851 protein-coding genes, 26 tRNA genes, 3 rRNA genes, 1 other RNA gene, 4 pseudogenes and 2 riboswitches (2 of these 887 cut by a window edge) are annotated in these 890,753 nt (G+C 69.6%); of the genes and pseudogenes, 380 read left to right on the top strand and 505 right to left on the bottom strand.

What is annotated here, in order from left to right; all coding sequences use genetic code 11:
* From C1M51_RS13230 to C1M51_RS13210, 5 genes are all read right to left on the bottom strand, one after another.
* A protein-coding gene (locus tag C1M51_RS13230; protein WP_129450430.1) for an ABC transporter permease crosses the window boundary here: on the bottom strand, nt 1-992 show its 5' portion. Its footprint begins 109 nt before the window's first position; 992 of the gene's 1,101 nt are visible here — the first part of the coding sequence; the start codon lies at nt 990-992; the stop codon falls past the left edge of the window.
* On the bottom strand, nt 985-2,508 hold the full coding sequence (locus C1M51_RS13225; RefSeq protein ID WP_129450428.1) for an ABC transporter ATP-binding protein: 1,524 nt from the start codon (nt 2,506-2,508) through the stop codon (nt 985-987). Before C1M51_RS13225 ends, C1M51_RS13230 begins: the two co-directional genes overlap by 8 nt.
* Nucleotides 2,509-2,534: 26 nt before the next feature.
* A complete protein-coding gene (locus C1M51_RS13220) occupies nt 2,535-3,395 on the bottom strand; it encodes an outer envelope protein (protein ID WP_129450426.1) in 861 nt (286 codons plus the stop codon).
* A gap of 248 nt (nt 3,396-3,643) precedes the next feature.
* The gene (gene guaD, locus C1M51_RS13215; RefSeq protein ID WP_129450424.1) at nt 3,644-4,981 is read right to left on the bottom strand and encodes a guanine deaminase; all 1,338 of its coding nucleotides are present in this window, start codon (nt 4,979-4,981) and stop codon (nt 3,644-3,646) included.
* A gap of 22 nt (nt 4,982-5,003) precedes the next feature.
* Nucleotides 5,004-5,984, bottom strand: a complete 981-nt coding sequence (locus tag C1M51_RS13210; RefSeq protein WP_129450422.1) for a LysR family transcriptional regulator — start codon at nt 5,982-5,984, stop codon at nt 5,004-5,006.
* Between the two features lie 125 nt (nt 5,985-6,109).
* Here C1M51_RS13210 and xdhA point away from each other — a divergent pair, with 125 nt between their 5' ends.
* From xdhA to xdhC, 3 genes are all read left to right on the top strand, one after another.
* A complete protein-coding gene (gene xdhA / locus C1M51_RS13205) occupies nt 6,110-7,657 on the top strand; it encodes a xanthine dehydrogenase small subunit (protein WP_129450421.1) in 1,548 nt (515 codons plus the stop codon).
* 853 nt (nt 7,658-8,510) lie between these two features.
* Nucleotides 8,511-10,832 (top strand): xanthine dehydrogenase molybdopterin binding subunit, encoded by a 2,322-nt coding sequence (gene xdhB, locus C1M51_RS13200; RefSeq protein ID WP_129452195.1) that lies wholly within the window; start codon nt 8,511-8,513, stop codon nt 10,830-10,832.
* A 7-nt stretch (nt 10,833-10,839) separates the two neighbouring features.
* On the top strand, nt 10,840-11,667 hold the full coding sequence (gene xdhC, locus C1M51_RS13195) for a xanthine dehydrogenase accessory protein XdhC (protein WP_129450419.1): 828 nt from the start codon (nt 10,840-10,842) through the stop codon (nt 11,665-11,667).
* Nucleotides 11,668-11,991: 324 nt separating this feature from the next.
* On the opposite strand, the gene C1M51_RS13190 is transcribed toward xdhC, so the two are convergent.
* Nucleotides 11,992-13,311 carry a C4-dicarboxylate transporter DctA gene (locus tag C1M51_RS13190; protein ID WP_129450417.1) on the bottom strand — a complete coding sequence of 440 codons (1,320 nt, stop codon included), beginning with the start codon at nt 13,309-13,311 and terminating at the stop codon, nt 11,992-11,994.
* 221 nt (nt 13,312-13,532) lie between these two features.
* On the opposite strand from C1M51_RS13190, the gene C1M51_RS13185 reads away from it, so the two are divergent.
* The 12 genes from C1M51_RS13185 (at nt 13,533) to C1M51_RS13130 (ending at nt 24,000) form a co-directional block, all read left to right on the top strand.
* Complete coding sequence (locus C1M51_RS13185; RefSeq protein WP_242499687.1) at nt 13,533-14,519, top strand: tripartite tricarboxylate transporter substrate binding protein; 987 nt, start codon at nt 13,533-13,535, stop codon at nt 14,517-14,519.
* A 55-nt stretch (nt 14,520-14,574) separates the two neighbouring features.
* Nucleotides 14,575-16,221 carry a malonate decarboxylase subunit alpha gene (gene mdcA / locus C1M51_RS13180; RefSeq protein ID WP_129450413.1) on the top strand — a complete coding sequence of 549 codons (1,647 nt, stop codon included), beginning with the start codon at nt 14,575-14,577 and terminating at the stop codon, nt 16,219-16,221.
* Nucleotides 16,222-16,237: 16 nt separating this feature from the next.
* Nucleotides 16,238-16,546, top strand: coding sequence for a malonate decarboxylase acyl carrier protein (gene mdcC / locus C1M51_RS13175; RefSeq protein ID WP_129450411.1), 309 nt, complete (start codon nt 16,238-16,240; stop codon nt 16,544-16,546).
* Nucleotides 16,543-17,463, top strand: a complete 921-nt coding sequence (locus tag C1M51_RS13170) for a biotin-independent malonate decarboxylase subunit beta (RefSeq protein ID WP_129450409.1) — start codon at nt 16,543-16,545, stop codon at nt 17,461-17,463. The genes mdcC and C1M51_RS13170 overlap by 4 nt, the downstream gene beginning before the upstream one ends.
* Nucleotides 17,456-18,175 carry a biotin-independent malonate decarboxylase subunit gamma gene (locus C1M51_RS13165; protein WP_129450407.1) on the top strand — a complete coding sequence of 240 codons (720 nt, stop codon included), beginning with the start codon at nt 17,456-17,458 and terminating at the stop codon, nt 18,173-18,175. Before C1M51_RS13170 ends, C1M51_RS13165 begins: the two co-directional genes overlap by 8 nt.
* A gap of 12 nt (nt 18,176-18,187) precedes the next feature.
* Entirely contained in the window at nt 18,188-18,877 is a 690-nt protein-coding gene (gene mdcG, locus C1M51_RS13160; protein ID WP_129450405.1) for a malonate decarboxylase holo-[acyl-carrier-protein] synthase, read from the top strand.
* The gene (gene mdcB / locus C1M51_RS13155; RefSeq protein WP_129450403.1) at nt 18,871-19,731 is read left to right on the top strand and encodes a triphosphoribosyl-dephospho-CoA synthase MdcB; all 861 of its coding nucleotides are present in this window, start codon (nt 18,871-18,873) and stop codon (nt 19,729-19,731) included. Before mdcG ends, mdcB begins: the two co-directional genes overlap by 7 nt.
* A gap of 14 nt (nt 19,732-19,745) precedes the next feature.
* Nucleotides 19,746-20,669: an acyltransferase domain-containing protein gene (locus C1M51_RS13150; RefSeq protein WP_129450402.1), complete on the top strand. Its 924-nt coding sequence runs from the start codon at nt 19,746-19,748 to the stop codon at nt 20,667-20,669.
* Between the two features lie 154 nt (nt 20,670-20,823).
* Complete coding sequence (locus C1M51_RS13145; protein ID WP_129450400.1) at nt 20,824-21,639, top strand: fatty acid hydroxylase family protein; 816 nt, start codon at nt 20,824-20,826, stop codon at nt 21,637-21,639.
* A 161-nt stretch (nt 21,640-21,800) separates the two neighbouring features.
* Nucleotides 21,801-22,562: a GntR family transcriptional regulator gene (locus C1M51_RS13140; RefSeq protein ID WP_129450398.1), complete on the top strand. Its 762-nt coding sequence runs from the start codon at nt 21,801-21,803 to the stop codon at nt 22,560-22,562.
* Between the two features lie 270 nt (nt 22,563-22,832).
* On the top strand, nt 22,833-23,312 hold the full coding sequence (locus tag C1M51_RS13135; RefSeq protein WP_165349690.1) for a helix-turn-helix transcriptional regulator: 480 nt from the start codon (nt 22,833-22,835) through the stop codon (nt 23,310-23,312).
* On the top strand, nt 23,257-24,000 hold the full coding sequence (locus C1M51_RS13130; RefSeq protein ID WP_242499685.1) for a nucleotidyl transferase AbiEii/AbiGii toxin family protein: 744 nt from the start codon (nt 23,257-23,259) through the stop codon (nt 23,998-24,000). Before C1M51_RS13135 ends, C1M51_RS13130 begins: the two co-directional genes overlap by 56 nt.
* Before the next feature lie 346 nt (nt 24,001-24,346).
* On the opposite strand, the gene panB is transcribed toward C1M51_RS13130, so the two are convergent.
* The 5 genes from panB to uraH all read right to left on the bottom strand — a co-directional run bounded on the left by panB (nt 24,347) and on the right by uraH (nt 30,473).
* Nucleotides 24,347-25,240 carry a 3-methyl-2-oxobutanoate hydroxymethyltransferase gene (gene panB / locus C1M51_RS13125; protein ID WP_129450393.1) on the bottom strand — a complete coding sequence of 298 codons (894 nt, stop codon included), beginning with the start codon at nt 25,238-25,240 and terminating at the stop codon, nt 24,347-24,349.
* Nucleotides 25,241-25,344: 104 nt separating this feature from the next.
* Nucleotides 25,345-26,754: an 8-oxoguanine deaminase gene (locus C1M51_RS13120; protein ID WP_207207748.1), complete on the bottom strand. Its 1,410-nt coding sequence runs from the start codon at nt 26,752-26,754 to the stop codon at nt 25,345-25,347.
* Between the two features lie 553 nt (nt 26,755-27,307).
* Nucleotides 27,308-28,909 (bottom strand): nucleobase:cation symporter-2 family protein, encoded by a 1,602-nt coding sequence (locus tag C1M51_RS13115; RefSeq protein ID WP_129450389.1) that lies wholly within the window; start codon nt 28,907-28,909, stop codon nt 27,308-27,310.
* Nucleotides 28,910-28,966: 57 nt separating this feature from the next.
* Complete coding sequence (locus C1M51_RS13110) at nt 28,967-30,166, bottom strand: urate hydroxylase PuuD (protein ID WP_129450387.1); 1,200 nt, start codon at nt 30,164-30,166, stop codon at nt 28,967-28,969.
* A 10-nt stretch (nt 30,167-30,176) separates the two neighbouring features.
* A complete protein-coding gene (gene uraH, locus C1M51_RS13105) occupies nt 30,177-30,473 on the bottom strand; it encodes a hydroxyisourate hydrolase (protein ID WP_409072631.1) in 297 nt (98 codons plus the stop codon).
* 241 nt (nt 30,474-30,714) lie between these two features.
* On the opposite strand from uraH, the gene C1M51_RS13100 reads away from it, so the two are divergent.
* The 16 genes from C1M51_RS13100 (at nt 30,715) to C1M51_RS13025 (ending at nt 47,783) form a co-directional block, all read left to right on the top strand.
* Complete coding sequence (locus tag C1M51_RS13100; RefSeq protein ID WP_129450383.1) at nt 30,715-31,476, top strand: GntR family transcriptional regulator; 762 nt, start codon at nt 30,715-30,717, stop codon at nt 31,474-31,476.
* A gap of 40 nt (nt 31,477-31,516) precedes the next feature.
* Complete coding sequence (gene puuE, locus C1M51_RS13095; RefSeq protein ID WP_129450381.1) at nt 31,517-32,461, top strand: allantoinase PuuE; 945 nt, start codon at nt 31,517-31,519, stop codon at nt 32,459-32,461.
* On the top strand, nt 32,458-34,257 hold the full coding sequence (gene uraD / locus C1M51_RS13090) for a 2-oxo-4-hydroxy-4-carboxy-5-ureidoimidazoline decarboxylase (RefSeq protein WP_129450380.1): 1,800 nt from the start codon (nt 32,458-32,460) through the stop codon (nt 34,255-34,257). Before puuE ends, uraD begins: the two co-directional genes overlap by 4 nt.
* Entirely contained in the window at nt 34,254-35,483 is a 1,230-nt protein-coding gene (locus C1M51_RS13085; RefSeq protein ID WP_129450378.1) for an ArgE/DapE family deacylase, read from the top strand. Before uraD ends, C1M51_RS13085 begins: the two co-directional genes overlap by 4 nt.
* A gap of 1 nt (nt 35,484) precedes the next feature.
* Nucleotides 35,485-35,985 carry a nucleoside deaminase gene (locus C1M51_RS13080; protein ID WP_129450376.1) on the top strand — a complete coding sequence of 167 codons (501 nt, stop codon included), beginning with the start codon at nt 35,485-35,487 and terminating at the stop codon, nt 35,983-35,985.
* An 85-nt stretch (nt 35,986-36,070) separates the two neighbouring features.
* Nucleotides 36,071-37,936: an allophanate hydrolase gene (gene atzF / locus C1M51_RS13075; protein WP_129450375.1), complete on the top strand. Its 1,866-nt coding sequence runs from the start codon at nt 36,071-36,073 to the stop codon at nt 37,934-37,936.
* A gap of 46 nt (nt 37,937-37,982) precedes the next feature.
* Nucleotides 37,983-38,192, top strand: a complete 210-nt coding sequence (locus C1M51_RS13070) for a DUF4089 domain-containing protein (RefSeq protein WP_129450373.1) — start codon at nt 37,983-37,985, stop codon at nt 38,190-38,192.
* Nucleotides 38,189-39,607: an AtzE family amidohydrolase gene (locus C1M51_RS13065; RefSeq protein ID WP_129450372.1), complete on the top strand. Its 1,419-nt coding sequence runs from the start codon at nt 38,189-38,191 to the stop codon at nt 39,605-39,607. The genes C1M51_RS13070 and C1M51_RS13065 overlap by 4 nt, the downstream gene beginning before the upstream one ends.
* A 19-nt stretch (nt 39,608-39,626) precedes the next feature.
* Nucleotides 39,627-40,019: an oxalurate catabolism protein HpxZ gene (gene hpxZ, locus C1M51_RS13060; RefSeq protein ID WP_011828371.1), complete on the top strand. Its 393-nt coding sequence runs from the start codon at nt 39,627-39,629 to the stop codon at nt 40,017-40,019.
* 27 nt (nt 40,020-40,046) lie between these two features.
* Nucleotides 40,047-40,814 carry a GntR family transcriptional regulator gene (locus C1M51_RS13055; RefSeq protein ID WP_129450370.1) on the top strand — a complete coding sequence of 256 codons (768 nt, stop codon included), beginning with the start codon at nt 40,047-40,049 and terminating at the stop codon, nt 40,812-40,814.
* A 229-nt stretch (nt 40,815-41,043) separates the two neighbouring features.
* The gene (locus C1M51_RS13050) at nt 41,044-42,168 is read left to right on the top strand and encodes a BMP family ABC transporter substrate-binding protein (RefSeq protein ID WP_129450368.1); all 1,125 of its coding nucleotides are present in this window, start codon (nt 41,044-41,046) and stop codon (nt 42,166-42,168) included.
* A 611-nt stretch (nt 42,169-42,779) separates the two neighbouring features.
* A complete protein-coding gene (locus C1M51_RS13045) occupies nt 42,780-43,877 on the top strand; it encodes an ABC transporter permease (protein WP_129450366.1) in 1,098 nt (365 codons plus the stop codon).
* A 2-nt stretch (nt 43,878-43,879) separates the two neighbouring features.
* Complete coding sequence (locus tag C1M51_RS13040) at nt 43,880-44,803, top strand: ABC transporter permease (RefSeq protein ID WP_129450365.1); 924 nt, start codon at nt 43,880-43,882, stop codon at nt 44,801-44,803.
* A gap of 15 nt (nt 44,804-44,818) precedes the next feature.
* Entirely contained in the window at nt 44,819-45,514 is a 696-nt protein-coding gene (locus C1M51_RS13035) for a cysteine hydrolase family protein (RefSeq protein WP_011828366.1), read from the top strand.
* Nucleotides 45,511-47,115 (top strand): ABC transporter ATP-binding protein, encoded by a 1,605-nt coding sequence (locus C1M51_RS13030; RefSeq protein ID WP_129450363.1) that lies wholly within the window; start codon nt 45,511-45,513, stop codon nt 47,113-47,115. The genes C1M51_RS13035 and C1M51_RS13030 overlap by 4 nt, the downstream gene beginning before the upstream one ends.
* On the top strand, nt 47,112-47,783 hold the full coding sequence (locus tag C1M51_RS13025; RefSeq protein ID WP_129450361.1) for a cysteine hydrolase family protein: 672 nt from the start codon (nt 47,112-47,114) through the stop codon (nt 47,781-47,783). The genes C1M51_RS13030 and C1M51_RS13025 overlap by 4 nt, the downstream gene beginning before the upstream one ends.
* Nucleotides 47,784-47,791: 8 nt before the next feature.
* Here the strand turns inward: C1M51_RS13025 and C1M51_RS13020 are convergent, their stop codons facing one another.
* From C1M51_RS13020 to C1M51_RS13010, 3 genes are all read right to left on the bottom strand, one after another.
* Nucleotides 47,792-48,706 (bottom strand): LysR family transcriptional regulator, encoded by a 915-nt coding sequence (locus C1M51_RS13020; protein ID WP_129450359.1) that lies wholly within the window; start codon nt 48,704-48,706, stop codon nt 47,792-47,794.
* A 9-nt stretch (nt 48,707-48,715) separates the two neighbouring features.
* The gene (locus C1M51_RS13015) at nt 48,716-49,465 is read right to left on the bottom strand and encodes an SDR family oxidoreductase (RefSeq protein ID WP_129450358.1); all 750 of its coding nucleotides are present in this window, start codon (nt 49,463-49,465) and stop codon (nt 48,716-48,718) included.
* Between the two features lie 175 nt (nt 49,466-49,640).
* Entirely contained in the window at nt 49,641-52,307 is a 2,667-nt protein-coding gene (locus tag C1M51_RS13010) for a LuxR C-terminal-related transcriptional regulator (RefSeq protein ID WP_165349689.1), read from the bottom strand.
* Between the two features lie 192 nt (nt 52,308-52,499).
* On the opposite strand from C1M51_RS13010, the gene C1M51_RS13005 reads away from it, so the two are divergent.
* A complete protein-coding gene (locus C1M51_RS13005; RefSeq protein ID WP_129450355.1) occupies nt 52,500-53,180 on the top strand; it encodes a hemerythrin domain-containing protein in 681 nt (226 codons plus the stop codon).
* A 353-nt stretch (nt 53,181-53,533) separates the two neighbouring features.
* Here the strand turns inward: C1M51_RS13005 and C1M51_RS19075 are convergent, their stop codons facing one another.
* Genes C1M51_RS19075 through C1M51_RS12990 form a run of 3 tightly spaced genes read right to left on the bottom strand, consistent with a single transcriptional unit; the run spans nt 53,534 to nt 55,825 of the window.
* A complete protein-coding gene (locus tag C1M51_RS19075; protein ID WP_207207747.1) occupies nt 53,534-54,370 on the bottom strand; it encodes a hypothetical protein in 837 nt (278 codons plus the stop codon).
* 9 nt (nt 54,371-54,379) lie between these two features.
* Nucleotides 54,380-55,018 (bottom strand): hypothetical protein, encoded by a 639-nt coding sequence (locus tag C1M51_RS12995; protein WP_129450353.1) that lies wholly within the window; start codon nt 55,016-55,018, stop codon nt 54,380-54,382.
* 12 nt (nt 55,019-55,030) lie between these two features.
* Nucleotides 55,031-55,825 carry a TIGR04255 family protein gene (locus tag C1M51_RS12990; RefSeq protein WP_129450351.1) on the bottom strand — a complete coding sequence of 265 codons (795 nt, stop codon included), beginning with the start codon at nt 55,823-55,825 and terminating at the stop codon, nt 55,031-55,033.
* 388 nt (nt 55,826-56,213) lie between these two features.
* Between C1M51_RS12990 and C1M51_RS19285 the strand changes: the two are divergent.
* Nucleotides 56,214-56,375, top strand: a pseudogene (locus C1M51_RS19285) (integrase); the annotation flags it as partial.
* Here C1M51_RS19285 and C1M51_RS12980 read toward each other — a convergent pair.
* Nucleotides 56,371-57,222: a hypothetical protein gene (locus tag C1M51_RS12980; protein WP_129450349.1), complete on the bottom strand. Its 852-nt coding sequence runs from the start codon at nt 57,220-57,222 to the stop codon at nt 56,371-56,373. The pseudogene C1M51_RS19285 and the gene C1M51_RS12980 sit on opposite strands and share 5 nt — an antisense overlap.
* Complete coding sequence (locus C1M51_RS12975; protein ID WP_129450347.1) at nt 57,219-57,599, bottom strand: YciI family protein; 381 nt, start codon at nt 57,597-57,599, stop codon at nt 57,219-57,221. The genes C1M51_RS12980 and C1M51_RS12975 overlap by 4 nt, the downstream gene beginning before the upstream one ends.
* Nucleotides 57,600-57,787: 188 nt before the next feature.
* Here C1M51_RS12975 and C1M51_RS12970 point away from each other — a divergent pair, with 188 nt between their 5' ends.
* Complete coding sequence (locus C1M51_RS12970; protein WP_310733930.1) at nt 57,788-58,657, top strand: class III extradiol ring-cleavage dioxygenase; 870 nt, start codon at nt 57,788-57,790, stop codon at nt 58,655-58,657.
* Between the two features lie 16 nt (nt 58,658-58,673).
* Here C1M51_RS12970 and C1M51_RS12965 read toward each other — a convergent pair whose 3' ends face one another.
* From C1M51_RS12965 to C1M51_RS12955, 3 genes are read right to left on the bottom strand one after another with little or no spacing between them, the layout of a single operon-like run.
* Nucleotides 58,674-59,987: a cytochrome c gene (locus C1M51_RS12965; RefSeq protein ID WP_129450343.1), complete on the bottom strand. Its 1,314-nt coding sequence runs from the start codon at nt 59,985-59,987 to the stop codon at nt 58,674-58,676.
* A 10-nt stretch (nt 59,988-59,997) separates the two neighbouring features.
* Nucleotides 59,998-60,720, bottom strand: coding sequence for a c-type cytochrome (locus tag C1M51_RS12960; RefSeq protein WP_129450341.1), 723 nt, complete (start codon nt 60,718-60,720; stop codon nt 59,998-60,000).
* Nucleotides 60,721-60,732: 12 nt separating this feature from the next.
* On the bottom strand, nt 60,733-60,921 hold the full coding sequence (locus C1M51_RS12955; RefSeq protein WP_036233100.1) for a DUF2970 domain-containing protein: 189 nt from the start codon (nt 60,919-60,921) through the stop codon (nt 60,733-60,735).
* Between the two features lie 153 nt (nt 60,922-61,074).
* Here C1M51_RS12955 and C1M51_RS12950 point away from each other — a divergent pair, with 153 nt between their 5' ends.
* From C1M51_RS12950 to C1M51_RS12935, 4 genes are all read left to right on the top strand, one after another.
* Entirely contained in the window at nt 61,075-62,505 is a 1,431-nt protein-coding gene (locus C1M51_RS12950; RefSeq protein WP_129450339.1) for a PLP-dependent aminotransferase family protein, read from the top strand.
* Nucleotides 62,506-62,582: 77 nt separating this feature from the next.
* On the top strand, nt 62,583-62,945 hold the full coding sequence (locus C1M51_RS12945; RefSeq protein ID WP_129450337.1) for a hypothetical protein: 363 nt from the start codon (nt 62,583-62,585) through the stop codon (nt 62,943-62,945).
* Nucleotides 62,946-63,114: 169 nt separating this feature from the next.
* Nucleotides 63,115-64,893 carry a methyl-accepting chemotaxis protein gene (locus C1M51_RS12940; protein WP_129450335.1) on the top strand — a complete coding sequence of 593 codons (1,779 nt, stop codon included), beginning with the start codon at nt 63,115-63,117 and terminating at the stop codon, nt 64,891-64,893.
* 104 nt (nt 64,894-64,997) lie between these two features.
* Entirely contained in the window at nt 64,998-66,791 is a 1,794-nt protein-coding gene (locus C1M51_RS12935; RefSeq protein WP_129450333.1) for a PAS domain S-box protein, read from the top strand.
* A 31-nt stretch (nt 66,792-66,822) separates the two neighbouring features.
* Here the strand turns inward: C1M51_RS12935 and C1M51_RS12930 are convergent, their stop codons facing one another.
* From C1M51_RS12930 to C1M51_RS12905, 5 genes are all read right to left on the bottom strand, one after another.
* Nucleotides 66,823-67,188, bottom strand: a complete 366-nt coding sequence (locus tag C1M51_RS12930; RefSeq protein WP_129450331.1) for a DUF2917 domain-containing protein — start codon at nt 67,186-67,188, stop codon at nt 66,823-66,825.
* Between the two features lie 17 nt (nt 67,189-67,205).
* Nucleotides 67,206-68,564, bottom strand: coding sequence for a cupin domain-containing protein (locus tag C1M51_RS19365; protein ID WP_310733929.1), 1,359 nt, complete (start codon nt 68,562-68,564; stop codon nt 67,206-67,208).
* Nucleotides 68,565-68,588: 24 nt separating this feature from the next.
* Nucleotides 68,589-68,870, bottom strand: coding sequence for a putative quinol monooxygenase (locus C1M51_RS12915; RefSeq protein ID WP_129450330.1), 282 nt, complete (start codon nt 68,868-68,870; stop codon nt 68,589-68,591).
* A gap of 67 nt (nt 68,871-68,937) precedes the next feature.
* Nucleotides 68,938-69,777, bottom strand: a complete 840-nt coding sequence (locus C1M51_RS12910; protein ID WP_207207840.1) for an isocitrate lyase/phosphoenolpyruvate mutase family protein — start codon at nt 69,775-69,777, stop codon at nt 68,938-68,940.
* 8 nt (nt 69,778-69,785) lie between these two features.
* The gene (locus tag C1M51_RS12905) at nt 69,786-70,946 is read right to left on the bottom strand and encodes an MFS transporter (RefSeq protein WP_242500051.1); all 1,161 of its coding nucleotides are present in this window, start codon (nt 70,944-70,946) and stop codon (nt 69,786-69,788) included.
* A 230-nt stretch (nt 70,947-71,176) separates the two neighbouring features.
* Between C1M51_RS12905 and C1M51_RS12900 the strand changes: the two genes are divergently transcribed.
* Entirely contained in the window at nt 71,177-72,148 is a 972-nt protein-coding gene (locus tag C1M51_RS12900; protein ID WP_129450324.1) for a LysR substrate-binding domain-containing protein, read from the top strand.
* A gap of 7 nt (nt 72,149-72,155) precedes the next feature.
* On the opposite strand, the gene C1M51_RS12895 is transcribed toward C1M51_RS12900, so the two are convergent.
* Entirely contained in the window at nt 72,156-72,761 is a 606-nt protein-coding gene (locus C1M51_RS12895; RefSeq protein ID WP_129450322.1) for a 2-hydroxychromene-2-carboxylate isomerase, read from the bottom strand.
* Nucleotides 72,758-73,657, bottom strand: a complete 900-nt coding sequence (locus tag C1M51_RS12890) for a CmcJ/NvfI family oxidoreductase (RefSeq protein WP_129450321.1) — start codon at nt 73,655-73,657, stop codon at nt 72,758-72,760. Before C1M51_RS12890 ends, C1M51_RS12895 begins: the two co-directional genes overlap by 4 nt.
* A gap of 272 nt (nt 73,658-73,929) precedes the next feature.
* Here C1M51_RS12890 and C1M51_RS12885 point away from each other — a divergent pair, with 272 nt between their 5' ends.
* Nucleotides 73,930-74,820, top strand: coding sequence for an urease accessory protein UreD (locus tag C1M51_RS12885; RefSeq protein ID WP_129450319.1), 891 nt, complete (start codon nt 73,930-73,932; stop codon nt 74,818-74,820).
* Here the strand turns inward: C1M51_RS12885 and C1M51_RS12880 are convergent.
* Complete coding sequence (locus C1M51_RS12880) at nt 74,744-75,979, bottom strand: glycosyltransferase family 4 protein (protein ID WP_129450317.1); 1,236 nt, start codon at nt 75,977-75,979, stop codon at nt 74,744-74,746. The genes C1M51_RS12885 and C1M51_RS12880 overlap by 77 nt on opposite strands.
* Before the next feature lie 68 nt (nt 75,980-76,047).
* Complete coding sequence (locus C1M51_RS12875) at nt 76,048-76,725, bottom strand: sugar transferase (RefSeq protein ID WP_129450315.1); 678 nt, start codon at nt 76,723-76,725, stop codon at nt 76,048-76,050.
* A 441-nt stretch (nt 76,726-77,166) separates the two neighbouring features.
* On the opposite strand from C1M51_RS12875, the gene C1M51_RS12870 reads away from it, so the two are divergent.
* The 9 genes from C1M51_RS12870 (at nt 77,167) to C1M51_RS12825 (ending at nt 86,919) form a co-directional block, all read left to right on the top strand.
* Nucleotides 77,167-77,646: an FxDxF family PEP-CTERM protein gene (locus C1M51_RS12870; protein ID WP_129450313.1), complete on the top strand. Its 480-nt coding sequence runs from the start codon at nt 77,167-77,169 to the stop codon at nt 77,644-77,646.
* A gap of 166 nt (nt 77,647-77,812) precedes the next feature.
* Entirely contained in the window at nt 77,813-78,805 is a 993-nt protein-coding gene (locus C1M51_RS12865; RefSeq protein WP_129450311.1) for an EpsD family peptidyl-prolyl cis-trans isomerase, read from the top strand.
* A 47-nt stretch (nt 78,806-78,852) separates the two neighbouring features.
* Nucleotides 78,853-80,286, top strand: coding sequence for a chain length determinant protein EpsF (gene epsF / locus C1M51_RS12860; RefSeq protein ID WP_129450309.1), 1,434 nt, complete (start codon nt 78,853-78,855; stop codon nt 80,284-80,286).
* Nucleotides 80,283-81,230: a polysaccharide biosynthesis tyrosine autokinase gene (locus C1M51_RS12855; RefSeq protein WP_129450307.1), complete on the top strand. Its 948-nt coding sequence runs from the start codon at nt 80,283-80,285 to the stop codon at nt 81,228-81,230. Before epsF ends, C1M51_RS12855 begins: the two co-directional genes overlap by 4 nt.
* Nucleotides 81,231-81,244: 14 nt before the next feature.
* A complete protein-coding gene (locus C1M51_RS12850; RefSeq protein WP_242499683.1) occupies nt 81,245-82,354 on the top strand; it encodes a glycosyltransferase family A protein in 1,110 nt (369 codons plus the stop codon).
* Nucleotides 82,351-83,844 carry a lipopolysaccharide biosynthesis protein gene (locus tag C1M51_RS19015; protein WP_165349688.1) on the top strand — a complete coding sequence of 498 codons (1,494 nt, stop codon included), beginning with the start codon at nt 82,351-82,353 and terminating at the stop codon, nt 83,842-83,844. The genes C1M51_RS12850 and C1M51_RS19015 overlap by 4 nt, the downstream gene beginning before the upstream one ends.
* Before the next feature lie 16 nt (nt 83,845-83,860).
* Nucleotides 83,861-84,895 (top strand): polysaccharide pyruvyl transferase family protein, encoded by a 1,035-nt coding sequence (locus C1M51_RS12835; protein ID WP_129450305.1) that lies wholly within the window; start codon nt 83,861-83,863, stop codon nt 84,893-84,895.
* 37 nt (nt 84,896-84,932) lie between these two features.
* Nucleotides 84,933-85,730: a glycosyltransferase family 25 protein gene (locus tag C1M51_RS12830; RefSeq protein WP_165349687.1), complete on the top strand. Its 798-nt coding sequence runs from the start codon at nt 84,933-84,935 to the stop codon at nt 85,728-85,730.
* Between the two features lie 70 nt (nt 85,731-85,800).
* Complete coding sequence (locus C1M51_RS12825) at nt 85,801-86,919, top strand: acyltransferase (RefSeq protein ID WP_242499681.1); 1,119 nt, start codon at nt 85,801-85,803, stop codon at nt 86,917-86,919.
* Here C1M51_RS12825 and C1M51_RS12820 read toward each other — a convergent pair.
* The 13 genes from C1M51_RS12820 to C1M51_RS12760 all read right to left on the bottom strand — a co-directional run bounded on the left by C1M51_RS12820 (nt 86,874) and on the right by C1M51_RS12760 (nt 98,870).
* Complete coding sequence (locus C1M51_RS12820) at nt 86,874-87,911, bottom strand: glycosyltransferase family 2 protein (protein ID WP_165349686.1); 1,038 nt, start codon at nt 87,909-87,911, stop codon at nt 86,874-86,876. The two genes, C1M51_RS12825 and C1M51_RS12820, sit on opposite strands and share 46 nt — an antisense overlap.
* Before the next feature lie 8 nt (nt 87,912-87,919).
* A complete protein-coding gene (locus C1M51_RS12815) occupies nt 87,920-89,281 on the bottom strand; it encodes a hypothetical protein (RefSeq protein WP_129450297.1) in 1,362 nt (453 codons plus the stop codon).
* Nucleotides 89,282-89,307: 26 nt separating this feature from the next.
* The gene (locus tag C1M51_RS12810) at nt 89,308-90,195 is read right to left on the bottom strand and encodes a family 16 glycosylhydrolase (RefSeq protein ID WP_129450295.1); all 888 of its coding nucleotides are present in this window, start codon (nt 90,193-90,195) and stop codon (nt 89,308-89,310) included.
* Nucleotides 90,192-91,382 (bottom strand): glycosyltransferase, encoded by a 1,191-nt coding sequence (locus tag C1M51_RS12805; protein ID WP_129450293.1) that lies wholly within the window; start codon nt 91,380-91,382, stop codon nt 90,192-90,194. Before C1M51_RS12805 ends, C1M51_RS12810 begins: the two co-directional genes overlap by 4 nt.
* The gene (locus C1M51_RS12800) at nt 91,382-92,443 is read right to left on the bottom strand and encodes a glycosyltransferase family 2 protein (RefSeq protein WP_129450291.1); all 1,062 of its coding nucleotides are present in this window, start codon (nt 92,441-92,443) and stop codon (nt 91,382-91,384) included. The genes C1M51_RS12805 and C1M51_RS12800 overlap by 1 nt, the downstream gene beginning before the upstream one ends.
* Before the next feature lie 8 nt (nt 92,444-92,451).
* Nucleotides 92,452-93,195, bottom strand: a complete 744-nt coding sequence (locus tag C1M51_RS12795; RefSeq protein ID WP_129450289.1) for an exosortase C-terminal domain/associated protein EpsI — start codon at nt 93,193-93,195, stop codon at nt 92,452-92,454.
* Nucleotides 93,192-94,148: an exosortase B gene (xrtB, locus tag C1M51_RS12790; RefSeq protein WP_129450287.1), complete on the bottom strand. Its 957-nt coding sequence runs from the start codon at nt 94,146-94,148 to the stop codon at nt 93,192-93,194. The genes C1M51_RS12795 and xrtB overlap by 4 nt, the downstream gene beginning before the upstream one ends.
* Before the next feature lie 66 nt (nt 94,149-94,214).
* Nucleotides 94,215-95,408: an acyltransferase gene (locus C1M51_RS12785; protein WP_129450286.1), complete on the bottom strand. Its 1,194-nt coding sequence runs from the start codon at nt 95,406-95,408 to the stop codon at nt 94,215-94,217.
* Between the two features lie 25 nt (nt 95,409-95,433).
* Nucleotides 95,434-96,201, bottom strand: coding sequence for an SGNH/GDSL hydrolase family protein (locus tag C1M51_RS12780; protein WP_129450284.1), 768 nt, complete (start codon nt 96,199-96,201; stop codon nt 95,434-95,436).
* Between the two features lie 150 nt (nt 96,202-96,351).
* Nucleotides 96,352-97,353 (bottom strand): NAD(P)H-dependent glycerol-3-phosphate dehydrogenase, encoded by a 1,002-nt coding sequence (locus C1M51_RS12775; RefSeq protein ID WP_011828317.1) that lies wholly within the window; start codon nt 97,351-97,353, stop codon nt 96,352-96,354.
* A gap of 28 nt (nt 97,354-97,381) precedes the next feature.
* On the bottom strand, nt 97,382-97,873 hold the full coding sequence (gene secB / locus C1M51_RS12770; RefSeq protein WP_036230692.1) for a protein-export chaperone SecB: 492 nt from the start codon (nt 97,871-97,873) through the stop codon (nt 97,382-97,384).
* A gap of 182 nt (nt 97,874-98,055) precedes the next feature.
* Nucleotides 98,056-98,328 carry a glutaredoxin 3 gene (grxC, locus tag C1M51_RS12765; protein WP_129450282.1) on the bottom strand — a complete coding sequence of 91 codons (273 nt, stop codon included), beginning with the start codon at nt 98,326-98,328 and terminating at the stop codon, nt 98,056-98,058.
* 125 nt (nt 98,329-98,453) lie between these two features.
* A complete protein-coding gene (locus tag C1M51_RS12760; RefSeq protein ID WP_011828314.1) occupies nt 98,454-98,870 on the bottom strand; it encodes a rhodanese-like domain-containing protein in 417 nt (138 codons plus the stop codon).
* Nucleotides 98,871-98,963: 93 nt separating this feature from the next.
* Here C1M51_RS12760 and gpmA point away from each other — a divergent pair, with 93 nt between their 5' ends.
* Nucleotides 98,964-99,707, top strand: a complete 744-nt coding sequence (gene gpmA, locus C1M51_RS12755; RefSeq protein WP_129450280.1) for a 2,3-diphosphoglycerate-dependent phosphoglycerate mutase — start codon at nt 98,964-98,966, stop codon at nt 99,705-99,707.
* A gap of 10 nt (nt 99,708-99,717) precedes the next feature.
* Here the strand turns inward: gpmA and C1M51_RS12750 are convergent, their stop codons facing one another.
* The 7 genes from C1M51_RS12750 to C1M51_RS12720 all read right to left on the bottom strand — a co-directional run bounded on the left by C1M51_RS12750 (nt 99,718) and on the right by C1M51_RS12720 (nt 105,523).
* Nucleotides 99,718-100,854 carry an HD-GYP domain-containing protein gene (locus C1M51_RS12750; protein ID WP_129450278.1) on the bottom strand — a complete coding sequence of 379 codons (1,137 nt, stop codon included), beginning with the start codon at nt 100,852-100,854 and terminating at the stop codon, nt 99,718-99,720.
* A gap of 110 nt (nt 100,855-100,964) precedes the next feature.
* Nucleotides 100,965-101,714: a 1-acyl-sn-glycerol-3-phosphate acyltransferase gene (locus C1M51_RS12745; protein WP_129450277.1), complete on the bottom strand. Its 750-nt coding sequence runs from the start codon at nt 101,712-101,714 to the stop codon at nt 100,965-100,967.
* Between the two features lie 28 nt (nt 101,715-101,742).
* The gene (locus C1M51_RS12740) at nt 101,743-103,062 is read right to left on the bottom strand and encodes a dihydroorotase (protein WP_129450275.1); all 1,320 of its coding nucleotides are present in this window, start codon (nt 103,060-103,062) and stop codon (nt 101,743-101,745) included.
* The gene (locus tag C1M51_RS12735; RefSeq protein ID WP_056325928.1) at nt 103,059-104,021 is read right to left on the bottom strand and encodes an aspartate carbamoyltransferase catalytic subunit; all 963 of its coding nucleotides are present in this window, start codon (nt 104,019-104,021) and stop codon (nt 103,059-103,061) included. The genes C1M51_RS12740 and C1M51_RS12735 overlap by 4 nt, the downstream gene beginning before the upstream one ends.
* Nucleotides 104,021-104,521, bottom strand: a complete 501-nt coding sequence (gene pyrR / locus C1M51_RS12730; protein WP_129450273.1) for a bifunctional pyr operon transcriptional regulator/uracil phosphoribosyltransferase PyrR — start codon at nt 104,519-104,521, stop codon at nt 104,021-104,023. Before pyrR ends, C1M51_RS12735 begins: the two co-directional genes overlap by 1 nt.
* Nucleotides 104,518-104,928 carry a Holliday junction resolvase RuvX gene (ruvX, locus tag C1M51_RS12725; protein WP_129450271.1) on the bottom strand — a complete coding sequence of 137 codons (411 nt, stop codon included), beginning with the start codon at nt 104,926-104,928 and terminating at the stop codon, nt 104,518-104,520. Before ruvX ends, pyrR begins: the two co-directional genes overlap by 4 nt.
* The gene (locus tag C1M51_RS12720; protein WP_129450269.1) at nt 104,921-105,523 is read right to left on the bottom strand and encodes a YqgE/AlgH family protein; all 603 of its coding nucleotides are present in this window, start codon (nt 105,521-105,523) and stop codon (nt 104,921-104,923) included. Before C1M51_RS12720 ends, ruvX begins: the two co-directional genes overlap by 8 nt.
* 34 nt (nt 105,524-105,557) lie before the next feature.
* Here C1M51_RS12720 and C1M51_RS12715 point away from each other — a divergent pair, with 34 nt between their 5' ends.
* A complete protein-coding gene (locus tag C1M51_RS12715; protein WP_129450268.1) occupies nt 105,558-107,051 on the top strand; it encodes a deoxyribodipyrimidine photo-lyase in 1,494 nt (497 codons plus the stop codon).
* Nucleotides 107,052-107,091: 40 nt separating this feature from the next.
* On the opposite strand, the gene C1M51_RS12710 is transcribed toward C1M51_RS12715, so the two are convergent.
* The 8 genes and pseudogenes from C1M51_RS12710 to C1M51_RS12675 all read right to left on the bottom strand — a co-directional run.
* Nucleotides 107,092-107,847, bottom strand: coding sequence for a hypothetical protein (locus C1M51_RS12710; RefSeq protein ID WP_129450266.1), 756 nt, complete (start codon nt 107,845-107,847; stop codon nt 107,092-107,094).
* A gap of 140 nt (nt 107,848-107,987) precedes the next feature.
* Nucleotides 107,988-109,070 carry a GGDEF domain-containing protein gene (locus C1M51_RS12705; protein WP_129450264.1) on the bottom strand — a complete coding sequence of 361 codons (1,083 nt, stop codon included), beginning with the start codon at nt 109,068-109,070 and terminating at the stop codon, nt 107,988-107,990.
* A 108-nt stretch (nt 109,071-109,178) separates the two neighbouring features.
* Nucleotides 109,179-109,871, bottom strand: coding sequence for an urea ABC transporter ATP-binding subunit UrtE (gene urtE, locus C1M51_RS12700; protein ID WP_129450262.1), 693 nt, complete (start codon nt 109,869-109,871; stop codon nt 109,179-109,181).
* Between the two features lies 1 nt (nt 109,872).
* Nucleotides 109,873-110,757, bottom strand: a complete 885-nt coding sequence (gene urtD / locus C1M51_RS12695; RefSeq protein WP_129450260.1) for an urea ABC transporter ATP-binding protein UrtD — start codon at nt 110,755-110,757, stop codon at nt 109,873-109,875.
* Nucleotides 110,754-111,875, bottom strand: coding sequence for an urea ABC transporter permease subunit UrtC (gene urtC, locus C1M51_RS12690; protein WP_165349685.1), 1,122 nt, complete (start codon nt 111,873-111,875; stop codon nt 110,754-110,756). Before urtC ends, urtD begins: the two co-directional genes overlap by 4 nt.
* Nucleotides 111,876-111,883: 8 nt before the next feature.
* A complete protein-coding gene (gene urtB, locus C1M51_RS12685; protein WP_129450257.1) occupies nt 111,884-113,479 on the bottom strand; it encodes an urea ABC transporter permease subunit UrtB in 1,596 nt (531 codons plus the stop codon).
* Between the two features lie 151 nt (nt 113,480-113,630).
* A complete protein-coding gene (urtA, locus tag C1M51_RS12680; protein ID WP_011828297.1) occupies nt 113,631-114,908 on the bottom strand; it encodes an urea ABC transporter substrate-binding protein in 1,278 nt (425 codons plus the stop codon).
* Between the two features lie 214 nt (nt 114,909-115,122).
* Nucleotides 115,123-115,308, bottom strand: a pseudogene (locus tag C1M51_RS12675) (IS110 family transposase); the annotation flags it as partial.
* Between the two features lie 129 nt (nt 115,309-115,437).
* Between C1M51_RS12675 and C1M51_RS12670 the strand changes: the two are divergent.
* The 6 genes from C1M51_RS12670 (at nt 115,438) to C1M51_RS12645 (ending at nt 118,852) form a co-directional block, all read left to right on the top strand.
* A complete protein-coding gene (locus C1M51_RS12670) occupies nt 115,438-116,025 on the top strand; it encodes a hypothetical protein (RefSeq protein WP_129450255.1) in 588 nt (195 codons plus the stop codon).
* A gap of 146 nt (nt 116,026-116,171) precedes the next feature.
* Nucleotides 116,172-116,630, top strand: coding sequence for a DUF5990 family protein (locus tag C1M51_RS12665; RefSeq protein ID WP_242499679.1), 459 nt, complete (start codon nt 116,172-116,174; stop codon nt 116,628-116,630).
* A gap of 248 nt (nt 116,631-116,878) precedes the next feature.
* Nucleotides 116,879-117,304 (top strand): hypothetical protein, encoded by a 426-nt coding sequence (locus C1M51_RS12660; RefSeq protein ID WP_129450253.1) that lies wholly within the window; start codon nt 116,879-116,881, stop codon nt 117,302-117,304.
* A 45-nt stretch (nt 117,305-117,349) separates the two neighbouring features.
* Nucleotides 117,350-117,841, top strand: coding sequence for a hypothetical protein (locus tag C1M51_RS12655; protein ID WP_129450252.1), 492 nt, complete (start codon nt 117,350-117,352; stop codon nt 117,839-117,841).
* 23 nt (nt 117,842-117,864) lie between these two features.
* Nucleotides 117,865-118,389 carry a DinB family protein gene (locus C1M51_RS12650; protein ID WP_129450250.1) on the top strand — a complete coding sequence of 175 codons (525 nt, stop codon included), beginning with the start codon at nt 117,865-117,867 and terminating at the stop codon, nt 118,387-118,389.
* Between the two features lie 16 nt (nt 118,390-118,405).
* Nucleotides 118,406-118,852, top strand: coding sequence for an SRPBCC family protein (locus C1M51_RS12645; RefSeq protein WP_129450248.1), 447 nt, complete (start codon nt 118,406-118,408; stop codon nt 118,850-118,852).
* 23 nt (nt 118,853-118,875) lie between these two features.
* On the opposite strand, the gene C1M51_RS12640 is transcribed toward C1M51_RS12645, so the two are convergent.
* Together C1M51_RS12640 and C1M51_RS12635 are read right to left on the bottom strand one after the other, a co-directional pair.
* Entirely contained in the window at nt 118,876-119,352 is a 477-nt protein-coding gene (locus C1M51_RS12640; RefSeq protein WP_129450247.1) for a copper chaperone PCu(A)C, read from the bottom strand.
* Between the two features lie 135 nt (nt 119,353-119,487).
* Nucleotides 119,488-119,898 (bottom strand): DUF2946 domain-containing protein, encoded by a 411-nt coding sequence (locus C1M51_RS12635; protein WP_129450245.1) that lies wholly within the window; start codon nt 119,896-119,898, stop codon nt 119,488-119,490.
* 77 nt (nt 119,899-119,975) lie between these two features.
* Here C1M51_RS12635 and C1M51_RS12630 point away from each other — a divergent pair, with 77 nt between their 5' ends.
* The 14 genes from C1M51_RS12630 (at nt 119,976) to C1M51_RS12565 (ending at nt 127,416) form a co-directional block, all read left to right on the top strand.
* On the top strand, nt 119,976-120,194 hold the full coding sequence (locus tag C1M51_RS12630) for a hypothetical protein (RefSeq protein WP_129450244.1): 219 nt from the start codon (nt 119,976-119,978) through the stop codon (nt 120,192-120,194).
* A 66-nt stretch (nt 120,195-120,260) separates the two neighbouring features.
* Entirely contained in the window at nt 120,261-120,554 is a 294-nt protein-coding gene (locus C1M51_RS12625) for a hypothetical protein (protein WP_129450242.1), read from the top strand.
* A gap of 43 nt (nt 120,555-120,597) precedes the next feature.
* Entirely contained in the window at nt 120,598-121,197 is a 600-nt protein-coding gene (locus C1M51_RS12620) for an antibiotic biosynthesis monooxygenase (protein WP_165349684.1), read from the top strand.
* 15 nt (nt 121,198-121,212) lie between these two features.
* Complete coding sequence (locus C1M51_RS12615) at nt 121,213-121,635, top strand: hypothetical protein (protein ID WP_129450238.1); 423 nt, start codon at nt 121,213-121,215, stop codon at nt 121,633-121,635.
* A 62-nt stretch (nt 121,636-121,697) separates the two neighbouring features.
* Nucleotides 121,698-122,195, top strand: coding sequence for a hypothetical protein (locus tag C1M51_RS12610; protein WP_129450236.1), 498 nt, complete (start codon nt 121,698-121,700; stop codon nt 122,193-122,195).
* Between the two features lie 33 nt (nt 122,196-122,228).
* Nucleotides 122,229-122,849 (top strand): LysE family translocator, encoded by a 621-nt coding sequence (locus C1M51_RS12605; protein WP_129450234.1) that lies wholly within the window; start codon nt 122,229-122,231, stop codon nt 122,847-122,849.
* Nucleotides 122,850-122,862: 13 nt separating this feature from the next.
* Nucleotides 122,863-123,576: a GNAT family N-acetyltransferase gene (locus tag C1M51_RS12600; protein WP_129450232.1), complete on the top strand. Its 714-nt coding sequence runs from the start codon at nt 122,863-122,865 to the stop codon at nt 123,574-123,576.
* 64 nt (nt 123,577-123,640) lie between these two features.
* Complete coding sequence (locus tag C1M51_RS12595) at nt 123,641-124,045, top strand: hypothetical protein (protein ID WP_129450230.1); 405 nt, start codon at nt 123,641-123,643, stop codon at nt 124,043-124,045.
* Nucleotides 124,046-124,073: 28 nt separating this feature from the next.
* Nucleotides 124,074-124,763: an SDR family oxidoreductase gene (locus C1M51_RS12590; RefSeq protein WP_129450228.1), complete on the top strand. Its 690-nt coding sequence runs from the start codon at nt 124,074-124,076 to the stop codon at nt 124,761-124,763.
* A gap of 18 nt (nt 124,764-124,781) precedes the next feature.
* Complete coding sequence (locus tag C1M51_RS12585) at nt 124,782-125,180, top strand: DUF488 domain-containing protein (RefSeq protein WP_129450226.1); 399 nt, start codon at nt 124,782-124,784, stop codon at nt 125,178-125,180.
* 101 nt (nt 125,181-125,281) lie between these two features.
* Complete coding sequence (locus tag C1M51_RS12580) at nt 125,282-125,884, top strand: cysteine hydrolase family protein (RefSeq protein WP_129450224.1); 603 nt, start codon at nt 125,282-125,284, stop codon at nt 125,882-125,884.
* A gap of 41 nt (nt 125,885-125,925) precedes the next feature.
* Nucleotides 125,926-126,363 (top strand): VOC family protein, encoded by a 438-nt coding sequence (locus C1M51_RS12575; RefSeq protein WP_129450222.1) that lies wholly within the window; start codon nt 125,926-125,928, stop codon nt 126,361-126,363.
* Complete coding sequence (locus tag C1M51_RS12570) at nt 126,360-127,118, top strand: metallophosphoesterase (RefSeq protein ID WP_129450220.1); 759 nt, start codon at nt 126,360-126,362, stop codon at nt 127,116-127,118. The genes C1M51_RS12575 and C1M51_RS12570 overlap by 4 nt, the downstream gene beginning before the upstream one ends.
* 31 nt (nt 127,119-127,149) lie before the next feature.
* Nucleotides 127,150-127,416 (top strand): hypothetical protein, encoded by a 267-nt coding sequence (locus C1M51_RS12565; RefSeq protein ID WP_129450218.1) that lies wholly within the window; start codon nt 127,150-127,152, stop codon nt 127,414-127,416.
* A 17-nt stretch (nt 127,417-127,433) separates the two neighbouring features.
* Here C1M51_RS12565 and C1M51_RS12560 read toward each other — a convergent pair whose 3' ends face one another.
* Nucleotides 127,434-128,435 carry a response regulator gene (locus tag C1M51_RS12560; RefSeq protein WP_409072608.1) on the bottom strand — a complete coding sequence of 334 codons (1,002 nt, stop codon included), beginning with the start codon at nt 128,433-128,435 and terminating at the stop codon, nt 127,434-127,436.
* Nucleotides 128,416-131,934 carry an ATP-binding protein gene (locus tag C1M51_RS12555; RefSeq protein ID WP_129450216.1) on the bottom strand — a complete coding sequence of 1,173 codons (3,519 nt, stop codon included), beginning with the start codon at nt 131,932-131,934 and terminating at the stop codon, nt 128,416-128,418. Before C1M51_RS12555 ends, C1M51_RS12560 begins: the two co-directional genes overlap by 20 nt.
* A 97-nt stretch (nt 131,935-132,031) precedes the next feature.
* On the opposite strand from C1M51_RS12555, the gene C1M51_RS12550 reads away from it, so the two are divergent.
* Genes C1M51_RS12550 through ureC form a run of 3 tightly spaced genes read left to right on the top strand, consistent with a single transcriptional unit; the run spans nt 132,032 to nt 134,382 of the window.
* Nucleotides 132,032-132,334, top strand: coding sequence for an urease subunit gamma (locus tag C1M51_RS12550; protein ID WP_129450214.1), 303 nt, complete (start codon nt 132,032-132,034; stop codon nt 132,332-132,334).
* A gap of 10 nt (nt 132,335-132,344) precedes the next feature.
* On the top strand, nt 132,345-132,653 hold the full coding sequence (locus tag C1M51_RS12545; RefSeq protein ID WP_129450212.1) for an urease subunit beta: 309 nt from the start codon (nt 132,345-132,347) through the stop codon (nt 132,651-132,653).
* 1 nt (nt 132,654) lies between these two features.
* Nucleotides 132,655-134,382, top strand: a complete 1,728-nt coding sequence (gene ureC / locus C1M51_RS12540) for an urease subunit alpha (RefSeq protein WP_129450210.1) — start codon at nt 132,655-132,657, stop codon at nt 134,380-134,382.
* Here ureC and C1M51_RS12535 read toward each other — a convergent pair.
* Complete coding sequence (locus C1M51_RS12535; protein ID WP_165349683.1) at nt 134,367-136,304, bottom strand: AsmA family protein; 1,938 nt, start codon at nt 136,302-136,304, stop codon at nt 134,367-134,369. The two genes, ureC and C1M51_RS12535, sit on opposite strands and share 16 nt — an antisense overlap.
* 143 nt (nt 136,305-136,447) lie before the next feature.
* Here C1M51_RS12535 and ureE point away from each other — a divergent pair, with 143 nt between their 5' ends.
* The 4 genes from ureE to lysM all read left to right on the top strand — a co-directional run bounded on the left by ureE (nt 136,448) and on the right by lysM (nt 139,124).
* On the top strand, nt 136,448-137,089 hold the full coding sequence (ureE, locus tag C1M51_RS12530) for an urease accessory protein UreE (RefSeq protein ID WP_129450207.1): 642 nt from the start codon (nt 136,448-136,450) through the stop codon (nt 137,087-137,089).
* Between the two features lie 3 nt (nt 137,090-137,092).
* Nucleotides 137,093-137,806, top strand: coding sequence for an urease accessory protein UreF (locus C1M51_RS12525; protein ID WP_129450205.1), 714 nt, complete (start codon nt 137,093-137,095; stop codon nt 137,804-137,806).
* Between the two features lie 52 nt (nt 137,807-137,858).
* Nucleotides 137,859-138,518, top strand: a complete 660-nt coding sequence (gene ureG, locus C1M51_RS12520) for an urease accessory protein UreG (RefSeq protein ID WP_129450204.1) — start codon at nt 137,859-137,861, stop codon at nt 138,516-138,518.
* 102 nt (nt 138,519-138,620) lie between these two features.
* Nucleotides 138,621-139,124 carry a peptidoglycan-binding protein LysM gene (gene lysM / locus C1M51_RS12515; protein ID WP_129450202.1) on the top strand — a complete coding sequence of 168 codons (504 nt, stop codon included), beginning with the start codon at nt 138,621-138,623 and terminating at the stop codon, nt 139,122-139,124.
* A gap of 19 nt (nt 139,125-139,143) precedes the next feature.
* Here the strand turns inward: lysM and C1M51_RS12510 are convergent, their stop codons facing one another.
* The 5 genes from C1M51_RS12510 to C1M51_RS12490 all read right to left on the bottom strand — a co-directional run bounded on the left by C1M51_RS12510 (nt 139,144) and on the right by C1M51_RS12490 (nt 145,457).
* The gene (locus C1M51_RS12510; protein WP_129450200.1) at nt 139,144-142,179 is read right to left on the bottom strand and encodes an EAL domain-containing protein; all 3,036 of its coding nucleotides are present in this window, start codon (nt 142,177-142,179) and stop codon (nt 139,144-139,146) included.
* 126 nt (nt 142,180-142,305) lie between these two features.
* Nucleotides 142,306-143,316 (bottom strand): S49 family peptidase, encoded by a 1,011-nt coding sequence (locus tag C1M51_RS12505; protein WP_129450198.1) that lies wholly within the window; start codon nt 143,314-143,316, stop codon nt 142,306-142,308.
* On the bottom strand, nt 143,313-143,723 hold the full coding sequence (locus C1M51_RS12500; RefSeq protein WP_129450196.1) for a Rieske (2Fe-2S) protein: 411 nt from the start codon (nt 143,721-143,723) through the stop codon (nt 143,313-143,315). The genes C1M51_RS12505 and C1M51_RS12500 overlap by 4 nt, the downstream gene beginning before the upstream one ends.
* A complete protein-coding gene (locus C1M51_RS12495; RefSeq protein WP_129450195.1) occupies nt 143,716-144,384 on the bottom strand; it encodes an HAD family hydrolase in 669 nt (222 codons plus the stop codon). Before C1M51_RS12495 ends, C1M51_RS12500 begins: the two co-directional genes overlap by 8 nt.
* On the bottom strand, nt 144,381-145,457 hold the full coding sequence (locus C1M51_RS12490) for an RluA family pseudouridine synthase (RefSeq protein WP_409072607.1): 1,077 nt from the start codon (nt 145,455-145,457) through the stop codon (nt 144,381-144,383). The genes C1M51_RS12495 and C1M51_RS12490 overlap by 4 nt, the downstream gene beginning before the upstream one ends.
* 579 nt (nt 145,458-146,036) lie before the next feature.
* Here C1M51_RS12490 and C1M51_RS12485 point away from each other — a divergent pair.
* The gene (locus C1M51_RS12485; RefSeq protein ID WP_129450192.1) at nt 146,037-149,084 is read left to right on the top strand and encodes an Rne/Rng family ribonuclease; all 3,048 of its coding nucleotides are present in this window, start codon (nt 146,037-146,039) and stop codon (nt 149,082-149,084) included.
* 91 nt (nt 149,085-149,175) lie between these two features.
* Here C1M51_RS12485 and nagZ read toward each other — a convergent pair whose 3' ends face one another.
* From nagZ to C1M51_RS12375, 22 genes are all read right to left on the bottom strand, one after another.
* Nucleotides 149,176-150,243, bottom strand: coding sequence for a beta-N-acetylhexosaminidase (gene nagZ, locus C1M51_RS12480; RefSeq protein WP_129450190.1), 1,068 nt, complete (start codon nt 150,241-150,243; stop codon nt 149,176-149,178).
* Nucleotides 150,244-150,642, bottom strand: coding sequence for a holo-ACP synthase (acpS, locus tag C1M51_RS12475; protein ID WP_129450188.1), 399 nt, complete (start codon nt 150,640-150,642; stop codon nt 150,244-150,246).
* Nucleotides 150,643-150,649: 7 nt separating this feature from the next.
* Complete coding sequence (locus C1M51_RS12470) at nt 150,650-151,447, bottom strand: pyridoxine 5'-phosphate synthase (RefSeq protein ID WP_129450186.1); 798 nt, start codon at nt 151,445-151,447, stop codon at nt 150,650-150,652.
* A gap of 15 nt (nt 151,448-151,462) precedes the next feature.
* A complete protein-coding gene (gene recO, locus C1M51_RS12465; protein WP_242499678.1) occupies nt 151,463-152,293 on the bottom strand; it encodes a DNA repair protein RecO in 831 nt (276 codons plus the stop codon).
* Nucleotides 152,290-153,228: a GTPase Era gene (era, locus tag C1M51_RS12460; protein ID WP_129450185.1), complete on the bottom strand. Its 939-nt coding sequence runs from the start codon at nt 153,226-153,228 to the stop codon at nt 152,290-152,292. Before era ends, recO begins: the two co-directional genes overlap by 4 nt.
* The gene (rnc, locus tag C1M51_RS12455) at nt 153,225-153,917 is read right to left on the bottom strand and encodes a ribonuclease III (RefSeq protein ID WP_129452187.1); all 693 of its coding nucleotides are present in this window, start codon (nt 153,915-153,917) and stop codon (nt 153,225-153,227) included. The genes era and rnc overlap by 4 nt, the downstream gene beginning before the upstream one ends.
* A 58-nt stretch (nt 153,918-153,975) precedes the next feature.
* Complete coding sequence (locus tag C1M51_RS12450; RefSeq protein WP_129450183.1) at nt 153,976-154,365, bottom strand: DUF4845 domain-containing protein; 390 nt, start codon at nt 154,363-154,365, stop codon at nt 153,976-153,978.
* 26 nt (nt 154,366-154,391) lie between these two features.
* Nucleotides 154,392-155,360 carry a signal peptidase I gene (gene lepB, locus C1M51_RS12445; RefSeq protein WP_129450181.1) on the bottom strand — a complete coding sequence of 323 codons (969 nt, stop codon included), beginning with the start codon at nt 155,358-155,360 and terminating at the stop codon, nt 154,392-154,394.
* A gap of 7 nt (nt 155,361-155,367) precedes the next feature.
* On the bottom strand, nt 155,368-157,182 hold the full coding sequence (lepA, locus tag C1M51_RS12440; protein WP_036233390.1) for a translation elongation factor 4: 1,815 nt from the start codon (nt 157,180-157,182) through the stop codon (nt 155,368-155,370).
* Nucleotides 157,183-157,738: 556 nt separating this feature from the next.
* Nucleotides 157,739-159,244, bottom strand: a complete 1,506-nt coding sequence (locus tag C1M51_RS12435) for a DegQ family serine endoprotease (RefSeq protein ID WP_409072605.1) — start codon at nt 159,242-159,244, stop codon at nt 157,739-157,741.
* A 100-nt stretch (nt 159,245-159,344) separates the two neighbouring features.
* The gene (locus C1M51_RS12430) at nt 159,345-160,403 is read right to left on the bottom strand and encodes a MucB/RseB C-terminal domain-containing protein (RefSeq protein WP_242499676.1); all 1,059 of its coding nucleotides are present in this window, start codon (nt 160,401-160,403) and stop codon (nt 159,345-159,347) included.
* Between the two features lie 2 nt (nt 160,404-160,405).
* A complete protein-coding gene (locus C1M51_RS12425; RefSeq protein ID WP_129450177.1) occupies nt 160,406-161,047 on the bottom strand; it encodes a sigma-E factor negative regulatory protein in 642 nt (213 codons plus the stop codon).
* A 38-nt stretch (nt 161,048-161,085) separates the two neighbouring features.
* On the bottom strand, nt 161,086-161,628 hold the full coding sequence (locus C1M51_RS12420) for a sigma-70 family RNA polymerase sigma factor (protein ID WP_242500048.1): 543 nt from the start codon (nt 161,626-161,628) through the stop codon (nt 161,086-161,088).
* Between the two features lie 81 nt (nt 161,629-161,709).
* Complete coding sequence (locus C1M51_RS12415) at nt 161,710-162,174, bottom strand: hypothetical protein (RefSeq protein WP_129450175.1); 465 nt, start codon at nt 162,172-162,174, stop codon at nt 161,710-161,712.
* A 33-nt stretch (nt 162,175-162,207) separates the two neighbouring features.
* Nucleotides 162,208-163,452, bottom strand: coding sequence for a beta-ketoacyl-ACP synthase II (gene fabF, locus C1M51_RS12410; RefSeq protein ID WP_129450173.1), 1,245 nt, complete (start codon nt 163,450-163,452; stop codon nt 162,208-162,210).
* Between the two features lie 38 nt (nt 163,453-163,490).
* Nucleotides 163,491-163,730: an acyl carrier protein gene (acpP, locus tag C1M51_RS12405; protein WP_011828239.1), complete on the bottom strand. Its 240-nt coding sequence runs from the start codon at nt 163,728-163,730 to the stop codon at nt 163,491-163,493.
* A gap of 117 nt (nt 163,731-163,847) precedes the next feature.
* Nucleotides 163,848-164,597: a 3-oxoacyl-ACP reductase FabG gene (fabG, locus tag C1M51_RS12400; protein WP_129450171.1), complete on the bottom strand. Its 750-nt coding sequence runs from the start codon at nt 164,595-164,597 to the stop codon at nt 163,848-163,850.
* Nucleotides 164,594-165,532, bottom strand: coding sequence for an ACP S-malonyltransferase (fabD, locus tag C1M51_RS12395; RefSeq protein ID WP_129450170.1), 939 nt, complete (start codon nt 165,530-165,532; stop codon nt 164,594-164,596). The genes fabG and fabD overlap by 4 nt, the downstream gene beginning before the upstream one ends.
* 52 nt (nt 165,533-165,584) lie before the next feature.
* Entirely contained in the window at nt 165,585-166,583 is a 999-nt protein-coding gene (locus C1M51_RS12390; RefSeq protein WP_129450168.1) for a beta-ketoacyl-ACP synthase III, read from the bottom strand.
* Nucleotides 166,580-167,686, bottom strand: a complete 1,107-nt coding sequence (gene plsX, locus C1M51_RS12385; protein WP_129450166.1) for a phosphate acyltransferase PlsX — start codon at nt 167,684-167,686, stop codon at nt 166,580-166,582. The genes C1M51_RS12390 and plsX overlap by 4 nt, the downstream gene beginning before the upstream one ends.
* A 208-nt stretch (nt 167,687-167,894) precedes the next feature.
* A complete protein-coding gene (gene rpmF / locus C1M51_RS12380) occupies nt 167,895-168,077 on the bottom strand; it encodes a 50S ribosomal protein L32 (protein WP_011828234.1) in 183 nt (60 codons plus the stop codon).
* A 186-nt stretch (nt 168,078-168,263) separates the two neighbouring features.
* Complete coding sequence (locus C1M51_RS12375) at nt 168,264-168,830, bottom strand: DUF177 domain-containing protein (RefSeq protein WP_129450164.1); 567 nt, start codon at nt 168,828-168,830, stop codon at nt 168,264-168,266.
* A gap of 30 nt (nt 168,831-168,860) precedes the next feature.
* Here C1M51_RS12375 and C1M51_RS12370 point away from each other — a divergent pair, with 30 nt between their 5' ends.
* Complete coding sequence (locus tag C1M51_RS12370; protein WP_409072604.1) at nt 168,861-169,478, top strand: Maf family nucleotide pyrophosphatase; 618 nt, start codon at nt 168,861-168,863, stop codon at nt 169,476-169,478.
* The gene (locus tag C1M51_RS12365) at nt 169,475-170,242 is read left to right on the top strand and encodes an SAM-dependent methyltransferase (RefSeq protein ID WP_129450161.1); all 768 of its coding nucleotides are present in this window, start codon (nt 169,475-169,477) and stop codon (nt 170,240-170,242) included. Before C1M51_RS12370 ends, C1M51_RS12365 begins: the two co-directional genes overlap by 4 nt.
* An 8-nt stretch (nt 170,243-170,250) precedes the next feature.
* Here C1M51_RS12365 and C1M51_RS12360 read toward each other — a convergent pair whose 3' ends face one another.
* Nucleotides 170,251-171,717 carry a DEAD/DEAH box helicase gene (locus tag C1M51_RS12360; protein ID WP_242499674.1) on the bottom strand — a complete coding sequence of 489 codons (1,467 nt, stop codon included), beginning with the start codon at nt 171,715-171,717 and terminating at the stop codon, nt 170,251-170,253.
* Nucleotides 171,718-171,762: 45 nt separating this feature from the next.
* Nucleotides 171,763-172,857: a glycosyltransferase gene (locus C1M51_RS12355; protein WP_129450159.1), complete on the bottom strand. Its 1,095-nt coding sequence runs from the start codon at nt 172,855-172,857 to the stop codon at nt 171,763-171,765.
* Nucleotides 172,858-172,943: 86 nt separating this feature from the next.
* Between C1M51_RS12355 and C1M51_RS12350 the strand changes: the two genes are divergently transcribed.
* From C1M51_RS12350 to C1M51_RS12270, 17 genes are all read left to right on the top strand, one after another.
* Nucleotides 172,944-174,413, top strand: coding sequence for a mannose-1-phosphate guanylyltransferase/mannose-6-phosphate isomerase (locus C1M51_RS12350; RefSeq protein ID WP_129452184.1), 1,470 nt, complete (start codon nt 172,944-172,946; stop codon nt 174,411-174,413).
* Nucleotides 174,410-175,483 (top strand): dTDP-glucose 4,6-dehydratase, encoded by a 1,074-nt coding sequence (gene rfbB, locus C1M51_RS12345; RefSeq protein ID WP_129450158.1) that lies wholly within the window; start codon nt 174,410-174,412, stop codon nt 175,481-175,483. Before C1M51_RS12350 ends, rfbB begins: the two co-directional genes overlap by 4 nt.
* Nucleotides 175,480-176,376 (top strand): dTDP-4-dehydrorhamnose reductase, encoded by an 897-nt coding sequence (gene rfbD / locus C1M51_RS12340; protein ID WP_129450156.1) that lies wholly within the window; start codon nt 175,480-175,482, stop codon nt 176,374-176,376. Before rfbB ends, rfbD begins: the two co-directional genes overlap by 4 nt.
* 27 nt (nt 176,377-176,403) lie before the next feature.
* Entirely contained in the window at nt 176,404-177,285 is an 882-nt protein-coding gene (rfbA, locus tag C1M51_RS12335; protein WP_129450154.1) for a glucose-1-phosphate thymidylyltransferase RfbA, read from the top strand.
* Nucleotides 177,285-177,836 carry a dTDP-4-dehydrorhamnose 3,5-epimerase gene (gene rfbC, locus C1M51_RS12330; RefSeq protein WP_129450152.1) on the top strand — a complete coding sequence of 184 codons (552 nt, stop codon included), beginning with the start codon at nt 177,285-177,287 and terminating at the stop codon, nt 177,834-177,836. Before rfbA ends, rfbC begins: the two co-directional genes overlap by 1 nt.
* A gap of 26 nt (nt 177,837-177,862) precedes the next feature.
* Nucleotides 177,863-178,792, top strand: coding sequence for a GDP-L-fucose synthase (locus tag C1M51_RS12325; RefSeq protein WP_129450150.1), 930 nt, complete (start codon nt 177,863-177,865; stop codon nt 178,790-178,792).
* Between the two features lie 23 nt (nt 178,793-178,815).
* Complete coding sequence (gene gmd, locus C1M51_RS12320; protein ID WP_129450148.1) at nt 178,816-179,940, top strand: GDP-mannose 4,6-dehydratase; 1,125 nt, start codon at nt 178,816-178,818, stop codon at nt 179,938-179,940.
* Between the two features lie 82 nt (nt 179,941-180,022).
* Complete coding sequence (locus tag C1M51_RS12315) at nt 180,023-180,385, top strand: MarR family EPS-associated transcriptional regulator (RefSeq protein WP_051495575.1); 363 nt, start codon at nt 180,023-180,025, stop codon at nt 180,383-180,385.
* A complete protein-coding gene (locus C1M51_RS12310; protein ID WP_242499673.1) occupies nt 180,382-181,194 on the top strand; it encodes an ABC transporter permease in 813 nt (270 codons plus the stop codon). Before C1M51_RS12315 ends, C1M51_RS12310 begins: the two co-directional genes overlap by 4 nt.
* Before the next feature lie 9 nt (nt 181,195-181,203).
* Nucleotides 181,204-182,001, top strand: coding sequence for an ABC transporter ATP-binding protein (locus tag C1M51_RS12305; protein WP_129450147.1), 798 nt, complete (start codon nt 181,204-181,206; stop codon nt 181,999-182,001).
* Complete coding sequence (locus C1M51_RS12300) at nt 181,998-183,101, top strand: capsular biosynthesis protein (RefSeq protein WP_129450145.1); 1,104 nt, start codon at nt 181,998-182,000, stop codon at nt 183,099-183,101. Before C1M51_RS12305 ends, C1M51_RS12300 begins: the two co-directional genes overlap by 4 nt.
* 26 nt (nt 183,102-183,127) lie before the next feature.
* Nucleotides 183,128-184,885, top strand: a complete 1,758-nt coding sequence (locus tag C1M51_RS12295; RefSeq protein ID WP_129450144.1) for a polysaccharide biosynthesis/export family protein — start codon at nt 183,128-183,130, stop codon at nt 184,883-184,885.
* A gap of 74 nt (nt 184,886-184,959) precedes the next feature.
* On the top strand, nt 184,960-186,087 hold the full coding sequence (gene wecB / locus C1M51_RS12290; RefSeq protein WP_129452182.1) for a non-hydrolyzing UDP-N-acetylglucosamine 2-epimerase: 1,128 nt from the start codon (nt 184,960-184,962) through the stop codon (nt 186,085-186,087).
* 21 nt (nt 186,088-186,108) lie between these two features.
* Nucleotides 186,109-187,389 (top strand): UDP-N-acetyl-D-mannosamine dehydrogenase, encoded by a 1,281-nt coding sequence (gene wecC, locus C1M51_RS12285; protein ID WP_129450142.1) that lies wholly within the window; start codon nt 186,109-186,111, stop codon nt 187,387-187,389.
* A gap of 56 nt (nt 187,390-187,445) precedes the next feature.
* The gene (locus C1M51_RS12280) at nt 187,446-190,919 is read left to right on the top strand and encodes an FkbM family methyltransferase (RefSeq protein ID WP_129450140.1); all 3,474 of its coding nucleotides are present in this window, start codon (nt 187,446-187,448) and stop codon (nt 190,917-190,919) included.
* A 19-nt stretch (nt 190,920-190,938) separates the two neighbouring features.
* Nucleotides 190,939-191,577, top strand: coding sequence for a class I SAM-dependent methyltransferase (locus C1M51_RS12275; protein ID WP_129450138.1), 639 nt, complete (start codon nt 190,939-190,941; stop codon nt 191,575-191,577).
* 35 nt (nt 191,578-191,612) lie between these two features.
* Nucleotides 191,613-192,515, top strand: a complete 903-nt coding sequence (locus C1M51_RS12270; protein ID WP_129450137.1) for a class I SAM-dependent methyltransferase — start codon at nt 191,613-191,615, stop codon at nt 192,513-192,515.
* Nucleotides 192,516-192,538: 23 nt separating this feature from the next.
* On the opposite strand, the gene C1M51_RS12265 is transcribed toward C1M51_RS12270, so the two are convergent.
* Genes C1M51_RS12265 through C1M51_RS12255 form a run of 3 tightly spaced genes read right to left on the bottom strand, consistent with a single transcriptional unit; the run spans nt 192,539 to nt 195,359 of the window.
* The gene (locus C1M51_RS12265) at nt 192,539-193,285 is read right to left on the bottom strand and encodes a hypothetical protein (RefSeq protein WP_129450135.1); all 747 of its coding nucleotides are present in this window, start codon (nt 193,283-193,285) and stop codon (nt 192,539-192,541) included.
* Complete coding sequence (locus C1M51_RS12260; protein ID WP_129450133.1) at nt 193,282-194,373, bottom strand: GSCFA domain-containing protein; 1,092 nt, start codon at nt 194,371-194,373, stop codon at nt 193,282-193,284. Before C1M51_RS12260 ends, C1M51_RS12265 begins: the two co-directional genes overlap by 4 nt.
* Nucleotides 194,370-195,359, bottom strand: a complete 990-nt coding sequence (locus C1M51_RS12255) for a right-handed parallel beta-helix repeat-containing protein (RefSeq protein ID WP_129450131.1) — start codon at nt 195,357-195,359, stop codon at nt 194,370-194,372. The genes C1M51_RS12260 and C1M51_RS12255 overlap by 4 nt, the downstream gene beginning before the upstream one ends.
* A gap of 258 nt (nt 195,360-195,617) precedes the next feature.
* Here C1M51_RS12255 and C1M51_RS12250 point away from each other — a divergent pair, with 258 nt between their 5' ends.
* Both C1M51_RS12250 and C1M51_RS12245 read left to right on the top strand, forming a co-directional pair.
* Nucleotides 195,618-196,601, top strand: a complete 984-nt coding sequence (locus C1M51_RS12250; protein ID WP_242499671.1) for a hypothetical protein — start codon at nt 195,618-195,620, stop codon at nt 196,599-196,601.
* On the top strand, nt 196,598-198,037 hold the full coding sequence (locus C1M51_RS12245; protein ID WP_129450129.1) for a glycosyltransferase family A protein: 1,440 nt from the start codon (nt 196,598-196,600) through the stop codon (nt 198,035-198,037). The genes C1M51_RS12250 and C1M51_RS12245 overlap by 4 nt, the downstream gene beginning before the upstream one ends.
* Nucleotides 198,038-198,054: 17 nt before the next feature.
* On the opposite strand, the gene C1M51_RS12240 is transcribed toward C1M51_RS12245, so the two are convergent.
* The 10 genes from C1M51_RS12240 to C1M51_RS12195 form a co-directional block, all read right to left on the bottom strand.
* Nucleotides 198,055-199,332: a hypothetical protein gene (locus C1M51_RS12240; RefSeq protein WP_129450127.1), complete on the bottom strand. Its 1,278-nt coding sequence runs from the start codon at nt 199,330-199,332 to the stop codon at nt 198,055-198,057.
* A complete protein-coding gene (locus C1M51_RS12235; RefSeq protein WP_129450125.1) occupies nt 199,329-201,254 on the bottom strand; it encodes a nucleoside-diphosphate sugar epimerase/dehydratase in 1,926 nt (641 codons plus the stop codon). The genes C1M51_RS12240 and C1M51_RS12235 overlap by 4 nt, the downstream gene beginning before the upstream one ends.
* A gap of 28 nt (nt 201,255-201,282) precedes the next feature.
* The gene (locus tag C1M51_RS12230) at nt 201,283-201,888 is read right to left on the bottom strand and encodes a sugar transferase (protein WP_129450124.1); all 606 of its coding nucleotides are present in this window, start codon (nt 201,886-201,888) and stop codon (nt 201,283-201,285) included.
* A gap of 13 nt (nt 201,889-201,901) precedes the next feature.
* Complete coding sequence (locus tag C1M51_RS12225) at nt 201,902-203,068, bottom strand: DegT/DnrJ/EryC1/StrS aminotransferase family protein (RefSeq protein WP_129450122.1); 1,167 nt, start codon at nt 203,066-203,068, stop codon at nt 201,902-201,904.
* Nucleotides 203,065-204,393 (bottom strand): UDP-glucose/GDP-mannose dehydrogenase family protein, encoded by a 1,329-nt coding sequence (locus tag C1M51_RS12220; protein ID WP_129450120.1) that lies wholly within the window; start codon nt 204,391-204,393, stop codon nt 203,065-203,067. The genes C1M51_RS12225 and C1M51_RS12220 overlap by 4 nt, the downstream gene beginning before the upstream one ends.
* Before the next feature lie 19 nt (nt 204,394-204,412).
* Nucleotides 204,413-205,132 (bottom strand): methyltransferase domain-containing protein, encoded by a 720-nt coding sequence (locus tag C1M51_RS12215; protein WP_129450118.1) that lies wholly within the window; start codon nt 205,130-205,132, stop codon nt 204,413-204,415.
* Nucleotides 205,129-206,151, bottom strand: coding sequence for a glycosyltransferase family 2 protein (locus C1M51_RS12210; protein WP_129450116.1), 1,023 nt, complete (start codon nt 206,149-206,151; stop codon nt 205,129-205,131). The genes C1M51_RS12215 and C1M51_RS12210 overlap by 4 nt, the downstream gene beginning before the upstream one ends.
* A 25-nt stretch (nt 206,152-206,176) precedes the next feature.
* On the bottom strand, nt 206,177-207,271 hold the full coding sequence (locus C1M51_RS12205; RefSeq protein WP_129450114.1) for a glycosyltransferase: 1,095 nt from the start codon (nt 207,269-207,271) through the stop codon (nt 206,177-206,179).
* A 94-nt stretch (nt 207,272-207,365) separates the two neighbouring features.
* Nucleotides 207,366-207,962 carry an acyltransferase gene (locus C1M51_RS12200; RefSeq protein ID WP_129450112.1) on the bottom strand — a complete coding sequence of 199 codons (597 nt, stop codon included), beginning with the start codon at nt 207,960-207,962 and terminating at the stop codon, nt 207,366-207,368.
* On the bottom strand, nt 207,959-209,233 hold the full coding sequence (locus C1M51_RS12195; protein ID WP_129450110.1) for a lipopolysaccharide biosynthesis protein: 1,275 nt from the start codon (nt 209,231-209,233) through the stop codon (nt 207,959-207,961). The genes C1M51_RS12200 and C1M51_RS12195 overlap by 4 nt, the downstream gene beginning before the upstream one ends.
* 167 nt (nt 209,234-209,400) lie before the next feature.
* On the opposite strand from C1M51_RS12195, the gene lysS reads away from it, so the two are divergent.
* The 3 genes from lysS to C1M51_RS12180 all read left to right on the top strand — a co-directional run bounded on the left by lysS (nt 209,401) and on the right by C1M51_RS12180 (nt 213,255).
* Entirely contained in the window at nt 209,401-210,927 is a 1,527-nt protein-coding gene (gene lysS / locus C1M51_RS12190; RefSeq protein ID WP_129450108.1) for a lysine--tRNA ligase, read from the top strand.
* A 344-nt stretch (nt 210,928-211,271) separates the two neighbouring features.
* Nucleotides 211,272-212,792 (top strand): aldehyde dehydrogenase, encoded by a 1,521-nt coding sequence (gene adh, locus C1M51_RS12185; protein WP_129450106.1) that lies wholly within the window; start codon nt 211,272-211,274, stop codon nt 212,790-212,792.
* 79 nt (nt 212,793-212,871) lie between these two features.
* Nucleotides 212,872-213,255 (top strand): DUF779 domain-containing protein, encoded by a 384-nt coding sequence (locus tag C1M51_RS12180; protein ID WP_011828198.1) that lies wholly within the window; start codon nt 212,872-212,874, stop codon nt 213,253-213,255.
* Here the strand turns inward: C1M51_RS12180 and C1M51_RS12175 are convergent.
* Nucleotides 213,246-214,034: an enoyl-CoA hydratase gene (locus tag C1M51_RS12175; RefSeq protein WP_129450105.1), complete on the bottom strand. Its 789-nt coding sequence runs from the start codon at nt 214,032-214,034 to the stop codon at nt 213,246-213,248. The two genes, C1M51_RS12180 and C1M51_RS12175, sit on opposite strands and share 10 nt — an antisense overlap.
* 152 nt (nt 214,035-214,186) lie before the next feature.
* Between C1M51_RS12175 and C1M51_RS12170 the strand changes: the two genes are divergently transcribed.
* Entirely contained in the window at nt 214,187-214,675 is a 489-nt protein-coding gene (locus C1M51_RS12170; RefSeq protein WP_011828196.1) for a hypothetical protein, read from the top strand.
* Between the two features lie 4 nt (nt 214,676-214,679).
* On the opposite strand, the gene C1M51_RS12165 is transcribed toward C1M51_RS12170, so the two are convergent.
* From C1M51_RS12165 to C1M51_RS12145, 5 genes are all read right to left on the bottom strand, one after another.
* On the bottom strand, nt 214,680-215,834 hold the full coding sequence (locus C1M51_RS12165; protein ID WP_129450103.1) for a DUF3108 domain-containing protein: 1,155 nt from the start codon (nt 215,832-215,834) through the stop codon (nt 214,680-214,682).
* A gap of 10 nt (nt 215,835-215,844) precedes the next feature.
* Nucleotides 215,845-217,560 (bottom strand): M61 family metallopeptidase, encoded by a 1,716-nt coding sequence (locus tag C1M51_RS12160; RefSeq protein ID WP_129450101.1) that lies wholly within the window; start codon nt 217,558-217,560, stop codon nt 215,845-215,847.
* Between the two features lie 40 nt (nt 217,561-217,600).
* On the bottom strand, nt 217,601-218,062 hold the full coding sequence (locus C1M51_RS12155; RefSeq protein WP_129450099.1) for a DUF3429 domain-containing protein: 462 nt from the start codon (nt 218,060-218,062) through the stop codon (nt 217,601-217,603).
* Between the two features lie 73 nt (nt 218,063-218,135).
* Entirely contained in the window at nt 218,136-218,876 is a 741-nt protein-coding gene (locus C1M51_RS12150; protein WP_011828192.1) for a DsbC family protein, read from the bottom strand.
* Between the two features lie 33 nt (nt 218,877-218,909).
* Entirely contained in the window at nt 218,910-220,028 is a 1,119-nt protein-coding gene (locus C1M51_RS12145; protein ID WP_129450097.1) for an FAD-dependent monooxygenase, read from the bottom strand.
* 96 nt (nt 220,029-220,124) lie between these two features.
* Between C1M51_RS12145 and C1M51_RS12140 the strand changes: the two genes are divergently transcribed.
* Entirely contained in the window at nt 220,125-222,605 is a 2,481-nt protein-coding gene (locus C1M51_RS12140) for an AsmA family protein (RefSeq protein ID WP_165349682.1), read from the top strand.
* A gap of 4 nt (nt 222,606-222,609) precedes the next feature.
* Nucleotides 222,610-223,461, top strand: a complete 852-nt coding sequence (locus C1M51_RS12135) for an MOSC domain-containing protein (RefSeq protein ID WP_129450093.1) — start codon at nt 222,610-222,612, stop codon at nt 223,459-223,461.
* Between the two features lie 90 nt (nt 223,462-223,551).
* On the opposite strand, the gene C1M51_RS12130 is transcribed toward C1M51_RS12135, so the two are convergent.
* The 6 genes from C1M51_RS12130 to C1M51_RS12105 form a co-directional block, all read right to left on the bottom strand.
* Nucleotides 223,552-224,451 (bottom strand): pirin family protein, encoded by a 900-nt coding sequence (locus C1M51_RS12130; protein ID WP_129450091.1) that lies wholly within the window; start codon nt 224,449-224,451, stop codon nt 223,552-223,554.
* A gap of 145 nt (nt 224,452-224,596) precedes the next feature.
* Nucleotides 224,597-225,121, bottom strand: a complete 525-nt coding sequence (locus C1M51_RS12125) for a chemotaxis protein CheW (RefSeq protein WP_011828187.1) — start codon at nt 225,119-225,121, stop codon at nt 224,597-224,599.
* Nucleotides 225,122-225,239: 118 nt separating this feature from the next.
* The gene (locus tag C1M51_RS12120) at nt 225,240-226,994 is read right to left on the bottom strand and encodes a methyl-accepting chemotaxis protein (RefSeq protein ID WP_129450090.1); all 1,755 of its coding nucleotides are present in this window, start codon (nt 226,992-226,994) and stop codon (nt 225,240-225,242) included.
* 50 nt (nt 226,995-227,044) lie between these two features.
* Nucleotides 227,045-229,204, bottom strand: a complete 2,160-nt coding sequence (locus C1M51_RS12115; protein WP_129450088.1) for a chemotaxis protein CheA — start codon at nt 229,202-229,204, stop codon at nt 227,045-227,047.
* Nucleotides 229,205-229,235: 31 nt separating this feature from the next.
* On the bottom strand, nt 229,236-229,598 hold the full coding sequence (locus C1M51_RS12110) for a response regulator (protein WP_011828184.1): 363 nt from the start codon (nt 229,596-229,598) through the stop codon (nt 229,236-229,238).
* Between the two features lie 68 nt (nt 229,599-229,666).
* Complete coding sequence (locus tag C1M51_RS12105; RefSeq protein ID WP_011828183.1) at nt 229,667-230,098, bottom strand: hypothetical protein; 432 nt, start codon at nt 230,096-230,098, stop codon at nt 229,667-229,669.
* A gap of 173 nt (nt 230,099-230,271) precedes the next feature.
* Here C1M51_RS12105 and C1M51_RS12100 point away from each other — a divergent pair, with 173 nt between their 5' ends.
* From C1M51_RS12100 to C1M51_RS12085, 4 genes are all read left to right on the top strand, one after another.
* Nucleotides 230,272-231,456 (top strand): histidine kinase, encoded by a 1,185-nt coding sequence (locus tag C1M51_RS12100; protein ID WP_011828182.1) that lies wholly within the window; start codon nt 230,272-230,274, stop codon nt 231,454-231,456.
* A gap of 85 nt (nt 231,457-231,541) precedes the next feature.
* Nucleotides 231,542-232,174: a response regulator transcription factor gene (locus tag C1M51_RS12095; RefSeq protein WP_011828181.1), complete on the top strand. Its 633-nt coding sequence runs from the start codon at nt 231,542-231,544 to the stop codon at nt 232,172-232,174.
* A gap of 67 nt (nt 232,175-232,241) precedes the next feature.
* Nucleotides 232,242-232,493, top strand: coding sequence for a DUF1272 domain-containing protein (locus tag C1M51_RS12090; protein ID WP_011828180.1), 252 nt, complete (start codon nt 232,242-232,244; stop codon nt 232,491-232,493).
* 6 nt (nt 232,494-232,499) lie between these two features.
* Entirely contained in the window at nt 232,500-232,925 is a 426-nt protein-coding gene (locus C1M51_RS12085) for a GFA family protein (protein WP_036234656.1), read from the top strand.
* Between the two features lie 10 nt (nt 232,926-232,935).
* On the opposite strand, the gene C1M51_RS12080 is transcribed toward C1M51_RS12085, so the two are convergent.
* From C1M51_RS12080 to fliF, 14 genes are all read right to left on the bottom strand, one after another.
* Complete coding sequence (locus C1M51_RS12080; protein ID WP_129450086.1) at nt 232,936-233,562, bottom strand: M48 family metalloprotease; 627 nt, start codon at nt 233,560-233,562, stop codon at nt 232,936-232,938.
* 116 nt (nt 233,563-233,678) lie between these two features.
* On the bottom strand, nt 233,679-234,449 hold the full coding sequence (gene fliR, locus C1M51_RS12075; protein WP_129450084.1) for a flagellar biosynthetic protein FliR: 771 nt from the start codon (nt 234,447-234,449) through the stop codon (nt 233,679-233,681).
* 42 nt (nt 234,450-234,491) lie between these two features.
* Nucleotides 234,492-234,761, bottom strand: a complete 270-nt coding sequence (gene fliQ / locus C1M51_RS12070) for a flagellar biosynthesis protein FliQ (protein ID WP_011828176.1) — start codon at nt 234,759-234,761, stop codon at nt 234,492-234,494.
* A 9-nt stretch (nt 234,762-234,770) separates the two neighbouring features.
* A complete protein-coding gene (gene fliP, locus C1M51_RS12065) occupies nt 234,771-235,586 on the bottom strand; it encodes a flagellar type III secretion system pore protein FliP (RefSeq protein ID WP_409072603.1) in 816 nt (271 codons plus the stop codon).
* Complete coding sequence (locus C1M51_RS12060; protein ID WP_129450080.1) at nt 235,573-235,914, bottom strand: flagellar biosynthetic protein FliO; 342 nt, start codon at nt 235,912-235,914, stop codon at nt 235,573-235,575. The genes fliP and C1M51_RS12060 overlap by 14 nt, the downstream gene beginning before the upstream one ends.
* Before the next feature lie 28 nt (nt 235,915-235,942).
* Entirely contained in the window at nt 235,943-236,371 is a 429-nt protein-coding gene (gene fliN / locus C1M51_RS12055; RefSeq protein WP_011828173.1) for a flagellar motor switch protein FliN, read from the bottom strand.
* Nucleotides 236,364-237,365 carry a flagellar motor switch protein FliM gene (gene fliM, locus C1M51_RS12050; protein ID WP_011828172.1) on the bottom strand — a complete coding sequence of 334 codons (1,002 nt, stop codon included), beginning with the start codon at nt 237,363-237,365 and terminating at the stop codon, nt 236,364-236,366. The genes fliN and fliM overlap by 8 nt, the downstream gene beginning before the upstream one ends.
* A gap of 142 nt (nt 237,366-237,507) precedes the next feature.
* On the bottom strand, nt 237,508-238,140 hold the full coding sequence (gene fliL, locus C1M51_RS12045) for a flagellar basal body-associated protein FliL (protein WP_036234667.1): 633 nt from the start codon (nt 238,138-238,140) through the stop codon (nt 237,508-237,510).
* Between the two features lie 158 nt (nt 238,141-238,298).
* A complete protein-coding gene (locus tag C1M51_RS12040; protein ID WP_129450079.1) occupies nt 238,299-239,807 on the bottom strand; it encodes a flagellar hook-length control protein FliK in 1,509 nt (502 codons plus the stop codon).
* Nucleotides 239,808-239,824: 17 nt separating this feature from the next.
* Nucleotides 239,825-240,301 carry a flagellar export protein FliJ gene (gene fliJ, locus C1M51_RS12035; protein WP_011828169.1) on the bottom strand — a complete coding sequence of 159 codons (477 nt, stop codon included), beginning with the start codon at nt 240,299-240,301 and terminating at the stop codon, nt 239,825-239,827.
* Nucleotides 240,302-240,341: 40 nt separating this feature from the next.
* Nucleotides 240,342-241,805, bottom strand: a complete 1,464-nt coding sequence (fliI, locus tag C1M51_RS12030) for a flagellar protein export ATPase FliI (RefSeq protein ID WP_310733927.1) — start codon at nt 241,803-241,805, stop codon at nt 240,342-240,344.
* On the bottom strand, nt 241,802-242,608 hold the full coding sequence (locus C1M51_RS12025; protein WP_129450077.1) for a flagellar assembly protein FliH: 807 nt from the start codon (nt 242,606-242,608) through the stop codon (nt 241,802-241,804). The genes fliI and C1M51_RS12025 overlap by 4 nt, the downstream gene beginning before the upstream one ends.
* Nucleotides 242,592-243,587 (bottom strand): flagellar motor switch protein FliG, encoded by a 996-nt coding sequence (gene fliG, locus C1M51_RS12020; protein ID WP_011828166.1) that lies wholly within the window; start codon nt 243,585-243,587, stop codon nt 242,592-242,594. The genes C1M51_RS12025 and fliG overlap by 17 nt, the downstream gene beginning before the upstream one ends.
* 61 nt (nt 243,588-243,648) lie before the next feature.
* Nucleotides 243,649-245,352, bottom strand: coding sequence for a flagellar basal-body MS-ring/collar protein FliF (gene fliF, locus C1M51_RS12015; protein ID WP_129450075.1), 1,704 nt, complete (start codon nt 245,350-245,352; stop codon nt 243,649-243,651).
* A gap of 185 nt (nt 245,353-245,537) precedes the next feature.
* Here fliF and fliE point away from each other — a divergent pair, with 185 nt between their 5' ends.
* The gene (gene fliE / locus C1M51_RS12010) at nt 245,538-245,870 is read left to right on the top strand and encodes a flagellar hook-basal body complex protein FliE (protein ID WP_129450074.1); all 333 of its coding nucleotides are present in this window, start codon (nt 245,538-245,540) and stop codon (nt 245,868-245,870) included.
* Between the two features lie 33 nt (nt 245,871-245,903).
* Here fliE and C1M51_RS12005 read toward each other — a convergent pair whose 3' ends face one another.
* The 4 genes from C1M51_RS12005 to glmS form a co-directional block, all read right to left on the bottom strand.
* Nucleotides 245,904-246,263, bottom strand: coding sequence for a translation initiation factor Sui1 (locus C1M51_RS12005; RefSeq protein ID WP_129450072.1), 360 nt, complete (start codon nt 246,261-246,263; stop codon nt 245,904-245,906).
* A 38-nt stretch (nt 246,264-246,301) separates the two neighbouring features.
* Entirely contained in the window at nt 246,302-247,429 is a 1,128-nt protein-coding gene (locus C1M51_RS12000; protein WP_129450070.1) for an aminotransferase class V-fold PLP-dependent enzyme, read from the bottom strand.
* 287 nt (nt 247,430-247,716) lie between these two features.
* On the bottom strand, nt 247,717-248,145 hold the full coding sequence (locus tag C1M51_RS11995) for a hypothetical protein (RefSeq protein WP_129450068.1): 429 nt from the start codon (nt 248,143-248,145) through the stop codon (nt 247,717-247,719).
* A 117-nt stretch (nt 248,146-248,262) separates the two neighbouring features.
* A complete protein-coding gene (gene glmS, locus C1M51_RS11990) occupies nt 248,263-250,122 on the bottom strand; it encodes a glutamine--fructose-6-phosphate transaminase (isomerizing) (protein ID WP_129450066.1) in 1,860 nt (619 codons plus the stop codon).
* A gap of 152 nt (nt 250,123-250,274) precedes the next feature.
* Here glmS and C1M51_RS11985 point away from each other — a divergent pair, with 152 nt between their 5' ends.
* On the top strand, nt 250,275-250,763 hold the full coding sequence (locus tag C1M51_RS11985) for an Lrp/AsnC family transcriptional regulator (protein ID WP_036229646.1): 489 nt from the start codon (nt 250,275-250,277) through the stop codon (nt 250,761-250,763).
* Nucleotides 250,764-250,802: 39 nt separating this feature from the next.
* Here C1M51_RS11985 and C1M51_RS11980 read toward each other — a convergent pair whose 3' ends face one another.
* Both C1M51_RS11980 and glmU read right to left on the bottom strand, forming a co-directional pair.
* Nucleotides 250,803-251,336, bottom strand: a complete 534-nt coding sequence (locus C1M51_RS11980) for a J domain-containing protein (RefSeq protein WP_242499670.1) — start codon at nt 251,334-251,336, stop codon at nt 250,803-250,805.
* A gap of 170 nt (nt 251,337-251,506) precedes the next feature.
* Complete coding sequence (gene glmU / locus C1M51_RS11975) at nt 251,507-252,889, bottom strand: bifunctional UDP-N-acetylglucosamine diphosphorylase/glucosamine-1-phosphate N-acetyltransferase GlmU (protein ID WP_129450064.1); 1,383 nt, start codon at nt 252,887-252,889, stop codon at nt 251,507-251,509.
* Here glmU and C1M51_RS11970 point away from each other — a divergent pair.
* Nucleotides 252,879-253,763, top strand: coding sequence for a DUF6279 family lipoprotein (locus tag C1M51_RS11970; RefSeq protein WP_129450062.1), 885 nt, complete (start codon nt 252,879-252,881; stop codon nt 253,761-253,763). The two genes, glmU and C1M51_RS11970, sit on opposite strands and share 11 nt — an antisense overlap.
* A gap of 4 nt (nt 253,764-253,767) precedes the next feature.
* Here C1M51_RS11970 and C1M51_RS11965 read toward each other — a convergent pair whose 3' ends face one another.
* Genes C1M51_RS11965 through C1M51_RS11950 form a run of 4 tightly spaced genes read right to left on the bottom strand, consistent with a single transcriptional unit; the run spans nt 253,768 to nt 256,543 of the window.
* Nucleotides 253,768-254,403 carry a DUF4136 domain-containing protein gene (locus tag C1M51_RS11965; RefSeq protein ID WP_242499668.1) on the bottom strand — a complete coding sequence of 212 codons (636 nt, stop codon included), beginning with the start codon at nt 254,401-254,403 and terminating at the stop codon, nt 253,768-253,770.
* A 19-nt stretch (nt 254,404-254,422) separates the two neighbouring features.
* Complete coding sequence (ttcA, locus tag C1M51_RS11960) at nt 254,423-255,364, bottom strand: tRNA 2-thiocytidine(32) synthetase TtcA (protein ID WP_129450061.1); 942 nt, start codon at nt 255,362-255,364, stop codon at nt 254,423-254,425.
* A complete protein-coding gene (locus C1M51_RS11955) occupies nt 255,361-255,762 on the bottom strand; it encodes a dihydroneopterin aldolase (RefSeq protein ID WP_129450059.1) in 402 nt (133 codons plus the stop codon). The genes ttcA and C1M51_RS11955 overlap by 4 nt, the downstream gene beginning before the upstream one ends.
* Before the next feature lies 1 nt (nt 255,763).
* Nucleotides 255,764-256,543 (bottom strand): SDR family oxidoreductase, encoded by a 780-nt coding sequence (locus C1M51_RS11950; protein ID WP_129450057.1) that lies wholly within the window; start codon nt 256,541-256,543, stop codon nt 255,764-255,766.
* 78 nt (nt 256,544-256,621) lie between these two features.
* Between C1M51_RS11950 and C1M51_RS11945 the strand changes: the two genes are divergently transcribed.
* A complete protein-coding gene (locus C1M51_RS11945; RefSeq protein WP_129450055.1) occupies nt 256,622-257,698 on the top strand; it encodes a class I SAM-dependent methyltransferase in 1,077 nt (358 codons plus the stop codon).
* Between the two features lie 15 nt (nt 257,699-257,713).
* On the top strand, nt 257,714-257,908 hold the full coding sequence (locus tag C1M51_RS11940; RefSeq protein ID WP_129450053.1) for a DUF2905 domain-containing protein: 195 nt from the start codon (nt 257,714-257,716) through the stop codon (nt 257,906-257,908).
* Nucleotides 257,909-257,918: 10 nt separating this feature from the next.
* Here the strand turns inward: C1M51_RS11940 and C1M51_RS11935 are convergent, their stop codons facing one another.
* Complete coding sequence (locus C1M51_RS11935; protein ID WP_129450051.1) at nt 257,919-258,317, bottom strand: hypothetical protein; 399 nt, start codon at nt 258,315-258,317, stop codon at nt 257,919-257,921.
* Nucleotides 258,318-258,439: 122 nt separating this feature from the next.
* On the opposite strand from C1M51_RS11935, the gene C1M51_RS11930 reads away from it, so the two are divergent.
* From C1M51_RS11930 to C1M51_RS11920, 3 genes are all read left to right on the top strand, one after another.
* A tRNA-Met gene (locus C1M51_RS11930) sits at nt 258,440-258,516 on the top strand.
* A 120-nt stretch (nt 258,517-258,636) separates the two neighbouring features.
* A complete protein-coding gene (locus C1M51_RS11925) occupies nt 258,637-258,882 on the top strand; it encodes a hypothetical protein (RefSeq protein ID WP_129450049.1) in 246 nt (81 codons plus the stop codon).
* 112 nt (nt 258,883-258,994) lie between these two features.
* Nucleotides 258,995-259,243, top strand: a complete 249-nt coding sequence (locus C1M51_RS11920) for a hypothetical protein (RefSeq protein WP_242499666.1) — start codon at nt 258,995-258,997, stop codon at nt 259,241-259,243.
* Nucleotides 259,244-259,279: 36 nt separating this feature from the next.
* Here C1M51_RS11920 and C1M51_RS11915 read toward each other — a convergent pair whose 3' ends face one another.
* Nucleotides 259,280-259,768 (bottom strand): DUF3568 family protein, encoded by a 489-nt coding sequence (locus tag C1M51_RS11915; protein ID WP_165349681.1) that lies wholly within the window; start codon nt 259,766-259,768, stop codon nt 259,280-259,282.
* Between the two features lie 221 nt (nt 259,769-259,989).
* Here C1M51_RS11915 and C1M51_RS11910 point away from each other — a divergent pair, with 221 nt between their 5' ends.
* Complete coding sequence (locus C1M51_RS11910) at nt 259,990-260,364, top strand: hypothetical protein (protein WP_129450046.1); 375 nt, start codon at nt 259,990-259,992, stop codon at nt 260,362-260,364.
* Entirely contained in the window at nt 260,361-261,734 is a 1,374-nt protein-coding gene (gene miaB / locus C1M51_RS11905) for a tRNA (N6-isopentenyl adenosine(37)-C2)-methylthiotransferase MiaB (RefSeq protein ID WP_129450044.1), read from the top strand. Before C1M51_RS11910 ends, miaB begins: the two co-directional genes overlap by 4 nt.
* A gap of 18 nt (nt 261,735-261,752) precedes the next feature.
* Here the strand turns inward: miaB and trhA are convergent, their stop codons facing one another.
* The 7 genes from trhA to C1M51_RS11870 all read right to left on the bottom strand — a co-directional run bounded on the left by trhA (nt 261,753) and on the right by C1M51_RS11870 (nt 267,043).
* Complete coding sequence (trhA, locus tag C1M51_RS11900; RefSeq protein ID WP_129450042.1) at nt 261,753-262,397, bottom strand: PAQR family membrane homeostasis protein TrhA; 645 nt, start codon at nt 262,395-262,397, stop codon at nt 261,753-261,755.
* Nucleotides 262,398-262,501: 104 nt separating this feature from the next.
* Nucleotides 262,502-263,692: an 8-amino-7-oxononanoate synthase gene (gene bioF, locus C1M51_RS11895; protein ID WP_129450040.1), complete on the bottom strand. Its 1,191-nt coding sequence runs from the start codon at nt 263,690-263,692 to the stop codon at nt 262,502-262,504.
* The gene (gene bioD / locus C1M51_RS11890) at nt 263,682-264,395 is read right to left on the bottom strand and encodes a dethiobiotin synthase (protein WP_129450038.1); all 714 of its coding nucleotides are present in this window, start codon (nt 264,393-264,395) and stop codon (nt 263,682-263,684) included. The genes bioF and bioD overlap by 11 nt, the downstream gene beginning before the upstream one ends.
* A complete protein-coding gene (gene bioA / locus C1M51_RS11885) occupies nt 264,392-265,723 on the bottom strand; it encodes an adenosylmethionine--8-amino-7-oxononanoate transaminase (protein WP_129450036.1) in 1,332 nt (443 codons plus the stop codon). The genes bioD and bioA overlap by 4 nt, the downstream gene beginning before the upstream one ends.
* Nucleotides 265,720-266,109 carry a 6-carboxytetrahydropterin synthase gene (locus C1M51_RS11880; RefSeq protein ID WP_129450035.1) on the bottom strand — a complete coding sequence of 130 codons (390 nt, stop codon included), beginning with the start codon at nt 266,107-266,109 and terminating at the stop codon, nt 265,720-265,722. The genes bioA and C1M51_RS11880 overlap by 4 nt, the downstream gene beginning before the upstream one ends.
* 12 nt (nt 266,110-266,121) lie before the next feature.
* The gene (gene queE, locus C1M51_RS11875) at nt 266,122-266,757 is read right to left on the bottom strand and encodes a 7-carboxy-7-deazaguanine synthase (protein ID WP_129450033.1); all 636 of its coding nucleotides are present in this window, start codon (nt 266,755-266,757) and stop codon (nt 266,122-266,124) included.
* 10 nt (nt 266,758-266,767) lie between these two features.
* Nucleotides 266,768-267,043, bottom strand: coding sequence for a hypothetical protein (locus tag C1M51_RS11870; RefSeq protein ID WP_242499665.1), 276 nt, complete (start codon nt 267,041-267,043; stop codon nt 266,768-266,770).
* A 117-nt stretch (nt 267,044-267,160) separates the two neighbouring features.
* Here C1M51_RS11870 and hemA point away from each other — a divergent pair, with 117 nt between their 5' ends.
* The 6 genes from hemA (at nt 267,161) to C1M51_RS11840 (ending at nt 272,414) form a co-directional block, all read left to right on the top strand.
* Entirely contained in the window at nt 267,161-268,492 is a 1,332-nt protein-coding gene (gene hemA, locus C1M51_RS11865) for a glutamyl-tRNA reductase (protein WP_129450029.1), read from the top strand.
* A 66-nt stretch (nt 268,493-268,558) separates the two neighbouring features.
* Nucleotides 268,559-269,638, top strand: a complete 1,080-nt coding sequence (gene prfA, locus C1M51_RS11860) for a peptide chain release factor 1 (RefSeq protein ID WP_129450027.1) — start codon at nt 268,559-268,561, stop codon at nt 269,636-269,638.
* Between the two features lie 2 nt (nt 269,639-269,640).
* The gene (gene prmC, locus C1M51_RS11855; RefSeq protein WP_129450025.1) at nt 269,641-270,480 is read left to right on the top strand and encodes a peptide chain release factor N(5)-glutamine methyltransferase; all 840 of its coding nucleotides are present in this window, start codon (nt 269,641-269,643) and stop codon (nt 270,478-270,480) included.
* A 177-nt stretch (nt 270,481-270,657) separates the two neighbouring features.
* Nucleotides 270,658-271,347, top strand: a complete 690-nt coding sequence (locus C1M51_RS11850; protein ID WP_129450023.1) for a hypothetical protein — start codon at nt 270,658-270,660, stop codon at nt 271,345-271,347.
* Nucleotides 271,348-271,438: 91 nt separating this feature from the next.
* Nucleotides 271,439-271,771 (top strand): Grx4 family monothiol glutaredoxin, encoded by a 333-nt coding sequence (grxD, locus tag C1M51_RS11845; protein ID WP_129450021.1) that lies wholly within the window; start codon nt 271,439-271,441, stop codon nt 271,769-271,771.
* 79 nt (nt 271,772-271,850) lie between these two features.
* Nucleotides 271,851-272,414, top strand: a complete 564-nt coding sequence (locus C1M51_RS11840) for a UbiX family flavin prenyltransferase (protein WP_129450019.1) — start codon at nt 271,851-271,853, stop codon at nt 272,412-272,414.
* Between the two features lie 13 nt (nt 272,415-272,427).
* On the opposite strand, the gene C1M51_RS11835 is transcribed toward C1M51_RS11840, so the two are convergent.
* Nucleotides 272,428-273,048 carry a lytic transglycosylase domain-containing protein gene (locus C1M51_RS11835; RefSeq protein WP_129450017.1) on the bottom strand — a complete coding sequence of 207 codons (621 nt, stop codon included), beginning with the start codon at nt 273,046-273,048 and terminating at the stop codon, nt 272,428-272,430.
* Nucleotides 273,048-274,793, bottom strand: a complete 1,746-nt coding sequence (locus tag C1M51_RS11830; RefSeq protein WP_129450015.1) for a proline--tRNA ligase — start codon at nt 274,791-274,793, stop codon at nt 273,048-273,050. Before C1M51_RS11830 ends, C1M51_RS11835 begins: the two co-directional genes overlap by 1 nt.
* A 149-nt stretch (nt 274,794-274,942) precedes the next feature.
* On the opposite strand from C1M51_RS11830, the gene C1M51_RS11825 reads away from it, so the two are divergent.
* Entirely contained in the window at nt 274,943-275,542 is a 600-nt protein-coding gene (locus C1M51_RS11825) for an RNA pyrophosphohydrolase (protein ID WP_129450013.1), read from the top strand.
* Nucleotides 275,543-275,557: 15 nt separating this feature from the next.
* Here C1M51_RS11825 and C1M51_RS11820 read toward each other — a convergent pair whose 3' ends face one another.
* From C1M51_RS11820 to rplU, 5 genes are all read right to left on the bottom strand, one after another.
* Nucleotides 275,558-276,493, bottom strand: coding sequence for a DMT family transporter (locus tag C1M51_RS11820; protein WP_310733925.1), 936 nt, complete (start codon nt 276,491-276,493; stop codon nt 275,558-275,560).
* Nucleotides 276,494-276,543: 50 nt separating this feature from the next.
* Nucleotides 276,544-277,662 carry a glutamate 5-kinase gene (gene proB / locus C1M51_RS11815; RefSeq protein WP_129450011.1) on the bottom strand — a complete coding sequence of 373 codons (1,119 nt, stop codon included), beginning with the start codon at nt 277,660-277,662 and terminating at the stop codon, nt 276,544-276,546.
* Between the two features lie 36 nt (nt 277,663-277,698).
* Nucleotides 277,699-278,811: an Obg family GTPase CgtA gene (gene cgtA, locus C1M51_RS11810; RefSeq protein WP_129450009.1), complete on the bottom strand. Its 1,113-nt coding sequence runs from the start codon at nt 278,809-278,811 to the stop codon at nt 277,699-277,701.
* A gap of 103 nt (nt 278,812-278,914) precedes the next feature.
* The gene (gene rpmA / locus C1M51_RS11805; RefSeq protein WP_011828112.1) at nt 278,915-279,172 is read right to left on the bottom strand and encodes a 50S ribosomal protein L27; all 258 of its coding nucleotides are present in this window, start codon (nt 279,170-279,172) and stop codon (nt 278,915-278,917) included.
* A gap of 26 nt (nt 279,173-279,198) precedes the next feature.
* Nucleotides 279,199-279,453: a 50S ribosomal protein L21 gene (gene rplU / locus C1M51_RS11800; protein WP_129452175.1), complete on the bottom strand. Its 255-nt coding sequence runs from the start codon at nt 279,451-279,453 to the stop codon at nt 279,199-279,201.
* A gap of 327 nt (nt 279,454-279,780) precedes the next feature.
* Between rplU and ispB the strand changes: the two genes are divergently transcribed.
* The 8 genes from ispB (at nt 279,781) to C1M51_RS11760 (ending at nt 286,483) form a co-directional block, all read left to right on the top strand.
* Nucleotides 279,781-280,710 carry an octaprenyl diphosphate synthase gene (gene ispB, locus C1M51_RS11795; protein WP_036229611.1) on the top strand — a complete coding sequence of 310 codons (930 nt, stop codon included), beginning with the start codon at nt 279,781-279,783 and terminating at the stop codon, nt 280,708-280,710.
* A 38-nt stretch (nt 280,711-280,748) separates the two neighbouring features.
* A tRNA-Pro gene (locus C1M51_RS11790) sits at nt 280,749-280,825 on the top strand.
* A gap of 147 nt (nt 280,826-280,972) precedes the next feature.
* Nucleotides 280,973-282,691 (top strand): type IV-A pilus assembly ATPase PilB, encoded by a 1,719-nt coding sequence (pilB, locus tag C1M51_RS11785; RefSeq protein ID WP_129450007.1) that lies wholly within the window; start codon nt 280,973-280,975, stop codon nt 282,689-282,691.
* A 33-nt stretch (nt 282,692-282,724) separates the two neighbouring features.
* Nucleotides 282,725-283,951, top strand: coding sequence for a type II secretion system F family protein (locus tag C1M51_RS11780; RefSeq protein WP_129450005.1), 1,227 nt, complete (start codon nt 282,725-282,727; stop codon nt 283,949-283,951).
* Nucleotides 283,952-283,965: 14 nt separating this feature from the next.
* Nucleotides 283,966-284,817, top strand: coding sequence for an A24 family peptidase (locus tag C1M51_RS11775; RefSeq protein ID WP_129450003.1), 852 nt, complete (start codon nt 283,966-283,968; stop codon nt 284,815-284,817).
* A 6-nt stretch (nt 284,818-284,823) separates the two neighbouring features.
* A complete protein-coding gene (gene coaE / locus C1M51_RS11770) occupies nt 284,824-285,447 on the top strand; it encodes a dephospho-CoA kinase (RefSeq protein ID WP_129450001.1) in 624 nt (207 codons plus the stop codon).
* A 69-nt stretch (nt 285,448-285,516) separates the two neighbouring features.
* On the top strand, nt 285,517-286,269 hold the full coding sequence (gene zapD, locus C1M51_RS11765) for a cell division protein ZapD (protein ID WP_129449999.1): 753 nt from the start codon (nt 285,517-285,519) through the stop codon (nt 286,267-286,269).
* Between the two features lie 19 nt (nt 286,270-286,288).
* Nucleotides 286,289-286,483 carry a DNA gyrase inhibitor YacG gene (locus C1M51_RS11760; protein ID WP_129449997.1) on the top strand — a complete coding sequence of 65 codons (195 nt, stop codon included), beginning with the start codon at nt 286,289-286,291 and terminating at the stop codon, nt 286,481-286,483.
* A gap of 22 nt (nt 286,484-286,505) precedes the next feature.
* Here C1M51_RS11760 and C1M51_RS11755 read toward each other — a convergent pair whose 3' ends face one another.
* The 5 genes from C1M51_RS11755 to argB form a co-directional block, all read right to left on the bottom strand.
* On the bottom strand, nt 286,506-286,865 hold the full coding sequence (locus C1M51_RS11755) for an NUDIX domain-containing protein (protein WP_242500044.1): 360 nt from the start codon (nt 286,863-286,865) through the stop codon (nt 286,506-286,508).
* 62 nt (nt 286,866-286,927) lie between these two features.
* Nucleotides 286,928-287,839, bottom strand: a complete 912-nt coding sequence (locus tag C1M51_RS11750) for an ATP-binding protein (protein ID WP_129449993.1) — start codon at nt 287,837-287,839, stop codon at nt 286,928-286,930.
* 51 nt (nt 287,840-287,890) lie between these two features.
* A complete protein-coding gene (slmA, locus tag C1M51_RS11745) occupies nt 287,891-288,553 on the bottom strand; it encodes a nucleoid occlusion factor SlmA (RefSeq protein WP_011828101.1) in 663 nt (220 codons plus the stop codon).
* Nucleotides 288,531-289,262, bottom strand: a complete 732-nt coding sequence (locus tag C1M51_RS11740) for a pyrimidine 5'-nucleotidase (protein WP_129449991.1) — start codon at nt 289,260-289,262, stop codon at nt 288,531-288,533. The genes slmA and C1M51_RS11740 overlap by 23 nt, the downstream gene beginning before the upstream one ends.
* Before the next feature lie 3 nt (nt 289,263-289,265).
* Complete coding sequence (argB, locus tag C1M51_RS11735) at nt 289,266-290,180, bottom strand: acetylglutamate kinase (protein WP_129449989.1); 915 nt, start codon at nt 290,178-290,180, stop codon at nt 289,266-289,268.
* Between the two features lie 162 nt (nt 290,181-290,342).
* On the opposite strand from argB, the gene C1M51_RS11730 reads away from it, so the two are divergent.
* The 11 genes from C1M51_RS11730 to dmeF all read left to right on the top strand — a co-directional run bounded on the left by C1M51_RS11730 (nt 290,343) and on the right by dmeF (nt 297,835).
* On the top strand, nt 290,343-290,672 hold the full coding sequence (locus tag C1M51_RS11730; protein WP_129449988.1) for a hypothetical protein: 330 nt from the start codon (nt 290,343-290,345) through the stop codon (nt 290,670-290,672).
* A gap of 108 nt (nt 290,673-290,780) precedes the next feature.
* Nucleotides 290,781-291,122, top strand: coding sequence for a hypothetical protein (locus C1M51_RS11725; RefSeq protein WP_129449986.1), 342 nt, complete (start codon nt 290,781-290,783; stop codon nt 291,120-291,122).
* Nucleotides 291,123-291,132: 10 nt separating this feature from the next.
* Nucleotides 291,133-292,566 (top strand): TolC family protein, encoded by a 1,434-nt coding sequence (locus tag C1M51_RS11720; protein ID WP_129449984.1) that lies wholly within the window; start codon nt 291,133-291,135, stop codon nt 292,564-292,566.
* Between the two features lie 19 nt (nt 292,567-292,585).
* Entirely contained in the window at nt 292,586-294,010 is a 1,425-nt protein-coding gene (locus C1M51_RS11715) for a multicopper oxidase family protein (protein WP_129449982.1), read from the top strand.
* 42 nt (nt 294,011-294,052) lie between these two features.
* The gene (locus C1M51_RS11710; protein WP_129449981.1) at nt 294,053-294,559 is read left to right on the top strand and encodes a cupredoxin domain-containing protein; all 507 of its coding nucleotides are present in this window, start codon (nt 294,053-294,055) and stop codon (nt 294,557-294,559) included.
* Between the two features lie 5 nt (nt 294,560-294,564).
* Nucleotides 294,565-295,041: a DUF411 domain-containing protein gene (locus C1M51_RS11705; protein ID WP_129449979.1), complete on the top strand. Its 477-nt coding sequence runs from the start codon at nt 294,565-294,567 to the stop codon at nt 295,039-295,041.
* Between the two features lie 27 nt (nt 295,042-295,068).
* Complete coding sequence (locus tag C1M51_RS11700) at nt 295,069-295,353, top strand: copper-binding protein (protein ID WP_129449977.1); 285 nt, start codon at nt 295,069-295,071, stop codon at nt 295,351-295,353.
* On the top strand, nt 295,350-296,003 hold the full coding sequence (locus tag C1M51_RS11695; protein WP_242499662.1) for a hypothetical protein: 654 nt from the start codon (nt 295,350-295,352) through the stop codon (nt 296,001-296,003). The genes C1M51_RS11700 and C1M51_RS11695 overlap by 4 nt, the downstream gene beginning before the upstream one ends.
* 17 nt (nt 296,004-296,020) lie before the next feature.
* Nucleotides 296,021-296,356: a heavy-metal-associated domain-containing protein gene (locus C1M51_RS11690; protein ID WP_129449975.1), complete on the top strand. Its 336-nt coding sequence runs from the start codon at nt 296,021-296,023 to the stop codon at nt 296,354-296,356.
* A complete protein-coding gene (locus tag C1M51_RS11685; RefSeq protein WP_242499660.1) occupies nt 296,353-296,775 on the top strand; it encodes a hypothetical protein in 423 nt (140 codons plus the stop codon). The genes C1M51_RS11690 and C1M51_RS11685 overlap by 4 nt, the downstream gene beginning before the upstream one ends.
* Nucleotides 296,776-296,785: 10 nt before the next feature.
* Nucleotides 296,786-297,835 (top strand): CDF family Co(II)/Ni(II) efflux transporter DmeF, encoded by a 1,050-nt coding sequence (gene dmeF / locus C1M51_RS11680; protein WP_129449973.1) that lies wholly within the window; start codon nt 296,786-296,788, stop codon nt 297,833-297,835.
* 27 nt (nt 297,836-297,862) lie between these two features.
* On the opposite strand, the gene C1M51_RS11675 is transcribed toward dmeF, so the two are convergent.
* The gene (locus tag C1M51_RS11675; protein WP_129449971.1) at nt 297,863-299,869 is read right to left on the bottom strand and encodes an SDR family oxidoreductase; all 2,007 of its coding nucleotides are present in this window, start codon (nt 299,867-299,869) and stop codon (nt 297,863-297,865) included.
* A gap of 228 nt (nt 299,870-300,097) precedes the next feature.
* Here C1M51_RS11675 and C1M51_RS11670 point away from each other — a divergent pair, with 228 nt between their 5' ends.
* From C1M51_RS11670 to C1M51_RS11660, 3 genes are read left to right on the top strand one after another with little or no spacing between them, the layout of a single operon-like run.
* Nucleotides 300,098-300,646 (top strand): phasin family protein, encoded by a 549-nt coding sequence (locus C1M51_RS11670; protein ID WP_129449969.1) that lies wholly within the window; start codon nt 300,098-300,100, stop codon nt 300,644-300,646.
* Nucleotides 300,647-300,681: 35 nt separating this feature from the next.
* Nucleotides 300,682-301,176 (top strand): hypothetical protein, encoded by a 495-nt coding sequence (locus tag C1M51_RS11665; RefSeq protein WP_129449967.1) that lies wholly within the window; start codon nt 300,682-300,684, stop codon nt 301,174-301,176.
* The gene (locus tag C1M51_RS11660; protein WP_129449965.1) at nt 301,173-302,366 is read left to right on the top strand and encodes a patatin-like phospholipase family protein; all 1,194 of its coding nucleotides are present in this window, start codon (nt 301,173-301,175) and stop codon (nt 302,364-302,366) included. Before C1M51_RS11665 ends, C1M51_RS11660 begins: the two co-directional genes overlap by 4 nt.
* A gap of 37 nt (nt 302,367-302,403) precedes the next feature.
* On the opposite strand, the gene C1M51_RS11655 is transcribed toward C1M51_RS11660, so the two are convergent.
* Nucleotides 302,404-302,886 carry a YqaA family protein gene (locus C1M51_RS11655; protein WP_129449963.1) on the bottom strand — a complete coding sequence of 161 codons (483 nt, stop codon included), beginning with the start codon at nt 302,884-302,886 and terminating at the stop codon, nt 302,404-302,406.
* Nucleotides 302,887-303,002: 116 nt separating this feature from the next.
* Between C1M51_RS11655 and dusB the strand changes: the two genes are divergently transcribed.
* The 6 genes from dusB (at nt 303,003) to ruvC (ending at nt 308,199) form a co-directional block, all read left to right on the top strand.
* Complete coding sequence (gene dusB / locus C1M51_RS11650) at nt 303,003-304,043, top strand: tRNA dihydrouridine synthase DusB (RefSeq protein WP_129452171.1); 1,041 nt, start codon at nt 303,003-303,005, stop codon at nt 304,041-304,043.
* On the top strand, nt 304,040-304,279 hold the full coding sequence (locus C1M51_RS11645; protein ID WP_036233906.1) for a Fis family transcriptional regulator: 240 nt from the start codon (nt 304,040-304,042) through the stop codon (nt 304,277-304,279). The genes dusB and C1M51_RS11645 overlap by 4 nt, the downstream gene beginning before the upstream one ends.
* 47 nt (nt 304,280-304,326) lie before the next feature.
* Nucleotides 304,327-305,922: a bifunctional phosphoribosylaminoimidazolecarboxamide formyltransferase/IMP cyclohydrolase gene (gene purH, locus C1M51_RS11640; RefSeq protein ID WP_129449961.1), complete on the top strand. Its 1,596-nt coding sequence runs from the start codon at nt 304,327-304,329 to the stop codon at nt 305,920-305,922.
* A gap of 51 nt (nt 305,923-305,973) precedes the next feature.
* Nucleotides 305,974-306,600, top strand: coding sequence for a lysophospholipid acyltransferase family protein (locus C1M51_RS11635; RefSeq protein WP_129449959.1), 627 nt, complete (start codon nt 305,974-305,976; stop codon nt 306,598-306,600).
* Nucleotides 306,597-307,571, top strand: a complete 975-nt coding sequence (locus C1M51_RS11630) for a phosphatidate cytidylyltransferase (protein WP_129449957.1) — start codon at nt 306,597-306,599, stop codon at nt 307,569-307,571. Before C1M51_RS11635 ends, C1M51_RS11630 begins: the two co-directional genes overlap by 4 nt.
* Before the next feature lie 79 nt (nt 307,572-307,650).
* Nucleotides 307,651-308,199 (top strand): crossover junction endodeoxyribonuclease RuvC, encoded by a 549-nt coding sequence (gene ruvC, locus C1M51_RS11625; protein ID WP_129449955.1) that lies wholly within the window; start codon nt 307,651-307,653, stop codon nt 308,197-308,199.
* Nucleotides 308,200-308,225: 26 nt separating this feature from the next.
* On the opposite strand, the gene C1M51_RS11620 is transcribed toward ruvC, so the two are convergent.
* Both C1M51_RS11620 and pedF read right to left on the bottom strand, forming a co-directional pair.
* Nucleotides 308,226-309,056: an ABC transporter substrate-binding protein gene (locus C1M51_RS11620; RefSeq protein ID WP_129449954.1), complete on the bottom strand. Its 831-nt coding sequence runs from the start codon at nt 309,054-309,056 to the stop codon at nt 308,226-308,228.
* The gene (pedF, locus tag C1M51_RS11615; protein WP_129449952.1) at nt 309,053-309,526 is read right to left on the bottom strand and encodes a cytochrome c-550 PedF; all 474 of its coding nucleotides are present in this window, start codon (nt 309,524-309,526) and stop codon (nt 309,053-309,055) included. The genes C1M51_RS11620 and pedF overlap by 4 nt, the downstream gene beginning before the upstream one ends.
* A gap of 281 nt (nt 309,527-309,807) precedes the next feature.
* Between pedF and C1M51_RS11610 the strand changes: the two genes are divergently transcribed.
* Nucleotides 309,808-311,946: a sigma-54-dependent Fis family transcriptional regulator gene (locus tag C1M51_RS11610; RefSeq protein WP_129449950.1), complete on the top strand. Its 2,139-nt coding sequence runs from the start codon at nt 309,808-309,810 to the stop codon at nt 311,944-311,946.
* Between the two features lie 72 nt (nt 311,947-312,018).
* On the opposite strand, the gene C1M51_RS11605 is transcribed toward C1M51_RS11610, so the two are convergent.
* Nucleotides 312,019-312,639 carry a response regulator transcription factor gene (locus C1M51_RS11605; protein WP_129449948.1) on the bottom strand — a complete coding sequence of 207 codons (621 nt, stop codon included), beginning with the start codon at nt 312,637-312,639 and terminating at the stop codon, nt 312,019-312,021.
* The gene (locus tag C1M51_RS11600) at nt 312,629-313,975 is read right to left on the bottom strand and encodes a sensor histidine kinase (protein ID WP_165349680.1); all 1,347 of its coding nucleotides are present in this window, start codon (nt 313,973-313,975) and stop codon (nt 312,629-312,631) included. Before C1M51_RS11600 ends, C1M51_RS11605 begins: the two co-directional genes overlap by 11 nt.
* Before the next feature lie 179 nt (nt 313,976-314,154).
* Here C1M51_RS11600 and C1M51_RS11595 point away from each other — a divergent pair, with 179 nt between their 5' ends.
* From C1M51_RS11595 to C1M51_RS11585, 3 genes are all read left to right on the top strand, one after another.
* Nucleotides 314,155-316,011 carry a methanol/ethanol family PQQ-dependent dehydrogenase gene (locus C1M51_RS11595; RefSeq protein WP_129449944.1) on the top strand — a complete coding sequence of 619 codons (1,857 nt, stop codon included), beginning with the start codon at nt 314,155-314,157 and terminating at the stop codon, nt 316,009-316,011.
* A gap of 81 nt (nt 316,012-316,092) precedes the next feature.
* Entirely contained in the window at nt 316,093-316,707 is a 615-nt protein-coding gene (locus C1M51_RS11590; RefSeq protein WP_129449943.1) for a pentapeptide repeat-containing protein, read from the top strand.
* 3 nt (nt 316,708-316,710) lie between these two features.
* Nucleotides 316,711-317,220 (top strand): c-type cytochrome, encoded by a 510-nt coding sequence (locus C1M51_RS11585; RefSeq protein WP_129449941.1) that lies wholly within the window; start codon nt 316,711-316,713, stop codon nt 317,218-317,220.
* A gap of 95 nt (nt 317,221-317,315) precedes the next feature.
* Here the strand turns inward: C1M51_RS11585 and C1M51_RS11580 are convergent, their stop codons facing one another.
* The 24 genes from C1M51_RS11580 to rnpB form a co-directional block, all read right to left on the bottom strand.
* Nucleotides 317,316-319,058, bottom strand: coding sequence for a PQQ-dependent methanol/ethanol family dehydrogenase (locus tag C1M51_RS11580; RefSeq protein WP_129449939.1), 1,743 nt, complete (start codon nt 319,056-319,058; stop codon nt 317,316-317,318).
* A 176-nt stretch (nt 319,059-319,234) separates the two neighbouring features.
* Nucleotides 319,235-320,131, bottom strand: a complete 897-nt coding sequence (locus C1M51_RS11575; RefSeq protein WP_129449937.1) for a quinoprotein relay system zinc metallohydrolase 1 — start codon at nt 320,129-320,131, stop codon at nt 319,235-319,237.
* Between the two features lie 107 nt (nt 320,132-320,238).
* Nucleotides 320,239-321,039 carry a quinoprotein dehydrogenase-associated SoxYZ-like carrier gene (locus C1M51_RS11570; RefSeq protein ID WP_129449935.1) on the bottom strand — a complete coding sequence of 267 codons (801 nt, stop codon included), beginning with the start codon at nt 321,037-321,039 and terminating at the stop codon, nt 320,239-320,241.
* Nucleotides 321,040-321,100: 61 nt separating this feature from the next.
* Entirely contained in the window at nt 321,101-321,316 is a 216-nt protein-coding gene (locus tag C1M51_RS11565; RefSeq protein WP_011828070.1) for a hypothetical protein, read from the bottom strand.
* A gap of 15 nt (nt 321,317-321,331) precedes the next feature.
* On the bottom strand, nt 321,332-321,517 hold the full coding sequence (locus C1M51_RS11560; RefSeq protein WP_129449933.1) for a hypothetical protein: 186 nt from the start codon (nt 321,515-321,517) through the stop codon (nt 321,332-321,334).
* A gap of 41 nt (nt 321,518-321,558) precedes the next feature.
* The gene (gene lpxC, locus C1M51_RS11555) at nt 321,559-322,494 is read right to left on the bottom strand and encodes a UDP-3-O-acyl-N-acetylglucosamine deacetylase (RefSeq protein ID WP_011828068.1); all 936 of its coding nucleotides are present in this window, start codon (nt 322,492-322,494) and stop codon (nt 321,559-321,561) included.
* A 186-nt stretch (nt 322,495-322,680) separates the two neighbouring features.
* Entirely contained in the window at nt 322,681-323,898 is a 1,218-nt protein-coding gene (gene ftsZ / locus C1M51_RS11550; RefSeq protein WP_129449931.1) for a cell division protein FtsZ, read from the bottom strand.
* A gap of 57 nt (nt 323,899-323,955) precedes the next feature.
* A complete protein-coding gene (ftsA, locus tag C1M51_RS11545) occupies nt 323,956-325,185 on the bottom strand; it encodes a cell division protein FtsA (protein WP_011828066.1) in 1,230 nt (409 codons plus the stop codon).
* A gap of 20 nt (nt 325,186-325,205) precedes the next feature.
* A complete protein-coding gene (locus C1M51_RS11540; protein WP_129449930.1) occupies nt 325,206-326,012 on the bottom strand; it encodes a cell division protein FtsQ/DivIB in 807 nt (268 codons plus the stop codon).
* A gap of 7 nt (nt 326,013-326,019) precedes the next feature.
* A complete protein-coding gene (locus C1M51_RS11535) occupies nt 326,020-326,979 on the bottom strand; it encodes a D-alanine--D-alanine ligase (protein WP_129449928.1) in 960 nt (319 codons plus the stop codon).
* Nucleotides 326,976-328,385 (bottom strand): UDP-N-acetylmuramate--L-alanine ligase, encoded by a 1,410-nt coding sequence (gene murC / locus C1M51_RS11530; RefSeq protein WP_129449926.1) that lies wholly within the window; start codon nt 328,383-328,385, stop codon nt 326,976-326,978. The genes C1M51_RS11535 and murC overlap by 4 nt, the downstream gene beginning before the upstream one ends.
* Before the next feature lie 106 nt (nt 328,386-328,491).
* The gene (murG, locus tag C1M51_RS11525) at nt 328,492-329,595 is read right to left on the bottom strand and encodes an undecaprenyldiphospho-muramoylpentapeptide beta-N-acetylglucosaminyltransferase (protein ID WP_129449924.1); all 1,104 of its coding nucleotides are present in this window, start codon (nt 329,593-329,595) and stop codon (nt 328,492-328,494) included.
* Between the two features lie 409 nt (nt 329,596-330,004).
* Complete coding sequence (gene ftsW / locus C1M51_RS11520) at nt 330,005-331,297, bottom strand: putative lipid II flippase FtsW (RefSeq protein ID WP_129449922.1); 1,293 nt, start codon at nt 331,295-331,297, stop codon at nt 330,005-330,007.
* Nucleotides 331,294-333,015 (bottom strand): UDP-N-acetylmuramoyl-L-alanine--D-glutamate ligase, encoded by a 1,722-nt coding sequence (murD, locus tag C1M51_RS11515; protein WP_129449920.1) that lies wholly within the window; start codon nt 333,013-333,015, stop codon nt 331,294-331,296. Before murD ends, ftsW begins: the two co-directional genes overlap by 4 nt.
* Nucleotides 333,016-333,025: 10 nt before the next feature.
* Nucleotides 333,026-334,207, bottom strand: a complete 1,182-nt coding sequence (gene mraY, locus C1M51_RS11510) for a phospho-N-acetylmuramoyl-pentapeptide-transferase (RefSeq protein ID WP_011828059.1) — start codon at nt 334,205-334,207, stop codon at nt 333,026-333,028.
* 19 nt (nt 334,208-334,226) lie between these two features.
* Nucleotides 334,227-335,639, bottom strand: a complete 1,413-nt coding sequence (gene murF, locus C1M51_RS11505) for a UDP-N-acetylmuramoyl-tripeptide--D-alanyl-D-alanine ligase (RefSeq protein WP_129449918.1) — start codon at nt 335,637-335,639, stop codon at nt 334,227-334,229.
* A gap of 136 nt (nt 335,640-335,775) precedes the next feature.
* Complete coding sequence (locus C1M51_RS11500) at nt 335,776-337,287, bottom strand: UDP-N-acetylmuramoyl-L-alanyl-D-glutamate--2,6-diaminopimelate ligase (protein ID WP_129449916.1); 1,512 nt, start codon at nt 337,285-337,287, stop codon at nt 335,776-335,778.
* Nucleotides 337,287-339,110 (bottom strand): penicillin-binding protein 2, encoded by a 1,824-nt coding sequence (locus C1M51_RS11495; protein WP_242499659.1) that lies wholly within the window; start codon nt 339,108-339,110, stop codon nt 337,287-337,289. The genes C1M51_RS11500 and C1M51_RS11495 overlap by 1 nt, the downstream gene beginning before the upstream one ends.
* Nucleotides 339,107-339,412, bottom strand: coding sequence for a cell division protein FtsL (gene ftsL, locus C1M51_RS11490; protein WP_129449914.1), 306 nt, complete (start codon nt 339,410-339,412; stop codon nt 339,107-339,109). Before ftsL ends, C1M51_RS11495 begins: the two co-directional genes overlap by 4 nt.
* On the bottom strand, nt 339,409-340,365 hold the full coding sequence (gene rsmH / locus C1M51_RS11485) for a 16S rRNA (cytosine(1402)-N(4))-methyltransferase RsmH (protein WP_129449913.1): 957 nt from the start codon (nt 340,363-340,365) through the stop codon (nt 339,409-339,411). The genes ftsL and rsmH overlap by 4 nt, the downstream gene beginning before the upstream one ends.
* A gap of 5 nt (nt 340,366-340,370) precedes the next feature.
* Nucleotides 340,371-340,811, bottom strand: coding sequence for a division/cell wall cluster transcriptional repressor MraZ (locus tag C1M51_RS11480; RefSeq protein WP_011828053.1), 441 nt, complete (start codon nt 340,809-340,811; stop codon nt 340,371-340,373).
* A gap of 199 nt (nt 340,812-341,010) precedes the next feature.
* Complete coding sequence (locus C1M51_RS11475; RefSeq protein ID WP_129449911.1) at nt 341,011-341,478, bottom strand: SRPBCC family protein; 468 nt, start codon at nt 341,476-341,478, stop codon at nt 341,011-341,013.
* 75 nt (nt 341,479-341,553) lie between these two features.
* The gene (locus C1M51_RS11470) at nt 341,554-342,768 is read right to left on the bottom strand and encodes a multidrug effflux MFS transporter (RefSeq protein ID WP_129449909.1); all 1,215 of its coding nucleotides are present in this window, start codon (nt 342,766-342,768) and stop codon (nt 341,554-341,556) included.
* A 51-nt stretch (nt 342,769-342,819) separates the two neighbouring features.
* Nucleotides 342,820-343,158, bottom strand: an RNA gene (gene rnpB / locus C1M51_RS11465) — RNase P RNA component class A.
* A gap of 58 nt (nt 343,159-343,216) precedes the next feature.
* On the opposite strand from rnpB, the gene cysK reads away from it, so the two are divergent.
* Nucleotides 343,217-344,137: a cysteine synthase A gene (gene cysK / locus C1M51_RS11460; protein ID WP_129449907.1), complete on the top strand. Its 921-nt coding sequence runs from the start codon at nt 343,217-343,219 to the stop codon at nt 344,135-344,137.
* On the opposite strand, the gene C1M51_RS11455 is transcribed toward cysK, so the two are convergent.
* On the bottom strand, nt 344,138-344,908 hold the full coding sequence (locus C1M51_RS11455) for an NYN domain-containing protein (RefSeq protein WP_129449905.1): 771 nt from the start codon (nt 344,906-344,908) through the stop codon (nt 344,138-344,140).
* Between the two features lie 31 nt (nt 344,909-344,939).
* Nucleotides 344,940-345,980 carry a dihydroorotase gene (gene pyrC / locus C1M51_RS11450; RefSeq protein ID WP_129449903.1) on the bottom strand — a complete coding sequence of 347 codons (1,041 nt, stop codon included), beginning with the start codon at nt 345,978-345,980 and terminating at the stop codon, nt 344,940-344,942.
* Between the two features lie 160 nt (nt 345,981-346,140).
* Here pyrC and C1M51_RS11445 point away from each other — a divergent pair, with 160 nt between their 5' ends.
* Nucleotides 346,141-347,034 (top strand): DUF4394 domain-containing protein, encoded by an 894-nt coding sequence (locus C1M51_RS11445; RefSeq protein WP_129449901.1) that lies wholly within the window; start codon nt 346,141-346,143, stop codon nt 347,032-347,034.
* A gap of 49 nt (nt 347,035-347,083) precedes the next feature.
* Here the strand turns inward: C1M51_RS11445 and C1M51_RS11440 are convergent, their stop codons facing one another.
* From C1M51_RS11440 to C1M51_RS11415, 6 genes are all read right to left on the bottom strand, one after another.
* The gene (locus tag C1M51_RS11440) at nt 347,084-347,818 is read right to left on the bottom strand and encodes an amino acid ABC transporter ATP-binding protein (RefSeq protein ID WP_129449899.1); all 735 of its coding nucleotides are present in this window, start codon (nt 347,816-347,818) and stop codon (nt 347,084-347,086) included.
* A gap of 13 nt (nt 347,819-347,831) precedes the next feature.
* Nucleotides 347,832-348,503 (bottom strand): amino acid ABC transporter permease, encoded by a 672-nt coding sequence (locus C1M51_RS11435; protein ID WP_129449897.1) that lies wholly within the window; start codon nt 348,501-348,503, stop codon nt 347,832-347,834.
* Nucleotides 348,500-349,243, bottom strand: a complete 744-nt coding sequence (locus C1M51_RS11430) for an amino acid ABC transporter permease (RefSeq protein ID WP_129449895.1) — start codon at nt 349,241-349,243, stop codon at nt 348,500-348,502. The genes C1M51_RS11435 and C1M51_RS11430 overlap by 4 nt, the downstream gene beginning before the upstream one ends.
* Before the next feature lie 133 nt (nt 349,244-349,376).
* A complete protein-coding gene (locus C1M51_RS11425) occupies nt 349,377-350,270 on the bottom strand; it encodes an amino acid ABC transporter substrate-binding protein (protein ID WP_129449893.1) in 894 nt (297 codons plus the stop codon).
* Between the two features lie 131 nt (nt 350,271-350,401).
* On the bottom strand, nt 350,402-351,373 hold the full coding sequence (locus tag C1M51_RS11420) for a LysR family transcriptional regulator (protein ID WP_207207743.1): 972 nt from the start codon (nt 351,371-351,373) through the stop codon (nt 350,402-350,404).
* Between the two features lie 42 nt (nt 351,374-351,415).
* Complete coding sequence (locus tag C1M51_RS11415; protein WP_129449890.1) at nt 351,416-351,976, bottom strand: YaeQ family protein; 561 nt, start codon at nt 351,974-351,976, stop codon at nt 351,416-351,418.
* A gap of 13 nt (nt 351,977-351,989) precedes the next feature.
* Between C1M51_RS11415 and C1M51_RS11410 the strand changes: the two genes are divergently transcribed.
* Complete coding sequence (locus C1M51_RS11410) at nt 351,990-352,295, top strand: hypothetical protein (RefSeq protein WP_129449888.1); 306 nt, start codon at nt 351,990-351,992, stop codon at nt 352,293-352,295.
* Nucleotides 352,296-352,490 (top strand): hypothetical protein, encoded by a 195-nt coding sequence (locus C1M51_RS11405; protein ID WP_129449886.1) that lies wholly within the window; start codon nt 352,296-352,298, stop codon nt 352,488-352,490.
* Nucleotides 352,491-352,505: 15 nt separating this feature from the next.
* On the opposite strand, the gene C1M51_RS11400 is transcribed toward C1M51_RS11405, so the two are convergent.
* The gene (locus tag C1M51_RS11400) at nt 352,506-354,371 is read right to left on the bottom strand and encodes an ABC transporter ATP-binding protein/permease (protein ID WP_129449884.1); all 1,866 of its coding nucleotides are present in this window, start codon (nt 354,369-354,371) and stop codon (nt 352,506-352,508) included.
* A 46-nt stretch (nt 354,372-354,417) separates the two neighbouring features.
* Here C1M51_RS11400 and C1M51_RS11395 point away from each other — a divergent pair, with 46 nt between their 5' ends.
* Complete coding sequence (locus tag C1M51_RS11395) at nt 354,418-354,849, top strand: acyl-CoA thioesterase (protein WP_129449882.1); 432 nt, start codon at nt 354,418-354,420, stop codon at nt 354,847-354,849.
* Nucleotides 354,850-354,859: 10 nt separating this feature from the next.
* Here C1M51_RS11395 and C1M51_RS11390 read toward each other — a convergent pair whose 3' ends face one another.
* From C1M51_RS11390 to C1M51_RS11365, 6 genes are all read right to left on the bottom strand, one after another.
* Nucleotides 354,860-355,513: a sulfite oxidase heme-binding subunit YedZ gene (locus C1M51_RS11390; protein WP_129449880.1), complete on the bottom strand. Its 654-nt coding sequence runs from the start codon at nt 355,511-355,513 to the stop codon at nt 354,860-354,862.
* Nucleotides 355,514-355,515: 2 nt separating this feature from the next.
* Nucleotides 355,516-356,517, bottom strand: coding sequence for a protein-methionine-sulfoxide reductase catalytic subunit MsrP (gene msrP, locus C1M51_RS11385; RefSeq protein WP_129449878.1), 1,002 nt, complete (start codon nt 356,515-356,517; stop codon nt 355,516-355,518).
* A gap of 139 nt (nt 356,518-356,656) precedes the next feature.
* On the bottom strand, nt 356,657-357,013 hold the full coding sequence (locus C1M51_RS11380) for a hypothetical protein (RefSeq protein WP_011828035.1): 357 nt from the start codon (nt 357,011-357,013) through the stop codon (nt 356,657-356,659).
* A 37-nt stretch (nt 357,014-357,050) separates the two neighbouring features.
* Nucleotides 357,051-358,472, bottom strand: a complete 1,422-nt coding sequence (gene ccsB, locus C1M51_RS11375) for a c-type cytochrome biogenesis protein CcsB (protein WP_129449876.1) — start codon at nt 358,470-358,472, stop codon at nt 357,051-357,053.
* The gene (locus C1M51_RS11370; RefSeq protein WP_129449874.1) at nt 358,469-360,586 is read right to left on the bottom strand and encodes a cytochrome c biogenesis protein ResB; all 2,118 of its coding nucleotides are present in this window, start codon (nt 360,584-360,586) and stop codon (nt 358,469-358,471) included. Before C1M51_RS11370 ends, ccsB begins: the two co-directional genes overlap by 4 nt.
* Before the next feature lie 131 nt (nt 360,587-360,717).
* Entirely contained in the window at nt 360,718-361,335 is a 618-nt protein-coding gene (locus tag C1M51_RS11365) for a cytochrome c (RefSeq protein WP_011828032.1), read from the bottom strand.
* Nucleotides 361,336-361,406: 71 nt separating this feature from the next.
* On the opposite strand from C1M51_RS11365, the gene yihA reads away from it, so the two are divergent.
* Entirely contained in the window at nt 361,407-362,108 is a 702-nt protein-coding gene (gene yihA / locus C1M51_RS11360; protein ID WP_129449872.1) for a ribosome biogenesis GTP-binding protein YihA/YsxC, read from the top strand.
* Between the two features lie 15 nt (nt 362,109-362,123).
* Here the strand turns inward: yihA and C1M51_RS11355 are convergent, their stop codons facing one another.
* From C1M51_RS11355 to C1M51_RS11335, 5 genes are all read right to left on the bottom strand, one after another.
* Entirely contained in the window at nt 362,124-364,490 is a 2,367-nt protein-coding gene (locus C1M51_RS11355; protein WP_242499657.1) for a patatin-like phospholipase family protein, read from the bottom strand.
* A 60-nt stretch (nt 364,491-364,550) separates the two neighbouring features.
* On the bottom strand, nt 364,551-366,734 hold the full coding sequence (locus C1M51_RS11350; RefSeq protein ID WP_129449870.1) for a DUF1631 family protein: 2,184 nt from the start codon (nt 366,732-366,734) through the stop codon (nt 364,551-364,553).
* Between the two features lie 126 nt (nt 366,735-366,860).
* A complete protein-coding gene (gene groL, locus C1M51_RS11345) occupies nt 366,861-368,507 on the bottom strand; it encodes a chaperonin GroEL (RefSeq protein ID WP_011828028.1) in 1,647 nt (548 codons plus the stop codon).
* Nucleotides 368,508-368,566: 59 nt separating this feature from the next.
* Complete coding sequence (locus tag C1M51_RS11340; protein WP_011828027.1) at nt 368,567-368,857, bottom strand: co-chaperone GroES; 291 nt, start codon at nt 368,855-368,857, stop codon at nt 368,567-368,569.
* A gap of 216 nt (nt 368,858-369,073) precedes the next feature.
* Nucleotides 369,074-369,802 (bottom strand): mobilization protein, encoded by a 729-nt coding sequence (locus C1M51_RS11335; RefSeq protein WP_129449868.1) that lies wholly within the window; start codon nt 369,800-369,802, stop codon nt 369,074-369,076.
* A gap of 188 nt (nt 369,803-369,990) precedes the next feature.
* Between C1M51_RS11335 and C1M51_RS11330 the strand changes: the two genes are divergently transcribed.
* On the top strand, nt 369,991-371,796 hold the full coding sequence (locus C1M51_RS11330) for a SulP family inorganic anion transporter (RefSeq protein WP_129449866.1): 1,806 nt from the start codon (nt 369,991-369,993) through the stop codon (nt 371,794-371,796).
* A gap of 15 nt (nt 371,797-371,811) precedes the next feature.
* On the opposite strand, the gene C1M51_RS11325 is transcribed toward C1M51_RS11330, so the two are convergent.
* The 3 genes from C1M51_RS11325 to C1M51_RS11315 form a co-directional block, all read right to left on the bottom strand.
* The gene (locus C1M51_RS11325) at nt 371,812-372,297 is read right to left on the bottom strand and encodes a glycine zipper 2TM domain-containing protein (protein ID WP_011828024.1); all 486 of its coding nucleotides are present in this window, start codon (nt 372,295-372,297) and stop codon (nt 371,812-371,814) included.
* Nucleotides 372,298-372,440: 143 nt separating this feature from the next.
* Nucleotides 372,441-372,998 (bottom strand): HNH endonuclease, encoded by a 558-nt coding sequence (locus C1M51_RS11320; RefSeq protein ID WP_011828023.1) that lies wholly within the window; start codon nt 372,996-372,998, stop codon nt 372,441-372,443.
* A gap of 141 nt (nt 372,999-373,139) precedes the next feature.
* Complete coding sequence (locus C1M51_RS11315) at nt 373,140-374,132, bottom strand: 2-dehydropantoate 2-reductase (RefSeq protein WP_041929498.1); 993 nt, start codon at nt 374,130-374,132, stop codon at nt 373,140-373,142.
* A gap of 75 nt (nt 374,133-374,207) precedes the next feature.
* Between C1M51_RS11315 and C1M51_RS11310 the strand changes: the two genes are divergently transcribed.
* The 10 genes from C1M51_RS11310 to C1M51_RS11265 all read left to right on the top strand — a co-directional run bounded on the left by C1M51_RS11310 (nt 374,208) and on the right by C1M51_RS11265 (nt 385,757).
* Nucleotides 374,208-375,623 (top strand): S1C family serine protease, encoded by a 1,416-nt coding sequence (locus C1M51_RS11310; protein ID WP_129449864.1) that lies wholly within the window; start codon nt 374,208-374,210, stop codon nt 375,621-375,623.
* Complete coding sequence (locus tag C1M51_RS11305; RefSeq protein WP_129449862.1) at nt 375,620-376,603, top strand: FHA domain-containing protein; 984 nt, start codon at nt 375,620-375,622, stop codon at nt 376,601-376,603. The genes C1M51_RS11310 and C1M51_RS11305 overlap by 4 nt, the downstream gene beginning before the upstream one ends.
* 142 nt (nt 376,604-376,745) lie before the next feature.
* Nucleotides 376,746-377,426 carry a TetR/AcrR family transcriptional regulator gene (locus tag C1M51_RS11300; RefSeq protein WP_011828020.1) on the top strand — a complete coding sequence of 227 codons (681 nt, stop codon included), beginning with the start codon at nt 376,746-376,748 and terminating at the stop codon, nt 377,424-377,426.
* Between the two features lie 53 nt (nt 377,427-377,479).
* Nucleotides 377,480-379,270, top strand: coding sequence for an acyl-CoA dehydrogenase C-terminal domain-containing protein (locus C1M51_RS11295; protein WP_129449860.1), 1,791 nt, complete (start codon nt 377,480-377,482; stop codon nt 379,268-379,270).
* A gap of 14 nt (nt 379,271-379,284) precedes the next feature.
* Nucleotides 379,285-379,728: a DUF2147 domain-containing protein gene (locus C1M51_RS11290; RefSeq protein WP_011828018.1), complete on the top strand. Its 444-nt coding sequence runs from the start codon at nt 379,285-379,287 to the stop codon at nt 379,726-379,728.
* Between the two features lie 41 nt (nt 379,729-379,769).
* Nucleotides 379,770-382,166 (top strand): 3-hydroxyacyl-CoA dehydrogenase/enoyl-CoA hydratase family protein, encoded by a 2,397-nt coding sequence (locus C1M51_RS11285; RefSeq protein ID WP_129449856.1) that lies wholly within the window; start codon nt 379,770-379,772, stop codon nt 382,164-382,166.
* A gap of 105 nt (nt 382,167-382,271) precedes the next feature.
* Nucleotides 382,272-383,474 carry an acetyl-CoA C-acyltransferase gene (locus C1M51_RS11280; RefSeq protein ID WP_129449854.1) on the top strand — a complete coding sequence of 401 codons (1,203 nt, stop codon included), beginning with the start codon at nt 382,272-382,274 and terminating at the stop codon, nt 383,472-383,474.
* 66 nt (nt 383,475-383,540) lie between these two features.
* A complete protein-coding gene (locus tag C1M51_RS11275; RefSeq protein ID WP_129449852.1) occupies nt 383,541-384,047 on the top strand; it encodes a DUF1569 domain-containing protein in 507 nt (168 codons plus the stop codon).
* A gap of 55 nt (nt 384,048-384,102) precedes the next feature.
* Nucleotides 384,103-384,873, top strand: coding sequence for an enoyl-CoA hydratase (locus C1M51_RS11270; protein WP_129449850.1), 771 nt, complete (start codon nt 384,103-384,105; stop codon nt 384,871-384,873).
* 47 nt (nt 384,874-384,920) lie between these two features.
* Complete coding sequence (locus tag C1M51_RS11265) at nt 384,921-385,757, top strand: NAD(P)-dependent oxidoreductase (protein WP_036231087.1); 837 nt, start codon at nt 384,921-384,923, stop codon at nt 385,755-385,757.
* Nucleotides 385,758-385,778: 21 nt separating this feature from the next.
* Here the strand turns inward: C1M51_RS11265 and C1M51_RS11260 are convergent, their stop codons facing one another.
* The 3 genes from C1M51_RS11260 to C1M51_RS11250 are packed head-to-tail and all read right to left on the bottom strand — an operon-like array spanning nt 385,779 to nt 388,035.
* On the bottom strand, nt 385,779-386,636 hold the full coding sequence (locus C1M51_RS11260; RefSeq protein WP_129449849.1) for a hypothetical protein: 858 nt from the start codon (nt 386,634-386,636) through the stop codon (nt 385,779-385,781).
* Nucleotides 386,637-386,689: 53 nt separating this feature from the next.
* Nucleotides 386,690-387,499, bottom strand: coding sequence for a mechanosensitive ion channel family protein (locus tag C1M51_RS11255; RefSeq protein WP_129449847.1), 810 nt, complete (start codon nt 387,497-387,499; stop codon nt 386,690-386,692).
* Between the two features lie 23 nt (nt 387,500-387,522).
* The gene (locus C1M51_RS11250; protein ID WP_165349679.1) at nt 387,523-388,035 is read right to left on the bottom strand and encodes a copper resistance protein NlpE; all 513 of its coding nucleotides are present in this window, start codon (nt 388,033-388,035) and stop codon (nt 387,523-387,525) included.
* Between the two features lie 301 nt (nt 388,036-388,336).
* On the opposite strand from C1M51_RS11250, the gene C1M51_RS11245 reads away from it, so the two are divergent.
* The gene (locus C1M51_RS11245) at nt 388,337-388,750 is read left to right on the top strand and encodes a GFA family protein (protein WP_011828009.1); all 414 of its coding nucleotides are present in this window, start codon (nt 388,337-388,339) and stop codon (nt 388,748-388,750) included.
* A 40-nt stretch (nt 388,751-388,790) separates the two neighbouring features.
* Here C1M51_RS11245 and C1M51_RS11240 read toward each other — a convergent pair whose 3' ends face one another.
* Nucleotides 388,791-389,621: a 2-keto-4-pentenoate hydratase gene (locus tag C1M51_RS11240; protein WP_129449844.1), complete on the bottom strand. Its 831-nt coding sequence runs from the start codon at nt 389,619-389,621 to the stop codon at nt 388,791-388,793.
* A 166-nt stretch (nt 389,622-389,787) separates the two neighbouring features.
* Between C1M51_RS11240 and C1M51_RS11235 the strand changes: the two genes are divergently transcribed.
* Both C1M51_RS11235 and C1M51_RS11230 read left to right on the top strand, forming a co-directional pair.
* Nucleotides 389,788-389,985, top strand: a complete 198-nt coding sequence (locus C1M51_RS11235) for a DUF2892 domain-containing protein (RefSeq protein ID WP_011828007.1) — start codon at nt 389,788-389,790, stop codon at nt 389,983-389,985.
* 19 nt (nt 389,986-390,004) lie between these two features.
* On the top strand, nt 390,005-390,382 hold the full coding sequence (locus C1M51_RS11230) for a carboxymuconolactone decarboxylase family protein (protein ID WP_129449842.1): 378 nt from the start codon (nt 390,005-390,007) through the stop codon (nt 390,380-390,382).
* Between the two features lie 50 nt (nt 390,383-390,432).
* Here C1M51_RS11230 and C1M51_RS11225 read toward each other — a convergent pair whose 3' ends face one another.
* From C1M51_RS11225 to C1M51_RS11190, 8 genes are all read right to left on the bottom strand, one after another.
* The gene (locus tag C1M51_RS11225; protein ID WP_129449840.1) at nt 390,433-391,086 is read right to left on the bottom strand and encodes a glutathione S-transferase family protein; all 654 of its coding nucleotides are present in this window, start codon (nt 391,084-391,086) and stop codon (nt 390,433-390,435) included.
* Nucleotides 391,087-391,117: 31 nt separating this feature from the next.
* On the bottom strand, nt 391,118-391,576 hold the full coding sequence (locus C1M51_RS11220; RefSeq protein WP_129449839.1) for a hypothetical protein: 459 nt from the start codon (nt 391,574-391,576) through the stop codon (nt 391,118-391,120).
* A 20-nt stretch (nt 391,577-391,596) separates the two neighbouring features.
* The gene (locus C1M51_RS11215; RefSeq protein WP_129449837.1) at nt 391,597-392,151 is read right to left on the bottom strand and encodes a hypothetical protein; all 555 of its coding nucleotides are present in this window, start codon (nt 392,149-392,151) and stop codon (nt 391,597-391,599) included.
* An 82-nt stretch (nt 392,152-392,233) separates the two neighbouring features.
* On the bottom strand, nt 392,234-392,506 hold the full coding sequence (locus tag C1M51_RS11210) for a hypothetical protein (RefSeq protein WP_129449835.1): 273 nt from the start codon (nt 392,504-392,506) through the stop codon (nt 392,234-392,236).
* Nucleotides 392,507-392,790: 284 nt separating this feature from the next.
* Nucleotides 392,791-394,644: a DUF1302 family protein gene (locus C1M51_RS11205; protein ID WP_129449833.1), complete on the bottom strand. Its 1,854-nt coding sequence runs from the start codon at nt 394,642-394,644 to the stop codon at nt 392,791-392,793.
* A 22-nt stretch (nt 394,645-394,666) separates the two neighbouring features.
* Nucleotides 394,667-395,674 carry a photosystem II stability/assembly factor-like protein gene (locus C1M51_RS11200; protein WP_129449831.1) on the bottom strand — a complete coding sequence of 336 codons (1,008 nt, stop codon included), beginning with the start codon at nt 395,672-395,674 and terminating at the stop codon, nt 394,667-394,669.
* Nucleotides 395,675-395,676: 2 nt separating this feature from the next.
* Entirely contained in the window at nt 395,677-397,044 is a 1,368-nt protein-coding gene (locus C1M51_RS11195; protein ID WP_129449829.1) for a DUF1329 domain-containing protein, read from the bottom strand.
* Nucleotides 397,045-397,115: 71 nt separating this feature from the next.
* Nucleotides 397,116-399,533, bottom strand: a complete 2,418-nt coding sequence (locus C1M51_RS11190) for an RND family transporter (RefSeq protein ID WP_129449827.1) — start codon at nt 399,531-399,533, stop codon at nt 397,116-397,118.
* A 393-nt stretch (nt 399,534-399,926) separates the two neighbouring features.
* Between C1M51_RS11190 and C1M51_RS11185 the strand changes: the two genes are divergently transcribed.
* Entirely contained in the window at nt 399,927-401,939 is a 2,013-nt protein-coding gene (locus C1M51_RS11185) for a sigma-54-dependent Fis family transcriptional regulator (protein WP_129449825.1), read from the top strand.
* 39 nt (nt 401,940-401,978) lie between these two features.
* Here the strand turns inward: C1M51_RS11185 and C1M51_RS11180 are convergent, their stop codons facing one another.
* The 4 genes from C1M51_RS11180 to C1M51_RS11165 all read right to left on the bottom strand — a co-directional run bounded on the left by C1M51_RS11180 (nt 401,979) and on the right by C1M51_RS11165 (nt 407,385).
* Nucleotides 401,979-403,874, bottom strand: a complete 1,896-nt coding sequence (locus tag C1M51_RS11180) for a propionate--CoA ligase (RefSeq protein ID WP_129449823.1) — start codon at nt 403,872-403,874, stop codon at nt 401,979-401,981.
* Nucleotides 403,871-405,064 (bottom strand): serine hydrolase, encoded by a 1,194-nt coding sequence (locus C1M51_RS11175; protein ID WP_129449821.1) that lies wholly within the window; start codon nt 405,062-405,064, stop codon nt 403,871-403,873. Before C1M51_RS11175 ends, C1M51_RS11180 begins: the two co-directional genes overlap by 4 nt.
* An 18-nt stretch (nt 405,065-405,082) precedes the next feature.
* Nucleotides 405,083-406,714 carry an NAD(P)/FAD-dependent oxidoreductase gene (locus C1M51_RS11170; protein ID WP_129449820.1) on the bottom strand — a complete coding sequence of 544 codons (1,632 nt, stop codon included), beginning with the start codon at nt 406,712-406,714 and terminating at the stop codon, nt 405,083-405,085.
* A gap of 203 nt (nt 406,715-406,917) precedes the next feature.
* Entirely contained in the window at nt 406,918-407,385 is a 468-nt protein-coding gene (locus tag C1M51_RS11165) for a DM13 domain-containing protein (protein ID WP_129449818.1), read from the bottom strand.
* 173 nt (nt 407,386-407,558) lie between these two features.
* On the opposite strand from C1M51_RS11165, the gene C1M51_RS11160 reads away from it, so the two are divergent.
* Together C1M51_RS11160 and C1M51_RS11155 are read left to right on the top strand one after the other, a co-directional pair.
* The gene (locus tag C1M51_RS11160) at nt 407,559-407,999 is read left to right on the top strand and encodes a hypothetical protein (RefSeq protein ID WP_129449816.1); all 441 of its coding nucleotides are present in this window, start codon (nt 407,559-407,561) and stop codon (nt 407,997-407,999) included.
* Between the two features lie 311 nt (nt 408,000-408,310).
* Nucleotides 408,311-408,700, top strand: a complete 390-nt coding sequence (locus C1M51_RS11155) for a DUF4148 domain-containing protein (protein WP_129449814.1) — start codon at nt 408,311-408,313, stop codon at nt 408,698-408,700.
* 215 nt (nt 408,701-408,915) lie between these two features.
* Here C1M51_RS11155 and C1M51_RS11150 read toward each other — a convergent pair whose 3' ends face one another.
* The 4 genes from C1M51_RS11150 to C1M51_RS11135 all read right to left on the bottom strand — a co-directional run bounded on the left by C1M51_RS11150 (nt 408,916) and on the right by C1M51_RS11135 (nt 410,588).
* The gene (locus C1M51_RS11150) at nt 408,916-409,185 is read right to left on the bottom strand and encodes a multidrug efflux SMR transporter (protein WP_310733923.1); all 270 of its coding nucleotides are present in this window, start codon (nt 409,183-409,185) and stop codon (nt 408,916-408,918) included.
* Nucleotides 409,186-409,474: 289 nt separating this feature from the next.
* Nucleotides 409,475-409,870: a VOC family protein gene (locus C1M51_RS11145; protein WP_129449810.1), complete on the bottom strand. Its 396-nt coding sequence runs from the start codon at nt 409,868-409,870 to the stop codon at nt 409,475-409,477.
* A 95-nt stretch (nt 409,871-409,965) separates the two neighbouring features.
* The gene (locus C1M51_RS11140; protein WP_129449808.1) at nt 409,966-410,376 is read right to left on the bottom strand and encodes a PH domain-containing protein; all 411 of its coding nucleotides are present in this window, start codon (nt 410,374-410,376) and stop codon (nt 409,966-409,968) included.
* A gap of 20 nt (nt 410,377-410,396) precedes the next feature.
* Nucleotides 410,397-410,588, bottom strand: coding sequence for a hypothetical protein (locus tag C1M51_RS11135; RefSeq protein ID WP_129449807.1), 192 nt, complete (start codon nt 410,586-410,588; stop codon nt 410,397-410,399).
* A 163-nt stretch (nt 410,589-410,751) separates the two neighbouring features.
* Here C1M51_RS11135 and C1M51_RS11130 point away from each other — a divergent pair, with 163 nt between their 5' ends.
* Nucleotides 410,752-411,834 (top strand): IS110 family transposase, encoded by a 1,083-nt coding sequence (locus C1M51_RS11130; RefSeq protein ID WP_409072630.1) that lies wholly within the window; start codon nt 410,752-410,754, stop codon nt 411,832-411,834.
* Nucleotides 411,835-412,185: 351 nt separating this feature from the next.
* Here C1M51_RS11130 and C1M51_RS11125 read toward each other — a convergent pair whose 3' ends face one another.
* The 7 genes from C1M51_RS11125 to C1M51_RS11095 all read right to left on the bottom strand — a co-directional run bounded on the left by C1M51_RS11125 (nt 412,186) and on the right by C1M51_RS11095 (nt 418,532).
* Nucleotides 412,186-412,629, bottom strand: a complete 444-nt coding sequence (locus C1M51_RS11125; RefSeq protein ID WP_129449805.1) for a hypothetical protein — start codon at nt 412,627-412,629, stop codon at nt 412,186-412,188.
* A gap of 85 nt (nt 412,630-412,714) precedes the next feature.
* Complete coding sequence (locus C1M51_RS11120; RefSeq protein ID WP_129449803.1) at nt 412,715-413,143, bottom strand: hypothetical protein; 429 nt, start codon at nt 413,141-413,143, stop codon at nt 412,715-412,717.
* A 432-nt stretch (nt 413,144-413,575) separates the two neighbouring features.
* Entirely contained in the window at nt 413,576-413,998 is a 423-nt protein-coding gene (locus tag C1M51_RS19010) for a zinc-ribbon domain containing protein (RefSeq protein ID WP_165349678.1), read from the bottom strand.
* A 1,269-nt stretch (nt 413,999-415,267) separates the two neighbouring features.
* Nucleotides 415,268-415,636 carry a DUF4279 domain-containing protein gene (locus C1M51_RS19400; protein WP_409072629.1) on the bottom strand — a complete coding sequence of 123 codons (369 nt, stop codon included), beginning with the start codon at nt 415,634-415,636 and terminating at the stop codon, nt 415,268-415,270.
* A gap of 601 nt (nt 415,637-416,237) precedes the next feature.
* On the bottom strand, nt 416,238-417,596 hold the full coding sequence (locus C1M51_RS11105; RefSeq protein ID WP_129449797.1) for an aspartate aminotransferase family protein: 1,359 nt from the start codon (nt 417,594-417,596) through the stop codon (nt 416,238-416,240).
* A gap of 43 nt (nt 417,597-417,639) precedes the next feature.
* Nucleotides 417,640-417,960, bottom strand: a complete 321-nt coding sequence (locus tag C1M51_RS11100) for an EthD family reductase (RefSeq protein WP_049820860.1) — start codon at nt 417,958-417,960, stop codon at nt 417,640-417,642.
* Between the two features lie 17 nt (nt 417,961-417,977).
* Nucleotides 417,978-418,532 carry an amino acid synthesis family protein gene (locus C1M51_RS11095; protein WP_011827970.1) on the bottom strand — a complete coding sequence of 185 codons (555 nt, stop codon included), beginning with the start codon at nt 418,530-418,532 and terminating at the stop codon, nt 417,978-417,980.
* 127 nt (nt 418,533-418,659) lie between these two features.
* Between C1M51_RS11095 and C1M51_RS11090 the strand changes: the two genes are divergently transcribed.
* Nucleotides 418,660-419,517 (top strand): LysR substrate-binding domain-containing protein, encoded by an 858-nt coding sequence (locus C1M51_RS11090; RefSeq protein WP_011827969.1) that lies wholly within the window; start codon nt 418,660-418,662, stop codon nt 419,515-419,517.
* 50 nt (nt 419,518-419,567) lie between these two features.
* Here the strand turns inward: C1M51_RS11090 and C1M51_RS11085 are convergent, their stop codons facing one another.
* Both C1M51_RS11085 and C1M51_RS11080 read right to left on the bottom strand, forming a co-directional pair.
* Complete coding sequence (locus C1M51_RS11085) at nt 419,568-420,827, bottom strand: putative Na+/H+ antiporter (RefSeq protein WP_129449795.1); 1,260 nt, start codon at nt 420,825-420,827, stop codon at nt 419,568-419,570.
* Nucleotides 420,828-420,945: 118 nt separating this feature from the next.
* The gene (locus tag C1M51_RS11080; RefSeq protein ID WP_129449793.1) at nt 420,946-421,521 is read right to left on the bottom strand and encodes a TMEM165/GDT1 family protein; all 576 of its coding nucleotides are present in this window, start codon (nt 421,519-421,521) and stop codon (nt 420,946-420,948) included.
* Between the two features lie 12 nt (nt 421,522-421,533).
* Nucleotides 421,534-421,704: riboswitch (yybP-ykoY riboswitch) on the bottom strand.
* Between the two features lie 130 nt (nt 421,705-421,834).
* Between C1M51_RS11080 and C1M51_RS11075 the strand changes: the two genes are divergently transcribed.
* Together C1M51_RS11075 and C1M51_RS11070 are read left to right on the top strand one after the other, a co-directional pair.
* Nucleotides 421,835-423,277 carry a histidine kinase gene (locus C1M51_RS11075; RefSeq protein ID WP_129449791.1) on the top strand — a complete coding sequence of 481 codons (1,443 nt, stop codon included), beginning with the start codon at nt 421,835-421,837 and terminating at the stop codon, nt 423,275-423,277.
* Nucleotides 423,274-423,906 carry a response regulator transcription factor gene (locus C1M51_RS11070; RefSeq protein WP_011827958.1) on the top strand — a complete coding sequence of 211 codons (633 nt, stop codon included), beginning with the start codon at nt 423,274-423,276 and terminating at the stop codon, nt 423,904-423,906. The genes C1M51_RS11075 and C1M51_RS11070 overlap by 4 nt, the downstream gene beginning before the upstream one ends.
* A 19-nt stretch (nt 423,907-423,925) precedes the next feature.
* Here the strand turns inward: C1M51_RS11070 and C1M51_RS11065 are convergent, their stop codons facing one another.
* Complete coding sequence (locus tag C1M51_RS11065; RefSeq protein WP_129449789.1) at nt 423,926-424,321, bottom strand: hypothetical protein; 396 nt, start codon at nt 424,319-424,321, stop codon at nt 423,926-423,928.
* A gap of 239 nt (nt 424,322-424,560) precedes the next feature.
* Between C1M51_RS11065 and C1M51_RS11060 the strand changes: the two genes are divergently transcribed.
* Complete coding sequence (locus C1M51_RS11060; protein ID WP_129449787.1) at nt 424,561-425,307, top strand: SGNH/GDSL hydrolase family protein; 747 nt, start codon at nt 424,561-424,563, stop codon at nt 425,305-425,307.
* Here the strand turns inward: C1M51_RS11060 and opgC are convergent.
* From opgC to C1M51_RS11045, 3 genes are all read right to left on the bottom strand, one after another.
* Nucleotides 425,267-426,457 carry an OpgC domain-containing protein gene (gene opgC / locus C1M51_RS11055; protein ID WP_129449785.1) on the bottom strand — a complete coding sequence of 397 codons (1,191 nt, stop codon included), beginning with the start codon at nt 426,455-426,457 and terminating at the stop codon, nt 425,267-425,269. The genes C1M51_RS11060 and opgC overlap by 41 nt on opposite strands.
* A gap of 69 nt (nt 426,458-426,526) precedes the next feature.
* Nucleotides 426,527-428,224: a long-chain-fatty-acid--CoA ligase gene (locus C1M51_RS11050; protein WP_129449783.1), complete on the bottom strand. Its 1,698-nt coding sequence runs from the start codon at nt 428,222-428,224 to the stop codon at nt 426,527-426,529.
* Nucleotides 428,225-428,276: 52 nt separating this feature from the next.
* Complete coding sequence (locus C1M51_RS11045) at nt 428,277-429,005, bottom strand: FFLEELY motif protein (protein ID WP_129449781.1); 729 nt, start codon at nt 429,003-429,005, stop codon at nt 428,277-428,279.
* 134 nt (nt 429,006-429,139) lie between these two features.
* Between C1M51_RS11045 and C1M51_RS11040 the strand changes: the two genes are divergently transcribed.
* The 3 genes from C1M51_RS11040 to C1M51_RS11030 are packed head-to-tail and all read left to right on the top strand — an operon-like array spanning nt 429,140 to nt 432,226.
* Nucleotides 429,140-429,658, top strand: coding sequence for a hypothetical protein (locus C1M51_RS11040; RefSeq protein WP_129449780.1), 519 nt, complete (start codon nt 429,140-429,142; stop codon nt 429,656-429,658).
* A 5-nt stretch (nt 429,659-429,663) separates the two neighbouring features.
* Nucleotides 429,664-431,283, top strand: a complete 1,620-nt coding sequence (locus C1M51_RS11035; RefSeq protein ID WP_129449778.1) for a GMC family oxidoreductase — start codon at nt 429,664-429,666, stop codon at nt 431,281-431,283.
* 13 nt (nt 431,284-431,296) lie between these two features.
* The gene (locus tag C1M51_RS11030) at nt 431,297-432,226 is read left to right on the top strand and encodes an alpha/beta fold hydrolase (protein WP_129449777.1); all 930 of its coding nucleotides are present in this window, start codon (nt 431,297-431,299) and stop codon (nt 432,224-432,226) included.
* On the opposite strand, the gene C1M51_RS11025 is transcribed toward C1M51_RS11030, so the two are convergent.
* From C1M51_RS11025 to hppD, 3 genes are all read right to left on the bottom strand, one after another.
* Nucleotides 432,145-432,981: a hypothetical protein gene (locus C1M51_RS11025; protein ID WP_129449775.1), complete on the bottom strand. Its 837-nt coding sequence runs from the start codon at nt 432,979-432,981 to the stop codon at nt 432,145-432,147. The two genes, C1M51_RS11030 and C1M51_RS11025, sit on opposite strands and share 82 nt — an antisense overlap.
* 112 nt (nt 432,982-433,093) lie before the next feature.
* Nucleotides 433,094-433,981 (bottom strand): phenylalanine 4-monooxygenase, encoded by an 888-nt coding sequence (gene phhA, locus C1M51_RS11020; RefSeq protein WP_129449773.1) that lies wholly within the window; start codon nt 433,979-433,981, stop codon nt 433,094-433,096.
* A gap of 29 nt (nt 433,982-434,010) precedes the next feature.
* Nucleotides 434,011-435,123, bottom strand: coding sequence for a 4-hydroxyphenylpyruvate dioxygenase (gene hppD / locus C1M51_RS11015; protein ID WP_129449771.1), 1,113 nt, complete (start codon nt 435,121-435,123; stop codon nt 434,011-434,013).
* A 121-nt stretch (nt 435,124-435,244) separates the two neighbouring features.
* Between hppD and C1M51_RS11010 the strand changes: the two genes are divergently transcribed.
* Nucleotides 435,245-435,727: an Lrp/AsnC family transcriptional regulator gene (locus tag C1M51_RS11010; protein ID WP_129449770.1), complete on the top strand. Its 483-nt coding sequence runs from the start codon at nt 435,245-435,247 to the stop codon at nt 435,725-435,727.
* Nucleotides 435,728-435,737: 10 nt separating this feature from the next.
* On the opposite strand, the gene C1M51_RS11005 is transcribed toward C1M51_RS11010, so the two are convergent.
* The 4 genes from C1M51_RS11005 to C1M51_RS10990 form a co-directional block, all read right to left on the bottom strand.
* Entirely contained in the window at nt 435,738-437,426 is a 1,689-nt protein-coding gene (locus C1M51_RS11005) for an AMP-binding protein (RefSeq protein WP_129449768.1), read from the bottom strand.
* A gap of 13 nt (nt 437,427-437,439) precedes the next feature.
* On the bottom strand, nt 437,440-439,155 hold the full coding sequence (locus tag C1M51_RS11000) for an AMP-binding protein (protein ID WP_129449766.1): 1,716 nt from the start codon (nt 439,153-439,155) through the stop codon (nt 437,440-437,442).
* A gap of 115 nt (nt 439,156-439,270) precedes the next feature.
* Entirely contained in the window at nt 439,271-439,603 is a 333-nt protein-coding gene (locus tag C1M51_RS10995) for a cytochrome c (protein ID WP_165349677.1), read from the bottom strand.
* An 11-nt stretch (nt 439,604-439,614) separates the two neighbouring features.
* Nucleotides 439,615-441,303 carry a methanol/ethanol family PQQ-dependent dehydrogenase gene (locus C1M51_RS10990; protein ID WP_129449762.1) on the bottom strand — a complete coding sequence of 563 codons (1,689 nt, stop codon included), beginning with the start codon at nt 441,301-441,303 and terminating at the stop codon, nt 439,615-439,617.
* Between the two features lie 158 nt (nt 441,304-441,461).
* On the opposite strand from C1M51_RS10990, the gene C1M51_RS10985 reads away from it, so the two are divergent.
* Nucleotides 441,462-442,712 carry a GAF domain-containing protein gene (locus tag C1M51_RS10985; RefSeq protein ID WP_129449760.1) on the top strand — a complete coding sequence of 417 codons (1,251 nt, stop codon included), beginning with the start codon at nt 441,462-441,464 and terminating at the stop codon, nt 442,710-442,712.
* Here C1M51_RS10985 and C1M51_RS10980 read toward each other — a convergent pair whose 3' ends face one another.
* Nucleotides 442,713-443,789: a substrate-binding domain-containing protein gene (locus tag C1M51_RS10980; protein WP_129449758.1), complete on the bottom strand. Its 1,077-nt coding sequence runs from the start codon at nt 443,787-443,789 to the stop codon at nt 442,713-442,715.
* Nucleotides 443,790-443,915: 126 nt separating this feature from the next.
* Between C1M51_RS10980 and C1M51_RS10975 the strand changes: the two genes are divergently transcribed.
* From C1M51_RS10975 to C1M51_RS10960, 4 genes are all read left to right on the top strand, one after another.
* On the top strand, nt 443,916-445,637 hold the full coding sequence (locus C1M51_RS10975; protein WP_129449756.1) for an NADH-ubiquinone oxidoreductase-F iron-sulfur binding region domain-containing protein: 1,722 nt from the start codon (nt 443,916-443,918) through the stop codon (nt 445,635-445,637).
* Nucleotides 445,634-448,501: a formate dehydrogenase subunit alpha gene (gene fdhF, locus C1M51_RS10970; RefSeq protein ID WP_129449754.1), complete on the top strand. Its 2,868-nt coding sequence runs from the start codon at nt 445,634-445,636 to the stop codon at nt 448,499-448,501. The genes C1M51_RS10975 and fdhF overlap by 4 nt, the downstream gene beginning before the upstream one ends.
* Nucleotides 448,502-448,769: 268 nt before the next feature.
* Nucleotides 448,770-449,399 (top strand): hypothetical protein, encoded by a 630-nt coding sequence (locus C1M51_RS10965; protein WP_129449752.1) that lies wholly within the window; start codon nt 448,770-448,772, stop codon nt 449,397-449,399.
* 261 nt (nt 449,400-449,660) lie between these two features.
* The gene (locus C1M51_RS10960) at nt 449,661-450,845 is read left to right on the top strand and encodes a methyl-accepting chemotaxis protein (RefSeq protein WP_129449749.1); all 1,185 of its coding nucleotides are present in this window, start codon (nt 449,661-449,663) and stop codon (nt 450,843-450,845) included.
* 80 nt (nt 450,846-450,925) lie between these two features.
* On the opposite strand, the gene C1M51_RS10955 is transcribed toward C1M51_RS10960, so the two are convergent.
* Nucleotides 450,926-451,771: a fumarylacetoacetate hydrolase family protein gene (locus C1M51_RS10955; protein ID WP_129449747.1), complete on the bottom strand. Its 846-nt coding sequence runs from the start codon at nt 451,769-451,771 to the stop codon at nt 450,926-450,928.
* A 73-nt stretch (nt 451,772-451,844) separates the two neighbouring features.
* On the opposite strand from C1M51_RS10955, the gene C1M51_RS10950 reads away from it, so the two are divergent.
* From C1M51_RS10950 to C1M51_RS10930, 5 genes are read left to right on the top strand one after another with little or no spacing between them, the layout of a single operon-like run.
* Nucleotides 451,845-453,182, top strand: coding sequence for a class I SAM-dependent methyltransferase (locus C1M51_RS10950; protein ID WP_129449745.1), 1,338 nt, complete (start codon nt 451,845-451,847; stop codon nt 453,180-453,182).
* Between the two features lie 12 nt (nt 453,183-453,194).
* On the top strand, nt 453,195-453,518 hold the full coding sequence (locus tag C1M51_RS10945; protein WP_129449743.1) for a DUF1840 domain-containing protein: 324 nt from the start codon (nt 453,195-453,197) through the stop codon (nt 453,516-453,518).
* 31 nt (nt 453,519-453,549) lie between these two features.
* On the top strand, nt 453,550-454,188 hold the full coding sequence (locus C1M51_RS10940; protein WP_129449741.1) for a YbhB/YbcL family Raf kinase inhibitor-like protein: 639 nt from the start codon (nt 453,550-453,552) through the stop codon (nt 454,186-454,188).
* Entirely contained in the window at nt 454,188-454,889 is a 702-nt protein-coding gene (locus C1M51_RS10935; protein WP_129449740.1) for a histidine phosphatase family protein, read from the top strand. The genes C1M51_RS10940 and C1M51_RS10935 overlap by 1 nt, the downstream gene beginning before the upstream one ends.
* A gap of 13 nt (nt 454,890-454,902) precedes the next feature.
* Nucleotides 454,903-456,021, top strand: coding sequence for a DSD1 family PLP-dependent enzyme (locus C1M51_RS10930; protein WP_129449738.1), 1,119 nt, complete (start codon nt 454,903-454,905; stop codon nt 456,019-456,021).
* Nucleotides 456,022-456,043: 22 nt separating this feature from the next.
* On the opposite strand, the gene C1M51_RS10925 is transcribed toward C1M51_RS10930, so the two are convergent.
* The 8 genes from C1M51_RS10925 to ptsP all read right to left on the bottom strand — a co-directional run bounded on the left by C1M51_RS10925 (nt 456,044) and on the right by ptsP (nt 465,919).
* On the bottom strand, nt 456,044-457,099 hold the full coding sequence (locus C1M51_RS10925) for a class I SAM-dependent methyltransferase (protein ID WP_129449736.1): 1,056 nt from the start codon (nt 457,097-457,099) through the stop codon (nt 456,044-456,046).
* A 262-nt stretch (nt 457,100-457,361) separates the two neighbouring features.
* Nucleotides 457,362-458,426 carry a Holliday junction branch migration DNA helicase RuvB gene (gene ruvB / locus C1M51_RS10920; RefSeq protein WP_129449734.1) on the bottom strand — a complete coding sequence of 355 codons (1,065 nt, stop codon included), beginning with the start codon at nt 458,424-458,426 and terminating at the stop codon, nt 457,362-457,364.
* Nucleotides 458,427-458,561: 135 nt separating this feature from the next.
* A 5S ribosomal RNA gene (gene rrf / locus C1M51_RS10915) occupies nt 458,562-458,674 on the bottom strand.
* Between the two features lie 117 nt (nt 458,675-458,791).
* Nucleotides 458,792-461,667, bottom strand: a 23S ribosomal RNA gene (locus C1M51_RS10910).
* A 255-nt stretch (nt 461,668-461,922) separates the two neighbouring features.
* Nucleotides 461,923-461,998, bottom strand: a tRNA-Ala gene (locus tag C1M51_RS10905).
* 11 nt (nt 461,999-462,009) lie between these two features.
* A tRNA-Ile gene (locus C1M51_RS10900) sits at nt 462,010-462,086 on the bottom strand.
* A 142-nt stretch (nt 462,087-462,228) separates the two neighbouring features.
* Nucleotides 462,229-463,759: ribosomal RNA gene (locus C1M51_RS10895) — 16S ribosomal RNA — on the bottom strand.
* Together the 16S, 23S and 5S rRNA genes with 2 tRNA genes alongside form the textbook arrangement of a ribosomal RNA operon.
* 381 nt (nt 463,760-464,140) lie before the next feature.
* A complete protein-coding gene (gene ptsP / locus C1M51_RS10890) occupies nt 464,141-465,919 on the bottom strand; it encodes a phosphoenolpyruvate--protein phosphotransferase (protein ID WP_242499656.1) in 1,779 nt (592 codons plus the stop codon).
* Nucleotides 465,920-466,080: 161 nt separating this feature from the next.
* Here ptsP and C1M51_RS10885 point away from each other — a divergent pair, with 161 nt between their 5' ends.
* Nucleotides 466,081-466,932: a GNAT family N-acetyltransferase gene (locus tag C1M51_RS10885; protein WP_129449730.1), complete on the top strand. Its 852-nt coding sequence runs from the start codon at nt 466,081-466,083 to the stop codon at nt 466,930-466,932.
* A gap of 3 nt (nt 466,933-466,935) precedes the next feature.
* Here C1M51_RS10885 and C1M51_RS10880 read toward each other — a convergent pair whose 3' ends face one another.
* The 3 genes from C1M51_RS10880 to C1M51_RS10870 all read right to left on the bottom strand — a co-directional run bounded on the left by C1M51_RS10880 (nt 466,936) and on the right by C1M51_RS10870 (nt 468,293).
* Nucleotides 466,936-467,205, bottom strand: a complete 270-nt coding sequence (locus tag C1M51_RS10880; RefSeq protein ID WP_011827925.1) for an HPr family phosphocarrier protein — start codon at nt 467,203-467,205, stop codon at nt 466,936-466,938.
* The gene (locus tag C1M51_RS10875; RefSeq protein WP_129449728.1) at nt 467,174-467,644 is read right to left on the bottom strand and encodes a PTS sugar transporter subunit IIA; all 471 of its coding nucleotides are present in this window, start codon (nt 467,642-467,644) and stop codon (nt 467,174-467,176) included. Before C1M51_RS10875 ends, C1M51_RS10880 begins: the two co-directional genes overlap by 32 nt.
* Before the next feature lie 118 nt (nt 467,645-467,762).
* Nucleotides 467,763-468,293, bottom strand: a complete 531-nt coding sequence (locus C1M51_RS10870; protein WP_129449726.1) for a hypothetical protein — start codon at nt 468,291-468,293, stop codon at nt 467,763-467,765.
* A 45-nt stretch (nt 468,294-468,338) separates the two neighbouring features.
* Here C1M51_RS10870 and C1M51_RS10865 point away from each other — a divergent pair, with 45 nt between their 5' ends.
* Both C1M51_RS10865 and C1M51_RS10860 read left to right on the top strand, forming a co-directional pair.
* Nucleotides 468,339-469,604, top strand: coding sequence for a CaiB/BaiF CoA-transferase family protein (locus C1M51_RS10865; protein WP_129449724.1), 1,266 nt, complete (start codon nt 468,339-468,341; stop codon nt 469,602-469,604).
* Nucleotides 469,605-469,737: 133 nt separating this feature from the next.
* Nucleotides 469,738-470,829 (top strand): hypothetical protein, encoded by a 1,092-nt coding sequence (locus tag C1M51_RS10860; RefSeq protein WP_242499655.1) that lies wholly within the window; start codon nt 469,738-469,740, stop codon nt 470,827-470,829.
* Between the two features lie 10 nt (nt 470,830-470,839).
* Here C1M51_RS10860 and C1M51_RS10855 read toward each other — a convergent pair whose 3' ends face one another.
* Nucleotides 470,840-471,526 carry a DUF4197 domain-containing protein gene (locus C1M51_RS10855; protein ID WP_129449721.1) on the bottom strand — a complete coding sequence of 229 codons (687 nt, stop codon included), beginning with the start codon at nt 471,524-471,526 and terminating at the stop codon, nt 470,840-470,842.
* Between the two features lie 11 nt (nt 471,527-471,537).
* On the opposite strand from C1M51_RS10855, the gene C1M51_RS10850 reads away from it, so the two are divergent.
* Nucleotides 471,538-472,038 (top strand): peroxiredoxin, encoded by a 501-nt coding sequence (locus C1M51_RS10850; RefSeq protein WP_129449719.1) that lies wholly within the window; start codon nt 471,538-471,540, stop codon nt 472,036-472,038.
* Between the two features lie 17 nt (nt 472,039-472,055).
* On the opposite strand, the gene C1M51_RS10845 is transcribed toward C1M51_RS10850, so the two are convergent.
* From C1M51_RS10845 to C1M51_RS10790, 12 genes are all read right to left on the bottom strand, one after another.
* Nucleotides 472,056-473,180, bottom strand: a complete 1,125-nt coding sequence (locus tag C1M51_RS10845) for an HPP family protein (protein ID WP_129449717.1) — start codon at nt 473,178-473,180, stop codon at nt 472,056-472,058.
* 13 nt (nt 473,181-473,193) lie between these two features.
* Nucleotides 473,194-474,213, bottom strand: coding sequence for a lipoyl synthase (gene lipA / locus C1M51_RS10840; protein ID WP_129449715.1), 1,020 nt, complete (start codon nt 474,211-474,213; stop codon nt 473,194-473,196).
* A gap of 19 nt (nt 474,214-474,232) precedes the next feature.
* The gene (gene lipB / locus C1M51_RS10835) at nt 474,233-474,907 is read right to left on the bottom strand and encodes a lipoyl(octanoyl) transferase LipB (protein ID WP_129449713.1); all 675 of its coding nucleotides are present in this window, start codon (nt 474,905-474,907) and stop codon (nt 474,233-474,235) included.
* On the bottom strand, nt 474,907-476,223 hold the full coding sequence (locus C1M51_RS10830) for a hypothetical protein (protein ID WP_129449711.1): 1,317 nt from the start codon (nt 476,221-476,223) through the stop codon (nt 474,907-474,909). The genes lipB and C1M51_RS10830 overlap by 1 nt, the downstream gene beginning before the upstream one ends.
* The gene (locus C1M51_RS10825; RefSeq protein WP_242499654.1) at nt 476,220-477,137 is read right to left on the bottom strand and encodes an ABC transporter ATP-binding protein; all 918 of its coding nucleotides are present in this window, start codon (nt 477,135-477,137) and stop codon (nt 476,220-476,222) included. The genes C1M51_RS10830 and C1M51_RS10825 overlap by 4 nt, the downstream gene beginning before the upstream one ends.
* Before the next feature lie 32 nt (nt 477,138-477,169).
* Nucleotides 477,170-477,445: a DUF493 family protein gene (locus C1M51_RS10820; RefSeq protein WP_129452166.1), complete on the bottom strand. Its 276-nt coding sequence runs from the start codon at nt 477,443-477,445 to the stop codon at nt 477,170-477,172.
* 94 nt (nt 477,446-477,539) lie between these two features.
* Entirely contained in the window at nt 477,540-478,451 is a 912-nt protein-coding gene (locus tag C1M51_RS10815) for an aminotransferase class IV (RefSeq protein WP_129449709.1), read from the bottom strand.
* Between the two features lie 69 nt (nt 478,452-478,520).
* Nucleotides 478,521-479,675, bottom strand: coding sequence for a D-alanyl-D-alanine carboxypeptidase family protein (locus C1M51_RS10810; RefSeq protein ID WP_129449707.1), 1,155 nt, complete (start codon nt 479,673-479,675; stop codon nt 478,521-478,523).
* A gap of 42 nt (nt 479,676-479,717) precedes the next feature.
* Entirely contained in the window at nt 479,718-480,344 is a 627-nt protein-coding gene (locus C1M51_RS10805; protein ID WP_129449705.1) for an alpha/beta hydrolase, read from the bottom strand.
* Between the two features lie 33 nt (nt 480,345-480,377).
* A complete protein-coding gene (locus tag C1M51_RS10800) occupies nt 480,378-480,701 on the bottom strand; it encodes a ferredoxin (RefSeq protein WP_011827910.1) in 324 nt (107 codons plus the stop codon).
* Between the two features lie 21 nt (nt 480,702-480,722).
* A complete protein-coding gene (locus C1M51_RS10795) occupies nt 480,723-481,829 on the bottom strand; it encodes a VanZ family protein (protein ID WP_129449704.1) in 1,107 nt (368 codons plus the stop codon).
* Between the two features lie 14 nt (nt 481,830-481,843).
* Entirely contained in the window at nt 481,844-482,272 is a 429-nt protein-coding gene (locus C1M51_RS10790; protein ID WP_011827908.1) for a CopD family protein, read from the bottom strand.
* A 259-nt stretch (nt 482,273-482,531) separates the two neighbouring features.
* Here C1M51_RS10790 and hemB point away from each other — a divergent pair, with 259 nt between their 5' ends.
* Entirely contained in the window at nt 482,532-483,539 is a 1,008-nt protein-coding gene (hemB, locus tag C1M51_RS10785) for a porphobilinogen synthase (RefSeq protein WP_242499653.1), read from the top strand.
* Between the two features lie 7 nt (nt 483,540-483,546).
* Nucleotides 483,547-484,647, top strand: coding sequence for a magnesium transporter CorA family protein (locus C1M51_RS10780; RefSeq protein ID WP_129449700.1), 1,101 nt, complete (start codon nt 483,547-483,549; stop codon nt 484,645-484,647).
* Nucleotides 484,648-484,674: 27 nt separating this feature from the next.
* Here C1M51_RS10780 and C1M51_RS10775 read toward each other — a convergent pair whose 3' ends face one another.
* The 4 genes from C1M51_RS10775 to tsaB all read right to left on the bottom strand — a co-directional run bounded on the left by C1M51_RS10775 (nt 484,675) and on the right by tsaB (nt 489,157).
* Entirely contained in the window at nt 484,675-487,095 is a 2,421-nt protein-coding gene (locus C1M51_RS10775) for an EAL domain-containing protein (RefSeq protein WP_129449698.1), read from the bottom strand.
* 67 nt (nt 487,096-487,162) lie between these two features.
* A complete protein-coding gene (locus tag C1M51_RS10770) occupies nt 487,163-487,948 on the bottom strand; it encodes a uracil-DNA glycosylase family protein (RefSeq protein ID WP_129449696.1) in 786 nt (261 codons plus the stop codon).
* The gene (gene rimI, locus C1M51_RS10765) at nt 487,935-488,429 is read right to left on the bottom strand and encodes a ribosomal protein S18-alanine N-acetyltransferase (protein WP_011827903.1); all 495 of its coding nucleotides are present in this window, start codon (nt 488,427-488,429) and stop codon (nt 487,935-487,937) included. Before rimI ends, C1M51_RS10770 begins: the two co-directional genes overlap by 14 nt.
* A complete protein-coding gene (tsaB, locus tag C1M51_RS10760; protein WP_129449695.1) occupies nt 488,426-489,157 on the bottom strand; it encodes a tRNA (adenosine(37)-N6)-threonylcarbamoyltransferase complex dimerization subunit type 1 TsaB in 732 nt (243 codons plus the stop codon). The genes rimI and tsaB overlap by 4 nt, the downstream gene beginning before the upstream one ends.
* A gap of 191 nt (nt 489,158-489,348) precedes the next feature.
* Between tsaB and dacB the strand changes: the two genes are divergently transcribed.
* Nucleotides 489,349-490,845 carry a D-alanyl-D-alanine carboxypeptidase/D-alanyl-D-alanine-endopeptidase gene (gene dacB, locus C1M51_RS10755; RefSeq protein WP_129449693.1) on the top strand — a complete coding sequence of 499 codons (1,497 nt, stop codon included), beginning with the start codon at nt 489,349-489,351 and terminating at the stop codon, nt 490,843-490,845.
* 7 nt (nt 490,846-490,852) lie between these two features.
* Here dacB and C1M51_RS10750 read toward each other — a convergent pair whose 3' ends face one another.
* The 5 genes from C1M51_RS10750 to purE form a co-directional block, all read right to left on the bottom strand.
* The gene (locus C1M51_RS10750) at nt 490,853-491,914 is read right to left on the bottom strand and encodes an SGNH/GDSL hydrolase family protein (RefSeq protein WP_129449691.1); all 1,062 of its coding nucleotides are present in this window, start codon (nt 491,912-491,914) and stop codon (nt 490,853-490,855) included.
* Between the two features lie 154 nt (nt 491,915-492,068).
* Nucleotides 492,069-493,118, bottom strand: a complete 1,050-nt coding sequence (locus C1M51_RS10745) for an SGNH/GDSL hydrolase family protein (protein WP_129449689.1) — start codon at nt 493,116-493,118, stop codon at nt 492,069-492,071.
* A gap of 43 nt (nt 493,119-493,161) precedes the next feature.
* The gene (locus C1M51_RS10740) at nt 493,162-494,169 is read right to left on the bottom strand and encodes an L-threonylcarbamoyladenylate synthase (RefSeq protein WP_129449687.1); all 1,008 of its coding nucleotides are present in this window, start codon (nt 494,167-494,169) and stop codon (nt 493,162-493,164) included.
* A gap of 5 nt (nt 494,170-494,174) precedes the next feature.
* Nucleotides 494,175-495,368: a 5-(carboxyamino)imidazole ribonucleotide synthase gene (locus C1M51_RS10735; RefSeq protein ID WP_129449685.1), complete on the bottom strand. Its 1,194-nt coding sequence runs from the start codon at nt 495,366-495,368 to the stop codon at nt 494,175-494,177.
* Between the two features lie 46 nt (nt 495,369-495,414).
* Complete coding sequence (gene purE / locus C1M51_RS10730; protein ID WP_129452164.1) at nt 495,415-495,894, bottom strand: 5-(carboxyamino)imidazole ribonucleotide mutase; 480 nt, start codon at nt 495,892-495,894, stop codon at nt 495,415-495,417.
* A gap of 108 nt (nt 495,895-496,002) precedes the next feature.
* Here purE and C1M51_RS10725 point away from each other — a divergent pair, with 108 nt between their 5' ends.
* Nucleotides 496,003-496,947, top strand: coding sequence for a tetratricopeptide repeat protein (locus C1M51_RS10725; protein ID WP_129449683.1), 945 nt, complete (start codon nt 496,003-496,005; stop codon nt 496,945-496,947).
* A 36-nt stretch (nt 496,948-496,983) separates the two neighbouring features.
* Here the strand turns inward: C1M51_RS10725 and C1M51_RS10720 are convergent, their stop codons facing one another.
* The 11 genes from C1M51_RS10720 to def form a co-directional block, all read right to left on the bottom strand.
* Nucleotides 496,984-498,099, bottom strand: coding sequence for a hypothetical protein (locus C1M51_RS10720; RefSeq protein WP_129449681.1), 1,116 nt, complete (start codon nt 498,097-498,099; stop codon nt 496,984-496,986).
* A gap of 28 nt (nt 498,100-498,127) precedes the next feature.
* Nucleotides 498,128-499,030 (bottom strand): phosphoribosylaminoimidazolesuccinocarboxamide synthase, encoded by a 903-nt coding sequence (locus C1M51_RS10715; protein ID WP_129449679.1) that lies wholly within the window; start codon nt 499,028-499,030, stop codon nt 498,128-498,130.
* Nucleotides 499,031-499,067: 37 nt separating this feature from the next.
* Nucleotides 499,068-500,132 (bottom strand): class II fructose-bisphosphate aldolase, encoded by a 1,065-nt coding sequence (gene fba / locus C1M51_RS10710; RefSeq protein WP_129449678.1) that lies wholly within the window; start codon nt 500,130-500,132, stop codon nt 499,068-499,070.
* 111 nt (nt 500,133-500,243) lie between these two features.
* The gene (pyk, locus tag C1M51_RS10705; RefSeq protein ID WP_129449676.1) at nt 500,244-501,680 is read right to left on the bottom strand and encodes a pyruvate kinase; all 1,437 of its coding nucleotides are present in this window, start codon (nt 501,678-501,680) and stop codon (nt 500,244-500,246) included.
* Between the two features lie 57 nt (nt 501,681-501,737).
* Nucleotides 501,738-502,931 carry a phosphoglycerate kinase gene (locus tag C1M51_RS10700; RefSeq protein WP_129449674.1) on the bottom strand — a complete coding sequence of 398 codons (1,194 nt, stop codon included), beginning with the start codon at nt 502,929-502,931 and terminating at the stop codon, nt 501,738-501,740.
* Between the two features lie 68 nt (nt 502,932-502,999).
* Nucleotides 503,000-503,332 carry an AzlD domain-containing protein gene (locus C1M51_RS10695; RefSeq protein ID WP_011827889.1) on the bottom strand — a complete coding sequence of 111 codons (333 nt, stop codon included), beginning with the start codon at nt 503,330-503,332 and terminating at the stop codon, nt 503,000-503,002.
* The gene (locus C1M51_RS10690; protein ID WP_129449672.1) at nt 503,329-504,132 is read right to left on the bottom strand and encodes an AzlC family ABC transporter permease; all 804 of its coding nucleotides are present in this window, start codon (nt 504,130-504,132) and stop codon (nt 503,329-503,331) included. The genes C1M51_RS10695 and C1M51_RS10690 overlap by 4 nt, the downstream gene beginning before the upstream one ends.
* 82 nt (nt 504,133-504,214) lie before the next feature.
* Nucleotides 504,215-504,589: a hypothetical protein gene (locus tag C1M51_RS10685; RefSeq protein WP_129449670.1), complete on the bottom strand. Its 375-nt coding sequence runs from the start codon at nt 504,587-504,589 to the stop codon at nt 504,215-504,217.
* Nucleotides 504,590-504,698: 109 nt separating this feature from the next.
* The gene (gene htpX, locus C1M51_RS10680; protein WP_011827886.1) at nt 504,699-505,550 is read right to left on the bottom strand and encodes a zinc metalloprotease HtpX; all 852 of its coding nucleotides are present in this window, start codon (nt 505,548-505,550) and stop codon (nt 504,699-504,701) included.
* Between the two features lie 78 nt (nt 505,551-505,628).
* Complete coding sequence (gene fmt / locus C1M51_RS10675) at nt 505,629-506,576, bottom strand: methionyl-tRNA formyltransferase (RefSeq protein WP_129449668.1); 948 nt, start codon at nt 506,574-506,576, stop codon at nt 505,629-505,631.
* A 10-nt stretch (nt 506,577-506,586) separates the two neighbouring features.
* Entirely contained in the window at nt 506,587-507,099 is a 513-nt protein-coding gene (gene def / locus C1M51_RS10670; RefSeq protein WP_129449666.1) for a peptide deformylase, read from the bottom strand.
* Between the two features lie 236 nt (nt 507,100-507,335).
* On the opposite strand from def, the gene C1M51_RS10665 reads away from it, so the two are divergent.
* The 3 genes from C1M51_RS10665 to C1M51_RS10655 all read left to right on the top strand — a co-directional run bounded on the left by C1M51_RS10665 (nt 507,336) and on the right by C1M51_RS10655 (nt 510,183).
* The gene (locus C1M51_RS10665) at nt 507,336-508,499 is read left to right on the top strand and encodes a LysM peptidoglycan-binding domain-containing protein (protein WP_129449664.1); all 1,164 of its coding nucleotides are present in this window, start codon (nt 507,336-507,338) and stop codon (nt 508,497-508,499) included.
* Between the two features lie 48 nt (nt 508,500-508,547).
* Nucleotides 508,548-509,642: a DNA-processing protein DprA gene (gene dprA / locus C1M51_RS10660; protein WP_129449662.1), complete on the top strand. Its 1,095-nt coding sequence runs from the start codon at nt 508,548-508,550 to the stop codon at nt 509,640-509,642.
* 88 nt (nt 509,643-509,730) lie between these two features.
* Nucleotides 509,731-510,183: a DUF494 family protein gene (locus tag C1M51_RS10655; protein WP_129449660.1), complete on the top strand. Its 453-nt coding sequence runs from the start codon at nt 509,731-509,733 to the stop codon at nt 510,181-510,183.
* 33 nt (nt 510,184-510,216) lie between these two features.
* On the opposite strand, the gene C1M51_RS10650 is transcribed toward C1M51_RS10655, so the two are convergent.
* From C1M51_RS10650 to C1M51_RS10590, 13 genes are all read right to left on the bottom strand, one after another.
* The gene (locus tag C1M51_RS10650) at nt 510,217-512,535 is read right to left on the bottom strand and encodes a DUF1631 family protein (RefSeq protein WP_129449658.1); all 2,319 of its coding nucleotides are present in this window, start codon (nt 512,533-512,535) and stop codon (nt 510,217-510,219) included.
* 42 nt (nt 512,536-512,577) lie between these two features.
* Complete coding sequence (secF, locus tag C1M51_RS10645; RefSeq protein ID WP_129449656.1) at nt 512,578-513,612, bottom strand: protein translocase subunit SecF; 1,035 nt, start codon at nt 513,610-513,612, stop codon at nt 512,578-512,580.
* Between the two features lie 18 nt (nt 513,613-513,630).
* On the bottom strand, nt 513,631-515,511 hold the full coding sequence (gene secD / locus C1M51_RS10640; protein ID WP_129449654.1) for a protein translocase subunit SecD: 1,881 nt from the start codon (nt 515,509-515,511) through the stop codon (nt 513,631-513,633).
* Nucleotides 515,512-515,643: 132 nt separating this feature from the next.
* The gene (gene yajC / locus C1M51_RS10635; protein WP_011827877.1) at nt 515,644-515,970 is read right to left on the bottom strand and encodes a preprotein translocase subunit YajC; all 327 of its coding nucleotides are present in this window, start codon (nt 515,968-515,970) and stop codon (nt 515,644-515,646) included.
* Nucleotides 515,971-516,177: 207 nt separating this feature from the next.
* Nucleotides 516,178-516,253: transfer RNA gene (locus C1M51_RS10630), tRNA-Phe, on the bottom strand.
* Nucleotides 516,254-516,286: 33 nt separating this feature from the next.
* The gene (locus C1M51_RS10625; RefSeq protein ID WP_129449652.1) at nt 516,287-516,976 is read right to left on the bottom strand and encodes a response regulator; all 690 of its coding nucleotides are present in this window, start codon (nt 516,974-516,976) and stop codon (nt 516,287-516,289) included.
* Between the two features lie 45 nt (nt 516,977-517,021).
* Nucleotides 517,022-519,361, bottom strand: a complete 2,340-nt coding sequence (locus tag C1M51_RS10620; protein WP_129449650.1) for an ATP-binding protein — start codon at nt 519,359-519,361, stop codon at nt 517,022-517,024.
* A gap of 25 nt (nt 519,362-519,386) precedes the next feature.
* Complete coding sequence (locus tag C1M51_RS10615; RefSeq protein ID WP_129449648.1) at nt 519,387-519,995, bottom strand: DUF4390 domain-containing protein; 609 nt, start codon at nt 519,993-519,995, stop codon at nt 519,387-519,389.
* Between the two features lie 44 nt (nt 519,996-520,039).
* Nucleotides 520,040-521,389 carry a 16S rRNA (cytosine(967)-C(5))-methyltransferase RsmB gene (gene rsmB / locus C1M51_RS10610; protein WP_129449647.1) on the bottom strand — a complete coding sequence of 450 codons (1,350 nt, stop codon included), beginning with the start codon at nt 521,387-521,389 and terminating at the stop codon, nt 520,040-520,042.
* Nucleotides 521,390-521,445: 56 nt separating this feature from the next.
* Nucleotides 521,446-522,087, bottom strand: coding sequence for a LemA family protein (locus tag C1M51_RS10605; RefSeq protein WP_165349676.1), 642 nt, complete (start codon nt 522,085-522,087; stop codon nt 521,446-521,448).
* 70 nt (nt 522,088-522,157) lie between these two features.
* Nucleotides 522,158-522,865, bottom strand: a complete 708-nt coding sequence (gene queC / locus C1M51_RS10600; RefSeq protein WP_129449643.1) for a 7-cyano-7-deazaguanine synthase QueC — start codon at nt 522,863-522,865, stop codon at nt 522,158-522,160.
* Between the two features lie 7 nt (nt 522,866-522,872).
* Nucleotides 522,873-524,162, bottom strand: a complete 1,290-nt coding sequence (locus C1M51_RS10595) for a glutamate-5-semialdehyde dehydrogenase (protein ID WP_129449641.1) — start codon at nt 524,160-524,162, stop codon at nt 522,873-522,875.
* Between the two features lie 46 nt (nt 524,163-524,208).
* Nucleotides 524,209-525,174: an AEC family transporter gene (locus C1M51_RS10590; RefSeq protein ID WP_129449639.1), complete on the bottom strand. Its 966-nt coding sequence runs from the start codon at nt 525,172-525,174 to the stop codon at nt 524,209-524,211.
* Nucleotides 525,175-525,259: 85 nt separating this feature from the next.
* Here C1M51_RS10590 and C1M51_RS10585 point away from each other — a divergent pair, with 85 nt between their 5' ends.
* Complete coding sequence (locus C1M51_RS10585; RefSeq protein ID WP_129449637.1) at nt 525,260-525,697, top strand: universal stress protein; 438 nt, start codon at nt 525,260-525,262, stop codon at nt 525,695-525,697.
* Between the two features lie 129 nt (nt 525,698-525,826).
* On the opposite strand, the gene C1M51_RS10580 is transcribed toward C1M51_RS10585, so the two are convergent.
* Together C1M51_RS10580 and C1M51_RS10575 are read right to left on the bottom strand one after the other, a co-directional pair.
* Nucleotides 525,827-526,384: a hypothetical protein gene (locus C1M51_RS10580; protein WP_129449635.1), complete on the bottom strand. Its 558-nt coding sequence runs from the start codon at nt 526,382-526,384 to the stop codon at nt 525,827-525,829.
* Nucleotides 526,381-528,972 carry a DNA topoisomerase III gene (locus tag C1M51_RS10575; RefSeq protein ID WP_129449633.1) on the bottom strand — a complete coding sequence of 864 codons (2,592 nt, stop codon included), beginning with the start codon at nt 528,970-528,972 and terminating at the stop codon, nt 526,381-526,383. The genes C1M51_RS10580 and C1M51_RS10575 overlap by 4 nt, the downstream gene beginning before the upstream one ends.
* A 134-nt stretch (nt 528,973-529,106) precedes the next feature.
* On the opposite strand from C1M51_RS10575, the gene C1M51_RS10570 reads away from it, so the two are divergent.
* From C1M51_RS10570 to C1M51_RS10560, 3 genes are read left to right on the top strand one after another with little or no spacing between them, the layout of a single operon-like run.
* Nucleotides 529,107-529,628, top strand: a complete 522-nt coding sequence (locus tag C1M51_RS10570; RefSeq protein ID WP_129449631.1) for an SET domain-containing protein — start codon at nt 529,107-529,109, stop codon at nt 529,626-529,628.
* Between the two features lie 4 nt (nt 529,629-529,632).
* The gene (locus C1M51_RS10565) at nt 529,633-530,511 is read left to right on the top strand and encodes a biotin--[acetyl-CoA-carboxylase] ligase (protein WP_242499652.1); all 879 of its coding nucleotides are present in this window, start codon (nt 529,633-529,635) and stop codon (nt 530,509-530,511) included.
* The gene (locus C1M51_RS10560; protein WP_129449629.1) at nt 530,505-531,212 is read left to right on the top strand and encodes an SPOR domain-containing protein; all 708 of its coding nucleotides are present in this window, start codon (nt 530,505-530,507) and stop codon (nt 531,210-531,212) included. Before C1M51_RS10565 ends, C1M51_RS10560 begins: the two co-directional genes overlap by 7 nt.
* Before the next feature lie 24 nt (nt 531,213-531,236).
* On the opposite strand, the gene C1M51_RS10555 is transcribed toward C1M51_RS10560, so the two are convergent.
* From C1M51_RS10555 to tkt, 3 genes are all read right to left on the bottom strand, one after another.
* A complete protein-coding gene (locus C1M51_RS10555; protein WP_165349675.1) occupies nt 531,237-533,234 on the bottom strand; it encodes a S8 family serine peptidase in 1,998 nt (665 codons plus the stop codon).
* A 184-nt stretch (nt 533,235-533,418) separates the two neighbouring features.
* A complete protein-coding gene (gene gap / locus C1M51_RS10550; protein WP_129449625.1) occupies nt 533,419-534,435 on the bottom strand; it encodes a type I glyceraldehyde-3-phosphate dehydrogenase in 1,017 nt (338 codons plus the stop codon).
* Nucleotides 534,436-534,584: 149 nt separating this feature from the next.
* Nucleotides 534,585-536,627, bottom strand: coding sequence for a transketolase (tkt, locus tag C1M51_RS10545; protein ID WP_129449623.1), 2,043 nt, complete (start codon nt 536,625-536,627; stop codon nt 534,585-534,587).
* Nucleotides 536,628-536,697: 70 nt separating this feature from the next.
* Here tkt and speD point away from each other — a divergent pair, with 70 nt between their 5' ends.
* Genes speD through C1M51_RS10530 form a run of 3 tightly spaced genes read left to right on the top strand, consistent with a single transcriptional unit; the run spans nt 536,698 to nt 538,498 of the window.
* Nucleotides 536,698-537,075, top strand: coding sequence for an adenosylmethionine decarboxylase (gene speD / locus C1M51_RS10540; protein ID WP_129449621.1), 378 nt, complete (start codon nt 536,698-536,700; stop codon nt 537,073-537,075).
* Nucleotides 537,072-537,776, top strand: coding sequence for an N-acetylmuramate alpha-1-phosphate uridylyltransferase MurU (murU, locus tag C1M51_RS10535; RefSeq protein WP_129449619.1), 705 nt, complete (start codon nt 537,072-537,074; stop codon nt 537,774-537,776). The genes speD and murU overlap by 4 nt, the downstream gene beginning before the upstream one ends.
* On the top strand, nt 537,773-538,498 hold the full coding sequence (locus C1M51_RS10530; RefSeq protein WP_129449617.1) for a hypothetical protein: 726 nt from the start codon (nt 537,773-537,775) through the stop codon (nt 538,496-538,498). Before murU ends, C1M51_RS10530 begins: the two co-directional genes overlap by 4 nt.
* A gap of 6 nt (nt 538,499-538,504) precedes the next feature.
* Here the strand turns inward: C1M51_RS10530 and C1M51_RS10525 are convergent, their stop codons facing one another.
* Complete coding sequence (locus C1M51_RS10525) at nt 538,505-539,497, bottom strand: aldo/keto reductase (RefSeq protein WP_129449615.1); 993 nt, start codon at nt 539,495-539,497, stop codon at nt 538,505-538,507.
* A 96-nt stretch (nt 539,498-539,593) separates the two neighbouring features.
* Between C1M51_RS10525 and C1M51_RS10520 the strand changes: the two genes are divergently transcribed.
* Nucleotides 539,594-540,958 carry an aminopeptidase P N-terminal domain-containing protein gene (locus C1M51_RS10520; protein ID WP_129449613.1) on the top strand — a complete coding sequence of 455 codons (1,365 nt, stop codon included), beginning with the start codon at nt 539,594-539,596 and terminating at the stop codon, nt 540,956-540,958.
* A 22-nt stretch (nt 540,959-540,980) separates the two neighbouring features.
* On the opposite strand, the gene C1M51_RS10515 is transcribed toward C1M51_RS10520, so the two are convergent.
* Nucleotides 540,981-541,367, bottom strand: a complete 387-nt coding sequence (locus tag C1M51_RS10515) for a hypothetical protein (RefSeq protein WP_129449611.1) — start codon at nt 541,365-541,367, stop codon at nt 540,981-540,983.
* A 280-nt stretch (nt 541,368-541,647) separates the two neighbouring features.
* Here C1M51_RS10515 and C1M51_RS10510 point away from each other — a divergent pair, with 280 nt between their 5' ends.
* Nucleotides 541,648-541,860, top strand: coding sequence for a hypothetical protein (locus C1M51_RS10510; protein ID WP_011827853.1), 213 nt, complete (start codon nt 541,648-541,650; stop codon nt 541,858-541,860).
* A 10-nt stretch (nt 541,861-541,870) separates the two neighbouring features.
* Here the strand turns inward: C1M51_RS10510 and C1M51_RS10505 are convergent, their stop codons facing one another.
* The 6 genes and pseudogenes from C1M51_RS10505 to C1M51_RS10480 all read right to left on the bottom strand — a co-directional run bounded on the left by C1M51_RS10505 (nt 541,871) and on the right by C1M51_RS10480 (nt 549,232).
* Nucleotides 541,871-542,989 (bottom strand): tartrate dehydrogenase, encoded by a 1,119-nt coding sequence (locus tag C1M51_RS10505; protein WP_129449609.1) that lies wholly within the window; start codon nt 542,987-542,989, stop codon nt 541,871-541,873.
* Nucleotides 542,986-544,656, bottom strand: a complete 1,671-nt coding sequence (locus C1M51_RS10500) for an FAD-dependent oxidoreductase (protein WP_242499651.1) — start codon at nt 544,654-544,656, stop codon at nt 542,986-542,988. Before C1M51_RS10500 ends, C1M51_RS10505 begins: the two co-directional genes overlap by 4 nt.
* The gene (locus tag C1M51_RS10495; protein ID WP_129449605.1) at nt 544,653-546,236 is read right to left on the bottom strand and encodes a polyamine aminopropyltransferase; all 1,584 of its coding nucleotides are present in this window, start codon (nt 546,234-546,236) and stop codon (nt 544,653-544,655) included. Before C1M51_RS10495 ends, C1M51_RS10500 begins: the two co-directional genes overlap by 4 nt.
* 30 nt (nt 546,237-546,266) lie before the next feature.
* Nucleotides 546,267-546,491, bottom strand: coding sequence for a DUF350 domain-containing protein (locus tag C1M51_RS10490; protein WP_011827849.1), 225 nt, complete (start codon nt 546,489-546,491; stop codon nt 546,267-546,269).
* A gap of 34 nt (nt 546,492-546,525) precedes the next feature.
* Nucleotides 546,526-548,157, bottom strand: coding sequence for a DUF4178 domain-containing protein (locus C1M51_RS10485; RefSeq protein WP_129449604.1), 1,632 nt, complete (start codon nt 548,155-548,157; stop codon nt 546,526-546,528).
* Between the two features lie 34 nt (nt 548,158-548,191).
* Nucleotides 548,192-549,232 (bottom strand): annotated as a pseudogene (locus tag C1M51_RS10480) (SPFH domain-containing protein).
* A 129-nt stretch (nt 549,233-549,361) separates the two neighbouring features.
* On the opposite strand from C1M51_RS10480, the gene C1M51_RS10475 reads away from it, so the two are divergent.
* Nucleotides 549,362-550,597 (top strand): FAD-dependent monooxygenase, encoded by a 1,236-nt coding sequence (locus tag C1M51_RS10475; protein WP_129449602.1) that lies wholly within the window; start codon nt 549,362-549,364, stop codon nt 550,595-550,597.
* A 40-nt stretch (nt 550,598-550,637) separates the two neighbouring features.
* On the opposite strand, the gene C1M51_RS10470 is transcribed toward C1M51_RS10475, so the two are convergent.
* On the bottom strand, nt 550,638-551,456 hold the full coding sequence (locus tag C1M51_RS10470; protein ID WP_129449600.1) for a carbon-nitrogen hydrolase family protein: 819 nt from the start codon (nt 551,454-551,456) through the stop codon (nt 550,638-550,640).
* Entirely contained in the window at nt 551,453-555,676 is a 4,224-nt protein-coding gene (locus C1M51_RS10465; RefSeq protein WP_165349674.1) for a YhdP family protein, read from the bottom strand. Before C1M51_RS10465 ends, C1M51_RS10470 begins: the two co-directional genes overlap by 4 nt.
* 256 nt (nt 555,677-555,932) lie before the next feature.
* Here C1M51_RS10465 and glnE point away from each other — a divergent pair, with 256 nt between their 5' ends.
* A complete protein-coding gene (gene glnE / locus C1M51_RS10460) occupies nt 555,933-558,731 on the top strand; it encodes a bifunctional [glutamate--ammonia ligase]-adenylyl-L-tyrosine phosphorylase/[glutamate--ammonia-ligase] adenylyltransferase (RefSeq protein ID WP_242499650.1) in 2,799 nt (932 codons plus the stop codon).
* Nucleotides 558,715-559,320, top strand: a complete 606-nt coding sequence (gene rrtA, locus C1M51_RS10455; protein ID WP_165349673.1) for a rhombosortase — start codon at nt 558,715-558,717, stop codon at nt 559,318-559,320. The genes glnE and rrtA overlap by 17 nt, the downstream gene beginning before the upstream one ends.
* Before the next feature lie 9 nt (nt 559,321-559,329).
* Here rrtA and rfaE2 read toward each other — a convergent pair whose 3' ends face one another.
* From rfaE2 to C1M51_RS10440, 3 genes are all read right to left on the bottom strand, one after another.
* Entirely contained in the window at nt 559,330-559,809 is a 480-nt protein-coding gene (gene rfaE2, locus C1M51_RS10450; RefSeq protein WP_129449594.1) for a D-glycero-beta-D-manno-heptose 1-phosphate adenylyltransferase, read from the bottom strand.
* 52 nt (nt 559,810-559,861) lie between these two features.
* Complete coding sequence (locus tag C1M51_RS10445; RefSeq protein WP_129449592.1) at nt 559,862-560,749, bottom strand: ferritin-like domain-containing protein; 888 nt, start codon at nt 560,747-560,749, stop codon at nt 559,862-559,864.
* A gap of 110 nt (nt 560,750-560,859) precedes the next feature.
* The gene (locus C1M51_RS10440; RefSeq protein WP_129449591.1) at nt 560,860-561,792 is read right to left on the bottom strand and encodes a MerR family transcriptional regulator; all 933 of its coding nucleotides are present in this window, start codon (nt 561,790-561,792) and stop codon (nt 560,860-560,862) included.
* A 143-nt stretch (nt 561,793-561,935) separates the two neighbouring features.
* Here C1M51_RS10440 and C1M51_RS10435 point away from each other — a divergent pair, with 143 nt between their 5' ends.
* The 10 genes from C1M51_RS10435 to C1M51_RS10395 are packed head-to-tail and all read left to right on the top strand — an operon-like array spanning nt 561,936 to nt 570,005.
* Complete coding sequence (locus C1M51_RS10435; RefSeq protein ID WP_129449589.1) at nt 561,936-562,553, top strand: glutathione peroxidase; 618 nt, start codon at nt 561,936-561,938, stop codon at nt 562,551-562,553.
* Between the two features lie 23 nt (nt 562,554-562,576).
* Nucleotides 562,577-562,936, top strand: a complete 360-nt coding sequence (locus C1M51_RS19005) for a hypothetical protein (protein WP_165349672.1) — start codon at nt 562,577-562,579, stop codon at nt 562,934-562,936.
* 5 nt (nt 562,937-562,941) lie between these two features.
* Nucleotides 562,942-564,267, top strand: a complete 1,326-nt coding sequence (locus tag C1M51_RS10430) for an NAD(P)/FAD-dependent oxidoreductase (RefSeq protein ID WP_129449587.1) — start codon at nt 562,942-562,944, stop codon at nt 564,265-564,267.
* A 20-nt stretch (nt 564,268-564,287) separates the two neighbouring features.
* Nucleotides 564,288-565,082, top strand: a complete 795-nt coding sequence (locus C1M51_RS10425; protein ID WP_129452161.1) for a DUF1365 domain-containing protein — start codon at nt 564,288-564,290, stop codon at nt 565,080-565,082.
* A gap of 7 nt (nt 565,083-565,089) precedes the next feature.
* Nucleotides 565,090-566,352: a cyclopropane-fatty-acyl-phospholipid synthase family protein gene (locus C1M51_RS10420; protein ID WP_129449585.1), complete on the top strand. Its 1,263-nt coding sequence runs from the start codon at nt 565,090-565,092 to the stop codon at nt 566,350-566,352.
* Nucleotides 566,352-566,924: a chalcone isomerase family protein gene (locus tag C1M51_RS10415; RefSeq protein ID WP_129449583.1), complete on the top strand. Its 573-nt coding sequence runs from the start codon at nt 566,352-566,354 to the stop codon at nt 566,922-566,924. Before C1M51_RS10420 ends, C1M51_RS10415 begins: the two co-directional genes overlap by 1 nt.
* Nucleotides 566,921-568,228, top strand: a complete 1,308-nt coding sequence (locus C1M51_RS10410) for an MFS transporter (protein ID WP_129449581.1) — start codon at nt 566,921-566,923, stop codon at nt 568,226-568,228. Before C1M51_RS10415 ends, C1M51_RS10410 begins: the two co-directional genes overlap by 4 nt.
* The gene (locus C1M51_RS10405; protein ID WP_129449579.1) at nt 568,225-568,773 is read left to right on the top strand and encodes a DUF3833 domain-containing protein; all 549 of its coding nucleotides are present in this window, start codon (nt 568,225-568,227) and stop codon (nt 568,771-568,773) included. The genes C1M51_RS10410 and C1M51_RS10405 overlap by 4 nt, the downstream gene beginning before the upstream one ends.
* 6 nt (nt 568,774-568,779) lie before the next feature.
* Nucleotides 568,780-569,565 carry an SDR family oxidoreductase gene (locus tag C1M51_RS10400; protein ID WP_129449577.1) on the top strand — a complete coding sequence of 262 codons (786 nt, stop codon included), beginning with the start codon at nt 568,780-568,782 and terminating at the stop codon, nt 569,563-569,565.
* Nucleotides 569,565-570,005, top strand: coding sequence for a nuclear transport factor 2 family protein (locus C1M51_RS10395; RefSeq protein ID WP_129449575.1), 441 nt, complete (start codon nt 569,565-569,567; stop codon nt 570,003-570,005). The genes C1M51_RS10400 and C1M51_RS10395 overlap by 1 nt, the downstream gene beginning before the upstream one ends.
* A gap of 15 nt (nt 570,006-570,020) precedes the next feature.
* Here the strand turns inward: C1M51_RS10395 and C1M51_RS10390 are convergent, their stop codons facing one another.
* A complete protein-coding gene (locus C1M51_RS10390; RefSeq protein ID WP_129449573.1) occupies nt 570,021-571,199 on the bottom strand; it encodes an MFS transporter in 1,179 nt (392 codons plus the stop codon).
* A 37-nt stretch (nt 571,200-571,236) separates the two neighbouring features.
* A complete protein-coding gene (gene corA / locus C1M51_RS10385) occupies nt 571,237-572,193 on the bottom strand; it encodes a magnesium/cobalt transporter CorA (RefSeq protein ID WP_036232848.1) in 957 nt (318 codons plus the stop codon).
* Between the two features lie 370 nt (nt 572,194-572,563).
* Between corA and hpf the strand changes: the two genes are divergently transcribed.
* From hpf to hprK, 3 genes are all read left to right on the top strand, one after another.
* Nucleotides 572,564-572,908: a ribosome hibernation-promoting factor, HPF/YfiA family gene (gene hpf, locus C1M51_RS10380; protein WP_011827827.1), complete on the top strand. Its 345-nt coding sequence runs from the start codon at nt 572,564-572,566 to the stop codon at nt 572,906-572,908.
* Between the two features lie 222 nt (nt 572,909-573,130).
* On the top strand, nt 573,131-573,601 hold the full coding sequence (locus C1M51_RS10375; RefSeq protein WP_056320386.1) for a PTS sugar transporter subunit IIA: 471 nt from the start codon (nt 573,131-573,133) through the stop codon (nt 573,599-573,601).
* A 221-nt stretch (nt 573,602-573,822) separates the two neighbouring features.
* A complete protein-coding gene (hprK, locus tag C1M51_RS10370; RefSeq protein ID WP_011827825.1) occupies nt 573,823-574,779 on the top strand; it encodes an HPr(Ser) kinase/phosphatase in 957 nt (318 codons plus the stop codon).
* A 7-nt stretch (nt 574,780-574,786) separates the two neighbouring features.
* Here hprK and fur read toward each other — a convergent pair whose 3' ends face one another.
* A complete protein-coding gene (gene fur, locus C1M51_RS10365; RefSeq protein WP_011827824.1) occupies nt 574,787-575,224 on the bottom strand; it encodes a ferric iron uptake transcriptional regulator in 438 nt (145 codons plus the stop codon).
* Between the two features lie 113 nt (nt 575,225-575,337).
* Between fur and C1M51_RS10360 the strand changes: the two genes are divergently transcribed.
* The 9 genes from C1M51_RS10360 (at nt 575,338) to C1M51_RS10320 (ending at nt 585,430) form a co-directional block, all read left to right on the top strand.
* Nucleotides 575,338-575,889, top strand: a complete 552-nt coding sequence (locus C1M51_RS10360; RefSeq protein WP_011827823.1) for an outer membrane protein assembly factor BamE — start codon at nt 575,338-575,340, stop codon at nt 575,887-575,889.
* Between the two features lie 56 nt (nt 575,890-575,945).
* On the top strand, nt 575,946-576,716 hold the full coding sequence (gene dapB, locus C1M51_RS10355; RefSeq protein WP_242500042.1) for a 4-hydroxy-tetrahydrodipicolinate reductase: 771 nt from the start codon (nt 575,946-575,948) through the stop codon (nt 576,714-576,716).
* Nucleotides 576,717-576,718: 2 nt separating this feature from the next.
* Nucleotides 576,719-577,393 carry a MotA/TolQ/ExbB proton channel family protein gene (locus C1M51_RS10350; RefSeq protein ID WP_409072628.1) on the top strand — a complete coding sequence of 225 codons (675 nt, stop codon included), beginning with the start codon at nt 576,719-576,721 and terminating at the stop codon, nt 577,391-577,393.
* Between the two features lie 6 nt (nt 577,394-577,399).
* The gene (locus C1M51_RS10345; protein ID WP_129449569.1) at nt 577,400-577,837 is read left to right on the top strand and encodes a biopolymer transporter ExbD; all 438 of its coding nucleotides are present in this window, start codon (nt 577,400-577,402) and stop codon (nt 577,835-577,837) included.
* A gap of 91 nt (nt 577,838-577,928) precedes the next feature.
* Nucleotides 577,929-580,595 carry a leucine--tRNA ligase gene (gene leuS, locus C1M51_RS10340; protein ID WP_129449567.1) on the top strand — a complete coding sequence of 889 codons (2,667 nt, stop codon included), beginning with the start codon at nt 577,929-577,931 and terminating at the stop codon, nt 580,593-580,595.
* A gap of 5 nt (nt 580,596-580,600) precedes the next feature.
* A complete protein-coding gene (gene lptE / locus C1M51_RS10335; RefSeq protein ID WP_129449566.1) occupies nt 580,601-581,110 on the top strand; it encodes an LPS assembly lipoprotein LptE in 510 nt (169 codons plus the stop codon).
* Between the two features lie 31 nt (nt 581,111-581,141).
* Nucleotides 581,142-582,233 (top strand): DNA polymerase III subunit delta, encoded by a 1,092-nt coding sequence (gene holA / locus C1M51_RS10330; protein WP_129449564.1) that lies wholly within the window; start codon nt 581,142-581,144, stop codon nt 582,231-582,233.
* Nucleotides 582,234-582,363: 130 nt separating this feature from the next.
* Entirely contained in the window at nt 582,364-582,978 is a 615-nt protein-coding gene (locus C1M51_RS10325) for a methylamine utilization protein (RefSeq protein WP_242499648.1), read from the top strand.
* Nucleotide 582,979: 1 nt separating this feature from the next.
* Nucleotides 582,980-585,430 (top strand): EAL domain-containing protein, encoded by a 2,451-nt coding sequence (locus C1M51_RS10320; protein ID WP_129449562.1) that lies wholly within the window; start codon nt 582,980-582,982, stop codon nt 585,428-585,430.
* Between the two features lie 6 nt (nt 585,431-585,436).
* Here the strand turns inward: C1M51_RS10320 and C1M51_RS10315 are convergent, their stop codons facing one another.
* From C1M51_RS10315 to C1M51_RS10290, 6 genes are read right to left on the bottom strand one after another with little or no spacing between them, the layout of a single operon-like run.
* Complete coding sequence (locus tag C1M51_RS10315; RefSeq protein ID WP_129449560.1) at nt 585,437-586,369, bottom strand: glyoxylate/hydroxypyruvate reductase A; 933 nt, start codon at nt 586,367-586,369, stop codon at nt 585,437-585,439.
* Entirely contained in the window at nt 586,366-586,872 is a 507-nt protein-coding gene (locus C1M51_RS10310) for a CinA family protein (RefSeq protein WP_129449558.1), read from the bottom strand. The genes C1M51_RS10315 and C1M51_RS10310 overlap by 4 nt, the downstream gene beginning before the upstream one ends.
* A 7-nt stretch (nt 586,873-586,879) precedes the next feature.
* The gene (locus C1M51_RS10305) at nt 586,880-587,434 is read right to left on the bottom strand and encodes a phosphatidylglycerophosphatase A (protein WP_129449556.1); all 555 of its coding nucleotides are present in this window, start codon (nt 587,432-587,434) and stop codon (nt 586,880-586,882) included.
* Nucleotides 587,431-588,402 (bottom strand): thiamine-phosphate kinase, encoded by a 972-nt coding sequence (gene thiL, locus C1M51_RS10300; protein ID WP_129449554.1) that lies wholly within the window; start codon nt 588,400-588,402, stop codon nt 587,431-587,433. The genes C1M51_RS10305 and thiL overlap by 4 nt, the downstream gene beginning before the upstream one ends.
* A 46-nt stretch (nt 588,403-588,448) precedes the next feature.
* Entirely contained in the window at nt 588,449-589,126 is a 678-nt protein-coding gene (locus C1M51_RS10295; RefSeq protein WP_129449552.1) for a response regulator transcription factor, read from the bottom strand.
* On the bottom strand, nt 589,123-591,198 hold the full coding sequence (locus C1M51_RS10290) for a nitrogen regulation protein NR(II) (RefSeq protein ID WP_242499647.1): 2,076 nt from the start codon (nt 591,196-591,198) through the stop codon (nt 589,123-589,125). The genes C1M51_RS10295 and C1M51_RS10290 overlap by 4 nt, the downstream gene beginning before the upstream one ends.
* A 183-nt stretch (nt 591,199-591,381) precedes the next feature.
* Between C1M51_RS10290 and C1M51_RS10285 the strand changes: the two genes are divergently transcribed.
* From C1M51_RS10285 to C1M51_RS10275, 3 genes are all read left to right on the top strand, one after another.
* Nucleotides 591,382-593,676, top strand: a complete 2,295-nt coding sequence (locus tag C1M51_RS10285) for an NADP-dependent malic enzyme (RefSeq protein WP_129449548.1) — start codon at nt 591,382-591,384, stop codon at nt 593,674-593,676.
* 227 nt (nt 593,677-593,903) lie between these two features.
* Nucleotides 593,904-594,320: a ribonuclease domain-containing protein gene (locus tag C1M51_RS10280; protein ID WP_129449546.1), complete on the top strand. Its 417-nt coding sequence runs from the start codon at nt 593,904-593,906 to the stop codon at nt 594,318-594,320.
* 37 nt (nt 594,321-594,357) lie between these two features.
* On the top strand, nt 594,358-594,756 hold the full coding sequence (locus tag C1M51_RS10275; protein WP_011827806.1) for a barstar family protein: 399 nt from the start codon (nt 594,358-594,360) through the stop codon (nt 594,754-594,756).
* Nucleotides 594,757-594,959: 203 nt separating this feature from the next.
* Here the strand turns inward: C1M51_RS10275 and rsmA are convergent, their stop codons facing one another.
* Genes rsmA through C1M51_RS10260 form a run of 3 tightly spaced genes read right to left on the bottom strand, consistent with a single transcriptional unit; the run spans nt 594,960 to nt 599,557 of the window.
* Nucleotides 594,960-595,736 carry a 16S rRNA (adenine(1518)-N(6)/adenine(1519)-N(6))-dimethyltransferase RsmA gene (gene rsmA, locus C1M51_RS10270; RefSeq protein ID WP_129449545.1) on the bottom strand — a complete coding sequence of 259 codons (777 nt, stop codon included), beginning with the start codon at nt 595,734-595,736 and terminating at the stop codon, nt 594,960-594,962.
* Between the two features lie 34 nt (nt 595,737-595,770).
* A complete protein-coding gene (locus C1M51_RS10265; RefSeq protein WP_129449543.1) occupies nt 595,771-597,084 on the bottom strand; it encodes a peptidylprolyl isomerase in 1,314 nt (437 codons plus the stop codon).
* A gap of 13 nt (nt 597,085-597,097) precedes the next feature.
* The gene (locus tag C1M51_RS10260; RefSeq protein WP_129449541.1) at nt 597,098-599,557 is read right to left on the bottom strand and encodes an LPS-assembly protein LptD; all 2,460 of its coding nucleotides are present in this window, start codon (nt 599,555-599,557) and stop codon (nt 597,098-597,100) included.
* Nucleotides 599,558-599,768: 211 nt separating this feature from the next.
* Here C1M51_RS10260 and C1M51_RS10255 point away from each other — a divergent pair, with 211 nt between their 5' ends.
* The 3 genes from C1M51_RS10255 to C1M51_RS10245 all read left to right on the top strand — a co-directional run bounded on the left by C1M51_RS10255 (nt 599,769) and on the right by C1M51_RS10245 (nt 602,039).
* Nucleotides 599,769-600,767, top strand: coding sequence for an aminoglycoside phosphotransferase family protein (locus tag C1M51_RS10255; protein ID WP_129452157.1), 999 nt, complete (start codon nt 599,769-599,771; stop codon nt 600,765-600,767).
* A gap of 13 nt (nt 600,768-600,780) precedes the next feature.
* Nucleotides 600,781-601,518, top strand: coding sequence for a 16S rRNA (uracil(1498)-N(3))-methyltransferase (locus tag C1M51_RS10250; RefSeq protein ID WP_129449539.1), 738 nt, complete (start codon nt 600,781-600,783; stop codon nt 601,516-601,518).
* A gap of 104 nt (nt 601,519-601,622) precedes the next feature.
* The gene (locus C1M51_RS10245) at nt 601,623-602,039 is read left to right on the top strand and encodes a YidB family protein (protein ID WP_129449537.1); all 417 of its coding nucleotides are present in this window, start codon (nt 601,623-601,625) and stop codon (nt 602,037-602,039) included.
* Nucleotides 602,040-602,123: 84 nt separating this feature from the next.
* Here C1M51_RS10245 and C1M51_RS10240 read toward each other — a convergent pair whose 3' ends face one another.
* The 15 genes from C1M51_RS10240 to C1M51_RS10170 all read right to left on the bottom strand — a co-directional run bounded on the left by C1M51_RS10240 (nt 602,124) and on the right by C1M51_RS10170 (nt 614,752).
* Nucleotides 602,124-602,540 (bottom strand): F0F1 ATP synthase subunit epsilon, encoded by a 417-nt coding sequence (locus C1M51_RS10240; RefSeq protein WP_011827799.1) that lies wholly within the window; start codon nt 602,538-602,540, stop codon nt 602,124-602,126.
* A 130-nt stretch (nt 602,541-602,670) separates the two neighbouring features.
* Nucleotides 602,671-604,086 (bottom strand): F0F1 ATP synthase subunit beta, encoded by a 1,416-nt coding sequence (gene atpD / locus C1M51_RS10235; protein WP_011827798.1) that lies wholly within the window; start codon nt 604,084-604,086, stop codon nt 602,671-602,673.
* Nucleotides 604,087-604,145: 59 nt separating this feature from the next.
* Nucleotides 604,146-605,021 carry a F0F1 ATP synthase subunit gamma gene (gene atpG, locus C1M51_RS10230; RefSeq protein ID WP_011827797.1) on the bottom strand — a complete coding sequence of 292 codons (876 nt, stop codon included), beginning with the start codon at nt 605,019-605,021 and terminating at the stop codon, nt 604,146-604,148.
* A 32-nt stretch (nt 605,022-605,053) separates the two neighbouring features.
* Nucleotides 605,054-606,607 (bottom strand): F0F1 ATP synthase subunit alpha, encoded by a 1,554-nt coding sequence (gene atpA / locus C1M51_RS10225; RefSeq protein WP_129449536.1) that lies wholly within the window; start codon nt 606,605-606,607, stop codon nt 605,054-605,056.
* Nucleotides 606,608-606,696: 89 nt separating this feature from the next.
* Entirely contained in the window at nt 606,697-607,230 is a 534-nt protein-coding gene (locus C1M51_RS10220; protein ID WP_011827795.1) for a F0F1 ATP synthase subunit delta, read from the bottom strand.
* Between the two features lie 2 nt (nt 607,231-607,232).
* Nucleotides 607,233-607,703 carry a F0F1 ATP synthase subunit B gene (locus C1M51_RS10215; protein WP_129449534.1) on the bottom strand — a complete coding sequence of 157 codons (471 nt, stop codon included), beginning with the start codon at nt 607,701-607,703 and terminating at the stop codon, nt 607,233-607,235.
* Between the two features lie 38 nt (nt 607,704-607,741).
* On the bottom strand, nt 607,742-607,990 hold the full coding sequence (gene atpE, locus C1M51_RS10210; protein ID WP_011827793.1) for a F0F1 ATP synthase subunit C: 249 nt from the start codon (nt 607,988-607,990) through the stop codon (nt 607,742-607,744).
* A 61-nt stretch (nt 607,991-608,051) separates the two neighbouring features.
* Nucleotides 608,052-608,924, bottom strand: a complete 873-nt coding sequence (gene atpB / locus C1M51_RS10205; protein WP_129449532.1) for a F0F1 ATP synthase subunit A — start codon at nt 608,922-608,924, stop codon at nt 608,052-608,054.
* Between the two features lie 3 nt (nt 608,925-608,927).
* Nucleotides 608,928-609,434, bottom strand: coding sequence for an ATP synthase subunit I (locus tag C1M51_RS10200; protein ID WP_129449530.1), 507 nt, complete (start codon nt 609,432-609,434; stop codon nt 608,928-608,930).
* 170 nt (nt 609,435-609,604) lie between these two features.
* On the bottom strand, nt 609,605-610,444 hold the full coding sequence (locus C1M51_RS10195; protein ID WP_129449528.1) for an HpcH/HpaI aldolase/citrate lyase family protein: 840 nt from the start codon (nt 610,442-610,444) through the stop codon (nt 609,605-609,607).
* A gap of 59 nt (nt 610,445-610,503) precedes the next feature.
* Complete coding sequence (locus C1M51_RS10190) at nt 610,504-611,013, bottom strand: GNAT family N-acetyltransferase (RefSeq protein WP_129449526.1); 510 nt, start codon at nt 611,011-611,013, stop codon at nt 610,504-610,506.
* A 40-nt stretch (nt 611,014-611,053) separates the two neighbouring features.
* Nucleotides 611,054-611,896: a PhzF family phenazine biosynthesis protein gene (locus C1M51_RS10185; RefSeq protein WP_129449524.1), complete on the bottom strand. Its 843-nt coding sequence runs from the start codon at nt 611,894-611,896 to the stop codon at nt 611,054-611,056.
* Entirely contained in the window at nt 611,893-613,101 is a 1,209-nt protein-coding gene (locus C1M51_RS10180; protein ID WP_129449522.1) for a PLP-dependent aminotransferase family protein, read from the bottom strand. Before C1M51_RS10180 ends, C1M51_RS10185 begins: the two co-directional genes overlap by 4 nt.
* Entirely contained in the window at nt 613,098-613,814 is a 717-nt protein-coding gene (locus C1M51_RS10175; RefSeq protein ID WP_129449520.1) for an aspartate/glutamate racemase family protein, read from the bottom strand. The genes C1M51_RS10180 and C1M51_RS10175 overlap by 4 nt, the downstream gene beginning before the upstream one ends.
* Nucleotides 613,811-614,752: a DMT family transporter gene (locus C1M51_RS10170; protein ID WP_129449518.1), complete on the bottom strand. Its 942-nt coding sequence runs from the start codon at nt 614,750-614,752 to the stop codon at nt 613,811-613,813. The genes C1M51_RS10175 and C1M51_RS10170 overlap by 4 nt, the downstream gene beginning before the upstream one ends.
* A 96-nt stretch (nt 614,753-614,848) precedes the next feature.
* Between C1M51_RS10170 and C1M51_RS10165 the strand changes: the two genes are divergently transcribed.
* Nucleotides 614,849-616,273: a PLP-dependent aminotransferase family protein gene (locus C1M51_RS10165; protein ID WP_129449516.1), complete on the top strand. Its 1,425-nt coding sequence runs from the start codon at nt 614,849-614,851 to the stop codon at nt 616,271-616,273.
* A 71-nt stretch (nt 616,274-616,344) separates the two neighbouring features.
* Complete coding sequence (locus C1M51_RS10160) at nt 616,345-617,094, top strand: hypothetical protein (RefSeq protein WP_129449514.1); 750 nt, start codon at nt 616,345-616,347, stop codon at nt 617,092-617,094.
* Nucleotides 617,095-617,121: 27 nt separating this feature from the next.
* Here the strand turns inward: C1M51_RS10160 and C1M51_RS10155 are convergent, their stop codons facing one another.
* The 6 genes from C1M51_RS10155 to C1M51_RS10130 all read right to left on the bottom strand — a co-directional run bounded on the left by C1M51_RS10155 (nt 617,122) and on the right by C1M51_RS10130 (nt 625,196).
* Nucleotides 617,122-619,002 carry an ATP-binding cassette domain-containing protein gene (locus tag C1M51_RS10155; RefSeq protein WP_129449512.1) on the bottom strand — a complete coding sequence of 627 codons (1,881 nt, stop codon included), beginning with the start codon at nt 619,000-619,002 and terminating at the stop codon, nt 617,122-617,124.
* Nucleotides 619,003-619,065: 63 nt separating this feature from the next.
* Nucleotides 619,066-620,016 carry a glutathione synthase gene (gene gshB / locus C1M51_RS10150; RefSeq protein ID WP_129449510.1) on the bottom strand — a complete coding sequence of 317 codons (951 nt, stop codon included), beginning with the start codon at nt 620,014-620,016 and terminating at the stop codon, nt 619,066-619,068.
* Between the two features lie 21 nt (nt 620,017-620,037).
* Nucleotides 620,038-621,210, bottom strand: a complete 1,173-nt coding sequence (locus tag C1M51_RS10145; protein WP_129449508.1) for a benzoate/H(+) symporter BenE family transporter — start codon at nt 621,208-621,210, stop codon at nt 620,038-620,040.
* A 77-nt stretch (nt 621,211-621,287) separates the two neighbouring features.
* Nucleotides 621,288-622,475, bottom strand: coding sequence for a lipid-transfer protein (locus tag C1M51_RS10140; RefSeq protein WP_129449506.1), 1,188 nt, complete (start codon nt 622,473-622,475; stop codon nt 621,288-621,290).
* A 37-nt stretch (nt 622,476-622,512) separates the two neighbouring features.
* On the bottom strand, nt 622,513-624,057 hold the full coding sequence (locus C1M51_RS10135) for an AMP-binding protein (RefSeq protein ID WP_129449504.1): 1,545 nt from the start codon (nt 624,055-624,057) through the stop codon (nt 622,513-622,515).
* An 8-nt stretch (nt 624,058-624,065) separates the two neighbouring features.
* Nucleotides 624,066-625,196 carry a DUF5938 domain-containing protein gene (locus tag C1M51_RS10130; protein WP_129449503.1) on the bottom strand — a complete coding sequence of 377 codons (1,131 nt, stop codon included), beginning with the start codon at nt 625,194-625,196 and terminating at the stop codon, nt 624,066-624,068.
* Nucleotides 625,197-625,365: 169 nt separating this feature from the next.
* Here C1M51_RS10130 and C1M51_RS10125 point away from each other — a divergent pair, with 169 nt between their 5' ends.
* Entirely contained in the window at nt 625,366-625,989 is a 624-nt protein-coding gene (locus C1M51_RS10125) for a TetR/AcrR family transcriptional regulator (protein ID WP_129449501.1), read from the top strand.
* A 10-nt stretch (nt 625,990-625,999) separates the two neighbouring features.
* Here C1M51_RS10125 and C1M51_RS10120 read toward each other — a convergent pair whose 3' ends face one another.
* The 4 genes from C1M51_RS10120 to C1M51_RS10105 all read right to left on the bottom strand — a co-directional run bounded on the left by C1M51_RS10120 (nt 626,000) and on the right by C1M51_RS10105 (nt 631,344).
* Nucleotides 626,000-627,886, bottom strand: coding sequence for a potassium transporter Kup (locus C1M51_RS10120; protein WP_129449499.1), 1,887 nt, complete (start codon nt 627,884-627,886; stop codon nt 626,000-626,002).
* A 117-nt stretch (nt 627,887-628,003) separates the two neighbouring features.
* Complete coding sequence (gene gshA / locus C1M51_RS10115; protein WP_011827774.1) at nt 628,004-629,299, bottom strand: glutamate--cysteine ligase; 1,296 nt, start codon at nt 629,297-629,299, stop codon at nt 628,004-628,006.
* 153 nt (nt 629,300-629,452) lie between these two features.
* A complete protein-coding gene (locus C1M51_RS10110; protein WP_129449498.1) occupies nt 629,453-630,979 on the bottom strand; it encodes an ammonium transporter in 1,527 nt (508 codons plus the stop codon).
* Between the two features lie 26 nt (nt 630,980-631,005).
* A complete protein-coding gene (locus C1M51_RS10105; protein WP_011827772.1) occupies nt 631,006-631,344 on the bottom strand; it encodes a P-II family nitrogen regulator in 339 nt (112 codons plus the stop codon).
* A 246-nt stretch (nt 631,345-631,590) separates the two neighbouring features.
* Here C1M51_RS10105 and C1M51_RS10100 point away from each other — a divergent pair, with 246 nt between their 5' ends.
* A complete protein-coding gene (locus tag C1M51_RS10100; protein ID WP_129449496.1) occupies nt 631,591-633,108 on the top strand; it encodes a YifB family Mg chelatase-like AAA ATPase in 1,518 nt (505 codons plus the stop codon).
* A 32-nt stretch (nt 633,109-633,140) separates the two neighbouring features.
* Here C1M51_RS10100 and C1M51_RS10095 read toward each other — a convergent pair whose 3' ends face one another.
* Complete coding sequence (locus C1M51_RS10095) at nt 633,141-633,725, bottom strand: glycine zipper 2TM domain-containing protein (protein WP_129449494.1); 585 nt, start codon at nt 633,723-633,725, stop codon at nt 633,141-633,143.
* A 98-nt stretch (nt 633,726-633,823) separates the two neighbouring features.
* Complete coding sequence (metH, locus tag C1M51_RS10090; RefSeq protein ID WP_129449492.1) at nt 633,824-636,595, bottom strand: methionine synthase; 2,772 nt, start codon at nt 636,593-636,595, stop codon at nt 633,824-633,826.
* Nucleotides 636,596-636,658: 63 nt separating this feature from the next.
* Nucleotides 636,659-636,759: riboswitch (S-adenosyl-L-homocysteine riboswitch) on the bottom strand.
* Between the two features lie 105 nt (nt 636,760-636,864).
* Here metH and C1M51_RS10085 point away from each other — a divergent pair.
* Nucleotides 636,865-637,404 carry a hypothetical protein gene (locus C1M51_RS10085; protein WP_129449490.1) on the top strand — a complete coding sequence of 180 codons (540 nt, stop codon included), beginning with the start codon at nt 636,865-636,867 and terminating at the stop codon, nt 637,402-637,404.
* Nucleotides 637,405-637,443: 39 nt separating this feature from the next.
* On the opposite strand, the gene C1M51_RS10080 is transcribed toward C1M51_RS10085, so the two are convergent.
* From C1M51_RS10080 to C1M51_RS10040, 9 genes are all read right to left on the bottom strand, one after another.
* On the bottom strand, nt 637,444-638,517 hold the full coding sequence (locus tag C1M51_RS10080) for a homocysteine S-methyltransferase family protein (RefSeq protein WP_129449488.1): 1,074 nt from the start codon (nt 638,515-638,517) through the stop codon (nt 637,444-637,446).
* 31 nt (nt 638,518-638,548) lie between these two features.
* Nucleotides 638,549-640,867: an AAA family ATPase gene (locus C1M51_RS10075; protein WP_129449486.1), complete on the bottom strand. Its 2,319-nt coding sequence runs from the start codon at nt 640,865-640,867 to the stop codon at nt 638,549-638,551.
* Between the two features lie 123 nt (nt 640,868-640,990).
* Entirely contained in the window at nt 640,991-642,253 is a 1,263-nt protein-coding gene (locus tag C1M51_RS10070) for an NAD(P)/FAD-dependent oxidoreductase (RefSeq protein WP_129449484.1), read from the bottom strand.
* A gap of 55 nt (nt 642,254-642,308) precedes the next feature.
* A complete protein-coding gene (locus C1M51_RS10065) occupies nt 642,309-644,372 on the bottom strand; it encodes a M13 family metallopeptidase (protein ID WP_129449482.1) in 2,064 nt (687 codons plus the stop codon).
* 35 nt (nt 644,373-644,407) lie between these two features.
* Nucleotides 644,408-645,145, bottom strand: coding sequence for an anti-sigma factor domain-containing protein (locus C1M51_RS10060; protein WP_242499646.1), 738 nt, complete (start codon nt 645,143-645,145; stop codon nt 644,408-644,410).
* Nucleotides 645,142-645,708, bottom strand: coding sequence for a sigma-70 family RNA polymerase sigma factor (locus C1M51_RS10055; RefSeq protein ID WP_129449478.1), 567 nt, complete (start codon nt 645,706-645,708; stop codon nt 645,142-645,144). The genes C1M51_RS10060 and C1M51_RS10055 overlap by 4 nt, the downstream gene beginning before the upstream one ends.
* 516 nt (nt 645,709-646,224) lie before the next feature.
* Complete coding sequence (locus tag C1M51_RS10050; RefSeq protein ID WP_129449476.1) at nt 646,225-647,562, bottom strand: NAD(P)/FAD-dependent oxidoreductase; 1,338 nt, start codon at nt 647,560-647,562, stop codon at nt 646,225-646,227.
* A gap of 113 nt (nt 647,563-647,675) precedes the next feature.
* Complete coding sequence (gene aceB, locus C1M51_RS10045; RefSeq protein ID WP_129449474.1) at nt 647,676-649,262, bottom strand: malate synthase A; 1,587 nt, start codon at nt 649,260-649,262, stop codon at nt 647,676-647,678.
* Nucleotides 649,263-649,287: 25 nt separating this feature from the next.
* Complete coding sequence (locus C1M51_RS10040) at nt 649,288-649,998, bottom strand: haloacid dehalogenase type II (RefSeq protein WP_129449472.1); 711 nt, start codon at nt 649,996-649,998, stop codon at nt 649,288-649,290.
* Nucleotides 649,999-650,107: 109 nt separating this feature from the next.
* Here C1M51_RS10040 and C1M51_RS10035 point away from each other — a divergent pair, with 109 nt between their 5' ends.
* Nucleotides 650,108-651,022 (top strand): LysR family transcriptional regulator, encoded by a 915-nt coding sequence (locus C1M51_RS10035; protein ID WP_036248993.1) that lies wholly within the window; start codon nt 650,108-650,110, stop codon nt 651,020-651,022.
* Nucleotides 651,023-651,172: 150 nt separating this feature from the next.
* Complete coding sequence (locus tag C1M51_RS10030; RefSeq protein ID WP_129449471.1) at nt 651,173-652,381, top strand: DUF3047 domain-containing protein; 1,209 nt, start codon at nt 651,173-651,175, stop codon at nt 652,379-652,381.
* 30 nt (nt 652,382-652,411) lie between these two features.
* Here C1M51_RS10030 and C1M51_RS10025 read toward each other — a convergent pair whose 3' ends face one another.
* Entirely contained in the window at nt 652,412-652,699 is a 288-nt protein-coding gene (locus tag C1M51_RS10025; RefSeq protein WP_011827756.1) for a PsiF family protein, read from the bottom strand.
* A gap of 147 nt (nt 652,700-652,846) precedes the next feature.
* On the bottom strand, nt 652,847-654,190 hold the full coding sequence (locus tag C1M51_RS10020; RefSeq protein WP_129449469.1) for a serine/threonine-protein kinase: 1,344 nt from the start codon (nt 654,188-654,190) through the stop codon (nt 652,847-652,849).
* A 130-nt stretch (nt 654,191-654,320) separates the two neighbouring features.
* Between C1M51_RS10020 and argS the strand changes: the two genes are divergently transcribed.
* The 7 genes from argS to C1M51_RS09985 all read left to right on the top strand — a co-directional run bounded on the left by argS (nt 654,321) and on the right by C1M51_RS09985 (nt 661,704).
* Complete coding sequence (gene argS / locus C1M51_RS10015) at nt 654,321-656,006, top strand: arginine--tRNA ligase (protein WP_129449467.1); 1,686 nt, start codon at nt 654,321-654,323, stop codon at nt 656,004-656,006.
* Nucleotides 656,007-656,017: 11 nt separating this feature from the next.
* Nucleotides 656,018-656,650, top strand: a complete 633-nt coding sequence (locus C1M51_RS10010; RefSeq protein WP_129449465.1) for an SPOR domain-containing protein — start codon at nt 656,018-656,020, stop codon at nt 656,648-656,650.
* 59 nt (nt 656,651-656,709) lie between these two features.
* Nucleotides 656,710-657,354, top strand: coding sequence for a thiol:disulfide interchange protein DsbA/DsbL (locus C1M51_RS10005; RefSeq protein ID WP_129449463.1), 645 nt, complete (start codon nt 656,710-656,712; stop codon nt 657,352-657,354).
* Between the two features lie 107 nt (nt 657,355-657,461).
* Complete coding sequence (gene lptA, locus C1M51_RS10000) at nt 657,462-658,076, top strand: lipopolysaccharide transport periplasmic protein LptA (RefSeq protein WP_242499645.1); 615 nt, start codon at nt 657,462-657,464, stop codon at nt 658,074-658,076.
* Nucleotides 658,073-658,828 carry an LPS export ABC transporter ATP-binding protein gene (gene lptB / locus C1M51_RS09995; RefSeq protein WP_011827750.1) on the top strand — a complete coding sequence of 252 codons (756 nt, stop codon included), beginning with the start codon at nt 658,073-658,075 and terminating at the stop codon, nt 658,826-658,828. Before lptA ends, lptB begins: the two co-directional genes overlap by 4 nt.
* Complete coding sequence (locus C1M51_RS09990) at nt 658,828-660,351, top strand: RNA polymerase factor sigma-54 (RefSeq protein WP_129449459.1); 1,524 nt, start codon at nt 658,828-658,830, stop codon at nt 660,349-660,351. Before lptB ends, C1M51_RS09990 begins: the two co-directional genes overlap by 1 nt.
* 87 nt (nt 660,352-660,438) lie before the next feature.
* Nucleotides 660,439-661,704, top strand: a complete 1,266-nt coding sequence (locus C1M51_RS09985) for a class I SAM-dependent RNA methyltransferase (protein WP_129449457.1) — start codon at nt 660,439-660,441, stop codon at nt 661,702-661,704.
* A gap of 28 nt (nt 661,705-661,732) precedes the next feature.
* On the opposite strand, the gene C1M51_RS09980 is transcribed toward C1M51_RS09985, so the two are convergent.
* The 4 genes from C1M51_RS09980 to C1M51_RS09965 are packed head-to-tail and all read right to left on the bottom strand — an operon-like array spanning nt 661,733 to nt 664,574.
* Nucleotides 661,733-662,503, bottom strand: a complete 771-nt coding sequence (locus C1M51_RS09980) for a DUF4399 domain-containing protein (protein ID WP_165349671.1) — start codon at nt 662,501-662,503, stop codon at nt 661,733-661,735.
* 37 nt (nt 662,504-662,540) lie between these two features.
* Complete coding sequence (locus C1M51_RS09975; protein ID WP_129449453.1) at nt 662,541-663,050, bottom strand: TPM domain-containing protein; 510 nt, start codon at nt 663,048-663,050, stop codon at nt 662,541-662,543.
* On the bottom strand, nt 663,050-663,961 hold the full coding sequence (locus C1M51_RS09970) for a YgcG family protein (protein WP_129449451.1): 912 nt from the start codon (nt 663,959-663,961) through the stop codon (nt 663,050-663,052). Before C1M51_RS09970 ends, C1M51_RS09975 begins: the two co-directional genes overlap by 1 nt.
* Nucleotides 663,962-663,968: 7 nt before the next feature.
* Nucleotides 663,969-664,574 (bottom strand): LemA family protein, encoded by a 606-nt coding sequence (locus tag C1M51_RS09965; RefSeq protein ID WP_011827746.1) that lies wholly within the window; start codon nt 664,572-664,574, stop codon nt 663,969-663,971.
* 114 nt (nt 664,575-664,688) lie between these two features.
* On the opposite strand from C1M51_RS09965, the gene C1M51_RS09960 reads away from it, so the two are divergent.
* Nucleotides 664,689-665,495, top strand: coding sequence for a hypothetical protein (locus C1M51_RS09960; RefSeq protein ID WP_129449449.1), 807 nt, complete (start codon nt 664,689-664,691; stop codon nt 665,493-665,495).
* A 69-nt stretch (nt 665,496-665,564) separates the two neighbouring features.
* On the opposite strand, the gene C1M51_RS09955 is transcribed toward C1M51_RS09960, so the two are convergent.
* Genes C1M51_RS09955 through C1M51_RS09940 form a run of 4 tightly spaced genes read right to left on the bottom strand, consistent with a single transcriptional unit; the run spans nt 665,565 to nt 670,474 of the window.
* Nucleotides 665,565-666,881 carry a biosynthetic peptidoglycan transglycosylase gene (locus C1M51_RS09955; RefSeq protein ID WP_129449447.1) on the bottom strand — a complete coding sequence of 439 codons (1,317 nt, stop codon included), beginning with the start codon at nt 666,879-666,881 and terminating at the stop codon, nt 665,565-665,567.
* Entirely contained in the window at nt 666,878-667,486 is a 609-nt protein-coding gene (locus tag C1M51_RS09950) for a hypothetical protein (protein WP_129449445.1), read from the bottom strand. Before C1M51_RS09950 ends, C1M51_RS09955 begins: the two co-directional genes overlap by 4 nt.
* Entirely contained in the window at nt 667,470-668,327 is an 858-nt protein-coding gene (xrtQ, locus tag C1M51_RS09945; protein WP_129449443.1) for an exosortase Q, read from the bottom strand. Before xrtQ ends, C1M51_RS09950 begins: the two co-directional genes overlap by 17 nt.
* 14 nt (nt 668,328-668,341) lie before the next feature.
* Entirely contained in the window at nt 668,342-670,474 is a 2,133-nt protein-coding gene (locus C1M51_RS09940) for a VIT and VWA domain-containing protein (RefSeq protein ID WP_242499644.1), read from the bottom strand.
* A 403-nt stretch (nt 670,475-670,877) separates the two neighbouring features.
* On the opposite strand from C1M51_RS09940, the gene C1M51_RS09935 reads away from it, so the two are divergent.
* Both C1M51_RS09935 and C1M51_RS09930 read left to right on the top strand, forming a co-directional pair.
* Nucleotides 670,878-671,630: a YfbU family protein gene (locus C1M51_RS09935; protein ID WP_242499643.1), complete on the top strand. Its 753-nt coding sequence runs from the start codon at nt 670,878-670,880 to the stop codon at nt 671,628-671,630.
* 47 nt (nt 671,631-671,677) lie between these two features.
* Nucleotides 671,678-672,925 carry a hypothetical protein gene (locus C1M51_RS09930; protein WP_129449441.1) on the top strand — a complete coding sequence of 416 codons (1,248 nt, stop codon included), beginning with the start codon at nt 671,678-671,680 and terminating at the stop codon, nt 672,923-672,925.
* 122 nt (nt 672,926-673,047) lie between these two features.
* Here C1M51_RS09930 and creC read toward each other — a convergent pair whose 3' ends face one another.
* Complete coding sequence (gene creC / locus C1M51_RS09925) at nt 673,048-674,526, bottom strand: two-component system sensor histidine kinase CreC (protein WP_129449439.1); 1,479 nt, start codon at nt 674,524-674,526, stop codon at nt 673,048-673,050.
* Between the two features lie 151 nt (nt 674,527-674,677).
* On the bottom strand, nt 674,678-675,442 hold the full coding sequence (creB, locus tag C1M51_RS09920; protein WP_129449438.1) for a two-component system response regulator CreB: 765 nt from the start codon (nt 675,440-675,442) through the stop codon (nt 674,678-674,680).
* A 36-nt stretch (nt 675,443-675,478) separates the two neighbouring features.
* Here creB and hemE point away from each other — a divergent pair, with 36 nt between their 5' ends.
* Complete coding sequence (gene hemE, locus C1M51_RS09915; protein WP_129449436.1) at nt 675,479-676,597, top strand: uroporphyrinogen decarboxylase; 1,119 nt, start codon at nt 675,479-675,481, stop codon at nt 676,595-676,597.
* Between the two features lie 436 nt (nt 676,598-677,033).
* Complete coding sequence (gene priA, locus C1M51_RS09910; protein WP_409072601.1) at nt 677,034-679,091, top strand: primosomal protein N'; 2,058 nt, start codon at nt 677,034-677,036, stop codon at nt 679,089-679,091.
* Here priA and C1M51_RS09905 read toward each other — a convergent pair.
* From C1M51_RS09905 to C1M51_RS09890, 4 genes are all read right to left on the bottom strand, one after another.
* On the bottom strand, nt 679,088-679,840 hold the full coding sequence (locus C1M51_RS09905) for an amino acid ABC transporter permease (protein WP_129449432.1): 753 nt from the start codon (nt 679,838-679,840) through the stop codon (nt 679,088-679,090). The genes priA and C1M51_RS09905 overlap by 4 nt on opposite strands.
* A gap of 30 nt (nt 679,841-679,870) precedes the next feature.
* On the bottom strand, nt 679,871-680,728 hold the full coding sequence (locus C1M51_RS09900; RefSeq protein WP_129449430.1) for a basic amino acid ABC transporter substrate-binding protein: 858 nt from the start codon (nt 680,726-680,728) through the stop codon (nt 679,871-679,873).
* Nucleotides 680,729-680,852: 124 nt separating this feature from the next.
* Nucleotides 680,853-681,863, bottom strand: coding sequence for a porin (locus tag C1M51_RS09895; protein ID WP_129449429.1), 1,011 nt, complete (start codon nt 681,861-681,863; stop codon nt 680,853-680,855).
* A gap of 255 nt (nt 681,864-682,118) precedes the next feature.
* Nucleotides 682,119-683,111: an AEC family transporter gene (locus tag C1M51_RS09890; RefSeq protein ID WP_129449427.1), complete on the bottom strand. Its 993-nt coding sequence runs from the start codon at nt 683,109-683,111 to the stop codon at nt 682,119-682,121.
* Nucleotides 683,112-683,258: 147 nt separating this feature from the next.
* Here C1M51_RS09890 and C1M51_RS09885 point away from each other — a divergent pair, with 147 nt between their 5' ends.
* Both C1M51_RS09885 and C1M51_RS09880 read left to right on the top strand, forming a co-directional pair.
* The gene (locus C1M51_RS09885) at nt 683,259-685,340 is read left to right on the top strand and encodes an ATP-dependent helicase (RefSeq protein WP_129452154.1); all 2,082 of its coding nucleotides are present in this window, start codon (nt 683,259-683,261) and stop codon (nt 685,338-685,340) included.
* Nucleotides 685,341-685,458: 118 nt separating this feature from the next.
* Nucleotides 685,459-686,397, top strand: a complete 939-nt coding sequence (locus C1M51_RS09880) for a CysB family HTH-type transcriptional regulator (protein WP_129449425.1) — start codon at nt 685,459-685,461, stop codon at nt 686,395-686,397.
* Between the two features lie 27 nt (nt 686,398-686,424).
* On the opposite strand, the gene C1M51_RS09875 is transcribed toward C1M51_RS09880, so the two are convergent.
* The 15 genes from C1M51_RS09875 to ssb all read right to left on the bottom strand — a co-directional run bounded on the left by C1M51_RS09875 (nt 686,425) and on the right by ssb (nt 701,054).
* On the bottom strand, nt 686,425-687,480 hold the full coding sequence (locus C1M51_RS09875; protein WP_129449423.1) for a sulfate/molybdate ABC transporter ATP-binding protein: 1,056 nt from the start codon (nt 687,478-687,480) through the stop codon (nt 686,425-686,427).
* Nucleotides 687,477-688,391 (bottom strand): sulfate ABC transporter permease subunit CysW, encoded by a 915-nt coding sequence (cysW, locus tag C1M51_RS09870; protein WP_129449421.1) that lies wholly within the window; start codon nt 688,389-688,391, stop codon nt 687,477-687,479. Before cysW ends, C1M51_RS09875 begins: the two co-directional genes overlap by 4 nt.
* 1 nt (nt 688,392) lies before the next feature.
* Nucleotides 688,393-689,229, bottom strand: a complete 837-nt coding sequence (gene cysT, locus C1M51_RS09865; protein ID WP_129449419.1) for a sulfate ABC transporter permease subunit CysT — start codon at nt 689,227-689,229, stop codon at nt 688,393-688,395.
* A gap of 100 nt (nt 689,230-689,329) precedes the next feature.
* Nucleotides 689,330-690,343, bottom strand: a complete 1,014-nt coding sequence (locus C1M51_RS09860) for a sulfate ABC transporter substrate-binding protein (RefSeq protein WP_207207741.1) — start codon at nt 690,341-690,343, stop codon at nt 689,330-689,332.
* Between the two features lie 169 nt (nt 690,344-690,512).
* Nucleotides 690,513-691,526 carry a sulfate ABC transporter substrate-binding protein gene (locus tag C1M51_RS09855; protein ID WP_129449418.1) on the bottom strand — a complete coding sequence of 338 codons (1,014 nt, stop codon included), beginning with the start codon at nt 691,524-691,526 and terminating at the stop codon, nt 690,513-690,515.
* Nucleotides 691,527-691,661: 135 nt separating this feature from the next.
* Nucleotides 691,662-692,279: an alpha/beta hydrolase gene (locus C1M51_RS09850; protein ID WP_242499642.1), complete on the bottom strand. Its 618-nt coding sequence runs from the start codon at nt 692,277-692,279 to the stop codon at nt 691,662-691,664.
* Nucleotides 692,280-692,289: 10 nt separating this feature from the next.
* Nucleotides 692,290-692,508 (bottom strand): molybdopterin-binding protein, encoded by a 219-nt coding sequence (locus tag C1M51_RS09845; protein WP_129449417.1) that lies wholly within the window; start codon nt 692,506-692,508, stop codon nt 692,290-692,292.
* A 113-nt stretch (nt 692,509-692,621) separates the two neighbouring features.
* Nucleotides 692,622-693,005, bottom strand: a complete 384-nt coding sequence (locus C1M51_RS09840) for a thioredoxin family protein (protein ID WP_129449416.1) — start codon at nt 693,003-693,005, stop codon at nt 692,622-692,624.
* Between the two features lie 162 nt (nt 693,006-693,167).
* Nucleotides 693,168-694,091 (bottom strand): ATP-binding cassette domain-containing protein, encoded by a 924-nt coding sequence (locus C1M51_RS09835; RefSeq protein WP_242499641.1) that lies wholly within the window; start codon nt 694,089-694,091, stop codon nt 693,168-693,170.
* A gap of 31 nt (nt 694,092-694,122) precedes the next feature.
* Nucleotides 694,123-694,968, bottom strand: a complete 846-nt coding sequence (gene ssuC / locus C1M51_RS09830) for an aliphatic sulfonate ABC transporter permease SsuC (RefSeq protein WP_242499640.1) — start codon at nt 694,966-694,968, stop codon at nt 694,123-694,125.
* Nucleotides 694,969-694,991: 23 nt separating this feature from the next.
* Nucleotides 694,992-696,188 carry an FMNH2-dependent alkanesulfonate monooxygenase gene (gene ssuD / locus C1M51_RS09825; RefSeq protein ID WP_129449415.1) on the bottom strand — a complete coding sequence of 399 codons (1,197 nt, stop codon included), beginning with the start codon at nt 696,186-696,188 and terminating at the stop codon, nt 694,992-694,994.
* 43 nt (nt 696,189-696,231) lie between these two features.
* Nucleotides 696,232-697,227 (bottom strand): aliphatic sulfonate ABC transporter substrate-binding protein, encoded by a 996-nt coding sequence (locus tag C1M51_RS09820; RefSeq protein WP_129449414.1) that lies wholly within the window; start codon nt 697,225-697,227, stop codon nt 696,232-696,234.
* A gap of 9 nt (nt 697,228-697,236) precedes the next feature.
* The gene (locus C1M51_RS09815) at nt 697,237-698,274 is read right to left on the bottom strand and encodes a sulfonate ABC transporter substrate-binding protein (protein WP_129449413.1); all 1,038 of its coding nucleotides are present in this window, start codon (nt 698,272-698,274) and stop codon (nt 697,237-697,239) included.
* Between the two features lie 343 nt (nt 698,275-698,617).
* Nucleotides 698,618-700,438: a monovalent cation:proton antiporter-2 (CPA2) family protein gene (locus tag C1M51_RS09810; RefSeq protein WP_129449412.1), complete on the bottom strand. Its 1,821-nt coding sequence runs from the start codon at nt 700,436-700,438 to the stop codon at nt 698,618-698,620.
* A 109-nt stretch (nt 700,439-700,547) separates the two neighbouring features.
* A complete protein-coding gene (gene ssb, locus C1M51_RS09805) occupies nt 700,548-701,054 on the bottom strand; it encodes a single-stranded DNA-binding protein (RefSeq protein WP_129449411.1) in 507 nt (168 codons plus the stop codon).
* A gap of 188 nt (nt 701,055-701,242) precedes the next feature.
* Here ssb and C1M51_RS09800 point away from each other — a divergent pair, with 188 nt between their 5' ends.
* Both C1M51_RS09800 and recQ read left to right on the top strand, forming a co-directional pair.
* Complete coding sequence (locus C1M51_RS09800) at nt 701,243-702,625, top strand: chloride channel protein (RefSeq protein WP_129449410.1); 1,383 nt, start codon at nt 701,243-701,245, stop codon at nt 702,623-702,625.
* A 48-nt stretch (nt 702,626-702,673) separates the two neighbouring features.
* Nucleotides 702,674-704,575 carry a DNA helicase RecQ gene (recQ, locus tag C1M51_RS09795; protein WP_242499639.1) on the top strand — a complete coding sequence of 634 codons (1,902 nt, stop codon included), beginning with the start codon at nt 702,674-702,676 and terminating at the stop codon, nt 704,573-704,575.
* 68 nt (nt 704,576-704,643) lie between these two features.
* Here recQ and C1M51_RS09790 read toward each other — a convergent pair whose 3' ends face one another.
* Nucleotides 704,644-705,045 (bottom strand): Ig-like domain-containing protein, encoded by a 402-nt coding sequence (locus tag C1M51_RS09790; RefSeq protein ID WP_129449409.1) that lies wholly within the window; start codon nt 705,043-705,045, stop codon nt 704,644-704,646.
* Between the two features lie 63 nt (nt 705,046-705,108).
* Nucleotides 705,109-706,662, bottom strand: coding sequence for a VWA domain-containing protein (locus C1M51_RS09785; RefSeq protein WP_129449407.1), 1,554 nt, complete (start codon nt 706,660-706,662; stop codon nt 705,109-705,111).
* Between the two features lie 177 nt (nt 706,663-706,839).
* On the opposite strand from C1M51_RS09785, the gene C1M51_RS09780 reads away from it, so the two are divergent.
* From C1M51_RS09780 to uvrA, 3 genes are all read left to right on the top strand, one after another.
* Nucleotides 706,840-707,490 carry a sigma-70 family RNA polymerase sigma factor gene (locus C1M51_RS09780; RefSeq protein WP_129449405.1) on the top strand — a complete coding sequence of 217 codons (651 nt, stop codon included), beginning with the start codon at nt 706,840-706,842 and terminating at the stop codon, nt 707,488-707,490.
* The gene (locus tag C1M51_RS09775; protein WP_129449404.1) at nt 707,487-708,674 is read left to right on the top strand and encodes a hypothetical protein; all 1,188 of its coding nucleotides are present in this window, start codon (nt 707,487-707,489) and stop codon (nt 708,672-708,674) included. Before C1M51_RS09780 ends, C1M51_RS09775 begins: the two co-directional genes overlap by 4 nt.
* A gap of 204 nt (nt 708,675-708,878) precedes the next feature.
* On the top strand, nt 708,879-711,863 hold the full coding sequence (gene uvrA / locus C1M51_RS09770; protein ID WP_242500041.1) for an excinuclease ABC subunit UvrA: 2,985 nt from the start codon (nt 708,879-708,881) through the stop codon (nt 711,861-711,863).
* Between the two features lie 72 nt (nt 711,864-711,935).
* Here the strand turns inward: uvrA and C1M51_RS09765 are convergent, their stop codons facing one another.
* Entirely contained in the window at nt 711,936-712,439 is a 504-nt protein-coding gene (locus tag C1M51_RS09765; protein ID WP_165349670.1) for an OmpA family protein, read from the bottom strand.
* Nucleotides 712,440-712,612: 173 nt separating this feature from the next.
* On the opposite strand from C1M51_RS09765, the gene C1M51_RS09760 reads away from it, so the two are divergent.
* From C1M51_RS09760 to C1M51_RS09740, 5 genes are all read left to right on the top strand, one after another.
* Nucleotides 712,613-718,534, top strand: a complete 5,922-nt coding sequence (locus tag C1M51_RS09760) for a CHAT domain-containing protein (protein WP_129449398.1) — start codon at nt 712,613-712,615, stop codon at nt 718,532-718,534.
* 150 nt (nt 718,535-718,684) lie between these two features.
* Complete coding sequence (locus C1M51_RS09755) at nt 718,685-719,290, top strand: 2-hydroxychromene-2-carboxylate isomerase (protein WP_011827701.1); 606 nt, start codon at nt 718,685-718,687, stop codon at nt 719,288-719,290.
* Nucleotides 719,291-719,363: 73 nt separating this feature from the next.
* On the top strand, nt 719,364-722,180 hold the full coding sequence (locus C1M51_RS09750; RefSeq protein ID WP_129449396.1) for an ATP-binding protein: 2,817 nt from the start codon (nt 719,364-719,366) through the stop codon (nt 722,178-722,180).
* Nucleotides 722,181-722,323: 143 nt separating this feature from the next.
* Nucleotides 722,324-722,566, top strand: coding sequence for a hypothetical protein (locus C1M51_RS09745; RefSeq protein ID WP_129449394.1), 243 nt, complete (start codon nt 722,324-722,326; stop codon nt 722,564-722,566).
* Between the two features lie 52 nt (nt 722,567-722,618).
* Entirely contained in the window at nt 722,619-723,263 is a 645-nt protein-coding gene (locus tag C1M51_RS09740; RefSeq protein WP_129449393.1) for a DNA-3-methyladenine glycosylase I, read from the top strand.
* 19 nt (nt 723,264-723,282) lie between these two features.
* On the opposite strand, the gene C1M51_RS09735 is transcribed toward C1M51_RS09740, so the two are convergent.
* A complete protein-coding gene (locus tag C1M51_RS09735; protein ID WP_129449391.1) occupies nt 723,283-723,921 on the bottom strand; it encodes a phosphatase PAP2 family protein in 639 nt (212 codons plus the stop codon).
* Nucleotides 723,922-724,037: 116 nt separating this feature from the next.
* A complete protein-coding gene (locus tag C1M51_RS09730; protein ID WP_129449390.1) occupies nt 724,038-724,274 on the bottom strand; it encodes a hypothetical protein in 237 nt (78 codons plus the stop codon).
* A gap of 124 nt (nt 724,275-724,398) precedes the next feature.
* Between C1M51_RS09730 and C1M51_RS09725 the strand changes: the two genes are divergently transcribed.
* Both C1M51_RS09725 and C1M51_RS09720 read left to right on the top strand, forming a co-directional pair.
* Nucleotides 724,399-725,934, top strand: a complete 1,536-nt coding sequence (locus C1M51_RS09725) for an MFS transporter (protein WP_129449388.1) — start codon at nt 724,399-724,401, stop codon at nt 725,932-725,934.
* Nucleotides 725,931-726,953 (top strand): M48 family metallopeptidase, encoded by a 1,023-nt coding sequence (locus tag C1M51_RS09720; RefSeq protein ID WP_129449386.1) that lies wholly within the window; start codon nt 725,931-725,933, stop codon nt 726,951-726,953. Before C1M51_RS09725 ends, C1M51_RS09720 begins: the two co-directional genes overlap by 4 nt.
* 18 nt (nt 726,954-726,971) lie before the next feature.
* Here the strand turns inward: C1M51_RS09720 and C1M51_RS09715 are convergent, their stop codons facing one another.
* Genes C1M51_RS09715 through C1M51_RS09705 form a run of 3 tightly spaced genes read right to left on the bottom strand, consistent with a single transcriptional unit; the run spans nt 726,972 to nt 728,674 of the window.
* The gene (locus C1M51_RS09715; RefSeq protein ID WP_129449384.1) at nt 726,972-727,619 is read right to left on the bottom strand and encodes an MBL fold metallo-hydrolase; all 648 of its coding nucleotides are present in this window, start codon (nt 727,617-727,619) and stop codon (nt 726,972-726,974) included.
* 13 nt (nt 727,620-727,632) lie between these two features.
* Nucleotides 727,633-727,851: a hypothetical protein gene (locus tag C1M51_RS09710; RefSeq protein WP_129449382.1), complete on the bottom strand. Its 219-nt coding sequence runs from the start codon at nt 727,849-727,851 to the stop codon at nt 727,633-727,635.
* A gap of 31 nt (nt 727,852-727,882) precedes the next feature.
* On the bottom strand, nt 727,883-728,674 hold the full coding sequence (locus tag C1M51_RS09705; protein WP_129449380.1) for an exodeoxyribonuclease III: 792 nt from the start codon (nt 728,672-728,674) through the stop codon (nt 727,883-727,885).
* A gap of 28 nt (nt 728,675-728,702) precedes the next feature.
* Between C1M51_RS09705 and pyrE the strand changes: the two genes are divergently transcribed.
* Nucleotides 728,703-729,407: an orotate phosphoribosyltransferase gene (gene pyrE / locus C1M51_RS09700; RefSeq protein ID WP_129449378.1), complete on the top strand. Its 705-nt coding sequence runs from the start codon at nt 728,703-728,705 to the stop codon at nt 729,405-729,407.
* A gap of 27 nt (nt 729,408-729,434) precedes the next feature.
* Nucleotides 729,435-730,148, top strand: a complete 714-nt coding sequence (locus C1M51_RS09695; protein WP_129449376.1) for a hypothetical protein — start codon at nt 729,435-729,437, stop codon at nt 730,146-730,148.
* Nucleotides 730,149-730,164: 16 nt separating this feature from the next.
* Here the strand turns inward: C1M51_RS09695 and gatB are convergent, their stop codons facing one another.
* The 3 genes from gatB to gatC form a co-directional block, all read right to left on the bottom strand.
* The gene (gene gatB / locus C1M51_RS09690; RefSeq protein WP_129449374.1) at nt 730,165-731,613 is read right to left on the bottom strand and encodes an Asp-tRNA(Asn)/Glu-tRNA(Gln) amidotransferase subunit GatB; all 1,449 of its coding nucleotides are present in this window, start codon (nt 731,611-731,613) and stop codon (nt 730,165-730,167) included.
* Nucleotides 731,614-731,719: 106 nt separating this feature from the next.
* Nucleotides 731,720-733,213, bottom strand: coding sequence for an Asp-tRNA(Asn)/Glu-tRNA(Gln) amidotransferase subunit GatA (gene gatA / locus C1M51_RS09685; RefSeq protein ID WP_129449372.1), 1,494 nt, complete (start codon nt 733,211-733,213; stop codon nt 731,720-731,722).
* Nucleotides 733,210-733,509 carry an Asp-tRNA(Asn)/Glu-tRNA(Gln) amidotransferase subunit GatC gene (gatC, locus tag C1M51_RS09680; RefSeq protein ID WP_129449370.1) on the bottom strand — a complete coding sequence of 100 codons (300 nt, stop codon included), beginning with the start codon at nt 733,507-733,509 and terminating at the stop codon, nt 733,210-733,212. The genes gatA and gatC overlap by 4 nt, the downstream gene beginning before the upstream one ends.
* A gap of 287 nt (nt 733,510-733,796) precedes the next feature.
* Between gatC and C1M51_RS09675 the strand changes: the two genes are divergently transcribed.
* From C1M51_RS09675 to rodA, 5 genes are all read left to right on the top strand, one after another.
* Entirely contained in the window at nt 733,797-734,840 is a 1,044-nt protein-coding gene (locus C1M51_RS09675; RefSeq protein ID WP_011827684.1) for a rod shape-determining protein, read from the top strand.
* An 85-nt stretch (nt 734,841-734,925) separates the two neighbouring features.
* The gene (mreC, locus tag C1M51_RS09670) at nt 734,926-735,861 is read left to right on the top strand and encodes a rod shape-determining protein MreC (protein ID WP_011827683.1); all 936 of its coding nucleotides are present in this window, start codon (nt 734,926-734,928) and stop codon (nt 735,859-735,861) included.
* Nucleotides 735,858-736,379, top strand: coding sequence for a rod shape-determining protein MreD (mreD, locus tag C1M51_RS09665; RefSeq protein ID WP_011827682.1), 522 nt, complete (start codon nt 735,858-735,860; stop codon nt 736,377-736,379). The genes mreC and mreD overlap by 4 nt, the downstream gene beginning before the upstream one ends.
* 28 nt (nt 736,380-736,407) lie before the next feature.
* Entirely contained in the window at nt 736,408-738,519 is a 2,112-nt protein-coding gene (mrdA, locus tag C1M51_RS09660) for a penicillin-binding protein 2 (RefSeq protein ID WP_129449368.1), read from the top strand.
* On the top strand, nt 738,516-739,673 hold the full coding sequence (rodA, locus tag C1M51_RS09655; protein ID WP_129449366.1) for a rod shape-determining protein RodA: 1,158 nt from the start codon (nt 738,516-738,518) through the stop codon (nt 739,671-739,673). The genes mrdA and rodA overlap by 4 nt, the downstream gene beginning before the upstream one ends.
* 16 nt (nt 739,674-739,689) lie before the next feature.
* On the opposite strand, the gene C1M51_RS09650 is transcribed toward rodA, so the two are convergent.
* The 3 genes from C1M51_RS09650 to C1M51_RS09640 form a co-directional block, all read right to left on the bottom strand.
* Nucleotides 739,690-740,991, bottom strand: coding sequence for a patatin-like phospholipase family protein (locus C1M51_RS09650; protein ID WP_129449365.1), 1,302 nt, complete (start codon nt 740,989-740,991; stop codon nt 739,690-739,692).
* Between the two features lie 87 nt (nt 740,992-741,078).
* Complete coding sequence (locus C1M51_RS09645) at nt 741,079-742,608, bottom strand: sensor histidine kinase (RefSeq protein WP_129449363.1); 1,530 nt, start codon at nt 742,606-742,608, stop codon at nt 741,079-741,081.
* Between the two features lie 32 nt (nt 742,609-742,640).
* Nucleotides 742,641-743,312 carry a response regulator transcription factor gene (locus tag C1M51_RS09640; protein ID WP_011827677.1) on the bottom strand — a complete coding sequence of 224 codons (672 nt, stop codon included), beginning with the start codon at nt 743,310-743,312 and terminating at the stop codon, nt 742,641-742,643.
* A gap of 141 nt (nt 743,313-743,453) precedes the next feature.
* Here C1M51_RS09640 and recA point away from each other — a divergent pair, with 141 nt between their 5' ends.
* On the top strand, nt 743,454-744,527 hold the full coding sequence (recA, locus tag C1M51_RS09635; protein ID WP_011827676.1) for a recombinase RecA: 1,074 nt from the start codon (nt 743,454-743,456) through the stop codon (nt 744,525-744,527).
* Between the two features lie 46 nt (nt 744,528-744,573).
* Entirely contained in the window at nt 744,574-745,083 is a 510-nt protein-coding gene (locus tag C1M51_RS09630) for a RecX family transcriptional regulator (protein ID WP_011827675.1), read from the top strand.
* Between the two features lie 5 nt (nt 745,084-745,088).
* Here C1M51_RS09630 and argC read toward each other — a convergent pair whose 3' ends face one another.
* On the bottom strand, nt 745,089-746,012 hold the full coding sequence (gene argC / locus C1M51_RS09625) for an N-acetyl-gamma-glutamyl-phosphate reductase (protein ID WP_011827674.1): 924 nt from the start codon (nt 746,010-746,012) through the stop codon (nt 745,089-745,091).
* Between the two features lie 219 nt (nt 746,013-746,231).
* Here argC and sucC point away from each other — a divergent pair, with 219 nt between their 5' ends.
* From sucC to C1M51_RS09580, 9 genes are all read left to right on the top strand, one after another.
* Nucleotides 746,232-747,392 (top strand): ADP-forming succinate--CoA ligase subunit beta, encoded by a 1,161-nt coding sequence (sucC, locus tag C1M51_RS09620; protein ID WP_129449361.1) that lies wholly within the window; start codon nt 746,232-746,234, stop codon nt 747,390-747,392.
* Between the two features lie 20 nt (nt 747,393-747,412).
* Entirely contained in the window at nt 747,413-748,306 is an 894-nt protein-coding gene (gene sucD / locus C1M51_RS09615) for a succinate--CoA ligase subunit alpha (protein ID WP_036232217.1), read from the top strand.
* Between the two features lie 188 nt (nt 748,307-748,494).
* On the top strand, nt 748,495-749,199 hold the full coding sequence (locus tag C1M51_RS09610; protein WP_129449359.1) for a TerC family protein: 705 nt from the start codon (nt 748,495-748,497) through the stop codon (nt 749,197-749,199).
* A 134-nt stretch (nt 749,200-749,333) separates the two neighbouring features.
* The gene (locus C1M51_RS09605) at nt 749,334-750,452 is read left to right on the top strand and encodes a serine/threonine-protein kinase (protein ID WP_310733921.1); all 1,119 of its coding nucleotides are present in this window, start codon (nt 749,334-749,336) and stop codon (nt 750,450-750,452) included.
* 35 nt (nt 750,453-750,487) lie between these two features.
* A complete protein-coding gene (locus C1M51_RS09600; protein WP_011827669.1) occupies nt 750,488-751,297 on the top strand; it encodes a Stp1/IreP family PP2C-type Ser/Thr phosphatase in 810 nt (269 codons plus the stop codon).
* A 79-nt stretch (nt 751,298-751,376) separates the two neighbouring features.
* On the top strand, nt 751,377-752,039 hold the full coding sequence (locus tag C1M51_RS09595) for an FHA domain-containing protein (RefSeq protein WP_011827668.1): 663 nt from the start codon (nt 751,377-751,379) through the stop codon (nt 752,037-752,039).
* Nucleotides 752,040-752,252: 213 nt separating this feature from the next.
* Nucleotides 752,253-753,056: a 3',5'-cyclic-nucleotide phosphodiesterase gene (locus tag C1M51_RS09590; protein WP_129449357.1), complete on the top strand. Its 804-nt coding sequence runs from the start codon at nt 752,253-752,255 to the stop codon at nt 753,054-753,056.
* Between the two features lie 217 nt (nt 753,057-753,273).
* Nucleotides 753,274-753,765, top strand: a complete 492-nt coding sequence (locus C1M51_RS09585) for a pilin (RefSeq protein WP_129449355.1) — start codon at nt 753,274-753,276, stop codon at nt 753,763-753,765.
* Between the two features lie 603 nt (nt 753,766-754,368).
* Entirely contained in the window at nt 754,369-755,925 is a 1,557-nt protein-coding gene (locus C1M51_RS09580; RefSeq protein ID WP_165349669.1) for a PglL family O-oligosaccharyltransferase, read from the top strand.
* A gap of 19 nt (nt 755,926-755,944) precedes the next feature.
* Here the strand turns inward: C1M51_RS09580 and moaC are convergent, their stop codons facing one another.
* Complete coding sequence (gene moaC / locus C1M51_RS09575; protein WP_129449351.1) at nt 755,945-756,460, bottom strand: cyclic pyranopterin monophosphate synthase MoaC; 516 nt, start codon at nt 756,458-756,460, stop codon at nt 755,945-755,947.
* Between the two features lie 206 nt (nt 756,461-756,666).
* On the opposite strand from moaC, the gene C1M51_RS09570 reads away from it, so the two are divergent.
* Nucleotides 756,667-758,253, top strand: a complete 1,587-nt coding sequence (locus C1M51_RS09570; protein ID WP_129449349.1) for a M48 family metalloprotease — start codon at nt 756,667-756,669, stop codon at nt 758,251-758,253.
* Between the two features lie 39 nt (nt 758,254-758,292).
* Here C1M51_RS09570 and C1M51_RS09565 read toward each other — a convergent pair whose 3' ends face one another.
* The 3 genes from C1M51_RS09565 to C1M51_RS09555 are packed head-to-tail and all read right to left on the bottom strand — an operon-like array spanning nt 758,293 to nt 759,727.
* Nucleotides 758,293-758,643, bottom strand: coding sequence for a phage holin family protein (locus C1M51_RS09565; RefSeq protein ID WP_011827660.1), 351 nt, complete (start codon nt 758,641-758,643; stop codon nt 758,293-758,295).
* 51 nt (nt 758,644-758,694) lie between these two features.
* The gene (locus tag C1M51_RS09560) at nt 758,695-759,123 is read right to left on the bottom strand and encodes an organic hydroperoxide resistance protein (protein ID WP_129449347.1); all 429 of its coding nucleotides are present in this window, start codon (nt 759,121-759,123) and stop codon (nt 758,695-758,697) included.
* Between the two features lie 46 nt (nt 759,124-759,169).
* Nucleotides 759,170-759,727 carry a MarR family winged helix-turn-helix transcriptional regulator gene (locus C1M51_RS09555; protein ID WP_242500023.1) on the bottom strand — a complete coding sequence of 186 codons (558 nt, stop codon included), beginning with the start codon at nt 759,725-759,727 and terminating at the stop codon, nt 759,170-759,172.
* Nucleotides 759,728-760,054: 327 nt separating this feature from the next.
* On the opposite strand from C1M51_RS09555, the gene C1M51_RS09550 reads away from it, so the two are divergent.
* Nucleotides 760,055-760,456: an SWIB/MDM2 domain-containing protein gene (locus C1M51_RS09550; RefSeq protein WP_011827657.1), complete on the top strand. Its 402-nt coding sequence runs from the start codon at nt 760,055-760,057 to the stop codon at nt 760,454-760,456.
* 96 nt (nt 760,457-760,552) lie between these two features.
* Here the strand turns inward: C1M51_RS09550 and C1M51_RS09545 are convergent, their stop codons facing one another.
* Nucleotides 760,553-761,131, bottom strand: a complete 579-nt coding sequence (locus tag C1M51_RS09545; RefSeq protein ID WP_036232234.1) for an NnrU family protein — start codon at nt 761,129-761,131, stop codon at nt 760,553-760,555.
* Between the two features lie 92 nt (nt 761,132-761,223).
* On the opposite strand from C1M51_RS09545, the gene C1M51_RS09540 reads away from it, so the two are divergent.
* Nucleotides 761,224-761,889 carry an alpha/beta hydrolase gene (locus C1M51_RS09540; protein WP_129449345.1) on the top strand — a complete coding sequence of 222 codons (666 nt, stop codon included), beginning with the start codon at nt 761,224-761,226 and terminating at the stop codon, nt 761,887-761,889.
* A 19-nt stretch (nt 761,890-761,908) separates the two neighbouring features.
* On the opposite strand, the gene C1M51_RS09535 is transcribed toward C1M51_RS09540, so the two are convergent.
* The 3 genes from C1M51_RS09535 to C1M51_RS09525 all read right to left on the bottom strand — a co-directional run bounded on the left by C1M51_RS09535 (nt 761,909) and on the right by C1M51_RS09525 (nt 764,679).
* The gene (locus C1M51_RS09535; protein WP_129449343.1) at nt 761,909-762,724 is read right to left on the bottom strand and encodes a transglutaminase family protein; all 816 of its coding nucleotides are present in this window, start codon (nt 762,722-762,724) and stop codon (nt 761,909-761,911) included.
* Nucleotides 762,725-762,871: 147 nt separating this feature from the next.
* Entirely contained in the window at nt 762,872-763,654 is a 783-nt protein-coding gene (locus C1M51_RS09530; RefSeq protein WP_129449341.1) for an alpha/beta fold hydrolase, read from the bottom strand.
* Complete coding sequence (locus C1M51_RS09525) at nt 763,651-764,679, bottom strand: M14 family zinc carboxypeptidase (RefSeq protein ID WP_165349745.1); 1,029 nt, start codon at nt 764,677-764,679, stop codon at nt 763,651-763,653. Before C1M51_RS09525 ends, C1M51_RS09530 begins: the two co-directional genes overlap by 4 nt.
* A gap of 173 nt (nt 764,680-764,852) precedes the next feature.
* Here C1M51_RS09525 and C1M51_RS19335 point away from each other — a divergent pair, with 173 nt between their 5' ends.
* Nucleotides 764,853-764,987, top strand: a complete 135-nt coding sequence (locus C1M51_RS19335; protein ID WP_256360033.1) for a hypothetical protein — start codon at nt 764,853-764,855, stop codon at nt 764,985-764,987.
* Nucleotides 764,988-765,019: 32 nt separating this feature from the next.
* Here the strand turns inward: C1M51_RS19335 and C1M51_RS09520 are convergent, their stop codons facing one another.
* Both C1M51_RS09520 and C1M51_RS09515 read right to left on the bottom strand, forming a co-directional pair.
* Nucleotides 765,020-765,760: a sigma-70 family RNA polymerase sigma factor gene (locus C1M51_RS09520; RefSeq protein ID WP_129449337.1), complete on the bottom strand. Its 741-nt coding sequence runs from the start codon at nt 765,758-765,760 to the stop codon at nt 765,020-765,022.
* Nucleotides 765,761-765,813: 53 nt separating this feature from the next.
* Nucleotides 765,814-766,440 (bottom strand): PolC-type DNA polymerase III, encoded by a 627-nt coding sequence (locus tag C1M51_RS09515; protein WP_129449335.1) that lies wholly within the window; start codon nt 766,438-766,440, stop codon nt 765,814-765,816.
* Nucleotides 766,441-766,567: 127 nt separating this feature from the next.
* Here C1M51_RS09515 and C1M51_RS09510 point away from each other — a divergent pair, with 127 nt between their 5' ends.
* From C1M51_RS09510 to C1M51_RS09500, 3 genes are read left to right on the top strand one after another with little or no spacing between them, the layout of a single operon-like run.
* On the top strand, nt 766,568-767,338 hold the full coding sequence (locus C1M51_RS09510) for an endonuclease/exonuclease/phosphatase family protein (protein ID WP_129449333.1): 771 nt from the start codon (nt 766,568-766,570) through the stop codon (nt 767,336-767,338).
* Nucleotides 767,335-768,582 carry a cardiolipin synthase ClsB gene (clsB, locus tag C1M51_RS09505; RefSeq protein WP_129449331.1) on the top strand — a complete coding sequence of 416 codons (1,248 nt, stop codon included), beginning with the start codon at nt 767,335-767,337 and terminating at the stop codon, nt 768,580-768,582. Before C1M51_RS09510 ends, clsB begins: the two co-directional genes overlap by 4 nt.
* A 32-nt stretch (nt 768,583-768,614) precedes the next feature.
* Entirely contained in the window at nt 768,615-769,607 is a 993-nt protein-coding gene (locus C1M51_RS09500; RefSeq protein ID WP_207207837.1) for a lysylphosphatidylglycerol synthase domain-containing protein, read from the top strand.
* 9 nt (nt 769,608-769,616) lie between these two features.
* On the opposite strand, the gene C1M51_RS09495 is transcribed toward C1M51_RS09500, so the two are convergent.
* A complete protein-coding gene (locus C1M51_RS09495; protein ID WP_242500022.1) occupies nt 769,617-770,096 on the bottom strand; it encodes an SET domain-containing protein in 480 nt (159 codons plus the stop codon).
* A gap of 168 nt (nt 770,097-770,264) precedes the next feature.
* Here C1M51_RS09495 and C1M51_RS09490 point away from each other — a divergent pair, with 168 nt between their 5' ends.
* The 3 genes from C1M51_RS09490 to C1M51_RS09480 all read left to right on the top strand — a co-directional run bounded on the left by C1M51_RS09490 (nt 770,265) and on the right by C1M51_RS09480 (nt 771,837).
* A complete protein-coding gene (locus C1M51_RS09490; RefSeq protein ID WP_129449330.1) occupies nt 770,265-770,567 on the top strand; it encodes a hypothetical protein in 303 nt (100 codons plus the stop codon).
* A 181-nt stretch (nt 770,568-770,748) separates the two neighbouring features.
* Nucleotides 770,749-770,943 (top strand): hypothetical protein, encoded by a 195-nt coding sequence (locus C1M51_RS09485; RefSeq protein WP_129449328.1) that lies wholly within the window; start codon nt 770,749-770,751, stop codon nt 770,941-770,943.
* 9 nt (nt 770,944-770,952) lie between these two features.
* On the top strand, nt 770,953-771,837 hold the full coding sequence (locus tag C1M51_RS09480; protein ID WP_129449326.1) for a YihY/virulence factor BrkB family protein: 885 nt from the start codon (nt 770,953-770,955) through the stop codon (nt 771,835-771,837).
* 10 nt (nt 771,838-771,847) lie between these two features.
* On the opposite strand, the gene C1M51_RS09475 is transcribed toward C1M51_RS09480, so the two are convergent.
* Genes C1M51_RS09475 through C1M51_RS19260 form a run of 4 tightly spaced genes read right to left on the bottom strand, consistent with a single transcriptional unit; the run spans nt 771,848 to nt 775,468 of the window.
* Nucleotides 771,848-772,468 (bottom strand): membrane integrity-associated transporter subunit PqiC, encoded by a 621-nt coding sequence (locus tag C1M51_RS09475; RefSeq protein ID WP_129449324.1) that lies wholly within the window; start codon nt 772,466-772,468, stop codon nt 771,848-771,850.
* On the bottom strand, nt 772,465-774,174 hold the full coding sequence (locus C1M51_RS09470) for an intermembrane transport protein PqiB (protein ID WP_129449323.1): 1,710 nt from the start codon (nt 774,172-774,174) through the stop codon (nt 772,465-772,467). Before C1M51_RS09470 ends, C1M51_RS09475 begins: the two co-directional genes overlap by 4 nt.
* Nucleotides 774,162-774,869, bottom strand: a complete 708-nt coding sequence (locus C1M51_RS19265; protein WP_129449321.1) for a paraquat-inducible protein A — start codon at nt 774,867-774,869, stop codon at nt 774,162-774,164. Before C1M51_RS19265 ends, C1M51_RS09470 begins: the two co-directional genes overlap by 13 nt.
* Entirely contained in the window at nt 774,866-775,468 is a 603-nt protein-coding gene (locus C1M51_RS19260) for a paraquat-inducible protein A (RefSeq protein WP_129449320.1), read from the bottom strand. The genes C1M51_RS19265 and C1M51_RS19260 overlap by 4 nt, the downstream gene beginning before the upstream one ends.
* A 160-nt stretch (nt 775,469-775,628) precedes the next feature.
* On the opposite strand from C1M51_RS19260, the gene C1M51_RS09455 reads away from it, so the two are divergent.
* A complete protein-coding gene (locus C1M51_RS09455; protein WP_129449318.1) occupies nt 775,629-776,261 on the top strand; it encodes a hypothetical protein in 633 nt (210 codons plus the stop codon).
* Between the two features lie 30 nt (nt 776,262-776,291).
* On the opposite strand, the gene C1M51_RS09450 is transcribed toward C1M51_RS09455, so the two are convergent.
* Both C1M51_RS09450 and C1M51_RS09445 read right to left on the bottom strand, forming a co-directional pair.
* A complete protein-coding gene (locus tag C1M51_RS09450; protein WP_129449317.1) occupies nt 776,292-776,990 on the bottom strand; it encodes an SDR family oxidoreductase in 699 nt (232 codons plus the stop codon).
* 92 nt (nt 776,991-777,082) lie between these two features.
* Nucleotides 777,083-777,703, bottom strand: coding sequence for a TetR/AcrR family transcriptional regulator (locus tag C1M51_RS09445; RefSeq protein WP_129449315.1), 621 nt, complete (start codon nt 777,701-777,703; stop codon nt 777,083-777,085).
* 138 nt (nt 777,704-777,841) lie between these two features.
* Between C1M51_RS09445 and C1M51_RS09440 the strand changes: the two genes are divergently transcribed.
* A complete protein-coding gene (locus C1M51_RS09440; protein ID WP_242500020.1) occupies nt 777,842-778,609 on the top strand; it encodes a ProQ/FINO family protein in 768 nt (255 codons plus the stop codon).
* A gap of 7 nt (nt 778,610-778,616) precedes the next feature.
* On the opposite strand, the gene C1M51_RS09435 is transcribed toward C1M51_RS09440, so the two are convergent.
* Nucleotides 778,617-778,862 (bottom strand): DUF2805 domain-containing protein, encoded by a 246-nt coding sequence (locus tag C1M51_RS09435; RefSeq protein WP_165349668.1) that lies wholly within the window; start codon nt 778,860-778,862, stop codon nt 778,617-778,619.
* A gap of 96 nt (nt 778,863-778,958) precedes the next feature.
* Here C1M51_RS09435 and C1M51_RS09430 point away from each other — a divergent pair, with 96 nt between their 5' ends.
* The 9 genes from C1M51_RS09430 (at nt 778,959) to C1M51_RS09390 (ending at nt 786,299) form a co-directional block, all read left to right on the top strand.
* The gene (locus C1M51_RS09430) at nt 778,959-780,449 is read left to right on the top strand and encodes a DUF3943 domain-containing protein (protein WP_129449310.1); all 1,491 of its coding nucleotides are present in this window, start codon (nt 778,959-778,961) and stop codon (nt 780,447-780,449) included.
* Between the two features lie 507 nt (nt 780,450-780,956).
* A complete protein-coding gene (locus C1M51_RS09425; protein ID WP_129449308.1) occupies nt 780,957-781,286 on the top strand; it encodes a hypothetical protein in 330 nt (109 codons plus the stop codon).
* A 57-nt stretch (nt 781,287-781,343) separates the two neighbouring features.
* Nucleotides 781,344-781,592 (top strand): DUF3297 family protein, encoded by a 249-nt coding sequence (locus C1M51_RS09420; RefSeq protein WP_129449306.1) that lies wholly within the window; start codon nt 781,344-781,346, stop codon nt 781,590-781,592.
* Between the two features lie 87 nt (nt 781,593-781,679).
* Nucleotides 781,680-782,102, top strand: a complete 423-nt coding sequence (locus C1M51_RS09415) for a VOC family protein (protein ID WP_129449305.1) — start codon at nt 781,680-781,682, stop codon at nt 782,100-782,102.
* A 111-nt stretch (nt 782,103-782,213) separates the two neighbouring features.
* Nucleotides 782,214-783,515 (top strand): O-acetylhomoserine aminocarboxypropyltransferase/cysteine synthase family protein, encoded by a 1,302-nt coding sequence (locus C1M51_RS09410; RefSeq protein WP_129449303.1) that lies wholly within the window; start codon nt 782,214-782,216, stop codon nt 783,513-783,515.
* Between the two features lie 124 nt (nt 783,516-783,639).
* Entirely contained in the window at nt 783,640-784,002 is a 363-nt protein-coding gene (locus tag C1M51_RS09405) for a YciI family protein (RefSeq protein WP_011827623.1), read from the top strand.
* Nucleotides 784,003-784,132: 130 nt separating this feature from the next.
* Entirely contained in the window at nt 784,133-784,546 is a 414-nt protein-coding gene (locus tag C1M51_RS09400; RefSeq protein WP_129449301.1) for a YciI family protein, read from the top strand.
* Between the two features lie 38 nt (nt 784,547-784,584).
* On the top strand, nt 784,585-784,998 hold the full coding sequence (locus C1M51_RS09395) for a VOC family protein (protein WP_129449299.1): 414 nt from the start codon (nt 784,585-784,587) through the stop codon (nt 784,996-784,998).
* 14 nt (nt 784,999-785,012) lie between these two features.
* Nucleotides 785,013-786,299, top strand: coding sequence for an RNA polymerase sigma factor (locus C1M51_RS09390; protein WP_129449297.1), 1,287 nt, complete (start codon nt 785,013-785,015; stop codon nt 786,297-786,299).
* On the opposite strand, the gene C1M51_RS09385 is transcribed toward C1M51_RS09390, so the two are convergent.
* The 7 genes and pseudogenes from C1M51_RS09385 to C1M51_RS09365 form a co-directional block, all read right to left on the bottom strand.
* Nucleotides 786,272-787,069: a formate/nitrite transporter family protein gene (locus C1M51_RS09385; RefSeq protein ID WP_129449295.1), complete on the bottom strand. Its 798-nt coding sequence runs from the start codon at nt 787,067-787,069 to the stop codon at nt 786,272-786,274. The two genes, C1M51_RS09390 and C1M51_RS09385, sit on opposite strands and share 28 nt — an antisense overlap.
* Nucleotides 787,070-787,103: 34 nt before the next feature.
* Nucleotides 787,104-787,949: a universal stress protein gene (locus C1M51_RS09380; RefSeq protein WP_129449293.1), complete on the bottom strand. Its 846-nt coding sequence runs from the start codon at nt 787,947-787,949 to the stop codon at nt 787,104-787,106.
* Between the two features lie 534 nt (nt 787,950-788,483).
* A complete protein-coding gene (locus C1M51_RS19395; protein WP_409072624.1) occupies nt 788,484-788,615 on the bottom strand; it encodes a hypothetical protein in 132 nt (43 codons plus the stop codon).
* A gap of 642 nt (nt 788,616-789,257) precedes the next feature.
* Nucleotides 789,258-789,488, bottom strand: a complete 231-nt coding sequence (locus C1M51_RS19390; protein ID WP_165349667.1) for a hypothetical protein — start codon at nt 789,486-789,488, stop codon at nt 789,258-789,260.
* A gap of 26 nt (nt 789,489-789,514) precedes the next feature.
* Nucleotides 789,515-789,631 (bottom strand): annotated as a pseudogene (locus tag C1M51_RS19385) (YqjD family protein); the annotation flags it as partial.
* Between the two features lie 345 nt (nt 789,632-789,976).
* Complete coding sequence (locus tag C1M51_RS09370; protein ID WP_129449290.1) at nt 789,977-790,405, bottom strand: DoxX family protein; 429 nt, start codon at nt 790,403-790,405, stop codon at nt 789,977-789,979.
* 126 nt (nt 790,406-790,531) lie between these two features.
* Nucleotides 790,532-792,232 (bottom strand): FAD-dependent oxidoreductase, encoded by a 1,701-nt coding sequence (locus tag C1M51_RS09365; protein ID WP_129449288.1) that lies wholly within the window; start codon nt 792,230-792,232, stop codon nt 790,532-790,534.
* 141 nt (nt 792,233-792,373) lie between these two features.
* On the opposite strand from C1M51_RS09365, the gene C1M51_RS09360 reads away from it, so the two are divergent.
* Together C1M51_RS09360 and C1M51_RS09355 are read left to right on the top strand one after the other, a co-directional pair.
* A complete protein-coding gene (locus C1M51_RS09360) occupies nt 792,374-793,087 on the top strand; it encodes a hypothetical protein (RefSeq protein ID WP_242500018.1) in 714 nt (237 codons plus the stop codon).
* A gap of 10 nt (nt 793,088-793,097) precedes the next feature.
* A complete protein-coding gene (locus tag C1M51_RS09355; RefSeq protein ID WP_129449286.1) occupies nt 793,098-793,694 on the top strand; it encodes a hypothetical protein in 597 nt (198 codons plus the stop codon).
* A 27-nt stretch (nt 793,695-793,721) separates the two neighbouring features.
* Here the strand turns inward: C1M51_RS09355 and C1M51_RS09350 are convergent, their stop codons facing one another.
* The 3 genes from C1M51_RS09350 to C1M51_RS09340 all read right to left on the bottom strand — a co-directional run bounded on the left by C1M51_RS09350 (nt 793,722) and on the right by C1M51_RS09340 (nt 795,680).
* Entirely contained in the window at nt 793,722-794,036 is a 315-nt protein-coding gene (locus tag C1M51_RS09350) for an ATPase with chaperone activity (protein WP_129449284.1), read from the bottom strand.
* A 67-nt stretch (nt 794,037-794,103) separates the two neighbouring features.
* On the bottom strand, nt 794,104-795,345 hold the full coding sequence (locus C1M51_RS09345; protein WP_165349665.1) for a type II toxin-antitoxin system HipA family toxin: 1,242 nt from the start codon (nt 795,343-795,345) through the stop codon (nt 794,104-794,106).
* A gap of 2 nt (nt 795,346-795,347) precedes the next feature.
* A complete protein-coding gene (locus C1M51_RS09340) occupies nt 795,348-795,680 on the bottom strand; it encodes a helix-turn-helix domain-containing protein (protein ID WP_129449280.1) in 333 nt (110 codons plus the stop codon).
* A gap of 384 nt (nt 795,681-796,064) precedes the next feature.
* Between C1M51_RS09340 and C1M51_RS09335 the strand changes: the two genes are divergently transcribed.
* From C1M51_RS09335 to C1M51_RS09315, 5 genes are all read left to right on the top strand, one after another.
* The gene (locus C1M51_RS09335) at nt 796,065-796,355 is read left to right on the top strand and encodes a YlcI/YnfO family protein (protein WP_129449278.1); all 291 of its coding nucleotides are present in this window, start codon (nt 796,065-796,067) and stop codon (nt 796,353-796,355) included.
* A 215-nt stretch (nt 796,356-796,570) separates the two neighbouring features.
* On the top strand, nt 796,571-798,007 hold the full coding sequence (locus C1M51_RS09330; protein ID WP_242500017.1) for a Wadjet anti-phage system protein JetA family protein: 1,437 nt from the start codon (nt 796,571-796,573) through the stop codon (nt 798,005-798,007).
* Nucleotides 798,004-798,654: a DUF4194 domain-containing protein gene (locus C1M51_RS09325; protein ID WP_129449276.1), complete on the top strand. Its 651-nt coding sequence runs from the start codon at nt 798,004-798,006 to the stop codon at nt 798,652-798,654. Before C1M51_RS09330 ends, C1M51_RS09325 begins: the two co-directional genes overlap by 4 nt.
* Before the next feature lie 3 nt (nt 798,655-798,657).
* Entirely contained in the window at nt 798,658-802,305 is a 3,648-nt protein-coding gene (locus C1M51_RS09320) for an SbcC/MukB-like Walker B domain-containing protein (RefSeq protein ID WP_129449274.1), read from the top strand.
* Between the two features lie 58 nt (nt 802,306-802,363).
* Nucleotides 802,364-803,536: a Wadjet anti-phage system protein JetD domain-containing protein gene (locus C1M51_RS09315; RefSeq protein ID WP_242500016.1), complete on the top strand. Its 1,173-nt coding sequence runs from the start codon at nt 802,364-802,366 to the stop codon at nt 803,534-803,536.
* On the opposite strand, the gene C1M51_RS09310 is transcribed toward C1M51_RS09315, so the two are convergent.
* Nucleotides 803,491-804,177: a hypothetical protein gene (locus tag C1M51_RS09310; RefSeq protein ID WP_129449272.1), complete on the bottom strand. Its 687-nt coding sequence runs from the start codon at nt 804,175-804,177 to the stop codon at nt 803,491-803,493. The genes C1M51_RS09315 and C1M51_RS09310 overlap by 46 nt on opposite strands.
* A 226-nt stretch (nt 804,178-804,403) precedes the next feature.
* Between C1M51_RS09310 and C1M51_RS09305 the strand changes: the two genes are divergently transcribed.
* Nucleotides 804,404-804,859 carry a hypothetical protein gene (locus tag C1M51_RS09305; protein ID WP_129449270.1) on the top strand — a complete coding sequence of 152 codons (456 nt, stop codon included), beginning with the start codon at nt 804,404-804,406 and terminating at the stop codon, nt 804,857-804,859.
* Between the two features lie 112 nt (nt 804,860-804,971).
* On the opposite strand, the gene C1M51_RS09300 is transcribed toward C1M51_RS09305, so the two are convergent.
* The 26 genes from C1M51_RS09300 to C1M51_RS09165 all read right to left on the bottom strand — a co-directional run bounded on the left by C1M51_RS09300 (nt 804,972) and on the right by C1M51_RS09165 (nt 812,116).
* Nucleotides 804,972-806,189 carry an RtcB family protein gene (locus tag C1M51_RS09300; RefSeq protein WP_129449268.1) on the bottom strand — a complete coding sequence of 406 codons (1,218 nt, stop codon included), beginning with the start codon at nt 806,187-806,189 and terminating at the stop codon, nt 804,972-804,974.
* A gap of 59 nt (nt 806,190-806,248) precedes the next feature.
* Complete coding sequence (locus tag C1M51_RS09295) at nt 806,249-807,388, bottom strand: slipin family protein (RefSeq protein ID WP_129449266.1); 1,140 nt, start codon at nt 807,386-807,388, stop codon at nt 806,249-806,251.
* A 275-nt stretch (nt 807,389-807,663) separates the two neighbouring features.
* Nucleotides 807,664-807,731, bottom strand: a tRNA-Ile gene (locus C1M51_RS09290).
* A gap of 203 nt (nt 807,732-807,934) precedes the next feature.
* Nucleotides 807,935-808,510: an HNH endonuclease gene (locus C1M51_RS09285; protein ID WP_129449264.1), complete on the bottom strand. Its 576-nt coding sequence runs from the start codon at nt 808,508-808,510 to the stop codon at nt 807,935-807,937.
* A 40-nt stretch (nt 808,511-808,550) separates the two neighbouring features.
* A tRNA-Arg gene (locus tag C1M51_RS09280) sits at nt 808,551-808,626 on the bottom strand.
* 7 nt (nt 808,627-808,633) lie between these two features.
* Nucleotides 808,634-808,708 (bottom strand) — tRNA-Val (locus C1M51_RS09275).
* Nucleotides 808,709-808,809: 101 nt separating this feature from the next.
* Nucleotides 808,810-808,883, bottom strand: a tRNA-Lys gene (locus C1M51_RS09265).
* Nucleotides 808,884-808,892: 9 nt separating this feature from the next.
* Nucleotides 808,893-808,983 (bottom strand) — tRNA-Ser (locus C1M51_RS09260).
* A 33-nt stretch (nt 808,984-809,016) separates the two neighbouring features.
* Entirely contained in the window at nt 809,017-809,133 is a 117-nt protein-coding gene (locus tag C1M51_RS19380; protein ID WP_409072627.1) for an SEC-C metal-binding domain-containing protein, read from the bottom strand.
* A 128-nt stretch (nt 809,134-809,261) separates the two neighbouring features.
* Nucleotides 809,262-809,336: transfer RNA gene (locus C1M51_RS09250), tRNA-Met, on the bottom strand.
* Between the two features lie 5 nt (nt 809,337-809,341).
* A tRNA-Leu gene (locus tag C1M51_RS09245) sits at nt 809,342-809,427 on the bottom strand.
* 7 nt (nt 809,428-809,434) lie between these two features.
* Nucleotides 809,435-809,510, bottom strand: a tRNA-Lys gene (locus C1M51_RS09240).
* Between the two features lie 20 nt (nt 809,511-809,530).
* A tRNA-His gene (locus C1M51_RS09235) sits at nt 809,531-809,601 on the bottom strand.
* A gap of 20 nt (nt 809,602-809,621) precedes the next feature.
* Complete coding sequence (locus C1M51_RS09230; RefSeq protein WP_129449261.1) at nt 809,622-810,770, bottom strand: PcfJ domain-containing protein; 1,149 nt, start codon at nt 810,768-810,770, stop codon at nt 809,622-809,624.
* A 30-nt stretch (nt 810,771-810,800) separates the two neighbouring features.
* A tRNA-Pro gene (locus C1M51_RS09225) sits at nt 810,801-810,876 on the bottom strand.
* Nucleotides 810,877-810,971: 95 nt separating this feature from the next.
* Nucleotides 810,972-811,047 (bottom strand) — tRNA-Asn (locus C1M51_RS09215).
* A 7-nt stretch (nt 811,048-811,054) separates the two neighbouring features.
* Nucleotides 811,055-811,131 (bottom strand) — tRNA-Arg (locus C1M51_RS09210).
* Between the two features lies 1 nt (nt 811,132).
* Nucleotides 811,133-811,218, bottom strand: a tRNA-Cys gene (locus tag C1M51_RS09205).
* Nucleotides 811,219-811,223: 5 nt separating this feature from the next.
* A tRNA-Trp gene (locus C1M51_RS09200) sits at nt 811,224-811,299 on the bottom strand.
* 8 nt (nt 811,300-811,307) lie between these two features.
* Nucleotides 811,308-811,386, bottom strand: a tRNA-Arg gene (locus tag C1M51_RS09195).
* Nucleotides 811,387-811,395: 9 nt separating this feature from the next.
* A tRNA-Phe gene (locus C1M51_RS09190) sits at nt 811,396-811,471 on the bottom strand.
* A gap of 9 nt (nt 811,472-811,480) precedes the next feature.
* A tRNA-Asp gene (locus C1M51_RS09185) sits at nt 811,481-811,556 on the bottom strand.
* Between the two features lie 5 nt (nt 811,557-811,561).
* Nucleotides 811,562-811,640, bottom strand: a tRNA-Ala gene (locus tag C1M51_RS09180).
* 95 nt (nt 811,641-811,735) lie between these two features.
* Nucleotides 811,736-811,812 (bottom strand) — tRNA-Glu (locus C1M51_RS09175).
* A 5-nt stretch (nt 811,813-811,817) separates the two neighbouring features.
* Nucleotides 811,818-811,894, bottom strand: a tRNA-Thr gene (locus C1M51_RS09170).
* Between the two features lie 146 nt (nt 811,895-812,040).
* Nucleotides 812,041-812,116, bottom strand: a tRNA-Gly gene (locus C1M51_RS09165).
* Between the two features lie 514 nt (nt 812,117-812,630).
* Here C1M51_RS09165 and C1M51_RS09160 point away from each other — a divergent pair.
* Nucleotides 812,631-812,993, top strand: coding sequence for a hypothetical protein (locus C1M51_RS09160; RefSeq protein ID WP_129449259.1), 363 nt, complete (start codon nt 812,631-812,633; stop codon nt 812,991-812,993).
* Nucleotides 812,994-813,093: 100 nt separating this feature from the next.
* On the opposite strand, the gene fic is transcribed toward C1M51_RS09160, so the two are convergent.
* Nucleotides 813,094-814,287 carry a protein adenylyltransferase Fic gene (fic, locus tag C1M51_RS09155; protein WP_310733956.1) on the bottom strand — a complete coding sequence of 398 codons (1,194 nt, stop codon included), beginning with the start codon at nt 814,285-814,287 and terminating at the stop codon, nt 813,094-813,096.
* Nucleotides 814,288-814,418: 131 nt separating this feature from the next.
* Here fic and C1M51_RS09150 point away from each other — a divergent pair, with 131 nt between their 5' ends.
* The 4 genes from C1M51_RS09150 to C1M51_RS09135 all read left to right on the top strand — a co-directional run bounded on the left by C1M51_RS09150 (nt 814,419) and on the right by C1M51_RS09135 (nt 820,845).
* The gene (locus tag C1M51_RS09150; protein ID WP_129449257.1) at nt 814,419-816,683 is read left to right on the top strand and encodes a hypothetical protein; all 2,265 of its coding nucleotides are present in this window, start codon (nt 814,419-814,421) and stop codon (nt 816,681-816,683) included.
* 132 nt (nt 816,684-816,815) lie between these two features.
* Entirely contained in the window at nt 816,816-818,531 is a 1,716-nt protein-coding gene (locus tag C1M51_RS09145; RefSeq protein WP_242500015.1) for an ATP-dependent endonuclease, read from the top strand.
* 223 nt (nt 818,532-818,754) lie between these two features.
* Nucleotides 818,755-819,558: an NYN domain-containing protein gene (locus C1M51_RS09140; RefSeq protein ID WP_129449253.1), complete on the top strand. Its 804-nt coding sequence runs from the start codon at nt 818,755-818,757 to the stop codon at nt 819,556-819,558.
* A gap of 78 nt (nt 819,559-819,636) precedes the next feature.
* On the top strand, nt 819,637-820,845 hold the full coding sequence (locus C1M51_RS09135; RefSeq protein WP_129449251.1) for a hypothetical protein: 1,209 nt from the start codon (nt 819,637-819,639) through the stop codon (nt 820,843-820,845).
* Between the two features lie 191 nt (nt 820,846-821,036).
* Here C1M51_RS09135 and C1M51_RS09130 read toward each other — a convergent pair whose 3' ends face one another.
* From C1M51_RS09130 to C1M51_RS09095, 8 genes are all read right to left on the bottom strand, one after another.
* Nucleotides 821,037-821,630 (bottom strand): hypothetical protein, encoded by a 594-nt coding sequence (locus C1M51_RS09130; RefSeq protein ID WP_129449249.1) that lies wholly within the window; start codon nt 821,628-821,630, stop codon nt 821,037-821,039.
* The gene (locus C1M51_RS09125; RefSeq protein ID WP_129449247.1) at nt 821,627-822,751 is read right to left on the bottom strand and encodes a helix-turn-helix domain-containing protein; all 1,125 of its coding nucleotides are present in this window, start codon (nt 822,749-822,751) and stop codon (nt 821,627-821,629) included. The genes C1M51_RS09130 and C1M51_RS09125 overlap by 4 nt, the downstream gene beginning before the upstream one ends.
* A 40-nt stretch (nt 822,752-822,791) precedes the next feature.
* Nucleotides 822,792-824,147 (bottom strand): helix-turn-helix domain-containing protein, encoded by a 1,356-nt coding sequence (locus C1M51_RS09120; protein WP_129449245.1) that lies wholly within the window; start codon nt 824,145-824,147, stop codon nt 822,792-822,794.
* 359 nt (nt 824,148-824,506) lie between these two features.
* On the bottom strand, nt 824,507-826,072 hold the full coding sequence (locus tag C1M51_RS09115) for a hypothetical protein (protein ID WP_129449243.1): 1,566 nt from the start codon (nt 826,070-826,072) through the stop codon (nt 824,507-824,509).
* Nucleotides 826,047-827,015 carry a TniB family NTP-binding protein gene (locus tag C1M51_RS09110; RefSeq protein WP_129449241.1) on the bottom strand — a complete coding sequence of 323 codons (969 nt, stop codon included), beginning with the start codon at nt 827,013-827,015 and terminating at the stop codon, nt 826,047-826,049. Before C1M51_RS09110 ends, C1M51_RS09115 begins: the two co-directional genes overlap by 26 nt.
* 2 nt (nt 827,016-827,017) lie before the next feature.
* Nucleotides 827,018-828,955, bottom strand: a complete 1,938-nt coding sequence (locus C1M51_RS09105; protein ID WP_129449240.1) for a Mu transposase C-terminal domain-containing protein — start codon at nt 828,953-828,955, stop codon at nt 827,018-827,020.
* A 10-nt stretch (nt 828,956-828,965) separates the two neighbouring features.
* Nucleotides 828,966-829,643 carry a hypothetical protein gene (locus C1M51_RS09100; RefSeq protein WP_129449238.1) on the bottom strand — a complete coding sequence of 226 codons (678 nt, stop codon included), beginning with the start codon at nt 829,641-829,643 and terminating at the stop codon, nt 828,966-828,968.
* Nucleotides 829,644-829,836: 193 nt separating this feature from the next.
* Nucleotides 829,837-830,286, bottom strand: coding sequence for a helix-turn-helix transcriptional regulator (locus tag C1M51_RS09095; protein WP_129449236.1), 450 nt, complete (start codon nt 830,284-830,286; stop codon nt 829,837-829,839).
* A gap of 179 nt (nt 830,287-830,465) precedes the next feature.
* On the opposite strand from C1M51_RS09095, the gene C1M51_RS09090 reads away from it, so the two are divergent.
* On the top strand, nt 830,466-830,972 hold the full coding sequence (locus tag C1M51_RS09090; RefSeq protein ID WP_129449234.1) for a helix-turn-helix domain-containing protein: 507 nt from the start codon (nt 830,466-830,468) through the stop codon (nt 830,970-830,972).
* 275 nt (nt 830,973-831,247) lie between these two features.
* Here the strand turns inward: C1M51_RS09090 and C1M51_RS09085 are convergent, their stop codons facing one another.
* From C1M51_RS09085 to C1M51_RS09065, 5 genes are read right to left on the bottom strand one after another with little or no spacing between them, the layout of a single operon-like run.
* Nucleotides 831,248-832,012, bottom strand: a complete 765-nt coding sequence (locus tag C1M51_RS09085) for a M48 family metallopeptidase (RefSeq protein ID WP_129449232.1) — start codon at nt 832,010-832,012, stop codon at nt 831,248-831,250.
* A complete protein-coding gene (locus tag C1M51_RS09080) occupies nt 832,009-835,341 on the bottom strand; it encodes a type I restriction endonuclease subunit R (RefSeq protein ID WP_242500014.1) in 3,333 nt (1,110 codons plus the stop codon). The genes C1M51_RS09085 and C1M51_RS09080 overlap by 4 nt, the downstream gene beginning before the upstream one ends.
* Entirely contained in the window at nt 835,308-836,567 is a 1,260-nt protein-coding gene (locus tag C1M51_RS09075) for a restriction endonuclease subunit S (protein ID WP_129449230.1), read from the bottom strand. The genes C1M51_RS09080 and C1M51_RS09075 overlap by 34 nt, the downstream gene beginning before the upstream one ends.
* Entirely contained in the window at nt 836,560-838,071 is a 1,512-nt protein-coding gene (locus C1M51_RS09070; protein ID WP_129449229.1) for a type I restriction-modification system subunit M, read from the bottom strand. The genes C1M51_RS09075 and C1M51_RS09070 overlap by 8 nt, the downstream gene beginning before the upstream one ends.
* 11 nt (nt 838,072-838,082) lie before the next feature.
* Complete coding sequence (locus C1M51_RS09065; protein ID WP_242500013.1) at nt 838,083-838,727, bottom strand: restriction endonuclease subunit S; 645 nt, start codon at nt 838,725-838,727, stop codon at nt 838,083-838,085.
* A gap of 77 nt (nt 838,728-838,804) precedes the next feature.
* Between C1M51_RS09065 and C1M51_RS09060 the strand changes: the two genes are divergently transcribed.
* Genes C1M51_RS09060 through C1M51_RS09040 form a run of 5 tightly spaced genes read left to right on the top strand, consistent with a single transcriptional unit; the run spans nt 838,805 to nt 843,172 of the window.
* The gene (locus C1M51_RS09060) at nt 838,805-839,683 is read left to right on the top strand and encodes an AAA family ATPase (RefSeq protein ID WP_129452139.1); all 879 of its coding nucleotides are present in this window, start codon (nt 838,805-838,807) and stop codon (nt 839,681-839,683) included.
* Nucleotides 839,680-840,180, top strand: a complete 501-nt coding sequence (locus C1M51_RS09055; RefSeq protein WP_129449227.1) for a hypothetical protein — start codon at nt 839,680-839,682, stop codon at nt 840,178-840,180. The genes C1M51_RS09060 and C1M51_RS09055 overlap by 4 nt, the downstream gene beginning before the upstream one ends.
* A complete protein-coding gene (locus C1M51_RS09050; RefSeq protein ID WP_129449225.1) occupies nt 840,177-840,677 on the top strand; it encodes an HORMA domain containing protein in 501 nt (166 codons plus the stop codon). The genes C1M51_RS09055 and C1M51_RS09050 overlap by 4 nt, the downstream gene beginning before the upstream one ends.
* Nucleotides 840,674-841,576: a CBASS oligonucleotide cyclase gene (locus tag C1M51_RS09045; protein WP_129449223.1), complete on the top strand. Its 903-nt coding sequence runs from the start codon at nt 840,674-840,676 to the stop codon at nt 841,574-841,576. Before C1M51_RS09050 ends, C1M51_RS09045 begins: the two co-directional genes overlap by 4 nt.
* A 39-nt stretch (nt 841,577-841,615) precedes the next feature.
* Nucleotides 841,616-843,172: an SAVED domain-containing protein gene (locus tag C1M51_RS09040; protein WP_129449221.1), complete on the top strand. Its 1,557-nt coding sequence runs from the start codon at nt 841,616-841,618 to the stop codon at nt 843,170-843,172.
* Between the two features lie 188 nt (nt 843,173-843,360).
* On the opposite strand, the gene gyrB is transcribed toward C1M51_RS09040, so the two are convergent.
* The 3 genes from gyrB to dnaA all read right to left on the bottom strand — a co-directional run bounded on the left by gyrB (nt 843,361) and on the right by dnaA (nt 848,758).
* Nucleotides 843,361-845,916, bottom strand: coding sequence for a DNA topoisomerase (ATP-hydrolyzing) subunit B (gyrB, locus tag C1M51_RS09035; protein WP_011827604.1), 2,556 nt, complete (start codon nt 845,914-845,916; stop codon nt 843,361-843,363).
* Between the two features lie 97 nt (nt 845,917-846,013).
* A complete protein-coding gene (dnaN, locus tag C1M51_RS09030) occupies nt 846,014-847,120 on the bottom strand; it encodes a DNA polymerase III subunit beta (protein ID WP_129449219.1) in 1,107 nt (368 codons plus the stop codon).
* Between the two features lie 234 nt (nt 847,121-847,354).
* Entirely contained in the window at nt 847,355-848,758 is a 1,404-nt protein-coding gene (dnaA, locus tag C1M51_RS09025) for a chromosomal replication initiator protein DnaA (protein WP_129449217.1), read from the bottom strand.
* Nucleotides 848,759-849,081: 323 nt separating this feature from the next.
* Here dnaA and rpmH point away from each other — a divergent pair, with 323 nt between their 5' ends.
* The 6 genes from rpmH (at nt 849,082) to C1M51_RS08995 (ending at nt 853,764) form a co-directional block, all read left to right on the top strand.
* Nucleotides 849,082-849,216 (top strand): 50S ribosomal protein L34, encoded by a 135-nt coding sequence (gene rpmH, locus C1M51_RS09020; protein WP_011831400.1) that lies wholly within the window; start codon nt 849,082-849,084, stop codon nt 849,214-849,216.
* Between the two features lie 24 nt (nt 849,217-849,240).
* Entirely contained in the window at nt 849,241-849,675 is a 435-nt protein-coding gene (locus C1M51_RS09015; protein ID WP_129449215.1) for a ribonuclease P protein component, read from the top strand.
* Nucleotides 849,672-850,037 carry a membrane protein insertion efficiency factor YidD gene (gene yidD, locus C1M51_RS09010; protein ID WP_129449213.1) on the top strand — a complete coding sequence of 122 codons (366 nt, stop codon included), beginning with the start codon at nt 849,672-849,674 and terminating at the stop codon, nt 850,035-850,037. The genes C1M51_RS09015 and yidD overlap by 4 nt, the downstream gene beginning before the upstream one ends.
* Nucleotides 850,034-851,695 (top strand): membrane protein insertase YidC, encoded by a 1,662-nt coding sequence (gene yidC, locus C1M51_RS09005; RefSeq protein WP_129449211.1) that lies wholly within the window; start codon nt 850,034-850,036, stop codon nt 851,693-851,695. Before yidD ends, yidC begins: the two co-directional genes overlap by 4 nt.
* An 86-nt stretch (nt 851,696-851,781) precedes the next feature.
* A complete protein-coding gene (gene mnmE, locus C1M51_RS09000) occupies nt 851,782-853,197 on the top strand; it encodes a tRNA uridine-5-carboxymethylaminomethyl(34) synthesis GTPase MnmE (RefSeq protein WP_242500011.1) in 1,416 nt (471 codons plus the stop codon).
* Nucleotides 853,198-853,302: 105 nt separating this feature from the next.
* A complete protein-coding gene (locus C1M51_RS08995; RefSeq protein ID WP_036231993.1) occupies nt 853,303-853,764 on the top strand; it encodes a cyclic nucleotide-binding domain-containing protein in 462 nt (153 codons plus the stop codon).
* A 93-nt stretch (nt 853,765-853,857) separates the two neighbouring features.
* On the opposite strand, the gene C1M51_RS08990 is transcribed toward C1M51_RS08995, so the two are convergent.
* From C1M51_RS08990 to C1M51_RS08980, 3 genes are all read right to left on the bottom strand, one after another.
* On the bottom strand, nt 853,858-854,397 hold the full coding sequence (locus C1M51_RS08990) for an adenine phosphoribosyltransferase (RefSeq protein WP_036231995.1): 540 nt from the start codon (nt 854,395-854,397) through the stop codon (nt 853,858-853,860).
* Nucleotides 854,398-854,478: 81 nt separating this feature from the next.
* A complete protein-coding gene (locus C1M51_RS08985; protein ID WP_129449207.1) occupies nt 854,479-855,081 on the bottom strand; it encodes a histidine phosphatase family protein in 603 nt (200 codons plus the stop codon).
* A 14-nt stretch (nt 855,082-855,095) separates the two neighbouring features.
* On the bottom strand, nt 855,096-857,093 hold the full coding sequence (locus C1M51_RS08980) for a monovalent cation:proton antiporter family protein (RefSeq protein ID WP_129449206.1): 1,998 nt from the start codon (nt 857,091-857,093) through the stop codon (nt 855,096-855,098).
* Between the two features lie 169 nt (nt 857,094-857,262).
* On the opposite strand from C1M51_RS08980, the gene C1M51_RS08975 reads away from it, so the two are divergent.
* The 4 genes from C1M51_RS08975 to C1M51_RS08960 are packed head-to-tail and all read left to right on the top strand — an operon-like array spanning nt 857,263 to nt 860,307.
* Complete coding sequence (locus C1M51_RS08975; protein ID WP_129452137.1) at nt 857,263-858,222, top strand: SIS domain-containing protein; 960 nt, start codon at nt 857,263-857,265, stop codon at nt 858,220-858,222.
* Entirely contained in the window at nt 858,222-858,827 is a 606-nt protein-coding gene (locus tag C1M51_RS08970) for an HAD family hydrolase (protein WP_129449204.1), read from the top strand. The genes C1M51_RS08975 and C1M51_RS08970 overlap by 1 nt, the downstream gene beginning before the upstream one ends.
* Complete coding sequence (lptC, locus tag C1M51_RS08965) at nt 858,824-859,528, top strand: LPS export ABC transporter periplasmic protein LptC (protein WP_129449202.1); 705 nt, start codon at nt 858,824-858,826, stop codon at nt 859,526-859,528. Before C1M51_RS08970 ends, lptC begins: the two co-directional genes overlap by 4 nt.
* A complete protein-coding gene (locus C1M51_RS08960) occupies nt 859,525-860,307 on the top strand; it encodes an SDR family oxidoreductase (RefSeq protein WP_129449200.1) in 783 nt (260 codons plus the stop codon). The genes lptC and C1M51_RS08960 overlap by 4 nt, the downstream gene beginning before the upstream one ends.
* A gap of 90 nt (nt 860,308-860,397) precedes the next feature.
* Here C1M51_RS08960 and C1M51_RS08955 read toward each other — a convergent pair whose 3' ends face one another.
* Complete coding sequence (locus C1M51_RS08955; protein WP_129449198.1) at nt 860,398-860,883, bottom strand: RNA-binding protein; 486 nt, start codon at nt 860,881-860,883, stop codon at nt 860,398-860,400.
* Between the two features lie 261 nt (nt 860,884-861,144).
* Here C1M51_RS08955 and C1M51_RS08950 point away from each other — a divergent pair, with 261 nt between their 5' ends.
* From C1M51_RS08950 to C1M51_RS08920, 7 genes are all read left to right on the top strand, one after another.
* Nucleotides 861,145-861,783, top strand: a complete 639-nt coding sequence (locus tag C1M51_RS08950) for a MarC family protein (RefSeq protein WP_036230768.1) — start codon at nt 861,145-861,147, stop codon at nt 861,781-861,783.
* Nucleotides 861,780-863,426 (top strand): GMC family oxidoreductase, encoded by a 1,647-nt coding sequence (locus C1M51_RS08945; RefSeq protein ID WP_129449196.1) that lies wholly within the window; start codon nt 861,780-861,782, stop codon nt 863,424-863,426. The genes C1M51_RS08950 and C1M51_RS08945 overlap by 4 nt, the downstream gene beginning before the upstream one ends.
* A gap of 305 nt (nt 863,427-863,731) precedes the next feature.
* Complete coding sequence (locus tag C1M51_RS08940) at nt 863,732-864,493, top strand: TSUP family transporter (RefSeq protein WP_129449194.1); 762 nt, start codon at nt 863,732-863,734, stop codon at nt 864,491-864,493.
* 39 nt (nt 864,494-864,532) lie between these two features.
* On the top strand, nt 864,533-866,005 hold the full coding sequence (locus tag C1M51_RS08935; RefSeq protein WP_242500010.1) for an alpha/beta hydrolase: 1,473 nt from the start codon (nt 864,533-864,535) through the stop codon (nt 866,003-866,005).
* Complete coding sequence (locus tag C1M51_RS08930) at nt 866,002-866,790, top strand: ATP-binding cassette domain-containing protein (protein WP_129449191.1); 789 nt, start codon at nt 866,002-866,004, stop codon at nt 866,788-866,790. The genes C1M51_RS08935 and C1M51_RS08930 overlap by 4 nt, the downstream gene beginning before the upstream one ends.
* On the top strand, nt 866,787-867,980 hold the full coding sequence (locus tag C1M51_RS08925; protein ID WP_129449189.1) for an ABC transporter permease: 1,194 nt from the start codon (nt 866,787-866,789) through the stop codon (nt 867,978-867,980). Before C1M51_RS08930 ends, C1M51_RS08925 begins: the two co-directional genes overlap by 4 nt.
* A gap of 46 nt (nt 867,981-868,026) precedes the next feature.
* On the top strand, nt 868,027-868,494 hold the full coding sequence (locus C1M51_RS08920) for a GNAT family N-acetyltransferase (protein WP_129449187.1): 468 nt from the start codon (nt 868,027-868,029) through the stop codon (nt 868,492-868,494).
* Nucleotides 868,495-868,528: 34 nt separating this feature from the next.
* Here the strand turns inward: C1M51_RS08920 and C1M51_RS08915 are convergent, their stop codons facing one another.
* The gene (locus C1M51_RS08915) at nt 868,529-868,855 is read right to left on the bottom strand and encodes a hypothetical protein (protein WP_129449185.1); all 327 of its coding nucleotides are present in this window, start codon (nt 868,853-868,855) and stop codon (nt 868,529-868,531) included.
* Nucleotides 868,856-869,143: 288 nt separating this feature from the next.
* Here C1M51_RS08915 and C1M51_RS08910 point away from each other — a divergent pair, with 288 nt between their 5' ends.
* The 8 genes from C1M51_RS08910 to C1M51_RS08880 all read left to right on the top strand — a co-directional run bounded on the left by C1M51_RS08910 (nt 869,144) and on the right by C1M51_RS08880 (nt 878,051).
* Nucleotides 869,144-869,857: a LuxR family transcriptional regulator gene (locus tag C1M51_RS08910; RefSeq protein ID WP_011831369.1), complete on the top strand. Its 714-nt coding sequence runs from the start codon at nt 869,144-869,146 to the stop codon at nt 869,855-869,857.
* A gap of 134 nt (nt 869,858-869,991) precedes the next feature.
* Nucleotides 869,992-870,159 carry a hypothetical protein gene (locus C1M51_RS18990; protein ID WP_155935789.1) on the top strand — a complete coding sequence of 56 codons (168 nt, stop codon included), beginning with the start codon at nt 869,992-869,994 and terminating at the stop codon, nt 870,157-870,159.
* Nucleotides 870,160-870,364: 205 nt separating this feature from the next.
* Nucleotides 870,365-871,528, top strand: coding sequence for an HlyD family secretion protein (locus tag C1M51_RS08905; protein ID WP_129449183.1), 1,164 nt, complete (start codon nt 870,365-870,367; stop codon nt 871,526-871,528).
* Nucleotides 871,529-871,541: 13 nt separating this feature from the next.
* Nucleotides 871,542-873,680 carry a peptidase domain-containing ABC transporter gene (locus tag C1M51_RS08900; protein ID WP_129449181.1) on the top strand — a complete coding sequence of 713 codons (2,139 nt, stop codon included), beginning with the start codon at nt 871,542-871,544 and terminating at the stop codon, nt 873,678-873,680.
* 81 nt (nt 873,681-873,761) lie between these two features.
* Nucleotides 873,762-874,526 carry a trehalose-phosphatase gene (otsB, locus tag C1M51_RS08895; RefSeq protein WP_129449179.1) on the top strand — a complete coding sequence of 255 codons (765 nt, stop codon included), beginning with the start codon at nt 873,762-873,764 and terminating at the stop codon, nt 874,524-874,526.
* Nucleotides 874,523-876,319 carry a glycoside hydrolase family 15 protein gene (locus C1M51_RS08890; RefSeq protein WP_129449177.1) on the top strand — a complete coding sequence of 599 codons (1,797 nt, stop codon included), beginning with the start codon at nt 874,523-874,525 and terminating at the stop codon, nt 876,317-876,319. Before otsB ends, C1M51_RS08890 begins: the two co-directional genes overlap by 4 nt.
* Nucleotides 876,320-876,341: 22 nt before the next feature.
* A complete protein-coding gene (gene otsA / locus C1M51_RS08885) occupies nt 876,342-877,733 on the top strand; it encodes an alpha,alpha-trehalose-phosphate synthase (UDP-forming) (protein ID WP_129449175.1) in 1,392 nt (463 codons plus the stop codon).
* A gap of 96 nt (nt 877,734-877,829) precedes the next feature.
* A complete protein-coding gene (locus tag C1M51_RS08880) occupies nt 877,830-878,051 on the top strand; it encodes a DUF2061 domain-containing protein (protein WP_129449174.1) in 222 nt (73 codons plus the stop codon).
* Between the two features lie 13 nt (nt 878,052-878,064).
* Here C1M51_RS08880 and C1M51_RS08875 read toward each other — a convergent pair whose 3' ends face one another.
* Nucleotides 878,065-878,319 carry a YkgJ family cysteine cluster protein gene (locus C1M51_RS08875; protein WP_129449172.1) on the bottom strand — a complete coding sequence of 85 codons (255 nt, stop codon included), beginning with the start codon at nt 878,317-878,319 and terminating at the stop codon, nt 878,065-878,067.
* A gap of 111 nt (nt 878,320-878,430) precedes the next feature.
* On the opposite strand from C1M51_RS08875, the gene mnmG reads away from it, so the two are divergent.
* The 12 genes from mnmG to C1M51_RS08815 all read left to right on the top strand — a co-directional run.
* The gene (gene mnmG / locus C1M51_RS08870) at nt 878,431-880,434 is read left to right on the top strand and encodes a tRNA uridine-5-carboxymethylaminomethyl(34) synthesis enzyme MnmG (RefSeq protein ID WP_129449171.1); all 2,004 of its coding nucleotides are present in this window, start codon (nt 878,431-878,433) and stop codon (nt 880,432-880,434) included.
* The gene (gene rsmG / locus C1M51_RS08865) at nt 880,431-881,096 is read left to right on the top strand and encodes a 16S rRNA (guanine(527)-N(7))-methyltransferase RsmG (protein ID WP_129449169.1); all 666 of its coding nucleotides are present in this window, start codon (nt 880,431-880,433) and stop codon (nt 881,094-881,096) included. The genes mnmG and rsmG overlap by 4 nt, the downstream gene beginning before the upstream one ends.
* Before the next feature lie 40 nt (nt 881,097-881,136).
* Nucleotides 881,137-881,691, top strand: a complete 555-nt coding sequence (locus C1M51_RS08860) for a lipocalin family protein (protein WP_165349663.1) — start codon at nt 881,137-881,139, stop codon at nt 881,689-881,691.
* Nucleotides 881,692-881,784: 93 nt separating this feature from the next.
* Complete coding sequence (locus C1M51_RS08855) at nt 881,785-882,024, top strand: type II toxin-antitoxin system Phd/YefM family antitoxin (RefSeq protein WP_129449165.1); 240 nt, start codon at nt 881,785-881,787, stop codon at nt 882,022-882,024.
* Nucleotides 882,024-882,443 carry a type II toxin-antitoxin system VapC family toxin gene (locus C1M51_RS08850; protein WP_129449163.1) on the top strand — a complete coding sequence of 140 codons (420 nt, stop codon included), beginning with the start codon at nt 882,024-882,026 and terminating at the stop codon, nt 882,441-882,443. The genes C1M51_RS08855 and C1M51_RS08850 overlap by 1 nt, the downstream gene beginning before the upstream one ends.
* 3 nt (nt 882,444-882,446) lie before the next feature.
* Complete coding sequence (locus tag C1M51_RS08845) at nt 882,447-883,220, top strand: ParA family protein (RefSeq protein ID WP_129449161.1); 774 nt, start codon at nt 882,447-882,449, stop codon at nt 883,218-883,220.
* Between the two features lie 9 nt (nt 883,221-883,229).
* Nucleotides 883,230-883,775 (top strand): alpha/beta hydrolase, encoded by a 546-nt coding sequence (locus tag C1M51_RS08840; RefSeq protein WP_129449159.1) that lies wholly within the window; start codon nt 883,230-883,232, stop codon nt 883,773-883,775.
* A gap of 55 nt (nt 883,776-883,830) precedes the next feature.
* Nucleotides 883,831-884,742 (top strand): ParB/RepB/Spo0J family partition protein, encoded by a 912-nt coding sequence (locus C1M51_RS08835; protein ID WP_129452136.1) that lies wholly within the window; start codon nt 883,831-883,833, stop codon nt 884,740-884,742.
* 385 nt (nt 884,743-885,127) lie between these two features.
* Nucleotides 885,128-887,050, top strand: a complete 1,923-nt coding sequence (locus tag C1M51_RS08830) for a PrkA family serine protein kinase (protein ID WP_129449157.1) — start codon at nt 885,128-885,130, stop codon at nt 887,048-887,050.
* A 71-nt stretch (nt 887,051-887,121) separates the two neighbouring features.
* Nucleotides 887,122-888,432 carry a YeaH/YhbH family protein gene (locus C1M51_RS08825; RefSeq protein WP_129449155.1) on the top strand — a complete coding sequence of 437 codons (1,311 nt, stop codon included), beginning with the start codon at nt 887,122-887,124 and terminating at the stop codon, nt 888,430-888,432.
* A 25-nt stretch (nt 888,433-888,457) separates the two neighbouring features.
* A complete protein-coding gene (locus tag C1M51_RS08820; RefSeq protein ID WP_129449153.1) occupies nt 888,458-890,074 on the top strand; it encodes a SpoVR family protein in 1,617 nt (538 codons plus the stop codon).
* Between the two features lie 129 nt (nt 890,075-890,203).
* Nucleotides 890,204-890,753 carry the 5' portion of a sensor domain-containing diguanylate cyclase gene (locus C1M51_RS08815; protein WP_129449151.1) on the top strand. 494 nt of this gene lie beyond the right edge of the window, so the window shows 550 of its 1,044 coding nt (coding positions 1-550); it begins with the start codon at nt 890,204-890,206; the stop codon falls past the right edge of the window.

The raw sequence follows: 890,753 nt of genomic DNA, 5'->3' as shown, positions 1-890,753 counted from the left end.
ACGCCGGTCAGCGCATTGGGCAAGCCCAGGCGCGACTGGCCGAGTTCGCCGCCGATCAGCAGCATCGACAGCAGCACGCCCGAGCACACGATGCCCAGCGGGTGCAGGCGGCCGACGAAGCAGACGATGATCGCGGTGAAGCCGTAGCCGGTAGAAACATGCGGCGTGAGCTGGCGCAGCGGCCCGGCCGCCTCCATGGCGCCGGCCAGGCCGGCCATGCCGCCCGACATCAGCAGCGCGGTCCACAGCGAGGCGCGCGCCGAGAAACCGGCGTAGCGCGCCGCGGCCGGCGCCAGGCCGCCGACCTGCAGCTGGTAGCCGCGCCAGGAGCGGAACAGGAAGACCCAGAACAGCACCACCATCACCAGCGCCAGCATGAAACCCCAGTGCAGCCGCGATCCAGGCAACAGGGTCGGCAGCCAGGTCGAGGCGTCGAAGGTCCTGGTCTGCGGGAAGTTGAAGCCGCCCGGGTCCTTCCAGGGCACGAACACCAGGTAGTTCAGCAGCTGCTGGGCCACGTAGACCAGCATCAGGCTGACCAGGATCTCGCTGGCGTTGAAGCGGTCGCGCAGCAGCGCGGTGAGAGCGGCCCAGGCCATGCCGCCCAGCACGCCGGCCAGCAGCACCAGCGGCGAGTACAGGCCCCGCACGCCACTGACGCCCAGATGGGTGAGCCAGAGCGCGACGCCGCCGCCGGCGATCGCGCCGAGCAGGAACTGCCCTTCGGCGCCGATGTTCCAGACGTTCGAGCGGTAGCAGACCGCAAGCCCCAGCGCGCACAGGATCAGCGGCGTGGCCTTCAGCAGCACCTCCGACACCGAGCGCAGGCCGTTCAACGGCTCGACGAAGAAGATGCCCAGGCCCTTCAGCGGGTCCTTGCCGAGCGCGACGAACAGCAGTGCGGCCAGCAGCACCGTGAGCGCCAGTGCGATCAGCGGCGAGGCGAGCGCCATCGCCTGCGAGGGCTGGGCCCGGGCCTCGAGCTTAAGCATGGCGCAGCGCCTCGCCGGCAGCGGCCTTCGGCCACAGGCCGCTCATCCACTCGCCGATCATCTCGACCGTCGTGCGCATCGTCGGCACGCTCGGGCTCACGCGGCCCTGGGCGATGACGAGCAGGCGGTCGCTGATCTCGAACAGCTCGTCGAGCTCCTCGCTGACCACCAGCACCGCGCAGCCCTCGTCGCGCAGCTTCAGCAGCGCGCCGCGGATCTGCGCGGCCGCGCCGACGTCCACGCCCCAGGTCGGCTGCGAGACGATCAGCAGCTTCGGCCGCGCGTCGATCTCGCGGCCGACGATGAACTTCTGCAGGTTGCCGCCCGACAGGCTCTTCGCGGCCGCCTTCGGCCCGCCGGCCTTGACGTTGAAGGCCGCGATCAGCGCCGCGGCCAGGCGCTGCACCTGGGCCATGCGCAGCCAGCCGCCGCGGCCCACCGCCTCGGTGCGCGTCAGCAGCGTGTTCGCGGCCAGCGACAGCGTCGGCACCGCGCCGCGCCCCAGCCGCTCCTCGGGGACGAAGTGCAGGCCCAGCGCGCGGCGCGCGCGCGGCGGCTGCCGGCCGATGTCGTGGCCGAACAGGCTCAGCGCGCCGGCCGGCGCGCGTGCGTCCTCGCCCGACAGCGCGGCCATCAGCTCCTGCTGGCCGTTGCCCGAGACGCCGGCCACGCCGACGATCTCGCCGGCCCTCACCTCGAAGCCGATGTCCTTCAGATCGGTGCCGAACGGCGACTGCTTCGCGAGCGTCAGGCCGCTCACCTGCAGCGCCACGTCGCCGAGGCGCGCCTGGATGTGCTGCAGCTTCGGCGGCTCGGCGCCGATCATCAGCCGCGACAGCTCGGCATTGCCGACGGTGCGCGGGTCGACCTCGCCGGTGACCTTGCCGCCGCGCAGCACCGTGCAGTGGTGGCACAGCGCGCGGATCTCGTCGAGCTTGTGGCTGATGTAGAGGATGGAGCAGCCGCGCTCGGCGAGCTGGCGCAGCGTGACGAACAGGGTCTCGACGGCCTGCGGCGTCAGCACGGAGGTCGGCTCGTCGAGGATCAGCAGCTTGGGATCGGTGAGCAACGCACGCACGATCTCGACGCGCTGGCGCTCGCCGACCGACAGCGAGTGCACCGGCCGCGACGGGTCGACCTCGAGACCGTAGACCTTGGAGACCTGCACGATGCGCGCCGTCACCTCGGCCAGCGACAGGCTCTTGTCGAGGCCGAGCCACACGTTCTCGGCGGCGGTCAGCGTGTCGAACAGGCTGAAGTGCTGGTAGACCATGCTGATGCCGAGCTGGCGCGCCTGCGCCGGGCTCGCGATCTGCACCTGGCGGCCGTCCCAGATCATCTCGCCGGCGTCGGGCCGCACCGCGCCGTAGATGATCTTCATCAGCGTGGACTTGCCCGCCCCGTTCTCGCCCAGCACCGCGTGGATCTGCCCGGGCGCCACACGCAGGTTCACGCCGTCGTTCGCGCGGACCGACGGGTACTGCTTGGTGATGCCGAGGAGTTCGAGGCGGAGCATGGACGAGGGAGCGGATGCGGCGACGCTCAGAAGTGGTACTCGGCGCGGATCATCGGCGTGCGCGCGGTCGCGCCCTCGCCGGCCCCCGGGGTCTCGGTCGGGTTGCCGAACTTGTTCTTCCAGTACTCGTAGGCGATGCCGACCTTGAAGGTGCCCTTGGGAGCGCCCGCCAGCAGGCCGACGTCGAGCATCAGCTTCATGTCGACGTGGGTCTCGGGCTTGGTCGGGCCGCCGAACTCGTTGGTGCCCTTGTCGCCGATGTAGAGCGCGTAGCCCTCGAAGGCCAGCGGCAGGCTCCCGATCGGGATGCCCCACTCCGCCGCCAGCGCCGGGTGGGTGTCGTAGGTGTAGCGGTCGGCGATGCCCTTGGGCGAGTTGCTTTCCTTGAAGGCCAGCAGCGAGAGATTGGCGAAGCCCGGCACGTCGAACATCACCGTGGGGCCGAACACGAACATGCGCTTCTTCGAGGCATAGCCGTCGTTCTTGGTGTTCCAGTCGAAGCCGGCGGTGAAGCCGAAGCCGCGCACCGGGCCGACCTTGAGGTCCTTGCCCATCACCTTGCCGATGTCGAGCAGGTGGCGGTAGACGATGTAGACCTCCTGCGCGCCGGAGGCGCCGGGCGTGCCGTCGCCCGGGTCGTTGCGGTCCGAGAGCAGCAGGTCGGCGTTGAAGAAGTTCACGCCGTACTTGTAGCCGCTCACGTGCGTGAGGCCGACGATCGTCTTGGTGATGTCGTTGCGCGAACCGTCCGGGTTGTTGTTGTAGGGCTCGGCGAACTGGGTGCCGTAGCGCACGCTGATCGCGGTATCGCTCCAGTCGGCGGCGAGGCTCGTGAGGCTCGTGGCGGCGAGCGCGAGCGCCAGGGCGGTCTTGCAGGTCGGGTTCATCATGATCCTTCGGAGGAGTGGTGGGGCGTCGGTGAGCGGAGCAGCCTCGGTCGCTCTCCGCCCAACGCGGCGCGACTTCCGGACTCGCTCCGTCCTTGCGCAACTTCCGTACCAGAAGGAAAGGCCGCTCCGCCGGCCCCGATGCCACCAAAAGAGGCATCGTCCTTTTTGTATACCAGTTTGTGCACCATGTTGAATCCCACGCCGGAACGAACCGCCCAACGGCGACGCAGGCGCCGCGCCCGCGTTCAGCCGCGTTCGTGGCGGCAGCTGCCGGCCACGTAGGTGGCGACGAGGTTGCGCTCGTCGCCCAGCGTCATCCAGGCGAACACGCGCTCGTGCAGCGCGGCCAGCGGCGACACGCCGGCACGGCCGCGGCGCGCCACCGCGTCGCGGTGCGTCGCCACCGGGCCCACGGCCCAGTCCCACACCGCCAGGTCGGCCAGCGCGCCGGCGCCGAGCTGCCCGATCTCGTGCGCCAGGCCCAGCGCCTCGGCGGCGCCGCGCGTGGCCGCATGCAGCGCCTTCCAGGCGCTCAGCTTCACGCCGCGCAGCGCCTGCACCTTGTAGGCGTCGGCCAGCGTGCGCAGCATCGACAGGCTGGTGCCGCCGCCCACGTCGCTGGCCATCGACACGCGGTAGCCGGTGTCGACCGCGGCCTGCCAGTCGAACAGCCCGCTGCCGAGGAACAGGTTGCTCGACGGGCAGAAGGCGATCTGCGCGCCGGTGTCGCGCAGCAGCGCGCGGTCGGTGTCGTCGAGCCAGATGCCGTGCGCGAGCACCGCGCGCTCGTGCAGCAGGCCGTGGCGGTGGTAGACGTCGAGGTAGCTGCGCGCCTCGGGGAACAGCTCGGCGATCCAGCGCACCTCGTCGGTGTTCTCGGCCACGTGGGTCTGCAGGTAGACGCCCGGGTGTTCGCGGCACAGCCGACCGGTCATCGCCAGCTGTTCGGGCGTGCTGGTGGCCGCGAAGCGCACCGTCACGGCATACGACAGGCGGCCGTTGCCGTGCCAGCGCGCGATCAGATCGGCGCAATCGCGCTCGGCCTGCAGCACGTCGTCGCGCAGGCCGTCGGGCGCATGGCGGTCCATCAGCACCTTGCCGGCCACCAGCCGCATGCCGCGCGAGCGGGCCGAGGTGAACAGCGCCTCGGTCGCGCCCTTGTGGACGGTCGGGAACACCACCGCCGCAGTGGTGCCGTGCGCCAGCAGCGCATCGACGAAGCGCTCGGCGCCGCTGGCCGCCACCAGCGGATCGGCATAGCGCAGCTCGGCAGGGAAGGTGTAGGTGTTCAGCCACTCGAGCAGCGCGGTGCCGTAGCTCGCGATCACGTCGAGCTGCGGGCAGTGCACATGGGTGTCGATGAAGCCCGGCGTGATCAGCCGCCCGGCGTGGTCCACGCGCTGCCAGCTGGCGTCGGGGCCGCTGCCGGCGCGGGCCGGCTCGGCGCCGACGATGCGGCCATCCTCCACCAGCAGCCAGTGGTCGGGCCGGTAGCGCACGCCGGCGGCGTCGCCGGGGGCGGCGAAGCCAGGGTCGGCCTCGATGTCGAGCAGGTCGCCGAACAGGGCCAGCCGTTGGCTCATGCGGTGCTCCCTTGCGTGGTCATCAGTGAGCGCCGGCGCGCGGGACCGCGGCACCCGGCTTCGGCAGGCCGCGCGCCACGTCGCGCATCACGCCGCGCAGCCAGCGGCCGGCGGCCGACTGGTGGCTCAGCTCGTGCCAGAGCTGGTAGTAGACCAGCGCCGGGAACGGCACCGGGCAGCGCACGATGCGCAGGCCCGGCAGCTGACCGACGTAGCGGCTGCAGAACAGCCGGCCGGTGGTGAGCACCAGCCGCGAGTGCGCCACCATCTGCGGCCCCAGGCCGAAGTAGGGGCTGCGCACCACGATGTCGCGCGCCAGACCCAGCGCGTCGAGGTGCTCGTCGATCACACCGCGCGCGCCAGGATGCAGCGGCGTCGGCGCGATGTGCTCGCTGGCCAGGTAGCGCTCGGCGGTCCAGCTGCGCGGGCTCTTCACGGCCGGGTGGTCCTCGGCGACCAGGCAGACGATCTCGTCGGACAGCAGGCGGCCCAGGTGCAGCTCGGCCGGTGGCCGCAGCCAGTTGCCGATCACCAGGTCGACCTCGCCGCGCGCCAGGCCCTTGCGGTAGTCGAACTCGGCCGACAGCGGCAGCACCTCCACGCGGATGCCCGGTGCCTCGGCGCGCAGCCGCGTCACGAGCGCGGGCAGGAACTGCGGGTCGAGGTAGTCGCTCGCCGCCACGCGGAAGGTCGTCTCGCTGTGCGCCGGGTCGAAGGCCAGCGCCTCGGCGCGCGAGCCGAACAGCCGCTCGGCGCTGCGCAGCAGATCGGCCGCCGGCTCCAGCAGCTGCAGCGCCACCGCGGTCGGCGCCATCCCGGTGCCGGAACGCACCAACAACGGGTCGCCGACCAGCGCACGCAGGCGCTTCAGCTGGGCGCTGACGGCCGGCTGGGTGCTGCGCAGCCTGAGGGCGGCGCGCGAGACGCTGCGTTCGGTGATCACGGTATGGAGGACGCGGACGAGATGGAGCTCGATCTTGTCGAAAAGCGTGGGCTGGCTCATATCGTCATCGGCATACCGGTTATCGCTGGCATCGTATTCGCATGGGGTCAGCGTGGAGTACCTTCGGCCCGAACTGCAAGATCCGTCCGACCGCGCCCCGCCCACCGCTCCCTCGACACCACGCAATGAGCCTGCCAGCCGTTCGCTTCTTCCACCGCGGCCGCGTCGTCGCGGTCGAGGGCGCGTCGCCGACGCGCAGCGTGCTGAACTGGTTGCGCGAGGACGCCCGCTGCACCGGCACCAAGGAGGGCTGCAACGAGGGCGACTGCGGCGCCTGCACCGTGGTCGTCGCCGAACTGGCCGAGCATGCCGAGGCGGTGGGCACGCCCTCGGCGCGCGCCACCGTGGTCGGCGGCCTCAGCCTGCGCACGGTGAACAGCTGCATCCAGTTCCTGCCCACGCTGCACGGCAAGGCGCTGCTGACGGTGGAGGATCTGCAGGCGATCGCCCAGGGCGTGGCCGTCGCGGACCCCGGCGTGGGCACGCTGCACCCGGTGCAGCAGGCCCTGGTCGACTGCCACGGCTCGCAGTGCGGCTTCTGCACGCCGGGCTTCGCGATGTCGCTCGCGGCCTGCTACGAACGACACTGCCAGGCCGGTACGCAGCCGACGCGCGCCGAGCTGGCCGACGAGCTGTCGGGCAACCTGTGCCGCTGCACCGGCTACCGCCCCATCCTCGACGCCGGCGAGCGCATGTTCACGCTGCCACCGAGGCGGCTGGACACCGCGCCCCTCGTCGCGGCGCTGCGGCAGCTGCAGGAGCAGCAGGCCGGCCTCGACACGCACGAGCCCGCCGTCGGCTTCCACGCGCCGCGCACGCTGCCGGCGCTGGCCGCGCTGATCGAGGCGCGGCCGCAGGCACGGCTGCTGGCCGGCAGCACCGACATCGGGCTGTGGGTCAACAAGCAGTTCCGTGCGCTCGGCGAGATCGTCTACCTCGGCGACGTCGACGCGCTCAAGCGCATCGAGTGGCAGGGCGACACGCTGCGCATCGGCGCCGGCGCGCCGCTCGAGGACGCTTGGCGCGCGCTGGTCGGCGTCGCCCCGGCGCTCGCCGAGGTGTGGCGCCGCTTCGCGTCGCTGCCGGTGCGCCATGCCGGCACCATGGGCGGCAACGTCGCCAACGGCTCGCCGATCGGCGACAGCGCGCCGGTGCTGCTGGCGCTCGATGCCGTGCTGGTGTTGCGCCGCGGCGCGCAGCAGCGCCGCCTGCCGCTGGCCGAGTTCTACGTGGACTACATGAAGAACCGGCTGGCGCCGGGCGAGTTCATCGAGGCGATCGAGCTGCCGCGCCCGGCCGCCGCAATGCAGGTGCGGGCCTACAAGCTCAGCAAGCGCTTCGACTGCGACATCTCGGCGGTGTGCGCCGGCCTTGCGATCACGCTCGACGGCGAGACGGTGGCGCAGGCGCGCTTCGCGTTCGGCGGCATGGCGGCCGTCGTCAAGCGGGCCGCGGCCACGGAGGCGGCCGTCGTCGGGCAGCCCTGGACCGAGATCACCGTGCGGGCGGCGATGACCGCGCTGGCCACCGACTACGCACCGATGACCGACCTGCGGGCGTCGGCTGCCTACCGCCTGCGTGCGTCGCAGAACCTGCTGATGCGGCTGTGGCTGGAGACGCGGCCGGTCGCGCCGCTGCCGATCGCACAGACCAACGTGTGGGCTGCCGCTTGAGTCAGCCCATACGGCATCCATGAGCCCCTTTTCGATGCCTGATCCTGTCGTTCCTGTCGGGCGCGTGCGGGGCCATGGGCGGGCGAGCGTCATCGCTTAGCGGGAGTACCCGATGCGCGCTGCCACTCACCCGCCCACGACCCCGCCGAACCGGCTGTTCGGCTCCGTGATCGCTCCAACGTCTCCGCGGCGAGGCTGCGGGTGGGGTCGGCGCAGCGCATCGGGTACCCCCGCTAAGCGGAGCCGGCCCCACCCGCAGCCTCGCCGCAGCGCGGACCAGGGGCCTTGGCGTCGAAACCCCCGGGGCTCTTCGGTGATGCGCCCTTTCGCCGGGCCTGATCCTGTCGTGCCCGCCATATCGCTCCAACGTCTCCGCGGCGAGGCTGCGGGTGGGGTCGGCGCAGCGCATCGGGTACCCCCGCTAAGCGGAGCCGGCCCCACCCGCAGCCTCGCCGCAGCGCGGACCAGGGGCCTTGGCGTCGAAACCCCCGGGGCTCTTCGGTGATGCGCCCTTTCGCCGGGCCTGATCCTGTCGTGCCCGCCATGCGCGTGCGGGGCCATGGGCGGGCGAGCGTCATCGCTTAGCGGGAGTACCCGATGCGCGCTGCCACTCACCCGCCCACGACCCCGCCGAACCGGCTGTTCGGCTCCGTGATCGCTCCAACGTCTCCGCGGCGAGGCTGCGGGTGGGGTTGGCGCAGCGCATCGGGTACCCCCGCTAAGCGGAGCCGGCCCCGCCCGCAGCCTCGTCGCAGCACCGCCCCGAAGACCCTGGCATGAACAGGAACTGGAGACTCCGGTGAACAAGCAGGCCGACGCCTTCCTCGTCGACAGCGACACCCAGCCCCCCTCGGTGCAGAACGCCCCCGAGGCCGGCCGCGCACGGCCCCATGAGTCGGCGCACCTGCACGTGGCCGGTGCGGCGCCCTACATCGACGACCTGCCCGAGCTGGCAGGCACGCTGCACGCGGCGCTGGGCCTGTCGCCGGTGGCGCACGGCGTGCTGAAGGCGATCGATGTGGAAGCGCTGAAGGCCCTGCCCGGCGTCGTGGCGGTGCTGACCGCGGCCGACATCCCCGGCCCCAACGATTGCGGCCCCATCGTGCACGACGAGCCCATCCTCGCCGCCGGCCACGTGCACTACCTCGGCCAGCCGGTGTTCGCGGTGATCGCGACCGACCGCGAGCGGGCACGCCGCGCCGCCGCCCAGGCCAAGACCGTGCTCTCGATCGACCCGCTGCCGCCGGTGCTGAATGCGCTGGAGGCGCATGCGAAGCGGCAGTACGTGCTGCCCGACATGCACCTGGTGCGCGAATCGGCGCCCGGCGCGCTGCGCGCCGCGCTCGCCGCCGCGCCGCACTGGCTGCAGGGCACGCTGAGCGTCGGCGGCCAGGAGCAGTTCTACCTGGAAGGCCAGATCTCCTACGCCTGCCCGACCGAGAACGCCGGGCTCAAGCTGCACTGCTCGACCCAGCACCCGAGCGAGATGCAGCACCTGGTGGCGCATGCGCTGGGCTGGCGATCCAACCAGGTGCAGGTCGAGTGCCGGCGCATGGGCGGCGGCTTCGGTGGCAAGGAGTCGCAGTCGGCGGTGTTCGCCTGCGTCGCCTCGGTGGCCGCGGCCCGGCTGCAGCGACCGGTGAAGCTGCGCGTGGACCGCGATGACGACTTCCTCGTCACCGGCCGCCGCCACGGCTTCGAGTACGCCTGGGAGGTCGGCTGCGACGACGCGGGCCGCGTGCTGGCGGCCGAGGTGACGATGGTGTCGAACGCCGGCTGGAGCGCCGACCTGTCGGGTCCGGTGATGACGCGCGCGCTGTGCCACTTCGACAACGCCTACTGGCTGCCCGAGGTGGCAATGCACGGCCACAGCGCGCGCACCAACACCCAGAGCAACACCGCCTTCCGCGGCTTCGGCGGGCCGCAGGGCGCGATCGCGATCGAGGTGATCCTCGACTCGGTGGCGCGCCGGCTCGGCCTGGACCCACTGGCGGTTCGGCGCGCCAACTTCTACGGCACGGCCTCGAACAACGTCACGCCCTACGGCCAGCGCGTCGACGACAACGTGATCGCGCCGCTGGTCGACACGCTGTCCGCGAGCAGCGACTACGCGGCACGGCGCGCGGCCGTCGCCGCCTACAACGCCGCCAGCCCGGTGCTGAAGAAGGGCCTGGCGCTGACGCCGGTGAAGTTCGGCATTTCGTTCAACGTGGCGCATTTCAACCAGGCTGGCGCACTGGTGCACCTCTACACCGACGGCTCGGTGCTGGTGAACCACGGCGGCACCGAGATGGGCCAGGGTCTGAACACCAAGGTGGCGCAGGTGGTGGCGCACGAGCTCGGCATCGCCTTCGAGCGCGTGCGCGTGAGCGCCACCGACACGCACAAGGTCGCCAACACCTCGGCCACCGCGGCGTCGACCGGCAGCGACCTGAACGGCAAGGCCGCGCAGGACGCGGCGCGCCAGCTGCGCGAGCGGCTCGCCGCGCTGGCCGCCGCGACGCATGGCGGCACGGCCCAGGCCGTGCGCTTCGCCGACGACCGCGTGCACGTCAATGGCGCGATCCTCGACTTCGACGCGCTGGTGGCGCAGGCCTACGCCGCGCGCGTGCAGCTGTGGAGCGACGGCTTCTACGCCACGCCGGGCCTGCACTGGAACCGCGAGACGCTGCAGGGCCGGCCGTTCTACTACTTCGCCTATGGCGCCGCAGTGGCCGAGGTGGTCGTCGACACGCTGAGCGGCGAGCACCGCCTGCTGCGCGCCGACCTGCTGCACGACGTGGGCCGCTCGCTGAACCCGGCGGTCGACATCGGCCAGGTCGAGGGCGCGTTCATCCAGGGCATGGGCTGGCTGACCTCGGAGGAGCTGGTCTGGCACCCGACCACCGGCCTGCTGCTGACGCACGCGCCCAGCACCTACAAGATCCCGACCGCGAACGACTGCCCGCCGGTGTTCCGCACCGCGCTGTTCAAGAACAACGACAACGTCGAGGACAGCATCCACCGCAGCAAGGCGGTCGGCGAGCCGCCGCTGCTGCTGCCGTTCTCGGTGTTCCTGGCGATCCGCGACGCGGTCTCGGCGGTCGGCGGCCACCGCGTCGACCCGCCGCTGCGCGCGCCCGCCACGCCCGAGGCGGTGCTCGACGCGATCGACGCGGTGCGCGCGGCACGCTGAAGCCCCCATGACCCTGCGCGCCCACGCCCTCCGCTGGCTCGGTGAATCCCGCCCGGCGATCGTCGTCGAAGTCGCGGCCACGCGCGGCTCGGTGCCCCGCGAGGCCGGCACGCGCATGCTGGTGGCGGCCGACTCAGTGCGCGGCACGATCGGCGGCGGCCACCTCGAATGGCAGGCCATCGCGCAGGCGCGCGAGCGGCTGGCGCGCTGCACCACCCGCGGCGACGAGGCGGCGCAGGAACAGACGCTGGCGCTCGGCCCCTCGCTCGGCCAGTGCTGCGGTGGCGAGGTCACGCTGCGCTATGCGCCCCTCGACGCGGCGTCGCTGGCGGCTTGGCCCGAGACCGTGCCGCGCTTCCATCTGCAGCTCTACGGCGCCGGGCACGTGGGCCGCGCGATCGTGGCGCTGCTGGCCGGCATCGATTGCCGCGTGCAGTGGATCGACGAGCGCGAAGCCGAGTTCGACGCCTTCGCGGCGCAGGCGCCGCTGCCGCCGCACGTGCAGGCGCTGTGCGTCGACGCGGTCGAGGCCGAGGTGACGCAGGCGCCGCCCGGCGCCTGCTACCTGGTGCTGACCCACGAGCACGACCTCGACCTGCGCATCACCGAAGCCGTATTGCGGCGCGGTGACTTCGCCTACTGCGGGCTGATCGGCTCCCGCACCAAGCGCGCACGCTTCGTGCATCGCTTCCAGGAGCGCGGCGTGTCCGACGCCGCGATCGCCCGCCTGACCTGCCCGATCGGCCTCCCCGGGATCACCGGCAAGGAGCCCGCGGTGCTGGCGATCGCAGCGGTGGCGCAGTTGCTGCAGACAACGGTTTCCAGCGGTGGCTGACCAGCAAGCGGCGAAGCGGGCGCCGCGCCGGTCCGCTCTGTTGCGTTCATGTCCCCCGAGCCCGCCCTCCGGCCGGACTCTCCTCCTCTACTTCACTCCACACAGCGGCCCGTCACGGCGCTTCGATACACCGTGGACTGCGGGAGGTTGAAGACCTTCGCACGCCACGGTGGTGCGTGCGACCAGGACGTCGGGTGAATGGCGAAGCGAAGTAGAGGAGGAGAGCCAGCCCGTCGGGCTGGGCTCGGGGGACATGAGCGGAGCCGTTCGCCCGACGGCCTGGTCAGCAGCGCACGATCCTGGCAGGCCACACGCAGTACGAGTTCAGGACGCCGCCACCGCCGCTCCTGCCGCCGGCGATGGCCCGCCTTCCTGCGCCGGCACCACCTCACCGTCCAGCACCTTGTGCGCCCGCTCTCGATCGATGTCGCCCTCCCAGGCGGCCACCGCCACGGTCGCCACGCAGTTGCCGATCAGGTTGCCGAGCGCCCGCGCGATGCCCATGAACCAGTCGACGGAAAGCACCAGCACCAGCCCGATCGCGGGAATCGCCGGGATGGCCTGCAGCGTGGCGGCCAGCACCACGATGGCCGAACCGGGCACGCCATGCGCGCCCTTGCTGGTCACCAGCGAGATCGCCAGGATGGTCAGCAGGTCGGTCATCGTGATCGGCGTGTTGGTCGCCTGGGCGATGAACACCGCGGCAAGCGTGATGTAGATCGAGAACGCGTCCAGGTTGAAGGAGTAGCCGGTCGGGATCACCAGACCCACGGTCGAATCGCGGATGCCCATGTGGCGCAGCTTGGCCATGATCTGCGGAAGCACGCTGTCGGACGACGTGGTGGCGAACACCACCGCGAGTTCCTCGCGCAGGTAGCGCAGCAGTTTCCACAGGCTGAAGCCCGAGGCTCGCATGATGCCGCCCAGCACCACCGCGACGAACAGCACCACCGCCCCATAGAACAGCAGGACCAGCAGGCCCAGTTGCTTCAGCGAGCCGACACCGTACTTGCCGACCGTGAAGGCGATCGCGCCCAGCACCCCCAGCGGCGCCAGCTTGATGATCAGCCCCATGATCTTGAACAGCACCAGCGACAGCTCGTCGATCAGCCCGGCCACGGCACGGCCTTTCTCGCCCACCAGCGCCAGCGCGCAGCCGAACAGCACCGCGAACAGCAGCACCTGCAGCACGTCGCCGGTCGCGAAGGCGGCGACCACGGTGGTCGGGATCAGCTTCATCAGGAACTCGACGGTGCCGCCGCCGGTGAGCTTGCTGGCGTTGTCGGCATAGGCGCTCATGGCCTTGGCGTCCAGCGTGGTGGGGTCCACGTTCATGCCGACCCCCGGCTGGAACAGGTAGCCTAGCGCGAGCCCGAGCGCCAGCGCGACCGCGGTGACGACCTCGAAATACACCAGCGCCTTCACGCCGACCCGTCCCACGCGCTTCAGGTCGCCCGCGCCGGCGATGCCATGCACCACAACGCAGAACACCAGCACCGGAATGATCATCTTGATGAGCTTGATGAAGGCATCGCCCAGCGGCTTGAGCTTCACCGCCGTCTCGGGCCACAGCAGGCCCAGCAGCACGCCCAGCGCGAGGGCCAGCACCACCTGGCCGAACAGGGAACGCAAGAACTTGGGCATGGCAGGCTCCCGGGCAGCGAACGGTGGAGGGGCGAAGCGCCCGGCGGTTCATGCAAGCTCGGTGCCTGCATCGCGGCGCGCCGCCCCGGCGGGCCCGCCGCCGCTCGCGGGCTTTCCCTCATGCAACTACTACATCACTAACATATTATTGGTGTGCAAGAGGCGGAATGCCCTGCCGGACCGCCCGGTCCTGCCGCTCGAACCCTTCAGAGGAGACCCGGATGAAGTTCAATCGACGTGAAATGCTGGCCTGCCTGGGCAGCAGCGCGGCCGGCCTGGCGATGCCGATGGCGGCGTGGGCCCAGAGCTGGCCGTCCAAACCCATCAAGCTGGTCATCGGCTACAGCACCGGCGGCTCGACCGACGCCACCGCCCGCCTGGTGGGCCGGCAACTCGAGCAGCGGCTCGGCCAGCCGATGGTGTTCGAGTACAAGCCGGGCGCCGGCGCGTCGATGGGGGCCGAATTCGTGGCCAAGTCGGTGGCCGACGGCTACACGATCGGCCTGACCGACACCGGTCCGATGGCGGTGGTGCCGCACCTGCGCAAGCTGGCCTACGACCCGACGAAGGACTTCACGCCGCTGTCCTATGTGTGCGCGACCGGCCTCGCGGTGCTGGTGCACCCCAGCGTGCCGGCCAGCAACATCAAGGAACTGATCGCGCTGGCGAAGGCCGATCCCGAGAAATACAACTACGCCAGTTCGGGCGTGGGTTCGGTGCACCACCTGGCCGGCGAGCTGTTCAAGTCGCAGGCGGGCGTGAAGATGGCGCACGTGCCCTACCGCGGCGCCGGCCCGGCGCTGACCGACCTGGTCGGCGGCCAGATCCCGGTGATGTTCGCCACCATCGGCCCGTCGCTGCAGATGATCTCGGCCGGCAAGGTCAAGGCGCTGGGCGTCACCTCGTCGAAGCGCTCGAAGGCGCTGCCCGACGTGCCCACGGTGGCCGAGCAGGGCCTCGCCGGCTACGAGGCGGTGCTGTGGTTCTCGATCGTCGGCCCGGCCAACCTGCCGGCACCCATCTCCGCGCGGTTGCAGAAGGAACTGCAGGCCTCGCTGGTCGATCCCGAGCTGATCCGCGAGCTGGAGAAGCTGGGCAACGACGACATCGGTCCGCGCACACCGCAGGAGGTGGCCGCGCTGGTGAAGTCGGAAATGGAGAAGTGGGGCCGCGTGATCAAGGATGCGCACATCACCGTCGACAGCTGAAGCCGGCTACGCTGGCGCCGTGGAGAGGGATGGATCGCGCGAAGGACGACGCTGAATGACGAAGAGCTGGAACCGCGGCGCCGAGCAGAAGCGGCAGCGCCTGGCGGCGGCCCGGGTGCAGGGGCTGGACAAGCTCGTCCCGGCCGAGCGGGCGATCGACCTGCTGGAAGCGGTGCTGACGCCGGGCGACCGCCTGTGCGTCGAGGGCAACAACCAGAAGCACGCCGACTTCCTGTCGGCCTGCCTCGCCAAGGTGGACCCGGCGCGCGTGAACGGGCTGCACATCGTGCAGTCCAACCTTGCGCTGCCGCAGCACCTCGACGTGTTCGAGCGCGGCATCGCCGCGAAGCTGGACTTCTGCTACTCCGGCGAGCAGGGCGTGCGCATGGCGCGGCTCATCAAGGAGGGCCGCATCGAGGTCGGTGCGATCCACACCTACCTCGAGCTCTACAGCCGCTACTTCGTCGACCTGACGCCGCAGGTGGCCTTCGTGGCCGCGCAGAGCGCCGACGCCGAAGGCAACCTCTACACCGGCCCCAACACCGAGGACACGCCGGCGGTGGTGGAAGGCACGGCGTTCAAGAACGGCATCGTGATCGCCCAGGTCAACGAGATCGTCGAGCGCGTGCCGCGCGTCGATGTGCCGGCCGGCTGGGTGAGCTTCGTGGTGCCCTCGCCGAAGCCGCACTACATCGAGCCGATCTTCACGCGCGACCCGGCGCAGATCAGCGAGATCCAGGTGCTGATGGCCATGATGGTGATCAAGGGCCTGTACGCGCCCTACCAGGTGAACCGCCTGAACCACGGCATCGGCTTCGACACCGCGGCGATCGAGCTGATCCTGCCGACCTACGCCGCGTCGCTGGGGCTGAAGGACAGGATCTGCAGCTTCATGACGGTCAACCCCTGCCCGACGCTGATCCCGGCGATCGAGGCCGGCTTCGTCAAGGGCATCCACTGCGCCGGCTCCGAGCTCGGGATGGAGCGCTACATCGAGGAGCGCTCCGACGTGTTCTTCAACGGCCCCGACGGCACGATGCGCTCGAACCGCGTGTTCTGCCAGCTGGCCGGCCACTACGTCGACCTGTTCATCGGCTCCACGCTGCAGATCGACCTGGAGGGCAACTCCTCCACCGCCACGCTCAACCGCATCGCCGGCTTCGGCGGCGCGCCCAACTTCGGCTCGGAGTCGCGCGGCCGGCGCCACGCCAGCCCCGGCTGGCTCAAGGCCGGCGAGGAGAGCGCCGCCTCTCGCATGTCGGCCATGCCGCGCGGCCGCAAGCTCGTGGTGCAGCTGGTCGAGACCTTCCGCGAGAAGATGCAGCCGACCTTCGTCGAGCGGCTCGACGCCTGGCAGCTGCAGGAGGATTTCGACCTCGACCTGCCGCCGGTGATGGTCTACGGCGACGACGTGACCCACATCGTCACCGAGGAAGGCATCGCCCACCTGCACCGCTGCAACACGCTGGCCGAACGCGAGCAGGCGATCCGCGGCGTGGCCGGCTACACGCCGGTGGGGCTGGCGCGCGACCCGCTCGCGGTCGAGGCGCTGCGCCGCCAGGGCATCATCCAGCGGCCCGAGGACCTGGACATCGACCCGCGCCTGGCCACGCGTGACCTGCTGGCCGCGAAGTCGATCAAGGACCTGGTGCGCTGGTCCGGCGGGCTCTACGACCCGCCCAACCGTTTCCGCAACTGGTGAACGAGCGTCGTGCGCGATGGAACACCTTGAATACGAGTTCGGCCCCTTCGAACCGCTGCCGCCCGGGCAGGCCCCCGCGCTGGCCGGCGTGGTGAGCTCCGGCAACATGGAGGCGCTGCTCGAGCCGAAGGCGCTCGACGGCCGCCTGCGCTTCGTCATCGACACCTCGATCGAGGGCTACACCGACACCTGGCAGGCGGTGGCGGCGAACTTCGCCGCGCGGCACCGCGTCGGCAACCTGCTGGTCACCGTGAACGATGCCGGCGCGACCCCCTCGGTGGTGGCGCTGCGCCTGGCGCAGGCGATGGAGGAGTTGCGCGGATGACGAGCGATCGCACCGGGCTGCCCGCCACCGAGCGCAGCTTCTACGAGGCCACCGCGCGCCAGCGCGTGCGCGGCCTGTTCGACGCCGGCTCGGTGCACGAATGGCTGCCGCCGTCGCAGCGCATCGTCAGCCCGCACCTCGAGCAGCTCGGCCAGCCGCGCGCGCTGGACGACGGCGTGATGATCGGCCGCGCCGCGCTGGCCGGCCGGCCGGTGCTGTTCGCCGCCGAGGAGCCCGGCTTCATGGGCGGCTCGGTCGGCGAGGTGCACGGCGCCAAGCTCACCGGCCTGCTGGAACGCGCCGCGCGCGACCGGCCGGCGGCCGTGGTGCTGCTGCTCGACACCGGCGGCGTGCGGCTGCACGAGGCCAATGCGGGGCTGATCGCGATCTCGGAGATCCAGCGCGCGGTGTTCTCCGCGCGCGCCGCTGGCGTGCCGGTGATCGTGGTCTCGGGCGGGGCCAACGGCTGCTACGGCGGGCTGGGCATCGTGGCGCGCTGCTGCGACCACATCGTGATGACCGAGGAAGGCCGGCTCTCGGTCTCCGGGCCGGAAGTGATCGAGTCGCAGAAGGGCGTGGAGGAGTTCGACGCCAAGGACCGCGCGCTGGTGTGGCGCACGATGGGCGGCAAGCACCGCTACCTGATCGGCGAGGCCGACGGCTTCGCGCGCGACACGATGGACAACCTGCGGCGGGCCGTCGCGGCCTGCTTCGACCGGCCGGTGCCGCTGACACTGGAGGCGGTGGAGCGCGAGCACGCGGCGCTCGGCCGCCGGCTCGAGCGCTTCGGTGCGGCGCCCGACGCGCTCGACATCTGGTCGGGCCTGGGCGTGGCCGAGCCGCGGCAGCTGCCGCTGCTCGACACCGAGGCCTTCACCGCCCTCGCCGACCGCGTGAAGGAGCGCAGCGATGTCTGATGCCCGCAGCCCCGCACTGGCCCTGTGCGACAGCCTGTTTCCCGGCGGCCACGACGTGCGCGCCGAAGGCCTGCTGCTGTGGGGCAGCGGGCGCACGGCCGACGGGCCCTTGGCGGTGGTGGGCACCCGCGAGCACGCGGCGATCGGCGTCGACCTCGCGCATGCGCTGGCCGCCCGGGTGCTGCAGGTGGTGCGCGAGCACCCCGGCCGGCCGATCCTGATGCTGGTCGACACCCAGGGCCAGCAGCTGTCGCGACGCGACGAGCTGCTCGGCAACGGCGGCTACCTGGCGCACCTGGCCAAGTGCTTCGAGGTCGCGCGCCGCCGCGGCCACCGGCTGCTGAGCCTGGTGTACGGCGAGGCGGTCAGCGGCGGCTTCCTCGCGCTCGGCATGATCGCCGACCGCACCTATGCGCTGGCCGACGCGCAGATCCGCGTGATGGCGCTGCCGGCCATGGCGCGCATCACGCAGATCCCGATCGAGGAGCTGCAGGAACTCTGCCGCAGCTCGGCGATCTTCGGGCCCGGCGTCGACAACTACGCGCGGCTCGGCGCCGTCGAGGCGGTGTGGCCGCAGGACGCGCTCGCCGAAGGCCTGGTGCAGGCGCTGCGCATGCCGGTCGTCCCGGACCCGCGCGCCGCGCTCGGCCGCGAGCGTGGCGGTCGCACGCTGGCCCACGACGTGGTGCAGGCGGTCTTGCAGGCCGCCTGAGGCGGGCGCGCGATGGAGTTCGCCCCGCAGAACGCCAGGCCGTGGCGCCACCGCCGCGTGTGGCTCGTGCCGGATCTCGGCCCGGCCGACCTGGACGGCCTGGGTGACCCCACCGACGCCCAGGCGGTGGTCGACTGGGCGCAGGCCGGCCGGCCCTTCATCGGCCGCGCGGCGCAGCCCGGCGACGGCACCGGCCGCCTGCCGCTCGGGCTGGCGCTGCCGCCGCAGCCGCGCAAGCGCCGCCTGTCGTTCAGCGTGGCGCCGGCGGCCGTGAGGCTGGTCTCGGCGCCACCGGCGCTGGGCGACGCGCTGGCCCACCTGCCGGCGCGCCTGCGCGAGCCAGCGGCGCAGCTCGAATCGCGCGCCTTCGCGCTCGGCCTGCCGGTGCACGTGTTCGGCTCGGCGTTCTGGCAGCAGGCCAGCGGGCTGGTCTACCTGAACGAGCACTCCGATCTCGACCTGCTGGCCTGTCCGCCCAGCGCGGCGGTCGCGCGCGCCTGGCTCGAGGCGCTGGCCGAGGTGCAGGCCGGCAGCGCGGCCCGGCTCGACGGCGAACTCCAGCTGCCCGACGGCGCGAGCGTGGCCTGGCGCGAACTGGCCGCCGCGCCGGCGCAGCTGCTGCTGAAGTCCGACCACGGTCCGGCGCTGCGCGAACGGGCCGCGGTGTGGGCCGCCTGGGGTACCGTGTCGACACCATGCTGAGCCTGCCGACGCCTCCCTCGCTCCTGCATGCCGAGCCGGCGTGCGGCCACGCGTCGCGCGCCGTGCGCAACGCCGCGGTGCGGGCGCTGCTGGGCGAGCTGGTCACCTACCCCAAGCCGGGCCTCGTGAGCCTGTGCGACAGCGGCAGCCACCGCGACATGGACGCCGCGAGCTTCGTGCGCAGCAGCCTGGCGCTGCGCCGCTACTTCGAGCAGGCCGCCGCGGCCGGCGCCCAAGGCGCGAGCTTCGCCACGCTGAACCGGCTGGGGCGCGCCGCCGAGGCACGCATGCTGCGCGCGACCGGCGGCGTCAACACCCACCGCGGCGCGATCTTCAACCTCGGCCTGCTGGCGGCGGCGGCCGGGGCGCGCACGCCGCGGGAACACGCGCCGCTCGGCGAGCGCGTGCGGCAGCTGTGGGGCACCGACATCGCCGCGCACCGCCGCGACGGCAGCAGCCATGGCAGCCGCGTCACCGCCACGCACAGCGCCGGCGGCGCGCAGGCCGAGGCGGCCGCCGGCTTCCCCTCGGTCTACCGCCTCGCGCTGCCGGCCTACCGCGACGCGCTTGCGCGCAACGGCGCCGCCAACGCGGCGCGCGTGCAGGCCTTCTTCACGTTGATGGCCGAACTGGCCGACACCAACCTGCTGCACCGCGGCGGGGCGGCCGGCCTGGCGTTCGCGCAGAGCGCCGCACGCCAGTTCCTCGACGCCGGCGGCGTGCACCGCAGCGGCTGGCAGTTGCACGCGGTGCGCGTGCACCGGCAGCTGGTGGAGCGCTGGCTGAGCCCGGGCGGCAGCGCCGACCTGCTGGCGGCCTGCCTGTTCGTCGCCGCCGTCGAAACGGCGCGCTGAAGAAGGCCCTCCGGGTGCGCGACTACGCCATCGTCTGCCCCGGCCAGGGCACACAGTCGCCGGACATGTTCGACCTGGTGGCCGCGCACCCGCGCGGCCTTGCGGTGCTGCAGGACTTCGGCGCGGCGCTCGGCCGCGACCTGGTGGCCGAGGCACAGGCCGGCACCGGCCTGCACGCGAACGCCTGGGCGCAACCGGCGCTGGTGGCACTGGCCCGCGCCAGCTGGGAGATCCTGGCGCCCGAGCTGCCGGCGGCGCCGGCGGCATTCGCCGGCTACAGCGTGGGCGAGGTGTCGGCCTGGAGTTGCGCCGGCGCCTGGGATGTCGCAGGCTCGGCGCGCATCGCCGCCACCCGCGCCGCGCTGATGGACGCCGCCAGCCCGCCGGGCAGCGGCATGCTCGCAGTGCGCGGCCTGCCGCTGCGGGCGATCACCGAACAGGCGGGCGCCGCCGGCCTGCACGTGGCCATCGTCAACGGCGATGACCATGCGGTACTGGCCGGGCCGACCGCTGCGCTCGACACGGCCGAGGCCGCCCTCGCTCCGCGCGGCGCCTGGCTGCGCCGGCTCGAGGTGCAGGTGCCGTCGCACACGCCGCTGCTGGCGGCTGCGGCCCGCAGTTTCGCGGCCGTCGTGGCCGACACGCCGGCGCGGGCACCGTCCGCGCCGGTGCTGCGTGGCATCGACGGACGGCGCTGCCACGACGCGCCGGGCGGCCTGGCCGCGCTGGCCCGCGCGATCGCCGAGCCGGTGCGCTGGGCCGACGGCATGCGCGAGCTGTCCGAGAGCGGCGTGAGGGTGGTGCTGGAGCTCGGCCCCGGCCGCTCGCTGGCCAAGCTGCTGGCCGAGGCGCAGCCCGACATCGATGTCCGCTCGGTCGCCGATTTCCGCTCCTGGCGCGGCGTGGCCGACTGGCTGAGGGCCCGGCTCGACGCCTGAGGCGGCGGCGCCCCGGCCGCGCTCCGCACCGCCCCACCGATCGCAAGCTCGGCCGCGACCTGCGGCCCCGGTGAAACCCCGAGGCCGGCGGGCTTGACGAACTCTTTGTCGGCAACTAATATGTTAGTACCATACCGACAATCGGAGACCCACCATGATGACCGAACGTCAACGCAAGTTCCGCGAACAGTACAAGTCCAACATCAGCCCGCTCTACAACGGCCTGCTGCACGTCGCGGTGATGTTCGCCGCCGGCATCGGCGGCATCTGGTACTGCGCCACGCAGCTGCAGAACCCCACCTGGGAATGGCTGATGGTCGCGCCGGTGTTCCTGTTCGGCAATTTCGTCGAGTGGGCCATGCACACCTACGTGATGCACCGGCGCATCGACGTGTTCGCGCTGCGCGCGATCTACGAGCGCCACACCCGCGAGCACCACCAGTACTTCACCGACAACGAGCCCACCATCGACACCGTGCGCGAGTTCCGCATCGTGTTCTTCCCGTGGCGCGTGCTCACGGTGCTGGGCATCGGCGGCACGACGCTGGGCTTCCTGACCAGCCTGGTGTGGAACGCCAACGCGGGCTACATCGTCTTCATCACGATGGTGGCGATGTACCTCAACTACGAGATCTTCCACTACTGCTGCCACGTGCACGACAACTGGTTCGTGCGCAACATGCCCTTCATCAACACGATCCGGCGCCACCACACCGCGCACCACAACCAGGGGATCATGATGAAGTACAACATGAACCTGTCGTACCCGATCGCCGACTACCTGATGGGCACCAGCGACCTGCGGCGCGGCCTGTTCGGCCACCTGTTCAACGGCTACAGCAACGAGCACGTGAAGGAGGAGCTGCGGCCCATCATCGCGCGCTTCCGCACCGCCGACGTGCAGAACACTCGCGTCACGCTCGACGGGCCGATCCTCGAGAACGACGAGCGGCGCGCGATGGCCCTGTAAGGCCGGGCCGACGGCTGGCCCTACACTGCGGCGGCGCGTCGATCGCACCGCCTGCGGCCACTGTGCCGTCGACCCGATCGATGCGGGTGCCGTGCCCCCGGAGATCGACTGTCGACCGCGGGGGCGCGGTCACAGCGGCCGATCCATAGAAGAGCAGCAACATGCCAGCACGCCCCGCCCCGACGAAGCCCACCCCCCGCCGCGCCCCGCCGCGCCGCCCGGCCGCCAGGCCCGCCGCGCGGCACGCCTCCGATCCACTGGCCGCCGTGCCGTCGGCCCGACCCGAGACGCTGACCGGTCAGGCCTACCGGAAGATCGAGGAACTGATCGTCACGCTGGAGCTGCGCCCCGGCACCGCGATGTCGGAGGCCGAGCTGTCGCAGCGTCTCGGCATCGGCCGTACGCCGGTGCGCGAGGCCCTGCAGCGGCTCGCTCGCGAACACCTGGTGTCGATCCTGCCGCAGCGCGGCAACCTGGTGTCCGAGATCGACGTGCGCAAGCAGTTGCGCCTGCTGGAGACGCGCCGTGAGGTGGAGCGGCTGATCGTGCGCTGCGCCGCGCGCCGCGCCGGCGACGACGAACTCACCGAGTTCACCGAGCTCGCCAAGGCCTTCGAGGCGGCCGCGATCAGCGGCGATGCCACCGCTTTCATGCGCGCGGACAAGGCCTTCAACGATCTGAGCCTGAAGGCCGCGCGCAACGAGTTCGCGGCCGGCGCGATGGGCCTGATGCACGGCCTGTCGCGGCGCTTCTGGTTCCTGCACTACCGCCAGGCGGCCGACCTGCCGGCCATGGCCGCGCTGCACGGCCGGCTGGCGCGCGCGATCGCAGCGCGGGACGAGGCTGCCGCGGCCCACGCTCTCGACGCGCTGCTCGACAACCTGGAAGAGTTCACCAAGGCGACGGTGTCGGTCGAGGTCTGATCGCGCTTCTGGCCGGTGGGCTCGGTGGAGACGAATCCGCAACAGGGTTGATCCACGGCGCGTGCTCGGGGATCACCTCGTCGCACCTCGCGATCGGTCGATGGAATTGCGCAGGTCCGGCCTGCGATGTCCCGCCCCAGCTGTTGACGGCGGTGGCGCCACAAGCGTGACCCTGTCGCCTCGCGCTCTAACGAGGCAGCGAGACTGAGCGCCCTGAAATAGATTCTCATTCTGCACAAATATAGAAAAATGCATAGAATGAGATTCATAATGCCAGCCAAAGCACCTCCTGTCGGCGAATTCCTCGCCACCCGGCTACAAGCCCTGGGCGAGAGCATTCGCGCCCACCGTGGACGCCAGAAAGTCAGCGCCACAGTGGCCGCGGAAGCCGCGGGCATGTCCCGGGTGACCTGGCACCGCATCGAACGGGGCGAGCCTTCCGTGACCATGGGTGCCTACCTCAGCGCCATCGACGCGATCGGATTGCAACTGGAGCTTCGCGATCCGCAGGCCCGCCCGGCCACTGCCGACAGGGCCAGCCTGCCGGAGCGTGTGCGGCTGGGCGATTTTCCCCAGCTCAAGCGCCTGGCCTGGCAACTGCACGACGTCGAAGAACTCAGCCCGGTGGATGCCTTGAACCTGTACGAGCGCAACTGGCGTCACATCGACCGAGCCCGTATGGAGCCGGCCGAGCGTGCACTGCTCCAAGTCCTGGTGGACCAACTCGGCGGGGGGCGCCTGCTTGTTTGAACGGCCACATCACCGCCGCATCGCGACCGTCCTGGCAGCCCTGGACGCCGACGCTCTGGTGGCGAACGACTGCCTCTTCGGTGGCGGAACCGCCATGGCGCTGCGGTACGGCGAATACCGTGAGTCGGTCGACATCGACTTCCTGGTCTCCAGGGTCGAGGGCTATCGCCAACTGCGTCAACGGCTGACCGGCCCGGAAGGCATGCGCGCCCTCTCGCGGCCCGGCCACACACTGAACCAGGCCCGCGAGGTGCGCGCAGACCAATACGGCCTCCGCACCATGCTGCAAGTCGACGGCGCCGACATCAAGTTCGAGATCGTGCTCGAGGGCCGGATCGAGCTGGAAGCTCCCGGTGCGGACGATCGGCAGTGCGGCGTGGCGACGCTGACGCCGCTGGACATGGTGACGAGCAAGCTGCTGTCCAACTCCGACCGCTGGCGCGACGATGCCGTGATGAGCCGGGATCTGATCGACCTGGCGATGATGGCGCCGCCCAAGGCGCTGATGAAACTGGCCATGGCCAAGGCCCGAGGTGCCTACGGCGACAGCGTGGCAGCCGATTTGGCGCGCGCCGTGGAGGACCTGCGAGCACGCCCCCACCGGCTGGACGCGTGCATGAAATCGATGGCGATGACCACCGTGTCGAAGGCGGCGCTATGGGCTCGCATCAAGGCGCTGGTGCGCTGAAGCACCGACTTCGACGGCGCGAAGAAGAAGGCGCTCGAGGATGGCGTCAGCGCGAGCGCAACCCCGGCCGCTCTAGGGCCTGTTCACGCTATCAGAGGGCATGCGCCGGGGCCAGGCAGGCCAGCGGGCGAGGCGCGGCCAAGGCCGTGTGCCCCCGGCACACCACGAGGCCGTAACGACGCCCGCTGGCCTGCCTGGCCCCGGCCCGCAGGGTGATCCCAGGAAGCGGGCGCCCTCCGCGTTGCAAATGCTCGCCGTAGCCCACGCTACGGCTGTGCTTTGCGCCTCGATGGCGCCCGCTTCTTGGGTCACGCAAGCCCTCCGATAGCGTGAACAGGCCCTAGCGTCACACGTGGCGCCGCTTTTCCACCAGGTTCATGAACTGCTCGTACTCCCGGTCGTCGACGCCGTAGCTGTGGTCGTCGTCGGGGAAGCGACCGGTCTTCACCTCGTCGACGTAGGCCTTGAGGCCCTGCACCGCCACCTCGGTCAGGTTGGCATAGCGCTTGGTGAACTTGGGCTTGAAGTCGGTGAACACGCCCAGCAGGTCGTAGGACAGCAGGATCTGGCCGTCGCAGCCGGCGCCGGCACCGATGCCGATGGTGGGGATCTCGAGCTGCTTCGAGATCAGCGTCGCGATCTTCGCCGGCACCGCCTCGAACTCCAGCATGAAGCAGCCGGCGTCCTGGATCGCGAATGCGTCCTCCAGGATCTTCATCGCCGCCTCGGCCGTGCGGCCCTGGATCTTGAAGCCGCCGAACATCGCGATGGTGTGCGGTGTGAGCCCGATGTGCGAGGCGGTCGGGATGCCCGCGTCGACCAGCGCCTTCAGGATGTGCGCCTGCGACTTGCCGCCCTGCGGCTTGACCGCGTCGCAGCCGCCGTCCTGCATGAAGCGGGTCGCGTTGAGCAGCGCGCGGTCCACCGTGTTGTAGCTCTGGTAGGGCATGCAGCCCAGCGTGAAGGTGCGTGGCGCGCCGCGGCGCACTGCCTGCGCGTGCATCACCATCATGTCCATCGTCGCCGGCACGGTGCTGCTGTGACCGTGCGCGACCATCGCCAGGCTGTCGCCCACCACCGCCACGTCGACACCGGCGAGCTCGGCCCACTTGGCCGAGGTGTAGTCCGGCACCGAGGTGTAGACCATCTTCTCGCCGCTCTTCTTCGAGTCGCGGATCTCGGTGATGGTGCGCTTCTTGCGCTCGGGCGGGGCGGCGGCAACAGCGGCGGCGTCGGACATGGCGGTCTCCTTCGAGCATTTGATATGTCACTAGCATATCAATGTTCGACAGTACGCCAATGCGGGGAAACGCCGCGCTGGGCGGCGGGCGGCGGCCGGGCCGCTCAGGCACGTCCGGCGCCGTCGACGAGCTGCCGCGCCAGCCGGTTGTGCCGGCGCACCAGGGCCGGCAGTTCCAGCGTGGTCAGCTCGCCGTCGCGCACCACCACGCGGCCGTGCACGAGGGTGTGGCGGGCCCGCGGCGGCTGGCAGAACAACAACGCGGCCAGCGGATCGTGCAGCGCGCCGGCCAGGCCCACGTCGTCGAGCGCGAAGATCGCCAGGTCGGCCGCCATGCCGGGCGCGAGCACGCCGATGTCGTCGCGGTTCAGCACCGCAGCGCCGCCGCGCGTGGCCAGCTCGAGCGCCTCGCGCGCGCCCATCGCCGACGGCCCGCGCTCGGGGCCGTGCGCCACGCGCTGCAGCAGCATCGCCATACGCGCCTCGGCCAGCAGGTGGCCGCCGTCGTTCGAGGCCGAGCCGTCGACGCCCAGGCCCACCGGCACGCCGGCGTCGCGCATCGCGCGCACCGGTGCGATGCCCGAGGCCAGCCGCATGTTCGAGCAGGGGCAGTGCGCCACGCCGGTGCCGGTGCGCGCGAACAGCCCGATGCCCGGCGCGTCGAGCTTGACGCAGTGCGCGTGCCACACGTCGCGGCCGACCCAGCCCAGGTCCTCGGCGTATTCGGCCGGCGTCATGCCGAACTTCTGGCGGGAGTAGTCGATGTCCTTGTCGTTCTCCGCGAGGTGCGTGTGCAGCGAGACACCGAAGCTGCGCGCCAGCGCGGCCGACTCGCGCATCAGCGTTCGGCTCACCGAAAACGGCGAACACGGCGCGACGACGATGCGCCGCATCGCGAAGCGCGCCGGGTCGTGCCAGCGCTCGATCAGGCGCTGCGTCTCCTTCAGGATGGCGGGCTCGGACTCGACCACGCGGTCGGGCGGCAGGCCGCCCTGGCTCTGGCCCACGCTCATCGAGCCGCGCGCGGCATGGAAGCGCATGCCGATCTCCGTGGCCGCCTCGATACTGTCGTCGAGCGTCACGCCGTTCGGATAGAGATAGAGGTGGTCGCTGCTGGTGGTGCAGCCGGCCAGCAGCAGCTCGGCCATCGCGGTCTGCGTCGACACCTGCACCATCTCGGGCGTGAGCCCGGCCCAGATCGGGTAGAGCGTGCCCAGCCAGTCGAACAGCTCGCAGTCCTGCGCGATCACGCGGGTCAGCGACTGGGTCATGTGGTGGTGGGTGTTGACCAGTCCGGGCACGACAAGGTGCTCGCGTGCGTCGATCACCGCGTCGGCGCTGCCCGGGAGCTCGGCGGCCGGCCCCACGGCCTCGATCACGTGGTCGCGGATGAAGACGCTGCCGTCGGGGATCTCGCGGCGCTGGTCGTCCATCGTGACGACGAGACGGGCGTTGTGGATCAGCAGGGTGGGCATGGTGGCGGCGCGTTGAGGTGTTGCGGGAGGTTCATGCATCGGGAGGGGCGGCCGACGAGGGGCCGGACCGTGCCGGGTGCGCACGGTCGGCGGCCGCCGCTGCGCGACGGCTGCCCTGCGGTGCTCGGGCGCATGGCCGCGTCGCGGAACTCGCTGCGTTCGCGCTGCTCACTGCGCTCGGACAACCGCGACGAGCTTGTCCACGATGCGCGCTGCGCGCGCGGCCATGCCCCCTGCGCGCCTCGGCGCCACCCCATGCGCGCCCGGCGCGGTCCAGCCCCTCGTCGGCAGAGAGACGGCTGGGGCTGGGGCTGCTGGAACACCACGAGCGCGGCGGGTGCGGCAGGCGGTGTGTGTCGGGGGCGAGGTCGGGGGCGACGAGGCGCGCAGCGTCGGGGTGGGCGCGCGCAGCGCGCTGCGTAGGCTGACTCGTCGCGGTTGTCCGAGCGCAGCGAACGGAGTGAGCGCAGCGAGTTCCGCGACGCCACCCCGACGCGAGCACCGCAGTGGCGTCGGCGCGCAGCGCCGACCGCCCCCGCCCGAGCCCCCGGCACACGCCGCCTGCCGCACCTCACACCACCATCGAGAAAAATCAATGCGCCTCAGCCAACTTCGCCGCCTCGACCGCATCCGCCGCCCCGCCCTTCGCGCCATTGAAGTACAGGTTCAGCAACACCGCACTCAGCGCCGCCAGCAGGATGCCGGACTCCAGCAGCGGGTGAAGGGCATGGTGCATCTGCTGCGTCCAGCGCGGCGCCACCAGCGGCAGCATGCCGAAGCCGATGGAGATGGCCACGATGTAGAGGTTGTGGCGGTGGGTCTTGTAGTCGACTGCGGCGAGGATGCGGATGCCGGTGGCGGCCACCATGCCGAACATCACCAGCCCGGCGCCGCCCAGCACGAAGGTGGGCACCGACTCGACCAGCGCCGCCATCTTCGGCAGCAGGCCCAGCACGATCATGATCAGCCCCGCCGCCACGCACACGTAGCGGCTGCGCACCCCGGTCACGCCCACCAGGCCCACGTTCTGCGAGAAGCTGGTGTACGGGAAGGTGTTGAACACGCCGCCGATCAGCGTGCCCAGCCCGTCGGTGCGCAGCCCGGCCGTCAGCTCGCGCTGGTCGATCGGTTTGCCGGTGAGGTCGGACAGCGCGAGGAACATGCCGGTCGACTCGATCATCACGACCACCATCACCAGCGTCATCGTCGCGATCAGCACCGGGTCGAACAGCGGCGGGCCGAAGGCGAACGGCGTGACCACGTCGAACCAGTGCGCCTTGGCCACCTTGTCGAAGCCCATCTTGCCCAGTGCCGCGGCCACCACGCAGCCCGCCACGATGCCCAGCAGCACCGAGATGTTGGCGACGAAGCCGCGGCCGTACTTGGAGATCAGCAGGATCACCCCCAGCACGAAGGCCGCGATCGCCATGTTGTCGAGCGCGCCGTAGGCCGGGTTGTCCTTCTGCGGCACCGGCCCCGGCAGCTTGGTGACGACCGGCGCCGGGGCGGGGGCCGCCAGCGTGCCGGCGTTGGCCGCCGCCGTGGCCGCGGCGGCGGCCTGGGTCGCCACGCCGGCCGCAGGCGCGGAGCCGGCTGACAGTGCGGCCACCGCCGCATTGCCGGCCAGCGCCTCGGCCTTGGCCTGGTCGACCATCACCACCAGTCGCGGCACGTCGGTGAACTGCGCCAGGTGGGCCGGCCCGCCCATCGCCCAGCCGATGCCCACGCGCATCAGGCTGATGCCGATCACCGCGATGATGGTGCCGGTCACCACCGGCGGAAAGTAGCGCAGCAGGCGCCCCATCACCGGCGCGATGAAGATGGCCAGCAGGCCCGCACCGATGATGGCGCCGAAGATGGCGCGCGCCGCTTCGGTGCCGCCGGGTCCGGCCATCGCCACCATCGGGCCGACCGCGGCGAAGGTCACGCCCATCATGACCGGCAGCTTCACGCCGAACCAGCGCGTCGCGCCCAGCGACTGGATCAGCGTGGCGATGCCGCAGCAGAACAGGTCGGCCGAGATCAGCATCGCCACCTGCTCGGGGCTGAGCTTGAGCGCGCGGCCGACGATCAGCGGCACGGCCACGGCGCCGGCATACATCACCAGCACATGCTGCAGGCCCAGCGTCGCCAGCCGTCCGGCGGGCAGCTTCTCGTCGACCGGGTGGACGGTGGGGGGTGTGCCCGAAGCCATGGCGTTCTCCTCGAATGCCCTCGGGTCCCTGCAAGGCCCGTACCCAGGCCTTGCCCGCTAACGGGGCGGCGCGCCGGCCTCGTACCACCGACCCAGCAGCGCACGCTCGGCGTCGGTCATCTGGGTGGCGTTGTTCATCGGCATGGTCTTCAGCACCACCGCCTGCTGGTAGATCTGTTGCGCATGGCCCGCGATCAGCTCGGGCGTGTGCAGCTGCACGTTCTTGCTGACGACCTGGGCGTTGTGGCACATCGCGCAGCGCTCGCCCACCACCGCCTGCACCTGCGCGAAGCTCACCGGCACCGCCGCCTGCGCCGACGCCACGGACTCGTGCTTCGGCGCGACCAGCCACGCCACCCCGGCCAGGATGGCCACGGCCGCGGCGGCGATCTCCCAGCGCGGCGGCGCCTTGTGGCGCAGCACGAAGAACAGCCGGATCAGCGCACCGGCCAGCATCAGCAGCACCAGCACCAGCCAGTTGAGGCGGTGCTGCGTGACCATGCCGTAGTGGTTGGACAGCATCGCGATCAGCACCGGCATCGTGAAGTAGGTGTTGTGCACGCTGCGCTGCTTGCCGCGCTTGCCGAGGTTCGGGTCGACCGGCTGTTTCGCGCGCAGCGCCGCCACCACCTTGCGCTGGCCGGGGATGATGACCATCAGCACGTTGGCGCTCATCACCGTGGCCAGCATCGCGCCGGTCAGCAGGAAGGCGGCGCGCCCGGCGAACAGGTGGCAGGCGATCCAGGCCGCCACGCAGGTGTAGAGGAAGACGCCGATGCCCACCTTCAGGTCACCGCCCACCGAACCGTCGGGCTTGCGGCCGGCCACGCGGCAGATGCCGTCGTAGACCACCCAGCCCAGCACCAGGTAGGCCAGCGCGCCGGCCACCGCGGCGCCGGGCGACCAGTCGAACACCGCCTTGTCGACCAGGAAGGACGAGGCGTTCACGAAGTACAGCACGCACAGCAGCGCGAAGCCCGACAGCCAGGTCGCGTAGCTCTCCCAGTACGACCAGTGCAGCTTCTCGGGCAGGTCGGGCGGCGCCACCAGGTACTTGTTGGAGTGGTAGAAACCGCCGCCATGCACCGCCCAGGCCTCGCCGTCGACGCCCTTCTTCTTCAGCTCCGGGTCCTCGGGCTTGTAGAGGCTGTCGTCGAGCAGCACGAAGTGCAGCGAGGCACCGATCCAGGCCACCGCGGTCACCACGTGCAGCCAGCGCAGCAACAGGTTGGCCCAGTCGAGCAGGTAGGCGTCCATCGGCGTCGGCTCAGCTGCCGCGGTAGGTGGAATAGGCCCAGGGGCTGGCCAGCAGGGGCACGTGGTAGTGCAGCGCCGGGTCGGCTAGGCCGAAGTCCAGCGGCACCTCGTCGAGGAAGGGCGGCTCCGGCAGCACGACGCCGCGCGCGCGGAAGTAGTCGGCCACCGCGAAGACCAGGCGGTAGCGGCCCGGCTGCAGCGCCTCGCCCTCCAGCAGCGGCAGGTCGGCCCGACCGTCGTCGTTGAGCCGCAGCGCGGCCAGGCGCTGGTCGCCCTGCGGCGCCAGGCGCCACAGCGTCACCGCCATGCCGGCGGCGGGGCAGCCGTTCATCGTGTCGAGCACGTGGGTGGTGAGTCGTCCCATGGTCGTGGCGGCGGCGCTCCGGTGGTGGTCGCGGGAGGGGGTGTGCGGTCCGTGTCCGCGGGCCGCATCACGCAGCGCCGCCCGGCGCGGGCTGTGCACAAAAGTGTATACACTTTGCCGGTCGTCGCAAGCACCGTGCCATGGACCTGGCGGGCCTCGACGCCGCCGATACCGCACCGAAAAGATGCCTCGCACCGCCGCCGCACCGCTCCAGGCCCTGAAGCCCGCACCGTCGCGGCGCCGCAGTGCCGGCGCGGCGGCGCGCGCCACACCGGAGGCCGACACCAGTGCCACGCAGCGCATCGTCGATGCGATCACCACCGCCATCGTCGAGCGCCGGCTGATGCCGGGCACCAAGCTGGCCGAGCAGAAGATCGCCGACCTCTTCAAGGTCTCGCGCACCCTGGTGCGCCAGGCCCTCAACCAGCTCAGCCGCGACCGCCTGGTCACGCTCGAGCCGGCCCGCGGCGCCTTCGTCGCCCGGCCCGGTGTGCAGGAGGCGCGCCAGGTTTTCGAGGTGCGGCAGATGCTGGAGACCGCGATGGTGCGCAAGCTGTGCGCCGTGATCACCGACGCGCAGATCGCCGAGCTGCGCGCCCACCTGCGAGCCGAACGCGAGGCCGTGCTGCGCACCGACGTGCCCGGCCGCACCCGGCTGCTGGCCGACTTCCACATGATCCTCGCCCGCATGGTCGGCAACGAGGTGCTGGCGCAGCTGCTGACCGACCTGCTGTCGCGCTCCTCGCTGATCTCGCTGATGTACCAGTCCTCGCATTCGGCCGAGCACTCGCAGGCCGAGCACGTGGCCCTGGTCGATGCGCTGGAACGGCGCGACGCCCGCGCCGCCGTGAAGCTGCTCGACGCCCACCTGCGCAACGTCGAGCGCAACCTGCGTCTCAACCCGCGCGTCCACGACCTCGACGCCGCACTGCGGCCGGCCGGCTGAGCCGCCGCACCGCGCTCGCTTCTTGCAAGGCCTGCCCACCATGGACCCGACCCCTGCCCCCTATCCCCGCGACCTGCGCGGCTACGGCCGCGACGTCCCGCACGCCCGCTGGCCGGGCGGCGCGCGGATCGCGGTGCAGTTCGTGCTCAATTACGAGGAAGGCGGCGAGAACAGCCCGCTGCACGGCGATCCCACCTCCGAGACCTTCCTGTCGGAGCTGATCACCGCCCAGGCCTACGAGAACCGCCACATGACGATGGAGTCGATGTACGAGTACGGCTCGCGCGTCGGCGTGTGGCGCATCCTGCGCGAGTTCGAGAAGCGCCGCCTGCCGCTCACGGTGTTCGGCGTCGGCATGGCGCTGCAGCGCTACCCCGAGCTGCTGGCCGCCTTCATGGAGAGCGGCTACGAGATCGCCAACCACGGCCTGCGCTGGATCCACTACCAGAACCTGCCCGAGGCGACCGAGCGGCGCCACATCGGCATCGGCACGCAGCTGCTGCGCGAGCTGACCGGCGGCGAGTGGCCGCTCGGCTGGTACACCGGGCGCGACAGCCCGAACACGCGCCGCCTGGTGGTCGACCAGGGCGGCTACGCCTACGACAGCGACTACTACGGCGACGAGCTGCCGTTCTGGACCGAGGTCGAGAAGACCGACGGCACGCGCGTGCCCCACCTCGTGGTGCCCTACTCGCTCGACACCAACGACATGCGCTTCGTGCAGGCGCAGGGCTTCAACACCGGCGAGCACTTCTTCACCTACCTGCGCGACAGCTTCGACGCGCTCTACGCCGAGGGCGAGGACGCCCCCAGGATGATGTCGATCGGCATGCACTGCCGCCTGCTCGGCAAGCCCGGGCGCATCGGCGCGCTGCAGCGCTTCCTCGACCACATCGAGGCGCACGACCGCGTCTGGGTGTGCCGGCGCATCGACATCGCCCGGCACTGGCAGGCCACCCACCCCTGCGCGAAGGCCGCCGCGTGACGACCGCCGCCCCCACCCCGCTGACGCTCGCCTGGCTCAACGACGCGCCGGCCCAGGCGGCGCTGGCCGCGCTCGACGGCCTCTACGAGCACTCGCCGTGGATCGCCGAGGCGGCACTGCGCCAGCGGCCTTTCACCAGTCTGGCGCAGTTCAAGCATGCGATGGTGCGCGTGGTGCGCGAGGCCGGGCGCGAGGCCCAGCTCGCGCTGGTGCGCGCCCACCCCGAACTCGCGGGCAAGGCCGCGGTGGCCGGCACGCTGACCGCCGAATCGACCGGCGAGCAGGCGCGCGCCGGCCTGAACCACTGCACCCCGGAGGAGTTCGCGCTCGTGCAGCGGCTCAACGCCGACTACGGCGCGCGCTTCGGCTGGCCGTTCGTGCTGGCGGTGCGCGGCCCGCGCGGCGAGGGCCTGCACCGGCGCGAGATCCTCGCGACCCTGCAGCGCCGCCTGCAGGGCCACCCCGAGGTCGAGCTGGCCGAGTGCCTGCGCCACATCGACCGCATCGCCGAGATCCGGCTCAACGACAAGTTCGGCGTCGTGCCGGTGCTGGGCAACCAGGCCTGGGACTGCGCCGAACTCCTGGCGGCGCACAGCGACCCCGGCTACGCCGAGCAGGGCCAGCTCACCGTCACCTACCTCACCGCCGCGCACCAGGCCTGCCAGACGCAGCTGCAGCGCTGGATGCGCGACTGCGGCTTCGACGAGGTGCGCCTCGACGCGGTCGGCAACGTGGTCGGCGTCTACCACGGCAGCGATCCGTCGGCGCGCCGGCTGCTCACCGGCAGCCACTACGACACGGTGCGCAACGGCGGCAAGTACGACGGCCGGCTCGGCATCTTCGTGCCGCTGGTCGCGGTGCGCGAGCTGCACCGCGCCGGGCGCCGGCTGCCGTTCGGCCTCGAGGTGATCGGCTTCGCCGAGGAGGAAGGCCAGCGCTACAAGGCCACCTTCCTCGGCTCGGGCGCGCTGACCGGCGCCTTCGAGCCGGGGTGGCTCGACCAGCGCGACGCCGACGGCGTGACGATGCGCGAGGCGATGCAGGCCGCCGGCCTGCCGGCCACGCTCGAGGCCATCGCGGCCGAGCGGCGCGACCCGGCGCGCTACCTCGGCTTCGTCGAGGTCCACATCGAGCAGGGCCCGGTGCTCGCCGAGCTCGACCTGCCGCTGGGCGTCGTGAGCTCCATCAACGGCAGCGTGCGCTACCTCGGCGAGATGAGCGGCGTCGCCAGCCACGCCGGCACCACGCCGATGGACCGGCGCCGCGACGCCGCCGCCGCGGTGGCCGAGCTGCTGCTCTACGTCGAGCGGCGCGCGGCCGCGGTGCCCGAGCTGGTCGGCACCGTCGGCGTGCTCGAGGTGCCGGGCGGCTCGATCAACGTCGTGCCCGGCCTCTGCCGCTTCAGCCTCGACATCCGCGCCACCACCGACGCGGTGCGCGACGCCTGCGCGCACGACGTGCTGGCCGAACTGCAGGCGATCTGCGCGCGGCGCGGCCTCACGGTGCGCCTGGACGAGACGATGCGCGCCGCCGCCGCGCCCTGCGACCCCGCCTGGCGCGCCCGCTGGGCGCGCGCCGTCGCCGCCACCGGCCTGCCGCTGCACGTGCTGCCCAGCGGCGCCGGCCACGACGCGATGAAGCTGCACGAGGTGATGCCGCAGGCCATGCTGTTCGTGCGCGGCGAGAACGCCGGCATCAGCCACAACCCGCTCGAATCCACCACGGCCGACGACATGCAGCTCGCGGTCGAGGCCTTCACGCACCTGCTCGATGCCCTGAGCCACGACACGCCATGAGCACCCCCCACGACCGACTCGACGCCTGGATCGACGCCCACTTCGACGAGCAGGTGACGCTGCTGCAGGAGCTGGTGAAGGTGCCCACCGACTCGCCGCCCGGCGACAACGCGCCGCACGCCGAGCGCACCGCCGAGCTGATGGCGGCCTTCGGCTTCGAGGCCGAGAAATACCCGGTGCCGGCCGACGAGGTGCGCGCCTACGGCCTGCAATCGCTGACCAACCTGATCGTGCGGCGCCGCTACGGTGCCGGCGGCCCGACGATCGCGCTCAACGCGCACGGCGACGTGGTGCCGCCCGGCGAGGGCTGGACCCACGACCCCTACGGCGGCGAGGTCGCCGACGGCAAGCTCTACGGCCGCGCCGCCGCGGTCAGCAAGTGCGACTTCACCACCTACAGCTTCGCGGTGCGGGCGCTCGAGTCGCTGGGCGCGCCGCTGAAGGGGGGTGTGGAGCTGCACTTCACCTACGACGAGGAGTTCGGCGGCGAGCTCGGCCCCGGCCGGCTGCTGGCCCAGGGCCTGACGAAGCCCGACCTGATGATGGCGGCCGGCTTCAGCTACCAGATCGTCACCGCGCACAACGGCTGCCTGCAGATGGAGGTCACGGTGCACGGCAGGATGGCCCACGCCGCGATCCCGCACACCGGCGTCGACGCGCTGCAGGGCGCGGTGACCATCCTGAACGCGCTGTATGCACAGAACACCCTCTACCAGGGCATCTCGTCGAAGGTGACGGGCATCACCCATCCCTACCTCAACGTCGGCCGCATCGAGGGCGGCACCAACACCAACGTCGTGCCCGGCAAGGTGGTGTTCAAGCTCGACCGCCGCATGATCCCCGAGGAACACCCCGAGCAGGTCGAAGCCGACATCCGCCGCGTGATCGCCGACGCGGCCGCGCAGACCCCTGGCATCAGCGTCGACATCCGCCGCCTGCTGATGTGCCGCGCGCTGACGCCGCTGCCCGGCAACGCGCCGCTGGTGGCCGCGCTGGAGAAGCACGCCTCGGCGGTGTTCGGCGAACCGGTCCGCACCACCGGCACGCCGCTCTACACCGACGTGCGCCTGTACTGCGAGCACGGCGTGCCGGCCGTCATCTACGGCGCCGGGCCGCGCACCGTGCTGGAGAGCAACGCCAAGCGTGCCGACGAGCACATCGTGCTCGACGACCTGCGGCGCGCGACGAAGGTCGTCGCCCGCACGCTGTACGAGCTGCTGGGCTGAGATGCATGCGTTCAACCACCCCGACCCCAGCGCCGCGCAGATCGCCGCTGCGCTGCACCGCGCCAACCAGGTCGCGCTGAGCGCGCTGGCGCTCGGCCGGCATCCCTTCGGCGCGCTGCTGCTCGCCCCCGATCACCAGACCGTGCTGGCCGAGCAGGGCAACATCGACACCGTGCAGCACGCCGAGGCCACGCTGGTGCGCGCCGCGGCTGCTCAGCACGCGCCCGCGTTCCTGTGGGACTGCACGCTGGTCACCACCTTCGAGCCCTGCGCGATGTGCGCCGGCACCGCCTACTGGGCGAACATCGGCCGCGTCGTCTACGGTGCCAGCGAGGAAGCGCTGCTCGCGCTGACCGGCAACCACGCCGAGAACCCGACGCTGGCGCTGCCCTGTCGCGAGCTGTTCGCGCGCGGCCAGAAGCCGGTGCGGGTGTTCGGCCCGGTGCCCGAACTCGAGGCCGAGCTGCTGGCCCCGCACCGCGGCTTCTGGGCCACCCGCTGAGCGACCCGGCACGCCGGTGGCCCGTGGCCGGCATGGTTCCTGCTGCATCCCAACTGGTACACAAGACAGTGCACCAGCACACACCATGCACGCACCGAACCCGTTCACGCTCGAAGAGTGGCAGCAGGCCTACCGCGATGGCGCGATGCCCGGCCCGCTGCTCCACGAGCGGCGGCGCCAGCTGGCGGGCGCAGGGGCCGACCCGGCGTGGATCCTGCTCGCCAGCGAAGCCCAGCTCGACGACCAACTGGCCGCGCTGGCGGCGCGCGCCGCCGGCTGCGCCGACGAGGCCGCGCGCGCCCGCACCCTGCCGCTGTACGGCGTGCCGTTCGCGGTCAAGGACAACATCGACATCGCCGGGTTGCCCACCACCGCCGCCTGCCCGGCGTTCTCGCACGCTGCCGAGCGCTCGGCGCACGCGGTGCAGCGGCTCGTCGAGGCCGGCGCGGTGTGGCTGGGCAAGACCAACCTCGACCAGTTCGCCACCGGCCTGGTCGGCACCCGCTCGCCCTACGGCCGGCCGGCGAGCGTGTTCGCCGCCGACCGCGTGAGCGGCGGCTCCAGCTCCGGCTCGGCGGTGGTGGTCGCACGCGGCGACGTGCCGCTCGCGCTGGGCACCGACACCGCCGGCTCGGGCCGCGTGCCGGCCGGCTTCAACAACATCGTCGGCCTCAAGCCCACACCGGGCCGCGTGTCCACCACCGGCGTGCTGCCGGCCTGCCGCTCGCTGGACTGCGTGTCGGTGTTCGCGCACAGCGTGCCGGCCGCGGCCACCGTGCTCGCGCTGATCGAGGGGCCGGACGCCGACGACGCGTACAGCGCCTTCGCGCCGGGGCCCGCCGGCTGGCACGGCCCGCTGCGCGTCGGCGTGCCGCGCGATCCGGTCTTCAGCGGCGACGCCGGCTATGCCGCGGCCTTCGAGCAGGCGCTCGGCGAGCTGCGCCGGCTCGGCCACAGCGCGGTGCCGATCGACTTCGCGCCGCTGCACCGGGTGGCCGACCTGCTGTACGCCGGCCCCTGGGTGGCCGAACGCCATGCCGTGGTCGAGGCCCTGCTCGCGCACGACCCACAGGCGCTGGACCCGAGCGTGCGCCAGATCGTCGAATCGGCCACCGCCTTCAGCGCCACCGATGCCTTCCGCGGCCAGTACCGGCTGCGCGCGGCGCAGCGCGGCGCCGCCGCGCTGTGGCAGCAGGTCGACGTGCTGATGGTGCCCACCGCGCCGGGCCACCCGCGCTTCGACGAGGTCGATGCCGACCCGCTGGGCGCGAACGCCGGCCTGGGCACCTACACCAACTTCGTCAACCTGCTGGGCTGGTGCGCGCTGGCGGTGCCGGCCGGCTTCACCGCCACGCCGGTGTCCGAAGGCCCGGCCGCCGGGCTGCCGTTCGGCGTCACCTTCATCGCCCCGGCGAACGCCGACGCCGCGCTGGCCCGCTTCGGCGCGCAATGGCAGCGTGCCATGGACCTGCCGCTCGGCGTCTCGCGCCGCCACCTCGAAGACCTGCCCGCGGCACCGGCGGGCCCCATGCCGGCCGCCGAGCCCACGCTGTCGCTGGCCGTGGTGGGCGCCCACCTGTCGGGGCTGCCGCTGAACGGCCAGCTCACCGAGCGCGGCGCGAGCCTGCTCGAGGCCACCACCACCGCGCCACGCTACCGCCTGCACGCGCTGCCCGGCACCACGCCGCCGAAGCCCGGCCTGGTGCGGGTCGCCGCCGGCGACGCAGGCCACGCGATCGCGGTCGAGGTGTGGGCGCTGCCGCTGCACGCCGTCGGCTCCTTCCTCGCGCTGATCCCGCCGCCGCTGGGCCTGGGCTCGATCGAGCTGGCCGACGGCCGCTGGGTGCACGGCTTCCTGTGCGAGTCGCATGCGCTGGCCGGCGCGCCCGATGTCAGCGCCTTCGGCGGCTGGCGCGCCTATGCGGCGTCGCTGCGCGGTGCCGCGGCCTAGGCCCGCCGCGCCCGTCCTCATCTGCCCGGACTTCCAGGAGAACGACATGCCGCCCCCCGACACGATCGAGGCCTACGTCGATGCCGCCGCCGCGGCACTGGCCCTGCCGCTCGCGCCCGAGCACCGCCCCGGCGTGCTGCGCTACTTCGCGCTCGCGTCGCAGATGGCCGCGCTGGTGAACGGCCTGCCGCTCGCCGTGGAGGACGAGCCGGCACCGCAGTTCGTGCCGCTGTCGCCGCAGGACGCCGCGCCGTGAGCGCCGACACCCTGCTCGCCGGCACCGCCACCGGCATCGCCGCCGCGGTGCAGCGCGGCGAGGTGAGCGCCAGCGCGGTGGTGCAGGCCAGCCTCGCGCGCATCACCGCCACCGACGCACGCGTCAATGCCTTCACCGACCTCACTGCGCAGCGCGCGCTGGAGCGTGCCGCCACGCTCGACGCGCGCCACGCGGCCGGCGACACCGCGGCACTGCCGCTGCTGGGCGTGCCCTTCGCGGTGAAGAACCTGTTCGACGTGCAGGGCCTGGCCACGCTGGCCGGCTCGAAGATCGAGCGCGAGCGCGCGCCGGCGCTGCGCGACGGGCCGCTGGTGGAGCGGCTCGAATCCGCCGGCGCGGTGCTGGTGGGCGCGCTGAACATGGACGAGTACGCCTACGGCTTCACCACCGAGAACAGCCACGCCGGCGCCACCCACAACCCGCACGACCTGGCGCGCAGCGCGGGCGGTTCGTCGGGCGGCTCGGGCGCCGCCATCGCCGCCGGCCAGGTGCCGCTGACGCTGGGCTCCGACACCAACGGCTCGATCCGCGTGCCCAGTTCGCTGTGCGGCGTGTTCGGCCTCAAGCCCACCTACGGCCGGCTGCCGCGCCACGGCTCCTACCCCTTCGTCGCCAGCCTCGACCACCTCGGGCCGTTCGCGCGCTCGGTGCCCGACCTGGCGCTCAGCTACGACCTGCTGCAGGGCTGGGACGCCGCCGACCCCGGCTGCGTGCAGCGCCCCATCGAGCCGACGCACGCCACGCTGGCGCAGGGCGCGGACGGCCTGCGCATCGCGGTGCTCGGCGGCTACTTCCACGAGCACGCGCTGCCCGAGGCGCGCGCCGCGGTCGAGCGTGTCGCGGCGGCGCTCGGCGTCACGCGCCGCGTCGAGCTGCCGGAGGTGGCACGCGCCCGCGCCGCCGCCTTCCTGATCAGCAACGCCGAGGGCGCCACGCTGCACCTGGGCGACCTGCGCACGCGCGCGCAGGACTTCGAGCCGCTGTCGCGCGACCGCTTCCTCGCCGGCGCGCTGCTGCCGGCCGCCTGGGTGCTGCAGGCGCAGCGCGTGCGGCGCTGGTTCGCGCAGCGCGCGGCCGAGCTGTTCGGCCAGGTCGACGTGCTGCTGGCACCGGCCACGCCCTGCGTCGCGCCGCGGCTCGGCACCGAGTGGCTGGAGCTGAACGGCCAGCGGCTCCCGGCCCGGCCCAGCCTGGGCCTGCTGACGCAGCCGATCTCCTGCATCGGCCTGCCGGTGTGCGCGGTGCCGGTGTGGGGCTGCAGCGAGGCGCAGCCGGGCCTGCCGATCGGCGTGCAGGTGATCGCCGCGCCCTGGCGCGAGGACCACGCGCTGCGTGTCGGCGCCGCGCTCGAGGCCGCCGGCGTGGTGCGCTCGCCGGTCGCCGCGCTCGACTGAATCCGAAGGAAGATCGGCGATGACCGAAGACCACGACATCAACCGCCCCGAGGTGCTGGCCGAGATGCAGGCCGTGTTCGCCCGCTACGAGGACGCGCTGGTCCACAACCGCATCGAGGTGCTCGACGCGCTGTTCTGGCCGAGCGCCCACACGGTGCGCTACGGCACCGCCGAGAACCTGGTCGGCATCGACGCGATCCGCGCCTTCCGGCGCGCCCGGCCGTCGCAGGGCCTGGCGCGCCGCCTGGCGCTTACCGTGATCACCACCTACGGGCAGGACTTCGCCACCGCGATGACCGAGTTCCACCGCGACGGCGACGCCCGCATCGGCCGCCAGAGCCAGACCTGGGTGCGCTTCGCCGACGGCGGCTGGCGCGTGGTGGCCGCGCACGTGAGCCTGATCGATGGCTGAGTTCCGAGCGCCGTCTAGACTCGCGCGATGAGCACGCGTCCCGCCCGCCGTCCCGCAACCGCCGCCTCCCGCGCGCGCGCCACCGCCGCGGCCCCAGCCACCACGCTGCCCGCCACCGCGGTGCGCAGCAACCTCGCCGAGCAGGCCTACGCCCGGCTCAAGGCCGAGATCCACGACTTCCTGCTGGTGCCCGGCGACCGCTTCTCCGAGGCCGAGATCGGCACCCGCCTCGGCGTCAGCCGCACGCCGGTGCGCGAGGCGCTGTTCCGGCTGCGCAACGAGGGCTTCCTCGAAGTGGAGTCGAAGTCGGGCTGGTACGTGCGGCCGATCGATTTCGACAAGCTCGAGCAGCTCTATGACCTGCGCGTGCTGCTCGAACTCGCCAGCGTGGCCAAGCTGTGCGCCCGTGCCGACGACTCTTCGCCCGAGCTCGACGCGCTGAAGAAGACCTGGCTGCTGCCGGCCGCCGAGCGCCTGACCGACGGGCGCGAAGTCGGTGCACTCGACGAGCAGTTCCACGCCACGCTGGTGCGCGCCGCCGGCAACACCGAGATCGCCCGCGTGCACTGGGACGTGACCGAGCGCATCCGCATCATCCGCCGGCTCGATTTCACGCGCGGCGACCGCATCGACGCCACCTACACCGAGCACGCCAAGATCCTGCGCGCAGTGATGCAGCGCAAGCTCGACCAGGCCCAGTTGCTGCTGCGCAGCCACGTCGAGCAGAGCAAGTCCGAGGTCCGCAAGATCACGCTGGCGATGCTCCAGCAGGCCCGCGCGCAGCTCGCGCGCTGACGGCCCCCGCCCCGGCACCCCCTTGCCGCTGCCGGTGCCACCGGGCCCCGGGGCCGGGCGGTGCGCTGCTTTTCCGCCCCGTCCGCAGCACCGCTGCGGCAGCCGGCCGCAGGCACGGCACTTGCGTATTCCATCTTGTATACCAATACGTGCACCAAGACCGGCCACGCCGGTTGCGGATGCCCCGCCCCGCTGCTGCCGTGCCATCCACATCGAGGAAGAAGGAACCATGACGCAACACGATTTCCGGGCCTCCCGCCGCCGCGCCCTGGCGCAACTGTCGGCCGCCGGCCTGGCCACCGCCTCGCCGTGGGCACTGCGCGCCGCGCAGGCCCAGACCAAGATGACCATCGGCGTGATCTACGTCGGCCCGAAGGACGACTTCGGCTACAACCAGGCGCAAGCCGCCGCCGCGGCCGAGGTCAAGAAGCTGCCCGGCATCAAGGTCGTCGAGGAGGAGAACGTCCCCGAGACCACCGCGGTGCAGAAGACCATGACCGGCATGATCGTGCAGGACGGCGCCAAGCTGCTGTTCCCCACCTCGTTCGGCTACTTCGATCCGCACATGCTGGCGCTCGCCGCCAAGTACCCCGACGTGCGCTTCTCGCACTGCGGCGGCATGTGGACCGAGGGCAAGCACCCCAAGAACACCGGCAGCTTCTTCGGCTACATCGACGAGTGCCAGTACCTCAACGGCGTGATCGCCGGCCACATGAGCAAGAGCAAGAAGCTCGGCTTCGTGGCGGCCAAGCCGATCCCGCAGGTGCTGCGCAACATCAACGCCTTCACGATGGGGGCGCGCTCGGTCGACCCGAAGATCACCTGCACGGTCATCTTCACCGGCGAGTGGTCGATGGCCGTCAAGGAGGCCGAAGCCACCAACAGCCTCGCCGACCAGGGCGCCGACGTGTTCACGATGCACGTGGACGGCCCGAAGGTGATCGTCGAGACCGCCGCCAAGCGCGGCAAGATGGTCTGCGGCTACCACGCCAGCCAGGCCAAGCTCGCGCCCAACGCCTACCTGACCGGCGCCGAGTGGAACTGGCTCACCGCCTACAAGACCATCATCGAGGCGGCCCAGGCCGGCAAGCCGCACCCGAACTTCCTGCGCGGCGGCCTGAAGGAAGGCTACGTGAAGATGTCGGCCTACGGTCCGATGGTGCCGGAGGCCGCGAAGAAGGCCGCCGACGGCATCAAGGCCAAGATGATCGCTGGTTCGTTCGACATCTTCGCCGGCGGCCTGAAGGACAACAAGGGCGCGGTGGTCATCCCGGCCGGCAAGGTGCTGAAGCAGACCGACCTGGAGCTCGAGAAGATGAACTACCTGGTCGAGGGCGTGGTCGGCTCGATCTGAGGTGGGCGCGGATCATGAGTGCTGACCGGCTCAGGTTCCAGCTCGTGGCAAGCAGCCGGAGCGCGGGCGGCCGGGCCGGGGAGCGCGAGGTCGGCGGTCGGCGCTTCGCGCCGACCGCCCTGCGGTGCTCGGCGTCGTGGCCGGGCCGCGGAACTCGCTCTGTTCGCTGCGCTCACGGCACTCGAACAACCGCGGCCAGTCAGTCCACGAGGCGCGCCGTGCGCGCCGGCCACGCTCCCTGCGCGCCTCGGCGCCTCTCACGCGCACCCCAGCCCGGCCACCCGCACTCCGGCCATCACGCTACGGATGCATTGCTGTCGTGCACCTCTGCGGTTTCGGCGCGGCAGGCGGTGGGCGCCGGGGCGATGTCGGGGTGCGGCGAGGAGCACAGGGCCGCAGGCGGCGCGCGCAGCGCGCTTCGTGATCCGATCCGTCGCGCTTGTCCGAGCGCCGTTCGCGCAGCGAACAGAGCGAGTTGCGCGACGCGCCTGCGGCCCGCGCACCGCAGCGCAGTCGGCGCAGCGCGCCGACCGCACCCCCTCACCGCCCCGGCGCCCACCGCCTGCCGCGCTTGCGCGCACCCCTGAAGAACGCCACCGGAGCCGACCGCCATGCGCAGTACCGCCCTCGCCGACATCCTGCTGCCGATCGGCGCGCTGGCCGCCGCACTGCTGCTGTTCGGCGTGTTCGTGTGGTTCGGCGGCACCGACCCCACCGAGGTCTGGCTGCTGCTGTTCAAGGGCGCCTTCGGCGACTGGTTCTCGTGGCAGAACACGCTGCAGCGCGCCGCGCCGCTGATGCTGACCGCGCTGTGCGTCGCGCTGCCGGCGCGCGCCGGGCTGGTGATCATCGGCGGCGAGGGCGCGCTGGTGCTCGGCGGCCTGGCCGCGGCGGCGCTGCCCTACGCGGTGCCGCTGCCGGGCAACGTGATCGGCACCGTGCTGGTCTGCGCGGCCGGCATGGCGGCCGGCGCGGCGTGGATCGCGCTGGCCGGTGCGCTGCGGCAGTACCGCGGCGTCAACGAGACCATCAGCAGCCTGCTGCTCGCCTACATCGCGATCGCGCTGTTCAAGCAGATCGTCGAGGGTCCGCTGCGCGACCCGGCCACGCTGAACAAGCCGTCCACGCGTGCGCTGGAGGAAGGCATCCGCATCGGCGGCATGTTCGGCTCCGACGTGCACTGGGGCCTGGTGCTGGGCCTGCTGGCCTGCGTGGCGCTGGGCCTGTGGCTGGCGCTCACCGCGCGCGGCTTCGCGGTGCGGGTGGTGGGCGGCAACCCGCGCACTGCGCAGCTGGTGGGCCTGCCGGCCAGCGGGCTGATCCTGATCGCCTGCGCGATCGGCGGCGCCTGCGCCGGGCTGGCCGGTGCGATCGAGGTGGCCGCGGTGCACACCAACGCCAACGCATCGATCATCGCCGGCTACGGATACGCCGGCATCCTGGTGAGCTTCATCGCGCGGCACAACCCGATCGCCGTGATCCCGGTGGCCATCCTGTTCGGCGGCTTCGGCGCGGCCGGCAGCCTGCTGCAGCGCCGGCTCGACCTGCCCGACGCCTCGGTCCAGGTGCTGCAGGGCATCGCCTTCGTGCTGATCCTCGCCAGCGAGGCGCTGCGCGGCATCGACTGGCGCGCCGCCGCGGTGAAGCTCAGGCCGCCGGCCGGACCGGCGGCGCCGGTGCAGTTGAAGGTCGAGGGCGGAGGAACCTGACGATGGACGGCACCGACACCCTGATCGCCTTCTCGGCGGCCATCCTCGGCGGCGCCCTGCGCGTCGGCGTGCCCTTCCTGTTCGTGAGCCTCGGCGAGTGCCTCACCGAGAAGGCCGGCCGCATCAACCTCGGCCTCGAGGGCGTGCTGGTGCTGTCGGCGATGGCGGCCTTCGGCGGCGCCTACCTCAGCGGCTCGGTGTGGGTCGGCGTGCTGGTCGCGGCCGGCGCCGGCGCGCTGCTGGCGCTGCTGCACGGCCTGCTGTGCACGCTGCCGCGCGTGAACGACGTGGCCACCGGCATCGCGCTGATGCTGCTCGGCACCGGCCTGGCCTTCTACCTCGGCAAGCCGCTGATCCAGCCGCAGGCACCGCAGCTCACGCCCATCGCGCTGGGCGGCTGGAGCGAGTCGAGCGTGGTGCAGGCCGCGCTGCAGATCAACCCGCTGCTGCCGCTGGGCATCGTGCTCGCGGTCTTGCTGTGGCTGGGCTTCGCACGCACCCGCTGGGGCCTGCTGGTGCGGCTGGCCGGCGACTCGGCCAACGCGACGCGCGCGCTGGGCTACTCGGTCGGCGCGATCCGCATCGCCGCCACCGCGGCGGGCGGCGCGATCGCCGGGCTGGGCGGGGCCTCGCTGACGCTGTTCTACCCCGGCAGCTGGAACGAGGGCATCTCCTCGGGCCAGGGCCTGATCGCGGTGGCGCTGGTGATCTTCGCGCGCTGGAGTCCGCTGCGCTGCGTGGGCGCGGCGCTGCTGTTCGGCGGCGCGGGCGCCATCGGCCCGGCGCTGCAGTCCATCGGCATCAGCCAGGGCTACTACCTGTTCAGTGCCGTGCCCTATGTGCTCACGCTGGTGATCCTGGTGCTGAGCTGCCGGCCCGGCAGCGTGGCGCAGGGCAGCCCGGGCGAGCTGTCATCCGCGCGCTGAGAGAAGGAGACCGCGATGCCCAACGAATCCTTCGTCCATGCCGAGCCCTACCCCTGGCCTTACGACGGCGACCTGCGCCCCGACAACACCGCGCTGATCGTCATCGATATGCAGACCGACTTCTGCGGCGTCGGCGGCTACGTCGACAAGATGGGCTACGACCTGGCGCTGACGCGCGCGCCCATCGAGCCGATCAAGCGGCTGATGGCCCGCCTGCGCACGCTGGGCTTCCACATCATCCACACCCGCGAGGGCCACCGCCCCGACCTCGCCGACCTGCCGGCCAACAAGCGCTGGCGCTCGCGCCGTGCCGGCACCGGCGGCGTCGGCATCGGCGACGTCGGCCCCTGCGGCCGCATCCTGGTGCGCGGCGAGCCGGGCTGGGAGATCATCCCCGAGCTGGCACCACTGCCCGGCGAGCCAGTGATCGACAAGCCGGGCAAGGGCTCGTTCTACGCCACCGACCTCGACATGCTGCTGCGCGTGCGCGGCATCCGCAACCTGCTGCTGGCCGGCATCACCACCGACGTGTGCGTGCACACGACGATGCGCGACGCCAACGACCGCGGCTACGAATGCCTGCTGCTGTCGGACTGCACCGCGGCCACCGACCACGGCAACCACCTCGCGGCGCTGCACATGGTGAAGATGCAGGGCGGCGTGTTCGGCGCGGTGGCCTCGTCCACCGCGGTGCTGGAGGCACTGGCATGACCGCCCCGCTCGATCCCCGACCGCCGACCGAGGGCGCACTCGCGCTCGACACCTTCGAGCTCACCAAGCGCTTCGGCGGCTTCACCGCGCTGGACGGCGTGTCGATGCAGGTGCCGGCCGGCTCGGTGCATGCGCTGTTGGGCGAGAACGGTGCGGGCAAGTCCACGCTGGTCAAGTGCGTGGCCGGCTACCACCCGCCGGAGCACGGCGCGGTGCTGATCGACGGCCGCGAGCAGGACATCGCCTCGCCGATCGTCGCGCGCGCGCTCGGCATCGGCATGGTCTACCAGCACTTCACGCTGGCGCCCGGCATGACGGTGGCCGAGAACCTGCTGCTGGCCGGCGGCCGCACGCCGGCGCTGATCGACTGGGCCAGGGAGCGCAAGGCGCTGGCCGAGTTCCTGACCACCACGCCGTTCACGCTGGACCTCGACGCCACGCCGGCCCAGCTGGCCGCCGGCGAGAAGCAGAAGCTCGAGCTGCTGAAGCAGCTCTACCTGAAGCCGCGGCTGCTGATCCTGGACGAACCCACCTCGGTGCTCACGCCGCAGGAGGCCGACGAAGTGCTCGCCTTCGTGCGCGCGGTGGCGCGGCGCGGCGAGTGCACGGTGCTGATGATCACGCACAAGTTCCGCGAGGTGATGGCCTATGCCGACGGCGTGACGGTGCTGCGCCGCGGCCGCAAGGTGCACGGCGTGGGCGTGCCCGACACCACGCCGGCCGAGCTGGCGCAGGCCATGATCGGCGAGACCGCCGGCGGCAGCGCCCGCGCGCCGGCCCACGGCGAGCCGGTGGCGCGCACGCCGGTGCCGGCCGACGCGCCGGTGGCGCTGCAGGTCCAGGGGCTCGATGCGCTGGGCGACCGCGGCACGCTCGCGGTGCAGGGCCTGAGCCTGGCGGTGAAGGCCGGCGAGATCCTCGGCATTGCCGGCGTGTCCGGCAACGGCCAGCGCGAGCTGGTCGAGGCGCTGGTCGGCCAGCGCCCGCGGCTGGCCGGCATGGTGCGGGTGGGCGGCGTGCCCTACGGCGCGAAGCGCCACGAGAACCGCCTGCTGAAGCTGCGCGCGCTGCCCGAGGAACCGCTGCGCAGCGCCAGCGTGGCCGAGCTGAGCGTGGCGCAGAACATGGCGTTGCGCGACTTCGACCAGCCGCCGCTGCGGCGTGGTGGCTGGCTGCGCTTCGGCGCCTGGAAGGAACGCGCGCGCGCCTGGATCACCGAGTACGGCATCAAGACGCGCGGCGAGAACGCGCCGATCGGCTCGCTCTCGGGCGGCAACGTGCAGCGCGCCGTGCTGGCGCGCGAGCTGGCCGGCGAGGTGAACGTGCTGATCGCCGCCAACCCGGTGTTCGGCCTCGATTTCGCCGCGGTGGCCGAGATCCACGCGCGGCTGCTGCAGGTGCGCGAGCGCGGCGGCGCGGTGCTGCTGATCAGCGAGGACCTCGACGAGCTGATCGAGCTGGCCGACCGCATCGCGGTGATGAGCGAGGGCCGCATCGTGTTCGAGACGCCGGCCGCCGACGTGGACCGCCACACCATCGGCGCGCACATGGGCGGCGGCGCCGACCACGGGCACGCCGCGCCGCTGCCGGAGGCCGCATGAGCATCAGCATCCCCGCCACCCCGTTCGACTACCGCCTCGCACCCGGCGCCACCGCGCTGGTCGTGATCGACATGCAGCGCGACTTCATCGAGCCCGGCGGCTTCGGCGCCTCGCTGGGCAACGACGTCTCGCTGCTGGTGCCGGCCATCGCGCCGATCGCCGCGCTGCTGGCGGCGTGGCGCGCGCGCGGCTGGCCGGTGGTGCACACCCGCGAGGCGCACAAGCCCGACCTCAGCGACTGCCCGCCGGCCAAGCGCCTGCGTGGCGCACCCACGCTGCGCATCGGCGACCCGGGTCCGATGGGCCGGCTGCTGATCAGCGGCGAGCCCGGCACCGAGATCATCGCGGCGCTGGCGCCGCAGCCCGGCGAGATCGTGATCGACAAGCCCGGCAAGGGCATGTTCTGGGCCACCGGCCTGCACGAGCGGCTGCAGGCGCTGGGCGTGAGCCACCTGGTGTTCACCGGTGTGACCACCGAGGTCTGCGTGCAGACCTCGATGCGCGAGGCCAACGACCGCGGCTACGACGCCCTGCTGGTGGAAGACGGCACCGAGAGCTACTTCCCGGCCTACAAGGCCGCGGTGCTGGAGATGATCGCGGCGCAGGGCGCGATCGTCGGCTGGCATGCGCCGAGCGCGGCGGTGCTGGCGGCGCTGCCGGAGGCCTGAGCGTCCGGCTACCGGACCTCCAGGCCGTTCACCAGGCGCTTCATGAGCCGCGGCTCGCGCAGGCGCTCGACCCACCAGGCCAGCGCCTTGCCGCCGTGCTCGCCGCGCCAGGCGACGTAGAGCGTGTTGGGCTCGCGCGGGTCGGCCGTCTTCTTCTCTACCAGCTCGCCGCTCGCGAGCAGTGCCGCGACCCGCTGCCGCGGCAGCCAGCCCACGGCCAGCCCGGCGCGCTGCGCGGCGATCTTGGCCGCCATGCTCGGCACCGCCAGCTGCGCCTGCCCGCCGTGCACGCCGTAGGTCCGTGTGCCGGCGTCGCGCGAGGTGTCGGCCACCACCGCGGCGCGGTGCTGCTGGATCGCCTCGCGCGGCAGCGGCTCGGCCGCGCCGGCCAGCGGGTGGCGCGAACCCACCGCGAAGACCCAGTCCATCACGCCGAGCTCGAACCAGCGCAGCCGCGGAATCGCCGGCGGCTCGTTGGTCGCGCCGATCACCAGGTCGGCCCGGCCCTCGCGCAGCGCGCCCCAGGTGCCGCCGAGCACCTCGTGGGTGATGCGCAGCCCCACGCCCGATTTCAGGCGGTCGAAGTCGGCGATGACGGGCAGCAGCGTCTGGAACTCGAGCAGCTCGTCCGTCACGATGCCGAGCCGGTCTTCCCAGCCGCTGGCGATCTGGCGCACGCGGGTGTTCAGGCGCCCCATGTCGCCCAGCAGGCGCTCGGCCTCCTCGGCCAGCAGCCGGCCCGCCGGCGTGAGCTCCAGCCGGTAGCGCCGCCGGTCGAACAGCAGCGCGTCGTAGCGGGCCTCCAGCTGCCGCGCCGCATGCGACAGGGTCGACGGCGCCTTGCCCAGCCGCGCCGCCGCCTTCGACAGGCTGCCGCTGGCGCGGATGGCCTGCAGCATCGCGAGTTCGTCCTGGGACAGCATGGACCGAGGTTACAGGGTGCTCATGCCTCCGTCGACGATGAGTTCCGCGCCCACGATGAACGCCGACTCCCGGGCCGACAGGTGCAGCACCGTCGAGGCCAGCTCCTCGGGCGTGCCGAAGCGGCCCGCCGGCACCTGCGCCTGGATGGCGGCAGCGGTGGCCTGCAGCGTCGCCGCGTCCAGGCCCAGCTTGCCGTACAGCGGCGTCGAGATCGGGCCGGGGCTGACCACGTTGACGCGCGCGCCGCGCGGCAGCAGCTCGGCCGACAGCGTCTTGGCGAGCGAGATCAGCGCCGCCTTGCTCGCGGCGTACACCGACGAGTTGGGCATGCCGATGTGGGCGTTGATGGAGCCGTTGATCACGATCGCGGCGCCCGGGCGCAGCAGCGGCGCCAGTGCCTGGATCTGGAAGTACGGCCCCTTGACGTTGGCGGCGAAGGTGTCGTCCCACAGCGACTCCGACACCTCGGCGAACGGCGCGAAGCGCGCCACGCCGGCGTTGATGAACACGGCGTCCAGTTCGAGGCCCTGCGCCTGCAGTGCCTCCGCCAGGCGCCGGGCTTCCGCCACGCTGCCGGCGTCGTTGCGCAGCGCGATGGCGCCATGGCCGATGTCGTCCCGGGCACGCGCCAGCGCCTGCTCGTCGCGGCCGGTGATCACGACGCGGGCGCCCTCCGCGGCATAGGCCTTGGCGGCCGCCAGGCCGATGCCGCTGCTGCCGCCGGTGACGAGCACGGTCTGGTTGTCGAAGCGATTCATGAGAGGTCTCCTGAGCTGGGTGGCGAACGAAGCAGCGAGATCAGGAAGATCGGCCGCCGTCGCCATGCATGCATCGTCGTCGACCGGGGCCGGGAAGCCGTGCCACGCTTTCGATGCACACGTTCGATGCCATCGAACGTTTTCCCGCGGACCGGTTCCGCCCCCGCGCGCCGGCTCAGCGCCGGTGCCAGTAGGCGGCCGCCTGGGTGCGGCTGTCGAGCGCCAGCTTGGTGAGGATGTTCGCCACATGCCGCTTCACGGTGTGCAGGCTGAGGCCCAGCCCGCGGGCGATGAGCTTGTTGCTCTGGCCCTCGGCCAGCAGCGCCATCACCTCGCGCTCGCGGGCCGACAGCGGCTCGTCCGGTGGCACGCTGCCGGCAGCGCTGCCCGCGGTGGGCACACCGCCCTGCAGCCAGGCCGCGAGGCGGCCGCGCAGCCGGGCCTGTGCCGCAGCCGGGCAGCGCAGGCGCGGCGCCAGCGCCTGCCACAGCGCCTGCAGCCGGGCCGGCGGCTCCAGCAGCAGGCTGCCCAGGCCGTCGTCCTGCACCGCCTCGCACAGCAGCTCGTCCAGCGCCGCGGCGGCGGCCTCGGGCTCGCCCTGGGCGGCGCGGCACAGCGCCAGCGCGAAGCGTGCGTCGCCCATGAAGGCCGGCAGCCGTGCGCCGGCCTGCAGCCGCGCGGCGCGCTCCAGGTGCGCACGCGCCGCGGCCAGCTCGCCGCACAGCAGCGCATGCTGGCCCTGCAGCAGCGCAGCGCCGGTGTCCAGCACCGGCCATTCGCGCGCCGAGCGCGGCCGCGCCAGATCGGGCAGCAGCGCGGCCAGGCCGTCGGCGTCCTCGGCACGCCAGTGGAGGCGGGCCTGCACATGCGCATAGGTGCGCCGCCAGCCCCGGCTGAAACCCGGCGTCATGAGGCCGGGCACCTGGGCGACGACCGCCAGCGCCTCGGCCGCGTGGCCCTGCGCGGCGAGGTGCAGGCTGTGCAGGTGCAGCGCGCCGACGCCGAGCATGGTGTCGCCGGGCAGCTGGCGCTGCCGCTGCAGCAGCTCGTGCAGGGCCTCGCGCGCCGCGCCGGGCTCGCCGTGCCAGAACGCCAGCCAGGCGTGGAGTGCCGGCACCTGGACCTCGCCGCCCGGCTGGTCCGCACGGCACAGCCGGCCCAGCCGCTCCATCAGCGGCCGCGTGCCGGGCAGGCCGGTGAAGTGCCCGTAGCTCATGTCGACGATGTTCGGGTAGCGCGCCTCGGGGGCCCGTGCCGCGTTGTCCGCCATCGCAGCCAGGCCGGCCAGCACGGCCGGGCCGTCGCCGCGCGCCACGCCGTGCCAGGCCTGCAGCGAATCGAAGGCCACCTGCAGCGCCGGCGGCAGCTGGGCATCGGCCGCGTCGGCGAGCACGGCCCCGGCGCGCTCCAGCTCACCCAGCGCGTTGTGGCAGGCGCCCAGCATGCCCAGCGCCACGTGGCGGTCGCGCGGCCGGCCCTGCTGCGCATAGGCGTCGTGGCTGCGCTGGAACTCGTCGCGCGCCAGGCCCCAGTCCCAGCGCGACCACGCGCACAGGCCGCGCAGCAGCGCCGCGTCGGCCTGCGCGTCGCGCCACGCCGGCGGCAACTGGTCCAGCCAGCGCTCCACGCGGTGCGTGCCGCCTACGGCCAGCAGGCCGTCGGCCACCTGGCGCAGCGCGGCCAGGGCCTCGGCCCAACGCCCGGCGGCCAGCCAGTGCGGCACGGCGCGCTCGGCGCGCGGCTCGGCGGCGGCGGCCAGCGCGTGCAGCGCGGCGGCCCGCCCCGGCTCGCGCCGCTCCAGCTCGCCGCGCAGGAAATCGCGGAACAGGTCGTGGAAACGCAGCACCGGCACGGAGTCGTCGAGCGCGCTGAGGAAGAGCTGGCGACCGAACAGGTCGTCGAGCACCACGCGGGCGTCGCTGCGGCCGGTGACGGCCTGGCACAGCGCGGGGCTGAGCTCGGGCAGCACGCTGCCGTACAGCACGAACTGCTGCAGCGGCGGCGGCAGCCCGGCCAGCACCTCCTGCGCGAAATAGTCGAACAGGTGGCGGTCGGCCGCCGGGCCGGCGAGCGCGGGCAGGCTGCCGGTGCCGGGGCGCGCACTGCCCAGCAGCAGGTGCAGGCCGGCCACCCAGCCGTGGGTGCGCGCCAGCGCGGCCTGCAGCGCTTCTTCGGACGGCGCCTGCAGCCCGCGCAGCCGGCACAGCGCCTGCGCGGCGCCGAGGTCGAAGCGCAGGTCTTCCAGGCCCAGCTCCACCAGCTCGCCGCCGGCGCGCCAGCGCGCCAGCGACAGCGGCGGCGCGGTGCGGCTGCCGATGAAGAGGCAGAGCTCCGGCGGCGCGCGGGCGATCAGCGTGTCCAGCAGCTGCAGCGCCGCCGCGTCGGTGACGTGGTGCAGGTCGTCCAGCACCAGCGCGATTCGCGCGTCGGGCCGGCCGCCGAGGGCGTCGGTCAGCAGGCCCAGCGCGGTGCGCGCGGCGGGGCTGGCGTCCTGCAGCTGGGCCAGCACCGTGGCGGGCGGCACGGCCCACGGCAGCTCCAGCGGCGCGAGGGCCCCGAACAGCGCGGCGAACAGGCGGTTGGCGTCGTTGTCCTCGGCGTCGAGCGAGACCCACACCACCTGGATGCCCGGCGCGGCAACGGCCAGCGCGGCGGCCAGCTGCACCAATAGCGTGGTCTTGCCGAAGCCGGCCGGCGCCTGCACCAGCACCAGCCGGGCGTCGGCCGCCTGCTCCAGCACCTGCGCCAGCAGCGCCGGGCGCGGCACGGCATCGCGCCGCGCCCGCGGGATGCGGTGCTTGCTGGAGGCAGGGGCGGCGGAGGCGTTGCGGGTGTTGTCCATGGACAGCAGCGACGGCGGCGGCAGCGGCCACCGCGACAGCGCGGCAGGCTGCCCGATTCTAGGAAGCCGGCACGCCGCCGCGGCGCGAAGAGCCATGCGCGCACGGCGATGGCGCGATGGCTCTCCGGAGCGATGCCGGCGCAGCGGCGGCTCGCAACACTGACGGCTCCTTCCTTCTGACGGACCAACATCATGCGCACCTCCCCGCCCCGCTTCGACATCTACGCCCCCATCCACAAGGCGCTGCGCCTGTTCATGACCGACACGCTGCAGCGCCTGGGCCGGCTGGACCTGAACGACCCGCAGGACCTGGCGGCCGGCCTGGGCCAGCTCGACACGCTGCTGGACGCCGCGAGCAGCCACCTGCAGCACGAGAACGACTGCATCCACCCGGCCCTCGAGGCGCAGCAGGCCGGCGCCAGCCAGCGCATCGCCGGCGAACACCGCGAGCACCTGGACAGCATTGCCACGCTGCGCGCGCACGCCGCCGCGCTGCGTGCCGCGCCCGAGGCCGCGGCGGCACACCGGCTGTACCGCCAGCTGGCCGCCTTCATCGCAGAGAACTTCGAGCACATGGACGTGGAGGAGACCCGCCACAACCAGGCGCTGTGGGCCGGCTACAGCGATGCCGAGCTGCAGGCGATCGAGCACCGCATCCTGGCCGGCATCGGCCCGCAAGAGATGAGCCTGTGGCTGCGCTGGCTGATCCCGGCGCTCAACCCCACCGAGCGCGCGCAGCTGATCGCCGGCCTGCCGCCCGCGGCCCGCGAGCCGGTGCTGGATTCGGCGCGCGCGCTGCTGGACGATGGGGCTTGGGCCAAGCTCTGCCGGGCACTGGGGCGGAAGGTGGTGCCGGGCTTGGTGGAGGCTTGAGCGCAGGCATGGCCGGTGCTGCGGTCATTGCGGCGTTGACTGGCCAAATTGCAGCAGGTGCTGACGCTGGCACGCTGGCGTGCGTACTCGCGCTGGCTGGCACCAAGCCGTCGTAGGGCCATGCGAAGCGGCGGTGACTCGAATGACGGCTGCCCGTGGTACTGCGGTCATAGGGCTCGCGTGGGACAGTCCACCCCACGCTGGCGACCGCTTCTCTTCCACTCTAACTTGCGGTGTACCGACCCGAATCGAAACTTCGCACAGCCCTTCAAGCGACCTCAGAACCGTCACTCAACGTCTCGGTGGAGCGGATCAGCCAGCGCTGGGACATTCACAGACCGGATTCGTAGCGCCTATTCGGCCAGCACAGGCTGCTGCGGCTCCGCGGCTAGGCTAATGTGCTCCAGCCTCCACCGCTTCAACTGCTTGAAGTGCTGGTATGTCAGGACCGACTCCGACACCGGATCACAGGATCGCAGTTCGATGTACCGCCACGTCTTGGTGGGGTCGAATAGCTTGTCCTTGAACGCCTTCTCGATTGCCTTGGCTGCGGTGTCCGCCGCCTTCTCTGCCGTTTCGAAGTTAGGGACAGCCGAGTGCAGGATCGTGATGTCAAGGGTATAGGTGTCGCCGGGGCCGTCGCGAGTTATTTCTGCACCGTCGTCCACATCGAAGAAGACACCTGCAATCAGATCACCATGGGGTTTCACTGCCTTGGCAATCTTCTCGTGCAGTTTGAGCTCCTTGATCAGGCGGCGCTCGAATTCATCAGGGAAAGCTGAGCGGCGATAGCGGCTGGCCAACCAGATCTGAAAGATGGTTTGATTCTCTGGAGACAGGTGTGCCTCAGGGCGCGGGACGAAGTCGTTCAGTGCGTGTTTCTCGATGCACAGCTTCGCAGTCGCCTCGAACTCGGCATAGAAAACAGCAGCGCCTGCAAATTCGACATGGAGCTTGCGGGCGCTTTTGGCGTGTGTGCAGTTGCCATCCATGTCCGTCACCAGCCGGCCAACAACGACCTCGACGACCGGCTCCCATTCGGGGGCTTGCGCAAGGTCGCAGTCGTGGCTGGCGACGATGACGAGCGTCTCGCCAGGTGCTGTCGCGTTACGAAGACCAAGGGCTTCAATCGCGTCTTTGCCAAGTAGATGCCCTTGGCGCCATAAGGTGTCACGACTCCAGCCCGCCACGTCTCACCTTCAAGCATCGTCGTTAGACGCAGGGAGGTCGAAGTCAGCACTCGCGGGCGTCTTCGCTCGATTTGCGAATCTGGCATTCATGCGTTCGCGTTGCACCGCTTCGCGTTTGTGAAGATGGACTAGCAGCACGGCAGCGTCTCTTGCGGACTCACCTGCCTGCGCGACTTGCATCAGCGTCCGGCCACTGGCGAACTTACGCTTCAGCAGGGTCGCATTGATCCCCACGCCTTCATGCGCCAGCACGTCAGCAGCTTGGGCGAGATCTTGGAGCTTCGCGGCGTTCTCCACTGCAACGGGGTCTCCATTCAGCCAGTTGTAGACGGACTGTCGCGACACGCCGAATGTCGTCGCGAGGTCGGAAACGGCAGGGTTCAGCACCTCGCGGATGCGCGACAGGTTTTCGCTAGGAGTGCGAACCTGCTCAACCTCCGAGACCTCAACTACGGGCCCCAGATGCTGCGATTGCCGCGCGCTTCGGTGTAGGTGCTCCAGCGAAAGTTCGCCACCCGTACCGATGCTGGTTAGCGCGGTAACTGCGGCAGCAGTCATCCATCCCACACAACGAACGAGGGTGGAAGTGACACCGGTGGCGTCCGGCCGGTCGGTAACCCAGCCGCCATAGGTCATTGCTGTGCTCAAGATGCTCCCACCTTAGGCCCAAGAGGCCCGAGCATGGTCGGTGACCGTCGAATTAAACGACTTGACGATTTCATCATGGAGCGCCGTGAGGCGTGCTCCCACCTTGGACGGTTCGAACACCTCTCGATGACCGATGGATGCATCCGTATCGACGATCGCATGTAGGCCCTCGCGCTGAGTAAAGCGAGGGTCGATGGCGGGGGCCAGCCCCACCAGTTCCATGGGAAGACCGACGTGTCCATGGCGGATGAGGACACGCGAAACGAGTTGCCCCGCCGCAGTCGAGACGATGGTCTCGCTGATCGATTGCTGAAGTTGACCTTCCCCTCGTAGCGCGAGGCCCAGCACTTCCGGCACGAGAAAATGCCGCAATGTTTCGCCGTCCATCGAGGGCTGAATAGCATCCAAATACCGCAGCCCGATACGGTCTACGAAGTCGAGGTGCAGTGCGTCTTGCACGATGCTCAGCCCCTTCAAAAGGACTCTGGAGAAGGTTTCGAAAGTGTCGTAGCTGGTGGTCTGGAACGACAGGGCATTCGTTTCTAGCAAGAACAGGGAGCGCCCATCAATATCGCCAAATAGATAGCGCGACTGTGGCGTTACGGTGGGTGCGGCTATCTGCCCTTGTCCTGTGCTGCCGAAGGGCAACACAAGCTGCTGGACGACTTGCTTCTTGTAATCTGGAAAGTGCGCCTCGCGCATCTTGGCTTGGATGGCGGGGATGTACCCATCCAAATCCAGCACCGGGTTGAACTGGACTTGGGCGACCGTGTAGTAGACCGGCGCATTGGTCAACTTCTTACCCATAGTGTCCTCAGCAACGTACTTGACAATCAGGTTGACACTTTACAGCATGGTTGACAGCTCTGCGTTTGGGGCTGTGTAAAGTCCTTCACACCCAGATATCTGCGCCGTTCCACGTAGGGGCTTTAACTAAGGGCAATGCAGGACTCCGGACCAGACGCTGTCCATGACGTGCCGGAAAGACGCCTGTCATCACAGTCAGCAGTTGGTCAGACGGCCAACGAACGTTAACCCCAACAAGCTGGCGTTCTGGACAAGTGGGTGCCTGCCCCCGCCGGTCGCCAGCAAGAAGCAGCGACCTGAAGTTGCGCAAGCGCATCCTGTGCGACCCTCAAGTCGATGGGAGACCATCCCGGCTCCCGCAGGCATTGCCACTACACGCGAGCCGTGAAACAAGGGCAAGTTCGTCGGGCAGAAGGCGCCCTTCAAGCCCAAGGACATCTGGGCACTGCGAGTCCGCCTGCTGATGGAGAGCCGGCTGCGAGAACTCGCTCTTTTCATCGACCTGGGCATCAACCGCAAGCTACGCGGCTGCGATCACGCCGCTCTCAAACCTTCCCTCGGAGGTCGACATGGATCTCGGCCACCGTGAGGTCACGGCCATTCACCGTCTCCTTGGCCAAGGCGCTCGGCGATGCGACGGGCAGTGGCTTGATCAGGACACGCTCACCGTGAGGAGCCGTCTCCATGAGTTGGAAGCGGTGCGGCGAACGTTGCCTGAACGGAATGGCAGCCGTGGAATTCAGGGCCACGGTGTCTGTATTGCCCGGCCATGGCGTGGGCGTGGCCGGCTCGAAATCGACCTGGCCATCTGCGTCGCGGATGAAGAGCGTGCGACCAGAAGCGCCATGCACCAAATACCTCCAGACCACCGCGCGGGCGTCGAAGGCGATGAACCAGGCCCTCCGCGGCGGGTCGGCCGACGACCACCGGATGCGGACGAAGCCGACGAGTACAGGCGGGGCGTGCTGCGTGATCGAGCGCAGCAGGGGCAACGCCTCCCGTGCGGCCCGATCGGCCGCGGAGACGGTCGCGCGCATGTGCAGCCTGCGAGCGGTGTCGCCGTCGCCGTCGGCGGCAGGGGCCAGAGTGCTGTCGAACCACAGCGTGGAGTCCAAGTCCGCGACGTCGATGTCGGTGTACGCGAAGAACGCCGGGTCCTCCGCCGTGAGTTGAAACACCAGGTCGGCAGCGGCGTCGCCGCCCGAGCCATCGGACCGGAAGACGGACAGCCCTCTGTTGTCGACGCGGTACATCAGACCCAGCGCTGAAAACCGTGCGGGAGACGGCTCCACCAGTTGCCACGCGAGAGGCGCGGAGGCTGCAACGTCACCCAAGTAGGCGTGACGCAACTCGACCGAGAAGGCCATTTGCCAGCGCGTCGGCGCATTGCCGGTCACGTTGACCTCGACGCCAAGTAGAAGTCCATGGGGATCAGCTCCACGGCCCATCCGCCTTCTTCGCCCAGCGTGGCGGCCGGGTGCATGGCGGCGATGCGCAGCGCCTCGTCTTGGCTGTCCGCGTCGATGATGAACAGGCCGCCGACCACTTCCTTCGATTCGGCATAAGGCCCGTCACTGATCTGCGTCTTGCCGCTGCGCGGGCGAAGCGTCCGCCACCTGTCCAGATCGCCCAGCGACGCGGAGACCAGCACCTTCCCCGTGGCGCGCATCTTCTCGTCCAATGCCGGGCATTGGCGCACCAAGTCCTTGACGTCGTCCGGCGCCATCGCGGCAAACTTTTCGGGGGTGAAGTAGGCAAGGCCGAGGTATTTCACGGGGCGTCCTCAGGGTGGGTGATGCACTCACGACGAAGTTGACGATCGGAAATCGACACCGTCTAGAAAGAGTTTGCCGCAGGTCTCGGCCAGCCTGGCCGCTCCGGCCCGGCCCCCTCACCCCCACCGAACGCTGCATGCAAACCCGCTGAACCCCGCCCCGCCGCGGCGGTGATGCAATGGCAGGCATGAGCACCACCGCACCTGCCATCCCCCTGCCCGCCCTGTTCGTCTCGCACGGCTCGCCGATGCTGGCGCTGGAGCCGGGCCGCACCGGGCCGTTCTTCCGGCGCCTGGGCCAGACCATCGACACGCGTTTCGGCCGGCCCAAGGCCATCGTCGTGGTGTCGCCGCACACCGCCGCGCGCCTGCCGCTGGTGCTGGGCAGCGCCCAGCACCACGCGGTGCACGACTTCGGCGGCTTTCCGCCCGCGCTGTACGAACTGCAGTACGGCCCGCCCGGCGCGCCGGCGCTGGCCACGCGCGTGAGTGCGCTGCTGGCCGCGGCCGGCATCGCCGCGCACCCCAGCGACGAGGCCGGGCTGGACCACGGCATCTGGGCGGTGCTGCGCTTCGCGTGGCCCGACGCCGACGTGCCGGTGCTGCCGGTGGCGCTGGCGCCGCATCAGCCGCCTGCGGCGCAGTGGGCGCTGGGCGAGGCGCTGGCGCCGCTGCTGGCCGAGGGCGTGCTGGTGCTGGGCAGCGGCAGCCTCACGCACAACCTGCAGCTGGTGTTCGGCCGGCGCCGGGTCGACGCGCTCGGCGCCGAGGACGGCGAAGAAATGGCCGAGAGCCGCGCCTTCCGCGACTGGGTGGCCGGCCGCAGCGCCGCGCGCGACCGCGACGCGCTGCTGGCCTACCGCACGCAGGCGCCGCACGCGGCGCTGATGCACCCGACCGACGAGCACTGGCTGCCGTTCTACATCGCGGCCGGGGCCGGCGGGCTGGCGGCACCCGCGCTGCGGCTGCACGACGCGGTGACCTACGGCTGCCTGTCGATGGATGCCTATGCCTTCGGGGCGGGCGCGCAGCCGCTGGCGGAGGCGCTGGCGGCTTGACCCCGCCGCCCTCACCTCACCGCAGCGCCCCCGGCCTCAGCCTCAGCACTTCCAGCGGCGTGACCGGCGCCGCGCCGTTGCCCCAGGCGCCGCGCACGTAGCTCAGGACCGCAGCGGTGTCGGCCTCGTCCAGCACGTGGGCGAACGGCGGCATGCCGAAGGGGCGCGGGTTGCCGGCAGTGGCCGGCAGGTAGCCGCCACCCTGCACGATGCGGATCAGGTTGGCGGCCGAGTCCATGCTCACCGCGCGGTTGCCGGCCAGCGGCGGGTACAGGCCCGCGGCGCCCTCGCCGGCCGGGCCGTGGCATTGCGCGCAGTGCTGCTCGTAGAGCTTTGCACCGCGCGAGCCGGGTGAGGCTGCCGCGGCCGCATCGGCGTGCGCCGTACGCGGACGGCGCGCGCCGTGCTGCGGCAGCGACTGCAGGTAGACCGCCATCGCGTTCAGGTCGGCGTCGTCCAGGTGCTGGGTGCTGCGGGCCACCACTTCGGCCATCGGCCCCATCGCCGAGCCGCGGGCCGAGCGGCCGGTCTTCAGCAGGTCCACCACGTCCTGCGTCGACCACTCGGCCACGCCGGCTTCGTCGGCCGACCGCAGCGAGGGCGCGTACCAGTTCTGCACCGGGATCAGCCCGCCGCCGAGCGGCAGCCCCAGATCGCTGGCACCCAGCGCATTGCGCTGGGTGTGGCAGGCGCTGCAGTGGCCCAGGCCACGCACCAGGTAGGCGCCGCGGTTCCATTCAGCCGGGCGGTCGGCCTCGGGCTCGAAGCGCGCCGGCTCGAAGTACAGCGCACGCCACACCGCCAGCGCGGCCTGGGTGTCGTACGGGAAACGCAGCGCGTGCGCCGGCCGCGCCTGCGCCACCGGCGGCAGGCTGCGCAGGTAGGCGAACAGCGCATCGCTGTCCTCGCGGGTGACGAGGGTGTAGTCGGTGTACGGAAAGGCCGGGTAGAGCAGGCGGCCGTCCATCGAGCGGCCGTGGTGCATGGCGCGCCAGAAGTGCGCGGCGCTCCAGCGGCCCAGGCCGGTGGCGGGGTCCGGTGTGAGGTTGGACGAGAACACGGTGCCGAACGGCGTTTCGATCGCCAGGCCGCCGGCGTAGGCGGCCCCGCCGCGCGCGGTGTGGCAGCCGGCGCAGTTGCCGGCGCGCGCCAGGTAGGCGCCGCGCTCCACCTGCTGCGGCGTCGCCACGAACGGCGCCGCGTCATCGGCCGGCGGCGACTCGCCGCGCACGTTGAGCGCCCACACCGCCGCCCACAGCGCGGCGACGATCAGCACGAGGCTGAGCGCCGCCCACAGCGCCCGCCTGGGACCGCGCGGATGCTTCGTCATGCCGCGGCCCTCATGGCGTCACGCCGCCGCAGGGCCGCGGCAGCTTCGCCGGCAGCGCGGCGGCGGGCTTGCCGCCGGCCGGCACCGGTTGCGACGACAGCCAGGCCGACAGCGCCGCGATGTCCTCCGGCGCCAGCTGGCGGGCGATGTCGGCCATGCAGTCGGGTGCGAGCGCGTGGCGCTGGCCCGAGCGCCACTGGCCGAGCTGGCTGTTCAGGTAGTCGCGCGGCAGGCCCAGCAGGCCGGGGATGGCCGGCTGCACGCCGAGCATCGCCTCGCCGTGGCATTGCGTGCAGGCCGGCAGCTGGCGCGCCGCATCGCCCTCGCGCACCAGCACGCGGCCGCGCTCCAGCAGCGCGGCCGGCGCGTCGCGCGTCTGCGGCGGCGGGTAGGGCAGGTCGAGCGCGGCGAAGTACTCGGCCATCTCGCGCAGGTAGTCGTCGGACAGGGTCTCGACCAGTGCGCTCATCAGCGGGTAGTGGCGCCGCCCGTCGCGGAACGCGAGCAGCTGGTGGTGCAGGTAGCCGGCGGGCTTGCCGGCGATGCGCGGGAAGTAGCCGAAATTGGTGGCCTGGCCTTCCTTGCCGTGGCAGGTGGTGCAGGCCAGGACCCTTTGCGCGAGTGTGTCTTCCGGCGGCCAGTGCGGCGCCGGCGTGCCCTGTGCCGCGGCGGCCGATGCAAGGCCCAGGCCCACCAGCAGCGCGGCGAGCGCATGGCGCCAGCGGCCGTTCACGGTCAGCCCCCTTCAGCTCAGCGAGCGCACCGCCAGCCCGGCCAGCGACACCAGGCCCACGACGAACAGCGCGGCCAGGCCCACCGCCACCAGCAGCAGCGGCACCGGCCGGGCGCGCTGCAGGTCGATGGCGTGGTCGGCGCGCTTGCGCACCCCGAAAAAGCTCCACAGCACGATCTGGACATAGCGCAGCGAATTCATGGTCGGACTCCGGCAGACATGACGGCACTGTGCGCCAGGCGCCGCGGGTTTTGAAGGCTCAGATCGACGAAAAAAAACCAGATCAGTTTGCCGGCTTCCTTGAAATTCCTTGCTTTCTGATCAGTACAGTCGGGCCACAGCCCTCCGCGCCCGATGAAACGCTACGAACGCTATGCCGACGAGATCGCGCGGCTGATCGCCGACCGCGCGCTGCAGCCCGGCGACCGCCTGCCCTCGGTGCGCCAGGCCAGCGCGCACCGCGGCATCAGCCCGGCCACGGTGTTCCAGGCCTACTACCTGCTGGAGTCGCGCGGGCTGGCCGAGGCACGGCCCCGCTCGGGCTACTACGTGGCGGCGCGCGCGCTGCCGGCGCCGGCCGAGCCGCGGCTGTCGCGGCCGCGCCGGCGCTCCAGCGGCGTGGAGGTCAGCGAGCTGGTGTTCGAGGTGCTGGGCTCGGTGCGGGACCGCGACGTGGTGCCGCTGGGCTCGGCCTTCCCGAGCCCGCAGCTGTTCCCGATGGCGCAGCTGGCGCGCGGGCTGGCGGCCGGGCTGAAGCGCCTGGACCCCTGGCGCACGGTGGAAGATCTGACGCCGGGCAGCGCCCGGCTGCGCGAGCAGATCGCGCTGCGCTACCGGCTCGATGGCCTGGAGGTGAGCGCCGAGGAGATCGTCATCACCAACGGCGCGCTGGAGGCGCTGAACCTCAGCCTGCAGGCGCTCACGCGACCGGGCGACACGGTGATCGTGGAGTCGCCCACCTTCTATGCCGCGCTGCAGGCGCTGGAGCAGCAGCACCTGAAGGCGCTGGAGGTGGCGACCCACCCGCGCACCGGCATCGACCTCGCGGCGCTGGCGCAGGCGCTGGAGCGCCACACGGTGAAGGCCTGCTGGCTGATGCCCAATTTCCAGAACCCGCTGGGCAGCCTGATGCCCGACGCGAACAAGCAGGCGCTGGTGGAGCTGCTCGCCGCGCACGGCGTGCCGCTGATCGAGGACGACGTGTACGGCGAGCTGCACCACGGCACGCGCCGCCCGCCGCCGGCCAAGGCCTGGGACCGTGCGGGCGGCGTGCTGCACTGCGCCTCGTTCTCCAAGAGCCTGGCGCCGGGCTACCGCGTGGGCTGGGTGGCGGCCGGCCGCCACGCGCAGGCGATCGAGCGGCGCAAGCTGATGACCACGCTGTCGGCGGCGGTGCCGTCGCAGCTGGCGCTGTCGGAGTACCTCGACCGCGGCGGCTACGACCGCCATCTGCGCCGGCTGCGCCCCGCGCTGGCGCGCCAGCAGACGCTGGCCCTGCGCACCATCGCCCGCCATTTCCCGGCCGGCACGCGCGTGGCGCGACCCGAGGGCGGCTACTTCCTGTGGATCGAGCTGCCGGCGAGCGTGGACGCGCTGGCGCTGCACCGGCTGGCGCTGGCGCAGCGCATCAGCCTCGCGCCGGGCCAGCTGTTCTCGACCGACCGGCGATTCCGACACCACGTGCGCCTGAACCACGGCCACCCGGACGACCCGCGCTTCGAGGCCGCCCTGCAGACGGTGGGCCGGCTGGCGGGCGAGCTGGCCGCCGCGGGCCGCGTCGCCTGAAGCGCACGCACGGCGCCGGAACCCCGGCCCGTCCGGCCGCTCGAAGCAGCTCCCCGCCACTTCCCCGCCGTCGCACCATGCAGCTCGCCCTCTGGCTCGTCACCGCCTTCGGCATCGCCCTGTGGTCGCTGTGCGCGTGGGGGCTGCACACGCTGCTGACCCTCGACCCGGCCTGGCTGAACGACGTGAACACGGCGGTTGCGCACCTGCCCTGGGGCGACTGGCTCGCCACGTGGCTGCCGGGCTGGCAGGACCTGCTGCGCCTGGGCATCGGCCTGACGCAGGCCGCGCTGGCCTGGGTGGGCAGCGCCGCGCCGTGGATCGTGTGGACGGTGTGGGGGCTGGGCTGCGCGGCCCTGCTGGGCATCGCCGGCCTGCTGAGCCTGCTGCTGAAGCTGGCGCTGCCGAAGCCGGCACCGGCGCCCGCCGGCACCGCCTGAGCGGCACGGACGGCGCGAACAGGCCGGGTTTCGCCGGCCTTATCGACGGAGCCGAGGTGCCGAGTCGCCGGCACCATCGCAGGGTCGTGGAACACAGGCGGGTTGCGCCTGTCCGGTCCACGAGCGCCTATCCGGCACCCCCTGCCATCGACATCATCGATCACACGACATGAAACTGAGCGACATGAAGATCTCGACCCGGCTGATGCTGGGCTTTGCGGCGATGGCCGTGCTGATGAGCCTGCTGGGCGCGCTGGCCATCCTCAAGGTGACCGCCATCCAGGGCAAGTTCGCCGACGTGATGGACGACCGCTACCCGAAGATCCAGACCGCCGGTGACATCCGCACGGTGAACAACGAGGTCTCGCTGGCGATCCGCAACCTGTTCGTGGTGAGCGAGCCGGCCGACGTGCAGGCCCAGTTCGACGTGATCGCCAACAGCAGCAAGCGCACCAACGCGAACCTCGACACGCTCCAGCGCAGCATCACCAGCGCGCAGGGCAAGGCGGCGCTCGACAAGCTGATGGCCGCGCGCGCCGACTACCGCGGCCCGCGCGACAAGGTGCTGGAGCTGCTGCGCGCCGGCCAGATGGACGAGGCCAAGCTCGTGCTGGTGCGCGAGGTGACGCCCAAGCAGGTCGCCTACATGGCCCGCCTCGACGAGCTGATCCAGCTCCAGGAGAACCTGATGACGGCCTCGGCCGACGAGGTGAGCGCGGCCGTCTCCAGCACGATCTCCAGCGTGGCGGCGCTGCTGGCCGCCGCCTTCGTGGTCGCCGGCCTGATGGCGCTGTGGATCATCCGCAGCACGACCCGGCCGCTGGCCGAGGCGGCGGCGATCGCGCGCGCCGTCGCCGGTGGCGACCTGGCGATGGAGTTCGCCGCCAACGGCAAGAACGAGACCGGCCTGCTGCTGGCCGCGCTGCACGACATGAAGACCCGCCTCGCGGCGATCGTGAGCGAGGTGCGCCGCAACGCCGAAGGCGTGGCCACCGCCTCGGCGCAGATCGCCCAGGGCAACAACGACCTCTCCAGCCGCACCGAGGAACAGGCCAGCGCGCTGGAAGAGACCGCGGCCTCGATGGAGGAGCTGTCGAGCACCGTGAAGCAGAACGCCGACAACGCCCAGCAGGGCAACCAGCTCGCGCTGGGCGCGTCGACCGTGGCGGTCAAGGGCGGCGACGTGGTCGGCCAGGTGGTCGACACGATGAAGGGCATCAACGACAGCTCGAAGAAGATCGCCGACATCATCGGCGTGATCGACAGCATCGCGTTCCAGACCAACATCCTGGCGCTGAACGCCGCGGTGGAAGCGGCGCGCGCCGGCGAGCAGGGCCGCGGTTTCGCGGTGGTGGCCAGCGAGGTGCGCAGCCTGGCGCAGCGCAGCGCCGATGCCGCCAAGGAGATCAAGGGCCTGATCAACGCCAGCGTGCAGCGCGTGGAACAAGGCAGCGCGCTGGTCGACCAGGCCGGCGTGACGATGAGCGAGGTGGTCTCGTCGATCCGCCGCGTGACCGACATCATGGGCGAGATCAGCTCGGCCAGCCGGGAACAGAGCGCCGGCGTGGCGCAGGTGGGCGAGGCCGTCACGCAGATGGACCAGGCCACGCAGCAGAACGCCGCGCTGGTGGAAGAAAGCGCCGCCGCCGCCGAGAGCCTGAAGGCCCAGGCCCAGCAGCTGGTGCAGGCCGTGGCGGTGTTCAAGCTGGCGCACGACGCCGCCGCGTCGAGCGCGGCGCAGGGCTCGTCGAGCCGCGCGCCGCTCGCGCTGCCGGCCCCGGCCCCGGCCAAGCCGCCCAAGGCCGCCGCGGCGCCGATGATCGAGCGGCGCGGCCCCAACCGCGCGACCAACGTGGTGCGCCCGGCCTTCCAGGCCAAGGCGCCGTCGGCCGCGCCCGCCGAGGCGGCAGCGGCCCGCAGCGGCACCGACGACTGGGAATCGTTCTGACGGTTCGCACCACCCCGCACGACGCGCCGCGACATCGCTGATCGCGGGCACCCGCCCGGCGTTACAGTCGGCGCTTCGTCCTGTTCCCGGGGGCTGAGCGCCGCATGGATTCGGTCTTTCGACGTCGGGCAACGCAGGTCGCGCTGGGCATCGGCGCGATCTACATCGTCGCCGGCATCGCCTGGATCCTGCTGTCCGATGCGCTGGTGCTCCAGGTCTCGAACGACATCGACTGGCTGACGTTCGCCCAGCGCTACAAGGGCATCGCCTACGTGCTGCTGAGCGGCCTGCTGGTCGTCACGCTGGTGCGCGCCGGCAACCTGGCGCTGCTGAAGGCCCAGCAGCGGCTGCACATCGGCGAGGTGCGGGTGCAGGACCTGTTCCAGCACCACCCGAAGCCGATGTGGGCCTTCGACGAGGAGACGCTGCGCTTCATCGCGGTGAACCACGCCGCGGTCGCGCACTACGGCTATACCGAGGCCGAGTTCCTGGGCATGCTGGCCACCGACATGCGTCCACCCGAGGACGTGCCGAAGATGATGAGCCTGCTGAGCGAGACGCTGACGCCGCACCACGACGCCGGCATCGTGCGCCACCGCAAGAAGAACGGCGAGCTGTGCCATGTGCACGTGAGCCTGCACCGCATGCGCATCCGGCACCGCGACAGCGTGCTGGTGATCGCCGACGACGTGACCGACGAGGTCCGCACGCGCGATGCGCTCAAGCGTCAGGAACTGCAGTTCCGCCAGCTGCACGACAGCCTGCAGGAAGCGCTGTGGATCGGCAAGGACGACGTGCGCGAGATGCTCTACGCGAGCCCGGCGTTCCTGACGATCTGCGGCCACTCCGCGCGCTCGCTGATGCAGGACCGCACGCTGTGGCTGTCGCTGGTGCACCCGGAGGACCGGCCGATCGCCGAGGAATCGCTGCTCAACCTGGTGGCGTTCGGCAGCGCGCAGTGCGAGTACCGCATCTGCCGTCCGGACGGCAGCGTGCGCTGGGTGGCCGACCGCAAGCGCCGCATCGTCGACGCGAGCGACGGCTCGCGGCTGGTGGGCGGGATCATCGAGGACATCACCGACGTCCGGGCGGCCGCGCAGGCCCTGCGCGACGCCAACGAGCAGCTGGAGGAACGCGTGCAGGCCCGCACCGCCGCGCTGCAGTTCGCCAACGACGAGCTCGACGCCTTCGCCCGCACGGCCGCCCACGACCTGAAGACGCCGCTGAACGCCATCATCGGCTTCATCGGCCTGCTGCGGGCACGCTACGGCCCGGCGCTGGGCGCCGAGGGGGACCGGATGAGCGGTCTGGTGGAAAGCTCGGCGCGCGGCATGAACCACCTGATCAACGACCTGCTGGCGCTGTCGCAGGTGGCGACGCACCAGCTGCAGCCGGTGTCCGTGGACCTGAGCGACATCGCCCGCGACGTGGTGGCCGAGCTGCGGCAGTCCGAGCCCGGCCGCCAGGCCGAGGTGAGGATCGAGGACGGGCTGCACGCGCAGGCCGACCCCGGACTGGCCCGCTCGCTGCTCATGAACCTGATCGGCAACGCCTGGAAGTACTCGGGCAAGCGCGCGTGCGCCGAGATCGAGGTGGGCCGTGTCGAGTCGCCGGACGGCACGGAGTTCTTCGTGCGCGACAACGGCGCCGGCTTCGACACGCGGCAGGCGGACAAGCTCTTCAAGCCCTTCCAGCGCCTGCACGAAGCGTCGGAGTTCACCGGCACCGGCGTCGGACTGGCCACCTGCCAGCGCATCGTGCGCCGCCATGGCGGGCACATCCGCCTGAGCTCGCAGCCCGACGTGGGCACCACGGTGTTCTTCTCGCTCTCCGGCCGCGCCAGGACGCGCCCGGCCGACGAGCCGCCGCGCGACTCGGGCTTCGCGCGGCTCGCCTGACCGGCACCGGACGCGCCGGCGCCGGCGCGGCTCAGGCGGTCGGCGGGCCGTGTCGCTCCGCCACGTGTTCGCGCTGCAGCGCGATCCGCAGCCGGCAGCGTGGCATGCCGACGACCAATGGCTTCCCGCTGGCCGGCACGCGCCGGACGTCGCCCGGCGAAAGGATCGTGTCGGCCAGGCACCCTTCCCGCGTCAGCCACGCCGTTCCGCTCAGGCAGGCGACCCACACGTCCGTCGGCGAGGTGATGCGATAGGGCTCGGCGAACGCGACGTCCACCTCCAGGGCACCGGGTCGGGACACGGCGCCCGGTCGACGCCAGCGGCGCAGCGCCGCACCCACGGTGCGCCCCAGGCATTCGTGCCACGCGATCAGGACGTGGCGAGCGCTCGGCTTCATGATGCGGCTCGGGTCCGTCAATACGGATCGCCGTTCTTGTGCAGGAAATGCCACCGGCCGCCCTCGCCCAGCTGCGCCACGAGATCGTCGTCCGGGTAGATCGCGCTGTCGCCGGCGGTCCTGTCGCCCACCACCAGGACCAGGCAATCGTGGTCGGTGCGATTGACCAGCCGGTGCGCATCGCCGCTGCCCGCGCGGAATCCGGCGCACATGCCGGGCTGCAGCGGCGTCTCGCCCGCGTCGGTGACCAGCGTCGGCGAGCCCGCCACGATGTAGACGAACTCGTCCTGTCGGCGGTGCGCATGCCGCAGCGCCGACACCGCGCCGGGCGCCAGCAGCGTCAGGTTGACGCCGAAGTTCGACAGGCCGAAGACGTCGCCGAGCGGACGGATGACGCGCCCTGCCATGCGGGACGCGAAGGGCTCGGGATAGTTGGACGGCTTCGTCCGCACAGCGGCCTGGAGCGCGTGGATCGCCACCGGCCTCTTGTCCTCGTTCATCGGGTCCTCCTGCGCTGGATGGCAAGGGTTCGGCGCCGAGGTCCGGGGCTCGACGAGGCGGCGGACCAGGAACGCCAGGATCTCGTCGCGCGCCGCCAGCGTGGGCTGCCCGGCTTCGTCGATCAGGTGCGCGGTGACCACGCTGTGAGGGGTGGGCACATGCTGCGCGAAGAACGAGGGAACCTCGGTGTTCGCGGCCGTGTCCGGGAGCACCCGCGCCACGAACCGTTCGCCCAGCGCCTCGGCATAGGCCGCGAAGCGCTCGGCCCTGCAGAAGCGGTCGCCCTCGAAGCGGAAGGCGAGGACCGAGAGGTCTTCGCTGTCGAGCCGTCGGCGGACGGCCGCGATCTCGTCGGGCGACATCTCGATGCCGCCCGGATCGTCCAGCGGCAGCGACGGCTGCGACAGCACCGGCGCCAGCATCGCGGGCTCCAGCATCATCGACAGCGCGAAGTTGCCGGTCCAGCACATGCCGATGGCGCCGACCCCGGGCCCGCCGCACTCCTGGTGCGCCAGCCGTGCCAGCGACCGGAGCCAGTGGGTGACCGGGCTCGACCGGTTGCCTCCGTCCCGGCCGGCGAAGGCCCGGAACTCCGCACTCACGCACGCCCGGCGGAACACGGCGGCCCCTTCGTCGGCATCGGCGACCGCGCCGTCGCGGCCGAACAGCGACGGCATGTAGACGGTCAGGCCCGCATCGCGCACCCAGCGGCCGAAGCGCGCGACGTGGGGGCTGATGCCCGGCATCTCGCTCAGCACGATCACGGCCGGCCCCGTGCCGGCCACGTGCACCACCTTGGCCATGCCGTCGAGCGTGATCTCGCGGTGCGCGAAGTCCTCGAGCGCATCGTCGTCGTCCAGGCTGCGCTGGGTCATCGTGGGTTCTCCTTTCGCGGGCGTTCAGAGCGTGCCCTGCTCCAGCCCCTGCAGGTAGTTGAACTCGGGGGCCTCGACGCCGGCGCGTCGCCGGATCTCCTCCAGCCCCGGCGATTCGAAGAAGGCGCGGGCCTCCGCGAGCGATGTCCATCGCGAGAAGTGGACGACCCGGTTGGCATCGTGCTCGTCGCGCAGGAGCTGGTAGCTCAGTTCACCGGCGCGCCGGCGCAGCGCGGCGGCCTCATCGAAGACCTGCTTCCAGGCCGCGTAGTCGCGCACGGAGTGGATGATCAGCACGTGGTCCATCGGGTCTCCTGAAGGGCGATGTGTGGGGATGGGTCGCCGGGGCGGCGCCGGATGCCGCGTGACGATTTCATGTCGACTCTCCGGCGTAGGGCGCGAAGCATCGGCCGAGCTCGGCCCCGCTCACTGCGGCCCGTGCGTAGGACGCGCTGCCGTGCGCTCGCAGCTCGCTCGCCGCGCGAAGGAACTCGCCGAACGCGGCGCGTGCCAGCGAGGCGCCGACGCTGATGCGCCGCACCCCGAGCTGCGCCAGCTCCGGCGCCCCCAGCCCCAGGCTCGGATCGCCGAGCATCACGTTGACCGGCCGGTCGACGGAGCGCACGACGGTCGCGATGTCCTGCGGGCGGATCAGGCCCGGCGCGAACAGCACATCGGCGCCGGCCTCCTGGTAGGCCTGCAACCGCGCGATGGTGTCTGCCAGATCCGGCTGGCCGACGCGGTAGTTCTCGGCCCGCGCCGTCAGCACGAACGGGAACGGCAGCGACCGCGCCGCTTCCACCGCGGCGCGGATGCGCTCGGCGGCGAACTCGCGCGCGTAGAGCCGGTCACCGGGGCCGCTGCGTGCATCCTCGATGGAGCCGCCCACGACGCCGGCTTCGGCCGCGAGCCGGAGCGTCCGGGCCACGGCTTCGGGTGCGTCGCCGAAGCCGTTCTCGAGGTCGGCGGTGACCGGGAGGCCTGTCGCCGCAGCGATCTCGGCCAGGTGCGCCATGAGCGCTTCGCGCGGGACGCAGTTGTCGGGCACACCGCGAGAGAAGGCGTAGCCGGCGCTGGTGGTCGCCAGCGCCTCGAAACCCAGCTGCGCGAGCAGCCGCGCGCTGCCCACGTCCCACGGGTTCGGCACGATGAAGCCGTCGGCGCGGGCATGCAGCGTCCGGAACGCCAGCGCCCTGGCGTGCCGGGAGGGCAGGGGCGGCCTCATGCGGAGGCCCTTGCCATCGCGGGCCGGCGGAGCGGCCGATCGTCGATGGGCCAGTGCAGCGCGGCCGCGGCGACGCCCAGGGCCATCGCCACGAGCCAGATCGGCGCGTAGGACCGCGTGGCCTCGAACAGATGGCTGCCCATCCACACGCCGAAGAAGGACCCCAGCTGATGGCCGAAGAAGACGAACCCGAACAGCGTGGTGATGTAGCGCACGCCGAACACCTGCGACACGAGCCCGTTGGTCAGCGGCGCCGTTCCGAGCCAGACGAAACCCATCACCGCGGAGAACACGTACAGGCTGCTGGGCGTGAGGGGCAGCAGCACGAACAGCGCCATCGCCGCGGTGCGCAGCAGGTAGATGCCGGCCAGCAGTTGCTTCCTGCGGTAGCCCGCGCCCAGCAGGCCGCAGGCGTAGGTGCCGAGCACATTGGTCAGCGCGATGAGGGCGAGCGCCGTCACCGCGTGCGCGGGGCCCAGGCCCTGGTCCAGCAGGTAGGCCGGCAGGTGCGTGGCGACGAACGCCAACTGGAAGCCGCAGGCGAGGAAGCCCAGGTTGAGCATCCAGAAGCCGGGGTGGCGGAAGGCCTCGCGCAACGCGGCGGAGAGCGGCAGGTCGGGCTCCGCCGCGGTCGCCGCGCCGGGACGGCTGCGCAGCAGCAGCGCGCACGGGAGGGCCAGCAGCATGACGACCGCCAGCGCGGGCAGCGTCCCGCGCCAGCCCCAGGCACTGAGGATCTGGTGCGCCGCCGGCACCATGGCGAACTGCGCGAACCCGCCGATCGCGCCCGACAGCCCGAGCGCCCAGCTCCTGCGCTCGGGCGTCACCTGCCTGCTGAGCGCCCCGTACACGGCACCGAAGGTGGTGCCCGACAGGCCGATCCCGATGCAGACGCCCGCGGCCCACACAAAGCCGGCGGGCGTGTCCGCATGCACCATGAGGAACAGCCCCGCGGCATAGGCCACGAGCCCCCCGACGACGACGCGGGCGGACCCGAACCGGTCGGCGACCATGCCGGTGAACGGCTGCGCGAGGCCCCAGATCAGGTTCTGGACCGCCATCGCCAGGCCGAAGGTCTCGCGAGACCAGTCCCGGTCCATCGTGACGGGCAGCTGGAAGAGCCCCTGCACATGACGCACGCCCAGTGCGAGCCCCATGACGATGCCGCCCGCTAGCACCGGCAGCCAGGCCTGCTGCCACCCGCGTGGCGGTGGCGCCGCGCGGCGGGCGGCGACGGTGGATGTCGATCGACGGGACGGAGCAGTGGTCACCTCAGGCCTCCGGTTGCGGCTGGGGCCGGCACGCATGCCGGTTCGAGGTTCGGATTACAGGACCGCGCCGCCTGTGCTTCAATCGATCATTCCGTCGCATCGCATACGCTCCAGGAATGTCACTCCCTCTCGTACGACTGCCATCGCTCGACCTGATCCGGGGTTTCGTCGCGGTGGGACGCCGCATGAGCATCACGCTCGCGTCGCAGGACCTGTGCCTCACGCAATCCGCCGTCAGCCGGCAGATCGGTGCGCTGGAAGAGCAGCTCGGTGTGAAGCTGCTGGTCCGTGGCTACCGCGCCATCGCGTTCACGGCCGAAGGCGAACGGCTGTTCCGCAGCGCCGACGGCGCGGTCCAGCAGATGCAGGACGTGATGGGTGAGATCCACACCACCGGCGTGCTGCGGCCGGTGATGCTGAGCGCGAGCATCGGCGTGACGGGCCTGTGGCTGCTGCCGCGGCTGAGTCGGTTCCAGAAGCTGCATCCGGGCGTGGACCTGCGCGTGTCCGCGAACAACCGCGTGGCCGACCTGCGCAGCGACGGCATCGACCTGGCCATCCGCTACACCACGCCGGCCTTGGCGCCGGCAGGGGCGACCCGCCTGTTCGGCGAGTCCGTCGCGCCGGTGGCCCACCCTTCGCTGGGCCTCAAGTCCCTGCGGTCGGCCCAGGCGCTCGCGAAGGTCTCGCTGCTGGAGTTCGACGACCCGACGCACCCCTGGCTGCGATGGGGCGACTGGCTCGGTGCCGCAGGCTGGTCCGACGTGCGGCACCAGGGCATGCTGCACTTCAACCAGTACGACCAGGTGATCCAGGCCGCGCTGGACGCGCAGGGCGTGGCGCTGGGCCGCATCGAGCTGATCCAGCCGCTGCTCGACGCCGGCCGGCTGGTGCGGCTGGCCCCACCGAACCACCGCGCGGACATGGAGCACGCCTACTGGCTCATCCTCGCCAACGATCATCCCCGCGCCGACATCCGTCGCGTGGCGGAGTGGATAGAAAGCGAGGCGCGAATGTCGGCCGAGCCCGGCCTCGCGCCCCCGCAAAAGGCGCAGAAGGCGCCGAAGCCGCGCGCCCGGCGTTCCTGAGGCGTCCCTACGCCGGCGCCTGGACACAGTGGTCCAGGGCATCGTCCAGGCGATCGTTGCCCCAGAACATGTCGTCGCCCACGAAGAACATCGGCGCCCCGAAGATCCCTCGCCGCGCCGCCGTCTCCGTCTGCTGCCTCAGCCGCAGCTTGTTGGCCTCGGACTGCGCCTCGTCGATGATCTGCCGTGCCGGCAGGCCGAGCGCCGTGAGCACCTCCGTCACCACCTTGTTCGTATCGATCTCGCGGTCCTCGCCGAAGTTGATCGACATCACGCGCCGGCAGTAGGCACCGATCCAATCCTGCTCGGCCCCCACGAGCGCCACGCGCGAGGGCAGCAGCGACGAGCGGGGAAAGCCCGAGGGCCGGGTCCAGGCCAGCCCGTGCTTGCGGCACTGGCGCACCATGTCCTGCCACACGTAATCGCCCTTGGCCTTCTGCAGCACGAAGGGCGATGTCTGCCAGCCGAAGCTCCGGAAGATCGGCCCCAGCAGGAAGGGCTTCCAGCGGACTTGCACGCCGCGCCGGGCGGCGCAGGCCTCGATGCGCATCACGCTGAGGTAGCTGTAGTTGCTGGCGAACTCGAACCAGAACTCGATCGGCGCGGCGCTCATTGCGCGTCTCCGTAGACCACGAGGCAGCGCAGCTCGATGCTCTCGCGCAGCGGCGCGCCGGCGGGGATGTCGGGCAGGTCGAAGGCGGTGTGCGGCGTGAACCGGGCCACGCCGCTGACCTGGGAGTCGTACTGCTTGAACACCAGCGCCTCATGGCGGTCCATCTGCGAGAAGTAGGACCATCGATGCAGCGGCGAGTGCAGCGCGACGTAGATCTCGCCGGTGCGTCGCGGGTAGCGCACATCGCTGACCACGAGGTCCGAGACCGTCAGCGTGCGCGCGTCGCACACCGCGAGCGGCGTGTCCAGCACCGGGCCCCTGATCGACCGCCACACGTTGACGATGGCGAACCGCCTGACGCGGGCCGCCGCCTCGGGATCGTCCAGCACGAGCGCCAGTCGCTTGCGGCCGGAGGCTTCCGTGTAGTCGTTGTGGATGCGGCCGTTGGCCGCGGCCACGTCGTTGGCGCGTTGCCGGCCGAACGTGAGGGCCGCGCGATCGGGTTCGCGCCGGCGCACCAGGTGGTCGAAGACGTAGGCCCGCGTCGCGCCGGTGGCGGCCAGCGCCAGTTCGGCGGCCTCGGGGTAGTAGCGGGCCCGGACCGCTTCGGTGTCGAGGAAGTCCGTGACGGACGTGGGCGCGTCCCACAACGCGTAGCCCTCGCGCTCGATGCACGGCGGCTGGTCGGCCAGGCGCGCGTCCCGGATCTCCATCTGCCGCAGCTCGTACTCGCAGTTCTCCCACGGGGTTCCCGGCGGCGGCTCGCAGGCGTAGCTGCACGGACGCTCCGCCGTGGGCTGGAGGTAGTTGAGTCGCGCCAGGACGTGCCGGCCTCGGCGGGGCGATGGGCCGGGGGCGGTGCGCAGGGGCTCGAGCAGAGGGGTCAGCGTGTTCATGGAGGCTCCGGAGGTTCGTTCATCGAACGAGCAGAGCCCGGAACCGATCGCCGGGGTCGGTTCGCCGCGGGCGCTGCTGCGAGACCCATTGAACCCATCGCCGACGTCCGCCTCAAGCGACATCTGGGGCGCTTCGCATGCGCCGTACGCATGTTGCGAGGTGCGGACCATCGACCCGGCCGAGGCCGGCGCCGCGTGGCCCGAGCGAGCAGCTAGAGTTGCGGCCAATCGCTCGCGCCCTCCGCGTCCCTCCCCCGCTCCGCACGCATCCCATGGCCTGGCTCGGCAGCCTCGACCTGCACTACCGCCCCGATCCCGACGCCCCCGCGGCGGCGCTTCCCCGCACCATCGGCCGCGGCGTGCACAGCGGGCCGCTGCGGGTGCTGCAGAGCCTGTACCCCGAAGGCCCGGGCATCTGCCACCACGTGCTGGTGCATCCACCGGGCGGCATCGTGGGCGGCGACGAGCTGGCGCTGACGGCGCAGGTCGACACCGGCGCGCACGCGCTGCTCACCACGCCGGGCGCCACGCGCTTCTACCGCAGCGGCGGCGATACCGCGCTGCAGACGCTGAGCGCCCGGGTGGCCGACGGCGCGCGGCTGGAATGGCTGCCGCTCGAGACGCTGGTGCACGACGGCGCACGCGCACGCAACGCGCTGCGCTTCGAGCTGGCACCCGGCGCCGAGATGCTGGGCTGGGACCTGCTGGCGCTGGGCCTGCCGGCGGCGGGCGAGCGCTACGCGAGCGGCTGCTTCGAGCAGAGCATCGAGGTGCGCGGCACCGCCCACCCGCTGCCCTGGCTGGAGCGCGGCGTGCTCGACTTCGACGACCCGCGCCATGCGCCCGTCACGCGGCGCCTGCTCGCCAGCCCGCTGGGCTGGGCCGGGCACACGGTGCTGGCGACGCTGTGGTTCGCCAGCGGCACGGCGCTCGCCAGCGCGCGGCGTGAGGCGCTGATCGACGCCGCGCGCGCGACCGACTCGACCGCACAACCGGGCGCCGAGCCGCTGGGCGTGACCGCCCCGCACGACCACGTGGTGGTGCTGCGCATGCTGGGCGCGCGGGTGGAGCCGCTGATGCAGCGGCTCAGAGCGGTGAGAGGTCGATGGCGCCGGCTGGCGTGGGACTGCGCGGGGGCGGAGCCGCGGGTGTGGCGGACGTGAGGCCGATGGCGCCCAGGTCCATCGGTGCCAGTCCGCCGGGCCCGGTGGCAGGCAGGTCGTAGGCCGACATCAGCGAATCGCGGAAGCGCGCCTCGCTGAAGCGGCGCTTCGCCGAGGCGCGTGCGGCCTCGCCGATCTCGGCACGCAGCGCCGGCAGGTCGATCAGTTGAGCGATGCTGTGCAGGATCTCTTCCTCGTTGCGGCACAGGAAGCCGGTTTCGCCGTGACGGATGATGTCGCGGTGGTCGGGCGTGTCGATGGCCACACAGGGCAGCCCGACCGCCATCGCCTCGGCCAGGAACACCGGGAAGCCACGCGTCCGCCCGGGCGCCAGGTAGATCCAGCCGGCCGCCAGCCGCGAAGCCAGGTCGGCGTCCTGCCGGACGTCGTGCACGCTGACGTCGGCCGCGCTGAGCCGCACCAGCGAGTTCTGGTCGGTGCGGCCGATCCAGTTGAAGCTCAGGCGCAGCGCCTTGTCGCTCAACAGCACCGCCAGCTGCGCGAACAGTTCGGCCGCACGCGGGTCGTGGACCCGGCTGCCGGTGACGATCAGCGGGTGTGGCACCTCGTGGCGCTCGACCTCGAAGAAGGCGTCGGCCACCGGGCTCTCGGCCACGTCGATCGACTGTGTCTCGGTCTGCGTGTGCAATACCCGCGCCTCCTGGGCCAGGCTGGTGATGGCGCGCAGGTCGCGCAGCGAGCCGATCACCGGCCGGAGCGACCACAGCATCAGGTCGCCCACCCGTCGCAGCGAGTCCAGCGACTTCGAGCCGTGCGGCGAGTAGTACATGGGCACGTCGAGACCGATCGAGCGCGCCACGTAGGAGCCGATCAGCGAGGGCAGGAAGCCGTGCAGGTGCACCGCCTTCACGTCCTCCGCGGCGACGAGGATGTCGCGCAGCGCCTGCATGGCGGCCTGGGCGCGCTGGCTCACGCCGCCGTGCGCCGGCACGAGCACGAGGTCGATGCGCGCATGGAAGCGCGGGAGCTGGTAGCGGTAGCGCAGGTCGTCGGCGACCAGCACGGTCTGCTCCAGACCGCAGTCGGCGAGCGTCTCGGTCGCGGGACCGAGGAAGCTGAAGATCTCGTCGGTCAGCGGGCCCACCAGGTGCACCACGCGACCCGTGGTCGCGGCAGGCGGGGTTCGAACGCCTTGCATCGGGGTCTCTTCAGATCGAGCGGCAGCACGACGTCGCGCGGGCTCCCCGGCGGCCCGCGCCGCGCGCTTCAGCGCGCACCCCGCCGCGTGGCCACGACGGCGATCGTCTGGAAAAGGATCCACGCGTTCAGCCACAGCGAACGTCGTCCGACGTAGTAGCGGTCCATCGCAACCCGCTCCGCATACGAGGTCTCGTTGCGCCCGCTCACCTGCCACAGGCCGGTCATGCCGGGCCGCACGCTGAGGTAGTGCCAGCGCACGCGGCCGTAGCGGGTGAGCTCGGACACCGTGATGGGCCGCGGGCCCACGAGGCTCATCTCGCCGCGCAGCACATTGAAGAGTTGCGGCAGTTCGTCGAGGCTGGTGCGTCGCAGGAAGTCACCGACCGGCGTGACACGCGGGTCCTTCGTGAGCTTGTGGTCGCGCGCCCATTCGGCGCGGGCCTCGGCATCGTCGCGCAGCACGTCGGCGAGCATCTGCTCGGCATTGACATACATGCTGCGGAACTTGAGGCAGCGGAACAGCCGGCCATCGCGGCCCACGCGATAGTGGCCGAAGAAGATCGGAGCCCCATCGCGGCGCCAGATGAGCCAGGAGACCAGCAGCATCACCGGACTCAGGAGCACCAGGATGATGAATGCGAGCACCTGATTGAACACCGTGTTCACCGCGTCGAGCGCAGAGTGGCGCGGGCCGGTACGGCCCTTCACCCGCAGAGCGTGGAACACGTAGGACGCAGCAGTCATTCGATATCTCCCATCGACCGATTTTGCGGCAGTATTGCTGCAGTGCAAGATCCAAGCCAAAAATGACGTGGGAGTTACTTGCGATTACGGCTTTGGGGGTCCTTCGCCGTTTCGGAGCGCTTCAGAGCCCGTTGTTGTAAGAGCATGTGGCGGCGCGAAGACCACGCATCGAACCTGCTCGTTCTCATAGAGAGTTTCGAGCCTGCTTCGATCTGCGGGATGGGAAGCGGTGGACTCTCCGGGTAGCGAGGCGCGTGCATGGCACCCTGCATCGGGCTCATGCAGAACCTTCGCAGAGCTTCGACGGCAACGCGATCGGAGTACCCTGAAAAACTACATGTTTTGACACACTGCAGCAATTGAGCAACACTGCATCGAGCGCGCTCCCTCAAACTCATTCCATCGCGCGCACCTCGAAGCGCAGAGCCCTCAGGAGACAGCATGAATCTGAAGTCCTATCTCGTTGCCGCGCTGGCCGCTGTGGCCCTGCATGCCAACGCCTTCGTGGGCAACTACACCGAAGGCTCGTTCACCTACAACTCGGGCAAGCAGTTCACCGTGGCCGACGTGTTCAATTTCCAGCTGTCGGCCCCGTCGACTCTGCAGACCACGCTCGAGATCACCAAGAGCAGCGGCATCCTCGGCCTGGGCCTGTTCGACGCCGACGACAACCGCTATCTCGGCGGCCTGCTGTTCGGTGGGTCGACCGGCACCACGGCCACGCAGAGCTTCGCCAACCTCTCCAGCGGCAACTACTACTACGGCGTGCTCGGCGGTTTCTTCCCGAAGGGCAGCTACAGCCTCCAGTCGGCGGCCACCGCCGTGCCGGAACCAGCGGCCCTGTTGCTGGCCCTGATGGGCGCGGGCGGGCTGGCCGTGGCGGCCCGTCGCCAGCGCAAGTCGGCCCAGGCCGACCGCTGAGTGTTGTTCCGGGCTCCGGTGACGTGCCCGCACGAGGCGCCCTCCGGGGCGCCTTTGTCTTTTGCGGCGTCGAACGGATACAGGCGCACACCGCTGTTGTCGTCGCTTTCGTCGTGATCGCGCACCAGTCTTGCTATGGTCAGGGTTATCCCGCCTCTCTCACCCGATGAAGCTTCTTTTCAGCCCCTCCGCCTCCGGCCGCCGCCGTCCGCGCGCACGCCTCGTGCTGCTCGCGATCTGCGGCCTCGTGGGGCTCGCTGCGTGCGGTGAGCGCCAGGAGGCCCGCAGCTCGCAGGTCGCGGCCCGAGTGGGCAGCGGCGAGGTCTCGATCCACCAGGTGAATCTGGTGCTCCAGCGGCAGGCCGACCTGCGGCCCGAGCAGGTCGAGGCCGCCAGCCGCACCGCGCTGGAGCGCCTGATCCAGCTGGAGCTGGCCGTGCAGAAGGCCGGCGACGCCAAGATCGATCGCGACCCGCAAGTGGTGCAGGCCGTGGATTTCGCGCGCCGCGAAGTGCTGGCGCGGGCCTACATCGATCGACTGGCCGACAGCGCGGCCAGGCCCACGGCGCAGGACATCGACCGCTTCTACGACGAGCGCCCCGCCCTGTTCAAGACCCGACGCCTCTACTCGGTGCAGGACATCGGCATCGCGGCCCCGGCGGACGCCGTGCCGGCGCTGCAGGCGCGGCTGGCCGCCGCGAAGTCGACACCGGCCCTGCTGGCGGAGCTGGCGGACACGCGCCTGCCCTACACGCTGAACTCGGCCACCCGGCCCGCCGAGGACTGGCCCCTGCCGCTGCTCGACCGGCTGGCCGGCATGAAGGAAGGCGAGGTGGGCTTCCTCGTGCAGCCGCAGGGGCTGCGCGTGCTGGTGCTCACGGCCGCCGCGCCGGCGCCCCGCAGCCTGGACGAGGCGCGCGCCAGCATCGAGCAGTTCCTGATGAACGAACGCAAGCAGCAGAAGGTGGACGCCGAGCTGAAGGCGCTGCGCAGCACCGCGGAGGTCCAGTACCTGGGCCAGTTCGCCCAGGTGGCGCCGGCCGGCGCAGCGGCGACCGCTCCCTCGCCCGCAACGCCTGCGGCGGCTTCGGCCACGGCCGCCGCGCGTGCCGCGCTCGACGCCGAGGCGCGCAACAAGGGGATCCAGGGCCTGCGCTGAACCGCGGGCCTCGAACCAGACCACGCCCAGCCCTGACGCTCACACCCATGACCTTCAGCCAGTTCTTCACCATCGTCCGCGCCCGCTGGGTGTCGGGCGTCCTCGTGCTCGCCGTGATCGTGGCCTGTGCCATCGTGGTCAGCCTGATGCTGCCGAAGCAGTACACGTCGACCGCTTCGGTGCTGATCGACGTGAAGCTGCCCGACCTGGGCGGCAACACCGCGGCGGCCGGCGGCATCGTGCCGCTGGGCTTCATGGCCACGCAGCTCGACGTGGTGCGCAGCGAGCGGGTGGCATTGCGGGCCCTGCGCAGCCCGGGCCTGAAGCTCAACGAGAGCGTGGAGCTGCGCGAGCAGTGGCGGGCGGCCACCGGTGGGCAGGGTGACTTCGAGGCCTGGCTGGCGGCGTTGATCCAGAAGAAGCTCGACATCCTGCCGGCGCGCGAGTCCAACGTCATCACCCTCGCCTATTCATCGCCGGACCCCAAGTTCTCTGCGGCCGTGGCCAACGCCTTCATGCAGGCCTACATCGACACCACGCTCGACCTGAAGGTGGAGCCGGCCAAGCAGTACAACGCCTTCTTCGATGAGCGTTCCAAACAGACCCGCGAGGCGCTGGAACAGGCGCAGGCCAAGCTGTCGGCCTACCAGCAGGCCAAGGGCATCGTGGCCACCGACGAGCGGCTCGATGTGGAGAACACGCGGCTCAGCGAGCTGACGACGCAGATGGTCGTGCTGCAGGGCCTGGCCGTCGAATCGCGCGGCCGGCAGGACGAGGCGACCGGCAACAACGACCGCATGCAGGAGGTGCTGGCCAACCCCGTGGTGGGTGCGCTCACCGCCGACCTGTCGCGCCAGCAGGCGAAGCTGAACGAGCTGAACGAACGCCTGGGCGACAACCACCCGCAGGTGGTGGAACTGCGCGCCAACATCGATGAGCTCCGCAAACGCGTGCAGGCCCAGACCAGCCGCGTGGCCGGCAGCCTGAACGCCAACAACAACGTGAACCAGGTGCGGCTGGCCCAGCTCAACGCCGAGATCCAGCAGCAACGCGCCAAGCTGCTGCAGCTCAAGGGCCAGCGTGACGAAGCGGCCGTGCTGCTGCGCGACGTGGAGAACGCCCAGCGCGCCTACGACGCCGTCCTCACCCGGGTGAACCAGACCAGCATGGAAAGCCAGAACACCCAGACCAACGTGTCGGTACTGAAGCAGGCCACGGCACCGGCGTTCCCGTCGTCGCCGCGGCTGCTGCTCAACGTGGCGGTGGCACTCGTCATGGGCTCGCTGCTTGGCATCGGTCTGATGCTGGCACGCGAACTGCTGGACCGACGCATGCGCACCGTCGACGACGTGGTCACCGGGCTCCGCCAGCCGTTGCTGGTCACTCTGCCACGCGCCAGCCGCGGTGCGGGGGGCGGCTCGCGACTCAAACTCACCAAGGCGCGTGTCGTCCGTGGCCTCGCCGGCCCTGCCCGCTCATGAGACGCGAACCTCTCATCGCTCACCAGCCGCTCGGCGCCTCGGCCGGGCCGGCGGATGCCGACAACCCCACGTTGTCCGCCGCCGAGGGCACCGAGGACGTGAGCGACCTGCACGACCGCTCCATCGGCGAGATCATCCGCGACGCCAAACGCCTGAACGACGCGCAGATCGACAAGATCCTCGCCTACCAGCGCAAGCACGGCCTGCGCTTCGGCGAGGCCGCGGTGGCGCTCAGGCTGGCCACCAACGACGATGTGCTGTGGGCGCTGTCGCAGCAGTTCCACTACCCCTACGCGCCCGACGGCAAGTCGGACTGCGACCCGGAACTGGTGGTGGCCGCCAACCCGTTCAGCGAGCAGGCCGAAGCCTTCCGCGAACTGCGCAGCCAGCTCATGATGGGCGTGCTGAGCCTCAGCGAAGCGCGGCGCGCACTGGCCGTGGTGAGCCCCGACGTGGGCGACGGCAAGACCTTCGTCGCCGCCAACATGGCCGTGGCCTTCAGCCAGCTCGGCGGGCGCGCGCTGCTGGTGGACGCCGACATGCGCACGCCGCGCCAGCACAAGCTGTTCGGCATCGACAACAGCAACGGCCTCAGCAGCATTCTCTCGGGGCGCTCGCGGCAGAACGTGATCCACCAGGTGCCCGATCTGCCCACGCTGTTCGTGCTGCCGGTCGGTGCGGTGCCGCCCAACCCGCTGGAGCTGGTGCAGCGCCCGGCGTTCGGGTTGCTGATGCACGAGCTGTTGTCCAAGTTCGACCACGTGGTGGTCGACACGCCGGCGTCTGTGCATGGCGCGGACGCGCGCGTGGTGGCCGCGAAGTGCGGTGCCGCGCTGGTGATCGGCCGCAAGGGCCGCAGCCGCATGAAGAGCATGCAGACGCTGATCAACGCCCTTGCCAAGGGCCCCGCCCAGCTGGCGGGCGTGATCGTCAACGAGCAATAGGCTGCGGAGCGGCCGTGTTGCAAGCGCTTCGATCCCCAGGCGCCGACGGCGGCGTGGCGGCGCCGGCCGGCAGCGGCAGCGAGATCCGGCTGTCGGTGGTCATCCCCAACTACAACTACGCGCGCTTCATCGGCGACGCCATCGACAGCGCGCTCGCGCTCGACTGGCCGCACGTGGAGGTGATCGTCGTCGACGACGGCTCCACCGATGGCTCGCGCGCGGTGATCGAGCGTTATGGACAGCGCATCACCGCCCTGTACCAGGACAACCAGGGCCAGGTGGGCGCGTGCAACACCGGCTTCGCGGCATGCCGCGGCAACGTGGTGATCTTCCTCGACTCCGACGACGTGCTGGACCCGAGCGTGGTGCGTGAAGTGGCGGCCGTGTGGCGGCCGGGCCTCAGCAAGGTGCAGTTCCAGATGCGCAGCGTGGATGCCGCGCTGCGCCCGCTGGGCAGCGTGCTGCCGCAATACCACCTGGTGCCCACGCCGGAGGAAGCGCGCCACTGGGTCATGACCACCAGCGCCTACCCCACGCCGCCGGGTTCGGGCAACGTGTACAGCCGCGAGTTCCTGGACAAGATCTTCCCGCTCGACCACGCCGGCGGCCGCGCCGCCGACTCCTGCTGCATCGCCGCCGCACCCTACCTGGGCGACGTGATCACCGTGCCCAAGCCGCTGGTGAGCTACCGCATCCACGGCCAGAACGACGGCGCCTTCAGCGAACTCGACACGCAGCGCTTCGGCCGCGAAGTGACGCGCGCCACGCAACTCTTCGCCTACGCCCAGCGCACGGCGGCGCGCGTGGGCATCCTGGTGCCGGACGATGCGGTGCGCTACAGCCTCACGCTGCTGCCCTACCGCGTGGCCTCGTACCGGTTGGAGCCGGCCTCGCACCCGCTGCCGCGCGACAACCGGTTCAGCCTGCTGGGCGACCTGCTGCGCGGCTGGGGTCGGCCTCAGGGCATGCGCCTGCAGGCACGCGCAGCGATCGCGCTGTGGACCGTGCTCGTGTTGCTGTCACCGGCACCGCTGGCGCGCCGGCTGGTGCTGTGGCGCTTTGCGCCCGGCACGCGGCCCCGGATGCTGATGCAGTCGTTGCGCCACCTCGGAGTCGTTCGGTGACCACCTCGGATGCAAACGCGACGGCTGTTCGAGACGAACTGAAGTCGAGAACCCTGTCCTCGATCTTCTGGTCCGTGCTGCGTGTGGCGTGGAGTTCACTAGCCACCTTCTTGATCTTCGTGGTTCTCGCGCGGCTGTTGCGACCCGAGGACTTCGGAGTGTTCGCCCTCGCCAGCCTGTTCTTCGAGGTCGGCCGGATCATCGCGAACGGTGGCTTGCCAGATGCGGTGATGCGCGAGCACACCCTGGATGAGGAACTCGCCGACACGGCATTCTGGGCCAACCTCGCATTCAGCGTCCTGATCGCCGCCACCGTCTTCCTGCTGGCGCCCCTGTACGAGCGCTGGACCCAGATGCCCGGTGTCGGCGAACTTCTCCGCTGGCTGTGCCTGCTGATGCCAGTGGCCGCGCTCGGAGGAATCCATACTGCGCGAATCGCCCGAGAGTTCGGCCACCGAAGCATGGCCAAGCAGACGCTGATCGTCAGCACAGTGGCAGGCGTGGCTGCGGTGAGCGCGGCCTATCTCGGCTTCGGCGTCCAGAGCCTGCTGGTCCAGGCCGCGCTGACCAATGTGCTCGGCGCGCTGCTGGCTTGGTACTACTTGCGTTGGACGCCCCAATGGCGCTTCAGCTTCGCCCGCCTGCGCCAGGTGATCTCGTTCAGCGCCGGCATGATGGCCACCCAGCTGCTCTGGGTCTTGATGGTCCGTGTGCAGGACCTCTTCATCTCTCGGGTTCACGGTGCTGCAGCCGTCGGGCAGTACCGTGTTGCCTGGCGCACCATCGAACTCATCGGTCAGATTGTCCTGGCGCCGATCGGAAGCGTCTCGCTGATCACGCTCTCCAAGCTCCAGCACCAGCCAGACGCATTCGCAAGCGCCTACCAGCGCCTGATCGGAGGCGCGGCCCTGGTCGGCCTCCCTCTGCTTTTCGGCTTCGGGGCGATCGCCGAAGAATTGATTGCCCACGTATTCGGCCGTCAATGGGCGGGCACCGGTGCGATCGCCGAGGTTCTGGTGTTCATGGCCGTGCCTTTCGTGCTGAACTACATCTCGGGCCCTGCCCTGGCGGCGATCAACCGGTCGTGGACCGTGCTCGCGGTTTCGGCACTGCAGCTCGCCTGCACGATCTTGCTGACATGGATTGCCGTGCCCTACGGTCTGGTGGCCGTCGCTCTGGCATACGTGTTCCGCGCTTACCTCACGGCACCGGTCCAGCAGCTGGCGCTGTGCCGCGGCGTGGGCACCAGCGTGGCGAGTTCTCTGAGTTCCCTCTCTGCGCCTCTGCTGCTTTCGCTGGCGATGGCAATGGCGGTCTGGATCGCCAAGCCCTACCTGGCCGCTGAACTGGGGCATGGAGTCCCCCTCATCTTGGTATGCACTCTGCTGGGCACCGCGCTTTATGTTCTCGGCATCGCGACCTTCGCCCGTGCCATCACTTGCCGTTACCTCGAGCCGCTGAAGGCGCTGGTACTCCACCGGAACCGCTGATTTTGAACGCCTCCTGATGACCGATCACACGACACTGATTGCATCGATCAAACGCCGAATAGACGAGGTGCTGCTACCGCACACCTCGAATCTGTCCTCGTTTGTCCTGCTCGACTTCCCCAACTACGAAAACGTTGGAGATAGCGCGATCTACCTCGGTCAGCTTGAATTCTTCAAGCAGAACGTCCGTCGACGACCGCTCGTGGTGTTCGATTGGAGCAATCCTGACTGGCCGTCCGTCGATCGAACCGACGCATCGAGTCCGATATTTCTCACTGGCGGGGGCAACTTCGGTGACACATGGACCGGCCATCAGCTCTTTCGAGAAGCGCTTCTCCGTCGCTACCCCAACCGCAAGGTCATACAGCTCCCGCAATCGATCCACTATGCCGACAGTTCGCTGATCGAGCGAACCGCGCGAGCGATCGAACAGCACGGAAACTTCGTGCTGCTGGTGCGCGACGAGAAGAGCTATCAGCTCGCTCGGACGCACTTTCGCTGCGAAGTCCACAAATGTCCCGACATGGCCTTCTACCTCGGGCCACTGACCCGGCCGGTCGAAGCAACGCATCCGCTGCTGCTGCTGATGCGCACCGACCATGAGGTCAATGCCGGCATGGTGCAGGACGGAGGACTCGTCCCGCCGGCGGCAGTCCGCGCGGACTGGCTCACCGAGCCCGACAACACCCGACGAAGGGCCAAGACGGCGGCCATGGCCGCTTTGCTCGCTTCGTTGTCGTTCAGCAAGATGGCGCTGAAGGAGCGGTATTACGCAGCACTGGCTCGCGCCCGCCTGAATCGCGGGCTGCGGCAACTGGCGTCTGCGGAGTTCGTGATCACCGACCGACTGCACGCGCACATCCTCTCCGTGCTGCTGAACATTCCCCACACCGTTCTCGACAACAGCTACGGCAAGGTCTCCGGCTTCATGGATCTGTGGACGCGGGACTTTCCGCGCGCCCGTCGAGCGACCAGCCTGTCCGCCGCGCTGCAGGACTGGCAGGGAGATGCCGATCCCGCGGCGAGCCTCGCCATGGAGCCGGCGCGATGAAGGATCGGTTCAGCCGCACGGAAACACCGGGGACGCGATGAGCACCACCACCCTGGTTCGGGTCATCAGCATGACCACAGCCACTGCTCGGCGGGCCGCATTCGCCGCCGCCGCGGACACCGCCATGGCGTGGAGCTTCTTCGATGCAAGGCGATCGCCCGAATCGCCGGCTGCATATGACGACCGTCTCGCGCTGCGCCGGTTCGGCAGGCCGTTGAAACCCGGCGAGATCGGCTGCTACGCGAGCCACTTCGCCGTCTGGCGCCAATTCCTGGACTCCGGGGCCGATCAACTCGTGGTGCTGGAGGATGACGTGTTTGTCGACTGGCCCGCTGTCGAGCAACTCTGTCGACACGATCTGGCCGGACACGGCATCCATGTTCTCAAGCTGTTTGCGACACACCCGCTCCGCAGCCGCATGGCCAAGTACAAGCTGCTGTCTGACCACAGTCACCTTCTCCGGCTGTTCGGTCACGCCTTCGGGACCCAGGCCTACGTGCTCACCCGCCGAGGCGCAGCGGCTCTGGTGTTGACGTGTCCGCAGATGACCATGCCGGTGGACTGGGCGATGTCGAGGTACTGGGCCTACGGACTCCCCAGCTATGCCGTGTTTCCGTTTCCGGTGATCGAGCGGCACGGGCCTTCGACGATCGAGCATGCCCAGCAAGTCGACATGTCGACCCATCTGCGTGACCGAACAGCCCGGCTCGCATGGCGCATCGGTGAGCGTGTTTCGCGCGTCGCGTTCGATTTAACGGCCCGAGAGAATCCCGCGTTCGGCCGTCCTGAAGACGCAGGTGCGGCCTACCTCGGCGCGGCCCCCGGCGGGCATTAGTGATTGCATGGCCTGGCTCGCGCAACGGTTCGAACTGTCGCGCGGCGGCCGGGCAGACAACGTCCGGCCGATGGAAGGACTGCGCGGCTTCGCGGTGTTCCTGGTCTTCCTCACGCACTACGCGAGCATGGTGGCGCCGTGGGTCGCAGGAAGTTCCGCAACGCTGCAGCTGGCCTTCGGACTGCGCGCCTTCGGCCACGCCGGCGTCGACCTGTTCTTCGTGCTCAGCGGTTACCTGATCTACGGTTCGCTGATGCAGCATCCGCAGCCGTTTCTCCGCTTCATGCGGCGCCGGGTCGTCCGCATCTATCCCAGCTTCCTGGCCGTGTTCATCGCCTACGTGATGCTGTCGTTCGCGTTCCCGGCGCAGAGCCGCATTCCCGAGCCGGCCACCGCGGCCGCACTGTACCTGCTGCAGAACCTGCTGCTGCTGCCTGGGCTGTTCCCCATCGAGGCCATGATCACCGTGGCCTGGTCCCTGAGCTACGAGATGTTCTTCTACCTGGCCGTGCCGACCGTCATCGGCGCGCTCGGCCTGCGGTCCCGCAGCCGTCGCTGGCGCCTGGTGTTCCTCCTGGCGCTGGCCGGGGCGCTGGCCCTGCACGGTGCACTCGCGGGCGGGCCCGTCCGGCTCATGATGTTCGTGGCGGGCATGCTGCTGTACGAAGCCATGGTGCCTCCGCGGCCCGTGCCTCCTGTGACCGGGCGCATGGGGCTGCTGGCGCTGCTGGTCGGCCTGGGCAGCATGCTGTTGCCTGTAGAGGGTAGCCGGGTCCTGCAGACGCTGCAGGTCTGTATCCTGTTCGTCGCGTGGCCGCTGCTCTGCCTGGCCTGCTTCCAGTGGCCGTCGGCCCGCTTGCCGCGCAGCTTCTCGTGGACGCCTCTGCGCTGGCTGGGCAACATGAGCTATTCCTACTACCTGCTGCATGGCCTGGTGCTCCATGCCGGCTTCCTGCTGCTCGCTTGGGTCTGGCCGCCGGCAGCTCAGGGGGCGTGGCTGTTCTGGTCCGCGCTGCCCGTCCTGTTCGTGCTGACGCTGGGGCCCACGGCAATGCTCTTCCTGCTGGTGGAGCGGCCGTTGTCGCTCGTGCCCAAGCGTGCGTCGGTGCCCGCCCTCCAGGCCGGCCCCGGACAGCCGTTGCGTCAGGAGCGTGCGGGCGCCAGCCCCACGGAGCGCCGCAGCGACTGAAGCAGCTGGCTGCGGTTGAAGCGCAAGTGCAGGAGCGCCGGCACGGCCTGCCGCGGCGCGAGCGCCAGCACGCCGAACCATCCGAGGTGGCCCACACGGTGCTTGAGCGACATGGGCTCCGACACGATGAGCGACCAGGCCCGCCGCACCAGCGCCCCGGGCGAGTCGCGCTCCTGCCCCGTATAGGCCAGGCCGAGCTTCAGCGCCATGAGCCGGTAGTTGAGGAAGGGCAGTTCCCGGTCCAGCACGTCGCCGGCCGGCAGGAACACGCCGCGCTGCTGCGCGTGCAGTTGCATGAAGGCCACTTCGCGCTGGCGGGTGTGGATACGGAAGGGCAAGCGCGAATGGTCGGAGCCGTCGCTGGACCACATGTTGGCGCCATGCACCCGGTAGGCGCCCAGCACCTGCGGCAGCACCGTCACGTCGCCGTACACCGGCGCCACGGTGTTCAGGTGGCCATCGGGGCCGTGCTCGATGCGCAACGGGAACATCGGTTCGAGAAACCAGCGCGAGTAGGCGTTGCCGGTCGTCACGGGCCAGCGGTAGGTGCCGGTGCGCAGGAAGGCGCTGCGGGCCTCGGCCGTGCCGTAGCCGCTGGCGAAGTTGCAGAAGCGGCGGCCGGTGTCGCGGCCGTCGGCGTCGATGATCTTCAGGTCGTACTGCAGCTTGGCGCAGGCCGGCGTCCAGGCCGCCGCCACGGCGGCCAGCGCGCCGGGCTCCAGCAGGTCGTCGGCGTCGAGGAAGATCACCACGTCGCCGCTCGATTCCGAGAAGCCGCGGTTGTAGGCCGCGATCGACCCCTGGTTCACCTGGTCGACCACCACCACGCGCGGCGCATAGCGCTCGATCACCGCCAGCGAGCCGTCGGTGGAGCCGTCGTTGACGACCACCACCTCCGACTCGGGATGCGCCTGCGCCAGCGCGCTCTCGATGGCCTGCCCCACGTAGCGGGCGTAGTTGAAGCATGGGATCACCACGCTGATCTTGGGCACGGGGGATGTCATCTCGTTTCGGTTCCGCTGGGCTTGGCGACCATCGTCGGGTCCGGCGGCGACGACAGTTCTGCATCGGCACCTGAGGACGCTCCGGTCACGACGCCCCGACCCAGTGCCACACCGGCCAACGGCATCAGGCCGACCAGCGTCAAGGTGAAGTAGTTGTTCTCGGGTGTCAGCAAGTGCCCGCCCATCAACAGCCACGAGAAGAACAGCACGGCGCGCAGTTGCTGCGGCACGCGCGGCCGGTACAAGGCCGTGGCGAACAGCGCCACGAAGGCGACAAAGCCCAGGAAGCCGTATTCGAACAGCAGCTTGGCCCACGTGGGGTCGTGGAAGTCATAGGAGGACGAGGGGCCGAGCCGGTAGATGGTGCCGGGCCCGTGGCCCAGCCAGAAGCTCCAGGCATCGCTCATCATCGTGTCGGCGATCACACGGAAGGGCGCGATGTAGCGGATGTAGGCGCTGCTGCGCTCGGAGCCGAACTCGCCGACGCGACCGAGCGTGAACGACAGGTTCAACACGTCGCCCAGTGCCACCACCACCAGGCCGCCGACCAGCGCCACCGCGCCCAGCCTCAGCGCCGTGCGCAGGCCCAGCGGGAACAGCAGCCCGATGAACAGCGCCAGGATGCCGGTGCCCGAATAGGTGAGCAGCAGCGCCAGTGCGAACGCACCGATGCGCGGGAGGCGCTTGTAGAGCGCCACTTCGACCAGCAGCGCGAACGCCATCGTGAAAGAGAAGCCCGACGGCTCGCGGAAGAAGAAGCCGTTGGACTTGAACAGCGAACCGACTGGGATGACGGTGTTGAATCCGCTCGGCCCTCGCAGGATGAAGGGAATGGATTCGGTGAAGTCGAACAGCCACGGGGGCTTCATCACGAACTGGGCGAAGAACTGCGCGATGCCCGCGAAGGCGCAGAACAGCGCGATGTTGGAGAAGCAGCGCATCACCCAGTCGGCGTCGTTGCGCCCGGTGGGGTCGGGCTTGAGAACGAACACGAAGGGCAGGAACATCACCACCAGCAGCAGCAGCGAAGAGAACGACGAGCGGTCGATCAGCGAGAAGTTCAGGTTGGTCAGCATGCTGGCCGCAGCGATGGCGATGCACAGCACATAGAGGAACACGCGCTCGACCGCAAAGCTCAGCCGGCTGGATGCCAGGGCCACGCCGAGCACGCCGAACATCGCCAGCAAGGTGACGTTGGCCGAGTAGCTGCCGAAGTTCAGCCCGAAGCGCTGCAACACGGTGGTGGAGAGCAGCAGGAAGACGATGGAGCCCCGCAGCAGCATGCCCTGGTGCCGCGTGCGGTCGGCGTCGAGCGGATCCAGGTCGATCGGCGCGGTGGCGGCAAGGCTGCTGTGCATGGCGTGGGCAGGAAGGCGGCGTGGCGTCAGCGCTGCCAGACGCGGATGTAGTCGATCTCGAGGCTGGCCGGCAGCGACGCGGCGTTCGGCGGGCCGGGCCAGTTGCCGCCGATGGCCAGGTTGACCAGCACATGGGCGGCACCGGCGTCCTGGCCGTTGTTGTGCACCCAGAGGTAATCGCGGTCGGTCACCAGCACGCCGTCCACGTAGTGGCGCACGCTGTCGGGCGTCCACTCGACCGAGAACACGTGGAACTGCTCGGCGAAGTCGGTGCCCGGCACGTAGGTCTTCTGCGCGTCGAGCTTGCTGACGCGCTGCCTGGCGTTCTTGGTGCCCACGCCGTGCAGGAAGTGGAAGCTGCGCCGGGTGCCGCCTTCGCCGTTGTTCACGATCTCCACCACGTCGATCTCGGGCGGCCAGGTCTGGTCTTGCGGGTTGAGCCAGAACGCGGGCCAGGTGCCCCGGCCCGGCGGCGCCTTCATGCGGATCTCGTACACGCCGTACTGGCCGCTCCAGCGCGAGCGCAGCATGCCGCTCTCCACCTTGCCCGGCTTCAGTTCGCCGGGCGCCCGGGCCACCAGCGACAGGCCGGTGTCGGTGAAGACGTGGTTGTGGTTGTCGCGGTAGCGGCTCCACTCGTCGTTCACGTGATCGAGCGTGCCGTTGGCGAAGATGTAGCGGGTGAAGAACTCCTTGCGCAGCGCGGCGTCGTCACGGATCAGCGTCTTGAAATCCCAGTTCTTCACCAGCTTGTAGCCCGACTCGCGCACCGGCGCGACCGGCTGGCGGGGCACGCTGGCGGCCACGCTTCCGCCCTGCGGCTGTTGCGCGCACGCCGTCAGCAGGCCGGGCCCGCAGGTGGCCGCAGCGGCCATCACGGCCAGGCGGGCGGTGAGGAGGCGGCGGTTGTTCATTGCGCCGGCGGCTGCGGTTGGACCTTGGGAGGCCGGGCACGTGCGGAGCGTGCGTCGATGGCCTGCTGGTACAGCACCCGCGTCGTGACGCCGATGCCGGCCCAGGTGCTGCCGGGCGGCAGGGGTCGCGGCATGGCGCGGTGGATCACCGCGTCGGCCAGCGCCGTGGACAGTGCGCCGATGTCTTCGGGCGGCACCAGCGCGCCCTGCGTGCCGTGCTGCAGGTCTTCGGCAAAGATGCCGACGCGGCTGGCGATCATCCACTTGCCGAGCGACTTGACGAGGTAGTACACGCCGCTGGCGTCGATCTGGCGGTAGGGGAACACGAAGGCGTGGGCCTGGGCGAACAGGTCGGCCATCTCCTGTTCGGAGAGGCGCTGCAGGCGCAGGTCGAAACAGTCGCCGAGCTTCAGTGCCTCGATGCGGGCCTGCAGCGGCGCGAGGTCCATGCGCGGCCGCCCGGCCACGATGAAGCGCGACTGGCGGCGCACGTCGGCGGGCAGGCGGGCCACCGCCTCGATCAGCACGTCGAGCCCCTTGTAGGGCTTGATCTCGCCGAACAGCACGAAGCTCCAGCGCGGGTCGTCGCGCCGCGGGCCGGCCGGCGACGGCGTGGCCTGCAGGCGCAGCGGGCCGTGCGGGATCACGGCCAGCTTGCTGGCGGACACGCCGCGCTTCACCAGGCGCTCGCGGCCGGCCAGGGTGTGCACGATCACGCGGTCGGCCAGCTTGATGGGCAGGTCGAACGCCAGGTTCTGCAGCAGCGACATGCGCTCGCCGTTGAAGGGCACCGTGTCGTGCACGGTCAGCACGACCGGGCAGCGCATGCGGATGAACAGGATGGCCAGCGTGTCGAGCGGCGGCACCACCACCCACTGGAAGTGCACGACCGCCGGGCGGCGCACCACCACGCGCCGGCACAGCTGCAGCAGGCCGACCGCGTGCGACAGGCCCTTGGCCAGCGCGCGCAGCGCGCGCGGCAGGCCCGGGGCCTCGTCGATGACCTTGTAGAAGAAGGCGTCGACGTGGGCCTCGGGGAGTTCGGGGCGGTCGCCCTTGCGCGTGGGCCGCACGGCCCACGTGGGCTGAACACCGGCCGCAAGCAGGCCTTCGGTGAGCGCCGCGTCGTAGGGTGCGGTGAACAGCGAGGGGTCGACCAGCAGAACGTTCAAGGTAGACGGGTTCATCAGGCGGGGGCTCTCGTTTCAGCGGGCCACAGGGGGGCGGCCAGCACCGGCTGCCAGGCCTGCTCGCGCCGGCCCACCAGACCCGACAGGAAGCCCAGCGCCCAGGCCGTGTGCATGGTGGCGGCGGCTACCCCGGCCAGCAGGCCGCAGGCCGAGCGGTGCCGCACCGCCATCAGCAGCGACGTGAGCAGCAGCACGCCGACGTAGAACGCCGGCCACGCCAGCAGCCCGGCGAACCAGGGACTGATCGCGACGGCCAGCACCGACAGCAGCAGGTGCGCGGGCACGGCGAGCTGCCGCAGGCGCAGCGAGCCCGGATGGCGGCGCGCGGTGCGCGAGCGTCCGGCGCCGTAGCGGAAGTACTGGCGCGCCAGCGCCGGCAGGCTGCTGCGCGGGTGGTAGCCGAGGCGGATGTCGGCGTCCAGGTAGATGCGGGCACCGAGGGCACGCTGCCGGCAGTCGAGCTCGGCGTCCTCGTTGTGCGTGAAGCTTTCGTCGTAGCCGCCGGCGCGGCGGAACATGTCCATGCGGAACGCGGCATGGTGGCCATGGTCGACAAAGCCGCTGCGGTGGCCGCCGCGATGCGCCGAGCCGCCGGTGCCGACCGGCGAATTGGACACCCAGGCCACGGCGCGCTCGAGGCAGCCGTGGCCGATGGAATCCATGGGCACCACCACCGCATCGGCGCCGGAGCCGGCCAGCGTATCGAGCAGGCGCTGGCAGAAGCCGGCGGGGTAGACGGCGTGGGCGTCGCAGCGGATCAGCACGTCGGCCTCCCGGCCGAACTGCCGGGCCGCCAGGTTGAGCGCCGCACTCTGGATGCGCGCCGGGTTGTGCACCCATTGCACCGCGGGTTGCTGCGCTGCCACGGCCTGGACCTTCTCGACGGTACCGTCGGTGCTGCCGCCGTCGACGACCACGATCCGCCAGCTCGCAGAGGCCGGCGGATCCGCCAGCAGCCCTGCGAGCAGGCCGTCGATGTGGGCCTCCTCGTTGAGCGTGGGGATCACGAGCAGGACGCGGGTTGCGGCGGCCGGTGAGGCAGAAGGTTCGACAGGCATGGTGGGGTTCAGAGGAGCAGGAGCGCGCGCACCTCGGGCGTCAACGCAGCAGTGAACTCGGACAGGAAGCGCTCGATCTGCGGATAGGCCGCCGCTGCTTCGCGCGGGTCGGCGACGATGCGTGAGGCGCGCACCAGCGCGCCGTCTCGCAGGCGGCCCTGCAGCCCCTCGGCCAGCAGGTGCAGGCGGGTGTCGAACGCGTTCTGGCTGTAGATGCCGCCCATGCGGATCCAGTAGCTGACGGCCTCGGTGTGGTGCATGCTGCGCGCCACCATGCGCATGCCGTCGACGGGCGACATGCCTGCGGCCGCCACCCCCAGGCGGGCCGGGTCGAGCGACAGCACCTCGAAGCCGACCGCCGTGTAGCAGACCTCCGGCCGGTGCACCTTGACCTCCTGGCTCTGCTGCCGGGTGTAGGCCACCGCGAGCAGGATCTGTTCCCCGCGCACGTTCTGGTAGGTGCGCAGCAGGGTCTGGTCATAGGGTTGGCTGATGAGCCGTTCGCCGTCGCGGTCGACCGCCAGATCGACCTGCTCTCGCAGCGAGGGCACGAGCCGCCACTCGCCGATGACCGGGGGCACCGCCAGTTCGAGCTGCGGCAGCGGACCCGCGCCCGGCAGCCCGCGAGGCGTGAGCTGCCAGGCCGCCACGGCAGCCGCCAGCATCAGCAGGAACACGGCGAGGCTCGAACGCCAGGACAGGCCCGCGCGGGCGCGCGCCGATACCGTGGGCGCTGTCAGGGCCGCGCTCATTGCAGCGCCTCCTGCCGGACGCCGCGCAACGCGGGGAGCCGGCGCAGGGCCGTGTCGGCCAGCACCGTCATGCACAGCGCCGCGGCGAACAACACCATGCCCGAGAAACCATGAACGAAGCCCTGCCCCGCGGCGTCGCCGACGTGGTGGGTGATCAGCACCAGCACCACCACGCGCAGCACGTTGGAAGCGAACGAGATCGGCACGATCAGCACCGCGAGCACCGCATTGCGCAGGGCCGATGCGTGGCGGACCACGTTGAGGTAGAGCAGCCCGAAGGCCTCCAGCATGAACAGCGAGTTCAAGCCCGAACAGGCATCGGCCACCTGCAGCTTGTACTGGCCGACGGTCAGCACCACGCCGGCACGGGCGATCGGGTAGCCGGCGGCATGCAACAGATGTTCGACGACGTAAGAAACGCCGATCTTCAGGGGCTGCGTGATCGCATCGACCATCGAGCCCGGCATCGGGACGAGAAAGCACAGGAACAGGAAAGCGAACCACAGCCTTCGCGTGGTGGGCGCTCCCAGCAGCAGCAGCGAGCAGCCCAGCAGCACCGGCAGCAGCGAGGCCACTTCCAGGACCGGGAAGGACTGCGAACGCCCGAGCACGTAGACCAGCAGCCCCACGGCGAGCAGCAGCCAGCCAGGCACCGGCCGCCGCGCGCCGGCGCCTGCCGATCCGTCGGCGAGTGCCGGCCGGATCTGCCGGTAGAAGAGCCAGACGACGACCGCCAGCACGATGGGGCCGTGCGAGTGGGTGTCGGTCTGCCACAGGCCCTGCGCGAGGTCCGTGATGCTGGGCAGGTAGAGCAGCAGCAGCCCGGCCGCCACCGGTAGCAGCGGGCGAGCGGCGCGCGCAGCCCCGCCGGACGCTCCGGCCTCGCTCGAGACGGCCCGCTGCGCATCGACCCGTCCACCGGGTGCGCGCGCTGCGGGAACGTGAATATTCATCGGTGCAGTTTACGCACTTGCTGCGCCGCAACAAACGTGACGAGCGTGACTGTAGGTTTCTCCGGTTCAGAAGCGCGAGGCGGCCTCGAGACCGACCGTCCCGTGAGCCGTCGGCCGCCGGGCCGGGCGCGAACGCGGCAGCAGTGCCTGCTCGAAACGCGGCCTCAGCCAACGCGCCACAGGGCGGTAGTGGCGCTCGAACGCGAGATAGAGCCCGTAGGCCACCAGGTGCGAGAGCAGCACGCCGCCCACGATGGCCAGCCAGCGGGGCGCGCCGCGGGTCGTCTCCCAGACGACGACCAGCACGGTGTTGTGGATGAGATAGAGGCTGTAGCTGTAGGACGCGAAGAAGCGGCAGGCCCGTTCGACGGGAGCGGGAACGGAGCGAGCGTTCAGGAGATGGCACAGCACGCCGAACATCACCAGCGCGATCAGGGCCGCCGTCTGCAGGTCGTAGGGGTCGAAGCCGATCTTGGCTGCGCGGCCCACCAGCGCCACCGAACCCAGGGCCACCAGCCAGAAGGCCAGCCAGCCGCTGCGGCGGTAGGCCGGCAGCCGCGCGAACGCCCATCCGGCCGCCGCGCCGACGAGCCAGATCAGCGTCAGCGACTTGCCGCCGCCGGCAGCGGCGTTCCACACCAACACCGGAAAGCTCAGCGCGGCCAGCGGCCAGAGATAGCGGCGGCGCAGCCGCTCCTGGCACAGCACACAGAAGACGAAGAGGCCCATCGCGACGTAGATCCACATCTCGACCGACACGGTCCAGAACGGCTCGGCGGTGTTGTAGGGCCGGATGCGCCAGGGCATGTCGAGGCGCAGCATCTCGAGGAACTGGAAGAGGCTGTGGTCCTGCAGCTGCAGCAGGTTGCCGAGGAAGGGCCGCAGGCCGGTGTTGACCTCGGGCGCGCCCCAGTGCGAGGAGATCAGCCACCCGTTGGCCAGCACGATGAGCAGCAAGGCGGGCACGAAGGGCGTCATGATGCGGGCGACCCGATCGGCCAGGAAGCCGGGCAGGCGGGGACCGGGCCGTGCGGCCCAGTTCAGCATCGATTGCGTGATCAGGAAACCCGACAGCAGGAAGAAGACCGCCACCGCGAGGCTGCCGCCCGGGTAGCGGATCGTCCCGTCGAAGTGGATCAGCACGATGTGCGAGCCGATCACCAGGTTGGCGGCAATCGCCCTGAGCGCGTCGAGATAGGCCGTGGCGGCCGCACCGATGGGCGGTGCGGCGAGCGGGGAGGACGGCGCTCGCGCGTTCATGACCGGGCGTCGGAGGCGGGGCGCGTCAGCGGCGGCTCGTGCGCAGCGGCGCCAGGACGGGCTCGAGTGCCGATTTCCAGCGCTCGTAGCCCTGCGCCGACAGGTGCAGCCTGTCGGTCGCGAAGTAGCGCGGGTCGATCGATCCGTCGGGCGCCGACAACGGCTCGGCCAGTTCGACCACGCTGACGCCCGCCTGCCGATCCGCGAGCGCCCGGATGCCGGCGTTGAGCTCCCTCCACTTCGCCGGATCGATCGGCGCCTGCGGGTGGGCGCGTGGCGGCACGGTGCAGACGACGATCGGCAACCCGCGGTCGTGCCGGCGCGCCATCTCGATCATCGCGACGAGGTTGAACACGGTGTCGGCCGGGGCCTGCTGGGCGCTGAGGTCGTTGGTGCCGATCTGGATCACCACGGCCGTCGGTTGAAGATCGAGCACGTCCTCCTGGAAACGGAACAGCAGGCCGCGGCTGACGTCGCCGCCGATGCCCCGGTTGGCCACCGGCTCGGAGGGGAAGTCCTGCTTCAGCGTGCGCCAGCCGGCGACCAGCGAATCGCCGGCGAACACCACCCGGCCCCGCTCGTGCTCGCGCTGCCGCCAGAACTCGCGGCGGTTGTCGACCATCCAGCCGAAGACGCGCACGACGCCCTTGCCCGGCCACTGCGAGGCTTCGGACGGGTAGGCGGTCGGACCGGACACGGCGGCCGCCTGTGCAGGCTGCGCCGCTGCGGCGGGCGCCAGGCCCGTCAGACCGGTCAGGACCAGCAGCCAGACGGCGAGGTATCGGGTGAACAAGGCGTCTCCTGCGTTGGGGGTCGCAGGAGTTTGAGCGGCGGTGCGTGCATTTCCCTGCAACAACAGGGCAGAGGCGTAACCAGGAGCGACGTCCGGACGGGAGGCTGCGTACAGCCTGTCACGTCGACGCGATGCGAGAGCGGGACGCGCTCAGTCCGGCGCGTGGCCTTCGGCCCTTGCCTGCCGCCGCATCAACCGCTCCAACGCCTGCGCCGGCGTCAGCCGTCCGTCGAGCACCGCCACCACGGCGGCGGTGATGGGCATGTCGACGCCCAGCGCCTGGGCACGTGCCAGCACGGTGGCGGCGCTGTACACGCCCTCGGCCACGTGGCCCAGCGCGGCCAGCACTTCGGGCAGCGAGCGCCCCTGGGCCAGTTGCAGGCCGACCTGGCGGTTGCGTGACAGGTCGCCGGTGGCGGTGAGCACCAGGTCACCCAGGCCGCTGAGGCCCATGAAGGTGTCCACGCGCGCGCCCAGCGCCGTGCCCAGGCGCGTGATCTCGGCCAGGCCGCGGGTGACGAGCGCCGCACGCGCGTTGAGGCCCAGGCCCATGCCATCGGCAATGCCGGTGGCGATGGCGATGACGTTCTTGACCGCGCCACCGACCTCCACGCCCACGGGGTCGGCGGAGGTGTAGACGCGCAGCGATTCGCTGTGGAAGGCCTCGACGGCCTGGTTGCGCAGCGCCTCGTCGGTGCTGGCGGCCACCAGCGCGGTGGGCTGGCCGCGGGCCACCTCGAGCGCGAAGCTCGGTCCCGACAGCACGCCCACGCGGGCCGCCGGCGCCACCTCGCGCGCCACCTCGTGGCCCAGCGCGCCGGTGCCGGCCTCGAAGCCCTTGCACAGCCACCACAGACCGGCGCCACTGGCAGCGCAGCGGGCCAGCATCTCGCGCAGGCCCGACATGGGGGTGGCGATGACGATCAGGCCGCCATCCGCCTGGGCGTGCGCGATCGCCGCGTCCAGGTCGGCCGTGAGACGCAGCGCGGCGGGCAGCGCCACGCCGGGCAGGTAGCGCCGGTTGTCGCGGCTGGCCTCGATGTGCGCGGCCTGGGCGGCATCGCGCGCCCACAGCAGGGTGTCGTGCCGCGGCGCGATGCCGACGGAGAGGGCCGTGCCCCAGGCACCGGCGCCGAGGACCGTGATGCGCATGCGCGTCGGGCCGGGCGGGCGGCGCGGATCAGGCGTTGGTGATGATCGGCGAGCCGCCGTTGCCGTTGCTCACCGCACCCTGCTGCTGCGCGGCGGCCTGCTGCTGAGCTTCGTACATGGCCTGGAAGTTCACCTCGGCCAGGTGCACCGGCGGGAAGCCGGCACGGGTGATGATGTCGGCCACCGTCGCGCGCAGGTAGGGGTAGACGATGCCGGGGCAGGCGATGCCCAGCACCGGCTGCGTCTGGCCGTCGGGCAGGTTGCGGATCTCGAAGATGCCGGCCTGCTTGGCTTCGCACAGGAACAGCGTCTTGTCGGCGACCTTGGTGGTGACCGTGGCGGTCACCGACACCTCGTAGATGCCGTCGGCCACGGTCTCGGCATTGACGGCCAGGCTGATGTCGACCTGCGGCTGCGACTGCTCGAGCAGGATCTGCGGCGAATTGGGCTGCTCCAGCGACACGTCCTTGAGGTAGACGCGCTGGATCTGGAACACGGGGTTGGAGTCTTGCTCGGCCATGGTGGGCATCCGTCAGGGGCTGGGCCGGCTCGAACCGCGGGGCCGTGGGAGGCATCGCGGGCTGGAGGGCCTTGAACAAACAAACGGCCCGCCGTCGTCGACGTCGGCGGGCCCTGGGGCATGGAACCGCCGGATTATGTCGCAGCGGGGTGGCAGCGGCCGGCTTGCCGGCCTGCCGTCAGTCAGGCCGGGGACTGCTGCAGCAGCGGCATCAGGCCGCCGCGCTGGTCGAGTGCGATGAGTTCGTCGCAGCCGCCCACATGGGTGTCGCCGATGAAGATCTGCGGCACGGTGCGCCGGCCGGTCGCCTGCATCATGGCGTCGCGCTGCGCAGGATCGAGGTCGATGCGGATTTCCTCGATCTGCTCCACGCCGCGCTGCTTCAGCAGTGCCTTGGCCCGGATGCAGAACGGGCAGACCTGGGTGGTGAACATCTTGACGGTGGAGGACGACATGGCGGGCAATCGGTGGAACGAGCCGCCAGTGTCACGGAATCGACACGTCCTTGCCGGGCTGCGGGTTTGATTTGCGCGGCAATGCGCGGCATTTGGCGCTATCTCGGCGATAGACCCCGGCCCGCTCAAGCCGCCGACTTCTCCACCGGCAGTTGCGCCTCACGCCAGGCCGCCAGGCCGCCGATCACGGTGCTGGCCTTCTCGTAGCCGAGCTTGCGCAAGGTGGCGACGGCGCGGTTGGCCCGCGCGCCGGTCGGGCAGATCACCAGCACCGGCAGGCTCTTGTTGGTGGGCAGGCCCTTGGCGCCGCTCTCCAGCCCGGCGAGCGGGATGTTCCGGGCGTTGCTGGCATGGCCGGCGGCGTACTCGGCGGGCTCGCTCACGTCGATCAGCACCGCCTTCTCGCGGTTGATCAGCATCACCGCCTCGGCGGTGGACACGCGGTTCGGGCCGCCGCCGCGAGCGATCAGCGGCCAGACCAGAAGACCGCCCGAGGCGAGCGCAGCGAGGACCAGATACCAGTTGTCGAGGAGAAACTTCACGGTGGGGGCGCGCGCGGCCGGCGCGGTCAGGGAGGCGGAAAGACAGCGATTCTAGAATCTGCGGCTATTCCCATTGCTGCCGCGACCCGCCTCATGACCCAACTCGTGCTGATCCGCCACGGCGAATCGACCTGGAACCTCGAGAACCGCTTCACCGGATGGACCGACGTGGAGCTCACCCCCACCGGCGTGGCCCAGGCCCAGCAGGCCGGCCGGTTGCTGAAGCAGGCCGGCATCGATTTCGACACCGTCTACACCTCGGTGCTCAAGCGCGCGATCTGGACCGCCTGGCACTGCCTCGACGGCATGGACCGCACCTGGCTGCCGGTCATCAAGGACTGGCGCCTCAACGAGCGCCACTACGGCGGCCTGCAGGGCCTGAACAAGGCCGACATGGCCAAGCAGTTCGGCGACGAGCAGGTGCTGCTCTGGCGTCGCAGCTACGACGTGCCGCCGCCGCCGCTGGAGGCGAACGACCCGCGCAGCGAGCGCGGCGACGCGCGCTACGCGAAGCTCGCGGCCAACCAGGTGCCGCTGACCGAATGCCTGAAGGACACCGTGGCGCGCGTGCTGCCGCTCTGGTACGGCACGCTGGCCCCGGCCATCGCCGCCGGCCAGCGGCTGGTGATCGTGGCGCACGGCAACAGCATCCGCGCGCTGGTGAAGCACCTGAACAACATCTCCGACGCCGACATCGTGGGCGTGAACATCCCGAACGGCATCCCGCTGGTCTACGACCTCGACGCCAACCTGAAGCCGACCTCGAAGTACTACCTGGGCGGGGCCGACGCCGCCGCGCAGGCGGCCTCGGTGTCCGCGCTGCAGGCGGACGGCTGAGACCGCGCCCTCAGCCCACCAGGCCGTAGAGCCGCTCCGGCACCACGCGCAGCACGAGCTGCAGGTCGGTCGCCCGGCCGGTGATCTGGCAGCCCGGCTGGGCGGTGTCGCGCGGCGTGGTGCGCACCGTGGGCAGGCCGGCGCGGTCGGTGATGGCCGCCACCATCGGCGCATGGGCGCTGGGCCCGCGGCGCGTGACGACCGCCAGTTCGCCGGAGGCGAGCCGCACGAAGTCGCCCGGCGGGTAGATGCCGTATTCCTTGATCAGCGCCGCCGCCAGCGGGCTGCCACCGCTTTGCTGGAACAGTTGCTTCGCGGCCTCCTGCATCGACAGCGGTGCACGGCCGCTGCGCAGGCTGATCTTGGCCAGGAACACGTCGGCCAGCCTCAGCGCGACGGCCGCTTCGCAGACCTCGCCCAGCCCCTGCGGGTAGCCGCCGCCGCCGGGCTGTTCGTGGTGCTCGAGCACGGTCTGCAGCCAGGCTTCGTCGTGTACCCCGGCGGCGCGCAGGCGGTCCACGGCCTGCTGCGGGTGCGCGCGAATCTGTGCGAGCTGCGAAGCCGTCGGGCGCTCACCGTGGACCGCGAGCGCGCCCTGCAGGTCGAGTGTGGTGACGTTCATGGTCAGTGCGGCGCGCACCAGCGTTGCCACGCGCTCCTCGGCCCAGCCGGCACGACGCGCCATCAACTGGCCCGCCAGCGCGGTGTGCAACGCATGCGCCACGCCGTACTCCGACAGGCGCCGCGGGTCCTGGCGGATCGAGCCGTAGATCGCCACATCGGGATCGCGATCGACCAGCGCGATGAACTCGCCGGCGAAGGCATCGACGAGCGCCGGGAAGTCGTCGCCGCGGCCCAGGCTGCGCAGCAGTTGGTCGAGCCGGCGGTTCATCTGCGCCCAGTGGTCGAACAGCGTGAGCTGCCGCTCCGGCTTCTTGCCCTGGGCCGTCTCCTGCAGTACCCGCTGCCAGGCCTTGATCTCCTCGACGTCGGCATAGGCGCCGCGATCGAGCAGCGCCTCGAGCTGGGCCTCGCTGGCCACGACCTGGCCGCAGGCCAGCAGCAGCTGGCCCTCCTCGTTGCGCACGCCGAACGGCAAGGGCACACCGACCTTGATGTGGTGCGCGACCAGTTTGAGCAGCTGCATGGCGTCCCCTCGACGTTCGACCGCTCTCTGTGCCGGTGACGGCGGAGCGTGCGGGAACAGTAGGGGGTGATCGAAGGCGCAGCAATGCGGACATAGCCGCACTGCGCACGTCACGTGGTCGGTGGCGTTTGCAGGGCTTCGTCGATCGTGGCGCGCAGGCGCTCGGCGAGCGCGCGGCGATCGGCCTGCGCGCTGGCCTGCGGCGCGAGGAACTGCACGTGCACCTGCAAGCCCTCGGCGCAGGCCACCCACCACAGGCTCTGCACCAGCGTGGTGTCGCCGACGTAGGCCACCGCCCTGCTGACCTCGTCGTGCCGGTCGCGGTAGCGCAGCGCCACCGGCTGCACCGGCGTGCCGGTGGCGATGGAGGCCTGCAGCAGGTTGGCGTGGAAGGGCAGCAGCGCGTGGCCCTCGCCGGTGGTGCCTTCGGGGAACACCGCCACGGTATCGCCGGCCGTCAGCGCCTCGGCCATCTGGTGCACCACGCGCAGCGCGTCGCGCTTGCGCTCGCGCTCGAGGTAGAGGCTGTCGGCCGCCTCGGTCAGCCGGCTCAGCAGCGGCCAGTGCCTGACGTCCGCCTTGGACACGAAGCGCGCCTGCGGGCAGAAGGCGTGGATGGCCACGATGTCCAGCCAGGAGATGTGGTTCGCGACCAGCAACGCCCCGCCGGGCCAGGGTTCGCCGCTGCGCCGGGCACCGACCCCGGCCACACGCAGCATCTTGCCGGCCCACCAACGCACGCGCTCGCGCCGCTCGGCGCGCCCCAGCGCACGGAACATCGTCAGCACGATGGCCAGGCCGTGCAGCACGTGCAGCAGCACGCGCAGCAGCCGCCACGCGGCACGCAGTCGGCGCAGCATCAGGGCGCGGCGGTGAAGCGGCGAGCGTTCATGCCGCGTCGCGCGCGGCTTCGTGCGCCACGTGGCCCGCCACCAGCGTGGCGCGCACGCGCCCCGGCAGCGCGAAGCCGCTGGTGTCGAAGGCGAACGGCGTGTGCTTGCCCTGGCTGCGCAGCGCCGCCGGCGCGACCGTCCAGCGCGCCTCGGGGTCGAACACGCAGACATCGGCCACCCCGCCCTCGACGAGGCGGCCCGCGCTGGAGGCGAGCGAGCCGAGCGCATCGCCCAGCACCCGCACCGGCTCGCAGCTCACGGTGGCGAGCGCACGGCGCAGGCCGGCGCCGCCCTCCTCGCCCCACTTGAGCGCCAGGCTCAGCAGCAGCTCCAGGCCGGTGGCACCGGGTTCGGCCTCCGCGAACGGCAGGGTCTTGGCGTCCTCGTCGACCGGCGTGTGGTCGGACACCAGCGCGTCGATCGTGCCGTCGGCCAGACCGGCGCGCAGCGCATCGCGGTCGCGCTGCTGGCGCAGCGGCGGCACCAGGCGCATCGCGGGGTTGAAGTAGCCGATGTCGAGGTCGGTCAGGTGCAGCGAGTTGATGCTGACGTCGGCCGTGACCGGCAGCCCCTCGGCCTTGGCCGCGCGCAGCAGCGTCACGCCGGCCGCGCTGGACAGCCGGCACAGGTGCACGCGCGCACCGCTGGAGCGCACCAGCTCGAACAGCGTGTGCAGCGCGATCGTCTCGGCGGCCACCGGCACGCCCGACAGCCCCAGCCGCGTGGCGACCGCGCCGCTGGCCGCCACGCCCGAGCCCAGCCACGGGTCGTTCGGGCGCAGCCACACCGTGTAGCCGAAGGTGGCCGCGTACTGCAGCGCGCGCGACAGCACCTGGGTGTCGCGCAGCACCGCATCGGCCTGCGAGAAGCCCACGCAGCCGGCCTCGGTGAGCTCGGCCATCTCGGTCAGCACCTCGCCGGCGAGGCCGCGCGTCAGGGCGCCGAGCGGGAACAGGCGGCAGCGGCTGAGCTTGCGGGCGCGGAACTTGAGCATCTCCACCAGGCCGGGCTCGTCGAGCGTGGGGTCGGTGTCGGGCAGGCAGACCAGGCTGGTCACGCCACCGGCGGCGGCCGCCGCCAGCTCGCTCTCGAGCATGCCCTCGTGCTCGTGGCCGGGTTCGCGCAGGCGCGCGGCCAGGTCCACCAGGCCGGGCGCCACCACCAGGCCGGCGGCGTCGATCGTGCGTTCCGCGGCGAAATCGGCCGGCACCTTGCCGATGGTGAGGATGCGGCCGTTGGCGATGGCGATGTCGGCCCGCTCGTCGCGGCCCGAGGCCGGGTCGACCACGCGGCCGTTGCTGATCAGGATCTTCATGCGTTGTTCCCCGCGATCGTGCTCATGACCGCCATGCGCACCGCGATGCCGAAGGTCACCTGCGGCAGGATCACGCTCTGGCGGCCGTCGACCACCGCCGAGTCGATCTCGACGCCGCGGTTGATCGGGCCCGGGTGCATCACGATGGCGTCGGGCTTCGCGAGCGCGAGCTTCTCCTCGGTGAGGCCGAAGCTCTTGAAGTACTCGCCGGCGCTGGGCAGCAGTGCGCCGCTCATGCGCTCGTTCTGCAGGCGCAGCATGATCACCACGTCGGCGTCGCGGATGCCTTCGCTCATGTCGTGGCAGACGCGCACGCCCATGTGCTTCAGGTCGGCCGGCACCAGGGTGCGCGGGCCGACCGCCCTCACCTCCGCCGCGCCCAGCGTGGTGAGCGCATGGATGTCGGAGCGCGCCACGCGCGAGTGCACGATGTCGCCGACGATCGCCACCACGAGGTTGCTGAAGTCCTTCTTGTAGTGGCGGATGGTGTACATGTCGAGCAGCCCCTGCGTGGGGTGCGCGTGGCGGCCGTCGCCGGCGTTGACCACGTGCACGTGCGGCGCCACGTGCTGCGCGATCAGGTAGGGCGCGCCGCTCTCGGCGTGGCGCACCACGAACATGTCGGCATGCATCGCCGACAGGTTGGCGATGGTGTCGAGCAGGCTCTCGCCCTTGGCGGTGGAGCTGCGCGCGATGTCGAGGTTGATGACGTCGGCCGACAGCCGCTTGGCGGCGATCTCGAAGGTGGTGCGCGTGCGGGTGCTGTTCTCGAAGAACAGGTTGAACACGCTCTTGCCGCGCAGCAGCGGCACCTTCTTCACCTCGCGGTCGTTGACGCTCAGGAAGGTGCCCGCGGTGTCGAGGATCTGCGTCAGCACCGCCTTCGGCAGGCCTTCGATCGACAGCAGGTGGATCAGCTCGCCGTGGGCGTTGAGCTGCGGGTTGCGCTTGTTCAGCATCAGGCGCTTTCGAGTTGGAGGGTGAAGCCGCCGGCCTCGTCGCGCACCAGCGCCAACCGCTGGTTCCGCGGCACCACCACGCGGGCGGCCGACACGGCGGGCTCGATCGGCAGTTCGCGTCCGCCGCGGTCGACCAGCACCGCCAGGCCGACGCTGGCCGGACGGCCGAAGTCGAACAGTTCGTTGATCACCGCGCGCACCGTGCGGCCGGTGTAGAGCACGTCGTCGATCAGCAGGATGTGGCGCCCCTCGATCTCGAACGGCAGCGCCGTGGCGTCGGTGGTGGCGCTCATGCCGCGCGAGCCGAAGTCGTCGCGGTGCAGCGCGCTCGAGATCACGCCGTGGCGGCCGGCCAGCCCCAGATCGCGCTGCAGCCGCTCGGCCAGCCACGCGCCGCCGGACCAGATGCCGACCAGCACCGTGTCGGGCTTGAGCAGCGGCCGCACCCGCGCCAGCAGATCGGCGTAGAGCGCTTCCGCGTCGAGGTGCAGGGTCGTCATGCGTGCTCCCGGAAATACTGTTCGAGCAGGATCGCCGCGGCGGCGGCATCGGCGTCGCGCGCCCCGTCGGCCAGGGCCTCGGTGGTGGACCAGCGCTCGTCGACCTCGTGCACCGGCAGCCGGAAGCGGCCATGCAGCTGGCGGGCGAAACGCTGCGCGCGCCGGGTATTGTCGTGCGGCGCGCCGTCGGGGTGGAACGGCACGCCGACCACCAGCGCGGCCGGCTGCCATTCGGCGATCAGCTTCGCGATGGCGTCGAAGCGCGCGTCGCCCTCGGCCGCCACGGTGCGCAGCGGCTGCGCGCTGCGCGTCAGCGTGTTGCCGGTGGCCACCCCGGTGCGCTTGAGGCCGAAATCGAAAGCGAGCAGGGTCTGCAGGGGCTGCGGGGCGCCGGCCGGCTCAGGCATGGCCCGCTTCGCTGCTCAGCATGCGCGGGTCGATGCCCAGCAGCGACAGCGCCTTGTCGTAGCGCTGCTCGGTCGGCGTCTCGAAGATCACCTCTGGCTTCGCGTCGACGGTGATCCAGCCGTTGCGGGCGATCTCGTCCTCCAGCTGGCCGGCGCTCCAGCCGGCATAGCCCAGCGTGACCAGCACGCGCTTCGGGCCGGCACCGCTGGCCAGGGCCTCGAGCACGTCCTTGCTGGTGGTCATGGCCATGCCGCCGGGGATGCGCAGCGAGGAGGTGTAGGTGGCGCCGTCGGCGTCGATGTCGGCCGCGTCGTCCTCGCCGCGCTCGTGCAGCACGAAGCCGCGCTCGGTCTGCACCGGCCCGCCGAGGTAGACCGGCTGCTCCGCCAGCTCCTCGCGGTCGAGCGGCAGGTCGACCTTCTCGAACAGGCGGCCCAGCTTGATGTCGCTGGGCTTGTTGATCACCAGGCCGAGCGCGCCGCGCTCGGTGTGCTCGCACAGGTAGACCACCGAGCCGGCGAAGTTGTCGTCGGCCATGCCGGGCATGGCGATCAGGAACTGATTCGTCAGGTTGGTGGCGGAGTCCGAGCCCATGCGGCGATTGTAGTGACCGGGCACACTCCGGCGCATGGACAAGGCCTCCGGAAAAACACTCGACGCCGCGCTGGTGTGGTGCCGCCGGGACCTGCGCGCCCACGACCATGCCGCGCTCTACCACGCGCTGCGCGCCGCACGGCGGGTCTGGGTGGCATTCGTGTTCGACACCGAGATCCTGGACCCGCTGCCGCGCACCGACCGCCGCGTCGAGTTCATCCGCGACAGCCTGGTCGACCTGGACGCGCAGCTGCACACCCTGGGCCGCAGCCACGGCACCGAGGGCGTCGGGCTGATCGTGCGCCATGGCCGCGCGCGCGACGAGATCCCGCGACTGGCCGCCGCACTGCACGTGCAGGCGGTCTACGCGAACACCGACTACGAGCCCGCCGCCGTGGCACGCGACGCCCAGGTGCGCGGCGCGCTCGCCCAGACCGGGATCGCCTTCCACCCGGCCAAGGACCAGGTGGTGTTCGACACCGACGAAGTTCTCACAGGCGCCGGCACGCCCTACGGCGTGTTCACGCCCTACAAGAACGCCTGGCTGAAGAAGCTGGAGCCCTTCTACCTGCAGGCCTACCCGGTGGGCCGCCACGCCGGCGCGCTGGCGCCGCGCCCGGCGGATGAGGCCGCGGGCGTGCCCTCGCTGGCCGCCATCGGCTTCGAACCCAGCAACCTGGCGGCGCTGAAGCTCGCGCCCGGTACCGCCGGCGGCCGCGCGCTGCTGGAGGACTTCGGCGACGAGCGCATCGATCGCTACGACCAGACGCGCGACTTCCCCGCCGTCAAGGGCCCCAGCTACCTCAGCGTGCACCTGCGCTTCGGCACCGTGTCGATCCGCGAGCTGGCACGGCTGGCCTGGGACCGCGCGCGCGCCGGCTCGCGCGGCGCCGAGGTCTGGCTGTCGGAGCTGATCTGGCGCGACTTCTACCACCAGGTGCTGCACCACCACCCACAGGTCGTCGAGCGCAGCTTCAAGCCCGAATACGACAAGATCAAGTGGGAGCACGGCAAGCACGCCGACGCGCTGTTCGCCGCCTGGTGCGAGGGCCGCACCGGCTACCCGCTGGTCGACGCGGCCATGCTCCAGATCAACCAGACCGGCTACATGCACAACCGGCTGCGCATGGTGGTGGCGAGCTTCCTGTGCAAGGACCTCGGGCTGGACTGGCGCCGCGGCGAGCGCTACTTCGCCGAGAAGCTGAACGACTACGACCTCGCCGCCAACAACGGCGGCTGGCAATGGGCCAGCTCCAGCGGTTGCGACGCCCAGCCCTACTTCCGCATCTTCAACCCGGTGAGCCAGAGCCAGAAGTTCGACGCCCAGGGCAAGTTCATCCGCCGCTACCTGCCGCAGCTCGCCGCCCTGCCCGACGCCGCGCTCCATGCCCCGTGGGACGCCAAGCCGCTCGACTTGGCCGCCGCCGGCCTGGTGCTCGGCCGCGACTACCCCGAGCCCATCGTGCGCCACGAGCTGGCGCGCGAGCGCACGCTGGCGCGCTATGCGGTGGTGAAGGGGGCGTGCTGAGGCGGAGGCGACGCGGGAACGCCCGCGCGCACGAGGTTCGTCAACGCACGCCGAGGAACACCGTGCCGGCCGAGCGGTCGGCGGATGTCAGGGCCACCACCAGCTGCTGCGCGGTGCCGATGATCGCGATCCCGCTGGCCGTCGCGTTGGCGAGGATGCAGGGTGACGGACCGAAGGTGACCGACACGGCGTAGAGGTTCTTGCCGCTGGGATGCGGCGCCGCGTTCCCGGTGATGCTGCAGCCGCTCAGCGAGGCGGTGACCGCGCCGCCGGCGCCCACCGTCACGCTGCCGCTGCTGCCGTCGAGGGAGTCGCCGTTCCATGTGCCGACGATCGTGCCCAGGCTCGCGGCGGCGTGGTAGTCGAAATCGGAAGCCGCCACCGGCGTCAGCGTCAGGTTGGTGGCCGCCGCCCCGCTCGGGCTGACCGTGCCGGACACGACGCCCGACACCTTCATCGAGCCCGAGAAGCCGGTCGTCCTGACCACGCCGTTCAAGAAGTCGTACTGGCGCAGATCGCTCGCGCTCACCGTCGCGCCGGCGCGGTTCACGGTTCCCTGCGTCAGCGTGTCGACGTAGAGCGTGCCGCCCGACTCGAAGCCGCTGAGGCCCCAGAACGTGCGGTCCTGCAGGATCAGCGCCTCACCGCGAGCGCCGGTGCTGCTGGCCAGCTCGTAGCCCCCTTCCAGCGGCGTTGCATCCGTGGCCGGAGCGTCCTGCGGGTCATCACCACCGCCCCCGCCCCCACAACCGGCCAGCCCCACCGCCAGCGCCAGCGCTGCAATCCGATGTCTCATTTGTCGTCCTCCCCCGGTTTTCGAGTCGGCGCATTCTGTCGGCGCCAGGGGGGTCGGGCGTGACTGTCCCGTCTGTCGTTCAGGGGGGTTGCTGGCCCGCAGGTTTTCGCTTACGGCAGCGAAGCGCTGCCGTGCCGGCGTCAGAACAGCTCGATCTCGCCGACCTTGCCGCCCGCCTCGACGAGCGTGCCACCCTCGACCAGCTGGTCGTGGCACTGCAGCTGGTTGCGGCCGTTCTGCTTGGCGTGGTAGACGGCCAGGTCGGCGCGCGAGAAGGCTGCGCTGGGGGTGTCGTCGGCGCGCAGTTCGGTCATGCCGATGCTGACCGTGACGCTGCCGACCTGCGGGAAGCGGCAGGTCTCCATGCGCGCGCGGAAGCGCTCGAAGGCGAGCGCCGCGTGCACGCGCGAATCGGCGTGCAGCATCACGACGAACTCCTCGCCGCCGAAGCGGTAGAGCCGGTCGCCGTGCCGGAAGGCGCCCCGCAGGATGCGCGCCATCAGCAGCAGCACCTCGTCGCCGATCAGGTGACCGAAGTTGTCGTTCACGCGCTTGAAGTGGTCGACGTCGACCACGCCGATCCAGTAGCGCAGCGACGCGCGGGCGCGCCGTTCGGGCTGCTGCGCGTCGTCGGCCGACGGCGACGGCAACAGCGGCGCCGGGCCGTCGCACTCGAGCAGGCACTTGCCGAACTGTTCATCGAAGGTCTTGCGGTTCAGCAGACCGGTCAGCGTGTCGCGCTCGCTGTAGTCGAGCAGGCCCACCTGGTTGCGGTAAATCTTCAGCACGGCGTCGACGAAGCGCAGCTGTTCGGCGTCGAGCGGCTTCTCTGCGAGCACCTCGACCAGACCGAAGCGTTCGGTCCCGACCCACAGCGGGAACACGTTCAGCAGCACCGGCCGGCCCCGCGGGCCGGGTCGGCTGGTGGGCAGCGCCAGCAGCGGATCGCCGCCGGCCAGCGCGTCGCGGTGCGGCGGCCAGTCGTCCAGCGACGGCAAGGCCTCCAGCGGGGTCCACGGCGGGTCGCCCGCCACCGCCGGCGGGCCGTCGCGGGCGCACGCCTGCAGCAGCAGCCGCGTGTCGCCGGCCTCGCCCACGCAGCGGTACAGGCTCAGGCTCAGCGGTCGCAGCCAGTCGGCCAGCATCGTGACCGCGGCTGCGTCGAGCAGGTCGCGGTCGCGGTAGCCGGTGAGGCTGACGACGGATCCGAGCAGGTCTGTCATGGCGTGTGGATGGGGCTTGATCGGCTATCGGTCCGCCCGCCGCACGCTTGAGAACCCTCGCGCCGGGCGCGCGCAGTATGCACGCCCCGGCGGCGCGGGGCAGCGCGCTCAGATCGACATGCGCTGGCGCACGCCGTCGGCTTCCATGTCGGCGCCGCGGCCGCGCAGCACGATCTCGCCGCGCTCCATCACCAGGTACTGGTCGGCCAGCTCGGCGGCGAAGTCGTAGTACTGCTCCACCAGGATGATCGCCATGTCGCCGCGGTCGGCCAGCTTGCGGATCACGCGGCCGATGTCCTTGATGACGCTGGGCTGGATGCCCTCGGTGGGTTCGTCCAGGATCAGCAGCTTGGGGCCGGCCGCCAGCGCGCGGGCGATCGCCAGCTGCTGCTGCTGGCCGCCCGAGAGATCGCCGCCACGGCGCCCGAGCATCTGCTTGAGCACCGGGAACAGCTCGTAGAGCTCGGCCGGGATCGGCGTGCTGCCGGGCTTGCTGGCCAGGCCCATGCGCAGGTTGTCCTCCACCGTCAGGCGGCCGAAGATCTCGCGGCCCTGCGGCACGTAGCCGATACCGCGGCGCACCCGCTCATAGGGCGTGAGGCGCTGCACCTCGGTGCCGTCGAGCCGGATGCTGCCCGACTTGATGCCCACCAGCCCGACCAGGCTCTTCAGCAGCGTGGTCTTGCCCACGCCGTTGCGGCCCAGCACCACCGTCACCTCGCCGGCCTTCGCCTCGAAATCCAGCCCGCGCAGGATGTGCGAGCCGCCGTAGTACTGGTTGACGCCTTCGACCTTCAGCATGTCAGCGCCCCAAATAGACTTCGACCACCTTGTCGTTCGCCTGCACCTGCGCGAGCGACCCCTCCGCCAGCACACTGCCCTCGTGCAGCACCGTCACCTTCTTGGCCGGGTCGTCGCGGGTGAGCTCGTCGATGAACTTCATGTCGTGCTCCACCACCACCAGCGAGTGCGCGCCCTGCAGCGACACGAAGAGCTGCGCGGTGCGCTCGGTCTCCTCGTCGGTCATGCCGGCCACCGGCTCGTCGAGCAGCAGCAGCTTGGGGTCCTGCATCAGCAGCATGCCGATCTCCAGCCACTGCTTCTGGCCGTGCGACAGCAGCCCGGCCAGGCGCTGCGCCTCGCCCTTCAGGTGGATCAGCGTGAGGATCTCGCCGATGCGGTCGAGCTGCGCGCCCGACAGCCGGGCGAACACCGCCGCGCGCGGCCGGCGGTCGGCCTTCAGCGCGAGCTCGAGGTTCTCGAACACCGTGAGCTGCTCGAACACGCTGGGCTTCTGGAACTTGCGGCCGATGCCGATGCTCGCCACCTGGCTCTCGCGCAGGCGCAGCAGGTCGATGGTGGAGCCGAAGAAGGCGCTGCCGGCGTCGGGCCGCGTCTTGCCGGTGATCACGTCCATCATGGTCGTCTTGCCGGCGCCGTTGGGGCCGATGATGCAGCGCAGCTCGCCGGCGGCGATGTTCAGCGACAGCTTGTTCAGCGCGCGGAAGCCGTCGAAGCTGACGGTGATGTCCTCCAGGTACAGGATGCCGCCGTGCGCGGTGTCCAGCGCGCCCGGCTCGACCACGCGGCTGTAGCTCGCCGCCCGACCGCCCGACTTGCCGGACTCGGGCTTCGCGGCCATGCGCTCGCGGGTGCGGGCGCCGGCCTCCATCAGATCGGGCGTCATGCGCGCTTCTCCTTGCCGCCGCGGCCCAGCAGCCGCTTCACGCCGCCGACGATGCCGTCCGGCAGGAACAGCGTGACGGCGATGAACAGCGCGCCCAGGAAGTACAGCCAGAACTCGGGGAAGACCTGCGTGAACCAGCTCTTCGCGAAGTTGACGAAGAAGGCGCCGACGATCGGGCCGATCAGCGTGGCGCGGCCGCCCACCGCAGCCCAGATCGCGATCTCGATGCTGGCCGCCGGCGACATTTCACCGGGGTTGATGATGCCCACCTGCGGCACGTACAGCGCACCGGCGATGCCGCACATCACCGCCGACAGCGTCCAGATCGCGAGCTTGTAGTTCAGCGGCTCGTAGCCGCAGAACATGACGCGGTTCTCGGCGTCGCGGATGGCCTGCAGCACGCGGCCGAACTTGGTGTGGATGAGCCAGCGCGCCAGCAGGAAGAAGCCGATCAGCGTGAGCCCGGTCAGCACGAACAGCACCATGCGCGTGGACGGCTGCGCGATCGGGATGGAGAGGATGCGCTTGAAGTCGGTGAAGCCGTTGTTGCCGCCGAAGCCGGTCTCGTTGCGGAAGAACAGCAGCATCGCGGCGAAGGTGAGTGCCTGCGTGATGATGGAGAAGTACACGCCCTTGATGCGCGAGCGGAACGCGAAGAAGCCGAACACGAAGGCCAGCAGGCCCGGCACCGCGACGATCAGGAACAGCGTGGCCACGAAGGAGTCGCTGAAGGTCCAGTGCCACGGCAGCGCCTTCCAGTCGAGGAAGACCATGAAGTCGGGCAGGTCCGACTGGTAGTTGCCGTCGCGGCCGATCTGGCGCATGAGGTACATGCCCATCGCGTAGCCGCCGAGCGCGAAGAACAGGCCGTGGCCCAGCGACAGGATGCCGGTGTAGCCCCAGATCAGGTCCATGGCCAGCGCGCAGATCGCGTAGCACATGATCTTGCCGATCAGCGCCACCGCGTAGTCGCTCAGGTGGAAGGCGCTGCCGGCCGGCACCACCAGGTTCAGCACCGGCACCAGCACGGTCACGGTGATCACCGCAGCCAGCAGCGCCGTCCAGGCCTTGCCCTGCAGCAGGCGGCTGCGCGGCGGCGCCACGGTCAGCGACGTCATGACCGCGCTCATGCTTCCCGACCCTTCAAAGCGAACAGCCCCTGCGGCCGCTTCTGGATGAACACCACGATGAACACCAGCACGATGATCTTCGCCAGCACCGCGCCGGCCCAGCCCTCGAGGAACTTGTTGATCACGCCCAGCCCCAGCGCCGCGTACACGGTGCCGGCGAGCTGGCCCACGCCGCCCAGCACCACCACCATGAACGAGTCGACGATATAGCCCTGCCCCAGGTCGGGCCCCACGTTGCCGACCTGGCTGACCGCACAGCCCGCCAGTCCGGCCACGCCGGCCCCCAGCGCGAACGCCAGCGTGTCGACGCGCGCGGTGTTGACGCCCATGCACGAGGCCATGGGGCGGTTCTGCGTCACGCTGCGCACGAACAGCCCCAGCCGCGTCTTCGCGATCAGGAAGGCGATGCCGCCCAGCACGATGGCCGCGAACACCACGATGGCGATGCGGTTCCACGGCAGCACCAGGTTGCTCATGATCTGCACGCCGCCCGACAGCCAGGCCGGGTTCTCCACCGGCACGTTCTGCGCGCCGAACAGCGAGCGCACGCCCTGCATCAGCACCAGGCTGATGCCCCAGGTGGCCAGTAGCGTCTCCAGCGGACGGCCGTAGAGGAAGCGGATGACGCCGCGCTCCAGCACCGCGCCGACCGCCGCCGCCGCCAGGAAGGACAGCGGGATGGCCGCCAGCACGTACCAGTCGAAGTAGTCCGGCAGCCACGCGCGGAAGGCGTTCTGCGTCAGGTAGGTGGCGTAGGCGCCGATCATGATGAGCTCGCCGTGCGCCATGTTGATGACGCCCATCAGCCCGTAGGTGATGGCCAGGCCCAGCGCCGCCAGCAGCAGGATCGAGCCCAGGCTGATGCCGGTGAACACGACGCCGGCACGCTCGCCCCAGGCCAGCATGGAATTGACGCCGTCGAGCGAGGCCTGCAGCGCCGCGCGCACCGCGGGGTCGGCCTCGCCGCCCTCGGCCGCCGGCTTCAGGCGCTCGAGCAGCAGGCTGCGGGTGGCCGGCGTGGTGCTGGACGCCAGCGCCTGCGCGGCCTGCAGGCGCTTGGCCGGGTCGGCCGCGGCGATCAGGCCCTTGGCGCGCAGCGTCTCCAGCTCGGCCTTGAGCGCCGGATCGGCCTCCTTGGCCAGCGCCTGCTCGATGAGCGGCAGCTTGGCCTCGTCCATCGCCTCGCGCAGCGAGCCGATGGCGGCGCGGCGCTGCGGCAGGTCGCCGGTGATCAGCTGCAGCGCGGCCAGCGCCGCCTGCAGTTCGCCGCGCATGCGGTTGTTGTTGACCGCGTCTTCCGCGGTCTCGGGCGGGGTGGCCGGTTGGCCGGTGGCGGCGTCGACGGCCGAGCCGTCGGCCGCGACGATGTAGGCACGCTGGTCGTCGACCCTCACCTCGCCGTCGAGCAGCGCCTGCACCAGCACCGGCACGCGCGGGTCGAGCGCGGCGATGGCCTGCTGCAGGGCGGCGACGCGGGCGTCGGTGTCGCCGGCCGAGATGGCGAGCGCCTGCGCGGGCGTCATGGCACGCGCGGGCGCCGCCGCCAGCCCCAGCAGCCCGGCGGCGCACAGGCTCAGCAGGAAAGCACGCAAGGCATTCAATTCGTCGTCACCGTGGAGAGTGGGAAGCCATGAGAAGAAAAAGAAGGCTGCGCGCCGGCGGGACCGGCGGCGACCGGGTGGACAGTCCGATCGCCGCCGGCCCGGCCGGCGCGCGCCAACATCGAGGCCGGCTATCCGTTGCTTACTTCTTCTCCGGCACGTTCTTCTTGCCCTTGTTCTCGGCGATGTAGTCGCTCCACGGATCGGCGACCACCGGGCCCGGCGTCTTCCAGACCACGTTGAACTGGCCGTCGGCCTTGACCTCGCCGATGAACACCGGCTTGTGCAGGTGGTGGTTCTCCTTGTCCATGGTGCTGGTGAAGCCGCCCGGCGCCTTGAAGGTCTGGCCCGCCATCGCGGCGATGACCTTGTCGGTGTCGGTGGACTTGGCCTTCTCGACCGCCTGCGCCCACATGTGGATGCCGATGTAGGTGGCTTCCATCGGGTCGTTGGTCAGCGGCTTGTCCTTGTGGCCCGGGATGCCCTTGGCCTTGGCGTAGTCGCTCCACTGCTTGATGAAGGCGGCGTTGGTCGGGTTCTTGATCGACATGAAGTAGTTCCACGCCGCCAGGTGGCCCACCAGCGGCTTGGTGTCGACGCCGCGGAGTTCTTCCTCACCCACCGAGAATGCCACCACCGGCACGTCGGTCGCCTTCAGGCCCTGGTTGCCCAGTTCCTTGTAGAAGGGCACGTTGGAGTCGCCGTTGATGGTGGACACCACCGCGGTCTTCTTGCCTTCCGACGAGAACTTCTTGATCTTGGCGATGATGGTCTGGTAGTCGGAGTGGCCGAAGGGGGTGTACTCCTCCATGATGTCGGCCTCGGCGACGCCCTTGCTCTTGAGGAAGGCGCGCAGGATCTTGTTGGTGGTGCGCGGGTACACGTAGTCGGTGCCCAGCAGCACGAAGCGCTTGGCCGAGCCGCCGTCCTTGCTCATCAGGTATTCCACCGCGGGGATGGCCTGCTGGTTGGGCGCGGCACCGGTGTAGAACACGTTCTTGGACAGTTCCTCCCCCTCGTACTGCACCGGGTAGAACAGCAGCGAGTTGGTTTCCTCGAACACCGGCAGCACCGACTTGCGGCTCACCGACGTCCAGCAGCCGAACACCACGGCCACCTTGTCCTGGCTGATCAGCTGCTTGGCCTTCTCGGCGAACAGCGGCCAGTTGGAGGCCGGGTCCACCACCACCGGCTCGAGCTTCTTGCCCATGACGCCGCCCTTGGCGTTGATCTCGTCGATGGTCATGAGCACCGTGTCCTTGAGCACGGTTTCCGAGATGGCCATGGTGCCCGACAGCGAGTGCAGCACGCCGACCTTGATGGTGTCGGCCGCGAAGGCGCTGGGCACGAAGGCGCCGGCAGCGGCCAGCGCCACGGCGGAGAGCGAGGCCGCGAAGGCGCGGCGGGTGGTGTGGGACATGGGGTGTTTCCTCCTCGGGGGATCGGTTGGGTTCACGGACCGCTGCAGGTTAGGCAGAACCCCGGGGCGGCGGAATACGCAAGGTGGCGTAGAGACACCGGCCGCGGCGGCGGACCGGAGCTGCCGGTTCAGAGCGCGTCGAGCGGGCTCAGCACAGAACGAGGAACTTCGGCGCGACGAGCCGCACGGTGTGACCGTGGGCTGCGAACAGTCAGGCGCAGTGGTGGCCGCCCGAGCCGGCCTCCATCGCCACCGTGCACGGCGGCAGGGAGGCGATCAGCTCATGCAGCTTGGCGGGTGGCACGCTGGGCCGCACCAGCGCCGGCCTGCCGTGTTCATCCACTCCATGAACTGCGAACACGTTCTTGGCGAGATCGATACCGATGTGGACAATGGCCATGGGCCTCCCCTTCCGAGTGAATTGATGAGACTTCGCACTTCCCATCGTGGCATTTCGTTGCCGGTCGCCGCATCGCGGCTAGTTCGGGACGGGGAAGTCCCTTTCATTCGTTGGGCGGCTTAGTTCTCCATGAGCGCTGCAATCCTTTTTCTACACGCACTTTCTGCAGCCAGCATCGCAGAGGTAATTCACGAGATCCCAGACCCAACAGCAAGCCCCATCAAGGGAGCCATGCTCGAAAAGTCGCTAGCCGGCATTCATGCAATCGCACTCGTCGCAGCGCTAGACGAAGCGCTCCAAGAGCACATCGACATCAACTCGGTTCAATGGCCCAAGAAGCTAAAGCCTAGCTTGGCAAACCGCATTGCGGTTGTTGGCGAACTGGTCCCGACGCTTGATCAAGCGCGCCTGAATGGCGCCAGAGAAGTAAGAAATCGAGTTGCTCATCCAGCGGGGAATACCAGCGGCCCAAAGCTAGGTTGGAAGGATGTGAAAGAGATTGCAGAAGCAATCTCTTCGGCGCTTCTTACATTGGGTCAACTTGCTCGGCCGCCAAAAGTCGAAGCCTTTTTTGCAAGAACGCCAACCTTATACCTTGATGAGCTGGGCCCTCGGGGTGAGCGCGTTAGCTATGCCTATTCCGTTGGAGCAAAGCTCAACGGTGAAACTTTTATTCAGCATCAGTATGAAGTCTCATACCTTCCGCCGGCTGCCTAACCCGCTCGAGCGGACCACCACGGCAAGGCACTAAGGCCGCGAGTCGCTCTGGCTTAGCATGCTTCCTCGCGGCCCAAGCGCCTCGCTGGCGGCGGCCGCTCAGCTCAGCTCAGCTCAGCTCAAACGCTAGACACCTGATCCTCATCGTGCGCAAAGCCAAACCTGTGCAGTCCATCCGAATGCGTATCCTCGTTGTGGATCCGCCGTCTGGCGTTCAGTTCGCCGTGCAACGCGGTCGGTCGGAATTGCTTGAACCGTTGCCTGAGCAACATGCGGACATCCAGTTCGAGCTCTCGCTTCGCCTGGGTTCGCCGCTGCTGGACGAATCCGTCAACTTCTTGGGTGAGTTTGCGCAGGGCCCGTCATCAGACCGCTTCATCTACATCAACTCCGGCACCCTTGCGGGCCAGGCAAACTCAGGCTGGACGCGTCGCGCAAAGTTGAAGCTGGCTTCCATTCCCCGACAAATCGTCGAAGCGGCACTCTCTACCCCTGAGGGCGTCATCGAGGCACGCGTTGTTGGCACGATGGCCGATGGCGGCCCAGTTTGCGCATCGGTTCAACCCCATGCAGTCGTTTGGAGTTTCGCGCCAGATGTCGTCTGAGCCTTCACAGGGACTTCCCCGCGAGTCGAGCCGCTGATGACATGTCGAATCTTCTCGGTTGAAGTACGACGAGGTTCGAAGCATTGCCGAGGCAGACGACCGACGTTATAGCCGTTCGCTCGGGCGAACGAGCCCCGACGCGGCACCTGGCCCGAGCCCACGTAAGGGGTAGTACATTTCCTCCGTTTTCTGCCCGACGCCCCGCCTTCGCGGACCGTCTGGATCGAACCTGAGGCGCCACCATCCCCATGCATCGGCACCATCGCGGCCACTTCGTCGCCTTCGGTCTGCTTCCCGTCCTGAATGCGGTGGCGCTGCTCATCCAGGGGCTGAACCTGTCCACTCATGGCACGGGCAACACCGGGCGTTCGCTGGTGGTGATCCTCGTCGCGGCAGCGGTGTCCTTGCTCTGCGCCGCCGTCTCGGCCGTCAAGCGAGGAAGGGATCTGGGATACCCGGCCTTGACGACCTCCCTGGCGATCCTGGCGTCATTGATGCTGGGGCCGGTGTTCCTGGTTCTGCTGGTCTACCTTGCCTTTGCAAAGAAAGCCGCTGATCCCGCCCCGTCCGCGGCCGGCGCGCCGATGGCGAGCCTGGGCATCCAATGGCTCTGGGCCCCCGTATTGCTTGTGGCGCCCTGGATGGCCCTCGTGGTGGCCTCCGCACTCCGCTGAGTCGCGCAGACATCGTCGCAAGTTTTCTTCATCGAGGAGATTCACATGCCCGTCGATCCCAAGACCTACCTGCTCGTCCACGTGCTGCTCAGCCTGGCCGGCATCTTCTCCGGCCTGGTCGTCGTGGGGGGCTTGATCGCCGGTGTCCGCTTCGCCCGCTGGGTGGGCCTGTTCCTGGCGACGACCTTGTTGACGAGCCTCACCGGGTTCGGCTTTCCCTTCGTCGCCCTGCTGCCGTCTCACATCGTGGGGGCGTTGTCGCTGGTCGTCCTGCTGGGCGCCTTGGCCGCGGTGTACTGGAAGCATCTCGAGGGGGGGTGGCGCCGAACCTTCGTGGTGCTCAGCGTCGTGGCGCTCTACCTGAACGTCTTCGTTCTCCTGGCCCAGCTGCTGCAGAAGACGCCGGCACTGGCCATCCTCGCGCCCACGCCTGCCGCCCCCGCATTTGCAGCCACCCAAGGGCTTGTTCTCGTGCTTTTCGCGGTGCTCGGCTGGGCAGCGGTCAAGGGCTACGGGCCCGGCGCGGGCAGCCGCTGAACCCGCGCGTCGGGCCCCCCGCCATGCCGCTCACCCCCCATGTCCGGATGCTCACGCGTTACAGCGCCTGGGCGAATGCCCGCCTCTTCAGGGCCTTGGGCGGCTTCGCCGCCGCCGGCAACACGCCGGGCGCAGCCTCGTCGCTGGAGCGCATGCTCGGCACGCTCAACCACGCGCACCACATCGACCTGATCTGGAAGGCCCACCTCCAGCACACGCCGCACGGCTTTGGTTCCCGCACGCCCGAGGTGCTGCTCCCGCTCGATGCGCTGCAGGCGGCGCAAGCGGCCGTGGACGACTGGTACGTCGGGTACGCCGACGGGCTCTCGGACGAAGCGCACGAGGAGGTGGTCTCGTTCGCGTTCGTCGACGGCGGCGCCGGGTCGATGACGCGGGGCGAGATGCTCCTCCACATCGTCAATCACAAGACCTACCACCGCGGCTACGTCGCGGAGATGCTCTACCGGGCAGAATCCCGCCCGCCGGTCATGGATCTTCCGGTCTTTCTGAGAGACGCTCCGCCCGGCGTTCGAGCCGGGCACCGATGAACAGCGAGGCCACCTCATGTCCGACCACACCGTCCGCCTTCACCGCGTTTTCCGCACCCCGCCCGAGAAGGTCTACCGCGCCTTCCTCGACGGCGATGCCCTGAGCAAGTGGCTGCCTCCGTACGGCTTCACATGCAAGGTCCACCACCTGGAGGCGCGCGCCGGCGGCAGCTTCCGCATGTCGTTCAGCAACTTCACGTCGGGCAACAGCCACGCGTTCGGCGGTGAGTACCTGGAGCTGGTGCCGAACGAGCGGATCCGCTACACCGACACGTTCGACGACCCCAACCTGCCCGGTGTCATGGAGGTGACCGTGTCGCTGAAGCCGGTGCTCTGCGGCACCGACGTGAGCATCACGCAGGCGGGCATCCCCGAGGTCATTCCGCTCGAGATGTGCTACCTGGGCTGGCAGGAGTCGCTCGCCCAGCTGGCCCATCTGGTGGAGCCGCAGATCCCCGACTGACGCAGCGCTCCGCGGCCCCAGGCTCAATGCTTGTGGTCGCCGTGCCCGTCCTGCTTCGCGGGCTGGGTCCCGAGCGCCCTCACTTCCGCCTTGACCTCCACGGTGTCGCGCTTGCCGGTCTTGTCCTCGAACACCAGCGTGAGCGGCACGCTGTCACCGGCCTTCATCTGCTGCTTGAGGTTCATCAGCATGACGTGATAGCTGCCGGGCTTCAGGTCGACGGCCTTGCCTGCCGGCAGGGCCAGACCCGGGATCTCGCGCATCTTCATCACGCCGTCCTGGATGGTCATCTCGTGCAGTTCGACCAGCGCCGCGACGGTCGAGTGGACCGACACCAACCGGCTGTCCTGCGCCGCGGTGAGCTGCATGAAGGCACCCGTGGCCTTCTGCTGCGGCACCGTCGCGCGAACCCAGGCGTCCTGGATGGCGACCTGGGCCGACGCGGCGGTGGCCAGGGCACCGCACAACAGCGCGGCGGCGATGGAGGGTTTGACATGCATGGCAGATCCTTTCGATCGGTTGGATTGTTGAAGTGCGTTATTGCGCGCCGCGTGCGGTCGGGCCGACCACGGGCAGGTGAACGAAGGCGAGGCCGGCACACGACGCTCACGCGCCGTGTTGCCGGTGTTCGACGTTCAGGTCTTCAGTGGGGGAGCGCGGGACTGGGCGATGGCCCAGGCGAACAGGGTCCGCGGCGCCGCCAGGAACAGCGCGGGAACGCGGTGCTCCCGCGCGTCGAGGATCAGGTCGGCCAGGGCGGCGGGCGGCAGTCCCGGCACGGCCGTGTGCGTGGAGCAGTAGGGGCAATGCTCGAGCGCATGAGCGCGCGACCCGTCCGGGTCCGACGGGTCCGCGGCATCCGGACTCAGCGCGTCGCCGGTATCGACACGAACCAGCTTCGAGCCGGTGACGCTGCAGACCTCGACCCAGCCCTCGGGAACGTCGGCGGCGAACGCATGCGACAGCGTCGGCGCGAGTCCGCCCAGCAGGATCGCGCAGCACGCGATCCACAGCGTGAGGGCTCGAAGCCGGCGGCCGATGGTCATCGGGGGATTGTAGGCACGGAGGGCGCGCCGCCCGATACTGCGCGTCATGATGCAAGTCATGCCGACGTGAACGATCGATGCGCGCCTACCTCGCCAACCGCTGGTTCCGCATCGGCTTCTGGCTGGCCGTGCTGGGCTGGAGCCCGCTGCTCGCCATCGTGCTGCTCGCGGCAGTGGGCCTGTGGCCCGACCCGAACCCCAACCCCATCGGGCCCGGGCTGTTGTTCTTCTTCAGCTTCTGGCCGGCGGTCGCCCTGATGGGACTCGGCGCCTTCCAGGTCCGGCGCGGGCGCTGAGGGCGGGCGACGGGTCCACGGTGTCTCCGGTACCGTTCTGCCTTCGGTGACGGCATCATCCGCACCATGCTGCGCCCCACCCTGCTGATCACCTACCTGTTCGGCGCCGCGCTGGCCGCGCTGGGCCTCGTCGTGCTGTTCGGCGGCGGGGTCGCGCTGCCCACGCGGGAGCCGCCGCGGCAGTTTCTTTTCAGCGGCGTGTCGCTGTGGCTGCTGGGCCTGTCGCCGCTGATCGCGGGGCTGGTGTGCATGGGCCTCGCCCGCGGCCGCTTGGCGCGCGAGTCGCCCACCACACGCTGGGCGCTGGGTGCGAGCATGGCCGCGCTGGGGCTCGCGTTCCTGCTGGCGCCCAAGGCCTGAGCGCCGGCCGCCCACCCTTCCACCGATGCCACGCCCACCTGCCATGAGCCGCGACACCCCGCCTGCCTGTCCCGATGCCGACACCGGCGCCCGCGACGACACCGGCGCCACCGCCGTCATCAGCCATCGCGTGCGCCACGACCGCCAGGCCGACTACGAGCGCTGGATGGCCGAGATCGCCCCGCTGAGCCGGGCCGCGCCGGGTCACCTGGACTGGCACGTCATCCGCCCCATCCCCGGACTCACCGAAACGTTCACGGTGATCATCCGTTTCGACACCTGCGAACACCTGAAGGCCTGGATGGCCTCGGCCGACCGCAGGCGCCTGATCGAGGCGGTGTCCCCGCTGCTGGAGAGCGGCGACGACTTCTTCATCCGCAGCGGGCTGGACTTCTGGTTCACGCCGGCCGGCGCGAAGGCCCAGTTGCCGGTGCGCTGGAAGCAGGCGCTGGTCACGTGGTCGGCGATCTACCCGCTGGTGCTGGGGGTGCCGCTGCTCGTCGCGCCGGTACTGAACGCACTGGGCCTGGCGGGCCACCCGCCGCTGACGATGCTGGCGGTGACCGGCATCGTGGTCAGCCTGATGGTCTGGGTGGTGATGCCGCGCTACACCCGGCTGCTGCGGCGCTGGCTGTTCGCCTGAGGACGGGGCGGCCGGATGCCCGCGCGCCGCCTGCCGCTGCGCGGCGCCCTGCTCGCCTGGCTGGCGATCCTGGCGCTGGCCTTCTTGAACGGCGGGCTGCGCGAACTGATGCTCGTGCCCCGCCTCGGCCTGCCGGCCGCGCTGGTGCTGAGCGGGCTGCTGCTGTGTGCGTGCATCCTGGCGGTGGCGCTCGCCTGCATCCCGCGCCTGGGCCCGCTGGACCGCACGCAGTGGCTCGGCATGGGCCTGCTCTGGCTGCTGCTCACGCTGGTCTTCGAGTTCGGCTTCGGCCGCGTGGTGCAGGGCAGGTCCTGGCCCGAGCTGTTCGCCGCGTACCGCTTCCGCGACGGCAACCTCTGGCCGGCCGTGCTGGTCTTCACGCTGTTCGCACCGCTGCTGGCCGCGCGTCTGCGCGGTGGCGGCAGGCCGGCCCGCTGAGGGCCAGCCGGCGGCCGGCACTTGCCCCGGACAGCGGCCATGTTCTACAACGCCACCCTCCGATGAAGCCGATCCGACCGTCCGCTGCGCTGTGGCAGCGCTCCGCGCCAGGGTTCCGCGTGCCGACGCGGGGGCGGGCGATGGTGCGGTGGCAACTGCTGCTGTTGTCGATGTTCCTGCCGCTGTGCCCGCTGCCGTCGGCGGCACAGGACGCCCCGCTGCACCGCGCCCTGCTGGGCCTGTGGTGCAACTCCGAGGACGGCGGGCGCAGTTGCTGGGCGTGGGACGAGTTCCATGCCGATGGCCGCTTCGAGGCCTGCGGTCGCACCGAGGACGACCCGCGCCCCTTCCACGGCGCCGGCCGGGTCGACATCAGCGGCGCCCGCATGTGCTACACCGTCACCGCCGCGAGCGAGAACTTCTGGCTGCGCCCGGGCCAGCGCTACTGCACCGACATCGTTGCGATCGATGCGCTCACCCACCGCTACCGCGACCTCGACACGCAGGCCGAATTCACGCTCTACCGCCGCGCGCCCGGCGACAAGCATTGCCCCGGCTGACGACGAACAAGACCCCGCCCAGGAGACCGACGCTTGATCACGCTGCAATTCCTCGTCACCTCGCTCATCGTCGTGCTGATCCCCGGCACCGGGGTCGTGTTCACCGTGTCCACCGGGCTCGCGCAGGGCCGGCGCGCCAGCGTCTACGCGTCGCTGGGCTGCACCGCGGGCATCGTGCCGCACCTGCTGGCCTCGATGCTGGGGCTGTCGGCGGTGATGCACACCAGCGCGCTCGCCTTCCAGGCGCTCAAGTTCGCCGGGGTCGCCTACCTGTTCTACCTGGCCTGGGCCACCTGGCGCGACCGCGGGGCGTTCGCCGTTGACCGGGACGCCGCTGCACCGCTGCCGATGCGCAGCCTGGTCACGCGGGCCGCCCTGCTGAACACGCTGAACCCCAAGCTCACGATCTTCTTCCTGGCCTTCCTGCCGCAGTTCGTGGCAGTGGACGCCGCTTCGCCGCTGGCGCAGATGCTGGTGCTCAGCGGCGTGTTCATGGCGATGACCTTCGCGGTGTTCGTCGTCTACGGGCTGCTGGCCGACGCCTTCCGCGGCGTGGTGCTCGAGTCACCGCGGGTGCAGGACTGGCTGCGCCGCGGCTTCGCCGGCTGCTTCGCCGGGCTGGGCGCGAACCTCGCGGTGTCGGAGTCGCGCTGAGCCGCACCGCGCCATGAACGCCGGCCTGCTGGACAACATCACCTGGCACACGCTGTCCGGGCCGCAGTCGCACTGGTCGGTCGGCGGCGACACGGCGCGGCGCTATGCGCCGGGCTTCTCGCCGATCGTTGGGTTCGCCGACCTGCAGCGCCCCGACTTCACCGCGCTGGCGCCGCACTGCGCCAGCGGTGAGCCCGTGTACTGCGCCGGCTGGTCCGGGCCGGCGCCGGCCGGTTGGCGCATCGAGGCCGAGTCCACCCTGCACCAGATGGTGTGGGACGGCCCGGCGCCGCCGCCGGCCGACGCCGACGAGCCGCCCGAGCCGGCGCTGCCGCCAGGCACCGCGCGGCTGGGTGCCGCGCACGTGCCGCGCATGCTGGCGCTGGTGGGGCTGACGCAGCCGGGGCCGTTCGGCCCGCGCACCGTGGAGCTCGGCGTGTACTACGGCTGCCTCGACGGCGAGCGGCTGCGCGCCATGGCCGGCGAGCGCATGGGCGCCGGCGGCTTCCGCGAGATCAGCGGCGTGTGCACGCATCCCGACGACCGCGGCCACGGCCTCGCCCACCGCCTGATGGCACGGCTGCTGCGGCAGCAGCTCGCGCGCGGCGAGCAGCCCTTCCTGCACGTGATGCACGACAACCGCGCCGCCAGCCGCGTCTACGAGCGCCTGGGCTTCCGGCTCCGCCGCGAGGTGGTGGTGCGGGTGCTGGCGCGCGCCGGTGCCTGAGCCGGGCCGCACGCAACCACCGCCGATGCCCGCCCACCCTCCCCGCTCCGCAAAGGACCCCCGCGTGCGACTCCTCCTGCTTCCCTTCCCTGGCGCCCGGGCCCTGGCCACCGCCTGCACCGTGCTGGCGGCCGCGGCGCCGCTGCCCGCCGCGGCGCAGTCGATGGCGCTCGACCCGCAGGCGATGGCGCGCTTCGATCTCGGCTATGCCAAGTGCGAGGCCCGCCTGCCCGCGATGCGCGGCCACCGCGACGACGCCTACCTCAGCCTGCGCCGGCTGCAGCTCGACGACGCGCGCCGCCGCCAGCTCGCCGCAGCACGCCGCAGCGCCGCCTACCAGGGCGAACTGCGGCGCGTGAAGACCGCCGAGGCGCAGGGCGTGGCGCCGGCGGCCTCGAGCCCGCTCGAGCACCAGTGCCAGGCGCTGTGGGCCGAGACGCAGCGCGTGATGCACCAACCGCGCCGCTGACCGACACCGTGACCGAAAGGACCGACGCATGACAGGAAGCCCTCTGACCCTGAGCGGACGGCGCGCACTGATCACCCAGGCCGATGCCTTCATGGGGCCCGCGCTGTGCGAGGTGTTCGCCGGGTATGGCGCAGACGTGATCGCCGACACCTCGCCGCTGGCCGACGCCGACGCGCCGGCGCGGGTGGTGGCCGCGGCCGGCGTGGTGGACCTGCTGGTGCTCAACCTGGCGATCCCGGCGCCGCGCACCAGCGCGGTGGCGTCGTCCGATGCCGAGTGGGCGGCGGTGTTCGGCGCGCTGGTCGACCCGCTGCCGCGGCTGCTGCGCGCGGTGCTGCCGCAGATGATCGCGCGGCGCGCGGGCCGGGTGGTGCTGATGGGCAGCGCCGCGGCGCTGCGCGGCATGAAGAACAGCTCGACCTACAGCGCCGCGCGCGGCGCGCAGCTGGCCTACGTGCAGGCGGTCGGTATCGAGGTGGCGCAGCACGGCGTGCGGGTGAACGCGATCGCGCAGAACTTCGTCGACAACCCGACCTACTTCCCGCCCGAGGTGCAGGCCGACCCGCGCTTCCAGGAGCGCCTGAAGCGCGAGGTGCCGCTGGGCCGCCTGGTCGGCGCGCGCGAGGACGCCGAGTTCGCCGCGTACCTGTGCAGCGAGCCGGCCGACTGCTTCGTGGGCCAGGTGTTCCCGGTGTGCGGCGGCTGGGTGCCGCGCTGAGGCCCTGAGGAGCGCGGCATGGCGGTCCGTGTGGTGAAACTGGGCAGCCCGCGCGGCGCGGGCGAGGGCCTGCGCATCGGCACCGTGCGGCGCCCGCCGCGCGGCGTGCCGCGCAGCGAGTTCGCATCGGGCAACTGGTACGACGTGTGGTTCCCGACGCTGGCGCCCAGTGCCGACACGGTGAAGCTCGGGCAGGCCGCCACGACGGCTGCCCAGTGGGCCGCGTTCGCCCGCCGCTACCGCAGCGAGATGGCGGCGCCCGAGGCGCGGCAGGCGATCGAGCTGCTCGCCGCGCTGTCGCGGCACAGCGATTTCTCGGTCGGCTGCTACTGCGAGCACGAGGCGCGCTGCCACCGCTCGGTGCTGCGCGCGCTGCTCGCGGAACATGGCGCCGCGCTGCACGACGACACAGGCTGAGCCCACCCGCCCGTCGAGCGCCCGCCGCGCCTCAGGCCATCGCGACTTTGGTGTAATGGCCGCGCGCCGGCAGCCCCGCCAGGCATCACCAGGAGACCTGCATGACCACCGCGTCCACCACCCTGAGAGATCTCGCCGGCCTCGGCCACCGCCCGGCCGCGCTGGGCGAGGCCGCGCTGATCATGATCGACTGCCAGAACACCTACCGGCAGGGCGTGATGCAGCTGACCGGCGTGGAAGAGGCGCTGCTCGAGGCGCGCAAGCTGCTGGAGATCGCCCGCGCGCGCAGGATGCCGATCTTCCATATCCAGCACGACGCCGGCGCCGGCTCGCCCTACGACGTGCGGGCCGAGATCGGCGCCATCTCGGCCGAGGTGGCACCGATCGCCGGCGAGCCGGTCATCACCAAGCATTACCCCAACGCCTTCGTGCAGACCGACCTCGACGAGCGACTCAAGGCGCTGGGCCTCCAGCAGATCGTGCTGGCCGGCTTCATGACGCACATGTGCATCAACTCCACCGCGCACGGCGGCTTCAACCTCGGCTACGCGCCGACGGTGGTGGCCAGCGCCACCGCGACGCGCGCGCTGCAGGGGCCGAACGGCAAGGTGCTGACGGCGCGCGAGGTGCACGACGGCGCGCTGGCGTCCACGCGCGACCTGTACGCGGCGGTGGTGGACTCGGTGGCCGACCTCGGCAGCTGAGTCCGCGCGGGGCGTCGCGGCACCGAAAGGAGGGCCTCACGGTGTTCACCTACGTCTGCCTCGGCAGCGCTGATCTGCCCCGCGCTGCGCGCTTCTACGACGCGACGATGACCACGCTGGGTCTGCAGCGCTGCGACACCCGCGACGAGCCCGACTGGGACGGCTGGATCGGCTGGGGCACCTACCAGGATCACGGCGCGAAGGAGATCGCGCTGTGGCTGTGCGAGCCCTACGACGGCCAGCCCGCCACGGTGGGCAACGGCACGATGGTGGCGTTGCAGGCTCGCAGCTGGGCCGAGGTGGACGCCTTCCACGCCGCGGCACTGGCGCACGGTGGCCGCTCGGAGGGCGCCCCGGGCCTGCGGCCGCAGTACAACGCCGACTTCTACGCGGCCTACGTGCGCGACCCCGACGGCCACAAGCTCGCCGTCGTCTGCCGCGGCCAGACCGCGCCAGGCACCGGAACGACAAGCGCATGACGACCCCAGCGCTGCGCATCGCCTTCGTCTCCGACATCCACGGCAACCTCGCCGCGCTCGAGGCGGTGGTGGCCGACATCGGGCGCCGCAGCGTGGACCGCACGGTCAACCTCGGCGACAGCCTGTCCGGGCCGCTGCTGCCGCGCGAGACGGCGCGCTTCCTGATGGCGCAGGACTGGCTGCAGTTGGCCGGCAACCACGAGCGCTACGTGCTCGGCGGCGGCGCGCTGCCACGCGAGCCCTCGGACGCCTATGCGCATGCGATGCTGGGCACGGCCGAACTCGACTGGCTGCGCACGCTGACGCACCGGCACGCGCTGGCCGACGACGACGCCTTCCTGTGCCACGGCACGCCGGCGCACGACGACGTCTACTTCTTCGAGACCGTGACGCCGCAGGGACTGCGTGCCGCGACGGCCGACGAGGTGGCGGCGCGCCTGGGCAAGGTGCGTGCGGCGCTGGTGTGCTGCGGGCACACCCACACGCCGCGCCTGCTGCGCAGCCGGCGCGGCCAGCTGCTGCTCAACCCCGGCAGCGTGGGCCTGCCGGCCTACGGCGATGCGCAGCCCTGGCCGCACGCCGTCGAGAACGGCGCGCCGGATGCGCGCTACGCGATCGCCGAGCGCGGCGCCGACGGCCGCTGGTCGGGCGAGCTGCTGGCCGTGCCCTACGACCACGAGGCGATGGCGGTGCTGGCGGAACGGCGCGAGCGGCCCGAATGGGCGCATGCGCTGCGCTGGGGCCGCCTGCCATGAACGGCCGTCCCGCTGACGAGGTCGCGTCGCGATGAAGACCTTCGCCGTGCTGGTGGCGCTGGCCGCCTGGGGCCACCTGCTGTTCTGGCGCCCGGCGCCGTGGGTGAGCTGGCTGCTGTTCATGGGCTTCCTCGTGCTCGGCAGCCTGTTCACGCTGGCGGGCGGCTTCAGCTACTGGTGGGACTCGGGGATGCGGCCCTCGCAGCGCAGCGCCGTGGTGCTGGTGTGCGGACTGCTCACGCTGGCGGCGCAGGCGGGCCGCCTGTTCAGGTCGCTCTCCGACGACGATCTCGCCTGAGGCCCGGCCGCGGCACCTCAGGCAGCGCCGCGCTTGAGCTTGCCGAGCGCCATCGCCGCGGCGGCGGTGCGCGTCTCGACGCCGAGCTTGGCGAACACGTGCTCCAGGTGCTTGTGCACGGTGCGCGGGCTGGTGCCGAGGATGTCGCCGATGTCGCGATTGGTCTTGCCCTGGGCCACCCAGTGCAGCACCTCGGCCTCGCGGCCGGTGAGCCGGAACGCGACCGCCAGGCCCTCGATGCTGGCGCGGTCGTTCGACTCGGTCAGCACCAGCAGCCACTCGTCCTCGCCGGTCGCCTCGTGCAGCGCGAAGCTCACGCGGCGGCCGTCGCGCGCCAGCACGATGGGGTAGCCGGCCTGCTCGGTGGCCGCCAGCACCGCCTGCGCCTGCATCCAGTCGAGCAGGGTCTCGCTGAGCACCGGGCCGCGGGTGCCGGCCTCGCGCGTGGCGTCCAGCGCCTGCAGCAGCTCGCGCGCCAGCGGCGTCTGCCACAGCACGCGGCCGTCGCCGGCGCGCACGGTGATGACGGCGTGGCCGAAGGCGTCGAGCGCGCTGCGCGCCTGGCGCGCCTGGCGCGCGCCGCGCACATGGGCGGCGATGCGCGCGATGACCTCGCGCGGGCGGATCGGCTTGGTCACGTAGTCCACGCCGCCGGCCTCGAACGCCGCCTCCACGTGTTCGGTCTCGGCCAGGCCGGTCATGAAGACGATGGGGATGTGCGCGGTGGCGGCGTCGCGCTTGAGCCGGCGCGCCACCTCGAAGCCGTCCATGCCGGGCATCAGCGCGTCGAGCAGCACCACGTCGGGCCGCGCGTGGGCAGCGCGCTCCAGCGCGGCCTCGCCGCTGGTGGCGACCAGCACGGTGTAGCCGGACTCGTCGAGCGCATCGTGCAGCACCGAGACGTTGTCCGGCACGTCGTCGACGATCAGCACCACGTCGCTGTTCTCGCCCAGGCGCATGCGCTCCGGCCCGCGCAGCACGTTGGGGTCGGCGGGAGAGTCAGGCGGCCGCGGCAGCATCTTCGGGTTCCTCGTCTCGGGGATTCAGCAGCGCACGGATGGCGTCGAAGCGGAACTGCTGGGCCAGCTCGCGCACCGGGCCCGTCCAGGCCGCGGCGGCCGGGTCCTCGGCCTCGATCGCGCTCAGCTCGCCGAGCAGGCCGCGCAGGTAGCCCAGCCGCGCCAGTTCGTCGAGCGCGGCACGGCGCGCCAGCGCGGCGACCGGCAGCGGACCGGCCGGCGTGGCGGGCGCCGGCGGGCCGGACGCCGCGGCATGGCGCGGTGGCGCATCGATCCATTCGAGCGCCAGACGCTGGCCCAGCCACTGCAGCAGGTCGGCCACGCGCACCGGCTTCACGAAGAAGTCGGCCGGCGTGACGCCGACGTCGTTGTCGAGCCCGCGGTCGAAGGCATTGGCCGAGACGATGGCCACCGGCGCCTCGCACAGGCCTTCCTCGCGCAGCTGGCGGATCGTGGCCCAGCCGTCCAGCCCCGGCATGGCCAGATCCATCAGGATGGCGTCGGGCGGCGGGCCGGTGCGCAGCAGGCGCAGGGCCGCCTCGCCGGAGGCCGCCTGGCGCACCGTGAAACCCAGCGGCTCCAGCACCGTGGCGAGCAGGCCGCGGTCGGCCTCCTCGTTGTCGACCACCAGCACGCTGCGGCGCGCGCCGGCATAGCCGATGCGGCGCGCCACGCGCACCGCGGGCGCCACCGTCGCCTCGCTGGCCTGCGGCAGGAACAGCCGGATCGCGAAAGCGGTGCCGCGGCCGGGCGTGCTGCGCACCGTCATCTCGCCGCCCATCAGGTCGGTCAGCATCTTCGCGATGGTGAGGCCGATGCCGGTGCCGGTGCCGTGCCCGCCGCCGGCCAGCGCGCCGCCGCGTTCGAAGGGTTCGAACACGCGCGCCAGCTCGTCGGGCGTCATGCCGGGGCCCGAGTCCTCGATCTCGAAGTGCGCGATCTCGCGCGCATAGCGCATGCGAAACACCACCTCGCCCTGCGCGGTGAACTTCACCGCATTGCCGAGCAGGTTGATGAGGATCTGGCGCAGCCGCTTCTCGTCGGCGCGCACCACGTCCGGGCCCTCGATCTCGTGGCGGAACACCAGGCCCTTGGCGCGCGCCTGCAGCTCGAACATGCGCGCGAGCTCCTGCACCGCCTCGCACAGCCGCAGCGGCCGCACCTCGAGCGCGAGCTTGCCGCTCTCGATGCGCGCCAGGTCCAGCGTGTCCTCGATCAGGCTGGCGAGGTGGTCGCCGCCGCGGCGGATCACGCGCACCGCCTGCGCGCGGTGCGGCGGCATCGCCTCGTCCTCCTCCAGCAGCTGCGCATAGCCGAGGATGCTGTTGAGCGGCGTGCGCAGCTCGTGGCTGATGGCGGTGATGTAGCGGCTCTTGGCGCGGTTGGCCTGCTCGGCCTGGTGCATGGCGCGCTCGGCCTGCAGCTTGGCCTCCTGCAGCTGCGCGTCGGTGCGGCGGTGCGACTCGATCTCGGTGCGCAGCGCGGCGGTCTGGCGGTTGGACTCCTCCTGCGCGACCTCGCGGCTCTTGTGCGTGAGCACCAGCCACCAGGCCACGGTCCCGGCGATCAGCAGCAGCGCGGCGAAGGCCTTCACGAAGCCCAGCTGCAGCGCACCGGCCACCGCCGGCGCGAGCGGCGCGCCGCTGGCGGCCAGCGTGCGCAGCTCCTGGTGGTAGAGCAGCGCGAACAGCCCGCCGAGCAGCGGCACCACGGTGAGCATCAGCAGCAGGTAGTGGCCCAGGCCGGTGTCGATGTAGGGCCACACCGCGCGCGGCAGCAGGCGTCGCAGCGCGGCCGACCACTGCGCGGCGAGCTTGGCCTCGGGCGGCTTGCACAGGTCGCCGCAGCGCGCGTCGAGCGTGCAGCACAGCGAGCAGATCGGCCCGCCGTAGGCCGGGCAGGAGGCGATGTCGTCGCGCTCGTACTCGCGCTCGCAGATGCAGCAGCGGCTGAGGCGCGGGTAGCGGCCGTCGTCGCCGGCCGCCAGCGGCTCGGGCTGGCGGGCGATGTAGTAGCGGCCCTTCGTGGCCCAGGCGATCAACGGCGCAGCGGTGAAGGCGGTGACCATCGCGATGGCCGCCGACCAGGCCTGCGCCATCGGGCCGAACAGGCCGATGTGCGCGGTGATCGACAGCAGCGAGGCGATGCCCATCGCGCCGACGCCGACCGGGTTGACGTCGTAGAGGTGGGCGCGGCGGAACTCGATGCCGGGCGGGCTCAGGCCCAGCGGCTTGTTGACCACCAGGTCGGCCACCACCGCCATCATCCACGCGATCGCGACATTGCTGTACAGGCCGAGCACGCTGCCGATGGCCTGGAAGACATTGAGCTCCATCAGCATCAGCGCGATCGCGGTGTTGAACACCATCCACACCACGCGGCCCGGGTGGCTGTGGGTGAGGCGCGCGAAGAAGTTGCTCCAGGCCAGCGAGCCGGCGTAGGCGTTGGTGACGTTGATCTTGAGCTGCGAGATCACCACGAACAGCGCGGTCGCCGCGACCGCCAGGCCGTAGTGCGGGAACACGTGCTCGTAGGCCGCGAGGTACATCTGGTTGGGATCGACCGCGCGGTCCAGCGGCACCATGTGGCTGATGGCCAGCCACGCCAGCAGCGTGCCGCCCAGCATCTTCAGCACGCCCGGCAGCACCCAGCCCGGCCCGCCGACCAGCACGCCCAGCCACCAGCGGCCGCGCTGGCCGGCGCGCTTCTCCGGCATGAAGCGCAGGTAGTCGGCCTGCTCGCCCATCTGCGTGATCAGTGCGATGCCCACCGTGGTAGCCGCCCCGAAGTGCAGCCACGAGAAGCCGGCCACCCCCTTCTCGCCGCCGTACGCGAACAGGCCGTCGACGACGCCCGGGTTCTCCATGAACACGTAGACGTAGGGCGCGACCAGCATCGCCAGCCACAGCGGCTGGGTCCAGACCTGCAGCCGGCTGATGGCGGTGACGCCGTGGGTCACCAGCGGGATGACGACCACCGCGCAGATCAGGTAGCCCCAGGCCGGCGGGATGTCGAAGGCGAGCTCCAGCGCATAGGCCATCACCGCCGCCTCGAGCGCGAAGAAGATGAAGGTGAAGCTGGCGTAGATCAGCGAGGTGAGCGTGGAGCCGATGTAGCCGAAGCCGGCGCCGCGCGTCAGCAAGTCCATGTCGACGCCGTGGCGCGCCGCGTAGACGCTGACCGGCAGCCCGGCCAGGAAGATCACCAGCCCGGTCACCAGGATCGCGAGCGCCGCGTTGACGAAGCCGTGCTGGACCAGCAGCGTGGCACCCACCGCCTCCAGCACCAGGAAGGACGCGGCGCCGCCGATGGCGGTGTTGGCCACCCGCCAGGCCGACCACTTGCGGAACGCGCGCGGCGTGAAGCGCAGCGCGTAGTCCTCCATGGTCTCGCGCGCGACCCAGCTGTTGTAGTCGCGGCGCAGCTTGATCACGCGCTGCACCGGGGCGGCGGGCGGCGTGTCGGCAGCAGGCGGCAGGGCGGCGGGGTGGGGCGGCATGGGCAGCAGGGTTGTACCTCACCGATCAAGAACCGCACCAGCCGGCCCGGGCGCCGGTGCACTAGCATGGCATCCATCCTGCTCACAGCGCCCCGCCATGGACCTGACGCCCCGCGAGAAAGACAAGCTGCTGATCTTCACCGCCGCGCTGCTGGCCGAACGGCGCCGGGCCCGGGGCCTGAAGCTCAACCACCCGGAGGCGGTGGCCCTGATCAGCGCCGCGATCCTGGAAGGCGCCCGCGACGGGCAGAGCGTGGCCCAGCTGATGAGCGCCGGCCAGCAGGTGCTGACCCGCGCCGACGTGATGGACGGCGTGCCCGAAATGATCCCCGACATCCAGGTCGAGGCGACCTTCCCCGACGGCACCAAATTGGTGACCGTGCACCAACCCATTGCATGAGGTGGCCGTCATGATCCCCGGAGAACTCCTGCCGGCCGACGGCCCCGACCACGCGCTGAACCCCGCGCGGCGCACGTTGACGCTGGTGATCGAGAACGGCGGCGACCGGCCGATCCAGGTCGGCTCGCACTACCACTTCGCCGAGACCAACGGCGCGCTGCGCTTCGACCGCGCCGCCGCCCAGGGCATGCGGCTCAACATCGCCTCGGGCACCGCGGTGCGCTTCGAGCCCGGCCAGCAGCGCACCGTCGAGCTGGTCGACTACGCCGGCGACCGCCAGGTCTACGGCTTCCGCGGTCTCGTGCAGGGGAGCCTCTGACATGGCCACGATCGGACGCCGCGCCTATGCGGAGATGTACGGACCGACGGTGGGCGACCGCGTGCGGCTCGCCGACACCGAACTCGTCATCGAGGTCGAGGCCGACTACACGCTGCGCGCCGGCGGCTATGGCGAGGAAGTGAAGTTCGGCGGCGGCAAGGTCATCCGCGACGGCATGGGCCAGAGCCAGCGGCCCAACGGCCCCGGGCCGTACGACGCGGTGGACTGCGTGGTGACCAATGCGCTGATCCTCGACCACTGGGGCATCGTCAAGGCCGACATCGGCCTCCGCGGCCAGCGCATCGCCGCGATCGGCAAGGCCGGCAACCCCGACGTGCAGCCGGGCGTGGACATCGTCATCGGCCCGGGCACCGAGGTGATCGCCGGCGAGGGAATGATCGTGACGGCCGGCGGCATCGACTGCCACATCCACTTCATCTGCCCGCAGCAGATCGAGGAGGCGCTCTCCAGCGGCGTGACCACCATGCTCGGCGGCGGCACCGGGCCGGCCACCGGCACCTTCGCGACCACCTGCACGCCGGGGCCGGAGAACATCGCCAACATGCTGCGGGCGGCCGACGCCTTCCCGATGAATCTGGGCTTCTTCGGCAAGGGCAACGCGAGCCGCCCGGAGGCGCTGCGCCAGCAGGTCGAGGCCGGCGTGATCGGCCTGAAGCTGCACGAGGACTGGGGCACCACGCCGTCGGCGATCGACTGCTGCCTGTCGGTGGCCGACGAGGGCGACGTGCAGGTCGCGATCCACAGCGACACGCTGAACGAGTCGGGCTTCGTCGAGGACACCGTCGCGGCGACGAAGGGCCGCACGCTGTGCGCCTTCCACACCGAGGGCGCCGGCGGCGGCCACGCGCCGGACATCCTGCGCGTGGTGGGCGAGGCGAACTTCCTGCCCTCCTCCACCAACCCGACCATGCCCTACACCATCAACACGCTCGACGAGCACGTCGACATGCTGATGGTCTGCCACCACCTCGACGCGGCGATCGCCGAGGACCTGGCCTTCGCCGAGAGCCGCATCCGCCGCGAGACCATCGCGGCCGAGGACATCCTGCACGACCTGGGCGCGATCAGCATGTTCAGCTCCGACTCGCAGGCCATGGGCCGCGTCGGCGAGGTGGTGCTGCGCTGCTGGCAGACCGCGCACAAGATGAAGCTGCAGCGCGGCAAGCTGCCGGGCGACCCGGAGCGCCACGACAACGCGCGCGCCAAGCGCTACGTGGCCAAGTACACGATCAACCCGGCCATCGCGCACGGCATCAGCCACGAGGTCGGCAGCATCGAGGTCGGCAAGTGGGCCGACCTGGTGTTCTGGCGCCCCGCCTTCTTCGGCGTGAAGCCCTCGCTGGTGATGAAGGGCGGCTTCATCGCGTCGGCGCTGATGGGCGACGCCAACGCCAGCATCCCGACGCCGCAGCCGGTGCACTACCGGCCGATGTTCGGTGCCTTCGGCGGTGCGCTCGCGCGCGGTTCGCTCAGCTTCGTGAGCCAGGCGGCGCTGGCCTCGGAGGTGGGCAGCGTGTACGGCCTGCGCAAGCCGCTGTCGGCGGCCCGGCAGTGCCGCACGGTGCGCAAGGGCGACATGGTGCACAACGCCTATCTGCCGAAGATGGAGGTCGACGCCCAGACCTACCAGGTGCGCGCCGACGGCCAGCTGCTGAGCTGCGAGCCGGCCACCGCGCTGCCGATGACGCAGCGCTACTTCCTGTTCTGAGGCGGCTGCGCGCGCGCCGTGAGCGCGCTGCAGTCGCGGTCCTCGCCGGGGCCGGTCTCGATCAGCGGCAGGAGCGCGGCCAGCGGGTTCACCAGGCCGAGCAGGAGGGCGCCGCCGCCGCGCGCCAGCAGCCGCGCCTTGTCGGGCGAGACCTGCGGCTGCGCGAACGGCCCCTTCACGTCGAACGGCACGCGTGCGCTCAAGGGGCTCAGGTCCTTGGCCGTCGGCGTCACGCGCAGGTCGAGCTGCTCGTTGGCGAAGTCGGCGCGGCCGCGCGCCTCGATCACTGTGTCGACGGTGTCGAACACCGCGGCGCGCGTGCTCATCTGCCCGCGCTGGAAGCCGACGTCGACCAGCGCGCAGCGCACCTCGACGGCGCGGTCGCCGCGCACCAGGAATTTCAGCGATTCGTAGGCGTCGAGGTCCAGCAGTTCGAGCAGCAGGTTGCTGACCTGCCCGCGCCCCATCGCGAGCTGGGCCTCGCCGTCGGCGCTGCCCAGCATCCGGGCGAACGACGGGCCCTGGCCGGCGAGCGCGAGGCGACCGTTGATCGCGCCCAGCGCACTCTTCGTGCTGCGCAGCTGCGGCAGCAGCGTGTCGAGCTGCAGGCGGCGCAGCTTCAGGTCGAGCCGGGCGGCCATCGGTTGCGCGCGGCCGTCGAGGTGCAGCTCGCCTTCGAGCCGGCCGCCGCCGAGCTGCAGCAGCAGCGGCGAAAGCGTGAGGCGGCGATCGTCCATCTTCACGCGGAAGTCCAGCCTGCCGATCGGGAAGCGGCCGAGGTTGCGCACCTCCTGGCCGACGAAGTGCACGTCGGCATCGAGCGTGCCCCACTTGTCGGCGTCCAGGCGCTGCTGCGGCAGCACGCGGCGCGCGCCGTCGGCCGCTGCGGGGGCCGCCGCGCCCGTTCGCCCGGCGCCGCTGCGGCGCGCCTGGCCGATCACCGGGCCGAAGTCAGCCAGGTCGAGCGAGCTCGACACCAGCTCGCCGCTCAGCAGCGGCCGCGGCGCGCGGCGCTCGTAGGCCACGCGGCCGCCGAGGTCGCTGCGGCCGACGACGGCGCTGAAGTCTTCATAGGTCCAGCGCACGCCGTCGAAGCGCAGCCGCCCTTCGGTCTTGTAGGGCGGCGTGTCGGGCAGCCCGACGCCGGCGATGCGGTGCCACTCGCCGAGCGAGCCGCCGGCGAGCTTCAGGCGCAGGTCGGCACGCTCGGGCTCGCGCGGCCGCAGCACGCTGCCGCTCGCGGCGATCGAGGTGCTGCCGATGCGGCCGTCGAGCTCGAAGGCATAGGGCCGGTCGTCGTTGCGCAGCTGCAGCACCTCGTCGCCCTCAGCGTGCGCCTGCACCGGCAGGTCGTTCCAGCGCCCGCTGGCCTCCGCCTGCAGGCGCGGGCGCCCGTCGTCGACCCGGGTCTGCACCGCGAAGCGCAGCTCGGCGCGCCGCGCGGTTTCGGCATAGGTGACGACGCCGCGGTCCAGCGCCACGCTGCCGAGGTACAGGGTGCGCTTCCCGTCGTTCTGCGCGCGCTCCAGCCGCCAGCTGCGGCGGCCGTCCGGCGCGCGCTCCAGCCACAGGTCGGGCTGCTCGGCGCGCACCTGGGGCAGCACGATGCGCCCGCGCAGCAGCGGCCACAGCGCCACCTCGAGCTCGACGCGGCGCGCCTGCAGGAAATCGGCGCGCCCGGCCCAGGCCGGGTTGCCGATCCGCACGCCCTCGGCCGTGAGCCGCCCGTGGCGACCGAAGCGCCACCACAGGTCGCCGTCGATCACCAGCGTGCGTCCGGTGGCCGCCTGCACCCGCTCGCCGATCCAGCCGCGCAGCGGGTTGAGCTTCCAGGGCAGGACCCACGCCACCGCGAGCCCGACCGCCAGCGTGAGCAACGCGATCGCCAGGCGGCGCAACAGGGGCGGGAAACGGGTCGGCATGGGGTCTCGGCGGGGCGCGGTCCGGCGGGCGGAACGCGAAGTCCGAGCGTGACGCGCCGGGCCGGCCGCGGCCATCGGCCGGCGGCGGGTCGGGCTGTAGTCCGCGGCCTACGGCGCGACCCGCCGAGGCGCATACTCGCGCCATGCTGACCCTCAACAAACTGCTCGCGCGCGGTGCCGGTCTCGCGCCCGCATTGCTGAAGCGCGCCGCCACGGTGGAACTCGACTGGGACGTGCGCCAGAAGAGCCGCTTCGACGCCACCGACTCGCAGGGCCGTGCGCTCGGCGTGTTCCTGCCGCGCGGCAGCGTGGTGCGCGGCGGCGACGTGCTGGTGGCCGAGGACGGCTCGCTGGTCCGCGTGATCGCGGCGCCGCAGCCGGTGCTGGTGGTGCGGCATTGCAGCGAGCACGGCTCGGCCTTCGACCTGCTGCGCGCCGCCTATCACCTGGGCAACCGCCACGTGCCACTGGAGCTGCAGCCCGACCGCCTGCAGCTCGAGCCCGACCATGTGCTGGCCGACATGCTGCGCGCCATGCACCTGATCGTCAGCGAGGCGCAGGCGCCGTTCGAGCCCGAGAGCGGCGCCTACGGCGAGCACGGCAGCAGTCCGGCGTCTGCTCACGGCCACGATCATGGACATGAACATGGACACGGTCCTGCCGCGGCGCCAGCGCCGCGCGGCCGGCCGATCGGCGTGGCCGTCAGCGCGGCCGCTCCGGCGCCCCATGTGCACGGCCCCGGCTGCGGGCACGACCACGATCACGGCTCCGGCCATCACCACTGAGCGATGCCGCGCGTGCGCCGTCCGGCCGCGCCGACCGGCGCCGCCACGTTGCTGGCCCTGATGTGGCTGGCCTCGCCGGCCTTGCCGGTGGGCGGCTTCAGCTATTCCGAGGGCCTGGAGCCGGCGGTCGAGGCCGGCCTGGTGAACGACGAGGCCACGGCACAGGCCTGGCTGCTCGATCAGCTGCTGCTGGGCCTCGGGCGCGGCGAGCTGGCGGTGGTGGCCCAGGCCGTGGCAGCCTGGCGGCGCGGCGACGCCGAGCGCGTGCGCGAACTCAACGACTGGCTGTTGTCCACCCGCGAGAGCGCCGAGCTGCGGCTGCAGACCGAGCAGATGGGCCGCTCGCTCGGCGCCTGGCTGCAGCAGCGACCCGGCACCGACGCGGCAGCCCTGGCGCGCCTGCTGGCGCTGCCGCCCGCGCCCAGCTATCCGGTGGCGTTCGCGCTGGCCGCGGCCGGCACGCCCGCGAGCCTGCGCGAGGCGGCGCTGGCCTACGCCTTCGGCTGGGCCGAGAACATGGTGCAGGCGGCGATCAAGGCGGTGCCATTGGGTCAGAGCGCCGGCCAGCGCATGCTCGGCGCGCTGGTCGAGGCCATCCCCGAGACCGTGGACACAGCGCTCCTCCTGCGCGACGGCGAACGCATGGCCTTCACGCCGATGCTCGCGGTGCTGTCGGCCCGCCACGAGACGCAGTACTCGCGGCTGTTCCGCTCCTGAGCGAGCGGGGCCACGGCGTGGCCGGTGGCGCGCTTCGTGCATCATCAGCGCCATGAGCGCATTGCATTCGATCCCCCACCGCAGCAAGAAGCTGCCCCCGCTGCGCGTGGGCGTCGGCGGCCCCGTCGGCTCCGGCAAGACCACGCTGGTGGAGATGCTCTGCAAGAGCATGCGCGAGCGCTGGGACCTGGTGGTGGTGACCAACGACATCTACACCAAGGAAGACCAGCGCCTGCTCACGGTGTCGGGCGCGCTGGAGCCCGAACGCATCATGGGTGTCGAGACCGGCGGCTGCCCGCACACGGCGATCCGCGAGGATGCGTCGATCAATCTCGAGGCGGTGGACCGCATGCTGGCGAAGTTCCCGGACGCCGACATCGTGTTCATCGAGTCCGGCGGCGACAACCTCGCGGCCACCTTCAGCCCCGAGCTGAGCGACCTGACGATCTACGTGATCGACGTCGCCGCCGGCGAGAAGATCCCGCGCAAGGGCGGCCCCGGCATCACGAAGAGCGACCTGTTCGTCATCAACAAGACCGATCTCGCGCCGCACGTCGGCGCCGACCTGGCCGTCATGGAGGCCGACACGCAGCGCATGCGGCCGGCCCATGCGAGTTCGCGGCCCTATGTGATGACCAACCTGAAGACCCGCGCCGGCCTGGCCGAGGTGGTGAGCTTCATCGAGCGTCGCGGGCTGCTGCACGTGGCCTGAGCCCCTGCCCCGCGAGGGTGGGCGGTCTGTCATCGGCGCCGAGCCGCCGCGGGTTTAGAGTCGGCACTCCCTCTTCTCTATCCACCACGAAAGGACAACGCCATGGGCCTGATGAGTTTCATCAAGGAAGCCGGAGAAAAGCTGTTCGGCAAGGGCGAGGCCAAGGCAGCGCAGGAGGCCGCAAAGCAGGCCCCCAGTCCTGAGAACCTGGAGCGGCTGAACAAGGCTGCCGGCGACGCCATCGTGAGCTACATCCAGGCGCAGGGCCTGAAGGTCGACGGCCTGGCTGTCGGCTTCGACGGGGCCAGCGCGACGGTCACGGTCTCGGGCGAGGCGCCCGACCAGGCCACCAAGGAGAAGGTGCTGCTGTGCTGCGGCAACGTCGAGAACGTGGTGGCGGTGAACGACCAGCTCACGGTGGCGACGCCCACGCCCGAGGCGCAGTACTACACCGTGGTGAAGGGTGACAACCTGTCGAAGATCTCGAAGCAGTACTACGGCACGCCGAACAAGTACCCGGTGATCTTCGAGGCCAACAAGCCGATGCTGACGCACCCGGACAAGATCTACCCGGGCCAGGTGCTGCGCATCCCGCCGCAGCCCTGAGCCCGGCGCGCGCCCGGCGTCACGACGCCAGGGTCGCGGCGCGGTCCTGCAGCCACGCGGCCGTCGCGGCGGCGTCGGCGGGCCGGGCGAACAGGTAGCCCTGGAAGGCCGGGCACTCCATCGCGGCCAGGATGGCGGCCTGGGCCTCGGTCTCGACGCCCTCGGCCACCACATGCAGCCGCAGGCTGCGCGCCATGGCGAGGATCGCGCGGACCAGTTCGCGGTCGTCGGCATCGGCCTCGAGGTCGCGCACGAAGGTGCGGTCGATCTTCAGCGTGTCGACCGGAAAGCGCTTGAGGTGGCCGAGGCTGGAATAGCCGGTGCCGAAGTCGTCGATCGCGATCCGCACCCCCAGGCCCTTGAGGCGGCGCAGCATCTCCAGCGTGGCCTCGGGGTCCTGCATCAGCGTGGACTCGGTGATCTCGAACTCGAGGCGCCTGCCGTCGACGCCGGTGGCCTGCAGCACGTCGGCCACGGTGTCGACGAAGTCGGCCTGGGCCAGTTGCACCGGCGAGACGTTGACCGCGACCGAGATGCCGCCGAGCGCGGTGCCCGACCACGCCCGCAGCTGCTCGCAGGCCTGGCGCAGGACCCAGTGGCCCATCGGCACGATCAGGCCGCTCTCCTCGGCCACCGGGATGAAGACGGCCGGGCTCTGCAGGCCCTGGCCCGCACGGTCCCAGCGCAACAGGGCCTCGACGGCGACCGCATCGCGCGTCCGGCCATGGACCACCGGCTGGTAGTGCACGATGAACTGGCCCGCCGCGAGCGCGCGGCGCATGTCGGCCTCGAGCTGCAGCCGCGCCGAGGCGGCATCGTCGACCGCCTTCGAGAAGAAGTGATAGCGGTTGCGGCCTTCGCGCTTGGACCGGTACATGGCCGCATCCGCACGCTTCATCAGTGTGTCGGGGTCTTCGCCATCGCCCGGGAACAGCGCGATGCCGAGGCTTGCGCCGACGTTGACCTCGGTGCCGCCCAGCACGCACGGCTGGGCCACCTGCCGCAGGACCTTCTTGGCGACCTCGGCCACGCCGTCGACCTCGACGTCGTCGAGGTCGGACAGCAGCACCACGAACTCGTCGCCACCGAGACGGCAGATGGTGTCGCTGGCGCGCAGCGCGCCGGTGAGCCGCTGCGCCACCGCCTTCAGCAGTTCGTCGCCGACCGCATGGCCCAGCGAATCGTTGACATGCTTGAAGTGGTCCAGGTCCATGAAGATCACCGCGAAGCGCCGGCCGTGCCGGCGTCCGGACTGGCAGGCCTGGTGCACGCGGTCCTGGAACAGCACACGGTTGGGCAGGCCGGTGAGGCCGTCGTGATGGGCCAGGTAGGACATCTTCTGCGCCAGGCCGCGGGCCTCGGTCACGTCCTGGAACACCATCACCGCGCCGAGCACCCGTCCATCACGCCCCGCGATCGGTGCGGCCGAGATCTGCACGCCGTAGTCGCGGCCGGAGCGGTGCCGCAGCGCCGCGCTTTCCCGCACGCCATAGACCTCGCGGTCCTGCAGGCACTGCTCGACCGGGCTCGGCAGCGGCGTGCCGCTCTCCTGGTCGAACAGCTGGACGACCTGCGCGAACGGCAGGCCCCGGGCCTGCGCGAGCAGGCAACCGACCATCTGCTCGGCCACCGGATTGAGGTAGGTGATGCGCCCCGCTTCGTCGGTGCTGATCACGCCGTCGCCGATCGAGTGCAGCGTGACCTCGATGCGCTCCTTCTCGGCCGCCAGCTCGAGCGCCAGACGCTTCTGCTCGGTCACGTCCTTCAGAACGGCGAGCGTGCGCAACGGCTGCCCGTGCGCGTCGGTCTCCCAGATGGCGGAGAGCTGCACGTCGAGCACCTCGCCGGACTTGGTCACCATCTGGTAGTCCATGTCGCGCAGTTCGCCCTCGCGCATGAAGCGCGGAATGATCGACCGCTCCGCGCGCTCGCGAGACTCGGCGGTCAGGAACTCGGTGGAGCGGCGCCCGAGGACCTCGGAGCGCTCGTAGCCGAAGCGGGCCAGCCAGGCGTCGTTGACCGCGACCAGCCGGCGCTCGACGTCGACCGAGTGCATCATCACCGGCGTGCGCTCGTACAGCGTGCGGAACTGGGCCTCGCGGTCCTCGATCTCGTGCACGTGCTGGCGATTGCGCTCCATCGCGGCGGCCAGCAGCAGCGGCGGCACCAGCGTCAACACCACCGGCAGGTAGAAGGCCACCGTCTCCAGCCAGCCTTCGCCCGGTCCGGGCTGGAACAGGCCGAGCGCGATGACGATGCCGACCGACAGCGAGGCCAGCAGGCCGCCGGTGGCCGCGCCGGCGAAGCCCCCGACGGCCGCCACCAGCATCAGCGCGACGGACACGTAGACGTAGCGGAAATGCGAGAACACCGAGGCCGAGGCCGCGGTCGCGACCGCGACCAGCACCACCGCGGCCACCGCGGGCCGGGCCAGCGCCGCCCACACCGCCCGACCGCCACGCGCCAGCAGCAGCAGGCCCAGCGGCAGCACCGACACGCCACCGATGACCGTGCCGACGAACCAGGCCGACCACAGCGAGCCCACGGGCGCGTCGAACTGCAACGACAGCACCGCTGCTCCCAGCGTGGCGCCGACGAGGCTGGGCACGACGGCCCCCAGCACCAGCGCCCACAGCAACGCTCCGACCTGCTGGACACAGCGTGCGGGCGGTCCGGCCAGACGCAGCAGCGCAGCCGCGAGCACCGCCTCCAGCAGATTGGGCAGCAGGAAGGACAGGCTCAGACCGGGCGCGTGCCCGGCAGACAGGTTGGCAGCGACATTGGCCACGGCCATCGCCAGCAGGTGCAGCGGCCATTCGGCGCGCCGGCGCGACAGCAGCACGACCGCGACCACCGCATTGGCATACCAGAGCGTGGCGACGCTGCCCGGCTGACGGGACAGGTGGATCGCGCCGTAGGCGAACACGAAGTGCAGGACGGCAAGCAGCGCGAGCGAGGCCGCCAGCGGCCGCTCGGGACGCTCGGGCTGCGCGCGCGGGGTCGGTGGAGAACCGCCGCTGGCCATCGGGTCGTTCGTCATCCTGCTCGGGGCCACCGCCCGGTCTCCGTCGATGCTGCGTCCGCGCACGCGCGGGGGGACGGGCGGCAAGCGCCACCCTCGGAGGATTCTGGAAGACTTGCCGGACGGTCGAAGCGCCGAACAGGCCGGCAATTCCGGCCGTCAGCGCAGCGACGAACCCGCGAGCGCCCTGGCCGCGCCGGCGCCAACCGCAGCGCCGAAGCGCTTGGCCAGGCGCTCGGCCACGTTTTCCTTGGGCGTGTAGTCGATCACCTCTTCGGCCTTGACCACCTCGCGCGCCACGTAGTCCAGGCTGCCGAGCCGGTCGGCCAGGCCCTGCTGCACCGCCGACTCGCCGCTCCAGAACAGGCCGGAGAAGGTCTCGGGCGCTTCCTTCAGGCGGGCGCCGCGGCCGTCCTTCACCACCTTGATGAACTGCTGGTGGATCTGGTTGACCATCGCCTGCGCATAGGCCTTGTGGGCCTCGCTGAGCGGCGAGAAGGGGTCGAGCAGGCCCTTGTTGTCGCCGGCGGTGATGAGGCGGCGCTCGACGCCGAGCTTCTCCATCGTGCCGGTGAAGCCGAAGCCGTCCATCAGCACGCCGATCGAGCCGACGATGGACGCCTTGTCGACGAAGATCTCGTCGGCCACCGCGGCGATGTAGTAGGCCGCCGAGGCACACAGTTCCTCGCACACCGCATAGAGCTTCTTGTCGGCGTGCAGCCCCTTCAGGCGCCGGATCTCGTCGGTCACCAGGCCGGCCTGCACCGGGCTGCCACCGGGCGAGTTGATGCGCAGCACCACGGCCTGGGCGCCGGCGTCCTCGAAGGCGGTGCGCAGCGCGGCATTGATGCCCTCGGCACTCGCCAGCGCCTCCGCGGCGATCTCGCCGCGGATCTCGATCAGCGCGGTGTGCGGCCCGCTCGGCACGGCGGCATTGCGCTGCTGGGTGATCAGGGCCCAGGCGATGAGCGCGAAGATCACCAGCCAGGCGAGCCGTCGCAACGCGCGCCAGCGCCGCTCGCTGCGGCGCTCCTTCAGGAAGTCGCGCGCGAACTCCTCGATCACGCGCCCGTCGACGCTGGTGGGCGCGGGGCCGCCGGCGGCGGCCGCGGGGCGGGCCGGCGTGGCGGGGCCCAGCGTGGGCTCGGCGGGATCGTCGAAACTGCTCATGGACTGCTCGGTGTGGAAGCGGCGCCGAAGGCGGGCCGGATGTCCGCGGAAGGATACCAACTCACCTGGCCGTCGCGCTCCGCCACGCGAACGGCCTTGAGGCGCGCACCGCCACAGGGCCCGGCGATGCAGTAGCCGTCGGACGGCTCGTAGGTGGCGCCGTGGATCGAACAGACGATGTAGCGGCGGTCACCGTCCAGGAACTCGCCTTCCTGCCAATCCATCTCGACCGGCACATGGGCGCAGCGGTTCAGGTAGGCCACCACCTGGCCGTCGACGCGCAGCACGAAGGCGCGCAGCGGCTGGCCGTGCTCGAGCACGTCGAACAGCACGGCCCGGCCGCCCTCGGCCAGGTCGGACGAGGCGCACAGCGGCACGCCGGTACCGGGGTCGGCGGGCTCAGGCATGGGCGCGCAGCCAGTGGTCGAGCTCGGCCGTCGAATGGGCCACGAAGCGCGGCGCGTAGGTCTCGAAGGCCTCCGGCTCGTGCGCCCCGAAGCTGACGGCCACGCTCGCCGTGCCGGCGTTGGCGGCGAGCTGGAGGTCGTGCGTGGTGTCGCCGATCATCAGCGTGCGGGCCGGCGCGACGCCCAGCTCGGCCATAAGCTCCTGCAGCATGCGCGGATGCGGCTTGGACGCGGTCTCGTCGGCGGTGCGGGTGGCATCGAACAGACCCTGGAGCTGCACCGTGTGCAGCGCCTCGTCGAGCCCGCGGCGCGACTTGCCGGTGGCCACGCCCAGCCAGTGCTGGCGCGCCTTCAGCGCGTGCAGCATGTCCAGCGCGCCGGCGAACAGGCTGAGCTCGTGCTGGCGCGCGAAGTAGTGGTGGCGATAGCGTTGGCCGAGCTCGGGGTAGCGCTCGCGCGGCAGGCCGGGCACGGCATGCTGCAGCGCCTCCTGCAGGCCCATGCCGATCACGTAGGCGGCCTGGGTGTCGCCCGGCACCTCGGTGCCGAGGTCGGCGGCGGCGGCCTGGATGCACTTGACGATCAGCGCGGTGGAGTCGTACAGCGTGCCGTCCCAGTCGAACACGACGAGGTCGAACTGGCGGGGGCGAAATGCGCTCATGGAGGGGGCGGTGGGGCCGCGGCGCGCGGCAGGGCAGTCAGCAGGAGCCGGCATTCTGCCGGCAGGGCGGCCTCGAGCTCGATCGTCTCGCCGCTCGCGGGGTGCTCGAAGCGCAGCCGCCGCGCGTGCAGGAACATGCGGTCGAACTTCACCCCCGGCACGGCCTCGCCGCGGGCGAAGGCCTTGTTCAGCGCGAAGTCGCCGTACTTGTCGTCACCGACGATGGCGTGGCCGGCGTGCGCGAGGTGCACGCGGATCTGGTGGGTGCGGCCGGTCTTGATGGTCACGTCGAGCAGGGTGTAGCCGGCATAGGTGGCGGCCACCTGCACCAGCGTGATCGAGCGCTGGCCGTCCTCGTCGTCCGCGCCGGTGACGCGCACCCGGCGCTCGCCGGCACCGTCGAGGTACTTGTGCAGCGGCGCGTCGATCACCTTGTGCCGGGCCGGCCAGGCCCCGGGCACCAGCGCGGCGTAGGTCTTGCCGGTCTCGCGCGCGCGGAACTGGTCCTGCAACCGCGTGAGTGCGCTGCGCTTCTTGGCGAGCAGCAGCAGGCCCGAGGTCTCGCGGTCGAGCCGGTGCACCAGTTCCAGGAACTTCGCCTGCGGCCGGGCCCGGCGCAGCTGCTCGATGACGCCGAAGCTCACGCCGCTGCCGCCGTGCACGGCCACGCCGGCCGGCTTGTCGATCACCAGCAGGTGCTCGTCCTCGTGAACGACCGGGAACTCGCGCGGCGGCGCAGCCTCACGCTCGGCCGGGGTGGCCATCCGCACCGGCGGCAGGCGCAGTTCATCGCCGGCCGCGAGCCGCGTGTCGGCGGCGGCGCGGCCCCGGTTCACCCGCACCTCGCCGCTGCGGATGATGCGGTAGACGTGCGTCTTCGGCACGCCCTTGAGCGTCTTGACGAGGTAGTTGTCGAGCCGCTGGCCGGCGCCGTCTTCGCCGACCGTCAGGTGTCGCACCGCGGGGGCCGGCGGTGGTCGTGCGGCCGGGCTGGCGACCGGGTGCGGGGTGGCCACCGGGGCTCGCGAGGCCTTGCGCGCCGGGGCCGCTTTGCCTCCTATAATGCGTTGCACCACGTGTGCGCCGTAAGTGATTGATTTGCTTGAGTTTAGCGGTCACTTCGCCGTGGCGTGGGCCCTGCAGCCGGATCGGCGGCAGGTATTCGGTGATGCAACGCCGCGTCGAGCGGCCGGGCCGGCTCCCAAGGTGAGCGGCAGGCGGCGCGAGGCGGCGGCAGAGCCAGCGTAGTACGAACCAACCAACAAGGTTTTCCGGTGGCAGACCGGAGGTGCCCCAGGCACCGGCGAGCTGCCCCCCGCGCCCCGTGATGTCCCGGATGTCTTCGGCCCGCCCCCTCCCCTTCGCGCTCCGATCGCCCGCAGCCCCATCGCTGCGCGTCGGCCCACGCGTGTGCGGAAGGAGCGCGCCACGCCACGGCCCGGTCCGTGGCAGGCCCATCCAGACCCACGCGGACGCACGCGCCAACGCTTGAGCGCCGCAGCGCCCTGACGGGCGTGGCGAGCGGTCGAGTCCAGGGCGATTCCTTCCGGTTCCTCCACGCTGTTTCGTGCATCGACAGGCCGTGCCCGGCGACGGGCCTGGTCGGATTCGTGTGCGGGCGGGCCCCTGGCCTCCCGCACGGAGGAGTGCACATGAAACGCATGCTGATCAATGCCACGCAATCGGAAGAACGGCGCCTGGCGATCGTCGACGGGCAGAAACTGCTCGACTTCGAGACCGAGATCGAGGGGCGCGAACAGCGCAAGGGCAACATCTACAAGGCCGTCGTCACCCGCGTCGAGCCGTCGCTGGAGGCCTGCTTCGTCGACTACGGCGAGGACCGCCACGGCTTCCTGCCGTTCAAGGAGATCTCCAAGCAGTTCTTCAAGGAAGGCGTGACCGTCCGCGACGCGAAGATCCAGGACGTGATCTCCAACGGCACCGAACTGCTGGTGCAGGTCGAGAAGGAGGAGCGCGGCAACAAGGGCGCGGCGCTGACCACCTTTGTCAGCCTGGCCGGTCGCTACCTGGTGCTGATGCCCAACAACCCGCGCGGCGGCGGCGTGTCGCGCCGCATCGAGGGCGAGGACCGCGAGGAACTCAAGGAGAACCTCGACCAGCTCGAATACCCCAAGGGCATGAGCCTGATCGCCCGCACCGCCGGCATCGGCCGCAGCGCCCCCGAGCTGCAGTGGGACCTGAACTACATGCTCAAGCTGTGGAGCGCCATCGACGGCGCGGCCAAGGCGGGCAAGGGGGCGTTCCTGATCTACCAGGAGTCCTCGCTGGTGATCCGTGCGATCCGGGACTACTTCCACGCCGACATCGGCGAGATCCTGATCGACACCGACGACATCTACGAGCAGGCCCAGCAGTTCATGAACCACGTGATGCCGGAATCGGCCTCGCGGGTCAAGCGCTACAAGGACGATGCGCCGCTGTTCAGCCGCTTCCAGATCGAGCACCAGATCGAGACCGCGTTCTCGCGCACGGTGAACCTGCCCTCGGGCGGCGCGATCGTGATCGACCACACCGAGGCGCTGGTCTCGGTCGACGTGAACTCGGCGCGTTCGACGCGCGGCTCCGACATCGAGGAGACCGCGACGCGCACCAATCTCGAGGCGGCCGACGAGATCGCGCGGCAGATGCGGCTGCGCGACCTGGGCGGCCTGATCGTCGTCGACTTCATCGACATGGAGGAGAGCAAGAACCGCCGCGAGGTCGAGACCCGCCTGCGCGACGCGCTGCGCACCGACCGCGCCCGCGTGCAGTTCAGCTCGATCAGCAAGTTCGGCCTGCTCGAGCTGAGCCGCCAGCGCCTGCGCCCGGCGCTCAGCGAAGGCAGCCACATCACCTGCCCGCGCTGCAACGGCACCGGCCACATCCGCGACACCGAATCTTCCGCGCTGCAGATCCTGCGCATCATCCAGGAAGAGTCGATGAAGGAGAACACCGCCGCCGTGCACGTGCAGGTGCCGGTGGAGGTCACCTCCTTCCTGCTCAACGAGAAGCGCACCGAGATCACCAAGATCGAGCTGCGCCAGCGCACCACCGTGTTGCTGGTGCCGAACAAGCACCTCGAGACGCCGAACTACAAGCTCGAGCGCCTGCGCCACGACGATCCCCGCCTGGAGAACCTGCAGGCCAGCTACACGATGATCGAGGAGCCGGACGACGAGGTCGGCATCACCCGGCGCGAGAAGGCCAAGGCCAAGCAGGAACCGGTGATCAAGGGCGTGCTGCCCGATCTGCCCGCCCCGGTGGCCGCGCCGAAACCGGAACCGGTGGCCAAGGCACCGGTCGCCGCCGCGCCACCGGTCGTGGCGGCACCGGTGCCTGCCAGCCGCGACGGCGGCGGCGGCGGATTCTTCGGCTGGTTGAAGAGGCTCTTCGGCGGCGACGCGTCGCCGGCCGCCACACCCGCGGTCAGCCCGCCTGCCGCACAGCCGGCGAAGCCGGCCCGCGAAGGCGGACGCGATGGCCATCGCGACGGGGGCCGTGGTCGCCGCGGCGGACGCGATGGCCAGCGCGGCGAACGGGGCGACGGCCGCCCGGGAGGCGAGCGCACCGAAGCCCGTGGTGAGCGGGGCGAGCGCGGTGAACGGGGCGAGGACCGCAACCGCCGCGGCGGTGGTGGCGGAGAACAACGCGACGGCCGAGGCCGCCGCGGCGAGCGCCCGGAAGGTGCCGCCGCCGAGACGGCCGGCCTGAGCGCCGACCGCCCGCCGCGCAATGAACCGCGCCGCGGCCCGCGTCCGGAATCGGCCTCCTCATCGGCGGCCGAGGACCTGACGCTGCCTCTGGCCGCCGAGGGCGTGGCCGCCGCTGCCGGGGCTGCAGCCGAGGCCACGGAAGGCGCCGAGGGCGGTGAAGGCGCACGCCGCCGCCGCCGCCGCGGTGGCCGCGGTCGCGGTGAGCGCGACGAGGCCCGCAGCGATGCACCCGAAGGCGCGGTCGACGGCGCCGCCGTCGACGCTGCACCGAGCACCGACGAAGACGGCCTGCCGCCGCGTGCCGAGGGCGAGGCTGCACCGGATGACGAGACCGCCGGCGAAGGCGGCGAGCCGCGTCGTCGGCGCCGGGGCGGCCGCGGTCGCCGCGAGCGCGGCGAGGGCGACAACGGGGCTCCGGTCGCCGCAGCGACGCCGAGCGATGTGGCCGGTGGCGACGACGCTGCGGCGTCGGCCAGCACGGCCGACACCGTCAAGCCCTGGTGGGAAGCCACTCCGACGGCCGAGCCCGCGGCTGCGGCAGAGCCGACCGTCGCGGCGCCCACGCCGCCGCAGCCCGCGGACGTCGCGTTGCAGGCGCTGGCCGACGTGGTGTCCAAGGCCCCTGTGGCCACGCCGCCCGCCTCGGCGCCGGTCGCTGCACAGGTGGTGGCGCGCGCGCCTGCACCCGCGCCGGTCGCGATCGAACCGGTCGCCGATGCTGCGCCGCCTGAGGCTGCTGCCGCCTTGCCGCCCTACGCGCTGCCGATCGACGACCTCGCCGCGGTGGCCACCGGCGCCGGCCTGCAGTGGGTGAACTCCGACGCGGACAAGGTGCGCGCGGTACAGCAGGCGATGGCCGATGCACCGAAGCCGGTGCATGTGCCGCGCGAGCCGAAGCCGGTGGTGGCGATCGACGACGGCCCGCTGGTGCTGGTGGAGACGCGCAAGGACCTGTCGCAGATCAAGCTGCCGTTCGAAGGCCGCTGAGCCCACGCCAGGGCCGAGGACAACGCCTTCGGGTCTTCGCGGCCCGGGGGCGTTTTTTCATGGGCCGCGGTGCCGGCGGCACGGCGACCCCTCAGGGCAGTTGGTCGAGCGCGCGTTGGTAGGGCGCGTGGTGCATCAGCTCGTCCCAGGGCAGCGGCGCCGTCTGTGGCAGCAGGTCGAGGCGACGCGCCTCGCTGTCGGTGCTGGCCTGCCAGCGACCGCGCTCGAGCGCCGTCTCCAGCCCGTCGATCAGTGCGTCGAGCGGTGCGCCGCCGTCGAGAGACTGGTTGCACAGCAGCACCAGGTCGCAGCCGGCATTCAGCGCGGCGATGCCAGCCTCGGTGGGCGTGCCGGCGACGGTCGCGCCCTGCATGCTGAGATCGTCGCTGAAGATTGCGCCGGTGAAACCGAGCCGACCGCGCAGAATGTCCTGCAGCCAGCGCGGCGAGAAGCCGGCGGGCCGCGCATCGACCTTCGGGTAGATCACGTGCGCCGGCATCACGCTGGGGAGCGACGTGGAGAGCCACTCGTAGGGTCGGGCATCGTCACCGAGGATCTGGCGCAGCGTGCGGCGATCGACCGGCACCTCGGTATGCGAATCGGCGGCCACGTAGCCGTGCCCCGGGAAATGCTTGCCGCAGCTCGCCATGCCGGCCAGCAGCAGGCCGTGCATCAGGCTCTTGGCCAGCAGCGTGGCCACGCGCGGATCGCGGTGGAAGGCACGGTCGCCGATCACGCCGCTCGGGCCGTGGTCGAGGTCGAGCACCGGCGTGAAGCTGAAGTCGACGCCGCAGGCGCGCAGCTCGGCGGCCAGCACGTAGCCGCAGGCGGTGGCGGCATCGGTGGCGCGCATCGCACCGCTGCCCGGGCCGGCCTTGCCGTCGTTCACCCACAGCTCGCCCAGCGCGCGCATCGGCGGCAGGTGGGTGAAGCCGTCGCTGCGGAAGCGCTGCACGCGCCCGCCTTCATGGTCGACGCAAACCAGCACGTCGGGGCGCAGCGCCTTGATCTCCGCGGTGAGCGAGGTCAGCTGGGCGCGGTGCTGCCAGTTGCGGGCGAACAGGATCAGCCCGCCGACCAGCGGGTGACGCAGGCGGCGCCGGTCGTTGGCGTCGAGTGCGGTCCCCGCGATGTCGAGGACGATGGGGGCGTGGTTCATCTAGGCTTCCTGGGTCTCGACCACGACGAAGCTCGCCGCGTAGTCGGTTTCGTCGGTGACGCTGACGTGGGCGCGCAGGCCCTGCGCCTCGAACCAGGCGGCCAGCGGTCCATGCAGGCGGATCTCCGGCTTGCCGCTGCGTGCGTTGAGGATCTGGCAGGCACGCCAGCTCATCGGCGTGTGCATGCCGGTGCCGATCGCCTTCGAGAAGGCCTCCTTGGCCGAGAAGCGCGTGGCCAGGTAGCTGAGGCCCCGCGCCTCCACCTTGGCCAGGCGGTAGCGGAACACCTCGATCTCCTGCGGGCCCAGCACCTTCTCCGCAAAGCGCTCGCCGCGACGTGCGTAGGTCGCGCGCAGGCGACGGATGTCGCAGATGTCGGTGCCGATCCCGAAGATCATGCCGAGGCTACGCGTGGGCGCGGTGGATGCAGCGCAGGTAGTCGCGCACGGTCTCGGCCAGCCCCAGCTCCAGCGCGTCGGCGATCAGCGCGTGTCCGATCGACACCTCCTGGACGCCGGGCACGGCGCGGAGGAAGGCGGTCAGGTTGTCGCGGTTCAGGTCGTGGCCTGCGTTGAGCCCCAGGCCGACGCCCAGCGCGGCCTCGGCGCTGGCGGTGTAGCAGGCCAGCAGCGCGGCATGCTGCGGCGTGCCGGCGCCTTCACCGTGCGAGCGCGCATAGGCCTCGGTGTAAAGCTCGACGCGGTCGGCCCCGATGGCACGGGCCTGGACCATCGCCTCGGGCAGCGGGTCCATGAACAGGCTGACGCGCACGCCGAGCGCATGGCATTCGTCGATCAGCGGTCTCAGCGCCTCGTTGTCCTCTGGCAGGTTCCAGCCGTGGTCGGAGGTGGACTGCTCGACGCTGTCGGGCACGAAGGTCGCCTGGTGCGGACGCACCGCGCGCACCAGGTCCATCAGGTTGTGGAAGGGATTGCCCTCGAGGTTGTATTCGATGTGCGGATGCTCCTGCTCCAGCATCTCGGCCAGGTCGTGCACGTCGTGGGTGCGGATGTGGCGCTGGTCGGGCCGCGGGTGCACGGTGATGCCGTGCGCCCCCGCGTCGATCGCGATGCGGGCGGCGCGCGTGACGCTCGGGATCGTCAGCGCCCGTGTGTTGCGCAGCAGCGCAACCTTGTTCAGGTTGACCGACAGCGCGGTCGTCGCGCCGTGGAAAGAGTGCCCGGAGGTGATCAGCGGATTCATCGAAACGTCAGCTCGTCAGCGGTCGAGGTTCTGCAGGTCCATCATCAACTGCCGCGTGCGCAGCACCGGCGTGGCCAGATGATAGTGAAGCAGGTTGCGCAGCATCGGCTTGAGGTCGGCCAGCACCGGCAGGCAGGCGCGCTGCAGCGCCGCCAGATCGTCGGCATCGAGCGCGGCCTGCAGGGCCAGCCAGTCGTCCGCCGCCAGGCCCACCTCACCCGCGCCTGCGGCCACCAGGCCGGACTCGGCCTTCAGCGCATGCCGAACGCCGCCGCCCAGCGGCTGCTGAGTCAGCGTGACGCGGCCGAGTTCGGGCAACAGGCCGATCTCGCGCAGCAGCACCAGCTCGAAGCCTCGCAGCGCCGCCTCGACCCGCGCATCGTCGCTCGCCCCCAGCGCCGGCAACGTGTGCGCATAGACATCGAACAGGGTCGGGTGCGGGTCCTGCCGGGCGAGCAGCTTCATCAACAGTTCATTGAGGTAGAAGCCGGTCAGCAGCGCCGCCCCACCGAGCATCGCCGGGCCGCCGGCCCATTCGGCGGTCTTCAGCGGTTGCACCTCGCCGCCGTCGCCCTCGCCCTCCCGATGGCGACGCACACCATAGGCCACCTGCAACCGCTGGAACGGCAGCAGCACCGCGCGCAGCTGGGAGTAGGGCCGCTTCGCTCCCTTGGCCGCGACCGCCACGCGGCCGTGCTCGCGGGTGAACAGGTCGAGGATCAGGCTGGATTCGCTCCAGTCGTAACGGTGCAGCAGGTAGGCCGGCTGCAGCACCGGGGCCGCGGCACGGCCTCCACGGGCAGCCTGCGGGGTGGCGCCGGCGACGCGCGACGCGGCGGCTCTCACTCGTAGCCGTAGCTCTTGAGGCGGGCCTCGTCGTCGGCCCAGCCGGAACGCACCTTGACCCAGATCTCGAGGAAGACCTTGCCGTCCATCAGGCGCTCGAGCTCGACGCGTGCATCGGTGCCGATGCGCTTCAGGCGCTCCCCCTTGTCGCCGATGACCATGCCCTTGTGGGCCTCGCGCTCGACGATGATGGTGGCGGCGATACGGCGCAGCGCGCCCTCTTCCTTGAACTCGTCGATCACCACGGTCGACGTGTACGGAAGCTCGTCCCCGGTCAGCCGGAACAGCTTCTCGCGGATGATCTCGCTGGCGAGGAAGCGCTCGCTGCGATCGGTCAGGGCCTCCTCGTCGTAGAACCACGGCTGCTCGGGCAGGTAGGGCTGGACGATCTGGAGCAGGCGCCGCACGTCGTCGGGGCTGGTGGCCGCCAGCGGCACGAACTCGGCGAAGGGATGGCGCTCCTGCATGCTCTTGAGCCAGGGCGCGAGTTCGGCGCGGCGGCGCACCAGGTCGAGCTTGTTCGCGACCAGCAGCGTCGGCTTGCCCGGCGGTACCAGCGACAGCACCTTGGCATCGTCGAGCCCGAAGCGGCCGGCCTCGACGACGAACAGGACCACGTCCACGTCGCCCATCACCGACTGGACGGTCTTGTTCAGGTTGCGGTTCAGCGCGCCGGCGCCCTTGACGGTGTGGCGGGTCTGGAAGCCGGGGGTGTCGACGAACACGAACTGCGCGGCGTCGGTGCTGCGGATGCCGGTGATGCGGTGGCGCGTGGTCTGCGCCTTGCGCGAGGTGATGCTGACCTTCTGCCCGACCAGGGCGTTGAGCAGGGTCGACTTGCCGACATTGGGCCGACCGACGATCGCCACCAGGCCGCAGCGCTGCTCGGGCATGTCTGCGCCCGCAGCAGGGGCGGCGGTGGTGCTGTCGTTCATGGGCGCTCGGCTTCGTCTGGCTTCAGTGTAGCTAGCGCCGCACGGGCGGCCTCCTGCTCGGCGGCACGCCGGGATCGCCCCTCCCCGCGAACTTCGAGCGAACGCGACGGGATGCTGCAGACCACGGTGAACATCTGCTCATGCTGGCGTCCACGGGTCGATTCGATGCGATATCCGGGCACCGGCTGGCGGCGGGCCTGCAGCCATTCCTGCAGTTCGGTCTTGGGGTCGCGCGTCCAGGCTTCGGCCGCGGTGCTGGCGACCAGCGGCGTGAAGAGGCGCTCGACCAGGGCCTGCGCCGACGCGAAGCCGCCGTCGAGGTAGACCGCGGCAATCAAGGCCTCCACCGCGTCGGCCAGGATCGACGGACGCCGGGCGCCGCCGCTGCGCGCCTCGCCTTCGCTCAGGCGCAGCAGGGCCGGCAGGCCGAGATCCAGCGCCAGGCGGTGCAGCATCTCCTCGCGCACCAGGTGGGCACGCACCCGGGTCAGGTCGCCCTCGCCGGACTGGCCGAAATGCTGGAACAGCAGGCCCGAGATGGCGGCCGACAGCACCGCGTCGCCGAGGAACTCGAGCCGTTCGTTGTTGTGGGCGCCGAAGCTCTTGTGGGTCAGTGCCCGGCCCAGCAGGTCGACCTGCGCGAAGCGGTGCCCGAGACGGACCTGCAGCGAGTCGAATGCGGCAGGGATGTCGCTCACGGCGTCGCCGACCGCACCGCGCGCCTGGCGGCGGCGGCGCGGCACGGCCTCACTGCGAGTGCCCCCGGTACTTGATCAGCAGGAAGACCGGCTGGATCAGCTCGAGCTCCTTGTCGTAGGCGAACTTCACCACGACCTTCTCGTTCTCCTTCGTGATCTCGAGGTCCTTGCCGCTGATGGACGAGATCGAATATTCGATGTCCTTCTGGCGGTCGAAGGCGGCCCGGATCTCCGGCACGGTGCTGCCCCCCTCCTTGGCGACCTTGTTGACCGCGCGCTGGATGGTGAAGTACTCGTTGACGGTCGGCAGCACCTTCAGGCCGACCAACGCGACGCAGGCGATGATGATGGCCCAGAACAGCAGGCCGATCAGGGTGACGCCTCTCTGGGCAGGGCGCGCGTGGACCGCACCCGATGTTGCCGACGCTGCGAAGGCCATCGTTGTTCTCCTGGTGAAGCGCCGGCTCAATGGAAGGAGCCGATTCGCCTGAGGTTACCGAAATTCATCCAGACAAAGAAGGCCTTGCCGACGATGTTCTCGTTGGGCACGAAGCCCCAGTAGCGCGAATCCTGCGAATTGTCCCGGTTGTCGCCCATCATGAAGTAGTGGCCCGGGGGCACGGTGCACACCACGCCTTCGGCGTTGTAGCGGCAGTTGTCGCGGAAGTTCTGGAACTGAGGCATCGGGATCACGAAGCCGGGACGGTCCTTGTCGGTCAGGATGCGGTGCTCGACGGCGCCGAGCTTTTCACTCGCCTGCTGGGCATAGCGCAGCGAGTCCTCGTCGTAGAAATCCGGCAGCGGCCGGGTTTCCACCGGCTGACCATTGATCGAGAGCTTCTTGTTCAGGTAGGCCACTTCGTCACCCGGCAGACCGACCACGCGCTTGATGTAGTCGACACCCGGCTCGACCGGATAGCGAAACACCATCACGTCGCCACGCTGGGGCTCATTGTTGGCGAGGATCTTCTTGTTGATCACCGGCAGCCTCACCCCATAGTGGAACTTGTTCACGAGGATGAGATCGCCGATCGCCAGCGTGGGGATCATGGAGCCTGACGGAATCTTGAACGGCTCGAACAGGAAGGAGCGCAGCAGAAAGACCGCCAGGATCACCGGGAACAGGCCCGCGGTCCAGTCCAGCCACCACGGCTGGGCCAGCACGCGCTCCCGCGTCACGGCCACGTTGCCATCGACCTGCTGGATGCCCTGGCGCTGCAGCTCGCTGCGCCGCTGCGCATCCTGCGCCTCCAGTGCCGAGGCTGCCGCCACGCGTCGCGGCAGGAAGTGCAGGCGCTCGGCCAGCCAGTAGCCGAAGGTCGCCAGGGTCAGGATGAAGAGCAGCAGCGAGAAGTTGCCGCTCCAGGAGCCGAGATACCAGCCGCCCAGGTAAACCACGAGGGCGCCATAGAGCAGCCCGGTCAATGCACTCATGAAGTGTTCAGTCGTCCACTTGGAGGATGGCCAGGAACGCTTCCTGCGGCACCTCGACGGAGCCGATCTGCTTCATGCGTTTCTTGCCAGCCTTCTGTTTTTCGAGCAGCTTGCGCTTGCGGCTGATATCGCCACCGTAGCATTTTGCCAGCACGTTCTTGCGCAAGGCCTTGATGTTCTCCCGCGCGATGATGTTGGCCCCGATGGCCGCCTGGATGGCCACGTCGTACATCTGCCGCGAGATGATCTCGCGCATCTTGGCCACCACCGCGCGACCCCGATACTGGCTCTGGCTGCGGTGCACGATGATCGACAGCGCATCGACCCGGTCGCCGTTGATCAGGATGTCGACCTTCACGACGTCGGCCGCGCGGTATTCCTTGAACTCGTAGTCCATCGAGGCGTAGCCGCGCGACACCGACTTCAGCTTGTCGAAGAAGTCCAGCACGATCTCGGCGAGCGGCATCTCGTAGGTCAGCATGACCTGGCGGCCGTGGTAGGCCATGTTGAGCTGCACGCCGCGTTTCTGGTTGGCCAGCGTCATCACCGGGCCGACGTAGTCCTGCGGCATGTAGAGGTGGACGGTGACGATGGGCTCGCGGATCTCGGCGATCTTGCCGATCTCGGGCATCTTCGATGGGTTCTCGACCTCGATCACCTCGCCCGCCAGGCCGCCGAGCTGCACCTGGTAGACGACGCTGGGCGCCGTGGTGATCAGATCCTGGTCGAACTCGCGCTCCAGGCGCTCCTGCACGATCTCCATGTGCAGCAGGCCGAGGAAACCGCAGCGGAAGCCGAAGCCGAGTGCCTGGCTCACCTCGGGTTCGTAGCGCAGCGAGGAGTCGTTGAGCTTGAGCTTCTCCAGCGCGTCGCGCAGCTGGTCGTACTCGCTGGCCTCGGTCGGGTAGAGCCCGGCGAAGACCTGCGGCTGGATCTCCTTGAAACCGGGCAGCGGCTCGCTGGCCGGCCCGGCGTTGTTGGGCAGCTTCTTCTCGAGCGTGATGGTGTCACCCACCTTGGCGGCCTGCAGCTCCTTGATGCCGGCGATCAGGAAGCCGACCTCGCCCGCCTTCAATTGCTCGCGAGATTCGGACTTCGGCGCGAAAACTCCCAACTGTTCCAGCGGATACACGGTGTCGGTGGCCATCATCCGGATGCGGTCTCCCTTGCGGAGCACGCCGTCGACCATGCGCACCAGCATCACGACGCCGACATAGTTGTCGAACCAGGAGTCGATGATCATCGCGCGCGGCGGCCCGTCGGGCTGGCCGCGGGGAGCCGGCATGCGGGTGATCACCGCCTCGAGGATCTCGTCGATGCCCTCGCCCGTCTTCGCGGAGCAGGGGATCGCGTGCTCGGCGTCGATGCCGATCACGTCCTCGATCTCGGCCTTGGCGTTCTCCGGGTCGGCCTGCGGCAGGTCCATCTTGTTGAGCACCGGCACCACCTCGACACCCAGGTCGAGCGCGGTGTAGCAGTTCGCCACCGTCTGCGCCTCGACGCCCTGCGATGCGTCGACCACCAGCAAGGCCCCTTCGCAGGCCGACAGCGAGCGACTGACCTCGTAACTGAAGTCCACGTGCCCCGGCGTGTCGATCAGGTTGAGCTGGTAGACCCGGCCATCGCGCGCCTTGTAGTTCAGGGCCGCCGTCTGCGCCTTGATCGTGATGCCGCGCTCGCGCTCGATGTCCATCGAGTCCAGCACCTGGGCTTCCATCTCGCGATCGCTCAGGCCGCCGCAGCGCTGGATGATCCGGTCGGCCAGGGTGCTCTTGCCGTGATCGATGTGGGCAATGATCGAGAAATTGCGGATGTGGTCCATCTGACCTGTCGTCGTACTGCGCTGCGCTTCAAGCGTGAGCTACAAGAGCGCTGCCGTTGCGCCGGGTGCTCGTGTCGCGAAGCGGGGTGAGGGCTGGGCGGTCCGTGCCGCACATAAAAAAAAGGCACGTCAAACCGGTGACGCGCCTTCCAACAAAAAACGTTTGGCAACTGCTTCGTTGGGCTTTCATTGTAGCCACATCAACCGGGCCGGAAACCGCGCCGATGCTCGGTTTTGCGTCGTTGCAGCGTGCCAACAATGGAATTCATGCACAGATTATCCACAAACCCCTGTGGGCGTCCTGTGGACGATCTTTGGCATGCCAACTATTGTTCTGTGCCACGCATAAAGAGGCGAAATTTGGCGAAATTCTAGTGAATTTCAAGCCCAATCCGAACATCAAAAAAGCGGGTGTGTGCGCACACCCACTTTTTGGAAGATTTCAAGGCTCCGCAAATCGCCGAATCCTTTTCAGCTGACGGAAAACCAGACTGACGACTGGGGCGACGGCTTGACGACCCAGATCGGCCATCGCGCCGCCCTTCCCCGCGCTGCGTCAGCGGGTCGTCGTGCGGATCAGCGCGTACTGCGCCCACTCCCCTCGCCTGAACAGCACGTTGATCGGCTTGCTCTTGTCGATCTTGGCGATCACGGCCTCGAACTGCTTCACGTCGACGATCTCGACATTGCCGACCGACAGGATCACATCGCCTTCACGCAAGCCCGCGCGCGCCGCCGCACCTTCGGTCGCTTCCACTCGCACGCCGCCACGCAGCTTGAGTTCTCGCTTCTGCTCCTCGCTCAGGTTGGCCAGCGTCAAGCCCAGGCCGGACACCACGCTCGGCGTCGGCGCCTGCTTGCTCTCCGGTGCGGCCGCCCGGCGTCCCGGTTCGGGCTCGAGTTCTGCCACCGTCACGCCAAGATCGCGCGCGCTGCCGCGGCGGAACACCTGCAGGCTTGCCTTGGTCCCCGGCTTGGTTCCCCCCACCAGGCGCGGCAGGTCGCTGGATTTCTCGACCGGCTTGCCATCGAAGCGCGTGATGATGTCGCCCGCCTCGACGCCGGCCTTGTCGGCCGGCCCGCCGGCCTCGACCGAACGCACCAGAGCCCCCGCGGCCTTGCCGAGGCCGAGCGATTCGGCCACGTCCTTCGTCACCTCGCCGATCTGCACGCCGATGCGCCCCCGCACCACGCGGCCACCGGCACGCAGCTGGTCCGCCACGCGCGTGGCTTCGTCCATCGGAATGGCAAAGGAGATGCCCATGAAGCCGCCCGAGCGGCTGAGAATCTGCGAGTTGATGCCGACCACCTCGCCGCGCAGGTTGATCAATGGCCCGCCGGAGTTGCCGGGATTGATGGCCACGTCGGTCTGGATGAAGGGAACGAACTCGCCGGTGTCGCGCGCCTTGGCGCTGACGATGCCGGCCGTGACCGTGTTCTCCAGGCCGAAGGGCGAACCGATCGCCATGACCCATTCGCCGACCTTGAGCTTGCTGACGTCGCCGATCTTCACCGACGGCAGGCCTGCGGCCTCGATCTTGACCACGGCCACATCGGTGCGCTTGTCGGCACCGATCAGCTTGGCCTTGAACTCGCGCTTGTCCGTCAGCGTGACGTACACCTCGTCGGCACCGTCGACCACGTGCGCGTTGGTCATCACGTAGCCGTCGGTCGTGAAAATGAAGCCGGAGCCCACGCCACGCTGTTGCTCTTCGTCGGGCGCCTGCCGCCGCGGATCCTGGCGCTGCCCAGGCAGTTGCCCCGGCGGCACGCCGAAGAAGCGGCGGAAGAACTCCTGCATTTCCTCGTCCATCTCCGGGCCGGCGCCCCCACCGCCGCGCTGGCCGCCGCGGGTGCGCTCGGTGGTCCGGATGTTCACCACCGCCGGACCGACCTGCTCGACGAGGTCGGTGAAGTCGGGCAGGCCACGTGCCGCTGCCACGGCCGGCTGCGCATGGCTGGCATGCGGAGACATCAGCAGCCCCCCCAGCGTCAAGGCGCCGGCGATGCTCGCCGCCGCCACCCAGACCCAGGACCGCGCGCGCCACGGCGAGCGCGGCATTTCAGTTCTTGCTTCTTGCATCATCACCTCGTACCAACAGTCGATCAGGGAGCCATGGCCGCGGGACCCCGCGGCCCGGCGCGGTGAGATCGCGAATCCGTCAGCGGGGTTCCAAGGCCGCCGCGAACGCGCGCAGGGTCACGACGGGGACATCACCGATCACGGTGATCCACCATTCACCCCGGCGCTTCACCAGAGTCTGGGTCGCCCCCAGCGACATCAGCATCTCCCGACGGTGCAGGCGCGGCATGTAGGGCTCGATGAACACCGACACGTAGGTGAGGCCATCGGAGTAGATGACCTGCAGCACCGAAGGCGGCGCCAAGGGAAACTCTTCCTGGGCAGCAGCAGGCCGTGGCTGCTCCCCTCCAGCAACGGTCATCAGGCGCTTGACGCTGCTGACGTGCCGGAAACCCGGTGGCAAGGCATTCAGCAACCACCCCTCTCGCCCGATGTCCACCTGCTGCAGCGTCGGTCGCTCGACGCGATAGCCGTCCAGTCGCTTCATCGCTTGCAGCACCGACTCCGGCCGGGGCTTCACGCCGATGGACACCTCGGAAAAGGCCGAGGTCTCCAGCACGACATCGCGCTCGTCGAACACCTCGGATCGCAGCAAGAGGCCGGAGCTGCGCTCGGCCCACAGGCGGTAGCCGAAGCGGTAGCTGTCCTTGGGTTGAAGCAGCAGCACATTGGCTTCGTGCCCCGCCACACGCCCGTCGCCGAGCGATTTGACGTCGTAGAACGGCACGATGCGGTCGGCGCCGGCCGACAGCAACAGGGGGAATTGCCCCATGGCCTGCCGCGTCTCCACCACCGCCACGCGGCTGTGCGGCCACAGGCTGTGCACGAGATCGTTATGGCGGTAGACCTGACGGTGCTGACCATCGAGCGACTCGATGCGCTCGAACTGGTTGCGACCGTCGCAGAAGTGCACGATGCGCGAACTCGCCACCGAGCCGGCCGCCGTCACGACGAACGTCCCCTGGAAGTTGCGCTTCCCGGCCGCCTCATGGATGCGCGCCAGCCAGTAGCGTGCATCGCGCGCCTCGACCAGCGGATCGCCGCTGGCCTGGGCTCGGGTCGCGGTGGGCAACAACGCGGCCATCAGCACGACGGCCGGCATGGCGCGCAATCCCCGCGCAACGATGTTCTGCAGCATGTTCAGCGCGCGGCCGCCGTGGCGCCGTCGTAGGTCGCGCTGCGCAGGAAGCCCGACGGCACGCTCAAGGCGGAGCTGCCACCGAACTGCTTGTGCGCCGCCAGATACTGATCGAGGCGGGCATCGCGGATCAGCACGCCGCTGGCAGGCTCGACCTGATCGGCGGGCGCGGACAGGGCGACCCGCTGGGGCACCTCGGCCGGCACCACCGGCGCCGGTGCCTGCGCCAGTTGCGGCGCCTCGGCCTGCGGCCCGGGCAGGCGGGTCACGGCCAGCGAGCCGATCACGGCCAGGAAACCCGCCGCCACCGCCGCCGGTGTGGCCCAGCGGCGCAAACCCACGCCGGCGTTGCGCTGCCGGGGCAAGGCGTCCCGGCCCGCCGGACGGGCTTGCGGGGCCAGCACGACCGGCTCCCGGTCGAGCTGCGTGCGCAGACGCTGCAGGAACTCGGCGTCACGGCCCCGGCCACCGAGTTCCTCGGAGCGCAGCACATCACCGATCAGCTGGTAGCTGTGCCAGCGTTCGCGCAGAGCCGCCTCGTCACGCCAGCGCGCGCTGAGCGAGGCCGCCGTGCCGGCGTCGGCTTCGCCGTCGACCAGGGCCGAAAGGGCCTCGGCCCCCTGCAGGTTCTCGACATTGCTCATCTGAACACTCCGTTGGCCCCTGGGCTTGCCCACACTACTCACCAGCGCTCGCCGGAGCGCTGCTCCAGCATCGGGCGCAAACGCTCCGCGATCGCCTCGCGCGCCCGGAAAATGCGCGACCGCACTGTCCCGATCGGGCAATTCATCACGTCGGCGATCTCTTCGTAGCTCAGGCCCTCGATCTCGCGCAGCGTGATCGCCTGCCTCAGATCTTCGGACAGATCCTCGATCGCGGAGTTCACTGCGTTGGCGATCTGTTTCGATGCCAGCAAGGCGTCAGGCGTCTCGCCATCGGTTAGTTCGTTCTCGACCCGGGAAGTTTCATCGCCGTCCTCGTCCCGGCCGGCCCGTGCCGATTCGGTCACGAGCAGGTCGCGCTTCAGATCGCCGAGGGTCTTCTTGGCCGTGTTGACTGCGATCCGGTACAGCCAGGTGTAGAACTGGCTCTCGCCACGGAACTGCGGGATCGCACGGTAGGCGCGGATGAAGGTCTCCTGGGCGATATCCTGAACCAGGTCGACGTCGCGCACCATGCGCCCGATCAGGCGCTCGATCCGCCGCTGGTACTTGACGACCAGCATCTCGAAGGCGCGCACGTCGCCCTGCTTGACGCGGTCGACCAGCAGAGCGTCGTTGTCGGGGCTGGTCGGCTCAGCCACGGCTCATGGACCTTCCGAGGCGCCGGACGATGCCGCGGGCGAATAGAGTGCACAGCGCAGCGCATGCCATTCGGCCGGATGCTCGTGGCGCCGCATGGCCAGCCAGCGCGTACGGGGTCCGGACGCCGGAACTTCGCGGCCGTCCGCCCGAAAGCGCAGCAGCAACCAGCGATCCAGGTCGAGCGCCACCGCCACCTTGCCGGCGCGTGGTTCCGCCGCATCCGCAGGCCCGGCCAGCCACCAGTCGACGCCGTCCCACTTCAGACGCTGCGCGGAGGCCTGCCGATCTCGCCACAGCAGCCACGCCACGCCGGCCACGACCAGGCCCGTGACGGCCGCCGCGAGGCCGTCGCCGCGCTGCAGGGCCCACAGCGCCGTCACGCCCACGGCCAGCGCCGACAGGAGCCGCAGCAGCCCTCGCGCCGGGTCCGGGCCGGCCGTCACCGCCACGGCGGGGGCCGCACGCATCGTCCGGAGGAATGATCAGGGCCGGCACGCGCGTCAGACGCGCTTGAACACCAGCGTGCCGTTGGTGCCGCCGAAACCGAAGTTGTTCTTCACGGCATGCTCGATCTTCATCTCGCGCGCAGTGTTCGCGCAGTAGTCCAGGTCGCACTCGGGATCCTGGTTGAAGATGTTGATCGTGGGTGGCGACACCTGGTCGCGGATCGCGAGCACCGTGAACACCGATTCGATGCCGCCTGCGCCGCCGAGCAGGTGACCGGTCATCGACTTGGTGGAATTGACCACCAGCTTCTTCGCGTGATCGCCGAAGGCCAGCTTGATCGCGTTGCTCTCGTTCAGATCGCCCAGCGGCGTCGAGGTGCCGTGTGCGTTCAGGTACTGCACCTGACCCGGCTCGATCCCTGCGTTGCGCAACGCGGCCTTCATCGCACGCTTCGGGCCATCCACGTTGGGCGCCGTCATGTGGAAGGCGTCCGCGCCCATGCCGAAGCCGGCCAGCTCCGCATAGATCCGTGCGCCGCGGGCCTTGGCGTGCTCGTACTCCTCGAGCACCATCACGCCGGCCCCTTCGCCAAGCACGAAGCCGTCACGGTCGCGGTCCCAGGGGCGCGAGGCGGTGGCCGGATCGTCGTTGCGGGTCGACAGCGCGCGTGCCGCAGCGAAGCCGCCGATGCCGAGCGGCGAGACGGTCGACTCGGCACCGCCGGCGATCATCACGTCGGCGTCGCCGGCCTCGATCATGCGGGCCGATTGGCCGATGCAGTGCAGACCGGTGGTGCAGGCGGTGACGATCGCGAGGTTCGGCCCCGTGAAGCCGCACTGGATCGACAAGTGCCCCGAGATCATGTTGATGATCGAGGCCGGCACGAAGAATGGCGAGATCCGACGCGCCCCGCGCGCCGCGTACTCCGCGTGCGTCTCCTCGATCAGCGGCAGGCCACCGATGCCCGAGCCGACGAGGCAACCGATGCGCTCGGCCTGCTCCTCGTTCAGCGCATCGCCCGTGGGCAGCCCGGCATCCTTCACGGCCTGCAGCGACGCTGCGAGGCCGTAGTGGATGAAGGTGTCCATGTGCCGGGCTTCCTTGGCGGGGATGTAATCCTCGATCTGGAAACCCTTTACCTCGCCAGCGATGTGGCAGGCCAGCTTGGTGGCATCGAACTTGGTGACAGTGGCGATGCCGGACTGGCCAGCCACGAGCCGCGACCAGGACTCGTCCACCGTGTTGCCCAGAGGGGTGACGAGACCGAGCCCGGTCACCACGACGCGACGACGGCTCATGCGCTGTAGAGAAACGAAGGAAACGGAAACCGCGGCCGTCAGGCCTTGGCGTGGCTCTTGGCGTAGTCGATCGCGAGCTGCACGGTCGTGATCTTCTCCGCCTCTTCATCGGGGATCTCGATGCTGAACTCGTCCTCGAGTGCCATCACCAGTTCCACGGTGTCCAGCGAATCCGCGCCCAGATCGGCGACGAAGGCTTTTTCATTGGTGACCTCGCCTTCGGCCACGCCGAGTTGCTCGGCGATGATCTTCTTGACGCGTGCTTCGATGTCGCTCATGACTCCTCCAAGGAGAGTTTGCAAAAACAGCCCGTGATTCTAGTTGCTCCGGCGTGACAGCTCCGGCGCAGCGGCGCGACCCCGGGGCGACGGGTCGCACCGCGCTCTGTTCGACGCTCAATTCATGAACATGCCGCCGTTGACGTGCAGTTCGGTCCCCGTGATGTAACCGGCCTGTTTCGACGCCAGGAAGGCCACCGCATCGGCGATCTCCTCCGGCGCGCCCAGGCGCCCCAGCGGGATCTGCCCCAGCAGCGCGGCCTTCTGAGCCTCGGGCAGTCCGTCGGTCATGTCGGTCGCGATGAAACCCGGCGCCACGCAGTTGACCGTGATGCCCCGGCTGCCCAGCTCACGGGCCAGCGAGCGCGTCATGCCGGCGACGCCGGCCTTCGCCGCAGCGTAGTTGGCCTGACCCGGATTGCCGCTCGCCCCCACCACCGAGGTGATGTTGACGATGCGGCCGTAGCGCTGCTTCATCATCGGCCGGATCACCGCGCGGCTGGCGCGGAACACGGCCTTGAGGTTGGTGTCGAGCACGGCATCCCAGTCGTCGTCCTTCATGCGCATCGACAGCGTGTCGCGCGTGATGCCGGCGTTGTTGACCAGCACGTGCAGGCCACCGTCCTGCTTGACGATGGCGTCGACCGCCGCCTCGAGCGCCGCGCCGTCGTTCACGTTCAGCACCAGCCCGCGCCCGCCGTACGGGGCCAGCGCCTCGCCGATCGACGCCGCGCCGGACTCGCTGGTCGCCGTGCCGACGACCTTGAAGCCGCGCTCGGCCAGCGTGGTCGCGATCGCGCGGCCGATGCCGCGGCTCGCGCCCGTCACCAGGGCCACCTGCATCGTCACCGAAGCGTCCGCGCTCATGCCAGGGCTCCTTGCGTCTCGGCCAGGCTGGCCGGATCGAAGATGTTCAGCACGGCCAGCTCGGCATCGACCCGCTTCACCAGCCCGGCCAGCACCTTGCCCGGGCCGCACTCCACGACGGTCGACACCCCGCGGGCCTTGAGCGCCTGCACCGTCTCGACCCAGCGGACCGGACCGAAGGCCTGGCGGTAGAGCGCGTCGCGGATCGCCGCCGGCTCGGACTCGACGGCGACGTCGATGTTGTTCAGCACCGGAATGGCCGGCGCGGCCAGCACCACATCGACAAGGCGCTGGCGCAGCCGCTCGGCCGCCGGCTTCATCAGGCTCGAATGGAACGGGGCCGACACCGCCAGCGGGAGCGCCCGCTTGGCGCCGGCCGCCTTCAGCAGTTCGCAGGCCTTGTCGACGGCGAGCTTGCTACCGGAGATCACGGTCTGCTTCGGGTCGTTGTAGTTGGCCGCCTGCACCGACTCGCCGGTCGCCGCCTCGGCGTCGGCACAGCCCGCGCGCACCGCCTCGGCGTCCAGCCCGAGGATGGCCGCCATGGCGCCGGCGCCGACCGGCACCGCGTCCTGCATCGCCTGGGCCCGCAGCCGAACCAGCGGCACCGCGTCGGCCAGGCTCAGCACGCCGGCCGCCACCAGGGCGCTGTACTCGCCCAGCGAGTGCCCAGCCACTATCGACGGCGACCGGCCGGTCTCGGCCAGCCAGGTGCGGTAGCAGGCGATGCTGGCTGCGAGCATCACCGGCTGGGTGTTCGAGGTGAGGTCCAGTGCCTCCTTCGGACCCGACCGGATCAGCGCGACCATATCCTCGCCGAGCGCCTGCGAGGCTTCGGCCATGGTCTCGCCCACGACCGGGTGATCACCCCAGGCGTCGAGCATGCCGACAGTCTGCGAACCCTGGCCGGGAAAGACAAATGCGAATGCGGACATCGAGAACTTCCCAGTCTTCTTATTGCTTCTGGCCGGGCGAACCCGGCGCCGATCACAGGTCGAGCAGCACCGCGCCCCAGGTGAAGCCGCCGCCCACGCCCTCGAGCATCACCGTGTCGCCCGGCTTGACCCGGCCACTGCGCACCGCGTGGTCGAGCGCCAGCGGCACCGAGGCGGCTGATGTGTTGCCATGTTCGTCGACCGTCACGACCAGCTTCTCCAGCGGCAGCTTCAGCTTCTTGGCCGTACCCTGCATGATGCGGATGTTGGCCTGGTGCGGAATCAGCCAGTCGACGTCGCTCTCCTGGCGGCCGGCCTTGGCCAGCACCGCGCGCGCCGCTTCGTCCAGCACCCGCACGGCGAGCTTGAACACCGCCTGTCCGTCCATCTTGAGCAGCGGATCGCCGGTGACGTGGCCGCCGGCGACCGTGCCCGGCACGCACAGGATGCCCACATGGCTGCCATCGGCATGCAATTCGGTGGCGAGGATGCCCGGCGTATCGCTGGCTTCCAGCACCACGGCACCGGCACCGTCGCCGAACAGCACACAGGTGGTGCGGTCCTTGAAGTCGAGGATGCGGGAGAACACCTCGGCACCGATCACGAGCGCCTTGCTGGCCGCGCCGGTGCGGATCATGGCGTCGGCCACCGACAGGGCGTAGACGAAGCCGGAGCACACCGCCTGCAGGTCGAAGGCCGGACAGCCGGCGACACCAAGCTTGTGCTGCACGATGCAGGCCGTCGACGGGAAGATCATGTCCGGCGTCGACGTCGCCACGATGATCAGGTCGATCTCGCCGGCCTGCCGACCTGCGGCCTCGAGCGCATGACGCGCCGCCTCGACGGCCAGGTCGCTGCAGGCCACGTCGGCAGCCGCGAAATGGCGAGCGCGGATACCGGTACGCTCGACGATCCATTCATCGGACGTCTCGACGCCGCTCTGGGCCAGCTCGGCGGCGAGCTGGGCGTTGGTCAGGCGACGCGGCGGCAGGTAGCTGCCGGTGCCGGTGATGCGCGCGTAGCGAGGAAGGGAAGAGGCAGAGGGGGTCATGCGGCTTCGGGCACCGGACCGGCCGGCGCGCCCGCATCGGCCGGCAGGGCCTGCAGCGTCGCGCTGATGCGGTCGTGGACCCGATCGAGCAGTCGGTTTCGCGCGGCATCATAAGCCCGGTTGAGCGCCTGCTCGAAAGCAAAGGCATCGGCCGAACCGTGGCTCTTGAACACCAGGCCGCGCAGGCCGAGCAGCGCCGCGCCGTTGTAGCGGCGGTGGTCGACCCGGTTCTTGAAGTGCCTGAGCACCGGCAACGCCACCAGCGCCGCCAGCTTGCTGTACCAGCTGCGGGTGAATTCCTGGCGAATGAAGCTCGACAGCATCGAGGCCAGGCCTTCGGCCGTCTTCAGCGCCACATTGCCGACGAAGCCGTCACACACGACGATGTCGGTGCGACCGGTGAAGATGTCGTTGCCCTCGACGTTGCCGACGAAGTTGAGCTGGCCGCCGGCGGCCGCAGCACGCAGCAGTTCGCCGGCGCGCTTGATGGTCTCGCTGCCCTTGATCGTCTCTTCACCGATGTTCAGCAGGCCGACGCTCGGGTTCGCCTTGCCCTCGACGGCGGCCACCAGCGCGCTGCCCATCACCGCGAACTGCAGCAGGTGTTCGGCGGTGCAGTCGACGTTGGCGCCGAGATCCAGCACGGTGGTGTGGCCGTCGAGCTGGTTCGGCATCACCGTGGCGATCGCCGGGCGGTCGATGCCGTCGAGCGTCTTGAGGACGTAGCGCGCCACCGCCATCAAGGCCCCGGTGTTGCCCGCCGAGACGCAGGCCTGCGCGGCCGCCACGCCGTCGACCGGCTTGACCTGGCTGATCGCGACGCGCAGCGACGAGTCGCGCTTGCGCCGGAGGGCCACCTCGACGGGGTCGTCCATCGCGACCACCTCGCTCGCCGGCACCAGCGTGCAGCGCTCCCAGCCGGCCGCCGGCGCCAGCGCCTCGGGGCGCCCGACGAGCAACAGCTCGGCACCGGGGTGGGCCGCCAGGAAGGCCCGACAGGCCGGCAGCGTGACCGACGGACCATGGTCGCCGCCCATGCAGTCGACGGCCAAGCGCACCGTGGCAGACCGGGCCTCGGCAGCGAAAGCGAGCGGGTCGTTCATGGTGTCGACGGAGCGGAAGCGGGACTTGGCCGGGTCACAGGCGACACGCTAAGCCTTGCGCGGAGCGGTGGCAAGTGACGCGCGAGGCAGGCTTGCACGTTGCCGCCGAACCAACGACAACGCCCGGCCGCCTTCAGTCAGGCATGCCGGGCGCGTTGCGAAGCAGGATGACGCTGCCCGGCTGCACGAGGCGCCGGGCCGCACCGATTCAGGCATCCGCCTTGGTCTTCAGCACCTTGCGGCCGCGGTAGAAACCGGTCGCGCTGATGTGGTGGCGCAGATGGGTTTCACCGGTGGTCGGCTCGATCGCCAGGCCCGGGGTGTTCAGGGCGTTGTGCGAGCGGTGCATGCCGCGCTTCGACGGGGACTTCTTGTTCTGTTGAACGGCCATGAGGGGCTCCTGGGTCTTGCGTGCCCGGCGACCAGACGCCGGGCGCTGCCGTGGCACCCCCGGATCGACCGGAGCGCCTTGGCGGATGGTCCATGCCGGAGCGCCATGCGCCGGCAGCTTTCATGCCGGGCAAACCCGGCAGAAATATAAAACAGCCCGTGAGTATACCCGGAACACCGGCCGGGGTCAGTGGCCGGCCTTGGGCGTCTTGAGTGCCTGGAGCACGGCGAACGGGTTCTCCTTCACGGGCTCCTCCATGGATTCAGCGGCCAGGACGTCGCCGGGAACGACCAGCGGCTCGGGACAACGATCGTGCCGCGGCACCACCGGCAATGACAGCAGGAACTCGTCCTCGACGAGTTCGCGCAGGTCCAGCGCCCGGGTCAGTTCGAGCACATCGTCCTCGCTGTCGGCGTCGAGGACGGCGGCGGCATCCTCGGTCGCCACGAACTGGAACCACCGATCGCAGTCCAGCGCGACCTCGACCGGCGCCAGACAACGCTGGCACTGCAGTCGGACTGACGTGCGGGCCTGCAAGTGCATCCAGACCTCCGGGCTGCCACCCGTGCGCCGACGCTGCTCGCCCCGGGCGGCCCAGACGACCTCGTCGCCGGCGGCCGGCGGCGCCTCGGCATGAGCGCTGGCCGCCAGACGCTCCAGCGTCGTCAGCGACCACGTACCCGACAAGCTGGCCGCGTCCGCCGCCAGGCCGGCGACGTTCAGGCGCAAGGGATTCTGTTCGCTCGGTTTCATCGCGCCCGGAGTTTATGCGCCGCACCGACAATGGCGCCCATGATCCCCACGCCGCCGCCTCGCCTGATCCTCGGCTCCACCTCACGCTACCGGCGCGAGCTGTTGATGCGCCTGCGCGTGCCCTTCGAGGTGGACAGTCCGCGCGTCGACGAGACGCCCCTCGCCGGCGAAGCCCCTGCCGCGCTGGCCGAGCGCCTGGCGCTCGCCAAGGCGCGCGAGGTGGCGGCGCGCCATCCCGACGCGGTCGTGATCGGCTCCGATCAGGTGGCTGACCTGGACGGCACGCCGATCGGCAAGCCCGGCGGGCACCAGCGCGCAGTCGAGCAACTGCGTTCGATGAGTGGCCGCACCGTGGTCTTCCAGACGGCGCTGGCGGTGGTGCGACCGGCCACCGGCTTCGAGCGACTGCTGCGCGTGCCGGTAGCAGTGCGTTTCAGGACGCTGGGCGACGCGGAGATCGAGGCCTACCTGCGCGCGGAACAGCCCTACGACTGCGCTGGCAGCGCCAAGTCCGAAGGCCTGGGGATCGCGTTGCTCGACGCGATCGAATCCGACGACCCGACCGCCCTGATCGGCCTGCCGCTGATCGCCACCGCCAAGCTGCTGCGCGAGGCCGGGCTCGACGTGCTGTCGCGGAGCCAGGGATGAAGGGCCGGCTGATCCTGGTGCCGAACACACTGGACTTCGGCACACTGACCGGCAGCCTGCCCCCGCCCGATCTCCACGAGGTGCTGCCGCAGGGCGTGATCGACGCCGCAGCCCGGTTGCAGTACTGGGTGTGCGAGAACGCCAAGTCGACCCGCGCCTTCCTGAAGCGCGTGGACGGCATCACGCCGCTGGCGCAGCCGCTGCAGACCCTGGAGATCCGTGAACTGCCGCGACCGCCGAAAGGCCGCCACGCGGCCGAGCCGGCCGATCTGCGGGCACTGCTGGCCCCCGCGCTCGATGGCCACGACATCGGGCTGATCAGCGAAGCCGGCCTGCCCGCCGTTGCCGACCCTGGCGCCGCTCTGGTAGCGGCCGCGCATGCGGCCGACGTGAGCGTGCAGCCCTTGCCTGGCCCGACCTCGCTGCTGCTGGCGCTGGCCGCCAGCGGCCTGAACGGCCAGAGCTTCGCCTTCGTCGGCTACGTGCCGCAGGAAGCCGGCGCGCAGGCCCAGCGGCTGAAGGAGTTGGAGGCGCTGTCACGCCGTCTCGGCCAGACGCAGCTGATGATCGAGACCCCCTACCGCAATGGCGCCCTGCTCCGGGCGCTGCTCAGTGCGCTTGCGCCGGACACCTGGTTGAGCGTCAGTTGCGGCCTGACCCTGCCGGGCGGCTGGACCCGCAGTGCACGGGTGGCGCAGTGGCGCCAGCGCCCGATGGAACTGCCGGCCGACGTGCCGGCGGTGTTCGCCTTGCTGGCCGGCTGATCGCCGCCTTATTTGCCACCCAGCAAGGACGCCACGCGCTTCTTGGCCTTGATGTAGCGCGACAGCCCGCTGCTGGGCGTCGACGCCTGGGCGGCCGACTTCTCCCACACGGGCTCGATGCCGGCCTGGGCCTCGTAGGGCTGGCTGAAGAACGGATCGGAGGGCGCTGCCGGCGGGGTGGGGCGCCGCGCCGGCGCAGGCCGATCGCCAGCAGCGGCAGCGCTGATCCGGCGCCCGTCGTCCTCGCGGCGCATGCCGTCGCGCTCGCCGTCGTCACGCCGCGGCGCACGGCGAGGACGGTCGTCCTCGAGTTCGAGCGCCTCGATGTCGAGCTTCTTCTTGATCAGCTTCTCGATGTCGGACACCAGCCGGGCATCGTCGCGCGACACCAGCGTGATCGCCAGGCCCGAGGCCCCGGCGCGGCCGGTGCGGCCGATGCGGTGCACGTAATCCTCGGCGTTGAAGGGCACGTCGAAATTGAACACCGCCGGCAGGTCGGCGATGTCGAGGCCGCGTGCGGCCACATCGGTGGCCACCAGCAAGTCCACCTCGCCGGCCTTGAACGCGGCCAGGGCCTTCAGGCGCTCGTCCTGGGACTTGTCGCCGTGCAGGGCCTGGGTGCGCAGGCCGTCGCGCTCGAAGGCGCGCGCCAGGCGCGCCGCGCCCAGCTTGGAATTGACGAAGACGATGCTCTGCGTGATGGCCCGCGTGCGCAGCAGTTGCTTCACGGCGTTGCGCTTGTCGTCGTCCTCGACACGGTAGAAGCGCTGCTCGACCGTCGACGCCGTGGCATTGGGCCGCGCCGTCTCGACCAGGATCGGGTCCTGCAGGTAGCTGTTGGCCAGCTTCTTGATCTCGGGCGAGAAAGTGGCCGAGAACAGCAGCGTCTGCCGGCTCTTGGGCAGGTAGCTCAGGATGCGCTGCAGATCGGGCAGGAAGCCGATGTCGAGCATGCGGTCGGCCTCATCGAGCACCACGTACTCCACCTGGCTGAGCGAGCAGTTCTTGGCCTCGATGTGGTCGAGCAGCCGCCCCGGCGTCGCGATCAGTACCTCGACGCCGCGCTTCAATTCGGCCGTCTGCGGCTTCATGTCGATGCCGCCGAACACGACCGTGGCGCGCAGCTGGGTGTGCTTGGAGTAGGTCTTGACGTTGTTGGCAACCTGGTCCGCCAGCTCACGCGTCGGGGCCAGCACCAGGGCCCGCACCGGGTGGCGGGCCGGCGACGTGCTGCTGCTCTCGTGCTTGAGCATCTTCTGCAGCAGGGGCAGCGAGAAGGCCGCCGTCTTGCCGGTGCCGGTCTGCGCGGCGCCCATGACGTCGCGGCCGGCCAGCACGAGCGGAATCGCCTTGGCCTGGATCGGCGTCATCAGCAGGTAACCGGATTCGGCCACCGCGCGGAGCAGCTTCGGATCGAGCGCGAGGGTGTCGAAACGGGCGGGCGGCGCCTCGGCCGGCAGGGCCGGTGACGCCATCGTGAGATCGTCTTGCATTGGCCGCCATTATCGGCCAGCCGGGTTTCAGCGTCTCAGAACCAGCCAGCGGGGGGCCTTGAAGCGCACGATCATCCCGTACAGCAGGGTGTACGACAGTCCGAACAACAGGATGAAGATGCCCAGGACCCGAGAGTTGTCCCAGAACAGCACGCTGGGCGCCACCGCCAGCATGCACAGCAGCCACAGGTAGGGCGCGGTCATGGAATTGCGCCGCGTCAGCGCGGCCGCGTCGCGGCTGCCGACGGCCCAGCGCAGCAGGCGCCGGTAAATCAGGCTGTGCAGGTGGACGCCGTCGGGAATGCCCACGCCGCGCCCGCGGACCACCCGGCGCCGGTACATCGAGAACAGGGTCTCGAACACCGGGTAGATGGCCATCAGCAGCGGGAACAGCGGCGACACCTCGGGGTTGCGGTGCAGCAGCAGGATGCTGAGCTCGGACAGGTAGAAGCCCAGGAAATAGGCACCGCCGTCGCCCAGGAAGATCAGTCCGGCCGGGTAGTTCCAGACGAAGAACCCCAGCACGGCCCCGGCGCCGGCCAGCGCCAGCAGCGCGATGGTGCTGTCGCCCACCTGGTTGGCCACATAGGTGATGGCCAGCAGCATCATCATCACGCACATCGATGCCAGCCCGTTGAAGCCGTCGATGATATTGATGGCATTGGCGATGCCCGTCACGGTGAAGATCGCGAGAAAGGCCGCACCGAGCGCGAACGATGCGATCCAGTCCAGCCCCCACAGGTCGGTGCGCGTGATGGTCCCTCCGAGCAACAACACCCCCAGCAGCGCAGCGGCCGCCGTCGCCAGCAGGCGCCAGGTGGCCGAGACACGCTTGGTCACGTCTTCGGCCAGGCCTGCGGCAAAGGCCGGCAGGCCGCACAGCAGCAACCAGACGGCATAGTGCGCAGGCTCGCCGCCGCGCATCCACCACAGCAGCGTGGCCGTGAACAGCAGCCCGCCGACGATGCCGATCCCACCCACCCGCGGCACGGAGCGTGCATGGAATTTCTGCGGGCCGCCCTGGTCCGGATCGGCGGAGAACCGGGCATGAGTGCGGTTCGAGCGGACCACCAGCAAGGTCAGGATGGCCGACGCGGCGAACGCGCAGAGAAACAGAAGCATCGGGGCAGTTTACCGAGCGCGCACATCCGGAACCCTCGAGGCGCGCCGCTATAGTGGGACTGCGCTTGCCCCTCACTTTTGCCACCATGCATCACATCACGCCTGTCGTCCTCGCCGGCGGCTCCGGCACGCGGCTCTGGCCACTCAGCCGCGCGCTCTACCCTAAGCAGTTCCTGGCCCTGTCCGGTACGTCGACCCTGTTCCAGCAGGCCTGCCTGAGGTTGGCCGCCCTGGCCGACGCGCACACGACCATCGCCGCGCCGCTGGTGGTCGGCAACGAGGAACACCGGTTCATGCTGCTGGAGCAGTTGCGCGAGATCGGCACGAGCCAGTCAACCTTGCTGCTCGAGCCCATCGGTCGCAACACGGCGCCCGCCCTCACCCTGGCCGCGCTCGCCAGCCGCGCCGCCCACGGCGACGACAGCATTCTCGTCGTCACGCCGGCGGACCAGACCGTGACCGACGGCCCGGCCTTCACACGCGCCCTGCGGCAGGCAGTGGCCGCCGCGGCCGACGGCAGCCTCGTCACGCTCGGCATCGTGCCCGACCGCCCCGAGACCGGCTTCGGCTACATCCACAGCGAAGGCGCCGACGCGGTGCGGCGCGTCAAGGCCTTCGTCGAGAAGCCCGATCGGGCCACCGCCGAGCGCTACCTCGACGACGGCGGCTACGCCTGGAACAGCGGCATGTTCGTGCTGCGCGCGTCGGTGTGGCTGGCCGCGCTGGCGCATTTCCGGCCCGACATTGCACAAGCCACCGAAGCCGCGTGGGCCGGCCGCAGCACCGACGCGAGCTTCGTGCGACCCGACAAGGCCGCCTTCGCGGCCATCCCCGGTGAATCGATCGACTACGCGGTGATGGAGCCCTGCCCGGCCGACGCGGCCAGCGGCTTCAGTGTGAAGATGGTGCCGCTGGACGCCGGCTGGAGCGACCTCGGGGCCTGGGACGCGGTGTGGCAGGTCAGCGAGCGCGATGCCCAGGGCAATGCCTCGCACGGCGACGCGCTGATCGAGGACAGCCGCAACACGCTGGTCCACGCGACCAGCCGGCTGGTCGGCGCCATCGGCCTCGACGACGTGATCATCGTGGAAACGCCGGACGCGGTGCTCGTGACCGATCGCTCGCGCAGCCAGCAGGTCAAGCAGATCGTCGCCAGCCTCCAGCGCGAGGGCCGCAACGAGGGCACGCTGCATCGGCGCGTCCACCGGCCCTGGGGCTGGTACGACAGCGTGGACGCAGGCGCCCGGTTTCAGGTGAAGCGCATCCTGGTCAAGCCCGGCGCCACGCTGAGCCTGCAGATGCACCACCACCGCGCCGAACACTGGATCGTCGTCTCGGGGACGGCGGAAGTGACCTGTGGCGAGAGCAAGAGACTGCTGACCGAGAACCAAAGCACCTACATTCCGCTCGGGGAAGTGCACCGGCTGGCGAATCCGGGCTCGATCCCCCTCGAGATCATCGAGGTGCAGTCCGGCAGCTATCTCGGTGAGGACGACATCGTGCGCTTCTCCGACACCTACGGCAGAGCGGACGGAGTCGGCACGGACCGCAAATGATCCTCGTGACCGGCGGTGCCGGTTTCATCGGCAGCAACTTCGTTCTCGACTGGATCGCATCGACCGACGAGCCGGTCGTCAACCTCGACGTCCTCTCCTACTCCGGCAACCTGCGCAATCTCGCCTCGTTGCAAGGGAATGCCCGGCATGTCTTCGTGCGCGGCGACATCCACGATCGGCCGTTGCTCGACCGGCTGCTGGCCGACCACCGGCCCCGGGCGATCGTTCATCTGGCCGCAGAAAGCCATGTCGATCGGTCTATCCACGGGCCCGGGGCCTTCTTGCACACCAATGTCGAAGGCTCGTTCGTGCTGCTCGAAGCCGCGCGCGCGTACTGGTCCGGATTGGCCGCCGGCAGGCGGGAATCGTTCCGCTTCCTCCACGTCAGCACCGACGAGGTGTTCGGCTCGCTCGAGCCCGGGGCACCGGCCTTCACCGAAACACACGCCTACGATCCGAGCAGCCCCTACGCGGCCAGCAAGGCCGCCAGCGACCACCTCGCCCGAGCCTGGCATCGCACCTACGATCTGCCGGTGGTGACGTCGAACTGTTCGAACAACTACGGGCCCTACCATTTCCCCGAGAAACTGATCCCGCTGACGATCGTCAATGCGCTCGCCGGCCAGACACTGCCGGTCTACGGCGATGGCCTGCAGATCCGCGATTGGCTGCACGTCGGCGACCACTGCCGGGCGCTCCGTACCGTGCTCGAACGAGGCCGTGTCGGCGAGACCTACAACATCGGCGGAGGGAGCGAGTTCGCCAACATCGACACCGTGCGGCGCGTGTGCGCGCTGCTCGACGAACTGCAGCCCGATCCCGCCGGCCCGTACGAACGCCTGATCCGCCTGGTCGCCGACCGTCCCGGTCATGACCGGCGCTACGCGATCGACACCCGCAAGATCGAACGGGAGCTGGGCTGGCGGCCGACCGAAACCTTCGAGACGGGGCTCCGCAAGACGGTCCAGTGGTACCTCGCTCATGCCGGCTGGGTGCGCGAGGTGCAAAGCGGCAGCTACCGCGACTGGGTGGCACAGAACTACGCCACGCGAACCCCAGGCCCCGCATGAGGATCCTGCTGCTCGGCAAGAACGGCCAGGTGGGCTGGGAGCTCCAGCGCGCGCTCGCCCCCCTCGGCGAACTGCTCGCGCTGGCGCGCGACAGCGCGCCACTCGCGGCCGATCTCGGCTGCCCCGAGGCCTTGGTGGCGACGGTGCGCCACGTGCGCCCGGACATCATCGTGAATGCAGCGGCCTACACCGCCGTCGACCGGGCCGAGCGAGAGCCGGCGCTCGCGCGAGCCGTCAACGCCATCGCGCCCGCGGTGCTGGCCCGCGAGGCAACGATGCTGAATGCAACCCTGGTGCACTTCAGCACCGACCACGTGTTCGACGGCTCGGGCAGTGCGCCGCGTGACGAGAACGCCTTGCCCGCGCCGCTCAACGTCTACGGCGCCACCAAGCTCGAGGGGGAGCAGGCCATCCGCGCCAGCGGCTGCCGCCACCTGATCCTGCGCACCAGCTGGATTCATGCAGCACGCGGCAGCAACTTCGCGAAGACCGTGCTGCGCCTGGGCGCCGAACGCGAGTGGCTCGAGGTCGTCGACGACCAGATCGGCGCCCCCACCGGCGCCGACCTGCTGGCCGACGTCACCGCGCACGCGCTGCGGGCGCTTCGACAGCAAGCCTCGCTCGCCGGCACCTACCACGTGGCCGCCAGCGGCGAGACCAGCCGGCATGGCTACGCCCGCTTCCTCATCGAGCGGGCGCGCCTGCACGGGCACCCGCTGAAACTGACAGCAGAGGCTCTCCGCGCGGTCCCCGACAGCGCCTGTCCGGCGCCGGCTCGACGGCCGCTCAATTCGCGCCTCGACACCGGCAGGCTGCAAGCCTGTTTCGGCCTGCATCTTCCGCCCTGGCGGGACGGCGTCGACCGCCTGCTGATCGAACTGCTGGGGCGCTGACGGCCGCTGGCCGACCGCGAAATGTTCATGCATCGAAAAGGCATCCTCCTCGCCGGCGGAACCGGCACCCGGCTGCACCCGGCGACGCTGGCCACCAGCAAGCAGCTCCTGCCGGTGTACGACAAGCCGATGGTGTACTACCCCCTGACCACGCTGATGCTGGCCGGCATCCGCGACATCCTCGTCATCAGCACAGCGCAGGACCGCTCCCGCTTCGAGGCGCTGCTCGGCGACGGTGCACGCTGGGGCCTGAGCCTCCGCTACGGCGTGCAGCCAAGCCCGGACGGATTGGCGCAGGCCTTCACGCTCGGACGCGACTTCATTGCGGGCGCGCCGAGCGCGCTGGTGCTCGGCGACAACATCTTCCATGGACACGACCTCCAGCCCTTGCTGACCCGCGCTGCCGCGCGATCGGCCGGAGCCACCGTATTCGCCTGCCATGTGCAGGATCCGGAGCGCTACGGCGTGGTCGAGTTCGACGCGCAACGCCGCGCCATCAGCATCGAGGAGAAGCCGCAAGCGCCGAAGAGCGGCTATGCCGTGACCGGCCTGTACTTCTACGACGAGCAGGTCTGCGACATCGTCGCCGGCCTGCAGCCGAGCGCACGCGGCGAGCTGGAGATCACCGACGTCAACACGCACTACCTGCGTGCGGGCCGGCTCGAGGTGGAGATCCTGGGACGCGGGTATGCCTGGCTCGACACCGGCACCCCTGACAGCCTGCTCGATGCCGGCCAGTTCATCGCCACGCTCGAGAAGCGCCAGGGCCTGAAGGTGGCCTGTCCTGAGGAAGTGGCCTTCCGTGCCGGCTGGATCGACGCCGGACAACTCGAGGCACTGGCGTTTCCGATGCTGAAGAACGGCTACGGCCAGTATCTGCTGCGCGTGCTGCGGGAAACGGTTTACTGATGAAAGCAACCCCCACGACCCTGCCCGACATCCTGGTGCTCGAGCCCGAGGTGTTCCAGGACGTGCGGGGGTTCGTCATGGAAGTCTTCAACCAGCAGGCTGTCGAAGCGGCGCTGGGACAGGCCGTGAACTTCGTGCTGGACGTCCACTCCCGCTCGCAGCGCGGCGTGTTGCGCGGGCTGCACTACCAACTGCCACCCTGTGCACAGGGCAAGCTGGTGCGGGTGATCGCCGGCCGGGTGTTCGACGTCGTCGTCGATGTGCGCCGCAGCAGTCCGAACTTCCGGCGCTGGGTCGGCGTCGAGCTGACCGCCGAGAGGCCGCAGCTGCTGTGGGTTCCGCCGGGATTCGCGCACGGCTTCCTCGCGCTCAGCGAAACGGCCGAGGTCTCGTACCGGACGACGAGCTACTACGCCCCCGGGGCCGAGGTCGCGGTGCGCTGGGACGATCCCGAGATCGGCATCGAATGGCCGCCAATGGACAGTCCCCCTACACTTTCGGCCCGTGACGCCCAGGCTCCTGGAATCACAGAGGCGCCGGTCTTCGACTGACACCACCCCTCCACGACCGCAGGTCCATGAACAAGAACACCCGCATCTTCGTTGCCGGCCACCGCGGCATGGTGGGATCGGCGATCGTGCGCCGGCTGCAGGCGGCGGGCTACACCGGCGTTCTCACGGCCTCGCGCGAACAGCTGGACCTGCTGGACCAGCGCGCCGTCCACGCATTCCTGGCGGAACATCGGCCCGAGTACTGTGTGGTGGCCGCGGCCAAGGTTGGCGGCATCGCCGCCAACGACCGGTACCGCGCCGACTTCCTGTACGAGAACCTCCTGATCGAGGCCAACCTCATCCATGGTGCCCACCTGGCCGGCGTGCAGCGGCTGCTGTTCCTCGGCTCGAGCTGCATCTACCCGCGCGACTGTCCGCAGCCGATTCGAGAGGACTCCCTGCTGACCGGCCCGCTGGAAGCGACCAACGAACCGTATGCGATCGCCAAGATCGCCGGCATCAAGCTGTGCGAGAGCTACAACCGCCAGTACGGTCGCCAGTACGTCAGCGCGATGCCGACCAACCTGTACGGCCCCAACGACAACTACGACCTGGCGACCAGCCACGTGCTGCCGGCCCTGCTGCGCAAGGCGCACGAGGCCCGGCTGCGCGGCGACGGCGAACTGGTGGTCTGGGGCAGCGGGACGCCGCGGCGCGAGTTCCTGTACGTGGATGACCTGGCCGACGCCTGCGTCCACCTGATGGAACTGGGCTACGACGGCCCGATCGTCAATGTGGGCTGCGGCACGGACCTCACCATCCGCGAACTCGCCGAGACCGTGATGCGCGTGGTGGGCTTCGAGGGCCGCATCGTCTTCGACAGCAGCAAGCCCGACGGCACGCCGCGCAAGCTGCTGGATGTCTCGCGCCTCACCGCGCTTGGATGGCGCGCGAAGGTTCCGCTCGAGGCGGGGCTCCGGCTCGCCTACGCGGCGGCACCGTTCGCGCGGCCTTGATGATGAACCCCGGGAAGAACGACATGGCCGACCCCAAGAAGACTGCTTTGATCACCGGCGTGACCGGACAGGACGGCGCCTACCTGTCCGAGCTGCTGCTCGACAAAGGCTACGACGTGCACGGCATCAAGCGACGCGCCAGCCTGTTCAACACCGACCGCATCGACCACCTGTACCAGGATCCGCACGTGGACCACCAGCGTTTCACGCTGCACTACGGCGACCTGACGGACAGCACCAATCTGATCCGCATCATCCAGCAGGTGCAGCCCGACGAGATCTACAACCTGGCGGCCATGAGCCACGTGGCGGTGAGCTTCGAGACGCCGGAGTACACCGCCAACGCCGACGGCATCGGCACCCTGCGACTGCTGGAAGCGATCCGCATCCTCGGCCTCGAGAAGAAGACCCGCTTCTACCAGGCCAGCACCAGCGAGCTCTACGGGCTGGTCCAGGAGACGCCGCAGAAGGAAACCACGCCGTTCTATCCGCGAAGCCCCTATGCCGTGGCGAAGATGTACGCGTACTGGATCACGGTGAACTACCGCGAGGCCTACGGCCTGTACGCCTGCAACGGCATCCTGTTCAACCACGAGAGCCCGCTGCGCGGCGAGACCTTCGTCACCCGCAAGATCACGCGAGCGGTGGCGCGCATCGCGCTGGGACTGCAGGACTGCCTGTACCTGGGCAACCTGAGTTCGCTGCGCGACTGGGGACACGCCCGCGACTACGTCGAGATGCAATGGCTGATGCTGCAGCAGCCTGGGCCCGAGGACTTCGTCATCGCCACTGGCGTGCAGTACAGCGTGCGGCAGTTCGTGGAGCTGGCCGCGGCCGAACTCGGTATCCGGCTGGCCTTCACCGGTCAGGGCGAACAGGAGATCGGCACCGTCACGGCGGTGGACGACGCGCGCGCGCAATGCAAGGTGGGCGACGTGATCGTGCGGGTCGATCCGCGCTACTTCCGGCCTACCGAGGTCGAGACGCTGCTGGGCGATCCCAGCAAGGCCAAGGCCAAGCTGGGCTGGCAACCGACCACGACGCTGCCGGAGCTGGTGAGGGAGATGGTCGAGGCCGACTACGCCTCAGCCCAACGCGACAATCTGGTCCGGCGGGCAGGCTTCCGAGCCTACGACTACCGGGAATGACGACGGCACCTCGTCGACAGTGTGGGCCGACCAGTTTTGGTGCACGGCTACACTCGGCGTTCACCCCGTGAACAGGCCTAGCATGTCACACGTCATTGCCGTCAACGCACCGGATGCGGATGCGGCACACCTGCAAGTCCTGCGCGTCCTGGAACGGCAACCCGCGCTCTCGCAGCGTGAACTGTCCGCGGCATTGGGGCTGAGCCTGGGGAAAACGCACTACCTGCTGCGCGCCTTGCTGGACCGCGGCCTGGTCAAGGCGAGCAACTTCAGGCGCAGCGACCGCAAGCTGGCGTATGCGTATCTGCTGACGCCGGCCGGGCTGCGAGAGAAGCTTCGCCTGACCCGGCGCTTTCTGTCGCGCAAGGAAGCCGAGTTCGAGCAGTTGCAGAAGACGATCGCCGCCTTGCGCCATGAACTGAATGCCGAGGAGTCTCGCCCTTGAACACCGGGCTGACGGCATCCGCAGCGCCGGGCAAACGCACGCCCTGGCAGATCCAGCGCGCCGTGCTGTTCGCGCTGCTCCAGCGCGACCTGAAAGCGCGTTTCGGCGGGCGCTGGCTGGGCGGCCTCTGGACGCTCTTCGAGCCACTGGCCCACGTGATCATCCTGATGTTGCTGTTTGGCTACCTGCGGCACCGCGTCGTGCCAGGTATTCCGTTTCCGCTGTTTCTGGTGACCGGCCTGATTCCCTATCTGATGTTCCGTAACCTGACGCTCCGGTTGATGAGCGCCCTCGACGGGAGCCGCGGACTGTTCGGATATCGCCAGGTGAAGGCCATCGACGTCCTGGTGGCGCGCGCTGGCATGGAGGTCCTGATCTACAGCGTGCTTTTCGTGGTGTTCCTCGTAGCGCTGGGTTGGACCGACTTTCAGTGGTTTCCGGACCGCCCGCTGCACCTCGCTGTTGCAAGTGCAGTGCTGATTGCATTCGGCTTCGGTCTGGGATTGTTGCTGGCGGTGCTGACGGATGACTTGCCGCAATTGCGGGTTTTTGTTCGCCTGATATTCATGCCCTTGTACTTCGTGTCGGGCGTGATCTTCCCGTTGCACTCGCTGCCGGCCGAATTCCTGCCATGGCTGCTGTGGAATCCGCTGTTGCACCTGATCGAGATTCATCGTGGTGACTTCGTCGAGAACTACCGGGTCATCGAGCAGGTGAACCTTTCCTATCCGGCCGCACTGGCCCTCGTGACACTGGCATTGAGTCTGGCGCTGTACCGTGTGCGCCGTCGGCAGCTTCTGGCTCGTTGAGCGATCCCGATGATCGAGCTGCGCCACGTCACCAAGTCCTACCCGACTCCGCACGGACGCCGCTATGTCTTCCGTGACCTGAGCTTCCGCTTTCCAGACGATGCCAGCATCGGGCTGATCGGCCCCAATGGCGCTGGCAAGTCGACGCTGATGCGCCTGCTCGGCGGCATCGACGCACCCGACCACGGCAAAGTGATCAGCGATGTGAACATTTCCTGGCCCGTGGGACTTTCCGGGGGCATGCAAGGAACCTTGAGCGGCAGAGACAACGTGCGCTTCGTCTGCCGCGTGTACGGCGCCGTCGGCAAGTCCATGCAGTCGAAGATCACCGAGGTGGAAGCCTTTGCCGAGATCGGCGAGTATTTCGACCTGCCGGTCAAGTCGTACTCCTCCGGCATGCGCTCACGCCTGGCTTTCGGGCTGAGTATGGCTTTCGATTTCGACTACTACCTGATCGACGAAGTGATGGCCGTCGGCGATGCACAGTTCCGTGCGAAGTGCCAGGTGGCATTCCGCAGCCGGCTGGAACGATCGAAACTGATTCTCGTGTCGCACAACATGGGAGACATCCGCGAATGGTGCGACGTGGTCGTGTTGATCAAGGACGGCAGCGCCACGCTCTACGAAGACGTGGAAGCCGGCATCCTGGCCTATCAGGGTCCGATCGACAATGCCGCCGTCCGTCGTGCAGCCAGGGCCAGGCGCGCCGCTCGGGCAGCACGCGCAGCTGCGCTGTTGTCAAGCGCCATTCCTGCGGCCCCGCCCTCAGAAGCCTCTTCCTCGACCCAGACTGAAGCCTCCGCATGAACCAATTGTTGTCGCTCAATCCGCGACGTCTGAAGCTGCTGTTGATCGTGCTGCCTCTGGTCCTGGCGGCGCTGTACTACGGCCTGTTCGCTGCCGACCGCTACGTCAGCGAATCCATCATCACGGTCCGTCAGGCGAACCAGGAGCAGTCACCCATTCCCGGTGTAGCGCTGATGCTGGCCGGCGTCAACCCGCCGTCCCGTGAAGAAACGCTCTACCTGCAGCAGTACATCCACTCGCTCGATCTGCTGAAGCGGCTCGATGCGCAGTTGGGCTTGCGGGCCCACTACGAGGCAGAGAAGGCCGATCTGCTGTTCCGGCTTTACGGAAACCACAGCCAAGAGGAGTTTCTCGACTACTACCGCAGCCGCATCGAGGTCCATTTCGACGACCTGACCTCACTGCTCACGGTGCGCGTGCAGGGCTTCGAACCGGAGTTCGCGCAGAAGCTGAACGCCGCCATCCTCGAAGACAGTGAGCGCTTCGTGAATGCCTTCTCGCAGCGCATGGCGCGCGAGCAGATGGGTTTCTCGGAGACAGAACTCGAGCGCGCCGCCACGCGGCTGCAGAAGGCCAAGACTGATGTGCTCGCCTTCCAGACCAAGCACAAGCTGCTGGATCCGGTGGCGCAGGCACAGGCCAGCGGTACGCTCACGGCAGAGTTGCAGGCGGGACTCGCGCGCCAGGAAACCGAGCTGCGCAATGCGCTCACCTACCTCAACAACAACAGCTACCAGGTCAAGGCGCTGCGCAGCCAGCTCGACGCCGCGCGCGCGCAGCTCGAAGTGGAGCGGCTTCGCGCCACCTCCGGGCGGAACGGAGAACGCCTGAACCGGCTGGCCGCCGACTTCCAGGGGCTGATCCTGCAGGCCGGCTTTGCGGAAGACTCCTACAAGGTGGCGCTGGCATCGGTGGAGAACTCGCGGATCGATGCCGCCCGCAAGATCAAGAGCCTGGTCGTCATCGAACCGCCCTCCTTGCCCGAAACGGCCATCTACCCGCGACGCATCTACAACCTGGTGACGCTGCTGGTCGTGAGCCTGCTGCTCTACGGCATTGTCCGGCTCGTGATCGCCACGATACGCGAACATCTTGACTGAGACCGCTCATGCACAAGGATCAATTCATGAATTACAGCGGTCGGGCCTTCCAGTTGGGGAGGGCCGCTCTCGCACGGGCAGCAGGCGTGCTGACGCTGGCGCTGCTGGCCGCGGGCCTGCCGGGGCCGGCAAACGCCCAGCAAACCTTCAACGACCCGCTGAACCTGGGCCCGCGAGGGCTTACCGAGATCCCCGATTTCGCCAGGCCTGCGCCTCCCGCTGCATCTGCCGCTTCGTCGGCACCGGCCAACGCCCCGCTTCCGCCGGGGGGACCGTTGCCGCCGGATCCCTACACGGCCCTGAAACCCATCGTCTTCGGCTCGCAGATCTTCACCGGCCGCTTCGGGGGCCAGGCCTTCACCGGCTTCAACCCCGACTACCAGATCGCGGCAGGTGACCGCGTCCACATCCGGATGTGGGGCGCCTTCAATTACGAAGCCACCCAAACCGTCGACGCCCAAGGCAATGTGTTCGTTCCCAACGTCGGCCCGATCAGCGTGCTCGGCGTGCGCAATGTCGACCTGAACAAGCAGGTCGAGACCCAGGTCAAGCGCACCTTCCGCTCCAACGTCGGCCTGTACGCGACCCTCGAAGCCGCCCAGCCCGTCAAGATCTACGTCACCGGCTTCGTGCGGGCCCCGGGTCTCTACAGCGGCTTGTCGTCGGACTCGGTGCTCGCCTACCTGGACCGCGCGGGCGGCATCGACCCCGACCGCGGCAGCTACCTCGAGGTGGACGTGCTGCGCGGCGGCCAGCCGCGCGCCAAGGTCAACCTCTACCGCTTCCTGCTCGACGGGCAGATTGCGCCGCTCCAGCTGCAGGACGGCGACACCATCGTCGCCGCGCCGCGGAAGCACACCGTGCAGGTGGGCGGGGAAGTGCTCAACCCCTATATCTTCGAGTTCGGCCAGGCCCAGGTGAGCGGCAGCGAACTGCTGGCCGTGGCCCGCCCGCGGCCAGCGGCCACGCACTTGAGCATCGTCCGCAAAGTGGGCGCCGAGCGGCGCAGCGAATACCACGCACTGGCCGAAGCCTCGCGGGTCACCATCCAGGACGGCGATGAAGTCACGGTCACGTCGGACAAGTACCCCGGCACGATCCTCGTGCGCATCGACGGCGCGCACCTCGGAGAACGGACGCTGGTGCTACCGTATGGCGCCCACCTGAAGGACGCGCTCGCTCGCCTGAAGCCGGCGCCGCAGGCTCGCGTCGAAGCGCTGCAGCTGTTCCGGCGTTCGGTGGCAGCACGGCAGAAGGAATTGATGGAGTCCTCTCTGCGCAGCCTGGAAACCTATGCGCTCACCGCACGCTCGGCCACCAGCGAGGAAGCCGCGCTCCGCGGCCGCGAGGGCCAGCAGATCCTCGAGTTCATCGAACGGGCGCGCAAGATCGAGCCTCGCGGGCAAGTGATCCTGGCGCAGGGCACTGCAGCCGGCGACACACTGCTCGAGGATGGCGACATCATTCGCGTGCCCGAGCGCAGCAACCTCGTGCTGGTGAGTGGCGAGGTGCTGTTTCCGAACGCGCTCGTCTACGACAGCCGGGCCAGTGCCACCGACTACATCAACCGCGCCGGTGGCTACACCCAGGGTGCCGATGAGGCCAAGCTCATCGTCATGCGGCAGGACGGCAGCATTGCCGAGGGCAAGCGCGCAGCACTGCAGCCGGGCGACGAGATCATGGTGCTGCCGAAGATCGAGACCAAGAGCGTCGAGTTGACGCGCGGCATCACGCAGATCATCTACCAGATTGCGATCGCGGCGAAGGTGTTGCTCGATCTGTAGCCCACCGTCATCCGCGATCCGAGCCGCACCCGCTCCATGACGGACGGGTGCCGAACGCCGCATCCTCAAGAAGAATGAAGCGAATACTGACCGTCTTCGGGACCCGTCCCGAAGCCATCAAGATGGCGCCGCTGGTGAAGCAACTCGAAGCCACGCCCGGCATCGACAGCCGCGTTTGCGTGACCGCGCAGCACCGGCAGATGCTCGACCAGGTGCTGGAATTGTTCGAGATCGAGCCTCACCACGACTTGAACGTCATGCGGCCCGGACAGGATCTTTTCTCGATCACGAGCGAAGTGCTCCAGGCAACGCGGCGGGTCTACGAAGCGGAGCGACCCGACATCGTGCTGGTCCATGGTGACACCACGACCACCTTCGCCGCCTCGCTGGCAGCGTTCTACCAGCGAATTCCCGTCGGTCACGTCGAGGCCGGGTTGCGCACCGGCAACCTCTACTCGCCTTGGCCGGAAGAAGCCAATCGCAAGCTCACAGCCAGCTTGGCTCGCCTCCACTTCGCTCCGACCCCCGCGGCGCGCGACAACCTGCTGCGAGAGAACGTCGCGCCGGACCGGATCGTGGTGACCGGCAACACCGTGATCGACGCCCTGCTGGCCGTGCAGCACAAGCTGGAAGCCACGCCATCGCTGGGCACCGGCTTCGAAAGACAGTTCTCCTATCTGCCTGAAGGCAGCCGCGTGCTCCTCGTCACCGGCCATCGCCGCGAGAACTTCGGTGACGGCTTCGAACGCATTTGCGAGGCCCTGGCCTCGCTGGCCCGAAGGTACGAAGACCTGCAACTGGTCTATCCCGTGCACCTGAATCCCAATGTGCGTGAACCGGTACAGCGCCTGCTCAGTGGCATTGGCAACGTGCATCTCATCGAGCCGCTGGACTACCTGCCCTTCGTCTACCTGATGAACCGTGCCACCGTGATCCTCACCGACTCCGGCGGCATCCAGGAAGAAGCACCGTCCCTCGGCAAGCCGGTCCTCGTGATGCGCGACACCACCGAACGTCCCGAAGCCGTGGAAGCGGGCACCGTGCGCCTGGTCGGCACGTGCACCCGATCCATCGTCGACGGTGTCTCGCTGCTTCTGGACGATCGCACGGAGTACGAGCGCATGAGCTTCGCTCACAACCCCTACGGCGACGGCCGTGCCTGCGAGCGCATTGCACAGCTGCTCGCTTCGCAGCCCATCTGAGACGTCTTTCCGCTGAACACCATGAGCGCACCCGAAACCTTCACAACCGTCTCGATGATCGGACTGGGCTACATCGGGCTGCCGACAGCCGCGATGTTTGCCGCGCGCCGCACCAAGGTGATTGGCGTCGACATCAACGCCCACGCCGTCGACACGATCAATCAGGGCCGTATCCACATCGTCGAGCCGGAACTGGACATGATCGTCCACAGCGCAGTCACGCAAGGGTGGTTGCGCGCGACGACACGCCCGGAAGCGGCCGATGCCTTCCTGATTGCCGTACCGACCCCTTTCAAGGGAGATCACGAGCCTGACGTCAGCTACGTCAAGTCAGCCGCCGAATCGATCGCGCCGGTGCTGCGCAGGGGCAACCTCGTGGTGCTGGAGTCAACCTCGCCGGTCGGAACGACCGAACAGATGGTCCAGTGGCTCGCAGCCGCGCGCCCCGACCTTCGGTTCCCGGTCGACGGCGCCGGCGACGTCGACATCAATGTTGCGTACTGCCCAGAGCGCGTACTGCCCGGCCACGTGGTGCGCGAACTGGTCGAGAACGATCGCATCGTCGGCGGACTTACACCGCGCTGCTCCGAGCGGGCCGTGGCGCTCTACCGTACTTTCGTCAAGGGTGAGTTGCTGGTGACGAACGCGCGCACCGCCGAGATGTGCAAGCTGACGGAAAATTCTTTTCGAGACGTCAATATTGCCTTCGCCAATGAACTTTCGATCATTTGCAACAAGCTCGGCATCAACGTCTGGGAACTGATCAAGCTGGCGAATCGCCATCCGCGCGTCAATGTCTTGCAGCCCGGACCCGGCGTTGGCGGCCACTGCATCGCGGTAGATCCCTGGTTCATCGTTCACAGCAGTCCCGCTGAAGCGCGCCTGATCCGCACTGCACGTCATGTCAACGATGACAAGCCCCACTGGGTGATCGATCAGGTCAGCGAGGCAGCCCATTCGATCGCCGCGGAGAAGGGCATCGATGTGGCCACTGTCCAGATCGCGTGCTTCGGCCTCGCGTTCAAGGCCAACATCGACGATCTGCGCGAGAGTCCTGCACTGGAAATCACGCAGGCGCTCGCGGAACGCCATCCCGGGATGGTGGTCGCGGTCGAGCCGCACATCGAGGTGCCCCCCGATGGACTGCAGCGGCTCGATGTCAAGCTGGTGACCGCAGAGGCGGCCCTCACACACTGCGATGTCGTCGTCCTGCTCGTCGATCACAGACAGTTTGGAGCGATCGGCCGCGCTCAGCTCGCGAACAAGCGCGTCGTGGACACCCGTGGCCTTACTTCAATCTGAGCGATGGCCTTCTCCGTGACGCAACCAGCACATCCGAAATTCCGAGCGCTTCACTCATGACGCAAGACTCTGTCGCCGCCTTCTTCAGCGATCTCGAGCCGTTCTTTTATGGACGCAGCATGACGTACGTCGACGTGGGTGCATTCGAAGGCGAGGTACTTGAAAAGTTGATCGAATCCTCGCTCAAGGTCGGCGAGGCCCATTTGTTCGAACCGAACCCGGACTCGTTCGCCACTCTGGAGCGTCGCGCCAAGGGGATGTTCAAGGGTCGACGTCTAGAGCTCCATGGCGTCGCTCTGGGAGCAGAGAGGGGCGTTGTCAGGCTGACGAAGGCACGCAGCATGACGCGCGTTGCGTACGAGTCGAAGAGTGAATCTGGCGCGTCGATGCCGTTCGATTCAGCGTCGGTGGAACGACCGATCGTGACGCTCGACGAGATGCTGGAGATCGTGACCGAGCGTCGCATTTCCCTGCTGAAGATCGATGTCGAAGGCTTCGAGCTCGAGGTGCTTCGCGGTGCGCAGCGGTTGCTCAGTGAGCAGGCCGCCGATGTGATCTACATCGAGGCGGGCATGAATCCGGAGAGCCGGCAGCACACCTATTTCCACGATATCGATGCGGCACTGACAGCGCACGGCTACCGGCTGTTCCGTGTGTACGAGCAACAGCACGAATGGCTGGAGGATTCGCCCTTCCTGCGGCGTGTGAATGCAGCGTACTTCAGTCGCCGATTCGGTGATGGCAACCCCTACCGCGTCACTCAGGAGTTGTTTCGTGTACGTGCCGAGGCCACACAAGCGAAGGCCGCGCTTCTGGCGGGCGAGCGGCGAACTGCCGAGTTGACAGCGGCGCTTCTGGCCGGCGAGCAGCGAGTTGCCGAGTTGACGCGACAGATCGAGATCCAACAGACGACCTCTGCGGAGCTTTCCGATCAACTCGCCGTACAGCAGCAACGCGCCTCGGCCACCAACCTCGAACTCGACGAGGCACGGCGACTCGCCTCCGAACTTTCGAGAAAATTCGACGCGCAGAAGTTGCGTACAGCAAGAGCCGAGCAGGCTGCTTCCGTCGAGAAGTCTGCGTCGGCTGCCACCATCGCATCACTCAAACGGAAGCAGCATCAGTTGACCGATCTCGGTCACGCCGTGATCAAGCAAGCCGTTCGCGCAGATCAATTGTCGCGTCAGTCGGATCTGCAACGCCAGCAGATTCAACAGCAGCTTGCCTACAGACTGGGCAGCGTGCTCGTGGCTTGCAGGCGCCAACCTGCCAAATTGATCGTCTTGCCGTGGCTGCTGATACGCGAAGGGCTGAAGCACCGGCACGACCGTCAGTTGCGGCGAACCGCCGATGCGGCCGCAGCAGGAGTCTGGCAACATCTCGGCGCCCGTCAAGCATGGCGACCTCAGTCGGTGCTGGCGAAGGCAGCACCGCAATGGCTTGCAATCGACACGACACCGGAAGTGGCGTCGCTTGGCCTTCGGTTGAGATTGCAGGCGCCGGACGGTGGTGCAGGCGATGGCGCCATGCTTCTTTTCGAGTGTACCGACACGTCGGGAAAGGCCTTGGCGCTGAGCGACACCCACTTCGATCGAACGCCAGCGGTGGATGGCCGATACCAAAGACCGCTGGGTGTCGATATCGACACATTGCACGACTTGCAGATCGCCTTGCCTGATGGTTGCCGAACGATTCGCGTCGCGGTTATTCGCCACAGCGCCCGGCACGTCTTTCGCGTTGTCTTTGAGCAGGTCAATCGCAGCACCCAGTTGCCGCAGATTTCATCACCAGTCGCGCCCATCGCCGAGAAGCGCCGCAGCACAACGACAGCGGAGCCCTTGTCGCCGGGGCGGCTGAGGGTCTTGTCCCTGCTCGACCCATTTTCAGAGCATTGCTTCGCGCCGGAGTTCGATCTCGTCCCACTCCGACGCAGCGGATGGTCTGATCAAGTGACTTCAGGGGCTTGGGACCTGTTCTTCGCCGAGTCGGCCTGGCGCGGAAATGGAGGGACGTGGAACTACTGCATGACGAAGTTCGCCGGCACACAGGGCGACGACCTGCGCGGCGTGCTCGCCCTTTGCCGGTCGCGCGGTATTCCGACCGCCTTCTGGAACAAGGAGGATCCTGCGAATTTCGATGTCTTCATCGACGTTGCCAGGCAGTTCGACCATGTCTTCACGACCGATGCAGACTGTGTACAGCGTTACCGAACTCAGTTGGGGCACGATCGCGTTCACGTCTTGCCGTTTGCAGCGCAATCCACGATGCATCACCCCATCCTGGAGGCGAGTCGCAATGCGCGAGTGGCCTTTGCCGGTAGCTGGAACGGCATCAAATATCCTGCCCGCGCCAAGTGGCTTGACATCCTGCTGACAGCGCCGATGGCGCGAGGCATCCTCGACATTTTCGATCGGTATGCGGATGCCGCCGATCCGGCACAGCGGTTCCCTGAGCGCTTTGGTACTGCCATAAGGGGCGCAGTGCCGTACGACGTCATCGCAGATCAGGTCTACCGACGCTACGGCGCCATGATCAACGTCAACTCCGTCGAGGAGTCTCCGTCGATGGTGGCTCGGCGCGTGTTCGAATTGGCGGCCAGCGGCACCCCGCTGATCTCCTCGCCCTCGCCCGCTTTGGAGGGCCCCTTCGCGAAAGTGGTCGATGTCGTGACAACGACCGACCAGGTGTCTCGCACGCTGGAAGCACTGCTCTCGGATGAACTCACGTCGTTGAGGCGCAGTGCACGAGGCGTCAGGCTCGTGCATGGTCAGCACACCTATCGACATCGCGCCGCCGAGGTCGCGAAGGCACTCGGTTTGCGAAGTGATTCGACCTCTCCGCCGGAGACCATCACGGCCATCTGCGTCTCCAAGCGCCCCGGGTTCCTGGCTCAGGTTGCGTCCATGATGAATGCGCAGACGCATCCAAGCGTGCGACTCATCTTTGTCGCACACGGAGACGGTTTCGATCTGGGAAAGATCAAGGCGGCCTTCGATCGAAGGCTGGAGGCAACCGTGCTGCATATGCCCGGGCAGGATTCCGTTCTGGCTGACGGTCTCAATCTCGCGATCGAACACTCGACGACGCCGTTGCTGGCCAAGATCGACGATGACGATCACTACGGCCCCGACTACCTGGCCGACGCCGCACTTGCATTCAGCTACAGCGAGGCCGGCCTCGTTGGCAAGGGGTCCTATTTCTGCTTTGTCGAACGAACCAACCAGATGGCCCTGCGGTTTCCGTCGAAGCACTACCGCTACACGAAGCTGGTGCACGGCGGCACCCTGGTCTGGGACCGTCGCCGAACCGGCGAACAGAGATTCGAGCGTGTGCGCCAGGGTACCGACACCGCATTCCTGAAGGCGCTGCAGGAACGCGCCGTACCCATACTCTCCACGGATCCCTTCAATTTCGTTCACATGCGATACGCAGATTCGGCGCAGCACACCTGGCGCATCGATGACGATGAATTCCTTCGCAAGGCCCGCATCCTTCAGGACGGCCTGAACCTCGATCTCGCCTACATCTGACATCAAAGCGCAGCCACCTATGAGCCCGATCGACATCGACCTCGGCCCTTTGGCCGACCCCCTGATGCTTGCCGTCCGTGAGCAGTACGAACGTCATTACCAAGAGAAGTACGGTGACGACAAGAAGGGCTTGTATCTCGACGCCGACTGGCGACGGCTGCAGTACGCTGCGTCGCTGATTCCACCGGGAACCCAATCAATCCTCGAGGTTGGCGTGGGACCTGGCCCGATGCTCAACTACCTGACGCTGCTGGAGCGTTTCACCAGCGTCGTCGGCATCGACATTCGCCGGTACAGCAAGTTTCTACAGCTCACGCCTGCGCTCGACTTCCGCATCATGAGCGTCGACAAGCTGCAGTTCCCCGACCGCCACTTCGACATGGTCTTCTGCATGGAGGTCCTCGAGCACGTGCCCACCGAGGTGATGATGCGCGGCATCGAGGAACTTCGACGCGTCACGAAGAACAAGCTGGTGATGAGCGTTCCGTTCGAAGAGCCGTTGCCGCTGCCTTCATATCACCTGCAGCGCTTCGACGCACCCAGGCTCCAATCCGTTTTCCCGGATGCAGAGGTCAGCATGCTGCATCGCCCACGGCGTCGCGGTTGGGCCTGGGCCATGTTGACTGAAACACCGGGTCATGGATTGCCCGCCGCTTGATACAAGACAGAAACTGAGTTCATCGGAAACGACGATTGAAGCCGCTCCCCACCAAGTTCGATCCGAGAACGCAAAGCGCTTCCCGGATTCTCGATCAGCTGCATCGGAGTCATCCAATCGGTACCGTTTCGACTGACGATATCGCAGCGGCGCTGTCATCCCGTCGGGATCTGGAAAGCCTCGAGCATCTGAACGCACTGTTACCGGCTCGTGGCGGCATGAAGTACGACGACGCCTCTCTTGCGCATCGGTCACAGCGCCGGATGAACAAGGCGTTTCAGGTCGCCGGACAGGTGAGCGGAGGATCATTTCACACGGTGCTCGATATCGGCTGTGGCCGTGGCGACAACTTGCGCGGTCTTCAGCAACGTGAAAGCTATTGCTATGTCGGCCTCGACATCGATGATCGGCGATTTCCAGCAACCCGATCTCGGCAGGATGCAGAACGCTCGGAGCGATTCATCTGCGCTTCGGCGGAAGGCATTCCCTTGCCCACTGGATCGGTTGATCTCGTCGTGAGCTTCAACGTTCTTGAACACCTGCCGCAACCCGGCGTCGTGATTCAGGAGATTGCCCGCGTGCTGCGCCACGGCGGCGTGTTCTTCACGCAGTTCGGTCCGCCCTGGAACGCGCCCTTCGGGCCGCATCTGACGCGATTCAGCGGTGTGCCGCACCTCCACCACCTTTTCCCGGACGACGTCGTTGCCCGATTCACGAAGCGTGAAGATGCCTATTGCACCGTGAACCGCTTGCCGCTGGAGGTATACCGCCAACATCTCTGGAACACAGCCTCGACGGATTGCCGCTACTACTGGGAGCACCTGACCTTCGATCACGTCTGGGCGTGGCCTCATTTCCTGGAGGCTCATCGGCCGACCGATCAGAGCGAATGCATCGTCAATCGCGTCGACGCCGCACTGGTCAAGACCGGCATCTGAAGACCCGGCGACCCGTCTCCGCGTCAGTCATCGAGCCGGCGGACTCTCGCGTCGATTGCCGACAGCATCTCCTGTCCGAACCGCGCGTTCGCGTGGTGAAAATCGTTCGCGTCGGCCGCATGGAACTCCGGTGACAGGAATCCACCGTTGGACAGAATGCTCGCTGCAAGCCCCTCCATCGGACCGATCGATTCGACCCCGCGCGCCTGGAGCGCGCGTTGAACGACTTGCACCGCCGTGGCATGCAAGACCGCGCCAACGCGCGCCTCGATCGATCTCCCGAACTTCGGATCGTCGCGCCGCGGTGGCGGTGCATGCAGCGCGAAACAACGAACGCCTGTTTCCGACAGGTCGGTCAGGAACTGCATCGAGTATCGGAAATGATGCAGGACGATCTGCTCGACCACGGCCACCGACAGGGGTTGTCGTGGCCGCTCGCAAACAGCCCAGGGACTGAATCGACGCCAAACGGGACTGCGCAGCAATATCGTCGTCGTGTACGGGATCGAGAACACGAAGATCCGTCGGTCGTCGCCCGAGATGGATTGGGCTCCGATCACTGCAGCGAGCTCACGCGCCGCATCCGTGTCGGTCAGCACCACCTCATTGTCGCGGCGTCGATGAAAGGCTTGCAGCGTTGTCGGGAAGGAGAACAGCTTGCGGACGCTGGCCCGACCGAGTGTCGGAAGGCTTTGCGACCCAGAGTTCTGCTCGAGCGCATGACCGAGCGCAACCACATGGGAATCCCCGAGGATCAGCACCTGCTTCAAGAAGCGGGCCCCGCATCCAGCTTGGTTTCATCACAAAGCGTTGCCAGTTCGATGCGGTTCTCTTCTTCGACGCGTTGCTCGCATGCTTCGACGCCTGCGTCGACGGATACCGATGTCGGACACGCGTCTTCTCCTTGCGGCGCCCGATAGGTCGCCACGAAACTCGACATGACGCGTTGCACCCCCTGGGCCGTGACGTTTCGCATGTCCGCATCGAAGCTGATCTCGGAAGCCCCGGCCGACGTCACGAGTTCATAGCTCGGAAAGTAGTCGACATGGTCATGTCTTCGACACAGTTCGCCTGCCACGGCCCGAAGCACGCTCTTGGAATAGGACGTCGCGACGACGACATGATCGCGCGAGGCCGTCGCGGCCAGAGGAACAGGCGACACCGTCAGCAAGAAGCGGAGATCCGGATTACGCCGGCGAGCGCCGGCGATGAACGACTCCATGTCTTCCAGGACCTCCGAGAATCCTTGGTTCCGGAAGCCGTGGATCGAAGCATCGAAATGTCCCGCGATCGTCCCCGGACACAGCGGATAGGCCGTTCCGTCCCGTTGATCGAGCCACAGTTCGGTCAGCCCCATCGTGAACACCAGAACCTCGGATTCGCGGAACATCCTCTTGAGCGCGCGCTCATGCGAACGCCGCAAGGCGATCAGTTCATCCAAGCTGGCAAACCCCCCGGGTTCGATCGTGGGGCGGTAGGCGTCATAGAACCGGCCTTCAGTCTCCCAGACCATCTCGGCGTGGTGTTCGCCGAACGCCCGCTGGAGCAACTGCAGCAGTTGCCTGGACGTATAGACGTTGCCCGACCGGACCGAGAACAGTCCGTAACCGTAGGCAGCCTGCTGGTCGACGGGGAGCAATGACGGCGCAGGTTCGTAATCGATGAAGCTGTAGTGCCGCTCACGTAAGACGCGGCCGATGTGCTGAGCGAAGCAACTCCCCAGCGTCGCGATTCGAGTCGACTGTGTGATTTCGAACTTCGGAGTGTCGAGGGAGATCGGATCTTCGGAACGCCACGCCTTGACCGTACGCCGCCAGAAATGCTTGTCGGGAAGATCGGCGTACGGGTGTCGGCTCATCGCGGCTGGCTCCCGCGAGGCATTGCGCGAGTCGATGTGGACGGAGACTGCATGAGGACACGCTCCCTCACCGCAGGAAGTTCGCACTGGTTGGAAGGACGTTCGCCGTGCCTGATGTCCAGCGCGACCGGCGTCACCGGTTTGCCGTCCAGTCGATTCCCTGCAAACCGGTTGCTCCAGGACGGGCACTCGTCCTTTCGTTCACAGTCCTTGCGCTTCGTCGCATCGCAATACCAGTCCTGAAAGACGGCCGGCAGCGTTTGCCGGCGAAACTCGTTGTCGACGATCTGGTTCTCGTTCGACGCATCACGAAGCTTGATGGCGACGCCGCAGTTGTCGTCGAAGCTGTTGCCCTCGATCCGGTTCCGATTGCTCCCGTGCGCCATGTAGATCGGATGAAGAAGGCTGCAGTCCCCGACATTGCGGACCCGCAGAAAGCTGTTTCCCTTGACGACCGAATCGCTGATCCCCACGAACCGCAGTGCCGCGGTCGACGGAGGTGCTTGCAGGCTGCCAATATCCTCGAAGCGGTTCGACAAGACCTTCACGGCAGATGCGAGCTGCTGGCCGGCACCTGCCTCGAACGGCGCCTCGATCGACAACGCCGTGCTATACCGACGCACGTCGAGGCCCTCGATCGTGAGCGGCAGCCGCATGGGGGTCTGCGCCAGAACGCGCAGCCATGTGCCCTGGTTCGTCTCTCCATCGAAGATCGGACGCTGCGTGGAGTCCGCGGCCCGGATGGCGATCGGCGGTGGCTCGGTCTTCAGTCGCAGGACATTGCGCTGGCCTCGGTACGTACCCGGCGCCACCAGGATTTCCGTGCTACCCGGCCCGGCCTGACGAATCGCCACCTGCAGGGCCCGCCCCAGAGACGCCACCGCAGTCCCCGGGCTCGCACCCGAGTTGGCATCCGCGCCGTCCGCCGCCATGTAGACCGCCATGCCCTGCGCCTGGGCCGCGAACGGAAGCACCAGCAGCAGCATCAGGGTCCAGGCCGTCGCAAACGCCCGACTAAGCGCCAAAATGCCGGACCAAGCTCGACGCCGGCCGAGGGATGGATGTCCGGTCGCGCACAAGATCTCTGAAAGAGTATTCATGGTGGATTGCCCCGCTCGAATTGCCCGCGTGACGATGGCCGCTGACCGCCGGCTGCTGCCGACCATACGCCAAGACTGGTGGATCGATCCTGACGACAGCGACCAGACGCCGACTTTAGGTCGATCCGGTTTGCCTGTGCTTTCGTGAATCCACTGTCCGCGGATCGCCGCTACGGCCTGTGCTGGTACCGCCGCCGCATGACCACGCTGGAGGCGCTGCTGGAGGCCCGCGTGGTCCATCCGCCGCTGCTCGGCCGCCGGGTCGATGCCCTGCTGGCCTGGGGCCGCAAGCGCGGGACGGCGCGTGCGCTGCGCTGGCCCTGGGCCACCGACCTGCCGGTCTGGTACGCCGAGGACGGCTTCCTGCGCTCGGTCGGCCTGGGACACCGCGATCCGCCGCTGTCGATCGTGCTCGATCCGGTCGGCATCTACTACGATGCCACCGCGCCGTCGGGCCTGGAGGCCCTGGTACGCGCCGGCCATGACGCCGCGCAGCAGGCCCGCGGCGAGGCGCTGGCGCGCCAGTGGCGGGCGGCCCGGGTGTCCAAGTACAACCACGCCCCGGAGGCCGCCGCGCCGCTGGCCGGCGAGCCCTGCGTGCTGGTGGTCGACCAGACACGCGGCGACGCTTCGATCCATTGCGGCCTGGCCGACGAGCGCAGCTTCCGACGCATGCTGGAGGCAGCACTCGACGAGCATCCCCGGCTCCCGGTGCTGCTGAAGGTGCACCCCGACGTCGTGGCCGGCCGCAAGCGCGGACACTTCGACGACCTGGGTGCCGCTGCATCGCGGGTGCATGTGCTGGCTACCGATGCGCACCCGCCGTCGCTGCTGGAGTCGGCGCAGGCCGTCTACACGGTGACGTCGCAGATGGGTTTCGAGGCCCTGCTGTGGGGTCGGCCGGTGCGCAGCTTCGGCATGCCCTTCTACGCCGGCTGGGGGTTGACCGGGGACGACCTGCCGGCTCCGACCCGGCGCGCCACGCCGCAGCCGGTGGCGCTGGCCGGCCTGGTGCATGCGGCTCTGATCGACTACCCGCGCTACCTCGACCCCGACACCGGTCGGCGCTGCGAGGCCGAGCGGCTGATCGACTGGATCGGCATCCGCCGCCGGAGCGCCGCGACGTGAGGCTGCCGCTGCAGGGACTGCAGCGGCTCGAGCACCGCCTGCTCGAACGCCGCGCCGCCCGTCAGCCCTCGCCGCTGCAGCAGCTGGCGATCCTGCTGCGTGACGCCCATGCGCCGCCCGAGCGTCCGCTCGCGCTGTGCATCGACCTCGGCCTGGTCCATCGTGCGCGGCAGCTGATGGAGCGTACGCGTGCTCCGCTGGCCTTGCCCGCGGCGATCCAGCTCGCCTGGCTGGAGGGCGACTTCGACGCGCTCGACCGCTGCGCCGCCGATCCGGCCACTGCCGCGGCGCTCGCTCGCGCGTCGCAGGGCGTGCAGAACCGCTGTCTGTCGATCCTGGCCTCGCGCGCGCCGCAGGCCGCGCTCGCGGTGGTGCGGGCGATGCCGCGGCGCCCGGCCTGCGCGCCGGCCGTCGCGCTGCGGGCCGGCGATCCGGACACCGCCGCCACCTGGCTGCGTGCATGGCCGTGGCGGCTGCATGCCGACTACCTGCTGCTGGCGGCCAACCAGGCCGGCGACGGACCGCAAGGCCTGGCCTTCCTCAACCGCTATCTGGCGCGCCACGGCCTCGCCGCGCTGCGGCTGCGCCGGTCCGACGCGCCACTGGGCGTGACCCAGCTCGCGCCGTGCGGGCCGAACGCTGCGCCGGCGTCGACGGCCGCCGGCGAGGCCCGGCTGTCGGTGGTGATCCCCACCTTCGACAACGCACTGCACATCCGGGCCTCCGTCGAGTCGATGTTGCAGCAGACGCTCAGGCCCGACGAAGTGCTGGTGATCGACGACGCCAGCCGCGACGACACCGCCGCGATCGTCGCGGCCCTGGCGCAGGTGCACCCGGGCGTCGTGCGCCTGCTCCGGCTGCCGCACAACCGCGGCGCCTACTTCGCGCGCAACCTCGGCCTGGCCGCCGCGCGCGGCCGCTTCGTCGCCTTTCACGACGCCGACGACTACGCGCACCCGCAACGCCTCGAACTCGCCCTGGCCCCGCTGCTGGCCGACGAGCAGCTCCACGCGACGACCAGCCGCTGCGTCCGGCTGGCCGACGACGGACAGTTCGGCGAGGCCCGCACCTGGCCCCTGACGCGCTGGACGCCGATCTCGCTGCTCATGCGGCGCGAGGTCGTGCTGCACCGGGTCGGCTACTTCGACGACCTGCGCTTCGGCGCCGACAGCGAATACGTCGCGCGGCTCAGGCTGCTGCTGGGCGAACGGCACCACCGCCTCGTCGCGCACCCGCTGTCGCTGTTCGGCCAGCGTGCGGGCTCCTTGACGACCTCGGGCGAGGCCGGCTTCGACCGGCAGGGCTGGTCGGGCCCGCGGATCGCCTACCAGGAGGCCTGGACCGAGCGCCATCTCGCTCACCTCCTGCGGGGCGACGCGCTGTTCACGCCGCTGCCCGCGGAAGTGGCCGCGACCCTGGCAGGCCTCGACAACTGAGGGGCGGCCGGACCGCGTCAGGCAGGCGGCGCAGCCCCGGACGACAACCGGGCCGCATCGTAGTGCGTCGCCACGATGTCCCGCGTCAGTGCCAAGTCTTCGGCGCTGTAGGCCCACACGTCGCCCGGCGCCTGGCAATGCCGCAGCACGGCCGCGCGCAGTGCCCTGCCCGCCGCCAGGTCATCGGGCCGCGCCGCCGCGGCCGCGAGCTGCGGTGCGAAGTCCTCGCGGCTCACCCGCGTCACGCTCGGGTGGCCGGTGTAGAAGCTGTCGGCGAAGCACAGCACCGGCTTGCCGTGGATCGCCGCCTCGAAGCCCACGTTCGAATTGAGGCAGACGAACACCGCGGGACGCTCGTTGAAGCGCGCCAGGCTGCCGTCGATCCAGCGCGCGCCGGCCGGCAGCCGGTAGCTGCGTACGTCCATCGGGTGCTTCTTCACCAGCAGCGGGGTCCCGGGCAGCGCGTTCCGCATCTGACGGGCCACGAAATCGATCAGTTCCTGGTTGTGCCGGAACGGCGAGTACATGACGAACTGCGAATCCGTCGGCAGCTGCAGCGGCAGCACCACCACCGGCCCGTCGGTCGCCGGCGGTTCCGGGGCCTGCGCGAGCGGCAGTTCGGGATGCTCGGCACCAAACTGCTTGAGGGCGATGCGCAGGTAGTTGAAGAAATGGTAGCTCTTGTGCTGCATCGGCCGGCGCTGCGGCTGCAGCGAGCCGAGCAGGCCGTTGAGCGCCATGAAGCCCACGAAACGCAGCTTCAACCAGGGCTCGATCGCGCGGCGCGGCGGCAGATCGAAAGGCGGGAGCGCCTCGAGCAGGGGCGATTGCTGCGCCTGCCGCAGGCAGAAGCGCGCATTGAGCCCCTGCGTGCTCAGGCTCGCGGTGCGGTAGCGGAAGGCGCCGCGCTCGAAGAACACGCAGACGACGCCCAGCTGCTGCGCCGCCAGGTGCGCCGCCTGCGAGAACGGCCGGGCATCGGAGAACACCAGGCAGACGTCGGTGCGTTCAGCGGTGAAGCGCTGCTTGAACCACTCCACGGCGTGCGAGAAGGCGCGCCGGAATTCCGGCGAGTCGGTCTGCGCCCAGCCCGCCCGCTCGAAGGCCGGTGGCACGTCGTGCGCCTGCGCCGGCTCGCCCGGCGTCCAGACCTCGGTGCGGTCGCCGCCCGCATACAGGCGGTAGGCCGGGCAGGACAACAGGGCCACCACGCTGCCGCCCGACGCGTGCGCGAGCCGCGCCGCGAGCGCATGGAAGTAGCGGCTGTACGGTGGGTCGAGGTAGGCGACGTTCATGCCGGACGCCCGGTGCACTGCGGCCCGACACCTGAAGCCGCGGCCACGGTGTCGTCAGCGGGCCGGTACTCCGGCACGCTCCGCATCAACTGCCGCTGCACGTCGGCCGTCACCGCGCTGTCGGGATCGAGGGCCCAGTCGACCAGCGCCGCCACGCGCGACAGGTCCGCCTCGATGCGCGCGATCAGCAGCCGCTCGATCGGCGTGGGCAGCGTGTGGTCGGCATCGGCCAGCAGTTCCTCGTAGAGCTTCTCGCCGGCCCGCAGGCCGCTGTACACGATGCCGATCTCGTCGACCGTGTGGCCCGCCAGGCGGATCAGGTCGCGCGCCAGGTCGACGATGCGCACCGGCTCGCCCATGTCCAGCACGTACACCTGCCCGGTCTCGCCGATCGCGGCCGCCTGCACCACCAGCCGCGCGGCCTCCGGGATGGTCATGAAGTAGCGCGTGATCTCGGCATGGGTCACCGTCACCGGGCCGCCCTTGGCGATCTGCTCCTTGAACTTGGGGATCACGCTGCCGCTGGAGCCGAGCACGTTGCCGAAGCGCACGGCCATGAAGCGCGTCGCATGGCCCTGCGAAGCCAGGTGCGACACCACCATCTCGGCCGCGCGCTTGGTCGCGCCCATCACGTTGGTGGGGTTCACCGCCTTGTCGGTGCTGATGAGCACGAAGCGCTCCGCCCCGGCCCGCGCCGCCTCGCTGGCCGCCTGCCAGGTGCCCAGCGTGTTGTTCTGCAGCGCGGCCCAGGCGTTGTGTTCCTCCATCAGCGGCACGTGCTTGTAGGCCGCCGCGTGGAACACGATCTGCGGCTTCCAGCGCGCCATCACCTGCCGAAGGTGCGCGGCGTTCTTCACGTCGCCGATCAGGCGCACCAGCGGCAGCGCGGGGAAGCTGTCGCCCAACGCCTGCTCGATGGTGTAGAGGTTGAACTCGCTCAGCTCGTACAGCACCAGCCTCGACGGGCCGTAGCGCGCCACCTGCCGGCACAGCTCGCTGCCGATGCTGCCGCCGGCGCCGGTGATCATCACGCACTTGCCCTTCAGGCACTCGGAGATGCCGGCTTCGTCCAGCACCACCGGTTCACGGCCCAGCAGGTCTTCGGGCTCGATGTCGCGCACCCGGCTGACGGCAGCGCCTTCCAGAAGTTCCTCGGCCGAGGGCACGGTGAGCACCGGCAGGCCGGTCTCGGCGGCCAGATCGATCACGCGGCGTCGCGCCGGGCCGCGCAGCGAGGGCATGGCGATGATGACGTGGCTGATGTCGAGCAGCCGCACGTGCTCAACCACGCTCGCCAGCGGGCCGATCACCGGCACGCCGCCGATGCGGGCGCGCTGCTTGGCCGGGTGGTCGTCCAGCAGCCCCGCCACCACCCAGCCCTGGTGCTGCAGGCCGGCCAGCAGCAGGCGCGCCGCATCGCCCGCGCCGAGCACCAGCGCCCGGCGCGTTTCGCGGGCGCTGCCGGAGATGCGGGCGCGCAGGTGCTCGTAGAGCATGCGGTAGGCGATGCGCACGCTGGCCAGGCCCATCAGCGCGACGATGGGGTGCAGCGCCAGCACCGCGCGCGGGATGGCGCGCAGCTCGGCCCCCATCACCGCCGCGGCGGACAGCCCGCCGGCCAGCGTGCAGGCGATGGTCAGGCGCTTGATCTCGCCGAAGCCCGAGAAGCGCCACATGCCGCGCGGCACGCGCAGCGCCAGGAACACCGCCACGTAGAGGCCCACGATGCCCAGCAGCACCCAGACGTCGTAGCCGGGCCGCGCGCTGAACCAGCGCTCGAAGCCGAGCCGGAACAGGTAGGTGAACTGCCAGCAGACGGCGATGACCGCGGCGTCGATCAGCAGCGCCAGCCGCTCGCGGTGCGGGCGCACGCGGCCCAGCCGGGCGTCGAGCCAGTGCCACACGGTAGGCGTCGGGGTCATGAGGGGCGGGAAGACGGAACGGCTGCGATTATCGTTTTCCGCTTCCCAGCAGCAGCTTCACCGAGCGCCACAGCACGCCCAGGTCGGTCGCGGTCGAGGCGCGATCCGCGTAATCGGCGGCCAGTTGCAGCTTGCGCGGCAACACCACCTCGACGTACTCGCGCTCGGGGTCGACCGCCTGCGCCAGCAGCGCACTCTCGTCCAGGTGGGCCAGCGAGGCCGGATCGGTGATGCCGGGCCGCACGGCCAGCACACGCTCGCGCAGTGCCGCCGGATATTGCGCCACGTAGCGCGGCAGCTCGGGGCGCGGGCCGACGACGCTCATGTCGCCGCGCAGCACGTCGATCAGCTGCGGCAGCTCGTCGAGCCGGCGCTCGCGCAACCAGCGGCCCACGCGCGTGATGCGGGCGTCGTCGCCCACCGTGAGCGCCGGGCCGCGCAGCGGTGCGTCGGCCACCATGGTGCGGAACTTGTGGATGCGGAACGGCCGGCCGTGGCGTCCCACGCGCTCCTGGCGAAAGAACACCGGCCCGGGCGAGTCGAGCCGGATCGCCAGCGCGGTCAGCAGCAGCAGCGGCGACAGCAGCAGCAGGCCGCCCACCGCGAACACCAGGTCGACCCCCCGCTTGGCCATGCCGGCGCCGCGCTCAGCCACGCAGCAGCAGTTGCCGCACGGCCGCGATCACGCGCTCGATGTCCGCCTCGCTCATCTTCGTGTACAGCGGCAGGCTCAGCATGCGTTCGTAGGCGTGCTGGCTGTGGGGAAACTGCGCCGCATCCAGGCCGTAGCGCTCGCGCCAGTAGGGGTGCAGGTGCAGCGGGATGTAGTGCACGCTGACGCCGATGCCCAGCTCGAACAGCCGCTCGATGAAGGCGTCGCGCGCCAGCGGCGCCGCGTCGGTCAGCCGCAGCACGTAGAGGTGCCAGGCGTGCAGCTCGCCGGCCGCGGGCTCGGGCGGCAGCTGCACCGGCAGGTCGGCGAAGGCGGCCCGGTAGCGCTGCGCGATCGCCGCCCGGCGCTGCTGGAAGCCGCGTGCGCGCTGGAGCTGGTGGAGGCCCAGTGCCGCGGCGATGTCGGTCAGGTTGTACTTGTAGCCCGGCGCGACGATCTCGTAGTGCCAGCTCGGCGTCTTGGCGGTGAAGCGGTCGAAGGCATCGCGGCTGATGCCGTGCAGGCGCATCACCCTCACGCGCTTCGCGAGCTCGGGATCGCGCGTGACGACCATGCCGCCTTCGCCGGTGGTGATGGTCTTGTTGGCGTAGAAGCTGAACACCGTGGCGTCGCTCGCCAGCGTACCGACCAGCGCACCGCCGCAGGTGGTGGGCAGCGCGTGCGCCGCGTCCTCCACCACCTTCAGGCCGTGCCGGCGCGCCAGGGTGAGGATCGCGTCCATGTTCGCCGCGAGGCCGGCGTAGTGGACGGGGATGATGGCGCGGGTGCGCGGCGTGATCGCGACCTCGACCCGGGCCGGGTCGATGTTCAGCGTGGCCGGGTCGATGTCGACCAGCACCACGTCGGCGCCGAGGTAGCGCACCACCTCGGCCGTGGCGGTGAAGGTGTGGGTGGTGGTGATGACCTCGTCGCCCGGGCCGATGCCCAGCGCCTCGAGCGCGAGGTGCAGGCCGGCGGTGGCGGAGTTGACGGCGATGGCCTGCAGCGTCGGATCGCCGAGGAAGGCCGCGAAGTCCTGCTCGAAGCGCCGCGCCTTCGGCCCGGTGGTGACCCAGCCCGAGCGCAGCGTGTCGACGACCTCGGCGATCTCCTCCTCGCCGATCTCGGGCAGCGCGAAGGGCAGGAAGGGCGGCGCGGTCATGCGCTCGGGCGGCCGATCGCGTGGTACTCGATGCCGAGCTGCTTCATCAGCGCCGGCTCGAACAGGTTGCGCCCGTCGAACACCAGCGGCGTTCGCAGCGTGCTCCGGATCGCGTCGAAATCGGGGCTGCGGAACTCCTTCCACTCGGTCACGATCACCAGCGCGTCAGCCCCTTCCAGCGCGGCCACCGCCGAATCTGCATAGCGCAGCCCGGCCTGCCCCGGCATCGCGCGGCGCGCCTCGGCCATCGCCACCGGGTCGTAGGCGGTGACCTCCGCCCCCGCCGCGGTGAGCCGCTCGATCAGCACACGGCTGGGCGCCTCGCGCATGTCGTCGGTGCCGGGCTTGAAGGCCAGGCCCCAGAGCGCGATGCGCTTGCCGCTCAGCCCGGTGCCGAAACGGGCCAGGATCTTGTCGCCCAGCACCTGCTTCTGGCGCTCGTTGACCGATTCCACCGCGCTCAGCAGCTCGAGCGACTGTCCGGCCTCGCTCGCCGAGCGGATCAGCGCCTTCACGTCCTTCGGGAAGCAGGAGCCGCCATAGCCGCAGCCGGCGTAGAGGAACTGGGTGCCGATGCGCGGGTCGCTGCCGATGCCCTGGCGCACCAGCTCGATGTCGGCCCCCACCGCCTCGGCCAGCCTCGACAGCTCGTTCATGAAGCTGATGCGGGTGGCGAGCATGGAATTCGCGGCGTACTTGGTGAACTCGGCGCTCTTCAGGTCCATCACGAGCACGCGGTCGCGGTTGCGCACATAGGGCGCGTAGAGCGAACGCATCAGCAGGATGGCGCGCTCGTCGTCGGCGCCGATCACCACCCGGTCGGGCCGCATGAAGTCGGCCACCGCGGCGCCCTCCTTCAGGAACTCGGGGTTGCTGACGACGGCGAACTCGAGCGTCACGCCGCGCGCCGCCAGCGCCGCATCGATCGCGGCGCGCACCTTGTCGGCGGTGCCGACCGGCACCGTGCTCTTGTCGATCACGACCTTGTAGTCGGTCATGCGCTCGCCGATCGCGCGCGCCGCCGCCACCACGTACTGCAGGTCGGCCGAGCCGTCCTCGTCGGGCGGCGTGCCGACCGCGATGAACTGCAGCGTGCCGTGCGCCACCGCGCGGTCGACGTCGGTGGTGAACTCCAGCCGCTTCGCGGCCGCGTTGCGCTGCACCACCTCCTCCAGCCCCGGCTCGTGGATCGGGATGCCGCCGGCATTGAGCGTCTCGATCTTGCGCGCATCGAGGTCCAGGCACAGCACGTGGTTGCCCATCTCGGCCAGGCACGCGCCGGTGACCAGTCCGACATAGCCGGTTCCCACCACAGTGATCTTCATCGCAGACACCCTCTCCAGTTCATCGATCCTTGACCAGCCAGGCCATGCGGTGGGTGCGCAGCACGGGCAGCAAGGCGTTCGTCCAGGCCGGCAGCCCGGCATGCAGCCGCGCCGCAGCGCGCGCCAGCGGCGGCGCCAGCGTGAGCCGCCGCACCGTGCAGCGCGCCTGCGGAAACAGCGCCCGGACACGCGCCACGGACACGCCCCGCACGTCGGCGTTGCGCGGGTTGTCGACCGCGAAGTCGTAGAACAGCACACCGCCGCCGGGCCGCACCCAGGCCCAGATTGTCGCAGCCAGACGTTGCTGGGCCGTGTCGTCCAGCAGCGAGGAGAACACGGTGAACGCCAGCACCGCGTCCTGGCTCGCCGGGGCCAGGTCGGCGCGCGTGGCGTCGCCCTCGATCACCTGCACCGCCGGGGGCAGCAGACGGCGGGCCGCGGCGGCCCGTTCGGCCTGCAGCTCGATGCCCGCCAGCCGGTCCGGCTCGGCGCCCAGCCGCAGCAGGTCGAGCAGGTTGCCGCCGGCCCCGCAGCCGACCTCGATCAGGTCGCGCCCGGCCAGGTCGTCCCAGCCGTGCGCACGCCACAGCGCCACCATCACGCGCAGCCGCTCCTGCTGGGCCTGCAGCGCGGCCGCGTCGAACAGGCCGTAGCGCCGCGCATCGGCCTGCGCGTCGCGGCGGGCATAGCGCTCGGCGACCGCGCGAGCCTCGTCGTCTTGCGCGGCCGGCCGGCTCATCGGGTCAGCGTGCCGAAGGCAGGCGACGGCGAGCGGCCGCGCAGCACGTCGAACCAGCCGCACAAGGTGCCCAGTCCGTAGCCCGCGTGGTACGTCACGATCACCAGCGGCAGGCGCAGCAGGAGCTCGTAGCCCTCGTCGCGCGCGATGGCCAGCGACGCGGCCAGCACGTACACGCCGTACAGGTTGCCCAGCAGCACGGCACCGCGGCCGGCGGCCGGCCACACCAGGCCGAGCAGCAGCGACAGCGCCAGCGCCGCGACGAAGGCGCCCGGTGCCAGCTGGCGCAATGCCGCCGCCTGCCCGTGCTTGCGCATCACGAAGGGCTTCCAGTAGCCGTACTGCAGCTGCTGGCGGAACAGCTGGGCCAGCGTCTCGCGCGGGCGGTAGACCGACACGATGCGCGCGCTCTGCCAGACCACCGCGCCGCGGCGCGTGAGACGCAGGTTGTGCTCGTCGTCCTGGTTGCGCACCAGGTCCTCGTCGAACAGGCCGTAGCGGTCGAAGGTGGCACGCGGCCAGCAACCGAGGTAGACGGTGTCGGCCGGGCCTTCGTGGTCGAGCGCGCGCGAACGCGCGCCGCCCGTGACCCAGCGCGACTGGAAGGCCGCGGCGATGGCCTCCTGGGTGGCGCCCTCGCCTTCGGCACGCCACGGCCCGCCGACATTGGCCGCGCGGGTGCGCTCCAGCGCGGCCAGGCACTCGACGATGTAGTCGCTTTCGTACCGGGTGTGGAGGTCCATGCGGACGATGACCTCGCCGCGTGCGCGCTCGATGCAGCGGTTCAACCCGCTCGAGACGATGCGCCGCGGGTTGTCGATCATCGCGAAGCGCGGGTCGGCCGCGCAGCGCTGTGCCAGCAGCTCGCGCGTGCCGTCGTCGCTCATGCCGTCGGCCACCAGCACCTCGAGCGCCACACCCTCCGGCAGCGCCTGCGCGGCCACCGCGTCGCAGAAGGCCACCACATGCGCCTGCTCGTTGCGGCAGGGGGCGATCACGCTGATGCGGCGTTGGGTCATGGCAAGGCCTCTCGGTTCATCCGGCTCACGCGACGGGTACCGCCACCCGCGGGCGCAGCGATTCGTAGAGCGTCGCCATGCGGTCCATCTGCACCCGGCGCGAGGCGCGCTCCACCGCCAGCGCGCGGTTGTGCAGGCCCTCGCCTCGCGCGAACTCCGGCTCGTCGTGGAGCCGCAGCAGGACCGCGGCGAGCGCGCTCGCGTCGCGCGCCGGCACCAGCAGATCGGCGTCGCCGCGGATCCACTGCCGGTTGGCGGGCAGGTCGCTCGCCACCACCGGCAGGCCGCAGGCCATCGACTCCAGCAGCGAGACCGAGGTGGCGTCACTGCTCGGCACGCTCAGCGACACGCGCGAACGCTGCAGCGTCGTGATCAGGGTCGCCTCGCCCACCCGCCCCAGGAAGCGGACCGATTCCGCCGGCAGCGCCAGCTCGGCGGCCAGCGCCTTCAGGGCCGCCTCGTCGGGCCCGCCGCCGAGCAGGTGCAGCGTGGCGTTGGCCTGCGGACGCACCGCGCGCAGCCGCGCGAAGGCGCGCAGCACGGTGTCGATGTTGTAGTTGGCCTCCCAGTTGCGCAGGCTGGCGATCTCGAAGTCGGCGGCCGGCTTGCCGGGACGGAAGCGGTCGGTGTCGGCGCCCCACAGCACCTCTTCGCAGCGCCCCGTCACGCCGTAGCGGCGGATCTCGGTCAGCATGTCCTGCGAGTCGGCGGTGATGAGCCGCGCGCGCCGGAGCGACCAGCCCACCAGCGCCGCCATCGCACCGCCGCGCAGCCCCGGGGCGCGCGGCGTGACCAGGATGTCGGAGCCCCAGGCCGTCAGCACCCGAGGCACCTGTGCGCCCAGCGAGCAGGCCGCCGCCCACAGGCCGTAGGACGTGACGTAGTGGCCGTGCAACCACTGCGGCGAGAGCCGGCGCGCCAGGCGCTGCACCTCGGGCAGCGCGAGGAACCAGCCGGCGCCGTCGCTGCCGGGGCGCACCGCGATCACGTCGCTGGCGCCCGGCACCTCGGCCGGACGGCGCGTGAGCACCACGCAGTCGTAGCCGCGGTCGGCGATCTCGCGCACCCAGCGCTGCGTGTGCAGGTTGCTCGCGTCGGCGAAGAACAAAATCCGGTTCATGACAGCACCCCGCTCGCCGGGTACGGCGAGCGCCCCTCCACGAGGGTCGGGCCTTGCTTGGGGCGGCCCGGCGCGACGATCGACACTGAAAGTCTCACGCGTCCTCCCCGCGCGCCCAGGCCTCGTAGGCCAGGCGCGCCGGCTCGCCGTAGCTCGCCTCGTGCTGCTCGATCCACGCCCGGTCGAGCTCACGCGTGTCGCCCACCACCCGCGCCGGCTGGCCCTCGACGATGGCGAAGGCCGGCACGTCGCCGCTCACGTAGCTGCCGGCCTTGACCAGCACGCCACGGCCGAGCGTGCTGCCGGGTGCGATCACGCTATGCGGTCCGATGAAGCTCCAGGCGCCCAGCGCCACCGGCGCGCGCTGCAAGCCGGCCGGCGCCGCGTGGCCCCAGTAGCGCTCGCGCTCCAGGCGCAGCGCCAGGTGGCTGGAATGCGTCAGCACCGAGACGAAGTTCGTGATCTGGCAGCCTTCGTCGATGCGCAGGCCGCCCGAGGCGTCGATGAAGTTGAACTGGCCGATGAACACGTGGTCGCCCAGCACGAGCCGCTCGCGGGCCTCCACGTGGGTGTGGCTGCCGATGCGGCTGTGGTCCCGCCACCCGCCGTCGGCGCTGCGCACGCCATAGACCATGCGGGGCGCGACGAGGCGCTGCCAGAGTCCGATCAGGGGTCGCTTCAAGCCGTTCATGCCGGCCCGGATTGTGGCGCGCGCCAGCCGCTGAACAAGGCCGTCCAGGGCAACTTCGTATCGCGAAGAAACAGCGCCAGCGCGACCGCGATCGCCACGCCGTAGGCCAGCGAGGTCGCGAGCGCCGCGCCCGCGGCACCGTGGCGGGGGATGCTCCAGGCTGCGATGCCCAGCGTGAGCACGAGCGACAGGCCGGCGATGCCGGCCGACCACTGCGGCCGGCCGCGGTGGTTGGTGTAGTAGGCCGACAGGCTGGATGCCGCGGCGTAGCCGGCGACGCCCGGCAGCAGCAGCGCCAGCGGCAGCACCGCGCCGGCATAGGCCGGGCCCAGCACGGCCGGCAGTGCGAACGCGGCACCCGCGTACAACAGCGGCGCTGCCAGCAGCGTCGCGAGCAGGTTCACCTGCACGGCGCGCAGCGTGGTCCAGGCAGCCTGTTGCGCGTCGGGCGCGCCGATGCGGTGGTAGGCCGACACGGTGACCGCCGACGACAGCAGCCACAGCAGTTCGGCCACCTGCACCGCCACCGAGTAGACGCCCGTCTCGGCGAGCCCGCCGTGGCGCTCCAGCAGGAACAGCGTGGCGCGGTAGTTCAGCAGGCTGACCAGGTTGGTCGCGCCGATCGTCGCCACGAAGCGCCAACGATCGCGCAGCACGCCGCGCTGCGGCGCGGCCGGGCCGGCATCGCGCCTCGCAGCCCAGCCGGTGCCGATGCCGACCAGCGCCTTGCCGAGCACCCAGGCCGCCAGCACCGCGAGCACGGTCGGCGCCGCGCCCGCCGACGGCCACGCGGCCCCTGCGGCGAGCAACAGTGCCAGCACGAGGGCCGGCGCCGCCACCTGCGGCACGTTGAGCGGGCCCATGCGCCCCTGGCCCAGCCACAGGCCGCTGGCGGTCGGCACCAGCAGCAGGAAGGGGGCAGCCAGCGCGAGCAGCCACAGGTGGCGGTAGGGCGCCGCCTCCGAACCGGCCGACACGGCCAGCAGGCCCGCGGCAGCCGCCAGCCCCAGCCCCAGCGCCGCGCGCAACAGCGCGGCGAGCAGCGGTGCCGGCGGCACCTCGCGGTGCGACACCTCGCGCGCCAGCAGCAGACCCAGCCCGGAAAACAACGTCAGCAGCGCGGCCTCCACCGCCACGAACAGCGCGAACGCCCCCTGCACCGCCGGACCGAGCCGGGCCACCGTGACCAGGATGGCCAGGCCGAGCAACACCGCGGCGAAGCGCGCCGCCAGATTCAGGGCGGCGCCACGGGCGAGCGAGCGGGGCGGCATCGAGGCGGTCGGCGACGGAAGGGGCGGCGTCCGATTGTCGGGGACGGCGCGGCCCGGCCGCGCCTCGACCGGTGGCCCCGGCCGGTGGCACGGAGCCAGTCTCTAAAATCCGCCGCTTGCCCGCCGCGCGCGCCTTGCCCGCGTGCCGCCGCTCCCAGGACCACCCCATGACCACCACGCCCCCGAACGCCGCCACGCCCGGCACCGACGACAACCAGCTGATCGCCGAACGCCGCGAGAAGCTTGCTGCACTGCGTGCGCAGGCCCAGGCCACGGGGAGAGCCGCCTTCCCCAATGACTTCAAGCCGGGCGACCACGCCGTCGACCTGCACCGCCTGCACGAGGGCAAGAGCGCCGAGGAGCTGGAGGCGCTGGCCATCCCGGCCCGCATCGCCGGCCGCATGATGCTCAAGCGCGTGATGGGCAAGGCCTGCTTCGCGACGCTGCAGGACGGCTCGGGCCGCATCCAGCTCTACATCACGTCCGACGCCGTCGGCCCGGAGGCACTGGCCGCCTTCAAGCACTGGGACCTGGGCGACATCCTTGGCGCCGAGGGCACGCTGTTCAAGACCCGCACCGGCGAGCTGAGCCTCAAGGTCGGCACGATCCGCCTGCTGACCAAGAGCCTGCGGCCGCTGCCCGACAAGTTCCACGGCATGGCCGACCAGGAGCTCAAGTACCGCCAGCGCGAGGTCGACCTGATCATGGACGAGGCCTCGCGCGAGCGCTTCCGCGCGCGCAGCAAGGCCGTGAGCTCGATCCGGCAGTTCATGGTCGAGCACGGCTTCCTCGAGGTCGAGACGCCGATGCTGCACCCCATCCCCGGCGGCGCGAACGCCAAGCCCTTCGTGACGCACCACAACGCGCTCGACCAGCAGATGTTCCTGCGCATCGCGCCCGAGCTCTACCTGAAGCGGCTGGTGGTGGGCGGCTTCGAGCGGGTGTTCGAGATCAACCGCAACTTCCGCAACGAGGGCGTGTCGGTCCGGCACAACCCCGAGTTCACGATGATGGAGTTCTACGCGGCCTACTGGACCCACCACGACCTGATGGACTTCACCGAGCAGATCCTGCGCCACGCCGCGCGCAAGGCGGTGGGCACGGCGCAGCTCGCCTACGGTGGGCAGGCCGTCGACCTGGAATCGCCGTTCGCGCGGCTCTCGGTGCGCGACTCGCTGGTCGCCCATGCAGGATTGAGTGCGGCGGAGGCCGTCGACTCCACGGTGCTGCGCGCGAAGCTCGAAGCGCATGGCGAGAAGGCTCCGGCGCACTGGTCGCTCGCCGAACTGCAGTTCGGCCTGTTCGAGGCGGCCGTCGAGGAAAAGCTGTGGCAGCCGACCTTCATCGTCGACTACCCGGTGGAGGTGTCGCCGCTGGCCCGCGCCTCCGATGCCGACCCGACGATCACCGAGCGCTTCGAGCTCTTCATCACCGGCCGCGAGTTCGGCAACGGCTTCTCGGAGCTCAACGACCCCGAGGACCAGGCCGCGCGCTTCGCGGCCCAGGCCTCGAACAAGGACGCCGGTGACGAGGAGGCGATGTACTTCGACGCCGACTACATCCGCGCGCTCGAGCACGGCCTGCCGCCCACCGGCGGCTGCGGCATCGGCATCGACCGACTGATGATGCTGTTGACCGACTCGCCGAACATCCGCGACGTGATCCTGTTCCCCGCGCTGCGGCGCGAGGGCTGAGCCGAACCGCGCACGCCACGGCGTCGCATCGATGCAGGGCGCCGATGCCCGCATCGATGCGGATCTTCGCCGTCCATCCTATGTAGTTGATCGCATAGGTTGAATTCCTGCGCGCCTGCTCCGCTGTTGCTCCACCAGGTAGCAAGTGACGCCGCCACGACCCTGGATGGCGCAGCCGGTAGCAATCCTTGTTCGCGATTACTGCAATGGATCGGTCGTTGCGCGGCCCCGTGTGCCGCGTGGCACGAACCCTGCCCTGTCGGACCCCAAGGCATCCGGCACGCGGCCCCTGCAGTCGCGAACGACGGATTACCCGCTCATCCCACTTACTTTGGAGACACCCCATGCGCTACGCCCCTCCCGGCTCCTCCGATTCCAAGGTCGCCTTCAAGGCCCAGTACGACAACTTCATCGGCGGCAAGTTCGTGGCCCCCGTGAAGGGACAGTACTTCGACGTGATCACGCCGATCACCGGCAAGACCTACACCCGCGCCGCCCGTTCGGGCGCGGAGGACATCGAGCTGGCGCTCGACGCCGCCCACGCCGCCGCCGACAAGTGGGGCCGCACCTCGGCCACCGAGCGGGCCAACGTGCTGCTGAAGATCGCCGACCGCATCGACGCCAACGTGGAACTGCTGGCCTATGCGGAATCGGTGGACAACGGCAAGCCGATGCGTGAAACGCTCAACGCCGACATCCCGCTGAGCGCCGACCACTTCCGCTACTTCGCCGGCTGCGTGCGCGCGCAGGAAGGCGGCGTCAGCGAGATCGACGAAACCACGGTGGCCTACCACTTCCACGAGCCGCTCGGCGTCGTCGGCCAGATCATTCCCTGGAACTTCCCGATCCTGATGGCCGCCTGGAAGCTGGCGCCGGCCCTGGGCGCGGGCAACTGCGTGGTGCTCAAGCCGGCCGAGTCGACCCCGGTCAGCATCCTGGTGCTGGCCGAGCTGATCGCCGACCTGCTGCCGCCGGGCGTGCTGAACATCGTCAACGGCTTCGGTCGTGAAGCCGGCATGCCGCTGGCCACCAGCAAGCGCATCGCCAAGATCGCCTTCACCGGCTCCACCTCCACCGGCCGCGTGATCGCGCAGGCCGCCGCCAACAGCCTGATCCCGGCCACGCTGGAGCTGGGCGGCAAGTCGCCGAACGTGTTCTTCGCCGACGTGATGGACAAGGACGATGCCTTCCTCGACAAGGCGATCGAGGGCCTGGTGCTGTTCGCGTTCAACCAGGGCGAGGTCTGCACCTGCCCGTCGCGCGCGCTGATCCACGAGTCGATCTACGACAAGTTCATGGAGCGCGCCCTCAAGCGCGTGGCCGCGATCAAGCAGGGCAGCCCGCTCGACACCGACACGATGATCGGCGCGCAGGCCTCGAAGGAACAACTGACCAAGATCCTGTCCTACCTCGACCTGGGCAAGCAGGAAGGCGCGCAGGTGCTGATCGGCGGCCAGCAGGCCCAGATGAGCGGCGACCTCGACGGCGGCTACTACGTGCAGCCCACCATCTTCAAGGGCCACAACAAGATGCGCATCTTCCAGGAGGAGATCTTCGGCCCGGTGCTGGCCGTGACCACCTTCAAGGACGAGGCGGAAGCCCTCGCCATCGCCAACGACACGCTTTACGGTCTGGGCGCCGGCGTGTGGAGCCGCAACGGCAACGTGGCCTACCGCATGGGCCGCGCCATCAAGGCCGGTCGCGTGTGGACCAACTGCTACCACGCCTACCCCGCGCACGCCGCCTTCGGCGGCTACAAGGAGTCGGGCATCGGCCGCGAGAACCACAAGGTCATGCTCGACCACTACCAGCAGACCAAGAACCTGCTGGTCAGCTACAGCGAGAACAAGCTCGGCTTCTTCTGATCGCGAGATCGCGACGCCGGCGCTGCGCCTGCAAACCAAGGGGGTGGGCATCCACCCCCTTTTTCCATGGGTGATCCACATGGTCGACAAAGTCATTGCCACACCTGCGACGGTCGAGCTCATCGAGCTGCTCAAGCGGAAACATGGCGAACTCATGTTCCACCAGTCGGGCGGATGCTGCGACAACAGCGCCGCCAACTGCTACCTGCCGGGCGAACTCACCATCGGTGCCGGTGACGTGTACCTCGGCGACATCGGCGGCTGCCCGTTCTACATCAGCAAGTCGCAGTACGAGTACTGGCGGCACACCCAGCTGATCATCGACGTGATCGACGGCCACGGCGGCGGCACCTTCTCGCTCGAGGGGCCGGAAGGCAAGGCCTTCCACACCCGGTCGAGGCTGTTCACCGACGAGGAGTTCGCGCAGATCCTGGAGGACGAGCGCGCTGCCGCTCAGCGGTGACGGAACACCGGCTTGCGCTTGTTCGCGAAGGCGTCCATGCCTTCCTTCTGGTCCTCGGTGCCGAACAGCGACTGGAACATGCGCCGCTCGAACCACACGCCGTCCGACAGCGGCGACTCGTAGGCGCGGTTCACGCACTCCTTCGCCACCAGGATGGCCGGCAACCCCATCGCGCCGATCGCGTCCGCCGCCTCCTGGGCCTCGGCCAGCAGGCGATCGGCCGGCACCACGCGTGACACCAGGCCGGCGCGCTCGGCCTCGGCCGCATCCATCATGCGTGCCGTCAGCACCAGGTCCATCGCCTTGGCCTTGCCGACCGCCCGCGGCAGCCGCTGCGTGCCGCCAGCGCCGGGGATGATGCCGAGCTTGATCTCCGGCTGACCGAAGCGCGCCGTGTCCGCGGCGATGATCAGGTCGCACATCATGGCCAGCTCGCAGCCACCGCCCAGCGCGTAGCCGGCCACTGCCGCGATCACCGGCTTGCGCACGCTGCGCACCGCCTCCCAGTTGCGGGTGATGAAGTCGCCCTTGTAGGCGTCCATGTAGGTCTGCGACGCCATGCCGCCGATGTCGGCGCCGGCGGCGAAGGCCTTATCGCTGCCGGTGATCACCACGCAGCCGATCGAGGCGTCGGCATCGTAGACCCGCAGCGCGTCGCCCAGTTCGTCCATCAGCGCATCGTTGAGCGCATTCAGCGCCTTGGGCCGGTTCAGAGTGATCCACCCGGTCTTCAGCGCGGCGCTGCCGCGCACTTCGGTCAGCAGATGCTGGTAGTCCATGTCAGGGCGTCCTTTCGCAGTAGGTGACACTGTAACGGGCAGCGGCGTGCTGTCCTTCGCACCTGCTGCTGCGCAGCCGACCGGGTGACGCAGCCGGGGACATCAGCTTGCGCTAGTCTTACAAACTTGCGAAGTTTTCTTCGTCGGAACGCATGAGCACCATCTACCGCAAGACGGAACAAGGTCGCAACGAGATTGCCACCCGCGCACTGCGGCTGGTGCCGCGCCTGCGTCAGGCACTGATCCTCGTCGACGGCAAGCGCTCGGACGAAGAACTCAGGAAGCTGATCGCCCCACCCGCCGACGACACGCTGCAGGCGCTGCTTGAGCAGGGTCATATCGAGGTGATCGCCGTCACGGCGGTGCATGTGGTGTTACCGGCCGAAGCCGCCCCGGCGACGCCGCTGGTCAATGCCGTGGTGCTGACACTCCAGGAGACGCGGCAACGGGCCGTGCGCTGGATGAGCGCGCACCTCGGCCCCTACGCCGATTCGACGAACATCCGTGTCGAGAAGGCCAAGACGCCCGAGGCGATGCAGGCCGCGCTCGCGCTGGCCGTCACCGTCGTCCGCCAGCAGCTCGGCGAGGCGAAGGCGGCCGAGTTCGAGCAGCACGTCGGCCTCGCCCGCACCGGCAGCTGAACGGTCAGCGCAGCGCCGATCCGCCCAAGGGCTCGTCGGCGGCCTGCAGGGGCAGGCGCTCGATCATCAGGTCGATGAATTCATCGGTCCCGCGACGGATCACGATGCGCACCGGCAGGTACTGCAGGCTGGGCGCGAACCAGGCCTCGATGCTGAGCGAACTGGCGTCGCCTTCCCGCTGCGGCCGCAGATGCCAGGCCGGCACCGGACCGAACGGGGTGGCCAGGACCTCCTCGCCGATCACGTCGTACACCCAGCGGTCCACGCGCCGCGGCAGCGCCAGGGGCATCTCGATGCGTCCGCCGGGCTGCAGGCGCTCGGCGCCGGTGGTGAACAGGTAGGTCAGCTGCACGAACTGGCTTGCGGTGTCCTGCAGCGCCGGCAGACCGGGATGGCGCTGGCCGTTGGCGAGCGTCACGCCGTCGGCGTCGAAGTGCAGGCTGGCCGTTCGCGTGCGGCCGAACGCCACCTGGGTCCGCTCGTCGTAGCGGCGCGGCACCAGTCCCTGCGGGGTGATCTCGCCGTCGCTCGTCATGCGCCGCTGCATCAGGGGGGCGAAGCCCGGCCCGACGACCACGTCCAGGTGCACCTGGTAGCGGTCGCCGTCGCGCAGCCACTCGACCTGCGCGGTGCCGAGCACCTCGCCGCGCACGTAGCCGGTGAGCGTGTAGCTCAGGCGGGTCGACGCCGGCCAGGCGAAGGAGGGTGGGCCCGGCAGCGGACCGGTGGGCGCACTCGCGGCCGTTTCGGACACGGCCGCTGCCGCCGCGTCATCGGCCTGTGCCGGCGCCGGCATCGACTCGGCCACAGCGGCGTCCGACGCGGGCGCGGGCGCGCTGTCGGCGATCGGGTCGACGGGATCGACCGGCCCGGGTTGTGGCGCCGACGCCGGTACCGGTGTCGCCTCCGGCGCGGCCGGGGCCGCACGTCGCGCCGGTGCGGCCGGGGCCGGGGCAACGGCCGGAGGTGCTGCCGGCTGCAGCTCGCGGACGAAGGCGGCCTGCATCCGGGGCGGGCTGTCCGCAGCGGCCGCGCCCTCGCCGAGCAGCCCGCCGATGCGATCGGCCAGCCACAGGTGCAGCAGCAGGCTGAGGCCGGCCAGCAGTGCAAAGACGCCGCGCCGCACCGGCCGGCGCGCGCGCTGCGAGCTGGTGCTCACGGCCGGACGGTCAGGTGCCGCCGAGCCAGGCGTGGCGGCGCGCACGGTCTCCGGCGTCGGCCTGCGCTGCCGCGACCAGCGTCACCGCGCCGCCGGCCTGCGCCGCCGGCAGCGTCAGAGCCAGCAGACGCTGGTCGCGTGCCGCCAGCAGCGGCATCGGGCGCTCGCAGGCCTGCAGGGCACTCAGGTCGTCGATGCGCTTGAGGCGCCAGCCGTCGAGTGCCACCAGCTCGTCGCCGGCCGCCAGCCCGGCGCGCTCGGCCGCGCCGCCGCGCAGGACCGACTGCAGTTTCAGCAGGCCGCCGCTGTCGCTGAGCCGCGCGCCGAGCCGCTGCGCCAGCACGGGCAGCTCTTCGCTCCAGGCCACGCCGAACTTCGCCAGCAGCGGCTGCAGCGGCAGTTCGCCGGTGCCGTGCACCCAGGCGGTCAATTCGCTCGCCAGAGAGCGGCCACCGACCTCGGCCAGCACCGCGGCGATGTCGGTCTCGGCGATCGGCCCACCGCCGCTGCGCGCCCACAGGCCGCGCATCACGTCGTCGAGCGTGCCGGCGCCCTCGCTGCGCAGCGTCAGGTCGAGCGCCAGCGCGACCAGCGAGCCCTTGGTGTAGTAGCTGACCGTGGCGTTGACGGTGTTCTCGTCGGGCCGGTAGTACTTGACCCAGGCGTCGAAGCTGGCCTCGGCCACGCTCTGCACCGTGCGCCCCGGCGTGCCGCGCACGTTGTTGACGGTCTTGGCCAGCAGCTTGAGGTAGCGTGCCTCGTCGATCAGGCCGGTACGCCGCAGCACCAGGTCGTCGTAGTAGGACGTGAAGCCCTCGAAGAACCACAGCAGCTCGGTGTAGTTCTCGCGCGTGTAGTCGTAGCGCTCGAAGTCGCGCGGCCGCATCCGCTTGACGTTCCAGGTGTGGAAGTACTCGTGGCTGATCAGGCCCAGCAACGTCACGTAGCCGTCGCCCGCCGACTTCATGCCGCTGCGCGGCAGGTCGCGGCGGTTGGCGATCAGCGCGGTGCTGGCGCGGTGCTCGAGGCCGCCGTAGCCGTCGTCCACCGCATTGAGCAGGAAGACGTAGCGCTTGAACGGCGGCTTCTTGCCGCCGTGCCAGAAGGCGATCTGCGCCTCGCAGATGCGCCGGGTGTCGGCCAGCAGGCGCTCGCCGTCGAAGCTGGGCAGCGCGCCGGCCACGACGAACTCGTGCGGCACGCCCGCCGCCTTGAAGCTGCCGCGCCAGAAGCGGCCCAGCTCCACCGGGTGGTCGACCAGTTCGTCGTAGTCGGCCGCCTCGTGGTCGGCGCCGGCGAGCGGCAGCGCTGTCGCGACCTGCCAGCCCCTGGGCAGCCCGGCGATCCGCAGCCGGTGCGGCTCGTGCTCGCGGCCGTGCACGCGCAGGAACACGCCGGTGCCGTTGAAGAAGCCGCGCCGGGCATCGAGGTAGGCCGCGCGCACCGAGGTGTCGAAAGCGTAGACCACGTAGCTCACCACCAGCGCGCCACGGCCGTGGCAGTGCGCCACCCAGCCGGCCTTGTCGCTCTGGATCAAGGGCACGCTGCGATCGCCCTGGCGCGCCTCGAGCTGGGACAGGTGGCGGGCGAACTCCCGCACCAGGTAGCTGCCGGGAATCCACACCGGCAGGCTCAGCGCCTGCTCTTCGGCCGGCTGCGCAATGGTGAGGGTGACGCGGAACTGGTGGGCCAGGGCGTCGGCCACCTCGAGGCGGTAACGGATCATCGAGAACTCGGTTCCGGAAGGCAATGGGAGGCGGCGGGCATCAGCTGCCGGCCGCGGCGATGAAGCAGCTGAGGCTGGCGACCGCGCTGAGCCGGAAGCGCAGCACCAGCCAGGCTCCCAGGCCGTGCGCCGGGTAGATGCGGCGATCGACGAGGTAGCAGACCACCAGCAGCGCACCGAGCAGCGCGAGCCCGGCGTACGGCGGCATCACCACGGCGATCCAGGCCAGCAGCATCGGCAGCACGGCCCAGGCGAACCGGCTCGGCGACGGCACCCGCTGCCGCAGGCCCAGGCCCCAGTGCACGCCCCCGAGGAAGGACACGATCAGCGCCGCGTACTTGGCCAGCGCATCGGTCACGTAGGGGTGCGCATCGGGCCGCACCAGCCAGGTCAGCAGCGCGCCGAGCACGAAGGGAATCAGGCCGGCATAGCCGAGGCGCAGCGCCAACGGGTGCGGAGGCAGGTTGACGTCGGCGGAAGAGGCGGATCCCACGGGGGCCATCGAGGAAGTTCGGAGCGCGGGCGGATTGTCGCCGCAGCCGCGCACGCGTGCTGCGGCACTCCGCTCGCCCGGCTCAGGACTTGCCGACGCTGGCGAGCTGCTTCTCGAGTTGCGGCGCCGTCAGCATGCCCGGCACGCGGGTGCCGTCCTCGAACACGATGGCCGGCGTGCCGTTGACCCGGTGCTTGCGGCTCAGCTCGACGTTGCGCTCCACCGGCGACGCACAGGCACCCAGCAGCTTGGGCGGCTGCACGCCGTCGACCATCCAGGCGCGCCACGCCACCGAGGCGTCCTTGGCGCACCAGATCGCGTTCGCCTTGTCCGGCGAATCGCCGCCCAGGATGGGCAGCAAGAAGGTGTAGACCGTCAGGTCCTTGACGTTCGAGAGCTCCTTCTCGAAGCGCTTGCAGTAGCCGCAGTTCGGGTCGGCGAAGACGGCAATCTTGCGTGCGCCGGTGCCGGTCTTCCAGACCACCGCGTCCTTCAGCGGCAGCGAGGCGAAGTCGATCGCGGTGAGCTTGGCGACACGCTCCTCGGTCAGGTTGCGCTTGGTCTTCAGGTCGAGGATCTCGCCGCGGATCAGGTAGGCGCCCTCGGCGTCGGTGTAGAAGACGTCGTTGCCGATGCGCACCTCGAACAGGCCGGCGATCGGGGCCTTGTTGACCTCGTCGATCTTCGCGCTGCTGTTCAGGCGCTCGCCGAGCGCCTTGCGGATCGCCGCCTCCTGCGGCACCTGGGCCACGGCCGTCAACGCAAGGGTGGTGGCGATGGCTGCGACCGTTGCCGCCGCCAGCGCGGCTGTCTTGAACTTCATGGTGATCCTCGGTGCGCGCGGGAGGGAGGGGCGTCAGCCCCGCAACGCGCGGTCGGTGAGCCAGCGCTTGAGCACCGGCAGGTGATTCACGAGAGTCAGGCCGCGGTTGCGGAGTTCCTTCACCGGGGTACTCTCGTGGGCAAAAAGTTGCAGCAGGCCGTCGGTCACGCGGCCCATCGCCCAGGTGGGAGCGGCGCGGCGGCGGGCGTAGCGCGCCAGCAGCCGTTCGTCGCCCAGCGAGCGCCAGGCCTCGCGCTGCTGGCACTCGGCGATCACCGCGCACAGCGTGTCGACATCGGCCAGCCCCAGGTTCAGTCCCTGGCCGGCCAGCGGGTGCACCACGTGGGCGGCGTCGCCCAGCAGCACCCAGCCGGGCCCGTGCCATCGCGTCGCACGCGCCAGTCGCAGCGGCCAGGCCGCGCGGGCGCCGCGCAGCGCCAGCCGGCCGGCCTGGCCATGGCTGGCCTCGTTCAGTGCGTGCTCGAAGGCGCCGTCGTCCAGCGCCAGCAGTTCGGCCGCGCGCGCGTCCGGCAGCGACCAGACCAGGCCGTAGCCGCCCGCCTCGCCCGGCAGGTCGAAGGGCAGCAGCGCCAGCACGTCGGGTGCGCGGAACCATTGCCGGGCGATGCCCTGGTGCGGCCGGTCGCTGGCCAGCCGCGCGGCGATCGCGCGCTGGCCATAGTCGTGGCGTTCGACCTCGATGCCGAGCGCCTCGCGCTCACGCGAATCCTTGCCCTCGCACAGCGCGACCAGCGCCGCCGGCGGGGCCTCGTCGAGCAGCGCGACGTGCGGCGAGAAGCGCAGTGCGGTCGCCAGTTCGCGCTCCAGCGCGGCGGCATCGACGATCCATGCCAGCTCGCCGACGCACTGCTGCCACGCGCTGAAGGCCAGCGTGCCGCCGGCGTCGCCGGCCACCTGCATGTCGAGCACGCGGGTCGCGGCCGACGGCGTGGCCGCACGCAGCGCCTCCCAGACCCGCAACTGCTGCAGCAAGGCCACCGATCGGGCGCCGAGCGCGTAGGTGCGCACATCGGGGCTCTCGGGCGCCGGGGCACCGGACAGTGCCACGCGCAGCCCGAGGCGAGCGAGCGACAAGGCCAGCGCCTGCCCCACCGCGCCGCGGCCCCGCACGCTCACGTCGAAATGCTTCATTGCGATTCACATTGTAGGGAGCCCCTCGTTGCAACAGGGCCGGCGGCACAATGCCCCGACCGCCACTGCACGGGGCCTTCTGCCCTGGCCCATGCCATGCCCGTCTGGCTCCGTCGTTCGCTGATCGCCCTGGCCGTGCTGCTGGGCCTGGCCATGGCCGCCGCGGCCTACCTCGTCGCAAGCTTCGACCCCAATCGCTACAAGGGCTTGCTGATCGACTGGATGCGCGAGCACAAGGCCCGCACGCTGGCGATCGACGGACCGATCGGGCTGTCGGTCTTTCCCCGCCTCGAGGTGACGCTGCGCGACGTGAAGCTCAGCGAGCACCGGCGCCCCGACGAGTTCGCTGCGCTGCAGGAAGCCACGCTCGCGGTGCAGGTGATGCCGCTGCTGAAGCAGCGGCTGGCGGTCGATCGCGTGTCGGCGCGCGGCGTGCGCGTGAACTACCGCCGCGACGCCGATGGCCGCCGCAACATCGACGATCTGCTGAGCCCCGCCACCGACGCGAAGGACGCCCCCGCCGCCAACGCCTCCTCCCAGGCGCTGGCATTCGACATCAGCGCGATCGAATTCAAGGACCTGCAGGCGACGGTGAAGGACGTGCCACTGGGTCTCGACGGCCGCTTCGTCGTCAAGGAGCTCCGTACCGGCCGCCTGGCCGACGGCGCCGAGTCACCGATCCGCTTCGTCGGCCAGGCCGCGCTGGCACAACCGAAGCTGAACGCCGACGTCGAGCTCACCGGCCAGCTGAAGCTGAGCCTGCCGGCCGGCGCGCCCGCCAGCGTGGCGTTGCGGGACCTGGCGCTGTCGCTGCGCGGCGACGGCTTCGACGTGAAGCAGCTCGATGCCCGCCTCGCCGGCACGCTGGCCTACGACGGCCCGAGCGGTGCACTGCAGGCCGACAAGCTTCGGCTCACGCTGTCGGGCGAACGCCTGGGGGTGGCGCTGAAGGACAGCACGGTTGCGCTCGACGCGCTGCGCCTGGACCCGCCGAAACGCGCACTGCGGCTCGACGCGCTCGACGTCAAGCTGACCGGCCGGCGCGGCGAGGACAGCGTGGCCGCCCAGCTCGCCTGGCCGAAACTCGAGGTCACGGGCGATACGCTGAAGGGCAGCGCATTGAAGGGCAGCGCCTCGCTGCAGGGCGGCCCGGCGGTCGGCAAGCTGCAGATGGACTTCGAATCGCAGGCGCCGAGCGGCCGCTTCGAACGCATCCACGTGCCGGGGCTGCGGCTTGCCGTCCAGGGGAGCGGCGCCGGCCGCAGCGTGAACGGCGAGGTGCGCGGCGACCTCACGCTGGCGCCGCAGCCGCTGGCCGCCGCGCTCGATGCGCTGCAGTTGAAGCTCGCCTTCACCGACCCGGCACTGCCGCCGGTGAACCTGGCGCTGCAGGGCCAGGCCCAGGCCGGCGCCCAGGACGCGAGCTGGCGCTTCGACGGCGCGATCAACGACCAGAAGTTCACCGCCGGCGGCCGCGCCGACCTGTCGAAGCCGGTGCCCTACGTCGATGCCCAGGCCCGCTTCGCTGCGCTGGACCTGACCCGCTTCGTCGCACCATCGACCGGCCCGAAGCCCCCGCCGGCCGGCGCCAAGCCCGGGGCGGACTCGCCGGTCGATCTGGGCGGATTGAAGGCACTCGACGGCCGCTTCAGTTTCCGCGCCGGCACGCTGGTCTACCCGCCCTACCGCGTTGCCGATGCGGCGCTGGAGGCCACGCTGGCCGGCGGCGTGCTGCGCGTCAGCGACCTGAGCGGGCGCGCCTGGGGCGGGCGCTTCTCGGCCCAGGCCACCGCGCAGGCGGCCGCTGACCCGGCGGCGCAGCGCATCGGCCTGAAGCTCGACGCGACCGACGTCGACATCGCCGCGTTGCTGACCGACGTGGCGCAGTTCAGGAAGCTCGAGGGCAAGGGCCGCGTGACGGCCGACGTCACGACGCAGGGCGCCAGCGTGCAGCGCCTCAAGCAGGCGCTCGACGGCAAGGCCGCGTTCCAGCTGCGCGACGGCGCGGTGCGCGGCATCAACCTCGCGAAGACGCTGCGGCAGTGGCGCTCGGCGGTCACGCTGAACAAGGACGCCGTACAGGCCTCGAGCGCCGAGGAAAAGACCGACTTCTCGGAGATCTCCGCCAGCTTCGACATCGCCGACGGCGTGGCGCGCAGCAAGGATCTGTCGGGCAAGAGCCCGTTCCTGCGCGTGGGCGGCGAAGGGCTGGTGGATATCGGCCGCGGCCGCGTCGACTACCTCGCCAAGGCGACCGTCACCGGCACCGCCGAGGGCCAGGGCGGCGCCGATCTCGCGTTGCTGAAGGGCGTGACTGTGCCCGTGCAGTTGGTCGGGCCTTTCGAGGCGGTCGACTACAAGGTGCAATGGTCGGCGGTGAGCGCCGACCTGTTGAGCGGGGCGGCGCGCGGCGCGCTGGGCGACCGCGCCAAGGGGGCGTTGGGCGGCCTGCTGGGCGGCAGCGCCGCGCCGGCGGCCGCGGCCAGCGGCGCCTCGGCGCCCTCTGTGAAGGAACAGGCCAAGGACAAGGCAAAGGAGAAGGCCAAGGACGAGCTGAAGAAGCTGTTCGGGCGCTGAAGCGATGAGCGATATCGACGTGACGATTGCCGGCCTGCACGTGCACCCGGTCAAGTCCTGCGCAGGCGTGAGCCTGCCGGAAGTGCTGCTGATCGAGACCGGCTTCGAGTTCGACCGCGCCTGGATGGTGGTCGACGCCGACGGCGAGTTCCTCAGCCAGCGCGAGCTGCCGCGCATGGCGCTGGTGGCCACCGAGCTGCGCCACAGCGAGCTGGTGCTGCGCGCACCCGGCATGCTGGCACTGCATCTGGCGCTCGACACCGCGGAGGCCGCAACCCGCGTGCGCGTGTGGGACGACGAGGTCGCCGCCTACGACATGGGCGACCTGGCCGCGCAGTGGTTCAGCGACTTCCTGCGCCAGCCGCTGCGGCTGGTGCGCTTCGACCCCGAGCAGAAGCGCCTGTCGAACCGCGCCTGGACCGGCACGATCGAGGCCGAGAACGCCTTCAGCGACGGCTATCCGATCCTGGTGATCTCCGAGGCCTCGCTCGCCGGCCTGAACGAGCGGCTGGCGGCGAAGGACCTGCCGCCGGTGACGATGCAGCGCTTCCGGCCCAACCTGGTGCTGACGGGCCTGGACGCGCACGGCGAGGACCACCTCGACGAGATCGCCTTCGACACGCCCGAGGGCCCGGTGCGCCTGAAGCTGGTGAAGCCCTGCCCGCGCTGCCCGATCCCGAACGTCGACCCGGCCACCGGCGTGCCGGGCACCGAGCCCGGCGACACGCTGGCCGGCTACCGCGCCGACGAGCGCGTGGGCGGCGCGATCAGCTTCGGCATGAACGCGGTGATCGTCGAAGGCCTGGAGTGCGTGCTGCGCGTCGGGCAGGTCGGCGGCGCGAACATCCGGTTCTGACCACCCCCCAGGGCTGGTCTGCGCCCAGCCCGCCCCCCCGCGGGGGGCAAGGAAACCTGAGGCGGCCCGGCGTTTCCTTGAGAGCGCGGCTCAGGCCGGCCGTCGCGCCGGCAGCGGGATGCGCTCGGTCTCGCCCGGCACGCGGCCCATGCGGTCGGCTTCCCAGTCGTCGGCGGCCTGGGCGATGCGCTCCTTGCGCGAGGACACGAAGTTCCACCAGATGTGCCGCGGCCCGAGCGGCGCGCCGCCGATCAGCGCCACCCGCGCGGCAGCGCCGTCGGCCGAGCGCAGCGTCACCGTGGATGCGTCGGCCGGCAGCACCGCCAACGTGAACGGCTCGATGCGCGCGACGTTGCCGTCGATCACCAGCTCGTAGGGCGCGTCGATGCCGTAGAGCGCGCGCTCCGTGGCCTCGGCGGGCGTCGGCAGCGCCAGCGCCGCACCCGGCGCCAGCGCGTAATCGACAAAGAGCGTCGGCGACAGCGTGCCGACCGGCGAGGCCAGGCCATGCGCGCGGCCGATCAGCAGCCGCAGCGTCGCGCCGCCGTCCTGCCGCTGCGGCAGCCGCGCGGCCGGCGTGTGCTCGAAGCGCGGCGCGGTTTCCTCGTGCTCGGCCGGCAGCGCGGCCCACAGCTGCAGGCCGTGGCTGCGCCGCGCGACGCCGCGCAGGTCCTCGGGCGTGCGCTCCGAGTGCACGATGCCCTGGCCGGCAGTCATCCAGTTGATCGCCCCGGGCTCGATGCGCTGCGAGACGCCGGTCGAGTCGCGATGCTGCATCGCGCCCTCGAACAGGTAGGTCACCGTCGCCAGGCCGATGTGCGGATGCGGCCGCACGTCGTGGTCGTCGGCGGGGCCGGCGGTGATGGGGCCGAAGTGGTCGAAGAACACGAAGGGGCCGACGGCCTGCCGGGCGGCCGACGGCAGCAGGCGGCGCACCGTGAAGCCGCCGCCGAGGTCCTTGCTGTGAGGGGTCAGGAGTTGCAGGGGCATGCCGGGCGTCCGGGAGTCGCGTTGCGGCGAGTGTCGCGCGTTTCACGCGGGTCCGCGCTGCGCCTCCGGTCGGCCCCATGAGCAACGGCGCCCCTCGGGGCGCCGTCGGCGGGGAGCGCGGCGGAGCCGCCGCGCGTGGCCGGACTCAGCCCACCGCGTCGATCACGCCGAGCTCGGCGCTCGTCATCAGCGATTCGATGTCCATCAGGATCAGCATGCGTTCGGCCACGGTGGCGATGCCGATCAGGTGGCTGGTGTCGACGACCGCGCCCATCGACGGTGCCGGCTTGATGGCGTCGTGCGGCAGGTCCAGCACGTCGCTCACCGAGTCGACCACGGCGCCGATGACGCGGCCCTTGACAGCCAGCACGATCACCGCCGTGATGGGCGTGATCTGAGCATCGCAGCCGAACTTCACACGCAGATCGACCACCGGCACGATCACGCCGCGCAGGTTGATCACGCCCTTGAGGAAGCTCGGGGCGTTGGCGATGCGGGTCGGCGGCTCGTAGCTGCGGATCTCCTGCACCTTCAGGATGTCGATGCCGTACTCCTCGGTGCCGAGGCGGAAGCTGAGGTACTCACGGCCCGGCTGGGCGCCAGCGCCGGCGCGGTTGCCCTGGCGCTGGGCTTCGTGGCGGGCCACTTGGGTGGCGTCGATCATGTCCATGGTGGATCCTCTCGGTGCGGTGTCGGAGCGCCGCGGACGCGGCGCTGCGCGGGATGTCAGAGTGGTTTACGGCAGTTGCGGCGCGGACTGAAGGCCTGCGTGCGCGTCCGGACCCGGATCAGAAGGTTTCCCAGTCGTCGCCCGGCGTGGCGGTCGCCGCGGCAGCCGCCACGACCGGGGCCGGCCTGGCGGCGGCCACGGCATCGCGCAGCACCGGCGGCGCCTTGGCGGCGCGCTGGGGTGCCGGCGCGGCCTGCACCGGTGCGCGCGGCGCGCTGGGCGCGGGCAGGCTCGGCGTGGCGGCAGCCGGCCGCGACACCGCGGCATGCGCATCGACGCGGAACACCGAGACCGAAGCGGCCAGACGGATCGCCTGGTCCTTCAGGCTCTCGGCGGCGGCGGCGCTCTCCTCCACCAGCGCGGCGTTCTGCTGCGTCATCTGGTCGAGGTTGGTCACCGCGGTGTTGACCTGGCCGATGCCGTCCGACTGCTCGGCGGCGGCGGCCGTGATCTCGCCGATGATGTCGGACACACGCTGCACCGAACCCACGATCTCGCTCATCGTGCGGCCGGCATCGGCCACCAGCTTGCTGCCCGACTCGACCCGCTCGACGCTCGCGCCGATCAGGTCCTTGATCTCCTTGGCGGCCTGGGCGCTTCGCTGCGCCAGGTTGCGCACCTCGCCGGCCACCACCGCGAAGCCGCGGCCCTGCTCGCCGGCACGGGCGGCTTCCACCGCCGCGTTGAGCGCCAGGATGTTGGTCTGGAAGGCGATGCCGTCGATCACGCCGATGATGTCGGCGATCTTCTTGCTGCTCGCGTTGATGTCGTCCATCGTCGACACGACCTGCGACACCACCTGGCCGCCCTTGGCCGCCGTGGCCTGGGCCGACGACGCGAGCTGGTTGGCGGTGCGGGCGGACTCGGCGGTCTGCTTGACCGTGCCGGTGAGCTGTTCCATCGAGCTCGCGGTTTCCTGCAGGTTGCTCGCGGTCTGTTCGGTGCGGGCGCTGAGGTCCTGGTTGCCGGTCGCGATCTCGCTGCTGGCGGTGGTGATGCTGTCGGTGCTCAGGCGCACCGCACTCACCATGTCGCGCAGCGAGGTCTGCATCTTGCCCAGGCTGCGCTGCAGGTCGGCCACCTCGTCGCGGCCCGTGGCCTCGATGGGCTGCGACAGGTCGCCGGCGGCGATCGCCTGCGTGCTGGCCGCGGCGCGGCGCAGCGGCGCCGTCACCGACCGGGTCAGGACCCAGGCGCTCAGGCTGCCGAGGACGATGGACACACCGGCCAGCACCAGCAGCATCAGCTTGCTGCGCTGCACGTCGGCCTTCACCGCAGCGGCGCTCTGCACGGCCAGCTCGCGCTCGAAGTTGCTGAAGTCCTCGATGGCCGCCAGGTAGACCTTGGAGGCCGGCAGCAGGCTCTTCTCCAGGAGCAGCTCGACCGCCGCGACGTCGCCGGCCTTCAGCAGCGCCAGCGCCGCTTCGCGCTGGTCGATGTAGGCCTTGCGCTTGCCGGAAATGTCGGCGAACAGTGCCTTGCTGCGCTCATGGCTCAGCTCGGCCTCCAGTTCCTTCTGCACGCGCGTGATCTGCTCGCTGGTGTCCTTCATCTGCGGCGTGAGGAACGCGCTCATCTGCGGCAGGCCACCCGACTTCACGATCGCGATGGTGCGGCTGACGTTGAGCGTGGTCAGGTTCTTCCATTCGTCGGCCCGCGCCACGCGATGCTCCACGTCGAGCGCGCTGTCGAAGCCCCGTTCGGTCATCACGAGTCGCGAGAATGAGAGCATGACGATCAGCACCAGCAACAACAGCACGGTGCCGAAGCCTGCCCCGAGTCGGGCGCCGATCTTCAGTTGGTCGAGTTTCATCTTGGAGTCTTTCCGGGAGAGCGGGAATCGGGTCGGGCGGGGACGGCCCCTCAATGACGCGAGCGCCGCACCAGCGAGCCCACGTCGAGGATGAGGGCGACGCGGCCGTCACCCATGATGGTGGCGCCGGAGATGTCGTCGACCTTGCGGTAGTTGGCCTCGAGGTTCTTCACCACGACCTGCTGCTGACCGATCAGCTCGTCCACCAGCAGCGCGATGCGGCCGCCCTCGGCCTCGATCACGACCATGATCTCGCTGGCGTGCTCGTCGTTCGAGCGCGGCACATGGAACAGCTGCTCGAGCTCGAGCACCGGCATGTATTCCTCGCGCACCTCGACCACGCGGCCGCTGCCGCCGACGGTCTTGATGACGTTCTCGCCGACCTGGAAGCTCTCGACCACGCTGGACAGTGGCAGGATGTAGACCTCGTCGCCGACACCCACGCTCATGCCGTCCATGATGGCCAGCGTGAGCGGCAGGCGCACCGCGACGCGCATGCCGTAGCCTTCGGCCGAGTCGATCTCGACGGTACCGCCGAGCGAAGCGATGTTCTTCTTGACCACGTCCATGCCGACACCGCGGCCGGACACATCGGTCACCACCTCGGCGGTGGAGAAGCCGGGCTCGAAGATCAGCGCCCAGACCTCGCCGTCGCTCAGCGAGTCGGGGGCGTGCAGGCCGCGCTCGCGCGCCTTCTTCAGCAGCTTCTCGCGCGACAGGCCCTTGCCGTCGTCGCGCACCTCGATGACGATGCTGCCGCCCTGGTGGGACGCCGCCAGCGTGATCGTGCCGACCTCGGGCTTGCCCTTGGCGCGACGTTCCTCCGGCATCTCGATGCCGTGGTCGCAGGAGTTGCGCACCAGGTGGGTCAGGGGGTCGGTGATCTTCTCGACCAGGCTCTTGTCCAGCTCAGTCGCTTCGCCCTGCGTCACCAGCTCGACCTGCTTGCCGAGCTTGCTGGCCAGGTCGCGCAGCATGCGCGGGAAGCGGCTGAACACCGTCTGCATCGGGATCATGCGGATCGACATCACCGCTTCCTGCAGGTCGCGGGTGTTGCGGTCCAGCGCCGTCAGGCCCGAGACCATGCTCTGGTAGAGCACCGGATCGAGGTGGGTGCTGTTCTGCGCCAGCATGGCCTGGGTGATGACGAGTTCGCCCATCAGGTTGATCAGCTGGTCGACCTTCTCGACCGACACGCGGATCGACGATGCCTCCAGCGTGGCGGCCGGGGCCTTGCCCTCGGCCTTGCCGGCCGCCTTCGGAGCGCCTGCAGCCACCGCCGGTGCTGCGGCCTCGGTGGGCGGCTGGGCGGAGGCGCCAGGCGCACCGGGCGCGTTGTCGAAGAAGCCGAAGCCCGGGTCTTCCTCGGTCATCGGCGATCCGGGTGCGTTGGGATAGAAGCCGTAACCCGGCGCGACGCGCTCGCCGCTCCAGGGGCGCAGCTGCACCTCCTCGCGCGCCACGTGGAAGCCGAACAGGTCGAGCAGGTCGGCGTCGCTGCTGGGCGTGGTGACGCGGAAGCGCCGCAAGCCGTCCTGCGGCATGCCGCCGTCGATCGGATCGATGGTGCCGAGGCCCTCGATCTCCTTGAAGAGTTCGACGATGCTGTCGGCCAGTTCGGGCTTCTGCAGCGGCCCGAGCGTCAGCTCGAGGATGCGGTCGCCGTTCATCGTGACCGGCACGTCGTCCGCCGCCTCGGCGGAGGCCGGCGCCGGTGCCGGCGCCGGCACGACGGCGGCCGGCGCGGCGGCCGCGACCGGCGCGGCCTTGGCAGCCGGCGCCGGGGCCTGGCCCCCCACGAAGGCGCGGATGCTGGTCAGCAGCTCCGAGGTGTCGAGCACGTCGCCGCCCGCACCCTGGTGGCGCGCCAGCTGCGAGCGCAGCGCATCGCCCGACTGCAGCAGCACGTCGACCATCGCCGCGGTCGGCTGCAGCTCGTGGCGGCGCAGTTTGTCGAGCAGCGTCTCCATCTGGTGCGTCAGCTCGGCCACGTCGGCGAAGCCGAAGGTCGCCGCGCCGCCCTTGATGGAGTGGGCGCAGCGGAAGATCGCGTTGAGTTCCTCGTCGTCGGCCGCGGCCACGTCGATCGCGAGCAGCTGCTGCTCCATGCGATCGAGGTTCTCGCCGGCTTCCTCGAAGAAGACCTGGTAGAACTGGCTCAGGTCGATGCCGGCGCCCTGGTTGGCACTGGCCGTGTTCGTGTCGCCCATGTCGATTCCTCGTGTCTCGTCTTGACGGGGCTCAGCGAATGACCTTCTTGATCACCTCGAGCAGCTTGGCCGGATCGAAGGGCTTGACCATCCATCCGGTCGCACCGGCGGCCCGGCCGGCCTGCTTCATCTGGTCGCTGGACTCGGTGGTCAGGATCAGGATGGGCGTGGCCTTGAAGCTCGGGTGCTCGCGCAGCTTCTTGGTCAGGCCGATGCCGTCGAGCTGGGGCATGTTCTGGTCGGTGAGCACCAGGTCGAACTGGCGCTGCGCGGCCTTGTCGTACGCGTCCTGGCCGTCGACGGCCTCGGTGACGTCGTAACCAGCGCTCTTGAGGGTGAAGGACACCATCTGCCGCATCGATGCGGAATCGTCCACGGCCAGGATTGAATGCATTGCGCTCTCCGGATTTCTCGGTGACTTATCGGTTGCTGGAGGAACTACTTGAGTGCGGCGACACCGCGCTAGAACAGCTCGACGGTGCCGGCGTCCATTTCGTCCTGCGTCACGGGATTCGGACGCAGCGGCGGGGGGGCGATCACCGCCTCGCCGTCGCCGTCGGCGCCGAAAGCGTCGCGCGCCAGCTGGTCGGCGCAGTTGCGCAGGCGCTGGTGGGTGTGGGCGATCAGTTGCGAGGCCATGTCCTGGAACTGCAGGGCCGTGACGGCTTCGCCGAGCAGGCGGCGCACGTCGCGCACGGTGCCGGCGTCGATCGCGTCGCCACCGTCCAGCTGGCCGACGGCGCCGTGGAAGCGCTGCATCAGCGCATCGCAGGTGTCGGCGAGCAGGCGCTGCAGGCGGTCGAGATCGTTGCTGGCCATCATCAGATGGTCCTGCAGGTCCGCAGCCAGCAGCAGCGGCAACGCCGGTTCGGCGGAGATCTGGGCTTGTGGCATCGTTGTCTTCGCAAGTGGGCGCAGCGCGAACGCTGCGGGCGTGCGCCCGTCCTCACGCGCCCGGGGCGCGCTGCCTCCGGTCGGGTGCGGCTTGGCACAATTCTTCGCCAGCCCTCCGTTCCGCGGTGTCAAGATCACGGGGCCAAACGACCGCCAGTTCGACCCTTCCACCCATGCCGGCACCCGACCTGTCCCCTTTGCCCCCCGCTCTGTCCACCGTGCCGCTGCGGCTGCGGGTGCTGCACCTGGAGGATTCGGAACTCGATCACGAATTGATGCTGGCCCACCTGCGGCGTGGCGGCATCGATCCCGACGCGCTGCGCGTCGAATCCGAGGCCGGGTACCGGGCTGCGCTGGCCGAACCCTGGGACGTGGTGGTCAGCGACTACAACCTGCCGGGCTTCTCGGGCCTGCGCGCCCTGGAGATCCTGCGCGACAGCCGGCTGCTGCTGCCCTTCATCCTGGTCTCGGGCGAGATCGGCGAGCAGGTGGCGGTGCAGGCCATGCTGACCGGCGCCAACGACTACCTGCTGAAGGAAAACCTGGCGCGGCTGGTGCCGGCCCTGCTGCACGCGATCGAAGGCACCGAGGCGCTGCGTGCCAAGCAGGAAGCCGACCTGGCCCTGGGCCAGAGCGAGCAGCGCCTGCGCGAACTGGCCCAGCACCTGCAAGCGAACATCGAGGCCGAACGCACGGCGATCGCCCGCGAGATCCACGACGACGTGGGCGGCTCGCTGACCGCGCTGAAGTTCGACCTGGCGTGGATCGAGCGGCACGCCCGCGACCCGGCGGTGGCGCAGCGCGCGCAGGGCGCACTGGAGACCGTGACGTTGGCGATCGAGTCGAGCCAGCGCATCATGCACAACCTGCGCCCGGCCATCCTGGAACAAGGCCTGATCGCGGCGCTGCAGTGGATGACCCAGCGCTTCGAGAAGCGCAATGGCGTGGTGACGGTGTTCCGCACCAGCCGCGACGAGTTGCCGCCGCTGCCGGCGGGCGTCCCTCTGGCCGCCTACCGCACTGCGCAGGAGGCCCTGACCAACATCAGCAAGCACGCCTACGCCACCCGCGTGGAAGTCGATCTCACGGTCGCCGGCCGCGTGCTGTCGCTCGAGGTCAGCGACAACGGCCGCGGCCTGATCCAGGAGGACCTCGCCAAGGCCCGCTCCTTCGGCATCCGCGGACTGCGTGAACGCGCGGCACAGGTCGGCGGCTGGGTCGACCTCTCCAGCGGACCGGGCGGCACCACCATCATCCTGTCGGTGCCGCTCGAGGCCGGCGGGGATACCGGGCCCGGCGAGTTCGACGGCCTGCAGGACGACCCGGACGACCCGACCTCCTGGGACATGCTGCGGTGAAGGCGGCCCCTGCGATGGGCTGGCCCGACGGGCCGTGACCGCGGTAGAGTGGAAGCATGCAGTCATCCTCCCTCGCAGCGCCGTCATGACCGTCCGCGTCATCCTCTGCGACGACCACGCACTGATCCGGCGCGGCATCCGCGACACGCTGTCGGATGCGCCCGACATCGAGGTCGTGGGCGAGGCGGGCGACTACGGCGAGCTGCGCAGCCTGCTGCGCGACACCGACTGCGACGTGCTGGTGCTCGACATCAACCTGCCGGGTCGCAGCGGCCTCGACGTGCTGCACGTGCTGAAGGAGGAAGGCTCGGCGCTGCGCGTGCTGGTGGTGTCGATGTACCCCGAGGACCAGTATGCGATCCGCGCGCTGCGCGCCGGCGCCTACGGCTACGTCAACAAGGGCAGCGACACCCAGCTCATCGTCGAGGCGGTGCGGATGGTGGCCAAGGGCCGCAAGTACATCACGCCCGAGATCGCGCAGATGCTGGCCGAGAGCCTGAGCCAGCCGGCCACCGAGATCGCCCACGAGAAGCTGTCGGACCGCGAGCTGCAGACGCTGGTGCTGATCGCGTCGGGCAAGCGGCTGTCGGACATCGCCGCCGAACTGACGCTGAGCCCGAAGACCGTCAGCGTCTACCGCGCCCGCGTGCTGGAGAAGCTGGCCCTGACCAACAACTCCGAGCTCACGGTCTACGCCATCCGAAACGGCCTGGTATGAGGCTCGGCCGCGACCGAGCCTGACCCCCGTCTCCATTCATCTTGTGCAACGCCCCGGGAGAGCCGCGATGCTGAGCCTGCGCCCCAACTGCGAATGCTGCAATGCCGATCTGCCGCCCGAAGCGGCCGACGCGCGGATCTGCAGCTTCGAATGCACGTTCTGCGCCGATTGCGCCGACACCCGGCTGCAGGGCCGCTGCCCCAACTGCGGTGGCGAGTTGCTGGCCCGCCCTCGCCGGCCGGCCGCGGCGCTGGCGCGCCACCCGGCCTCGACCGAACGGGTGTTCAAGCCCGCGGGCTGCGCGCCGTCCGGCGCCTGAACGCCGATGCAGGCCGAAGCCAGCGTGCGCCTGAGCGGCGGTTGCCTGTGCGGCGCGGTGCGCTACGAACTCGACCGGGCGCCCGGGCCGATCGTGCTCTGCCATTGCGGCCAGTGCCGCAAGGCGCAGGGCTCGGCTTTCGCCACGGTGGCCCCGGTGGCCGTGGAAGCTTTCCGGCTGGTGCGCGGGGTCGATCGGCTGCGCGGCTTTCAGTCCTCGCCGGGCAAGTGGCGCAGCTTCTGCGGCGATTGCGGCTCGCCGATCCACAGCCGCCGCGACGACCGGCCCGCGGTGCTGCGGCTGCGCGTGGGCAGCCTCGACGATCCCTTCGACCAGCGGCCCGCCGCGCACATCCACGTGGCGTCGAAGGCGGCGTGGTGGACGATCGACGACGCGCTGCCGCAATACCCGGGCATCGAACCGGGCCGCTGACCGTCCGGCCCTACTGCAGGGTACGCAGGTGCACCACGCGCTGCTGGGTGCCCGGGTGGGTGGCGGTGGCCTTGATCATCGGCAGGTGCTGGAACAGGACCAGCGGCGTGTCCTCGGGCTCGCCCAGATGCCGGATCAGCCGCATCGCGAAGGCGTCGGCCTCGTATTCGTGCTCGTGCGACAGCTGCGAGGCCTCACGGCCCAGCACGCCGGCGATGGCGTCGGTGTGCGCCTGCACCACCTCCCCGGGGATGTGTCGCTTGTAGAGTTGTCCGAGCTGAGCCCAGTGGCGATGCATCACGTGGCCGAGCTCGTGGGCCAGCACGAAGCTGCGCTCGCTCTCGCTCATGTCGGCGAGCGACACGTTCGCGGCGACCACGCGCCCCATCAGGCACACCGCGAGCAACGGCCCCCGCACGACCAGCAAGCGGACGTCACCGGGCGCGTCTGCCGCGTCCAGGACCCGCTGGAAGCTGTGGCGAACCACCTGCACGGCAGGGTCGGCGTCGTCGACCTGGGCCTCGGTCAGCGCGTCGAGCTGCATCTGCTGCGAACGCTGCAGCACGGCCAGGATGTCGTCTTCGCACCATGCTGGTGCCGCAAACGAAGCAAGCAGGGACAACAGGATCGCGCGCATCAGAACCTCCGCACGTCAACATCAGGGTTGACCCTAGATTCCATGCAATCGCCGTACCAGATTCGCACAAAACGGGTGAAGTCCGTGCGCTCCTGCCGATCCAGGCCGTCCGGCCGCTACTGGAACTGCGCCAACATCCGCTCCAGCGCCATCGTGAACGGCTGTTCCATGAAGGGCAGGGTCAGCGTGATGCCGACCAGGCCGACGCCGAGCGTGATCGGGAAGCCGATCGCGAAGATGTTGATCTGCGAGGCCACGCGCGAGATCAGGCCCAGCACGAGGTTCATGAACAGCAGCATCGTGATGATCGGCAGCGCGATCCACAGCCCGAGGCGGAACACCTCCGCGCCCCAGAGCTGGGGTTGCAGGGCCGACAGGAAGGCGAGCGGTGCGGCCTCGGGCGTGGCCACCGGGAAGGCATGGAAGCTCTGGATCACGGCCGCGGTCAGCAGCAGGTGACCGTTCATCACGACGAACAGCCAGGCTGCGCTGGTGCCGAAGAAGCGGCTGACCGCGGTGGATTGCGAGGCGCTGATGGGATCGAAGAAGGCCGCGAAGTTCAGGCCCATCTGCAGGCCGATCATCTCGCCGGCGAACTCGATGCCGGCCATGACGATGCGCGCCGAGAAGCCGAGGGCCAGTCCGATCACCAGCTGCTGGATCACCGCCTCGAAGGCCTGTGCGCTGTCGAGCGCGATCACCGGCATCGGCGGCAGCGAGGCCTGGGCCGCGACGGTGATGAAGAAGGCCAGCGCCACCTTCACCCGCACCGGCACGCTGCGCATGCTCAGCACCGGGGCACTGACGAACAGCGCCAGCACCCGCAGGAAGGGCCAGACCATCGGGCTCAGCCAGGCGGTGAGCTGGGCCTCGTCGAAGGTGAACATGGTCGGTTCGTCGGGGGCGGCATCCGCCGGCCGCTGAAGCGGCTAGCCGACGACGGTCGGGATCGCCTGCAGCGTGCGCTGCAGGTACTCGACGATCGTGGTGAGCATCCAGGGCCCGGCGATCGCGAGAACCGCGACCGCGGCGATCAGCTTGGGCACGAAGCTCAGCGTCGATTCGTTGATCTGGGTGGCGGCCTGGAACACGCTGATCAGCAGGCCGACCACCAGGATGGTCAGCAGCATCGGCGCGCTGACCATCAACAGCAGGACCAGGCCCTGCTGGCCGAAGGTGAAGACTTGTTGGGCATCCATGGCGATCGGTCAGGTGGCGAAGGAGGCGGCGAGCGAGCCGAGCAGCAGGTTCCAGCCATCGGCCAGCACGAACAGCATCAGCTTGAAGGGCAAGGCCACCAGCACCGGGCTGAGCATCATCATGCCCAGGCTCATCAGCACGCTGGCGACGATCATGTCGATGATCAGGAAGGGAATGAAGATCAGGAAGCCGATCTGGAAGGCGCTCTTGAGCTCGCTGGTCACGAAGGCCGGCACCAGCACGCGGAACGGCGCGTCCTCGCCCTTCACCGCCGGGTCGAGCTTGGCGAGCCGGGCGAACAGCATCAGGTCGCTCTGGCGCGTCTGCTTCAGCATGAAGGACCGCATCGGCGCCTCGCCACGGGCCAGCGCCTCGTCGAAGGCGATCTGGTTGGCCGCGAAGGGCTTGTAGGCCTCGCTGTAGACCTTGTCGATGGTCGGCCCCATGACGAACAGCGTCAGGAACAGCGACAGGCCGATCAGCACCTGGTTGGGCGGCACCGACTGCGTGCCCAGCGCCTGTCGCAGCAGGCTCAGCACGATGACGATGCGGGTGAAGCCGGTCATCATCAGCAGCACGGCCGGCAGGAAGCTCAGCGCCGTGAAGAACAGCAGGGTCTGGATCGGCACCGAGTAGCTGGTGCCGCCCGCGCCCTGGCCGACGATCAGCGGCAGGTTCGCGTTGCCGCCCGCCGCCTGCGCTAAAGCCACTGCAGGAAACGCCGACAACACCGAGACGGCGGAGATCAGCGCGGCGCGCTTGTGGCGCGACAAGAAAGCGGCCGCCGTGGCGCAGCCACAACGGGGGCGGTCATTTCCTCGCATCACGGACCTTCTTCAGCAGCGCCGCGAACGGCGCCTCGGGGGAGGCATTCACCGTCACGTCGGCCTGTGGCGACAAGGTGTGCAGCGCCGTGATGGACTGCGGCGTCACGCCCAGCACCAGCCAGCGGCGCTCCTCGCCCTGGCCGACCTCGACGGTCACGATGCGCTGGTGCGGACCGAGCGCCATGCTGCCGACGGTGCGCGTCAGCGCGTTCGCGTTGCTCATCGCTGCGCCGTAGGGCGTGCGCTTGAGCAGCCACAGCGCCAGCGGGATCGCGGCCAGGATGACGATGAACCACAACAGGCCGAAGCCCAGGGAACCGGACATGGATTTCTCTTGCTTCCAGGCTTCCGGATCAGCCGCCGCGGCTCAGCCGGCGCATGCGCTCGCTGGGCGTCACGATGTCGGTCAGGCGGATGCCGAACTTGTCGTTCACCACCACCACCTCGCCCTGGGCGATCAGGTAACCGTTGACCAGCACGTCCATCGGCTCGCCGGCCAGCGCGTCGAGCTCCACCACCGAGCCCTGCGCCAGCTGCAGGATGTGCTTGATCGGGATGCGGGTGCGACCCAGCTCCACGGTGAGCTGCACCGGGATGTCGAGGATCATGTTGATGTCGTTGCCCGCGCCGCCACCCGGGGTGGGCGCGAAGTTGGCGAACGACGCCGGCGCCACCTGCTCGGCCGTCGTGACGACCTCGCTGCCGGGCGACTGTTGCTCGAGCGCGGCGGCCCACTCGGCGGCCATCGCGTCCTGTTCGTCGTTCGGTGCGGCATCAGCCATGGTGTTCTCCCAGCCAGGACGGGCCCTGGTTCGTCAGCAGTTGATCGATCTTGATGGCGTACTTGCCATTGCTCGTGCCGTAGTGGCAGTCGAACACCGGCACGCCGTCCACCTTGGCGTGGACCACCTGGTCCAGGTCGAGCTCGATGAAGTCGCCCGGCTTCAGCGCGAGCAACTGCTCGACCGTGGCCGGCGCCTGCGCCAGCTCGGCCACCAGGTCGACCTCGGCGGCCTGGATCTGCTGCGTCAGCAGCTTGACCCAGCGGCGGTCGGGCTCGTTGGCGTCCCCCTGCACGGTGGAGTACAGCGTGTCGCGGATCGGCTCCAGCGTGGCGTACGGAATGCAGAAATGGATGGTGCCGCTGGTGTCGCCGATCTCGACGGTGAACGAGGTGGTCACGACGATCTCGCTCGGCGCGGCGATGGTCGCGAACTGCGGCTGCATCTCCGAGCGCTGGTACTCCAGCTCAACCGGGTAGACGCCAGCCCAGGCCTTCTTGTACTCGGCCGAGATCACCTCGACCAGGCGCGAGATCACGCGCAGCTCGGTGGGCGAAAAATCACGCCCCTCGATGCGGGTGTGGAACTTGCCGGCGCCGCCGAACAGCGCGTCGATCACCGCGAACACCAGCGTCGGGTCGCAGACGATCAGCCCGCTGCCGCGCAACGGCCGCACCGCCATGATGTTGAAGTTGGTCGGCACCACGATCTCGCGCAGGAAGGCGCTGTACTTCTGTACCTTGATCGTGCCGACCGCCACCTCCGGCGTGCGCCGGATGAAATTGAACAGGCCGATGCGGATGTTGCGGGAGAAGCGCTCGTTGATGATCTCCATCGTGGGCATGCGCCCACGCACGATGCGCTCCTGGCTCGCCAGGTTGTAGTCGCGCACGCCCCCCTGCTCGACCTCCTCGGTCTCGAGCTTCTGGCTCTCGCCGGTGATGCCTTGCAACAGCGCATCCACCTCGTCCTGCGACAGGATCTGCTGATTCATACCGAGGACTCCGCCCGGCCGCAAGCCGCGGTCGACACATCACGCCGACGACCGAGCAGTCGCCGCGGATCCGGCTCTGCCGGTCCGCCAGCGGCGCCCCCCTGGGGGGGAGCGGCGCAGCCGCAACGGGGGGGGGCGTCAATCATTGGATGATGAAGCTGGAGAAATGCACGTGCTCGACCGGGTTGTGCACGGCCGGGGCCTTCTTGCGCTTCTTCTTGACCGGCTTTTCTTCGGCGTCGGTGTCGGCCGCCGCGTCATGCGCCGGCGCGTCGTCGATCTCGATCTCGATGCCCAGGGGCCGCACCGACTCGCGCATGATCTCGGCCGCGAGCTTTTCCTTGCCGGCACGCTCGAGCAGCTCGCCCGAGGTCTTGTGCGACAGGATCATCAGCACGCCGTTGCGGATGGCCGGCATGTAGAGCTTGAGTTCCTCGGCGACCTTGGGGTCGTCGACCTGCAGCGTGACGCCGATCTGCGCGAAGCGCTCCTGGTCGCGGTCGGCCAGGTTCACGACGAAGGGCTCGAGCGGCAGGAAGTTCGGCGGCGCCTTGTGGTCCTTCTTGCCAGCATCGTGCGCCACTTCTTCCGCATCGTCGCCTTCCTCGGCGGCGGCAGCGGCCTCGGCGGCCTTCTTCTTCAGCAGGTAGACCGCGGCGCCACCACCGGCCGCCACGAGCAGCGCCACGATCGCCAGGATCATGACGAGCTTCTTCGGCAGGCCCTTCTTGGCCTTCTTCGGCACTTCGACGGCATCGGCCGCGGCTGCAGACATCGGGAACTCCTTGCCATGAACGCGCACGGAGCAGACGCCGCCGCACGCAGGGAATGGAAAGGATTATTCGAGCCGGCCCTCGCGGCGAAGCCGCGATAAGGGGGGCGAAACCGGCGCTTACCGCCGCCCCCCGCCACCGCCGCGGCGTGCGCCGCGTGCTAGGCGTAGAGGTCGAGCAGGCCGCGGGCCACGGGTGCGCGTGCCCCCGCCGGGCCCTCGATGCCGCCGAGCGCGATCGGCTCGCTCCGCCCGCTGGCACGGCGCTCGCCATCGGCCGCGCCCTCGCGGCCTCCGGAGCGCTGCTCGAACACACCGCCGCCGCTGAGCGTCAGGCCCGCGCCGTTCAGCGCCGCCGCGAGCGCCGGCAGACTGGTCTCCAGCGCCTGGCGCGTGCCGGCGTGGGAGGCCGTGAAATCGATCTGCGCCTGGGCGCCGTCGATCACGATCTGCACCGCGATCGGCCCCATGTCAGCCGGGTTGAGCTGCAGCTCGGCTTCGTGAACACCACCCCGCGCCAGCGTCGTGAGCTGACTGGCCAGCGCCTGGGAGAAATCGGGCGATTGCACCGGGGTCGCGACGCTCAGGGACAGCGGGGCACCGGTCAGAAGGGTCGCAGCGGGGGCGGTCGGCATCGCCAGGCCGCCGAGCGGCGACGCCGGCGACAGCTGTTCGCCGACGCGTGCCCGCTCCGATGCCGGCGCGCCGCGCACCGGTTCGGCCGCCGTCAACGCGGCCATCGCGAGTTCGCGCGAGCCGGCGGCGAGCGCGGCCCCGGCCGGGGCCGGCTGCAGCAGCGCCTCGGCCGCCACGGCCCTGGCGCCGGCCTTCGCTTCGGCCTGCGCGTCGGCATGGGCGGCATGCAGTGCCTGCGTGGCGGAGGGTTCGGTGGCGCCCGCGGCCGGATCGACTGCCGCGGCATGCCGGCCGTCGCCGCCGGCACGCAGGGGGCCGCCGTCGGCCTCAGCCACGCCGGGGCCCGGCGGGCGCGAGTCGCCCGCCGCGCTCGCACTGGCCACCGCGCTCGGGACCACGGACTCGGCGGCCGGATCGGCATCGGCCGGGGGCGTGGTCGCATGGCCTGCGGCACGTGGCGGCGCGACCGTGCCCCAGCGGGCCAGCCAGTCGAGCATCACTTTCGGATCGGGAGCAGCGGGCGCCGGCTGGGCCGCCGCCGCATCGGCCGCGTCGCTGGCGGAGGCCTCGTCGACCGGCTCGCCGGCCAGCTCGACCAGGGCCGTGTCGGCTTCGTCCGCCGGCAACTCCTCGTCGGACGCCTCGTCGGCGGTGCGCCGTGCGCCGTCGACGGGCTTGCCGGGCTGCTTGGCCGCCGGCGGCGCGACGCCATCCTTGGCCGCCGCCCGCTTCGACGTGGCGTTGTCCTTCTCGATCGGCTTCGCCTCGTCGCCGGTCGAACGACGCTGCGGCTCCGGCCGGCGTGCGGCCTCGGCGCGCGACTCGGGCGGGTTCGCCTTCGCGGGGGCCGGTGGCGCGGCGAAGGCGTTGTGGCCGTTCTGTCCATGGCCCGCCACGAAGCGCTGCTGCTCCCCGAGCAGGCCGGCGAACGGCGAAGAGGCCGGGGAGTTGCCGCGGTCGGCCGCCGGTTCGGCCGCGAAGGCGGTCGGGGCGTTGGCGGCAGCGCGTTGCTGGACGGACAGGTTCATGCTCATGGCGGGCAGGTACCGGCTCAGACGGCGCCCAGCGCGGCGCCGGGTGCGGTGCCCGCCAGTCGCAGCCAGGCGGCACGCGAGGCCAGCTCGTCGGTCGCCTTCTGATCGCTGCGGTCCTGGGTGCGAACGGCCTCGGCGATGCGCCGCTCGATCAGCTTGCGCACCGAAGCCACACGCAGTTCGGCGCTCAGCAGCGCGGCCTTGGCCGTCTCGCCACGCTCGATGGCCTGCGCAAGCAGGCGCTGCTGCTGCGACACCGCCTCGTCCAGCCGGACCATGAAGCCCTGGTAGCACTGCAGCAGCTCGATCGCGCCGGCCCGCTGGAACTGCGTGCCGAAGCGTTGCGCGTACTCCTGGCGGTACTCGGCCAGCTGGGTGGCCTGGGCCTGGGCCGCCGCCACGGCGTTCAGGGCGTTGCGATGGACGCCCAGCGCTGCGTCGCGTGCGACCGTGGTCTGTTCGAGCAGGGTGTTCAGGGGCTGGAGGGCGCTCATGGGGTTCTTCCGGGGAAAACGATCGATCGGTCGCTCGGGCTCAGAGGCCGGTCAGCTGGCGCAGCTGGCGCACGCTGTCGGTCAGGCGGGAGGCGTCGTGCATGTCCTGCTGCAACAAGGCGCGCATCGCGTCGTGCTGCTTGACCGCGAGGTCGAGTTCGGCGTCGTGGCCGGGCGCATAGGCGCCCAGCGCGATGAGGTCGCGCGCCTTCTGGTAGCGCGACCACAGCTGGCGCAGGCGGCGCGCCGCCTGCAGGTGTTCGGGCCGCGCCACGTTGTGCATCACGCGCGAGGCCGAGCGTTCGATGTCGATCGCCGGGTAGTGGCCGCTCTCGGCCAGGTCGCGCGACAGCACGATGTGGCCGTCGAGGATGGCACGCGCCGCATCGGCGATCGGGTCCTGCTGATCGTCGCCTTCGCTGAGCACCGTGTAGAACGCGGTGATCGAGCCGCAGCCGTTGAGGCCGTTGCCGCTGCGTTCGACCAGTTGCGGCAGCTTCGCGAAGCAGCTCGGCGGGTAGCCCTTGGTGGCCGGCGGCTCGCCGATCGCCAGCGCGATCTCGCGCTGCGCCATCGCATAGCGGGTCAGGCTGTCCATCAGCAGCAGCACGTGCTGGCCGCGGTCGCGGAAGTGCTCGGCGATCGCGGTGGCGTAGGCGGCCCCCTGCATGCGCGTCAGCGGCGGCGAGTCGGCCGGGGCCGCCACGACGATGGAGCGCTTCAGGCCCTCCTCGCCGAGGATGTCCTCGATGAATTCCTTGACCTCGCGGCCGCGCTCGCCGATCAGGCCGACGACGATGACGTCGGCCGCGGTGTACTTGGCCATCATGCCCAGCAGCACCGACTTGCCGACGCCGGAGCCGGCGAACAGCCCGATGCGCTGACCGCGGCCGACCGTGAGCATGGCGTTGATCGCACGCACGCCGGTGTCCAGCGGCTCGCGCACCGGGTCGCGCTCCATCGCATTGATGGGTCGGCGCACCAGCGGTTCGTTGCGCACGGCGCCGATCGGGCCAAGCCGGTCGAGCGGCATGCCCAGCGGGTCGATCACGCGGCCCAGCAGGCCGTCGCCGATCGGCAGGTGGCGCGTGCGGTCTTCGCTGCGACGCCACGGGTGATGCGCCTCGCCGAGCACCGGCGCCACGCTCGGCGTCGAGCGCGGAACCACCCGCGCGCCGCTGGCCAGGCCGTGCAGCTCGCCGGTGGGCATCAGGTAGGCACGGTCGGCGGCGAAGCCGACCACCTCGGCCAGCACCGGCGGCTGGCCGTCCATGCGCACCTCGCAGACCGAGCCGACCGGCACGCGGATGCCCGCGGCCTCGAGCACCAGTCCGGCCACGCGCACCAGCGTGCCCTGCGCCTCCAGCGGCACCGGGCCGAGGGCGTGCGCCTTCAGATCGTCCATGTAGCGTTGCCAGGACGCCGGCAGCGCGGCGAGCGGCACCGCTGGGCGCTCGGCGGCCGGAGAGGCGGCGGGCAGCCAGCCTTCGGTCGGCGCGTTCATGCGCTCGCCCCGTTCTCGTCGGTCACCGGAGCGGCCGCGTCGTCGGCCGATGGCGCCACCTCGTAGGCCGCGCGCTGCCCCATGCCGTCCATCGCGCGGCGCCAGCGCGCCTCGATGCTGGCATCGATGATGCCGACCTCGCTGTCGACCACGCAGCCGCCGCGTGCCAGGGCCGCATCGGGCACCAGGCGCGCGCCGCGCGCGGCCAGAGCCTCACCGGCATGCAGACTCAACAATGCGAGGTCCTCCGGATGCACGTGCACCGCCACCTGCTTCGCCGAGGCCAGCGTGGCGACCAGCGCCTCCTGGGCCACCGCCGCCACCAGCTCGGGGCGCGTCGCCAGTTCGCTGCGCAGCACCTGGCGCGCCAGCGCGACAGCCACGTCCGCGAGCTGCGCGGCCAGGCCCTGTTCGAGTTGCTGGAGCTGGCCGCGGAAGGCCTGCGCCACGGCGGTGACCTGGCCGGTCACCTGCTGGGCGTAGCTCTGCTTGAAACCTTCGAGCGCGGTCAGCCCGTCGCGGTAGCCGTCCTGGTAGCCGCTCTGGCGCGCGGCCTGCAACTGCGCGGCCACCAGTTCGGGCGCCAGCGGCGCGGCGGGCGCCGGGGCCGCCGGGTTCTGCGGTGCGCTGCCGAAGCTGCTGGGACGCCAGGCGGCGAAGCTGTGCACTTCCTCGCGCGGGATGAAGCGCGCATAGGCGTTCGGCGAGCCGTCGGCCGCCGGGCCGTCGGTTGCACGGCTGCGGCTGCGGGGATCGCGAGGTGCCGGGCTGGCGCCGAGCTTGCGTTCAAAGGAACTGGTCATCGCCACCGCCACCCAGCACGATCTGGCCCTCGTCGGCCAGGCGACGCACGATCTTCAGCATTTCCTTCTGCTCGGCCTCGACCTCGGAGACGCGCACCGGACCGCGCGATTCGAGATCCTCGCGCAACGTCTCGGCCGCGCGCGTGGACATGTTCGCGAGGATGCGGTCGCGCAGCTCGGGCGGCGCGCCCTTGAGCGCCACCACCAGCGATTCGGTCTGCACTTCCTTCAGCAGCGCCTGGATGCCGCGGTCGTCGATCTTCTGCAGATCGTCGAACGTGAACATGTTGTCCATGATCTTCTGCGCGAGGTCGCTGTCGGCCTCGCGGATGTAGTCGAGCACCGAGGTCTCGATGGCCGAACCCATCATGTTGATGATCTCGGCCGCCGGCTTGACGCCGCCCATCATCGACTTCTTCATGCGCTCGCCGCCGGCGAGCACCTTGCCCATCACCTCGTTCAGGTCCTTCAGCGCGCTGGGCTGGATGCCGTCGAGCGTGGCCACGCGCACCATCACCTCGTTGCGCTGGCGCTCGGTGAATTCCTTCAGCACCTCGGCCGCCTGGTCGAACTCCAGGTGCACGAGGATCGCCGCGACGATCTGCGGGTGCTCGTTGCGCAGCAGCTCGGCCACCGAATTCGGGTCCATCCACTTCAGGCTCTCGATGCCGGAGACATCGCCGCCCTGCAGGATGCGGTCGATCAGCAGATTGGCCTTGTCGTCGCCGAGCGCCTTGCGCAGCACGGCCTTCACGTACTCGTCGGTGTCGCTCACCAGCATGCTGGTGTCGGCCGCGTCGCCGGTGAAGCGCTCGAGCACCTGCTCGAAGCGCTCGCGCGGCACGCTCTTCATCTTGGCGATGGTCTCGCCGAGGCGCTGCACTTCCTTCGGGGCGAGGTGCTTGAAGACCTCGGCGGCCTCTTCCTCGCCGATCGACATCAGCAGGATGGCCGCGTCTTCCAGTCCTTGCGCATCCATGTTTATGACCTCCCCCACGTCGCGCCAGGCGCTCCTGCCCCCCGAGGGGGCTCGCGCCGGCTCATGCGGCCTCCTTGGCGGACCAGCCGCGCACGATGTTGGCCATGGCCGCCGGGTTTTCCTTGGCGAGCGCACGGGCCTGGTTCAGTCGCGTGTCCACCACCGGCGCCTCGAGCGCGGGCAGCGCCGAGGCCTGGGCCGTCGGCGGTGACGGCAGCGCCTGCACGTCGTCGACCACGGCGTCGAGCTGGCGCTGCGGCTTGACCGGCTGGGCCGCCTTCAGCGCCGGCCGTACCGCGCCGAACACGATAATCAGCGCCAGCAGCGTCAGCGCGGCGGGCACGGCCAGCGTGCGCAGCAGGTCCTGGGTGTCGGGCTGCTTCCACAGCGGCAGCGCTTCCTCGACCGGCGGCTTCTCGACCTTGAAGGGGGCGTTGATCAGCTTCACCGAGTCGCCGCGCTCGGCGTTGAAGCCGATGGTCTCCTTGACCAGCGCGGTGAGCTTCTCCATCTCCTCGGCCGAGATCGGCGTGGTGCTGGTCTTGCCCTTGGCGTCGGTGACCGAACGGTGGTTCAGCACCACCGCCGCGTTCAGGCGCTTGATGGTGCCAGTGGCGTTGCGCGTGACGCGCACGGTCTTGTCGACCTCGTAGTTGGTGGTGGCCTCGCGCCGGCTGTTGCCGCCGCTGCTGCCGCCCGACTGCGCGGTCTGCAGCGGCTGCGCACTGCCGTTGACGGGCGCGGTGGCCGGCACCGGCGGCTGGTTGCTGGCGGCGCCGGGCACGCCGGCCGGCGTGGCACTGCCGCCGCCGCTGGCCTCGCTGACCTGGTGGCTGCGCAGCGTGGCCGCGGCCGGCTTGCCGTCGGCACCCAGGCCCTGGTTCGGCGCATAGGCCTCGGAGGTGGATTCGGTCTGCGAGAAGTCGACTTCGGCGGTGACCTGGGCGCGCAGGTTGTCGCGGCCCAGCACCGGCTCGAGGATGTCGAACACGCGTTTGGTGTAGTTGCCCTCGATCTGGCCCACGTACTGCAGTTGCTGGGCATCCAGGCCGCCGGCCGAACCGGCGTCGCCGGCGCCGGAGATCAGCGCGCCGGTCGCGTCGAGCACGGTCACCGCCTTCGGGTCCATCTCGGGGACGCTGGAGGACACGAGGTGAACGATGCCGGCGATCTGCGTGCGGTCGAGCGTGCGGCCGGGATGCAGCGTCAGCAGCACCGAGGCGCTGGGCTTCTGCTGTTCGCGGAAGAAGCCGTTCTGGTTGGGCAGCGCCAGGTGCACGCGGGCGCTCTGCACCGCGGCCAGCGCGCCGATCGAGCGGGTCAGCTCGCCCTCGAGGCCGCGCTGGAAGGTCAGGCGCTCCTGGAACTGCGTCTGGCCGAACTTGGCGTTGTCCATCAGCTCGAAGCCGACGATCGAGCCCTTGGGCAGGCCGGCCGAGGCCAGCTTCAGGCGCACGTCGTGCACCTTGTCGGCCGGCACCAGGATCGCGGCACCGCCGTCGGCGTGCTTGTAGGGCACGTTCATCGTCGACAGCTGGGCCAGGATCGCGCCGCCGTCCTTGTCGGACAGGCCGGCGTACAGCACCTTGTAGTTGCCCTGCGAGGACCACATCGACATCGCGAAGGCGATGCCCACCAGCGCGGCCAGGCCGACGCCGAGCGTGAACTTGCGGCCGGCGGGCAGCGCGGCGAGGCGCGAGCCGAAGCCGTCGGCGTTGGCCGGCGTGAGCGGCAGGGAATTCACGGGGGCAAGTGCGGTGTCCATCGGCAGGGGTCGGGCGTCGCGGCGTGTCCGTGTCGGATCGTGAGTCGAAAAGCGCGATGGGACCATTCCCATCGGCGCCTCGGCATTGTTTCGTTACCCTTGAGCCGGAAAAGCGGCGAACAGGCCGGCCAAATCCCGCCAGTTCCCTCCATTGCGCCGCGGCCCCCTGGCTACGATCCTTCCCCATGGACGTGAAGCTCAAGCCCTTCGACTTTGCCCAAGCCGCAGCCCGTGCCGGGATGCCGCAGGTGGCCGAGCGCGTGCGCCTGGCGACGCAGTCGCAGGGCGTGGAGCCGGCGAGCTTCCAGACCAGCTTCAGCGCCGCGCTGAAGTCGGTGAGTACCGCGCAGAACCAGGCCACCGAGCTGCAGAAGCAGGTCCAGCTGGGCAACTCGTCGGTCTCTCTGGAAGAGACGATGGTCGCGATGCAGAAGGCCCAGATCGGCTTCCAGGCAACGCTGCAGGTGCGCAACAAGCTGGTGCAGGCCTACACCGACATCATGAACATGTCGATGTGAGGCCGGTGAGCGGCCGTCCGGGGAGGTGGCCGGTCAACCGCCGGCGCGCTTGACGGTGTGCCCGCGGGCTTGGAGCCACTCGATCACGCGTTCGCAGTGATCGCCCTGTACCTCGATCACCCCGTCCTTCGTCGTGCCGCCCGAACCGCAGGCGGCCTTCAGCTGCTTGCCCAGTTGAGCCAGCGCGGCCGGTTCCAGCCCCAGGCCCTTGACGACCGTGACGCCTTTGCCGTTACGACCCTTGGTTTCGCGCGAGACGCGCACGATGCCGTCGGTGGCCGGCACGGTGCCGGCGCTGCGGCAGGCGCACTGGGCGATCGCCTGACGGCAGGTCGGGCAGGTCCGGCCGAGTTCGGTCGAGTAGACCAAGCCGCCGGTCGACCGGCTCTTCATGCCGGCCGCTCCGGCACGGTGCAGCGCCGATCCATCGGCTAGAGGATGCGGGTCAGTGCCTCGTCGAGGTGACGGACCGTGCGCTCGATGTGATGCAGCTTGTCGAGCCCGAACAGGCCGATGCGGAAGGTCCGGAAGTCGGCCCCCTCGTCGCACTGCAAGGGCACGCCGGCGGCCACCTGCAGGCCCAGCCCGAGGAACTTCTGCCCCGACTGGATGGCCGGGTCCTCGGTGTAGCTGACCACCACGCAGGGCGCCTGGAATCCCTCGGCCGCCACGCTGCGCAGGCCCTTGCGCACCAGCAGCGCACGCACCCGCTCGCCCAGCTGCTGCTGTTCCGCGCGCACCTTCTCGAAGCCATAGGCCTCGGTCTCGCGCATCACATCGCGCAGGCGGGCCAGCGAGTCGGTCGGCATCGTGGCGTGATAAGCGTAGCCACCGGCCTCGTAGGCCTCCATGATCTGCAGCCACTTGCGCAGGTCGCAGGCGAAGCTGGTGCTCTGCGTCCCGTCGATGCGCTCGCGCGCCAGATCGCTCATCGCGATCAGTGCACAGCAGGGCGACCCGCTCCAACCCTTCTGGGGCGCGCTGACCAGCACGTCGACACCGGTCGCCTGCATGTCGACCCACAAGGTGCCCGACGCAATGCAGTCCAGCACGAACAGCCCGCCGACCTCGTGCACCGCGTCGGCCACGGCGCGCAGGTAGGCATCGGGCAGGATCATCCCGGCCGAGGTCTCGACGTGCGGCGCGAACACGACCGCGGGACGTTCCGCACGGATCGTGGCCACCACTTCGTCGATCGGCACCGGCGCGAAGGGGGCCTGCGCGCCCGGCCCGGTGCGGCGCGCCTTCAGCACCGTGGCGTCGGAAGCGATGCGGCCCATGTCGAGAATCTGCGTCCACCGGTAGCTGAACCAGCCGTTGCGGATGACCAGAACCTTGCGGTCGGCGGCGAACTGTCGCGCCACCGCCTCCATGCCGAAGGTGCCGCTGCCGGGCACGATGACGGCCGACTTCGCGTTGTAGACGCGCTTGAGCGTGGCCGAGATGTCGCGCATGACCCCCTGGAAACTCTGGGACATGTGGTTGAGGGCACGGTCGGTGTAGACCACCGAGTACTCGAGCAAACCCTCCGGGTCCACGTTCGGCAGCAAGCCAGGCATCGATCACTCCACTGAGAAACTGTCTCTGTTGCAGGGGTTTGCGGCCTTCATGCGGGCCATGGAGCGCCGCACGAAGGCCTGCCATCGCCGTAGCGCGATGGGCTTTGCCAGGATCGGCATGCCGCCCACTGTGTACCAAAACATCGCCGCAACACGCTGAGGTCAACCCGAATGAGCCGCCTCCCGTCTCAAGCTCGTCGCGCTGCGATGAGCAACCCGACGACCGCGCATTGTCTCCTCGGCCGAGTAACCGCGCACGGCGCGGCCCAACCGGGTCCGGCACCGCATCAAGTGCGGCTGGCGTCCGGAAAGTACTTGCGGATCAGCGCGGGCGTGAACTCGAAGGGTTCGGCGGTGAAGGTGGCCGTGAAACACGACCGCTGCGCATCGCCGTCGACCGGCAGCACGCTCACGTAGACCCACTCCCCCGGCCCCTTGTCCCACAGCATGATCTGCACCGGCGCGAACGCGCTGCGGTCGAGCACACGGTAGAGAGACAAGGCGGCGCCCTGGAATCGTTCGCGATCTTCGGGGTCCAGCAGCGCGCGCGGGTCGGCCCTGGCGAAGACCAGCGGCGGACTGCCCTCGACGCAGCTGGCCATGACGAGCGCACCACCGTCGCGCGCAGCTCCCGAACCGCTTTCAGCCGCGGTGACGCGAAGCGCCGGCAGAAGGGCCAGTGCCGTTGCCGCCAGCAGGCCACTCAGCGTAGCCATCGATTCCTTGCTTCCCATCGCACGCCCTCCGCCGGCAGATCCGCTCGTCGGTCGATCTTCGGCCGCCGCACCGGAGAACGCAATGAGGAGTCACGCCAGCGACGGCGCCTCGTTCTATCACTCCACCGTCACGCTCTTCGCGAGGTTGCGCGGCTTGTCGACGTCGGTGCCGCGCGCGCAGGCCGTGTGATAGGCCAGCAGCTGCAGCGGCACCACGTGCAGCAGCGGCGACAAGGCGCCGTAGTGCTCGGGCATGCGGATCACGTGCACGCCTTCGCTGCTTTCGATCCGCGTGTCGGCGTCGGCAAACACGAACAGCTCGCCGCCGCGCGCGCGCACTTCCTGCAGGTTGCTCTTGAGCTTCTCGAGCAACGCGTCGTGCGGCGCCACGGTGACGACCGGCATCGCGCTGGTCACCAGTGCCAGCGGGCCGTGTTTCAGTTCGCCGGCCGGGTAGGCCTCGGCGTGGATGTAGCTGATCTCCTTGAGCTTGAGCGCGCCTTCCAGCGCCACCGGGTAGTGCAGCCCGCGGCCCAGGAAGAGTGCGTTCTCCTTGCGGGCGAACTCCTCGGCCCAGGCCATGACCTGGGGCTCGAGCGCCAGCACGGCCTGCAGCGCCACCGGCAGGTGGCGCAGCGCCTTCAAGTGCCCGGCCTCGGCGTCCTCGCTCAGCCGCCCACGGGTCTTGGCCAGCATCAGCGTGAGCAGGAACAGGCCTGCCAGCTGCGTGGTGAAGGCCTTGGTGGAGGCCACGCCGATCTCGACGCCCGCCCGCGTGATGTAGGCCAGCGAGCACTCGCGCACCATCGCGCTCGTGGCGACGTTGCACACGGTGAGCGTGTGCTTCATACCCAGCGAGCGCGCGTGCTTCAGCGCGGCCAGCGTGTCCGCGGTCTCGCCGCTCTGCGTGATGGTGACGACGAGCGTCTTCGGGTTCGGCACGCTGTCGCGGTAGCGGTACTCGCTGGCCACTTCCACCTGCGTGGGCACCTGGGCGATCGACTCCAGCCAGTACTTGGCGGTGCAACCGGCGTAGTAGCTGGTGCCGCAGGCCAGGATCAGCACCGAGTCGATCTCCTTGAAGACACGGTGTGCGCCGTCGCCGAACAGCTCCGGCACGATGCCCTGCACGCCTTCGAGCGTGTCGGCAATCGCGCGCGGCTGCTCGAAGATCTCCTTCTGCATGTAGTGGCGGTAGGGGCCGAGTTCGGCCGCGCCGGTGTGGGCATGCACGGTGCGCACTTCGCGCTGCACGCGCTCGTGGCGGCCGGTCGCCGCGTTGCGCGCCACGATCCAGTGCCTGCCCAGTTGGAGGTCGACCACGTCACCCTCTTCCAGATAGACGATCTGGTCGGTCACGCCGGCCAGCGCCATCGCATCCGATGCGAGGAAGCTCTCGCCCTGCCCCACGCCCAGGATCAGCGGCGAACCTTCTCGCGCACCCACCACGCGGTGCGGTTCGTCGCGGCAGAACACGGCGATGGCGTAGGCGCCCTTGAGCCGCTGCGTGGCCTGCTGCACGGCGTCGAACAGGTCGCCGTCGTACAGCGAATCGATCAGGTGGGCGATGACCTCGGTGTCGGTCTGGCTCGCGAAGACGTAGCCGCGCGCCTGCAGTTCGGCGCGCAGGTCGTCATGGTTCTCGATGATGCCGTTGTGCACGAGCGCGATGCGCGCCGGACGCGCGGTATCGGCGCCCGGGCCGCTGGAGAAATGCGGATGGGCGTTGTGCACCGCTGGCGCACCGTGCGTGGCCCAGCGCGTGTGGGCGATGCCGGTCGTTCCCTGCACCGCATCGGCGGCCACCTGCACGTCGAGTTCCGCAACGCGCGACGTACTGCGGCTGCGGCGCAGCGCGCCGTCCTGATGCACCGCGACCCCGCAGGAGTCGTAGCCCCGGTACTCGAGCCGCTTCAGGCCTTCGACGAGGATGGGGACGATGTTGCGCGCGCCTACCGCGCCGACGATGCCGCACATGAGATGGCCTTGCTGAGCTGTGGATGGCGCATCCTAGGGACGGTAGCAACAAATATGCTTTCTAAATTAATCATCAAACGACATAAAAATCTCAAAACTTTCTACAATGAAAACTTAATGCAAATTCCAATACATAATAGACTATTTATTTCGTGAACAAGATCACACTGGATCCCCTCGACCTCCGGCTGCTCGCGCAACTGCAGCGCGACGCGTCGCTCTCGAATCAGGCGCTGGCGGCCGAGGTCCACGTGGCCACGGCCACCACGCACCGCCGCGTCCGACGCTTCCATGCGCTGGGATTGATCGAGCGCGTGACCGCCCAGCTGTCGCCGCAGCGCCTCGCCGACGCCGGCCTGCCGCAACTGCATGCGCTGCTCGAGGTCACGCTCGACGTGCAGACCAGCGAGGGCCTGGACGCGTTCGAGGCGCGCGCCGTGGCCGACGCCAGCGTTCAGCAGTGCTGGCGGGTCTCTCCGGGGCCTGACTTCATGCTGGTGGTGGGTGTGCGCGACATGGAGGCCTACCAGGCCTTCACCGCACGGCTGCTGACGGCCGACGCCAACGTGCGCAACGTGCGGGCCTTCTTCAGCATCAAGCGCGCGAAGTTCGGCAGCGAACTGCCGCTGCCCGCGCGGTGAGCTGCGTGGGCCGGTGAGCGCCGCCGCAGCAAGCGCCCGTCAGTTCGGCGCGGACGCCGCGCCTTCCGCCGCGGAAAGCGACTTGTGCAGCGCGGCCGGCGACGTCAATCCGCTCAGCACGTCGTCGTGCGGCAACAGCAGCACCACCAGGCCGCCCAGTCCGAGTCCCAGGGCCACCACGCCGACGGCACCGACCGCCAAGCGCTGGGCGCCGGTCAGGTAGGTAAGCCAGGCCTCCCCGAACGACAAGCCGCCCTCCCGCACTCCGGACGCCAGCAACTGCAATCGGACCCGCAACCCAGGGGCCGGTTGGTCCTCGGGATCGCGGTAGCCCAGGCGGATTTCCTCGCGCCGGATCCACTGGTCGTGGGCGGCACGCCGGTCGGGGTCGAGCAGCACGTCCTGCGCCTTGTTCAAGGCCGTCAGTACCAGTTCATGGCGGACGCTGCCGTGATGGCGATCGGGGTGGTACTTCTGCACCAGCGCCTTGTAGGCGGCACGGATCACTTCGGGCGGCGCGTCGGGCGCCACCTTCAGGCGGCCGTAGTAGTGGGGAATCTTGGGGCGTCGCATCGGTTTCCGATGCTACCGGCGCGGTGTCACGGCATGTCGTGCAGAGTTGGCGCGTCTGCAACCGGAACGATGTCCTCCGCCCCGCTGTTGCAACTGTGCCGCGGGCGCGCGCCCCGGGCCCACGCAAGGCCGCCCACCCGGCCGGCCCGCCGTTACCGGCGTAACAACTGCTAGCGTTTTTTCGTCGGCCGTTGCCAGCCTGCGATCACGGTCTGCCGCGCCCTCGCCACACCCAGTTGCCCGGCCGGCACGTCCTTGCTGATCGTGCTGCCACCGCCGATCGTGGCGCCGGCGCCCAGCGTGACCGGCGCGACGAGCACGCAGTTGCTGCCCACGTGCACGTCGTCGCCGATCACGGTGCGGTGCTTGTTCGCACCGTCGTAGTTGGCGGTGATGCTGCCGGCGCCGTAGTTCACGCGTTCGCCGACCGTCGCATCCCCCAGATAGGCCAGGTGGTTGGCCTTGGCGCCGCGCGCGAGCGTGGAATTCTTGACTTCGACGAAGTTGCCGATGTGCACTTCGGCGCCCAGTTCGGCACCCGGCCGCAGGCGCGCGAACGGCCCGACCAGCGCGCCCGCACCGACCTCGGCACCGTCGATGTGCGTGAACGGATGGATCACCGCGCCCGCGGCGATGCGCGCGTCGCGGATCACGCAGTGGGCCCCGATGTGCACGCCGTCGCCGAGTTCGACCCGACCTTCGAAGACGCAGTTGACGTCGATCTCGACATCGCTGCCGCAGCCGAGCGTGCCGCGCAGGTCGAAGCGCGCCGGATCGGCCAGCCGCACGCCGGCCTCGAGCAGCGCCTCGGCCTGCTTGCGCTGCAGACGGCGCTCCAGATCTGCCAACTGCAGCGGGCTGTTGACGCCCAGCACCTCGGTTTCGCTGGCGGGCTGCGCAGCGACCACCGCCACGCCATCGGCAACGGCCATCGCGACCACGTCGGTCAGGTAGTACTCGCGCTGGGCGTTGTCGTTGGACAGGCGCGCGAGCCAGCGCTTCAGCAGCGCGGTGGGCGCAGCCATCATGCCGGTGTAGACCTCGCGGATGGCCCGCTGCGCCGCGCTGGCGTCCTTGTGCTCGACGATGCCAAGCAACTTCTCGCCCTGCCCTTCGCCGTCACGGAGGATGCGGCCGTAGCCGGTGGGGTCGGCCAGATCGATGGTCAGCAAGGCGAGCCGCGTGCCGCCGCAGGCATCGACCAGCGCACGCGCCGTCGACGCGTCGATCAGCGGCGTGTCGCCATTGAGGATCAGTGTGGTGCCGGCATCGTCGAGCAGCGGCACCGCCTGTTGCACGGCGTGCCCGGTGCCGAGCTGCGGCTCCTGCCGCACGAAAGCGAGCGGCGCCGCGGGAAAGGCCGAGCGCATGGCCGCCTCCACCTGCTCGGCGCCATGACCCGTGATCGTGATGAGTCTTTGCGCCCCCAGACCGGCGGCCGTGGCCAGCACGTGCTGCAATAAGGCTCGCCCGGCCAGGGTGTGCAACACCTTGGGCCGACTCGACTTCATGCGGGTGCCCTTGCCGGCGGCCATGATCACGATGTCCAGCATGCTGATGGTCAGGTGGTTGAGAGGTTGGAGAATTATCGCGGCCTGTGTGCTGTTGGCACTGGGCGGCTGCAGCGCGCTGCGGTTGGCTTACACGCAGGCCGGGGAATTGGCGTACTGGTGGCTTGACGGCTACGTCGATTTCAACGGCGATCAGACGCTGCGCACGCGCGACGCGATCACCCGGTGGTTTGCCTGGCATCGCAGGACCGAGCTGCCGGACTATGTGGCGCTGCTCGACCGCGCGGCGGCCGAAGCCGGCCAGGACGCCACACCCACCCAGGCCTGCCGCTGGTTCGACGAGGTGCGCCTGCGCATCGATCGCGCCGTCGACCACGCACTGCCCGACACCGCAGCAATTGCCGCGAGCTTCAGCCCGGAGCAATTGAATCGCCTGGAACGCAAGCAGGCGAAGAACAACGCCGAATTCCGAGACGACTTCCTGCAGGCCGACCCGGCCGAGCGGCGCGCGGCGGCGGTCGAGCGCGTGGTCGATCGGGCAGAGCAGCTGTATGGCCGGCTCGACCGCTTGCAGCGCGAGCGCATCGCGCAATCCTTGAGCAAATCACCGTTCGAGCCGGAACGCTGGCTGGACGAGCGCCAGCGCCGGCAGCGCGACCTGTTGAGGATCTTGCGGCAGGCGCAGTCCGGCGCACTGTCGGTCACCTCGACCACCGACGCACTGCGGACTCACTGGCAGGAGGTCAAGCGCTCGCCGGACGAGGCCTACCAGAGCTACCAGCGACGCCTCGACGCGGCGAACTGCGAACTGCTCGCGCAGATCCACAATCGCACGACGCCCGAGCAACGCCAGGAGGCCCAGCGCAAGCTCAGAGGCTGGGCGGCCGATTTGCGGCGTCTCGCGACGCCCGCCTGATCGATCAGCGCGGCGACGGAGGCAACGCCACCGTCACCGTCCGCGGCGTCAGCGCCGGCAGCGGAAAGTCCTTCATTGCCGCCTCGAACATCGCCGGAAGCAGCGCCTCCGAGGTCCAGCGACTCGAATAGGCGGCTCGCGTCTCGTAGACGATCTGCTGGCTGCGCCGATCACGGATCAGGATGCCGACCTCGCGCTGGTAATCCGGGACGTCGTAATAGTCATAACCGAACCCCGGTGCATAGCCAAAGCCCGGCCCATGGAAGAACGGTCGGCGCGCGCCGTAGAACCACCAGTCGTTGCGCCAGGCCCAATGGCTCATGTAGGGATCGCGGCGCGCCACCTCGAACACCCGGGCCCCGACCTGGATCAGCACGTCGGCCTGCTCGAGCGGAACGCGGGTGAAGCCGGCCGCCTCGAGGGCCGGCAGGGCGGCGGCCTCGATGCGGTCCTGCTCGGCCGCGTTGGCCTGCTGCGACGGCAGGCGTTCGACCGCGTAGCTGCCCGGCTTGCGATCGGCCGGCCAGTTCCCTTGGCTGGACACGTCGACGGCCACGCTGTTGAGGCTGGCGCAACCTGCGACGAGCAGCGCCGCAGCGCATGCCGCCAGCGATGCCATGGCGGATCGGGTTCGATGCATGCGGACTCCTTGCCCTGACTCAGCCCTGCCCATGCCAACGGATCGGCAGCGCGGCCTCGATGGCCGACGCCGTGCCGGGCGGCGCACAGGTCTCGTCGTCATCGAAGGCCTTGTCACCCAGATCGTCGGCTCTTCCGGTGGCTTGGAGCGTGGTGAAGGGGTAGAGGTTCCGGTCCTGCAGATGAGAAGGGACCACGTTGGCCAGCGCGCTGGCCATGTTGTCGAGCCGGCCGGGGTGCCGACGCTCCCAGTCGCGCAGCATCTGCGCGATCTGCTTGCGCTGCAGGTTCTCCTGGCTGCCGCACAGCGTGCAGGGGATGATGGGGAACTGGCGGTGCGCGGCCCAGGCTTCCAGGTCGTGCTCGGGCACGTAGGCCAGCGGGCGGATCACGACGTGCCGGCCGTCGTCGCTGACCAGCTTGGGTGGCATGCCCTTGAGCTTGGCGCCGAAGAACATGTTGAGGAACAGCGTCTGCAGCATGTCGTCACGGTGGTGGCCGAGCGCGATCTTGGTCGCCCCCAGCTCACCGGCCACGCGGTACAGGATGCCGCGTCTCAACCGCGAGCACAGGCTGCACATCGTCTTGCCCTCCGGCACCACGCGCTTGACGATGGAGTAGGTGTCCTGGTTCTCGATGTGGAAGGGCACGCCACGGCTCGCCAGGTATTCGGGCAGCACGTGCTCGGGAAAGCCGGGCTGCTTCTGGTCGAGGTTGACCGCGACGAGCGAGAAATCGATCGGGGCGCGCTGCTGCAGGTTCAGCAGGATGTCGAGCAGCGCGTAGCTGTCCTTGCCGCCCGACACACAGACCATGAGCTTGTCGCCGGGCTCGATCATGTTGAAGTCGCCGATGGCCTGGCCGACCAGCCGGTGCAGGCGCTTGCTGAGCTTGTTGGCCTCGAAGGCGGGCTTGCCGGCCTGACGTTGCGTGACGCCGGGCTCGATGACGACGGCACTCATGCGTCGCTCTCCTTGATGTGGAACACCTCGACGCCGACCGCGGCGCAGTCGGCGTAGACGTCGGGTTTCTCGGTCGACACGCGCACCGCGCGCACCTGGGGATGGGCCAGCATGCGCGCGGCGATCTCGTCGCACAGCGTTTCCTGCAGCCCGATGTGGCCCTGCGCCACGCGCTCGGCGATGGCGTGGCGGATGAAGTCGTAGTCGACCACTTCGTCGAGCCGGTCCTCGCGCGGCGTGCTGGCCGCCAGCGGCACGTACAGATCAACGTCGATCAGCAGCCGCTGCGGACCCAGGCGCTCGAAGTCGTGCACGCCGATGCGCACCGGCAGCGCGTACGACTTCAGGAACACGCGCCGGCACGCAGCCAGCCGGGGATGCAGGGTCCAGTGCGGCACCTCAGGCCCCCTCGCGCGCAAGGAACAGCACGTCGCGCGGCTGCGCGGACAGGTGCTGCCCACCGTCGACCAGCAGCGTGGTGCCTGTGATGGCCGGCGACTCGATCAGGAAACGCACCGCACGCGCCACGTCCTCGGGCGTCGATGAGCGCCTCAGCGGCGTCATCGCGTGCGCGCGCACGAACTCCGCGCTGTCCATCGGGCCCGACGGCAGCGTGACGCCGGGCGCGACACCGACCACGCGCAGCGTGGGCGCGAAGGCCTGCGCCTGCAGCGTCGTCGCCGCCTCCAGCGCAGCCTTCGACAGCGTGTACGAAAAGTGGTCCGGGTTCGGGTTCCACAGCTTCTGGTCGAGCAGGTTGACGACACAGCCACGCCCGGCGCTACCGCTGAGCCGCTGGTACAGCGCAGCCGCCAGCAGCACCGGGGCGGCGGTGTTGACCTGCCAGTGCTCGGCCATCGACGCATAGCTGCAGTCCCCTGCGCCGTCGTACTCGAAGCGCGAGGCGTTGTTCACCACCGCGTCGATCCGCCCCATGCGCTCGGCCACGGCAGGCAGCAGCGCCCGGCAGGCCGTCTCGTCGGCCAGGTCGGCCACGAACGCCTCGGCGCGCGCGCCCGCCGCGCGCGCCGCCTGCAGCGTGTCGATCGACTCGTCGCTGGCCTGATGGCTGTGCACTGCCACATCGAAGCCGTGCGCAGCCAGCTCGAGCGCGATGGCCCGGCCGACGCGCCGAGCGGCACCGGTGACGAGCACCACGGGACGGGAATCGACGCTCATGTCGTGCGGGACAATGGAGGGGTGGAATCGAGTCCCGTCAGTGTAGCCAGCCCCCCCCTGCCGAGCCTGCAAGAGGCCTTGAAAGCGCGGATCGCAACGGAGATCGAGCGCGCCGGCGGCTGGCTCGGCTTCGAGCGCTACATGGAGCTTGCGCTGTACGCACCCGGTCTGGGCTACTACGTGCGCGGCGATCGCCAGTTCGGCCTGATGCCAGGCTCCGGCAGCGATTTCGTCACCGCACCCGAGCTGAGTCCCTTGTTCGGCCACGCCTTGGCGCGCCAGCTGGGTCAGGCGCTGGACGCCACCGGCACGCGCGAAGTGTGGGAGTTCGGCGCCGGTTCGGGAGCGCTGGCCACGCAGTTGCTGGAGGCGCTGGGCGACCGGATCGACCGCTACGTCATCGTCGACCTGTCCGGGGCGCTGCGCGATCGCCAGCGGGCGGCCATCGCCGAGCGGGTGGCTCCGCCGCACGCGGCGAAGGCGGTGTGGCTGGATCGCCTGCCGGAGCGGATCGATGGCGTGCTGGTCGGCAACGAAGTGCTCGACGCGATGCCGGTGGCCCTGCTGCACTTCGATGGCCGCCAGTGGCTCGAGCGCGGCGTGGTGTTCTCCGATGGCCGCTTCATGTATGCCGACCGCCCGACCTCACTGCGCCCGCCGCTGGCCGCCGACCGCGCGCCTGGCACCACCGTCGAACTGCAGCGCCAGGGCGAGGCCTTCATCCGCACGCTGGCCGCCACGCTCCGGCGCGGTGCGGCGTTTTTCATCGACTACGGTTTCCCCGAGGCCGAGTTCCATCATCCGCAGCGCATCGGCGGCACGCTGATGTGCCACCACGCGCACCAGGCCGACGGCGACCCGCTGAGCGACGTGGGCGACAAGGACATCACCGCCCACGTCGATTTCACCGGCATCGCGCTGGCCGGCCAGGACGCCGGGCTCGCCGTGCTGGGCTACACCACCCAGGCGCGCTTCCTGATGAACTGCGGCCTGCTCGACGACCTGCAGAGTGCCGATCTGCGCGCCATCGCCGCGGCGCAGAAGCTGCTGACCGAGCACGAGATGGGCGAGCTCTTCAAGGTGATCGGCTTCGCGGCCGGCGAGCCTTTCGACGCGATCGGCTTCGCCCAGGGCGATCGCAGCCACATGCTCTGAGACCCGAACCCCACCATGCTGCGCTGGCTGCTCGTCGTCGTCATCACGCTGGTCGTCTTCAACGGCCTGCGGCCCTGGCTCCAGAAGTTCGGCCTCGGCCGCCTGCCCGGCGATCTGAACTTCCGCCTCGGCGGCCGCGAGTGGTCTCTGCCGATCGCGACCACGCTGCTGCTGAGCTTCCTGGCCATGGCCGTGGGCCAACTGATCTGACGGGCGCTCCTCAGCGCGTGATCGTCCACTCCTGCCCGCAGCCACGACATCGGACGGCGACCGCATCGGCCTCGGCCTGCGGCCCGGCAGCCACATCGAAGCGGGCATAGGCATCGCACTGCGGGCACACCGCCTGGTTGGCGGTGGTTTCTGCATGCAGCAACAGGAACAGGTAGCGGCGTAACGCCCACAAGCCGATCCCTGCCGACAACAGCACCGCGATGCCGGTCACCAGCTGGTCGCTCAGCGGCGCGCGGCGGTCATAAACCTCGAAGCCGCCCAGCAGCCCGACCATGCACATGAACGTGAGCACCAGATGCGCATGGCTGGAGATCAACTCGCGCTCGTACCACTTGCGGAATCCGAGCTTGCGGATCCCGTCCGCGAGGTCTGATCGCCACCAGCCCATGGAACACCTCGTTCGATGCGCGCTTCGCATCGCGGCCCGATGCTGGCACAGGCAGGGTGCTGCCCCCGAGAACTGTGCGGCATTCGCAAGCCAGGAGAAGGCTCGCTATAATGCGCGGCTTTGGCGCTTTAGCTCAGTCGGTTAGAGCGACGGAATCATAATCCGCAGGTCCGGGGTTCGAATCCCTGAAGCGCCACCAAGACACCTGAGCCCCGCCCCGTGCGGGGCTTCTCGTTTGCGGCGTGGCCGATCCACCCGCATCTGCGGGGCCCGCGAGCGCGGGATACAGCACGGCTGGGTGCAGGCAGACACTGCGCGCATGCGCCACGACACTCAAGCCTTCAACTGGGACCGCGAGCGGACCGACGACCGGCCGAGCGAATTCAAGACCTCGACGTCCTATTCGTTGCTGCATGGCGACGATGACGAGGCACATCGACAACGCCGTGCCCCACCATCGCGTCACCACAAGCGCAGATCGTTCAATGCGTGGCGCGCACTGTCCGTGGTGCTGTTCGCCGGCACGGTCACCATCTACCTGCTTGCCAACCATGTCCGCGGCTGAACAGCTCGACCGCCCCTCTTCAGCGCGGACGTCCGTGGGGAATGGTTCGCTGCCGGCGAATCACCGATGCTTCGACACCACATTGGCGACAGCCGCCGAGAAGGAGCTCTGGATGAATCTGCAAGAACGCGAAGTCGGCGATTTCCGAATCTACGCTGGCGCCCTGGATGCTGTCCGCGGGGGCTACACGGCCGCGGTCGAGGTGCATCGCGTGCGCGGTGCGGACCAACCGCCCGAGGTGGTGTTCAGCAGCGACCGGGTCTCCGGGGGACACCGCTTCGAGGCGCCAGCTGCGGCGCTGCGGCATGCGCTCGACATCGGTCACCAGGCGATCCGGCTGCGCGAGGCCGTGGCCTCCTGAGCATTCGCCGTCAAGGCCCCGCGCCAACGCTCCGGGTCACAGCGAGCCCGAAGCCCTGACCAGATAGCTGGTGGTCGCGGCCTTGGCACGCTTGTCGGCCGCCGCCATGGCGCGCTCGGTCTGCTCGACGATCTCCTTCGCCGTGGCGGCATCGTGGACGAACAGGTTGCGCTTCGCCGACGCTCGCATCTGCGTGGTGGACTTGCTCATCGCCTCGAGCTCGATCTCGATGCTGCGGTCCGCAGAGTTGCCCTTGATGAGCTCACCGTTCTCGGTCTTCTCGATGCCGTCGATGTTGACACCCATCTTGTTCAGGGCCGCCAGCGACGCCGCCTTGACCTGGGCGGCGCTGGCCGTGAAGGTGCGGTGGCTCGTTCCGCTCGCCGTGTGCGAGACACCGGCCGAGGCGCCGACGCCGAGTGCGGTGATGGCCAGCGCGCCACAGCCGGACAGCGACGCCCCCATCACCACCAAGGCCAGCAAGCGCATCCACGACGCCAGGATCCGACCAGGGTTCGATGACATTCCGCGCTCCGGCACTTGAGAACCGAAGGGGCAAGGCAACTTCCGCGCCATCGAGCGGCATGCGGCCGGGGCCGTTCAAACCTCCCGGCACCGGCCAGCGTTCGTGACGGATCTGGCACCCGCGGAGGCCCCCGCCGGTACGTTTTCGAACAAGTCCGACAGGCTCTGCGGGTCACTACAATTTCAAGCTTCCCTCCCTCTGCAGCCACTGGATCCACACCATGTACCGCTGTGCCCTGCTCGCGCTCGCCCTGAGTGCCCCGTTCGCCGCGTCTGCCCAGGTGCAGCGCAACTTCCCGTACAACGCGCTGCGCGGCGAGATCACGATGGTGAATCCCCCCGACGTGCTGCTCAACGGCAAGGCGGCTCGGCTCGCACCCGGCGCCCGGCTACGCGACACCAACAATCTCGTCCAGGTGTCCGGAGCACTGATCGGCCAGCGCTTCATCGCCCACTACACCGTCGACACACTGGGCCTGCTCAAGGACGTGTGGGTGCTTCGCGCCGAAGAGAAGGCGGGCCTGTGGCCGAAGACCGCCGACGAAGCCGCGCGCTGGTCCTTCGACCCGGCCGCGCAGGCCTGGACCAAGCCATGAGCGCCGCCGGCACCGGCAAGAAGGTCTTCATCAAGACCTTCGGTTGCCAGATGAACGAGTACGACTCGGACAAGATGGCCGACGTGCTGCGCGCGGCCGAGGGCTATGAGCCGACGACCGACGTGGAACAGGCCGACCTGATTCTCTTCAACACCTGCTCCGTGCGCGAGAAGGCACAGGAGAAGGTGTTCAGCGACCTCGGGCGCGTGAAGCACCTGAAGGCCAGGGGCGTGAAGATCGGCGTGGGCGGCTGCGTTGCCAGCCAGGAAGGCGCGGCACTGATCGAACGTGCGCCCTACGTCGACGTGGTGTTCGGTCCGCAGACGCTGCACCGCCTGCCGGAGATGCTGGCGCGTCGTGATGCGCAGCAGCGCCCGCAGGTCGACATCAGCTTCCCCGAGATCGAGAAGTTCGACCATCTGCCGCCGGCGCGCGTCGACGGCGCGACCGCCTTCGTCTCGATCATGGAAGGCTGCTCCAAGTACTGCAGCTACTGCGTCGTGCCCTACACGCGCGGCGAGGAAGTGTCGCGGCCGTTCGACGACGTGCTCACCGAAGTGGCCGGCCTGGCCGACCAGGGCGTGAAGGAAGTGACGCTGCTGGGCCAGAACGTCAACGGCTACCGCGGCCGCATGGGCGACACGGCCGAGATCGCCGACTTCGCGCTGCTGCTGGAGTACGTGGCCGAGATCCCCGGCATCGCCCGCATCCGCTACACCACCAGCCATCCGAACGAGTTCTCGCAGCGGCTGATCGATGTATACGCCCGCGTGCCGCAACTCGTGAACCACCTGCACCTGCCGGTGCAGCACGGCAGCGACCGCATCCTGAGCGCGATGAAGCGCGGCTACACGTCGCTGGAGTACAAGTCTTCGATCCGCAAGCTGCGCGCGATCCGACCCGACATCAGCCTGTCGACCGACTTCATCGTCGGCTTCCCCGGCGAGACCGATGACGACCACGCACGCACGATGAAGCTGATCGAGGACGTGGGCTTCGACCACAGCTTCAGCTTCATCTACAGCGCCCGCCCCGGCACGCCGGCCGCGGCGCTGCACGACGACGCGCCGCGCGAACTCAAGCTGGCCCGTTTGCAGCAGGTGCAGGAAGCGATCGAGGCCAACGGCCGGCGCATCGGCCAGAGCCGCGTCGGCACCGTGCAACGCATCCTGGTCGAGGGGCCGTCGCGCCGGCCTGAGCTCAACGCCGGCCACGAATTGATGGGCCGCACCGAGTGCAACCGCATCGTCAATTTCGCCGGCCCGGCCCGCCTGACCGGCCAGCTGATCGACGTGACGATCACCGAGGCCTACCCGCACTCGCTGCGCGGCGAGGTGCTGTTGCGGGAACGCAGCCCGCAGCCGGCCTGACGGCTGCTGCGCGGCCGCTCAGACGGCCGGCCCCAGCACCGCCAAGACATGGCAGGTGCTGCCGGCCAGCACGAACAGGTGCCAGACGAAGTGCCCGAAGCGCAGACGCGAGTCGAGCACGAAGAACACGACGCCCACCAGGTAGGCCAGGCCGCCCGCCAGCAGCCAAGCCAGCACGCCCGGCGGCATGTCGCGCAAGACCGGGCCGGCAGCCAACACCGCGAGCCAGCCCATCGCCACGTAGAGCGCGGTCGACAGCAATGGATTCGCCAGCCGCCGGGTGATCTTGAGCAGGGCACCGATGACGGCGAGCGCCCACACCAGGCCCAGCAGCGTCCAGCCCGGCCCGTCGGGCAGCCGGCCCAGCGCGACCGGTGTGTAGCTGCCCGCGATGAAGAGATAGATCGCCACGTGGTCCAGCGTGTTGCACCAGCGCTTGGCCCGCCCCGGCGGCAGCGCGTGATACAGCGCGGACGCGAAGTACACCAGGATCATCGTCGCCGAGAACACGCTGACACCGACCAGCTTCACCAGGCTGCCGTGCCGCGCCGCGAACTCCACGACCACCGGCAAGGACGCCAGCGCCAGCAGCAGTCCGAGGCCATGGCTGACCGCGTTGGCCAGCTCCTCGGCGGCAGTCTGTGGGCGCTCGGGCAGGACCATGGCGCACGCTCCGGCTTCTCTGCATCACGGTGCTGCGATGCGATGCCTTGATTGTGCGAAGCACCGTGCGCAGCGGCACGGCCCACCCCCGCGAAACGGGCAGCTCAGACAGGGGGCCGGGCGCTGGCCGCGAGCAGCGCGGCGCACAGCCGATCCACGTCGTCCGGCGTGTGAGCGGCCGACAGCGAGATGCGCAGGCGCGCGGTGCCGTCCGGCACCGTGGGCGGGCGGATCGCCGGCACCCAGATGCCCTGGGCATCGAGCGCGGCCATCACCTGCAGCGCCGTGCCGTTGTCGCCCAGCAGCAGCGGCTGGATGGCGCTTTGCGAGGCAGGCGCCGGCCAGGGCAGCGCCGCCAGTCCGCACGCCAGGCGCGTGCGCAGCTGCAGCAGCCTTTCGCGCCGCCAGCCTTCCGACTCGATGACCTGCAGGCTGGCGCGCAGCGCCTCGGCGATCATCGGCGGCGCACCGGTGGCAAAGAAAAAGGTGCGTGCCTTCTGCACCAGCCACTCGATCACCGCGGGCGCGCCGGCGATGAAGGCCCCAGCGACACCGGCGGCCTTGCCCAGCGTGGCCATGTAGATCAGGCGCGAGGACATCGCGTCGGTCGGCACGCTCCAGTGCGACAGGCTGCCGCGCCCGCCCTCGCCGAGCACGCCGAAGCCGTGCGCGTCATCCACGTAGAGCCAGGCGTCATGGCGCTCGCACAGGGCGAGCATCTCGGGCAGCGGCGCCAGATCGCCGTCCATGCTGAACACCGCGTCGGCCACGACGAGCCGCCGCCGCGCGCCGCGCGCCGCGACGAGCGCCCGCTCCAGCGCCGCCAGGTCGTTGTGTGGATAGACCGTGAGGTCGGCACGCGACAGGCGGGCGCCGTCGATCAGGCAGGCGTGGTTCAGGGCATCGGAGATCAGCGCATCGCCGCGCTCCACCAGCGCCGGGATCGCACCGGCATTGGCCGCGTAGCCCGCGTAGAAGTACAGCGCGCGCGGCAGGCCGACGAAACGCGCCAGCTCCTGCTCCAACGCCTCGTGCGCCGGACTGTGCCCGCAGATCAGCGGCGAGGCGGTCGCACCGACGCCGTAGCGAGCCGCGCCCTGCCGGGCGGCCTCGATCAGCGCCGGGTGCTGCGACAGCCCGAGGTAGTCGTTGCCGGCGAAGGCGAGTCGCGGCTGCCCGTCGGCCTGCACCATCGCGCCGTCGAGCGCCGAGACCACGCGGCGGTGGCGGCGCAGTTGCTGCGCGTCGAGTGCGGCGACCGCCGACCCGAAAACGTCGTGGAGGTCAGGCGGCATCGAGAGCAGGCTCAGGGGGAAGTTGCAACTCCAGCGTGCCCGGATCGGCTTCGGGCTGCCAGGGCCAGTCGGCTAACAGGGGTGCATCGAGCTGCCGGCGCAGGTAGTCGACGTTGGCGCCCTGCTCCGGCATGGTTGGGTCGAGCCGGCTGACGATCCAGCCGGCCAGCGGCAGGCCGCGCTGCCGGATCGCGTCGCGCGTCAGCAGCGCGTGGTTCAGGCAGCCCAGGCGCAGGCCGACGACGAGGATCACCGGCAGGCCGAGCGCCACGGCGAGGTCGGCACCGGTCTGCGTGTCGGACAAGGGCACGAGAAAGCCCCCCGCGCCTTCGACCACCACCGCATCGGCTTGTGCGGCGAGCGCGCGGTAGGCCGCGACCAGCGGTTCGATCTCGATCGTTCGGCCGGCGCGCCGCGCGGCGAGGTGCGGCGACATCGCGTCGTGGAGGCGCACCGGGTTGTCGAGCGCAGCGGCCACGCGAACCGTGCCCGCGGCACGCAGCGCCAGCACATCCTCGTTCTCTCGCTCGCCGCCGTCCGGTGCCGGCTCGGTGCCTGCCGCGACCGGCTTCATGCCGACGCAGCGCGCATGTCGCGCGCGCAGCGCCCGCAGCAGCGCGACGCTCGCGCGGGTCTTGCCGACCCCGGTGTCGGTGCCGGTCACGAACCAGCCACGCGCGGCGGCCGTCGGCGTCGCCGTCATGCCAGCGCGACCTCGAGCGCGCGCAGCGCACCGCCGGCCAGTTGCTCCAGCGCACCGTCGTCCAGCACGTAGGGCGGCATGAAGTACAGCGTGTTGCCGATCGGCCGCAGCAGCAGGCCCTGCTCACGCGCCGCGAGGTGGTAGGCGCTGGAGAAACCCACCACGCCGCCGTCGTCGATGTCCCAGGCCCACAGCATGCCGAGCTGGCGCACCGCGCGCACGCGCGGGTGGGCGTTCAGCGGCTCGCACAGCGCGGTCAGTCGCGAGGCGGTTCGGCGGTTGCGGGCCATGATCGGCTCGCCATCGAACGGCTGCTCGAACAGATCGAGCACGGTCAACGCCGCGCGGCAGGCCAGCGGATTGCCGGTGTAGGAGTGCGAATGCAGGAAGCCGCGCGACGCCAGGTCATCGTAGAAGGCCTCGTAGACCGCGTCGGTCGTCAGCACCGCCGACAGCGGCAGCGTGCCGCCGGTCAGGCCCTTGGACAGGCAGATGAAATCGGGCCGGATACCGGCCTGCTGGTGCGCGAACAGCGTGCCGGTGCGGCCGAAGCCGACCGCGATCTCGTCGCAGATCAGGTGCACCTGGTAGCGGTCGCACAGCGCGCGCGCCAGCCGCAGGTACTCGGGGTCGTGCATGCCGAAGCCGGCGGCGCACTGCACCAGCGGTTCGACGATCAACGCCGCGGTGCGCTCGTGGTACTGATCCAGATAGGCCTCGAGCGCCGCCGCGCAGCGCCGGGCGTGGGCCGCGGCGTCCTCGCCCGGCGCGGCATGGCGCGTGTCCGGCGACGGCAGTGCGGCACTCAGGCGCACCAGCGGCGCATAGGCCTCGCGGAACAGCGCGATGTCGGTGACCGACAGCGCGCCCACGGTCTCGCCGTGATAGCCGCCGGCCAGCCCGACGAACTCGCACTTCTGCGGCCGGCCGCGGTTGCGCCAGCTGTGCGCGCTCATCTTCAGCGCGATCTCGGTCGCCGAGGCGCCGTCGCTGGCATAGAAGGCATGGCCCAGGCCGGTCAGCGCGGCGAGGCGCTCCGAGAGCTCGACCACCGGCTCGTGCGTCAGGCCGGCGAGCATCACGTGGTCGAGCGTCGCCAGCTGCTCGGCCAGCGCGTCCCGCAGCTGAGGGTGGCCGTGGCCGAACAGGTTGACCCACCAGGAGCTGACAGCGTCGAGGTAGCGACGCCCGTTGGGGTCGAACAGCCACGGTCCCTGCGCGCGCGCGATTGCCAGCAGCGGCTCGCGCTCGTGGCGCTTCATCTGCGTGCAGGGGTGCCAGACCGCGCGCCGGCTGCGCTCGGCCAGGGTGTCGGTTCCGCGAGTCATCGCCGGCGATCCGCGAGCACCGGCCGGAAGGTACAGCGGTCCCCACTGCTCTGCCGCCCGACGCTGACGCTGGCGATCGCCGGCACCGTGGTCAGCAGCCGCTCGTGGATGAAGCGGCACAGGTTCTCCAGCGTCGGCAGCCCCAGCCCGGGCACCTCGTCGAGAAAGTGGTGGTCGAGTTGCTCGCGCACCGTGGCGATGGCGGCGCGCAGCAGCGCCAGGTCGACCACCATGCCGGTGGCCGGATCGGCGTCGCCACGCACGGTGACCTCGGCCGTGTAGGTGTGGCCGTGGACACGCCGGCTGCCGTCGGCCTCGTTGCGCTCGACCTGGCGGCGCAGCGTGTGCGCCGACTCGAAATAGAAGGACTGGCTGAGTTCGAACATGAGGTCATCCGTTCAGCGGATGCCGAGAAGTTTGTGGGTTTGCAGGCTGAGCTGCCAGCGTGGATGCGCCAGGCACCAGCGCACGGCCCAGTCGGTGTTGGCGGCCAGATCGGGGCCGTCCATCGGCTGCACGCGGCGCTGCGCGAAATCGAGTGCGTCGAGTTCACCGAGATCGATGCCGTCCTGTGGCACCACCACCTTCAGCTCCTGGCCCGAGCGCTGCAGCAGTGGTGCGCCGGCCTTCGGGCTGACGCAGAGCCAGTCGATGCCGGGCGGCGCCTGCACGCTGCCGTTGGTCTCGACCGCGATCTCGAAGCGCTGTGCATGCAACGCGTCGATCAACGCGGCATCGACCTGCAGCAGGGGTTCACCACCGGTCAGCACGACGAAGCGGGGACCCGCAACGCCCGCGGGCCAATGCGCCGCCACATGCGATGCGAGCGATTCGGCGATGGTGAACTTGCCGCCGCCGGTGCCGTCGGTACCGACGAACTCGGTATCGCAGAAGCGGCAGACAGCATCGGCCCGGTCCGCCTCGCGCCCGCTCCACAGGTTGCAGCCGGCGAAGCGGCAGAACACCGCCGGGCGGCCGGCGTGGCTGCCTTCACCCTGCAGGGTGTAGAAGACTTCCTTGACCGAGTAAGTCATCGGTTGAGCCTCAATGCCGGCCCCAGCCGGCCCAACCCAGCGCCGCGGCGCAGGCCAGCACCATGGCGCCGTAAGTCAGCATCGCGCCGTCGCGACCGGTCAGCAGCAATCCGCCGACCAGGGCCGCCGTGGCAGCCGCGCTGGCCCAGCCGGCCAGGCTGCGCCACGGCACGGCCTTCAGGGCGCGGAACCACACCAGCTTTGCCAGGCCCGCGGCCAAGCCCCCGAGGAGCACGGCGGGCAGCACGAAGTTGAGCAGGTGGGTCAGGGCGTCGAGCGCGGTCATGGGGTGTGCGGGCGGCATCGGAGCCGGGGCCGCGGGCCGTTGCAGGCGGCGCCGAAGGGCGCCTGGACTGCTGGTAAGTACGGCCGTTGGAGTCGACATCAATTTTATAATCAGGCCATGTCAGTGTTTGCCCTGGGCCTGAACCACACGACCGCGCCTGTGGATTTGCGCGGTCGTTTCGCGTTCACGCTCGAACAACTGGCCCCCACGCTGCAAGGCTTTCGCGAGCGCCTGACCACAGGGCAACGCCCCGGCACACCCGAAGCCGCCATCCTCTCGACCTGCAACCGCACCGAGCTGTATTGCGCCGCCGAGCCGCAACTGGTGCGTCCGGCGCTCGAGTGGCTGGCCGGGGTGGGCGGTGTCGGCGCCGACACGCTGAGCCACCACGCCTACATGCTGGAGGGGGGCGAGGCTGCCCGCCACGCCTTCCGCGTGGCCAGCGGGCTGGACTCGATGGTGCTGGGCGAACCTCAGATCCTGGGCCAGATGAAGCAGGCCGTTCGCGAGGCCGACGCCGCCGGCACGCTGGGCAGCACGCTGCACCAGCTGTTCCAACGCAGCTTCGCCGTTGCGAAGGAAGTGCGCACGGCGACCGAGATCGGCACCCACTCCATCAGCATGGCGGCGGCGGCCGTGCGCCTGGCCGCGCAGTTGTTCGAGGATCTGCGCGAGATCCGCGTGCTGTTCGTCGGCGCCGGGGAGATGATCGAGTTGGCCGCCACGCATTTCTCCGCGCGGGCTCCGGCCCGCATGGCGGTGGCCAATCGCACACTGGAACGCGGCGAGCGGCTGGCCTCGCGCTTCGGTGCCGAATCGATCCGGCTGTCGGATCTGCCGCAGCGGCTGCACGAGTTCGACGCCGTGGTCTCCTGCACCGCCAGTTCGCTGCCGCTGATCGGCCTGGGCGCCGTCGAGCGGGCGCTGAAGGTGCGGCGCCACCGTCCGATCTTCATGGTCGATCTGGCGGTGCCGCGCGACATCGAGCCCGAGGTGGCACGGCTCGACGACGTCTACCTGTACACCGTCGACGACCTGTCGGCCATCGTCCAGAGCGGTGGCGAGAAGCGCCTGGCCGCCGTGGCGCAGGCCGAGGCCATCATCGAGACCGGCGTGCAGAGCTTCGTGCACTGGCTGGGTCAGCGGGGCACGGTGCCGCTGATCCAGGCTTTGAACGCGCAGGCCGACAGCTGGCGCGAGAACGAGCTGGTGCGCGCGCGCAAGCTGCTGGCGCGCGGCGAAAGCGTCGACGCCGTGCTCGACGCGCTGTCGCGCGGGCTCACCCAGAAGATGCTGCACGGCACGCTGGCCGAGCTGCATGCCTCGGACCCGACCCAGCGTGCCCAGCTCGCTACCACGGTGTCGCGCCTGTTCCTGCGCGGGGCGATCCCGCCCGACGCGGTGCGGCCCGGCGGGCCCCGCGAAGACGATCATCTCGACGGGGTGTAGCCCGCCGGCCGTTGCCGGCTACCGGGAGCCGCAGCGGCTACCGGCCTGGCGTTTCCTTGCCCATCGATGAAACCCGCCCTGCGCCAGCAACTCGACCGTTACGCCCGCCGTCTCGCCGAGCTCGATTCGCTGCTCGCCGATCCCGCGGTGATGCGGGACGCGGGCGGCTTCCGGGCGCTGAGCCGCGAGCACGTCGAGGTGTCGGGCATCGTCGAGCGCCAGCGGCGCCACGCCCAGCGTGAGCGCGACCTGGCGGCCGCCGCGGAAATGGCCTCGGACCCGGAGCTGGCCGACATGGCCGCGGAGGAAGCCGCGAGCGCGCAGGCCGAGCTCGATCGCCTGGCCGCCGAGCTGCAGCGCCTGCTGCTGCCGCGCGACCCGGACGACACGCGCTCGGTGTTCCTGGAGATCCGTGCCGGCACCGGTGGCGACGAATCGGCCCTGTTCGCCGGCGACCTGCTGCGCATGTACACCCGCTACGCCGAGCGGCAGGGCTGGCGCGTCGAGCTGCTGTCGGCAAGCGACAGCGAGCTGGGCGGCTACAAGGAGGTCGTCGCGCGCATCGAGGGCGACGGGGTGTTCGGTCACCTGAAATACGAATCCGGTGGCCACCGCGTACAGCGCGTGCCGGCCACCGAGACGCAGGGCCGCATCCACACCAGCGCCTGCACCGTCGCCGTGCTGGCCGAGCCCGACGAAGCGCAGGAGGTGACGCTGAATCCGGCCGACCTGCGCATCGACACCTACCGCGCCAGCGGAGCCGGCGGGCAGCATGTCAACAAGACGGACTCGGCCGTGCGCATCACCCACCTTCCGACCGGACTGGTGGCCGAATGCCAGGACGACCGCTCTCAACACCGCAACAAGGCCAAGGCCATGGCGGTGCTCGCCGCCCGGCTGCGCGACAAGGACCGACTGGAGCGGCAAGCGAGGGAAGCAGCCACGCGCAAGAGCCTGATCGGCAGCGGCGACCGCAGCGACCGCATCCGCACCTACAACTTCCCGCAAGGGCGGCTCACCGACCACCGCATCAACCTGACGCTCTACCAGCTCGGCGCGATCATGGACGGCGAGCTCGAACCGGTCGTGAAGGCGCTGGTGGCGGCGCGCGAGGCCGAGTTGCTGGCCGAGCTGGAGATCGGCTGAGGATGCGCCGCCCGGTGCCGCCCCCCGACAGCGTCGCCGCCGCGCTGCTGTCGGCCCGCGAGCGCGGCATCGACCGGCTCGACGCGCAGTGCCTGCTCAGCGCGGTTCTCGCACGCCCCCGCAGCTGGCTGCTGGCGCACGCGGACGAGGCTCTCGATCCCGACGCCGCCCGTCACTACGACGCCTTGCTGACGCGCCGCGCTGCCGGCGAACCCTTGGCCTATGTGCTGGGCGAGAAGGAGTTCTTCGGCCTGAGGCTGGAGGTGACGCCCGAGGTCCTGATCCCCCGCGCCGACACCGAGACCCTGGTGGAATGGGCGCTCGAGCTGCTGCCCTGCAATGTCGAGGCTGCCGTGGCCGACCTCGGCACGGGAAGCGGCGCGATCGCGCTGGCGCTGGCCGCGCGACGCCCCACGGCCCGTGTGACCGCAGTGGACGCCAGCGCGGACGCCCTCGCGGTCGCCGAGCGGAACGCCGGCAGGCTTGGCTTGGCGGTCGAATGGCGGCTCAGCGACTGGTTCTCGGCCCTCGAAGACCGCCGATTCGCGCTGATCGTCAGCAATCCGCCCTACATCGCCGATGGCGACTGCCACCTCGATGCCCTGACACACGAGCCGCAGTGTGCGCTCACCTCCGGACCTGACGGTTTGGTCGCGATCCGTCACATCATCGCGAGCGCTGCGAACTTCCTGACAACGGGTGGCTGGCTGCTGATCGAGCACGGCTATGACCAAGCCGAGGCGGTCCAGGCTTTGCTCGGCATGGCGGGCTTCGAGCACATCGCCACCCGTCATGACCTGGGTGACCAGCCACGCTGCTCTGGCGGCCGCTGCCGCGACTGAGCCTGGGAGAACCTCGACCCCGGTGCGCGGACCGTGCGAAAGATCGCACCGCCGCGCGCGCGCCTGTTGCGATCCGACGACCTCGATCCCACAAACCGCCGCAGCGGCGTAGGATCGATTTTCGGAAGGCCCGGATGCAATGCTCGGCGCTTTCCCGGTCTGCCCGAGGAGCTCGCCATGCCTGTGTGCCGCACCTTGTTCCGCCCGACACTGCCCCTGGTCTTCGCGATGGCGGCGGGCGTCACGCCCGCCTGGAGCGGCGAACCCATCACGTCCGCTTCCCACGCCGGCGGCCTCGGCCTGCGCGGCAGCGACAGTGTCTGGCCACGTTGGCAAGGCCGGCTCGGACTCATCAGCGGCAGCCCCGCGGCCTTGGCCGGCGGGCGCTACGACCCGGGGCTGGACACCATCACCGCCTATGGCGGGGAACGTCCGCAACAGAGTCTGAGCCTGTTCGGCGACTACTATTTTCTTCAGCAGGGCGTCGCCGGCGCGGGCTACAGCGGCGGGCTGCGGGCCACCGGCGGGCTGATCTACGGACCGCGCAGCGCGGCGTGGTCCTCGCTGCCGGCAGGCCTGTCGGCATTGAGCGGCAGCTTCAGCGCGGTGCGCCGCAACTTCAGCCTCGCCAACCCGACGCCGGGCGCGGAGGACGGCAACAGTTCGGTGCCCTATGTGGGCGTGGGCTACACCGGGCTGCAGTCCTTGCGGGCTACCGGCGGCGGCTGGGGCTTCAGCGCCGACGTCGGCCTGGTGGTGCTGCAACCGCGCTCGGCCGTGCGCTTCGGCCAGCAGGGCCTGAGCGACAGCCTGCGCGACCTGCAACTGAGTCCGTTGCTGCAACTCGGCGTCTCTTACTCGTTCTGACCCCGGGTGGGGATTTGCCGCTGCAGCGGCCGGCAGCGGCCCGCTTTGCCGTATAACCGCGGCTGTTCCCGAATTCTTGCCGCGAGCCACCATGACCCAGACCACCTCCTCCGACGTCCAGCAGCGCATCGACCAGTTGGTCAAGTCGCACCGCGTGGTGCTGTTCATGAAGGGCAGCGCGCAGTTCCCGATGTGCGGCTTTTCGGGCCGCGCCGTTCAGATCCTGAAGGCCTGCGGCGTCACCGATCTGGCCACGGTGAACGTGCTCGACGACGACGGCATCCGCCAGGGCATCAAGGAATACGCCAACTGGCCCACCATCCCGCAGCTGTATGTGAATGGCGAGTTCGTCGGCGGCTCGGACATCATGGCCGAGATGTACCAGTCCGGTGAGTTGCAACCGCTGCTGAGCACCCAGGCCTGAGGCTCCGCTCCGCACGGCCACCGTCCTGGCCGCCGTCGTCCTGCCTCGCAGGACGACCCTTCACCTGAAGGCACAGCACATGACCCGACGCCTCGTGGTCGGCATCACCGGAGCGACCGGCGCGGTCTACGGCACGCGCTTGTTGGCACGCGCTCGCGCTCTGGGCGCCGAAACGCACCTCGTCGTGACGCCGGCCGGCGTGCTGAACGTGCATCACGAACTCGGCCTGGACCGGCAGGCGCTGGAAGCGCTGGCCGATCACGCCCACGCGCCCGGCGACATCGGCGCCTGCATCGCCAGCGGCAGCTTCGCGACCGCGGCCATGGTCATCGCGCCGTGTTCGATGAAGTCGCTGGCCGCCATTGCGCATGGCTTCGGCGACAACCTGCTGACGCGCGCTGCCGACGTGACGCTGAAGGAGCGACGCCGGCTGCTGCTGCTGGTGCGCGAAACACCGTTCAACCTGGCACACCTGCGCAACATGACCGCGGTGACCGAGATGGGCGGTATCGTGTTCCCACCGTTGCCTGCCTTCTATCACCGGCCGGTGAGCATCGACGAGTTGGTCGACGACACGGTGGAGCGGGCGCTCGGCCTGCTGGGGCTCGACGCCGCGGCGCCCAGGGCATGGTCGGGTCTCTGAGGTTCGGCGCCGCTCAGCCGGGTTTGTATTCCCAGCGCTTGCGCGCGGCGAACACGGCGTTCGGATACTCGGGTCGGCCGCGACTGCCGTTGTAGCGGCCCAGCGCAAGATACAGATCACCGCGCTCGCGGTCCAGGTAGTGCCGCAGGATCACGCAGCCGAAGCGCAGGTTGGTCTGCAGATGGAACAGACGGCCGACGTCGCCGTCGCCGATGGTCCGCATCCAGAACGGCATCACCTGCATGTAGCCGCGCGCGCCGGCCACCGACACCGCATACTTGCGAAAGCCGCTCTCCACTTCAACCAACCCCAGCACCAGCCCCGGGTCGAGGCCGGCACGGCGGCTTTCGTACCAGAGGGTTTCGAGGAACTCGACGCGCGTCAGGTGCTCGGCCTTGCGCTTCTGCAGGCGCTGGCTCATCGCACCGAGCCAACGCAGGTAGGCGAGCCGCTCTTCGGTGCTGGCGAAGCTCGGACGCGGCGGTGCGCCGCGAGAAACCGCCGCGGACAGCGCGGTGCGCACCGCATCGGCCAGCGGCTCCTCGATCTGCGATCCGGCACGGGCCGGCGCGGGCGGCAGGCCTGCGGCGAGGCCCAGGCCAGCGAACAGGACGAGCCGGCGGTTGCCCTGCATCAGTCGCGCAAGCGCGCACGCAACTGCGCGACCACCTCGGCCAGCGCCAGCTTGCCGGCCTCGGCCTCCTGCCGGCCCAGTAACTCGACCTGCCCGTCCTTCAGTCCGCGGTCCGAGATCACCACGCGCTGCGGGATGCCGATCAGTTCCCAGTCGGCGAACATGGCGCCCGGGCGCTCACCGCGGTCGTCGAGCATCACGTCCAGGCCGAGCGCCTGCAACTCATCGTGCAGCGCGTCGGCGGCCTGCCGGACCTCGGCAGAGCGGTCGTAGCCGATCGGGCAGACGACCACCTCGAACGGGGCGATCGCAGCCGGCCAGACGATGCCGCGCGCGTCGTGACGCTGCTCGATCGCCGCGCCGAGGATGCGCGTGACGCCGATGCCGTAGCAGCCCATCTCCATCAGGCGCGGCTTGCCGGTCTCGTCGAGGTAGGTGGCGTTCATCGCGGCGCTGTACTTGGTACCGAGATAGAACACGTGGCCAACCTCGATGCCGCGCTGGATCGCCAGCACGCCCTTGCCGTCCGGTGAGGGGTCGCCCACGACGGCATTACGGATGTCGGCCACGAGATCGGGCTCGGGCAGATCGCGGCCCCAGTTGACACCGGTGTAGTGGAAGTCGGCGTCGTTGGCGCCGCAGACGAAGTCGCCCATGTGCGCCACCGTCCGGTCGGCGATCACGCGCACCGGCTGCTTCAGGCCGATCGGTCCCAGGTAGCCCGGCTTGCAGCCGAAGTGCGCGTCGATCTCGCCGACGGTCGCGAACCGGAAGCCCGCGTTCAGGCCCGGCAGCTTGCCGGCCTTGACTTCGTTAAGCTCATGATCGCCCCGCACCAGCAGCAGCCAGACGGTGGTCTTCACGATGTCACCGCCGTCATTGCGATCGTCGGTGGCCAGCACCAGTGACTTCACGGTCTGCGTCAGCGGCAGATCCAGCAAGGCGGCCACGTCGGCGCAGGTCGCCTTGCCGGGTGTGGGTGTCTTGGCCAGCGGCTGAACCGGCACCGGCCGTTGCGCGGCGAGCGGCAGACACTCGGCCAGCTCGATGTTGGCCGCGTAATCGCTGGTCGGGCAGTAGACGATCGCGTCTTCGCCGGTCTCGGCGATGACCTGGAACTCGTGCGAACGGTCACCACCGATCGCGCCGGTGTCGGCCGCCACCGCGCGGTAGCTGAGGCCGAAGCGGTCGAAGATGCGGCCATAGGCGGCGTACATCGCGTCATAGCTCCTGCCGGCGGCGGCTTCGTCGCGGTCGAAGGAGTAGGCATCCTTCATGGTGAACTCGCGCCCCCGCATCACGCCGAAGCGCGGCCGGCGTTCGTCGCGGAACTTGGTCTGGATGTGATAGAAATTCTTCGGCAGCTGACGGTAGCTGCGCAGCTCCTGCCGCGCGATGTCGGTGACGACCTCCTCGCTGGTCGGCTGGATGATGAAGTCGCGGTCGTGGCGGTCCTTCACGCGCATCAGCTCGGGCCCCATCTTCTCGAAGCGCCCGGTCTCCTGCCACAGCTCGGCCGGTTGCACCACGGGCATCAGCAGTTCGACAGCGCCCGCCCGGTTCATTTCCTCGCGGATGATCGCCTCGACCTTGCGGATCACGCGCAGCCCCATCGGCATGTAGCTGTAGATGCCGGCTCCGAGCCGCTTGATCATGCCGGCGCGCATCATCAGCTTGTGGCTCGTGATCTCGGCGTCGGCTGGTGCTTCTTTCAGGGTGGAGACGAAGAACTGGGAGGCTTTCATGGCGTCGGCCGGGGCATGCGAGAGGGAGGCTGCGTGATGAACTGCGGGAGCGATGCCGCCGGACCGACCCCGCAACCTGAGGCGGAGCGGGCTTGCATCGCGGAAGCCCGGTGCAATAATGAATTCAAGACTGAATTCGAGGTTTCATTATGCTCGACCGTGAAGGCTTCAGGCCCAACGTCGGCATCGTTCTGCTCAACCAGCGGAACCAGGTGTTCTGGGGCAAACGCATACGCACCCACTCCTGGCAGTTTCCGCAAGGCGGCATCAAGTACGGTGAGACGCCCGAGCAGGCGATGTACCGTGAGCTGCACGAAGAAGTGGGCTTGCAGCCCGAGCATGTGCGCATCCTGGCGCGCACGCGCGATTGGCTGCGCTATGAGGTGCCCGACCACTACATCCGCCGCGAGGCCCGCGGCCACTACCGCGGCCAGAAGCAGATCTGGTTCCTGCTGCAGCTCACCGGCCGCGACAACGACATGAACCTGCGCGCCTGCGACCATCCGGAATTCGACGCTTGGCGCTGGAACGAGTACTGGGTACCGCTCGAGGTGGTGATCGACTTCAAGCGCGACGTCTACCAGATGGCGCTGACCGAGCTGGCGCGCTTCCTGCCACGCGCCAACCACCACAACCGCTACCTGCGCTCGGGCATGCGGGCGCACCGGCGTGAGGACGAAGAGCGCTCCAACGGCGAGGCGCCGATGGAAGCCGCCGACGGTGAGCCGACGCCCGAAGGTCCGCGCTGAGGCTCTGCGTCGGCGTCAGCGGTGCCGGCGGTTGAGCAGGCTCAGCCCCACAGCCACAGCCACGAGCGCCACCAGCAACTCGACACCCAGCGGCTCCTCCAGCAGGCCGGCGGCGAAGGCCGCGCCGAACACCGGCGTGAGGAACACGAAGGCCTGCACCTTGGTCGCCGGATAACGCGTGAGCAACCCGAACCACAGCAGGTAACTGGCGAAGGTGACGATCACCGCCTGATAGAACAGCGAACCGATGGCCAGAGCGCTCCAAGCGGCCGGCCAGGGCGCGCCGCTCACCCAGGCAGCCGCCGGCGACAGCAGCGCCGAAACAAGCAGCTGGTAGGCCAGCGTCTTCTCGGGCGCAGCATGGCGCAGCGAACTGAAGCGGATGATCACGGTGGTCAGCCCCCACAACGCTGCCGCAACGAGGATCAGCGCATCGCCCAACCACGGCCAACCGTCCGTCCGAGGCGCAGGCTCGGCAAACGCGAAAGCCACCCCACCGAAGGCAACGGCCAAGCCGAGCGCCTGCAGGGGCCGCAGCCGCTCGGCCGGCACCAGCCACGCGAGCACCAAGGCAACGACGAACGGCGAGGTGTTGATGAACACGACCGACCGGGCGGCCGTCGTGTACTGCAAGCCGACGAAGATGCACCCGAATTCGATGGCGAACAGCAGGCCGGCGAGCAGGCCAGGCCACAGTGTGCCGTCACGCCAGTGCCAGGGAATTCGGCGCCAGCGCATCCAGGCGAGGACCAGCACCAGGGCGACCACGCTGCGAACGGACAGCTGGATCAGCGACCCGACCTCGGGCAGCGCTGCCTTGATGGCGACTTGGTTCAATCCCCAAAGCGCGCAGCAGCAGACCAGCGCCAGGGCCGCAGGCGCATCGATGCGCGCGGCGCGGGGTTCGCGCTCCGTCGTCACGCGGGGCATCCCGCGCCGCGCCGGGAACACCGGATGCGGGGGTTTCGAGGACAGCCCGAGCGCAGACGCAAGAAATCTCGTCAGGCCAGCACGAGATTCGTGCGGTGGATCATCTCGGGCTCGTTGCTGTAGCCCAGCAGGCTCTCGATCTGCGACGACGGCTTGCGCGCGATCAGCCGCGCCTCGCTGCTCGCGTAGTTGGCCAGGCCCCGCGCGATTTCGGCACCGGCCTGGCTCCGCACCGCGATCACGTCGCCTCGCACGAACTCGCCCTGCACCTCGAGCATGCCGATCGGCAACAGGCTCTTGCCCTCGTCGCGCAACTTGCCGACGGCGCCGTCGTCGATGACCACAGCACCGCGCAACTGCAGATGGTCGGCCATCCACTGCTTGCGCGCCGCGAGCTTGGCGGTGCGCGCGACGAGCAGCGTGCCGATCGCCTCACCAGCGGCGAGCCTCAGCAGCACGTCGGGCTCGCGGCCCCAGGCGATGACGGTCGAGGCCCCGCTGCTGGCGGCACGCTTGGCGGCCAGCACCTTGGTGATCATGCCGCCACGGCCCAGACTGGACCCCGCCCCTCCTGCCATCTGCTCGAGCTCCGGTGTCCCGGCCACTGCCTCGTCGATGAACCGCGCCTGCGGGTCCTTGCGAGGATCGGCGGAATACAGCCCCGGTTGATCGGTCAGGATCACCAGCGCGTCGGCATCGACGAGGTTGGCGACCAGGGCTCCCAGCGTGTCGTTGTCGCCGAACTTGATCTCGTCGTTGACGACCGTGTCGTTCTCGTTGATGACCGGGATCACCTTCAGCGACAGCAGCGTGAGCAGGGTCGAGCGTGCGTTCAGGTAGCGCTCGCGGTCCGCGAGGTCGGCATGCGTCAACAGCACCTGCGCACTGCCGATGCCGTGCTCCGACAGCTTGCTCTCGTACATCTGCGCCAACCCCATCTGTCCGACGGCGGCGGCGGCCTGCAGTTCGTGGATCTCCTTCGGCCGCGCACTCCACCCCAGCCGCTTCATGCCTTCGGCGATCGCGCCGCTGGACACCATCAGCACCTCGCGGCCTTGCCCGGCCAGCGACGCCAGCTGGCGGCACCAGTTGCCGATCGCGGCGGCATCGACGCCCCGACCCTCGTTGGTCACCAGGCTGGAGCCAACCTTGACGACGATGCGCTTGGCACCATGCAGCACTTCGGGCATGCGGCCTCTTGTCTCTGAGTCAGGTCAACGCACGCCTCAGCGGAAGCGCGGGTCATCCGCCTGCGGTGCAAAGCGGGGTTCGTCGTCGCGCTCGTCGGCCTCGGGCTCGGCAAAGCGCACGTCGGGATCGACATAGTGGGTCTGATAGCTGGCCACATGCTGGTAGATCGCCTGCACCAGCGTCTCGCAGCCCTCGCGCGTCAGCGCCGAGATCTCGAACACGGGGCCCTTCCACTTGAAGCGCTTGACGAAATCCTTCACGCGCGCGGCACGATCCTCGGCCGGCACGACGTCGAGCTTGTTGAGCACCAGCCAGCGCGGCTTGTCGTAGAGCGCCGGGTCGTACTTCTTCAACTCGGCGACGATGGCCTTGGCCTGCGCGACCGGATCGGTGTCGTCGAACGGCGCCATATCGATCATGTGCAGCAGTAGCCGGGTGCGCTGCAGGTGGCGCAGGAAGCGGTGTCCCAGCCCGGCGCCCTCGGCCGCACCCTCGATCAGCCCGGGCACGTCGGCGACGACGAAGCTCTGCTCCGGTCCGACGCGCACGACGCCGAGATTGGGGTGCAGCGTCGTGAAGGGATAGTCGGCGATCTTCGGCCGGGCGTTCGAGATCGCACTGATCAGCGTGGATTTGCCGGCGTTGGGCATGCCCAGCAGCCCGACGTCGGCCAGCACGCGCAGTTCGAGCTTGAGCTTCTTCTGCTCTCCCGGCCAGCCCGGCGTCTTCTGCCGGGGCGCACGGTTGGTGCTGGTCTTGTAGTGCAGGTTGCCAAAGCCGCCGTCGCCCCCCTTGGCGATCAGGATCCGCTCGCCCGGCTCGAGCAATTCGGCAACCGGCGCGCCGGTCTCGGCGTCGCTGATGATGGTGCCTACCGGCATGCGCATCACGATGTCCTCGGCGGCGGCGCCGAACTGATCGGAACCGCGGCCGTGCTCACCATGGCGGGCTTCGTGTCGCCGCGCGAAACGGAAATCGATCAGGGTGTTGAGGTTCCGGTCGGCCACCGCGTAGACGCTACCGCCACGCCCGCCATCGCCACCGTTCGGACCACCGAACGGGATGAACTTCTCGCGCCGAAAGCTCACGCAGCCGTTGCCGCCGTTGCCGGCTATCACGTCGATGTAAGCCTCGTCAACGAATTTCATGGGGAATGCCTGTTGCTCGAACGAGCCGGTGAGATGTTATCTGGAGCTCTGCAACGAAAAAGCCCCGGCGGGCCGGGGCTTCGTCGCGGCGCTAAGCGCGCAGTCAAACGGGATCGATCGCCACCGTGCGGCGATTGCGCTCGCCCTTGACGGCAAAGCTCACCTTGCCGTCGACGAGCGCGAACAAGGTGTGGTCCTTGCCGATGCCCACGTTGCTGCCCGCGTGGAATTGCGTGCCGCGCTGACGAACGATGATCGAGCCGGCCTGCACGGCCTGGCCGCCGAAAGCCTTGACGCCGAGCATCTTCGGCTGCGAATCGCGACCGTTCCGGGTGGAACCGCCGCCTTTTTTCTGTGCCATTTCCTAGCTCCTTCTCGGTTGCCGTGTCAGCCGTTCACCGTGCTGATTTCCAGCTCGGTGAAGTTCTGGCGGTGACCCTGCCGCTTCTGATAATGCTTGCGGCGACGCATCTTGAAAATGCGCACCTTGTCGTGCCTGCCGTGCGCCACGATCGTGGCTTTGACAGTCGCGCCGGCAACCAAGGGAGTGCCAACTTTGAGGTCCGCGCCGCTTCCGACGGCGAGCACCTGGTCGATCACGATCTCTTGGCCAACGTCCGCAGCAATCTGTTCTACTTTGATTTTTTCGCCGGCAGCAACCTTGTACTGCTTGCCACCAGTTTTATGAGCGCGTACATATCAGCCCTTTCACTCGAATGACCCGCCTCGGTGCCTGCCGGCCCCCGGACGGTCCCTGCGAAATGCGCAGAGCCTGAGATTGTAGCATCGCTCGTGAGATCGGCATGCACCGGGCACGCTGGGCGCCCTAGGCCGCAGGTCGCGCGCGATCCCCCTCCCTATAATCGATACGCTCGAAATTCCTCGAGCCCTTCCTCCTCCTTCAGCGTGACTGCCGTCTCGAACGTCTCTGGGTCGACCCTTTCCTTCGCAGACCTGGTCGCCGCCGACATGGGCGAGGTCGATGCGTTGATCCGGCGCCGGCTGGCTTCGGATGTCGCGCTGATCAATCAGATCTCGCACTACATCATCAGCGCCGGCGGCAAGCGGTTGCGACCAATGCTGGTGCTGTTGTTCGCGCAGGCACTCGGCTTCCGGGGTCCGGAGCGCTTCGAACTGGCGGCGACGGTCGAATTCATCCACACCGCGACCTTGCTGCACGACGATGTCGTCGACGAGTCCGCGCTGCGGCGTGGACGTGACACGGCCAATGCGCGTTTCGGCAACGCAGCGAGCGTGCTGGTTGGCGACTTCCTTTATTCGCGCGCCTTTCAGATGATGGTCTCGGTGAACCGCATGAGGGTTCTGGAAGTGCTGGCCGACGCCACGAACGTGATCGCCGAGGGCGAAGTCCTGCAGTTGATGAACATGCACGATCCCGACCTGTCCATCGACGACTATCTCCGGGTGATCCGGTTCAAGACGGCCAAGCTGTTCGAGGCCAGCGCTCGGCTCGGCGCCATGCTGGCCGACGCCTCCCCCGGCGTCGAAACCGCGTGCGCCGATTACGGGAGAGCGTTGGGCACCGCATTCCAATTGGTCGACGACCTCCTGGACTATGAAGGCGCCACGTCGGCACTGGGAAAGAACATCGGCGACGACCTGCGGGAAGGCAAGCCGACGCTGCCCTTGCTGGTGGCCATGACGCGAGGGACGCCGGCGCAAAGGGACGTAGTACGCGCGGCCATCGAGCAAGGCGAGGTGCAGCGCCTCCCGGAGATCATCGAGATCGTCCGATCCACCGGCGCCTTGGAAGCCACCAGGGAAGTGGCGCGCGCCGAGGTCGCCCGGGCCTGTGAAGCCTTGTCGGTCTTGCCAGACTCGCAGTACCGCGAAGCTCTGCTACACTTATGTGCTCAGTCGACGGAGCGTTCCTCGTGAACCGTTGGCTTGAGCAGTCAGCATCGATCTGACCCAATCGGGGTGTAGCTTAGCCTGGTAGAGCGCTACGTTCGGGACGTAGAGGCCGGAGGTTCGAATCCTCTCACCCCGACCACCGTTTCGGCGCGATTTGCGGAGTTTGTCGTGGCGTCTGCACGGCAACGCGTGGTGGATGCTCACATCCGCGGACCTCGGTCGTTTACAGGGCCGCATGAATCGGCGATCATGAACTGGTTGCAGCCCTGACTTCGCCGATTGCCCTGTGGATACCCTTGCCGATGCCCCGCAGAGTTCGCTGTCCGGCGTCGCGCGCGTGCTCGTGCACGCGGGCAAGCTCAACGTCAAGACCGCCGAAGATCTGGTCCGCAGCGCCAAGGAGCAGAAGCGCAGCTTCATCTCGGCGGTCCTGAGCGCCGGTGCCGTCAACCCTTCGGATCTTGCCCACACGCTGTCCAGCGTGCTGGCGATGCCCTTGCTCGACTTGGCTGCGGTCGATCCGCAGCGCCTGCCGCGCAACGTCATCGATGCCAAGCTGGCCACTCAGTATCAAGTATTGGTGCTGGGCAAGCGTGGCAACCGCCTCTTCATCGCCGGGGCCGACCCTACCGACCAGGAAGCCGCTGAACGCATCAAGTTCGCCACGCAGCTGACGCCCGAGTGGGTGATCGTCGAGCACGACAAGCTCTCCCGGCTCGTCGATGCCGCCACAACGACGGCCAGCGAATCCCTCGAGTCGCTGGTCGCCGGTGATTTCGAATTCGACGTCACCGAGGAAGATACCAGCGCATCCGAGGCCGCCGACGTCACCACCGACGTCGAGGACGCGCCGGTCGTTCGTTTCCTGCAGAAGATGCTGATCGATGCGATCAACGCACGCGCCTCCGATCTGCACTTCGAGCCGTTCGAATACAACTACCGCGTCCGCTTCCGCGTCGATGGCGAACTGCGCGAGATCACGCAGCCGCCGATTGCCATCAAGGACAAGCTCGCCTCCCGCATCAAGGTGATTTCCCGGCTCGACATTGCCGAGAAGCGTGTGCCGCAGGACGGCCGCATGAAGCTGAAGTTCGGCAGCAAGGCGATCGATTTCCGGGTCAGCACCCTGCCCACCCTGTTCGGCGAGAAGATCGTGATCCGTATCCTCGACCCGTCGAGCGCCAAGCTCGGTATCGAGGCCCTCGGCTACGAGAAGGTCGAGAAGGATCGCCTGCTCGACGCGATCAAGCGGCCGTACGGCATGGTGCTGGTCACCGGCCCCACGGGCTCCGGCAAGACGGTGTCTCTGTACACCTGCCTTAACATCCTGAATCAGCCCGGCGTCAACATCTCCACCGTCGAGGACCCAGCCGAAATCAACCTCCCGGGCGTCAACCAGGTCAATGTCAACGACAAGGCGGGGCTGAATTTCTCGGTCGCCCTGAAGGCCTTCCTGCGGCAGGATCCGGACGTCATCATGGTCGGCGAAATTCGCGACCTCGACACGGCAGACATCGCCATCAAGGCCGCGCAGACCGGGCACATGGTGATGAGCACACTGCACACCAATGACGCGCCGACGACCCTGACGCGGCTGATGAACATGGGCGTCGCGCCGTTCAACATCGCCTCCAGCGTGATCCTGATCACGGCGCAGCGGCTGGCGCGCAAGCTCTGCGAGAACTGCAAGGCGCCGGCCGATTACCCTCGCGAGGCGCTGCTTCGTGCAGGCTTCAAGGAAGCTGAACTCGATGGCAGCTGGAAACCGTATCGTGCCGTCGGCTGCTCCAGTTGCAGCAACGGCTACCGCGGGCGCGTCGGCATCTACCAGGTCATGCCGATCAGCGAAGAGATCCAGCGCATCATCCTGACGCAGGGCAATGCGGTCGACATCGCCAAACAGGCACAGCAAGAGGGCGTGCGTGATCTGCGTCAATCCGGTCTGGTCAAGGTGCGAGCGGGCGTGACCACCCTGGAAGAAGTCATCTCGGTCACCAACGAGTAAGCCCATCAGGCGGCAGGGAGAGTCGGAGACACCATGGCCACAGCAGCAACGGCTTCGGCGCGAGACATCAAGGAATTCGTCTTCGAGTGGGAAGGCAAGGACAAGAACGGCAAGGTCGTGCGCGGCGAAATGCGGGCCGGCGGCGAGTCGGTCGTCAGCGCGTCCCTGCGCCGCCAGGGCATCCTCGTCAACAAGGTGAAGAAGCGCCGCATGAGCGGCGGCAAGTCCATCAAGCCGAAGGACATTGCGATCTTCACGCGCCAGATCGCGACGATGATGCGCGCCGGCGTTCCCTTGCTGCAGTCCTTCGACATCGTCGCGCGGGGCAGCACCAACCCGCGTGTGACCAAGCTGCTGACCGACATCCGCTCCGACATCGAGACCGGCACCAGCCTGTCGTCGGCCTTCCGCAAGCACCCGCTGTACTTCGACGCGCTCTATTGCAACCTCGTCGAGGCCGGTGAAGCCGCGGGTATCCTGGAAACGCTGCTCGAGCGGCTGGCGACCTACCAGGAGAAGACCCTCGAGATCAAGCGCAAGATCAAGTCGGCGCTGATCTACCCGGTGGCCGTGCTGGTGGTGGCCTTCGTGGTCGTCGCGGTCATCATGATCTTCGTGATCCCCGCCTTCAAGGAAGTCTTCACGTCCTTCGGAGCCGACCTCCCGGCCCCGACGCTGTTCGTGATGGCCATGTCCGAGATCTTCGTCAGCTACTGGTGGCTGATCTTCGGCGTCATCATCGGCGGCACCTATTTCTTCTTCGAGTCGTGGAAGCGATCCGAGAAGATGCAGAAGACCATGGACCGGCTGCTGTTGAAGCTGCCGGTGTTCGGTGATCTGATCTTCAAGTCGGCCGTCGCACGCTGGACGCGCACGCTCGCCACGATGTTCGCGGCCGGCGTGCCGCTGGTCGAGGCGCTCGACTCGGTCGGCGGCGCCTCGGGCAACGCCGTGTTCGCCGAAGCGACCGAGCAGATCCAGAAGGACGTCTCCACCGGCACGGCACTGACCACCTCGATGCAGGCGACCGGCATCTTCCCCGTGATGGTGCTGCAGATGGCCGCCATCGGCGAGGAATCGGGCGCCCTCGATCACATGCTGTCCAAGGCGGCCGAGTTCTACGAGGCCGAGGTCGACGAGGCCGTCAAAGGCCTGTCGAGCCTGCTCGAGCCGATCATCATCGTCGTGCTGGGCACCATCATCGGCGGTATCGTGGTCTCGATGTACCTGCCGATCTTCAAGCTCGGCCAGGTGGTCTGAGCACGCCCGGAGGCATGTCGTCCGACCTGCAGGGCGCGCTGCTGTCGCCCTGGGCGCTGGGGCTGCTCGGGCTGTGCATCGGCAGCTTTCTCAATGTCGTCATCCATCGCCTGCCACAGATGATGGAGCGGGCCTGGCGACTCGAAAGCGCCGAGCTGCTCGGGGTCGCGGCCCCAGAATCACCCGCGCTCACGCTGGCGAAACCCGCCTCGCGCTGCCCACAATGCGGTCATCGCATCCGCTGGTTCGAGAATGTCCCGGTGCTGAGCTGGCTGCTGTTGCGCGGGCGCTGCTCAGCCTGCAAGACACCGATCTCGCCGCGCTATCCTCTCTTCGAGATCGCGACCGGGCTGTTGTTCGCCTTGCTGGCTTGGCGTTTCGGCGCGCAACCGACGGTGCTGGCGTGGTGCGCCTTCGTCGCCGTCCTGCTGGCACTGTCCGGCATCGACTGGGACACGACGCTCCTGCCCGACAGCCTCACGTTACCGCTGCTCTGGGCCGGGCTGGTGGCTGCCGCGCTCGGCTGGACGCTGCCGCTCTCGACGGCCGTCTGGGGCGCGGTGTTCGGCTACCTGTCGCTGTGGTCGGTGTACTGGCTGTTCAAACTCACCACAGGCAAGGAAGGCATGGGCGCGGGCGACTTCAAGCTGCTGGCCGCCCTCGGCGCCTGGCTCGGATGGCAGATGCTGCTGCCCATCGTGCTCGGGGCCTCCTTGATCGGTGCCGCCGTCGGCATCGCCATGAAGCTGAGCGGCGCTCTGCACGAAGGGCGCTACGTGCCCTTCGGCCCCTTCCTGGCCGGTGCCGGACTGGTCGTCCTGTACGCAGGCTCCGAGCGTGTGATGGGCTGGCTCGGCTGGGCCTGAGGCTCGATGGGCAGCGAACGCATCAGCTTGCGCATCGGTCTCACCGGCGGCATCGGCAGTGGCAAGAGTACGGTAGCCGCGCTGCTCGAAGGGCGCGGCGCTTTACTGGTGGATACCGATGCCATCGCACGCAGGCTTTCCGCGCCGGGTGGCGCCGCGCTTCCGGCCCTGCGCGCGCAATTCGGGCCGGACTGCATCAACCGCGCTGACGGAGGTCTCGACCGGGCCTGGATGAGGGTCCAGGCCTTCGCCGACCCCGCCGTGCGTCTGCAGCTCGAGGCCATCCTGCACCCCCTGATCCGCGACGAGACGGAGCAGTTCGCACGCGCTGGCGTCGACGCAGCCTGCGTCGTATTCGACGTACCCCTGCTGGTCGAGTCGGATCGCTGGCGCGATCGCGTCGATCGCGTGCTGGTAGTCGATTGCCCCGAGGAAGTCCAGGTCGCGCGCGTAGCGCGACGCTCCGGCTGGACTCCCGACGAAGTGCGGCGCGTGATGGCGCAGCAGGCCCCGCGGCCCCTCCGCCGAGCCGCGGCCGACGCCGTGATCGACAACCGGGGGAGCTCGCTCGATGCGCTGCGGACGGCCATCGATGCACTCTGGAAGCACTGGATCGTCGAAGCCCGCTGAGGCCGGGCATCCGCTCGGCGCGAACCCTGTGGAACAATCGGACGCGTTGCAGCGCGCAGGTGGCCCGCCTTGATCCTCTACGAGTACCCTTTGAACGAGAGCATCCGCACGATGCTGCGCCTCGAACACCTGTTCGAGCGGCTCACGGTGCTGGCGGACCGCGAGCCGGCGATCGATCATCACTTCGCCATCGCGACGATCTTCGAGATCATGGATGTCGCATCCCGCGCCGACCTGAAGAGCGACCTGCTCAAGGACCTGGAGCGCCACAAGACGCAGCTTGCCCAGTACCGCGGCAATCCGTCGATCTCCGAGGCCGCGCTCGACCAGGTCATCCTGCGCATCGATGAAGCCTTCGCGTCGCTGAACCATCTGCCGGGCAAGGCCGGCCATGCGCTGACCACGAACGAGTGGTTGATGGGCATCCGCAGCCGTATCAGCATCCCCGGAGGCACCTGCGAGTTCGATCTGCCGGGCTACTACGCGTGGCAGCACGAGAGCGTGGCCCATCGCAAGGCCGACCTGCAGCGCTGGATGGCGACGCTGCTGCCGCTCGCCGACGCCCTGAAGGTGCTGATGGCCCTGCTGCGCGAGTCGGGCAGCCCGCACATGGTGTTCGCCGCCGCCGGCCAGTACCAGCAGAGCTTGCCGGCGGGGCGCAGCTTCAGCCTGATGCGGGTGCGTCTGGAAGAGTCGGCCGGTCTGGTGCCCGAGATCAGCGGCCACCGCCTGATGGCGTCGATCCGTCTCATGCGGCAAGACGGCGAAGGCCGGTTGCGGCCCAGCGGCGACGACGTGAGCTTCGAGCTCACGCTGTGCTGACGAGCGCCCTCCTGCGTCGATGACCGGCAGCGACGTCCCGCCACGCACCGTGCGCTGCCCGGGCTGCGGGCAGTTCAGCGTCTATGCATCGACCAATCCCTACCGCCCCTTCTGCAGCGAGCGCTGCAAGAACGGTGATCTGGGCGCCTGGGCCAACGAACGCTATCGCGTAGAGGCCTTGCCGCCGGTGGAAGGCGACGACGCCGAGCACTGAGGCGCCCGGACGCCGGGCCGCCCTAGGCGGTGTGGGTGCTGCCCGAGAACGACTGCTCCTCGGCCAGCCAGTTCAGCACCGGCACCGTGCCGGGCAGGACCGGGCGCACCTCGACCGGCAGCACCTGCCATCGCGCCGACTGGCGTTCGCGCATCTCCAGTTCGCCGCTCCACGCATGCACCTTGCAGAAGTGCAGCCGCACACGGGCATGCGGATAGTCGATCAGCTCCGTCTTCCAGGCTTGCGCGTCGGCAATGCGAATGCCCAGCTCTTCCTGCAGCTCGCGGCGCAGCGCCTGCTCGACCGTTTCACCGGCCTCCAGCTTGCCGCCCGGAAACTCCCAATAGCCGGCGTACACCTTGCCGTCCGGCCGCGAGGTCATCAGGAAACGACCGTGCGTGTCGAACAGCACCCCGACCGCCACATCGACCGGCGTGCGCTCGCTCAACCCGCCACCCCGTCGCGCTGGCGGCCGCGCCCCGCGTAGTCACGCGCGAACTGCCAGGCCACCCGGCCCGAGCGCGAACCCCGCTCCAGCGCCCAAACCAGCGCCTCGGGCCGCGCCGCGGCGATGTGGGCCGCGTCGGCGCCGAAGGCGCTCAGCCACTGCGCGACGATCTCCAGGTACTCGTCCTGGCTGAACGGATAGAAGCTGATCCACAACCCGAAGCGTTCGGACAGCGAGATCTTCTCCTCCACCACCTCGCCGGGATGCACCTCGCCGTCCTCGGTGTGCTGGTAGCTGAGGTTCTCCTTCATGTACTCGGGCAGCAGGTGGCGGCGGTTGGACGTCGCCACGATCAGCACGTTGTCGCTCGACTGCGCCACCGAGCCGTCGAGGATGGACTTCAGCGCCTTGTAGCCCGGCTCGCCCTCGTCGAAGCTGAGATCGTCGCAGAACACCAGGAAGCGTTCGTCGCGTTCGGCCACCAAGTCGACGATGTCGGGCAGATCCACCAGATCGGCCTTGTCGATCTCGATCAAGCGCAGTCCGCGCGACGCAAGCTCGTTCAGGCAGGCCTTCACCAGCGAGGACTTGCCGGTCCCGCGCGCGCCGGTCAGCAGCACGTTGTTGGCCGGCCGGCCGCTGACGAACTGCTCGCTGTTGCGCACCAGGCGCTCCTTCTGGGGCTCGACCTCCTTCAGGTCGGCCAGCCGGATCGGCGCTACGTGCCGCACCGGCTCCAGCCAGCCCCCACCCAACAGCGAAGCCCCACGCCGGCGGTAGCGGAAGGCAATCGACGCCGACCAGTCCGGCGCCGTCACCGGCCGGGCGCCCGGCCCCGGCAGCAGGGCATCGAGCCGCGAGAGCACGCGCTCGGCCTGCTGCATCAAGGAAAGAAACTCGGGATTCATGGCCGCCGAGTGTAGGGGCGGGCGCCGAAGCCCCTCGCCGGCGGGGCCGGATCAGGTGGCGAGTTGCCGCAGGGCCGCGTCGAGGTGTTCGCTCGGCAGGCGCTTGAAGCCCGAGCGCGCATAGCGCTGCAGGCGGCCCAGCACGAAGCTGACGAGGACCGACGCCTGCGCCTGGGCATCGACGGTCGGCGTCTGCGAACCGCCGGCCTCGGCCAGCGCCCGCAGGCTCTGCCGCAACTGCGACTCGAAGCGATCGAAGAACTGGTTCATGCGCGCCGTCAGGCGCTCGTTCTCGAACACCAGGGCGTCGCCCGCCATCACGCGTGACATCCCGGGGTTCTTCTCGCCGAACTGCAGCAGCACGGTGGTCATCTTGTGCACCTGATCGCGCGGATCGGTGTCGCGCTCGACGATCTGGTTGACCAGCGTGAACACGCTGCTCTCGATGAAATCGATCAGGCCCTCGAACATCTGTGCCTTGCTGGCGAAGTGCCGGTACAGGGCCGCTTCGCTGACGTCGAGCTTGGCCGCCAGCGCCGCCGTCGTGATGCGTTCGGCACCGGGCTGTTCGAGCATGGACGCCAGCGTCTGGAGGATCTGGATGCGGCGCTCGCCCGGCTTGGGCCGCTTGCGCACGGGTGCCGCGGCGGCGACCCCCTCGGCAGGCGTGTCGTCGGCGGCATCCAGCGGCTCAGGGATCGGCGTGTCGGACATGCGCGCGGGCGGGGAGAAAGTGGGTGGCTAGCGTCGAAAGCGAGCGAATTCTTGCATACACATAAGCGGGCTTTCGACGCAAGCGCGCACCTACTTCGGGTCCATGAGCATTGCGCCACACATATCGCTGCATCCAGACGGTGCGCAGGCCGACGGCGCGCGCCGCACGCTGGTGGGCCAGCGTGTCCTCGACCAGCACGCACTGCGCCGGCCGCAACTTCAGCCGCGCCAGCACCACCCGAAACATGCGGGCATCGGGCTTGGGCCGCAGCTGCCCGAACAGGCGCATGCCTTCGATGCTGACGATGCCCTCGAAGCAATCCGCGAGGTCGAGCGCTGTCAGCACGCGCTTGGCGTAGCGCGCCGGCGCATTGGTCAGCACGAACTTGCGCCCCGGCAGCGCTCGCAATGCAGCGCGGTCACGCGGGTTCCCGCGCAGCCGCTGCTCGAGGCCCGGCAGGCGGTGGGTGTGCTCGAGGAAATGCGCGGCGCGAATGCCGTGATGCCGCTCCAGCCCCAGCAATGTGGCGCCGTAGCGGCGCCAGTAGTCGAGCCGCAGGAAATCGGCCTGCGCCGCATCGACCTGCAGGGCCTGCCCGATGTAGTCGTTCATCGCCTCGTCGAGCAGGCCGAACGCCGCGTGCGAGGCGTCGTGCAGCGTGTTGTCGAGGTCGAACAGCCAGACGACCGGCCTGCCGGCGGCAGCCACCGCTCAGTGCGACCGGATCATCGTGCCGTAGGCCTGGTCGCTCAGGATCTCGAGCAGCATCGCGTGCGGCACCCGGCCGTCGATGATGTGCACGGCGTTGACGCCGCTCTTCGCGGCGTCCAGCGCGCCGGCGATCTTCGGCAGCATGCCGCCGCTGATGGTGCCGTCGGCGAACAGCTCGTCGATCTCGCGTGCCGACAGGTTGGTGAGCAGCTTGCCCGCCTTGTCGAGCACGCCCGGCGTGTTGGTCAGCAGCATCAGCTTCTCGGCCTGCAGCACGGTAGCCAGCTTGCTCGCCACCATGTCGGCGTTGATGTTGTAGCTCTCGTTGTGCTCGCCGAAGCCGATGGGGCTCACGACCGGGATGAACTGGTCGTCCTGCAGCGCCTTGACCACCGCCGGGTCGATGGCGGTGATCTCGCCCACCTGACCGACGTCGTGCTCGATGCTCGGGTCGTCCTTGTCGACCATCTTCAGCTTGCGCGCCCGGATCATGCCGCCGTCGCGCCCGGTCAGCCCGACCGCCTTGCCGCCCACCGCGTTGATGAGGCCGACGATGTCCTGCTGCACCTCACCGCCGAGCACCCACTCGACGACCTCCATCGTCTCCTCGTCGGTCACGCGCATGCCCTGGATGAAGGTGCCCTTCTTGCCCAGGCGCGACAGCGCCTCGTCGATCTGCGGCCCGCCGCCGTGCACGACCACCGGGTTCATGCCCACCAGCTTGAGCAGCACGATGTCCTCTGCGAAGTCCTGCTGCAGCGCCGGATCGGTCATCGCGTTGCCGCCGTACTTGATGACCAGCGTCTTGCCGTGGAACTTGCGGATGTAGGGCAACGCCTGCGCCAGGATCTCCGCCTTGTCGCGTGGCGCGATGTTCAGCAGGTCGGGCGAGGGGGCGGGAACAGGTTGGGCCATGACGGGATCTCCGAACTCAGGGTCTGTCGCAGGGCATTCTAGGGTTCGCCCTAGTCCGGCGCCTGCGCCGGCCCGTGCGCTGCGGAACTTTCGCGTCAGCCCCGGCTCAGTCTGGCGCATACTTTTGTTCTCATGCGCCGCGCCACCTGGATCCTCTGCCTGATGCTGGCCCTGCTGCCCCTGCGCAGCTGGGCGGTGGCGTCCATGGGTCTGCCTCAGGTCACCGAGGCGCCGTCGGTCACCCTCTCCGCAGACGAAGCCGCGGCGTCCGAGGCGGTACTGCCGCCCTGCCATCAGGGCGACGCGGACGGCGGCGCCCCGTCGAGCTGCCAGTCCTGCGACTGGTGCCACGCCGCGATCGGCATCGCACCCCACTGCGAGTCGGCCACCGTCGTCCTGCCGGCCGAGGCGCCCACCCCCGCGGTTGCGCGCGACACCGGCCAGCCCGCGATCGGCGGGCTCGACCGCCCTCCCCGAAACGTCCTCGCCTGACGCGGCCCAGCGGGTGCGTGCCTCGGCACGCGCTCGCGAGCGCCGCCACCTCGATCCCGGTCGGGCCCACCCGCCGGGCACTCGAACGTGTTCCTCCGAGGACGCTCCATGCTTCTGCTTCGATCGCACTGCTGGCTGCCGGTCGCCCTGCTGTCTGGCTCGCTGGCCGCTGTGGCCGAGCCACGCCCCGACCCGCTGAACCCGAGCGTGGCCGTCCCGGCCGCCGTCTATTCGTCGGCCTTCGCCGACTACCGCCGCCAGGACGACATCACGCTGCGTCCATGGAAGGACGCGAACGACGCCGTCGGACGCATCGGGGGCTGGCGCGCCTACGCACGCGAAGCGCAGCAGGCTCCACGGCCCGCACCTGCAGCTCCAGCCTCTCCTGCAGCGCATGAAACGCCGGGGCCTGCGTCGGCGGGCCCCGGCGCTTCTCATCACCGGCACTGAGGAGCGCTCGATGACGACACCACGACACGCTCGCGCAGCGGCGGCCCGCCGCCTGCCGCTCTTGCTGGCGAGCCTCGCGCTGGCCGGCTGCGCCTCGTTCAGCCCGGATGGCGGCTTCGGCGCCGTCGAGCAGGTGGCCCGCGAACGTCTCGGCAAGGACGCCCTCTGGGCCCGGACTGCCGAGGACCAGGACCGCATCGATGCCCGTGTGGCCGAACTGCTCGCGCGGCCGCTGACGGTCGACGACGCCGTGCAGGTCGCGCTGCTCAACAACAAGGGACTCCAGGCCCGGTTCTTCGAGCTGGGCATCGGCGAGGCCGAGCTGGTGCAGGCCAGTCGCCTGCCGAACCCGGGCTTCAGCCTCGGCCGACTGAAACGCGGCGACGAGATCGAGCTCGAGCGCGGCTACCATCTCAATCTCGTACGGCTGCTGACGATGCCGCTCGTGCGCCAGGTCGAGGAGCGGCGCTTCGCGCAGACCCGCGGCTTCGTCGCGGTGCAGCTGCTGTCGCTGGCGGCCGAGGCCCGCAAGGCCTACATCGTCGCGGTGGCCGCAGAAGAGACGGTGCGCTACCGGCGCCAGGTTCAGCAGGCGGCCGAGGCCGGCGCCGAACTGGCCCGGCGCATGGCCGAAGTCGGCAACTTCAACAAGCTGCAGCGCCTGCGCGAGCAGGGCTTCTACGCCGACGCGACGCTGGGCCTGGCCCGGGCCGAGCACGCCGCGCTGGCGTCGCGCGAGAGACTGACGCGGTTGATGGGCCTGTGGGGCCCGCAGACGCGCTTCCAGCTGCCCGAGCGGCTGCCCGACCTGCCCGAGGCACCGACGCATCAGCCCGACATCGAGCGCGCCGCGCTGGCCCAGCGTCTGGACGTCCAGGGGGCCAGGCTGGCGGCGGAGCAGACCGCGAAGACCCTCGGCCTCACGAAGACGACGCGCTTCGTCAACGTGCTGGAGCTGGGCTGGGCCCACAACAGTTCGAACGAGGAGCCGACGCAGACGGGTTGGGAGCTGGGACTGGAGCTGCCGCTGTTCGACTGGGGCGGAGCGCGCGTCGCGCGCGCCGAAGCGGTCTACATGCAGGCACTGAGCCGCGCCGCAGAGACGGCGGTCAACGCTCGCTCGGAAGTGCGCGAGGCCTATGGGGCCTATCGCTCGGCCTGGGACATCGCACGCCACCACCGCGACGAACTCGTGCCGCTGCGCCAGCACATCGCCGAGGAGAACGTGCTGCGCTACAACGGCATGCTGATCGGCGTGTTCGAGCTGCTCGCGGATGCGCGCTCGCAGATCGCCGGCGTCAACGCCTACATCGAGTCGCTGCGCGACTTCTGGCTCGCCCAGGCCGATCTCGAGATGGCGCTGATCGGAAAACCCGGACTGTCGGGCGCGGGCTTGGCGCTCGGCACCAGCCCGGCTGCCGGCGATGTCGGCGCCGACCACTGAACTCCAGGAAGGACCTCCGATGGTTTCCCGACGCAACTTCCTCGGCCGTGCCGGCGCGGTCACTGCGGCCGTCAGCGCCGCCGCCGTCAGCAAGGTCGCGATGGCCGCGCTGCCCGAACCGGTGATGCAGCACTCGCCCGACACGATGCCTCCGCTGGTGCCCGACAGCGGCCGGCCCTACAACCCGGTCGTCACCCTGAATGGCTGGACGCTGCCCTGGCGCATGAACAACGGCGTCAAGGAGTTCCACCTCGTCGCCGAGCCGGTGGTGCGGGAGATGGCCCCCGGCTTCAAGGCGCATCTGTGGGGCTACAACGGCCAGAGCCCGGGGCCGACGATCGAGGTGGTGGAAGGCGACCGCGTACGCGTCTTCGTCACCAACAAGCTGCCCGAGCACACCACCGTCCACTGGCACGGCCAGCGCCTGCCCAACGGGATGGACGGCGTCGGCGGGCTCACGCAGCCCGCCATACAACCCGGCAAGACCTTCGTCTACGAATTCGTCGCGCGCCGCCCCGGCACCTTCATGTACCACCCGCATGCCGACGAGATGGTGCAGATGGCGATGGGCATGATGGGCTTCTGGATCACGCACCCGAAGCAGAAGCACCCGCTGATCGACGAGGTCGACCGCGATTTCGTGTTCCTACTCAACGCCTACGACATCGATCCCGGCGCCTACACGCCGAAGGTCATGACGATGCTCGACTTCAACCTGTGGAGCTGGAACAGCCGTGTGTTCCCGGGCATCGGCACGCTCAACGTCCGGAAGAACGACAAGGTGCGCATCCGCACCGGCAACCTGACGATGACCAACCACCCGATCCACCTGCACGGCCACGAGTTTGTGGTCACCGGCACCGACGGCGGGCCAACGCCGAAGCGCACGCGCTGGCCCGAGGTGACCACCGACGTGGCGGTGGGCCAGATGCGACAGATCGAGTTCCTGGCCGACGAAGAGGGCGACTGGGCCTTCCACTGCCACAAGAGCCACCACACGATGAATGCCATGGGTCACGGCGTGCCGACGATGATCGGCGTCGACCACCGCGAGGTGGTCTCGAAGATCACGCAGCTCGTGCCCGACTACATGGTGATGGGCGAGCGCGGCATGGCCGACATGGCCGAGATGCAGATGCCGCTGCCCGACAACACCGCGCCGATGATGAGCGGTGCCGGCCCGTTCGGCTCGGTCGAGATGGGCGGCATGTTCACGGTGCTCAAGGTTCGGAAGGACCAGCAGCCGGGCGACTACAAGGATCCGGGCTGGTTCAGGCACCCGGCCGGGACGATGGCCTACGAGTGGACCGGCGCACTGGCCGAGCCGGCACGCTTCAAGGCCGAGAGCACCAGGGCGATGCCCGCGAAGAACATGCCGGCGACCGACATCGAGGTCCAAGTGCGCAAGCCGGTGCGCGGCGGAGGCGGCCACGCTGGCCATTGAGTTCGCCATCAGGTCCGATCACCACCCATGACGAGGTACTCCATGCCGAACATCGAGATCCTGCTGTTGGCGGCGCTGATTGCCATCTCCGGCCTCGCCCGGGCCCATGGCGATGCCGAGCCTGCGAAGCAGCCCGCCGTCGCCAAGAAGGAACAGAAGGACTGGGGCATCGCCGGTGACGCCAAGGCCGCGCGGCGGACCGTCGAAGTGAGGATGCTGGACGGCATGCGCTTCAGCCCGGAGCGGCTCGACGTGCGGCTGGGTGAGACGGTCCGTTTCGTCGTCCGCAACGACGGGAGGGTGATGCATGAGTTCGTGATCGGCACCCGGGCCGAGAACGACGCGCACGCCGCGCTGATGGTGAAGTTCCCGGGCATGGAGCACGACGAGCCCTACATGGCGCACGTCGGTCCGGGGCGGACGGGCGAGATCGTCTGGACCTTTAACCGCCGCGGCGAGTTCGACTTCGCCTGCCTGATCGCCGGGCACTACCAGGCCGGCATGGTCGGCAAGATCGTCGTGACCGACGCACGCAGAACCAAGGAGTGATGAGCATGAAGTCCCCCCACCAGGCCGATCGCCGCCGGGCGTTGAAGGCGCTCGCCGCGCTCTTCGCAAGCCCCGCACTGCCCGCGGCCTCCGCCCCCGGCAAGCCGCTCGTCGACGTCTGGAAGAGCCCGACCTGCGGCTGCTGCAAGGACTGGATCCGGCATCTCGAGGCCCATGGCTTCATGGTGCGGGCCCACGACGACGGCAACACCGATGCGAGGGCCCGGCTCGGCATGCCGCTGCGCTACGGCTCCTGCCATACCGCGAGCGTGGGCGGCTATGCGATCGAGGGCCATGTGCCGGCGCGCGAGGTGTGGCGGCTGCTGAAGGAGCGGCCGCTGGCCATCGGGCTGGCCGTGCCGGCAATGCCGATCGGCTCGCCCGGCATGGACGGTCCCGAGTACGGCGGCCGCCGCGACCCCTATGAAGTACTGCTGATCCAGCGCGACGGCCGCTCGACCGTCTACCAGGCCTATCCCTGAACGAAACCCGCGACACGGAGCCGCCCGATGAAGAAGAACCGCATGTCCGCCCTGCTGCTCGCCGCCGCCACGACGCTGGCGAGCGCCCAGCCCCTGATCGACGGCGAGGTGCGCAAGGTCGATGCCGCGCAGAACAGGATCACGCTCAAGCACGGCGAGATCAAGCACCTCGACATGCCGCCGATGAGCATGGTGTTCCAGGTCCAGGACCCGGCGCTGCTGGCCAAGGTGAAGGCGGGCGACAAGGTGCGCTTCAGCGTCGACCGGATCGACGGGGTCTACACGGTCACCGCGATCGAGAGCGCGAGATGAGATCGATGACGGCCCGGAACTGCCTCGCCGCCGCCGCGCTGCTCGCGCTCGGCAGCGGCGCCCGTGCCGGTCCGATGGGCTTCGACGGCAGCCAGATGGCGATGGGCGACTTCGGACCGAACTGGCGCGAGGCCTGGGTCAACCACGCCTACACGCCGCGCGACGCGATCGGCATCGGCGGCCTGTTCATGCGCTCGGACGATGAGCGCAAGACGCGCGATGTCGCCGAGCTCACCTACACGCGCCTGATGGCCCGGTGGAACCTGCCGCATGCCCAGGCCAACGCCTGGCTCGTGGTCGGCGCGGGCGGCATCCGCGGCAACGACTACGCGGGCACGCGCACGCTGCTGGCGCCCGGCATCCAGCTCGACTACGAGACCACGCGCGTCTATGTCGCCGCCTTCGGGCGCCTGTATCGCGCGGAAGGCCTCCGCCACGACTACGCCGCCGTGCGCGCCGGCTTCTCGTTCTACGAGGCCGCGTACGAGGAGACCCAGCCCTGGCTCATCGTCGAGGCACGGCACATGCGCGGCCTGTCGGAGCGCGTCGAGATCACGCCGATGCTCCGGCTGATCGACAAGGGCTATTTCGTCGAGGCGGGCCTGAACACCGAAAAGCAGGCCCGCTTCAACTTCATGGTCATCTTCTGAATCGAAGGACACTCGTCATGAGAATCTTGCTGACCCTGGCCGCCGCGGGCTTCGTGTTCATGGCCTCTGCGCAGGCCACTCCCACCACCAAGATCACCGTCAACGGCATGGTCTGCGCCTTCTGCGCGCAGGGCATCGAGAAGAAGCTGACCGCCCTGCCGCAGACGCGCGCGGTCTACGTCGATCTCGGCGAGAAGATCGTTGCGGTCGAGGCCTGGGAAGGGCAGACGATCGACGTCGACAAGGTGCGCGCCGAGATCAAGGACGCCGGCTACGACGTGGTCAAGGTCGAGTCGGTCGAGCAGTCGGTCGAAGAGCTGCGCGCCGCCGCAGCCAAGGCGAAGAAGAAGTGACGCCCCCCGCTGCACCACAGGCCGGGCCCGACGGGCGCACGGGCCTGCGTGCGGGCGCCTGGGGCGCCTTCGCCGCGCTGCTGGCGAGCAGCGGCACGCTGGTGTGCTGCGCGCTGCCGGCCCTGCTGGTGGCGTTGGGCGCCGGTGCGGCGCTGTCGTCGCTGGTCGCCGCGGTACCGCAACTGGTGTGGCTGAGCGAGCACAAGGCGCTGGTGTTCGGCTTCGCCGCGCTGATGCTGGGCGTTGCCGGCGCGCTGCAATGGCGGCAGCGCCACGCGCCCTGCCCCATCGACGCGACGCTGCGCGACTCCTGCCTGCGCACCCGTCGCACCTCGCGCCGCGTGTACACCGCGTCGGTCGCGCTGTTTGCCGTGGGGGCGTGGTTCGCCTTCGTGCAACCGCTGCTGTCGGCCGGCTAAGCTAGGGCCCATGCACGCGCACGACCTCAGCCCCTGGCAGCACCGCCACGACTTCGCCGCCGACCGTGGGGCCGCCGAGCGGCGCACCCACTGGGTGATCGGCATCACGCTCGTGATGATGGTCGCCGAGATCGCGGCCGGCTGGTGGTGGCACTCGATGGCGCTGCTGGCCGACGGCTGGCACATGGGCACGCATGCCGCCGCGATCGGCGTGGCGGCGCTGAGCTACGCGCTGGCGCGGCGTTGGGCCGGCGACGCGCGCTTCTCGCTCGGGCCCTGGAAGGTGGAGGTGCTGGGCGCCTACACCAGTGCGGTGCTGCTGGGCGTCGTGGCGATCGGCATCGCGGTCGAGTCGGGCCTGCGGCTGTGGGCGCCGGAGCCGGTGTCCTACGACGAGTCGCTGGTCGTCGCCGCAATCGGGCTGGCCGTCAACGCGGTGTGCGCGAAGCTGCTGCACGGCGGCCACGCCCACGCGCACGGCCCGGGGCATGCCGGCCACGATCACGGCCACCCCGACCATCACGCGCACGCCGTCGAACACACCACACACGACCATGCCCATGCCGCCAGCACCGACGGCAAGGACCTGAACCTGCGCGCCGCCTACCTGCACGTGCTGGCCGATGCCGCCACCTCGGTGCTGGCGATCGGCGCGCTGCTGGCCGGCAAGTACGCCGGCTGGGTGTGGGTCGACCCGCTCGTCGGCTTGCTGGGCGCGGTGCTGATCGCGGTCTGGTCGTTCGGCCTGCTGCGCCAGACGTCGACCATCCTGCTCGACCGCGAGATGGACCATCCGCTCGCGCAGCAGGTGCGCGAGCGGCTCGAGTCCGACGGCGACGCGCGCGTGGCCGACCTGCACCTGTGGCGCGTCGGCGATGCGCAGTTCGCCTGCCAGGCCACGCTGGTGGCCGACGTGCCGCTCGCCGCCGACCACTACCGCGACCGGCTCGACGGACTGGCCGGACTGGCGCATGTGTCGATCGAGATCAATCGCTGCCGGGGTGCCTCTCCCACCGGCGAACACCGCCACGGCCACGGACCGGGCCGTCACGCGCACTGAACCGCGCGCCGGCCGGCGCGCCGCGCGTCAGAAGTGGATGCCGCGCATCATCTGCTGCAGCGCCACCGCCTCGGCCGACAGCTGCGGCTTCGCGCCCTTCTCGCCCTTGGCCGCTTCGCTGTCGGGGAACATGCGGAAGCTGGTGTTCATGACGATCTGCGCGACGCGCGGTGCCAGCGCGTGCAGCACCTGGCCGGCGGTGCCCAGGCGCGTGGCGATGCGCACCGGCTTGTAGACGCAGGCCTGGGCGATCATGTCGGCTGCCTCCTCGGGCGCAAGCGTGGGCACGTTGTTGTAGATCTTGGTCGGCGCGATCATCGGCGTGCGCACCAGCGGCATGTTGATGGTCGTGAAGCTGATGCCGGTGTCGGCGTACTCGCTGGACGCGCAGCGGGTCCACGCGTCCAGCGCCGCCTTGCTCGCCACATAGGCCGAGAAGCGCGGCGCGTTGGTCAGCACGCCGATCGAGCTGATGTTCACGATGTGGCCTTTCTTCTTGGCCACCATGCCCGGCAGCACCCCCATCGTCACGCGCAGGCAGCCGAAGTAGTTGAGCTGCATCGTGCGCTCGAAGTCGTGGAAGCGCTCGTAGCTGTTCTCGATCGCGCGGCGGATCGAGCGGCCGGCGTTGTTGATGAGGAAGTCGACGCCACCATGCTCGGCCTGCAGTGCCTCGAGGAAGGCCCTGCAGCCGGCCTCGTCGGCGATGTCGACCGAGTAGCTGAACACCTTGGCGTCCTTGCCGGCGAAGGCCTTGATCTCCTTCACCGCCTCGTCGAGCTTGTCGGCGTCGCGCGCGCAGATCACCGTCACCGCGCCGGCCTCGGCGAACTTGCAGGCTGCGGCCAGGCCGATGCCCGAGCTGCCGCCGGTGACCAGCACCACCTTGCCGCCGACCGTGCCGCGCAGGCTGCGGTCGATGAACAGGTCGGGATCGAGATGGCGCTCCCAGTAGTCCCACAGGCGCCAGGCGTAGTCCTTCAGGTTCGGGCATTCGATGCCGCTGCCCTTCAGCGCCGCCTGCGCATCGCGGCAGTCGAAGCGGGTCGGGTAGTTGACGAAGGTCAGCATGTCCTCGGGCAGCCCCAGGTCCTTCATCACGGCGTTGCGCACCCGGCGCACCGGCGCCAGCGCCATCAGGCCCTTCTTCACGCTCTTCGGGATGAAGCCCAGCAGCGCCGCGTTGACGAACAGGTTCATCTTCGGTGCATGGGCGGCCTTGCTGAAGATGTCGAGCACGTCGCCGACGCGGTAGCCGACCGGGTCCACCAAGTGGAAGCACTGGCGGTCGAGCTCCAGCTTCGCATGGCTGATGTGGTCGAGCGCCGCGACGACGAAGTCCACCGGCACGATGTTCACGCGCCCGCCCTCCAACCCCACCGCCGGCATCCAGGGCGGCAGCAACTGGCGCATGCGCTGGATCAGCTTGAAGAAGTAGTAGGGGCCGTCGATCTTGTCCATCTCGCCGGTGCCCGAATCACCGACCACCATGGCCGGCCGGAACACGGTCCACGGCAGCCGGCACTCCTTGCGCACGATCTTCTCGGACTCGTGCTTGGTCATGAAGTACGGGTGGTCCAGGCCCTCGGCCTCGTCGAACATGTCCTCGCGGAACACGCCCTCGTACAGGCCGGCGGCCGCGATCGACGAGACGTGGTGGAAATGCCCGGCCTGGATCGCCTGCGCGAACTCCACCGCGCTGCGCGTGCCCTCGATGTTGACCTGCACCTGCGCGGCCTCGTCGGCCCCGAGGTCGTAGACCGCGGCGAGGTGATAGACCGTATCGATGCGGCCCTTCAGCGCCTTGATGACATCCGCGGCCACACCCAGCTTCTTCGCCGTCAGGTCGCCGTAGACCGGCACCGCGCGGGCCTTGGCGGCGCCGCTGAGGCCCCAGTAGGCCAGCAGTTCGGGCAGCTTGCCCTCGCTCTCGGGCCGCAGCAGGAAGTGCACGGTCGAGCCGCGCCGGTCGAGCAGTTTCCTGACCAGCCGCTTGCCGATGAAGCCGGTGGCCCCGGTGACGAAATACTGCATGCCATTCTCCTTGCTGTTGCTGCCGCGGGTGCCTGCTCATTCTTGTCCACCGCGGGCAGTGCACGATCGCCACGCAGCGCGTGCCGCGCTCGGGACTTTCCCGAGGCGCCTGATGCACCCGGACGACTCGCTCGCCTTTAGGCTGCGACTTCTAGCCCGCGCTTCTATAGTGCCGCTGGCGAGGGCTTCGCTGTGAAGCGCCGCGCCGGATCCACAAGGAACACAAGCATGGTCAAGAAGCTGCAGAAACTCGCGGACAAGCAGAGTGCCGCCGCGGGCACACCTTCGATGGCACAACTGTTCGACAGCCAGCTCGCGAGCTCGGTCAAGGACTCGGCCCAGCAGATCTGGCAGGCCGGGCTCGGCGCGTTCGCCAAGGCCCAGGGCGAAGGCGGCAAGGTGTTCGAGTCGCTGGTGAAGGAAGGTGTCTCGATCCAGCGCAGGACCCAGGCGGCCGCGGAAGAGAAGCTGGGTGAGGTGAGCAACCGCATGACGAAGCTGTCCGACGACGTGCAGGCGCGCGCCGGCCAGCAGTGGGACAAGCTCGAATCGATCTTCGAGGAGCGCGTCGCGAAGGCGCTGGGCAAGCTCGGCGTGCCGTCGAGCAAGGACATCGATGCGCTGATCCATCGCATCGACACCCTCAGCGCCAACGTGGCCCGCCTGTCCAAGGCCCCTGCGGCCCGCAAGGCGGCACCCGCCAAGACGGCCGCGAAGGCCGCAGCGCCCCGCAAGGCTGCCGCCAAGCGCGCCGCTCCGCGCAAGCGCGCGGCCTGAGCGCGCCGCACCGGGCCGCGCGCCTTTCTGTGCCGATGCGATCTCCGCTCGCCCTCGGTCTCGCGGCCCTGCTCGGCGGCGCACCGGTCGGGCCGGCCACCGGCGCGACCGCCCCCTCGCCCGGCAGCGACGAGGCGGCGGTCTTCGCGGCCGCCGGCCTGCAGCACCGCGGCGGCGACCACTACCGCGAGGCCTGCGCCACGGCACTGAAGCCGCAGACCGAGCGGCTGGACATCAACCGCGACGGCCGCGACGAAGTGCTGCTGTTCCTGGCGTCCTCGCCCTGCTTCGGCCCGGCGCGGGGCGGCAACGTCGCGCTGTTCATGCAGGACGCCGGCGGCGCCTGGGTCGACCTGCTCGGCTTCCTGCCCGGCGTGGAGGTGCGGCCGACCGGCGGTGAACACCTCGGCTACGCCGACCTGGGGGTCGCCAACCCCGGCGGCTGCATGGCGGTCTATCACTGGAACGGCAGCGCCTACGTCCACGCCGCCAACCGCGCCATCGAGCCCGGTGGCTGCCAGTTCCGATGATGCCGCGCATCGGTCTCGCGCTGGCCGGCGGCGGGCCGCTGGGCGCGATCTACGAAATCGGCGCACTGTGCGCGCTCGAGGAATCGATCACCGGCCTGCGCTTCACGCAGTGCCAGGGCTACGTCGGCGTGTCGGCCGGCGGCTTCGTGGCAGCCGGACTGGCCAACGGCATCGGGCCGCGTGAGCTGTGCAGCTCCTTCATCGAGAACGAGGGGCCGCCGGACGACGTGTTCGACCCTGCGTTGCTGATGCGGCCGGCCTGGGGCGAGTTCGCGAAGCGCCTCGCGCGGGCACCGGGTCTGGCCGGCGGCGCGGCACTGGACTATGCGCTGGGCTTCGCCACCCGCAGCCAGGTGCTCGACCAGCTCGGCCGCGCCATGCCGACCGGCCTGTTCTCCAACCGCACGGTCCACCAGCACCTGAGCCGCGCGTTCGGCGCGCCCGGCCGCAGCAACGACTTCCGCACGCTGGCGCGCCGGCTGGTGCTGGTGGCGGTCGACCTCGACAGCGGCGAAGCCCGGCCCTTCGGCCTGCCGGGCCACGACCACGTGCCGATCTCGCTTGCCGTGCAGGCCAGCGCCGCGCTGCCCGGCCTGTTCCCGCCGGTCGAGATCGACGGCCGCTGCTACGTCGATGGCGTGCTGCGCAAGACGCTGCATGCCTCGGTCCTGCTCGACGAGGGCCTCGACCTGCTGATCTGCCTGAATCCCCTGGTGCCGTACGACAGCCCTGCCGACGCACACAGGCCGGCGGACGGCGCCAGGGCGCCGCTGGCGCGGCTGGTCGACGGCGGCCTGCCGCAGGTGCTGAGCCAGACCTTCCGTACGCTGATCCGCTCGCGCATGGAGCTCGGCCTGCGCCAGTACGACCAGCTTCACCCCGACACCGACATCCTGCTGTTCGAGCCCGACGCGCGCGATGCCAAGGTGTTCTTCACCAACCCGTTCAGCTACTCGCAGCGTCGCCGCATGGCCGAGCACGCCTACCAGGCCACGCGCGCGCAGCTGCGCGCACGCCGCGCCGCGCTCGGCCCGCGACTGGCGCGCCACGGCCTCGGCTGGAGTGCCGCGCTCGACGACCCGCGGCGCACGCTGCTCGACACGCGTCCGGCGCCGGTCGGCCGCGCCAACCAGGCACTGCGCCGGCTCGAGACGACCCTGGACACGCTGGACGCCGCCCTCGCGGCCTGATGCGGGCGCCGGAACGCGCCACTCGTCAGGGGTGGAGTCAGGGGTGGAACTGCCCCGGCAGCACCCACAGCAGCAGCGCCGTCATCGTCAGGTAGCGCGCGAACTTGCCGATCGCCATGTAGAGCAGGCAGGGCCAGAACGGCAGCCGCAGCCAGCCGGCCACCGCACACAGCGGGTCGCCGACCACCGGCAGCCAGCTCAGCAGGCAGGCGGGAGGGCCGAAGCGCTCGAGCCACTTCAGCACGCGCGCGTCGGCCGGCCTGTGCTTCACGCGCTCGTAGGCGCGTTCGGCGCCGTAGCCCATCCACCACGTGACCGCGCCGCCCAGCGTGTTGCCGGCGGTGGCCACCAGCACGGCCGGCCAGAACAGCTGCGGGTCGAGCTTGACCAGGCCGAACACCGCCGGCTCCGAACCGAAGGGCAGCAGCGTGGCCGAAATGAAGGCGACGACGAACACCGTGCTCAGGCCGAACTTCGGCAGCGCGAGCACGGCGAGCATCGATTCGAGCCAGCTCTCCATCGGCGTGGATTGTCGATGCAGCGCAGCAAGCGGCGCCATCGATCGGTGCCCGACCCGCCCGGATCGCGCCGCTATACTCTGCCCTCTTTTTAAGCACACCGCCTCCCGTGTCCCCCCTGCGCATCGGCTCGATCGAGCTCCCGAACCGGCTGTTCGTGGCACCGATGGCGGGCGTCACCGACCGGCCGTTCCGCCAGCTGTGCAAGCGGCTCGGCGCCGGCTATGCGGTGAGCGAGATGGTCACCTCGCGCAAGGATCTCTGGCACAGCCTGAAGACCTCGCGGCGCGCCAACCACGACGGCGAGGTCGCGCCGATCGCCGTGCAGATCGCCGGCACCGAGCCGCTGATGATGGCCGAGGCCGCCGCCTACAACATCGACCGCGGCGCCCAGGTCATCGACATCAACATGGGCTGCCCGGCCAAGAAGGTCTGCAACGTGTGGGCCGGCTCGGCGCTGATGCGCGACGAGTCGCTCGCGCTGCGCATCGTCGAGGCGGTGGTCACCGCCTGCGCGCCGCACGGCGTGCCGGTGACGCTGAAGATGCGCACCGGCTGGAGCGCGCAGAACCGCAACGCGGTGGCACTGGCGCGCGGCGCCGAATCGCTCGGCATCGCGATGCTGACGGTGCACGGCCGCACGCGCGAGCAGGGCTACGCCGGCTCGGCCGAGCACGACACCGTGCGCGCGGTGAAGGCCGCGGTGCGGGTGCCGGTGGTCGCCAACGGCGACATCGACTCGCCCGAGAAGGCGCGCGACGTGCTCGCCGCGACCGGCGCCGACGCGGTGATGGTCGGCCGCGCCGCGCAGGGGCGGCCGTGGATCTTCCGCGAGATCGCGCACTTCCTCGCCACCGGCGAGCGCCTGCCGCCGCCGCGCACCGCGCAGGCCAAGGCCTGGTTGATCGAGCACCTGCACGACCACTACGGCCTGTACGGCGAATACGCCGGCGTGCGCACCGCGCGCAAGCACATCGGCTGGGCGGTGCACGCGTTGCCGGGTGGTGCCCTGTTCCGCGCCCGCATGAACACACTGGAGCGCTGCGAGGCGCAAGTCGCCGCCGTCGGCGATTTCTTCGATGCCCTCGGGGTCGAGCACGAGCTGCTGCCGCAAGCAGCAGCGGCGCTCGATCCGTCCTTCGAACAAGAGGCTGCATGACCAAGAAGCACATCGACGCGTGCATCCGCGAGGGCCTCGATGCCTACTTCAAGGACCTGCGCGGTGCCGATCCGCGCAACATCTACGACATGGTGCTGCAGGTGGTCGAGAAGCCTCTGCTCGACGTGGTGATGCAGCACGCCGAAGGCAACCAGTCGCGCGCCGCCGAGTGGCTGGGCATCAACCGCAACACCCTGCGGCGCAAGTTGCTCGAGCACAAGCTCATCAAGCCCTGAGCGCGCCGCGCTCCGCTTTCCGCCCCTTCCCCGCTTCCACGACCGCCATGGCCACCGCCCTCCTCTCCGTTTCCGACAAGACCGGCATCGTCGAACTCGCCCGGTCCCTGCATGCGCTGGGCGTGAAGCTGCTCTCGACCGGTGGCACGGCCAGGCTGCTGGCCGACAGCGGCCTCCCGGTCACCGAGGTGGCCGACCACACCGGCTTCCCCGAGATGCTCGACGGCCGCGTGAAGACGCTGCACCCGACCATCCACGGCGGCCTGCTGGCGCGCCGCGACCTGCCGGCGCACATGGCCTCGCTGGCCACGCACGGCATCGAGACCATCGACCTGCTGGTGGTCAACCTCTACCCCTTCGAGGCCACCGTCGCCAAACCCGGCTGCACGCTGGAGGACGCGATCGAGAACATCGACATCGGCGGGCCGGCGATGGTGCGCTCGGCGGCCAAGAACTGGAAGGATGTGGCGGTGCTGACCGACGCCTCGCAGTACGCCGGCGTGCTGGCCGAACTGCAGCAGGACGGCCACGTGAGCGAGAGCACGCGCTTCGCGCTGGCGGTCGCGGCCTTCAACCGCATCAGCAATTACGACGCGGCCATCAGCGACCACCTGTCGGCGCTGCGCCCCGACGGCACGCGCGCCGAGTTCCCGGCGCAAAGCAACGGCCGCTTCGTCAAGCTGCAGGACCTGCGCTACGGCGAGAACCCGCACCAGAGCGCCGCGTTCTACCGCGACCTGCACCCGGCGCCTGGCTCACTGGTGAGCGCCGTGCAGCTGCAGGGCAAGGAACTGTCGTACAACAACATCGCCGACGCCGATGCGGCGTGGGAGTGCGTGAAAGGCTTCGACGCTTCCGTCGACGGACCGGCCTGCGTGATCGTCAAGCACGCCAACCCCTGCGGCGTGGCCCTCGGCGCCAACGCGGCCGAGGCCTATGGCAAGGCCTTCCGCACCGACCCGACCTCCGCGTTCGGCGGCATCATCGCCTTCAACGTGCCGGTCGACGGTGCGGCGGCGCAGGCGATCGCGAAGCAGTTCGTCGAGGTGCTGATCGCCCCCGGCTACACCGCCGAGGCGCGCGCCGTGTTCGCCGCCAAGGCCAACACGCGCGTGCTGCAGATCTCGCTCGACGGCGTGCAGCGCGACGCCCCCGACGCCTGGTCGCGCGGCCTCAATTCGCACGACATCAAGCGCGTCGGCTCGGGTCTGCTGATCCAGAGCGCCGACAACCACGTGCTCGGCCTGCAGGACCTGAAGGTCGTCACGAAGCTGGCGCCGACCGACGGACAGCTGACCGACCTGCTGTTCGCGTGGAAGGTGGCCAAGTTCGTCAAGAGCAATGCCATCGTGTTCTGCGGCGACGGCATGACGCTCGGCGTCGGCGCCGGCCAGATGAGCCGACTCGACAGTGCCCGCATCGCCAGCATCAAGGCCAGCCACGCCGACCTCAGCCTGGCCGGCTCGGCGGTCGCGAGCGACGCCTTCTTCCCGTTCCGCGACGGCCTCGACGTGCTGGCCGATGCCGGAGCCCGCAGCGTCATCCAGCCCGGCGGCAGCCTGCGCGACGACGAGGTGATCGCCGCCGCCGACGAACGCGGCATCGCGATGGTGCTGACAGGTGTGCGTCACTTCAGGCACTGAGCACGGCCGGCGGCGGTGCCCCGTGGCGCGTGCTCCGAATAGCAGGGGACCATGTCCGCCGCCGCCGACTCGGTAGGCCTGCTGCTGTCCTTCCTGGCCCGGCTCATCACCGGCGCGCAGGGGCACTGGTACGGCTGCCCGCCGAAGGCAGAGCAGCGCATCTACTTCGCCAACCACCAGAGCCACCTCGACTGGGTGCTGATCTGGGCCGCGTTGCCGCGCGACCTGCGCGCCCGTACGAGGCCGATCGCCGCGAAGGACTACTGGACCGCCAGCCCGCTGCGCCACTGGATCACGCGCGAGGTGTTCAACGCGGTCTACGTGGCACGCCAGCGCACGGACGACCAGGACCCGCTCGAGCCCCTCGTCGAGGCCTTGCGAAGCGGTGACTCGCTGGTGATCTTCCCCGAAGGCACGCGCAGCAACCGCGGCGACCCGCAGGCCTTCAAGAGCGGCCTGTACCACCTGGCCGAGCAGTTCCCCATGGTGCAGTTGATCCCCGCATGGATCGACAACGTGCAGCGCGTGATGCCCAAGGGCGAGGTGGTGCCGGTGCCCATCCTGTGCTCGGTGACCTTCGGCGCGCCGCTGGCGCCGCTGACACCCGGTGAGAGCAAGCGCGACTTCCTCGACCGCGCACGCGCGGCCGTGGTCGTGCTGAAGGACGTCGCGGCATGAGCGGGTTGCGGCAGCTCAGTGCCTCGCAGCAGGTGGGCCTGCTGTTCCTGCTGGTGTTCGGCGCGCTGCTGCTGATCAGCGCCGCGGCCCTGCTGCGCTCGCTGCGCGAGCACGGCGAAGAGAGCCGCGACCGGCACGAGCGCTTCAAGCGCGAGCTGCGCGCCCTGTGGATCGGCGCCTCGGTGTTCTGGCTCGCCTGGGTGTCGGGCGCGGCGGGGGCGACGCTGCTGTTCGGCGTGCTCAGCTTCCTGGCGCTGCGCGAGTACATCACGCTGATGCACACGCGGCGCAGCGATCACCGCAGCCTGATCCTGGCCTTCTTCATCGTGCTGCCGCTGCAGTACCTGCTGGTGGCCAACCGCAATTTCGACCTGTTCTCGGTCTTCATCCCGGTCTACATCTTCCTGGCGATCCCGGTGGTGAGCGCGCTGGCCGGCGACCCGGAGCGCTTCCTCGAGCGCAACGCGAAGATCCAGTGGGGCATCATGGTCTGCGTCTACGGCATGAGCCACACGCCGGCGCTGTTGCTGCTGCAGTTTCCGAACCGCGAGGATCGCGGGGCCTTCCTGGTGTTCTTCCTGGTGCTGGTGGTCGCGGTGGCCCACATCGCTCAGGAGGCCGCGAGCCGGCGCCTGCGCCGCCGCCCCGTGGCGCGCCACATCAGCCGCAGCTTCAGCTACCGGGCCTGGCTGATCGGCGCGCTGGTGGCGGCGATCGTCGGCGGTCTGCTGTACTGGATCACACCTTTCAAGCCGGGGCAGGCGATGGTGATGGCACTGATCGCCAGTGCCTGCGGCACGATGGGCGAGTTCGTGATGAAGGCGCTCAAGCGCGACGCCGGCGTGCACTACTGGGGCAACCGCGCCTCGGTCACCGGTGCGGTGGGCCTGCTCGACCGCGTGGCGCCGCTGTGCTTCGCGGCGCCGGTGTTCTTCCATTCCGTGCGCTGGTACTTCAACCTGAGCTTCTGATGGCACGCCTGATTCTCGGCATCGACCCGGGCCTGCGCACGGCAGGTCATGACTTCGGCCGCGACCGCGGGAGCGCCGCATGAGGATCCTCGGCATCGACCCGGGCCTGCGCACGACGGGTTTTGGCGTGGTCGAGTGCGAGGGGTCGCGGCTGCACTACATCGCCAGCGGCACGGTGCGCACCGACGCGCTGCCGAACGGCGACCTGCCGGGGCGGCTGAAGATCATCTTCGAGGGTGTACGCGAGGTCGCGGCGCGCTACCAGCCGGACTGCGCCGCGGTCGAGATCGTGTTCGTCAACGTCAATCCGCAGTCGACGCTGTTGCTCGGTCAGGCCCGTGGCGCGGCACTGGCGGCGCTGGTGTCGGGCGATCTGGCCGTGGCCGAGTACACCGCGTTGCAGATGAAGAAGGCGATCGTCGGCCACGGCCACGCCCGCAAGGAGCAGGTGCAGGCCATGGTGGCGCGGCTGCTGTCGCTGCCCGGTGAGCCGAGCCGGGACGCGGCCGATGCGCTCGGCCTCGCGGTCTGCCATGCACACGCGGGCGCGTCGCAGGCGGCGATCGCCGCCGTCAGCCCGCTGGCGCGGCGCGCCCATGCGCAATACCGCAAGGGCCGCAGCTACTGACCGGCGCCGAGGCCGGTCAGCGGCGATCAGCCGCGCCAGACGACGTTGTGGCGCCGGAACAGATCGCGCAGGCCCGTGCCGTTGTTGAGGTCGATCAGGCGGCGCTGCATCACCTGCGCCAGGTCGGTCGCGCCGCGCTTAACGGCGCAGCCGACCACCCAGCCGTTGCGCGGCGCCCGCGGGATCGGCGGCAGCGGCACGATCTTGTAGCGCGGCTGGCCGGCGAGCGTCGCCTCCAGTTCGGACGCCAGGCCGGCGGCGGCCACCACCTCGCCGGAGAGCAGGGTCTTTGCCGCTGCCACGCCATCGGCGTGCTGGGTGCTGAGCGTGTCGCGGAGGGCGCCGGAGTCGGCGCTGGCCAGCAGGTAGCCCGGCAGGGACACGCCCGCCACCGCGATCTTCTGCCCGCGCAGGGCCTCGATGGTCTCGGGCGTCGGACCGCGCTCGCTGTCCCAGGCCAGCATGACCGTCTCGCGGTAGTAGGCACCGAACACCTCGACCTGCGGATTGGCCTCGATCAGCGGGCGGTCCATCGGCACGTGCAGCATCACGTCGGCCGGGCCCCAGCCGAGGTAGTGGCCGCGCCAGACGGCGTTGCGCAGGTCGTCGCCGACGCTCTCGCCGGCCGGGATCGGCAGCAGGCTGAGCGGCACCCCCACGCTGTCGGCCAGCACCGCGGCCAGATCGACGTCGACGCCCTGACCGTTCAGGTTGAACGGCGGCATGTCCTGGTAGACCGCCACCACCAGCCGCCCGCTGCGCCGCACGCGCTCCAGCGCGCTGCCCTCGGCACGGAGCGGCGCGGACATCGGCGCCAGCGCCGCGGCGGCACCCAGCAACCGGCGGCGGGAGATCACAGCGGCTTCTCGCGGCGGGTTTCGAGGTAGCTCTTGATGGCCCAGACCGCTTCCTGCTGCATCACGCCCTCGAACGGCGGCATGTAGACGGCGCCGTTGCGGGTGCGGCCGTGGCGCACCGTGGTCGCGTAGTACTCGTCCATTTCCTTCACGCAGGCGGCCTTCTTCTTGTCGTCCTTCAGCGTGGCGCATTCGCCGTCGAGCTTGCGCAGATCGGGAGCGATCCCGCCGGAGATGGCCTCCAGGCCATGGCAGCGGGCACAGTTTTGGTTATAGGCCGAGGTGCCGATCTTGATGGCCTCGTCGTTCTTGCGGTACGGGTTCTCGGCGCGCCAGGCATCACCGAGCGCAGGGAGCGACTGGGTATCGACGGCCTGCGGCGTGACGTCCCCATGGGCGTAGGCGCCCGCGGCGCCGGCGATCAGGCTCAGCGCGACGAGAGGGCGCAGGCACTGGGTACGAAAGTTCATAGAAAGATGCTCCAAATCAGAGGGACAGTTCGAGGGTGCAAGTGATGTGCCATCGCCACAGTTCTGCCCCGAACCCCTGCTCGTGACGGGTTCACACCGTCATTTTGCTCCACACTGGAGCATACTGACGCTCCCCATCGATGTGCCGCAGGGCGAGGCTGGCACGGTGACAGGGGGACGATTCAGGCAGCGACAACAAGGCGTTCAAACGCCTGGCAATGGACACACAGCAGAGGCGGCTACCGGCCGCCCGAGAGGGCTGACGCCCCCAAGGAGACACGATGACCGCATCCACCACCGCCACGCGCGCTGCCCAGCGTGACAGCCGGCGCCCGTCCGGGTTCGGCCATTCCGCGACCAGCGTCTGGCTGCCGCCGGACCCGGGTCACGTCGACACCATCGCCCAGTCGCATGAACGCTGTGCCTCGCTGCGGCTGAGCCCGATCCGTCCGCCGGACCACACCCCGCTGATGCGCTCGGATCTGGCGGTGGCCCGGGAGCGCAACCGCTGTCTGTCGCTCCATGCGGTGCCGGTGATGGAGATGCTGCTGGAGCAGATTCTCGCGACGCAGAGCATGGTGCTGCTGACCGACGTGCAAGGCACGGTGCTGCATTCGATCGGTCACGACGACTTCCTGACGCGTGCCTCCAAGGTCGCGCTGGCGCCGGGCGTCAACTGGAGCGAATCGAGCAAGGGCACCAACGCCATCGGGACCGCGCTGGTCACCGAGACGCCGACCATCGTGCATGCCGACGAGCACTTCGTCCACGCCAACCAGTTCCTGACCTGCTCGTCCTCGCCGATCTTCGATCCGCGCGGCAACCTGGTCGGCGTGCTCGACGTCAGCGGCGACCACCATTCCTTCCACGTCCACACGATGGGCCTGGTGAAGATGTCTGCGCGCATGATCCAGAACCACTGGCTGATCGAGGACAGCCACCAGACCCTGCGCCTGCATTTCCACCTGCGTCGCGACTATCTCGGCACGCTGATGGAAGGCATCGTCTCCGTCGGGCAGGACGGCAAGCTGCTGGCCGCCAATCGCGCTGCACTGGACATGCTGCGCCTGTCGGGCGCGGCTTTGCGGATGAACACGGTCACCGGCCTGTTCGGCGTGTCGCTCGGAGCGCTGGTCGACCATTTCGGCTCGACCCTGTCGACGCCATTGGAGCTGAGCCTGCCCGACGGCCGCCAGATCCATGCGAACGCCCGCTTCAACGGCACCGGCTGGCACCAACTGGGCCGCGTCCGTGACGATCAGCCGGAGGCGCTCGCCCACGAGGCGGCCCGCGAGCCGGCCGCCCGCGACGCGCTGCCCGACACCGCCCGCGAACCGACGGCCCATCCGAATGCCGTGCCGCCGTCGCCGAGCCTGCGACAGCTGCAGACCGGGGATGCGCGCATGGACGACGTGGTCACGCGCGTCAAGCGAGTGCTCGACCGCGACATCCCGGTGCTGATCCAGGGCGAGACCGGCACCGGCAAGGAAATGCTGGCCCGCGCGATCCACCAGGGCTCGCGCCGCGCGAGCGGCCCTTTCATTGCCGTCAACTGCGCATCGATTCCCGAGACCCTGATCGAGTCGGAGCTGTTCGGCTACGAGGAAGGCGCGTTCACCGGTGCGCGCCGCAAGGGCGCCGTCGGCAAGGTCCTGCAGGCGCACGGCGGCACGCTGTTCCTCGACGAGATCGGCGACATGCCGCTGGGCCTGCAGGCGCGGCTGCTGCGGGTGCTGCAGGAACGTGAGGTCACGCCGCTCGGTGGCACGCGGGCGCTGCCGGTCGATGTATCGGTCATCAGCGCGACCCATCAACCGCTGCGAGAACTGATCGACCGCAAGCAGTTCCGCGAGGACCTGTACTACCGCTTGAACGGCCTGGTGGTGCAGCTGCCGGCGCTGCGCGAGCGCACCGATCTTCTGGCGCTGACCGAGAAGCTGCTGAAGCGCGAGTGCCGTGGTCGTCTGCTGCGCCTCGACGCCGAGGTGCTGCGGCTGATGCAGGCTTGCCGCTGGCCGGGCAACATCCGTCAGTTGGCCACCGTGCTGCGCACCGCGGTGGCGATGGCTGGCGACGATGCCGTGATCACCGTCGACCACCTGTCCGAAGACTTTCTGCAGGATGCGCGCCGCACACTGGACGAGGAGCCCGCCTCGGTCGCTGCCTCTCGGCCGCCGGTGAGCATGGCCCAGCACGTCAGCCCGCACCCCTCGGACGCGGCAGCACCCGACGGCCTTGGCAGCGTCCAGGTCGGCGAGGCGCCGAGCGGACGCAGCACGCTGCACCAGCTCGAGCACGACACCGTCCGCCGCGCGCTGGCCGAGGCCGGCGGCAACATCTCGGTCGCCGCCCGGCGCTTGGGCATCAGCCGCAACACGATCTACCGCAAGCTCTACTGGCCGCCAGGCGCGGGCCGCTGAGCGCCACCGGGTGCGGTGCCGGCGAAGGCCAGGTCCGGACGGACCTGCGTCAGCCCCGGCACCACGCCCCGGTCAGAGCTCGACCAGGCCGTTCTGCGCCGCCAGCCGCAGCAACTGCAGGTCGTTCGCCGCGCCCAGCTTCTGCCGGATCAGCGACATGTAGTTCAGCACCGTCTTGTCGCCGAGGTGCATAGCCTCGGCGATCGCACGCGTCGCCAGGCCCTGGGCGGCCAGCCGCAGCACATCGAACTCGCGCGGCGTGAGCTGCCGCAGCGGCCCGCCGCGCTCCACTTCCAAGGGATCGAGCATCGCCTCGACCAGTTCGCTGGAAAACACGCGGCGGCCCTGAGCGACCTGACGCACCGCATCCAGCATCGCCTGCGGGTCGGAATCCTTGGTCAGGTAGCCCAGCGCACCGGCGCGCAAGGCCTGCAGTGCATAGCTCTGCTGAGCGTGCATCGTGAACACCAGGACCCGCAGCGAGGCCAGCCGGGCGCGCAATCGCTGGATGGCCTGCAGGCCGCTGTCGTCCTTCAGGCTGAGATCGACGACGGCGACGTCGATCTGCTGCAGGCGCAGTTGCTCGCAGGCCTGGGCCGAGGTGGCGCAGGCTGCGACCACGCACATGTCGGGCTCGGCATCGATGAGCTGCCGGTACCCCGCCCGCACCACCGCGTGATCGTCAAGCAGCAAGACGTGTATCAAGCATTTCTCCCTCGAGTGACCCGGTGACGGCGACAGCCGGCACCGGCACCCAGACTTCGACGCACAGGCCAGGACCGGCGTTGTCGACCAGCCGCAATCCGCCACCCACCATGGCCAGGCGCTCGCGCATGCCGAGCAGGCCGAGCCCCCCCCGCGGCAGCGCACTGGCGCGGCCGCAGCCATCGTCGATCACGCGCATCCGCACACGCTGCGCCGCCGGCACATCGATACGGACCTGCACTTCGCCGGCGCCGCTGTGTCGGTAGGCGTTCGTCAACGCTTCCTGCAGGCTGCGGTAGAGCGCGAGCGCGGCATCCTCGGGCAGTGCCGGCAGCGGCACGGCGATGTCGGCCCGGATCGTCACCGTTGCGTGATGGGCCCGGGCCCGATCGATCAAGCCCGCCAGTTCGTGCGCCAGTCCTTCGGCCTCGAGCCCGTGCGGCCGCAGCCGGCTCAGGAGCGTGCGCAGCTGCAGTCGGATGCATCCCAGCGAAGCGACCATCTGGTCCGCACAGCGCGCCTGCTCCACCGGATCAAGCCGTGCGGCATGGCGCTGAAGCAGCGACGCCGTGGCCGACATGGCGGTCAGATGCTGGCCGAACTCGTCGTGCAGGTCGCGCGCCAGCTTGCGCCGCTCGCGCTCCTGCACGTCGATCAGTCGCTGGGTGAGCCGGCTCTGTTCGCACCGCGCCGTGGCCAGTCCGGCGGCGAGCTCGTCGATGCCCCGCGCGATGGCCGCGTACTCGCGCAGCCTCAAGGCCGGGAAGCCCGGCTCCGTCTGGCCAGATTGCAGCCGGGCCAGCCCGGCACACAGCACGCTGGCCGGCGCCAGCGCTTGGCGCACGATCCACCACACGCCGAACAGCATCGCCCCGCCGGCCACGAGCAACAGCAGCAGCAACGGCAGCACATCGCCCAGCACCTCGTCGATCTCGCTGTCGGGCGCCGGTTCGACGATCAGCGTTCGAGGACCGATCGCGATGCGGTGCTGGGGCACGGGCTTTCCCGCGGGCGCCAGCCGGCGGGCGTAGTCGTGGAGCAGTGACACCTGCTCCAGGTTGTCCTGACTCGGCTCATCGGCCCAGCGCACCCGCAGGTGCCGTGCATGCCCTTCCGCGAGCAGGGCCTGCAGCTGAAGTTGGCTGTGCGCGTCGCCGAGGTTCGCCTCCGCAGCAGTCGACAGCAGTTCCACCACCGCGTTGGCGCCCTGCATTTCGTCCTGGATGCCCGAGCGCAGCGCCACGGCGGTGTAGACGAGCGTGACCCCCAGCCACAGCGCCGCGAGCAAGGCGAGCCAGACCACGAGGCGCTTGCTCAAGTCCATGGGTGTCTCCTTTGCTACGTCGATCGCATGCACACCGGGCAGGCAGCAATCGTCATTCCTGACCCGATCGCGGCGAGCGGGAGGATCTCCCGATCTCGCACGGGCGATCTCCCGATACACCGTGGACCCCGCTTCCTAGACTCCGGCTCGCTCGTACACCACAACATGAGGAGATACCGATGAGCAAGCATCCCGTCCGTCACGCCCTGTCCGTCGCAGCGGCGCTGGCCGTCCTGGGACTGTCCCAGGGCGCGCACGCCGTCAAGAACGTCACCTGGGAAGACATCTCGAACGACGACCGCACGAGCACCGACGTCCTAAGCTACGGTCTGGGCCTGAAGGCCCAGCGCTACAGCCCGCTGAAGCAGATATCGACCGCCAACGTGCAGAAGCTCGTCCCGGCATGGAGCCACTCCTTCGGCGGCGAGAAGCAACGCGGCCAGGAAGGCCAGGTGCTGGTGCACGACGGCGTGATCTACGCGACCAGTTCCTACTCGCGCTTCACGGCGCTCGACGCGAAGACCGGCCGGCAGCTGTGGACCTACGAACACCGCCTGCCCGACGACATCCGTCCGTGCTGCGACGTCGTCAACCGCGGCCCCGCCATCTACGGCGACAAGGTCTACTTCGGTACGCTCGACGCGCGCGTCGTGGCGCTGGACCGGGCCACCGGCAAGGTGGTGTGGAACGAGAAGTTCGGTGACCACAAGGTCGGCTACACGATGACCGGCGCGCCCTTCATCGTGAAGGACAAGAAGTCCGGTCGGGTGCTGCTGATCCACGGCTCGTCGGGCGACGAGTTCGGCGTCGTCGGCTGGCTGTTCGCACGCGATCCCGACACCGGCGCCGAGGTCTGGGCCCGCCCGATGGTCGAGGGCCACATGGGCCGCCTGAACGGCAAGGACAGCACGGTGACCGGCGATGCGAAGGCCCCCTCGTGGCCGCGTGACAAGGACGGCAAGCTGGTCGAGGCGTGGCACCAGGGCGGCGGCGCGCCGTGGCAGACCGCGTCGTTCGATGCCGAGAACAACACCATCGTGATCGGCACCGGCAACCCGGCGCCGTGGAACACCTGGAAGCGCACCAAGGAAGGCGACGACCCGCGCAACTGGGACAGCCTGTTCACCTCGGGTCAGGCCTACGTCGATGCGTCGACCGGCGAACTCAAGGGCTTCTTCCAGCACACGCCGAACGATGCCTGGGACTTCTCGGGCAACAACTCGATCGTGCTGTTCGAGTACAAGGATCCGAAGTCCGGCAAGCTGGTGAAGGCCGGCGCGCATGCCGACCGCAACGGCTTCTTCTTCGTGACCGACCGCGAGAAGCTCGCGACCGGCGCCGGCTATCCGAACAAGCCGACCGCGCTGCTCGGTGCGTGGCCGTTCGTCGACGGCATCACCTGGGCCAAGGGTTTCGACCTGAAGACCGGCAAGCCGATCGAGAACAACAACCGTCCGCCGGCCCCCAAGCCCGGCACCGACAAGGGCGAGTCGATCTTCGTGTCGCCGCCGTTCCTGGGCGGCACCAACTGGATGCCGATGAGCTACAGCCCGGACACCGGCCTGTTCTACATCCCGGCGAACCACTGGGCGATGGACTACTGGACCGAGCACCTGACCTACAAGGCCGGCTCCGCCTACCTCGGCCAGGGCTTCCGCATCAAGCGGCTGTACGAGGACCACGTCGGCACGCTGCGGGCGATCGACCCGGTCACCGGCAAGATCGCATGGGAACACAAGGAGAAGCTGCCGCTGTGGGCCGGCACGATGACGACGGCCGGCGGCCTGCTGTTCACGGGCACCTCCGACGGCTACGTGAAGGCCTTCGACAGCAAGACCGGCAAGGAACTGTGGAAGTTCCAGACCGGCTCGGGCGTGGTCTCGGTCCCGGTGACCTGGGAACAGGACGGCGAGCAGTACGTCGGCATCCAGTCGGGCTACGGCGGCGCCGTGCCCCTGTGGGGCGGTGACATGGCCGAGATGACCAAGAAGGTCACTCAGGGCGGCTCGATGTGGGTCTTCAAGCTGCCCAAGTAAGCAGCCCCCGCTCGTGAGGGGCGGACCGGCGACCCTGCCGGCCCGCCCCTTCGTCCTCACTCCCCTTCGGCCGACGACAACATGACCTCCTCATCCCTGCGATCGCTGCACGCGGTCGTCGTGCTGGTGACGCTGACGGCAACCCTTGCCGGCGTTCGACCCGCCCAGGCGACGGAAGACGACGGCAACGCCGCCGTGCCCGACTACATCAACGGCTGCGGCATCTGGCCGCACACGCGCTGCCCCGGCGTCGACCTGCGCGGCGCGGACCTGTCGGCCCGCAACCTGGCCGGTGCCGACCTGCGCGGCGCCAATCTGGCCGGCGCCGACCTGCGCGTCGCCAACCTGGCCGGCGCCAATCTCGACGGCGCGAATCTGGCCGGGGCGAAGCTCGGCAAGATCAATGCGCCCACCGCCACTTTCCGCGGCGCGAACCTGGCTGGCGCCGACCTGGAGTTCGCGCGCGTGATGCGCTGCGACTTCAGCGATGCCGACCTCACCGGCGCCAACCTCGAAATGGTCCGCGCCGCCTTCTCGTGGTTCGTGCGCGCGAAGATCGTCGACGCCAACCTGCAAGAAGGCAAGTTCAGCACCGTGAACTTCACCGGCGCGACGATGAAGGGCAACGTGCTGCGCTTCGCCATCTTCCCGGACTCGACCTTCGATCAATGCACCGGTTGCCCCACGGACTGGTAGACCATGCACTCACCCATCACGAGCATTCCCCGCGGCGTCGCGGCGGCCCTTCGCACGACGGCGCTGACCGCCGCCCTGGTCGGTGCGACCGGCGTCGCGGCGCAGCAAGTTTCGACTGAACCGATCACGACGCCGGTGACCATCGATCTCTCGGCCTTGCCGGCGCTCGGCGCGCCATGGCGCGAGGACAACCCCTATCGCGGCGACGCGCAGGTCGCCGAGATCGGGCGCGCGCTGTTCAATCAGGCCTGCGCCCGCTGCCATGGCGATGACGGCAATGCCACCCATCACGTCGGCACCGACCTGCGGCGCCTCGACGGCTACTGCTTCGCCAAGGTCAAGGACCTGGCCGCCCGCCGCCACTGCCTGCGCGACAACGATCACTACTTCAAGGAATCGGTGCTGCGCGGCAAGATCCGCGTCGGCGTGACGCACATGCCGCCCTGGGACGGCGTGCTGACGCAGGAAGCCGTGTGGTCGCTGAGGACCTTCCTGGAATCCCGAAGGCCGTGAGAACGGTACCGGTCGGCCACGAAAAACGGCACGGACGCTCGCGTGTCCGTGCCGTGCAACGCGCCCGGTCATCCCGGGCGTGGTACTCGCTCAGTTCACTTCGGCAGCTTGAACACCCACACGGTGCCGCCCTGCTCCAGGAAGTTGACCTTCTTGGCCACGTCGCCGCCCCACAGCGGCACGGCGCCGCCCCAGCCGGAAACGACCGAGACGTACTGTTCGCCGTCCTGCTGCCACGTGACCGGCGGCGCCACGACGCCCGAACCGGTCTGGAACTCCCAGACCACCTTGCCGGTCTTCGCGTCGGCCGCTTTCAGGAAGCCTTCCGGCGTGCCCCAGAACACCAGGTTGCCGGCGGTCGTCAGCACACCACCCCACAGCGGCGCGTTGTTCTTGACTTCCCAGACGGTCTTGCCGGTCTTCGGGTCGATCGCACGCATCGCGCCGATGTACTCGTCGTTGATCGTCTTGATCGTGAAGCCGGCACCCAGGTAGGCCGCGCCCTTCTTGTAGGTCACGGGCTCGTTCCAGATCTCCATGCCCCACTCGTTCGACGGCACGTAGAACAGCTTCGTGTCCGGCGAGTAAGCCATCGGCATCTGGTTCTTGCCGCCCAGGAAGGACGGCGCCGCGAACACCGAGTTGCCCTTCTTGCCGTCGGCGCCCGCGGTCGGGTCGCCCGGACGGTTCTCCGGCACGTAGTTCGGACGGCCGGTCTTCAGATCGATACCGGTGGCCCAGGTGATCTTCTTGACGAAGGGGAAAGCGTTCTCGAGCTTGCCGTTGGCGGCGTCGATCACGTAGAAGAAGCCGTTGCGGTCGGCCTTGCCACCGACGCGCTTGCCGTCCATGTCGAAGGTGACGAACTCGTTCACACCATCGAAATCCCAGCCATCGTGCGGCGTGGTCTGGTAGTGCCACTTGATCTGGCCGGTCTTGACGTCGATCGCGACCGTCGCGCACGAGAACAGGTTGTCGCCGGGACGCAGGTGGCTGTTCCACGGGCCGGGGTTGCCGGTGCCGAAGTAGGCCAGACCGGTCTTGGCGTCGTAGGTGCCGCCCAGCCAGGTGGCCGCGCCGCCCGACTTCCACATGTCGCCCGGCCAGGTCTTGCCGGTCGTGCCCGAGATGCCGATCTCGGTCTTGTTGCCGTCCTTGTCGAACTTGTAGCCCATGTGACCTTCGACGGTCGGGCGGACCCAGACCATCTTGCCGGTCTTGGGATCGCGCGCCTCGACGCGTCCGACGATGCCGAATTCGCCGCCGGACACGCCGGTCAGCAGCAGGCCGCCGGCGATCAGCGGGGCGGCGGTGTAGCTGTAGCCGGCCGCATAGTCGTCGATCTTCTCCTTCCAGACCACGTCGCCGGTCTTCTGGTCGAGCGCGACGAGCTGGGCGTCGAGCGTGCCGAAGATGACGAGGTTGTCGTACAGCGCGGCGCCGCGGTTGATCACGTCGCAGCAGGGCATGATGCCTTCGGGCAGGCGGTGCTCGTACTTCCAGAGCTTGGTGCCGGTCTTCACGTCCAGCGCGTAGATGCGCGAGTACGACGCGGTGACGAACATCTTGCCGTCGTGGATCAGCGGCTGCGACTGCTGGCCGCGCTGCTTTTCACCGCCGAACGAGAAGGCCCAGGCCGGCACCAGCTTCTGCACGGTCGAGGTGTTGACCTGCTTGAGCGGGGAATAGCGCTGTCCCTGCGAGCCGATGCCCCAGCTCAGAACGTCGTTCGGGGTCTTGGCATCGTTGTCGATCATCGCGTCGGTGACGCCGGCGGCCTGGGCGCCAACACTGGCGCAGGCGGCAGCCACCAACAAAGAAAGCAGGTGCAGACGCATAGTTTTGTCTCCTCGGGGGGTGAGACGCGTGCGACACGACATGGCCGCTAAAGCGCGTTCTGACTCCCTGAGGGCAAGGCCCGTGCCACGGACCGTTCGGGAGAATTTCCGGGTTTGACTGCGGGTTTCACCGCAATCCGGTGTCCGGGCTGTCTCCGCGTGGAGCACCGCCTGCTTCAGCGCGCCTGGAGCGATTTGAGTTCGTAGGCAGGGTAAAGGTGTACCACGTTGCGCGGGTACTCGGTCGCGAACGCCGCCCAGTTGCGGAACTCGGCCGGCACCGGCTGCGCCAGCACCTCGGTCATCTCCGAGCCTCTCTGGGCCGCCGCGCCGAAGCTGCCGTCCAGCCAGCGCAGGTAGCGCCGGGTCTGCTCGATCCCGCGGGCATCGCCGACCACCGGCCCGTGGCTGGGCACCAGGGTCTTGAACGGCTGCGCCGCCAGCGCATCCAGGCTGGCCAGCCAGTCCGGCAGCCTAGCGTGGGGCGTGGTCGGCACCCGGTCGACGAACACCAGGCCGCCGGCGAACACCACCCCCGAGATCCGGTCGACCAGCACCAGATCGGAGGCGGTGTGCCCCTTCAGCTCCCGCAGCTCGAAGCGCGGGTTCCCCGCGAGCAGCGGCCCGGGCGCCACCGTGCGATCGGGCAGCAGCGCCTCGGTGGCCTTCATCCAGTCGCCGCAGAGGCGGTAGAGGTTGTCCTCGTAGGACTTGGCTTCGGCCCGCATGCCCTCGATCGTGGCGGCGGTCGCCAGGCGCGGCACGTCGGCGAAGGCCTGGTTGCCGAGGAAGTAGTCGGGGTGGAGATTCAGGTGCAGCACCTGCTTCACCGGCTTGCCGGTGGTGCGCCCGACCAGCGCCCGCAGCTGTTCGCCGTAGCGTTTCGATGGCCCGGTGTTGATGACGATGACACCATCATCGACGACGATGAAGCCTGTATTGATGATGTTGCAGCCGTTGGCGCGCGAAAAGTCGGCATTGGCGCCCTCCACCACATAGACGTCCGGCGCCAGCGCCCGCGCGCTGAGGCGGTAGTCCAGCGTGGTCGGATCCGCCTGCGCCACCGCCCCCATTGCTGCACCGCAAAGCAAAACGCCGAGCAAAGCCCTGCCCCAGGCCAGCAGACGCCGCGGGTTCGGCTCCGCCGGCCGGGGGCGGCCCCTCTCGCAACGGGGGTGATTCATACGATTTGCCCGTCGATGCGGTTGCCGTTGTTGTCGACCCCGGTCACACGGAACGGCCCTGGCGGTCGGCCCTTGAAGTCGAACGAGAACACCGGGTTCTCGCTGATCGGTTCGTAGGTCGACAGGCGCAACAACTCCACGCCACCACCGTCGGTGACGGCCATGCGGCGCAGGTAGAACGCCGGAATCCCACCCACCAGGCCGGTGTCCATCGGATGCATCACGCGTACACGCAGCCGCGCGCCCGGCGCCTCGACGGCATCGCCGAAGAAGCGTCCGCTCACCTGGCCGAGCGTCTGCGACCAGCTGCCGTCCTGCCGGGTCACGCCGGCCACCGTACAGCCGCCGCCCGACGATTCGACCCAGGTGCCGCCGACATGCCAGACGCCATCGCGGGTGCGCGCCGCGGCGCGCACGGCGCTGGCCTGCTCCAGCTTGAAACGGAAGGAAATGGCGGCCCGGGTTCCGTCCAGCGGTTCGAACTCCAGCACCTTGCGGATCGGATTGCGGTCCACCAGGACGACGATCTGCTGGATGTCGGCCAGGTCCGGCGCCGAGACCGTGATGGGCACGACCATCGGGTTTTCCGCCATCGTCGGCCCCTTGACCTGCACGCGCGGGTCGAACTCGACCCGCGACTTCGCACCCAGGAACTCCTTGACCATCTCGGGCCACTGCGCCGAGCGATAAGGGTCACCACCGTACTCGTCGGTGGCTGCACGGGCTGGCAGCACGCAGGCCGCAGCGGTCGCCAGCACCAGGTGTCGGCGCTGCAACTTCGCATCTGATGGGAACATCTTTGCCTCCTGAGGCGATGCAAAGGCAAATTGCAGGCCATCCCGACCGGCGGCCGCTAGGTCAGGACCGCCAGATGCTGATCAAGGTCAGGATGATGTGCTTGAAGATCGTGATGTTGAAAGCCCCGAGCGCGAACACGATGGTCCAGCGCCAGGCGGCGCGCGCCACATCCATGTAGCGGTCCTCGCCGCTGCTGACGTACAGCGCGAACGTGACCGCGGCCGTGCCCCCGGTCCCCATCAGCAGCACCCCGACGATCCACCAGAAGACAGTCATCGCTCGTATCTCCGTTCACACCATGCGCGCCAGGCGCTCGAGGATCAGGACCGCAAAGAAGCCCAGCGCTGCCACCACCGTCCACTTGACGATGCGCAGCCCGATGTCACGCCAGCGCGTCTGGCCGGTGCCCGCATACATCGCGAAGCACAGCACACCGGCCACCAGCAGCAGCAACAGGATCCATCGAAACACCAGCATGGGCGGCAGTCTAAGCGGGCCGGACCGTCCGGCGCCCTGCGCTACCAGGCCGGAGGCAGTTCGGCGAAGCCGCGCGGGGCGTCGGCCTCGCGCGCGAACGTGGTCATCTCGTAGGCCGTCGGGTCGGCGAACAGCGCACGCAGCAGCGTGTTGTTCAGCGCGTGCCCGCCCTTGAACGAGGTGTAGCTCGCCAGCAGCGCATGGCCGGCGATGTGCAGGTCGCCGATGGCGTCGAGCAGCTTGTGCTTCACGAACTCGTCGTCGTAGCGCAGCCCGTCGGCATTGAGCACACGGTGGTCGTCGACCACGATCGCGTTGTCCATGCTGCCGCCCAGCGTCAGGCCGCGTGCGCGCATCGCGTCCACGTCCTTGGCGAAACCGAAGGTGCGCGCGCGCGCGATGTCGCGCTGGTACTGGCCCTCGCCGAACTCGAACTCCACGCGCTGGCCGGTCTGGCTCACCGCCGGGTGATCGAACACGATCTCGAACGCGAGCTTGTAGCCATGATAGGGCTCGAGGCGGGCCCACTTGGCACCGGGCCCCTCGCCGTCGCGAACTTCCACGGTCTTCAGCACGCGGATGAAGCGCTTGGGCGCCTTCTGCAGCTCAATGCCCGCGTTCTGCAGCAGGAACACGAAGCTGGAGGCCGAACCGTCGAGGATCGGCATCTCGTCGGCCGTGATGTCCGCCAGTAGGTTGTCGATGCCCAGTCCGGCGCAGGCCGACATGAAGTGCTCGATCGTCTGCACCTTCGGGCCGCCCGGGTCGCCGCCGGGCGAGATGCTGGAGGCCATGCGCGTGTCGCACACCGCGTCGAAGCGCGCCGGGATGTCCACCGGGCTCGGCAGGTCCACCCGACGGAACACGATGCCCGTGTCGGGTGCCGCCGGCCGCAGCGTGAGCTCGACCCGCTGCCCGCTGTGCACGCCCACCCCGACGGCGCGCGTGATCGACTTCAGGGTGCGTTGCTGCAGCATGCTGTCATTGTAAAAAGCGCGGCCCCGACCGGCTTGCAGGGCCGCGCTATCACCTTGTTAGCGAGATCCACTCGCCGCTTGCGCACGCACCACCCCACCGAGCGGACGCCGCGGGCCGGCTCCGCCGGCCCGCCAGCATCGCCCCCTCGAGGGGGAGCGGCGCAGCCGCAACGGGGGTGGTCGTCATCAATCGGCTTGCTTGCGCAGGAACGCCGGGATCTCGATCTCGTCCATGCCGTTGCTCGCCAGCGCATCCACCTTCGCCGCGGCCTGGGTCCGCCCGCTGCGCCACACGCTCGGCACCTGCATGCCGGCATAGTCGTGCTGGGTCGGTGCGGCGGACAGCCCGCCCTGCGTGTGCAGCGGCTGGTTCAGCACCGGGATGTTGTCGGTGCCGGTCCGCTGCAGCGTGGCGTTGTGCACCACCGTCATCGGCGCCTGCACGCGGCGAGCCGGCGCGAGTCCGGTGGCGATCACGGTCACGCGCAGCTGGTCGCCCAGGCTCTCGTCGTAGGCAGCGCCGAAGATCACGTGGGCGTCTTCCGCGGCGTAGCGGCGGATGGTGTTCATCGCGTTCTTGCTCTCGCTCAGCTTCAGGCTGGCACGGCTTGCCGCGATCAGCACCAGCACGCCGCGCGCACCCGACAGGTCGATGCCCTCGAGCAACGGGCAGGCCACAGCCGCGTCGGCCGCCTTGTTGGCGCGGTCGGGGCCGGTCGCGATGGCGGTGCCCATCATCGCCTTGCCGGGCTCGCTCATCACCGTCTTCACGTCCTCGAAGTCGACGTTGATCGACGCGTCGATGTGGATGATGTCGGCGATGCCGCCCACGGCGTTCTTCAGCACGTCGTTGGCCTGCTTGAAGGCCTGGTCCTGCGACACGTCGTCGCCCAGCACCTCGAGCAGCTTCTCGTTCAGCACCACGATCAGCGAGTCGACGTTCGCTTCCAGCTCCTGCAGGCCGGCCTCGGCCTGCTTCATGCGCCGGCCACCCTCGAAGTCGAAGGGCTTGGTCACCACGCCCACCGTCAGGATGCCCATCTCCTTGGCCACGCGCGCGATCACCGGCGCGGCGCCGGTGCCGGTGCCGCCGCCCATGCCGGCGGTCAGGAAGATCATGTTGGCGCCCGCGATCGCGTCGCGGATGCGGCCCTCGGCCTCGTCGGCCGCGGCCTTGCCGGCGGCCGGCTTGGAGCCCGCACCCAGGCCGGTGCTGCCGAGCTGGATGAGCTGGTCGGCCTTGGAGCGGTGCAGCGCCTGCGCGTCGGTGTTCGCGCAGATGAACTCCACGCCCTGCACGCCTTCGTTGATCATGTGCTCGACAGCATTGCCGCCGCCGCCGCCCACGCCGATCACCTTGATCTTCGTGCCGAGCTCGAATTCCTCAATCATCTCGATGGCCATGGTGGACCTCCTTCGTCTGATGCAGTTGCCGGTTGAAAACGTGGGCTGGATGACGCCCTAAAAATTCCCGATGAACCAATCCTTGACGCGGCCGAACAGGGTCTGGACCGACCCCGCCTGCTGCGCTGCCTTCATGCCGCGCGTGCGCGCGAGCCTCGCCTCTTCGAGCAAGCCCATCACGGTGGCCGAGCGCGGGCTCGCCACCATGTCTGACAGTGCGCCGGCGTAGGTGGGCAGCCCCTTCCTCACCGGCTTCAGAAAGATGTCCTCGCCCAGCTCGACCATGCCGGGCATCACCGCGGTGCCACCGGTGAGCACGATGCCGCTGGACAGCAGCTCCTCGTAGCCGCTCTCGCGGATGACCTGGTGCACCAGCGAGAAGATCTCCTCGACGCGCGGTTCGATCACGCCGGCCAGCGCCTGGCGGCTGAGCATGCGCGGGCCACGATCGCCGAGCCCCGGCACCTCGACCTGCTCGTTCGGGTCGGCCAGCAGCTGCTTGGCCACGCCATGCTCGACCTTGATCTCCTCGGCGTCCTTGGTCGGCGTGCGCAGCGCCATCGCGATGTCGCTGGTGATCAGGTCGCCGGCGATCGGGATCACCGCGGTGTGGCGCACCGAGCCGTCGGTGAAGATGCTCACGTCGGTGGTGCCGGCGCCGATGTCGACCAGCGCGACGCCGAGGTCCTTCTCGTCGTCGGTCAGCACCGCGTGGCTGGAGGCGCTGGGGTTGAGCACCAGCATGTCCACTTCCAGCCCGCAGCGGCGCACGCACTTGATGATGTTCTCGGCCGCGCTCTGCGCGCCGGTCACGATGTGCACCTTGACCTCGAGGCGGCCGCCGCTCATGCCGATCGGCTCCTTGACCTCGTGGCCGTCGATCACGAACTCCTGCGCCTCGACCAGCAGCATGCGCTGGTCGTTCGGGATGTTGATCGCCTTGGCGGTCTCGATGACGCGGGCCACGTCGACCGGCGTGACCTCCTTGTCGCGCACAATCACCATGCCGGTGGAGTTCTGGCCGCGGATGTGGCTGCCGGTGATGCCGGTGTAGACGCGCGTGATCTTGCAGTCGGCCATCATCTCGGCCTCCTTCAAGGCCTGCTGGATGGACTGCACCGTCGCGTCGATGTTCACCACCACGCCACGCTTGAGCCCATGGGCCGGCGCGGTGCCGATGCCGGCGACGCGCAGCTCACCCTCGGGCAGCACCTCGGCCACCACCGCCATCACCTTGGCGGTGCCGATGTCGAGCCCGACGACGAGATCCTTGTATTCCTTGGCCATGTGCTTCCCGCCTTTTCCTTCTATTTCCTGCCTGCCGCCGCCGTCGGCGCCGCCGTGCCGATGCCCTTGAGCCGCAGCGCGTAGCCGTCGGCGTGGCGCAGGTCGGCGTACGCCAGCGGGCGCTCGTAGCGCGCCGTCAGCTGCGGCACGGTGCCCACGAAGGCCTGCACCCGCGCCATCACCTCGTCCTCGCCGCCACGGCCGAGCTCGACCTGCGCGCCGCTGTCCAGCTCGGCGCGCCAGGAACCGCGCGCGCTCATCGCCAGCGTCTCGATGCGCGCGCCGATGGCCTCGAACGCCGGCACCAGCCGCCGGTACATCGCGAGCATCGACGCCGAACTGCCCTCCGGCCCCTGCAGCACCGGCAGGTTCTCGTCCTCGACGTCGCCCGGGTTCGCCTCGAACACCTCGCCCTGCACGTTGACCAGCTTGTCGTCGCCGTCCTCCTGGTGCCACCAGGCGGCGACGTGGTGCTCCTCGAGGCGCACCGCCAGCCGGTTCGGCCACACCCGCTGCACCGCAGCCCGCCGCACCCAGGGCACGGACTGGAAGGCCTCCTGGGCCTGCGCGAGATCGAGGCTGAAGAAGTTGCCGCTCAGCTTGGGCATCGCATTGGCGCGGATCGTGGTCACGCTGTTGCGTGCCACCTCGCCCTCCACGCGAACGCCGCGCAGCGTGAACAGCGGCGCCCGCAGCGCCCAGGTCAGCAGCAGCCCGATGAAGGCCAGCAGCGCGAACGCGAACAGCACGCTGGCGCCGGCGCGCATCAGGCGCACATCGGCCGGCAGCGGCTGCGGCTTCGCGGGGAGGCGGGGTCGGCGGGCCATGAGGGGCTCAGGCGTCGAGCGCCGCTCCTTGCAGGATGTGCAGGCACAGCTGCTCGTAGCCGAGGCCCGCGGCCTTGGCCGACATCGGCACCAGCGAATGCCCGGTCATGCCCGGCGAGGTGTTCATCTCCAGCAGGAAGGGCCTGCGGTCGCTGGCACGGATCATCAGGTCGGCCCGGCCCCAGCCGCGGCAGCCCAGCGCGCGGTAGGCGGCCAGCACGATGCGCTGGATCTCGGCCTCCTCGTCCGCGGGCAGGCCGCTCGGACAGAGGTACTTCACCTCGTCGGTGAAGTACTTGTTCTGGTAGTCGTAGCCGGCCTCGGGCGGCACGATGCGGATCACCGGCAGCGCGCGCGCCGTGTCGCCTTCGCCCAGCACCGGGCAGGTGACCTCGGCGCCGTCGATGAACTCCTCGCACAGCACGTCGGGGTCGTGGCTCGCCGACAGCTTCACGGCGTCCTGCATCTGCGAGTAGCCGAGCACCTTGGTGACGCCGATCGACGAGCCCTCGCGCGGCGGCTTCACGATCAGCGGCAGGCCCAGTTCGTCGGGCACCGCGACCACCCGCTCGGGCGTCTGCTGGTCGGGCGCGAGCCGCACGTAGCGCGGCGTCGGCAGCCCTTCGGCCAGCCACACGCGCTTGGTCATGATCTTGTCCATCGCGATCGCGCTCGCCATCACGCCCGAGCCGGTGTAGGGGATGCGCAGCAGCTCCAGCGCGCCCTGCACCGTGCCGTCCTCGCCGTGCCGGCCGTGCAGCGCGATGAAGCAGCGCTGGAAGCCCTGGCGCCGCAGCTCGACCAGGTCGTGATCCTTCGGATCGAAGGCATGGGCATCGACGCCGGCGTCCTGCAGCGCCTTCAGGACGCCACCGCCGGACATCAGCGAGATGTCGCGTTCGGCCGAGGTGCCACCCATCAGCACGGCGACCTTGCCGAAGGACTTGGGATCGGGGGTGGCACTCATGCGTGGGCTCCCAGCAACTCGACCACCTGGCCGGGCACGGCGCCGATCGAGCCCGCCCCCATGGTGATCACCACATCGCCGTCCTGCACGTTGTCGGCGATGGCCTGCGGCATCGCCGCGATCTCGTCCACGAACACCGGTTCGAGCTTGCCGCCGACCCGCAGCGCACGGGTCAGCGCGCGCCCGTCGGCGGCCACGATCGGCGCTTCGCCGGCGGCGTAGACCTCGCCCAGCAGCACCGCGTCGGCGCCACCCATCACCTTGACGAAGTCCTCGAAACAGTCGCGCGTGCGGGTGTAGCGGTGCGGCTGGAAGGCGATCACCAGGCGGCGCCCCGGGAAGGCGCCGCGCGCCGCGGCGATCACCGCGGCCATCTCCACCGGGTGGTGGCCGTAGTCGTCGATCAGCGTGAAGCGCCCACCGGCCGGCGCCGGCAGCTCGCCGTAGCGCTGGAAGCGCCGGCCCACGCCGTCGAAGGCGGCCAGTGCCTTCTGCACCGGCGCATCGGGCAGCTCCAGTTCGGCCGCCACCGCGATGACCGCCAGCGCGTTGAGCACGTTGTGCCGGCCCGGCAGATTGAGCGTGATCGGCAGGTCGGGCATCACCACGCCGTTGCGGCGCTGCGCGGTGAAGCGCATCTGGCCCCCCGGCAGCGCCAGCACGTCGACCGCGCGGATCTGCGCATCCTCGCCGAAGCCGTAGCTCACCACCGGCCGCGAGATCATCGGGATGATGGAGCGCACGCCGGGGTCGTCGCCGCAGATGATGGCCGCGCCGTAGAACGGCATGCGGTGGAGGAATTCGAGGAAGGCGTGCTTCAGTCGGCCGAGGTCGTGGCCGTAGGTGTCCATGTGGTCGGCGTCGATGTTGGTCACGACGCTCAGCACCGGCAGCAGGTTCAGGAACGAGGCGTCCGACTCGTCCGCCTCGACCACGATGTAGTCGCCCGCGCCCAGCCGCGAGTTGGCGCCGGCGCTGTTGAGCCGCCCGCCGATCACGAAGGTCGGGTCCAACCCGGCCTCGGCCAGCACGCTGGCGACCAGCGAGGTGGTGGTGGTCTTGCCGTGCGTACCGGCGATCGCGATGCCCTGCTTCAGGCGCATCAGCTCAGCCAGCATCACCGCGCGCGGCACCACCGGCACGCGCTTCGCGCGCGCGGCGATCACCTCGGGGTTGTCGCCCTTCACCGCGGTCGACGTGACCACCGCCTCGGCGCCGGCGATGTGCGCGGCGTCGTGGCCGATCGCCACGCGGATGCCCAGCGAAGCCAGCCGCCGCGTCGTCGCGCCGTCGCTCTGGTCCGAGCCCGACACCCGGTAGCCGAGGTTGTGCAGGATCTCGGCGATGCCGCTCATGCCGGCGCCGCCGATGCCCACAAAATGGATGTGCTTGACCGCGTGTTTCATGACAACCCCTCGTCCGACGAGCACGTCGGCCGATCCCCCGAGGGGATACGGGCCGGCTTGGGGCGGCCCGGCGCTCGGCCCGCGTGCGCAAACGTCCGCAGGTTCATCACGGCACCTCCTTCCGCACGAGACGCTCGATCTCGTCGGCCACGCGCGCCGCGGCGCGCGGGCGCGACAGCGCGCGCGCCTTCTCGGCCATGCCCAGCAGTTGCGGCCGGTCCAGCGTGCGCAGCCGCTCGGCCAGCGCCTGCGGCGTCAGCTCGCTCTGCGGCAGGTGGATCGCCGCACCGTGCTGCGCCATGTAGAGCGCGTTGTCGCGCTGGTGCGAGGTGGTGCTCACGATCAGCGGCACCAGCACGCTGGCCACGCCGGCCGCGCACAGCTCGCTGACCGTCACCGCGCCGGCCCGGCAGATCACCACGTCGCAGTGCGCCAGCCGCGCGGCCATGTCGTCGATGAAGGCCAGCACCTCGACCCCGTCGTCGATGCCCGCGGCCGCATAGGCCGCCTTCACGCCGTCGCGGTTGAGCTGGCCGGTCTGGTGCAGCACGCGCGGCCGTTCCGCGGGCGCCAGCAGGGCCAGCGCCTGCGGCAGGGTCTCGTTGAGCACGCGCGCCCCCAGGCTGCCACCGACCACCAGCACGCGCAGCGGTCCTTCGCGCCCGGCATAGCGCACCGGCGGCTCGGGCAGTGTCTCGATCTCGGCACGCACCGGATTGCCGGTGACGACCGCCTGCCTCGTGGTGGCTGCCGCGGCGCCGTCGAAGCCGAAGGCGATGCGGTCGGCCACCGGCTTCAGCGCGCGGTTGCTCATCAGCAGCGCCGCATCGGCATTGACCAGGATCAGCGGTTTGCCCAGCAGCGAGGCCATCAGCCCGCCGGGGAAGCACACATAGCCGCCCATGCCCAGCACCGCGGTGGTGGCGCGGCGGCGCAGGATCTTCACGCAGGCCGCGAACGCGCCCAGCAGCCGCAGGCCGCCGGTCAGCGTGTGCAGCAGGCCCTTGCCACGCAGCCCGCTGAAGGCGATGGTGTCCATCTCGATGCCCGACTCGGCGGCCGGCGGCACGAGGCGGTTCTCCATGCCCTGCGTGGTGCCCAGCCAGCTGACGGTCCAGCCGCGGTGCTGCATCTCCTGCGCCACGGCCAGGCCGGGAATGATGTGGCCGCCGGTGCCGGCGGCCATGACGACGAGGTGGCGCTGGGTCATGGCGTGACTCCTGCGCTCGCCTGCTGCGTCGTTGCGATCGCGCGATCCGCGGCGCCTTGCCGGCAGGCCTGAGCCCGGCGAGGCAGCGCGCCGGTCCCGCCCGGCGGGCGGGTAACTTTCTTTTGCTGGCTCAAAAGAAAGTCACCAAAGAAAAAAGCCCAACACGATCCGTCCGTCTTGTCTGCAAAAACGGCTCGGTCTTTGAAGACCACCGACTTGCAACGACCGCGCCCTGTATGCAGGTGCTCGGGCCAAATGTGTTTTTGGCCCTTTGCTTTGGTTACTTTCATTTGGGCCAGCAAATGAAAGTGACTCGCCCTGCCGGGGCGAGACCCGGCGCGCTGCCACGCACGACGCCGTGCCATGCCAACGCGACCGGCCATGAACGGCTGCAAGCGTGCGGCCATCATCACGCGCGCCCTCCCCGCATGAGCTGTCGATTCTCGATATCGACCCGCAACACGATCGCCAACGCCACGCAGTTCATCAGGATCGCCGATCCGCCATAGCTCATCAGCGGCAGCGTCAGACCCTTGGTCGGCAGCACGCCGAGGTTCACGCCCATGTTGATGAAGGCCTGGCCGCCCATCCAGATGCCGATGCCCTGCGCCAGCAGCCCGGAGAACACGCGGTCGAGCGCGATCGCCTGGCGGCCGATGTGGAAGATGCGGCGCGTGAGCCAGAAGAAGGCGGCGATCACCAGGGCCACGCCGACGAAGCCCAGCTCCTCGCCGATCACCGCCAGCAGGAAGTCGGTGTGCGCCTCCGGCAGGTAGTGCAGCTTCTCGACGCTGGAGCCCAGGCCCTGGCCGAAGATCTCGCCGCGGCCCAGCGCGATCAGCGAATGCGTGAGCTGGTAGCCCTTGCCCTGCGCGTACAGCGGGTCCCAGGGGCTGAGGAAGGCCAGGATGCGCTCGGCCCGCCAGGGGCTCGCGATGATCATCGACACGAAGGCGCCCAGCAGCACCGCGATGCTGAGCAGGAACATGCGGCCGTTCACGCCGCCGAGGAACAGGATGCCCATCGCGATGGCCGCGATGACGATGAAGGCGCCCATGTCGGGCTCGGCCAGCAGCAGCACGCCGATCACCGCCAGCGCGGCCGCCATCGGCGCCACGGCACGCGTGAAGTGCTCCTTGATCTCCATCTTGCGCACCATGTAGCTGGCGGCGTACATGGCGATGCCCAGCTTGGCCAGTTCGCTGGGCTGGAAGCTCATGAAGCCCAGCGGGATCCAGCGCCGCGCGCCCTTGCTGGCGCGCCCGATGTGCGGAATGAGCACCAGCACCAGCAGCACCAGCGCGGCCACGAACAGCCAGGGCGCCCAGCGCTCCCACAGCCGCAGCGGCACCTGCACCACCGCGAGCGACGCGCCCAGCGCGATCAGCAGGCCGAAGGCATGGCGCACCATCAGGTAGTGGTGGGTCGGCGCGACGCGCGCGGTGCGCGGGTCGTCCGGCAGCGCGATCGAGGTCGAATAGACCATCACCAGGCCGAGCGCGAGCAGCGCGATCACCACGCACACCATCATCTGGTCGAAGCCCAGCAGGCGCGCCGGCTGGCCGTTCGACACGCTGACCCAGTCGCGGATCGGCAGCGCCTCGCTGCCCGGGCCACGGCCCAGCCAGCGCGCCAGGCGCTCCTTGAGCGCGGCCAGCCCCGAGCGGGCACCGACGGCGGCGGCCGACGCGGCGCGGCTCATGCCGTCTCCCCGTGCTCGCACGCCAGCTCGCGCACGGTGTCGCAGAACACCTCGGCGCGCTGCGCGTAGTTGCGGAACATGTCCAGGCTGGCGCAGGCCGGGCTCAGCAGCACGGCGTCGCCGGCGCGCGCCTGCTCGAAGCACCATCGGGTGGCGGCCTGCAGCGTGTCGTGCCGCGCCAGCGGCACGCTGCCGGTGCCGAGCACCGCCTCGATCGTCGGCGCATCGCGGCCGATCAGCGCGACCGCGCGTGCATGGCGCGCCACGGGCGCGACCAGCGGCGCGAAGTCCTGCCCCTTGCCGTCGCCGCCGAGGATCACCACCAGCTTGGCCGGCGCCTTGTCGGCGCCCAGGCCCTCGAGCGCGGCCACCGTGGCGCCGACGTTGGTGCCCTTGCTGTCGTCGTAGGCCTCGACACCGCCGACCGTCGCGATGAACTCCACGCGGTGCGGCTCGCCGCCGTACTCGCGCAGGCCGTGCAGCATCGGCGCCAGCGGCCGGCCGACGGCCGTGGCCAGCGCCAGCGCGGCCAGGGCATTGGCGGCGTTGTGGCGGCCGCGGATGCGCAGCGCATCGGCCGGCATCAGGCGCTGCAGGTGGATCTCCTCGTCCTCGGTGTCGCCCTTGCGGCGCTTGATCGTCTCGTCGGCCTCCAGCGCGCGCACCAGCCAGGCCATGCCGTTCTCGACCACCAGCCCGTAGTCGCCGGGGCGCTGCGGCGCATCGAGCCCGAAGCGGACCACCTTGCGCGCCAGCGGCTTCGCGAAGCGGCCTTTCTGCGGCAGCGGCGCCGGGACCAGGGCCTCGACCTGCACGTCGTCGCGGTTGACCACCATCGTGCAGCCCCAGGCATCGGCCGGGCCGTAGATGCGCGCCTTCGCCGCGGCATAGGCCGGCATCGAGCCGTGCCAGTCGAGGTGGTCCTGCGTGATGTTCAGCACCACCGCGGCATCCGGCACGAAACCGCGCACGCCGTCGAGCTGGAAGCTCGACAGCTCCAGCACCCAGGCCTCGGGCAGGTGCTCGAACACCGGCGCCGCGGGCGGCGGCGGGGCGAGCTGCAGCGGGGCATCGTCGTCGGGGGGGGCGTCCGGGGACGAGCCCTCACCCCGGCCCTCTCCCACCGGCGCGGGAGAGGGAGGAGGAGGTTCGTCTCCCTCTCCCGCCAGGGCGGGAGAGGGTTGGGGTGAGGGGCATTCCGGCTCCCCTTCCTGCTCCAGCGCCGCCGCCAGCGTGCCCAGCATCGTCGGGCCCACGTTGCCGGCCACCGCCACCCGCAGACCGCTGCGCTCGACCAGCAGGCCGCACATCACCGTGGTGGTGGTCTTGCCGTTGGTGCCGGTGATGGCGATCACCTTGGGTGCGTAGCCGCGCTCGGCCTTCAGCCCGGCCAGCGCCTGCGCGAACAGGTCGAGCTCGCCCTCGACCGGCACGCCGAGCTCGGCCGCGCGCGCCAGCAGCGGCGCCAGCGCCGGGTCCAGCGGCGACAGGCCCGGGCTCTTCAGCACGCGCTGCACGCCGTCCAGCAGGTCGGCGTCGAAGCCGTGGTGCAGCGTCGCACCCGGCAGCGCCTGGGCCAGCGCCGCGGCCTGCGGCGGCGCCTCGCGGCTGTCGGCCACGCGCACCGCGGCGCCCTGGCGCGCGCACCACTGCGCCATCGCGAGGCCCGAGTCGCCGAGGCCCAGCACGAGCACGGTCTGGTGTTCCAGAGGTTTCATCGGCGTCGGTTCAGCGCAGCTTCAGGCTGGACAGCCCGACCAGGCACAGCAGCATGGTGATGATCCAGAAGCGCACGACGACCTGCGTCTCCTTCCAGCCCGATTTCTCGAAGTGGTGGTGCAGCGGCGCCATCAGCAGGATGCGCCGTCCGGCACCGTAGCGCCGCTTCGTGTACTTGAACCAGGTGACCTGCGCCATCACGGACAGCGCCTCCAGCACGAAGATGCCGCCCATGATCGCCAGCACCACCTCCTGGCGCACGATGACCGCGATGGTGCCGAGCGCGCCGCCCAGTGCGAGCGCGCCCACGTCGCCCATGAACACCTGCGCCGGGTAGGCGTTGAACCACAGGAAGGCCAGCCCCGCGCCGGCCATCGCGGCGCAGAAGATCATCAGCTCGCCGGCGCCGGGAATGTGCGGCAGCAGCAGGTAGTTGGCGTACACCGAGCTGCCGGTCGCGTAGGCGAAGATGCCGAGCGCCGAGCCCACCATCACCACCGGCATGATCGCCAGGCCATCGAGGCCGTCGGTCAGGTTGACCGCGTTGCTGCTGCCCACGATCACCACGTAGGTCAGGAAGATGAAGCCGAACACGCCCAGCGGGTAGCTGATGCTCTTGAAGAAGGGCACGATCAGGTCGGCCTTGGGCGGCAGGTCGTTCGAGAAGCCGCTCTGCACCCAGCGGATGAACAGCTCCAGCACGCGCAGGTTGGAGGTCTCGGACACGCTGAACGCCAGGTAGAGCGCGGCCACCAAGCCGATCAGCGACTGCCAGAAGTACTTCTCGCGCGAGCGCATGCCCTCGGGGTTCTTGTCGACCACCTTGCGCCAGTCGTCGACCCAGCCGATCGCGCCGAAGCCGAAGGTCACGATCATCACGATCCAGACGAAGCGGTTGCTCCAGTCGAACCACAGCAGCGTGCTGATCGCGATGGCCAGCAGGATCAGCGCGCCGCCCATCGTCGGCGTGCCCTGCTTCACCATGTGCTCGGCGACGCCGTACTCGCGGATCGGCTGGCCGATCTTCAGCTCGGTGAGCCGCCGGATCACGATCGGGCCGAGCGCCAGGCCGATCAGCAGGGCCGTCATCGCCGCCATCACGGCGCGGAAGGTGAGGTACTGGAACACGCGCAGGAAGCCGAGCTGCTCGGGGTAGAGCAGTTGCAGCCATTGCGACAGGGAGATCAGCATGAAGTTCGGTGCCTTCGGTTCAGTGCGGGGTGGGCGACGCGGCGCCGGCGGCCTGCAGCGCGGCGATCACCTGCTCCATCTTCATGAAGCGCGAGCCCTTGACGACGATGGACGCCGCGTCCGGGGCCGCGTGAGTGCCCGGACCCAGCGCCGCGATCAACTCGGCCACGCTCGCGTGGGCCCGTGCGGCCGGGCCGAAGGCAGCGGCGGCGGCGGCGCTGGCGCCGCCGGCGGTCCACAGCGCGTCGATGCCGCACGCGGCCGCATAGCGGCCGACCTCGGCGTGGAAGGCCGGGCCCTGGTCGCCGACCTCGCCCATGTCGCCCAGCACCAGCCAGCGCGGGCCAGGCAGCGTGGCCAGCACGTCGATCGCCGCGCGCACCGAGTCGGGGTTGGCGTTGTAGCTGTCGTCCACCAGCGTCACCGTGCGGCCACCGCGCTGCAGGGCCTTGACCTGCGAGCGGCCCTTCACCGGCTCGAAGGCCTCGAGGCCGCGCGCCACCGCCTCCAGCGGGCAGCCCGCCGCCAGGGCGCAGGCGGTCGCGGCGAGCGCGTTCTTCACGTTGTGCCAGCCGGCCACACGCAGGCGGATCGCGGTGGCGCCGGCCGGCGTGTGCAGGACCGTCGCCCAGTGGTCGCCGCTCCACACCGCCTCGGCCACCAGATCGGACGGGCCCTCGAGCGAGAACGTCAGCGTCGGCCGCGTGCCGGCCAGCGCCTGCCACAGCGCGGCATGCGCGTCGTCGGACGGGAAGACCGCCGTGCCGCTGGCGCCCAGCGCCTCGATCACGCTGCCGTTCTCGCGCGCCACCGCCTCCACGCCAGCCATGAACTCCTGGTGCTCGCGCTGCGCGTTGTTGACCAGCGCCACCGTCGGCGCGGCCATGCGCGCGAGCTCGGCGATCTCGCCGGCGTGGTTCATGCCCAGCTCCACCACCGCGGCGCGGTGCCAGGTGTCGCCGTCCTGGCGCAGCCGCAGCAGCGTGAGCGGCACGCCGATGTCGTTGTTGAAGTTGCCCTCGGTCGCGAACGCTGCGTCGCCGACCCAGGCGCGTAGGATGCTCGCGATCATCTGCGTGACGGTGGTCTTGCCGTTGCTGCCGGTCACGGCGATCAGCGGCAGGCTCATGCGCGCACGCCAGTTCGCGCCCAGCGTGCCGAGCGCGGCACGGCTGTCGGCCACCTGCAGCCCGGCCAGGCCAGCCTCGGCGAGACCGTGCTCGGCGATCGCCGCCACCGCGCCGGCGGCGCGCGCCTGCGGCAGGAAGTCGTGCGCGTCGAAGCGTTCGCCCTTGAGCGCAACGAACAGGTCGCCGGCGCGCAGCGTGCGGGTGTCGCTGTGCACGCGCAGCAGCGGCGTGGCCGGGTCGCCGACCAGCGTCGAGCCCGGCAGCAGGGTGTGCGCGAGCGCCAGATCCATCATCACGCGCATGACGACCCCTCGTCCGCCGGGTACGTCGGCCGATCCCCAGGGGCCGCGAGGGGCCCCTTCGTGGGCCCTGGGATGCGGGCCGGCTTGGGAGCGGCCCGGCGCTCGACCCGCCGCGTCGTGAGCACGTTCTTCGTCCTCATGCCGCCGCCCCACGCGCCGCCAGCGCCTGCCGCGCCTCGGCGACGTCGGAGAACGGCTGCTTGATGCCGGCGATCTCCTGGTAGTCCTCGTGGCCCTTGCCGGCGATCAGCAGCACGTCGCGGGCCTCGGCACGGCCGATCGCGCGGGCGATCGCCGCGCGGCGGTCCTCGATCACCTCGACGGCCGCCGGCGCCGCGAAGCCCGCCACGACGTCGGCCAGGATCGCCGCCGGCACCTCGTCGCGCGGGTTGTCACTGGTCGCGATCACGCGGTCGGCCAGTCGTTCGGCGACCGCGGCCATCAGCGGTCGCTTGCTGGCGTCGCGGTTGCCCCCGCAGCCGAACACGCACATCAGCCGGCCGCCGCGCGCCGCGGCCAGCGGGCGCAGCGCGCCGAGCGCCTTCTCCAGCGCGTCGGGGGTGTGCGCGTAGTCGACCACCACCTCCGGCTGCGCCACGGCGCTGCCCTCGCCGCCGACCTTCTGCATGCGGCCCGGCACCGGCGTGAGCTGCGGCACGACGCACACCGCATCGGCCAGCGGCACGCCCAGCGCGCGCAGGCCGCCGATCACGGCCAGCAGGTTGGCGGCGTTGTAGTCGCCGATCAGGCGGCTGCGCACCGGCAGGGCGGTGCCGCCCTCGTAGAGCGTGAACGCGAGCCCGCCGTCGACATAGCCGAGGTCGCGCGCACGCAGCCGCACATCGTCGCGCTCGAGGGAATAGGTCCAGAGCTCGGGCACGTGGCCGGCCAGGCTGCGGGCCAGCTCGGCGCCCTGGACGTCATCGAGGTTGACGGCGGCGGCCTTCAGCCCGGGCCAGCCGAACAGCACGCGCTTGGCGGCCCAGTAGGCGTCCATGCTGCCGTGGTAGTCGAGGTGGTCGCGGGTGAAGTTGGTGAACAGCGCCACCTCGATGCGCAACGCCGCGAGCCGGTGCTCGACGATGCCGATCGACGAGGCCTCGATCGCGCAGGCCGCGAAGCCGGCGTCGGCCATCCGGCGCAGCCCGCCGTGCAGCGTGACCGGGTCGGGCGTGGTGAGGCCGGTGAAGTCGATGTGGGTGTCGCGGCCGGGCAGCGGCGGCTCGCCGATGCCGAGCGTGCCGACCACGCCGCAGCGCCGGCCCAGCAGGCTCAGCGCCTGCGCGGTCCACCAGGCGGTAGAGGTCTTGCCGTTGGTGCCGGTGGTGGCCACCACCCGCAGCTGCTGCGACGGCTGGCCGAAGTAGGCATCGGCGATGGCGCCGGTGGCGGCCTTGAGCCCGGGCAGCGCGCCGATGCGCGCGTCGTCGAAGCCGTGCGCGTCGACCCCCTCGGCCTCGACCAGGCAGGTCGCCGCACCGGCCGCCAGCGCGGCCTTCACGAAGCGGCGGCCGTCGGTGGCATGGCCGGGCCAGGCGATGAAGGCATCGCCGCGCTGCACCAGGCGACTGTCGGTGCGCAGCGTGCCGGTGGTCCATTCCTGGAGCCAGCGGGCCGCGGCGGCGGGCGAGCGCAGCGCGGTGAGCATCAGAAGCTCTCCTCCACGGCGTCCTCGTGGCGCGCCACGATCTGCGGCTTGACGTCGAGGTCGGGCGAGACGCCCATCGCCTGCAGCGTCTTCTGCACCACCTCGCTGAACACCGGTGCGGCGACCTCGCCGCCGAAGTACTTGCCGGCGTTCGGCTCGTCGACCATCACGGCGACCACGATGCGCGGCTTGTCGATCGGCGCCAGGCCGACGAACCAGGCGCGGTACTTCTTGTCCGCGTAGCCCTTGCCTTCCTGCTTGTGCGCGGTGCCGGACTTGCCGCCGACCGAGTAGCCGATGGTCTGCGCCTTGGGGCCGGTGCCGCCGGGGCCCGCCGCCATCTGCAGCATGTGGCGCACGTCGCGCGCGACCTCGGGCGAGAACACGCGCACGCCGGCGCCAGGCTGCTGCGAGCGGGTGATGCTGACCGGAATGAGCTCCCCGTCGCGCGCGAACACGGTGTAGGCCCGCGCGAGCTGGAACAGGCTGGCCGACAGGCCGTAGCCGTAGCTCATGGTCGCCTTCTCGATCGGCCGCCAGGTCTTGTACGGACGCAGCCGGCCGGTGACGGCGCCGGGGAAGTCGATCTGTGGCTTCTGACCCAGACCGATGGCGCTGAAGGTCTCCCACATCTCCCGCTCGGAGAGCAGCTGGGAGATCTTCACGGTGCCGACGTTGCTCGACTTCTGGATCACCTGCTCGACGGTGAGCGCGCCGTGCGGGTGGGCGTCGCTGATGGTGCTGCCGGTGACGCTCATGCGGCCGGGCGCGGTGTCGATCACCGTCGAGGGCGACACGCGTCCGGCCTGCAGTGCCTCGCCGATGATGAAGGGCTTCATGGTCGAGCCGGGCTCGAAGGTGTCGGTCAGCGCCCGGTTGCGCAGCTGCGCGCCGCTGAGGTTGCGGCGGTCGCCCGGCGTGTAGCTCGGATAGTTGGCCAGCGCCAGCACCTCGCCGCTCTGCACGTCGAGCACCACCACGCTGCCGGCCTTGGCCTTGTGCTCGGCCACCGCGTCGCGGATGCGCTGGTAGGCGAAGAACTGCACCTTGGTGTCGATCGCCAGCTCGATGTCGCGGCCGTCGACCGGCGGCACGCGCTCGCCGATGTCCTCGACCACGCGGCCGCGGCGGTCCTTGATGACACGGCGGCTGCCGTCGCGGCCGGCCAGGTCGGACTGGAAGGCGAGTTCGATGCCCTCCTGCCCGCGGTCCTCCACGTTGGTGAAGCCCACCACGTGCGCCGCCGCCTCGCCGGCCGGGTAGCGCCGCTTGTACTCGGTGAGCTGGTGCACGCCCTTGAGGTTGAGCGCACGCACCTGCAGCGCCACCGAGTCGTCGACCTGGCGGCGCAGGTAGACGAAGTTCGGGTTGTCCGCCAGGCGCTTCTCCAGATCGCCGACCGGCATGCCGAGCAGCCGCGCGAGCTGGCGCTTCTCGGCGGAGGTGGCGGTGACGTCGCGCGGGATGGCCCACAGCGTGGGGGCCTCCACGCTGGAGGCGAGTAGCTCGCCGCTGCGGTCGGTGATGCGGCCGCGGTTGGCCGGCAGCTCGAGCTTGTGCGCGTAGCGGTTCGCGCCCTGCTGCTGGTAGAACTCGGTGCCGATCACCTGCACGTAGACCGCGCGGCCGAGCAGCAGCAGGAAGCCGGCCCCGACCAGGCCGACCAGGAACTTGGAGCGCCACGGCGGCGTCTTCGACGCCAGCAGCGGGCTGCTCGCGTAGCGCACGCTGCGCACGCTCACGGCGCCGCTGGCGGCGCGCGCACCGGGGCGGCGCGCACCGCCCTGGCCGAATCGCCCCAGCCATTGGCGCCAGCCGCTCATCGGCGCAGCTCCGCGGCATCGGGCGCCGGCGCGGCAGCCACCGGCACCACCACGTATTCGGTGACCGCCGGCGTGGCGCTGCGCATGCCGAGGCGCTCGCGCGCGACCTTCTCGACGCGCAGCGGCGTGGACTGCGCACGCGCATCGACCAGCAGCCGGTCATGCTCGCTCTCGAGCTTGAGCGCCTGGGCCTGCGCGCGATCGAGTTCGGCGAACAGGCGGCGCGACTCGTAGGACACCTTGACGAGGTAGAGCGAGCTGCACACCAGCGCGATCAGCACCACGATGTTGAGGCGCGTCATGCGGCGATCCCCACGTCGGTCCGTTCGGCCACGCGCAGGATGGCCGAACGCGCGCGCGGATTGGCGGCCACCTCGTCGGCGCCGGGCTTCAGGCGCGCCAGCGCGCGCAGCCGCATCGGCGCCGGCGGCGCGAACGGCGCCCGGCGGTCGACCACCGCCTTGCTGTGGCTCGCGATGAAGGTCTTGACGATGCGGTCCTCGAGCGAATGGAAGCTGATCACGACCAGCCGGCCACCCGGCTTCAGGCATTGGAGCGCCGCCGCCAGGCCTTGTTCAAGCTGCGTCAGCTCGGCGTTCACGAAGATGCGCAGCGCCTGGAAGGTGCGGGTGGCCGGGTTCTGCCCGGGCTCGCGGGTCTTGACCGCCTGCGCCACCAGGTCCGCGAGTTCCTCGGTGGTGCGTACCGGGCGGCCGGCCAGGCGGCGCGCCACCAGCGCACGGGCGATCGCGGTCGCGAAGCGCTCCTCGCCGTAGTCGCGAATCACCGCCGCGATCTCGCGTTCGTCGGCCCGCGCCAGGTAGTCGGCCGCACTCTCTCCGCGCGTCGGGTCCATGCGCATGTCCAGCGGACCGCTGGCGCGGAAGCTGAAGCCGCGCTCCGGGTTGTCGATCTGCGGCGAGCTCACACCGATGTCCAGCAGCAGGCCGTCAATGCGTGACACGCCGCGCGCCGCCAGCAGCGCTGGCAGGTCGCTGTAGGGCGCATGCTCGATGTGGAAGCGCGGGTCCGAGACCCGCGCCGCGCCCGAGGTGGCGTGCGCCACCGCGTCGGGGTCGCGGTCGATCGCCAGCAGGCGGCCTGCCACGGACAGCTTCGACAGGATCAGCCGCGAGTGCCCGCCGCGACCGTAGGTGCCGTCGACGTAGTAGCCGTCCGGCGAATGCACGAGCGCATCGACCGCCTCGTGCAGCAGGACGGTGGTGTGCTGCCAAGGCCCGACTCCCTGGTTCATCGCCGTCAGAACGAGAAGTCGCCCAGACTCTCGGGCAGCCCCTGCTGCATCACCTCGGCCTCGTGGGCCTGGTAGCGCTGCACGTCCCAGAGTTCAAAATGACTGCCCATGCCGAGCAGCATCACGTCCTTGACCAGACCCGCCGCCTGGCGCAGCTCGGGCGAGACCAGCACGCGCGAGCTGGCGTCGATCTCGACGTCCATCGCGTTGCCGAGGAAGATGCGCTTCCAGCCCTCGGCGCGCAGTGGCAGGGCTGCGACCTTGTCGCGAAAGCCCTCCCACGCCGGACGTGGAAACACCAGCAGGCAGCCGACCGGGTGCTTCGTGAGCGTGAGCCGGCCCTGGGCCAGCGCGCCCAGCACATCGCGGTGGCGCGCCGGGACGGCCAGCCGCCCCTTTGCGTCGAGCGCGAGCGCCGAAGCCCCCTGAAAGACTATTTCTGCCACGAAATCCCACTAAAGTGCACTTTTCTCCACTTTAGCGGACCCCCTCGGGCGGGTCAACCGGAGATGTAAGGAAATCTCAATGAAATCAAGCACTTAGGCGTGATTTCTGATGCAGAAAAAAGAAAATGTCGTTCTAAAAGAAGGACTTGCGGAGTCCTCTGGAAGTGAAAGATGAACTCGGGGCCCAGCTTGGGGGGTCTCAGCCCAGCCGACCCTGAGCCTGCCACTCGCGCAGCGTGCGCAGCATGTCGCGGTCGAGCTCCAGCCAGGCCTGCTGCCGGTAGCCCTGCAGCGCCTTCTCGTCGGCGGACCCCGCGTCGTCGGTCTCGTAGACGAAGCGCAGGAACAGCGCGCCGGGCGCCGGCTCCTCGATCGTCACGGTCAGCCGGACCGGCGCGGCGCCTTCGTGCGGCTCGGGCGTGAAGACGATGCGCTGCTCGGGCTCGAGCTGCACCGTGTCCTCGAAGCGCAACGCGCCGAAATGGACACTGCGCCGGCGCTCGCGCGCGTGGGCCCCGGCGCGGGCCTCGCAGCGGTCGGGGCCGAGCGGGAACTGCTGCGGCGACTCGACGCGCACCAGCAGGCCGCGCCACAGTTCGGCACGGCTCATCGGCGGCACCCGCGGGTCGGCCGGGTCGGTGACTTGGAGCAGGTGTTCGTAGCGCATGACAGGAGAGCCGAGACAGTCGGGTCTGCATGATGCCTGCGGCGAGCAAGCCGTGCCCCGCCGTACCGGGGCGGGTCAAGCCACGGTGGGCAGCCGCGACCTGACCCACAGCCAGGACGCGAGCCCGATGCTCATCAGCCCCATCGACGCCAGCGCCAGCAGCAGCGTCGAGTGCATCACCAGCGGTGCCAGCAGCCCGGCCACCAGCGCGTTCGCGCTGGCCGCGAGGCAGGACTGCATCGACGAGGCCATGCCGCGCCGCTCGGGTACCAGGTCGAGGACCATCAGCGTGACCACCGGCACCATCAGCGCCCAGCCGAACGAGAACACGCCGATCAAGGGCAGCGCCCACCAGGCCTGGGCCGGCATCAGCGCATTGGCGATCACGTTGACGACCGACACCGCGACCATGACGCGGAAGCCGCGGCGGATCTGGCGCTGCGGCGGCAGCCTGCCGGCCAGCCGGCCGCTCCACCAGGCGCCGCCCATGATGCCGCCGATGGTGAACAGGAAGAACCAGAAGAACTGCTGCGGCGCCAGGCCGAGGTGCTCGCCGACGAACACCGGCGCCGACAGCACGTAGAGGAACATGCCGTTGAACGGGATGCCGCTGGCCAGCGCGAGCAGCACGAAGCGCCCGCTGCTGCCCATCTGCCAGTAGCCGCGCAGCAGGTGGCGCACCTCGAAGGGCTGCCGCGCGCCGAGGTGCAGCGTCTCCGGCAGCAGCTTCCAGTTGGCGATCCACAGCGCGACGCCCACGGCCGTGAGGAACCAGAAGATCGCGTGCCAGCCGGCGTGCACGAACAGCAGCCCGCCGATGATGGGCGCGATGGCCGGCGCGGCGCCGAAGAAGATCGTGACCTGCGACATCACGCGCTGCGCGTCGGCCGGCGGGAACATGTCGCGGATCACCGCGCGCGAGACCACGATGCCGGCGCCGGTCGACAGGCCCTGCAGCAGCCGGAAGAACACCAGCTGACCGATGGTCTGCGACAGCGCGCAGCCGGCCGAGGCGACCGCGAACACCGCCACGCCCCACAGCACCACCGGCCGGCGCCCGAAGCTGTCGGACAGCGCGCCGTGGAACAGGCTCATCACCGCGAAGCCGATCAGGTAGATCGACAGGGTCTGCTGCATCTGCAACGGCGTCGCGTCGACCGAGGCCGCGATGCCGGTGAAGGCCGGCAGGTAGGTATCGATCGCGAACGGCCCGAGCATGGCCAGGCAGGCGAGCAGCACGGAAAGGGCCCACAGGGGCGCGCGCCAGAGCGTTTGGGCGTCGGGGTTCATCGGGTCCAGTGTGGCCGCGCCGTACCGAGGCGCGGCGCGTCGAACGAATAAGTGTGAAGCGGGCCGATAGGCCGGATTCTGTGCGGCCGCGGCGCCTTGCGGCGTCGCGGCCGTGACCGCCATTCCTCTGGGCCGCCCCTCGCGGGAACGGCTCGGTGCCACCTACCCGCCAGCTCCGCGGAGCCACATCGACGCTGGCCTATTTGGTGTTGCTGCGCGCAGAGATTGCCCGTTTCACCTCGGGCGGCTGCGCCGCCCGAACTCGTCTCTGTTGCTCTGATCCTCACCTTGCGGTGGACAGCCGTTGGCTGCTGCGCTGCCCTGTGCAGTCCGGACCTTCCTCCAGCACGGCCTTTCGGCGGGTGTGCCAGCGGCGGTCTGGCCCACTTCACCGATGGATTATCGTTGCTCCCACGAACACCGTCCGCCCCCCCGCTGAGGAGACCCCATGAAAGCCAACACCGTCCTCGACACCATCGGCCGCACCCCGCACATCCGCATGCAGCGGCTGTTCGGTCCCGGGCACGAGGTGTGGATCAAGTCCGAGCGCAGCAACCCCGGCGGTTCGATCAAGGACCGCATCGCGCTGTCGATGGTCGAGGCGGCCGAGCGCGACGGTCGCTTGCGCATGGGTGGCACGATCATCGAGCCGACCTCGGGCAACACTGGCGTCGGGCTGGCGATGGTGGCCGCGGTCAAGGGCTACCGGCTGGTGCTGGTGATGCCCGACAGCATGAGCGTGGAGCGCCGCCGCCTGATGCTGGCCTACGGCGCGAGCTTCGTGCTGACGCCGCGCGAGCAGGGCATGAAGGGCGCGATCGCCAAGGCCCAGGAGCTGATCGCCGCGACGCCCGGTTCGTGGATGCCGCAACAGTTCGACAACCCGGCCAACATCGACGTGCACCTGCGCACCACGGCGCAGGAGATCCTGGCCGACTTCCCGCAGGGCCTGGACGCGCTGATCACCGGCGTGGGCACCGGCGGCCACATCACCGGCTGCGCGCAGGTGCTGAAGGCGCAGTGGCCGCAGCTCAAGGTGTACGCGGTGGAGCCGAGCGCGTCGCCGGTCATCTCGGGCGGCAAGCCGTCGCCGCACCCGATCCAGGGCATCGGCGCCGGCTTCGTGCCGACCAACCTGCACACAGCCCTGCTCGACGGTGTGATCCAGGTCGAGGCGGAAGCGGCCCGCGAGATGGCGCGGCGTTCGGCGCGTGACGAAGGCCTGCTGGTGGGCATCTCGTCCGGGGCCACGCTGGCGGCGATCGCCCAGAAGCTGCCCGAGTTGCCGGCCGGCAGCCGTGTGCTGGGATTCAACTACGACACCGGCGAGCGCTACCTGTCGATCGAGGGCTTCCTGCCGGCGGAGTGATCAGGACCGCAGCCGGACCTGCTCCGGCTTGTCGGCCGGCAGCATCTCGAAGTGCGGCTCGAGCCGCTTGAACAGCGCCGACGGCCGGCCGTTCTTCTTCAGCACGCCGCTGTCGTGCAGCGCCTTGCCGGCGGCATTGAGCCGCATGGCGCGGCCCTGGCGCAGGTCGGGGCAGGCGGCCAGCACGGCCTCCACTTCCGCCGGGAATGCCGGCACGGGCGGCGCCTCGACCGGCGCCGGGACGGCGGGCTTCGCGGGGCGGGCGGTTTTCGCCGCCTTGGCCGCCCGCGGCTTCGCGACCGCCTTCGAGGCACTGCCCCGCGACGCCGGCCGGGCCGCGCCGAGGACATGGAACTCGTCGTAGACGCGCAGGTAGTCGCGCTCGACGTCCTGCGCCGTCTTGCCGTGCTGGCCGAAGCCGACGACGCGGCAGCCCAGCTCGCGCAGGCGCACGATCAACGGCGCGAAGTCGCGGTCCGAGGACACCAGCACCACCTCGTCCACCGGCTGGCGCAACACCAGCTCGACGGCATCGATGGCCAGCGCGAGATCGGTCGCGTTGGGGCCGGCGAAGGTGCTGGGCAGGAAACGGATCGCGTGATCCTGAGACAACGCCGCGAACTCGGTCGCCTTCTGCACGCTGCCGTAGGCGCGGCGGTGCTGCAGCACACGGCCGGCGGCCTGCAGCCGGCCGATGGCCTCGGCCACCAGCTCGACCTTCACGTTGTCGGCATCGACCAGCAACGCGGTGCGGATCGTCGGGGTCGTCATGGCGCCTCCTGGGCCGCGAGAGCAGCGTGCTTCACTCGACCTGCCGCCAGGCCAGCGACTCGCCGCCACGCAGCGGCTTGAGCGTCGCCTCGCCGAACGGCAGCGTCTCGGGCGGCGTCCAGGCCTGCCGGCGCAGCGTCACCGTGCCGGCATTGCGCGGCAGGCCGTAGAAGGCCGGGCCATGGACGCTGGCGAAGCCTTCCAGCCGGTGCAGCGCGCCGGCCGCGTCGAAGGCCTCGGCGTACAGCTCCAGTGCGCTGAGCGCGGTGTAGCAGCCGGCGCAGCCGCTGGCGTGCTCCTTCAGGTGGGCCGGGTGCGGTGCGCTGTCGGTGCCGAGGAAGTAGCGGTCGCTGCCCGAGGTGGCGGCGGCCACCAGCGCCTGGCGATGCACCTCCCGCTTGAGCACCGGCAGGCAGTAGTAGTGCGGGCGGATGCCGCCGGTGAAGATCGCGTTGCGGTTGTAGAGCAGGTGGTGGGCGGTGATGGTGGCCGCGGTGTGCGGCCCGGCCTCGGCCACGTACTGCGCCGCCTCGCGCGTGGTGATGTGCTCGAACACGATCTTCAGCCCCGGGAAGTCGCGCCGCAGCGGGATCAGCTGGCGGTCGATGAACACCGCCTCGCGGTCGAACAGGTCGATCTCGGCGTCGGTGACCTCGCCGTGCACCAGCAGCGGCAGGCCCTCGCGCTGCATCGCCTCGAGCGTGGCCCGGGTCTTGCGCAGGTCGCTCACGCCGGCATCGCTGTTGGTGGTGGCGCCCGCCGGATAGAGCTTGACGGCCACGACGCCGGCCGCCTTCGCGCGGACGATCTCCTCGGGCGGCATGTTGTCGGTGAGGTAGAGCGTCATCAGCGGCTCGAACGCCAGGCCCGCGGGCACGGCCGCGCGGATGCGCTCGCGGTAGGCCAGCGCCTGGGCCGCGGTGGTGACCGGCGGCTTGAGGTTGGGCATGATGATCGCGCGGCCGAACTGGCGCGCGGTGTGCGGCACGACGGCCGCCAGCGCGGCACCGTCGCGCACGTGCAGGTGCCAGTCGTCGGGCCGGCTCAGGGTCAGGGTGTCCGGGGAACTCATGCGGCGGATTGTCACCTGCGCGCGCGACCGCCCCCGCCGCACCGCCCGAACTGGCTGGGCAGCGCCGCGCTGTTCCGGCGATCACGGCCGCCCCAGGCCGGGCAGCATCCGCGACCGGGCCGTCAGGCCCCTGCCCCCGAACCCTCACCGGAGACCCTGGATGACCCGAACCTTCCTCGCCGCCGGCGTGCTGGCCACGCTCGCGGCGGCCGGCTGTGCCGTCATGGCGCCGTCCGCCGACGAGCCGCTCGGCCCGCCGGCCAAGGAGACCATCGTCGCGGTCGACACCACGCAGCAGTTGCTGCGCTTCAACGCCGGCCAGCCGCAGAATCTGCTCGACCGGCGCGCCCTCTCCGGCCTGCAGCCCGGTGAGCGGGTGCTCGGCATCGATCACCGCGTCGCCCGCGGACAGCTGTTCGCACTGGGCAGCAGCGGCCGGCTGTACCGCATCGACACCGCCACCGCCGCGGCCACGCCGGTCGGCAGCGCGCCGCTGGCGGTGGCGCTGAACGGCAGCGAGTTCGGCGTCGACTTCAACCCGACCGTGGACCGCCTGCGCGTCGTCAGCGACGCTGGCCAGAACCTGCGGCTGCACCCGGACACCGGAGCGGTCGTCGACGGCGACCCCAAGGCCGACGGCGTGCAGCCCGACGGGCCGCTGGCCTACGACGCCGCCGACGTGAACGCCGGCCGCACGCCGGCCGTGGTGGCGGCCGCCTACACCTACAACCAGCACGACGAGAAGCTCACCACCAACTTCGCGATCGACGCCCGCCAGGGCCTGCTGGTCACGCAGGGCAGCCGCGAGGGCGTGCAGCCCGTGGTGTCGCCGAACACCGGCCGGCTGCGGACGGTGGGCCCGCTGAACGCCGGCGCCTTCGAGCGCGCCAGCTTCGACATCGGCGACGTGAACAACACCGCCTATGCCGCGCTCACCGACCACGACGGCCGGGTGTCGCGCTGGGTGCGGATCGATCTCGCCACGGGCACCGCCACGAGCCTCGGCCGCATCGCTGGCGGCCAGCCGGTGGTCGGGATCGCGATCGAGCCCTGAGCCGCGGCGGGGCAGGCGCGCGGGCGCCGGTCGGCGCGCCCGGCCGGCCTCAGTGCTGCAGGATCTTCGACAGGAAGTCGCGCGCGCGCGGGGAGCGGGCCGAGGGGTCGCCGAAGAAGTCTTCCTTCCTGCAGTCCTCGCAGATCTTGCCCTGGTCCATGAAGATCACGCGGTGGCTGACCTTGCGCGCGAAGCCCATCTCGTGGGTCACGCACATCATGGTCATGCCCTCGTTGGCCAGTTGCACCATCACGTCGAGCACCTCGCCCACCATCTCGGGGTCGAGCGCCGAGGTCGGCTCGTCGAACAGCATCACGATCGGGTCCATGCTCAGCGCGCGGGCGATGGCCACGCGCTGCTGCTGGCCGCCCGAAAGCTGGCCGGGGAACTTGTCCTTGTGAGCGATCAGGCCCACACGCTCGAGCATCTTCAGGCCGCGCTTCTTGGCCTCGTCGGGGTTGCGCTTGAGCACCTTGATCTGCGCGAGGGTCAGGTTCTCGGTGACGCTCAGGTGCGGGAACAGCTCGAAGTGCTGGAACACCATGCCGACGCGCGAGCGCAGCTTGGGCAGGTCGGTCTTGGGATCGGCGATGCTGATGCCGTCGACCACGATGTCGCCCTTCTGGAACGGTTCGAGCGCGTTCACGGTCTTGATCAGCGTGCTCTTGCCCGAGCCCGAGGGCCCGCACACCACCACCACCTCGCCCTTCTTGACGTTGGTGGTGCAGTCGGTCAGCACCTGGAAGCTGCCGTACCACTTGCTGATGTTCTTGATGTCGATCACGGCGCTCTCCTGATCAGCGGATGATGGCGATCTTCTTCTGCAGCCGGCGCACGAGCATGCTCAGGCTGAAGCAGATCACGAAGTAGACGACGGCGGCGACCAGGTAGGTCTCGACCGGGCGGTTGAAGTTCTTGCCGGCGACCTCGAAGCCCTTGAGCAGGTCGTAGGCACCGATCGCGTAGACCAGCGAGGTGTCCTGGAACAGGATGATGGTCTGCGTCATCAGGACCGGCAGCATGTTGCGGAAGGCCTGCGGCAGCACGATCAGCTGCATGCTCTGCGAGTAGGTCATGCCGACCGCGTAGCCGGCATAGACCTGGCCCTTGGGCACGCTCTGGATGCCGGCGCGCATGATCTCGGAGTAGTAGGCCGCCTCGAACACCGTGAAGGTGATGATGGCCGACAGCTCGGCGCCCATCGGCCGCCCGATCAGCAGCGGGATCAGCAGGAAGAACCACAGGATCACCATCACCAGCGGGATGGAACGCAGCGTGTTGACGTAGAACGCCGCCGGGACCACCAGCCACCTCTTGCCCGACAGCCGCATCAGCGCCAGCAGGGTGCCCAGCACGATGCCGCCGACCATCGCGATCAGCGTGAGCTGCACCGAGAACACCAGGCCCTTGAGGACGAAGCCGGAGACGACATCCCAGTTCAGGAAGGAGAAGTCGAGGTTCAACATCATTTGCCTCCCGCCGTCATGCCGGGGACGCGCAGGCGGTCCTCGACGACCAGCATGATGCGGTTGATGGCGAAGGCCGAGATGAAGTACAGCGCCGTCACCGCTAGGTAGACCTCGACGCCGCGCGAGGTTTCCTCCTGCGCCTGCATCGCGAACATGGTGAGCTCGGCAATGCTCACCGCGAACGCGACCGACGAGTTCTTGATGATGTTCATCGACTCGCTGGTGAGCGGCGGGATGACGATGCGGAACGCCATCGGCAGCAGCACGTGGCGGTAGGTCTGGCCCAGCGTGAGACCCATCGCGAGACCGGCGTAGCTCTGGCCGCGCGGCAGGCTCTGGATGCCCGCCTTGACCTGCTCGGCGATGCGCGCCGAGGTGAAGAAGCCCAGCGCGAACACCACCAGCACGAAGCTGGGCACGCCGCGCAGGCTGGTGAAGAGCGACGGGATCACGTGGTACCAGAGGAACACCTGGACCAGCAACGGGACGTTGCGGAAGATCTCGGTCCACGCATTGCCCAGGAACACCAGCCGCTTGTCGGGCAGCGTGCGCAGGATGCCGACCAGCGAGCCGACCACCAGCGCGACCACCAGCGCCAGCAGGGCCACCGACAGCGTCCAGCCCCAGGCCGAGATCATCCAGTCGAGGTAGGTGATGTCGCCGCCGCTGCCGAAGCAGCGGGGGATGACCTCGCCATCGAGGGTGTTCTTGCAGAACACCTGCCAGTCCCATGTGGCCACGAGGGGCCTCCCTTTCCTGGGGTGCGCGAGCGCGCTTGCTGCGCCCGACGGAACGGCGCGGTTGGGTTGTACCCTTATCGCGCGCCCGACTCAAGCCGGGGCGATGCTGCCGCCCCGGCCCGGTCTGCCTGGATCACTTCTTCGCGTAGTCTTCCATCGGCTTGTTGTTGGGGTTCTTCAGCGTGTCCTTGAGGGTGTCGCTCATCGGCAGGCCGACCTTCGCGCCGGTGGGCGGCGTCGGCTGCATGAACCACTTGTCGTAGAGCGCGTTGATCTCGCCCGACTTCACCATGCCGGCGATCGTGGCGTTGACCAGCTTCAGCAGCGCCTCGTCGTCCTTGCGCATCATGATGGCGATCGGCTCGACCGACAGCACTTCGCCGACGATCTTGAAGTCCGCCGGGTTCTTGCTGCGCGCGATCAGCCCGGCCAGCAGGCTGCCGTCCATCACGAACACGTCGGCGCGGCCACTGTCGACCAGCAGGAAGCTGTCGGAGTGGTCCTTGCCGAACACTTCCTTGAACTCCATGTTCTCGGCCCGCTTGTTCTTGCGCAGCGTCTGCACCGAGGTCGTGCCGGTGGTCGTGGCCACCGTCTTGCCCTGCAGGTCGGCGATCGACTTGATGCCCGAGCTGGTCTTGACCGCCATCCGCACTTCCTCGACGAAGGTGGTGTTGGCGAAGGCCACGTCCTTCTGGCGGGTGGCGTTGTTGGTGGTCGAGCCGCACTCGAGGTCGACGGTGCCGTTCTGCACCAGCGGGATGCGGTTCTGCGACGTCACCGGCTGGTAGTTGACCTTGAGCTTGCGGCCGACCGCCTTCTCGATGTCCTCGACCGCCTTCTCGCAGATCGCCACGTGGTAGCCGACGTACTTGGCACCGCCCAGCGTGTACGACAGGACACCGGAGGACTCGCGCACCCCGAGGGTGATGGCGCCGGAGTCCTTGACCTTCTTCAGGGTGTCCTCGGCCTGGGCGAGGCCGGTGGCGGCCAGCGCGGTCACGAGGATCAAGAGCGATTTCTTCATGAAGACTCCTTGTGGGGATCGGTAACGGAAGAGCAAAAATCTACAGGAGGCTCGGCGCGCAGGCCATACGGGGTCGCCACAGGTGCACCGCCCCGGGATGCGAGCAGGGTTCGTGCCACACTGGGCACGGCTCAGGCCACCGCCCGCGGCACCGCACCGGCCGCCAGCGGCCCGGCGCCGGCCTGCAGCAGGTGCGCCCACAGCGCCCGGACGCCCGGCTTGACGTGCTTCGCGACCTCGGGGCGCTCGCGGTAGATGCGCACCTCCATGCTGAGCTCGAAGCTGCCCGACGGCGCGGCCGGCACCAGCTTGCGCGTCTTCAGCTCCTTGCGCACCGAACTGGCCGGCAGGAAGGCCAGGCCATGCCCCTCGAGCGCCATCGCCTTCAGGCCCTCGGCCATGTCGGTCTCGTAGATCGGGTCGAGCAGCACCGGCAGCGGCGTCTGCTTGATGATCAAGTCCACCAGCTGCCCGAGGTAGGCGCCGCTGGCATAGCCCAGGAAGGGCACCCGCTCGCGCTCACGTCCGGGCAGGCGGAACAGCGGCTCGCCGTCCGGCCCGGCCTTGGCGTAGGCGCGCAGCGACTCCTCGCCGAGCGTCAGCATCTCGTAGCGATCGGTGTTGAGCTGCAGCGGCTGCGCCGGGTGGTGGTAGGCGATCAGCAGGTCGCAGCTGCCCTCGGTCAGGCGCAGCACCGCATCGTGCACGTTGAGCGCGATCAGGCGGCTCTTCAGCGCACCGGATTCGCGCTTCAGGTCGCGGTTGAGCTCCATGATCCAGTGCGGAAAGAAGGCGAATGCCAGCGTATGGGGCACCGCGAACTCGATCATGTCCGGCCCCGCGGCCCGGTGGCCGCGCAGCAGGTTGCGGGTGGCCTGCAGCGCCACCAGGATCTCCAGGGCCTGGGCATGGAAGCTCTCGCCGGCCGGCGTGAGGCGGGTCGGGTAGGACGAGCGGTCGACCAGATCCGTGCCGGCCCAGGCCTCCAGCGCCTGGATCCGGCGCGAGAACGCCGGCTGGGTCACGTGACGCAATTGGGCCGAGCGCGAGAAGCTGCGCGTCTCGGCCAGGCTCACGAAGTCTTCCAGCCACTTGGTCTCCACGCGCCGCAGTGTAGCCAGCGCCCGGCGCTTCGCGGCGCCGGTTCAACGGAGCACGGCTTCCTTCAGCTCCACCAGCTCCACCTCCACGGTCGCGTCGCCATCACCGAGCCAGACCGTCCCGTCCTGCACCGTGCACTGCAGCTTCATGCTGCGGCGGGCCAGCAGCGCGAGTGCCGTGCTCGCCTCGGCCGGGACCTGGCGAACGCGCAGGTTCGCCAGCTTCTCCAGCGGCCCGCGGTTCTGACCCCACCACAGGCTGCCGTTGCGGCCGTAGATGTACAGCACCACCTCGCGCGAACGGTGGCTGGCCTTGCGCACCCACTTCTCTTCCGGCTGGCCGACATCGACCCACAGTTCGATGTCGCCGACCAGGCTGCGCCGCCACAGGTCGGGCTCGTCCATCTCGGTCATCGCGTTGGCGAAGGACAATGGCGCCTGATCCTCGCCTGCGGCGTGCAAGGCGTAGGCGAGCAGCCGCACCATCATCCGCTCGTCGTTCTCCGACGGGTGCTGGGCCAGCGTCAGCGCATGGGTGCCGTAGTGGGCACGGTCCATGTCGGCGACCTGGAGTTCGGCCTTGAAGACCGTTGATTTGAGAGCCATGGAGAGTGTCGCGATGCCGAGCAAGAAATTCGATCTGGAGAAGGACAAGGCCAAGAAGACCCTGGGGCGGCTCGCGCAGTCTGGCACACCGCAACGCTTCGGCGCGGCGGCGGCCCCGGCGCCGGACCGGCGCGCACAGCGCCGTCTAGACCAGGCGGCCGGACTGGTGCCGTTCGCGACCAAGCTGCCGGCCCCGCTGGTGGCGGCGCTCCATGCCGCCGCCGAGGCCGGCGGCGAGACGCCGGGCGCGCTGCTGGCGCGGCTGCTGCAGGCCGGGCTGCCCGGTTACCATGCAGGCACTGACACCCAGGAGGGCTGATTGGCCACCCCGAACTACTCCTACGAGAAGCGCCAGCGCGAGCTGGCGAAGAAGCGCAAGAAGGAAGAGAAGCTCAAGCGCAAGTCCACCGGCTCGGGTGCCGGTGAAGGCGGCGAGCCCGAGGCCGGCGACGCGGCGGACGACACGCCGCCGGTCGACGGCACCCCGCCCGCGGGTGGCTCCAGCGCCGGCTGAACGGCCCCTCGCGGCTCAGGACGCGGCGACGTCGGCCGCCGCCTCGGCGCCGCCTTGCTGCTGCAGCGCCCACATCTGCGCGTAGCGCCCTTCGCGGGCCAGCAGTTCGGCATGCGTGCCGCGCTCGACGATGCGGCCCGCCTCCATCACCAGGATCTGATCGGCGTCGACCACGGTCGACAGCCGGTGCGCGATGACCAGTGCGGTCTTGTTGCGCGCCGCGGTCTGCAGCTCGGCCTGGATCGCCCGCTCGTTGGCCGAGTCGAGCGCCGAGGTGGCCTCGTCGAAGATCACGATCGGCGGATTCTTCAGCAGCGTGCGCGCGATCGCCACGCGCTGCTTCTCGCCGCCGCTCAGCTTCAGGCCACGCTCGCCGACCACCGTGCCGTAGCCCTTCGGGGTCGAAGCGATGAAGCCGTGGATGCGCGCCGCCTGGGCCGCCGCCTCGATCTCGGCCTGGCTCGCCCCGGGGCGACCGTAGGCGATGTTGTAGGCCACGGTGTCGTTGAACAGCACCGTGTCCTGCGGCACGATGCCGATGGCGCGGCGCAGGCTGGCCTGGGTGAGCTGGCGGATGTCGTGGCCGGCGATCGTGATGCGGCCCTCGCCCACGTCGTAGAAGCGGTACAGCAGCCGCGCCAGCGTGCTCTTGCCCGCACCCGACGGCCCCACCACCGCGATCGTGTGGCCGGCCGGGATCTCGAAGCTCAGGCCGTGCAGGATGGGCCGCCCCGCTTCGTAGGCGAATCCGACGTTCTCGAAGCGAACGACCGGCGGCGCCTCGGCGTGCAGGTCCTGAGCGTCGGGTGCGTCGCGCACCTCGCGCTCGCGCTCCAGCAGGTCGAACATCTTGTCGAGATCGGTCAGCGCCTGCTTGATCTCGCGGTAGATCACGCCCAGGAAATTGAGCGGGATGTAGAGCTGGATCATGAAGGCGTTGATCATCACCAGGTCGCCCAGCGTCATGCGTCCGGACACCACGCCCTCCGTGGCGCGCCACAGCATCGCGATCAGCGCGATGGCGATCAGCAGCTGCTGGCCGGTGTTGAGCAGCGACAGCGTCGACTGCGACTTGAGCTTCGCCCGGCGCAGCCGATCCAGGCTCTCGTCGTAGCGCTTCGCCTCGAAGTCCTCGTTGTTGAAATACTTGACGGTCTCGTAGTTCAGCAGCGAGTCGATCGCCTTGGAATGCGAGCTCGAGTCCAGCTCGTTCATCGTCTTGCGGAACTTCGTGCGCCACTCGGTCACGAGCACGGTGAACCCGATGTAGACCACCAGCGCGGCCAGCGTGATCCACGCGAACATCGCGTCGAACTTGACCGCCAGCAGCCCGAGCACGAGACTGACCTCGACCAGCGTGGGCAGGATGCTGTAGAGCGAATACGAGATCAGCGACTGCACGCCGCGCGTGCCGCGCTCGATGTCGCGCGTCATGCCGCCGGTCTGGCGCTCGAGGTGGAAGCGCAGGCTCAGCGCGTGCAGGTGCTGGAACACCTGCAGCGAGATGCTGCGCGACGCGCCCTCGGTCGCCTTGGCGAACACCAGCTCGCGCAGCTCGGTGAACAGCGAGGTCGACAGCCGCAGCGCGCCGTAGGCCAGCAGCAGCCCCGCCGGCACCACCAGCGCGGCACGTGGATCGCCCAGCGGGATGGACAGCGCGTCCACCAGCTGCTTCAGCAGCAGCGGCACGCCGACGTTGGCGAGCTTGGCCGTGATCAGGCAGGCCAGCGCCGCGATCACGCGGAACTTGTAGACCCACAGGTAGGGCAGCAACCGGGCGAGCGTGGCCCAGTCGGAGCGCGCCGCAGCGACCGGGCCCGCAGCAGAGGCTGCCGGGCCGGCAGCGGCCGGCGGCGGACTCAGGGTTTCAGCGCGACGCATCAATCACAATCTCCACAATGACCCGCCCTCACCCGCCGAGCCGCCGATGAACGACCAGCCGCAGCCCCACCCCAACCTGCTGGGCGCCCACCTCACCCAGGTCGATCCCGACCTCGTGCTCGTGCTGCGGGTCATGCCGATGCCGGCCGACGCCAACCCCAACGGCGACATCTTCGGTGGCTGGATCATGGCCCAGGTCGACCTGGCGGGCGCGGTGCTGCCGGCCCGCGTGGCCCGTGGCCGCATTGTCACAGTGGCGGTCAACCAGTTCGTTTTCAAGCAGCCGGTATCAGTCGGCGACCTGCTCAGCTTCTACGCCCGCGTCGAGCGCATCGGCCGCACGTCCGTCACGGTGCACGTGGTGGTCTATGCCGAACGCAACCCGGCGGACCCGGTGGTGGTCAAGGTGACCGAGGCCAACCTGACCTACGTGGCGATCAACATGGACGGCAGCCCGCGCGAGATCCCGCGCGACTGAGCCGCCGCCGTCAGCCTGCGGTGACCGGCCGGCGCCGCAGGCGCGCGACCAGGCGCCAACCCAGCAGCACCGCGAGGATGGCCGCATAGACCGCGACCTCGGCATAGTTGTGCTTGGCCGAGCGCATCCAGAAGAAGTGCAGGATCGCAAGCAGCGCCACGGCGTAGACAAGCCGGTGCAGCGCCTGCCAGCGCTTCGCGCCCAGCGCCCGGATCGCGCGGTTGAACGAGGTGGCCGCCAGCGGCGCCATCAGCAGCAGGGCGGCGAAGCCGACCAGCGCGAACGGCCGCTTCGGGATGTCGCGAGCGATGTCGGCGAGGACCAAACCCATGTCCAGCCAAGCGTAGCAGAGGAAGTGCAGCACGCCGTAGAAGAAGGCGAACAGACCCAGCATGCGCCGAAAGCGCAGCAGTGCCGGCTGGCCGGTCCATTGCCGCAGCGGCGTGACGGCCAGCGTGAGACAGAGGAAGCGCAGCGTCCAGTCGCCGGTGGCGCGGATCAGCGCCTCGGCCGGGTTGGCGCCCAGCGTGTTGGCCAGGGCGCCGTAGAGCAGCCAGGCGAACGGCAGCAGGCTCGCCACGAACAGCAGCGGCTTGGCGGCCGGCCGCAGCAGCACCGATGCGGCACGGCGCGCGCCCCGGGGCGCCGGCAGCGTGGCGCTCATCGTCAGAAGTTCTTGGCGAGATCGAGGCCCGCGTACAGCTGACCGACCTGCGCCTCGTAGCCGTTGAACATCTGCGTCGGGCGCTTCTTCTGGAAGATGCCGTCCTCGCCGATGCGGCGCTCGGTGGCCTGGCTCCAGCGCGGGTGGTCGACCTTGGGGTTCACGTTCGAGTAGAAGCCGTACTCGTGCGAGGCCGCCTTGAACCAGGCGGTCTTCGGCTGCTGCTCGACGAAGCGGATCTTGACGAGGGACTTGGCACTCTTGAAGCCGTACTTCCACGGCACGACCAGCCGCACCGGCGCGCCGTTCTGGTTGGGCAGCACCTCGCCGTACATGCCGAAGGCCAGCAGGGTCAGCGGGTGCAGGGCTTCGTCGAGGCGCAGGCCTTCGACGTAGGGCCACTCGAGCACGCGCGAGCCGACGAAGGGCATCTGCTTCGGGTCGGCCAGGGTCACGAACTCGACGAACTTCGCGTTGCCGGTCGGCTCGACGCGCTTGATCAGTTCGGCCAGCGAGTAGCCGACCCACGGGATCACCATCGACCAGCCCTCGACGCAGCGCAGGCGGTAGATGCGCTCCTCCATCGGGGCGAGCTTGAGCAGATCCTCGATGCCAAGGGTCTGCGGCTTCTTCACCTCGCCCTCGATCGCCACCGTCCAGGGCCGCGTCTGCAGCTTGCCGGCGTTGCGCGCCGGGTCTTCCTTGCCGGTGCCGAACTCGTAGAAGTTGTTGTAGCTGGTAGCGTCCGCGTAGGCGGTCGGCTTCTCGACCGTCGAGGCGCCGGTGACGCCGCTGCGTGCGCCGGGCAGGGCCGCGAGCTTGCCGGCCCGGGGGGCCTGCTGCGCCAGCGCGTCGCGCTGCGCCCAGCCGGCCAGCGCGGCGCCGGCGCCGCCGGCGGCCAGCAGACGCAGGAACTCTCGCCGCTGCTCGTAGGCCGCACGCGGCGTGATCTCGCTGGCCACGGGATGGAGGTAGCCCGAACGGGCTTGTCGAGGAAGCAGCATGGTCGATCGCCTGGTGAGGAACGCGAAGGTTCGAAGGCCGGCGCCGGGCGGGAGTTCCGTCACGGGCCGCACATCCTTGCACAACAGTCGCGGCGCGACGAGCGACCTTACAGCCCGAGCTCGCGTCCCAGGCGATTCGTCAGAGCGCCGAGAAGTCGGTGGACAGGATGCCGTCGTCGTCCTCGTCGCCGTACAGGCGCAGCGCCTGGGCCGGCTTGCGATCGCGGAAGCTCTTGCGTGCGTACAGCTTCTCCTGCGCCTGCACCGGCAGGTCGGTGATGCGCAGGACCTGGCGGGCGATCAGCACGTCGATCAGGTCCTCGAGCACGCGCACGACGTCGGCATCGAGCTTCGCGAACTCGCTCTGCGGCGTGCTGCCGGCGCCGACGAAGGCCTGCACCTCCGGGTGGTCAGGCGGCAGGAACTCCGCGCCCGCTTCCGGATGGCGGTGCAGGCTCAGGACGCGGCCGTCGGCGTGGCGCAGGGCATAGGGCATGGCGCTGCCGACTTTAATCGGCGCAGCGTCCTGCCGCTTACAACTGCCCGTAGGAGTGCAGGCCCGACAGGAACATGTTCACGCCGAGGAAGGCAAAGGTGGTGACCACCAGGCCGACCAGCGCCCACCAGGCGGCCACCGTGCCGCGCAGCCCCTTCATCAGCCGCATGTGCAGCCAGGCCGCGTAGTTGAGCCAGACGATCAGTGCCCAGGTCTCCTTCGGGTCCCAGCTCCAGTAGCCGCCCCAGGCCTCGGCGGCCCACAGCGCGCCGAGCACGGTCGCGATCGTGAAGAAGGCGAAGCCGACCGCGATGGCGCGGTACATCACGTCGTCGAGCAGTTCCAGCGCCGGCAGCTTGGCGACGATCGGCCGCCGCAGCGCCAGCGTCAGCGCGAAGAAGGCGCCGACGCCGCCGATCAGGCGCATCGCCGAGCCGAGCGAAGCCACCGTTTCGGCCTGCAGCGGCGCGAACGCCGCGAAGGCCCCCAGCACCGCCAGCAGGCCCACCGGCAAGGCGATGAAGGCGGTCACCAGCGCGCGCGTCGCGGCCGTTTTCAGCAGGTAGGCCCAGGCGACCATCGCGGCCAGCGCGAAGGTGCCGTAGCCGACGAAGTTGGCCGGCACGTGCACCTTCATCCACCAGCTCTGCAGCGCCGGCACCAGCGGCTGGATCTCCTGCGCCTCGCGCGCCACCGTGTACCAGAGCAGGAAGCCGACCGCCGCGCTGACCACCAGCATCACGAAAGCCCCGAGCGAGCGCACGCTGCCCTCGCCGCTGCCGGCATTGGCGGCCCGGCCGCTGGCCGTGCTGGCGGCGCGCTGCAGGTAGTTGGCCTCGAAGTACAGGTAGAACAGCGCCGTCATCCAGGCGAACAGCACGAACACCTCGTAGAGGTTGCTGACCGGGATGTGGCCGATGTCGGCGCCGATCTGGTGGCTCTCGTACCAGCGCACCAGGGTGCCGGTGAGCGCCATGAACACCGCGCCCCAGGCCAGCAGCGAGCCGATCTTCTCGGCCGTGGCCTGGCTGTCGCGCTGCTTGAAGAAGCCGATCCAGTAGAACAGCGTGCTCATGAAGAACAGCGTGCACATCCACAGGATCGCAGTCTGGCTCGCGAACAGGTACTTCAGCAGGAACAGCTGCTGCCCGGCCTCGAGGTCGGCACCGAAGCCGTCGGTGGTGCGGCTGTAGAGGCCGATCGCGAGGAAGCTGGCGAGCGCGACGGCAATCGCCAAACCACGCAGCGGGCCCCAGAACCAGCCCAGGCCGATGACCAGTGGCGTCGCGCCGGCGAGGATGCCGAGTTCGTAGCCGTCCATGTGGCCGCCATAGCGCTGGAAGGCATAGCCGGCGCCGGCCACGACCAGCAGCGCGAAGATCCAGTCGAAGGCGCTGCGCCGGGCGAAGTAGCCGCTGCGACCGATCGTCAGCATGGCGGGGGGCGTGGTGGTGTTCATGCGCTTTCCTTCGCTAGGAGGCTGTCGCGAATCTGCTCGAACTCGCGGTCGGTATCGAGCGTCTGCCGGGTCGACGACAGCGCGGCGGTCAGGCGCGTGCCGCCGCCGTCCGGTGCGTCCTCGAGCCACACCCACAGGCGGCGCTCGCGCACATAGAGCATCGCGAACACGCCGATGATCAGCAACAGGCAGCCGAGGTAGACCAGCGTCTTGCCCGGCGTGCGCGTCACCTGGAACACGCTGGCCTGCACCTGGGTGTAGTCGTCCAGCGCCAGCAACACCGGCGCCGGGTAGAAGAAGGCATCCGAGAGCGACAGCACGGCCTGTGTCATGAAGGCCTGGGTGGCCTCGTCGGGCGCGAGGGGCTTGAGGCCGGCGCGCTCGCGCGTCAGGTTCAGCAACTCGAACAGCGTGCCGTTGAGGATGCGCAGCAGCACGTCCGAGGTGCGCTCGCGGTCGGCTTCCGGCACGCTGGCCTCCAGGAAGCCCGACAGCGCCTGCAGCCCGCCGACGGCCGGTTCGCCCGCGCGCACCGGCTCGATGCCAGCGTAGAGGTCCAGCGCACGCCGCGCCGATACCGTCAGTTGCTCGGCCAGTTCGGGCTTGTCGGCCGGCGTGGCACGGGTCACGTAGCGCTGCACCGCGGCCTCGCGCAGCGCCCGCTCGTTGAGGCCACCGCGCAGCCGCATCCAGCCGGCCAGGCCGTCGGCGTCGTCGGCCGGAATGCGCAGGTAGCGGAATGGCTCGTTGGGCGTCTCGCGCACCCCGGCGAGGAAGACGCGCTGGCCATCGAGCGTAAGCGGCAGCGAGTAGTTGTTGTACTCGCGGGCCTGGCCGGCCGCGTCGCGCAGCTTGTAGCTGATCGACGGCCCGACGTTCTGCAGCGTCTTCTCGGTGCGCGTCTTCGCGCCGGAACCGAGGTGGCTCTCGAGCCGGTTGACGAGATCGACCTTGCGCACGTCGGTGCCGCCGTTCGCATCGACCGCCGCGAGGTTCTCGACATTGATGACGCGCAGCCCGGTGAATTCGAGGCCGAGCGTCTGGCCGTCGCGCTCGCTCTGGATCTTGGTCTCGGTGCCGACCTCGCCGTCCATCTGGAACGGCGTCCCGCCACCCAGCGGCCAGCCCCGGAGCTTGAGCTTGGAGCCGCCGTCCTCGAAGCTCGACAAGTAGATCATCACGCCGCGGTGCTGCACCGGCTCGTTGACCTTCACGGTCGCGGTGCGGGTGGCGCCGGTGTCGCGGTCGTGCAGCACGATGTCGCTGGCGAATCGCTTGGGCATGCCGGTCGGGTAGAAGTCGACCAGGAACTTCTTCAGCTCGATGTCGAACGGCAGCGGCTGCAGCACCACGCCGTCCTTCAGCTGGATCACCGCGGTGCCGCCACGCTGGCCTTCGCCGACCAGGATGTTGCCGCGGTAGGTCGGGTTGCCCTCGGAGAGCACGTGCTCGGCCGGCACGTTGCGCAGCAGGCCGGCCCCGGGCCAGGCGGATTTGTCGAACAGCGCCATCTGCGCACGCACCACCAGGTCGCCATCGAACAGGCCGCCGATGCAGATCAGCACGATCGCCGAGTGCGCGGCCAGGTAGCCGAGCTTGTTGGCGGCACCCTTTCGGGCCGCCACCATCACGCCGCCCTCGCGTTCCTGCAGCTTCGCCTTCCAGCCGCCAGCGGCCAGCAGCGCTGAGACGCGGGCCAGCACGTCGGCGCGCGCTTCGTCGAGCGTGCCTTCGGCGCGATGGTGGAAGGACCTGAGGCTGCTCGCGCGGATCTGCTCTTTGTAGGCCTTCAGGTCGACCAGGATCTTCGGCGCGTTGCGCGCGATGCACAGGCTGGTCGACGCGACCAGGAAGGCCAGGATCAGCAGGAACCACCAGGCGCTGTAGACCGCATAGAGGTCGAGTGCGTCGAACACCTGGGCCCAGAACGGCCCGAACTGGTTCACGTAGTTGTTCATCGACTCGTGCTGCCGCAGCACGGTACCGATGACCGAGGCGATGCAGATCACGGTCAGCAGCGTGATCGAGAACCTCATCGACGACAGCACCTCGACCGCTGCACGCAACGTGCGCGAGCGGGTCGGCAGTTCGAGGCCGGTGGTACTGACGGTCATGGGAAAAGGACGATTCGGCGAGGGGCGAACAGGCAGAGGCGGCAACGGCCCGAAAGTTCAAACGGCGCGCCGCACAAACACGAAGGCCGGCGTCGAGCCGGCCTTCGGGAAAGCGCGCTGACGCGTCCGGGTCAGCGCAGCCCGGCGATGTAGTCGGCCACCGCCTTGAGCTCCTTGTCGCTGAGCTTGGCCGCGATGACGCTCATCTGGGCGTTGTTGTTGCGTGCGCCGCCGCGGAAGGCCACCAATTGCGCCTCGGTGTAGTCGGCATGCTGGCCGCCGACGCGCGGGTACTGGGCCGGAATGCCCGCCCCGGTGGGGCTGTGGCAGCCGGCGCAGGCCGGCACCTGCTTGTCGGCGATGCCGCCGCGGTAGATCTGCTGGCCCAGCGTGACGGTGTCCTTGCTCTTGGCAAAGCCCGGCTTGGCCTGCTTGCTCGCGTAGAAGGCCGCCACGTTGCGCATGTCATCCTCGCTGAGGGTCGAGGCGAAGCCCTTCATGATGGCGTTGTTGCGCTTGCCCGACTTGAACTCGGCCAGCTGCTTGGCGAGGTACTCCGGGTGCTGACCCGCCAGGATCGGGTTGGCCGGGCTGCCGCGCGAGCCGTCGGCGGTGTGGCAGGCGGCACACACCGCGGTGGAGATCGCCTCGCCCTTCTTGAGGTCGGGCTTGGCAGGCGCCTTGGCCTCCTCCGCCAGAACCGGGGTCACGAGGGCGGCGGCCAACAGGAACGACAGGAGAGACTTCATGGGCGAGCGATGGAGGAGTGGGTGGCGAACGGGTCCGACCCGTCGGCTAACCAGCGATTTTACAATGCCGCATGAACTCGCCCACTCCGGCGGTCCCGGACCCCGCCAAAGTGGCGCTGGCCTGGACCCACACCGCCCGCTTTCTCACCACCGCCGCGCGGATGGAACACCTGCCGGTCAACGAGCTGCCGGAGATTGCCTTCGTGGGCCGCTCGAACGCCGGCAAGTCCACCGCGATCAACCTGCTGACGCAGCAGAAGCGCCTGGCCTTCGCGTCGAAGACGCCCGGCCGCACCCAGCACATCAACCTGTTCTCGCTCGGCCCGAAGGACGCGCCCGACGCGCTGTTCGCCGACCTGCCGGGCTACGGCTACGCGGCCGTCGCGCGCGGCGCGAAGCTGCGCTGGCAGCAGGTGATGGCGGAGTACCTGGAAACGCGGCGCAGCCTGTCGGGCGTGGTGTTGATGGTCGATTCGCGGCTGGGCTTCACCGAACTCGACCAGCAGCTGCTGGCCTTCGTGGCGCCGCGTGTCGGCACCGGCGAGATCAAGCTGCTGGTGCTGCTGACCAAGGCCGACAAGCTCAACCGCCGCGAGGCCGATGCCGCGCTCGCTGCCGCACAGGGCGTGCTGGGCCAGCTGGCGACCGACGACGCCGACCTGAGCCTCGCGCTGTTCTCGGCGCTGAGCCGGCGCGGCGTCGGTGATGCCGCCCAGGTGCTGCACACCTGGGCGCACGGCGACCCGGCGCCGGAACCGCCCCAGGCAGGCTGAACGAGCCGCGGCCGCTCAGGGGCGGCCGAGCAGCAGATAGACCGCGGTGTCGCCGCGCGGCGCGTAGGCCACGCCGACATAGAGCGGGCCCAGCCCGGTATCCGCGCCGAGGAACACGCTCGTGCCGGTACGCAGGTCGCCGAGGCTCATCTGGCGGCGTTCGGCCCAGGCATTGCCGGCCTCCAGCGAGAAGCCGGCGAAGAAGCCGCGGGTCAGTGCCGGCGGGGTCAGCCGGTAGTAGTAGCTGGCGCGACCGAACAGCAGGTAGTTGCCCTCGACCTGGCCCGGTTCGTAGCCCGACAGGTTCTGGAAGCCGCCGAGCGCATACAGGCCGCGCCCCAGCGGCGCCGAGCGGCCGGCGAACAGCGTGCTGCCGTAGAAGTTCAGCGTGTGCTTGGCGGCCCAGGTGGTGGCGACATTCACGTTGGCCTCGACGCGGCTGAAGTCGCGCTCGGCTTCGCCGGCATCGCTGCCGCTGCGCACCCGCCCTCCGGCCAGCTCGCCGACCAGCCGGTAGCCCTCCTGCGCGAAGAAGGCGTAGTCGAGCTGGTCGACGATGGCCCGCAGGCGCAGGCCGATCTCGCGCCGCTCGGTGCCGCCGCCGGGCGCGGCGAAGTCGCGACTGACGATCAGCGTCTTGTCATCCCAGCGCTGCAGATAGGGTCCGAGCCGCAGCTCGCCGAACTCGCCCCAGGGCTGGCCGAGGTCGACGCCGAGGCGCAGGCTGCTGCGGCGGAAGCGACCGCTCTCGGGCCCTTCGGCGCCGGCGTAGGTGACGACCTCGCGGCGGTCGGCGCTGGCCGTCGGGGCGAGGAACCAATCGTGGCCCAGCGAGGTGTTCCAGCCCAGCGGGCGGTACCACTCGGTGGACCAGCCCGGCCGCGAGCCGATCTCGACCACGTTGCGCCACTCGCTGCCCACCGCGTCGAGCCAGCGCCAGACGTGGGCGATCTTGACGTTGAAGCTGCTGCGCCCGCTGAAGTCGGTGGACAGGCCGAGCCCGAAGCGGAAGTAGTTCGGCCCCCAGGACTTCTCCTCGAGGTTGAACACCACGCCGTCGTCGCCGCTGCCGGTGCGCAGCAGCTGGTAGTCGACGCGGGTGTAGTCGCCGCTGGCCGCAAGGCGGCGCGCGTCCCGCTCGGCGGCATCGGCAGCGAAGGGTTGGCCGGGACGGGTCTCCAGCTGCTCGGCGAAGCGCTCCGGCCGCGTGACCTCGCTGCCGTCGAACTTCACGAACTCCAGCACGGGCTGCGGCAGGCCGGGCCGCGCCCGCGCCTGCGCCCAGCCCTGGTAGCTGGCCGGATCGACGCCGTAGGCCTCGAGCTGCAGCACCATCTGGGCCGTCTGCAGCTCGCCCAGCTCGATGAGTTCCGCGGCCTTCGCGAAATCGGCCGACGTCAGCAGGCCGAGCTGCGGCGCGATCAGCAGATCGCGCGGGCCCAGCGTCGCCAGGCTGCGCTGCACGTTCTGCTCGGTCAGGATGTTGATCATCTGCGTGGTCACGCCGATCAGCGAGCCCAGCGTGTCGCGCGCACCCAGCGGCGTGCCGATGTTGACGGCGATCACGACGTCGGCGCCCATCGCGCGCGCCACGTCCACCGGCAGGTTGTTCACCAGCCCGCCGTCGCCGAGGATGCGCCCCTCGATTTCGGTCGGCGCGAACACGCCGGGCACGCTCATGCTCGATCGCATCGCAAGCGCCAGATCGCCCTCCTTCAGCACCAGCGGCCGGCCGTTCTCCATGTCGGTGGCAACGGCACGAAAGGGCGTGGGCAGGCGGTCGAAATCGCGCACCGCACGGACCGGCAGCGTGTACCGGCGCAGCAACGACTCCAGCCCGCGGCTCGACAGCGTGCCGATCGGCACGCGTAGCTCGCCGTCGCGCAGGCCGATCTCGAGCGCCGAGGCGATCTCGAAGTCCGTCTCCTTGCGCCGCTGCGACAGCTCGCGGCGCGCAACGCGGGTCGCGAACAGCTGGTCCCAGTCGACCTTGAGCAGCTCGCGCTCCAGCGACTCGGCGCTCATGCCGCTCGCATACAGGCCGCCGATGATCGCGCCCATCGAGGTGCCTGCGATCAGATCGATCGGGATGCGCTCGCGCTCCAGCACCTTCAGCACGCCGACGTGCGCAAGGCCGCGTGCGCCACCCCCCGACAGCACGAGACCGATGCGCGGGCGCCCCGCAGGCTGCAGGGAGCGCGGCTCCGCCACAGGCGCAGCGGCACGGGCCGCGGCCGGCGCCGAGGCGGCGGCCGCAGCCGCCGGCAGCGGCGACGGGGGTGCCGCGGCGCCCGTCTCGCCCGCTTCGGCCACCGTCGCCGCCGCGGCGATCACGGCGAGCAGGACTCCCCGGAGCGACGACAGGACGCAGATGCGGTACATGCCGGGATTGTGCGGGGCTCTCGCACGATCCCCGCGACGGCGCCGCGATGACGCCGCGCCTCAGCCCAACGTGGTGTCGCGGCCGCGCGGCGGCGCCATCAGGGCGTCGACGGCGCGCTCGATGAGGTTGCGCTGCTCCAGCGGCCCGGCCAGGCCACCGTCGGCCAAGCGCTCCAGCGCACGCCGCGTGAGGCCGTGCGTGAGTCCGAGTTCGGCGTCGCTGAACAGCCAGTGCTCACGCGACTCGTCGACCCACAACACGCGCGCCACGGTCCAGTCGCCGCGGGCGACCAGCCGGCACCAGGTACCGACCGCCAGGTGCTGCAGCCAGCTGCGCGCGCCCCCCATGGGCGCCTCGGGTATCAGCGCCGCCGGCACGGTGTCGAGCGTCGCGATGTCGAACATCGAGTCGCCGGCCGGCGTGCGCGGCGCTGGCTCGTCCGGCAGTTCTTCCTCGCGCATCCGGCGCACGATTTCCTCGGGTGTGAGGGAAGCCCCCGCACTCCCGGTCGGCCGCAACAGGTCGGTGTGGCACGCCATCAGAGTGGCCAGCACGGCGTCACGTTGCGAGGGCGGTGTGGCGATGCGCGCCATGCCCTGCTGCAGCCGCTGCACCAGCCCCGGCACCGCAGCCACCAGGCGGCGGCGGTCGTCCTCGCTGCGCAGCGGCGCAAGGCTGGCGAGCAGATCCGGCACCACGGTCAGCAGGCCGCGCGTCGTGTCGGCCTGCTCGCCGTCGTTGATCAGGGCATGCGCCAGCACCTCGGGCCACGGCCCGGTGAGGAAGTGCTGCAGCGTCTCGTCCAGCACCACCGCCGCGGCCGGGCTGGCCGGCGTACTGCCCTCGATGCGCCACGGCGAGGTCGCGTCCTGCAGTTCGAGCCGCACCTGGCGGCGCAGCGCCTCGACCATCGTGACGCGCCGCGCGGCGGCCTGCAGCTTGGCGATCGGCGCAGCGGCCTCGCGCCGCTCGGCGTCGAGCTCGCCGACCAGCAGCGAATCGAGCGCGGTCAGCGCCTGCGCGTGCACCGCGATCGCCGGCGTCGCCGCCTGCAGGCGCGTGAACAGCACCTCGACGTCGCGCAGCAACGTGCACAGCCGGGGATCATCGTCATCCTGGAAGCCGGCCGTGTGCGACGCGAGCCGGATCATCATCTGCCAGATCGGGTGCGAGTGATCCTCCAGCACCCGGGGCTCTCGCAGCGCCACGCGCAGCAGCGGCGCCTGCAAGCTGGCCAGCGTGGAACGCACCGGCAGTGGCAGCAGCGCGTCGTCGAGCACGGCGCCGCTCAGGTGGGCCACCAGCAGCATGATCTCGCGGTCGTCGTCGTGGCGGCCGGCCGCCTCGAGGAAGGGCAGCCGCGCCATCAGGCGGTCGGCGCCCTGGATCCCCAGCGGTCGGCGCGACAGCACATGCACCAGATTGCGGTCGAGCTGCTGCAGCGAATCGGCCTCGTCCATCGGACCGGCGCGCGTGGCACCGTCGATGTTCGCGTAGCGCGTGCTGAGGCGGCTGCGCAGGCTGTCGAGTGCGCCGGGACGCGTGAGGTCGTAGCCGGAATTCGGCGGCGCGACCCGCCGTGCCGCCGGCGTGGAACTGGCCTTCCAGGCCGCCTGGCCGACCCCCCAGTCGGCCAGGCGCCGGCCGGCGTCGATCGCGACCTGCTTCAGCGCCTGTGCCAGCGGCTCGCCGCTGGCACGCATCAGCGCCTTGCGGGCCGGTGCGCCGAGGCCCAGCACCTCGCTGGCGTCCCACACCGCGCGCACCAGCAGCTCGGGCCGCAGCAGGTTGGAGGTTGTGCGCACCGTGTCCTGGCCGCGCAGCGTCGCGGTGCGCGACTGCAGCTCGTGCAGCTCGTGCTCGGCGGCATGGTCGACCAGCTGCACCGCGCGCAGCAGCTCGATGTTCTCTTCGGCCTCGGCTTCGTCGACCAGCGTCAGCGCTTCGGCCGACCAGACCGGCCGCGGCGACAGCGTCGCGCCCGCGTCGGGCACGCCGGCCTCGATCTCGCTGCGCCAGCGCGAACCCAGCAACTCACCGACGCGACGCGCCCACAGCGGATGGTTGTGGCGCAGGGCCAGCTCGGCGTCATCGCGCGGGCGCGCCGGCAGTTCGCGCAGCGCGCTGCGGGTGGTCGGCGCGTGCAGCGCCTGCAGGGCCTCGTTCGCGACCCGGCTCATCCAGCGCGGCACCTCCGCGAGGCAGCTGTCGAGGTAGCGCTGCAGCAGCGGCGAGACATCCATGCTCCCAATTATCCCGGGAGCGTTCGCCGAACGCGCATGAAAAAGGGCCGCATTCCTGCGGCCCTTGCTGACGCGGTTCTGGGCAGAGCCCAGGCGGCCGGCCTCCCGTGGGGGGCCGGCCGGACATCACATGTCCATGCCCATGCCACCCATGCCGCCCATGCCACCCGGCATGCCGCCGGCCGGCGCGTCATCCTTGGGCGACTCGGCGACCATGGCTTCCGTCGTCAGCATGAGCGCGGCCACCGAGGCGGCGTTCTGCAGCGCGGTACGGGTCACCTTGGTCGGGTCCAGGATGCCCATCTCGATCATGTCGCCGTAGGTGCCGTTGGCGGCGTTGTAGCCGTAGTTGCCCTTACCGGCGAGCACGGCGTTCACCACCACGCTGGCTTCGTCACCGGCGTTGGTGACGATGATGCGCAGCGGCTCCTCGATCGCACGCAGGATCAGCTTGATGCCGGCGTCCTGGTCGGCGTTGTCGCCCTTGATCGCACCGGCGGCCTGCTTGGCGCGCAGCAGCGCCACGCCACCACCAGCCACGATGCCTTCTTCCACCGCGGCACGCGTGGCGTGCAGGGCGTCTTCGACACGGGCCTTCTTTTCCTTCATCTCGACTTCGGTGGCAGCACCGACCTTGATGACGGCCACGCCGCCAGCCAGCTTGGCCACGCGCTCCTGGAGCTTCTCGCGGTCGTAGTCGCTGGTGGCTTCCTCGATCTGCACGCGCACCTGCTTGACGCGGGCTTCGATGTCGCCCGCTGCGCCGGCGCCGTCGATGATGGTGGTGTTTTCCTTGCCCACCTCGACGCGCTTGGCCTGGCCCAGATCGGCCAGCGTGACCTTCTCCAGCGTCAGGCCCACTTCCTCGGCGATCACCTTGCCGCCGGTCAGGATGGCGATGTCTTCCAGCATGGCCTTGCGGCGGTCACCGAAGCCCGGTGCCTTGACGGCCACGACCTTCAGGATGCCGCGGATGGTGTTGACCACCAGCGTCGCGAGCGCTTCGCCTTCGACCTCTTCCGCGATGATCAGCAGCGGGCGGCCCGACTTGGCGACCTGCTCCAGCGTCGGCAGCAGGTCACGGATGTTGCTGATCTTCTTGTCGTAGAGCAGCACGAACGGGTTGTCGAGCACCGCGCTCTGCTTCTCGGGGTTGTTGATGAAGTAGGGCGACAGGTAGCCGCGGTCGAACTGCATGCCTTCGACCACGTCGAGCTCGTTGTTCAGCGACTTGCCGTCCTCGACGGTGATGACGCCTTCCTTGCCGACCTTGTCCATCGCCGAGGCGATGATCTGGCCGACGTCGTCGTCCGAATTCGCCGAGATCGTGCCGACCTGGGCGATTTCCTTGCTGGTGGTGGTCGGCTTGGACTGCTTCTTCAGCTGCTCGACCAGGCTCACGACGGCCTTGTCGATGCCGCGCTTCAGGTCCATCGGGTTCATGCCCGCGGCCACGTACTTCATGCCTTCGCGCACGATGGCCTGGGCCAGCACGGTGGCGGTGGTGGTGCCGTCGCCGGCGTTGTCCGAGGTCTTGGAAGCGACTTCCTTGACCATCTGGGCGCCCATGTTCTGGAGCTTGTCCTTCAGCTCGATTTCCTTGGCCACGGACACACCGTCCTTGGTCACGGTCGGGGCACCGAACGAACGCTCGAGCACCACGTTGCGGCCCTTCGGGCCCAGGGTCACCTTGACCGCGTTGGCCAGGATGTTCACGCCTTCGACCATGCGCGCGCGGGCTTCACCGCCGAAAACGACGTCTTTAGCTGCCATGTGTATTCTCCGAATTCAGTACGTTGATCTGTCCAGGTGCAGGGGAGGTGCCGTTCGGCTTACTTCTCCACGACGGCGAACAGGTCTTCCTCGCGCATCACCAGCAGTTCGTCGCCATCGACCTTGACGGTCTGGCCGCTGTACTTGCCGAACAGGACGCGGTCGCCGACCTTGCAGTTCAGGGCGATGAAATCGCCCTTGTCGTTGCGCTTGCCCGGACCCACGGCCAGCACTTCACCCTGGTCGGGCTTCTCGGCGGCGTTGTCGGGGATCACGATGCCCGAAGCGGTCTTGGTTTCCTGTTCGAGGCGCTTGACGATCACGCGATCGTGCAAAGGACGAAGTTTCATCGCATCTCCTTGATGGGTATCGAATATCTACGGACTTATTTCGCGCAGTTAGCGCAAGCTCACAATTGCGCAGTCGGAGACGATGACGCCACCTCCGATTTGTTAGCACTCAGTCTGCGCGAGTGCTAGCGACAGATTATAGGGGCCGCTCACGGCGTTTCAATAGCGCCGCGTCCGGGGCGTGACGAAGGCCCGACTTGCGGCGGGCCGCAGCGGTCAGACTCCCGCCGTCTCGATCTCGCCGAAGGCGTGGTTCAGCCAGAGCTTGAGGCGCTGGCGTTCCATCAATCCGAGGCTCGGGCCTTCGCCGCCCGGCGAGTTGCGCGCGGCCCAGAAGCTGCTGTTGCTGGCGTCGATCTTCTGCACCACCGAGTCGTGCAGGCGCTTGAGCGTGATCACGCGGGCACCCAGCGCCAGCGCGCGGTCCTGCTCGCCCGACTTCTCGAGCTGGCTGAAATCGTCCCCGCGGAGTTGGTTGCGCACCAGCACGTAGCGCAGGCGCCGGCCGAAGCGGTCGAGCAGGCGCTTGAGCAGGTCGACCGAGTCCTTGCCGGAGTCCATCACGTGCCAGTAGTGGATGGCCACGCCCGACATGTCGGCCAGGTCCAGCACGCCCGACTCGTCCATCCACTTCACCAGAGGATCATGGGTCTGTGCTGCCAGGTCGACCAGCACACGGCGGCCCGGAGCCTCGATGGCCGCCTCGACGATCGCATCCAGCGCCTCGTAGCGATCGGCCAGCACCGGCGAGGCGTAGCCTGCATAGAAGCGCATCAGCGAGCCGTGCGAACGGTCGGTATCGAAGCCGGTGAACGGGACCTCGTGGTCGATGAGGTACTGCGCCAGCAGACGCGACACGAGCGATTTGCCGACACCGCCCTTCTCGCCGCCGATCATGTGGATCCTCGACGTGGTCGCGGTCTCGAGCGTGGGAATCTGCGTCATGCTGCTCAGCTCTCCATGGCGAAAGGCGGAACGTCGGCCGGCGGGATGCCAGGTCGAATTCGTCGCCCGGTGCGGGACATTGTGCAACGCAGCGAGTTGGGCCACACGGTGGGCCGCGCGATATCGCATCGCGTTCTGCTCCGCGACACGGCCCCTCGGCGGGGCCGGAACGGCTTCTATCATTCGGCATGTCCTCACCCGCTGCGCCGGCTGCCGGCCCGCCCTGGCTACAACGCTGCTTCGGTCCGTGGGTCAGGCTCGTGTCGCGCGAGACGCTGCGCGCCGACCTGCTGGCCGGCCTGCTGGGCGCCGTGCTGGTACTGCCGCAGGGCATCGCCTTCGCCTCGCTCGCCGGCCTGCCGCCGCAGTACGGCCTGGCCACCGCCATCCTGCCGTGCATCGTCGCGGCGCTGTTCGGCTCCAGCCTTCACGTGATGTCGGGGCCGACGAACGCGAACTCGCTGGCGCTGGCGGCCATGCTCACGCCGCTGGCCTGGGTGCGCAGCCCCGACTACATCGAGCTCGCGCTGACCGTCACGCTGCTGGTCGGCGTGATGCAGACCCTGATCGGCGCGCTGCGCCTGGGCAGCATCGCCAACTTCATCTCGCCGGCGGCCTTGCTCGGCTTCACCGCCGGCGCCTCGGTGCTGATCGCGCTGCATGCCCTGCCCGACCTGCTGGGCATGAGTTCTGGCACCGGGTTGAGGCCGATGCTCGAGGCCCTCTGGCAGCGGCCGCTCGAGGTGGTGCACCTCGGTTCGCTGGTCGTCGGCGTGGTGGCCCTCGCGGTCACGCTCGCCGTGCGGCACTGGCAGCGGCGCTGGCCCGCGCTGCTGCTGGGGCTGGCGGCCGGCACGCTGGTCGCGGTGCTGCTGAACGCCGGCCATGAGGACGGCACGTTCTGGCACGTCGAGCAGATCGGTGAGGTGCCGCTGCCCTGGCCCCGCTGGCACTGGCCCGACATCGACATCTCGCGGCTGCGCGACCTGGTCAGCATCGCCTTCGCCCTGACGCTGGTGGCGCTCGCCCAGTCGATCTCGATCGCCAAGGCCGTGGCCGCCCGCTCGGGCCAGCGCATCGACGCCAACCGCGAGTTCCTCGGCCAGGGCCTGTCCAACGTGGTGGGAGGCCTGACCTCCGCCTATGTCTCCTGCGGATCGCTGAACCGTTCGATCCCCAACCTCGAGGCCGGTGCGCGCACGCCACTGGCTTCGGTGTTCTCGGCCGGGCTGCTGCTGTTGCTGGTGCTGGTGAGTGCCCCGCTGCTGGCGCTGATCCCGAACGCGGCGATCGCCGCGGTGCTGCTGCCGGTCGCCTGGAACCTGCTCGACCTGCCCGGCTGGCGGCGCCTGATGCGGCTCGAACGCAGCGACTTCGCGATCGCTGCGGCCACCGCGGTGGCCACCGTGAGCCTCAGGCTCGAGATCGCGATCCTGCTCGGCAGCATCCTGTCGCTGAGCAGCTACCTGCAACGCACGGCGCGGCCGGCCATGCGCACGATGGGGTTCGATTCCGTGGCGCCGGACCGCCCCTTCGTCGTGCTCGACGGCCAGACCGAGGCGCTGCCGGAGTGCCCGCAGCTCAAGCTGCTGCGCATGGAGGGGGCGGTCTACTTCGGCGCCGCCCAGCACGTGTCGGACACCCTGCACCACCTGCGCGCGGCGCCCGCCGCGCCGCGCCACCTGCTGGTCATGAGCAAGAGCATGAACTTCATCGACCCGGCCGGGGCCCAGGTCTGGGACGAGGAGCTGCGCGCCCGCCGGGCCGACGGCGGCGACCTCTATTTCCACCGCCCGCGCCCGCCGGTGCTGGAGCTGTGGGAACGCTCGGGCTTCCTCGACACGCTCGGTCGGGACCATGTGTTTTCCGACAAGCACAGCGCAATCGCACGGATCGTGCCGCGCCTCGACCCGGCGATCTGCGTCGGCTGCAAGGTCAGGATCTTCGGCGAGTGCGCCCACCAGCCCGGCGCGCCGCCGGCGCCGGAGATCTGAACCGCCGCGGCCCGATCAGCTGCGCGGTTGCGGTGCCGGCGGCGGCTGCACCGACTGCGCGCGCGCGACGCGCGTGGTGCCGCCGGTCGAGATCAGCACCACCTGGTCGCCGGGCTGGAAGCTTTCCTTGCCCTGCGCCTGGACGATGGCACGCCGCTCGCCATTGCGCAGCTGCACCATGATCTCCAGCGCCTGCTCGCGCGTCGCGAGCCGCTCGGTGGCATTGCCGACCACCGCGCCCGCCACCGCGCCCAGAACGCCCACCACCACGGCTTCACGGCGGCCGCCGACCGAACTGCCGGCCACGCCACCCGCCACGCCGCCGGCCACACCGCCGATGCCCGACTGGCTGCCGTCGACCGTGACCTCGCGCACGTTGACGACGACCGCGTCCTGCACGGTCGACAGCCGCTGCGCGTCGCCGCGCTGGACCACATCGGGACTGGTGGTGGAGCAGGCGGCCAGGGCCAGCACGACGCCGGCGATCAACAGGTTCTTCATGTGAGCTTCCTTCACGCACTGGGCGATCACGGCACAACGAGGCCGCCCTCGGGGGCGTTGACGCCACGGAGCGGTTGGAGTCGGGGCGCGCGCCCGCGGTTCAGCCGCGCGCGGCGCCTGGGCGGAATTATTTCACCGCGACTTCAACCATGCAGGCGGCTGGAGCGCGGCACGCTGGCCAGCAGGAACTCCATCTGGTCGACCAGGATGCGGCGGCCGCGCAGGATCATGTCCTCGTGCAGGCTCGGCACGTAGGGGAGGTAGAGCAGGCTCATGCGCGCCTCTTCCGGCGTGCGGTTGGCCTTGTGGCCGTTGCAGCTGCGGCAGGCGGTGATGCAGTTCATCCAGCTGTCGAGCCCGCCGCGCGAGGTGGGCTGGATGTGCTCGCGGGTCAGGTCGTCGGCATGGAACTGGCCTCCGCAGTAGGCGCAGATGTAGCGGTCGCGCACGAACAGCTTGGGGTTCGACAGCGCCGGCGTCTGCCGCCAGGCGCGGCTGGGCACGCTGCCGCGCACGGCGATGATGGAGTGCACCTCGATGCGCGACTGCAGGCCGGTGCGGCGCTGGATGCCGCCACGCAGCACCACGCAGGCGTCGCCCAGCGTCCACGCGACGCCATCGCTGGCGTAGAGAACCGCCGCCTCGCGGGCGGTGATCCAAGCCTGAGGTCGGCCCGACACGTCGAGCTGCAGCACGTCCATGCACAAACTCCTTGACACGGAGCATAGAGCACGGCGGCCCGCCGCCTCAAGCGGAGCAACGCTAGCGGCAGCGGGCCGGGGGTCGATCTGCGGGGTCGGCGCGACACCGCGCGCCGCGCGCGCCGGCGTGTCATGCGCGGGTCATCGGCCGGTCGCAGCCGGCAGCAGACCGCGCGTGCCGGCCATCAGCCGGGTGAGCCCGAGCAGCGCGTCGATGTTAGGCGTGGGCAGGCCGAGCTTCGCGCCGATCTCGTGGACGGCGGTGACCAGCGCGTCGAGCTCGATCGGGCGGCCGGCCTCCACATCCTGCAGCATCGAGGTCTTGAAGGCCCCGAGCTTGCGGCCCACCGCCTGGCGTTCCTCGCCGCTTTGCGCGATCGGGCAGTCGATGCGCGCGCCGATGGCCGACGCCTCGGCCATCGCGCGCAGGCAGAAGGCATTGACCAGCGGATCGTCGAAGATCCGGTCCGCCGTCGCGCCGGTCAGTGCCGACACCGGATTGGTCGTCATGTTGCCCCACAGCTTGAACCAGATCGCCTGGCGGATGTCCGGCGTGGCCTCGACCTCCAGGCCGCCGTCGCGCAGGGCCTGCACCACCGCGGCGACGCGCGCGCTGGCGCCGCCGGCCGGCTCGCCGACGATCAGCCGCTCGCCGAAACCGTGGCGCACGAGACCCGGTTCGGGCTGGCTGCAGGTGAGGTGCACCACGCCGCCGAGCACGCGCGCCAGCGGCAGCGCGGCAGCGATGCGGCCCTCGGGATCGACGCTCGCCAGCCGCGGATCGATGCGGCCGGCCGGCAGCGTCTGCAGGAACCACCAGGGCACGCCGTTCATCGCGGTGAGCACCGGCGTGTCGGGGCCCAGCAGTGGCGCCAGACCTTCGGCCACGGCCGCCAGCGCCGGCGACTTGACCGCCACGATCACCAGGTCCTGCGGGCCGAGCGCCGCCGCATCGTCGGCACTGTCGATCGGGTGCGCGGTGACCCGCCCGCCCTCGTCCAGCCGCAGGCCGTGTTCACGCACCGCCGCCAGCGCGGCACCACGCGCCAGCGCACTGACCCGATGGCCGCCGCGCACCAGCCGCGCGGCAAGGAAACCGCCGACCGCCCCCAGGCCCACCACGGCAATCCGCATCGATCGTCCTCCTTGCGCTCACGCGCCCTGAACCCGGGCCATGGTAAGCCGCGGCCACCTGCCAGAATCGGCGCCATGACGCGACCCCGAGCCTGGCGGCAGCGTGCACTCGGGCTGCTGTTCGCGCTGGCGAGCGGCGCCATCGGTGCGCAGACCGCCGCCCCCGCCTCCGCTCCCTCCTCCGCCCCGCTGCCCGGGATCGGCGCGCCATCGGTCGCCACCGCGCCGCTGCCCGTGTCGCCGTCCGCGCAGCGGCTCTACGAGCGCGCGCGCGGCCAGCTGCTGCAGGTGCGCACGCTGCTGAAGGGGCAGGACAGCCAGGCCTCGGTCGGCTCGGGTTTCTTCGTCAGCGACGACGGCCTGATCGTCACCAACTACCACGTCGTCAGCCAGGTGGCGCTGCAGCCCGATCGCTACCGGCTCACCTACACCCGCGTCGACGGCCGCGAGGGCGCGCTGCAGCTGCTGGGCTTCGACGCGATCCACGACCTGGCGCTCGTGAAGGCGCTGCCGCCGAACGGCCCGTCTCGCAAGAGCGGCGTCAGCGTGGTCGACGCAGCGGGCGAGCCGCTCGCCTTCCGCGCCGCGAACGACGCACTGGCCCAGGGCGAACGCATCTACTCGCTCGGCAACCCGCTCGACGTGGGCTTCGCGGTGCTGGAAGGCAACTACAACGGACTGGTCGAGCGCAGCTTCTACCCCAGCATCTTCTTCGGCGGCGCGCTCAACTCCGGCATGAGCGGCGGGCCCGCGCTCGACGAGGCCGGCCGCGTGGTCGGCGTCAACGTCGCCACGCGGCGCGACGGCCAGCAGGTGAGCTTCCTGGTGCCGGCGCCGTTCGCGCAGGCCCTGGTGGAGCGGGCCCGCGGCGCGGCGCCGATCACCGCGCCGGTCTATCCGCAGCTCACCGCGCAGCTGCTCGCGCACCAGGAGGCCGTGGTGCAACGCTTCGTCCAGCAGCCCTGGCGCAGCGCCGGCCACCCGCACTACCTGATCCCCGTGCCACAGGAAGACTTCATGCGCTGCTGGGGCCGCAGCACGCCGGCGGACACCAAGGGCCTGGAGTTCGAGCGCTCCGACTGCGAGATGGACACGCAGATCTTCGTCAGCGGCAGCCTGCTCACCGGCTCGCTGGGCGCGCGCCACGAGGCCTACGACGGCCGCAAGCTCGGCTGGCTGCGCTTCACCGAGCGCTACAGCGCGAGCTTCCGCAACGAGAGCTTCGGGCGCCGCAACCCGAAGGAATTCACCGCGCCGCAGTGCAGCGAGCGCTTCGTCGACCGCGACGGCCTGCCGCTGCGCGCGGTGCTGTGCCTGTCGGCCTACAAGCGCCTCGCCGGCCTGTACGACCTCAGCGTGCTGGTCGCCACGCTCGACCAGGCCCGCGTCGGCGCGCAGGGCCGCCTCGACGCCCGCGGCGTCAGTTTCGACAACGCGATGAAACTGGCCTCGCACTACCTGCAGGGCTACGGCGTGAAGGCGGCGCCATGAGCCGTCTCGGCCTGATCGAGCTGCTCGACCGCGACGGCGCCGTGGCGCACCGCGTGCCGGTGCTGCGGTGGCCGGTCTCGATCGGCCGCGCGCTGGACTGCGACGTGGTGCTCGACGATCCGCATGCCGCGCCGCGCCACGCGCTGCTGGACGCCCCGGACGGCGTGCCCCGACTGCAGGTCGGCGACAGCGTGAACGGCGTGCGCCTGGGCGGCCGCACGCTGCGGGCCGGCGAGACCGGCACGCTCGTCGGTGGCAGCGAATGGCAGATCGGCCGCACGCGCCTGCGCCTGCGCCTGGCCGGTGAGACCCTGGCGCCCGAGCTGCCGTGGGCCGCTGCGCCGCCGGTCCATGCGCGCCGCCTCGCGATCGGGCTGGTGCTGCTGCTGGCCTGGGTGCTGGCCGAGCACTGGCTGCAGACCGATCCCGGCGACCCGTTCAGCAGCTACCTGCCGGTGCTGGTCGGCACGCCGGTGATGCTGGGCGTGTGGTGCTTCCTGTGGGCGCTGGGCTCCAAGCTCTTCACGCGCCACTTCGATTACCTGGCGCACCTGCAGCTCGCGCTGGGTGTGCTGCTGGTGTCACTGCTGCTCGATGCATTGCTGCCGCTGGCGGCCTTCGCACTGTCCTGGGAAGGTCTGGCTCGATGCGGCGAACTGATCACGCTGGCCCTTGGCTGCGGCCTGGTGTGGGGCCACCTGAGCCTGATCCTGCCGACGCGCCGCCAGATGCTGGCGGTGGGCTTCGCCACGATGTTCGTCGTCGGCGCCGGCCTGAAGCTGGCGCTGAACCACCAGCGCAGCGACCGCTGGTTCGCGCCGCTCTACCTGAGCACGCTGGGCCCGCCGGCCCTGCGACTGGCGCCCACGGTCGATCCCCGGCGCTTCATCGAAGAAGCCGGCGCCCTGCGCGCGCCGCTCGAGCAGCGCGCCAAGGACACCGAAGCGCCGTCCTGGCTGACGCCGTTCGACGAGGACTGAACGCTCGGCGTCTGGCTTCGCCCCCAGGAAAACCCCAGGGTGCGTTAGGCACACGGCCCTACAGAAGGGCCTCATCCCCTCACACCGAGGGCAGGGTTTTCTGCAAAATAGAACGATCGTTCGATTTTCATCGGAGACCCGCTTGGCCGACCCGACGCTCGACCCCGACACCCCCGCGAGCCGCACCGTCCGCGCCCAGCCGCGCGGCCAGCACAAGGGCCAGCAGACCCGCGCGACGATCCTCGAGGCGGCGCTCGGCCTGTCTTCGCAGATCGGCCTGGAGGGCTTGTCCATCGGCGCGCTGGCCGAAGTCACGCACATGAGCAAATCGGGCGTGTTCGCCCATTTCGGCTCGCGCGAGGAACTGCAGATCTCGGTGATCCGCGAGTACCACACGCGTTTCGAGGAGGAGATCTTCGTGCCCTCGATGGACGAGCCGCGCGGCCTGCCACGGCTGCGCAGCCTGTTCCAGCGCTGGGTCAAGCGGGTGTCGGTCGAGGTCGACTCCGGCTGCATCTACATCAGCGGCGCGGTCGAGTTCGACGACCGGCCCGGCCCGGTGCGCGACGCCCTGGTGGCCATGGTGCGCACCTGGCACCAGGCCCTGCAGCGCGCGATCCGCCTCGCGATCGACGCGGGCCACCTGCGACCCGACACCGACCCCGCGCAACTGCTGTTCGAGATCCACGGGCTGATCCTCGCGCTGCACCACGATGCGCGCTTCATGCGCAACCCGGGCGCCGTCGAGCGTGCCGGTCGCGGCTTCGAACGCATCCTCGCCGACCACCTGACCGCGACCGCGCCGCCGATGCCGGCCCGCTGAGGGCCTTCGGGTCTCGTCCCTCCTCTTCGTTCTATCCCTCTCCGGAGCAACCGATGGCCACCTACACCCCCCCGATCCGCGACATGCAGTTCGTGATGCACGAACTGCTGGGCGTGACCGATGCACTGAAGGCCATGCCGCCGCACGCCGAGATCGACGCCGACACGCTCAACGCCGTGCTCGAGGAAGGCGGCAAGTTCGCCGCCGAGGTGACCTTCCCGCTCAACGCCAGCGGCGACGAGCAGGGCTGCACGCTCGACAAGACCACGCACGAGGTCACCGCCCCGAAGGGCTTCAAGGAGGCCTACGCGCAATACGTCGAGGGCGGCTGGCCGGCGCTGAGCTGCGACCCGGCCTACGGCGGCCAGGGCCTGCCGATCGTGCTGAATCAGTGCCTGTACGAGATGCTCAACAGTGCCAACCAGGCCTGGACCATGTACCCCGGCCTGACGCACGGCGCCTACGAGGCGCTGCACACGCACGGCACCGACGAGCAGAAGCGCACCTACCTGCCCAAGCTGACCAGCGGCCACTGGACCGGCACGATGTGCCTGACCGAGCCGCACTGCGGCACCGACCTCGGCCTGCTGCGCAGCAAGGCCGAGCCGCAGGCCGACGGCAGCTACAAGATCACCGGCAGCAAGATCTTCATCAGTTCCGGCGAGCACGACCTGGCCGAGAACATCGTCCACCTGGTGCTCGCCCGCCTGCCCGACGCGCCGCAGGGCAGCAAGGGCATCTCGCTGTTCGTGGTGCCGAAATTCCTGGTGCAACCCGACGGCTCGCTCGGCGCGCGCAACCCGATCTGGTGCACCGGCCTCGAGCACAAGATGGGCATCCACGGCAACGCGACCGCGCAGATCAGCCTGGACGGCGCCGTGGGCACGCTGGTCGGCGAGCCGCACAAGGGCCTGGCCGCGATGTTCGTGATGATGAACGCGGCCCGTCTCGGCGTGGGCATGCAGTCGCTGGGCCTCACCGAGGTGGCCTACCAGAACGCGGTGGCCTACGCGAAGGACCGCATCCAGATGCGCAGCCTGTCGGGCCCCAAGGCGCCCGACAAGCCGGCCGACCCGATCATCGTGCACCCCGACGTGCGCAAGATGCTGCTGACGGCACGCGCCTATGCCGAGGGCGGCCGCGCGCTGTCGCTCTACTGCGCGCTGCTGATCGACCGCGAGCTTTCGCACCCCGACGAGGCGGTTCGCCGGGACGCGGCCGACCAGGTGGCACTGCTGACGCCCATCGTCAAGGCCTTCCTGACCGACAACGCCTGGCTCGCCACCTCGCATTGCCTGCAGGTCTACGGTGGTCACGGCTACATCCGGGAATGGGGCATGGAACAGTACGTGCGCGATGCCCGCATCAACATGATCTACGAGGGCACCAACACCATCCAGTCGCTCGACCTGCTGGGCCGCAAGGTGCTGGCCGACAACGGCGCGAAGCTGAAGAAGTTCGGCCAGCTGATCGTCGACTTCGTCGAGGAGGAAGGCGTGGTCGAGGCGATGCAGGAGTTCGTGAACCCCCTCGCCGACCTGGGCGACAAGGTCACCAAGCTGACCAGCGAACTCGGCATGAAGGCCTTCGGCAACGCCGACGAGGTGGGTGGCGCCGCAGTCGACTACCTGCGCGTCGTCGGCCACCTGGTGTTCGCCTACTTCTTCGCGCGCTCGGCCAAGGTCGCGCTGGAGAAGCAGGGCACCGGTGACCCGTTCTACACCGCCAAGCTCGCCACCGCGCGCTTCTATTTCGCCAAGCTGCTGCCCGAGACCGCGAGCCTGATCCGCACCGCCCGCAGCGGCGTCCAGCCGCTGCTCGCGATGGACGAGGCGCTGTTCTGAAACACGAGGAGACGATGATGAAACACGTGATCACCGCCTGTCTGCTGTCGCTTGCCGCCCTGGCCGTCCAGGCCCAGGCCACGCCGGCCGGCCTATGGAAGACCGTCGACGACGACACCGGCAAGGAGAAGTCGCTGGTGCGCATCTCCGAGGCCGGCGGCGTGTACACCGGCAAGGTCGAGAAGCTGCTCGACCCGGCCCGCCAGGACGCCAGGTGCGACAAGTGCAGCGACGAGCGCAAGGACCAGCCGGTGCTGGGCATGACGATCCTCCGCAACATCAAGCAGAACGCCGGCGACGCGGCGCTGTGGGACGGCGGCGAGATCCTCGACCCGAACAACGGCAAGACCTACAAACTGCGCGTGAAGCCGGTCGACGGCGGACAGAAGCTCGAGGTGCGCGGCTACATCGGCGCACCGCTGCTCGGCCGCACGCAGACCTGGACGCGCGTCGAGTGACGCTGGCGCACGCCCCGAATGAATCCCTGGAGAACACCGAAATGAGTCGATTCCAAGTCCGCAAGGTCGCCGTGCTCGGCGCCGGCGTGATGGGCGCGCAGATCGCGGCCCACCTCGTCAACGTGAAGGTGCCGGTCGTGCTGTTCGACCTGCCGGCCAAGGAAGGGCCGAAGAACGGCATCGTCCTGAAGGCCATCGAGAACCTGAAGAAGCTCAAGCCGGCGCCGCTCGGCGTGCCCGAGGACGCCGCGCTGATCGGCGCCGCCAACTACGAGGAGCACCTGGCGCTGCTCGGCGAGTGCGACCTGGTGATCGAGGCGATCGCCGAGCGCATGGACTGGAAGCTCGACCTGTACACGAAGATCGCGCCCCACGTGGCGCCGCACACGATCCTGGCGTCCAACACGTCGGGCCTGTCGATCACGCAGCTGTCGGCGGCGCTGCCCGAATCCATCAAGCCGCGCTTCTGCGGCATCCACTTCTTCAACCCGCCGCGCTACATGGCGCTGGTGGAACTGATCGACACGCCGACCACCGACGATCGCGTGCTCGACGAGCTGGAGAGCTTCGTCACCACGTTCCTCGGCAAGAGCGTGGTGCGTGCCAAGGACACACCGAACTTCATCGCCAACCGCGTGGGCATCGCCGGCATGCTGGCGACGATCAAGGAGGCCGAGACCTTCGGCCTCAGCGTCGACGTGGTGGACGACCTCACCGGCAAGAAGCTCGGCCGCGCCAGCAGCGGCACCTTCCGCACCGCCGACGTGGTGGGCCTGGACACCATGGCGCACGTCATCAAGACGCTGCAGGACAACCTGGCCGACGATCCGTTCTACCCGAGCTACGCGACGCCGCCGGTGCTGTCGGCACTGATCGCCAAGGGCGCGCTGGGCCAGAAGGTCGGCGCCGGCTTCTACAAGAAGGTCGGCAAGGACATCCTGCGGCTCGACCCCGCCAAGCAGGATTACGTGCCCGGCGGAGGCAAGGCCGACGAGATCGTCGCCCGCATGCTGAAGAAGCCGCCGGCCGAGCGCCTGAAGCTGCTGCGCGAAAGCAGCAACCCGCAGGCGCAGTTTCTGTGGGCGATCCTGCGCGACGCCTTCCACTACGCGGCGGTGCATCTGGAGGACATCGCCGACAACGCGCGCGACGTCGACTTCGCGATGCGCTGGGGCTTCGGCATGCAGCAGGGCCCGTTCGAGCTGTGGCAGGCCGCCGGCTGGCAGCAGGTGGCCGGCTGGGTCAAGGACGACATCGACGCCGGCAAGGCTCTCTCGAAGGCGCCGCTGCCGGCCTGGGTGTTCGACGGCCCGGTCGCCGAGCGCGGCGGCGTGCACACGCCCGAGGGCTCGTGGTCGCCGTCGCGCCGGACCTTCGTGCCGCGCAGCGAGCTGCCGGTCTACCAGCGCCAGCCCTTCCCCGAGAGCGTGCTGGGCAGCGGTGCGGTCGATGCACTGAAGAGCGGCACCGAACTGTTCCGCAACGACGAGATCCGCGTCTGGACGCTCGACGGCGAGGTGCTCATTGCATCGATCACCGCCAAGCTGCACCTGATCAGCCCGACGGTGACCGAAGGACTGCTGAAGGCGGTCGAGATCGCCGAGGAGACGTTCCAGGGCCTGGTGATCTGGTCGCCCGACGACGTGTTCTCGGCCGGCGCCAACCTCGAGGCGCTGATGCCGGTGTTCATGAAGAGCGGCGCCAAGGGCATCGCGCCGGAGGAAAAGAAGCTGCAGGACGCGATGCTGCGCATCCGCTACGCGGGCGTGCCGGTGGTCGCCGCGGTGCGCGGCCTGGCGCTGGGCGGCGGCTGCGAGCTGGCCCTCCACAGCGCGCGGCGCGTGGCGGCGATGGAGAGCTACATCGGCCTGGTGGAAGTGGGCGTGGGCCTGATCCCCGGCGCCGGCGGGCTGACCTACATCGCGCGGCGCGCGGCCGAGATGGCGAACGCCGGCAATGCCAACGCCGACCTCCTGAAGTTCGTGACCGACGGCTTCACCAGCGCCGCGATGGCCAAGGTGGGCACCAGCGCGATCGAGAGCCGCAAGCTCGGCTACCTGGTCGACGGCGACGTCATCGTGCCGCACAAGGACGAGCTGCTCTACGTGGCGACCCAGCAGGCCAAGGCGCTGTTCGCGTCGGGCTACCGCGCGCCGGTGAAGCGGCTGTTCCCGGTGGCCGGCCGCAGCGGCATCGCCACCATCAAGGGCCAGCTCGCCAACATGCGCGACGGCGGCTTCATCAGCGCCCACGACTTCCACATCAGCGCGCTGATCGCCGACGTGGTGTGCGGCGGCGAGGTCGACGCCGGATCGCTGGTCGACGAGGACTACCTGATGAGCCTGGAGCGCAGGCACTTCTGCTCGCTGCTGGAGCACCCCAAGTCCCAGGAACGGATCATGGGCATGCTGCAGACCGGCAAGCCGGTCCGGAATTGACCACCCCCGTTGCGGCTTCGCCGCTCCCCCTCCAGGGGGCGCCGCTGGCGGACCGGCCAAGCCGGATCCGCGGCGGCTACTCGATAGGCCAGATGGAGCACAGAGATGAGCAATAGACAGGTTCAGGACGCCTACATCGTCGCCGCCACCCGCACCCCGATCGGCAAGTCCGGGCGGGGCTACTTCCGCAACACGCGGCCCGACGATCTGCTGGTCGCGGCGGTGCAGAGTGCGCTGCGGCAGGTGCCTTCGCTCGACCCGGGGGCCATCGAGGACGCCATCGTCGGCTGCTCCTTCCCCGAGGGCGAGCAGGGCATGAACATGGCACGCGCCGCGATGCTGCTGGCCGGCCTGCCGCAGTCGGTGGGCGGCGTCACGGTCAACCGCTTCTGCGCCTCGGGCCTGACCGCGCTGCAGATGGCGGCCGACCGCATCCGCATCGGCGAGGCCGACGTGATGATCGCCGGCGGCGCCGAGTCGATGAGCCTGGTGCCGATGGGTGGCAACAAGCCCTCGTTCAACCCCGCCGTGTTCGAGAAGGACGAGAACGTGGGCATCGCCTACGGCATGGGCCTCACCGCCGAGAAGGTCGCGGCGCAGTGGAAGGTGAGCCGCGAGGCGCAGGATGCCTTCGCGCTGCAGTCGCACCAGCGGGCGCTCGCGGCCCAGGCGGCCGGCGAGTTCACCAACGAGATGACGCCCATCGACGTGATCGACCGCTTTCCGAATCTGGCCACCGGCGAGGTCGGCAGCAAGACCCGCACGGTCACCCTCGACGAAGGCCCGCGCCCCGACACCTCGCTGGAAGGCCTGGCCCGGCTGCGCCCGGTGTTCGCCGCCAAGGGGTCGGTGACCGCGGGCAACAGCTCGCAGACCAGCGACGGCGCCGGCGCGCTGATCCTCGCCAGCGAGAAGGCGGTGCGGCAGTTCGACCTGAAGCCGCTGGCCCGCTTCGTCAGCTATGCGATCCGCGGCGTGCCGCCCGAGATCATGGGCATCGGCCCGATCGAGGCGATCCCGCTGGCGTTGAAGCACGCCGGGCTGAAGCTCGACGACCTGGGCTGGATCGAGCTGAACGAGGCCTTCGCGGCCCAGGCACTGGCGGTCATCGGCAGCGTCGGGCTCGACCCGGCCAAGGTCAACCCGATGGGCGGCGCCATCGCGCTCGGCCACCCGCTGGGCGCCACCGGCGCCATCCGCTCGGCCACCGTCGTGCACGCGCTGCAACGCCACAACCTGAAGTACGGCATGGTGACGATGTGCGTCGGCATGGGCCAGGGAGCGGCGGGCATCCTTGAACGCGTCTGACGCGCGGTGAACGCCATTCCCCTGACCCCGATCCTCCTGCCACGCCGGCGCGTCCTGGCTGCCGGCATGGCAACCCTCGCGACCGGCGGTTTGGCCGGCTGCGCGCCCGGCCGCATCGAGCGCTTCGCAAGCTGGGCCGAGGCGCGCAACGCGGTCTTCGCGCTGGCGCAGCCGGGTTCACGCTGGCGCAGCAACGGCCGCTGGTCGCTGAGCCAGGCCTTGCAGCACCTCGCGCAGAGCGTCGAGGGCTCGCTGGCCGGCTATCCCCGCCTGAAGCCGGCCTGGTTCACGCACACCGTGGGTGCCGCGGCGCATGCGGTGTTCGAAGCGCGCGGCCGGATGACGCACCCGCTCGACGAGCCGCTCCCCGGTGCTGCGCCGCTCGATGCGGCGTTGCCGCCCGACGCCGCCGCGCTCCGCCTCTTGCGCGCGATGGATGCGTTCGAGGCGCACGATGGCGCGCTGGCGCCGCACTTCGCCTACGGTGTGCTCGACAAGCCGGCCTACGCCCGCGCCCACCAGATGCACCTGGCCGCCCACTGGCAGCAGTTCGAGGAGACCCGGCTCGCCTGAGGCGCCGCGCCGGATCGACACCCCTCTCCCCCGCACAACCCCTCGGAGACCCGACATGAGCCACGACGACCTCCTGAGCCACGCCGAAGCCGGCGTGCTGACGCTGACCTTCAACCGCCTCGACAAGAAGAACTCGATCACCGCGGCGATGTATGCCGCGCTCGCCGACGCGCTGTCCGCGGCCCGCGACGATGCCGCGGTGCGCGTCGTGGTGATCCAGGGCCACGAGCTGATCTTCAGCGCCGGCAACGACCTGGCCGACTTCCTGAACGACCCGCCGGCCAGCGCCGATGCGCAGGTGTGGCGCTTCCTGCACGGCCTGCGCAGCTTCCCGAAGCCGCTGGTGGCCGCGGTGTGCGGCGCGGCGGTCGGCATCGGCACCACGCTGCTGCTGCATTGCGACCTGGTCTACGCCGGCGACAACGCGAAGTTCAGCCTGCCGTTCGTGAACCTGGGGCTGTGCCCCGAGGCGGCGTCGAGCCTGCTGCTGCCGGCGCGACTCGGCCAGGTGCGCGCTGCCGAGGCCCTGCTGCTGGGCGAACCCTTCGGCGCCGAGCAGGCGGCGGAGTGGGGCCTGGTGAACCGCATCCTGCCGCCCGGCGAGGTGAACCGCTTCGCGCAGGCGCAGGCGCGCCGGCTGGCCGACAAGCCGCAGAGCGCGCTGGTCGCGACCAAGCGCCTGATGAAGGCCGCATCGGCCGACGCGGTGGCCACGGCGATGGCTGCCGAAGGCGAGGTGTTCGGTCCGCTGCTGCGCGGCCCGGCGGCACGCGAGGCGTTCGCAGCCTTCATGGACAAGCGCAAGCCGGACTTCAGCAAGGTCTGAGCCCACGCACTCCCGCCCCCTGCCTGCCCTGCTTCGAGGACGCTGCCATGACGACGACCCTGCGCGACAAGACCCTGTTCATCACCGGCGCCAGCCGCGGCATCGGCCTGGCGATCGCGAAGCGCGCCGCGGCCGACGGCGCGCGCATCGCGATCGTGGCCAAGACCACCGAGGCCAACCCCAAGCTGCCGGGCACCATCTACAGCGCCGCGGCGGAAATCGAGGCCGCGGGCGGCCAGGCGCTGGCAATCGCCGGCGACATCCGCGACGAGGCCAGCGTGCTGGCCGCGGTGGCGCAGACGGTCGAACGCTTCGGCGGCATCGACATCCTGGTCAACAACGCCAGCGCAATCAGCCTCACGCCGACGCCGATGACGCCGATGAAGCGCTTCGACCTGATGTTCGGCGTCAACGTGCGCGGCACCTACCTGTGCACCCAGGCCTGCCTGCCGGAACTGCTGAAGAGCGCCGCGGCCGGCCGCAACCCGCACGTGCTGAACATGAGCCCGCCGCTGTCGATGAAGCCGCACTGGTTCAAGAACCACGTGGCCTACACGATGGCGAAGTACGGCATGAGCGAATGCACGCTGGGGCACGCGGCGGAGTTCAGGAGCCAGGGCATCGCCGTCAACAGCCTGTGGCCGCGCACCGCCATCGCCACCGCGGCGCTGCAGATGATCCCCGGCATCGACATCGCCCGCTGCCGCACGCCGGAGATCCTGGCCGACGCCGCCTGGCTGGTGCTGACCCGCGACGCGAAGACGGTGACCGGCAACTTCTTCATCGACGACACGCTGCTCGCACAGCACGGCATCACCGACCTCGAGAAGTACAGCGTCACGCCCGGCACGAAGGACTTCGTGCTGGACTTCTTCGTCGACTGAACCGCGCGGGCGTCGGCCCTCTCAGGCGGCCGCGTCGCCCAGCGCCGCCGTCGCGCCGGCCTGCAGTGCGGCCAGCGTGCGGTCCAGCTGCTCGGCGACGCGCTGGTGCTGGGCCTCGAGTTGCGATCGGTATGCCGTCAGGTCGCCCCCCAGGCCCAGGTCGCGGCGGATCTCCACCAGCACCGGTATCTGCTGCGCGCCGATGTGCTTCATCTCGGCGAACAGATGGCGGATGAACACGGCCTGGAGCTCGGCGAAGCGCAGGCCGTGCCGGATGCGCTCGGCGTTCAGCTCGGCGGCACGATCGCGATGGAAGTCGAGCGTGCGGCCCAGAGCCTGGAACACCGCGGGGTTGGGCTGCGCCGCCTCGTCGAGCTTCGACATCTCGCCCAGCAGTCGGTTGATCTCGGCTTGCGCCTTGTCGTGGAACGCATCGCACACCGCGATCTCGGCGCGCAGCAGTTGCATCGGCTGCAGATCGACCATCAGGCGCAGCAGCAGCTCGCCGTAGGCCGCGGCCAGCTCGCTGACCAGCAACGCGGTCTTCGGCTCGCCCACCAGTTGCAGGCGGGCCGCCGCGGCGAGAAAGCCCTGCAGGGCTTCGGTGGCGTTCGCCTTGGCCAGATCCGCCTGGGGCAGGCCGCCGAGAAAGGCGCTCACGTTGGCCAGCGCCTCCACGGTGCGCAGGCAGGTCTCTCGGCGCAGCGTGGCGGTGCGTTCCTTCGCTTTCTCGGCGGCGTCGTGTGCCAGTTGCACCTTCAGCCGCTGGGTGTTGCTGCGGTTGGACAGCAGCACGCCGCTCAAGGCCAGCAGCGCCCCGAGCAGGCCCGACCACACCGCGGCCGGGATCGACGCCAGGACTTCGAGCAGCGCGGCCACGCGGACGGCTCAGCGTGAAGCGGGAAGTGCCGGGGTCGACATTGCGCAGCGGCTCACGCCGGCTTGATGACCTGGTGCAGCGCCGACGGTACCGGCCAGCCGGCTTCCTGGCACACCCGCACGATCGCCTCGTTGGTGTCGAAGTAGACCTGCCAGTAGTGATCGGTGTGGGCGTAGGGGCGCACCGCGATCTGCGGTCCTTCGAGCTTGAAGTCGAGCAGGTTCACCTCGGGCGGCATGTCCTTGGAGATGTTCGGGATCTGCGCCACCGCGGCCTTCAGGCGCGCGATCGCATCGAGCGGATCCACGCCGTGGGCCAGCTGCGCCACCCGCTCGACGCGCCGCACCGGCAGCACGGAGAAGTTCTGGATCGTGTCGCCGAAGATCTTGCCGTTGCCCACGATCGTCATCACGTTGTCGGGCGTGACGATCGTGGTCCCGAACAGGCCAAGCTCGCGCACCGTGCCCACCACGCCGCCCACGCTGACGAAGTCGCCCACCTTGAAGGGCCGCAGGATCAACATGAAGGCGCCGGCCGCGAAGTTGCCGAGCAGCCCGCTCCACGCCGCACCGATCGCCACGCCGGCGCCGGCCAGCATCGCCGCAAAGGAGGTGGTCTCGATCCCGAAGTAGCCCAGGATGCCGAGCACCAGCGCGATGTTCAGCGCGACGGCGATGATCGAGCCCAGGTACTTGGTCAGCGTGGGGTCGACGTGGTTGCGACTCATGGCCGCCTGCACCAGCGCGATCACCCGGCCGATCAGCCAGCGGCCGACGAGCCAGAACGCGAGCGCGGCCAGGATCTTGAGGATCACCGCGGTCACGGTGGTGCCGAGGAAGGTCTGCAATGCGTCGATGTCCATGGAGTGGTCCTCCCGTTGAGTTGTCAGTGCTGGGGCTGGGGCGTCGGGGCATCGTGGGCCGGAACCTGCGGCGCCCCGCAGGCCACGCCAAGTGGTGCGTCGGCGCTGCCCGGCCCGTCGTCGGCGACGCGCTCGCGCACGCCGCCGTCGCAGTCGGTGAACGCCACCGGATCGAGCGCCGCCGTGCGGCGCAGGGCAAGATTGGCGTCCGACTCGATGGGCTGGCCGCGGCGGTCGAGCAGGCGCAGCCCGCCCTCGTCCTCGGCGCCCGCGGGTGTCACCGCGAACAGCAGCGTGTCCGTCTCGCCGCGCAGCATCAGCAGCGTGCCGGCGGCATTCAGCTTCCAGTGGCCGAGTTCGGAGTACGGCCCCTCCGGCTTGCCCAGGTAGGTGCGGCGCAGGCGGTACAGGCCGTCCGCACGCAGCGTGAGCGTCTGCGCCACGCCGGCGCAGTCGGCACAGGGCAGGACGCCGGCGAAGGTGGCGGGCACCGGCAGGGTCGATTGCGCCGATGCGCTGGCGAGCGCTCCGCCCATCAGGACGAAAGCCAGACACGGCACAAGCCACCGCGGCACGCCCGGCGCGCGATGCGCCAGCGCCATGGCGCCACCGCCAACTGTTCGAATCATCGACCGCCCTCGCTCCAGCCCCCACTGGCTCCCACCGCTTTGTAGCCGATTTCCAGGCCACCACGGCGCGACCGCACCGCCCGTCTTGCACCGATCCGACTGTCATGCGCCGGAACACCCGCAACCGCCCGCTGGCGCGCCGCCACCCACGGTGCTAGCGTCGCCCCAGCGGGCGCGTCCGATGCCCGGATCTGAAGGAGACTCTCCCATGGAAATCGTCGGCGGCTGCCTGTGCGGCAAGGTTCGCTATCACGGCTCGGCGCAACCGGTGTTCACCGCCGTGTGCCACTGCAAGCACTGCCAGAAGCAGTCGGGCACCTCGTTCTCCATCGTGCTCGGCCTGCCGCGCGAGAGCCTGGTGATCGAGGGTGGCCCGGTGTCCACCTACCGCGACACCGGCGAGAGCGGCCTGCCGGTGGATCGCAAGTTCTGCCCGAACTGCGGCTCGGCCATCGTCTCCGAGGTGGCGGCCGCACCCGCCCTCACTTTCCTGAAGGCCGGCACGCTGGACGACACCTCGGCGCTGCAGCCGCAGATGGAGATCTGGTGCGACCACGCCCAGCCCTGGGTGGCGCAGGATCCGAGCCGGGCCCGCATGCCGGCCAATCCGCCGCTGGGCTGAGGAGCCGCCGAGAACCCCGCGGCGCCGCGCCGCGCGCGCGTCAGTCGACGAACTCGACCGCCAGCCCCGGCAGGTCGATGCCACGCAGCACGGTGTGCCAGGTCTGCCCCGCACGCACCGGCTGCGCGGTGGTGAGCGTGCCGGTGGTCACCAGTTCGCCGGCCTGCAGCGGCAGCGCCTGCGGCTGACGCGACAGCACGCCGGCCAGGTGCGCCAGCGCGGCCAGCGGGTTGCCCAGCACGTTGGCGCCCACGCCCACCTCGCGCACCGCGCCGTCGCACACCAGCTCCAAAGAAAAGGCCGCCAACGCCGAGCGCAGGCCGGGTTGCAGGCGCGCCACCGGCTGCGGCTCGCCGACCAGCAGTGCACCGTGCAGCGCGGCGTCGGCCACCGTATCGGCAGCGCGGAATTTCCAGCCCGGGAAATGCGACTGCACGATCTCGAACGCATGCGCCACCCAGTCGATGCAGTCCAGCAGTGCGGCCGGGTCGGCGCCCGCCGGCGGCGCGCGATGGAAGTGCAGCACGATCTCGGGCTCGATCTTCGGCTCGGTGAACGGCGCCAGCCGGCACACGTGCCGTCCACCCGACACACGCACCACGGTACGGTCGTAGACGTGGGCCCATACCGGATCGCGCACGCCGTACAGCGACCACATGTCCGGGTTGGTGAAGCCGATCTTGCGACCGATCGCGCGCGCGCCTTCCCGCAGCCGTGCCTCGTGCACGAGCTGCGCCACCGCGTACGCGGCCGGCACGTCGAAGCCGTCGAGCTGCGACGTGAAGGGCTCGATCTGCCGGGTCGCGTCCTGTGCGGCCTGGATCTGCCGAGCCAGGGCGTCGAGAGAGGGCGGTGCGATGGTCATCGTCATGCGTGCATCCCCGAAGCGTCGCTCGAAATCGACAGCGGCACGCTAGCGGTGGCGGTCGAACGAAGTCAATCCCCTTTCCTGTTCGAACCCCGGTCTTGATCCATGTCAGCGCTGCACCCGCCGCACGGCGAGATGATGAGGTCGGCTTCACTCCAGGAGAAACGCCATGAACCCCAACGTGGGAACCCTCGACCGCAGCGTGCGCATCGTCGTCGGCGCCGCACTGATCGCCGCCACCGTGGCAGGTGTCATAGGCCCCTGGGGCTGGCTCGGCGTGGTGCCGATCGCCACCGGTTTGTTCCGCTTCTGCCCCGCCTACCTGCCGTTCGGGCTGAACACCTGCGCCACGCGCAGCGGCAAGTGAGCGACAGGCACGCACCGCCATGGCCGACCGCACCGACAACCGCCCTCCCGCCCGGTACCGAGAGCTGACCCTGGATATTTCCGCTCGGCTTGCCACCCTGCGCACGGGCGTCCCCGACGTGATGAAGGGTTTCGGCGAGCTGGGCCGCGCAGCGATGGCCGATGGCGCGCTGGACAAGAAGACCAAGGAGCTGATCGCTGTGGCACTGAGCGTGGCCGCGCGCTGCGACCCGTGCATCGGGTTTCACATGCAGGCGTTGACGAAGCTCGGCGCGTCGCGGCAGGAGCTGGACGAAGCGCTGGGCGTCGCCGTCTACATGGGCGGCGGACCGTCGCTGATGTATGCGGCCCATGCGGTGGCCGCCTACGACGAGTTCGCGCGCGGTTCCGACATCTAGTAGCGCGCCGCCGTCACACGCGACAGGAGACGGCGGTGCGCCGGCCGGCGCTACACGGTCGCGGCCGGGTAGCTGCCCTCACCGTGGGGCGCGGCACGGAAGACCGGCAGCGCCTCGGCCTGCGCCGCATGCGCGGCGAGCCGCGGATGTGCCGCCGCGTCCACCACCTCGGGGATCAGCGCCTGCGTGAAGCGCCAGGCCACCGCGATGGAGACGCCGGCCTGGTCGATGTGGTCGCTGTCCACCGCCAGCGGCCGCTGCGCCAGCGCAGCCTCCAGTTCGCCATAGGCCACGCGCAGCTGGCCGCTGACGCGGTCGAACCACGGCGCATGCACCTTGTCGGCCGGGCGCAGGTTCTCGTAGACGATCTGCACGCTCTTCTCGCAGGCAGCGAGCGCCAGGCCCAGCAGGCTCAGCGTGCGCAGCCGCGCGGCCGGATCGGCCGGCATCAGGCTGCGGCGCCGCGCCGCCGGCAGGGCCGCCGCCAGCGTCTCGGCATGTTCGAGGATCAGGTTCGAGTCGAGCAGCACGCTGCCGTCATCGCACACCAGCGACGGCGCCTTGACCACCGGGCTGATCTGGCGGAACGTGTCGAAGCCCCGGAACACCGAGATCGAGCGGTGCTCGAACGGCAGCCCCAGCAGCTGCAGCGACACCGCGACGCGGCGGACATAGGGCGAATCGAGCATGCCGATGAGTTGCATGGTGCGGGCGGCGCCTCCTGCGCGAACGAAGTCAGAGCGAGAACTCGCAATGTATCGGCGTGTCGGGCTTCGCGCTGGGCTCGGGCATGCGGGCGCCATCGGGATCGAGCCGCCAGAGGCGCAGGCGGCAGCGTCGGCCATCGGTGATGAACTCCGACTCGTAGACCGCACCGGCCTCGGGCAGGAAGCTGGCCGCGACCGTGCAATGGCCACCGGAGAACACCGTGTCCATCGTCATGCCCTCCTCGATGCGCAGCGGCGCGCCGGCCTGGATGCTCACCACGCGCTCCTTGTCCTTGGCCACCGGCACGTCGAGCCGCCAGCGGGTCTTGCACGAGCGTTCGGGGTCGATGTGCGCATAGGTGCCCCAGGTCTTGAAACGCAGCTGCGCGGTGGGGCCCGGCGGCGGCTGGTAGTAGTGGCTGGCGCAGCCGGACAGCAGCAGCGGTAACAGCGCGGCTGCGGCCCAGGTCGCACGGATCCCTTTCATCATCGTCGTCGTCGCCGAAATCATTCGCAGGTCCCGGAGATCACCATCGAACCCTCCATCAGCACGAAGGGCTTCTTTGCCTCGAACGCGTACTCCTCGATCCGGATGGCCGAGAAGTGCACGCCACCGCCGGTGGCGGGCGCCACCGAGGTGGCGACGAAGGAGCTCTCGGTGTTGCCCGCGGCCAGCACCTGCACGCGGCCGTCGACGCGTCCGAAGGCCGGCGTCGAACCGGGCCCCACGGCAGGTCCCGCGGCCGGTCGCCCGGCCGTGCGATCCACGGTGAACACCACGCCGATCAGGTAGGGATTGGCTGGCCGGGCGATGGCGCCGTTCGGGCCCTGCTGGATCAGGTGCTCGACCACCTCGCAGCGGTAGGCGCGTTCGCCGGCCGAAGCGGCCGGCAGCCACAGCAGCAGCGAGCCTGCCAGGACCGGAATGAGCCCCCGCCGGCCCCCACCGCCAGCGCGGCCCTCGAGGGGCCGCCGCGGGTGGGCATCGAGCGACCCGACGTCGCCGCCGTCTCCGCCGGTTCGAGCCGGCGTGTGGGCGCCATGGCGCCTGCAAGTGTTCATGGGTGACTCCTCTCCCCGGTGCGAGCGGCGCCAGTGTACGCAGCGCCAGGTGCGCCGCACGCGCAACAGCCGGCAGCGCCGACTACAGCCACTCGGGCGTGATCGACAGAGCGGCGGGCACCGTCTCGGCTTCGTCAAACTGCGAAGCACGTGCCGAATGCAGCGTCGCCGCATCGCTCACGCCGGGCAGCACCGTGTCGGCACCGCAGATCGGGCACAGCGCCGTGGTGTCGTCGTGGATCCAGTGGCGCACGTCGGCCGGCGTGAAGCTGCCCAGGCAGGTATAGCACCCGGCGCGGGTGGATCGCGCCAGCGCGGCGCGGTTGTTGAACGACAGGAAGGCGGCGTAGCTCATGCGAATGAGCGTAGTTCCGGCGCCCGGCACCATCCACCCCGCCGGAGGGGGGATGGTGGGGGCCCGCCGTGAAACGCGGCGTCCAAGCTGGGGAGTGCCTGCGCCAGGCTGGCTCGCGCACGCACGACCTCGGGCCGGCGGTCCGCCCACAACGGTGCAGCAGCCTCGGCAGCGTTCTGCAAATGCAAAAAGACACCGGCTGCCGGACAGGCAGCCGGTGCAAATGGGTATCGAGCCCTGCCGCGAGCGCGACAGGGTCAGGATCGATACACCATGACGACCACTCAGAACTGATAAGCCACGCGGGCGAAGATTTCGTTGTTGTGCTGCAGGCCGTCGACGAAGTCGCGGTACTCGCCCTTGTTCTGGGAGTACACGGCGTTGAGGTAGAGGTCGGCCTGGATCGACTTGGTGGGCTTCCACTTCACGCCCGGCTGCATGTACCAGCCGCCCTTGAGGTCGGTCAGGATCGCGAAGTCGAAGCGGTACTCCAGCGTCGGCGACGGCTGCTGCAGCGCCAGCGCCACCGCGTTGAAGCCGCCCGACTGGCCCTTGGGCGACTCGCCCGGGGTGTTGCCCACGCCGTCGAGGTAGCGCCCGAACAGGTCGCTCCTGGACTTGTGCAGCCACTGCGCCACGAAGTAGGTCGCCGGGAAGGCGCTGGTGAACTTGTGGTACTTCTCCATGATGAAGGCGAACTGGTATTCGTCCTTCTCGATGTAGTCGCCCAGCGTCGGGTTGGTGAAGTGCTTGTTGGGCGTGTAGGAGAACTCGAAGCGCCCGATCAGCTGGTCGAGCAGCGAGTCGGGCTCGCCCTCGAACACGCGGTTGATGCCGCCACCGAACACCGTCTCGCGCTTGTACTCGCGGCTGAGCCAGCCGCGCAGCGAACCGGCCACGGCCGGCGTGAAGAAGGTGTCCAGGATGCACGACGCAGCCGCCTTGTTGCCGATCTTGAAGTCGCCGTAGACCGCACGTTCGGCACCGCAGACGGTGGCCAGGCCGACCAGGCCGTAGGGGTCGCCCGCAGCGGTGATGAAGTTCATCGAGGTGGCCACGCCTTCGATGCCGTTGAGGCGCGAGTTGGCCGCGCCGCGGAACCACTCCTCGGCGCTGTAGACGCCGGTGGGCTGCGCCGCGAAGGCGGTGCCTGGCAGCGTGCCGGCGCCCTTGGCCGCCGTCCACTTGAAGACGCCGTCGGGGTTGGTGCGGTTGATGGCAAAGGCCTGGTAGCCGAAGCCGCCGGCCTCGCCCTTCAAGCGGAAGCCGACGTTCCACTTGTTCTTGACGTCCTCGTAGCCGGGCCGCTGGTCGACGGTGAACTGATCCTGGATGAGGTTGTAGCCGGTCTCGCCGTTGGGCAGCAGCGTGGGCGCGAAGCGCTGCACGAAGCCGTCGACGTCCATCTTCTCGTTGACGCGGTAGTTGGCGCGCAGGCCGAGCGCGGAGCGGCGGGTGTCGGAGTACTCTTCGGCGGCGACGCCGAACAGGTGGCCGCGCAGGTCCAGGCCGTTGGGCTGGTCGGCCACGCGGAAGAACAGCGCCTCGCCCCAGGCGATCTGCTGGTTGCCGGCGCGGATCCACAGCGGGCCGTTGTTGTAGTCGAGGTAGAAGGCGGGCAGGTCGATCAGCGCGCGGTCGGTGGCGTAGGCCAGCGGGCCGCCGGCGGTGCCGCCGAAGGCCTGGCGGAAGCTGCTGCCGGAGTTGATGTCGCCCACGCCGGTGCTGGCGCCGCCGACGGTGCGGGTGCCGTAGGCGTCTTCGACGGCGCGGGTCTCGTCGACGATGCCGCGCAGCTTGATGGTGGCCTTCAGCGAGTCGGTGAGCTTGCCGTCGAGGTTGAGGTCCACGCGGGTGGCGAACCAGTTGATGTCGGCGTCCTTCTTGTAGGCCGCCGGGCGCGACAGCGTGGGGACCCCGCCCTGCGTCACCAGACTGTTGTTCGAATAGACCACCCCGTTGGTGGAGTTGCCGTTCTGGGTCGTGAGGTTCTGGTCGTCGGTGGTCTTGACCGCCAACTCCTGTCGGATGAAGCCCGACACTGCCCACTCGGCCGCCTGGGCCGACCCGCACAGCGCGACCAACGCAGCTGCTGCGATGGCGTGCCGCTGAGAGATTTCTGTACGAATCTTCTTCACGCTGTTGTCTCCTCGTTGTAGGTCAAAGATCGAGTTCCAGGATCGTTCCACCGGCCCCCACCGCCACCAGGCGCCGCTTGCCGCCGCTGCCTTCGCTCGCGGCGAGCGCCTGGTACCAGGCGTTGCGCACGAGCTTGGAGTTCAGCGGGCTCCAGGTGGCCCCGCCGTCGCGGCTGAGGACCACGGCGTTGATGCCGCTGGCGAGCACTTCGCCCTGGGCCGTGGCGTGCACGCCGGTCAGGATGGCGCCGGTGCCGGTCTTGTGCGAGACCCAGGTGGCGCCGCCGTCGGCGCTGCTGAGCAGCGCGCCGCTCTGGCCGCTGGCGTACATCTTCTTGCCGCCTTCGACGACGGACAGGCCGAACAGGGAGCGTTCGCCCTTGTGCAGGGCTTTCCATTGCTGGCCGTCGCTGCTGCGCAGGACGAGTTCGAATTCGCCCACCGCGGTGACGCTGCCGTCTTCGGCGACGTGGATGTCGTAGAGGTGGGGTTCGGCTCCGTCGTCGGTGATGCCGCTCCAGTCGACGGTCTGCACGGCCCAGGACTGGCCCCAGTCGGTGGACTTGAGGATGGTGCCGAAGGCGCCCACGGCGTAGGCCAGGCCTTGGCGGGTGACGTCGACGGCGAGCAGGCGCGACTTGGTCATGGAGGGCGCAGCCTTCCAGGTCTTGCAGTCGGCCGCCGCATACACCAGGCCGGTCTGGCCGACGGCGATGCATTTGCCTTCGCGCATCGCCACGGCCATCAGCGCCAGGTGCTTCATCGGGAAGGGCTGGACTTGCCAGCTCGCCCCGCCGTCGGCCGTGGCCAGCACGTTGCCGAACGCCCCCACCGCGATGCCCCGCTCCCCTTCGAACACCACGTCGTACAAGGCATCGTGCGCCGTGCCGTGGCGGAGCAGCTTGGCACTGCCGCTGGGCGGCGCCGCCATCGACACCGATCCGCTCGACAGCAGCACGGCCATCGCCGCGAGCCGGGCCAGCCACCCACCGCGGGCGGCGCGCCGCCCGTGTCGTCGACCGCCGGGCATGCTCAGGTCCCCAGGCGTTGCAGCGCCTGCTCGGTCAGGTACTTGTCGAACGTGCCCTCGACGTTGTAGCCCTGCGAAACGCCTCCGGCGATGCTCTTGGTCTGCAGGAAGCGCGTCATGCGGCCGTCCTGGATGTTGTGGCAGGTCACCGCGGTCCACGACCACGCGGTGTGGCTGCCGTCCATCAGCTTCTTGTCGCCCTTCTCGTACAGGCTGAACTGCGGCTCGAAGGACTTGAAGAGATCGCCGCGGCGGTCGTAGGTCACGTAGGCCACGAACATCATGTTCCGCGTATCGACCCACACCCGCTTCTTGCTGACCGGTGCACGCGGGTAGCCCACGGGTTCGGCCTCGAACACCACCACGTCGGGGCACAGCTCCATGTTCGTGTCGAAGAAGGTGATGCCCTTCGGCCCGCCGTGCACCGGACGTTCCCAGTTCGGGTGGTCGCCGTACCAGGTCTGCGACTGCGCCCCGAGCATCGGCCCGCGGCCGACGATCTTGTAGTTGCCCCAGGTCAGCATCGGATCGCCGGACGCCCAGGCGTCGGACAGATAGAAGTTCACGCCGGCCACCAGCGGCTCGAAGCGCTGGTTGGTCGGGAACTTGCGCACGCGCTTGAAGGCGGGCAGGTAGCCGGAGAGGTCGGGGAACTTGCGCTGGTCGTAGTACCAGGTGCTCAGGTAGCTGGTGCCCTTCACGTCGACCGGCGAGGTGAAGAACACGGCCTGGTAGCGCAGCTTGTCCTCGCCCCCGGGGAAGCTCTTGGCCTGGGCGCGCGCGACCGAGTTCTCCTCCACCCAGGCGAAGTCGTACTGGTAGCTCTGCGAACCGTCGGGCGCGATCTCCCAGTCGCGGATGGCGTAGATGGAGTTGTCGTGGCGACCCCAGCACAGCGTGAGGTTGGCCGCCACCTCCACGCCGGTCTTGGCATCGGGGAAGGGGTTGCCGCCGATCCAGGGCTTGCCGTCGGGCGACACGATGTTGCCGCCGGCGTCGAACTTCGCCTTGCCCTGGTTGCGCAGCGTCGCCTCCAGGTATTCGTGCGGGAACATCCGGGTCACGTCCTTGGTGGTCGGCACGATGCGGATGCGCCGCCCCATGGTCTTGACTTCCTGGTACGCGACCGGATCGAGCAGTTCCTTGACGATGTCGACGTTCTCGGCGGTGATGAAGTCACCGGTCTTGATCTTGCCCTTGGACCAGGCGTCGATCGACATCAGCTCGTCCGGGTAGGCCTTGGTGATGTCCGCGGAGTTCGCGATCATCGGCCACAGCGGCCCCAGCACCCCGGCCGTCGCAATGCCCTTGGCGGCCTGCTCCATGAAGAAGCGTCGGCTGTAGTCGTGGTCGTACTTTCTGATATGCATGGTTGTCTCCTACTTCGTTGTCGACAATTCGCAGTCCCCACCCAGCGGGGGGCGGCGCACTCTCACAGGGCTCAGGCAGGCACCGCCGTCTGAGGCTTCTTCTCCAGGGATTCGGACAGGGCCGACATGTCGCTGTCGAGGAACTTGGGCTTGATCAGGTACACCAGCAGCGGCAGCAGCACCAGCGCCAGCACCATGTTGATGAGCATCAGGATCACCAGCAGCAGCCCGGTGTCGGAGAGGAACTTGAGCTCCGACAGGAAGTACCACGGCGCCAGCCCGATCGTCATCAGCGAGGCGGTGAAGAAGATGGCCTTGCCGCAGGTCTTGAGCGCCACCCGGATCGCCACGCCCAGGTCCTTGTTGGCCACCTGGTATTCCTCGCAGATGCGCGTCATGAGGTAGATGCCGTAGTCGATGCCGACCCCGATGCCGATGGCCAGGATGGGCAGCGAGTTGACGTCCAGGCCGACGCCGGCGAGCGACATCGACGCGGTGAGCATGGCGTTGGCCAGGTTCACCGGGATGAGCAGCAGCAGGCCCGCGACGATGGAGCGGTAGGCGAGCGAGCAGCCGATCAGGATGACGAGGTTGAGCGCCAGCAGGATGCGGCTTTCGTAGCGCACCACGGTGTCGTTGATGGATTGCTGCAGCGCAATGGCCCCGGAGGCCAGCCGGATGGTGAAGGTGGGGTGCTCGGGGCCGACCTTCTCGACGCAGGCTCGGGCCTGGGCCAGCGCGGTGTCCACCGTCTCCTGCTTGTTGTTGGAGTACCAGAGCGAGACGGTGCCGTTCTTCTGTTCGAAGTCGGTGACGTGCAGGAAGGCCTTGGCGTTGGTGCCGGCCATCAGGCCGGTGACGGCGGCCGAGGCGGAGGCGTCGTCGTTGTCGAGCGGCGACCACTTGGGGTTGCCGCCGCTGAAGACGCGGTTGGCTTCGGGCGCGAGGTCGGCGAAGGACAGGGTGGCCGTGGGCGGGTTGGGGCTGCTCTCCAGGCAGTGCTGGAGGTCGCGCATCGTGGTGAGGGTGTCGCTCTGGCGCACGATGCGGGCGTTGCCCTTGCCTTCGAACACGACTTCCATGGTCATGGAGCCGGGGAAGTGCTGGTTGATCTCGCGCACGGCGAGGTTGAACTTGGAGTCGTAGCGCAGCAGGTTGGTGCCTTCGACGGGGTTGCCGACCTGCACGCGCAGCATGAGGAAGACGGCGACGATGCCCAGGACGATGAAGACGATGCCGGTGTAGCGGGCGTTGCGCCCGGTGGAGAGGGCAGCGAAGCCGCCGAGCGTGCCCTGGATGCCGCGTTGGACGGGGCCGCTGTGCTGGTCGGTGCCGAGCAGGTGCTCGATGTTGTTCGGCCTCGGCATGAGGCTGAGCAGGATGGGGGTGAGGAAGACGCTGCAGGGGACGAGGTTCAGGGCCCACAGGCCGGTGAAGAGGGCGAAGCGCTCCATGGCCGGGATGGGCGCGAGGGCGACGAGCAGGAGGCCGGCGACGTCGGTGAAGATGCCCAGGGTGCCGGGGTAGACGAGGGAGACGAGGGAGAGTTCGGCGGCCTTCTCCTTGGGGTGGCCGTCGTGCAGGAGTTCGAAGTAGCGCTCGGTGGCCTGCACGCAGTGGCTGAAGCAGCGGGCGATGAGCAGCAGCGGCACGACCATGAGCAGGGGCTCGACGGGCAGGCCGAGCCAGCCGACGAGGCCGAAGCCCCAGATGGCCGAGACGGTGCTGACGAGCACGGGCACGAGGATGCCGGCGACGTTGCGCATGTGGAAGGCGAGCACGCCGAACATCAGGATCAGGGTGATCGCGAAGATCTCGAGGGTGTTGTCGCCGAAGGCGTAGATCCACCCGGTCATGACGGGGAAGCCGGCGGCATGGATCTCGTGCGCGGCGTCGGTCTCGTTCTTGACGATGGCCTGCACGGCGTCGAAGACCTTGTGGTAGTCGACGGATTGCTCGATGAAGGTGGCGTTGACGATGGTGGCGGTGCCGTCGGAGGACACGAGGAAGGTGTTGGCTCCGGGGGATTCGTCGACGCGGCGGCGGATCTCGGCGAGCTGCTCGGCCGTCTTGGGCAGCTCGTCGTCCATGATGGGCTGCGAGAAGATGCCGTCAGGAGTGATGACGGTGTAGCGCGCCTTGGAGGTGGCGATGGAGAGGATCTGGTCGTGGTCGACCCCGGGCGTCAAGTCGATGTCGCGCGAGATGCGCCAGATCTTCTCGAGCGTGTCGGCCTGGAACACGTCCTTGCCATCGACCCGCTTGATCATCAGCGTGACGGTCAGCGGGTTGCCGAAGTTGGGGTGGTCCTTGTAGACCTGCACGAAGGGGTGGTTCTTCGGGAACAGGTCCGAGAAGATGGTCTTCACGTCCACGCGCACCAGACCCACCGCGAAGAACGCCGTGATCAGCCCCATCACCACCAGGATCGCCCACCGGTTCCCCAGTGCAAATCGCGCCAGCTTGCGTCGCAGGTCAATCTTTTCCATCAGGCACCTGGGCGTCCGTTCATCCATTCGTTGAGTCACCGCATGCCGTCGCTCCCGGGGCGGCCAGCGCGTGCTGCGACCGCTGCTTCGCGCAGCGGCACCGACCCTGGAATCGCAAATCACGGGCCATGGCGTTTGCCGGCCCGGCGCCAGGGTTCACCCTGAACCGGCGACCCTGTCGCGGGCCTCGGCGGGCCGTCCGGGCGTTCGGGCGCGCCCCACATTCGGACAGCGTGTCCGAGACTCCGGACAGGCCCGATCGCCGCGCGCCACGCGGCGCCGGCTGTCCGATTCCTGGGACACCGGACAGGGTTTGATCTGCTTGAGAAGAAGCCGGCCAACCGGTGTAATCAGCAGACCTTTCCTCACTCACCACCGCACGGGATTCACGCGATGAGCGCAGGTCTGTCAAAGCCGAACGCCAGCCCCTACCTCGGCTTCGACAAGGACGCCCGCGGGGTCAAGAGCCTGTGGGAGCGCTTCAACGCCGGGCTGATCGACACCGAGGAGCGCCGCGACACCTACCAGCAGCTCCTGCTGCACGAATGGCAGCGCTGCAAGGCGCTGGGCGTCGACGTCGCCATGACCATGGGCCGCCGCCTGAGCGACAGCGAATTCCGCCTGCGCATGCAGGCGGAACAGCTGCTGCTCGAAACCGCGGTGCCGATCGTGAGGGACGTCGACCGCTTCCTCGCCGACGTGCCGGGCATCATGATCCTGATCGACCGCTCCGGCTGCGCGCTGCACATCAGCGGCGATCCGCGCGTCGGCGAGTTCGCAGCCAGCCGCACCGGCATCGTCGTGGGCTCGCAATGGGACGAGGCCACGGCAGGCACCAACGGCATCGGCACGGCACTCGCGAAGCGGCAGCCGGTGCACGTGTTCGCCTCTGAGCACTTCTGCGAGGGCTGGCAGTCGTGGTCGTGCTGCGCCGCGCCCATCTTCGACGCCGACGGCCACACCGTGCTCGGCGTCATCGACTACACGACCATGGCGTCGGATTTCCGCGAACAGGCGCTCGCCCTCACCGTCTCGGTCGCGAACTCCATCCAGGCGCGCATGACCATGCACCGCGAGCTCGAGCGCAGCCGCCTGGTCACCGCCTTCAGCGAGGCGGCTCGCCGCTACCCCTTCGACGACATGCTGGCGCTGGACCATGCCGGGCGCCTGGCCATCCACACGCCCAGCGACCGCTGCCGGCGCATCGCCGAGAACTGGGCCTCGGGCGGCTTCGAGGGCACCCCTGCCGTACGCGAAACCTTCGAGGTCATGTCGCCCAGCGGCGAGGCGCGCATCGGCACCCTCATCCTGCTGGCCAAGCCCGCCAGCTACGACCGCGTGTTCCTGCCCTCGACCACGCCGCCCTCGTTGCGCGACGCGGTGGAGCCGGTCAAGCGCTTCGGCCACTTCCTCACCCGCGACCCCGACACCCGGCGCATGCTGGGCGAGCTGGAGCGCGTGGCGGCGGCCGACGTGAACGTGCTGATCATCGGCGAGACCGGCACCGGCAAGGAGCTGCTGGCGCGCCAGCTGCACGCCAGCAGCCCGCGCCGCGCCGAGCCCTACATCGCGGTGAACTGCGGCGCGATCAGCGAAGACCTGATGGAGAGCACCTTCTTCGGCTACGTGCGGGGCGCGTTCTCCGGCGCCGACCCGCGCGGCCGGGCCGGCTACTTCGAGTCTGCCAAGGGTGGCACGCTGTTCCTCGACGAGGTGGGCGAGCTGCCGCTGGCCATGCAGGCCGCGATGCTGCGCGTGCTGGAGGACGGCAGCTACCAGCGCGTGGGCTCCTGCGAGACCCAGCAGGCGCACTGCCGCATCATCGCCGCGACGCACCGCAACCTGGAGCAGCTGGTCGCGCAGGGGCGGTTCCGCCAGGACCTGTATTTCCGACTGAAGATCGTCCAGAAGTCCATCAAGCCCCTGCGCGAGCGGCCCTGCGACCTGACGCTGCTGATCGACCAATTCGGCGACGCGATGCGCCAGAAGCACGGCCTGCCCACGGTGCAGCTCCCGCCGGAAACCCGCGCCGCGCTCGAGCGCTACCGCTGGCCGGGCAATGCGCGCGAGGTGCGCAACGTGATCGAGGCCGCCGTGCTGTGCGCCGATGGCGCGATCGGCCTCGAATGCCTGCCGCCCGAAGTGACCCGCCCGCCCGAGACCAGCAGCACCGAGCCGGCGGTGGCCGGCGCGGCCGGCGAAGGCCTGGCCGCCGTGCGCGACTACGAGCGCCAGCTGATCCTGGGCCTGCTGCGCAAGTACCGCAAGGTCAACCACGTGGCCAGCGCGCTGGGCATTGCGCGCTCCACCCTGTACCGCAAGTTCGCGGAACTCGCCATCGACCAGAGCGAGTTCACCCAGGCGGGCCACGACGAGCGGCCGATCGCGCGCGACGGCATCCACTGAACGGTGGCCGCCACGCGGCCACCGCCCTCCCCCCTTGCCTTACCGCCCGAGCAGCTCCCGGATGGCCTGCAGGGCCGAGGGGTCCTCGATGGTGGTCAGGTCGCCCGGGTCGCGGCCCTCGGCCACCGCCTGCAGCGCCCGGCGCAGCAGCTTGCCCGAACGGGTCTTGGGCAGCAGCGTCACGAAGTGCACCCGCGCCGGCCTCGCCACCGCCCCGAGCTGCTGGTCCACCGTCTTCATGATGTCGCCCTCGAGCTTCGTCCTTGCCGCCGGCTCCTCCAGCCCGCGCGCGTCCTTGGGCACCACGAAGGCGACGGCGACCTGGCCCTTGAGCTGGTCGGCCACGCCCACCACCGCGACCTCGGCCACGTTGGCGTGGCTGGAGACGCTTTCCTCGATCTCGCGCGTGCCCAGCCGGTGGCCGGCGACGTTGATGACGTCGTCGGTGCGCCCGAGGATGTAGTAGTAGCCGTCCTCGTCGCGGATGCCCCAGTCGAAGCTGCTGTAGACGCTGCGCCCGGGCACGCTCTTCCAGTAGGTGTTGACGAAGCGGTCGTCGTCGCGCCAGACGGTCTGCATGAAGCCGGGCGGCAGCGGGCCTTCGACCACGAGCACGCCTTTCTGGTGGGGCCCGTGCAGTTCTTCGCCGCTGGTGTCGTCGACGAGCTTGACCTTGTAGCCGTAGGTGGGGATGCCGGGGCTGCCGAACTTGCTGGGCTGGCGCTGCACGCCGTTGGCGATGCTGAGGATGGGCCAGCCGGATTCGGTCTGCCAGTAGTTGTCGACGATGGGCACGCCCAGGGCGTCGGCGATCCACTGGGCGGTGGGTTCGTCGAGCGGTTCGCCGGCCAGGAACAGGGCGCGCAGGCTGCTGAGGTCGTGTTTCTTGAGGGCCGCGGGGTCCTGTTTCTTGAGCACGCGCACGGCGGTGGGGGCGCTGAACATGGCGGTGACTTTGTACTTCTCGACCAGGCTCCACCAGATGGCGGCGTCGGGGCGGATGGGCAGGCCTTCGTACATGATGGTGGCCATGCCGGCCAGCAGCGGGCCGTAGACGATGTAGCTGTGGCCGACGACCCAGCCGATGTCGCTGGTGGAGAAGTAGGTTTCGCCGGCGTTGCCGAGGTAGATGTGTTTCATGCTGGCGGCCAGCGCGACGGCGTAGCCGCCGGTGTCGCGCTGCACGCCCTTGGGGGTGCCGGTGGTGCCGCTGGTGTAGAGGGTGTAGCTGGGGTGGGTGGCGTCGACCCAGGTGCAGGGGACGCGGCTGTCGAGGTGGCGCGCTCGGAGGGCGGCGTAGTCGATGTCGCGGCCTTCGACGGGTTGGCTGGGGGCGAGGCCGCGGTCGACCATGAGGACGTGCTGGGGCTTGTTCCTGGCCAGGCGGATGGCTTCGTCGAGGAGGGGTTTGTAGGGGACGACTTTGCCGGCGCGGCTGCCGGCGTCGGCGCTGACGATGAGTTTGGGCTGGGCGTCGTCGATGCGGCTGGCGAGGCTGACGCTGGCGAAGCCGCCGAAGACCACGGAGTGGATGGCACCGATGCGCACGCAGGCGAGCATGGCGAAGGCGGCCTCGGGGATCATGGGCATGTAGATGAGGACGCGGTCGCCCTGGCCGACGCCGAGTTCGACGAGGCCGGCGGCCATGCGTTCGACTTCGCGCTGGAGTTGGGCAAAGCTGTAGGTGCGTTCCTGCCCGACTTCGGTGGAGACCCAGATGAGGGCGTTGTCGTCGGGGCGCCGGGCGGCGTGGCGGTCGACGGCGTTGTGGCAGAGGTTGGTCTGGCCGCCGACGAACCAGCGGGTGAACGGCGGCTTGCTGTCGTCGAGCACCTCGTCGAACGGGCGGTGCCAGTCGATCAGCTCGGCCTGCTCGGCCCAGAACCCCTTCGGGTCTTCGATCGAGCGGCGGTAGAAGGTGGCGTAGTCGGTCATGCGCTGCGGTGCTGGTAGACGGTGGTCTCGAACTCCACGAAGCCCGGGTAGGAGGCGGGGTCCATCAGCGGCAGGATCTGCGTGGCCCAGTAGCCGCCGATGCCGGCCCGCCGGTCGGCCCAGAAGAAGCAGTTGGCCAGGCCCGCCCACATCAGCGAGCCGGCGCTGCGGCCGGTGGGCGCGCGCTCCCGGTTGGTCATGAAGCTGTAGGCCCAGCCCTTGTCGGTGCCGGGCAGGAACTCGCCGGTGTTGGCCAGCGAGGGGATCGACGTGGTCCACCCGCCCGCCGACAGGCCCAGGGCCTTCAGCCCGTCCTGCGCCAGCGCGTCCACCGTCTCCGGCCGCAGCACGCGGCCGAACGGCCCGCTGCCGTCGTTGAGCAGCATGCGGATGAACTTCATGTACTCGCCCACCGTCGCGTACAGGCCCTGCCCGCCCATGTCCATCGGCGGCGGGTCGGGCAGCTTCAGGTCGGGCAGCGGCGTGAGCGTGCCGTCGTCGGCACGCGCATGGATCACGGCGCGCCGCGGCTGCAGGGCCTCGGACAGGCCGAAGCCGATCTCCTCCATGCCCAGCGGGTCGAACAGCCGCTCGCGCATCACGTGGCCCAGCCGGTCGCCGCGCAGCTTCTCCACGATGCGGCCCAGCCAGTCGATGTTCACGCCGTAGGTCCAGGCCTCGCCGGGGTCGTGCAGCAGCACGGTGCGGATCGATTCGAAGCTGCACGACACCACGGTGGGAATGCCGCGCGCGGCGCGGAACTTCAGGTCGTCGGCGCTGAAGAACTCGTAGCACAGGCCCGAGGTGTGCAGCATCAGGTCGCGCACCGTGATCCGGCGCCTGGGCGCGCGCAGCCGCGGCTGCCCGGCCGCATCGAAGCCGTCGAGCACCTGCAGCTCGTCGATCTCGGGCGCGTAGCGGCCGGCCTCGTCGTCGAGCGCGAGCCCGCCCTCCTCCACCAGCTGCATCACCAGCGTGGCGGTCAGCGGCTTGGTGGTGGAGAAGATGGCGAACACGCTGTCGGGCGTCATCGGCGCGTCCTGGCCCAGCTGCAGCACGCCCGCTGCGCCGCGGTAGACGTCGGCCTTGCGGTCGGTGGCCATGGCCACCACGCCGGGCACGCCGCCCGGTTGCAGCACGCTGCGATCCAGCAGCGCGTCGAGCGCGCTGCCCAGCCTGTCCTTGTTCATGGCGGGTCTCCCTGGCGCTCAGCGCATGGCGAAGCCGGGGTAGCCCATGGCCGCCTGCTCGTCGCACTGCCGGTGGTAGTTGCCCACGCCACCGGCATAGGACAGCAGCCGCCGCGGCTTGCCATCGACGTTGGAGCCCATGTACCAGGAATCGGTCTTCACCAGCAGCGTGCGGTTGGCCACCTCGTCGTGGTGGCGGACCCAGGATTCCTCGAACTCCTTGGTGGGCTCGACCACCTTCTTGCCGGTGGCGCGCGCGTAGGCGATGCAGTCGGTGACCCACTCCACCTGCGCCTGCAGGCAGGTGGGCATGTTGCACAGCGCCGCGGTGGGCGCCAGTGGCGAGGCGGTGCTGAACAGGTTGGGGTAGCCGTGGATCTGCATGCCCATGGCGGTGCGGATCTCCTTGCTCCACTCCTGCTTCAGCGAGCGGCCGCCGCGGCCGCGGATGTCCATGCGCGTCAGCGCGCCGGAGCCGGCGTCGAAGCCCACCGCGAGGATGATCACGTCGACCTCGTGCACCTTGCCATCGGACGTCTGGATGCCCTCGGGCACGATGCGCTCGATGGGCGTGGCGCGGCAGTTCACGCCCTCCACGTTGTCGCGCAGGTAGACCTCCAGGTAGCCGCTCTCCAGCGGTACGCGGTGGGTGCCGAAGCCGTAGTCGGTGGGGATCAGCAGCTCGCACAGCGCCGGGTCGTTGCCCAGCCGCTCACGCATCTTGCGGCGCACGAACTCCGAGACCTCGAAGCTCACCGACTCGTCGAAGAACATCTCCGGGAAGGACGCGAGCCACATCGACAGCGAGCCGTCCTCCCACAGGCCCTGCAGCACGGCCTCGCGCTCGGCCGGCGTCTTGTCGGCCCAGGGGCCGGCGTCGAAGTCGTAGTCGAAGCCGGCGAAGGTGCCGCGCACGCGCGCCTTCAGCTCGTGGAAGCGCGCGGCGAAGTCGGCCCACTCCTTCTCGCCGTACTTGGGGTTGCGCATCGGGATCATGTACTGCGGCGTGCGCACGAACACCTTCAGTTCGGCCACCTCGGGCGCGATGGACTGGATGACCTGGATGCCGGTGGCGCCCACGCCCACCACTGCCACGCGCTTGCCCTTCAGGTCCACACCCTCCTTGGGCCACAGCGCCGTGTGGTGGATCTGCCCCTTGAAGCTCGCCTGCCCGTGGAAGCGGTTGGTCAGCGGCGCCGACAGCATGCCCATGCAGCACACCAGGTACTGCGTGTCGATGGTCTCGCCTTGCTGCGTGACGAGGCTCCAGCGGCCGGTGGCGTCGTCGTAGTGGGCGGAGTCGATGCGGGCGTTGAAGCGGATGTCCTTGCGCAGGTCCAGCCGGTCGGCCACCCAGTTCAGCCAGCCCTCGGTTTCCGGCTGCGCCGGGAAGCGCTCGGTCGGCTTCCAGGCCTTGTACAGGTCCTCCGAGAACCAGTACTGGTAGATCTCGGCCTGCGAGTCGAAACGGGCGCCGGGGTAGCGGTTCCAGTACCAGGTGCCGCCGACGCCGGAACCGGTCTCGTAGGCGCGCACGTTCAGGCCGAGCTCGCGCAGCTTGTGCAACTGGTACAGGCCCGCCACACCGGCGCCGATGACGACGGCATCGAGTCGCGTGACGGGAGCGTTGGGGTTCGAATAGGCAGCCATGGGGTCTCCGGAGGGGTCGCGATTTGCCGGGGCAGATCGCAATTCACGGACCACGGCCGGCCCACGGATTCCTGAGGGTTCACCCTCGATCGATGGCGCGATCAGGGCCTGCAGGCCGGCTCGGCGCCGCCGGCGCGCGCCCGCCCTCGGACAGCGTGTCCGACAAATAGGACAGGCACGACGCCGGCCAGGGAGACGACCCGTCAGCGGTACTTCGCCGCGGTGATGAACTGCCCGAAGGCCTCGCACCACACGATGACCGTGTTGAACCGCGACGGGTCCACGCCCTGCGGCACGGGCACCAGGAAGTTCTCGAAGGTCCTGACGTCGCCGACCCGCAGCATCTGCGGCTTCAGACGAAGGAAGTCGGCTTCGGTCTCCACGAACTCCGGCGAGAGGTAGAGCTTGTAGTCCGGCCCCGGCGCCAGCTTGCCCAGCAGGCTGATGCTCCGGGGGCCGACGAACACCATGCCCTCGCCCCAGTGCAGCGCGTCGCTGTCCTTCAGCTCACGACGGAACTGCGCCGTCCACTGCGCGGGCCCCATCAGCGCTTCGATGTCCTTCGGCGACAGCGCACTGGGCGCCACCAGGATGGGCAGCGCGTAGATGCCCAGCGCGAACCCGAGGGCGAGCGCGAGGAGATGGGAGACCAGGAACAGGGTGCGCTTCATGGGGGTTCAGTCGCGGCGAGGGGCCGGGGCTTACAGCCCGAGGCACGCCCGCGGCAGAAAGCACCCGTTCAAATGCTTCGGGCCGGTAGAGTTGAAACAGGTTCGAGAAGCCGGGGTCGGTGCCCACCGAACCGGCGGCATGGCGACCGACGTGGACACTCGAGGAGACGACGATGAAGACGATGGGTCTCGCGCTGACTTTGGCCCTGGCATGCGCAAGCGCTCATGGCGCCGGCGACCTGACACGACAGGAACCCACCCGGGTGACGATGGTGCTGGGGACCGCGAAGGGTGAGCATCGCTTCAGCCCGGACTCGCTGACGCTGGAGACCGGAAAGCTTTACGTGCTGCGCCTGGAGAACCCGAGCGCCAACGAGTACTACTTCGGCTCGCAGGGACTGGCGGATGCCGTGTACTCGCGCAAGGTGGTGGTCCTCGGGGCAGACGCGAAGGCGGTGGCGGAGGTGTACGGGCCCGTTCGGCGGGTCGAACTGAAGCCTGGCAGCGTCGTGGAATGGTGGTTCCTTCCGGTGAGGACCGGGCGCTTCGAAGACGTGATGTCGACGCGGACGCACACGGAAGCGGGGATGCGAGCCACCATCGAAGTGAAATGAGGCCTGACGAATGAGGCCGCCGCGCGCGGCCCGACGGCTCGACGCGCTGCGCTGGAGCGTGGTGAAGCAGCAGGCAGGACCATGAAGCGCTCGTGATTCGAGCTGGCTCGCGCGAGTGCCCCTGCCTCCGGCGAATGCGGGGCGGGTGGTGAATCCAGCGCTGGCAGCTGCTCGTCGCCCCGGACCACCGAAACCTTACGCAGCCTCGAAGAAATATGGTGGTAATGATTGCGGCGCGACCACGACAGAACCCTGTGGCCGCGGTGGGCGCTGCCACACAACACGGAAGCACTCACCAAGGATCATTCGTCATGAACAAGCTGACCACTCTCGCCTTCGTTGCGCTGTCATTCATGGGCACGGCCCAGGCGATGACCACGATGGACCACGCGGGCACGGGCACCGGCCTCTCGCGTGCCGATGTCGTTGCCGAGTACCTGCGCGCTCGCGCCGCCGGTGAACTCGACCACGAAGGGTTCCCCGCGGCGACCGCCGCCAAGCACACGGCGTCGACGCTGACGCGCGCCGAAGTGACGGCAGAGTACCTGCGAGCGCGCGCCGCCGGCGAGATCAGCGTCGGATACGAGCGCGCACTCCCCGTGAAGGCGCCGGTCTCGACGAAGACCCGCGCCGAAGTGCAGATGGAGTACGAGCGTGCGCGCAAGGCCGGCGAACTCGACACGAGCTTTGGCCGCGGCTGATCGGCGAGTTGCGCGCTGCCTGCCGAGCCACATCGGCAGACGCCTGGCCGGTCGCCGATGCGGCCGGTGGGCGGGCGGTCGCCCAAACGACCATGGCGTCGGGCAACTACCCGACGCCGTGCAATGAACGAGTGAGGTCCGGCGCGCGCACCCTGCGCGCCGCAGCCATCTGCGTCCCAGTTCGAGTCGGCGCCAGCGAAGGATCAGGCCGCACTCTAGGCCTGAGCCTGGAGCTGCAACCCGACAATGCCCGCGACGACCAGCCCGATGCAGACTATTCGCGCGAGATTGGCTGGCTCTTGGAAGAAGAAGATGCCGACGGCTGCTGTACCAGCCGCGCCGATGCCAGCCCAGACAGCGTAGGCGGTGCCCACCGGGAGGACCCTGAGCGTGAGGCTCATGAGCCAGACACTGAGGATGGCCGCCGTGATGGAGACGACCGAAGGAACCAGCCTTGTGAAGCTGTCCGAGAGCTTCATGCTCATGGAGAAGGCGATTTCGAGAAGGCCGGACGCCAGGATGACCAACCAGGCAGAGGTTGTGTCTGTAATGGTGAGCATAGGCAGGGGTGATAAGGCACAGAACACGGGGACTCTGTCAGCTCCTGCTTAGCGCGTCCAGTGGGCGCCTTGCGGTGATGCCCAGCGCTGACGGGCGAGAGCAAAGTGCTGTGCCCTGTGCGACCCAAGGAACGTCTGCAAAAGCCGCGGACCAAGTGCCATGCCGGTGCCGAGTCGGCTCGAGCGAAGGGTAGGCAGCACTCTTCGTTTGGCCTTACCGCGGCCCGGAAGCTCTGGCGTAGCTCTGGACCAGCAATTCCCAGACGTGACCGTCGGGTTCGCTCCAGTAGACGATGGGACTGCCCAGTGAGAGGTTGACTTTCTGATCGCTCGCTCCGTGCGGGAGGCTGCGGTAAGGAACCCCCAGCGCGACCAGTCGGCCCAGGATCTCCTGGAACTCCGATGCCGAGACACGGAAGCAATAGTGACCTTGTGGCGTCTCTTCCGTCCATTGATCGAAGTCGATCGTCAGGCCTTCGTTCACGTGCACGGCGGTGAACGGGCCGATGCTGGCGGGGCCGTACGTAACGCCAAGTATCCGGGCCAGCTGCTTTGCCGCCGCTTCCCTGTCTTTGCAGGGGATCAACAGATGGTCGAGCTGCACGGCCATGGCGGTCCTTGGACGTTATCCACCGCAGACTACACGAGGACCGCGGTGCGGTGAAGCCGTGCGGGCACCCACCGCACCGGCAGCAGCCCAACCAGTTAGGCCTCTGCTTGCGCTGCGCGGAGGGCGCTGACAAAGCCGGCCTTGTCCTTCGGTGAGACAAGCACTGACCGAGGCAGCTGGCCCGACCTGTAGTCGATGCGAATGCGATCCAGGGACAGCGCCGGGCTGGAGAGCGCGGATCTGGTGGATGTGATGTCGATGATGTCCCGTGCAACGATTCGCCAGACGAATGGACCTGACCGAATAGCCAGGTTGCCTGAGGCGACGGTGTACCGGGTTGAAACCAACAACCAGACGGGCAAGCCGGCGCCCATGAGAACCAGCACCAACGGGATGAACCATCCGGCGCCCATTCTCAGCGTGTGCAGAGCAGCGACAACGACGGCCGCCGCGCCAGCCAAGAGCACAACCAACAGCCATGCATCAACCTTCGAGCGGAACACCATGGCGAACTCCTTGCGAAGTCTCAACGTTCGAGTTGAGCAGCCACCACCGGCTGGCGGCGCACACCTGAGGCACCTGAGAATAGCAAGCCAGTGGTGCACAGCGACTCGGCAACATCCTTGATCAACACGACAGGCTGGTTGCTCATCTGTACTGTCTTGCGCTTAAAGGCCACGCCGTATCGATTGATCTTCTGTGGTCCGGGCGTTCCCATCGATCACTCCTTCATGAGGTCGGAGTGTCAACGAAACCGATACAAGCTCCGAGTCAGCTCGAGCGGAATGCGAAGGGACTTCCCACATTCCTGCGACGGCGACGAAGCGCCAAGATTGGTGGTGTTCGAAGTCATCAATCTGAAGCGTGGAAAGGGGAAGTCCGTGGAGCAGATTACACGAGGAACTGGGCGCGGTGAAGCCGTGCGCGTGGGCGTCGATCTGGCCAAGCGAGTGATCCAGGTGCACGCCGTCGATGGCGCCGATCGGGTACTCACCAGTCGGACCCTGCGACGCGATCAGCTCATCGAATGGTGCGCGCGCCTGCCGGCCGGCTGCATGGTCGCGATGGAAGCCAGCTCGAGTGCCCACCACTGGGCACGCAAGCTCATTGCGCTCGGTCTGGACGCGCGCATCCTGTCGGCCCAGCTCGTCAGCCCGTACCGCCAGGAAGGCCACACCGGCAAGAACGACGCCAACGACGCCGCCGCGATCTGCGAGGCCGCCTCGCGTCCACGCATGCGCTTCATCCCCGTCAAGAGCATCGAGCAGCAGAGCATGCTGTGTGTGCACCGACTGCGCGAAGGCATCAAGGCCGACCGCACCGCCTGCATCAACCGCATCCGTGGCCTGCTGCTGGAGTTCGGCCTGGCGTTCGCGCAGGGGCCACGCGAACTGCAGGCCGTCTTGAACGAGGTGCTGGAGGACGCCAGCAACGAGCTCGGCACGCTGGCGCGTCTGACGCTGCAGCGCGCCCAGACTCAATGGCGCGAGCTGGACCAGCACCTGGCCTGGTGCGACGAGCGCATCGCTGCTCACGCTCAGGCTAACGAGGCCGTGAAGACCGCGGCCACGCTGCTGGGCATCGGGCCAGTCACGGCTTCGGCCGTCGTCGCCACGGTGGGCGACTTCAGGCAGTTCAAGAACGGCGCTCAGTTCGGTGCCTGGATCGGGCTCACACCCCGGCAGTACTCCAGCGGCGGCAACAGCAGGCTGGGCGGCATCACCAAGCGCGGCGACACCTACCTGCGCTCGCTGCTCATCCAGGGAGCGAAGTCGGCCGTGATGACGGCGCACCGAAGATCCGACCGGATCTCGGCGTGGGCGGCAGCATTGCGGGATCGCTCGGGCTGGCAGAAGGCGGTGGTGGCGCTGGCCAACAAGAACGCACGCATCCTGTGGGCCGTGATGACGCGCGGCGCGGCGTTCGATGCCGACCACTTGAGCGTCAAACCCGTGAGCGCCTGAACGCGGCGCCGCCATTGAAGACGATCGAGCAACCAACTTCCCTGCAAGACGTGAAGTCGAAGATGTGCTGAACAGGTCAGACCGGCGGTGGGCAAGCTCGACTAACCCTTGGTGGCGCTCGATTGGCAGCGACCACGTGATCGGAATGGAGCCCCGCCGAGCGGTTCGCATCTGGGCCCGCATCAAGATGCGCATCACGCGCTCGGTGCAACAAGGCCGTCTGTAGAGTGGCAGTCTGTTCTCTGTCTCGGCATCGACTTCGACCACGCGTCACGCACCGGACACAAAACCAATACGGCTTGGGAACAAAAACCGTTGACTACTTTGGAAGTCCCTGTAAAGGGTTAGGCGTCACTGGCGGTCGAGCAGTTCGGGCCAGCGGTCGTCGAACCTGAAAGTGTTGATTACCCATCCGTTCTTTCCGCGATAGAGGTAGAACTGCCAGCGCATGGCATGCTTGTCAAAGCGATGGATATAGATGAGTTCTGCGAGCGACTCGCCGACTCGTACCTCTTTGATGAACTCCTGCCCGAGTGTGTTGCCGAAGCGAGCGGTCATGAGCGGCATTTGGTTTACAGCTTGGCCCATCATGGCCTCGAACTCCGCGGAAGGAATGATGGTCTGCGACTTGAACATCTTCAGTCCTCCCTCCAAGTCGCCCTTGGCGACACTTGTCATTACCTTGTCGGTAAGAGCCTTGACATCCGCGATCTGAGGAAGACCTTGTGCTGTAGCCGAAGTCGCCATAGCCAGGAGTGGGAGAAAGACGAGCAGTGGCGTGGTGTATTTGTGCATAGTGTGTTGCTGAGTTCGTGACGCCTAACGTTGAAGCTAAGCGGCGCCGTTAGGCGTCCGCTTGAGCGACGGGTTAGCCGCAACGCTATACCCACTGGTTTTCATAGATGGTCCTCCGAAGCGCACGAGCAGCGAAGAATGCCATGCGCTCAAGCTCTTGTTCGGTTTCCTCTGGATGCTCCAAGAGTTTGGTGTCATCCCACGGATCTTCGACGTGCACCCACTTGTTGCGGTACTTCCTGAGTACGTGAAGATCATCCTTTAAGCCGCTCTCGATGGAAGCACGATTGATCAACTCAACCAGTCTTTCCTTCCCTGTCTCTGAGTGCTCAGACCTGAGATAGGTCTCGATCCCAGAAACGGCCGTGAGGATCGAAGCCAAGTGCGCGCCACTGGCAAACGCCATATCGGCCTCACGCACGATGAAGCTGCACCACTCAGAAAGGATGACTCCTCCCTTAAGCAACTCGTCATCAAGCGCGATCAGTTGCGCCCAGCGTTCATCCTCATTCATGACGGCTAACGTTGGAGTTCAGCGGCTGCCTTAGGCGGTCCGCTGGAAGGAAGGGTTAGGTTGCTCACCACACTTGCTCCTTCCAGGGCCGGGGCTCGACGTTGCCGTAGCGTCCGCTAGAGAGGCGGACTACGAATATCAACCCAAAGACAGCGAGAACCGCCCAAGACAGCACAAACGCAGCGAAGGCTACCGACATGAGCGCGGGCAGTTCGAGCCATGCGGCCACAAAGGCAATGAGGCCAACTGCCAAGCCGGTGAGTCCGGCGCAGATTGTGACTACCCAAGAACGCGGCTTGTCGTTTGGAATGAATGGCTCTGTAAATGCCATGTGCAACCTAACGTTGGAGATGAGGCGCAAACAACGGCGGCACGGCGTTGGCAAAAGCGCCTAAGCGTTGACCGCCGTTGTTTGTTGCCTCGATTGACGGGTTAGGCGTTTGCAAGCAGCTTCACCAGCATGTTTTTCTTGGCTGTGTCGTACTTGTAAGGCGTGAATGCCTCCAGTGCCACTAACAGCTCTGACCAATGAGTAAGAAACGCCTTGTCGCTCTGCAGTGAAGATTTTTCTTGCGCCCATCGTTCTTCGCACTCCAGAAGCATGTTTCGAAGTCTGTGAGTCTCGGACCAGCACGCTGCACAAAGAGAACGCTGTTGATCAATGCTCGCCTTCCTGACCTCATAGGTGTATTGCTGATCCTGCGCAGTGAAGACGCATTCTGCTTGGCAGTGCCTGCACTTGTACGGCTTGTCTGTGTATTCCTTGATGAAGTAGTAGCCGACGGACTGTTTGCTTTGTGCTGACCACTGCTCTGGATCAGCTGGTACGGACTTTGGTCTGTCGTCGTGCTTCATGATGAAACGCCTAACGTTTGAGCTGAGGGGCCGACTCCGGGATGGCGCTTGGCCCGCGAGGCGGAGCATAGACTTGCAGCGCCTCGCGGGCCGAGTGCCATGCCGGTGGAGGTCCCGCTCCAGCGAAGGGTTAGGCCGCATTCTCGGCGGGTGATTCAAGCCGACTCTTTGCGCCCCAAAGGTAGAACACCGGAAGGCGCTTCTTGATGCCTGACCGATACACGCCGACCCCGGACGTAAGCCGGAGTTCGCCAAGGAATGGCTCCTGAACCCCACGAGCGAGCAGCAGCAACTCCGGCTCGGTGAAGCAGAGCCCATCTGCCGCGTGCACAAGCACCGCTGGCTTGGAACTGTTGCGCGGGCCAAATGGCGCTAAGAAGATGCTGGGTGCACTAAGCACGCGCTGACTTGCTGGCGACGACTCAGTGCCCAGCACATCTTGCTCTCGCCACGGCGCATACCAAGATAGGGTAGACCGCTGGGCGAATGCGAACGGTAGATCCGGGCGATGAACCGCAAGTTCCTGTTCTGAGAGCGGTTCGCACCGCAGGAAACGGGAGTGAGCTAAGAAGTACTCTCGCTCGAGCCTATAGTAGGCAAAGCTTCCGTGAAGCTTGGACATTCCCCACTCGCCCTTGTGAGGCCACCACGCGTCGTACATAACAACGCAGTCGTCGAACGCCACCACCCGCATTGGGTACGGCGACGCGGGTGACTTGTACACACCTCCGAGGACAACCTGTGGTGGGCTCATGCGGCCTAACGTCTGAGTTCAGCGGCCGCCGAAGACGGTCCGCTGTAATGATGGGTTAGTCGTCATACGGTGCTCCGTGCTCCGGCAAGAGCCAGGCGCAGATGCCTCGCGGCAAAGGCAGCGGCAGACAGCACGACTACCCACAGTGCCTTTGATGCGGGCTCATGTACGGCGAGGACAAAAGCCGCAACAGCCAACGCAAGCAGAAGACCGCCGCCCAGCCAGCGCAACGTGCGAGCCAAACGAGGCCACGATGGAGGAACAACCTCAGGTAGCCAGAACGGTGCAAGTACGCAAAGCCACAGTGCGACCGCAAGCGCACCGACGAGGACCTGCGCGTACGGTGGCGCCTCTGCAACGAGCAAGCGCTCGGGGCGGAACAGCGTAGCGAGCACTCCAGCGACTACGGCTGCGGCTGTGATTGCGATGTTCCGCTGACGGCTGCTCATGACGGCGAACGTTTGAGATAACCGGCATGACCCGGCTTGCCGGGGGATGTCCGGTTGACTAAAGGGTTAGGCGTCTGGCTCTGGTGCATAGATGTCGAGGGACAGAGCAACCCCTCGTCTTCCGAGTTCTGACAGTGTGTGTGGCGAGATGTCTTCTCCTTCATTTGACTCAGCCATAAACCAACCGCAAAAGAGATCTGCCTTATGCTTTCGGGTGAGAGCGGCCCACACCGTGACGTCCGGGTTCAGTCGGGCGAGCAACTCAGCTACTTGGCGATTGAGTGCTCCTGGCACGGCCTCGACGGCATGCAGACGCCACATGCCGAACTTAGCGATGCGGGATCCAGAGGGGCCTTTAGTTGGAATTAGCTCGCCTCTTCGCTGCAGAGCATCCGGCGGAACACCAAGTGCATTCGTAATCTCATCGGGATCCATGTCGGGCGACTGGAACCGAAGAGTTGCGATCGCGCGAGACAGTGCGGGCATTGCTGACGCCTAACGTTGAAATTCAGCGGCTGCCGAAGGCGGTCCGCTGGAATGAATGGTTAGGCGCCGGCATGACACGTAGACGCAACTTCTTGCAGTTCATCTGTTCTTCGGGAGATGCTTGCGAAACAAATAAGCGCCATAACAAACGAACCCGAACATCAGCACCCACACACATGCTTTGATGGTGAAGGCTAACTGTTCAGCCTGAGCGACCTTATACGACACAACAAGCATTAGCGCGCCATAAGCGAGTAGCACAACCATGCTGACAAACACGTAGCGCGTTCTAGCGTTCATGCTTGGGCGAAGATTTTGAGGTGCCTAACTAGATTTAGACATGCGCGACCGTACTGGCGCTGTTGATCTAACGCAACCCCTGCGTCGGTGCCAAGACATGCACGACGCCCTGTAGATGGCCGCTATCTGGTCGATACGCGATGGCGTTTAGGCGGCCTAAATGACCACGGCGCCGGGTAGGCACCCGGCGCCGTGACAAGAGGCCTTCCCGACCCCGCCCGCGCTCCGCGCGCGACGTGGAGGCAGACGCTCAAGAAGCCGGCAACACCGCCCCCACCCCCTCCGCCACCGCCTCCACGATCCGGTCGATGGTGGCCTCGTCGCTCACCAGCGCCGGGCCCAGGTAGACGGTGTCGCCGCGGCCGCGCGTGACCACGCCGCGCTGGCGCATCTGGGTCAGCACCTGCGGGCCCGTCTTGCGGGCGGGGTCGAACGGCTTCTTGGAGAAGCGGTCTTCCACCAGTTCCACCGCGGCGATGAGGCCCAGGCCGCGGATGTCGCCCACGTTCGGGTGCTCGCCCAGTGCGCCGCGCAGGCCGCGCAGCAGCCGCTCGCCCAGCACCTGCGCGCGCGCCAGCAGGCCTTCGTGCTCGATGACGTCCAGCGTGGCCAGCGCCACCGCGCAGGCCACCGGGTGGCCGCTGTAGGTGTAGCAGTGCATCCAGGTGTCGGCGCCCGGGCGGTCGAACACCGCCGCCACCTTGTCGGACAGGCCCACGCCGCCCATCGGCACGTAGCCGCTGGTGATGCCCTTGGCAAACTGCACCAGGTCGGGCTGCACGTCGCTGCCCCAGTGGCCCAGCGCAAACAGCTTGCCGGTGCGGCCGAAGCCGGTGATGACCTCGTCGGTGGCAAAGAGCACGTCGTAGCGGTCGCAGATCTCGCGGATGCGGCGGAAGTAGCCCGCCGGCGGCACGTAGGCGCCGCCGCCCATCACCGGCTCGGCGATGAACAGCGCCACCGTGTCGGGCCCCTCGGCCAGGATGGCGCGCTCCAGCTCGTCGGCCGCGGCGGTGGCTGGGTCACCGCCGGGCGGCACGGCATAGCGGTAGACGTCGTGGTTGGGGATGTGCACGAAGCCCGGCATGCGCGGCTCGAAGGCCGGCCAGTAGGCCGGCATGCCGGTGGCGCACATGGCGGCCAGCGTCACGCCGTGGTAGCCGCCCAGCACGCTGAGGGTCTTGTACTTGCCGGGCTTGCCCTGGGCCTTCCAGTAGTAGCGCGCGGTCTTGATGGTGCTGTCGGTCGACTCGCCGCCGCCCGAGGTGAAGAAGAACCGGTGCATGTTGGGGTACACGCGGTCGGCCGCCAGCTTCTCGGCCAGTTCCATGGCGCGCAGGTTGGTGCTGCCGGCGTAGCCAGAGGCGTAGGCCAGCTCGCCCATCTGCGCGGCGGCGGCGTCCACCAGCTCGCGGCGGCCGTAGCCCAGGGTCACGTTCCACAGGCCCGACATGGCGTCGATGTAGCGCTTGCCGTCGGCGTCGGTCAGCGTGGTGCCCTCGCCCTTCACCCACACGTTGCCGGCCAGGTGGGCGGCCTCGTTGTGCAGCGAATGCACCAGGTGGCGGTGGTCGCGCTGCAGCAGCGCGGCGTTGAGGCTGTCGCCCATGTGGCTGGCTCCGTGGGTTGCAGGGGTCGCTGGGGTGGCGGGTTCAGACGCCGGTGTCCACCAGCGTGTGTTCGTCGACGAACAGCCGCTCGCGGCGCGACACGTGGGCCATGGAGTCGGCGGCCACGGCGCGGCCGTGCTTGGTGTCGTAGGCGGCGTCGAAGGCTTCCTTGCTGTCGAACCACAGCTCGGACACGCCGTCGATGGCGCCCTCGCCGTCGGCCGTCACCAGGTTGAAGCGCAGGCCGCGCAGGCCGGGCAGCTGGCGCGCCAGGGCGGCGTGCTGGCCCAGCCACCACGCGGCGAAGTCCTGCGCGCTCATGTCCTCGCGACGCTTGAGGAGGATGATGGCCTTGAAGAACATGGAGGTCTCCTTCGCACTCATGCGGGCTTCCTCACACGATGGAGCGGTCGCCCGCCGATGGCCAGCACCAGCGCCACCAGCATCTCGTCGGGATGCGGCGCGTCGGCGATGGCGATCTCCGCGCCATCCATGTCGTCGAAGTTCCAGATGTCGTTCTTGTTGGTCACCGGCATCACGATCAGCGAGCCCGGCCCGCCCATCTTCTTGCTGCCGGGGATGATGGCCTCGCCCTTGTGCACCGCGCGGCGCACCGGCGCGCCGAACTTCGGGTGCAGGATGGCCGCGGCATGCTCGATCTCGCCGTCCAGGCCCACGATGGCGCCCTTGCCGTAGCTCTGCACCGCGTCGGGCGCCACGCCCAGCGCCTGCACGCCGCGGCGGCCCAGCAGGTCGCCGAGCTCGGCGCCCAGCTCGTACAGCGGCGAAAGGTCCTCCACGTAGCGGCCGGCATAGGGGTTCTTCACCACGGCGGCCACCACCACCTTGCGGGCGGGCGGGTCGACCGGGCGGCCGATCTCGGTGTGGATCTCCTCGAGCTGGACCACCAGCTTGCGCAGTTGCAGCAGCGACATCGTCGGGTTCGTCCTGGAAGGCAAGGGGGAAACGGGGCACGTCAACGTTTCACTCTAGGCGGATCGAAAGCCGCTGAAAAACGAAACTTCGTGGCGCGACAGTTCACGTTTCGTAAACTCCACGCCCATGCTGCTGGACATCGATCAGCTCCGCACGCTGGTGGCGTTTGCCGACGCCGGCAGTTGCAAGGGTGCGGCCCACCTGGTGCACAAGACGCCCTCGGCGGTGAGCGTGCACCTGGCCAAGCTGGCGGCCTCGCTGGAGCGGCCGCTGCTGGAGCGCCAGGGCCGGCGCCTGGTGCTCACGCACGACGGCACCGAGCTCGTGCGCTACGCGCGGCGCATGCTGGCGCTGCAGAGTGAGGCGCTGGCGCACTTCCGCGCGCCCGAGTTCGGCGGCACGCTGCGCGTGGGCCTGCCCGACGACTACATCCCGGTGCTGATGGCACCGCTGCTGGCAGCGCTGGCGCGGCTGGCGCCGCGCGCCCACGTGGAGGTGCAGTGCGCACCCAGCGCCGAGCTGCGCCCGCTGCTGGCCGACGGCCAGCTCGACCTGGCCATCCTGTCGGCCGAGACCGACACCCAGGAGGGCGTGGTGCTGCGCACCGAGCGCGTGGTCTGGACGGCCTCGGCCCAGCACGACGTGGCGCACGCCGACTGCCTGCCGCTGGCGCTGTTCCCGGAGGGCTGCATCTTCCGCAAGTGGGCGCTGGCGCAGCTGCGCAAGCGGCGGCGCGAGCACCGCATCGTCTGCACCAGCCGCAGCATGGCGGCGGTGCAGGCGGCGGTGCGCACCGGCTTCGCGGTGTCGGTGGTGGCCGAGAGCTGCGTGCCGCCCGATGCGGTGGTGCTCACGCCGCAGCAGGGCTTTCCGGCGCTGCCGGCGGTGACGATCATCCTCGCCGCCTCGCCGGCCACCGACGCGGCGCTGGCGCAGCGCCTGGGGGAGCAGATGCGGGGGCCGTTGAGGAGGGTGCGGGGGTAGGCCCTCACCCCGGCCCTCTCCCGCGAGCGGGAGAGGGGGCAGGAGGCGGGTCAGAGCAGCAGGAAGGCCGCGGCGGCCACCAGGGTCGGGCCCAGGGCGCCGAGCAGCAGGCCGCCGGCACCGACCGATTCGTCGGCGAAGCCGCGCTTGAGCAGCGCCACGCCGGCCGGGTTGGGCGCGTTGGCAATGACGGTCAGCCCGCCGCCCGCCACCGCGCCGGCCACCAGCATGTACTTCGACGCGTCGGAGATGCCGGAGATGAGCGAGCCCAGGTAGGTGAGCGCCGCGTTGTCGGTCACGGCGGTGAGCGCCAGTGCGCCGAAGAACAGCGCCAGCGGCTCGAGCCCCGCGACGATGGGCTGCAGCCACCAGCGCTGAAGGCCGCCGAGCACCACCAGGCCCGCGAGGAAGAAGCCCACCAGCAGCGCTTCCTTCAGGATCAGCGGGTCCTGGTGGCGCGCGTAGGCCTGCGTGAACCCGAGGAACAGCAGGAACAGCGCCAGGAAGGCCACCGGGTGATGGGCCAGCACCACCACGCCGGCCAGCAGCGCGAGGTGCACCCCCACCACCGCCAGCGGCACCGGCTCCGCCCCGGCGGTGCCCGCTGCGTCGGGCCCGTCCCCCAGGTGCCGGCGCAGCAGGAAGGCGGCCACCGAGGCGTTCACCAGCACGGCGAGCGCCGCCTTCCAGCCGAAGTTCGCCAGCATGAAGGCGCTGTCCCATTGCCAGGCGGCGGCCACCATCAGCACCGGCGGCGCGGCATAGGAGGTGAGCGTGCCGCCGATCGACACGTTGACGAACAGCACGCCCAGCGCCAGGTACTTGATGCGCTCGGGCACGCCGGGCCGGAACACCCGCGGCGCAAGCAGCAGCGCCGCGATGGTCATCGCGGCAGGCTCGGTGATCAGCGAACCGAGCAGCGGCACCGCGGCCAGGCCCAGCCAGGCCGACACCAGCGGCGTGGGCAGCGGCGCGAACCGCGCGATCGCGCCCACGGCACGCATCACGGTCTGCAGCACCGGCCGCGAGGCCGCCACCACCATCACGACGAAGACGAACAGCGGTTCGGTGTAGTTGCGCGACTCGGCGTAGTCGAGCGCCGCGCCGCGGCCGGCGACGAGCGCCATGACCAGCACCAGCACGATGGCCCAGAAGCCGAACACCACCTCCACCTCGCCCAGCAGGTGGAACAGGCCGGCGTGGCGCGGATGGCGGTGCGAGAGGCGCTCGAGCTGCTTGGCAGCGAAGGTGTGGACGAGGGCCACGCCGAAGAGGGCGGCGGCGATCCAGTCGATCGTGGGGTCGGTCATGGGCAGCAGGGTCGTGAAGCAACCGCGAGGCGGCCCGACCTTCGCGTGAACCTGCCGCACCGCGCTCGCGGTCCGACACCCGGGAGGGAGTGTACGGGGCGCTGCAGGGCGCCGTGGATCAGAGGAGATGGCCCACGTTGAACAGCGTCAGCAGGCCCAGCACCGCGAACAGCAGCGCGGCGATGCCGTGCACCAGCCTCATGGACACCCGCTTCGCCACGCCGTCGCCCAGCAGCACCGCCGGCACGTTGGCCAGCATCATGCCGAAGGTGGTGCCGGTCACCACGGCCCACAGCTCGGTGTAGCGCGCCGCCAGCGCCACGGTGGCGATCTGCGTCTTGTCGCCCATCTCGGCGAGGAAGAACGCGACCACGGTGGTGCCGAACACACCCAGGCGCAGGCGGCCGCTGCCCTCTGCCTCGTCGTCGAGCCTGTCGGGCACCAGCATCCAGGCGGCCATGGCGAGGAAGGAGCCGCCGATCACCCAGCGCAGCACGTCGGGGCCCAGCGCACGGGCGATCCAGTCGCCCACCGCGGCGGCGCAGGCGTGGTTGACGAGGGTGGCGACCAGGATGCCCAGGATGATGGGCAGCGGGCGGCGGAAGCGGGCCGCGAGCAGCAGCGCGAGGAGCTGCGTCTTGTCGCCCATTTCACCGAGGGCGACGATGCCGGTCGAGACGAGAAAGGCTTCCATGCGAACGAGAGGTCCTGGGCCGGATGACGCAATGACCACACGGCCTCTCCGGCCACGCGGAGGCTGTGCGGTCAAAGGTCTTGCCAGGCTGTGGAAGCTGCTCGCACCATGGCCGGCAGGCCAAGTGTGTTGACGCGAGCCCCTGCAGCGGATGCAGGGCGGCTACTCCCCGATGACGGGTGGGAGCCCGGATTCTAGCGGCCGGCTCTCGGCGGGCACCCCCCGCCAGAGTACCGGGCAAACTGCCTGTCGCAGTTGCTCACTCCAATTGAGCCACGGCCTTGGTGCAAGATGCGCCGCAACCGTGCCGCCCATGTCCCTGCCCCCTTCCATCCTTCCCGCGCCGCCGCTCGCCTCGACGGGCACGGCCTCCGCCGCCGCCGCGCGGCCGGTGCTGCACCTGCGGCGCGCGCTGATCTGGCGCATCGTGTTGATCGCCGTGGCGGTGCTGCTGTCGCTGGCCGCCTGGGAGGTGCGCGTGCTGCGCCAGGCGGCGACCGCCGAGCTGCCGGCCACCGCGTCGCTGGTGGCGCAGCTGCTGAACGACGACCTGGCCCGGCGCACCTCGTCGTTCGACCGCATCGACATCGAGGTGCCGCTGACGCCGCTGGAGCGGCTGGGGCGGCGCATCTCGTTCTGCGTCGAGGTCCAGCACCTGATGCGCGACCGGCCGCTGGCGCAGTCCTGCCTGTCCGAGGAGCCGGTGACGGACGCCGGGCGCCTGCTGGCGCCGTGGCTGCGCGCCGGCGCCATCGGCAACGCCCAGGCCACGCGGCTGCTGCAGTTGCAAGCCGGCATCCGCGCCGGGACCATCGTGGTCACACCGAACTGGGACAGCCTCGGCCAGATGCTGTGGCAGCGCTGGCTGGTGCTGGGCGGCTTCGCGCTCGGCTTCGTGGGGGTGGTGGCGGCGGTGGCGTTGCTGGTGGACCGCTCGCTGCGCCCGGCCAACGAGGTGCTGGCGGCGCTGGCGCGGCTGGAGGGCGGCGACCTGAGCGTGCGGCTGCCGCCGTTCGCGCTGAGCGAGCTGCGCAGCATCGCCGGCAGCTTCAACCGGCTGGCGGCGCGCTGGGCCGCCACCACGGCGCGCCAGCGCCTGCTGACGGAGCGGCTGCTGCAGGTGCGCGAAGAGGAGCGCCGGCGCCTCGCGCGCGAGCTGCACGACGAGATGGGCCAGAGCCTGGCCGCGCTGTGGGCCGAGGCCGAGGTGGTGTCCACGCTGGCCGGCCAGTCGCTGCCGCAGCTGCGGCCGAGCGCCGACGCGATGTCGCGCACCACCGAGCACCTGCTCGAGGGCCTGCAGCGGGTGCTGTCGGACCTGCGGCCTCCGGCGCTCGACCGCTTCGGTCTCGCGCAGGCCCTGCAGGCGCTGGTGGCACAGCCGCGGCGCCGGGCCGCGCAGGGCGACCTGCACGCCACGCTGGAGATCGACGGCGACACCGAACGTATCCCGGACTCGATGCGGGTGCACGTCTACCGCATCGTGCAGGAGGCGCTGACGAACGCGGTGCGCCACGGCGACGCCGCACAGGCGCGCGTGCGGCTGGCCTGCACCGAGCGGCAGGTGAGCATCGAGGTGACCGACAACGGCAGCCACGTGGGCGTGGCGGTGCCGGTGCCGGGCCACGGCCTGCTGGGCATGAGCGAGCGGGTCTCGGCGCTGGGCGGCACGCTGGACGTGGCGCCCTGCCGGCCTGGCGGCATGCGGCTGGCGGTGACGCTGCCCTTGCCGCCGCTCGAGGAGACGCAGGCATGACGATCCGCGTGATGCTGGTCGACGATCATGCGATCGTGCGCGAGGGCTACAAGCGCCTGCTGGAGCTGCAGAGCGACATCGTCGTGGTGGCCGAGGCGGGCGACGGCGGCGAGGCGCTGAACCAGTGGCGCGCGCTGCGGCCGGCGGTGGTGGTGATCGACCTGGGCCTGCCGGGCATGGGCGGGCTGGAACTGATCGCCCGGCTGCGCCAGCGCGACGAGGCCTGCCGCATGCTCGCCTTCAGCATGCACCGCGACGCGGTCTGGGTGGCGCAGGCGCTGCGCGCCGGCGCGCTGGGCTACGTGACCAAGAGCAGCGCGCCCTCGCAGCTGGTGGCCGCGGTGCGCGAGGTGAACCAGGGCCGCCGCGTGCTGAGCCCGGACGTCTCGGGCGAGGTGGCCAGCGCACTGCTCGACCCACAGGACAGCGCGGCCCACGGCCTGTCGCCGCGCGAGTTCGAGGTGATGCGGCTGCTGGTGGGCGGCCGCACGCCGCAGGAGATCGCGCAGTCGCTGAGCCTGAGCGTGAAGACGGTGCACAACGTGCACTACCAGATCAAGTCCAAGCTCGGCACCGCCAGCGACTTCGAGCTCGCGCGCATGGCCTGGCAGCGCGGCTGGATCGGCTGAGCGCCGCGGGCGCGCGCGCTCAGCCCGCGCGCGGGAAGAACGCCAGCGTCACGAGCAGCAGGGCCGCGTACATGCCGATCTCGGCGGTCTCGGTCCAGGGCTGGATGCGCTGCAGTGCGCCGACCACGTGGGCTACCAGCATCAGCGCGAACACCGCGGTGAGGAATTCGAAGGTGGGCTGCAGCGCGACGCCGGTGAGCGCAGCGCGCAGCATCATCGCCTCGAGGATCAGGATGAAGCAGCCGAGGCAGCGCCCGAAGTAGACCGCCAGGTCGGTGTGCTCGGGGATGCGCCAGCGCATCAGCCGGGCCCAGGCCAGCGGCGTGAAGGTGATGGGCAGCGCGAACACCAGCGTGGTCACGATGCACAGCCACAGCAGGTAGGTGGGGGCGTGGGCGCTCCAGGTTCCGATCATGGTCTCCTCCGGGGTTCGGCCTTGTTGTCCAGATGCCGCCGCGAGTGTGCAGAAGCCGGCGCGTGCCGCCGAGGGCAAGTTGCCCGAGCCACGTTCTGTCGCAAGTCTTGCGCGGCCTTGCATCGCCGCGGCGCAGAATGGGCCGTGGCGCGGAACCGCGAGGCCCGCAGCGGACCTCACGGGGTCGTTCCCGGAGTTCGCCCCGCCGCGTCCGCGCGGCGGGCAAGGAGAGACAGACGATGAAGCGATCGACACGCTGGTTGCTCGCGCTGTGCGGCCTCGGTCTCGGGGTGCTGGGCGCGCAGGCGCAGGCCACGCGGCCTGCCGCGCAGGCGCGCGCGAACGGCAGCGGCGGCCCCGCGGCCGCCGCAACGCCCGTCGAGGCGCGCTGGCAGGACAGCCTGGACGCCTTCGCGCTGGCCGACGAGGCCCAGGCGCCCCCGCCCGGCGGGGTGCTGTTCGTCGGCAGCTCGTCGATCCGGCTGTGGTCGGGGCTGGAGGCGCAGTTCGCCGGCGAGACGATCGTCAAGCGCGGCTTCGGCGGCTCGCGGATGTTCGACTGCGCGGCGTACCTGGAACGGCTGGTGCTGCCGTACAAGCCGCGGCTGGTGATCGTCTACGCCGGCGACAACGACCTCGCCGAGGGCCGCACGCCGCAGCAGGTGCTGGCGAGCTTCAGCAGCTTCGTGGAGGGCGTGCGCCGGGCGCTGCCCGACACGCGCATCGCCTTCCTGTCGATCAAGCCCAGCCCGCTGCGCAGCGCGCTGATGCCGCAGGTGGTCGAGACCAATGCGCTGGTGGCCGACTACAGCCGCCACACACCGAACCTCGACTACATCGACATCTACTCGAAGATGCTCGATGAGCTAGGGCGGCCGCGCGCGGAGCTGTTCCTGCCCGATGCGCTGCACCTGAACACGCAGGGCTATGCGCTGTGGCGCACCGTCATCGCCGACCACCTGCGCGCGCCCGCACCGCCACGCTGAGCGCCGCGTCGGCGGCCTGCGAGCGCAGCTGCCGGCGCATCGCGGCGGTGCGGCGATCGAGTTCGCCGCTGATCCACGCCACCGCGTAGAGGACGGCGAAGCAGCCGACCAGGATCAGCGCGTCGATCCACGCCGCGCGCGGCGTGCCGGCATCGCCGGCCACGGCCAGCAGCAGCAGCGCCAGCACCAGGTGGGCGCAGAACACCGGCAGCGAGGCGGCGCCCAGCGTCTCCAGCACCCGCAGCCGCGGCAGCCGGGCCGCGAGGCGCGGGCCGAAGTGCAGGGTCAGCACCAGCAGGGCGAACAGGTTGATCACGCGCAGCGGGCCGAGGTGCCATTTGTCGAACATCAGGTTCAGCGCCTCGTGGCCGGGAAACGGCAGCTGCCCGACGGCGTGCCGCCACACCAGGCCGACGACGCCGATCACGACCGCCGTGCGCACCAGCCACGGCGGGAAGACGAGCGGTGCCGGTGCGCGCGAGGCGGACTGCACCGAGCCCATCCACAGCCCCATCACCCACAGGAACTGCCAGCCGAACATCTCGAAGGCGCCGGTCTGGGGAAACGGCACCGGCAGGCCGGTGAGCGCGACGCTGAGGTCGTAGACCGCGCGTCCGAGGTCGAACTGCGCCAGCAGCCACAGCAGCACGCTGAGCGCGAGGATGCCCCGCCAGCCGTGCTGCAGGCCGTGCAGCAGCAGCAACGGGCTGAGCACCATGAACACCACGTAGAGCGGCAGGATGTCGAGCAGCGGTGGGCTGTAGATCAGCAGCAGGCCGCTGAAGAAGGCCGTGACCGGCTGCTCGAAATAAAAGGAGATCAGGTTGGTGATGGCGTCCTGCCGTGCCAGCACGCCGATCAGCGCGATGACGGTGAACAGGAACAGCAGCAGCGCGGCCTGGCAGGCGTAGATCTTCAGCGCGCGCCGCAGGAAGGCCTCGCGCATCACGGCCTCGCCGTCGCGCCGCTCGCGCGCGGTGTAGACCATGCCGGCCATGTAGCCCGACAGCAGCACGAAGCCCTCGGCCGCCGAGACGAAGCCGAACGGCTGGCCCAGCGGGTCGGCATAGCGCGTGGGCAGGTGCGTGAGCGTCATCAGCACCAGCATCAGGCCGCGCAGCGCGTCGATTTCCCAGAGTCGGCGGTTCATGCGGCGGCATGGGAGAAAGGGACGAGTCCTGACAGACCCGTCCGCCGACCCGGAGGTTCCCGCCGCGGTTCAGCCCGGGCCGCGCAGCTCGCGACGCAGGATCTTGCCGACGTTGCTCTTGGGCAGGTCGTCGCGGAATTCGATGCGCCGCGGCCGCTTGTAGGCGGTGAAGTTCTGCCGGCAGTGGTCGGCCAGCTGCTGCTCGGTGAGCGACGGGTCCTTGCGCACGACGAACAGCCGGACCGCCTCGCCGGTCTTCTCGTCGGGCACGCCGACCGCCGCGCACTCCAGCACACCGGGGTGCAGGTTGACCACCTGCTCGATCTCGGTGGGGTACACGTTGAAGCCGGAGACGATGATCATGTCCTTCTTGCGGTCGACGATGCGGAGGTAGCCGCGCTCGTCGAGCACGCCGATGTCGCCCGACTTGAAGTAGCCGTCCGGTGTCATGACCTTGGCGGTCTCGTCGGGGCGGTTCCAGTAGCCGGCCATCACCTGCGGCCCGCGGATGCAGACTTCGCCGGCCTCGCCAAGCGGCAGGTCGCGGCCGTCGTCGTCGCGGATCGCGATCTCGGTCGACGGGATCGGCAGGCCCACGTTGCCGCTGAACTGCCGCAGGTCCAGCCGGTTGCAGGTGACCAGCGGCGAGGTCTCCGACAGGCCGTAGCCCTCCACCATCGGGCAGCCGGTGATGCGCAGCCACTTCTCCGCGGTGGCCTGCTGGCAGGCCATGCCGCCGCCGGTGGACGCCACCAGGCCGGAGAAGTCGAGCCGCGCGAACTCGGCGTTGTTGGCCAGCGCGTTGAACAGCGTGTTGACGGCCGGGAACATGTTGACGCGGTGCTTCGTCAGCGTCTTGACGAGGCCGGGGATGTCGCGCGGATTGGGGATCAGCAGGTTCTTCATGCCCAGGCGCGCGCCCATCACGAAGCACAGCATCAGCGCATAGATGTGGTACAGCGGCAGCGCACAGACGCAGACGATCTGCTGGCCGCCGACCTTGTCGAGCATGGGGCGGAACCAGGCCTCGGTCTGCATCACGTTGGCCACCACGTTGCGGTGCAGCAGCGTGGCGCCCTTGGACACGCCGGTCGTGCCGCCGGTGTACTGCAGGAAGGCCACGTCGTCCGGCCCCACCGGCGGGCGCACGAGCTTCAGGCGCGTGCCCTCGGCGATGGCCATGTTGAAGCGCGTGACGCTGCGCCCACCGGTGAGCGGCAGCGTGAAGGCCGGCACCATCTTCTTGACGTTGCGCACCACGAAGTTGACCAGCTGGCCCTTCCAGAAGCCCAGCAGGTCGCCCATCGAGACCAGCACCACGTGCTTGACGACCGTGTGGTCGATCACCGCCTCGAGCGTCGCCGCGAAGTTCTCGAGGACCACGATCACCTCGGCGCCGGAATCCTTGAGCTGGAACTGCAGTTCGCGCGCGGTGTAGAGCGGGTTGACGTTGACCACCACGGCACCGACGCGCAGCACCGCCGCAAGCGCCACCAGGTACTGCAGCAGGTTGGGCATCATCAGCGCCACGCGCGTGCCCTTCACGACGCCCTGGGCCTGCAGCCAGGCGCCCAGGGCTTCGGCCAGCTCGTCGATCTGGCGGAAACTGAGTTCGCGCCCCATCAGCACGGCCGCGGAGCGTGCGGCATGCTGCCGGAAAGCCTGGTCGAGGAGCGTTGACAGCGAGGCGTCGGAGCCGGCATCGACCGTGGCCGCCACCGAGGGGGGATAGTGGGCGAGCCAGGGCTTCTTGGCCGGCATGTCCATGCGCGAGCTCCTCCGAAAGACGCCCGATTCTTCGGGCACCGCTGCGGCGCGGCTACGGGAGTTGCCCTGAGCCGGCAGTGGCCTGCGGTTCGGCCGTGAAGAGCTGCGCGAGCAGCGCGCGTTCGCGCGCCTCGATGCCGACCAGGAACTCGCTCGCACCGCGCATCGTCCTGAAGGTCTCGAGGCCGCGCTCGAGGAAGGACTGCAGCTCGCTGAGGCCGGCAGCACGCGCCGGACCGCGCATCATGCGCAGGCTGGTGGTGAGCATCGGCTTGCGCGTGTAGCGGTCGAGCGAACGGCCGACCTCGAGCATCAGGTCGATCTGCTGCGCGCGGTCGGCGCGCCGGCCCGTGGCCTGCCAGGCCCGGGCGTAGGCCCGTGCGTCGACGGCCGGCGACGGCAGTGCCTCGGCCATCGTGCTGTCGAGCGACTCGGACAGCGCATGCAGCTCGCCCAGCGTGGCGACGGTGCCGACGATCTCCTGCGGGAACAGCCGCACCAGCGCCGGCACGATGCGGGCGAACTGCGCGTCGCGCCGGCTGAAATCGCTGGGCCCGTACAGCTCATCGAGGAAGAAGCGCGCGGCCGCGACATAGCGCGGACTCGCCAGCAGCTCGGCATGGGTGTGCTCGAAGCGCGCCTGCTGGTAGGCCTTGACCGCGTGCACCTTCTCGCCGAGTCCGGGCACGGCCTGGCGACGCGCCCGTTCCTGCTCGACGGCGGCGAGGCTGCGCAGGATGGCCGGCGCGTCGGCAGCGGTGGCTCGCAGGGGCGCGGTCATGCGGGTCGGGGGTAATCCGGGATCGCTAATAGAGGCCCGCCTCGATGGACCGGCGCGCGAATGATGCAACACTCCGCGTCGATGACCGTCAGCACCTTCCCTTGTCCCCGGCGCCCGCGGCGCGGGCTGGCCGCATGAGCGCAGGGCCGTCGCGTCGGCGCCTGCTGCAGCTCGGCGCCGGGGCCACGGCGCTGTTCACCGTGGCCGGCGGCGCGGCGTGGCTGTGGCGGCCCGGCGTGCGCGGCGGCCGGCTCACGCCGTCGGGCCGCGCGGTGTTCCGCGCCGTGGCGCGCGCCGTGCTCGAAGGCAGCCTGCCCGCCGAGCCGGCGGCGCTCGACGCAGCGCTGGAGCGCCATCTGCAGCGGCTGGACGAGACGATCGCCGGCTTTCCTGCGGCGACCCAGGCCGAGATCGCGCAGTTGCTCGGCGTGCTGTCGGTGTCGGCCACGCGGCAGTGGCTGACCGGCCTGCGCAGCGACTGGGCCGACGCGAGCGTGAACGAACTCGAGGCCGCGCTGCGCCGCATGCGCACCACCGACCACGAGTTGCGCCAGCAGGCCTATCACGCGCTGCGCGACCTCACCAACGCGGCCTACTTCGCGCAGTCGGAGCACTGGTCGCTGCTGGGCTATCCCGGCCCGAGCGCGGTCTGAGCGGCATGGCCATCACCGACCCCTTCAAGGACGGGCTCGCGCGCGGCTGGAAGGTGTTCGGCGGACGCCACGCGGGTGCGCAGCCGCTGCCGGAGCGGATCAGCTGCGACGTGGCGATCGTCGGCAGCGGCGCGGGCGCCGGCATCACGGCCGAGCTGCTGACCCAGGCCGGCCTCGACGTGCTGCTGATCGAGGAAGGCCCGCTGAAGACCAGCAGCGACTTCCACCAGCTCGAGCGCGAGGCCTACCCGCAGCTCTACCAGGAGAGCGCCGGGCGCAAGACGGCCGACAAGGCGATCAACATCCTGCAGGGCCGCTGCGTCGGCGGATCGACCACGGTCAACTGGACCAGTTCCTTCCGCACGCCCGACGACACGCTGGCCTACTGGCAGCAGCATTTCGGCCTGAAGGACTGCTCGCCCGAGGCGCTGGCGCCGTGGTTCGCGCAGGCCGAGCGGCGCCTCGGCATCGGCCCCTGGCTGGCGCCGCCGAACGAGAACAACGAACTGCTCAAGCGCGGTGCCGACCGGCTGGGCATCCGCGCCGCGACGATCCAGCGCAACGTGAAGGGCTGCTGGAACCTCGGCTCCTGCGGCCTCGGCTGCCCGACGAACGCGAAGCAGTCGATGCTGGTGACCACGATCCCCGCCGCGCTGGAGCGCGGCGCGCGGCTGCTGGTGGAAACGCGCGCGCAGGCCTTCGAACATGACGGTTCGAAGGTCCGCTGGCTCGACTGCGTGCCGGTCGCCACCGACGGCAGCATGGCGTCGGACCGCAGGGTGCGCGTGAGCGCGAAGCACTACGTGGTGGCCGGCGGCGCGATCAACTCGCCGGCGCTGCTGCTGCGATCGAAGGCGCCCGACCCGCACAACCGCCTCGGGCACCGCAGTTTCCTGCATCCGGTGGTGGCGTCGGCGGCGGTCTTCGACCAGCGGGTCGAGGGCTGGGCCGGCGCGCCGCAGACGATCTACAGCGATCACTTCCTCGGCGTCGATCCGATCGACGGCCCGATCGGCTACAAGCTCGAGGCGCCACCGATCCACCCGACGGTGTTCGCGACGACGATGGCCGGCTTCGGGCTCGAGCAGACGCGGCAGCTCCGGCAGTTCCCGCACACGCATGCGCTGCTCGCGCTGCTGCGCGACGGCTTCCATCCGCAGTCGCCCGGCGGGCGCGTGCGGCTGCGCGACGACCGCACGCCGCTGCTCGACTACCCGCTGACCGAGTTCGTGATGGACGGCGCACGCCGCGCGCTGCTGAGCATGGCCGAGCTGCAGTTCGCGGCCGGTGCGCGCGAGGTGATCCCGACCCACGAGCTGGCGCGCAGCTACCGCAGCTGGGACGAGGCGAAGCGCGAGATCGCCGCCCTGCCGATGAAGCCGCAGCTCACGCGCGTGTTCAGCGCGCATGCCATGGGCGGCTGCGGCTTCGCCGGCGAAGCGAAGCGGGGCGTGGTGCAGCCGAACGGCCAGCACTGGCAGCTCGAGAACCTGTCGGTGCACGACGGCTCGCTGTTCCCCACCAGCGTGGGCGCGAACCCGCAGCTGTCGATCTACGGCATCGTCAACCGGCTCGCCAGCGGGCTGGCGCAGCGCCTGGCGGGGCGCACGGTTTCGCTGGCCTAGGACTCACCGGCCCATGCTCGCGCGCTTGCAGCGCTTCGTGATCCTGGCAGTGACGCTGGCCGCGCTGGGCTGGCTGGTAGGGTGGGCGTCGGAGGGACGGCCGGTACTGGCCGTCGCCGGCGCCCTGGTGCTCGCCTTCGGATACGTCTTCATCCTTGCGGTCGAGTTCGTGCTGCTGGCCTGCCTGCACGGCCGCGACGAGACCCCGCGTGCCGGCCCGCTGCAGTTGCTGCGAGCCTGGCTGGGCGAGTGCGTGGTGGCGTGGCAGGTGTTCGTGTGGCGCCAGCCCTTCCACGCCGCGCGCTTCCCCGACGTGCCGGGCCGGCCCGGCGTGCGCGGCGTGGTGTTCGTGCACGGCTACGTCTGCAATCGCGGCCTGTGGGGGCCGTGGCTTGCGCGCTGCACGGCCGAGCAGCGACCGTACGTGGCCGTCGACCTGGAACCGGTGTTCAGTGACCTGGATGTCTACGTGCCACAGCTCGAGGCGGCGGTGGCGCGGCTCGAGCAGTCGACCGGCCTGCCGCCGCTGCTGGTGTGCCACAGCATGGGCGGCCTGGTGGCGCGCGCCTGGCTCGCGGCGACACCCGGCGCCGCCACCCGCGTGCAGCACGTGATCACGATCGGCTCACCGCACCGCGGCACCTGGCTGGCACGACTGAGCCGCACGACGAACTCCCGCCACATGCGCCAGGCGAGCGAGTGGATCACCGGGCTGGCCGCCCGCGAGCCGGCGCTGCACACCGGCCGCTTCACCTGCTTCTACAGCCACGCCGACAACATCGTGTTCCCGGCCTGCGCCGCCACCCTGCCAGGCGCCGACAACCGCCACCTGCCGGCCACGGCCCACGTGGCGATGGTGTTTCACCCGGAGGTGGTGAGCGAGGCAGCGCGCTGGCTTGCCGCCAGCTCCTCGTGCGGGGCCGGCGGCACGTCGGAGCGCTGACGCAGCACCCGCCAGGCGAGCCAGCCGATACAGCCCGCCAGCAGCAGGTGGTGCACGGCGTGGCCGCTGACCGCCCCACCGCTGGCTTGCCACACCCAGCCATCTGCGGTGTCGACGAACCTCGCCGCCGCGAACCACAGCAGCGCCACAACCCAGTCGCTCGGGCGCAGGCCGTCGCTGCGCAGACCCCACACGCCGAGCGGCATCAGCAGCACCGGCAGCAACTGGAGCCACAGCAGCCAGCGCAAGTCAGGACCGCCGAGCCAGGCCGCGCTGGCTGCGCAGGCCAGACCGCCGAGCGGCCCGCTCGCGACGGCCCCCGCCAGCAGCCGGGGAGTGACCCAGCGGGGCCCCAGCCGTTCTGCAAGGTAGATCAGGGACAGCAGGACGCAAACACTGGCGGTCGCGACCTGCCTCAGCAGGAAGCCGACATCGCCCGGCGCAAGATGGTCCAGTGCGCCGACCACGGTGGTCAGCGTGGCCGCGCCGAAGAACAGGTGCCACGCCAGGCGACGTGGGCCGCCGGCACGGTGGCGGCGCAGGCCGACGGTGCCCACCACGCTGGCCGCGAACAGGGGCAGCAGCGACAGCAGGTTCCAGCCCTGGGCCAGACCGAGGACGGTGCGCGAATCGGTGTTGCGTTCGGTCTGCGCCGGATAGCCGACCGGCCCCCAGGCGAGCAGGCCCATCAGGCTCGCGAACAGCATCGCCCCCAGCAAGGCCAGTGCGCAGCGGGTGGACAACTGGGGCGACATCGAGGGCAGCGGGGCAGTGGCGTTCACTGCCGACGAGTCTCGACGCGCTCACCCTGTCACACATCGCTCTCGCGGGGGCCCCCGTTGGGGGAGGCCAGGAGGCGTGACGGCTTCAGCCGGCCGGCGTGAAGCAGCGCTCGCCGTCCAGCACGACGCCGGCCTCCACCAGCGGCTGCTGGCGCACCGCAGCGTAGACCGGCGTGAAGTCCGGCGCGGTGGCGTCGAACAACTGCCGGAAGCTGTCGATCACGAAGTAGCCGGCCTGGTAGCTGTCGATCTTGTAGAGCGTGCGCATCAGTCGCTGCAGATCGAAGGCGATGCGCTGCGGCTCGGGGGACAGGACCGCGTGGCGCAGCTCGCCAGCGCTCGACAGGATGCCGGCCCCATAGGCGCGCAGGCCCTGCGGCGTGTCGATCAGCCCGAACTCCACCGTGTACCAGTACAGCCGCGCCAGCAACTCGCAGGCGTCGAGCCGGCTCGCCTTGAGCCCGCCCGCGCCATAGGCCTGCATGTAGTCGGCGAACACCGGGTTGAACAGCAGGGGCACGTGGCCGAACAGGTCGTGGAAGACATCGGGTTCGACGACGTAGTCGAACTCCTCGGGGGTGCGGATCCAGTCGGTGACCGGGAATTTCCGTTGGGCGAGCAACGCGAAGAAGGCCTCCTCGGGGATCAGGCCGGGCACGCCGACGATCTGCCAGCCGGTGGCCTTCGACAACCGCGCGGAGATGTCGCTGAAGCGCGGGATGCGATCGGGGGCGCCGAGCTGCTCGACGGCGTCGATGAACGCCTGGCAGGCCAGACCCGGCAGCTGCCGCAGCTGGCGGGCATAGAGACGGCGGTAGGTCTCGTGGTCGGCCTCGGTGTAGCGGGCCATGTCCTGCTCGCAGCTGTAGTCGGCCCGCGCGCGCGAGTAGTCGCCGCGCGGCGGCCGGTCGCCCTGCCCGTAGGTGACCGGCGCCACGCCCTTGTTCACGCCGTCATGGAAGTCGTGCTTCATGGCCGGTGGGTGTTCGTCCGGTCGGCCGCTCAGACGCCCTGCGTCACCGCCTCGCCGGCCAGCACGCCGCGGCGCATCTGATCGAGCTCGATGCTCTCGAACAGGGCCTTGAAGTTACCCTCGCCGAAGCCCTGGTCGCCCTTGCGCTGGATGAACTCGAAGAAGATCGGTCCGAGCTGGTTCTCGCTGAAGATCTGCAGCAGCAGTTCGCCGGCCTTGCCGTCGATCAGGATGCGGCGCGCGCGCAGCGCGGCGAGGTCTTCACCGTGGCCGGGGATGCGCTGGTCGACCCGCTCGTAGTAGGTGTCGGGCGTTCCGAGCAGCTTCACGCCCTGGGCGCGCAGCGCATCGACGGTGGCCGGCAGGTCGAGCGAGGCCAGCGCCACGTGCTGGATGCCTTCGCCGTGGTAGCGGTCGAGGTACTCCTGGATCTGCCCGGCCGTCTCGTTGCCCTCTTCGTTGATCGGGATGCGGATCTTGCCGCAGGGGCTGGTCATGGCCTTGCTCTTCACGCCGGTGACCTGGCCCTCGATGTCGAAGTAGCGGATCTCGCGGAAGTTGAACAGCCGCGCATAGAACTCGGCCCACTCGGCCATGCGGCCGCGGTGCACGTTGTGCGTCAGGTGGTCGACGACGGTGAGGCCGTGCCCCTCCGGCGTGAGCGTGGCGCCGGGCAGCGGCTCGAAGTCGACGTCGAAGAAGCCGATGTTGCCGATGTCCCCGTCCTTCGCACCGTTCTTGCCGCGCCAGCGGTCGACCAGGTAGATCAGCGAGTCGCCCACGCCCTTGATGGCGGGGATATTGAGTTCACCCGGGCCGGCATGGCCGGCATAGCCCCACGCGCCGAGCGCGACGGCCCGCTCGCTGGCAGCCTTGGCGTCCCGCACGCGGAACGCGATGGCGCAGATGCTCGGGCCGTGCAGTCGCGCGAAGCGCTGCGCGAACGAGTCGGGCTCCGCGTTGACGATGAAGTTGATCTCGCCCTGCCGGTACAGCGTGACCTGCTTGTGGCGGTGCTTGGCGATCGCGCGGAAGCCCATGCGCTCGAACAGCGCGCCCATGGCGGCAGGGTCCGGCGCGGCGTACTCGATGAACTCGAAGCCGTCGGTGCCCATCGGGTTGTCCCAAGGGGTGAATTGCATGCGCGGACCTCGCTGGCGTGGAGAAAGAACTGTCTCCACTGTATAGAGCATGCGGCGCAGGTTTACTGCAAACCACGCGCTAATGACCCGCATCACGCATGATTACTGCACAATCAATCTCATGGAAGCCTCTATCGAGCTCGATATGATCGACCGACGCATCCTGCGCGCGCTACAGGCCAATGGCCGCGCCACCTACGACCAGCTGGCCGCCGAGGTACAGCTGTCGGCCTCGGCCGCACTGCGGCGCGTGAAGCGGCTGGAGGAAGCGGGCGTGATCGCGGGCTATGCAGCGGTGGTGCCGCCGGCGCGCGTGGGCCTGGGGCTCACGGCCTTCATCAGCGTGCGGCTCGAGAAGCACACCGAGACGCACAAGCGCAACCCGATGGACCTGTTCAAGGCCTCGGTGCAGGTGTGGCCCGAGGTGGTGGAGTGCGTGGCGCTGACCGGCGAGACCGACTACCACCTGCGCGTCGTGGTGCAGGACATGGCGCACTACTCGCGCTTCATCATGGACACGCTGCTGAAGCACCCGAGCGTCGAGGACTGCAAGACGAGCTTCGTGATGGACCGCGTGAAGGCGACCAGCGCCACGCCGGTGTGAGACGTCGGCCTCAGGCCGTCTTCACGTCGACCAGGCCCAGCAGTTCCTTCATCTGCTCGCGCATCCTGAACTTCTGGATCTTGCCGGTCACCGTCATCGGGAAGGCGTCGACGAAGTGGATGTGGCGCGGCACCTTGTGGCGCGCGATCTGGCCGTCGCAGAACGCGCGCAGCTCGTCGGCGCCGAGCTGCTCGCCGGCCCGCACGATGACGCAGGCACACAGCTCCTCGCCGTACTTCGGATCGGGCACGCCGATCACCTGCACGTCCTGCACCTTGGGGTGGCGGTAGAGGAATTCCTCGATCTCGCGCGGGTAGAGGTTCTCGCCGCCGCGGATCACCATGTCCTTCAGGCGGCCGACGATGTTGCAGTAGCCCTCGGCGTCCAGCGTGGCGAGGTCGCCGGTGTGCATCCAGCCCGCCGCATCGATGGCCTCGCGGGTCTTCGCCGCGTCGTCCCAGTAGCCCAGCATGACCGAGTAGCCGCGCGTGCACAGCTCGCCGGGTTCGCCGCGCGGCACGATGCGGCCGGCCTCGTCGACGAGCTTCACCTCGCAGTGCGGCTGGATGCGCCCGACGGTGGACACGCGCCGCTCCAGCGGGTCGTCGGTGGCGCTCTGGAAGCTGACGGGCGATGTTTCGGTCATGCCGTAGGCGATGGTGACCTCGGCCATGTGCATCTTGTCGACCACGCGGCGCATCACCTCGATCGGGCAGGGGCTGCCGGCCATGATGCCGGTGCGCAGGCTGCGCAGGTCGTGGCGCGCGAAGTCGGGGTGATCGAGCTGGGCGATGAACATCGTCGGCACGCCGTACAGCACGGTGCAGCGTTCCTCGGCCACCGCCGCCAGCGTGGCCGCGGCATCGAAGCCCTCGGACGGGTAGACCATGGTCGCGCCGTGCGTGAGTGCCCCCAGGTTGCCCATCACCATGCCGAAGCAGTGGTACAGCGGCACCGGGATGCACAGCCGGTCGCCCGGCACGAGGCGGATCGCCTCGCCGACGAAGTGGCCGTTGTTCAGGATGTTGTGGTGCGACAGGGTCGCACCCTTGGGGTTGCCGGTGGTGCCCGAGGTGAACTGGATGTTGACCGCGTCGTCGAACTGCAGCGTCTCGCCGAGCCGGGCCAGGTCGACCCGGTCGTCGGCGCGCGGCGTGCGCAGCAACGTGTCGAAGTTCAGCATGCCCGGCGTCGCCTCCGCACCCAGGCGGATCACGAACTCCAGGTCCGGCAGGCGCTGCGCGCGCAGGCGACCCGGCGCGCAGTGCGCGAGCTCGGGCGCCAGGTCGGCGAGCATCGCGAGGTAGTCGCTGCCCTTGAACGACGGGGCGGCGATCAACGCTCGGCAGCCCACCTTGGTGAGGGCGTATTCGAGCTCGCTGCGCCGGTAGGCCGGGTTGATGTTCACCAGCACCAGCCCGAGCTTGGCGGTGGCGAACTGCGTCAGCGTCCACTCGGCGTTGTTGGGCGACCAGATGCCGATGCGCTCCCCGGTCTTGAGGCCCAGGCGCATCAGGCCGCAGGCCAGCGCGTCGACGCGCTGGCGCAGCTCGGCGTAGCTGAGCCGCAGCTGCTGGTGGCGCACGACCAGCGCGTCGCGCTCGGCGTGGCGCTCGCAGGCGGCGTCGAACCAGCGGCCGATCGTCTCGCCGATCAGCGCCTGCGACGAGGCGCCGTGCACGTAGCTCGCGTTGTCCATGTGCGCCCCCTGCTCAGGCCTCGGCCTTCAGTTGCGGGAAGTCCTCCTCGAAGAACTCGCCGGCTGCGCGCACGCCGGCCGCGCGCCGCTCGACCTCCTGCGCGCGCAGCTGCACGCGGCGGATCTTCCCGGAGATGGTCTTGGGCAGTTCGGTGACGAACTCGATGCGCCGCACGCGCTTGTAGGGCGCGAGCTGCTTGCGCGCGAACCCGAGGATCGCCTCGGCCAGCGCGCGGTCGGGCGTGTGGCCGGCGGTGAGGATCAGGTAGGCCTTGGGCACGGCCAGGCGCAGCGGGTCGGGGCTGGGCACCACCGCCACCTCGGCCACCGCCTCGTGCTCGATCAGCGCGCTCTCGAGCTCGAAGGGGCTGATGCGGTAGTCGGAGGCCTTGAACACGTCGTCGGCACGGCCGACGAAGGTGATGTAGCCCTCGGCATCGCGCGCCGCCACATCGCCGGTGTGGTAGTAGCCGTCGCGCATCGCGTCGGCGGTCTTCTCGGCGCTGTCCTGGTAGCCCACCATCAGGCCGAGCGGCCGCTCGGCCAGCACGATGCAGACCTCGCCCTCGTCGGCCTCCCTGCCGTCGGCGTCGATCAGCGCGATGCGGTAGCCCGGCAGCGGCCGGCCCATCGAGCCGGGCTTGAGCGGCTGGCCGGGGGCGTTGCCGATCTGCGCGGTGGTCTCGGTCTGGCCGTAGCCGTCGCGCACCGTCAGGTCCCAGGCGGCGCGCACCTGTTCGATGATCTCGGGGTTGAGCGGTTCGCCCGCGCCGATCAGCTCGCGCAGCGCGAGCCGGCCACGGTAGGCGCCCAGGTCTTCCTGCACCATCATGCGCCACACAGTGGGCGGCGCGCACAGACTGGTGACGCGGCAGCGCTCGAGCACGGCCAGCAGGCCGGCCGCGTTGAAGCGTGCGCTGTTGTAGATGAACACGCAGGCGCCGGCGTTCCAGGGTGCGAAGAAGCAGCTCCAGGCGTGCTTGGCCCAGCCGGGCGAGGAGATGTTGAGGTGCACGTCGCCGGGGCGCAGGCCGATCCAGTACATCGTCGACAGGTGCCCGACCGGGTAGCTCTGGTGGGTGTGCAGCACCAGCTTGGGCTTGGAGGTGGTGCCCGAGGTGAAGTACAGCAGCAGCGGGTCGCTCGCGCGCGTCGGTCCGTCGGGGGTGTAGGCGGTGGGGGCGGCGGCCGCGTCCTCGAAGCGCTGCCAGCCGGGCCGCGCCTCGCCGATGCTGATGCGGGTGTAGCCGCCCGGCAGCGGCGCGAACTTGTCGGTCTGCGCGCTGGCCGTCACCACGTGCCGCACGTCGCCGCGCTCCATGCGGTCGCGCAGGTCCTCGGTGGTCAGCAGCGAGGTGGCCGGGATCAGCACCGCGCCGAGCTTCATCGCCGCCAACATGGTCTCCCACAGCGCCAGCTCGTTGCCGAGCATCAGCAGCACGCGGTCGCCGCGCCGCACGCCCAGCGCTCGCAAGTGGTTGGCCACCTGGGCCGAGCGCTGCGACAGCTCGCGGAACGAGCGCTTCACCTCGCTGCCGTCCTCGCCGACGATCCACAGCGCCGGCACGTCGGCGCGTGCGGGGTCGCGCGCCATCGCGTCGAAGTGGTCCAGCGCCCAGTTGAAGTCGCCGAGCACCGGCCAGCGGAATTCGCGCGTCGCCGCAGCCTGGTCGTCGCGCAGGCGCAGCAGCAGGTCACGGGCTTGCAGGAAGGGAGCGGCGGACGTCATGGCGAACTCCTGGTCAGCGAACCGCGTCGATGCTAGGGGTGGCAGCTGCAGCGACACCAGAGGGTGAAACCGAAGCGGGTCTACCCGGCCCGGCCGCGGCACCGCGTCGTGTCCATCACGGCGGACTGGCCCCGGCGCTGACGAACAGCCACAGCGACGCCAGTTCGTCCGGCTGGAAGGTCGTGCCCCAGGCCGGCATGGCACGCAGCCCCTGCGTGACCGAGCGTTCGAAACGCTCGCGCTGGTCCTTCGGAAAGCTGCGCAGGTCGAAGCTGGCGCCGTTGCTGACCATGTTCACGCCATGGCAGCGCGCGCAGTAGCTGGTGTAGAGCGAGCGCCCCAGCGCGGCGCTCGCGCCGCCTTCGGGCGCCTGCGCCAGGGCCGCCGGCCCCGACAGCAACGCGGCCCCCAGCAGCGCGGCGAACACGGCCCCACGGGCGAGGGTCATCGCGGCCGGCATCAGTCGATCAGCCTGAAGGTCCACACCGACGAGCCGGCCGGCACCTGCGCCAGCTTGGCATCGCCGCCGAGGAAGCCGTACACGGTGGCGGCGCCGCTGGTCACGGTGACGTACTGCTGGCCCTTGTGTTCCCAGGTGATCGGCAGGCCTGAGATGCCCGAGCCGGTCTGGAACTGCCACAGCTTCGTGCCGGTGTCGGCGTCGAAGGCCATGAACTCGCCGGTCTGCGCGCCGGTGAAGACCAGCCCGCCGGCAGTGGACAGCACGCCGCTCCAGTACGGCGCCGCGGTCGGGCTCTCCCACAGCTTCCTGCCGGTGGCGGGATCCCAGGCGACCAGCGCGCCGCGCATGCCGCCGTCCGGGTCGACCCAGCCGCCGAGTTCGAGCCCCAGGTACCAGGCGCCCTGCCGGTAGGCCGGCGTGCCGTACTTGACCTTCATGCCGAAGTTGAGCGTGTTCAGGTAGACGCGCTTCTTCTGCGGGTCGAAGCTCATCGGCATCCAGTTCTTGGCACCGAAGGCGCTGGGCCAGGCCTCGATGAAGTCCTTGCTCTCGACATTGGCCCGCACCGTCTTCGTCATCTCGGTGTCGATGGGGCGGCCGGTCTTCATGTCGATGCCGCTCGCCCAGTTGACCTTCTGCGCGAACTGCGTGGCCGACAGCAGCTTGCCGTTGCTGCGGTCGAGCACGTAGAAGTAGCCGTTGCGGTTGGCCTGCATCAGCACCTTGCGGGCAGCTCCGTTCACCGGCAGCTCGCCCAGCACCAGTTCGTTGGTGGCGTCGTAGTCGTAGGGATCGCCGGGGGAGGTTTGGTAGTGCCAGACGATCTTGCCGGTGGCCGGGTCGAGCGCGAGGATGGAGCAGATGTAGAGCGAGTCCTTGCCGCGCCACGCCGGATTCCACGGCCCGCCGTTGCCGGTGCCCCAGTAGACGAGGTTGAGCTCGGGGTCGTAGGTGCCGGTCAGCCAGGTGGGCGCGCCGCCCTTGTCGTGGCGGTCGGCGTTCCAGGTCTCGGAGCCGGGCTCGCCGGGGGCGGGCACGGTCCAGGTGCGCCACTTCTTCTCGCCGGTCTTGAGGTCCCAGCCGTCGAGGAAGCCGCGCGTGCCGTACTCGCCACCGGAGATGCCGGTGATCAGCACGCCGCCCGCGACCAGCGGCGCGTGGGTCATGCTGTAGCCCTGCTTGTAGTCGGCCGCCTTCTGCTTCCACAGCGTCTTGCCGCTGGCCATGTCGAGGGCCAGCACGTGGGCGTCGATGGTGGTGCGGTAGAGCACGCCGTCGAGCGCCGCCATGCCGCGGCTCTGGATGCCGCAGCACAGGTAGCCGTTCACGTCGGCCGGCAGGTCGATGGCGACCTTCCACTTCTGGCGGCCGGTCTCGGCGTCGATCGCCACCGTGGCGTTGTGCGTCGACACGTACATCACGCCGCCGATCAGCAGCGGCTGCGTCGAGGCGTTCGCGGAGTTGTCGAGGCTCAGGTTCCAGGCCGGCACCAGGCGCTTGACGGTGGACTTGTTGATCTTGGCCAGCGCCGAGTAGCGCTGCTGCCCCCAACCCATGCCGTAGGTCGTCACGTCGCCCGGCGTGGCCGCGTCGCGCCTGAGGTCGTCGATCGTCTGCGCCAGCGCCAGCGGCGCCAGACAGGCCAGGGCCAGGCCGGGCGCAGCCCTCGCGAAATCCCGCTTCATCCTTCGTCTCCTCTTGCGGCGGCCGAGCAACATGCTGCAGCCCCGGAATGCAGGGCGAACGATAGGTTTTGGCTCAGGGGGCACCCAATCAAGTAGTTTCCCTAGGCGTTTTTTGTTCCAGCCTGGTACAGATTCACGCACCCCCACGGAGTCCGTCCATGACCGCCAGAGCGCCCGCTGTTCGCCAGCGACCCAGCCCCGAAACCCGACTGCCGGCCGGCCCCTTCTTCGCCACCGCCGAGCAGCGGGTCGCCCTGGCGCGCGAGCGCTTCTTCGAGGAGGGTGTGCGGCCCTCGGGACTGGTGCCCGAACTGGTGATCCAGTCATGGACGCGCTGCGTCGGCGCGCGCCGCCGGCCGAACGAGCATGTGACCTTCTCGCCGATCACCAAGTCGCGCGTGGCAGGCGCCCTGGCGCGCAACCGCCAGCTGCTCGACGCGGCGAAGGACGATCTGTCGCAGCTCGACGCGGCCCTGGCCGGCACCGCCTGCAAGGCGCTGCTGACCAGCAACGACGGGGTGATCGTGCATGCGACGCCTACCGCCATCGGCGAGGGCCGGCTGATGCCGATCATGGCGCGGGTCGGCAACGACCTCGCCGAGTCCAATGTCGGCACCGGCGCGCCCGGCGTGTCGGCGCGCACCGGCGAGGTCTGCGTGGTGAGCGGGGCCGAGCACTTCTTCAGCGGCTTCAACGTGATGTACTGCGCCGCCGCCCCGATCCGCGACACGCGCGGCGAGATCGCGGGCGTGCTCGACCTGTCGTCCGAGGAGGAGCAGTTCCGCTTCGACGCGGCGGCGATGGTGCGGCTCTATGCGACGACGATCGAGAACCGCCTGCTGCGCGCGCAGTCGCGCGAGCACCTGCTGCTGCGCTTCCAGTCGAGCCCGGGCCTGCTGCACACGCCCCTCGAAGGCCTGGCCGCGATCGACGGCAGCGGCCGCGTGTGCTGGGTCAACGGCGCCGGGACCCGGCTGCTGGCGGGCGCACGCGCCGGCGGGCCGTCGCCGACCGTCGAGCAGACCTTCGGCATCGACCTCGAGAGCCTGCTCTCGCTGGCCCACGGGGCCCGCGTGCAGTCACACCGCGTTCCGGGCGGGCTGGGCATGTGGCTCGAGGCGCAGCCGCCCGAGAAGGACGGCCACCGCGGGGCCACGGCATTGGCTTTCGCCAGCCCGGTGGCGACGCCCGCTTTTTCCGAGCCCGATGGCGCGACCGCGACCACGCCGGTCGGCGGCGACACGCGCAGCGAGGGCGAGGCGCTGACGCTGGTGGACTCGCACCGCCGCATGATCGACAGCACCCTGCTCGAATGCGGCGGCAACGTGTCGCGCGCCGCGCGCCAGCTCGGCGTGTCGCGCGGCCTCATCTACCGGCGCCTGCGCGAGCGGCGCACCGAAGACGCCTAGCTAACGGTCGAACGCCTCGGTCACGCTCAGCACCCGGCCGGTCTCGCCGGCCTCGTAGCCGACCAGCGAGGACACCGACGAACGGTAGACCGGCGACTGCATCAGGTCCAGCACGGTGCGCATGGCCGGCCGGTTCAGCGCCGCGGTGGGCAGCGCGAAGAAGTAGCGCTCGCGCACCAGAGGGATGAACGGCAGGCCGAAGCGCTGCGCCGCGGTCTGCACGCCGATGCCGACGTCGGCCATGCCGCTGGCGATGTAGGCGGCCACCGCCGCATGCGTGAACTCGGTGCTCTCGTAGCCGCTGATCTCGGCCGGCACCACGCCGGCCTGGTTCAGCAGCAACTCGGTGAGCATGCGTGTGCCCGAACCCTCGGGCCGGTTGACGAAGCGCACGCCGGGACGCTGCAGGTCGGCCAGCGTGCGGATGCGCTTGGGGTTGCCCGGCGCGACGAACAGGCCCTGGGTACGCACCGCCAGGTGCACCAGGCTGTGGGTCTGCGGCTTGAGCCACTTCATGTAGCGCTTGACCGCAGGCGCCTCGAACTCGCCGATCGGCACGTGGAAGCCGGCCAGGTCGCACTCGCCGCGCGCCAACGCCGACACCGACTCGAAGCTGTTGCGGTAGCGCAGCTCGACCGACAGCGACGCGGCCTCGAGTTTCTCCACCAGCGCCGCCACCGCAAAGCCGTGGCTGGCGTGCAGGCGCAGCGCTGCCGAACCATCGGTGCGTTGCGGCAGCGTACGGCCGAGCTCGTTCTCCAGTTCCGACGCCAGCGACGACAGCAGCGGCGACAGCCGCGCGGCGATGCGGCGATCGGCCCAGATCAGCTTCTCGGCCAGCGGCGTCAGCGTGGAGCCGCGGCCGCGGCCGGCGTTGACCAGCGGGTAGCCGAACAGGTCCTCGGCGCGCTTCACCTGGCCCCAGGCGTGGCGGTAGGACAGGCCGACGCTGCGAGCCGCCTGCGCGATCGCGCCGGTCTCCTGGATCGCAGCCAGCAGGGTCAGCAGCGCGGTGGTGTCGACGAGGTGGTCGACGTCCTGGGCGACGCCCCAGTGAGGGGTGATCTGGATCCGCATGATTAGGCGGCCTTGTGCATATCAGGGTGAGGGGGGCCCGCTATCGTCCCGGGACGAGACAGCGCCCGGGCATATGCTCATTGAAACATAAGCGAACGGCGCCGATACCCAAGGAATTCCCGAGCTATGAATGCGCCCGTGATCCCGATCCAGGTCTTGCGCGACCCGGCCGTCAAACCGCGTCGGGCCTCGGGCGACCGCCCGGTCGACGCCCAGGCATTGAGCGCGGTCCAGGCCCTGCTGGCGGACACGCCGCAGACCCCGCTGCGGCGCGACCTGCTGATCGAGCACCTGCACACACTGAACGATCATTTCGGCCAGTTGCGCACCGACCATCTGGCTGCTCTGGCTCAGTTACTGCGACTTTCCCAGGCCGAAGTTTATGAAGTGGCAAGCTTTTATCACCACTTCGAAGTGGTCCAGGCAAAGGCCGACGGCAGCTATCCGGAGCCCGCGCCGCTGACCGTCCGCGTCTGCGACGGCATCGCCTGCGAGCTGGCCGGCGCCCGGGATCTGCTGACCCGCCTGCCCGCCTTGCTGGGGACCGAGGTGCGCGTGATCGCCGCCCCGTGCATCGGCCGCTGCGAGCAGGCCCCGGCGGCCGTGGTGCACCAGTGCCCTGTGCCGAACGCGACACCGGAGGCCGTGCAGGCTGCGGTGACCGCCGGCCGCACGAAGCACGAACCCGCGCCGTACACCACGCTCGCGTCCTATCACGACGCCGGCGGCTACCGCACGCTGCGGCAATGCCTGAGCGGCGAGCGGCCGCTGGAGACGGTGCTGTCGACGATGGAAGCCTCGGGTCTGCGCGGCCTAGGGGGCGCCGGCTTCCCGGCCGGGCGCAAGTGGCGCATCGTGCGCGGCCAGCCGGCGCCACGCCTGATGGCGGTGAACATCGACGAAGGCGAGCCCGGCACCTTCAAGGACCGCCACTACCTCGAACGCGATCCGCACCGCTTCCTCGAAGGCCTGCTGATTGCGGCCTGGGCGGTCGGCGTCGACGCGGTCTACATCTACCTGCGAGACGAGTACCACGGCTGCCGCACCCTGCTCGAGCGCGAGCTGGCGGCGCTGCGTGCCGACCCGCCGATGCGCGACATGCCGGCGATCGAGCTGCGCCGCGGCGCCGGCGCCTACATCTGCGGCGAGGAGTCCGCGATGATCGAGTCGATCGAGGGCAAGCGAGGCATGCCGCGCCTGAGACCGCCCTACGTGGCGCAGGTCGGCCTGTTCGGGCGCCCGACGCTGGAGCACAACTTCGAGACGCTGTACTGGGTGCGCGACATCCTCGAGAAGGGCGGTGACTGGTTCGCCGGCCACGGCCGTCACGAGCGCAAGGGGCTGCGCTCGTTCTCGGTGAGCGGCCGCGTGAAGAAGCCGGGCGTACACCTTGCGCCGGCCGGCATCACGCTGCGCGAGCTGGTCGACGAATACTGCGGCGGCATGCTGGACGGCCACCGGCTGCACGCCTACCTGCCGGGCGGCGCCTCCGGCGGCATCCTGCCCGAGCGCCTGGCCGACGTACCGCTGGACTTCGACACGCTGCAGCCGCACGGCTGCTTCATCGGCTCGGCGGCGGTGGTGGTGCTGTCGGACCAGGACCGCGTGACGGACGTGGCGCGCAACCTGATGCGCTTCTTCGAGCACGAGAGCTGCGGGCAGTGCACGCCGTGCCGTTCGGGCACCGCCAAGGTCAACGAACTGATCGCCGGCGACCGCTGGGACCTGCCGCTGCTCGCCGAGCTGTCGCAGGTGATGCGCGATGCGTCCATCTGCGGCCTGGGCCAGGCGGCGCCGAACCCGGTGGACTGTGTGATCAAGTATTTTCCGGAAGAGCTGACGGCATGAACGCACCGCTGACTTCGAAGCTGCTCGCGCCACAGGCGGCGACGGTGGAGTTCTTGCTCGACGGCCGCAGCGTCACCGCCCGCGCCGACGAGACGATCTGGGCCGTCGCGAAGCGCGAAGGCACGACCCTCCCGCACCTGTGTCACAAGGAGGGCCTGACGCCGGCCGGCAACTGCCGCGCCTGCGTGGTCGAGGTGGAGGGCGAACGGGCACTGGCCGCCTCGTGCTGCCGCAACGTCGGCGCGGGCATGAAGGTGCAGACGCAGAGCCCGCGCGCCACGGTGGCCCGCAGGATGGTGGTGGAGTTGCTGGTCAGTGACGCCGGCGCCACCACCGACACCTACACGAAGACCTCGGAGCTCAGCCACTGGGCCGAACAGCTGGCGGCGCCGCGCGGCCGCCTGCCGCAGCGCGACGCACCGCACTACGCCGCGGCCGACCTCTCGCACCCGGCGATCGCGGTCAACCTCGACGCCTGCATCCAGTGCACGCGCTGCCTGCGCGCCTGCCGCGACGAGCAGGGCAACGACGTGATCGGCCTGGCCCTGCGCGGCGCGCACGCGCAGATCAGCTTCGATGCCGGCGCGACGCTGGGAGAATCGAGCTGCGTGGCCTGCGGCGAGTGCGTGCAGGCCTGCCCGACCGGCGCGCTGATGCCGGCGCGCGGCGCCGGGTTGCTGGAGGTCACGAAGCAGGTCGATTCGGTCTGCCCCTACTGCGGCGTGGGCTGCCAGCTCACCTGGAACGTCGGCCCGAACGCGCAGGGCGAGGAGCGCATCCATTACGTGACCGGCCGCGACGGCCCGGCCAACCACGGGCGGCTGTGCGTGAAGGGCCGCTACGGCTTCGACTACATCCACAACCCGCGGCGCCTGACCGCGCCGCTGATCCGGCGCGAGGGCGTGGCCAAGGACCCGGCCGACATCGAGCGCCTCAAGCAGGGCCAGCTGAAGCCGACCGACATCTTCCGCACGGCGACCTGGGACGAGGCGATGGAGCTCGCGGCCGGCGGCCTGGCCCGGCTACGTGACGAGGCGCTGGCGGCCGGCCTGCGCGGCAACGACATCCCGCTCGCGGGCTTCGGCTCGGCCAAGGGCAGCAACGAGGAGGCCTACCTGTTCCAGAAGCTGGTGCGGCAGGGCTTCCGCACCAACAACGTCGATCACTGCACGCGGCTGTGTCATGCCAGCTCGGTGGCGGCGCTGCTGGAAGGCATCGGCTCGGGGGCGGTCAGCAACCCGGTGGAGGATGTCGCCCACGCCGACCTGGTCTTCCTGATCGGCGCGAACCCGGCGGTGAACCACCCGGTCGCGGCGAGCTGGATCAAGAACGCGGTCGACCGCGGCGCCCGGCTGGTGATCTGCGATCCGCGTCACACCGCGCTGACGCGTCGCGCCACCTGGCACCTGCAGTTCCGTCCCGACACCGACGTCGCGCTGCTCAACGGACTGCTGCACGTGATCGTCGCCGAGGGACTGGTCGATGAGGCCTTCGTCGCGGCGCGCGTCAACGGCTACGAGGCACTGAAGGCCTCGGTGGCCGAGGCGACGCCGGAGCGCATGAGCGAGATCTGCGGCATCGACGCGCAGACGATCCGCGACGTGGCCCGCGCCTATGCCACCAGCAAGGGTTCGATGATTCTCTGGGGCATGGGCGTGAGCCAGCACGTGCACGGCACCGACAACGCGCGCGGGCTGATCGCCCTGGCGATGCTGACCGGCCAGATCGGACGCGTCGGCACCGGGCTGCATCCGCTGCGCGGCCAGAACAACGTGCAAGGCGCCAGCGACGCCGGACTGATCCCGATGATGCTGCCCAACTACCAGCGCGTCATCAATCCGACGGTGCGCGAGGCCTTCGAGCGCCTGTGGGCCACGCCCGAGCCACTGGATGCGACGCCCGGCCTGACCGTCGTCGAGATCATGCATGCGGCCAGCGAAGGCCGCATCCGCGGCATCTACGTCGAGGGCGAGAACCCGGCGATGTCGGACCCCGACCTCGGCCATGCCCGCCGGGCACTGGCAGGCCTGGAGCATCTGGTCGTGCAGGACATCTTCCTCACCGAGACCGCGATGCTGGCCGACGTGGTGCTGCCGGCCTCGGCCCATGCCGAGAAGTGGGGCAGCTACACCAACACCGACCGGCTGATCCAGATCGGCCGCCCCGCGCTCGATCCGCCCGAGCTCGCGATGCAGGATCTGTGGATCATCGAACGCGTCGGCCGGCGCCTGGGCCTGACCTGGAACTACTGGCGCGACGAAGACGGCGGCGGCAAGCGCGCCTCGCAGGCGGCGGTGGCGCGCGTCTACGAGGAGATGCGCGTCAGCATGCCGCCGCTGGCCGGCGTTCCCTGGAGCCGCCTGGTCAAGGCCGGTGCGGTGATGACGCCCGCGGCGAGCGAGGACGACCCCGGCGCTGCGGTGGTCTTCATCGATCGCTTCCCGACGGCCGACGGCCGAGCGACCGTGGTACCGACCGTGTTCCGCCCCGGCGCCGAGCAGATCGATGCCGAGTACCCCTTCGTCCTGACCACCGGCCGCGTGCTCGAGCATTGGCACACCGGCGCGATGACACGGCACGCCAGCATGCTGGACGCCATCGCGCCCGAGGCCCTGGTGTCCCTGCATCCGGCGGATGCGCTGACGGTCGGCGTGCGCGACGGCCAGGCGGTGCTGATGTCGACGCGGCACGGGGCGGTGCAGGCGCGCGTGCGCGTCAGCACCGAGGTGCAACCCGGCCAGGTGTTCCTGCCGTTCGCCTTCTGGGAGGCGGCGGCGAACAAGCTGACCGGTGACGCCCTGGACGACGTGGCGAAGATCCCCGGCTTCAAGGTCACGGCCGCCAGGCTCAGCGTGATCGCCTGAGCACGGCGCCGCGCCGGCGCGCGGCCCGCCATCGGCGCGCGCCATCTTCCTACGCGCAGCGTCAGCCGCGTCCGACGGAACGCACGCGCGCCGGGTGAGACATTGGATTCATCGTCGTCCACCCCCTCAGGCGCGTGCCATGTCGACCCCCTCAAGCCAGTGCCCGGTGGCCCTGCCGCCCTCCGCGATGCCGGGGCCGAGGCGTACGATGAATTCCATGGACGGGTCGGCGCACGCGAAGTGTCTCGAACGCACCCGCCGAGTCGCTGTGGCAGTGCTGCTGGCACCGCTCCTCGCAGCAGCCCAGGCGGAGGAAAGCCCGTGGCGCGCCGAGACGCCGGCGCCGATCGCCGAGCCTCCGGACGGCGCGCCGACGCTGGCGCTGTGGGACGACAGCCGCCGCCACGTCCGCATCCGCTATTCCACCAGTGTCGAGGTCCGGCAGGAGCCAGGGCTCGACCGCCAGGCGGCGGGCGCACCCGAGCTCGGGGGTCGCGCCGAGACCTCGAGCATCGACTACCGCTGGTGGGCATCGAGCGGCCGGGTGGCGCTGGGGCTGGGGGTCGGCACCGTGACGCACAGCGTGATCGCGCCCGCGATCGGCAGCGAGCCGGAGCGGCTGACCGGGCAGACCGGCGGGCCGGCCGTCACCGTCGGCTGGCGGCTGCAGCTGTCGGACCAGTCCACGCTGTACGCCGACACCTCGGCGGCCCACGGTCTGGGCCCGAACCCCGCTGCGGCCTACTACACCACCCGCGGCGGTGTGGAATGGAAGACGCGCAAGTCACGCCTCGGCTTCGACCGCGGCAGCGTGGCGATGCAGCTCGACTCCGGTTACCGGCTCTCGCTGCGCACCCGCCGCGGCGGTGTGGCACTGGTGCTGCGCGGCAGCTTCTGAGCACCCCCAGGGCTGGTCTGCGCCCAGCCCGTCCCCCCGCGGGGGTCAAGGAAACTTGGGGCGGCCCGGCGTTTCCTTGGGAGCCCGCGCGGGGGCTGGCCCGTGAAAACCCTGGCAAATCCGCCGCTCATCCCCGCTTCAGTCCGGATCGCCCGGGTCGATATTCCCCGGAGACCCCAAGGATGCCGGCTTGCCGTGTGCACACCGGCCCGGGACCGGGATTCGTGATGAAACGAACCCGACGTAGCGGAGACCTTCACGATGAACTTGCTGAACTACCGACTGACCACCCGCATCGCTGCAGGCTTCACCATCATGGTGGTGCTGACGCTGGTGCTCGGCGCCCTCAGCGTCTGGAACGTGCGCTCGGCCACCGGCGAGGCCCATGCCCTGCTCGCCGCCGTGAACGATCCGGCCGTATCGACCAAGCTGGGCGACCTGGAGAAGAACGCACAGCGTACGCTGTGGACGATCGCTGGCCTGGTGCTGTCAACCGCGGTCTTCGGCGCCTGGCTGGGCTGGGCGATCCGCCAGAGCGTGCGCGGCCCGGTCGAGGATGTCGTGGCGTCGGTGTCGCGCATCGCCGCCGGCGACCTGGCGACCAAGATCTCGTCCAGTGGCCGCGACGAGATCGCCTGGTTGAACCACGAACTCAACCAGATGCGCAAGAAGCTGCTGAGCACGATCGCCCAGGTGCGTGAATCGGCCGAGCAGGTGTCCGTGGCCTCGAACGAGATCGCCTCGGGCAACACCGACCTGAGCACCCGTACCGAGAACCAGGCGAGCGGCCTGCAGCAGACCGCCAGCTCGATGGAGCAGCTCACGTCGACCGTGCGTCAGAACGCCGACAACGCGCAGCAGGCCAACCAGCTGGTGGTCAGCGCCAGCGACGTCGCCAGCCGCGGCGGCGAGGTGATGACGCAGGTGGTCTCGACCATGAACGACATCAACAGCAGCGCCCGCAAGATCGCCGACATCATCGGCGTGATCGACGGCATCGCCTTCCAGACCAACATCCTGGCGCTCAACGCGGCCGTAGAAGCCGCCCGCGCCGGCGAGCAAGGGCGCGGCTTTGCCGTGGTGGCCGGTGAGGTGCGCAACCTGGCGCAGCGCAGCGCCGCTGCCGCCAAGGAAATCAAGACGCTGATCGGCGACTCGGTCGACAAGGTGGAAACCGGCACACGGCTGGTCGACCAGGCCGGCTCGACGATGGACGAGATCCTTGCCAGCGTGCGCCAGGTGACGCACATCATGAGCGAGATCAGCGTCGCCAGCCGCGAGCAGAGCGCCGGCATCGAACAGGTGAACCGCTCGATCGAGCAGATGGACAGCTCGACCCAGCAGAACGCCGCGCTGGTGGAACAGGCTGCCGCCGCATCGCATTCACTGCGCGATCAGTCGCACAAGCTCACGGAGGCGGTGAAGGTGTTCAAGCTGGCGGCCTGAGTCGGCTTCAGCATCTCGAACGAGGGCGCCCACGGGCGCCCTTTTTCATGTCGGGCGCGGCGTCGCCCGGATCGCCCCGCTCACCCGGGAACGACCACCTGTCGCTGCGCGCCCAGGCCCTCGATGCCCAGGCTCACCACGTCGCCCACCTTCAGGAACTGCGGCACCGGCTTCATGCCCAGGCCCACGCCGGGCGGCGTGCCGGTGGCGATCACGTCGCCGGGCAGCAGCGTCATGCATTCGCTGACATAGCTGATGATCCGCGCCACGCTGAACACCATCGTCGCGGTGTTGCCGCGCTGGCGCGACGCGCCGTTGACGTCCAGCCACATCGACAGCACCTGCGGATCGGGGACCTCGTCGCGCGTCACGAGCCAGGGGCCGATCGGACCGAAACTGTCGAAGCCCTTGCCCTTGTCCCAGGTGCCACCGCGCTCGGCCTGCCAGTGGCGCTCGCTCACGTCGTTCACCACGCAGTAGCCGGCCACGTGGTCCAGCGCCTGGGCCTCGGACACGCGCTTGGCGGTCTTTCCGATCACGACGCCCAGCTCGACCTCCCAGTCGGTCTTCAGGGAGCCGGGCGGTAGCTCGATCGGGTCGTTGGGGCCGGTGATGCAGGTGGTCGCCTTCATGAAGACGATCGGCTCGGTCGGCACCCGCATGCCGGACTCGGCGGCATGGTCGCTGTAGTTCAGGCCGATCGCGACCAGCTTGCTGATGCCGGTGAACGGCACACCTAGGCGTGGCGTGCCACGCACGCGCGGCAGGCTCTCGGGTTTGACCCGGCGCAAGCGCTGCAGGCCCGCCAGGCCGAGACTCGGCAGGTCGAGGTGCGGCGTCACGCCGGACAGGTCGCGCAGCACGCCATCAACATCCACCAGGCCCGGCTTCTCGCGCCCCGGCATGCCGTAACGAATCAGTTTCATTGGCAAGGGTGATGCGGCACTGCCGCATTCTGGGTAAATTTGCGTCGAGCATAGCGTCAGGAGTTCATCCCCAATGAGCACGCTGAAGCCGATGACCACGCCGTCGATCGATGGCAACGCCACCGCACCGCGATCCGGGGCCCCGGCGCGCTGGATCGCCACCGTGTCCGCGCGCCTGCAGTCTCTGCCGGTGCGGACACGCCTCGAGCTGCCGGGGGGCATTGCGGTGGGGGCCGAGCACGCTTCGGTCGTGCTGCGGCTGCTGGATGCACGCCTGCTACCGCTGCTGGCGCTCGGTCAGGTCGGCCGGCTGGCCGAGGCTTACGTCGAAGGCCAGTTGCAGATCGACGGCACGATGCGCGACCTTGCGGAGGTGGCGGCGGCCCTGGTGCCCGGCGACCCGACACGGCTGGACGATGCCGCCGGTCCGGCCCGCTGGTGGTCACGGCTGCGGCGCAGCAGCCGCTCGCTGTCCCGGCACCAGCCGCGGCGCGACCGCGAGCAGATCGAGTTCCACTACGACGTCTCGAACGACTTCTACGCGCTGTGGCTGGACCCGCGGCGCGTGTACTCCTGCGCCTACTGGCCCGACGGCGTGAACACCCTCGCGGCGGCGCAGGAAGCCAAGCTGGAGCTGCTGTGCCGCAAGCTGATGCTCCGGCCCGGCGAGCGGCTGCTCGACGTCGGCGCCGGCTGGGGCGCCTTGCTGTTGTGGGCGGCCGAGCACCATGGCGTGCGGGCGCACGGCATCACGCTGTCGACGCAGCAGCATGCCTACGTGACGCGGCTGATCGCCGAGCGCGGCCTCGCCGACCGCGTGAGCATCGCGCTGTGCGACTACCGCGACGTGCCCGAGCACGGCACGGACGGCGGGCCCTACGACAAGATCGCTTCGATCGGCATGTTCGAGCACGTCGGCCGGGCCCAGTTGCTGCCCTACTTCCGCAAGCTCCGGCGACTGCTGAAGCCCGGCGGCTTGCTGATGAACCACGGCATCACCGCCGGCGGGCTGCACAACGAGCAGCTCGGCGCGGGCATCGGCGATTTCGTCGAGCGCTACATCTTCCCGGGCGGCGAACTGGTGCACGTGTCGCACGTGATGGCGGCGATGGCCGAGGCCGGGCTGGAGACGCTCGACGTCGAGAACCTGCGCCCCCACTACGCCCGCACGCTGTGGGCCTGGAGCGATGCCCTGGAGGCCCGGCTCGACGCGGCGCGTGCGCTGACCAGCGAGCGCGTGGTGCACGCCTACCGGCTCTACCTGGCGGGCAGCGCGATGGGCTTCGAGCGCGGCTGGATGTCGCTGAACCAGTTGCTGGCCAGCCGGCCCGACGGGAAGGTCGGGGCGACGCCGGTGCGCGGGGCACAATCGGTCTACCCATTCCAGCGCGACCACCTGTATCGATCCTGAAAGGTCGAAACCATGCTGTACAAGTTCAAGTCCAAGGCGGCCGGCGACGTGATCATGACCGGCCCGATCGGCGATGCCGTGCTACGCACGATGGGCAAGGAGCCCGGCGCGAAAGGCATCGTGCTGCCGGCCGACATGCCCGGGGCGATTGCCGCACTCGAGTCCGCGGTGCTTGCCGAGGAGCAGGCGCGCCAGCAGGCCGAGGCCGACGCGCACGCCGACGGCAAGATGCTGCCATCACGCGAGGGCGTGAGCCTGCGCCAGCGGGCCTGGCCGCTGGTGGAGATGATGAAACGCGCGCACGCCGCCGACGAAGAGATCGTCTGGGGCGTCTGACCCACGACGGCCACGCACGACAGGACCGCCGATGAAATTGACGAGCAGCAGCTGGGCCGACGGCGCCCGCATTCCGCAGCGGTACGCGGCCGGCCGGCCCGACGCCGCGAGCATCGTGAGCTTCTCGGACAACGTCTCGCCGCAATTGGCCTGGAGCGGCGTGCCGCCCGGCACGAAGAGCCTGGCGCTGATCTGCCACGACCCCGACGTGCCGAGCCGCGGCGACGACGTGAACCAGCCCGACCGGGAAGTCCCGGCCGACCTGCCGCGGGTCGATTTCTTCCACTGGGTGCTGGTCGACCTGCCGCCGTCGCTGAGCGCGCTGGCGGAGGGCGAGTTCAGCCGCGGCTTCACGGTGCGCGGCAAGCCTGGCCCGGCCACGCTGCACGGCGCCCGCCACGGACTCAACGACTACACCGGCTGGTTCGCCGGCAACGCCGACATGAGCGGGAACTACCACGGCTACGACGGCCCGTTCCCGCCCTTCAACGACGCGCTGCGGCACCGCTACGTCTTCACGCTGTTTGCGCTCGACGTCGAGCGCCTCGCGGTGGAAGGCAGCTTCACCGGTGCGCAGGCACGGGCCGCGATGCGCGGTCACGTGCTGGCCGAGGCCTCGTTCGGCGGCAGCTACAGCCTCAACGCGCGTCTGAACGCGAGCGGCGCCTGATGCCGCAGTCGCAACTCACCCGCGTCGTCGCGGTGCGCCACGGCGAGACCGCGTGGAACGTGGATACGCGCATCCAGGGCCAGCTCGACATCGGCCTGAACGACAAGGGCCGCTGGCAGGCCGGGCGCGTGGCCCAGGCCCTCAGCGGCGAAGGCCTCGACGTGGTCTATGCCAGCGACCTGGCGCGTGCCCATGACACCGCACTCGCCATCGGCGCGGCTGCCGGGCTCACGGTGCTGACCGACCGCGGACTGCGCGAACGAGCCTTCGGTCGGTTCGAGGGCCAGACCTGGGCGGACATCGAGACCCACTGGCCCGCCGAGAGCGCGCGTTGGCGGGCTCGCGATGTCGACTTCGGCCCGGAAGGCGGCGAGACCTTGCGTGCTTTCTACGCGCGCGTGGTCGATACCGCCGAGCGGCTGGCAAGCCGCCATCCGGGCCAGGTGATCGCACTGGTGGCGCACGGCGGCGTGATGGACTGCCTGTATCGCGCCGCAGCGCGCGTTGGCCTCGACGCGCCGCGCACCTGGCAGCTCGGCAACACCGCGGTCAACCGGCTGCTCTACACGCCCGAGGGCTTTACGCTGGTCGGCTGGAGCGACACCTCGCACCTCGATGGCCTGCAGCACGATGAGTTCAGCGACGGCGCCCGCGATAGCCAACCTGCCGCCGAGGGCGACAAGGTCGGCCACGCGGCCTGAGTCGACTCGCCCGATGCGTCCTGCTCCCGCCCGGGTCGGTGATCCGGTTGACGCGATCGACAGCCCCGCGCTGGTGGTAGAGCTCGACGCCTTCGAGCGAAATCTCGCCGCCATGAGCGCCTTTGCCCGCTCGCACGGCGTGCGGCTGCGGCCCCACGCCAAGACCCACAAGTGTTCGGCGATCGCCCTGCAGCAGGTCGCCCGCGGCGCGGTCGGCGTGTGCGTGCAGAAGGTGGGCGAGGCCCTGACGCTAGCCGCCGGCGGGGTGCGCGACGTGTTCGTCAGCAACGAGGTGATCGCGCCCACCAAGCTGGCCCGGCTGGCGGCGCTGCCGTCCGACGTCAAGCTGGCTATCGCGGTCGACAGCGTGGTCGGCATCGAGCGCCTGGCGGCGGCGATCCACGCGAGCGGCCGGCAAATCGACGTCTTCGTCGAGATCGACGCCGGCCAGGGCCGCTGCGGCGTGCCTGCCACCGAGGCCGGTGCGCTGGCGCGCCAGGTCGTCGCGCACGACGGGCTGCGCTTCGCCGGCTTGCAGGCCTACCACGGCGGCGCGCAACACCTGCGCAGTGCGGCGGAGCGGGAAACAGCGATCCGCCACGCCGTCGCGATGGCCACCGCCGCCCGCGCGGCGGTCACCTCGCTCGGCATCGATTGCCCGCTGGTCACGGGCGCCGGCAGCGGCAGCTTCCTGCTCGAGGCCACCAGCGGTGTCTACGGCGAGATCCAGCCGGGCAGCTATGTCTTCATGGATGCCGACTACGCACGCAACGCGCCCTTGCCGCAAGCCCCGCGCTTCGAGCATGCGCTGTTCGTCCGGAGCCAGGTGATCGCCCGCCATGCGGCGCATGCGGTGGTCGATGCCGGCCACAAGTCGCACGCGATCGATTCCGGCCTGCCGACGGTGCGAGGCCGCGAACTGGCCTTCAGCAACGGCGGCGACGAGCACGGCCTGCTGCACCCACGCGGCGGCGAACCGCTTCCGGCGCTGGGCGACACGGTGTGGCTGGTGCCGGGCCATTGCGACCCGACCGTCAACCTGCATGAGCACCTCGTCGCCGTGCGCGGTGGTCTCGACCGGGGGGTTGTCGAGGCGGTGTGGCCGATCGATGCGCGCGGTCGGCTCGACTGAGGTACGCCGGTGACTCTGGCAGCTAGGGCCGCGCCTCGAACACCAGGTTGAACGGCGTCTCGGTCGCGCGCCGGAACTGACGGAAGCCACCGTCGTTGACGACCGTGCGCAGGCGTTGCTCGCCGGCCTGGGCGCCGAGCGCCAGCCCGACCTCCTGTGAACGCGAGGCGGGCGTGCAGATCATCGTCGAGGCCGAATAGAAAATGCGGCCGACCGGGTTGAGGTTGTCCTGCAGCGCATCGTGGGCGAACGGCTCCACGATCATCCAGCAGCCGCCGGGCTTCAGCGCCGCCCTGACGTGACGCGAGGCGCCAACCGGATCGCCCATGTCGTGCAGACAATCGAAGAAGGCCACGAGATCGTAGTCGCCACCGGGGAAGTCCTTGGCCGAGGCCACCTCGAAGCTCACGCGGTCGGCGACCCCCGCCTCGGCCGCCACCTGTCGCGCCCAGTCGATCGACGGCGCGTGGTAATCGAAGCCGACAAAGCGGCTCTCCGGATAGGCTTGTGCCATCAGGATCGTGGAGGCGCCATGGCCGCAGCCCACATCAGCCACCAGTGCGCCAGACTTGAGGCAAGACTCCACCCCATCGAGTGCGGGGATCCAGTTCGATACGAGGTTGGCCGCATAGCCCGGCCGAAAGAAGCGCTCGGTGCCCTGGAACAGCAAGGGGTCGTGCTGGTGCCAGCCGAAGCCCAGTCCGGTGCGGAACACGCCGGCCAGCTTGGGCACGGCCTTCAGTGCACCGAGCGCCACCTGGAAAGCCCCCGGCACGAAGGCCGGGCTGCCCTCGGTGGCCAGCGCGAACACCTGCTCTTCGGTCATGTGGAATTGCCGGGTTTCGGCGTCGTATTCGACATAGCCGGCCGCCGCCTGAGCGCTCAGCCATTCGCGCACATAGCGCTCGTCGGTCTGGGTTCGGCTCGCCAGGTCGGCCGGACTCATCGGCCCGTCGGCCAGCGCCTTGTACAGACCGAGCTGGTCGCCGAGCACCACCGTCCCGGCATGCAAGGCAGCGCCGATGTCGACCACGAAGCGCCCCATGAAGGCATTGAGCTTGTCCACGTCGATCGCCATGACGGACTCCTTGCTCTGGAAAGTGACGGTGTCCGGGAGGTTCCCGGGGCGGACGAAAGAGGTGCCGCCTTCCTCATCGTAGCGAATGGATTCCGGATACCCAGCGGTGTTTGCGAGCGCTGGCACGGCGTTCCGCGTCGACGTCTAAGCGGTCGATCGCCTCTTCATGAACAGTGGCCACTTCGTCGGCGGGCGAGGCGCAAGGGTCTCGTTGGGGAAGGACGGCCCCTGATGGATACCGTGCGGTCGGTAGAGCCTGCTGTTATGCGTCGAACAACTCGCTTCCAGAGGTCGGCGGCAGCACGCCAAGATGGCGGTACGCCGCCGCCGTTGCGATGCGACCGCGCGGCGTGCGCTGAAGGTAGCCTTGCTGGATCAGATAGGGCTCGATCACGTCTTCGATGGTGCCGGGCTCCTCACCGATCGCCGCCGCGACATTGTCGAGGCCGACCGGTCCACCATCGAAGCGATGGACCACCGCCTCGAGCAGCTTGCGGTCCATCACATCGAAGCCCTGGGGATCGACGTCGAGCATGGCGAGCGCCTTGTCGGCGATCGCGGCATCGATGCGGCCGTCACCCTTGACCTGTGCGTAATCACGCACGCGCCGAAGCAGACGATTGGCGATGCGCGGCGTTCCTCGTGAGCGCTTGGCGATCTCCAGCCCGCCCGCCGTATCGGTCGGCACTTGCAGCAGCCCCGCGGAGCGGGTGACGATGCGGGCCAACTCCTCGACCGAATAGAACTCCAGGCGCGCCACGATGCCGAAGCGATCGCGCAATGGATTCGTCAGCATTCCCGCTCGGGTTGTCGCGCCGATCAGCGTGAAGGGCTGCAACTCGAGCTTGATCGAACGGGCGGCCGGCCCTTCGCCGATCATGATGTCGATCTGATAGTCCTCCAGCGCAGGGTAGAGGATCTCCTCCACCACCGGGGACAGGCGGTGGATCTCGTCGATGAACAAGACATCGTTGCGCTCGAGATTGGTCAGGATGGCCGCAAGGTCCTTGGGCTTCTCGAGCACCGGGCCCGAGGTCTGACGCAGGTTGACGCCGAGTTCGGCCGCGATGATGTGCGAGAGCGTGGTCTTCCCGAGGCCAGGAGGACCGAACAGAAGGACATGGTCGAGCGCCTCGGACCGCTTGCGGGCGGCACCGATGAAGATCTCCAACTGCTCACGGGCCTTGGCCTGACCCACGTAGTCGGCGAGACCCTTCGGACGGAGCGCCCGCTCGATCGCCTCCTCATTGGGCGACGCCGGAGCCGCGCTGACCACGCGACGTGCGGCCGGTGAAGACGAAGAAAAATCGTCAGTCTGGATGCTCATGCTGCAATTGTGCGGGACACGCCATGCCAGTGCGACACCTCATCGAAAACAGCGCAGAGGAATCTTGATGATTCATATCGACGCCCAAAAGCAAAAACGCCCAACCATCATGGTTGGGCGTTCTGCTTAATATTAGCCTGACAATGTCCTACTTTCACACGGGAACCCGCACTATCATCGGCGCTGAGGCGTTTCACTGTCCTGTTCGGGATGGGAAGGAGTGGGACCACCTCGCTATGGTCATCAGGCTTAACCGGACACCGTGCTGCTCACAGAGCAACACAGCCAATGCGTAGAGTCTTATCAGATTTTGATTGCGCCATCACGGCATAACAGTCGACAACTCAAATCGTCGTCAAAATTATAGGGTCAAGCCTCACGAGCAATTAGTACCGGTTAGCTTAACGCATTACTGCGCTTCCACACCCGGCCTATCAACGTCCTGGTCTCGAACGACTCTTCAGGGGGCTCAAGGCCCCGGCAGATCTCATCTTGAAACGAGTTTCCCGCTTAGATGCTTTCAGCGGTTATCTCTTCCGCACTTAGCTACTCGGCAATGCCACTGGCGTGACAACCGATACACCAGAGGTGCGTCCACTCCGGTCCTCTCGTACTAGGAGCAGGCTTCCTCAAATCTGCAGCGCCCACGGAAGATAGGGACCAAACTGTCTCACGACGTTTTAAACCCAGCTCACGTACCTCTTTAAATGGCGAACAGCCATACCCTTGGGACCGGCTACAGCCCCAGGATGAGATGAGCCGACATCGAGGTGCCAAACACCGCCGTCGATATGAACTCTTGGGCGGTATCAGCCTGTTATCCCCAGAGTACCTTTTATCCGTTGAGCGATGGCCCTTCCATACAGAACCACCGGATCACTTAGTCCTACTTTCGTACCTGCTCGACTTGTCAGTCTCGCAGTCAAGCACGCTTATGCCTATGCACTATCAGCACGATTTCCGACCGTGCCTAGCGTACCTTCGAACTCCTCCGTTACGCTTTGGGAGGAGACCGCCCCAGTCAAACTGCCCACCATGCACTGTCCCCAACCCGGATAACGGGCCAAGGTTAGAACCTCAAACACACCAGGGTGGTATTTCAACGTTGGCTCCACGACACCTAGCGGCACCGCTTCAAAGCCTCCCACCTATCCTACACAGATCTGTTCAAAGTCCAATACAAAGCTACAGTAAAGGTTCATGGGGTCTTTCCGTCTTTCCGCGGGGAGATTGCATCATCACAAACATTTCAACTTCGCTGAGTCTCTGGAGGAGACAGTGTGGCCATCGTTACGCCATTCGTGCAGGTCGGAACTTACCCGACAAGGAATTTCGCTACCTTAGGACCGTTATAGTTACGGCCGCCGTTTACTGGGACTTCAATCAAGAGCTTGCACCCCATCATTTAATCTTCCAGCACCGGGCAGGCGTCACACCCTATACGTCGACTTTCGTCTTTGCAGAGTGCTGTGTTTTTAATAAACAGTCGCAGCCACCGATTCTCTGCGGCCTCATTGGGCTCCCCCTGTGCGGGATCACCTACTAAAGGCACACCTTCTTCCGAAGTTACGGTGTCAATTTGCCGAGTTCCTTCTCCAGAGTTCTCTCAAGCGCCTTAGAATACTCATCTCGCGCACCAGTGTCGGTTTGCGGTACGGTCGTGTGTAGCTGGAGCTTAGTGGCTTTTCCTGGAAGCAGGGTATCACTCACTTCAGCGGCAAGCCGCCTCGTTATCACGCCTCATCTAAGATCTCCGGATTTGCCTAGAGACCACGACTACACGCTTGAACCGGGACATCCAACACCCGGCTGAGCTAACCTTCTCCGTCCCCACATCGCACTACACATCGGTACAGGAATATTGACCTGTTTTCCATCAGCTACGCATCTCTGCCTCGCCTTAGGGACCGACTCACTCTACGTCGATGAACGTTGCGTAGAAAACCTTGCGCTTTCGGCGAGGGGGCTTTTCACCCCCTTTAACGCTACTCATGTCAGCATTCGCACTTCCGATACCTCCAGCAGGCTTCACAACCCACCTTCACAGGCTTACGGAACGCTCTCCTACCACGTACGCTTACGCGCACATCCGCAGCTTCGGTTACTGGCTTAGCCCCGTTACATCTTCCGCGCAGGACGACTCGATCAGTGAGCTATTACGCTTTCTTTAAATGATGGCTGCTTCTAAGCCAACATCCTGACTGTTTTAGCCTTCCCACTTCGTTTCCCACTTAGCCAATATTAGGGACCTTAGCTGGCGGTCTGGGTTGTTTCCCTCTTGTGTCCGGACGTTAGCACCCGGTGCACTGTCTCCCAAGCTGTACTCATCGGTATTCGGAGTTTGCAATGGTTTGGTAAGTCGCCATGACCCCCTAGCCATAACAGTGCTCTACCCCCGATGGTAATACTTGAGGCACTACCTAAATAGTTTTCGGAGAGAACCAGCTATTTCCAAGTTTGTTTAGCCTTTCACCCCTATCCACAGCTCATCCGCTAGTTTTGCAACACTAGTCGGTTCGGACCTCCAGTGCGTGTTACCGCACCTTCATCCTGGCCATGGATAGATCACTTGGTTTCGGGTCTACACCCAGCGACTGAACGCCCTATTCGGACTCGATTTCTCTACGCCTTCCCTATTCGGTTAAGCTTGCCACTGAATGTAAGTCGCTGACCCATTATACAAAAGGTACGCAGTCACCCTTGCGGGCTCCTACTTTTTGTATGCATGCGGTTTCAGGATCTATTTCACTCCCCTCCCGGGGTTCTTTTCGCCTTTCCCTCACGGTACTAGTTCACTATCGGTCGATTACGAGTATTTAGCCTTGGAGGATGGTCCCCCCATCTTCAGACAGGATTTCTCGTGTCCCGCCCTACTTGTCGCACGCCCAGTTCCACAACCGAATTTTTTCATACGGGGCTATCACCCGCTATGGCCAGCCTTTCCAGACTGTTCTGATAATTCGATTGCTAAAACGTGCAGGCTGGTCCGATTTCGCTCGCCACTACTTTCGGAATCTCGGTTGATGTCTATTCCTCGAGCTACTGAGATGTTTCAGTTCACCCGGTTCGCTTCGCATGACTATGTATTCATCATGCGATACCCTTGCGGGTGGGTTTCCCCATTCGGAAATCTCCGGATCAAAGCTAATTTGCCAGCTCCCCGAAGCTTATCGCAGGCTATCACGTCCTTCATCGCCTGTAATCGCCAAGGCATCCACCACATGCACTTAGTCACTTGACCCTATAACTTTGACGCCTCGCTGAAGAAGCATCGTCAAGGACTGATTTGAGTATTTGCGTTATGCCGTTTCTTCAAATTCTTGCGAATTGAAGTTTGTTGACGCAATCAAAAATGTCGCCGGCGGCACGGTCCGCCATGAAGCGGTTTCCACCGGCAACTCTGATTTGACTCTACGAATTGTTAAAGAACGACAGACGATCTGACGATCGCATGCGTCAGGAGCCGTAGGCCACTGACGCTTGGGATCGAATTTGATGGTGGAGGTGAACGGGATCGAACCGATGACCCCCTGCTTGCAAAGCAGGTGCTCTCCCAGCTGAGCTACACCCCCACGGAATGGATTGGTGGGTCTGGTTGGATTCGAACCAACGACCCCCGCCTTATCAAGACGGTGCTCTAACCAACTGAGCTACAGACCCATGCATTCACGAAACGCTGCGGTCCGCTCATCACGTCAACCAGGCGTTGGCCTTGCGGTTACGTCAAGCCGGTCACGTTTCAATTTCTGTCGTCAAAGACAGCCGATAAGTGTGGGCGCAAGAGATTGAGTGCTATTTCCAGAAAGGAGGTGATCCAGCCGCACCTTCCGATACGGCTACCTTGTTACGACTTCACCCCAGTCACGAACCCTGCCGTGGTAATCGCCCTCCTTGCGGTTAGGCTAACTACTTCTGGCAGAACCCGCTCCCATGGTGTGACGGGCGGTGTGTACAAGACCCGGGAACGTATTCACCGCGGCAAGCTGATCCGCGATTACTAGCGATTCCGACTTCACGCAGTCGAGTTGCAGACTGCGATCCGGACTACGACCGGTTTTCTGGGATTGGCTCCCCCTCGCGGGTTGGCAGCCCTCTGTACCGGCCATTGTATGACGTGTGTAGCCCTACCCATAAGGGCCATGATGACCTGACGTCATCCCCACCTTCCTCCGGTTTGTCACCGGCAGTCTCATTAGAGTGCCCTTACGTAGCAACTAATGACAAGGGTTGCGCTCGTTGCGGGACTTAACCCAACATCTCACGACACGAGCTGACGACGGCCATGCAGCACCTGTGTTCTAGTTCTCTTTCGAGCACGAAACCATCTCTGGTAACTTCTAGACATGTCAAGGGTAGGTAAGGTTTTTCGCGTTGCATCGAATTAAACCACATCATCCACCGCTTGTGCGGGTCCCCGTCAATTCCTTTGAGTTTCAACCTTGCGGCCGTACTCCCCAGGCGGTCAACTTCACGCGTTAGCTTCGTTACTGAACAGCAAGCCGTCCAACAACCAGTTGACATCGTTTAGGGCGTGGACTACCAGGGTATCTAATCCTGTTTGCTCCCCACGCTTTCGTGCATGAGCGTCAGTGCAGGCCCAGGGGATTGCCTTCGCCATCGGTGTTCCTCCGCATATCTACGCATTTCACTGCTACACGCGGAATTCCATCCCCCTCTGCCGCACTCCAGCCTTGCAGTCACAAATGCAGTTCCCAGGTTGAGCCCGGGGATTTCACATCTGTCTTGCAAAGCCGCCTGCGCACGCTTTACGCCCAGTAATTCCGATTAACGCTTGCACCCTACGTATTACCGCGGCTGCTGGCACGTAGTTAGCCGGTGCTTATTCTTCAGGTACCGTCATTAGTTCGAGATATTAGCTCAAACCGTTTCTTCCCTGACAAAAGCGGTTTACAACCCGAAGGCCTTCTTCCCGCACGCGGCATGGCTGGATCAGGCTTGCGCCCATTGTCCAAAATTCCCCACTGCTGCCTCCCGTAGGAGTCTGGGCCGTGTCTCAGTCCCAGTGTGGCTGGTCGTCCTCTCAGACCAGCTACGGATCGTAGCCTTGGTAGGCTTTTACCCCACCAACTAGCTAATCCGACATCGGCCGCTCCAATAGCGCGAGGTCTTGCGATCCCCCGCTTTCACCCGTAGGTCGTATGCGGTATTAATCCGGCTTTCGCCGGGCTATCCCCCACAACTGGGCACGTTCCGATGTATTACTCACCCGTTCGCCACTCGCCACCAGGATTGCTCCCGTGCTGCCGTTCGACTTGCATGTGTAAGGCATGCCGCCAGCGTTCAATCTGAGCCAGGATCAAACTCTTCAGTTCGATCTTGATAAATTACTCAAAGAATTGAAGTGAACTTCACTTGCATGAAAATTCAATTCAGTGAGCGTTTAAGGTCCTTGAGACCTCGAATCTTGAGATTGCTCACAAGACTCTTGGCACTCGCCTTCAAACGCCCACGCTTATCGGCTGTCATTTGTTAAAGAGCGTCACCTTTCGGTGTTGCCGACCTGTCGTCAGCAGAGAAGCGAGATTATGACTTGATTTTAAAACCTTGTCAATCGCTCAGCTTTTCTTATTTTCTTTTGCTTTTCACACTTTCCCGCCGTTTCCGGCGAGGCGCTGTGATCAGCGAAGACAGCTACTGTAGCACGAAGTTTTTCTGCCGCGCAAGGCGCCTCAACAAAATTGTTGATGCGGCCTTCAAGGCCCCGGCGGCATCGCCGCCACGCCACCGCCGTTCCGCAGCGGCGTGAACGTCGGTGCGTCGCTTCTGGCGCCCACCAGCAGATCGCTCAGCCGCCGCGTGTCCGTGCGCAGGATCTGCTGCTTGATCGCAGCGATCTGCGACGGGTGCATGGAAAAGCTGCGCAGGCCCATGGCCAGCAGGACTGAAGTGAAGCTCGGATCACCGGCCATTTCTCCGCACACACTGACCGCCCTGCCGCGCGCTCTTGCGGCGCGAATGGTTCTGGCAACGAGCTCCAGCACGGCGGGATGCCAGGGATCGTACAGGTGGGCCACGGCTTCATCAGCTCGGTCGATGGCCAGCGTGTACTGGATCAGATCATTGGTACCGAGCGAGACGAAATCGAAGGCATCGAGAAAGCGATCGACCATCAACGCCGCGGCGGGCACTTCGATCATCGCGCCCACCTGGACATCGCCGAACGCGCGCCCTGATTCCGTCAACTGCTGCTTCGCGCGCGCCAGCGCATCGAAAGTGCCGCGAATCTCGGACTCGTGCGCGAGCATCGGCACCAGCAACCGTACCTGGCCATGCGCACTGGCGCGCAGGATGGCGCGCAGCTGCTGGCGGAACATGCTGGGCTCCGACAGACTCCAGCGGATCGCGCGCAAACCCAGAGCGGGGTTGAGCGCATGCTCGTGCCGCAGTTCGTGGGCCGACATCCGGTCGAGCGGCTTGTCGGCGCCGATGTCGACCGTCCGGATCGTCACCGGCAGACCTTTCATCGCGTCGACCACCGCGCAGTACGCCTGGTACTGCTCATCCTCGCCGGGCAGGTCGTCGGTCCGATTCATGAAGAGGAATTCGCTACGAAACAGCCCGACGCCGACCGCCCCGGCCTCCAGTGCCGCGGCCGCATCGCCAGGGAGCTCGATGTTGGCAAGCAGCTCGACCCGCTCGCCGTCCAGCGTGACGGCGGGTGTATGCCGCAAGCGCGTAAGGCGCACACGCTCCAGCTCGCTCTGCCGCTGGCGAAAGCGGTATTCCTCCAGCACGATCGACGACGGATCGACGATCACGACTCCGGCGTCACCGTCGATCACCACCCAGTCGTCCTGCCGGATGATGCGGCTGGCCTCACGGGCCCCCACCACTGCCGGAATGTCGAGGCTTCGGGCGACGATGGCCGTGTGCGACGTCTTGCCACCGACGTCGGTGACAAACCCGGTGAAGACGCTGCGCTTGAATTGCAGCATGTCGGCCGGCGCGATGTCGTTGGCCACCAGCACCAGCGGGTCCTCGCCGGCGAAGTCGCGCGGGTTGACGCCGATCGGCGGCGGTACGGCGCTGCTGTCGTGCATCAGCACGCGCAACAGGCGCTCGACCACCTGTTCAAGGTCGGCCTTGCGCTCACGCAGGTAATCGTTTTCCATCTCGTCGAAATGCCGCGCCAGCACTTCCAGCTGGGCTGACAGCGCCCATTCCGCGTTGTAGTGCCGCTCGTGCACCCATTGCGAGGTGGCGCCGGTCAGCGCCTCGTCGTGCAGCAGCATCAGGTGCACGTCGAGCAGCGCGGACAGTTCCGCAGGCGCGTCCTCTGGCAGGTCGCGCTGGAGGCCGCCGAGCTCCGCCGCCACTGCGTCGCGCGCCTGCAGCAGCCGCGCGATCTCGCGCTCGACCTGAGCCGGCTCGATGAAGTAGTGGGCCACGTCCACGCGACTGGACGCGACCAGCACGGCGCGGCCAATGGCCACGCCGCGCGAGACCGGAATTCCGAACATCTGCAGGCTCATGAATCGATCGTAGCAGCGGCCCGTCCCGCCCCCGGCAGGGGTTATCACCGCGCACATCGGCCCGGACCCTGTGCGCGTGTCATCGGCGCGTCATCGGAGCTACATCGCGTCGTCACGCCGCTGACTCAAGCTCGTCGCCATTGCCGAACAAGGAGCGAAACATGAGGGACTTGCCGCTGCCGACACTGCCGCTGCAGGAGATTCCGAGCCTGGAGCTGCGTGCGCCCCGGAGGTCACTTCGACGACCCGACAGCGAGACCCTCCCCTCGGCCAGCCAGCGTGGACTGGACGTGGTTTGGGCGCGCGATGAGAGCGAGGTTCGCGAAGCCCAGCGCCTGAGGTACCAGATCTTCGTCGAGGAGATGGGGGCCCGCCTGTCGCCGCCCGTCGGCACGCCGGCGGGCCTGGACATCGACGTCTACGACGCCTTCTGCGAGCACCTGCTGGTGCGCAAGGTCGGCACCCCCAGTGAACCGGGCCGGGTGATCGGCACCTACCGCGTCCTGACGCCGGCGGCCGCGCAGCGCATCGGCGGGCTGTACAGCGAAACGGAGTTCGACCTCACGCGCCTGCGCCCACTGCGTAGCAAGATGGTCGAGCTGGGTCGTTCCTGCGTGCATGCCGACCACCGTTCAGGTGGCGCCATCCTCGCACTGTGGGGCGCGCTGGCCGAGTTCATGGTCCGCAACGAGCTGGACACGATGATCGGCTGCGCCAGCGTCAGCATGCGCGATGGCGGCCATGTGGCGGCCAGCTTGTGGGAGCAGTTGCGCCATACCCACCTGGCGCCGATCGAATGGCAGGTGCGCCCGCGACTGCCGCTGCCCGTGGACGAACTCGATCGGCGGCTCGCCGTCGAACCGCCGCCGTTGATCAGGGGCTATCTGCGCTGCGGCGCCAAGGTGCTGGGGGCGCCCGCGTGGGACCCCGACTTCAACACCGCCGACCTGCCGATGCTGATGCGCATCGAAGACCTGCCGCTCAAGTACCGCCGACACTTCCTCGGCAGCTGAAGCCTACTCACCCTCGCCGAACTTGTCGTTGATCAGCAGCAGCAGGGCGTCCATCGCCTCGCGCTCCTGGTCGCCGGAGGTCTCGACCTCGATCTCGGTACCGATGCCAGCCGCCAGCATCATGACGCCCATGATGCTCTTGGCATTGACGCGCCGCTGTCCGCGGCTGAGGAAGACTTCGCAGGGGTAGCTGCCCGCCAGCTTGGTGAGCTTGGCCGAGGCCCGCGCGTGCAGGCCGAGCTTATTGCTGATGCTGATGCGCGTTGAAATCATCGCCGGGTCGGGCTCCCACGTTCTGTGCCTGGTTCTGCGGTCGGGCCGGCGCCACCTGCAGCACACCCTGCGTCGCGCCGGCCAGCGCGCGCGCCACGAGCATGTCAAGCGGCTGGTCCACATAGTTCATCGTGCGCCACAGCATGGGGACGTTGGCACCGGTGACGATCTTGACGCGCACGCCATCGGCTAGCCGCTGGGCCACGTTGCACGGCGTCGCACCGAACACGTCGGTCAGGATCAGCGCCTCGCGCCTCCCCGGCACCGACAGCGAGCGCTCGAGCAGGATGCGCGCCTGCGCCTCGATCTCCTCCGGCGTCAGCTGCGGCGTCACGTCGAGCGCCTCGACCACCGACAGCGCCTCCGGGAAAGCATGCCCCGCTGCGGCCCTGAGTGCCGAAGCCAGTGGAGCGTGCGCAATGATGAACAGTCCGGCCATGTCGGGAGATTATGGGTTCAGGCCCGGACCGGCACGACAGCATCGGACAGAGCGAGGCAAGCCGCGTTTGTACATCGTGCGCAGCCACCCTGCCCCGGATCGGACCTTTCGGACCCTGTCACTTCTGAAGTTTCAGACCGTCGAAGAAAGTCTCGAGCTCCTGCGCCGACGGCTTCCCGCCCAAGGCGGCGGCATGGAACACGCGCGTGCCGTGCGCGAACAGCAGCGACTGATCGGTCAGCGACGTGCCGTCCGGAAGCTTGCCGGCAATGCTGAACCGAACCGCCTGCGCCTGCGGCGTCATGCCCCCGAGCTGTGCCGCCTTCGCCGCCGTCTCGGTTCCGTCGAGATTGAGCCGTCGCGCCGCACGCAGTTCCGCCAGCGCTGGGCCGACGAGCGCCGGGTCAGCCAGGTCGGCGGTGCTCAGGCCCCAGGTCGTTCCGTCTGCGGTGCAGCCCAGCACCCGCATCTGGACCGGGCGCCCAGCCAGGACCAGCTGACGCGTCCGCTGCTCCGGCTTGCACGGCATCAACATCATCAAGCCGGCCTCATCCTGTCGCACCTCGCGCCAGTCGAGCGCAGGCGCGCAGGCCGCCGCCAGGACGGAGAGGCCCGCCACCCACGCACACACGACAGGTCGCAACGACATCGCCGCATTATCCGGATGCCGCGCCCACCGCATCAGAATCGCGGCATGGCCCTCGCACCCACCCCTCTCTCACTGGCCGGCCTGCGCGTGCTGGACCTGTCGCGCGTGCTGGCCGGGCCCTGGTGCACGCAGCTGCTCGGCGACCTGGGCGCCGACGTGGTGAAGGTCGAGCGGCCCGGTAGCGGCGACGACACGCGCGGTTGGGGCCCGCCCTTCCTGCACGACCGACACGGCGCCGAAAGCAGCGAATCGGCCTATTTCCTGGGCGCAAACCGCAACAAGCGCTCGATCGCGATCGACCTCGCGCACCCCGAGGGCCAGGCGCTAGTGCGTGCCCTGGTACTGCAGGCCGACGTGCTGGTCGAGAACTACAAGGTCGGCGACATGGCGCGCTACGGTCTCGACTTCGCGACGCTGCACGCTCTGAACCCGCAGCTGGTCTACTGCTCGATCACCGGCTACGGCCAGACCGGCCCCTATCGCGAGCGTGCCGGCTACGACTACGCAGTGCAGGGGCTGGGCGGCCTGATGAGCCTGACCGGAGAACGCGACGACCTGCCCGGCGGAGGACCGCAAAAGGTGGGCGTGGCAGTCGCCGACCTGTTCACCGGCCTGTATGCCTGCGTCGGCATCCTCGCGGCCCTGCGGCACCGCGATGCCGAGGGCTTCCGTCGCGGCGAGGGCCAGCACATCGATATGGCCCTGCTCGACACGCAGGTGGCGATGCTGGCCAACCTGGGCGCCAACTACCTGGTGAGCGGCCAGGTGCCAGGACGCGCCGGCAACGCGCATCAGAACATCGTGCCCTATCAGGTGTTCGAGGTCGCCGATGGCCACCTGATCCTGGCGATCGGCAACGATGCGCAGTTCGTCCGCTTCTGCGAGGTCGCCGGGCGGCCCGAGCTGGCCGCCGATCCGCGCTTCGCGACCAACGCTGACCGGGTGCGCCATCGCGCCGCGCTGGTGCCGGTGCTCGCCGCGCTGATGCGACAGCGTCGGCGCGACGACTGGCTGGCCGCCCTGGAGGCGGCGAAGCTGCCCTGCGGGCCGATCAACGCGCTCGACCAGGTGTTCGCCGACCCCCAGGTGTTGGCGCGCGGCATGGTCGAGCCGGTCGACCACCCGCTGACCGACACACTGCGACTGGTCGCCAGCCCACTCAAGCTGTCGGCCACGCCGGCGCAGACGCGCCGGCCACCGCCCCTGCTCGACCAGCACGGCGACGACGTGCTGGTCGACTGGCTGGGCTGGGACGCAGCCGCCATCGCCGCGGCGCGCGAGCGCGGCGCGCTGGGTCCGCCACGCCCCTGAGTCAGGGGGGCAGCGCGCACGAACGTCACAAAGTGCTGGGCTGCGTGAAGAAACGCTCGGACAATCGCCAGCAGGAAGTGTTGGGCTTCCCGGCCGCGTGCTTCTGAGCATGGCCGCACACAACAGAACGAACATGACCGCTCGCCCCTCGCTCACCCGCGCCACCACCGAAGCCGAGCCCCTGGAGGCCTGGCGCGAGATCGTCGCGCAGATCGGGCGCGACGTGGCCGGGCCGCTGACGGCGGCGCTCGAACGCGTGATCCAGCTCACCACCACCGGCAAGATCGACCGCGAAGGCCTGCGGGTGCTGCGCGCCGAGATCGAACGCGCGCGCCGCGTCGGCATGGTCGGCCAGCAGCTGTCGCGCTTCGCCTCGAAGCGGCTGCGCCAATCCCACGAACGGCTCGACCTTGCACAGACGCTGCAGGCCGTGCTCACCCACCGCGCACGCGAGGTCAACGCCCGTGGCATCCAGGTGCGACAGAGCACGCGAGCCATCGAGGTGCTGGTCGATCCGGCGCTGCTGTTCAGCCTGCTCAACGCCGTGCTCGACTGGGCGGCCGACGGCGCCCGCACGAGCATCGACTTCCGCGTCGACCAGAAGGACTGGCCGCCGCATGGCCGGGTGTCCTGCAGCTTCGCCCTCGAGCCGACCGACGGCGCCACGCTCGAGTCGCTGAACTGGCACCTGGTGGAGCAGATCGCCCAGTCGATGGGCCTGGCGCTGCACTGCGACACCGACGAGACCCACGTGACCCTGACGCTGGAGTTCCCGCGCACCGTCAGTGACGCCATCGAAGGCATGAGCACCGTCGAACTCGACCATGGCGACGCATCGACGCTGAACTCCAAGCCGCTGGCGGGCAGCCAGGTGCTGGTGGTGTCGGCCCGCCGTGAGATGCGGCTGCTGGTGCGCGAGGCCATCGCCAACATGGGGCTGGTGATCGACTTCGTCGGATCGGTCGACGAGGCGGTCGACTTCTGCCGCGAAGGCTGGCCGCACGCCATCGTGTTCGAGGCCGTGCTGCGCGGCGAGCGCCTCGACCAGCTGGCCGACGAGATCCGCGCCGAGCTGCCCGGTTTCTCCTTCATCGAGATCGCCGAGGAAGGCAACGCCTTCGAGATCTCGGGCTTCAACGGCATGAACCACGCCCGGGTGGGCCGGGATGGCCTGCACCAGTCGCTGCCGTCCGCGCTGGTGTTCGAACTCTCGAAGCAGTACTGAGGACGCGCGCCTACAGCGCGCCGAACACCTTTTTCAGGATCGCGCTGCCGGTGCCCACCGGGTCCTGCCGGATCTTCTTCTCCTCCTCGCCGATCATCAGGTACAGGCCGTCGAGCGCCTTGCCCGTCACGTACTGCTGCACGTTGGCGTCTTCCTTCTTCACCAGGCCGAAGCCCGACGCCTTGGCGGCCACCGCGTTGTACTTGTTGGCCAGGTCGACCTTCTCGGTCTGCCGCGTGACGATCGGCAGAAACTTCTCGCCGAGCGGCGTGCGCGTCTTCTCGGCGAAGAAGCTCGTCACCGAGATGTCGCCGCCCGTGAGGATCTTCTTCGCGTCGTCGACCGACATCTGCTTGACGGCATTGCTGAGCAACTGCTTGGACTCCGGCACGGCGGCCTCGGCGGCGCGGTTCATCGCGGTCACCAGTTCGTCGACCTTCTTGCCCTGACCCAGGCTCTTCATCAGCTTGGCGGCGCTTTCCAGGCCCGATGGCAGCGGGATGCGAACTTTCGGATTGCCGAGGAATCCATCGGTCTTGCCGAGCAGGCTCACGGCCACTTCGGCCCCGCGTTCCAGCGCCGCCTTCAAGCCGGCACTGGCATCGGCGTCACTGAGAGAAAGCGCGCGCGCCTGCGCTGCCCAGACCCACAGCGCCAGGCCGGCGGCAAGCTGCCCCGTAAACTCACGACGATCCATCGGACACCTCCATGACATTGATGCGCTATGTTGCGGCCGCGGCCGCCCTCCTGGCAATCGGCATCGCCGCCACGCTGGCGCTGACCGGCAAGCAGGCCGCCCCCGACGTGGCCTACACGCTGCTCGACGGCTCGCAGCATCGCAGCGAGCAGTGGCGCGGCAAGGTGGTGCTGGTGAACTTCTGGGCCACGAGTTGCGTGACCTGCGTGAAGGAGATGCCGGACCTTGCCGCCACGCACGAGAAGTTCAAGGCCCGCGGCTACGAGACACTGGCCGTGGCGATGAGCTATGACCCGCCGGCCTACGTGGTCAACTTCACCGAGACCCGCAAGCTGCCCTTCCGCGTGGCGATCGATCACGACGGCGCCATCGCCCGCAGCTTCGGTGACGTCCAGCTGACGCCGACCAGCGTGCTCATCAACAAGCGAGGCGAGATCGTCAAGCGCTACGTCGGCGAGCCCGATTTCGCCGAACTGCACCGCCTGCTCGACAAGCTGCTCGCCGAGGCCTGAGTCGGCGCCGAGGCGCCTCAGCCCACGCGCGACAGGGCCGACACCACGTCGGACTGCGTCAGCATGCCGACCAGCCGCGCCTCCGGCCCGACGATCGGGATGTGGTGGTGCCCGCCCTGCGCGAACAGCGGCACCAACTCGGCCACCGGGCGGTCCTCGCTGGCGACGCGCACCTGGCGCGTCATGATCTGACCCACCACCTCCGGCTTGTCGCTGTGCGTGGCCGGCGTGCGGCGGATGAAGCTGCGCAGGCGCGCCGACCAGCCCTCGTGGAGGTCTAGATCGGCGTGGCGCAGAAAATCGGCCAGCGTCACGATGCCCACCACGCGTTGCGCCCGGTCGACCACCGGCAGCGCCTTGATGCGGTGCTCGCGCAGCAGCGCCCAGGCATCCTGCAATTCGGTGCCGAACGACACCGTCACCACCTCGCGCGTCATGATGTCGGCGCACAGCGTCGCACCGAAACGCCGGCGGTAGGCTTCGCCCTCGGCGGCATGCAGCAGCGCGACCAGGTCGTCGCGGCTCACATCGATCACCTGGCCGTAGCGCTCCAGCACCGCGTCGAGATCGGCGTCGCTGAAGCGGTGGGTCTCGTCGCCGCCCGGCCCGGGCGGTGTTGCCAGCTGGGCATGCGGATAGGGACGACGCGTCGCGCTGTTGTACGCGGCCCCGGCCAGCACCAGCAGCACCGAATTGACGCAGGCCGGGAACCACGCGAAGCCGAACGAACCGACGCCGGCCAGTGCCGTCAGCAGGGCCATCGCCCCGCCCGGCGGATGCAGGCAGCGCAGCGCGAACATCGCGGCGATCGCCAGCCCCACCGCAATCGCTCCGGCCCAGGCCGGGTCCGGGATCAGGTGCGCGCAGGCGATGCCGATCAGCGCCGAGAACGTGTTGCCACCGACCACAGACCAGGGCTGGGCAAGCGGACTGGCCGGTACCGCGAACACCAGCACGGCGCTGGCGCCGAGGGGCGCCACCAACCAGGGCACGTCGGCGCCGGGCCATTGCGCCGCGGCCCAGCGGCTCAGCAGGCCGGTCAGCAGCAGCCCCAGCGCCGCGCCCAGCGCGGCCCTCGCTCGCTCGGTGGGCCCGACCGGGAGGCGCGCCGGCAGCCAGGCCCGCAACGGCGGCCAGTTCATCGGCCGCGGCGTCTCAGCCTGCGACGACACCCACACCCGCGGCGTGGGCCTGCTGGTCGGCGTGGTAGCTCGAGCGCACCATGGCGCCCACGGCGGCGTGGCTGAAGCCCATCGCGTAGGCCTCGGCCTCGAAGCGCTTGAAGGTCTCGGGCGTCACGTAGCGCCGCACCGGCAGGTGGTGCCCGCTGGGCGCCAGGTACTGCCCGATGGTGATCATGTCGATGTCGTGCGCACGCATGTCGCGCATGACCTGCAGGATCTCCTCGTCCGTCTCGCCCAGCCCGACCATGATCCCGCTCTTGGTCGGCACGCCCGGGGCGAAGGCCTTGAAGCGCTTGAGCAGGTCCAGGCTGAACTGGTAGTCCGAGCCGGGGCGCGCTTCCTTGTACAGGCGCGGGGCGGTCTCGAGGTTGTGGTTCATCACGTCCGGCGGGGCCGCTTTCAGGATCTCCAGCGCGCGGTCGGCGCGGCCGCGGAAGTCGGGCGTGAGGATCTCGATGCGGGTGGCCGGGGAGAGGGCCCGCACCTGGCGGATGCACTCGACGAAGTGGGCCGCGCCGCCGTCGCGCAGGTCGTCGCGGTCGACGCTGGTGATGACCACGTAGCTGAGCCTGAGCGCGGCGATGGTCTTGGCCAGGTTCTGCGGTTCGTCGGGGTCGAGCGGGTCGGGGCGGCCGTGGCCGACGTCGCAGAACGGGCAGCGCCGGGTGCACTTGTCGCCCATGATCATGAAGGTGGCGGTGCCCTTGCCGAAGCACTCGCCGATGTTGGGGCAGCTGGCCTCCTCGCACACCGTGTGGAGCTTGTGCTCGCGCAGGATCTGCTTGATCTCGTAGAAGCGCGTGCTGGGGCTGCCGGCCTTGACGCGGATCCAGTCGGGCTTCTTCAGCGTCTCGGCCGCCACCACCTTGATCGGGATGCGCGCCGTCTTGGCCTGCGCCTTCTGCTTGGCGAGCGGGTCGTAGGCCGCTTCACCTGCAGCCGGCGACGGTGAGACGGGGGCCGAGGTCGGCGCGGAGGGCAGCGTGTTCATGGGATGTGGGCGCGCGGTGTCAGGGGCTGAGATAGCTCTCGAGCCGGTCGCCGAGGTCGGCGGCGGCGCGTTCCGGATCGACGTGGACCCCGATTGTAGAAAGATCGACCGTGCGCAGCCCGGCGTAGCCGCAAGGATTGATGCGCTCATAGGGGCTCAGGTCCATCGCCACGTTCAGCGCCAGGCCGTGGTAGCTGCAGTGGCGCGACACCTTGATCCCCAGCGCGGCGATCTTGCCGATGCCGCGCCAGGGGTCACGCGGGTCGGGCGGCCCCGGCAATGCACCGTGGCCGAAGGGGTCGCCGAGGTTCACGTAGATGCCCGGCGCGCCCGCGACCCGGTGGCCGGTGACGCCGTAACCCTCCAGCGTCTTGATCACCGCCTGCTCGAGCCGGAACACGTACTCCTTGACGAAGATGCCCAGCGCCTGGAGATCGATCAGCGGGTAGGCCACCGCCTGGCCGGGGCCGTGGTAGGTCACCTGGCCGCCGCGGTTGCTGGCGACCACCGGAATGTCTCCCGCGTCGAGCACGTGCTCGGCCTTGCCGGCCAGCCCCTGGGTGAACACCGGCGGGTGCTCGCACAGCCACAGCTCGTCGGGCGTGCCCGGCGTGCGCATCTCGGTGAAGGCGCGCATCGCGTCGAAGGTCGTCGCATAGTCCACGCGGCCCAGCCGCCGTCGGTTCATCGTCATCAGGCCCCCGCCGGCCGCCAGCGGGAGCGCGCGACGAACACGGCTGCCGCCGCCTGCAGCGCGGCGATCCCGGCCCCCAGCCAGCCGCCGCCTTCGGCACCCAGCGGCTGCAGCAGTCCGGCCAGCGCGGACAGCCCCGCCGCGTGCAGCAGCCAGGGCAGCACCAGGTTCAGCACCACCAGCACCACCAGCGTTGTGCTCTCCGCCCGGCGCGCGCGCGGCCCCCAGTGGATCGCGCAGGCGAGCGCCAGGTCCCGCAGCGCCAGCAGCGCCCAGGTCAGCGGCAATCCGGCGAGCGCGAGCGCGCGGCCGATGTCCCCGGCCCGCAGTTCGGGCGCCAGCACGCTGGCCACCAGGCCACCACCGAGCGCCAGGGCCAGCGACGCCAGCATCAGCGGCAGCCGCTCCAGCGTCGCGGCGTCCAGCGCCCCGCCGACGCGCCAGCGGGCGGCGAAGCGCTGCCACAGGTCGAGCCGCGGCGGCTCGATGAAGAGGCTGAGGTAGGCGGTGGTGGTGGCGCAGGCGGTCAGCGCGAAGCCCACGCGCCACACCGGATTTCCCTCCGGCCAGAACCCGGCGGCGAACACCGCGAGCCACGCCTGGAACCCCAGCCAGGCCTGCGGTCGCAAGGGCAGTTGCAGCGCCCCGGCCATCAATCGCTGGGCGCCGAGCACGGCCCAGGCCGCGAACACCACGGCCGTTGCCGCGTAGAACACCGCGGCCTCGAAGCTCATGCCCCACCACAGCACCTCACCGGGCGACACCTGGCGCGGCAGTGCACCGAACCAAGGAAACACCACCAGCAGCACGATCCACCAGGCCCCGCCGCGCCGCGCCGCCACTCCGCCGCGCCGCAAGGCCGCCAGCGCGACGATCAGGCTCACCGCCTGCAGACCCACACCGGCCGCCACCATGCCGACCAGCAGCGACCACGACAGACCGTGGCCCTGCACGGCGTTCGACACCAGCCACACCGCCAAGCAGATGACACCACCGTACCACGCGAACAGCGTCCCGCCGAACAGCTTGCCCCAGGTCAGCTGCCAGGGCGTCAGCGAGGACAGGCGCTGGGCGTCCCACGTGGCCTCGCTGACCTCGTCGAGCAGCGCGGCACTCGCCAGTCGCGCCCCGTAGAAACCCACGAGCAACACGAAGCCGGCCTGCGCCACCATCGGCAGCGCCGACGGACCGGCCAGGCCGACCGCGGCGAACACGAGCGCCAGCACCGCCGGCATGCCGAGCAGGCGCGCGGGCGAGAACTCCAGCCAGAGCTGGCGCTGGAACTCTGGATTGCCGGCCGCCAGCGCGCGCATCATGTGTCCGCTCCCACGCCCGCCACGCTGCGCAGATAGCTCTGCTGCAGGTTCTCGCGCTGCTCGGCGAAGCTGCTGACCGCGAAGCCGGCGCCGATCAGGCGCGCCAGCAGCGCCGCCTGATCGGCATCGGTGCCGCCGAAGGCGAGTTCGAGCGTATGGGCGTCGACGAGCGTCGCCTGCAGGCCGGCCTCGCGGCCCAGCCAGGCCTGCGCCTCCCGGGCCGCCGTCAGCAGACCCGCGCGCAGCCGGCGCAACGGGCGATCTCCGGCCACCGGCGCTGCGACGGTCAGCGGCCGGTGCTCGACCACCCGGCCGTCGCGCAGCATCAGCATGTGGGTCGAGTACTCGTCCAACTCGGCGAGGATGTGAGACGACACGAGCAAGGTCATGCCCTCGTCGCGCAAGCTGCGGAACAGCGCCGCCAGCCCGGCGCGCGCCTCCGGGTCCAGGCCCGAGGCGGGCTCGTCGAGGATCAGCAACTGCGGCCGGTGGATCAGCGCCTGTCCGATCGCCACACGCTGACGCTGGCCGCGCGACAGCGCGCCGCACAGGCGGTCGAGCAGGTCGGTGAGCCCGAGGCGCCTGGCAACCGGCGGCACCGCAGCCTCGGCAGCCTCGGGTGTGGCGCCGTGCGCGAGCGCGGCATAGCTCAGGGTCTGGCGCACGCTCAGCGCCGTCGAGACGCCGAAGCTGTCGGCCAGGAAGCCGAGCTGGCGGTGGCTCTCGCGGGGTCGCGCGACCACGTCGATGCCGGCGACGGCGATCTGCCCCGACAGCGGCGCCTCCAGTCCGGCGATGCAGCGCATCAGCGTGGTCTTGCCGGCGCCGTTGGGTCCCACCAGCGCGGTCACACTGCCGCGCTCGATGCGGCAGCACAGGCCGTGCAGCGCGCGCTGCGTCCCGTAGTCGTGCACGAGGTCGGCGACCTCGACCAGCGCCGCGGCGCTCAGAGCACCACCTTGACCATCGGGTGCGTGCTCAGCGTGCGGTAGAGCTCGTCGAGCTGCTCGCGGCTGGTGGCCGTGACGGTGAGCGTCAGGCCGAGGTAGTTGTTGCCCTTGCTGGGCCGGGCCTCGACGGTCTGTGCATCGAACGCCGGATCGAACTGCAGCGCGATCTCGACCATCGCCTCGAGGAAGCCCTCGGCGTTGGACCCCATCACCTTGATCGGAAAGGCACTCGGGTACTCGATCAGTGATTGCTCGGGAGGGATGGCCGTCATGGTCTGCTGCCGCTGCATCGGGCGGGCACGCCGCTACGGCGCCCGCAATGGCCGGATTGTCCCGCACCCGCGAAATCCGCGCGGCCGCCGCGGCTCAGATCGACTGGACCGGCTTGGCCCGCTGGTAGGCCTCGTAGAGCCGTGCGTACACCGGCCCGGGCTTGCCGCGCAGCGTACCGTGCCCGACCAACTCGCCGTCGAGCCGGGTGACCGCCAGCACTTCCTTCATCGCCGAGCTGAGCAGCAGCTCGTCGGCCGAGAAGACCTCGCCCTCGCCGACCGGCCGCAGGCTGTAGCCGATGCCGCATTCCTCGCACAGCTCGGCCAGCAGGTCGACCCGCACGCCCTCGAGCAGCAGTTCGCTCTTCGGCGGGCCGATCAGCGCGCCTTCCTTCACCATCCAGACATTGGACGCCGCGGCCTCGGTCAGGAAGCCGTCGCGAAACAGGAGGGTCTCGACGGCGCCCTTGTCGGCCGACATCTGCCGTGCCAGCACGTTGCCGAGCAGCGAGATGCTCTTGATGTCGCCGCGCTCCCAGCGGAAATCGCGTGCGCTGATGCAGGCCACGCCGGCATGGCGCTGCTCGGGCGTCGGTGGCTTGGCCGGGCTGCACATGATGAAGACCGTGGGCTCGATGTCGCTGGGCATCGTGTGCTCGCGCAGCGCCACGCCGCGCGTGACCTGCAGGTACACGAGCTGGTCGGTCGCCCCGCTGTGCTCGTGTTGGGCCGCGATCAGCCGACGCATGCGCGTCAGCCAGTCCTCGCGCGTCAACGGCGCGGTGATGCGCACCTTGGCGAGACTGCGCTCGAGGCGCGCCATGTGCTCGTCGAAGCGGAACAGCCGACGGTCGTAGACGGGCAGGACCTCGTAGACGCCGTCGCCGAACATGAAGCCGCGGTCGAGCACGCTGACGCGGGCGTCCGCCAGCCGGGTGTAGTCGCCATTCAGGTAGCACAGCGAGTCGGCGCTCGCCGCGGGGATGACGCTGGGCAGCGGATTCATGCCCGCAGCGTAGGCCCGTCGGAGGCAACGGGCAAGCAGCGTTTCACCCGGTATGCATCGACACCGGCGTCACTGGATCCACAGCCGCAGCGAATCCCACGCGCGGCCCAGCAGCCCGGCGCTGTCGACGTTCTCCAGCACGGTCAAGGGCAGCTCGGCGACCGGCGCGCCATTGGCGGTGACCTTGATGCTGCCGACCACCTGCCCCTTGGCGAGCGGGGCCACCAGCGGATCGGTGCGCGAGATGTCGGTCTTGAGCTTGTCGCCCTCGCCCTTGGGCACGCTCACGTAGACGGCCGCAGCGCTGCCGAGCTTGGCGGTGTTGGAGCTGCCTTTCCAGATCGGCGGGCTGACGACGGCCTGGTTGGCGTCGAACAGCTTGACGGCGTCGAAGGCGGTATAGCCCCAGTTCAGCAGCTTCTGGCTCTCGTTGGCGCGTGACTCCATCGACGCAGCGCCGAGCACGACGCTGATCAGCCGGCGCGGACCGTTCGGGAAGTCGCGCTTGGCGGTGGTGATCATGCAGTAGCCGGCGGCGTCGGTGAAGCCGGTCTTCAGGCCGTCGACGGTGGGGTCGCGGTAGAGCAGCAGGTTGCGGTTGGGCTGCTTGATCTTGTTGTAGGTGAACTCGCGCATCACCGAGTAGCGCAGGTAGTCGGGGAAGTCCTGCACCAGCCGGGTCGCGATCACCGCCAGGTCGCGCGCGGTGCTGGTGTGCCCCGCCGCCGGCAGGCCCTCGGGGTTCTTGAAGGTGGTGGCCTTGAGGCCGAAGGCCTGCGCCTGGCGGTTCATCATCGCGACGAACTGCTCCAGCGATCCGCCCACGCCCTCGGCCAGCACCACGGTGGCGTCGTTGCCGCTCTGCACGATCTCGCCCTTGAGCAGGTCATCGACCGTGACCTGGCTGTTGAGCGGCAGGAAGCTGCGCGAGGCACCGGTCATGCCGGTGCGCCAGGCGCGTTCCGACACCGGCAGCGTCTGCGTCAGCGTCAGCTTCTTGTCCTTCAGCGCCTGGAACACCAGGTAGGCGCTCATCAGCTTGGTCAGCGAGGCCGGCTCGATCGGGCTGTCCGGGTCCTTGGCCGCGAGCACCTGGTTGGTGGTGACGTCGAACAGCAGGTAGGAGCGTGCCGCGATCTCGGGCGGCTGCACGGCCTGGGCCTGGGCCGCCACGCCGGTGAGAGCGGTGGCGACGGCGAACAGAAGAGCGAACAGTCTTTTCATCGGGGTCTCTGCAACGGGAAACGGGAGCGGGCGGCGCGCCGGTCAGGAGGACCAGCCGCGCACCACCAGCGACTTGAGCAGCGCGAGCTGCCCATGGAAGAAATGGCCGACGCCGGGGATCACCGTGACCGGCAGGCCCTGCGGGCGCGCCCAGTCGAAGGTGGCCGACAGCGGCACCACGTCATCGGCCTCGCCGTGGACCACCAGCGTATCGGCCTGAAGCTCCTCGGGAATGGCGGGCACCTGCTGCTTCTGCGTCGACGGAGCGATCAACGCCAGCCGCCGCGGCCGCACCTCGCTGCTCAGGTGCGCCGCGGCACTGGCGGCCACGAAGCCGCCGAACGAGAAGCCGGCCAGCCACAGCGGCAAGGCCGGGTCACGTTGCGCCGCGATGACCGCCAGCGCGTCGTCGAGCTCGCCACGACCTTCGTCCCAGCTGCCGGCCGACGCGCCGACGCCCCGGAAGTTGAAGCGCACGCTGCGCGCGCCGAGTTGCAGGCCGGCACGCGCGACTGTCTGCACCACCTTGTTGTCCATCGTGCCGCCATGCAGCGGATGCGGGTGGCAGATCACCAGCACCGCCCGCGCGGGCGCGGCCGGCGCGTCGAGCGCGCACTCGATGTCGCCGGCGGGACCGGCCAGCGTCAGGCGCTGCGTCTGGACGTTCATCGCGAGAACGGGCAACCGGCTGCCGGCATGCCGTCAGCGGCCCACATCGGGCGGCAGCAGCAGGCGCTCGACGACCTGGCCGTGCTTCAGGTGGGATTCGACGATCTCGTCGATGTCGTGGGCATCGACATAGGTGTACCAGGTGCCCTCCGGATAGACCACCGCCACCGGCCCGCCGGCGCAGCGGTCCAGGCAACCGGCCTTGTTGACGCGGACCTTGCCCGCGCCCATCAGCCCGGCCGCCTTCGCCTGCGACTTGCAGCGCGCGAAGCCGGCCTCGGCGTCGTGGTCGGCGCAGGCCGCCTCGCCATCGCGCTTGTTGAGGCAGAAGAAGATGTGACGCTCGTAATAACTCATCGGGGAATTGTAGGTTTGAGGCTATTCGTCCCGGGCTGCGACACGACCGAGCAGGTAAGCGAGTGTCGCCCAGGGCCACAGCCAGCCGATCCATTGCGACAGGCCGTGGAAGCGGATGAAACGCCCCTGCTCCCACGACTGCAGGCTGGCCGCGTAGTAGGCGTCGCCGGGCGCGATGTTGACCAGCGCCACGCCGAAACTGATGACCAGCAGCGCCACGGCGGCCGATGCGCGCGCCGGCAGCCACGTCAGCCCCACGGCGACGACGGCCACCACGCCGATCGCCGGCAGCACCGGCGGCGTCCACCAGGTCAGCGCGTGTTCGGGCCCGAAGTTCAACGCCGTAGACAGCGTGGTGGCCGCGATGCCCAGCAGCAGCGCCCCGGCCGGCAGCACCAGGCGGCGCGGACCGGGCCGCGTCAGCGCGTAGGCAAGCAGGCAGGGAGCCAGCAAGCCGGCTGCCACGCCCAACATCTCGAGGCCCGGCGCCAGCGGTTCGCTGACGGTGGTGGTCGCGCCGAGCCAGCCGTCCCAGGCCGTGTCCTCCAGTCCTTCGGCGAGCAGGTCGCGCGCACGGTCCAGCACATGGCCGAGTCCGAAGGGCAGCGGCGGTGGGAACAGCAGGCCGAACGGCCACAGCAGCAGCAGCGTCAGGCCGGCGCCGCGGTCTCGCAGCAGCCAGCGCTCACGCCAGCGCTGCCAGTGGCCGAACAGCCCGAGCGCGTGCAGCACCAGCATCAGCACCGCGCCGAGCGCCGCACCGGCAGTGTTCAGGCTCCAGTCGATGATCGACGGCACCCGTCGCGGCAACAGGTGCTGCAGGGTCTCGAGCACATAGCTCAGACCGCTGGACACCCCGACCGCGATGGCGAACGCCAGCCAGGCGCGGCTCCCGCCGCGCAGCACTCCGCCTGTCAGCAACGCCCCGAGCGGCACGTAGGCGAGCAGGTTGCTGACCAGGTCGAACTGCCCCACGCCGCGCGGCTTGGGCACCGGCAGCAGCCACCAGCGGATGTCGGTCGCGGTCGGCCATTCCCAGCCGGTGAACGGGTGCAGGCTGGCGTAGATCATCAGGCAGGCGCAGGCCGCCGCCAGGGGCCAGGCCGAACTGCTGCGCTGCGGGGCCATGCGCCCGGCCGCCCTCAGAAGGGCTTGACCACGACCAGCACGACGATCGCAGCGAACACCAGCACCGCAGCCTCGTTGAAGACGCGGAACCAGCGGTGGCTGCGGCGGTTGGCATGCTGCTCGAAGTCGCGCAGCAGCCGCTTGCACACGTGGTGGTAGCCGATGGCCGCGACCACCAGCAGGAGCTTCGCGTGCAGCCAGCCGTTGCCCGGGCCGCGGCCGATGCCATAGCCCAGCCACAGCCACAGGCCGAGCCCGAGCGCGGGGATCATCAGCAGCGAGCTGAAGCGATGCAGCTTGTGCGCCATCAGCAGCAGGCGCTCGCGCTCGGCGTGGCTGTCGGCCGGCACCATGGCCAGGTTCACCAGCAGCCGAGGCAGGTAGAACAGGCCGGCGAACCAGCTGGCGGCGAAGACGATGTGGAAGGCCTTGATCCAGAGCATCGGACGATTATCGCGAGCGAATGCCGGGCAGAAAAAAGCCCCGGCAAAGCCGGGGCTTGAAAGCCTGGCGCTGTCACACGGTCAGGCTCCTGCTCAGGGAGGTGAAGCAGGGAATGAACGCCTTGCGACGTATCATTCAATGAGAATTTTAGCAGCGCCCGGCCAGCGTTTTCCTGTCAGATGCGTTCTGCGCGCGGGCCGCTCTTGATCGACGCCTCGCCCTTCCTTCGGCCTTGTGCCCCACCACCCGGTCACGCCCGTGAGCTCCTACCCCCAACGTTTCCCCGCCACGCGCGCGCGCCGCCTGCGCCGCGACGACTTCACCCGCGCGCTGGTGCGCGAGCACGCCCTCACCGCATCGGACCTGATCCTGCCGGTGTTCGTGCTCGACGGCAGCAACCAGGTGCACGACGTGGCCTCGATGCCCGGCGTGCAGCGCCTGAGTCTGGACCGGCTGCTGCCGGTGGCCGAGGCCTGTGTGCGCGAACGCATTCCGGTGATGGCGCTGTTCCCGGTGATCGACGCGGCGAAGAAGACCGAGGACGGTCGCGAAGCGATGAACCCCGAAGGCCTGGTGCCCACCGTCGTGCGTGAGCTCAAGCGCCGCTTCCCGGAGCTGGGCGTGCTGACCGACGTGGCGCTCGACCCCTTCACCACGCACGGCCAGGACGGCCTGCTCGACGCCACGGGCTATATCCTCAACGACGAGACGGTGGCGGTGCTGACGCAGCAGGCCCTGGTACAAGCCGAGGCCGGCGTCGACATCGTCGCGCCGAGCGACATGATGGATGGCCGCATCGGCGCGATCCGCGACGCGCTGGAAGCCCGGCGCCTGATCCACACCCGCATCATGGCGTACAGCGCCAAGTATGCGAGCGCTTTCTACGGCCCGTTCCGCGACGCCGTCGGCTCGGCCGGCAACCTGGGCAAGAGCAACAAGAAGGTCTACCAGATGGATCCGGGCAACACCGACGAGGCGCTGCGCGAGGTGGCGATGGATCTCGCCGAAGGCGCCGACATGGTGATGGTCAAGCCCGGCATGCCCTACCTCGACATCGTGCGGCGCGTGAAGGACGAGTTCCGCGTGCCCACCTTCGCCTACCAGGTGAGCGGCGAGTACGCGATGCTGAAGGCCGCCGCCGCCAACGGCTGGCTCGATGGCGAGGCGGTGATGATGGAGTCGCTGCTGGCCTTCAAGCGGGCCGGCGCCGACGGGGTGCTGAGCTACTTCGCGCTCGACGCTGCGCGGGCCCTGAACACGCGGTGACGGCGCGATGCGGATCTTCCACGTCGGCACGGACCAGTTCACCGAGCTGAACGAGCTGCCCGACACGCTGCCGCCCGCGGGCCACCTCTGGATCGGCAGCGCGCGGCGGGAGTTCGAGGTCGGCGTCCCGGTGTTGCAGGGCGCGCTGCAGCGCTGGACCGGCGGCCAGCTGGTCGATCTGCATGTGGCCGACCTGCTCAACAACCAGCTGCCCTCGCACTTCGACTACACCTCGTGGTACGACGTGATGGTGTTCCGCCGCCTCGCGGCGGGCAGCGGCAGTAGCAGCCTGTTCCTCGACGAGCAGCAGGGCACGCTGGCCACCGCCAAGCGCGCGCTGGAGGCGATCGACACCAGCCCGGTCGGCTTCGCGATCTTCGACCGCGTGCTGATCAGCGTGCACCCGACCGACTGCCAGGTGCGGGACTTCTTCGCGAACCGCCTGTCGCTGGCCAGCCAGGGCAGCGACGCCCGCGCGGCCGGCGCGCGCATGCCGGCCAGCCCGGCCGACCTGATGCTGCGCATGGTCAACCACATGGTCGACAGCTACCTCGAGCTGCGCCGGCTGCTGACGCGCCAGCTCGGTTACCTGCAGCAGGAGCTGTTCCGTCCACGCAGTCATTTCAACGACTGGCAGGTGCTGCTCGATTCGCGCAACGCGCTGCATGCGCTGGAGGACATCTGCGAGGACCAGCGCAGCGCCATCTCCGAATGGATCGACGCGCTCGACGAGTGGCCCGACGAGACCGAGCCCGCCGCGCAGCGCGAGCGTGAGCTGCTGCGCGTTCGCTCGCGCGACGTTCTCGAGCACATCGAACGCGTGCTGAGCCACGTTCGACGGCTGGAGAGCTCGGCCGAGAGCGCGGTGCAGATGCATTTCTCGGCGCAGAGCAACCGCACCAACGAGATCATGCGCACGTTGACCGTGCTGACGGCCGTATTCATGCCGCTGAACCTGATCACCGGTTTCTTCGGCATGAACTTCGATTTCCTGCCGCTGGTGCACAGCAGCACCGGCATCTGGGTCACGACGGTGCTGATGGCCGCGCTGGCGGTCACGCTGGTCGTCTACTTCCGCCGCAAGCGCTACCTCGAGCGCGGCCGCTGACAAGGACCGCGGCACGCGGCGGCTCGGTCAACCGCTCGCCACGCGCCCGGCCCAGGTCTCGAAGGCCTGCAACGACAACGACGGGCTGATCGCCTCGCCCTGCAGCTCGTCGCACTGCTCGCGCGCGAGGAAGGCCCGCTGGGCCTCGGTCTCGACGCCTTCGGCGATGACGGTGATGCCGAGGCTGCTGGCCATCTGGATGATGGCCCGCGCGATGGCCACCGAGCCACGCGCCTCGGGCAGGTCGACGACGAAGGAACGGTCGATCTTCATCTTGTCGATCGGCAGCGACTTGAGGTGACCGAGCGAGGAGTAGCCGGTGCCGAAGTCGTCGACGGACAGGCGGATGCCCAGCGCCTTGAGCTGGGCCAGGCGGCCACTGACCTCGGGCAGCTCGTCCATCAGCATGCGCTCGGTCAGCTCCAGCTCGAGCAGGCGGCCGGGCAGCCCGGCGCCCGCCAGTGCCTGCGCGACCGTCGCGACAAAGTCGGGCGCCTGGAACTGCACGGCCGACAGGTTCACGGCCACCGGCACAGCGCAAAGGCCGTCGTCATGCCAGCGGCGCGCCGCACGCGCCGCCTCGTGCAGCACCCAGGTGCCGATCGGCAGCATCAGGCGCTGCTGCTCGGCCAGCGGGATGAACTGGTCGGGCAACAGCAGCCCGCGCTCGGGGTGCTGCCAGCGGATCAGCGCCTCGGCGCCGACCAGGACGCCGTCGCCGGCCCGCACCTGCGGCTGGAAGTGCAGCACGAACTCGCCGCGCTCCAGCGCCTGCGCGAGCTCGCCCTCCAGCACCAGCGCCGCGTAGGCATTGCTGGCGAGCGTCGGATCGAAGAACTGGTAGGTGGCCCGCCCGCGCGCCTTGGCGCGGTACATCGCGGTGTCGGCATGCTTGATCAGCTCGGCCGGCGTGACGCCGTCGCCGGGGAACATCGCGATGCCGATCGACGGCGTGACCGAGATCGAGCGCCCCGCCTCGGCGTCCAGCGGCACCTCGATCGCCGCCAGCAGCTTGCGGGCGACGTCGGCCACGTCCTCCAGGCGCGGCCCGCCGCCGATCAGCACCATGAACTCGTCACCGCCGAAGCGTGCCACCACGTCGCTGGCGCGCAGCACGGCGCCGATCCGTTGGGCCACGGTCTTCAGCAGCTCGTCGCCGGCCAGGTGGCCGAGCGAATCGTTGACGCGCTTGAAGTGGTCGAGGTCGATGAACAGCAACGCCAGCGCCTCGCGCGACTCGGCGGCCCGTGCCATCAGCTGGTCGATCTCGGCCATGAAGGCCAGCCGGTTCGGCAGGCCGGTCAGTGCGTCGTGGTGCGCGAGGTGATGGATGTGCGCCTGCGCGGCGTGGCGGTCGCGGATGTCGCGCACGATGGTCATGCGCAGTCGTTCGTCGCCGCGCATCATGGTGCGGACGATGAACTCCACCGGGATGCGCCGGCCCGACTTGTCGATCAGCGCGCTCTCGTAGGTCGTCTCCTGGCCCGAACTCATCACCGCGGCCACCTTGCTCACTTGGTCGGGCGCGACGAAGTCGAGCGTACGGCGCCCCAGCAGTTCGTCGAGCCCGTAGCCCACCAGCATGCCGATCGGGGCGTTGGCATCGGTGATGACCCCGTCCTTGTGGAAGACGATGCCCTCGGCGCTGGCCTGCATGAACTTGCCCAGCCGCTCCTCCGATTCGCGCACCGCCTGCTCGGCGAGCCGGTGGCGGGAGATGTCCGAGATCAGCACGAAGAAGGCGATCAACCGACCATCGGTGGCGAGCTGCGGCAACAGGTGCACCTCGACCCACTGCGTGCGGCCATCGGCGCGCACCAGCTGGCGCTCGTAGGCCACGGCACGCTGCTCGATCAGCACGGTGTCGAGCTGTGGCCGGATCCGCTGCAGGGCTGCCTCGCCGATCACCTCGGTGATCGGCAGGCCCAGGATGGACTGCTCGTCCCGCCCGAAGGTCAGCGCATACGGCCGGTTCGCGAACAGGCAACGCTGTTCCCGCGCGTCGTAGCAGGCGATCAGCGCCGGCACGCTGTCGGCGAGCAACCGAAGCTGCTCGGCCTGGACGCTGGCCACCCGCTCGGCCTGCCGCGTTGCCGAGACGTCGTGCAGGACGCAGACCCAGCGCCCTCGCGACGGCCGCCATTGCGCGACGCAATCGACCCAGACCTCGCGCCGCATCTCGTCGTGCCCCCCCGGACTGCACAGGTGCAGCGGCAGCGACAGGTGCTCGCCCTGCGCCAGCGCACCGAGCAGCGTGGCACGGTCCGGGTCGGTCAGCAGCCGCTGCCAGCCCGCGCCCCGTGCGGCCTCGGCGCTCAGTCCAGTGAGCCGGCAGAAGGCCGCGTTGGCGTGCGATGCCCGACCGTCGCGCGCGAGCAGCAGCACCGCGCTCGGCAGATCGTCCCAGGAGCACGGGTCCTCGGTGAGCCTTGGCACAGCGGCGCCCATGGCCGAGGGTAGGCGCGCCGGAGCAGCCAGTCGATTCGGCCGAACCCTGCGGCGGCAGGCGCCGGCGTCAGGGGCTCGCGTTGCGCATCACCTCGCGCGCAAGGCAGAGGTCGTCCCAGGCCTTCGCCTTGTCGGCCGGGTTGCGCAGCAGGTAGGCGGGGTGATAGGTCACGATGGCGGGCACGCCGTGGTACTGGTGGACCCGGCCCCGCAGGCGGCCGATGGGCTCGCCGGTCTGCAGCAGCGACTGCACCGCGAAACGGCCCATCGCGAGAATCAGCCGCGGCCGCAGCAGCGCCACCTGGCGGGCCAGGTAGGGCTCGCACTGCGCCACTTCCTCGGGTTGCGGATTGCGGTTCATCGGCGGCCGGCACTTCAGCACGTTGGCGATGTAGACCTGCTGCGCCGGCTGCAGCCCCTCGCCTTCGGCCTGGCGCGTCAGGCCCAGGGCCTGCAGCATGTGGTCGAGCAACTGCCCGGCCTTGCCGACGAAGGGCTCGCCCTGGCGGTCCTCCTGTTCCCCCGGCGCCTCGCCGACGACCATCCAGTGCGCCTGTGCATGACCGACGCCGAACACCGTGTTCGTGCGCCCGCGGCACAGCCCGCAGGCGGTGCAGCCGGCGACGGCGGCACGCAGGGTCGGCCAGTCCATCGCCTCGACTTCTCCGGGGCGGGCACCGCGAGCGGGGGCGGCGGCCCGCGGGACCGCCGAGGCGGGCGGGGCGACCGCGACCGGGCTGGCCGGTACCTCGGCCTTCGCATCGATCACGGGCGAAGCCGCAGCCGCAGGCGATTGCCAGACGCGGATCCCCATCTCTGCCAGCATCGCGGCCTGCCGTTCATCCCAGACCATGCACGGCCTCTGGAATCTGCAGGCTCATCACCACCGCGTCCTCGCGCGCCCGCCCGCGGGCCGGATAGTAGCCACGGCGCAGGCCGACATTGCGGAAGCCGTAACGCTCGTACAGGCCTCGTGCGTTCAGGTTGGAAATGCGCACCTCGAGCCAGAGCTGCGAGGCGCGGTGCGCCCGGGCGATCGAGCGCAGGGCATCGAGCATGTAGCGGGCATGGCCGCGCCGCTGCAGGGCCGGCGCGACGCTGAGGTTGAGCAGGTGCACTTCGTCGACGCCGAACATCGCGACGAAGTAGCCGACCACGCCGTCCTGCGGCGTGCGCAGCACCTCGGCGGGGTAGCCGGCCCGCAGCGAATCGAGGAAGTTGCCGCGCGTCCAGGGAAAGTCGTAGATCGCCTGCTCGATCACCATCACCTCGTCGAAGTCGTTCTCCGTCAGCATGCTCAGGCTGCGCGGCGGCGGCTGCAGCACGGCGTTCACGACGGCACCCCGCTGCCCGCTGCCTGCGCGTCGCGCTGCGCCGTTCGCTCGGCCGTGGTCTGCGCCACGCGGTCGCGCACGTAGAGCGGCAATGTGCCAGCGGCGTCGACCTGTTCGCCGCGCGCCCACGCCGCACGGGCCAGTACCAGCAGGGCCGCCGCCCGCGGCGCGCTGTCGGGCCAGCGGGCACCGCGCAGGCCCGACCAGGCCTCGGCGTGCGCGTCCAGCGAGCTGCCGGCGACCGGCACCTGCGGCGCCTCGTCGGCAATGCGTGCGGCCAGCGCGGCCGGCGCATGCAGGGCCGGGGCTTCGAGCACGGTCCAGCCCATTGCGGCGCGGCGGTAGCGCGCGGCATAGGCCTCGCCCATGCGGGCGTCGACCGCCACCCACAGATCGTCGGCGGCGCCCTGACGGTGGGCGTCTTCGGCCACCGCCATCAAGGTATCGAGCATCAGCACCGGCCGGTCTGCGCCGAAGGCCAGTCCCTGTGTCACCGCACAGGCCGCGCGTACGCCAGTGAAGGCACCCGGACCGCGTCCGCAGCCGATGGCGTCGAGTTCGCGCAGGCCCAGTCCGGCCTCGGCCAGCAGCGCCATTAGGGCCGGCAGCAGGCTGGCCGAGGCGAGCGCGCCGCCGGGCAGCGCGCGCACCCAGGTCTGCTCGCCCCGGCACAGGCCGAGGTGCATCGTTTCGGTGGCGGTATCGAGCACCAGCAGGCGCGGCGTCATGAGCGGGCTCCGCGGGAACGATCGAAAGGAGAGGGACCCGACGGGCCAGCGCGCGGCACGGCCGCGCCGACCTTGTCGACTCCGGTGGTCCGCGGACCAGGCTGCGGGCCGGCTCGGGAGACCATGCCTCAGTGTAGCGGCGGCCTCGGGCCCGGCCACGTTGCCGGCCAGCCGCCCGCTACCATCACAGCATGATCCGAAGCCCGAATCTCCTGTGGCGCTGCGTCGTGGGGATGTCGGCCCTGGTCGGCGGCACGGCGATGGCAGCGCCGAACGCCCTGCCCCCGGACGAACTGCCGGCCGCCGTGCAGACCGCGCTGAAGCGGGCGCAGTTGCCCGCCGATGCGCTGGTCGCCTACATCATTGAGCTCGGGCCGCCGGGCCCGCCCCGCGGGCTGCCGCGCCTGACGCACCGCGCCCAACAGCCGGTCAACCCGGCCTCGCTGATGAAGCTGTACACGACCGGCGCGGCGCTGGAACTGCTGGGGCCGGCCTGGACCTGGCCCACGCCGGTGCTGACCACCGGACAGGTGGTGGACGGCGTGCTGCAGGGCGACCTGATCCTCCAGGGTCGCGGCGACCCGACGCTGGTGATCGAACGGCTGTGGCTGCTGCTGCGCGAAGTGCGACAACGCGGCATCCACGAGGTCCGCGGCGACATCGTGCTCGACGGCAGTGCCTTCGTGTTGAACGGTGCCGATGCCGGCGATCCGGCCGACTTCGACGGTGAGCGTTTCCGGCCCTACAACGTGCGGCCCGATGCGCTGCTGCTGAACCACAAGTCGGTCACGCTGCGCTTCGTTCCCGAACCGTCGCGCGGCGTGGCCCGCGTCAGCACCGACGTCAACCTGGCCGGCGTGCAGATCGACAGCGCGGTGCCCATGGTGTCCGGCCCCTGCGGCGACTGGCGTGGCAGCCTGAAGCCGGCCTTCGATGACCCGGGACGCATCCGGTTGACCGGCCTCTACCCCGTGAGCTGCGGCGAGAAGACCTGGCCTGTCGCCTATGCCGAGCCGGGAAGCTACAACGTGCGGCTGATCGCCGAGGCCTGGCATGAGGTTGGCGGCCAGCTGGCCGGCAGCGTGCGCAACGGCCCCGCGCCCGTCGCGGCACAGCCGCTGTTCGAGGCCACGTCACCCCCACTGGCGGCGGTGGTGCGCGACATCAACAAGTTCAGCAACAACGTGATGGCGCAGCAGCTGTTCCTGAGCCTCGGACTGCTCCCGGCCGACGCCGCGCCCCCGCTGGCCGCGGGCAGCACCGCCGAGGCCGCACGCGAACGCGTGCGCGCGCTGGTGCGCGCGCGCGCCGGCTGTCCGGACGGTGAACTCTCGATCGACAACGGCTCGGGCCTGTCGCGCCAGTCCCGCAGCAGCGCCCGCTGCCTGGGCGCTTGGCTGCAGGCGCTGTGGGCCAGCCCGGTGATGCCGGAGCTGATGAGTTCGCTGCCGCTGACCGGGATCGACGGCACGACGCGCCGGCCAGGCCGCGACTGGGGCGCCGCACTCGGCCGCGCCCACCTGAAGACCGGTTCGCTGCGCGATGCGATGGGCCTGGCCGGCTACGTGCTCGGGCAGTCGGGACGGCGCTACGCCTTCGTCGCCATCGTCAACCACCCCGGCGCCGGCGCGGCGCGGCCGGTGCTCGACGCGCTGGTGCAGTGGGCGGCCGAGGACAACGGGCGCTGAGCGCCGCTCAGCGCCAGCCGACGGCGCTCATGCGATCGAGTACGTAGTTTGCGAGGAGCTGGTGGCCGAAGGGCGTGGGGTGCACGCCGTCGGCGAACTGGTAGTGCGACACGTCGCCGGCGATCAGGGTCGTCTCGCTGCAGCCCAGCGAACCGAGCACGAAGCCGTTGAGCGCCGTCGCCGCCAGATCGCAGGCCGGCGTCGTGACGTTGGTGACGCCGAAGGTGCCCGGGTTGGCCACCTGCTCGCGACCCCGTGAGTAGGCGTCGACCAGCAGCACGCCCGACGCGTCGTTCAGGCCGTTGGCGAGCGACACGTTGAAGGCGATCGACATCTGCGCAATCAATCCCTGGGTCGGGGCGGCCAGCGAGTACGCGAACGGCGTCTGGCTCACGTCGGGCAGGTTGACGACCACCACGTGGCGCGCGCCGTTGCCGACCAGTTGCGACCGCACGTAAGCCGCCAATTCGCCGCCGGCCGTGGCCATCGCGACCACGGCATCGGTCGGCGTGATCTGCGCCGCACCGACCGCCGCGAGGTTCATGAACACGTCGTTGCCGCCGGCCAGCACCAAGACCAGTTCGCCACCGCTGAAGCGCCCGCCGACCTTGGCGAGGTGCCGCGCCACCTGGGTGGCCACCGGCACGGTGAGCTGCCCGTACTGCCCGTCCGGGCTGCCGAGCAGCAGCAAGGCCTTGTTGTTCGGTCCGATCGGGTTGGTGACCCGCGCGCCGCCCTGCGCATAACCGAAGCAGGCGTCCTGGAAGCTGCTGGCCTGGGCCAGGCTCGCGACCGCGCCCGATGACTCCAGACCGATCTCCGCCGCGCAGGGTGGCGTCAGGCCGCGGTCCTTGGCGACCAGCTCCACCCAGATCTCCCCATCGTTGACGGTGAACTTGCCGCCGCCGAGTGCCGCGATGCCGGCGGTGCGGTAGGTCCCGACATCGCTGAGACTGTCGCCGAACGTGACCACGCTCGAATAGCTCGGTGCATCGTTGTCGCCGCCGCCGCATGCCACGAGCAGCAGCGGCAGCAGCAAGGCTCCCGCACGGATTCGCAAGCTTCTCATCACAGCCTCCCCGCGGACGCCGTGCGCCCGATCGCCAGAAATAGAACGACCGTTCTATTTGACGGCAGACTGTAAGTGCAGGCGATGTCGGGCCCCAGCGGAGAAACCCGGCCGTGGCAGGCGACCGGGCCTCGCCGGCCTCGCGAGGGACGGATCAGAACGGGTTGTTCACCGCCCGATCGATCGCGAGGCTGCCGATGATGGACTGGCCGTTGGCGCCCAGGTGGCGATCGTCGGCCCACAGGTAATTGGATACCGTGGCGCCGGTCACCAGCGTGCCGGGCACGGACGGCACGGTGGTCGTGCCGGCCGTGGGTGCGGTGCAGGAGATCGCCGTCGGCGTGCTGCAGGCCGCGGCGGAAACGCTGACGTAGCCGTAGTTGCTGGGGTTGCTGACCAGCAGGTTGATCTGCGCGTCGGCCTGCACGAGACCGATCAACCGGCCGTCGTTGAGCAGCGTGGCGCGCATGCCGGCGTTGAAGCGCTTGGTCATGTCGGTCAGCAGCGTGGAACGCTCGCCGCTGATGAGGTCCTGGGCCACGCCGAAGGGAGTGCTGCCCTGGAACGGCAGTGTCGTCACCAGCACCCGGGCCCCCTCCTGCGCCAGCGCATTGATGTTGCGCCCCAGGGTTTCGCCCGCGGCCTCGGCGAGCGCGATCACTTCCGCGCCGGTCTTGGTCGGGTACTGCGCGTAGGCGTCGAGGATGTCCTGCTGGCCGATCATCACTGTCGCCAGGTCGGTGGACCGGAAGCCTCCCGCGTCGGCACGGGCCAGCGCCACCTGCGCCGACAGATCGGCCACCGCCGCGCCGACCTGTGCGTAGATCTTGCCGCGCGGCGTCGTCTCGGTGAAGGTATTGCATTCGGCAAAGCCGATGCCGTAGTGGAAGCCCAGGGCCTGCACCCAGATCGGGTAGCTGTTGCAGTCGAGCGCGCCGGTGGGCGCCCCGGTCGAGTCCACGGCCTGGGCGTTCACCGAGAACTTCGCCCCGGCCGCCGCGGTGACCGTGCCGCCGTTGACGTCGGTCAGGTTGCCGCCGGCGATGACGCTGGATGAATCGCCAAACACGATCAGACGCTGCGGCGAGAAGTTGCTGACGCGATCACCCCCGCCGCACGCGGACAGCACGGCACCCAGGCCGACCAGCATCGACACCCGCAGCGCGCGCGACAGTCCGCGCACGCAAGCTTTCCCAACAGTCATGCTCACTCCAACTCCACAGGCCAGGGGGTGAGGGTCGGCGCGCTCAGGGCGCGGCCGCGCGTTGCAGGCGGTCCCGGACGCCCTCCCAGGCGGGACCGGCGGGCGGCTCTTCGACCCAGATCAACTGCACGCCCTCGTCGTCGAGTTCGCGCAGCACGGAAAACAACTCGTGCGCCGCCGCTGCCGGATCGTCCGGCATCCGCCGCGCCGTGAGGCGCAATGGCGGTGACACGCTGCGCGAATATACCGCCAGCCTGCTGCCACCCCGCTTCGGCAGGGCATCGGTCGGCAGCACGTCGAGCGCCGTGCGCAGCGCGGCGGCCGGCATCAGGCGCAGCGTGGCGCGCGGGGCGTAGTGCGAGGCCAGCGTGCCGGGCGCGCGCGGCGTGCGGCCGACCAGCGCATCGGCCGCGTCGAGCAGCCGTTCGCCGGCCGCCGCCTCGATGCGATCGCGAGGCAGCACGCCGGGCCGCAACAGCACCGGGTGGCCGCGCGAGCAATCGACGATGGTCGACTCGATGCCGACCTCGCAGTCGCCGCCGTCGAGCACCGCGAGCTCCGCATCGAACTCGCCCTCGACATGCGCCGCGCGCGTGGGGCTGACGCGGCCGTAGCGGTTGGCGCTGGGGCCGGCGACGCCCGGCACGCCGAGCGCCGCGGCGGAGCGCAGCAGCGCCTGGGCCACCGGGTGCGCGGGGCAGCGCAGGCCGATGCTGGGCTGCCCACCCGAGGCGGCAGCGGCCACGCCGGCGCGGCGCGACACGATCACGGTCAGCGGCCCGGGCCAGAAGGCGGCGATCAGCCGCTGCGCCAGCGGCGGCAGTTCGGCCGCAAAGGCCTGCGCCCCGGCGGCATCGGCCACGTGCACGATCAGCGGATGGTCGGTCGGACGGCCCTTGGCGGCGAAGATCTTCGCGACGGCCGTATCGTCGTCGGCTCGCGCGCCGAGACCGTAGACCGTTTCGGTGGGAAAGGCGACGAGCTGTCCGGCCGCGAGCAGCCGGGCGGCTTCGGCGACCGCCTCGGGCGCATGACCGTCGAGCCGCGGCATGTTCTTCAGAACGCCGGCAGGCCGAGCCGTTCCGCCGCGCGCAGCGCCGTCGCGCGCGCCGCCTCGGGCGTGTCGGCAGTCAGCGTCAGGTGGCCCATCTTGCGCCCGCGCTGGGCGCTGCTCTTGCCGTACAGGTGCAGGTGCGCGCCCGGCAACGCCAGCACGGCGGCCCAGTCGGGCGTGCGCTCGCGGCCATCGGCATCGAACCACAGGTCGCCGAGCAGGTTGAGCATGACCGCCGGCGAATGCAGGCGCGGCACGACCAGCGGCAGCCCGGTCATGCAGCGCACCTGCAGTTCGAACTGCGACACGTCGCAGGCATCGATGCTGTAGTGGCCGGAGTTGTGCGGCCGCGGCGCCATCTCGTTGACCACCAGCGTGCCGTCCTGGAGCACGAAGAACTCGACGCACAGCACACCGACGTAGCCCAGGCCTTCGGCGATGCGGCCGGCCGCATCTCGCGCCGCTGCGGACAGCGCCGCGGGGACGTTCGGTGCCGGGACTTGCGTCACCGCCAGGATGCCGTCGCGGTGCAGGTTCTGCTGCACCGGCAAGGAGACGAGCTCGCCGTCGGCATTGCGCGCCAGGATCAAGCTGATCTCGAAGGCCAGCGGCAGCAGCTTCTCGAGCACGCAGGGCGCGCGCCGGAGCTCGTCCCACGCGAGTGCGAGCTCGGCGCGGGTCGCCACGCGGCGCTGGCCCTTGCCGTCATAGCCCAGGCGAGCGGTCTTCAGGATGCCCGGCAACAACGCCGCATCGACCCCGGCCAGCTGCTCGGGCGTCTCGATCAGCGCGTGCGGCGCACACGGCACGCCGCACTGTTCGAAATGCCGCTTCTCCCGCGCGCGGTCCTGGCACACCGCCACCGCCTCGGCGCCCGGCGCCGCCGGCAGGTGCGCGCCCAACGTGTAGAGCGCGCCGGCCGGCACGTTCTCGAACTCGGTGGTGATCGCCGCACAGCGCTGCAGCATCTGCGCCAGGCCCTGCTCGTCGAGGTAGTCGGTCTGCACATGCACGTGCGACACGAGGCCGGCCGGGCTGGCCACGTCCGGGTCGAGCACGGCGGTGAAGTAGCCCAGGCGCTGCGCGGCGTGCACGAACATGCGGCCCAGTTGGCCGCCGCCCATCACGCCGAGCGTGCTGGCCTGGGCACCGGCGGCGACGGCCGCGGGCAGGAGGGTCTTGTGGTGGCTCGACATCGGCGGAGCTTTCAGCGGGACCGACCGTCGCGGGCCGGCCAAGACGTCAGGAGGGTGAGTGCTTCGACAAGGCGGCGCTTTGCGCACGCGCTGCCTCGGTCTGGCGGGCGCGCCAGGCGTCGAGCTGTTCGCGCAGGCGGGGGTCGTCGTGCGCCAGCAGGGCCACCGCGAACAGCGCTGCATTGGCCGCGCCGGCCACGCCGATCGCGAAGGTGGCCACCGGCACGCCCTTGGGCATCTGGACGATGGAGTGCAGCGAGTCGACCCCCTGCAGGTGCTTGCTGGGCACCGGCACGCCGAGCACCGGCACCGGCGTCTTGGCCGCCAGCATGCCGGGCAGGTGGGCCGCCCCGCCGGCCCCGGCGATGAGGGCGCGCAGCCCCCGGCCGCGCGCGGCTTCGGCGTACGCGAACATCTCGTCGGGCATGCGGTGCGCCGAGACGACCTGCGCTTCGAAGGGCACGCCGAACTCGGTCAGAATATCGGCCGCATGGTGCATGACGTCCCAGTCGCTGCTGGAGCCCATCACCACGCCGATCAGGGGAATCGCTGCGTTCACAGCCGCTCCGGTTCCGGAAAACCCCAAATTGTAGGCGGCGCTTGGCTTTGCGGCCGGCGACCCCAACTGACTCAGATGATCGACATCACCCTCCAGAACTTCGAAGCCGAGTTGATCCAAGCGTCGATGCAGACCCCCGTGCTGCTCGACATCTGGGCGCCGTGGTGCGGACCGTGCAAGTCGCTCGGCCCGGTGCTGGAGAAGCTGGAGGCGGATTTCGCAGGTCGCTTCGCGCTGGCCAAGCTCAACAGCGACGACCAACCCGACATCGCAGGCCAGTTGAGCCAGGCTTTCGGCGTGCGCTCGATCCCGTTCTGCGTGATGTTCGTCGGCGGCCAGCCGGTCGACGGCTTCGTGGGTGCGCTGCCGGAGGCGCAGATCCGCAGCTTCCTCGACAAGCATGTGCCGAGCGAAGACGCACTGGCGGCGGAAGAAGAGGCCCTGGAGGCCGAGCAACTGGCCGCCGAGGGCGACAACGATGCCGCGCTCGCCAAGCTGTCCGATGCCCTGGCGATCGCGCCGGGCGACGATGCGATCCGCGCCGACTACGTGAAACGCCTGCTGGAGGCCGGCCGCACCGCCGACGCGCGCCGCGTGTACGAGCCGCTGGCGCCGAAGGCGATCGTCGACGCACGCGCCAGCGCGCTGGGCATGTGGCTCGACGCCTGCGAGGCGGCCGAGCGGGCCCGTCCGCCGGAGGCGCTGGCCGCGGCGATCGGCGCCGACAGGCGCGACTTCGCGGCGCGCTTCGAACTGGCGCAGACCCTGCTCGCTGCCCGGCGTCCGACCGAAGCGATGGACGAACTGCTCGAGATCCTGATGCGCGACAAGGCCTGGTCCGACGAGCGTGCGCGCAAGCTCTATGTCGCCATCCTCGAACTGCTGAGCAAGCCGCCGCCGAAGATGGCCTCGCCCGCCGAGGCCAAGGGGACACTGGAGATCGCCGGCAAGGCCGCCGCCGTGGCCAGCGACCCGGTGGTCGATGGCTACCGCCGCAAGCTCAGCATGGTGCTGTTCTGATTTTTATCTGACCCCGCCGCCGGGCGTCCGTTGCCCTCATCCGGGGCTTGCGGACGTGCCGAAGGTGGCATCCAGCACGGCGACGATGTGTGCCTTCTCGGCGACATGGCGCTGCCAGTGCTCCTGGGCCAAGCGGCCGTGCCGCTCAGCAGCCTCGGGCTCGCCCAGCAGTTCGTGGACCTGCGCCAGCCGCCCGTGCGTCAGTGCCACGTCGTCCAGATCGCATTCCGGCCGAAGCGCGGCCACCGCCGCCTTGGCCTGCTCGCGCGCGTGCGCGGGCTGCGCCAGCTTGGCGCGGCACCAGGCGACATCGGCGCGCAGGCTGCACTCCAGCCGGCCCAGGCCGGTGGCCAGCGCATCGCCGAAATGTGCCTCGAACAGCACCAGTGCCTCGGCGTAGCGCGACTGCGTCACCAGCGTCTGGGCGCGCAGGATCGGCCGCAACACGGCCAGCGCGGTGCCCCCCATGCGATCGTCGAAGTGACTGGAGGATTCGGCGGCCGTCAGCGCTTGCAGTGCCACGTCGCTCTGCTTCGCGTCGTCGGCGAACACGGCGGCCATGCGGGCCTGATCGCTGCGCAGGGCGGCCATGTTGTGCATCAGCGCGCTGATCGTCGCCGCGTCGCCTTCCGCGCTGGCGTGCTGGCGCGCCTTCGCGTACCAGCCCTGCGCCCTGTCGATGCGGCCACCGTAGTGATAGGCCATCGCGATCACCAGGCAGGCCCGCGATCGGGCCGAGTGATGGTCTGGCGCGGCGAGTCGCAGCGCCTGTGAGGCGTTGCGGGCGATGCCGTCGATGTCGGAGTGCACGTAATCGAGATGCGCCATCCAGGCCAGACTCACGGCCTGCAGCGGCATGCGGTTGGCCGACAGACTCAGTGCCCGCGCCTGCTGCAGCTTGACGCGCGCCTGACCGCTCAGGTCGCTGAAGTAGTCGACCATCGCATCGGCCAGGCAGAGGGCGGCCGCGGTGGCCGCATCGGGCCGCGACTGGTGCCGCCGTTGCAACGGCGTCAAGGCACTGCGCGCCTCGTCGACGCGGCCTTCGCGCGCCAGCAATCCGACCCGCTCGGCACGCAGCACATCGGCTTCGACCGGATTCGCCGTCCGCGCGATCGCAGCGTCGAGTTGGGCGATCAGGCGCGAGTTCATGCAGGGCCGGCTCGGAGCTGAGTGCCGTTCAGGCCGTGAGGCGTTCGAGGGCTTCGCGGTACTTTGCTGCCGTCCGCGCCACCACGTCGGCCGGCAACGCCGGGGCCGGCGCCCGCTTGTTCCACGGTCGGCCGTCGACCACCGCCTGTTCAAGCCAGTCACGCACGAACTGCTTGTCGTAGCTCGGCGGGTTGATGCCCTCGGCATAGCCTTCCACCGGCCAGAAGCGCGAGGAATCGGGCGTCAGTACCTCGTCCATCAGCGTCAGGGTGCCGGCTTCGTCTAGGCCGAACTCGAACTTCGTGTCGGCGATGATGATGCCCTTGCCAAGGGCGAAGGCTGCCGCCGTCTCGTAGAGCGCGATCGCCACGCGCCGCACCTGCTCGGCCAGCGGGGCACCGATGATCTCGACCATGCGCTCGAACGGGATGTTCTCGTCGTGCTCGCCCATCTCGGCCTTGGTGGCCGGGGTGAAGATGGGTGACGGCAGCTTGCTGGCGTTCTTCAGGCCGGGTGGCAGCTTCACGCCACAGACCTGGCCGTTGTACTGGTATTCCTTCCAGCCCGAGCCCGCCAGGTAGCCGCGCACCACGGCTTCCACCGGCAGCGGCTTCAGGCGCTTGACGAGCATCGAGCGGCCCGTGACCTGGGCTCGCTCGGCCGCGCTGACCACGCTTTCCGGAGCGTCCCCGGTCAGATGGTTGGGCACGATGTGGCCGAGCCGGGCGAACCAGAACAGCGCCATGCGCGTGAGCAGTTCCCCCTTGCCCGGAATGGGCTCACCCATCACCACGTCGAAGGCGCTGAGCCGGTCGCTCGCGACCATCAGCAGGCGGTCGCTGCCGACCGCATAGTTGTCGCGCACCTTGCCGCGCGCCAGCAGAGGCAGCGATTGCAGACGGCTTTCGAGCAGCGGAGTGGTGGCGGACATCGGAGGCGGGGCGCGGTGACGAGGAGACTGCGAAGACTTACTGAACGACCTGGCCGAGTTCTCCCTTGGCGTACTTGGCAGCCACCACGGAGAGCGTCTCGCCCTTGATCTTGGGTGCCTGCCCCTCACAGCCGAACTCGACATACCGCTGCTTGCAGATGGACTTGGCCGCGGCCGTTGCCGGCTTCAGGTACTCGCGCGGATCGAACTTGCCGGGGTTCTCGACGAAGAACTTGCGGATCGCCGCAGTCATCGCAAGACGGATGTCGGTGTCGATGTTGATCTTGCGTACGCCGAACTTGATGGCTTCCTGGATCTCCGACACCGGCACGCCGTAGGTTTCCTTCATGTCGCCACCGTACTTGCGGATCTCGGCCAGCAGATCCTGCGGCACGCTGGAACTGCCGTGCATCACCAGGTGGGTGTTGGGGATCCGCGCATTGATCTCCTTGATGCGCTTGATCGCAAGGATGTCGCCGGTGGGCTTGCGCGTGAACTTGTAGGCGCCGTGGCTGGTGCCGATGGCGATGGCCAGCGCGTCGAGCTGGGTGCGCTTGACGAAGTCGGCGGCCTCCTCGGGGTCGGTCAGCAGCTGCTCCACGGTCATCGTGGCGTCGGTGCCGTGACCGTCTTCCTTGTCGCCCTTCATCGTCTCGAGCGAGCCGAGGCAACCGAGTTCGCCCTCGACCGTCACGCCGAGCTTGTGCGCCATGTCGACCACCTTGCGGGTCACGTCGACGTTGTAGTCGTAGCTGGCGATCGTCTTGCCGTCGGCCTGCAGCGAGCCGTCCATCATCACCGAGCTGAAGCCCAGGTCGATGGCGCCCTGGCAGACATCGGGGCTCTGGCCGTGGTCCTGGTGCATCACCAGCGGGATGTGTGGCCAGGTCTCGATCGCCGCCTGGATCAGGTGCTTGATGAAGTTCTCGCCGGCGTACTTGCGCGCGCCGGCGCTGGCCTGCAGGATCACCGGTGCGCCGACTTCGTGGGCGGCACTCATCACGGCCTGTACCTGCTCGAGGTTGTTGACGTTGAAGGCCGGGATGCCATAGCCCTGCTCGGCGGCATGATCGAGCAGCTGGCGCATGGAAACGAGGGGCATGGGGATCTCCGAAAGTCGACAGCGAAAGGAGCGGCAGGCCGGACGGCGAGCCCGCGAAACCCTGATTTTAGGCGTCCGATCGGCGCCGGAGACGGTCCCTGACCCCCTTGCTCAGGCGACCCGGCACACCTTGAGCATGTTGGTACCGCCCGGGTAGCCCATCGGCTCGCCGCACGTGATGGCGTAGGTGTCGCCCGGCTTGAGCACGCCACCGTCCACCAGCAGCGACTCCGCCTTCGCGAGGGCCTCGTCGCGGTCGGTGTACGACGGCATCAGCAGCGGACGCACGTTGCGATACAGCGTCATCTTGCGCTGGCTGGTCTGCTGCGAAGTCAGCGCGAAGATCGGCACGTGGATCTTGTGGCGACTCATCCACAGCGCCGTCGAGCCCGATTCCGTCAGCGCGACGATCGCCTTGCAGCCAAGGTGGTGCGCGGTGAACAGCGCGCCCATCGCGATGCTCTGGTCGATGCGGCCGAAACGCTTGTTAGTGAAGTCGGCGTCCAGCGCCACGTCCTCGGCCCGTTCGGCCGCCAGGGCGATGGCGGCCATCTGTTCGATGGTCTCGACCGGGTATTTGCCGGCCGCCGTCTCGGCGCTGAGCATCACCGCATCGGTACCGTCGAGCACGGCATTCGCGACATCGCTCACCTCGGCGCGCGTCGGCACCGGGTTGACGATCATCGACTCCATCATCTGGGTTGCGGTGATCACTACCTTGTCGAGCTCCCGGGCGAGCTTGATCATCTTCTTCTGCAACGCCGGCACCGCGGCGTTGCCGACCTCGACCGCGAGGTCACCGCGCGCCACCATGATGCCATCGCTGGCCTTGAGGATCTGCTCGAGCACGGGGATGGCCTCGCTGCGCTCGATCTTCGCGATCAGCGACGGCTTGTGACGCCAAGGCTCGCCGGCCACGTTGGCCAGCTGCCTGGCCATCTCCATGTCGGTCGCGTTCTTCGGGAAGCTGACCGCGAGGTACTCGCACTGGAAGCTCATCGCGGTCTTGATGTCCTCCATGTCCTTGGCGGTCAAGGCCGGCGCGGTGAGGCCGCCGCCCTGCTTGTTGATGCCCTTGTTGTTGGACAGCTCGCCGCCGATCTTCACGACGGTGTGCACCGCCTCGCCGACCACCTTGTCGACGGTCAGCACGATCAGTCCGTCGTTGAGCAGCAGCGTGTCGCCCGGCTTCACGTCGCGCGGCAGCGACTTGTAGTCCAGGCCCACCGCCTGCAGGTCGCCCGGCTCGCTGCGGGCGGCGTCCAGCACGAAGGCAGCGCCCGGCTCCAGCATCACCTTGCCCTGCGCGAACTTGCCGACACGGATCTTCGGCCCCTGCAGGTCGGCCATGATCGCGACCTCCTTGCCGGCACGCTGCGCCACCTCGCGCACCAGGGCGGCACGGGCGATGTGGTCCTGCGCGCTGCCGTGCGAGAAGTTCAGCCGGACCACGTCGACACCGGCGGTGATCATGCGCTCAAGCACATCGGGCGTGGACGAGGCGGGGCCGAGGGTGGCGACGATCTTGGTGGCGCGGTGCATGGTCATGTGAAGAGGATTCCGAAGAAGCGAGGGGCGCCGCAGCGCCCCGTGTCGTCATGCCGCTCAGCCGGCGGCCCGTTGCTCGAGGATCTCGAAGGCCGGCAGGGTCTTGCCCTCCAGCACTTCGAGGAACGCGCCGCCACCGGTGGAGATGTAGCCGATGTCCTTCTCGATGCCGTACTTGGCGATCGCCGCCAGCGTGTCGCCGCCGCCAGCGATGCTGAAGGCGGGCGAATGGGCGATGGCCGCGGCCAGCGTGCGCGTGCCGCCGGCAAACTGGTCGTATTCGAACACGCCCATCGGCCCGTTCCAGACCACCGTGCCGGCGCGCGCAATGATGCCGGCCAGCTCGGCCGCGGTGCGCGGGCCGATGTCGAGGATCAGGTCGTCGGGCCGCACCTCGGTGGCGGTCACCTTGTTGGCCCGCGCGATGGCAGAGAATTCGTCGGCCACCACCACATCGATCGGGATCGGCACCGCGGCGCCGCGCGCCTTCATCATGTCGATGATGGCGCGCGCCTCGTCCACCAGATCGGGCTCGGCCAGCGACTTGCCGATGGACAGGCCGACCGCCAGCATGAAGGTGTTGGCGATGCCGCCGCCGACGATCAACTGGTCCACGTTGGCCGCCAGCGACTTCAGGATCGACAGCTTGGTACTGACCTTGGAGCCCGCCACGATGGCCACCAGCGGGCGCTTCGGGCTCTTCAGGGCCTTGGTGATGGCGTCGATCTCGGCCGCCAGCAACGGGCCGGCACAGGCCACCTTGGCGAACTGCGCGATGCCATAGGTCGAGGCCTCGGCGCGGTGCGCGGTGCCGAAGGCGTCGTGCACGAAGATGTCGCAGAGCGCGGCCATCTTCCGGGCCAGCGTCTCGTCGTTCTTCTTCTCGCCCTTGTTGACGCGGCAGTTCTCGAGCAGCACCAGTTCACCCGGCGCGACCTCGACGCCGTCGGTCCAGTCCTGCAGCAGCGGCACCTTGCGGCCCAGCAACTCGGCCAGACGGCGCGCGACCGGCGCCAGAGAGTCCTCGGCCTTGAACTCGCCCTCGGTCGGACGGCCCAGGTGCGAGGTCACCATCACGGCCGCACCGGCCGCCAGCGCCATCTCGATGCAGGGGATCGAGGCGCGGATGCGGGTGTCCTCGGTGATGCGCCCGGCGTCGTCCTGCGGCACGTTCAGATCGGCCCGGATGAAGACACGTTGGCCGGCGACGCGACCTTGCTGGATGAGATCTGAGAACCGCAGAACCTTCAAAGACTGACTCCTCGGATGGTGGGAAAACGAAGGGAATGGCGAGTGGCGCGCGTTCCGGCCGCCGTGGACTACCAGCCCAGCACCAGACGCAGGGGCAGCAGCACGGCCATGCCGGTGATGATGGTGCCCAGGATGCCGCGGCGCCAGAAGAAGTAGGCCGTCGCGGCCGCGGCCGCATAGACCCTGGCGTCATGCCAGGGCTCGGCGATCAGTTGTCCCTGGCTCATGGCGATCTCCGGCACCACGACCGCGGCCAGCGCGGCGAGCGGCGCGTAGCGCAGGCCGCGCTTGACCCAGTCGGGCAGCGCCAGCTCGCGGTCGGACAGGAAGAAGAACGAGCGGGTGACCACGGTGATGACCGTCAGTCCGGCGATCGTCAGCAGGAACTCACCCGTGCTCAAGCGACGCACTCCTTGTCGCGCGCGTGGGCGTCGAGACGGCGCGCGCCGGTGCGATCCAGCCAGGCGCGAAGCCGACGGCCGGCGTCGTCACCGCCATCGATCATCAGCCCGATGCACACAGCCGCGGCGATCGCCACGACGATGTAGAGCTTGAACGGCAGCGCGAAGGCCGCGACGGCTGCGGCCCCGGCCACGACGGCCGCCAGCAGCGTGGCACGGTCCGACACCAGCGAATAGGTCAGGCCGAGCAGGGCCAGCGTGCCGGCAAAGCCGAGCCCCCAGTGGGTAGGCACCACGTCCGCCAGCAGAATGCCGATCACCGAGGGAATCTGCCAGGCGAGGTAGTTCGCACTGACAGACCCCCAGAAGTACTCGATCTGACCCTCCGGCACATCGCCGTCCGTCGGCGGCACCGCATAGCGCCGCATGAACAGCACATAGTTGAGGTCACCCGAGAAATAGCCCAGCATCAGGCGCTGCTTCAAGGGAAAGCGCATGAAATAGGGGCGCCACTGGGCGCTGAAGATCACGAAACGCAGGTTGACGCAGAAGGCCGTGGCCCAGATCACCCAGACCGGCGCGCTCAGGGCGATCAGCGGGATGGTGGCGAGCTGCGCGCTGCCGGCGAACACCGTGAAGGTCATCAACAGGGCCAGCGGTACCGACAGACCGCCCTTGACCATCGCAACGCCCGTCACCAATCCCCAGGCGGCGATGCCCAGCGAAACCCCGGCCATTTCGCCCAGTCCGGTGCGATAGGCCGGGTGACGCAGCATGGAGCGCAGGGAGGGCATCGACATGCCCCCGATTGTCCCACCGGTCGGGCGGTCTCACCGCCCTGCGGCGGCCACCACTTCCGTGACGCAAAGCGCCGCTGGCGCTTCAGGACGTATGCGACTTGCGCTTGTCTGCCTTGGGTTCCGCCGGGATCGGCGCCGCTGCATCGGTCTTCGCGACCTCCGATTCGACCGGCTTGCTGCCCGGCCGCTGTATCTGCGGCGCCACAGCGTCGAGCTTGTTCTCGCGCATGTACTCGTCCATCTCGCGCCAACCGGCGAAGACGGCAGCGCGCTGCGCCTTGGCATTGAGCGCGTAGCAATCCTCGATGGCCCGCCCGGCATGCCGGCAGGCGCTGCCGATCGCCTTGCCGTCGGCCTCCTTCAGTGCCGCCGTCTTCTCGGCAGCTTCGGTGCCGAGCAGGTCGCAACCGGCGAGCAGCGCCAGGGCGATCAGGGGAAGGATGCGAAGGGACGACATGATGGATGCGGACAGGCTTCGCAGGCTTATCGGTCACGCCGCCCGTCACTTGAGCCCGCCGACAAAAAAGGGCCCCGCGGAAGCGGGGCCCCTCACGCCGGCGCCGGTATCAGACCCGCTGGGGAACCATGGCCATCAGCTTGGCCACGCGCTCCTCGGTTGCCGGATGGGTGCTGAACAGGCCGCGCAGCCCACCGCCGGACAGCGGATTCATGATCATCATCTGCGCCGTCTCCGGATGACGCTCGGCCGCCTCCAGCGGGATCCCCTGGGCGTAGCGCTGGATCTTCTGCAACGCGCTGGCCAGGGCCTGCGGATCGCCGGAGATCTCGGCACCGCCACGGTCGGCCTCGAACTCGCGGGCGCGGCTGATCGCCATCTGGATCAGGCTGGCCGCCAGCGGCGCCAGCAGCATCACCAGGATGCCGGCGATCGGGTTGGCGGGCCGGCCGTCGCTGCCACGGCCGCCGAAGAACATCGCGAAATTGGCCAGCATCGAGATGGCGCCGGCCATCGTCGCGCTGATGGTGCTGATCAGGATGTCACGGTGCTTCACGTGCGCGAGCTCGTGCGCCATGACGCCGCGCAGTTCACGCTCGGACAGCACACGCAGGATGCCGGTGGTGGCCGCCACCGCAGCGTTCTGGGGATTGCGGCCGGTCGCGAACGCGTTCGGCGCATCCTCGTTGATCAGGTAGACCTTGGGCATCGGCAACTCCGCCTTCGCGGCGAGCTCTCGCACCATGCCGTAGAACTGCGGCGCGGAGGACGCATCGACCTCCTGCGCGTTGTACATCTTCAGCACCATCTTGTCGCTGAACCAGTAGCTGAAGAAGTTCATGCCGAGCGCGACCACCAGCGCGATCGCCATGCCCTGCTGCCCGCCCAGCACCGAGCCGATGGCCATGAACAGCGCCGTGATGGCGGCCATCAGCACGGCGGTCTTCATCAGATTGAACATGTTTTCAGCTCCTGCGCCAGATTGGCGCTCACGCATAGATGCGGGACGACTCGGGGAGTTCAATCCCCGATCGGTCCGTCAAAGCACTGCACCGGTGCGCAGGGCCGGCCGGCCCGCCAGGAAGTCCCGCGCGCCGACGCGTCGCCCACCGGGGCGTTGCAATTGCTGCAGGTCCAGCGCCGCATCGCCGCAGGCGACCCGCAGCAGGCCCTCGGCAGCGGTCAGCACCGTGCCTGGCGCGCCTTGCCCGGCGGCGACGGCGGCCCGCCACAGCTTCACCCCCTCGCCGGCGTGCTGGAAACTGGCGCCGGGGAAGGGATCGAAGGCGCGGACGCGGCGCTCGATCTCCTCGGCAGGCCGCGACCAGTCGATCGCCGCCTCCGCCTTGTCGATCTTGTGGGCGTAGGTCACGCCCTCGGCTGGTTGCTGGAGCCGCACCAGGCCCCCACAGGCGGCGGCCTCGAGCGCTTCGACGATCAGCCGACCGCCGAGCGCCGCCAGGCGGTCGTGGAGCGTCGCCGTGCTGTCGTCGGATCGGATGGATTCGCGCTCGGAGAGCAGCATGTCACCGGTATCCAGGCCTTCGTCCATCTGCATGATGGTGATGCCGGTCTCCGTATCGCCGGCCTCGATCGCCCGGTGGATCGGTGCTGCCCCGCGCCAGCGCGGCAGCAAGGAGGCATGGATGTTCAGGCAACCATGCACCGGCAGCTTCAGCACCCGGGCCGGCAGGATCAGGCCATAGGCGGCCACCACCATCGCATCGAGCTGCGCCGCCTCGAGCGCGTCGCGCGCCGCGCGTGCGTCGTCCGGGTACTTGCCGTCCAGCCGCAGGCTGCGCGGCTGCGCCACGGCAAGGCCGCGCTCCACGGCCAGCGCCTTGACGGCCGAGGCCTGCAGCTTGAGCCCGCGCCCCGCCGGTCGGTCGGGCTGCGTCAGCACCAGCGGAACGTCGAACCCGGCGCCCAGCAACTGCTTGAGCGCGACACGCGCGAACTCCGGGGTGCCCGCAAATGCGATGCGCACGCAGTCCGCCTCAGTCCCGAGCCTCGTCGCGCGTCTTCTTGAGCATCTTGCTCTTGATGCGGTTGCGCTTGAGCGGAGACAGATACTCGACGAAGACCTTGCCCATCAGGTGATCCATCTCGTGCTGGACGCACACCGACAGCAGTTCCTCGGCATCGAACTGGTAGGCCTGCCCGTCCCGCCCCAACGCCCGCACCGTCACCTTCGCATGGCGCGGCACCTTGTCGTAGATCTGCGGCACCGACAGGCAGCCTTCGTCCCCCACGACCATCTCGTCGCTGACCTGGAGCAACTCGGGGTTGATCAGCACCCGGGGCTCGTTGCGATCGTCGGAAACGTCGATGACGATCACGCGCTCGTGCACGTCGACCTGGGTCGCCGCCAGTCCGACGCCCTGGGCCTCGTACATCGTCTCCAGCATGTCGTCGACGAGTTGGCGGATGCGCTCGTCGACTTCCGTCACCGGTTTGGCCACGGTGTGAAGGCGGGGATCGGGATAACGCAGGATGTCGAGCAAGGGCATGGCGGAGTAACGAAATGCTTCGGGACTGTGTGGGCCACAAGCAACGAGCGGGCGTGAAGGGCTACCGATGGCTGAGCCCGCGCGCCGGGCGGTTTCATTGCGGCATCAAGGGTTTATGGGCAGAATCTTCGAAACGAAGTGAGGATTTTCGCCCAACCGGCAGGGTCGGGTACAAGCCTCACAAAGACCACAGGGCGCCGGGGAGCTTGGAGCCGGCCGTCCACGGAGAGAGCTCGATGACACGAATTGCCCCCGCTGCACGCCGACCCCTCGGTGTGGTTGCCACTGCTCTCTTGTCCGCCCTGACGGCCGGCGTCTCGATGACCGCCGCTGCAGCGGAGCCCAATTTCCCCATCACCGCCCAACAGCGGAGTACCGCCCAGCAAGTCGCACAGGCCGGCGTGCCGCTCTCCGAACTGGCGCCCAACGCCCCCGACACCTACACCGTCAAGCGCGGCGACACGTTGTGGGACATCTCCGGCGTGTTCCTGAAGCGGCAGTGGCGCTGGCCCGAGCTGTGGGGCATGAATCTCGACCAGATCCGCAATCCTCACCTGATCTACCCCGGGCAGCAACTGCTGCTCGAAAGGGATGGCGACCGCGCCCGCCTGCGCGTGGCGGGCGGTCCGAACGGCACGCTGAAGCTGACGCCGAGGGTCCGCGATGCCGGGGCCTCGGACGGGCCGATTGCCTCCGTCCCGCTGAAGTTCATCGAAGGTTTCCTGAACGACGCGGTGATCTTCGACAGCGACGAACTCGATCGCGCGCCGCGCATCGTCGCGGCCCAGGAGGGGCGTGTACTGCTCGGCAAGGGCGACGCCGCCTACGTGCGGGGCGACCTGACCAATGTGCGCGAATGGCGCGTTTTCCAGCAGCCCAAGGCACTGCGCGACCCCGACACGAACGCCATCCTCGGCTACGAAGGTACCTACGTCGCCACGGCCGAATACGAGAAGGAAGGCGGCACCAACAGCCGGGGCGAGGTCGTCCCGGCCACGTTCCGCATCACGTCCGCCAAGCTGGAGGCCAACGTGGCGAACCGCCTGGCCCCGGCGCAGGCCAAGGATTACACGCCCTACGTGCCCCGGCCACCGGCGGCACCCATCAGCGGTCGCATCGTGTCGGTCTACGGCGAAGCCCTGAACGCGGGCCAGAACCAGATCGTCTCGCTGAACAAGGGCGCGCGCGACGGCGTGGAGCGTGGGCACGTCTTGGCGCTGTGGCGCGCCGGTACCCTGGAGCGCGATCTCACGCAGGCCGGCCCGGCCCAGACGATCCGCCTACCCGACGAACGCCACGGGCTGCTGTTCGTATTCCGCGTGTTCGACCGCATGTCTTATGCGCTGATCCTGAACGTCAACGACCCGGTCACTCGCGGGGATCGCTTTACCGAGCCCTGAGTTCGCCCTCCGGGTCTCGGCGCTCACTGCGCCATTGCGCCGCCGGCCATGATCGAGCGTGACGATCTCGCGGCATGGCTGCGCTTGCTCGAGACGCCGGCGATCGGGAGGGAAACCGCACGTCGCCTGCTGGCGGCTTTCGGCTCACCCCACGCCATCTTTGACGCCCCGCCCGTCGCCCTGAAAGAGCTGCTGACGGCGGAAAAGGCCTCGGCGTTGCGGTCACCGCCCCCCTCGCTCGACGCACTGATCGAAGCGACATGGCAGTGGCTTGCCGCCGGGGAACAGCGCCACGTGGTCGCGCTCGGCGACCCGGCCTACCCTCGCGCCCTGCTCGAAACCGCCGACCCTCCGCTGCTGATCCACGCCATCGGCCGCATCGCGCTGCTCAATGTTCCGAGCGTGGCCGTGGTCGGCAGCCGCAATCCGACACCTCAGGGGGCTGAGAACGCTCGTGCCTTCGCCACCGCCCTGAGCCACGCCGGCCTGACCGTTGTGTCCGGGCTGGCGCTCGGCATCGACGGATCGGCCCACGACGGCGCACTGGCAGGCCCTGGGTCGACTATCGCGGTCGTCGGCACCGGGCTCGACCGCGTCTATCCGAAACGGCACCTGAAGTTAGCCCACCGGATTGCCCGCGACGGCCTGATGGTGAGCGAGTACGCGCTGGGAACCCCACCGCTTGCGGCGCATTTCCCGCTGCGCAACCGCCTGATCGCCGGCTTGGCCCGCGGCACGCTGGTGGTCGAGGCGGCGCTGGAGTCGGGCTCGCTCATCACGGCACGGCTGGCGCTCGAAGCCGGTCGGGAGATCTTCGCGATTCCTGGCTCCATCCACGCGCCCCAGTCACGCGGCTGCCACGCGCTGATCAAGCAAGGCGCCAAGCTGGTCGACAGCGCAGTCGACATCCTCGAGGAACTGCGGTTCGACATGCCAGAGGGCGCACCGCTGGCCGCTTCAACCCCGTCCAAGGAAGACCCGGTCCTGGCCGCCCTCGGCCACGATCCCGTCACCCTCGACGCACTGAGCGCACGGATCGGTTGGCCTCCTGCGGAATTGAGTGCTCGCTTACTGGAACTTGAACTGAGTGGCGATGTGGCTCGTTTGCCGGGCCAACTGTTCCAGCGCCTCGTGCAGGCCTGAGACGCAGGCACGCCGAACGCTTCGCATCCCGCACCGGTGAATGCCGGCGACGCCCCTTCGCTTGGCACCCCCTGTGGTATCTTGTCGCATGTTCGACGTGCTCGTGTATCTCTACGAAAACTACTGGCAGCCCGACGCGTGCCCCGACCACCGGCAGCTGTCTCGCAAGCTCTCTGCGGTGGGCTTCGAGAACGAGGAGATCGAGGACGCGCTGAGCTGGCTGGACGGTTTGGCGACGGCCGCCGAGTCACACAGCGGCGAGCAGAGTGCGCATGCGCTGCGCGTTTATTCGCCGACGGAGCAGGAACACCTGGGCGAGGCCTCGATCGGCTTCGTCAGCTTTCTCGAATCGGCCGGTGTATTGCGCGCGCCGATGCGCGAGATGGTGATCGATCGCGCGATGGCGATTCCCGCTGGCCCGCTGGCCGTCGAAGACCTGAAGATCATCGTTCTGATGGTGTTCTGGAGCCTGGGTGAAGAGCCCGACGCGCTGATCCTCGACGAATTGTTCGTCGATGACGAGGACCGCCTGATCCACTGACGAACCGGCGCGGCTGCCGCGCCCCCCGACCGTTCAATTCAGTAAGCGCTGAGGGTCCGCGTCGAGCTTGGCCAGCGCGCTGCGGGTCGCGCGCACCGTGAGGGCCTCATCTTGCGCCGGGACCAGCAGGCCGGCCTGCAGGTAGGACGCCAGCCGGTGCTGCTGGAACAGCGTGCCGCGGCCCTGCTGCGAGACAAACAGGCTGAGTTGCTTACGCATGCCATGCCAGGCCAGTTGCACCGACTCGATGCGACCCCGGTGCTCGAGCATGTACCAACCGCCGACCTGCAGTTCGCGCGCCCAGGCGATCATGGCCGGCGTCGGCATCGACCCCCCCTCGGTCACGATCTGCAGTTCGGTGCTTTCATGCCCTGACAGGTCCATCACGATGGACTCGTCGATCTGCATCTCGTCGGCATCGGGCAGCATTTCCTCGAGGTCCTCGAGTCGCGCCATCAACTCCTCGAGACGCTCGGCGGGAATCGCTGCCGCCTTGGCGGTGAAGGCCGCCGCCAGCGAGTCGTTCAGCGCCTGGATGTGCTCGTCCTGCTTCTCGGGGGCAAGGCCTGCCTCCGCCATGCCGTCGCGCAGCGTCTTCAGCAGCGGCGGGAGGCGGCGAATCACGTCGGCACGTTCTTCACGCGACACCTTGGCACCCGCCGACCAGATGAGATCGGCTGCAGCGCGCTTCATGACCTTGGTGGCATCGCTGGCGGCTCCCGTCTTCAGCGCCATCGTGGCCAGCACATCGGCCCAGACATGGAACAGGAAGTTGCGCACGCCCTCCTGCACCGGCACCTCGTTGAGCATCTTGCGCAGCTCGATCGTGTACTGGATCGCCATTGTCTCGCGCTGCTCGACCTGTTGCGCGAGCGACACGCCCTTGCGCGTCGCCTCGTTCTCGGTCTTGAAATAGTGCTCGAGAAAGCGCTCGAACTCGGTCAGGACGGTCTGGAACACCCGACGACCGGTGTCGGGGTAGGCCTCCACGACCTGCACCACGCGCTTGATTTCCTTGTCGAGCGCATCACCCGCGGCCCGTGAACTGATGTCGAAGCCCATCACACAGGCGCCCATGCGGTCGATCAGCTTGCGTGCCGGATGGTCGGTGGTGGCAAAGAAATCGGGCTCGCTGACCGCCACGCGCAACACGGGCATCTGCAGCCGCGCGAACCACACGCGAACCACCGCCGGGATCTTCTCTTCGGTCAGGATGCTCTGGAACAGCAGCGCCACGATCTCGATGGTGGCGCGCTCGACCGGGGTGCTGGCGGCCTCCTTGAGCGCCTGCTTGCGCTGCTGCAACTCCTGCAGCAGCGCCGGGGTGCTGATCGCGGCGCGCTCGTCGCGTCCGGTGGTGGCCAGTTGGCGCTGGATGCCGCTCTGCGCTTCCGCGATCGCCCGCTTGAAGCCGGTTGAGGGCTGCATCTCCGCCGTGTCGGCGAACGATGGCACCTGCCGGCCCACCAGCTTGTTCAGCCTGCCCAGCACCGCTTCCGCATGCCCGGCCGTACGCGCCAGATTGCTCATGCGCGTCATCAACCGGGTCTCCTCGCCGACACCGGCCCCGCGGGTCGACGTTGTCGTACCGGCGATGACGACATTGGCGCGCCGGCCACCCTGCGCCTCCGCCATGTCGCCGAAGCCCGTCGTCACCGGGATCGACGCGACGTGCGCGCCGGTCGAGCGGCGGATCAGGGGCCGCAGGTCGATTTCGGGACGTACGCCCTCGCCGAGCAGCCAGCGGTTGGTCTCGTGATAGGACTCCTCGACCATCTCGCCGAAGGCCGCGTGGATCACCTTCTGCACGGTCCGCCAGTGCTCCAGCGACAGGCCGGCCGCCCGCCAGCTGTCGATCACGATACGTGCGACCACATGCGGTCGCAGCGCGTCACCGCTGTCGAGTTCCTCGCGTCGCTCCAGGCTGGACATGCGGGCGCGCAGGTCCGTGAACTCCCACGAAGCCTTGTCCATCATGGCCAGCGCCAGGCGAGAGCTGAGGATTTCCACCTCGATGGTGTCGTCGTCGACCAGTTGCAGCGTGTCGCGCCCACTGCCCATGCTGGACGCCGCAGCCGCACCGAGCGACGTCCTGCCGCCCGACGTGCTGATGCGCGGCATGGCACCCAGGCTGTCGATCAGCGCCTGCTGCCACTGCGGTGCCGGCCGGGTCAGGTCGATGGCCGCGTTCATGCGCTTGTGCGCCAGCTGCGGTTCGGCCTTCTCGTTCGCCAGTCGGTGGGCACCGTCGAGCACCCCTTGCACCGCGGTCGGCACCGCGAGCAGCAGCGACTCCATGTACACCCGCCGCGCTTGAGCGGCCAGGGCGGATGGGGCGGCTGGGGTGGCCATGGAGGATAAGGGCTGACGGTGATTAGACAGACTGTTTCAACTCTACACCACGGCCCCTGCATTCGGGTCGTCGGGATCGCCGCCCTTGACGCTGCCCGCCTTCATCAGATCCTCCCGCTTGACGCCCAGCCACATCGCAATGGCCGCGGCGACGAACACCGAAGAGTAGATGCCGAACAGGATGCCGATCGTCAGTGCGACTGCGAAGTAGTGCAGCGTCGCGCCGCCGAACACCAGCATCGACAGCACCATCATCTGCGTCGATCCGTGCGTGATGATGGTGCGGCTCATCGTCGAGGTGATCGCATGGTCGATCACCTGGTGGGTGTTCATCTTGCGGTAGCGGCGGAAGGCCTCGCGGATCCGGTCGAAGATGACCACCGACTCGTTGACCGAATAGCCCAGCACCGCCAGCACGGCCGCCAGCACCGACAGCGAGAACTCCCACTGGAAGAAGGCGAAGAAGCCCAGGATGATGATCACGTCATGCAGGTTGGCGACGATCGCTGCGACCGCGAACTTCCATTCGAAGCGGATCGCGAGGTAGATCATGATGCCGATGACGACGAAGCCCAGCGCCATCGCGCCGTCGGTCGCCAGTTCCTTGCCGACCTGCGGCCCGACGAACTCGCTGCGCTTGAGCATCACCGGCTGCGCGCCGCCGGCATCGCAGACCTGCGCGCTGACCGACTCGCCCTTGTCGGTGACCGATTGCGACTGCGTGACCTGACCACCCTCGGCCGCACACAGCGCGCCGAACACGCGGCCCACGACCTCCTGCTGCTTGACGTCGCCCCGCAACGGCAGGCGCACCAGCACGTCGCGCGAGGTGCCGAAGTTCTGCACCTGCACCTCGCCGAAGCCGAGCGCCTCGACGGCGCTGCGGACCTTGGGCACGTCGGCTGTCTTGGCGTACTCGACCTCGAGCACCGTGCCGCCGGTGAACTCGATCGACAGGTGCAGGCCGCGCGTCACGAGGAAGAACACGGCGGCGGCAAAGGTCACGAAGGACACGACGTTGAAGATCAACGCGTGCTTCATGAACGGGATGTCGCGCTTGATGCGGAAGAACTCCATGGACCCGTCTCCTTCTACTCAAGCCTGGGCCGCCGGCGGCGCGGCGCTGTCCGGACGCCACACCTGACCGATCGACACGCTCTTGAGCTTCTTGCGCCGCCCGTACCAGAGGTTCACCAGCCCACGCGAGAACAGCACGGCCGAGAACATCGACGTCAGGATGCCCAGGCAGTGCACGACCGCGAAGCCGCGCACCGGCCCCGAGCCGAAGGCCAACAGTGCGATGCCCGCGATCAGGGTGGTGATGTTCGAGTCCAGGATCGTGGCCCAGGCGCGCTCGTAGCCCGTGTGGATCGCGGCCTGCGGCGACGCGCCGGCGCGCAGTTCCTCGCGCACCCGTTCGTTGATCAGCACGTTGGCGTCGATCGCCATCCCCAGCGTCAGCGCGATCGCCGCGATGCCGGGCAATGTGAGCGTGGCCTGCAGCATCGACAGCACCGCCACCAGCAGCAGCAGGTTCACGGCCAGCGAGATGGTCGAGAACACGCCGAACAGCAGGTAGTACGCGCACATGAATGCGGCGATAGCGGCAAAGCCGTAGATCACGCTGTTGAAACCCTTGTCGATGTTCTCGGCGCCGAGGCTCGGGCCGATGGTCCGTTCCTCGACGATCTCCATCGGCGCCGCCAGCGAACCGGCGCGCAGCAGCAGCGCCGTATCGCTCGCCTCCTGCGTCGTCATGCGGCCCGAGATCTGGAAGCGCGAGCCGAGTTCACCGCGAATCACCGGCGCCGTCACGACCTCGCCCTTGCCCTTCTCGAACAGCAGGATCGCCATGCGCTTGCCGACGTTGTCGCGCGAGACGTCGCGCATGATGCGTGCGCCCTTGGCGTCCACGGTCAGGTGCACGGCAGGTTCCTGCGTCTGGCCATCGAAACCGGGTTGCGCGTCGGTCAGGCTGTCACCGGTGAGGATGACCTGGCGCTTGACGATCAACGCGGCACCGCCGCGCTCCACATAGCGCTCGGCCCCGAACGGCACCGGCCCGCTGCCGGTCGCGGCGGCAGCCGCCTCGGCGCTGTCGTCCACCATGCGCAGTTCGAGCGTCGCGGTCCGGCCGATGATGTCCTTCGCCTTCGCCGTGTCCTGTACGCCCGGCAATTGCACCACCACGCGGTCCGCGCCCTGCTGCTGGATCACGGGTTCGGCCACGCCGAGTTCGTTGATCCGGTTGTGCAGTGTGGTGATGTTCTGCTTGATGGCCTGATCCTGCACGCGCCGCGCCGCCTCGGCCTTCAGGCTGCCGGTCAGCGTGAATTCGCTGTCACGGGCCGCCTCGGACCACTGCAGGTCAGGCAGCGGCTCGGTCAGCGCCGCCCGCGCGGCGGTGCGCGTCGCCGCGTCGCGGAAGGCGATCGTGACCGTGTTGCCTTCACGCGCGATACCGGCGTGGCGGATGCTCTTGTCGCGCAGCAGGCTGCGGACGTCGCCGGTCAGCACATCGGCACGCTTGGTGAGCGCCGCCTTCATGTCGACCTGCATCAGAAAGTGCACCCCGCCGCGCAGGTCAAGACCCAGGTACATCGGCAGCGCATGCAGCGAGCTCAGCCAGGTCGGTGAACGCGACAGCAGGTTCAGCGCGACGATGTAGCCCGGATCGGCCGGGTCGGGGTTCAAGGCCTTGGCGATGGCGTCCTTGGCCTTGATCTGCGCATCGGTGTCGCGAAAGCGTGCCTTGATCGACGCACCGTCGAGCTGCACGAAATCGGCCTGCAGGCCGGCCGCCTGCAAGGCCTGCTCGACGCGCGGCACCACCGTCGCGTCGACCTTCAGCGTGGCCTTGCCACTCGACACCTGCACGGCAGGCGCCTCACCGAAGAAGTTGGGCAAGGTATAGACCAGCCCGACCAGTAGCGCGATCGCCAGGATCGCGTACTTCCACCATGGGTAGCGGTTCATTGCAGCATCCTCGGGGGCGGCCCCGTCCTGGCACCGTGCCACACGGCGCCCTTGTTTGCACGAAAGGCCGCGACACCCAGCGGTGACCGCGGCCTTCGGGCCTCGCGCCGCACGCGGCGCGATCGCCTGCGTTTACTTCAGCGTGCCCTTGGGCAGCACCTGCACCACGGCGGAACGCTGCACCTGCAGTTCCACGCCACTGGCGACCTCGACATGCAGGTAGGTGTCACCGATCTTCGCCACCTTGCCGAGCACGCCACCGGCGGTCACGACCTCGTCGCCCTTGGCCAGCGCATCGACCATCGCCTTGTGCTCCTTCTGGCGCTTCATCTGCGGGCGGATCATCACGAAATACAGCACCACGAACATCAGCACGAGCGGCAGCATCGTGAGCAGGCTCGACTCCCCACCGGCGGCGGCGGCCGGAGCGGCCTGGGCAAAAGCTTCGGAAATGAACACTGTCTCGTCCTTGAATTGGTTGCACCAGCGACAACGCGCATTGTAGTGCGCGCTCCCTCCCGGGCCGGTTGGAGCAGGCGCCGCGCAGAAGGTTCGATCGCGGGTGAGATCCGGGGCAGGCCGGGCTCGTCGACCGGTGGCTTCGAGGTGCCGGCCCGCCGGCACCCAGAATTGCAAACGGCCCCGCACAGGGGGCCGTTTCGGATTTGGTGGCTCGGGGCGGAATCGAACCACCGACACGCGGATTTTCAATCCGCTGCTCTACCAACTGAGCTACCGAGCCAAGGGGCCGCAGTGTAGCAGCACCGCCGGCGGTTCAGGCGACCGCGCCCTTCTTGCCCCGGCTGAGGTCGACGCCGAGCTGCTTGAGCTTGCGGTACAGGTGGGTGCGCTCCAGCCCGGTCTTCTCGGCCACGCGCGTCATGCTGCCGTTCTCGCGTGCGAGGTGGAACTCGAAGTAGGCCTTCTCGAAGGCGTCGCGCGCTTCGCGCAGCGGCCGGTCGAGTTCGAAGCTCTGTTCGGGTTGCAGGCCGAGAGCGGTCGGCTGGGCACCGGACAGCCCGCCGTGCTGCGAATCGATGGCGAGCGCGTCGCCGCGCTCGCCGGGACGCAGCGGCGTCACGGTGGCCACCGGCCGCGAGGCCGGCTTGGCCAGGCCCTGCTCGACGGCCCGCAGCAGCTTCTGCAGCGTGATCGGCTTCTCGAGGAAGGCCATCGCGCCGAACTTGATCGCCTCGACGGCCGTGTCGATCGTGCCGTGGCCCGACATCATGATCACCGGCATCGTGAGCAGGTTGCAGCTGCCCCATTCCTTGAGCAGCGTGACGCCATCGACGTCCGGCATCCAGATGTCGAGCAGCACCAGATCGGGCCGCGCACGCTCTCTCGACGCCCGAGCCTCGGCGGCGTTCTCGGCCAGTTCGACGCTGTGGCCCTCGTCGCTCAGGATGTCCGACAGCAGCGCGCGGATGCCGAGTTCGTCGTCTACAACAAGGATGGTCGCCATGGGGTCCCGGTGCGTGGCACATGCCGTGCCGGCGTGGCCTGGAGGCTAACCCTGAGGGGGCAGCCATTTCGAAAATGATAGCGAAACTTGTGCCCCCCCGACATACGGGGCGCCGTCTCCGGGCGCCGCGTCACCCGCCAGGTTGGCCAGGCGCACGCGCGCGCCGTGCTCGTCGGCGATCTTCTTGACCACGGCGAGGCCCAGACCGGTGCCCTTGGTCTTGGTCGTCACATAGGGCTCGAAGGCACGCTTGAGCATGCGTTCGCTGAAGCCGGGGCCGTTGTCGGCGACGACCAGCCGCACGGCGCGCCACTCGCCGCGCTCGTTGAGCGCCCCCTCAGTGCGCAGCCGGACCTGGCCGTCGGGCCGCTCCGCCACCGCGTCCAGCGCGTTCTGCACCAGGTTGTGCACCACCTGCCGCAACTGTGTGGCGTCGCCCTGGATCCGCGGCAGTCCCTCGGCCAGCTCGACGCGCAGGCGGCCCGACTCCTGCACCTCGGCGTACAGGCCCAGCACCTCGGACACCAGCGCGTTGAGGTCCAGCGGCGCCAGCTGGGCGGCCGGCAGGCGGGCGTAGTCGCGGAACTCGTTGACCAGCTGCTTCATCGCCTGCACCTGGGTGACGATGGTGCTCACCGACTTGGCCAGCAGCTGCTGGTCCGGGACCTCCAGCTTGGCTTCGAGCCGGTGCTGGATGCGCTCGGCCGACAGCTGGATCGGCGTGAGCGGGTTCTTGATCTCGTGCGCGAGCCGGCGCGCCACCTCGCCCCAGGCCTCGGCGCGCTGCGCCGAGACGAGCTCGGTGATGTCGTCGAACACCACCAGCCGCGCGGCACTGCCCTGGCCGCCGGCCGGCAGCGGCGCGCCGCGCACCAGCAGGGTCAGCGGATCGCGGTCGGGGGCCGTCGTGAGTTCGAAGGAATCCTGCCAGTGGTCTCGGTCGCCGAGTTCGGAGCCACTCTCGATCTGGTCGAAGCGTCGGGTCAGCGCCGCGTCGAAGCCCTCGAGGCCGGGCACTTCAGCGAGCCCACGGCCGAGATGGGCCGACAAGGGCACGCGCAGGATGCGGGTTGCCCCGGCGTTCACGCTGTCGATGCGACGGTCGCGATCGAACACGATCACCCCGGCGCTCATGTTGTCGAGGATGGCCTGCAGCTTGCCGCGCGCCGTCTCGAGCTCGGCCACGCTCTGCTCGACCAGGCCGCGGGCGTCGGCGAGTTGCTGGGTCATGTCGGCGAACGAGCGCGTCAGGCCGCCGAGTTCGTCGCCCGACGCGAACACCGGCTTCGGGCTCAGGTCTCCGCGGGCCACCTCGCGCACGCCGTCGGCCAGCAGCAGCAGCGGACGCGCCAACCGGTTGCCGAAGGTCACCGCCAGCAGCATCGCGCCGAACACCGCAAGGATCAGTGTCAGCGTCAGCGTGCCGATGTACATCTTGCGCAGGCCCTCGCGCGCCAGCGAGCGTTGCTGGTACTCGCGGTAGGCGCTCTGCACCGCGAGCGCGTTGGCTGCCAGCGTGGCTGGCAACAGCTGGCTCACCACCAGATAGCGGTCCTCGCGGCTGAGCGAGAAGCCGGTGGCCGGGATCAGGGCGATGACACGCACGCGCGGCTGGCTCGGCGGCTGGTCGGCAGCCGAGACGCCGGGGATGCGCGTGGCAGCGCCGTCGTCGTCGAGCCCCTCGATCTGCGTGGTCACGCGCGCCGTGCGTGCCTGCCGCAGCAGGGCCAGACCCGGCCGCTCGGGCGCCAGCACCGCGGCGGCGCCGGCGCTCGACAGCACCTGGCCGGCCGCACCGAGCACCGCCACGTCCTGCGCCGTGAGTTGCTCCCGCAAGCGCTCCAGGGCCAGCGGCTGCTGGCGCTCGGGGGCCTCGCCGAGCCGCTCGGCAGCCACGCGCGTCTTGCCGGCGAGATCGTTGACGAGCGTGTCGAGCGTGCCGCGCCCGAGGTTCAGGCCCGCCTCCAGCGCACCCTCGACGCGCACGTCGAACCAGCTCTCGATGCTGCGAGACACGAACTGGTAGCTCACCGTGTAGACCAGCGCCCCGGGCACCACCGCCACCACACCGAAGATCGCCGCGAGCCGCAGCAGCAGCCGCGAGCCGAAGCGTCCGCGCAGCACCCGCGCAGCGAGCCGCACCGCACCGATCACGATCACACCGACCAGCACGGTCGCGATCACGACGTTGGCCCACAGGAGACCGTTGTAGTACCGCTCGTAGAACTCCCGGTTGTTGGTGGCGATGGCCAGCAGGAAGGTGAGCACCAGCGCCGCCGCCGTGGTCGCGGCCAACGCGACGACCCAGACGCCGCGCGAGATTCGGCGGTCCGGGTGCCGCGTGAGCAGCAGCGCCAGGCGGCGGCGCAGGCGTTCCGGGGTCATGGCCGCTGCCGTGCGCGTTCCGGGGTCAGCGCGCGGCAGGCACGGCCAGCCGTCGCTCGACCTCGAGCGCCCATTCGGCCTGGCCGCCGAAGCTGATCTGCAGCGGGCGCGGCAGCTGCGAGGTGTCGAGCCGCAGGCTGAACTCGATGTACTGGCCATCGCCATCGTCCAGGTCGCCGGCCTCGGCGAGCTTCCAGCGGGTGGCACGCTGCACCACCCACAGCGCATCGGACAGCGAGTCGTAGTTCTGGCTCAGGCTGCCGAAATTGACACGGTAGCGCCGCGTGAGCGGCTGCCAGGTGAGGCGCCAGGTGCGGGTGGCCCGTGCCACGCGCTTGTCGCGCCAGTACCAGCGCGAACGGAACACCTCGGCCTCGGCCACGAAATGCAGCGGCACGCCCTTCTGCAGCGCGTCCTCGACCGCATGGGGCAGCACGACACTGGCGGTGTAGCCGAGCAACAGGCCCTCGTCGCCGCGCGTGAGGTCCAGCGCGCTGAGTTCGATGCCATCGGCATGTGCCGCCGACGCGCCGACCGCCAGCCAGATCACCAGCGCCAGCCAGGTCGCGGGCAGCCACCCGGCCGACCGTCCTGCGGCAGGCGGAAACCAGCGTCGAACCGAGGCGGTGAACACAGCGGCAGGTGGGCGTTTGGGATGATGGGTCGTTGCGGTGCGGCTCAGGACGAACGCTTTTCGAGCAGCGCGTAATAGAAACCGTCCGTCGAAGGCCGCAGCGGCCTCTCGCTCACCTGTTCGGGATTGTCGACCACCGGCAGCAGGTAGCCGGGTGAAGGCTGCGCGATGGCATCGGGTGCGCGTTGCAAAAAAGCGTCGATCTGATGCACGCCTTCGGCCTTGAAGACCGAGCAGGTGGCGTAGAGCAGCCGCCCGCCGGGCCGCAACAGCGGCCACAACGCATCGAGCAGCGCAGCCTGGGTCGACGCCAGCGCATCGAGGTCCGCGGCACGGCGCAGCCAGCGCACATCGGGGTGGCGTCGCACGATGCCCGAGGCGCTGCAGGGCGCGTCGAGCAGGATGGCATCGTAGGGCCGGCCGTCCCACCAGGCGGCGATGTCGCGTGCGTCGGCGGCCTGGGTGCGTGCCCGCAGGCCGAGGCGCTGCAACGTCTCGCTCACCTTCACCAGCCGCTGCGGGTCGGCGTCCAGGGCCAGCAGGTCGAGCTCGGCCAGCTCGAGCAGGTGAGCCGTCTTGCCGCCGGGCGCCGCACAGGCATCGAGCACCCGGGCGCCAGGCGCCAGGCCGGCGCCCAGCAGCAGGGGGGCCGCCACTTGGGCCGCGAGGTCCTGCACCGACGCCGCCCCGTCGGCAAAGCCCGGTAGCGCGGACACCGCGCAGGGCATCGCGAGCTCGATGGCCTGGGCATCGGTCGCGCCAGGCCGGGTCACGGCATGGGCGGCGATGCCCGCCTGCTCCAGGCGCAGCAGGTAGCTGGCTCTGTCCTGCTGCCGTCGGTTGACGCGCAACGTCATCGGCGCACGCCGGTCGTTGGCGCGCAACAGCTCGGCCCACTGCCCTGGCCAGTCGCGCTGCAGTGTCTCGATCCACCAGCGCGGATGGTTCCACACGGCGACAGGATCCTTCGCCGCTGCCGCAGCCTGCGTTGCCTGCTCCCGCAGATGGCGCCGCAGCACCGCGTTGACGAAGCCGGCCTGTGCCCGCGCGCGCTGCTTGGCCGCCTCCACCGCCTGGCTCACCAGCGTATGCGGCGCGTAGGGCGGGGTGTCGGCGCTCTCCGAGTCCTGGTGCGACAGGGCGAGCGCACTGAGCAGCAGCGCATCGACCCAGGCCGGCGGCGCCTTCGGTACGAGTTGGCGGCGCAGCGCCCGAGCGAGGCCGAGGCCGCGCAGCACGCGAAACGCCAGCGCCTGCGTACCCGGGCGCGGCGCCGCCGGCACGGTCGCCAGCGCATCGGTCAACGAGCGCCCGGCACACACCGCAGCCACCGCGTCGGCGGTGTGCGCCAGCAGGGTGGCCAACGGGAGGGACGGCGGTGCGGGAGCGCTCACGGCCGCGCAGTGTAGGCGGCCGCCGGTCGCGCCCGGCCCGGCCGGATCAGCGGCGTTCAGGCACGGTCACCGAACGACGAGGCGATCTGGGAATCCGGCCCGCGGTCCGGTGTGGCGGCCTGCAGGGCTGCGGCTGGCCTGAAGCCGAACAGGCTGGCGATCAGCCGCGTGGGCAGCTCATGGACCGCCGCATTGAAGTCGGAAACCGCGTCCTTGAAGACACGCCGCGTGAAGGCGATCTGGGCGTCGGTTTCCTGCAGGTCGCTCAACAGCGTGACCACGCGCTCCAGCGTCGCCTGCATGTCGAAGCGATCGACGCGCGTCTCGACCAGCACGCGCAACGGCCGCAGCGCCCCTTCGAGCACCTGTTCGGCGAGCCCGAGGCTCTGGATCGCGCCGGCGCTGGTGGGTCGCCCCTGCGCGTGGTCGGCCGCGGCCTGGGCCTGCCGGGTCGCCGCCATCACGGTCTGCAGCATCGCGGTGCCCACCGCGTCGCCCATCGCCGGCCGCGCCTCGTCGCTGGCCAGCAACTCGGTGAGCTCGAAGGCAAGCGCCTGGCGGCGTCGCAGCTGGGCGTCGATCGGCACCCAGCTCGCACCGACCGCGCTGCGCAGGCGCACCAGCCGGTTGTAGGCCCCGACGCCCCAGAACAGCAGCAGGGCCAGCAGCGCCACGAGGACGGTGCGCGTCGTGCTCATCGGGAACGGGCGGGGACCGGCATGGCTGCCGACTCTACGCCAGCCGTCGCGGCCGCCGCGGCGTGCGTCGTCAGGCGCCGGCGCACCAGGCCTCGTGGCCCTTGCGCCGCAACTCGCAGGCCGGGCAGGCATTGCAGCCGTAGCCCCAGGCGTGGCGCACGCTGCGGTCGCCGAGGTAGCAGCTGTGGGTGTGCTCGAGGATCAGCTCATTCAAAGCGCGGCCGCCCAGGCGATCGGTCAGCGCCCAGGTCCGGGCCTTGTCGAGCCACATCAGCGGCGTTTCTATCGTCATCGGCGTGGCCATGCCCAGGCTGAGCGCGACCTGCAGCGCCTTGAGGGTGTTGTCGCGGCAGTCGGGGTAGCCGGAGTAGTCGGTCTCGCACATGCCGCCGACCAGCACGCTGAGGTTGCGCCGGTAGGCCACGGTGGCCGCGAAGCCGAGGAACAGCAGGTTGCGCCCGGGCACGAAGGTGCTCGGCAGGCCGTTGGCTTGCATCTCGATCGCGCGCGCCGAGGTCAGCGCGGTGTCGGAGATCTGGCCGAGCAGACCGAGGTCGAGCACGTGGTCATTGGCCAGTCGGCCGGCCCACAGCGGGAACGACCGTGCGATCGCCTCGCGCACCTGCACGCGGCATTCGAGCTCGACGACGTGGCGCTGGCCGTAGTCGAAGCCGATGGTCTCCACGTGCGCGTGGTGCTCCAGCGCCCAGGCCAGGCAGGCGGTCGAGTCCTGGCCGCCGGAGAACAGGACGAGGGCGCCGCGCGGATCGAGGCTCATGCGCCGATCAGGTGCGGACCTCGCCCTGCCCGAACACCACCCACTTCATCGAGGTGAGCCCCTCGAGACCCACCGGCCCGCGGGCGTGGAACTTGTCGGTGCTGATGCCGATCTCGGCGCCCAGGCCGAACTCGAAACCATCGGCGAAGCGCGTGCTGGCGTTCACCATCACGCTGGCCGAGTCGACCTCGCGCAGGAATCGCATCGCGTTCGGGTGGTTCGTGGTCAGGATCGCGTCGGTGTGGTGCGAACCGTAGCGATTGATGCGGGCGATCGCCTCGTCGAGCGAGTCGACCAGCTTGATGCTGATGACCGGCGCCAGGTACTCCTCGGCCCAGTCGGCGTCGGTCGCGTCGACCAGCTTCGCGCCCGGCACCGCGGCCAGCAGCGCCTTGGCGCGCGGGCCGCAGCGCATCTCCACGCCCTTGGCCGCGAACACCGCGCCGATGCGCGGCAGGAAGGCTGCCGCGACATCACGGTGCACCAGCAGCGACTCCGCTGCATTGCAGGGGCTGTACTTCTGGGTCTTGGCGTTGTCGGTCACGCGCACCGCGAGGTCGAGGTCCGCGCCGGCGTCGACGTAGACGTGGCAGTTGCCGTCCAGGTGCTTGATGACCGGCACCGTGGCCTCGGCGGCGATGCGCTCGATCAGCCCCTTGCCGCCGCGCGGAATGATCACATCGACGTACTGCGGCATCGCGATCAGCCGGCCCACCGCGGCGCGATCGGTGGTGGGCACCAGCTGCACGGCATCGCCCGGCAGTCCGGCCTCGGCCAGCGCGCGCGCCACCAGCGCCATCAGCGCCGCGTTGGAGTGCAGCGCCTCGGAACCGCCGCGCAGGATCGCGGCGTTGCCGCTCTTGATGGCCAGCGAGGCAGCGTCGATCGTCACGTTCGGCCGGCTCTCGTAGACCATGCCGAACACACCCAGCGGCACCCGCATCTGGCCGACGGTGATGCCGCTCGGGCGCCGGCGCAGGTTCGTCATCTCGCCGATCGGGTCGGGCAGCGCGGCGACCTGCTCGCAGCCTTCGGCCATCAGCGCGATCACCTTGTCGGTGAGGCGCAGGCGATCGACCATCGGCGCGGCCAAGCCGGCGCTGGTGGCGGCGGCGAGGTCGCGCGCGTTCTCTGCGGCCAGCCGCGCCGCCCCGTCCCGGATCTCGCGGGCCAGCGCCAGCAGCGCCGCGTTCTTCGCCGCCGTCGAGGCGGCTGCCATCGCGGTCGACGCGGTGCGTGCCGCACTGCCCAGGCGGTCCATCAGCGCGATCACGGGGGTGGCGTCGGGAGCGTTCATGACCGGATTGTCGCAAAGCAGGGCCGGCCCTGTCGGTCGATCGGGCTCAGCTCAGCCACTGCGTCAGCAGCAGCCACAACGGCGCAGTGGCGGCGAAGGCCAGTGTCGAGATCACGATCGCCGCGGTGGCCTCCGCCTCGCCGCTGCGGTAGCGCTGCGCGAACATCAGCGCGTTCGAGCCGGTCGGCATCGCCGCGGCCATGACGATCACCGCCAGCGCCAGCCCGCGCAAGCCCATGCCGTAGCCGACCGCGAGCACCAGCGCCGGCTGCGCCAGCAGCTTGGCCGCCGCCAGCAGCAGCGCCGGGCCCGCCGCGCCGCGAAGGCCGTAGTGGCCGAGCGACAGGCCGATCGCGACCAGACACAGCGGCACGACCGCGGTGCCCAGCATCTGCAGCACTTCGTCGATCGGGCCGGGGATGGGCGCGCCCGTCAGGTTCCAGGCCATGCCGGCCAGCACCGGCAGCACGATCGGGTGGATGACGGTGTTGCGCGCCGTCAGCAGCAGCGTGCGCGACAGCGACGCCGGCGCGCCGGCGTCGCGCGCCATCGCGTGGGCGAGGTCGCGCTCGACCAGCAGCGTCAGCACGGTGAGCAGGATCAGCGCATGCAGGCTGACGATCGACAGGTGCAGCTGCAGACCGATCTCGCCGAACAGCGCCGCGGCCATCGGAATGCCGAGCTGGGCGTTGTTGCCGAACGAGGCAGTGATGGCTCGCACCGCGGGCTGTGCCGCCGCGGCGGCACGGCACCGGCGCTGCTGCAGGTACACCAACAGCATCCAGCCCACCACCGGCACGAAGAAGGCCCCCAGCGCTTGCCAAGGCAGCGTGCCCAGGTCGATGCGCGCCGTGGCACGGAACAGCAGCGCCGGCGCGAACACGTAGAACGCCGCATTCGAGAGGATGCGCGCCGCCTCGCCGCCGGCGAACGGCTTGCATCGGCCGGCCACCCAGCCGATGCCGATCGTCACGAAGATCGCCAGGAGCTTGAGGAAGATCAACGGAGACATGGATCGAGTATCCGGGAGATGCGGAAGCGGTCGCGCATCGCTCCATCGTGAACTAATCTTTCAAGACACAGCCAAGGAGGTTGCCATGTTCAAGCACCTGCTATTGCCGACCGACGGATCCAGCCCTTCCGAGGTGGTGAACCGCAAGGCCCTGCAGTTCGCCAAGGAACAACAGGCCCGCGTCACCGCGATCCACGTCGTGCCGACCTTCCATACGCTGACCTACCGCACCACGATGCTCGAGGACACCCGCGAAGAGTTCGTGGCCGAGTGCAAGGCTCAGGCGAGCAAGTTCCTGGCCGAGGTGGAGCGCGCGGCACAGGAAATCGGGGTGCCCTGCCGCAGCCTAATGGTCACGCACGATCACCCCTACGAGGCGATCAACGACACGGCGGCGCAGTCGGGCTGCGACCTGATCGTGATGGCCTCGCACGGCCGCCGCGGCCTCAAGGGCCTGTTGCTGGGCAGCGAGACCCAGAAGGTGCTGACGCACGCCTCGGTGCCGGTGCTGGTGCTGCGCTGAGCACTCGTTGCATTCACGTCTCCCGGTGCGGGCCGGAGGACGCTTCGAACCGCCGCATCCTATCGAGTGCACCGAGCCGAAGCGCCCCAGCGACTTGATGGGGTTGAACGCGAGTTGGCATAAGCCGACTCATTGGTAGGTCGGCGAGATCGTGCTGTTGATGCGAACGGATCCGCGCAGCTGTGGTGAGGTCACCGTTTCGCAGCGTTGCTCGAAGTCGGCGGCGAAGCGGTTCAACCGACCGGTGGAGTCATAGCCGATCTCCAGAACGATGAATGAGCCGAACACCTCATTGCAGCCCCGGCCATCGCCATAGAAATCCACACCGTTGTGCCCGTTGCGAAAAGCGGCCCGCCAAGCGTCGACATACGTTCCCGGCACCAAGGGCTCGCCATTCGGGGAAGCCAGATCAATCGACCACCGGTGCGAAAGATCAGGAGCTTCGAAGGAGGCGCGGAAGTATCCCGCCGAGTAGGTGGTCGACACCGTGCTGTCGACATCGCTGTACTTCGCGGACTCGCCCTGGGAGATGTAATCGCCGGTAGCGCCTCGAAATGAGATCGTGGTGCGCGGTGGTTGGTCATCCCCGCCGCCGCCGCACCCAGCCACAAACAACGTCGCGACCAGGCAAAGCGCCTTCATTCCACGCCCCTGACGCACCTGCACCGTGCAAGCTGTCGACTTCATGATTTGGTGCCGGCGCGAACGCCGGACTTCTTGGCGGGCACCTTGGCCGCCCGCGGCTCGAACTCGAAGCCGACCTTGCCTTCCTTGGCGTCCCAGGCGAGGCGGGCCTTGAACTTGCGCCGCGTCTTGTTGGACACGAAGTTCTCCAGCAGTTCGGTCTTGCCTTCCTGCAACAGGCGGGTCATCTGCTCGCGCGCCACCGGCTGCTGCAGGATGATCTTGCCGCTCTTGAAGTCGCAGGTGACGTGCGCGCCGACCGCGTGCTCGCAGACATAGCTGCTGCCGTGCTCGTAGACGTGCCCCTTGCACTTGGGGCACGCGCCCAGGCTCTGCTGCGCCGAGAAGTCGACCGGCGTGCCGTCGCCTTCACCCTTCTTGGCGTCGTCGCCGAAGTCGAACTCGAGTTTCCAGTTGGCGATCTCGTCGTCGTACGCCAGCTTGAGTTCGGCCGTGAAGGGCCAGCCGGCCTTGGAGCGGAAGCCCTCGAGCGGGCCGATCTTCTTGTGCGCGATGAAGAACTCCACCTCGTCGAGCTCGAAGCTTCGCCCGCCGGGGATCTTGCTGATGCTGAAGCCACAGCCCTCGGCGTCGCCTGATTTCCCGGCACAGGTGAAGCGGCGGTAGTTCTCCTTCACGATGCCGCCGCATTTCGGGCAGGGCGTCTTCAGCGTTGCGTAGTCGCCGGGGATGGTGTCGCGGTCGTACTCCTTGGCCTTGGCGACGATCTTCTGCGTCATCGCCGCGATCTCGCGCATGAAGGCGTCGCGGCTGAGCTTGCCCTTCTCCATCTCGGCGAGCTGGAACTCCCAGTTGCCGGTCAGCTCGGGCTGGGTCAGTTCCTCGACCTGCAGGCCGCGCAGCAGCGTCATCAGCTGGAAGGCCTTGGCGGTGGGGATCAGCTCGCGACCGTCGCGGTGCATGTACTTCTCGAGAATCAGGCCTTCGATGGTCTGCGCGCGGGTGGCCGGCGTGCCCAGACCCTTCTCCTGCATCGCCTCGCGCAGTTCGTCGTCGTCGATCAGCTTGCCCGCGCTTTCCATCGCCGACAGCAGCGTGGCCTCGGTGTAGCGTGCCGGCGGCTTGGTCTTGAGCGCGTTGACGTCGACACTCTCGGTGCGCACCACTTCGCCGGGCTCGACCGGCACCAGCGTGGCGTCCGCATCTTCCACGTCGCGGCCATAGACGGCCAGCCAGCCCGGCTTGACCATCACCTTGCCGTGGGTCTGGAACCGATGTTCAGCGCTGCCCGCCTTGACGGTGGAGATGCGCGTCGTGACCAGGAACTCGGCCGGCGGGTAGAACACCGCGAGGAAGCGCTTGACCACCAGATCGTAGAGCTTGGCCTCCACCTCGGTCAGGCTCTTGGGCGCCTGCAAGGTCGGAATGATCGCGAAGTGGTCCGAGACCTTGGCGTTGTCGAAGATGCGCTTGTTGGGCTTGACGTAGCCCTCCTTCACCGCCTTGCGGGCGTGCGCCGACAGCGCCTTCAGCGGCCCAGGCAGGTCCTCGGTGGCGAGCATCTCCATCGTCTGCTTCACCACGCCCACGTAGTCTTCCGGCAGCGCCTTGCTGTCGGTCCGCGGGTAGGTCAGCACCTTGTGCTTCTCGTACAGCGCCTGCGCGATCGACAGCGTGGTCTTGGCCGAGAAACCGAAGCGCGAGTTGGCTTCGCGCTGCAGCAGCGTCAGGTCATAGAGCTGCGGACTGCTCTGCGTGCTGGGCTTGGATTCCTCGGTCACGGCGGCCGGCCGGCCGCGCACCGCCTGCGCGATGGCCTGCGCATCGGCCTCGTTCCAGAGCCGGTCGGCGCGGCGCTCGGCATCGTCGTTCTTCTTCCATGCCGGGTCGAACCACTTGCCCTCATACTCGCCGGCCTGGGCGGCGAACGTGGCCTTGAGCTCCCAGTAGTCGCGCGCCACGTGCTTGCGGATCTTCTCCTCGCGCTCGACCACGATGCTGAGCGTGGGTGTCTGCACCCGGCCGACGGTGGTGAGGAAGAAGCCGCCGTCGCGCGAGTTGAAGGCCGTCATCGCCCGCGTGCCGTTGATGCCGACCAGCCAGTCGGCCTCGCTGCGGCTGCGGGCGGCATCGGCCAGGCCGCGCAGATCGGCGTCGGAGCGCAGGCGCTCGAAGCCATCGCGGATCGCCTGCGGCGTCATGCTCTGCAGCCACAGGCGGCGCACCGGCTTGTCGATCGGCTTCTTCTCGGTGCCGGCGTACTGCACGATCAGGCGGAAGATCAGCTCGCCCTCGCGTCCCGCGTCACAGGCATTGATGAGCTCGCCGACGTCCTTGCGCTTGACCTGCTTGACCACCGCGTTGAGCCGGCTCTTGGCCTTGTCGATCGGTGCGAGATCGAAGTGCGGCGGGATCACCGGCAGGTGGGCGAAGCTCCACTTGCCGCGCTTCACGTCGTACTCCTCGGGCGCCTTGATCTCGACCAGATGGCCGACCGCCGAGGTGACGACGTAGTGCTCGTTCTCGAAGTGATCGTCGTGCTTCTCGAACTTGCCGCTCGTGGGCGTCAGGGCCCGCACGATGTCTTGTGCGACGGAAGGTTTCTCGGCGATGACCAGTGCTTTGCTCATGTTCTCGATGTCGTTGTCGCCCGATCGCAGCGCCGTCCCGCGCGCCAACGCGGCGGGGCGTCCCTACAATCCGGGCTCTCGCGCGCACGCGCTCACGCGCGCGCACCCATGATTCAATGTAGCCAAACTCGAACATGACGCAATCGACGCGCCGCAAGTCCGTCCCCGCCCCCCGGACAGCCCGACAGGAGGCTGCCCCCGCGAGCCGCGATGGCCGGCGCATCCAGGTACGGCGCTCCGGCGTGCACGGCAAGGGCGTCTTCGCGTTGCGGCCGCTGGCCAAGGGCGAGACGCTGATCGAGTACACCGGCGAGGTGATCGACTGGCCCGAGGCGCTGCGCCGCCATCCGCACGACCCCACCGACCCGCACCATACCTTCTACTTCAGTATCGATGAAGACCATGTGATCGACGCCAAGGTCGGCGGCAACGCGGCACGCTGGATCAACCACGCCTGCGCCCCCAACTGCGAGGCCGACGAGTCGGACGGCCGCGTGTTCATCAAGACGCTGCGTGCCGTCAAGGCCGGCGAGGAGCTGTTCTACGATTACGGCCTGGTGATCGACGAGCGCTACACCCCCAAGCTGAAGAAGCAATACGAATGCCGCTGCGGGCACAAGGCCTGCCGCGGCACCATGCTCGCGCCCAAGCGCTGACATCGTGCCCGACGCTGCCGTGCCTCCGTTACGCCGTGCCGTCGACGCGCCAGGCACAGGCCTCGCGCCGCTGCGCTGGCCGCTCGAGACGCTGTGGGCGCAGCTCGAGCCTTTGAGGCCCGGCCTCAGCGTCGAGGCACTGGTCGAGACCGACTCCACCAGCACGCGCCTGCTGGAGCGCGCCCGCAGCGGTGACAGCGCGCCCTGCCTGTTGGTGGCCGAGCGACAGACGGCCGGCCGCGGGCGGCTCGGCCGCACGTGGTTCTCCGACACCGCGTCCTCCTCGTCGACGGCCGACAGCCTGGGTTCGCTGACCTTCTCGCTCGGCCTGACGCTGGCCCCCGCGGACTGGTCGGGTCTTTCGCTCGCCGTCGGCGTGGCGCTGGCCGAGGCCCTGCATCCCCGCGTTCGACTCAAGTGGCCGAACGATCTGTGTCTCACCGACGAAACGGCCCCCGACACGCCGGGACGCAAGCTCGGCGGCGTACTGATCGAAACCGTCGCGCTGCCCGACGGCGGCCGGCATGCCGTGATCGGCGTCGGCCTGAACCTGGCGCGCCCCGAAGCGCGACCCGAGTTCACCCAGGCGCCTGCGGGCTGGCGCGAGATCGAGCCGCTGGCGCGCGCGCCAGAGTTGCTGGCGCGGCTGGCCCCGCCGCTGTTCATCGCCCTGGGGGTCTTCGAACAACAGGGCTTCGCGGCCTTCACGGCGCGCTTCGCGGCGCGCGACGCGCTGGCCGGCCGGCCGGTGCAGACCACGGACCCCGGCGCCGAGCGCGGCGTGGCCGACGGTGTCGATGCACATGGGGCACTGCGCGTGCGGACCGAACGCGGCGAGGAGTGCCTGATCCGCAGCGGCGAAGTGAGCGTGCGACCATGTTGAGGGCACTGGTGCTGGTGCTGCTGCTGGCCAACGCGGGCTTCTGGGTCTGGCGGCAGGGTTGGCTCGCACCGCTGCACGGCGCGATCGGCGCCCGCCCCGAAGGCGAGCGCGAGCCCGAACGCTTGGCGATGCAGGTCGATCCCGACCGCCTCCGTCTGATCCCGGCCGAAGCGGCCTCGGCCCCTGCCGCCGTGGCGGCGAGCGCAGCGGCCAGCCCCGCTTCTGCCCCGCCCAGCGCGCCCCCGACGGCCTGCCTCGAGGCGGGCCCCTACAGCACGGCGGAACTGACGGTCGCCGAAGCCGCCGTCAAGGCGGCGCTGCCGGACCTCGGCTGGTCCGAGCGCGAACTCACGACGACGTGGTGGGTCGCGATGGGCCCATTCGCCGAGGCCGAGCAGATGCAGAAGAAGCGCGAAGAACTGAAACGCCGCAGCATCGCCCCCGAATTGGCCAGCGCCGCGCCCGGTAGCGCGCCGCTGTTGGTGATCAGCCGCCATGACAGCCGCGCCGGTGCGGAGAGCGAACTGACGACGCTGCTGGACCGCGGCGTTCGCACCGCCCGCGTGGTCAATGCCAGCGTGCCGCTGCGCCTGCTGCGCGTGGCGCAGGCCAGCGAGGCGCAGCAGGCGGCGCTGGCCGCGCTGCCGGCCGACAAGTTGCGCGGCAAGGCATTCCTGCCCTGTCCGGCCGACACGCTCTGAACTGCGGGCGGCGGGCCCGCGCCGTCAAGCGTCGCGCCCTGCGCTCAGCCGCCAGGCAGCCCCCACGGCCAGCGCCAGTGCCAGCAGGTACGCCGGGCCGCCGAGGGCGCCGCCACCGCCCCCCCCTCCGTTCGACGATGCCGCCACCACCGTCACGCGCCGCGACACGGTGGATTGCGTCGGGGGGTTGTTGTCATCGGTCACCGTGACCGCGACGGTGAAGCTTCCCGCTCCGGTCGGCGAGACGACACAGTTGGCCGAGCACCCGGAGACACTGCCGCTGACGATACCGCCGCCGTCGATCAAGCTCCAGCTGAGGCTGCTGAGGTTGCGCCCGCTGATCAGCCGGAACACGTCGGCCGTCAGAGAAACGTCTTGCCCCGCTCTCGGCGTCGCCGTGTTGACGACGATGTCGGCGATCAGGCCCGCGGCCGCGGAACGCACGGCTGCGCGAGCATCGAGCATGCCCGCGCCGCAGGTGGTGGTGGTGCAGTCGCACTCGATCTGGTCGATGGGATCGCCATTGCCATCGAAGCGCGGCGCCGTGCAGGCGGGCGCGCTGGTGCTTGGGAAGCGGCGCGAGCCGCCCTGGATCAGGCCCCGGATCTCGTCCGGCGTGAGCGTGGGCTGCACCGCGAGCATCAGCGCGGCCACGCCCGACACCAAGGGCGCCGAGAAGCTGGTGCCGACGGTGATGTCGTTCGTGCCGTCGGTGTACGCCGAGGAGGCCGGCCCTTGCAAGCCGGAATTGGTCGTGGTGAGCAGCGGGTAGAGGCAGGGCCCGAAATCGTTGACGCAGTTGCCGGCAGGCGCACTGATCGAGACCGCCGACCCGAGGTCGGAGAAACCGACCTTGGTACCGGAGTGCCGCAGGCCACCGACAGCGATCACGCCGCTGCAGTTTCCGGGCGCACCGACCGCATGGCCGTTGGTATTGCCAGCCGCCGCCACCACCAACGCCCCGGCGGCCACCACGTCGTCGACGGCGTCCTGGTACTCGCCGCAGTCCCCCTCGGTGCCGAGGCTGAGGTTGAGGATCCGGGCCGGATTCGGATTGGCCGCGACGTTGGGCACGGTCAGACCGGCCGCCCAGCGCATGCCGATCACCACATCCGACACATAACCGCCGCACTTGCCAAGCACGCGGACCGGCAGGATGCGGGTATTCCAGCCGGTCCCGGCCATGCCCACGCCGTTGTTCGTCAGCGCGCCGACGATGCCGGCAACCTGCGTGCCGTGCCAGGAACTCGGTGCACCGCTGTAGTTGCCCAATGAGTCCGGCGAGGTGCAGTGATAGAAGTCCCCACCCACCGAGTTGTCTTCCTGCTGGGTGATCCAGTCACCCGGATCGCTGGCGTTGCTGTCACGCCCGTTGCCATCGTTCGACTCCGGCAGGGTACTGACGAAATCGTAGCCGGCCAGCAGTTTGCCTGCGAGGTCGGGGTGGTCGAATCTCACCCCCGTGTCCAGCACCGCCACGATCACGCTGGCGCTGCCTTGCGTGATGTCCCAGGCACGGGTGGCGTCGATCGCCGAGAGCGCCGGGGCGGCGGGAGTGCGCAGGTACCACTGCCCCACGGCAGGGCCGTCGGCGCCGCCGAGCGTGTGCAACGGATCGTTCGGAACGGCCAGCGGCCTCACCCGACGATCGACCACCGCGAATTCCACGTCCGGATCGGCACGGAGTCGCCGCGCCAATGTCTCCGAATCGATGCCCCTGGCCAGCACGACCTGGGAGCGCTCGCTGATGGCACGGTGCGCGCGCAACGCAAGACCGCGACGCTGGGCGACTGCGTCCATCCGTGCGGCGAGCCGCTGCACCGTCGCGCCCTGCTCGGCATGGGCGATGCCCACCCGGCCGCTGCCGGCGCCGCGAACTGCGTCATCACGGTACTTGACGATCACCCGAGCCGACGGCACGTCGTCTGCCGCACCGGCGGCAGCTACCGCGGTGCCCACGACCATCGGCTGAGCGACAAACAGCGCGACGAGTGCCGCGAAAACACGGACAGCGGCTTGCATGGAGTGCATCGGGGATATCGAAAAAAGCGATGGAAGGAGTGTAGGGGCGCGATCGCACCGGGCTTGACATCTCACGCCCGGTATCGGCCTGCGTTGACAGAGCTTTACCCGACGGTGCAACGCCAGCCCACGAAAAAGGCCCCAAAGGGCCTTTGTGTGACAGGGGGCCTGCGAAGCGCCGTAATTACTTGGCAGCCATCAGCGCTACCGTCGTGTCCAGCATGCGATTGCTGAAACCCCACTCGTTGTCGTACCAGCTCAGCACCTTGACGAGCTTGCCGTCCGGCGAGACGCGGGTCTGGGTCGAGTCGAAGGTGCTGGACGCGGGGTCGTGGTTGAAGTCCACGCTGACCAGCGGCGCGGTGTTGTAGGCCAGGATGCCCTTGAGCTCGCCCTCGGCCGCGGCCTTCAGCACGGCGTTGACTTCCTCGAGCGTCGTGGCGCGCTTGGCGGTGAAGGTCAGGTCCACCACCGACACGTTGATGGTCGGCACGCGGATCGCGAAGCCATCGAGCTTGCCGTTCAGTTCGGGCAGCACCAGGCCCACCGCGGCGGCGGCACCGGTCTTGGTGGGGATCATCGACTGCGTGGCGCTGCGCGCGCGGCGCAGGTCCTCGTGGTACACGTCCGTCAGCACCTGGTCGTTGGTGTAGGCGTGGATGGTGGTCATCAGGCCCGACTCCAGGCCGATCTTCTCGTGCAGCGGCTTGACCAGCGGTGCCAGGCAGTTGGTGGTGCAGCTGGCATTGCTGATCACCGTGTCGGAGGCCTTCAGCACGCCGTGGTTGACGCCGTAGACGATGGTCGCGTCGACGTCCTTGCCGCCCGGCGCCGAGATGATGACCTTCTTGGCGCCGCCCTTCAGGTGCGCCGAGGCCTTTTCCTTGGTGGTGAAGAAGCCGGTGCACTCCATCACCACGTCCACGCCCAGCTCGCCCCAGGGCAGCTCGGCCGGGTTGCGGTTGGCCAGCACACGAATCTTGTCGCCGTTGATCACCATGTAATCGCCATCGACGCTGACCGTGCCCGGGAACTTGCCGTGCGCGGTGTCGTACTGCGTCAGGTGGGCGTTGGTCTTCGGGTCGCCCAGGTCGTTGATCGCGACGATCTGGATGTCGTGCTTCTTGCCACCCTCGTAGTGGGCACGGAGCACGTTGCGGCCGATGCGGCCATAGCCATTGATGGCAACTTTGATGGTCATGGTGTGGGTCTTCCTCAGCTTCGGTTCAATCCGGATTCATTCAGGCCAGCATTCGACGACAAAACGCCCCGCGCCACCGCGCCGGCCCCGGCATCCGGCCGCGCTCCCCGCGGCAGATGTCACGGAGCCGCACAGCGACGACCGGCCCCTCACTTCTTCAGCACCCGGTGCACGGTCGCGGCCACGTTCTCGGCCGTGAAGCCGAAGTGCTTGAACAACGCACCGGCCGGTGCCGATTCGCCGTAGGTGTCGAGACCGACGACGGCCGCGCAACCGTACTTCCACCAGCCATCGGTGACGCCGGCCTCCACCGCCACCCGCGGCAGCCCGTCGGGGAGCACCCGGCGCTTGTAGGCCACGTCCTGGCGATCGAACGTGGTGGTGCTGGGCATCGACACCACGCGCACCGCGATGCCGGCGGCTGCGAGCTGCTGCTGCGCGTGCAGCGCGAGCTGCACCTCGGACCCGGTGGCGATGAGCACCGCCTGGGCCTTCCTCTTCAGCCCCACCTCGGCCGGCTCGGCCAGCACGTAGGCCCCGCGCGCCACCTCGTCGAGCCCGGCCTTCGGCAGGTAGGGCAGGTTCTGACGCGACAGCAGCAGCGCGGTCGGGCGGTCCACGTTCAGCAGCGCCTTGGTCCACGCGATCGTGGTCTCTGCGGTGTCGGCCGGGCGCCAGACGTCGAGGTTCGGGATCAGCCGCAGGCTCGCGGCGTGCTCCACGCTCTGGTGCGTCGGGCCGTCCTCGCCGAGGCCGATGCTGTCGTGCGTGAAGACATGCACCACGCGCTGCTTCATCAGCGCGGCCATGCGGATGGCGTTGCGTGAGTAGTCGCTGAAGGTCAGGAAGGTGCCGCCGTAGGGGATGAAGCCGCCGTGCAGCGCGATGCCGTTCATCACCGCCGCCATGCCGAACTCGCGCACGCCGTAGTTGATGTGGCGGCCCCCGTTCGAGGCCCCCACCGCGTCGAAGCGAAGCGCCGGCGTGCTCTTGGTGTTGGTGAGGTTCGATCCAGTGAGATCGGCGCTGCCGCCCAGCAGTTCGGGCAATGCAGCGGTGAAGGCCTCCAGCGCGAGCTGGCTGGCCTTGCGGCTGGCCACCGTCTCGGCCTTGGCGTGCGCCGCGATGGCGGCGTCCACCGCGATCTGCGCAAAGTTCTCCGGCAGCGCGCCCGCCATCCGGCGTTCGAACTCGGCCGCGGCGGAGGGATGGTCGGCGCGGTACGCCTCGAAGCGGCCTTCCCAGTCGGCCTGCAGGTTGGCTCCGGTGTCCCTGGCGTCCCAGTCGTTGTAGGCCTCGGCCGGGATCTCGAAGGGCGCATGCGGCCAGCCGAGCGCGGCCCGCGTGAGCGCGATCTCCTCGGCACCGAGCGGCTCGCCGTGGGCCTTGGCGGTGTTGGCGCGGTTCGGCGAACCCTTGCCGATCGCGGTCTTGCACACGATGAGACTGGGCTGGCCGGAGTGGCGCTTGGCCTGCGCGATCGCCGCATCGACCGCTCCGACATCGTGCCCGTCGACCGGCCCGACGACGTTCCAGCCGTAGGCCGCGAAGCGCTTCGCGGTGTCGTCCACGAACCACGGCGCCACCTGGCCATCGATGCTGATCCCGTTGTCGTCGTACAGCGCGATCAGCTTGTCGAGCTTCCAGGCGCCCGCCAGCGCACTGGCCTCGTGGCTGATGCCCTCCATCAGGCAGCCGTCGCCGAGGAAGACATAGGTGTGATGGTCGACGATGGCATGGCCGTCGCGGTTGAACTCCGCCGCCAGCAGCTTCTCGGCCAGCGCCATGCCGACCGCGTTGCTGAGGCCCTGCCCCAGCGGACCGGTGGTGGTCTCGACGCCGGGCGTGATGCCGACCTCGGGGTGGCCTGGCGTCTTGCTGTGCAGCTGGCGGAAGTTGCGCAGCTCCTCGAGCGGCAGGGCATACCCGGTCAGGTGCAGCAGCGCATAGATCAGCATCGATCCGTGGCCGTTGCTCAGCACGAAGCGATCGCGGTCGGCCCAGGCCGGGTTGGCCGGGTTGTGGCGCAGGTGCCGGCCCCACAGCGCGACCGCGATGTCGGCCATGCCCATCGGCGCGCCAGGGTGGCCGGAATTGGCCTGCTGCACCGCGTCCATCGCCAGCGCGCGGATCGCGTTGGCCATCAGCGAGGTGTCGGGGGTGGCGGGCGTGCGGGATTCGAGGGCAGCCATGATTTGCAGGGGAAAAGGGCGCCACGGAAGCGGCAGAATCGACGATTTTACGAGCCCCGTCGCGCCACCCATGCAGGGTCTGCACCTCACCGCCGATTTGAGCGGCTGCCGCCGCGGCAGCCCGGCCCTGGTCGACGTGTCGGCGCTGCGCGCTCTGTGCCTGGGGGCCGTTCTCGACGCCGGCCTGCAGCCGGTCGGCGAATGCTTCCATCCCTTCCCCGCCGAGCACGGCGAACCGCGCGGCGTCACCGGCGTGCTGCTGCTGGCGGAATCGCACCTCGCTGTGCACACCTGGCCGGAACTGGACGCGGTGACGCTGGATGTCTACGTGTGCCATCGCCATGCCGACAACTCGGCGCGCGCCGAGGCCGTGATCGCGCGGCTGATCGAGGCCTTCGCGCCGGCGCGCGCCGAACGCCATGCGCTGCGCCGCGGGGCGGCTGCATGAACGCCCCCGCGCTGATCCTCGCCGCCGGCCGGGGCGAGCGCATGCGTCCGCTGACCGACCACACGCCCAAGCCGCTGCTGCCGGTGCATGGCAAGCCGCTGATCGAATGGCAGCTGCTGGCGCTGGCGCGCGACGGCGTGCAACGCGTCGTGATCAACACCGCCTGGCTCGAGGAGCAGTTCCCGGCCACGCTGGGCGACGGCTCTCGCTTCGGGCTGAGCATCCGCTACTCGATGGAAGGCCGGGACTACGGCGGCGCGCTCGAAACCGCCGGCGGCATCGCCACCGCGCTGCCGCTGTTGCAATCGGACACCTTTTGGGTCATGGCGGGCGACGCCTACATCCCCGGCTTCCGGTTCGATGCGCAGCACGTGAACGACTTCATGGCCGGTGGCGATCTGGCCCACCTCTGGCTCGTGCCCAACCCGCCGCAACACCCCCGCGGCGACTTCGGCCTCAGTGACAAAGGCCGCATCCTGGCGGGCGACGATGCAGCGGTCATCACTCGTTACACGTACTCCACAGTGGGCTTGTTCCAATCGAAACTGGTCGAGGGCGTGCCGCCGGGACAGAAAGCGCCGCTGCGACCTCATTTCGATGCGGCGATCGCCCGCGACCGGATCAGCGGCAGCCTCTACCTGGGGCCCTGGACCGACGTCGGCACACCGCAACGCTGGCAGGCCTTGCAGGATGGGAGTTGAGAACGATGGACGGGGTGGGCTCACCGCTGCTCTGGTTGCTGAGCGTGCCGGTCGCCGTGCTGCTGCAGCGCGGCGCCGTGCGCGGCCTGCGCGCAGCGTGGCTGGCGCATGAACCGGTGTCCGGCGACCACACCGACTCGGTCGTCTACCACCGCAGCCTGTGGACCCCCGGCGAGCCCCAGGTGCTGGTCGCGGCCGGCTTGCTGCTGGCGAGCGGCCTGGCCGCTGCGGCAGGCCTGCAGCTCGAGGGCTGGCCGCTGTGGCCCGCCGGCTTGCTGTGGCTCGCCGCCGTGGCCTGGGACCTGTGGACCTGGGAGCGCGTGGCGGCGAGCGTCAAGTTCGTCTCGTGGCGGCGCGGCTGGCGGCATTCGGCACGCCGCGTCGCGGTGTCGGACCTGAGCGAGGTCAACGTCGTCGAGCGGCGGCCGCGGGCGTCGCGAATTCCCGTCTGGGCACGCCCCAGCACCTGCTATCTCGCGCTGGTGATGCGTGACGGCAAGGCGGTGAAGCTGCCGCGCACCGGCGCGCTGTTCGGCGGCGAGGCCGAGATCGAGCGCCTAGCCAATTTCGTGCGCATGCAGATGGACGTGGTGGCCGACAACCGCCGCCGTGCTGCCGCCGACAAGCGCTCGGCGGCGCGCCGCGCCAGGCTGGAGCCGGTGCCGGTGCACCCGTCGAACCGCATCGATCCGCTGGCGCTGAATCGCGGCGGACCGGGCTGAGCCGGCTCAGCTGGCCAACGGCTTCGTCACGGCATCGATCCGCGCCAGCACTTCCGGCGTGAGCCGGGGCGCGAGCGCCAGGGCCTTCAGGTTGTCCTGCAGCTGCGCGATGCGACTGGCCCCGAGGATCACGGTGCTGACGCGCGGGTTGCGGTTCGCCCAGGCGATCGCGAGCTGCGCGACCGTGCCGCCCAGATCGGCGGCAATCTCCTCGAGCTGGCCGACCGCGGCGTTCTTCGCCGGATCCGTGAGGCCGTCGCGCAGGAAGGCCATGTTCTCGAGCGCCCCGCGGCTGCCCTCGGGGATGCCGCGTCGGTACTTGCCGGTCAGCAGGCCGCTCGCCAGCGGGCTCCAGGTGGTCAGGCCCAGCCCGATGTCCTCGTAGAGCCGCGCGTACTCCTCCTCGACGCGGCGGCGGTGGAACAGGTGGTACTGCGGCTGCTCCATCACCGGCTTGTGCAGGTGGTGCTTGTCCGCGATCTCCCAGGCGGCGCGAATCTCCTGCGCGCTCCACTCGCTGGTGCCCCAGTAGAGCAGCTTGCCGCGGGTGATGAGGTCATGGAAGGCCCACACCGTCTCCTCAATGGGTGTGTGCGGGTCGGGCCGGTGACAGAACACGAGGTCGACAACCTCGAGCTGCAGCCGCTGCAGTGCGCCATCGATCGCCTGGTGCAGGTACTTGCGGTTCAGCGTGTCCTGGCCGTTGATGCGTGGCCGCTCGCCTGGCTTCGCGCGGTCGAGGCCCCAGAAGAACTTGGTCGACACGACGACGTCGAGCCGCGGCAGCCCGAGCTGGCGCAGCGCCTCGCCCATGATGGACTCGCTGCGGCCGTTGGCGTAGATCTCCGCGTTGTCGAAGAAGTTGACGCCGGCATCGAAGGCGGCCGCGAGCATGTCCTTCGCGGCGCTCACGTCGACCTGGTTGTGATACGTCACCCAGGATCCGAGCGACAGTTCACTGACCTGCAGGCCGGAGCGGCCGAGACGGCGGTATTGCATGAGAGGGACTCCTGGTCATCGGGGATCGGTGCCGCGCGCGGCGGACACCGCGCCGCGCTCACTACACTGCAAGCGTACCCAGAACCGCATCGCCCCATGAGCCCCTCCGTCTATGCCGAACGTCGCGCACGCCTGGGCGCCGCGCTGCGCGAAGCCGGCGGCGGTGTCGCCGTGCTGCCGACCGCACCGGAGCGCACGCGCAACGCCGACAGCGAGCACCCCTACCGCCACGACAGCGCGTTCTACTACCTGACCGGGTTCTCCGAGCCGGGCGCGCTGCTCGTCCTCGACGCCGCCGGTCGCAGCCTGCTGCTGTGCCGACCGAAGGACGAGGAACGCGAGATCTGGGACGGCTACCGGCTCGGCCCCGCATCGGCGCCCGCCGCGCTGGGCATCGACGAGGCGTTGCCGATCGAGGCGCTGGACACGGTGTTGCCGCAGCGGCTCGCCAACTGCCCGGCGGTGTGGTTCCCGTTCGGCGGACACGACGGGCTGGCGTCGCGCGTCGCCGGCTGGCTGGACAGCGTGCGTGCGCGTTCACGCGCCGGCATCGAGTCGCCGACGCAGCAGCGCGACCTGGCTCGTTTGATCGACGAAATGCGCCTGTTCAAGGACCCGCACGAAGTGGCGCTGATGCGGCGCGCCGGCGAGATCGGCGCGGCCGGGCATGTGCGCGCGATGCAGGCCTGCCGGCCCGGCCTGCGCGAATACCAGCTCGAGGCCGAACTGCTGCACGAGTTCCGCCGCAGCGGCGCCAGCGGCCCGGCCTACACGAGCATCGTCGCCGCGGGCCGCAATGCCTGCGTGCTGCACTACGCGGCCGGCGATGCCGAGCTGCGGCCCGGCGAGCTGTGCCTGATCGATGCCGGCTGCGAGTACGGCAGCTATGCGAGCGACATCACACGCAGCTTTCCAGTCGACGGGCGCTACACGGCGCCGCAACGCGCGCTCTACGAGCTGGTGCTGGCCGCCCAGGAGGCCGCGATCGCCCACACCCGGCCCGGCGCCCGCAAGACCGACAGCCACTGGGCCGCGGTGCGCGCGCTGAGCGCCGGTCTGCTGGACCTGGGCCTGCTCGACCGCGACCGGCACGGCAACGTCGACGACGTGGTGGCCAGCGCCGCCTACCGGCGCTTCTACATGCACGGCACGGGCCACTGGCTGGGGCTGGACGTGCACGATGCCGGCGAGTACCTCGCGCTCGACGAGGTGCCGGTCGAACAGCCTGACGGGCTCGGCGGCCTCATCATCAAGAAGCCTTCACGCCGCCTGCAGCCGGGCATGGTGGTCACGATCGAGCCCGGGCTCTACGTGCGGCCGGCCCCCGACGTGCCGGAGTGCTATTGGCACCTCGGCATCCGCATCGAGGACGATGCACTCGTCACGCCCGACGGCTGCGAGCTGCTGAGCCGGGGCGTGCCGGTGCGGCCCGACGAGATCGAGGCGCTGATGCGCGGCTGAGTGCCGCGCGCCGCGCCGGGGGCTATTGCAGTTGCCCGGGTGCGCGGTGCCACAGCCGCTGGGCGGCTTCGGCCGGATCGACGCCGACGGCATCCGCGACCTCGGCGGTCGGCGTCAGGCGATCCCAATGGCCGAGCAGACGGTGCAGCGTGAGCCGGAACCCTTCGCTCAGCTGAGGGTGGTGGCTCAGGCAGCCGAGCTGCCGGCGCACCTTGGCCGCCATCAGCAGGCTCTGGCCGTGTGCCGCGAGCGGCTGGGCCAGCGCGGCCCGCTCCACCACGCCGGTCATCAGGGCCAGCGTGCCCGCCAGCAGGGCCTCGGCGCTCGGCAGCACGCTGGGGTCGACGTCGTCGTCCGACGGTTCGGCCGGCAGACGGCGCACGGCGCCTTCGGGATCGTTGCGATTCATTGCGAGCCTCCACCGCGCGAACGCGGGCGTGCTGAGTCGTCGGACTGGCTCGGGTGGGAGGCCCTGGCTGCGTTGGCACGGGTTCGGAAACCGGTGCCATGGCGCTGATTGTAATGAGAATCATTCTTATTATTCAAGCTGCACCAACACCTTCTCAGCACTCCGCCGTCCCCCCGATTCCCGGGCCTGCCCGGGGCACGGCGCCACCCAGATCGAGGATGAAACAAAACGTACAGAGGCTCATCATGACGGCGTAGACACTCGCGACACGGGGGAAACGATGCAGGAGCGGTTCGAGCACCGCGGCAAGGCCGTCGAGGTGTGGACCACGGGGCGCCAGAAGGGCCCGTGGAACTGGGCGTATCGGATCGACAGCGGCGCACCGCGCGAGAGCCGCAACCGGTTGCTGTCGAACGAGGTGGTGGTGTTCAACGAGGGCAAGGCCGCAGCCTGCGCCGAACTCGACCGGCTGACACGCGCCGGCGCACGCTGAGCCAACGCCCCTAAGGCGCGCTGGCTGCCACCTGCTCGGCGATCGCGCGCCCCATCACCGTCGTCGAGGCGTTGCCACCCAGGTCGGGCGTGCGCGGCCCTGCCACCAGCACCCGCTCGATCGCCGCCACGATGGCATCGTGGGCCTGCAGATGGCGTGCGGTGTCCGCACCGATCGCGCCGCCGAGGAAGTCGAGCATCAGCGCGCCCGACCAGATCATCGCCACCGGGTTCGCGATCGCACGGCCGAAGATGTCGGGCGCCGAGCCGTGCACCGGCTCGAACAGCGAGGGGAACTGGCGCTGCGGGTTCAGGTTCGCGGACGGCGCCAGGCCGATGGTGCCGGTGCAGGCCGGACCCAGGTCGCTGAGGATGTCGCCGAACAGGTTGCTGGCGACCACGACGTCGAAGCGCGTCGGCTGCAGCACGAAGCGCGCGCTGAGGATGTCGATGTGCTGCTTGTCGACCGTGACCTCGGGGTAGCCCTGCGCCATCGCGTCGGCGCGCTCGTCCCACCACGGCATGCTGATGGCGATGCCGTTGGACTTGGTGGCCACGGTGAGGTGCTTGCGTGGCCGCGACTGCGCCAGCTCGAAGGCGAACTTCATCACCCGGTCGGTGCCGTGGCGCGAGAACACCGACTCCTGGATCACGATCTCACGCTCGGTGCCCTCGAAGATGCGCCCGCCGAGATTGGTGTACTCGCCCTCGGTGTTCTCGCGCACCACGAAGAAGTCGATGTCGCCGGGCTTGCGCGGCCGGCCGTCGCGGTCGACCAGCGGGCACGGCACGCCGTCGAACAACCGCACCGGGCGCAGATTGATGTACTGGTCGAACTCGCGGCGGAATTTGAGCAGCGAGCCCCACAGGGACACGTGGTCGGGCACCACGGCCGGCCAGCCGACGGCGCCGAAATAGATGGCGTCGTAGCCGCTCAGCGTCGCGAACCAGTCGTCGGGCAGCATCTGCCCGGTGCGCTGCCAGTAGTCGGCGCAGGCCCAGTCGAAATGATCGAACTGCAGCGCCAGTTCGAAGCGCCGTGCCGCCACCTCGAGCACGCGCAGGCCTTCGGGCATCACCTCCTGCCCGATGCCGTCGCCGGGAATCACCGCGATGCGATGGGGCTTCATGTCGATCTCCTCGAAGTCGGGTCGCCGCCCAGGGTCTGCGCGACCGCCTGGCCTGCCAGTGTGCCGCGCGTGTAGGCCTCCTCGAACACCGAACCGGCCGACAGGTCGGCATGGGCGAAGTGCAAGCGTCCCTGCGCCGTGCCCAGCGCGGCCAGCGCCGCGTCGCCGCGCAGCCCGGGGGTCGGCACGATCATCGCGTGACCGTAGCGCATCGAGTCGATGCGCGCCAGCCGCTGCGGCAGGTCGGGGTGTGCCGGCAGCAGGTCGGCCAGCACCGCGTCGCGCCAGGCGGCCCACGGCGCCGCCAGCAGGCGGGCGCGTTGCGCGTTCAGCTCGGCGCGCGACTGCCCGCCGAGCGCCCAGTAGTGCGTCAGCACCGTCGGACCGGGCACCGGGCGCAGGCTCTGGTGCATCGCGTCGACATAGCCCAGCGCCGGGCTGCCGGCGATCACGTTGTCCCAGGCCGGCGGCGGCCCGGGGCGGTCGAGCAGCGGCGCGTGCAACTGCAGGTTGCTGACCAGCCAGGGCGCATAGGCGAGCCGCGGCGCCACATCGGCCAGTGCCGCGGGCGGCGCATCGATCAGCCGCGCCGCAATGAACAGCGGCACGCAGACGACGACCTGCCGCGCCTGCCAGCGCTCCGGCCGCGCGGCCCGCGCATTCCAGACCTCGAGGGCCACCTCGTGGCGTGCCGGCGTGATGCGGGTCAGCAGCGCGGCGGTCTGCAGGCGATCGTCGAGCCCGCGTGCGAGCCTTTCGCTCAGCCAGGCATTGCCTTCGGGCCAGGTCAGCACCGCATCGGCCGGCTCGGCGTCATCGTCGCCGGGCGCATGGAAGCCGTGGCGGCTCGCGAAGTAGTGGATCCCGGCCCAGGCCGAGACCAGCCCGAGACCGGCGCCGTAGTCGTCGCGGCAGCTGTAGTCGAGATAGGCGAGCAGCCGCGCGTCGTCGTAGCCCCGCGCACTCAGCCAGGCCGCGAAGGTCTGTGCGTCGAGGGCGGCCAGCCCCGCGCTCCAGCGGCTGCGCAGCGTGGGCATCGCGAAGCTCAACGCGCGCTGCAGCGTCCCCACCTCGGCGGCAAAGCGGCGCAGTTGCGCCAGCGTGCCGGTGCCGGCGCCCTCCAGCGGCAACAGGCCCTCGTGCCAGCGACCCGGCGCCGTCGCGTCGGCCTGGACGGACGGCACGAACACGCGCTCCTGCGGCGCATGGCAGAGATGACGCTCCTCGTAGACCGTGCGGCCGGCCTCGCTGCGCGCGACGCCCAGTTCGTGCAGCAGTTCCGCGACCTCGCGCGCCTCGGGGCCCGGCAGCGGCAGGTAGTGCGCGCCGAGCGGACAGCGCATGCCGCCCATGGTGTGCGCGCGGGCATTGCCGCCGGCCGCGTCTTCCAGCTCGAACACGCGGAAGTCGTCGATGCCGGCGTGGCGCAGCGCCCGTGCCGCCGCCAGCCCGGCCACGCCGGCACCGACGATCGCGACGCTGCAGCGTCGCGCGCTGCTGGCATCGGCGCGCGGCAGCCTTCCGTCGCGCAACGCGTGGCCGCGCGCCGCGTCGGCGCCGACCCAGCCACCCGCCACCTCAGCCGGCGCGCGCTCGCAACCGGCCAGCCACGGCCCAACGGCCAGCGCCCCGCCCGCCGCGAGCAGCGCACGGCGCGCGCCGCTCACTGGTGGACGCGGCCCCATTCCTCTTCGAAGGTGTGCACCAGCCCCTGGGTGCTGAGGCGGTTGGGCTCGGCGGGTACGCGGGCCATGTCGGGCGGGAAATCGAACAGCGCGGGCAGGCCGCCGACGGTCAGGAAACGCAGGCCGTCGGGCACCTGACGCGGCGCGGCATAGGGCCGCTGGCCGGCCAGCACGAAGCCCCATTCGCCGAAGCTGGGCACGTGCGCGTGATAGGGCGTCGCCTGCAGGCCCACGGCCTCGATGGTGCTCACCACGGTCCAGAAGCTCTTGCGCGCGATCAACGGCGAGGTGGTCTGGACCACCGCGTAGCCGGAGGCCGCCAGGTGGCGGGCCATCAGCGCGTAGAAGCTGGTCGAGTAGAGCTTGCCGATCGCATGGTTGCTCGGGTCAGGGAAGTCGACCACGATCACGTCGAACAGCGCGTCGTGGCGGTCCAGCCAGCCGAAGGCGTCGTCGTTGACGATCGTGAGCTTCGGCGACTTCAGCGCATCGCCGTTCAACGCGGTCAGCAGCGGCTCGGTCGAGAACAACCGCGTCATCGCCGGATCCAGCTCGACCAGCGTGACGTGCTCCACCGCCGGGTGCTTCAGCACCTCGCGCACGGCCATGCCGTCGCCACCGCCGAGCACCAGCACGCGCTTCGGTGCGCCGTGCGCCGCCATCGCCGGGTGCACCAGGGCCTCGTGGTAGCGGTACTCGTCGCGCGAGTGGAACTGCAGGTTGCCGTTGAGGAACAGCCGCACCCCCGCCGAGCCCGACGTGACGACGACGCGCTGGTACGGCGAACTCTGGCTGAAGACGATGCGGTCGCCGTAGAAGCGGTCTTCGGCCCAGGTCGTGAGCCGGTCGGCGCCGAGCAGCGCGGCACCGAGCGCGGCGAGCACCGCAGCGCAGGCCAGCGCGTGCGCACGCCAGGCCCGCAGTTCGGCGCGGAACAGCCACAGCGCCCACACCGCGACGGCGACGTTCAGCAGGCCGAACACGACGCCGGTGCGCACCAGCCCGAGTTGCGGCACCAGCAGCAGCGGAAACGCGACCGACACGGCCAGCGCACCGAGGTAGTCGAAGGTCAGCACCTGCGACACCAGGTCCTTCAACGCGTAGCGCTCGCTGAAGTGGCGCTTGAGCAGCCGCATCACCAGCGGTATCTCCAGGCCCACCAGGATGCCGACCGTCAGCACCAGCCCGTAGAGCAGCGCACGGAAGGGCGCGACCGCGCTGACCGGCAGCAGGCTGTGCGCGACGAACAGCGCCGCCGGCATCAGCCCGCCGATCAGGCCGACCAGCAGCTCGATGCGCAGGAAGTTGGCGACCAGCTGGCGCTCGATGTGGCGCGACAGCCAGGAGCCGATGCCCATCGCGAACAGGTAGGCGCCGATGACGGTGCTGAACTGCAGCACCGAGTCGCCCAGCAGGTAGCTGGCCAGCGCCCCGGCCGCGAGCTCGTAGACCAGCCCGCAGGCCGCGACGACGAACACCGAGGCGAGCAGCGCCACCTCGGCCGGACGCACCGCCGCGGCGCGGCCGGTGGCCGCGGCATCGAGTGCCGCCGGCTCGCTCACGCGCCGGCCGGCTGCGCCGGATGCGCGTGCTCAGCCATGGATCGCCGCGGCGACGATCAGCCCGATCGCCAGGCACATCGCCGCCACCACCAGCGCCAGGGCCTTGTTCTGCTTCTCGACAATCTCGGCCCACAGGTCGTAGGGCGTGAGCTTGTCGATGATCACGAAACAGATCCAGAACACCAGCACGCCGATCAGCGCGAACAGGATCGAGCCGAAGAAGACCCCCGGCCTCAGCCACTCCATACCCATCATGATGCGTCGCTCCTGTTGATGAATCTACGGCAGGCTACTTGTGCCCGCCCCCACCGGTGCTGAAGCCACCGTAGGACCCGCCTGAACTGCGTCCGCCGCTGCCGCTGTTGCGCGCGCAGCTCTGGTACTCGTTGCTGGCCTCGCCGTAGGTGCGGCGCAGCTCGCTGCAGTCGTCGCGGCCGCAGCGCACCATCGAGAACACGACCACGACGAACAGCAGGAAGAGAAACAGCCCGGCCATGCCGCCGAAGCCTTTGGTCGACACCGGCTTGGCGTCGCGCTGCAGCGCGGCGCGCTGGCCGTCGTCGAGCTTGAAGGCCTTCAGCAGCAGGTCGGCGTCGAGCGCCGCGCCGGCCGACCAGGTGACCTCGGCGTCACCGCCCTCGCCGGTCTGCTCGCGATTGAGCTGCTTGCCACCGGGGCCGCGGTAATCGGTGTTGCGCGTGCGCTCGCCGCGCGCCAGCCGCCAGTAGAACTCGCCCAGCACGTAGGTGATCTGGCCGCTGTAGCGGTAGAGCTCGCGGTAGCTGTCGCCCTGCCAGCGCGCGGTGGCGCCGCTGACCTGCGGCGCGCCGGTCAGCGGCCGCACCCAGCTCCAGCCGTCCTCGGCATCGACCAGGAAGGCGAAGCCGGCCTGGCGGTTGTAGAGCAGGTACTCGCGCCAGAAGCTCTGCTCGTCGTCGCCGGCCTCGGGCAGCGTGCAGCGCTCGACATAGCCGACCACCTGCCAGGGCAGCGGTCCACCGGCGCCGAGGGTCAGCGTGCCGCTGCGGCCCAGCGCGATCAGCGGCTCGCCGCCGGCCACGCCCGGGGTGTCCTGGGCATAGTGCTTCAGGTCGGCACCCACGCCCTGCGCGCCGGGTGCGCCCAGGTCGACCACCGCGTGGCACTGCGCGCAGACGATCGACTGCGTGCTGTCGAGCTGCACCGCCAGCGATGCACCGCAGCTCGGGCAGGCGAGCGTGCGTCCCTTCAGCGCGCGCGTGCTGCCGTCCTCGCGCAGGCCCGACAGCGCCAGCTCGGCGAGCTGCAGGCCGCGGCCGACGTACCAGCGCGGCGGCTGAGCCTCGGCCGCCGCGCCGTAGTCAATGCTCGCCACCTCGCCCTGCGCGTTGCGCAGCTCGGCGACGACGTAGGCCCGCTCCAGCACCGGCACGAAGGCCAGCTCGCCCTCGGCGGCGCCGAGCCGCGCGGTCGTGACGCCGGCCACCGACCAGGCGTCGCGCCCCAGCACCAGCGGCGCGCCGACCCGCAGCGACTCCGGCGGCGGCAGCGGCGCCGGCGGAGTCGCCTCGAAGCTGAAGACGTAGCCGCCGTTGTCCTCGCTGAGCCAGCCCGAGCGCGGCGTCTCGGCCGCATCGGCCGCGTCGAACAGCGCGTGCCACTCGTTCCAGCTGCCGCCGGCGTAGCGCACCTGCAGGCGCCCCACCAGCGTGAAGGCCGCGCCGCGCCAGCGCCCGGCCGCGCCGAGCTGCAGCGGGCTGTGGTCGTCGAACAGCTCGGCGCTCTGGCCGATGCGGCGCAGCGCGTCGCCGTCGCGCACCAGCGTGCTGCGGCAGTAGCTGCAGACTGCCAGCGCCGACGCGGCCGAGCGGAACTCGACCGCCGCGCCGCAGTTGGGGCAGGCGGCGCGGTAGGCGCGCTGGGGCGAGGGGTCGGTGGCCAAGGCTCAGCCGTGCGAGTCAGGGCCCGCCATCACCTCACACCAGCTTCTTCAGCAGCTCGGCCTTCTTCGCCGCGAACTCCTCGTCGGTGAGGATGCCCTTGGCCTTCAGGTCGGCCAGCTTCTCGATCGTCGCCATCACCTAGTCGGGCGCGATCGCGGCCGGCGCGGCCGGCGCCGCGGCCGCGCCGCCGCCCTGGAGGCCCTGCTGCAGGTTCTGCGCGAGCACCTGGCCGAGCGCGACGCCCGCGCCCAGGCCCATCGCGTCGCCCGCGATGCCGCTGCCGCCACCGGCTCCGCCGCCTTCGGCGAACTTCGGGATCGCCTGCGCCGTCTGGTACTGCATGAACTTGCCCATGTCGCCGCCGACCATGCCCATGCCGATCTTCTGGTCGAGCACCTTCTGCAGTTCCTCGGGCAGCGAGACGTTCTGCACCGTCACGCCCTCGAGCTTCAGGCCGATCTTCTCGAAGGCCGGTGCGGTGACGGTGGCGAGCTGCTGCGCGAACTCGACCTGGTTGGCCGCCAGGTCGAGGAAGGGCACACCGCTGGACGCCACCGCGTCGCTGATGTGCTGCAGCATCAGCGCGCGCAGCTGGCCGTCGAGGTCGGCCACGGTGTAGCGCTCGCGCGTGCCCGAGATCTCGGTGTGGAAGAGCTTGGGATCGGCCACGCGGTAGGCGTAGTTGCCGAAGGCGCGCAGGCGCACCGCGCCGAAGTCCTTGTCGCGGATCGTCACCGGCTGCGTCGTGCCCCAGCGCTGATCGATCTGCTGGCGCGTGCTGAAGAAGTACACGTCGCTCTTGAACGGCGACTGGAACAGCTTGTCCCAGTTCTTCAGGTAGGTCAGGACCGGCAGCGTCTGCGTGGTGAGCTTGTACAGGCCGGGCCCAAACACGTCGGCCACCTTGCCCTCGTTGACGAACACCGCCATCTGGGACTCGCGCACCGTCAGCGAGCCGCCGTACTGGATCTCGTTGCCGGCCATCGGGTAGCGCCAGGCCAGCGTGCCGTCCTCGCCCTCGGTCCATTCGAGGATGTCGATGAACTGCTTCTTGATGAAATCCATCAGTGCCATGGGGAACCTCCAGTGAAGCGGGTTGCAGCGAGCGAAGCGAACACAATAGCGGCGGGATCATAGACCGCGGTCCGCGTCGCGCCGCCCCTCTTCAGGGGGCGTGCCGGGCGGCCGCCAGCAGGGCGGGTCATGGCAGCAGAACTTTCACTCGCGGTGGTCGGTGCCGGGCCGGTGGGGCTGGCGCTGGCGCTGCACGCGGCGCGCGCGCTGCCCGACGCCCGGGTGCACGTGTTCGACGCGCGGCCGGCCGACCTGGACGTGTCGCGCGATCCGCGCACGCTGGCGCTCTCGCTCGGCAGCGTGCAGGAGCTCGAGCGCCTGGGCGTCTGGCCGAGCATCGCGCCGGCCAGCACGGCGATCACCGCGGTGCACGTGTCGCAGCAGCAGCCCGCGCTGCTGCTGGGCGGCCTGGCCGAGGTGCTGCGCCTGCCGCCCCCCGAGCTGCTGCTGACGGCGAGCGAGTGCGGCGTCGACCAGCTCGGCGCCGTGGCCAGCTACGGCGCGATCGTCGCGCCGCTGCAGGCGGCCTGGTTCGAGGCGGTGGCGAAGGAGCCGCGGCGGCTGTCGGCGCGCTTCGGCACGCCGGTCGCCGCGCTCAAGCCGGCCGCGGGCGGCGTGGAGGTCGATGCCGGCATCGCCGAGCTGCACGACCTGGCCGTGGTGGCCGAAGGCGGCGTGTTCTCGACGCAGGCGCGCAAGGCGCTGGCGCACGACTACCGCCAGACCGCCTGGGTCGGTCAGGTCACGCTGGCCGGCCCGTCCGACCCGGCGACGGCCGGCACCGCCTACGAGCGCTTCACGCCGCAGGGTCCGGCGGCACTGCTGCCGCTGCCGCCGCGCGACGGCGCCGCGCGCGCGGCGCTGGTGTGGTGCGTCGACGCGGCCGACGACCCGGTGCACGACCTCGACGACGCGCAGCGCCTCGCGGTGCTGAACCAGGTGTTCCATCCGCGCGTCGGCCGCCTCGCCGCGATCACGCCGCTCAAGCGCTTCGCGCTCGGGCTCAATGCCGAGCGCACGCTGGTCGAGGGCCGCACGGTGCGCATCGGCAACGCGGCCCAGACGCTGCATCCGGTGGCCGGCCAGGGCCTGAACCTCGGGCTGCGCGACGCGCATGCGCTGGTCGCCGCGCTGCAGGCGGCACCGGCTGCAGCGGGCGACTTCGATGCCGCACTGAAGCGGGTGGAATGGCAACGTGCCCCGGACCGCTGGGCGCTGATCGCCGCCACCGACTTCCTGGCGCGCAGCTTCACCTGGCAGCTGCCGGGCCTGGCCAGTGCGCGCGGGCTGGGGCTGGCGGCGCTGCAGGCACTGCACCCGGCCAAGCGACGGCTGGCGCGACAGATGATGTTCGGCTGGCGCTGAAGCGGCCGCCGCGCGAGCCGCGGCGCGGCAGCCGGCTTCGCTACAACACGCGGTGCTGCAGCGCCGGCAGTTGCGCGCGCACCTGCGCCATGCGGGCGGCATCGAGGCTCACCATCACCACGCCCTCGTCCTCGGCCTGTACCGCCAGCACGTCGCCCCAGGGGCCGACGGCCATCGTGTGGCCCCAGGTGCGGCGGCCGTTCTCGTGGCGGCCGCCCTGCGCCGGCGCCAGCACCATGCACTGGTTCTCGACCGCCCGCGCGCGCAGCAGCAGCTCCCAGTGCGCCTGGCCGGTGGGGTAGGTGAAGGCGGCCGGCACCAGCAGCAGGTCGCAGGGCGGCACGCAGAGCGCGCGGTACAGCTCGGGGAAGCGCAGGTCGTAGCAGATGCTGAGGCCCACGCGCCAGGTGCGCCCGGCGCGGTCGGTGAGCGCGAAGGCCACGGGCGTGACCCCCGGCATCAGCGTGGCGGCCTCGTCGTAGCGTCGCTCGCCGTCGTCGAAGCGGAACAGGTGCACCTTGTCGTAGCGCGCCACACGCCGGCCGTCGGGGTCGAACACCAGCGTGGTGTTGTGGGCCCGGTCGCGGCGCCCGGCGATGCGCAGCGGCAGCGTCCCGCCCGCCAGCCACACGCCGCACTCGCGAGCGGTGGCGGCCAGCAGGTCCTGGATCGGGCCGCTGCCGTCGACCTCGGCGGCGTCGAGCTTGTCGGTGTCACGCTGGCCCATCAGGCAGAAGTACTCCGGCAGGGCCACCAGCTCGGCGCCTGCGTCGGCCGCCCGGCCGATCAGCGCCCGCGCCCGCGCCAGGTTCTCCGCGACGCGCGGCGTGGACACCATCTGCACGGCTGCGATCTTCATGGCGACTCCTTGGGCGTCGGCGCCGAGGCCGCCTCGTCGGTCGGCACCGCGTCGCCGAGTTTGCGCTCGATGCGCTCGACCTTGGGCTCGGCCCACGGTCCGGTGACGTGGAATTCGCGCGTGCCCGCGTTCATGATGGGCCGGCGCAACAGCCACTGCGCGACGAAGCTGCCCAGGCCGACCGCCGGGTTGATGGCCGCCACCGCGAGCGAGGCCGCTCCGGCATTGATCTCGGGCACCACCCAGACGCGCAGGTCCTGGGTCTCGTGCTCGACGTCGGCACTGCCTTCCATCAGCACCACGGCCTGCACGCCGCGCATGCGCAGGTTGCGCGTGCTCGCCACGCCCTGCGCGATGCTGACGTCGCCGGTGATGTTGTCGAACACGAAGCCGCGCTCGAACACGTCGCGGAAATCGAGCAGCAGGCGACGCGGCAGCGACTGCAGGCTGAGCACGCCCAGCAGCTTGGCCATGCCGGGATCGGCCTGCAGGAACTGCCCGCCCTCGACCGCCACGCGGACCTGGCCGCCCAGGCTGGCGTAGTCGATCGCCAGCGGCGAGCCGAGCCAGCTCACCTGCCCGGCCAGCTGGCCCTTGGCGCCGCGCACCACCTCGCCCTGGCCGAGCCGTGCGAGCAACGCGCCGCCGTCGGCGATGTCGAGCTTGAAGTCCATCGTCGCTCGTCGCCGTGCCGCCGCGCCGGGCGCGGCGGCCGACCAGCGGCCGCTGGCATTGAGCTGGGCCTCCGGCGTGACGAGGCGGAACTTGCTCAACCGCCATTCGCGCGCCGTCTCGCCGGCCTCCGCCTCGCGGTTCTGCGCCTCGATCTCGACCCGGCCGAGGCGCTTGCCACGCAGTTCGAAGTCGTCGATCACGATGTCGAGCGCCGGCACGCTGGCCGGCGAGGCCTGCTCGAGCAGCGAGCTGACCGCGTCGGCTTCGCTCTTGGGCAGGGACAGCCGCGACAGGCGCGCGTGGAGGCGGCCGGCACCCTCGGTCGCGGCGCGGGCACCGCCGGGCGGGCGGTACTCGGCATAGCCGTTGAACTCGGTGGCATCGAGGTTGGCGCGCCAGGTGGCGTCGTCGACCGCGACACCGCGCGTCAGACCGACCACGACCTCGTGCAGGTGCCGCCCGCTGGTGACGAGTTCCTTGGCCCGCAGCGCCACCGTGGTCGGCGCGTAGCCCGTGCCGCCGGGGCCCGCCGGCGCGGCGCCGCTGCCGCCGCTCCAGGTCTCGGCCACCTTCTGCCAGGCATCGAGGTCGAGGTAGGGCAGGTTGAGGTGGGCCGCGACGCCGTCGCCCGGCTGCGGCATCGCATCCTGCACGCCGATGCCGCCGCGCAGCACCCGGACACCCTCCGGACCCAGCTCGCGCCACCAGGCTGCCTGCACGACGCGGGCGGCCTCGGGGCCCAGCTCGACGCGCAGCTGGTCGCGCGGCGGCCCGCCGCCGGCCGCGATCGACTCCGGCACCAGACTGGCCTGCACGCGCAGCGGCAGCGCCTGGTCGGCGCTCTTGCGCAGCGGCGCCGGCAGGTCGACGGACAGGCCGAGCAGGTTGCTGCTCAGCTGCCACTCGGCCTGGCCCTGCACGATCCCCAGCGCGAGCTTGTAGCCGGTCTGGCCGCCGAGCACGGCGCCCGCCTGCGCCGCCAGCGGCCCGAGTTCGCTCGTGCGCCGCAGGCCGTCGGCGCTGGCTGTGCCCTGCACATTGAAGCGCAGGCTGCCGTCGGCCTGCCGAGCCCCGTCGAAGCTCGCCTCGCCACCCAGCACGCGGGCGCTGCCGCCGGTCAGCGAGAAGCTGGTGTCGCCGAAGGCGACACGCGCCTTCGCATTGGCCAGCAGCGGCAGGTCGGGCCGCAGCCGCAGGTCGTTGCCGTTCAGCCGCAGCGAGCCGCGCACGCTGCTGCGCTCGCTGTGCAGCAGCGGGATGTCGAGCGCCAGTTGCAGCTCGATCGGCGTCTGCACGGGACCGGTGCTCGCCTTGGCCAGCGCGCCACCGATCCAGCCGCCGACCGGCGTGGCATTGACGTAGCGCAGCGCGTCGGCCAGCGGGCCGCTGCCGTTGCCTTCGATCACCAGCGTGGCGTTGTCGGCCAGGTTGCGGATGCCGCCGTGAACCCGCGACAGCTCGAAGCTGCCGCTGCCCACGGTGCCCAGGCGGCCCCGCAGGTCGCGCAGTTCCATCGACTGGCGGTCGAACACCAGCTCGCCCTTGATGTCGGTCAGCGCCGGCCACGGCGGATGCAGGCCCGCGGCGGCGGCCGTTCCCGGTTCGCCGGGCCAGCCCGGGTCGCCCGGCATGTAGGCCAGCCGCACGCCTTCGAGCCGGGCCGCGATGCGGAACTCGCCCGCCCGCTCCGCGGGCCGGGCGCCGGTAGAGGCCGGCGCGCCGAACGGGAACTGCCGCAGATCGCCGCTCACCTTGAAGTTCACCGCGCTCGCCCGGCCGGCCTGCACCGCGCGCTCGACGTACTGCCGCACGCTCGCCGGCAGGCCCAGCGGCAGGTAGCGCGCCACGCGCGGGGCCAGCGCATCGCTCAGGCGCCCATTGAGTTCGAGCACGCCCGGCAGCCGCCCTGCCTCTCCTCCGGTGTGCCAGGTGGCCTCGAATTCGCCCTGGGCATCGTCGTTGGCGAACCGGACCTCGCGGGCCCGCAGCTCGACGCGCGGCGGCGCGCCGCCGGCGCCGGCATCGATGCGCCAGTTCAGGCGGCTGCCCAGGCGCTTCAGCGCGATGCGCGGCTGTTCGAACACGCCCGGGAACTCCAGCGCACCGTCGCTCAGCGAGAGCGTCGCCTCGCCGCCGCTCTCGCTGGCCGTCAACTCGATGTCGGCCCCCTGCAGGCCCGGGCGCCCCGGCCGCCAGGCCGGCGCCGAAGCGCCCTCGGCGGGTGCCGCCGCGGCGGCCGCGGCCAACCCCAGTCCTCGCAGGCTGGCCTGCAACCGGTAGCGCAGCGGCGCGACCAGCGGTCCGTCCCAGCGCGCCTCGACCTCGCTGGCGATGCCGGTCGGCGCCAGGCTCGCCACCCGCGTGTGCATGTCGGCGCCGATCCAGCCGACCGGCAACCTGCCGAGGGTCTGGGCCAGCAGCGCGAGGTCGAGCCGCTGCGCGCGCAGCTCGCCGCCGGCCAGTGCACCGGCTTCGTCGAGTCGCCAGCGCAGCGTGGCGTCGGCCGCCGGCCAGTGCAGGCCATCGGCGGTGACGAAACCGAACTGGCGCGCCTGCAGTTCACCGCTGCGCGCGCCGCCCGCGTCACCCAGCGGAGGGCGCCCGCTGAGGCGGCCGTCGATGCGCTCGAAGGCCAGCGGCTCGGCATCGGCCGCGAGCCGGAGCGCGACGTCGCGCAGCGCCAGGTCGACGGTGGCGGCCACCGGTTCGGCGTTCTTCACCTCGACCCAGGCGCGCAGCGCGCCGGCGCCGCGGCTGAGGTCGAACGGCAGGTCGATCTGGCGGCGCAGCGGCGCGATGTCGGCCGACGGCAGGTCGGCATAGAGCGTGCCGACCCAGCGGCGCCAATCACCCGGCCGCGCCAGCAGCCCGCCCTGCCCCTCGACCGGCCGCGCCAGCAAGGGCTGCGTGAAATGGCCGCGCAGCGAGAAACGCTCGCCCCACTCGGCCGGCGGCGTGGCGTCGAGCCGCAGTTCGTGGCGCCGCACACCGTTGCGCACCACCAGGTCCACCGCGTCGAGCGACAGCGGGGGGGCGCCCCGCAGTTCGTCGGTCCACACCAGGGTGGCGCCCTGGATCACGAACTCCTGCTGGCTGAAGAACCAGTCCGTCGCCGCGCCCTCGTCGCCGGGGCCCGACGGCTCCAGCCCGGCCACGAGGATGCGGCCGCGCGCATCGCGTCGCACCTCGAGCCGCGCGCCCTCGACCCGCAGCTGGTCGAAGCGCAGCCGCCAGCGCCCGTCCCAGCCCGGCAGCAGGGACGACGGCGACAACACGGCGCGCACGCTCGGCAGGCGCAGCGCCTCGCGCGGCTCGATGTCCTGCTGCGGTGCCTCGTACAGCACCACGTCGCGCAGCTCGATGGAACGGGCCCAGCGCCACACCGAGCCGCCATCCGTGACTTCGATCGCGCCGATGCGCACCGGCACGCCCAGGGCGTGGCTCACACGCATCTCCATGTCGGGACGCCAGTGCTCGATACGCGGCAGAATCGCCCACTGCAGAACCAGCCACGCCGCGATCACGATGCTCGACACGAGCAGCACGCCAGCCAGTCCCCAGCGCCCTGCCCTGGCCCAGCCGGAACGTCGCCGGGGCGGGCGGGCGACCGACGGCGGCGGTGACACAGTGGCAGGGGCGGGAGGCGGGATGGACGGCATCGAATGGCAGAACGGGCGGCGGGGCGCGCAGCACGCACGCCTTGCGCACCGCACTGACTGCACGGCCCGCCACGCGGCCGGCATGCCACGTCTGGCGCTCCGTCGACGGGCAGCACGCTAGCACAGACCCTTCGGCCCCACGATGCGTTCCCTGCCTGAAACAAGCACGAACAATGGCGACAGCCCGGTGAACGCCTGCCCGGCCGGACCAGCGCGGGCGGCCCATTCGCGCTTCGTCCAGCGCATCCGCCGCCGCTACCCGGCCGAGCTGGCCTTGCTGCCACCCGGCGTGCCGGGACGCGAAACCATCGGCGCCTTGATCGACACCCTGCAGTCCGGCGGCCGGGCCCTGCCGGCCGCCTTGCGCGTGGCCCGCCAGCTGGTGATCGAGCGGCTGGCCGTGCTCGACATCGAGGCGCACGCCCCGCTCGACGCCATCACGCTCACCATGAGCACGCTGGCCGAGGTGACGCTGGACCGCGCACTGGCGCAGGCCTTCGCCGACCAGGACGCTCGCCACGGCATCCCGTGCAAGGCCGACGGCCGTCGGGCCGCGTTCTGGGTGCTGGGCATGGGCAAGCTCGGCGCGGTCGAGCTCAACGTGTCGTCGGACATCGACCTGATCTATGTCTACGACGAAGACGGCCAGACGGCCGGTCATGGCAACAGCCGCGCCGGCGCGTCGATCAGCAACCACGAGTACTTCAGCCAGGTGGCGCGCACGCTCTATGCGCTGATCGGCGAGACCACCGAGGACGGCAACGTGTTCCGCGTCGACCTCGCGCTGCGGCCGAACGGCAACTCCGGCCCGCCGGTGGTGAGCCTGGCGATGCTGGAGGAGTACTTCCTCGTGCAGGGCCGCGAGTGGGAACGTTTCGCGTGGCTGAAGAGCCGCGTGGTCGCGCCGGCCAGCGCCATGACCAGCGGCGAGGCGTTGCCGCTGCGCGACGTGGTGATCCCGTTCGTGTTCCGTCGCTACCTCGACTACGGCGTGTTCGAGGGCCTGCGCCAGCTGCACCGCAAGATCCGCGATGAGGCGGCGCGGCGCGCCGCCGGACGGCCCGAGCGCGCCAACGACGTGAAGCTGTCGCGTGGTGGCATCCGCGAGATCGAGTTCACCGTGCAGCTGCTGCAGGTGGTGCGCGGCGGCCAGTTCCCCGAGTTGCGCACGCGCTCGACGCTGACCGCGCTGGAGCGGCTGGTTGCGGTCGGCGTGATGAAGCCCGAGACGGCCGGCAAGCTCGCCGAGGCCTACCGCTTCCTGCGCCGGCTGGAACACCGCATCCAGTACCTCGACGACCAGCAGACGCATCTGCTGCCGACCGACGATGCCGATCTCGGCTGGATCGCCCGCTCGATGGGGCTGATCTGCACGGCCGACACTTGCGAGCTGCTCGACACGCTGGGCACACACCGCGAGTTCGTCGCCACCGAATTCGACGCGCTGCTGCACGACGGCCGCACGCCGGGCGCCGGCGGCTGCAAGAGCTGCGGCGGCCCGCCGCCGCAGCTGGACGGCGAAGCCTTCCTCGAGCGCCTGCCGGCGGCGATCGCGGCGCGCGTGCGGAGCTTCTGCGCGACGCCGAAGGTCGCCGTGCTGCGCGACGAGACGAAGCTGCGGCTCGCCAAGCTGATCGGCCGCGCCTCGCTGGCCATCGACGAGGTCGACATCCGCGAGGACGCGGTGCTGCGCTTCATCGATTGGCTCGAGCCACTGCTGCGCCGCGAGAGCTATCTGGCGCTGCTCGCCGAACGGCCCGAGGTGCTGAACCGGCTGCTGCGACTGCTGGGCCTGGCGCGCTGGCCGATGCGCTACCTGATGCGCCACCCGGGTGTGATCGACGAATTGGCCGATGCCCGCGCGCTGCAGGGGCGCTTCGAGCGCGCCGCCTACCTGCGCGACCTGAACGAGCGCCACAGTGCCTGGACGCGCGGCGGCCAGGCCGACGAGGAGTCGCTGCTCGACACGCTGCGCCGCGCCCACCACGCCGAGGTGTTCCGCACGCTGGTGCGCGACGTGGAGGGAGCTCTCAGCGTCGAGCAAGTGGCCGACGATCTGTCCGCGCTGGCCGACGCCACCCTCGACTGCGCCATCCGCTGGGCCTGGCAGCACCTGCGGCAGCGCCACCGCGACGACCCGCATTTCGCGGTGGTCGCCTACGGCAAGCTCGGCGGCAAGGAGCTCGGCTACGGCTCCGACCTCGACGTGGTGTTCCTGTTCGACGATGCCGACGAGGCCGACCCCGACAAGGCCGCCGAGGTCTACGCCGCCTTCGTGCGCAAGCTGATCACCTGGCTCACGCTGCGCACCGCGGCCGGCGAGCTGTTCGACATCGACACCGCGCTGCGTCCCAACGGCAACTCGGGGCTGCTCGTGACCTCGATCGCGTCCTTCGAGCGCTACCAGGCCGGACGCGGCAGCAACACCGCGTGGACCTGGGAGCACCAGGCCATCACGCGGGCGCGCTGGTGCGCTGGCGAGCCCCGCCTCGCGCCGCGTGTCGAGGCGGTGCGGCGCGCGGTGCTGGCAGCCCCGCGCGATGCCGCGGCGCTGCGCGAGGAGGTCCGCACCATGCGCGAACGGGTGCGCGCGGCCCATCCGGTGCCGGCCCGTGACGGCCAGCCGCCGCCGTTCGACGTGAAGCACAGCGAGGGCGGCATGATGGACGTCGAGTTCGCAGTGCAGACGCTGGTGCTGGCGCATGGCGCGGCGCACCCGGCGCTGCGCGACGACATCGGCAACATCGCGCTGCTGCGGCTCGCCGAAGCCGTCGGCTTGCTGCCGCCGGGCGTGGGCCAGGGCGCGGCCGATGCCTACCGCGAGCTGCGCCGGGCCCAGCACCGCGCGCGGCTCGACGAGGCACCGACGCAGTTTGACGGCGACGCCTTCGCCGCCGAACGGTCCGCGGTGCGTGCGCTCACCCGTGCCGTCTTCGGCTGAGAGGCCGCGCAGCCCGGTGCGGCCGGGCAGCATCGCCTGGCTGCTGGTGGGGCTGCTGCTGCTGTTGCCGGCGCTCGCGGTCTACCCGAGCCCCACCGCCGAACCGGTGCTGAACTGGCAGCCGGCGCTGTGGCTCACCGAACCGTGGCGTGCCTGGAGCGCCGTCTGGGTGCACCTGAGCCGGCAACACCTGCTCGTCAACCTGGCCGGTGGGCTGCTGGTGGTCGCGCTCGGCGTCGCGGCCCGCGTCCCGATGCGCGCCGCCATCGCCTGGGCGACGGCGTGGCCATTGACCCAGCTCGGTCTGCTGGCGATGCCCGACCTGCTGCGCTATGCGGGCCTGTCGGGCGTGTTGCACGCCGGGGTCGCCGTCGTCGCAGTCGTGCTGCTGCGGCGCGCCGATGCGGCGTCGCGGCGGCTGGGGGGCGCCATCGTCGCCGTGCTGGCCGTCAAGCTGCTGAGCGAAACGCCGTGGCGCGGACCGCTCGCGCATCCCGAGGGCTGGGACATCGCGGTCGCGCCGCTCGCGCACAGCACCGGCGCGATCGCCGGGGCACTGCTCGCCTGGCTGCTGCTGCGTCGGCGCTGACGCCAGAGTTCAGTCGCGGATGCGGCGCACCAACGCGGTGGTGGAGTAGCCGGGCAGGAACGGGATGGCGAGCGCGCTGCCGCCCCAGCTGCGCACCAGCGCCGTCTCGGCCAGCGATTCCATGTCGTAGTCACCGCCCTTGACATAGAGGTCAGGTCGCACCTGCTTCAACAACTCGACCGGCGTCGGCTCGTCGAACAGCGTCACGAGGCTCACACTCTCGAGCGCCGCCAGCACCGCGGCGCGGTCGGCCTCGCGGTTCAGCGGTCGGTCTGGCCCCTTGCCGAGGCCGCGCGCCGACGCGTCGCTGTTCAGTGCGACCACCAGGCTGCCACCGAGCGAGCGCGCCTGCGCCAGGTACTCGACGTGGCCCCGGTGCAGGATGTCGAACACACCGTTGGTGAAGACGATCGGCCGCGCGAGTTCGCCGAGGCGCTGACTCAAGGCCCGGCGGGAACAGAGCTTGCCGTGGAAGGCAGGGGGCATCATGCCGCCATTGTCGCGTGCCCTGTGCCGGGCGGCCGCGGTGAGGCGGACTCGATCAGGCCGGCTGGGCGCCCGGGGGGCCGCCGGCCGCCGAAGCAGCCGCCGCGGTGGCGGCCAGCTTCTGCGTCATTTCCTTGCGGAAGCGGTTGAGCTCCTGGACGCTCTCGAAGCTGCGCTCCATCAGCAGGCTCAGGTTGTGCAGGATGCGTTCGACCACCTTGTTCTCCCACACGGCGTCGAACTGGATCTGCTTGTCGAGCCAGGCCTCCAGCCACTCGGGATCGGGCAGGCGCGACTGGATGGTGTCGCGCGGGAACAGCCGTTCGTTGACGTGCAGGTTGGTCGGGTGCAGGGCCTGCGCGGTGCGGCGCGCACTCGCCATCAGCACGCCGACCTTGGCGAACGCGGCCTTGGCCTCGTCGCCGAACTTCTGCAGTGCGCGCTTCATGTAGCGCAGGTAGGCCCCGCCGTGACGCGCCTCGTCGCGCGCCAGCGTTTCGTAGATCGCCTTGATGACCGGCTCGTCGTGCCATTCGGCCGCGCGGCGGTACCAGTGGTTCAGCCGGATCTCGCCGCAGAAGTGCAGCATCAGCGTCTCGAGCGCCGGGGCGGGATCGAACTCGAACCGCACCTCGTGCAGCTCGGCCTCGGTGGGGACCAGATCGGGCCGGAAGCGACGCAGGTATTCCATCAGCACCAGCGAATGCTTCTGCTCCTCGAAGAACCACACGCTCATGAAGGCCGAGAAGTCGCTGTCGTCGCGGTTGTCGCGCAGGAACATCTCGGTGGCCGGCAGCGCCGCCCACTCGGTGATGGCGTTCATCTTGACGGTCTGCGCCTGCTCTTCGGAGAGGCGGCTGGCATCGAACTGGTCCCAAGGAATGTCCTTGTCCATGTTCCAGCGCACGGATTCGAGTTGCTTGAAGAGTTCGGGGTAAAGCATGTCGGCCCCTTGTTGAGCTGCGTCGATTGTAGGTGGGAGGCGTGACACGACGGCGTCATGTCCATGCCGTGGACCGAGCGGCGCCCTCGTGCGCGGAGGATGCGGCGCGCTCAGCCGTGCTGCGCGCGCCAGCGCCGCGTTTCCCCGGTGATCGCCCCCAGCGCGGCCAGCGCCGTCACACCCGCCACCGGCCGGCGCTGCAGCACCGGCGCACTGCCGCCGGCCCAGATCTCGATCGACGGCGGCAACTTCTCCCGCAGCTCGGCGAGGCCGGTCGTGACCGCCGTCGGTGTGAGCATCGAGCTGAAGCTCAGCGCCACGATGTCGGCGCACTGCGACCTGGCGGCCAGCACGATGTCCCAGATCGGCGTCTGCACCCCCAGGCTCAGGCAGCGGCAACCTTCCAGCAGGAACAGCGGCTCGGCCATCAGCAGCCCCAGGCCGTGCGGCTCGTGCGGGAAGGTGGTCAGCAACACGCGGGGCCGGCTGGCCGCCTCGGGCACCGGCACCGTGCTGATGGCCTGGCGCAGCAGCACGTGCATCGATTCGGTGTACAGGTGCTCCTCGAAGACTTCGAGATGACCGCGCATCCAGGTGTCGCCGATCAGCGTATTCAAGGGCGAGATGACCTCGATGACGAAGCGCCCCAACCCCAGCTGCAGTTGTGCCTGCGCCAATTGGCGGCGCAGCCCGTCCACGTCATGAGCGCGCACCAGATCGACGTAGGCGCGCAGATCGGGTTGGCCGGGATCGCCGCGCGGTGCCGCGACCGCGGCGCTGCTGTCGCTGAGCCGCAGCAGGGCGTCGACCGGCTGCGCGACGATCTGCCCGGGCCGGTGGCCCGCGTCGAGCAGGCGCTTGATGACGCGCAGCTTCTCCACCTGATCCAGCGGATAGAAACGCTCGGCCAGCGCGTTCCGGTCCGGCACGGGGAAGCCGTAGCGGCGCTCCCAGATGCGCAAGGTGTCCTTCGTCAGCCCCGTGTCGCGCTCGACCGCCGCGATGGACAGGGCGATGGGACGGGTTTCGCTGCGCGTGCTCATCGCCGCTGGCGCCAGCTCGCGCACGGCCGTCGACAAACCGGAGATACACGTTTCATTGCGGGTCGACCAGCATTTGACGGGGGCATGGGCGCCCGTAATATAAATCAGTTCCAGCGTTTGACCAGGACAAACAGGAGATCCTCATGCCCATCCTTGCCACGACATCAGCCCGTGCCACCCTCTCGCCGCGGCGCGGTCCGTGGCCCGATCGATCGGCGTTGCGACCTCTCGCGATCGCCGCGCTGCTGTGCATCGTGGGCAGCGGCGCACAGGCCGCGTGCCCGCCGATGCTGGACCGCAGCTTCCCTCGTCTGCAGGACGAGAAGCCGCAGAACCTCTGCCAGTACGCCGGCAAGGTGGTGGTGGTGGTCAACACCGCCAGCTATTGCGGCTTCACCTCCCAGTACAAGGGGCTCGAGGCGCTGCACGCCCGGTACCAGTCGAGAGGCCTGGTCGTGCTCGGCTTCCCGTCCAACGACTTCGGCTCGCAGGAACCCGGCAGCAACCAGGACATCGCCGCGTTCTGCGAGAACACCTTCGGCGTCAGGTTTCCGATGTTCGCGAAGTCCAGCGTGAAGGGCAGCGCTCGCAACCCGTTGTACGCAGACCTCGCGCAGCGTACCGGCAAGACGCCCGCATGGAATTTCCACAAGTACCTGATCGGCCGCGATGGGCAGATCGTGCTCAGTTTCTCGAGCCAGACCGACCCTCAAGACCCTGCGTTTGTCCAAGAGATTGAAAAACTTGTGGATTCACAATAATACTGAACAGTAATATACAGACCATGCAGTTCAAAAAACAGCAACCCGAGCGCGGCAACGCCAATGCCCAAGACGGGCATCCATGGGGCTGCTTGCAAGTCGTTGCACCCACCTACGGAACATTCCGCGGCCGTGTCGGTCGCAGCACAGGTCGCCGCCGTCCTTTCCGGACCCGGCCCCCCGGTCCCGCTGCCGGGCGCTCTTTTCTGCCGCGAAGCCTTCCCCAGTGGATTGAAATCCCTGAGCACTTCTCCTCCTCCCTCCCTCCCTCCTTGGCTCAGGGGCGCTTCGCAGCATTTGTTCTTCCGATCGAGGCCCTTGCCGACCCGATCCTGACCCGCGACGCCGGTGCCTGCATCGGCGTCGCCTCGTCTGTGCGGTGATGCCGATGCACCGCGTCGCCGTCATCGGGTCAGGAATTGCCGGTCTGGCTGCGGCCCACGCCCTGACCACGGAGCCCTCGCCGGCTCCGCTCGCGGTGACGCTGTTCGAAGCGGGCGACTATCTCGGCGGACACACCCACACGGTCGACATCACGCTCCCGGGCACGAACGGCCCGGTCTCTCATGGCGTGGACACCGGCTTCCTGGTGTTCAACCACCGCACCTATCCCAAGCTGGTGGGCCTGTTCGATGCCCTCGGCGTCGCGACCGCGCCGTCGGACATGTCGTTCTCGGTGCAGGCGCCCGACGCTGGGGCCGCGGGGCTCGAGTGGAGCGGCTGCAATCTGGACACGGTGTTCGCGCAGCGCCGCAACCTCGCGCGCCCGCGGTTCTGGCGCATGCTGAGGGACATCCTGCGCTTCAACCGTCTCGCGACCGCGATCGCGGAGCGCAACGAGGATGCGCAGCTGACGCAGCCGATCGGTGACTTCCTGGCCGAGCACGCGTTCAGCCCCGAGTTCCGCGACTGGTACTTCCTGCCGATGATCGGCTGCATCTGGTCCTGTCCGACCGATCAGATGCTGCGTTTTCCGATCGCGACGATGATCCGCTTCTGCCACAACCACGGCCTGATCCAGGTGACCGACCGGCCGCAGTGGCACACGGTGCGCGGCGGCGCACGGCACTACGTCCGGAAGATCGCCGAGCGACTGGCCGACGTGCGCCTGTCCACGCCGGTGCGTCGGGTGATGCACGTGCCCGGCGGCGTGCGGGTCGCCACCGACGCCGGCAGCCTGCCGTTCGACGCGGTCGTGCTGGCCTGCCACAGCGACCAGGCGCTGGCGCTGCTGGCCGATCCGACCCCGCAGGAGCGCGCCGTGCTCGGCGCGATCCGCTACCAGCCCAATCGCGCGGTGCTGCACACCGACAGCTCGGTGCTGCCGAGGCGCCGCCGGGCCTGGGCCGCCTGGAACTACGAGCGCGCCACGACCGGCTCGCGCGAGCAGGCTGCAGTGTGTCTGCACTACCTGATGAACCGGCTGCAGCCGTTGCCGTTCCAGCAGCCCGTCGTCGTGTCGCTGAACCCGACCCGCGAACCGGCGCGCGGCAGCGTGCTCGGCGATTTCGACTACGCCCACCCGGTGTTCGACCTCGCGGCCATTGAAGCCCAGCGGCGCCTGCCGGACATCCAGGGCGGCAGCGCGCAGCGCTGGTACTGTGGCGCCTGGACCGGCTACGGCTTCCACGAGGACGGACTGGCGTCCGGCCTGGCCGCGGCACGGGCCGTGCGCGGGTGGCTGGCGGCTGCGGCCGCGCCGCGTGCCGCATGAGCGACCCGCTGGCCGTGGGCATCGCCGCACGCCCGCTGATCGCCTTCGGCAGCGTGCGCCATACGCGGCTGCGCCCGACGCGACACGCGTTCGCCTACCCCACCTACTTCCTGATGCTGCCGATGCGCAGCCTGCGCGCGGCGCCGTGCGCGGCGCTGCCGCGCAACCGCTTCGGCCTGATCGGCTTTCACGATGCCGACCATGGCGACGGCCGGGCCGACGCACTGGCCTGGCTCGACGAGTTGCTGGCCGGTGAAGGCGTCGCCGATGCCCGTGGCGAGGTCTGGCTGCAGACCTATCCGCGCGTGCTCGGCTACGTGTTCAAGCCGGTGAGCTTCTGGTACGCGCACCGCGAGGACGGCTCGCTCGCCGCGATCGTCGCAGAGGTGAACAACACCTTCGGAGAGCGCCACTGCTACCTGCTGCACGGCGACGGCCTGACCTGGGGCCGGGAACTGAGCGCCGCGAAGGTCTTCCACGTCTCGCCGTTCTGCGCCATCGAGGGCCGCTACCGCTTCCGGTTCCTGCGCACCACGCATCCGAGACCCGCGGCGCTGCGGTCCCACCCGGACGCGACCGAGCACATCGTCGCCTGCGTCGCGCACGACGACACCCAGGGCCCCCTGCTGCAGACCAGCGTCAGCGGCGCGCTCGTGCCGTTGAACGCGGCGAGCCTGCGACGTGCCTTCTGGCGCATGCCGCTGATGAGTGCCGGGGTGATCGCGCGCATCCACTGGCAGGCGCTGCGGCTGTGGCTCAAGCGCGTGCCCTTCTTCGGCAAACCCGTCCCGCCCCGCGCCTTCGTCAGCCGCTGAACGACCGATGAACACCACCACCCATGGCGGCACCGTGCCGCGTCTCGAGCCCGCCACCCTGCCGCCGTCGGCGCCCGCTGCCGCGCGCGCCGTGTTCCGGCTGCTGACGCAACTGCGGCACGGTCAGCTCGACGTGCAGATGCCCGACGGCACGAGCGCACGCTTCGGCGGCCTGCGCGAGGGCGGCGACGTTCGCGCCGCGATCCGGCTGCGCAACTGGGCCGTCTGCGGCGCGGCGCTGCGCAGCGGCGACATCGGCTTCGCGGAGAGCTACATCGCCGGCGACTGGAGCACACCCGACCTGGCGGCGCTGCTGCGGCTGTTCGTCGCCAATCGCGAGGAGATCGAGACCCTGGTCTACGGCAGCTGGTGGGGCTCGCTGCTGTACCGCGCCCGGCATCTGCTCAACCGCAACTCGCGCCGCGGCAGCAAGAAGAACATCCACGCGCATTACGACCTCGGCAACGCCTTCTATGCGCTCTGGCTCGACGAGACGATGAGCTACTCGAGCGCCTGGTTCGACGGCGATCCGCGGCGCTCCACGGCCGAGGGCCAGCACGCCAAGATCCGGCGTGCGCTGACCGAGGCCGGCGTGACGGCGGGATCGCGCGTGCTCGAGATCGGCTGCGGCTGGGGCGGCGTGGCCGAGGTCGCGGCGCGAGACTTCGGTGCCCACGTGACCGGCGTCACGCTGTCGTCCGAGCAGCTCGACTACGCGCGGCAGCGGCTGCAGCGCGCCGGCCTCGCGAGCCGGGGCGACCTGCGCTTCCAGGATTACCGCGACATCCCCGACGGTCCGTTCGACGCGGTGGTCTCGATCGAGATGTTCGAGGCGGTCGGCCGCGCCTACTGGGACGGCTACTTCCGCACGCTGTCGGACAAGCTCAAGCCCGGCGGGCGCGCCTGCATCCAGAGCATCACGATCCGTGACGACCTGTTCGATCGCTACATGAAGAGCACCGACTTCATCCAGCAGTACATCTTCCCCGGCGGGCTGCTGCCGAGCATCGGCGCCTTCGAGGCCGAGGCTCGCCGCGCGGGATTCGAGGTGGAGACGACCTTCCGCTTCGGGCCCGACTACGCCGAGACGCTGCGGCGCTGGCGCGAACGTTTCATGGGCGAGGAGGCCCGTGTGCGCCAACTCGGCTTCGACACGCGCTTCGTGCGCATCTGGGAGTTCTACCTCGCCTACTGCGAGGCGGCCTTCGCGGCCGGCAACACCGACATCGTGCAGTTCACGCTGCGCAAGCCCGGCGCGGCGGGCGTCTGATGGAACGTCGCGCCTGCCTCCAGACCCTGGCCGCCGCCGCGTGTTCAGTGGCCGTGCCGGCGCTGCGGGCGCAAGCCGCGGCCCGGCCTCCGGCCGAGGCGCTGGCCGAGCTGCCAGGCGCGCGCCTGCAAGGCAGCGGCCGTCTGCGCTACTTCGGCCTGCACATCTACGACGCCCGGTTGTGGGTCGGCCCCGACTATCCCGTCACCGCCCCCGGCCGGGAGGACTATGCGGCGCACCGCTTCGCGCTCGAGCTCGAGTACGCCCGCTCGCTCGACGGCGAGAAGATCGCCGAGCGTTCGATCGACGAGATGCAGCGCGCCGGCCCGCTGCCCGACGCGCAGCGACAAGGCTGGCTGGCCTTCATGACGACGACCTTCCCCAACGTGGAGGCCGGCTCCCGGATCACCGGGCTGCACCGGCCGGGCGAGATGGCGCGCTTCTACTTCAACGGCCAGCCGGCCGGCGAGCTGCGCGACCCCACGTTCGCGCAGCGCTTCTTCGGCATCTGGCTCGGCCCGCAGACCTCGCAGCCGGCGCTGCGGCGATCGCTGCTCGGGGGCTCGCCATGAGCGAGCGGGCGATGGCAGCGCTCGGCCTGCCGCGCGCGACGGCCGGGCTGGCTTCGTCCGGCGACGGCCTGCGCTACGGCGCCCTCGGCCTGCCGTTGGCCTTCGTCGCATTGCCGCTGTACGTGCTGCTGCCGAATCACTACGCGGCGCAGTTCGGCGTGCCACTGGCCGCGCTCGGCGCGGTGCTGCTCGGCGCGCGCCTGCTGGACGCGCTGGCCGACCCCCTGATCGGCCGCTGGGTGGACCGGCTGTTCGCGCGGAAGGCCCTGTCAGCGTGGTGGGCCGCGACGATCGCGGCGCTGGTGCTCGCGATCGGCTTTCGCGCGCTGTTCTTTCCCGCCGTCGCAGGCACGGCGGCCCTGCTCGCGTGGTGCGCGATCGGTCTGGCCTTCACCTACCTGGGCTACAGCGTGGTCTCGGTGGTGCATCAGGCCTGGGGTGCACGGCTCGGCGGCGACGAGGCGGGCCGCGCCCGCGTGGTCGCGTGGCGCGAAGGGGCCGCGGTGGTGGGGGTGCTGATTGCCAGCGTGCTGCCGTCGGCGGCCGGCCTGCAGGCCACCACGCTGGTGTTCGCGGTGCTGCTGCTGGCCGGGCTGGTGCTGCTGCGGCAGGCACCACGGGCGGTGCTCCGCCCACCCCTCGCCGCCGGTGGCGCCGCATCGGTGCGGCCCTTTCGCGTGGCGGCGTTTCGTCGCCTGCTGGCGATCTTCATCGTCAACGGCATCGCCAGCGCAGTGCCAGCCACGCTGGTACTGTTCTTCATCCGCGACCGGTTGCAGGCTCCGGCCTGGGAGCCGGCCTTCCTGGCGGCGTACTTCGCGGCCGGTGCGCTATCGATCCCGCTGTGGCTGCGCAGCGTCGCCCGCTTCGGCCTGGCGCGCAGCTGGCTCGCCGGCATGGGGCTGGCGATCGCCACCTTCGGCTGGGCCGCGACACTGGGCGCTGGCGACACGCTCGGCTTCCTCGCGGTGTGCATCGCCAGCGGCGCGGCGCTCGGCGCCGACCTCACGCTGCCCGGCGCGCTGCTGACCGGCGTGATCCAGCGTGCCGGTCACGCCGGCCACGGCGAGGGCGCCTACCTCGGCTGGTGGAACTTCGCGACCAAGCTCAACCTCGCGCTCGCCGCGGGCGTGGCCTTGCCGTTGCTGCAGGCCACGGGCTACGAGACCGGTGCGCGGGACCCGCAGGCACTCGCCGCGCTGAGCTTCGCCTACTGCCTGCTGCCGTGCGCGCTGAAGCTCGGCGCCGCGCTGCTGCTGTGGGCGCTGTGGCTGCGCCACCCCGACGCTGGAGATCTCGCATGAACAAGCGCACCCTGCTGGTGGTGGTCGGCGCGACCGTGGCACTCGCGGCCACCGGCGGCCTGACCGGCTGCGCCGGCCCGACCGTCGCCGACTACGCCGCCGAGCAGCCGACGCTCGACCTCGCCCGGTACTTCAACGGCACGCTCGACGCCCATGGCGTGTTCACCGACCGCTCGGGCAAGGTCGTCAAGCGCTTCCATGTGGTGATGAAGTGCAGCTGGCAGGGCCACGACGGCGTGCTCGACGAGGACTTCACCTACAGCGACGGCACGAAGCAGCGCCGCGTCTGGCGCCTGAAGAAGCTCGACGGCGGCCGCTACACCGGCACCGCGGACGACGTGAGCGGCGAGGCACAGGGCCAGGCCGCGGGCAACGCCTTCAACTGGCGCTACACGCTGCGCCTGCCGGTGGACGGCAAGGTCATCGATGTGCAGTTCGACGACTGGATGTACCTGATGGACGAGCGCGTGATGCTGAACAAGGCCGTGATGAGCAAGTTCGGTGTCCGCCTCGGCGAGGTCACGCTGTCCTTCTACAAGCGCTGAGCCTCGATGTCCCTGAATCCCCCCCTCACCGAGTGGTCCGGCCAGCTCGCCTGGCTGGTCGGCGCCTCCAGCGGCATCGGTCGCGCCACCGCGTCGGCGCTGCACGCGCAGGGCGCGACCGTGGTGGTGTCGGCCCGCAAGGCGGCGGACCTCGAGCGCTTCGTGCAGGAGCATCCCGGCAGCCATGCGGTGGTGCTCGACGCGACCGACCATGCCGCGATGCAGGTCGCGGCGCGCCGCGTGCGGGGCCTGATGGGGCGTATCGATCTCGCGATGTACTGCGCCGGCCACTACAAGCCGCAGCGCGCCACGGCCTTCGACCTCGACGAGATGCTGCTGCACCAGCAGGTCAACTATGTCGGCGCGCTGCATCTGGTCGACGCGGTGCTGCCCGGACTGCTCGAGCAGGCCGCGGCCGGCTCGGGAGGGCACTTGAGCCTGGTCGGCAGCGTGGCCGGCTACCGCGGTCTGCCGAACTCGCTGGCCTACGGGCCGACGAAGGCGGCGTTGATCAACCTGGCGCAGGCGCTCTACCTCGACCTGCACGCGAAGGGCATCGGCGTGTCGATCGTCAACCCCGGCTTCGTCGAGTCGCCGCTGACGGCGCAGAACGACTTCGCGATGCCGGCGCTGCTGACCCCCGAGCAGGCGGCGCAGGCCATTCTCGCGGGCTGGGCCTCGGGCGTCTTCGAGCTGCACTTCCCGAAGCGCTTCACGCTGTGGATGAAGCTGCTGAGCCATGTGGGTGACGGCCTGTACTTCAAGGCGGTGCGCCGCGCCACGGGTCTGTGATGCCGGCCTCCACCGACGACACCCGCGTCGCACGCGTGATCGCACGCTTCGAGCACCTCACCCGAGAGGACCTGCCGCGCCTGGGCGAGATCTACACCGAAGGCGCGCTGTTCAAGGACCCCTTCAACGAGGTCGAGGGGCTGGCCGCCGTGCAGGCGGTCTTCGCCCACATGTTCGACGCACTCGACGAACCGCGCTTCGTGGTGCGCGACGTCATCGTGCAAGGCGACCAGTGCCTGCTGACCTGGGACTTCCTGTTCCGCTTCAAGCGCTACCGCTACGAGCTGCAGACGGTGCGCGGTGCCTCGCACCTGCGCTTCGCCGCCGACGGCCGGATCGCGCAGCATCGCGATTACTGGGATGCCGCCGAGGAGCTGTACGAGAAGCTGCCCGCGATCGGCGTGCTGATGCGCTGGCTCAAACGCCGCGCCAGCCGCTGAGGGATTGCCGGATCATTAACCCTCGGGTCCGGCACGCATGCGCAGCGCCACGGCGATCACGCTGACGGCGAGTGCGGCCAGCCACAGCGACTGCCCCGGCACACCGCAGCGTTCGAGCATCAGGCCGCTGACCGCCGGCCCGACGGCGCCGCCGGCGGTGTAGCCGGTGATCATCGCCGCGGTGCCGGCGATGGTGGAGCGCCCGGTGAACTCGTGCGCCACGCGGACCATCGTCAAGGTGTAGAGCGCGCCGCCGATCGCGCCCCACAGGAAAGCCGCCACCCAGAACAACACGGCCACGCGGGGTGCCAGGCCGAAGGCCAGCACCGACAGCAGCAACAACGCACCGGCGACGCCGAACACCCGCCGCACCGGCGCATGGTCCGCCAGCCAGCCGGCCGGGTACTGCAGCACGAAGCTGCCGACGCCCAGTGCGCCGGCGATCGACGTCGCCACGCCGAGCGACATGCCGAGCTGCGACCCGTAGGCCGCGGTGATGCCACCGAGGCCCGCCTCGAACACGCCACCCGCGAAAGCGATCCACACCAGCGCCGGGCGCGCCCGCAGCGCGGCCCGCAGGCTGTCGTGGCTGCCGCCGGTGTGCGAGGCCCGCAGGCGGCCGACGGCGGGTCCGGCCGTGACCCCCAGTGCCAGTGCGTAGATGGCGGCGGCGCCCCACAGCAGCCACACCGTGTGCAGTGGCTGCCCCGCGGGCAACAGCCATTGCAGCGCACCGGGCAGCAAGGGACCGACCGCGAGAGCAGCGCCCAGCGCGGTCTGGTACAGCCCGGTGAAGCGGCCGCGCCGGGCCGGCGGCGCGTTGAAGGCGATCAGCGCCTCGGTGCCGTTCCATTCGGCCGCCGCGCCCAACGCGCCGAGTACCGACCAGCAACACCAGGCGAGATAGCTGTCGGTCAGCGCATAGCCCGCCAGCGACAGCACGCCCAGCACCAGGCCGCCCCGGTAGGCGCGGATCACGCCGAGGCGCGCGAACACGCGGGGCATCACCGGGATCATCGTCGCCACGGTCAGGAAGGGCAGCATCGCGAACAGGCCGATCGCGCCGGCATTCACACCCCGACGCTGCAGCGTCACGGCGAGCACCGGGTTGACGACGCTGAAGGCCAGCACCACCAGCGTCGTTCCCGCCCCGATGCGCCAGAGCCCGCGGCCCACGGGAGCATCGGAGCTCATCGCGTCTCGCCGGCAGCGCGGAGACCCCGCGCCGCCGTCACAGCCAACCCTTGCGACGGAAATACCAGAACGGCGCGATCACCGACGCGACCATCAGGCCCAGCGCGTACGGATAGCCCAGGCTCCAGTCGAGTTCCGGCATCGCCTTGAAGTTCATGCCGTAGATGCTGGCGATCAGCGTCGGCGGCAGCAGCGCGACGCTGGCCACCGAGAACAGCTTGATGATCTTGTTCTGGTTGATGTTGATGAAGCCGACGATGGCGTCCATCAGGAAGTTGATCTTGTCGAACAGGAAGGCGGTGTGCGAATCCAGCGAGTCGATGTCGCGCAGGATCTGGCGCGCTTCCTCGAACTGCTCGGCATTGAGCAGGCGGCTGCGCATCATGAAGCTGACCGCGCGTCGCGTGTCCATCACGTTGCGGCGGATGCGGCCGTTCAAGTCTTCCTGGCGTGCGATGGCGGCCAGCACCTCGGCGGCGGTCTGGTCGTTCACCTCCGACTGCAGCACGCGCGACGACACCTTCTCCAGCTCGTCGTAGATGCCCTCGAGCGAATCGGCCGAGTACTCGGCGTCGGCGTCATAGAGCTTGAGCAGCACGTCCTTGGCATCTTCGATCAGCGCCGGCGTGCGGCGCGCCCGCAACCGCAGCAGGCGGAACACCGGCAGGTCTTCGGCATGCACCGAAAAAAGCACCTTGTCATGCAGGATGAACGCCACGCGGACATTTCGTGTCGCCTCGTCGTGGATCAGGAAGTCGGAGCGGATGTGCAGTTCGCCGTTGTCTTCCTCGTAGAAGCGGGCGGACTCCTCCAGGTCGTCGTCGACGATGTTCTCGGGAATGTGCAGGCCGAAGCGGCCGGCCAACCAACCCTTTTCCTCGGGCGTCGGGCTTTCCAGGTCGACCCACACCGGCCGCACATGGGCGAGCGCTGCCGCGCTCTCGATTTCTTCTTGGAACAGCCGCCCATTGGCGAGCGTGAAGACGTTCAGCATGCGAACTCCAACGACCGCGCGGGCCGACGCGCCGCGGATTCGACCCCGTAAGCTGGGCTCGGGGTCGGCTTGGGAAGTGAGATCGAGACCGTCTCACTCCCTGCGGTATCGCACCCCCGAAGAGGCGCGGAAGCGGTTGGAGTGGACGGTCACCGAGGTGGGGTGGTGTCCAACGGAAGCTCCGACAACGAAACCAATGGATTATGGCATTCGCGCCAGCGCGCCGAGCCCGCTGCGGCCCGTTTCCGGCTCGGTCATCGGCTTGTCACGCCGCAGCGTCGGGCGCACACTGAACCGGACCGCCGGGACACGGCATGTCGTGTCCCGGCGTCGCTGGTTTCCTTCTCAACCCTCAGTGAAAGGCGAACTTATGAACCTGACGATCAGCGGACACCATCTCGAAGTGACGCCTTCTCTGCGTGAGTATGTACTCACAAAGCTAGACCGGGTCACTCGACATTTCGATCAGGTCGTCGACATCAATGTCCTGCTGAGCGTCGAGAAGCAGAAGGAGAAGGAGAAGCGGCAGAAGGCCGAGGTCAACGTGCACGTCAAGGGCAAGGACATCTTCGTCGAATCGGCCCACGAGGATCTGTACGCCGCCATCGACGAGCTGATGGACAAGCTCGACCGCCAGGTCTGCCGTCACAAGGACAAGGTGCAGGACCACCACCACGCCTCGGCCAAGCGCCTCGATGCACCAGATCTGCAGTAAGCCCACCGCAAGGATCACGGACCATAAAGGAGCGGCCTGCGGGCCGCTTTGTTCTTGCCGATCGGACGGGAAGCCGTTGCCGCACCGCAACCTCGGGCACCTCATCGCGGGGACTGGAGGGCTCGCCCGAGACTCGGGGCCGGCCTCCTTCCTATAATTTGTCACTCGTTTGTTGCGAAGCGCTGGCCAAGGCCCTCCCGTCGAAACCGGCGCTGCCCCTAGATGAACCGTCTCTCCGCCATCCTGCCCGCCAGCAACGTGCTGGTGGATGTGGACGCCACCAGCAAGAAGCGCGTGTTCGAGCAGGCGGGCCTGCTGTTCGAGAACCGGCATGCGATCGCACGGGCGACGGTCACCGACAACCTGTTCGCCCGCGAGCGCCTGGGGTCGACCGGTCTGGGTCATGGCGTGGCCATTCCGCATGGCCGGATCAAGGGGCTGAAGAACCCGCTCGCGGCGGTGATCCGCATGCAGCAGCCGATCGGCTTCGACGCGCCGGATGACGAGCCGGTGTCGCTGCTGATCTTCCTGCTGGTGCCTGAAGCGGCCACGCAGCGCCACCTCGAGATCCTCTCGGAGATTGCCGAACTGCTGTCGGACCGGGCCCTGCGCGACAAGCTCAAGACCGAGCCCGACGCCGCCAAGCTCCACGAGCTGATCGCCAACTGGGAACCGCTGAAGTCGGTCGCGTGAGCGACCTGCCGCTCCCGGCTCGAGCGACGCAGCCGGCCTGCGCCGGGGCGATGCAATGAAGCCCCAACTCGCTCGTTCTGCGACACCGCGTCCGCGCGTGCCTTGCTTCGCAACGGCTGGCGCGATCCGAGGCAGTCAATGAAGCCCCAATCCGTTCGTTCTGCAGCACCACGTCCGCGCGTGCCTTGCTGCGCAACGGCTGGCGCGATCCGAGGCGGTCAATGAAGCCCACCGTCATCAGCGCAGAGGCGCTGTTCGAGGCTCACCGCACCGCGCTGCGCTGGGAATGGCTCGCCGGCCACGCCCACCCGGAGCGCCGCTTCGACGAGGTCGCGGTGCGCGATGCCCAGTCGGCCGCCGACCTGGTGGGCTACCTGAACTACATCCACCCCTATCGCGTGCAGATCGTCGGGCGACGCGAGGTGCGCTACCTCGTCGACGTTCCCCCGGAAGACCAGGAACGTCGCATCTCGCGCATCGTGACGCTGGAACCGCCGGTGGTGATCGTGGCCGACCAGCAGACGCCGCCGGACCGGCTGGTCGCGATGTGCGAACGCGCCGACATCCCCCTGTTCGTGACCGAGGAATCCGCCGGCCATGTGATCGACGTGCTGCGCGCCCACCTGAGCCAGCACTTCGCCGACCGCACCACGCGGCACGGCGTGTTCATGGACATCCTCGGCCTGGGCGTGCTGCTGACCGGAGAGTCCGGCCTGGGCAAGAGCGAACTCGGCCTGGAGCTGATCTCGCGCGGCCACGGCCTCGTGGCGGACGACGCAGTCGACCTGTACCGGGTGTCGCAGACGGCCCTGGAAGGCCGCTGCCCCGACCTGCTGCTGAACCTGCTCGAGGTGCGCGGGATCGGCCTGCTCGACATCAAGGCGATCTTCGGTGAGACCGCGGTGCGTCGCAAGATGCGCCTCAAGCTCATCGTGCACCTGGTGCGCAAGGAGACGATGGAGCGCGACTTCGAACGGCTGCCCTACGAGCCGCTCTACGAGGACGTCCTCGACGTGCCGGTGCTGAAGGCAGTGATCGCGGTCGATGCCGGCCGCAACCTCGCGGTGCTGGTCGAAGCCGCAGTACGCAACACCATCCTGAAGCTGCGCGGCATCGACACCTACCAGGAGTTCATTGCCCGCCATCGCATCGCGATGGAAGGCGACGAACCGATCTGAACGTCGGTCAGCGCGGCGAGTTGCTGCCCTTGCAGCCGTCGCGCCCGCAGATCACGTAGAGCGCGAGGGAGTGGTCCTGCAACTCGTAGCCGCGCTCGCGGGCGATCTGCAGCTGGCGCTTCTCGATCTCGGCGTCGTAGAACTCCTCGACCCGCCCGCACACCACGCACACCAGATGGTCATGGTGCTTGCCCTCGTTGAGCTCGAACACCGACTTGCCCGACTCGAAGTGGTTGCGAGACAGGATGCCGGCCTGCTCGAACTGCATCAGCACCCGATAGACCGTGGCCAAGCCGATGTCGGAACCGTCGGCCAGCAGGTGCTTGTAGACGTCCTCGGCCGTCAGGTGGCGCACCGCCGAGGTCTGGAACACCTCGAGGATCTTGAGGCGCGGCAGGGTGGCCTTGAGTCCGCTGCTCTTGAGGTCTTCGGCATGGGTGGTCATCGGCAGGTCCTCGGGGCAGGTGGGCTCCACTAGAATTCTTGGATCATATCGAGCCTGCGGCCCTGGTGCGGCGGGCACCCCGTCGCTCTCGCAGCGGCCCGCCTGCTGCACCGATGTCCATGCCTTCCTCGCCCCACCTCCGTGCCCTGTGCCTGCTGCTGGCGTCCGTCGTGCTCGGCGGCTGCAGTTCCATGCGCTCCACGTCGGACCGCCTGTTCGGGCTGATCACCCCTTATCGCGTCGAGGTTGTTCAGGGCAACGTCGTGACGCAGGAGATGGCTGCTGCCGTCAAGCCTGGCATGACGAGGGCGCAGGTCCGTGACACCCTGGGGTCGCCGCTGCTCGCCGACATCTTCCACGCCGACCGCTGGGACTACGTGTTCACGATCCGGCGCCCGGGCGCGGCCTACCAGCAGCGCCGCGTCACCGTGCTGTTCGACGGCGACACGATGAAATCCTTCGAGGCCGACGAACTGCCGAGCGAGCGCGATTTCGTGTCGTCGATCGACACCAAGAGCACGAAAGGCGCCAAGGTGCCGACCCTGGCCTTGAACGACGAACAGCTCAAGGCGCTGCCGATGCCCGCCAAGGGCAGCATCCCGGAGCCGAACAGCGCGCCGCAGGGCCCGGCCCGCGACTATCCGCCGCTGGAGGCAACGCCGTGAAGGCGGTGGCCGCGGCGGAACGGCGCCGCATCGCGATCGCCGGTGCGTCGGGCCGCATGGGTCACATGCTGATCGAGGCCGTGCTGGCCTCGGACGACTGCGTGCTCGCGGGCGCGCTCGACCGTCCCGACAGCCCCCAGCTCGGGCAGGATGCCGCCGGTTTCCTCGGCCAGCGCAGCGGCGTGATGATCACCGACGACCTGCGTACCGGGCTTGCGAACGCCCAGGTCCTGATCGACTTCACGCGCCCCGAAGGCACACTGGCACACCTGCAGGCCTGCCGCGAGCTCGGCGTGCAGCTGGTGATCGGCACCACCGGGTTCGACGAGGCCGGCAAGGCTCGCATCTCCGAGGCCGCGCAGCACATCGCCATCGTGATGGCACCCAACATGAGCGTGGGCGTGAATGTGGTGCTGCAGCTGCTGGCCACCGCCGCCAAGGCGCTAAGCCAGGGCTACGACATCGAGATCATCGAGGCGCACCACCGCCACAAGGTCGACGCCCCCAGCGGCACCGCGCTGAAGATGGGGGAAGTGGTGGCCGACGCGCTGGGCCGCGATCTGAAGTCCTGCGCGGTCTACGGTCGCGAGGGCGTCACCGGCGAACGCGATCCGTCGACGATCGGCTTCGCCACCGTGCGCGGCGGCGACATCGTCGGTGATCACACCGTGCTGTTCGCCGGCACCGGCGAGCGCATCGAGATCACGCACAAGTCCAGCAGTCGCGCCACCTATGCCCAGGGCAGCCTGCGCGCGGTGCGTTTCCTCGCCGGCCAGCAGCGTGGCCTCTACGGCATGGAGGCCGTTCTGGGCCTCGCGGCGACGTGACCATCGGTCTCGTGCACTTCTGGTCCGAGGGTGACGCGATCACCCGCCTCGTCGCCGCGCTGCTGTTGCTGATGTCGGTCAGCGCGTGGGTGCTGATCCTCTGGAAGTCCTGGCTGCTGCGCAGGGTGCGTGCCGACCTCGCGCGCGCCGTCCCGGCGTTCTGGGCCGCACCCGATCTGGCGACGGCCCGCACGCAGTTGCAGACCTTCGATCGCGAGGCGGCGCTGGTGCCCCTGCTCGACGCCGGGCTGCAGTCCGCCCGCGGCGGCACGCTCGAGGCCGCCGGCGCGCGCGCCTCGCAGCTCACGCGCCGCCTGCGCGACGCCCTGCACGGTGTGCTGATGCAGTTGCAGTTCGGCCAGGTGCTGCTCGCGTCGATCGGCGCGACGGCGCCCTTCATCGGCCTGTTCGGCACCGTCTGGGGCATCTACCACGCGCTGCTCGGCATCGCCGCCGCCGGCAACCTGAGCATCGACCGCATCTCCGGCCCGGTCGGCGAGGCCCTGGTCATGACGGCCGCCGGCCTCGCGGTCGCGATCCCCGCGGTGCTGGCCTACAACGTATTCGGCAAGCTGGTCGGCGCCTGCGAGGCCGAGCTCGAGGGCTTTGCCCACGACCTGCGCGAGATGCTACTCGACGACGCCTCGGCGCCCCGCCCGGGCACCGAGCGAGGCTGAGCCGCCATGGCCTTTGGTCGCCTGGAGCGCACCGCGCTGCCGCAGCCGATGAGCGACATCAACATGACGCCGCTGATCGACGTGATGCTGGTGCTGCTGGTGATCTTCATGATCAGCGCCCCGCTGATGACCTCGAGCCTGCGCCTCGACCTGCCCCGGGCCGACGCCACAACACCCAGCGACACGCCCAGCTTCGTCAGCGTCGCGCTCACGCCGGACGGCACGCTCCATCTCGGCGACGAGGCCCTGGCCGACGCCGCCTTCGACGCCCGCATCCGCGAAGCCGCCCGGCGCCAGCCCGGTCTGGAGGTCCAGCTGCGCGCCGACCAGTCCGTGCCCTACGGCCGCGTGGCCGCGCTGATCGGCCGGCTGCAGAGCGCCGGCCTCAACCGCATCGCCTTCGTCGCGCAACCCACCGAGGCCGTGCCGCCCTCCTCGAACTGAGCGCCACGGCACGCCCGTCGTCCTCGACGGGTCGCGCCCTAGAATCCATCGACTTTCCCGAGACGGCGCCATCGCAGCGCCCGTGCCCTGCATGAGCACCCCGCATCCCGCCCCCGCCTCCGCTTACGAACCCGGCGCGATCGAAGCCGCCGCCCACGCGCACTGGACCGCGCGCGACGCGCACCGCGTCATCGAGGACACGGGCCGTCCGAAGTTCTACGCCTGCTCGATGCTGCCCTACCCCAGCGGCAAGCTGCACATGGGCCACGTGCGCAACTACACCATCAACGACATGATGGCGCGCTACCTGCGCATGAAGGGCTACAACGTCCTGATGCCGATGGGCTGGGACGCCTTCGGGCTGCCGGCGGAGAACGCGGCGATCGACAAGAAGGTGGCCCCGGCGCAGTGGACGCGCGACAACATCGCCGACATGAAGTCGCAGATGCAGCCGCTCGGGCTCGCCTTCGACTGGTCGCGCGAGGTTGCCACCTGCGATCCGGGCTACTACAAGTGGAACCAGTGGTTCTTCCTGAAGCTGCTCGAGAAGGGCATCGCCTACAAGAAGACCCAGGTCGTGAACTGGGACCCGGTCGACCAGACCGTGCTCGCCAACGAGCAGGTCATCGACGGCAAGGGCTGGCGCAGCGGTGCGCCGGTCGAACGCCGCGAGATCCCGGGCTACTACCTCGCGATCACGCAGTACGCCGACGAACTGCTCGCCAACGTCGCCGACCCGGCCAGCCCCGGCTTCCTGCACGGCTGGCCCGAGCGCGTGCGGCTGATGCAGGAGCACTGGATCGGCAAGAGCGCCGGCGTGCGCTTCGCCTTCCCGCACGAGATCCGCGACGCGAGCGGCGCGCTGATCGGCGACGGCCTGATGCACGTCTTCACGACGCGCGCCGACACCATCATGGGCGTGACCTTCTGCGCGGTGGCGCCCGAGCACCCGCTGGCGACGCATGCCGCTGCCTCGGACCCGGACCTCGCCGCCTTCATCGAGACCTGCAAGGCCGGCGGCACAACCGAGGCCGAACTGGCCACCAAGGACAAGGAAGGCCGGCCGACCGGCCTGTTCGTGAAGCATCCGCTGAGCGGCGCGCCGGTGCCGGTGTGGGTCGGCAACTACGTGCTGATGGGCTACGGCGACGGCGCCGTGATGGGCGTGCCGGCCCACGACGAGCGTGATTTCGCGTTCGCCAAGAAGTACGGCATCGACATCCTGCAGGTGGTGCACGTCGACGGCGAACACTTCAGCTACGACCACTGGCAGGACTGGTATGCCGACAAGCAGCGCGGCGTGACCATCAACTCCGGCAACCTGAGCGGGCTGCGCTACCCGGTAGCGGTCGACGCGGTGGCCGCGGCGCTGGCCGCCCAGGGCCTGGGCGACAGGAAGACCACCTGGCGCCTGCGCGACTGGGGCATCAGCCGCCAGCGCTACTGGGGCACGCCGATCCCCATCATCCACTGCGCACACTGCGGTGACGTGCCGGTGCCCGAGCAAGACCTGCCGGTGCTGCTGCCCGAGGACCTGATCCCCGACGGCTCGGGCAACCCGCTGAACAAGAGCGCCGCCTTTCTGAACGTGGCCTGCCCGAAGTGCGGCGCCCCGGCCAAGCGCGAGACGGACACGATGGACACCTTCGTCGATTCGTCGTGGTACTACATGCGCTACTGCTGCCCCGACAGCGACGAGGCGATGGTCGACACGCGCAACGACTACTGGATGCCGATGGACCAGTACATCGGCGGCATCGAGCACGCGGTGCTGCACCTGCTGTACGCGCGCTTCTGGACCAAGGCGATGCGCGACTGCGGGCTGGTCAAGTTCGACGAGCCGTTCACGAAGCTGTTCACCCAGGGCATGCTGCTCAACGAGTCCTACTATCGCGAAGACTCGTCGGGCAAGAAGCGCTGGTTCTACCCGAGCGAAGTGGAGGTGCAGTTCGACGACAAGGGCCACCCCGTCGGCGCCATCGCGCGCGAGGACGGCCAGCCGGTGCAACTGGGCGGCATCGAGAAGATGTCGAAGTCGAAGAACAACGTGGTCGAGCCGCGCGACATCATCGCCAAGTTCGGCGCCGACACGGCGCGCCTGTTCACCATGTTCGCCGGCCCGCCGGACCAGAGCGCCGCGTGGTCGGACTCGGGTGCCGAGGGCAGCTTCCGCTATCTGCGCCGGCTGTGGGCCTTCGCGACGAAGCAGCGCGAGGCCGTGCAGGCCGCCGGCACCGACTTCGCCGGCGCCTCGCGCGCCGCCATCGACCTGCGGCGCGACGTGCATCTGCTGCTGCGCCAGGTGAGCCACGACTACGACCGCCTGCAGTACAACACCGTCGTCTCCGGCGCGATGAAGCTGCTCAATGCGCTGGAAAGCGCCGCGCTCACCGACACCGCCGCCGACCGCGCGGCGCTGCGCGAGGGCCTGGGCATCCTGCTGCGCGCGCTCTACCCCGCCGCGCCGCACATCGCGCACGCGCTGTGGCAGGACCTCGGCTACGCCGAGGCGCACGGCGACCTGCTCGACGCACCCTGGCCGGTGGTCGACGAACAGGCGCTGGTGCAGGACGAGATCGAGCTGGTGCTGCAGGTCAACGGCAAGCTGCGCGGCGCGCTGAAGGTGCCCGCGTCGGCCGACCGGGCCGCGATCGAGGCCGCCGCGCTGGCCAGCCCCGGGCTGGCGAAGTTCGCCGAAGGCCGCACGCCGAAGAAGGTGGTGGTGGTGCCAGGCCGGCTGGTCAACGTGGTGGTGTGAGCCGCATGCCGCCCATGCCCCGTCGCACCACGCTGAAGGCCGCGCTCGCGCTGTCGGCCCTTGCCTTGTCCGGCTGCGGCTTCCAGCTGCGCCGCCCGCCGAAGCTGAGCTTCTCGACGGTGCAGCTGGTCGGCTTCCCGCAGCGCTCGCCGTTCACCGAGCAATTGCGGCGCAGCATCGAGGCCAGCGGCACGACGCGCGTGGTCGAGTCGCCGGCGCAGGCCCAGGTGGTGCTCGAGGCGCTGGAGGACGTGCGCGACAAGTCGGTCGCCGCGCAGACCGCCGCCGGCCAGGTGCGCGAGTTCACGCTGCGCACGCGGCTGCGCTTTCGCCTGCGCACGCCGGGCGGGCGGCTGCTGATCCGCGACACCGAGTTGCTGCTGAGCCGCGACATGAGCTACAACGAGACCAACGCACTCGCCAAGGAACAGGAAGAGGCCATGCTCTACCGCGGCATGCAGAGCGACATCGTCGACCAGGTGATGCGCCAGCTCGCCGCCGTGCCGGCGCCCTGAACCCGCCTCGCCCCATCGGTTCCGCATCCGCATGCAGATCAAGCCCGACCAGCTCGATGCGCATCTGAAGAGGGGCCTGCGTCCGCTGTACACGCTGCACGGCGATGAGCCGCTGCTGGCGCTGGAGGCGAGCGACGCCATCCGCGCCGCGGCGCGCGATGCCGGGCACACCGAGCGCGAGGTCCATCACGTCGCCGGCGCGCACTTCGACTGGAGTTCGCTGCTCGGCGCGGCCAGTTCGATGAGCCTGTTCGCCGAGGCCAAGATCGTCGAGATCCGCATCCCGTCGGGCAAGCCGGGCAAGGACGGGTCGCAGGCGCTCCAGCACTATTGCGAACATCTGCCCGAAGGCGTGGTGACGCTGGTCACGCTGCCGCGGCTGGACCGCCAGCAATCGGGCAGTGCCTGGTTCGGCGCGCTGGAATCGGCCGGCGTGACGCTGCGCCTCGACCCGGTGGAGCGCCAGGCGCTGCCGCAGTGGATCGCGCAGCGCCTGGCGGCGCAGAACCAGCGCGTCGCCGCCGACGAGGAGGGGCAGCGCACGCTGGCCTTCTTTGCCGACCGCGTCGAGGGCAACCTGCTGGCGGCCCAGCAGGAGCTCACCAAGCTCGGCCTGCTCTACCCGGCCGGCGAACTGAGCTTCGAGCAGGTCGAGGCGGCGGTGCTGAACGTGGCGCGCTACAGCGTCTTCAAGCTCGGCGAGGCGGTGCTGGCCGGCCAGGTCTCGCGCGTGCTGCGCATGCTCGACGGCCTGCGCGCCGAGGGCGAAGCCGCCGTGCTGGTGCACTGGACGCTGGCCGAGGACATCCGTGCACTGCGTCGCTGCAAGGACGCTGTCGCGGCCGGCAAGCCGCTGCCGATGGCGCTGCGCGAGAACCGCATCTGGGGCCTCAAGGAGCGCCTCTTCGAGCGCGCGCTGCCGCGGCTGGCCGACGGCACGATCGAACACCTGATCGAGGCCGCCCACGTCTGTGACGGCCTGGTCAAGGGTCTGAAGCACCCTCAGTGGCCGCAGGACCCCTGGATCGGCCTGCAGCGGCTGGCGCTGCAGCTGGCGGGATCGATGCAGGCGGCCCAGCTGCCGCGCGGCGCCCCGTCGCAGCGGCTCGTGCTGCAGGCCTGAGGCGTCGGGTCGCCGCGTCTACAGGACGTCCGCGCGCGGCCGATATCCCTGGCTGACACCCCGTTGCTTGCGCTCGCGCATCATGCGCGGCGGCCGGCCCGGATCGGCCGCCATCGCCTCCTGCCCGTCCATGAAGCCTCTGCACCGCCGTTTGTTCGGACTGCCCCCCCTGCTCCTGCTGCTGGCCGGCCTGCCGGCCCATGCCGTGCCGCTGGTGATCACGGTGACCGACGAAGAGGGCACGCCACTGGCCGACGCCGTGGTGGCGGTGCAGGTCAAGGGCACCCCGCCCACCGCATCCCCCGGGGCCAGCGCCGAGCTGGGCCAGAGGAACAAGCGCTTCACGCCTGCGGTGCTGGCGGTGCAGACGGGCACCGCCGTCAGCTTTCCGAACTTCGACACGGTGCGCCACCACGTCTATTCGTTCTCGCCGACCAAGACCTTCGAACTCAAGCTCTACGCCGGCACGCCGGCTGCGCCGGTGCTGTTCGACAAGCCCGGCACCGCGGTGCTCGGCTGCAACATCCATGACGCGATGACCGCCTACGTCCGGGTGGTCGACACGCCCTACTTCGCCCGTACCGACAGCGCCGGGCGCGCCCAGCTCGAGCTGCCCGCCGGTGACCACCAGCTGCAGACCTGGCACGCACTGCTGGGTGTGGACGGGCCGGCGCCGGTCCAGCCACTGAAGCTCGGCAGCACCCCCGCCACCGCCGCGGTGAAGCTGAACGCGAAGGCTCCTTGAGATGCCGCTGCCGGCCTTCCTGACGCCCAAGCGCCTGCAGTTCCGCATCGTCGCGCTGTTCCTTGGCCTGCTGCTGGTGGTGCAGCTGGCCAGCCTGCTGCTGATCGGCAACAGCATCAGCGTCAACGCCCGCAGCGCCGTGAACGCCGAGCTGCGCACCGCCGAGCGGGTGTTCGAGCGCCTGCTGGCGCAGAACGCCGGGCGGCTCACCGATGCCGCGCGGCTGCTGGCATCGGACTTCGGCTTCCGCGCCGCCGTGGCAAGCAACGACGGCGAGACGCTGGCCTCCGCGCTGGCCAACCAGGGCGACCGCATCGGCGCGAGCCTGGCGGTGTTCACCGATGCCCGCTTCAACCTGAAGGCCGCCACGCACGACGGCGCCGAGCGCTTCCTGCCCACGCTGCGGCAGCTGGCCACGGCGCCCGACGCCACGCAGCGCCTGGTCCTGCTGGACGGCGAGCCCTACCAGCTGGTGGCCGTGCCGGTGAAGGCGCCGCTGACGATCGGCTGGGTCGCGATGGGCTTCCGCATCGAGGCGAGCCTGCTGCAGGAGATGCAGCAGCTGTCGTCGATCGACGTCGCGCTGCTCACGCAGCGCGGGAGCCCGCCGCGCTGGGACGTGCTGCAGTCCACGCTGGACCCGGCGGCGTCGCCGCAGCTCGTCGAGCAATGGCTTGTGGCGCGCGCGACGCAGGCCACCCACCAGATGTCGCAGAAGGAGCGCCACGCCACCCTGACGCTGAGTGACGACGGCAGCAACCGCCTCAGCGGCCACCTGCTGGCCCGAGACATGGCGCTGGGCCGCGAGGGCGAGCCGCAGACGGTGGCCGTGCTGATGCGCTCGCTGGACGAGGCCACCGCGCCCTACCGGCGCCTCCAGTGGATCCTGCTGGCCTTCACGTTGGTGGCGATCGCGGTGTTCGCCGTCGTCAGCGTCTACACCGCGCGCCGCATCACCACCCCGTTGAAGACACTGGCCGGCTCGGCACGTCGGCTCGGCCAGGGCGACTACGAGCAGGCCGTGCCGGCGCGCACGGACGACGAGATCGGCGAGCTGGCGCAGGCCTTCGAGACCATGCGCCTGGCCGTGCGCGAACGGGAAGGCGAGGTGCGCCGGCTGGCCTTCGAGGACGGGCTCACGCAGCTGCCGAACCGCGAGCAGTTCCGCGCCGACCTGCGGGCCGCGATCCAGCACGCACAGGCCCGCAACGAACCGTGCGCGGTGCTGATGCTCGACCTGGACCGCTTCAAGCATGTCAACGACGTGCTGGGACACCGCTTCGGCGACCGGCTGCTGCAAGAGGTGGCCAAGCGCCTGACGCAGGAGGCCCGGCGCAGCAACGACGTGGTGGCGCGCCTGGGTGGCGACGAGTTCGCGATGCTGATGCCGAGCGCCGACATCGCGCTCGCGCTCGGCATCGCGCAGCGCATCCAGCGCGCCTTCGAGCGCCCGATCTCGCTGGACGACCACACCGTCGACCTGGGTGCCGGCATCGGCATCGCCTGCTGCCCCGCGCACGGCGTCGAGGCGGACTCGCTGGTCAGCCGCGCCGAGCTGGCGATGTACGCGGCCAAGCAGCACCAGCTCGGCGTGAAGGTCTACGACGCGGCACTCGACATGAGCAGCGACGAATCGCTGTCGCTGCTGAGCGAGCTGCGCACCGCGGTCGACCGCGACCAGCTGCGCCTCTATCTGCAACCCAAGATCTCGCTTGCCACCGGCGCGGTGCTCGGCGCCGAAGCGCTGGTGCGCTGGCAGCACCCGCAGCGCGGCCTGGTGCCGCCGGGCAAGTTCATACCGTTCGCCGAACAGACCGGCTTCATCCGCGTGCTGACCGGCTGGATGATCGAGCGCAGCGCAATGGTGCTGCGCCAGATGAACGCCGGTGCGCCGGCCCTGAAGATCTCGGTGAACCTGTCGACCCGCGACCTGCTCGATCAGGACCTGCCGGCCAAGATGCAGCGCCTGATCGACACCCTGGCGCTGAACCCAGGCTCGATGTGTCTCGAGATCACCGAGAGCGCGATCATGGACGACCCGCAGCGCGCCCTGCAGACGCTGGAGCGGCTGCACGCGATGGGCTTCAGGCTGTCGATCGACGACTTCGGGACCGGCTACTCCTCGCTCGCCTACCTCAAGCGCCTGCCGGTCGACGAGCTGAAGATCGACCAGAGCTTCGTCTTCAACATGGAGCGCGATCTCGACGACGCGAAGATCGTGCGGTCCACCATCGACCTGGCCCACAACCTCGGCCTGAACGTGGTGGCCGAGGGCATCGAGACCGCCAAGGCCTGGAAGCTGCTGCAGGCGCTGGGCTGTGACGAGGCGCAGGGCTACTTCGTTGCCAAGCCGATGCCCGAGGCCCTGTTCGCCGACTGGATCCGCGACTGGACCGCACCGCAGGTGCAGGCGGTGCGGCTGGACTCCGACTTCAGCCGGCTGGCGCTCTGACAAGCCCTAATAGCCGCGCTGGCGATCCACCAGATTTGCCAACGGGCGGCCGGCCCGCCAGGCCCGCAGGTTGGCCGCCACCACGCCGGCCGCGCTGCGTGGATCGGTCTGCGCGGCCGCATGAGGCAGCACGGTAACGCGGGGGTGGGACCAGAACGCATGCCCGACAGGCAGCGGCTCCGTCTGGAACACGTCGAGCACCGCGTGGCGCAGCCGCCCGGCATCCAGTGCGGCCAGCAAGTCCGCCTCGACCACGTGCGCGCCGCGCGCCAGGTTGACGAGGCCGGCGCCGGTCTTCATGCGCCCGAGGCGAGCGGCGTCGAACAGGCCTCGCGTGGCGGGCGTCAGCGGCAGCAGATTGAGCACGATGTCGGCCTGCGCCAGCAGCGAGTCGAGCGCGGCCTCGCCGGCATGCGTCTCGATGCCTTCGATGGCGGTCGGCCTCGTGCTCCAACCCCGCACCCGGTAGCCCTGCGCCGCCAGCCGCAGCGCGGTGCCGCGGCCCATCTGCCCGAGTCCCAGCACCGCTACCACCTGTTCGTCGGCGCGGCGCTGGCCGTGCGGCGCCCAGCGTCCTTCGCCCTGCAGTCGGGCGTAGCGGAAGAAACCGCGGTGCAGCGCCAGCACCGCCCACAGCGCCGTCTCGGCCATCGCGGCGCTCATTGCCGGATCGACCATGCGCACGATCGGCACACCGGCCGGCAGCGTCGGGTCGGCCAGCAGGCGGTCGACGCCGGCCCACAGCGACTGGATCAGGCGCAGCCGCGGCAGCCCGGCCAGCGCGCCGGGCCGCGGGTTCGCGACGATCGCGACCTCGATGTCGTCGGCAGCGCCCGCGCTCGATGTCAGCAGGTGTTCGCCGGGCAGCGCGGCGGCCAGCGCCGCGCGCCAGGTCTCGGCTTCGTCGGCACCGACATCGCAGGCCAGCAGCAGGCTCACGGACGCGCGGCCTCCAGCAGGCGCTGCAGCGCTCGCTGCACGGTCTGCGCGCGGATGCCGGTGCGATCGCCCGACAGCTGCAGCAACTCGGCCCGCGGCGCCTGGCCGCGCACCGTCAGACCGAGCCAGACCGTGCCGACCGGCTTGCCCGGCACCGCACCGCCGGGACCGGCGATGCCGGTCACGCTCAGCGCCAGGTCGGCCGGCGCCTGCCGAAGCACTCCCTCGGCCATCGCCAGCGCGACCTCGCGGCTCACCGCACCGTGTCGCTCGATCAGCGCGGCCGCCACACCGAGCGACTGAACCTTGGCCTCGTTGCTGTAGGTGACGAAGCCCCTTTCGAACCAATCGCTGGAGCCGGCCACGGCCGTACAGGCGGCGGCCACCAGCCCGCCGGTACAGCTCTCGGCCGTGGCCACGCGCCAGTGCCGCGCCCGCAGCGCGGCAGCCAGCTGCAGCACCAGCGGCTCCAGGTCGGCGAGATCGAGCCCGCGCGTGCTCATCGGCCGCTCAGACCAGGAAGCGCCACAGCGCGATCACCAGCAGCGTGCACAGCGCGGCCACGCCATCGTCGAACAGGATGCCGAAGCCCTGCGCCCAGCCGATGCCCGGCCCGTCACGACGCCGCTTGAACCGCGCATCGGCCCAGGCCACCGGGCCGGGCTTGGCGGCGTCGAAGTAGCGGAACAGCGCGAAGGCCAGCGCCTGGCCGAGCAGGCCGGCCGGCATCACCAGCCACAGCACGGCCCAGAAGGCCAGCACCTCGTCCCAGACGATGGCGCCGGGATCGGCCACCTGCAGATGGCGCGCGGTGACGGTGCAGGCCCACCAGCCCAGCGCCGCACTGCCGAGCAGCAGCACGGCCCATTGCCCGGCGTCGAGCCAGCGATCGAGCACCACGAAGCTGACCCAGGCCCACAGCGTGCCGACGGTGCCCGGCGCGACCGGGCTGAGGCCGGCCCCGAAGCCCAGCGCGATGGCGTGCGCCGGATGGGCCCACAGGAAGGCCGCGGTCGCGCGACGCGGGGTCGTCGCCGAGGACGCTTGCGGCCGCTCGCTGTTCATGCGGAGAAGTGATCGAACGAGGCCCAGACGCGCTCCACGGCCTGCCCGTCGGCGTCGAGGAGGCGCAGTCCGGCTTCGTGCTCGATGCGGCCGATGCGGCTCACCGCCACGTCGGCCCCGCGCGCGGCCTCGAGCACCCGCGCATGGGCCGCCGGCGGCGCCGTGAAGACGAGCTCGTAGTCGTCGCCGCCGGCCAGCGTGCACAGGCGCTGCAGCGCCAGTGGCTGGGCCGCGAGGTCGGCGCTGCGCGGCACGCGGCCGACGTCGATGCTGGCGCCGACGGCGCTGCGGTGCAGCAGGTGCGACAGGTCGCCGAGCAAGCCGTCCGACACGTCGACCGCCGCACTGGCCACGCCACGCAGCGCGAGACCCAGCGCCACGCGCGGCTGCGGCTGCTCCATCGCGCGCCGCACCCGCTCGAACACCGCGCCAGGCAGCGACACCTGACCGCGAAAGGCCTCCAGCGCGAGCCGCGCGTCACCGACCCCCCCGCCGATCGCATGGCTGACCCAGATCTCGTCATCGGGCTCCGCGCTGCTGCGCAGCAGCGCGGAGCCCGCCGGAACCTCGCCGAACACCGTGATGCAGAGGTTGAGCGGGCCGGCGGTGGTGTCGCCGCCGATCAGTTCGCAGCCGTGCGCGTCGGCCAGGTCGTACAGCCCGGCCGAGAAGCCGTCGAGCCAGGCCTCGTCGACCCGCGGCAAGGCCAGCGCCAGCGTGCAGGCCAGCGGCTGCGCGCCGCAGGCCGCGAGATCGCTGAGATTGACCGCCAGCGCCTTGTGGCCCAGGCGGCGCGGGTCCACGGTGGGCAGGAAGTGCCGGCCCTCGACCAGCATGTCGCAGGACACCGCGAGCTGCATGCCGGGCCGCAGCGCGAGCAGCGCGCAATCGTCGCCCGGCCCGAGCGCCGCGCGGCGGGTCGGACGGCCGAAATAGCGCGCGATCAGGTCGAACTCGCCGAGGCTCATGGCCGCATTGTCGCTGCGGACCTCGGCGCCGGCAGCCGCGCCCGGCTCAGGGCGGCCGCTGCGCGCCGTGCTCGCGCAGCACGTTGGCCAGCTCGACCGCCGACTTCACGCCCATCTTCTCGAACACGCGCGCGCGGTGCACTTCGACCGTGCGCACGCTGATGTCCAGCGCATGCGCGATCAGCTTGTTCGGGCGGCCGTCGATCACCAGCATCATCACCTCGCGTTCGCGCTCGGTGAGCTCGGTCAGGCGCTGGCGCATCAGCGCGCCGGCGCGGCGCGCCTCGAGCGTCGCGCGGCTGGCGGCCAGCGCCCGCTCGATGCGGTCCACCAGGCTGTTGTCGGAGAACGGCTTCTCGACGAAGTCGAACGCGCCCTGCTGGATCGCCGCGACCGCGGTGGCCACGTCGCCGTGGCCGGTGAGGAAGATGACCGGCATCACCGCCAGCAGGCGCTGCTCGATCAGCCGCTCGAACAGCTGCAGCCCGCTCATGCCGCCGGGCATGCGCATGTCGAGCAGCACGCAGGTGGGGGCGCTGAGGATCGCGTCACCGCGCGCCGCCAGCATGGCCTCGAAGGCCTCGGCCGATTCGTGCGGCTCGGCCAGCAGCCGGCGCGTGCGCAGCAGCCAGGCGATCGCATTGCGCACCACCGCCTCGTCGTCCACGAGGTGGACGACCGGCAGACCCAGCGGCGCGGTGGCCGGCAGCACGCCATGGCTCATGCAGAGACTCCATCGAGAACGCCCGGAGGGGCCGCAGCCGGGGAGGCAGCAGGCCCGGCAGCCGGAAGTGTGAACTCGAAACAGGTGCCGCGCACGCGGCCTTCGCCGTCGCGCAGCGTCGTGAAGTCGAGGGCCCCGCCGTGCTGCTCGACGACCGTGCGGCACAGACTCAGGCCCAGCCCCATCCCTTCGGCCTTGGTGGTGAAGAAGGGCGTGAACAGCCGGGCCGCCACCTCGGGCTCGATGCCGGGGCCGTGATCCGTCACGCTCAGCCGCACCCAGGCGCCGTGGGTGCGGGCGCCGAGCCGCACCACGCGGCGCTCCGCCGGCTCGCCCACCATTGCCTGCAGCGCGTTACGGGTCAGGTTGAGCAGCACCTGTTCGACCATCGTGCGGTCGCACACGACGCGCGGTGACGGGCTGCCGAACTCGAACTCGATGCGCGCGCCGCACTTGCGCGCCTGCAGGCGCAGCAGCGGCATCACCGCCTCCACGAGCTGGTCGCAGCTCAGGCTCTCGCGGCTCTGCTCGCGGCGGCGCACGAAGTCGTGCACGCTGCGGATGACGCGGCCGGCCCGCTCGGCCTGCTCGGCGATGTGCTGCGTGGCCTCGCGGATCATCGCCACGCTCGGCGGATCGGGTCGCTCGCCGGCATCGTCGATCAGGTTCAGCGAGCCGGTCGCGTAACTGGCGATGGCCGCGAGCGGCTGATTGAGCTCGTGGCTCAGCAGCGAGGCCATCTCGCCGACGCTGGCAAGCCGGGCGGTGGCCTGCAGCTGCTCCTGCTGCTGGCGCGCGCGCTCCTCGACGCGGCGCTGCGCGCTGAGATCGAGCACCGCACTCATCCAGCCGCTCTGCAGCCCGTCGGGGCCCACCAGCGGCGCCTCGAAGATCAGCACCGGGAAGCGCTCACCGCCGGCGCGCATGAAGGTGGTCTCGAATCCGTCGCGCGACTCGTGCGCCGGCACGCCCTGCGCCATGCGCTGCACCTGGCGCGCCTCGTAGGCGCTGAGCATCTCGGGCGGCCAGTAGGGCGGCGTGGTCTGCCCGACCAGCTGCTCGGCGCTGAAGCCCACCATCTTGCAGAAGGCCGGATTGACGTAGGTGACCCGGCCCTGCCGGTCACGCGCGCGCAGGCCGGTCACCAGCGAGTCCTCCATCGCGCGGCGCAGCGTCAGCTCCTCACCGAGGCGCTGCTCCGCCGCCGCGCGGCGGCGCACGTCGCGCGCCAGCAGCGCCACCACCGCCGCCAGCGCAAGCGAGAGGCCGAGCACCAGCGAGGTCGCCACGTTGGGGATCAGTCGCGGCGCGCCGGCCGCGCTGTCGAGCCGCAACGCCAGCGTGAGGCTCGACAGGTTGACCAGGCGCTCGGTGACATAGACGCCGGCCCCGCGCGTCAGCCCTCCGCGCGCCAGGCGTGTACCGTCACCCTCGACGAACGACAGCTCGTGGCTGCGCGCCAGTTCAGGCGCGACGGCTTCGTCGATCACCCCGCCGAGCGCCAGCGTGGCCACCATCGCGCCGCGCTCGCCATTCGGACCGATCGGCAGGCAGACGTCGATCACCTCGACCCCGAGTCCGCCGGGCTGAGGCACGAAGTAGCTGCGCGACCAGGCCGGCGCCGCCAGCCGCTGCGCGTCCGCACACGCGGCCTGCGTGTCCAGATCGAGGTCGCTGCGCGCCAGGCTGACGAACAGCGGCCCGCCATAGGGCGAATCGGCGGCCGTCTCGATCACGTTGGCGCCACTGCGCCATTCGATGCGCAGCATCTCGCGCCGCGCACGCAGCAGGTCGGCCGCGTCGGAGCGCCATTGGGCAGGTTGCGGGTCGTTCCACAGCAGGGCCTGCAGGCTCTGCACGTCGCGCAGGAGCAGTTGCCGCACGTTGGCCGCGGCCGAGGCGGCGGCCATCTCCACGCGTTCCTGCTCGCGGTTGTTCTCGTGCTGCACCGTCAGTGCCAGCAGCAGTGTCTGGGCCACGCCCAGCAGTAGCACGAGCAGCGCCCACGGCAGCAGGCGCCGCCAGCGTGAAGCGAGCGGCGCGGGCACGACGGGGGCATCGGCATCGGCCATAGCCTCAGTATCGAGAGCTCGCAAGCGAAAGAGGTAAGCAGTTTCGCGCATGGCCGTTACCTCCGGGATTTGCAACACTGCCCTGCGCAAGCCGCTCTGGCCGCAACAGGGGGTCTTCTTACAATCGTCGACCCGGCCCGCTGCCCCTCGTGCGGTGCGCCTCCCAACACGGAAAGCCAGACCATGCTGACCAACGAAGAAAAGAGTGCGGAACTGCGCCAGGCCGCGCTCGAATACCACGAGTTCCCGACGCCCGGCAAGGTGGCGATCGCCGCCACCAAGCAGCTGGTCAATCAGCGCGACCTCGCACTGGCGTATTCGCCCGGCGTGGCCGCCGCCTGCGAAGAAATCGTGGCCGACCCGGCCAACGCCTACCGCTACACCTCGCGCGGCAACCTTGTGGCGGTGGTCACCAACGGCACCGCGGTGCTGGGCCTGGGCGACATCGGCCCGCTGGCGGCCAAGCCGGTGATGGAAGGCAAGGGCGTGCTGTTCAAGAAGTTCGCCGGCATCGACGTGTTCGACCTCGAGATCGCCGAGCGCAACCTCGACAAGCTGGTCGACTGCATCGCCGCGCTGGAGCCCACCTTCGGCGGCATCAATCTCGAGGACATCAAGGCGCCGGACTGCTTCTACGTGGAGCGCAAGCTGCGCGAACGCATGAAGATCCCGGTCTTCCACGACGACCAGCACGGCACGGCGATCGTGGTCGGTGCCGCGCTGATCAACGGCCTGAAGGTGGTCGGCAAGGACATCGCCAAGGTCAAGCTGGTCACGTCGGGCGCCGGTGCGGCCGCGCTGGCCTGCCTGAACCTGCTGGTGAAGCTGGGGCTGCCGCGCGAGAACATCTGGGTCACCGACCTGGCCGGCGTGGTCTACAGCGGACGCACCGAGCTGATGGACCCCGACAAGGCCGAGTTCGCCCAGCCCACCAGCCAGCGCTCGCTGATGGAGGCGATCGCTGGTGCCGACATCTTCCTGGGCCTGTCGGCCGGCGGCGTGCTGAAGAAGGACATGGTCGCGAAGATGGCGGCCCGGCCGGTGATCTTCGCGCTGGCCAACCCCAACCCCGAGATCTCGCCGGAGGACGTGAAGGCGGTGCGCGACGACGCCATCATGGCCACTGGCCGCACCGACTACCCGAACCAGGTCAACAACGTCTTGTGCTTCCCGTACATCTTCCGGGGCGCGCTGGACTCGGGGGCGACCACCATCACCGACGAGATGGAAGTCGCCGCGGTCTACGCGATCGCCGACCTGGCCCAGGCCGAACAGAGCGAGGTGGTGGCCGCCGCCTACGCCGGCGCCACGCTGAGCTTCGGGCCGGAGTACCTGATCCCCAAGCCCTTCGACCCGCGCCTGATGATGAAGATCGCGCCGGCCGTCGCGCTGGCGGCGGCCGCCTCGGGCGTGGCCACACGGCCGGTGAAGGACATCGACGCCTACCGCGAGAAGCTGCAGGCCTTCGTCTACGCCTCCGGCACGACGATGAAGCCGATCTTCAACGTCGCCAAGCGTGCCAAGGTCAAGCGCGTGGTGTTCTGCGAGGGCGAGGAAGAACGCGTGCTGCGCGCGGTGCAGGTGATCATCGACGAGGATCTGGCGCGGCCGACGCTGGTGGGCCGCCCGCCGGTCATCGAGCAGCGCTGCGAGCGCTTCGGGCTGCGGCTGCAGGCCGGCCGCGACTATGACGTGGTCAACCCCGAGAACGACGAACGCTACCGCGACTACTGGCAGACCTACCACCGCATCATGGCGCGGCGCGGCGTGACCCAGCAGTTCGCGAAGATCGAGATGCGGCGGCGGCTGACGCTGATCGGCGGCATGCTGCTGCACAAGGGCGAGGTCGACGGCATGCTGTGCGGCACCTGGGGCACGACGGCGATGCACCTCAAGCACATCGACGAGCTGATCGGCCTGCGACCGGGTGCCAAGACCTATGCCTGCATGAACGGGCTGATCCTGCCCGGCCGCCAGGTGATGCTTGTCGACACCCACGTCAACTACGACCCCACCGCGGCGCAGCTGGCCGAGATCACGGTGATGGCGGCCGAGGAGATGAAGCGCTTCGGCCTGGTGCCCAAGGCGGCCCTGCTGAGCCACTCCAACTTCGGCTCCAGCAACCAGCCTTCGGCGCTGAAGATGCGCGAGGCGCTCGCGCTGGTGCGCGCGCAGGCGCCCTGGCTGGAGGTCGACGGCGAGATGCACGGCGACACTGCGCTCGATCCCTCGCAACGCAGTGCCCAGATTCCCGACAGCACACTGCAGGGAGAAGCGAACCTGCTGGTGCTGCCGAACATCGACGCCGCCAACATCTCGTACAACCTGCTCAAGACCGCAGCCGGTGGCGGCATTGCGATCGGCCCGGTGCTGCTCGGCGCCGCCAAGCCGGTGCACATCCTGACGCCGTCCGCCACGGTGCGGCGGATCGTGAACCTGACAGCGCTGACGGTCGCCGACATCAACGCCGTCCGCTGAGCGCCGTCGACCCTCGCACCGCCCTCCACGGACCCACGGCGGCGGGCGCCCCGCAAGTCAGTGTCGAGAAGGTCGTCAAGTTTTCCGATATTCAAGACCATTTCAAGAAGTTTGCGCACACAAACAAATCTTGATTTCCCCCTAGGCACTGCTGAAATTTGAGGCAGGCCCTTGAGGTATCGGCCCCAATTCAGTACCATCTGGGCTTCGAATTTCAGGGATAACCCGTGGTCTTCACCGGTCGGTCACACCGGGGATCTGCTTGGCGGCTGGTTGCCGTTGCCTTGCTCGCGGCAGCGTCGGTCGGAGCGACATCCATCGGTTTCGTGACCCAGGCGAAGGACTCGGCGCCGAGAGCGGTAGTGAGTTTGTCCTCACTACCTGTCGAGGCGCAGACGGCCCAACGGCTGATCCACGCTGGCGGTCCCTTCCCGTACTCGAAAGACGGCATCGTGTTCGGCAACCGGGAGCGTTTGCTCCCGCGCCATCCGCGCGGCTACTACCGTGAGTACACGGTGCAAACGCCAGGGTCCCGCGATCGGGGGGCCCGGAGGATCGTGTGCGGAGGCCAGCAAGCCACCGCGCCCGAAGCCTGTTACTACACCGACGATCACTACGCGAGCTTCCGCCTCATCGCGCAGTGAGCCCTACCACCAACAAGGAACGAGGGGGATTTCGACCATGATGCCTTTGCACACCGTCCGTCCCAACATCGTGCAGGCCATCCGCGCATTCCGCGTGGAAGATCTGCAGCTTGCCGCGCAAGACCTCGGCCAGCATTTCCTGTACGCCAATCTGGGATCGGCCCAGTCCAAGCAGGAAGTCCTGGAGGGTATCGCCGAAGCCTTCCTGTTCCCGACGCATTTCGGCAAGAACCTCGATGCGCTGTTCGACTGCATGACCGACCTGGTACACAAGTCGGGCAGCCAGCCGGGTTTCGTGGTGGTGCTGGAACAGCTGCCCGACAATGCCAAATTCGATCGCGAGGCCCGCGAGCAGCTGCTCGACGTCTTCCGCGACGCCGCCGACTTCTGGGGGGAACGCAAGATACCCTTCAGGTGCTTCTATTCTTTTCAGTAGCCCGCTCCCCGGACATCGGGCAGGGAGAGCGGGCGATGGAAGCCCAGAACGACGCGAAGCCGGCCAAGACGCCGGCCGGCGTGATCAGCGTGCAACTGCCCTTCATGAGCAGCGCGTTCGACACGGCGGGGTGGCTGGTCGCGGCCTGACGATCTCGCACGCGGCCGACCCTGACAACGGGCCCTGAGGGGTCCGTTGTCGTTTCAGCGCTCGCCGGGCGTCAGCGCCAGGGCCAGAGCCAGAGCCAGGTAATCGGCCACCGGCACTTCCTCGGCGCGGCGCTGCGTGTCGAAGGTCCCGCTGAAGCCGCGCGACTCGAGCCACTTTCCCAGCGTGTGCCGCAGCAGCTTGCGACGCTGCGAGAACGCCGTCGCCACCAGCTCGCCGAGCAGCGCGGCATCGACCGCAGGCGGCGCTGGGAACGGCAGCATGCGGACCACCGCCGAATTCACGCGCGGCGGGGGTTCGAAAGCCTCGGGCGGCACGTCGAGCACCGACTCGATGTCGTAGCGCCACTGAAGCATCACGCTGAGCCGTCCATAGTCCTTGCTGCACGGGGCGGCGGCCATGCGTTCGACAACCTCCTTCTGCAGCATGAAGTGCTGGTCCTCGACCTGCGCCGCGGCCGGCAGCAGATGAAAGAGGATGGGGGTCGAGATGTTGTAGGGCAAATTCCCGACGATCCGCAGCCGGCCCGCCGAGGCCGTGGCCAGCGCGGCAAAGTCCACCCGCAGCACGTCGGATTCGATCACCTGCAGCTCGGCCCGCCGCCGCAGCCGCGCCGCCAGGTCGCGGTCGAGTTCCACGACGGTGAGGCGCTCGCAGCGCGCCACCAGCGGATCGGTCATCGCGCCGAGACCCGGACCGATCTCGACCAGGGCCTGCCCAGGTCGCGGGTCGATCAGGCCGACGATCGCATCGACCACTGCCGCATCGGACAGGAAATGTTGGCCGAAGCGCTTGCGGGCGATGTGCTTCACGCCTGCCGCGGGGCCACCGTCACCGACCTCACGCTCACTGCGGGGGCTCCCTCATCTCCACGTAGGCGCGGGCCCGCACATCGCGCGCCCACTCCTGGTAGGCGCTCTCGAACTTCTGCTCGCGCAGGACATTGCGCGCGATCTCGCGCTGCTGCTTGCGGTCGACCGGGACGCTGCGACGCTCCAGGACCTGGATCAGGTGCACGCCAAACCGCGAGACCACCGGATCCGACACCTGGTTGATGCCGAGGGCCTTCATGGCCTCCTCGAACTCCGGCACGAACTGGCCCGGCGAGGCCCAGCCGAGTTCGCCGCCCTGGGCCGCGCTGCCGTCCTCGGAGTTCTCGCGCGCGAGCTGGGCGAAGCTGGCCTTGCCGCTGTCGACCTGCTGCTTGAACTCCGCCAGCCGGGCCACGGCGGCCGACTGCGTCAGTTGTGCCGAGGTCCGCAGCAGGATGTGGCGAGCGCGCGTCTGCGGCACCATCATGCCGCCGTCGCGCCGCTCCACGACCTTCAGCACATGGAAGCCGGCGCCCGACTGCAGCACCTGCGGCACGATGGCGCCGCTGCGCAGATCGCGCACGGCGTCGGCGAACAGGTCGGGCAGCCGATCGAGCGTGCGCAGGCCCAGAGCCCCGCCCTGTTCCTTCGACCCGGTCGACAGCTCGTTGACGAGACGCGCGAAGTCCTCGCCGCCGCGGGCGCGCTGCAGAGCCTGCTCGGCGAGCGCACGCCGCGGCGCCAGCTCGGCCTCGCCGGCGCCCTCGGGCACGCCGATCAGCAGCTGCGCGACATTGAACTGCGGCGGCGCCACGCCGCTGGCACGGCTGGCCAGCAGGGTCTCGACCTCGCTGTCGCTGATCTTGATGCGCGACTGGACCTCGCGTTCCCGCACCCGCTCGAGCAGCAACTGGTCGCGCAGGTTGCTGCGAAAGCGCGAGAACTCGATGCCGTCGCGCTGCAGGCGCTCGCGCAGCTGCGCCAGCGTGATGCGGTTCTGCGCGGCGACGTTGCCGACGGTGCGGTCGAGCTCGGCCTCGTCGATGCGCACGCCGCTTTCGCGCGCCGCACTGAGCTGGGCGCGCTCGTCGATCAGGGTGTCGAGCATGCGGCGGCGCAATTCGTCGTCAGGCGGCAGCGCCTGCCCACCCTGAGCCGCCTCGCGCCGCAGCGCCGCCAGCCGCTGCTGGACTTCGGCGTTGGTGACCAGTTCCCGGTCGACGATCGCGACGATGTAGTCGGCCGAGCGGACCGGCGACGGCTGCGCGACCGCGTTCGCGACGAAGAGGCTGCAGAGCAGCGCGAGCAGCAGCCCTCTGGCGCAAGGGGGAGAAGACTTCGGCAACATCGATGACAGCAGCTCAGGGGGTCGAGAGGGCCGGCGCGACCACCGGACTGTCGTCGCGCAGCAAACGGTAACCGGGCACATTCTCCCTCAGCACCTTCAACGGGTTGGACCCCAGCCGCGACAAGCCGATCAGCTCCAGCTGGAACAGCAGCCGGGTGGTCGCCTGGCTGCGCCCCGTGGAGAGGCGCTCGGCGACGATGCGGCCGATCCAGCATCCCGAGTCGTACTCGAAGCCGACGATCGAATCGGTGATGCGGGAGTCGCGGCGGCTGTAGTTGACGCGCCCCACGGTGTACCAGGCGCCCGGGCAGCCGGACAGCGGCGCGAGCCGCGAGCGGCCCTCGAAGTCCTCGAGCATCTGGGCATCGCGCGCCAGCACGGCGGCGGCGTGCTCGCGCGCCGGCGCGTTGAGCGGCCACTGCCAGCCCAGCTCGACCTGTTCGCTGGCATTGCGCGTGTAGCGGTAGCTGGTGCTGAGGGTGCGCAAGGGCCCGGGCGAGTAGCGCACGCTCGAAATGGACCGCGCGACACGGCTGGTGTCGGAGTTGTACTGGACCGTGCTGTCGAAGTACCAGTTCCGCACGAGGTTGGTGGAGCCGAGCAGCAGCAGGTCGGACCAGCGCTGCGTGATCGGCGTGCCGTCGGCCGTGATGCGCTGCGTGCGCAGCAGCATGCGCTGCGCGATGCCCAGCCGCAGCGCCTCGGCGCCGGTCGTGCGGTCGAGGAAGCGCGTGGTCACGCCGGCGGTCACCTGGTTCGCGTCCGACACGCGATCGACGCCGGAGAACACGTTGTCGGAGTAGATCGACGTGAAGTTGAAGTCGTTGGCCGCGCTGTCGAAGTTCGGCAGGCCGGTCTGGTCGCGGTAGGGCGTGTTGACATAGAACAGCCGCGGCTCCAGTGTCTGCGTCAGTTCGCGCCCGAAGGCCGTGCTGTCGCGTTCGAAGATCCATGCGCTGTCGAGCGACACCGTCGGGATGACGCGCGACGCGCGCCGACGGCCATCGGCCAGGGACTGGTCGAGGTCGTAGCTGGCCGCGTTGAACGACACCCGGGGTGTCAGCGTCCAGCCGGGCGCACCGGTCGGCGACCAGGGGCGTGCCAGCGAGCCCAGGGCGTGCAGGCGCGAGCCGGTCTGCAGGCTGGGGTCGTCGTTCGAGAAGCGGTTCGCCTCGGTCTCCCACTGCCATTCGAGCCCGCCGGACGCGCCGCGCTGGCGCAGGCCGATCTGCGGTTCGCGCTGGTAGGGCGAGACGATGCGGCTGGCCGGATCGATATCCTGCAGCACCTGCCAGGTCTGCACCCGGGTGTAGGCCACGGTGTCGCCCCAGCCGTGATCGAAGCGGCGCCGCGCGTAGGCATCGGTCGGCAACAGGCGCGGCGTGAGGCTGGGCAGCGTGCCGGCGAAATCCTTCCAGAAGTTGTCGTCCGAGGTGCGCTGCAGCGCCAGGCCGTAGTCGATCTCGCCGACCGTCGCGCCTTCCCAGCGTGCCTCATGGCCGAGGTTCAGGGCCCAGCGCGAGCGATTGGCGACCTGATCGTCGGGCAGCGCATAGGCCTGAACGCGGCCCAGGTAGCCCGGCTCGAGATAGCGGAACTCGGTGTCGAGCGCCGCGCCGCGCCGCGTCATGACCGACGGCGTCAGGGTCGCGTCGCGGTTCGGGGCGATGTCCCAGTAGTAGGGCACGCCGAGCTCGAAGCCGCTCTTGTTGTCGAGCTTGATGCTCGGCGGCAACCAGCCGGACTTTCGTTTCTCGGTGAGCGGGAAGCTCAGCGTCGGTGCGGCCAGGATCGGCACGCCATAGAACCGCAGCACCGCGCCCTCGGCCGTACCCTCCTCGGCTGCCGTGTCGAGCAGCACGCGGTCGGTGCTCAGCAGCCAGGCCGGATCGGGCGCCGGACAGCTGGTGTAGGTGGCACCGTAGGCGATGCCCCGGTTCTCGTCGAGGAAGTCGAAGCGGTCGGCCTGCCCACCGGCGTTGGTGCGGCCGAAGTGGTAGCTCGGCGACTGGAAGTAGCCTTCGAAACGGTCGACCTTCAGCTGCACCTCGGGGCCGCGGTAGACATTGCCGTTGCGCGAGATCTCGACGTTGCCGGTGGCGCGCGCCAGGTCACTCTGCTGCTGGTACTCGACCCGGTCGGCCTTCAGGACCAGCGGGCCGCGGCGGAACTCGACGGCCCCTTCGGCCAGGGTTTCCAGGTCGGGCCGACCCGACAGGCGATCGGCCTCGATCACCAGCGGCCCGCCGCCGTCGTCGGCCTTGATCAGCGGCCCGAAGCGCGCGCCCGTTTCCGGACTCACCTGCAGGCCGGGCCCGGCGACTGGCGTCTGCGCGCGCGCCGCCTCGATCAGCACGCCGCTTCCCGCGGTCGTCATCAGGACCGCGGCCGCGACCGGGCGCAGGGCCCAGGCGCGCCGTGGAGGCAAGACGGTCGCGGCGCGGTCGGCGGTCGGCAAGATCGTGGCAGACAAGAGAAAAGGAGCCGCCGGTCGCGGCGCGCCGCGGCCGCCCGAGCAGCGCCACGGCGACGCCACCTTGCATGCGGTTTGTAGAATCTGATTATTCCACGCGCCTTCGTTCCGGAGGCTGCCGTACCGCAGGACCGCGGGGCCGCCGCGCCGACACACCGTGACCACACCCGAACCGATCCGCTGGACCGACCCCGCCCGGCAGCACGCCTTCATGGACTGGCTGAACGCGCAGGCGGCGGCCCACGGCCTGGTGGTCGGCAGTCTGCGCGCCGCCAGTGCCGACGCCAGCTTCCGGCGCTACTTCCGCATCGACGGTCGCGACGGCCCGCGCATCGTGATGGACGCGCCCCCGGCCCACGAGGATTGCCGGCCGTTCGTCGGCGTGGCCGCGCTGCTGCGCGGCGGCGGCCTCGCAGCGCCCGAGGTGCTGAACTGGGACGAGCCGCACGGCTTCATGCTGCTCAGCGACCTGGGCGCCACCACCTACCTCGAGGCGATCCAGCGCGCGGACCCCGTGCAGTCCAACGCGCTCTACCTGGCCGCGCTCGACGCACTGGTGCAGTTGCAGCGCATCGATGCGCAGGCCCGGGTCCCGAACTACGACCGCGCGCTGCTGCAGCGCGAGCTCGACCTCTTCCCCACCTGGTACATCGAGCGCCACTGCGGGCAGCGGCTCGACGACAAGGCGCTCGCGCAGCTGCAACGCTGTTTCGCGCTGATCCTCGACGCCTGCACCGTGCAGCCCGCCGTGCTGGTGCACCGCGACTATCACTCGCGCAACCTGATGCTGCCGCGCGAGCCGGGCGGCCCACCGGGCCTGCTGGATTTCCAGGACGCCGTGTGGGGCCCGATCAGCTACGACCTCGCGTCCCTGCTGCGTGACGCCTACGTCGAGTGGGACGAGTCCACCCAGCTCGACTGGGCGGTGCGCTATTGGGAACGCGGTCGCAAGGCAGGCCTGCCGCTGGACGCCGACTTCGGCAATTTCTGGCGTGACTTCGAATGGATGGGGCTGCAGCGTCATCTGAAGGTGCTGGGCATCTTCGCGCGACTCTCGCACCGCGACGGCAAGGACGGCTACCTCAAGGCCCTGCCGCTGGTGTGGCGCTACGCGCACCGCGTGGCCAGCCGCTACAACGGCCTGGGCCCGCTGGCGCATCTGCTGGAGCAGCTCGCCGGGACGCAGCGAGAGAGCGGCTACACATTCTGAGCGAGGGTCGAAGGTGCCACGCTTTCTCGTCGACCTGCCGTTGGCCGATGGCCTGGAGGCGCCCTTGCCCGCCGCTGCCGCACGCCACGTGCAGGTGCTGCGGCTGCAGCCGGGCGACGGCCTCACACTGTTCGACGGCCGCGGCAGCGAATGGGAGGCCCGGGTGCTGCAGATGGGCCGCAGCGAGGTCCGGGTCCGCGTTGGCGCCTCGCAACCGGTGGACCGAGAGCTGCCGCTGCCGATCACGCTGGCGGTCGGCATGCCCGCCAACGAACGCATGGACTGGCTGGTCGAGAAGGCCACCGAGCTGGGCGTGTCGACCTTGCAGCCGCTCGTCTGCGAGCGCTCGGTGCTGCGCCTGAGCGGCGAGCGCGCCGACAGGAAGCTGGCGCACTGGCAGGGCGTGGCGAGCGCCGCGGCCGAGCAGTGCGGCCGCGCCACGCTGCCGCGTCTGCTGCCGGTGCGTGCCTTCGGCGAGTGGCAACGCGCGTTGCGGCCCGATGCGACCGAGGCGCGCTTCGTGCTGAGCCTGGCCGAGGGCTCGCGTCCGTTCGTCGAGGCCCTGCCGCCGGCCCTGCGGGCCGGGCAAGGCCTGCTGTTCCTGAGCGGGCCCGAAGGCGGCCTCTGCGACACCGAGGATGCGCAGGCGCGCGCGGCCGGCCTGCAGCCGATCACGCTCGGCCCGCGGGTGCTGCGTGCGGAAACCGCGGCGCTCACCGTGCTGGCCGCCGTGGCGGCGCTGTTCGGCTGAGGGGCGCGCCCGCGCGGGCACCGTACGCTGCCGAGGGGCTCTGCGCCGCCGCTCGCCTGCGGGCCTCACAATCGGCGCGGGGACGGTCCCCGCGGGAGCACGTGATGGGTTTGCTGGACTCGGTGATCGGAGCCCTGGGCGGCTCCCAGGCGAACGGGCAAGGCGACGCACTGCAGGCGGTGATCGCGATGCTGGCGCGCGGCGGGCAGGGCGGCGGCGGGCTCGACGGCCTGGTGCAGCAGTTCCAGCAGGGCGGCCTGGGCGACCTGATCGCCTCCTGGGTCGGCACCGGCCAGAACCTGCCGGTGTCGGCCAGCCAACTGCAGGATGTGCTGGGCAGCGACATGCTGTCGCAGTTCGCCCAGCAGCTGGGCCTGCCTCCGGGCGAGGCGGCTGGTCAGCTGTCGCAATTGCTGCCGCAGGTGGTGGACAAGCTCACGCCCAATGGCCAGCTGTCGGACATCGGCAGTTCCGGGCTGGGCGACCTGGGCAGCGTGCTGGAGCGGTTCAGCCGGCCCTGAAGAAGCGACAAGGCCCGCACACGGCGGGCCTGGTGTCGTGAGCGGGCCGGCGGCGACACAGCCCGTCGCCCCGCCCTCCTCGCCTTACTTCTTGCGGAACTTGCGCAGCGCGGCGATCTGCGCGGCCATGGCTGCGAACTCGCCCTGGGCCTTGGCGAAGTCGATGTCGCTCTTCGCGTTCTTCATCGCCTCTTCGGCGGCCTTCTTGGCCTCCTCGGCCTTGGCCTCGTCGAGGTCGTGACCGCGGATCGCGGTATCGGCCAGCACCGTGACACGGTCCGGCTGCACCTCGAGAATGCCGCCGGCCACGAACACGAACTCTTCCTCGCCGTTGTCGGCACGCTCCACCCGCACCGCACCCGGCTTGATGCGCGTGATCAGCGGGGTGTGGCGCGGATAGATGCCGAGCTCGCCCATTTCGCCGGGCAGCGCGACGAACTTCGCTTCGCCCGAGAAGATCGAGGCCTCGGCGGAAACCACGTCGACATGAATCGTTGCCATGCTCGGTATTCCTTAGCGTGTTGAAGAAGGTTCAGAAAGCAAGCAGTCGGGTCGGGAGCAAGGCGCCGCGCGGAACCGGGCTTCCTGCCCGGTGAGCACGGCAACGCCGCGCCCGGCCCGAATGCGCTGCTTACTGGATCTTCTTCGCCTTTTCGAAGGCTTCGTCGATGGTGCCCACCATGTAGAAGGCCTGCTCCGGCAGCGAGTCGCACTCGCCGGCCACGATCATCTTGAAGCCGCGGATGGTTTCCTTCAGCGGCACGTACTTGCCCGGCGAGCCGGTGAAGACTTCGGCCACGTGGAAGGGCTGCGACAGGAAGCGCTGGATCTTGCGGGCGCGCGCCACGGCCAGCTTGTCTTCCGGCGCCAGTTCGTCCATGCCGAGAATGGCGATGATGTCGCGCAGTTCCTTGTAGCGCTGCAGCACCTGCTGCACGGCACGCGTGGTGTTGTAGTGCTCTTCGCCGACCACGTTCGGGTCGATCTGGCGCGAGGTCGAGTCCAGCGGATCCACCGCGGGGTAGATGCCCAGCGAGGCGATGTCGCGCGACAGCACCACGGTGGCGTCCAGGTGGGCGAAGGTGGTCGCGGGCGAGGGGTCGGTCAGGTCATCCGCCGGCACGTACACAGCCTGGATCGAGGTGATCGAGCCGACCTTCGTGGACGTGATGCGTTCCTGCAGGCGGCCCATCTCCTCGGCCAGCGTCGGCTGGTAGCCCACCGCCGACGGCATCCGGCCCAGCAGCGCGGACACTTCGGTCCCGGCCAGCGTGTAGCGGTAGATGTTGTCGACGAAGAACAGCACGTCGCGGCCTTCGTCGCGGAAGGACTCGGCGATCGTCAGGCCGGTCAGCGCCACGCGCAGACGGTTGCCCGGGGGCTCGTTCATCTGGCCGTAGACCATCGCGACCTTCGACTGCGTCAGGTCCTCCTGGACCACGACCTTCGAGTCCGACATCTCGTGATAGAAGTCGTTGCCCTCGCGGGTGCGCTCGCCGACGCCGGCGAACACCGACAGCCCCGAGTGGGCCTTGGCGATGTTGTTGATCAGCTCCATCATGTTCACGGTCTTGCCGACGCCGGCGCCGCCGAACAGGCCGACCTTGCCGCCCTTGGCGAACGGGCAGATCAGGTCGATCACCTTGATGCCCGTCTCGAGCAGCTCCTGCGACGGGCTCAGCTCGTCGTAGGCGGGCGCCTTGCGGTGGATCGGCATGCTCAGCTCGGCGCTGACCGGACCGCGCTCGTCGATCGGGCTGCCCAGCACGTCCATGATGCGGCCCAGCGTGGCCTTGCCGACCGGCACGGTGATCGCCGCGCCGGTGTTGCTGACCATCAGGCCGCGGCGCAGGCCGTCGGACGAGCCCAGCGCGATGGTACGGACCACGCCGTCGCCGAGCTGCTGCTGCACCTCGAGCGTCAGGGCCGAGCCTTCCATCTTCAGCGCGTCATAGACACGCGGCATCTGGTCCCGCGGGAACTCCACGTCCACGACAGCGCCGATGCACTGGACGATCTTGCCGACGGCTGCTTGAGTGTTCGCCATTTTTCAGTTCCTTCAATCAATAGTCTTTGCGTTGCGTCTGCGGGTGCGTCGGGCCGTCATCAGCCCACCGCGGCCGCGCCGCTCACAATCTCTGAAAGCTCTTTGGTGATCGCCGCCTGGCGGGTCTTGTTGTAGACCAGCTTGAGCTCGCCGATCAGCGTGCCCGCGTTGTCGGTCGCGGCCTTCATCGCGACCATGCGCGCCGACTGTTCCGACGCCATGTTCTCGGCCACCGCCTGGTAGATCAGCGCCTCCACGAAGCGCAGCAGCAGGTCGTCGATGACGGTCTTGGCGTCGGGCTCGTAGAGGTAGTCCCAGCCGTGCTCGCCGGCGTCGGCCTTCAGCTTGTCGGAGGCCAGCGGCAGCAGTTGCTCGACCACCGGCTCCTGCTTCATCGTGTTGATGAAGCGGGTGTAGCAGAGGTAGACGGCATTGAGCTTGCCCTCGGCGTAGGCGTCGAGCAGCACCTTGACCGGCCCGATCAGCCGCTCCAGGTGCGGTGCGTCGCCCAGCTGGGTGGCGTGCGACACCACCTTGGCGCCGATGCGGTTCAGGAAGCCCAGGCCCTTGTTGCCGATCGCCACCGCCTCGGCCTTGCTGCCCTGCGACTCCAGCTCGCGCAGCTTGCCGGTGACGGCACGCAGCACGTTGGTGTTCAGGCCGCCGCACAGCCCCTTGTCGGTGGTGACGACGACGAAGCCCGCGGTCTTGGCGGCCGTCGCGCTCACCGCCATGAAGGGGTGGGTGTACTCGGGGTTGGCCTGCGCGAGGTTGGCCGTGATGTTGCGGATCTTGTCCGCGTAGGGCCGGGCCGCACGCATGCGCTCCTGCGCCTTGCGCATCTTCGAAGCCGCGACCATTTCCATGGCCTTGGTGATCTTCTTGGTGTTCTCGACGCTCTTGATCTTGCCGCGTATTTCCTTGCCGGCTGCCATCGCGCGCTCCTTGTCGTGAGAGGGTCAGGCGCTTACGCGAAGGACTTCTTGAAGGCACCGATGGCGGCGGCAAGCTCGGCTTCGCTGTCCTTGTCCAGCGCCTTGCTGTCCTCGAGCTTCTTCAGCAGCGCAGCGTGGCTGGTCTTCAGGAACTGGTGCAGGCCCGATTCGAAGGCGAGCACCTTCTTGACATCGACGTCGTCGAGGAAACCCTTGTTCACCGAGTACAGCGTCGCGGCCATCAGACTGATCGGCTGCGGCTGGTACTGCTGCTGCTTGAGCAGCTCGGTCACGCGCGCGCCGCGGTCGAGCTGCTTGCGGGTGGCATCGTCCAGGTCGGAGGCGAACTGCGCGAAGGCCGCCAGTTCACGGTACTGCGCGAGGTCGGTCCGGATGCCGCCCGACAGGCCCTTAACCAGCTTGGTCTGGGCGGCGCCCCCCACGCGCGACACCGAGATACCGGCGTTGATCGCGGGACGGATGCCGGCGTTGAACAGGTTGGTCTCGAGGAAGATCTGGCCGTCGGTGATCGAGATCACGTTGGTCGGCACGAAGGCCGAAACGTCACCGGCCTGGGTCTCGATGATCGGCAGCGCGGTCAGCGAACCGGTCTTGCCCTTGACGGCGCCCTTGGTGAACTTCTCGACGTAGTCGGCGTTCACGCGCGCGGCGCGCTCGAGCAGACGGCTGTGGAGATAGAACACGTCGCCGGGATAGGCTTCGCGGCCCGGCGGGCGGCGCAGCAGCAGCGAGACCTGACGGTAGGCGACCGCCTGCTTGGACAGGTCGTCATAGATGATCAGCGCGTCTTCGCCGCGGTCGCGGAAGTACTCGCCCATCGTGCAGCCCGAGTAGGCCGACACGTACTGCATCGCCGCCGATTCCGAGGCCGAGGCCGCCACGACGATCGTGTAGCTCATCGCACCAGCCGCTTCGAGCGAGCGCACCACGTTCTTGATCGACGAGGCCTTCTGCCCGATCGCGACGTAGACGCAGGTCATGTTCTGACCCTTCTGGTTGATGATCGCGTCGATCGCCACCGCGGTCTTGCCGGTCTGGCGGTCACCGATGATCAGCTCGCGCTGGCCACGGCCCACCGGCACCATGGAGTCGATCGACTTCAGGCCGGTCTGCACCGGCTGGTCCACCGACTTCCGTGCGATCACGCCCGGCGCGACCTTCTCGATCACGTCGGTCATCTTGGCATTGATCGGGCCCTTGCCGTCGATCGGTTGACCCAGCGCATTGACCACGCGGCCGATCAGCTCCGGGCCGACCGGCACTTCCAGGATGCGGCCGGTGCACTTGACCGTGTCGCCTTCGGAGATGTGCTCGTACTCGCCCAGGATCACGGCGCCGACCGAGTCACGCTCGAGGTTCAGCGCGAGACCGAAGGTGGCCTGTCCGTCCTTGGTGGCGGGGAACTCCAGCATTTCGCCGGCCATCACCTCCGACAGGCCGTGCACGCGCACGATGCCGTCGGTCACCGACACCACGGTGCCCTGGTTGCGGATGTCCGACGAGGCGCCGAGCCCCTCGATGCGGCTCTTGATCAGTTCGGAAATTTCAGCGGGATTCAGTTGCATGGCTAGCTCCCAGTCTCTTCAGGCGCCCTGCGGCGTCGACGACCGAACCCGACGACTCGCGCCTCCGGGCGGATTGATTCAAATACGGCTCAGGCGGTCAGCGCGACCTTCATGTGCTCGAGACGGGCCTTGACCGAGGTGTCGAGCACCTCGTCGCCGACCACCACCCGGACACCACCGATCAGCTCTGGCTCGAGCTGCACCGTGGCGGACAGCCTGCGTCCGAAGCGCTTCTCCAGCGTCGCCACCAGGTCGGCCAGTGCGGCCGGCTCGATGGGAAAGGCGCTGTAGACGATGGCGTCGGAAACGCCCGAACTCGCGTTGACCAGCGCGTGGAACTGCGCGGCGACCTCGGGCAGCGCCGACAGGCGCCCGTTCTCGATCATGGCGCGCAGCAGGTTCTGCACGCCCGGCACCAGCGTCTGCTTGGTGACGCCGGCCACGAGATCGAAGACCTGCTGGGCCGCCACCTTCGGGCTGTCGGCGAACTGCCGCAGCACCGGGTCGGCAGCGACCGCGCCGAGCGCGGCCACCTGCTCGGCCCAGCCGGCCGCCTCGCCCTTCGGCGCGGCGCGGAACAGGGCCTCGGCGTAGGGGCGCGCGATGGTTGCGAGTTCAGCCATCGTCAGAGCTCCGTCTTCAGACGCGACAGCAACTCGGCGTGGACACCGGCGTTGACTTCGCGCTTGAGGATCTGCTCGGCGCCCTTGACGGCCAGCGCGGCGACCTGCTCGCGCAGGGTCTCGCGCGCCTGTACCAGCTGCTGCTCGGCTTCCGACTTGGCGGCGGCGACGATCTTGCTGCCTTCCTCGGTGGCGCGCTTCTTGGCGTCCTCGACGATCGCGAGGGCGCGCTTCTCGGCATCGGCCAGGCGGCGCGCATTCTCGTCACGTACCGAGGCAAGCTGTTCCTCGACCCGCTTGTTGGCCGAGGCCAGCTCGGTCTTGGCACGGTCGGCCGCGGCCAGGCCGTCGGCGATCTTGCTCGCGCGCTCGTCCAGCGCCTTCGTGATGGGCGGCCACACGAATTTCATCGTGAACCACGCCAGGATGAAGAACACCACCAGCTGCGCGAAGAGCGTTGCGTTCAGACTCACGGCAACACCTTTCTAGTGCGGTTGGAGGGACGGCCGGATTACTTCAGCACGAAGGGGTTGGCGAACGCGAACATCATCGCGATACCGACGCCGATCAGGAAGGCCGCGTCGATCAGGCCGGCGAGCAGGAACATCTTGGTCTGCAGTTCGTTCATCAGCTCGGGCTGACGGGCGGCAGATTCCAGGTACTTGCTGCCCATGATGCCGATGCCGATGCAGGCGCCGATGGCACCCAGACCGATGATCAGGCCGGCGGCGAGGGCAACAAAACCGAGAACGTGTTCCATGGTGACTCCTTCAGAGGGGTGGTTGTAGTGAGAGAAAGAAGAACGAATCGAGCGCGAGCGGTCAGTGGGCGTCGTGCGCCTGACCGACATAGACCAGGGTCAGCATCATGAAGATGAAGGCCTGCAGGGCGACGATCAGGATGTGGAAGATCGCCCAGGCGGTGCCGGCCAGGATGTGGCCGATCCACATCGCGATGCCGGTGCCGGAGGCGAAGCCGACGCCCCCCATCAGCGCGATCAGCATGAACAGCAGTTCGCCGGCATACATGTTGCCGAACAGCCGCATGCCATGCGACACCGTCTTCGCGAGGAACTCGATGATCTGCATCGCGAAATTGAACGGATACAGGAACCACTTGTCGCCGAACGGCGCTGCGAAGAGCTCGTGCACCCAGCCGCCGAGCCCCTTGATCTTGATGTTGTAGTAGATGCAGACCAGCAGCACACCGCATGACAGGCCGAGCGTGGTCGACAGGTCGGCGGTCGGCACGACGCGCATGTAGGCGTGGTGCGGGTCGTGGCCGGCCGCGCCGTAGATCGCTTCCCAGATGCGCGGGATCAGGTCCACGGGCAGAAAGTCCATCGAGTTCATCAGGAAGATCCAGATGAACACGGTCAGCGCCAGCGGGCCGACGAACTTGCGCGAGGTGGCGTTGTGGATGATGGACTTGGCCTGGTTGTCCACCATCTCGAGCAGCAGCTCGACAGCGGCCTGAGTGCGACCCGGCACGCCGGCGGTCACGCCCTTGGCGACACGCCACATGAAGAACAGGCCGACGACGCCGAGCAGGATCGACCAGAACAGCGAGTCGACGTTGAACACCGAGAAGTCCACGATGCTGGTCTGCTCGTGGCTCTGCAGGTGCTTCAGGTGGTGCCCGATGTATTCACCGGCAGTGGGTCCGTGTCCCGCAAGATTTCCTTCGGCCGCCATGAGTCAGTCTCGTCCCGCTTCGTTCTTCACCCGGCCCTGCCAGAGCAGCGCCAACCAGTTGACCTTCATGCACACGAGCATGGCGACCAGCAGCGCTGGCCAGCTCAAACCCGGCACGACCTTCGTGGCAGCCGCCAGCATGGCCACTGCCAAACCCACCTTCACCGCCTCCCAGAGCATGAAGCTGAACGCCGCGGCGCCCACTCCTGCCCCCGCGAGGCGGGTGATGCCGCGCGCCAACAGCGCGCCCGGCACCACCACGGCCGCGGCGCCGTAAAGCGCCGACCAGGCCAACTCGCTGCGCTGCGTGGCCAGCCCGATCAGGGCCGCCACCACCAAGCCGACCGCGGCCTGGGCCGCGATCACCCGCCAGGGTGAAACCGGAGGGTGCTTGGCCCTCAGAGCCTGGGCTTCTTCGGGGCTCAGGGTCTTGAAGGGCGCGTCTTCGTCCTCAGCTGTCCCCGGTCCGGGCCAGGCGTTGCGCACATCGGTGGAAGCGCGCTCGCTCATATTCGGACAGGTCAGATTCGGCAAAACCCCGGGAGTGTACGTGATAACCCGGAGCTTTCAACCCTCGCCGAATCCGCCGATTCGCGTGCGCGATAGCCTCTCGACGGACGCCCGCTGCCGTGTTAAGGGGCCAGCCGCCCGGCCTGCTTCGGCCGCAGCCCTCCCTCGGGTCAGTAGGCGTGCGTCCCGACGTGGAGCGAGTGCACCGCCGCGGCATCCGGCGTGCGCAGCGCGTGCAGCGAGGCCTGCGCCGCATGCACCAGCAATCCGAGGTCGGACCCCAGGCCGACGAAATCGAACCCGGCTGCGCGGACCTGGGTGGCCATTTCCGGCGTGCCGGCCAAGGTGCCGATCGGAATGCCCGCCGCACGCGCGCGCTCCGCAGCCTGCGCTACCAGCTTCTGCACCGCCGGGTGCCGTGCATTGCCGCCATGCCCCATGGCCGCCGAAAGATCGGCCGGCCCGATGAACAGCGCATCGACGCCCTCGACCGCGGCGATCTCCTCCAGTGCGTCGAGCGCCTGCGGCGTCTCGAGCTGCAGGATCAGCGCCACGCCCGCGTCGGCCGCCTGCGTGTCGAGGCGCAGCGTGCCGTAGCGCGTGGCGCGGCTCATGCCGGCCACGCCCCGCAGGCCGAGCGGCGGATAGCGCGTGGCCGCCACGGCGCGCCGGGCCTCGGCGGCGCTCTGGACGAACGGCACCATCAAGGTGCTGGCGCCCGCATCGAGCAGGCGCTTGAACAGCACCGCGTCGTTCGCGGGCAGGCGCACGATCGGCACCAGCTTGGTCGTGGCCAGGGCCTGCAGCATCTGCACCACGCCCGGCAGCTCGAGCGGCGAGTGCTCCATGTCGAGCACCGCCCAGTCGAAGCCGGCATGGCCGATGGCCTCGGCCACCAGCGGGCTGGCCGACATGACCCAGGTGCCGAGCGGCACGCGCTGATGGCTGGCGCGCGGGTGCGCGTCGACACCACGGGCCGGGTTCTGCAACAGCTGCTTGAAGGCGTTCATCGCGGTCTCCCCGGCGGCACGACGGCGCCGCCTCGACACTCCAACCACCGACCCGGGACTCAGTACAGCGAGCCGGACCCTTCGAGCCCGACCCGCAGGTAGTGTGCGCCGGGAATCGGGTTGTAGTAGTAGGGTGGTACCTCCTCGAAGCCGAGCGAGGCGTACAGTTCTCGCGCGGCCTCCATGTCGTCGAGCGTGTCGAGCAGCATCGCCGAATACCCGCGGCTGCGTGCGCGATCGATCAGTGCCTGGGCGAGCAGCCGCCCCAGCCCGAAACGGCGGAAGGCGCGACGCACGTAGAGACGCTTCATCTCGCAGGCGTTCGCCTCGTCGGACTCGGGGAGCGGCCGCAACGCGCCGCAGCCGGCCAGTTCACCGTCGCAGTAGGCCAGCAGCAGCACGCCGGCGGGCTCGGCGTAGTCGCCCGGCAGCGCCGCCAGCTCGGCATCGAAATTCTGGAAGCACAGGTCGATGCCGAGCGCCTCGGCGTACTCGCGGAAGATCTGCCGGGTGGCTTCCAGCAGCTCCGGCGTGGCCGGTGAGAGCAGTTCAATGCCGGGACTGGTCATCGCCCGGCGAATTTACACCGCGCCGCCTGCGTCGTGCGGCTCACAGCCGCAAGCTGCCGACGATGCAGGTCACCGAGTCGCCGCCGACCCAGAGGTCCGCACCGACCTGATCCACGTGCACCCGCCCCGCGCGCTCGAGCCGGCTCCCTTGGCTCGCGACGTAGCGCGCCGGCGCCAGACCGGCGCCGATCAGCCACTGCGCCAGGCCGGCGTTCAGGCTGCCGGTGACGGGGTCCTCGGGCACGCCGAGCGAGGGCACGAAGGCGCGCACCTCGAAGGCGGTGTCGTGCCCCGGCGCCTGGGCTCCGATCACGCCGAGGTTGAGCGGCAGCATCGCCGCGTAGTCGGGTTCGAGCGCCAGCACGGCCGCGGCGCTGGGCAACAGCGCGGCCACCCAGCCCGGCCCGTTGTCGACCCATTGCGTCGCCAGCAGCTCGCTGGCGTCGACGCGCAGGGCGCGGGCGATCTGCGCCCGCGTGGCGTCGTCGACCGCACCGCTGCGGCGCAGCGGTGGCGCGGCGAACGCCAGCCGCGCGCCATCCTGCCGGATGCGCACGAGGCCGACGCCGCATTCCTGCACCACCTCATCGGTCCGCGGCCGGCCGCCGGCCTCGAGCCAGGCGTGGCAACTGCCGAGCGTGGGATGGCCGGCGAACGGCAGTTCCTCGGCCGGGGTGAAGATGCGCAGGCGGTAGTCGGCGGCCGGATCGGTGGGCGGCAACAGGAAGGTGGTCTCACTGAGCTGGGTCCAGCGCGCGAAGGCCTGCATCTGCGCGTCGTCCAGGCCCTCGGCGTCGAATACGACCGCGACGGCGTTGCCGCGCAACGGCTCGGCGGTGAACACGTCGACCTGCGCGAAGCGGCGTGCGGGGTTCGTGCTCATGCGGCCCTCCTCAGCGAGAGCGCCGACCCGACCTGCTCGGCCAGTGCCTCGTGCACCACGCGCCCGAGCGTGGCGATCGCGGTGTGCAGCTGCGTTGGCGTCAGCGTGACGAAGCTCAGCCGCAGCGTGCGCGCATCGGCTTGGCCGGCATGGAAGGGCGCACCCGGCACGTAGGCCACGCCGGCGGCGATAGCGCGCGGCAGCAGTGCCGTCGCGTCCAGCCCGGGCGGCAGCCGCAGCCAGAAGAACATGCCGCCGCGCGGCGGTTGCCATTCGGTGCCGGCAGGCAGGTGCTCGCGCAGCGCCGCGGCCATCGCGTCGCGCTGCGCGGTGTGGCGCGCGCGCACGGTCGGCACGTGGCGATCGAGCAGGCCGTCGCGCACGACCTCGTGGACGATGCGCTGGTTGAAGCCCGGCGTGTGCAGGTCGGCCGCCTGCTTGACCTGCAGCAGCTTCGGGTACAGCGCTGGCGGGGCCACCACATAGCCCAGCCGCAGGCCGGGCGCGAGGATCTTCGAGAACGAGCCGAGGTAGATCGTGCCCTGCGGCCAGCGCGCGGCCAGCGGCGCCGGCGGCGGGGCGTCGAACCACAGCTCGCCATAGGGGTTGTCCTCGACCAGCGGCAGCGCAGCCGCCTGCGCCGCGGCCACCAGGGCCTCGCGGCGGGCCTCGGAGATCACCCGCCCGGTCGGGTTCTGGAAGTTCGGCAACAGGTAGGCGAAGCGCGCGCCCGCGGCGCCGGCCAGGGCCTCGGGCTTCGGGCCCTCGTCGTCGGAAGCGAGCGCGGCGAACGCCGGCTCGCAGGGCGCGAAGGCCTGCAGCGCGCCCAGGTAGGTGGGCGTCTCCACCGCGACCGCGCTGCCGGCATCGATCAGCAGCTTGCCGACCAGGTCCAGCCCCTGCTGCGAGCCGGTGGTGACCAGCACCTGCCCGGGCTCGACCACGATGCCGTCGTTGCCCAGCCGGGCCGCGACCCACTCGCGCAGCGGCCCGTAGCCTTCGCTCGCGGCGTACTGCAGCGCCTCCCGCGGGGTGTCGCGCAGCACCCGGGCCGTCGCCTCGCGCAGCGCCTCGACCGGGAAGCCGTCCGGCGACGGCAGGCCGCCGGCCAGCGACAGCACGCCGGGCCGTTCGGCCAGTTTCAGGATCTCGCGGATCGCGGAAGGATTCATGCGCTCGGTGCGCCGCGCCAGGGTCCAGGTCATCGGGGGTCTCCTCCAGGGGTGTCGTCGAGCATCCAGTCCAGCGCCTGCTGCACGTGCAGCCGCGTGCTGTCGAAGCCGGGCAGCGGCAGCGCGGCGGGATCGAGCAGCAGGCCCAGCTCGGTGCAACCGAGCACGACGCCCTGCGCGCCGTCGGCGGCCAGCCGGTCGACCATCGACAGGGTCGCTTGCCGCGAGGCGTTGCGCACGATGCCGCGGCACAGCTCGTCGAAGATCAGCTGCTGCAGCGTGGCCCGGTCGGCCTCGCCCGGCACCTGCATCTCGATGCCGTGGCGCTGCCGCAGGTGGTCGCGCAGGAAGTCCTGCTCCATCGTGAAGCGCGTGCCCAGCAGCCCGATGCGCGTCAGGCCCGCCGCCCGCAGCGCCGCACCGATCGCGTCGCCGATGTGCAGCAGGGGCAGACCGCAGGCCTGCTGCACCGTCGGCGCCACGCGGTGCATCGTGTTGCTGGCGATCAGCAGCCCCTCGGCCCCGGCATCGCGCAATCCGCAGGCGCCCACCGCCAGCTGCTCGGCCGCAGCGTCCCAGCGGCCCTCGCGCTGCATCGCCGCGATCGGCTCGAAGTCGAGGCTGTGCAGCCGCAGCGATGCACTGTGCAGGCCCCCGAGGCGCTGCGCGACGCCGCGGTTGAGATCGCGGTAATAGATCAGCGTGGATTCCCAGCTCATGCCGCCGAGCACGCCGAGCGTCCTCATGCCGCCCCCCGCACCGGCATGCGCTTGCCGATGAACACCGTGGCGATCACCGCGAGCGCGAAGGCCAGGGTCAGCGCGTCGAGCCGCTCGCCCAGCAGCGGCACCGCGGCCAGCATCGACACGAAGGGCTGCAGCAGCTGCACCTGGCTCACGCGCACGGTGCCGCCGAGCGCGAGGCCGCGGTACCAGGCGAAGAAGCCCAGCCACATCGAGAACAGCGCCACATAACCGAAGCCCAGCCAGGCGCCGCCGCGCACTGCACTGAAATCCACGCTGGCGGCAGCCCACAGCGTCAGCGGCAGCGTGAGCGGCAGCGCGCCGACAAGCACCCAGCAGATCACCTGCTCGGGCCGCATCGCGGTCGACAGCCGCGCGCCGTAGACATAGCCGACGGAGCCGCTCGCCACCGCGATCAGCAGCAGGCCGTCGGCCAGGCTCAGGCGCCCGCCGCCCTGCAGCGCGGCGTAGCCGAGCACCAGGCCGCAACCGGCCAGCGCGCAGACCCAGAACCCGCGCGAGGGCCGCTGCCGCAGCGCCAGCACCGCGACCACCGCGGTGCCGAGCGGCAGCACGCCCGTGATGACGGCAGCATGGATCGCCGCCACCTCGCGCAACGCCAGCGCCAGGAACAGCGGGAAGCCGATCACGACGCCGCTGGCGGTGACCGCGAACTCGCGCAGCTGATGCCGCTGCGGCCGCGGTGCGCGCGCGGCCCACAACCACAGCGCCGACAGCAGCCCGGCCACCGCAGCCCGCCCGGCGGTGACGAACAGCGGCGTAAGCTGCGGGTCGCCGACATCGCCGACCGCAAGCCGCGTCATCGGCGTCGTGATCGCGAAGATCACCACGCCCAGCAGTCCGAGCCACAGGCCGCGCACTTCGTCGCGGTGGCGGGCGGTGGAACCAGCGGCATTCACGGGCAGGGCTTGTGTCGGCATGCGAAAGCACTGTACGCTCCGAACCAATACACCAACAGTACAGAATCTCGCGTCAACCGCCAATCTGTACTGGCGCTACCGACGACACACGCCGCCATGCTGACCCGTGACGCCACCACCACGCTGACCGAGCAACTCGCCGAGCGCTACGCCGAGCGCATCCGCAGCCGCCTGCTGGCGCCCGGCGCCCGCCTGCCGTCGGTGCGCGACTGCGCGCAGCGGCATGGCGTGAGCCCGCACACCGTGGTGGCCGCCTACGATCAGCTGCTTGCCCAGGGACTGATCGAGGCCCGTCGTCAGCGCGGCTTCTTCGTGCGCAATGCTGTCGCGCCGGCACGCAGCACGCGGGCCGCGGCCCCGGCGGAGAGCCGTCCGGTCGCGCCGGTCGACGCGACCGCCCTGATCCGCAGCATGTTCCACCACCCCGGCGCCCGGCCCTCGCCCGGCCTGGGCACGCTGCCGCCCGAGTGGCTGGATCTCGCCCTGCTCGGCGGCGCGCTGCGTCGCGTGAGCCAGGGCGACGGGCTGGCGGGCCACGCGCTGCACTACGGCGATCCGGCAGGCGACGGCCGGCTGCGCGCGGCGCTGTCGCTGCGCCTGGCCGACCTCGGCATCGCCGCCGAGCCCGCGCAGATCGTCACGACGCTGGGCGCGACACAGGCGCTCGACATCGTCTCGCGCACCCTGCTCGCGCCGGGCGACGCGGTGCTGGTCGACGAGCCGGGCTGGGCCGTGGAGTTCGCCCGCCTGGCCCAGCTCGGCATGCGCGTATTGCCGGTACCGCGCGGCGCCGACGGCCCCGATCTGGCGGTGATGCGGCGCCTGATCGAGGCGCACCGGCCACGGCTCTACGTCACCGTCTCGGTCCTGCACAACCCGACCGGCTCCACGCTGTCGCTGGCCGGCGCCCACCAGCTGCTGACGCTGGCGCAGGCGCACGACTTCCACATCGTCGAGGACGACACCTACGCCTGGCTGGCCCCGGCGCACGCGCCACGCGTCGGCGCGCTCGACGGCCTGCAGCGCAGCATCTACATCTCGGGGTTCTCGAAGATCCTCGCGCCAAGCTGGCGGGTCGGCTACATCGCCGCGCCGCCGGCCCTGGTGCAGCGGCTGGTCGATGTGAAGCTGCTGACGTCGCTGACGACGCCGGTGCTGACCGAGCAGGCCGTCGCGGTCTGCCTGGAGCAAGGCGCGCTGCGCCGCCATGCCGAGCGTGTGGTGGTCCGGCTCGACACCGCACGCGCGCGCAGCATCGACCTGGCGCAACGCCACGGCTGCACGCCGGCCGCTCCGCCGCAGGGCCTGTTCGCCTGGCTCGACACCGGTGTCGACACCGACCGGCTGGCCCTGGCCCTGCTCGACGACGGCTGGCTGATCGCGCCCGGCTCGCTGTTCCACGCCACGCGGCGGCCGAGCGGGCTGATGCGCATCAACGTCGCGACCTCTCAGGACCCCGCGTTCTGGCGCGCGCTGGACCGCCGCCGCACCGAACTGCAGCGCCGCGGCGCGCGCGCCTGAGCGCGCGCACGGCACTTGCAAGCCTTGCGACGGCCCGCTCGGCGTACAGACACTTACAATTGCCGCCACGCATGGACGAGCCCACCATCCCCTTCGGCGAACCGGAACTCTGGCGGGTCAGCACGTTCCAGCGGGCCATGGGCGGCGGCGGTGGCGGCAGCACCTCCAGCGAAGGCGGCTCGCGCTACGCCGCGCTGAGCCCCTCGCTGATGGCCGACCTGCAGCGTTTCGAGAGCCATGACAACGGCGCCGAGGTGCTGGAGGTGCTGGCTGCCTGCCTGCGCCACGCCCAGGACATGGCGCTGCACCTCGACCGCGACGGCCATGTGCTGCCGCTGACGGTGTTCCCCCGCGAGCACCTGTTCCACACGCCCCTGCCGCTTGAGGCCCTGTATGCGACGCGCTTCGACACGGTGCAGTTGCTGCAGGTCGAGCAGGCGCTGCTGCACGCGCCGAACCGTGGCCGCGACGACATGGCCGCGCCGGCCGAGATGTGCCATCCGCTGGGCCCGCTGCTGTGGCACATGGCGCTGCACGGCCCGCGCCACGAGCTGCTGCCCGAGCTGGCCGGGCCGGCCGTCTACCGGGTCGCGCCGGATCTCGCCACGCCGACCGTCCTGAGCGGCGCGCTGGCCGCCGCGGTCGGCCGGCTGCGGCAGGAACCGATCTCGTTGCGCGCGCTGGCCGCCTGGCCGGGCTTCGACCGCGAACGCGCCTCGCGGCTGCTCAACGGCCTGTACCTGCAGGCCGGGCTGATCGTCAGCCGCACCCACCCGAGCGCCAGCGGCGACTCCTGGTTCAGCAATCTCGGCAAGTGGTAGCCGCCGGCAGGCGGCGCCCCTGAGGGCTCAGCGGCTGCCCAGCACTTCCCAGCGTTCCAGCGCCGCCATCAGCTCGTCCTCGATACGGGCATAGCGCGCCTGCACCTCGGCCACGCGCTGCGGCGCCTCGGCGTAGAGGGCCGTGCCGCCGAGCTGTTCGCCCAGCGTGCGCTGCTCCGCTTCGAGCGCTTCGATGCGCGCCGGCAGCGCGTCGAGTTCGCGCTGCTCCTTGAAGCTGAGCTTGGCGCGCTTCACCGGCGCGGCGGCGACCGGCGCGGGGGCCGCCACGACGGATGGCGCCGCACCGGCGCGCCTGGCCGCGGTCGCCTGCAGCGCACGCGCGCGCTCGGCCTGCAGCAACCAGTCCTCGACGCTGCCCTCGTACTCGCGCCAGCGCCCCTCGCCTTCATGGACGATGGTGCTGGTGACCACGTTGTCGAGGAAGCGCCGGTCGTGGCTGACGAGGAACACCGTGCCGGGGTAGGTCTGCAGCAGCTCTTCCAGCAGTTCCAGCGTGTCGATGTCGAGGTCGTTGGTCGGCTCGTCGAGCACCAGCACGTTGGCCGGCTTGGCGAACAGCCGCGCCAGCAGCAGGCGGTTGCGCTCGCCGCCGCTCAGGCTGCGCACCGGCGAGTTGGCGCGCGCCGGCGCGAACAGGAAGTCGCCCAGGTAGCTCATCACGTGCTTGCGCTGGCCGGCGATCTCGACCCACTCGCTGCCGGGACTGATGGTGTCGGCCAGCGTCGCATCGAGGTTCAGCACCTCGCGCATCTGGTCGAAGTAGGCCACCTGCAGGTTGCTGCCGGTGCGCACCGTGCCGCTGTCGGGCGCCAGCGTGCCGAGGATGAGCTTGAGCAGCGTGGTCTTGCCAGCACCGTTGGCGCCGATCAGGCCGACCTTGTCGCCGCGCAGCAGCGTGGCGCTGAAGTCGCGCACGATGGTCTTGTCGCCATAGGCCTTGCTCACGCCCTCGAGCTCCGCAACGATCTTGCCGCTGCGCGAGCCGGCATCGACCTCGAGCGAGACGCGGCCCACCGAGTCGCGCCGCGCCGCGCGCTGCGCACGCAGCACCTCCAGCCGCTTGATGCGGGCGACGCTGCGGGTGCGCCGCGCCTCGACGCCCTGGCGCACCCACACCTCCTCCTGCGCGAGCAGCTTCTCCTGGCGCGCGTTGTAGAGCGCCTCGTCGGCCAGCTCGCGCTGCTTGGTGGCCTCGTAGGCCGCGAAATTGCCGGGGTAGCTGCGCAGCACGCCGCGGTCGAGCTCGACGATGCGGGTCGACACCGCATCGAGGAAGGCGCGGTCGTGGGTGATCAGCAGCACGCTGCCGCGGAAGGCCTTCAGCAGTTCCTCCAGCCAGCGGATCGCGTCGAGGTCCAGATGGTTGGTCGGCTCGTCGAGCAGCAGCACGTCGGGCGCGGCGACCAGTGCCTGCGCCAGCGCCACGCGCTTCTTCGTGCCGCCCGACAGCGGGCCGACCCGCGCGTCGGGCGCGAGCTGCAGCCGCTCCAGCGTCTCGGTGACGCGCTGCTCCCAGGTCCAGCCGTCCATCGCCTCGATGCGGGTCTGGATCGCGTCGAGGTCGTCGTGCGCATCGTGCGCCTCGTAGCGCTCGCGCAGCGCCTTCACCTCGGCAAGGCCGACGCTCACCGCGTCGAACACGCTGGACTCGGGGTCCAGCACCGGCTCCTGCGCCACCAGCGCGAGCCGCAGGCCCTGCTGCAGCTGCAGCGTGCCGTCGTCGGGTCTCTCGAGCCCGGCGATGATCTTCAGCAGCGAGGACTTGCCGGTGCCGTTGCGGCCGATCAGGCCGACGCGCTCTCCGGCTTCGAGCGAGAAACCGGTGTGGTCGAGCAGGGCGACGTGGCCATAGGCCAGGTGGGCATTGGAGAGGGTCAGCAGGGCCATGAATGAAAGGCGGCGCCCGACCGCAATGTCGGGCGCCGCGGGGCGAATGGTACGCGCAGGCGATCAGGCGCCGAGCGCGGCCTCGAGCGCGTCGACGAAGCGCCGGGCCACGTCGAAGCCGGTCTGCTGCGTGATCTCCTGGAAGCCGGTCGGGCTGGTGACGTTGATCTCGGTCAGGCAGTCGCCGATCACGTCCAGCCCCACTAGCAGCAGACCGCGCGCGGCCAGCACCGGGCCGAGCGTCTCGGCGATCTCGCGATCGCGCGCGCTGAGCGGCAGCGCCACCCCCTTGCCGCCGGCGGCCAGGTTGCCGCGCACCTCGCTGCCCTGCGGGATGCGCGCCAGGCTGAACGGCACCGGCTCGCCGCCGATCAGCAGGATGCGCTTGTCGCCCTGCGCGATCTCGGGCAGGAAGCGCTGCACCATCACGGTCTGCGCGCCGAACTTGTTCAGCGTCTCGGTGATGCTGCCGAGGTTCAGTCCGTCCTCGCGAACCCGGAAGATGCCCATGCCGCCCATGCCGTCGAGCGGCTTCAGGATGATGTCGCGGTGCTCGGCGTGGAAGGCACGGATGTCGGCGGCGTCGCGCGTGACCAGCGTCGGACCGATCAGGTCCGGGAACTCCAGGATCGCCAGCTTCTCCGGGTGGTCGCGCAGCGCGCGCGGCGCGTTGAACACGCGCGCGCCCTCGCGCTCGGCCTGCTCCAGCAGGTGGGTGGCGTAGAAGTACTCGCTGTCGAACGGCGGGTCCTTGCGCATCAGCACCGCGTCGACCTCCTTCAGCGGACGCTGCTGCGCCGCGCCGTCCGTGCGGTACCAGTCCTTCGCATCGCCGGTGAGCGTGAACGCCTGCATGCGCGCACTCACCACGCCGCCGCGCGCCCACATCACGTGCCGGGGCTCGCAGGCCAGCAGCGTGTGGCCGCGCGCCGCCGCCTCGCGCATCATCGAGAACGTGGTGTCCTTGTAGGTCTTGAAGTGGTCCAGCGGGTCGGCGATGAAGAGCAGTTGCATCGAAAGCGTCCTTCGGAAGACTCAGGTCTTGCGCCACTGTTGCACAACGAGCGCGATCGTGCCGGCGACCACGCCCCAGAAGGCCGCGCCGATGCCCGCGATCGTGACGCCCGACAGCGTGACCAGGAAAGTGATCAGCGCCGCCTCGCGGTGCCCCTCGTCGCGCAAGGCCACCGCCAGCGCGTTGGCGATCGTGCCGAGCAGCGCGAAGCCGGCGATCGCGACCACCAGCTCGTGCGGAAAGGCCGTCAGCACGCCGGTGACCGCCGCACCGAACACGCCGATCACGCAGTACAGCAGGCCGCAGACGGCGGCGGCCACGTAACGTCGCGCCGGCTCCTCGTGCGCCTCGCGGCCCATGCAGATGGCCGCGGTGATGGCCGCCAGGTTCATCGCGAAGGCGCCGAACGGCGCCAGCAGCAAGGTCGCCGCGCCGGTGATCGCGATCAGCCGCGACACCGGCATCGCATAGCCGGCGGCGCGGATCGCGGCGACGCCCGGCAGGTTCTGCGAAGCCATGGTGACGATGAACAGCGGCAACGCCAGGCTCACGGTCGCCGCGAGGCTGAAGCGCGGCGCGGTGAAGACCGGCTGCGCGAGCGACCACGAAACGGCCTCGGTGTGCAGCCGGCCCTGGAAAGCGACGAAACCGGTCGCCACCACCAGCACGCCCACGATCGCGTAGCGCGGCCAGCAACGCCGGCCGATCAGGTAGAACGCCAGCATCAGCAGCACCAGCGGCAGCGCGGTGCGCGCCGCGGCGAAGGCCTCGATGCCGAAGCGCGCCAGCACGCCGGCCAGCAGCGCCGACGCCAGCGCGACCGGGATGCGGCTCATGACCCGCTCGAACCAGCCGGTGACGCCGGCCAGCGTGATGAGGGCGGCGCAGACGAGGAAGGCCCCCACCGCGTCCGCCATCGTGTAGCCCGCGCCGGCCGTCGCGAGCAGCGCCGCGCCCGGCGTCGACCAGGCCGTGATCGCCGGCTGGCGCCACCGCAGCGACGGCAGCAGCGTCGTCAGGCCCATGCCGAGCCCCAGCGCCCACATCCACGAGCTGGTTTCCGCCGGCGTCGCGCCGAAGGCCTGCGCGGCCTGGAACACGATCGCGACCGAGCTCGTGAAGCCGACCAGCGTGGCCACGAAGCCGGCGGTGGCGGCGGAGAGCGAGAAGTCGGTGACGAAGCGGCGCAGCATGACCGGAGTATCCCGGCGCGCGGCCGCGCCGGGTGCGACGCCGCCTCGTCAGCGCTGGCGCCGCGCCGGCCGCGGACTCAGGCGCTCGCCTCGTACAAGGTCACGACGCAGGCGCCGCCCAGACCCAGGTTGTGCTGCAGCGCGACGCGCGCGCCGTCGACCTGGCGCTGCTCGGCCGTACCGCGCAGCTGGTGGGTCAGCTCGTAGCACTGCGCCAGGCCGGTGGCACCGAGCGGGTGGCCCTTGGAGAGCAGACCCCCGGAGGGATTCGTGACGACCCGGCCGCCGTAGGTGTTGTCGCCCGCGTCGATGAAGGCGGCCGCGCCACCCTCGGGGCACAGACCGAGCGCCTCGTAGGTGATCAGCTCGTTGTGCGCGAAGCAGTCGTGCAGTTCCACCACGTCCAGGTCCTCGGGGCCGATGCCGGCCTGCTCGTAGACGTGCTGCGCGGCGGCGCGGCTCATGCCGGCCCCCACCACCTTCATCATGTCGCGGCTGTCGAAGGTGTCGGGCCGGTCGGTGGTCATGGCCTGGGCGCGGATCGTCACGTCGGTGCGCAGGCCGTGCTGCCTGGCGTAGGCCTCGGAGACGAGCACCGCTGCCGCCGCGCCGCAGGTGGGCGGGCAGGCCATCAGACGCGTCATCACGCCGGGCCAGAGCATGGGCGCGCTCATCACGTCCTCGGTGCTGAGCTCCTTGCGCAACAGCGCCAGCGGGTTGCGCGCAGCGTGGCGGCTGGCCTTGGCGCGGATCTTGGCAAAGGCCTCCAGTGGCGTGCCGTACTTCTGCATGTGGCCGAGGCCGGCGCCACCGAAGTAGCGCAGCGCGAGCGGCAGCTCGGGCATGCCGACGAGCGCCTCGGCCTCGCGGTCGAAGTCCTCGAAGGGGCTGGGCCGGTCGTCGAACACCGTGCCCAGCGCGCCGGGCTTCATCTGCTCGAAGCCGAGCGCCAGCACGCAGTCGGCGGCCCCGCTCTCCACCGCCTGGCGAGCCAGGAACAGCGCCGTCGAGCCGGTCGAACAGTTGTTGTTGACGTTGATCACCGGGATGCCGGTCATGCCCAGCTCGTAGACCGCCTTCTGGCCGCTCGTGGAGTCGCCGTAGACATAGCCCACGTAGGCCTGCTGCAGCGCGTCGTAGCCGAGGCCGGCGTCGGCCAGCGCCTGGCGGCCGGCCTGCGCCGCCATCCGGTGGTAGGGCTCGCTGGCGCCGGGCTTGGCGAAGGCGATCATGCCCACGCCGGCGATGCAGACTCTGTTGGCCATGGCGGCTCTCCGGTGGATGCGGTGGCGGGACGGCGGCTCAGCTCGATTCTGCAGGCTTCAGCAACGAGGCACGGATGTCCTTCTTCAAGACCTTGCCGACCTTGGAACGCGGCAGGTCGGGCCAGATCTCGACCTGCTTGGGCGACTTGACGCTGCCGATGCGGGCCTTGACGAAGGCCTGGATGTCCTCGGGCTGCACGCTGCGGCCGGCGTGCAGCTGCAGCACCGCCACCACGCGCTCACCCCACTTGTCGTCGGGCAGGCCGATCACCGCGCTGTCCTGCACGTCAGGGTGTTGCATCAACGCCTGCTCGACCTCGACCGAGTAGACGTTGAAGCCGCCGGTGATGATCATGTCCTTGGCGCGGTCGACGATGTAGAGAAAACCGTCGGCATCGAGCCGGCCGATGTCGCCGGTGTGATGCCATCCGTAGCGGCCGGCCTCGGCGCTGGCCTTCGGATCCTTGTAGTAGCCGGCCATCACCAGCGAGCCGCGCACCACGATCTCGCCGGTCTCGCCGGTGGGCAGCAGGCGGCCCTCGCCGTCCATCGTGGCCACCTGCACCAGCGGGCCGGGCCGGCCGGCCGACGACAGGCGCGCGCGCGCCACCGAGCCGTCGGCCTGGAAGTGCTCGCGCGGCGACATCATCGAGATCATCATCGGCGCCTCGGTCTGGCCGAACAGCTGCGCCATCACCGGGCCGATCTTCGTCAACGCCTCCTCGAGCCGCGCCGCCGAGATCGGCGCCGCGCCGTACCAGAAGCACTGCAGCGAATCGAGCCGCGTCGTGGCCAGCCGCTCGTGCTGCAGCAGCATGTAGATCAGCGTCGGCGGCAGGAAGGTGTGGGTGACGCGGTGGCGCTCGATCAGCGCGAGGAACTCGCCGAGGTCGGGCTTGGGCATGATGACCACGCGGCCGCCGAGCGCCATCACCGGCAAGCACAGCACGCCGGCGGCGTGGGTCAGCGGCGCCAGCGCGAGGTAGGACGGACGGCCGTCGAACGGATAGCCCATCAGCGTCAGCGCCGACATGGTCTCGAGGTTGCGGCCCGTCAGCATCACGCCCTTCGGGCTGCCGGTGGTGCCGCCGGTGCCGGCGATCATCGCCAGGTCGTCGGGTGGCTCGACGTGCAGCGGCGCGTCGCCCAGACCGTCCAGCCAGTCGTCGTACCCGGCCGCGAACGGCGTCGGCTGGTCGAGGCAGACCAGCAGCCGCAGCTTGGGCAGGCCGGCGCGCATCTGCTCGACCATCGGCCCGTAATGGCTGTGGAAGATCACGCAGGCGCAGTCGAAGGCGTCGAGCACGTAGCGGTTCTCGCTCGCCTCGTTGCGCGGGTTGATCGGGCACCACACGGCGCCGGCGCGCGAGATGCCGAACACGCAGGCGAAGGCCAGCGCATGGTTGCTCGACAGCACCGCGACCTTGTCGCCCGGTGCGATGCCCGAGCGCTGCAGGCCGCGGGCGACGCGGTGACTGATGCGCTGCACGTCGCCGTAGCTCAGGTCGGCGTCGCCCATGGTCAGGCAGGGCGCGTCGACGCCGAGCTGGGCGCCCTTGTCGAGGTAGTCGACCAGTCGCATCGCGCGGCCTAGCGGTGGACGGTCAGGATCGGCGCCTGCACCAGGCCGAAGCTGCGCAGCGCGCCGAGCAGTTCGTGATGTCCGAAGGCCTGGCAGCCGGAGGCGAAGCCGACGCGCCGGGGCGCCTGCTGCAGCAGCGACGCGGCCGCGAACGCCTGCAGCAGGCCGGTCTGCTTGTAGTTGCAGTTGCCGAAGATCACGCAGTGCGCGCGCGCCAGCGGGCCGGACGCGTGGACCGAGTCGACCGACTTGTTGAGCCGCGGGTTCTCACGCGGCGGCATGGTGTTCATCACGCCGGCCGCCGTCTGGGCCAGCGCGGCGTAGCGCTCCTCGGGGTTCATGCCCTCGGTCGCCTTCAGCGCCGCCGCGACGATCAGCGGCACGCCCTGCATCAGCGGCTTGTTGAACACGCCGCCCAGCACCTTGACGGTGGCCACACGCGGATCGCGCTTGAACCACACCGGATGCGAGGTGCCGCCCCAGGGCAGCGCCAGCGCGGCCTCGTGCTGGCCCGGGATGGTCACGTTGTAGAGACCCGCGTCGGGCTGCCACTCGACATACTTGTTCTGATCGAGGTAGTAGGCCTTGGAGGTCGCGGCATTGACCAGGATGGTCTGCGTCGAAGCGATCGTCGGGCTGCCGCCCCAGAAGACGGCGATGTCGAGCGTGTCCAGCCCCGGCGTCTCGAGACACAGCTGCGCAGCGATCTCGCCGGTGGTGTACATGTGCGCCAGGCCGGGCGACAGCAGCAGGCCGGCGGCGGCGAACTTCGCGCCGTGCTGTTCGTCGAGCGTGATCAGCCAGTCCTGCTCGCCGGTGGTGTCGGTGTAGTGGCAGTGCGCGGCCAGGCAAGCCTCGACCACTTCCGGGCCGAACTTCGCGAACGGCCCGACGGTGTTCAGCACCACCGAAGCGCCGCGGAACAGCTCGGTCAGCGCCGCGACCGTGTGCGGCACCTCGACGACCTCGTAGCTGGCGGTCTCGATGCCCGGCACGTTGGACTGCATGGCCGCCTGCAGCTTGTCCGCGCTGCGGCCCGCGGCGATGAACGGGATGCCGTACTCGCGAAGGTACTCGCAGATCAGGCGGCCGGTGTAGCCGGAGGCGCCATAGACGACGACGGGCTTCTTGTTGCTCATGCTGTCTCCTCGTCGGTCGTGGAGGCCGACCGTTCGATGCATGCTAGGAGTGGCCTTGACAAGCGTCAAGCATTTTTTGGACAGTTGTCCAGATTCTCCGTGCTGCAGACTGACCGGGGCCTGCGCTGTGCTATCTTGAACAGCATCCGCGACCGCTCCGTACCGATCCATGACCCGCGCCGCCGCCCCCCGAGTCGACAAGTTCGCCGAGCGCCGAGCCGAACTCGGCGCGGCTGCACTGCAGGCCCTCGCCGAACTGGGCTATGCGCGCACCAGCCTGCGCGAGATCGCGCAGAAGTCCGAGTTCTCGCACGGCGTACTGCACTACTACTTCAAGGACAAGCTCGACCTGATCCTGTGCAGCATGCGCCAGTACAAGGCACGCTGCGTCGTGCGCTACGACCAGGTGACGGCGGAGGCCACCAGCTTCGACGAGCTGATGACGGGCTTCCTGGCCGTCCTCGGCGAGACGGTGCGCCGCGAAGCGCCGCTGCACCGCCTGTGGTACGACCTGCGCGCGCAATCGCTGTTCGACGAGGGCTTCCGCACCGACGTGGCGGAGATCGACAAGAGCCTCGAGAAGATGATGTGGCGCGTGATGTCGCGCTTCGCCGAACTGGCCGGCGAGCCGCTGCGCCTGCCGGCCGGCGTGATCTACGCGACCTTCGATGGCCTGTTCCAGCAGTGCCTGCTGAAGCACCTGTCGGGCGACCGGCAGGCGATCTCGGCGCTGCAGAAGAACGTGCGGCTGGTGGTGGTGCAGCTGGTCGGCGCGCCGACGCGCCTGCAGTAACGCAGCCCGCTCAGATCTCGACCTTCGAGCCCAGCTCCACGACGCGGTTGGTCGGCAGGTTCAGGAAGTCAGCCGCCGCCGCCGCGTTGCGGTGCATGCTGCAGAACAGCTTCTCGCGCCAGATGGCCATGCCCTTGCCGATGGTCGGGATGACGATGTCGCGCGACAGGAAATAGCTGGTCTCCATGTCGTCGAGCTGCACGCCACGGCCCCGCAGCAGCGCCAACGCCTCGGGCACGTCGGGCTCGTTCTTGAAGCCGAAATTCAGCGTCACCTGCCAACAGCAGTGGCCCAGCGACTCGATCTCGCAGCGCTTGCTGAACGGGATCCACGGCACCTCATGGTGCCTGACGGTGACGAACAGGTTCTGCTCGTGCAGCACCTTGTTGTGCTTGAGGTTGTGCAGCAGCGCGTTCGGCGTGCTGCCCTGCTCGGCCGCCAGGAACACCGCCGTGCCCTGAACCCGCGTCGGCGGGCTGATGAACACCGACTCCAGGAAGCTCTTCAGGTCGATCGCCTCCTCACGCAGGCGCTCGCTCATCAGCCGGCGCCCCTGTTTCCAGGTCATCATCAGCGTGAACATCGCCGCCCCGATGGCCAGCGGGAACCAGCCGCCGTCGAGGATCTTGATCGCGTTGGCCGCGAAGAACATCGCATCGACCAGAAAGAAGAAGCCGGTCGCGGCGACGCACAGCGCCCATGGGTACTTCCAGCTGTAGCGGATCACGAAGAAGGTCATCGTCGTGGTGATCAGCATGTCGGTGGTCACCGCGATGCCGTAGGCCGAGGCCAGCTTGCTGCTGGAGCCGAAGGTCACGACCGCCAGCACGATGCAGGTGTAAAGCCCCCAGTTCACGAACGGCACGTAGATCTGCCCGGTCTCCTTGACCGAGGTGTGGGTGACCCGCAGGCGCGGGAAGTAGCCGAGCTGGATCGCTTGTTTGGTGACCGAGAACGCGGCCGTGATCAGCGCCTGCGAGGCGATCACCGTCGCCAGCGTGGCCAGCACGATCAGAGGGTAGAGCGCCCACTCGGGGGCCATCTCGTAGAACGGATTCTTCACCGTCTCCGGCCGTTGCAGCAGCATCGCGCCCTGGCCGAAGTAGTTGATCATCAGCGCCGGCATCACGAGGCTGAACCACGCGAGGCGGATCGGCCGCTTGCCGAAGTGGCCCATGTCCGCATACAACGCCTCGGCCCCGGTCACACACAGCACCACCGCGCCGAGCGAGACGAAGGCCGTGCCGGGGTGCTGCCACATGAAGGCGAGAGCGTAGTGCGGGCTCAGCGCGGCCAGCACCGCCGGGTTCTCGACGATGTGCGCCACGCCGAGCAGCGCCAGCACGATGAACCACACGGCCGTCACCGGCCCGAAGAACTTGCCGATGCCGCCGGTGCCGAAGCGCTGCGCGGCGAACAGCAGCGTCAGGACCACCAGCGTCACCGGCACCACGTAGCGGTGCAACCCGGGCGCGGCGACCTCCAGACCTTCCACTGCCGACAGCACCGAGATGGCGGGCGTGATCACGCCATCGCCGAAGAAGATCGCCGTGCCGAACACACCGAGGATCAGCAATCTCCGGCGCAGCACGGGCCGTTCCTTCACGGCCGTGGAGGCCAGCGCCAGCATCGCGATCAGGCCGCCTTCGCCGTTGTTGTCGGCGCGCAGGATCAGCAGCACGTACTTGAGCGAGACGATGACCGTCAGCGTCCACACGACCAGCGACAGGATGCCGTAGATGTTGTCCGGTGTGATGTCGATGCGCCCGTGCGCGAAGACCTCCTTCAACGCATACAGCGGACTGGTCCCGATGTCGCCGTAAACGACGCCGACGGCGCCGAGGGTCAGGGCCGCCAGCTTGGAGCCGGTCGGCGGGTCGGAGGATCGGGAGTGCACGAAATGGGCGCGGGGTCGGCGAGGGCCCCCATTCTGCGCTGCGCCCCGGGGCTTGGATGCGTCGACTTGTTGCACCGCAGCAACGCGATCTCACCCCCGGTGCGAGGCCGGCGCGCGCTACTCGTAGACCTCGGCGTCGGGGTCGGTCGCTTCGAGTTCGTAGCTGGCGCCCAGCATCGCCAGCCGTCCGATCACGCCGTACATGTAGAAGCGGTTCGGGGCGCTGGCACCGGGCTTCTCGCCCGGCCGCGGCAGATGGTGGCTCTCGGCGAAGGCCAGCGGCACGAAGCTCGCCCCCGGCGAATTGAGGTTCTCGTCGATGCCCCGCTCGGCGTGCACGCGGTAGAAGCCGCCGACCACGTAGCGGTCGATCATGTAGACCACCGGCTCGGCCACGGCGTCGTTCATGCGTTCGTAGGTCGGCACGCCCTCCTGGATGATCACCTCGGAGACCTCCTGGCCGTCCTTGATGACGCTCATCTTGTTGCGCGCCTTGCGGTTGAGCTCGTCCAGATCCTTGGCGTCGCGCACCGTCATGATGCCCATGCCGTAGGTGCCGGCATCGGCCTTGACGATGACGAACGGCTTCTCCTGAATGCCGTATTCCTTGTACTTGCGGCGGATCTTGCCGAGCAGCGCGTCGGCATGGCTCTGCACGCACTCCTGGCCGGTGCCGTCCTGGAAGTTGACCTTGCCGCACTTGGCGAACATCGGGTTGATCAGCCACGGGTCCATGCCCAGCAGCTTGGCGAATTTCTTGGCCACTTCCTCGTAGGCCTGGAAATGCTGGCTCTTGCGCCGCACCGCCCAGCCAGCGTGCAGCGGCGGCAGCAGGTATTGCTCGTGCAGGCCTTCGAGCACCTTCGGGATGCCCGCGGACAGGTCGTTGTTGAGCAGGATGGTGCACGGGTCGAAATCCTTCAACCCCAGGCGACGCTTGCTGCGCAGCAGCGGCTCGAGCGTCAGTTCGGAGCCGTCGGGCAGCGCCAGGCGCGTCGGCTCGGTGATGCTGTCGTCCAGCGTGCCCAGGCGCACGTTCAGGCCGGCGGCGCCGAAGATCTGCACCAGCCGCTGCACGTTCATCAGGTAGAAGGTGTTGCGGGTGTGCTTCTCGGGGATCAGCAGCAGGTTCTTCGCCTCGGGGCAGATCTTCTCGATCGCCGCCATCGCCGCCTGCACCGCCAGCGGCAGCATCTCGGGCGTGAGGTTGTTGAAACCGCCAGGGTAGAGGTTGGTGTCGACCGGCGCCAGCTTGAAGCCGGCGTTGCGCACGTCCACGGAGCTGTAGAACGGCGGCGTGTGCTCCATCCACTCGAGACGGAACCAGCGCTCGATCGCCGGCATGGACTCGAGGATGCGCTGCTCCAGCTCGTTGATCGGTCCGTTCAGGGCGGTAATGAGGTGGGGGACCATGGAGCAAGCCTTTGGCGTAACCGGAAACGGGATTCTAGGCAGGTGGCGGTTCGCGCGCTGCTTGCAAGTCCGGCCATAAAAAAGGCCGCCCGAGGGCGGCCTGGCTGCAAGCCCCGGCCGGCGTGGGCCGGCACGGGGCAACTCACGGAGAAATCACTTGTGGTACGCGGTCTCGCCGTGCGAGGTGATGTCGAGGCCCTCGCGCTCGGCATCCTCGCTGACGCGCAGGCCGATCACCAGGTCGGTGATCTTGTAGGCCACCACCGAGACCACGCCCGACCAGACGATGGTCAGCAGCACGGCCTTGGCCTGGATCCACACCTGCGAGGCGATCGAGTAGTCGGCCGCCGAGATGACGCTGGCGGTGACCCAGTCGGTCACGTAGCCCGGGCCGCCCAGGGCCGGCGAGTTGAACACGCCGGTCAGCAGCGCACCGACGATGCCGCCGACGCCATGGACGCCGAACACGTCGAGCGAATCGTCCGCGCCGAGCAGCTTCTTCAGGCCGCTGACACCCCACAGGCAGGCGAAGCCGGCGACGAGGCCGATCACCATGGCGCCGACGATGCCGACGTTGCCGGCTGCCGGCGTGATGGCCACCAGGCCGGCCACCGCACCCGAGGCAGCACCCAGCATCGAGGCCTTGCCCTTGAACAGCGACTCACCGACGCACCAGGCCAGCACGGCGCAGGCCGTGGCCGAGAAGGTGTTCAGGAAGGCCAGCGCGGCGCTGTTGCCGGCTTCGAGCGCGGAGCCCGCGTTGAAGCCGAACCAGCCCACCCACAGCAGCGAGGCACCGACCATCGTCAGCGTCAGCGAGTGCGGCGTGAAGGCTTCCTTGCCGTAGCCGATGCGCTTGCCGACCATGTAGGCACCGACCAGGCCCGCGACGGCGGCGTTGATGTGCACCACAGTGCCGCCAGCGAAGTCCAGCGCACCCCACTGCCAGATCTGGCCGGCCTTGCCGTTCATGGCATCAACCACTTCCTTGCCGGTGTAGGCGTCCGGACCCATCCAGTACCACACCATGTGGGCAATCGGCGTGTAGCTGAAGGTGAACCACAGCGTGACGAACAGCAGCACCGCGCTGAACTTGATGCGCTCGGCGAAGGCGCCGACGATCAGGCCGCAGGTGATGGCCGCGAACGTGGCCTGGAAGGCGACGAACACGATCTCGGGAATGACCACGCCCTTGCTGAAGGTGGCGCCCATCGCGAACGCGCCGGTGACGGGGTCGAACACGCCCTTCAGGAACAGCCGGTCGAAGCCACCGATGTAGGCATTGCCTTCGGTGAACGCCAGGCTGTAGCCGTAGATGAACCACAGCACGCTGATCAGCGAGAACACCACGAAGACCTGCATCAGCACCGACAGCATGTTCTTGCTGCGCACCAGGCCGCCGTAGAACAGCGCCAGGCCGGGGATCGACATCATGATGACCAGCAGCGTGGACACCAGCATCCACGCGACGTCGCCCTTGTTGGGCACGGGCGCGGCGGCAGCCGGAGCCGCTTCGGGTGCCGAAGCTTCGGCGGCAGGGGCAGCGGCGGCGGCCGCTTCGACGACTGCGGCAGCGGCGGGCGCCGATGCAGCTTCCTGGGCCATCGCGACGTCGGCGAACCCGAGGACCGCAACGCCGAGCGCCAACGACGTGGCGAGGGAGGCAATGAGCTTTCTCATGTTTGACTCGTTCCTGTTGAAAGCGCTCAGAGCGCGTCCTTGCCGGTTTCGCCGGTGCGGATGCGGATCACCTGCTCGAGGTTGGTGACGAAGACCTTGCCGTCACCGATCTTGCCGGTGCGGGCCGAGGCCTCGATGGCTTCGATCACGCGGTCGACGATGGCGTCATCGACGGCTGCCTCGATCTTGACCTTGGGCAGGAAGTCGACGACGTACTCCGCACCGCGATACAGCTCGGTGTGGCCCTTTTGGCGGCCGAAGCCTTTGACTTCGGTCACCGTGATGCCCTGAACGCCGATAGCGCTCAAGGCCTCACGAACTTCGTCAAGCTTGAAGGGCTTGACAATGGCAGTCACCATCTTCATGGCGTTCTCCTTGGGTGGACGGGACGGTTACAAGGTCTCGGTTCAGAGCACGGACGACGACTCAGCAGGTTCTGTGCCACTGCGCCATAACAGGGAGTCGCGAGCCGAACCAGGGACGCTTGTATCGGCAACGCCCCAAAACAGGGATGTCTGCAACTTTTGGCACCCCCGCGGTGCCAAAGTGCGAGCCACCCACCCTTCGGTGGGCTCGTGGTGGTGGCGGTGCAATGCCATGATCGATCGGACATGTCGCTCGCCGTTGTCCACAGCCGTGCTCTCGATGGGCTCGATGCCCCCGAAGTCACCGTCGAGGTGCATCTGGCGAACGGCCTGCCGAGCTTCACGCTCGTCGGTCTGGCCGACACCGAAGTCAAGGAGGCGCGTGAGCGGGTCCGTGCCGCACTGCTGAACAGCGGCCTGGCGTTTCCCCACAACCAGCGCATCACGGTCAATCTGGCGCCGGCCGATCTGCCCAAGGAGTCGGGCCGCTTCGACCTGCCGATCGCGCTGGGCATCCTGGCCGCCAGCGGCCAGATCGATGCCGGGCGACTGGCCGATCTGGAGTTCGCCGGAGAGTTGTCGCTCGCTGGCGACCTGCGGCCGGTGCGGGGTGCACTGGCGATGGCGCTGGCCGCGCGACATGAGGGCCGGGAGCGCCCGCTGGTGCTGCCGGACCCGAGTGCGCGCGAGGCCGCCTTGATCGAAGGACTGCAGGTGCGCTCCGCCAAGCACCTGCTCGACGTGGTCAGTGCCCTGCTGCCCGGCGGCGCAGCGCAGCCCCTGCCGGCGGCCATGCCCTGGCCGCGTCCGCCGACGGCACCTCGGTGGGGCGAGCTGCGCGACGTGAAGGGGCAAGCCGCCGCCAAGCGAGCGCTCGAGGTCGCCGCGGCGGGCCAGCACAGCGTGCTGCTGGTCGGTCCACCGGGCGCGGGCAAGTCGATGCTGGCGCAGCGCTTCGCTGGCCTGCTGCCACCGTTGAGCGACGAACAGGCACTGGAGTCCGCAGCCGTGCTGAGCCTGGTGGGACGCTTCGATGCCGGTCGCTGGCGCGAGCGCGTGCTGCGCGCCCCGCACCACAGTGCTTCCGCGGCCGCGCTGGTCGGCGGCGGATCACCACCGCGGCCGGGCGAGATTTCGCTGGCCCATCACGGCGTGCTGTTCCTCGACGAGTGGCCGGAGTTTCCTCGCGCCGCGCTGGAGGCACTGCGTGAGCCATTGGAAACAGGTCGCATCACGATCTCGCGCGCGGCGCGCCAGGCCGAGTTCCCCGCGCGCTTCCAGCTGATCGCGGCGATGAACCCCTGCCCTTGCGGCCACGCCGGCTCCACGCTGAGAACCTGCCGCTGCTCCAGCGACGTCGTGGCTCGTTACCAGGGCCGCATCAGCGGCCCGCTGCTCGACCGCATCGACTTGCAGGTGGAGGTGCCGGCGGTCGGCCCCGAGGCCCTGTCGGCCCTTCCCGACGGCGACCCGAGCGAGGCTGTCGCCGAACGTGCCGCACGAGCGCGCGAAAGGCAGCACCGGCGCCAGGGCTGCAGCAACGCATGCCTCGACAGCAACGGCATCGACACGCACGTGGCGATCGAGCCCGGTGCGGCGCAGTTCATGCAGGCCACGTCCTTGCGACTCGGTTGGTCGGCCCGCGGGCAGCACCGCCTGTTGCGGGTGGCACGCACCATCGCCGACCTGGCCGGCGCCGAGCGCATCGGTGTCGGCCACGTGGCCGAGGCGATCCAGTACCGCCGCGTGCTGGCGACAGGCTGAACGAACGGTGCCCTTTTGTTCGACGCGCGCGCTCAGGCGGCGCGCAGTGTCGATCCGTCGACCTTGACCCGCGCACCGACCGCCGGCGCCTGCGACTGCTGCAGCGTGCGCAAGCTTCCGTCGTCCATGCGCACGCGCACGCTGTAGACCGTCTTTGCCTTCACGTTCTTCTCGATCTCGTGACCGGCCACGCCACCGCCCACCGCACCGAGCACGGTCATCGCGGTCCGGCCGTTGCCGCCGCCGAACTGGTTGCCGACCACGCCACCAAGCACGCCGCCCGCGACCGCGCCGACGCCGCTGGCCTCGCCCTTGACCTTGACCGCCTGCACCGACTCGACCACGCCGCACTGCGCGCAGGCCGCCGCTGCCGGTGACGCATGGCCAGCCGGCTGGCCGGCGGTCACGCCGCGCGTCGGCTTCGGCGCCGGCGACACGATCTCCTCGGCGGGAGGTGCGACGGCCGCCGCGGCAGGCGCCGGCTGCGCGCGCTGCTGCAGGGCCAGCGCACTGGCGACCCCGGCAATCGTCAGCGCGACCGCGCCGCCAGCCAGCCACATCCAGCGCGGCAGGCCGCCGGCCGTCTTGTCAGATGCTTGTTGGGATGCTGCTTCCATGATCGATCGTCCTCCTTCGGGCGACCGATTGGACACGAGCCACCGTGCCGCGTTGCAGCGGCGAATGCATCAGATGTAAGGCGCCGTTAAACGGCGCTTTACATCAGCGGGGCGAGGGCGCGCTCTGCCTGCGCCAGCTCCTGCCGCGTCCGGCCCGCCCAGTCGCGCAGCTGGTCCTCACCGATCTTGCCGACATTGAAGTAGGCCGCAGCGGGGTGCGCGAGGTAGAAGCCGCTGACGCTGGCGGCCGGCGTCATCGCCAGGCTCTCGGTCAGCGTCATGCCGATCTCCTCGCACTGCAGCACGCGGAACATGTCGCGCTTCACGGTGTGGTCGGGACAGGCCGGATAGCCGGGGGCGGGGCGGATGCCACGGTACTGCTCGGCGATCAGTTGTTCGGTGCTGAGCGCCTCGTCGGCCGCATAGCCCCAGAAATCGGTGCGCACGCGCTGGTGCATGCGCTCGGCAAAGGCCTCGGCCAGCCGGTCGGCCAGCGCCTTCAGCATGATCGCGGAGTAGTCGTCGTGGTCGGCCAGGAAGGCCGCCTCCTTCTTGTCGACGCCATGGCCGGCGGTCACCGCGAACAGGCCCACGTGGTCGGCCAGGCCGCTCGCCTTCGGAGCGACGAAATCGGCCAGACAGCGGTTCGGCCGCTTCACCCCGTCGACCACCGGCCGCTCGGTCTGCATGCGCAGGCCGTGCCAGGTCATCAGCACCTCGCGGCGCGTCTCGTCGGTGTAGATCTCGATGTCGTCGTCGTTCACCGTGTTGGCCGGGTAGAGGCCGATCACGCCGTGCGCCTGCAGCCAGCGGCCCTCGATCAGCCGCTGCAGCATGCGCTTGCCGTCGCTCATCACGCGCTGCGCCTCGGCGCCGACCACCTCGTCGCGCAGGATCTGCGGGAAGGCGCCTGCCAGGTCCCAGGTCTGGAAGAACGGGCCCCAGTCGATCTGCTGCGCGAGCTCGGCCAGGTCGTAGTTTCGGAACACGCGGCGGCCGACGAACTTCGGCAGCGGCGGCGCGTAGCCGTGCCAGTCGATCGGGGTCTTGTTGGCCCGTGCCGCGGCCAGCGAGACCATCGGCGTGGCCTTCTTGTTCGCGTGCTGCAGGCGCACCTTGTCGTAGTCGACCTTCAGTTCCTCGATGTACTTCGCGGCCCGCTCGTCGCTCAGCAGCTCGCTGCACACGCCCACGCTGCGCGAGGCGTCGGGCACGTAGACCACCGGGCCTTCGTACTTGGGGGCGATCTTGACCGCGGTGTGCACCCGGCTGCAGGTGGCACCGCCGATCAGCAGCGGGATCTTCTTCACGCGGAAGTAGTCGTCGCGCTGCATCTCGGCGGCCACGTGCTGCATTTCCTCGAGGCTGGGCGTGATCAGTCCCGACAGGCCGATGATGTCGGCGCCCTCGACCTTGGCCTTCGCGAGGATGTCCTGGCACGCGACCATCACGCCCATGTTGACGACCTCGAAGTTGTTGCACTGGAGCACCACGGTGACGATGTTCTTGCCGATGTCGTGCACGTCGCCCTTCACCGTCGCGATCACCACCTTGCCCTTGGCCTTGGCCTCGCCGCCGGCGTCGATCAGCGCCTTCTTCTCCTCCTCGATGTAGGGCAGCAGGTGCGCCACCGCCTGCTTCATCACGCGCGCGCTCTTCACCACTTGCGGCAGGAACATCTTGCCCTGGCCGAACAGGTCGCCGACCACGTTCATGCCGGCCATCAGCGGCCCCTCGATCACGTGCAGCGGCCGCCCGCCGTCGGCCCGGATCGCCTGCCAGGCCTCCTCGGTGTCGACGACGATGAAGTCGGTGATGCCGTGGATCAGCGCATGCGAGAGCCGCTCGTTCACGGAGCCGGCGCGCCAAGCGAGGCGGGCGCTGTCGTCCTTGGCCGCGCCCTTGGCGCGCTCGGCGATCTCGATCAGTCGCTCGCCCGGCGACAGCGGCGCTTCGCCTGGCTTGTACGCCGGCTTGCGGTTCAGCACCACGTCCTCGACGCGCTCGCGCAGTTCGGCATCGAGGTCGTCGTACACGCCCACCATGCCGGCGTTGACGATGCCCATGTCCATGCCGGCCTGGATCGCGTGGTACAGGAAGACCGTGTGGATGGCCTCGCGCACCGGCTCGTTGCCGCGGAAGCTGAAGCTCACGTTGGACACGCCGCCCGACACCTTGGCGCCCGGCAGGTGCTGCTTGATCCAGCGCGTGGCCTCGATGAAGTCGACCGCGTAGTTGTCGTGCTCCTCGATGCCGGTCGCAATGGCAAAGATGTTGGGGTCGAAGATGATGTCCTCGGGTGCGAACCCCACCTCGTCGACGAGGATGCGGTAGGCCCGCTCGCAGATCTCGATCTTGCGTGCGAAGGTATCCGCCTGGCCCTTCTCGTCGAAGGCCATCACCACGGCGGCGGCGCCGTAGCGGCGCACCAGCTTCGCCTGGTGGCGGAAGGCGTCCTCGCCTTCCTTCATCGAGATCGAGTTGACGATGCCCTTGCCCTGGATGCACTTCAGCCCGGCCTCGATCACCTCCCACTTCGAGCTGTCGATCATGATCGGCACGCGCGCGATCTCGGGCTCGGAGGCGATGAGCTTCAGGAAGCGCTCCATCGCGGCCTTGCTGTCGAGCATGGCCTCGTCCATGTTGATGTCGATCACCTGCGCGCCGTTCTCGACCTGCTGGCGCGCCACGGCCAGCGCCTCCTCGAACTGCCCGCCGAGGATCATCCGCGCGAAGGCCTTGGAGCCGGTGACGTTGGTGCGTTCGCCGATGTTGACGAACAGCGAGCGCTCGCCGATGGCCACCGGCTCCAGGCCGGACAGGCGCATCGGCGGCACGTTCGAGAAATCAGGAGCAGCAGCTGTCGACATGGCAGTTCACCGAAAGACGCGCCGCGCCGGTGCTGCGGCCCACCCGCAGCCCGCCGGTCGGCGGAGGGGTGAGCGCCGTTGCAGGGCAGCCCTTGCGGTGCCGCCGGCCCGAGCCTGGCGGTCCTCCCAAAGCTTGGGCGACCGTCGCAACGCTCCTCGAGCACCGGCGATTTTACGCGCGCCCGCGTTTACAAAGCCTCACCCAATACCCCTCCGCAGTCCGGCCGTCCCCCTTGTGCGGCACGCAGGGCCCGGGTGCAATGCCCGGCATGACACGCCTCTCTCGCTTCGCTCCTTCCTGCACGGCCGGGCTGCTTTGCCTGGCTCTCGCTCTGGCCGGCTGCGCCAGCCGCCCGGGGGGCCCCGGCACACCCGGCTCCGGCAGCTCGGGCTTCGGTGGCCTGTTCGGCTCCGGCCTGTCGCCCGCATTGGAGGCCCAGCGCCTGCGTCTCAAGGACGCGCTCAAGGGCACGCCGGTCGTGGTCGACAGCACCAGCGACCATCGTCTGCGCGTCGAGGTCCCGACGAAGCATGCCTTCGACCCGCAGCGCACCGCCGTCAAGCCGGCGCTGGCCGCGGTGCTCGACCAGTTCGCGACCGGCTTCAAGCCGCACGCGGCGACCACCGAACTGCAGATCGGCGCCCCGGCCGACGACAAGGCCTCGGGCCGGACCGTCCGGGACCGCGCCGCCAGCGTGCGCGACTACCTCGTGGGCCGCGGCGTGCCGATCTCGCGCATCGTGGGCCTGGGCCGGGCCGAAGGCGCCGGACTGGAACTGCTGGTCAGCGACCGCCCGGCCGGCAAGTGATGCGGCCGATGTGCGCGACGGCCCGGCGGCTGCGCGCCGTCAGGCCGTCTGCAGATCGCCGTCGGCCTCTTCGCTCAACTCGCTGATCCAGCGCTCCTGCCGTGCGCGCGGCCGGTAGGCGCTGACGCGCCGGGCGATCTCGGCGATGTGGTCCGGCGTGGTGCCGCAGCAACCGCCGGCGATGTTCAGGAAGCCGGCCCGCGCGAACTCCTCGACCAGCCCGCCGGTGATCGCCGGGGTCTCGTCGAAGCCGGTGTCGCTCATCGGATTGGGCAGGCCGGCGTTCGGGTAGCAGGAAATGAAGGTATCGGGTGCGGCCTTGCACAGCTCCTCGATGTAGGGCCGCATCAGCGTCGCGCCGAGCGCGCAGTTCAGCCCCACGGCCACCGGATGCGCATGCCGTATCGAATGCCAGAAGGCGCTGACGGTCTGGCCACTGAGAATGCGGCCCGACGCATCGGTGACGGTGCCGGAGATGATGACCGGCAGGCGTTCGCCGGTGTTCTCGAACAGCTCGTCGATCGCGAAGATCGCCGCCTTGGCGTTCAGCGTGTCGAAGATGGTCTCGACCAGGAAGAGGTCGGCCCCACCCTCGAGCAGCCCCTCGCCCTGTTCGTAGTACGCGGCCCGCAGCTCGTCGAAGCTGACGTTGCGCGCCGCCGGGTCGTTGACGTCCGGACTGATGCTCGCGGTGCGCGGCGTCGGGCCGAAGGCGCCCGCCACGAAGCGCGGCTTGTCCGGCGTGCTGAACTTGTCGCAGGCGGCCCGCGCGAGCCGGGACGCCGCCACGTTCATCTCGCGTGCCAGCGGCGCCAGGCCGTAGTCCTCCTGGGCGATCGTGGTCGCGCCGAAGGTGTTGGTCTCGATCAGGTCGGCGCCGGCCGCGAGGTAGCCCTCGTGGATCTCGGTGATGACGTCGGGCCGCGTGAACTGCAGCAGCTCGTTGTTGCCCTTCAGGTCCTTGCCGTGGTCCTTGAAGCGCTCGCCGCGGTAGTCGGCCTCGCCGAGCTTGTAGCGCTGGATCATCGTGCCCATCGCGCCGTCGAGGATCAGGATGCGCTGCTTCAGCAGCTCGGGCAACTGGGCGGCACGGGTGTAGGGCAGGGCACTCATGCCCCGATTGTAGGAAGGCCGACCGATGCCCCTACTGCATGAAGCCGATGCCGCGCCGCTCGCGCACCCCCGGCTTCACGCGGTGCTCGGCCTCCAGCTGCGACAGGAAGCCGTCGGGTTCGAACACGTCGCCCAGCAGCTCGACCTGCCGCTGCACCGCCGCGAAGTCCCCCGGCGTCAGCACGTCCAGCGCGGCCAACCGGGCGCGCTGCTCCGCGGTCAGCGCGGCGGCGTCGCCGCCCAGCGCCTCGGCGACGAACATGCGCTCGCGCTGCGGTGCCTCCAGCGGCTTGAAGCGGATCTTGAACGAGAAGCGCCGCAGCGCCGCCTCGTCGAGCTCGTCGAACAGGTTGGTGGTGCACACGAACACGCCGCCGAAGCGCTCCATGCCCTGCAGCATCTCGTTGACCTCGGTCACCTCGTAGTTGCGCTCGGCGCGCTGGCGGCTGCGCAGGTAGCTGTCGGCCTCGTCGAGCAGCAGCACCGCGCCCTCGCGCTGCGCCTCGTCGAACATGCGCGCGAGGTTCTGCTCGGTCTCGCCGACGTACTTGCTCACCAGGTCGGAGGCCCGCTTCGCGACCAACGGCCGCTGCAGTGCATGGGCGATGTGCTCGGCCAGCGCCGTCTTGCCGGTACCCGGCGGGCCGTAGAGGCACAGCGTGCCGCAGCCACGGCGCTGGAGCGCCTCGACGATGCGCGGCAGCTCGAAGCGCGAGTCGACGTTGAGCAACCCCAGGTCGTAACGTGTGACCGCCGGGCGCGCCGCCGTGTCGCGCCCGCGCAGGCCCAGTGCCTTGTCGGCATTGCCGAGCTGCCGCTCGATCAGCACCTGCGCCGGCACCGGTTCGCTCGCCGCGTCCGCGTCGCCGCCGGCCAGCCGCGCAAAGCGCACGGCGGTGCGGATTTGCGCCGGCGTCAGCCCGGCCCGGCCCGCGAGCTTGGCCACGAACTCCGGCGCGGCCTGCACGCCCTCGAGCGCACGCTGCACGATCGCCTCGCGCGCGCCCGGCGGCGGCGAGTTCAGCTCCAGGTGGTACTGGAAGCGGCGACGGAACGCCGGGTCGATCTGCTCGATGCGGTTGGTGACCCACACCACCGGCACCGGGTTGGTCTCGAGAATCTGGTTGACCCAGGCCTTGCCGCCCACCGAGCTCGAGGTGCCGCTGTCGCTCTGCTCCAGTCGCGCCATCAGCTGCGCGGCGTCGTTCGACAGTGGCGGGAACACGTCTTCCACCTCGTCGAACAGCAGCGCGACGTTCGGGCTGCCCTTCAGGAACACCTGGCTCATCTGCAGCGACCGGTAGCGGTCGCGGCCCGACAGCGAGTTGCCGTCGCGGTCGGCCGATTCCACCTCGTACAGCTCCAGCGCGGCGGCCTGCGCCGCCACCTTGGCGAGCTCGGTCTTGCCGGTGCCGGGCGGCCCGTAGAGCAGCACGTTGACGCCGGGTTCGTGGCGCGCGACCGCGTTCCTCAGCAGCGCCACCAGCATCTGCGCGTCGGCCGCGACGAATTCGAAGTCGCCCAGCGTCAGCTCGGTGGGCGTGGCCGGCTTGGTGAACACCGCCATCAGGTCGCTCGGGCCCTGGTACTCGCGCATCAGCACCGGCGGCAGTTGCTCGCTGACCTTCATCAGGTCGGCCAGGTCGGTGATGTTGTGCTCGGAGATCAGGTTCTCGACCATGCCGATGCGCTCGAGCCGCGAGCCGGTGCGCAAGGCCTCGGCCAGCTCACGCTCGTCGACCTCGGCCACCTGCGCGATCGCCGCGTAGGCCTCCTGCGCGCTCGACACCTTGAACTCGACCAGCAACCCGCGCAGGTCGCGCTGGTAGCGCGCCAGCGTGCCGTACAGCAGCAGCGCGCGCTCGGCCGGGTTGAGCTGCAGCAGGCCGGCCAGCGCATCGATGTTCTTCTGCACCAGCGTCGATTCCTTCTTGACGCTGCGCTGCAGCCACTCGGCGGTGGCGCCCAGCACCGCCAGCAGGTCCTTGGGCGCGTCCTTCACGTACTCGTCGATGTAGAAGAACAGCGTGCCTTCCTCGTAGGGCCCGCGCCACGCGCCGTGGCGGGCGATGAAGGCCAGGTCGCTCAGCGCCGCGTGGCCCTGCCAGGCCTCGTGCGCCTTGACGCGCTGGCCCAGGTAATCGCGCAGCCGCCGCAGCACGCTGGGCGGCCACACCAGGTGACGGCCGGTCAGCGACAGCAGCGCGCTCCAGTCGCGCCGCAGGTTGAACCGCCCGAGGTGTCGCAACGCCAGCGTCAGCACGAACTGCGAGCACAGCCGGTCGAGCACGGGCGCATCCGCCAGGCCAGGCGACAGCACGTAACGGGCGTCAGCAGCACTCCTTGCCATGGCCCCTTCTCCACAACCAAGACTCCGTGCGAGCCATCTTGGCCCAGGGCGCCCGTGCGAGCAAGCCCCGCGACGGGCGTCAGGGCGAATGCGAAGCCTTTACACCACCGGGCCCGCATCGGCTCAGCGCTCGAACACCATCCTCAGGAAGCTGCGCGCCGTCACCAGGTTGGCGGGCGTGTGTGTCTCCTCGAGCACGCCGCTCATGCGCTGCAGGCGACGCGGGCTGCGCCGGGCGCTCCACACCAGCAGGTCGACGAGCCAGGGGCGCTCGTTGACGCTGCTGGCCTTCTCGTAGATCGCGAAGCGCGGCTTCAGTGCCGCCAGGTCGGCCTCGTAGCGGGCGCGCACGGCATCGTCACCGAGCGACCGTCGCCCGCCTTCGATCACCGCTTCGGCCGCAAGGACGCCGGTCTCGAGTGCCTTGCCGATGCCTTCGCCGGTGAGGGCATAGGTGCTGCCGGCCGCCTCGCCGGTCACCAGCAGGCCCGGACGTGAGCGGCGCGCGCCCTCGAGCGAGCAGCGCAGGGGCGCCCCCTTCAGCTCGCCGAGCAGCGTGCCGCCTTCCATCAGTTCGCGTGCCGGCGCGTGCACCTCGGTGAAGGCCGCGAAGACCTCGCGCAGGTTCACGTCCAGCATGCGGTGGCGACCGAGGGCGTCGCGTCGATGGCTCTGCGCGACGCCGACGCCGATGTTGAACACACCGTCGCGGCACGGAAAGATCCAGCCGTAGCCGGGCTTGAGCCGGCGATGCCACGCCACCTCGAGCTCGGTGATGCGGCCAACCATGGCGTCGTTCTTGACGTAGCCGCGCAATGCCACGCCGCTGGGCGTGCGGCGGTCGCACACGCCGGCGGCGAGGCTGGCCTGCGGCACCGCGCCACTGGCCAGCAGCACCCAGCGGGCGCGGATCTCGCGCGGCACACGGTCCTCGTCGTGGCCCTGCAGGCGAGCGCCGACCACCCGGCCGGCGTCCTCGATCGGTTCGATGAAGCGCAGCGGCGCATGCATGCGTGCGCCGGCCTCCGCCGCGGCACGGCACAGCACCAGGTCGAGCTGGCGGCGCGGCAGCACGGCCAGCGTGCCCGGCACGTCGATGCGCCCGCCGCGCGGCGCGATGCAGCGCAGATGCTTCACCGGCTGCGCGAGCGCCATCACCTCGTCGAGCACGCCCAGCTTCGCCATCGCACGGTGCGCGTCGGGAATCAGGCCGTCGCCGCAGACCTTGTCGCGCGGAAAGGCCTGCTGGTCGATCAGCACCACATCGACGCCGGCGCGTGCCAGCGTACGGGCCGCCGCGCTGCCGGCCGGGCCGGCACCGACCACCAGCACCTCGCATGCGGGGGGCAGGTCGGCGAGCGGGCGGTTCAGCGGAGCAGGGTGCATGCGTCGTCAGGCGAGCAGGGCCGAGGCACGGCCTGCATTCTAGAAAGCCCGCGCCTCACCAGATCGAGACGCGCTGCGCCTCGGGCAGGTAGAGCGCATCGCCCGGCCGCACGCCGAAGGTGGCATAGAAGCCGGGATGGTTGCGCACCGTGCCGTTGGCGCGGAACTCGCCGGGCGCATGCGGGCCGGACTTGATCTGCTCGATCAGCGCCGCTTCGCGCTGCTTGCCGCGCCACACCTGCGCGAAGCCGTAGAAGAAGCGCTGCGCTCCCTCCAACCCGTCGATCACCGGGGCCGGCCGGCCACCGAGCGAATGCTGGTAGGCCTGGAAGGCGATCGCCAGGCCCGCGTTGTCGGCGATGTTCTCGCCCAGCGACAGCGCGCCGTCGATCGGATAGCCGGGCAGCGGCTCATAGGCACCGTACTGGGCCACCAGCACGCCGGTCTTGGCGGCGAAGCGGGCGCGGTCCTCGGCAGTCCACCAGTCGCGCAGGTTGCCGTCGGCGTCGTATTGGCTGCCCATGTCGTCGAAACCATGGCTGATCTCGTGACCGATGACGGCACCGATCGCGCCGTAGTTCACCGCGTCGTCGGCGTCCGCGTCGAAGAACGGCGGCTGCAGGATGGACGCCGGGAACACGATCTCGTTCATCGACGGGTTGTAGTAGGCGTTCACGGTCTGCGGCGTCATGCCCCACTCGTCGCGGTCGATCGGCTGGCCCAGACGGGCGAGCTGGCGCGCGTGCTCGAACGCACGCACGCGCCGCACGTTGCCGACCACGTCGTCGCGGCGGATCTCCAGCGCGCGGTCGTCGCGCCAGCGCACCGGGTGGCCGATCTTGGTCACGAGCCGGGCCAGCTTGGCCTGCGCCTGGGCGCGCGTGGCCGGACCCATCCAGTCCAGCGTGTCGAGGTTCCGCCGGTAGGCCGCGAGCAGTTGCGCGACCAGAGCTTCCATGCGCGCCTTGTGGGCCGGCGGGAAGTGCCGGGCCACGTAGAGCTGGCCCAGGCCCTCGCCGAGGCAGCCCTCGACCAGCGCGACACCGCGTTTCCAGCGCGGCAGATTCTCCGGCGTGCCGCGCAGCACGGTGCCGGTGAAGGCGAAACGGGCGTCGACGATCGCGCGACCCAGGAAGGGCGCGTAGGCATACAGCACGCGCAGCGTCGCATAGGCCTTCCAGGCGTCGAGCGGCGCGTCGGCGAGCCGCGCCGACAGCGCGCCCAGGTAGCTCGGCTGGCCGACCACCAGCCATCCGGCGCGACCGGCCAGGCCGGTGCGCGCGGCGAAGCCGTCCCAGTCGATCGCCGGGGCCAGCGCGCGCAGCGCGGCGAAGTCGCAGCGGTTGTAGGTCTTCACCGGGTCACGGTTCTCGACGCGCGACCACTGCGCCCGGGCCAGCTCGGTCTCGAGCGCCAGCACGGCCCGCGCCGCCGCCTCGGCCGCGGCCGCAGGCTCGCCGGCCAGCACCAGCATCGCGGCCATGTGCGCCCGGTACTGCGCGCGCACCTCGCCGAAACGCGCGTTGTCCTCCAGCAGGTAGTAGTCGCGATCGGGCAGGCCCAGGCCGCCTTGCGACAGGAAGGGCACGTAGCGCGTCGAATCGCGATCGTCCTGGCCGATGTGCAGGGCCAGCGGCACACCCAGGCCGGCGCTGACGGCGTCGGCGAGCCACGCACCGAACTGCGCGCGATCGGCTATCGCGGCGACGGCCGCCAGCTCGTCCTGCAGCGGCGCGAGGCCACGCGCCTCGATCGCGGCCTCGTCCATGAAGCTGGCGTACAGATCGCCGATCTGCCGCGCCGCGCCGTCCCGGCCCTCGGCGGCCGCCTCGTCGATCAGGGCCCGCAACTGGTCCTGGATGCGGTCGTGGATCTGCATGAAGGCGCCGGTGGAGGCGCGGTCGGTGGGAATGGCGGTGTGCTTCAGCCACCCGCCGTTGACATGGCGGAACAGGTCGTCCTGCGCGCGCACCGAGCGGTCGAAGCCGCTCTGTTCGATGCCCGACGCCGCCGCGCCACGGCCCGGTTCGGCCTGGCCCGCCGCCGACTCGGGGCCGAACAGCGCACGATGCAGCCCGCAGGCGTGGACAGGACGGAAGGGCGGGTCGTGCGGGCTCAAGAGAAAGTCTCCAGGCGTCAGGGCGGCGCCTGCCGCTACAGGCGCACCGAGCGGCCGACGAACAGGATCGGCCCGGTCGGCCGGCCGATCGGCGAGCCGGTCTCGGGCTCCAGCGTGAGCTCGAACAACTGCCTCGCCTCCAGCGTCGGCAGCGTCGCGACCGGCAGCTCGGTGACCTGCCCGGCCCGCACCAGCCCGAGCGAGGTGGGCCCGGCGGCGCCTTCGGCCTTGGTCCAGAACTGCAGCGCCTTGCCCGGCGGCACGGCCTCGGTCGTGCCGACCGGCACCAACCGCAACTGCCCGCCGGCGGTGGCCTCGACGACCCAGCCGGTGGTGTTGCTGCCCGGCGCCTGCAGCACCGCCAGGTAGCGCGGCGCGTCGGCCGGCGCCGGCGCGCGCAGCACCAGCAGCGTGGCCAGCACCAGCGAGGCGGCGATCGCCAGGCCGCTGGTCCATTGCCAGCGCCGCAGGCGGCGCCAGGCCGGGTCGTTGGCAGCCGGCATGGCCGCAGGATGCGTCGGAATCTCCGCCGACGTGGCCGGACCGGCGTGCAAGCGGGTTTCGATGGCCGGCCACAGGCCGGCCGCCGGCTCGGCCGGCGCAACACGCCCGGCCAGGCCGAGCAGGCGGTCCTGCCACGCGTAGACCTCGGCCTGGAGCGCAGCATCCCCGCCCAGCGCACGCTCGAACTCGGCACGCTCGGACGCGCCCAGCGTGCCCAGCACGTACTCGCCGGCGGTGGCGCTGCGCTCGTGCGGATCGTCGAGGCTCACGACAGGCACTCCTTCAGCGACAGCAGACCGCGACGGATCCACGATTTGACGGTGCCGACCGGCGTGGCGGTCTGCTGCGCGATCTGCTCGTGGGTGTAGCCCTCGACGAAGGCGTAGACGATGCAGTCGCGCTTGCGCTCGTCCAGCGTCTCCATGCAGCGCGACAGCGAGGCTGCATCGGCGTGCGGCAGTTCATGCGCTGCGTCCGATGCGGCATGCTGGTCGGCCAGCGCCTCGAGTTCGTCGCCCACCGGCGTCTCGCGGCGCGCGCGGCGCACCTCGTCGAGCGCGCGATGACGCACCACGGTGTAGATCCAGCCGCGCGCCGACCCGAGCGCGCGCTGGTAGCTCGACGCCCGCTGCCAGACCTGCAGGAAGGCGTCCTGCAGCACGTCGTGCGCGATGTCGCGGTCCCGCACGATGCGCAATGCCACGCCGAGCAGCCAGCGCGCCTCGCGCTCGTAGAGCGCCCGCAGCGCGAAGCGTTCGCCACGGGCGCAGGCTTCGAGCGCCGACTCGTAGTCGAAAGGATCGGCCGTGCGGCGGGGGGGACTGCTGGACATGAGCGTCGATTCTGTCAGCACATGCCGAGGCTGCGTACCAGCAGGGCGAGGCGTGGGTGGGCATGGTGGGATTCAGGGGAACGCGGCAGGCGCGGCGCGATGCACCGGCCGATGGTTCCGGTATTACGGAGCCGAGAGTCCTGCGGATGCAGCCGCCGGGATGCACCGTGACGAAATTCGATGTGCGGCGGGCTCTTGCGTCGCATTGCGTGCTCGTACCGCGCGCTGCAGACCAGGCCGCCGGGTGAACGGCTACGTTCGTGTCCCCCGCGGCCGGCCCCACGGGCCGACCGCTCCTCCTTTACCTCTCTTCGCCATTCACCCGACGCCCCGGTCGCACGCACAACCGTGGCATGCGAAGGTCTTCAAACCCTCGCAGTCCACCGTGTATTGAAGCGCCGTGACGGGCCGCTGTGTGGAGCGAGGTAGAGGAGGAGCGGTCCGCCCGCAGGGCGGACCGCGGGGGACACGAGCGCAACACAGCGGCCCGGCGCGGCGCTCGCACGCAATGCCGCTTCACACCATCGCGGCCGCAGTGGCACTGGCCTCGCGTTGCCGCCGCTCCTCGTCGCTGCCGAGTTCGGCGCTGCGGGTGAAGCGGAGGTGGGTGATGTCGGGTGGGTAGAACATGCCCCAGAACCACTCGAAGAAGATGCGCAGGCGCCGCCCGAAGGACGGCATCTGCGACAGGTAGTAGGCGCGCCACACCAGCCAGGCCGGCCAGCCGGTGAGTGGCAGGCCGGCGACCTCGGCCACGCCCTTCAGGTGACCGATCGATGCCATCATGCCGCGCGAGCGGTAGCGGAAGGCCGTGGTCGGTGCCCCGGTCACCACCGCGCCGAGGTTGCGCGCGAGGTGCTGCGCCTCGCGCACCGCGAACTGCGCCGTCGGCGGTGCGGTGCTGCCGTCCAGCGCGTTGGGCACGCAGGCGCAGTCGCCCACCGCCCACAGCCCGGGATAGCCCGGCACCGACAGGTCACCGGCCACCACCACGCGACCCCCACTGAGGGGCAGGCCCAGCCGGGCGAGCAGCGGGTTGGCTGCGGTGCCGATGGTGCCGATCACGGTGCGCCCCTCGATGAATTCCCCGTCGCCCAGTTGCACGCCCTCGGCGGTGATGCAGGTCGCCCGGGCCATCAACCGCACGTCCACGCCGCGCTCGCGCAGCGAGTTCAGCGCGGCGACGCCGAGCCGGGGCGACAGTTCGGGCAGCAACCGGTCCAGGCCCTGCAGCACCGTGACGCGCAGTTCGTCGGCCGCCACGCGCGGATAGTAGCGGCGGATGCTCGCGAGGCAGTCGACCAGTTCGCCGGCCACCTCGACACCCGAGAAGCCGCCGCCGACGACGATGAAGTGCCCGAGCGCGCGGCGCGCCGACGCGTCGTCCTCCAGCTCGATGCAGGCGAGCCGGCGCAGCACCGTGTTGCGGATGTGCATCGCGTCGCCCACGGTCTTCAGCGGCAGCGCGTGCTCGGCCATGCCGGGCAGCAGGTCGAGCCGGGCTCGGTTGCCGACCGCGAGCACCAGGTGGTCGTAGGCGAGTTCGCGCTCGCCGGCCAGCGTGCGGCAGACCAGGCGTCCCGCGGTCAGATCGACCTGCGTCACCGACCCCATGATGAAGCGGCAGGCGCCGCCCTGGCGCGTCATCTCGCGCACCGGCACGACCACCTGCTCCGGGAAGACCGAAGCCCCCACCGCTTCCGGCAGCATCGGATTGAAGGTGGTGTAGCTCTCGTCGGAGAGCAGCGTCGTTTCCACGCCGGGCGGCAGCCGGCGGTGCAACGAGCGCACGAGTTGGGTGCCGGCAAAGCCGGCACCGACGATGAGGATGCGCGTGCAGGGTTCGTCGGGCATGGTCGACTCGGTGTCAACCCGCACTCATGCACGAACCGTGCGCACCGCGGCACGCCGCGTCGCGGTGCACGGCGGGGACGGGCTGCCCCGCAGCCCGTCCTTCACGGCCTCGGTCAGATCTCTTCGTACAGCGGCAGCGTCAGGAACTCGGCGAACGCATCCTGGGTGCTCATCTGCTCGAAGATCTCGGCCGCGCGGTCGACCGTCTGGCCCTCGTAGCCGGCGTCCTTGATGCCCTTGAGCTCCTCGGCCACCATCTTGCGCACCATGTCGGCGGTGACCTTGCGGCCGTCGGCGAGCACGCCCTTGGGGCTGCGGATCCACTGCCACACCTGCGAGCGCGAGATCTCGGCGGTGGCGGCGTCCTCCATCAGGTTGTAGATCGGCACGCAGCCGTTGCCGGCCAGCCAGGACGCCAGGTAGTAGATGCCGACGTTGATGTTCATGCGCAGGCCGGCCTCGGTGATCGGGGCCTCCGGCGCGAACTCCAGCAGCTGCTCGGCGGTGATGTGGGTGTAGGGCTTCTGGCGCTCGATCTGGTTCGGGCGGTCGCCCAGCACGTCGACGAACTCCTTCATCGCCGACTCGACCAGGCCCGGGTGCGCGACCCAGCCGCCGTCGTAGCCGTCGTTCGCATCGCGGCGCTTGTCCTTGATGATGCCGGCCATCGCGATGGCGTTCTTCTCGGGGTCGTTCTTGATCGGGATCAGCGCGCTCATGCCGCCGATCGCCGGCGCGCCGCGCTTGTGGCAGGTCTTGAGCAGCAGCAGCGCGTAGGCGCGCATGAAGGGCGCGGTCATCGTGACCTTGGCGCGGTCGGCCAGGCAGAAGTCGCGGTCGTTCTTGAACTTCTTGATGCACGAGAAGATGTAGTCCCAGCGGCCGGCGTTCAGGCCGGCGCTGTGCTCGCGCAGCTCGTACAGGATCTCGTCCATCTCGAACGCGGCGAGGATGGTCTCGATCAGCACCGTCGCCTTGATCGTGCCCTGCGGCAGGCCGATCTCCTTCTGCGCGGCGATGAAGATGTCGTTCCACAGCCGCGCCTCGAGGTGCGACTCCATCTTCGGCAGGTAGAAGAACGGGCCGGCGCCGCGCTCGATCTGCTCCTTGGCGTTGTGGAACAGGAACAGCGCGAAGTCGAAGATGCCGCCGGAGACGCGCTGGCCGTCGACCAGCACGTGCTTCTCGTCGAGGTGCCAGCCGCGCGGGCGCACCTGCAGCGTCGCGATCTTGTCGTTGAGCTTGTAGGTCTTGCCCGCCTGGCCCAGCGTCAGCGTGCGGCGGATCGCCTTGTACAGGTTGATCTGACCCTGGATCTGGTTCGCCCAGACCGGCGAGTTGCTGTCCTCGAAGTCGGTCATGTACGAATCGGCGCCCGAATTGAAGGCGTTGATGACCATCTTGGCCTCGACCGGCCCGGTGATCTCGACGCGACGGCACTCCAGCGCCTTCGGGATCGGCGCGATCTTCCAGTCGCCTTCGCGGATGGCCTTCGTCTCCGGCAGGAAATCGGGGCGCTCCCCGGCATCGAGCCGCTTCACGCGTGCCACGCGCGCGGCCAGCAGTTCCTGGCGGCGGGGCTCGAAGGCGCGGTGCAGCTTGGCCACGAGCTCGAGCGCCGCCGGCGTGAGGATGGTCTCGAAGCCCGGCAGGATCGCCGCGTTGATCTGCAGGCCGGCGGGCAGTTGGAGGGTCGTCATGGTCAGCTCCTAGGGACGGGGAGTTTCAGGTCTTGGGCAAGAAGTCGAGCACGTCGCGCAGGCTGCTGCCGGTGCGCGTCGGCTCGGTGTCGAGGGCCTCGAGCGGCAGCTTGAAGCGGTTCACCCACAGCGTGCAGTAACCGTACCAAGTCGCGCCGATCGCGTCCCAGCCGTTGCTGGAAACGAACAGGATCTGCCGGGCCGGAATGCCCAACGCCTGCGGGCCCAGCGCGTAGGCAGCCGGGTCGGTCTTGAAGCGCTGCACGCTCTCGACGCTGAGCACGTGGTCGAGCAGGCCCTGGCCCTTGTCGTCCACGTAGCCGGCGCTGCGCACCGCGATGCCCAGCATCTCGGGGTCGCCGTTGCTGAGGATGCCGGTGGTCACGCCGCGCGCCTTCAGCGCCGTCAGCACCGCCTTGTTCTCGGGGAAGGCACCGAGGTGGCGGTACTGGTTGAGCAACTGGGTCTCGCGCTCCGGGGTCAGGTCGAGCTGCAGCCGCGCGCAGGCGTAGCGCAGACCCGCCCGCGTGAGCTCCCAGAACGGCCGGTAGCGCTGGCTCATCGACACCAGGCGCGTGTACTCGATCTGCTTGTCGCGCCACAGCACCGCCAGCGCCTCGCCCTGGCCGGGAAACAGCTGCTCGGCCAGCGTACCGACGCTGTAGACGTCGAACAGCGTGCCGTAGGCGTCGAACAGCACGGCTTGGACGGATGGGGACGGCTTGGGTGACTTCATCGAGAAGCCACTTTATTACGAACCTGGGTGCGCATTTAGCGACCGATTCGCGCTTGATCTTTTACTGGAGCATCAGTAATCTGCCCCGAATCCGCCCCACTTGCCCGCCATGGATCGCCTCAAGCAGATCGAATCCTTCGCCGCCGTCGCCACCAAGGGCAGCCTGACCGCTGCCGCCGCCGCCGAGGGCGTGGCACCGGCCGTGATCGGCCGCCGCATCGATGCACTGGAAGAGCGCCTGGGGGTGAAGCTGCTGGTGCGCACCACCCGGCGCATCACGCTGACGCACGAAGGCAGCGCCTTCCTGGAGGACGCCCAGCGCCTGTTGACCGACCTGGCCAACGCCGAGGCCAGCGTCAGCGCCGGCGGGGTGAAGGCCAGCGGCCACCTGCGCCTCACCGCACCGGCCGGCTTCGGCCGGCGCCACGTGGCGCCGCTGGTGCCGCGCTTCGCCGAGGCGCACCGCGACGTGTCGGTGTCGCTGAACCTCAGTGACCGGGTGGTGGACATCGTCAACGAGGGCTACGACTGCGCGGTGCGGGTCGGCGACCTGCCGGACTCCAGCCTCGTCAGCCTGCGGCTGGCCGACAACCGCCGCCTGTGCGTGGCCGCGCCGGCCTACCTGCAGCGCGCCGGCACGCCGCAGCATCCCGGCGAACTGGGCCGCCACCAGTGCCTCACGCTGAGTTCGAACGCCAGCCAGGCGCGCGGCTGGGCGTTCAGCGTCGACGGCGAACTGACGCACCTGCGGCCGAGCGGCCGCTACGACTGCTCCGACGGCCAGGTGCTGCACGACTGGTGCCTCGCCGGCCACGGCATCGCCTGGCGCAGCACCTGGGAGGTGGAGCAGGAGGTGGCCAGCGGCGCGCTGGTCACGCTGCTCGACGACTTCGCGGCGCCGCCGAACGGCATCTACGCGGTATTCCCGCAGCGCAAGCACCTGCCGCTGCGCGTGCGGCTGTGGATCGACTTCCTGAAGCACACCTACGGCGATTCGACCTATTGGTCACCCGCGATGCCCTGAATCGCACCGGGGGCGATCTTCCCGGCCCGCCGCGGGCAATCTGCTCTGCGGCATCCGGCCCCCTGGCTCCTAAGGTGACGTGGCCCGGCATCGCGCCGGGCCGGCCAGCCGCAGCGCGGCGCCGCCACGATCCCTACAGGAGACTGCCTCATGACATTCCCGCTCCCGGCGGCACGACGTCCCCTCCTCGCCCTCGTGCTGTGGGCCGCCGGCATCGCCGCGGCCGCACCGCCCCCACCGTCCGCGGTCGACCACGGCGCCTTCGAGACGGCGGTGCGGCAGGCCGTCGCGCCCCAGGCCGGGCAGGCGATCGTGGGGCTCAAGGTGCTGCACCTGAGCGGCGATGTCGGCCCCTGGCTGGACACCGGCCTCACGCTGCTGCCCGGCGACCGCGTCACGCTGCTGAAGAGCGGGCGGGTGTGGTGGTCACGCGCCTACGCGCTGTCGCTCGACGCCCCGATGGCCGTCTGGGGCCGCATCGGTGACCAGGGCCCGATCTTCCGCGGTGAGCGCGCGACCGACACCGTGACCGCCGACCGCGCGGGGACGCTGCAGCTCAAGCTCTATCCGGGACTGCGCTGGCTGGACGAGACCGGCCGCTACGCAGGCGAGCCGGCCGCGGCCAACCCGGATGCCGGCGGCGGCGTCAGCGTCGCGCTGCTGCAGTGGCGCGCCGGCGTGCACATCGGGTCCGAACTGCAGCGGCTCGCCACGCTGCCCACGGTGGTGGGGCCCCTGGCGGCGGCCGAAGTCCAGCGCCTGGGTGGCGGCACCACACCGCCACCGGACGACTGGCACTACTTGTGGGAACTGGGCCCGGCCGAGATCTTCACCGAGGTCGAACACCCCACCGGCCCTGGCCACCCGCCCCGCGCAATCCGACTGCACACCCGCGACGATGTCGGCATCCTGCAGAAGGAGGCCCCCTTCGAACTGACGCCCGACACCGTGCTGCGCTGGCGCTGGAAGGCGGAGCGCCTGCCGGCCCGGGCGCCCGAGAACCAGGTGCCGACACACGATTACATGAGCATCGCGGTGGAGTTCGACGACGGCCGCGACCTCACCTTCCTGTGGAGCCACAGCCTGCCGGTCGGCGAGATCTTCGCCTGCCCGTTGCCGGCCTGGAAGGACCGCGAGACCCACGTGGTCGCCCGCTCAGGCAGCGCCGATCTGGGCCGCTGGGTCGAGGAATCGGTCAACCTGCACGCGCTCTATCGCCGGGCGATCGGCGACCGGGTCCCGGCGCGCGTGACGCGCGTGTGGCTGATCGGCGTGAGCCTGTTCGGCCACGGCGAAGGCCTCAGCGAGTTCGGGCAGATCGTGCTGCAGGACGGCGCACGCCGGCTCGAGGTGTACTGAGCCGGGGCGGTGGCCGTCGCGCAACGGCGGCTACTTGCTGAGGCATTCCTTCATGAAGGCCTTGCGCTCGTCGCCCTTCATCTCGCCGGCGTCCTTGTTGCAGCTCTTCATCTTGTCCTGCTGGGTGGCGGGCTTGGCGGACAGGCACTTCTTCATGAAGGCCTTGCGCTCGTCGCCCTTCATCTCGCCCGCGTCCTTGTTGCAGGTGGACATCTTGGTCTGCTGCGCGGTCGGCGCGGACGCCGCCGCGTCGGCGGCATGGGCGGGTAGCACGAAGGCGGCCGCACACAGGGCCGCAGCGTTGATCAGCTTCTTCATCGGATCTCCTTCGCTTGGGGTCGGGGCATGCGGCGGGCACCGCCGCGGCCATTGAAGCATGGCCCCCGTGCGCACCACAAGCGCCTGAAAGGCGGCGCGCGACCGGCGTTGACCCGGCGATGGCTGGCTGTCAGCCTGGACGTCCGATCAGGCGATGCGCCGCGGATGCGCCAGCGCCTCGTGGGCCACGTGCAGGCGTCGCACCAGCACGCGGATGAAGGCCTCGTCGAACAGGTGGCGGCAGCCGGGACTGAGCCGCGCCATCGAGTCCGGCGTGAAGGAGATCATCGTGGCCGGCGCGACCACCGTCACGTCGGTGCTGTGGCGGCGCAGCTCGGGATTGGGCGCCAGGTAGGCCATCTCGCCGACCGAGGTGCCCGCGCCGAGGTGCGCCACGCGCTGGCTGTCGCGGTACACGTCGACCGCCCCCTCCGCGATGATGTGGAAGGTGTTGCCCTCCTCGCCACGGCGGTAGATCAGGTGGCCCAGCGGATAGCGCTGCCAGGCGCAGCGGTGCACCACCTCCCACAGCTCGACGTCGCCGAACTGGCTGAAGAACTCGAGCGCGCGCAGCAGCGTGAAGCGCTCCGAGTCGAGCACGCCCTGGACCTGGCCGCGCGGCACCTGGCGGTTGGCCACCAGCGCCGACAGCGCCTGGGCGAACTCGTCCCAGTCCGCGTAGCGGTCGTCGGCGCGCTTGGCGAGCGCACGCTGGATCACCGCATCGAGCGCCGGCTCGACCCCGCCGCGCAGGCCGCACAGCGAGGCGGGCTGGGCGCTGTAGATCTGCGCCATCAGCACCGATTGCGCGCTCGCGTCGAACGGCGGGCGGCCGGCGATCAGGTGGTAGAGCACCGCACCGAGCGAGTAGACATCGGCACGGGCGTCGAGCGTGCCGCCATCGAGCTGCTCGGGCGACATGTAGGCCAGCGAGCCGACCCGGAACACCTGGGTCGTGTCGGCCTGCAGGTTGAGCACGCTGCCGAAATCGCTGACCTTCACGTCGACGATGTCGCCGTTCGCGTTGGTGCTGGCCAGCAGGTTGGCCGGCTTCACGTCGCGGTGGATCAGGCCCTGGCGCGACACGTAGCCCAGCGCCATCGCGCACTTGAAGCCGATTTCCACCACCTGGTCCAGCGGCAGCAGCTGGTCGGCGCGGCAGAACGGCCGCAGCGTGGTGCCCGCCACATGCTCCATGACCACGTAGGGCTCGGTCGGGTCGGGCACCGCGTCGAAGATCTGCACGACATTGGGGTGCTGCAACCGCCCGACCAGCGCGGCCTCGGCCGCGAAGAAGCGCGCGTGCAGCGCGCCGTCGCTCACGTCGGCCAGCGCGCTGGCGCGCACGCGCTTGACGGCGACGTCGCGCTCGTTGAAGTCGTCCCGGCACAGGAAGACCTCGCTGGTCGCGCCCTCGCCGAGTTTGCGCAGCACACGGTATTTGCCGATGCGTTCGGGCAGGACGTCGGCGGAAGCGGGGGATGGGCTCATGGCGGAGGCAAGTGTGGCCGCATCTTTCCACCGCCCTGATGTCAGGGACGGGCACGCCACGCTCGCCGGCCCGCCCGCCGTGAAGGAGTGCCCATCGATCGCGTGCCGACCCCGCCCCTAGAATCCGGCGATGATCCGTGCCCAGCAAGAGCTCCTGGCGGCCCTCGGCGATGCACTCGCCGAACTGGCGCCCGAGCAGCCCCCGATTGCCGCCTTCGAGAGTCCGAAACAGGCCGCCCACGGCGACCTCGCCATCACCTCGGCGATGCGGCTCGCCAAGCCGCTCAAGCGCAATCCGCGCGAGCTGGCCCAGGCCCTGATCGACGCGCTGCAGCGCCGTGAAGCGGTGCAGCGCTGGGTCGCGGCGCTCGAGATCGCCGGCCCCGGCTTCATCAACCTGCGGCTCAAGGACAGCACCAAGCAGCAGATCGTCGCCGAGGTGCTGGCCGGCGGCACCGGGTTCGGCCGCCAGCCGGCCACGAGCGAGCGGGCGCTGGTCGAGTTCGTCTCCGCCAACCCCACCGGCCCGCTGCACGTCGGCCACGGCCGCCAGGCGGCGCTCGGCGATGCGATCTGCAAACTGTTCGAGACCCAGGGCTGGCAGGTCACGCGCGAGTTCTATTACAACGACGCCGGCGTGCAGATCGGCACCCTCGCCGCGTCGACCCAGGCCCGCCTCCAGGGCCTGAAGCCGGGGGACCCGGGCTGGCCGGAGAGCGCCTACAACGGCGACTACATCGCCGACATCGCCGCCGACTTCCTGGCCCGCAAGACCGTCAAGGCCGACGACCGCGAGTTCACCGCCTCCGGCGACCCCGCTGACCTGGACGGCATCCGCCAGTTCGCCGTGGCCTACCTGCGCCACGAGCAGGACCTCGACCTGCAGGCCTTCGGCGTCCGGTTCGACCACTACTTCCTCGAATCCAGCCTCTACGCCACCGGCCGCGTCGAGGCCACGGTGGGCAAGCTGGTCGCGGCCGGCAAGACCTTCGAGGACGGCGGCGCGCTGTGGCTGCGTACCACCGACTATGGCGACGACAAGGATCGCGTCATGAAGAAGTCCGACGGCAGCTACACCTACTTCGTGCCCGACGTGGCCTACCACGTCAACAAGTGGGAGCGCGGCTACCACAAGGTCATCAACATCCAGGGCAGCGACCACCACGGCACCATCGCGCGGGTGCGCGCCGGGCTGCAGGCCGCCGACGTGGGCATTCCGGCGGGCTACCCCGACTACGTGCTGCACAAGATGGTCACCGTGATGCGCGGCGGCGAGGAGGTCAAGATCTCCAAGCGCGCCGGCAGCTACGTGACGCTGCGGGACCTGATCGACTGGACCGGCAAGGATGCGGTGCGCTTCTTCCTGATCAGCCGCAAGGCCGACACCGAGTTCGTGTTCGACGTCGACCTGGCGCTGAAGAAGAACGACGAGAACCCGGTCTACTACGTGCAGTACGCGCACGCGCGCATCTGCTCGGTCATCGTTCAGTGGCGCGAGCAGCAGGCCGGCGACCCGGCCGCGCTGGCCCAGGCCGATCTCGCGCGGCTGGTGGCCCCCACCGAGGCCGCACTGATGCTCAAGCTGGCCGCCTACCCGGTGATGCTGAGCGGCGCCGCCGAGAGCCTGGCGCCGCACGACGTGGCCTTCTACCTGCGCGATCTGGCGGGCGCCTTCCACAGCTATTACGCGGCCGAGCGCTTTCTCACCGACGACCCGGCACTGAGCCGCGCCCGGCTGGCGTTGCTCGCCGCCACCGCGCAGGTGCTGCGCAACGGCCTGGCGGTGCTCGGCGTCAGCGCCCCCGACAGGATGTGACCGGAGCTGCCATGCCCTTCTTCCCCTTCTCTCGTCGCTCGTCGCAGCACGGTGGCTTCATCGTCGGCCTGATCGCCGGCCTGCTGATCGGCCTGGCGCTGGCGCTGGGCGTTGCGCTGTACGTCACCAAGGTGCCGATCCCGTTCATCAACAAGGTCCCGCAGCGCACCGCGGAGCAGGACGCGGCCGAGGCCGAACGCAACCGCAACTGGGATCCCAACACGCCGCTGCACGGCAAGAAGCCGGCGCCAGCCGCCTCCGGCGCCGGTGTCGCGGTGGCTCCCGCGGCCTCGGGTCCGGCCACCGGCACGGCACGGCCGGCGCCCGACGGCCGTGATCCGGCCGCGATCCTCGGCGGCGGCCCGGCCCGGCCCGGCCCGGACCTGTCCACCACCGGCGCGTCCGAGGCGTTTGTCTATTTCGTGCAGGCCGGCGCCTACGCGCGCACGGAGGAAGCCGAGGCGCAGCGCGCCAAGCTGGCGATCCAGGGCTTCGAGTCCAAGATCACCGAGCGCGAGCAATCGGGCCGGACGATGTACCGTGTGCGCGTCGGCCCGTTCGTGCAGCGCGCCGAGGCCGAGAAGGTGAAGGAAACGCTGGACGGCGCCGGCATGGTGTCGGCGCTGGTGCGGGTGCAGAAATGAACTTCGCGGCGTGGGGATGACTCCACCGCTGCGTCTGTCTGAACGCTGAAAGGATGCTCATGAACCGTCGTGACTTCACGACCCTGTCGCTGGCCACCACCTGCGTCGGCCTGCTGCCGGCCTTCGGCCACGCCCAGGGCGGTCCGGTCGAGGGCAAGGACTACGTGAAGCTGTCGCAGCGCCAGCCGACGCAGGACCCGAAGAAGCTCGAGGTCGTGGAGTTCTTCTGGTACGGCTGCCCGCACTGCCACGCCTTCGAGCCGATGCTCGAGGCCTGGGTCAAGAAGCTGCCGCCGGACATCACCTTCCGGCGCCTGCCGGTCGCCTTCCGCGAGGTGCCGTTCGTGCTGCACCAGAAGCTGTACTTCGCGATCGAGGCCCTGGGGCTGGTCGACACCCTGCACCGCAAGGTCTTCACCGCGATGCACGTCGAACGCAATCCGCTGAACACGCCCGAGGCGATCGGCGAGTTCGTGGCGAAGAATGGCGTCGACAAGGCCAAGTTCCTCGACGTGATGAACTCGTTCTCGGTGCAGACCAAGGCCCGCCAGGCCGCCGCGCTGTCGGCCGGCTACAAGATCGACGGCACGCCGGCGATCGGCATCAACGGGTCCTACTACACGTCGGGTTCTCTGGCCGGCAGCAACGACCGCGCGCTGGCGATCACCGACCACCTGATCGCCCAGATCCGCAAGAGCGGCTGACCCTCGTTTGGCGTCGACGCGACAGCGGCCGTCGGAGCGGCGGCCGGCCGTGGCAAGCGGTCGAACTCACCCTAGAATCGGCAGCAAGATTCATGCCGATTCCCTCCATGTCCGCTCCGACCCCCTATCCTGCATCGCGGTGCACCTTGCTGGCGCAGCCTGTTGGCCGGGCCGTCCTGGCGGTGCTGGGGCTGGCCCTGCTGCCGGCCTTCGCCGCCGAAAAGGCTGACCGCAGCCAGCCGCTGGCCTTCACCGCCGACTCGGCCCGGGTCGACGAGGTCAAGCAGTTGAACATCCTGTCGGGCAACGTCGAGATCACCAAGGGCAGCATCGTCATCCGCGCCGACCGCGTGGAGGTGCGCCAGAGTCCCGAGGGCTACCAGTCCGCGGTGGCGACCGGCTGGCCGAACAAGCGCGCCTACTTCCGCCAGAAGCGCGGCAGCAACGACGAGTACATCGAGGGCGAGGCCGAGCGCCTCGAGTACGACGGCCGCGGCGACACCGTGCGGCTCGTGAACCAGGCCGTGCTGCGGCGCTTCCGCGGCAGCACGCTGGCCGACGAGGTGGCCGGCAACACCATTTCCTACGACAACGTGACCGAGGTGTTCCAGGTGCTCGGCGGCCCGGCCTCCGCGGCCGCGCCGGGCCGGGTGCGCGGGGTGCTGACGCCGCGCGAGAACCCGGCCTCGGCGCCCAACTCCGGGGCGGGGACGCGGCCATGAACACGGCGATGGCGAGCCGCCTGGAGGCTCGCGGACTGCAGAAGAGCTACGGCGCCCGCAAGGTCGTCAAGGACGTGCACCTCGCCGTCGCGGCCGGCGAGGTGGTGGGCCTGCTGGGCCCGAACGGCGCCGGCAAGACCACCAGCTTCTACATGATCGTGGGCCTGGTGCGCGCCGACGCCGGCGAGATCCGCATCGACGGCGCGCCGATCGAGCGCCTGCCGATCCACCAGCGCTCGCGCCTCGGGCTGTCCTACCTGCCGCAGGAGGCCTCGATCTTCCGCAAGCTCACCGTCGAGGAGAACATCCGCGCGGTGCTGGAGCTGCAGTTCGACGAGCGCGGCAAGGCCTACACCAAGGCACGCATCGACGAGCTGCTCGACGGCCTGCTGCACGACCTGTCGATCGACAAGCTGCGCGACAGCCCGGCACCGGCCCTGTCGGGCGGCGAGCGGCGGCGCGTCGAGATCGCCCGCGCGCTGGCCACGCAGCCGCGCTTCATCCTGCTCGACGAGCCGTTCGCCGGCGTCGATCCGATCGCGGTGATCGAGATCCAGCGAATCATCGGCTTCCTCAAGAGCCGCGGCATCGGCGTGCTGATCACCGACCACAACGTGCGCGAGACCCTGGGCATCTGCCACCGCGCCTACATCATCAGCGAAGGACGCGTGCTGGCCGAAGGCACCCCCGAGCAGATCGTCGAGAACGCCGACGTCCGCAAGGTCTACCTCGGCGAGCACTTCAGGATGTGATGAAGCCTTCCCTGCAGGTCCGTTTTTCGCAGCATCTGGCGCTCACGCCGCAGCTGCAGCAGTCGATCCGGCTGCTGCAGCTTTCCACGCTCGAGCTTCACCAGGAAGTCGAGCAGATGCTGGAACAGAACCCCTTCCTCGAAGTGGAGGAGGATGCGCCGACGCCGTTCGACGCGCCGGTGGAGCGCGCCACGGTCTCCGAACGCCAGGCCGACGAGGCCTGGGAGGGCTCGGGGTCCGAGGCGGCCGCCGACCCCGAGCCGGTCGCGGTGGATGCGGCCGAGTTCGGCACCACCGAGCGCGAGGACTGGGAGAACGGTACCGAGCGCGAGGACTTCGACGGCATCCGCGAGACGCCCGGCAAGGCCGGCAACAACGACAGCGACGAGTTCGACCCCATGGAGCGCAGCAGCGCCGGGGTGAGCCTGCAGGACCACCTGCGCGACCAGTTGCGCGGCATGCGCCTGAGCGACGAGGACCGCGGCGCGGTGATGGTGCTGATCGAATCGCTCGACGAGGACGGCTACCTGGCCGACCCGCTGGAAGAGATCGCCCAGCGCCTGGCCGGCGACGAGGACGACATCGCGGTCGAGGAGCTGCTCGACCGCCTGCGCTGTGCGCTGAAGTGGCTGCACAACCTGGAGCCGCTGGGCGTGGGGGCGCGCGACCTGTCGGAGTGCCTGACGCTGCAGCTGCGGGCCGGACCGCGCTGCGAGGCGCAGATGATCGCGATCCTGATCTGCAAGTACCACCTCGAGCTGCTGGCGCGGCGCGACGGCAAGAAGCTGATGGCCGCCACCGGCGCCGACGAGGAGCTGCTGAAGGCCGCGCAGGCACTGATCGTGCGCTGCGAGCCCAAGCCCGGCCGGCCCTTCACCAAGGCCGAGGCCAACATCATCGTGCCCGATGTCATCGTGCAGAAGGCCGGCCGCGGCTGGCGCGTCGTGCTCAACCCCGACGTGATGCCCAAGCTCCGCATCAACGACCTCTACGCACAGGCCATCAAGCAGCAGCGCGGCGCGCGCACCGAATCGGGCGCGGGCCTGAGCTCGCGGCTGCAGGAGGCGCGCTGGTTCATGAAGAACATCCTGCAGCGCTTCGACACCATCCAGCGCGTGTCGCAGGCCATCGTCGAGCGGCAGAAGGCCTTCTTCAGCCATGGCGCGATCGCGATGAAGCCGCTGGTGCTGCGCGAGATCGCCGACGAACTGGGCCTGCACGAGTCGACCATCTCGCGCGTGACCACCGCCAAGTACATGTCCACGCCCTACGGCACCTTCGAGCTGAAGTACTTCTTCGGCTCCTCGCTCAACACCGAGGCCGGCGGCAACGCATCGAGCACCGCGGTGCGCGCGCTGATCAAGCAGCTGGTCAGCGCGGAGGACGCCAAGAAGCCGCTGTCGGACAGCCAGCTCAGCAGCATGCTGGAAGAGCAGGGCATCCAGGTGGCGCGCCGCACGGTGGCGAAGTACCGCGAGGCGCTGAAGATCGCGCCGGCCAACCTGCGGCGCACGATGATGTGACGACGAGGTCCCGGGCCCCACCGGCACCCAGGGCCTCGCGCGGCGTCGACCGACGCGCGGGCGCAACCCTCGAACCCCTCTGCACGCATGAACGCCGTCCTCCCGCCCGACGCCCCGCCGTCCTCGTTGTTCCTCCCCTGCGCGGCCGGCGTCGAGGCGCTGCTCGCCGACGAGGTGGCCCGGCTGCTGCCGGGCGCGGCGGCACGGACGCAGCGCGGCGGCGTGTTGGTGCACGGCGGCCCGCGCGAGGCGATGGCGCTCAACCTCGGCAGCCGGCTCGCCCAGCGCGTGCTGTGGCAGGTGGCCGATGCGCCCTACCGCAGCGAGGACGACCTGTACGCGCTGGCCCGCAGCCCGCGCTGGCCCGACTGGATCACCCCCAAACAGACTCTGAAGGTCGACGTGACGGCCCAGCGCGCGCCGCTCAAGAGCCTGAACTTCGCCGCGCTGCGCATCAAGGACGGCGTGTGCGACGCGATGCGCGACGCCCTCGGCGCGCGACCCAGCGTCGACACCCGCCGCCCCGACCTGCCGCTGCTGCTGCACCTGGCGCCCGAGCACGCCACGCTGTACGTCGACACCTCGGGCGAGGCGCTGTTCAAGCGCGGCTGGCGCGAGGACCAGGGCGAGGCGCCGCTGAAGGAGACGCTGGCCGCCGCGATGCTGGCCGCCGCCGGCTGGCAGGGCCGCGAGGCCGACGGCCCGCTGCTCGACCCGGTGTGCGGCTCCGGCACGATCGCGATCGAGGCGGCGCAGATCGCCTGTGGCATCGCTCCCGGCTCGCTGCGGCGCTTCGCCTTCGAGCGCCTCGGGCCGTTCCGCGATGCCGGCAGCCAGCGTCTGTGGCGCGAGCTGCGCGAGGCCGCGCGGGCGGCCGTGCATGCCAGCGCGGTGCCCATCTTCGCCGGCGACGTGGCCTTCCGCATGACCGACTTCGCGGCGCGCAACGCGGCACGCGCCGGCGTCGCCGCCGCGATCGAACTGAAGACGGTCGACGCGCTGCAGCGCACCGCCCCCGCCGAACGCGGCACGCTGATGCTCAACCCGCCCTATGGCGAGCGCATCGACCCCAAGGGCTCGCGCGGCGACGGGGCCGGCCGGCGTGCACCGCCGACCGCCGCGCGCGAGGGTTTCGAGGACGGCGCCTCGGCCCACGAGTTCTTCACCCGCCTCGCCACCCACTGGAAGCGCGCCTACCCGGGCTGGACCGCCTGGGTGCTCAGCCCCGACATGAAGCTGCCGCAGGCGATGCGCTTGAAGGAGAGCCGGCGCGTGCCGATGTGGAACGGCCCGATCGAGTGCCGTCTGTTCCGCTTCGACCTGGTGGCCGGCTCGATGCGCGAGCCGGGCTGAAGAAGAAGCCCCGGAGCGCCCGCGGCCCTCAGCGCGGCACTTCGATCTCGACCGGCGCCGACGTGGCCATCACCTGCTGGTCGGCGTTCTGCAGCAGCTCGACCCTGAACTTGTAGGTGCCCGGCGGCGGCGCGAGCCAGACCTCGGTCAGGCCCTTGACGAGGTCGATGCGCTCGGTCGGCGCGCCGGCCCGCTCGGCGACCAGCCGGAAGTGGCCCACGCCCTTGTCCTGGATGTCCACGTGGCCCACGTTCAGGCCCGAGGCGTGCAGCCGCACCCGGAACGGCGTGCGCAGCGGCTCGCCGCTGCGCGGCTCGAGGATCGCGACGCCGGGCTGGATCAGCGTCTTCGGGTCGACGTCGTCGTTCTTCTTCGTCACCGTGATCTTCATCGGCTTGCTGTAGACGAAGTAGGGGATGTGCTTGTGATCCGCCAGCAGCAGCCGCAGCGTGTAGGTGCCGGGCACGAAGGTCAGCACCGTCTCCATCTGGCCCTTGCCGAAGTGGATGTACTGGTCGTTGAAGGGCAGCGGCTGGGTGAAGTCGAGCGGCAGGTCGCGGTTGACCAGCAGGTGGTGGTGCCCGGCGCCGTCGACCGGCTTGACGATCGGCGCGAGCCCGTAGCGCGACAGGCCGAACTTCAGCACGAAGGGCGTCTCGATGCTGTCGCCGTCGCGCAGGTTGGTGAAGTAGGTCTCGGGTTGCTGGGTGCGCAGCGGCGAGCTGAGCCACGGGTGGTCGGCCGCGAGGGCCGGTGCGGCCAGCAGGGCGGCCGCGATCCAGGCGAAGTACGAACGCATCGTTGGGGGTCTTTCGGGCAGGAGTCTTGCGGGTCGGTCAGCGCAGCACCGGAGTGTCCGGCAATTCGTTCGGATTGCCACCCCCTGGCGCCGCCGGGAAGTGCTCGCGCAACACGGCATCCACGGCGTCGATCGCGGCGTGCAGCCCGTCCTCGAAGCGCCGCTCGCGGAACGCCGCGCCCATGCCATCGACGATGGCCTGCCAGCCCGCCGCGTCCACGTGCCGCGTGAGGCCGCGGTCGGCCACGATCTCGATGCGGTGGTCAGCCAGCAGCAGGTAGATCAGCACGCCGTTGTTGTGCTCGGTGTCCCACACGCGCAGCTTGCCGAACAGCGACAGTGCGCGATCGTGGGCGTCGACGTTGCGCCACAGGTAGCCCAGCGGCAGCCCGGCCTCCACGCAGACGCGGATCTCGCCGCTGTGCGCGGCCTCGCTGGCGCGCACGCGCTGCTCGATGCGCTCCAGCGCCACCGGTCCGAGCGCGCGGCGCGCGTCGTCCTCGTCGAGCCAGCAATGGCGCAGCAGGCGGATCAGCCGGTCTCTCATCACCAGTCTCCCGACGCGCCGCCGCCGCCGAAATCGCCGCCACCACCCGACGAGAACCCACCACCGCCGCCCCAACCGCCGCCGCTGCTGCCGCCACCGCCCCAGATGATGGGCGGCACACCGTGGCCGCCGGTGTCCAGGCCGCGCCGCCGCGCCGCGCCCAGGCCCAGCACGCCCACCAGCACCAGCGCCACCAGCGCCGCCGCGCCGCCGACCAGCAGGCTGGCCGACACCGCCCAGGCCAGGCCGCCGGCCCCGGCGCTGGTGGCCAGCGTGCCGAGCTTGCGGCCCAGCACGCCGGTCAGCACGGCACCGGCGATCGGCACCGCGAGCAGGAAGAACATCGCGAAGTCCTGCCACTGCGCGCCCGGCTCGGCCGCCTTCGGCCCCGAGCCCGGCGCAGGCAACGCCTCGCCGCGGATGCGCGCCGCGAGCTGGTCGACCGCGGCGTTCAGACCGCCCGCGAAATCGCCGGCCCGGAAGGCCGGCGTCAGCGCGCGGTCGATGATCTGCTTGGCCGCCAGGTCGGGCACCGCGCCCTCCAGCGCCTTGGCCACCTCGATGCGGACCTTGCGGTCGTCCTTGGCCACCAGCACGATCAGCCCGTCGCCCACCTCGCGCCGGCCGATCTTCCAGCTCTCGCCGACGCGCTGCGCGTAGGCGGCGATGTCCTCGGGCTGGGTGCTGACGACGATCAGCACCACCAGCTGCGAGCCGGCCTCGCGCTCGAAGGCGGCGAGCTTGGCCTCCAGCGCGCTGACCTGGGCGCGCGTCAGCGTGCCGGTCTGGTCGATCACGCTGGCGCTGAGCACCGGCACCGGCCGCAGGTCCTGGGCGCCGCTCGCGCTCCAGGGCCCCACCAGCAGCGCCAGCGCCAGGCTTGCGAGCCCGCGCCGCCAGCCGTGTCGCATCACGGTCCTACTTCGAGGCCGGCTTCTCGAAACTCACCGCCGGCGGCGCCGAGATCTGCGCCTCGTTCTGCACCGTGAAGTTGGGCTTGGCCGCGTAGCCGAACACCATCGCGGTCAGGTTGCTGGGGAAGCTGCGCGCGAGCACGTTGTAGTCCTGCACCGCCTTGATGTAGCGGTTGCGCGCCACGGTGATGCGGTTCTCGGTGCCCTCGAGCTGCACGCGCAGGTCCTGGAAGCCCTGGTTGGCCTTCAGGTTCGGGTAGTTCTCGGTCACCACCAGCAGGCGCGACAGCGCGCCGCTCAGCTCGCCCTGCGCGGCCTGGAACTTCTGGAAGGCCTCGGGGTTGTTGATCAGCTCCGGCGTGGCCTGGATGCTGGTGGCCTTGGCACGCGCCTCCACCACTTTCGTGAGCGTCTCCTGCTCGAAGTTGGCCTCGCCCTTGACGGTGGCCACCACGTTGGGGATCAGGTCGGCGCGCCGCTGGTACTGGTTCAGCACCTCGGCCCAGGCGCTCTTGGTCGCCTCGTCGAGGCGCTGGAAGTCGTTGTAGCCGCAGCCGCCGAGCGCCAGCGTGGCGAGCAGCATCAGGGCAGCGAGAAGGCGTCGGAGCATGGGGTGGTCCTTTCTGTGCGAACTCGGGGCGGCGCGCGGCAGTCTTCGGCACCGGTGCTGCGCAGATGCCGTCGGCTGCGCCGGGTTCAAGCGGCGCTTAGCATCGTAACCACTGTGGACCCCTCTTTCGCACTCGATCCGACCACCGCGCTGCAGGCCGCCACCCGTGCGCAGGCGCCGGCGCCCCCGCCACCCCGCCTGCTGGTGGCCGGCGCCGGCGGCCCGCTCGGGCGCGAGATGCTGCGGGAGGCGCTCGCCCACGGCCGCTACGCCCGCGTGGGCGTGCTGACGCGCGCGCCGCTGCAGGCCGGGCTGCGCCGGCTGCACGCCGTGCCTTGCGGAGACGACGACACCGCCGCGCTGCCAGCGCACGACATCGCCGTGGTGGTGTTCGACCGCGGCCGCGACCACTACGGCCGCGACGAGGCCTACCACTTGCCCGAGCCCCAGGCCCTGCCCGCGCTGGCGGCGCGCCTGCGCGCCAGCGGCGTGCACACGCTGGTGGTCGTGTGCCCCATCGCCCCGGCGCTGCTGCCGCAGGCGCTGCAACACGGCCTGGCCAACCTCGACGAGCAGGCGGTCGCCGCGCTCGGCTTCGAGCGCCTGCTGTTCGTGCGGCCGACGCAGGACGCCGTGGCCCTCACCCCGAACAGCTGGCCGCAGCGGCTGGCGCGCTGGATGCTCTCGCAGCTGCGCTACATGATCCCGCAGCAGGAGCGACCGCTGCGCGCCGGGGCGGTGGCGGCCTTCGTGTTCGAGGGGCTGCGGCAATGGCGCGACGCCGCACCGGGCACGCGCGTCGCCGCGGCACCGCTGCTGTGGGCCGCGGCGCAGGCCGGGCAGCTGCAGCCCGTGGTGCACGCCTGGCTGCACAGCGACGCATCACCCCCGCTCCCGCAAGGCGGGAGAGGGCCGGGGTGAGGGTGGGATCGAGGCGCACGACGGCCCCTCACCCCAGCCTTCTCCCCGCCCGCGGGGAGAGGGAGTGGCTCACCGCCGCGCCGGCGGCTGCCACCCGCTGCGCAGCACCTCCATCTGCTCCGCCCGCCGCTCGGCCGGCAGCGGCCCGCGCAGGCTGGTCAGCACCCAGCCCACGCGCTCGGTGTCCACGCCCGCCAGGGCGCCCGGCGCCGGCGCGGCGCGCAGCAGGCTCGCCAGCCAGGCGGCTTCCAGCGGCGTGAGCCGCGCCGTGCCCTTGCGCAGGTAATGGCGCGCCGCGGCCTCGGCGCCGCACACGCCCTCGCCCCAGGGCGCGATCGCCAGGTAGAGCTGCAGGATGCGGCCCTTGCCGAGCGTGCGCTCCATCTCCACCGCGTAGAGCAGCTCGCGCAGCTTGCGCACCGCCGAGCGCTCGTCGCCGGTGTAGACCAGCTTGGCGAGCTGCTGCGTCAGCGTGCTCGCACCCTGCGGTCGCACGCCGCCCGCTGCCAGAGTCGGCGGCTTCTGGTTGGCAGACCACGCGGCCAGCAGCTGCGGCAGGTCGTAGCCGGCGTGCTCGGCGAAGCGCTGGTCCTCGGCCGCCACCACCGCGCGCGGCAGCCAGCCGATGACGCGCGTGCCGGCGTCACCGGCCGTCTGCCGCGACGCACAGGCCATGGCCGGCTCGGCGTCGAGCAGGGCCTCGGTGCCCAGACCGCTGACCTCGAAGCCGTCGATGCGCGGCTGCACCACCAGGCGCCGTTCGGGCAGCCGCAGGTTCAGCTTCGCGGCGACGCGGCCGTCGATGTGCGCGCGTCGCAGTTCGGGAATCGCATCGGCGCCGAAGGCCGCGTAGACATCGGCCGTCGCGGTGTCGGCCAGCTCGGCGTCGATCACCAGGCTGGTGCTCGTGAGCTGGGCGCGGCCCTTCAGCACCACCGCCTGCTCGCCCTCGCCGAGCGTCAGCGTGCCGCGGTAGCGCTCCTGCGCCACGCGCTGCAGCTGCAGCTCGGCCTGCGGCAGCAGCAGCGGCTGCGGGCCCAGCGCGTCGAACGGCAGGCGGCACGGCGCGCAGCGGCCGGCCAGGCGGTCGGGGGCCACGCGCTGCCAGGTCCAGCGGCCGAGCGGCGTGTCGGTGCTGCGGCCGTCGAGCAGCGCCAGCCCGAGCGGATGCGTCGCCACGCGCAGCAGCGCCGGCACGCTGATCGGGCGCTCGAACTGCCAGCCGCGCGGGCCGATGCGCAGCGTGTGCGACCACTCGCCGGGCTGCGGCGCGAGCGCGTGGCAGGCCACGGCGAAGAGTGCCGCCGTCAGCGCGAGCAGGGTGGCGAGGAGGGTGAGGGCGATGAGGCTGCAGCGGCGAGCATCCGACCCAACGAGGTTCTTCATCGCATCTCTCCACCATCAACCACCGCCACCGTCGTCACCGCCTGCCACGGCCCGGTGGAGCGGCCCAGCGCCGCGGCCCAGAACCACGCCGAGGTGTCGGTGTAGGCCTGGCCTTCTGCATCCGCGATGCGCTCGCACACGCGCAGCCGCTGCGTGCCGCGCTCGGCCTCGAAGCAGCGCCACAGCCGCTGCTGCGCGTCGCGCTCCAGGCGCGCGGCGGCGATGCTGTAGCCGAGGCCGCGGTAGCAGTCGGCCGCCGGGTGCAGCATGCGCGTGGGCCGCTGCACGTCGCGCAGCACCAGCAGCCGCTCGCCGTCGCTGAAGCGGCCGATCGCGCCGGGGAAGGCATTGGCGAAGCGCTGCTCCACCGGGCTCAGCGCCAGCGGGCGCAGCGTGCGGCCGTCGAACTGGCGCGGCCATTCCACGGCGCGCAGCGCGCCCTCGGCCGGCGCCGCATCGCGCATCAGCGGCGCCAGCGCGCAGGCCACGAGCAGCGCCGCAGCACCCAGCCGCACCAGACCGCCGAGCGGCGCGGCGCGGCGCCGCACCGCCGCGCCCCAGCGCGCCAGCGGCTCGTGGTGCCGGCACTCAATGACGGTCTGCATGGCGCAGCTCCTTCTCCTGTTCACGCACAGTCCACACCAGCACGGCGGCGCAGACCGCGGCCGTGACCCCCAGGCCGATCGCCTGGTGCGCGGCCTCGCCCAGGCCTTGGGGCCGCGCCTCCAGCGCGACCAGCAGCGTGTTGCGCAGCACGTTGCCGCACAGCACCAGCAGGCCGACCACCGGCAGCCGGCGCAGCAGCACCGCATCGCGCAGCCCGGTCCACGCCGCCGCGGCGCAGGCGCAGAAGTAGCCCAGCCACACCAGCTGCACGCCCGAACACGGCGCGTCGACGATCACCAGCTGGCCCTGCACCGTCATCGCCGCGCCGCTGCGCGCGGCCTCCAGGCCGGCGAGCTGCAGCGCCCAGGTGCTGAGCTGCGCCGTCAGCAGCCGCAGCGGGTAGCCGGCATAGAACTGCAGCGACGCCACCAGCGGCAGCGCCAGCAGCGCCAGGCCGGCGAACGGCAGCCACGGTGCGTCGTCCGGGCGCCAGGCCGCGAAGGCCAGGCTCAGTGCCGCGACCGCCAGCACCGCGGCCGCCAGCGGCGGCAGCGCCCACAGCGCGAGCGTGGCCGCTGCCGTCATGCCGGCGCTGGCGGCGAACCAGCCCGGCCGCGGCGCCGTGCGCAGCCGCGGCGCCAGGCGAACGAGCACGAGGCCCAGCATCGCCAGCGCGGCGAGGCCGAGCGGATCGTCCGAGCCGTCGAGCAGCCGGCCGGCCGCCCAGCGGCCGTGCGGCCACAGCGCGACGGCCTGCAGTGCCAGCCAGGCCCCGGCGGGCAGCGCGGCCAGGCCGGGCGCGCCGGTGAGGCGCAGTCGATAGGGAACTTGGGCTTGCATGCTGCGGCCCCCGCTCAGCGCACCAGGCGCCGCGGCTTGCGCCACAGGCGCTTGGCGCTCGATCCGCCGCGATGCCAGGCCGCCGCGCCCAGCAGCACCAGCACCACGCCCAGCGCGATCCAGGCCGAAGGCTCGGGCGTGCTGGGCACCTCGGCGCCGATGGCGAGGTTGCTCACGCCTTGCGGCAGGGGCGAAGGCTGGTCCACCGGCGTGCTGCCGCCGGACGGGTTGCGCACCACGCGGTCCACCGCGATGAAGCTGGTGTACTGCGTGAGCAGGCTGTAGCGCAGGCCCAGCGCGGTGATGGCCTCGCGCTGCGTGTCGCCGCCCTGCAGCGCCTCCTGGTCCGACAGCGACTGGATGCGGTGGCGCGCCCACAGGTGGCGCAGCGCGACCGACTGCGCGTCGGGCGTGCCGACCGGCAGCATCGCCTGCCACGCGCCATGGGATGCCTGGCCTTCGACGACGAGCTGGCCGCGCGGCTCGCCGCGCCACTTGCCGAACACCAGCACCGGGCGGCCGCCCAGCACGTCGGGCAGGCGCTCGGGTTCCACGTCGTAGGTGTCCAGGCCCTCGAAGCGCGCCTTCACCTGCGTGAGCACCGGCGCGTCGATCATGCGGCGCAGGCGCTCGGCCTGCGCGGCGGCCTGCTCCGGCCGGGTGACGATGAAGGGCTCGCCCTGGCCGGCGCGTGCGATGCCTTCGATGAGATGGCGGTTGACCGAGCTGCCGATGCCGAACGCGAACACGTTGGTCTGGCCGAGGTTCCTGCGGATGAGCTGGAACACCTCGCTCTCCACCGTGACGTAGCCGTCGGTCACCACGATCACGCTGCGCGAGACATCCGGCGCCTTGGGCAGCGCGGCCACGCGCTTCAAGGCCGGCACGATCTCGGTGCTGCCGCTGCCGCCCATCTGCTTGATGGTGCGCAGCGCCTGCTCGATGTTGGCCTGCGTGGCCGGCACCGAGGTCTCGTTGAGCATGCGGTTGCTGCCCGAGAACAGCAGCACGTTGAAGGTGTCGCTGGGGCGCAGCCCGCCGATCAGGTGGCGCAGCAGCGTCTTGGCGGTGTCGAGCGGGTAGCCGTGCATGGAGCCCGAGATGTCGACCACGAAGACGTAGTCGCGCGGGTTGATCTGCGTGGTGGCGATGGCCTGGGGCGGCTCCACCATCGCGAGGAAGAAGTTCTCCTCGCCGGGCGCGCCGGGGAACAGCGTGAGGCCCGAGGCGAGGGCCTCGCCGGCCAGGCGGTAGTCGAGGATGAAATCGCGGTTGCCGTTGTGGCGGCTGGCCGCCGCGTCACCGCCCAGCGCGACGCGCGCGCTGCGGGTGCCTTCGCCTTCCACCTCGATCTCGTGCGAGCTGGAGCGCAGGCCGCTCACCGGCAGCGGCGAGGCGAAAGCCACGCGCAGATCGAAGCGCGTTTCCGACGCCTCGCCGGCCCGCAGGTAGGGCACGGCGGGGAAGCTGCCGGACGGCGCTGCGGTGCCGTTTGCTTCTTCCGTGGCAGCGGCCTTGTTGGCGGGGGAGCGGTAACGCGGGCCTACGACGGTGGGGAACACGAACTGGTAGTGGCCCTCGGTGGGCGGCAGCAGCTCGGTGTAGCGCAGCTCCACCGCTACCTCGTCGCCGGGCAGGATGTTGGCCACGTTCATCGAGAACACGTTGGGCCGCTCCTGCTCCAGCAGCGCGGCGGTCTTGCCTTCGCGCTTGGCGGCGTCGAACTCGATGCGGGCGCGCTGCTTCTCGCGGATGTTGGCGACGATCACGCGCTGGCCGATGCGCACCGTCATCGCGTGCACCGCGGCCTGCGTGGAGCCGGGGAAGACATAGCGCGCCTCGATGGGCCGCTGGCCCTCGTTGCGGTAACGCTGCGTCACCGTGACGTCGGCAATCGGCCCGGCGATGCGCGCGTCGACCTCGGTGGCCTTCAGCGGCAGGCGATCAACGCTGGGGTCGTCGCTCTTGACGAAGAAGTACGGGCTCTCGGCGCGCCGCGCGTCGGCGTCATCGGCCTGCGCCGGCAGCGCGACGAGCAGCAGGCTCGCCAGGCAGGCGAGCGCCAGGACCACGGCCCACAGCCGGCCCGGGCGCGACAGGGGGCGCAGCGGGACGCGCGGACGCAGGACGGAGGGGAAGGACAACATGGCGGGCTCCTGAGGCGACGTGCCGCGAGGTGGGCACGGGGAGGAGCTTCCGCGGGGGGTGAGAAAAGACGAGGAAGTTGGGGAGTGGGTAAGTGAAGACGGCGTGAAGTTGATGTGAAGGCGGAAGAGTCGCTACTGCCACGCTGACTTGCACTCAATCAATGCGGGAAGGGCTGTAATCGGCCATGAGCTGCCGCTCGACGAGGACCGCTTCTTGGAAACCCAGGGCGTGGTGTTGAGCGGACTCCTGACTCTATAACCGTCGACCCGCAGGCAGCGCGCACAGAACTTCTTTGGCACCACAGCAGCGTGCCCCCCAAGTTGGGGCCTCGTTCCTTCTGGCAGAACTCTATCGGACCGGTGCGCCGCAGGAGGTGCCCCGCCCTAGTCAATTGACAGAAGCATGAGTGCCGGCTATTGTATCGGCTCTGCCGTACAAATGTACGGCTTACCCGGAAGAATTGACGATATGGCTCCGAAGATGGAACGATTCGAGATGCGCATCGATGAGGACTTGCTTGCCCGAATCGATGCTTGGTCAGGCGAGCAAGACGATAGGCCCGTGCGTGCTGAGGCAGTGCGGCGGCTGATCGATCTCGGCCTCTCGGCAGGCTCGCAACGCGCCGTGCGCTTCAGTGACGGCGAGAAAATGCTCATCCTGATGATGGGCGACCTCTACAAGCACCTGAAGCTCAAAGACGGCGAAAGCGACCCGGGCTTCCTCGCCAAGGTGATCTATGGCGGCCACTACTGGGCTCCCAAGTGGGACATGCAGGGTGTCTTCCATGACCATGTCGATGATCCGGAGGAGGTCAGGCACGTGGTCGATGTGCTCGACATGTGGATGTTCATGGAAGAGGCCTATGCCTCCTTCTCGGCAGCAGACAAGAAGAAGCTCGTGGCGGAAGTCGGCCCGTGGGCCGATCACGTGAAGTTCCCGGGCTTTGATGGCAACAACGAAGGCGACCAGCTCGGCATTGCGCGCTTCCTGATCGAGGACATGGGACGCTTTCAGAAGTTCAAAGGGCGTGACCTGAATTCACACCATCCGACCGAGGAACGCTATCGCCGCATGGTCAGGCAATTCACGCCGATGCGCGAGACGCTGATCGGCCACGGCCTGAGCGCCCGCCAGATGGTCGAACTGCTCAAGTAGCCAAGAAGAACCAGCAGGCGGCGCACTACCTGTGAAGGGAGAGCGATATGTTTGGAAGAGGCATCGACAAGAGCAGAGGCCTGCTGTTCTGCACGCACGATCTGAGCCAGTCCCTGCGCAACACAGCGGATGAGCTGCGCCGTGAGGTCGAGAGCCTCGACGCGAACCGGCTCTTGAACACAGCACCGGAAGACCTCAAGAACTACCTGTCAGGGAAGTACAGGATCGAGCCGATCCGCCTGCTACGTGACCAGTGGTATGCCGACACCCGCGAAACGCAAGTCGATGTCCGCTACGACCGGTCCCGCTGGATTGACGACACGAGCCGCCCGGTAATGGTGCCGGGCGAGCGGGTCGAAGTGCACGTGCCGTTCAAGGGTGAGGCCGAGCTGTTCTATGCGCAGCCGAACACTTGGACGACGAGCCCGCCGCGTGCCGTCATCGAAACGCAGGAGCTCGTGCTGCGCTACGACTCACCCGCCGACGCGCCGCGCGAGGTGCGTCCCCTGGTCGATCGGGCACTGACCGAGATCGAGCAGTACCTGGGCTGGCAGCGGGGCATGATCGATGCACACAACAGCGATCTGCCTGCCATCGCTGCTCAAGCGATCGAACAGCGCCGCACGCGGTTGCTGGCTCAGTCGCAGCGCGCGGCAAGTTTGGGCATCCCGGTCAGGAGGCGAGACGACGCGCCGCAGACTTACGCGATCCCGACCGCGCGCAAGAAGGCAGCCCCTGCACTGCCGCCTGCGAGCACTACACCCTTCACGCCCGAGCCCGCCTGGGCGATGGAGCAGTACGAGCTGGCACTCAAGATCATGCAGGACATGACGCTTGTCATGGAGCGCAGCCCTGATGCTTTCAAGACGATGGACGAGGAAGCGCTGCGTCAGCATTTCCTGGTGCAGCTCAACGGCCAGTTCGAGGGCAAGGCCACGGGCGAGACCTTCAACATGGCGGGCAAGACCGACATCCTGCTGCGCGAAGGCGAGCGCAACGTCTTCATCGCCGAGTGCAAGTTCTGGAAAGGCTCCAAGGCCTTTGGCGAGGCGATTGAGCAGCTTTTGGGCTACGCCACTTGGCGGGACGGCAAGACAGCGATCCTCGTCTTCAACCGAGGCACCGAGACCTCGACCGTACTGGCGAGCGTCGACGCGACAGCCAAGGCGCACACGAACTTCAAGCGCGCCGTCAACTGGCCGCATGAGAGCGGGTTTCGGTACGTGTTCCACGCCAACGGCGACACCAACCGCGAGCTGATTCTGACCGTGCTGGTGTTCCACGTGCCAAAGTGAGACGCGACGCAGGCTCTTGAGCCTATGGGGTAACGGCTATGAGTGGCGGCTTGCGGAGTCCTCTCTTGATTTAACGGACTTCCGCTTTGGGTCTACAGCAGACCATCGAGCGCAAACCCAGATCAGCTCGTCGCCACCACCGGCAACGACAACACCGCCACCGCCCCTACCCCATCCCCCGCATTGCGCAGACTCACCCTTCCCCGGTGCAGCCCCGCAATCTCCTTCACGAACGCCAGCCCCAGCCCCGTGCTCTTCTTCTGCGAGTGCGGCCGCGCCAGCGAGTAGAAGCGCTCGAACACCTTGTCGTCGGCGTAGTCGGGGATGCCGGGGCCCTGGTCGCGCACGATGATGTCGACGCTGCCGCCGCGTTGGCCGTTGAGTGCGAGTTGCAGCGTCACGCGGCCGCCGGTGGGTGAGAAGTCGATGGCGTTGTCGAGCAGGTTGCCGATGGCGCGGCGCAGCAGCAGCGCGTCGCCTTCCACCACTGCCGCATCGCCCTCATCGCCTTCGCCGCCCGGCAGCACCACCACCTCGATGCGCCGCGCCGCGGCCACCGGCTGCGCGCTGGCGGTCAGCTCGTCCAGCAGCGGGCGCAGGGCCACGGCTTCGGGGTGCTCGATCTGGCGGCGTGATTCCAGCGCGGCCAGCTCCATCATGCGGTCCACCAGCTCCTGGATGCGCAGCGTCTCGCGCTGGATGTTGCCCAGGAAGCGCTGGCGGTCGGCCTCGGGCATCGCGGGTTCGTCGTTCAGCAGTTCGGCCGCGCCGCGGATGGCCGACAGCGGGCTCTTCAGCTCGTGGGTGAGCGTCTGCACGTAGTCGGCCACGTAGTTGCGGCCGGCCAGCGCGTCGCGCATGTCGTCGTAGGCGGCGCCCATGGCGGCCCAGGTGCGGCGGCCGAGCCGGCGCAGGCTGAAGCTGCCGCGCTTCTGCGCCCGCACGCTGCGCCACACGTCGGCCACCAGCCCGAAGGGCCGCACCAGCCACATGGAGACGATCACCACCAGCAGCAGCACCGCGGCCACCGAGGTGGCGCCCACCAGCAGCGTGCGGCGGCGCGCCTTCTCCACGAACTGGCCGAAGCTCTGCACCGGCTTGCCCACCGACACCGCGCCGACGATCTCGCCGCCCACGACGATGGGCGCGGCCACGTACATCACGGAGGTGTGGGGGTCTCCGTCCACGTCGGCCGAGGTGCGGGCGCCGTACTCGCCGGCCAGCGCCAGCCGCACGTCGCGCCAGGCCGAGTGGTCCTCGCCCTCGTGGCGGGCCAGGGAGTCGAACAGCACGAGGCCCGAGCGGTCCACCACGGTGGCGCGCAGCTCCACGCGGGTCTTCTCGAAGCCGAAGATGTCGGCCCGGAACTCGCGCGCGTAGAGGGCGCGGAACACCGGGCGCAGCGCGTCGATGGCGATGCCCTCCTCGCTGGAGCGCGACTCGATCCAGCTCGCCATCAGGTGCGCGGTCTCCACCAGCGATTCCTCGGCCGACTCGCGGTAGCGCGGGTCGATGTCGCCCACCAGCCGCCACAGCAGCAGCGCCACGCCCAGCGCATAGGCGAGCAGGATGCCGATGAAGATGCGGTTGCGCTTCGTCAATGGAGCCCCCACGGCCCTGCGGGCCTGCCCCCCGCGGGGGCGCTCGCCGGCTTGGGGGCGGCCCGGCGCCGGCTCGAATGCGGCCCCCACGGCCCTGCAGGCCTGCCCCCCGCGGGGGCGCTCGCCGGCTTGGGAGCGGCCCGGCGCCGGCTCATTGCGCGGCAGGCAACGAAGCCGGCAGGTCTTCGGCCAGCGCGTAGCCGATGCCGCGGTGCGTGCGGATGGGCTCCAGCGTGGGCGCCACCGCCTTGAGCTTGGCGCGCAGGGTCTTCACGTGGGCGTCCACGGTGCGGTCGAAGCTCTCGCCGGGGTCGTCCCACACGGTCTCCAGCAGCACGTCGCGGGTGTACACGTGGCCCGGGCGCTCGGCCAGGGTCTTCAGCAGGCCGTACTCGTAGCGCGACAGCTCCAGCGGCCGGCCGTAGTAGCGGATGCGGCGGCGGCCGTCGTCCACGTCGATCGGCGAGGGGACCGCTGCCGCTGCGGGGGCCGGCGCCGGTGTCAGCGCGCCGGGCACGGTGAGGGGCGGCGCAGCCGTGCGCGCCGTGCGGCGCAGCACGGTGCGCACGCGCGCCACCAGCTCGCGCGGCGAGAAGGGCTTGGCCACGTAGTCGTCGGCGCCCAGCTCCAGGCCCACCACGCGGTCGATCTCGTCGCTGCGCGCAGTGAGGAAGACGACCGGCAACTCGGCCGCGCGCTCGCGGATGCGCTTGAAGAGCTCGAAGCCGTTGAGGTCGGGCAGGCCCACGTCCAGGATCACCAGCGCGGGCGCGGGCGCCTGCGGCGGCAGCTGCTGCAGCGCCGCCTCGCCGGTGGCGCACCACAGCGGCTCGAAGCCTTCGGCGCGCAGGGCGTAGCTCAGCGTGTCGGCGATGCCGGGTTCGTCTTCGACGATCAGGATCTGCGCGCGGGCCATGGTCGGCGCCGATGATAGGGCCGTGATAATCGTCCGATGACTGCCGCCCCCACCGCCTCCCTGCCGCCGCTCGCGAACGACCGCTTCCTGCGTGCCTGCCTGCGCCTGCCCACCGATGTGACGCCGGTGTGGCTGATGCGCCAGGCCGGCCGCTACCTGAGCGAGTACCGCGACACGCGCGCCAAGGCGGGCAGCTTCATGGGGCTGGCCACCAACCCGCAGTACGCCACCGAGGTGACGCTGCAGCCGCTGGACCGCTACCCGCTCGACGCGGCCATCCTGTTCAGCGACATCCTCACCGTGCCCGACGCCATGGGCCTGGGCCTGAGCTTCGCGCAGGGCGAGGGCCCGCGCTTCGCGCACCCGCTGCGCGACGAGGCCGACGTGGCGAAGCTGCAGGTGCCCGACATGGACAAGCTGCGCTACGTGTTCGATGCGGTGGCGTCGATCCGGCGTGCGCTGGCGCCGGGCGGCGCGCCGGGGCGGGTGCCGCTGATCGGCTTCTCGGGCAGCCCGTGGACGCTGGCCTGCTACATGGTGGAGGGCGCGGGCAGCGACGACTACCGGCTGGTGAAGACCCTGCTCTACCGCCGGCCCGACCTGATGCACCGCATCCTCGAGGTGAACGCCGACGCGGTGGCGGCCTACCTGAACGCACAGATCGAGGCCGGCGCGCAGGCCGTGATGATCTTCGACAGCTGGGGCGGCGTGCTGGCCGACGGCGCCTTCCAGCGCTTCAGCCTGGCCTACACCGAGCGCGTGCTGCGCCAGCTGAAGAAGGAGCACGGCGGCTACCGCGTGCCGCAGATCGTGTTCACCAAGGGCGGCGGGCTGTGGCTGGAGGCCATTGCCGACAGCGGCTGCGACGTGGTGGGCCTGGACTGGACCATGAACCTCGGCGCGGCGCGCGCGCGCGTCGGCGACCGCGTGGCCCTGCAGGGCAACCTGGATCCGAACGTGCTGTTCGCCGACCCGGAGCAGATCCGCGCCGAGGTGGCGCGCACGCTGGACAGCTATGGCGCGCCGTCGGCCGGCAGCGGCCACGTGTTCAACCTTGGCCACGGCATCAGCCAGCACACGCCACCCGACAGCGTGAGCGTGCTGGTGGATGCGGTGCATTCCCATTCACGGCAGCAGCGCGCCGCCGCGGGCTGACCGGGGGGTCGAGACGCCGCTGGGCGCACCCGGCAAGCCGGGTTTACCCGCAAACGACGCCCGAGAGGCCTGACTTATCCCCAGAATCGTGTCAAGCCCCGCACCGCGATGAGGCTGCTGCATCGCAACAGCCTTTCGACCGACGAATGCGCTAAGTCGTTGATTCTTATATAGACATTTTTCTGCCTTCGAAAGCATCAGCGCAAGCCGCGGCCTGTGCTATCAAGCAGTTAGCGCGCGTTTGCGCAGGTTTCCCACAAAGTTTTCCACAGGGCACGTGGATAGCTCGAAAACCCCAAACGAATCAACGGCTTGGCCGCTTTCCTTGATACGAATTTGAGATTCCTTGGGCAAGTCACCTTCATCGCGAGCGGCCGCCACGTCCGCACCGGCGGCGGGCGCTGAGCCCCCGGCGCCGGCCCGTGAGCCGGTCGTGGTGCCGGTGGTGATCGACGCACCGCAGTACAGCGGCCTGAAGGCGGCGCTCGGGTACCTGAGCGAGCGCCCGCTCCGGCCTGGCACGTTGCTGCGCGTGCCGCTGGGTCGCCGTGAAGTGCTGGGCGTGGCCTGGGACGCGCGCCCCGGCGAGGACGCGGCGGTGCCCGACGGCGTGACGTTGCGCGAGGTGGCCGCGGTGTTCGACGCGCTGCCGCCGCTGCCGGCCGCCTGGCGCGAGCTGGTGGACTTCGCCGCGTCGTACTACCAGCGCAGCCCGGGCGAGGTGGCGCTGGCGGTGCTGCCGCCCGAACTGCGCACGTTGAGCGCCACGCAGCTGGAGCGCCGGCTCTCGCGGCTGCGCGCCAGGCTGCTGCCGCCCAGCGGCGAGCAGGGCGCGCTGCCCGCCCCCAGCGCCGAGCAGGCGCAAGTGCTGCAGGCACTGGCCGCGACCGCGGACGATGCCGCCGTGACGCTGCTGCACGGCAGCACCGGCAGCGGCAAGACCGAGATCTACCTGCGCGAGGCGCAGCGCGTGGTCGACGCGGGCCGCCAGGCGCTGGTGCTGGTGCCGGAGATCAACCTGACGCCGCAGCTCGAAGAGCGCTTCCTGGCGCGCTTTCCGGGCCGCCGGGTGGTGTCGCTGCACAGCGGCCTGACGCCGGCGCGCCGGCTGAAGCACTGGCTGATGGTGCTGCTGGGCGAGGCCGACCTGGTGCTGGGCACGCGGCTGGCGGTGTTCGCGCCGCTGCCACGGCTGGGGCTGGTGATCGTCGACGAGGAGCACGACCCGTCCTACAAGCAGCAGGAAGGCGCGCGCTATTCGGCCCGCGACCTGGCCGTGGTGCGCGGCCGCATCGAGGGCGTGCCGGTGCTGCTGGGCTCGGCCACGCCCTCGCTGGAGAGCTGGCACAACGCGCTGGCGGCGGCCGAGGGCGGTGCCGGCCGCTACACCCGCCTGACCATGGCCGCGCGCATCGGCGGCGGCGTGCTGCCCACGGTGCGGCTGGTCGACATGAGCCGGCTGCCCAAGGAGGTGCTGCGCGACAGCGCGCTGTCGCCCGCGCTGCTGGGCGCGCTGCGCGAGCGGCTGGCGCGCGGCGAGCAGAGCCTGGTGCTGCTGAACCGCCGCGGCTACGCGCCGGTGCTGCATTGCACCGAGTGCGGCTGGAAGAGCGCCTGCGCGCACTGCAGCGCGTGGCGGGTGTTCCACAAGCTCGACCGCACGCTGCGCTGCCATCACTGCGGTCTCACCGAGCGCGTGCCGCGCGCCTGCCCGGACTGCGGCAATGCCGACATCCAGCCCACCGGCCGCGGCACCGAACGCCTGGAGGAGCAGCTGGCGCTGGCGCTGCCCGGCGCGCGCGTGGGCCGCATCGACGCCGACACCACGCGGCGCAGCGGCGCGCTGGAAGCCGAGCTGGCCCGCGTGCACGCCGGCGAGGTGGACGTGCTGGTGGGCACGCAGATGATCGCCAAGGGCCACGACTTCCGCCGCATGACGCTGGTGGCGGCGGTGAACCCCGACGCGGCGCTGTTCAGCAGCGACTTCCGCGCGCCGGAGCGCCAGTTCTCGCTGCTGATGCAGGCCGCCGGCCGCGCCGGCCGCGATGCCGGGCAGGCCGACCGCGCGGAGATGTGGGTGCAGACCTGGCACCCGCAGCACGCGCTGTACGCGGCGCTGCGCACGCACGACTACGCGGCCTTCGCGCAGGCGCAGCTGGCCGAGCGGCGGTCGGCGAGCCTGCCGCCCTACACCCACCTGGCGCTGCTGCGCGCCGACGCCCGCGAGCAGTCGGTGGCGCAGGCCTGGCTGCGGGCGGTGAGCGACGAGGCCCGCGAACTCGCCGCACAGCACCAGGTGGCGCTCTACCCGCCGGTGCCGCTGAGCGTGCAGCGCGTGGCCGACATGGAGCGGGCGCAGCTGCTGGTGGAGTCGGCCTCGCGGCCGGCGCTGCAGCGCTTTCTCTCGACCTGGGACGCCACGCTGCGGCGCAAGCGACCGGAGCAGAAGGGGCTGCTGCGCTGGGCGGTCGACGTGGACCCGCTGGCGATCTAGCGCCCGCGCAGGTGGTCGGGCGATTCGAGCCGCTTGGCCAGCGTGGACAGCAGCCAGGTGAGCAGCAGGTAGACGGCCGAGATCGCGAGGTAGGGTTCCCAGTAGCGCGAGTAGGCCCCGGCCACGGTGCGCGCGGCCAGCGCCAGCTCGGCCAGGCCGATGGCCGACACCAGCGACGAATCCTTGATCAGCGTGACCGCCTCGTTGACCAGCGGCGGCACCATGCGGCGCACGGCCTGCGGCAGGATCACGTGGCGCATGCTCTGCGCGTGCGTCAGGCCCAGGCTGTAGGCCGCCTGCGTCTGGCCGCCGTGGATGCTCTGGATGCCGGCGCGGAAGATCTCGGAGATGTAGGCGCCGGCGTTCAGCGTGAGCGCCAGCGCGCCGGAGAAGAAGGCGCCGTAGTTCTGGCGGAAATCACGTGCGGCCTCGCCGGTGAGCAGCAGGCCGTTGTCCGGATGGATCAGCGCCGGCATCAGCGCGAAGTGCACCAGCAGGATCTGCACGAACAGCGGCGTGCCGCGGAAGAAGGTGACGTAGGCGATGGTCAGCCACTGCGCCGGCTTGATCAGCGCGGCCGCCAGCGGCGACCTCGGGCGGGGTGCATAGCGCGTGCTGCTGATCAGGCCCAGCACCAGCCCGAGCGCGAGGCCGGCGACGATCGCGACGACCGTCAGCTTGATCGTCATCAGGACGCCGGCCAGGAACAGCGGTCCGTAGCCGGCCAGGATCTCCCAGCGAAAGTCCATGGGAGATCCTCGGGGTCCTGATGCTGCCGCTTACTTGGAAGCCGCTGCCGCGGGAGCGGCTGCACCGAAGGTCTTGGCGTAGACCTGGTCGTAGCTGCCGTCGGCCTTGATCGCCGCGATGCCCTTGTTGACCTTCTCCAGCAGCTCGGCGTTGCCCTTCTTCACCGCGATGCCGTACTGCTCGGGCGCGAAGGCGCTGTCGCTGACGGTCTTGAAGTTGGCGGCCGCGTTGTTGGTCACGTAGTTGATGACCACGCCGTTGTCGGCCACGACGGCATCGACGCCGCCGGCCTCGAGCTCCTTCAGCGCCAGCGGCGTGGACTCGAAGCGCTTGACGTTGGCGCTGTTCTTGCCCTGCAGCTTGGTCACGACCTCGTCGCCGGTGGTGCCGGTCTGCACGCCGACCTTGAGCTTCTTGAGGTCGTCGAACTTGGCGACCTTGGAGCTGCCCTTCACCGCGATCAGCTGGTAGGCGTCGAAGTAGGGGGTGGAGAAGTCCATCGTCTGCTTGCGCTCGTCGGTGATGGTGATCGACGAGATCAGCAGGTCGCGGTCGCCCTGCTGCAGCGCGTTGAAGATGCCTTCCCACGGCGTGTTGACGAACTTCACCTCGAAGCCGCCCTTGGCCGCGACGGCCTGGAGCAGGTCGATGCTGAAGCCGACGATCTCGCCCTTCTCGTTCTGGAACTCGAAAGGCGCGTACGCGGCATCGGTGCCGACGACGTAGACCTTGGCGGGCGCAGGCGCCGGAGCGGAGGCCACCGGCGCGGGCGCGGCAGCGGGGGCGGCGGCGGGTGCCGGCTCTTCCTTCTTGCCGCAGGCGGCGAGCAGCAGGCCGGCGCCGAACAGGCCGGCGGTCTTCAGAAACTGGCGGGTCGTGAGCTTCATGCGGGTTCCTCGTGGGGGATCCGGAATCGGGGGCGACGGATCGACGGTGGCCGATTGTCACCGGATTGTTGATGCAAAAAAGCGGCCCGGAGGCCGCTTTTCGAACTGGGCCGAGAGACTCGGATCAGAAGTGGTGGCGGATGCCGATCGCAAGCGAGGACCAGTCCTCGTTGGGCAGCACGGCCAGCGCGCTGTAGCCAGCGCCGTAGGGCACGGAGCCGTTGTCGTTCAGGGTGTAGAACGCGTACAGCTTGGTGCGCTTGGAGAGGTTGTAGCCGTAGCCGACGGTGTAGACCTTGGCATCGGAATTGGGCACGTTGTCCCACTTGTCGGCGTAGCCGACCACGCCGTGGAACTCGTGCGCGCCGACCACGTACATGCCGGTCACGTGGTAGTGGTTGCGCTTGCCGAGGGCGGTGCTGTCGTTGTACTCATAGGCCAGACCCAGGGTCAGCGGGCCCATGGTATAGGCACCGGCGGCCGAGAAGCCTTCGATGACGTCATCGCCCGCCACGTTCTCCGACTTGCTGTAGCCGGCACCGACGTGCAGGTTCTCGACGTCGTAGCTGATGACGCCTTCGTAGGTCTTGCTGTACAGGTTGGGTTCGACGTTGGTGCCGGTCGCGTCGGCGCCTTCACCGGCGTTGACCGTCAGCGCGACGGTGAAGCCGCCACCGAAGGTGGGCGAGGTGTACTCGACGGCGTTGTTCGACGTGAAGTTCAGCGTGTACAGCTTGTCTTCCGCGGAGGTGCCGGTGTCGTGGTTCACGAAGCCGATCCAGTCGAGCGTGGCGTAGTACAGCGCGCTCGTGATCTTGCCGGCCTTGATCTGGCCCCAGGAATTGCTCTTCAGGCCGACGAAGGCTTCGCGGCTGAAGCCGCCGCTGCCGGCGCCGTTGTCGGAACCGAAGCCGGTTTCGAGCATGAAGAAGGCGCTCAGGCCACCGCCGAGGTCTTCATTGCCCTTCAGGCCCCAACGCGACGCGTTGTTTTCCATGACGGTGCGGTCGGTCTGACCGTTGTCCTGGAACTCGATGGAGGTGTTGACGCGGCCGTACAGCGTGACGCTGCTCTGGGCGAACGCGCTGCCGGTGAATGCCGCGCACAGGGCGGCGGCGAGGGCGAGTTTCTTCATCAGGAATCTCTCTTTCGTGGAGGGTTGGCGGGGCGAAACAACCAACGTCTTGATCGAAGACGCGGACCGGTTGGTGCCTCGTGAAAGTTTAGTGAAGCCGCCGCCCGCAGCCACCATTTACGATCTGCAACAGGCGTCCGAAGCGCTGTTCTGACGCGTTCGCGCAACACCTGCGATCGTGGCCCGGCGGCTGTCGCCCACGCGACAAACCGCACGCCGAGCAGACCGCGCACCGCTTCAGGGCACGCGAAAAACTCAGCCCCCTCGCACGCCGAACCACCACGCCAGCGCCGAGAAACTGACGAAGGCGAGCACGGTCGACGCCATGATCACGCGGGCGACGCGCCCGGTGTCGGCCCCGTGCCGCTCGGCGAGCAGCGAGACGCCGCTGGCCGACGGCAGTGCGGCGGTCAGCGTCAGCACCATCAGGTTGAACGGCGTCAGTGCGGCGCCCATCGCGATGGCCGCGCTGCCGATCGCGAACAGCAGCGCCGGGTGCACGCACAGCTTGATCAGTGCGAGCGGCAACACCGCGACGAAGGGCGCACGCTGCGCGCCGTCGCGGGGGGTCGCGTCGAGGCGCGCGTGCTCGCCGGCCCGCCACAGCACGGCGCCGATGGTGAACAGCGCGACCGGCGTGGCGGCATCGGCCAGCAGTTCGACGATGCGCTCCAGCGGCCCCGGCAACGCCAGCCCGGCGGCGGAGAACAGCGCGCCGAGCGCGATGGCCCAGGGCTGCGGGTTGGCGATCGGCCCGCGCAGCGCATTGCGCAGGCGTGCGCCGAGCGGCAGGTGCGAGGCGCCGTGCATCTGCGCCAGCGCAAGGCAGACCGAGCTGATGATGAACATGTCGACCAGCAGCGTGACCATCACCGGACCGGCCGCCGCCGCGCCGATCAGCGCCGTCATCATCGGCATGCCCATGAAGCCGCTGTTCGGGAAAGCGGCCACGAGCGCGCCGAAGGCTGCATCCTTGAGGTGCACGCGCGCACCGAGAGTGAGCACGACGGTCAGCGCCACGAGGCCGAGGCCCGCGAGCGTGTAGACCGCCAGCATCGTGGGGTTCAGCAGGTTGCCGATCGGCGTGCTCGCGCCGAAGCGGAACAGCATGCAGGGCAGGGCGAAGAACAGCACGAAGGCGTTGAGGCCGGGGATCGCGGCCTCCGGCATCACGCGCGTGCGCGCCGCAAGGTAGCCGCACAGCACGAGCGCGAAGAACGGCACCGTGACGGACAGGATCGCTTGCATCGCGGCGGCAGTATGTCAGGCCGCGCTCCGGGGCCTCGGCCGGCAACGCTTGGCTATCATCGCGCGCCCCGCCGTTCGCCACGGCTCCGTCCCGTCGTCTCCGCTCCGTCCTCCTTGTCCGCGCCTGCCTCGCTCAACACCGCCCAGATGCAGGCGGTTCACCACCTGGCCGGCCCCTGCCTGGTGCTGGCCGGCGCCGGCTCGGGCAAGACGCGCGTCATCACGCACAAGATCGCGCGCCTGCTGGAAGCCGGGCTGGCGCCGTCGCAGATCGCCGCCATCACCTTCACCAACAAGGCTGCCGCCGAGATGCGCGAGCGCGCCAAGGCGCTGGTGGGCGCGCGGCCGGCCAAGGGTCTGTTGATCAGCACCTTCCATTCGCTCGGCGTGCGGCTGCTGCGCGAGGACGGCGCGGCGCTGGGGCTGAAGCCGCAGTTCTCGATCCTCGACAGCGACGACGTGCTGGGCATCCTGCGCGACGCCGGCGGCACCACCGACGCCAAGACCGCGCGGCGCTGGCAGTGGGCCATCAGCCTGTGGAAGAACCAGGGCCTGACGCCGGCGCAGGCCGAAGCCGAGGCGAAGAACCCCGACGAGGTGCAGGCCGCGCGCGTGATGACGCGCTACCAGGAGCGGCTCGCGGCCTACCAGGCGGTGGACTTCGACGACCTGATCGGCCTGCCGGTGGCGCTGCTGCAGCGGCACGACGCGGTGCGCGCGAAGTGGCAGGCGGCGCTGCGCCACGTGCTGGTCGACGAGTACCAGGACACCAACGCGCAGCAGTACGAACTGCTCAAGCTGCTGGTCGGCGACGGCCAGGGCGGCCGCGACCGGCCGGCGATGTTCACCGCGGTCGGCGACGACGACCAGAGCATCTACGGCTGGCGCGGCGCGACGATCGACAACCTCAAGCGCCTGCCGCAGGACTACCCGGACCTGCGGGTGATCCCGCTGGAGCAGAACTACCGCTCGACCGGCAACATCCTGCGCGCCGCCAACCACGTGATCGCGGCCAACCCGAAGATCTTCGACAAGAAGCTGTGGAGCGAATTCGGCGACGGCGAGCCGGTGCGCGTGGTGGAGAGCGACAGCGAGGAACACGAGGCCGAGCGCGCGGTGGCGCGCATCCAGGCGCTGCGCGGCCAGGGCGGCGCGGCGGCCGGCGCGGTGGGCGGGCAGGGCATCGAGTGGAAGGACTTCGCGATCCTCTACCGCGCCAACCACCAGGCGCGCGTGTTCGAGCAGGCCCTGCGCAAGGCGCAGATCCCGTACAAGGTGTCGGGCGGCCAGAGCTATTTCGAGCGCGCCGAGATCAAGGACCTGTGCGCCTGGTTGCGCCTGCTGGTGAACCAGGACGACGACCCCGCCTTCCTGCGCGCGGTCACCACGCCCAAGCGCGGCATCGGCCACCAGACGCTGGCCGGGCTGGGCGAGTTCGCCGGCCGCTGGAAGGTGTCTCTCTACGAAGCGCTGTTCGCGGAGTCGCTCGGCACGGTGCTCAGCGCGAAGGCGGTCGGCTCGCTCCATGAGTTCGGCCGCTGCGTCAACGACCTCGAGTACCGTGCGCGCCAGGCCGTCGGCGCCGAGGAGGCGCGCGCGCTGCTGATGGGCTGGCTGAAGGACATCGGCTACGAGCAGCACCTGCACGACGGCGAGGACAGCGAGAAGCTGGCCGCCGCGCGCTGGTCGAACGTGCTCGACTTCGTCGACTGGATCGCCAGGCGCTGCGGCGGCGAGACGGCCGACGACGGCAGCGGCCAGGAGAGCGAGCGGCGCAGCGTGCTCGAAGTGGCGCAGACCATCGCGGTGATCATCAGCCTGGCCGAGCGCGGCGACGACCAGAACGTGCTGACGCTCTCCACGCTGCACGCCGCCAAGGGGCTGGAGTGGCCGCACGTGGTGCTGGCCGGCGTCAACGAGGGCCTGCTGCCGTTCAAGACCGACGACGAATCGCTCACCGCGGCCTCGCTGGCCCAGCGGCTGGAGGAGGAGCGGCGGTTGATGTACGTGGGCATCACCCGCGCCCGCAGCACGCTGGCGGTCAGCTGGCTCAAGCGCCGCAAGCGCGGCCGCGAGACCGTGGCCGGCGCGCCCAGCCGCTTCATCGCCGAGATGAAGCTGGAAGAAGGCCGCGCGAAGGAAGACCCGCGCGAGAAGCTGAAGGCGCTGCGGGCGGCGTTCGCGGCCAAGGCCGCGCAGCCGGCGTCCGGCCCGACCGCCGCGGACTGAGTGCGCCGCGCGCGCCGAAGGCCTTATGCCGACGGCGCGAAAGCAAACTACGAAACGGTCGTTCCCTCGCGCGCCGCCAGCCCGGACACTCGAAAACTTTCGATTCGCGGCTGACCCGATGAACTTCCAGCAACTGCGCTCCGTCCGCGAGGCGGTGCGGCTCGGCTTCAACCTCACCGACGTGGCCGAGGCGCTGCACACCTCGCAGCCCGGCGTGAGCCGACAGATCCGCGAGCTCGAGGACGAGCTCGGCGTGGACATCTTCGTGCGCGCCGGCAAGCGCCTGACCGGCCTCACCGCGCCCGGCGAGGCGGTGCTGCCGATCGTGGAGCGGCTGCTGCACGATGCCGACAACCTCAAGCGCGCCGGCGCCGACTACGCCCAGCAGGACCACGGCCCGCTGTCCATCGCCGCCACCCACTCGCAGGCGCGCTACGCGCTGCCGCCGGCGGTGCGCGACTTCCGCGGCAGCCATCCGGGCGTGCAGCTGCAGCTGCACCAGGGCTCGCCGAAGCAGGTGGCGCAGATGCTGCTCGACGGCGAGGCCGACATCGGCATCGCGACCGAGGCGCTGGCGCAGTACCCCGACCTCGTGGCGCTGCCCTGCTACCGCTGGACGCACGCGGTGCTGGTGCCGCCCGACCACCCGCTGCTCGACGGCGGCGCCCTCACGCTGAAGCGGCTCGCCGAATACCCGCTGATCACCTACGACGCCGGCTACACCGGTCGCGCGCACATCGACGAGGCCTTCGAGCGCGAGGGCCTCACGCCCACGCTGGCGCTGACGGCGATGGACGCCGACGTGATCAAGACCTACGTGGAGCTGGGCCTGGGCGTCGGCATCGTCGCGTCGATCGCCTACGACGACGAGCGCGACCGCCACCTGCGCGCGCTCGACGCGCGCCACCTGTTCGCCGTCAACATGACGCGCCTGGCTCTCAAGCGCGGCAGCTACCTGCGGGCCTATGTGTACGACTTCATCGAGAGCTTTGCGCCGTCGCTGACGCGCAAGGTGGTGCAGCGCGCGCTCGACGGCGGCAAGGTCGACGAACTCTGAGCCCCCCGCGGGGGGCCGCCGCGCCGGTCAGATCATCGCGGCCGGATCGGCCTCGGTTTCCTGCGCGAAGCGCGTCACGCGACGCGGCAGCAGGTGCACCGTGGCGCCGGGATCGAGCGGGAAGCGCTCGCGCAGCGCATGGAACTCCGAGCGCGGCAACTCGACGTCGATGTAGCTGCCGTCGTCCACGCGCTTGAACTCCACCCGCGTGTTCGGCCCCACGGTCAGCGCCTGCGACAGCGTCACCGGCAGCGAGCCCTCGGCCGGTGCGGCCAGGATCGCCAGCTCGTGCGGGCGCACGTAGCTGACCTCACTGCTCTTCGCGTCGCCGCGGCCCGCACCGAAGCGGCCATGGAACAGGTTCACGTCACCCAGGAACTGCAGCACGAAGGGCGACGCCGGGTGGTCGTACACCTGGTCCGGCGGGCCGTCCTGCTCGACGCGGCCCTGGTTCATCACGACGATGCGGTCGGCGACCTCCATCGCCTCCTCCTGGTCGTGGGTGACGAACACGCTCGTCACATGCACCTCGTCGTGCAGGCGGCGCAGCCAGCGGCGCAGCTCCTTGCGCACCTTGGCGTCGAGTGCCCCGAAGGGCTCGTCGAGCAGCAGCACCTTGGGCTCCACCGCCAGCGCGCGCGCCAGGGCGATGCGCTGGCGCTGGCCGCCCGACAGCTGGTGCGGGAAGCGGTCGGCGATCCAGTCGAGCTGCACCAGCTTCAGCAGCGCGGTGACCTTGCTGCGGATCTCGGCCTCGCTGGGCCGCGTGGCCTTGGGGCGCACGCGCAGCCCGAAGGCCACGTTCTCGAAGATCGTCATGTGCGCGAACAGCGCGTAGTGCTGGAACACGAAGCCGACCTGGCGCTCGCGCACGTCGGTGCGAGTGGCGTCCTCGCCGTGGAACAGCACGCTGCCGCTGTCGGGCACTTCCAGGCCCGCGATGATGCGCAGCAGCGTGGTCTTGCCCGACCCCGAGGGCCCGAGCAGCGCGACCAGCTCGCCCGAGGGGATGTCGATGGAGATGTCGTCGCAGACGACGGTGGGGCCGAAGCGCTTGTTCAGGTTACGGACTTCGATGCTCATACGGCCTCCAGCGCGCTCGCGCCCTTGATCTGGTTTCTCACCCGTCGCTCCACCAAGTACTTCAGCACCAGCGTCACCAGCGCCAGCCCGGCCAGCAGCGAAGCCACCGCGAACGACGCGGCGAACTGGTATTCGTTGTAGAGGATCTCGATGTGCAGCGGCATCGTGTTGGTCTGGCCGCGGATGTGGCCCGACACCACCGACACCGCGCCGAACTCCCCCATCGCCCGCGCATTGCACAGGATCACGCCATACAGCAGCGCCCACTTGATGTTGGGCAGCGTCACGCGCCAGAAGATCTGCCAGCCCGAGGCACCCAGCACGCGCGCCGCCTCCTCCTGCTCGACACCCTGCGCCTGCATCAGCGGGATCAGCTCGCGCGCGATGAACGGGAAGGTGATGAACACCGTGGCCAGCACGATGCCGGGCAGCGCGAAGATGATCTTCAGGTCGTGCTCGCGCAGCCAGCCGCCCAGCCAGCCCTGCAGGCCGAACACCAGCACGAAGATCAGGCCGGCGATCACCGGGCTCACCGAGAACGGCAGGTCGATCAGCGTCAGCAGGATGTTCTTGCCGCGGAAGTCGAACTTGGCGATGCACCAGGCCGCGGCGACGCCGAACACCAGGTTCAGCGGCAGCGACACCGCCGCGGCCAGCAGGGTGAGCTTGATGGCCGACAGCGCATCGGGCTCGACGATCGCGGCGAGGTAGACGTCCCAGCCCTTCTTCAGCGCTTCGTAGAACACCGCGAACAGCGGCACGAACAGGAACACCGTCAGGAACACCAGCGCGATGCCGATCAGCGTGCGGCGCACCCACGGCGCCTCCGTGGTGGCGTTGCGCAGGTTCGCCGGGGCGACCGCCGCAGCGGGTGCGGCGGCTTTCAGGGCCAGCGTGGCGCCGGTCGTCATGTCAGTTTCCTCCCTGGCGGCGGCGCGACCAGGCCTGCAGCAGGTTGATGCCCAGCAGCAGCACGAAGCTCGACACCAGCATCACCACCGCGATCGCGGTGGCGCCGGCGTAGTCGTACTGCTCGAGCTTGGTGATGATGAGCAGCGGCGTGATCTCGCTCACCAGCGGCAGGTTGCCGGCGATGAAGATCACCGAGCCGTACTCGCCCAGCGCGCGGGCGAAGGCGAGCGCGAAGCCGGTCAGCAGCGCCGGGATCAGGATCGGGAAGATCACCAGCCGGAAGGTCTGTGCGCGGCTCGCGCCCAGGGTGGCGGAGGCCTCCTCGATCTCCTTGCTCAGGTCCTCGAGCACCGGCTGCAGCGTGCGCACGACGAAGGGCAGGCCGATGAAGGTGAGCGCGACGAACACGCCCACCGGCGTGAAGCTCACCTTGAACGGCAGGTACTGCCCGATCCAGCCGTTCTGCGAATAGATCGCGGTGAGCGCGATGCCGGCCACCGCGGTGGGCAGCGCGAACGGCAGGTCGACCAGCGCGTCGACGATGCGCTTGAACGGGAACTCGTAGCGCACCAGCACCCAGGCGATGACCAGCCCGAACACCGCGTTGAGCAGCGCGCCCGCCAGCGAGGCGCCGAAGGTCAGCCGGTACGAGGCCACGACCCGCGGCGAACTCACCGCCTCCCAGAACGCCGGCCAGGTGAGCGTGAAGGTCTTCAGGAACGCGGCCGACAGCGGGATCAGCACGATGAGGCTCAGGTAGAGCAGCGTGAAGCCCAGCGCGAGGTCGAAGCCGGGCAGCACGCTGTGCCGCCGCAGCAGGGTGCGAGAGAGGAACATGACTACCCCTCGCCGAACGAGGCCGTTCGTCGCTCCCCCGAGGGGAGGCGGGCCGGCTTGGGGCGGCCCGGCGCTCGGCCCGCGCGCGTCTGCAGGGTTCTCACTTGCGCGCCGCCAGGATCTGGTCGTAGATCCCGCCGTCGTCGAAGTGCTCCTTCTGCGCCTTGCTCCAGCCGCCGAAGATCTCGTCGATCGTGAAGGTGTTGACCTTGGGGAAGTCCTTCGCGTACTTGCTCAGCAGCGCGGGCGAGCGCGGGCGCAGCTGGTGCTTGGCGGCGATCTCCTGCGCTTCGTCGGACCACAGGAACTTGAGGTAGGCCTCGGCCTGCTTGCGCGTGCCCTTCTTGTCGACCACGCTGTCGATCACGCTCACCGGGTTCTCGGCCAGGATGGTCGACTTGGGGTAGACCACGTCGAAGTGGTCGCCGAACTCGGCCTTGATCAGGTTGACCTCGGACTCGAAGGTCGCCAGCGCGTCGCCGATGTTGCGCTGCGCGAAGGTGGTGGTCGCCGCGCGGCCGCCGCCGTCGAACACCGGCACGTTGGCGAAGATCTTCTGCACCAGATCGCGGGCCTGCGCCGGCGTGCCGCCGGCCTTGATCGCCGAGCCCCAGGCGGCCACATAGCTGTAGCGGCCGTTGCCGGTGACCTTGGGATTCGGGATCACGACGCTGACGCCGGGCTTGGCCAGATCGGGCCAGTCGGCGATCTTCTTCGGGTTGCCCTTGCGCACCAGGATCACCGTGACCGACGTGGTCGGCGCGGCGTTGTTCGGCAGGCGCTTCGCCCAGTCTTCGGGGATCAGCTTGCCGCGGGTGGCGATGGCGTCGATGTCGCTCGACTGGTTCATCGTCACGACGTCGGCCTCCAGGCCGTCGATCACCGCGCGGGCCTGCTTGCTCGAGCCGCCGTGGGACTGGTTGATCGTCAGGTCCTCGCCGCTGGCCTGCTTCCACTGCTTCTGGAAGGCCGGGTTGATCTCCTTGTAGAACTCGCGCGCCACGTCGTAGCTGACGTTCAGCAGCGTCGGCCCGGCGGCCGTGGCCCAGCCGGCGGCCAGCCACAGGGGAGAAACGATCAGCGCGCGGCGCAGCGACGAAGGCAGGAGAGACATGATGGGGCAGGGCCCGGAGCCCCGCGGAAAGGTCGATGGGAGCGGATGCTAGGGACCGCCGCTTCAAACCGGAACGACAGATTCGTCGAATGCTTATGAGAAAAATGGCGTAGCCAAACGCCGACAGGCGCCCACCCGCGGGCGCCTGCTCTCCTTGCAGGACTTGCGTCTACTTCTTGGTGTAGATCTGGTCGAACACCCCGCCGTCGGCGAAGTGCGTCTTCTGCGCCTTGGCCCAGCCGCCGAACACCTCGTCGATGGTGAACAGGTTGACCTTCGGAAAGTTCTTCGCGTACTTGGCCGCGACCTTCTCGTCGATCGGCCGGTAGAAGTTGCGCGCCGCGATCTCCTGGCCTTCCGCGGTGTACAGGTACTCCAGGTAGGCCTGGGCCACGTCGCGGGTGCCCTTCTTGTCGACCACCTTGTCGACCACCGTCACCGGCGGCTCGGCCAGGATGCTCAGCGGCGGATAGACGATGTCGAACTTGTCGGCACCGAACTCCTTCAGCGACAGGTGGGCCTCGTTCTCCCAGGCCAACAGCACGTCGCCGATGCCGCGCTCGGCGAAGGTCACCGTGGAGCCGCGGGCGCCGGAATCCAGCACCGGCACGTTCTTGAACAGGGTGCCGACGAACTCGCGCGCCTTGGCGTCGTTGCCGCCGGGCTGCTTGAGCGCGAAGCCGTAGGCCGCCAGGTAGCCCCAGCGCGCGCCGCCCGAGGTCTTGGGGTTGGCGGTGATCACCGACACGCCCGGCTTCACCAGGTCGTCCCAGTTCTTGATGCCCTTCGGGTTCCCCTTGCGCACCAGGAAGATGTAGGTGGAGGTGTAGGGCGAGCTGTTGTGCTTCAGGCGCTTCTGCCAGTCGGCGGGCAGCAGCTTGGCCTTCTCGCCGATCTCGTCGATGTCGTAGGCCAGCGCCAGCGTCACCACGTCGGCGTCGATGCCGTCGATCACCGAGCGGGCCTGCTTGCCCGAGCCGCCGTGCGACTGCTTGACGGTCACGTTGTCGCCCGTCTTGCCCTTCCAGTGCTTGGCGAAGGCAGCGTTGTACTCGACGTAGAGCTCGCGAGTCGGGTCGTAGGAGACATTGAGCAGGGTCACGTCCTTGGCGGCGGCGGCACCGGCGGCCAGGGTCAGGAAGGCGGCGGCGAGCGCGCCACGGACGGAAGCGAAACGGGTCATGAAGGTCCTCGGGATCACGGAATCAGGGCGGGAATGAGCGAATGGGGAGATGCTAGAAAACGCCGCTTCGACGCGGAACGAATGAAAGCAAGGACGCTTATGCGTTCAGCGACCAAGCGGCCACGGCGGCGCGCCTCAGACCGCGAACGACCACTCGGCCAGCGTCGCGCGCTCCGGCCGTTGCTCGCGGGCGAGACGCGCACTCATCGCGGTGACCCAGCGCCGCGCCAGCGGCAGCGGACCGAAGCCGGCCTCGGCGTTGATGTGCCCGGCATCGCCGAGCGTCAGCCACGCACTGCCCCAGCGCTGGGCCCAGCGGCGGCTGCTGGCGGCGGTCATCCAGGGATCGGTGTCGCTGGCCACCACGGTGCTCGGTACCGCGAGGCGCTGCTGAGGCAGCAGCCCGGCCACGCCGAATTTGTCGGGGTCGGCCGGTGCGACGAACAGCGCGGCGCGCACCGGCGAATCGGGGCGCTGCGCCAGGTGGCGGGCCAATGCGAGGCAGCCGAAGCTGTGCGCGACAGCGACGAACGATTCTGGCTCGCCGCCGCGGCTGCGCCCGGCCGCGCGCTCCAGTGTCGCGTCGATGCGCGCGGCCCAGCGTTCGAGCCGCGGGTCGGACCAGTCGCGCTGCACCACGCGCGCGGCGTCGCGGTACTGCGACTGCAGCCAGGTCTGCCAGTGCACCGGCCCGCTGTCGTTCAGCCCCGGCACCACCAGCAGGCGAGGCACCTGGAACGCGGCGGCGTGCATGGCGGGCGGCCTACAGCGTGGCGATCGACACTTCGGTCGACTTGACCAGCGCGATCACGTCCTTGCCGGGCACCAGCTGCAGCTCCTTGACCGAGCGCGTGGTGATGACCGAGGTCACGATCAAACCGGCCGGGGTCTCGACGTCGATCTCCGACACCACCGGCCCTTCGATGATCTCCTTGACTTTGCCGCGGAACTGGTTGCGGACGTTGATGGCGGTGATGCTCATGCGGGGACTTCCTCTTCAGTGCAAAACCTGAAGGTAGCCCGCGCCGCTTCTGCAACCAACGAAGCTCTTCGCCTGCCCACATGCGCAAACCGCATGAGGGCGGAGCGCCGCGCTCAGCCGTTCACTGTCTGTCCGATTGCGCGCACCGTCGTCACCAGCGCATCGGCCTGCGCTGGTGGCAGTGCGACCAATGCGGCGCCGCGCGCGGCCTCCAGCGTGCGCGCCAGCGTGGCGGCGTGCGGGAGCAGCGTGCCGAAGAAGCGCAGCTCGGCGCCACGCGCCACCAGCACGGTCGGGAAGTTCTCGATGTCGAGGTCGAGCGGCGCGAGCGCATCGCTGTCGTCCTCGATGTCCACCCACACGCAGCGCAACGCCGGTTGCTCGCGCGCCAGCGCCTCGAAGACCGCGCGGTAGTCGCGGCAGGTGCCGCACCACTCTGCACACAGGCAGGCCACCAGCCAGTCGTCCTCGTTGCCGCCCTGCGCGCTCGTCGTCATGCCGGCAGTGTGCCCGCGCGGCGGCGGTGCGCGGGGCGGTGGGGGCATGGGCCGGGCCGCTGCCCCCTCACCCCCACCCTCTCCCCCGATGGGGAGAGGGAGCCGATCTGCCCCCTCTCCCGCACGGCGGGAGAGGGCCGGGGTGAGGGTTCTGGCGAGCCCTCAGACGGCCCAGCGCAACCGGTGCGCCCGGTACGGATCCGGCAGCACGTCCGTGACCGCCGGCTCGACCGCCGGCTGCTGCAGCACGCGCTGCAGGATGCCCTCCTCGCGCGCAGCGAAGCCGGCGTCGCCGCGCGAGCGCGGCCGGGCCAGCGCGACGCGCTCGTCGAGCACGATGCGGTGGTCCTCGATCAGCAGCACGCGATCGGCCAGCGCCACCGCCTCGGCCACGTCGTGCGTCACCAGCAGTGCGGTGAAACCGTGGCGGCGCCACAGGCTCTCGATCAGGCGCTGCATCTCGATGCGCGTCAGCGCGTCCAGCGCCCCCAGCGGCTCGTCGAGCAGCAGCAGCCGCGGCGCATGCACCAGCGCACGCGCCAGCGCCACCCGCTGGCGCTGGCCGCCCGACAGCACCGCCGGCCATTCGCCGGCGCGCTCGGCCAGGCCCACCTGCGCCAGCGCCTCGCGGGCCCGTTCCTTCGCGTCGCGCCCTTCGAGGCCGAGCGCCACGTTGTCCAGCACGCGCTTCCAGGGCAGCAGGCGGGCGTCCTGGAACATCACGCGCAAGTCGCGCCGCTGATCGAGCGAATCGCTCGCGCCGTCGAGTGCGATCGAGCCGTGGCTCGCGGTCTCGAGCCCGGCCACGAGCCGCAGCAGCGTGCTCTTGCCGCAGCCGCTGCGGCCGACGATGGCGACGAACTCGCCGGGCTCGATGCGCAGGTCGATCGCGTCGAGCACCACGCGGTCGCCGAACTGCTTGCCGACGCGGTCGAGCCGCAGTGCGGTGCCACGCGGCGCGTCGTTCGCGTGGCGCGCGATGGCCGGCGCCTCGGCGGCGGCCGGGGCCCGGCGCGTGGCCGGCCAGGCGAACTCGGGCGCCGTCGCGACCGCGAGTTCGTTCAGTTCGATTTCGAGGTGGTGCATGGTCGTGCCGCAGCGGAAGAGGAGGGGGACGTCACGGCACCGACCGGTAGCCGGGATGCCAGCGCAGCCACCAGCGCTCGAGCGCCTTGGCCGCCAGGTCGGCCAGCTTGCCGAGCAGCGCATAGAGCAGGATGCCGACCAGCACCACGTCGGTCTGCAGGAACTCGCGCGCATTCATCGTCATGTAGCCGATGCCGGCCTGCGCCGAGATCGTTTCGGCCACGATCAGCAGCACCCACATCAGGCCGAGCGCGAAGCGCAGGCCGACCAGGATGTTCGGCAGCGCACCCGGCAGGATGACCTGCCGATACAGCGCGAAGCCCGACAGCCCGTAGCTGCGCGCCATCTCGATCAGCGCCGGGTCGACCGCGCGGATGCCGTGGAAGGTGTTCAGGTAGACCGGGAAGAACACGCCGAAGGCGACCAGGAAGAGCTTGGCGCCCTCGTCGATGCCGAACCACAGGATGACCAGCGGGATCATCGCCAGCGGCGGGATGTTGCGCACCATCTGCAGCGTCGAGTCGAGCGCGGTCTCGAGCGTGCGGAAAGTGCCGGTCGCGAGGCCGAGCACCAGGCCCAGGCCGCCGCCGATCGCCAGGCCGGCGAAGGCGCGCCAGGTGCTGGTGGCCACGTGCTGCCACATCTCGCCCGACGCGGCCAGCGCCCAGAACGCCTTCAGCACCGCCCAGGGCTCGGGCAGGATGCGGGTCGACAGCCAGCCCAGCTGCGACGCCAGCTGCCAGCCGCTCAGCAGGGCGACCGGCAGCAGCCAGGGCAGCAGGCGGCGCAGCACCGCCCCGGAGGCCGGCCGCGGCGCGGGTCGGGCCGGCGCGGCGCCGCTCGTCGGCACGGGCTCGGCAGCATCGATGACAGTCATGGTGGCTCCCTCCGCGCCTTCGATCAGCTGGCGCTCACGCGCAGCGGCGCGGCGGCCGGCGGCGGCACGAAGCTGTTGGCGACGATCTCGCCGAACGGCCCGCTGAGCACGTGGGTCGCTGCCGCGCCGGCCTCGTGCTGCAGCGGCAGCAGCGGGAACACCAGCTCGGCCACGCGGTGCGCCTCCTCCAGGTGCGGATAACCCGACAGGATGAAGTGATCGAGCCCGAGCGCCGCGTATTCCTTGATGCGCGCGGCCACCTGCTCGGGGTTGCCGACCAGTGCCGTGCCGGCGCCGCCGCGCACCAGGCCCACGCCCGCCCACAGGTTGGGCGAGATCTCCAGGCCCTCGCGGATGTTGGCGCGGTTGAACTGGCCCTTGTTGAGCTCGGCCATGCGGCGCTGGCCCACCGAGTCCATCTGGCCGAAGCGCTGCTGCGCGGCGGCGATGGTGGCGTCGTCGAGGTGCGACAGCAGCGCGCCGGCCGCGCGCCAGGCCTCGTCTTCCGTCTCGCGCACGATCACGTGCAGGCGGATGCCGAAGCTCAGCGTGCGACCGTGCTTCGCGGCGCGGCGCCGGATGTCGGCCACCTTCTCGGCCACCGCGGCCGGCGGTTCTCCCCAGGTGAGGTAGGTGTCGAACTGCTCGGCCGCCAGCTCGTGCGCGGCCTCCGACGAGCCGCCGAAGAACAGCGGCGGATAGGGCTTCGCGATCGGCGGGTAGAGCAGCTTCGCGCCCTTCACCTGCAGGTGCTGGCCGTCGAAGTCGACCGCGTTCTGCGGTTCGTGCGAACGTGCGATCACCTCGCGCCAGATCTTCATGAACTCGACCGACTGTTCGTAGCGTTCGGCGTGGCTCAGGAACTGGCCGTCGCCGGCCAGCTCCTCGGCGTCGCCGCCGGTCACCAGGTTCACCAGCAGGCGCCCGCCGGAGAGCCGGTCGAAGGTGGCCGCCATGCGCGCCGACTGCGAAGGCGCCACCAGCCCGGGCCGCAAGGCAACGAGGAACTTCAGGCGCCGCGTCTCGCCGATCAGGCTGGCCGCGACGACCCACGGGTCCTCGCAGGAGCGGCCGGTCGGGATCAGCACACCCTCGTAGCCCAGGCTGTCGGCGGCGATCGCGACCTGACGGAAGTAGTTGTAGTCGGCCGCGCGCGCGCCTTGCGCGCTGCCGAGGTAGCGCGAGTCGCCGTGGGTGGGAATGAACCAGAGCAGCTTCATCGCTCGTCTCTCCTTCGTCTTCGGTCGTGTCGTTGTTGTTGCCTCAGCGGGCGGCGTTCGCGACGCGTGCCGCACCCGAGGCGCCGGGTTGCCACACGATCTCGGCCACCGCCACCGGCTTGGGGATCAGCCCGAGCTGCTGGAAGGCATCGGCCACGCGCTGCTGGTCGGCCACCAGCGCCGGCGACAGCGGCTTCACCGGCGACGGCGGGCGGCGCGAGATGAACCGATGCACCGTCGCCAGGCTCAGGCCGCTGAAGTCGGCGATGAACTGCGCCGACTCCTTGCGGTGCGACTGCACGTAGGCATCGGCCCGCGTCAGCTCGTCGAGCAGGGTCTGCACCGCCTGCGGATGGTTCTGCGTGAACGCGGTCGACGCGAGGTAGAACGAGTTGTTGCCCGACAGGCCCACGCCGTTGCTCAGCACGCGCGGCTGGATGTCGAGCTCGGTCGCGGCGTAGTACGGGTCCCAGATCGCCCAGGCATCGACGCTGCCGCGCTCGAAGGCAGCGCGTGCGTCCGACGGCGGCAGGTAGATCGGCGTGATGTCACTCCACCGCAGCCCGGCCTGCGCCAGCGCGCGCACCACGAGGTAGTGCGCGCTGGAGCCCTTCTGGAACGCGACCTTGCGGCCCTTCAGGTCGGCCAGCGTGCGCAGCGGCGAATCGGGCTTCACCAGGAGGGCCGAGCTCTGCGGCTTGGGCGGCTCGGCGCCGACGTAGCGCAGGTCCTTGCCGGCCGCCTGCGCGAACACCGGCGGCGAGTCGCCGGTGAGGCCGATCTCCAGGCTGCCGACCGCCAGCGCCTCCAGCAATTGCGGACCGGCCGGGAACTCGATCCACGACACCTTGCTGTCGGGGAAGCGCTTCTCCAGTGCCCCCTGCTGCTTGAGGATCACCAGGTTGACGGCGCTCTTCTGGAAGCCGATGCGGATATCCTTCGGCGCGGCCGGCTGGCTGTGCCCTTCGGGCGCGAACAACAGCAGCCCGGCGGCCAGCGCCAGCACGCCGGCGAACAACGCATGTCGGTGCAAGCTCATCGCGTCGCCTCAGGGCTGCTTCTGCGCGACGCGCACCGCGGGCAGGGCGTCGGCCACGCGGATCGGCTTGGGGATCAGCTTGAGCTCGTGGAACACGTCGGCGATCTGCTGCTGCTGCGCCGCGACCTGCTCGCTGAGCGGCGTGACGCTGAAGTTGTAGCGGCGCAGCGCGAGCTCGACGATCTCCGGGTCCAGGCCCTGCAGCGGCGCGATGATCGCCGCGGCGCGCTTCAGGTCGGCCTTGAGCCAGCGGCCCTGCTCCTGCGAATCGGCGAACAGCGCCTGGATCACGTCGCCGTTCTTCTGCACGAACTTGCGCTCGGCCAGGTAGAACAGGTAGTTGTTGGCGACGCCGTTGCGGCCGTCGACCAGCACGCGCGCGCCGGTCTGCTTCTCGACCGCGGCGAGGAAGGGGTCCCAGATCGCCCAGGCATCGACGGCGCCCTTCTCGAACGCCGCGCGGGCATCGGCCGGCGGCAGGAAGACCGGCTGGATGTCCGTGTACTTCAGGCCGGCCTTCTCGAGCGCGCGCACCAGCAGGTAGTGCACGTTCGAGCCCTTGTTCAGCGCGACCTTCCTGCCCTTGAGTTCGGCCACGCTCCTGATCGCCGAGCCCTGCGGCACGACGATGGCCTCGGCCTCCGGCGCGGCCGGGTCGTGGCCGATGTAGACGAAGTCGGCGCCGGCCGCCTGCGCAAAGATCGGCGGCGCCTCGCCGACGTGGCCGATGTCCACCGAGCCGACGTTCAGGCCTTCCAGCAACTGCGGGCCGGCCGGGAACTCGACCCACTTCACGCCCACGCCCAGCGGCGCGAGCTTCTTCTCCAGCGAGCCCTGCGCCTTCTGCAGCACGAACAGGCTGGCCGACTTCTGGTAGCCGACGCGCAGCGGATCGCGCGCCGCGCCCGCCGACTGCGCACGGGCCAGCGGCCAGGTACCGAGCGCGGCCGCACCGGCGGCGGCGCCGAAGGCCTGCAGCAGGCGGCGACGGGACGACTGCGGCAGCCGGCTCCAGCGGGACGAGGAAGAAGAATCCGAATGGCTCATGGGGAACTCCGGTTCGTGGGTGCGGCGAACGTCGCCGCGCACCAACGAGGAAAGAAAGGACGGGGGCGGCCGATGAACCAGGCCAGAAGGCAGAGACGAGCGAAGGAGACGCAGCCTGCAACCGCCCCCGCGTCAAAGGGGTCGCGATCGGTTCAGGCCGGACAGCGGAAGAGTGACAAGGCGGCTCCGTGTGGGGATGCAGTGCCCGCACGATAGGGAGACTCGCCGCACCGGCCAACGAAGCTTTCCGGCGTTCGATAGCGGCGCGGCGCATAAGGCGCGCCGGAGCCCGCCCGCGCGCGGGGCCGGGCCCCGGCCGGAGCGGCGCCGCTTCAGCGCAGCGTCAGGGCGCGTTGGCCGTGACCGACGCGGTCTCTTCGTTGAGGGCTAGGCCGGCACGCGCCGGCTTGGTCAGCGGCGTGGGCTTCATGCGGTTGCTGAGCATCATGCCCACCCCCGCGCGCAGGCCGCCGGTGATCTGCAGCTGCAGGCGCTCGTCGTCGCGGCGGCGCACCTCGGCCGCCACCTGGGCGGCCTCGTCGGGCGAGACGCCCAGGGCCCGCAATGCGGCCTCGCCGAAGGCACTGGCCGACTCGAAGGTCTCGCGCACCTGGTAGTCCACGCCGGCGGCGATGAGCTTCAGCGCGTGCTCGCGATCGAAGGAGCGCACCAGCAGGCGGGCCTGCGGGAACGAGTGCTTCACCAGCTCGACGATCTTCAGCGCCGCCGCCTTGTCGTCCACGCAGACGGCGATCGCCTCGGCGGTCGCGGCGCCGGAGGCGTGCAGCACGTCGAGCCGGGTGCCGTCGCCGTAGTAGACCTTGAAGCCGAAGCCGTCGGCGCTCTGGATCATCTCGGTGTCCGAGTCGATGATCGCCACGTCGACCCCGCGCGCCAGCAGGGCCTGGCTGGCCACCTGGCCGAAGCGGCCGAAGCCGATCATCAGCACGCTGCCGGTCAGGCCGTCGGCCCGGTCCACGCCCTCGAGCGAGGCCGCGCCGCGCGGCAGCATCCAGCGCAGGGCCCCGACCGCCAGCGGCGTGAGCGCCATCGACAGGATCACGATCGCGGTGAGCACCGCATTCATCGGACCGTCGAGCAGCCCGGCGCTGACGCCGGCCGAGTACAGCACGAACGCGAACTCGCCGCCCTGGGCCATCAGCACCATGCGGTGCAGCGCGTCGCCGTGCGGCGCGCCGAGCGCGCGCGCCACGACGTAGATGCCGGCCGCCTTCACCAGCATGAACACCACCACGCCGCCCAGCACCTGGGGCCAGTGGCTGGCGAACACCGTGAGGTCGAGCGACATGCCGACGCTCAGGAAGAACAGGCCGAGCAGGATGCCGCGGAAGGGCTCGATGTCCGCCTCCAACTGGTGCCGGAAGCTCGATTCCGACAGCATCACGCCGGCCAGGAAGGCGCCCATCGCCATCGACAGGCCGCCGAACTGCATCAGCAGCGCAGCGCCCAGCACCACCAGCAGCGCGGCCGCGGTCATCACCTCCCGCGCGCGCGCCGCCGCCAGCAGCCGGAACATCGGATTCAGCAGCCAGCGCCCCGCGATCGTGACGCTGCCCACCGCCACCAGCGCCAGCAGCAGCGCGCGCCAGATGGAACTGTCGACATCGGTGTGCGCCGGCGCGAGAAAGGCCACGATGGCCAGCAGCGGCACGATGGCCAGGTCTTCCAGCAGCAGGATCGAGACCACACGCTGGCCGCGCGAGGTGGCCGTCTCGCCACGCTCGTCGAGGATCAGCATGACGGTGGCGGTGGAGGTCATCACGAAGCCCATCGCGGCGACGAAGGCCACCGGCACCGACAGCCCGGCGAGCACGCCGACGCCGGTGAGCAGCGCGCCGCACGCCACCACCTGCGCCAGGCCCAGGCCGAAGATCTCGCGGCGCAGGCTCCACAGGCGCTTGGGCTGCATCTCCAGCCCGATCACGAACAGGAACATCACGACGCCCAGCTCGGCCACGTGCAGGATGGTCTGCGCGTCGGCGAACAGCCCCAGGCCGAACGGCCCGATCGCCAGCCCGGCGGCCAGGTAGCCGAGCACCGAGCCGAGGCCGAGGCGCTTGAACAGCGGCACCGCCACCACGCCGGCGGCCAGCAGCACCACCACGCGGACCAGTTGTTCGTTGCCTGCTGCCTCGACCGCCATGCCTGTACTCCTTCGCCGAATGTGGGGAACGCGCGGCCCCGGGACCGCATTGAAAAAGGGCCGGCAACCTCGGGTTGCAGGCCCTGCGGGACGGTGCGCCGGGGACGCGTCAGAACGGGATGTCGTCGTCCATGTCGTCGAAGCCCGTGGCCGACTTCTGCGGGGCCGGTGCGGGGGCCTGGCGCGAGGCGGCCGGGCGCTGCGGCGGGCGGGCCGCGCGCTGCGGGGCGTCGCCGTCGTCGGCGCGGGAATAGCCGCCGTCATCGCCGCCGCCCATGCCCTCGCGGCCGCCGAGCAGCTGCATCTGCTCGGCAATGATCTCGGTGGTGTACTTCTCGACGCCGTCCTTGTCCTGCCACTTGCGGGTCTTCAGGCGGCCTTCGACGTAGACCGGGCGGCCCTTCTTCAGGTACTCGCCGGCGATCTCGGCCAGGCGGTCGTAGAACACCACGCGGTGCCATTCGGTCTCCTCGACCTTGTCGCCGCTGTCCTTGCTCTTCCAGTTGCGGGTGGTGGCGAGGCTGATGTTGCACACGGCCGAACCGCTGGGCGTGTAGCGCACCTCGGGATCGCGGCCCAGGTTGCCGATCAGGATGACTTTGTTGATGGAGGCCATGCCGCTGCTCCCGCGCAGTAAGGAGAAAGAAGGGGATTCGGAGGGGTCCGCGGCCCGGGAATCCGGGGCGGCCGATGATTATGCCCGCCGCCCCGATGGCCCTGCGCCCGCTTCTTGCATGAGCCGGCCCAGGCATCATCCGTGGGTGCGCGGGCCGCCGCTCGCGCACCGTCGCACGTCCCGCACCCTTGAAGAAGCAACCCGACTTCACCCAGGCCGTTCGCCAGGAACTGGTCGACTGGCGCGCCTGGCGAGATCGCGCCGTGGTGCTGGCGTACGCGGTCGCAGCGGGGCTCGCCGTGGTCGGCTTCACGATGCTGAGCGAGCTGGCGCTCGAGGGCTTCGGTGCCCTGCGCGCCCTGCACCCGCTGCTGCCGCTGGTCTGGATGCCAGCGCTCACCGCGGCGCTGGTGTGGGTCACGCTGCGCTGGGTGCCGGGCGCCGCCGGCTCCGGGATTCCGCAGGTGCTGGCGGCGCTGGACACGCGCACCTCGCCGTCGCAGCGCGGGCTGTTCGTGTCGCTGCGGCTGAGCGTGGCCAAGCTGGTGCTGGCGTCGGGTGCCTTGCTGGCCGGCCTGTCGGCCGGGCGCGAAGGCCCGTCGGTGCAGGTGGCGGCCGGGGTGATGCTGCACGCGCGCCGCTGGCTGCCGTCGCGATCGAGCGTCACCGACCACGGCCTGCTGATCGCCGGCGGCGCCGCCGGCATCGCGGCGGCCTTCAACGCGCCGCTGGCCGGCGTGGTGTTCGCGATCGAGGAGCTGTCGCGCAAGATCGAGAACCGCAACAGCGGGCTGATCATCACCGCCATCGTGCTGGCCGGCCTGGTGGCGGTCTCGGCCTTCGGCAACTCCACCTACTTCGGCGTCATCCGCGTCGGCCGGCTCGACAGCGGCCTGCTGCTGCCCGGCCTGCTGGTGGTGCTGTGCGCGGGCCTGCTGGGCGGGCTGTTCTCGCGCCTGCTGATCGTGTCGATGGTCGGTGCGCCCGACCGCTTCTGCGCGCTGCGGCGGCGCCACCCGGTGCGCTTCGCGGCCGGCTGCGGCTTCGTGGTGGCGCTGATCGGCATCGTCAGCGGCGGTCTCACCTACGGCAGCGGCTACGACGAGACCAAGGGCCTGCTGAACGGCGACGCGGGCCTGCCGGTGCTGTTCGTGCTGCTCAAGTTCGTCAGCACCTGGCTGTCGGCCTGGAGCGGCGTGCCGGGCGGCATCTTCGCGCCCTCGCTGTCGGTCGGCGCAGGCATCGGCGCCGACATCGCGCAGCTCACCGGCTCGCCGGCCGGTGCGGCGCTGATCGCCATCGGCATGGCCGGCTTCCTGGCCGCCGTGACGCAGGCGCCGATCACCGCCTTCATCATCGTGATGGAGATGGTCGACGGCCACGCGATGGTGCTCAGCCTGATGGCCGCGGCGCTGGGCGCCAGCGGCGTCTCGCGGCTGCTGAGCCGGCCGCTGTACGCCGAGCTCGCCGAGCTGCAGCTGCGGCGCCTGCCGGCCGTGCCGTCGACGATGCCGCCGGACTCGGGCACCGCCACCACCGCGTTCCAGGACTCCGCTCCCGCCAGGCCCTGACGGCCGCGCCCGGCCGGCACCTGTGGGCGCTCCGCTAGCATCCGCCCCGTGACCCCGCCGCGAACCGACCCGACCCTGCCCGCCACCGACCCGCTGAACGTGCTGCAGGAGGTGTTCGGCTACACCGCCTTCCGCGGACACCAGGCCGAGATCGTCGACCACGTGAGCGCCGGCGGCGACGCCCTGGTGCTGATGCCCACCGGCGGCGGCAAGAGCCTGTGCTACCAGGTGCCGGCGATCGCGCGCCACCGCGCCGGCCACGGCGTGGCCGTGGTGGTGAGCCCGCTGATCGCGCTGATGCACGACCAGGTCGGCGCACTCGAGGAAGCCGGCGTGCATGCGGCCTTCCTGAACTCCTCGCTCGAACTCGCCGACGTGCAGCGCATCGAGCGCGAGATGATGAGCGGCCGGCTGGTGCTGCTGTACGCCGCGCCGGAGCGCCTGACCACGCCGCGCATGCTGGCGCAGCTGGATTCACTGCATGAGCGCGGCCTGCTGAGCCTGTTCGCGATCGACGAGGCGCACTGCGTGAGCCAGTGGGGCCACGATTTCCGCGAGGACTACCTGGGCCTGCACGTGCTGCACGAGCGCTATGCCGACGTGCCGCGCATCGCGCTCACCGCCACGGCCGACGAACACACGCGCGCCGACATCGTGTCGCGCCTGCAGCTCGAGGACGCGCGCGTCTTCATCAGCAGCTTCGACCGGCCGAACATCCGCTACCGCGTGGTCGAGAAGGACGACCCGCGCAAGCAGCTGCTGCGCTTCATCGGCGACGAGCACGAGGGCGAGGCCGGCATCGTGTACTGCCAGTCGCGCAAGAAGGTCGACGAGACCGCGGCCTGGCTCGAGACGGAAGGCATCACCGCGCTGCCCTACCACGCCGGGCTCGACGCCGCAGTGCGGCAGCGGCACCAGAACCGCTTCCTCCGCGAGGACGGCATCGTGATGGTCGCGACCATCGCGTTCGGCATGGGCATCGACAAGCCCGACGTGCGCTTCGTCGCCCACCTCGACCTGCCGAAGAACATCGAGAGCTACTACCAGGAGACCGGCCGCGCCGGCCGCGACGGCGAGCCCGCCGAGGCCTGGATGGCCTACGGCCTGGCCGACGTGGTGAACCAGCGCCGCATGATCGACGACAGCCCGGCGGGCGAGGAGTTCAAGCGCGCCCAGCGCGGCAAGCTCGACGCGCTGCTGGCGCTGGCCGAGGCGCACGACTGCCGCCGCGTGCGGCTGCTCGACTATTTCGGCGAGCCCAGTCGGTCCTGCGGGAATTGCGACAACTGCCTGAACCCGCCGGCGGTGTGGGACGCCACCGAGGCGGCGCGCAAGCTGCTGTCCTGCGTCTACCGCTTCGGGCAGCACGGCCGCGGGCCGCGCAGCTTCGGCGCTGGCCACCTGATCGACGTGCTGCGCGGCAAGGCCACCGAGAAGGTCGCTCAGTACGGCCACGATGGCCTGTCGACCTTCGGCGTCGGCGCCGACCTGTCCGAGCAGCAATGGCGCGGCGTACTGCGCCAGCTGGTCGCGCTGGGCCACGTGGTGTCCGAGGGCGAATACAACACGCTGGCGCTGACCGACGGCGCGCGCGCGGTGCTCAAGGGCGAGGTGCAGTTGCTGCTGCGCGTGCCGAGCGACACACCGAAGCGCGGACGCCTCGCCCGCGGCGGTGGCAGCACCGGCCGGGGAGCGAAGGGCAGCGGCGCGCCAGCCGATCTGGACGCCGCCGCGCAGGTCCGCTTCGAGGCCTTGCGCGCCTGGCGCGGCGAGGTGGCGCGCGAGCACAACCTGCCCACCTACATCATCTTCTCGAACGCCACGCTGGCCGAGATGGCACGCCGCGCGCCGGCCACGCTGGGCGACCTGGGCGAGGTCAGCGGGGTCGGCGCGAAGAAGCTCGAGGCCTACGGGCGCGAGATCCTGCGGGTGCTGGACGCGGGGCGCTGAGCGTCGGCACGAGGCCGGCAGCCACAGCGTCTCCCTCTCCCGATCGTCTCTCGTTGACGACGCCCCGCTCAGGGACCGATGCCGACCGACACGATCGCACTGTCGCCACGCTGGCCGCCGCCATCGACCGCACGGGCGAAGTACTGCACGCTGCCGGCCGCGTTGGCGGGCACCGTGGTGTCGAGCTGGTAGGGCGGCAGCCCGTCGAAGCCCAGCAGCGTGGAGCCGCTGCCGTCGACCCGGTAGAACTCGACGAAGTCGACGCCATAGTCGTCGCTTGCCGCGGCCACCAGGCGCAAGGTGTCGCCGGGCGCCGCGCTGGTGGGCGACACGGCCAGCGACGCGCTGGGCCGGTCGTCGTCGCCGAAACCGAAGCCCAGCGACACGCTGCCGCCGCATCCAGCGAGCGCCACGACCGCGAACAGGGCGGCGCCGCGGCGCCTCGCACAGGCCGAGAGGAAGGAGAGCATGCCGCAGCCTAGCGCGAGGCCCGGGGCCGATCAACCCGAAGGGTCGTCGCCGATGCTCGGCCGTCAACCGGCCGGTCGCCGCGCCAGTTCTTCGCGCACCAGCCGCACCACCAGCCGGTCGAGCGACTCGACCGAGTAGTTGCCCACGTCGTGCGAAGTCTCGCGGCCCGGACCGCTGGACGGGTCGTCGGCCTTCGCATAGGTGAGGAACACGAAACGGCCACCGGTGTACTGCGCGGCCTGGCGGAACACGTACTCGCCGGTCGGGTCGAGTCCGCTGGCCCCCACCGCGAACAGCTTGATGCCGCGCGCCAGCGCGCCCTGCATGTCGTCGTCGTACCAGGGCGCGCCGTAGTCCAAGTGGGGCGGCGCATCGGCCACCAGCACCACCAGCCGCGTGGCGCCGTCGCCGCGCCAGGACAGGCGGTGCACGGCGGTGTGCAGCGCCTCGTTCAGCGCCTCGGGGTAGTCGCCGCCGCCGCCGGCCTGCAAGGCGCCGAGGCTGCGCTGGAAGGCGTCGAGGTCCTTGCCGAAGTCGTGCGCGCGCACGAAGAACGCGTCGCCGCGGTCGCGGTAGGCCACGAGCGCGAAGCAGGTGTCGGGACGGCTCGGCAGGCGGGCGATCTGGTCGGCCATCGAGCGCATCGAACGCTTGAGCTTGTCGATCTCGTCGGCCATCGAGCCGGTGGCGTCGACCAGGAACACCAGGTCGAGTCGGGCGCGCTGCAGCGGCAGGTCACGGTCCAGCCGCACCTGCAGCGCATCGCGCTGGCCGCGCTGCAGCAGCGCGCGGCCCACGGTGCCGCCCTTGCGCACCTGGACTTCCATCAGCGCCGGCGCGCCGCCCGGCATCACGCCGGGGTGCAGCCACACCTGGCCGCCGGCATCGGTGCGGGCCCACAGCGGGAGCGCGCGGCCATCGGCGTGCAGGCTGACCTGCGCGTCGGCGACCGGCCGGCCGGCGGCGTCGTGCACCGTGAGGCGGTAGCGCTCCTGCACGTCGCGGGCGCGCACCGGCAGGTGCTCGTTGCGCGCGCGGTAGGCGAGGTAGGCGCCGAAGTCGGCGTTGTCGTCGACCACGCCGGCCGAGACCGGCTCGTCGCGCGGGCGGCTCGGCGCGGGTCCGGCCAGAGTGCGTTCGTCGGCCTGGGCCAACGGCGGCGCGGCCGGCGCGCTGTTGCGCACGGCGGCCGCGCTTTCCGAAGGCGCGCCGCCGGCCACCGCCGCCGATTCGGCCGCGGCCTTGGCGGCGCCGTGGCGGTCGGCGCGGCGGTCGCCGTCGTCGCGCTCCGCGTCGCCGCGGTAGCGTTCGCGCCGCTCGCGGCGGGCGGTCTGGCCGTCGCCGGGGCCGTCGAGTTCGACCGCCTGCGGCGCGCGGTCGCAGTCGCGCGCATCCGGGTTCGCCGGTGGCCCGGACTGCGGGCCGGCCCACAACGCAGAGGCCCAGCCGGGGCCGGTCGGCCGGGGCAGCGGACGCACGACCTCGGAGCGCGCCGGCGCGGGCGACACCCAGTCGTGCGCCTCGCTCCAGCCGACGCTGCAGGCGCTCAGCAGGCTGACGGCGGCAAGCCCGGCCGGCCGCAGCCAGCGCGGGAACAAGGAAGAAGGCAGGGTCATCGTCGACTCCAGTCGGTGAACAGGACAGAGGCCCGCGATCCGTCGCGCGCCCAGGCTGGCTGATACGGCCGGGCCGCCCGAACGGGGTCAAGACAAATGCCGTCGCGCCGTTCAACCCCGTTCGCGGTCCTCGCACGTACAAGCCCGAACCGCCGCGATGGCAGACTGAGCAGGCCCATGCCCGACCCCACGCCCGAACCCTCCGACGACACGCTGATGCAGGCCTTCGCCGGCGGCGACGCGCGCGCCTTCGAACGGCTCTACGCACGCCACCACGTCTCGCTCTACCGCTTCGTGCGGCGGCTGCTCGGCAGCGCCTGCGCGGCGCAGACCGACGAGGTGTTCCAGGACACCTGGCTGCGCGTGATCGACGCGCGCGCCCGCTGGGCACCGCAGGGTGCGAGCTTCCGCACCTGGCTGTTCACGCTGGGCCACCACCGCGCGGTCGATTGCCTGCGCAGGAGCGGCCGGGAGGTGTCGGTCGACGCACCGGGACCCGACCCGTGGGAGCCCGACGGCGAGCCCTGGGCGCGCTGGCCTGCCGCCACCCCCGGTGCCGATGGGCAGGGCGTCGACGACCAGGCCTTCTGGCGTGCCGCCGGCCAGCGCCTGCTCGATTGCCTGGACGGCCTGCCGGCCGCGCAGAAGGCGGTGTTCCTGCTGCACCACGAGGACGGCCTGTCGCTCGCCGAACTGGCCGCCGCGCTGGAGCTGGGCTTCGAGACCGCCAAGAGCCGGCTGCGCTATGCGATGAGCAAGCTGCGCACCTGCATGGGCGCCTACCTGCCCGGCGCGGGCGCGCTGACCGCGCCCGGGGGGAGCGCATGAACCACCCGCATCCACCCGGGCCGGCGGGCGACGACGACATGGCGCGCGACGCCCATCTGCGCGCCGCGCTGCGGCATGCGCCGGACCGCGACGCCCGCCCGCCCGCCGAGCTGAGCCGGCGCATCCTCGACGCCGCGCGGGCCGCCGCAGGACGCGCGCCGGAGACAACGGCACGCCCCGTCCCGAGCTCCTGGGCCCGTTTGCGCGACGGGTTGGCCTCGTGCACCGCGTGGCTGCGCCATCCGGGCGCGACGGCCGCATTCGCGAGCCTGATGCTCGCCACCGTGATCGGCGTGATGTGGCGCGACGGCCCGCCGCCGGAGACCGAACCGGTCCACGATGGCGCCGCCCCCGCGGCGCCGTCGACCGCGCCGTCCGCATCGGCCACCGCCGCAGACCCCGCAGCGGACGGGCCGCCGGCACGCCGCGACGAAACGGCCGAGGCCGCCGCTGCCGCCACCACGGCCCGGCGCACCGACAACGACGACGACGCACGGCGCGAGGCCGCCACCCCGCAGCCCCGCGCGAAGGCCCCCGCGCCATCGGGTCCGCCCGCCGAGAAGGCCGCGGCCCAGGAGAAGAGAAGCGCAACGCCCGAGGCGGCAAACCCGCCGGCTGCGTCGCCACCGCCGCCCCCGATGGCGGCCACCACGCCTGCGCCGGCCGTCGCGCCACCGGACCGGGCCCGCGCCGCGGCGCAGAACCAGGCCCCGGCACCGCTCGGCGCCGCCGCCGAGCGCAGCGGGCTCGACGAACGGCCGCCGGCCCAGGCCGCGGCGCCCGACGACCCACTGGCCGCGCCGATCGCAGCCCTGCGAGGCAGTGGCAGCGGTGGCGGCGCGCCCGCCCGGCTGGCGCGCCGCGCCGAGGCCGACGCGGCGGCGCCGTCGTCCGCGGCCGTGATGCCGCCGAGCGCGCTGGCGTGGTTCAGCGACGCGCAGGCACTGACGCGCGGCCAGTGGCGGCCGGTGGCCGCCGCCCCGTCGGCGGAACTGCCGACAGCCTGGACCGAGGCGTTGTCGGCCGACGGCCGCGCGCTGGGTCGCGTGGCGATCCTGGATGGCGCGCTGTGGTGGCAGCCCGCCGGCACGGACAGCCGCACCTGGCGGGCACCGCTGCCGGGCGGCCGCGCGGCGCAACGCCTGGGTGAGGCACTGACGTCCGGCGCGCTGGACCGGCCCTGAGTGCCTGCGCGCGAACGGTCAGCCCCGCATAATGCCGGGTTGCCCTGCATGCCTGCGCGGCAAGGGCGCGAGCCCTCCGGTAGCGTTAACAGGCCCTGACCGACCATGCTGGACACGCCCCCACCCGATCGCGCTGACGCCGCCTCAGCCGCCGACGAGCACGAGGCCGCGCCGCGCCGCCTGCCGGCCGCCGAGCCGGCCGCGATGATCCGCGTGCGCGGCGCGCGCACGCACAACCTGAAGAACATCGACCTCGACATCCCGCGGCTGCGGCTGGTGGTGATCACCGGCCTGTCCGGATCGGGCAAGTCGAGCCTGGCGTTCGACACGCTGTATGCCGAGGGCCAGCGCCGCTACGTCGAGAGCCTCAGCGCCTACGCGCGGCAGTTCCTGCAGCTGATGGACAAGCCCGATGTCGACGTGATCGAGGGCCTGTCGCCGGCCATCAGCATCGAGCAGAAGGCCACCTCGCACAACCCGCGCTCCACCGTCGGCACCGTCACCGAGATCCACGACTACCTGCGCCTGCTGTACGCCCGCGCCGGCACGCCGTTCTGCCCCGACCACGAGCTGCCGCTGCAGGCCCAGAGCGTGAGCCAGATGGTCGACGCGGTGCTCGCGCTGCCCGAGGACACGCGGCTGATGATCCTGGCGCCGGTGCTGCGCGAGCGCAAGGGCGAGCATGGCGAGCTGTTCGAGGACATGCAGGCGCGCGGCTACGTGCGCTTCCGCATCGACGGCAGCGTGCACGAGATCACCGACCTGCCCAAGCTGAAGAAGAACGAGAAGCACGACATCGACGTGGTGATCGACCGGCTCAAGGTGCGGCCCGAGATGGGGCAGCGCCTGGCCGAGAGCTTCGAGGCGGCGTTGCGCTTCGCCGACGGGCGGGCGATCGCGTGGGAAATGGACTCGCCGGAACCGGCAGCCGCCGGGGCCCCTTCCCCGGCTCGGGAGCATCTGTTCTCCGCCAAGTTCGCCTGCCCGATCTGCAGCTACTCGCTGGCCGAGCTGGAGCCGCGGCTGTTCTCTTTCAACTCGCCGGTCGGCGCCTGCCCGAGCTGCGACGGCCTCGGTGAGGTGACGGTGTTCGACCCGGAGCGCGTGGTCGCCTTCCCGTCGCTCAGCCTCGCCAGCGGCGCGATCAAGGGCTGGGACCGGCGCAACGCCTACACGCACTCGATGCTGGAGAGCGTGGCGCGGCACTACGGCTTCGACACCGACACGCCGTTCGAGCAACTCGCGCCCGAGCATCGGCAGGTGCTGCTGTACGGCTCGGGCGAGACCGAGATCGCCTTCGTCTACGCCAGCGAGGCCGCGAGCGGCAAGAAGCGCAGCGTGAAACGCTCGCATCCGTTCGAGGGCATCCTCCCGAGCTTCGAGCGGCGCTACCGCGAGACCGACTCGGTCGCGGTGCGCGAGGACCTGGCGCGCTACCAGGCCGCCAAGCCCTGCCCCGACTGCCACGGCACCCGGCTGCGGCGCGAGGCGCGCCACGTGAAGCTGGTCGACGTGGCCAGCGGCACGGCACGGCCGATCTACGAGATCGCACACGCCACGCTGCGCGAGGCGCAGCAGGTGTTCGACGGCCTGCGGCTGCAGGGCGCGAAGGCCGAGATCGCCGACAAGGTGGTGCGCGAGATCTCGTCGCGGCTCAAGTTCCTGAACGACGTGGGGCTCAACTACCTGAGCCTGGACCGCAGCGCCGACACGCTGTCGGGCGGCGAGGCGCAGCGCATCCGCCTGGCCAGCCAGATCGGCTCCGGCCTGACCGGCGTGATGTACGTGCTCGACGAGCCCAGCATCGGCCTGCACCAGCGCGACAACGACCGCCTGATCGCGACGCTGAAGCACCTGCGCGACATCGGCAACAGCGTGCTGGTGGTCGAGCACGACGAGGACATGATCCGCGCCGCCGACCACGTGATCGACATGGGCCCCGGCGCCGGTGTGCACGGCGGCCGCGTGATCGCGCAGGGGCGCTTCGCGGACGTGTGCGCGGCGCCCGAATCGCTGACCGGCCAGTACCTCGGCCGCGCGCTGCGCATCGCGGTGCCGCGCCGGCGCACGCCGTGGCGCAGCGACGCCACGCCGCACCTCGACGCCGCCGCCGCGGCCGGCCTGCCGCCGCGCAAGGCCGGCAAGAACGAACCCACGCCCGGCCAGCGCGCCTGGGCCGAACGCGGTGCGATCACCGCGCTGCGCATCGCCGGCGCGCGCGGCAACAACCTCCAGGGCGCGAGCGTCGAGATCCCGGTCGGCTTGCTCACCTGCGTGACCGGCGTGTCGGGCTCCGGCAAGAGCACGCTGGTCAACGACACGCTGTACGCGGCGGTGGCACGCAAGCTCTACCAGAGCCATCTCGACCCAGCGCCGCACGACGAGATCGACGGCATCGAGCACTTCGACAAGGTGATCAACGTCGACCAGAGCCCGATCGGTCGCACGCCGCGCTCCAACCCGGCCACCTACACCGGCCTGTTCACGCCGATCCGCGAGCTGTTCGCCGAGGTGCCGGCGGCGCGCGAGCGCGGCTACGGGCCGGGCCGCTTCAGCTTCAACGTGGCCGGCGGGCGCTGCGAGGCCTGCCAGGGCGACGGCGTGCTGAAGGTCGAGATGCACTTCCTGCCCGACGTCTACGTGCCCTGCGACGTCTGCCATGGCAAGCGCTACAACCGCGAGACGCTCGAGGTGCTCTACAAGGGCAGGAACATCACCGAGGTGCTGAACCTCACGGTGGAGGACGCCCACGCCTACTTCAGCGCCGTGCCGAGCATCGCGCGCAAGCTGCAGACGCTGCTCGACGTGGGCCTGGGCTACATCACGCTGGGCCAGAGCGCCACCACGCTGTCGGGCGGCGAGGCGCAGCGGGTGAAGCTCGCGCTGGAGCTGAGCAAGCGCGACACCGGCCGCACGCTCTACATCCTCGACGAGCCGACCACCGGCCTGCACTTCGCCGACATCGACCTGCTGCTGAAGGTGCTGCACCAGCTGCGCGACGCCGGCAACACCATCGTCGTGATCGAGCACAACCTCGACGTCATCAAGACCGCCGACTGGCTGATCGACATGGGCCCCGAAGGCGGGGCCGGCGGCGGCCGGGTGGTGGCGGTGGGCACGCCCGAGGAGGTGGCGGCCAACCCGGCGAGCCACACCGGACGCTACCTGCGGCCGCTGCTGGGCGAATAGCGCGTCCCGCACCCGGTGAACGGCACCCTCTCCCGCTTACGGGAGAGGGCCGGGGTGAGGGCCCGCGTGTGATCACTCCACCAGCCGGATCTCCACGCGCCGCGCTTCCGGCGCGGCACCGTCGCCCAGCGTCACGTCGGGCTTGCGCAGCGCGATGCGTGCGGCGTCCACGCCCTCGGCCACCAGTGCCGCACGCACGGCCTTCGCACGCTCCTTGGCGAGCTCGGCGTTCAGCGCCGCAGCACCGCTGGCGTCATGGAAGCCCGACAGCACGACGCGCTGCTGAGGCGCGTCCTTCACGGCCTGGATCGCCTTGTCCAGCGCCACCAGCGCGCCGTCCGGCAGCACCGACTGGCCGACCGCGAAGTACACCGTGCCGACCACCTCGCCCTCGAGCGGGCCGTCGACGAAGGCCAGTGCCTCGGTGCCCGCCACGGCCTGCGCCCCGTCACCGCCCGCGGCGGCGTTCATCGCGCGGATCGCGAGGCCGCCGATCAGGCCGGCCACCACCAGGAACACCACGGCCAGGGCCGTCCAGACGCCGATGCGCGTGCCTTCATCCTCTTGATCGAACATGTTCGTGCTGCCTTCGCAGATCCGTTGTTGAGCGAAGCGCGATTCTAGGGAGCGAAGGTGACGGGGTCCGCACGAGACCCGCTCCCGGTCCGAGACTTCGCAGGATTGACGGGCTGTGCGGCCGAGGCTACATCGGCGCATGAAGCGCGGTTCACGCGCTCCCTGGAGACACCATGGCCCGCAAGTCCAACGCCAGGAGCGGTCGCGCCGCCCCGATTCCCACCGACGGCAAACGCAGCTTCGATCTGTGGTGCGACGCCCATCTGGCCGACGGCGCCAGCGTGCAACGCCAGCAGCGCGGCAGCGCCGGCGCGGCGTCGCGCGGGCTCGACGCCGTGCAGCTGGGCAAGGCGGGCGCCGTGCTGGAGGTGCGCTTCGCCGACGGCTCGGTGTTCTACACCGATCCTGTCGAGTTCGCGGCCCGCCACGGCCGGCAGCCGGCCGCACAGCGCGGTGTCGCCAACGGCGCCCCGACCATCGAGCTGCCGTTCGACCTGGCGAGCGGCCCGCGCTCCCGCTCACGCGGCGGCGCGCCCGGCGCCCCGGTCGAGCGCTACACGGTGAGCGAGCTGACCGACCCGACCAGCCTGGACAAGCTCTACGACTTCGGTGCGATCCTCGGCCACCGCATCGCGCGCTGGTTCCCGGGCCGCGCCGCGACCGATTTTCCGCTCGCCGCGAAGCTGTGCGCGGCGTTCGAGAACGCCAGCCTGCACGACGCGCTGGGCGATGCCGGCGGCGTGCTGCTGCGCTGGGTCAACGGCGACTGGCAACCCGCCGGCAGCCTGCCGCTGAGCGACGCGAAGGACAGCGTGCTGCTGTTCCTGCACGGCACCGCGTCGTCCACCGAAGGCAGCTTCGGCGCGCTGTGGGCCGGCCCCGGCAACTCCGAGGCGCGCGACGCGGAACGGCCAGGCGACTTCACCGCGCTCGCTGCGCGCAGCACGCTGCTGGCCTGGGAGCACCGCAGCCTCACCCGCAGCCCGGTCGACAACGCGCACGGCCTGGTCGGCGCGCTGCTGGCCGCGCTGCCGGACGACCGCGCCTTCACGGTCGACGTGGTTTCGCATTCACGCGGCGGTCTGGTGGGCGAGCTGTTCGCGCTGCGCAGCGCGCCGACGCTGGAGCAGGCGCAGCGCCACTTCACCGCGTCCTACGCCGGCCGCGAGGGCCAGCCGTCGCACCCCGATGCGCCGCTGCTGCGGCCACTGTTCACCGCGCTGGCCGGCGCGGCCCAGCGGCTGCGGCCGGGGTGCTTCGTCCGCGTGGCCTGCCCGGCACGCGGCACGCTGCTGGCCGACGGCCGCACCGACCTGTTCCTGTCGCTGCTGCTGCGCGCCGTCGGGCTGGCGGTCGGCGGCGCGACCGGCGGCGCGGGTCGCCTGGTGTTCGAGCGCGTCTCGCGGCTGGTGCGCTCACTGGTCGCGGCCCGCGCCGATGCGCGCGTCGTGCCCGGGCTGGAAGCGATGATCCCCGGCTCGCCGTTGACGCTGGCGCTGGCCGGTTGCGGCGCGCAGCCGACCGACCGCCTGCGCGTGATCGCCGGCGATTCGCGCGGCAAGGGCTGGGGCGGCATCGTCACGCTGCTCGGCGACGTGTTCTACGGCCTGCACGACCACGATTTCGTGGTCCACACGCGCTCGATGTTCGGCGGCCTGCAGCGCAGCGCGCAGCCGCCACGCAGCCTGCGCTGCGAGGGGCCCACCGTCACGCACTTCGCCTACTTCGGTGCCGGCAGCCTGTCGCGCAGTGCGCTGTTCAGCGCGCTCGCCGGGCGCGACGACGGCTTCGCCGCGCTGGCGGACGACGAACGCCGCACACGTGGCCTGCTGCAGGCACTGAAGTCCGACCCGCTGAGCCGACGGCCGTTCGAGGCCTGGCTGGCCGATTTCGGGCTGCGCGAGAACGCCCGCAAGCCGGTCCTGCTGGTGCTGCCCGGCATCATGGGCAGCGAGCTGCAGCGCCGCGACGACGGCGATCGCATCTGGCTCACGCTCGGCGCGATGCTCGACGGATCGCTGGAGCGGCTGGCGCTCGAGGACCCCGACGCGCGTGCCGACGGCAGCGCCCTGCGCGCTGGGGGCCTGCTGGCGGCCAGCTACGAGCGCCTGCTGGACGAGGCGCGCTCGCGCTTTCGCGTCGTCGCGGTGCCATTCGACTGGCGGCTGTCGATCGAGCACAGCGGCGCGGGCCTGCGCGAGCAACTGCGCGCCATCGTCGAGCGGCTGGACGACGGCACGGTGCCAGTGCACCTGCTGGTGCATTCGATGGGCGGCCTGGTGGCGCGCCAGGCGCTCTATGTCGACGTCGCCGGCAAGGCGCTGTGGCAGGACCTCAAGCAGCGCGGCAGCCGCCTGGTGATGCTGGGCACGCCGAACAAGGGTTCCTACGCGCCGGCGATGCTGCTGCTGCGCCAGTACCGGCTGGCCACGATGCTCGCGATGCTGGCGCGCAAGGTGTCCGACCGCGACATGGCGCGCTTCGGTGCCGGCTTCCCCGGTCTGCTGCAGATGCTGCCGCACGACAGCGACCCGGCCTTCGGCGACCTGTTCGATGCCGCCAGCTGGCAGCGCATCGCCGAGGCCGAGCATGGCGCCCAGCTGCCCGACCCGCAGGCGCTGAAGGCCGCGCGCGACTTCGTACGCAGCCGCCCGTTCCAGGACAGCTTCCAGGCGCTGTGTGAAGACCCTTCGGTGTTCTACGTGGCCGGCACCGGCAGCACGGTGCTCCAGATGCGACCGCCGCAGGATGCCTGGGAGACCGTGTTCGGCGAGGGTGAGGCGGTGATCGCCACCCGCCGCGGCATCGACTTCCTGGCCGGCGACGGCGGCGACGGCACGGTGCCGTGGAACTCGGCGCTGGCGCCCGAGCGCACCTGGTACGCGCCCTGCGAGCACGGCACGCTGCCCGACCACCGCGAAAGCTTCGAGGCCTACTTCGAGCTGCTGACCGCGGGCCGCACCCGCCGGCTGCCCCAGCAGCCACCGCAGCGGCGCGGCGCCGGAACGGCGCTGACGGTGTGGCCCCCGACCCCGCAGCCGGCGCTGCTGCCGACCGACGACGACGAGCTGGCCGACTACATCCTCGCGCACGGCGGCAGCAGCCCCGAGCCGGTACCGAGCCCCGAGCCGATCGAGGTGCGGGTGGTGCACGGCAGCCTCGATTTCGCACGCTACCCGCTGATGGTCGGCCACTACCAGGACGACGGTGTGTCCGGTGCCGCCAAGCGCGTCGACGAGAAGCTCGACGGCCAGCTGCAGCGGCTGATCGACCTGAAGCTGTTCGTCGGCGCCAGCCGCACCGGACACTATCTGCGACCCAACAACCACGGCGTGACCCCGCCCGCCTACCCCGGCGCGCTGCTGCTGGGGCTGGGCACGGTGGGCGAGCTGACACCCGGCCTGCTGTCGGAGACGGTGACGCGCGGCGTGCTGCGCTACGCCTTCGAGCACGTGCACCGCGACCCCTATGCGGCGCGGGGCAGCGAGCCGGTCGACCTGCGGCTGTCGACCGTGCTGGTCGGCACCCACGTGCAGGCGGTCACCGCGCGCGACAGCCTGGCCGGGCTGCTGTACGGCGTGTGGCGCGCGGCGCAGCTGTTGCTGCAGATGCCCGACGGGCCACAGCCGGTGCGCATCCGCGAGGTCGAGGTGATCGAGATCGACGAGCACATCGCGCTCGACGCAGCCTACGAGCTGCGGCGCCTGCTGGCGCGCGACGAATGGGCCGAGCGCCTGCGCTGGGACCACCCGGTGCTGGAGGTGCGCGAAGGCGGCATCCGCGGCTACCGACCGCGTGCCGCGGGCTCGGTGTGGCAACGCCTGGTGGTGAGGCAGGACGCGCTGGGCGGCCTGAACTTCGCGCTGATCGGCGAACGCGCACGGGTCGAATCCACGCAGGTCTATTCCGACGTGGCCAGCCTGCGCCGCTTCATCGACCGCGTGAGCGACCACCAGACCGGCGCGGCCGACCGCATCGCCAGCCCCACCGATCCGCGCTTCGGCGGCGTGCTGTTCCAGATGCTGCTGCCCTACGAGCTGAAGGAGCGGCTGGCCAACCTCGACAACACGGTGCTGGTGGTCGACGACGAGTCGGCGCGCTACCCCTGGGAACTGCTGAGCCCGGCCCTCGCCGGTCCGGCCGATGGCGAGACGCCGCGGCCGTTCGTCGTGCACGCCGGCCTGGTGCGCCAGCGCGTGACCGACGACTTCCGGCGCCTGCCGCAGGCGATCACCGGCTACGACGCGCTGATCGTCGGCGCGCCGAGCACCGCGAACTGGCAGGACGATCGACGCGCGCCGCTGACGTTCAGCGCGCTGGAGGGCGCGGAAGCCGAGGCCCGGGCCGTCAACGAGCTGCTGCTGCACGACGACCGCGAGTGGCTGCCGTCTTCGCTGATCGGCCCGACGGTCAGCTTCGACCAGGTGCGCATCGCGCTGCTCGAGAAGCCCTACCGCCTGCTGCACCTGTGCGGCCACGGCGTGGTCGACCAGTGGGTGCGCACGATGGGCAACGGGCTCGATGCGCGCGAGGTCCGCAAGACCGGCATGGTGCTCAGCGATCAGGAGGTGCTGACCGCGGCCGACGTGGAGCAGATGAGCCCGCCTCCCGAATTCGTGTTCATCAACTGCTGCTACTCGGGCCGCGATGCCGAAGGGCTGACGACGCCCGGCGCCGGCCCGCGCAAGCACCCGATCCTCGCCGCGAGCCTGGCGCTGCAGTTCATCAAGATGGGTTCGAAGGCGGTGGTCGCCGCGGGCTGGCAGGTCGACGACGCGGCGGCGCTGCTGTTCGCGAAGACGCTGTACCGCGCGCTGCTCGACGGCGAGGCCTTCGGCGAAGCGGTTCGCGGGGCCCGCGAGGCGGTGCACGCCGACAGCGGCGCGCAGCACAACACCTGGGGCGCCTACCAGTGCTATGGCGACCCGCAGTGGCGGCTGCACGCCCCGGCGCGTGCCGCCGCCGCGTCGGCGGGCACCTCGCTGCTGCGCGATGCCGACGGCTGCATGAGCGCACACGAACTGGCCGACCGCATCGTGCAGGTGGTGGCGGTGGCCGGTGACAAGCCGGCGGCGGCGGTGCTGGGCCAGATCGACCGGCTGCTGGCCACGCTGGCGGCGGACGAGGCGCGCCGCGCCTGGCTGAGCGATTCAAGGGTGCGCTCGGCGCTCGGCTGCGCCTACCGCGAGCTGGGCGACCACGACAGCGCGGCCCGCGCGCTGCAGCTGGGCGCGCGCAGCGCCTACTCGCAGGTGCAGATCGGCCAGCTGGAGCTGCTGGTGAACTCGCTGTCGCGCTCGGCCTCACCCGACGCACAGCTGGCCGCAGAGAGTCTGCTCGACCGGCTGGACGACGTGTCGAACGACACGCTCGGCCGCTGGCCGCTCGGCGACCAGGACGTGGCGCCGACCTCGGCCTCGTCCGAACGCCAGGGCCTGCGCGGCGGCTTCGTGCTGCGCCAGGCGGCCCGGCTGCTCGACGAGGACAAGGCGCTGGGCGCCGTGGCCGAGGCGTTGGTGAAGGCCGCAAAGCTGTTCGCCAGCGCCTACCGCAGCAAGCGCCACTTCGGGGACGCGGCCGACCGGCGCGCCTACGCGCTGTCGAACGCCATGCTCGCAGCGGCACTGGCGGGGCTGGCCCGGCGCGAGCTCGGTGTGGCCGAGGCCGCCCTCGCCGAGGCCGGCACCCCGCACCCCGGGTCTCCGGCGCTGGGCCCGATGGCGCTGTGGCTCGCGGAGGCCGGTGCGCTGCTCGACGAGCTGGCGGCGCTGGACGACCTGGCGAGCTTCTGGCACCAGACGACCAAGCTCGAGCTGCTGGTCGCCCGCACGCTGCTCGCGCACCTGCAGGACCCCGCCCATCCGCTCGACGACTTCGCCGTGGCGCTGGACCTGCTGGACCGGGCCCTGGTGCGATGGCCCTCGCCGATCCAGGTGGAGAGCCTGCAGCACCGCTTCCTGCTGGTACGCCACCTGTCGCTCGCGCTGCAGCAGCAGCCGGGACCGCACCCCTGGGAAGACCTGCGCCAGATGCTGCCGGTGCTCACCGAGGACGCGCTGGCCCGGCTGGCCACCTGCGGCCGCGGGGGGCACTGACGGCAGCCCGTCCTCGATGTCGGTGCGGCCGCGGGTCGCCTCCGGCGCGAAGGGCCACTCCCGCGCGCCGCCGCACCGATCGCGGGCAGCCTCTAGACTCGCCGCACAGGCGCCCGAGCGCCGGCCCATCCCCACGCGAGCGGAGACCCCATGCGCCCCACCATCGACTACTACCTGGCGCCGCAGTCGCCGTACACCTACCTCGGCCACCTGCGCTTCTGGGACATCGCGCGCAAGGCCGGCGCAACGATCCGCGTGATGCCCGTCGACCTGGGGGGCAAGGTGTTCCCGGTGTCGGGCGGCCTGCCGCTGGGCAAGCGCGCGCCACAGCGCCAGGCGTACAGGCTGGTGGAGCTCAAGCGCTTCAGCGAGTGGCTCCACGCCCCGCTGAACCTCGAGCCCAAGTACTTCCCGGTCAACGGCGACGACGCCGCACGGCTGATCATCGCGGTCGACCTGCACGACGGCGCCGATGCCGCAATGGCCATCGCCGACAGCATCCTGCGCGCGGTATGGGTCCACGACCGCAACATCGCCGACGAAGCGGTGCTCGCATCGCTGCTGGTCGAGCGCGAGCTGCCGGCTGCGCGGCTCGAGGCCGCGCACTCGCAGGCGGTGCAGGAGCGCTACGAGGCCGATTCGCAGGCGGCGGTCGATGCCGGGGTGTTCGGCGCGCCGAGCTACGTGGTGCAGGGAGAGATCTTCTGGGGCCAGGACCGGCTCGATTTCCTCGAGCGGCGCCTGAAGGCCGGCTGAGCGCGGCACCGCCGGCCGGCGGTCGAGGCCACGGCGGCGACGCCACAATACGCGGGCCCGCCCCCGCGACACCATGCCGATCCCCTTCCACCCCCGAGAGGCGCAGCGTCTGACGCTGCTGCGCGAACTCGGGGTGCTCGGTGGCGCAGCAGGTGCCGGCCTCGACGCGTTGACCGCTTGCGCGGCGCGGCTCACGGGTGCGCCGCTGGCAGCGATCTCGCTGGTCGACGACGACGCGCAGTGGTTCCTGTCGCGCAGCGGCTTCGAGCTCGCCCAGATACCGCGCAGCCAGGGCTTCTGTTCGCACGCGATCCTCGGCGAGGGCCTGTTCACCGTGCCGGACCTGGCCCGCGACCCCCGCTTTCGCGACAGCCCGCTGGTCACCGACGGCCCGCGCGTGCGCTTTTATGCCGGCCAGCCGCTGGCCATCGACGGGCTGGCCGTCGGGACGTTGTGCGTGTTCGACCTCCAGCCCCGCTCACTCGGTGCCGGCGAACGCGAAGCGCTGGCGCAACTGGGCTGTGCCGCGGTCGAACTGCTGCAATCGCGGCAGGGCCTGCGCGAAGCGTCGCAGCTGCGCGAGCGCCTGTTCGACTTCGCGCGCGCCGGCGGTGACTGGATGTGGGAGAGCGATGCACGGCATCGCTACCGGTGGCTCTCCGACGCTTTCCAGCCCATCACCGGCATCGACCCGCGCCGGCAGCTCGGCGAACCCATCACCGACGCCCAGCTGCTCGACGCCGACGGGAGTCCGCGGGTGCCGGCGCAGTACTACCGGGCGCTGCTCGACCGCCAGGAGCCGTTCGCACGGGTGCTGACCGCCAAGCACACGCCGCGCGGGCTGCTCTACCTGTCGCGCAGCGCGGTGCCGGTGTTCGACGCGGCCGGCCGCTTCGAGGGCTATCGCGGCACGGTGCGTGACGTCACGTCGACGCTGGCGGCAGCCAGCGAGGCCCGTCGCGGCGAGGTCACGCTGCGCGAACTGGCCGCGCAGGTGCCGGGCATGCTGTTCACCTTCGAGGAGCATCCCGACGGCCGGGCCGGCTACCCCTTCGTCAGCGATGGCGCCGAACGCGTGCTCGGGATGGCGGCGGCCACGCTGCAGGCCGATGCGCTGACTTTCTTCCGCCACGTTCACCCACCGGATCTCGCGCCGCTCGGCAAGGCCCTGGCCGAGGGCGCGGCGCGGCTGACACGGCTGGAGCACAGCTTCCGCATGACCTTGCCCGATGGCTCGCTGCGCTGGTTCGAGATGCGTGCGGCGCCGACGCGCCTGGGCGACGGTGGCACGCTGTGGCATGGCTTCACTGCCGACGTGACCGCGCGCAAGGCGATCGAGGAGGCGCTGCAGGCCCATGAAGAGCGCTGGCAGATCGCCGCCGACGCAGCGCGCATCGGCATCGCCGAGTTCGTGCTGGCCGACGGGCTGGTCAACCTCGACCGCCGCGCCTGCATCAATCACGGACTTTCGCACCCGCATGGCCGGGTGACGCTCGACGACTGGATGGCACAGATCGATCCGGCCGATCGCGACGCCGTGATGGCCGGCATCGGCGAGGCGCTGGCCGGCGAACGACCGTTCGAGGGCCGCTACCGGATCCGCCAGCCCGATGGCAGCGTGCGCTGGCTCGAGTTCGTGGTGCGTGCCACGCGCGACGAGGCCGGCGCGCCGACCGGCGTCATCGGCACCTGCCGCGACGTGCACGAGCAGCAGCTGGCCGACGAGTTGTCCCGCGGCATTCAGGAGGCCGAGCGAGCGAGCCGCGCCAAGAGCGAGTTCCTGTCGCGGGTGAGCCACGAACTGCGCACGCCGCTGAACGGCATCCTCGGCTTCACGCAGCTGATGGCGCTGGACGAGGACCACCCGCTGGCGGCTCCGCAGGCGCAGCGCCTCGCGAGCGTGCAGCGGGCCGGCAACCGGCTGCTGAATCTGATCAACGACGTGCTGGAGATCAGCCGCATCGAAAGCGCCGAGGTCGCGGTGCGCACGCTGGCCGTCGATCTCGACGCCGCGCTGCACGCGAGCCTGAGCCTGGTGCAGTCGCTGGCGCGCGGGCGCTCGATCACCCTCGAGCCGACGCCACCGAGCGGGCTGTGGGTCAGCGGCGATGAGCGTGCGCTCGAACAGGTGCTCGTGAACCTGCTGTCCAACGCCATCAAGTACAGCGGCGAACAGAGTCCGGTGGTCTTGAACCTGCACCGCAGCGACGGGACGGTGAAGATCGCGGTGCGCGACCGGGGCGTCGGCCTGACGGCCGAGCAGCAGGCGCGGCTGTTCCAACCCTTCGATCGACTGGGTGCCGAACGGCGCCGCATCGAAGGCAGCGGTCTCGGCCTGGTGATCGCGCGCCAGCTGGCAGAGGCGATGGGTGGTCGCATCGATGTCGTCAGCGTGCCGGGTGTCGGCTCGACCTTCACCTTGCAGTTGCCCGAGGCCGAGGAGCCGAGCGGCAGCGCCTACCTCGCCACGCAGCCCGCAGCCTTGCTGCACGAACCGCCCGCGCCGCGGCGCGCGCAGCGGCAGGTGGTCTACATCGAGGATGAACTGCTGAACCAGGTGTTGCTGCAGGAGGTGTTTCGAGCCCGCCCCGACTGGCAGCTCCACATCGCCGACGACGGCGCCAGCGGCCTGCGGCTGGCGCGCGAGCTCTCCCCGCACCTGATGCTGATCGACATGAACCTGCCCGACACCAACGGACTGGCGCTGGTGCAGGCCTTGCGCGCCGATCCGTCCACGCGGGATCTGCGCTGCATCGCGCTGTCGGCCGACGCGATGAACGAGCAGATCGCCGCGGCGCGCCGTGCCGGCTTCGACGACTACTGGACCAAGCCGATCGATGTGGCGCAGGTGCTGGCCGGGCTCGACGCCGTGCTGGACGGCACCGCCTGACGCCTGCCGTCACGCCCCGTCACCGCTCCGGTTTCGCCCCGCGGGGGCCCTCGGCCCGGTGCCCCCGCGGGGCCGCCCTCGGGGCGATGGTCGCCACGCCAGGCGGCGGCGACATTGAAGGCACACGCTCAACGGAGGCCTTCATGATGCTCAGCTTCAGCTTCACCCCTCGTCTGTTCGCCCGCAAGACCTCGGCGCTGGCCCTGGTGCGAGCGCGCCGCGCCGCACGCGAGGACGACCGTGCAGCGGCAGCCGAGGACGGCCTGCCGGCCTGCGGCTGGTTCGATTCGAGCTACGAGCTGCGTCGCGGCCTCGCCGTCACCGAGCACGGCGGCCTGGAAGACGGCGCGACGGTGGCACTGGCCGTCGCGGTGTGGTTGCACTGAAGATGCCGGACGGCTCTCCGGCAGGCATGATGCGCGCCGAGGAGTCCACCGCATGAGCCCACCGCTTCCCGCCGGCCTGTTCGACACCGCCTCCGATGGCGCGCCACGCTGCACCTGGTGCGCGGCCACGCCGGCCTACCAGCACTACCACGACCACGAGTGGGGCTTCCCGGTCACCGACGACCGGCGGCTGTTCGAGAAGCTCTGCCTCGAAGGCTTCCAGGCCGGCCTGAGCTGGCTCACCATCCTGAACAAGCGCGAGAACTTCCGCGCCGCGTTCGCCGACTTCGACGCCGAGCGGCTGTCGCGCTACACCGGGCGCGACGTCGAGCGGCTGCTGGGCGACGCGGGCATCGTGCGCCACCGCGGCAAGATCGAATCGACGCTCAACAACGCCCGCCGTGTGATCGAGTTGCGCGCCGAGTTCGGTTCGCTGGCGGCCTACGCCTGGCGCCACGAGCCGGCGCCCGCCTCGCGCCCCCGCCGCATGACGCTCGAGGCACTGAAGACGCAGACCACTTCGCCCGAGTCGGTGGCGATGAGCAAGGACCTGAAGCGGCGCGGCTGGAGTTTCGTCGGTCCGACCACGGTCTACGCGTTCATGCAGGCGATGGGGCTGGTCAACGACCACCTTGACGGCTGTCACGTGCGCGAACGAGCGCTGCAGGCGCGGCGCGGACTGCAGCCGCCACGCTGACGGCCGGGGCCCGGCCCGCTCAGCCGGGCGGCCGCAGGCGGTGCAGATCGGCCCGCGTGAAGAGCACGTCGCGATCCGACAACACCTTGGCCAGCCGCTGCACCATCCCATGCGTCCCCGATGGCGCGGCGACCACGGGCATCAGCGTCAGCCAGCCCGCCAGCCCGACCACCAGCCAGTGCTTCGGCAGCGGCGGCGGATGACGGGTCTCGAGCATCAGCGCGACCGCGCTCGCCGCCCCGCCCACCGCAAAGCCCAGCACGACCTCCGACACCGAGTGCGCGCCGATGACGACGCGCGACAGCGAAATCACCGCCGCCAGCGCATAGCCGGCGGCGATCGCCCAGCGCGGCGGCACCGCGGCCGGGCTGGCCAGCGTGCGCGCCAGCACCGGGTAGATCGCGGCGGCCAGCATCGCGTGCCCCGACAGGCCGGTGAAATCGAGCGCCTCGATGCCGAGGCCCCATCCCATGAACGCGACCTTGGTCACCAGCGTGAGGAAGGCTGCGGAGCCCAGCAACAGCAGCCATGCGAACAAGGGCCGCCGACTCGGCGTGGCCCACCACCACCACGCCGCGGCCAGCAGCGCCATCGGGATCACGATGCCGGATTCGCCGAATCGGGTGAGCCAGTGCCAGGAGGCGTATGCGAATGTCATCGGGGAGCGGGTGGGGAGCGGTCGAGCGGCGCCGGTGCGCGGTTCCAGGAAAAAACAAGCGGGCCGTACCGCAAGGCACGGCCCACGCGAGACGCGACGCAAGGATCGCGCCGCGCTCAGATGCCGAGGATCTTCTTCGCGTCGCCCAGCGCCTTCATCGATGCGTCGTGCTTGCCGGCCTTGTGCGCGGCCTCGCCTTCGCTGCGCAGGGCCTTGACCTTGGCCAGGTCGGCCTCGCCCAGATTCGGTGAACTGGCGAGCTTGGCGTCGATCGCCTTCATCTCGTTCGGACAATTGTGGGCCATGGCGGCGCCGGCCGCGACGGCCAGCACCAGGGGGAGCAGCTTCTTCATCGTCGGGTCTCCTGTGAATGAGGAATAGGCCACGGTCGAGGCCCGTCGGCACTGTAGTCCGGTCGTCGACTCCCTGCCGACGGCCGGGGCGGGCGCGGCAGGGGCTCTCCCTAGAATGCCCGCAATGACCGCCGTGCCTCCCGTTGCGCCCGCCTCCACGACGGCCCGCCCTGCCTACCGGCGCAAGCTGTTCTGGGTGGCCCTGCTGTACTTCAGCGAAGGCCTGCCGCTGGGGGTGTTTTTCGACCTGTTCCCGGTCTACTTCCGCCAGCACGGCGTGAACCTCGCCGACATCGGCCTGCTGTCGCTGCTGGGCCTGGCCTGGACCGTGAAGTTCCTGTGGGCGCCGATGGTCGACTGGGCGCGCCGGCACCGCTGGTGGGTCGCTGCGGCCAACCTCGGCATGGCCGCCGTGATGATCGGCTTTGCCGTGTTCGGTCTCGCGCTCGGGCCCTGGGTGTGGGTGGCCATCGGCTGTTTCACCGTGCTGTCGGCCACCAACGACATCGCGACCGACGGCTACACGATCGAGCTGCTCGATCAGCGCGAGTACGGCCTGGCGAACGGCCTGCGCATCGGCTTCTACCGCGCCGGCATGCTGACCGCCGGGGTGCTGCTGATGGTGTCGGGCGCGCTCGGCTGGAGCGCGGCCTATGCACTCGGGGCGGTGGTGTTCGGTCTCAACGCCGGCATGGCGCTGCTGGCGCCGGCGGAGCGGCCGCGCGTCGGCGCGCCGCCCAGCAGCGTGGGCAAGGAGCTCGGCCTGCTGCGCGCCCAGCCGGGCTTCCTGGTCGCGCTGGGGCTGGTGCTGGTCGGTCTGCTGTGGCCGGTGCTGGGGCCGCTGGCCCGCGCGCTGCAGTGGAGCGCCGTGGAGGCGGTGAGCACCACCTGGTGGTTCCGCGGCGCGCTGCCGGTCGGCCTGATGTTCGCCGGCGCGGCACTGCTGGTGCGCGCGGCGCGCGCACCGCAGGCGCTGGCGCTGCGCGACGGGCCGGTGTTCGGCGCCTGGGTCGAGCTGCTGCTGCGGCCCGGCATGGTGGCGGTGCTGGCCTTCATCCTGCTGTTCAAGCTGGGCGACGCGGCGATGGGCTTCATGGTCAAGCCGTTCTGGGTCGACGCCGGCTTCACGGCCGGGCAGATCGGCTTCGTCAGCGTGAACCTCGGGCTGGCGCTGTCGATCGCCGGCGGGCTGGTCGGCGGCTGGTATGTCGACAAGCGCGGCATCTTCCGTGGTCTGTGGGTGCTGGGCCTGTGGCAGGCGCTGTCCAACCTCGGCTACGCGGGCACGGCGTGGGCCGTGCCGCTGCTGACGCCGGGGGCGGCCGCGACGATCGGCGTCGAGCCGCTGCACCAGGCCATCGTCTACTCGGCCAGTGCGCTCGAGAGCTTCACCGGCGGGCTGGGCACCGGCGCCTTCCTCGCCTTCCTGATGGGCATCACCAGCAAGGCGCGCGCGACCACCGAATACGCCATCCTGTCGAGCATCTTCGCCTTCAGCCGCGCCGTGGCCGGCTGGGCCGGCGGCATCGGGGCCCAGGAGCTGGGGTATGCCGTCTACTTCTTCCTGACGTTCTGGCTGTCGTTCCCGGCCTACCTGCTGTTGCCGTCGGTGCGCCGGATGCTGGAACGCGAAGCCGCCCCCGGAGTCTCATCGTCATGAGCCAGTTCACCTCGTCCCCCCGCTACCACTGCAGCCTGTGCGCCGCCTTCGCGCGGCTGAACGCGCCGGAGGAGGCTGTGGACGCCACCGCGCCCGCCCGATCCGGGCGTCGCCGCTTCAACGCCGCGCTGGCTGGCGCGGGCGCCGCGCTGCTGCTGCCGGCTGCCGGCGCGCGCGAGGGCGTCGACGTCGGCAAGCAGTCGAGCTTCTCGAAGCTGGTGCCGGCCGAGCAGGTCGAGCAGGCCGCGACGCAGCAGTACGCACAGCTGCTCCAGGAGGCCCGCAACAAGAACGCGCTGGTGGGCGCGGACGACACGCAGACCGTGCGGCTGCGCGCCATCGCGCGACGCATCATCCCGTTCACGCCCGAATGGAACGGGCGGGCGCCCGGCTGGAAGTGGGAGGTGAACCTGCTGGCCAGCAAGCAGATCAACGCCTTCTGCATGCCGGGCGGCAAGATCGCCTTCTACACGGGCCTGATCGAACAGCTCAAGCTGACCGACGACGAGGTCTCGATGGTGATGGGCCACGAGGTCGCGCACGCGCTGCGTGAGCACGCCCGAGAGCGCATGGGCAAGTCCACCGCCACCAACATCGGCCTGGAGATCGGCGCGGCCCTGCTCGGACTGGGCAATGCCAGCCGCACCCTCGCCGGCATGGGCGCGCAACTGCTGCAGCTCAAGTTCAGCCGCGACGACGAGTCCGAGGCCGACCTGGTGGGCATGGAGCTGGCCGCGCGCGCCGGCTACGACCCGCGCTCCGGCGTGAGCCTGTGGACCAAGATGGGCCAGGCCACCGGCGGCGGGGGAGGGGGCAGCGGCAACAAGCTGGCCGAGTACGGCTCCACCCACCCGCAGGGGCCCACCCGCATCCGCGACATCGAGGCCAACTTGCCGAAGGTGCTGCCGCTGTACGACCGTGCGCCCAAGCCGACGCAGCGCTGGGACGCCGGGCTGGCCGACAGCGGCGACCGCAAGGCGACCAAGCCCGCTGCACCGCAGCGCGAATCATCGCGCTGAGCGCCCGGCGGCGCGCGCTCAGAGGTCGCGCACGTAGGGGTTGTGGCGCCGCTCGCGGCCGAAGCTGCTCTCGGGCCCGTGGCCGGGGATGAACACGGTGTCATCGCCGAACGGCCAGAGCTGGGTGCGGATCGCGTTCACCAGCGTGTCGTGATCGCCCTGCGGGAAATCGGTGCGACCGATGCCGCCGGCAAACAGCACGTCGCCGACGAAGGCCCGTTGCGCCTCTCGCGAGACGAACACCACATGGCCCGGCGTGTGCCCGGGACAGTGCCGCACCTCGAGCTCGCAGTCGCCCAGCGTCACGCGGTCGTCCGAGCCGCCGGGGCAGAGCCAGCGCGTCGGCGTGAACGGCTCGCTGGGGGGAAAGCCGAACATCCGGCTCTGCTGCGCCAGCCCGTCGATCCAGAACTGGTCGGCCACGTGCGGCCCGATGATCGGCAGCGCGTCCTCGCGGGCGAGCTGCGCGGTGCCGCCCGCATGGTCGATGTGCGCGTGGGTCAGCCAGATCGCCTCGAGCGTGAGCCCCAGCCGCCGCACTTCGGCCCGCAACTTCGGCAGCTCACCGCCGGGATCGATGACGGCGGCGCGGCGCGTGGCGTCGCACCACACGACGGAGCAGTTCTGCTGGAAGGCGGTGACGGGGACGGTGAGGTAGCGCAGCATGCCGCGTCGCCGCTCACTTCCTGCCGGCCAGGCCGACGACCAGCACCAGCGCGCCCACGCCGAGCAGCAGGTAGCCCACCACCGGCGCGGGCTTCTTGTGGTCGGTGGTGGTGATCTCCAGCGGGCCGAGCTTGGCCACGGTTTCTTCCTTGTCGAAGCTCAGGACACCGGCCGAGATCAGCCCGCCCGCCACAAGCAACAGGACGCCGACGATCAAGGCAGCGGTGCGCATGAGAAATCTCCTGGAAGAACACGGTGCAAGTTCACAGCGAAAGTTCGTAGTCGACGGTCAACGGGGCGTGATCGGAAAAGCGCTGCGCCTTGTAGACCGACGCCGAGCGCGCCAGCGCGGCGAGTGCCGGGGTCGCCAAGTGGTAGTCGATGCGCCAGCCGACGTTGTTGGCCCAGGCCTGGCCGCGGTTGCTCCACCACGTGTAGGCCTCGCCGGTGTCGTCGGGCCGCAGCGTGCGGTGCACGTCGACCAGGCCCAGTTCGTCGAGCGCACGGCTCATCCACGCACGCTCCTCGGGCAGGAAGCCGCTGTTCTTCTGGTTGCTCTTCCAGTTCTTCAGGTCGATTTCCCGGTGCGCGATGTTCACGTCGCCCACCAGGATGAACTCGCGGGTCGCCTTCAGCAGCTCGAGGTAAGGGTAGAACAGGGCCAGGAAGCGGAACTTGGCCTGCTGCCGCTCGTCGGAGCTGGAGCCGCTGGGAAAGTAGCAACTGATGATCGACAGCTTGCGCTGCGGCGTGTCAAAGCGGGCCTCGACGTAGCGCCCCTCGGCATCGAACTCGGGCTCGCCGATGCCGGTGATCACGTCGCTCGGCGTGCCGCGCGTGTACAGGCCGACGCCGGAATAGCCCTTCTTGTCGGCGTAGTGGAAGTGGCCCTGCAGGCCGGCCACCCGGTCGAAGCGCCCGCCCAGGTCGGCCGCCTGGGCCTTGAGCTCCTGCACGCCCATACAATCGATGGCGCTTTTCTCGGCCCATTCGACCCAGCCCTTGTTGGCCGCGGAACGGATGCCGTTGAGATTGAGCGAGACCAGACGCAACACGACGCACCTTCCAATTCCAGCAGTCCAGATGAGCACCTTCGGCGGCCCGGGCGCGGTGGCACAAGACGACCTCGCGCAGGACTTCGTGGCCTTCGCGGTCGAGGCCGGCGTGCTGCGCTTCGGCGAATTCAAGACCAAGGCCGGGCGCCTGTCCCCGTATTTCTTCAACGCCGGGCTGTTCGACGACGGCGCCAAGCTGGGCCGCCTCGCCGAATTCTATGCACGCCGGATGCAGGCTTCCGGCCTGGCCTTCGACATGATCTTCGGCCCGGCCTACAAGGGCATCACGCTGGCCGCCGCGGTGGCGGTCGAGCTCGCCCGGCTCGGCCGCAACCTGCCGTATGCGTACAACCGCAAGGAAGCCAAGGATCATGGCGAAGGCGGCCAGCTTGTCGGCGCCAAGCTGCACGGCCGCGTTGTGATCATCGACGACGTGATTTCGGCCGGCACCTCGGTGCGCGAGTCGGTCGCGATGATCCGGGCCGCCGGGGCCGAACCCTGCGGCGTGGCCATCGCGCTCGACCGCCAGGAACGGGCCACCGAAACCACTCAAGACGGCGTGCGCGATGCCGATCATTCCGCGGTGCAGTTCGTGCAGCGTGAGCTCGGCCTGGCGGTCTGCGCGATTGCGACGCTGTCGGACTTGCTGCAGTATCTGGCGCGCCAGGCCGACCCGGCGCTGGCGCAACACCTGCCACGGGTGCAGGCCTACCGGGATCGCTACGGCGTCTGAGACATGAAGGAACGGGGAGCGGGCGGGATGAGGATCTGTCGTGTGCGCGGACTGAACGCCGCCCTGATGCTCGGCATGCTGGGGTCGCTGGCAGTGGACGCCTCGTCGCAGGAGGTCAAGCAGGGCAGCGCCATCTACACCTGCACCAATGCCGCCGGCCGCACCCTGACGCGGGACCGCCCGATCGCCGAGTGCATGGACCGTGAGCAGCGCGTGCTCAACAGCGACGGTTCGCTGCGCACCGTGCTGCAACCCAGCCTGACCTCCGACGAGCGCGCGGTGCACGAGGAAGCCGAGCGCCGCAAGGCGCAGGAGCGCGCGAACAAGCAGGAGGCGATCCGCCGCGACCGCAACCTGCTGGTGCGCTTTCCGAACGAGGCCGCGCACAACAAGGCCCGAGACGCCGCGCTGAACGCCACGCGCAGCGGCATCCAGGCCTCGGAGCAGCGCCTGGCCGACCTGCAGAAGGAGCGCAAGCCGCTGCTCGACGAGGCCGAGTTCTACAAGGGCAAGAACCTGCCGGGCAAGCTCAAGGGGCAGATCGAGTCGGTCGACGTGAGCATCGAGGCGCAGCGCGCGCTGATCGTCAACCAGCAGGCCGAGGTCGGTCGCATCACGGCGCTGTTCGACGCCGAACTGGCCCGGCTCAAGCGGCTGTGGGGTGGCGCCGATCCGGGATCACTCGGCCCGCTGCCGCAGTCGGCGCTGGCCGGTCAGGCCGCGCCGCCGCCCAAGCCCTGAGCCACGGCGGCCGCCGTCAACCGAGCTTCTTCTTCAGCAGCTCGCTGAGCTGCGTGGGGTTGGCCTTGCCCTTGCTCGCCTTCATCGCCTGACCGACCAGCGCGTTGAAGGCCTTGTCCTTGCCGGCGCGGTATTCGTCCACCGACTTCGGATTCGCGGCAAGCACGGCGTCGACGATGGCGGAGAGCTCGCCGCTGTCGGACATCTGCTTCAGGCCCTTGGCGGCGATGACCGCGTCGACCTCCGTCTCGCCGTTCCACAGCGCATCGAACACCTGCTTCGCGCCGTTGTTCGAGATCGTGCCGTCGGCGATGCGGGCGATCAGCGCCGCGAGCGTCGCCGGGCTCACCGGGCTCGCATCGATGCTGCGTTCCTCGGCATTGAGCCGCCGCGACAGCTCGCCCATCAGCCAGTTCGCCGCCAGCTTGGCCGGCGCACCGGCGGCCTTCGTGGCTTCGTAGTAGCGCGCCACCGCGAGGCTCTGCGTCATCATCGAGGCGTCGTAGGCGGCCAGGCCGTCCTCGCGCTCGAAGCGCGCCGCCATCACGCGCGGCAGCTCCGGCATCTCGCCGGTCACGCGCGCGATCCATTCCGGCGCGATCACCAGCGGCGGCAGGTCGGGGTCGGGGAAGTAGCGGTAGTCGTGCGCGTCTTCCTTGGTGCGCATCGCTCGCGTCTCGCCGCTGTCGGGGTTGAACAGCACGGTGGCCTGCCGGATCGCGAGACCGTCCTCGATCTGGTCGATCTGCCACTGGATCTCGAAGTCGATCGCCTGCTGCAGGAAGCGGAAGCTGTTGAGGTTCTTGATCTCGCGCCGCGTGCCGAACGGCGCACCGGGCCGGCGCACCGAGACGTTGGCGTCGCAGCGGAAACTGCCTTCCTGCATGTTGCCGTCGCAGATGCCCAGCCACACCACCAGCGCGTGCAGCGCCTTCGCGTACTCGACCGCCTCCCTGCTGGAGCGCATGTCGGGTTCCGAGACGATTTCCAGCAGCGGCGTGCCGGCACGGTTGAGGTCGATGCCGCTCAGGCCGTCGAAGGCATCGTGCACCGACTTGCCGGCGTCCTCTTCCAGGTGGGCCCGCGTCAGCCGCACCTGGTGGGGCACGTCGGCCAGGTAGAACTCCACCGTGCCGCCCTGGACCACCGGCAGCTCGTACTGGCTGATCTGGTAGCCCTTGGGCAGGTCGGGGTAGAAGTAGTTCTTGCGCGCGAAGATCGACAACGGCGCGATCTGGCCGCCCACGGCCAGGCCGAAGCGGATCGCGCGCTCGACCGCGCCGCGGTTCATGACCGGCAGGCTGCCGGGCAAGGCCAGGTCGACTGCACAGGCCTGGGTGTTCGGCGCCGCGCCGAAGGCGGTGGGCGCGCCGGAGAAGATCTTCGACGCGGTGGACAGCTGGGTGTGGGTCTCGAGGCCGATGACGACTTCGTAGCCGCGGATCAGCGCGGGGGCGACGTTCATGTCAGACCTCCCGCCGGGCCGCCAAGGGCCACGAAGGGGCCCCTGCGCGGCCCTTGGCGGTCTGCGCCCCCTTGGGGGGCAGCGAGCAACGTGAGCGTAGGGGTCGTCATGCGTAGCCCTCCGGCGCGCGGAGATGGAAATCGGTGGCCTGCTGGAAGCTGTGGGCGGCGTGCAGCAGCTGCGCCTCCTGCCAGTAGTTGCCGATCAGCTGCAGGCCGACCGGCAGCCCCCCCTCGCCGAATCCCGCCGGCGCGCTCAGGCCCGGCAGACCGGCCAGGCTGGCCGGCAGCGTGAAGATGTCGGCCAGGTACTCGGCGACCGGGTCGGTCTGCGAGCCCAGCCGGCGCGCGACGGTCGGCGCCACCGGGCCGGCGATCAGGTCGCAGTGGGCGAACGCGGCCTGGAAGTCGTCGGCGATCATGCGGCGCAGCTTCTGCGCCTGCAGGTAGTAGGCGTCGTAGTAGCCGTGGCTCAGCACGTAGGTGCCGATCATGATGCGTCGCTTGACCTCGGCGCCGAAGCCTTCGCTGCGGCTCTTGCGGTACATGTCGAGCAGGTCGCCGTACTGCGCGGCGCGGTGGCCATAGCGCACGCCGTCGAAGCGGCCCAGGTTGGAGCTCGCCTCGGCGGGGGCGATGATGTAGTAGACCGGGATCGACAGCTCGGTGCGCGGCAGGCTCACGTCGACCAGCGTGGCGCCGAGCTTCTCGACCTCCGCCAGTGCAGCACGTACCGCCTGCGTCACGTCGCCGGCCACGCCGGCACCGAAGAACTCGCGCGGCAGCCCGACGCGCAGGCCGCGCAAAGGCTGGCCGGCGTTCGCACCATCGCGCGGAGCGCGCAGCAGCGCGGCGAAATCGGGCACCGGCTGCTGCGCCGAGGTAGCGTCGCGCTCGTCAAAGCCGCTCATCGCGCCCAATAGCAACGCGCAGTCCTCGGCGCTCTTGGCGATCGGGCCGGCCTGGTCGAGGCTGGAGGCGAAGGCGATCATCCCGTAGCGCGAGCAGCGTCCGTAGGTCGGCTTGATGCCGGTCACGCCGGACAGCGAGGCTGGCTGGCGCACCGAGCCGCCGGTATCGGTGCCGGTGGTCGCTGGCACCAGCCGCGCCGCCACCGCCACCGCCGAGCCGCCCGACGACCCGCCCGGGATGCGCTCCGTGTCCCAGGGGTTGCGGACCGGCCGGATCGCCGAGTTCTCGTTGCTGCCGCCCATCGCGAACTCGTCGCAGTTGAGCTTGCCCAAGGTCACGGTGCCGGCCGCCTTGAGCTTCGCGACGACCGTCGCATCGAAGGGCGAGCGGTAGCCGGCCAGCATCTTCGAGGCCGCGGTGCTGGGAAAGTCGGTCGTGACGAAGATGTCCTTGTGGGCCAGCGGCACGCCGTCGAGCGCGCCGAGAGCCTCGCCGCGGGCGCGCCGCTCGTCGGCCGCGCGGGCCTGCCGCAGCGCCAGCTCGGCGTCGGTGCACAGGAAAGCCCCCAGGTGTTCATGCGCGGCAACGCGCGCAAGCAGGTGTGACGTGACTTCGGCACTCGATACCGTCTTGGCGGCCAGCCGGGCCGACAGGTCGGCCACGCCGAGCTGGTGCAGCTCGGCGCTCATTCGATCACCTTGGGCACGAGGTACAGCCCGGCCTCGACGGCCGGTGCGCTGCGCTGGTTGGCCTGGCGCTGGTCGACCTCGGTGACCACATCTTCGCGCAGCCGCAGCGCGACCTCCTGCACGGCCGACAGCGGCGTGTAGAGCGGCGCGACGCCGGTGGTGTCGACCGCGCGCATGCGCTCGACGATGTCGAAGAAGCCGTTCAGCTGGCTGAGCATCGCGGACTGCTCCGCCTCGCTGAGTTCGAGCCGGGCCAGCAGGGCGATGCGGCTCACGTCGGTGGGGGTCAGGGCCATGGAAGGGGCGAAATGGAGGGACGCAACGGCTCTGCGCCAGAGAACTGCCGCGATTCAACGCCGCTTTTCGCAGGCGTCGCGCTGGGGCCGTGCGGTATTATCTTCGGAGTTCCTCACCCGGCCGGGATGGAGGCGTTCACTACGCAACGAGCGCAGTGGGGGCGCAGACATCGCGACCGGCCTGCTGGCCCAGATCGCTTCGAACACCGCCCCTCCCCATACCCAGGCGGCGCAGCCCTCGTAGCCCCCGGCTTCCTCGCTGCGGCGCCCTGCAGAAACGCCAAGACATGTTCGCCTCCCTGCGACGCTATTTCTCCACCGACCTCGCGATCGACCTCGGCACCGCCAACACGCTGATCTACGTGCGTGGCAAGGGCATCGTGCTCGACGAGCCTTCGGTCGTCGCGATCCGTCACGAAGGCGGCCCCAACGGCAAGAAGACCATCCAGGCCGTCGGCGCCGAGGCCAAGGCCATGCTCGGCAAGGTGCCGGGCAACATCGAGGCGATCCGGCCGATGAAGGACGGCGTGATCGCCGACTTCACCGTCACCGAGCAGATGCTCAAGCAGTTCATCAAGATGGTGCATCCACGCTCGGTGCTCAAGCCCAGCCCGCGCATCATCATCTGCGTGCCCTGCGGCTCCACACAGGTGGAACGGCGTGCGATCCGCGAGTCGGCGCTCGGCGCCGGTGCCTCCGAGGTCTACCTGATCGAGGAGCCGATGGCCGCGGCCATCGGCGCCGGCCTGCCGGTCAGCGAGGCCACCGGCTCGATGGTGGTCGACATCGGCGGCGGCACCACCGAGGTCGGCGTCATCTCGCTCGGCGGCATGGTCTACAAGGGCAGCATCCGGGTCGGCGGCGACAAGTTCGACGAATCCATCATCAACTACATCCGCCGCAACTACGGCATGCTGATCGGCGACCCCACCGCCGAGGCCATCAAGAAGCAGATCGGCTCGGCCTTCCCGGGGTCCGAAGTGCGCGAGATGGAGGTCAAGGGCCGCAACCTCAGCGAAGGCGTGCCACGCAGCTTCACGATCAGCAGCAACGAGATCCTCGAGGCGCTGACCGATCCGCTGAACAACATCGTCTCCAGCGTCAAGAACGCGCTGGAGCAGACGCCCCCCGAACTTGGCGCCGACATCTCCGAGCGCGGCATGATGCTGACCGGCGGCGGCGCGCTGCTGCGCGACTTGGACCGCCTGCTGGCCGAGGAAACCGGCCTGCCGGTGCTGGTGGCCGAGGACCCGCTGACCTGCGTGGTGCGCGGTTGCGGCATGGCGCTGGAGCGCATGGAGCGCCTGGGCAGCATCTTCACCTCCGAGTGATCCCGACCCGGCTCGCATCCCCGATGCAGTCCCGAAGCCGGCACGTGCCCCACGTGGCCGGCTTCGTCGTTCACCGCCGAGCGCCATGCCTCTAGGCACCCTCGATCGCACTCCGCCGCCGTTCTTCAAGCAGGGCATGTCGGCCCTGACGAAGCTGGTGTTCTTCTCGGCATTCGCGCTGTTCCTGATGGTGGCCGACACGCGCTTCAAGCTCACGCAACCGCTGCGCGCGGCCCTGTCCACCGCACTGCACCCGGTCGAGCGCGTGCTGCTGGTCCCGGTCCGCGCCTGGGACACGGTGCACGACTACTTCACCGGGATCGCCGGCGCGCGTGAGCGCGAGACGGCAGCGCTGGTGCAGCTGGCCGCCCAGTCCGAGGTGGCGGCGCGCGTCGGCCCGCTGACCGAGGAAAACCAACGCCTGCGCGAGCTGCTGGCACTGCGCCCGCAGTTCACCGTGAACACCGAGGCGGCCGAGGTGCTGTACGAGGCCGCCGATCCCTACTCGCGCAAGATCGTGATCGACCGCGGTGCGACGCACGGCGTGGCGCCTGCCTCGCCGGTGATCGACGCCGCGGGGGTGCTTGGCCAAGTCACGCGCGTCTACCCTCTGGCGTCGGAGGTGACGCTGCTGACCGACAAGGACGCGGCGATCCCGGTGCTGAACGTCCGCACGCAGGCTCGAGCGGCCGCCTACGGCGATCCGTCCACCGTGGCCGCCGGCGCCGGCATGGAACTGCGCTTCCTCGCCAGCAATGCCGACATCGAGCCGGGCGATGTGCTGAACACCTCGGGCGTCGACGGCGTCTACCCGCCCGGGCTGTCGGTGGCCAAGGTGGTCGCGGTCGATCGGCGCGCCGGCACTACCTTCGCGAAGGTCACGCTGGCCCCGGCGGCGCGGCCCGACAGCGTGCGCCACGTGCTGGTGCTGCAGCCGCTCGGCCTGCAGCTGCCGCCCCGCCCCACCGAGCCGGCGGCCAGCGAAGCCGCGCCGCGCCGCCGACCGGGAGCACGCCGATGATCATGCCGCGCAGTTCCGACCAGCTGCTGCTGCCGGTCAACCCGGTGTTCATGTGGGGTTCGCTGCTGCTGGCCCTCACCTTCAACCTCATCCCGTTCGGCCGCGTCAACGCGATGCCCGACGTGCTGGCGCTGGCGCTGGTGTTCTGGAACGTGCACCAGCCGCGCCGCGTGGGCATCGGCGCGGCCTTCGTGTTCGGCCTGTTGATGGACGTGCACCAGGGCGCGCTGCTGGGCCAGCACGCGCTGGCCTACACGCTGCTGAGCTTCTTCGCCACCACCATCCACCGCCGCCTGCTGTGGTTCTCGGTGCTCGGGCAGGCGCTGCAGGTGCTGCCGCTGTTCGTCGCGGCGCACGCGGTCTCGGTGCTGGTCCGGCTGGCGGCCGGCGGCGTGTTCCCGGGGTGGAACCTGGTGTTCGCGCCGGTGATCGAAGCGTTGCTGTGGCCGGTGGCTGCCGTGCTGCTGCTGGCGCCGCAGCGCCGTGCGCCGGACCGGGACGAGAATCGACCGCTGTGACCGCAGCGCGGCAACGCCGGACCGAACCGTGACCGAACTCAAGAACGTCGACCAGGAGCTGGGCCGCTTCCGGCTGCGCCTGATCGCCGCCGGCGCGCTGGTGCTGTTCGGCTTCGGGCTGGTGACGGCGCGCCTGGTCACGCTGCAGGTGCTGCGGCACGACGAGCTGTCCACGCGCGCCGAGAGCAACCGCATCACGGTACTGCCGATCACGCCGAACCGCGGCCTGATCCTCGACCGCAACGGTGTCGTGCTGGCGAACAACTACTCGGCCTACACGCTGGAACTCACGCCGTCGAAGATCGACGACTTGGAGGGCACCATCGATGCGCTGCAGGAAGTGATCGACATCACGACGCGCGACCGTCGCCGCTTCAAGCGCATGATGGACGACGCCAAGAGCTTCGAGTCCCTGCCGATCCGCACCAAGCTCAGCGACGAGGAGGTGGCGCGTTTCACCGCGCAGCGTTTCCGCTTCCCCGGCGTCGACATCAAGGCGCGGCTGTTCCGCAACTACCCCTATGGCGAGCTCGGCAGCCATGTGCTGGGCTACATCGGCCGCATCAACCAGGCCGAGAAGGACGCGATCGACGAGACCGACGATGCGGCCAACTACAAGGGCACCGACTACATCGGCAAGCTCGGCATCGAGCAGAAGTACGAGGCCGAGCTGCACGGCATCACCGGCTTCGAGGAGGTCGAGACCAGCGCCTCGGGCCGCGCGGTGCGGCGCCTGCGGGCCAGCCCGCCGACGCCGGGCAACACGGTGCGGCTGTCGATCGACATCAAGCTGCAGGCGATGGTCGAGCAGCTGTTCGGCGACCGGCGTGGCGCGCTGGTCGCGATCGACCCGCGCTCCGGCGAGGTGCTGGCCTTCGTCAGCAAGCCGACCTTCGACCCCAACCTGTTCGTCGACGGCATCGATTCGGAGAGCTGGAAGGAGCTCAACGAGTCGATCGACAAGCCCCTGCTGAACCGCGCGCTGCGCGGCACCTACCCGCCCGGCTCGACCTTCAAGCCCTTCATGGCGATCGCCGCGCTGGAATCCGGCAAGCGCACGCCGCAGCAGACCACCTACGACAACGGCGTCTTCATGTTCGGCAACCACCGCTTCCGCAGCCACGGTGACGGCGGGCTGGGCGTGGTGGACATGAACCGCTCGATCGTCAAGTCGAGCAACGTCTACTACTACCAGCTGGCCGCCGACATGGGCGTGGACCTCATCCACGAGCAGCTCGAGCCCTTCGGCTTCGGCCGCCGCACCGGCATCGACATCAACGGCGAGGTCACCGGCGTGCTGCCCTCGACCGAGTGGAAGCGCAAGTACTACAAGAAGCCCGAGCTGCAGAAGTGGTACGCCGGCGAGACCATCTCGCTCGGCATCGGCCAGGGCTACAACAACTTCACGATGCTGCAGCTCGCCACCGCCACCGCCACGCTGGTATCGGGCGGGCAGCGCTACGTGCCGCGGCTGGTGCGCGAGATCGAGGATGTGGCAACCCGGGAGACCCGACTGATGTCGGCCGAGGCGCTGAGTCCGCTGCCGTTGCAGCCCGACCACGTGGAGGTGGTCCGCAAGGCGCTGCACGGCGTGACGCAGGAAGGCACCTCGACGCGCGTCTTCATGGGGGCGAGCTACCCGAGTGGTGGGAAGACCGGGACGGCGCAGGCGGTCGGCATTCGCCAGGACCAGAAGTACGACAAGAGCAAGATGGCCGACTACCTGCGCGACCATTCGCTCTACACCGCCTTCGCGCCGGTCGACAACCCGCAGGTCGCACTGGCCGTCATCGTGGAGAACTCCGGTTTCGGCGCCGAGGCGGCCGCGCCGATCGCGCGGCGCGTGCTCGATTTCGTGCTGACGGGGCGCTACCCGAACGCCGAGGACATCGCGCTGGTCCAGAAGGGCCAAGCCGGTCCGCCGGTTGGCACGCCGCGACTCGCCGCCGAGGTGCCGCTGATGCCGTTCACGCCCGGCGCCGTCACGACCGCCGGCGGTGAGGCCGCCGCGGCGCCCGCCGCCCCCGCCTCCCAACCCGCCCCGGCGGCTTCTGCGCCCGGTGGAGCGGCGGCAGCCCCGCCGGCGAAGATCGCCCAGGCGCCGGCGCCGACGGCACCGGTCGAGGCCACGAATCGATGAGCACCGTGTTCGACAAGCGTCCGTGGTGGCAACGTGCCGCCACCGTGTTCATGGGCTTCGACGGGCCGCTGGCGCTGGCCATCGTGCTGCTGGCGACCGCCGGCCTGCTGACCATGTATTCGGCCGGTTACGACCACGGGACGCGCTTCGTCGACCACGGCCGCAACATGCTGCTGGCCGCCGGCGTGATGTTCATCGTGGCGCAGCTCTCGCCGCAGCGCCTGGCTCAGCTGGCGGTGCCGCTCTACGTGCTGGGTGTGGCGCTGCTGATCGCCGTCGAGCTGTTCGGCGTGACGAAGAAGGGCGCCACGCGCTGGCTCGACCTGCAGGTGCTGGTGATCCAGCCCAGCGAACTGCTGAAGATCGCCACGCCCCTGATGCTGGCCTGGTGGTTCCAGCGCCGGGAAGGCCAGCTGCAGGCGCCGGACTTCGTGGTGGCCTTCGTGCTGCTGGCCGTGCCGGTCGCGCTGATCGTGAAGCAGCCGGACCTGGGCACCGCCATCCTGGTGCTGTCGGGCGGGCTGTACGTGATGTTCTTCGCCGGCCTGAGCTGGGCGCTGATCCTGCCGGTGCTGGGGCTGGGCGCGGTCGGCATCGGCGGGTTGATCTGGTTCCAGACGCAGATCTGCGAGCCCGGCGTCGACTGGGTGTTGCTGCACGAGTATCAGAAGCACCGCGTCTGCACCCTGCTCGACCCGACCACCGATCCCTTGGGGAAGGGCTTCCACATCATCCAGGGCATGATCGCCATCGGCTCGGGCGGGGTCACCGGCAAGGGGTTCATGAACGGCACCCAGACCCATCTGGAGTTCATCCCCGAGCGCACCACCGACTTCATCTTCGCGGCCTTCTCGGAGGAGTTCGGACTGGCGGGCTGCGTGGCGCTGCTGCTGGGCTTCACCTTCCTGATCTTCCGCGGTCTGATGATCGCGTCGGACGCGCCGACGCTGTTCTCGCGGCTGCTGGCCGGCGCGATCACGCTCAGCTTCTTCACCTACAGCATGGTGAACATGGGCATGGTGACCGGCATCCTGCCGGTGGTGGGTATCCCGTTGCCCTTCATCAGCTACGGCGGCACGGCGATGGTCACGCTGGGTCTCGCGCTCGGCATCCTGATGTCGGTGGCGCGCAGCAAGCGGCTGATGCAGAGCTGAACGGCCGGCGACGGACTCAGCGCGGCGGCTTGCGTGGACGCTTGATCCAGCGCGACAGGAGGGAGGGCAGGCGCGGCCGCGCCACGGCCGGCCGCGTCGCAGGTGGCGCGGGCACTGGCGTGGGCGCCGCGGGCACAGCGGGTGCAATGGTTGCAGCGGGCGGGGCGACCAGCGCCGGCTCGTCGACCGCGGGCATCGGCGGCGCTGCCGGAGGCCGCACCGCGCGCGGGCGGGGCGCGCGGCGCTGGCCGTTGCGGGCCGGCTTCTCGAGGAAGCTGCGCTCCACATCCAGCGTCGAGCGCACGCCGATGTCGTCGCCATGCTTCTTCAGCCACTGGTCCGCGGCCCGACGCCCGAGCTCGAACAAGCCGTCGAGGAACACCCGGTCGGTGTTGAACTTGCTGCTCGCGTTGAACGGCGCCAGGCCTTCGTCGTCGGCGATCATGTGCAGGCGCAGGTCCTTGTAGTGGCCGGCCTCCAGCCGGCCCTCGCGCACAAGGCGCGACACGAAGGCGATCGCGCGCATCTCGGCCACCAGGCTGGCGTTGAAGGTGATCTCGGACAGGCGGTCGATGATCTCGACGCTGCGGGTCGGCGTCCCCTCGTGCTGCAGCGGGTTGATCTTCACCAGCAGGATGTCGAGCGTCTCGGTGTTGTAGATCAGCGGGTAGATCGCCGGGTTGCCGGTGTAGCCGCCATCCCAGTAGGCCTCGCCGTCGATCGTCACGGCCTGGAAGATGAACGGTAGGCAGGCGGAGGCCAGCAGCGCATCGATCGACAGGTCCTTGCCGGTGAAGACGTGGGCCTGGCCGCTGCGCACGCTGGTGGCCGTGATGAACAGCGGGATGTCGCAACGCCGCAGCGCGTCCTCGTCGACATGCCGCCGGGCCACGTCGCGCAGCGGGTTCAGGTTCAGCGGGTTGAACTCATAGGGGCTGAAGGCGCGAAAGAAGCTGTTGAGCCACTGGTAGCTCGGCAGCTTGTCGAAGTTGAAGCTGCTGCCGGCCGCGCTGGCCTGGCTCAGCGAGAACGGCGAGAAGATCTGGCTGCTGGTGCTGACGTCGTGCCAGAAGGCCGTGAGTGCTGCGCGCGCGCCGGCGCGGCCGCCACGGGCATGTCCCGTCGCCAGCACGGCGGCGTTGAGCGCGCCGGCACTGGTGCCCGAGATCGCGGAGATCTCGACCGCGTCGTCCTCGAGCAGCCGGTCGAGCACGCCCCAGGTGAAGGCACCGTGGGACCCTCCACCTTGCAGAGCAAGATCGACGCGGCGCGGCGCGGCGGGCGAGCGGTTGTTCGGGTGTGACGGCGACTCTGGCATGGCATCTCCCGGTTGGCGGCCAGTCTACGCCGGCGCCTCGACGAATGCTGCATTGCAGCAAACAACCCTCCTCGACGTCGGCCGCGACTAAGCCGGGTTGGCCGTCCCGCTGGCAAGGGGCGCGGCACGCGGCAGACGGTCGGCCGGCCAGGCGGCGAAGCGCACGGTGAAGCGCGCGCCGGGGCTGCTGCCTTCAGGCATGGGGCCTTCGCGGGTGTCGTCCAGCGTCAACGTAGCGCCGTGCTGTCGAGCGATCTCGGCGACGATCGCCAGGCCCAGGCCCGAGCCATCGACATCGGTCCCCAGGGCGCGGTAGAAGGGCTGGAACACCAGTTCACGCTCCGCCGCGGGGATGCCGGGGCCGGAATCCTCGACCTGCAGCACCACGACCTGGCCGAACGGGTCGCTGACGACCCTCACCGTCACCGTGCCTCCGGGAGGGGTGTAGTGCAGGGCGTTGTCGACCAGGTTGCGGATCATCTCGCGCAGCAGCAGCGCATGGCCGAGCACGCTGCTGCGCTGCGGCTCGGCCGTCTCGCCGTCGGCGCCCGGCCCCTCGTAGCCGAGGTCGATGCGCTTCTCGAGCGCGCGCGGCACGAAGTCGCGCACGGTCTCCGTGGCCAGCCTCGCCAGCCGGACCTCGGCCACGCGGGCGGCGAGTTCGCGGTCCTCGGCGCGCGCCATCGCCAGCAACTGGTTGACCATGTGCGCGGCCCGCTGGCTCGACAGCGCGATCTGCTGCAGCGAGCGCTTCAAGGCCTCGGGTTCGCGCTCGCCCGCGTCGATCTCGCGCTGCGCGATCTCGGCCTGGGTGCGCAGGCCGGCCAGCGGCGTCTTGAGCTGGTGGGCGGCATCGGCGAGAAAGCGCCGCTGCGTCGCCAGCGAGCGGTCCAGGCGCTCCAGCAGATCGTTGATGGCTCGTACCAGCGGCGAGACCTCCTCCGGCGCCTCCATCTCGTCGATCGGGCTCAGGTCATCAGCCGCACGGCGGCGGATGCGCTGCTGCAGCTCGTTGAGCGGCGCGATGCCGCGCGCCAGCGCCAGCCACACCAGCAGCACCGCGAGCGGCAGGATCACGAACTGCGGCAGGATCACGCCCTTGATGATCTCGGTGGCCAGCTGCGAGCGCTTGCCCAGGGTTTCGGCCACCTGCACCAGCGCCGGCGAGGTGGCGCCGGGAATCCGCGGCGCGGCGGGCATCGCCACCCACAGGTAGGCCACGCGCACGGCCTCGTTGTGCACCTCGTCGTCGCGATAGCGGACCTCTCCAACCGCCGCCACGTCGTCCTCGCGCGGGACCGGCAGCGTGTGATCGCCACCCACATACTCGCCCCGCGCGCCCAGCACCTGGAAGTAGATCTGGTCCGCCTCGTCGGCCCGCAGCAACTGATCGGCTCCGGGCGGCAGAGCGAACGCGACGCGGCCCTGGTCGACGCTCACCTGCTGCGACAGCGCTCGCGCCATCTCGCCGAGCGCGCGGTCGTAGGGACGGTTGGCGATGTTCTGGGCGACCAGCCAGGTCAGCGCGACACTCATCGGCCACAGCAACAGCAGCGGCGCGAGCATCCAGTCGAGGATCTCGCCGAACAGCGAGCGTTGTCCGCGCAGCGTGTTCATGCCCGGAGGCGCGCGCCGCGCAGCATGCCGGCTCAGCCCGCGATCTTCTCGAGGCAGTAGCCCAGGCCACGCACGGTGGCGATGCGCACCGGGCCCTGCTCGATCTTCTTGCGCAGGCGGTGGATGTAGACCTCGATCGCGTTGTTGCTGACCTCGTCGCCCCATTCGCACAGGCGCTCGACCAGCTGGTCCTTGCTGACCAGCCGGCCGGCACGCTGCAGCAGCACCTCGAGCAGCGAGAGCTCGCGAGCCGACAGCTCAATCATCTGGTCGTTCAGGTAGGCCACGCGCCCGGTCGCGTCGAACGACAGCGGGCCGTGCTTGATGATGGCCGAGGCGGTGCCCAGGCCACGCCGCGTCAGCGCTCGCACGCGTGCCTCCAGTTCCTGCAGCGCGAAGGGCTTGGCCATGTAGTCGTCGGCCCCCAGGTCCAGCCCCTTCACTCGCTGCTCCACGCTGTCGGCCGCGGTCAGGATCAGCACCGGCGTCACGGTGCCCCGCGCGCGCATCTTGCGCAGCACCTCCAGGCCGTGCAGCTTGGGCAGTCCGAGATCGAGGATCACCAGGTCGAACTCGTGGTCGGCCAGCGCCGCATCGGCCTCGCTGCCGCTTCCGACCTGATCCACCGCATAGCCACCCTTGCGCAGGGTGCGCAACAGACCGTCGGCCAGCACCTGGTCGTCTTCGGCGATGAGGATCCTCATGGACGTGTCTCCCTCGGCGGCGCCATGGGTTTCGTTGTGGTCGGCGCCGGCTTCATTGTAGGGAGGCCCTTCGGAGCAGCCAAAAACTACTGTACAAATAACCAGTTTCGACCATAATCCCGAGCAAACCGGAGGCTCAGCATGGATGCAAGCGTCAAGACATTGAACACCGAAAAGGCCAAGGCCCTGCAGGCTGCGCTCGCGCAGATCGAGAAGCAGTTCGGCAAGGGCACGATCATGCGCCTCGGCGAAGGCGAGGTCATCGATGACATCGAGGTGGTGTCCACCGGCTCGCTGGGCCTGGACATCGCCCTCGGCGTCGGCGGCCTGCCGCGCGGACGCGTCATCGAGATCTACGGTCCCGAGTCCTCGGGCAAGACCACGCTCACCCTGCAGGTCATCGCCGAGATGCAGAAGCTGGCCGGCACCTGCGCCTTCATCGATGCCGAGCATGCGCTCGACTCGCAGTACGCCCAGAAACTGGGGGTCAACCTGCAGGAGCTGCTGATCTCCCAGCCCGACACCGGCGAGCAAGCGCTCGAGATCGTCGACGCGCTGGTGCGCTCCGGCTCGGTCGATCTGATCGTTGTCGACTCGGTCGCGGCGCTCACGCCCAAGGCTGAACTCGAAGGCGAGATGGGCGACTCCCTGCCCGGCCTGCAGGCACGGCTGATGAGCCAGGCGCTGCGCAAGCTCACCGCGACGATCAAGAAGTCGAACTGCATGGTGATCTTCATCAACCAGATCCGCATGAAGATCGGCGTGATGTTCGGCTCACCCGAAACCACCACCGGCGGTAACGCGCTGAAGTTCTATGCCTCGGTGCGGCTCGACATCCGCCGCATCGGCAGCATCAAGCGTGGCGAAGAAGTGATCGGCAACGAGACCAAGGTCAAGGTCGTCAAGAACAAGGTCTCCCCGCCATTCAAGACCGCCGAGTTCGACATCCTGTTCGGCGAGGGCGTGTCACGCGAGGGCGAGATCATCGACCTGGGCGTCATCGCCAAGGTGATCGACAAGTCGGGCGCCTGGTACGCCTACAACGGCGAGAAGATCGGCCAAGGCAAGGACAACAGCCGCGAGTTCCTGCGCGAGAACCCTGAACTGGCCCACGAGATCGAGAACAAGATTCGTGAATCGCTGGGCGTGGCGCTGCTGCCCAGCATCGAGATCGAAGTCCCCAAGGGCACCAAGCAGGCGGCTGCCGGCGCCTGAGGCGGGGGAAGCTCCGCGGGCTCGCGGCGGCCGACGGAGGCGTCTCGTGGTCCGTCCCGCGCCCACCCTGAAGGCCAAGGCGCTGACCTATCTTGCGCAGCGCGAGCACAGCCGCATCGAGCTGCGACGCAAGTTGCTGTCACACGTCGATCGGCAGCGCAGGGCGGCGGGGTCATCGCCGCTGTCGGCCGACGCCCCTGCGCCGGCGCTGCCGACCGAGCAGGAGGTCGACGACCTGCTCGACTGGCTCGCGGCGAAGGACCTGCTCAGCGCCGACCGCTTCATCGAGACCCGCGTGAGCGCCCGCGAGGGGCGCTTCGGCAACCTGCGCATCCACCGGGAACTCGCGCAGCACGGCATGGCTCTCGACGCAGAGACCGCGCAACAACTCAAGGACAGCGAACTCGCCCGCGCCCGTGCGGTATGGGCCAAGCGTTTCGGCACGCCGGCCGTCGATGCCGCCGATCGAGCGCGGCAGATGCGTTTTCTGAGCGCCCGAGGCTTCAGCTCGGAAACGGTGGGCCGCGTGGTGAAGTCAGCTGGGCGCGAAGACTGAGCCAATCACACGCCGAGCATCAGCGCGATGTTCTGCACTGCGGCGCCCGACGCGCCCTTGCCCAGGTTGTCGAGCCGTGCCACGAGCACGGCCTGGCCGCGATCCTCGTTGCCGTAGACCCGCAACTCCAGCCGGTTGCTGTCGTTCAGCGCCTCGGCCTCGATCTTGCCGCCCGGCTCGGCCGTCACCACCTGGACCCATGGCTGACCGGCATAGCGTGCCCGCAACGCCGCCTCGAGGTCGGCCGGCTTCGGCCGCCCGTTCAGCAGATCGAGGTGCAACGCCACCTGCACCAGCATGCCCTGGCGGAAGTTGCCGACGCTGGGCACGAAGATCGGTCGACGCTCCAGCCGGCTGTACTGCTGCAGTTCAGGCAAGTGCTTGTGTTCGAGGCCAAGGCCGTAAAGCTCGAAGGATGGGGCGTCACCGGCCTCATAAGCCTCGATCATTGTTCTTCCGCCCCCGGAGTAACCACTCACAGCGTGCACGGCTACCGGATAGTCTGTCGGCAGCAAACCCGCATCGACCAAAGGGCGCAGCAACGCGATGCCGCCGGTCGGATAGCACCCAGGGTTGGCCACGCGGCGCGATGCCGCAACGGCGGCCGCTTGCGCCGGCAGCAACTCCGGAAATCCATAGACCCAGCCAGACGCCACGCGATGGGCCGTACTGGCGTCGACAATCTTCGGCCCCCCGCCCGGCAAGCTGTCGGCCAGCGCCACCGATTCGCGCGCGGCATCGTCATGCAGGCACAGCACCACCAGATCCACGCCGGCCATCAGCTCGCGCTTCGCACCAGCGTCCTTGCGGCGAGCGGGGTCGATGCTGACGAGCTCAATCCCGTCCGTCCCGGCCAGTCGCTCGCGGATGCCGAGTCCGGTCGTGCCGGCTTCGCCGTCGATGAAGATGCGGGCCGGGCGGGTGCTCATGGTGTGCAGGGAGGGGCGGACAGAGGAAGGTCGATGGTAGCAACGCCGGGCGTCAGTCGCGTGTCATCAAGGGTTCCCGTGGAGTTCTTGGTGCAATGCAGCATGCTAAAGTCGATCGGCTTTTCTCGGCGTGCCACCCGCGCCGTGCCGCCCGCGGGCGGGCGCCGAACCGTCCGACTTCTTCGACTCGAACCACCCACCCTCGAATCCAGCGCGACCATGAAGATCCACGAATACCAAGGCAAAGAGATCCTGCGCCAGTTCGGCGTTCCGGTACCCCGCGGCTATCCGGCGTTCACCGTGCAGGAGGCCGTCGAGGCCGCCCAGAAGCTCGGTGGTCCGGTGTGGGTCGTGAAGGCGCAGATCCACGCAGGCGGCCGCGGCAAGGGCGGCGGCGTGAAACTCGGCAAGAGCCTGGACGAGGTGAAGGCGCTGTCGGGCCAGATCCTGGGCATGCAGCTCAAGACCCACCAGACGGGCCCCGAGGGGCAGAAGGTGCGGCGCCTGTACATCGAGGAAGGCGCGGACATCAAGAAGGAATATTACGTCTCGCTGGTGACCGACCGCGCGACCCAGAAGGTCGCCCTGATCGCCTCGAGCGAAGGCGGCATGGACATCGAGGAGGTCGCGCACAGCACCCCCGAGAAGATCATCACCGAGGTGATCGATCCGCTGACCGGCCTGGGCGATGCGCAGGCGAAGAAGGTCGCCGCTGCGGTGGGCCTGCCGGAGGCCTCGCACGCCCAGGCGGTGACGCTGCTGCAGAACCTGTACCGCTGCTACATGGCGACGGACGCCTCGCTGGTCGAGATCAATCCGCTGAACTGCGACAGCAAGGGCAATCTGATCGCGCTCGACGCGAAGTTCAACTTCGATGCGAACGCCCTGTTCCGCCACCCGGAGATCGTCGCCTACCGCGACCTCGACGAGGAAGACCCGGCCGAGATCGAGGCCAGCAAGTTCGACCTCGCCTACATCCAGCTCGACGGCAACATCGGCTGTCTGGTCAACGGCGCCGGCCTGGCGATGGCGACGATGGACACCATCAAGCTGTTCGGCGGCGAGCCGGCCAACTTCCTTGATGTCGGCGGCGGCGCGACGGCCGAGAAGGTCACCGAGGCCTTCAAGATCATGCTGAAGAACCCCGAGGTCAAGGCCATCCTGGTCAACATCTTCGGCGGCATCATGCGCTGCGACACGATCGCGGACGGCGTGGTCACCGCCTCGCGCGCGGTCGGCCTGAAGGTGCCGCTGGTGGTGCGCATGAAGGGCACCAACGAAGACCTGGGCAAGAAGATCCTGGCCGACTCCGGTCTGCCGATCATCGCCGCCGACACCATGGCCGAAGCGGCCACCAAGGTTGTCGCCGCCGTCGCCTGAGCCCTCGAAGGACACCGAACATGAGCATTCTGATCAACAAGAACACCAAGGTCATCACCCAGGGCATCACGGGCAAGACCGGTCAGTTCCACACCCGCGGCTGCCGCGACTACGCCAACGGCAAGAACTGCTTCGTCGCCGGCGTCAACCCGAAGAAGGCCGGCGAGGACTTCGAGGGCATCCCGATCTACGCCAGCGTCAAGGACGCCAAGGCCCAGACCGGCGCGACCGTCAGCGTGATCTACGTGCCGCCGGCCGGCGCCGCCGCGGCGATCTGGGAGGCGGTCGAGGCCGACCTGGACCTGGCGATCTGCATCACCGAAGGCATCCCCGTGAAGGACATGCTGGTGGTGCGCAACAAGATGAAGGCCAAGGAGGCCGCCGGCGGCAAGAAGACGCTGCTGCTCGGCCCCAACTGCCCGGGCCTGATCACGCCCGAGGAGATCAAGATCGGCATCATGCCGGGCCACATCCACCGCAAGGGCCGCATCGGCGTGGTCAGTCGCTCCGGCACGCTGACCTACGAAGCGGTGGCGCAGCTGACCGAGATCGGCCTGGGTCAGTCGAGCGCGGTGGGCATCGGCGGCGACCCGATCAACGGCCTCAAGCACATCGACGTGATGAAGGCCTTCAACGACGATCCGGACACCGACGCGGTGATCATGATCGGCGAGATCGGCGGCCCCGACGAGGCCGAGGCCGCGCAATGGTGCAAGGCCAACATGAAGAAGCCGATCGTCGGCTTCATCGCTGGCGTGACGGCCCCCCCGGGCAAGCGCATGGGCCATGCCGGCGCGCTGATCTCGGGCGGCGCCGACACGGCTGACGCCAAGCTGGCGATCATGGAGGAATGCGGCTTCACGGTTACCCGCAACCCGTCGGAGATGGGCAAGCTGCTCAAGGGCCTGCTCTGACCGCAGGGCCGCGCGCCGCACGGCGCTCCGCCCCCGCCTGCAAGGCCGCCCTCGGGCGGCCTTGTTCGTTACCGGTGCCAAGCGGTCGTCCGCATGCGTAGTCTCCGCAAGCCGCGCCGGGGTGAGGGGCCTCTACACTGCCCGAGGTCCGTGGGCACGGCCCGCACAGCGCAGCAGAAGGAAGCCAGATGGAACAGTTCATGACCCCGGACTTCTGGGTCGCGGTGGGACAGATCATCCTGATCGACATCGTGCTCGGTGGCGACAACGCCGTGGTCATCGCGCTGGCCTGCCGCCAGCTGCCGGCGGCGCAGCGCACCAAGGGCATCCTGTGGGGCACCGCCGGCGCCATCCTGCTGCGCGTCATCCTGATCTTCTTCGCGCTGACGCTGCTCGCCATCCCCTACCTGAAACTGGTGGGGGCCGTGCTGCTGGTGTGGATCGGCGTCAAGCTGCTCGCGCCGGACCATGAGGACGGCCACGGCAACATCCAGGGCAGCGACAAGCTGTGGAGCGCCATCAAGACCGTGATCGTCGCCGACCTGGTGATGAGCATCGACAACGTGATCGCCATCGCCGGTGCCGCCGAAAGCGCCGGCGGCGACCACAAGATGCCGCTGGTGATCTTCGGCCTGCTGGTCAGCATCCCCATCATCGTCTGGGGCAGCCAGCTGGTGCTCAAGCTGATGGACCGCTTCCCGATCATCATCACCGTCGGCGGCATGTTGCTGGGTTGGATCGCCGGGACGATGGCCGTCTCCGACCCCGCCGTGACGCACCTGGTCGCCCAGACCGACACCCTCAAGTACACCGCCGGCATCGCCGGCGCGCTGCTGGTGCTGGCGATCGGCAAGTGGGTGGCACGCAGTCGCGAGCCAGCGCCGAGCGCCTGAACGCGCGCGGCCTGCTAAGGTTGGGGGATGGCACTGCCCCTCCCCCTCGCTGCGACACCGCCGCTCCGCCACCGCGCACCGGGCACTTGCCCGCCCGCCCTCTGCCCGGCAACTGCCGGCGCAGTGCCCGCCGCATGACGGGCGTCTTCTGGGTAGGCTTGGCGCTGGGAGCCGCCGCGGCGGCCGGCTTGCTGTGGCTCTGGCGCCATCGGCGACGCACGGCGCTGACCCCGCGGCGCGCCGGGGACCGCGCGCCGGGATTCCATTTCGTCAGCACCCAGCACGACACAGCGGCCGACACCGTGCTCGACCCGCGCGTCCTCGACGCGCAACAGCGCCGCATCGGACCCTATGTGGTCGAGCGCGACATCGGCCACGGCGCGATGGGCGCCGTGCTGCTGTGCCGCGACGAGCGCACCGGCGAAGCCGTGGCACTGAAGACCATGGCGCTCGGCCGCGAATTCCACGGCGACGCTTTGGAGGACGCCCGCGGGCGCTTCTTCCGCGAGGCCCAGATGGCCGGCCGGCTGCAGCACCCCGACATCGTCTCGGTCCGCGAGGCCGGCGAACAGGACGGCACCGCCTACATCGCGATGGAACTGCTGAGCGGGCGCGACCTCAGCGAGTTCACCCAACCCAGCCGCTTGCTGCCGGTGCCCGCCGTGCTGGGCATCATCGCCCGCGTGGCCCAGGCGTTGGCCTACGCCCACCGTCAGGGCGTGACGCACCGCGACATCAAGCCGGCCAACATCATGGTCGAGCTCAAGAGCGGCATGGTGAAGGTCACCGACTTCGGCATCGCCCGCATCATCGACTCGACGCAGACGCGGACCGGCATCGTGCTGGGGACGCCGTCGTTCATGTCGCCGGAGCAGATGGCGGGAGCCCGCGTCGACGGCCGCAGCGACCTCTACGCCCTGGGCGTCACGCTGTTCCAGCTGCTGACCGGCGCGCTGCCGCACCGGCCCGAGTCGATGGCCGAGCTCATCCGGTCGATCGCCAACGACGTGGCGCCCGACGTGCGCACGCTGCGACCCGAGTTGCCGGCGGCGCTGGCCGACATCGTGGCCCTGGCGCTGGAAAAGCGCCCGGAGATCCGCTACGCCGACGGCGAGGCGATGGCCGCCGATCTGCACGCGGTGCTGGTCCAGTTGCGCGAGCAGGCACGGGAGCCGGCAGCCTCCCCTGCCGACGCGCCGTCCGGCAGCGCCCGTCCGGCGCCCGGCGCGCCAGAAGCCGGGCACAATCCCTAGTGTTCGCGCGCGCTGGCGCGCTCAGTCGCTTTCCGATGCCCACGCTCCCGACCCCTCCTGCCCTGCGTTTCGAGTTCGTCAGTGCCACGGACACTGGCCGATCGCGCAACAACAATGAAGACGCGGTGGTGATCGACGAGGCCGCAGGCCTGGCGGTCCTTGCCGACGGCATGGGCGGCTACAACGCCGGCGAGGTGGCCAGCAGCATGGCCACCAGCTTCATCAAGGCCGAACTCGGCCGCTGGCTCAGCGAAGCCAGCGCCCAGGCCACCGACACCGACGTGCGGCGCGCCATGGACATCTGCGTCGACAACGCCAACCGCGCGATCTTCAACGCCGCCAACTCCAACCCGCAATACGCCGGCATGGGCACGACGCTCGTGGTGGCCGTGCTGAGGGACGCGCGGCTGCTGCTCGGGCACATCGGCGATTCGCGCGGCTACCGCTGGCGCGAGGGCGAGCTGTCGCAGATCACCCGCGACCACTCCTTGCTGCAGGAGCAGCTCGATGCCGGCCTGATCACGCCCGAACAGGCGGCGGCCTCGAACAACAAGAACCTGGTCACCCGGGCGGTCGGTGTCGAGGACACCGTGCTGCTGGAGACGCACCTGCACCAGACCCAACCCGGTGACTGGATCCTGCTCTGCTCCGATGGGTTGTCGGACATGATCGATGACGAGCAGATCGCTGCCGTGTTGCGCCAGCACGACTCTTTGCCGCAGGCCGCCCAGGCGCTGGTCCAGGCTGCCAACGACGCCGGCGGACGGGATAACATCTCGGTCGTTCTGGTGCGCGCTTCGGGCACCGCGCCGGTGTCGCGGGCCTGGTGGCCGTTCCGCCGCTGAGGGGCGGCGTCCGGACATTCAGGCGCGCAGCAGGTCGCCGGGTTCCACTACATCAGAAGTCAGACGCACGGGGTCACGCATGGGCAAGCTGGTCGTATCGCTGGACGGGGTCGTCATCAAGGAAGTCCAGCTCACCAAGGACAAGACGACGCTCGGTCGCCGGCCCTACAACGACATCGTGATCGACAACCTGGCCGTCAGCGGCGAGCACGCCGTGTTGCAGATGGTGGGCCAGGACGTCTTCATCGAAGACCTCAACAGCACCAACGGCACCTACATCAACGGCAAGGCCGTGAAGAAGCAGCTGCTGCAGCACAACGACACCGTCGAGATCGGCAAGTACAAGATCAAGTACCTGAGCGTCGAAAGCTCGGACTACGAGAAGACCATGATCATCAAGCCGGGTGCGGCGGCCACGGCACCGAACTTCCAGCACACCGCGCCGATGAGCAACACCAACTTCGCGGCGCTGACCGGCACCAGCTCGGCCTTGATCAAGGTGCTCAACGGGGCCGCCGTGGGACGCGAGGTGGCATTGACCAAGGTGGTCACGACCGTCGGCAAGCCCGGCGTGCAGGTCGCGTCCATCACCAAGCGCCCCGGCGGCTACGTGTTCGCCCATGTCGAGGGGGGCAGCCGCCCCACGGTGAACGGCAGCGAGGTCAGCAGCGACCCCGTGCATCTGAAGAACGGCGACGTGATCGAACTCGCCGGTACGCAGATGCAGTTCGTGCAGAACTGAGCGGGCCTCGGGCCGCCTCGTCCGCCCGGGACGGCGCTGCAGGCATTAATGCCGCCGCGCGACCGCTTTGCACCGGCCCCCGGCGCGCCGCTGGCCGCGCCGTGAGGCATCGCACAGCGCAGCGCTTGCCCACCGTTCGGCCCGGCGGCACCATCTCCGGGTGACGTTTCCTGTTCTGCCGCCCCCTGCCGCCGCATCGACGGTGGTATCTCCATGAGCCGCGCCCCCGTGCGCCTGCAGGTGCTCGGCTGCTCCGGCTCCATCGCATCGGGCAGCCGCACCACCGCCTTCCTGCTCGACGACAACGTGCTGATCGACGCCGGCACCGGCGTGGGCGACCTAGCTCTCGACGCGATGGCCCGCGTGGACGACATCCTCGTCTCGCATTCCCACCTGGACCACGTGCTGGCCATCCCGCTGCTCGCCGACAGCGTGATGAAGCTGCGGCTGGCGCAGCCCGAGCGCGGACCGATCCGCGTGCACGGACTGCCTGAGACGCTGGCGGCGCTGCGTGCCCACCTCTTCAACGGCCAGCTCTGGCCCGACTTCACCAGCATCCCGAGCGCCGCCTACCCGATCATCCGGCTGCTGCCCTTCGCCATTGGCGACACTTTGCGCTTCGGCCGCGGCGATGCCGAGCGCCGCGTGGAAGTGCTGCCGGCATCGCACACCGTGCCAGCCTGCGGCTTCGCCGTCGACAGCGACGAAGGCTGGTGGGTCTACAGCGGCGACACCGGACCCAACCCGGCGCTGTGGGCGGCCCTGAAGGGCCGGCGCATCGCCCACCTCATCATCGAGACCGCGTTCGGCGACGACGAGCGCTGGCTCGCCGACCTGAGCGGCCACCTGGCACCCAGCAGCCTGGCCACCGAGCTGGCCCAGCTGGACGGCAGCGTGCCGGTGCACATCACCCACCCCAAACCCGGCGAGGTGGCGGCGGTGGTGGCGCAGATCCGGGCCATCGACACGGCGCACCGGGTGGAGCCGTTGGTGAAGGGGTTGGTGTTTAAGTTGTGATTCGAGGCTCGCTCGATGCGACGAATTACGTCAGCTCCCGGCGCTTTTGTTGGGCCATCCACTGTTCAGAGTGACGCGAACTGTCTGCCTAGTGGAGTTTCGAGCGTTCCACCTGTGTTCTAGCGCACGCTCGGCGCTTTGGTAGGCTTGGCATGAACGCTGCCTGTACGAAGCCGTCCGCAACCTGCTCCCCAACCGCTCAAGGAGAAACCAGACCATGAACCGCATTCAGAAGACTGTGCAGAAGGGCTTCACCCTGATTGAATTGATGATCGTCGTTGCGATCATCGGCATTTTGGCGGCCGTCGCCCTGCCGGCTTATCAGGACTACACGATTCGGGCGAAGATTTCGGAAGTGATGCTTGCGGCCGATGGTTGCAAGACAGCTGTGGCAGAGTTCCTTCAAACGAATAACGCGTTTCCGGCAGATGCCGATCAGGCAGGTTGCAGCACGACTGCGACCAAGTACGCGACTGGTTTGACTGTTAGCAATACCACTGGACGGATTACTGTCACCGTGCAAGGCACTGGGTCGGCTGCCGATGCTTTGACCTTGATGCTGCAACCGACTTCTGACACGGCTCGTACCACCGCTCTTGCGACTGCTGGTACTGCGGTCGCTGGTTGGTCCTGCGGTACAAGCGGCACTGGCGCCACGCTGAAGTACTTCCCCGCTTCATGTCGCCAAGCGATTCTGGGCGGTTTGTAATTCGCACTACCCCCTGACCATTGTTCTTAGACAAAAAGCGGCCTTCAGGCCGCTTTTTGTCGCTGGGCGAACTGCAGAGAACTACTTTCTCAGAATGCTCCAGCGTTGATGCATCGCAAGATCGCACACATCCATTGTTTTGTAACGTGCGCGTGGCTAGAACTTCTTCGCATTTTTCGCGGGCGCATACGTTACCCAAAAAACGAAGACCATTAAGGCGCAAAGCGCGCCCACTTCCGAGCCTCGGCACGTCTTTGTGACATCCAGGGCGCTTGTTTCATAGCTCGCATTTCGCAGCCGGGTCGCACGGGCCTCAGCACGAACGTGAGAACGAGATTCCTCACCTCTCAATTTAGCGTAGCGTAGCGTCGAGTCAGCACCCATCCTAAATCGAACGCCAACAGCATGCCCATCGCGCTGCCACGACAAGTCATCAAAGCGCTGACTGTCTTTGCTTCGGTTGGCCTTCCGCTACTACTCCCTCTGACGGCTGTCCCCGACTCCGTCATTCATCACCAGTTAGTTTGTGTGAGCGCCTGGGGCCTAGTCTTGCTATTGACGGGTGGACTTTATAGGTCTTCTGATGCGACATTCCCACCGCACTTGAGCGCAAGCGACGCAAGCGCCGCCGCGATCGCATCGCTTGCGGCGTGCGCCGCGCTGTCGGTCTTGAACGTCGCTGCCCATCGGGCAGGGGATGCCTTTATCTTGATCGCTGCGTGCGCTCTGATCTTGAGTACCACCTTACAACGCCGCGCCGAACTGAACCTCTGGACAGCCGGCGCCTGGTGGTTGGCTGGTCTCCTGTGCGTGGTCGTGGCGGCACTTCAATACTTCGTGCCGCAGTTTGTCGATAGCAGCTTAGTCGCCAACAACGGCTCTCCCGGGCGCGCCGTTGGCAATATGCGCCAGCCCAATCACTTAGCAACAGCCTTGCTGTGCTCGATAGTGATGACCGCGTGGCTGTGGCAGGAAGGCCGCTTGCGAGGGTCATGGGCGGCCACGTCGCTCATCGCTATGGTACTGGCAGTGGCGCTAAGTGCATCGCGCACTGGGGCGCTGTCGCTCGGCGTGCTGCTGCTGTGGGCCGTGGTCGACCGCTCGCTGCCGCGCGCAGCGCGATGGACACTCGCGCTGACGCCTGTGGCCTACCTCATCTTCTGGGCCGGTCTGGCCGAATACGCTGCATGGCAACACGCCCACTTCTATGCTGCGGAACGCCTGCAGTCCAGCAGCGACATCAGCAGCTCGCGCTTCGCCATCTGGCACAACGCGCTGACGCTGATCGCGCAGAACCCGTGGACTGGCGTCGGCTGGGGCAACTTCAACTTCGCCTGGACCTTCACGCCTTTCCCTGACCGGCCGGTCGCCTTCTTCGACCACACGCACAACCTCCCTCTGCAACTCGCGGTCGAGATCGGCCTGCCGGCCACGGCTTTGGTGCTGGGCCTGTTCGGTTGGGCGCTCTGGCGCGCACGTGGAGCCTGGCGGGTGGCAGGCGAAAAGCGGGGCCATCCGGCGCGCGCGGCCTTCGTGATGCTGGTGGTGCTGGGGGTGCACAGCCTGCTCGAGTACCCGCTGTGGTACGCCTACTTCCTGCTGCCGGCAGCCTGGGCGCTGGGCGTGTTTCTCGGGTCGGCGCCGGCAAAGGAGCCGGCTACCGATCTCAATGCACCGGCGAGTCCGGCGGTCGCCATCATGGCGCGGTGGTCGACGTTCCTTGTGCGTGCGGCCGGTGCACTGATGATCGTCGGTGCCGCCTATGCCGCCTGGGACCACCGCCGCATCGAGGTCATCTTCGCGCCGCCGGCCGGCGCCGGGCCGTTGGCGGAACGCATCGCCGTCGGACGCGAGAGCCTGCTGTTCGGCCATCACGCCGACTACGCCGCGGTGACCAACGAGCCGAAGGATCAGGCGCTGGCGAGCTTTCGCCGTCCGCTGCACCACCTGGTCGATGTGCGTCTGCTCCTCGCGTACATCGAGGCGCTGAAGGCCCATGGCCGCGATGCGGAGGCGCTGTATGCGTCTCAGCGGCTGCGGGAGTTCCGGCGCGACGACGCACAGGCCTACTTCAAGGATTGCACGGCCGACAACCCGGCGCCGCCCTTCCAGTGCCGCACTGCGCCGGTGGCGCTGACCTGGCGCGACCTGGAGCCCTAAGCCGAAGACCCTGGCCCTGTCAGCCCGCGGGATCCGCGACGAACGATCCCGACTTGCCGCCATGCTTCTCGAGCAGCCGCACGCCCTCGATCACCATGCCCCGGTCGATCGCCTTGCACATGTCGTAGATGGTCAGCAGGCCGATCTGCACGGCCGTCAGCGCCTCCATCTCCACGCCGGTGGGCCCCAGCGTCTCGGCCGTCACGCGGCAGGCGATGCGAGTGGCGGTCTCATCGATCTCGAACTCGGCGGCCACGCGCGTCAACGGCAGCGGGTGGCACAGGGGGATCAACTCGGCCGTGCGCTTGGCAGCCTGGATGGCCGCGATGCGTGCGATGCCGATCACGTCCCCCTTCTTCGCGCTGCCCTGCGCGACGACCTGGAGCGTGGCCGGCAGCATGCGGATCCAGCCCTCGGCCACCGCCACGCGGTGCGTCGCCGCCTTGGCGGACACGTCGACCATGTGGGCCTGGCCCTGGGCGTCGAAGTGGGTCAGTCCGCTGGCCGGTGAAGATGACTTGGGGGCGACGCTCATGGCTGCGGCAACAATGGGAAACAGGGCTGCGGCATCATAGACGCACGTCTTGCTGAACTGCCTTGCTCTCGAAAGGTCTTAGCTGTGGCTTACCGTCTGACCGACCTCATGGAACCGACCTTTCTCCATCGCCAGCCCAACGCCAAAGCAAGCCCCGGTTCCCGGGCTCCGAGGCTGCATCGCGTCGGCGAGTTGCACATCGTCTGATGACTGAGCTTCGTCGTCTGCCCGTTCGGGCCTTCTCGCTCGTCCTGAGCCTGACGTTAGCCGCACAAGGCCTAGCGCCCGCTGCGCTGGCGCAGCAGGGCAGCCCAGGCTCGCGCAACAACCTGCCGGCCCTGGGCGACAGCGCATCCGACGACATCTCGGTGCCGAACGAGCGCCGCATCGGCGACCGCATCATGCGCGACATCCGGCGCGACGCGGACTACCTGGACGACCCCATCCTGCTCGAGTACGTGCAGACCATGATGAGCGCGCTCATCGTGTCGTCGCGCGAGCGCGGCAACATCCCGACCGAGCTGGACGAGCGCTTCGCGTGGGAAGCCTTCCTCGTGCGCGACCGCACGGTGAACGCCTTCGCGCTGCCGGGTGGCTACATGGGCGTGCACCTGGGCCTGATGGCCATCACGGCGACGCCTGCCGAGCTGGCCTCGGTGCTGGCGCACGAGCTGTCGCACGTGACGCAGCGGCACATCGCGCGCAGCGTGGGCGCGAACAAGCTCACCTCGTTGGCGGGGATCGCCGGGCTGATTCTCGGCGTGCTCGCGGCCAGCCGCAGCCCTGAGGCCGCCAATGCGCTGATCACCGGCGGGCAGGCGGTGGCGGTGCAGGGGCAGCTGAACTATTCGCGAGATGCCGAGCGCGAGGCCGACCGCGTGGGCTTCAACGTGCTCACCGGCGCCGGTTACTCGCCGGCCGGCATGCCGGCGATGTTCGAAAAGCTGCTGCAGGCCTCGCGCCTGAACGACAGCCAGAACTACCCTTACCTGCGCAGCCACCCGCTGACCACCGAACGCATCGGCGAAGCCCGTTCGCGCCTCGGTGTGGCCAATGCCGCGCCGCCGCCCCGGCCGCTGCTGCACGTGCTGATGCAGGCCCGCGCCCGCGTGCTGATGGACACGCGCGACAGCGCGCTCCAGCGCGCCCAGGACTTCGACACCGAGCGGGCCCTGGCCACCGTCGCCGCGCCCGCCGACCGGCTGGGGGCGCTGTACGGCAGTGCGCTGGCGTCGATCCTGCGGCGCGATTTCTCGCGCGCCGACGCGGCCTTGAGCGCTGCACGCCCGCTGGCGGACGGCGACAAGGACGCCATGAATGCCTTGGCGCTGTTGACGCTGCAAGGTCTGCTGGTGCGCAGCGATGGCATGCGCGCCGACCCCGTGCTCGGTAGCCTGCTGGCCGCGCCGGGGGGGCAGGACTCCCGCACGCTGCTGCTCGCGCAGGCGCAACGCGCACTGCTGCCGGGCAGCCCGCCCGAGATGCAGCGCGCGGCCGTCGACCGCCTTCAGACCTGGGTGGCCGTCCACCGGCAGGACGCGCTGGCCTGGGGCAGCGCTGCGCAACTGTGGGAACGGCTGGGTCAGCGGCTGCGGGCAGTGCGCGCGGACGCCGAGTCGCGCGCGGCGGTCGGTGACGTGCAGGGCGCCGTCGAGCGGCTGCGCGCCGCGCAGAAGCTGGCCCGCACGGCGACCGGCAGCGACTTCATCGAGGCCTCGGTGCTCGAATCCCGGCTGCGCGAGCTGGAGCTGCAGCGTCGGCAGATCATTGCCGAGGAGCGCGGTGAGCTTTGAGGTCGGCGCGTCGGAGCGACGGCACGATCCGCCGGCACCTCAGCGGCTGAACAACCGCTCCATCGCCGCGTCGATCACCAACCCGCACACGCTGTAGATCAGCGAACCGATCAGGGCGGCGCCGAAGCCGCGCACGCTGAAGCCGTCGAGCACGCTCGCGGCGAAATAGAACATCAGCGCGTTGATGACGAACAGGAACAGGCCCAGCGTCAGCAGCGTGACCGGCAGGGTCAGCAGCACCAGCAGTGGGCGCAGCACGGCGTTGAACAGGCCGAGCACCAGCGCCGCGATCATCGCGGCACCGAAGCTCTGCACCACGACGCCCGGGTAGAGATGGGCCACCAGCAGCAGCGCGGCCGCCAGCAGCAGCCATCGGACGAGGATCTTCATGGCGCGCAGGATACACGGCGAGCCGCGGATCCTGCGCGGATGCCGCTCGCGTCAGACCACGCTCAGCCGCACCTCGATGTTGCCGCGCGTGGCGTTCGAGTACGGGCACACGCCGTGCGCCGCCTCGACCAGCGCCTCGGCGTCGGCCTTGGCCATGCCGGGGATGCTGATCGCCAGGTCGACCTCGATGCCGAAGCCCTGCGGGATCCCGCCGATGCCGACCTTGCCGGTCACGGTGGTGTCGGCCGGCAGCGCCTGCTTCTTCTGGCCGGCCACGAACTTCATCGCGCCGAGGAAGCAGGCCGAATAGCCCGCGGCGAACAGCTGCTCGGGGTTGGTGCCGGGGCCGCCGCCGCCGCCCAGTTCCTTCGGCGTGGACAGCTGGATGTCGAGCACCTTGTCCGACGACACGGCGCGGCCCTCGCGGCCGCCGGTGGCGGTGGCCTGGGCACGGTAGAGCACGTTCTCGATCTTGTTCATGGTCGGTCCTTTCAGGAGCAGGGGGTGGAATGCGGCCTTCTGTCGTTCAGGCCGCGGCGGAAACTTCGGTGCCGTGGTGGAGCGCCGCGCGCAGACGTTGCAGCGTCGTGGTCAGCGTGGCCACTTCGCCAGGCGAGCAGGCGGAGGCTTCGGCCAGCGCCGCCGGGATCCCGAGCGCGCGCCGCCGCAGCGCGCGGCCGGCAGGTGTCAGCGTGACGACGACACGGCGCTCGTCGTCGGTGGCGCGCTCGCGCGTCAGCCACCCGGCGGCCTGCAGCCGCTTGAGCAGCGGCGTCAGCGTGCCGGAGTCGAGGAACAGACGTTCACCGAGCGAAGACACGCTCGATCCGTCGTGTTCCCACAGCGCCAGCATCACCAGGTACTGCGGGTAGGTCAGCCCCAGGGCGTCGAGCAGAGGCCGGTAGCGCTTGGTCATCGCGAGAGACGCCGAGTAGAGCGCAAAGCACAGCTGCGCATCGAGCGCCAGTGCAGACGCGGGCGCGGCCGTTACCGGCCGGCGCCGCGCACGCCGCAGCGGCCGACGGGCCGTCGCGCGCACCGCGCTGTCGAGCAACGGTCTGGTCGGGGTGCGGTGCGTGGCCATGGACGAACTTTAGCGCCGATCTCACAATTGAATTGCACACAATAGAATTGCCAACATTCAAAAAGGGGACTTCCGATCGCGGTGTGGCCTCTCGTTCCGCGCGTTCAATGCGGCGTTGCATCATGGCTCGCAGCGTCCCAAGTGATGCCCGGCAGCGACAGAACGGGCCGCCAGCCCGCAGCAATGCGCGTTTTCCATGGACAAACTGCTTCTCAATGCAGCACACGCGCAGTACCATTCGCGCCGCAGGGTCGCTGTGAGAATGAGAGCTCATGCGGCTATCGCCCGGGGCCCAGCACATCAACAACTTTTGATGGAGTGATTCAAATGGCAACTGCGAAGAAGGCCGCCGCCAAGAAGGCGCCGGCAAAGAAGGCCGCTCCGGCCAAGAAGGCGGCACCGGCGAAGAAGGCCGCTCCGGCCAAGAAGGCGGCGCCCGCCAAGAAGGCTCCCGCGAAGAAGGCCGCTCCGGCCAAGAAGCGCACGCCGAACGCCGCCTTCATGAAGGCCCTGACGCCCAGCGCAGCGCTGGCCGCGATCGTCGGCGACAAGCCGCTGCCGCGCACCGATGTGACCAAGAAGATCTGGGAATACATCAAGAAGCACAAGCTGCAGGACGCCGTGCAGAAGCGCGTGATCGTCGCCGACGCCAAGCTGAAGGAAGTCTTCGGCAAGGCCAAGGCCGACATGTTCGAGATGACCAAGCTCGTCAACAGCCACCTCAAGTGAGCTGCCGGTCCTCGTGACCGCATCGGAAGCCCGGCCCCGGCCGGGCTTTTTTGTGGGCGCCTGTCCGAGGCAGCCCACCGCGCAGCGGCTGCCGCGTCAGCCGAACGGCCGCACGCCGATCCATGCACCGTGGGCCCAGAACGCAAACACCGCCCACGCCACGGCACCAACCACCACGGTGATCGCGGTCGCCCCGGCGCGGCCGGGCGGGGTGGCCACCCCCGTAGCGCGGTCCCGGCCGCGCGCGGCACGGAAGCACAGCACGGCCCAGACCAGGAAGCCGCCGAACAGCAGCACATCGGCCAGCGTGCCGTTGGCCAGCAGGTGCGCGAGAGCCCAGACCTTGACGCCCAGCACCATCGGATGGCGCAGCTTCGCCTTGAGGCCATTGCCGGGCACATAGGCGGCGGCCAGCAGCACGAAGGACACCAGGGTCAGCAGCGCGGCGATGTGGCGCATCGCAACCGGCGGCGTCCACAGCAGCACCGGCTGCTGCCGCGCCAGGCCGTAGCCCCACGCCAGCAGCACGAAGCCGATCAGCGACACCACCGCATAGGCGGCCTTCCAGCGCGCCTCGCCCGCACGCGCCAACGTGCGCGTGCGCCAGGGCTCCGCAAAGATGCGCACCGAGTGCGTGCCGAGAAAGAGAACAAGGCCGAGGATCAGGACGAGCATGACGGACTCCGGTGGTTGCGCGCGAGCGTAACGCAGCCTCGGTCGCGGGCGTGCCACGGGTAGGATCACCGGGAACCCACCGAAAGCCGCTGATGACGACCCTCGACTGCATCGAGATCCAGACCACCGACCAACCGGCCGCCAGCGTCATCGTGCTGCACGGCCTGGGCGCCGACGGCAACGACTTCGTGCCGATCTGCGAGGAACTCGACCTCGACGCCGTCGGCGGCGCGCGCTTCATCTTCCCGCACGCGCCGACGCGGCCGGTCACGATCAACGGTGGCTACGTGATGCGCGCCTGGTACGACATCCTCGGCACCGACGGGCCGCGCCGCGAGGACGAAGCCGGGCTGCGTGCATCGCTGGAACTGGTGCGTGCGCTGATCGAGCGCGAGAACGCGCGCGGCATCCCCAGCTCGCGCATCGTGCTGGCCGGCTTCTCGCAAGGCTGCGCGATGACGCTGCTGACCGGCCTGCGCCACGGCGAGCGCCTCGCGGGCCTGGCCGGCCTCTCGGGTTACCTGCCGCTGGCGCCAGTGACCGCCGACGAGCGCAGCGCGGCCAACGCCGATGTGCCGATCTTCCTGGCCCACGGCCGCGCCGACCCGGTGATCCCGCTGCCGCGCGCCACCGCCTCGCGCGACGCGCTGCAGGCGCTGGGCTATGCGGTGGAGTGGCACGAGTACCCGATGCCGCACTCGGTGTGCCCGGAGGAGATCGCCGACCTGAACCGCTGGCTGCTGCGCGTGCTGGCCTGAGGCCAGGGCGGCCGGCGGGTCAGAACACCTCTTCGGTCGTCACCTCGAAGCGCAGCAGCTGGTTCTGCCCGAAGGCCATCGTGATCGGCACGTCGCCGGCGTCGCGGCCGCGGCCCATCACGATGCGGCCGATGCGCGGCTGGTTGTGGCGGGCGTCGAAGGTGTACCACTGCTCGCCGAGGTAGGCCTCGAACCAGGCGCTGAAATCCATCGGGCAGGGCACCGGCGGGATGCCGATGTCGCCGAGATAGCCGGTGACGTAGCGCGCCGGGATGTTCATGCAGCGGCACAGCGTGACGGCCAGGTGGGCGAAGTCGCGGCACACGCCGGTGCGTTCGCGGTAGCCCTCCAGGGCGGTGCGGTTGGCGCGAGCGTTCTGGTAGTCGAAGCGGATGTGCCCGTGGACGAAATCGCAGATCGCCTGCACGCGCGCCCAGCCCGGCGGCGTGCGGCCGAACTGGTTCCACGCGAAATTCAGCAGCTCGCTGTCGACCTCGCAGTAGCGACTGGGCAGCAGGAACTGCAACGTGGCCAACGGCAGGTCGCGTGGATCGTGCTGCCAGGCACCGTAGGCCACCGGGTCGGGCAGGCCGGAATCGCGCACCACCGCGTCGTTGGTGAAGCGCACCGAGCCCACGCCCGGCGGCACGTTGACGCGCCCGCAGTGGTTGCCGAAGCTGTCGACGTATTCGTCGTTGCCGAAGAAGGGCGTGATCCAGAAGTTCTCGGGCGTCACCAGGTCGTCGCGCCGCGTGGGGTGCACGTGCAGCAGGTGGATGAGCGCCGTCGGCGACGCGACGGAGAGCTCGATGTCGAACCCGATCTTGATCAGCACGGCGCGACTCCTGAGGAAGGGACGCCGGGAGATCGAGCGCCTGTCGACCGAGTGTGCGCCGCGAGCGGCGCACCCACCGCAGCAAATGACGCAAGACGTTGTGAGACAGCACGCCGCGTCGCTGTCGGACGCCAACCGGCCGAGCCGCTAGGGCGCTTTCAAGGCGCACACGAAACGCTCGACCTGCCGCGCGACCCAGGGGCCGTCGTCGAGCGGCAAGTCGTGGCCCGCGCCCGGGTGCTCGGCGATCGGCAGCGCCCACGCCTGCGCCAATCGGCGCGAGCAGTGCGGGTCGACCAGCGCATCCTGTGCGCTCGCCAGCACCAGCAGCGGCACCGGCGGGCGCAACGGCGGCGCACGAAAACGGGCGGCGGCGAACAGCTGCCGCAGCGCATTGGCGCGCGATACCGGACACTCGCGCCGCCACGCCGTCCACGCGCTCAGCAGCGCGTCGTGTTCCGCATCTTCGAAGCAGCGCCGGCTGGTCATTGCCAGGATGCGGCGCTCTCGCTCGGCCGCATCGGCGTCGCTCAGCGCCAGCCGCAGCAGCATCGCGTACTGCGACGGTCGCAGCCGCTGACGAAAGGCGCCGAAGGGCCGCAGGCTGGTGTTGATCAGCACCGCCGCGGACAGCTCGCGCGGCTGCGCGTGCGCCCAGGCCACCGCCACCATCGCGCCGAGCGACATCGCCAGCACGCGGTAGGGCGGCGCCACGCCCAGGGCCTGCAGCGCAGTGCGGCAGTGCGCCGCCATCGCCGGCACGCTGGCCGGGCTGCGCTGCGCATGCAGCGCTCCGTTGCCCGGCAGGTCGAGCGCGATGACCGGTGCCCCGGGCTGCAGCGCGCGCAGCTGTGCCGCAAAGTCGCCCCAGTGCCGCGCCTCGCGCGTCAGGCCGCGCAGCAGCACCCAGGGCACGGCGTCGTGGCTCACCGCCGCGTCCCCCGGTACCAGCGCGCCAGCGCCTGCTCCTGGTGCTGCTCGCGCGCCGCGCCCTGCGGCAGCCAGGCGGCATGGCCGCAGGCGGCGCGGGCGATGAAGTCCAGCCAGGCCACGTGCCGCCGCAGCACGCGCTGCTGGCGGTGCTGGATCAGCGGGTTGAACAGGCCGTGGCGCGTGAACAGCTGGCGCGGATTCTTCTTCACCCACAGCCACGAGCCCATCTCCAGCGTGAGCGGCAGGAACACGCGCTCGGGATGCTGCTCAACGGCACGCAGGTAGAGGTGGTCCCACAGGTCGCCGTGCGCCAGGTACTGGCGGCTCTGCGGCTCGAACACATAGCGGTGGTGGGTGTGCGCGTGATCGAGCAGGGCGTTCAGCGCATGCATCTCCGCCAGGTGCGGGATCGGCCGCGCCGTGTGGGCGTAGGGAAACCAGATGCGGTCGTGCAGGCCGAAGCCCGAGTGGCAGTCGACCGCGACGCTGAAGCGCCGCGTCAGCAGCTCCTCCTGCACCACGCGACTCAGCGCCTGGCTCTCGGCCTCCATCGCCGCGCCCAGCGCGCCGCGGTACCACGGCAGGCCGGCGCTGAGCCGCTGGCCGCCGACCAGGAAGGGCGCGCGGTCGTCGGCGTCGACCGGCGCATTGCGCATCAGGTCCACGCCCTGCGGGTTGGCGCGCGTGCCGCGCCACAGCCCGCCGGGATTGACCAGCGGCATGAACACCAGGCGCAGCATGTCGAGCTGGCGGTGCAGCAGCACGTCCCACGACAGGCGGCTCACCACGCTGCGCAGGCAGGCCAGCACCACCTCGGCGCCGATCCGCTCCAGCCCGTGCACGCCGCCGAAGAAGCCGACCGCCGGCAGCGCCGGGTCGGGATTGCCCAGCGTGACGGCGTGGACCGGCAGGAGCCGGCCGTCGCCGACGTTCACCTCGCACACCACGCGCTGCTGCAGGTGCGCGCCGCCTTGCCGGACGATGCGCTGGAGTTCGGCAAGTTCGGCCAGCTCGGGAGGCATCACGCGGCGCGGTCCGGCATCAGGGGCCTCAGGATAGCGGCGCAGGCCCGCCGGCACGGCCTTCGTCACGCGCGACGGCGGGCTTCATCGCGCTGCCATCAAGGCGTCACACGGCGTCGCTAGCGTGCATCGACACGGGCCCGTTCCGGGGCCGGCGCACGCAGGGAGTTGCCATGAACCGTCGCACTCGACGCCAGCCTTTCGGCCTTCCGGCGCGCGCCCTCGGCAGCGCGCTGCTGTGGGGGGCGGTGGAGTTCGTCGCGTTGTGCCGCTCGCGCTGGGTGGGGCGGGGGCTGCGCAAGGCCTGACGCGGCCGCAGCGCGCGTCGCGGGGCAGGGCTCTACCAGTCCTTCAACCGCCGCTTGAGCTTCTGCACCACCACCGCGTGCATCTGCGACACGCGCGAGGGGCTGACGCCCAGCGACTCGGCGGCGTCCTGGTGGTCCAGGCCGCGCTCGTAGATCATCTTCATCATCAACTGCTCGCGCTCCTCGAGCGTGTCGAAGGCGGCGTTGAGGGCCGTCGTGCGCTGGCGGCGCTGCAGCGCGGCCAGCGGGTCGGCGTGGTCGTCGGCGGTGGCGTGCAGGTCGTCCTCGGCGCCGCGGGCCGAGGCCTCGTCGGCCAGGCCGTCGAGCGGCGCATCGCCGGCGCGCTGGCCGGCGGCGCCGGCCTCGACCAGGCGCTGGTGCAGGCGCGCCAGCGACCAGCCGAGCTCGCTGGCCACTTCCATGGCGCGCGGCGGGCGCAGCAGGCGGTGCTCGAGCGCCTGCACCGCGGCGCGGATGGCGCGCTGGTGGGCGCGGGCATCGCGCGACAGGGTGTCGGCGGCGCGCAGGCTGTCGAGCATGGCGCCTTCGATGCGGCGCGAGGCATAGGTGTCGAAGCTGGCGCCGAAGCTTTCCTCGAAGCGGGTGATGGCCTCGTTCAGGCCGATCAGGCCGGCCTGCAGCAGCTCGTCCATCTCCACGTTGGCCGGCAGCCGCGCGCGCATGCGCTTGGCGATGCGGCGCACCAGCGCGCCGTGCTGGTGCAACTGCTCGTTGCGCACGGTGGCCGCGGTGTCGGCGGTGGAGGGAGCCATGGCCGTGTTGTCGGTCACCGCCGCTGGAACTTGAGTCCCCGGCTTGCGGGGCTTCACGCGCCGGCCTCCACCAGGCAGCGCCGCAGGCCGCTGCGCTGTGCCCGCTGCAGGCGCGCCAGCAGCGCATGGCTCACCGCACGCTCGGCCAGCTCGGCGGCGTAGCGAGCGCGCAGGTCGTCCTGCAGGCGCAGCAGCAGGTGGGCGGTGGTCTCGGCATCGGCCAGTGCGCGGTGCGCGCGGCCGCCGTCGGGCAGCGCGTGCAGCTTCGCGAGCGTGCCGAGCCGGTGGTTCGGCGCTTCGGGGTAGAGGCGGCGCGCCAGCAGCAGCGTGCAGACGAACGCGTGGGCAGCGTCCTCGTTGCAGCCGGCCCGTTCGCGCTCGGCCTGCCAGAAGCCACGATCGAAGGCCGCGTTGTGCGCCACCAGCGGGCAGCCGGCGGTGAAGTCGAGCACCTCGCGCATCACCCGCTCGGCCGGCGGCGCGCGCTCCAGCATGCGGTTGCTGATGCCGGTGAGCTGCTCGATGAAGGGCGGCACCCAGGTGCCGCTGTTCATCAGGCTCTGGTAGCGGCCGACGATCTGCCCGCCGCGCACCAGCACCGCGGCGATCTCGGTGGCGCGCGCCCCCTGGCCGGGCGAGATGCCGGTGGTTTCGAAGTCGATGACGGCGATGGTTTCCATGCGGTGGCAGCCGCGAGTGTCCCCGAACCGGCGCCAGCGCCGCCGTCCGTCGGCGGCACGCGCCTTCCTCCTACAGCGCCGGCGCACGGCGCTCGGTACAACTTGGGGCCGTCTCATCTTCCCTGCCATGAGTTCCGCTGACGCCGCGTCTCCCTTCGCCTTCAAGGTGCTGACCGTGAACACCCACAAGGGCTTCACCTCGTTCAACCGCAAGTTCATGCTGCATGAGCTGCGCGACGCTGTGCGCACCGTGGGGGCCGACGTGGTGTTCCTGCAGGAAGTGCAGGGCACGCACGAGCGCCACACCGCCCGCCTCGCCAACTGGCCGGCGGTGCCGCACTACGAATTCCTGGCCGACTCGATCTGGCCGCAGTTCGCCTACGGCCGCAACGCGGTCTATCCGCACGGCCACCACGGCAACGCGGTGCTGTCCAAGTTCCCGATCCTGCGGCACGAGAACCTCGACGTGTCGATCAGCGGTCCCGAGCGGCGCGGCCTGCTGCACTGCGTGCTGCAGTTGCCCGGCCGCAGTGCCAACGTGCACGCGGTGTGCGTGCACCTGGGCCTGCAGGAGTCGCACCGCAGCCGCCAGCTCGCGCTGCTGTGCGAGCTGGTCGAGCGCGAGGTGCCGGCCGACGCGCCGCTGGTGGTGGCCGGCGACTTCAACGACTGGCGGCGCAGCGCGCACCGCGTGCTGGAGCACCGCGCCGGCCTGCGCGAGGTGTTCCTGCACTCGGGAGGCACCTCCGCCCGCACCTTTCCGGCCCGCTTCCCGATGCTGCAGCTCGACCGCATCTACGTGCGCAACGCCGCGGTGCATGCGCCCGTGGTGCTGCCACGCCGGCCGTGGTCGCACCTGTCGGACCATGCGCCACTGGCCGCGGAGATCTCGCTGTGAGCGCGCCGCGCTGGGTCGACGGCAACCGCTTCACGCTGCTGGAGAACGGCGAGACCTATTTCCCGCGCGTGTTCGAGGCCATCGCCGCGGCACGCCACGAGGTGCTGCTGGAGACCTTCATCTTGTTCGAGGACAAGGTCGGGCTCGCGCTGCATGCCGCGCTGCTGTCGGCGGCGCGCAATGGCGCGAAGGTCGACATCACGATCGACGGCTTCGGCTCGCCCGACCTCTCTCCGGCCTTCATCGGCGCGCTCACCGAGGCCGGCGTGCGCGTGCACGTGTTCGACCCCGGCACGCGGCTGTTCGGCTGGCGCACCAACCTGTTCCGCCGCATGCACCGCAAGATCGTGGTGGTAGACGGCGAGCGCGCCTTCGTCGGCGGAATCAACTATTCGGCCGATCACCTGGCCGACTTCGGGCCCGAGGCCAAGCAGGACTACGCGGTGGAGCTGGAAGGGCCACTGGTCGCGCACATCCAGCGCTTCGCGCAGCAGGCCATCGTCGAAGGGCGCCCGGGCCGACCTCCGGAGCGCCGCTGGTTCCGACGCCGCGCGGCGCCGGCGGCGCTGCCGTCGCAGTCCACCGCCGGCGCCGCCCAGGCGATGTTCGTCACGCGCGACAACCGCGAGCACCCGCAGGACATCGAGCGCCACTACCGCGCCGTGATCCGCGCCGCGCGCCACCGGCTGGTGATCGCCAATGCCTACTTCTTCCCTGGCTACCGGTTGCTGAGAGAGCTGCGCCGGGCGGCACGGCGTGGTGTCCAGGTCTCGCTGATCCTGCAGGGCGAGCCCGACATGGCCATCGTCAAGAGCGCTGCCGAGATGCTGTACCACCACCTGCTGCGCGCCGGCGTGCACATCTACGAGTACTGCGAGCGCCCGCTCCACGGCAAGGTGGCGGTGGCCGACGACGAGTGGTCCACCGTGGGCTCCAGCAACCTCGATCCGTTGAGCCTGTCGCTCAACCTCGAGGCCAACGTGATGATCCGCGACCGCGACTTCAACCGCCAGCTGAGCGAGCGACTCGATCACCTGATGGCCCACTGCTGCAAGCGCATCGAGGCCACCGACCTGCAGGAGTCCAACCTGTGGCGGCTGGTGCGCAGCTTCTTCGTCTTCCACTTCCTGCGCCGCTACCCGGCGTGGGCCGGCTGGCTGCCAGCGCATGCGCCCCGGCTCAGCTCGGTGTCGCACGCGCCGGCCGCCGGCGCCGAGCGGCTCACCGAGCCGGCACGGAGCTGACGGCGATGGCGGCCGGGCCGGCTTCCGCAACGATGGCGCGGCGCGACACGGCCGGGCCGGACCGCGCGGCGAGCAGGCGGCACAGCCTCACGTCGCGCCCCTGGTGGCCGTGGGCGAAGCGCGGGCTGACGCTGGCTTTCTTTGCGCTCGTCACCTACCTGCTGGTCACCCAGGCCCGCACGGTGGCGTGGGGCGAGGTGATGGGGTCGGTGAAGAAACTGCCCGCCGCCAGCCTGTGGATGGCCGCCGCGCTGGCCGCGGCCAGCTACGCGCTCTACAGCTGCTTCGACCTGCTCGGTCGCCACAGCACCGGCCACCCGCTCGGGCCGCGCACGGTGATGGGCGTCAACTTCGTCAGCTACGCCTTCAACCTGAACCTGGGTTCGCTGGTCGGCGGCGTGGCCTTCCGCTACCGGCTGTATGCGCGGCTGGGGCTGGACAACGAGGTGATCACGCGCGTGCTGTCGATCAGCATGCTGACCAACTGGCTCGGCTACCTGCTGCTCGCCGGCACGGTGTTCCTGCTGTGGCCGCTGACGCCGCCGCCCGACTGGAAGCTCGACGGCCGCGCGCTGCAGGTGCTGGGCGGGGTGTTGCTGGCGGCAGCCATCGCCTACGTGGCGCTGTGCGCCTTCTCGCCGCGGCGCAGCTGGGCGCTGCGCGGCCACCGGCTCGATCTGCCCTCCGGCCGCTTCGCGCTGCTGCAGCTGGCGATGTCCAGTGCCAACTGGCTGCTGATGGCCACGCTGGTGTTCGTGCTGCTGCAGCAGCGCATCGACTTCCCCACCGTGCTGGGCGTGCTGCTGGTGGCCGCGATCGCCGGCGTCGTGACGCACGTGCCGGCCGGCCTGGGCGTGCTGGAGGCGGTGTTCGTGGCGCTGCTGTCGCACGAGCTGCCCAAGAACCAGCTGCTCGGCGCACTGCTGGCCTACCGGGCGCTCTATTACCTGGGCCCGCTGGCCGTGGCGACGCTGGCCTACCTGGCGATGGAGCTGCGCGCGCGCCGGCTCGCAGCCCGGCGCTGATTCAAAGGCTCAAAGGCGACCCGTGCAGTTCGGCGCGCCGCAGCGGCAGCGCAAGCGGCCTTCGTGGTGGCTCTCGCCGTAGTCGACGCTGAGTTCCTCGCCCACGGCAATGTCGCGCATCGCGTAGAACTCCACGCGCCCCTGGCGGATGCGCAGCGACGCGTTCGGGGCGCAGGAGTGGTTGGTGAAGCGCAGCGGATCGGCCGACTGCGAGGCATCGATCGCCCGCCGCTCGGACACTTCGACGATCATGATGCGGGCCTGCCCCCTGGCGCGGCGGCGAGCCTCGCGCACGCTGATCGATTCGCCGCGGATCTCGCCGATCTTGCGGCGCGCCGGAATGGCCTCGGCGGCGAACGCGCCCTGGCCGTCGATGCGGCTGGGCCGCACGCTGACGGCGAACTTCTGCGGATCGGCCGGCACGCCCTTGACGCGCGGCACGGCGGCCCGGGTTTCGACGGCAGAGAGGTTCGCGCTGATGCGTGGCATGGATCGATTGTCGCGTCAAGTCAGCGCGCTTCCAAAGCACGCGTCGGATGTCACGTTCGCAGGCGGCAGGATGGAGAACTGGCCCGGCGAAGGCCCGCTTTTCCCCTTCATGTCCGGGGTGCGCGGCCGATAAGCTCCGTACCAGTCCCATCGACGTCAGCACACACCATGAGCTACGCACACACCAACGCCGCCCGCCATTCTTCTTCGCTGCACGCCCTGCGCAGCCGCGATGCGATCGAATGGGAGGAACTGCCCTCGTTCGCCGATTCGCTGACCCAGCGCCTCGTCGTGCTCGGCCAGCGCCCGCTGGGCGAACGCATCGAGGCGGCCTCGCCGGCCTGGGTCGAGACCATGGCGGCCGACCTCGACCTGCTGCCGCCGTCGGAGCCGTTCCGCGAAGCCTTCCAGGGCCTGCACACCCGTGAAGTGCACGAGCCCGAGGTGTTCCGCCTGTTCTTCGGCGACTGATCGACCCCGGCGCGTGGCGCGGCGCATGCCGCCGTGCCCCACCCCGTGTCGGACGACGCCGACACGCGCTCGCGCCGCCGCCCGACGGACGCGACACCACCCCCCCTCCTATCCTTGCCTCATGACGCGCGCACGCGCGGCCGGCGCATTCGCGCCCCGGCCCGTGCGCAGGGAGCCGCTCATGCTGCGCAAGATCCTCATGTTCACCGTGACCTCCGGCCTGGCCATGCAACTGGTTCGCCACCTGTCGCGTCGCAAGGCGCCGCGTGAAGCGCGGCTCGATCGTGCGGCGGTCCGCACCTGGGAAGAGGAAGGCGGCGCCGTGAAGCCGGCCGATCCTCCGGCCCGGTCGTCGCCCCGCGCCACCACGCATTGAGTCGCCGCGGTGAAGCTGCCGCGCTGGGACCGCGTGGCGGTTCGCGCCTGGACGCTGTGGGCCGAGCAGCGCATCGGCCGCACCGCCGCCGCGCTGGCGTTCTACACGCTGTTCTCGCTCGCGCCCATCCTCGTGATCGCGACCGCGGTGGCCGGCGCGGTATGGGGGCGCGAGGCGGTGCAGGGGGACCTGGTGACCCAGCTGTCGCGCGTGGTCGGCGCCGAGGGCGGCCGGCTGCTGCAGGAGATGATCGCCAACGCCTACCGCTCGACCCGCGGCGGTTGGGCCACGCTGGCGGCCGTGGGCGCCACGCTGTTCGGCGCCAGTGCGGTGTTCGCCGAGTTGCGCGCCGCCTTCGAGCAGCTGTGGCGCCGTGACGGCGTGCCCGATCTGCCGCTCGGCCGGCTGCTGGCGGCGCTGGTGTCGGCCCGGCTGCGCGGCGTGGCGGTGGTGATCGGCATCGGCTTCGTGCTGCTCGCGTCGCTGGTGGTGAACTCACTGCTCGTCTCGCTGGGCGGCGCGGTCACGCCGATGCTGGCCGGCGGGCTGCTGCAGGCGGGCTGGTTGCTGGTGCTGCCGTCGCTCGTGTCCTTCGCCGTCACGGTGACGATGGTCGCACTGCTGCTGCGGGTGATGCTGCCGGTGCGGCTGCCGCGCCGGCAGCTCGGCGGCGTGGCGGTGTTCGGCGCGCTCGCCTTCGAGGCGGCCAAGGGCCTGGTCAGCGTCTACCTCGGCCACAGCGCGGTGGTGTCGACCTTCGGCGCCGCCGGCTCGGTGGCGATCCTGCTGGTGTGGCTCTACGTCGTGGCCTGCGTGGTGCTGCTGTGCGCCGTGCTGCTGCGCGCGATGTCGCACGACGCCACGCCGAAGTTCGACGGCGTCGGCGGGCTGTGACCGCAACGGCTCAGCGCGTCGCCAGCTCGCCGATCGCCCGGGCGATGTCGCCCGACACCGCCGCCAGCGCCTCCACGTGCGCGGCGGCCAGCGCGTCGTAGCTCGCGTCGGCGGGCACACCGCGGCCGTGGCTGCGTCCGGAGCGCAACTGGCCATCGGCCACGCGCCGCACGATCCACAGCAGCTCGCCGTCGACGGCGATGCCGCGCGTCGCGTCGAGGCGCTGCACGTTCAGCGTGACGCGGAAGGCCGGGTCGGCCACCGCCACCTGCGGGTAGGCATAGACCAGCGGCGTGCCGAGCGCGACCGCGAGCTGCTCGGCGACCACGCGCCCGAGCGCGAAGCGCAGCGGCTCGGCCCAGCGGTGCGCCTCCGAGACCTCGACGCGGCTGCCGGCGGCCAGCGTGACGATCTGCGGCCGGTCCACCAGCGCGGGCAGGGTCACGGCGCCCACGGTGACGACCGGGCCGTCGCCAGCCGTCGCCGTGCCCGGCGCCGCGGCCGATGGCGCGGCGACCGCCAGACGGTAGAAGCGCTCGGGCGGTGGGCTGGCGCACCCCGCGGCGAACTGCGTCAGCGCGAGGGCGGCAACGAGCGCCAGCGCGCGCGGCCGAGGCTGCTTCATCGTCATCGCTTGCCGCCTTCCTCGGGCTCGCCGGGTTTGCCGCGCAGCAGGGATTCCGGGCGGCGTTGCACGTAGTCGGTCAGTTCGCGCATCGACTGCGCTGCACGCGACACCTCGCGCAGCGCCTCCCGCAGCTCCTGCTGGGTCGGCGTGTCGCTGGCGAGCAGGTTGTCGGCCGACTTCATGGTGCGCCGCGTGTCGGCGATCGCCGCCTTCAGCTCGGGCACCAGCTCGCCGAGCTGGCTGTCGAGCCGGCCGATCAGCCCGTCGGTGTTCTTCAGCGTGCGGTCGAGCGACTGCAGCGCGGTGCGCAGGTCGGCGGCAATCTCGTCGAACGGCACGTTCTCGATGCGCTTGGCGATGCTGGTCAGCGTGGCCTGCAGGTCCTCGAGGCTGCCGGAGACGGTGGGGATCTCGAGCACCGGCGCTTCACTGCCGGCGGCCGGCGCGGCGGCCGGCTTGACCGGCCGCGCGCCGGGGAAGAAGTCGAGCGCCACGTAGCGCTGGCCGGTCAGCAGGTTGGCGGTGCGCAGCTGCGCGCGCAGGCCGCGCTCGATGGAGCGGCGCATCAGCTCTGTCGGGTCGACCTGCGCCCGTTCGATCGCGGCGCTCACCTTGGAGCCGAGCCGGTCGCTGTACAGCACCATGCCGACCGGGAAGCTGAACTCCCTGCGGTCGCGGTCGTAGCTGACGTCGATCGACGTGACCTCGCCGACCACCACGCCGCGGAAGTCGATCTGCGCGCCCGGCGCCAGGCCGCGCAGCGATTCGGTGAAATGGGCCACCATCGGCGTCACCTCGGAGCTGGTGCGCTTCATGGCCAGCGCCTGGTTCTCGAACAGCGCGAAGCTGTGCTCGGCCTCGGCCGCTGCGCCCGGCGCGCCGGACTCCGGCGCGCCGAAGGCAATGCCGCCCAGCACGATGGAGATCAGCGACTGCGTCTGCAGCTTGATGCCGCCCGCGTCGAGCGCGACGTCCAGGCCGCTGGCATGCCAGAAGCGCGTGTTCTCGGTCACATGCTGCTCATGCGGCGCCGAAATGAACACCCGCAGCGTGACCCCGCGGCCATCGGCGTCGAGCCGCGTCGCGGTGACCTTGCCGACCTGCACACGGCGGAAATAGACCGGTGAACCGATGTCGACCGAGCCGAGGTCCGCACTGCGCAGGATGAACTCGCGCCCCGGCTCGTCAGCGGTGACGCTGGGGGGCACGTCGAGGCCGACGAACTCGCGGCGCGACTCGGAGGAGGTGCCGATGTCGATGCCGATGTAGGCGCCCGACAGCAGTGTGGAGAGGCCGGTGACGCCGCTGCCCGCCACGCGGGCCCGCACCACCCAGAAGCGCGTGTCGTCGAGCAGCAGCTTCTGCGCGCCCTGGGTCATCTCGGCGGTGACCACCACGCCCTTGCCGTCCGGAGCCAGTGCGATCGACTTCACGTCGCCGATATCGACGTTCTTGTACTTGATCTTGGTCTTGCCCGGCTCCAGGTCCTCGGCGGTCTTGAAGGTGATGGTGACCGTGGGTCCGGTCGCGAGCCAGGCGCGCACGCCCAGCGTCAGGCCGATCAATGCCGCAAGGATGGGGATCAGCCACACCGCATAGCCGTGGCTGCGGCGGCGCGGCACAGCCACCGCGGCGGGCAGCTCGGCGGCCCCCGGCAGGGGCGCCGACGCAGAGGAGGGCGGCGGGGACGTGTCGCTCATGCGCCCCATTCTCGGTCGAGATGCGGCGCGGGCCGACCGGCCGGCGCCGGCCGGTCGGCCGCATCCCAGATCAGCCGCGGATCGAAGCTCAGCGAGGCCAGCATCGTCAGCACCACGACCGCGCCGAAGGCCACCGCGCCGGGCCCGGCGGAAATGGCCGCCACCGACTGCAGCTGCACCAGCCCGACGAGCAGCGTGACCACGTAGATGTCGAGCATCGACCAGCGGCCGACGAACTCGATGCCGCGGTACAGCCGGGTGCGCAACAGCGGCCGGGCCGCGCTGCCCCGCTGCACCGAGACGGCCAGGAAGCTCAGCACCAGCAGCTTGGCCAGCGGCACCACGATGCTGGCCACGAACACCAGCACCGCGAGGAACCACGAGCCGTCGATCCACAGGAACACGATGCCGGACCAGATGGTGTCCTGCTGCGCGCCGAACAGCGAGCTCGAGCGCATCACCGGCAGCGTGTTGGCCGGCACGTAGAGGATGAAGGCGGCGATCAGGAAAGCCCAGGTGCGCGCCAGGCTGGCCGGCTGGCGCACATGCAGCTCGCTGTCGCAGCGCGGGCAACGGGATTGCAGCGGCGGCGGCGCCGGGCGGCTGATCTGGCCGCAGGTGTGGCAGACCCGCAGGCCGGCGCCGGCGGCGGTGAGGGCTGACGGCCCCTCGCCCGACGGGTACGCCAGGCGAGGGGCCGTCATGCCGGCGTCTCCGCGGCGTCCATCTGGTCCCAGGCCTGCTGGGCGTCGAAGTTGGCCGCGGCGGCGGCGAACACGCAGATCAGGCCGCCGAAGGACCACAGCGAGATGCCAGGGATCACGCTGGCGATGTGCGCCAGCTTCACCAGCGCCACCAGCACGCCGAGCACGAACACCTCGACCATGCCCCAGGGGCGCACCAGCAGCAGCGCGCGCAGCACCCACACGCCGCCCACCGGCCGCTCGCGCAGGGCCAGCGGCAGCAGCAGCCACAGCATGGCCCCGAGTTCCAGCGTCGGGACCAGCACCGTGGTCACCGCGACCAACGTCGCCACCAGCCCGGCATCCTGCCGCCACAGCGTGACGACCGCGCCCCATAGCGTGGTGCTGTGGTGCTGGCCCTGCATGTCGAGCTCGACCAGCGGGAACGACAGCGCCAGCACGAACAGCGCCGCAGCCGCCAGCGTGAGCGCCAGCGTGCGGTCCATCGCGTGGTGGCGACCGCGGTAGAGCACCGCGTCGCAGCGCCAGCAGCGGGCCGCGCCGCCGGGCTCCAGCGCCACCTCCTGCTGCAGCGCATCGCAATCGTGACAGGCCTTCATGGCCGCCAGCCTAACAAACGACCGCGGCGCGCGGGCGCATGCCCTGCCGCCGCATGGGCCCACACGGCGGTGCGGATCGCACCGAGGAGTAAGCTGGCTCGACACACTGGAGAGCGTCGCGCCGACTCGGCCTCTCCGGCCCAGGAAAGGATTCCCGACCATGTGGTTTCATGTCTCTGCGGCGCTGCGCGCGCTGCGCCCTGCCCCGATGGCCCTCGCGGCGGCGCTGCTGGTCGTCGGCTGTGCCACCAACCCGGTCGATTCGCAGTGGACCGAGCCGCAGTTCGCCGGCCAGTCGCTGCGCGGCAGCAAGCTGCTCGTGGTGTGCGAGGCCCCCGACGAGGCGCTGCAGCGCAACTGCCTGGACCGCGCCTCGGCCGAGTTGGTGGCCTACGGCGCGTCGCCGGTGACGCAGGCGCCGGTCGCGGCCGGCACGGCGCGCAGTTCCGCCGCCGAACCCTACTTGGCCGCCGCGCGCGCCGCCGGCGCGAAGGCGGTGTGGCTGACCGCGGTCGGCCCCGACGCCACGCTGGTGCAGCCCGGTCCGTCGATCGGCGTCGGGCTGGGCGGCTTCGGCCGTTCGGTGGGCGGCGGGGTCGGCATCTCGCTGCCGATCGGTGGCGGCAAGACCCACACCGCCTACGGCGCCAACAGCCAGCTCACCGACGTGGCCAGCGCGCGCCTGATGTGGACCGCCAAGACCCGTGCACCGAGCGACGACGACGCCAATGCGCAGGTGGCCGAGCTGGTGAAGTCCGCGGTGGCGGCGGCCGGCAAGGCCGGGTTCTTCTAGGGCCTTCCGGGCCGGCGTCCGCCCTCTCCGTCAGCTCCCCGCGTAGACCGCCGGCTCGGCCGACAGGCCCTGGCGCACCTGGCGGCTGATCTCGTCGGCCAGCACCTCGTAGCCGCCGGACTCGAGCACCGCGAAGGCCTGGCGCACCACGTCCTCGGGCGCGCTCTTCGCGGCGTCGACGCCACGCACCATGTCGGTGTCCATGTAGCCCACGTGCAGGCCGACGACCTGCGTGCCCTGCGCGCGCAGCTCGTTGCGCAGGCCGTTGGTCAGCGACCACTCGGCCGCCTTCGACGCGCAGTAGGTGCTGGCGCCCGGCATGCTGATCCAGCTCAGCACCGACAGGATGTTGAGGATGGCGCCGCCGCCGTTGCGCGCGAGCACCGGCGCGAAGGCCTGGCTCAGCTGCAGCGGGCCGAAGAAGTGCGTTTCCATCTCGGCGCGCGCCGCCTCCACCGAGCCGGCTTCCAGCAGGCCGGTGCCGCGCAGGATGCCGGCGTTGTTGATCAGCAGCGAGACATCGCCGAGCTCGCGGGCCAGCGCCGCCGCCTGCTGCGCGTTCGTCACGTCCAGCTGGACCGGCGTGACGCCGGCGAGCGTGACGCTGGCCGGGTCCCGCGCGGCGGCGTAGACCTTGCGGGCGCCACCGGCCAGCAGTGCGGCGGCGAAGGCGCGGCCGAGGCCGCGGTTGGCGCCGGTGACCAGCGCGACGGAATCCTTGATCTTCATGAGGGGTCCTTCCAGGAGATGAGCGGGTGAATTCGCATGACGACCGTCATGCGTCGGACGAAGGCCGGGTTGCGCCGCCTGCGGATCGGCGGTCAACCCCGGCGGTGTTTCAGGGACTGTCGGCAGGCCTCCCGCAGCGCGCGCGACAGGCGCGGGTCGTCGACGGCGCGCGCCAGCGACATCGCGCCCACCAGGCTGCCGACCACGGCCATCGCCTCGGCACGGGCCTCGCGCGCGCTGCGCCCCGGCAGCAACTGCGCCACCAGGTCGATCGTCTCCTTCAGGCGGCGCGTCGCCGCGGCACGCACTTCGGGCGCCTGGCGCGGCGTCTCGCAGGCCAGCGCCGCCAGCGGGCAGCCCAGCTCGGCCGACTTCAGGTGCGCATCGGACAGGTAGTGGTCGATCAGCGCGTCCAGTGCCTGCGCCGGCGGCAGGCCTTCCACCACGCCCCGCAGATGCGCGGCGCTGTCGGCCCCGGCCCGGTCGGCCGCCTCGGCCAGCAGCGCGGTGCGCGATGCGAAGTGGGCGTAGAAGCCGCCGTGCGTGAGGCCGGCTTCCTTCATCAGATCAGCCACGCCGGTGCCGTCGTAACCGCTGCGGCGGATGGCGCGCGCCGCCGTGCCGACGATGCGCTCGCGGGTGAGGTCCTTGCGCGACGGCTCGGTGGACGGCGGGCTGCGGCGGCGGGGTGCCGGCTTGGGTTGTGCCTTCATATGACGGTCATCATATGTATTCCGCTTCACCCACCTTGCAGCAGGGCCATGGTCCGGCTCACCGAGCGCTGCCGTCCACTGCGCAGCGCTCGCCGCTGCAGCGACAATCCGCCACCGACCCTGCCCCGTTGCCTCACCGTGTCCGATCACCCCCTGCCGCCCACCGAGGGCGATGCCCCTGCCGCCGCCCCGACGGACGAAGCAGCGGCCGTTCCGGCCGCAAGCACCCCGAGTACCCCGGGCACCTCACCGGCCGCGACGGCCGCACAGCTCGCCCCGCTGTTTCCGGCCGCCTTCGGCGCCGGCGTGTTCCTGCCGCTGAAGCTGGGCATCCAGGCCGACATCCAGCAGCGGGCGCCGGGCGTGTTCACCAAGAAGTCGCTGTCGGCCTTCCTGCACCGGCACACGACCAGCACCGCCTACCTGAAGGCGCTGGTGGGCGCTGCGCATCGCGTCGACCTCGACGGCCAGCCGGCCGGCGACGTGGCCGATCTGCACCGCGCTGCCGCCACCGGCGAGCTGGAACGCCGCCGCGCGCTGCACGACGCCCGCCGCGCAGCGGAGCGCCAGGCGCAGCGCGCGGCACACGACGAGGCCCGGCAGGCCCACAGCGCGGCCGAGGCGGCGCAGCGCGAGCGCGCGGCGCTGTTGCGGGCCTACGAAACCAGCACGCTGACGCGGGCCAACTTCTGCGCGCTCAAGGGGCTGACGGAAACGGACCTCGACGCCGGGCTCGCGCAGGCGCGCGCAGAGCGGGACCGGCGCGCCGCGCAGCCGCAGCCGCAACGGCCGCCCCAGCAGCGACCGCAGGCGAACGCCGCCGCACGCGGCGATCGCGATCCGCGCGGCGCACGCCCCCCCGGCGCGCGCCGCGGTCCGCCGGGATCGCGCCGGCCGGGCCGCTGATCCCGGCTCAGCGCGCGGCCTTCCGCGGCGCGCGGCGTGCTGGCGCGGCCGAGCGGGCCGGCGCCGCCTTGGTCCGCGCGACCCAGACCTTGTAGGCATTGGGCGTGAGCTCGCGCTTGAGCAGCTGGACCAGTTCGCCGTGCGACAGGCCGTGCTCGCGCAGCACCGCGCTGAACGGCGGCCGGTCGTCCCATGCGGTGGTGATCACGCGCTGGATTTCCGCGGCGGTCAGACGGGGAATGGGTTTCGCCATGGCCGCGATTGTCGGCCGCCGCAGCGAGCGCCGTCCGACACGCGCCGGGCGCGTCGTCCGACAGACCGTGCGGCAGGCGCCGGAGAGCATGCGCCCATGCCCCTGGACTCTCTCGTTCCCGCACTGCCGCCCCGAACCTGGCCGTGCGTCATCGCCGCGCTCGGCCTCCTTCTCGCCGCGCCGTCCTTCGGCGCACCGAACACGCCGGGTGGGGCCGGCGCCGAACTGCGCGATCGCACGACCGAACCGCCGGCGCCGGAACCTGCCGCCAGCACCGCGGCCACACCCGACAAGAGCTACGTCATCCCGGCGCTGCAGATCATCGGCTTCGACTTCCTGCTGAACCGCTACAACCGGCGCTTCAGCGGCACGTCCGACTACGACGTCAGCCGCGCGTCGATCCGCCGCAACCTGCGCGGGCCCTGGGTGGTCGACAACGACCCGTTCGACATCAACCAGTTCGCCCACCCCTACCAGGGCTCGCTGTACCACGGGGCCGCCCGCGCGAGCGGCCTGAACTACTGGGAAGCGGCCGGCTACACCTTCGCCGGCAGCGTGGGCTGGGAGATCTTCGGCGAGCAGACGCCGCCGTCCTACAACGACCAGATCGCCAGCGGCATCGCCGGCAGCTTCCTCGGCGAGCCGCTGTTCCGCATGGCTCACCTGGTGCTCAACGGCCCGGGCGGCCTGTCGCGCCCCTGGCGCGAGGCGATCGCCGCCGGCATCTCGCCCTCGCTGGGCTTCACGCGCCTGACCTTCGGCTCGCGCTTCGACGGCGCCTTCGTCGACAACGACCCGGTCTACTACAGCCGGCTGCGCCTCGGCGTGGCCCGCGCGGCGCAGGACAACCTGGGCACCTCGCGCGACCTGGAGCGCGACGAGGCGGTGATCGACTTCGCGCTTGACTACGGCCTGCCGGGCAAGGACGGCTACACCTACCGCCGCCCGTTCGACTACTTCAGCTTCCACGCCGCCGCCTCCAGCGCCAACGGCGTGGAGACGCTGGCCACCCGCGGCCTGCTGTTCGGCACCGACTACGCGATCGGCGACACCGTCCGTGGCCTGTGGGGCCTGTACGGCAGCTACGACTACCTGGCGCCGCAGATCTTCAACCTCTCGACCACCGCGCTGTCGCTCGGCACGACCGGGCAGTGGTGGGCCTCCGAGCGGCTGGCGCTGCAGGGCACGGTGCTCGCCGGCCTGGGCTACTCGGCCGCCAGCACGCTGCGCCGTACCACCGAAGACCGCGACTACCACTACGGCGTGGCGCCGCGCCTGAGCCTCGCGCTGCGGCTGATCGCCGGCGACCGCGCCTCGGTCGACCTGCAGGCGCAGAAGTACTTCCTCGGCAGCATCGCCAACCGCGCCGCCGGGCGCGACGACATCACCCGTATCGACACCGCCTTCAACTGGCGCCTCCACAAGCGGCACGCCGTGGGCGTGAAGTACGTCTGGTCGCACCGCGACGCCAACTACCCGGGCGTCGGCGACCGCACCCAGACGCTGGGCACGGTGGGGATCTACTACACGCTGCTCGGCGCCGATGGCTTCGGGGCGGTGGAGTGGCGGGAGCCGGCCGCGCACTGAGGGCGGGATCTCTCGGCTCGGGCGGTCTTCCAGAGCCCGCCTTTGCTGAACCACCGCGAGTGTTTCTCACGCACGCCAACACCGGTGGTCGTTGCGGCAGGCGCTGCCCGCTGGGGACGATGTCTGGGGCGACGAGAAGCACAGCGCCAGGGTCGGCGCGCGACAGCGCGCTTCGTCAACTGACTTGCCGCAGTTGTCTGAACGGAGCGACCGCAGGGCGCGCAGTGAGTTCTGCGGCACGACCCTGGCGCGAGCATCGCAGTGCAGTCGGCCTGCCAGGCCGACCGCCCCAGCATGAGCCCCCAGCGGGCAGCGCCTGCCGCAACGCGCGCACAAGGCACGAAAGCAGACATCTGCGGCCTTCAACCAATGGCCGCCGCGCCGCAATCGAGCCGCATGCGCAAAGTACTTCGGGGGCAGCATCGCCAACCGCCCGGCCGTGAATGACCCCGACCCACCGCGCTGTTCCGGCCATCAAGGCGGCGCGATCGCGGCGACCATCGGCGCATGCACGCGGTCATCCAGCTCCACATCGATGCGCCCCCGAAGCCGGCCGCCGGCCAGCCCTGCAACGGCTGCGGCGTGTGCTGCGCCGCCGAGCCCTGTCCGGCCGGGGCGCTGGTGAGCCGCCGCACGCGGGGCGCCTGCGCCGCACTGCTGTGGCGTGAGGCCGGTGACGGCGATGTCGGCGGCGGGCTCTACCGCTGCGGGCTGGTCGAGCAGCCGGCCCGCTTCCTGCCGAAGGCCGTGCGCTGGCTCGCCCCGGCGCTCGGGCGCTGGGCCCGGCGCTCCATCTCCGCCGGTCGCGGTTGCGACTGCAGCCTCAGCGTCGGTTAGGGCCGGCCCGGGTCCTCGACAATCGGGGACTCTCTGTTGCCACCCTCCGAGGCCGTCATGTCCGAAGCCCCCGCCACGCCCGCCCTGCCCGACCGGCTGTCCGTCGACCCGTCCAGCCCGCACCACGTGGCGGCCGTGTTCGAGCACGAGATCGGCATCCGCCTCAACGACAAGGAGCGCTTCGACGTCGAGGAGTACTGCATCAGCGAAGGCTGGGTCAAGGTGCCGGCCGGCCGCACGCTGGACCGCAAGGGCAAGCCGCTGATGATCAAGCTCAAGGGCCGGGTGGAAGCCTTCTACCGCTGAAACCCACGGGGCTGTCGATTCCGGGGCCGCCCGTTCGTCGTGGTCGTGCAAGCCCGCCCACCGATCTTCCTTCCCAGGAGCCCCGTCATGACACTAGCCATCGCCTACCTCGGATTCAACGGCAACTGCGCCGACGCCATGCGCTTCTACGAGCGCGCGCTGAACGGCAAGCTCGAAGTGCTGATGCGCGGCGCGGACTCGCCGATGGCGGAGCAGATGCCCCCGCAGTTTCTGCACCGCATCCTGCATGCCCGCCTGGTGCTGCCTGGCGGCGGCATGCTCTATGCCGGCGACTGCCCGGCCGACCAGCCTTTCGAGGGCATCAAGGGCGTGTCGATCGCCGTGGACTACCCGAGCGTCGATGAGGCCGAGGCCGTGTTCGCGGCGCTGGCCGACGGCGGCCAGGTCACGATGCCGATGCAGCCCGCGTTCTGGGCGCGCCGCTGGGGCATGCTGATCGACAAGTTCGGCACGCCTTGGATCGTCAACGGCGAGCTGCTGCCGTTCTGAGCCCCGGCACGGCGCGGTCTCCGGGGCGGTGTCGCTATGCGATAACCATAGTTCCCAATCCGCCTCCGAGCGCCTAGGCTGCCGGCTCCCGCCACCCCCTGGAGCCGCCCGATGAGCGACCGCCCGCCGTTGAAGTTCGAAACCCTGGCCGTGCACGGCGGCTACAAGCCCGACCCGACCACCAAGGCGGTCGCGGTGCCGATCTACCAGACCGTCGCCTACGCCTTCGACAGCGCGCAGCACGGCGCCGACCTGTTCGACCTGAAGGTGCCGGGCAACATCTACACCCGGATCATGAACCCGACGCAGGACGTGCTGGAGCAGCGCGTCGCGGCGCTCGAGGGCGGCATCGCCGCGCTGGCGCTGGCCTCGGGCCAGGCCGCGGTCACGTACGCCATCCTCACCATCGCCGAGGCCGGCGACAACATCGTGGCCTCCAGCGCGCTGTACGGCGGCACCTACAACCTGCTCGCGCACACGCTGCCGCAGTACGGCATCACCACGCGCTTCGCCGACTACCGCGACGCGGCCACGTTCGAGCCGCTGATCGACGACAAGACCAAGGCGGTGTTCGTGGAGTCGCTCGGCAACCCGCAGGGCAACATCACCGACATCGCGAAGATCGCCGAGGTGGCGCACCGCCACGGCGTGCCGCTGATCGTGGACAACACCGTGCCCTCGCCCTACCTGAGCCGGCCCTTCGAGCACGGCGCCGACATCGTGGTGCACTCGCTCACCAAGTACCTGGGCGGCCACGGCAACAGCGTGGGCGGCGCCATCGTCGACTCGGGCAAGTTCCCGTGGGCGCAGCACAAGGCGCGCTTCAAGCGCCTGAACGAGCCCGACGTCAGCTACCACGGCGTGGTCTACACCGACGCGCTGGGCCCGGCGGCCTACATCGGCCGTGCGCGCGTGGTGCCGCTGCGCAACACCGGCGCAGCGATCTCGCCGTTCAACGCCTTCCTGATCCTGCAGGGCATCGAGACGCTGGCGCTGCGCATGGACCGCATCTGCAGCAACGCGATGGCGGTGGCGCAGTACCTGCAGCGCCACCCCAAGGTGGGTTGGGTCAACTACGCCGGGCTCGAGGACCACCCCGACCACGCGCTGGTGCAGAAGTACCTGTCGGGCAAGGCCTCGGGCCTGCTGACCTTCGGCATCAAGAGCCCGGCCGGCGGCGGCCGCGAGGCCGGCGCGCGCTTCCTCGACGCGCTGGGGCTGTTCACGCGGCTGGTGAACATCGGCGACGCGAAATCGCTGGCCACGCACCCGGCCTCGACGACCCACCGCCAGCTCTCGCCCGAGGAGCTGGTGAAGGCCGGCGTCGGCGAGGACACGGTGCGGCTGTCGCTGGGCATCGAGCACATCGACGACCTGCTGGCCGACCTGGAGCAGGCGCTGGCCGGCGTGTAGCGGCCCGCGGTCGCGCCGGCGCGTACCGGGACGCTGACGGTCGGGCTTTCCCGGCCGACGCAGAATCGGGCCCAGGTCACGCCGTCGCGCCCCCTCGGGCGCGAGCCGGTGACCGGGAGCCGAGATGTCCTACATGCTGCTGATCGTCGAACCGACCGGCCAGCGCCGTGAGCGCGGCGTCGAGGCCGGCAAGGAGGCCTATGAACGCATGCTGCAGTTCGGCGCCGGCCTGCAGGCGCGCGGGGTGCTGGAAGGCAGCAACTCGCTGGCCTCCACCCGCGAGGCCGTGCGGCTGCAGGTGCGCGACGGCCGCCCCCAGCTCATCGACGGCCCGTTCGCCGAGGCCAAGGAAATGGTCGGCGGCTACTTCCTGCTGAACGTGGCCACGCGCGACGAGGCGCTGGCGATCGCCGCCGCCTGCCCGGCCGCCGAGTGGTGCACGGTCGAGGTGCGGCAGGTCGGGCCGTGCTTCGAGTCGGCCATCTGAATCCTCACTCGCACCCTTTCACCCGTTTCAGCAAATCCTGTCGCGGCCGCTGTCGATCCGGCCGGTCGTCGTTCGTCGTACCCCCGAGAGCCCGCGAAAGGCGCTCACCGTCACGACCGGGAGAACTGCGATGCGATTCATGATCATGGTGAAGGCCACGTCCGACACCGAGGCGGGCGTGATGCCCGACGACAGCCTGATGGCCGCGATGGTGGCCTACCACGAGGCGCTGGCGCAGGCCGGCGTGCTGCTCGACGCCGCCGGCCTGCAGCCCAGCCGCGCCGGATGGCGCATCCGCTACGCCGGCGGCCGGCGCACGGTGACCGACGGGCCGTTCGCCGAGAGCAAGGAGCTGATCGCCGGCTACACGCTGATCCAGACCCGTTCGCGCGAGGAGGCGATGGAGTGGTCGCGCCGCTTCCCGGCGCCGATGGGCGCGCTGACCGATGGCGAGGTGGAGGTGCGGCAGCTCTACGAGCTCGACGAGCTCCCGCCCGGCGCAGCGCTGGAGCGCTTCCGCGAGCTGCAGGCGCCGCAGGGCTGAGACGCCGCTTCACCCACCGATCTCCCGAAGGACTCGCCATGCACTCACAGATCTTCGTCAACCTGCCCGTCAAGGACCTGCCGCGCTCGATGGCCTTCTTCAAGGCCCTGGGCTACGGCTTCGATGCGAACTTCACCAACGACCTGGCCGCCTGCCTGGTGCTGGCGCCGAACCTCTACGCGATGCTGCTCACCGAGCCCTTCTTCAAGGGCTTCACCGACAAGCCGATCGCCGACGCGAAGCAGACCACCGAGGTGCTGGTCTGCCTGTCGTGCGAGAGCCGCGCCGAGGTGGACGCGCTGGTCGCGAAGGCGGTGGCGGCGGGCGCCGCGGTGCCGCGCGCACCGCAGGACCACGGCTTCATGTACGGCCACGGCTACGAGGACCTCGACGGCCACCTCTGGGAGCTGGTGCACATGAGCGGAGATCCCTCGGCCGCCGGCGCGGCCTGAACCGCAGGCGGCCGGTGGCGACGACCGACACGCAGCGCGCGATCGATGCCGTCTGGCGCATCGAATCGGCCAAGATCGTCGCCGTGGTCGCGCGCATGGTGCGCGACGTCGGCGTGGCCGAGGAGCTGGCGCAGGACGCGCTGGTCGCCGCGCTCGAGCACTGGCCCGTCGACGGCCTGCCCGACAACCCCGGGGCCTGGCTGATGACCACCGCCAAGCACCGAGCGCTCGACCGGCTGCGGCAGGACGCGCTGCACGCACGCAAGCAGCAGGAACTCGGCGCCGACCTCGACGCGCTGCAGGCCGGCGTGGTGCCGGACTTCGTGGACGCGCTCGACGCGGCGCGCCAGGACGACATCGGCGACGACCTGCTGCGCCTGATCTTCACCGCCTGCCATCCGGTGCTCGGCACCGAGGCGCGCGTGGCGCTCACGCTGCGCCTGCTGGGCGGGCTGAGCACCGACGAGATCGCGCGTGCCTTCCTGGCCCCGGAGGCGACGATCGCGCAGCGCATCGTGCGCGCCAAGCGCACGCTGAGCGCGGCCCTCGTGCCGTTCGAGGTGCCGCAGGCCCAGGAGCGCGCGCCGCGCCTGGCCTCGGTGCTGGAGGTGGTGTACCTGATCTTCAACGAGGGCTACTCGGCCACCGCCGGCGACGACTGGATGCGCCCGGCGCTGTGCGACGAGGCGCTGCGCCTGGGCCGCGTGCTGGCCGGGCTGGCGCCCGACGAGCCCGAGGTGCACGGCCTGGTGGCGCTGATGGAGATCCAGGCCTCGCGCACCGCGGCCCGCACCGATGCGCGAGGGCGGCCGGTGCTGCTGCTCGACCAGGACCGCGCGCGCTGGGACCCGCTGCTGATCCGGCGCGGCCTGGCCGCGCTGGAGCGCGCCACGGCGCTGGGCGGCCCGCGCGGGCCGTATGCGCTGCAGGCGGCGCTCGCGGCCTGCCATGCGCGCGCGGCGAAGGCGGCCGACACCGACTGGCCGCTGATCGTGGCGCTCTACGACGCGCTGGCCCAGGTGGCGCCGTCGCCGGTGGTCGAGCTCAACCGCGCGGTCGCGGTCGGCATGGCCTTCGGACCGGCAGCGGGGCTGGAGATCGTCGATACGGTCGCATCGAGCCCGGCGCTCGCCGGCTACCCCTGGTTGCCGAGCGTGCGCGGCGACCTGCTCGCCAAGCTGGGCCGCCATGACGAGGCGCGCGCGGAGTTCGAGCGCGCCGCGGCGTTGACGCGCAATGGGCGCGAGCGCGAGCTGCTGCTGGAGCGGGCGGCTCAGTCGCGCGACGCCGGCCGCAGGTAGATCACCCAGTAGACCAGCGCGACCAGCACGCCACCGCCGACCAGATTGCCGGCGATCACCGCCAGCAGGTTGCCCGCGATGTCGCCGGCAGCCAGCGGCGCACCGAGCAGCAGCGCCAGCGGGAAGAAGTAGAGGTTGGCGATCGAGTGCTCGAAGCCGGCGGCGACGAAGGCGGTGACCGGGAACGCGATGGCCAGCAGCTTGTCGGTCACGCTGCGCCCGGCCAGCGCCATCCACACCGCCATGCAGACCAGCACGTTGCACAACACCCCGCGGAAGAAGGCCTCGGCCAGCGGCAGCTGGGCCTTCGCGGTCGCGATGCGGACCACGCTGCGGCCCACCTCGCCCTGCTGCAGCGCACCGTGCCCCGACAGCCACACCAGCAACGCCAGACCGGCCGCACCCACCGCATTGGCCGCGCCCACCAGCGCCCAGTGGCGCAGCAGCTCGGCGCTGCCGATGCGCCCGCCGGCCCAGGCCATCACGAGCAGGTTGTTGCCGGTGAACAGTTCGGCACCGGCCACGACCACCAGCATCAGGCCGAGCGAGAACACCAGCCCACCCAGCAAACGCGACACCGCGAAGCCCAGCGTGGCATCGCTCGCCACCAGCGTGGACAGCATGGCGCCCAGGCCGATATAGGCCCCGGCCAGCACGCCCAGCAGCGCGAGCGTCAGCCGCGGCAGCCGCGCCTTGGCGACGCCGATCTCGCTGACGCGCGCGGCGATCTCCTTCGGCGCGTAGGCGTCGAGCCCGAACAGGTCGCTCATGCGCGGTGCCGGCAGGGCACGCGGATGCGCATGCTCAGTGCACCATCAGCACCGGCAGCGTCATCGAGCGCAACACGGTGCGCGTCACGCCGCCCAGCACCCACTCCCGCGCGCGGCCATGGCCGTAGCAGCCCATCACCAGCAGGTCGGCCTGCAGATCGGCCGCCTGCGACAGCAGCAGTTCGCCCAGCCCGCCGCTCGGCCGCACGCCGCGGTGCAGCGTGGCCGTGATGTCGTGGTGCTGCAGGAAGGCTTCGATCTCCAGCGGCGTGCGCGTATCGCTGTCCTCCGCCTCGTCCCAGGCGATCAGGTGCACCTGCCGCGCCCGCCGCAGCAGCGGCAGCGCCGCGGTGACGGCGCGCGCCGACTCGCGCGTGGGCTTCCACGCCACGAGCACGGTGTCGCCGAGCACCGCGCCGGTGTCCACGTACGGCAGCACGAGCGCCGGCTTGCCGCTGTCGACCAGCACCGAGGTGGCGAAGTCGGGCGGCGCGCCGCTCCCGCCCGCGGCGTCGGGGTCGTGCTGACCCAGCACCAGCAGGTCGGACGCCCAGCCGCGGCGGACGAAGGCGCCGACCGGTTCGCCGCGCGCCTCGTGCCAGCTCACCTCGGGCAGGCCGCCGGCGCGGGTCCGGGCCTGTTCGAACACGTTGCGTGCGCGTTCGCGCTGCGCGACCTCCGCGCCGATCAGCAGCGAGGCCGCGCCGGTCTCGACGGTGAAGGCATACGGGTTCTGCAGCACCGACGGCGTCACCGCGTACAGCGTGTCGAGCCGGGCCCCGTGCGCGGCGGCCAGGCGCTGCGCCGTGTGCAACCGCCGCGCGCAACCGTCGGCGTCGTCGTCCAGGTGAACCAGGATCGATGTCAGGTCCTTGCTCATCGCCATGCTCCCCATGCCAGCCGTCTTGATCGACACCGTAGGCCACGATGTCCCTGCGCGGCTTGATGTCCATCAACCAGGGCCCGCGTCGGCTGCCCATAATCGATGGCATGCTCGCCGCCCCGCCATGACCGCGCGCCATCCCTCGCCGCCCTTCGACGCCTGGCTGTGGATGCAGGCGTGGAGCGAGACCTGGTGCGCCGGGCTCGACCCGGCGGGTGCGGGGCAGCGCCTGCGCGATCAGCGGCTGGCGCGGCTGATCGACGCCACGCTGAGCGGCTCGCCGTTCTACCGCCGGCGCCACCCCGGCGCGCACGAACTCGCCGACTTCCGGCCGGTGAGCAAGGCCGAGCTGATGGCGCACTTCGACGACTGGGCCACCGACCGGCGCATCACCCGCGCCGCCGCGCAGGCCTTCGTGGCCGACCCCGAGTGCATCGCCGACGGCTGGCTCGGCAACTACCTGCTGTGGACCAGCTCCGGCACCAGCGGCGAGCCCGGCGTGTTCGTGCAGGACGCGCGCAGCCTGGCGGCCTACGACGCGATCGACGCGCTGCGGCTGCGCGGCGCCGGGCCCGGCCAGGCCTCGCTCGGCAGCTGGGGCGCGCGCCAGCGCTTCGCCTTCGTCGGTGCCACCGGCGGGCACTTCGCCGGCCTGGTGAGCATGGAACGGCTGCGCCGTCTGGTGCCGGCCGCGCTGGCACCGGAGATCCGCGTGCTCTCGGTGCTGGAGCCGCTGCGCGACGTGGCGCAGGCGCTGCAGGCGCAGCAGCCCAGCGTGCTGATCACCTACCCGAGCTGCGCCGCCGCGCTGGCCCGGCTGCAGGAGGCCGGGCAGCTGCGGCTGGCCCTGAAGGAGGTGTGGATGGGCGGCGAGCAGCTCTCGCCCGAGCAGCGCCAGCAGATCCAGGCCGCCTTCGGCTGCCCGGTGCGCAACAACTACGGCGCGTCGGAGTTCTTCACCATCGCCTGGGAGTGCGCCCACGGCGAGCTGCACCTGAACGACGACTGGCTCGTGCTGGAGCCGGTGGACGACCGGCTGCAGCCGTTGCCGGTGGGTGAGATGTCGCACAGCACGCTGCTGACCAACCTGGCCAACCTCACGCAGCCGCTGCTGCGCTACCAGCTCGGCGACCGCGTGCGCCGCGTGGCGGAGCACTGCAGCTGCGGCAGCGCCTTCCCGCTGATCGAGGTGCAGGGCCGCGCCGACGACACGCTGCGCCTGCACGACGCGCAGCACCGGCCGGTGACCATCCTGCCGCTGGCGCTGGAGACCGCGATCGAGGAGGGCGCGCACGTCACGCAGTTTCAGGCGCTGTGCGGCAGCGACGGCGCTTCGATCGAGCTGCGCTTCGAGGCCGCGGTAGGCGACTCGCGCGCGGCGTTCGCGCAATCACGGCGAGCGCTCGCCGCCTTCCTGGCGCACCACGGCGTGAGCGGCACCCGCATCTCGATGAGCGCGGCCGAGCCGCTGCGCCAGCGCGCGAGCGGCAAGCTGCGCCGCGTGGTGGTGTTGCCTGCCGAGCCAGCGCGTCGCAAGCCGGCACCGGCGCGCGCGCGACAGGCTAGTCGCGCCGCGCGATCAACAGCCCGACCAGCAGGCCCACGCCGGCGGCCACGCCGATCGCCACATAGGGGTGCTCGTGCACCGCGTGGTCTGCCTTGCGGGCGGCGCGCCGGCCGCGGTACAGCGCCTCTTCTTCCAGGCGGCCCAGCTCCCGGCGCGCGCGGCGCAGTTGCGCCTCGAGCTTCTCGCGGGTGCTGCCGACCTGCTCGCTGCCGGCACGCTGCGCGTCCTTCAGCAGGTGATTTGCCTCGTCGACCATCTGCTGCAGGCCGTGGGCCAGCCGTTCGCGGGTGGCGTGCTCGGGGGTGGAAGTGGCGGTCGAGTCCATGCAGTGCTCCTTGCCATGAGGGCGGACGCGGGGCCGCGGGGCCGAGCGCCCGGGATGGAATGAAAGACCATCCTAGGCGCCCGGCGAGGCCGCCCGTTGACCAGGGTCAATTGCAGCCGGCCTCGCTGCGGCTCAGGCGCGAGCCAGCGGCCCGCCCGCGCGGCGTCCGTCGAAGCCGATGCTGCCGGTCCCCAGCGCCGCCACCAGCAGCAGACCGCCGGCGACCGACACGTTCTTCATGAACAGCAGTTGCTGCACGAAGGCCTGGTCGGCCGGCACCGACCAGAAGGGATGGAACAGCACGCTGGCCAAGAGGGTGAAGCCGGCCAGCGCCAGCGCCGCCCAGCGCGCCTGGAAGCCCACCACCAGCGCCAGGCCGGCGATCAGTTCGAACAGGCCCACGCCCACCGCGACCGCCGAGGCGAACGGCACGCCGCCGCTGGCGATGTAGCCCGCGGTGCCCGGGATGTCGCCGAGCTTGCTGGCACCGGCCAGCACGAACATCAGCGCCAGCAGGATGCGGCCCACCAGGGCCAGAGGGGACTTGAAGGTGTCGAGCATGGAAAGTTCTCCGTGAGGTGGACGAGAGGGTTTCTCGATGCAGGAAGCTTAGGCGCCCATGCCCGACCCGGGAGTGCCCCCGCGTGAAGGCATCGTTCAAAACGGTTGAGGATCGAGGTGGGGGCACTACGCGGCGACCGGCGACCGCGCCGCCAGGAACTGGTGAATCATCGCCACCGCCGCGGCGCCCTCGCCGATGGCACCGCCGACGCGCTTGACGGAGCCCGAACGCACGTCGCCTACCGCGAACACGCCGGGCACGTTGGACTCCAGCGCGGCCGGCCGGTGGCCGTCGCCGGCCTCCCCATCGAGCGCCTGTCCGGTGCGCACGAAGCCGTGCGCGTCGACCGCCACGCCGCAGCCCTGCAGCCAGGCGGCCTCCGGCTCCGCGCCGACGAACAGGAACAGGTGGCGGATGCGGCGCGCCTCCTCGGCGCCGCTGCGGTGGTCGCGCCAGGCCAGGCCTTCCAGGCCCTCAGCGGTGCAGCCGTCCAGCCGCGACAGCTCGGTGTGCGGGCGCAGGTGGATGTTGGGCGTGGCCTCGATGCGGTCGATGAGGTAGCGCGACATGCTGGCCGCGAGGCCGGCGCTGCGCACCAGCATGTGCACGGCGACGGCATGCTGCGCCAGGAACACCGCCGCCTGGCCCGCCGAGTTGCCGCCGCCGATCAACGCGACTTCGGCCTGCGCGCACAGGCGCGCCTCCACCGCCGAGGCCCAGTACCAGACGCCGCGGCCCTCGAACTCGGCCAGGCGCGGCACGGCCGGGCGACGGTAGCGGGCGCCGCTGGCCACGACCACGCTGCGCCCGCGCAGCCGTCGCCCGTCGGCGAGCTTCACTTGCAGCTCGGCCGACGCCCCTTCGTTCGCACGGCTGCAGTCGAGCCCGACGGCCTGCGCCGGGATCAGCATCTCGGCGCCGAACTTCTGCGCCTGCACGAAGGCCCGCCCGGCCAGCGCCTGGCCCGAGATGCCGGTGGGAAAGCCGAGGTAGTTCTCGATGCGCGCGCTGGCGCCGGCCTGGCCGCCGTAGGCGCGGCAGTCGAGCACCACCACGCTCAGGCCCTCCGAGGCCGCGTAGACGGCGGTGGCCAGCCCCGCCGGGCCGGCGCCGACCACCACCACGTCGAACAGCTCGTCGCGCTCGGCCGTATCGACCATGCCGATGCAGCGCGCCAGCGCCTCCTCGCTCGGGTTGAGCAGCACCGAGCCGTCGGGGCAGACCACCACCACCTGCTCGTGCGCCGCGCCGTACTGCGCGATCAGCGCCGCGGCGTCGGCGTCCTGGCGCGCGCAGACCACCTGGTAGGGCTGGCCGTTGCGGCGCAGGAAGGCCTGCAGGCGCAGCATGTCGGGCGCGCTGGAGGGGCCGATCAGCACCGGGCCGCTGGCGCCGGACTCGATGAGCGACACGCGCCGCAGGATCAGCGCGCGGGTGATGCGCTCGCCCAGTTCGGCCTCGGCCACCAGCAGCGCGCGCAGCTGCGTGGGCGGCACGAGCAGCGCCTCCACAGCCTCCTCGGCCGTGCCGTCCACCAGCGCCGGCCGGCCCGAGAGCTGGCCCACTTCGGCCAGGAACTCGCCCGGCCCCTGGCGCACCAGCGGCAGCACGTGGCCCAGGCCGTCGCGGTGGGTGACCGACACCACGCCGGCCAGCAGCACGAACATGCCCGGGCCCACCTCGCCGCTGGTGAACAGCCGCTCGCCGCGCACGTAGCGGCGCACGCTGCCGAAGCGGCTGATGCGCGCGATCTCGGCGTCGCTGAGCACCGGGAACATCTGGTGGCGGCGGCTGGGGGCGCCGTCGATCGGCAGGTCTGTGGCCATCTTCGCCTCCGGGGGCGCTTCAGGGGTGGCGGCCGGAGCGGGCCTGACCTTGGCAAGAGCGCGGCTTGATTCTGGACCGGATCGCGCTTGTTCGAGGGATGCTGCACGGGCTGCATCGCAGGGACACTCCGGCTACGCGCGGTGGCCGCGTTCGACACAATGCCGCCGAGCGATCCAGAAAGCTCTCGCAAGGGTCCTCCGGACCGGAAGAGCACACATTGTCGGCTGACGGGAGGGTTCACTTTGAATGCATCGATGGCTTGGGCCAAGCTGGCTCGGCGCTGCGCGCTGCTGTTCACGTTGCTGGCGATGACAGGTTGCAGCAGCATGTACGTCGATGGCACAACCCAAGAGATTGCCGCATCGAAGTACAGGCGCGTAGAGCCGGTGCATCCGGTCCAGCTGCTGTTCGAGTTTCAAACCAGGGGCGTGCCGAACTCACGCGCGACCGCACTGCTGAAGGCGCGTGTCATCGAGCAAGTCAAGACCAGCGGGCTGTTCAGCGACGTGATCGAGGAGCCGGTGCCCGACGGCGCACTGCTGGGCATCACCTTGAACAACGTGCCCTTGACGGACGACGCATTCACCAAGGCCTTCGTCACCGGGCTGACCTTCGGCCTGGCGGGCTCGCAAGTGTCAGATGGCTACGTGTGCACTGCCACCTACAGCACCGGCCTCAACGCCCAGCCGATCGTCAAGAACGCGCGCCATGCGATCCACACGACCGTCGGCGCCTCGGCTGCGCCGGGCAATGCGGTCAAGGCCGCGAACGTCGACGAGGCCGTCACGCTGATGACGCGCCAGATCATCAGCAATGTGCTGCATGACCTGACCCTCGACGGCAACTTCAAGTGAGACCCCTGCCATGTCGCTTGCCTTGATCCCCGTGCCTCGGCACCTGGTGCGCGCCGCCCCCTTGGCCATGCTGAGCGTCAGCCTGATCGGCTGCGCATCGGTGAAGATGCCCCCGCCGACCGCGAGTGCCTCCACGGTGCAGGCCTTGCGCGCAGCCCATCTGGCGCCGGTGACCACCGGCGCATTCACTGTTGCTCGCGGGAAAGACCCGGACCTGGACCGCAAGCTCGGTGGCTTGCGCGGCTCGTCGCTGACACCAGCCAGCGGGAGCTTCTCGCAACAACTGAAGGAAGAGCTCGTTGCCGCGATGCGGGCCGCCAACCTCTACGACGAGCATTCGCCGATCGTCATCGAAGGCCGGCTCACCGACAGCAGGGTCGACGCGGCCATTGGAACCGGGACGGCCCGGCTGGCCGCTCAGTTCACGGTCGATCGCGCTGGCAAACGGGTGTTCGACAAGGAGCTGGCGGTCGAAGCCAGTTGGCCTTCGTCATTCTTCGGTGCGATCGCGCTGCCTGCCGCGATCAACCAGTACGGTGCGCTTTACAAGTCCTTGGTCGACAAATTGATCGACGACAGCGAGTTCCGGGCGGCGCTGGCGCGCTGATGCCGTTCGCAATGGAGCCAGCCAGGCTCAGGCTTGGAGATCGAGCGCCGGCCACTCCAGCAGCTCCGCCAGCCGGCGCACCACCCAGTGCGCCTCGTCGGGCGCGACGACCGAATCGGTCGTCTGCAGGCCGCGAAGCAGTTGCGCCAGCACGTCGAGTTCGGTGACACCCAGATCGGCGCGTGTGGCCACGGCATGCTCGGTCAGCATCTGCGCCAGGTCTTCACACAGCTCGTAGCGCGCCGCGATGACCTCGCGGCTCTCGTTCGGGCGCGTGGCGCCGCGGGGGATGAACAGGTCGATGAACGAGGCGGGGACTTCGTTCTGGTTGATTTCGTACATCTCGTAGGTTGCCGAAGAGTGTCGGGCGGGTCGCTGCCGCCCATGCTCGATGAAATCCTGCGCAGGTTCAGCGCCCTGCGCGAAGCAACCCGGCGCGCTGCTCGCGCAAGAACGGCCGGTCGATCGCCGCTCCCAGTCTCTCGACGAGCTCCGCGGGCACCCCGGCCTGAGTGAAGTGCGCCCGCCACCCATCGACCACCCGAGCCACATCAGCCGCGTGCGCCAGCGCTGCCTTCGGCTCGAGCCAGAACTGGCGCGACAGCGACAGCGCGTTGTCGATGCTCGACTCGGCGCCGCGCTCGCCCACCACCATGGACTGGTAGCCCAATGACTGTCCGGTAGGCACCACGTCGAAGGCCGGCGACAGCACGAGCTGCTGATCCGGGCGCACGAGCAGCACATGGTTCTTCTCGTGATCGTCGGTGTTGTCGATCAGGATGTTGAAGACCATGCGCCGGAACAACTCGGCCATCTGCCGGCGGTTCTGGTCGCCCTCGGTCGGCCCGCGGCGGCGCAACAGCTGCGCGAGTTCCGGATAGGACAACTCCGCGGCCGCCGCGCGCAACGCAACGTGCGCCGACAACGCATGCACTCGCCGGCCTCCAGCTTCGCGATCGAAGCGCCGGACTGCGACCGCGGCACGACCGCGGCCGAACGGCACGGGGCGCGTGTGCGCAACGTGGATTCCTGCGCGAGCGGCCAGGGTCATGGCCGCATGCTCGGCCAACGGCTCGGCAGACATGTCCTCCTCGGCGAACTTCAGGACCCACTGCGCACCGTCGATCTCAACGAGCGCCTTGGGCCGCGCTCCGCCCAGCGTGCCGGGCGCCAGCAGCCGACGCTGCGCCTCCGCGACCGGCAAGCCTCTCAGCACCTGCTGCACAAGCTGGTGCAAAGCGTCAACGTCGGCCAGATGCGGCAGTGCGCCGCGGTAGCGTGGCACGTACTCAGCGTCCGAGACCGATACCCCGAGCGCACCGAAACGGTCGTCGCCGGCGAAGTACAGCATCTCGAGCGTCGACAGCCGCGGCGGCCGGTCGATGTGCCGGATGACGCGCTCGCCCCACCGGTCCGGCCGCGCATCGTCGACCGCACCTGCAGCCGCATCCTTCTCCGTGGGCAAGTGCTCGAGGTCGCTCAGCGGCAGATCCTCGCTGAGCGCGAAGCCTTTGCTGCGCCATGCCGCCGCATACGTCAGGGACACACCCCGCGCGCCCGTCTTGACGAGGTTGAGCGCGCCCACGAACGCCGGCTGCGCCGGATCGGCAAGCCACCACAGGGACAGCCGGTCGACGACCTCGTAGGCCATGCTCAAGCTTGGTCCTTGGCAGCACGCGCGGCGCGCCCGCGCCTGGATCTCAGCTGGCGCTCCTGCGCCGCGGCGCGCACGTCAGCCTCCAACGCGCCCAGATCCTGCTGGGGATCAGCCAGGTCAGGCAGCGCGCCGGCGCGGCCAATGATCCACAGCGCCGTCGCGTACACGCCCATGCTCACACCTGGCTCGCCACGCTCCATGCTGGCGAGCGTCGGCACCGACACCCCCAGGCGCTGGGCCCAGGCGCGCTGCGACTGCTTGCGCCGCAGCCGTGCCAGCGCGAGCCGCTCGCCCAGTTCGGTCAGCGCCTTGGCCGCCTGTGGCGGCATGCTGGAAAGAGAAGGAGATGCTCTCGACACAAAATAAAGCTTATCACGATCCCTTCTTTCGGGAAAATTTATATAGCTTTATTGCGCCTGCGTTGTCATCGCCAAGAGCCATTTCGAACAGCCGGTCTCGGCCGCCCCGTAGGGCGCTAAGTTAACTGCTTCGGCGCGCAAGCGCCGACAAGGACTTAGGACGCTCCCCGCCACGGGTCCAGTCCGAAACAGGCAGGAGTTGTTGCGACTGGCCTAGCATCGCGCCAAGTTTATTGCACGGGTCGAAGAGCTGCCTCTCTCGGCGCGATCCAAGCTGACCGATCGGCGCCTCTAGCCTTTCGCCCCGACGGCACAAGATGCGCCTGTCGCAGCGCAAAGGCACTACATTGAGGTATGAAGTCAGCTGCCCTGCCCCAAGTTCGCGTCGAGCCGGCGCTACGCGCGGCTATCGAGGCCGTGCTGGCCGAAGGCGAGACGCTGTCCGCCTTTGTGGAGTCAGCGGTTCGCCGTGCGGTCGAGCACCGCCTGGCCCTGCGCGATTTCGACGCACGCTGCGACGCCGCGCTCAAGCACTACTTGGTCACCGGCGACGCGTTCTCCAGCGATGAGGTGCTCGCAAAGATGCGGCGGTGTCTCGATGAGCGCCGTGCACAACTGCTCGGCGAGGCCGACGAAGCTGTGTGAGCACCGGGGTTCGATGGGAGCCCGCGCGGGCACAGCCAGCGCGTCCATGTCCGAGTGCCCGTCATACGCAAAATAGGGCGTCCACTCGCGGCGAAGGCCCCTGCCCTGACCCTCCAATATGAGGTGGCAGGTTGAACTCCCCCGCGGCGATAATCGCCGCACGCGCCGCCGACGCAGGCCGATTCGGCAGGCTGCATGGACTGGGAGGGACTTTCGTGTCCGCTTCGGCCATCTTCTTCCACGGTTCCGCCGAGCATTTCTTCCGCCCCCTGACCCGGCAAGACCGCGAGGCCTGCGCAGCCGTATTGCGCAACCTGCACGAACGCGTACACGGCCCGGAAGCCGACTACGCCCAGGCGCTGACGAAGGACCTGGTGCTGGAGATCTGCCTGGGCGTGATTGCCCTGCCAGCCTACCGCGAGGGCGCGCTGTCCACCGCACAGGCTGCTCAAACCGTGAATGCCGACGTGGAGCGCAGCTATGCGCTCAACCTGCTGCGCGCGCTGAAGGAGCACGGCTGGCTGGAGGACTACAAGGATCCGATCGACCTGCAGCCTGTGCTCAAGCTGACCCGCGCCGGCAAGGCTTTCGCCGAGACCTTTGCCGAACTCGACAATACGCGCCACAAGACTCGCCAGCGCAACATGCGCTCGGCCCGCAAGGCGCTCCAGGCCTTCCTGGATCACCTGGACGAGGACGAGTTGCTTGATGCCCACGACTACGCCAGCCGCGTCGTCCAGGATCTGCAGGACGACATCGAGTACTTCCGCGCGCTGATGCAGAGTCTCACCCGTGAGGCGTTGACGCAGAAGCTAGCCTGGGACGAGTTCAACGATTTCCTCGAGCGACGCTTCGGCAAGGAGATGTCCGTGCGGCTCGTGGCCGATTCGGTGGACCGCCACCGCGGAAGGATCGTCGAGCTGCTGGACCAGATTCGCGCCTGGCCTGCCGAGCAACGCGAGCGAACCGACGCCGCGCTGCGCCAACGCGCCGACTGGCTGGAGCCGATGCTCGATGGCGGTCGCAGTGCGACGCTGTGGCTCTGTCAGCGGGTGGAAGCGCTGATCGACGCAGCCTGTGGACTGAAGCTGCCGATGCTGCGCAGCGAGATGCACAACTACGTGCGCCGATTCACCAGTTTGCTGCGCCAGGCGCTCTCACTGGACTATGGCGCCGAGTCGCCGATGGGCTTGACGCTGTCAGCCCTGAAGGCTGCCGATGCCGCAGGCAAGGATGCGTGGCTGGAGCTGCTAGGCCAACGCCTGGCCACGGCCGAGGTGCGCCTGCTGCCTGCCGGCGGTCTGCGCTGGACCCAACGCGAGCGCCAGCAGATCGAAGGCGACGAGCCCGAGTGGCGGATTCGCGTCGACAGCCGGCTCGAGGCGGCGCTGCGCCGGGCCGAGGCCGAGGCCTTCGTCATCAGCGAGGAGCGCGTGTTGCGGCAACTGGGTCAGGTTGGTGCGGTGTCGCTGCGCCTGTCTGATCTTGCGGCGCGGAGGGCGGAAGAGGTGCTGACCAGCCTGCACGCCGTTGGTGCAGCGCGATCAGCGCTGGGCCGCGAACGCTGGCAGGTCAGCAAGCTGGGTGATCGCTTCGAGACGGCGAGCTTCATCGCTGATGACTACGAGTTGCGCCGCGTGCCAAAGAAATGACCTCCGAGACCTTCCACGCTCTGCTCGAAACTCGTCTTGCCGAGCGCACTGCCGGCAACGTCTCGCGCCGTCGCTTCGCCGAGATCTGCAATCGCCTGCTGGCCGCCGGCATCCTGTGGCGCGACTATTCCAAGCCCGAGCAGGCGCTCTACGACGACGCCACGCTGGCCGAGGAACTGTTGCGCGAATGGTTCGACGTGCTCGGCTTCGCGCTGACGCATGACGTCGACGCCAACCTCATGCGGCTGTATCCGCCGGGCGACGACCAGGAGGACGAGGACGGTGTCAAGAAGCTGCGCGCGCGCCTGTCGAAGGATGTCGTCGCCGCGGCGCTGGGTCTGCGATTTCTCTACACCGAGGGGCTGACCGGCAAGCGCGAACTGGTCAATCAGGAGCTGGCCATCAGCTTGGAGGAGCTCTCGCAGACGCTCGTCTCGCTGCTCGGCACGACGCTGCCGGCCTCGACTGCTGAGCGCGTCCAGCTTCTGCGCGAGCTGCGCAAACACCGCCTGGTGCGCTTTCGCGAGGCGGACGCCGGTTTCGGCCAGATGGAGATGCTGCTGGGCGTGCTGAGGCCCATCCTCTCCTTTGTGAGCGACGAGGCGCTGCTTGAAGTGCGCCAGCTGATGCAGGAAAGGCAGGCCTGAGCAATGCGCCTGCAGCGGCTGATCACCGTCAACTGGGGAACGCTGGAGACACGCGACTGGCTGCTAGCCAATGCGACGCTGCTCACCGGCGAATCCGGTTCAGGCAAGTCCACGTTGTTGGATGCGATCCAGGCCGTGCTCACGGCGGCGCGCCAGGGGGTCTTCCACTTCAACGCGGGCCAGAACGAATCGACCCAGGGCCGCCGGGGTGGCAAGGAGCCGCGCACGCTGCATGCCTACGCGCTGGGCCAGTGTGGCAGCGAGGTATTCCTGCGCCAGCGCGCGACCAGCTACGTGGCTTTGAGCTTCGAGCCGTCGGACCACGAGGCGGAGGCCGCGCCCTTCAGTGCTCTTCTGGGCGTCGAGGCGCACGTAGAAAGCGGCCGGGCCGAGGGTGGCAAGCCGCTGTTCTTCCTGCTGCGCGGGGCGAGTCTGGAACTGTCGCATCTATCGACGAGCCTGCCCGCGAGCGACGTGGTCCCGGGCCGCGTCCGGCCGTTGCCGCTGAAGGAGGCCTATGCCCAGCTCCAGCTCCGGCTGGGCCTGCAGGCCGAGCAGTTGATGCGCTTCGAAGGCAAGGACAGCTACCTGCAGCATCTCTACGGTCACCTGCTGGGCCGCAAGTTCGTGCCCGAGGCGGACGCGACGCGCTGCGCTCGAGCCATCGTCAAGGCCATGGCCTACCGCGAGATCGGCAACGTCAACGAGCTGGTGCGCGATGAGATTCTCGACGCGAACGACTTCAGCCAGGAAGTTGGCAAGATGCGCCAGCTGATGCAGGAGATCGCCCGGCTGAAGGCCGACGCAGAGCGCCTAAGGTTGAACATCGACCGTCTCAAGCTGGTGGACGAGGCAGCCGGTGATGTCGTCGCACTGCTGCGCCGCCACGTGGTGATGCGCAACGCCCATGCGCTGCGCGTGCAGCGTGACACCCAGGGCGAGCGCGAGCGTACCGAGCGCCGCCGCTCGCAGCTTCAAGGCCACGCCACCGACTCGCAGAATCGGCTGGACGCGATCGCCCTCGAGCGCGGGTCGCTGGGCGAGGAACTGGCACTGGTGCAGGGCGAACTGGCGCAGAACGGCATCGCGCAGGAAAAGCAGCGCCTGACAACGCTGGCGGCCCAGTACGCAGAGCAGTTCCGCAAGGAGTGGAGCCGGGTTCAGCAGGCTGCACGGCACATGGACCAGGTGCTGGCACACGTGAATCAGCTGCTGGCGCTGGATCTCTCGCTGCTCCCCGACTTTCAGGCGGCGGTTCGTCGACTGGGCTCGGCTGCGCTCCAAGCGACAAAGCAGTGGGAGCCGGCACGAGAGGCACTGCTGTCTGCCGCCCGACTAGGGGACGAGCTGGCAGCCTTCGAGCTGGAGCCGCTGGATCAGGCGCTGCGTGCGCTTGAGGTCGTTCTGCTCGGACAGGACGATCTGTCGGTGATGTCCGCATTGGTGACGGCGCGCAGCGAGTTGCTCAAGCAACAGTCCGTGCTGCTGGACGAGCAGACCGCCCTGCGCGCCGAGCAGACCCTGCTGCTGCAGGGGCGCACTCCGGCCCCCGGCGACGTGCAACAGGCGTTGAGCCTGCTGGAGGCGGAGCTGCCTGCCTGCCGTCCGCGCATGCTGGCCGCGCTGGTCGAACCGCGGCCGCGCAGCGCGTGGCAAGCCGCCATCGAAGGCTACATGGGGCGCGACCGGTTCGCATTGATCGTCGAGCCAGACTTCGAGGAGGCTGCGATCCGGCTCGTCAAGCGCCACTTCGCACGCCGCTCGCCGAAGATCGTGCAAGGCGCCAAGGCCGTCGAGGACACGCGCGGCATGACCTTGCCGCCGCAGAGCATCCTCCATGAGTTGGTGTGCGAGCATTCGGTCGGCAAGGCCTACCTGCTGGCGCTGTATGGACGCGTGCGCCAGGTGACCAGCGAGGCTGAGCTGCGCCGCACGCCGCAGGGCTTGATGCAGCAGGGTCTGGGCAGTCGCGCCTACGGCATGTTCGCCTGCTTGGCGGCGGATCATGAGCTGGCCTTCGGCCTGGAGAGCCGCAAACGTCGGTTGGCCTGGGTCAGCGCGCGGCTCGATGCACTGGTGCCAGAGTTGCAGCAGCTCAAAGGCATGGCGCAGTCGCTGACGCTGGTGCAGAGCTGGTTCAGCCAGAGCCGAGCTGCCTCGCTCGCGGAAGCGCTCGAAGAGGCGCTGGCGACGCGACTGAAGCATGTGGACGTCGAGCTCCATCTGCAGCAGCTCGACACGTCCAGCATCGAGGCGCTGGAGCGGCGGCGCGACGCGTTGCGTGAGCGCCTCGCCACGAAGCAGGCCCAGTGGGACGCTGAGCAGCAGGCTGTCGGGGTTCAGAACAAGGAACTCGCCCAGTTGCTCAAGACGCTCGGCGAGCTCGATATCCGGCTGCCTGAGCTGGCGCTGGATATTGTGACGGCCCAGGTGTGGATCAGCCGCTTTGCCAGCGCGGCCGGCGCGGTGGCCAGCGAGTTGCAACTGCTGGACGAGGCCCGCTCGATCGGAGAAGCCGAGCTTCCCAGTGCCGCGACCCTTCACAACAACGCAACGAATGCTGCGGAGAACCTCCCGGACCGCCTCAAGACGCTGCGCAACCACATTGGCACGTACCTTGCCGGTGCGCGCACCGATGAGGAACGCTTCGTCTGGTCCGAGCCGCCGCGCAGCGTTGACCAGTTGGAGGCGGTCTTGCAAGCGGTGCTGGCGGTGCAGCAGATCGCGCGCGAGCAGATCCGCCGGCAGGACGGTATCGGTCTAGCCGAGAACGTCTCACGGCTGGAGAAGGCCGAGGCCACGTTCAACCATGTGTTCACCAGCGACTTCTGCTTCAAGGTCCGGCGCGATGTGAAGGATGGCTCCAACACGCTGCGCAAACTCAGCCAGGAGCTGAAGGCCATCCAATTCGGCGTGGACTCCTACGACGTGGTGCAGGACTGGGTGCCGCGCTACAAGGACTACTACGACTTCTTCGAGGCGCTGGACGGCGTGGTCGATCAACTGGAGAAGGACCGCACGCCCATCTTCGACGCCCCTCAGCTCTCACCCGAACACCGCGCCACTGCCCAGGAGATCAAGCGCCTGCTGCTGTCGCAGGACCAGATCGCTGCCGAGCGTGCGCTAAAGGAGCTCGCCGACTATCGGAACTACCGTCGCTACGACATCCACCGCATCGCTGGCGGCCACCGAACGCCGATGTCCACCTGGGGTACCGGCTCCGGCGGCGAACTGGAGACACCGTTCTATGTGATCCGGGCCGCCGTGCTGGCGCATGCGCTCGGGCACTTCGGCCGCGCGCCGAACGCGCCAGCGCTGCGGCTGATGCTCAGCGATGAAGCATTCTCAAAGATGGACGAGGCACGTTCGCGAGCGGTGATGCGCTTCCTGGCGCAGAACATGGGCCTGCAACTGATCGTTGCGATGCCCACATCGAAGTCCGGCGCGATCAAGCCCGAGTTCGACAAGGAGTACACCTTTTCGAAGCTGGAGGCCGAAGCTGAGGGCCAGGTCGTGCACATCAGCGAGGTGCAGGAGAAGGACTTCAAGCGCGACGCTCTGGCCGCGCTGTGGGCCGAGCATGCTCAGGCCGCCAGGGCGCAGGCGCGGCTGGCGTTCGAAGAGCAAGAGACAGGCGAACGGTCGGCATGAGCGCTCCGGGCCGCCGCCAGACGCGAATGCCGGAGTGTGCACCGCGATGGGTCGTCAAATGATGCCGCCGGCGCATCCGCTCCTGTCGCGCTTGGCACATGCGTTGTTGCGCAAGGCCGAGCGCAGCGAGGGTGGGCGAGCCGTCTCTCTGACACTCGACGCTGCGGTGCTGCCGGAATTGCAAGGCGCCGCGTCGCCCGAGGCGCTGGCGCATCTGGAGCTGCTCCTCGATGGGCTCTGCGCGACGGGCTGGGTCCGGCTGAAGGCGGACAAGGCCCGGGCCTTCCAGACGCTGGCCGATCGCCGGCCCATGTTGGTGCTGATTGATGCTGTGGCACTGGCCGAGTGGAGCGGCTTTGAACCTGCCGCGCCGCGGTGGAGTCGCCAACTTGTACAGGCGCTGCGTGAGCAGCCGGCGCTGCTGACCGTGCCCAACGCGCCGGCGCTGCTGGACTACCTGCTGCGCAGCCCGCTGCCCGCTTTCGAGGGACAGGAGCCGGCCGCCAGTGCCGCCGTGCTCAACGCACTGGCAGCCGATTGCGCTGCTGCTACTACTGAGCTGACGCCCTACCTGCGCGAACTGTCGGCTCGGCACTTCCGCGGACACAGCAAGGTACTGGATGCGCGCGAGGAGCTGCTTCGGCTGCTGGGTGCGGGCGAAGGACGCTTTCTCGAGGCGCCGATCCAGCTGCTTGTCGATCTGCCCGAAAGCTGGTCGGGCGACGATGTCCTGTTCATCGAGAACGGCGTGAGCTTTGAGCGGATGGCAGGGCGGCGTCAGCCGGCCTGGGCGCGCGCGGCCCTGCTGTATGCGGCGGGCTTCCGCAGCGGGGCACTGCGCCTGCGTGAGCGCGCGGGCTCATCGCTGTATTGGCGTGGCCATGTGTCCGACGCGGGCGCCCCTCGCTTCGAGGCGTGGCTCTACGCTGGTGCAGGCGAACCGACGGTAGCGTTCTATGGCGACCTCGACTTCGCCGGCCTTGCCATCCTCGCGCAGCTGCGAGCAAGCTTTCCGGCCTGCCGCGCGTGGCGACCGGGCTACGATGCCCTGTTGGCCTCGCTCGACATGGGACACAGCCCAGACGAGGCGAGCAAAGAGCGACAGCAAGATCCCGGCTTCACTGGCTGCTCATTTGCAGACGAGGTGCTTCTGCCAGCCCTTCGAAGCGCGGGGCGATGCGTGGATCAGGAGTTGTGGCCGGGCGGTACCGCGAAGGGCCAGGCGAGCTGAGAGTCGATGCAGACGACAGGCTCGGGCAAACGAGTCGGGAAAGATCGGGCCTTCGTTGGCTCGAAATCGATCGCTACCGCCTGCACGCCATCGAATAGGCCGGCCTGCCAACGCGTCCACGCACCGAACCAGCGCAGCCGCGCAACCAGGGTTTGCGTCACGATGCGCAGGTGTGCGGCCAGTTCTTCCGCATCCCACTCGAAGCGACACAACAGGATGACGTAGGCCGACGCTTGCGAGTAGCTGTGCCGCGCCAGTGCGAGCGGATCAAACGCCTCTTCGCGACGCAGCAGCAGGACTGCCGGATCAAAAGCCTCCGGCGCCGTCAACAGGCGCGCCATTGTGTGTACGGCGGAGTCGGCATCCTCCTTGTCCCAGTCCTTGTCCAGCTTGACGGCATAGCGAACGTGCTTGTCCGCATACTTGACAAGGCGGTTGTGCAGCCATGCCAGCACCTGCTCCTGATCGGCGCGGTGGCTGAAGTTGATCGCGAAACCACGCTTTGTCGCAATACGCTCGGCGATCAACCAGGCTTCGACCTCGACGTCTTCGGCCGTGTGCTCGCCACAGGTCTGCCGCGCGATGCGCCGGAGGTCGCTCCGGCGTTGGACGAGGAAGGCGTGGTAAGGGTCCATCGGCATTCGGAATCTCCTTATGCGTCGTCCCGCATTCCGTACACCCTAGCGAAGGCGTCCTAGTCAGCAGCTCAGCGACGTCGCCCCCGGGACCGGGCGGTGCCGCCTACGCGCAGCTGCAGTCGTCGGCTTGGCGCTGCTGGTTACCTCGATGATCAGAATGCGGATCTTTGGTCGGAATGTTGACCAGTTTGTGACCCACCACGTTTCAGCGGCCAAGCGAAGGTGAATTGTGACTAGCTCGATCAAGCAGACCAAACGCGCACGCAAACCATCCAAGCGGGCAATGGTGTCCCGTGCCGGCTCGGTGACCAACTGGGGCGGCTACGTGTTTGTCTACGGCGATCGCAGGAACAACCAGAGTGTCCGGCAAAGCTTGCTGTCGCTCGACATTCGAGGCGAGTTCACATCACCAGTGCGCGGCGTCTCAGCATTCGCACTGCGTGTGACCCCCGAGTCCGAGCCCGGCCTTGGCAACGTCGAGATCCCCTGCGTAGGAGTTTGGATCGCAGCAAAGCCTGAATTTGACGGTGGTGTCCACCTTTCCGACCGAGAGTTCGACCTCCTGCTGGCGATGGCGACGGCCGGCAAGCTGCTATCCGTGTATCTCCACTTCCAAGAGCCTCACTACGGCAAGGCACTGATTGCCTCTGTTTCGTTCAGCAGCGATCCACCTGACGAGGGTTAGGTAGGCAATTCGTGTCTGAGCGCACGCGTTCGGTCACCTCGCGTAGATCTCAGGATCAAAAACGAAAATGGGCGTCCACCTCGCGGTGAACGCCCCAAACTGAGCGCTGGTTTCAGCCCTTCACGCACACCACCTGCTTCAACGTGTGCACCACGTCGACCAGGTCGCGCTGCGCTTCCATCACGGCGTCGATGTCCTTGTAGGCCGCGGGCGTTTCGTCGATGACGTCCTTGTCCTTGCGGCATTCGACGCCTTCGGTGGCGGCGCGGTGGTCGGCCAGCGTGAAGCGGCGCTTGGCCTCGCCGCGGCTCATGACACGCCCGGCGCCGTGCGAGCACGACTCGAACGACTCCGGGTTGCCCTTGCCACGCACGATGTAGCTGCGCGCGCCCATGCTGCCAGGGATGATGCCCAGCTGCCCGGTCTTCGCGCTGACCGCGCCCTTGCGGGTCACGTACACGTCTTCGCCGAAGTGATGCTCCTTCTGCACGTAGTTGTGGTGGCAGTTCACCGCCTCGACGTGGCTCTGGAAGTTCTTGCGGATCACCGTCTTCGCGGCTTCGATCACGCGCTTCATCATCACCTCGCGGTTGATCGCCGCGAACTTCTGCGCCCAGCCCACCGCGCGCACGTAGTCGCCGAAGTAGCGGCTGCCTTCCTCGAAGTAGGCCAGGTCGCGGTCCGGCAGATTCGCCTGATGGCGCATCGCGTCCTGCTTGGCCAGCTCGATGAACATCGTGCCGATGAAGTTGCCGACGCCGCGCGAGCCCGAGTGCAGCATGAACCAGACGAATCCCGCTTCATCGAGGCAGACCTCGATGAAGTGGTTGCCGGTGCCCAGCGTGCCCAGGTGCTGGATGTGGTTGGTCTTCTCCAGCTTCGGGTAGTCGCGGCAGAGTTCGGTGAACTCCGGCTCGAGCTGCGCCCACGCGGTGTTCACCGAGCCCGGCGCCTTCTGCCACGCGCCCGGGTCGCGAGAGCCCGGCGCACGGCCGTGCGGCACCGCGCGTTCGATCGCCGAACGCAGCGGGCCCAGGTTGTCCGGCAGGTCCTCTGCCGTCAGCGTGGTCTTGCAGGCGATCATGCCGCAGCCGATGTCCACGCCCACCGCGGCCGGGATGATGGCCTTGAGGGTCGGGATCACCGACCCGACGGTGGCGCCGATGCCGAAGTGCACATCCGGCATCGCCGCGACGTGCTTGAAGACGATCGGCAGGCGCGCAGCGTTCTCCAGCTGGCGCTTGGCGGCGTCCTCGACCGGCACGCCGCGCGTCCACATCTTCAGCGGCACGCCGCCGCCCACGTCTTCGTGGATGTAGTTCGTTTCCATGATGTCGTTCTCCATTGTGAGTGCCCCGACAGTGCCTGTGGCGCTGCCAGGGCGGGCACTCAACGGAGCTTCACCAGACCGTTGAGCACCTGGTCCAGACCTCCGAACACGGAGATCTTGTCGATGCGCTCGGCCACGCGTTCCAGCGTCTCGAGCTCCTTCAGCCGCAGGGCGACGGGGTTGTCCTCCATCACCTTGGCGGTGTTCAGCAGCGAGCGCGTCGCCGCCGTCTCCTCGCGCCGACGGATCACGTTGGCCTCGGCCGACTTGCCGGCCTCGACCACCTGGGCGAGGATGGTCTTCATCTCGCCCGGCAGCACGATGTCCTTCACGCCCACGCCGTCGAGCTGCAGACCGTAGTCCGCGAGCTTCGACTTCACCTGGGCGGTCACGACCTCGTCGATCACCGTCTTGTTCTCGAGCAGCTCGTCGAGCGAGCGGGTGCCCACCGCCGCGCGCAGGCCGAACTGCAGCTCGCGGTACAGGTGTTCTGCGGGCTTGGCCAGTTCCTTGTACGCCTTCAGCACGTCCGCGAAGCGCCAGGTGGCCGACAGGTTCAGCCGCAGCGCCACCTTGTCGCGGGTCAGGATCTCCTGGCCCGTCACCTCCAACGCCTGCAGCCGCAGGTCCACGAGCTCGACCGACACGTTGCGGTTGAACTTCCAGAACGCGTACGAGCCGGCCGTGAGCAGCCGCTCGACCTTGCCGTCGATCCACAGGATGCCGGCGCCGTGTTCGGGCACCTGCACCTGCAGCACGCCGGCCAGGCCTTGCACCGCACGCTGGCGCAGCTGCGTCTGCACGAGGCGCGCCACTAGCGCAGCCGGCACTTCGGCCGATGCGGCGATGTCGATCACCTCGACCTGCACGTCGACCAGGCCCTTCCAGTACAGGCGCCGGGTGGCCGGCGCCAGCACCTCGACCAGCGCGCCGTTCTCGGTGCGCAGGCCGACCTGGTTCTCGGTGAGCTCGACGCGCACGAACTCGGCAGCGACAACCGCCGGCTCCTTGGCCATCAGGTAGTCGGCCAGGCCGTGCGTGAACGCCGGCTGCTCGAGCGCGAAGAGTTCCACGCGCAGGGTGTCGAGGCCGGCGACCAGCCAGTGCGCGCCGGGTTGCAGCACACGGTCGAAGTCGCCATTGCGCAGCAGCAAGCCGCGCTCGTTCTTCTTCACAGTGACACGCTTGATGAACTTCATGGGAGTTCTCCTTCTTGTTGAGCGTGGGTTGAAAAGGTGCCGTTACAGCGACGGCCGCGGACGACGAATGCCTGGGTCCGGACGCCAGGGTGCGCGTCGGTCGTGTCATGGCTGAGCACGGCCTCGGCTGGCCCTGGATGCGAAACCCCGCGTGCTCGCCGCACGAGCGGCCGCCGCTGATGGGCCTCGGGTTGCACGCCTTGCGGCGATTCACCTTCTGCTCACGTTCGGCGGTGGTCTTTCGACCGTTGGTAGCTGGATTCGTAGTCCAGTGCTTGGAGCGGGAGTCGAACCCGCGACAGACGACTTATCAGGTCGTTGCTCTACCCGACTGAGCTATCCAGTGGTGGGCCATCCGGGAATCGAACCCGGCACCTTGCAGTGCATTCCATTGATGACCCGGCATCGGCCGGTTCCGGCGGCGCGGCATGCGCGACACCCACGGACGGAGTCCGGATGTCGCGCACCGGCGGGGCCGGCTTGCGCCGAAACCCCGGGCCTGTGAGCGTTCGCCTTCCCCGGCAGACTCGTGAGCGCCTGAGCCTCTCAGCTCAGGCGCGATCCCTTCGGCAGGCGCGCAGCCAGCCACTCGTGCACGTCGGCGCGGATGTGCCGGCCTTCGAGCAGAAAGTCCTCGAAGCGGCTCGGCACGTACGGCAGGTACACCAGTGGCATGCCCGCCTCCTCCGGCGTGCGGTCGGCTTTGCGGCCGTTGCACACGCCACAGGCGGTGACCAGGTTCATCCAGGTCCAGCGACCACCGCGCGATTCCGGCAGGATGTGCTCGCACTGCAGCTCGCGCTCGTGGAGTCGCTGCGCGCAGTACGCGCACGTCATTCGGTCACGACGGAACAGCTTGTCCTTGGCGAACGCCGGCACGACGTCGAACAGGTTGACCTTCGAGGCACCGCGCAGCGCCATGATCGGAAACACGTCGATGACCGACTGCCGGCCACGCGCGACGTTGAAGCCGCCGCGCAGCGTGGCAAGCGGGCCATCGCCGTCGACCCACGCCACCGAGCCCGTGGCCACGTGAACGGCCGCATGCTCGAGCGAGATCCACGCCTGCGGCGTGCCCTGGATGTCGAGTTGCAGCACGTGGCTGTGGTGTTGCTGGTGCATGGTCGGCCTCCTTTCATGGCCGTTCGGTGAATGGATCGTTTGGTACGTCCAGGTGGATTCGAACCACCGGCCTCGACCTTCGGAGGGTCGCGCTCTTGCCACTGAGCTACGGACGCATGAGATTGGTAGCCCCTGACGGTTTCGAAACGTCGACCTTCGCTTTGTAAGAGCGTTGCTCTGCCTCTGAGCTAAGGAGCTGGTTGATGGCAGCGGCGGTTGGATTCGAACCAACGTGCACCGGGTCAAAGCCGGTTGTCTGAGGCCTCTCGACTACGCCGCATCTGGTTGGCATGGTTGATTGGTGCGGGCGCAGGGCGTCGAACCCTGGCCTGCCGGTTAAAAGCCGGCTGCTCTGCCTCTGAGCTACACCCGCTTCATGGTCTGGCGGAGAGCGGGCGGATCGAACGCCCGCGGCGATCCGGTCGCCGACCTTGGCTTAGCACGCCAGCCCCTTCCCGCTCGGGCAGCTCTCCATGTCAATCGTCAGCGCTCGTAGTGATGGCGCTTCACGCCGTCAAAGGCACCCGCTGCGCAGGCAGCAGCGCTTGAAACAAGCTCCCGGATCCGCACGGGCAGGGGTCGTTGCGCCCGAGCCTCTCGCTGAGCTCCTTGTTGCCGCGCACGATGCGGTCACCGCGCTTGACGCGGGTCTCGGACGGGAAGCCCTTGCGGCGCTTGCTCGTCACCTCGAAGGCACACTTCGTCTTCGTCGATCGGTTTCATGGCATGCCTCCTGTGCGGTTGATGAAGCTGGTAGTCCGAGGTGGGCACGATCCACCGACCGTCGCCTCATGAGGGCGCCGCTCTGCCACTGAGCTACCGGACTGTTGTTGGTCCCCTCGGTCCGAGTCGAACGGACATGCCCTGCGGGCTCCGGTTTCTGAGACCGGTGCGTCTGCCTATTCCGCCACGAGGGGGTGATGCTGGTGCGTCGCCAGGGGCTCGAACCCTGACTCGCCGGCTTAAGAGGCCGGTACTCTGCCGCTCGAGTTCGCGACGCATTGATTGCATGCGCTTGGGGGTGACCGGCCGGAGTCGAACCGGCACCGGCGGGGTCACATCCCGCAGCTCTGCCATTGAGCTACGGCCACACCCAAGCGCACGCGGCAACTCACCGCAGCGTGATGGCGCGCGCCTTGGCCCAGCGCTCGATCACGTTGCGCTCTTCCTCGTGCGCCAGCCGGTTGCCGAGCCCGCGCACTTGGATCGCACGATGTTGCGGGTCGACCTCGATGGTCAGCAGGCGATCGATCCGATCCTTCGTGCAACGCCGCAGCGACCAGATCGACGCCTTGCCGGCAATGCACTTGCCCGCGTAGGTCGACACGCAGTGGCGCATCGCCCGGCTCTCCATCACCAGGTCTTCAGCTCGCTTCAGCTGCCTGACCACGAAGCGCTCGCCCTTGGCTTTGGCATCCTTGGACGAGGGCACCCACTCCCAGTCGGCGAGTGGCGAACCCGACCACGCTGCGTCGGCCGCCCACGAGTGCGCGTTGCGCCCGTGGACCCGGCGGCGCATCGCCTCGATGCGCTCGATGGCCGCGATGTCGTGGTGCCACTCGTGCATGCGCCGGGTGAGCGCGGGCAGGGTGCGGCCCTCGAGGCTGTAGTCGGTGTCGCGCCGCCGACACTCGGCGAGAAAGTCACACAGATCGTCGATCGTCTCCAGCTGAGCCGCGTTGACGCAGAAGAAGCGCACCACCGAGCGCCAGAACTCGATCTCGCCGCGCGGCACACGAGCGATCTTCGAGCGCGCGATGCGCAGCGCCGCGGCTGCATCGTCGGCGTAGGAGCGCGCGATGGCTTCCCAGAAGGCTTCGTCGAAGCCCAGGCCGGCCGAAGGATGAAGGAAGGCGTGGACCTCCTTGCGCGTCAGCCAGTTGCTGGCGCCCGCCTTGTACAGCGAACCGCCGCGAGCCGCCGTGACATACCACTGCCGGCGCAACCGCACTTCGTCCGTGCCGAGGCCCGCGTCGTCGATCCAGATACGCTCGAGCGCCGCGGGAACCGGATACAGCGCGAAGAGATGCCGGGCCGCAGCCAGGCGCAGCCGCGCGGGGTCGCGCGACTTCATCTGCGGATGCCAAGACTGAGGATCACGCACGACCTCGCCGGAGAAGCCGCGTTCGGCCTCCTCGATCGCCGTGCCGAAGTCCGGCGGGAGCCGTGCGCGACGCACCACGCGGCGAAGCGCGGCGTCGCAAAGTTCTATCCGTTCGCGCTCGGCGTCCTGCCTGCGCTGGATCATCGAGCGTTTCATGATGAGTTGAATGGTTGAAGTGAGTTAACTTGGTCTCGGTGGCAGGTTTCGAACCTGCGGCCTCGTGCTCCCGAAACACGCGCGCTGCCAACTGCGCCACACCGAGAAGGTGAAACTGGTACCCGCGGGTGGGAACGATCCACCGACCCCCGCCTTATCAAGACGGTGCTCTGCCACTGAGCTACGCGAGATCAAACAAGGTGGCTCCCCGACGTGGCCTCGAACCACGGACCTCCTGGTTAACAGCCAGGCGCTCTGCCAACTGCGCTATCGGGGAAAGGAACTGGCGCTTCGTGACCGATTCGAACGGCCGACCCGCCGGGTAGAAGCCGACTGCTCTGGTCCGCTGAGCTAACGAGGCCTGGACTCGACGGTCCGATTCGAACGGACGTGGGCTTGCGCCGTCTGGGTTGCAGCCAGATGCCTTCGGCCGCTTGGCTACGTCGAGATGTCTGGCACCGGACCACGGGGTCGAACCGCGAACCTTCGGCTTTGGAGGCCGCTGCTCTGCCAGTTGAGCTAGCCCGGTCTTGTTGCTGGCACCTCGTGCACGACTCGAACGTGCGACCTCCGGCTTCGTAGGCCGGCGCTCTGAATCCAGCTGAGCTAACGAGGTTCTGGTTGCTGGTGCCGAGAGAGGGCTTCGATCCCCCGACGCACGCGCCTTCAACGCGCCGCTCTACCTGCTGAGCTATCTCGGCAAACGGGTCTGGCGCCTCGTGCGGGAGTCGAACCCGCGGCTTCCGGCTAGACAGGCCGGCACTCTGGCCGCTGAGTTAACGAGGCACTGTTGGTGGAGGTGGCAGGGGTCGAACCTGCAGCCTGCCGCTTGCAAGGCGGCTGCTCTACCGAGTGTTGAGCTACACCCCCAACGGGATCCATCCGGTCACGGGTTCCGGCGCCGCCCAATCGTTGCGGCCGATTTCCACCCTCGAAGCGTGAGCTCGACAAGGGTTCCTTTGAACTGGTGTCGCGTGCGGGATTCGAACCCGCGTAACCGGACTGAAATCCCGGTGTCCTGAGCCAGCTAGACGAACACGACGTGTCTGGTGCCCTCGGCGACGATTCGAACGCGCGGCCTGCCGCTTACAAGGCGGCTGCTCTCCCTGCTGAGCTACGAGGGCGATGAAGGTCCACTTCGGCTGTGCCCAAACGCGAGCATCCCGTCGGATGTGGTGTCTCGCTGCACGTGGCCTGGCCAGGGGCCGCGCACATCCCGGGCCACCAACACCATGTCGCGTGGCCTCGGAGTGCATGGACACACCCGAAGTGGAGCGGATGACGAGTCTCGAACTCGTGGCCTCGGCCATGGCGTGGCCGCGCTCTGCCTGCTGAGCTACATCCGCAAAGGTGCGAGGCGAACCGTCGGCCAGTACCGAGGGTCGTCTCGCGGCAAGTTGTTAAAGAGCTTCCGCCGACGCCCAACGGCGTCGGTGGTGCGATCCTTCGATCGCTGGCTTGCGCCGATGCGCAGGCCGGTTGAGGTCGGAAATGAAAAAGGCCCGGATCCTTTCGGAGTCCGGGCCTCTGCGTACAGAGATTGAAGGGCGCGCAACTACGCGCTTCCCTCTCCCGGATGCCACAGCTCCTCGTTCCGATCAAGCTGCTGCCAGCTCATCGGAAGGGCCGTACCCATGGCGGCACAGGTGCCCAGCGATGGCATCGCCGTGGCACGCGCGAACGCCACCAGACCCTTCAAGGGTCGGCTTGTTCTGACGACGTGGCGGGATTTCACGATGGGACCTTTCGAAGCAAACATGTGCTCGGTTGAGCGATGGGGGCGGACTGTAAATAGTCTTTACCCTATCGTCAACCCCCTGCGACAATGAGAGTCAAAGCAGTTGCCCCGCGCCCACACTCGTGTCGAACATCACCATCACAAGAAGGCAGAACGCCCTCGCTCTGTTCAAGGCCTTCGCGGAGAAGGCACTCGCCGCCGGCGCCGGACCTAAGGGGCTCGAGCAGGCCTTTGCTGCGAAGCTCGAGATCTCCGCCAGCATGTGGAGCCAGGTGAAGTCCGCGCGCCCGATCGGCGACAAGCTCGCCCGACAGATCGAACGGCACTGCGACAAGCCCCTGGGTTGGCTCGATGAAGAGCGTGTCGTGGAAGGCCCGTCCGTGGCCGAGCAGCAGTTCCTGGAGCTTGCGCTGAAGGCTTGGCGCGCGACCAATGCCGCCGGTCGCAAGGCCTTGCGTGAGCACGTGAAGCGAATCGTGGGCTAGTACCCGTAGGCTCGATGGGCACTGACGTCCCTGAACGAGTGAAACGTGATCGGATCGTCCACGCCTCATGGGAGCACGCATGGCCACCACGCGTGCAGATCTAGTCTCGCTTCAACAAGTCGACAAACGCCGGGTTGAGGAAGATCTTCTCCCGGCCCAGCTTGTGTTCCCGCAGGATGCCAATCTCCGTGAGCTCCTTGAGGTAGAGGCTGGCGGTTTGCCGCTTGGCTAGCCCCGCCTCAACAACGTGAGCGATCCGGCAGTAGGGGCGAACGAAGATCAGTTCAGCCAACTCGTGCGAGTAGATCTTGCTGGCGTCTCGTCGCATACGCTCAGCCGTCTCCTCGAGAAGGCTTCGTACGGCGATGATCTTGTTGGTGGTCCACCGTGCCGTCTCAGTCACACCGCTGAGCATGTAGAGCAGCCATGGCTCCCAGGCCCCAGTCGCGGTGATCGCTTGAAGCCCGCTGTAATAGTCAGCTCTGTTGCGCAGGATGTGCCGGCTCAGATAGAGCACCGGAATGTCCAGCAACTCCTGCTCGACGAGGTAGAGCAGGTTTATGACCCGGCCTGTTCTTCCGTTGCCGTCGGTAAAGGGGTGGATAGCCTCGAATTGGTAGTGGCCCGCCGCCATACGCACGAGGGGATCGATGTCTGCGGTGCCCGGCAAGGTGCCGTGCATCCACTGCTCCCAGTTCGCGAGCTTCTCCCGAAGCAGGCCCTCGCCTTCAGGTGGGGTGTAAATGATCTGGCGCGTTTGGTTGTTGCTCAGCGTGGTGCCCGGCGTCCTTCGGACGTCCATGTCGACGCCCTTGATCGCGCGACAGATCTGCACGGCGGTGTTCGTAGATAGCGGCCGCGTCTTGAGCGCCTGATATCCCTCCCACAACGCAGTTCGGTAGCGAAGTGCCTCTTTGGTAGCCGGATCCGCTTCGCCTTCGCTGACGCCGTCAAACAGGAACATCTGATCTGTCGTGGTCACGATGTTCTCAATCTCGCTGCTGGCCTGGGCTTCGAGCAGCGGGATCGAGTTGATGAGCACCCCCTGGTTCGGGATCAACTGCCCGGCAGTCTTCAACTCTGCGACAGCGGCGCGCGCCGAGATGCAAGCCTTGAGAACAGCCCGCGACTCCACATCGGCCATCGGTGGCAGTTCCGGCAGCTCGTTGTAGGGTGCGTTTGGGTCGAAAGCCATATGTCGATGGAAGAGGTGGAAATCGATCTGTCGTGCGGACGTGTTTGTGCGATCGACATGATGCCAGAACGTGTCGATCAAAACACGAATGATCGACACGAGTGAACTACATGTTGATCCAAATGCGTTGTTCCGCGTTGTTCCAATCCCCTCTTGACCTATAGACGAGCTGCACCTAAAGTTCGGTACAACGCGGTACACGGTACAACGCGGAACAACAGGAGTGCCACATGACCTACATCGCATCCAAGTCACCGACGAAGGAGCGCCCCGGCTTCAGCATCAGCTTTCGCCACCCCTGCCGCAGCGACACCAAGGGCAAACCGGGCCTGAAAGTCCGGCGCGGACTGGGCACGACCGACGCGGCAGAGGCCGACAAGCTGGTCGAACAAATGAACAAGCTACTGGCCGATGAAAGCTGGTGGAACGCAAGCCGATATCAGGAAGCCCTCCAAACGTTCGACCGGCGAATCGTCGATGCCTTCTTCGACGGCCTCCAAGCTGCGGTGGCCAGCCCGGTTGGACTGCGAGACAGCGTCATCCCCATGCCGAGCCGAGAGGACGGCTATGCGCGGGTTCTGTTTGTCGGTACGACGGGCGCCGGCAAGACCTCACTGCTGCGTCACCTCATCGGCTCGAATCCGGACCGCGACCGGTTCCCGTCGACATCCACCGCCAAGACCACCGTCTCGGACATCGAGGTCATCCCAGCCGATGGAACCTTCAAAGCCGCGGTCACGTTCTTCTCTGAGCACGCCATCCGAGCCAACGTCGAAGACTGCGTCCTTGCTGCCGCGACGGCCGTGTGGGACGACATGCCGGACGATAAGGTGGCGGACAAGCTCCTTCACCACGCGGACCAGCGGTTTCGCCTCAGCTACATCTTGGGCGCTTGGAGCGACTCCAAAGAAGCCGTCGACGACGATGACTGGGACTTCGGAGATGCGACGCTCCAGCCGAACAGCCTTGCCGCCGACGACCGCGAAGCCGTTCCGCCCGAGGACGCGCTCAAGCTGCAGGCAAAGCTCCGTGGCTACGTGGATCTGATTCGCACGATCGCCACCGACAAGGCCAAGACCATCAAGGATGAGCTCCTGCCTGACCCGTCGACCGCACAGGCAGAAGACCTACAAGCGGCACTCGAAATCTTCCAGGGTGAGCTGTCAGACGACGACGCGTTCCGGGACATCGTGCTCGACATCATGGACGAGGTGCAGCTGCGCTTCGAACGACTCGAAGTCGGTGAGCTGACCCGTCGCGGCAAGACTTCGTCCTGGCCCGTCCTGTGGACCTACGAATGCAACGATCGGGACGAGTTCCTGCGGCAGGTCCGTTGGTTCTCGAGCAACTATGCGCCGGCGTTCGGCCGCCTACTCACGCCACTGGTCGACGGCATCCGAGTCATGGGTCCTCTGTACCCTGTGTTCACGGACAGGCAAACCAAGGTTGTCTACCTTGACGGGCAGGGGCTGGGGCACACGCCAGAGTCTTCAAGCAGCGTCACGACCCACGTGACGGAGCGCTTCGCCGATGTCGACACGATCTTGCTTGTCGACAACGCCGAGCAACCGATTCAAGCCGCCGCACAAGCAGTGCTGCGGGCCGTGGCTGCCAGCGGCAACTACGGAAAGCTCGCCATTGCCTTTACGCACTTCGACCAGGTCAAGGGGTTGAACCTACCCAGCTTTGCGGCCAAGCGATCACATGTCCTGGCTTCGGTGTCCAACTACCTCACGCGACTGCGCGAGATCCTGAACGGGCCCATCGTGACGGCAATGGAGCGGACGATCGACAGCCAGTGCTTCATGCTCGGCGCGCTCGATGAGGCTTCGGAGAAACTGCCACCCGGCGTGCGGGGGCAGCTCGGCCTGATGCTCGATCAGTTCGAGCGTTCGATCGCCCCTCCTCCGCTGCCCGATGCCAAGCCATCGTACGACCCTGCTGGACTCGGGTTCGCCGTCCAACGCGCGGCCGAGAGCTTCCAGAAGGTCTGGGCGTTCAGGCTCGGCTTCGCGTACAGCTTCGAAGTTGGCACTGAACACTGGACCCGCGTGAAGGCGCTCAATCGCCGCATCGCGAATGAAATCGACGTCGAGTACGACTCTCTGCGTCCAGTCGCCGACTTGGTCGGCCGGATCACCGAAGAAGTCTCGAACTTTCTCGACCATCCCGTGAAGTGGACGCGCACGCCCAAGGACGACACGGAAGCGCAGGACGCAATCGCACCAATTCGCCAAGCCGTCTTCCGCGAGTTGCACGGCCTCGCCATGGAGCGCTTGCTGCGGGAACACCTCAGCGACTGGCGTCAAGGTCTCGAGCACAAGGGCAAGGGATCAGCAACGCGCCGCGCCCTCGACATCCGCGGAATCTATGAACAGGCCGCACCCGTCCCGGGGACGGTAAATAGCGCACCCGCGCTCAACTTCATGAAGGCCGTACGCGACATCGTCCGCGAGGCGATAGAGGAGCAAGACGGAGAGATGCGGAGCGAATAGCGCTACGCGCAACACGAGTTCGAGCTTCACAAAACCGGATCACCACCAAGACACAACAGGGAGGAGCAGTTGGCCACACATCGGATTACCAGCGTCAGATTCAGTCGCTACAAGGCATTCGAGAACTTCCAAATGTCTTTGCAGGACTTCAACGTCCTGGTTGGACCCAACAACGCGGGTAAGTCGACCGTCATCGGTGCATTCCGAATCTTGGCCGAAGGCTTGAGGAGGGCAAGGTCACGTAACGCCGAACCCATCGAAGTCGCAGGATTCACGGGTTGGGGCTATCGGCTCAACATCGCCGACCTCCCAATCGCCGCCGAGAACATCTTCTTCGACTATGACGACTCCACGCCGGCCCAAGTGAACTTCCGCCTTTCCAACGGCAATCACCTCAAGCTGTACTTCCCCGAACAGGCTACCTGCTACCTGCTTCCCGAGAGCAACAAGCGAGTACCGAGAACACCTTCGCAGTTCAAAGCCGACTTCGACGTCGAGATCGGATTCGTCCCCATCCTTGGCCCGGTCGAACAGAAGGAACGCCTCTACGAGAAAGAGGCTGCCCGACTGGCATTGCTAACCAGCGGTGCCTCCAGGAACTTCCGCAACATTTGGTACCACTTCCCCTCCGACTTCGAACGATTCCGAGAACTCGTTCGGACAACGTGGCCGGGCATGGATATCGACCCGCCTGAACTCGGTGGCGATGGTCGACAACTCCTGATGTTCTGCCCCGAAGAGCGTCGGCCTCGTGAACTCTGCTGGTCCGGGTACGGGTTTCAAGTCTGGTGCCAGATGCTCACCTTCATCGTCAAGGCTGCATCGGCGAGCACATTGGTCATCGATGAGCCAGACATCTACCTCCACTCCGACCTCCAGCGACAACTCGTGTCCCTGCTGCGCGAGCTGGGGCCCGATATCCTGATCGCGACTCACTCGACGGAAATCATCGCCGAGTGCGACCCCACCAGCCTGCTGAGCATCAGCAAGAAGAAGACGAGCGCTCAGCGCGTCAAGGATGCGTCACAGCTAAAACGCGTCTTCTCAACCCTGGGCTCGAATCTCAATCCAACACTGACTCAATTGGCGAAGACACGGCGAGTGCTGTTCGTCGAGGGGCTCGACTTCCAGATTCTGTCAACGTTTGCCCGCACGCTCGGTGAACAACGAGTAGCCAACAGAGCAGACTTCGCCGTAGTTCAAACCGAAGGATTCAATCCGAAGCGAGCAGTCGACCTTGCAGCGGGGATAGATGCTGCCATTGGCAACCGTGCGCTGCGAGCCGTCGTGTTGGACAAGGACTATCGCTGCGCGGACGAGGTTAGCGATGTCACGAAGGAACTTCAGAAGCACGACTTTCACGTCCACATTCATCACAGGAAGGAGCTCGAGAACTACCTCCTCGACGCAACTGTCATCGCACGCGCAGTCGACGTTCGCCTCTCTGAGAAGGCTCGTCGCTCCGGCGAGGCCAAGCCCACGCCGCCAGACGTGAAAGCCATTCTCCAAGAGGCAATCGATGAGGTTCGTCATGAGACGTTTGCACAAATTCAAGCGCGCGAGGTCGAGTATCGGCGGCGCAAGGCACCACACCTCGATCAGGCAACGATTACCGCCGACATCTCGAAGCGCTTTGATGCCGAGTGGTCATCAGCTGCGGGCAGGTTGTCTCTCGTACCTGGCAAGGATGTCCTGGCCAAAGTCAACGCGCGCCTCCAGGCACTGATCGGCGTGTCAGTCTCGGACGGCCAAATCGCACAGCAGATAAAAGCGAACGAAATCCATCCCGACATTCGGGCGCTGGTCCAGATGATCGCGGCTTTCTGTAAGACCGCAGCAGCCGATTAGGACGTCAACCGCATGACGAAGCGGACTGGTGCGTGTCAGCGGCAGCGGGAAGTTCGCGTCGCGCCTGCCTGCCTGCCTGCCTGCCTGCCTGCAGGTTAAACATAGCGCTCGTTGGCGTGCCGCTGTCGCTCACGCACAGGCGACAGGGCGCTCGGGCCGTACGCAACACCATGGGGGATCATCGCTCCTCCAGTTTGAACACAAGACGGGGGAGGAAAGTTCGATGAGCGAGCCGCGGGAACAGACAGCCGGTAGGGTCGCTGTGCTTGTCGACTGCGACAACACGAGCCCAGAGATCCTCGAGCATGCGCTCCGAGTCGTCGCCCAATTCGGTCGAGTCGTGCTGCGGCGTGGCTACGGCAATCACGGAACCCTCGCCAACAAGTGGCAAGAGGCCCTGGTTCGCCTTGCCTTCACCCCGTGCCTGCAGTACCAGTACGCCTCGGGCAAGAACACCTCCGACATCGCACTGGCGCTCGACGCGCTTGAAGCTCTCTTCGATGACCGCGCAGACACCTTCTGCCTTGTCACCAGCGACTCGGACTTTGCGTACCTGTGCCGCAAACTACGGGAACGCGGCGCCACCGTGCACATCGTCGGTGAAGCCAAGACACCCGACGCACTTCGCAATGCCAGCGATCAGTTCTTCGAGTGGTCCAAGCCAGTCAACCCCGATCAGCTCACGGCCAACGCCGAGCGCAAGGCCGAGTCAACCAAGGTAGAGCCTGCTAAGGCGGACGCAACCAAGCCCGCCGGCAAGCGCCGCCCCATGTTTGTGGTCGAAGCCGTCAGTCTGCTGGCCAGCAACACACCCGAAGGGAAGGTCAGTCTCGGCCCGCTGGGGCAGTACCTCAAGAGAACCGACCCTGCGTTCTCGCCGCAGACCTATGGGCACTCCGGCTTGCTGGACATGCTTCGGACCTATGACCTCCTTGCCGTGCAGCAAGAACCAGGCGGTCATTGGACGGTGAAACTTGCACCCAAGCCCGAGTCAGAACCCGAGCCGAACAACAGTCTGACAGCCTGAGCGTCTCCGCCGCGTGGCAACCAGTCGTCCCCGCGTTGGCCGGTTCTGAGACGAGACGCCGCCGCTTACACATCGCCCATGGGACAGACCTTCACCCGCCAGGAGCTCTACGACCTCGTGTGGTCGCAGCCGCGCACGACGATCGCCAAACAACTCGGCGTGTCAGACGTCTGGGTCGGCAAGCAGTGCCGTACCTCGCACATCCCCATGCCACCGGCGGGCTACTGGGCACGGCTGCAACACGGCAAACGCTCCCTGCGCCCGCCGCTTCCGATTCGCCTTCCCGGCCAGCTTCGGACGATTTCCGTCGGCGAGACAACGCCGAGCGTCTACTGGCGGCGGCAGGAGAGTGTCGACGAGCTCATCCTGCCGCCGGTCATCGACGAGAAGATCGACGCTCAGGTCGAAGCCGCCGCGCGTCTGATTGGCAAGGTCTCCGCTACACGCGACCTGTCCACGCCGCATCAAGGCCTGTCCCGGGTTCTCAAGCGCGAAGCCGATCGGCGGTCGAAGTTTGCGGCCAACGGTTGGAGCATGGACCGCCCGTTGTTCGACGGCCCGATCCATCAGCGACAGCTCCGCCTGTTCAACAGCCTTTGCTCGGCGTTCGAGCGCATCTCCGCAAGAGGCGAGGTGTCCGCCGATAGTGAGTGGATTCAAGGCGTCGGCACCGTGCATCGCCTGAGCCTGAGAGTTGACTTCGGTGGTAGCCAGCTCAACCTGCGGGTTCTCGACCCCAATCTCTCTGCGAGCGAACTGGGGGAGAAGCCACCCTCTGCCACCACGCTTCGCGTGGGCAGCGCTCGCGGAGACTTGCCCGTCCAGGAGTGGAGTGATCGTCCGGGCTGCCGTCTAGAGCAGCAACTAGCAGCGATTGCCAAAGATCTTCTCTACCGCGCGGAGCGAACGTACCGACACGATGCGCAACGCCACTATGAGTGGCGGCTTGAGCGGCGACAGGAACACCTGAAAGAGCTTGAGGCCCAGAGGCTCGAGGCGGAGCGAAGGCGCCTGGCCGCGATCGAAGCTCGAAGAAAGAGGGTCCTCGAAGGCATCAAGTCGATGGCGCTGGATGCACGCACGGCGCAAGACATCCGGACAACGATCGAGCGCCTCGACAACCATCCCGACCTTCGCCTCGGACGGCCAGCAGCATTCGACGGCTGGCGAGCGGAGGCCTTGGCGCTCGCTGATCGGCTTGATCCGATGAACCGATCCCTGGATTCGCTGCTCGCGGATTTCGTCGGAGCGTCAAAGCCCGTGGCATCGGACGCGGATGACGCGTAAGCCAGTCGTTGAACATTTCAGCGGGCTCCTATCAGGGAGCGTGAAGACAACGCACTGACGAAGTACGATCGGCACCTCTAGTCTTTGCGCCCACGGCACAAGATGCGCCTGTCGCGGCGCAAGAGCACTACATTAAGGCATGAAGCCTCAACAGCCCAACGGCAAGCTACGCAACAGGGAGTCGCCTAGCTTCACCCAGCCTTGGCGCCAAAGACCTTGACGAACGTGGTGTGCTTCGCCTCTTGCCACGTCTTCGGCAAGTCGCCGTTGGCCTCCAGCGCTTCGTAGATCTCTCGAATCAAGGGTTGATCGACAACCTTGGCGGACCGCAGCTTGTCCAGCAGCTCGAAGCCGTGCCACACCGCGATGCCGAAGGCGTCGGCCAGCGCGTGCATGCCGAGGTCGTCCGTCACGACGATTCCCGGCTTCACTTGGCCGAGCGCAAGCAACCAACAGTCCGTCGCGCTGGGCGGCGAGCGGCCGCCCCATGTATACACTTCCGGGCCTGCCAACACCCAGCCATGCAGGACGCTTTTCGCGGCTTCGATAGTGGCCTTCTCTTCGTCACTGAGCCGGACCTGCTTGGCAAGGCGTTCGTCCGCGAACTCCTTGCCATCGAACCACGGATAGATGGCCCTCAGTCTGGGGTTGCGGTGAACCTCGTCCTCCACCGATTTGTGGATGGTGAGGACGTAGTTCTTCTGCCCGAACTTGATCCCTACCGCTGGCCTGACACGCTTTGCCAGTCGAAGGTAGGCATTCGTGTCAAGCAGAACTAGCGTCAACGACTGAGTTCTCCGTGCAGCGCAGCGGCGTCCTGCATCGGGATGTCCATGACCTGCTGGACATAACCTGCGCCGGTCCCCTTGCTCTTGATCATTCGCTGCAACGCAGTGAAGAAAGTGCTGCGGAACACGTTTGCGGCCGCCGCCATGTATGCCGCAGGCTCGGGCGGGGTAGGCTCGAAAAGTAGCTCGCTGACCAGGTTGCCGCGCTGGCTGTTGCGCACCGCGTGAATGCCGGTCTCATTGCAACGCAGCGGCGGAAGACCTTGTGCCTTCGCGTACTTGTTGATCTCGCTGAACACGCTGAAGAGAGAAATGCTGTGCGCCATCGCGTACCGCTGCAGCTCGCGGATCTCGCCTGCAGTCGTGCTCTGTCTAGCTACATGCGGATACGCCGCCTCAGCCAGCGTCTTCGGGAAGAGTAGCGCGCCGGCCAAGGCATCGGCAAAGTCTTCGCCCTTCTCGGAGCCGGCCAGATCGGGCGTGTAGACATGCGCGAGCTCGTGCGCCATCCAGAACTTGAAGTCTTCGAGCCTCGTGTCCAGGTTCAAGAAAATGAACGTCACCTGCTCCTGCCGCAGCAGGATGTGCAAGGCATTCTTGTGGTTCTGCTTCTCGCCCCAAAGCACTGGCGCGATGACCGCCCCATTGCTGCCGAACTGATCGATCAGGTGCTCATAGGACAGCACCGCTTGGCCACCAAGACCAATTCGAGTCCGGACCTCTGCCGCCGTGGCCTGAAGCGCGTCGTACTGCGTGGACGGGGACGAAATCTGGACGCGCAGCGAGCGCAGTTCCGGAAGGAAAGGCACCAGCGGTTTCAACAGCGAGCCCATGGCGATCGCCTTGAGGATATGGGCGTCCGTTGTCTTGGCTCCGCCCTTCTTCCGGAACGCGATGACCGGCTGGTTCTCCTCAGGGCTGAGGACCAAGTCCGCGAAGCTCAGCTTGAAGGTCGTGGCTAGCTTGAGTAGCTTGTCGGGGCGCGGGAAATCCGCCCCCTTCATCCAGTTCGTCACCGCCTGAGCCGTGACATCGAGCTCAGTCGCCAGATCCTTCTGGGTCCACCCGCGAGCCTGCAGTGCCTGCCTGAGTTTTTCGCTGTGGATAACTTTGTGCATAGCCGGTGAATTGTTGCCCAACTAGCGCCGCAAATCAAGTTTAATCAAGCGATCTCGTGGGGTTGTTGCTACGGCTACGAACCGGCAGTCTGTTGACGCTCACCCGAACGAAGTACTGTCGACTGCAGTCGACGCTGGGACCAGTAATCAACTCAAGGCCGGCGGCTTCTGCCCAGGCCACCGCTCGACGACTACCGACGCCCGCGCCGGTCGCCAACGACGCCAGGGGCCGAAAGTTCTTCTTAAACACTTCCACATCCGCGGCCCTGACGAACCTTGCGACACGTCGCCCAATGCGCCGGAGCGTGGACGGCAGCAAACCGCGCTGGATCAGGTGATAGGTCACTTGCTGCTTGAGCCCCAGCGCCACAGCTGCATCTGGGATCGACAGCAGCCCTTCAGGCTTGCGCGGGCATCCCAACACCGCCCGCGCAGCATCACGACCAACGAAAAGGTCCCGAAAGCCAGCCGGGCGAGTCGACGTTGCGGCGACGGCGACCGCGCCAACCAGAAGCGCGTCGATGAGTTCGCCAGTGCGAGACGTGGGAACAAGCAACCGCATCGCTTGCGTCACCGTAAGCGTCGGCGCATCGGCCTCGCCGAAGGGCTCGGCCCGATCCGCGACTCGAGCAACCAGCGCCGCTACGGAAGCAGCGCTCACACCAGCCCCCAGCCGTGCGATGTGGCCCGCTTGGGCGAGCACTTCCATCCTAGGCGGTGACAGCCCGAATCGGTCCGCAGCAGCCGTCATGGACAGGGCGTCGGCCCGGCTTGCCCGGAGTCGTTCGACAGTCGAAGGTGCCACGACGATCATCCTGCGGCCTGAGGGCGTGACGCGCCCCACTGGCGACACGCCCAAGGTCACCGCGAGCGAGCCGACGCGTTCCGGGCGCATGCCCAGCGAGACGCCCACCGCCTTCGCGCCAGACGCTGACGCGGTCGCCCGCGAGCGCCAGACCACGGGTGCGTCGACTTCCAGACTCGCCTGCACGAAGCTCGTCAGGTGGCTCATGAGCCATTCGCGGCCGTGGCGATCGAGACGCTTTCGGAGCATGGGCAAGAGGCCCGGAAATGCCTCTCCGACAAGCCGGGCGCGGCTGGTGGGCCCGATCCGAGACTGAACGCGTTCGAGCAGATCGGTGATCGTGCTCGGCGCTCCGAGCATGAGCGCAGCGCCTGCGGTGATGAGCTGCCGCTCCACCTCCACGCTCGCAGCGGAGGCGCGTTTCAGCGGCTTGCCGAACAGCCCATGTCGATCCAGTGCGCCGAGCAGTTCGGCGACGCGCCAGCGACTCTTGATGGGCAGGTACGGCCACCCTTGCCCCGATGGCTCCACATCAGCGGTCAGCAGCGCCGAGATGTCATCCGACCAAACATTGCCGCTGGTCGACAGCAAGCTCGCCCCGCATCGGCACGACAAGAACCGGAGCGTCAGCCACGACGCTTGCTTGCGGCAACCGGGACACGTGTCCTCGAGCCAGCATCGGTGCTCGACGCAAATCGCCGGTCGACGACCCCACTCTGCGCGCCTCAGCGGCGCCGGCTGGCGCAAGCAGGCCAGGCACCACCGAGCGCGGCCAAGGCCTGGCGATGCCACAGACTCGCCCGCTGCTGCACCCAGCCAACTGGGCCTGGCCAGCCCGTTCTCGAAGGCGAGGCGAAGCGCAAAGCCGGGCTGGCTCTCGTTCGCTGTCCGAGACGTTCGGACCAGCAGGCGCCGGGGATCGACCGGCGGATCATCAGCCGCAGCTTGTGTCACGCTTCTTCCCACAGCGACTGTTGCGTCGGGGCGTTGCGAGCAATCTTGTTGGCAGCGTGGTGTGCCTCGCTGATGGAGCGAAGGCGAATCGACGCTGACGGGTCAACCAGGAAGGCCTGCAGGCCTTCTTTGTCGAGGCGCTTGAACAGCGGCACACGGCCCTCGAGGATGTCTGAAAGGATCTGAGCGATGCAGGCCCTCGGCCGCCGCCGCATGTGCAGCCAGTCGCCCATGAGGGGCTGAAGGCCAAGATCAGATGTTGGGACCGGCCGAGACGCGCTGTCCAGCCGGCTCACCAGCGCCGAGATGTCCTGGCGCCGGTACCGCCGCCAGCTACCCAGCTCGATCGGAGGCACGAAGCCCGCATCATGGAGCGCCCAGTACGCCCGCTTGTCGATGGCCAGCTCTTCCAGCAACTCGGGAAAGGTCACATAGGTGGCGAAGAGCCGGCGGACCCGGTCGACCTCTGCGTCCGGCACGAAGACGTAGCGCTTGCGGCCGAACTGGATCCGCTTGACACCATCAAAGTGTCCTTCCTGCAGCAGCAGGTAGAGCATGTTCGGCGGGCAGCCGAGGATCGCTTCGACGGCCTCGAAGCTCATGCAGCCAGGCGGGTGCATCGCTCGGGGCAGAGCGCCGCTTCCGGGCCGTTCGCCGATTGGAGCCGCGGCCAAGAGTCGCTCCCTGAGCTCGACCAGAGGGAGGCGCGACATGATGGTGCGCTTGCGGCACTCGTCTCCAATGAGCCGCGCGACGGCGGCCAGAATGACGCGCCGTCGCGATGAGCCGCCTTGGTCGAGCAAGAAGGCCAATACGCCGGCACGATCTGGCGTGATGTGCAGCCGCTCTTTGCTCAGCCACCATCCGCGATGCTCATGCCGCGGCACGTCCCTGGTCGGGTAGTCTGGCCCGCGATGCGCCGTCACGGCTGCGTCGACCAAGCGCTCTGCAAGTAGTGCCCAGGCAAGCCGGTCCGCGATGACCCCAGGCGCCTCATCCGAGCAGACGGCCTGCTCGAAAGGCTGCCAGATCATGCGGACGTAGGCCAAGCCCACCGGTGTGGGGCACGTGGCACCATCGATGAGCTCGTCTTCCGTGACATCGCAAACCGCTCGTTTGTCAGGGCGTTTGTAGGCGTTGGTGATGGCCGGCTCGACGAGACCATCCTTCAGAACAGTACCGTGGACCGTGCACACGGTCAGGAACGGAATCCTCCAGCGCGCACGAACGTACCTGCCCTGAAGGAAGCACTGTGCGCAGACACGAATCTGCGCCTGCCGCCCAACTGTGGCCCAACCGGGAAGCTTCTCGGTCCCGTAGACGGGCCGTCCGTCATCGCTAAGGGCCGCGATCTGCGGCAACGTGCGACGCATCACCTCGAGGTGAGGCCGCCATGGACGCAGCACGCCGAACCTGCGCACCGCACGACCAAGATAGGTCTCGGTCCACTCGTCCTGCAGTCTGGGCGTTCGCAGGGGCGGGGAAGCGCCCTCAACTTTGCGATCACAGGTTTCCATCTTGAGCTCTGACGTTGCGTCAGAGGTCGCGCTCAGGGGTTGCATACGGTTCTCCCGTTTGGATCAACGGCACGAAGTTGAAGTCCTCCGCGAACGGATTGCGCGTCTTCGGCGCTTCGTTCCAGATCGCAGCGTCGAACGCGGCTTCCAACGTCGCACGCGTCAACGATCGCCCCTTGGTCCGAGCCGCAAGTTCAACCGCCTCCTTTAGCAGATCGACCAGTGGCCGAAGCAGCCCGTTGGTCGCCATGAACACTCTGGGGAGCAGTTCCTTTGTCGTCAGGTCGATCGAGTCGATCCCTTTGAACTTCGCTCGGAAGGAGTGCACTACCGAGCGAAACTCTTCAAGCCTCTTGTCACCAACGATCGAGAACGGCTTGATCGTCCGCCGTCGAGAGAACCTCCCTCGCAGCTGTTCATTGACGTCGAAGAGCTTCATCAGCCGTGGTATGCCGGTCAGCACGAACGGTATCCCGAGCGCGTCCACCACCTCCTTGAGCGCGTCCCCGTACCGGTAGTGCGTCTTCTCTCGACCGCGGTCCACCAGGTGACTCACCTCGTCCAACAGGACTAGTTGCACGCCACAGGCCGTGCATAGCGTCTTGAGTTGCAAGATCGGCTCGTCATCCTTGCCCTTCGTCGCAAAGGGCGAACCCATCGCCTTAAGCAGTTCGACCACGATGCGCTTCGGGGTCGGCAGGCTGGGCATCGACGCCCGCAGGACCGGTATCACTGAGCGATCTGCCAACTCCAGGCGTGGATGCATTCCGGAAAAGACCTCCAAGAGCTTTGACTTGCCAACGCCTGATTCACCGAAGATCACCAGGTGCCTCGGCTTCGCTTTCCGCTGGCCCGTGCGCAGGCATGCCTCCAGCTCCCGCAGAAGCTCCTTGACGTGGGTAACACGTAGAAAGGTCGCGTCGAGTGCATCCTTGATCGACTCCGCCAAGTCCGTCGACGCGGGGGTTTCAATCGTCTTCAGCGGCATGTTCAGATCGCCTCAAGAATCTCAGGAGCCTTGTTGAACGCCGCCGCGTCGATCTCAGGCTTTGGCGGGCGCTTCGGACGCGACGGCTCTTGCGGCTTGCGGACCTTGTGGCTGTCCTCCTTCCGGAGCTTCGCCGCCTTGGTCCGGTCCTTCGCGGCCTTTGAAGCAGCAAGCTTCCCGACCACTGTTCGAATGACTTCCTCGCCGGAGGCCACTTGGATCGAGGCGTCCGGGTCCGCGGCCTTCCGGATCTGTCGCAGCAACTTGTTTTCCTCGATGCTGACGTTGGCGTAGCCTTCCTTGACGTTGTCCACGCGGAAGTACTCCTGTGTGAACGGATCCAGGACGAAGATGTGGCCCAGATCGAGCCGCCGGAATTTCACCGTGACGACCGACTTCGCCGGGAGCATCCGGCGAAGACTGCACAGCCGCTCGCTGTTGTAGCGATGGTTGTTGATCTCGATGCCGCTTCGCCCAAGCGATCGCGTCTCGACATCGCACAGCTCGATGTCCACGGTGTCGGCGTCCATCTTCAAGCGCGGCGGGTACATCTCGGCGCTCTCGGCCCACACCACCGCAGGGCTGCGGCCGTCTAGCCCGCGATGCGGGCGGCGGTGATAGACGTCGATGATCCAGATGTGGATCAATCGTTCGAGCTCGCTCAGCTGAATGCAGGCCTCGTCCTGCAGTTCTTGGCCCTTCCGGTCCGAGACCTTGGCGAGGGAGGTCCCCTTAAGGTGATGGATGAAGCCGTAGTTGAACGTCCTGAAGAATCTTTCGATGAACGGTTTGTCGTTTGGCTGATAGGCGGAGCAGAACTCCAGGACGATGCCCAAGTTGAACATCGCATTCGCGAGTGCACTACCCGCGAACTCGCTGCCGTTGTCTGCCAGGACCTTTTCCATCCACCCATAGCACGCCCACTCGCCGCGAATCTCCGGATACCGCTCTCGGACGTAGTCCTTGGGCATCAGCGCGTGCCTGAGGGCTCCGAAGACGGTCTCGACGTCGTGACTGACCAGAGACAAGAAGAAGCCGATCACACACCGGGAGTAGCGACAGAGGAGCGCCGTCAGGTTCGGCTTTCCGAGGACGTTGCCTTCCTCGTCGACGACCCAGAGATCGACAGGCGTGTGGTCCACTTCGACCACCTGCAAGATGCGAGTGACCTGCCGGGCCGCGATGGAATCGCCGTACCTCCGATTGGCTTCCTTGGCGCCGTGCCGCGCCGCGCAGACGTCGAATGCATACAGCTGGGCCATCCGCTTCTGAACGGTCCGCAGACTCGGCGGCTTCAGCTGGTTGCCCACCGTCCGGTAGGCGTTCTTCCGTTCAAGGTCGACAAGCACCGCATTGCGCACTTCCGAAGCGCTAGAGCGCTTCTGCCCAAGGACGATGGTGTCCATCGCCTCGGTCAGCGAGGCCTCGACTTCATCATCCAGCCGCGATTGCCCGCGCCCACCGCGCCGGTCCAAGCGAGCAAAGAGGCCTCGCACGTCCCGCTGAGCCAACTCGAACTGACGCTTCCAGCGATGGATCGTGCTGATGTGAGGCGGATGCTCCTCGCCAAGCTCTTGCGCCACCCGCGAGATCGCCTCCGGAAGGAGCCGCGGCCTTTCGAATCCCCCCATGTCCCGGATCTTGACGATCCAACTCACTTTGCGCAGGGTTGCCGCTCTTGCCTTTTCGCCCAACCGCTCCATGGACGTGTCGGCGTTGGCCCGCGAGGACCGCAACGGCTCACCGTTGCCCGTGTCGACGCGTCGACCAACCGAGAGCGTGCCCTCAGAGTACTTCTTCAGCAGCTCCGGCACCGACGATTCCCGCAGCTCGCCCGTGTTGACGTTCTCGATCTGCAACTTGTTCGGGAGGACACGCACAACTTCGAAGGGAATGCCGCTGAGGTGGAGGATGTCCTTCGTCTTGAATGGTTGCTGCATGTCGGGCCTCCTACTGCTCGACCGCAGTCTCGGCTGCGCGCACGGTCTCGGCGAAGCTGCGGTCCATCACGCGGCGCAAGAGGTCGTCGCAAACCGCCCGTGCGCGCTGCCACGCGTCACTGGTGGGCTCAGGGTCCTCGTCCGGTTCTGCCACCTCGTTGTGCATTGACCCGAGGTTCGGGCGCAACTTCGGCCAGGGGGCATCGCGCAGCAGCCGCGCCAGGTCGTCCTGGAGGTCCGGATCAGGCTTCAAGTCACTCTCGAGCAGGACAACGAACAGCGTGCCTTCCTCGGCGAAACGCCGGGTCACCTGGTGAAGACGGTCACGCACATCGGGACGCAGGAACTTGCGGTCGGGCTTCACCTCACCCACGACCGTCTCCCGCCACTGCCAGACGAAGTACAGGTCAGGCGTGTAGCGAAAGCTGTGCTCTGGATCGGTGATCTCGAGGTTTGCCGGCTGCGTTCCGAAGCGCCTCACCGACGAGGCCACCTCCAGCACGCGGCAGGCGGCAAGCTCCAGCTGGCTCTCGTAGGCGACGGGGACCGCCGACTTTCTCGACGGGAAGTTTCCCCGGCTGCGCCGGCCACTGCGCGTGACCAACCTTCTTGCGGCGCGCGGGCGCATGTCGCCGGAAACGATCCGCAGGAATGTCGGATCGATCTTGACCTTCTGATACTTCGACATGAGTAGCCTCCTCGGCGGCCAGTACTGGCACCTGAACGTGCCACTGGCCCCGTCGTTTGACGATGTTGTCGCGGAGGGGGGTTGTTCCCCGAAGGTCAGGCTGAGATACTCAAGTCGCGAATAGGTATAGGAGAAGTGCCTGTACCCTCTCAACGGCAAGAGTCCCGCGTGACTCTTGCTGTTTTTCTTTGCGCTATTCGATAGGCGCCTCCTGACTGTCGGCGTTCGCCGACTGAGCTGCCCTGGCCTCAAGGCTTTCGAGAAACCGGCTGCTACGCAGCGCTCGCGCTAGCACGTTCGCAAGGCCTACGCGCTTAGCCCCGCTGAGCGCACGCGCCGCGTCCATGGCCAACGAGACAACCTCGGCCAGGTCGCCCTGACCATCGGCATCGAGGGTCTGCATCACGCGATCGTGTGTAGCAGCCCATCTCAGTTCGACGGCAGCTTGAGGCAACGCCACGAACGATCCTGCTAACCGATCAAGGACGTCATCAGCCGGCACGGGCCTCCGGCCGCGCTCCAGCGCACACAGGTAGCTCGTCCCCAGCCCCGTGTCGATGGCAACGGTCTTCTGACGCAACCCCAACCGCACACGCGCGCCCACCAGAGCGCTCGGCAACTTCAGGTATTTCTTCCCCTTCATCAGACCAAAAGTAGCCCGGTGCCCGTCCACTGGCTAGCTGCACAACAGGCACTCGCACAACTACATCTGTGAGACTTGAAGCGCACGCCCCACACGTCGCGATAATCTCGGCGCGCGGCCTGTCGTGGACTCGGGCGAGCGCTGCCGAACATGCGCTCGTCACTTCATTCGGAAGATTGATGGCCAAGATCATCAGTGCACCGCAGCAGCCGCGTGCGTCTGTATTCGAAGCCCGCTATGGGCTCGCTGAACTTTCCGCGCGAAGTGGCGTTCCGGTGACGACCATCCGTTACTACATTCAGCGCCGGCTACTCGCGAAGGCGCTCGCGTTCACGACGTCCGCGTACTTCACTGACGCCCATCTGAGGCAGCTACAGGTCATCCGAGACCACAAAGAAGCAGGCCGGTCGCTCGAGGAAATCCAGCAATTGCTCAAGCAAGAGCACATTGACTTTGCGCAGGTTCGCCGGCTAGAACACAAACCGGGGGGCGCGGCCCCAGACCACGTACTGGAGATCGGCAACGCCGTAGTTCTCCGTCACAGCGCTTCGCTTCGCGGAATCGAGCGCACGCTCGCCGAACGTGTTCTGCAAGCAGCCTGCGCGGCCGCCGTGCTCTACGCTCGGGAACTCCAGCCCAAACAGCGCCGTGGTCGGCCGATCACAGACAAGCGAAGGGATCCTTAGGCTGTTCGACCGCGGAGCATCGCCGTTGAACCTCGCGCAGGAGCGTGAGCTGCCGAAGCAGCTACGCAGCCATTGCTAGAGATTCCTAGAAGCTCGTGTCCGAGGTCGAGGAGCGCCAACACATCCGGGCGACAGGGACGACGAATGCTCAGCCCTGGCGTAGCACGTACGCGGCGCGCCTAGGCGTCCATGCAAACAAGGTCACCGCCGAGCGTCTGAGACTTCCCCGCTGCGGCGGGTCACGCTCGTGGTCGCAGAGCCACTGGTGGTGGCTGCTACTGACGCAGCAGTTCCTCCGCCATCCCGTCTAGCCGCGACTTCACTGCACGCCAGCCTGGCATGTGTCGATCAAGCAGCCTGTAGAACTTGGGACTGTGATCGTGGCTCGCCAAGTGGCACAGCTCGTGGAGGACCACGTAGTCGATGCAGTCCCTCGGCGCCTGCACCAGTGCGGGGTGCAAAGTGATGCGCCCTCGAGGCGAACAGCTGCCCCACTGGACACGCATCCACTGCAATCGCATGGGTGGGGGCACCGCGACCCACCGCAGTCGACGGGCGATCGTGTCCAACCGCTCGCGCAGCACCTCGCCAGCTCGATGGCGAAGCCAAGCAGCCATCACTGCCTGCACGTCCTGGATAGCTCGGCGTTGGACAGAGACCTCTAGATAGCCTCCCCGCAGCCGGCAGGATGAGGCTGAGGCCGGATCCACCTTGACGCGCAGTCGGTAGCGGCGCCCAAGGTAGTGCACCGATTCGCCGCTGGTGTACTCCCGTTGACGGACGTGCTCCAAGCGAGCCTTGGCCTCCGCCACATGCTGCGCAATCCAGGAAGCGCGCTTTTTCACGGCCTGCGCTACGGCAGTTTGCGTGGCGCCAACAGGCGCATCCACCAAGACTCGCCCGCTCGACTCAACGTGAATGGCCACACTCGACGCCTGGCGCTGCGGCTGCAACCGCAGCGCGTAGGCGATGACATCCTCGCCATAACGAATGCTGAACCGGCCCGCCTTGGCGAGCTGTTCCGACTTCCCGTCGGTCACTGCGATCTCCCGAGACCGAGGCGCGTGATCTGAACGATCTGCTCGACAGCCTCTTTGGCCCGGTCCAGGCCCAGCTTGCCGAACAGCAGCGGCAGCAGTCCCTTGCGAATAGCCGCCTCGATGCTCTGCGGGCTGAGGGAGTTCTCGGCCACGGCCGTCCGTACGACGCCGTCGATCTCCAAGGCCTGCTCCACCATGGCCTGGCGAGCCCCATCATCCATGGCAGCCACGGCGTCATCGCCCAGCACCAGGCGCAGCACCCCGAAGTAGGCTCGAGCGTGGGGCACGTCGGCCAGCAGGTCAGGCGTGCCGGGCGCTTGGCGAGAGGTCACCTGCTCCTCAAAGTCCTTGAACAAGGCGTATTGCTTGAGCGGGTGGTCGAACATCGCCTCGGCCTCGGCGATCGCCTGGCGCAGCAGTTCACCGAAGACCTTCTGCGCGTACGGATCGTCGGCCAGATCCTGCTCAATCGTCTTGCGCAGTCGGGTTCGAATCAAGTCGGTCTCGTTGCGAGTCTTCTCGTCCGACCAGTCCTTCGGATCCTCGACCTGGCCCAGCTGATGCACGAGGTACACACCCTCGGGTTCGCGAACTTCTTTGCCGATCACCTGCTTATCGACCAGCTTGCGGATCTGCTCCTCGTACGCGCTGTAGTCCACCACCTCCATCGCATCCCGTCGGGCCGTCATGCGCAGTTCGGTGAAGAAGCGCAGGTCAGACTTGTAGCGGGCGATCTGCGCTTCTGAGAAGCTCTTGTCTTCGAAGAAGCTTCGGCTCGACAGCGCCGTCTGCAGACACAGGCCGAAGGCTGTCACCGCGGCATAGAAATCGTCGCGCAGCTTCTGTCGCTCGTCGTACTCCTCACCGTCTGGCGCCTTCACGAACTTCGGTGTGAGCACTTGGCGGAACTGTTCCCGGTCCAGCTTGTTCGCGACGTTCTTGAAGAACGACCACATTCGGTCGTGCAGCCCGGGCAGGCGCTTGTACTCGGTGTCGACGTTGCGGTAGAGCCCCTCGATGTCTGCCACGTCGAAGCCGCCCTGGGTGCGCGTCTCCAGGTCTTGGTAGGCGCGGATCGCGGTATCCAGTTCCTTCAGGATGCCGCGATAGTCCACCAACACACCATACCGTTTGTCGTCGTGCAGCCGGTTCACGCGGGCGACGGCCTGAATCAGGTTGTGGCCCTTCAGCGGCTTGTCGATGTAGAGCACTGTGTTGCGCGGCTCGTCGAAGCCGGTGAGCAGCTTGTCCACGACGATCAGCAGGTCTGGCCCGTCATCGGTGCCGAAGTCGGCCACCACCTGCTTCTCGTAGGCCTCAGCATCCAGCCCACTGGCCAGCACCGTCTGCTTCCACCACTTCTGCACCTCGGGCAGCTTGTCTTCGTCTATCTCGGCGTTGCCCTCGCGCGTGTCAGGAGGCGAGATGACGATGGCGCTGGTGACGAGGCCGGTGTCGTCCAGCGCATTCTTATAGCGGATAGCGTCCAGCTTGCTGTCGGTGGCTACCTGCCCTTTCAGGCCGAGGTCCAGCTTCTTGATGTTCTCGCTGAAGTGTGTCGCAATATCCCACGCAATCAGCTCGATGCGGCCCGCCGCGCCGTAGATGGCGCCCTTCTTGGCAAACTTCCTTTTCAGGTCTCCCCGTTGCGCGTCGCTCAGGCCCGCGGTGATCTTGTCGAACCAGCGGTTGACCGCCTCTTCGTTGATGGTCAACTCCGGCACGCGCTCTTCGTAGAGCAGCGGCGCGACGGTCTCGTCTTCCACGGCCCGCTGCATGGTGTAGGCATGCACGATGGGGCCGAACTTGTTGGAGGTCTTCTCGTCTTTGAGCAGCGGCGTGCCGGTGAAGGCGATGTAGGCCGCTCGCGGCAGCGCCTTCTTCATGCGCTCGTGTGTCTCTCCACCATGGCTGCGGTGGCCCTCGTCCACCAGCACGATTAGGTTGGGTGACGGGTTTCGGCACTCCGGCAGCTTGGAAGCCGAGTTGAACTTGTGCACCAGCGTAAAGGTGATGCGCTCCGTGCCGCTGCCGATGCGACGCGCCAGATCTCGGCCGGTCATGGCGCGGCTCTTCTCGCCATCCTTCAAAGAAGCGATGGCTGAGCCAAAGGCGCCGCCAGAGATGAAGTTGCGCGATAGCTGGCCCTCCAGGTCTACCCGGTCGGTCACCACCACCACGCGGCACTCGGCCAGCGCATCGACCAGCAGCAACGCCTTGGTGAGGAACACCATCGTGAAGCTCTTGCCCGAGCCCGTGGTGTGCCAGACCACACCACCCTCGCGCCCGCCGTCGGGCCGAACCTGTCGGATGCGGGCCAGCAAAGCGCGGATGCCGAAGAACTGCTGGTACCGCGCGACGATCTTGCCCACCTTGCGGTCGAACAGCACGTAGCTGCGCAGGAACTCCAGCAGGCGCGCCGGCATCAACAGGCTGATCAGCAGGCGGTCCTGGTCGGTGGGCTCCATGGGGTGGGCCCACAACGACTCGAAGTACGTCGCCAGGGTGGCCGGCTTGCTCTCGAACAATCGGCTGCGCACCTCTGGCGGCAGCGCTGCGTTCTTCACCGCGGCATGGTGGGCCGCGTCGAAGTCTTCCTCCCGCCAGCGCGCCCAGAACTTAGCCGCCGTGGCGGTGGTGCCGTATCTGCCCTCGGTCTGGCTGACGGCCATCAGCAGCTGGGCGTACCCGAAGAGCTGGGGAATCTCGTCGGGCCGCTGGTTGCGCAGGTGCTGGCTGATGCCCTCGGCCACCATCGACTTGCCGGCATGCGTAGACTCGGGCCGCTTGGCCTCGATCACCACCAGCGGCAGGCCGTTGACGAAGCACACCACATCCGGCGTGCGATGGTGCGTGCCCTGGGCCGACAGCACCTCCAGTTCTTCGGTGACATCCCAGCGGTTGGCCGCAGGGTCGGCCCAGTCAATGACGGCGATCGTTGGCTGGTGCTTCTTGCCGTCGGGCATGAACTCGGTGACGGTGATGCCCAGTGCCAGCTTGCCGTACAGCCGCTCGTTGGCGGGCAGCAGCCCTTCGGCCAAGCTGACGGCCGACAGTTCGCGCACAACCTGCTCGATGCCGCTGCTGGACAGCGGGTACCACTGGCCCTTGTACTCGTAACGTCGGGTCTGCAGCACCTCGACCAGGCGGGACCGCAGGATGACCTCGCGCGTGCCGCCGCGCAGCGACAGCGCCTGAGCTGTGGTCAGGAAGTTCCAGCCCAGGTTGCACAGCAGGTGCAGCGCCGGGAGGTGCGCCGCGTACTGCTCCTTCGAGTTGGGAGCAGCGGAAGTCATCAGTTTGACTCCACCGGTCGCGAACTTGCCCAACGGGGTTGCGTGAGAAGGCGGATCAGCGCCGTGCGTTCGTGCTTTAGCTGAGCCAGTCGGCGAGCGTACGCATCTGCGGCCGTTTCGAGTAGAGAAAGCGCGCGCGCCACACGTTTCTGTACTTCAAGCACGGGCACTGGAACCTCGGCGTCGCAAAGTACACGTGTGTCCAGCCTGCCTGTCCCATGGCCAGCAGTCTCTACTGATGCAAGTAGTCGTGGCTGTTGGGCAAGCAGCACATGCGCGAGAAACTCAGAGTCGACACCGGGGCTCGGCAGGATGGCCTTGACGTCCTGATTGAAAGTTGATTCCCGGCTAGTCAGTGACACCGGAATTCGCCGCATCAGCGTCATCCCCCTGACCAACACCAGAACAGTATTGGCAGGGACCGCGCGCAACCGTTGCTGGGCCGCTTCGCTGATCGACAACTCGCTGCGATCAACACGAAAGCTCTTCATGTCCTTTGCAGTAATCCACGGAGTGCTCCCCATCCAGTACTCCTCGCGGCTTGTGTCTGGGGTGCCCCCTGAAACCAACTTCGCAACCTCGTCGAGAGACGCAATGCGAACTGCCTTATCTGCTGCAAGTCGCCGGACCAGATGCATCCGTTCGAGTGAGACCTGCTTCTCGGCAGTGGCGAGAAGGCTGGCGGTCACCTGGATCGCTCGGTCCCAAACGCGCAGCGTTTCGACAACCCGGCCCTGTACGTCCAACGAAGGAATCCAAGCCGGAATCTTTGCGAAATCGTCAAAGTAGAGTCGTAGGCGGTCCTCCGTCAGCCCATAGGAAAACGCCCAGCAGAGATGTTTCAGGCGAGGAGCTTCAAGCAAGTACGCAGCGAACTCCGGTCGCACTGTCTCTTTGGGCTTGAGAACCACATAGGCTGGACTGACGACCCCGTCGACATTGGCCAGACCAAACGCGCCCTGCCACATCCGCATGGTGTTGTAGGCGATGTCTCCGGCCTTCACGAGGCGATGCTCTTCCGCGGATAGCGCGGACTCTTGCTTGCGATCCATCTCGTCGCGATCGACGAGTCCGTCATTCATCGTGACCGACAAGGTGGGCAGTCCTTGGCTGCCACGCTCCTTGCGGTTCTCGAACAAATCGCCAAGTCGGCATTGTTGCCATCCTTCAAGCAGCGCGACGCCCTCCCTTGGTCGCAAGCTGCGGTTCGGAATTCCACGCGAAGCGGCAACGGGATCGATAGGCAGGGCCTCACTCATAGCCCAGTTCCTTGAGGTAGCCGTCCATTTGCAACTCCAGCTGGGCCAGTTCCGCCTTCAGTTGCTCCCGCTCACGCTTCACGGCCATCAGGTCGATCTCCGCCTCTTCCTCGAAGGTGTCGACGTAGCGCGGGATGTTGAGGTTAAAGTCGTTCTCACCAATCTCCGCTGGCGTGGCCAGGTGGGCGTAACGCGCCACGGGCTGGCGCGCGGTGGCCGTGTCCAGGATGCGCTGCAAGTCGACCTCGCGCAGAAGGTTCTGGTTCTTACCGGCCTCGAAGTCGCGGCTGGCGTCGATGAACAGCACCTTGTCGTCGACCTTGTGTTTGCGGAACACCAGCACTGCGGCCGGGATGCCAGTGCCATAGAACAGCTTCTCGGGCAGGCCGATCACCACGTCGAGCAGGTTCTCCTCGATCAGCTTCTGGCGGATGCGCCCTTCGGCCGCACCTCGGAACAGCACGCCGTGCGGCACCACCACGGCCATGCGGCCGGTGCCAGGCTTCATGGTCTCGACCATGTGCAGGATGAAGGCGTAGTCGCCCTTGGTGCGCGGCGGCACGCCGCGGCGGAAGCGGCTGAACTTGTCGGCCTCGGCGCCTTCGAAGCCCCACTTCTCCAGGCTAAAGGGCGGATTGGCCACCACAATGTCGAAGTGCTTGAGGCTGGCCGTGCCGTCCAGCAGCTTGGGGTTGCGGATGGTGTCGCCCCACTCGATGCGGTGGTTGTCCTCGCCATGCAGGAACATGTTCATCTTGGCCAGCGCCCAGGTGCTGCCGATGGCCTCCTGCCCGTACAGCGCATATTTGCGCGCACCGGTGCGCTGGCGAATCAGCCGGCCGCACTTCATCAGCAGCGAGCCGGAGCCACAGGTGGGATCGCAGATTTCGTCGCCGGGCTGCGGGTCCATCAGCCGCGCCATCAGCGTCGACACCTCGGGCGGCGTGTAGAACTCACCGGCCTTCTTGCCGCTGGTGGACGCGAAGTTCTTGATCAGGAACTCGTAGGCGTTGCCGATCACGTCGAGCTGGCCGACGCGGCTCTCGCGCAGGTTCAGCTCGGGCTTGGCAAAGTCTTCCAGCAGGTGGCGAAGGATGTCGTTCTTCTGCTGCTCGTCGCCCAGCTTGTTGCTGTTGAAGCTGATGTCCTGGAAGACATCGCGCAGCTTGCCGAGGTTGGCCTCTTCGATGGCGTGCAGCGCCTTGTCGATGCGCTCGCCGTTGCCCGGGGTGTGCCGCTGGGAGTACAGGGCGCTGAAGCTGGCGTTCGACGGGAGCACGAAACGCTCGTTCTTGAGCATCTCCTCGATCAGTTGCGGGTGGTCGCCGTACTGCTGCTTGTAGTTGTCGTAGTGGTCCTGCCAGACGTCGGAGACGTACTTCAGGAAGAGCATCGTGAGGACGTAGTCCTTGTAAATGCTGGGGTCCACGGTGCCGCGGAAGGTGTCGCAAGCAGCCCAGACGGCGGCATTGATGTCGTCTTGACTGATGGTGGTGTGGTTCATTGTTTGTGGTTTCACGCCTGGTCGATGCCGGCGGCTCGTGCAAGCTCGCCAGCGATGGCAGCGAGTTCTTGCTCTCGGTTGAGGATGAGTCGTGAGAGGATGTGCCGCTCTCTCGCCGCTGCTTCAGCCAAGGCAACGATGCGCAGTTGATGCTCGACTGGCGGCAACGCGAGGTTGAGAGCTTCGATCTCCGCGATGCGGACGCTGAGTTGGTTGGTCCCCTCGGCGGCCACACGCAGCTGCTTCTGAATGGGCGGCTGGTTGATCTGCCACGCCAGGAAGGCCGGGACCAGACTGGAACCTGGGCGGACTCGCAGATGCATCAGATGCGGCCCGCAGACGGCCGGGTCGGGCGGGGGGCTGACACACGCAGCGAAGAACCGCTGCCCCCGGGGGACGAATAGGACGTCGTGGGCGTGAAGCCAGTCCGGCTCCTTGCGCCCGGTCAGCTCGGCCCGGAGCACGCCGCTCCACTCAACGCCCAGGGCCGGGTCGATGTCCTTCATCTGGACGACCGGCACCCCGCCCGAGTGCACCTCTGTAAGTGCACCCCGGAAGGGGTAGCCCGATCGGATGGCAGCAAGGTCTGCCAGCCTGTGTTCTTTTGCATCAATCACGATGAAGCCGATTTTGCTTGACAGGCGACGTGTCGGCAAGCACCATTCGCTCCATCAAGTTCTGCGTCATTTTGATTGACGCACACAAAGCAGGGGCCGCCGTGATCCAGCCTGACTTGCCGAAGGGAATCCAGCGCATAACTGCGCTGCCGCATCCCGACTTGCTCGACCTGTGGAAGTCCATCGTCGTTGACGAGGACATCAAGAGCCGGCTGCTGTCGCAGGCCGTCGTGAGCTTCACCGTGCGCCCGAAGGTGAGCCGCACAGTGCTTCCGATGCACGGCGCCATCTTGCTGGTCGGTGCGCCGGGCACCGGCAAGACGTCGCTGGCCAAGGGGCTGGCGAACGAGTTGGCTCGCCTGATGACTCAGACCAAGTTCACGCTGCTGCAAGTCGACCCCCACGCGCTTGCCAGTTCGATGATGGGCAAGACGCAGAAGGCCGTGTCTGACCTGTTCGGCCAGACCGTGGCCGAAGCCGCCTTGAAAGGGCCAACCATCGTCTTGCTCGACGAGGTCGAGACGCTGGCGGCTGACCGCAGCAAGCTCAGCCTGGAAGCCAACCCGGTGGACGTTCACCGGGCGACAGATGCTGTGTTGGTGCAGCTAGACGCTCTGGCCGAGGCGCACCAGAACATCCTGTTCATCGCCACCAGCAACTTCCCTCAGGCAGTGGACGCGGCGTTCACCTCTCGGTGCGACCTGGTGCTCGAAGTGCCGCTGCCCAACCTGAAGGCCTGCGAGCAGATCCTGACGGACTGCCTCGTCGGCCTGGGCAAGACGTTCACCGGCATCGAGCAGCTGCCCCAGTCGCACGGCTACGCGGCGCTGATCAAGGAGGTGCACGGTCTGGACGGCCGCGCCATTCGCAAGGTGGTGGCCAACGCGTTGACCTCACGGCGAGAAGTAGCGCTCAAGCCGCAGCTTCTCAGCCTCGAAGACATCCGCACCGCTGCCAAGCTGGCCAAGGCCGCCCGCGTGAAGGAGAAGCAATGAGCAGCGCCACGGTGGTTAAGCGGGTGGTGTGCAGCACGCCGAGGCGCGACTCGGTCGAGACCTGGGACAAGGTGGTGGAGATCCTCACGCAGGGCAAGCAAAGCGCGGCGCGCGAAGAGCTCGCCGGTGTCGCGGGCATCGCGGCGTCCATCATCACCGAGAAGGCCCCGAAGGACGCGGCCATCACGGTCACGTGCGACGGACCGAGGACCCGCATCTACTGCCTGTACGACGAGGACGCCATAGACGGCAGCGACGCCAAGGAGGACGCGCTGGGCTACGACCCACTGGCAGGAGACTGGTCGCTTTCGCTGCCCTGTCCGGCCGACGACCTGGCATGGGTGCAGCGCGCGCTGAAGGCCAAGAGCAAGCGCATCACCGCACGCGACATGACCGAGAAGCTCGGAGGCGAGCAGCCAGCAGCGTCCACAGCCACAGAGGCATCCAAGCAGGCCGCGGACTTCTCCTTTGATGCGAACGCCTTCTTGAAGTCATGAGCGCGGTCGCTGTTTACTCGTACGCCCACTCGGTGGCCTATGTCACCGACAACATGCTCAAGAGCCTGAAGGACATCGTCGTGCTGAGCGGTCTGGATCCCCAGGCGCTCGTCGGCGACTGGAACACCCTGCATGCGGGCATCAAGCGGTGGATCGAGACCAAGCACCTCGAACGGGTAAGCCTGGAGATCTACCACCCGGTGACCGACAAGCTCATCACGCGCTGGGACCTCGACATCGCCTACACCTGGTCGTCCGAGGCCGGCAACTTCTGGGCCGACACGGATGCCCTGCGCTACGCCATCAAGAAGCAGGGCGTGCAGCCGGCCGAAGCGCTGTACCGCGTCATCGTGAAAAACAAGGACGGCCGCCCCGATGTGGTCGGATGGTCGGCCACACAGTTCCGTTCCACCGAGGGCATGGTGCGGCAGAGCATCGGCACAAACGTCGAGCACAACGGACTGGGCGCCAACGCCAGCTACTGGAGAACCAAGTGACTCTCACCATCGACGAGGCCTTCCGCAAGTTCAAGAGCCGTCTTGAGCTCAACCAGCGCGAGCAGGACAACGCGAGCGCCCGGCACAAAGAGGTGCGGGAGTACCTGTACACCAAGTTCGACATCGAGGGCGACTTCCTCACCGGCTCCTATGCGCGCTACACCAAAACCAAGCCGCTGAAGGACATCGACATCTTCTTCCCGATGAAGAAATCCGAGCGCCACTACCGCGACAAGGCGGCTGGCGTCGTGCTCGACGACTACAAGACTGTCCTGGTCGACAAGTACGGCAGCGCCGCCGTGCGCCGGCAGAGCCGATCCGTCAACGTCGACTTCGGCGTGCAGGTCAAGGACGAAGACAAGACGGACTACAAGATTCTGAGCATCGACGTTGTGCCGGCCTTCACCTCCGGCAGCGACTACGAGATCCCTGACGGGGACACCGGCACGTGGATCAAGACGAACCCGAAGATCCACGCCGACAAGGCCGTCACGGCACATCAGAACTACGCCAGCGAGTGGAAGGGCCTGGTGCGGATGGTTAAGTACTGGAACAACAACCCCAAGCACGGTGAGAAGCCCATCAAGCCGTCGTTCCTCATCGAGGTGATGGCACTGGATTGCCTGCACGGGGGGTGGGGCGGGCAATTCGACCGCGAGATCCAATCGTTCTTCGCCACGTTGGCCGACCGCATCGGCGAGGTGTGGCCGGACCCTGCTGGGTTGGGCCCGCCCATCAGTAACGCCATGGACGCCCAACGTGTAGCGCGAGCCAAGCTGCTGCTGGGAACAGCTGTCGCCCAGGCGAACCAAGCCATCCACCTGGTGCGTCAAGGCCGTCACGGGGACGCCTTGCGGGCCTGGCGTGAGTTGTTCGGCCCTATGTTCCCGCTGAGCTGACATCCCAGCGGCCACGACCGAAGACACCCGGAGTCCTGAATGACCCTCGCAGTCAACACCACGCGCCACGGCAACGCATTCCAAGCTCGCGTGTTCTGGACGTACGCCGCGCGCCTTCTTGATCCATCGAGCAACGTCCAGCGGGTTGGGTTCGAAGGCGGACCAAGGGGCTTCGACGATGTCTGGGTGGAGTACGCACACAACAAGGGGCCACAGAACCAGTTCGGTCATCGCCTGCATGTCGAGCGCTACCAGTGCAAGTGGCATGCGTCCAACGGCACCTATACGCATATCAACCTCACCGAGCCGTCCTACTCGGGGGCCGAGAAGGTCTCGCTGCTGCAGCGGGCGCATGACGCCCACCGGTGCGATGTCGGAGCTGGTCAGGTTTCGCGCGTCAAGCTGATGACCAACCATCGGCTCGATAGCGCCGACGTGCTCTACGAGCTGGTCAGGACCCAAGACCACACTCTGCGCCTAGACGACTTCTTCGCGGGTACGACGCGAAGGAGTAAAGCGTTCCTGGCGCGGGAGCTGTGGAAGCAGCACTTGGCGATTGACGACGCCGAGCTGAAGGGGCTCGCCGCTGCGCTCGCACTGGCGACGGTGTCGGAATCGCTGGACGAAGTGCGTCGGCAGATGGACTTGGCATTTCGCGCTTACGGAATTAGGCCGTCGGACCCAGGCTCTGCCACAACGCAGTACGACGATCTACCCTACATCTGGCTGGGCCAGGGCCGCAACGAGTTCGATGGCAAGTCGTTCCGGGAAGCCTGTGACCAAGAGGGCTTGCTAGCCCCTGGCGCCCCGCCGCCGCACATCAGTATCTTTGGCGTCAAGTCCTTCGAGCACAGTTTCGACCGGCTCGAAGCGCGCTGCGACGACGTGCTCGACTTGGTTCCGTCTTTTGACGGCCGCTACATTCGCTCTGGAGTCTCGTGGGAGACCGACCTGCTGCCGCGGCTAAGTGGCTTGATCGAATCTGCCGCGCAGACCGGTCCTCGACTGCGCCTGGCGATGGATGCACACACAACGCTTGCGTTCGCCGCGGGTACCATCTTGGACACGAAATCAGGGCGCGTCGTTGAGCTTCAGCAACGTACACGCTCAGGCATGCAGGTGTGGTCAGCCGATGACGCTCAGACGGACGCCACTTGGCCGGACTGGCGGTTCGACGAGCACGACCTGCAACGCGAGGGCCGGGACATCGCTGTGGCAGTCTCGGTCAGCCGTCCAGTGCAAGCCGACGTACGCCGGTACCTGCAAGGGGCGTCTGACGTCGGGCTTCTCGTGTGCGCCGACTTAGGCGGCGGTGCGGCGCAGACAGCTGTGCTTAACGGCGCTCACGCAGATGCGCTTGCCGAACGACTGGCCAACTACATCAAGGACTTTCGCGCCAAAGCGAGCGGACCCACTTCGCCGCAGGTGCACTTGTTCATCTCGGCCCCTTACACCTTCAGCTTCTTCCTGGGTCGACACGCGAAGCTGCTCAAGCCGGTGGTCTTATACGAGTTCGATTTCGATGGGGATCGAAGTGGCTCGTACGAGCCCTCGTTGACGATGGTTAGCAGGCAAGTGTCGGCACCAGCCGCGTAGTTGCGACGATCCTCCACTTTCGCCGACACGAGCAGGCCAACGCCAGCGCTGAACAACCTCGCGCGTCGGACGGGGCCGAATCCTTTGGCTGGCAAGTGGTCGGCCGTTCGCAACAACTGGCGGCAGGTACGACGCAGAACTTCTGCGCATTTCGCAGTTAACCCTGCGCCCTACGCGCCCCTGACGCATCACACGTCAATATTCGCCGCCCTCAACGCATTCGTCTCGATGAAGTCGCGCCGCGGTTCCACCTCGTCGCCCATCAGCATGGTGAACACGCGGTCGGCCTCGATGGCGTCGTCGATCTGCACGCGCAGCAGGCGGCGCACCGTGGGGTCCATGGTGGTTTCCCAGAGCTGCTCGGGGTTCATCTCGCCCAGGCCCTTGTAGCGCTGGCGGCCCACGCTGTTCTCGGCCTGCTGCATCAGCCAGGCCATGGCCTCGCGGAAGTCGGCCACCTTGGCGTCCTTCTGCTTCTCGCCCTCGCCCTTCTTCACCACGGCCTCGGTGGACACCAGGCCCTTGAAGGCGAGGCCGGCGGTGCTGAGGGCTTCGTAGTCGGCGCCGTGCACGAAGTCGGCGGTGATGACACTGCTCTTGGTGTTGCCGTGGTGGCGGCGGCTGATGCGCAGCAGGTGCTTGTCGAGCCGGGCGTCGAATTCGGCGCTCACGTCGGCATCGTGCAGCGCGGCCTTCAGCGCGGCGGCCGAGGTCTCGGCATCGGCCAGGGTGTCGAGGTTGAGCACCAGGCCGTCGGCGATGGCGCGCAGCGCCTCCACGTCCATCCAGTTGGCCAGGCGGGCGGTCACGTTGTTGGCCAGCACGTACTGGCGCGCCAGCGACTCCAGCGCGTCGCCCAGCAGCACGGTGCCGCCCACGCCGGTTTCCAGCCGCGCGTCGCGCAGCGCCACGCGCAGCAGGTAGGCGTCGAGCTCGTGGCCGTCTTTCAGGTACTGCTCTTCCTTGCCGAGCTTCACCTTGTAGAGCGGTGGCTGGGCGATGTAGATGTGGCCACGCTCCACCAATTCGGGCATCTGGCGGTAGAAGAATGTGAGCAGCAGCGTGCGGATGTGGGCCCCGTCCACGTCGGCATCGGTCATGATGATGATGCGGTGGTAGCGCAGCTTGTCGGGGTTGTACTCGTCCTTGCCGATGCTGGTGCCCAGCGCGGTGATGAGCGTGAGGATCTCGTTGCTGGTCAGCAGCTTTTCGAAGCGGGCACGTTCCACGTTCAGGATCTTGCCGCGCAGCGGCAGGATCGCCTGGAACTTGCGGTCGCGGCCCTGCTTGGCGGAGCCGCCGGCGGAGTCGCCCTCCACGATGTAGATCTCGCAGAGCGCCGGGTCCTTCTCCTGGCAGTCGGCCAGCTTGCCGGGCAGGCCCATGCCGTCGAGCACGCCCTTGCGGCGCGTCATCTCGCGGGCCTTGCGGGCGGCCTCGCGGGCGCGCGCGGCCTCGACGATCTTGCCGCAGATGATCTTGGCGTCGATCGGGTTCTCGAGCAGGTAGTCGGTGAGCAGCTTGCCCACGATCTCTTCCACCGGGCCCCGGACCTCGCTGGACACCAGCTTGTCCTTGGTCTGGCTGCTGAACTTGGGCTCGGGCACCTTCACGCTCACCACGCAGGCCAGGCCTTCGCGCATGTCGTCACCGGCGATCTCGACCTTGGCCTTCTTGGCGAGTTCGTTGTCCTCGATGTACTTGTTGATCACCCGCGTCATGGCCGCACGCAGGCCGGTGAGGTGGGTACCGCCGTCGCGCTGCGGGATGTTGTTGGTGAAGCACAGCACCTGTTCGCTGTAGCCGTCGTTCCACTGCATCGCCACTTCGACACCGATGTTGGTGTTGAACTCGCTCATCTTGTCGCCCAGCGCGTGGAAGATGTTGCCGTGCAGCACCTTCTTGCCGGTGTTGATGAACTCCACGAAGCCCTTCACGCCGCCGGCGTAGGCGAAGTTGTCTTCCTTGGCGTTGCGCTCGTCGACCAGGCGGATCTTCACGCCGTTGTTCAGGAAGCTCAGTTCGCGCAGGCGCTTGGCGAGCACGTCGTAGTGGAAGTCGATGTTGGTGAAGATCTCCTCGTCGGGCAGGAAGTGCACTTCGGTGCCGCGCTTCTCGGTGTCGCCCACGATGGCCATCGGCGAGACCTCGAAGCCGTTGCGCATCTCCAGCACGCGGTCCTGCGGGAAGCCCCGGCGGAACTCCATGAGATGCACCTTGCCCTCGCGGCGCACGGTGAGGCGCAGCCACTTGGAGAGCGCGTTGACGCAGCTCACGCCCACGCCGTGCAGCCCGCCCGAGACCTTGTAGCTGTTCTGGTTGAACTTGCCGCCGGCGTGCAGCTCGGTCAGCGCGATCTCTGCGGCACTGCGCTTGGGCTCGTGCTTGTCGTCCATCTTCACGCCGGTGGGGATGCCGCGGCCGTTGTCGGTGACGCTGATGGAGTTGTCGGAGTGGATGGTCACCACGATGTCGTCGCAGTGGCCGGCCAGGGCTTCGTCGATGGAGTTGTCGACCACCTCGAACACCAGGTGGTGCAGGCCGGTGCCATCGGACGTGTCGCCGATGTACATGCCGGGCCGCTTGCGCACAGCCTCCAGGCCTTCCAGGATCTGGATGGAGCCCTCGCCATAGGCCACCGACGCGTCCGAACCCACCGAGATGGCATGGCCTTCTGCCGACGGCACGGGTTGCTGCGTGACGCCGCTCTGGGCGTCGTGTTGCGGGGTCTTGGGGTCGCTCATGGGGGCTCTTTTCCATCACGGGGCCGGCGGGCCGGCCCCTTCAAAAACGCGGCAGCGGGCTCGCGGCCCGCTGTGCTGGTGTTGGCTGGGTTGCGGGCTAGATCCGCATCGGCATCACCACGTACTTGAAGCCGCCTTGCTCGGGCACGGTGACGAGGGCCGAGCTGTTGGAGTCCTGCAGCGACAAGGTGACCATCTCCTGGCCCATGTTGGCCAGCACGTCCATCAGGTAGGTGACGTTGAAGCCGATCTCGATGGCGTCGCCGCCGTAGTCGATTTCGAGCTCTTCCTTGGCTTCTTCCTGCTCGGCGTTGCTGGAGGCGATGCGCAGCGTGCCGGGATCGAAGTTCAGGCGCACGCCCTTGAACTTCTCGCTGGTCAGGATGGCGGCGCGCTGCAGGCTGGCGAGCAGCGGCACACGGCCCAGCGTGACGTGGTTCTTGTGGTTCTTGGGGATCACGCGGTTGTAGTCGGGGAACTTGCCCTCGACCAGCTTGGTCACGAACTCCATGCCCGAGAACGCGAACTTGGCTTGGTTGCCGGCGAAGCGCATCTCGATGGCAGTGTCTTCGTCCTTCAGCAGGCGCTGCAGCTCCAGCACGGTCTTGCGCGGCAGGATGACTTCCTGCTTGGGCATCTCCACGTCGAGCGTGGCCTGGGCCAGTGCCAGGCGGTGGCCGTCGGTGGCCACCAGCGTCAGGCTCTTGCCCTCGGCGACGAACAGGATGCCGTTGAGGTAATAGCGGATGTCGTGCACCGCCATCGCGAAATGCACCTGGGCGATCAGCGCCTTCAGGCTCTTCTGCGGCACGCTGAAGGCCGGACCGAAATCGGCCGCCTCCTGCACCAGCGGGAAGTCCTCCGCCGGCAACGTCTGCAGCGTGAAGCGGCTCTTGCCACCGGTGAGCGTGAGCTTGTTCTGCGCGCTGCTGAGCGTCACGTTCTGGTCAGCCGGCAGGGTGCGCAGGATGTCGATCAGCTTGCGGGCCCCGACCGTGGTGCTGAAGTTGCCGGCGTCGCCGTCGAACTCGGCCTGGGTGCGGACCTGGATCTCGAGGTCGCTGGTGGTGAACTCGATCGTGTTGCCGGTCTTGCGCATCAGCACGTTGGCCAGCACCGGCAAGGTATGACGCCGTTCGACGATGCCGGCGACGGCTTGCAGTGCACCCAGAAATTTTTCCTGCGGGCTCTTCAAGACAATCATTTAAACCTCTTCAGGTAGTCGTTTTAGTAGGGGCCGGCACTTCGTGTGGACAAGGCCATTTTCGCTTGTTCCGGCAATCACTTAGCTGGGCTTCAACCCTGTGGGCCGTGGCTCGGTTTGCGCGGGAGCCGCCGACAACAACTCGGGTGCCTGGGCTCGGGCTGTGGATGACCCTCTGCTTGTTCCGGAGTTGTCCCCAGCTTTGTCACTTGACGGCCTCGGCATGCGCATGCTTCAGCCCTTGAGGGTCTGTTCCAGCACGTGAAGCTGCTGGTTCAGTTCGGTGTTCTTGCCGCGCTCGCCGCCGATCTTGCGCACCGCATGCAGCACGGTGGTGTGGTCACGACCACCGAACAGCTCGCCGATCTCGGGCAGGCTCTTCTGCGTCAGTTCCTTGGCGAGGTACATGGCGATCTGGCGTGGCCGCGCGATGCTGGCGGGGCGCTTCTTGGAGTACATGTCGGCGACCTTGATCTTGTAGAAGTCGGCCACCGTCTTCTGGATGTTCTCCACCCCGACCTGGCGGTTCTGGATCGACAGCAGGTCCTTCAGCGCCTCGCGGGCGAGCGCGATGTTGATGTCCTTCTGGCTGAAGCGCGCATAGGCCAGCACCTTGCGCAGCGCGCCCTCGAGTTCGCGCACGTTGGCGCGCACGTTCTTGGCCACGAAGAAGGCCACGTCCTCGGGCATCGGCGTGCCCTCGACGTCGGACTTCTTCATCAGGATGGCCACGCGCATCTCCAGCTCGGGCGGCTCGATCGCCACCGTGAGCCCGGCATCGAAGCGCGAGGTGAGGCGCTCGTCGATGTCGGCCAGCCCCTTGGGGTAGGTGTCGCTGGTCATGATGATGTGCGCGCGCTTGGCCAGCAGCGCCTCGAAGGCGTTGAAGAACTCCTCCTGGGTGCGCTCCTTGCCGGCGAAGAACTGCACGTCATCGATCAGCAGCAGGTCGAGCGAGTGGTACTTGGCCTTGAGCTCGTCGAAGGTCTTGCGCTGGTAGTTCTTCACGACGTCGGTGATGAACTGCTCGGCGTGCAGGTAGAGGATGCGGGCGTCGGGCTTGTCGCGCAGCAGCGCGTTGCCCACCGCGTGGATCAGGTGGGTCTTGCCCAGGCCCACGCCGCCGTAGATGAACAGCGGGTTGTACATGACCCCCGGTGCGCCGGCCACGTGCAGCGCGGCGGTGCGCGCCATCTGGTTGGCGCGTCCCGGCACCAGGGTGTCGAAGGTCAGGGCGGTGTTGAGCCGGTGCGTCGGTGTCGGCGCGCTCGCCTGCGTGTGGGCACCCGCGTTCGACGACGAGGGGGCACCGAGCCACTGGCCGGCCGCCTGCGGATGGCCGTTGCTGCGCGGTGCGTCCTGTGAAGGCCGCGGCGGCGCCTCGCGTGCGGCAAGCTGCAGGTCCAGACGCACCGGCTTGCCCGCCAGGTCGCTCAACACCGATTCGATGCGCGTGGCGTACTGATTGCGGATCCAGTCGAGCTTGAAGCGGTTGGGCACCCGCAGCGTGGCCACGGCCGTGTCCCCGCGATCGACGAGCTCGGCCGCGGGGAGAGGACGGATCCAGGTGTTGAACTGCTGCTCGGGCAGCTCGGTCGCCAGGCGTTCGCAGCCTTGAGACCAGACGTCGGCGCTCATCGTTCTTGTGGACAATTCTTTCTTCAGCCGAACGATTCTAGCGGTCGAAGCGCGGCTGGGAAGAGGTTATCCACAGTCGTTTTGCGTCTGACGAACCGGCCGTGGAGGCAGGGTTCTCGGTGCAAGTCGTTGACCGAAAAGGGGATTTTTGATGTAATCCTGGGTTCCCCGCATCGGGTACGCGGCTGGGTCGGGCAAGGCGCCCGGGCCGCTGCAGGCTCACTGCAGCATTGCCGGGACCCGGGCTTTTAGCGAGACCGGCGCCCCGGCACGCCGACGTTCCCCATGCCCCCGCATTGCCCGTCCAGGGGCCAGAGGCTCACATGAAACGCACCTACCAACCTTCGAAGACCCGTCGCGCCCGCACCCATGGTTTCCTCGTGCGCATGAAGACGCGCGGCGGCCGTCGGGTGCTGAACGCCCGCCGCGCCAAAGGCCGCAAGCGCCTGGGTCTCTGATCCAGCCGCTTCCGCTCGCGACGCGTGAGCCGTACCGCCGCCCCCGCGGGGTTGCGCGCTGCCGATTTCGAGCGGGTGCTCGCCCAGCGGCCCTGTGCCCGGACCGAACACTTCGTGCTGCACCACCTGTCCGCCGCGAAAGAGGGCGCCGCCGGGGAGTTGTCAACACCGGCGACCAATGCGTCCGACGGACTTGTGGATGAACCGCTGCGTTTCGGCCTGGTGATCCCCAAGCGCCATGCGCGCCGCGCCGTGACGCGCAGCCTGATCAAACGACAAGGGCGCCACGCCTTCCAGCGTGGCGCGGCCGGGTTGCGCGCGGGCGACTGGGTTCTGCGCCTGCGCAGCCCGTTCCCGGTGGCCCAGTTCCCCAGTGCCGCCTCGCACGCTCTGCGCACCGCGGTGCACGGCGAGTTGGCCACGCTGTTCCTCGCGGCCGCATCCGGGGCACGGCGATGAGTGCGGCGCCGGTTGCGGCGGCCTGGCTGGCCGGCCTGCCGCAGCGGCTGCTGGTCGGGATGGTGCAGGGTTATCGCCTGTTCTTCAGTGCCTGGCTCGGCAGCGGCTGCCGCTTTACACCCACTTGCTCCGTCTATGCGATCGAGGCGCTGGAACGCCATGGCGCACTGGGCGGCAGCTACCTGACCACGCGACGCCTGCTGCGCTGCCATCCTGGCTGTGACGGGGGCCACGACCCGGTCCCTGATCGGCCGCCCGGCTGGCTCACCGGTCGCCGTGTCGCCGAGTCGTCTTCTTCTCCTTCCTCTCCCAGCGAGGTGGCCGCGACGGCACCCCGCGCTCCCTGCGAGATCTCGTCATGACCGATATGCGCCGCACCCTGCTGTGGGTGGTGTTCACGATGTCGCTCGTCCTGCTGTGGGACGCGTGGAACAAGCACACCGGCCAGCCCTCGATGTTCGCGCCGGCGCCGCGGCCGGTCGCGGCCGCCAGTGCGCCCGGCGTCACGCCGCCGGCCTCGTCGGTGCTGCCGTCCGCCACGGCGGTGGCGCCCGCGGCCGGCAGCGGTGCACCGCCGGTCCTGGTGGCGCCGCCTGCCACGGCGCCGACCGTGACCGTGAGCACCGATGTGCTGAAGCTCACGCTCGATGCGCGCGGCGGCGACGTGGTGCATGCCGAGCTGCTGACCCAGGTGGACCAGAACGACCGCACCCGCAACGTGGTGTTGTTCGACCGCTCGAAGGAGCGCGTCTACCTTGCGCAGACCGGCCTGGTGGGCGCGCCCGACCTGCCCAACCACCTGACGGCCTACACGCTGGTCCCCGGCGAGACCAGCCTGGCCGCCGGCAAGGACGCGCTGGAGGTGGTGTTCGAGTCACCCGAGCAGGGTGGCGTGAAGCTGAGGAAGACGCTGACCCTGCAGCGCGGCAACTACGCGGTGCAGGTGCGCCACGACGTGGTGAACACCGGCGCGGCCGCGCTCTCGCCGCAGCTCTATGTGCAGCTGGTGCGCGACGGCAATGCGCCCCCGGGGGAATCGAGCTTCTACAGCACCTTCACCGGCCCGGTGGTCTACACCGACGCCAGCAAGTTCCACAAGGTCGACTTCAAGTCGATCGAGAAGGGCAACACCGAGCACGACAAGACGGCCGACAACGGCTGGGTCGCGATGGTGCAGCACTACTTCTTCTCGGCCTGGCTGCACAACGACAAGGCGCCGCGCGAGTTCTACACGCGCAAGATCGATGTCAACCTGTACGCGGTGGGTCAGCTGTTCCCGCTGGGAGAGATCGCCCCGGGCGCAAGCAAGCAGTTCGACAGCGTGCTGTTCGTGGGCCCGCAGGAGGAGAAGAAGCTCGAGATGCTGGCCCCCGGCCTGGAGCTGGTGAAGGACTACGGCTGGTTCACGATCATCGCGAAGCCGCTGTTCTGGTTGCTCGACCAGCTGCACAAGCTGATCGGCAACTGGGGCTGGGCGATCGTGGCGCTGGTGGTGCTGCTGAAGGCGGCGTTCTACTGGCTCAATGCGAAGGCCTATGCGTCGATGGCGAAGATGAAGGCCATCAACCCGAAGATCATGGAGATGCGCGAGCGGCTGAAGGACAAGCCGCAGCAAATGCAGCAGGAGATGATGCGCATCTACAAGGAGGAGAAGGTCAACCCGCTCGGCGGCTGCCTTCCGATCCTGGTGCAGATGCCGGTGTTCATCGCGCTGTACTGGGTGCTGCTGTCGAGCGTGGAGATGCGCAACGCGCCCTGGCTGGGCTGGATCACCGACCTGTCGGTGCGCGACCCGCTGTTCATCCTGCCGATCGTGATGACCGGCACCACGCTGCTGCAGACCTGGCTGAACCCGACGCCGCCCGATCCGATGCAGGCCAAGATGATGTGGATCATGCCGCTGGTGTTCTCGGTGATGTTCTTCTTCTTCCCGGCCGGCCTGGTGCTGTACTGGATCACCAACAACCTGCTGTCGATCGCACAGCAGTGGGTGATCAACCGGCGGCTCGGCGTGAACTGATCAAGGTCGTCGTTGGCCGCCCGGGCCACCCCGCCACGACGCCCCGCTCGCGGGGCGTCCTGCATTCCGGGCCGACAATCGCGCGCATGCTGCTGCCCCGCCACCACGACCCCATCGTCGCGATCGCGACGGCGCCCGGGCGCGGCGCCGTGGGCATCGTGCGGGTCTCGGGGCGCGGCCTCGGTGCGCTGATCGAGGCCGTGTGCGGACGCGCGCTGCAGCCGCGCCATGCCCACTACGGCCCCTTCCTCGATGCGCAGGGCGAGGCCATCGACCAGGGCCTGGCGCTGCACTTTCCGGCGCCGCACAGCTACACCGGCGAGGAGGTGCTGGAGCTGCAGGCGCACGGCGGCCCGGTGTTGCTGCAGCTGCTGCTGGCGCGCTGCCTCGAGGCCGCCGCACAGCCCGATGTGCGCAGTGGCCTGCCGCGCCTGCGCGGCCTGCGTGTGGCCGAGCCCGGCGAGTTCACCGAGCGCGCCTTCTTGAACGACAAGCTCGACCTGGCCCAGGCCGAGGCGGTGGCCGACCTGATCGACGCCAGCACCGAGGCCGCGGCCCGCTCGGCCGGCCGGGCGCTGGCCGGCGCGTTCTCGGAGCAGGTCGACACGCTGCGCGACAGGCTGATCGAGCTGCGCATGCTGGTCGAGGCCACGCTCGATTTCCCCGAGGAGGAGATCGACTTCCTGGAGAAGGCCGACGCGCGCGGCCGGCTCGCCCGCATCTCCGAGGCACTCGACGCGGTGCGGGCGCGGGCGAAGCAGGGTGCTCTGCTGCGCGAGGGCCTGCGCGTGGTGCTGGCCGGGCAGCCCAACGTCGGCAAGAGCTCGCTGCTGAACGCGCTGGCCGGCGCCGAACTGGCGATCGTGACGCCGATCGCCGGCACCACGCGCGACAAGGTGGCCGAGACCATCCAGATCGAGGGCGTGCCGCTGCACGTGGTCGACACCGCCGGCCTGCGTGCCGAGGACGATGCGCGCGACGAGGTCGAGCGCATCGGCATGCAGCGCAGCTGGGGCGCGATCGGCGAGGCCGATGCGGTGATCTTCCTGCACGACCTCACGCGTGCCGGCGACCCGGCCTACGACGCTGCGGAGCGCGACATCGAACAACGCCTGCCGGCCGGCGTGCAGGTGCTCGACGTGCACAACAAGGCCGACGCGGCCGCGGCTGGCGCTGCCGCGTTGGCGCCGCAGGCGCTGCGGCTGTCGGCGCGCACCGGCGAGGGCCTGGACGCGCTGCGCCGCCGGCTGCTGCAGCTGGCCGGCTGGCAGGCCGGCAGCGAGGGCGTGTTCATCGCCCGCACCCGGCACCTGCAGGCGCTGCAGGCCACGGCCGAGCACCTGGTGCGCGCGCGGCAGCTGGCGGACCGTGCCGACGCCGCCCTCGACCTGCTGGCCGAGGAGCTGCGGCTGGCGCACGACGCGCTCGGTGCGATCACCGGCCGCTACACGCCGGACGAGCTGCTGGGAGATATCTTCAGCAGGTTCTGCATCGGCAAGTGACGCACTTCACGTTCCGCATGGTGATCCTCCCCGAAGCGCGCGTTTGGCTTGCGTGTCCGACGTGCCGATAATCCGTTCACGCTCAGGCTTCGAATCCACAACGCCATGACCACCGACGAACTGATCCACGTGATCCAGTCGCTGAACGCCGAAGACGCGTTCCGCCCGCGGCTGGACCCGCAGCAATGGCGCACCTTCACGCAGTACCTGACGCGCCACGAGATCCGCTCCGGCGAGCTGCTGCTCAAGCAGGGCGAGCAGGACCGCACGCTCTACTTCCTGGGTCAGGGGTCGCTGCAGGTCTACGCGACCGGTGGCACGACCAACAAGATCGCGATCCTGCGCCCCGGCGCGATGTGCGGGGAGCCCGGCCTGTTCGCCGACGGCGAGCGCACCGCCTCGGTCGAGGCGATGACGGCCAGCGTGGTGTGGGCGCTGCGCCTGCCGCGTTTCGAGGAACTGTGCGCCCGCGTGCCGGTGATCGCTCTGGAGGTGCTGCGCGCGGCAGGGTCGGTGATGGCGCTGCGCATGCGCGGCAACATCGCGCGGCAGACGCCGATCACGTAAGCGATTCGCTGCGGCGGAGCATGTCGATGAGGGCCGCATTCGCGGCCCTCGGCGTTTCCGAGCGCGGCAAGCGCTGCACTGCCGCGATGCGGTTCAATGTCCTTCGAAGGACACCAGCGTGAACAGCGGCAGGCCGGCGGCGCGCAGCTTGGCGGCGCCGCCGAGTTCCGGCAGGTCGACGATCGCCGCGCCCTCGATCACCGTGGCGCCGAGGCGCTCGAGCAGCCGCTTGCCGGCCATCATGGTGCCGCCGGTGGCGATCAGGTCGTCGATCAGCAGCACACGGTCGCCGGCCTTCACGGCGTCGGTGTGGATCTCCACCGCGGCCGAGCCGTACTCGAGTTCGTAGCTTTCCTCGACAGTGGTGTAGGGCAGCTTGCCCTTCTTGCGGATCGGCACGAAGCCGATGTTGAGTTCGTAGGCCAGCACCGAGCCGATGATGAAGCCGCGCGCGTCCAGCCCGGCGATCGCATCGGGCCGCAGGTCGAAGTAGCGGTGCACGAACTGGTCGATCAGCACGCGGAACACCTTCGGGCTCTGCAGCAGCGGCGTGATGTCGCGGAACTGCACGCCCGGCGACGGCCAGTCGGGCACGGTGCGGATGGTCTGGCGGATCAGGCTGCGGTCGTCCATGCGGGTGGCGTGGCGGTGAGTTGAAACGCTTGGGGGATGCCGGTCATTCATTATCGGCAGCCCTGCCGGCGAGTGGCGATGTCAGGCCGGCGGCAAGCGCCCGAGCAGCACTGGCGGCCCGCCGCCGGGCGCCGCGCGCAGCACCAGACCCTCGCCCGATGCGGTGCTCTCGCCGAGCAAGGCGCTCAGCGTGAACTGGTGGCTGACCCACACCTCGAAACGGCCCTGGGGCACCTTCGCGAGCGCCTGCCGTAGCGCGGCGACCTGCGACGAAGCGGCGTCTGTTCCTGTGCGCACCGAGCCGAGTGCGGCCCAGCGTTCGACCGCGCCGAACGCGAGCGTGGCCGTTTCGATGCAGCGGCACCACGGGCTCGATTTCACGGCCGATGGCTGCAGGCCCTGTGCCGCAAACCACGCACCGATGCGGCGGGCCTGGGCGCGCCCGTCGTCGTCGAGGTTGCGCTGGGTCGCACACTGCTCGAGCGTGAAGCCCGGCGGATCGAAGGTGCCGGGGGCGTAGGCATGGCGGAACGCGGCCACCGCGGCGCCGGCGCGCAGCGCCTGAGCCAGATCGGGCACGTCGAGCGACTCCACCCCTGCGGCCGACCGGGAGAAGCACAGCGCTGCCGGCACGGTGCTTACCAGCGTGGCGTTCAGCAGCAGTGCGCGGCGAGACAACGGCATGGGGGACCCGCCGCTCAGCCGCGCAGCAGCCGCGCCTCGGCGCGGGCCAGCGTTTCAGGTCGGCCCGACAGCACCAGCGTGTCACCGGCGGCGAGTACCAGGGCATCGTCGGGGTGCACCACGTTGCCGTGGGCGCGGCGCAGCGAGACAACCTGCACCTGCAGTTCGGTGAGCGCCTGGTCGACGATCGTTCGACCGAGGCTGGCGCTGCTCTCGGACAGCGTGACGCTCTGCAGGCGCCGCTGCTGCAGCTCCTCGACGGTGTCGTCGTCGGCGCCGTGGAAGTAGCCGCGCAGCAGGCCGTAGCGCGCGTCGCGCTGGTCCTGCACGAGCCGGATCACGCGCCGCATCGGCACGCCCACCAGCGCGAGCACGTGCGAGGCCATCATCAGCGAGCCCTCGATGGCCTCCGGTACCACCTCGGTCGCGCCGGCCGCCTGCAGCGGCTCGAGGTCGCTGTCGTCGAGGGTGCGAACGATGACCGGCACCGTGGGGGCGTGTTCGCGCACCAGTCGCAGGATCTTCAGCGCCGAGGGGGTGTCGTGGTAGCTGATCACCACGGCCGTCGCGCGCGCCAGGCCGGCTGCCATCAGGCTCTGCAGCCGCGCCGCGTCGCCGAACACCACGTTCTGGCCGGCCGCCGCGGCCTGGCGCACGCGGTCGGGGTCGAGGTCGAGCGCGACGTAGGGGATCTGCTCGGTGCTCAGCAGCTGCGCGAGGTTCTGGCCGCTGCGACCGTAGCCGCAGATGATCACGTGCGCCTCGGCGTGGATCGCCTTGGTGGCGATGCTGGTCAGCGCCACCGATTGCAGCAGCCAGTCGCTGGCCGCGAGCCGCATCACGATGCGGTTGCTGTAGACGATGAGCAGGGGCGTGGCGAGCATCGACAGCACCATCGACGCCAGCACCGGGCTTTGCAGGCGCTCGGGCAGCAACTGGCTCTGCGTGGCCAGCGCCAGCAGCACGAAGCCGAACTCGCCGGCCTGCGCGAGATAGAGGCCGGTGCGCAGCGCCACACCGGCCGGCGCGCCGAAGACCCGCGCCAGCAGCGTGACGAGGCCGAACTTGAACAGCACCGGCAGCACCGTCATCGCCGCCACCACCATCCACTGGTCCCAGATGGCCCGCCAGTCGAGCTTCATGCCGATGGTGATGAAGAACAGCCCGAGCAGCACGTCGTGGAAGGGCCGGATGTCGGTCTCGACCTGGTGCTTGTATTCGGTCTCGGCGATCAGCATGCCGGCGATGAAGGCGCCGAGAGCCAGCGACAGGCCGGCGTGTTCGGTCAGCCAGGCCAGGCCCAGCGTGACGAGCAGCAGGTTCAGGATGAACAGCTCCTCGCTGCGCCCGCGGGCCACCAGCGTGAGCCACCAGCGCATCACGCGCTGGCCGCCCACCAGCAGCAGTGTCAGCAACACGGCGGCCTTGAGCCCGGCGAACAGCAGCGCGCGCGTCATGTCGCCGGCCGATTCGCCGAGCGCCGGGATCAGCACCAGCAGCGGCACCACGGCCAGATCCTGGAACAGCAGCACGCCCATCACGCGGCGGCCATGCGGTGTCTCGAGCTCGATGCGCTCGGCCATCATCTTGACCACGATGGCGGTGCTGCTCATGGCCAGCGCCGCGCCCAGCGCGATCGCGCTCTGCCAGCCCAGCCCCCAGGACTTGCCGGCCATCGAGAAGACCCAGGCCAGCAGGGCGTTGCCGGCCACGGTGGCCGCGATGGTCAGCGATACCTGCGACAGCCCGAGGCCGAACACCAGCGTGCGCATGCTGCGCAGCTTGGGCAGATTGAACTCCAGCCCGATGACGAACATCAGGAACACGACACCGAACTCGGCGAGGTACTGCACGCCGACGGAGTCGCGCGCCAGCGCCAGCGCGTTCGGACCGATCAGCACGCCGGCGGCCAGGTAGCCGAGCATCGGCGGCAGCTTCAGCGACCGGCAGGCCGCGACGCTGAGCACCGCGGCCACAAGGTAGAGCAGGGCGAGTTCGAGGGAAGAGGCCATCCGTTGGGGGCTTGCAGGATCGGTGCCGCGGGCGGCGACCCGCATGGGGGGCGGCGCCTAGAATCGTCCGATGCTACCCAAGGCCCTGCGGCGCGAGCCCGGGGCGCACCCTGTGACGCCACCCTCCGCTTCTTCTTCCTCCTCGTATTCCCCGCAGCGCAGCGTCGAGATGGGCGCGCAGGCGCTGGCGGTCGAGGCGCAGGCGCTGGGCGCGCTGCAGCAGCGCATCGCCGGGCCGATGGCCGACGCGTTCGCGCGGGCGGTCGCGGCCATGCTGGAATGCCGCGGCCGCGTGGTCGTGATGGGCATGGGTAAGAGCGGCCACGTGGGCCGCAAGATCGCCGCGACATTGGCCTCGACCGGCACGCCGGCGATGTTCGTACACCCTGCCGAGGCGAGTCACGGCGACCTGGGCATGGTGACCCCGTCCGACATCGTGCTGGCGATCTCGAACTCCGGCGAGAGCGACGAGCTGGCGGCCATCCTGCCGGTGCTCAAGCGGCTGGGCGTGATGCTGATCGCGATCACCGGTCGGGCCGACTCCAACCTCGCGCGTCATGCCGAGCTGGTGCTCGACAGCGCGGTCGCACAGGAGGCCTGCCCGCTGAACCTGGCACCGACGGCCAGCACCACCGCGCAGATGGCGCTGGGCGATGCCCTCGCCGTGGCGCTGCTCGATGCGCGCGGCTTCAAGGAAGAAGACTTCGCGCGCTCGCATCCTGGCGGTTCGCTGGGGCGCAAGCTGCTGACGCACGTGCGCGACGTGATGCGCGGCGGCGACGCGGTGCCGAGCGTGAAGCCGGCAACGGCGTTCACCGACCTGATGCGCGAGATGAGCGCCAAGGGCCTGGGCGCTACGGCGATCGTCGATGACGCCGGCCGGGTGCAGGGCATCTTCACCGACGGCGACTTGCGCCGCCTGATCGAGAAGGGCGGCGACCTGCGCGCGCTGACGGCCGCCGAGGTGATGCATCCGGCGCCGCGCACGGTGCGCGACGACGCACTGGCCGTCGATGCCGCCGACCTGATGGAGACGCACCGCATCACCAGTGTGCTCGTGGTCGACGCACAGGGCGTGCTGGTCGGTGCGCTGAACATCAACGACCTGCTGCGCGCGAAGGTCATCTGATGGATGAGCAGAGCCGGCGCGAATTCCGGGCGACGCTGCAGTTCGCGCCGTCGCTGCTGCTGAAGGCGCAGGGACTGCGTGCGGCGATCTTCGACGTCGACGGCGTGCTGACCGACGGGCGGCTGTACATCGGCGAGCACGGCGAGACCGTCAAGGCCTTCAACTCGCTCGACGGCCATGGCCTCAAGCTGCTGGCGCAGGGCGGCATCGCGCCGCTGGTGATCACCGGCCGCGATTCGCCGGCGGTGCGGCGGCGCGTGGCCGATCTGGGGATTGCGCACGCGGTCTACGGTGCCCACGACAAGCTGGCGGCCGCGACCGCGTTGCTCGCGACGCTGGGCCTGGACTGGCCCCAGGTGGCGGCGATCGGCGACGACTGGCCCGACCTGCCGCTGCTGGTGCGGGCCGGCTTCGCGGCGGCGCCGTCCAACGCGCATGCCGAGGTGCGCGCGCGGGTCGACCACGTGACGGCGGCGGCCGGTGGCCACGGCGCCGCGCGCGAGTTCTGCGACCTGATGCTCGTGGCGAGCGGGCGCTACGCCGACCTGCTGCAGGGACATCTCACCACGCTGGACGGCGGCACGGTGGCGGGGCCATCGCCATGACCGATCGCGGCGACAGCCCCGAGCCTCCGTTCGCTGAGCTCCTGCCGCTGGCGCCGCAGGGCGGCGCGCGCGAGGCGGCGGTCGGCGGCCCATGGACCGCGCGCGCGCTCGATCACCTGCTGCGCTACCTGCCGGTGCTGCTGATGGGCGCGCTGGCGGCGCTGAGCTGGTGGCTGGTGAAAAACACCCCGGTGCCGGGCGACACCAAGGCGGCCCAGGCGCTGAGGCACGAGCCGGACTACACCATGCGCGGTTTTTCCGTCGTGAGCTACACGCCGAGCGGCGCGCTGCGCTCGCGGCTCGAGGGCGACGTGATGCAGCACTACCCGGACACCGACACGATCGAGGTCGAGGGCGTGCGCCTGCGGGCGGTCGACGAGACCGGCCGCGTCACGCTGGGCAGCGCGCAGCGGGCGCTGAGCAACGGGGATGCGACCCAGGTGCGGCTGACCGGCGGTGCGCGTGTGATCCGCGAGCCGGGCCCGGGCGAAGGTCCGTCGGCGCGGCTCGAGATCCGCGGCGAATTCCTCGAGCTGTTCACCGAGACCGAGCGGGTGCGCTCGCACCTGCCGGTGACGCTGTTCACCGGTCGCGGCGAGATGCGCGCCGGCAGCCTCGACTACAGCCACCTCGACCGCATCGGCCAGCTGAGCGGTCGCGTGAGCGGCGAGCTGCTCGCCACGCCGCAGGCGGCGCCGTGAGCGCCGCCGCGCCGCTGGTCTTCATCACCGGGGCGTCCAGCGGCATCGGCCAGGCCCTGGCGGCCCGCTTCGCGCAGGCCGGCTACCGTCTCGCGCTGGTGGCGCGCCGCGCCCACGAGATCGAGGCCTGGTGCCATGCCCGGGGCTGGCCAGCTGAACGCTGGGCGGTCTACGCGGCCGACGTGCGCGACGTGGCGAGCATCACCGCGGCCGGCCGTGCGTGCCTGCAGTACCAGGGCCTGCCCGACGTGGTGGTGGCCAACGCCGGCATCAGCATCGGTGTCGATACCGCAGAGTACGAGGACCTGGAAGTGATCCGCACCACCTTCGAGACCAACAACCTCGGCATGGCCGCCACCTTCCAGCCCTTCGTGAAGCCGATGCGCGAGCGGCGCTCGGGCACGTTGGTGGGGGTGGCGAGCGTCGCGGCGATCCGCGGCCTGCCCGGCCACGGTGCCTACTGCGCGAGCAAGGCGGGCGTGGTGAGCTATTGCGAGAGCCTGCGCGGTGAGTGCCGCGCGTTCGGGATCCGCGTCGTGACGCTGGTGCCCGGCTACGTGGCGACGCCGCTGACCGCCGGCAACCGTTACGGCATGCCCTTCCTGATGACGCCCGAGGCCTTTGCCGAGCGCGCCGTGGCGGCGATCCGGGCCGGCGTCAGCTATCGCGTGATCCCCTGGCAGATGGGGATCGTCGCCAAGCTGATGCGGCTGCTCCCGAACGCCGTGCTGGACCGTGCGCTGGTCGGGCGGGGCCGCAAGAAGCGCCAGGGCGAATAGGCCCCGCCAAGACAAAAGGCGGTGGGCCGAAGCGCCACCGCCTTTGAGGAATCCCGGAGGCCGGCATCGGCCGGCTCGCGCGATGAGGGCTCAGTAGCCGCCGCGGCCACCACCGCCGCCGCCATAACCGCCACCACCGCCGCTGCGACCGCCGCCGCCATAACCGCCGCCACCGCCGCTGCGACCACCGCCGCCGCCGCCATAACCGCCGCCACCGCCGCCATAACCACCACCACCGCCGCCGCCGCTGCGGCCACCGCCGCCGTAGCCCCCACCGCCGCCGGCACCGCCGCCGCCGTAGGGACCACGGAAGCCGCCCGGCCGCTCTTCACGGGGGCGGGCTTCATTGACGACGATCGCGCGACCGGACAGGGACTGACCGTTCATGCCCTCGATGGCCGCCTGGGCCTCGGCATCGGAGCCCATCTCGACGAAGCCGAAGCCCTTCGAGCGGCCGGTGTCCCGGTCCATCATGACCTTGGCCGAGGTGACGGCGCCGAATTCGCCGAACGCCTGTTGCAGATCGTCGTCGCGCACACTGTAGGCAAGGTTGCCCACATACAGCTTGTTGCCCATGAGAGAGCGCCTTTCTTCCTCTGAAAACCGGTACAGCGGTACCGAACAATATGTGGAGCCTCAACCCGCCGGAACCGATCCAGAGAAGGCGCCGCATCCAAACACGAAAGCCCATTATGTGGGAAGAGGTGACTTTCGGTGTAGTGGGGCACCCGAGTGTTGTATCGGAGTCGAGCAAACATGCGGCCTGGCGGCCCTTCGGACGGTGCCCGGACGCGCCCTCGGTCGACAAGCGAATGGCCGGGGACTGAGAATCCCGCGATGGATCTGAAACCCCTGATCGCACTCCTGGCCATCGTCAACCCGATCGGCGCCATTCCCTTCTTCATCACCTTCACCAGCGGTTTCAACCGGCAGCAGCGCCAGCGCACCATTCGGGTGAGCGCCTTCAGCGCCTTCCTCGTGATCTCGATCAGCGCGGTGGCGGGGCTGAAGATCATCGAGTTCTTCGGCATCAGCATCGCCTCTTTCCAGGTTGGCGGCGGCACGCTGCTGCTGATCAGCTCGCTGCAGATGCTCAACGCCCAGCCGGCCGACACCAGCAAGGAAGACATGAGCGAGGGCGCCCAGAAGGCCGACGCCGGGGCCAGCATCGCGGTCGTGCCGCTGACGATTCCGTTGCTGACCGGCCCGGCCACCATCTCGACGATGGTCATCTACGCCGAGCGCACGCGCCATTGGTGGCAGCTGGGCACGCTGGTGCTCTACGGGGTGGTGATCGGCGCGGCGGTCTACCTGGCCTTCATGGCCTCGGGCCGCATCGCGCGGGTGCTGGGCAAGACCGGCATCAACGTGATGACGCGGCTGATGGGTCTGATCCTGGCGGCGATGGCGGTGGAGATCATGGCCGAAGGGCTGGCCAAACTGTTCCCGGTGCTCGCATCGGCGATTCCGCGATGAACGACGACGACACCCCCACCTTCGACTACGTGATCATCGGCGGCGGCACGGCCGGATGCCTGCTGGCCAACCGCCTGAGCGCCGACCCGGCCAAGCGCGTGCTGCTGCTCGAGGCCGGCGGCCGCGATGACTACCACTGGATCCACATCCCGGTCGGTTACCTGCACTGCATCGGCAACCCGCGCACCGACTGGCTCTACCAGACCGAGCCCGACCCGGGGCTGAACGGCCGTTCGCTGCGCTACCCGCGTGGCAAGGTGCTGGGCGGCTGCTCGAGCATCAACGGCATGATCTACATGCGCGGCCAGTCGCGTGACTACGACCACTGGGCCCGCGTGACCGGCGACGACGGCTGGCGCTGGGACGCCTGCCTGCCGGTCTTCAAGCAGCACGAGGACCACCACGGTGGCGCCGACGAGATGCATGGCGCCGGTGGCGAATGGCGCGTCGAGAAGCAGCGCCTGCGCTGGGACGTGCTGGAGGCGTTCGCGTTGGCCGCGCAGCAGGCCGGCATCCCGGCGAACGCCGACTTCAACCGCGGCAACAACGAGGGTGTGGGTTATTTCGAGGTCAACCAGCGCGCCGGCTGGCGCTGGAACACCGCCAAGGCCTTCCTGCGGCCGACCTGCTACGGTCGACCCAACTTCGAGATGTGGACCGGCGTGCAGGTGACGCGCCTGCTGATCGAGCGCGGTGCCGATGGCGCGCTGCGCTGCACCGGCTGCGATGTGCAGACGCCCCACGGCCCGGAGACCGTCCGGGCCAGTGCCGAGGTGCTGCTCAGCGCCGGTGCGGTGGGTTCGCCGCAGCTGCTGCAGCTGTCGGGCCTGGGGCCGGCGGGGCTGCTGCAGCAGCACGGCATCGCGGTAGCGCAGGACCTGCCCGGCGTCGGCGAGAACCTGCAAGACCATCTCCAGATCCGCGCCGTCTTCAAGCTGCAGGGCGTGCCGACGCTCAACACGCTGTCGGCGTCGTGGTGGGGCAGGGCCCGCATCGGCCTGGAATACGCGTTCAAGCGCAGCGGACCGATGAGCATGGCGCCGTCGCAGCTCGGTGCCTTCACCCGCTCGTCGCCGGATCACACGTGGCCCAACCTCGAGTACCACGTGCAGCCGCTGAGCCTGGAGGCGTTCGGTGAGCCATTGCATCGCTTCGACGCCTTCACGGCGAGCGTCTGCAACCTCAACCCGACCAGCCGCGGCGCAATCCGCATCCGCAGCCCGCGCTTCGAGGACGCGCCGCTCATCGCGCCGCGCTACCTGTCTACCGAAGCCGACCGCCAGGTGGCTGCCGACAGCCTGCGGGTGACGCGGCGCATCGCGGCGCAGCCGGCGTTGGCCAAGTACCGGCCCGAGGAGGTGAAGCCCGGCGTGCAGTTCCAGACCGACGCCGAGCTGGCGCGGCTGGCCGGCGACATCGGCACGACGATCTTTCACCCGGTGGGCACCTGCCGGATGGGGCGCGACGACGACCCGCAGGCTGTCGTCGATGCGCAGTTGCGGGTACGGGGCGTGGCCGGCCTGCGGGTGGTCGACGCCAGCGTGATGCCGACGATCACCAGCGGCAACACCAACAGCCCCACGCTGATGATTGCGGAGAAGGCGGCCCAGTGGATTCGGGCCGATCACGGCCACCGGCGTTGAGGGCGCGGCGCGTCGTGGCGGCCGCACCAACATGCTGCGGAAAACCCCGATGCGGTGCCCTGAGGGTCTCCCTATAGTGCGCTCACTCGCGGCGGGCCCGTCCCGTCAGGCGGGGGATCGAGGAGACAAGCGAAGACTGCGGCGGAGTGGACGACCGCCAGCATCCAGGAGACGACAGCGCGGGCCCACCCGCCACGCGCCAAGAGCGCCGGTACCCCCGGCGCTCTTTTTATTTGTGGCGCGCTTCTTCGTCGGGCTGCGCGTGGGTCCAGGCATCATGCGCAACGCCGTTGCCACCCCGCCGCATGCTCGATCTCGCCACCGTCACGCTTGCCTCGCTGTTCGCCGGATTCGTCGATGCCATCGTCGGCGGAGGCGGACTGATCCTGGTGCCGGCGCTCTTCAGCGTGTTTCCGGGCGCTGCCCCGGCGACGCTGTTCGGCACCAACAAGGGCGCGGCCGTGTGGGGGACCGCCTGGGCCACGGCGCAGTACGCGAGGCGCGTCACGCTGCCCTGGCAGGCGCTGCTCCCGGCCGCCGGCGCGGCGCTGCTCGGCAGCTTTGCGGGGGCCTGGGCGGTGATGCAGGTGTCGGCCGACGGGCTGCGGCGCGCCCTGCCCTTCATCCTGCTGGGCGTGCTGCTGTACACGCTGGCCCGCAAGGACCTGGGGCGCACCCACGAGCCGCAGCACCGCGGTGTCCGCGAGACGGCCTGGGCCTGCGGTATCGGCGCCGTGGTGGGCTTCTACGACGGCTTCTTCGGTCCGGGCACGGGCAGCTTCTTCGTGTTCCTGTTCGTGCGCCTGCTGGGCTACGACTTCCTGCACGCCAGCGCGAGCGCCAAGCTGCTGAACACGGCGACCAACCTGTCAGCGCTGGCCGCCTTTGCCTGGACCGGCCATGTGTGGTGGCATGTCGCGCTGGTGATGGCGATGGCGAACGTGGCGGGCAGCCTGCTGGGCACGCGGCTCGCGTTGCGGCATGGTGCAGGCTTCGTGCGCGGTGTCTTCATCTTCGTCGTCTCGCTGCTCATCGCGAAGACGGGCTACGACGCCTTCCTCCGCTGAGGCATGCCGCGCCACCGGCCTCGCGCAGAATCGCGGCGCATGAGAGCAAGCCGTTTCCTCCGTCGTGTGGCCACGCTGTCGGCGCTGTGGCTGGTCGGCGCGGCCGCTGCGCAGGACGCGGCGCCGACGGCCTGTCGCGTCAAAGGGCTGAAGCACGAGGTGCTGTGCGGCCATGTGACGCGGGCCCTGGATCCGGTGCAGCCGGGGGGCACGACGATCTCGGTGCACTACGTGGTCGTGCCGGCTGCGGCGCGTCACAAGCGATCCGATCCGATCTTCTTCTTTGCCGGCGGCCCTGGACAGAGCGCCATCGCGCTGGCCGGTTCGGTGCTGCCGCTGTTCCAGCGCCTGAACAACCGGCGTGACCTGGTCTTCATCGATCAGCGCGGCACCGGACGCTCGGCGCCACTGGCCTGCGATGCCGAGGCCGAGCTGCCGCTGGCGCAGCGCCTCGATGCCGAGCGGGGTCGCCAGCGTCTCACCGCCTGCCTGGCTTCGCTGCGCAAGCTGCCGCACGGCGACCTGCGCCAGTACACGACGAGCATCGCGATGGCCGATGCCGATGCGGTGCGGGCCGCGCTGGGTGCGTCGCAGATCAACCTGGTGGGCGGCTCCTACGGCACGCGGGCGGCGCTGGACTATCTGCGGCAGTTCCCGTCGCATGTGCGCCGTGTCGTGCTCGACGGCGTGGCGCCGCCCGACATGGTGCTGCCCTCCAGCATGGGCCAGGATGTGGAGGCCGCGCTGGCGCGGCTCTTTACCGACTGCGAGCAGGAGCCCGGCTGCCGCGCGAGCCATCCAAGGCTGCAGGCGCACTGGCAGGCCTTGCTGGGCGCGGCGCCTCGGCGTGCGAGCGTGGTCGATCCGCTGGATGGTCAGCCCACCGAGATGAACATCGACGCCGACCTGCTGGCCACCGCGGTCCGCGGTCCGCTGTATGCGCCGGGCCTGGCGGCGGCGTTGCCGTTTGCGATCGACGAGGCAGCGGCGGGGCGCTATTCGGCCCTGGTCGGTCTGGCCGGGGCGCTGGGCGGCGGTGCGCGGGCAATGCGGCTGTTCGAGGGCATGCACTTCTCGGTGGTGTGCGCGGAAGATGCGCCGGATCCGTCGGCCTCGCCGCCGACCGGCCTGGGTGCCGTCTACCTGCGGCCCTATGCGGCGCTGTGCCGCGACTGGCCGCGCGGGAGCGTGCCGCCGGCCTTCCGCGACCTGCCGACCAGCCAGGTTCCGGTACTGGTCTTCAGCGGCACGCTCGACCCGGTGACACCGCCGCGCCATGGCGAGCGGGTGGTGAAGGCGCTCGGGCCGCGAGCACGCCATGTGGTGGTACCGAATGCCGGTCACGGCGTGATGGCGATCGGCTGCACGCGCGAGTTGCTGTACCGCTTCATCGACGCGGACGACGAGGCCCAGGCCCTGGCGGTCGACGCCGGGTGCCTGGCACACCTGCCACGTCCGCCGGCCTTCGAGCCGCCGCGGCCCGGACCGTCGGCGACGGGAGCGGCGCGATGATCCGCGTCGAAGCCCTGCACAAGCGCTTTGACCCGCCGGCAAGCCGTTGGCGCGCGCGCAAGCAGCCAGTGCCGGTGGTGGCGGTGGATCGGGTGGACTTCACCGCGGTCGATGGCCGCATCACCGGGCTGCTGGGTCCCAATGGGGCCGGCAAGACGACGACGCTGCGGATGGTGGCCGGCTTGGTCGTGCCCGACGCGGGTGCGATCGAGGTCGACGGCATCGACGTGCTGCAGGCGCCGCGGCAGGCCTTGCGCCGCATGGGGGTGCTGAGCGACGCGCGTGGCCTGTACCCCCGCCTGAGCGCGCGCGAGAACATCGTCTACTACGCGGCATTGCACGGGCTGGAGCGTGATGCCGCGCACGCGCGCGTCGACGCGCTGGCGCACACGCTCGACATGAAGCCGCTGCTCGAGCGGCGCACCGAAGGCTTCAGCCAGGGCGAGCGCATGAAGACGGCGCTGGCGCGCGCGCTGGTGCACGACCCGGCCAACATCATCCTCGACGAGCCGACCAACGGCCTCGACGTGCTGGCCACCCGCGCGCTGCGCGAGGCGCTCACGCACCTGTGCAGCCCCGCCGGCGGCGGCAAGTGCATCGTGCTGTCGAGCCACATCATGCAGGAGGTGGAGCGGCTGTGCGACGAGGTGGTGGTCGTCGCGCACGGCCGCACCGTGGCGGTGGGCACGGTGGCGCAACTCTGCGAGCGCGCCGGCGAGCGCGACTTCGAGGAGGCCTTCGTGAAGCTGGCCTTTGCGCGGGAGCTGCAGGAGGTCCGCGCATGACGCGTCGTCATCTCGGGCCCGCGGGCCCGTCCGGTGCCGCAGCGGTGTTTCGCAAGGAGCTGGTCGATGCCCTGCGAGACCGGCGCACGCTGGCGACCGTGCTCCTCAGTGCCGTGCTGATGGGCCCGCTGGTGCTGCTGCTGCTGTCGAGCCTGGTCGCCACGCTGGAGTCGCAGGCCGAGCGGCGCGTGGTGGTGGTGCAGGGCATCGAGCACGCACCGACGCTGCGCAACTTCATCGAACGCCAGACCTTCCGCATCGAGACGGCGCCAGCCGATTACGAGGGGCACCTGCGCGACGCACGGCTCGGCGATCCGGTGCTGGTGGTCGGCGAGGATTTCGAGCGCCGCCTGGCCGCCGGCGAGGCCCCCGAGGTGCTGTTGGTCAGCGACAGCAGCAACCGCCAGGCCGCAGCCGGCGTGGGACGGCTGGCCCGCCTTCTCGATGCCTTCAGCCGCGAGCGCGGCGCGCTGTTGCTGGCCCTGCGCGGGGTGCCGGGGTCCCTGCTGCAGGCCATCGATGTGGAAGAGCGCGACTTGGCCAGCACGCGCAGTCGCGCCGCCCAGTTCACCGGCCTGCTGCCGTTCTTCGTGATCATGGCCGTGCTGTACGGTGCCTTGAATGCGGCGCTCGACACCACCGCGGGCGAACGCGAGCGCGGCTCGCTCGAGCCGCTGTTGACGAACCCGGCCGCGCCGCTGGTGCTGGTGATCGGGAAGTGGGGTGCCGTGGCCGCCGTGAGCATGCTGATCGCGCTGCTCAGCGTATTGAGCTTCCTGCCCGCCCAGTGGCTGATCCGCAGCGAGACGCTGCGTTCATTGTTCCTGTTCGGCCCGCGCGAGGCGCTCGGCTTTCTGCTCGTGCTGCTGCCGCTGGCGGCGTCGCTGTCGGCCGTGATGATGGCCGTGGCAATCCGCTGCAGAAGCTTCAAGGAAGCGCAGGCCAACAGCACGGTGGTCATCCTCGCGGTGTCGCTGCTGCCGCTGCTGACCCTGTTCAACCAGGGCGGCGAGAAGCCCTGGTTCGTGTGGCTGCCGGCCCTGGCACAGCACACGCTGATGAACCGCGTGCTGCGCGGTGACAGCCTGTCGGCGACGGACCTGCTGGCGCCGCTGGCCGTGGCCCTGCTGCTGACGGCCTTGTGCCTGGGCTACATCGCGCGGCGGCTGCGCGCGGCGGCAGTACGCTGAGCCGGCCCGACGACGCGCCAGCGCGCCTGCGGCATCATCGGAGACGATGGACCATCCGCTTCCCGAAATCTCCTGGCACTGTGCGCGCCTGCATGAACTGTCGCCGCTCGAATTGCAGCGCATCCACATCGCTCGCCAGCAGGTATTCGCCGTCGAACAGAACTGCGTGTTCCAGGATGCCGACGAAGTCGACGAGCACTCGGCCCACCTTGCGGCCTGGCGCGCGGACGGCGTGCTGCTTGCCTATGCGCGCCTCGTCGACCCCGGCGTGAAGTACGCCGAGCCGTCGCTCGGCCGGGTGCTGACCACGGCGGCCGCGCGCGGCACCGGCGTGGGCCGCGCGCTGGTACGGCGTGCGGTCGACCACCTGACCGCGGCATTCCCGGAGCAGGGTCTGCGCATCTCGGCGCAGCTGCGGCTCGAGCGCTTCTATGCCGAAGCGGGCTTCGTCAGCATCGGCGAGCCCTACCTCGAGGACGACATGCCGCACATCGAGATGCTGCGCCGCGGCTGAAGCGCCGCGACGGCACGCCCTGGGCCCGCGGGCCTCAGGTCAGCCAGCCGCCTGCGCCGGCCGACAGCGATTTCGAGGTGATGCCGGCGAACGGCACGGCGGGCCGCGGCAGCGCGTGCTGCGTCTGCTCGAGGGCCCGGCTCACCTCGGCCTGCCAGGGCAGGCGGTGCACCAGGCCGTTGAGATGCGGCGCCACCTCGTGTGCGGTGAGCACCTCGCCCTCGCTGCCGAGCAGCCGCAGGTTGGTGATCATCATCATCGGGTCGGCGATCGCGATGATGCCTTCGGACACCTCGATCCAGTCCCAGGAAATGCCGGCGGCACTGTCGCCCGCGCGACCTCCCCAGACGGTCTGGCCCATGCTGGGCCAATCCTTGTTCAGTCGAGTCGACACATGCGTGCCAAGGTGCACAAAGTGCAGCGGCGCATCGCGGCCGGGCTGCCACAATGCAGAGGGCCACGCGTTGACGGTCCATGCAGGAATCATGATATGAACGGGCTTGCACCCGGCAGCTGCTACAGAGGTCGGAAGTGTGGGGACCAGGGCCGTCGTTGGCAGCTGTAAACCTTTTCAGGGACGCTCGCTGGAAGCGAAAGAACATCGATTCCATCACGGGCCGTTCATGACAGAACCGGGATAGACAACAGGATGCTGCTGGGCAGCTTTCAGTCGGTGCTCGAGGCGCGCAACCGCGATGAGTTTCGCGGGGAGGTCGTGCGCTTCGCGAAGCGGCTCGGCTTCGAGACGGTGTCGGCCATCACGGTGGTCGATCACCCGGTGGGCGATACCGAGTTCGTCGCCATCGACAACGCGCCGGACGCCTACAAGGACGCCATCGAGGATCCCAAGGCCGGTCAGCTCGACCCGGTGATGCAGCACTGCAAGCGGCAGAGCGTGCCGATCATCTGGGACCAGAGCACCTATGTGTCTGCTGGTCAAGGCAGCATGTGGGAGGCGCAGGCCCGATTCGGCTTCCGCACCGGGATCTGCCTCGCGTTGCACATGCCCGAAGGCCGGCATTTCGTGATCGGGGTGGACCGAGATCAGGCCTTGCCGAAGGACCGCGGCGAGGTGACGCGCCTCGTCGCTGACCTGCAGCTGTTCGCGGTGCATGCCCAGGACACGGCGATGCGGGTGCTCGTGCCGGAGCGCCTGCAGCTCGAGCGGCCGAAACTCACGCCCCGCGAACTGGACAGCCTGCGCTGGACGATGGACGGCAAGACCGCCTGGGAGGTCGGCTCCATCATGGGCATCTCGGAGCGGACGGCGGTGTTGCACATCAACAATGCGATGCACAAGCTGGCCTGCACGAACAAGCACCAGGCCGTGCTCAAGGCCTTGCGGCTGGGATTGCTCCGCTAGGCGCTGCTGCGTTCTGCCGCTAGGGTTTGCCCTTGACCCTGTAAGAGTTTTCAGTATCCCTTGTTCGTGGGGGCTGCTTCAATCTGACCAATTCACCGCCGCGGCGGTGCCTACCGGTCCAGTCAGGAGCAGCCATGCAGATCGTCCGCCAGTTCACCGAGCGCTTTTCCCGTGTCAAGGCCACCAAGCGTGTCCAGCAGAAGTCGGCAGAACCGCAGACTGCGCCGCAGCCGCTCGATGCCGGCCAGCTGCGCCAAATCAGCGGGGGTGCGCGCGTGCCGGCGCCGAAAAACACCTGGTGATGACGGTGGCTTGCGACGCCCAGCGGCTGTCGCAAGCTTGAGGGGTTGTCAACATATGCCCGTTGTGACGGCGGGCTAGATCGTGGTGTCACCCCTTTTCAGGTCCGAAGCGGTCGATGCCCGCCAGCATGCTTGGCTGGGGGGCATCCAGCTCATACGGCCTCTTTCGCTTTCCCTGCTGACGACCTGTGCGGTGGGCGTTGCCGTGGCAGTGGTCACTTACCTCTGCGTTGGTGAGTACACCCGCAAGGCCCGCGTCGCGGGCGTGCTGGTGCCCGACCAGGGCGTGATCCGCCTGCTGCCGCCAGAGTCGGCGACGGTGCTGGAGCGCCACGCCCAGGAGGGGCAGACGGTGCGGCGCGGCGACGCGCTGTTTGTTTTGTCGGTCGATCGTTCGACCGTTAGCGGCGATGCCCAGGCCTCGGTGCAGCGCAGCCTGGCGGTCAAGGAGCGCAGCCTGCAGAGCGCCGTGCAGCAGCACGCGGCCCTGCTCGAGGCGCAGCGGATCGCGCTGGAGCGCCAGATCGCCGACCGGCGTGGCGAGCTCGCCCAACTCCAGGTCGAGACGCAATTGCACCGCCAGCGCCTGGTGCTGGCCGAGCAGGCGATGGCCCGGCTCGAGTCGCTGCGGGCCGACAACTTCATTTCCTCGGCCCAGGTGCAGGCCAAGTCGGAGGAGGTGCTGGCGGTGCAGGCGCAACTGCAGGGTCTGGAGCGGCAGCGCGCGACCCAGTTGCGGGAGATCGGGGCGCTGGAAGTGCAGCGGCGTGAGCTGCCATTGCGTGCCCAGGTGGCGACCGGCGAACTGGAACGTGACCTCGCCACCGTGGCCCAGGAGGCCGCGGAGACCGAGGCGCGGCAGCGTATCGTCGTGCGAGCGCCTTCGGACGGCGTTCTGGGCGCGGTGCTGGCCGATCCGGGGCAGTCCGTGTCGCCCGCCGCGGCGCTGGCCAGCCTGGTGCCGTCGGAAGCGCGACTGCAGGCCCACCTGTATGCGCCGTCCAGCGCGCTCGGCTTCGTCCGGCCGGAACAGACAGTGCTGCTGCGCTACCAGGCCTACCCGTACCAGAAGTTCGGTCACCAGACGGGCCACGTGTTGCAGGTGTCGCGCACGCCGCTGCAGTCGGCCGAACTCGCCGGCGTGCCGTTGGCCGGCGTGGCCAACTACTCCACTGTCAGCGGCGAGCCGCTGTACCGCATCACGGTGGCGCTCGACCGGCAGAGCGTGCCGGCCTACGGGCAGCAGCAGGCCCTGTCGGCGGGCATGCAGCTGGAAGCGGACGTCGAGCTAGACCGGCGCCGCCTGATCGAATGGCTGTTCGAACCACTGCTCGGTCTGACCGGCCGTGTGGCGGCGGGCCGTACCTGATCGCTCGGCAAGAATGGCGAACGCCTTGCGCATGGGCTTCGGCGCGCCGCGCCTGCCGATGATCCTGCAGACCGAGGCAGCGGAGTGCGGCCTGGCCTGCCTCGCCATGGTGGCTTCGCACCACGGCCATCGCAGCGACCTCCCGAGCTTGCGGCAGCGCTTCTCGCTGTCCTTGAAGGGCGTGACGCTGGCCGATCTGGTGGCGATGGCAGGGCAGTTGCAGCTCAATGCGCGACCCCTGCGTGCCGAGCTCGAGCATCTCTCCCAGTTGCAGTTGCCCTGCATCCTGCACTGGGACCTGAACCACTTCGTGGTGCTGGCAAAGGTGCAGCGGGGTGTCGCCATCATCCACGACCCGGCGCACGGAGTGCGGCGGTTGCCGCTGGCCGAGGTCTCGCGCCACTTCACCGGCGTGGTGCTGGAGCTGATGCCCGGCACCGGCTTCGAGCCACGCACCGAACGCCAGCATGTCAGCCTGCGGCAGCTGCTCGGCCCGGTGCGGGGCCTGAAGCGCTCGCTGGCCCAGGTGTTCGCGCTCGCGCTGGCGCTTGAGGTCTTCATGCTGCTGGCGCCGTTCTTCCTGCAGTGGGTGGTCGACGGCGCGCTGCTCAGCGCCGACCGCGACCTGCTGCTCACGCTGGTGATCGGCTTCGGCCTGCTGGTGGTGATCCAGGTGGCCACCGGCGCCCTGCGGTCCTGGGCGGTGCTCTACCTGTCGAGCACGCTCAATCTGCAATGGCTGGGCAATGTGTTCGCACACCTCATGCGCCTGCCGGTCGAGTGGTTCGAGAAGCGCCACGCTGGCGACGTGATGTCGCGTTTCGGCGCCGTGCAGAAGATCCAGCAGACGCTGACGACCAGCTTCATCGAGGCCATGCTCGACGGGCTGCTGGTGGTGGCCACGCTGGTGATGATGTGGGTCTACAGCGCCACATTGACGGCCATCGCGATCGGCGCGGTGGCGCTCTACGCGCTGCTGCGCTGGGCCTTCTTCACGCCGCTGCGCGATGCGACCGAAGAGGCGATCGTGCACGACGCGAAGCGCTCGACGCATTTCCTCGAATCGCTGCGCGGCGTGCAGGCGATCAAGCTGTTCAATCGCCAGGACGAGCGCCGTGCCCGCTTCATGAATCTGGTGGTCGACGCGATGAACGCCGACATCGCGATCAAGAAGCTCGAGCTCGCATTCGCCGTGCTCAACAAGCTGGTGTTCGGCGTCGAGCGCATCGCCGTCATCGGCGTCGGTGCGCTGCTGGTGATGGACCAGCAGTTCACAGTGGGCATGCTGTTCGCGTTCCTGGCCTTCAAGGAGCAGTTCGCGCAGCGTGTCAGCGGGCTGATCGACAAGGCGATCGAGCTGAAGATGCTGCGCCTGCAGGGAGAGCGTCTGGCCGACATCGTGCTGGCGGCGCCGGAGGCGCAGGGCGAGGGCCTGCACGCGGCGCGCGATGTGGCGCCGCGCATCGAGCTGCGCGACGTGAGCTTCCGCTACGCCGACACGGAGCCCGACGTGCTGAAGGGCTGCAGCCTGCACATCGAACCCGGCGAGGCGGTCGCGATCGTCGGGCCGTCGGGTTGCGGCAAGACCACGTTGCTCAAGCTGATGCTCGGCATCCACGCGCCTGCCGCCGGTGAGATCCGCATCGGGGGCCTGCCGCTGTCGCAGCTGGGGCTCGGCCGCTGGCGCGCCATGATCGGCACCGTGATGCAGGACGACCAGCTGTTCGCCGGGTCGATTGCCGACAACATCTCGTTCTTCGACGTGGATGCCGATGCAGCCTGGATCGAGCAGTGCGCGCGGCTGGCCTGCGTGAACGACGAGATCGACGCGCTGCCGATGGGTTATCACACGCTGATCGGCGACATGGGTGCCAGCCTGTCCGGTGGGCAGCGCCAGCGCATCCTGCTGGCCCGTGCGCTCTACAAGCGACCTCGCATCCTGTTCCTCGACGAGGCAACGAGCGCGCTCGATGTCGAGCGGGAGCGGCAGGTCAACCAGGCCATCCGCGGGCTCGACATCACGCGCGTGATCGTCGCCCACCGGCCCGAGACCATCGCGGCGGCGGCCCGCGTGATCGTGCTCCAGCAAGGGCGCGTCGCGCAGGACCTGCGCAGCGTGTCGAACACGCAGCAGTCCGAGCCGGGCAACTGACCGAAAGCCGCAGCAGGCCGCTGCGGCTCTGCCGCCGATGCGGTCGTGCCGGGCCGCGACTTTGCTAGGGTACGCTTTGCCATGGAAGATGCCCTGCGCCCTCCGGCGCTCGATCCGCGCGCCGCCCTGTTCCTCGACTTCGACGGAACCCTGGTACCGATCGCCCCGCGGCCCGACGGCATCGAGGTCGGTGCCTGGCTGGTGCCGACCTTGCAGCAGTTGCACGCACTGCTCGGCGGGGCTCTGGCCCTCGTCAGCGGACGCCCGCTCAGCGAACTTGATGCGTGGCTTGCGCCGTTGCGACTGCCGGCCGCCGGCGTGCACGGCCTCGAGCGTCGCGACGGCGACGGGCCGACGCGCCGGCTCGCCGGCGGCCTGCCGGACGCCCTGGTCCACCGCGTCGAACGCCTGGTGGCGCGCACGCCTGACCTGCGGCTCGAGCGCAAGCCGGGCGCGCTGGCCCTGCACTATCGCGACGCGCCGCATCTGGGCGACATGTGCGCCCGCATGATGCTGGCCGCCGCACGCCCGCACGCCGAGCTGACCGTGCTGCTCGGCAAGTGCGTGGTCGAGGTCAAGCCGCGCGGCGCGACCAAGGCCAACGCGGTGAGTGAATTCCTGGCGCGTCCGGCGTTCGCCGGGCGGCAGCCCGTGTTCGTCGGCGACGATGCGACCGACGAGGACGGCTTCGCCGCCGTGCAGGCGGTCGGCGGCATCGGCATCAAGGTGGGTGACGGGCCGAGCGGCGCCCAGTTCCGTCTGGGTGGCCCCGAGGCGGTGCGGCTGTGGCTGCAGGCGGCGCTGCCTCAGCCGGCGCATCCCGTCGCGCTGGAGGCCGCCCGGTGAGCGCCGCGGCTTCGCTCGAGCTGGGCCTGGTCGGCAACTGCGCGATCAGCGCGCTGATCGACCGCGAGGCCCGCATCGTCTGGTGCTGCCTGCCGCGCTTCGACGGCGACCCGACTTTCCATGCGCTGATCGACACGCCCAATACGTGGCCGGCCGACGGCAGTTGGTGCGTCGAGATCGAGAACTTCGTGCGCAGCGAGCAGGCCTACGACGAAGGCACGGCGATCCTGCGCACGCGGCTGTTCAGTGCCGACGGTGATGCGATCGAGATCACCGATTTCGCACCGCGCTTCCTCAGCCGCGACCGCACCTTCCGGCCCGCGATGCTGGTGCGGCGGGTGCATCCGCTGCAGGGCCATCCGCGCGTGCGCGTCAGCCTGCGGCCTCGCGCCGACTGGGGGCGCGTCGCGCCGGAGGTCGCGCGCGGTAGCCATCACTTGCGGTACGCCGGCCCGACCGGAACCCTGCGTCTCACCACCGATGCGCCCATCACCTATGTGCAGGACGAGACCTGGTTTTCGTTGGCGTCGCCGCTGAACCTGCTGCTCGGTCCGGACGAGACCCTGGAGCGCGGTGCCGCCGAAGTGGCGCGTGATTTCGAGGAACTCACCTCGCTCTACTGGCGCACCTGGACTCGCCGGCTGGCCCTGCCGCTGGAGTGGCAGGCCGCGGTTATCCGCGCTGCGATCACGCTCAAGCTGTGCCTGTTCGACGAGACCGGCGCGATCGTCGCGGCGATGACCACCAGCCTGCCCGAGGCGCCGGGCAGCGGGCGGAACTGGGACTATCGCTACTGCTGGCTGCGCGACGCCTTCTTCGTGGTGCGCGCGCTCAACAGCCTGTCCGAGCTGGAGACGATGGAGGACTATCTGCGCTGGCTGCACAACGTGGTGCGCGACGCGCGCGGCGGCTTCATCCAGCCGCTGTACGGCCTGGGCCTCGAGAAGGATCTGCCCGAGGAAGAACTCCCGCATCTTCGCGGCTATCGCGGCATGGGTCCGGTGCGGCGCGGCAACCAGGCGCATACGCACGCGCAGCATGACGTGTACGGCAACGTGCTGCTCGGGGCTTCGCAGTCCTTCCATGATCTGCGGCTGTTCCGCCGCGCTGACGCCGATGACTTCGCGCGGCTCGAGGCGGTAGGCGAGCAGGCCTGGCTGGTGCACGACCAGCCCGATGCGGGGATGTGGGAGTTGCGCACGCGCGCGCGGGTGCACACCTCGTCGGCGCTGATGTGCTGGGCGGCCTGCGATCGGCTGGCGAAGATCGCCGCCCGTCTGGGCCTGCCGGAGCGGGACGTCCACTGGTGCGGCCGGGCCGCGGCGATCCGTGAGCGCGTGCTGCGCGAAGCCTGGAGCGAGAAGCGACAGGCCTTCGCCGAGAGCCTGGGTGGCGAGGATCTCGATGCCAGCGTGCTGCTGATGGCCGAGGTGGGCTTCATCGACCCGATGGATCCGCGCTTCGTGGCCACGGTCGACGCGCTGGAGGCGCACCTTTGCGATGGCCCCTACATGCGCCGCTACGAGGCGGCCGACGACTTCGGCAAGCCGGAGACGGCCTTCAACATCTGCGCCTTCTGGCGCATCGACGCGTTGGTGCGCATCGGCCGGCGCGAGCAGGCCCGGCAGATCTTCGAGGCCATGCTCGCGTCGCGCAATGCGCTGGGCCTGCTCTCGGAAGACACCGATCCGCGCACCGGCGAGCTGTGGGGCAACTTCCCGCAGACCTATTCGATGGTCGGCATCATCAATGCCGCGACGCGGCTGTCAGCGCCCTGGGACACGGTGATCTGATGCGAAGAAGCGGGTTCACGCGATGACATCTCGGTTGGTGGTGGTGTCCAACCGGATCGGCGACCCGCGCAAGGTGGCCGCCGGCGGGCTGGCCGTCGCATTGGGCGACGCGCTCTCCGAGAGCGGGGGCCTGTGGTTCGGCTGGAGCGGCAAGGTGGTGGCCGGCGGCGCTCGCGGCGAGGGCGATCTGCACCTGCAGCCGTCCGGGAAGGTCATGCTCGCGACGCTCGACCTCGGCAGCGACGACCACGCGGCCTATTACGCCGGCTACTCGAACCGGGTGCTGTGGCCGGTGTTCCACTACCGGCTCGACCTGGCGCAGTTCGACGACGGCTATTTCGAAGGCTATCAGCGCGTCAACCGGCTGTTCGCGCGCAAGCTGAGCACGCTGCTGAAGCCGGACGACGTCATCTGGGTGCACGACTACCACCTGATCCCGCTGGCGGCTGAGTTGCGCGCGCTCGGCTGCCGTCAGCGCATCGGCTTCTTCCTGCACATCCCGATGCCGCCGCCGCTGGTGATGGCGGCAATCCCGGCACACGACATGCTGATGCGCTCGCTGTTCGCCTATGACCTGATCGGCCTGCAGAGCGAGGCCGACGTGGCCCACTTCGCCCGCTATGTCGAGACGGAGGCCGGGGCCGAGCGTGTGGGCGGTGACCAGTACCGTGCCTTCGGCCAACAGGTTTGCGCGCGGGCCTTCCCGATCGGCATCGACGTCGACGAGTTCCAGGACCTGGCGCAGACGCCGGAGTCGATCGAGACGCGCGAGACGCTGCGCAGCCAGTACCCGCTGCGTCAGTTGCTGATCGGGGTCGACCGGCTCGATTACTCCAAGGGCCTGCCGCAGCGCCTGCGCGCCTTCCATCGGCTGCTGGCCGACTACCCCGAGAACCGCAACAGCGCGACCCTGATCCAGGTGGCCACACCGACGCGCGAGGGCGTGGAGAGCTACGAGGACATCCGCCGCGAGCTCGAGGGCCTGTCGGGACAGATCAACGGCGAGTACGGCGAGCTCGACTGGATGCCGGTGCGCTACATCCACCGCACGCTGGCGCGGCGGCGGTTGCCGGGGTTGTACCGGGCCGGGCGCGTGGCCCTGGTCACGCCGCTGCGCGACGGCATGAACCTCGTGGCCAAGGAGTTCGTCGCGGCGCAAGACCCCGCCGACCCCGGCGTGCTGGTGCTGTCTCGCTTTGCCGGTGCGGCCGAGCAGATGCGCGCGGCCCTGCTGGTCAACCCATACGACATTGGCGCCACCGCGGGTGCGGTGCAGCGCGCGCTGCGGATGCCGCTGTCCGAGCGGGTGGAGCGGCATCAGGCCTTGCTCACAGGCGTTCGCGAGCACGACGTGCACCGTTGGCGGCGCGAATTCCTGCAGGCCTTGCAGGCCGCCGAACGCGCGCCTGGGTGAGTCCGGCTATCCCGGCGATCGAGCCATGCGATGGGTGAGTCGCAGGTATCGGCGTATCGTTCGCTATCAGAATCAATTTTCGATAGCGATAACACCATGGCCAAGACTGCAAGCTTCGGCGTGATGCACCTGGGCATCGCCTTTGGCGTGAGCTATGCCTTGACGGGCAACGTGGCCATCGCGGGGGCCATCACCTTCGTCGAACCGCTGGTGAACACGGTGGCGCACTACTTCTTCGACAAGGCCTGGGATTCGCCGCGCTGGAAAGCCTGGCGCGCTCGGCTTCGCGGGCACGTGGTGGCGCCTGCGACGGCCTGAGCGGCGATCCGCCTCATCCGGTGGTGGCTGTTTCCAGCCACGCCAGCCAGCGCAGCGCGTGCTCGCGGCGTGCGCCGCACATCTCGGCCGACGGCTGCAGCGAGCCACACACCGCCGGCCGCTCGGGCCGCCCGAACAGCCGGCAGCGCAGGTCGGCATCCAGCTGCGCGCAGGCCACGCCGGCCGGCTTGCCCTGCGGGTGGCCGGGCAGGGGCGTCGAGATCGACGGCGCGATGCAGCAGGCGGCGCAAGCGGGGCGGCAGTCCATCGGTGGATTGTCGTCGGCCGGGCGCCCCGGGCGTCCCCACGCGGTGACGGACGGGGACGCGCTGCTTAAAATTGAGGCTTTTCCGGCCGGCCCCGGCCCCAAAGGCGCCCGATGCTCTATCCCCAGGAATTCGACGTGATCGTCGTCGGTGGCGGTCATGCCGGCACCGAGGCGGCGCTCGCTGCGGCGCGGATGGGCTGTGCAACGCTGCTGCTCACGCACAACATCGAGACCTTGGGGCAGATGAGCTGCAACCCGTCGATCGGTGGTATCGGCAAGGGACACCTCGTCAAGGAAATCGACGCACTCGGTGGCGCGATGGCGTTGGCGACCGACGAGGCCGGTATCCAGTTCCGCATCCTGAACGGCTCCAAGGGTCCGGCGGTGCGAGCCACGCGGGCGCAGGCGGACCGTGTGCTCTACAAGGCGGCCATCCGCCGCCGGCTCGAGAACCAGCCGCGGCTGTGGCTGTTCCAGCAGGCGGTCGATGACCTGATGGTCGAGGGCGACCGCGTGACAGGTGCTGTGACGCAAGTGGGCGTTCGCTTTCGTAGCAAGGCTGTGGTGCTGACGGCGGGCACCTTTCTCGACGGTCGCATCCACGTCGGTTTGCAGAACTATGCGGCCGGGCGTGCCGGCGATCCGCCGGCGCAGAGCCTGTCGGCCCGGCTCAAAGAATTGCAGCTGCCGCAGGGCCGACTGAAGACCGGCACGCCGCCGCGCATCGATGGCCGCACGATCGACTTCGAGCGGTTGCTGCAACAGCCGGGCGATGCCGACCCGGTCCCGGTGTTCAGCTACATGGGCGATGCGGCGATGCATCCGCGACAGCTGCCATGCTGGATCACCCACACCAGCGAACGCACCCACGAGATCATCCGCAGCGGCTTCGACCGCAGCCCGATGTTTACCGGCGTGATCGAAGGGGTGGGGCCGCGCTACTGCCCCAGCATCGAGGACAAGGTGAACCGCTTCGCCGACAAGACCTCGCACCAGATCTTCCTGGAGCCCGAAGGGTTGAGCACGCACGAGTTCTACCCGAACGGCATCTCCACCTCGCTGCCCTTCGACATCCAGCTCGCCGCGCTGCGCTCGATGTCCGGGCTGGAACAGGCACACGTCCTGCGGCCCGGCTATGCGATCGAGTACGACTACTTCGATCCACGCGGGTTGAAGTCGAGCTTCGAGACCAAGGCGATCGGTGGCCTGTTCTTCGCCGGCCAGATCAACGGCACAACCGGCTACGAGGAGGCGGCGGCGCAGGGACTGTTCGCCGGCGTCAACGCGGCGCGGCTGGTGCAGGAGCGCGACGCCTGGCTGCCCCGGCGCGATCAGGCCTATCTGGGCGTGCTGGTGGACGACCTCATCACGAAAGGCGTGACCGAGCCCTACCGCATGTTCACCAGCCGCGCGGAGTTCCGCTTGCAACTGCGGGAAGACAACGCCGACCTGCGACTGACCGACGCCGGGCGCGAGATGGGCCTGGTCGACGACGAACGCTGGACAGCTTTCAACCGCAAGCGCGATGCTGTTTCACGTGAAACCGAGCGCCTGAAGTCTACCTGGGTGAATGCCGCGCTGCTGCCGGCGGCCGACGCCGAGCGTCTGGTCGGCAAAGCGCTGGAGCACGAGTACGCACTGGTCGACCTGCTGCGCCGACCGGGGGTCGACTTCGACGCGGTGGCCGAGGTGGCGCAGATCGCCCACGCAAGGCGGAGCGAAGGGCGGCAGGCCGGCGATCCGGCCGCCGCGGCCTGGTCGCGGGCGGCGTTGCGTGACGAGTGGGGGCCGGCCCTGGCCGACGCCGTGATCCAGCAGCTGGAGATCGCGACCAAGTACGCCGGCTACATCGACAAGCAGAACGAACAGGTCGAGCGCGCGGCGCAGTACGAGGACCTCAAGCTGCCGGAGGCGCTCGATTACCGGCAGGTCGCGGCGCTGAGCCACGAAGTCCGCCAGAAGCTCCAGGCGCTGCGTCCTGAAACGCTGGGACAGGCCGCACGCGTCTCGGGCGTGACGCCGGCGGCGATCTCCCTGCTGCTGATCCATCTGAAGAAGGGCCGCTATCGCGGCTTCGGCGCCGATGCCGCCGAGCCGGGCAGCGCGGCCGCATGACGGCAGCGTCTTTCGATGCAAAGGCGCTGGCGCACGGGCTGGAGCAGGGCGCGCAGGCGCTGGGACTCGAGCTGACAGCGATGCAGCAACGGCAGTTGCTGCAGCACTTGGCGCTGATCGACCGCTGGAACCGCGTCTACAACCTCACCGCGGTGCGCGAGCCGGCGCAGATGCTGACCCAGCACCTGCTCGACAGCTTGGCGGTCGTCGCGCCGCTGCGGCGGCAAAAGCGGGGGGCGGCGATCGCGTTGCTCGATGTCGGTAGCGGGGCAGGACTGCCCGGTGTGGCGATAGCGGTCGCTTGCCCGGAAGTCCATGTCAGCTGTGTAGACACTGTCTCGAAGAAGGCCAGCTTCATCCGGCAGGTGGGGGCGGAGCTCGGGCTGGCGCATTTCCAGGCGCTGCATGCCCGGGTGGAATCTTTGGCGTCTGGCAACTTCGATGTGATCACCTCCCGCGCCTTCGCTTCGCTGGCCGACTTCGTCACGCTCACCGAGGCGGCGCTCGCGCCCGACGGTGTGTGGATGGCGATGAAGGGTCAGGTACCGCACGAGGAAATGGCAGCCTTGCCGTCGACGATCGAGGTGTTTCACGTGGAACCCTTGCGGGTGCCTGGGCTGGATGCGGAGCGCTGCATCGTCTGGATGCACCGAAAGGGCTGAAGTGCAAGCTCATCGCCGTCTCGTTCCTCTGATTCTTGGTTTGGCCCTCGGCAGCACGCATGCGGTCGACGTTTCGCTGCCATCGCTCCCGACCGTCCAGGCGCTGCCGAGCCTGGAGGTGTCTGCCTACATGGGCACGTGGTACCAGGTCGCCTGGTACCCGAATCGTTTCCAGCGGCAATGCGTCAGTGATACCCGCGCCACCTACCGCCTGCTCGAACAGGGCGAGGTTGAGGTGATCAATCAGTGTCGGAATGCCGAGGGGCGTACCGAATCGATCCGCGGGGTGGCGCAGCCGGTGGGCCGCGTCGCCGAGGGGCAGCTGATGCCGGCACAGCTGCGGGTGAGCTTCCTGCCGGCACTGATCCGGTGGCTGCCGGTCGGTTGGGGCGACTACTGGGTGCTGGCCCTGGGTCCGGAGGGTCGGTACGCGCTGGTCAGCGAACCGACCCGCGAGTACCTCTGGGTGCTGTCTCGGACGCCCAATCTCTCCGACGGCGATGACCGCGCTGTGCGAGCGAGCCTGGCTGAGCAGGGGTTCGATCTGACGCGGCTCGAACGACACATCCACACCGTTCCGGCCGCGCCGCCTTGAGGCGTGAGGGGCCAGACGGTCGGCGTGCGCTTGACGCTTCCGATGTGCGTCTGGAAAATACGACCAGTCTAAAAACTGGTTGAAATTTTCACCATGCGGTCCACCAGTGTCGGAGCATTCGAGGCGAAGACTCACTTATCGGCCTTGCTTGAGCGCGTCGAGCGCGGCGAAGAGATCGTGATCACGCGGCACGGTCGGCCGGTGGCGCGGCTGCTGCCGATCGCCCGATCGGTCGCCGATGCGCAGGCAGCGGCGGAACGTCTGCTCCAGATCGGCGGTGACCTGGCGCTGGGGCGCGACTGGCGGGCCCTGCACGGCGAGGAGCCGCATTGATGGCGGCGGTCGTGCTCGATGCCTCGGCCGCGCTGGCGTGGTTGTCCGCCGATGCGCAGACGCCGGCGTCCCGTGAACTCGCACTCGAGGTGGCCCGCCACGGCGCCGTGGTGCCGGAGATCTGGCACGCCGAGGTCACGCAGATCCTGCTGCTCGCCGAGCGGCGCGGCCGCACCACGAAGGGGCGTGTCGCCGAGATCGTGGCGCTGCTCGACGAGCTGCCGATCGAGACCGAAGCCGGCGTGCCGCAGCGCATGCGGCACGAAGTGCTGGATCTGGCCCGCGACCGCGGCCTCAGCACCTGCGACGCGCTCTACCTCGACCTCGCCCAGCGCCGCGGCCTGCCGCTTGCGACGCTGGACCCTGCCCTCGGCCGCGCAGCCCGCGCGGTGGGCGTTCCCGTCGCCCTCGGCGACTGAGTCATGGCCAAGATCTTCTGCATCGCGAACCAAAAGGGCGGCGTCGGCAAGACGACCACCACCGTCAACCTGGCCGCCGGCCTGGCGCTGATCGGCCAGCGCACGCTGGTCGTCGACCTCGACCCCCAGGGCAATGCCACCATGGGCTCGGGCATCGACAAGCGCATGCTGGAACTCTCGGTCTACGACGTGCTGCTCGAATCCGCCTCGATCGCCGAGGCGCGCCGCCGCTCCGAGAAGGGCGGCTACGACATCCTCGGTGCCAACCGCGAGCTGGCGGGCGCCGAGGTCGAGCTGGTCGCGCTCGAGCGCCGCGACCAGCGCCTCAAGACCGCGCTGGCCGCGGTCGATGGCGAGTACGACTTCGTGCTGATCGACTGCCCGCCGTCGCTGAGCCTGCTCACGCTCAACGGGCTGTGCTCGGCGCACGGCGTGGTGGTGCCGATGCAGTGCGAATACTTTGCGCTCGAAGGCCTGTCCGATCTGGTGAACACCATCAAGCAGGTGCACGCCAACCTCAACCCGGAGCTGCAGATCATCGGCCTGCTGCGCGTGATGTTCGACCCGCGCATCACCCTCCAGCAACAGGTGAGTGAGCAGCTCAAGGCGCACTTCGGCGACAAGGTGTTCGACACCGTGATTCCGCGCAACGTGCGCCTCGCCGAAGCGCCGAGCTACGGCGTGCCGGGCGTCGTGTTCGACGGGCAGTCGAAGGGCGCCCAGGCCTTCGTGCAGTTCGCCAACGAGATGGTGAAGCGCCTCGCCAGCCTGCGCTGAGGGCCGAGCATGCCCGACACGTCCTCCTCCGTACTGGTGCTGCCTGGTTGGCAGAACTCCGATGCCGACCACTGGCAGACGCGCTGGGAGCGGCGCCACGGCTACCGCCGCGTCGAACAGGACGACTGGCAGTGGCCGCGCCGAGGCGATTGGATGGCCCGCCTCGAGGAGGTGCTGCTGGAGGCCCCGCAGCCGTGCTGGCTCGTCGCCCACAGCCTGGGTTGCCAGCTGGTGGCCGCCTGGGCTGCACACACGCAGCAGGCCGACCGCGTGCGCGGCGCGCTGCTCGTCGGCCCCCCCGACACCGAGCGCGAAGACATGCCGCCGCAGCTCCATTCCTGGCGACCTGTGCCGCGCCGGCGCCTGCCGTTTTCAGCCACGGTGGTGATCAGCACCGATGATCCGTATTGCGCCCCGCAGCGTGCCGGCGTGATGGCGCAGGACTGGGGCGCGGCCTTGGTCGTGGCCGGGGCGGTCGGCCACCTCAACAGCGAATCCGGCCTGGGCGACTGGGACGCGGGGCATCAACTGCTGATCGCGCTGCGCACGGCCTGAGTCCCACGCCGTGCGCGATGCACCGCCGGTGGCCGGCTCGGTGAGAATGATCGACATGGTCACCAAGAAACCCAAAGGCCTCGGCCTCGGCCTCGAAGCCCTGCTCGGGCCCAAGGCGCAGGACACACCGGCGCAGCCGGCCGGCGACGGTCTGCCCACGACGCTGAAGCTGAGCCAGCTGCAGGCAGGCAAGTACCAGCCGCGCACGCGCATGGACGAGGGCTCGCTCTACGAGCTGGCCGAAAGCATCCGCAGCCAGGGCGTGATGCAGCCGATCCTCGTCCGTCCGGTCGGCGAAGCCGCGCTCGGCCGCTACGAGATCATCGCCGGCGAACGCCGCAGCCGGGCTGCCAAGCTGGCCGGTCTGAGCGAGGTGCCGGTGCTCGTGAAGGACGTGTCCGACGAGTCGGCCGCGGTCATGGCGCTGATCGAGAACATGCAGCGCGAGGACCTGAACCCGCTCGAGGAGGCGCAGGGCCTGCGGCGCCTGACCGAAGAATTCGGTCTGACGCACGAGCAGGCCGCGCAGGCGGTCGGCCGTTCACGCAGCGCCGCGAGCAACCTGCTGCGGCTGCTCAACCTGGCCGAGCCGGTGCAGCAGATGCTGATGGCCGGCGACCTCGACATGGGGCATGCGCGGGCCTTGCTGGTGCTCGAGCGGGCCCAGCAGGTGACCGCGGCTCACGAGATCGCCGCGAAGAAGCTGACGGTGCGCGATGCCGAGAAGCTGGTGGCGCGCGCGACGGCGGGTGGTCGCCAGACACAACTGTTGCGCGGCCAGCAGGCCAAGTCGCGTGACATCGTGCGTCTGGAGGAAGAGTTGGCCGACCTTCTGACGGCGGCGGTCGAGATCCGCGTCAAGAAGCGCAGCAAGCGTGGCGAGCAGGGCGAGGTGGCCATCGCCTTCGGCTCGCTCGACGAGTTGTCGGGACTGCTCGACAAGCTGCGCGGTCCGGCTGCTGGCTGAGGGAGGCCGCTGGCGCGTGTTCGCAGGCGCTTTGCGCCCGCGCCGCGCACGGTGAACCGTTGCCCGCGCTCGGGCGTTGAACGGGCATGCGCCGTCACCTTCATCGGGGGAACCACTCACCCGCGGCAGGGCTCCCACGCCATGACTGGCGGATTGCGGCGGAAAGGGGCATGCTATTTGCACAGTCGGTGGCAGGGCTCGATTCCTGCAATTGACCCGGAAAGTGCCTTGTATTGTTGTCGTCGCACCAGACAAGGATGCATGATCGTCGAGACCGCTTGATCGATAACCGCAGGCAGCGCTGCACAGTGGCCAGCCGAGATCTCTCCGGTGACAGGCCGACCACGTGGCGACGCCGCCTCCCGAATCTGGAACGGAGGACGTGATGGATGTGATCAGCAGCTTTGCAGCGCGCTATGAGCGCAGCCGCGAGGAAGAGTTCACGCTCGAGGAGTACCTCGACATCTGCCGGCGTGAGCCGGTGGCCTATGCCACGGCGGCCGAGCGCATGCTCAAGGCCATCGGCGAACCCGAACTCGTGGACACCCGCAACGATCCACGCATGTCGCGCCTGTTCGCGAACAAGGTGATCAAGCGCTATCCGGCCTTCGCCGAGTTCTACGGCATGGAGGATTCGATCGAACAGGTCGTCTCCTACTTCCGCCACGCGGCGCAGGGACTCGAGGAGAAGAAGCAGATCCTCTACCTGCTGGGACCGGTGGGCGGCGGCAAGAGTTCGATCGCCGAACGGCTGAAGCACCTGATGCAGGAAGTGCCGTTCTATGCCATCAAGGGCTCGCCGGTGAACGAGTCGCCGCTCGGCCTGTTCGACATGGCCGAGGACGGCCCCATCCTGGAGAAGGAATACGGCATCCCGCGTCGCTATTTGAACCGCATCCTGTCGCCCTGGGCCGTGAAACGGCTCGACGAGTACGGCGGCGACATCCGCCAGTTCAGAGTCGTGAAGCGCTATCCGTCGATCCTGAAGCAGGTCGGCGTGGCCAAGACCGAGCCGGGCGACGAAAACAACCAGGACATCAGCTCGCTGGTCGGCAAGGTCGACATCCGCAAGCTCGAGACCTATGCACAGGATGATCCCGACGCCTACAGCTACTCCGGCGGCCTGTGCCTGGCCAACCAGGGGCTGCTCGAGTTCGTCGAGATGTTCAAGGCGCCGATCAAGGTGCTGCACCCGCTGCTGACGGCGACCCAGGAAGGCAACTACAAGGGTACCGAGGGTTTCGGCGCGATCCCCTTCGACGGCATCATCCTCGCGCACAGCAACGAGAGCGAGTGGAAGACCTTCCGCAACAACAAGAACAACGAAGCCTTCCTCGACCGCATCTACATCGTCAAGGTGCCGTACTGCCTGCGCATCACCGAAGAGATCAAGATCTACGACAAGCTGATCCGAGGCTCCTCGCTCAGCGAGGCGAAGTGCGCGCCCGGCACGTTGAAGATGATGGCGCAGTTCGCGGTGCTGTCGCGCCTGAAGGAGCCGGAGAATTCCTCGCTGTTCAGCAAGGCGCTGGTCTATGACGGCGAGAGCCTCAAGGACACCGATCCCAAGGCCAAGAGCTACCAGGAGTACCGGGACTACGCCGGGGTCGACGAGGGCATGAGCGGCATCTCGACGCGCTTTGCCTTCAAGATCCTGTCCAAGGTCTTCAACTTCGACAGCACCGAGGTCGCCGCCAACCCGGTGCACCTGATGTACGTGCTGGAGCAGCAGATCGAGCGCGAGCAGTTCCCCACCGAGACCGAGCAGAAGTACCTCGGCTTCATCAAGGAGTTCCTGGCGGCGCGCTACGCCGAGTTCATTGGCAAGGAGATCCAGACCGCGTACCTCGAGAGCTACTCCGAGTACGGCCAGAACATCTTCGACCGCTACGTGACCTACGCCGACTACTGGATCCAGGACCAGGAGTACCGTGACACCGACACCGGCGAGGTGTTCGACCGGGGCTCGTTGAACGCCGAGCTCGAGAAGATCGAGAAGCCGGCGGGTATCGCCAACCCAAAGGACTTCCGCAACGAGATCGTCAACTTCGTGCTGCGCGCCCGGGCCAACAACGCCGGCAACAACCCGTTGTGGACGAGCTACGAGAAGCTGCGCACGGTGATCGAGAAGAAGATGTTCTCGAACACCGAGGAACTGCTGCCGGTGATCAGCTTCAACGCGAAGGCCAGTGCCGACGAGGCGAAGAAGCACGAGGACTTCGTGAACCGCATGGTGCAGAAGGGCTACACGCCCAAGCAGGTGCGCCTGCTGTGCGAGTGGTACCTGCGTGTGAGAAAGAGTTCATGATGAAGGCTGGGAAACGCGAGCGTCGTCGTCGCCCCAGACGCTGACAGCGACCTCCACTTCGAGCACAACGCATGGCGCTTCAGCAGATCATCGATCGCAGGCTCGCAGGCAAGAACAAGTCGATCGGCAACCGCGAGCGTTTCCTGCGCCGACACAAGGCGCAGATCCGCGAGGCCGTGCGCAAGGCGGTCAGCGGACGCGGCATCCGCGACATCGAGCAGGGCGAGGACATCACGCTGCCCAAGCGCGACGTGTCCGAACCGCTGTTCGGCCATGGCGCCGGCGGCAAGCGCGAGATGGTGCACCCGGGCAACAAGGAGTACGTGCGCGGCGACCGCATCAAGCGACCCGAGGGCGGCGGCGGGCAGGGCGGTGGGTCGCAGGCCAGCGACTCGGGTGAGGGCGAGGACGACTTCGTCTTCCACCTGAGCAAGGAAGAGTTCATGCAGGTCTTCTTCGACGACCTGGCGCTGCCCAACCTCGTGAAGACCCAGCTGGCCGAAACGCCGGAGTACAAGAACCAGCGTGCCGGCTTTACCAGCGATGGCACGCAGAGCAATCTGCACGTGGTGCGTTCGATGCGCGGCGCGATCGGCCGGCGCATCGCGCTCGGCGCCGATGCGCGGCGCGAGCTGCGGCACCTGGAGGCCCAGCTCGCCAGCCTGAAGCAGCGTTCGCGGCTCGACGCGGGCGGCGTCGACCTCGACCCGGGCCATGCCTTGCGGCAGCGCGAGATCAAGGACCTGGAGGGTCGCATCGAGCTGCTGCGTCAGAAGGTCGCACGCATCCCCTTCCTCGACCCGATCGACCTGCGCTTTCGCAGCCGCGTCAAGGTGCCGGTTCCCACCACCAAGGCGGTGATGTTCTGCCTGATGGACGTGTCGGGCTCGATGGACGAAGCGCGCAAGGACCTGTCGAAACGCTTCTTCATCCTGCTCTACCTGTTCCTCACGCGCCACTACGAGAAGATCGACGTGGTCTTCATCCGCCATCACACGCAGGCGCAGGAGGTCGACGAAGAAGGCTTCTTCCACTCGACCGAAACCGGCGGCACCGTGGTCTCCAGCGCCCTGGTGCTGATGGAGGAGATCGTCCGCGCACGCTACCCGACCAGCGAGTGGAACATCTACGGCGCGCAGGCCAGCGACGGCGACAACTGGCATCACGACAGCGGCCGCTGCCGCGAGATCGTGTCCACTCAGCTGCTGCCGCTGTGTCGCTACTTCGCTTACGTGCAGGTGGCCGAACCCGAGCAGAACCTGTGGGAAGAGTACGCACAGGTCGCCCGGACGAACCCGCACTTCGCGATGCGCAAGGTGCTTGAGCCTTCGCAGATCTACCCCGTCTTTCGTGATCTGTTCAAGAAGGAAGGCGCGACATGAGCGTTCGGCCGCGCAAGGAGTCGTCATGACACGCAAGCGAGAGGCGGTATCGGTCGCGACGCCCGACCTGTTCACCGAATCCGACGTGCCGGCGGCGGCGCGCGTCCGCGCAGCGAGCGACATCGTCGCGAGTCCGCGGGCCAAGGCGCCGCTGCCGAATTCGAGCGACTGGACCTTCGAGCTGATCGACCAATACCACGACGTGATCCGCGAGACGGCCAGGGGCTATGGCCTGGACACCTATCCCAACCAGCTCGAGATCATCACGGCCGAGCAGATGATGGACGCCTACGCGTCGGTGGGCATGCCGGTGAACTACCGGCACTGGAGCTACGGCAAGGAATTCATCGCCACCGAGAAGAACTACCGCCGCGGTCACATGGGCCTGGCCTACGAGATCGTCATCAATTCCAACCCCTGCATCAGCTACCTGATGGAGGAGAACTCGCTGGCCATGCAGGCGCTGGTGATCGCGCACGCCGCCTACGGGCACAACAGCTTCTTCAAGGGCAACTACCTGTTCCGCATGTGGACCGACGCGTCGTCGATCATCGACTACCTGGTCTACGCCAAGAACTACATCGCCGAATGCGAGGAGCGGCGCGGGCTCGACGCGGTGGAGGATCTGCTCGACAGCTGCCATGCCTTGATGAATCACGGCGTCGACCGTTACCGCCGCCCCACCAAGCTGTCGCTGGCGCAGGAACAGACGCGCCGTGCCGAGCGCGAGGCCTACGCGCAGCAGCAGGTCAACGACATGTGGCGCACGCTGCCGCGGCGCGCCGAACCCGCCGCCGAGGAAGCCAACGCGCAGCGCTACCCGGCCGAGCCGCAGGAGAACCTGCTGTACTTCATCGAGAAGAACGCACCGCTGCTCGAACCCTGGCAGCGCGAGGTGGTGCGCATCGTGCGCAAGGTGGCGCAATACTTCTATCCGCAGCGCCAGACCCAGGTGATGAACGAAGGGTGGGCCACCTTCTGGCACCACCGCCTGCTCAACACGATGTACGACAACGGCCACCTCGCCGACGGCATGATGGTCGAGTGGCTGAAGTCTCACACCAACGTGATCTACCAGCCGCCGGTCGGCCACCCGGCCTACAGCGGCATCAACCCCTACGCGCTCGGCTTCGCGATGTACACCGATCTCAAGCGCATCTGCGAATCGCCCAGCGACGAAGACCGCCACTGGTTCCCGGAGATCGCCGGCGCCGACTGGCTGGTCACGCTGGATCACGCGATGCGCAACTTCAAGGACGAGAGCTTCATCGGCCAGTACCTGTCGCCGAGGCTGATGCGCGAGCTGCGGCTGTTCGCGGTGCTCGACGACGAGAAGGAATCCGAGCTCGAGATCTCTGCGATCCACGACGAGTCCGGCTACCGACGTCTGCGTGAGGCGCTGTCGCACCAGTACGACCTCGGCCAGCGCGAGCCCAACATCCAGGTCTGGAACGTCAACCTGCGAGGTGATCGCTCGCTGGTACTGCGTCACACCCAGCACAACGATCGTCCGCTGAACGAGCAGACGACCGAGGTGCTCAAGCACGTGGCCCGGCTGTGGGGCTTCGACGTGCACCTCGAGAGCGCCGACGGCGCCGGCGAAATCACCAGAAAGTGGACGGTGCCGGCGCCGCCGAACTGAACGGCGCGGCACACATTCACGCAGCAGGCCGCGTTGGGGCGGCCCGGGTAAGACGCCGCGCATCGGCCGGCGTCGCGTGAAGGCAGGGCTGCCGCCGCGGCGGTGGCGCGAGCGTGCGAGGAGAGTCTCATGGCCCAGGTGTCCTCTGGAACGACGGTCGCTGGCGCGTGGTCGGGTGCCGCGATGTCGCCGGCCGAAGCGGAGTCGCAGCGTCTCGCGGCGCTCTACCGCTACGGGGTCCTCGAAACCGGTTCGGAGCCGGCGTTCGATGCGATCACCGAGCTCGCGGCCTGCATCTGCGACACGCAGGCGTCGCTGATCTCGCTGGTCGATCGGGACCGCCTCTGGTTCAAGGCACAGACCGGTTTCGAGGGTGACAGTGCACCTCGCACCCATGCGCCTTGCGCGCAGGCCATCGAACAGGCCGACGACAGACTCCTGCTGGCCGACCCGGCCGGCGATCCTCGCTTCGCGGCTCACCCGGCGCTCGGCGCGGCCGGCGGCTGGCACACCTACGCCGGTGCGCCGCTCGTCACGCCTCAGGGCTGGGCCGTCGGCACGCTGTGCGTGCTGGATCGGACCGCGCGCAGCCTGTCGTCACGCCAGCAGCACGCGTTGCGCCTGCTGGCCGAACAGGCGGTGGCTCAGCTCGAGCTGCGCCGTGCCAGCGCCTTGCTGG

The sequence above is a fragment of the Methylibium sp. Pch-M genome (assembly GCF_004136295.1).
In the GTDB taxonomy this organism is placed as follows: Bacteria; Pseudomonadota; Gammaproteobacteria; order Burkholderiales; family Burkholderiaceae_C; genus Methylibium; species Methylibium petroleiphilum.
Note: the sequence above shows the minus strand (reverse complement) of the source record. Positions and strands in the feature narration are given on the sequence as shown.

What these genes read in the sequence shown, in the direction of transcription:
- C1M51_RS13225 (WP_129450428.1), bottom strand. Translation starts at nt 2,508, where the DNA reads ATGCTCCGCCTCGAACTCCTCGGCATCACCAAGCAGTACCCGTCGGTC.
- C1M51_RS13220 (WP_129450426.1), bottom strand. Translation starts at nt 3,395, where the DNA reads ATGAACCCGACCTGCAAGACCGCCCTGGCGCTCGCGCTCGCCGCCACG.
- guaD (WP_129450424.1), bottom strand. Translation starts at nt 4,981, where the DNA reads ATGAGCCAACGGCTGGCCCTGTTCGGCGACCTGCTCGACATCGAGGCC.
- C1M51_RS13210 (WP_129450422.1), bottom strand. Translation starts at nt 5,984, where the DNA reads ATGAGCCAGCCCACGCTTTTCGACAAGATCGAGCTCCATCTCGTCCGC.
- xdhA (WP_129450421.1), top strand. Translation starts at nt 6,110, where the DNA reads ATGAGCCTGCCAGCCGTTCGCTTCTTCCACCGCGGCCGCGTCGTCGCG.
- xdhC (WP_129450419.1), top strand. Translation starts at nt 10,840, where the DNA reads ATGACCCTGCGCGCCCACGCCCTCCGCTGGCTCGGTGAATCCCGCCCG.
- C1M51_RS13190 (WP_129450417.1), bottom strand. Translation starts at nt 13,311, where the DNA reads ATGCCCAAGTTCTTGCGTTCCCTGTTCGGCCAGGTGGTGCTGGCCCTC.
- C1M51_RS13185 (WP_242499687.1), top strand. Translation starts at nt 13,533, where the DNA reads ATGAAGTTCAATCGACGTGAAATGCTGGCCTGCCTGGGCAGCAGCGCG.
- mdcA (WP_129450413.1), top strand. Translation starts at nt 14,575, where the DNA reads ATGACGAAGAGCTGGAACCGCGGCGCCGAGCAGAAGCGGCAGCGCCTG.
- mdcC (WP_129450411.1), top strand. Translation starts at nt 16,238, where the DNA reads ATGGAACACCTTGAATACGAGTTCGGCCCCTTCGAACCGCTGCCGCCC.
- C1M51_RS13170 (WP_129450409.1), top strand. Translation starts at nt 16,543, where the DNA reads ATGACGAGCGATCGCACCGGGCTGCCCGCCACCGAGCGCAGCTTCTAC.
- C1M51_RS13165 (WP_129450407.1), top strand. Translation starts at nt 17,456, where the DNA reads ATGTCTGATGCCCGCAGCCCCGCACTGGCCCTGTGCGACAGCCTGTTT.
- mdcG (WP_129450405.1), top strand. Translation starts at nt 18,188, where the DNA reads ATGGAGTTCGCCCCGCAGAACGCCAGGCCGTGGCGCCACCGCCGCGTG.
- mdcB (WP_129450403.1), top strand. Translation starts at nt 18,871, where the DNA reads ATGCTGAGCCTGCCGACGCCTCCCTCGCTCCTGCATGCCGAGCCGGCG.
- C1M51_RS13145 (WP_129450400.1), top strand. Translation starts at nt 20,824, where the DNA reads ATGATGACCGAACGTCAACGCAAGTTCCGCGAACAGTACAAGTCCAAC.
- C1M51_RS13140 (WP_129450398.1), top strand. Translation starts at nt 21,801, where the DNA reads ATGCCAGCACGCCCCGCCCCGACGAAGCCCACCCCCCGCCGCGCCCCG.
- C1M51_RS13135 (WP_165349690.1), top strand. Translation starts at nt 22,833, where the DNA reads ATGCCAGCCAAAGCACCTCCTGTCGGCGAATTCCTCGCCACCCGGCTA.
- panB (WP_129450393.1), bottom strand. Translation starts at nt 25,240, where the DNA reads ATGTCCGACGCCGCCGCTGTTGCCGCCGCCCCGCCCGAGCGCAAGAAG.
- C1M51_RS13120 (WP_207207748.1), bottom strand. Translation starts at nt 26,754, where the DNA reads ATGCATGAACCTCCCGCAACACCTCAACGCGCCGCCACCATGCCCACC.
- C1M51_RS13115 (WP_129450389.1), bottom strand. Translation starts at nt 28,909, where the DNA reads ATGGCTTCGGGCACACCCCCCACCGTCCACCCGGTCGACGAGAAGCTG.
- C1M51_RS13110 (WP_129450387.1), bottom strand. Translation starts at nt 30,166, where the DNA reads ATGGACGCCTACCTGCTCGACTGGGCCAACCTGTTGCTGCGCTGGCTG.
- uraH (WP_409072631.1), bottom strand. Translation starts at nt 30,473, where the DNA reads ATGGCGGTGACGCTGTGGCGCCTGGCGCCGCAGGGCGACCAGCGCCTG.
- C1M51_RS13100 (WP_129450383.1), top strand. Translation starts at nt 30,715, where the DNA reads ATGCCTCGCACCGCCGCCGCACCGCTCCAGGCCCTGAAGCCCGCACCG.
- puuE (WP_129450381.1), top strand. Translation starts at nt 31,517, where the DNA reads ATGGACCCGACCCCTGCCCCCTATCCCCGCGACCTGCGCGGCTACGGC.
- C1M51_RS13085 (WP_129450378.1), top strand. Translation starts at nt 34,254, where the DNA reads ATGAGCACCCCCCACGACCGACTCGACGCCTGGATCGACGCCCACTTC.
- C1M51_RS13080 (WP_129450376.1), top strand. Translation starts at nt 35,485, where the DNA reads ATGCATGCGTTCAACCACCCCGACCCCAGCGCCGCGCAGATCGCCGCT.
- atzF (WP_129450375.1), top strand. Translation starts at nt 36,071, where the DNA reads ATGCACGCACCGAACCCGTTCACGCTCGAAGAGTGGCAGCAGGCCTAC.
- C1M51_RS13070 (WP_129450373.1), top strand. Translation starts at nt 37,983, where the DNA reads ATGCCGCCCCCCGACACGATCGAGGCCTACGTCGATGCCGCCGCCGCG.
- hpxZ (WP_011828371.1), top strand. Translation starts at nt 39,627, where the DNA reads ATGACCGAAGACCACGACATCAACCGCCCCGAGGTGCTGGCCGAGATG.
- C1M51_RS13055 (WP_129450370.1), top strand. Translation starts at nt 40,047, where the DNA reads ATGAGCACGCGTCCCGCCCGCCGTCCCGCAACCGCCGCCTCCCGCGCG.
- C1M51_RS13050 (WP_129450368.1), top strand. Translation starts at nt 41,044, where the DNA reads ATGACGCAACACGATTTCCGGGCCTCCCGCCGCCGCGCCCTGGCGCAA.
- C1M51_RS13045 (WP_129450366.1), top strand. Translation starts at nt 42,780, where the DNA reads ATGCGCAGTACCGCCCTCGCCGACATCCTGCTGCCGATCGGCGCGCTG.
- C1M51_RS13040 (WP_129450365.1), top strand. Translation starts at nt 43,880, where the DNA reads ATGGACGGCACCGACACCCTGATCGCCTTCTCGGCGGCCATCCTCGGC.
- C1M51_RS13035 (WP_011828366.1), top strand. Translation starts at nt 44,819, where the DNA reads ATGCCCAACGAATCCTTCGTCCATGCCGAGCCCTACCCCTGGCCTTAC.
- C1M51_RS13030 (WP_129450363.1), top strand. Translation starts at nt 45,511, where the DNA reads ATGACCGCCCCGCTCGATCCCCGACCGCCGACCGAGGGCGCACTCGCG.
- C1M51_RS13025 (WP_129450361.1), top strand. Translation starts at nt 47,112, where the DNA reads ATGAGCATCAGCATCCCCGCCACCCCGTTCGACTACCGCCTCGCACCC.
- C1M51_RS13020 (WP_129450359.1), bottom strand. Translation starts at nt 48,706, where the DNA reads ATGCTGTCCCAGGACGAACTCGCGATGCTGCAGGCCATCCGCGCCAGC.
- C1M51_RS13015 (WP_129450358.1), bottom strand. Translation starts at nt 49,465, where the DNA reads ATGAATCGCTTCGACAACCAGACCGTGCTCGTCACCGGCGGCAGCAGC.
- C1M51_RS13010 (WP_165349689.1), bottom strand. Translation starts at nt 52,307, where the DNA reads ATGGACAACACCCGCAACGCCTCCGCCGCCCCTGCCTCCAGCAAGCAC.
- C1M51_RS13005 (WP_129450355.1), top strand. Translation starts at nt 52,500, where the DNA reads ATGCGCACCTCCCCGCCCCGCTTCGACATCTACGCCCCCATCCACAAG.
- C1M51_RS12990 (WP_129450351.1), bottom strand. Translation starts at nt 55,825, where the DNA reads ATGGGTAAGAAGTTGACCAATGCGCCGGTCTACTACACGGTCGCCCAA.
- C1M51_RS12970 (WP_310733930.1), top strand. Translation starts at nt 57,788, where the DNA reads ATGAGCACCACCGCACCTGCCATCCCCCTGCCCGCCCTGTTCGTCTCG.
- C1M51_RS12965 (WP_129450343.1), bottom strand. Translation starts at nt 59,987, where the DNA reads ATGACGAAGCATCCGCGCGGTCCCAGGCGGGCGCTGTGGGCGGCGCTC.
- C1M51_RS12955 (WP_036233100.1), bottom strand. Translation starts at nt 60,921, where the DNA reads ATGAATTCGCTGCGCTATGTCCAGATCGTGCTGTGGAGCTTTTTCGGG.
- C1M51_RS12950 (WP_129450339.1), top strand. Translation starts at nt 61,075, where the DNA reads ATGAAACGCTACGAACGCTATGCCGACGAGATCGCGCGGCTGATCGCC.
- C1M51_RS12945 (WP_129450337.1), top strand. Translation starts at nt 62,583, where the DNA reads ATGCAGCTCGCCCTCTGGCTCGTCACCGCCTTCGGCATCGCCCTGTGG.
- C1M51_RS12940 (WP_129450335.1), top strand. Translation starts at nt 63,115, where the DNA reads ATGAAACTGAGCGACATGAAGATCTCGACCCGGCTGATGCTGGGCTTT.
- C1M51_RS12935 (WP_129450333.1), top strand. Translation starts at nt 64,998, where the DNA reads ATGGATTCGGTCTTTCGACGTCGGGCAACGCAGGTCGCGCTGGGCATC.
- C1M51_RS12930 (WP_129450331.1), bottom strand. Translation starts at nt 67,188, where the DNA reads ATGAAGCCGAGCGCTCGCCACGTCCTGATCGCGTGGCACGAATGCCTG.
- C1M51_RS19365 (WP_310733929.1), bottom strand. Translation starts at nt 68,564, where the DNA reads ATGACCCAGCGCAGCCTGGACGACGACGATGCGCTCGAGGACTTCGCG.
- C1M51_RS12915 (WP_129450330.1), bottom strand. Translation starts at nt 68,870, where the DNA reads ATGGACCACGTGCTGATCATCCACTCCGTGCGCGACTACGCGGCCTGG.
- C1M51_RS12905 (WP_242500051.1), bottom strand. Translation starts at nt 70,946, where the DNA reads ATGGGGCTCGCACTGGGCGTGCGTCATGTGCAGGGGCTCTTCCAGCTG.
- C1M51_RS12900 (WP_129450324.1), top strand. Translation starts at nt 71,177, where the DNA reads ATGTCACTCCCTCTCGTACGACTGCCATCGCTCGACCTGATCCGGGGT.
- C1M51_RS12895 (WP_129450322.1), bottom strand. Translation starts at nt 72,761, where the DNA reads ATGAGCGCCGCGCCGATCGAGTTCTGGTTCGAGTTCGCCAGCAACTAC.
- C1M51_RS12890 (WP_129450321.1), bottom strand. Translation starts at nt 73,657, where the DNA reads ATGAACACGCTGACCCCTCTGCTCGAGCCCCTGCGCACCGCCCCCGGC.
- C1M51_RS12885 (WP_129450319.1), top strand. Translation starts at nt 73,930, where the DNA reads ATGGCCTGGCTCGGCAGCCTCGACCTGCACTACCGCCCCGATCCCGAC.
- C1M51_RS12880 (WP_129450317.1), bottom strand. Translation starts at nt 75,979, where the DNA reads ATGCAAGGCGTTCGAACCCCGCCTGCCGCGACCACGGGTCGCGTGGTG.
- C1M51_RS12875 (WP_129450315.1), bottom strand. Translation starts at nt 76,725, where the DNA reads ATGACTGCTGCGTCCTACGTGTTCCACGCTCTGCGGGTGAAGGGCCGT.
- C1M51_RS12870 (WP_129450313.1), top strand. Translation starts at nt 77,167, where the DNA reads ATGAATCTGAAGTCCTATCTCGTTGCCGCGCTGGCCGCTGTGGCCCTG.
- C1M51_RS12865 (WP_129450311.1), top strand. Translation starts at nt 77,813, where the DNA reads ATGAAGCTTCTTTTCAGCCCCTCCGCCTCCGGCCGCCGCCGTCCGCGC.
- epsF (WP_129450309.1), top strand. Translation starts at nt 78,853, where the DNA reads ATGACCTTCAGCCAGTTCTTCACCATCGTCCGCGCCCGCTGGGTGTCG.
- C1M51_RS12855 (WP_129450307.1), top strand. Translation starts at nt 80,283, where the DNA reads ATGAGACGCGAACCTCTCATCGCTCACCAGCCGCTCGGCGCCTCGGCC.
- C1M51_RS12835 (WP_129450305.1), top strand. Translation starts at nt 83,861, where the DNA reads ATGACCGATCACACGACACTGATTGCATCGATCAAACGCCGAATAGAC.
- C1M51_RS12830 (WP_165349687.1), top strand. Translation starts at nt 84,933, where the DNA reads ATGAGCACCACCACCCTGGTTCGGGTCATCAGCATGACCACAGCCACT.
- C1M51_RS12825 (WP_242499681.1), top strand. Translation starts at nt 85,801, where the DNA reads ATGGAAGGACTGCGCGGCTTCGCGGTGTTCCTGGTCTTCCTCACGCAC.
- C1M51_RS12815 (WP_129450297.1), bottom strand. Translation starts at nt 89,281, where the DNA reads ATGCACAGCAGCCTTGCCGCCACCGCGCCGATCGACCTGGATCCGCTC.
- C1M51_RS12810 (WP_129450295.1), bottom strand. Translation starts at nt 90,195, where the DNA reads ATGAACAACCGCCGCCTCCTCACCGCCCGCCTGGCCGTGATGGCCGCT.
- C1M51_RS12805 (WP_129450293.1), bottom strand. Translation starts at nt 91,382, where the DNA reads ATGAACCCGTCTACCTTGAACGTTCTGCTGGTCGACCCCTCGCTGTTC.
- C1M51_RS12800 (WP_129450291.1), bottom strand. Translation starts at nt 92,443, where the DNA reads ATGCCTGTCGAACCTTCTGCCTCACCGGCCGCCGCAACCCGCGTCCTG.
- C1M51_RS12795 (WP_129450289.1), bottom strand. Translation starts at nt 93,195, where the DNA reads ATGAGCGCGGCCCTGACAGCGCCCACGGTATCGGCGCGCGCCCGCGCG.
- xrtB (WP_129450287.1), bottom strand. Translation starts at nt 94,148, where the DNA reads ATGAATATTCACGTTCCCGCAGCGCGCGCACCCGGTGGACGGGTCGAT.
- C1M51_RS12785 (WP_129450286.1), bottom strand. Translation starts at nt 95,408, where the DNA reads ATGAACGCGCGAGCGCCGTCCTCCCCGCTCGCCGCACCGCCCATCGGT.
- C1M51_RS12775 (WP_011828317.1), bottom strand. Translation starts at nt 97,353, where the DNA reads ATGCGCATCACGGTCCTCGGCGCCGGTGCCTGGGGCACGGCCCTCTCC.
- secB (WP_036230692.1), bottom strand. Translation starts at nt 97,873, where the DNA reads ATGGCCGAGCAAGACTCCAACCCCGTGTTCCAGATCCAGCGCGTCTAC.
- grxC (WP_129450282.1), bottom strand. Translation starts at nt 98,328, where the DNA reads ATGTCGTCCTCCACCGTCAAGATGTTCACCACCCAGGTCTGCCCGTTC.
- gpmA (WP_129450280.1), top strand. Translation starts at nt 98,964, where the DNA reads ATGACCCAACTCGTGCTGATCCGCCACGGCGAATCGACCTGGAACCTC.
- C1M51_RS12750 (WP_129450278.1), bottom strand. Translation starts at nt 100,854, where the DNA reads ATGCAGCTGCTCAAACTGGTCGCGCACCACATCAAGGTCGGTGTGCCC.
- C1M51_RS12745 (WP_129450277.1), bottom strand. Translation starts at nt 101,714, where the DNA reads ATGCTGCGCCGACTGCGTGCCGCGTGGCGGCTGCTGCGCGTGCTGCTG.
- C1M51_RS12740 (WP_129450275.1), bottom strand. Translation starts at nt 103,062, where the DNA reads ATGAAGATCCTGATCAGCAACGGCCGCGTGGTCGACCCGGCCTCGGGC.
- C1M51_RS12735 (WP_056325928.1), bottom strand. Translation starts at nt 104,021, where the DNA reads ATGCTGAACAAGCGCAACCCGCAGCTCAACGCCCACGGCGAGCTGATC.
- pyrR (WP_129450273.1), bottom strand. Translation starts at nt 104,521, where the DNA reads ATGACGACCCTGCACCTCGACGCGGAAGCGCTCTACGCCGATCTGCTG.
- ruvX (WP_129450271.1), bottom strand. Translation starts at nt 104,928, where the DNA reads ATGCCTGAGCCGGCCGGCGCCCCGCAGCCCCTGCAGACCCTGCTCGCT.
- C1M51_RS12720 (WP_129450269.1), bottom strand. Translation starts at nt 105,523, where the DNA reads ATGGGCTCGGACTCCGCCACCAACCTGACGAATCAGTTCCTGATCGCC.
- C1M51_RS12715 (WP_129450268.1), top strand. Translation starts at nt 105,558, where the DNA reads ATGGACAAGGCCTCCGGAAAAACACTCGACGCCGCGCTGGTGTGGTGC.
- C1M51_RS12710 (WP_129450266.1), bottom strand. Translation starts at nt 107,847, where the DNA reads ATGAGACATCGGATTGCAGCGCTGGCGCTGGCGGTGGGGCTGGCCGGT.
- C1M51_RS12705 (WP_129450264.1), bottom strand. Translation starts at nt 109,070, where the DNA reads ATGACAGACCTGCTCGGATCCGTCGTCAGCCTCACCGGCTACCGCGAC.
- urtE (WP_129450262.1), bottom strand. Translation starts at nt 109,871, where the DNA reads ATGCTGAAGGTCGAAGGCGTCAACCAGTACTACGGCGGCTCGCACATC.
- urtD (WP_129450260.1), bottom strand. Translation starts at nt 110,757, where the DNA reads ATGACGCCCGATCTGATGGAGGCCGGCGCCCGCACCCGCGAGCGCATG.
- urtC (WP_165349685.1), bottom strand. Translation starts at nt 111,875, where the DNA reads ATGACGTCGCTGACCGTGGCGCCGCCGCGCAGCCGCCTGCTGCAGGGC.
- urtA (WP_011828297.1), bottom strand. Translation starts at nt 114,908, where the DNA reads ATGTCCCACACCACCCGCCGCGCCTTCGCGGCCTCGCTCTCCGCCGTG.
- C1M51_RS12670 (WP_129450255.1), top strand. Translation starts at nt 115,438, where the DNA reads ATGAGCGCTGCAATCCTTTTTCTACACGCACTTTCTGCAGCCAGCATC.
- C1M51_RS12660 (WP_129450253.1), top strand. Translation starts at nt 116,879, where the DNA reads ATGCATCGGCACCATCGCGGCCACTTCGTCGCCTTCGGTCTGCTTCCC.
- C1M51_RS12655 (WP_129450252.1), top strand. Translation starts at nt 117,350, where the DNA reads ATGCCCGTCGATCCCAAGACCTACCTGCTCGTCCACGTGCTGCTCAGC.
- C1M51_RS12650 (WP_129450250.1), top strand. Translation starts at nt 117,865, where the DNA reads ATGCCGCTCACCCCCCATGTCCGGATGCTCACGCGTTACAGCGCCTGG.
- C1M51_RS12645 (WP_129450248.1), top strand. Translation starts at nt 118,406, where the DNA reads ATGTCCGACCACACCGTCCGCCTTCACCGCGTTTTCCGCACCCCGCCC.
- C1M51_RS12640 (WP_129450247.1), bottom strand. Translation starts at nt 119,352, where the DNA reads ATGCATGTCAAACCCTCCATCGCCGCCGCGCTGTTGTGCGGTGCCCTG.
- C1M51_RS12635 (WP_129450245.1), bottom strand. Translation starts at nt 119,898, where the DNA reads ATGACCATCGGCCGCCGGCTTCGAGCCCTCACGCTGTGGATCGCGTGC.
- C1M51_RS12630 (WP_129450244.1), top strand. Translation starts at nt 119,976, where the DNA reads ATGCGCGCCTACCTCGCCAACCGCTGGTTCCGCATCGGCTTCTGGCTG.
- C1M51_RS12625 (WP_129450242.1), top strand. Translation starts at nt 120,261, where the DNA reads ATGCTGCGCCCCACCCTGCTGATCACCTACCTGTTCGGCGCCGCGCTG.
- C1M51_RS12620 (WP_165349684.1), top strand. Translation starts at nt 120,598, where the DNA reads ATGAGCCGCGACACCCCGCCTGCCTGTCCCGATGCCGACACCGGCGCC.
- C1M51_RS12615 (WP_129450238.1), top strand. Translation starts at nt 121,213, where the DNA reads ATGCCCGCGCGCCGCCTGCCGCTGCGCGGCGCCCTGCTCGCCTGGCTG.
- C1M51_RS12610 (WP_129450236.1), top strand. Translation starts at nt 121,698, where the DNA reads ATGAAGCCGATCCGACCGTCCGCTGCGCTGTGGCAGCGCTCCGCGCCA.
- C1M51_RS12600 (WP_129450232.1), top strand. Translation starts at nt 122,863, where the DNA reads ATGAACGCCGGCCTGCTGGACAACATCACCTGGCACACGCTGTCCGGG.
- C1M51_RS12590 (WP_129450228.1), top strand. Translation starts at nt 124,074, where the DNA reads ATGACAGGAAGCCCTCTGACCCTGAGCGGACGGCGCGCACTGATCACC.
- C1M51_RS12585 (WP_129450226.1), top strand. Translation starts at nt 124,782, where the DNA reads ATGGCGGTCCGTGTGGTGAAACTGGGCAGCCCGCGCGGCGCGGGCGAG.
- C1M51_RS12580 (WP_129450224.1), top strand. Translation starts at nt 125,282, where the DNA reads ATGACCACCGCGTCCACCACCCTGAGAGATCTCGCCGGCCTCGGCCAC.
- C1M51_RS12570 (WP_129450220.1), top strand. Translation starts at nt 126,360, where the DNA reads ATGACGACCCCAGCGCTGCGCATCGCCTTCGTCTCCGACATCCACGGC.
- C1M51_RS12565 (WP_129450218.1), top strand. Translation starts at nt 127,150, where the DNA reads ATGAAGACCTTCGCCGTGCTGGTGGCGCTGGCCGCCTGGGGCCACCTG.
- C1M51_RS12560 (WP_409072608.1), bottom strand. Translation starts at nt 128,435, where the DNA reads ATGCTGCCGCGGCCGCCTGACTCTCCCGCCGACCCCAACGTGCTGCGC.
- C1M51_RS12555 (WP_129450216.1), bottom strand. Translation starts at nt 131,934, where the DNA reads ATGCCGCCCCACCCCGCCGCCCTGCCGCCTGCTGCCGACACGCCGCCC.
- C1M51_RS12550 (WP_129450214.1), top strand. Translation starts at nt 132,032, where the DNA reads ATGGACCTGACGCCCCGCGAGAAAGACAAGCTGCTGATCTTCACCGCC.
- C1M51_RS12545 (WP_129450212.1), top strand. Translation starts at nt 132,345, where the DNA reads ATGATCCCCGGAGAACTCCTGCCGGCCGACGGCCCCGACCACGCGCTG.
- ureC (WP_129450210.1), top strand. Translation starts at nt 132,655, where the DNA reads ATGGCCACGATCGGACGCCGCGCCTATGCGGAGATGTACGGACCGACG.
- C1M51_RS12535 (WP_165349683.1), bottom strand. Translation starts at nt 136,304, where the DNA reads ATGCCGACCCGTTTCCCGCCCCTGTTGCGCCGCCTGGCGATCGCGTTG.
- ureE (WP_129450207.1), top strand. Translation starts at nt 136,448, where the DNA reads ATGCTGACCCTCAACAAACTGCTCGCGCGCGGTGCCGGTCTCGCGCCC.
- C1M51_RS12525 (WP_129450205.1), top strand. Translation starts at nt 137,093, where the DNA reads ATGCCGCGCGTGCGCCGTCCGGCCGCGCCGACCGGCGCCGCCACGTTG.
- ureG (WP_129450204.1), top strand. Translation starts at nt 137,859, where the DNA reads ATGAGCGCATTGCATTCGATCCCCCACCGCAGCAAGAAGCTGCCCCCG.
- lysM (WP_129450202.1), top strand. Translation starts at nt 138,621, where the DNA reads ATGGGCCTGATGAGTTTCATCAAGGAAGCCGGAGAAAAGCTGTTCGGC.
- C1M51_RS12505 (WP_129450198.1), bottom strand. Translation starts at nt 143,316, where the DNA reads ATGAGCAGTTTCGACGATCCCGCCGAGCCCACGCTGGGCCCCGCCACG.
- C1M51_RS12500 (WP_129450196.1), bottom strand. Translation starts at nt 143,723, where the DNA reads ATGCCTGAGCCCGCCGACCCCGGTACCGGCGTGCCGCTGTGCGCCTCG.
- C1M51_RS12495 (WP_129450195.1), bottom strand. Translation starts at nt 144,384, where the DNA reads ATGAGCGCATTTCGCCCCCGCCAGTTCGACCTCGTCGTGTTCGACTGG.
- C1M51_RS12485 (WP_129450192.1), top strand. Translation starts at nt 146,037, where the DNA reads ATGAAACGCATGCTGATCAATGCCACGCAATCGGAAGAACGGCGCCTG.
- nagZ (WP_129450190.1), bottom strand. Translation starts at nt 150,243, where the DNA reads ATGAACCACGCCCCCATCGTCCTCGACATCGCGGGGACCGCACTCGAC.
- acpS (WP_129450188.1), bottom strand. Translation starts at nt 150,642, where the DNA reads ATGATCTTCGGGATCGGCACCGACATCTGCGACATCCGTCGCCTGCGC.
- C1M51_RS12470 (WP_129450186.1), bottom strand. Translation starts at nt 151,447, where the DNA reads ATGAATCCGCTGATCACCTCCGGGCACTCTTTCCACGGCGCGACGACC.
- era (WP_129450185.1), bottom strand. Translation starts at nt 153,228, where the DNA reads ATGAACGACAGCACCACCGCCGCCCCTGCTGCGGGCGCAGACATGCCC.
- C1M51_RS12450 (WP_129450183.1), bottom strand. Translation starts at nt 154,365, where the DNA reads ATGGCCTTCGCAGCGTCGGCAACATCGGGTGCGGTCCACGCGCGCCCT.
- lepB (WP_129450181.1), bottom strand. Translation starts at nt 155,360, where the DNA reads ATGAGTGCATTGACCGGGCTGCTCTATGGCGCCCTCGTGGTTTACCTG.
- lepA (WP_036233390.1), bottom strand. Translation starts at nt 157,182, where the DNA reads ATGGACCACATCCGCAATTTCTCGATCATTGCCCACATCGATCACGGC.
- C1M51_RS12435 (WP_409072605.1), bottom strand. Translation starts at nt 159,244, where the DNA reads ATGCCGCGCTCGCCGTGGCGCGCGCGGTCCTGGGTCTGGGTGGCGGCG.
- C1M51_RS12430 (WP_242499676.1), bottom strand. Translation starts at nt 160,403, where the DNA reads ATGCTGCAGAACATCGTTGCGCGGGGATTGCGCGCCATGCCGGCCGTC.
- C1M51_RS12425 (WP_129450177.1), bottom strand. Translation starts at nt 161,047, where the DNA reads ATGAGCAATGTCGAGAACCTGCAGGGGGCCGAGGCCCTTTCGGCCCTG.
- C1M51_RS12420 (WP_242500048.1), bottom strand. Translation starts at nt 161,628, where the DNA reads ATGCTGGTCGTCAAGTACCAGCGGCGGATCGAGCGCCTGATCGGGCGC.
- C1M51_RS12415 (WP_129450175.1), bottom strand. Translation starts at nt 162,174, where the DNA reads ATGCGTGCGGCCCCCGCCGTGGCGGTGACGGCCGGCCCGGACCCGGCG.
- fabF (WP_129450173.1), bottom strand. Translation starts at nt 163,452, where the DNA reads ATGAGCCGTCGTCGCGTCGTGGTGACCGGGCTCGGTCTCGTCACCCCT.
- acpP (WP_011828239.1), bottom strand. Translation starts at nt 163,730, where the DNA reads ATGAGCGACATCGAAGCACGCGTCAAGAAGATCATCGCCGAGCAACTC.
- fabG (WP_129450171.1), bottom strand. Translation starts at nt 164,597, where the DNA reads ATGAGCGCGGACGCTTCGGTGACGATGCAGGTGGCCCTGGTGACGGGC.
- fabD (WP_129450170.1), bottom strand. Translation starts at nt 165,532, where the DNA reads ATGTCCGCATTCGCATTTGTCTTTCCCGGCCAGGGTTCGCAGACTGTC.
- C1M51_RS12390 (WP_129450168.1), bottom strand. Translation starts at nt 166,583, where the DNA reads ATGACCCCCTCTGCCTCTTCCCTTCCTCGCTACGCGCGCATCACCGGC.
- plsX (WP_129450166.1), bottom strand. Translation starts at nt 167,686, where the DNA reads ATGAACGACCCGCTCGCTTTCGCTGCCGAGGCCCGGTCTGCCACGGTG.
- rpmF (WP_011828234.1), bottom strand. Translation starts at nt 168,077, where the DNA reads ATGGCCGTTCAACAGAACAAGAAGTCCCCGTCGAAGCGCGGCATGCAC.
- C1M51_RS12375 (WP_129450164.1), bottom strand. Translation starts at nt 168,830, where the DNA reads ATGAAACCGAGCGAACAGAATCCCTTGCGCCTGAACGTCGCCGGCCTG.
- C1M51_RS12370 (WP_409072604.1), top strand. Translation starts at nt 168,861, where the DNA reads ATGGCGCCCATGATCCCCACGCCGCCGCCTCGCCTGATCCTCGGCTCC.
- C1M51_RS12365 (WP_129450161.1), top strand. Translation starts at nt 169,475, where the DNA reads ATGAAGGGCCGGCTGATCCTGGTGCCGAACACACTGGACTTCGGCACA.
- C1M51_RS12360 (WP_242499674.1), bottom strand. Translation starts at nt 171,717, where the DNA reads ATGGCGTCACCGGCCCTGCCGGCCGAGGCGCCGCCCGCCCGTTTCGAC.
- C1M51_RS12355 (WP_129450159.1), bottom strand. Translation starts at nt 172,857, where the DNA reads ATGCTTCTGTTTCTCTGCGCGTTCGCCGCGTCGGCCATCCTGACCTTG.
- C1M51_RS12350 (WP_129452184.1), top strand. Translation starts at nt 172,944, where the DNA reads ATGCATCACATCACGCCTGTCGTCCTCGCCGGCGGCTCCGGCACGCGG.
- rfbB (WP_129450158.1), top strand. Translation starts at nt 174,410, where the DNA reads ATGATCCTCGTGACCGGCGGTGCCGGTTTCATCGGCAGCAACTTCGTT.
- rfbD (WP_129450156.1), top strand. Translation starts at nt 175,480, where the DNA reads ATGAGGATCCTGCTGCTCGGCAAGAACGGCCAGGTGGGCTGGGAGCTC.
- rfbA (WP_129450154.1), top strand. Translation starts at nt 176,404, where the DNA reads ATGCATCGAAAAGGCATCCTCCTCGCCGGCGGAACCGGCACCCGGCTG.
- rfbC (WP_129450152.1), top strand. Translation starts at nt 177,285, where the DNA reads ATGAAAGCAACCCCCACGACCCTGCCCGACATCCTGGTGCTCGAGCCC.
- C1M51_RS12325 (WP_129450150.1), top strand. Translation starts at nt 177,863, where the DNA reads ATGAACAAGAACACCCGCATCTTCGTTGCCGGCCACCGCGGCATGGTG.
- gmd (WP_129450148.1), top strand. Translation starts at nt 178,816, where the DNA reads ATGGCCGACCCCAAGAAGACTGCTTTGATCACCGGCGTGACCGGACAG.
- C1M51_RS12315 (WP_051495575.1), top strand. Translation starts at nt 180,023, where the DNA reads ATGTCACACGTCATTGCCGTCAACGCACCGGATGCGGATGCGGCACAC.
- C1M51_RS12305 (WP_129450147.1), top strand. Translation starts at nt 181,204, where the DNA reads ATGATCGAGCTGCGCCACGTCACCAAGTCCTACCCGACTCCGCACGGA.
- C1M51_RS12300 (WP_129450145.1), top strand. Translation starts at nt 181,998, where the DNA reads ATGAACCAATTGTTGTCGCTCAATCCGCGACGTCTGAAGCTGCTGTTG.
- C1M51_RS12295 (WP_129450144.1), top strand. Translation starts at nt 183,128, where the DNA reads ATGAATTACAGCGGTCGGGCCTTCCAGTTGGGGAGGGCCGCTCTCGCA.
- wecB (WP_129452182.1), top strand. Translation starts at nt 184,960, where the DNA reads ATGAAGCGAATACTGACCGTCTTCGGGACCCGTCCCGAAGCCATCAAG.
- wecC (WP_129450142.1), top strand. Translation starts at nt 186,109, where the DNA reads ATGAGCGCACCCGAAACCTTCACAACCGTCTCGATGATCGGACTGGGC.
- C1M51_RS12280 (WP_129450140.1), top strand. Translation starts at nt 187,446, where the DNA reads ATGACGCAAGACTCTGTCGCCGCCTTCTTCAGCGATCTCGAGCCGTTC.
- C1M51_RS12275 (WP_129450138.1), top strand. Translation starts at nt 190,939, where the DNA reads ATGAGCCCGATCGACATCGACCTCGGCCCTTTGGCCGACCCCCTGATG.
- C1M51_RS12260 (WP_129450133.1), bottom strand. Translation starts at nt 194,373, where the DNA reads ATGAGCCGACACCCGTACGCCGATCTTCCCGACAAGCATTTCTGGCGG.
- C1M51_RS12255 (WP_129450131.1), bottom strand. Translation starts at nt 195,359, where the DNA reads ATGCTGCTGCTGGTGCTTCCGTTCGCGGCCCAGGCGCAGGGCATGGCG.
- C1M51_RS12240 (WP_129450127.1), bottom strand. Translation starts at nt 199,332, where the DNA reads ATGAACGTCGCCTACCTCGACCCACCGTACAGCCGCTACTTCCATGCG.
- C1M51_RS12235 (WP_129450125.1), bottom strand. Translation starts at nt 201,254, where the DNA reads ATGACCCCGACGCCTACCGTGTGGCACTGGCTCGACGCCCGGCTGGGC.
- C1M51_RS12230 (WP_129450124.1), bottom strand. Translation starts at nt 201,888, where the DNA reads ATGGCCAAGCGGGGGGTCGACCTGGTGTTCGCGGTGGGCGGCCTGCTG.
- C1M51_RS12225 (WP_129450122.1), bottom strand. Translation starts at nt 203,068, where the DNA reads ATGACCGCGCCGCCCTTCCTGCCCTTCGCGCTGCCCGAGATCGGCGAG.
- C1M51_RS12220 (WP_129450120.1), bottom strand. Translation starts at nt 204,393, where the DNA reads ATGAAGATCACTGTGGTGGGAACCGGCTATGTCGGACTGGTCACCGGC.
- C1M51_RS12215 (WP_129450118.1), bottom strand. Translation starts at nt 205,132, where the DNA reads ATGAGCCGGCCGGCCGCGCAAGACGACGAGGCTCGCGCGGTCGCCGAG.
- C1M51_RS12210 (WP_129450116.1), bottom strand. Translation starts at nt 206,151, where the DNA reads ATGACCCAACGCCGCATCAGCGTGATCGCCCCCTGCCGCAACGAGCAG.
- C1M51_RS12205 (WP_129450114.1), bottom strand. Translation starts at nt 207,271, where the DNA reads ATGAACCGGATTTTGTTCTTCGCCGACGCGAGCAACCTGCACACGCAG.
- C1M51_RS12200 (WP_129450112.1), bottom strand. Translation starts at nt 207,962, where the DNA reads ATGAACGGCTTGAAGCGACCCCTGATCGGACTCTGGCAGCGCCTCGTC.
- C1M51_RS12195 (WP_129450110.1), bottom strand. Translation starts at nt 209,233, where the DNA reads ATGCCGCCCCGCTCGCTCGCCCGTGGCGCCGCCCTGAATCTGGCGGCG.
- lysS (WP_129450108.1), top strand. Translation starts at nt 209,401, where the DNA reads ATGACCACCACGCCCCCGAACGCCGCCACGCCCGGCACCGACGACAAC.
- adh (WP_129450106.1), top strand. Translation starts at nt 211,272, where the DNA reads ATGCGCTACGCCCCTCCCGGCTCCTCCGATTCCAAGGTCGCCTTCAAG.
- C1M51_RS12180 (WP_011828198.1), top strand. Translation starts at nt 212,872, where the DNA reads ATGGTCGACAAAGTCATTGCCACACCTGCGACGGTCGAGCTCATCGAG.
- C1M51_RS12175 (WP_129450105.1), bottom strand. Translation starts at nt 214,034, where the DNA reads ATGGACTACCAGCATCTGCTGACCGAAGTGCGCGGCAGCGCCGCGCTG.
- C1M51_RS12170 (WP_011828196.1), top strand. Translation starts at nt 214,187, where the DNA reads ATGAGCACCATCTACCGCAAGACGGAACAAGGTCGCAACGAGATTGCC.
- C1M51_RS12160 (WP_129450101.1), bottom strand. Translation starts at nt 217,560, where the DNA reads ATGATCCGTTACCGCCTCGAGGTGGCCGACGCCCTGGCCCACCAGTTC.
- C1M51_RS12155 (WP_129450099.1), bottom strand. Translation starts at nt 218,062, where the DNA reads ATGGCCCCCGTGGGATCCGCCTCTTCCGCCGACGTCAACCTGCCTCCG.
- C1M51_RS12150 (WP_011828192.1), bottom strand. Translation starts at nt 218,876, where the DNA reads ATGAAGTTCAAGACAGCCGCGCTGGCGGCGGCAACGGTCGCAGCCATC.
- C1M51_RS12145 (WP_129450097.1), bottom strand. Translation starts at nt 220,028, where the DNA reads ATGAAGCATTTCGACGTGAGCGTGCGGGGCCGCGGCGCGGTGGGGCAG.
- C1M51_RS12140 (WP_165349682.1), top strand. Translation starts at nt 220,125, where the DNA reads ATGCCCGTCTGGCTCCGTCGTTCGCTGATCGCCCTGGCCGTGCTGCTG.
- C1M51_RS12135 (WP_129450093.1), top strand. Translation starts at nt 222,610, where the DNA reads ATGAGCGATATCGACGTGACGATTGCCGGCCTGCACGTGCACCCGGTC.
- C1M51_RS12130 (WP_129450091.1), bottom strand. Translation starts at nt 224,451, where the DNA reads ATGCCCCTGCAACTCCTGACCCCTCACAGCAAGGACCTCGGCGGCGGC.
- C1M51_RS12125 (WP_011828187.1), bottom strand. Translation starts at nt 225,121, where the DNA reads ATGGACATGATCGACGCCACCCAAGTGGCCCGCCACGAAGCCCAGCGC.
- C1M51_RS12120 (WP_129450090.1), bottom strand. Translation starts at nt 226,994, where the DNA reads ATGAAACTCGACCAACTGAAGATCGGCGCCCGACTCGGGGCAGGCTTC.
- C1M51_RS12115 (WP_129450088.1), bottom strand. Translation starts at nt 229,204, where the DNA reads ATGGGCGACACGAACACGGCCAGTGCCAACCAGGGCGCCGGCATCGAC.
- C1M51_RS12110 (WP_011828184.1), bottom strand. Translation starts at nt 229,598, where the DNA reads ATGCATTCAATCCTGGCCGTGGACGATTCCGCATCGATGCGGCAGATG.
- C1M51_RS12105 (WP_011828183.1), bottom strand. Translation starts at nt 230,098, where the DNA reads ATGCCACAAGCCCAGATCTCCGCCGAACCGGCGTTGCCGCTGCTGCTG.
- C1M51_RS12100 (WP_011828182.1), top strand. Translation starts at nt 230,272, where the DNA reads ATGCCGGCACCCGACCTGTCCCCTTTGCCCCCCGCTCTGTCCACCGTG.
- C1M51_RS12095 (WP_011828181.1), top strand. Translation starts at nt 231,542, where the DNA reads ATGACCGTCCGCGTCATCCTCTGCGACGACCACGCACTGATCCGGCGC.
- C1M51_RS12090 (WP_011828180.1), top strand. Translation starts at nt 232,242, where the DNA reads ATGCTGAGCCTGCGCCCCAACTGCGAATGCTGCAATGCCGATCTGCCG.
- C1M51_RS12085 (WP_036234656.1), top strand. Translation starts at nt 232,500, where the DNA reads ATGCAGGCCGAAGCCAGCGTGCGCCTGAGCGGCGGTTGCCTGTGCGGC.
- C1M51_RS12080 (WP_129450086.1), bottom strand. Translation starts at nt 233,562, where the DNA reads ATGCGCGCGATCCTGTTGTCCCTGCTTGCTTCGTTTGCGGCACCAGCA.
- fliR (WP_129450084.1), bottom strand. Translation starts at nt 234,449, where the DNA reads ATGTTCACCTTCGACGAGGCCCAGCTCACCGCCTGGCTGAGCCCGATG.
- fliQ (WP_011828176.1), bottom strand. Translation starts at nt 234,761, where the DNA reads ATGGATGCCCAACAAGTCTTCACCTTCGGCCAGCAGGGCCTGGTCCTG.
- fliP (WP_409072603.1), bottom strand. Translation starts at nt 235,586, where the DNA reads ATGCGAGGAAATGACCGCCCCCGTTGTGGCTGCGCCACGGCGGCCGCT.
- C1M51_RS12060 (WP_129450080.1), bottom strand. Translation starts at nt 235,914, where the DNA reads ATGTCCGGTTCCCTGGGCTTCGGCCTGTTGTGGTTCATCGTCATCCTG.
- fliN (WP_011828173.1), bottom strand. Translation starts at nt 236,371, where the DNA reads ATGGCTGATGCCGCACCGAACGACGAACAGGACGCGATGGCCGCCGAG.
- fliM (WP_011828172.1), bottom strand. Translation starts at nt 237,365, where the DNA reads ATGAATCAGCAGATCCTGTCGCAGGACGAGGTGGATGCGCTGTTGCAA.
- fliL (WP_036234667.1), bottom strand. Translation starts at nt 238,140, where the DNA reads ATGTCTGCAGCCGCGGCCGATGCCGTCGAAGTGCCGAAGAAGGCCAAG.
- C1M51_RS12040 (WP_129450079.1), bottom strand. Translation starts at nt 239,807, where the DNA reads ATGAGCATGAACCTGTCCGTCCAGCAACGCGCTGCCGCCAACGCCCCG.
- fliJ (WP_011828169.1), bottom strand. Translation starts at nt 240,301, where the DNA reads ATGAGCGCCCTCCAGCCCCTGAACACCCTGCTCGAACAGACCACGGTC.
- fliI (WP_310733927.1), bottom strand. Translation starts at nt 241,805, where the DNA reads ATGAACGCGCCGACCGAAGGCTGGCTGCCCGCCGCCTCTCCGGCCGCC.
- C1M51_RS12025 (WP_129450077.1), bottom strand. Translation starts at nt 242,608, where the DNA reads ATGACCAGTTCCTTTGAACGCAAGCTCGGCGCCAGCCCGGCACCTCGC.
- fliG (WP_011828166.1), bottom strand. Translation starts at nt 243,587, where the DNA reads ATGGATGCGCAAGGACTGGAAGACGCGGCCATCCTGCTGATGTCGATC.
- fliF (WP_129450075.1), bottom strand. Translation starts at nt 245,352, where the DNA reads ATGGACACCGCACTTGCCCCCGTGAATTCCCTGCCGCTCACGCCGGCC.
- fliE (WP_129450074.1), top strand. Translation starts at nt 245,538, where the DNA reads ATGGACGTGAAGCTCAAGCCCTTCGACTTTGCCCAAGCCGCAGCCCGT.
- C1M51_RS12005 (WP_129450072.1), bottom strand. Translation starts at nt 246,263, where the DNA reads ATGAAGAGCCGGTCGACCGGCGGCTTGGTCTACTCGACCGAACTCGGC.
- C1M51_RS12000 (WP_129450070.1), bottom strand. Translation starts at nt 247,429, where the DNA reads ATGCCTGGCTTGCTGCCGAACGTGGACCCGGAGGGTTTGCTCGAGTAC.
- C1M51_RS11995 (WP_129450068.1), bottom strand. Translation starts at nt 248,145, where the DNA reads ATGGCTACGCTGAGTGGCCTGCTGGCGGCAACGGCACTGGCCCTTCTG.
- glmS (WP_129450066.1), bottom strand. Translation starts at nt 250,122, where the DNA reads ATGTGCGGCATCGTCGGCGCGGTAGGCGCGCGCAACATCGTCCCCATC.
- C1M51_RS11980 (WP_242499670.1), bottom strand. Translation starts at nt 251,336, where the DNA reads ATGCGACGCCCCAAGATTCCCCACTACTACGGCCGCCTGAAGGTGGCG.
- C1M51_RS11970 (WP_129450062.1), top strand. Translation starts at nt 252,879, where the DNA reads ATGTCCAGCATGCTGATGGTCAGGTGGTTGAGAGGTTGGAGAATTATC.
- glmU (WP_129450064.1), bottom strand. Translation starts at nt 252,889, where the DNA reads ATGCTGGACATCGTGATCATGGCCGCCGGCAAGGGCACCCGCATGAAG.
- C1M51_RS11965 (WP_242499668.1), bottom strand. Translation starts at nt 254,403, where the DNA reads ATGCATCGAACCCGATCCGCCATGGCATCGCTGGCGGCATGCGCTGCG.
- ttcA (WP_129450061.1), bottom strand. Translation starts at nt 255,364, where the DNA reads ATGAGTGCCGTCGTCATCGAGCCCGGCGTCACGCAACGTCAGGCCGGC.
- C1M51_RS11950 (WP_129450057.1), bottom strand. Translation starts at nt 256,543, where the DNA reads ATGAGCGTCGATTCCCGTCCCGTGGTGCTCGTCACCGGTGCCGCTCGG.
- C1M51_RS11940 (WP_129450053.1), top strand. Translation starts at nt 257,714, where the DNA reads ATGCTGCGCTGGCTGCTCGTCGTCGTCATCACGCTGGTCGTCTTCAAC.
- C1M51_RS11935 (WP_129450051.1), bottom strand. Translation starts at nt 258,317, where the DNA reads ATGGGCTGGTGGCGATCAGACCTCGCGGACGGGATCCGCAAGCTCGGA.
- C1M51_RS11925 (WP_129450049.1), top strand. Translation starts at nt 258,637, where the DNA reads ATGCGCCACGACACTCAAGCCTTCAACTGGGACCGCGAGCGGACCGAC.
- C1M51_RS11920 (WP_242499666.1), top strand. Translation starts at nt 258,995, where the DNA reads ATGAATCTGCAAGAACGCGAAGTCGGCGATTTCCGAATCTACGCTGGC.
- C1M51_RS11915 (WP_165349681.1), bottom strand. Translation starts at nt 259,768, where the DNA reads ATGTCATCGAACCCTGGTCGGATCCTGGCGTCGTGGATGCGCTTGCTG.
- C1M51_RS11910 (WP_129450046.1), top strand. Translation starts at nt 259,990, where the DNA reads ATGTACCGCTGTGCCCTGCTCGCGCTCGCCCTGAGTGCCCCGTTCGCC.
- miaB (WP_129450044.1), top strand. Translation starts at nt 260,361, where the DNA reads ATGAGCGCCGCCGGCACCGGCAAGAAGGTCTTCATCAAGACCTTCGGT.
- trhA (WP_129450042.1), bottom strand. Translation starts at nt 262,397, where the DNA reads ATGGTCCTGCCCGAGCGCCCACAGACTGCCGCCGAGGAGCTGGCCAAC.
- bioF (WP_129450040.1), bottom strand. Translation starts at nt 263,692, where the DNA reads ATGCCGCCTGACCTCCACGACGTTTTCGGGTCGGCGGTCGCCGCACTC.
- bioD (WP_129450038.1), bottom strand. Translation starts at nt 264,395, where the DNA reads ATGACGGCGACGCCGACGGCCGCCGCGCGTGGCTGGTTCGTGACCGGC.
- bioA (WP_129450036.1), bottom strand. Translation starts at nt 265,723, where the DNA reads ATGACTCGCGGAACCGACACCCTGGCCGAGCGCAGCCGGCGCGCGGTC.
- C1M51_RS11880 (WP_129450035.1), bottom strand. Translation starts at nt 266,109, where the DNA reads ATGTTCGAACTCAGCCAGTCCTTCTATTTCGAGTCGGCGCACACGCTG.
- queE (WP_129450033.1), bottom strand. Translation starts at nt 266,757, where the DNA reads ATGACTTACTCGGTCAAGGAAGTCTTCTACACCCTGCAGGGTGAAGGC.
- C1M51_RS11870 (WP_242499665.1), bottom strand. Translation starts at nt 267,043, where the DNA reads ATGACCGCGCTCGACGCCCTGACCCACCTGCTCAACTTCGTGCTGCCC.
- hemA (WP_129450029.1), top strand. Translation starts at nt 267,161, where the DNA reads ATGTCAGTGTTTGCCCTGGGCCTGAACCACACGACCGCGCCTGTGGAT.
- prfA (WP_129450027.1), top strand. Translation starts at nt 268,559, where the DNA reads ATGAAACCCGCCCTGCGCCAGCAACTCGACCGTTACGCCCGCCGTCTC.
- prmC (WP_129450025.1), top strand. Translation starts at nt 269,641, where the DNA reads ATGCGCCGCCCGGTGCCGCCCCCCGACAGCGTCGCCGCCGCGCTGCTG.
- C1M51_RS11850 (WP_129450023.1), top strand. Translation starts at nt 270,658, where the DNA reads ATGCCTGTGTGCCGCACCTTGTTCCGCCCGACACTGCCCCTGGTCTTC.
- grxD (WP_129450021.1), top strand. Translation starts at nt 271,439, where the DNA reads ATGACCCAGACCACCTCCTCCGACGTCCAGCAGCGCATCGACCAGTTG.
- C1M51_RS11840 (WP_129450019.1), top strand. Translation starts at nt 271,851, where the DNA reads ATGACCCGACGCCTCGTGGTCGGCATCACCGGAGCGACCGGCGCGGTC.
- C1M51_RS11835 (WP_129450017.1), bottom strand. Translation starts at nt 273,048, where the DNA reads ATGCAGGGCAACCGCCGGCTCGTCCTGTTCGCTGGCCTGGGCCTCGCC.
- C1M51_RS11830 (WP_129450015.1), bottom strand. Translation starts at nt 274,793, where the DNA reads ATGAAAGCCTCCCAGTTCTTCGTCTCCACCCTGAAAGAAGCACCAGCC.
- C1M51_RS11825 (WP_129450013.1), top strand. Translation starts at nt 274,943, where the DNA reads ATGCTCGACCGTGAAGGCTTCAGGCCCAACGTCGGCATCGTTCTGCTC.
- proB (WP_129450011.1), bottom strand. Translation starts at nt 277,662, where the DNA reads ATGCCCGAAGTGCTGCATGGTGCCAAGCGCATCGTCGTCAAGGTTGGC.
- cgtA (WP_129450009.1), bottom strand. Translation starts at nt 278,811, where the DNA reads ATGAAATTCGTTGACGAGGCTTACATCGACGTGATAGCCGGCAACGGC.
- rpmA (WP_011828112.1), bottom strand. Translation starts at nt 279,172, where the DNA reads ATGGCACAGAAAAAAGGCGGCGGTTCCACCCGGAACGGTCGCGATTCG.
- ispB (WP_036229611.1), top strand. Translation starts at nt 279,781, where the DNA reads ATGGGCGAGGTCGATGCGTTGATCCGGCGCCGGCTGGCTTCGGATGTC.
- C1M51_RS11780 (WP_129450005.1), top strand. Translation starts at nt 282,725, where the DNA reads ATGGCCACAGCAGCAACGGCTTCGGCGCGAGACATCAAGGAATTCGTC.
- C1M51_RS11775 (WP_129450003.1), top strand. Translation starts at nt 283,966, where the DNA reads ATGTCGTCCGACCTGCAGGGCGCGCTGCTGTCGCCCTGGGCGCTGGGG.
- coaE (WP_129450001.1), top strand. Translation starts at nt 284,824, where the DNA reads ATGGGCAGCGAACGCATCAGCTTGCGCATCGGTCTCACCGGCGGCATC.
- C1M51_RS11760 (WP_129449997.1), top strand. Translation starts at nt 286,289, where the DNA reads ATGACCGGCAGCGACGTCCCGCCACGCACCGTGCGCTGCCCGGGCTGC.
- C1M51_RS11755 (WP_242500044.1), bottom strand. Translation starts at nt 286,865, where the DNA reads ATGACCTCGCGGCCGGACGGCAAGGTGTACGCCGGCTATTGGGAGTTT.
- C1M51_RS11750 (WP_129449993.1), bottom strand. Translation starts at nt 287,839, where the DNA reads ATGAATCCCGAGTTTCTTTCCTTGATGCAGCAGGCCGAGCGCGTGCTC.
- slmA (WP_011828101.1), bottom strand. Translation starts at nt 288,553, where the DNA reads ATGTCCGACACGCCGATCCCTGAGCCGCTGGATGCCGCCGACGACACG.
- argB (WP_129449989.1), bottom strand. Translation starts at nt 290,180, where the DNA reads ATGGCCCAACCTGTTCCCGCCCCCTCGCCCGACCTGCTGAACATCGCG.
- C1M51_RS11730 (WP_129449988.1), top strand. Translation starts at nt 290,343, where the DNA reads ATGCTGGCCCTGCTGCCCCTGCGCAGCTGGGCGGTGGCGTCCATGGGT.
- C1M51_RS11725 (WP_129449986.1), top strand. Translation starts at nt 290,781, where the DNA reads ATGCTTCTGCTTCGATCGCACTGCTGGCTGCCGGTCGCCCTGCTGTCT.
- C1M51_RS11720 (WP_129449984.1), top strand. Translation starts at nt 291,133, where the DNA reads ATGACGACACCACGACACGCTCGCGCAGCGGCGGCCCGCCGCCTGCCG.
- C1M51_RS11715 (WP_129449982.1), top strand. Translation starts at nt 292,586, where the DNA reads ATGGTTTCCCGACGCAACTTCCTCGGCCGTGCCGGCGCGGTCACTGCG.
- C1M51_RS11710 (WP_129449981.1), top strand. Translation starts at nt 294,053, where the DNA reads ATGCCGAACATCGAGATCCTGCTGTTGGCGGCGCTGATTGCCATCTCC.
- C1M51_RS11705 (WP_129449979.1), top strand. Translation starts at nt 294,565, where the DNA reads ATGAAGTCCCCCCACCAGGCCGATCGCCGCCGGGCGTTGAAGGCGCTC.
- C1M51_RS11700 (WP_129449977.1), top strand. Translation starts at nt 295,069, where the DNA reads ATGAAGAAGAACCGCATGTCCGCCCTGCTGCTCGCCGCCGCCACGACG.
- C1M51_RS11695 (WP_242499662.1), top strand. Translation starts at nt 295,350, where the DNA reads ATGAGATCGATGACGGCCCGGAACTGCCTCGCCGCCGCCGCGCTGCTC.
- C1M51_RS11690 (WP_129449975.1), top strand. Translation starts at nt 296,021, where the DNA reads ATGAGAATCTTGCTGACCCTGGCCGCCGCGGGCTTCGTGTTCATGGCC.
- dmeF (WP_129449973.1), top strand. Translation starts at nt 296,786, where the DNA reads ATGCACGCGCACGACCTCAGCCCCTGGCAGCACCGCCACGACTTCGCC.
- C1M51_RS11675 (WP_129449971.1), bottom strand. Translation starts at nt 299,869, where the DNA reads ATGCAGTATTTCGTCACCGGGGCCACCGGCTTCATCGGCAAGCGGCTG.
- C1M51_RS11670 (WP_129449969.1), top strand. Translation starts at nt 300,098, where the DNA reads ATGGTCAAGAAGCTGCAGAAACTCGCGGACAAGCAGAGTGCCGCCGCG.
- C1M51_RS11665 (WP_129449967.1), top strand. Translation starts at nt 300,682, where the DNA reads ATGCGATCTCCGCTCGCCCTCGGTCTCGCGGCCCTGCTCGGCGGCGCA.
- C1M51_RS11660 (WP_129449965.1), top strand. Translation starts at nt 301,173, where the DNA reads ATGATGCCGCGCATCGGTCTCGCGCTGGCCGGCGGCGGGCCGCTGGGC.
- C1M51_RS11655 (WP_129449963.1), bottom strand. Translation starts at nt 302,886, where the DNA reads ATGGAGAGCTGGCTCGAATCGATGCTCGCCGTGCTCGCGCTGCCGAAG.
- C1M51_RS11645 (WP_036233906.1), top strand. Translation starts at nt 304,040, where the DNA reads ATGACCAAGAAGCACATCGACGCGTGCATCCGCGAGGGCCTCGATGCC.
- purH (WP_129449961.1), top strand. Translation starts at nt 304,327, where the DNA reads ATGGCCACCGCCCTCCTCTCCGTTTCCGACAAGACCGGCATCGTCGAA.
- C1M51_RS11635 (WP_129449959.1), top strand. Translation starts at nt 305,974, where the DNA reads ATGTCCGCCGCCGCCGACTCGGTAGGCCTGCTGCTGTCCTTCCTGGCC.
- C1M51_RS11630 (WP_129449957.1), top strand. Translation starts at nt 306,597, where the DNA reads ATGAGCGGGTTGCGGCAGCTCAGTGCCTCGCAGCAGGTGGGCCTGCTG.
- ruvC (WP_129449955.1), top strand. Translation starts at nt 307,651, where the DNA reads ATGAGGATCCTCGGCATCGACCCGGGCCTGCGCACGACGGGTTTTGGC.
- pedF (WP_129449952.1), bottom strand. Translation starts at nt 309,526, where the DNA reads ATGAACTTTCGTACCCAGTGCCTGCGCCCTCTCGTCGCGCTGAGCCTG.
- C1M51_RS11610 (WP_129449950.1), top strand. Translation starts at nt 309,808, where the DNA reads ATGACCGCATCCACCACCGCCACGCGCGCTGCCCAGCGTGACAGCCGG.
- C1M51_RS11600 (WP_165349680.1), bottom strand. Translation starts at nt 313,975, where the DNA reads ATGGACTTGAGCAAGCGCCTCGTGGTCTGGCTCGCCTTGCTCGCGGCG.
- C1M51_RS11595 (WP_129449944.1), top strand. Translation starts at nt 314,155, where the DNA reads ATGAGCAAGCATCCCGTCCGTCACGCCCTGTCCGTCGCAGCGGCGCTG.
- C1M51_RS11590 (WP_129449943.1), top strand. Translation starts at nt 316,093, where the DNA reads ATGACCTCCTCATCCCTGCGATCGCTGCACGCGGTCGTCGTGCTGGTG.
- C1M51_RS11585 (WP_129449941.1), top strand. Translation starts at nt 316,711, where the DNA reads ATGCACTCACCCATCACGAGCATTCCCCGCGGCGTCGCGGCGGCCCTT.
- C1M51_RS11580 (WP_129449939.1), bottom strand. Translation starts at nt 319,058, where the DNA reads ATGCGTCTGCACCTGCTTTCTTTGTTGGTGGCTGCCGCCTGCGCCAGT.
- C1M51_RS11575 (WP_129449937.1), bottom strand. Translation starts at nt 320,131, where the DNA reads ATGGGGGCGGTGGCGCAGGCGGATCCGACCACGCTGGACTACCGCCTC.
- C1M51_RS11570 (WP_129449935.1), bottom strand. Translation starts at nt 321,039, where the DNA reads ATGTTCCCATCAGATGCGAAGTTGCAGCGCCGACACCTGGTGCTGGCG.
- C1M51_RS11565 (WP_011828070.1), bottom strand. Translation starts at nt 321,316, where the DNA reads ATGACTGTCTTCTGGTGGATCGTCGGGGTGCTGCTGATGGGGACCGGG.
- C1M51_RS11560 (WP_129449933.1), bottom strand. Translation starts at nt 321,517, where the DNA reads ATGCTGGTGTTTCGATGGATCCTGTTGCTGCTGCTGGTGGCCGGTGTG.
- lpxC (WP_011828068.1), bottom strand. Translation starts at nt 322,494, where the DNA reads ATGCTGCAGCAACGCACCCTGAAGTCGATCACGCGCGCCGTCGGGGTG.
- ftsZ (WP_129449931.1), bottom strand. Translation starts at nt 323,898, where the DNA reads ATGGCCATCGAGATGATTGAGGAATTCGAGCTCGGCACGAAGATCAAG.
- ftsA (WP_011828066.1), bottom strand. Translation starts at nt 325,185, where the DNA reads ATGGCCAAGGAATACAAGGATCTCGTCGTCGGGCTCGACATCGGCACC.
- C1M51_RS11540 (WP_129449930.1), bottom strand. Translation starts at nt 326,012, where the DNA reads ATGGCCCGCCGACCCCGCCTCCCCGCGAAGCCGCAGCCGCTGCCGGCC.
- C1M51_RS11535 (WP_129449928.1), bottom strand. Translation starts at nt 326,979, where the DNA reads ATGAGTGCCACCCCCGATCCCAAGTCCTTCGGCAAGGTCGCCGTGCTG.
- murC (WP_129449926.1), bottom strand. Translation starts at nt 328,385, where the DNA reads ATGAAACACGCGGTCAAGCACATCCATTTTGTGGGCATCGGCGGCGCC.
- murG (WP_129449924.1), bottom strand. Translation starts at nt 329,595, where the DNA reads ATGACCCAGCGCCACCTCGTCGTCATGGCCGCCGGCACCGGCGGCCAC.
- ftsW (WP_129449922.1), bottom strand. Translation starts at nt 331,297, where the DNA reads ATGAGCCGCGCCGCGTCGGCCGCCGCCGTCGGTGCCCGCTCGGGGCTG.
- murD (WP_129449920.1), bottom strand. Translation starts at nt 333,015, where the DNA reads ATGAAACCTCTGGAACACCAGACCGTGCTCGTGCTGGGCCTCGGCGAC.
- mraY (WP_011828059.1), bottom strand. Translation starts at nt 334,207, where the DNA reads ATGCTGATCTCCCTGTCGCAATGGCTGCAACTGCTCTACCCCGAGCAG.
- murF (WP_129449918.1), bottom strand. Translation starts at nt 335,639, where the DNA reads ATGCGCGTGATGATGGATCTGGCGCTCGCGCACACCCTGCTGCCGGGC.
- C1M51_RS11500 (WP_129449916.1), bottom strand. Translation starts at nt 337,287, where the DNA reads ATGCTCACCGCGCTGCGCTCGCCCGCCGCCGCGGCCCGCTGGCTCCAG.
- C1M51_RS11495 (WP_242499659.1), bottom strand. Translation starts at nt 339,110, where the DNA reads ATGAGCGGCTGGCGCCAATGGCTGGGGCGATTCGGCCAGGGCGGTGCG.
- ftsL (WP_129449914.1), bottom strand. Translation starts at nt 339,412, where the DNA reads ATGACGCGCCTCAACATCGTGGTGCTGATCGCGCTGGTGTGCAGCTCG.
- rsmH (WP_129449913.1), bottom strand. Translation starts at nt 340,365, where the DNA reads ATGAACCAGGGAGTCGGGCCTTGGCAGCACACCACCGTCCTGCTGCAC.
- C1M51_RS11475 (WP_129449911.1), bottom strand. Translation starts at nt 341,478, where the DNA reads ATGCGCTACGAACACCTGCTCCAAGTCACCGACCCGGCCGACCCGCGG.
- C1M51_RS11470 (WP_129449909.1), bottom strand. Translation starts at nt 342,768, where the DNA reads ATGAACCCCGACGCCCAAACGCTCTGGCGCGCGCCCCTGTGGGCCCTT.
- cysK (WP_129449907.1), top strand. Translation starts at nt 343,217, where the DNA reads ATGAAAGCCAACACCGTCCTCGACACCATCGGCCGCACCCCGCACATC.
- C1M51_RS11455 (WP_129449905.1), bottom strand. Translation starts at nt 344,908, where the DNA reads ATGACGACCCCGACGATCCGCACCGCGTTGCTGGTCGATGCCGACAAC.
- pyrC (WP_129449903.1), bottom strand. Translation starts at nt 345,980, where the DNA reads ATGAGTTCCCCGGACACCCTGACCCTGAGCCGGCCCGACGACTGGCAC.
- C1M51_RS11445 (WP_129449901.1), top strand. Translation starts at nt 346,141, where the DNA reads ATGACCCGAACCTTCCTCGCCGCCGGCGTGCTGGCCACGCTCGCGGCG.
- C1M51_RS11435 (WP_129449897.1), bottom strand. Translation starts at nt 348,503, where the DNA reads ATGATGTTGAACCTCGACTTCTCCTTCCTGAACTGGGATGTCGTCTCC.
- C1M51_RS11425 (WP_129449893.1), bottom strand. Translation starts at nt 350,270, where the DNA reads ATGAAGAAATCGCTCTTGATCCTCGTGACCGCGCTGGCCGCCACCGGC.
- C1M51_RS11415 (WP_129449890.1), bottom strand. Translation starts at nt 351,976, where the DNA reads ATGGCTCTCAAATCAACGGTCTTCAAGGCCGAACTCCAGGTCGCCGAC.
- C1M51_RS11410 (WP_129449888.1), top strand. Translation starts at nt 351,990, where the DNA reads ATGCCGAGCAAGAAATTCGATCTGGAGAAGGACAAGGCCAAGAAGACC.
- C1M51_RS11400 (WP_129449884.1), bottom strand. Translation starts at nt 354,371, where the DNA reads ATGCGTCGCGCTGAAACCCTGAGTCCGCCGCCGGCCGCTGCCGGCCCG.
- C1M51_RS11395 (WP_129449882.1), top strand. Translation starts at nt 354,418, where the DNA reads ATGAACGACCAGCCGCAGCCCCACCCCAACCTGCTGGGCGCCCACCTC.
- C1M51_RS11390 (WP_129449880.1), bottom strand. Translation starts at nt 355,513, where the DNA reads ATGAGCGCCACGCTGCCGGCGCCCCGGGGCGCGCGCCGTGCCGCATCG.
- msrP (WP_129449878.1), bottom strand. Translation starts at nt 356,517, where the DNA reads ATGCTGCTTCCTCGACAAGCCCGTTCGGGCTACCTCCATCCCGTGGCC.
- C1M51_RS11380 (WP_011828035.1), bottom strand. Translation starts at nt 357,013, where the DNA reads ATGCCCTATGCCCTGCGCCACGCCGACGGCCGCGTCCTGAGCCTGCAC.
- ccsB (WP_129449876.1), bottom strand. Translation starts at nt 358,472, where the DNA reads ATGAACACCACCACGCCCCCCGCCATGCTGACGATCGGTCGCAGCGGC.
- C1M51_RS11370 (WP_129449874.1), bottom strand. Translation starts at nt 360,586, where the DNA reads ATGACCGTCAGTACCACCGGCCTCGAACTGCCGACCCGCTCGCGCACG.
- C1M51_RS11365 (WP_011828032.1), bottom strand. Translation starts at nt 361,335, where the DNA reads ATGAAGTCTCTCCTGTCGTTCCTGTTGGCCGCCGCCCTCGTGACCCCG.
- yihA (WP_129449872.1), top strand. Translation starts at nt 361,407, where the DNA reads ATGAACTCGCCCACTCCGGCGGTCCCGGACCCCGCCAAAGTGGCGCTG.
- C1M51_RS11355 (WP_242499657.1), bottom strand. Translation starts at nt 364,490, where the DNA reads ATGTACCGCATCTGCGTCCTGTCGTCGCTCCGGGGAGTCCTGCTCGCC.
- C1M51_RS11350 (WP_129449870.1), bottom strand. Translation starts at nt 366,734, where the DNA reads ATGGATGTCTCGCCGCTGCTGCAGCGCTACCTCGACAGCTGCCTCGCG.
- groL (WP_011828028.1), bottom strand. Translation starts at nt 368,507, where the DNA reads ATGGCAGCTAAAGACGTCGTTTTCGGCGGTGAAGCCCGCGCGCGCATG.
- C1M51_RS11340 (WP_011828027.1), bottom strand. Translation starts at nt 368,857, where the DNA reads ATGAAACTTCGTCCTTTGCACGATCGCGTGATCGTCAAGCGCCTCGAA.
- C1M51_RS11335 (WP_129449868.1), bottom strand. Translation starts at nt 369,802, where the DNA reads ATGACGCAGATTCCCACGCTCGAGACCGCGACCACGTCGAGGATCCAC.
- C1M51_RS11330 (WP_129449866.1), top strand. Translation starts at nt 369,991, where the DNA reads ATGTCCTCACCCGCTGCGCCGGCTGCCGGCCCGCCCTGGCTACAACGC.
- C1M51_RS11325 (WP_011828024.1), bottom strand. Translation starts at nt 372,297, where the DNA reads ATGAAGAACCTGTTGATCGCCGGCGTCGTGCTGGCCCTGGCCGCCTGC.
- C1M51_RS11320 (WP_011828023.1), bottom strand. Translation starts at nt 372,998, where the DNA reads ATGGACGTGCTGCAGCTCGACGTGTCGGGCCGACCTCAGGCTTGGATC.
- C1M51_RS11315 (WP_041929498.1), bottom strand. Translation starts at nt 374,132, where the DNA reads ATGCGGATTGCCGTGGTGGGCCTGGGGGCGGTCGGCGGTTTCCTTGCC.
- C1M51_RS11310 (WP_129449864.1), top strand. Translation starts at nt 374,208, where the DNA reads ATGACGCGACCCCGAGCCTGGCGGCAGCGTGCACTCGGGCTGCTGTTC.
- C1M51_RS11305 (WP_129449862.1), top strand. Translation starts at nt 375,620, where the DNA reads ATGAGCCGTCTCGGCCTGATCGAGCTGCTCGACCGCGACGGCGCCGTG.
- C1M51_RS11295 (WP_129449860.1), top strand. Translation starts at nt 377,480, where the DNA reads ATGGCCACCTACACCCCCCCGATCCGCGACATGCAGTTCGTGATGCAC.
- C1M51_RS11290 (WP_011828018.1), top strand. Translation starts at nt 379,285, where the DNA reads ATGATGAAACACGTGATCACCGCCTGTCTGCTGTCGCTTGCCGCCCTG.
- C1M51_RS11285 (WP_129449856.1), top strand. Translation starts at nt 379,770, where the DNA reads ATGAGTCGATTCCAAGTCCGCAAGGTCGCCGTGCTCGGCGCCGGCGTG.
- C1M51_RS11280 (WP_129449854.1), top strand. Translation starts at nt 382,272, where the DNA reads ATGAGCAATAGACAGGTTCAGGACGCCTACATCGTCGCCGCCACCCGC.
- C1M51_RS11275 (WP_129449852.1), top strand. Translation starts at nt 383,541, where the DNA reads ATGGCAACCCTCGCGACCGGCGGTTTGGCCGGCTGCGCGCCCGGCCGC.
- C1M51_RS11270 (WP_129449850.1), top strand. Translation starts at nt 384,103, where the DNA reads ATGAGCCACGACGACCTCCTGAGCCACGCCGAAGCCGGCGTGCTGACG.
- C1M51_RS11265 (WP_036231087.1), top strand. Translation starts at nt 384,921, where the DNA reads ATGACGACGACCCTGCGCGACAAGACCCTGTTCATCACCGGCGCCAGC.
- C1M51_RS11255 (WP_129449847.1), bottom strand. Translation starts at nt 387,499, where the DNA reads ATGGACATCGACGCATTGCAGACCTTCCTCGGCACCACCGTGACCGCG.
- C1M51_RS11250 (WP_165349679.1), bottom strand. Translation starts at nt 388,035, where the DNA reads ATGGGCGGAGCGCTCGCCAGCGCATCGGCGCAATCGACCCTGCCGGTG.
- C1M51_RS11245 (WP_011828009.1), top strand. Translation starts at nt 388,337, where the DNA reads ATGGAAATCGTCGGCGGCTGCCTGTGCGGCAAGGTTCGCTATCACGGC.
- C1M51_RS11240 (WP_129449844.1), bottom strand. Translation starts at nt 389,621, where the DNA reads ATGACGATGACCATCGCACCGCCCTCTCTCGACGCCCTGGCTCGGCAG.
- C1M51_RS11235 (WP_011828007.1), top strand. Translation starts at nt 389,788, where the DNA reads ATGAACCCCAACGTGGGAACCCTCGACCGCAGCGTGCGCATCGTCGTC.
- C1M51_RS11230 (WP_129449842.1), top strand. Translation starts at nt 390,005, where the DNA reads ATGGCCGACCGCACCGACAACCGCCCTCCCGCCCGGTACCGAGAGCTG.
- C1M51_RS11225 (WP_129449840.1), bottom strand. Translation starts at nt 391,086, where the DNA reads ATGCAACTCATCGGCATGCTCGATTCGCCCTATGTCCGCCGCGTCGCG.
- C1M51_RS11220 (WP_129449839.1), bottom strand. Translation starts at nt 391,576, where the DNA reads ATGAAAGGGATCCGTGCGACCTGGGCCGCAGCCGCGCTGTTACCGCTG.
- C1M51_RS11215 (WP_129449837.1), bottom strand. Translation starts at nt 392,151, where the DNA reads ATGAACACTTGCAGGCGCCATGGCGCCCACACGCCGGCTCGAACCGGC.
- C1M51_RS11210 (WP_129449835.1), bottom strand. Translation starts at nt 392,506, where the DNA reads ATGAGCTACGCCGCCTTCCTGTCGTTCAACAACCGCGCCGCGCTGGCG.
- C1M51_RS11200 (WP_129449831.1), bottom strand. Translation starts at nt 395,674, where the DNA reads ATGCCCGGCGGTCGACGACACGGGCGGCGCGCCGCCCGCGGTGGGTGG.
- C1M51_RS11195 (WP_129449829.1), bottom strand. Translation starts at nt 397,044, where the DNA reads ATGCATATCAGAAAGTACGACCACGACTACAGCCGACGCTTCTTCATG.
- C1M51_RS11190 (WP_129449827.1), bottom strand. Translation starts at nt 399,533, where the DNA reads ATGGAAAAGATTGACCTGCGACGCAAGCTGGCGCGATTTGCACTGGGG.
- C1M51_RS11185 (WP_129449825.1), top strand. Translation starts at nt 399,927, where the DNA reads ATGAGCGCAGGTCTGTCAAAGCCGAACGCCAGCCCCTACCTCGGCTTC.
- C1M51_RS11180 (WP_129449823.1), bottom strand. Translation starts at nt 403,874, where the DNA reads ATGACCGACTACGCCACCTTCTACCGCCGCTCGATCGAAGACCCGAAG.
- C1M51_RS11175 (WP_129449821.1), bottom strand. Translation starts at nt 405,064, where the DNA reads ATGAACAAGGACAGGCTGGGCAGCGCGCTCGACGCGCTGCTGGATCGC.
- C1M51_RS11170 (WP_129449820.1), bottom strand. Translation starts at nt 406,714, where the DNA reads ATGGCTGCCTATTCGAACCCCAACGCTCCCGTCACGCGACTCGATGCC.
- C1M51_RS11165 (WP_129449818.1), bottom strand. Translation starts at nt 407,385, where the DNA reads ATGAAGCGCACCCTGTTCCTGGTCTCCCATCTCCTCGCGCTCGCCCTC.
- C1M51_RS11160 (WP_129449816.1), top strand. Translation starts at nt 407,559, where the DNA reads ATGAAGACGATGGGTCTCGCGCTGACTTTGGCCCTGGCATGCGCAAGC.
- C1M51_RS11155 (WP_129449814.1), top strand. Translation starts at nt 408,311, where the DNA reads ATGAACAAGCTGACCACTCTCGCCTTCGTTGCGCTGTCATTCATGGGC.
- C1M51_RS11150 (WP_310733923.1), bottom strand. Translation starts at nt 409,185, where the DNA reads ATGAGCATGAAGCTCTCGGACAGCTTCACAAGGCTGGTTCCTTCGGTC.
- C1M51_RS11145 (WP_129449810.1), bottom strand. Translation starts at nt 409,870, where the DNA reads ATGGCCGTGCAGCTCGACCATCTGTTGATCCCCTGCAAAGACAGGGAA.
- C1M51_RS11140 (WP_129449808.1), bottom strand. Translation starts at nt 410,376, where the DNA reads ATGGTGTTCCGCTCGAAGGTTGATGCATGGCTGTTGGTTGTGCTCTTG.
- C1M51_RS11135 (WP_129449807.1), bottom strand. Translation starts at nt 410,588, where the DNA reads ATGGGAACGCCCGGACCACAGAAGATCAATCGATACGGCGTGGCCTTT.
- C1M51_RS11125 (WP_129449805.1), bottom strand. Translation starts at nt 412,629, where the DNA reads ATGCACAAATACACCACGCCACTGCTCGTCTTTCTCCCACTCCTGGCT.
- C1M51_RS11120 (WP_129449803.1), bottom strand. Translation starts at nt 413,143, where the DNA reads ATGAATGAGGATGAACGCTGGGCGCAACTGATCGCGCTTGATGACGAG.
- C1M51_RS19010 (WP_165349678.1), bottom strand. Translation starts at nt 413,998, where the DNA reads ATGAAGCACGACGACAGACCAAAGTCCGTACCAGCTGATCCAGAGCAG.
- C1M51_RS19400 (WP_409072629.1), bottom strand. Translation starts at nt 415,636, where the DNA reads ATGGATCCCGATGAGATTACGAATGCACTTGGTGTTCCGCCGGATGCT.
- C1M51_RS11105 (WP_129449797.1), bottom strand. Translation starts at nt 417,596, where the DNA reads ATGGGCGACAGCCTCAACGCCGCGCTGCTGCAGCGCGACCACCGCCAC.
- C1M51_RS11100 (WP_049820860.1), bottom strand. Translation starts at nt 417,960, where the DNA reads ATGTTCTTCAAGGCCATCATCCTCCTCAAGCGTCGCGAGGACATGAGC.
- C1M51_RS11095 (WP_011827970.1), bottom strand. Translation starts at nt 418,532, where the DNA reads ATGTCGCTGCTGCAACTGCGCAAGCTGGTGGTCCAGCTCGAGGAGATC.
- C1M51_RS11090 (WP_011827969.1), top strand. Translation starts at nt 418,660, where the DNA reads ATGCTGCTGGACATCGATCAGCTCCGCACGCTGGTGGCGTTTGCCGAC.
- C1M51_RS11085 (WP_129449795.1), bottom strand. Translation starts at nt 420,827, where the DNA reads ATGACCGACCCCACGATCGACTGGATCGCCGCCGCCCTCTTCGGCGTG.
- C1M51_RS11080 (WP_129449793.1), bottom strand. Translation starts at nt 421,521, where the DNA reads ATGGAAGCCTTTCTCGTCTCGACCGGCATCGTCGCCCTCGGTGAAATG.
- C1M51_RS11075 (WP_129449791.1), top strand. Translation starts at nt 421,835, where the DNA reads ATGTCCCTGCCCCCTTCCATCCTTCCCGCGCCGCCGCTCGCCTCGACG.
- C1M51_RS11070 (WP_011827958.1), top strand. Translation starts at nt 423,274, where the DNA reads ATGACGATCCGCGTGATGCTGGTCGACGATCATGCGATCGTGCGCGAG.
- C1M51_RS11065 (WP_129449789.1), bottom strand. Translation starts at nt 424,321, where the DNA reads ATGATCGGAACCTGGAGCGCCCACGCCCCCACCTACCTGCTGTGGCTG.
- C1M51_RS11060 (WP_129449787.1), top strand. Translation starts at nt 424,561, where the DNA reads ATGAAGCGATCGACACGCTGGTTGCTCGCGCTGTGCGGCCTCGGTCTC.
- opgC (WP_129449785.1), bottom strand. Translation starts at nt 426,457, where the DNA reads ATGAACCGCCGACTCTGGGAAATCGACGCGCTGCGCGGCCTGATGCTG.
- C1M51_RS11050 (WP_129449783.1), bottom strand. Translation starts at nt 428,224, where the DNA reads ATGGACATGCCGGCCAAGAAGCCCTGGCTCGCCCACTATCCCCCCTCG.
- C1M51_RS11045 (WP_129449781.1), bottom strand. Translation starts at nt 429,005, where the DNA reads ATGACCGCGCCCCTGCGAGCCACCGCTGCCGACGCGCCGGCCATCCTG.
- C1M51_RS11040 (WP_129449780.1), top strand. Translation starts at nt 429,140, where the DNA reads ATGAGCGCAGGGCCGTCGCGTCGGCGCCTGCTGCAGCTCGGCGCCGGG.
- C1M51_RS11035 (WP_129449778.1), top strand. Translation starts at nt 429,664, where the DNA reads ATGGCCATCACCGACCCCTTCAAGGACGGGCTCGCGCGCGGCTGGAAG.
- C1M51_RS11030 (WP_129449777.1), top strand. Translation starts at nt 431,297, where the DNA reads ATGCTCGCGCGCTTGCAGCGCTTCGTGATCCTGGCAGTGACGCTGGCC.
- C1M51_RS11025 (WP_129449775.1), bottom strand. Translation starts at nt 432,981, where the DNA reads ATGTCGCCCCAGTTGTCCACCCGCTGCGCACTGGCCTTGCTGGGGGCG.
- phhA (WP_129449773.1), bottom strand. Translation starts at nt 433,981, where the DNA reads ATGAAGCACGACTTCCATGACGGCGTGAACAAGGGCGTGGCGCCGGTC.
- hppD (WP_129449771.1), bottom strand. Translation starts at nt 435,123, where the DNA reads ATGCAATTCACCCCTTGGGACAACCCGATGGGCACCGACGGCTTCGAG.
- C1M51_RS11010 (WP_129449770.1), top strand. Translation starts at nt 435,245, where the DNA reads ATGGAAGCCTCTATCGAGCTCGATATGATCGACCGACGCATCCTGCGC.
- C1M51_RS11005 (WP_129449768.1), bottom strand. Translation starts at nt 437,426, where the DNA reads ATGGACAACGCGAGCTACGTGCACGGCGCCTCGTCGCAGGCGCTGATC.
- C1M51_RS11000 (WP_129449766.1), bottom strand. Translation starts at nt 439,155, where the DNA reads ATGACGTCCGCCGCTCCCTTCCTGCAAGCCCGTGACCTGCTGCTGCGC.
- C1M51_RS10995 (WP_165349677.1), bottom strand. Translation starts at nt 439,603, where the DNA reads ATGACCCTCGCCCGTGGGGCCGTGTTCGCCGCGCTGCTGGGGGCCGCG.
- C1M51_RS10990 (WP_129449762.1), bottom strand. Translation starts at nt 441,303, where the DNA reads ATGAAGCGGGATTTCGCGAGGGCTGCGCCCGGCCTGGCCCTGGCCTGT.
- C1M51_RS10985 (WP_129449760.1), top strand. Translation starts at nt 441,462, where the DNA reads ATGACCGCCAGAGCGCCCGCTGTTCGCCAGCGACCCAGCCCCGAAACC.
- C1M51_RS10980 (WP_129449758.1), bottom strand. Translation starts at nt 443,789, where the DNA reads ATGCGGATCCAGATCACCCCTCACTGGGGCGTCGCCCAGGACGTCGAC.
- C1M51_RS10975 (WP_129449756.1), top strand. Translation starts at nt 443,916, where the DNA reads ATGAATGCGCCCGTGATCCCGATCCAGGTCTTGCGCGACCCGGCCGTC.
- fdhF (WP_129449754.1), top strand. Translation starts at nt 445,634, where the DNA reads ATGAACGCACCGCTGACTTCGAAGCTGCTCGCGCCACAGGCGGCGACG.
- C1M51_RS10960 (WP_129449749.1), top strand. Translation starts at nt 449,661, where the DNA reads ATGAACTTGCTGAACTACCGACTGACCACCCGCATCGCTGCAGGCTTC.
- C1M51_RS10955 (WP_129449747.1), bottom strand. Translation starts at nt 451,771, where the DNA reads ATGAAACTGATTCGTTACGGCATGCCGGGGCGCGAGAAGCCGGGCCTG.
- C1M51_RS10950 (WP_129449745.1), top strand. Translation starts at nt 451,845, where the DNA reads ATGAGCACGCTGAAGCCGATGACCACGCCGTCGATCGATGGCAACGCC.
- C1M51_RS10945 (WP_129449743.1), top strand. Translation starts at nt 453,195, where the DNA reads ATGCTGTACAAGTTCAAGTCCAAGGCGGCCGGCGACGTGATCATGACC.
- C1M51_RS10940 (WP_129449741.1), top strand. Translation starts at nt 453,550, where the DNA reads ATGAAATTGACGAGCAGCAGCTGGGCCGACGGCGCCCGCATTCCGCAG.
- C1M51_RS10935 (WP_129449740.1), top strand. Translation starts at nt 454,188, where the DNA reads ATGCCGCAGTCGCAACTCACCCGCGTCGTCGCGGTGCGCCACGGCGAG.
- C1M51_RS10930 (WP_129449738.1), top strand. Translation starts at nt 454,903, where the DNA reads ATGCGTCCTGCTCCCGCCCGGGTCGGTGATCCGGTTGACGCGATCGAC.
- C1M51_RS10925 (WP_129449736.1), bottom strand. Translation starts at nt 457,099, where the DNA reads ATGGCGATCGACGTGGACAAGCTCAATGCCTTCATGGGGCGCTTCGTG.
- ruvB (WP_129449734.1), bottom strand. Translation starts at nt 458,426, where the DNA reads ATGAGCATCCAGACTGACGATTTTTCTTCGTCTTCACCGGCCGCACGT.
- ptsP (WP_242499656.1), bottom strand. Translation starts at nt 465,919, where the DNA reads ATGAGCCTGCAGATGTTCGGAATTCCGGTCTCGCGCGGCGTGGCCATT.
- C1M51_RS10885 (WP_129449730.1), top strand. Translation starts at nt 466,081, where the DNA reads ATGAGGGACTTGCCGCTGCCGACACTGCCGCTGCAGGAGATTCCGAGC.
- C1M51_RS10880 (WP_011827925.1), bottom strand. Translation starts at nt 467,205, where the DNA reads ATGATTTCAACGCGCATCAGCATCAGCAATAAGCTCGGCCTGCACGCG.
- C1M51_RS10875 (WP_129449728.1), bottom strand. Translation starts at nt 467,644, where the DNA reads ATGGCCGGACTGTTCATCATTGCGCACGCTCCACTGGCTTCGGCACTC.
- C1M51_RS10870 (WP_129449726.1), bottom strand. Translation starts at nt 468,293, where the DNA reads ATGTCGTTGCGACCTGTCGTGTGTGCGTGGGTGGCGGGCCTCTCCGTC.
- C1M51_RS10865 (WP_129449724.1), top strand. Translation starts at nt 468,339, where the DNA reads ATGGCCCTCGCACCCACCCCTCTCTCACTGGCCGGCCTGCGCGTGCTG.
- C1M51_RS10860 (WP_242499655.1), top strand. Translation starts at nt 469,738, where the DNA reads ATGACCGCTCGCCCCTCGCTCACCCGCGCCACCACCGAAGCCGAGCCC.
- C1M51_RS10855 (WP_129449721.1), bottom strand. Translation starts at nt 471,526, where the DNA reads ATGGATCGTCGTGAGTTTACGGGGCAGCTTGCCGCCGGCCTGGCGCTG.
- C1M51_RS10850 (WP_129449719.1), top strand. Translation starts at nt 471,538, where the DNA reads ATGACATTGATGCGCTATGTTGCGGCCGCGGCCGCCCTCCTGGCAATC.
- C1M51_RS10845 (WP_129449717.1), bottom strand. Translation starts at nt 473,180, where the DNA reads ATGAACTGGCCGCCGTTGCGGGCCTGGCTGCCGGCGCGCCTCCCGGTC.
- lipA (WP_129449715.1), bottom strand. Translation starts at nt 474,213, where the DNA reads ATGAACACGCTGCCCTCCGCGCCGACCTCGGCCCCCGTCTCACCGTCG.
- lipB (WP_129449713.1), bottom strand. Translation starts at nt 474,907, where the DNA reads ATGACGATGAACCGACGGCGGCTGGGCCGCGTGGACTATGCGACGACC.
- C1M51_RS10830 (WP_129449711.1), bottom strand. Translation starts at nt 476,223, where the DNA reads ATGATGCGCGCGCTGGCGGCCGGCAATCCAGAGTTCCAGCGCCAGCTC.
- C1M51_RS10820 (WP_129452166.1), bottom strand. Translation starts at nt 477,445, where the DNA reads ATGACGGCCATCCCTCCCGAGCAATCACTGATCGAGTACCCGAGTGCC.
- C1M51_RS10815 (WP_129449709.1), bottom strand. Translation starts at nt 478,451, where the DNA reads ATGAATCCGCTGCCCAGCGTCATCCCCGCGGCGAGCGCCGACTCGCTG.
- C1M51_RS10810 (WP_129449707.1), bottom strand. Translation starts at nt 479,675, where the DNA reads ATGAAAAGACTGTTCGCTCTTCTGTTCGCCGTCGCCACCGCTCTCACC.
- C1M51_RS10805 (WP_129449705.1), bottom strand. Translation starts at nt 480,344, where the DNA reads ATGAACGTCCAGACGCAGCGCCTGACGCTGGCCGGTCCCGCCGGCGAC.
- C1M51_RS10800 (WP_011827910.1), bottom strand. Translation starts at nt 480,701, where the DNA reads ATGAGTTATTACGAGCGTCACATCTTCTTCTGCCTCAACAAGCGCGAT.
- C1M51_RS10795 (WP_129449704.1), bottom strand. Translation starts at nt 481,829, where the DNA reads ATGGCCCCGCAGCGCAGCAGTTCGGCCTGGCCCCTGGCGGCGGCCTGC.
- C1M51_RS10790 (WP_011827908.1), bottom strand. Translation starts at nt 482,272, where the DNA reads ATGCTCTGGATCAAGGCCTTCCACATCGTCTTCGCCGCCAGCTGGTTC.
- C1M51_RS10780 (WP_129449700.1), top strand. Translation starts at nt 483,547, where the DNA reads ATGCGGATCTTCCACGTCGGCACGGACCAGTTCACCGAGCTGAACGAG.
- C1M51_RS10775 (WP_129449698.1), bottom strand. Translation starts at nt 487,095, where the DNA reads ATGGGCGCCGCTGTGCCAAGGCTCACCGAGGACCCGTGCTCCTGGGAC.
- C1M51_RS10770 (WP_129449696.1), bottom strand. Translation starts at nt 487,948, where the DNA reads ATGGTCTGGGATGAACGGCAGGCCGCGATGCTGGCAGAGATGGGGATC.
- tsaB (WP_129449695.1), bottom strand. Translation starts at nt 489,157, where the DNA reads ATGACGCCGCGCCTGCTGGTGCTCGATACCGCCACCGAAACGATGCAC.
- dacB (WP_129449693.1), top strand. Translation starts at nt 489,349, where the DNA reads ATGATCCGAAGCCCGAATCTCCTGTGGCGCTGCGTCGTGGGGATGTCG.
- C1M51_RS10750 (WP_129449691.1), bottom strand. Translation starts at nt 491,914, where the DNA reads ATGAGAAGCTTGCGAATCCGTGCGGGAGCCTTGCTGCTGCCGCTGCTG.
- C1M51_RS10745 (WP_129449689.1), bottom strand. Translation starts at nt 493,118, where the DNA reads ATGACTGTTGGGAAAGCTTGCGTGCGCGGACTGTCGCGCGCGCTGCGG.
- C1M51_RS10740 (WP_129449687.1), bottom strand. Translation starts at nt 494,169, where the DNA reads ATGCCGCGGCTCGACGGTCATGCGCCCGAGGCGGTCGCCGAAGCCGCC.
- C1M51_RS10735 (WP_129449685.1), bottom strand. Translation starts at nt 495,368, where the DNA reads ATGTCGAGCCACCACAAGACCCTCCTGCCCGCGGCCGTCGCCGCCGGT.
- purE (WP_129452164.1), bottom strand. Translation starts at nt 495,894, where the DNA reads ATGGGCTCCAGCAGCGACTGGGACGTCATGCACCATGCGGCCGATATT.
- C1M51_RS10725 (WP_129449683.1), top strand. Translation starts at nt 496,003, where the DNA reads ATGATCGACATCACCCTCCAGAACTTCGAAGCCGAGTTGATCCAAGCG.
- C1M51_RS10720 (WP_129449681.1), bottom strand. Translation starts at nt 498,099, where the DNA reads ATGAACTCGCGCCTGATCGCCCAACTCGACGCTGCGATCGCGCGGACG.
- C1M51_RS10715 (WP_129449679.1), bottom strand. Translation starts at nt 499,030, where the DNA reads ATGTCCGCCACCACTCCGCTGCTCGAAAGCCGTCTGCAATCGCTGCCT.
- fba (WP_129449678.1), bottom strand. Translation starts at nt 500,132, where the DNA reads ATGCCCCTCGTTTCCATGCGCCAGCTGCTCGATCATGCCGCCGAGCAG.
- pyk (WP_129449676.1), bottom strand. Translation starts at nt 501,680, where the DNA reads ATGACCATGCACCGCGCCACCAAGATCGTCGCCACCCTCGGCCCCGCC.
- C1M51_RS10690 (WP_129449672.1), bottom strand. Translation starts at nt 504,132, where the DNA reads ATGTCGATGCCCTCCCTGCGCTCCATGCTGCGTCACCCGGCCTATCGC.
- C1M51_RS10685 (WP_129449670.1), bottom strand. Translation starts at nt 504,589, where the DNA reads ATGTCGTCCCTTCGCATCCTTCCCCTGATCGCCCTGGCGCTGCTCGCC.
- htpX (WP_011827886.1), bottom strand. Translation starts at nt 505,550, where the DNA reads ATGTTCAATCTGATGAAGACCGCCGTGCTGATGGCCGCCATCACGGCG.
- def (WP_129449666.1), bottom strand. Translation starts at nt 507,099, where the DNA reads ATGCCCTTGCTCGACATCCTGCGTTATCCCGATCCCCGCCTTCACACC.
- C1M51_RS10665 (WP_129449664.1), top strand. Translation starts at nt 507,336, where the DNA reads ATGACACGAATTGCCCCCGCTGCACGCCGACCCCTCGGTGTGGTTGCC.
- dprA (WP_129449662.1), top strand. Translation starts at nt 508,548, where the DNA reads ATGATCGAGCGTGACGATCTCGCGGCATGGCTGCGCTTGCTCGAGACG.
- C1M51_RS10655 (WP_129449660.1), top strand. Translation starts at nt 509,731, where the DNA reads ATGTTCGACGTGCTCGTGTATCTCTACGAAAACTACTGGCAGCCCGAC.
- C1M51_RS10650 (WP_129449658.1), bottom strand. Translation starts at nt 512,535, where the DNA reads ATGGCCACCCCAGCCGCCCCATCCGCCCTGGCCGCTCAAGCGCGGCGG.
- secF (WP_129449656.1), bottom strand. Translation starts at nt 513,612, where the DNA reads ATGGAGTTCTTCCGCATCAAGCGCGACATCCCGTTCATGAAGCACGCG.
- secD (WP_129449654.1), bottom strand. Translation starts at nt 515,511, where the DNA reads ATGAACCGCTACCCATGGTGGAAGTACGCGATCCTGGCGATCGCGCTA.
- C1M51_RS10625 (WP_129449652.1), bottom strand. Translation starts at nt 516,976, where the DNA reads ATGGCGACCATCCTTGTTGTAGACGACGAACTCGGCATCCGCGCGCTG.
- C1M51_RS10620 (WP_129449650.1), bottom strand. Translation starts at nt 519,361, where the DNA reads ATGACCCCGGAACGCCTGCGCCGCCGCCTGGCGCTGCTGCTCACGCGG.
- C1M51_RS10605 (WP_165349676.1), bottom strand. Translation starts at nt 522,087, where the DNA reads ATGAGCACGACGCGCACCGTCCTCGTGGCGCTGCTGGCCCTGCTGCTG.
- queC (WP_129449643.1), bottom strand. Translation starts at nt 522,865, where the DNA reads ATGAGCCTCGATCCGCGCGGCGCCCTCGTCCTGTTCTCCGGCGGCCAG.
- C1M51_RS10595 (WP_129449641.1), bottom strand. Translation starts at nt 524,162, where the DNA reads ATGAACGCTCCCGACGCCACCCCCGTGATCGCGCTGATGGACCGCCTG.
- C1M51_RS10590 (WP_129449639.1), bottom strand. Translation starts at nt 525,174, where the DNA reads ATGTCTCCGTTGATCTTCCTCAAGCTCCTGGCGATCTTCGTGACGATC.
- C1M51_RS10585 (WP_129449637.1), top strand. Translation starts at nt 525,260, where the DNA reads ATGTTCAAGCACCTGCTATTGCCGACCGACGGATCCAGCCCTTCCGAG.
- C1M51_RS10580 (WP_129449635.1), bottom strand. Translation starts at nt 526,384, where the DNA reads ATGAAGTCGACAGCTTGCACGGTGCAGGTGCGTCAGGGGCGTGGAATG.
- C1M51_RS10575 (WP_129449633.1), bottom strand. Translation starts at nt 528,972, where the DNA reads ATGAGCAAAGCACTGGTCATCGCCGAGAAACCTTCCGTCGCACAAGAC.
- C1M51_RS10570 (WP_129449631.1), top strand. Translation starts at nt 529,107, where the DNA reads ATGACGCAATCGACGCGCCGCAAGTCCGTCCCCGCCCCCCGGACAGCC.
- C1M51_RS10560 (WP_129449629.1), top strand. Translation starts at nt 530,505, where the DNA reads ATGTTGAGGGCACTGGTGCTGGTGCTGCTGCTGGCCAACGCGGGCTTC.
- C1M51_RS10555 (WP_165349675.1), bottom strand. Translation starts at nt 533,234, where the DNA reads ATGCAAGCCGCTGTCCGTGTTTTCGCGGCACTCGTCGCGCTGTTTGTC.
- gap (WP_129449625.1), bottom strand. Translation starts at nt 534,435, where the DNA reads ATGACCATCAAAGTTGCCATCAATGGCTATGGCCGCATCGGCCGCAAC.
- tkt (WP_129449623.1), bottom strand. Translation starts at nt 536,627, where the DNA reads ATGGCTGCCCTCGAATCCCGCACGCCCGCCACCCCCGACACCTCGCTG.
- speD (WP_129449621.1), top strand. Translation starts at nt 536,698, where the DNA reads ATGCAGGGTCTGCACCTCACCGCCGATTTGAGCGGCTGCCGCCGCGGC.
- murU (WP_129449619.1), top strand. Translation starts at nt 537,072, where the DNA reads ATGAACGCCCCCGCGCTGATCCTCGCCGCCGGCCGGGGCGAGCGCATG.
- C1M51_RS10525 (WP_129449615.1), bottom strand. Translation starts at nt 539,497, where the DNA reads ATGCAATACCGCCGTCTCGGCCGCTCCGGCCTGCAGGTCAGTGAACTG.
- C1M51_RS10520 (WP_129449613.1), top strand. Translation starts at nt 539,594, where the DNA reads ATGAGCCCCTCCGTCTATGCCGAACGTCGCGCACGCCTGGGCGCCGCG.
- C1M51_RS10515 (WP_129449611.1), bottom strand. Translation starts at nt 541,367, where the DNA reads ATGAATCGCAACGATCCCGAAGGCGCCGTGCGCCGTCTGCCGGCCGAA.
- C1M51_RS10510 (WP_011827853.1), top strand. Translation starts at nt 541,648, where the DNA reads ATGCAGGAGCGGTTCGAGCACCGCGGCAAGGCCGTCGAGGTGTGGACC.
- C1M51_RS10505 (WP_129449609.1), bottom strand. Translation starts at nt 542,989, where the DNA reads ATGAAGCCCCATCGCATCGCGGTGATTCCCGGCGACGGCATCGGGCAG.
- C1M51_RS10490 (WP_011827849.1), bottom strand. Translation starts at nt 546,491, where the DNA reads ATGATGGGTATGGAGTGGCTGAGGCCGGGGGTCTTCTTCGGCTCGATC.
- C1M51_RS10475 (WP_129449602.1), top strand. Translation starts at nt 549,362, where the DNA reads ATGGCAGCAGAACTTTCACTCGCGGTGGTCGGTGCCGGGCCGGTGGGG.
- C1M51_RS10470 (WP_129449600.1), bottom strand. Translation starts at nt 551,456, where the DNA reads ATGAAGATCGCAGCCGTGCAGATGGTGTCCACGCCGCGCGTCGCGGAG.
- glnE (WP_242499650.1), top strand. Translation starts at nt 555,933, where the DNA reads ATGCGTTCCCTGCCTGAAACAAGCACGAACAATGGCGACAGCCCGGTG.
- rfaE2 (WP_129449594.1), bottom strand. Translation starts at nt 559,809, where the DNA reads ATGATGCCCCCTGCCTTCCACGGCAAGCTCTGTTCCCGCCGGGCCTTG.
- C1M51_RS10445 (WP_129449592.1), bottom strand. Translation starts at nt 560,749, where the DNA reads ATGCTTTACCCCGAACTCTTCAAGCAACTCGAATCCGTGCGCTGGAAC.
- C1M51_RS10440 (WP_129449591.1), bottom strand. Translation starts at nt 561,792, where the DNA reads ATGAGCACGCGCAGCGAAACCCGTCCCATCGCCCTGTCCATCGCGGCG.
- C1M51_RS10435 (WP_129449589.1), top strand. Translation starts at nt 561,936, where the DNA reads ATGCCCATCCTTGCCACGACATCAGCCCGTGCCACCCTCTCGCCGCGG.
- C1M51_RS19005 (WP_165349672.1), top strand. Translation starts at nt 562,577, where the DNA reads ATGCAGTTCAAAAAACAGCAACCCGAGCGCGGCAACGCCAATGCCCAA.
- C1M51_RS10430 (WP_129449587.1), top strand. Translation starts at nt 562,942, where the DNA reads ATGCACCGCGTCGCCGTCATCGGGTCAGGAATTGCCGGTCTGGCTGCG.
- C1M51_RS10420 (WP_129449585.1), top strand. Translation starts at nt 565,090, where the DNA reads ATGAACACCACCACCCATGGCGGCACCGTGCCGCGTCTCGAGCCCGCC.
- C1M51_RS10415 (WP_129449583.1), top strand. Translation starts at nt 566,352, where the DNA reads ATGGAACGTCGCGCCTGCCTCCAGACCCTGGCCGCCGCCGCGTGTTCA.
- C1M51_RS10410 (WP_129449581.1), top strand. Translation starts at nt 566,921, where the DNA reads ATGAGCGAGCGGGCGATGGCAGCGCTCGGCCTGCCGCGCGCGACGGCC.
- C1M51_RS10405 (WP_129449579.1), top strand. Translation starts at nt 568,225, where the DNA reads ATGAACAAGCGCACCCTGCTGGTGGTGGTCGGCGCGACCGTGGCACTC.
- C1M51_RS10400 (WP_129449577.1), top strand. Translation starts at nt 568,780, where the DNA reads ATGTCCCTGAATCCCCCCCTCACCGAGTGGTCCGGCCAGCTCGCCTGG.
- C1M51_RS10395 (WP_129449575.1), top strand. Translation starts at nt 569,565, where the DNA reads ATGCCGGCCTCCACCGACGACACCCGCGTCGCACGCGTGATCGCACGC.
- C1M51_RS10390 (WP_129449573.1), bottom strand. Translation starts at nt 571,199, where the DNA reads ATGAGCTCCGATGCTCCCGTGGGCCGCGGGCTCTGGCGCATCGGGGCG.
- corA (WP_036232848.1), bottom strand. Translation starts at nt 572,193, where the DNA reads ATGCTGAACGTCTTCACGCTCGCCAATGGGCGGCTGTTCCAAGAAGAA.
- hpf (WP_011827827.1), top strand. Translation starts at nt 572,564, where the DNA reads ATGAACCTGACGATCAGCGGACACCATCTCGAAGTGACGCCTTCTCTG.
- C1M51_RS10375 (WP_056320386.1), top strand. Translation starts at nt 573,131, where the DNA reads ATGAACCGTCTCTCCGCCATCCTGCCCGCCAGCAACGTGCTGGTGGAT.
- hprK (WP_011827825.1), top strand. Translation starts at nt 573,823, where the DNA reads ATGAAGCCCACCGTCATCAGCGCAGAGGCGCTGTTCGAGGCTCACCGC.
- fur (WP_011827824.1), bottom strand. Translation starts at nt 575,224, where the DNA reads ATGACCACCCATGCCGAAGACCTCAAGAGCAGCGGACTCAAGGCCACC.
- C1M51_RS10360 (WP_011827823.1), top strand. Translation starts at nt 575,338, where the DNA reads ATGTCCATGCCTTCCTCGCCCCACCTCCGTGCCCTGTGCCTGCTGCTG.
- dapB (WP_242500042.1), top strand. Translation starts at nt 575,946, where the DNA reads ATGGGTCACATGCTGATCGAGGCCGTGCTGGCCTCGGACGACTGCGTG.
- C1M51_RS10345 (WP_129449569.1), top strand. Translation starts at nt 577,400, where the DNA reads ATGGCCTTTGGTCGCCTGGAGCGCACCGCGCTGCCGCAGCCGATGAGC.
- leuS (WP_129449567.1), top strand. Translation starts at nt 577,929, where the DNA reads ATGAGCACCCCGCATCCCGCCCCCGCCTCCGCTTACGAACCCGGCGCG.
- lptE (WP_129449566.1), top strand. Translation starts at nt 580,601, where the DNA reads ATGCCGCCCATGCCCCGTCGCACCACGCTGAAGGCCGCGCTCGCGCTG.
- holA (WP_129449564.1), top strand. Translation starts at nt 581,142, where the DNA reads ATGCAGATCAAGCCCGACCAGCTCGATGCGCATCTGAAGAGGGGCCTG.
- C1M51_RS10325 (WP_242499648.1), top strand. Translation starts at nt 582,364, where the DNA reads ATGAAGCCTCTGCACCGCCGTTTGTTCGGACTGCCCCCCCTGCTCCTG.
- C1M51_RS10320 (WP_129449562.1), top strand. Translation starts at nt 582,980, where the DNA reads ATGCCGCTGCCGGCCTTCCTGACGCCCAAGCGCCTGCAGTTCCGCATC.
- C1M51_RS10310 (WP_129449558.1), bottom strand. Translation starts at nt 586,872, where the DNA reads ATGAGCACGCGCGGGCTCGATCTCGCCGACCTGGAGCCGCTGGTGCTG.
- C1M51_RS10305 (WP_129449556.1), bottom strand. Translation starts at nt 587,434, where the DNA reads ATGAACAGCGAGCGGCCGCAAGCGTCCTCGGCGACGACCCCGCGTCGC.
- thiL (WP_129449554.1), bottom strand. Translation starts at nt 588,402, where the DNA reads ATGAGCCTCGGCGAGTTCGACCTGATCGCGCGCTATTTCGGCCGTCCG.
- C1M51_RS10295 (WP_129449552.1), bottom strand. Translation starts at nt 589,126, where the DNA reads ATGAGCCATGGCGTGCTGCCGGCCACCGCGCCGCTGGGTCTGCCGGTC.
- C1M51_RS10290 (WP_242499647.1), bottom strand. Translation starts at nt 591,198, where the DNA reads ATGGCCGATGCCGATGCCCCCGTCGTGCCCGCGCCGCTCGCTTCACGC.
- C1M51_RS10285 (WP_129449548.1), top strand. Translation starts at nt 591,382, where the DNA reads ATGCTGACCAACGAAGAAAAGAGTGCGGAACTGCGCCAGGCCGCGCTC.
- C1M51_RS10275 (WP_011827806.1), top strand. Translation starts at nt 594,358, where the DNA reads ATGATGCCTTTGCACACCGTCCGTCCCAACATCGTGCAGGCCATCCGC.
- C1M51_RS10265 (WP_129449543.1), bottom strand. Translation starts at nt 597,084, where the DNA reads ATGTTGCCGAAGTCTTCTCCCCCTTGCGCCAGAGGGCTGCTGCTCGCG.
- C1M51_RS10255 (WP_129452157.1), top strand. Translation starts at nt 599,769, where the DNA reads ATGGACTGGCTGAACGCGCAGGCGGCGGCCCACGGCCTGGTGGTCGGC.
- C1M51_RS10245 (WP_129449537.1), top strand. Translation starts at nt 601,623, where the DNA reads ATGGGTTTGCTGGACTCGGTGATCGGAGCCCTGGGCGGCTCCCAGGCG.
- C1M51_RS10240 (WP_011827799.1), bottom strand. Translation starts at nt 602,540, where the DNA reads ATGGCAACGATTCATGTCGACGTGGTTTCCGCCGAGGCCTCGATCTTC.
- atpD (WP_011827798.1), bottom strand. Translation starts at nt 604,086, where the DNA reads ATGGCGAACACTCAAGCAGCCGTCGGCAAGATCGTCCAGTGCATCGGC.
- atpG (WP_011827797.1), bottom strand. Translation starts at nt 605,021, where the DNA reads ATGGCAGCCGGCAAGGAAATACGCGGCAAGATCAAGAGCGTCGAGAAC.
- atpA (WP_129449536.1), bottom strand. Translation starts at nt 606,607, where the DNA reads ATGCAACTGAATCCCGCTGAAATTTCCGAACTGATCAAGAGCCGCATC.
- C1M51_RS10220 (WP_011827795.1), bottom strand. Translation starts at nt 607,230, where the DNA reads ATGGCTGAACTCGCAACCATCGCGCGCCCCTACGCCGAGGCCCTGTTC.
- atpE (WP_011827793.1), bottom strand. Translation starts at nt 607,990, where the DNA reads ATGGAACACGTTCTCGGTTTTGTTGCCCTCGCCGCCGGCCTGATCATC.
- atpB (WP_129449532.1), bottom strand. Translation starts at nt 608,924, where the DNA reads ATGGCGGCCGAAGGAAATCTTGCGGGACACGGACCCACTGCCGGTGAA.
- C1M51_RS10200 (WP_129449530.1), bottom strand. Translation starts at nt 609,434, where the DNA reads ATGAGCGAGCGCGCTTCCACCGATGTGCGCAACGCCTGGCCCGGACCG.
- C1M51_RS10195 (WP_129449528.1), bottom strand. Translation starts at nt 610,444, where the DNA reads ATGAACGCCTTCAAGCAGCTGTTGCAGAACCCGGCCCGTGGTGTCGAC.
- C1M51_RS10190 (WP_129449526.1), bottom strand. Translation starts at nt 611,013, where the DNA reads ATGACCAGTCCCGGCATTGAACTGCTCTCACCGGCCACGCCGGAGCTG.
- C1M51_RS10185 (WP_129449524.1), bottom strand. Translation starts at nt 611,896, where the DNA reads ATGAGCACGAACCCCGCACGCCGCTTCGCGCAGGTCGACGTGTTCACC.
- C1M51_RS10180 (WP_129449522.1), bottom strand. Translation starts at nt 613,101, where the DNA reads ATGACCTGGACCCTGGCGCGGCGCACCGAGCGCATGAATCCTTCCGCG.
- C1M51_RS10175 (WP_129449520.1), bottom strand. Translation starts at nt 613,814, where the DNA reads ATGAGGACGCTCGGCGTGCTCGGCGGCATGAGCTGGGAATCCACGCTG.
- C1M51_RS10170 (WP_129449518.1), bottom strand. Translation starts at nt 614,752, where the DNA reads ATGCCGACACAAGCCCTGCCCGTGAATGCCGCTGGTTCCACCGCCCGC.
- C1M51_RS10165 (WP_129449516.1), top strand. Translation starts at nt 614,849, where the DNA reads ATGCTGACCCGTGACGCCACCACCACGCTGACCGAGCAACTCGCCGAG.
- C1M51_RS10160 (WP_129449514.1), top strand. Translation starts at nt 616,345, where the DNA reads ATGGACGAGCCCACCATCCCCTTCGGCGAACCGGAACTCTGGCGGGTC.
- C1M51_RS10155 (WP_129449512.1), bottom strand. Translation starts at nt 619,002, where the DNA reads ATGGCCCTGCTGACCCTCTCCAATGCCCACCTGGCCTATGGCCACGTC.
- gshB (WP_129449510.1), bottom strand. Translation starts at nt 620,016, where the DNA reads ATGCAACTGCTCTTCATCGCCGACCCGCTGGACCACTTCAAGACCTAC.
- C1M51_RS10145 (WP_129449508.1), bottom strand. Translation starts at nt 621,210, where the DNA reads ATGCTGCGCCGCTTCGTCACCGACTTCTCGCTCTCCGCCGCCACCGCC.
- C1M51_RS10140 (WP_129449506.1), bottom strand. Translation starts at nt 622,475, where the DNA reads ATGGCCAACAGAGTCTGCATCGCCGGCGTGGGCATGATCGCCTTCGCC.
- C1M51_RS10135 (WP_129449504.1), bottom strand. Translation starts at nt 624,057, where the DNA reads ATGCGACTGGTCGACTACCTCGACAAGGGCGCCCAGCTCGGCGTCGAC.
- C1M51_RS10130 (WP_129449503.1), bottom strand. Translation starts at nt 625,196, where the DNA reads ATGAGCAACAAGAAGCCCGTCGTCGTCTATGGCGCCTCCGGCTACACC.
- C1M51_RS10125 (WP_129449501.1), top strand. Translation starts at nt 625,366, where the DNA reads ATGACCCGCGCCGCCGCCCCCCGAGTCGACAAGTTCGCCGAGCGCCGA.
- gshA (WP_011827774.1), bottom strand. Translation starts at nt 629,299, where the DNA reads ATGGTCCCCCACCTCATTACCGCCCTGAACGGACCGATCAACGAGCTG.
- C1M51_RS10110 (WP_129449498.1), bottom strand. Translation starts at nt 630,979, where the DNA reads ATGAGAAAGCTCATTGCCTCCCTCGCCACGTCGTTGGCGCTCGGCGTT.
- C1M51_RS10105 (WP_011827772.1), bottom strand. Translation starts at nt 631,344, where the DNA reads ATGAAGATGGTGACTGCCATTGTCAAGCCCTTCAAGCTTGACGAAGTT.
- C1M51_RS10100 (WP_129449496.1), top strand. Translation starts at nt 631,591, where the DNA reads ATGTCGCTCGCCGTTGTCCACAGCCGTGCTCTCGATGGGCTCGATGCC.
- C1M51_RS10095 (WP_129449494.1), bottom strand. Translation starts at nt 633,725, where the DNA reads ATGGAAGCAGCATCCCAACAAGCATCTGACAAGACGGCCGGCGGCCTG.
- metH (WP_129449492.1), bottom strand. Translation starts at nt 636,595, where the DNA reads ATGTCGACAGCTGCTGCTCCTGATTTCTCGAACGTGCCGCCGATGCGC.
- C1M51_RS10085 (WP_129449490.1), top strand. Translation starts at nt 636,865, where the DNA reads ATGACACGCCTCTCTCGCTTCGCTCCTTCCTGCACGGCCGGGCTGCTT.
- C1M51_RS10080 (WP_129449488.1), bottom strand. Translation starts at nt 638,517, where the DNA reads ATGAGTGCCCTGCCCTACACCCGTGCCGCCCAGTTGCCCGAGCTGCTG.
- C1M51_RS10075 (WP_129449486.1), bottom strand. Translation starts at nt 640,867, where the DNA reads ATGGCAAGGAGTGCTGCTGACGCCCGTTACGTGCTGTCGCCTGGCCTG.
- C1M51_RS10070 (WP_129449484.1), bottom strand. Translation starts at nt 642,253, where the DNA reads ATGCACCCTGCTCCGCTGAACCGCCCGCTCGCCGACCTGCCCCCCGCA.
- C1M51_RS10055 (WP_129449478.1), bottom strand. Translation starts at nt 645,708, where the DNA reads ATGTCCAGCAGTCCCCCCCGCCGCACGGCCGATCCTTTCGACTACGAG.
- C1M51_RS10050 (WP_129449476.1), bottom strand. Translation starts at nt 647,562, where the DNA reads ATGCCCGACGAACCCTGCACGCGCATCCTCATCGTCGGTGCCGGCTTT.
- aceB (WP_129449474.1), bottom strand. Translation starts at nt 649,262, where the DNA reads ATGACGACCCTCCAACTGCCCGCCGGCCTGCAGATCAACGCGGCGATC.
- C1M51_RS10040 (WP_129449472.1), bottom strand. Translation starts at nt 649,998, where the DNA reads ATGAAGTCACCCAAGCCGTCCCCATCCGTCCAAGCCGTGCTGTTCGAC.
- C1M51_RS10035 (WP_036248993.1), top strand. Translation starts at nt 650,108, where the DNA reads ATGGATCGCCTCAAGCAGATCGAATCCTTCGCCGCCGTCGCCACCAAG.
- C1M51_RS10030 (WP_129449471.1), top strand. Translation starts at nt 651,173, where the DNA reads ATGACATTCCCGCTCCCGGCGGCACGACGTCCCCTCCTCGCCCTCGTG.
- C1M51_RS10025 (WP_011827756.1), bottom strand. Translation starts at nt 652,699, where the DNA reads ATGAAGAAGCTGATCAACGCTGCGGCCCTGTGTGCGGCCGCCTTCGTG.
- C1M51_RS10020 (WP_129449469.1), bottom strand. Translation starts at nt 654,190, where the DNA reads ATGAGCCCATCCCCCGCTTCCGCCGACGTCCTGCCCGAACGCATCGGC.
- argS (WP_129449467.1), top strand. Translation starts at nt 654,321, where the DNA reads ATGATCCGTGCCCAGCAAGAGCTCCTGGCGGCCCTCGGCGATGCACTC.
- C1M51_RS10010 (WP_129449465.1), top strand. Translation starts at nt 656,018, where the DNA reads ATGCCCTTCTTCCCCTTCTCTCGTCGCTCGTCGCAGCACGGTGGCTTC.
- C1M51_RS10005 (WP_129449463.1), top strand. Translation starts at nt 656,710, where the DNA reads ATGAACCGTCGTGACTTCACGACCCTGTCGCTGGCCACCACCTGCGTC.
- lptA (WP_242499645.1), top strand. Translation starts at nt 657,462, where the DNA reads ATGTCCGCTCCGACCCCCTATCCTGCATCGCGGTGCACCTTGCTGGCG.
- lptB (WP_011827750.1), top strand. Translation starts at nt 658,073, where the DNA reads ATGAACACGGCGATGGCGAGCCGCCTGGAGGCTCGCGGACTGCAGAAG.
- C1M51_RS09990 (WP_129449459.1), top strand. Translation starts at nt 658,828, where the DNA reads ATGAAGCCTTCCCTGCAGGTCCGTTTTTCGCAGCATCTGGCGCTCACG.
- C1M51_RS09985 (WP_129449457.1), top strand. Translation starts at nt 660,439, where the DNA reads ATGAACGCCGTCCTCCCGCCCGACGCCCCGCCGTCCTCGTTGTTCCTC.
- C1M51_RS09980 (WP_165349671.1), bottom strand. Translation starts at nt 662,503, where the DNA reads ATGCGTTCGTACTTCGCCTGGATCGCGGCCGCCCTGCTGGCCGCACCG.
- C1M51_RS09975 (WP_129449453.1), bottom strand. Translation starts at nt 663,050, where the DNA reads ATGAGAGACCGGCTGATCCGCCTGCTGCGCCATTGCTGGCTCGACGAG.
- C1M51_RS09970 (WP_129449451.1), bottom strand. Translation starts at nt 663,961, where the DNA reads ATGCGACACGGCTGGCGGCGCGGGCTCGCAAGCCTGGCGCTGGCGCTG.
- C1M51_RS09965 (WP_011827746.1), bottom strand. Translation starts at nt 664,574, where the DNA reads ATGCTCCGACGCCTTCTCGCTGCCCTGATGCTGCTCGCCACGCTGGCG.
- C1M51_RS09955 (WP_129449447.1), bottom strand. Translation starts at nt 666,881, where the DNA reads ATGAAGAACCTCGTTGGGTCGGATGCTCGCCGCTGCAGCCTCATCGCC.
- C1M51_RS09950 (WP_129449445.1), bottom strand. Translation starts at nt 667,486, where the DNA reads ATGCAGACCGTCATTGAGTGCCGGCACCACGAGCCGCTGGCGCGCTGG.
- xrtQ (WP_129449443.1), bottom strand. Translation starts at nt 668,327, where the DNA reads ATGCAAGCCCAAGTTCCCTATCGACTGCGCCTCACCGGCGCGCCCGGC.
- C1M51_RS09940 (WP_242499644.1), bottom strand. Translation starts at nt 670,474, where the DNA reads ATGTTGTCCTTCCCCTCCGTCCTGCGTCCGCGCGTCCCGCTGCGCCCC.
- C1M51_RS09935 (WP_242499643.1), top strand. Translation starts at nt 670,878, where the DNA reads ATGAGTGCCGGCTATTGTATCGGCTCTGCCGTACAAATGTACGGCTTA.
- C1M51_RS09930 (WP_129449441.1), top strand. Translation starts at nt 671,678, where the DNA reads ATGTTTGGAAGAGGCATCGACAAGAGCAGAGGCCTGCTGTTCTGCACG.
- creB (WP_129449438.1), bottom strand. Translation starts at nt 675,442, where the DNA reads ATGGCCCGCGCGCAGATCCTGATCGTCGAAGACGAACCCGGCATCGCC.
- hemE (WP_129449436.1), top strand. Translation starts at nt 675,479, where the DNA reads ATGACTGCCGCCCCCACCGCCTCCCTGCCGCCGCTCGCGAACGACCGC.
- C1M51_RS09905 (WP_129449432.1), bottom strand. Translation starts at nt 679,840, where the DNA reads ATGGACTTTCGCTGGGAGATCCTGGCCGGCTACGGACCGCTGTTCCTG.
- C1M51_RS09900 (WP_129449430.1), bottom strand. Translation starts at nt 680,728, where the DNA reads ATGAAGCTCACGACCCGCCAGTTTCTGAAGACCGCCGGCCTGTTCGGC.
- C1M51_RS09895 (WP_129449429.1), bottom strand. Translation starts at nt 681,863, where the DNA reads ATGAAGAAACTCGCCCTCGCCGCCGCCCTGTGCGCGGCATTCACCGGC.
- C1M51_RS09890 (WP_129449427.1), bottom strand. Translation starts at nt 683,111, where the DNA reads ATGCAAGCGATCCTGTCCGTCACGGTGCCGTTCTTCGCGCTCGTGCTG.
- C1M51_RS09885 (WP_129452154.1), top strand. Translation starts at nt 683,259, where the DNA reads ATGCAGGCGGTTCACCACCTGGCCGGCCCCTGCCTGGTGCTGGCCGGC.
- C1M51_RS09880 (WP_129449425.1), top strand. Translation starts at nt 685,459, where the DNA reads ATGAACTTCCAGCAACTGCGCTCCGTCCGCGAGGCGGTGCGGCTCGGC.
- C1M51_RS09875 (WP_129449423.1), bottom strand. Translation starts at nt 687,480, where the DNA reads ATGAGCATCGAAGTCCGTAACCTGAACAAGCGCTTCGGCCCCACCGTC.
- cysW (WP_129449421.1), bottom strand. Translation starts at nt 688,391, where the DNA reads ATGACGACCGGCGCCACGCTGGCCCTGAAAGCCGCCGCACCCGCTGCG.
- cysT (WP_129449419.1), bottom strand. Translation starts at nt 689,229, where the DNA reads ATGTTCCTCTCTCGCACCCTGCTGCGGCGGCACAGCGTGCTGCCCGGC.
- C1M51_RS09860 (WP_207207741.1), bottom strand. Translation starts at nt 690,343, where the DNA reads ATGTCTCTCCTGCCTTCGTCGCTGCGCCGCGCGCTGATCGTTTCTCCC.
- C1M51_RS09855 (WP_129449418.1), bottom strand. Translation starts at nt 691,526, where the DNA reads ATGACCCGTTTCGCTTCCGTCCGTGGCGCGCTCGCCGCCGCCTTCCTG.
- C1M51_RS09850 (WP_242499642.1), bottom strand. Translation starts at nt 692,279, where the DNA reads ATGCACGCCGCCGCGTTCCAGGTGCCTCGCCTGCTGGTGGTGCCGGGG.
- C1M51_RS09845 (WP_129449417.1), bottom strand. Translation starts at nt 692,508, where the DNA reads ATGAGCATCACCGCCATCAACGTCCGCAACCAGTTCCGCGGCAAAGTC.
- C1M51_RS09840 (WP_129449416.1), bottom strand. Translation starts at nt 693,005, where the DNA reads ATGACGACGAGCGCGCAGGGCGGCAACGAGGACGACTGGCTGGTGGCC.
- C1M51_RS09835 (WP_242499641.1), bottom strand. Translation starts at nt 694,091, where the DNA reads ATGCACCACCTCGAAATCGAACTGAACGAACTCGCGGTCGCGACGGCG.
- ssuC (WP_242499640.1), bottom strand. Translation starts at nt 694,968, where the DNA reads ATGACTGTCATCGATGCTGCCGAGCCCGTGCCGACGAGCGGCGCCGCG.
- ssuD (WP_129449415.1), bottom strand. Translation starts at nt 696,188, where the DNA reads ATGAAGCTGCTCTGGTTCATTCCCACCCACGGCGACTCGCGCTACCTC.
- C1M51_RS09820 (WP_129449414.1), bottom strand. Translation starts at nt 697,227, where the DNA reads ATGAGCTTGCACCGACATGCGTTGTTCGCCGGCGTGCTGGCGCTGGCC.
- C1M51_RS09815 (WP_129449413.1), bottom strand. Translation starts at nt 698,274, where the DNA reads ATGAGCCATTCGGATTCTTCTTCCTCGTCCCGCTGGAGCCGGCTGCCG.
- C1M51_RS09810 (WP_129449412.1), bottom strand. Translation starts at nt 700,438, where the DNA reads ATGGCGGTCGAGGCAGCAGGCAACGAACAACTGGTCCGCGTGGTGGTG.
- ssb (WP_129449411.1), bottom strand. Translation starts at nt 701,054, where the DNA reads ATGGCCTCCATCAACAAAGTCATCCTGATCGGCAACCTGGGCCGCGAT.
- C1M51_RS09790 (WP_129449409.1), bottom strand. Translation starts at nt 705,045, where the DNA reads ATGCTCTCCTTCCTCTCGGCCTGTGCGAGGCGCCGCGGCGCCGCCCTG.
- C1M51_RS09785 (WP_129449407.1), bottom strand. Translation starts at nt 706,662, where the DNA reads ATGACCCTGCCTTCTTCCTTGTTCCCGCGCTGGCTGCGGCCGGCCGGG.
- C1M51_RS09780 (WP_129449405.1), top strand. Translation starts at nt 706,840, where the DNA reads ATGCCCGACCCCACGCCCGAACCCTCCGACGACACGCTGATGCAGGCC.
- C1M51_RS09775 (WP_129449404.1), top strand. Translation starts at nt 707,487, where the DNA reads ATGAACCACCCGCATCCACCCGGGCCGGCGGGCGACGACGACATGGCG.
- uvrA (WP_242500041.1), top strand. Translation starts at nt 708,879, where the DNA reads ATGATCCGCGTGCGCGGCGCGCGCACGCACAACCTGAAGAACATCGAC.
- C1M51_RS09765 (WP_165349670.1), bottom strand. Translation starts at nt 712,439, where the DNA reads ATGTTCGATCAAGAGGATGAAGGCACGCGCATCGGCGTCTGGACGGCC.
- C1M51_RS09760 (WP_129449398.1), top strand. Translation starts at nt 712,613, where the DNA reads ATGGCCCGCAAGTCCAACGCCAGGAGCGGTCGCGCCGCCCCGATTCCC.
- C1M51_RS09755 (WP_011827701.1), top strand. Translation starts at nt 718,685, where the DNA reads ATGCGCCCCACCATCGACTACTACCTGGCGCCGCAGTCGCCGTACACC.
- C1M51_RS09750 (WP_129449396.1), top strand. Translation starts at nt 719,364, where the DNA reads ATGCCGATCCCCTTCCACCCCCGAGAGGCGCAGCGTCTGACGCTGCTG.
- C1M51_RS09745 (WP_129449394.1), top strand. Translation starts at nt 722,324, where the DNA reads ATGATGCTCAGCTTCAGCTTCACCCCTCGTCTGTTCGCCCGCAAGACC.
- C1M51_RS09740 (WP_129449393.1), top strand. Translation starts at nt 722,619, where the DNA reads ATGAGCCCACCGCTTCCCGCCGGCCTGTTCGACACCGCCTCCGATGGC.
- C1M51_RS09735 (WP_129449391.1), bottom strand. Translation starts at nt 723,921, where the DNA reads ATGACATTCGCATACGCCTCCTGGCACTGGCTCACCCGATTCGGCGAA.
- C1M51_RS09730 (WP_129449390.1), bottom strand. Translation starts at nt 724,274, where the DNA reads ATGAAGAAGCTGCTCCCCCTGGTGCTGGCCGTCGCGGCCGGCGCCGCC.
- C1M51_RS09725 (WP_129449388.1), top strand. Translation starts at nt 724,399, where the DNA reads ATGACCGCCGTGCCTCCCGTTGCGCCCGCCTCCACGACGGCCCGCCCT.
- C1M51_RS09720 (WP_129449386.1), top strand. Translation starts at nt 725,931, where the DNA reads ATGAGCCAGTTCACCTCGTCCCCCCGCTACCACTGCAGCCTGTGCGCC.
- C1M51_RS09715 (WP_129449384.1), bottom strand. Translation starts at nt 727,619, where the DNA reads ATGCTGCGCTACCTCACCGTCCCCGTCACCGCCTTCCAGCAGAACTGC.
- C1M51_RS09710 (WP_129449382.1), bottom strand. Translation starts at nt 727,851, where the DNA reads ATGCGCACCGCTGCCTTGATCGTCGGCGTCCTGTTGCTTGTGGCGGGC.
- pyrE (WP_129449378.1), top strand. Translation starts at nt 728,703, where the DNA reads ATGAGCACCTTCGGCGGCCCGGGCGCGGTGGCACAAGACGACCTCGCG.
- C1M51_RS09695 (WP_129449376.1), top strand. Translation starts at nt 729,435, where the DNA reads ATGAGGATCTGTCGTGTGCGCGGACTGAACGCCGCCCTGATGCTCGGC.
- gatB (WP_129449374.1), bottom strand. Translation starts at nt 731,613, where the DNA reads ATGAACGTCGCCCCCGCGCTGATCCGCGGCTACGAAGTCGTCATCGGC.
- gatA (WP_129449372.1), bottom strand. Translation starts at nt 733,213, where the DNA reads ATGAGCGCCGAGCTGCACCAGCTCGGCGTGGCCGACCTGTCGGCCCGG.
- gatC (WP_129449370.1), bottom strand. Translation starts at nt 733,509, where the DNA reads ATGGCCCTGACCCCCACCGACGTGAGCCGCATCGCCCTGCTGGCCCGG.
- C1M51_RS09675 (WP_011827684.1), top strand. Translation starts at nt 733,797, where the DNA reads ATGTTCGCCTCCCTGCGACGCTATTTCTCCACCGACCTCGCGATCGAC.
- mreC (WP_011827683.1), top strand. Translation starts at nt 734,926, where the DNA reads ATGCCTCTAGGCACCCTCGATCGCACTCCGCCGCCGTTCTTCAAGCAG.
- mreD (WP_011827682.1), top strand. Translation starts at nt 735,858, where the DNA reads ATGATCATGCCGCGCAGTTCCGACCAGCTGCTGCTGCCGGTCAACCCG.
- rodA (WP_129449366.1), top strand. Translation starts at nt 738,516, where the DNA reads ATGAGCACCGTGTTCGACAAGCGTCCGTGGTGGCAACGTGCCGCCACC.
- C1M51_RS09650 (WP_129449365.1), bottom strand. Translation starts at nt 740,991, where the DNA reads ATGCCAGAGTCGCCGTCACACCCGAACAACCGCTCGCCCGCCGCGCCG.
- C1M51_RS09645 (WP_129449363.1), bottom strand. Translation starts at nt 742,608, where the DNA reads ATGAACACGCTGCGCGGACAACGCTCGCTGTTCGGCGAGATCCTCGAC.
- C1M51_RS09640 (WP_011827677.1), bottom strand. Translation starts at nt 743,312, where the DNA reads ATGAGGATCCTCATCGCCGAAGACGACCAGGTGCTGGCCGACGGTCTG.
- recA (WP_011827676.1), top strand. Translation starts at nt 743,454, where the DNA reads ATGGATGCAAGCGTCAAGACATTGAACACCGAAAAGGCCAAGGCCCTG.
- argC (WP_011827674.1), bottom strand. Translation starts at nt 746,012, where the DNA reads ATGAGCACCCGCCCGGCCCGCATCTTCATCGACGGCGAAGCCGGCACG.
- sucC (WP_129449361.1), top strand. Translation starts at nt 746,232, where the DNA reads ATGAAGATCCACGAATACCAAGGCAAAGAGATCCTGCGCCAGTTCGGC.
- sucD (WP_036232217.1), top strand. Translation starts at nt 747,413, where the DNA reads ATGAGCATTCTGATCAACAAGAACACCAAGGTCATCACCCAGGGCATC.
- C1M51_RS09610 (WP_129449359.1), top strand. Translation starts at nt 748,495, where the DNA reads ATGGAACAGTTCATGACCCCGGACTTCTGGGTCGCGGTGGGACAGATC.
- C1M51_RS09605 (WP_310733921.1), top strand. Translation starts at nt 749,334, where the DNA reads ATGACGGGCGTCTTCTGGGTAGGCTTGGCGCTGGGAGCCGCCGCGGCG.
- C1M51_RS09600 (WP_011827669.1), top strand. Translation starts at nt 750,488, where the DNA reads ATGCCCACGCTCCCGACCCCTCCTGCCCTGCGTTTCGAGTTCGTCAGT.
- C1M51_RS09595 (WP_011827668.1), top strand. Translation starts at nt 751,377, where the DNA reads ATGGGCAAGCTGGTCGTATCGCTGGACGGGGTCGTCATCAAGGAAGTC.
- C1M51_RS09590 (WP_129449357.1), top strand. Translation starts at nt 752,253, where the DNA reads ATGAGCCGCGCCCCCGTGCGCCTGCAGGTGCTCGGCTGCTCCGGCTCC.
- C1M51_RS09585 (WP_129449355.1), top strand. Translation starts at nt 753,274, where the DNA reads ATGAACCGCATTCAGAAGACTGTGCAGAAGGGCTTCACCCTGATTGAA.
- moaC (WP_129449351.1), bottom strand. Translation starts at nt 756,460, where the DNA reads ATGAGCGTCGCCCCCAAGTCATCTTCACCGGCCAGCGGACTGACCCAC.
- C1M51_RS09570 (WP_129449349.1), top strand. Translation starts at nt 756,667, where the DNA reads ATGACTGAGCTTCGTCGTCTGCCCGTTCGGGCCTTCTCGCTCGTCCTG.
- C1M51_RS09565 (WP_011827660.1), bottom strand. Translation starts at nt 758,643, where the DNA reads ATGAAGATCCTCGTCCGATGGCTGCTGCTGGCGGCCGCGCTGCTGCTG.
- C1M51_RS09560 (WP_129449347.1), bottom strand. Translation starts at nt 759,123, where the DNA reads ATGAACAAGATCGAGAACGTGCTCTACCGTGCCCAGGCCACCGCCACC.
- C1M51_RS09555 (WP_242500023.1), bottom strand. Translation starts at nt 759,727, where the DNA reads ATGGCCACGCACCGCACCCCGACCAGACCGTTGCTCGACAGCGCGGTG.
- C1M51_RS09550 (WP_011827657.1), top strand. Translation starts at nt 760,055, where the DNA reads ATGGCAACTGCGAAGAAGGCCGCCGCCAAGAAGGCGCCGGCAAAGAAG.
- C1M51_RS09545 (WP_036232234.1), bottom strand. Translation starts at nt 761,131, where the DNA reads ATGCTCGTCCTGATCCTCGGCCTTGTTCTCTTTCTCGGCACGCACTCG.
- C1M51_RS09540 (WP_129449345.1), top strand. Translation starts at nt 761,224, where the DNA reads ATGACGACCCTCGACTGCATCGAGATCCAGACCACCGACCAACCGGCC.
- C1M51_RS09525 (WP_165349745.1), bottom strand. Translation starts at nt 764,679, where the DNA reads ATGCCTCCCGAGCTGGCCGAACTTGCCGAACTCCAGCGCATCGTCCGG.
- C1M51_RS19335 (WP_256360033.1), top strand. Translation starts at nt 764,853, where the DNA reads ATGAACCGTCGCACTCGACGCCAGCCTTTCGGCCTTCCGGCGCGCGCC.
- C1M51_RS09520 (WP_129449337.1), bottom strand. Translation starts at nt 765,760, where the DNA reads ATGGCTCCCTCCACCGCCGACACCGCGGCCACCGTGCGCAACGAGCAG.
- C1M51_RS09515 (WP_129449335.1), bottom strand. Translation starts at nt 766,440, where the DNA reads ATGGAAACCATCGCCGTCATCGACTTCGAAACCACCGGCATCTCGCCC.
- C1M51_RS09510 (WP_129449333.1), top strand. Translation starts at nt 766,568, where the DNA reads ATGAGTTCCGCTGACGCCGCGTCTCCCTTCGCCTTCAAGGTGCTGACC.
- C1M51_RS09500 (WP_207207837.1), top strand. Translation starts at nt 768,615, where the DNA reads ATGGCGCGGCGCGACACGGCCGGGCCGGACCGCGCGGCGAGCAGGCGG.
- C1M51_RS09495 (WP_242500022.1), bottom strand. Translation starts at nt 770,096, where the DNA reads ATGCCACGCATCAGCGCGAACCTCTCTGCCGTCGAAACCCGGGCCGCC.
- C1M51_RS09490 (WP_129449330.1), top strand. Translation starts at nt 770,265, where the DNA reads ATGAGCTACGCACACACCAACGCCGCCCGCCATTCTTCTTCGCTGCAC.
- C1M51_RS09485 (WP_129449328.1), top strand. Translation starts at nt 770,749, where the DNA reads ATGCTGCGCAAGATCCTCATGTTCACCGTGACCTCCGGCCTGGCCATG.
- C1M51_RS09475 (WP_129449324.1), bottom strand. Translation starts at nt 772,468, where the DNA reads ATGACGATGAAGCAGCCTCGGCCGCGCGCGCTGGCGCTCGTTGCCGCC.
- C1M51_RS09470 (WP_129449323.1), bottom strand. Translation starts at nt 774,174, where the DNA reads ATGGGGCGCATGAGCGACACGTCCCCGCCGCCCTCCTCTGCGTCGGCG.
- C1M51_RS19265 (WP_129449321.1), bottom strand. Translation starts at nt 774,869, where the DNA reads ATGACGGCCCCTCGCCTGGCGTACCCGTCGGGCGAGGGGCCGTCAGCC.
- C1M51_RS19260 (WP_129449320.1), bottom strand. Translation starts at nt 775,468, where the DNA reads ATGAAGGCCTGTCACGATTGCGATGCGCTGCAGCAGGAGGTGGCGCTG.
- C1M51_RS09455 (WP_129449318.1), top strand. Translation starts at nt 775,629, where the DNA reads ATGTGGTTTCATGTCTCTGCGGCGCTGCGCGCGCTGCGCCCTGCCCCG.
- C1M51_RS09450 (WP_129449317.1), bottom strand. Translation starts at nt 776,990, where the DNA reads ATGAAGATCAAGGATTCCGTCGCGCTGGTCACCGGCGCCAACCGCGGC.
- C1M51_RS09445 (WP_129449315.1), bottom strand. Translation starts at nt 777,703, where the DNA reads ATGAAGGCACAACCCAAGCCGGCACCCCGCCGCCGCAGCCCGCCGTCC.
- C1M51_RS09435 (WP_165349668.1), bottom strand. Translation starts at nt 778,862, where the DNA reads ATGGCGAAACCCATTCCCCGTCTGACCGCCGCGGAAATCCAGCGCGTG.
- C1M51_RS09430 (WP_129449310.1), top strand. Translation starts at nt 778,959, where the DNA reads ATGCCCCTGGACTCTCTCGTTCCCGCACTGCCGCCCCGAACCTGGCCG.
- C1M51_RS09425 (WP_129449308.1), top strand. Translation starts at nt 780,957, where the DNA reads ATGCACGCGGTCATCCAGCTCCACATCGATGCGCCCCCGAAGCCGGCC.
- C1M51_RS09420 (WP_129449306.1), top strand. Translation starts at nt 781,344, where the DNA reads ATGTCCGAAGCCCCCGCCACGCCCGCCCTGCCCGACCGGCTGTCCGTC.
- C1M51_RS09415 (WP_129449305.1), top strand. Translation starts at nt 781,680, where the DNA reads ATGACACTAGCCATCGCCTACCTCGGATTCAACGGCAACTGCGCCGAC.
- C1M51_RS09410 (WP_129449303.1), top strand. Translation starts at nt 782,214, where the DNA reads ATGAGCGACCGCCCGCCGTTGAAGTTCGAAACCCTGGCCGTGCACGGC.
- C1M51_RS09405 (WP_011827623.1), top strand. Translation starts at nt 783,640, where the DNA reads ATGTCCTACATGCTGCTGATCGTCGAACCGACCGGCCAGCGCCGTGAG.
- C1M51_RS09400 (WP_129449301.1), top strand. Translation starts at nt 784,133, where the DNA reads ATGCGATTCATGATCATGGTGAAGGCCACGTCCGACACCGAGGCGGGC.
- C1M51_RS09395 (WP_129449299.1), top strand. Translation starts at nt 784,585, where the DNA reads ATGCACTCACAGATCTTCGTCAACCTGCCCGTCAAGGACCTGCCGCGC.
- C1M51_RS09385 (WP_129449295.1), bottom strand. Translation starts at nt 787,069, where the DNA reads ATGAGCGACCTGTTCGGGCTCGACGCCTACGCGCCGAAGGAGATCGCC.
- C1M51_RS09380 (WP_129449293.1), bottom strand. Translation starts at nt 787,949, where the DNA reads ATGAGCAAGGACCTGACATCGATCCTGGTTCACCTGGACGACGACGCC.
- C1M51_RS19395 (WP_409072624.1), bottom strand. Translation starts at nt 788,615, where the DNA reads ATGCTCACCAGGCCGGCGAAGTGCCCGCCGGTGGCACCGACGAAGGCG.
- C1M51_RS09370 (WP_129449290.1), bottom strand. Translation starts at nt 790,405, where the DNA reads ATGCTCGACACCTTCAAGTCCCCTCTGGCCCTGGTGGGCCGCATCCTG.
- C1M51_RS09365 (WP_129449288.1), bottom strand. Translation starts at nt 792,232, where the DNA reads ATGGCCACAGACCTGCCGATCGACGGCGCCCCCAGCCGCCGCCACCAG.
- C1M51_RS09355 (WP_129449286.1), top strand. Translation starts at nt 793,098, where the DNA reads ATGTCGCTTGCCTTGATCCCCGTGCCTCGGCACCTGGTGCGCGCCGCC.
- C1M51_RS09350 (WP_129449284.1), bottom strand. Translation starts at nt 794,036, where the DNA reads ATGTACGAAATCAACCAGAACGAAGTCCCCGCCTCGTTCATCGACCTG.
- C1M51_RS09345 (WP_165349665.1), bottom strand. Translation starts at nt 795,345, where the DNA reads ATGGCCTACGAGGTCGTCGACCGGCTGTCCCTGTGGTGGCTTGCCGAT.
- C1M51_RS09340 (WP_129449280.1), bottom strand. Translation starts at nt 795,680, where the DNA reads ATGCCGCCACAGGCGGCCAAGGCGCTGACCGAACTGGGCGAGCGGCTC.
- C1M51_RS09335 (WP_129449278.1), top strand. Translation starts at nt 796,065, where the DNA reads ATGAAGTCAGCTGCCCTGCCCCAAGTTCGCGTCGAGCCGGCGCTACGC.
- C1M51_RS09325 (WP_129449276.1), top strand. Translation starts at nt 798,004, where the DNA reads ATGACCTCCGAGACCTTCCACGCTCTGCTCGAAACTCGTCTTGCCGAG.
- C1M51_RS09320 (WP_129449274.1), top strand. Translation starts at nt 798,658, where the DNA reads ATGCGCCTGCAGCGGCTGATCACCGTCAACTGGGGAACGCTGGAGACA.
- C1M51_RS09315 (WP_242500016.1), top strand. Translation starts at nt 802,364, where the DNA reads ATGATGCCGCCGGCGCATCCGCTCCTGTCGCGCTTGGCACATGCGTTG.
- C1M51_RS09310 (WP_129449272.1), bottom strand. Translation starts at nt 804,177, where the DNA reads ATGCCGATGGACCCTTACCACGCCTTCCTCGTCCAACGCCGGAGCGAC.
- C1M51_RS09300 (WP_129449268.1), bottom strand. Translation starts at nt 806,189, where the DNA reads ATGGAAACGAACTACATCCACGAAGACGTGGGCGGCGGCGTGCCGCTG.
- C1M51_RS09295 (WP_129449266.1), bottom strand. Translation starts at nt 807,388, where the DNA reads ATGAAGTTCATCAAGCGTGTCACTGTGAAGAAGAACGAGCGCGGCTTG.
- C1M51_RS09285 (WP_129449264.1), bottom strand. Translation starts at nt 808,510, where the DNA reads ATGCACCAGCAACACCACAGCCACGTGCTGCAACTCGACATCCAGGGC.
- C1M51_RS09230 (WP_129449261.1), bottom strand. Translation starts at nt 810,770, where the DNA reads ATGAAACGCTCGATGATCCAGCGCAGGCAGGACGCCGAGCGCGAACGG.
- C1M51_RS09150 (WP_129449257.1), top strand. Translation starts at nt 814,419, where the DNA reads ATGACCTACATCGCATCCAAGTCACCGACGAAGGAGCGCCCCGGCTTC.
- C1M51_RS09145 (WP_242500015.1), top strand. Translation starts at nt 816,816, where the DNA reads ATGTCTTTGCAGGACTTCAACGTCCTGGTTGGACCCAACAACGCGGGT.
- C1M51_RS09140 (WP_129449253.1), top strand. Translation starts at nt 818,755, where the DNA reads ATGAGCGAGCCGCGGGAACAGACAGCCGGTAGGGTCGCTGTGCTTGTC.
- C1M51_RS09135 (WP_129449251.1), top strand. Translation starts at nt 819,637, where the DNA reads ATGGGACAGACCTTCACCCGCCAGGAGCTCTACGACCTCGTGTGGTCG.
- C1M51_RS09125 (WP_129449247.1), bottom strand. Translation starts at nt 822,751, where the DNA reads ATGCACAAAGTTATCCACAGCGAAAAACTCAGGCAGGCACTGCAGGCT.
- C1M51_RS09115 (WP_129449243.1), bottom strand. Translation starts at nt 826,072, where the DNA reads ATGCAACCCCTGAGCGCGACCTCTGACGCAACGTCAGAGCTCAAGATG.
- C1M51_RS09110 (WP_129449241.1), bottom strand. Translation starts at nt 827,015, where the DNA reads ATGCCGCTGAAGACGATTGAAACCCCCGCGTCGACGGACTTGGCGGAG.
- C1M51_RS09105 (WP_129449240.1), bottom strand. Translation starts at nt 828,955, where the DNA reads ATGCAGCAACCATTCAAGACGAAGGACATCCTCCACCTCAGCGGCATT.
- C1M51_RS09100 (WP_129449238.1), bottom strand. Translation starts at nt 829,643, where the DNA reads ATGTCGAAGTATCAGAAGGTCAAGATCGATCCGACATTCCTGCGGATC.
- C1M51_RS09095 (WP_129449236.1), bottom strand. Translation starts at nt 830,286, where the DNA reads ATGAAGGGGAAGAAATACCTGAAGTTGCCGAGCGCTCTGGTGGGCGCG.
- C1M51_RS09090 (WP_129449234.1), top strand. Translation starts at nt 830,466, where the DNA reads ATGGCCAAGATCATCAGTGCACCGCAGCAGCCGCGTGCGTCTGTATTC.
- C1M51_RS09075 (WP_129449230.1), bottom strand. Translation starts at nt 836,567, where the DNA reads ATGAGTGAGGCCCTGCCTATCGATCCCGTTGCCGCTTCGCGTGGAATT.
- C1M51_RS09070 (WP_129449229.1), bottom strand. Translation starts at nt 838,071, where the DNA reads ATGAACCACACCACCATCAGTCAAGACGACATCAATGCCGCCGTCTGG.
- C1M51_RS09055 (WP_129449227.1), top strand. Translation starts at nt 839,680, where the DNA reads ATGAGCAGCGCCACGGTGGTTAAGCGGGTGGTGTGCAGCACGCCGAGG.
- C1M51_RS09050 (WP_129449225.1), top strand. Translation starts at nt 840,177, where the DNA reads ATGAGCGCGGTCGCTGTTTACTCGTACGCCCACTCGGTGGCCTATGTC.
- C1M51_RS09040 (WP_129449221.1), top strand. Translation starts at nt 841,616, where the DNA reads ATGACCCTCGCAGTCAACACCACGCGCCACGGCAACGCATTCCAAGCT.
- gyrB (WP_011827604.1), bottom strand. Translation starts at nt 845,916, where the DNA reads ATGAGCGACCCCAAGACCCCGCAACACGACGCCCAGAGCGGCGTCACG.
- dnaN (WP_129449219.1), bottom strand. Translation starts at nt 847,120, where the DNA reads ATGATTGTCTTGAAGAGCCCGCAGGAAAAATTTCTGGGTGCACTGCAA.
- dnaA (WP_129449217.1), bottom strand. Translation starts at nt 848,758, where the DNA reads ATGAGCGCCGACGTCTGGTCTCAAGGCTGCGAACGCCTGGCGACCGAG.
- rpmH (WP_011831400.1), top strand. Translation starts at nt 849,082, where the DNA reads ATGAAACGCACCTACCAACCTTCGAAGACCCGTCGCGCCCGCACCCAT.
- yidD (WP_129449213.1), top strand. Translation starts at nt 849,672, where the DNA reads ATGAGTGCGGCGCCGGTTGCGGCGGCCTGGCTGGCCGGCCTGCCGCAG.
- yidC (WP_129449211.1), top strand. Translation starts at nt 850,034, where the DNA reads ATGACCGATATGCGCCGCACCCTGCTGTGGGTGGTGTTCACGATGTCG.
- mnmE (WP_242500011.1), top strand. Translation starts at nt 851,782, where the DNA reads ATGCTGCTGCCCCGCCACCACGACCCCATCGTCGCGATCGCGACGGCG.
- C1M51_RS08995 (WP_036231993.1), top strand. Translation starts at nt 853,303, where the DNA reads ATGACCACCGACGAACTGATCCACGTGATCCAGTCGCTGAACGCCGAA.
- C1M51_RS08990 (WP_036231995.1), bottom strand. Translation starts at nt 854,397, where the DNA reads ATGGACGACCGCAGCCTGATCCGCCAGACCATCCGCACCGTGCCCGAC.
- C1M51_RS08985 (WP_129449207.1), bottom strand. Translation starts at nt 855,081, where the DNA reads ATGCCGTTGTCTCGCCGCGCACTGCTGCTGAACGCCACGCTGGTAAGC.
- C1M51_RS08980 (WP_129449206.1), bottom strand. Translation starts at nt 857,093, where the DNA reads ATGGCCTCTTCCCTCGAACTCGCCCTGCTCTACCTTGTGGCCGCGGTG.
- C1M51_RS08975 (WP_129452137.1), top strand. Translation starts at nt 857,263, where the DNA reads ATGGGCGCGCAGGCGCTGGCGGTCGAGGCGCAGGCGCTGGGCGCGCTG.
- C1M51_RS08970 (WP_129449204.1), top strand. Translation starts at nt 858,222, where the DNA reads ATGGATGAGCAGAGCCGGCGCGAATTCCGGGCGACGCTGCAGTTCGCG.
- lptC (WP_129449202.1), top strand. Translation starts at nt 858,824, where the DNA reads ATGACCGATCGCGGCGACAGCCCCGAGCCTCCGTTCGCTGAGCTCCTG.
- C1M51_RS08955 (WP_129449198.1), bottom strand. Translation starts at nt 860,883, where the DNA reads ATGGGCAACAAGCTGTATGTGGGCAACCTTGCCTACAGTGTGCGCGAC.
- C1M51_RS08950 (WP_036230768.1), top strand. Translation starts at nt 861,145, where the DNA reads ATGGATCTGAAACCCCTGATCGCACTCCTGGCCATCGTCAACCCGATC.
- C1M51_RS08945 (WP_129449196.1), top strand. Translation starts at nt 861,780, where the DNA reads ATGAACGACGACGACACCCCCACCTTCGACTACGTGATCATCGGCGGC.
- C1M51_RS08940 (WP_129449194.1), top strand. Translation starts at nt 863,732, where the DNA reads ATGCTCGATCTCGCCACCGTCACGCTTGCCTCGCTGTTCGCCGGATTC.
- C1M51_RS08935 (WP_242500010.1), top strand. Translation starts at nt 864,533, where the DNA reads ATGAGAGCAAGCCGTTTCCTCCGTCGTGTGGCCACGCTGTCGGCGCTG.
- C1M51_RS08930 (WP_129449191.1), top strand. Translation starts at nt 866,002, where the DNA reads ATGATCCGCGTCGAAGCCCTGCACAAGCGCTTTGACCCGCCGGCAAGC.
- C1M51_RS08925 (WP_129449189.1), top strand. Translation starts at nt 866,787, where the DNA reads ATGACGCGTCGTCATCTCGGGCCCGCGGGCCCGTCCGGTGCCGCAGCG.
- C1M51_RS08920 (WP_129449187.1), top strand. Translation starts at nt 868,027, where the DNA reads ATGGACCATCCGCTTCCCGAAATCTCCTGGCACTGTGCGCGCCTGCAT.
- C1M51_RS08915 (WP_129449185.1), bottom strand. Translation starts at nt 868,855, where the DNA reads ATGGGCCAGACCGTCTGGGGAGGTCGCGCGGGCGACAGTGCCGCCGGC.
- C1M51_RS08910 (WP_011831369.1), top strand. Translation starts at nt 869,144, where the DNA reads ATGCTGCTGGGCAGCTTTCAGTCGGTGCTCGAGGCGCGCAACCGCGAT.
- C1M51_RS18990 (WP_155935789.1), top strand. Translation starts at nt 869,992, where the DNA reads ATGCAGATCGTCCGCCAGTTCACCGAGCGCTTTTCCCGTGTCAAGGCC.
- C1M51_RS08900 (WP_129449181.1), top strand. Translation starts at nt 871,542, where the DNA reads ATGGCGAACGCCTTGCGCATGGGCTTCGGCGCGCCGCGCCTGCCGATG.
- otsB (WP_129449179.1), top strand. Translation starts at nt 873,762, where the DNA reads ATGGAAGATGCCCTGCGCCCTCCGGCGCTCGATCCGCGCGCCGCCCTG.
- otsA (WP_129449175.1), top strand. Translation starts at nt 876,342, where the DNA reads ATGACATCTCGGTTGGTGGTGGTGTCCAACCGGATCGGCGACCCGCGC.
- C1M51_RS08880 (WP_129449174.1), top strand. Translation starts at nt 877,830, where the DNA reads ATGGCCAAGACTGCAAGCTTCGGCGTGATGCACCTGGGCATCGCCTTT.
- C1M51_RS08875 (WP_129449172.1), bottom strand. Translation starts at nt 878,319, where the DNA reads ATGGACTGCCGCCCCGCTTGCGCCGCCTGCTGCATCGCGCCGTCGATC.
- mnmG (WP_129449171.1), top strand. Translation starts at nt 878,431, where the DNA reads ATGCTCTATCCCCAGGAATTCGACGTGATCGTCGTCGGTGGCGGTCAT.
- rsmG (WP_129449169.1), top strand. Translation starts at nt 880,431, where the DNA reads ATGACGGCAGCGTCTTTCGATGCAAAGGCGCTGGCGCACGGGCTGGAG.
- C1M51_RS08855 (WP_129449165.1), top strand. Translation starts at nt 881,785, where the DNA reads ATGCGGTCCACCAGTGTCGGAGCATTCGAGGCGAAGACTCACTTATCG.
- C1M51_RS08850 (WP_129449163.1), top strand. Translation starts at nt 882,024, where the DNA reads ATGGCGGCGGTCGTGCTCGATGCCTCGGCCGCGCTGGCGTGGTTGTCC.
- C1M51_RS08845 (WP_129449161.1), top strand. Translation starts at nt 882,447, where the DNA reads ATGGCCAAGATCTTCTGCATCGCGAACCAAAAGGGCGGCGTCGGCAAG.
- C1M51_RS08840 (WP_129449159.1), top strand. Translation starts at nt 883,230, where the DNA reads ATGCCCGACACGTCCTCCTCCGTACTGGTGCTGCCTGGTTGGCAGAAC.
- C1M51_RS08835 (WP_129452136.1), top strand. Translation starts at nt 883,831, where the DNA reads ATGGTCACCAAGAAACCCAAAGGCCTCGGCCTCGGCCTCGAAGCCCTG.
- C1M51_RS08830 (WP_129449157.1), top strand. Translation starts at nt 885,128, where the DNA reads ATGGATGTGATCAGCAGCTTTGCAGCGCGCTATGAGCGCAGCCGCGAG.
- C1M51_RS08825 (WP_129449155.1), top strand. Translation starts at nt 887,122, where the DNA reads ATGGCGCTTCAGCAGATCATCGATCGCAGGCTCGCAGGCAAGAACAAG.
- C1M51_RS08820 (WP_129449153.1), top strand. Translation starts at nt 888,458, where the DNA reads ATGACACGCAAGCGAGAGGCGGTATCGGTCGCGACGCCCGACCTGTTC.